The organism is Nonomuraea sp. NBC_00507 (genome assembly GCF_036013525.1).
Taxonomy (GTDB): domain Bacteria; phylum Actinomycetota; class Actinomycetes; order Streptosporangiales; family Streptosporangiaceae; genus Nonomuraea.
Map to the genome: position 1 here is coordinate 8702792 of NZ_CP107853.1, position 907899 is coordinate 9610690.

The window sequence follows — 907899 nt, forward strand, 5'->3', positions numbered from 1 at the left end:
TGCTGCGCAGGATCAGCTTGGCGACCTGTTCCGGGGCGTCGTTCATCGGAACATGCCCGCATCCCGTCAGCTGGACCAGCCGCGCCTCAGGGATCATCGCCATGGCCCGGGCCGCCTGCCGGTCGGGCAGCAGCCGGTCATGCGTCCCCCAAGCGATGGTCACCGGTATGCCGGCGATGGTGCCGTTGAACAGATCCGGAGCCCGTCCAGCGCGCAAGGTCGCCTGGAAGGCCACCGATTGGCGCAACGCGCGCAGGCAGGCCGTCAGGGTGCCGGGCGGGCACCCATCGGCGCTTCCGTACAGAATGCCGGTCAGGGCCACCCGTCCCACGACCGTGCCGGCCATCCGTTCCACGACGGTGTCGGGTAGCCGGGCGAGCTGGCGTGCGGTGGCCAGCACGGCGAAGGCGTAGCGTCGCTCGCCCTCGTTCCAGAATCCGGCCGGCGCCAGCGCGGTGACGCTGCGTACCAGCCCGGCCTGGGCCAGCCGTAGCGCGATCAGGCCGCCCAGCGAATGGCCGACGACATGCGGTTGCCGTACACCGAGCGCTTTGAACACCGCGCCCAGCCCCGACACCATGGTCGGCAGGTCACGCGGCACGTCGGCGGACAGGTCGGGAGACTGTCCGAAACCCGGCAGATCCAGCGTGATCGCCTCGCGTTCGGCTCCGAGCAAAGGAATCATCTGGTCCCAGACATGCCTGTCTTGCCCGATTCCGTGCAGCAAGACCACGGGCTCGCCCGCCCCCTGCCGCTCGTAGGCCACGGTGATCGGAGCCACCCCGTTCGGGCGGCTTCGTACGAAACATGGTGCCTCGGCAGGCGCTGGATCCCGGTCATGATGGCCGTTGGTCACCGGCAGCATCGAACCGGCTTGCCTGCTCGCCTCTACGCAGAGCTCGGCTGCCGTGCGCATCCCGGATTGCAGGACGCCGCCCAGCTTTGTGACGGCGTCGAACCCGTTCGCCACCGTCGGTGGAACCTTCCACATGGCTTCCCGGACCCCCTTGTCACGGTGCGCCTTCTCCATAGGGTACTCGTTTGTCCCTGTTAGGTGACTTGAGCTGGTGGCAATGATCAGAATGATCGGCTGGAGGTGGTGCGGCGGTCCGCTCTAGAAGCATCCTTCTCCAATTTCACTTATGCCCCCGAATCGGACTTACACCCCAAGACTTGACTGATACGGTCCGGCATCATGGCCATCTCCATGGTTTTGGGCACCTGACGTCACCCGCAGTTGACGCCCTCGTCTGTCCCCCGCGGGCTGGCGCGACCCGAGCGTGCCAGGACGATTGCCTTTGGAAGGTTGAAATACCTGCTCTAGGCAGCAAAATCGGCCGCGGATCAGACTTGCGGGCCCCTGCGCGGGGCACGGGTCGAGACGGGGGCGCCGGTGCGGTCGCGGCATGCCGACAGTCTGGGGCGCTGTGCCGGCCCGTCCTCCACGAGTGCTGTCGCCGGCTGGGGAAGTTCCATGGCATGCCACGCAACAGCGATCACCTCGGCCAAGCATGGGAGCCACGGCATTGCCCATCACCACCTCGATCGGGATGTCCATGCGCGAGCAGGCGTCGATCTCGTTGCGCCGGATCGTCAGCCTGGTGGCCGGCCCTGCCGCGCCCTGGGTCGAGCGTGTTCTGCGCAGGCCGTGTGCCAGAGTCCTCACCCGTCTCGCCACGGCACTGCTCAGATCAGCCCAGGCAATGGGCGAGTGCCCCGGCGCCGGCAGTCACACGTGGCGGGTGATCAAAGCCGATGTCAGCATCACCACGCGGCAACGCCAGATGCTGATCGACATCTACAAGTCCTTCCACAAGGAAGACCACGCCAAGGCCGCGCTGGCCAGAGCGGCACATCGGGGCCGGCCTGCCCGGCGCGGCGGCGCTTCACCGCTTGAGCGGCCATACCGCACCAGATACAAGGAGAAATGGCCCATGACCCTCTCCAAAGAAGTCAAGAGGATCGCCGAGTCCAAGCCGTTCTGCGCAGTGGCGGGTGCCGGCGGCTACGCGGCCGACCAGTGGCGCAAGATGCGCTCCCGCAATGTCCCCGCAACCGCCCGCACCCTGCCGAGCAAGACCGCCGAGACCATCACCCGGGACCTGCCCGCCAAGGCTCGCAATTACCTCGACACCGCGGTGGACCGGGTGGCCAAGGTCTACGACGACCTGGCCGTCCGCGGCCGGGAGATCGTCAGCACCTTCAGCCGGGAGGCCGCCCACGAACTCGAGGAGGTCTCGGCGGTGGCGCGGCGGCAGCCCGCCCCGGCGGGCAGAGCCCCAGGCCGCAGGCGGGAATCCGTCGTCAAGCCGTCACCGGCCGGCGCTCCCGTGAGGAAGGGGCGCAAATCGGTGGTGCAGCCATCTCCCATCGGAAGCCCGGCCAAGGAGACCGAGAAGGCCGGCACGTCCCGTACGCGCAGCAAAACCGGCCGCAAGACGTGACCAGGCCATCCGGCCACACGGGCCCGCACCCGCTGGATGGGGTGCGGGCCTTCACTTGCCCAGCCTCCGTTTCCGGCCGCGCAGCGAGCGGGCGAGGAGCGGGCACGGGTCGGGGGCCGTTGTACGGCATTCCGGTCGCGGTGAAAGACCTCATCATGATCGCCGGGCTACGGGTGACCGCTCCGCGTCCGGGCCCGGGCGCAACCCGTGGGATCAGGGCCGTATGACGGGCGGCTCCAGCGCCGGCAGCCGGGGCGGCGGTCGCGGCGGGGCTGGTGCCGCTCGCGCTCGGCACCGACACGGGTGGTTTCGTGCGGATCCCGGCGGCGCTGTGCGGAGTGGCGGGCTTCAACCACCTGGCGGAAGCGGCCGAACGGAGGCCGGTCGGCGGGTTCGGGTGGTTTGGCTCGATCCCGACGGCCTCTTCCCCGGCGATCCTCGGGTGGTGCGGGCCGTGCACGCGGCGGCGGGGCCGCTGGAGGAGGTGCGCGTGCCCGAGAGTGTCGCGGACACGCTGCGGGAGACGTACACGTCCATCCAGAGTTGTGAGACGGCGGCCGTGCACGCCGGCCGCCTGGCCACCGCGCCCGAGTTGTTCGACTCCGAGGTACTCGAACGCCTGCGCGTGGCTAGGGAGGTGCCCGGCTGGCGATACGTCCGCGCCATGGACGCCCGGGCCGGTCTCGCCGGTGCCGTGGAGGCGTTGTTCGACCGCCACGACGTGCTGGCGCTGCCGACCGTGCCGATCACCGCCCCGCCGCTGGGCCTGCGCGAGGCCGAGATCGACGGCCGAAGCCGCCGCGCGCTGAGCCGAAGCCGCCGGGTCAGCGGGGTGCGGCCGCCTCCGCGTGGACGAGGCGCATACCGTCGGGCAACCCCGTGACCGAGGCCGTGCCGTCGTGGCCGATGCTCACCTCGACGTCGTGCCCGGCGACCCGCAACCCGCCCACGGTCAGCGCGCCCAGGACGGCGCCGGACAGCGGGCGCAGCAGCGCCCGTCCCTCGGGCACGTCGGGGTGCAGGCCGAGCGCCGCGTGCGCGATGGTGAGCGCGGCGGCGGCGGACCAGGCCTGGGGGCGGCAGGCGGCGGGATAGGCGACGGGGCGCACCACCCGCTCGCGGGCGTCGCCCGCATACAGCTCCGGCAGCCGGTAACCGAAGGACTCGGCCGCGGCGAGCAGCCCTTCGGCGAGCGTGGCCGCCTCCGCCTCGAAGCCCTCGCCGGCCAGCCCGGCGAGCACGATGGCCGTGTCGTGCGGCCAGACGGATCCGCAGTGGTAGGACAGCGGGCTGAACCCGCCCTCCCCCGACGACATCGTGCGCAGCCCGAAGCCCTCCGCCATGCCGGGCGCCGCCAGCAGCGCGGCGACCTCGGCCGATTCCTTCCTCGACAACAACCCGGTGCCGAGCAGATGCCCGATGTTGCTGGTGAGGGCGTCCACCGGCCGCTTGTCCCGGTCGAGCGCCAGCGCGGGGAAGCGGCCGTGGACGCCCTCCACCCAGAAGACGGCGCGGAACCGCTCGGCCAGGGCTTCGGCGTACTCACGCCACCGGGCGGCGCCGGGCATGCCGAAGGCGTCCAGGAGGGCGGCCCCGTCCAGGGCGGCCCGGTGGGCGTAGCCCTGCACCTCGGCCAGCGCGATCGGCGGCTCGGCCCGGCCGCCGTCGTGGAAGCGCACCGCGTCTCCGGAGTCCTTCCACCCCTGATTGGCCAGGCCCCGGCCGCCGGCGTCGACGTACTCGATGAACCCGTCGCCGTCGGAATCGGCGTGCTCGGCCAGCCAGCCCAAAGCCGCCCGCAGGCCAGGCAGCAGCGCCTCCACCTCCGCGTCCGGCATGCCCCAGCGCCACGCGTCGTGCAGGAGGCTGATCCACAGCGGGGTGGCGTCGATGGTGCCGTAGTAGGCGGCGGGCAGGCGCCGGTCCTGCTCCCCCAGCGTGAACGCGTTCCGCCGTAACTCGTGCATGATCTTCCCCGGCGCCTCGCCGGTGTGCGGGTCCAAGCGCTCGCCCTGGCGGCGGGCCAGCACGCGCAGGGTGCCGGCGGCCAGACGGGTGCCCAGCGGCAGCAGCATCCGGGCCGCCCAGATGCTGTCCCTGCCGAACAACGTCAGGAACCACGGCACCCCGGCGCCGAGGAACGTGTCGCCGGGCGCTCCCGGTTCGGCCAGGCGTAACGAGCGGAGGTCCGCCAGCGCCTGGTCGAGGAGCCGGACGATGCGGCGGTCGGCGGCGGTCACGCGCGGCACGCTCCACTCGAGCGGTCCGGTGGCCGGCACGACGACGGCGGCCGGATCGTGCACGACCAGGCTCCAGCGCAGCGTGACCCGACCCCGCGGGGGCAGGGTGACCTCCCATGTCAGGGACGCGTGCTCCCCCGCCCGTGCCCGTGATCCGTGCCCGGTGACGGTGACCTGGGTCGTCTCCGACCGCCAGGACAGCCGCCCCTCGCCGGCCGGGACGCCGGCCGCCTGTGGGGCGGCACTGGGGGGCTGGGCGGCGGGCGGGACCGCGGGATGGGCGGCGGGCGGGACCGCGGGATGGGTGGCGGGCGGGGTGGCGGTGCGGCCTGATTTGACGTCTTCGATGGCGGCGAAGTCACAGGCCAGCTCGACGATGACCGTGGCGGTCACCGGCACGGAGGCGGTGGAGACGATCTCGATGTGCTCGTCCATCCCGTACGGGCCAAGCTCACGCACCCGGTCCAGCCGCACCGTGGGATCGGCCGTGCGGTCGCCGAGCCAGCGCGCCAGCGACACGAACCGCGTCCGCCCCGCCCCGGCCGGCGCGTGCCCGACGGCCTCCGGTTCCCGTCCGTCGAGCAGGAGCCTGGCCAGCGACAACACCCGACGGTCGGCGCGGAAGAGCCCCTGCACGCCGGCCTGGCGGATCTGACCGTCGGGGCCGCTGAGCGCGCTCGCGGGCGCCATGACCGTACTGACCAGGTCGTGCAGGAGCGGCTGAAGCACGAAGACTCCCCCTCTTGACAGAAGCGTGTCGGCGGTGGAAATTTCGTAACAATCCGCTAATTGGATCGATCAAATCATGCACCGCCGGACTTTGAACGTTCAACCCCCCGAAAGGCGATTCATGGCGGAAAAGGTGACGATCATGGATGTGGCCCGGGCGGCAGGCGTGTCCCGGCAGACGGTGTCGAACACGCTCAACAGCCCCGAGATCGTCCGTGAGGAGACCCGCCGCCACGTGCTGGACGTGATCGAACGGCTCGGCTACCGCGCCAACCAGGCCGCCCGCCAGATGCGGACGGGCCGCTCCCGCCTGATCGCCATCCGCATCGACCCGGGCGGCGACGGCATCAGCGGTTCGGTGCTGGACACGTTCCTGCACGGCCTGACCGAGTCGGCGGCCCGCGCCGGTTACCGGGTCCTGCTCTACACCGCCGCGGACGACCGTTCGGAGATCGCGGCCTTCGAGGACCTGCTCGGCTCGTACGAGCCGGACGCCTTCGTGCTGACGGCCACGCACCATGACGACCTCCGCACCTCCTGGTTATTGGAGCGGGGGTTGCCGTTCGTGGCGTTCGGCCGGCCGTGGAGCGATCTGTGCGCGCGCCATGAACACGGCGCGCGCCATCCGTGGGTGGACGTGGACGGCGCGGCGGGGACCGAGGCGGCCACCCGCCGCCTGCTGGCCGCCGGGCACCGGCGGATCGGCTTCATCGGCTGGCCCCCGGGCTCCGGCGTGGGCGACGACCGGCGGGCGGGATGGGCCCGCACGATGGCCCAGCACGGCCCGGCCCCGGACGGCCCGGCCCTGGACGGACGCAGCCGGGCGAGCGCGGACGCAATGGCCCTCGACGGCCTCAGCCGCGCGGTCGAGGACGGCGTGGAGAGCGGCGAACGCGCGGCCCGGGACCTGCTCGCCGCCGACCCCGGCGTGACCGCCTTGGTGTGCGCGAGCGACTCGCTCGCGCTGGGCGCCCTCAACACCCGGGGCCGGCGGGTCGCCGTGATCGGCTTCGACGACACGCCGGCGGCCAGGGCGGTCGGCCTGACCAGCGTCCGCCAGCCGCTCGCCGAGGCCGCGGCCGCCTGCGTCGAGCTGCTCACCCGCACCCTCGGCCGCGCGGCGGCACCGGCCGAGCACGTGTTGCTCGAGCCGTCCCTCACCGTCAGGCGGTCGGCATGACCCCCTAGCCCCAAGCCCAACGCGAGAACAGGACCCCCCGATGATGCCAAGAACCCGCCGGGCCACGGCGCTCGGCAGCCTCGCCTGCGCCTCCCTCCTCCTGACGTCCTGCGGTGGCCGCGGCTTCGACGACCCGCCCGGCGGGCCCGCACAGCAGACCGCCGGCCCCGTCTCCCTGCAAATCCTCATCGGCTCCTCCGGCGACGCCGAGACCGCCGCCGTCAAGCAGGCGGCCCAGGCTTGGGCCGCCTCCGCCGGCGCCTCGGCCACCGTGACGCCCGCGCAGGACTTACAGCAGCAGCTCGGCCAGGCCTTCGCCGGCGACAACCCGCCCGACGTGTTCTACGTGGACGCCGTCCGCCTCGCCGACTACGCCAGCGTCGGCGCGCTCGAGCCGTACGCCAACAAGATCAGCAACCCGGACGACTTCTACCCCACGCTGCGGACCGCGTTCACCTACAACGGCACGTTCTACTGCGCGCCGAAGGACTTCTCCACCCTGGCCCTGATCGTCAACCAGGACCTGTGGTCCAAGGCCGGGCTCAGCGACGCCGACGTGCCGACGACGTGGGAGCAGCTGACCTCGGTGAGCGAGAAGCTCAAGGCCAAGGGCATCACCCCGCTGGCGCTGGGCGACACGCGCGATCGCATCGGCGCGTTCATGGTCCAGGCCGGCGGCTGGCTCACCAGCGCCGACGGCAAGCAGGCCACCGCCGACAGCCCGCAGAATCTCGCGGCCCTCGAGTACGTACGCTCCCTGCTGTCCGGCGAGCTGGCCCGCTCCCCCAGCCAGCTCGATGCGGGCTGGGGCGGCGAGGCGTTCGGCAAGGGCAAGGCCGCGATGACCATCGAGGGCAACTGGATCAAGGGAGCGCTCAAGGCGGACTTCCCCGACGTCAAGTACACCGCGTACGAGCTGCCCGCAGGCCCCGAGGGCAAGGGCACGCTGTCCTTCACCACCTGCTGGGGCATTGCCGCCAAGAGCCGGCACAAGCAGCAGGCCATCTCGTTCGTCGAAGCGATGACCAAGGCCGACCAGCAGATGGCCTTCGCCAGGGCGTTCGGCGTCATGCCGTCGCGGCAGTCGGCCAAGAGCGCCTACACCGCCGAGTTCCCCGCCGACGCGCCGTTCGTCAACGGCGCCGACTACGCGCAAGGGCCGGTCAACGCCCCGAAGATGGAAAGTGTCCTGGCCGACTTCGACACCGGCCTGCAGCGGCTGACCTCCACCGCGCCCAAGACGCTGCTGCAACGCGTGCAGAAGAACACCCAGGCCGCCCTCGGCACGTCATGACCGCTCGCCGGCCCGGCGCCGCGCGAGAGACCCTCGCCGGCTGGCTGTTCGTGGCCCCGGTCGTGGTGATCCTGGGCCTGTTCATGCTGGCGCCGATTCTCATGGCCATGTGGGTGAGCTTGACCGACTGGAACGGGCAGGGGAGCCCGTTCCGTTCCGGCGTCCCCTTCGTCGGCCTCGACAACTACACCCGGCTGTTCGCCGAGGAGGGGCTGACCCGGCAGGACTTCATGACGAGCGTGCGCAACAACGCCTATTACGTGGTCATCGTGGTGCCCACCCAGACCGTGCTGGCGCTCGGCCTGGCATTGATCGTCAACGCCCGGCTGCTGCGGGGCAGGACGTTCTTCCGCGCGGCGTTCTTCTTCCCGTCGGTCACCAGTTCGGTCGCGATCAGTGTGGTGTTCCTGTTCGTGTTCGCCAATTCGGGGGCGGTCAACGGCCTGCTGGCGTTGTTCGGCGTGGACGGGCCGCAGTGGTTCGCCGATTCACGTGGGGTCTTGCACCTGCTGCTGGGGGCGGTCGGGCTGGCCGATCCGGCCGCGCCGCCGCAGGCGCTGACCGGCGGCGGGCCGTTCGGGCTGTCGTGGTGGGAATGGCTGTCCGGCCCGAGCGTGGCCATGGTGACGATCATCATGCTGGTCGTGTGGACCACGTCGGGGACGTACATGCTCATGTTCCTGGCTGCGCTGCAGGACATCCCCGTGTCGCTGGAGGAGGCCGCCATGCTGGACGGCGCGGGCCGGTGGGGGGTGTTCCGGCACGTGACGCTGCCGATGTTGCGGCCCGCCCTGTTCCTGGTGCTGACGCTGGGGCTGATCGCGACGTGGCAGGTGTTCGACCAGGTCTACGTGATGAGCCAGGGCAATCCCGCCAAGACCACGCTCACCCCGGCGTACCTGTCGTACGAGAGCGCCTTCGGCTCCTTCGAGTACGGCACCGGCACGGCGATCTCGTTCGTGCTGTTCTTCATCATCGTGGTGCTCACGCTGGTCCAGCGGTGGGTCATGAGAGGGAGGGGGTGAGCATGGCCCGCGACCCGCGCACCGGCCCCCGCGCGCTGGCCTCGACCTTCGCCGGCTACTTCGTGCTGGTCTTCTTCGCGCTCGTGTTCCTGTACCCGTTCGTCATCCAGATCGCGACCTCGTTCAAGACCGAGCCGGACGCGGCGGCCCACCCCCTGTCACCCTTCCCCGATCCGGTGTCGCTCGCCGGCTACGAGCGCGTGTTCGCCGGCACCGGCCTGCCGCTGTGGCTGGGCAACTCCGTGCTGGTGACGCTGGTCATCACGGCTGGGCGGGTGCTGCTGGACTCCATGGCCGGGTACGCGCTGGCCCGGCTGCGGTTCGGGGGCCGGCGGGCGCTGTTCTCGGCCATCGTGGCGATCATCGCGGTGCCGGGGGTGGTGCTCTTCATCCCGAAGTTCCTGGTGCTGAACCAGCTCGGCCTGTACGACAGCTACACCGCGCTCATCTTGCCCGTGATCGCGGACGCCACCGGGGTCTTCATCATGAAGCAGTTCTTCGAGTCGATCCCGACGACCGTGGAGGAGGCGGCCCGGGTCGATGGCGCCGGGGTGTTACGCACGTTCTGGTCCGTGGTGCTGCCGATGGCCCGGCCCGCGCTGATCACGCTCACCATCATCTCCTTCCAGGGCTCCTGGAACGAGTTCCCGCACACGCTGGTCGCGGTGCAGAGCCCGGAGTTGTTCACGTTGCCGCGCGGGCTGGCCGACCTGGTGAGCGGGTCGCTGGGCAAGGGCACGCAGTATCCGCTCAAGCTGGGCGCGGCCTTGCTGGCCACGATCCCGGTGGCGGTCGTCTTCGTGGTGTTCCAGCGATACTTCGTGCGCGGCGCCAACGAGGGCGCCGACAAGGGCTGAGCGCCGGCCAGCCCTTGCCGGTGGTCTGCCCGCGCTGGTCAGCTCACCAGCCGGGCGGCCAGACCATGGTCACCGCCGGCGGCGATGAACGTGATGCCGGTACCCCCGGCGACCGGGAACACCGGCATCGGCACGGGCTTGCCGGTGCCGGTCTGGCCGGACTCGTACTGACCCCAGCCGTAGGCTTCGCCGCCGCTCGTCAGCGCCAGCCCGAAAGCGCAACCCGCCGCGACATCCTTGACGTTGGACAGGTTCGGGATGACCTGCGGCTGCGTGACGGCGGAGCCGGTGTGCGCCACCTGGGCATGGGTGTTGTCGCCCCAGGCCCACACCTTGCCGGATCCGTCCACCAGATAGCTCTGCCCGCACCCGGCGGCCAGCGCCTTCACCTGACCGTACGAGCCGATGACCTCCACCGGGCTGTAGGGCCCGGGGACGGATGTGCCTCCGTTGCCGAGCTGGCCATAGTTGTTGGCGCCCCAGGACAGCAGCGTGCCGTTGGCCCGTACCGCCAGCGAGTGGTAGAAGCCGGCGGCGATGTCGTAGACCGGCCCGGTGTCCCTGCCGACAAGGCCCGGCACCTCGATGGGGCTCGGCTTCGCCACGTTGGTGCCGTCGCCGAGCTGACCGCGTGAGTTGGCCCCCCAGGCCAGCACGGTCCAGTAACTGCGCAGCGCCATGCTGTGGAACCAGCCGGCCTCAATGTGGGTGATGTTCCGCAGCCCGTCGACGAGTTGCGGGGTGGAGTACGGGCCGTCGAACGTGCCGAGGCCGAGCTGCCCGAAGTTGTTGACCCCCAGGCCCAGACGTTGCCGGTGGAGGTGCGGGCCAGGCTGAATCCTAAGCCCGCCGCGACCTCCACGACCTGGGACAGGTTCTTGACCTTGACCGGCGCGTTGGTATCGGTGTTGCTGCCGTCGCCGAGCTGGCCGTTGTTGTTCTGGCCCCATGCCCACACGGTGCCGTCGGCGGCGATGGCGAGGGAGTGGGTGAGGCTGCCGGCGACCTCGGTGAATCCCGCCTGCGCCTCGAGCACCTCGTCGGGAACCAGCCGGTCGTCGTCGCTCCCGTTGCCGAGCTGCCCGAAGCTGCCGCGCCCCCAGGCGATGGCATGCGTGGCCGCAGGCGCCGCCTCCGCGGCCGGACCGGCGACCGCCAGTCCGGCCAGGAGGGCCGCCAGGGCCACGAGAACGCGGCCCAACCCCCGCGCGCGACGGCGGCATCCAAGAGTCTTGATGACCAATGTGGTCTCCTGATGGTCTGGGCGCCGTCATCGTGACAGCGCGCATCAACCAAAAGGAGTTCCACACCGTTCCATCGGTTTCGCAGGAGCCCCTCTGCGGCTCAGCGCGGGTAGGCGCCGCCGTCCAGGCTGAGCACTTGGTTGGTGAGGTAGCCGTTACGCAGCACCGCCATGGCCAGGTCGGCCACCTCCTCCGGCCGTCCGAACCGCCCCACGGGCAGGTCGCCAGGCCGGGCCCCGGCCGGCAACATGTCGGTGTCCTCGATCAGCGCGGGCGCCAGGGCGTTCACCGTCACGCCGCGGGCGGCCACCCGCGCGGCCAGGAAATGCACCAGGCCGTGCAGCCCCGCCTTGGAGGCCGCGTAGTGCGGTCCGACGATGCCGCCGGTGAAGCCCGCCACCGACGACATGAACAACACCCGCCCGAACCCGCGCTCGGCCATCCCCGGCAGCGCCCCCTGCGCGAGCAGGAACGGCGCCCGCAGGTTCACCGCCATCGTCCGGTCCCACGTCGCGGCGTCCACCTCGGTGTAGTTCTGCTGGATCGCGTACCCGGCGTTGGCGATCAGCAGGTCCACCGGGCCCAGCGCCTCGGCGGCGGCCGCGAGCAGCAGGGCGGGCGCCTGCGGGTCGGCCAGGTCCCCCGGCAGCGCCACCGCGTCCACGCCGGCCGCCCGCGCCTCGGCCACCAGTTGCTCGGCCGGGGCGGCGCGGGTGCCGTACGTGAAGGCCGTCCTGACCCCGGCGGCGACCAGCCGCCGCCCCAGTGCCTGCCCGATGCCGCCTGACGCTCCGGTCAACACGGCCACCCGGCCATTGAGTTCGATCACAGCGTCAAGTCTTTCCCCGTGTGCTCAGGTGTTACTCGCGGTCCACCTGAAGCGTCTACGGTGCCGCCCATGACGATGCGCAGGTTAATCGCGAGCATGCTGGCCGGGGTCCTGGCCGGCGGTACGGTCGCCGTTGTGCTGATCCAGACACCACCCGCCACGGCGGAGCGTCGCGGCCAGGCCCCCATCGTGATCGGGCACAGGGGCGCCAGCGCGCACCGGCCCGAGCACACCCTCCTGGCCTACGAGGCGGCCATCGCCATGGGCGCCGACTACATCGAGCCCGACCTCGTCTCCACCAAGGACCACGTGCTGGTGGCCCGGCACGAGAACGAGATCTCGGGCACGACCGACGTGGCCACGCGGCCCGAGTTCGCGAGCCGGCGCACCACCAAGACCATCGACAACGCGCAGATCACCGGCTGGTTCACCGAGGACTTCACGCTGGCGGAGCTGAAGACGCTGCGGGCCAAGGAACGCATTCCCGACCTGCGGCCCGACAACACGGCCTTCGACGGGCTGGCGGAGATCCCGACGTTCGAGGAGGTCGTGCTGCTCGCGCTCAAGCACGGCGTCGGCGTCTATCCGGAGACCAAGCACCCGACTTACTTCGACACCCTGGGCCTGTCGCTGGAGGAGCCGCTGCTGGAGGTGCTGAACCGCCACAGCGTGCGCAAGGCCTACATCCAGTCCTTCGAGACGGCGAACCTGCGCGACCTGCGTTCCAAGACCAAGTTGCCGCTGATCCAGCTCATCTCGGCCACCGGCAGGCCTTACGACTGGGTCGCCGCGAACGACCCGCGCACCTACGACGACATGGTCAAGCCGGAAGGCCTGCGTGAGGTGGCCCAGTACGCCGACGGCATCGGCGTGGACACCCGGCGTGTGGTGCCGCTGGACGCCACGGGCAAGACGCTGCCGCCCACGACGATCGTGGCCGACGCCCACCGCAAGAGGCTCGACGTGCACGTCTGGACCGTGCGCAACGAGAACTCCCAGCTCCCGGCCGACTACCGGATGGGGAACCCGGCCAGTCCCGTGTACGCGCGGGCGACCGGCAACGTGATGGGCTGGCTGTCCAGGCTTCTCGAGCTGGGCATCGACGGCGCGTTCTGCGACGACCCCGGCATGGGCCGGGCCGTCGTGACCAAGCGGTCGCTCTAGCCGGTGCGGCGTCGGCGCCGCGCCGATGCCGCCCTCCTGTCCGGGCCGAATGTGATCGCCGCCTGGCCGGCCATGGTCGCGGCCAGCGCGGCGACCGGGCCGGGAGGGGTTACTTCCTTGAAGTGGGCCGGTGCTGACGATCGACCTCCGGGCTCAGCGCACCCTGGCAAGGTTGCCGGCGATCGCGGCAAGCAGGGCATCGCCGCAGGCGGCGGAGTCGTCCGCCGCCCAGCAGACGTAGCCGTCGGGACGGATGAGCAGGACCGCGGCGCCCAGATCGTCGGCGCACGTGGCACGGACGAGGTCGACTCGTGGCGGGAGCCGGAGGTCGGCCGGGACGGTTCCGGCCAGATCCAGCAGGACGGCGTGCCCCGAGCCGAACAGCGCCGGCAGCCGGGTGGGGCCGGCTTCGGTGACCAGGTCGGCGTCCGGCAGGCGCTGTCCGATGAGCGGATGGTCTCCGGACAGCTCGTAGCGCAGCGAGAGGCCGGACATCAGTCCTGCGAGATGGCGGTTGGTGTCGGGCAGCCGCAGCAGGTCGATGAAGATGTCACGCAGGGCGGCCAGGTCCTCGCTCGGGTTCGGAGCCGCCAGGACGCGCTGCGCCGACGTGTGATGCAGGACCTGGGCTCCGACCGGATGCCGTTCGGCGTGGTAACTGTCGAGGAGGCCGCTCGGCGCCCGGTCCTGGACGGTTGCGGCCAGTTTCCACCCGAGGTTGAACGCGTCCTGTATGCCGAGGTTGAGGCCCTGGCCGCCCAGCGGCGGGTGGATGTGTGCGGCGTCGCCCGCGAACAGGACGCGGCCCACGCGGTAGTGCTCCAGTTGCCGAGTGGCGTCGCTGAACCGCGAGGAGTTGTCCACGGCGCCGAGGGTGGTCTCGTGGCCGTACAGGGCCTGGAGCGCGGCAGTGATCTCCTCGGGGGTGATGGGGTTGTCGGTGGCGGTGTCCGTCCGGTCCGCGCGCCCGAAGGTGAACCGGTATCGGTCGCCGCCGAGCGGGACCAGCTACGCGGGTGCGGTGGCCGACGCGGAACACGCGTTCGCGCTGCTGGCGAACGGACTGCTGCAAGGTGCTTGGCACCCCGAGGGAGCAGGACCTTAGAGTGGATCGGTGACCAACGATCAGCACGGCCTGGCGATGACCGGGGCGAGCGCCGCCGCGATCCGGCACTACGATCGGGCGATCGACGAGTTGCTGCACTTCCGGGTGGAGGTCGACGCCGAGGCCAACGCGGCGCTGGCCGAGTCGCCGGACTTCCCGATGGGCAACGTCCTGGCGGCATACCTCGGGCTGCTGACCACCGAGGTGGAGGACGCGCGCACGGCGCGGGTGCGGTTCGGGGCGTTCCGCCGCAGGATCGACGAGTCGTCGCTGCTGCCGCGCGAGCGCGCGCACCTGACGGCCGTGCGGGCGCTGCTCGACGGCGACTTCCTGACCTGCGGGAGGCTGCTGGGCGAGATCGCGCTGGCGCATCCACGCGACGCGCTGGCCCTGGCCGCCGGGCACCAGATCGACTTCTTCACCGGTGACGCCCGCTCGCTCCGCGACCGGATCGGCGGGGCACTCAGCGCGTGGTGCGAGGATGACCCGCATTTCGGGCATCTGCTGGGCATGTACGCCTTCGGCCTCGAGGAGGCCGGGCACTACGACCGCTCCGAGGAGGTCGGGCTGCGGGCGGTCGAGCTCAATGCGCGCGACGTGTGGGGCATCCACGCGGTGGTGCACACCTACGAGATGCAGGGCAGGTTCGGCGACGGGCTGCGCTACCTGGACGCGCGGCTGCCGGACTGGTCGAGCGGGACGTTCTTCAACATCCACACGTGGTGGCACTACTGCCTGTACGCGCTGGAGGCCGGCGACGTGCCGCGGGCGCTGGCGATCTATGACTCGGTGATGGCCGACGGGCAGTCGTGCATGGAGCTGCTCGACGCGGCCGCCCTGCTGTGGCGACTCCATCTGGAGGGATGGGTCCAGCACGAGCGCTGGCGGGCGCTGGCCGACGCGTGGCCCGTGCGGGTGGCTGAGCCGTTCTACGCCTTCAACGACATGCACGCGGTCATGTCGTACGTGGGCGCCGGGCGGGTGGGGGACGCGGAGAAGCTGATCGCCTCGCGGGAGGCCTACGTGCTGGCGCCGCTGCCCGGGGTGACCAACCAGGACATGACGCTACGGGTGGGGCTGCCGGTGTGCCGGGCGATCGTGGCGTTCGGGCGGGGCGATTACGCGTCAGTGGTGGATCTGCTGTATCCGATCCGGCATCGGATCAACGAGTTCGGCGGCAGCCACGCGCAGCGCGACGCCGTGCAGAAGACGTTGCTGGAGGCGGCGCTGAGGGCCGGGGCGCGGGAGGTGGCGCGGGTGCTGGTGAGCGAGCGAATCAACGTGCGGCCGTGCAGTCCGTACAACTGGCTCAAGCAGGCGGCGCTCGCCGACGTCCTGGGCGACCGGGCCGCCGCGGCGGCCGCCCGGCTGCGGGCCGGGGAGCTTGTGCGCGCCGTCTGAGGCGTGGATGTCGCCGCGGCGCATGTGGCACGTCGCGTTCCGTGAGAAGATCGAGATCATGATCGGTCTGCTGCCAGGCTCAGGCCGTCGTGATCGCCATGCTCTCGCGACGGCCGCCCCCCTGATCCTCGTGCCGCGTTCGCGGATGCCCATCCGTATCAGCGTCCCGCCCTTCGACACCACGCCAGATCGTGCGGCATGTTCGCGCGCCATGGCCGGGTTCACGCGCGCGGGCGCCGGCCCGGTCGCATGCTGACCATGCATCGAGGAGACCGCACGGAACCGACCCCCACCACGGCGCTTCCTCCCGGCGTGACCAGCGCCGGTCAGCTCCCACCGCCTCTTGGTCAGCCCTCTGTTCCGGATGTGCCGGTGGCGGGGAAGGTGCCGCCCGCGTCCGGCGCGACGGAGGCGGGGCAGATCCCACCGCCCACGTCCGACGGGACAGAGGCGGGGCAGATCCCACCGCCCACGTCCGATATGACGGGGGCCGGGCGGGTTCCACCGCCTCCATCCGGTGTGACCAGCGTCGGGCAGCTGCCCGGTCTGCGACCTCGCCGGCGGCCCCGGGACGGAGGCGAGGCGGCCGGTGGCGACGTCGACCTGGTCGACGCGCTGGACCCGCTGGCCTGGCGCACGGTGGCCGCCTGGCTGCACGTCAAGCCCTCCGCGGCCACGCGGCAGGTCGGTCTGCAGGTGCTGGCGTCGTTCCTGCGCTGGCTGCGCGAGGAGGAGCCGGCGCTCGAACTCCTCGCCGTCACCGGAGCCCATCTGGACGCCTACTGCGAGATGGCCCGGACCGGCGCGCTCACCCGCACGCCGTCCCGGAGGCCGCTGGCGAGCAGGACGGTGGCCAGGAAACGTTCCGTCCTGCTGTCCTTCTACACCTTCGCCTGGCAGTGCGGCGTGGTACGGCACAACCAGGTCCCCGGCCGGCGGGTGACCACGAACCGCCGGCTCGCCGGCACGCGTACGCTCACCAGGGAAGAACGCCGGCAGCTGCGCCAAGGCGTCGCGCGCCTGGCCGCCGACGGCCGCACGGCCGAGGCCGCCGCGGTCGCGCTGCTGGAGCTCACCGGCGCCACCGTGGACGCGCTGGCCGGCCTGACCCGGCAGGACGTCCACAGCGTGGACGACGGCGCCGGCAGCCGGCCCGCGGTGATCACCGTGCATCATGGCCGGGACGACGTCGTCGCCTTCCCCGTCTCGCCGCTGGCCCGCCCCCTGCTGCGCGTGTTGTGCGCCAGCCGCCCCGCCGGCGAGCCGCTGATCAGGCGATCGGATGGCCGTCCTGTGGACCTCGACTGGCTCAGGGGCGCGCTCGCCGACGCGGCACTGGCCGGCGGGGTCCCGGAGCAGCGGGCCCGCGACCTGCACCCGCACATGCTGCGCGCCGCCACCGTCACCGACCTCCTGGAAGACGCCGAGGCCATGCCGCCTCCGCGACCACGCCCCTGACCTGCACCGCCCTGTCCTGACCGCACCCCCACACCGGAGCGGGTGGGGCGGTTCAGGGTTGGGCGGGCCCAGGATTGTCGGGGGTGACCGGTAGTGTTTCGGCACATGGATCGGCAACTCACCCTCATGGTCGTGCACGCCCACCCCGACGACGAGTGCCTCAGCACCGGCGGCATCCTGGCCCGCTACACCGAAGAGGGCATCCGCACGGTCCTGGTCACCTGCACCAACGGCGAGCAGGGCGATGACCAGGACGGCATCAAACCGGGCGAGGCGGGGCACGATGACGCGGCGGTGGCCGCGCGCCGGCTCGCCGAGCTGCGCGAGTCGGTCGCTCACCTGGGCATCGACCACCTGGAGCTGCTCGGCTACCGCGACTCGGGCATGGAAGGCTGGACGGCCAACAGCCACCCCGACGCGTTCGCCAACGTGCCCGTCCAAGAGGCCGCGGGCAGGCTCGCCGCGCTGATGGAGCACTACCGCCCCCAGGTGGTGGTGACCTACGACGAGACGGGCGGCGGCGGATATGGCCACCCGGACCACGTCCAGGCCCACCGCATCACGGCCGCCGCGGTGGAGTCGACCGGCATCCCCGACAAGTTCTACTACACGGCCATCCCCCGGGCCGCCATCAAGCGCATGTTCGAGATGATGCGCGAGCACGGGATCGACCTCGGCTTCGAGCCGTCCGACGACTTCGGCACGCCGGACGAGCGCGTCACGAGCGTCGTCGACGTCACGCCCTACGTCGAACGCAAGCTCAAGGCGATCAGGGCCCACGAAAGCCAGGGGGAAAACATCTTCCTGTTCCGCATGCCGCAGGAGGCCCAGGAGCAGGCGTTCTCGCACGAGGCGTTTGAGCGGGTGCTGTGCAAGGTGAGTGTCCCCGACCACGACGAGGACCTGTTCGAGGGCCTGCGCGACGGCTAGGCCGCAAGGCGTCCCAAACATTGTTCTGGAGATTGCCATGGGACCGTCGTCAGCCACCAGCTCAAGGACTCCGTCGCCACGATCACCATGGACGACGGCAAGGTCAACGTGATCTCGCTCCAGACGGTCACCGAGCTCGACGCCACCGCGCTCACCGGCGCCCTGCCCCCTGGGCCTGGTGGCGGTCACGGCCGCGGTCGGGGCCGTTGACAGTCGACGCAGCGGTCGCCCACCCGGCGGCAGGCGACGCGGTGGCAGGCGACGAACGACGGAGTGGCAGAGGCGTCTCCCCCGCTCAGACCCTGAAACCCGAGCCTCCGGCCATGCAGAATCACGTCGAACACAGGCCGGACGGCGCGAGATGATGACGCGTATGCGGTTCGGGATCCTGGGTGCCACGCGGGCATGGCGTGACGACGGGAGCGAGGTGGAGCTCGGTGGCCCGGCCCGGCGTGCGCTGCTGGCGCTGCTGGCGCTGCGCGCCGGCGAAGTGGTGGCGGCCGAACGGCTGATCGACGATCTGTACGGCGAACGGGTCTCCGATGGGTCGGCCCACGCCCTGCAGTCACAGGTTTCGCGGCTCCGCCGGGCGCTGAGCCCTGGTGCCGCGATCGAGTTCGTTCCCGGCGGCTACCGGCTGGCGGCGGATCCCGATGACGTGGACGCGTACCGTTTCGAGCGGCTGTCGAACGAGGGGCGCCGGTCCCTGGTGCGCGGTGATCAGGCCCGTGCGGAGGAGCTGCTGCGGGAGGCGCTCGCCTTGTGGCGCGGTCCGGCGCTCGCCGATGCCGTCGACGCCGGGTCCGCGCGGGCCGAGGCGGCCCGGCTCGAGGAGCGCAGGCTAGACGCCCTGGAGGACCGCATCGAGGCGGAGCTGGGGTTGGGCGAGCATCGGGCTGTCGTACCGAAGGTGCGGGAGTTGACCGCGTCGCATCCGCTGCGGGAGCGGCTGCGGGGCCTGCTCATGCGGGCGCTGCGCGCCGACGGCAGGCAGGCGGAGGCGCTGGTGGAGTTCGAGGAGATCCGCCGGCTGCTGGCCGACGAACTCGGCGCGGACCCCGGGCCGGAGCTCGCTGCGATCCACCGTTCCCTGCTGCGCGGCGAGCCGGTCACACGCGGGCTCCCCGCCCAGCTCACCACGTTCGTGGGCCGCGCGGACGACCAGGCCGCGGTCGCCGACCTGCTGGCGAGGAACCGCCTGGTCACCCTGGTGGGTGCCGGCGGCGTCGGCAAGACCCGCCTGGCCGTCGAAGTCGCGAGCACGGAGCCCGAGGTGTGTCTCGTGGAGCTGGCATCAGTGCGCGACGGGACGGAGGTGCCCGCGGCCGTGCTGGGCGCGCTCGGCCTTCGGGACAGCGGCTTCCACATCGGGCAGGGCGGGATGACGCCGGAGTCACGGCTCATGGCCGCCCTGGACCAGCGCGCGGTGCTGCTTCTTCTGGACAACTGCGAGCATCTGGTGGACGCGGTGGCGGCACTGGCCGAGCGGCTCCTGAAACGCTGCCCCACACTGCGGGTTCTGGCGACCAGCCGGGAGCCGCTGGGCATCACCGGTGAGAGCCTGTGGCCGGTCCGGTCGCTCTCGGCCGTCCCGGCTGCGCGACTGTTCGCCGACAGGGCCGCCGCAGTACGACCGGATTTCGCCGTGGACGACGCCAACGCCGCGACCGTGGCGCGGATCTGCCACGGCCTGGACGGCCTGCCGCTGGCGATCGAGCTGGCCGCGGCCCGGCTGCGTACGCACGAGGTCGAGGAGCTCGCGGCCGGGCTGGACGACCGGTTCAGGCTGCTCTCGCGAGGCAGCCGTACGGCCGAGCTGAGGCACCAGACGTTGCGCGCCGTCGTGGCGTGGAGCTGGGACCTGCTGTCGGAGACCGAGCGGGTGACGGCCAGGCGCCTGACGGTCTTCGGCGGCGGCGCCACCGCCGAGGCGGCACGGCGGATCTGCGCGGTCCCCGACGCCGAGGACGTGCTGGACTCCCTGGCCGGCAAGTCCTTCGTGGAAGTCACCGGCGGCCGCTACCGCATGCTGGAGACGATCCGCGACTACTGCGCCGAGCGGCTGGAGGAGGCGGGGGAGGCCGACGCCATACGGCGCGCGCACGCGGACCACTTCCTGCGGCTGGCCAGGACCGCCGAGCCACGGCTGCGGGGCCCCGAGCAGCTCCGCTGGCTGGCCGTGCTCACCGCGGAGGACGCGAACCTGCACGCGGCACTGCGCTGGGCGGCCGAGGCAGGGGAGACCCGGCTGGGGCTCGGGCTGCTGGCGTCCATGGCCTGGTACGCCTGGCTGCGCGGCACCCGCACCACCGTCACGCCGTGGGCGACCACGCTGCTGGAGGCGGCCGGCAGCACCCCGCCGGCGGGGCTGGAGACCGACTACGTGCTCTGCGCGCTGATCGCGGCCGCCGGGGGCGCCCTGCGGGTGTGGGAACGCTGCCTTCCAGCGGCCGAGTCGATCGTCGCCCGCGAGGACCGGCCGCTGGGCCATCCGGCCATCCCGTTCCTCTGGCCCGTCATCGCCAGCGCCATGGGAGAGCCGCGGGTCACCATGTCGGTGATCACCCGGGGACGCATGACCTCGGATCCGTGGCAGGCGGCGATCAGTCACGTGGTGGGGGGTTATCCGACGCTTATGTTGGGCGGTTTCGCGGCGGCCGCGGAGGCGTTCGGCACGGCCGCCGAGACCTTCCGGGTGCTCGGCGACCGGTGGGGGACGGCGCTCGCGCTGGATTCGCTGGCCGCCCTGGCGTACCTGCGGGACGACCCCGACACCGCGATCATCCTGACCGATGAGGCACTCGCCCTCGCCGAGCGCCTCGATGCCCAGGAGGACGTGGCCGACCTGCTGTGCAACCGGGGCGACTACCGGGTCCACCGTGCCCGGACCAGGTCGGCGGGGGGCCTTGACGCGGCGCGCTCGGACTACGAGCGGGCCGCCGGGATCGCGCGCCGCGCGGGCAGCCCTACCTATCTCGCCGCCGCGTTGAGCGGGCTCGGCGACATCGCCCGATTGGACGGCGATCTGGCCGGCGCGCGCCGGCTGTACGAACAGGCCCTGGAGCGGTTCCAGACCCACTGGCTCAAGAGCGCCAGAAGCCGCTTCAACACCCTTCTCGGCCTCGGCAAGGTCGCCGAGGCGTCCGGCGCGCCCGGCGAGGCCCGGATCTGGTACGTTCGCGCCGCCGTGGCGGCCCTGGCCGGGCCGGTCCCCGAAGGCGCCCGCGCGGTCGAGGCCCTCGCGGGAACGGTCCTCACCTCAGGCGACGCGACCTCGGCGGCCCGGTTGCTCGGTGCCGCCACGGTACTGCGAGGAATCCCCGCCGGTTCCGATCCCGACACCGCGAAGGTCGCCGCCATGGCGCGGATCGCCCTGGGCGACGCCCCGTACGAGGCCGCCTACCGGACGGGAGCACAGCTTTCCCTGGCGGACGCTCTGCGCCTGGCCGGCGTACCCGAACCGGCCATTCGCACCCTGGCCGAGGGCAGAGCCGCGAGCCGGCGGTGAGCGATCGGTGAGCGCCGTTGGACACGCTGGCCGCATGGCAACCACACCAGCGAACGCGAACATTCTGATCTCAGGGGCCAGCATCGCCGGCCCGGCGCTGGCCTACTGGCTGCGCAGGCACGGGTTCACCCCCACGGTGGTCGAGCGGGCCCCCGCCCTGCGCGACGGCGGCTACGCGGTCGACTTCCGCGGTGACGTGCACCTCGCCGTGCTCCGGCGCATGGGCATCCTGGCCGACGTCGAACGCGAACGGACCAACATGGGCGACATGGCGCAGGTCAACGCCGCCGGCAAGAAGGTGGCCACCATTCCCTCCGGCCTGTTCAGCGGCGACATCGAGATCCTGCGTGGCGACCTGGCGCGCATCCTGTACGACACCACCAAGGACCACACCGAATACCTCTTCGACGACTCCATCGCCGCCATGACCGAGGACGCCGACGGCGTGGAGGTCACCTTCGAGCGGGCCGCGTCCCGCAGATTCGACCTGGTCGTGGGCGCCGACGGGCTGCACTCCACCGTACGCGCGCTGGCCTTCGGCCCCGAGCGGGACCACGTCGAGCACCTCGGCCTGTACTGCGCGATCTACACCATCGACAACTATCTGGGGCTGGACCACACCGGACGGACCTACGGCGTGCCGGGCAAGGTCGTGGGCGTCTACAGCGCCCGGCGCAACACCGAGGCGAAGGCCATGTTCTACTTCGGCTCGCCACCGCTCACCTACGACCGTCACGACGTGGAACAGCAGAAGAAGATCCTCGCCGAGACGTTCGACGCTGTGGGCTGGGAGACTCCCGGGCTGCTCGACGCCATGTGGGACGCCCCCGACTTCTACTTCGACTCGATCAGCCAGGTCCACCTGGACACCTGGTCGCGCGGCCGCGTCGCCCTCCTGGGCGACGCCGCCTACTCGCCCTCGCCACTCTCGGGCATGGGCACCGGGCTGGCCGTGGTCGGCGCGTACGTCCTGGCGGGGGAACTGGCCGCGGCCGGCGCGGACCACCGCGCCGGCTTCGCCCGCTACCAGGAGGCGATGCGCGACTACGTCGCCGGCTGCCAGAAGATGGGTCAGGGGGTGGCCGGGTGGATGGTGCCCTCGAGCAGGCTCATGGCCTGGTTCGTCAAGCAGAACTACCGCCTGATGCCCTACATCCCGTGGAAGGGGCTCATGGTCCGCGGCGCCAGGCGGACGGCCAGCGCGATCACCCTGAAGGCGTACGCCGCCCCCGGCCAACCGTGATCATGCCGGTGAGTGCCATCGGAGCCAGGCGGCCGCACGCCGCGGTGACCCAGGGGACGGCCACACGTCCGGTCGCACGACGCGGTGACCCGCGGGACGGCCACGCGTCCTGCCGCCCCGCTCGCCCAAGGGCAGGCAAGGCCTAGATCCAGCCGCGGCGTGTGGCCTCCATGGCGATCTGGAAGCGGGTCCGCGCCCCGAGCCGGCGCATCAGCTTGGTGATGTGCCGCTGCACCGTTCGCTCGCTCCACCCCAGCGCCCGTCCCGCGGCCTTGTCGGTGGCGCCCGACGCCAGCAGTGTGAGCAGCCGCTCCTCGTCCCGCGACAGCTCGCCGGCGGAGCCCTCCGGTGACGTCTCCACGCCCGACCCGGTGAGCCGGAGCGGCACGCTGCGCTCCCACACCGCCTCGAAGAGCGCGCACAGCGCGTCGAGCAGCGGCGACGCGTGGATCACGTACGAGGCCGCCACCACGCTGTCCCCCGACCGCAGCAACGGGATGATCGCCAGCCGGTCGTCGGAGATGGCCAGCTTCATCGGCAGGTCCGCGGCGATCCTGGCCTGCTCACCGTGCCTCATCCCGGCCGTGACGTCCTCCAGCCAGCCGGGCAGCTCCAGCACGCTGGTGTCGTAGATCACGCGATACTTGACGCCCCGTTTGAGCAGTTGGAGCTCGATCGGGTTGGACTCGGTGTGCTCCTGCGGGTCGGCGTACGGCGGCCGGTCGAACCCGCGCATCTGGACTCGTGTGTCCTGCTGCAGTTGCACCCACCGGTGGTTGACCTCGTCGCGCCCCGAGACCACCTCGATCAGCTCGCCGGGGTGGGCGAAACGCGTGCTGGCGCGGTAGACGTCCATGAGCGCCCTGATGTGCGTGCGGACGCCGTCCAGCTGGCGTTCACGCTCGCGCAGGATGGCCTCCAGGCTGCTGTCGGGCGAGACGGCGACGTAGCGCACCGGCCGCCCGGTCGAGCGGGTGGCCAGGCCGAGCTCGACCAGCGACTGCAGGATGCGCCTGGCGGCCGACGCGGGGAGATGGCAGTCGTGGACGATCTCCGTCACCGTGGCCTGGGTGCGGCGGACGAGCGCGTCGTACACCTCCTCGTCCTGGGGTCCGAGACCGATCGCCTCCAGCACGGCCCCTCCCCTTCGTGTCGGGTTTACGTCACATGACAGAAAGTCGTCACCCACTGATCTTGTCAGGAAATGACCGGGAATGTCAGCGTTCATCAGCAGCAGTCCCCCGCGGCACCTGAACGAAGGAGCGCGACGACGGCAGGTACGTGGTGTACGAGAGCACCTCGGCCAACCTCGTCGAAGGCGACACCAACCGGCGCAGCGACGTGTTCCTGCACGACCGCGTCGCCGGCCCCGAGGCGCTGTTCGCCGTGAGCGACCTGGACGTGACGCCGGAGGTCTCGCGCTCCGGCCGGGTGCGGGTCCAGGCGTGGGTGAAGAACGTGGGCGAACAGGACGGAGAGTACGCGGCCGTGCTGCGCGTCGACGGCGAGGTGGACCAGCGACGCGGCATCCCCGTGCGGGCCGGCCGCGGCACCTGGGTCTCCTTCGACGTGCGGCGCGCCGAGCCCGGTACGTACACCGTCGGCCTGGGGCCGCTCACCGGCCACTTCACAGTCAAACGGTAAGCCCGCCGAACCATCAGGGGCGCGGGTGGTACGCCCGCGCCCCTTCCGGGGTAGCTGACCGGTACGGGGGTGGACATGGACTACGAGCAGTTCGTCAAGACCGTGGGCCAGCGGATCGGGCAAGGCGCCGAGTCCGCCGGCCGCGCCGTGGAAGCCACGCTCCAGACCCTGTCCGAGCGGCTGTCGACGGAACAGAGCCACGATCTGATGGGCGAGGTCCCGCCGGAAATGATGCGGCTGCTGTATTCCGAAAGCAGCCCCGAACCCTTCGACGCCGACGAGTTCCTCCACCGCGTAGCGGAGCGCGAAGGCGTGGACCTCGAAACAGCCGACCGGCACGCCCGCGCCGTCTTCTGGGCTCTGGGGCAGACCGTGAGCCCCGACGAGATCGCCTACCTGGCGGCCGACCTCCCCCACGACTTCGCACCCCTGCTCGAGGAGGCCAGGCGGCGGCACATCGAGATCGTCCCCGCCGGGCGGTTCCTGGACGCGGTGGCCGGACGCGCCGCCCTCGACCGCGCCGGCGCGCACCGCGCCACCGAGGCGGTGCTGGAGACCCTCGCGGAACGCATCACCCCCGGCGAGGTCGAAGACCTGATCAGCCGCCTGCCCGTCCAGCTGCACGCGCCGCTGAAACGCGGCGTGACCGTGAAGGCGACCCGCATGCCGGTGGAGGAGTTCATACGCCGGATCGCCGAGCGCGAGCACGTCCCCCCGGGGACCGCCCGCGAACACGCCCTGGCCGTCTTCACCACGTTGCGCGAGTCCATCCCCCACGAGGAGTTCCTCGACGTGACGGATCACCTGCCCAGCGACTACGCACCCCTGCTCCCGGCTTCCTGACGGCCGCGCAGCAGGTCCGCCGCCAAGGCGAACAGAAACCCGAACTGCATCGCCGACGCGACCACCAGCCGCACGCTCAACCCGTCCAGGTCAGGCCACGCGACCAGCACGACGACCGCGACCGGGGCCAGGACGCAGGCCGCGACCCACGCCCGGCGCTTCAGCGCGGCGAACCGGCGCAGGAACACGAAACAGGCCGCGAGCCACGACAACGAGACCACGGCGAACGCGACCTCGTGCAGAATGCCGTGCCAGCTCATCGACGCCGGCGCCCCCGCCGGGGCGCCGGGCGGGAACCCGGCGCCCGGATCGCTGGTGAAGACCCCCGCCGTGATCATCCCGATGCCGGTGAGCCCGATCAGCCGCGGCCCCCACGTGCCTCCCCGCCCCCGTCCCAGCATCCGCCGCACTCCGACGGCGAAGGCCACGCACAGCAGGCCGGCCACGACGAAGTCGGCGATCTGCATCCACCCCAGCTCCCCCAGACTCAGCAGACTGATCGGGTGGTAGGTCAGGTCGAACCCTTCGCGAGTGACCGCCTGCACCAACACCATCACTACGAACAACGGGCCGACAACCAGGCCGCAGGCCAGCAGACGAGCAGTCAGGGAGTCCCGTGTTCCCGGGGACGCGGTCTGCTGTGGCATGTGTGACATCGACGCTCCTTTCGGCGTGGCGCCCAGGTGGCGCCCTCATCGGAGACGTCGAGACGACCTGCCCTTACCGGACATCCGTTCCAGCGACGGTCGCTGTCCCGCAAGGGGCATCGCGCAACGCTGACATCAACACCTGCAACGCGTTCTGAGGGAACTCCGCGCACCGGATTGGCCGGCGGCACGGACCGACGTCGCCGCCGGTGCGTACGACACCTCAGAAGGCGAAGCCGCCGGGGCGGCCGTTGCGGTCGGCGATCAACCCGGCCAGGGTGGCGAGGGCGATCTCGGGAGGAGTACGTGAGCCGATGTTGAGCCCGATGGGCCGGTGCACCCGGGCGATGTCCTCCGGCGGCACACCCAGGTCGGTCAGTGCCTGCACGTGTGGCCCGGTGTGGCGGGGACTGCCCATGATGCCGATCCACCGGGCGGGCGACTTGAGCAGGTCGCGAAGAACGGGGCCGATCTCCTCGCGGTGATGGTCGGTGAGCACCACGTCGGCCGTGGCGTCGACGTAGTCGCCGATCTCGGTCTCCGCCGTGAACCCGCCGAGGCGGCGCCCGGGATCGGGCTCGAGAAGGACCGTGCGGTAGCCGAGCTCGGCACCGAACCTCAGCAGACAGTCGGCCACCGGAGAGGCGAAGACGGCGACCAGCGTCCGCCCGGTCTCCTCCGCGGGAGCATCACTGTGGGCCACCTCACACGCCGGGCCTTCGTCATGGGTGTGGGTCATAACCGCAGTCTGACACGAAGCGGCGCGTCTGCGCCGTAGCGCGTGCCGGGAAACCCGGCAGCCACCGCCTCGAAACAAGGTCGAAACTCTCTCTTCCCCCGTGCCGGATTCTTCTTTATCCTCATGCTCAAGAAAATCTGTGAACGTTCACAGTCCGAGAACGTCGACTTTGCCCCCATAAGGGCGTTTTTCTGGCCTGCCTTCATCACATCCGTCCGTGAGCGTTCACAGAAGCAGCGGATCAAGACCACCCCCACCCATTTCTTGGTCAAGGAGATCGGAATGGCCGTCTACCACCGCTTATGGAGGAGAACCAGGGTCACGCTCCTGCTGACGCTGGTGATGCTGCTCGCGCTCATACCGGCGAGTCCCCCACCCGCCTCCGCCGCCACGCTGACCATGCGCGGCGCCGACATCTCCTCGGTCCAGCGCAGCCTGGACCTCGGCGCCAGGTACTACAACGCCGCCGGCACGGCCGCCGACCCGCTGGACATCCTCACCGGGGTCGGCGTCAACTACGTGCGGCTGCGCATCTGGAACAACCCGGCGAGCGGATACAACAACAAGGCGAAGGTCCTGGCGTACGCCAGAGCGATCAAGGCCAGAGGTCTCGGCCTGATGATCGACTTCCACTACTCGGACACCTGGGCGGACCCCGGCAAGCAGTACAAACCGGCGGCCTGGGCCGGCCACGGCATCAGCCAGCTCCAGACGGACGTCTACAACTACGCCTACGACGTCTGCACCAGCCTGAAGGCGCAGGGCACCACGCCGGACAGCGTGCAGATCGGCAACGAGATCAACGTCGGCATGCTCTGGAACGACGGCAGGGTCGTCAACAACGACTTCACCAACCTGAGCCTGCTGCTGAAGGCCGGCTACAACGCGACCAAGGCCTGCAACAGCGGCACCCAGGTGATCATCCACACGGCCAACGCCAACAGCCTCGCCAACGCGCGCTGGTTCTACGACGGAATCCGTGCCAAGGGCGTGCCCTGGGACATCACCGCCCTGTCGTACTACTGCATGTGGCACGGCTCGCTGTCCACCCTGTCCACGGTCCTCAACGACGTGCGCACCCGCTACGGCAAGCCTGTCATCGTGGCCGAGACCGCCTACCCGTTCACCGCGGCCAACGCCGACAGCGAGGCGAACGTGGTGAACGGCTCGGCGCCGTGCTCGGGCTACCCGGCGACGTGGCAGGGCCAGGCGAGCAACTTCACCGCCGTCCAGAACACCGCGCGCAACGCCGGAGCGATCGGGGTCTTCTACTGGGAGCCGACCTGGTACGCCATCTCCGGTAACGGGTGGGACCCGGCCAACATGAACGGCACCGGCAACCAGTGGGACAACATGGCCACCTTCAACTGGACCGGCGGCATCAACCCCAACATCAGGTGGAACCCGTAGGGCGAGCCGAGGCCCCGCCCGCGATTCCGGGCGGGGCGCGCCCCGCGATCGACCCGGCCCGCGACCACGCGTGCTTTGATGGCGGCGATCGTAAGAAGCGGCTCATCTGGATTGGCCGCAGTCGGCGGCGGCCACGACTTTGGTCGATGCGGTGTGACCGGAAGACGGATGCGCGTCACTTTCGGTCTGTCTAGCATCTGGCCGGACAACGGTGTTGACCGGCCGTCGTGCCGGGTGGGCGGCCAGCCGAGATGACCGATGGGGAGCCGGGGATCGTGGCATGGGAAATCAAGGGGATCTCGTACGCGATCGAGGACGCGCCGACCGACGTTGTGCGCCGCGACCTGCGCGTCATCGCCGAGGAGCTGCACTGCACGGCGGTGATGCTCATCGGCACCGAGACCGGGCCGCATATCGCGGCCGCGCAGCATGCGCTGGAGGCGGGTCTCGACGTCTACATCCGGCCATATTTTGCCGACCGGCCGCGCTCGGCGCAGCTGGCGCACCTGGCGGCGACGGCGGCCGCGGCCGAGGAACTGCGCGCCCGGCATCCCGGCCGGGTCACGTTGCTGGTCGGCAGCGAGTTCTCGCTCACTGCCCCCGGGATGATCCCGGGGCCGCGCGTCGTCATTCGCCTGCAGGTGCTGGTACGGCCGCGGCTGCGGCGGCTGTTCGACCGCCGGATCACGCGTAGGCTCAACCGCCTGCTCGCCGACGCGCTCAGGACGGCCCGCCGCAGTTTCCACGGCCCGATCAGCTACGCCGCGGGCGGCTGGGAGAAGGTGGACTGGTCCGGCTTCGACGTCATCGGCGTGAACTTGTACCGTTCCGGCACCGACCCTGCCGCCTACGAGAGGGGGCTGCGGACCCTCCTCGATGGCGCCGACAAGCCGGTCGTCATCACCGAATTCGGCTGCGGCGCCCACGTGGGGGCCGACCAGCGAGGACCCGGCTCCTTCCGCATCGTCCAATGGTTCGCCGATGAACCCCGCGTCAAGGACGGCCACGTCCGCGACGAGCACACCCAGGCCGCGTACCTCGGCGAGCTCATCGACCTGTACGCCGTGCACGGCGTCCACGGCTGCTTCGTGTTCACCTTCGCCATGCCGGACTTCCCGCACCGCCCCGACCCACGCCACGACCTGGACATGGCCGGCTTCGGCGTGGTGAAGGTCTCCGCCGACGACATATGGGCGTGGGAGCCCAAGGAGGCCTTCCACGAAGTGGCCCGCAGGTACGCGTCAACGTGACGGGCGAGCCCTGCGTCGAAGGCGTCGAACCATGGCGCGCCCGGCTGCGTCGAACCACATGTGGATCACGTGAGAAGCCGCGCGCTCGCCCTGGCCATGGCCGTGGGGGCGGTGCTGCTCCTGGTCACCTACGGTTGTCAGGTGCCGCCCGTGCCACCGTTCGACACACCGCACGCGGCGGCCGCCACGGTCGAGGACATCGCCGAGCGCCTGCGCCGCCACGTTGACGACACACACCTGATCGACGGGCAGCATGCCGCAACGTCGCCCGCCGTACCCCTGATGCCGGCGTGCCAGGAGGAAAGCGATCTGAGGCCGCCGATAGGCGTTCCCGCCTACAGCGCGAAGCTCAGAGTGGCCGAGTTGCCGAGGCCGCTGACCTTGAGGTTTTGGATCGTCCCGCCGGAGCGGTCGCAGCAGCTGGCGGACCTCGCAGGCCGTGCGGCGCGGCGGTGCGCGGGCGACAGCACCGTTACGCTGCCCTTCGACCGCGAGGGCTGGCACGGGACGCAGCTCATGAACACTGCGGCGCGGAGCCCGGACATGGGGGACGTGACGACCGAGGCCTACATCGTGGCCGCTCGCGGCCAGTTCCTGGCCGAGGCGTCGTGGTGGTGGCCCATCGAGCAGGGCGAGACCGAGGACCCGTACTGGGTGGGACAGGGTGTCGTGGCGTCGGCATCCGCGCTGACCGCCGTCGGAGGCCGCCGGGACGGCCCCATGCCCGTGCCGTCTCCGCGGCCGGGCCTGGGCGCGCTGGCCGCGGCCCTGCCGCCGCCCTCGGCGTACGGGCTGGACGTCGCGCCTTGGACCGGCGGCGACGACCGGTCCGATCTGACGTGCACCTACCACATGGTCCACAAGAACCTGCCCGCCGCGGTGCCCATGGTCAGCAGGGTCCTGACCGGCCGGGTCACCGTGCATGAGGAGGTGCTCCTCATGCCCGACGCGGCGCGAGCGGAGAGGGCGCGCCGTCTGCTGGTGACGCCGGAGGACGAGTTCAAGAACGTTATTACGGGCGAGGACGTCATCAGGCCCTGCGAGTATGAGGACGAGGCCGAACCGGTGCGAATCCCCTACACAGTGGAGCCCTTCGCACGGGGCGGCTGGACGGGCGAGATGGAGAGCCATGCCGTGCGGCGTCCGGAGCTGCCCCGTGACCCGACGTACAAGGACTCGGTCGCGCACATCGCACTGATCGTCCGGAGCGGAGCCACCGTCGTGCGCCTGATCTGGCAGAGCCCGGCTGGAGCCGACCTGGCCGGCGCCCTTCGCGAGGGCCGCGCCGCCCTCACCCGCACACTCGACCGCCTGCCCGGCTAGAACGTCTCACTTGCCTCACCGGCGCCGACGTAGCTTATCGGCGAGGTTGACCAGGTCGGCGGCCTTGAGGCGGGGCATGATGCGGGGGGAGCTCTACCTCTGCACCGGCAACTCGCCGGAGCCGCGGACGATCAGGCGGGTGGGGACCAAGGATCTGCGGGCCTTGGACTTGTCGCCGTCCAGCCTGGCCAGCACCAGCTCCGCCGCCACCACCCCCATCCCCGCCGGGTCCTGGGCCACCACGGTCAGCGGCGGGTCCAGGCAGTCGGCCAGGGGCAGGTCGTCGAAGCCGACCAGGGCCACGTCCTTCCGCCCCGATCGGGACAGGGCCACCACCGCGCCCATCGACGCCAGGTTGTTGCCGGCGAACAGGGCGGTCGGCGGGTCGGGGAGGGACAGCAGGCGCAGGGCGGCGAACTGGGCGGCCTCCTGGTCGTGGCCGGTTTCCACTAAGGCGCGGTCGAAAAGCAGGCCGGCGTGGTCGAGGGCGTCGCGATAGCCCTGGAAGCGTTCGCGGCGGGTGTAGAGGGTGGAGGGGAGGTCGCCGATGAAGCCGATTCTGCGGTGGCCGTGGGTGATGAGGTGCGCGACCCCGGCCCTGGCGCCCTCTCTGTTGGCGCTCACAACGCAGTCCGCCGTCAGGCCGACCGCGGGGCGGTCGAGGAAGACGATGGGCAGGCCGGCGACGCGTTCGGTGCGCAGGTGGCGGTGGTCGCTGGTGGCCGAGGGCACGACCATGAGGGCGCTCACCCGCCGGGCCAGGAACGTCGCGATGAGCGACTGCTCCAGGTCGGGCGTCTCGCTGGAGGAGCCGACGATGAGGGTGAGGCCGCGGGCGCGTACGACGCTCTCGACGCCGCCCGCGACCATGCCGAAGAACGGGTTGCCCATTTCGGGGATGACCAGGCCGATCGCGGCGTCCCGCGCGCCGACGCGCATGTTGCGGGCCATCAGGTTGGGCTGGTAGCCCAGTTTCCTGACGGCTTCCATGACGCGTTCGCGGGTCTCGACGGCGACGGGGCCGTCGTCGTTGAGCACCCGCGAGACGGTCTTCGCCGTGACCCCGACCTCGCGGGCCACGTCTGTCATCGTCGGACGCCGCATTTGAGCCATGCTAGTGGCCGCCGATCATCCGTCAGGACAAGCCGATCGCCTCCGCCGCGCCCTTGTCCGCCACCACGGCCTTGCCCTCCGACACCTGGAGCGCCCCGGTCATGATGGCCACCACCTCGGCCATGCTGTGGTCGCCCGGCTTGATCTGGGCGACCCTGCGGCCGAGGCGCTGGACGTGGATGCGGTCGGCGATCTCGAAAACGTGCGGCATGTTATGGCTGATCAGCACGACCGGCGTGCCGCCGTCGCGGACCCGCTTGATCATGTCCAGGACCTGCCCGGACTCCTTGACGCCGAGGGCCGCGGTGGGCTCGTCCATGACGACGACGTGGGTGGCCCACGCCACGGCCCTGGCCACGGCCACGCCCTGCCGCTGCCCGCCGGACAGCGACTCGACCGGCTGGGTGAGCGAGCGCAGCCCGATCTTGAGCGAGGCCATGTGCTTGGCGGACTCCTCGCGCATGCGCTTCTTGTCGAGCATGCGGAAGACGCTGCCGAGGATGCCCGGTTTGCGGAGTTCCCTGCCCAGGAACATGTTCGTCGCGATGTCGAGGGAGGCCGCGACCGCGAGGTCCTGGTAGACGGTCTCGATGCCGTGCCGGCGCGCGTCGATCGGGGAGCGCAGGCGCACCGGCTTGCCGTCGAGCATGATCTCGCCGGAGTCGGGCTGGAGCGCGCCGGTCAGGGCCTTGATCAGGCTGGACTTGCCGGCGCCGTTGTCGCCGATGACCGCGAGCACCTCGCCGGGCATCAGGTCGAAGTCGGCGCCGTCGAGCGCGGTCACGTGGCCGTATCGCTTGACCAGGCCGCGGGCCTGGAGCACCGGGGTGGTCATCGGGTCCTCCTGCGGGAGAGCTGGTCGACGGCGACGGCGAGGATCACCAGGACGCCGGTGATGAGCGTCTGGTAAATCGACGGTACGCCCATCAGTTGCAGGCCGTTGCGGAACACCCCCACGATGAGGGCGCCCACCAGCGTGCCGATCACCAGGCCGCGCCCGCCGAACAGGCTCGTCCCGCCGAGCACGACCGCGGTGATGCTGTCGAGGTTGTCGGTCTGGCCGGCCTGCGGGTCGCCGACGCCGGTACGGGAGACGAGCAGCAGGGCCGCGATGCCGTACACGAGACCGGCGAGGGTGTAGATGCCCACGGTCAGCCGCCGCGTCCTGATGCCGGTCAGCCGGGCCACCTCGGGGCTGTTGCCGAGCGCGTACACGTGCCGGCCCCACGCCGTGGACCCGAGCAGGTACGCGAACAGCAGGAACAGCAGGATCGTCAGCAGGGACCCGTAGGTGACGTTGGTCTGCCCGACCTGGATCGTCTGCCCCAGGAACGTCAGCACCGGCGGCAGATCCGTGATCGTCTGCTCGTTGGAGTAGATGTGGGTGAGCGCGAAGACCACGTTCAGCATGCCCAGCGTCACGATGAACGGCGGCAACGAGATCTTCATCACCAGCAGCCCGTTGACCAGCCCGAACCCGGCGCACACGGCGAGCCCGGCGGCCACCGCGAGCAGCGGCGGCAGGCCGCTGTCGACGGCCAGCTTGGTCATCACGATCCCGCCGAACGCCATGATCGCGCCGCAGGCCAGGTCGATGCCCGCGGTGAGGATGATCAGGGTCTGCCCGATGGCGAGCGTGCCGACCACCATGACCTGCTGGATGATCAGCGAGAAGTTGGGGCCGGTGAGGAACTGAGGGCTGTTCAGCGCGAAGAACAGGCAGGCCAGCACAAGTGCGATCGCCGGGCCCGCGACCGGTGTCGAGATCAGGCGACGCGGCAGCGTCGCTTCCATGACGGCCATGTCAGCCCCAGCAGTTGGCCAGGCCGAAGGCCGTGTCCTTGGCCTCGACGCCGGTGACGGACTTGTCGGTGATCAGGGTGACGCCGGTGTCGGTGTAGCCGGAGGCCTTCTTGCCGGCCTTGGCGAACTCGGCCACCGCCTTCACGCCGTCCTCGGCCATCTTGAGCGGGTACTGCTGGCTGGTGGCGGCGATCTGGCCCGACTGCACGGCCTTGACGCCGGCGCAGCCGCCGTCCACGGAGACGATCAGCACGTCCTTCTCGCGGCCCTTGGCCTTCAACGCGGTGTACGCGCCCATCGCGGCGGGCTCGTTGATGGTGTAGACGAGGTTGATGTCAGGAGCCTTCTGCAGGCAGTTCTCCATCGCGGTCTGGCCCTTGGACTGGTCGCCCTGGGTGTCCTGGGAGCAGACGACGGACGGGTCGCCCGCCGGGACGCCGAACCCCTTGAGGAAGCCGTCATGCCTGAGCTGGCCGACCGTGACGCCTGGCGCCAGGTCCAGCGTGGCGATCTTGGCTGGCTTACCGGCCATGGCCGCCTTGGCGTACTGGCCGATCAGCTCGCCGGCCTTGAAGTTGTCGGTGGCGAACAGCGCGTCCGTGGCCTCCTGCGGCTCGGTGGGCGTGTCGAGGGCGATCACCAGGACGCCGGCGTCGCGGGCCTTCTTGATCGCCGGGACGATGGCCTTGGTGTCGCTCGGCGTGATGAGGATGCCCTTCACGCCGGCGGCGACCATGTTCTCGATCGCCGTGATCTGAGAGGCGTTGTCACCGTCGAACTTGCCCGCGGCGCTCATCAGCTCCAGACCGTTGGCCTGGGCGGACTTCTGCGCGCCCTCCTTCATCTTGACGAAGAACGGGTTCGTCTCGGTCTTGGTGATCAAGCCGACCTTGGGGGTGGTGGTGGCGGCGGTCTCGGTGCCGCCTCCGCCTCCGCAGCCGGTGACGAGGAGGGAGGTGATGAGCAGACCGGCCGACAGTTTTGCATTCATGAGCGGGTTCCTATCTCGGGGGATGCAATGTCAACGATGACATATGTCAACGTTGACATCCGCCGTGCTGCGATGATGGACTCCCGTCCGAGAAACGTCAATGCCCCCATGCCGTAACAAATCGGCAACGTGCTGGAAAGGCGGGCCTATGAAGGCAGGCCAGATGATCGCTGTCCTGGGCGAATGCGTCGCCGACGGCTTCACCGAACGGCACTCCGCCGGCGCGGATCCGGGTGGGCTGGCGTTGCGCGTGCTTCCCGGCGGCGGGCCCGCCAACACGGCCGTGGCCCTGGCCCGTCTCGGCACCCCCACGCGGTTCCTCGGCCGGATCTCGGGGGACGTGTTCGGCGGGCTGTTCCGGGAGCACCTCGCCTCCTCGGGCGTCGACCTGTCGGCATCCGTCGACGCCAAGGAGCCCAGCACCCTCGCCGTCGCCGCGCTGGACGCCGGGGGGCAGGCCGAATACACCTTCTACGCGGAGGGCACCGCCGACTGGCAGTGGACGCCGTACGAGCTGGACTCCGCCCTGCTCGGCGCGGCGGTATGCCTGCACACCGGCTCGCTCGCCCTGGCCAGGGAGCCTGGGCGGGCGGCGATCGAGGAGTTCGCGCGGGCCGCCGCCGGGCACGCCACGATCTCCCTCGACCCGAACGTCCGCCCCACGCTCGCCTCCCGGGACGACTACCCGGTGGCCCGGTGGTGCGAGTGGGCCGACATCCTCAAGCTCAGCGACGACGACCTGGGATTCCTGGTGCCGGGCGTGACTCTGGCACGTGCCTGCGACGACTGGCACGAGGCCGGCGCCCGGCTCATCGTGATCACCAAGGGCGCGGCCGGCGCAGTGGTGTCGCTGGACGGCGAGCGCACGACCGTCCCGGCTCCCGAGGTCGACGTTGTGGACACGGTCGGCGCGGGCGACTCCTTCACGGCCGGCCTGCTGCACAGCCTCGGCTCCAAGGGGCTGCTCGGCGGCCGTCTCGGCAATCTCACGCTTGGTGCGGCGGTCGAGGCGGCGGAGTTCGCGGTGCGGGTGTCAGCGATGACGTGCTCGGTACCGGGTGCGAACCCACCGTGGGCGGACCAGCTCGCCGCTGTTTGAGCACGGTCAGGCGAGGTCGTCGAGCAGCTGTTCCGCGACCAGTTCCTCAGGGACGGCGAGGCCATGTGATCGCATGGCAGGGGCCAGTCCAGGATCCCAAGGCGCGTCCGTCACCCGACCAGGTGACAGGGTGCTGCCCTCCCCCAGAGCTCTCAGGTAGTCGGCCGTGGACATGCGCCACGGCTCGGCGCCCGTCTTGGCCATGGTGTAGGCGGCGATCCGCAGACCTTCGCCGTCGAAATCGCCGTGGTAGTGCAGCCTGGTGCCGGGCAGGGAGCGGAGCAGGCGGATGGCGGCGCTGTTGGGCCATCCGGAAGTGCACACCATGGGCGGGCACGACGTGCCGAAGCGCTGCTGGGCGAGCGCCAGGACGGACGGGTTCTCCACCACCCGCACGTCGCGTTCCCGCAGCTCCAAGACGCTCTGCCGGAGCTGGGCGAGGGTGATGACGCTGGCCTGGCCGTCCCAGATCCGCAGGACCCTGGCCAGGGCGGAGTCACCGGCGGGCCGTAAGCCGGCGACCAGGACCGTCGTGGACAGGGCGTCGCAGGCCACGCCCGCCCGCTCCCACAGCGCCCGCCGGGCCTCGGCGCCCTCTGGCGCGGGCACGTCGTAGAGCGTCGACAGGGCCTTCAGCACCAGAGAGGACAGCCGGGTGCCGTCGTCCAGGGCGTGCGGGTCGCCGGTCACGTCGGCCGCGAGCGCCGCCAGCGGCCGGCCCGAGGCAGGTAGTGCGGTGAGCACGGCGAGGGTCTGGTGGAGGAGGTCGCGGCCGGCGCGGACGGCGGACAGGGCCAGCAGCGCCGGCTCGGCGGTGACCACCGGGTGGGTGGTGAACCAGTCCAGCAGTGCTTCGCGCTCCTGCCGCAGCTCGGCTCGCCGGCGCCTGCGGTCGTCGAGCGGGCCGATCAACGCCTCGGTGACGGCACGGACGTCGAGCCCGCCCAGCATGTCCTCAAGCCGGGCCACGTCGATGGTGGTCGACGGGCCCGGGTAGCGGTCGAGGCCGAGCAGGTCGGCCACGGCGGCCTGCTGCTCGTCCTCCAGGCCGGTGACTTTGACGCGGCTGACCTGGTGGCCGGAGGAGAGCCGCTCGTGCAGGGCCGCCCAGACGGGCCGCAACGCTGCCGCGCGCAGCCGCTCCGGGACGGCGGGCACATCATCGGGCAACCGATCGGCCGCGGTCCGGCCCAAGGCCGCCTCCCTGGCCCCCGGCAGATCCGATGCGGTCGGATCGGACACGGCTGGGCCGGAGGCGATCGGGTCGGACGTGATCGGGTCGGACACGGCCGGACCGGACACGGCTGGGCCGGAGGCGATCGGGTCGGACACGGCCGAGCCGGACACGGCCGGGTCGGCCGGGCCGGAGGGGGTCATTCGGTCGCCACCGTACGGTAGCCGTTCCAGACGAAGCGGGCCGTCGTCACCGCGTCGTCGCCATCCCCCGTGATGAGCTGGTGGATCGCGATCCCGTCCAGCTCACGGTATTCGCACCACTCGTGGTCGGATGTGAGCACGAGATCCAGCCCCAGATCCACCAGCAGCTCGAACACCTGCCCCCGATTCGTCCGGTCCACCCCCACGAAGACCTCATCCAGCAGGATGAACCGCGGGCACCCGGGATCGGTCTGATAGTGCGCGGCGACCGCGGCGAACAGCGGCAGGTGCAGCGCGATCGCCTTCTCCCCACCCGACAGCGCCCCGTGCAGCTTCCTGGTGAGATCCTGCCACCCCTGCCCGTCCCCGCGATCGAGCTTGACCATGAACCGGTGCCAGGCCGTGTAGTCGAGCACCTTCATCAGCTGGTCCTCCCAGCTCGCCGCGGAGTTGTCGGCCCGCGCCTCCTCCACCCGATCCCTGAAGAAGACGTAGAGGGCCTCCTTGTCGGCCTCGTTCAGCCCGGCCGGGTCGCGGAGCAGCAGGTCGCGGGCGGCCCGGGTGCCGGCGGACTGGGCCGGGTCCACCTGCCACACCAGCCGCACCGCCACCCGGGAGGCGGTGCGGACGCGTTCGAGGCGCTGGTTCATGCCCTCGACCAGCGCGGTGGCCTGCCTGATCCGGTCGGCGAGATGCCGCCGCGTGTCCCCGGCCAGCGTGCGATCGAACAGGTCCCGCTCCGCCTCCGTGATGTCCGAGCGCCGCTCGTCGCGCTCTTTGCGCAGCGCCGTGCTCAGCGCGGCCGCCCCGGCCCGGACACCGGCGACGGTGGCCGTCAGGACCTGGACGTCGTCGTCGGGCGCCAGCTCCAGATCCGCCCGGTCGGCGAGGGTCTCCCTGGCGTGGTGGAAGGCGTCCTGCAGCCGGGCCTCGGCTTCCCTGACGTTCTTGTTCTCGTACGGCACCGCCGCCAGCCGCTCGGCCACGGCCCTGGCCGCCTCGAGCACCGCCCGCACCCCGGCGTCCGGGGCCAGCTCGACGGGCACCCGCGCGTCGTCGGGCAGGTGCCCGGCCGCCAGGCGGCGGAAACGTTCGGACACCGCCTCCCGTGCCAGGCCCGCCTCGGCGTGCTTGTCCTCGGCCGTGCCCAGCTCGCCCTTGAGCCGGCCCAGCCGGGCGTTGAGCTGGGCCAGGTCGTCGTGGATCGACTTGATGAGGCGGCGGCAGGCCTGGTGGGCGGTCTGGGTCGCGTGGAGCTGCTCGAGAACGTGCAGGTGCTCGACGCCGACGGTGGACTCGATGGCGGCCAGCCGCTCGGCCAGCACGACGGCGGCGGCCGCGGCCTCCTCGGCACGTTCGACGGCCCTTACCGCCAGGTCCTGGTATTCGCCGGCGGTCTCGGCGGCGGCGTCAGCGCGGTCGCGGGCGGTCCGGGCGTCGCCACGACGGTCGTGCCAGACGGCGCCCGTCGTCTCGGCGGTGCGGAGCGCCTCCTCAAGGTTGTCCAGCGCGGGCAGCGCGGTCGGGAGAGCGTGTCCCGCCGCCAGCTCGGTGAGCCGCCGCAGCGACCTGCCGGCCTCCTTCTCGCGCTCGTGCAGCCGGCCTTCCTGCGCCCGCAGCTGGTCCTCCAGCAGCGCCACCTTCTTCACCGCGCCGTCGAGGGCCTGGAGAGCCTCGGCGTAGGGTTTCCGGTCCGGCCTGCGCCGCAGCTCGGCGGCCAGCGTGTCGCGGTCGCCCGCGAGCACGGCGAGCAGGTGGTCGCAGTCGGCGATCAGGCCCGCGAGCTCGCTCAGCCGCTCGTCCAGCTCGGCGATGCGGCGGCGCCTGGCACGTTCGCGGGCGGCGGCGCCGATGTAGGAGGGCTCGGGCTTGACCCAGCGACCGGCGGCGGGGCCGAGCCGCCAGGTGCCGTCCGCGCCGATGACGGCGGGATGGTCGACGCCCATCGCGGTGGCCGCGAACGCGATGCCGGACAACACGGTGTCGGCCGGCGCCGGGGAGTCGGGCTCGGGGATCAGCACGTGGGCCAGGCTGTAGGCGGGCGCGGGCCGTGACAACGCGGCCACGGCGAAGGCGTCGTGCTCGCCCGCGTCGAACCCGCCGTCGGGCAGCAGCCACAGGTCGAGCAGGCCCGCGGCCTCGAGTGCGGCCTCCACCCCGGCCTGGGCGACGAGGTCGATGCCGGATCTGAAGGCCACCGCCCGCCACAGCGGCGCGCCCGCGCGTCCGTCCCTCGCGGCGGGGGTACGGGTGTGCGGGGCAGGCGGCTCCAGCACTCCCTGCCCGTCGAGCCCCTCGCGTTCCCCGGCCAGCTCGGCGCGCTCGGCCATGAGCCCTTCGCGGAACGTCGTCAGCTCCTGCTCCCTGGCCGCCAGCCGGACGGCGGCCGTGGTGCGGGCCGTGCCGACCAACTCGTCGGCCTGCTCGAACCGGTCCACCAGGCCGGCCAGCTCATCGGGGTCGAGCCGGAGCTGGGTGCAGCCGCTCGCCCAGTCGGCCAGGGCGGCGGCCAGGTCGCGGGCGCGCTCGTCGCGGAGGCGTTCGGCCTGGTCGTGGGCCTGCTGGGCGGTGGCGAGGCCGTCTCTGGCCCGGTCACGGTCCTGCTCGGCGGCGGTGCGGCGGTTGATGGCCTCCTCGTGGGTCAGGGCCGCGGCCCTGACCTCCCTGATCTGGGCGGCACGGCTGGTCACGGCGGCCCGCAGCAGCTCCCGCGCGCGGCGCACGGCTTCCTCGCCGTCGCGCACGCTCTCCAGGGCGGCAGACGGCGGGGCGACTCCGAGTCGGTCGTCGCCGCCCGCCCCGGCGTCATCGCCGGCTCGAGGCCTGCGCGCGGCTTCGGCATGAGGGCTTTCGGGGCCGGACATGGATCTCCCGGCGCCACCGCCCCGGCCACTTTCGTCGCGAGAGGCGCCCTGCGTGGCGCGCTGGCCGGGAGACGCGGGCCGGTCGGCGCCCTCGTTGGGAGACGCGGCCCGGTCGGCGCCCTCGTTGGGAGACGCGTGCAGGTCGGCGCCCTCGTTGGGAGACGCGGCCCGGTCGGCGCCCTCGTTGGGAGACGCGTGCAGGTCAGCGCCCTCGTTGGAAGACGCGGCCCGGCCGGTGCCCTCGTCGGGTGACGCGGCCCGGCCGGCGCGCTCGCTCTCCTCATGAACCGCGAGCAGCCCCGCGCGTTCGGCCGCGTGGCGGGCTTCGGTGCGGGCGCGGTCGGCGAGCGCCGCGGCCGTGCGGGCGGCCGCCTCGGCGTGCGCCGCCGCCTCCTGCTTGCCGGCCGCGGACCGGGCCGCCGTCCCCGCCTGGTCGCGGAGCCCGGCCGCCCTCTCGTGGGCGCTCTGCGCTTCGGTGCGGAGCCGGTGCAGGTCGCTGCCCGCCTTGTAAGCCTCGCTTTCCTTCAGCCCGTCGATCTGTGCGGCCAGCGCCAGCTCCTGGGCCTCCTCCTCCCCCAGGCGCGCCGTGGCGGCCAGCAGCTCGTCCTCGGCCTCCTTCAGAGCCTCTCGCTTGGCCTTGGCCTCGGCGGCGAGCGAGTCCATGGTGTAGCCGGCCGAGGTCACGGCGGCCGCCGCGGCGCGCAGGACGCGCTGGGCGTATCCGCGCTGCCGGGCGGCGAGCCGGTCGGCCTCCTCCACGTCCCGGTCGAGCAGGCGCAGCTCCTCGCGCTGCCGGTCGAGCCGCTCGAACCCCTCGGCGATCTCGTGGATCTCGCCCTCGCCGAGCGGCGGCAGGGCGCTGGACAGCAGGTCGGACAGCAGGCCGGGATCGAGACGTTCGGACAGCTTGGGGGTGCGGAGCTGGCGCAGGGCGGTGAGCAGCGAGTCGTAGCGCTGCTCGTTGAGTCCCCGGTAGAGCGTCTGGCGGACGACGGTGCGATAGGCGTCGGCGGACTCGTGGACCTTGCCGGTCGTGCCGAGCTCCTCGACGAGCTGCGCCTTGGTCAGGGGCTGGCCGCCTTCGCCGCTGACACGGATGCCGTCCGGCGTGTCGATGCGGGCTTCAGTCGTGAAATAGGTGACCGTGACGTTTTTGGTGTGGATGGTGGCCTGGAGGCGGGCGCCGCAGGTGAACCAGCGCCCGTCGGAGTGGCGGAACTCCAGCCACACGTAGCCGACCCGGGTGGTGCCGGTGGCGCCGTCGCCCATGAGGTTCCAGTGCATGGTGCGCTCGGTGCCGCCGAACGTGGACAGCCGGCTCGGCTTGAGGCTGGCGTCGAGCACGTAAGGGAGCAGCAGCTCCAGCACCTTCGACTTGCCGCTGCCGTTGGGCCCGCGCAGCAGCAGCCGGCCCCGGTGGAACTCGAACACCTCGTCGTAGTAGCGCCAGACGTTGAGGATCCCGGCGCGTACGGGCGTCCAGCGGCCCTCTCCCCCATGCCCGGCCCGGGCGGAGGTGAGCTCGGTGACTGTCATTCGTCCTCCACGAGGTCCGTGCCGCGATCGACCCGGTAGCGTGCGGCGGCCGGCAGGGCGGCGACCTGGTCACCGGTGCGGCGGGCCAGCCCGAACAGCATGAGCGCCTCCAGCGCGTCGGCGGCCAGCCGCGGCCCGCCGCCGTCCGACTGGTAGGCCTTGGCCCATTGGGGGAAGCGGCGCAGCAGGCCGGCGGCCTCGGCGTCGAGCCGCGCCGCGGTCACGGGCCCGGCGGAGACCAGCAGATCGAGCAGGAGGAGGGCGGCGACCTTGGCGTGGCTGGAGTCGTCGGGGAACCTGGCGTCCGTGGCGGTGGAGTCGGAGTCGACGAGCAGAAAACCCTCCGCGCGTTCCTCCAGCACGAAACCCGCCTCCTCGGCGGCGCGGCGGATGATCTGGCGGCCGGTGAGCGAGGCCGCGTACGCGGACTGGGCGGGCGTCAGCTCCTCGCGGTAGACGACGGGCTCGTCGAGCAGGCGGCGGATGATCGAGTGCCTGGCCCACAGGTTACGCTGGGTCTCGGTGGGCTCGTCGCCGCCGTAGCGGGTCTCCGCGGTGAGCGCGGCGAGGTCGGCGCCCTGTCCCGCCGCCGCGATCCGGGACGGGGGCACCGGCGCGGCCAGCAGCCTGATCACGCGGGTGGTGTCGACCCGGTAGAGCACTTTGGCGTCCTCGTCGTCCAGGTAGGAGTCGGTCGTCCCGTCCATCGCCGTGACGGCGCCGTAGTGCTCGAGCAGTTTGAGCGCGTCCACGAAAGCCGCCCTCTCCTCGCCCCTGACCGGGTCGAACGCCGGCACCTCCGGCTCGACCCCGGCCGCCTGCACCACGCGCTGGGCCAGCATCCCGATCGTGGTGACCGGTGAGGTGAGCAGCTCGGCCGCGCACAGGCACAGCAGCGTGTAGCGGCGGCGGTCGAACGGCGCCCGCGTCGTGCGCCGCCGCCGGGCGGGCCGGGTCGCGCTCGCCTCGGACCTGACCTTGACCAGGCGGGCGTAGCCCTGACGCGGCTCCACGACCAGCCGCCACCCGCAGAAGTAGTCGAACCACTGGGTGAGCGGCTGCCGCCGTTTCCTGATCAGGTCGAACGCGGCCGGATCGTCGTGCAGGGACACCAGCGGCCGGCCGAGGAGCGTCCTGATCGCCCGCGCGATCTCCTCCTTCTCGGCCCGGACGAGCTGGTTGGCGAGAGTGCTCACGCGCCCACCGCCCCGGCGCGCGCGCCCAGTCTGAGCGAGCGGATGTCGATGAGGTAGTCGGGCCCCCTGAACCATCCCTCCGAGGTGCGCACAACGGCGACCGCCCCGTCCTCCGGGGCCCGGAGCATGATCTCCACCCGCCCGTCCGAGGTCACGGCCCGCCGGAACCCGGTCGAGTCCGGCCGCTCGGCCAGGGCCCGCCCCAGCAGGTCGAGCAGCCGCCCGAAGGTGTCGTGGTCGAGCTCCCCCAGCTGCGACAGCCGCATCGCCCCGGTCGTGGCGAGCGCCGACCAGGCGGCTTCCAGCTCGGCCCGCTCCTTTTCCGCCCTGGCCCGCCGCTCGGCCCGCAAGGCCACCACGTCACGCACTCTCCCCGTGCGGCCCATCCGCTCGGTGCGTCCCCGCGACCGCAGCAATGCCGACACCTCGACCGGCTCCGCCTCCGCCCACGGCACTCCGGCCGGGATGAGCTCGGCATCGGCGTGACCGAGATGCGCGTGCCTGGCCGGCCCGAGCCCGAAGGCCGCGTCCCACAGCCGGTGCGCGTCCTCCTCGCCGGCCGCCGTGGCGAACCAGCGGGCCAGGGTGCGGAAGTCGGCCGCGGCGCTGGAGGAGCGCCGGCGCGAGTCGGTGATCCGGTCGAGCACCTGCAGCAACGACACGATGGCCCGCCGCGCCACATGGTGCAGCTGCCGCACCCGCGGAACGCCGCCGTCTTCGGGGGCGAACCAGAGCCGCAGCCCCTCCCACCGCGCCGCCCGGACCGCCAGCCACGGCGTGGCGTGATCGACCCCTGGCATCGCCGGCAGGTCGGCCCCGTCGAGCGCCCGCGCGTGCACCACGCTCACTCCGTGCCGGGCGACCCCGCTCAATGCGGCGGCGATGACGTCCGCCCGCTGCTCCAGATTGGTCACGAACTCCTGCAGATAGGCCACCGTGGCGGCTTTGACCTCGTGGAACGTCGTGAGATCCGTCCCCTCGACGCGCAGCAGCCGCTGCAGCTCCCCGTTGAACTGCTTGGTGTTGGTGCGCAGCCCGTCCAGATGCGCCTCGAGCTCCTGCAGGCTGGTGAAGATGCGCCGGTTACGGCTCGGGTCGGGGTCCCCAAGGAGCTCTTCGAGCTCCCCCAGCCGGTCGGCGATGGCATCGAGCACCGCGGTCTGCAGCGCCCCCGCCGAGGCCAGCATCGCCATCGCGTGCTGCACTCCGGCGAACGCCGCCTCGCCGCGCTTGGTCAGCGAATATTGCAGGTTTTTCCGCTCGTACTCCTCGGCCGTGGCGAAGCTGCCGGCGTGATTGAAGATCACGTCCAGCAGCCGCCATCCCACGAGCTGCTTGAGCGTGCCGGCCAGATCCTGCTCAGTGATCGGCGCGTACCACCCCACGCCCCGTAGCCGCTCCCGCACCTCGTCAAGGGTGAGCGCCGTCTCCAGCCGCTCGTTGGCCTCCCCGAAGGCGTAGAGCACGGCGGTATGCAGATCCGCCCTCTCCGTGGTGGTGAACCGGAACATCTCCGGCGGCACTCGCGGCAGCTCGGCCATCGCTCTGCTCCCCTCCTCATGCTTCCCGCCATCGCAAACCGTAGCGGGGAACGCCGACAGGACGGCCGCGGTTTGCGTTCAGATCACACGGGTACGGCGCCACCATTGGCCCGGGCCGGGCGATGAGAAGGGGGACGGACGTGGCTGAGTTCGAGGCGACGCGCGGGATGCCGGCCACCAGCACGATCGTGTACGGCGTCGCGTCCGACGTCGCGGTCATGGACCGCTGGCTGCCCCGGGGCCTGCACGTCACCGACGCCGGCCCCGGCACGGTCGAGGCGGACGGCGACCTGGTGCCCGGCGAGGGAACGCACGAGGGGCTGTTCCGCGCCTCGGAGGACCAGCTGCGGGTGGAGTGGGGCGGCCGTGACCACCCCGACTACGCCGGCTGGCTGCAGGTGGCGGACTCGGCGAGCGGGACCAGCGAGGTGACCGTCCACATTTCCCTGCTCGACGAACCGGACTCGGGACCCCGGGCGGACGAGGTCCGCGAGCTGCTCGACCGCTCCCTCGACCGCCTGGCCGACGAGGTGGCCCACCGCGTCCAGGGAGCCGGCTGACGCGCCGCCCGATCGAGCGGGATTCGGTAAGCCCCCACCACCGCTCGTCCTGATTCGGTACCGTCGTCCCGTGCTCACCGGATCACAGGACACGGCCCTCATCGTCATCCGCGGCAACTCCGGTTCGGGCAAATCCACCGTGGCACACGCCGTGCGGGAGGCCTACGGCCGCCGGGGCATGGCCGTGATCAGCCAAGACGTGGTCCGTCGCGACATACTCCGCGAGCTGGACCGGCCGGGCGGTGTGAACATCGGCCTCCTGGACGTGATGTGCCGGCACGCCCTGGACGCCGGCTACCACGTGATCTTGGAAGGCATCCTCGCCGGCAGCCGTTACGGGCAGACGCTGCAGGCGTTGTGCCGCGACCATCGCGGCAGGACGCTCTGCTACTACCTCGACGTCTCCTGGGAGGAGACGCTGCGCCGGCACGAGACCCGGCCGCAGCGCGCCCGGTTCGGCCCGGAGGAGATGCTGCAGTGGTATGTCAAGGGGGACGTCCTGCCGGACGTGCACGAGACGATCATCGGCGAGAGCAGCCCACTGGAGGAGATCGTCCAGCTGATCCTGCAGGAGGCCGGGCTGCTGGTCGATGAGACGGTCCGATCGGCGTCCGCGCAGGCGACGGCCACGCCCCAGGAGGGCCTGCCGGACCGGCCGGCCATCGGCAGGATGACCACCATGGGCGAGCAGCGACAGCAACCCTTGGTCGACGAGTCGATCGCGATCGTCGCCCCGGCACGGGACGTGTGGCAGGCGCTGGTCATCGCCGAGATCCGTGCCGGCTGGTGGGGTCACCTCGACCTCGACGCGACCGCCGGCGGACGGTTCGAGGAGCGCTGGACCGACGACGACGGGCGACAGGCGCGCACGAGCGGAAAGGTGATCGAGGTCGTCGCCGATCATCTGCTGGTGTTGTCGTGGGCGGACGAGGGCTGGCCCGCCGCGACCCGGGCCGAGATCCAGCTCACGGAGATCGGCGGCTCCACGATGGTCCGGATCCTGCACACGGGCTGGGGGGCGCTGCCGGACGGCGCGGCCCTGGCCGCGCAGCACCGCGCGGGCTGGCTGATGCATCTCGCCGACCTCCGCCGCTACGTCGAGGACAGCGCCGTCTTCTAGGTCAGGACTCCAGGGCCAGGGACAGGCGGCGCGCCAGGCCTGTGTTGCGGCGGTGGCCCACCCGGTGCACCGCCAGCTCCAGCGCCTCACGCTGCCCCACCAGCACCACCCAGGCCTTGGCCCGGGTCACCAGCGTGTAGAGGAGCTTGCGGCGCAGCATGATCCCGCCGGACTCGGCGACGATCGGCGCGACCACGAACGGGTATTCGCTGCCCTGCGAACGGTGCACGCTGATCGCGTAGGCGTGGGTCAGATCGTCGAGCTCGTCGAACCCGTAGTGCACGCTCTCCCCGTCGTCGGTCCTGATGGTGATCGTGCGCTCGGCCGGCACCACGTCCGTGACCGTCCCGGTCTCGCCGTTGAAGACGCCCTTGTCGTAGTTGTTGCGGATCGGCATGACCCGGTCGCCCACCCGGAACACGGTCGCCCCCGACCAGTGCTCGGGCTTGTCGTCGGCGGCCGGGTTGAGCTGGTCCTGGATGAGCCGCCCGAGCGCGGTGGCGCCCGTCTCGCCCTTGCGCATCGGGCACAGCACCTGCACCTGGCCGGGCTCGACGCCTTGTTTGCGCGGGATCGCGACCATGGCCAGGTGGGCGACGCGCCGGGCGACCTGCTCGGGATCGTCCAGCTCTTCGAACCAGAACCCGCCCCGTCCCGGCGTCGCCGGCATGCGGCCGGCGCGGATGCGGTAGGCGGCGTCGATGATGCCGCTGCCGCCCGACTGGCGGAAGACGTGGGTGAGCTGGACCCGCGCGATCTCCGGTACCCGCAGCAGGTCGGCCAGCACGTCGCCGGCCCCGATGCTGGGCAGCTGGTCGCTGTCGCCGATGAGCAGCAGGTGGCTGCCCGCCGGGACGGCGGCGGCCAGCCGGGTGGCCAGGTGCAGGTCGAGCATGGACGCCTCGTCGACGACGATGAGGTCGGCCTGCGACGGCCGCTCGTCGAAGAGCGTCTCCGGGTCCGGGTCGGGCTGCTGGGCGAGCATGCGGTGCACGGTCATGGCCGGCAGCCCGGTCAGCTCGGACAGGCGTTTGGCCGCCTTGCCGGTCGGGGCGGTGAGGGTGACCGTGCCGCCTCCCGCCCTGACGATGGTCGCGATGGCCTTCACCGTGTGGCTCTTGCCGCACCCGGGTCCGCCGGTGATGATCGAAACGGTGCTGGTCAGCGCCATGGTGACGGCCGCGCGCTGATCGTCGTGCAGCGTGGGGTCCTCGTGGAAGGAGCGCAACGGCAGCGTCGAACGCGCCTGCGCCAGCCGTGCCAGCTGGGCGGCGAGCGCGCCCTCGCGGGCGTGCACGTGCTTGGCGTAGGCGACCATCTGCCCCGGCTGGTCCGGCGAGGTCTCGACGACCAGCCGGCGCTCGGCGACGAGCGCGTCCAGCATCGGCCGCACCAGGTCCTGCTCCTGCTCGATCAGCTCCGCCGCCTGAGCGACCAGCGTGGGCACCGGCAGATAACAGTGCCCGTCGCGGGTGGCGGCCGCCTCCAGCCGGTCGAGCAGCGCCGCCTTGACCCGCTGGGGGCTGCGCTCGGGCACGCCTGCCTGCAGCGCGATCCGGTCGGCGATACGGAAGGCGATGCCCCTCACCCGCCCGATCAGCCTGTAGGGGTCCGTGGCGAGCACCTCGTCGGCGTCCTGCCCGAACGCCTGGTAGATCTTGGCCGCGAGCAGCGGGCTGACCCCGAGCCCCTGCAGCGTCACCATCAGCGCGGCGATCGCCTTCTGCTCGCGCCACGCCTCGACGATCTGCGCCTGCCGCAGCGGCCCGATGTTGACGACCTCGGTGAGCCGCTGTGGCTCGGTGTCGATGACCTTGAGCGTGGCCTCGCCGAAGTGGTCGACGATCGCGTACGCCAGCCGCGGCCCGATCCCCCTGACCAGCCCCGACCCCAGGTAGATGCGGATCGCCCGCACCGACGACGGCGTCACCCGCTCACAGCCGGTGACCGCGAACCGCCGGCCATAACGCGGATGCCGGCTCCAGTCGCCGAAGATCCGCAGCGTCTCGCCCGGCTGCACCCCGGCCAGGGCCCGTCCCGTGGCCACGAAGTCGGCCATGCCGTCGGCGCTCATGCGCGCGACGGTGTATTCGTCCTCCCGGACGTAGACGAGCTGCTCGACCGACGCCTCCACAGCAGAGATCAAACCACCCGCGACCGACAAACGGCATCACATTGCGGTCGGATAGGTCTCCGGCTCGAGGTCACCCCAGGGCTCGCCGTGCAGCGGATGCAGCGCTTTGGTGTGGTCCAGCCAGATGAAGGCGTCATAACGGCGGCCCACGACCGTCGGCACGTAGTTCGCCCAGCGCTCCCGCTCCGGGTGGTACACCACGCCGATGGCCCGGTGTCCCATGGGCTCGTCGTACCACATCGGCCTGGAGCCGGCGGGCACGACGAACAGCGCCCGGCCGTCGGGCAGGTCCGCCTCGTGCAGCAGCGCCTCCAGGGACGCCGGGCGCGCGGCCGGCACCGGCATGACGTGGTGCTGCGCGCCCCACCGGTCCGCGGCCACCACCGAACCCCGGTGGCTGCCGAAGCCCACGAGCACCACGGCGTCGCCGTGCCGTTCGCGGGCGAGCTGTCCCAGATTGGTCATCCCGGCCGCCGCCATGTCCGTGGCGCGGGCGTCGCCGACGTGCGTGTTGTGCGCCCATACGATCCCTTTGGGGCCGCGCATGCTCGCCAGCCGGTCCAGGCTGTCGGCCATGTGCACGTCCCTGACGTTCCAGGACTCGGGACCGCCGCGGACCATGGCCCGGTAGTAGCGTTCGGCGCCGGCCACGATCTCGGCGTTCTGCCGCACGCCGAGGTCTTCGGGCGCCGCCCTGCGCACCGCGGCGAGCAGGTTCACGACCTCGTCCTCGCAGGTGTCCGGCACCAGCCGGGTGGCCAGGCCGTACTGCTGCGGGTCGTGCCCGTAGGACTCGAAGCAGTGCAGGGCGTCCGTCACCGCCTCCAGTTGCGCGGGCAGGTGGGCGGCGGCGTAGTGGCGTACGGCGCGCAGCGAGTCCCACAGGCTGTAGACGTCGAGTCCGTAGAAGCCGCAGCGCTCGGGGTGCGGCAGTTTGGCGTTCCAGAGCCGCAGCCAGCGGCAGAACTCCACGACCTCGTGGTTGGCCCACATGAACGTCGGCCAGCGGGCGAAGCCGTACAGGGCCTCGAACGGATCGGTGTCGGCGGTGACGGCCTGGTTGACCCGTTCGCAGTCGGGCCAGTCCCCTTCGACTCCGATGAAGGTGAACTCCTTCTCCTCGATCAGCCGGCGGGTCAGGTCGCACCGCCAGGCGTAGAAGTCGTGCGTTCCGTGGCTGGCCTCGCCGATCAGCACGAACCGGGCGTCGCCGATGCGTTCGAGCAGCGGGTCGAGGTCGTCGGTGCGGGTCAGCGGCAGAGCGGAACTCCGCACCTCGTCGATGCTCGTCATTCCTCCTCCTCCGCGAGCACTTGGAGGCATTCGCGGGCGAGCTGGAGCTCCTCCCGCACCTGGACCACCATGACAGGGACGCCGTACGCGCTGACCGGGCCGTCCTCGTGGCGGTTGCCGGCGACGGGCGGCTGGACGCCGAGCAGGCCGAGGCGGCGGCACACCGCCTCGCGCACCTCGGGCTGGTCCCAGCCGATCTCCCCGGTGAACACCAGGGCGTCGATGCGGCTGAGCGACGTGGCCACGGCGGCGATCTCCCTGCTCACCCGATGGGCGAACACGCTTAGCGCGAGCGCGGCCGCCTCATCCCCGTCCCGTTCGGCGGCGACCAGGTCTCTGGTGTCCCCCGACCGCCCGTCCGACAGGCCCAGCAGCCCGGATCGCCGTTCCAGTCCTTCGCCCAGCTCCCCCAGCGACAGGTGGCCCTCGGACAACAACCACACCAGCATGCCGGGATCGACGCTGCCCGAGCGTTTGCTCATCGGCACGCCCTCCAGCGGCGTGAACCCCATCGAGGTGTCCAGGCTGCGCCCGCCCGAGACCGCGCACACCGAGCACCCGCCGCCCAGGTGCGCCAGCACCAGCTCCAGCTCGGCCACGGGCCGGCCGAGCAGCTCGGCCACCCGGTCGGCGGCCCACGCGTAGGACAGGCCGTGGAAGCCGTAACGACGCAGGCCGTGCCGCTCGCGCCACTCCCGCGGCAGGGCGTACGTGGCGGCCGCCGCCGGCAGGCCGGCGTGGAAAGCGGTGTCCGGGCACAACACGTGCGGCACGGCAGGCAGCTCCTCGCGGGCCGCCGCCAGCAGCGCCAGCGAGGGCGGCAGGTGCAGCGGCGCCAGACTCCTCACCTCACGCAGCGCCGCCACGGTCTCGTCGTCGGCCACGGTCGGGGTACGCACGATCTCGCCGCCGTGCACCAGCCGGTGCGCCACCGCCCGGATGTCGCGGTCGAAATGCCCGCCGAGGAAGGCCGACACCTCGTCCCTGGCCGTGGCGGGATCGACGGCGCGCTCGGCGTGGGCGCTGTCCAGCACGCTCCCGCCCTGCACCAGATCGAGGCGCAGGCTCGACGAACCGGCGTTGACGGTCAATATCGCCGCCGGCTCGGCCATCTGCTCCTCGATCGCCCCGCTCATGGGGCTCGGCTACCCGCCACTGCCACCACAAAACGGACGTATCCGGACGAATGGCCGATCTGGCTTTACCGCGGTCAGAGGTTGTCTCGTGAGGAGGCCGGGTAGGCGAAGCGCCATGAACATCACCCTTCAGGTCAACGGCGTCCCCCGCGCGGTGGACGTGGACCCCCGCATGTCGCTGCTCGACCTGCTGCGCGAACGGCTGGGGCTGATCGGCGCGAAGAAAGGGTGCGACCACGGCCAGTGCGGGGCCTGCACGGTGCTCATCGACGGGCGGCGGGCCAACTCCTGCCTGGCGCTGGCGGTCGCGGTGGAGGGCTCGGAGATCACCACCGTCGAGGGCCTGGCCCGCGGTGACGAGCTGCATCCGCTGCAGGCGGCGTTCATCGAGCACGACGCGTTCCAGTGCGGGTACTGCACGCCGGGGCAGCTCTGCTCGGCGACCGGCATGCTCGGCGAGCCCGGGCCGAGCGCCGTCACCGAGGACGTTCTGGTCGACCCCGATCTGACGCCCGCGGAGATCAGGGAGCGGATGAGCGGCAATCTGTGCAGGTGCGGCGCCTACGTCAACATCGTCAGCGCGATCGCCGGCACGGTCACAGGGGTGGCGCGGTGAGGTCCTTCGAGTACGCCCGCGCCGACAGCCCGCCGGACGCGGTACGCCGGTTCCGGCCGGGCGCCATGTACCTGGGCGGCGGCACCAATCTGGTCGATCTCATGCGGCTCGGCGTGGCCGAGCCCGACCGCCTGGTGGACGTCAGCCGCCTGCCGCTCGACGCGATCGAGCAGATCCGCGACCGGCTGCGGATCGGCGCCGCGGTGCGCAACAGCGATCTGGCGGCCGACCCGCTCGTCCGCGCCCGCTATCCGATGCTGGCCCGAGCGGTGCTCAGCGGCGCCTCCGGCCAGGTACGCAACATGGCGACGGTGGCCGGCAACCTGCTGCAGCGCACCCGATGCGCGTACTTCCAGGACGTGAGCAGGCCGTGCAACAAGCGCCGGCCCGGCTCCGGCTGCCCGGCGATCGAGGGCGACCACGCGAACCTGGCCGTGCTCGGCCGCTCGGACGCCTGCGTGGCCACCCACCCCTCCGACCTGGCCGTCGCGCTGGCCGCGCTGGAGGCCGAGGTCCACGTCACCGGGCCGGCCGGGGACCGCATCATCCCGATGCCCGGCCTGCACCGCCTGCCCGGCGACGCGCCCGAACAGGACACCGTCCTGGAGCCAGGCGACCTGATCACCGCCGTCGAGCTGCCCGCGCCGCCGCCCGGCGCCTCGGCCTACCGCAAGGTACGCGAGCGCGCGTCGTTCGCCTTCGCCCTCGTGTCCATCGCCGCCGTCATGGACGTCCGCGACGGGATCGTCGCCGGCTGCCGCATCGCGCTCGGCGGCGTCGCCCACGCGCCCTGGCGGGCCGAACGCGCCGAGGAGGCGATCATCGGCGGCCCGGCGACCGGCGCGGCGTTCCTGGCCGCCGCCGAGGCCGAGCTCGCCCAGGCCCGCCCGCTGCCGCGCAACGCCTTCAAGGTCCCCCTGGCGCGCAACCTCATCGTCAGCACGCTCGAGGAGCTCACGCCGTGAACCGCGTCGAGGGCCGCGTCAAGGTCACCGGGCTGGCCACGTACGCCGCCGAATACCCGGTCGAGGGCGTCACCTACGCCTATCCCGTGCAGTCGCGCATCGCCAAGGGCCGCATCACCCACGTGGACGCGAGCCGGGCCCTCGCCATGCCCGGCGTGCTGGGCGTGCTGTCCGTCGAGGAGCCGCCCGAGCTGGCCGAGGACGCCGACGCCGAGCTGGCCCTGTTCCAGAGCCGCGACGTCGCCTACCGCGGCCAGCTGATCGCCGCCGCGATCGCCGACACCTACGAGAACGCCCGCGCCGCCGCCGACGCCGTCCGCGTCGCCTACGAGCCCGCCGACCACGACGTCGGCCTGCGCACCGACCACCCGGGCCTCTACCGGCCGGAGGTCGTCAACCCGGACTACCCCGCCGACACCGAGCAGGGCGACCTCGAGGCGGGCCTGGCCGAGGCCGCGACCACGGTCGACGTGACGTACACGACCCCGGTCCTGCACAACAACCCGATGGAGCCGCACGCCGCCCTCGCCCTATGGGCCGGCGACGGCAGGCTGCTGGTCTACGACTCGGCGCAGGGCGCCTCCATCGACCGCGACATCATCGCCAAGACGCTCGGCCTGCCGCCGAACCGCGTCCGCGTCGTCTCCAGGCACGTCGGCGGCGGCTTCGGCAGCAAGGGCACCACCCGGCCGCACGCCGTGCTCGCCGCCCTGGCCGCCAGGGCCGTGGGCCGGCCGGTCAAGGTCGCGCTGACCAGGCAGCAGATGTTCGACGTCACCGGCTACCGCACCCCCACGATCCAGCGGCTGCGACTGGGCGTGGACGCCGACGGGCGGCTGACGGCGCTGGAGCACATCGCGTACGAGCAGAGCTCCACGCTCGTGGAGTTCGCCGAGCAGACCGCGACCCCCGCCCGCGTCATGTACGCCGCCCCCGCGCTGCGGACCGCGCACCGGCTGGTCCGGCTGGACGTGGCCACCCCGTCGTGGATGCGCGCCCCCGGCGAGTGCCCCGGCATGTACGCGCTCGAATCCGCCATGGACGAGCTGGCCTACGCCGCCGGCCTCGACCCCGTCGAGCTGCGCATCCGCAACGACCCGCAGACCGAGCCGGACAGCGGCCTGCCCTTCAGCTCCCGCAACCTGGTCGCCTGCCTGCGCGAGGGCGCCCACCGCTTCGGCTGGGACCGGCGTGACCCGGCTCCGGGTGTCCGGCGGGAAGGAGAGTGGCTGGTCGGGACCGGCGTGGCCGCCTCCACCTACCCGGCCAAGCGCATGCCGTCGCAGGCCCTGGCCACGATGCAGGACGGCGACTTCCTCATTCAGGTGGCCGCCACCGACATCGGCACCGGCGCGCGTACCGCGCTGACCAGGATCGCGGCCGAGACGCTGGGCGTCGCCCCCGATCGGGTGCACGTGGAGCTGGGCGACAGCGACCTGCCGGCGGCGCCGGTCGCCGGCGGCTCGATGGGCACGGCCTCGTGGGGGTCGGCCATCGTGCGCGCCTGCGAGGAGCTGATGAAGAACGGCAAGGAGGGCCGCGCCGACACCACCGGCGAGGTCGCCGCTGACACGCGGCTGGCCAGGCACGCCTTCGGCGCCCAGTTCGCCGAGGTCCGGGTCAGCGCGGTGACCGGTGAGGTGCGCGTGTCACGCCTGCTCGGCGTGTTCGCCGCCGGGCACATCGTGGACGCCGAGCTGGCGAGGTCGCAGTTCATCGGCGGCATGACGATGGGCCTGGGCATGGCGCTGATGGAGGAGACGCAGACCGACGAGGAGTTCGGCGGCTTCCTGCGGCGCGACCTGGCGCAGTACCACGTGCCCGCCTGCGCCGACGTCGAGAGCATCGAGGCGGTCTGGCTGGAGGAGCAGGACGAGCGGCTCAACCCGATGGGGAGCAAGGGCATCGGCGAGATCGGCATCGTCGGCACCGCGGCCGCCATCGGCAACGCCGTTCACCACGCCACCGGCCACCGCGTCCGCGACCTCCCCATCACCCCGGCAAAGATTCTCATGCCACGGTTTTGACCCGGTTTGGAGGCGCTGGCCTGGGTCACCGCCGGCGTCATCGCCGCGCTGGCCCTGTGGACGTGGTTCGCCCAGGCCGCGCTCAACCGGTCCGACGATCAGCCGTCCTCAGGCGGCAGCGCCGTGCCGTCCCCATCCTCGGGCGGCGCCGCGGCGCCGTCGTCCCGCGACGACTGACGCGCGTAGGCGGCCCGCGCCACCATGTACGCCGCGACCGCCACGGTGACCACCTGAGCGGCCCCCACCAGCAGCAGCGGCCCCGCCGTCGCCCAGGTGGGCCGGTGCAGCCACATGGCGAGCAGCACCAGCAGCACTCCCGCCACCTGCGGCTTCGTGCCCGCGTGCATGCGGTCCAGGGTGGTGCGGAAGCGCACGAGCCCGGCGCCGGCCGACAGCGCCAGCAGCGCGCCGAGCAGCAGGCAGGCCGCGGCCGCCCCGTCGAGCGGGCTCACCGCGACTTCCCCGCGAAGAACCTGGCCAGCGACACCGACCCGACGAACCCCAGCAGCGACAGCACCAGCAGGATCGGCAGGTCCGCATAGTCGTCCGTGGCCACGGCGAACGCCCCGACCCCGCACATCGCCAGTGCCGTCATCGTGTCGAGCGCCACCGCCCGGTCCAGCATCGACGGGCCGCGCGCCGCCCGGTAGAGCGTGAGCGCCGCCGCGCATCCGAGCAGGACGAGCGTCACCACGTACACCGGCATCATCCCAGTTCCTCCCGATCCCGCGAGGTGCCGAACGCCGCCACGATGCGCGACTCCAGCGCGGCCACCTCGGCCCGGACGGCCTCGGCGGCGTCGCCGGGCAGGCCGAGCACGTGCACCATCAGGCACCGCTCCGCGACGTACGCCTCCACGACGAGGCTGCCGGGCACGTTCGCCAGCGCCGCCATGATCATCGTGATCATGGCGTCCGACGACGTGCGCAGCCGCACGCGGACCAACAGGGTCGGCGGCGGCCCCGGCCGGAACACCCACATCACCACCCGCGCGGTCGAGACGACCATGTCCCAGCCGAACCACACCAGGAAGCGCGCCAGCGCCACCGGGCGGATCCTGATGCCCGGGTCGAGCATGGGCAGCGGCAGCAGCCACGTCACCACGAGCGCGACCGCCACCCCGCCCAGCGCGTTCCCGGCCGACACGTCGCCCCACAGGGTCATCCACACCAGCACCAGCCAGGCGATCAGCGCCAGCCGCGCCTTCACCGGTCCCTCCCCAGCACGGCCTCGATGTACGGGCCGCGCGCCAGCAGCTCCCCCGCCGCCCGCTGCGCCAGCGCCGACAGCGGCCCGGCCAGCACCGTGTACGACAGCCCGAGCGCCACCAGCGCCGCCACCGGCCCGGACAGCGCCACGGGCAGCGTCGTCGTGGTCACCGTCGGCTCCTGGCCGGTGTATTCCTCGCTCTCCACCACGGTGCCCGTCCTGGCCTCCCGCGGGGCGCGCCAGAACGCCTTGCCCCAGGTCTTGGCGACCGCGTACAGGGTGAGCAGGCTCGTCAGCAGCCCCGCGGTCACCAGCACGCGGGCCAGCGCCCCGCCGTCGGCCAGGCCGGCCTGCACCAGCATGAGCTTGCCCAGGAAGCCTGACATCGGAGGGATGCCGGACAGGTTCATGGCGGGCACGAAGAACAACACGGCGATCAGCGGCGCCGTCTTCATCAGGCCGCCGAGCCCGGTCACGGACGTCGTGCCGGTACGCCGCTCGATCAGCCCGGTCACCAGGAACAACCCGGTCTGGACGGTGATGTGGTGCACCACGTAGAAGATCGCGCCGGCCATGCCCGCCACCGTGGCCAGCGCCACCCCGAACACCATGTACCCGATGTGGCTGACCAGGGTGAAGGACAACATCCGTTTGATGTCGGTCTGGGCCACCGCGCCGAGCACCCCCGTCAGCATCGTGGCCAGCGCCACCCACATCAGCAGCACCGAGACCGGCCCGCCGGGGAACAGCAGCGCCTCCAGCCTGATGAGCGAGTACACGCCGACCTTGGTGAGCAGCCCGGCGAACACGGCCGTGGCCGGGGCGGGCGCGGTCGGGTAGGAGTCCGGCAGCCACGCCGAGATGGGGAACATCGCCGCCTTGATCGCGAACACCAGCAGCAGCATGAGCTCGACCAGCAGCTTCACCTGCTCGGGCAGCATGGTGAACCGCAGCGCGAGCTGCGCCATCGACAGCGTCCCCGTGGCCGCGTACGTGATCGCCAGCGCCATGAGGAACACCATCGACGAGGCCAGCGCCATCAGCGTGTACGTGGCGCCCGCCCGGATCCTGGACTCGGTGCCACCGAACGTGAGCAGCACGTACGAGCCGCTCAGCAGCAGCTCGTAGGCCACGAACAGGTTGAACAGGTCCCCCGACAGGAACGCGTCGGCCACCCCCGCCACCATCACCAGGAACGCCGGATGGAAGATCGCCATCGGTGCGTCGTGCTCCTGCACGTCGTAGGCGTTGGCCACCGAGTACACCATCACGCACAGCGTCACGGCCGACGACACCACCAGCAGCAGCGTCGACAGCCGGTCGGCGACCAGGCAGATCCCGACCGGCGACGGCCAGCCGCCCAGCTCGGTGACCAGCGGGCCGCCCGCGTCCACCGTCACGAGCAGCAGCGCCGACACGGCGAGCGACACGCCGAGCGTGACGATGCTGATGAGCGACTGCAGGTGCCGCAGCCGCCCGCCGATCGCCAGCTTCACCCCGGCCGCCAGCAGCGGCAGCACCACGGGCACGCAGACGAGGCTCTCGATCGTGTGCGCTGTCACGAGTCCTCGCCCTCCAGCTCCGGGTCCTGTGCCAGGGCCTGGCGCGTCCGCTCGTCCCTGATGGCCGCCCGCATCTGCCGCAGCGCCTCCCGCTGGCGCGCCCTGAGCCTGCGGCGCAGCTCCCGCTCCCTGGCCGCCTGCGCCTCGCGCCGGCGCGCGTGCTCCTCCCGCAGCTCCTCAATGCGCAGCACGTTGTCCGTGACGACGGCCTCCTCGCGCTGCCCGGCCGCCTCCAGGTGATCCTGGATCTCCTCCTCCGACACCCCGAGCTGCCGGTGCTCGCGCATCCAGCGCTCCAGTTCCAAGTGCACGCGGGAGATCCGCCGCTCCAGGTCGGCCTCCTCCAGGCGCTCCCGCTCGGCCTGCTCGGCCTCCAGGTGCGCCAGCTCGGCCCGCTGCTCGGCGACCAGCCGGCGGTAGGCGTCCTGGCGGCGGCGCACGGCGTCGCTCAGCTCGCCGCGCCGGGCCCGCAGCCGCACCCGCCGGTCCTCGGTGTCGTCCTGGACCTCGTCGCTGCCGGTGAGCTGCCACGAGCGGTGCACCAGGGCCAGCAGGAACGCCGTCATGCCCAGGGTGATCACGATGGCGGTCAGCACCATGGCCTGCGGCAGCGGGTCGGCCATGCCCTGGGTCCCGGTGAAGGGCGGGCCGCCGGCGTCGCCGCCCGCGGTCACGATCAGCAGGTTCACCCCGTTGCCCAGCATGATCACGCCCGCCAGGACCCGTACCAGGCTGCGTTCGAGCAGCAGCGTCACCCCGGCCGCGAGCATCGCGCAGCACGCCGCCAGGGGCAGCAGCGACACGGTCACGTGTTCTCCCCGGCGTCGATCTGCCGGTCCAGCTCGGCGCCCAGGCCGCGCAGGATGTCCTGCACCATGCCGATCACCGACACGTACACGCCGAGGTCGAACAGCAGGCCCGTCGACACGTGCACGTGCCCGATCAGCGGCACGCTCACGTCGGCGGCGAGCATGTCCAGAGCCGCCGAGCCGAACAGCAGGCCGGCCAGCGCCGTCCCCGCCGACAGCGTCAACCCCACCCCCATCAGCACGCCCGCGTGCACCGGCACCGCCGTGGCCAGCTCGTTGCGGCCGCCCGCCAGGTACCGCACCATGATCGCCAGCCCGGCCACGATGCCGCCCGCGAACCCGCCGCCCACCGCGCTGTGCCCGATGAACAGCAGGTACACCGACAACACCAGCACCGTGTGGAACGTCAGCCGGGCCGTCACCTCGAACGCGATCACCCGCTGTCCCGGCGGCAGCGTGGCCGCCAGCCAGTGCGTGCGCTCGGCGGGCGGGTGCTCGCCCGGCTCGATGCGGTACGACCTGCGCCGCAGGAACACCATGCTGGTCAGGCCCAGGGTCAGCACGACCAGCACCGTGCTCTCGCCCAGGGTGTCCCAGGCGCGGATGTCGACGATCAGCGCGCCGACGATGTTGCGCATGCCCGCCTGCTCCGCCGCCGCCTCCATCAGCGCGCCGACCGGCTCCGTGCCGCGCGCGTCCATCGCCAGCACGGCGGCGCCCGTGGCCATCACGCCCACGGCCAGTCCGATCGCCGCGCGCAGCGGCATCGGCAGCCTGCCCTTGACCGGCTCGATCGGCAGCCGCCGCAACACCAGCGCGAACAGGACCAGGGCGACCGTCTCGGCCAGGAACTGGGTGAGCGCCAGGTCGGGCGAGCCGTGCGCGAGGAACAGCAGCGCCGTGCCGTATCCGGTGAAGCCCACGATGACGGCCAGGAAGACGTACGCGCGGGCGAACAGCGCCAGCACCGCCGCCGCGATCGTCAGGACGGCCACGATCGGCTGCTCGGGCCGCTGCCAGCCGGTGACCGGCACGTCCACGCGCAGCACGCCGCCGTGCAGGAGGGAGAACACGCCGACGCCGACCATGGCCAGCAGCGTCAGCATCAGGTAGTCGGGCACGGAGCCGCGCTGGATGAGGCCGGTGAGCTGGAGGGCGAAGCGGTCCAGGCGGCGGATGAGCGCCCAGAACAGCTGACCGGTGTCGTACACGTGCAGCGCCGCGCCCGCCCTGGCCACCGGCTCCCTGGCCAGGAACAGCGCCACGCCAGCGGCCAGCGCCGCCGCCGACAGCAGCAGAGGTGTCGCGTGCGCGCTCCACAGCGCCAGGTGGCCGCCGCCGTACCAGGTGCCGAACCGGGCGGCCAGCGGCGCCAGCACCAGGCCCAGCACCGCCGGCAACGCCGTGGGCGCGAACATGGCCGCGGGCACCGGGTGCACCGGCCGCTCGGCCACGCCCGGCTTGGCGGCGAACGCCCCCCACAGGAAGCGCAGCGTGTACGCCGCCGTCAACGCCGACCCCGCCACCACGCCCGCCAGCACGATCGGGTCGTGCAGCAGCGCCTCCAGGGCGGCCTCCTTGCCGGCGAAACCGGCCAGCGGCGGCAGCCCGGCCATGGACGCCCCCGCCAGCATCGCCACCGCGCACACCCACGGCATCGCCCGCCCCACCCCGCTGAGCTCGCCTGTCTCCCGGCTGCCCGCGGCATGATCGACGATGCCCACCACCAGGAACAACGCCGCCTTGAACAGCCCGTGCGCCGCCATCATGGCCGCCCCTGCCAGCGCGGCCCCCGAGCCGAAGAGCACGATGAGAAAGCCCAGCTGGCTGACCGTGCCGTAGGCCAGCAGCCGTTTGAGATCCGTCTCGCGCAGCGCCCGCCAGCCGCCCAGCAGCATCGTGAGCACGCCGAGCGGCACCGCCACCGCCCGCCACAGCGGCACGTCGCCGGCCACCGGGGCCAGCCTGGCCACCAGGTAGACGCCTGCCTTCACCATGGCGGCCGCGTGCAGGTACGCCGACACGGGGGTGGGCGCGGCCATGGCGGCCGGCAGCCACATGCTGAAGGGGAAGATCGCCGACTTCGCCAGCGCCCCCGTCAGGATCAGCACGGCGGCGACCGCGCCGAGGTCTCCCGGGGTGAGCGCGGAGATCCGGTACGTGCCCGCCGCCTGGCCGGTGAGCACGAGCCCGCCCAGCATGGCCAGGCCGCCGAACGTGGTGACGATCAGCGCCTTCATCGCCGCCTGGCGGCTCATCCGGCTCTCCGGGTCGTACCCGATCAGCAGGTAGGAGAAGACGGTGGTCAGCTCCCAGAACACGTACAGGAGGAGCAGGTTGTCGGCCGTCACCAGCCCCAGCATCGATCCGGCGAAGGCCACCATGGCGGCGCCGTAGCGCCCGAGCCCGTCGTCGCCCTCGGGGAAGTAGCGCGCGCTGTAGACCAGCACCAGCATCCCGACGCCGGTGACGAGCGTCATCATCAGCACCGCCAGCGCGTCGAACCGGAACGACAGCTCCATGCCCATCGCCCAGCTCGTGCCCCGGCTCTCCTGCGGCCCGCTCGGGGTGTGGCCGGAGGCGGCCCCGGGGACGAGCCACAGGGTGTAGCCGAAGGCGGCCGCCGGAGCGAGCGCCAGCAGGGCCAAGGAGCCGCGGCCCATGCGGCGGGCCAGCCAGGGAGCGCAGATGGCCGCCCCCGCATGCAGGATGAGCAGCGACTCCAGCGGCTCCATGGGCTCCTCAGGCGGGACGTACTTTTTCCGGCTACGTCCGCCCAATCTCCATGCTTCGACCCCCGCCGCGACGCAGGCACGGCGGGGGTTGACCCGAACGTCACCAGTCCCAGGACTGGACGCGAAGGTCAGGTCTGAGCAGCGGCGGCGCAGGCGCCGGGGCGCGGCGCGCGGGTCGTGATCAGGTAGTGGTCGATCTGCCGCTCCAGGCAGGACGTGCCGCCCTGGTAGGCGAGGTGGCCGTCGGCGTCGTTGGTGAGCAGAACCCCGTGGTCCAGCTGCGCGGCCAGCCTCTTGGCCAGCTGGTACGGCGTCGCCGGGTCGCGGGTCGTGCCCACCACCACGATCGGCGGCGACCCCTTGGCCCGCACCTTCCTGGTGAACCTGGTGCCCTTGACCGGCCAGTACGGGCAGGCGGACTCGGGGTGGTCGACGCACATGATGGCCCTGTTCGCCTCCAGCAGGTTGCTGTACGTGCCGTTGGGCAGCCGGCCGGTGTAGGAATCGGCCAGCCTCAGCAACAGCGTGCCGTCACCCTTGAAAGCCGCGCCCAGCGCCTGGCGCAGGAACGGCCAGTAGGCCTTCGAGTACATCGCCCGCAGCACGGCAGTGCTGACCAGGGACTCGGTGACCTGCCTGCCGTCGTAGGTGTTGCGCAGCGGCGCCCGGTCGGCCCGCTTGAACAGCGCCAGCAGCCGCTTTTCCGCCGCGGCGACCGTATGCTTCGTGAACGGGCAGTCCTTGGCCTTGAAGCAGTCGCGCAGGAACGACACCACCGCCACCTGGAAGCCGGCGGCCTGCGACCGGCCGAACTCCTCACCGGTCTGGCTCGGGTCCTCGGCGCCGTCGAGCACCATGGCGCGGATCCGGGTCGGGAACAGGTCGGCGTATCTGGTGCCGAGGTAGGTGCCGTACGACCAGCCGAAGTACGTCAGTCGCTTCTCACCCAGCGCGGCACGCATGACGTCCATGTCGCGCGCCGCCTCGCCGGTGCCCACGTGCTTGAGCAGTTGCTTGCCCGAGTTGACCTCGCAGCCCTTGGCGAACGCCTGCTGCCACTGCTTGACCTGCTTGATCTCCGCCTTGGTGTCAGGGGTTCCGTCGGCGGCGTGATAGGCGTCCATGGCGAGCGGCGGCAGGCAGCGCACGGGCGAGGACCGGCCGACGCCGCGCGGATCGAAGCTGACCACGTCGAAACGTTGCCGGACGGCCGCCGACACCGCCGATTTGTCGATTTTGAGATGGTCGACCCCCGAGTCGCCGGGACCGCCGAAGTTCAGCACGATCGAACCGATCTTTTTCCCGGTCGCCGGGAGCCGGATCATGCTGATCTTAATCTGCTTGCCACTGGGATTCGAATAGTCCAGTGGCACGCGTAATTTCGCGCATTCGAACCCGTCGCCACAGGAGGTCCAGCTCAAGCGTTGACCGTAGTAGCCACCTGGTTTTTCGGCCGCGGCGGCCGGAGCCGTACCGGTGAGACCGGTGACGGCGATCAAGCCTGCGAGGGCAGGCGCAATGATTTTGATTGAGTGTCGCATGAACAAAAGGTGAAGGAGAATTCTTGCGAGCCCCTTTAAGCAAGCTGGAATAGATCACTTGCAAGCCGCGCGGACGCCCCTGACCTGGCGGGGCAGGGCAGCGGGCGAAACCAGGTGACGGGAAGCAGCGGGCGCGAGAGCATGGCGGGTGATGGATGAGCGGCGTGTGATACGCGTTTCGAAATATCTGGCCCGGCATCTGCGGCACGATCCGCAGCGCATCGGCATCACGCTCGACGCCAACGGCTGGGTGCCGGTCGAGGAGTTGCTGCGGGCCGCCGCCGAGCACGGGTTCCCGATCACGGCGGCTGAGTTGGCGCAGGTCGTCGAGTCCAACGACAAACGGCGCTACGCGCTCGAGGACGGCAGGATCCGGGCCAGTCAGGGGCATTCCGTGCCGGTGGATCTCGACCTGCCCGCCGTCGAGCCCCCCGAGGTGCTCTATCACGGGACCGTGGCGCGGTTCGTGGGGGCGATCAAGAACCAGGGGCTGCGGCCGATGAGCCGCCATCACGTGCACCTGTCACACGACCGGGAGACGGCGACGCGGGTGGGAGCGCGGCGGGGCGTCCCGGTCGTGCTGGTGGTGAGGGCCCGCGAGATGCACGCGGACGGCCACGTGTTCCGGCGCAGCGCGAACGGGGTGTGGCTGGTCGATCACGTGCCGCCCGGCTACCTGCGCTTCCCGTCGTGAAGCACCCCGCGGTCTCGTCGTCGCCGAACAGCCACGCCTTGTGCGCCATCATGGAGTGGTCGGCGGCCCGGAGCGCTCGGCGGCGCGGCGGAGCCGGTCGAAGACCTCGCGGAGGACCGGCACCAGCTCCGGCGGGTCGAGGACCTCGAAGTCGAAGCCCTTGACCGCGATGTAGATCGCCAGTTCGTCGAGCGCGTTGGAGCCGGTGACGTACAGGCAGGTGTTCGCGTCCACCGCCTCCAGCCGCCCCGCACCCGCCGAGGTCTGGGGCGCGACCGCTTCCAGGGGCGCGTGGAAGAGGATGCGGGCCTGGTAGCGGTACGGCGCGGACGTGATGGCCCTGGACACGTACGCGGCCACGTCCGGCGCGGGCGGCGTACGCGGCTCGAACCGGGCCCCCGGCATCCCCAGCGGCCCGTCGATGCGGTCCACCCGGAACGTCCGCCAGTCCTCCTTGGCCACGTCCCAGGCCAGCAGATACCACCGCCGCGGCGTGTGGACCAGGCGGTGCGGCTCGACCTCCCGTTCGGACAGGCCCCCGCGTCCCTGGTAGCGCAGGCGCAGGCGGCGCCGGTCGCGGCAGGCGGCGGCGAGCCCGGTCAGCAGGTCGGCGCTCACGGCGGGGGCGGCCGCGCCGGCCAGCGGCACCGTCGCGGCCTGGAACGCGCTCACCCGGTGCCGCAGCCGTGACGGCAGCACCTGCTGCAGCTTGGTCAGCGCCCGCAGCGCGCTCTCCTCCAGCCCGGCGACGCTGCCGGTGGCGGCGGTGTGCAGGCTGATCACCACGGCCACGGCCTCCTCGTCGTCGAGCAGCAGCGGCGGCAGGGCGGCGCCCACGCCGAGCCGGTAGCCGCCGGCCACGCCAGGGGTGGCGTCCACCGGGTAACCGAGGTCACGCAGCCGGTCGATGTCGCGCCGCACGGTCCGCAGCCCCACCTTGAGCCGTTCGGCCAGCTCGGCGCCCGTCCAGTCGGCGCGCGCCTGGAGGAGGGAGAGCAGGCGGAGCAGCCGGGCGGACGTTTCCCACATGCATCCCATTGTGCTGCCACATTGGTGCCAGAGGCTGTCACCAATGCTTCCTACAGTCGGAGACATGACGAAGAGCGACATCACCCCCTTCCGCGTCGAGATCCCGCAGGCCGCCATCGACGATCTCCGCGACCGGCTCCGGCGTACGCGCTGGGCCCCCGAGCTGCCCGGCGTCGATTGGGAGCGCGGCGTGCCCACGAGCTACCTGCGCGACCTGGCCGGCTACTGGGCCGACGGCTTCGACTGGCGCGCCCAGGAGGCGGAGCTGAACGCGTACCCGCAGTTCATCACCACGATCGACGGCGCGGACGTGCACTTCCTGCACGTCCGCTCGGCCGAGCCGGACGCCACCCCGCTCCTGCTGCTGCACGGCTGGCCGGGCTCGGTCGTCGAGTTCCTCGACCTCATCGGCCCGCTCACCGACCCGGTCGCGCACGGCGGCGCCGCCGCCGACGCCTTCCACCTGGTGATCCCGTCGCTGCCCGGCTACGGCTTCTCCGGCCCGTTGCGCGAGACCGGCTGGACGGACGGACGCACCGCCGCCGCGCTGGCCGAGCTGATGACCAGGCTCGGCTACGACCGGTACGGCGTGCAGGGAGGCGACGTCGGCGCCTTCATCGCACCCCTGATGGGCCGCCTCGCCCCGGACAACGTCATCGGGGTGCACGTCAACGGCCTGCTCACGTTCCCGACCGGCGACCCGGCGGTCATGGGGTCGCTGACGGAGGCCGAGCGGGGGCGGCTGGGCGGGATGGAGGAGTGGCAGCAGAAGCTGGGCGCGTACATGAGCCTGCAGGGCACCCGCCCGCAGACCATCGCCGCCTCCCTGCACGACTCCCCCGCCGGGCAGCTGGCCTGGATCGTGGAGAAGTTCAAGGACTGGACCGACCCGGCGGCCAAGCTGCCCGAGGACGCCGTGGACCGGGATCGCATCCTTACCAACGTGAGCATCTACTGGTTCACCGAGACGGCGGGGTCGTCGGCGCACACGTACTTCGAGCGGTTCAACGACTTCAGCGCGTGGGGGCCGGTGGAGCGCGGGACCGTGCCGACGGCGGCGGCGGTGTTCCCGACCGACTACTCCGTGCGGCCGCTGGCCGAGCAGGTGCACAACGTGGTGCGGTGGTCGGAGTTCGACCACGGCGGCCACTTCGCCGCCCTGGAGACGCCCGGCGTGCTCATCGGCGATGTGCGGGAGTTCTTCCGGTCGCTCGCCTGAGCCCCCGGCGGCATGCGAAAGCCCGGCTTCCACGCGAGGCCGGGCCTCGCCGTGGCGTCAAGGGGACGCACGGCGCGGCACCGAGGTCCTGGCCATCGACAACCGGCCCAAGATCACGCAGGCGCTGGCGGGGCAGATCACGACATCTGGGCCAAGGACATCAGCACCCAGCACGGCCGCATCCTCAGCCGCATCGGCGCCCACCATGTCGTCTTCCCCGAGCACGACATGGGCGAGCGGGTCGCGCACCTGGTCAGCGGGCGCGCCGGGCGAGGAGTTCACCTACGCCGACGCCGAGACCGAGCTGTCCTATGGTGACGTCATCCTGGTCTCCGGGCGTACCGAGCAGGTCGAGCGCTTCGCGGAGCTCCCCTGAGTGGGCACGGTCTTGGCTAGTCTGGTGAGCGGAGGCCATTGATGCGCGCACGCGATCTCGCCGTCGAATTCCCGACGGTCACCATGGACACCCCGGCCCTCGATGCGGCCAAGCTGCTGGCCGAGCAGGACCTTCCCGGTCTCATCATCGTCGACGACGGGCGGCCGCTCAGCATCCTGCCGGGCACGCAGGTGCTGCGGCTGGCGGTCCCGCCGTACTGCCAGGACGACCCGGCGCTGGCGCGGGTGGTGGACGAGGCCCATGCCGACCTGTTCCTGCGCAAGCTCGGCGGCAAGACCGTCCGCGAGTGCCTGCCGGAGCAGCCCCGGGAGTTGCCGTTGGCCGACCTGAAGGCGACCGTGCTGGAGCTGGCGGCGCTCATGGCCCGCACGCGCAGCCCGGTGGCCGCCGTCGTCGACGGTGAGGGGCGGCTCGTGGGGGCGGTCACGCTGCAGTCGCTGCTGGACCACGCGCTGGAGCTGTGATCACTGGGGGAAGCCGACGGCGAAGGCGCGCCTGAGGTAGTCCCACGCGGCCGCGCTGAGGATGCCCTTCGTCGCGGCCTCGGGACCTCTGGCGTCGATCCTGCCGTAGATGGCGGACATGACGCTCCTGTCCCCGCCGGCCAGGCCGGCCACGGCCGCGGTCCACCGGCGCGCGAGGTCCTGTACGGCGGGATCGGCCGGGTCCGTACCGCGCCCGGCGTGGGCCTCGGCCTCGGTGGCCAGGCCGGTCAGCTCCTGCAGCCGTTGCGCGAAGCCGTCCTGGCCCAGCTCCCGGTGGCGTTCTCCGAACCTGGCGAGCTGTTCGGGGGTGAAGTGTTCCGCCTGCATCATGGCCTCCATCGTGTCGATGAGCTGGTCGATCGACGGCTCCTGCGCGCTGCTCAGCGCCTCGGCGAGGCCGAGCAGCCGCCGGCGCAGGGCACGCTGGCCCGCCAGCCGGCCTTCCACCTGCTCCAGCTGCCGGGCGATGGTCTCGCGCAGGTCGGCGCCGTCGAGGGAGCGGGCGATCTCGGCGAGCGGCAGCCGCAGCTCCCGCAGTGCCAGGATCCGGTAGAGCCTGCGCACATCGTCACCGGTGTAGACCCGGTGCCCGGCGGCGGAGCGCTCGGCCGGGCGCAGCAGGCCGATCTGGTCGAAGTGCCGCAAGGTCCGTACGGTCACGCCCGTGGCGGCGGCGAGGTCGCCGATCTTCCAGCGTCGTGCGTTCACATCGCCGACGCTAGGGGCTGACGCGGCGTCCGATGCAAGCGTGTCGCCCAGCCTTCCTGGTGGATCATCGTAGGGTGGTCGCATGGGGAAGACCGCGGCTCGACAGCCCGTACCTGCCCGGCGGGCCGACGCCGAACGCAACATCGCCGCGATCCTCGAGGCCGGGACCCGGCTGCTCAGCGCCGACCCGTCCGCCAGCGTGGCCGACATCGCCAAGGCCGCCGGGGTGGGCCGGGTCACGCTCTACGGGCATTTCCCCTCGCGGGAGACGCTGGTGGACGCCGTGCTCGACCACACGGTCGGCGTGGCGGACGCCGCGCTGGAGGATCCGTCGCTCGACACGGCTCCGGCGCCCGAGGCCATGGGGAGGCTGCTGCGGTCGTCCTGGGAGATCCTCGATCGGCATCGCCGGTTGTTCGTGGCCGCGGACCGGGTCATGGCGACCGAGCGGATCAGGGAGCATCACGACCGGCCGTTGCGCCGGGTGGAGCGGCTGATCGCGCGCGGGCAGCGGGACGGGGACTTCCGTACGGACCTGCCGCTGCCGTGGCTGGTGACGACGTTCTTCTCGATCATTCACAGTGCCGCCCAGGAGCGGGAGGCAGGGCGGCTGGCGCCTGAGGACGTGGAGCTGGTGCTGGTCACGACGATGTTGTCGCTGCTCACCTCCGGCGAACGGTCCGGGCGGTCGCGCGACGGTGGTCACGGATGAGTGCGATCACGGTGTCGGCGGTGCGGTCGAGGTAAGTGCGTCCATCGGGCAGGTGCGCCTCCGGGCTGATGTAGCTGTGCCGCCCGATGTGGGTGGCCGGATCGAGCCGGTGTGCGGTGATCTTTCCGACGCGGGCGGCTCGGTTCCATCCGCTGCGGCGCAACAGCCGCCAGCGCTGAGGGAAGATCCAGGTGCCGACCCGCTCGATCCAGTCGCTGTCGCTCGTGAGCTGATACAGGTGACGGGCGTGGGTGAGATCGTTGGCGCCGTTGTGGAACCCGCCGAGGAGGATCAGCAGGAGCGGGGCACGCAGCTGGGTGTGCAGTTCTTCCACCGCGCCCGTGGCGACCTGGGCGCCGCCGCTGTAGCTGAGCAGCACCACGGGGATGCCACTGTCGGGCCGGTAGCCGGACAGGCGCAGGTGGTGGGCGATCTGGTTGCCCACGGCGCGGTTGTACAGGGGACGGTAGCGGTGGTCGGCGGCGACGAAGATCTGCATGACGTTGTGCAGGAAGAGCAGGAGCCCGATGCGGTGGCGCAGCCACTCCCACACAGGCCGGTTGACGAGCGGGTCGGCCAGCGGCGAGTAGGGCTGCACCTGACCCAGCACCCGCAGCTCCGGCGCTTTGGCGATCAGGGCCTTGACCAGCTGGCCTCCGTCCCGCGTGTCGGTGAAGCGGCGTTTCCCGATGCCGTCCAGATAGACCAGGTAGGCGTCCGGAGGACGGTCGGCCTCCGCACCCCGGGCGTAGGGCATGCCCTGGGGGAGCTCGGTGGTGGGAGCCCGCCAGCCGGCCGTGTAGGCCATCACCTCGTAGCGGGCGAGCAGAGCTTCGGCGAGCAGGACCGGGCCGAGCACCAGGACGAGGAGCGGGAACTCGATCATGTGAGCAGCTCCTGCCCCCTCATGACGCTGATCTTCATGACCAGGCGCCGGACAAGATCGACAGCGGCGGCCAGCCCGACTCCGGCGATGGCCACGCAGCCTGCGGCGGCCCACCAGCCCGCCCCCGTCATCGCGGCGAGCGGGGCGACCAGGCCGGCCCCGACCCCCACGAAGAGCAGCAGGTGCAGCAGGGGCCCGAGCAGCGGGAACGCGAGGACAGCGGCGAGAAGCAACGGGGCGAGCAAGCCAGGTGTCCAGGTCAACGCGGCGACGCCGGACAGCGGAGGGGACAGCACCAGCTCGGCGAGGGTCCATGCGGTCAGTGGCCACAACGCGAACACCGCGCCCTCGACCACGGCGCCGAGCAGCACGAGCAGGACCGCATGGGACCGTGACCCGATGGGCCGCCGGGCTACCAGCGGCAGGATCCGCCCGGCGGCCTCGGACAGCCCGGCGAGCAGCAGCAGGACGACAACGGTGGGTGACATCTCTCAGCGCTCCTGTGGCGAGTCCGCCGGGACCGGCCGGCTGACCCGTCCGGCCCGGTGCAGGTAGTGCTCGAGTTCGTCGGCGGCGCGCACATAGCCGCCGGCCTCACGCTGGGCGACCTGCAACGTGGCCGCCGCGGCCCGGAAACGGGGATCGTCGAGCAGGAGCCGGGCGAGGGCGTGCACGGGTCCCGGAGCGGCGTCCTGAGTACGGATCGACAGGCCTGCGCCGAGCTCGGCCACCCGCCGGGCCACCAGCGGCTGATCGGCGCCCTGCGGGACCACCAGCATCGGGACCCCGGCGTGCAGGGCCTCGTTGACGCTGTTCATCCCGCCGTGCGTGACGAACAGCGCGGCGCGGGCCAGCACCTCTGGTTGCGGCACGAAGCGGCGGGCGAGCACGTTGGCTGGCAGCGGATCCAGCGCGGCCGGATCGGTGGGTCCGGTGGAGATGACCACGGTGCCGCCCAGCGGTGCGAGCGCGGTGGCGAAGGTGCGCAGCAGCTGCGGCCCGGCATCGAACACCGTGCCCAGCGAGGCGTACAGCACCGGGGCTCGCAGCCGATCGAGCGGGAACGCCGGGTCGGGTGGACGGGCGCCCAGGCTGGGGCCGACGAACTGGTACGACTCGTCGAAGGCGTCGACGCCGGGCTGGAAGGCGCGCGAGGTGAAGACCAGGTTGAGCGGCTGGCGTACGTTCGCCAGGTCGAGCAGGGGCAGTCCCCGGGTGTCGTAGCGGCGGGACAACCCCCACCGCGACCGCAGGTAGCCCTGGACATTGCGGGGCCGGGTCGCCGCCGCGGCCAGTAGCTCCCACGAGCCGCGGGTGGGGCTGGGCGCGGACCGGTTGAACGCGAACGTGGTGAACAACGCTGCCGCCGGCACCTCGAGTTCGCGGGCGGCGACCGCGCCCCAGGGGCAGGCGGCGCCGTGGACGATCAGGTCAGGCCGGACGCGACGCAGATCGGAAAGCACGGCGGGCAGCACACCGACGGCTGTGCGGGCCAGCCCGTCCAGCATGGTGACCGGCATCGGCGGATCGGCGAACGGCCGGTCGACTTCGGGGTAGAGGCACACGGTGGCGCCGGTGGCCTCGATCTCCTTCGCGAACGCGGGCGAGGTGTGATAGGTGACGCAGTGGCCGCGACGGACCAGCTCAGACACGACCGGCAGCGTCGGATTGACGTGCCCGTGCATGGCGATGTTGAGGAACGCGATGGTGCTCATCGGCCGACCTCCGAGATCGAAGCGGTCCGTGCCCTGCCCAGACCGGCCGATGTCGCAGGAGGACCGTCGACCCGATACAGGCCGGGCCCGCTGATGCGCAGACCGTCGAGAAAGCGGCCCGCCGCCAGGCAAGCAGTGTTGATCAGCCGCTGGGAGTGACCGAAGTCCCAGGGGGCGGGCCAGGTCTCGATGCCGGTCGGCAGCACGACGGTCGGAATCCGGCGGGACACCTCCTGCAGGTCGCGCTCGATCTGAGCGTGCCACAGCAGCAGCCCCGCCCTGGCGGCGACCGCGCCGGCCCGCCGGGGCGGGATGGCCGGGCGCAGCGGCCAGCTTGTCGGGCCGGTCGACAGCACCACCACGCTGGCCGCCCCTGCCTGCAGGGCCGCCCGCACCGGGACAAGGGCGATCACTCCGCCGTCGACGAGCGTCCGGCCGTCCCGATCCACCGGGGGCAGGATCCCCGGAATGGCGGCGCTGGCCAGCAGCGCGGACTCGAGATCTCCGTGGTCGAGCAGCGCCTGAGCGCCGGTGGCCAGATCCATGGCCACCGCGGTGAAGGGGACCTCCAGCTGTTCGATCCGCGGCGGCAGGCCGGCCCGGGCGATCAGCCTGCGCAGGCCGCGATCGGTGCAGATGCTGGCCCGGGTGGGCAGGTAGCCGAGCGGAAACACCTCACGGCGCCGCACACGGGTCCACACGACATCCAGCCATGGTGCGGCCTTGCCGGGGTGGGCGGCCGCGATCGCTCCGTTGAGAGCGCCCACCGAGGTTCCGATGACCAGGTCCGGGACGAATCCGCGCTGCTCCAACGCGTACCCGATGCCGACCTGCGCGGCCCCGAGCACTCCCCCGCCCCCCACCACCACCGCCACGGGACGGGGAAGGGCACGCAAGCCCTCGCCGACGCTGTGGAGAGCCGAGGAGGCGGATCTCCGGCGATATCTGACATTCATGGTCCGTCCTCTCTCAGCACGGCGCCGACTCGGAGTCGTTCCTCAGCTAGGACCGGGCGGCCACCTCATCTGTGACACCGTCGGCCAACGTGTTCGTTGCAGTCGTCGCGATGATCGCTGGCATGGGAGGGCCCTCTTTTGCGGATCAGGCGAGGTCGGCGAGGTCCTCCCCAGTGAGGGTGATCGACCGGGCCGCCAGGTTCTCCTCCAGGTGAGCCGCGGAGCCGGTGCCCGGGATGGCAAGGGTGAGCGGGGACAGGGCCAGCAGCCAGGCCAGGGCGATCTGCTGGGCGGTGGCGCCGTGCCGTTCGGCGACCTTGACCAGGCCGGGGTCGTTGATGTCGGCTCTGCCGCCGCCGAGGGGGAAGAAGGGCGCGAAGGCGATGCCGGCCTGGGTGCAGGCGTCCAGGACGGCCGTCTCGTCACGGTTGGCGATGTGGAAGTTGTTCTGGACGGCCGTGACGGGGGCGATCGAGCGGGCCTCGGCGAGATGGCCGGCGTCGACGTTGCTGAGGCCCAGGTGGCGGATCAGGCCCTCCTCGCGCAGGGCGGCGAGCGCCTCGAAGCGTTGGGCGAGCGACTCGCCGTGCGGGGGCTCCATCATGCCGATGCGCAGGTAGACCAGGTCGAGGCGATCCACGCCCAGGCTTTCGAGGTTGGCTTCGACCTGGGGCCGGAGGTCGGCGGCGGTGCCCTGGCGGGGGCCGCCGGGGCCGAAGACCGGGCCGACCTTGGTGGCGATGACCAGATCCTCCGGGTAGGGGGACAGGGCCTCGCGGATCAGGGTGTTGGCGCGGACGGAGCCGTCCTGGCTGCGGTAGAAGTCGGCGGTGTCGATGTGGTTGACGCCGAGCTCGACGGCGCGGCGCAGGACGGCGCGGCCGGACTCAGGGTCGCGGGCGGGTCCGCCCGGGCCGGCCTGGGGCAGGCGCATGGCGCCGAAGCCGAGCCGGTCGATCGTCAGGTTGCCGCCGAGGCGGAAGTGGTTGGTCATGTCTTTCCTCGTGATGTGATGTGGTGCCTGCGAGACGGCGGCGACGACAGCCGCTCCAGGCGGGAGACGCCCCGGTCTCGGCGCAGGCGGTTGCAGGGACTGAGCCCTCGACGAACGTGACCGTCTCCTCGAGCGGCGCGCGGCCTGTGCGGATGTAGTCGACCGTGACGTCCTCGAACCCGATCGACATGCCGCAGAAGAGCACGAGGCCGTCCGGGGGGTGCACGATGTCCGCGACGGTCTTGCGATAGACCGACCACGCCATCTGCGGGCAGCTGTGCAGCCCCTCGGCGCGCAGCAGCAGCATGACGGTCTGCAGATAGATGCCGAGGTCGGCCCATTGGGGCGGGCCCATGTCGCGGTCGATGTAGCAGAACAGGGCGGCGGGCGCGCCGAAACAGTCCCAGTTCGCGGAAGCGGCCCTCTGGCGCGCCTCCCAGTCATCGCGCGCGATGCCGAGCGCGCCGTAGCGCTCCCGGCCGAAGGCGGATCGGCGCTCGCGGTAGGGGGACTTCAGTTCGACCGGGTACATCTCGTATTCCCGCTCGTCCCAGGGGTCGCCCGTGGCCAGGCGCTCGCCGGCGCGCTTCTTGAGCTCGGCCAGCGGCTCGCCGGTCACCACGTAGACGTGCCAGGGCTGGAGGTTCGATCCGGACGGCGACCAGGCCGCGGCGGACAGCACCCGCTCCAGCACCTCCCTCGGGACAGGCCGGTCGGTGAATCCGCGCACCGCACGCCGGCTCGTGACCGCCTCGTAGACCTCCATGATCGTTACCTCCCGTCCGCTCCAGGTGTCTACTTTCGTTACATTCACTACGGTATCACACGCGATAGTATCATTCAATACTATTTGGCCGCGGTTGAGCCCGCACCTCATGAGACTCGATCCCCGTCGGCGACGAAGCCCTGACCGGCGCGCGGCTCGCGCTTACGCCTCGCCGCCTGCGGGATAGGCGAACCGGGTCAGCAGATCCCGCAGCAGCTCGGCCTCGCCGGGCCCCAGGTCGGCGACCAGACGCTCAGCCAGCGGCTCCGCCGCCACATGGGCCGCCTCGAACAGCTCGACGCCCTCAGGCGTGATCTCCACCGCCCGCGCCCGCCGATCCCCAGGAACGCTCTTGCGGACGGCCAGGCCCTTACGCTCCAGATCGTCCACGACCCGCATGATCCCCGCCTTGTCCGACCCCGTCGCCGCCGCCAAGTCCCGCTGCACCGTGGGCCCGCGGTCGACGAGCACGATCAGCACGGCGAAATGCCGCAACTCGATGCCGAGCGGCCGAAGCGCCTCTGCCATCACCGTGGCCGCACGCCAGTGCGCCTGGCGCAGCAGCAAGCCGAGAGCGAAAGGCGAGGCATCCCCGGGGCGGTCGGTCGCACGCGAGGCAGTGGTTTTGCGAGGCACATCAGCGGTCATGGGACCATATTACCCAGTATCCTCTCATTCGATATGGTTTCATGTGAGAGTACATGCGATCGTGAAGCGGTCCGCGTTGGTGTTCGCCATGCCGGGCGTGCTGTGCGCCAGCGTGGAACTTATCCGTTTTGTCCATTTAGGGCCGCGCGTACGCCAGGCTCGACGGCCGCGCGGAACGCGGCGTCCAACTCGGCGGGTGAGGCGGCGCTCTCGCCGTCCACCCATGCCCGCAGCAGCCCCATGAACGCACCGACCACGCAGACCACCAGCAGGTCGAGCGCGGCCGACGCCCGCGCGCCCGCGGCCAGGAGCTCCTTCCTGACGACGGCCGCGAGCAACTGCTCGCCGCGCGCGTGCACCAGCCCGCCGCTGCGCCGTCCCATCAGCGCCCGCACGAGCCGGCGCTGCTCGTGCACGTGCTCGAACGTCGGGAGGCTGAACGCGAACAGCTCCCCCGGCCCGTCCACCGGCGCGGGATGGAGGAAGGCGAGCCCGTCGAGGTTGCTGAACAACACGTCCTGCTTGTCGGTGAAATGCGCGTAGAAGGTGGACCGGCCCACGTCGGCCCGGTCGATGATGTCGGTGACGGTCACCGCGTCATAGCCCTTCTCCAGGATCAGCGCCACGAGCGCCTCCTGGACCATCCGCCGGGTACGCCGGACCCGCCGGTCTCCGGACAATTCCCCGCCTCCTGTTCAGTACGGCACACCATGGCCGACCTGCTCGTTGACCGAGCTCCAGTATGAACGCATCATTCATAACCGAACAGGTCGTTCGACAATGTCGGGAGCACTGCCATGGGCCTCGGAAAGCTGCTGCACCACCACGCCGAACACGCCGACGAGGGCGGCACCATCGACCGCCCGCGGGCGTACGAGATCTTCGCCTCGATCGGCTTCGTGGGCGGCCGCCGCGCCGCGTTCACCCGCCTGGCCGCCGCGGCCCGCCCGCGGGCCGGTGACCGGATCCTGGACGTCGGCTGCGGCACCGGCTATCTCTCCCGGATCCTGGCCCGGGTCGCCGCGCCCGGCGGCCACGTCACCGGCCTGGACCCGTCCCCGGCGATGATCGAGTACGCCACCGGACGCGCTCCGGGCAACTGCACCTACGTAGTCGGCCAAGGGCAGGACCTGCCGTTCCCCGATGGGTCGTTCGACCTGGTGGTCTCCAGCCTCGCCGTGCACCACATGCCCGCCGCCGCCCGGCCCGAGGCGATCCGGCAGATGTTCCGGGTGCTCCGGCCGGGCGGGCGGCTGCTCATCGGCGAGTTCCGCCCGCCGGCCAACCACCTGGCCAGGCGCCTGGTCGGCCTGCTGTCCGGCCCCGCCATGCAGCACGACCCGCGTGACCTGCTCGGCACCATGATCCCGGACGCCGGCTTCGTGGTGGAGTCCGAGGGCGACCTGCCATACCTGCTGTATTACGTCCGAGCCACCCGGCCGGACGGGCAGGGGGAACGGCTCGCCTGACGCCGATGTCCATCGGCCCGTGAACTACGGCATTCTTGACCGGTGGAATTCCGTGACGCGGACCGACTTCTCGCCGACGCGCGCGCTCTGCTCGACGAGCACACCTCCGTCCACCGCCAGGCCAAGGACGCCCTCGACGCGCTCCGCCTCGACCTGGCCAGGGCGGGGCTGGGCGAGATCCCGGTCTCGCGGCTGCGGGACGTGACCGACGGCCGGCTGCGCATCGCGACACTGGAGAAGGCCGGCTACACCACGGTCCGCCAGGTGCTGGAGGCCTCGCCCTATCAGCTGCAGTTGCTTCCGGGGATCGGCGCGCGCACGGCGGCGCAGATCCACGCCGCCGCCCGGCAGCTCGAGCAGGCCGCCGCCGAGGCCGCGAGCATCCGCATCGACGTCGAGCGGCGCGACCAGCCGACCACGGACCTGGTGATCGCCCTGCAGCGCCTGGTGAACGTCGGCCCGGATCTGCCCCGCGCCCTCGACGCCGCCCGCGACCTCGACCGGCGGCTCGCGCCGCTGCTGGCGCAGGCACGTCCGGCGCGCAGCAGGCTGCGCATGATGGTCACGCTGCCCAAGCGCCGCCGGCGCGCCCGCGAGGCGGTGGCGGCGATCGACGAGCTGCTCGCCGGCGCCCGCGCGACCCGGCTGCTGCTCACCCAGGTCACCACGGATCTGCTGCGTCCCGCCGCACGGGACTTCGAGGCGTGGACGGACTTCGAGTCCCGCTCGCCTGAATACTTCAGCCTGCTCGCCGAGCTGGCCGGCGAGCCCGTCGGCACGGGCCAGGGCCTGCTGCCCGACGACCTGGCGGCCAAAGTCGCCGCCCAGCCGCTCGACGACACGCACCGCCGGGTGTCGCTGCGCGGCTACCAGGCGTTCGGCGCCAGGTTCGCGCTCGCGCAGGGCCGGGCGATCCTGGGCGACGAGATGGGGCTGGGCAAGTCGATCGAGGCCATCGCCGCGCTGGCCCACCTCAAGGCGCTCGGCATGACCCATTTCTTAGTGGTCTGCCCCACCAGCGTGCTGATCAACTGGGTGCGCGAGATCGAGTCGCGCAGCACCCTGCGGGCCTATCCGCTGCACGGCCAGGCGCGGCTCGCGGCCCAGCAGGATTGGGCACGCCGCGGCGGCGTCGCCGTGGCCACCCTCGACGGGCTGCACCGGCTGGAGGCGGAGGTCGAGGTCGGGATGCTGGTCGTGGACGAGGCCCACTACGTCAAGAACCCGGAGACCAAGCGCTCCAGGGCCGTCGCCGCCTGGTGCGCCCGCACCGAACGGGTGTTGTTCCTGACCGGCACGCCCATGGAGAACCGGGTGGAGGAGTTCCGCGCGCTGATCTCGTACCTTCGCCCCGACCTGGCCGCGGACCTGCGCACCAGCGACGTCGTGGCGGGGGCGCAGGCGTTCAGGAAGGCGGTGGCGCCGGTCTACCTGCGGCGCAACCAGGAGGACGTGCTCGCGGAGCTGCCCGACCGGGTGGAGGCCGATGAGTGGGTGGAGTTCAGCGGCGCCGACTTCGAGGCGTACCGGCAGGCGGTCGCGGCGGGCAACTTCATGGCCATGCGCCGCGCCGCCTATGCCGAGCCCGCCACCTCGGCCAAGCTCAAGCGCCTGCTCGAACTCGTCGAGGACGCCGCGGCCAACGGGCTGAAGGTGGTGGTGTTCTCCTATTTCCGCGCGGTGCTCACCGCCGTGGGGGCCGCGCTGGACGGGCGGGCGCACGGGCCGATCTCCGGCGGGCTGAGCGCGGTGCGGCGGCAGCAGGTGGTGGACGACTTCTCGGCGGCTCAGGGGCACGCGGTGCTGCTCAGCCAGGTGCAGGCGGGCGGCGTGGGGCTCAACCTGCAGGCCGCCTCGGTGGTGATCATCTGCGAGCCGCAGGTCAAGCCGAGCATGGAGACGCAGGCCGTGGCACGGGCCCACCGGATGGGGCAGGTACGCAAGGTGCAGGTGCACCGGCTGCTCACGGTGGACTCCGTCGACCAGCGCATGCTGGCCATCCTGGACCGCAAGTCCGCGCTGTTCGACGCCTACGCCAGGCGCAGCGACCTGGCCGAGTCCGCGGCCGAGGCCGTGGACGTGTCGGAGAAGGAGCTGGCCCGGCTGGTGGTCGAGGAGGAGCAACGCCGCCTCCTGGCCCCCTCCCCCGCCGATACGCCCGAAAGCTGATGCCACAGGCACCATCGCTCAGGCGCCGATGGCCGCCCGCAGCATCGGGAGCGAGCGTTCCAGCGCGCGTTCCCAGTACGGGAAGGTGTGGGTGCCCGCCCCGTAGAAGTCGGTGGCGACGCGCACGCCCGCCTGCTCGGCCCGCTCGGTGAACGTCTGCGCCAGGCCCAGCAGCGCGCCCTCGTAGTCGGCCGTCGCGCCGGGCGGATCCAGCGGGCCGGGCCGGCCGTCGCCGCAGGACACGTAGAGCTGAACGTCCTTCAGCCGGGCCACGAGCGCGGTGGGATTGTAGGCCTCCCACACGTCCCTGTTCTTGTCCGGGTCTCCCCAGAGGGCGTCGGGGTCCTCGCCGTTGCGGCGCACGAGGGCACGCGTCTCGCTGCGGTCGCCGGTCGTGTCCAGGACGCCGGAGTACGACGCCGCCGCGCGGAACATGCCGGGGTTCCTGGCCGCGTACACCATGGCGCCGAGCCCGCCCATCGACAGCCCGGCGATCGCCCGCTGAGGCCCCGCCCCGAATTCGGCCTCGATCAGCGGGATGAGCTCCTTGACGTGGTAGGTCTCCCATTGCGGACCGCGCAGCCAGTCCGAGTAGAACCCGACCCGCCCGCCTTCGGGCACGACCACGATCGCCCGTAGGTCCTGCGTGAGCCGCTCCGCGCCGCCCTCGTCGACCCACACGAGATGGTTGGGGCTGCAGCAGCCGTGCAGCAGATAGAGCACCGGCCACGGGCCGGACCCCGGCGTCCACCCCTGGGGCGTCAGCACGCGTACGGGGGTCGTCGCGCCGAGCGCCGGTGACCACACGCTGAGATCATGCCCGCGCGCGCCGGCCTGCTCCCGCGCCACGACCTGCACGCCGCCGGTCCGCCCGGGCGTGGCCGTGCCACCGCGCAGCACCACGACGGCCACGACCGCGACCGCCACGGCCACGATCCCGGCCACGGCCGCCCATAACCACCGCCTGCTCGGCATGGGACGCTCACCCTCCGTGCATCGTCGGATCGACCCCCCGCAACATCATCCCCTGCCCGCGCGAGCGGTGCACGTCGCCGGCCGGGGCGTCCTCGGGGTCGCGGAACTGGATGAGCAGGGTCGTGCGGGCCTCGGCGGCCCGGTTCACCCCGGATCCGTGCACGGTGAGATACGTGAGGAACAGCACGTCCCCCGCCTCGGCCTCGACGGGGACGGCGGCCTCCAGCGGCCACTGCGACAGCGGCAGGTGCCAGCCGCCCTCCTCGATGTGCGGCAGCATCCCGTCGCGGTGGCTGCCCGGCACCACGCGTACGCACCCCTTCTCCTCCGGGGCGTCGTCGAAGTGGAAGATGGCCGCGCCGACCGTGTGCCGGGTGTGCGGGAAATGTGCGGCGTCCTGGTGCATCGGGAACGGCGAGCCCTTCTCCGCCGGCTTGACGAAGATCTTGGTGTGGTGGAGTTGCACGTTCTCCGATCCCATCAGCGCGGCCGCGACGTCGGTGAAGCGCGGATCGACCATGAGCCGGGCGAACGCCGCCGCGTAGAACTGCGCGTCGTGGCAGTGACGCAACTCGGTGGGGCGGCCGGCGAGCTCGCGTGCGCTGCCCCAGGTGGGGTCCATGCCCCGTAGGCGCGCCAGGACGGCATGACACTCCTCCCGGTACGCCGCCGCCTCCTCCCGGCTCAGCAACCCTTTGACCAGCACATAGCCGTTGTCCCGGTAGGACCGCACCATCGATGCCTCACTCATGCCGCACTCCCGTTCGCCTGTGTGATGGTTCATGCCCCGCGGCGCGATGTACTCAGCATGGCCGGCATGTCCTCCGAGGCTCACGAACTCCGGTTGCCGCACCCGGTGCGCAGGGGCGATCATTCGGTCATGACCACCGAGGCCCGGCGGGCCGACGTCCTACGCGTGGCCGGCTGGATCCTCGGAGTGCTGGGCGCGTTGCTCGGAGTCGCCGCCCTGCTGCTGGCCCTGCCCGATGGCCACGCCGGCGTGGTGTCGGCGGTGGGCGTGGCAGGCGGCTCCTGCGTCAGCGTCCTGTGCGCGATCATCATTGATCACAAGCCCACCAACCGGGCCGCCTGGGCGTTGCTGGCAGGCGGATGGCTGCTGGCCGCCGACAGCCTCGGCTACAGCTGGGCCGTCCTGCACACGCAGGAGGGCTCCTCCTCGCCGGTGGTCGCAGCCACGGCCTTCGTCGTGGACACCGTGGCCGGCGAGTCGCTGCCGCTGTTCCTGCTGTTGTTCCCCGATGGCCGCCTGCCGTCGAAGCGGTGGCGGCCGGTGCTGGCGCTGTACCTGACGGGCTGGGCGGCGACAGGAGCGGCCGCCGCGATGGCCGTCTGGCCCTCGGGTGAGCCGATCATCGCGCTGTACGTCGGAGGGCACGTCGAGGCACTGCCTGCCCGGTTAGGCGCCGCCGAGACCGTCACGGCCGCCACCGACCTGTTCGGCATGCTGTTCCTGCTGGTGGGCATCGCTGCTGTGGCGGTGCGCCTGCGCCGAGCCCGCGGGACCGGACGTACACAGCTGCTGTGGGCGGCCTGGGGGCTCGGCGTCACGGTGGCGATCATGATCGCGGCCACGGCCGCGTCCGGAACGCTCAAGACCGTCCTGGCGGTCCTCGCACCACTGCCGTTCTACGCTGCCATCACCGTGGCCATGCGCCGCCATCAGCTGTTCGACGTGCAGCGACTGATCCGGCGCACCGTCACCTACACCGCCATCTCCGCGTTCCTGCTAGGGCTGTACGCGATGGTGGCCGTCGGCGTGGGCGCGATCGCCGGTCAGGTGGGCGCCGGTTCCTCGGTTGCCGTGGCGGCGGCGACCCTCGCGGTCGCGGCGGCTTTCCGTCCCGCGCTGCGGCTGGTGCGGGCGGTCGTCGACCAGCGCTTCGATCGCCGTACCTGGCTGGCCGTGCAGGCCCTGGAGGCCTTCACGGGACGGCTGCGCGCGGGCACCGCAGCGCCGGCCGATCTGCTGGCCGCCTTACGCCAGGCGGTCGACGACCCGACCGCGCGCGTGGCCTATGTCGAGGACGGGCAGTCGATCGACCTGGACGGCAGCCCTGCCGATCTCGGCGACCCGCAGCCCGGGCGGCTGCGCCGGCAGGTGACGGCCGGTGGTTCGCCCGTGGCCGTGGTCGATCTGGATGCGCGGCTGGCCGAGGAGCCGCGCCTGGTTCAGGCCGCGCTCGCCGCCGCCGCGCTCCCGCTGGAGAACGCCGCCCTGCACGCCCGCGCCGCGGTACGGCTGGCCGACGTACGGGCCTCGCGCAGCCGTATCGTGGCCGCCGAGGACTCCCAGCGGCGGCGCATCGAACGCGACCTGCATGACGGTGTCCAGCAGCGCCTGGTCGCGCTCGCCCTGCGGCTGCGCATCGCCGAGCGCGAGGTGACCACCACCAGTCACCGCGCCGCCACCGTGCTCGGCGAGGCGGTGGAGGAGTTACGCGCCACTGTCGATGAGTTGCGCGAGCTCACCCGCGGCATCCTGCCCCCGGTCCTCACCGACGAAGGACTGGCCGTCGCGCTGCGCACGGCCGCGGCTCGGCTGCCGCTGCCCGTGACCCTCGACGTCACGACCGAGCGATTCCCGCCCACGATCGAGGCGACCTGCTGGTATGTGGCAGGCGAGGCCATGGCCAACGCCGTCAAACACGCCGATGCCGCCACCGTGCGCCTCAGCGTGCACCGCACCGGCGACAGCGTCGTCCTGCAGGTCGACGACGACGGCGCGGGCGGCGCCGGCGTGGTCTCCGGTGGCGGGCTGCAGGGGCTCAGCGACCGGGTGGCGGCCGTGGGCGGCCGGTTCACCCTGACCAGCCCCTCCGGGGCAGGCACCCGGCTGACGGTGGAGCTGCCATGCGCGTCGTGATCGCCGACGACAGCGTCCTGCTGCGCGAAGGCATCGCCGGCCTGCTCGCCAACGCCGGTTTCCAGGTCATGGCCAGCGTGGGCACCGCCGAGGCGCTCGTGGAAGCCGTCAGCGTCCATGAACCCGACATCGCCGTCATCGACATCAGAATGCCGCCCACGCACACCGACGAAGGGCTGCGCGCAGCCACCCGGCTGCGTGACAAGCAGCCGGGCCTGGCGATCTTGCTGCTCTCCCAATGGGTCCACGCCGGACGCGCGCTCGACCTGTTCCGCAACGGCGCGGGGCTCGGCTATCTGCTGAAAGACCGCGTCATCGACGTCGACGACTTCCTGGAAGCGCTGCGCCGCATCGCCAAGGGCGGCACCGTGCTCGACCCTGACGTCGTCGCCGCCCTGGTCGGCGCCCATCCCGGACAGAACGCGCTGAGCCGCCTCACCGACCGGGAGAGGCAGGTGCTCGCGCTCATGGCCGAGGGCCGCTCCAACAGCGCCATCGCCGAACGCCTCTTCCTCGGCCGCAAAACCATCGAAACACACGTCAACGCCATCTTCACCAAACTCGACCTCGGCCCGGCCGGCGACGACAACCGCCGCGTCCTGGCCGTCCTGACCTGGCTGCGCGCCCAGCAGTGAACACCCGCCGGGTCCGGCGACCAAGCCTGCCAGGAGCCCGTACTCCGGGAAAACCCGGACCCGATCAGCGGGCCACCACCCGTGAACGACCACCCCGGCGAGGGCCATCGTGGTGGCCATGAGCGCACACCACCCGATCCCCGCCGCCGACGTCGCGACCGCGACCAGCCACCGAGCCATGGGCTCCGTGCTGGCCGCCATCAGCCTCATCGCCGCCCCGGCACTGCTCGCCCTCGGCCTCGCCCTGTACACCAGCCCATGGCTCGACAGCGTCCCGGACTACGCGGCGATCGACACCGGCCACGCGCAGATGCTGCTGTCGACCAACCTCTCCTTGGCCGCCTTCCCGTTCCTGTACGGCTCGGCCGTCGCCGTCGCCATGGTGGCCCGTCGCGCGCGGTGGCTGGCCGGCACCGGACTGGCCTGTTCTTTCCTCGGCCTGACCGCGATGCTCGTCAACGGTGTGGTCGATTTACCGCTGATCATGATGGCCGGCATCGGCGACAGGACAGGTTTCGCCGAACTGGCCACCAAACTGGACACGCAATTGCCGATCGTGTCCTACCTGTTCCCGCTCTACCTCCTCGGCACGATCTTGCTCGCCGCCGCCCTCTGGCGGACCAGGACGGTGCCCCGGTGGTCGGCCGTCTGCATCGGCGCCGGAGGCCTGTTCCCCCTCGCCATCATCACGGGGATCGGAGCGACCGCGCTGGTCATCGCCGCCATCCGCATCGCGGGAGCCATCCCCCTGGTCAAGACGCTGTTGAGCAAGTAGCCGACCAGGCCCCTCGGATCGCGAACGATCCGAGGGGCACTGTGCTGAGTCCGAACCCGGTGGAGAAGGAGCTCGCCGGTCGGTAACGTGACCCCGTAAAACGTTTCATTACGGTCATCGGGGAAGGTCTTCCTTGGATTACGAACGCCAGCCGTACCGCCGGTGCGGCCGCAGCGGACTGCTCCTGCCCGCCGTGTCGCTCGGCCTGTGGCACAACTTCGGTGAGGGCAAGCCGGTCGAGACCCAGCGCGCGATCCTGCACAAGGCGCTCGACCTGGGCATCACCCACTTCGACATCGCCGACCGCTACGGGCCGCCGTTCGGCGCCGCCGAGGCCGCCTTCGGCCGGATCTTCCCGACGTCGCTACGGGATGAGGTGGTGGTGACCACCAAGGGCTTCAACCCGATGTGGGACGGCCCGTACGGCTATGGCGGCTCCCGCAAGCACCTGCTGGCCACCCTCGACCGGTCGCTGGAACGGCTCGGCCTCGACTTCGTGGACATCTTCTACCTCCACCGGGACGACGAGGACACGCCACTGGAGGAGACGGCCGCCACGCTCGACCACATGGTCCGCACCGGCCGCGCCCTGTACGTCGGCGTGTCCAACTTCTCGCCGGAGCGGACCGCCGCGATCGCCGGTCTGCTGCGCGGTCTGGGCACGCCGCTGCTGGTGCATCAGCCGTCCTACTCGCTGCTCAACCGGGGCATCGAGGAGGCGCTGCTGGGCGTGCTGGAGCAGGAGGGCGTGGGCTGTGTGGTCTACTCGCCGCTCGCCCAGGGCCTGCTCACCGACCGCTACCTCAACGGCATCCCGGACGACTCGCGGGCCGCCGAGGGCCGTTTCCTCACGCCCGACCGGGTGACGCCGGAGGTGCTGTCGTTCGTGCGCGCGCTGTCCGAGGTCGCCGCCGCCCGCGGCCAGACGGTCGCGCAGCTGGCGCTGGCCTGGGCGCTGCGCGACCCCCGCATCACCTCCGTGCTCGTCGGCGCCTCCAGCCCCGAGCAACTGGAGGCCAACGTGGCCTGCGTGGACCGCCTCGACTTCACCGACGACGAGCTCACCGCCATCGACCAGGCCGCCAAGGAGGCCGGGATCAGCGCGTAATCGTCACCGTGCCGTCGGTGTCGGCAGTCGCACGGTCATGAGGGCAGCGACTCCGTCAGCGTCCTGGCCGCCTGCGTGACGAGTTTGCCGTACTCCGGTCTGCGGTCGTCCGGCATGCGGCTGGCCGGGGTCGAGATGCTGAGGCTGGCGACCGGCCCGTCGGGGCCCAGGACGGCGGAGGCGACGGCGGCGATGTCGGAGCGCCACTCGCCGCGGTTGTCCGCGTAGCCCCGGGCCCGCACCTCGGCCAGCTCGGCGCGCAGCAGCTCAGGGTCGGTGATCGTGGTGCCGGTGTAGGCGGGCAGCTCGTCGAGCGGCCGGTCCAGGTGGGCGAGCACGGCCTTGCCGTTGGCGGAGGCGTGCAGCGGCAGCCTGATGCCGAGCGGCAGCACGATGCGCAGCGGCTTGTCGGTCTCGAGCCGCTCGATGAGGACGACCGCGTCCCCCTCGGGGACCATGAGGTGGATGGTCTCGCCGGTGCGCTGGCGCAGCTCCTCCATGACCGGCAGCGCCACGTCCCGCAGCCCCAGCTCGGCCCGGCGCCCCACCTGCAGCGCCTTGCTGGTCACCTGCCAGCGGGTGACCGCGCCCCCGGCGGGCCTGATCCACCCGGCCTCGTGCAGCGTCCGCAGCGAGCGTTGCACGGTGCTCTTGGGCAGGCCCAGCCCGCGGGCCAGCTCACCGACGCCGGCGGGCTGGCGTACGGCGACCTCTTCGAGCACCCGGAGCGCGTTGATCACGTTCTGCATCCATTGACTCCTCTGCGGGCTGAAATCTAATGTTAATGAACCGCAACACGGCACGGTGTGCCGTGACACGGCACAGAGGAGTGTTACCGACGTGGGCCGCCACTTCCTGCAGATCCCAGGACCGACCAACGTCCCCGACCGGGTGCTGCGTGCCATCGCCCGTCCCACCATCGACCACCGCGGCCCTGCCTTCGCCGAGCTGGCGCGCGAGCTGCACGACCGGCTCAAGCCGGTCTTCGGCACCCGCCACGACGTCGTCGTCTACCCGTCGTCGGGGACGGGGGCGTGGGAGGCGGCGCTGGTCAACACGCTGTCGCCGGGCGATCGGGTGCTGGCGTTGGAGACCGGGCACTTCTCGACGTTGTGGTGCGAGATGGCCGCCCGGCTGGGGCTGGTCGTCGACCTGGTGCCGGGCGACTGGCGGCGCGGCGCCGACCCCGCCGCGATCACCGATCTCCTCACCGCCGGCCACGCCGCGGTCATGGTGGTGCACAACGAGACCTCGACCGGGGCGCGCAGCCGCATCCCGGAGATCCGCGACGCCATGGACGCGACCGGGCATCCGGCGTTGCTGCTGGTGGACACGATCTCGTCGCTGGCCTCGATGGAGTACCGGCACGACGAGTGGGGCGTGGACGTCACCGTCGGCTGCTCGCAGAAGGGCCTCATGCTGCCGCCCGGCCTCGGCTTCAACGCCGTCGGCCCGAAGGCCCTGGCACGCCGGGGGCGGCTGCCGCGCTCGTACTGGGACTGGGATGCGATCATCGCCGCCAACCGGCAGGGCTTCTTCCCGTACACGCCGCCCACCAACCTGCTGTACGGGCTGCGCGAGGCGCTGATCATGCTGGAGGAGGAGGGCCTGCCGCAGGTGTTCGCCCGGCACGACCGGCACGCCGAGGCGACGCGGCGGGCCGTGCGGGCGTGGGGGCTGGAGGTGCTCTGCGCCGACGAGCGGGAGTATTCCAGCAGCCTGACGGCCGTGCTGCTGCCCGACGGGCACGACGCCGACGCGGTCAGGAGTCTCATCCTGGAGCGGTACGACATGTCGCTCGGCACCGGCCTCGGCCGGCTGGCCGGCCGCGTGTTCCGGATCGGTCACCTCGGGCACTTCAACGACCTGATGCTGGCGGGCACGCTCGGCGGGGTCGAGATGGGGCTGCTCGCCGCCGGCGTGCCGATCAAGGAGGGCGGGATGCGGGCGGCGCTGGCGTACCTGGAGGAGACCGGATGAGCCTGGCGGGGAAGTTGTCGCCGCTCATCGGCGGCGACGTCAGGGACGATCCCTACACCCGGCACCTCTACTCCTCCGACGCCAGCATGTACGCCATCGAGCCGCTCGCGGTCGCCTTCCCCAGGGACGCAGGCGACGTGCAGGCGCTGGTGGCGGCGTGCGGCGAGCTGGACGTGCCGGTGCTGCCGCGCGGGGCGGGCACCAGCCTGGCAGGGCAGACGGTGGGCGCGGCGGTGATCGTCGACTTCTCCCGGCACATGAACAAGATCCTCCAGATCGACGGCAGGACCGCGCGGGTGCAGCCGGGCGTCGTGCAGGACCAGCTCAACCGGGCGGCCCGCAAGCACGGGCTGATGTTCGGGCCCGACACCTCGACCAGCAACCGGGCCACGATCGGCGGGATGATCGGCAACAACTCGGCTGGCAGCCACTCGGTCCGGTACGGCTCCACGATCGACCACGTCGAGTCAGTGAGCGTGGTGCTCGCCGACGCCACCATGCCGGAGCTGGCCGCCGATGCCCGGCTGAAGGCGGCGGTGGCCGAGGTCCTGGGCGGGGTGGATCTGACCGGGTTCCCGCGTTTCTGGCGGCACTCGGGCGGCTACCGCCTGGACCGGGCCGCGGACGGGGATCTCACCAAGCTGATCGTCGGGTCGGAGGGCACGCTGGCCGTGGTGACCGAGGCGACGGTGGCCCTGGTGGACCGGCCGCGGGCCAAGGCCATCGCCGTCGGCCACTTCACCTCCACCCCGGCCGCGATCGCCGCCACCGCCGACGCGCTGGCCTTCGACGCCGCCTCGGTCGAGCTCATCGACAAGGCCATCCTCGACCTGTCCCGGCAGCGGGTGGACTACGCGGGGCTCGGCGGCATCCTCCAGGGCGACCCGGAGGCGCTGCTGTTCGTCGAGTTCTTCGGTGACACCCCGGCCGAGGTGGCCGACCGGGTGGACAAGCTGGCCGCAACGTGGAAGGCGAACGGCCACGGCTACCACACGCTCCGAGCCACGGCCGAGCGCGACCAGGCGGCGGTGCTGAAGGTCCGCAAGGCGGGGCTCGGCCTGCTGATGGCCTCCAGCGTGGGCAGCCGCAGGCCGCTGGCGTTCGTCGAGGACACGGCCGTCCCGCCGGAGCGGCTGCTGCCGTACGTCGAGGAGTTCGCCCGCATCCTCGACGCCCATGGGCTGCGGGCCGGGTTCTACGGCCACTGCTCGGTCGGCTGCCTGCACATCCGCCCGTTCGTGGACCTGCGCGCGCCCGGCGAGATCGGCAGAATGCGCGCGGTCGCCGAGGAGATCGCCGAGCTGGCCGCCCGGCACGGCGGCGTGAACTCCAGCGAGCACGGCGACGGGCTGGCCCGCTCGGAGTTCAACCGGCGGTTGTTCGGCGATGAGATCTACGAGGCCATGCGGCGGATCAAGCGCGTCTTCGACCCGCGCGGGCTGCTGAATCCCGGCAAGATCGTGGACGCCCCGCCGATGACCGACCACCTGCGCGACCCGGCCGCGCCGGAGCCGCGTCCGCTGCCGACCACGCTGGCGTTCGCCGGCGGCATGCACGCCTCAGCCGACCGGTGCATGAACGTCGGCGTGTGCCGCAAGGACGACTCGGGCGTCATGTGCCCGTCGTACATGGCCACCCGCGAGGAGGAGCACTCCACCAGGGGCCGCGCCAACGCCCTGGTCAAGGCCCTGTCGTCGGCCGATCCCCGGCAGGCGATGGGAGACGACCGGCTGCACGGCATCCTCGACCTGTGCCTGGAGTGCAAGGCCTGCCAGTCGGAGTGCCCGCTCGGCGTCGACATGGCGGCCCTGAAGAGCGAGTTCCTGCACCAATACCAGCAACAGCACGGCGTGCCCCTGCGGGCCCGGCTGTTCGGCGCGATCAGGACGCTCAACCGCCTGGGCTCGGCCACCGCCCCGCTGTCGAACTGGCTGGCCGGCCCCCTGCGCGGCCCGCTCGGCCTGAGCCGGCGCCGGCCGCTCCCCCGCTTCCGCCGCGACACCCTGCTGCGCTGGCACGCGCGCCGCCGCCCGCCCGCAGCCGGGCGAGAGGTGATCCTGCTCGCGGACTCCTTCACCACCTACACCGAGCCCGGCATCGGGCGGGCCGCCGTCGAGCTGCTGGAACGCGCCGGCTACCGGGTACGGCTGGCCGCCGAGGGCTGTTGCGGCCGTTCCAGCATCTCCAAGGGCCTGCTCGACCGGGCCAGGTCGATGGCCGGGGCGATGGTCGACCGGCTGTCCGGCTCGCAGGCGCCCATCGTCGGCCTGGAGCCGTCCTGTCTGCTGACGCTCAAGGACGAATACCGCGCGCTGCTGCCCGGCGATCCCCGGGTGGCGGCGGTCGCGGCCCGCGCCAGGCTCGTCCCCGAGCTGCTCGTCGAGGCGATCGACGACGGCTCACTGGTGCTCGGCGACGCGCTGCGCGGGCGGAAGATCCTCCTGCACGGCCACTGCCACGAGAAGGCCGTCGTCGGCACCGACGCCACACGAGCGCTGCTGTCCAGAATCCCCGGAGCGGAGGTGGAAGAGATCGACGCCGGCTGCTGTGGCATGGCCGGCTCGTTCGGCTTCGAGAGCGAGCATTACGACCTGTCCATGAGGATCGGCGGCCTCCGGCTCTTCCCGGAGATCGCCGCGTCCTCGCCCGACACGCTGCTCGCGGCCACGGGGGTCTCGTGCCGCCAGCAGATCGCCCACGGCGCGGGCCGCACGGCGCGCCACCCGGTCGAGCTCCTCCACCAGGTGATCGACCAGCCATAACGTACGGGGGAGAACGGAGTACGCAGTTGTCCGCAGAGCTCCTGTCCATTCTCGCCCTGATCGTCATGTTCGTCGTGGCCACCCTCTTCCCGGTGAACCTGGGCGCCTTGGCCCTCGTCGGCGCGTTCCTCGTCGGGACGCTGGCCGCAGGCATGGAGACCGATGCCATCCTGGACGCGTTCCCCGGCAGCCTGTTCGTGATCCTCGTCGGGGTGACGCTGCTGTTCGCGATCGCCACCAACAACGGGACCGTCGATTGGCTCGTGCGCGCCGCCGTGCATCTGGTGCGCGGGCGGATCGCGGCCATCCCGCTGGTGGTGTTCGTCATCTCGGCGCTGCTCACGGCCGTGGGCGCGCCGGCTCCCGCGGTGGCGGCGATCCTGGCGCCCATCGCCTTCGGATTCGCCGCCGACTACAAGATCCATCCGCTGCTCATCGGGCTCATGGTGGCGCACGGGACGCAGGCGGGGGCGTTCTCACCGATCAGCGTGCTGGGCGGGATCGTCAACGGCGTGACCAGCGACGCGAACCTGCCCAGTAACAATGTGGTGCTGTTCCTGTCGAGCTTCGCGTTCAACGCCGCCGCCGCGCTGGTCGTCTTCTTCATCTTCGGCGGCCCTCACCTGGTACGGCGAGGCGCCGTGGCGGTGCCGGGCGCACCCGATACCGGCGGCGCCGCCCCGGCTTCCGCAGCGGCTTCCGCAGCGGCTTCGGCCACCGGGGCGGCGCACGCCACCGGGAGTGCCCGCGTTCCCGCAGGCGGCACCGCTTCCGAGACCGCCGACACCGGCGCGGCGGCCACGTCGGTCACCACCGCACCCTCACCCGAACCCGGCACCGCAGCCGAACCCGGCACCCACACGACGGCCGAGCCCGAACCCGGCACCCACACGACGACTGAGCCCGAATCCGGCTCCGGCGGCGGCGGCGGGCTGCGGCTCACGCCGCACCAGGCGCTGACGCTGGCCGGCATCGTCGGGCTCTGCCTGGCCGTGCTGGTGTTCAAGCTCGACGTCGGCCTCACCGCCGTCACCGTGGCCGTCATCCTCTCCCTCGCCTCCCCCAAGGCCAACAAGGGCGCCGTGGAGAGGGTGGCCTGGCCGACCGTGCTGCTGATCTGCGGCGTCGTCACGTACGTCGGCGTCCTGCAGGAGATCGGCACCGTCGACTACGTCGGCACGTCCGTGGCCGCGATCGGCATCCCCCTGCTGGTGGCGCTGCTGATCTGCTACGTCGGCGGCGTCGTGTCGGCCTTCGCCTCGACCGTGGGCATCCTGGGGGCGCTGGTGCCCCTGGCCGTTCCGCTGCTCGGAACGGGCGCCCTGGGACCGGTCGCGATGATCGCGGCGCTGTCGGTGTCGTCGGCCATCGTGGACGTCAGCCCGTTCTCCACGACGGGCGCGCTGCTGGTGGCCAACGTCAGAGGCATGCCGCGGGACCTGTTCTACCGCCGACTGCTCGCCTACGGCGCCGTCATCGTCGCGGTGGGCCCGCTCGCGGCCTGGGCCGTCCTGGTCGCCCCCGGCTGGCTGGGCTGACGTCGTCTCCCCTGGTCACATCGCGTAAAATCGTTTCACAACATGTGGGACCTCATGCGATATGATCACTCTGGTCCCGGTGCACGTCGTTCGTGCTCCGCGCACCAGACGAGGAACGATGTCGAGCATCAAAGAGGTTGCCCGGGTCGCCGGGGTCTCCGTCGGCACCGTGAGCAATGTGCTCAACCGGCCCGACATGGTGGCGCCTGAGACCCGGCAGCGTGTGCAGGCCGCGATCGCGCAGCTCGGCTACGTACGCAACGGCTCCGCCCGCCAGTTGCGGGCGGGGCGCAGCCGGACGATCGCCGTGGTGGCGCTCGACCTGGCCAACCCCTTCTTCATCGACGTGCTCAGCGGCGTGGAGACCGCCGCGCAGCGCGATGGCCTGACCGTGATGGTGTTCAACAGCAGCAAGGACGCCGAGCGCGAGGCCAGGTTGCTGGAGATGCTGGAGGAGCAGCGTCCCCTGGGCGTGCTCATCACCCCGGTGAACGACCGCGGCCAGCAGGAACGGCTGGACCGGCTGGTCTCCCGCGGCATCCCGGTGGTGTTGTTCGACAACTCCTCGCGGGTCGGCCACGGGTGCGCGGTGGCGGTCGACGACGTGCTCGGCGGCCGGCTGGCCGGGCTGCACCTGCGCGAGCGGGGGCACCGCCACATCGCCTTCGCAGGGGGGCCGTTCACCGTCCGGCAGGTGGAGGACCGCCGCGATGGGCTGGCGAGCGTGCTCACCCCGGCCGAGCAGCTGACCGTGATCCCGTTGCCCGACCTCAACGTCGCCACCGGGCGTACGACGGGCCAGGAGATCGCCGCCCTGCCCCGGTCGGCGCGGCCCACCGCGGTCTTCTGCGGCAACGACCTGGTCGCGCTGGGCGTGCTGCAGGAGCTGACACTGCGCGGCCTGCGGGTTCCCGATGACGTGGCGATCCTCGGCTACGACGACATCGACTTCGCGGCGGCGGCCGCGGTGCCGCTGTCGTCGATCCGGCAGCCGCGCGAGCAGCTCGGCCACACCGCCGCGCTGATGGTGCTGGAGGAGGCCGACCAGCTGTCCGGCCACCAGCATCGTCACGTGATCTTCCAGCCTGAGCTGGTAGAACGCTCCTCCACCGCCCAGCTGCGCCCCTCCCGCGAGGCGGCGAACGCGGCCCGCTGACCGGCACTGAGGCCGGCCGGACCAGCGGACCGACCGGGCGGGCCGATCAGGCGGGCCGATCAGGCGGGCCGATCAGGCGGGGTCGTCGTCCGCGCGGTCGAGGCGCTGATACAGGCCGTAGACGAAGCGGGCGCGGTAACGCGTGCCCTCGTGGGTGAAGCCGACCGTCCAGTGCTGCGGGGCCGAGCCCTCGAGGTGGCAGGCTCCGGGGAACGCCTCGCCGACGTCGGCGACGACGCAGCCCCAGGGGACCAGATCCGCGAACGACAACGGCCTGGCGCCGCCCGGCCGCACGAACCACTGGTTCCACACCTCGCCTCCGGGGCCGAGCAGGACCTCGAACCTCAGCTCAGGCCAGGAGGGCAACTTCCAGTGGGCCACGTCGCAGGTCAGGCTGCCGACCTGGTGCACGCCCTCGTACGCGGGCGGGCCGAGCGCCATCCGGAACAGTGAACGTCCTTTCGGCGCCCTGCCGGAGTGGGCCATCGCCGTCCATTGGGTGTGCGCGGCACGCAGCTCGGCCCGGGTGGCGCCCATGTCTTTGAGCGCGTCGTCGACCTTCGCGGCCTCCAGGTCGCGCATCCTCTGCATCAGGGCCAGCTCGAACTGGCGAACCCCGAATCTCACGGCCCCATCACCCCGGCGGCCATGATGTCATGGTCCCGGCGCTCGCGCCGCCGCCTCCCTCAACAGCCATGATGTCGCCGGTGCATTGACGCTTTCTCGACGGGCCTTGATACGTTGATGACAGGTGTGCCGGGAAGTCTGGTCGGCGATTCTTTGTCCCGTTCGCCCGGAAGGACGCTTTGTGCACACCCGAGACGTGCTCGCCGACATCCCGATGATCGCACCGTGAGCGTGCTGTCCTGGGTGAGCGTGGCGGTATTCCTGGCCGCGTACACGCTCATCGCCACCGAGAAGATCCATCGGGTCGCGGCCGCGCTGGGCGGCGCGGGGATCATGCTGCTGATCCACGCCACCGGCGCGGAGGCCGCGTTCTTCTCCGAGCACGCCGGCATCGACTGGAACGTCATCTTCCTGCTGCTGGGCATGATGGTCATCGTCGGCGTGCTGAAGGAGACCGGCGTCTTCGAATACCTGGCCATCTGGGCCGCCAAACGCGCCAAGGGGCGGCCGTTCCGATTGATGGTGCTGCTGGTGCTCATCACGGCAGGCGCGTCGGCGCTGCTGGACAACGTGACCACAGTGCTGCTGATCGCACCGGTGACGTTCCTGGTGTGCGAGCGGCTCGCGCTGCCGGCCGCCCCGTTCCTGATCGCCGAGGCGATGGCGTCCAACATCGGCGGCGCCGCCACGCTGGTCGGCGATCCACCGAACATCATCATCGCCAGCCGTGCCGGGCTGACCTTCAACGACTTCCTCATCCACATGGCGCCGCTGGTGATCGTCCTGATGGCGGTGTTCATCGGGTTGTGCTGGTGGATGTTCGGCCGCGGGTTCCGTTACGACGCGGACCGCGCTCAGGAGATCATGTCGCTGGACGAGCGGGAGGCGATCTCCGACCGGCGGCTGCTATGGCAGTCGCTGGCCGTGCTGGCGCTGGTGATGGTGGCGTTCGTGCTGCATCCGGTGCTGCACTACGAGCCGTCGGTCGTGGCGCTGCTGGGCGCGGGAGTGCTGGTGGCGGTGACGAAGGTACGCACCGAGCAGGCCATCGCCGAAGTGGAGTGGCCCACGCTGGTGTTCTTCGCCGGGCTGTTCGTCATGGTGGGCGCCCTGGTCGAGACCGGCGTCATCGGCGCGCTGTCCGAGGCCGCGGTCGCGGCGACCGCTGGGCGGCTGGAGCTGGCCACGATGGGGCTGCTCGGCGCCTCGGCCGTGCTGTCGGCCATCGTGGACAACATCCCGTACGTCGCCACGATGAGCCCCATCGTCGAGGGGCTCGTCGAGGCGAACGGCGGCGACGACGTGTTGTGGTGGGCGCTGGCCTTCGGCGCCGACCTGGGCGGCAACGCCACCGCGGTCGGCGCCGCGGCCAACGTCGTGGTGCTCGGCATCGCCGCCCGCAACGGCACCCCGATCAGTTTCTGGCAGTTCACGAAGTACGGCCTGATCGTCACGGCGGTCACCGTCAGCCTGGTGGCGCCGTACCTGTGGTTCCGCTACCTCGTCTGACCGATGCGGGATTCGATGGGCGGGTTCAGGCGGGCGAAGCCCTCCTGGGTCCGGTACGGGTAGTAGGGGTAGGCGGCCGTGGTGGTGCTGGCGGCGTCGAGCCTGGCGACCTGTTCGCCGGTGAGACTCCATCCGGAGGCGCCCAGGTTTTCGCGCAGTTGCTCCTCGTCACGCGCGCCGACGATGACGGAGGCGACGGTCGGCCGCTGGAGCAGCCAGTTCAGCGCGATCTGCGGAACGGTTCTGCCGGTCTCACCGGCGATCTCGTCGAGGACGTCGACCACCGCGTACAGCCGCTCGTCGTCGACCGGCGGGCCGAAGGCGGCGGTCCGGTGCAGTCGGCTGCCCTCGGGAAGCGGGCGGCCGCGCCGGATCCTGCCGGTGAGGCGGCCCCAGCCGAGCGGGCTCCACACGAGCGCGCCGACGCCCTGGTCGAGGCCGAGCGGCATCAGCTCCCACTCGTAGTCGCGGCCCACCAGCGAGTAGTAGACCTGGTGGGCCACGTAACGCGGGTGGCCGTGCCGCTCGGCGGCGGCGAGCGACTTCATCAGCTGCCAGCCGGAGAAGTTGGATACGCCGACGTAGCGCAGCTTGCCGGCCCGGACGAGGTCGCCGAGCGTGGACAGCACCTCCTCGACCGGCGTTGCGGCGTCGAAGGCGTGCAGCTGGAACACGTCGATGTGATCGGCGCCCAGGCGGCGCAGCGCGCCGTCCACCGCCTGGATCAGCCGGGGCCGTGAGGTGCCCGCTTCGTCCGGGCCGTCACCTGTGGGCAGCCCGGCTTTGGTGGAGATGAGCACGCGGTCCCGCCGGCCCTTGATCGCCTGGCCGAGCACCTCCTCGGAGGCGCCGTCGGAGTAGACGTCGGCGGTGTCGAACATGGTGACGCCCGCGTCGAGTGCGATGTCCACGAGCCGCCTGGCCTGCGCCACGTCGGTGGTGCCCCAGGCGCCGAACAGCTCACCCTTGCCGCCGAACGTCCCGGCTCCGAAGCTCAACGCCGGGACCTTGAGCCCTGACGCACCCAGCTGCCGATATTCCATGATTCCAGTCCGTCCTCTTAACGGGTCAATATTTCCATTAAGAGCATAGCCCACTAACGGGATATTCGAACCATTAGCTAAATGCCTGTATTTCCTACTAGCTATGTTGACTTTATGCGACTGCAACGTCACGTCCAGCGCGAACGTGTTTTACTCGGCACGCTCCGCCGAGCCCGAGACGCCGTGCTCGGCGAGGGTGGGCTGCTCACCCTCAACGACACCGTGCTCGGTCAGGGCGGGCTGCTCCCCCTCGGAGACGCGGTCCTTGGCGAGGGCAGGCTGCTCGATCTTCGGCTGGACCCGCTCGGCATCGGCCGTGGCGGGCCCAGCGGCGGACTCAGTGGCGGGCTGCGCGGTCTCGGCCGGTGTGGCGGGTTGCGCCGCCCGGTCGAAGAAGCGCAGGAGCTCGACCGGCAGCGGCATGATCAGGGTGGAGTTCTTCTCGGCCGCCACCTCCACCACCGTCTGCAGCAACCGCAGCTGCAGCGCGCCCGGCGTCTTCGACATGATGCCCGAGGCGTCGGCGAGCTTGTGCGCGGCCAGCAGTTCGCCGTCCGCGACGATCACCCGGGACCGGCGCTCTCGTTCGGCCTCGGCCTGCCGGGCGATGGAGCGCTTCATGCCCTCGGGCAGCTGAACGTCCTTGATCTCCACCCGGTCGATGTGGATGCCCCAGCCGAGCGCGGGGCTGTCGATCATGAGCGCGAGGCCCTTGTTGAGCTCCTCGCGGTTGGTCAGCAGATCGTCCAGCTCGCTCTTGCCGATGATGGACCGCAGCGAGGTCTGCGCCACCTGCTCGACGGCGAACAGGTAGTTCTGCACCTCGACGGCGGCCCGCATGGGGTCCTGGACCTTGAAGTAGGCGACCGCGTCGACGCGTACGGAGACGTTGTCCCTGGTGATGCCCTCCTGCGTCGGTACGGGCATCGTGACGATCTGGACGTTGACCTTCCGCATGCTGTCCACGACGGGGATGAGGAATCTGAGGCCCGGCTGCCGGATCTGCGGCTGCGCCCTGCCGAAGCGGAAGACGATGCCGCGCTCGACCTGGTTGACCACCCTCACCCCGGTGACCGCGAGCAGGAAGAGCAAGAAGGCGATGACTCCGAGCACGATGTTGATGTCCATGGCCGTGTCCCTTCTTTATTGAGCCTAGTCCCGAATTCAGCTGGTACGGGTGGCGAGGACCGTAGCGATGGCGTGCTCTGTCGTGACGTACGTGGGCAGCCGGGCGTCCACCCCGGTGATGCGCAGCAGGCGAGCCGGGGCGCCCTTGGCGGCGGCCAGGTGCGCGTCAGCGCCCTCGCCGGCGCAGGTGCGGGCGCAGGCCAGCAGGACGTGCAGGCCGGAGCTGTCCAGGAACGACAGCTCGGCCAAATCGAAGATCACATGGTCGCCGGGGCGGCGGATGCGTGCGACGTAGTCCGCGAGCTGGGCGCTGTTGGTCCGGTCGACCTCGCCGGCGAGGGCGATGACGCTCATGCCGGGAAGATGCTGATGAGTCAGGGTTAACGGGGCCATTCAGCGGGCCGGTTGCCTTTCCCTGCCCGAGTGCCCCAGGCTCCGGACACCCGTGGTGGGGTCACGGCGCAGGTGCAGGCTCAGCAGCGACCCGAGGCCGGTCTGCTCGAGGCCGACTCCGTCGCACAGGTGCTGGATCACCCACAGGCCGAACCCGTGCGCGCCCGTCGGGTCGATCCGGGCGGTGGCCAGGTGGTCCGCCGACAGCCGGCCGGCGAGGTCGAGGATCTCCACGGTGATCCCCTCGTGGGTGCCGCGCGCGGTGACCAGCCCGACCGCTCCCCCGTGGTCGAGCACGTTGGTGACCGCCTCGTTGACGGCCAGCACCAGGTGATCAAGCCGCTCACCGGTGAGGCCCGCATGCCGGCCGCTGACACGTACCAGGTCGCGGATGAAGGCTAGGTCGTCGCTGACGGGACAGCGCAGCTCGAACTGCACGCTCATGATCGTCTCGCCCACCGGATCGTCGGGGATGGAAGGTGCGGGCGTTGTCCCTCTATCCCAAGGACAGATCGCCAAACGGGGCTCCTGGACAGCTCGTACTGTCGCCGTTCTCGGCTTTGTGACGCAACTAACAGGACACCGTCTCTTTAACAAGAGCCCAGCGTCCTGTTAATGTCGGCACCGTGGGCGACAGCGGGAGCGTGCCCGACCAGGCGTTCGAACGCGCCCGGCGACCGGAGCACAAGCAGCAGCGGCGCGAGGCGATCCTCGCGGTGGCGCGCAAACTCGCCATCGAGTCAGGGGTGCGTGAGGTCAGTCTGCGCAGGGTCGCGGCAGAGGTGGGGCTGGCCAAGTCCAACGTGGTGCGATACTTCAGCACCAGGGAGGAGATCTTTCTCGAGCTGACCGTGGAGAGCTGGCGGGACTGGGCGGACGACGTCCTCGGACGCCTCCGGGCAGGCGACGACGTGATCGACGCGCTGACCGAACCACTCGCCACGCGCCCGCTCTTCTGCGACCTGCTCAGCCAGCTGGGGACGGCCCTGGAACACAACCTCTCCGTCCCGGCGGCCCTGACCTTCAAGGTCACGGTCCTGGACATCACCGGCGAGCTCGGCGCGGCGATCGCGCAGGCGCGCCCCGACCTGACCCAGGACGAGGCCGAGGAACTGGTGGCGCGGGCGACGGGCTGCGCGGGCACGTACTACCCCGCCGCCAACCCGCCCCCCACCTTGGTCGAGCTCTACCGGCAACGCCCCGACCTCGCCGCCACATGCCCCAAGCTGCTGCCCACCCTGAAACGCACCTTGGCAGCGCTCGCCGCCGGCCTGCCCACCTTGCGTGCGTAACGCACATCTCTAACCGATCGGAGTAATCATGTCCGCTCTTTCCGAGTCCGTAGAGCCTGCCCCCGACGACCACCCCGAGACCGAACCGGTGACCCCCTTGGTCGTCTTGGGCTCGGACACCGCCCCCGTGTGCACGGACGGAGTGTGCGTCCTGTGAGCACGCTGCGCATCGACATCTGGTCCGACGTCGTCTGCCCGTGGTGCTACATCGGCAAGCGGCGCCTGGAGTCCGCCCTCGCCCGCTTCGAGCACGCCGACGAGGTGGAGATCCACTGGCACAGTTTCCAGCTCGACCCCTCCCACCCCAAGGGACACCGCGAACCGTCCTCCGACCGCCTGGCCGAGAAGTACGGCGCCTCACCCGCCCAGGTGCGGGAGATGACCCAGCGGGTCACCGACCTGGCCGCCGCGGAAGGCCTGACGTACGCCCTGGACAAGGCCATCTCGGTCAACACGATCGACGCGCACCGGGTGAGCCATCTGGCGGCGCGGCACGGTCTCGGCGCGCGGATGCACGAGCGGCTGCTCAGCGCCCACCTGGTCGAGGGTGAGGTCGTCGACGACCCGGACACCCTGGTCCGCCTGGCCGCCGAGCTCGGCATCTCCGAGGACGAGACCCGGAAGGTCCTGGACGGCGACGCCTACGAGGACGCCGTGCAGGCCGACATCAGCGAAGCACGCAGCCTCGGCATCACCGGTGTGCCGTTCTTCGTGCTCAACCGCGCCTACGGCGTGTCCGGCGCGCAGCCGGCCGACACCTTCCTGTCCGCTCTGCGCACCGCCCGCGAGCAGGCCGTCACGACGCGCTGAATCGCCCGGCTTCGAGTGTGGGCCGCGACCGACATGGTCGCGGCCCACACTCATGTCGTGCCCTGGATCACACACTGACGTCTTGCGTTGGGCGCAGATTAATTTTAGGTTAGCCTTACCTAAGTTAACCTTGGGTTCTGGGGGCATGCCCCTTCTCGTCTGTTCCCTCACAGGAAGAAGCCATGTCCATCCAGCTGCCGCCGTCCGCTGCGCCGCGCTCCGCCTACCCGGTGGACGTGCTCCCCCGCTCCGTCCAGGATCGTCTCCTCGGCCTGACACGGTCCGGCACGCCGGTCTCCGCCTACGTCTACGACGGCGAGGTGGCCGCCGAGCGGGCCCGCGAGTTACGCGCGGCGCTGCCCGAGTGGGCCGCCGTCTACTACGCGGTCAAGGCCAACTCCTTTCCCGGCGTCGTCGCGGCGCTGGCCCCCTACGTGGACGGGTTCGAGGTCGCCTCCGAGTCGGAGCTGGACCTCGCCCTCGGCCTCGCCGGTACGGCACGGGTCGTGGCCGCGGGACCCGCCAAGTCCGTCCCCGTCCTCACCGCCCTTGTCAGAGCCGGTGTGGAGGCGATCAACGCGGAAAGCCTGCTCGAGCTCCACCGGATCAGCCGGATCGCGGTCGCCGAGGGCACCACGGCCAGGGTGGCGCTGCGCGTGAACCCGGCCGAGATCCCCGTCACGGGTTCCCTGCACATGGGCGGCGTGCCGTCCCAGTTCGGCGTGGCCGAGCCCGACGTGCCCGAGGTGCTGCGGGCCGCCGCCCGGCTGCCCGGTCTGGACCTGGTCGGCTTCCACGTCCACGCCGCCTCGGGCAACCTGGACGCCGAATCCCACGCCGCCTACCTGCGCTGGTGTCTGGACTGGAGCGTGCGCACCGCCGCGGGCAACGGCGTCGAGCTGCGCCACGTCGACATCGGCGGCGGCATCGGCGTCGCGTTCGAAGACGAGAAGCCCTTCGACGTCGCCCGCTTCGGCGAGCTGGCCGGGCAGGCCGAGCCGCCGCCCGGCGTGCGGGTGCTGCTGGAGCCCGGCCGTTTCCTGGTCGCCGACTGCGGCTGGTACGCCGCCGAAGTGACCGACGTCAAGACCTCCTACGGCAAGCGGTTCGTCGTCCTGCGCGGCGGCATCAACCACTTCCAGCTCCCCACGTCCTGGGACATCGTGCACAACATCGCGGTGCTCCCGGTCGAGCGCTGGCCCGAGGGCTGCCCACGGCCCGCCGCCGTGGACGCCGAGGTCACGGTCGTCGGCGAGCTGTGCACACCGGAGGACACCCTGCTGCGCGACGTCCGCGTCGACCGGGTGCGGGCCGGTGACCTGGTCGTCTTTCCGAATGCGGGTTCCTACGGCTGGGAATTCGCCATGCATGCCTTCCTCGGTCACCCCGTGGCCGAGCGGCATCTGCTCTGAGCTCGTCCGGCCCGCCGGGCCGTACCGTCGTCCATCTCTGCCATCCGGAGCCTGAATGACTCTGCATCCGACCGACCTCGACCCCGCTGTCGGCATCGACGCCGTGCTGCGCCGGCAACGCGACCGGGAGTCCTCGGCGCGGACCTATGCCCGCTCGTTCCCGGTCGTCCCGGTACGCGCGCACGGCATGACGATCGAGGGCGCCGACGGCCGCCGCTACCTCGACTGCCTCTCCGGTGCGGGCACCCTCGCGCTCGGCCACAACCACCCGGTGGTGGTCGAGGCCATCCGGCGCACCCTGGACAGCGGCGCGCCGCTGCACGTGCTCGACCTGGCCACACCGGAAAAGGACGAGTTCACCGAAGCACTGTTCGCCACCCTTCCTCCCGCCTTCGCCGACCACGCGCGTGTGCACTTCTGCGGGCCCGCGGGAACGGACGCGGTGGAGGCGGCGCTGAAGCTCATGCAGACCGCCACCGGCCGCCGCGGGCTGCTCGCCTTCACCGGCGCCTACCACGGCATGACCGCGGGCGCCCTGGCCGTCACCGGCAGCGTCGCGGTCAAGGAGCCGGTGGCCGGGATCGCCGCGGACGTGACCCGCCTGCCGTACCCGTACTCCTACCGTTGCCCGTTCGGCGTCGGCGGGGAATGGGGCGCGGAGCTGTCGGCGGCGTACACCGAACGGCTGCTCGACGACCCCTCCGGCGGTGTGGTGCCGCCGGCCGCGATGATCCTGGAGGCGGTGCAGGGCGAGGGCGGCGCGGTGCCCGCCCCGGACTCCTGGCTGCGTCAGATGCGCCGGATCACCGCCGAGCGCGGCATCCCGCTGATCGTGGACGAGGTGCAGACCGGCGTGGGGCGCACCGGCGCCTTCTGGGCGGTGGAGTACAGCGGGGTGATTCCCGACGCGATGGTGCTGTCCAAGGCCATCGGCGGGAGCCTGCCGCTGGCCGTGGTGGTGTACCACGAGGACTACGACGGCTGGCGGCCCGGCGCGCACACCGGAACGTTCCGCGGCAACACGCTGGCCATGGCGGCCGGGACCGCGACCCTGCGGTACGTCGCCCGCGAAGGGCTGGCCGAGCGGGCCGCCGCGGTCGGCGCCCGGATGACGGCCCGGCTGGAAGGGCTGCGCGGCGAGCTGCCTGTCATCGGGGACGTCCGCGGGCGCGGCCTGATGATCGGCGTCGAGCTCGTCGATCCCGAGGGCGAGCCCGACTCCTGCGGCGCCCGCCCGCCCGCGCCGCGTACGGCGGCCGAGGTTCGCGCCGCGTGCCTGGACCGCGGCCTCATCGTGGAGCTGGGCGGCCGCCACGACTCCACCGTCCGGCTGCTGCCGCCGCTGATCATCACGGACGAGCAGGCGGAGACCGTTCTGGACCGGCTGGCCGACGCGATCGCCGAGGTGACGGCTCTCCGTCTCACGGGGCAGCGGGCATGACCGCCACCCTCGCGCCCGCGCTGTCCGGCGGCGTCTCCGGCGCCGCCGCCCTGGAGCCGATGGTGCGTACGGTGCTGGAGGCCCTGGCCGAGGGCGCGGTGCGGCGTGGCGGGCCGATCCCCGCAGGCACGCCCCAGGAGCTCTTCGCACGGGTCGCCCGCGCCCTCACCGAGCCGAGCGGGCTCCGGGCCGGTGGTGCCGTCGCCGAGCCGGACGGCGGCGACGACGCCTTGCGCCGGTTGACCACGCTGGTGGCCGCGGGCAGCGCCGACCCGGCCGATCCGGCCTGCGCCGCACACCTGCACTGCCCGCCGCTCGCCGTGGCGGTGGCCGCCGACCTGGCGATCTCCGCGCTCAACCCGTCGCAGGACTCCTGGGACCAGGCTCCCGCCACCACCGCCCTGGAGACCCTGCTGCTGGGCGAGCTGGCCGAGCTGGTGGGATACCCGTCCACGGCCGCGGGCGTGCTCACCTCCGGCGGCACCGAGTCCAACCTCATGGGACTGATGCTGGCCAGGGACCGGGTGCTGGGGCGCGCGAGCGGGCGCAGGATCGAGCGGAGCGGTCTGCCCGCGGGCCCGCCGCAGGCGAGGATCTTCGCCTCCGCCGCCGCCCACCTCTCGGTACGGCGTGCCGCCGCCCTGCTGGGCCTGGGCGAGGACGCGGTCGTGACCATCCCCGTCGACCATGAGCTGCGGATGAGGCCCGAGGCGCTGGCGCAGGCGCTCCAGGAGTGCGTCCGGCAGGGCGAGCTGCCCATGGCCGTGGTCGCCACGGCCGGCACCACCGACACCGGGGCGATCGATCCGCTGGACGCCTGCGCGACCCTGGCCGCCGAGCACGGCGCCTGGACGCACGTGGACGCCTCCTACGGAGGCGGCGCGCTGCTCTCCGACCGGCTCGCCCCGCTGCTGGCGGGCCTGGAACGGGCCGACTCGGTGTCGCTGGACTGGCACAAGCTGGGCTGGCAACCCGCCGCGGCGGGGGTCTTCCTGGTACGGCAGGCCGAGACGTACGCGTCGCTGGCCCGGCGCGCCGCCTACCTCAACCCGGCCGACGACGAGGACGCCGGCTACTCCAGCCTGCTGGGGCTCTCCCTGCGCACCACCCGCCGCCCCGACGCCTTCAAGATCGCCGTCACGCTCGCCGCCCTGGGCAGGGACGGCCTGGGCCACCTCGTGGACACCTGCCACGACCTGGCCCGCGCCGGGGCCGCGGCGGTGCGTACCCACCCTCGGCTGGAGCTGCACGCCGACCCCGTGCTGACGGCCTTCCTCTTCCGGTATCTCCCCGCCGATCCCGCCTCGGCGGACCGGGTGAACGCCGGGCTGCGGCGCCGCCTGCTCCGCGAGGGACGCGCCGTCGTCGGCCGTACCGAGCTCCCTGGAGAGGGATCGGGCCGCGTCCGGCTCAAGCTGACCCTGCTCAACCCGCATGCGACGGCCACCGAGGTGGAGCGGCTCGTCCACCTGGTCGCCGCGGCGGGCGAGGCCGAGGAGGCGGCGCTGTGACCGGTCTCGGGCGTCCCCATGGTGCGCCCCTTGGCGCGGATCCCCTCGACCATCCCGACCCCTTCCACGCGGGTGCGGCCGCGGCGATGGAGACGCTGCTGCGTGCCTACGTGCGCGAGACGGCAATCCCGGTCCCGGCGGCCGGTGAGGAGCTGACACTCGGCTTCCCCGCCAGCGGCGTGCGGCTGAGCGTCCCGGTGCGCTACCGGTCGGCGACGGGCTGGCACCGCTTCGGCGAGCCGCGCGTCATCACCGAGCCGCCACCCGCCGGCGCCGCGCTCGCCGCCGCCGCCGATCCAGTCTCCGCCGATCCGGTCGCCGCCGATCCGGTCTGCGCCGATGCCGCGCTCGTGGCCGCGGTCGCCATCCGTGAGGCGGTCGTGCGGCGGCGGTTGCCGCATCACCTCGGGTCTGACGCCGTCGCCCGGGTGCTGGACTCGGCCCGCCGTACCGGGACGTTCCTCGCGCGGCGGCGGGCCGAGGGCGGCGCGGCGCTGACGCCGTTCCTCGAGGCCGAGCAGGCGCTGTTGCTGGGGCATCCGTTCCATCCTGCGCCCAAGAGCAGGCAGGAGGCGTCCGACGGGGAGCTGGAGGCATACTCGCCGGAGCTGCGCGGCGCGTTCCGGCTGCACTGGTTCGCCGCCGATCCGGCCGTCGTCGTGGGAGACAGCGCCGACGGGCGGTCCCCGGCCGAGCTGCTGCGCGGCCTCGCCGCCGGGCTGGAGCTCCCCGACGGCATGGTCCCCGTCCCCGCCCATCCGTGGCAGGCGCGCGAGGTGCTGCGCCGTCCCGAGGTGGCGGCGCTGGTCGAGGCGGGGCTGCTGCGACCGCTTGGGGCGGCGGGGCCCGCGTGGCATCCGACATCTTCGGTACGCACCGTGCATCGCCCGGACGCCGACGTGATGCTCAAGCTCTCCCTCGGCATGCGGATCACCAACTCGCGCAGGAACAATCTGCGCGGCGAGCTGCGGCTCGGCGTCCGGGCCGCCCGCCTGCTGGCCGCCGGCCCGGGCGAGTGGCTGCGCGCCGAACACCCGGAGTTCATGATCCTGCGCGACTTCGCCTGGGTCTCGGCGGGCGCCGGCGGGCCGGAGACCGGGCTGGAGACCGCCATCCGCGACAACCCCTTCCGCGGCGGACCCGGCGACGGACAGTGCGTGGCCGGGCTGCTGGCCGAGCGCACAGGTCCGGGTGACGGCACACCGCCCCGGCACCGCGCGCTGCTGTCCGCCGCCACGGCACGCCTGGCCCGCGCGCACGGCGTCTCGATCGCCGAGGCGTCGGCCCGCTGGCTGGCCCGCTACCTCAACGTGCTGGCCGTGCCGCTGATCAGGCTGCACGCGCGGTACGGCATCGCGCTGGAGCCGCACCACCAGAACACGCTGGTGGCGCTGGACGGCGACGGCCTGCCGCGCGCGGGCTGGTACCGGGACAGCCAGGGCTACTACGTGGCTGCCTCCAGGGCGGAGGAGCTGGAGCGGCTGCTGCCCGAGCTGGCCGACGGCCTGGAGCTGGTCTTCGACGACGAGTTCGTGGACGAGCGGGTCGCCTACTACCTGGGGATCAACAACCTGCTCGGCCTGGTGGGCGCGTTCGGGGCGCTGGCGCTGGCCGACGAGGGCGACCTGCTGCGCGTGCTGCGTGCCGCGCTGGAGCGGCTGCGGGCGGCGGAGCCCGGCGCGAAGGGCCTGCTCGACCTGCTGCTCGACGCGCCGGCCCTGCGGTGCAAGGGCAACTTCCTGACCTGCGTGGACGGCCGTGACGAGCTCGTCGGGGACGTGCACACCCAGTCCGTTTACATCGACCTTCCCAACCCTCTCTCGGAGGTGCAGCGGTGACCACGTACGACCTGGTGGGAGTCGGCATCGGCCCGTTCAACCTGTCCCTGGCCGCGCTCTGCGACGGCGTGCCGGAGGTGCGCTCGCTGTTCCTGGACGGCAGGCGTGCCTTCTCCTGGCACCCGGGCCTGCTGATGGAGGGGACCGTGCTGCAGGTGCCGTTCCTCGCCGACCTGGTGACCATGGCGGATCCGACCAGCCCCTGGTCGTACCTGAACTACCTGCGGCACCACGACCGGATGTTCCCGTTCTTCTTCTCCGAGCGGTTCCACATTCCGCGCCGCGAGTACGACCACTACTGCCGCTGGGTCGCCGAGGGGCTGCCCTCCTGCCGCTTCGACGCCGAGGTGACCGGGCTGGAATGGGACGAGGCGGCCGCGGCGTTCGCGGTGACGTACCGGTCCGCGGCCGGGGCGGTCTCCCGGGTGCTGGCCAGGAAGGTCGTCCTGGGCGTGGGCACGGAGCCGGTCGTCCCCGCGGCGCTGCGCCCGCTCATGACGGAGGCGCACGCCGGTCGCGTGCTGCACAGCGCCGGCTACCGCGCCCACCGGGACCGGCTCGCCGCCGCGCCCGACGTCACGGTGATCGGCGCGGGCCAGTCAGGGGCGGAGGTGGTGCTCGACCTGCTGCGCTCCGGCGGGCCGTTCGTCCGCTGGCTGGCCCGTACGCCGGCGTTCGCCCCCATGGAGTACTCGAAGATCGGCCTCGAGCACTTCACCCCCGACTACATCCGGTACTTCCGCGGGCTCGAAGAGGCCGAACGGGAACGCCTCGTCCGCGAGCAGTGGCAGCTGTACAAGGGGGTCAGCACGGAGACGCTGGCCGACATCCACGACGAGCTGTACGAGCGGACCATCGGCGGCGCCGAGCCGCCGGCCGCGCTGCACCCGGGAGCGGAGGTCCTGGCGGTCGCTCCCACCACCACTGGCGACGCCGGCGGCTACACGCTGACCTGCCGGCACAGCCCGCAGGACGCGGTCTTCGAGATCCACACCTCGGCCGTGGTGGCGGCGACCGGCTACGCGGCGGCCCGCCCCGCGTTCCTGGAGCCGCTGTCCGACCTGGTCGACTGGGACGGCAAGGGCCGTTACCAGGTCGACGGCGACTACCGGGTCGCGCTCGACCCTCGGGTGTCCGGCGAGCTCTACGTCCAGAACGCCGAGCTCCACACCCACGGTGTCGGGACGCCCGACCTCACGCTCGGCGCGTGGCGGGCCGCGACCATCCTCAACGCGGTGGCCGGGCGCACGGTGCTGCCCGTCCCCGATCGGGTGGCCTGGACGACCTTCGGCGCGCCCCGTGCTCCCGAGGCCGCCGGCCTGCCGGAGCCCGCGGCGCCACGTTCGGTGGGCTCGCTGCGGTGAGCCGTGCCAAGGTCGTGCTCATCTCGGTGATCGGCCTGCACCTGGTCGCCGAGACGTCTCTCACCCCTTTCCTGCCGCAGCTGTTCGAGCGGCTGTACGGCATCGACGAGCCCGGCGCCACCGGCCTCTACCTGTGGATCTGCCGCATCGTCGGGCTGGCCGCGCTGCCGCTGTGGGGGCTGGCGGCCCGGCGGTGGCCGCTGCACCGGCTGGTCCTGGCCGGGTTGTGCGGCTCCGCGGTGCTCGATCTGCTGCTCGGAGTCGCGCCCAGCTATGCCGCGTACACGGTGCTGTCGGCGGCCATCGTGACCACCAACAGCGCGCTGCTGCTGGCCTACCCGGCGTTCATCGCCGAACACGACGCCGGCCCGTCGGGCGGGGAGCGGGCCAGGCTGGCCGGGATCTGCTCGATCGTGGTGGTCTTCCACCTGTCGACCGTGGCCGCGACGCTGGTCGGGGCCGGGGTGCTCGCGCTGCCCGAGCCGCGGGTCGGCATCTCCGCCTTCGCCGTGTTGGACGTGCTCCTCGCTGTGCTCACCTACCGCGTGCTGGGCAAACGCGCTCCCACCGGCATGGGTACGGCGGGCGGCGAGGCAGTCGCGGTGGGCGGTGGCGCCGGGGCGACGGGCGGCCTGGGTGGCGCCGCCGGGGCCGCCGGTCCGGACGCCTGGAGGCGGTTCGGCGGGCTGGCGATGCTGGCGCAGGCGGCGCTGATCGGCGTGGCGTTCGACTTCTCGGTCAACGTGGCGCGGCCCTTCTTCACCGAGCTCGCCGTCGGCCTGGGCAGCGGCTCCACCGGGTCCGCGGTTCTGTTCTTCCTACCGAGCGTGGCCGCGCTCGCCGTGCTTCCCGTCGTGCGCCGCTGCCACGACCTGCTCGGTGACCGGCTGCTGCCGCTGGCCCTGGCGGTGGCCGCCGCCGGACTGGCCTGGCAGGCGCTGTCGTCCTCGCTGCCGGGGTTGGCGGGCGGACGACTGTTGTTCGGCGTCGGCTTGGGCGTCGGGCAGGTGGCCGTGGAGCTGTGGGCGTTCCGGGCCACCGGCACGGCGGGTCCGGCCTTCACCGCCGTGGAGACCGCCCGGTCGGCAGGCCTGCTGGCCGCGCCGGTGGCCGCCGCGGCCGCGGTCTCGTACGACCTCGCGCTGCCCCTCGCCGTCGCCGCGGCCGTCCACCTGCTCGCCACCGGCCTGTCCCTGCGACGTGTCCCCCTCCCCCGGCCGCAACCCGCTCTCACGTACTCCGAGGAGATCCGATGAACCGCCTCACCCACGACACCTGGCAGCAGGCCGGCCGCCGCCTGCTCACCAAGGCCGTCGAGGAGTTCGCCTACGAGGAGCTGCTCCGCCCGGAGCCCGACCCCGCGGCCGGCCCCGACGCCTACCGGCTGGAGCTGGGCGACGGCGTCCGCTGGACGTTCCGCGCGGCCCGCGGCACGTTCGGGACCTGGCGGCTGGTGGACGGCACCGTGCGGCGCCACCCCGGCGACGGGGCGCCCGAGCCCGAGCGGCTGCTGCTCGACGCCAGGACGGTCCTCGGCTGGGACGGCCCCACCACCGCCGAGGTGCTGCGCGAGCTCACCGCGACCCGGCGGGCGGAGGCGGAGCTGCTCTCCCGCGCCCGGACCGCCGCCGAGCTCGCGGATCTGGACCACCTGGAGCTGGAGGCGTACCAGGACGGGCATCCCTGCATGCTGCTCAACAAGGGCAGACTGGGCTTCGCCGCCTCCGACGCCGCGGCTTACGCCCCCGAGTCGGCCGGCGCCGTCCGGCTGCTGTGGGCGGCCGTGCACCCCTCGCTGGCCGAATACTCCGGCGTGCCCGGGCTGGACGCCGAGACGCTGCTGGCCGAGGAGCTGGACGAGGAGACCCGCAAACAGTTCGGAGACCTGTTGAAGCACTCGGGCACGTCAGACATGGTGCCGGACCCATCCGCGTACGTCTGGTTGCCCGTTCACCCCTTCCACTGGGACGAGGCCGTCGAGACGCTCTTCGCCCCCTACCTGGCCGACGGCCGGATCGTCCTGCTCGGCGAAGGCCCCGACCGCTACCGGCCGCTGCAGTCCATCCGCACCCTTGCCAACCTGGACGATCCCGGGCGCAGGAACGTCAAAGTGCCGCTCTCCATCCGCAACACGCTGGTGTGGCGGGGGCTGTCCACCGAGCCGACCCGGGCCGCGCCCGACGTGACGGCCTGGCTGCACGCGCTGCGCGACGCGGACCCGTACCTGCGGGACGAGCTGCGCTTCCACCCGCTCGGCGAGGTGGCCTCCGTCGCCGTGCGCCACCCGCTGTACGACGCGGTCCACGACGCCCCCTACCGCTACCACGAGCTGCTCGGCGCGGTGTGGCGCGAGCCCGTGGCGGCGCTGCTGCGCGACGGCGAGCGGGCCAGGACCATGGCGGCCCTGCTGAAGGTCGGCTCGGACGGGCGCGCGCTGGCGGCCGAGCTCGTCACCCGCTCCGGGCTCGACGCCCGGGTGTGGCTGGCCAGGTTTTTCGCCGCCCTGCTGCCGGGCCTGCTGCACTACCTCTACCGGTACGGCGTGGCGTACTGCCCCCACGGTGAGAACACCGTGATCCTCTATGACGCCGCCGACGTTCCCCTCGGCGTCGCGGTCAAGGACTTCGCCGAGGACGTCAACCTGCTGCCGGAGCAGCGTCCCGAGTACGCGGGGCTGTCCCCGCGCGCCGACGCGGTGCTGCTGCGCTGGCCCCCGGGTGAGCTGGCGCACTCGCTGCTCAGCGCGGTCTTCGCCGGCCATTTCCGGTTCTTCGCCCCGCTGGCCGAGGAGCACCTCGGCGTGCCGGAGGCGGAGTTCTGGGGCCTGGTCCGCGCCGAGATCGAGCGGTATCACGCCCGCTTCCCTGAGCTCGCGGACCGGTTCGAGGCGTTCGGGCTGTTCGCGCCCGAGTTCGATCGCGTGGCACTCAACCGGGAGCAGCTGCTCGGCGGCGGCTTCCACGACCGAGCCGAGCGCGACGAGGGCTTCGACGTCGTCCACGGCACCGTGCCCAACCCGCTGTCAAAGGTGAGCTGACATGACCTACGAATGGCTGCGTGCCGAGGCCGAGGCAGGGCGGATCGAGGAGGTGATCGTCAGCGTTCCCGACCTGCAGGGCAGGCTGCAGGGAAGCCGCCTGGCCGTGCCGTACTTCCTGGACGAGGCGGCCCGGCAGGGCTTCGGCGCCTGCGTCTACCTGCTCGCCACCGACGTCGACATGGACACCGGGCCCGGCTACGCCATCGACGCGTGGAACACGGGCTTCGGCGACTTCGTCCTGCGCCCCGACCCCGCCACGCTCCGGCCCCTTCCGTGGGATCCCGGAACCGCGCTCGTCATCGCCGACGCCACCTGGCCGGGCGGTGAACCGGTCGAGGTGGCCCCGCGACGGGTGCTGCGCACGCAGCTCGACCGGCTGGCCGAGCGCGGGCTGGCCGCGTACGCCGGCACCGAGCTGGAGTTCCTGGTCTTCCGCGACAGTTACGAGGACGCCTGGGAGCGCCGCTACCACGGCCTGCGCGCGGGCACCCGCTACAACGTCGACTACTCCCTCCAAGGGCTCGCCGGCATCGAGCCGGTCGTGCGCCGCGTCCGCCGCGAGATGGTCCGCGCCGGGCTCACCATGGAGACCGCCCGGGCCGAGTGCCACGCGGGCCAGTACGAGATCGTCTTCCGGTACGACGAGGCCATGGCGACCTGCGACAAACACGTGTTCTTCAAGAACGGCGCCAAGCAGATCGCCGCCCAGGAAGGCGTCGCGCTCACCTTTATGCCCAAGTTCGACGAGGGCGAGGGCAACTCCTGTCACATCCACCTGTCGCTGCGCGCGAGCTCCGGCACGGACGACTCGTTCGTCTTCGCCGGTGATGACGACAACGGCATGTCGGAGCTGATGCGCCACTTCGTGGCCGGGCAGCTCGCCTGCCTGCCCGACTTCGCGCTGCTCATGGCCCCGAACGTCAACTCGTACAAACGGCTGCGGCCGGGCGCGTTCGCCCCCACCGGCATCACCTGGGGCAAGGACAACCGCACCTGCCCGATCCGCGTGGTGGGCGCGGGCGGGTCGCTGCGCATCGAGCACCGCGTACCCGGCGGGGACGCCAACCCCTACCTGGCCGTGGCCGCCGTGCTGGCCGCGGGACTGCACGGCATCGAGAACCGGCTGCCGCTGCCGGCCCCGCACGCCGCCAACGCGCTGGCCGACCCCGCGGTGCCGCGCCTGCCCACGACGCTGGCCGAGGCCCTGCACCGGTGGGAGACCAGCGAGATCGCGGCCAAGGCCTTCGGCGACGCGGTGCTCGGCCACTACGCCCAGGCGGCGCGGGCCGAGCTGGCGGCCTTCGAGACGGCGGTCACGGACTGGGAGCGCGTACGCGGATTCGAACGGCTGTAGGTGTTCCGGCGAACCCGGACCGCTGCACCGGCTCGCGCTGCGGAAAACCCGGCTCGCGAGGAGCCGGGTTCTCTGCCGGCCGGTCTAGAGACGCACCTTGACCGTCCCGGTGAACGTGCGCCCGTCGGTCAGGTGGCCGGTGATCGTGACCGACACCGTGCCCGCGTAGCCGGTGAGAGCGTCCCGGACGGCCTGGCCGTCCACGGCCAGTTCGCCGGTCTCCAGGGGGCGCGCCGCCAGGTCCACCAGCTTGCCGTCCGCGACGGCGCGGATCGTGCCGGGCAGCATCCGGCCGCTCACGTGCACGGCGAGCCGGTCGCCGTGCAGCGTGAGCTGGGCGGGGACGGGCGCTCCCGTGCTGAGGTAGGGAGCGGGCGGAGCGGCCATCCCGGTGCCGAGGAAGTAGCCGGTGTGCGGCGGCTGGTTGTAGCCGACGTTCTGCCAGGCGATGCCGAGCCGGTAGACCGGGTCGTGCATGAGCGCGGGGAAGCGGTGCTCGGTCGGGTACGGCGTCCCGTACATGCGCAGCGCCGTGGAGTCCTCGGTCCGCACGAGCACCTCTTCCCGCCAGTCGCCCAGCAGGTCGCCCTGGAGCGAGGGGTTGCCCTTGGTGGTGTTGCTGGAGTAGGTGCCGGTCGCGGTCAGCAGGTTGACCGTGGCCAGGGCCGCCGGGTCCCACTTGCCGATGGTGGGCACGCCCGCGGCCAGGTCGGCCGAGTAGGTGTGGTCGAGGATCTCGCGCGACAGGTCGCCGTCCCACCAGATGGTGTTGCTGATCGCCGGGGTCTTGGACGAGAGCGTCTGGCCGGTGGCGGTGTGCAGGCCGGCGCCGTTGGAGGCCCACACCTCCTCGCCCGGGTGGGCGGGGTCGATGTCGCCGGTCAGGCCGCGGCCGGTGTCCTGCCCGGTCCGCACGCCCCACAGGATCTCGCCGGTGTCGGCGTCGTGCATCTCCAGGCCGTAGGGCATGTTGGTGTGCTCGTGCACGCCGACGATCTCCAAGCCGGGATGGCCGGGATCCAGGTCGCCGAGGTGCATGGCGTCGCCGTGCTCCAGGCGGGTGGTGTACAGCCCGGTGCCGTCGTCGTCCAGGGTCATCGCGCCGTAGGCGATCTCGTCGCGCCCGTCGCCGTCCACGTCGGCGACCGACAGGTTGTGATTGCCCTGGCCGCCGTAGCCGGGGTTGTCCGTGCTGTCGAAGATCCACCGCTTGGTCAGCTTGCCGTCCCGCCAATCATAGGCGGCCAGCATGGACTTGGCGTAGTAGCCGCGGGTCATGACGATGCTGGGCAGCTCGCCGTCCAGGTAGGCCACTGCCGCCAGGAAGCGGTCGGAGCGGTTGGCGCTGCTGTCGCCCCAGTCGGCGATGTTGCCCCGGGCCGGTTGGAAGTCCTCGGTGTGCAGCGCCTTGCCGGTCAGCCCGTCGAAGACCGTGAGGTACTCGGGCCCGGACACGATCCGCCCGCTCGAGGTGCGGTAGTCGGCGGTCGCGTCACCGATGACCGTGCCCGCGCCGTCCACGGTGCCGTCGCCGGTGCGCGCCACGAACTCGGCGCGGCCGTCCCCGTCGAAGTCGGCCACGAGGAAGGGGCTGTAGTGCGCTCCGGCGCGGACGTTGCGGCCCAGGGTGATCCGCCACAGGCGGGTGCCGTCCAGCTCGTACGCATCGAAGACCGTCTCACCGGTGTAGCCGCCCTGGGAGTTGTCCTTGGAGTTGGACGGATCCCACTTTAAAACGATTTCCAAGGCGCCGTCGCCGTCCAGGTCGGCGGCCGAGGCGTCGTTGGCCCGGTAGTCGTACGTCCCGCCGCTCGGCGTGACGCCGCCGGCCGGCTTGTCCAGGGGGATGTCCAGGTACGGCTGAGCCCACGGCCGCGCCGGCGCGGACCTCGGCCCCTCCCGCCCGTCGACGACCGCCGCGACGCTGTAGGCGCCCTTACCCGCGTCCACGTGGTTGGTCTTGTCCGTCTCGGCGATCAGCTCGCCGTCGCGATAGAGGCGGAAGCGCACCTGAGCCGAGTCGGTGCCCAGCAGCCGCCAGCTCACCAGGGTGCCCTCGCTCGTGGGCACCGCCACCAGCCCGCGATCCAGGCGCTCCATGCGGCGCAGCGGGTAGCGGGTGATCGGGGAGGTCAGCGTGGCCGAGGCGGCCGACAATCCGCCCGCCCCGGCGGCGAGGACCCGGTAGGCGTGCCGGTCAGCGGGCGGGTGCTCGTCCTCGAAGCCGGGCTCCCGCGTCACGCCCACGCGGACTCCGTCCCGATAGACGTGGTAGAGCAGCGCCCCCTCGCTCTCCTTCCAGCGAAGGATCACCTTCTCGGTGGTCGCCGCGACCATGGCGAGCCCTCGGGGCGCGGCGGGCGCGGCCGCAGAAGGGTCTTTGACCTCGACCGCCAGCGGCGCGCCGAGCGTTCCGCCCGGCACCGCCACCGCGTACGTGTAGGTCAGGCCCAGTTCGGCGGTGGTATCGGTGTAGGTGGTCGCGGCGCCCGCACTGGAGCCCAGCCGCCGCCAGGGGCCCGCGGCGGTCTCGGCGCGGTAGACCTCGTAGCCCGCCGCTCCCCCGGCCGCGTTCCAGGCCAGCGTGACCGCCGGCGTCGCACTCGCGGTGATCCCCGCCACCCGCAGCCCGGTGGGCGCGGTGGCCGGGCCGACGCGGACCGCGTTGACCCGGCCGTCGCGGCCGAAGGCCAGGTCGAGCCGGCCGTCGGCGACCGCGGCCGTGCCCGTGTAGGTGCTGTACGCGCCGGTGGCGGCGGTGATGACACCGCGACCGGCCCCCTCGATGGACAGCGAGGTGACGTTGGGCGCGATGGCGTCGCCGGAGACGACCGAGACCTCGTACTCGCCGTTGGGCACGTCCACGGCGAAGCCGTACTCGCCCGAGACGGTGAAGTCGCGGGTGAGGGGGTCGGCGGTGCCCCGGTCCCGGTAGCCGGCGGCGCGGTCGAGGCCGAAGCCGGTCTCGGCGCTGTAGAGGGTGGTGTGCGCGACGCGGATGTACCCGTCGGCGAGAGGGCTGGTGGTCGAGCCGAAGTCGAACCTCAGGCCGTTCGCCGGGTCGAGCGGCGCCGCCAGGGCCGGCGTGGCCGACAGCGGCTGCGCCATGACGGATAAGGCCGTCACGGCGATCAAGATGAGCCTCACAGGCGTGCTCCTAGCCGAGTGATCGTATCGAAACGTTTTACCGGCTGGGAAAGCGCTTGCCAAGACTTTTTATTGTTAGCTGTCTCAACTAATCTCTGCGGCCTTGTGCTTGCGCGAGCGGTAGTTCGCGACCTTGACCCGGTTGCCGCACTCCTCCATGCCGCACCATTGGCGGTTGCCGCCCCGGGAGCGGTCGATGAAGATGCGCGTGCATTCCTCCAGGGCGCACTCGCGGATACGCAGCTCGCCGAGCTCGCCGAGCAGCTCGGCCGCCGCGCGGGCCACGCTCGAGGCGACCGCACCCGCGTCTCCGGAACGAACGAGCCCCGCCGGGGTCAGCCTCATCCGCGGCGGCGCTCCGGCCGCCTCCTCGTTGACGACGCGCAGGTCGCCCTCGGGCCAGGGACGGCCGTCCATGGCCGTCGTCACGAGCCGATAGGCGGCCTCCCGCAACGTGCGCAGCCGCCGCAGATCCGCGGCGTCGACGGCCGGCTCCTCGCTCGTCACCCCGGCCTCGACGGCCCATCGGCCGAGATCGGCGGGGGTGGCCAGGAGCTCCTCCGGCTCGGTGCGCCGCCATTTGAGCGTGCCCATGAAGTCGAGAGCGAGATTGCCGCTGACGAAAATGAAGCTCACGACACCATCTTGACAGGTTACATATCGCTGCCGCAATCTTGCGTACACCTACTAAGCCGGTTACCGCACCCCCGATCTCGCGCAGGAGCCCCATGTGATCAGCGATGACGACTACCTCTACTACGTCGACCGCGCCCTGGACGGGATGGCCGGCATCGTCGCCGGTCTCGGCGACCGGCTCGCCAACACCAGGCCGCCGCTCCCCGGCGCCAACTCGCCGTACGCGCTGCTCACCCACTGCCTGGGAGTGGTGTCGTACTGGGCGGGTCAGCTCGTGGCTGGACGGGAGGTCGTCCGCGATCGCGACGCCGAGTTCGCCGCCGCCGGACCCGTCGGCCCGCTGCTGGACAGGGTGGCAGCGGTACGAGCCCGGCTCGCCGAGGACGTGCACGCCGCCGATCCCGCCGCGCCGCTGCGCGGCACACCGCCCGCGGGCTTCCGCGGCCCCGACCGGGAGCTGACCCAAGGGGCGGCGCTGCTGCACGTCTATGAGGAGCTCGCGCAGCACCACGGCCAGATGGAGATCCTGCGCGACGCCATCCTCGCCGGGCGCCACACGGCGGTGACGCCGTGAACCGCCCGCCCGCCGACCTGTTCGAGGCCATCGACGTCGAACGGCTGCGCTCCGGGCACGGCGTCAAGTGGGGCTCCCTGCCCCAGGGCACCATCGGAGCATGGGTGGCCGACATGGACTTCGGCGTCCCGCCCGCCGTCAGCGAGAGCATCCTGCAGGTCACGCGGCGCGCCGACTTCGGCTACCCGTGCTGGCCGGGCGCGGACCCGGTGATCGAGGCGTTCGAAGAGCGCATGATCACTCGCCACGGGTGGCGTCCGGAGCCCGGGCGGGCGCGGGTGTTCAGCGACCTGCTGCAGATTCTCCAGGTCATGGTCGAGTACGCCACGGAGCCGGGTGACGGCGTCGCCATCCACGTCCCCGCGTACCCGCCGTTCCTGGCGAGCATCGCCCGGGCAGGACGGCGCATCGTGCCGCTGCCCATGACGCGCGGCGAGACGGGGTGGCGCTTCCAGACCGACGGGCTCGCCGGGCACCTGCGGGAGCAGGGCTGCCGCATGCTGGTGGTCGTCAACCCGCAGAATCCGACCGGCCGCGTCTTCACGCCCGCCGAACTGGGCGCCCTGGCCACGGCGGCCGAGGACCTCGACCTGGTGGTGCTGGCCGACGAGATCCACGCCGATCTGGTGTTCGCCCCGCACCGGCACGTGCCGTTCGCCACGATCGGCACGGCCGCCGCGCGCACGGTCACGGCCACCTCGGCGACGAAAGCGTTCAACATCGCCGGGCTCCGCTGTGCCGTCGCGCACATCGGCCCCGACCGGCTGCGCGACGCGCTGGACCAGGCCCCGCTCGACTTCTTCGGAACGCCGAGCACCCTCAGCCGGGTCGCCACCGTGGCCGCCTGGCGCCGCTCCGACGACTGGCTGGCCGCCCTGATGAGCACCCTGGAGCGCAACCGGCGCCTGGTCGAGGAGTGGGCGGCGACGCTGCCCTGGGAACCGCGCTACCACTCCCCGCAGGGCACCTATCTGAGCTGGCTCGACTTCACCGCAAGCCCGATCGGGACCGCCGCCCCCGCCGAACGCCTCGAACGCCTGGCGAGGGTCAAGCTCAGCGAGGGAGCCGAGTTCGCCCAGCACACCACGGTCGACACCGCCGCGTTCGCCCGGCTCAACTTCGCGACCAGCACGGCCAACCTCACGGAGATCCTCGACCGCGTCCTGACCGTCCCGTCCTGATCGTCTCGGACCACGGACAGAGCGGCGACGGCCGTTCTGGCGAATGCCGCGTCGTTCAAGCCGCGAGCGCTCAGGGCAAACGACACGAGAGTCCCGAACGGGTCTGCCGCAATTTTCATGGTCTCCCGCCCGCCCACAGCAAGCCCGCCAATGCCGATACAGTTGAGCAAGCGTTGAATTCCCCTTCAACACAACCGATCTCATCGCCATTGACTTCGGGAGGGTTACCGCGTGACTTCAATCGCCGAGACCCCCGTTGGGCCGGGAGATTAGGGTGGATGACCACCTCAGTGACCAGTATCTGTCCGGGCTCATGAATGCAGGCGTGAAGGGCTTTGCGGTCCAGGGCCAGTTCGTGGAGCTCATGATTCGAAGGCCAGGCTCCAGCCGATGCATAATGTACTGAAGGGCGCTACAGTACGTGCAACCATAACGTAATTGGAGCAACATCATGGTGAAGCGCATCGTGGAATCCTTTATCGATGACATCGACGGCAGTGACGCCGACGGAACCACAACGTTCGCTCTCGACGGGACGACCTACGAGATCGACCTGTCGGGTCAGAACAGGGAGAAGTTGGAGAAAGCCCTCGCCGTCTTCATCACCAAGGCACGCCCGGTCCGCGCCGACAGGGGCGTTCGCGGGCGACGTGGGCCAGCCACCACCGGCCGGGCCATCAGCCGTGAGAAGTCCACTGAGATCAGGCGGTGGGCCAGGGAGCAAGGTCTACCGGTGAGCGAGCGTGGCCGCATCGCCGCCAGCGTCGTGAAGCAGTACGAGGACGCCCACTGACCTAGCGACTCGCTCCGGCAGGCACCCCGGCGCGCAGCCGGGCCACGAAGAACCGGGCATTTCAGCCAACCTTCCCCCGGCATGTGCAGCGTTACGTGAACGATGCCTCCACCCGCGACGACACCGTGGCATGACTAGAGCCGGCTCGGGCACTAGCAGACACAGAACGTGCGGGAAGGAGAGACATGGCGTTGATGGGGCTGCGGGCACCGGCCCCAGTCTCTGGCGCGGTGGGTCTGGTCACCGGGGTGGCAGGCTGGCTGCTGGGTGGGGATCACGATGCGCGGGATGTGTGGGAGTGCCCCGGTCGCCTGCATATCGAGACGCACGGTGTGCACGGCCCGGGCGGCGCCCGCGTGGCGCGCCGGGTGGAGCGTACGCTGCAGGGGCATCCGGGGGTGCTGTGGGCTCGGGTGAACGCTCCGGCGTGCCGGGTGGTGGTCGCGTTGGCCGACCCGCCGCCGCCGCGCCGGGAGCTGGTGGCTCTGGTGGCGCAGGCCGAGTCCGCTCCGATCAACGTCGATGAGGAGATCGCCGAGGAGGAGCTGCACCACCCCGCCGAGGGCCCGGGGCGTACCCGCGCGCTGCCGAACCTGGCCGTCGACACGGCCGCGCTGGCCCTGTCCGGTCTCACCCGGCTGGCGCCGTGGGCGCCGCTGCCGACCGAGCTGGCCGGTCTCATCTCGGCCGCTTCGCTGCATCCAGGGCTGCGTGAGGTGGCCGCCGACCACCTGCACGGGCAGGAGCGGGCGGAGTCGCTGGTCTCCATGGCCGCCGGACTGACGCACGCCCTCGCGGCGGGCGGGTCGGGCGTGGTGCTGGACGTCGCCCAGCGGATCGGCCAGTGGCAGGAGGCCCGGGCCTCTCAGCAGGCGTGGCAGGAGGCCGAGCCGCGGTTCATCCGCGGTCCCGAGCACGCCGGAGCCGATCCCGTGGTGGTCGAGCGCCCGTGCCGGCTGCCCGACGGGCCGGTGGAGCGTTACCAGCGGCGGGTGCTGGCCTTCGGGGTGGCCGCGGTGCCCGCGGCCACGCCGTTGGTGGGGTGGCGGCGGGCGGCGGCCGTGGGTCTTGCCACGCTGCCCAAGGCGACCGAGGCGGGGCGGGCCGCGTTCGCCTCCCACTTGGGGACGGTGCTGGCACGGAGCGGCGCGCTGGTGATGGACCGGGCGGTGCTGCGTCTGCTGGGCCGCCTCGACACGCTCATGCTGGACGAGGTCGCCCTGCGCTCGAATCGGTGGGAGCTGACCGACCTGGTCCCGCTGGCAGGGGTGGACGCCGGCGAGGTGGCCGAGGCCGGTTTCGCGTTGTTCGCACCCGACGACGTCCGGACCGTCCGCCGTTCTGGCGAGTGGGTGCTGGGGCCGGTCGAGGAGCTGGAGCTGCGCGGCCGCACCGGGGCACGGGAGCGGCGGCGGCTGGCCAAGGGCCGGGCCGAGGTGGTGCTCGGCCTGGCCAGGGGCCGGCGGCTGGATGCCGTGATGGCGGCAGAGAGACAGACTGCGGCGGGCCTCGACGCGGTGATCGGCGCGGCACGCCGCGCCGGTCTCAGAATCGTGCTGGCCACCGACGACCAGCGGGCGCGGCCCGGCTACGCCGACGCCGTGGTTGAGCGCTCCCGTGGCCTGACGGCCGCGGTACGCGAGCTCCAGGCTGACGGCGGAGCGGTCATGATGATCTCCGGCGATCGGCGGGCGCTGGGCGCCGCGGACTGCGGCATCGGCGTGCACCAGGACGGCTCCCCGCCGCCGTGGGGCGCGCATGTGCTGGTCGGATCGGAGCTCGGGACGGTGGTTCTGCTGGTGGAGGCCGTGGCGGCGGCTCGCTGCGTGGACCGCGATTGCATCATGCTGGCGCAGGCGGCCACCGGCATCGGCGCGGTGGCCGCGCTGGAGGGCGGACCGGCGCGACCGGCCGCGCGGAGTATCGCGGCGGTCAACGCGGGCGCGGCGCTGAGCTTCTTCGACGGGGTCTGGCGCGCCCATCACCTGCACACGCGTACGCCCACGCGCGCCGCCGCCCGCCCGCCCTGGCACCTGATGCCGCCGGCGGCCGTTCTGCGCCGGCTCGACACCACCGACGGCGGGCTGACCGGCGACGAGGCACGACGGCGGTGGCGGGCCGGCGGTCGCCTGGAGCCGTTGGGCACCAGCCTGGGCACGGCGTTCATGGAAGAGCTGGCCAATCCGCTGACCCCCATCCTGGCCGGCGGGGCGGCGCTGAGCGCGGTCGTCGGATCGCTGGTGGACGCCGGGCTGGTGGCCGGGGTCACCGGGCTGTCCGCGCTGACCGGCGCCGTGCAGCGGGTACGCACCGACCGTGCCCTGGCCGACCTGATGGCGCGATCGGCGGTCGGGGCGACCGTCCGCCGCGACGGCATCGACCGTGTCGTCACCGCGGAGCAGCTTGTGCCGGGCGACGTGGTCCGGCTCGGTCCCGGCGACGTCGTCCCCGCCGACTGCCGGTTGCTGGAGGCGGAGGGGGTCGAGGCCGACGAGTCGTCGCTGACCGGGGAGTCGCTGCCGGTGGCGAAGGACCCGGCCCCGGTGGTCGCCGCGGAGGTCGCCGAGCGCCGCTCCATGCTGTACGAGGGCACGACGCTGGCGGCCGGCCGGGCCGTGGCGGTCGTCGTGGCCACCGGCGCGGACACCGAGGTGGGGCGCAGCATGGCGGCCGCCCGGCAGAGCGCGCCCACGACCGGCGTCGAGGTCCATCTGCGCCGGTTCACCCGCCGGAGTCTGCCGGTGGCGTTGGGGTCGGGGGCCGCGGTCGTCGGGGCGGGGCTGCTGCACGGCACGTCGGTCCGCGAGAGTCTGGGCGCGGCGGTGAACCTGGCGATCGCGTCGGTGCCCGAAGGGCTGCCGTTCCTGGTCAACGCCGCCCAACTGGCCGCCGCCCGCCGGCTGGCCGACCTCGGCGCGCTGGTGCGTAACCCGCGAACCATCGAGGCTCTGGGGCGGGTGGACGTGTTGTGCTTCGACAAGACCGGCACCTTGACCGAAGGCCGGTTGGCGGTACGCGAGGTTCACGACGGCGCCCACGGCTGCCCGCCGCAGTCGTTGGACGAGCCGTGCCGGGCCGTGGTCGCGGCGGCGCTGCGGGCCAGCCCGGACGCGCGGCATCCCCATGACCTGGCGCACCGGACCGATCGCGCCGTCGTGGAGTGCGCGCGCCGGGCCAGGATCCGGCCGGGAACCGGGCACCGCGGCTGGCACAAGGTCCTCGTGCTGCCGTTCGAGCCGTCGCGCGGCTTCCACGCCACCCTCGGCCGGTCGGGCAAGGACATCCTGCTCAGCGTCAAGGGCGCACCTGAGGTCGTGCTGTCCCGCTGCCGGCGGCGCCTGCTGGCCGGCTCCGAGCGAGACCTGACGGACGGTGAGCGCGCGGCCATGACGGAGCTGGCCGAGCGGCTCGCCGGAGCCGGCCACCGGGTGCTCGCCGTAGCCGAGCGCCGCATGGCGATCACGCCGGACGAGGTCGACGAGAACGCGATCCGCGACCTGGTGTTCCTCGGCTTCCTCGCGCTCGCCGACCCGGTGCGCACCAGCGCGGCCCCGGCGGTCGAGCACCTGCGCGAAGCCGGCGTGCAGACCGTCATGATCACCGGCGATCACCCGGCGACGGCCGACGCGATCGCGGCGACCATGAACCCCGGCCACAAGCCCAACCAGATCATCACCGGGGCGGAGATCGACCGGCTCGACGACGCCACGCTGGACCGGCGGCTGCCGGAGATCGATGTGATCGCCCGGTGCAGCCCGGCACAGAAGGTCCGCATCATCCAGGCGTACCAGCGGCTGGGCAAGGTCGTCGCGATGACCGGCGACGGGGCCAACGACGCCGCCGCCATCAGGCTGGCGGATGTCGGCATCGCGCTCGGCCGCCGCGGCACGCCGGCCGCGCAGGCCGCCGCCGACCTCGTGGTCTCCGACGACCGGCTGGAAACGATCATCGAGGCGCTGGTGGAGGGCCGCGCCATGTGGTCGTCGGTACGGCACGCGCTGGGCATCCTGCTGGGCGGCAACCTCGGCGAGATCGCCTTCACCGTGCTCGGCACGGCCCTGACCGGCCGATCCCCGCTCAATGCCCGCCAGCTGCTGCTGGTCAACCTGCTCACCGACCTCGCGCCGGCGCTGGCGATCGCGCTGCGCCCGCCCAGCAGGTACGACGTCGCGCACCTGCTCCGCGAGGGCCCCGACATCTCCCTCGGCCAGCCGCTCACCCAGGAGATGACGACCCGGGCCCTGGCCACCACCGCCGGAGCAGGCGGCGCGTGGCTCGCCGCCCGCCTCACCGGCCGCTCCCGCCGCGCCTCCACCGTGGCACTCGCGGCCCTGGTCGGCACCCAGCTCGGCCAGACCCTGCTGACCGGCGGCCTGGACCGCAACGTCTTGGCGACCGGCCTGAGTTCGGCCGCCGTGCTCGCCGCCGTCATCCAAACGCCGATCGTGAGCCGCTTCTTCGGCTGCACCCCGCTCGGGCCGATCGGCTGGAGCATCGTCCTCAGCAGCGCCACCGCCGGGAGCGTCCTCGGCGCCGCGCTCAGCCGGTGGACACCCGCGTTCCTCATCGCTGAGCCCTCAACCGAAGCGCCCACCGAGGCATGAAGGCCCTCACGGGCAGCACCACTCGTGAAAGTTTCACCTGCACAACCCGAGGACAGTCCTCCCTCTCTCAGCCGCCTTGCCGCCCGTGACCTCGCCCGACTTGCCCGCTCCCGGCGGGGTCGGCCGCACCGCGGCGAGGAGGTCGCCGCATGACGCCTTTCCCCGCCCGGTGGCGGGTGCTTAACTCTGCTCACCGCACGGAAAGCGCTTACCAGCCCCGGCAGGCGCCTACGACGAGCCCCCACGGAGACGAACGATGCGCTTGAAAGCCGTCATCGCGTGCGCCGGCCTGTTAGCCGGCGTACTCGTCGCACTCTCACCCTCGGCCGCGCAGGCCGCGCCCACGCGCTACGAGGCCGAGACCTCGCCGGCGACCTGCACCGGCACCATCGACTCCAACTGGGCCGGCTACTCCGGCAGCGGCTTCTGCAACGGCAACAACGCCTCCGGCGCCTACGCCCAGTTCACCGTGAACGCCTCTGCCGCCGGCACCGCGACGCTGGGCATCCGGTTCGCCAACGGGACCACCACGGCGCGGCCCGCCGGTCTGATCGTCAACGGATCCACCGTGCAGACCCCGTCGTTCGAAGGCACCGGCGCGTGGTCGACCTGGGTCACCAAGACCGTGACCGTCTCGGTGAACGCCGGCGGCAACACCATCCGCTTGAACCCGACCACCGCCGCGGGCCTCCCCAACCTCGACTACCTTGATGTCGAGGCCGGCAGCCAGCCACCGCCCACCCCGAGCTGGCCGACGCCGACCGGGCAGGTCGGCGTGAACGGCACCGTCGAGGTGCCGACCAGCGGTCTGGACGGCGGCATGCGCCGTTACTGCTGCATCGGCGACGGCAGCCAGGAGGAGAGCCAGGACCCGATGTTCCGGCTCGCCCCCGGTGCGACGCTCTCCAACGTCATCATCGGCGCGCCCGCGGGCGACGGCGTGCACTGCACCGGCCCCTGCACGCTGCGCAACGTGTGGTGGGAGGACGTCGGCGAGGACGCGGCCACGTTCCGCGGCAGCGGCTCGCCCGCCTTCCTCGTGGACGGCGGTGGCGCCCGGTCGGCCGGCGACAAGGTCTTCCAGCACAACGGCCCCGGAACGCTGACCGTCCAGAACTTCCAGGCCAGCAACTTCGGCACGTTCTACCGCTCGTGCGGCAACTGCTCGACGCAGTACCGGCGGAACGTGGTGATCCAGAACGTCACGCTGACCCGTCCGGGCAACACGGTGGCCGGCGTCAACGTCAACTACGGTGACACCGCCCGGTTCACCGGGATCACGATCGTCAACGACCCGAGCCGGTCCATGGTGATCTGCCGCAAGTACAACGGCAACAACACCGGCGACGAGCCCACCCAGGTGGGCACCGGAGCGGACGGCACCAACTGCATCTACTCCTCATCCGACCTCACCTACCGGTAGCCGGCGACGGCGGGCCGCCGTGCCCGCCGGCGTCAGTCGTCTCGTTGGCCCTCGATCAAGGCCTCGCCGATTGTCGTCCGGGAGTAGAAGACGGACCGGCCGATGCGGTGCCGCCGGACAAGGCGGGCATCCAGCAGGATCTTGAGGTGGCGGCCCACTGACCCGAGCCCCTGGCCGGTCAGCGCCACGAGCTGGGTCGTGCTCTTGGGGCTGTCGAGAAGAACGAGCACGCCCGCCCGGGCCGGCCCCAGCAACCTGCCCAGGGCGCCGGGCACCGGCAACCGGTCCTGTTCGGCTAGGGCGCCCCTGCACGGGTACATCACGGCGTACCGGAGGGGCAGGTGCCAGCTGACCCACCCGCAGCTCGGGGTCACCGGCACGAACAGCAGCTGAGCACCGGACAGCTCCCTGGGCGGGTTGTCGTGTGCGTTGATCTGCAGCCGGCCCTCGCCCAGCCAGCGCATCCCCGGTCGCATGTCATCCAGTGCCGCGGCCCAGCCGCCCTGGCTCAACCGCTCCGACCTCGCGACGATGTCGGTCTCGATGACCCTGCGGCGCCGCGGCCAGTAAGGCGAGATCGCCTGCCGCCATACCCACGCCAGGAGGTCGGCGGCACGTTCGGCCAGATCGGTGCGGTCCAGCGCGGCGGGAAGCGGCCCGCCCAGCGACACCGTCAGGTCCGCGTGGACGATCTCGCTGGGAGTCGTACGTATGCGCTCCAGTTCGTCCTCGAACGTCGCCTCTCCGTCGCCGGCGGGCGTGGGCACGAGGAAGTCGGCGATCCAGCGGTGGCCGAGCGCGGCACGCACGAGCAGCGCGCTGACCGGGTCGGCGGACAGCCGGCGTCGGTAGGGCGGCAGGTGGGCATCGAGCCACGCACGCTCCCCCGGATGCGCGGCCACGCCCTTCGCCAAGGTCAGCAAGCCCGCGGTGGTCTCGGCGAGAGGGGAGATCACGAACCGGCTCCTGGCAAGGGTGTCCGCGTTGACCTCCCACCAGCCCATGTTTCGCCCCCTTGCGAAACCTTAACAGTCCAGCCGCTGAGGCCGATGAGATTCCCGCATGCGTACGTATGGGGACCTTTTCCGGGCGCCGGAGTTCACGCCGTTGTTCGCCGCCTCCGCCGTACAGACGATGGCCTCGACGGTGAGCGGGCTGGCTCTGGGCACGCTCGTCTACGCGGCGACCAGGTCGCCGCTCCTGTCGGCCCTGAGCATGTTCGGCGCCTCCTTCGCCCAGGTGATCGGCGCGACGGCGCTGATGTCGGCGGCCGACCGGCTGCCGCCACGCGCCGCGTTGACCGCCCTGGCCGCGGCCTTCGGGGTCGGGACGGCCGTGATGGCGATCCCCGGCCTGCCGGTGTGGGCGCTCTTCGCCGTCCTGTTCGGCCTCGGGCTGATCGCTTCGCTGGGTGGCGGGGTGCGCTTCGGGTTGCTGAACGAGATCCTTCCGCGGCAGGGCTACCTGCTCGGCCGATCTGTGCTCAACATGTCGGTGGGCATCACGCAGATCGTGGGGTTCGCCCTCGGCGGCCTGCTGGTCAACGCCCTGTCCCCGCAGGGCACGTTGCTCGCCGCGGCGATCCTCGACCTGGCCGCCGCGCTGATCGCGTACATGGGGCTGGCCCGCCGGCCGGCACGCGCCTCCGGCCGCCCGTCCGTCGCCGCCACGTGGCGCAACAACGTCCGGCTGTGGTCATCGGCGCCTCGCCGGTACGTCTACCTGGCCCTGTGGGTGCCGAACGGGCTGATCGTCGGCTGCGAGGCGCTCTTCGTGCCGTACGCGCCGGAGCACGCGGGCCTGCTGTTCGCCTTGGCCGCCTTCGGCATGCTGACCGGAGACGTGCTCATCGGCCGGTTCGTCCCGGCCCGGTGGCGGGAGCGGCTCGCCGCCCCCCTGCGGCTGCTGCTGGCCGTTCCTTACCTGATCTTCATCCTGCGTCCCGGGCTGCCTTTGGCGGCGGTGGCCATCACGCTGGCCTCCATCGGGTATGCGGCCAGCCTCCTGCTACAGGAGCGGCTGGTCGCGCTCACTCCCGCCGACGTACGGGGACAAGCCCTGGGACTGCACTCCTCCGGCATGATGACCATGCAAGGCGTCGGAGCCGCTCTCGCCGGCGCCCTCGCTCAATACACCTCTCCCTCCCTCGCCATGTCCGCGATGGCGGCGGCCTCGGTCCTGGTCACCGTGTGCCTGGCGCCTGGGCTACGCCCCGACCGCAGCGGTGAGGAGGAGATCGCCACGTCGGCCGTACGCTGACCGACAGATGGGCATTCACCGGTCAAGAGTGCACAAATATCTCTACCGACCCCGCAAAGATCATTCACATCACCGGTCGGGGAACGCATGATGAGGGTGTGGCCTCCGAGGGGACCAGCCGGGGGCGGTGACTTGGGAGGGACGCCGTCCCCGGACAGATGCCGTCTCACGCGGGGGCATAAACCCGGTGGACGAACTCGGCGAGCTTGTTGTCGGGCAGTTCCTTGGCCAGGTCCGCTTCGCTGACCATGCCCACGATGCGGTGCTCGTCGATCACCGGCAGGCGCTTGATCTGGTGCTGCTCCAGCTTCTCCAGCGCCTCCTCCACGCTGCTGCGGGCCTCCACCCACACCAGGCCCCTGGCGAGCTCGATCGCCACGGTCCGGTCGAGGTCCTTGCCCTCGGCACAGCATTTGATCACGATGTCCCTGTCGGTGATGATGCCCTTCAGCCGGTCGTCGTCCCCGCAGATCGGCAGCGCGCCGACCCCCAGGTCGCGCATCATCTGCGACGCCCTGCGCAGGGACTCATGCGCGCCGATGCACTGCGCTCCCTCGTGCATCACGTCCCGGACGGTCTTGCCGATTCCCTGACCCATGTGCGGCCTCCCCAGTAGTGGTGGATCGTGTGGTCGCCGTCCCCCTACCCAGCAGGTCGCGCACTACCTCGATGCATGCTGTCTCAGCAAAGGGATCCAGCCGCCGGCCAGGACCATGGCGCGCTGGCGGTGGGAGAGGCGGTGCCGGAGGACCACGCCGTTCACGGTCAGTTCGGTGCCGGTCTCGACGGCCTGGCGCAGGCCTTCGAAATGGAGTTCGCCCCCGAAGGTGTCGTAGTCGGATTCGTCGGCGAATTCCAGCGGCAGCACGCCGAAGTTGGCCAGGTTCTGCCAGTGGATGCGGGCGAAGGACTTGGCGATGACGACGCGGAGTCCCAGGTAGCGGGGCACGATGGCGGCGTGCTCGCGTGAGGAGCCCTGGCCGTAGTTGCGGCCGGCGACGATGGCGTGCGGGCCCGCGTCGCGGGCCCGCCGCGGATAGTCCGGGTCGATCTGGGTGAAGGCGAAGTCGGCCAGCGCCGCGATGTTGCTGCGGTAGGGCAGCGCCCGGGCGCCGGCCGGCATGATCTCGTCGGTGGACAGGTCGTCGCCGGCCGTGAGCACGACCGGCAGGGTGAGGGAGTCGGGCAGCGGGTCGAGCTCGGGCAGCGAGCCGATGCTCGGGGCCTTGCTGAGCTCCACCTCGCGTGCCTGGCCGGCCGGCAGCGGCGGTTCAAAGAGGGCCGTGCCGGCGCTGACCGTCCGCGGCAGGTGTACCCGTGGAGGGTCGAGGCCGAGGTCGCGTGGGTCGGTGATGGCACCGGTCAGTGCTGCGGCGGCGGCGGTCTCGGGTGAGCAGAGCCAGACCGAGTCGTCGTGGGTGCCCGAGCGGCCGGGGAAGTTGCGGGGGAAGGTGCGCAGGCTGTTGCGGCCTACGGCGGGCGCCTGGCCCATGCCGATGCAGCCTAGGCAGCCGGTCTGGTGAATGCGGGCACCGGCCTCGAGGAGCGCGGTGATGGCGCCCATTTTGGTGAGATCGGTGAGGATCTGCCGGGAGGTGGGGTTCACGTCCAGGGATACCTGGGGGTGCACCTGCCTGCCGCGCAGGATGTCGGCCACCACCGCGAAGTCGCGGAGGCCGGGGTTGGCCGAGGATCCCACGACGACCTGGTGGACCGGCTCGCCCGCGGCGTGCCGTACGGGGATGACGTTTCCCGGCGAGCCGGGGCGGGCGATCAGCGGCTCGAGCGTGGACAGGTCGATCTCGTCGTGCAGGTCGTAAGCGGCGCCGGGGTCGGCCAGGATTTCGGTGAAGTCGCCGGCCCTGCCTTGCGAGCGCAGGAACTCCATGACCCGTTCGTCGGAGGGGAAGACCGTGGTGGTGGCTCCCAGCTCGGCGCCCATGTTGGCGATCACGTGCCGGTCCATCGCGGTCAGCGTGCCGAGCGCGGGCCCGTGGTATTCGATGATCCGGTGCACGCCGCCCCGTACGCCGTGGCGGCGCAACATTTCCAGGATCACGTCCTTGGCGCTCACCCACGGCGGCAGCGCGCCGGTGAGCCGTACGCCCCAGATCTCGGGCATCGTGACGAACAGCGGCTCGCCGGCCATGGCCATGGCCACCTCCAGGCCACCGACGCCGATGGCCAGCATGCCGAGCGAGCCGGCCGCGCAGGTGTGCGAGTCGGACCCGGCGAGCGTCTTGCCCGGCACGCCGAAATGCTGCATGTGGGTGGGGTGGGACACCCCGTTGCCCGGGCGCGAGTGCCAGATGCCGAACCGGCGGCAGGCCGAGCGGAGGAACACGTGGTCGGCCATGTTGCGCTCGTCGGTCTGCAGCAGGTTGTGATCGACGTACTGGACGGCCACCTCGGTGCGTACCCGGTCCAGGGCGAGAGCCTCCAGTTCGAGCATCACCATCGTGCCGGTGGCGTCCTGGATCAGCGCCTGGTCGATCCGCAGCCCGATCTCCTCACCCGGCCGCAGCTCACCACTCGCCAGATGTGCGGCGATCAACTTCTTCGTCACGTTCAAGCTCACGAGGGACTCCTCTACCCCGATGGGGCGGGAGGAGTCGGCCGACGGCCGGCGACCAGATCGTTAGCGGTCCACGGGCTGGGGTAGCCGCGATCAGAAGGCGAGGAAGGGGGACGTCATGGCCACTCATGATCTCGATTCGGGCGTGGCCACCGCGGCAGGGCGCCCGTGGACCAGGACCGTGGGCATGATCGGCACCGGCGCCGCCGCCGGCGCCACCATCGAGTATCTGCTCGACCCTGACCGTGGGCGCAGCCGCCGGGCCAAGGTTCGCGATCAGGCCTCGCACGCCGTTCACGCACTCTCGCACGGTCTGGGCCGCGTGGGCCGCGATCTGCGGAACCGCTCACGCGGGATCGCCGCGCAGGCCCGCTTCCGGTTGACCGGCCGTTCCGCGGACGACCGGATCCTGCATGAACGCGTGCGAGCGGAGCTCGGCCGCTATCTGACCCATCCGCACGCCGTTCATGTGAGCGTGGAGAACCGCGTCGCGCGGCTTGAGGGCGACGTGCTCAGCCGCGAGGAGCGACCGGCGGAGCGCGCGATCCGTCGCATCCCCGGGGTGAAGGCCGTCGATGCGAGGTGGAAGGTGCACCGGGACCCGTCGAACGTGCCCCAGCTCCAGGGCCTGGGCCGTGCCCGGCCGCCCGCTCCCGAGTTGCTCCATCAGCACTGGGCACCCTCGGCCAGGTTCGTCACCGGTACGGCCGCCGCCGCCCTGTGGGTCCTCGCCCGCCGATTCCGCCCGGCGATCGCCTGGCCCCTGCGCGGCGCAGGCGCCGTGCTCGCCGCCCGCGCCGCCACCAACCTCCCGCTCCGCCGGCTCACGGGCATCAACGCCGGCCGGCGCGCCATCGACGTCAACCGCGCCATCTCGATCGCGGCGAGCCCGGAGGAAATCTGGCCGCTGGTCAGCGACTACTCCATCTTCGCCACGGTCATGCCCGATGTCCGCGAGGTCCGGCGCTCGGCCGACGGCCTGCGCTCGCACTGGGAGATCATCGGCCCCGCCGGCCGGCTCATCAGGCTCGACGCCATCGAGACCAGTCGCGAGGAGGGCCGGCACATCGCGTGGAAGTCCGCCGACGGCCAGCTGATCGCCCACGCCGGGATGGTGCGGCTGACGCCCGAAGAGGACGGCAGGACGCGGGTGCAGGTGCGGCTGTCCTACAACCCGGTGGTGGGCGCGGCCGGCCATGCGGTCGCGCGACTACTGGGCGCGGATCCGGCTACCAAGCTCAAGGAGGACCTGATGCGGCTCAAGTCGTACATCGAGGGCCAGCGCCGGCACGCGATCGGCCAGCCGTCGAGGTAGGCGCGTCTCGGATCTCACGCGTTGTCTCGGATCTCACGTATTGGGGTGTGCGGCGCTGATGGCGGCCAGGGCGGAGTCGCGTTCCAGATCCAGGGCCAGGTCGCCCAGCGACAACACCCCGACCGGCCGGTCGTTGTCGAGCACCGGCAGCCGGCGGATCGCGTGCAGGCGCATCAACTCCACGGCGTACCACTCGCCGTCGTCGGCAGAGACGGTCACCAGCGTCCGGCTGCAGATGTCACCGGCCGAAACGAGATCGGGTGACAGGCCTTGCGCAACCGCCCGTACCACGATGTCCCGGTCGGTCAACACCCCGACCAGCCGTCCATCCTCCATGACGAAGACGTCTCCGATGTCGTACGCGCGCATCTCCCGCGCCGCGGCCACGAGCGTGGAGTCGACGCTCACCATCACGACATCCTTCGTCATCACATCCCGAACGCGACGTGTCATATCAGGTCCTCAGCAGCAGAAACACTCGCGGATGAGAGGCCGGCGCCGCGGCCTCGGCCGGTCGGCGACGGAGCGACCGCACCAGGCCCCTCGCCTCGACACGTGCCCGCACACCGGCACGAAAGTCACATCCGCCGGCGATTTTGCCGCCTCAAGCAGGTATCTCAACCCTCTGGAAGGCAAGGGTCGCATGGGATCCGGCCATCACGCGGTATTTCCGGCACGCCCCGCCGCCACCAGTCCCACACCGAGGCCGAGCCACAGGCTGAAGACGGACGCGGTGGCGCCGGTCAGCGAACGCTCCAAGCCGAGCTCGACCAGCACCACCACGGCCGCCACGAGGAACAGCGCGCCTGCGGCGAGCACCAGCGGCGGGCGGCCCAGGCGCGCGGCCAGGCAGGCCACCAGGCCGAGCGCCACCGCGACGGACGCGGTCACCGGGGTCATCTCGACGAAGCGCCAGTCGCCGCCGGTGACCACGAACACGGCGCTGACCACCGAGGCGATGCCGAGCGCGAGCGCGTACCGATCCGGCGCCCAGCCGACGCGGCGCTCCGGGTCCCGCAGTCCGTCCGCCCCGTAGTAGCGTCCCGCCGCCGTCGCCAAGAGCGCGAGATGCACCATGATCATCAAGAAGTACGCCCAGTGCCACTCATTCGGCGTGTTGAGCACCGACAGCGTGATCGCCAAGGTTTGCCCGATGCCGATCAGCGCCCACCACTTCGTGGCGAGCCCCACCAGCAGGAAGGCCCCCAGCCCCGCTTCGACCAGCAGCACCAGCCAGCCGAAGATCGTGAAGTTGGGCAGCACCAGGTGCTCGACCAGCCACGAGTACGGCGGGAGCACCGGGTACTGCACGGCGTACCCCGTGAACAGGAACAGGCCGCGTGGCGGCGACGTCTGGCCGAACCCGTCGCCGGGCGTCTTCCAGCCCGCGTTCTGTATCCACAACAGCGCGGTGGCCACGCGCACCACCGCCAGGGTGGCAGGAGCACCGCGCGAGAGGGTGGCGACGTCGGACATCGGCATGCTCCTCGAAGAGCCTCGGGGCGGGGTTGTCAGATAGTGCCCGACCGGACACTGTACGGCTCACGCTCAACGGATGTTCAGCGCCACGTCCTCGCCGGCCGGCCGGTTCTCGACGAGGCGGAGCAGAGCACGGGCGGGCACCCCGAGCGGACGGGTGGTGCGGGTGATGAGCAGGTCCGTGTCGACCACGCCGGCGGACACGGTAGGGCCGAACGGGCTCCAGAACGCCCCGTCCGTGGTGATGGTGAGCTCGGCGGGCAGGTCCTGCTGCCGGGCCGTCACGCCGAGATCGTGGTCGGCGGCGCGGCCTCGCCGGACGATCGGCCGGATGATGTGGTCCTCGTCGGGCACGCCGAGGTCGCGGTGGAGGGAGCACAGGCGGTCGAGTTCGGTGTCCTCGATCGACTCGACGGTGGTGGCGATGCGCACCTTGACGCCGCGCTCCACCAGTCGTGGGATCGCCTCGACGACCTTGCCGAAGTTCTCCGGGCCGCGCATCTCGTCGTTGGCGTCGGGGTCGGGGCGGTCCAGCGAGATCTGCATCGCCACCGGGCGCCCCAGGATCGGCTCGAGCCGATCGAGCCGCTTGGGCGTGAAGAGCGTGCCGTTGGTGAGCACCAGCACGGGCAGGTGCTCGGCCATGTCCGCCAGAGTCTTGGGCAACCCCATCACCAGGAACGGCTCGCCGCCGGTGACGCCGAGGTCGGTGAAACCCAGCTGTGCCGCCTCCGTGGCGATTTCGACCATGCGCTGGTGGCCGAGCTCGCGGCGCGCGACCTGTGGCGCGGATTCGGTCAGGCAGTAGGTGCAGGCGAGGTTGCAGTGGTAGTCGGCATACATCCAGACCCGGCCGGGAAGCCGTCCTTCGGCCACCGCCTCAGCGACTGTGCTCATCGGATCCCCTCACCTTCACAGCAGGTCCTCCAGCTTCAGCCTGGACAGCGTGTCGGGCGCGGTGGGCAGGTCGAGCGCCGTGGCCAGGCGGTTGAGCATCAGGGTGGTCCCCGCGACCACGGTCAGCTCCACCATCTCGTGATCGGCGACATGCTCGCGGAGCCGGGCCCGCGCCTGGTCGGGCACCGGGCCATGCCCTCCCGCGACGGCGTCCGACCAGGCGATCACCGCGCGCTCGGCGGCATCGGCGAACACCTCCCGATAGTCGCCGGACAAGCGCAGCGCGAGGATCTCCTCGCGGGACAGGCCCGCATCCAGGGCGACCGCGGTGTGGGTCTGCACGCAGTAGCGGCAACCGGCAAGCGCCGAGACCCGCACGATCACCAGCTCCTTGGTCCGCCACGACAGGGCGGACGGGCCGAGGGCGGCTCCGATGAACGGCAGCGCCACCTCCAGCAGCTCGGGCACATGAGCCAGGGCGGTCACGATAGGCCCCGGATCGCCGTTCCCGTAGAAGGGGCGGGCCAGCAGCGGCGCCTGATCGGCCGTCAGCAATCGCACGGCACTCATGCGGCTCACGGTATGCCGAACGATCTCCACCGTCAGCGACGCCCCGCATGACGTCACAGCTTCGTAAGACACCGACCGGTAGGTCCGTGGTTCCGTACCGTTATGCGCCACTTCCTGCTCGCGCTGCTCCTGGCCACCTCGTTCATCACCGGGTGTGGAGGTGCGGGCGAGACCTCCGCGAACGAGCAGGGGATCCCTGACACGCTGCGTGTCGGGTTGATCCCCAACATCTCCCCCGAACAACAGCGCGCGAAGTACGAGCCGTTCGCGACGTTCCTGGAACGCCGGCTCGGCGTGCCGGTGGACCTGTTCGTGGCCTCCGACTACGCCGGGGTCGTCGCGGCGCTCGCCGCGGGCCGGATCGACCTGGCCTACCTCGGCGGGCTCAGCTACGTCCAAGCCGAGCAGCAGGTCCGGCTCACTCCCCTGGTCACCGAGGTCGACCACGCCACCGACACGCCGCAGTACGTCTCCGCGGTCGTGGTCCGGGCCGATGCGCCGTACCAGGATCTGCGGAAGGACATCGTCGCGGCCGGCCGGTCGTTCGCCTTCGGCGACGTCAGCTCCACCTCGGGCAGCCTCTACCCGCGGATCATGCTGACCGAGGCGGGTGCGACGTGCTCGCCGCGGCGCGTGGACGAGTGCCCGCCGCTGCGGAAGGTCACGTTCACGGGCGGGCACGACGCCACCGCGCAGGCGGTGCTGAGCGGGCAGGCCGACGCGGGCGGGATCGAGCTGCGCATCTTGCGGCGTCTGGAGAAAGAGGGCAAGATCCCGGCGGGGCAGCTGCGAGTGATCGACGAGCGCCGGGTCCAGGGCTATCCGTGGGTGATGCGCGCAGCGCTCGGAGAGCGCGCGCGTGCCGTCCTGACCGAGGCCTTCACCTCGATCGAGGATCCGGCGCTGCTCGACTTGATGCGGGCCAAACGCTATGTGACGGTCACCGCCGCCGACTATGACGAGGTCCGCCGCGCCGCGGCCGACCTCGGGCTGCTCACCGTCAAGCAGTGAGCCCATGGAAGGGAGGCGGACATCGACGTCCAGACGCGACAGCTGAGCGTGGATTTTCCCGACCGGCGGCTGCGCGCGGTCGACCGGGTGACCTTGCGGATCGCGGACGGTGAGCAGGTGGCGCTGCTCGGGCCCTCGGGCGCGGGCAAGTCGACGCTCCTGCGGGCTCTGCTCGGCGCGGTTCCCATCACGGGCACGGTCCGGGTGGGCGGGTCGGACCCGTACGGCAGCGCCGCGGAGCGGCGGGCGATCCGGCGAGCCAGCGGGTTCGTCCGGCAGGGCGGAGATCTCGTGCCCGGGCTGTCGGCGCGGCTGAACGCCACCATGGGCACCAGCCCGTCCTGGACCCTGCGCGACTGGGTGAGGGTGCTCGGCGGCCGGGTGCCGGCGGCGCAGGAGGAACGGCTCGCGGCCCTCGCCGACCGGCATGGGATCACGGACTCGCTGCCCGCGCGCGTCCGGGAGCTGTCCGGCGGGCAGCGCCAGCGGGTGACCGTCATCCGCGCACTGCTCCCCCGGCCGCGGCTCTTACTGGCCGACGAGCCGACCAGCGGGCTGGATCCGGTCACCGCGGCGGCCGTGGTCGACGCCCTCTGCTCGCCGGCCGGATCGATGACGGTCGTCGTCGCCACCCACGACCTGGCCGTGGCCCGGCGCTTCCCGCGCATTCTGGCCATGCGCGACGGCAGGCTCGTTCACGACGGGCCATCCCTCGACGAGACGACGGCTGCGGGCGTCTACGGCGATGGGGGGCGTCCCCGATGAGCCGGCGTCCGGGGTGGCCGCGCTGGGGGCATGCCCTGATGCTCGCCCTCGTGCTCGGCTGGGCCGTGCACGGCACCGGGCTGAGCATCGGCGCGCTCGCCGACGGGGCTGGAGGAGCCCTCCTGCTCCTCGAGGGCTTCCTGTCCCCCGACCTGTCCGGCGCGTTCCTGGCGGATGTGGCCGGCGCGCTCGTGGAGACCGTGCAGATCTCGCTGACCGGCCTGTTCTTCGCCGCCCTGCTGGGATTGCCGCTCGCCGTGCTGATCGCGGGCAACGTCGAGGCGGCACCCGCCCTGCGGGCGGCGGCCAGGACGACCGCGGCGGCGTTGCGCGGAGTCCCCGACCTGCTGTGGGCGCTGCTGTTCGTGGCGATGCTCGGGCCCGGAGCGGCCGCGGGATCGCTGGCTCTCGCCGTCCACGGGGCGGGGCTGCTGGCCAAGCTCTGCGCGGAGCAACTCGAGGCGGTGAACCCCGCGCCCGTCGAGGCGCTTCGCCTCACCGGCTCCGGCCGGATGGCCACCACCACGCTCGCCGTGGTGCCGCAGGCCGCGCCCGGCCTGGCCTCGCTGCTGCTCTACCAGGGGGAGTGCAACCTGCGCACCTCGACCGTGCTCGGCTTCGTCGGCGCCGGGGGCATCGGTCAGGAGCTGGCGGTCTCGCTCAAGCTCTTCCGCTACGACGAGCTGTCGACGCTGGTCATCGCCGTTCTCGCGGTGATCCTGCTGGTCGATTTGGCCTCCCGTACGCTCAGGCGCAGGCTAGGAGCGGTCACATGACAAAGGGGGAAGGGATCGTGCGCGCAACCGCATTGCTCCGTGCCTGGGCCGAGCACCTGGCGGCATGGCGCATTCCCGAGTCGATCCTGTCCGGCGTCACCGAGTCGCCCTGGGTCCTGCCGGACGAGGTCTTCGCCCGCCGCGCCGACCACTATCTGGCCGCGCCCTGCGGACCGTCGTACGAGCGGGCGATGGAGGCCCTCGGGCCCGGCGGCTCGGTGCTCGACGTCGGCGCCGGGGCCGGCGCGGCCAGTCTGCCCCTGGCCCCCCGTACCACCGCTCTCACCGCGGTCGACTCGCACCAGCCGCTCCTCGACGACCTGGTGCGCCGCGCCGCGCCGCTGGGCCTGGCCCCCGTGGTCGTCTGCGGCACCTGGCCCGAGGCCGCCGCCACAGTGCCGGCGGCCGACGTGGTGCTCTGCCACCATGTGATCTACAACGTGGCGGATCTGGCGCCGTTCATCGCGGCGCTGACCGGGCACGCTCGCCGCCTGGTGGTCGCGGAGATCACCGTACGGCACCCGCTGGCCGATCTGAACCCGTACTGGAAGCAGTTCCACGGCCTGGACCGGCCCGAGGGCCCGACGGCCGAGCAGGTGATCGAGATCCTCCAAGCGCTCGGCCTGCAGGTGAAGGCCGAGCACTGGACCCGCCCGGCGATGGCCGAATACGGCAGCTTCGCGACCCTCGTGGACGTCACCCGCCGCCGCCTCTGCCTGCCACCGGAGCGCCGCGACGACGTCGCCGCAGCGCTGACGAACGCCGGTCTCACCGAGGAGTGCCTGTCCGACCTCGGCTCATCCGGCCGCGAACTGGTCACCCTCTGGTGGCCGGGTGAGGCATAGGTCGCCCCCACACGCTTTCGTACAACTGCTGGTACGTCCACACGCGCAGGGGCGGGGCGGCCAGGACCGCGAGCATGTCACGGCCAGGGATGGCTGGATACCCCAGACCAAGGAGGTCAGGATCAAGATGGGAAGGACGGTGACCACCGACTTCGCCCTCCGCCCCGATGCCTGTCTGACCGGGGCCTGAACCATCACCCCTTGATCACCTGACGGGCCCGCGGCGCCTGGTCGGCGCGGGCCCGGATCTCGATCAGCCGAGTGGTTCCCGTGGTGTTCTGGGACAAGACCTTCGAGGTGAGGGTAGTAACCGGTGGCAGCCCATAACGTGGCGGAGGCCGAGCCGGGGTCTGTGCCATCGAGGGGAGTGATCATCTGCCGCGAAGTGGCCGGTACGTCGGGAGGCTGCGATGAGAGCGGGCGGCACGTCCACCACTGCGGAGCGTTCCGGAAGACCGACGCTGACGTTGGGCGTCGAGGAGGAGTTCCTCCTGCTCGACCGCTCCGACGGGTGCCCGGTCGACCGGGCACCCGGGATCCTGTCATTGCTCGGCGGCGAGCCGCGGGTCAAGTACGAGTTCCTGCGCTACCAGCTGGAGACCGTCACCGGTGTGTGCACGGATCTGGGGCAGGTGGCGGAGGAGCTCGCGTGGTCGCGACGGCTTGCCGCCGGCGCGGCGACGGCGCTGGACTGCCATCTCGTCGCCACCGGCATGGCACCGCAGCGCGGCTCCGCCCTGTGCCCGGTCACGGCCGATCCCCGCTATCTGCGCTTGGTCGCCCGCTATGGCGCCCTGGCCGCGGGCCCCGGCACCTGCGGCTGCCATGTGCACGTCGGCATCCCGTCGCGGGAACTGGGCGTGCGGGTCCTGTCGAGGCTCCGGCCGTACCTGGCCACGCTGCTGGCCCTCAGCGCGAACTCTCCCGTCGCCGACGGTCGCGACACCGGCTGGGCCAGCAGCCGCTACCTGCGGTGGACCCGATGGCCGTCGGCGGTGCCTCCCCGGGTGTGGCGATCCGCAGCAGACTACGACGCCGCCGTACGCCGGCTGATCCTCCGGGGGGATGCGCTGGACGAGCGAGGCGTCTACTTCCACGCCCGCCTGTCCCCGCGCTACCCGACCGTGGAGTTGCGCATCATGGACGCCTGCCTCACGGTCGAGGACACCATCCTCGTCGCTGGACTGGCACAGGCGTTGGTCGCGCTGGCGATCAGCGACGAGAGACGCCAGGTACCGATCAAGCCCATCAGCAACCGGCGGATCGCCGACGAGTTGCGCGCCGCCGCCCGGCACGGCCTGCTCGCGCATACCGTGGATCCGTACACCGGATCCACGGTGCCGCACCGCCTCCTGCTGGATGGCGTACTCAACCGCCTGCCTGAGCCCCAGCCGATCGCCCGGCTGCTCCACCGGCTCGCCCTGCGCGGTACGGGTGCCGACAGGCAGCGCGCGATGTGGGCCAGTGCCGACACGCCGCAGCGCTTCGCCCAGTTCCTCGCCGACGCGACCCTGCGCTGAATCCGGATCTGCGGGCCGCTGGCTACCGCCAGCCGTACGGGTAAGGAGAGGTGACGGGACCGGCTCCGTACATCTCCTGGCTCGGCTGCGCGCCATAGACGCCGGCCATGGGCTGATACGCCGTAAGCCCGGTCGTCTGCTGTGGCAGGAGCCCAGCCAAGATCATCTCGCTGGTGAGCTGATCCATCATCGCCTGGATCTCGGACGGTTGCGGAATGACGCCGGGCAGCGACGGCGCCAGGGCGCGGACGGCGTCGGGCAGCCCCATGCCCGTGCGGAGCGGATCACCGAAGTTCAGTGGCGTGCAACTGGACTTGATGATCTGGAAGAGGCGGTCCACGCGTCTGGCGTCGCGGTGCCTGAACCCGTTGGTGAAGTCGACATGGTGGGCCAGAACGAGCGCGGCCAGGCCGGTGACATGGGGGGCGGCCATGGAGGTGCCGTCCCACGCCGCATAACCGTCCGGCGGTATCGCCGACACAACCGCCACACCGGGAGCGCAGACGTCGATCTCCGGACCGAAGCAGGTGAACTCGGCCGAGAAATAGCCCTCGCCGGTGGGCGGCTGGCGCATCTGGTCGGCGTGGGTGCTGTCGCCCGGGAACGTGTCGGCCTTGCCGATCGCCGCGACGGTGAGCACGATCGGCAGGTTGCCGGGGAAGCTGACCGGCCCGCCGTCGTTGCCGGCCGCGGCCACGCAGGCGACACCCGCGCTCCTCAGCTCTTCGATCTTGGCCGCCACCAGCGGGGAGGACTCCTTGGTGCCGAGGCTGAGGTTGACGACGTCGATCTCCTGGGCGAGGCAATAGTCGAGCGCCTCGATGAGGTCGCTCAGCCGCCCGCCCGGGAAGATCTTGCATGCGTGGACCTCCGCCTCCACAGCGCATCCCACGATGCCCTGGCCATTGTCGGCGCCGGTGATGACTCCGGCGCAATGCGAGCCATGGTGCACCTTGTCGGTCTTCCAGCCGCCTGCCTTGCGAGCGGACAGGTCACATCCCTCGACGACCTCGCCGGCCAGGTCCGGGTGCGCCACGGCGGCGCCCGAGTCGACCACTGCGATCTTGACCCCCGCCCCCCGGAACGTGGGAGGCAGCCGGTGCAGCTGCATGGCCTGCTGCCCCCAGCCGAACAGCTGCCGGTCAGGGAAGCCGGGCAAGGTGTCGGAAAGCCTCTTGAGCACGATCAGGTTGTCGCGGTCCGGCCTGAGGTCCGGCCGGTCGACGATACGGCTCCAGTACCCGCTGCGGGGTTTGACCAGCACACTGGCGATCGACTCCGGCGTCTCACCGGTCATCGTGACCGTGCCTCGCCCGTCGGCCCCCGTAATGGTCTGCGCGGGCCAGAGATAGCCGTTGACCATGATGGTGGCGTCGGGCACCGGCTTGCCGCCGGGATCGGTGACCAAGAAGGTGAAGGTGGATTCGATACCCAAGGGCTCGACGACCTGGTGACGCGTCTCCCTGCGGGGCATGGCCGACACGTGCGTGTAGGTGAGCAACCGGTCACGCTCGACATGCACCTGGGGCAACTGCCTGCTCAGCGACTCGGCTTTCTCGCGGCTCATCCGCACCACCGTCACGCTGGGGAAGGAGACGCCCGGCACGCCCATCAGCCCGGCCCCGGCCCTCTGGCGCATCTCCAGATGCCGCAGCACCTCTACCTGCGTGTCGCGCTCCAGCATGTCACGCAGGTCGGTGGCATCCAGGGGGTGCGCGCTCACACCCATCGTCTCCAAGTACGGCCGCGGCAGGACCGCCGCCATGTACTGCCGCGTGCGTGACTGCACTTCCTGCTGCTGCGCCGGCTTGCCCCGCCCCGACGACCGCGGCCGCGACTCGTTGTTGTTGTTATGGGAACCAGTGCTGTTGGTCATGACGTCTGTCGCCACTTTCTGTGCTTAAAAGAGCTCAACAGGCAAATCAGGCTCGATCGTGAGGCGGGATCCGTGCTGTTTCTGCAGGGCCTCGGCCCGCGCCACAGGCATGTCCACCGCGATCAGGGTGGGTCGTTCCGGCGGCCCGACGATCCGCCGTACCGTCACCTCGGCATCCCCGCCGAGCGCCCGCGCCAGGTCGGCGAGCACCGCCGGCTCGCCACCGATCATGTACGGCATGCGCCCGGACCGGCCACTGGCCGATCCGGGCTCCTCCGATGGCTTGATCACTGCGATGGCCGGCCCGGCTGACCCGCCCCGCCGACGAGGTTGACCACGTGCTGCACCTGCGCCATGCACGCCTCGAACTGCAGGTTTCGGTACAGGCGGACGGCCTGCACCATCGGCGGGATGGCCTCGGCGAGCTGAGGCGCCTGCGGCAGCGTCGCCTGCAGCCAGCCGTGCAGCTGCATCAGCGCCATCGCGCACTGCTGCTGCGGGTTTTGCGGCGCCAGGGCGACACCCCCGAAGGGCATGCTCGACCAGCGCTCCTGTCCCACCATCGGCTCCATCCGATCCCCGCTTACTGGCCGATGCCCGCGAAGGCCGGCTGCTGCTGGGAAACCATCTGGCCTGGCACGCCGATGGGCTGCATCTGCTGCGGGATCATCTGCCCCTGCAGACCGACGGGCAACTGCTGGCCGAACTGCTGAGGCAGTTGCTGACCGTACTGCTGCTGAGGCAGTTGCTGACCATACTGCTGCGGCATCTGCTGGCCGAACGGCTGTTGCGGCAGCTGCTGACCGAACTGCTGCTGCGGCAGCTGCTGACCAAACTGCTGAACCTGCGGCATCTGCTGGCCAATGGGCTGCTGCATCTGCTGTTGCTCGATGGTCGTGAGGATCTGCCGGACAACGCCCGGCCCGTACCGCAGGCCGCAGCGGGCAATTTTGTCCCAAAAAGTCACAGGGCTCGTCTGGTGCTCCTGTGGGAAGATCTGCTCGCCTGCCACCTGGAAGGGCTGCAGTTGTGCACCCTGCATACCACCGGGAACACCCATGGGTGTCATGCCCTGCTGGCCGTACTGCTGCTGAAGGTGCGGCGGGATCTGCTGGCCGTACTGCTGCTGCTGAAGGTGCGGCGGGATCTGCTGACCGTACTGCTGCAGTTGGAGGTGCGGCGGAATTTGCTGGCCGTACAGTTGGGTCTGGAACGGTTGGGTTGCGAAAGTCATGGATCTCTCCTTCGGAAGGGGCGCCTCCGCCCGCCTGCACAGTTGTTGCAGACTTTCGGTTACTTACCGTGCCTGACGATCAATAAATGGGCTCTGCCGTAATAGTCGCGCCAAGCCCGATACCGGCCATGGACAGAGCGAATGGCGAATCAGGTCTCTCGCAAACACTCAAACGAGCCAAAGAATCACCTGTATTCAGCAATGCCCGACCCGACGTACAGGTGATTCTTGCTCTGCTGCTCGCAATTACCGCCAACGGACCCGACCCCCGCACCGGACCCGGTCTCCACCGAACCCGGGCGGTTCACGGGACCGCGCTCGCCGCCAGATCGTTGAGAGTGGCGTTGACCACGGGCCAGCAGATCTCCACCGTGTCCCGGTTGGGGGGATCGCTCATTCTCACCTGAAGATGCGGATGAACGAGATTCCGGTAATCACGAAGGGCATGCGAGAACTTCTGGACGTCCACCCCGATAAAGCCATGCTGTCTGGCCTGCTCGATAAGATCACGCAACGACCTCTGTTGGGGCGGCTGCCCCAGTCGCGCGGTCAGCACATCTAGCAGCACCCCTTCGACAAGACTTCCCAACATGATGATCGCTGCGACATGGCAGCCGTTCTCGGTGCACGTCCGAGCCTCATCCAGGCGCGCTTGGAGAATCTTGGCGTACTGCGGATCGACGACCACCTGCGCCATGGTCACCTTCAACGTCACCGGGGCCAGCGAGCCTGGCGATGCGGAGGCGGGATCGCACTCGATGATGCGGGGCCGTCCTCCGGGGCGCTCCACTTTGTAGCCTTCGTGGACCAGCAGGGCGTTCACCGCCATGGTGATCTCTGCTACGGTGCTGGGCGGCTCACCCAGATACTCCCTCGGATCCGACAGCCGGAGGATGGCGCGCTCCATGGCTTCGGGCTGGTCTCGCCGTTCCCGCAGCCGTTCGACGATCCATTCGCGGCGAGGTTCCCCGCCGTATTCCGGGACGTCCGTCCAGCCCGCATCACGCAGGAACTTCGCCAGCTCGTACCCCTGGCGGCGATATGCGGTGTCATCTCCGCAGATGAGCCGTGCTATCTGCCGGATCGTGTTGTCGTCAAGGCGCTCCATGGTCCCCCTCTCCTTCTTCATGATCGAGGGGCAGCCAGTCCGACGGCCTGGGCGACGTTGTCCGCCAGGCGCCCGGCTGGATGCCGCGCCGGTCAAGCTCACGCCACAAAGGTTCCAGCGCTGTTTCGGGGTCGAGGGAGAAGTCGCCTTCGCGCAGCCTCCACAGCTCCCAGCCGGCGCGTCTGAGCTCCTGCTCTCTCACGATGTCGGCCCGTACCTGCTCGGGCGTGCTGTGCCACCGGCGGCCATCACATTCGACACCCAGCCTGCTTTTCGCCCCACTCACCACGAGATCGATACGCTTGCCGCCGCCTACCGGCACCTGGGGGATCACGTGGTAGCCGCGGTCGCGGATCCGGAGGAAGACCCGCTGTTCGAAAAGGGAGTCAAAGGACTGGTGCCGTTGGTCTGGGCGCACGTCGTCCAACCCGATCTGATGTGGGTCGACTACCGCGGGGTCCAGCATCCAGGTCAGCAGGGAGTGACGAAGATCTCGCGGATCGAGGCGATGCGCCGGAACCGATGTGAACAGCCACAGTTGGTCCCGCGCTCGGCTGGCGGCCACGTTGAACCGGCGTCGCTGATCCCTGGAACCGGCGATTCTCGGCGGGTTGGCCACGACCAGCGACAGCAGAACGACATCACGCTGATCGCCCTGGAAGTCGGGCGGCCCTCCCACACGGAGCCGCCGCTTTTCGACCTCGGCGATGTCGATCCGTTCGCTGATGAGGCGTTCCAGGACGCGGATCTGCCCTGTTCCACCCTGCAGGGTGATGACGCCGAAGGTCTTGCGGTCGTAACGAGGATCGGCGAAGAGCGTGGCGAGCGTCTCCACGATCCGCTCGGCTTCCACGGGGTTGCGCAGGCGATCGTCGGCCCCTTCCGTGTACGCGCCCTCGACCTGGACCACCTGCAGGGGATCCAATCGGTCCGCGCCGAACTGACGCAGGGGGACGAGACGTCCACCGTAGAACTGGTTCGACCAACCGATGATCTCCGGCATGCATCGGTAGTGATCGCTTAACCGGACCACGTCAGGGAAGCGTGCGGACAGCAACGCGTAGAGGTTTGACGTCGGAGCGATGTCGTCGCGGAACGCCGGCCGCACGTCGGGCATGTACCGATCGATCTGATCGTGGATGGGTTGCAGCTCGCCGTACTGAATGGCGCCGGGGGCGCACTGTTGGTCGTCACCGACGACGATGACGTGCGGGGCCAGCCAGAGCAGGAACGCGGAGTCGACGCGCAACTGGCTGGCCTCATCGACGATGACCACATCGAAGCAATCGGGCTGGGGACGGATCGTCTCCACCACCAAGGGCAGCGGCATGATCCAGGCCGGGACGGCCTCTTGAGCGATCGACATGGCGTCGCGGATGGCCAGGCGGCGCCGCTCGCCGTATCGCTTGCTGGTCCCCTTGCCGTAATCACTCATGCGGTTCTTGTAGCTCTGAAGACCCATCCGCTGGTCTTGTGTCATCCGGCTGAGGCAGCGCATCCACGCTTCGGCCGCAGCCAGCTCGGCCGTGACAGTTTCCACGGCGCGCTCGGCATCCTCCAGTGCGCTCATGAGCTCCTGGTCACGACCGGGAGTACTCAGACCTCGGCAAAAGGCGTCCGCCAGCCCCCATTCCCAGGCCTGTGAAAGATCGGCCAGCCGGTCGCTCCAGACCGGGTCCGCAGGCGCGTCGCTGATGGCAGTGGCGAGCCTCGGATGCGTCAGGCGCAGCGTTTCCATGAGCTCGTCGCAGCGCTCCTGCTCGGCTCGATGCCTGATCGCCTCTGCCAGGCGATTGACCGCCTGCTCGTAAGCGTGGACATCACGGCTCCTGACCGCGTCCCGGAGCGCGCGCGCCTCCGGCCCGACCTCAGCCATGGCCGGGGCCATTGTGAGCTCGAGCGCCTCGAGATCAGCCGCGGCCTGGTTTGCCGCGGCCTGCGACCTACCCCATTCGATGTTGTCGAGAAGCTCATCCCATCCTTGGGGAGTGTTAAGGGGGTGCCGGAGGCCGCTGCCGCGCAAAGCCGCGCCTATGTGCTGCACCGCGGCGCTGAACTCCCGGATGCTTGCCAACTGGGTGGCTCTGTCGCACAACTCGGACAGCCTCACCGGCAATGGTCCCGACGTGGGCTGGAGCCCTGCGTGCTGCCAGTGCATGTCCAGTGCCTCGGCGACCTCATGGGCTCGAAGATGGACCAGGAGGGCGTCGGCCTGATCGTAGGTCCGAGGGGATTCGCCGTCCACGGCGCAGCCAGCGAGAAGCCGCTCGGCATCGCGCACGGCGCGTGGACGCATCAGACGCCGGCTCTTGCCCTCGTCGACCAGGTGCTCACACAACTCCATGCAAGCGCGTGCCATCGCGGCGACCTTTCCACGAGGCAGATCGGGGATGGTGACCTGGCGAAGGCCCAGGGATGCCAGCTCTTGCTGATGTTCGACCGCCTGCCGGGCCACCTGGTGGAGGTGCTGCCACAGGGCCTGGTCACGTTCCGCGAGCACGTCACGGAGCGCGCGTGCGCGCCAGTCGCTTTCGTCCCATCGCATGGCCTGCTGAGCGATGCCCAGGCGATGCTGCGCGTTCAGCGCCTGCCGCGTGCAGAGCTCGATGGCGTGTACTCGCTCAGGTGTCAACCGGCCCAGTTGCTCGCCCAGCGGTGACGGCATGATCGCGTTCTGCGCGGCAACGGCAGTGGTAAGTGCGGCGAATTCCGCCGGAGAGATGAGATCCGATATGTCTGGAAGGAACGCGTGACGCAGCCGCAAACGCGCTGGTGTGGCCCCCTTGAGCAGGCCGGCGAGCTCCATGGCCGCAGAAGGCGTGAGTGGGGGTGGCGCCTGCGCCGACTCGGGGAGTGGCGCTATCCAGGCGAAACGGTCGGCGTTCGATCGCACCGAGTCCACGATGTCGGCCCGCGTGCCCGCGTATCGCGAGCTGACCGTGAAGCGGACGGTCTCGCTCTCGCGCAGAGTGAAGATCTCATTCTGGACGCGGGCGTGTCGGCTCAGGGCTTGGGCTCGCTGCTGCCGCAACTGGGCGATGTCCTGTCGAAGCTGTCGGGGATCGCTGCTGCATACGCGGTCTGACAGAGCGGTGATGGTACGTTCCAGCTCGTCCGCTCCACGGCTGTACTGGTGCGAGTACTGGACACAAAGCTCCCGAAGAGGCTCAGGGAGCATGGCGCGAACCACCGAGAGCGCCTGGTCCTTGGCGCTGGTGACCAGCACCCTCTTGCCGGACGCGAGCAGGGCGGCGAGGAGATTGGCGATGGTGTGCGTCTTGCCTGTCCCCGGTGGACCTTGAACGACGACCGCGGTGTCGCTCTGCAGACGTTGCAGCACAGACCGCTGTGCCGTGTTGGCAGGGAGAGGGAAGAGTGGTTCCTCACCGAGAAGAAGGTCGGCGCGCCCACCCGATCTGGTCCGCCACGCGATGCGCTCGGCCTTCTCCAGCCCGAACACCAACTGAGCCAGCCCAAGCGGGGCGGAAGCGTCTGGACTTTCGAGGGATTCGAGGATCTTCTCATAGTTCTCGGCGAGGAGGTTGGCATCCCGCTGGCGGAGTATCAGCGCTGGGGCCAGGGCGATGACCGTTTCCCCTTCCCTCGCTTCGGGCGCCTGCCACTCGCCGGTGAAGCGCGCACCTTCCTCCAACGCTCTCGTCTGCCACTTTTCCAGGATTGCGACCATCTCTTCTGACAGCGGGTGGAGAGGATGGCGATGCAGTTCCTGCCAGAGGGATTCGACCCTCTCGGCGACGAAGCCGTCCTGGGCGTTCAGAAACTGACGGTCTTCGCTGCGGGGGACGGCTTCCTCGGGGATCGCCACCGTGATCATGGTGGTGGAGCGATCGATGGAGAGGTCCACCCTCAAGGTGATCAGGTGCCGGCGGATCGGCTCGCGCCCTGGTAGGTCCATACAGAGGAGGCCCAGGCCGAGGACTGCTTCGAGGGTGTCATCGTGCTGGCTCAGCCGACGGGCCGCATCAGCAAGATCACGATGCAGCTCGCGGTGCGGGCGTGCGCGGAGTTCCGTGTCCGCCCACTGCTGCCATGAGGCCAGCCACTTCTCATACGCCAGAGTCTCCGAGGTACTGCTGATCGCGGGAATATCCGGCTCGGGGTTGGCTGGAGCCGGATCAAGGAGGCTGGGTGGCCTTTCCGGGTCGGTCAGGTGGCGGCGGTCGATGCGTCCAGCCAGGACGTCCGGCGGCTCTGGCGGTGGACGGCGAGGCTCGAACGCCACTTCAAGGAGGATGGCGCCGTTGCGCTCATCCAGTCTTTTCACCCCTTCTGGGAGGTCTGCGAGCCACCAGCAATTCTGGTACGCCATGCAGTCGCGGACCGTCCGCTTTCCCGCGTTGACGAGGTCGCGCAGGTATCTGATGAGGCCGATGGTGGTCTGGACGACCTGAGGGTCACGTGCAGTTCTCGCGGATGGTGGCTGCATTTCGTGCGGCGCCCTTCTGACGAGCCAGCTTTTCAGAATCCATGGAGGTCGGCCCAATCTCAAGCACGAGCTTCGAAGTGGCCATAACGGATGCCCGAGACATCCCAATAGCACTGCCCTCATCGGGAAATATGTTCAGACGCCCTGGTGAGCGTCTACGTGATCGACTGCAGTATCACCGCGGTGGTCCACTCATCCCGCCCCGTGAGCCCCATGCGCTGACGTGCCGTGCGCAGCATCTGCACCAGCTGGGCGTGCGACGCGGTCAGAGGTGCTCGCGTCGCAGTGGCCTGCGCCTGGATAGCGGCTTCGACCGCCTGCGCGCACACCCGTGTCATACCGCTGCGTGTTCTCCGCCAGTGTCCCCTGACACGCACCATGAGTGGACCGTACGGAACGGCTATCACGTCGTCCAGCACACGAATGGAGATGATTTGCTTGCCCTGTTCATACCGGCCCGGCCTCGGTCCATGTGGCACGATGTCGGGACCGGCTCGCCAGCTGGACCCGCGAGCGCGCCAGAGTTACCTGCTTCGCTGGAAACACGGTGGAAAGGTGTCCGATTGTCTCCTCATATGGAATTTTGCTTCATATGAGGAAACCGAGATAGCAATAACTCCTCTGATATGACCTACTTTGTCCGCGTCTACGACATCGACTTCATCCTCGCCCTCTTCCCCGCCTGGCCGACAAGTCCAGTGTCGAGCCGGCCAGCCGTTCGAAAGAGGAATGGCGCGACAACTGCCCCTGGGAGGGAGGCGCATGTTCGCCGCGGCGAACGCCGTCCCCCAACCGGCTCGCCCCTTCTGCGTACAGGCGTCGGAAACCCTTCGGCGCGTTCCGCCGGCCGCAGTCCGGGAACGCTTCCGCTCCTGTGATGAGCCTGCCGGCTACCACGTACAGGTGATCGACGGGTCAGCCCAGTCCGCGTGGTCGAAATCGGTTCCGTCCCCGCCATCTTCGACAACGAGATCGAGCGTGCTGGCGCCCGTAAGGTCCACCGCGATCTGCTGGGGCGGATCAGCGTGCGTGAGGAGTCCGCTCTCGTGGACCAGCGCGCCGTCGGCCAGCACCTTGAACACCACGGAGCCGCCGCCACCGGCCACCTCGGCGTCAATGCCGACCGTCGCGGTCAAGGATGTGCAGACTCCGCCGATGTAGTAGCGGACGTGACTGTTGGCGTGCACGCCGAGCCCGTGGGCATGTTCCACACCACCAAGGGTGATCGGTCCGCCGTCGTCGAGTTCGGCGCCGCCCACTGCGGCATTCAGTGCGACGGGGCCAAGACCGTTGGCGATGGAGGTGGAGGGCCAGTCGGAAAGGTAGCCGGTCTGCGCTGACGGCGTTTGAGTGGCCGGAGCCGGACTCGACGGCGCGGCTGTCGCGCCGACGGATGATCCCGGGTCGGCCGAGCCCAGGCGTGTGGCAGCCACCGCGAGTGCCGCGACGAGGGCGAGCATGACGGCCCCGGCTCCGATGACCACACGGCGCGTTCCGTTCCGGGGCGGTGTTGGATCCTCGGGTTCGACAGGCACGACCTCGGTGAGCACGCTCGTCCCCTCAGCGTGCCTGTCCTCGGCACTTTGAGCGGTGGTGACGGCACCTGGACCGGCGACGATCGGAGACGCAGGTGAAGAGCCGTACGCGCCGAGGAGGGAAGCGAGCCGGGCGGCATCCGGCCTGTCCTGCGGGGCCTTGGCGAGGCACCACGTGACGATCGGCCAAAGTTCGTCGGGGAAAGCAGCGGGACGGGCGAGTTCCTGCTCGGCGTGTGCCCGCAACACCGCGAGCGGATGCTCACCCGCGAACGGAGGAGCCCCGGTGACCAACTCATACAGAATGATCCCCAAGGCGTAGACATCCGCCGCCCCCGTTGGCGTACCTCCTGCGATGGTCTCCGGGGCCATGTAGGTCGGGGTTCCCAGGACAGTTCCACTCCTGGTGATCGACGTGCCCTGCAGCAGCCGGGCGATACCGAAGTCGGCCAGCAGGGGTGCGGGGGAAAGGAGCACGTTCTCAGGCTTGATGTCGCGATGGACGATGCCTGCCGCGTGCGCGGCGGACAAAGACTCAGCGATGGCTGCCACCATGTCCGCGGCCTCCGCCGGGGCAAGCGGACCGGCCTGCCGCAGCCGCTCACGCAGCGTCGGGCCCTCCACCAGATCCATGACCAGGGCGAGGGTGTCGCCGTCAACGATCAGATCGTGTACGCGGACCAGCCCGGGATGGTCGACGCCGACGAGTATGGATCGCTCTCTGACAAACCGTGCGACCACCTCGGGATCCGTCGCCGCGCTCGCGTGCACCACCTTGATCGCCACCGAGCCATCGGGCCCTCGTCCACGCCAGACAGTGCCGAAGGCCCCGCGCCCGAGCACCGACTCCGCCGTGTAGCGGCTACCAATCATGCGGGGCAAAGGCTCTCCACCAGCAAGGCCGCAGCGCGGCGTCCTCCATCGCGGCGATAATAACCATACGTCCACTTAGGACCCTAATCTGGCCATACGCGCAGTTTGCAGGCATGCGTCGACTGCCGAGTGATCCGGGACGCGGAAGGTCATGCGCGGACGAGAGTGACGGCATGCCCGGCTGGGCTGGTGACCTGCTCGATGGCGGTGCGTTGCAGGAGGGGCGGCGCGGTGGGGCGTCGGTCGAAGACGACGAGCGTGCCTTGTTTCAGATCGAGGCGGTCGAGGTAGCCGTCGAGTTGCGTCAAGCCGTCGGCGACGGGATCGGGCTGGCGGGGGCGGCGGACCTTGAGCTCGACCGCCTCCCACTGCCAGGCACGCTTGCCGTCCACATCGACGTAGGGCCATTGGACACAGATGTCCATCCGGCCTCGGCCGAGCGCGTACTCTCGGTCGATCACCCCGCCACCGTTGACCACCCGGTGCAGCCAGGCCATGAAGATCAAATGGCAGGCCGCCTCGTGGTAGGTCTCGCCGCTTTCCAGGATCTCCCCGTTGCGCCGCCAGAACTCCACGAACCCGGCCAGCACCGCGCGCATATCCATCCGTCCGTCCGGAGTGAGAAACGCGGGCCGGTCGATGCGGATGGCGGCCTCGGCCCGCTGGGCCAGCACCCGCAGCACGACCTCCTGGTAGATCGGATTGGCGACCTGGATGGGGTTGGACTGGGTGATCAGCCCCAGGTCGCGGGCATAGGCCAGGTCGTCGTCGTAGACGTCGGAAGCCAGGACACCACCGGTGATCAGCGGTTCGACGACACGCTGGATGCGCTCCTCGCGCAGCTTGGCGGACAGCGAGTCCAGATGGGTGGCCCGGGTGACGATGAGCCGCTCCACCGCCGCGTTCATGTGCTCATCGGTGATCGGCTGCGCGGCTGGGACGCGCATCTCCCGGATGATCTCGCGGGCCAGGGCGTTGACCAGCCACGGCTGTCCCCGAGAGGCATGGAAGGCCCGCTGAATCGCGTGCGGCGTGAACTCCTGACCGGTGGCGTCCGTATGCTGACCGTAGAGCTCGGCCACCTGCTCGAAAGTGAAATCGGCCGGCCTCATGGACTTGGCCAGGATGTTGAACGGCGATGGCCCGACCAGCCGGGACGGATCGCCCCCGGAGGCCGCCTTGTAGTCCCGCACGTCCCGCATCCCACACAGAGCCACGCTGTGCGGGAAGGGCAGTGACCAGGTGTTGTGCCCCTGGCGGAGCTGCCGCAGAACGCTGATCAGCTCGTCCCCCTGGAGGGCGTCGATCTCGTCGAAAAGCAGCACGATCGAGCGAGGGCACTCGGCCGCCCACGTGGAGAGCCCTCTGAGCAGGCGGGTGCCTCCCGGAGCCTCCGGCCACGGCTCCGGCGGCAGGCAGTTGTCCGGGAGGCCCGACAGCCGGGCCGTGGCCGCGATCTCGGAGAGTATGCGCACTTCGGCAGGGGCGTCCTCGGCAGCCATGGTGGAGGCGCTCTCGCAGGAGACGTACACCACCGCGTGCTCACCTTCGGCGCTCAACTCGGCGGCCAGCGCCTGGAGAGAGGTGGTCTTGCCGCTCTGCCTGGGCCCGCGAACGACGAAGTATTTCCCTTCGTCGACCAGTTCCTTCGCCTCAGGGATCCGAGGGACCGGGGGCAGCATGAAGTGCTTGCCAGGTCGGCACGGGCCCGTCGTATTGAAGGACTTCACCCTGTGTACGGTAGCCGTTACGGCGCATGTTCGCGGACTGCTCTTTCACCGGCAACCCGGTAACCGCCAGCCCGACGATGAGGCGTTGAATCTCCGACGTGCCCTCGAAGAGGGTGTAGATCTTGGGGGATCCCTCCGCCACCAGCACTAACAGCGCGATCAAGCCGCTGACCTGGTATTTTGCACGACGTCGTTCTGCAGCGTCACGCGCTTCCTTTCATCCTCTGACGGCACAGCGACGGAAAAGGCTGGCGTCGAAGCCCTCATGTAAGCACACACTGCGCGATCACTCACAGTAGTCAATCTCTCGCATCCGCGATCTGGTTCATTGCCCCGAAGGCGCTCGCTCGTAGTGAGCACCAAAGCCGTCAAGATAACGACAGACCTGCCTCCTCGATCGCCCGCTTGTTCGCCTCGGAGATCATCCCCGCGTCGGCCACGATGTGACATCGGCGGGCCGGCGAGCCGTCATGAACGCCCGGACCACCGTGCGTCTCAGCCTTATTGCCCTCGCAGGCCTGCACCATCAGCGGGAACCCGCAGGCATCGGTCAGCAGCCCGCGTCGTAGAGCACCAGCGAGGCCGGTCCCAGACGGGCGTGCGTCGCGCACGCCTCGGCCAGGGCCGTGCGCCAGCGTTCTGCCGCATGCAGCGGCAGCCGGCGTTTCACCGTCGCATACGACACCGAGGTGATGCCCGCTTCGTCCAGCACGCGCAGGCTGTCCTGCTTGCTGGTCGGTTCGATCACTCGAGCGAGCACCAGCTGCCAGAACACCTCATCACCCTCGGCCGCGGTCTCAAACCCAAGCGCGGCGTAAGCGCGGGACAGGGCATCCCACAGGTGCCCCATCCGCGAACTGGCGATCTCCAGCGGCCCGCCCGCGGCCGGCCGGTCATCCAGCCCAAGATCCAGCTCTTCCTGCCCAGCGGCCAGCCGCTGACGCGATGGCCTCGACCTGTCCGTCATGGTCGGCGGCACTCTGTAGACGATCAGCGGCAGAAGCGTGGGCGAGGATGCCGACGCTGCGGCTGAGCACGAACAGCCCCCGGGCTAGCGGCGCGGGAAAGCCCAGCTCGGCGTAGACGACCGCGGTCGCACCGTCGACGTTCATCGGCACCGGCGCGATCAGCTCCTCGGTCTCCAGCGGGGCCCGCATGTGCTCTTCTCCATGCGGGACTTCCGCCAGTAAGGCGACTACTGCCACGCATGAAGGTCCGGCGGCGACCCGCCGGCGCTTCGCGATCTTTCATACGATCACGGTGTGCGTGGTGGGAATGGGCTGCTCGAGGTCGAATTGGTCGGGATGAAGCGGTCTCGTGCTGGCGGACTACACCGAGAAGCGCGGCTACCCCGCCCTGCGATCCCCCGGCTGATGCTCCGGCTACTGATCTGCGGCTACACCACCGGCGTCCGCTGGAACAGGGGCTTAAGCAACAACGCACTAGCCAGTGGCGATGGCGGCTGAAGAACGCCTGGGCTTACCACCGCCACTGGTCGTGCGGATGTGAGTGACGTAGGGAGATCAGAGTGGCGACCCTGTCGCCACGGACTACGCCGACCTGACGGGCATCCGGCGCAGAGAACCGTTGACACTCAGGCCGGACGGGTGGGACACCCCAGACGATGTCCTATCCGGGCGAGCTTCTCCATGAAGGCCGCACGCGTGCTGTCGGCGAAACCGACGAACATGCGGTTGGCGAGCGGCACACCCCAGCGCGCCCACCGCGCCACGTTGAAGACGCGATGCACGAGCAGCGTCCCTTCGGGATGCGGTTCGACGCTCCATTCGCCCCGATACCACCAGCCGCCCTGCAAGGAGATGGTGTGACCGGCCACCTCCACGGTGGAGGTGTGGCCGGGGAAGTCTTCGACGGTGAAGCGGCCGGAGCGCCTGCCGCCGGGCAGTAATTCGTCGGCCATGGCGCCGCAGACCTTGGCGACCGGCGCCTCGATGATCCCGGCCACCTCGGCGAGCAGCTTCTTCTTGGTCACGACGTCACCCTGGTGTTCTGGAAGGAGGCGAAGCGCCAGCCTTCGGGGGTGCGTACGGCGGTGAGGGTGACGATCGAGTCGCGCCGGCGGCCGTCCACGGCGGTGCCGCCCTGGGAGATCAGCAGCGCGGCGCCGTCGGCCAGCGGCTTGACTTCGACGTCGCTGTCGGGGGCGGCCATGGTGGAGCCCTTGAGCGGCCCTTCGAACAGCCATCGGTGCGAGGACTCGATGGCCTGTCGCCCCTGGGTGTGCGTGCCGTCGAAGGAGATGTAGTCGGCGTCTTCGGTGAACCGCGCGGCGTAAGCGGTGGCGTCACCTGCGTTCCACGCCTCGACTAGACAGGTGAGCATGGTGATGATCTCCGCGGTGGCGGACATGGCGCAACTCCTTGTGGTCGCGGCGCCTATCCTGAGGTTGCGACTCCAGGCAGGGCAGGCGCCTTGTTCGGATGTCCGGCTGTCAGGGTGTTGGCGCACCCTGACAGCCGCTTCTCATGATTCGTCGAGCACGTTTTCCAGCTGGTCGCGGTTGAAGGTGCCCGACCAGTCGAGTTCGCCCGACTCCAGGCGGGCGATGAGCCGCCTGATCCAGGCCAGCTCGGTCTCGGTCAGGGCCCGCTCGTAGTCGAGCTCGATCGTCAGGACGTCGGGCAGACCGCTGTCGCGCAGGGCTCTCAGGTGTCCGTTCAGCCCGGCGAGGTTTCCTTCGAGTGCCGCCTCCCTGGTGCGTAGGGACTGCAACGCGTCGGGCACCGGGAGGACGCCGATGAGCGAGACGGCCGCGGTGAAGACGCGGCGCTCGCCACCCGGGTTCTCCAGGAGCGCTCGGAGCCTGGTCGCCAGTTCGTGGCGGCCCTCGTCAGTGATCTCATAGATGGTGCGTTCGGGCCGGCGGCCTTCCCTGCTGGTCTCGACGGGGACGATCAGCTCCTCGCCGGCCAGCTTGTCGACCGCGTGGTAGAGGCTTCTCGGCAGCCCCGTCACGTAGTCCTTGTGCGTGTTGACGATGAAGCGGTGCAGCTCGTACGGGTGGCCGGGACGTACCGACAGCATGGCCAGCACGGTCAGGCCGACCAGGTCGGGACGTCGTGCCATGACTCTCCTTTCTTAGTGCAGTTTGCACTATAGCTCAGGAGTATCGCTATAGTGCAAAATACCATATTGAAGGAGGCACTAGAATGAAGATCATGGTCATCGGCTCTACCGGCCGCACCGGCAAGCACGTCCTGACGCAAGGCGTCAAACGTGGACACGAGATCGCCGCCTTCGCCCGCCGGCCGGAACTGCTCGCCGCCCGCACCGGGCTGGCAGGTGTGCACCAGGGCGACGCGCACGACCTCGAGGCCGTACGCCGGGCCGTACAGGGGCAGGACGCCGTCATCGCCGCGGTCGGCGGCAGCCGGATCGCCGCCACCCTCATCACCGCCATGCACGAGCACGGCGTACGGCGGGTGGTGATGACGAGCAGCCGCTCCGTGACCGCCACCCGGCCCCGCCTCGCGGTCTCCCTGGCATGGCTGTTCCTCCGCGAGGCGTACGCGGACCTCGCACGCGCCGAGGGCATGCTGCAGGTCAGCGGGCTCGACTGGAGCATCGCCCGCGCCACGATGCTCAACGACAAGCCGCCCGCCGGGCGCGTGCACATCGACTTCGAGGCCAACGCCACGGGCGGCGCGATGCAGCTCTCGCGCGCCGACTACGCGATGGCGCTGCTCGACACCGTCGAGGATCCCGCCCTGATCGGCAAGGCCCTCGGTATCTGCGGCCCGCGATAGCATCGCTCACACGGTGGCACCATCCAGTAATGGTGCCCTACCCCGGAACAGCTCGCTGTCGCACAACTCATTGGCGTACCCGGAGACGACCACGATAGCCCGGCAGGCGTGCAGGGCCTCGGCCATGGCGGCGATGACCTCCAACGCCTCCCGGCACTCCAGCGATTCCCGGAAGCACCTCCGCCATGAGCTGGTCGGCGCGCTGATGCCGACTCACCCGGAGCGCCATCTGCTGGAGGGCCGGCAGGAGTGGAGCTTGATCGTTTACCTCGTCGCCGCGCACGGCGAGCGCCCAGATCCGCTTGGTAACCGGGTGTCGACGTCAGTTCAACCCTTCGTTGATAAGCTCCAGGGCCTACGGCCAGGCCGTAGGCGGCCAACGGCAGGCAGGCATGCCGTCCTCAATGCCCTCGGCGTATCCATTCCTGCACGTGAGGCTGCTCGGCGCCGATCGTGGTGTCGGGTCCGTGGCCGGTGTGCACGATCGTCTCGAGCTGCAGGACGAGCAGTCTGTCGCGGATCGAGGCGATGATCGTCTCGAACGACGAGTATGAGCGCCCGGTCGCGCCCGGCCCTCCCTGAAAGAGGGTGTCCCCGGTGAAGACGGCGCCAAGGTCGGGCACGTGGAAGGAGCAGGCGCCGGGAGCGTGGCCCGGTGTGTGGAGCACGCGCACTTCCGTGCCCGCCACCGCGATGATGAGAACCGAGGCGCCGATCACCCCGGTGATGCCCAGCTCATCCATGATGTCGGAGACCACGCTGGTGGCGTCGGCGATGCCCTTGAATCCCTCGATCAGGCCCTGGAGCGGCCGCGGGGTGCGCAGGAGACGAATCCGCTCGGGGCTGATCTTTCCGGTCAGCTTCGGCAGCACGTCTTCAGCGGGAGCGTCTATCATGTTGCGAAATCCTTCTGACATTGTGGGCGCCACTCGCGGTAACCGGTCTTGATACTCGGCGTGGCGCGTTCCCGCTGATAGTTGCCCAGTTGCCCCGGATGGGTCCAATTCAGAGTCTGAGGGGATCGTCATCACTCAGGTGAATAACGTACGGCTCGACCTCAACCTCCTTCTGGTGATCGAGGCCATCATGCTGGAGCGGAACGTGACGCGCGCCGCGGCCAGCCTGTCGATGAGCCAGCCGGCCGTCAGCAACGCGCTTAGGCGCGCTCGGAAGCTGACGCAGGACCAGCTGTTCCTCAGAGTCGCCGACGGCGTCCAGCCGACCTCGCGGATGCTGGCCATCTGGCCTGAGCTTCATCGTTCCCTGGCCGTGATCCGGGCCTCGATCGCACCCCACCACTTCGACCCCAGCTCGGACCCGACCAGCTTCCGCCTCGCGGTCACCGACAGCCTCACGGCGGAAGCGGTCTGCGGCATCACTCTGAAGCTGAGGGCCGCGTCGACCTATGCTCGCGTCGCGTTCTCCTTCCACACGAACGCCAGCTCTCTCGACGGAATCGAGCGCGGCACACTGGACTGCGCGGTCGGCATGTTTCCGGCGCTTCCTCGTGGCATTCATGTGCAGGGTCTTCGTACAGATCACTACGTGTGCGTGATGCAACGCGGACACGCGCTGATGAGAGAGATGACCCTGGATCAGTTCGCGGCGGCCGCCCACGTGCTGGTGACCCCGTCAGGCATGGATCTGAGCGCGATCGACGGCTGGCTCAGCTTGCAGGGACACGCACGGACGATCGTCGCCGTCGTCAACCACTTCGCCGACGCGTTGCGGATCGTCGCCGAAAGCGATCTGCTGACCTGTGTGCCGAGCGGCTTTGTCACTGGACCCGGCCAGATGCTCATCGCGCGGCACGGATTGGTCGTCCGCGACTTGCCCTTCGAAACCGAGAAGCTGATTTACAAGCTCGTCTGGCATGAGCGGCTGCACACCCACCCAGCTCACCAATGGTTCCGCTCGCTCGTCGCAGAGGTTTGTGGACCGCCTGCCGACACGGCGGACCTCCGGACCGCGAAGGTCGGTGTCGCGGAGGCCAACGGTTCTTGATCTCCCGGTGTACCTGAGTGCCGGGAGAGCAGGTGGCGGGATGCTTCCCTCATCCCTTCACCCCCCGAGAAGGACGCCCTTGTTCACTTTCATGGCCTCCCGCCAACTGCTGGAGACACCGAGGCGGGGGCGGCCGACATCGGCCCGATGCCGCTCCACGGCCGCCGGACCGATGGAAACGGCCAGGAAACACCCGCCGCCCTACAAAAGATCCCGCACGCAACGAAGGGATCATCATCATGAACCACGCCATAACGGCACGCCACGTCGCCGGCCTGGCCTGCACGATGCTGACGTTGGCCGTCGCCGCCACGCCCGCGACCGCGACCGCCGCCACGTCGAAGGTGGGGGACGTGCAGCGGGCCCTGGACGTACTCGCCCGGACCAGCGGGGTGGTGGGGACGATCGGGGAGGTCTACGTGGACGGGAGGCGCGTCGGCAAGGGCTCGGCGGGTTCGCGGCTCCTCGACGGCAAGGGCGGGCGCATCCCCGCCGACTCCCGCTACCGGATCGGGTCGCAGACCAAGCGGCTGACGGCCACGGTGGTGCTCCAGCTGGTCAAGGAGGGCAAGCTGGGGCTGGAGGACAAGCTGAGCGACCTCTTGCCGGAGGTGGTGAGCCAGGACGCCGTGGAGCGGGCCGACGAGATTACGGTACGGCAGCTGATCCGGCACACATCCGGCATCCCGAACTGGTTCACTCCCAAGCTCGTCGATATATACGACTTCACCACCTATTACCCGCCGATCGAGCTGGTGAAGAAGTCACGCAGCCAGCCGCGCACCGGGGAGCCGGGCGAGAAGTACTTCTACTCCAACACCAACTACATGCTGCTCGGCATGATCATCGAGAAGGTGACCGGCCGCTCGCTGGCCGCCGAATTCGCCCGCCGGCTCTTCGTCCCGCTCGGGATGAGCCGCACGTACCTGCCGGTCAAGCCGCCGGAGGGCATCAAGGGCCCGCACGGGCACGGTTACAGCACCGACGCCGAAGGCAAGGTGCACGACATGGACCGGCTCAACGCCAGCTTCGGGCACGGCGCCGGAGGCGTGATCTCCACCGCGCGCGACATCAGCGCGTTCTCCCGCGCCTTCCACCAGGGCAAACTGCTCCCACCGGCCCTGCAGAAGCTGATCACCGACCCGCCCGAGAACACCCCTGCCCCGACGCCCATGTGCGGAGGCGACCCACAACTGCAGGTGACCGCAGGCGGCGCCGCCGGCTTCACCGCCGTCACCGTCAGCTCCACCGACGGCCGCATCCAGTTCGCGATGTCCACCACGACGAGCAATCAGGACCCCGCCGCCACCGGCCGAGCCATCAACCAGGCGGCCGAAGCCGTCCTCTGCCCCGGCAAGTAGGGCAGCCTGGCCCCTCAACCCTCCGAGCCCCCAGGCCCGCGGGCCGGCCACCTGGGCACTGCTGTGGTCAGGCCCCAGTCGTGCTTCCAGGTCGGGCTGACCCTCGACTGCCGAGAATTTCCTGATCAACAATGGGCTCAGAGCCGTGGTCGACCCGCTCGTCGCAGGCTGGAGTGCGATTTGACGTGTCCAAGGAGCGTCTGATCACCGCGTTGTGGGACAGTCCCTCTCCTTCGGCTGTCGCTAACCTGCGCACACCAACCCGCCCCCGAACAGGTGGACACCGCCGGCCGGGGCCGCGGAGGGCCGCTGGCCGGCTCCTCCGAGTGGGTCGCCCAGCAGCTCGCCGAGGCCACTGAGACGGGGCTGATCCCCGACCCGGACGCTGTCCGCGCGGTCTGGGACGACGCCGCCGTCGCGCCCGGCTGGGCCGGGCCGGCACTATGGCTCCACGGCGACCTGCATCCGGCCAACGTCCTCACCGCGGACGGCACCATCTGCGGCGTGATCGACTTCGGCGACCTGTTCGCCGGCGATCCGGCCGTCGACCTCGCCGCCGCCTGGATTCTGCTGCCGGACGGCACCGCCGACCGCTTCTTTCGCGCCTGCCGGCCGACCCCGGACGTCGCGACCCTGCGCCGCCTCATCGCAGCGGCCCATCGCTGATCAATCGCCTCTCCACACGCTCGAATGCCTTCGCGCCGGACCCCACCATGCTCGGCATGCTGGGGTCGATGGTGCCTGACGTGCCTTAACGACCTTCATGCGACTGACCAGCAGATTCGTTTGACAACCCCGATAATCCATCGCAGTACGACGGGATCGGAAGGCCGCGATCAGAGCGGTCCGAGGAGCTCATGCGGATCGGCGTCGAGGTCCAGCGTTGACAGGACGCCCAGGAGTTCGCGCTCCTCGTACCGGAAATGGGACTCCATGATCGCGGAGAGGCCGTCCAGGTGCATGGCCAGCTCGCTCGGCGTGGCGTCCGAGGTGATCGCATGGTCGAACCGCCCGAGCAGCATCGCGATCATCTCGTGGTCCTGCTGGAGCTTGGCGATCGTGGGCCGCAGCGACGGATGGCGCGCGGACAGTTCGGGAAAGAGCCCGACGTCTTCGCGCACGTGATGCCCGTCGAGGGCGGCACAGAATCCCTTGCAGTACAGCAGGAGGTCTGCCCGTGCCGCGGTGGTGTCCCCGGCTTCCAGGGATTCGCGCGCGAGGCGCAGTGCTCGATGCAGTCGTTGATGCGCCGCCTGCAGTTCAAGGTTCCAGGCTATGAGCCTGTTCTTCTCGCTCTCACCCACGGGTGGGGAACGGGGAAAGGGTCATCATGACCACCTTCCGGATCCGACGCCTCCATGCTTGACGCAGTCCGCCACCGACACGCGACGCTGCCTGGAACTCTAAACTGACGCCCCCCAGACGATCAACTCAGGCCGGCCGTCCCACAACATCGGTGTTCGCTTTCACCTTCACCGCCGCCGCCCAGGTCCCGGCCGCGGTCACCATCGCGTTGCTGGGCGGCTTCGGTTTCGCCATCGCACCGACTTCGACCTCTGTCCGGCGTCGCGGGTTCGGACGAAGCACCTGGACACGCGCGCGATGCAACGTTCCTTGGGCGCTGGCCAACGCGCCTTACGTGGCTGACAAGATCTCACTCTGACCTGCGAGAAGACGTCAATACCCTAGATAACCATCGCACCGGGGGTCCAACGTCGAGGTGAAGCGCTACCGCTATTGGCCGCCCGGGGCTCAGCAGCGGGCGCTCGTCCAGTGTGCCGCGGCTCAGCCGCGGGAGGCATCCTCCATGACCTTGCGCGCGTCGCGTTCGAACGACGCCCTCGCCCTGAGCGTGAGGAGCCCGCCGGCGACCATCGGGATCACCAGGATGTACATCCCGGCGAGCAACGACCCGAGCCGGTCCGAGGCGATGCCGACGACCAGGGAGCCGAAGGCGCCGCCGCCCGTGATGAGCAGTTGCAGGACGGCGAAGCCGAGGCCGCGTGAGGCGGCCGGGACCACGTCCGCCAGGCAGGCCGTCATGTTCGGGATCGCGATGGCCATCAGCGAGCTGGCGAGCAGGATCAGCACGGTCATCGCGCCGATCGACTCCATGGACAGCGCTCCGGCCAGGACCAACGAGCCGGCCGTGATACCGCTGCCGCCGGCCAGCAGGCGGCCGCCCTTGCGGGTGCCGTGCCACTTCCTGCCCAGCCAGGATCCGACCAGGGTGCCAGTCAGCGTGCCCGCGGCCGTGATCAGTCCGCTCAGCGAGCCCGCCGCGGCCGTGCCGACGCCGAGTGTGCGCACCATGAACGTGGGTAGCCAGTAGAAGATCCCGGCCAGGCCGAGGGTGAGCAGGGACAGGCCGGCGCAGACGAAGACCAGGGTGGGGATGGCGAGGACCTGCCGGAACTGCCGCCAGAACGGCGGCTTGGCCAGGGGCGCGGCGGAGGCGGTGGAAGTAGACGTGGCGGAGGCCGCGTGAGCGGGCGCGAGGGAGGCCGGGGACGCGTCGCCGGCCGCCACCAGGCGGTCGAGCTCGCCGCGGCGCGGCTCGCGCAGCAGCCAGACAAGCAGGGCCGTGAGCACGCCCGGCACCACCATGACGAGGAAGGCCGTACGCCACGAGAACGCCTCCGCCAGCACTCCGCCCAGCAGTGTCCCGACGCCCCCGAGGTGCATGGTGACGCGCGTGAGCCCATACGCCTTCGCCCGGCTGACCGGCGGATAGTAGTCGGCGAGCAGGCTCCCGGAGGCGGGGTTGTCGATGTTCTCAGCCGCCGCCAGCAGCACGCGCATCAGGGAGAACATCACGAACCCGGTGGCCAGGCCGGAGCCCAGCGTGGCGATCGCCCAGACGAGGACGACCACCGCGATGATCCGGGTACGGCTGAGCCGGTCCGCCAGATACCCGGCGGGCAAGGCCACGACGGCCGCCGCCAGGGCGGCGGCCGTCGGGATCGAGCCGGCGGCGGTGTCGCTGAAGCCCCAATCGCGCTGAACGGCAGGGAGCACGCCGATCAGCAGGTTGTGCTCCATCCGGTCCACGAATCCGACGATGAACAGGACGACCAGCGGCGCCCAGCCGAACGGCGCGCGTGAACGCGCGTCGATGGTGCCGGTGCGGGGCGAACCCAACGTCCCGACCATGCCCACCCTTCCGTAGGAGATTCTAGAATTCGCCGGGCTGATCGCTGCGTACGCGGCCGCTGTCAGGAGCGGGTTGCCGACGGCCGCGGCGCGCAAGCTCGTGTTGATCCAGCGCGCGGGGGCGACCTACATCGAGGACCGGAACGCCCGAGCGGTCAACGGTCTCGACTGACGCTGCCCTCCGCACCGCTGCGGGCGGGTGGTGGTGTCGGCAGCCTGGGCGGCATTCGAGATCCGCTTAGCTTGCCGACCGCGTCACCACCCGATGGCCGGTCACAACCTGCCGAGGGCCTTGGCCAGCGCAGTCGCGGTGGAGGCGATCACCTTGTCATCGTGCGGGGTGTTGTTGAGGTTGCGGTTGGTGAACACCGACAGGATGATCGGCGCGTTCGATCCGGGTGTCCAGACGATCGCCAGGTCGTTGGCGGTGCCGTAGTTGCTCGCGCCGCCGGTGCCGGTCTTGTCGCCGACCGTCCAGTCCTTGGGCAGTCCCGCCCGGATCCGATTGGCGCCGGTGAGGCTGGCCTTCAGCCAGCCGACCAGCCGCGCTTGGTCGCGGGTGTGGAGGGTCTTACCGGTGGTGAGCTTGGTGAAGGTCTGTGCGGCCGCCGCAGGGGTAGTGGTGTCGCGCTCTTCACCGGGCTTCCACTCGGTCAGCCTGGGCTCCGTCCGGTCCAGGCGACTCATCCGATCACCGGTGGCGCGGAAGAACTCGGTCAGCCCGCGCGGCCCGCCGATCTGCTTCAGCAGCGTGTTGCCCGCGAAGCCGTCGGATTTGGTGATCCCGGCGCGGCACAGCTGTGCGGGTGTCATGCCGGTGTCGGTGTATTCGGTGGTCTCTGGGGAGTTCGCCGTCAGCTCGGCCATCTCGGCAGGCTTCCAGCGAATCACCTTGTCCATCAGCCCGGGGTCGCTGGTGCGCGCTTTGTGCAGCACTGCCGCGCACGCGAACACCTTGAACATGGAGTTGAACGGGAAGCGCTCGTCGGCCCGGTAGCCGACCGTTCTCCCGGTCTCCAGGTCAATGCCCACCGCGCCGATACGCCCGTCGTAGGACTTCTCGAGTTCCTGCAGCGTCTTGTTCAGGTCGGAGCCGGAGGGGGCGTTGCTCCCCGTCTGGGCGGCGACGCTGATGGTACTCGTCTTGCCGGTGACGGCACCCGCCGCATAGGCGGGGCAGCCCAGCAGCGCAGAAGCGGTCAATATCACGACCGCTGGTCGCAGTCGGAGATGTCGTGTCATGCCGAAGAGAAGATCAGAAACTACCCAGGAACGTCCAATATTGATATGGATCATTCTGTCATATCGATATGGATATCGATAGTCGCCTCAAGCGCAAATGACGCTGGCGAATGCCCAACGCTCCACTTTGGGCTCATGGCGGCTACCCGAGTGTCAGGCCAGAAAGGCCGCTTCATGTTCGCGGTCCTGGCCACGGCTGTGTAGTACGGGTTGGAGTTACGCGCCTCAAGATCGGTCGCTCCACCGCCTATGAGGCGCTGGCCCGACGCTGAGTGAGCAGCGGATATGCCGCCCCTCGGCCCGTTTCCGCCAGTTCACCGCGCCCCAGGTTGGGGCCGGGTTCGCGCGGGGTTGCCGTAACCGTGGCCCTCGCGGGTGTGGTGGGCATTGTGGGGACGGACGATGACAGGGTGAGCGCTGCGAGCGAACACCATGCGCAAGCCAGGTCGGGAAAGGCTGTCCACCAGATGCCGTCTGACGTGCAGTGCGGCATCGCTGGAGGCAGGACAGAGAATTCGCGAGACGGTGCTCGTAGCGGCGGCTTCGGGTGTCAACCGGTGAGGTAGCCGCCCGACGCGTCGATGTCCGTGCCCAGCACGGCGGTCGCGTCGTCGGAGGCCAGCCACATCACCACCCTTGCCATCTCCTGTGGCCGTACGATCCGCTTGATCGGGTAGTCCTGCGCGATCTGCTCGTACGTCACCCCGAACGCCTTCGCCGCTCGCTCCAGCATCGGCGTGTCCACGGCGCCGGGGGCCAGCGCGTTGATCCGGATGTTCTTGTCGGCGTACTCCAGCGCGGCCACCTTCGTCAACGACGCCACGGCATGCTTGCTCGCGTTGTACGGCGAGATCGTCGCGAACCCCACCTCGGCCGAGATCGAGGCGGTGTTGACGATGATCCCGGCGCCCTGCTGGAGCATGTGCGAGATCTCGTACTTCATCGCCAGGAACACCCCGGCCGCGTTCGTGCGCCAGACCTGCTCGAAGTCGTTCAGCGTCTGCTCGTGCAGCGGCGCCGCCTTCGGGCTCTCGATTCCGGCGTTGTTGAAGGCGATGTCGATGCGCCCGTACCGGCGTACGCAAGTGGCCACCAACGCCCGCACGTCATCTTCCTTCGACACGTCGGCCCGCATGTACGTTGCCTCACCGCCGAACTGCCGGATCTCCCGCTCGTGGCGGTGGCCGAGCTCCTCACGCCGCCCGCAGAAGAACACCTGCGCTCCGTGCCTGGCCAGCTCGTACGCGGTGGCCTGCCCGATGCCCGACGTGGCGCCGGTGATGAGCACCACCTTGCCGGCGAAGCGCCCTCGGGGGTCGGCCCTGCCGGTGGACGGGGCGGGCGGGTTCTGGGTGTTGGCCAGGGCGGGCGCTGCCGCGGAAACGACGCCGGCGGCCAGCGCCACCGCGCCCGTGGCGCCGGTCGTGAGGATCGCCCGCCGCGACGGCTGCGGCTGTTCGGTCATGACGTCTCTCCGCTTCGTGGGAATGGGATCGATCATCATGCTCGCCGGTGGACCACCTTATGGTCCAATACCTGTGGTTATAACCATCGGTTATCGCCCGTCGACGAGCGGCCGCCTGCTGTCACCGCCCGAGCCATCCCGCTGGCGCGTCAGCACCATGGCCGCCCCACCGCCGCCCATGTCGCTGATCCACTGCATCATCGATGACATCAGTGACAGGTCCTTATTGCCGGTCGGGGTCACGCTGTGGGTGCTGGCCTGGCTGGCGCTGCGCCGGGTCCTCAATGCCACCGCTCTGGGAGTACGACGTGGCCGGGCTCATCTGGTACTACGGTCCGTCGTTGCTCGTCATCGCCGCCACCTGGTCGGGGTTGCGGCAGGCCCGGGACATGAGCGAACGTCGAGACGCCGCCTCCGGCAGTGGCCGCGCTCGCGCAGGAACCCAAGCCCACGCGGGAGCCTGAGATGGAAAGCATGGGGTGCCGTCCCAGGCAGCGCCGGCCCGTGGTCCGCCGGCCGAACCGCCAGGTCACCGCCCGCGTGAACGCGGCCTGGACACGCCTTGACCGATGGCTGGCCAAGAACGCGCCACGCACCTACGAGGAGCTCAATCCGCCTACCACGCTCAGGGATATCGCCAATGCCGAGGCCACGATGGGCGTGACCTTCCCCGATGATCTGAAAGCGTCGCTGCTGCGCCACAACGGCGCGGAGTTCGGCAAGGGGTCGTTCTTCTTCGTCTACCGCCTGACCCCGGTCGAGGAGATCGTGTGGGACTGGAAGATCAGCTGCGACGTGTCCGAGGACGTGATGCCGTCGGGCTCCAAAGAGCCTCAGGGGTACGTCGACCCCGAAGGGTTCTGGTGGCACGGCAGCGCCATCCCGTTCGCGATGGACGGCGGCGGCGACAACCTGGTGCTCGACGGCAAGGGCCGAGTCGGCAGCTTCTTCCACGAGGAAGGCCTGACCTTCACCGGCAGCTGGGCCTGGCCGTCCTACGCGGACTTCCTCGACGACGTCGCGCACGCGCTGGAGCGTGGGGAACCGCTCCGTGACTCGCCTCACAGCGTCACACCGGAGGGCGACCCGCCGAGCTGCGTCAGGGCAGTTGCCGCAGGCCGGCGGCGGAGAGCAGATAGGCCGGGGCCACGGTGGCGGCATCCGCGGTCAGTAGCTCGACCACGGCGGCGCCGGCGCCCTCGGGGGTCAGCGGCTCTCCCAGCTCCCGGACGTACTCCTCTTCGGGCACGCCGGCACGCGCCGCGTACGCCTGCACGGCGGGCCGGCCCAGTGCGGTCAGCGGCGTGAGCCGGGGCAGCACGGCGGTGAAGGTGATGGCGAGGCCGGCACGCTCGGCCTCGTCCCGCGCGTATGCGGTCATCAGACGCTGAGTGGCCTTGGCTCCGGCGTACCCGCCGCTGAGCGGCGACCCGGCCAGCGCGGCACCACTGCTGACCACGACCACCCGACTGCCGGGGCTCAAGGGCCGGAGCAGGGCCTCGCGCAACCAGTGGAACGCGATCTGGACGTCGGCGTGCCAGTTGACCGAGAACGTCTCCCACGTCTGCTCGTGCAGCGGACGTATGAGCGGGCCGGCGCCGGCCACCAGGACGACGGCGGCCGGTTCATAGCGGTCGAGGAGACGCTTGGCCGTCGCGGCGTCGGCGGCGTCCGCGACCTCGGTTCGGATGTCCGAACGGGCGGGAAGGTGATCGTACCGGCTGAGCGCGATCACCGGGGAGCCGACGTCGGCGATCGCGCCGGCGATCCCGCGTCCCAGCCCTCGGCTCGCGCCGACAACAAGAGTGGTCTTACCCGACAAGTCGCTCACGATGCTTCGTCCTCCTTTTCCTGTGTGGTCGTGATCAGCGCGGAGACTCGAGCAACGCGGCGTTCTCGCGCTCGAGCGCCTTGACCGCGCCGACGGGCCAGCTCGGCGCCAGAGACGCCGACATGGGGTCAGGGAAGATCTCCTCCTCGCCGCCGGCCACGCCGTCGAAGATCGCCTGTGCCACCGACTCCGGAGCGGCCTTCGGTACGTCGAAGCCGCGGGACATCTCGGTGTCGAAGGGTCCTGCCAGCACGGCGTGCACCCGGACACCCCGCGAAGCGAGCAATGCGCGCAGGGACTGGGTGAGCGAGAACGCCGCGGCCTTGGAGATCGAGTACGCGGGGGTCAGCGGCAGGGATGCGAGGGCCGCGAGCGACAACACGTTGGCGACGGCGCCGCGCGAGCGGGTCAATTGCGGCAGGAACGCCTGGGTGACGGCGTACGGGCCGAAGAGGTTGACCGCCAAGTGCCGCTCCAGCACCGCCCGGTCACCGAGGTCGTCGTAGGCCGCCAGCCCGGCGTTGTTGACCAGGACGTCGAGCGCATCGACGCGTTCGGCGGCCGCCTGGATCTGCGCGCCGTCGGTCACGTCGAGCATCAGTGGGGTGACGCGTCCGTCGGGATGGGGCGAGGGCTGCCGCATCCCGGCGTAGACCCGCGCGGCGCCTCTGCGCAAGGCCTCATCGACCAGCGCGCGTCCGAGGCCTCGGTTGGCGCCGGTCACGAGGACGGTCCTGTTCGCGATGGTGTTCGACATGATGGGGTTCTCCGTTCGGTTCTGACGGTGCGGGCTTGCACCACAGACAGACACTGCGGGCCGGCGGAAACTGGGCGGGCCCGTGGCGACCAGTTCAGGCGGCCGGCGGTGTCGGTACCGAGCGGAGAATGACGACGGAGGTGATCCATGTCGGCCGAACTGCTCCAGCGGGCACGGGAGGGTGACCATGACGCGTTCACGGCGCTGATCGAGCCACATCGCGGCGAGCTGCAGGCGCACTGCTACCGCATGCTCGGGTCGTTGCAGGACGCCGAGGACGCGCTGCAGGACGCGTTGCTCTCGGCGTGGGCCGGCCTGGGCGGGTTCGAAGGGCGATCGTCCATCCGCACGTGGCTGTTTCGCATCGTCACCAACCGGTGCCTCAACGTGCTGCGGACGTCAGGGCGCCGGCGGGTGGCGGCTGCGCAGCCCGCGATTTCACCGCCGGAGCCTTCCAGGATGGGCGAGGTGCTGTGGCTGCAGCCGTATCCGGATGTCCTGCTCGACGGCCTGCCCGATCAGGCGCCGGGACCTGAGGCACGGTACGAGTCCCGCGAGGCGATCTCGCTGGCGTTCGTGACCGCCGTTCAACTGCTGCCGCCGAACCAGCGCGCGGTGTTGCTCCTGCGTGACGTGCTCGGCTACCGGGCGAGCGAGGCCGCCGAGCTGCTCGGACTGACCGAGGATGCCGTCACCAGTGCGCTCAAGCGCGCCCGGGCGACTATGGACGCGGCCCGCGCCCCCGAGCGGCCGTCACCGCCACCCGCCGGTGGGCCGGAGGAGCAGGCGCTGGTGGACCGCTTCGTCACGGCCTTCACCGAGCACGACGTGGATGCGCTCATCGCGTTGATGACCGATGACGTGTGGGTGCGGATGCCGCCCCTGCCCTTCGAGTACCGGGGCACCGAGGCGGTCCACCGGTTCTTCACCGCGATCGACGCGCACCGGCGAGGGATCGCCAGGATGGTGCCGGTCCGGGCGAACGGCCAGCCTGCGTGGGGCGAGTACGTCCGCGACCCGGTGACCGGTGCCCTGCGCGTCACGGGGGTCCTCGTGGCAGGCTTCGCCGGCGACCGGATCTGCGAGCTCACGCATTTCGAGACGACGATCGCAGCGCACCTCGGCCTGCCCCGGACACTCGACCAGGACTCCGGCCTTCGCGGCTCGAGTGCCGATCCCGGCGGACGCGCCGCACTGTGAAAACGTCATACGATCCGTCCCGGAAAGGCAGGTGATCGAGGACAGATGCGAGCGCCCGGCGCCCCGTTGTGGGGAGTGACCCCCGAGCAGGCCGCGACGCTGAGCGCGGTCGTGGACACGATCGTCCCCGCCGACGAGTACCCGAGCGGCACCGAGGCCGGTGTGCTCGATTATCTGGAGGGGCGGTTCGACCTGCGCGCGTACTATGCGGCGGGCCTCGACGCCGTAGAGGCCGAGGCGCGCGGGAGGTACGGCGCGCGTTTCCCCGTGCTCTCGTACGAGCGTCGCGAGGAGCTGCTGCGGGGCGTGGAATCCGGCGACACTCGCACGCCATGGCCGTTCGACCCGGTGGTGTTCGTCAACACGGTGGTGGGGCACGTCATGGAGGGCTTCTACGGCGATCCGGACAACGGCGGCAACCGCGACGCCGTCTCCTGGCGGATGATCGGGTTCGAGGTGAGCGATTGATCGGGCGAGAGGGACGCGGCTGATGCGGGCGGACGCGGTCGTGATCGGATCGGGCGCGGGTGGCGGGGTCGCCGCCGCGATCCTCGCCGAGGCCGGCAAGCAGGTGGTCGTGCTGGAACGCGGCCGCGACCTCACGTACGAGCAGATCGGCCGCGACCATCTGCGCAATCACCGCTTCACCCGCTATCCCCACCGCTCCGGCCCGGACTACGAGGACGGCCCGCGGGTCTTCGTCGAGGCGGCGGGCGGCGAGCATGTGGTGCGGCCGCACGAGCCGGGTTTCCACGGCAACGCCACGCTGGTCGGCGGCGGTACGCGGCTCTACGGGGCCCAGGCGTGGCGGTTCCTGCCCGCCGACTTCGCCATGGCGAGCACGTACGGCGTCCCCGAGGGGAGCAGTCTCGCCGACTGGCCCATCGGCTACGACGACCTCGCACCCTTCTACGAACGGGCCGAGTGGGAGATCGGGGTCTGCGGCGACCACCAGGCGAGCAGCCGTCACTGGAAGCGCGCCAGGCCGTACCCCATGCCCCCGCTTCCGGAGGGCCCGCAGGCCAGAGCCCTGCGCCGGGGCGCGTCCGCCCTCGGCTGGGAGGTGCTGCCGGTGCCCCTGCTGATCAACTCGGTGCCGTACGCCGGACGGGCGGCGTGCACCCGCTGCCGGCACTGTGTCGGCTTCGCCTGCCGGGTGGAGGCGAAGAACGGCTCGCACAACACGGTGCTACGCCGCGCGCTCGCCACCGGCCGCGCCCGGCTGCTGCCGGAGGCGGTGGCCGAACGAATCGAATGCGATCCCGCGGGCCGGGTCACCGGCGTCCGCTGGGTGGACCGGTCAGGGGCGCGCCACGTCGTCGAGGCCGAGGTCGTCGTCTGCGCGGCCGGTGCGATCGAGACGGCGCGGCTGCTCCAGAACTCACGGACGCGGCGCGAGCCGTACGGGCTGGGCAACAACCACGATCAGGTGGGGCGGCACGTGCAAGGCCACGCCTACGCCTGGGCTCTGGGCGAGATGCCGGAGCCCGTGTACGACGGGCTCGGGCCCGGCGTCTCGCTGGCGACACTCGACGTCGCGCACCACAACGACGGCGTCATCGGCGGGGCGATGCTCGCCGACGAGTTCACCGTGCTGCCGATCGCCTTCTGGGCCGGCAATCTGCCTCCTGACCTGCCCCGCTGGGGCATGGAGAACAAGCGGTACATCCGGGAGAAGTACCGCCACGTCATGCGGGTGGGCGGTCCGGTCCAGGAAATCCCCAGCCCGCACGCGAGGACGCGACTCGACCCCCACGTACGCGACCGGTGGGGCATCCCTGTCGCCCGCCTGTCCGGCACGACACATCCGGAGACCGTGCGTACCGCGGCCTACATTGCCGGCCGGGCCCGCGCCTGGCTGCTCGCCTCGGGCGCGCGGCGGACGTGGACGCAGCCGGCTCCCCTGGCCCTGTACGCGGGTCAGCACCAATCGGGAACGTGCCGGATGGGCGATGACGAGCGGACGTCGGTCGTGGACCGGTGGGGCCGTGTCCACGGCCACGACAACCTCTATGTCATGGACGCCTCCGTGCACGTCACCAATGGCGCCGTCAATCCCGTGCTGACGATCATGGCCCTGGCGTTTCGCGCGGCCGAGCATGTCTGCGCCGAGTGGTGACGCCGAGCACCTCAGATGCTCTGGCGGACGGGGCGCAGCAGACGGGCGATCAGCACCGGCATGGCCACCACGACGGCGAGGATGCCGGCGGCCGCGGCGCCGGCGAGGGTCCACTCGAACGTGCTCGGGATGGCCTTGTCGTTGACCGCGCCCAGATCCTGATGGCGATGCTGGTCCCCAGGACACACAGCAGGCCGGAGATGGCCAGCGATCCCGCCCAGGAGAACTCCCGCTTGCCGATCCGCCATACGCGAGGTCAGCCTGATGATCGAAGGCCGACCCGATGAGGCTCGGCCCGGCGTACGCCTGCCTCATCAAAAAAGGCCCTCGCATCAGCGGACGGCTACGTAGCCCGGGAGGTGCTTGGCCTCGACGGGTGCAGAGCGATGCTCATCGGAACGGAGCAGTAGAGGCTCACCTCTGCAGTGCAGTCCTCCTCCAGCTCAGCCCGCGCGACAGAGAACTTCGCGATCGTAGGCCGAGACTGAGGCAATGCGGAGGTAGCGCGGTATTTCCTCATTGCCCCAGCGTGACCCGGACACCGGACCGTCGCCCTATTGGGCGGCCGGGGTCATGAGTCGTTGGCCGGTGACGAACTCGCTCCACAGCGCGAAGTCGAGCCGTCTCGGTGGCGCTTCGACGTAGCTGACCGATCCGCGGGCGGCTCCGAAGCTGAGGGTAAACCGGGTCGTGGCGCCGCGGTCCTGGGGCGGCGTGGCATTCGGCGGGAGGATCTCGTCGAGCGCGATTCGATATTTCTTCTGGTACGGCGGCGCGGCCCGCTCCAGCGTCTGCGGGAGAACGGTCTTGCTTGCGGGGATGGACACGAGCACGAGGGGCGTGCCGTCCGGTGCCCGCCCGTTGAACGCGAGCACCTCCTGCGTGCCGGCCGAGCCGTGATACCGCGCCGAGCCCGATCCGACCCGCGACCCGGACGGGCACGCCGCGGGCCCCCGCTCGCGCAACGCAGCTTCGTCGCAGACGGGGAACGCCTCCGGGCGGAGCCGTACCGACCGGTCGAAGAGGAACACGAAACGCCTCGCCGCCGCGGGCTTCTCTCCCGATTCCGTACGGCTGCGCCGGTCGAAGGTGATGGTGACGCCGTTGTGACCGCCCCCGTCCGGGGCCACGTCGACGTCGAGCGTGTCGAGGTTCTCCGGGCCGCCGACCGGTGGTTCGTACGGCCGGTCCGGTCCCGCGGGCGCGGGATCCGGCAGGATCGCGCCCGTGATCGTGACCGCCATGAGAAGGTTCGCCAGTTGAAGGATCATGGCATCAATGGTGGGCGGCGGACGGAGGCGCACCCATGGCCGGATTTATCCTGGGCACCGCGGTACCACCCTTACGAGACAAGAATGACCGATACTAGCGAGATGGACCGGCGTGCCGAGCTCAGCGAGTTCCTCAGGAACCGGCGTGCCCGCCTGAAGCCAGAACAGGCAGGCATCCAGCCGTTCGGCGGGCGGCGCCGCGTGCCCGGTCTCCGCCGCGAGGAACTCGCCTACCTGGCGGGCATGAGTGTGGACTACTACATCCGTCTCGAGCAGGGCAAGGTCCGGAACGTCTCCGAACCCATCCTCGAGGCTCTCACCCGGGCCCTGAGCCTCAGCGAAGACGAGCGCGCCTACCTCCGCAACCTCGTCAAACCGAGCCACAGGCGGCCCGTCAGCCGCCCGAAGGTGCTCCCCGGCCTGTTACGACTGCTGGACATGGCCGAGGGCGTACCCGCCTATGTGGTGGGTCACCGGGCCGATGTGCTGGCGTGGAACGGCCTGGCATCCGCGGTCTTCACCGATTTCGCCGCGCTGTCTCCTCGCGACCGCAACTGGGCCCGGATGATCTTCCTTAACCGCTCCGTCCAGGCCGTTTTCGCCGACTGGACATCAAAAGGCCGGGATACTGTCGCCTACCTGCGCGTCCAGGCGGCGAGCCACCCCGGCGACGCCGAACTCGCGGCGCTCGTCGGCGAATTGTCGGTCAAGAGCGACCACTTTCGCACGTGGTGGGCCGCCCACCACGTGCGCGATCATGCCCGTGGCCGGAAGCGGTTCATCCATCCGCTGGTGGGTGAGATGACGCTCGACTTCGAGTGTCTGAGACCCGCCGATGGCGGTGATCAGACCCTGGTGGTGTACACCGCGGAGGCGGGGGCGGCGTCCGAGCGGGCGCTTCGCCTGCTCGCCAACTGGGGCGCGGATGCCGCCACGGGTGCCGAGGCCGGCGAGCCCGAGGTCGGGAGACTCTAGGAGAGTTGCATGCGGGTTCAGCTGACCGCCTTCCTCGGCCTGCTGTTCTCGCGGATGACGTTCGCGTGGCTCACGTGCTACACCATGGCGATCGACAAGGCACGGGCGCTGTTCGACCACTCGCGGGTACGGCGTGCCATGGAGGCCGTCACGGGCGCGGTGCTGCAGGGTTTCGGTGTCCGTCTGGCCCTCTCACAGCGCTCACGCGGTTCCCCTTACGGCCGAAGGCGCCGGGACCCGCGTGGAACAGGCCGATGAGGAGGACACCCGTGCTGACGGCGGCGACCAAGGCTTCCTGACGTTCCGCGGAGGTAGCCTCCAAACATGCTCCATGGGCGGGAAGAGGAACTTCAGGCGTTGAGCGGCCTCGTTTCCGATACTCGCCGTGGCCAGGGCCGCGCCCTCGTGCTGCGGGGCGAGGCCGGGATCGGGAAGACCGCACTGCTGCGGCGGGCGGTCGCGGAGGCCGGGTCCGCCGTGCGGGTGGTCGGCTGCTCGGGCGTGCAGACGGAGCTCCCGCTGGCCTTCGGAGGGCTGCACCAGTTGCTGCACCAGTTGCTGTCCCCCGCTGCTCGACCTGCTGCCTGAGCTGCCGGAGGAGAAGGCCTGCGGCGTTGCGCAGCGCGTTGGGCCTGTCCACCGCGTCCACCGCCGACCTGCCGGTGCGCGTCGCCGCGCTCTCGCTGCTGCGACGGCCTTCCCATCGGCCTCCTCGCCGCCCTGCGGGAACCGAGGGGGCCCTGGAGATCCGGGATCTCCCCCGGATCACGCTCCCCGGGCTTGCCGACGAGGCCGCCTCCGCGCTGCTCGACGAACAGGGGTGGGGGTCACCCGGGCCTGCCAGGCGCGCGATCGTCTCGGCCGTCGGCGGCAACCCACTGGCGCTGGAGGAGGTGGTACGGCTCGGCGATCCGTCCGAGGTGGCCGAGAGGATCGTCCTTACCGGCACGGCCCCGGTCGGCCGGCGTCTGCGCGCGGTCTACGCGGAGCGGACCAGGGATCTTCCCGAGCAGGTGCGCACCCTGCTCCTGGTGGCCGCCGCGGAGGACAGCGGCCGCACCGACATCGTGCTGGGCGCGGCCGGCCGGCTCGGGGCCGCCGCCGGTGCGTTGGACGCGGCCGAGCGCGCGGAGCATCTGGACCTGTCCGGGCCGCGGCTGCGCTTCCGGCACCCGCTCGTGCGCGCCGCCGTGTACGCCGACGCCTCCGCGCAGCGCCGGGCAAGCGTCCACCGGGCTCTCGCCGACGAACTGGCGTCGCGAGCAGGCCCGGCCCAACGGCGCGGCGTACACCGCCAGCGCCGTTCATCCGGGTGCCCGGACTGTCGGTTACATGACCGGTACGTCCGTGCCGGTCGACGGGGGCGCGACCGCGGGCCGCGAGATGGTGCTCCCGCCGGGAACCCCACGATCCTGAGCGAGTCGCCGGTCAAGCGGGCACCTGGTAGAGGGCACCGTCGTCCCAGGTCGCCGTGTAGACGGCGCCGACGGCGTTCACACCGAGCGCGACGGGTGAGCCGAGGCCGGACATGACCGCGACGGCGCTTCCGTCCGGCTCCACCCGTTTGATGGCGCCCGCCGCCCGGTCCGTGGCGAACAGGCGGTCGTCCTGACCGATGACCAGGCCGACGCCGAGCCCGTCGAAGTCGTCGGAGTGCGTGGACACCCGGCCATCGCGGCCGATGCGTGACAGGATCCCGCCGTCGTAGTTGGCCACGAAGATCGTGCCTTGGGCGTCCTCGGCCACGCCGACAGGCGTGCTGAGCCCACCGGTCACTCTGCTGACCGTGCCGTCGGGGGCGACCCGCATGATCTCGTCGCTGGCCCGGTTGCAGACCAGCAGATTGCCGCGGGAATCGAAGCTGATGCCCGCCGGGGTGTGAAATCCCGTCGCGAACTCCTGCCGCCGCCCTGCTGGGCTGATCCGGTAGACGGTGTCGCCGGAGTAGCTGGCGACGTAAAGGTTGCCCTCGGTGTCCAAGGCCAGCCCGGCGGGCGAGGACACCTCCGCGAAGGTCGAGCGCGCGCCGTCCGGGGTGACGCGTTCGACCGTTCCGCCCGACCAGTTGGAGACGTACAGCGTCCCATCCGGAGCGAACGCCAGGCCGGTCGGCGCTGAGAAGCCGGTGTGGATCGCCGCGGGCGCGGCGCCAGCGGACGACGACGAACCGGGCGACGGAGCGCCCGTGCTTCCTCTCCCACCAGGCAAGCCCAGGGATCGAAGGTGTTGGTGGTGCCGATCCGTTGCCGCGGTCACTTCTCCTCCAGGAGGGCTCGGTAGTGGGCGATCTTCTTGTACAGTGCGCGCATACTCGATCGCAAGCTCCGCAGGCGCTGGTCAACGACCTTGCGATGGTCGCTCAGCAGTTCCAGCCTGGCGGCGATGCTCTCGTCGCCGGCCCGGCGCAGTTCGGCGAACAGCTTCATGTCGGCGATCGACATGCCCGTGTCGCGCAGGCGCATCAGGAAGGCGAGCCACTCCATGTCGGCCGTCGCGTACCGGCGCACGCCGACTCGGCTGCGGCGGACGGGTTGGATGAGTCCGGCCTTCTCGTAGTAGCGCAGGGTGTCCGCGGACAGACCGGTCCTGCGCGATACTTCGGTGATCGACAAAGTCTCCGCGTCATCGTTCGGCTGTGGCGATGCTGGCATGGGAACACGCTAGGAGTTGGAGCGCACTCCAACGCAAGCCCGCCCTCTGCCAGGAAAAACGCGCACTGCAGACTTATCGCGGGCTGCGGGTGAGCACCTCCCGATCGTCACGCCCCGTCAGTCCTGACGCCCACAGGGCCGGTCAGAATCCGGAGTCTGGCACAGATTCCGTGATCTCCAGATGGACTCGGCCCGGAACCTGTTGATCACGTTGCGTGATCGTCTCAGAGCTTTGGAAGTCTTCTCCCTCACCTGGCCGGTGTCTGAATCGAGCGAATCTTCCGCACCGGTAAGTCGGTACGAATCCAGGCCAGAACGGGCACGTCGCAGGCAGCGTGTCCGGCGTGCGGCAGGGTGTCGGAGAGGTTGCACACAAATGATCTTACCTCGAAGCCTCGTGCGCGCTCTGACGGAACAGTGACGGAACAGCCCGCTAATCGATCTTCTACCGCACGGATGAAGAATCGGACACCTTCAACGAACCTGCAGGCCAGTGACGGCGCGGCCGATGATCAGCCGCTGGATCTCCGACGTCCCCTCGAAAATGGTGAAGATCTTGGCGTCTCGGTGGAAACGCTCCACCGGATGGTCTCTCGTATACCCGGCGCCGCCCAGGATCTGGATCGCCTGCTCCGTCACCCACACCGCCGTCTCCCCCGCCACCAGCTTCGACATCGACCCCTCCGCCTGCTCGAACTGCCGGCCCTGGCGGGCCATCCAGGCCGCGCGCCAGGTCAGGAGGCGGGCGACGTCCACGCGGGTGGCCATGTCGGCGAGGAGGAAGGCGATCGACTGGTTCTCGCCGATCTTGCGGCCGAACTGTTCACGCTCGCGGGCATAGTCCCTGGCGTACTCGAAGGCCGCCCGGGCGATGCCCACGGCCATGGCGGCGACCGACGGGCGGGTGGTCTCGAACGTCCGCATGGCCGACTGCTCGCCGGCCCGTTCGCCGTTGCGTACGCGGGCCAGCCGGGCGTCGAGCCTGTCCTTGCCTCCGAGCAGGCAGGAGCCGGGGATGCGGACGTCGTCCAGGATCACCTCGGCCGTGTGGGAGGCGCGGATGCCGTGCTTGCGGAACTTCTGGCCCATGGACAGGCCCGGCGTGCCCGGGGGGATGACGAAGGAGGCCTGGCCACGGGTGCCGAGGGACGGCTCGACGGAGGCGACGACCACGTGGACGTCGGCGATGCCGCCGTTCGTGGCCCAGGTCTTGACGCCGTTCAGCACCCAGTCACCCCGGTCGTGGACGGCGCGGGTGCGGATCGAGCCGATGTCGGAGCCGGCGTCGGGCTCGGAGGCGCAGAAGGCGCCCAGTTTGACGTCGTTCTCGGAGCCGAACATCTGCGGGAGCCACTCCCCCATCTGCTCGGGGGTGCCGTTCGAGGACAGGGCGGCGGCGGCCAGGCCGGTGCCGACGATGGACAGGCCGATGCCCGCGTCGCCCCAGAAGATCTCCTCGAACGCCACGGGCAGCCCGATCCCGCTCTCCTCGAACCACTGGGTGGCGAAGAAGTCCAAGGAGTACAGGCCGATCTTGGCGGCTTCCTGGATGACCGGCCAGGGGGTCTCCTCGCGCTCGTCCCATTCGGCGCCGGCGGGGCGGATCACGTCGCGGGCGAACGCGTGCACCCAGTCGCGCACCTCGATCACGTCGTTACTGAGCTCCGGGCAGAACCCGCTCATGCGCTGCACTCCTCACCTTGGCCGCACCGTTACCGCTGGTAACACCTTACCGACCGGTACTCTCGGCTGGAATGCCCCCTGCCTGCTGGACCATTCAGGCAGGCAGGGTGATCATGGGTGGGCGTTCCGAGATCCGGACGTCGCGGTTCAGGACGTCGTGACCGCAACAGCCGCGCCGGAACTGGGCCAGGAGTAGCGACGGTTCGTGAAATGCCTGGATTTTGCCTTGGCGTTGCAGGCGGGACCAGGCGGCCAGCATGATCTGGGACGCCATGCCGCCGAGCGCCTCGGTCGACTGCGGGGCGTGCTCCCGCGACCCCAGGTCCACCTGCGCGAAGGCGTCCAGCCCGGCCAGGTCGAGCAGGTCGATCAGCAGGCCCAGCTCGACGCCGTACCCGGTGAGGAAGGGGACGCGCTCGAGCGCCGAGCGGCGGCCGGCGTACTCACCGGCCAGCGGCTGCACGAAGCCGGCCAGCATCGGCCAATGCAGGTTGATGAGCGGGCGCGCGACCAGCTCGGTGACCCGGCCGCCACCGTTGGGCGCGCCGTTCAGCGGGCGGTCGTAGCAGCCCTTGACGTAGCCGACGGTGGGGTCGGCGAGCAGCGGCCCGAGCACCCCGCAGATCAGCGAGGCGCGAAATCCCCTGATGTCGGCGTCGGCGAACACCAGCACGTCACCGCCGGTGACCGCCAGCGACTTCCACAGGGCCTCGCCCTTGCCGTCCAGCGGCTCGAGCTCCGGCAGGATCTCGTCCTGGGCGTGCACCCGGGCTCCGGCACGCGCGGCCACCCGAGCGGTGTCGTCGCAGGAGCGCGAGTCGATGACCACGATCTCGTCGACCAGCCCGTCCAGCTCGCGCCGGATGACGCGGACGATGTCGCCGATGGTCTCTCGTTCGTCGCGGGCTGGGAGCACCACGCTGACGGTGGTGTCCCCTTTGGCGGCCACCAGGTCCCGGACCGGCCAGTCCCCGGCAGACGAAGTACGGCGCCGCAACCATCCGGATACTTCTGGAAGCATGCGACACCTCCCCCCGAATCCCCCAACTCGTCCCCATTCCCGTCAGGGGGCAAGTTATGTGCTGGCCGCGTGGCGCTCCAGGAAGGTGTAGACGTCCGCCTCGTCAACGCCGGGGAACGACCCGGGCGGCAGCGCGGCCAGGACGTGGGAGTTGGCACGGGCCGACGGCCAGGCGTACCCCTCCCAGCGTTCGGCCAGCTCGGTGGGCGGGCGGCGGCAGCAGTCGCCGCCCGGGCAGTTGGACTTGGTGCGGTTGGTGGTCTCGCGGCCGCGGAACCACCGCGACTCCTTGAACGGCACCCCCAGCGTGATGGCGAAGTCCCGCTCGCGGGACGGATCCACGTGCGCCACGCAGAAGTAGGTTCCCGTGGGCGAGTCGGAGTATTGGTAGTAGACGGAGAACCGGTCCGGAGAGGCGAACACCTGCCGCCCCGACCACTGCAGGCACATCCGCTGGCCCTCGATGGCGCCCTGCTCGTCGGCGGGGAACTCGATGCCGTCGTTCTCGTAGGCCTTGTAGATGGTGCCGCCGGCGTCATTGCGCACGAAGTGGCAGACGAGGCCCAGGTGGTGGGTGGCGAGGTTGGTGAAGCGGTGCGCGGCCATCTCGTACGACACCGCGAACACGTCCCGGAGATCCTCCACCGACAGCGCCCGGTCGCTCTTGGCCTCCTGCAGGTAGAGCGTGGCGGCCCGCTCGGGGACGAGGACGGCGGCGGCGAAGTAGTTGGCCTCGGTGCGCTGGCGCAGGAAGTCGGCGAAGTCGCGGGGCTTGTCGTGGCCGAGCGCCAGGTGGCCGAGCGTCTGGAGCAGGATCGTGCGCGGGGTGTGCATGCCGAGCTGCTCATGCTTGACGTAGATGCGGCGGTGGCGCAGGTCGGTGATGGAGCGTACGGAGCGGGGAAGGTCCTGCGCGGTGTGCACGGTGTAGCCGAAATGCGTCACCAGACTCTGGATCGTGCTCTGGGACAACGCGCCGGTGCGGTAGCCGACCGCGTCGAGCGCCTTGGCGGCGGCCTCCTCGATCTCGGGGAAGTAGTTGCCCACCTCGCGCTGGCGCCGCCGCAGCTCGGCGTTGGCGGCCCGGGCCTCCTCGGGGGTGGCGGTGCCGCGGGCCTGCCGGGCACGCAGCTCGCCGTAGAGCCCGAGGATGTGCTCCAGCACGTCGTTCGGCACGCGGGCGGAGACCTTCAGCCGCGGCAGCCCGAGCCCGGCGTAAACGGGGTCACGCTGCGCCTCCTCCAGGGCGATCTCGAGCTGGGCGCGGCGGTTGGGCGGCTGGCGGCGCAGCAGCTCCTCGATGGGCACGCCGAGCGCGGAGGCCAGCGCCTTGAGCAGCGACAGCTTGGGCTCGCGCTTGCCGTTTTCCAGCAGCGACAGCTGGCTCGGCGCCCTGCTCACGCGCGAGCCCAGGTCGGACAGGGTCATGCCGCGCTGTTTGCGCAGGTGGCGCAGGCGCTGGCCAAACGCAATGAGATCCAGCTCTTGCGTCAAAGACAGCGGTTCTTCACCCAGCAAGGACGCCATGGCCCGATCTTAGACAGAAATTCGGTCCATCTTCTAGCCCTAGCGCCACATCGTCCGCCACAGTGCGATTGGTCTAGGCCAACGGTAAAACTCTCGATTTCTTCTCCTTCAAATACCCGTCAGTAATGGACAGGTTCAGAATTTTTGCGAATCTTCTCAGCCGCTCTGCCTATTGGGCGAGCCGTCCCGGGCACGAGACTCGGCGTAAGCACCCAGGGGACGACAAAGGAGTGAACGATGAACGATCGCCTCAAGGGAGCTGCTGAGCAGCTGCGGGACGAGTGGGACAACGATCCTCGATGGGAGGGCGTCGAGCGCACCTACAGCGCCGAAGACGTGATCAGGTTGCGCGGCAGCGTCCAGGAGGAGCACACGCTGGCCCGGCTCGGCGCCGAGCGGCTGTGGGACCTCCTGCACACCGAGGACTACGTCCACGCCCTCGGCGCGCTGACCGGCAACCAGGCCGTGCAGCAGGTGAAGGCCGGCCTGAAGGCGATCTACCTGTCCGGCTGGCAGGTCGCGGCGGACGCGAACCTGGGCGGGCAGACGTACCCGGACCAGAGCCTGTACCCGGCCAACTCCGTGCCGGCCGTCGTGCGCCGCATCAACAACGCGCTGCTGCGCGCCGACCAGATCACCTGGTCGGAAGGCATTGAGGCGCCGCACTGGCTCGCGCCGATCGTGGCCGACGCCGAAGCCGGGTTCGGCGGCGTGCTCAACGCGTTCGAGCTCATGAAGGGCATGATCGCGGCCGGTGCCGCAGGCGTGCACTGGGAGGACCAGCTCGCCTCCGAGAAGAAGTGCGGCCACCTGGGCGGCAAGGTGCTCATCCCGACCGGCCAGCACATCAAGACCCTCAACGCCGCCCGCCTCGCCGCCGACGTCTGCGGCGTCCCTTCACTGATCATCGCGCGGACCGACGCCCAGGCCGCGACGCTCCTGACCAGTGACGTGGACCCGCGCGACCAGCAGTTCACCACCGGCGAGCGCACCGCCGAGGGCTTCTACCGGGTCAGGAACGGCATCCAGGCGTGCATCGCGCGCGGCGTGGCCTACGCGCCGTACTCCGACCTGCTCTGGATGGAGACCGGCACGCCCGACCTGGACGTGGCGCGCGAGTTCGCCGAGGCGATCAAGGCCGAGTACCCGGACCAGATGCTCGCCTACAACTGCTCGCCCTCGTTCAACTGGAAGAAGCACCTGGACGACTCGACGATCGCCAAGTTCCAGCGGGAGCTCGGGCACATGGGGTACACGTTCCAGTTCATCACCCTCGCCGGGTTCCACTCCCTGAACCACGGCATGTTCGACCTCGCCCAGGGGTACGCGAACGACGGCATGACGGCGTACGTCGAGCTGCAGGAGGCCGAGTTCGCCGCCGAGTCGCGCGGCTACACCGCGACGCGGCACCAGCGCGAGGTCGGCACCGGCTACTTCGACCTGGTCAGCACGGCCGTGGCGCCCGACTCCTCGACCACCGCCCTCAAGGGCTCGACGGAAGAGGAGCAGTTCACCCACTGATCCCCTGATCTCGCCGGCCACCTCCAGGGCATGGGATGGTTCCCCGGCGACGGCCGCGTCAGTCTCCCCCCAGCGACTGGCGCGGCCCCCTTACGCGATGCGGCGGGGGTCAGCCGGCGATCGCGGCGGCTTCCTCGGCCTCGACCTGGCGGTTCCAGTCACGCTTGGCGGCGCGCCACCCCTCGTCGTCCACCCCGGCCCGCCAATAGCCGGAGATCGACAGGCGATCCATCGAGATCCCCCGCTCCAGGCGCAGATGGCGGCGAAGCCGCTTGACGAAACCGGCCTCGCCGTGCACGAACGCGTGCACGTTCCCGTCCGGGAACTCCAGCTCGCACACGGTCCGCACCAGAACCTCACCCACCGGCCGGTCACCCCGGTACAGCCACGTGATCCTGGCGTCCGCGGCCGTGTCCAGCTTCAGCTCGTCCTCCGGCCCGTCCACTTCCACCAGGACGTGCGCGAGCACCCCGTCGGGCAGCACCTCGAGCGAGGCCGCGATGGCCGGCAGCGCGCTCTCGTCACCCACCAGCAGATGCCAATCCGCCGCCGGATCGGGCGCGTAGCCGCCGCCGGGCCCCAGCAGGAGCACGACGTCACCCGGCGCGGCACGATCCGCCCACGGCCCGGCCACGCCCTCGTCGCCGTGGACCACGAAGTCAAGGGTCAGCTCGCGGGCGTCCGGGTCCCAGGCGCGCACGGTGTAGGTGCGCAGCCGCGGCCAGACCTCGCGCGGCATGGTCTCACGGCAGGCCTTCACGCTGAACGGCTGGGGATAGTCGACATCCTCGTAGGGGAAGACGACCTTCACGTAGTGGTCGGTCAGGCCCGAGGTGGCGAAGTCGGCCAGCCCGTCGCCGCCGACCACGATGCGGACCATGTGCGGGGAGAGCCGCTCGGTTCGCAGGACGACACCCCGATGATGGTCCGTGGGCTTTTCAGCCATAGAGAAACATCCCCCTGACAGAGTTAGGCATGCCTAACCTTATACTCTGTCTCGCCGACCCTGCCAGTGGGTGGCCGGATCTCCGTCGCGGTCAGGCGGCCGCCGTGTCGTCCGCCGACGCGGCGGGGCCCGCCCCCACCGCGGACAAGAACAGCGCCATGTGCTGGAATGCCAGCCGCGCCTCGGGCAACACGTCCGCCAAAAGAGGGAACGCATGCGGCATGCGCCGCCATTCCTCATACCTGACGAGCACCCCGCCGCTCCGTGCCCGCTCGGCCACCCGCCGCGCCTCGTCGCGGAGCACCTCGGTGGAGCCGGTCACGATCATGAGCGGCGGCAGTCCGGTGAAGTCGCCGTGCACCGGCGAGACCAGCGGGTCGTGCGGATCCAGCCCGGAGGTCCACCGGCGCGCCAGCCACCGCACCCGGCTGGCCGGCAGCAGCGGGTCCTCCCAGCGGTTCGCGCGCCGAGGGATGTCGGTCAGGTCCGCCCACGGCGACAGGCAGATCGCGGCCGCGGGCAGCGGCAGCCCCCGGTCACGCAGCGCCAGCAGCGTCACCAGCGTCAGATGACCGCCGGCGGAGTCGCCCGCGAAGACGATGTCCTCGGGGGCGTAGCCGTGCCGCAGCAGGCAGTCGTAGGCGTCCAGCGCGTCGGCCAGCGAGTCCGCCAGCTTGTGGACCGGGCCCTGGCGATAGTCGAGCGCCAGCACCGGCCGCCTGGACACCACCGACAGCCGCCAGGTGATGGATCGGTGCGTGCGCGGCGAGCCGGAGAAATAGCCGCCCCCGTGGAAGTACAACAAGGCCTTGCCCTCATCCAGGCCCTCGCCGCCGCGTACCCACTCCCCGCCGCAGTCCGGGAAGGCGGCCGACGTGATGGACACGTGCGCCGGGTGCGGCACCTGCACCATCCGTGCGAGCCTGCCGAGGCGGGCCGCCCCCACCAGCGCGAGCGGATGGCGCATCAAGAGACTGGACGCCGGCTTCAACGTTCCGCGCATCAGGCTGATCAGTGCGCGGGCCTGCCAGCTCAAGGGGTATTGAGGGGACACATCCCCGTCGATCCGCATAATGACCCTCCGAAGAGTGTCATTCCCCAAAGAGCCGAATCCTACCAGCCAGTAAGTATCTCATCGCTTACACGGACATTTCGGCTATGTGTCACGCTGATGGGCATGGCCGGATATTCGGGGACCCCGCTGCCGCGCAAGCTCGGCGTCAAGCCCGGGCACCGGGTGCTCGCCATCGCCGCCCCCGACGGCCTCGACCTGGGAGAACCCGGCGCGGACGTGCACCGGTCCGCCGATCGGGACCCCTACGACGTCATCCTCGTCTTCTGCGCCGACTTCGCCGCGCTCCACGAGGCCTTCCCCGGCGCCATGGCCCGCCTGACCAAGAACGGCGGACTCTGGGTGTGCTGGCCCAAGCGCGCCAGCAAGATCCCGACGGACCTGTCCGAGAATCCCATCCGCGACTACGGCCTGTCCATGGGCCTGGTCGACAACAAGGTCGCCGCCATCGACGCGACCTGGTCGGGCCTGCGCTTCGTTTATCGCGTTGCGGACCGCTGACGCTCCGACGGATAATTCCATGCTTTCCGTCGGCAGACCCGTGCGCGGGTCCGGACACGGCACGTAGCCATGTCCTTACAGATCCGGAGGTGTCAACCATACTCCTCTACGCCCGGCTCGTCCGGTACGGCTTCCGCAAGCACGCCACCTACGTCTGGGCAGCACTCGCCGGCGCGTTCACCAACAGCGTGTTCGGCGTCCTGCGCGCCTACATCCTCATCGCACTCTGGCAGGCCCGCCCCGGGCTGGCCGGCTACGACATCACCGACGCCGTCACCTTCTGCTTCGTCACCCAGGCGTTCATCGGGCCGATGCAGCTGTTCGGCGGCGGCCTCGGCCTCCCCGAGCGCATCCGCAGCGGCGACATCGCGCTCGACCTGGTCCGCCCGGCCTCGCTGCAGCTGTGGTCACTGGCCGAGGACCTCGGCAGGGCCGCCTACCTGTTCCTCGTCCGCGGCATCCCGCCGATGCTGCTCGGCGCGGCGTTGTTCGGCATCGTCGTGCCCGCCGAACCCGGCCGGTGGGCGGCGTTCCTGTGCGGCTTCGCGATCGCGGTCGTGGTCAGCTTCGGCTGGCGCTACCTGGTCGCGCTGTCGGTCTGCTGGCTGGTCGACGACCGCGGCGTGGCGGTGCTGTCGCTGGTCCTGACGACCTTCTTCTCCGGGCTGATGCTGCCGTTGCGCATCTTCCCCGGCTGGCTCGGCGACCTCGCCGCGTCGCTGCCGTGGGCGGCGATGGTCCAGCTGCCCACCGACCTCTACCTCGGCAAGGCGCCCGTCCTGGAGACGCTGGCCTTCCAGGCGTTCTGGGCGGTGGTGCTGCTCGGGCTCGGCGCGCTCGGCACCCGGGTGATCCGCCACAAGGTGGTGATCCAGGGTGGTTAGGACGTATTTCCTGCTGGCCTGGACGTGGACCCGCGCCGCGGCCGCGTACCCGGCGTCGTTCTGGCTGATGGTCGCGCTCGGCGGCGTCATCGCCGCCCTCGACGTCGCCGTCATCCTGGTCATCTTCGCCAACACCACCTCGCTCGCCGGGTTCTCCCGCGAGGAGGTCCTCTTCCTGTACGGCACCTCCAGCGTGGCCTTCACCGTCTGCGACATGTTCGTCAGCAACCTCGACCGGGTCAGCCAGCACATCAAGGCGGGCACGCTGGACACCTTCCTCATCCGGCCGGTCAGCGCGTGGCTGCAACTGGCCACCGACCACTTCAACGGCACCAGAGTCGGGCGAGTGATCCAGGCTGGCGTGGTGCTCGGCTACGCGCTGGCCGTGCTGGACCTCGACTGGCGGCGTGCCTGGCTGATCCCGGTCATGCTGATCACGGGGATGGTCATCTTCACGGCGCTGTGGACGCTGGCCGGGGCGCTGCAGTTCGTGCTGACCGACGCCCCGGAGGTGGTCAGCTCCTTCACCTACGGCAGCCAGCAGCTCAGTCAATACCCGTTCAGCATCTACGGTCGCGACCTGGTCAGGGGCGTGACGTACGCGGTCCCGCTGGCCTTCATCAACTGGCAGCCGGGCCTGTACGCGCTGGGCCGCGACGACCCGTTCGGCACGCCGGAGTTCATGCGATTCATGGGGCCGGCCGCCGCGCTGGTTCTCGCCCTGCTGGCGGCGCTGGCCTGGCGGCAGGGCATCAGGCACTACCGATCCACGGGGAGTTGAGAATGATCGAGCTCGAGCGGGCGGGACGCTCGTTCAAAGTGAAAAGGACCGTCGTCCACGCCGTACGCGACCTGTCGTTCACCGTGTCGGCCGGGGAGTTCGTCGGCTACCTCGGGCCCAACGGGGCGGGCAAGTCCACCACGATCAAGATGTTGTGCGGCATCCTCACGCCCACCTCAGGACGGGTACGCGTGGCCGGGCTGGACCCGTCCCGCCGGCGCACCACGCTGGCGCGGCGGATCGGCGTGGTGTTCGGGCAGCGCACGACGCTGTGGTGGGACCTGCCGCTCGCCGACAGCTTCGAGCTGATCCGGCTGCTCTACAAGGTCGAGCGCGCGGCGTTCAGGTCACGGCTCGACGAGCTGACCGAGACCCTCGACCTCGGCGCGTTCCTGCGCACGCCGGTCCGGCAGCTCAGCCTCGGCCAGCGGATGCGCGGCGACCTGGCGGCCGCGCTGCTGCACGCGCCGGACGTGCTGGTGCTCGACGAGCCGACGATCGGGCTCGACGTGGTCAGCAAGGCCGGCATCCGGGAGTTCCTGCGCAAGCTCAACACCGAGGAGGGCACGACCGTGTTGCTGACCACGCACGACCTCGGCGACATCGAACGCCTGTGCCGCCGGGTGATGCTGATCGACCACGGGCGGCTGGCGTTCGACGGGACGCTGGAGGAGCTGATGGCCACCGCCCCCGACCAGTCCACGATCGAGGACGTCGTCACCCGCCTCTACACCGGCACCACTGCTCAGTAGTAGGTGCTCTCGGACGCGGGCTCGTACTCCTCGTCCAGGTCGTCGCGCTGGCGCGACCAGCGCGACGGCATCAGCACCGGGATGAACAGCGCCACGCCGAGCAGGGCGAACACGCCCGTCGTCAGCATGGTCTTGGCGCCGAACCCCGCGTCCCTGATGATCTGGTTCACCGACGGCTCGGACGGGATGAGGGACAGCGCCCTGTTCACGTCGAGCGCGTAGATGACCGTCCACGCCAGCAGGACCATGGACGGCACGAAGGCCGCCAGCGGGGAGACCCTGCCCGCCACCACGAGCCCGAGGACGAGGCCGACCGCGGCCATCGCGCCGAGCGCGATCCACATCTTCTGGCTGTCCGGCGGAGCCGCCGCCGCACTGCCGACGGCTTGCTGTACAGCCCAGCCGCCACCTGCCACCACGGCTGCCGTTACTACAAGCCCGATAAGCAAACCCGCCAAGTGCCGCAACGTTCTCACCTCTGTATCAACGTAATCGGCACGACCCTAGCGACAAATGCCGCAAACCGACCAGGCATTGAGCACTTGAGGTCTCAAGACACCCTGCCCCGTGAGACCATGTGGCACACCCATGCGCGCGCAACTTCCCCTCCGGCTCGCGCGGACGGCCGCCTTCTCCGCCGTCTGCGTGATCCTCGCCACGCTCGCACACGTCGTGGGTGGCGGCTCGGGTCCCGAGCCGTGGCCCGCCGGGCTGGGGCTCGCGGCGGTGGCCGGGCTGGGGCTGGCCCTGTGCGGCAAGGAACGTTCTCCCGCGACCGTCAACGGTGTGCTGGCGGTGGCGCAGCTCGGGCTGCACGAGCTGTTCGCCGGCGACGACACCGCCTACGTCTCCGTGCACGTCCACGGAGACGGCCTGGCGGTCAACGCCGGGATGTTGCTCGCCCACCTGACGGCCACGCTGATCACCGGCGTGTGGCTGGCGCGCGGCGAGGCCGCGCTCTGGTCGCTACTGCGCCGCCTCGGCCGCCGTCTCGTCCTGTTGCGCCCGGTGGCGGTGCCCGCCGTGCGTGTGTACGTGCCGGTCGTCTTCGCCCGGGTCGTCCCGCCCCAGCCGGGGTTCCGGCACTGTCTGGCCAGGCGTGGTCCTCCACTTCCCGCCTGACCTTCTGACACCTCTTTTTCTCGCTCTTGTCAGCTCGGGAGCTTCGCTCCCTTTGAATTCAGCCAAGTGGAGTTTCGCCATGTCCTTCGTACGCCGTGCCGCGACCGTGCTCGCCGCCGCCACCGCTCTCACCGCCGGTCTGGCGCTGCCCGCGCTGGCCCACGTCACCGTCCAGCCGGGCACCGCCGAGCAGGGGTCCTTCACCAAGGTCGCGTTCCGGGTGCCGAACGAGCGTGACACCGCCTCGACCACCAAGATCGAAGTCAGCTTCCCCGCCGACCACCCGCTGGCCTTCGTGTCGGTCAAGCCCCTGCCCGGATGGGAGGTGAAGGTGACGGAAGGCAAGCTGCCCACGCCGGTCAAGACCGAGTACGGCGACCTGGAGGAGGCCGTCACCACAATCGTCTGGTCGGGCGGGAAGATCAACCCGGGTGAGTTCCAGGAGTTCGAGGTGTCCATGGGGCAGCTGCCCAAGGACACGGATCAGCTGCTGTTCCCGACGAAGCAGACGTACTCGAACGGGGAGGTCGTGGACTGGGCCGAGGCACCGAAGGCGGACGGCACGGAGGTCGAGCACCCGGCTCCGCTGCTCAAGCTCGTCCCCGCCGCCGCCTCCGCGTCCGCTTCCCCCAGCACAGCCGCGGCGGCCGCCTCCCCGGCCGCGACCTCGGTGGTCTTGAACCCGGCCGCGTCTGACGGCACCGCGCGCCTGCTGGGCGGCGCCGGCCTGGCGGTGGGCGTCGTCGGCGTCGTCCTCGCCGCCCTCGGCCTCCGCCGCCGCTCAGCCTGACACGCGCGCCGCGCACAGCCCGGCGCGCGTGGCGGCCGGCTACCGCACTGGGACCTGGGAGGCTGTTGTGCCGCCGCCGGCGGCCTCCCAGCCGGACACCACCGTCGGCGAGGCGTCCATGGCGCGGGTCAGGGGGACGGTCACGGTCGTCGTGCCTTTGGCGGACACCGTGACGACCCGGCTGCCTGCCGTTCCCCGAGCATCGCGGACGAACAGGTGGGCCTTGCCGGCGGCGGCCGCGCGCACCGTCACCTTCACTCCGTCCGGCACGCCCGTCGCCGCGGTCACCTGGCCGCTCGCGGACGCTTGCGCCGCGGGCCCGCCGCCCACGGGGACGTGCGCGCGGACCGCCTGCTCCAGCGACTGCGGCGAGTCCAGGCTGGACAGGGCGGTGTCGGGGATCACCGGATCGGGCGCCGGCCGGTCCGCGGGCGGCCGGTACCCCGGCAGGGTCGCCACGCCCCACCGGTACGGGTCGCCCTGTACGCCGCCCCACGTTGACCAGCCGATCCGGGTCTGGCCGGTCTTGTCCTGCGTGTCGGAGTCGTAGACCAGGATGTTCAGGCCCAGGTGCTCGGGGTCGACGGAGCCGGGAAGGGCCTCCATCGGGATGGACATCTCCACCGTGTACGCGCCGGAGGAGACTGAAGAGGCGATCCGCACGCCCGTGGCGGGACCCTGGCGGTTGTCTGCGTCCCGCAGCGCGCACGGCGGACCTTCGGCGGTTACCGGCAGGACCGCTGCCTTGAAGGTCGTGGAGGTGTTCTCGGACGTGCCGCGCGGGTCGAGGGTGACCTCCACCGCGTCGGTACGCCAGTGCCGCTTGCAGTCGGCGGCGGCCAGCCGCGTGCCCAGCACGTCGTCCTTCACCTGCACCACGACGTACAACGTGTCCTCGCGCCAGGCCAGCTTGGCCGTGCCCGAGCAGTCGTCCGCCGACGAGCACGCGCTGCCCTCCCACCGGCGGGAGAGGTCGAGCGCGGTCCCGGTGTACTCGCCGTCGCCCTCGGCGCCGTCCACGGTGGGCTCCGTAGACGCCGCCTGCGGGATCGTGGTGGCCGGGACGAGTTCGAGCGCGGGCCGTCCGGTGACCGCGCCGTCCACGGTGACGGTGTAGGCGTAGTCGCCGCCCTCGTTGGAGGTCTTCAGCGAGGTGTCGGTGTTGGTGACGGTGAACGGCACCGTCACCGACGCCCCGGGGCCCAGGTCGCGGTAGGCGGCCTCGGCGCGGTCGGCGGCGAAGCCGGCGGGCAGGTCCACGCGTACGGTGCCGGACCGGGCGGCGTCGCCCACGTTCGTCACCACGACACCGATCTGCCGGGAGCCGCCGGACGGGAGGGTGAGCACGGGCGTGACCAGCCCGCGCAGCTGCGGCACACCTACCTCGCTCACCCACGACTCGTACTGGTCGACCTGGGGAAGCAGGTGCTGCTGCCCGCGTACGGCGGGGCCCGCCTCGACCTGCCGGTCGGTGTAGCCCCGTCCCCTTTCGGTGGTCAGCACGGCTCCGATCCTGGTCCTGCCGGCCGCGCTCTGGGGCGGTGTCACGGTGAAGCGCGCCGAACCGGTGCGTCCGGCGGCGATCCGGCCGAGGTCGCCGGAGCCCGTGACCGTCCAGCCCTCGGGCACCCGGAGCGCCGCGGACGAGCGGCCCAGCGGCTCGCGAGCGGCGCTCGCGGCGACCTCGACGGTGAAGGGGGTGCCGGGGCGGACGTCGAACGTGCTGGTCCGCAGGCCGAGCTGGGTCCCGAGCGGGACGGTCCCCGCCGCCCTGGTCAGCGCCCCGTCGAGGATGGCCGTCGGCGCGGCCGCCGCCGGGGTTCCCGGCTCGGGGAACGGCACCCGCGCGTCCACCTGGGTGAAGAAGTCGCAGCCCAGTTGGGCGGGGTCGGACGGCACGTCGGGGAAGACGGCCCAGCCCTGGGAGGCGTAGGTGCGCTGGGCGTCACGCTCGATCGCGGCCCACGTCCGGCCGCGCTGCGAGGGGCGTCCGCTCCACACGCCGTACACGTTCTGTGCCGGGTTGGCGGGCCGGAACGACGCGGCGCACGAGGGCCCGGTCTGCGAGGTGCCGCGCCCGCCGCCGGTGAGCAGCCGCGCGGGCGCGAAGGGACGCAGTCCTTCGCGGGTGATCTGCCCGGGGAACGCCTTCGGGTCGGCCGCCGCGTAGAACGCCTCGATGGCCAGCCGCGCGGCCTCCTGGTGGTTGCCGTGGTTGCCCGGCGTCGGGGCGGGGTCCATGGTCAGCAGAATCTCCGGCCGGGTCTGCCGGATGGTCCGCACGACCTTCTCGAGGGTGTCGCCGCCCCAGACCTGGTCGGTCAGCGGGGCGCTGACCGTGTAGTAGAAGTCGACGTCGTCCAGGTTGAACACCTCGCCGATGCCGGCTTTGGCGACAGCCGTCCGCTCCTCAGCCTCGCGCAGCAGCCCGAGCGCCGGGCCCTCCTCGGGGCCGACGGCGTTGCCGCCGCCCTCGCCGCGGGTGACGGTGACGACGCCGGTGCGCACGTCGTGGTCCTCGTTCCACTGGCCGAGCGTGGACAGGGTGAACGCCTCGTCGTCGGGGTGCGCGCCGACGAACAACACGTCCAGGTCCACGGGCGCCTCGGCGGCCTCGGCGTCGGCCGGTAGAGCGGGCAACAGCGCGGAAACGGTGACCAACGCCATCAACAGTCGTCGCATGGAACCTCCGTGGGGTTATTCGCGGACCGCCCCCTGGAGCAGGCCGCGGACGAAGTGTCGCTGGAGGAACAAGTAGAAGATCACGACCGGGGTCGCCACGATGACCGACCCGGCGGCGAGGAGGGTGAAGCCGGAGGTGTACTGGCCCTGGAAGAACGCCAGCCCGAGGGGCGCGGTCCGCAGCGACTCGCTGGTCACCATGATCAGCGGGATGAGGAACTCGTTCCACGTCCACATGAAGACCAGCACGGTCAGGGTGACGAGGGCGGGCCGGGCCGGCGGCACCAGCACCTGCCACAGGATGCGCCACGTCGAGGCCCCGTCGATGCGGGCGGCCTCGACGATCGCCCGGTTGGATGCGCGGAAGTACGCCCGCATCCAGAACGTGCCGAACGCCACCGACAACGCCACCTGAGGCAGCGCCACCGACCAGAATGTGTCGATCAGTCCGAGGGTGCGCAGGTCGAAGTAGAGCGGCACCGCGACGGCCTCGCTCGGCATCATGATCCCGAGCATGAACAGGTAGAACAGCACCGACTGGCCGCGGAAGCGCATGGTGCCGAACGCGTATCCGCTCATGATCGACAGCAGCACGCTGACGACCACGACGAACGACGACACCATCAGGCTGCTGCGCAGGTACGTGCCGAACCGGCCGATCTCCCACGCCGCCGTGAAGTTCCCGAGCCCGGCCGTGCCGCCGCTGTCGGCGGGCCCGAGCGCGGCCGACAGGATGGTCACGATGGGGAAGAGCGCGAACGCGGCGAACACCGACAGGATGACGTAGTTGGCCGCCCGCTCCCCGCGCGAGATCACGTGACCCTCCTGTCCGCGAACCGGTTGATCCCGAACGAGATCACGAAGATGACGACGGTCAGCGTGACGCCGATCGCCGCCGCCGAGCCGACCTGGCTGAGCCCGAAGGCCCGGTGGTAGACCTCGTACGAGGGCACCGACGTCGAGTCGCCTGGCCCGCCCCGCGTCGTGATGTACACCAGGTCGAACGTGCGCAAGGCGGCGATGACCGTCAGCGTCAGGGCGACCGCGATCTCCCCGCGCACCGACGGCAGCGTGACCGCGAAGAACTCCCGCACCGCGCCCGCCCCGTCCAGCCGCGCCGCCTCGTACAACTCGGCGGGAATGCGGCTCATCCCGGCCAGCAGCAGCACGGTCACCAGGCCCGTCTCGAACCACGTGCCCACCACGCCGACCGCCGGCAGGGCGAAGGTGTAGTCGCCCAGCCAGCCCCGGGTCAGCGCGTCCAGCCCCAGCGCGCCGAGCAGCGTGTTGAGCGTGCCGTCGGGCGCGTACACTCGCCGCCACGCCACGGCCACGACGACCATGGCGACGACCTGCGGCAGGAACACCACGGTGCGGAAGAACCCCAGCCCGCGCACCTTGGCGTGGTTGAGGATCGCGGCCAGCCCCAGCCCGATCACCAGCGGCCCTGCCGCGTAGAAGACGATGAGGACCAGCGCGTGGCCGAAGGCGGCCCGCAACCCTTCGTCGGCGACGATCGCGGCATAGTTCTCCAGGCCGACCCATCTGCCCAGGGACAGGCCGTCCCAGTCGTACAACGAGAACTGCACCGCGCGGCCGATCGGATAGAGCAGGAACGCCGCGTACACGGCGAAGGCCGGCAGCACGTACAGGTAGGCGACGCGGCGGGGCTCCCCGGGAGGCCGGGTCCCCATCGTCGGCTGGGTCATCCGTTGCTCTCGGCGAAGGTCTTGTAGTCCTTCTCCAGCGTGGCCAGGAACTCCTGCGGCGTCGCCTTCTTGGCCAGCAGGTCCTGCAGCGCCGCCCCCAGCGTGTCGGCGAATGTCGGGGTGGCATAGTCCAGGTACGGCACCAGCCCGTTCTTCGCGGTCACGGTCCCGAACGCGGTGAAGACGTCCTGCTGCGGCCCCTTGGCCACGCTCTGCTGGTCGGTCTCGGCGACCGGCAGGTTCCCTGTCTCGGTGAGCACCTTCATGGCGTCGGCGCTGGTGATGAAGTTGATGTACGCCGCCGCCGCGTCCGGGTTGGGGCTCTTGGCGGTGATCGCGAACGGCAGCCCCGTGCCGCCCGTCGCGACCGGCGGCGCGTCGGCCGTGACGCCTGGCGGCAGCATGAACCCCAGGTCGTCACCCAGGGCCTTCTGCAGATCGGCGAGGAGCCAGGTGCCCGCGATCATGAAGGCGCCCTGGCCCTTGCCGAACGCCTGCCACGCCGGGTCGTACCCCTGGCCGTTGAAGCCCTTGGCGAAGTAGCCCTTGTCGACCCAGCCGACGAGCTGCTCGGCGGCGGTGGTGTTCTCGGTCGTGTTCCAGGAGGCGCCCTTGCGGCCGAAGGCGAGCGTGCCGATCTGACCGGGCGGGACGTGGCGGCCCTGCACGGTGCCGAACACGTGGACGGCCGGCCACTTGTCGAGGTTGCCGAGCTGCAGCGGCACCTCGCCGCCGGCCTTGGCCGTGGCCAGCGCCGTCTCGAAGTCGGCCCACGTCTTCGGCGGCTCCAGGCCGAGCTTGGTGAGCTTGGCCCGGTTGTAGAAGATGCCGACGACCTCGCCGACCTGCGGCAGGCCGTACAGGTTGCCCTCGCCGAACAGCTTGCCGTCGGCGCTGTAGCGCGAGTACCGCAGCACCGACTCGGGGTAGCGCTGCTTCCACCCGTACACGTCGGCGTAGGCGTCCAGCGGGCGTAGCTGACCGGCCTTGACGAACGCGCCCATCGCGGAGCGGCCGTTGTTGGCCTCCACCACGTCCGGCGGCTCGTTGCCGCTCAGCGCCAGGCGCAGGGTGGTGTTGAGGTCGTCGAAGGAGCGGGAGACCCGGTTCAGCTTGATGTTGGGGTATTTGGCCTGGAAGGCGTCGTTGAGCTGCTTCATCTGGGCCGCCTGCCCGCCGCGTACCTCCTGATCCCAGACGGTCAGCGTGACGTTGCCGAGCGCGGCGGCATCGGTGCGCACCGCACTCGGCGACCCTGAAGACGACCCCGCGGGCGAGGCCGGCGACGGCGGGGCCGAGGAGCCGGGCGCGCACGCGGTCAGGACCAGCATGCCCGCGGCGAGCGCGGCGAGTCGCATCGGGGGGGTCATGGTGTTACTCCTTCTGCGCAGGCGCGCGAGGCGCGTCCGGGTCCTCGCCCTCGGCAGGGGGCCTCCGGGAGGCCATGCCGACGTCGGCGTAACGGGCGATGGTGGCGACGGCGCGGCGCACCGCGCCGACCGGGACAGTGGGCACCAGCCGGTCGAGGAAGGCGTAGCGGCGCGCCAGCGAGCTGCCGTAGGCGCCGCTGTGCCCGGCCGCCTCGCGCACCTCGTGCCACCAGTCCGCGATGTCCCCCCAGCCCGGCGCGGCCAGCGACCCGCCGAACTGCTGGACCGCCAGCGCGGCGCACACCTCCGCGAACGCCAGCCGGTCGGCGAGCGGCCAGCGGCACAGGGTGCCGAGCACGAAGCCGGCGCCGAAGACGTCGCCCGCGCCGGTCGGGTCGAGCGCCGTCACCCGCGGCGCGGGCACGAACGCCTCCTCGCCCGTGATCGAGTCGATGGCCATGGCGCCGTTGGCCCCGTCGGTCACCACGGCCAGCGGCACCCGGTCGGCGATCGCGTACAGCGCGTCGCGGGGCGTGTCGGTGCGGGTGTAGGCCATCGCCTCGGTCGCGTTCGGCAGGAACGCATGGCAGATCGACAGCTGCTCCAGCACCTCGGACGACCAGGCGCCGGACGGGTCCCAGCCCACGTCCGCGAAGATCAGCGCCCCGTCGCGGTGCGCCAGCTCGGCCCAGTTGCACGAGCTGCCCGGCGCGCCGAGCGGCTCTTCGGGGGAGAGCGTCACGATCACGGCCTTGGAGCGGGGCGGTTTGCCGATCATCTCGGACGCCGGCATGGGCGCGGGATGGCCGTGCGTCACCATGCTGCGGTCGCGGTCCACCGCCATGGACACCGTCACCGGCGAGTGCCAGTGCGCGAAACGCTGCGACCTGGACAGGTCGACCGACTCCTGCTCCTCCAGCGTGCGCCAGCAGAAGTCGCCGTAGTCGTCGTCGCCGAACGCGGCCGCCAGCGACGTGCGCAGGCCCAGCCGGCTGGTCGCGATGGCGAGGTTGGCGATACCGCCCGGACACGAGCCCATGCCCTCGGCCCAGATCTCGGTGCCGGCCGCGGGCATCGCGGGCAGGCCCGTGAAGATGATGTCCAGGAACACCGTCCCGGCCAGGAACACGTCGAACTGCGGGCCCTCGAGGGTCCGCTCGCCGGCCAGAGGGTCGTACGCCTGGACAGACACGGAAATGGATCCTCCTCGACACACCGAGATGTGCGCAATCTTGCACGTTTACTCGGACACTTCAAGTATTTCCACGCAAGTGTTTGGAGCAAGATGCCTACTTCTGCGCGAAATTGGTTGATACACTCGCGCCGTGCTTCAGCGCCTCAGGCATGCCGAGATCATGCGCCGCGTCCGGCTCTCAGGCGCCACGAGCGTTCGCGATCTCGCCAGCCAGCTCGGCGTGAGCCCGTCGACCATCCGCAGGGACCTCGAGGTGCTCGACCGCGACGGGACGCTGCGGCGCGTCCGCGGCGGCGCCCTGGCCAGCGTGGACGCCGACGCCGACCGGCCCTTCGCCGCCGTCGAGGCGGTCGACGAGCAGGACAAGGAGGCGGTGGCCGCGCGGGCCGCGCAGCTGGTGGCCGACGGGGACGTGATCCTGCTCGACATCGGGACGACCACGATGCGGCTGGCCGAGCGGCTGCGCCGGCGTCGCGTCACCGTGGTCACCTCCAGCCTCGCCGTGCTCGACGTGCTCCGCTCCGACCCGGCGGTCGAGCTGCTGATGCTGGGCGGCATGCTGCGCCGGCCCTACCACTCGCTGGTCGGGGTGCTGACCGAGGCGGCGCTGAGCCAGGTGGTCGCCGACCGCGTGTTCCTGGGCGCCAGCGGCGTGCGGCCGGATGGGCAGCTCGTGGACACCACGCTCGCCGAGGTGCCGCTGAAGCGCGCCATGATCGCGGCGGCGCGGCAGGTGGTGCTGCTCGTGGACCGGCACAAGTTCCCCGGCACCGGCGCGCTGCGCGTGTGCGGCCCCGAGGACATCGACGTCATCGTGACGAACGAGGGCGCCGACCCGGCGACGCTGCGCAACTGCGCCGCCGCGGGCGCCGAGGTCCTGCTCACGTGAAGGGATGCGGATGAGACTGGCCGTCCTCGGGGGCGGGGGCTTCCGGGTGCCGCTCGTGTACGGCGCGCTTCTGCGCGATCGGGCCAAGCCGCGCGTGCAGGAGGTGGTGCTGTACGACGTGTCGGCGCAGCGGCTGGAGACCATCGGGCACGTGCTGCGCCAGCTCGCCGCCGGGCACGACGACCCGCCGGTCGTGCGGACCACCACCGACCTGGACACCGCGCTGCGCGAGGCGGACTTCGTCTTCTCGGCCATCCGCGTGGGCGGCCTGGCCGGGCGCACCGCGGACGAGCGGGTCGCGCTGGAGCTGGGCCTGCTCGGCCAGGAGACGACCGGTCCCGGCGGCATCGCCTACGGCCTGCGGACCATTCCGGTCGCGCTCCACGTGGCCGAGCGGGTGGCCGCGCTCGCGCCCCGCGCCTGGGTCATCAACTTCACCAACCCGGCAGGGATGATCACCGAGGCCATGCGGCGGGTGCTCGGCGACCGGGTGATCGGCATCTGCGACTCGCCGATCGGGTTGATCCGGCGGGCCGCCGCCGCGCTCGGGCTCGACCCGGCCCGGGTGTCGCCCGACTACGTGGGGCTCAACCACCTCGGCTGGCTGCGTGGGCTCGTCCACCAGGGCCGTGACGTGCTGCCCGGCCTGCTCGCCGACGACGCGGCGCTGGTGAAGGTCGAGGAGGCCCGCATCTTCGGACCCGAGTGGGTGCGCACGCTCGGGGCGCTGCCCAACGAATACCTGTATTACTACTACTTCACCCGCGAGGCCGTCGCCGCGATCTCCGGACCGACCCGGGGCGAGTCCCTGCTGGGCCAGCAGGACGCGTTCTACGCGGCGGTGCGGGCGCGGCCGGACGAGGCGCTCGCCGAGTGGCTGAGCGCACGCAGGCAGCGCGACGCCACGTACATGGCCGAGGCCCGCGACGCCACCGACGCCGGCGAGCGGGACGCCGCCGACCTCGAAGCGGGCGGGTACGAGGGCATCGCGCTGGCGCTCATGGCCGCCATCGCCCGCGGCGAGCCCGCCACGATGATCCTCAACGTGCGCAACGGCTCGGCGGTGCCGGGCCTGCCCGAGGACGCGGTCGTGGAGATCCCGTGCGCGGTCGGCGGCGCCGGCGTGCGTCCCTTCGCCACCCGCCCGCTCCCCGGGCGGTTCCTGGGTCTCCTCCAGCAGGTGAAGGCGGTGGAGCAGACGGCCATCGAGGCCGCGCTGACCGGCTCTTCCGATCTGGCGGTGGCGGCGTTCGCGCTGCATCCGCTGGTCGACTCGGTGACGACGGCGCGCAAGCTGCTCGACGGCTACCGCGCCCGCATCCCGGAGTTGGCCACCGTGTTCCCGAGCTGAAGGGCCACGGTCCCACGAACGGCAAAACGCCACTTCAGACCGTTAAATCACTCCCCTTCCTTACTTCGGAGGTATGACCGCCTTACCTCCAATACCCCTTATGTAAGACATGCGGAAAGCCCCCGCGGATCCGGCCACAGTGTGCTGTGCCGTGTCCAGATCAAGAAGAGGCGAGGCCCGGATGGCGCGTGGGGAGAGCGGCATGCCACCTGGCGTGCGACCGCTTACGGTGGGCGACCCGGTCATCATCGGCCGATACCTGCTCCTGGGCCGCCTCGGCACGGGCGGGATGGGAGTGGTGTACCTGGCTGAACACCCTCAGGGTGGCCTGGTCGCCCTCAAGACACCGCATACGGTGCATCTCAACGATGCCACGCTACGGGCGCGCTTCGCTGAGGAAGTGGCATTCTCGCGCAGATTGCTGCCTTTCTGCACGGCGGCGGTCGTGGAGGACGGCACCGACAAGGACCGCCCGTACCTGGTCACCGAGTACATCCCGGGCCCCGCGCTCTCGCAGGTCGTGATGGCCAGGGGGCCGCTCACGCCCGACCTGTCCTACGGCGTGGCGCTCGGCGTCGCCGCCGCGCTGGTGGCGGTGCACGAGGCGGGGCTGGTGCACCGGGACCTCAAGCCCGGCAACGTGCTGCTGTCCACGCAGGGGCCGCGCGTCATCGACTTCGGCATCGCCCGCGACGTCGACACGCTGGCCGCGCACACGCAGGCGGGGCAGGTCATGGGCAGTCCCGGCTGGGTGGCCCCGGAGCGGCTGACGGGCGGTCCCGCGCTGCCCGCCTCCGACGTGTTCGCGTGGGGGTGCCTGGTGGCCTTCGCCGCGTCCGGGCACCATCCGTTCGGCGGGGGTGAGCCGGATGTGCTGACCCGGCGGATCCTGTTCGACCCGCCGCGGCTGGAGGGTGTGCCGGCCCTGCTGCGTCCCGCCGTCGAGGCGGCTCTGGCCAAGGATCCCGCCGACCGCCCGAAGGCCGCCGACCTGCTGCGGGCGCTGCTGGCCGCCGGCGGTGTCGGCGATCCCTGGGATCTGCGGCAGGCCGTGTCGGGCGTGCTCGCGGAGATCTGGACCCCCGTGCCGTATCCGCCCGGCGGAGGCCTGGTGCGTCTCGCCTCGCCGCCCGACGAGCCGGAGCCGGGCACGAAGCCGCGCAGGAAGAGCCGCGCCAAGGCCGGCGCGCATCTGTCCCACGCCACCTTCGCGGCTCTGGCCACCGTGTCCATCGCGGCGGTCACGGTGATCGCGGCCTCGGGTGGCGACGGCACGAGCATGGGAGGCGGCTCTTTGGTGCCCGCCGACCCGGCCATCGTCCAGCCCCGCGGCAGCGCCGACTCCACCGTCCGCCGGTCCACCGGTCCGACCGGCGGCCTGCCGCCCACGCGGGCGACCGTGGCCCCGGTCAACTCGACGCCCATGGTGCCCACTGTCTTCGTCACGCCCACCCGCACGCGCAACCCGGTCGCCGTGCTCAGCCCCCCGCCCGGGAGGAAGGACACCACCCGACCGGAGAACACCAGCGGCCCAGGCGACCCGGGCGGCGCCGACCCTGGTCCGTGTGCGAGCCCGGTGGGACGCAGGCGGGGCAACGCCGCGGCGCGGCGGGACTGCCCGCAACCGTCCAGCTCGATCAGCACGATCCCGCAGGAAGGGCCGGGCGAGTCCCCGGACCCCTCCGCGACGGTCTCCGCCACTGCGACGCCGACGGCCACCGGCACGTCCTGAGCGGCCGATGGCCGGTCAGGACGTGATGTCCTTGCCGGAGAAGCGGGCCCAGGCGATCGAGCCGAAGAGCACGATGTACGCCCCGAAGGCCAGCAGCCCGTCGCGCAGGACGGCGGTGTCGATGGGGCTGCGCAGGACCGCGTCGAACTCGGTGAACCGGCTCGGCAGCAGGTAGGGGACGATCGGGGCGAGATCCGGGATGGCCCGGAGCACCTGGCAGACGATGATGAACACCATGGTCCCGGCGATGGCCCCGATGGACACCTCGGTGAACGTCGACAGCGCCACCGCGACGGCGGCCAGCGCGGCCATGCCGGCGCCGACGTACCCGACGGTGATGAGGATGCGCAGCAGCCCGTCCGCCACGGAGATGGTGGTGCCCGACAGCAGCGTCACGGACCCGCCGGGGAACAGGATCAGCCCCGTCAGCAGCGCCGACAGAGCCACCACCGCGGTGGCCGCGTAGGCGAAGACGACCGCGTTGAGGTATTTCACCGCCAGCAGCCGCGTGCGCCCGGCCGGTGCGGCCAGCAGATAGCGCAGCGTCCCCGTTCCCGCCTCCCCCGCGATCGAGTCGCCCGCGACCACGCTGACGGCCACCGGCATGAGCAGCAGCACGAGGAAGGAGAACGACAGGAACGTCAGCATGAGGCTGTTGCCCGCGACGTCCTGGATGATGCCGCTCATCTCGTCGTCGCCGCCGGAGCCGGCGGCGATCCAGAGCCCGACGCCGAGGATGATCGGCACGACGCCGAGCACGGCCAGCAGCGCCAGGTTGCGCGGCCGGCGGAAGGTCAGGCCCAGCTCCGAGCCGAGCAGCCGCCAGAACGCCCACGTCCTTCTGGCCGGAGGCGCTGGAGAGCCGATCTGCTCGGCGGGCTCCGGTGGCCGGCGTTCGGTGGTGCGCATGGTCTCCGATACGGGCACCAGGCCCGGTGTGCGGCGGGTCTCGCGAGTCTCGGGGGTCTGCGTCCGGGTGTCAGCCGTCGACATCGAATCCCTCTCCTGTCAGCCCGACGAACACGTCCTCGAGGCTCGGCCGCACGACCGCCAGCCCCCGTACGGCCACGCCGTCCCCCACCAGTGCGGCGTTGATCTTCTCCGGGGCGTGCCCGCCCAGCTCGGCGGTCACCTCCGCGTCGCCGGCCCGCACATCGGCCAGGCCCAGCGTGCCGAGCGTGCGCGCGGCGGCGGCCACGTCCGGCGTCTCCACCCGCACGCGGGCGACCAGGCCGCTGCTCAGCGAGGCGATCGTGCCCTGCGCGACGAGCCTGCCGGTACGCATGATCGCCGCGTGCGTGCACATCTGCTCGATCTCGGCCAGCAGGTGGGAGGAGACGAAGACGGTGGTGCCGTCGGCGGCGATCTCCTTGACCAGCGTCCGCACCTCACGCGTGCCCTGCGGGTCGAGCCCGTTGGTCGGCTCGTCCAGGATGAGCAGCTCCCGCGGCCCCAGCAGCGCGGCCGCGATGGCCAGCCGCTGGCGCATGCCGAGCGAGTAGTTGCGGTAGCGCTTGCCCGCGGCGGCCGACAGGCCCACCCGCTCGAGCGCGTCGGCCACGCGCCGCTTGGCGGTGGCGCGCTCCGCGGTCGGGTCGGCGGCGTCGAACCGCATGAGGTTGGCCGCGCCCGACAGGTAGGGGTAGAAGGCCGGCCCCTCGACCAGCGCCCCCACCAAGGGCAGGGCGTGGGCGACCGGCAGGCCGAGCACGGAGTAGGTCCCCTCCGTGGGCGCGACCAGGCCGAGCAGCATGCGGATCGTGGTGGTCTTGCCCGAGCCGTTGGGCCCGAGGAAGCCGAACACCGACCCGCGCGGCACGGCCAGGTCCAGCGCGTCCACGGCGACCTGGCCGCCCCGGAAACGCTTGGTCAGGCCGTGCGTCACAATCGCGTCCCCCGAGGGCGGGGCCGCCCCGAAGGGCGACCCCGCTTCCAGCGTGATGGCGGTCACTTGACGCCCGCCGCCTTGATGATCTCCTCGGGGGTGACCGCGCCGGCCAGAAGGCGGCCGTCGTCGGTCAGCAGGGCGGTGACGAGCTTGGTCTTGATCAGCTTGCCCGAGCCCCACGTGCCGCTCACCGGGGTGGCGGACTTGAGCACCGTGTCCAGCAGCGCGGCCGCGTTGCCGTCCTCGCCTCCCTGCGCCGTCTGGGCCTGCAGGTCCGACAGCTTGAAGGGCACGACCGCGACCCTCGACCAGCCGTCGCCGACCCACTTGGCCTCGCCGGCCACGTCGGCGGCGTGCTCGGCGCGCTCCTCGGCCTGCTTGCCGAAGCCTTCCCCGCCCAGCGTCGCCTCCTCCACCTTCGCCCCCGCGGGCGGGGTGAAGGCGAAGTTCTCCTCGGCCGGTGTGGTGAACGTCACCTGCGTGAAGCCCACCTGGTATGCCGGCTCCGCCGACCCCTTGGCGAACAGCTGGACCTGGAGCGGCACGTACGTCTCGCCGTCGAGCGCGATGCGTACCTCCTGCACCAGCGAGCCCTCGTCCTTGGGCGCCAGCACGAGCTGGTAGGCCGGCCGGCCCGCCACCTCGGCCGTGTTGATCACCCGGACGGACGAGTGCTCGTCGACGCCTTCCAGCATCCGCTGCGCCACCTGGGCCGGCGTCAGGTCGGTCGGCTGCGGCACCGGCGTTTTGTGCTGCTGCTCGCCGCCTGCCTTGACCGTCAACTTGGTCGCGGTGTTGGTGGCGCTGTCCCAGTACCAGCCCTGGTCGCCGTTCACGATCAGGTTGGTCTCGTTCAGCTGGGTCGGCATGGCCACCCGGAACTTCTGGTCGCCGCCGTACCAGACCTTCACCTCGTGCGAGCCCGACAGCAGACTGAGCGGCGAGGTCTCGCCGCCGGTCTGCGGCAGCGCGGGCAGGCCCAGCGACGCCGTCTGCTGCACGGTGCCGGACATCGGCGCGATGCCCTGCTGCTTGCTGGTTGCCGCCGCGGCGTCGGCGAGCAGTTGCTCGGCCGACCTCTCGGGCAGCACTGGATCGCCGCTCACCGCGGCGATGACGGGGCCGGCGCCGATCGCGGCTCCGATCACGGCCGCAGCCGCGATCGGGACTCCCCACCTCACGAACGTGCCTCTGCGCATCTCACTCCTTAACGGTATGTCGATGCTCAGAGCCTGCGTGATGCATCCTGTGGCAGACCTGAGACTGTCTGAGACGGCTCTCAGTCTTCTCAGCGTCGTCTCAGCGCAGGAACAGGAGAATCGCCATATGAGAGTACTTGTCGTCGAGGACGAGCGGCGCATGGCCGCCGCGCTCCAGCGGGGGCTCCAAGCTGAGGGGTTCGCGGTGGACCTCGCCCACGACGGCGAGGAGGGGCTGCACGCGGCCAGACAGGGCGACTACGACGTCGTGGTGCTCGACATCATGCTGCCCCGGCTGTCGGGCTACAACGTGTGCAAGCGGCTGCGCGCCGAAGAGAACTGGGTGCCGATCCTCATGTTGTCCGCCAAGGACGGCGAGTACGACATGGCCGACGGGCTCGACCTGGGGGCCGACGACTACCTGACCAAGCCGTTCTCGTACGTGGTGCTGGTGGCCAGGCTGCGGGCGCTGCTGCGGCGCGACTCGGGACGGCGGCCGGCGGTGCTCATGGCCGGCGACCTGACCCTGGACCCGGCACGGCGCAGGGTGGAGCGCGGCGGGACCTCGGTCGAGCTCACGCCGCGGGAGTTCGCGCTGCTGGAATTCCTGATGCGCAGGCGCGACGAGGTGGTGTCGAAGTCGGAGATCCTGGAGCACGTGTGGGACACCTTCGACACCGACCCGAACGTGGTCGAGGTCTACGTCGGCTACCTGCGCCGCAAGATCGACGCCCCGTTCGGCAGGAACGCGCTGCAGACCGTGCGCGGCGCCGGCTACCGCCTGGCGGGCGACGGTGGCTGATCTCATGAGCTCGGGAGCTTCGCTCCCTGCGTCCTCCCCGCTGGGGTGGTGGCGGCGCCAGGGCCTGCGGTTCAGGCTGACCGTGGCGGCCTCCGCGGTGCTCGCGCTGGCGCTCGCGCTGTCGGCCGCGGTGCTGCTCACCGTGCTGGACCGGGCCCTGATGGACACCGTGGACGAGAGCACCAGGCGGCAGGCGGACGCGGTGCGCGTGGCGGCCGACGCCGGCACGCTGACCAGCCCGATCACCACCCACGACGGCACGCTCGTGCAGGTCATCGACGCCCAGGGCCGGATCACGCACGTCACGTACGGCACCGACAGGCTCGTGCCGCTGCTGGACGCCCCGGCCAGGGCGCGGGCGCTGCGCGACGTGCAGGCGAAGTTGCTGGACGGACGGCCGTACGCGATCCCGGGGTTCCTGCGGGTGATCGTGCTCAGCGCGGACCGCGGCCAGACGGTGGTGGCGGCCCGGCCCATCACCGAGATCCAGACCAGCCTCGGAACGGCCGGACGGGTCCTGCTGGTCGGCACGCCCGGGCTGATCGTGCTCCTGGCCGTGGCCAGCTGGCTGATGATCGGCCGGACTCTGCGCCCGATCGCCGCGCTGCGCAGGGGCGCGGCCGACATCACGCACACCGCCAGGTCGCGCCGGCTGCCGGTGCCGCAGTCGCGCGACGAGGTGCACTCGCTGGCCACCACGCTCAACGGCATGCTGGCCCGCCTGGAGGAGGCCGAGCAGCGCCAGCGGGCGCTGGTCTCCGACGCCGCGCACGAGCTGCGCAGCCCCCTCGCCAGCATCCGGCTGCAGCTGGAGGTGGCCCTCGGCCACCCGGACGGCCAGGACTGGCAGGAGACCGCCGAAGGCGTGCTCGAGGACGCGATGCGGCTGTCCAGGCTGGCCGAGGACCTGCTGGCGCTGGCCAGGCTGGACGAGCGCGGTGGCGTGCCGGCCAGGCGCGAGCCGGTCGACCTCGACGAGGTGGTGCGCCAGACCGTCGACAGGTACGCCGAGGCCCGGCTGACCGTCTGCGACCCGGTCGTGGTGCGCGGCGACGCGCTCGACCTGAGCCGCGTGCTGACGAACCTCATGGACAACGCCGTACGCCACACCGCCTCCAAGGTGGAGGTGGCGCTGACCGCCGACGGCGTGCTGACCGTGACCGACGACGGTCCCGGCATTCCCGAGCAGGATCGCGAGCGGGTGTTCAACCGCTTCACCAGGCTCGACTCCGGGCGCAGCAGGGACGAGGGCGGCGCCGGGCTGGGACTGGCGATCGTACGCGAGACCGTGCGGGCACACGGCGGCACGGTGGCCCTGGAGGACGCCGCGCCTGGGCTCCGCGCCGTGGTGCGGCTTCCCGTGTCCCGCTGACCCAGCGCGTCAGTGCGGTTCGGGGGGTTGGATGGGGGATCGTAGGGGGATCATGGAGCGTTCCGAAAAGTGGTCAGGCGGCTGTCCCCTTTTCGGCGGTGGCCAGGAAGTCCTGGGCGATGAGCGGCAGGCGGCGACGGGCGTGCACCACGGCGATGACGCGACGCACGGCGGGTTCGAGCGAGCGCACCACGAGACCTGCGCGACCGGCCTGCTCGGCCATGCCGCGATACCACAGCAGGGACGCCTGGCCGGCGCGGACCGCGTTGAGCCAGCCGTTGCGCTCGTCGGTTTCGAGCACGACCACCGGGGTGACCGCGTACTTGCCGAACATCGCGTCGAGTTCCCTGCGCCGGGTGCTGCCGCGGGCCGGTAGCGCCAGGCGCATGCCGTGCAGTTTGCCCATCGGCACCGGATTGGGCAGTTCGAGCCCTGGTGGGGAGATCAGCACGATCTCCTGGCGTTCGAGCGGATGCGTGACGAGGTCGGCGGGCACGGGGAGATCGGTGAGCCCGAGATCGGCTCGTTGATCCCGGATCGCGGTGACGACGCCCTCTCTGCCGTCGCACCGCACGATCTGGATGCGGACGCCCGGATGCTCGGCCGTGTAGGCGGGCAACAACCGCCCTGCGAGGCCGGGCTCGAGGCTGGGTGTCGAGGCGATGCGGAGCTCGGCCTCGGCGACGCTGCCGTGGTTGGCCAGGCCCTCGATCTCGTGAACGGCGTCGAGTGCCTCCCTTGCCAGCTTGACCACCCGGCGGCCCTGTGCGGTGACGACGACGCCACGGCCGGAACGAGCGAAGAGCGTCATGCCGAGCTCGCGTTCGAGATCGCGGATCGCGCGGGACAGCGCAGGCTGCGCGATGTAGAGCGACCTGGCCGCGTCGGTCATGGTGCGGTGCTCCGCAGTCGCGACCACATAGCGGAGCTGCTGGAGATTCATGCCAAAGAAGCTAGGACACCGCCCGCTCCGCGGATGGGGAGATAACCGAGATCACCTCGAATGATTTCGGACTGTAACCGAGCACTGCTACATCCGTGACGGGTGATACATCAGTATGCTTTTGCCCCAAATTTGCCAAGGGTCCGTCAAGTCGCGGCGCAGAGCAGGCATTACCGACAACCGGGTGAACGGGGAGACACGGTGACAGGGAACGGGCAATATCCACCCCCGCCACAAGGGCCAGGCCAGCCACAACGGCCACCCTCGTTGCCATGGCCGCCGCCGGGTTACCGTCAGCCGCAGCCTCAGGGCGGCACCCCGTACGGACCGCCCCAGGGACACCCGCCGCAGGGGCCGTCCTACCCCCCGCAGGGCGCGCCTCAGCACGATGGGCTGACGCGTCCGTACACGCAGCAGGTGCCGCCACCACCGCCGTCGTACGGGCCCCAGTACCGGCAGCCCTTTCCTCCCCCGCCACCGCCGCCTCCGCCGCCGCCGCCGATGCCGATGCCGATGCCGATGCCGCCGCGACAGTGGCATCAGCCGCCGCGCAGGAAGTCCGGCATGGGCGTCGTCGGAGTGCTCGGCATCGTGTTCGGGTCGATGGCGGCGTTGTTCGTGCTGATCGTCATCGGGGCGGCTATGCTCAAGACCTCGTCGCGGTCGGAGACGACAAATCCCATCGCGATCCCGTCCTACGAGCCGCCCTCGCGCGATAACGACGACTCCGAGCCCTTCCCCACGCGCACCCGCGAGAGCGAGGACCCCGACACGCAGGCCACCCCGCCGCCCAAGGTCACGCTCAACACGAGCCTGAAGAACAACACCGTCTACCGGGCGGGCGCGCTGCCCCGGCTCAACTGCCCGGCCGGCAACGCCAGCATCTTCAACCACAGCCAGCTCAAGGCGCTGATTCTCAAGACCGGCAAGTGCATGGACCGGGCGTGGGGACCGATCCTGCAGAAGCAGGGCATCGCGTTCCGCCCGCCGGGTTACGCCATCGCCTCCAGGCGCGGCAGGGGCGCGTGCGGCGACTATCCGCACACGGGCAACATCGTGCCGTACTACTGCCCGCGCAACAGCACGATCTACGCCTCCACCATGGCCATGGCCAGGGGCAACGGCAACTCCCGCGGCTACGGCGAGATCATCTCCTGGCATGGCGGGATCGTCAGCATGATGGCCCACGAGTACGGCCACCACGTCCAGAACATCACGGGCCTGCTGAACTCGTGGTGGGACAGCACGCTGGACTCCTCCAGCCAGAGCGGCAAGCTGGCGCTGAGCCGGCGGCTGGAGCTGCAGGCCACCTGCTTCGGCGGCATGTGGATGCGGTCGGTGGCGGCGTCGTACCCGGTGAGCATGGCCGACCGCAGGCAGCTGTTCTGGTTCTACGGCCAGGTGGGCGACCATCCGGGTTATCCGCGCGACCACGGCTCGCCGCTGAACAACAACCGCTGGTTCCGGCAGGGGTGGGAGAAGAGCAAGGCATACCAGTGCAATACGTGGCTGGCGCCCTCCTCAACGACCTCCTGACGGCAACGTGGTGTTCATCTCAGGTTGGGCACATGTCTCTGATGTCCAGATATGGGGACTAGAATCCTGGCAATCTTGTGCTCAATGGGGGGCAAGCGAACCGTTTTGCCTGGTAGGCGTGTGAAGGAGCCGGTGTGAGGAAGCGCGATGGGGTCGACGCCGTGCCAGGAGGCAGGAAAGAGCGCCCCCCGCGCCGTCCGCGTCCGGCGCTCGGCGCCCGCGCCCCGCGCTTCGCCAAACCGCTGACGACCGCCTCCGTGGTCGGCTGGACCGCTCTGTCCGCCCTCGTGCCCGGCGCCGCACATCTGCGCGCCGGGCATCGTCGTACCGGGCTGGTTCTCGTCAGCCTGTACGCGCTGGTGCTGCTCGGGGTGCTGGGCTTCGCCCTGACCCGGAAGGACCTCCTGACGAGCCTCACCACCTTCACCGACGACGGCATGATGGTCACGGTGATCGTCGTCGCCTCGGTGCTCGCGCTCGCCTGGTTCGCGCTCATGGTCGTCTCGTACGTGGTGCTCGGCCCGAACCGGCTCAACCAGCAGGGCCAGATGGTGACCGGCATCGTGGTGGGCGTGCTGTGCGTGGCCGTCATGTCGCCGTTCGCGCTGGCGGCCAGCTATGTGCAGACCGCCCAGAGCGCGATCAACGACATCTTCCCCTCCTCGCCCGACTCCGACACGCCGCCCGTCGCCCAGAACCCCGAGGACCCGTGGGGCGGCCGGACCCGGGTGAACTTCCTGCTCGTCGGCGGCGACGCGGCGGGCAACCGCACCGGCGTGCGGACCGACAGCATGAACGTCGCCAGCGTGGACATCAAGACCGGCAATACGGTCCTGTTCAGCCTGCCGCGCAACCTCCAGCACGTGCGCTTCCCGCCCTCCTCGCCGCTGCACAAGCAGTTCCCCAACGGCTTCATGGCCGAACTGCCGAACGGCGGCCTGCTCAACGAGGTCTGGCAGTACGCCAACGACCACCCGGAGATCATGGGCGGCAAGAACAAGGGCTCGCGGGCGCTGATGGACGCCATCGGCCACACGCTGGGCCTGAAGATCGACTACTACGCCCTGATCAACATGTACGGCTTCGCGGCGCTGGTCGACGCCATCGGCGGCCTGAAGATCCGCGTCGAGCAGGACGTCAAGTGGGGCGGCCTGTACGGCACGGCGGGCACGATCAAGGCCGGTACCCGGAAGCTGTCCGGCGAGCAGGCCCTCTGGTACGGCCGCTCCCGCGTGAACAGCGACGACTTCTCCCGCATGGGCCGCCAGCGCTGCGTCATCGGCGCCTTCGCCCAGCAGGCCACGCCGACCGTCATCCTGACGAACTTCAACAAGATCGCCGGCGCCGCGAAGCGCATGGCGTCCACGAACATCCCGCGGCCGCTCGTGCAGCCGCTGGTGGAGGTGGCCGTCAAGGTCAAGGACGCCAAGATCACCAGCCTGCAGTTCGTGCCGCCGGACTTCTGGCCGGGCAGCGCGGACTGGGTGAAGATCCGCCAGGCCGCGAAGAAGGCGATCAACGACTCCATGCGGCCGCGCAAGCAGGCTCAGACGGCCGGCGTCAGCGCCTCGCCCGGCGTCACGGGGGCCACGCCGACGAAGACCAGCGCGGCCTCGCCCACGCAGACCCCGACCCGCAACAGCCAGAAGAGCGGCGCCAAGTCCCTCGACGAGCTCTGCGGCCTCTGACCGTCACACGGTCGTGGGAAGCCGTTGTGAGCCCCTGACCCCGTCCGGCCCACCGCCGTGGGACGATTCCAGACACCAGGACTGGCGACGCGGGGCGGGCTGGAGTGACCAGACCCAGCCACCACGCACAAGGAGGTGGCCTTGGTGGCTGTCCAGCGAGCCGACGGCTACACGTATACGATCACGAAGGAAGTACACCGGTGCGCACCCTGACGGCGAACCGCCTTTCCCTGCCCCGCTACGCGGGAGTCCGTTTCCTTCCCGGCCTGACGGCCGGAGTATCCACGGAGAAGGTCCGATGACACTCCAGGCGCAGAGGCCGGTCAATGGCGAAGAGAATGCTCACTGGCTGGCAGTCCGGCCGAGGCTGATCCTCGCCAGCGCCTTCATGCTCTTCCTCGAGCTGGCGCTGATCCGGTGGACCGGGTCCAACATCGTCCACCTGAGCTACTTCACCAACTTCGTGCTGCTCGGCTCGTTCCTCGGCATCGGGCTCGGGTTCCTGCGCGTGGGGCGTTCGCAGCGGCAGCCGTACTATTCGCCGATCGTGCTCGCCGTCCTGGCCGTCGTGGTGCTGACCTTCCCGGTGACCGTGGATCGCAACACCGAGGGCGTCCTTTACTGGACGAGCCTGTCCACCAGCGGGCCGCCCGCGTGGCTGATCCTGCCGGTCATCTTCTGCGCCGCCGCGCTGATCCTCATGGGGCCGGCCGAGCTCGTCGGCCGCTGCTTTCCCGAGCTGCCGCGGCTGGAGGCCTACCGCTACGACCTGATCGGCAGTCTGACCGGCATCGCGGCGTTCACGGCGCTGTCGTTCCTGAGCGCGCCGCCGGTGTTCTGGGGGCTGATCGCCGCCATCTGCTACGGCGTGCTGCTGGTTCCGAGGCCGCGCGCGCTCTATGTGGGCCTGGTGACCGTGCCGTCGCTGGTCGTGGTGGGCCTGCTGCTCGCCGAGACGCTGACGGCAGGGGCGATCTGGTCGCCCTACTACAAGGTCACGTCCCGGCAGTTCGAGCAGCTCGGCGTCGGCGTCACCGACATCGCCGTCAACGGCATCCCGCACCAGCAGGCCGTGCCCGCCGCCGCCCGCCTGCAGTGGGAGCGCCAGTACGGGCTGCCGTACGAGCGCACCGCCAAACCCCCGAAGAACGTGCTCATCGTCGGCGCGGGCAGCGGCACCGACGTGGCGATCGCCCTGTCCAAGGGCGCCAGCCACGTCGACGCCGTGGAGATCGACCCGAAGCTGCGTGAACTGGGCGGCTCGGTCCATCCCGATCGCCCCTACGACGACCCCCGCGTCACCACCCATGTCACCGACGGACGCGCCTTCCTGGAGCGCACCGACGCCACGTACGACCTGATCCTGTTCGCCCTGCCCGACTCGCTCACCCTCGTCTCCGGGGCCAGCTCGCTGCGGCTGGAGAGCTATCTGTTCACCGAGGAGGCCATGCGGGCCGCCCGTGAGCACCTCAGCCCGGGCGGCACGTTCTCGATGTACAACTACTACCGCGAGAGCTGGCTCGTCGACCGCCTGGCCTTGACCATGCAGCAGGCCTTCGGGCACAAGCCCTGCGTCGACGTCGTCAGCACCGCGGGCCAGCAGGCCGTGATCACCGCGGGCCTGACCGCGGCCGATCAGCGCTGCGCCGCCGCGTGGCCAGGCGCCGCCCCGGGCACCCCGCAGCCCGCCGACGACGACCGGCCCTTCCTCTACCTCCACGACGCCACGATCCCGCCGATCTACATCATCACGCTCACCCTGATCCTCATCGTCAGCCTGCTGGCCGTCCGCGTCGTCGCGGGACCCTACCAGCGGATGCGCCCCTACGCCGACCTGTTCCTGCTGGGCGTGGCGTTCATGCTGCTGGAGACCAAGAGCGTGACCGGGTTCGCGCTGCTGTTCGGCACCACGTGGGTGGTCAACGCCATCGTGTTCGCCGGCGTGCTGGTCGCCGTGCTCGCCGCCGTCGAGGTGACCCGCCGCTTCCGCACTCCGCCGCTGCCGGTCATGTACGGGATCCTGCTCGCGGGCCTCCTGCTGGCCTGGCTGGTCCCGAACGCGTGGCTGCTGTCCCTGCCGCTGCCCCTGCGCGCGGTGGCGGCCGTGACAGTGGCGTTCCTGCCGATCTTCGCCGCGAACGTCGTCTTCGCCAAACGCTTCGCCGACACGACCGACGCGACCACCTCCTTCGGGGCGAACCTGCTGGGGGCGATGGTGGGCGGCTGCCTGGAGTACGCGGCGCTGGTGATCGGCTACAAAGGCCTGCTCATCGTCGCCGCCCTTCTCTACATCGGCGCGCTGGCCCTGCTGCCCCGCAAACGTGCGCTGGTGTGAAAAACGTCGCCCACTTCGCGCCGTTTGGGGGTGTTCTCGCAGGTCACATCCCTGAAACCCGCTGGACGCGCACCCCCGGATGAAGGAATGTTGGGAGGTTCCTTCCCTCCAGAAGATCTTCGGTGGTGACACATGCGTGTCCTGATCCAGCTCCGCCCCTCCCCCGATCTCGTCGCGGCCGTGGCCGATCCCGGCCAGACGGCCACGACGGCCGACGTGGCCGACGGCCTGCCCGGGGTCGAGCTCGACGCGGCCTACGTCCCGGTGGCCGTGCCGCGGCCGGTTCCCGCGGCGGGCGGCGATCCCCTCTCGCTCAACCAGCCGCTCGACTTCTCTCTGGCCGCCGAGGACGCCTCCGTGCTCGTACGCGGCACGATCTCGGACGACGAGCTGGCCTCCAGGGTCACACTGCTGCCCACGCTCAGACCCGACGTGGTGGGGATCTTCTCCGACCCGGTGATCGAGTCCTCTCCCACCTGCGGCGGCGACTCGCCGAACGGTGACTGGCACGACGTCGAGCGGCTGCTCAACGTGGCGGGGCTGCAGGCCGAAGGGCTCGACGGCTCAGGGGTGGCGCTGGCCGTGCTCGACACCGGCGTCAACGCCGCCCACACGGCCAGACAGCTCGGCAGGGCCGTCACGCTGGACGCGCCCCGGTGCTGGAGCCCCTCCGGGGTGACGGGCAAACCGGGTGAGTTCGAGGTGGATCACGGGACGATGTGCGCGTTCGACGCGCTCATCGCCGCCCCGCAGGCCTCGCTCATCGACATCCCGCTGCTGCTGTCCACCCGGCCGGGCGGCTCGGCGCTCGACGGGCTGCTGTCGGACGCGGTGTCGGCGTTCGCGCATCTACGCACCGTGCTCGACGCCCAGCCGGCCGCGACGCGGGCGCTGGTCGTGAGCAACTCGTGGGGGTCGTTCTCGCCCGAGTGGGACTTCCCCGTCGGGCATCCGGGCAACTACTCCGACAGCGCCGCCCATCCGTTCAACCTCATGGTGGCCGCCCTGGACCGGGCGGGGGCCGACGTGCTGTTCGCGGCGGGCAACTGCGGGCAGGAGTGCCCGGACGGCCGGTGCGCCTACCCCAACCGGCCCATCGTGGGCGCCAACTCCCACCCGAAGGCCCTGTCGATCGGCGGCATCGACGTCAACGGCGACCGGGTGGGTTACTCCTCGCAGGGGCCGGGGCGGCTGACCGCCCGTAAGCCCGACGTGTGCGGTTACACGCACTTCCTCGGGTCGGCGGCGTTCGGGAAGGGCGAGCCGGACTCGGGGACGTCCGCGGCGACACCAGTGGTCGCGGGGCTCGTGGCGGCGGTGCGTACCCGGTGGCCGGCGGCCAAGTTGTCGCCGGCGCAGCTGCGGGCGCTGCTCCGGCGCAGCGCGGAGGACCGGAGCGAGGTCGGGTTCGACTACGACTACGGGTACGGGATCGTGGATCCGGGCGGGATCATGGCCGCGCTCCAGCGACGCGCCAAGAACGCGGCCTGAGCCCCATCCCGCCCCGGCCGTCCTTCGGCTGGTTCCTCATCGGGAGCCGGGGCGGATGATCGGGCTAGGCGTTCTCCCGGTTGAACACCCGGGTCCCGATCGTGAGGCTGAGCACGGCGAAGACCGCGGTCACCGCCACGCCGGCGCCCACGGTGCCGGTCAGGTAGCGTCCCTGGAACAGCTCGCGCACCGCCTCGAGCACGTATCGGAACGGGCTGATGTGGGAGATGGCGTCGAGCCAGCCCGGCGCCATCGACATCGGCAGGAACGAGCCGGACAGCAGGATCAGCGGGATCACCGCCGTGGACATCACCGGCGCGAAGAGCTGCTCGTTCATGGTCAGCGCGATGGCGTACGACAGCGCCGCCAGGCTGACACCGAGCACGACCACCAGCACGAAGCCCGCCAGCAGCCCCATCGCCGGAGCGCGCAGGCCCAAGGCGAAGGCCACGGCCAGGAGCAGCAGCGTCTGGATGATCAGCGTGACCGCGTTGTTGAGCACCCGCCCCAGCAGCAACGCCAAGCGGCTGGCCGGGGTGACGCGCATGCGTTCCAGGACGCCGGAGCGCTTCTCGAAGACCACGCCGATGCCGGCCAAGGCCATGCTCATCAGCCCCAGCTGGATCATGAGGCCGGGCACCAGCGTCTCCCACGTGCCGAACGTGGTGAAGATCGGCCCAAACAGCACCAGGAACAGCAGAGGCTGGATCAGTCCGAAGACGATGCCGACCCGCTGCTGGAGCGTGACCCGCACGCCGTGGCGGAACAACACCCAGGTGTCGCGCAGCATCAGGCGCCCACCTCCTCGCGCAGCGACCGGCCGGTGATGTCGAGGAACACGTCGTCGAGCGTGCGGCCGCCGGCCTTCAGCTCGGCCGGCGTGCCCTCGGCCACGATGCGACCGTGGTCGATGATCAGCAGCCGGTCGCAGAGGGCGTCGGCCTCGTCGAGGTAGTGGGTGGTGAGGAAGACCGTCATGCCCTTCTCCGCCCGCAGCGAGCGGATGTGGTCCCACAGGTTGGCCCGGCTCTGTGGGTCGAGCCCGGTCGTCGGCTCGTCAAGAAAGAGCAGGACGGGCTCGTGCAGCAGCGCGAACGCGATGTCGAAGCGGCGCCGCTGGCCGCCCGACAACGTGGCGGCGGGCCTGGACTCCAGGCCGGTGAGCTCCAGCCGGGCCAGGACCTCCCGCGACCTGGCGGTGGCCTCCTCCCGGCTCAGCCCGTAGAGCATGCCTTGGAGTTCGAGCTCGCCCTTCAGCGGCGTCATGGGCAGGAACCCGCTGCCCTGGGCGACGTACCCGATGCGCTTGCGCACCTCCCGAGCGTCGGCGAGCAGGTCGTGGCCGGCCACCGTGGCGCTGCCGGACGTGGGCTTGAGCAGGGTGGTCAGCATGCGCATGGTCGTGGTCTTGCCCGCGCCGTTGGGGCCGAGGAAGCCGACGATCTCGCCGGGCTCCACCGTGATGTCCACGCCTTTGACGGCCTCCACGCCGCCATCGAAGATCTTCGTCAGACCTGAAGTCACAATCATTTCATCGCCTCCAAAATTTAGGTAAGCACAATTTTGGAGTCACTGCAAATTAGGTAGCATGGGGGCATGCAAGAGGGGCTGCGGGAGCGGAAGAAGCGCGAAACCAGGGAGCGCATCGCGGACATCGCGATGGGGCTGTTCATGGCGAGGGGGTTCGACAGCGTGACCGTGGCCGAGGTGGCGCGGGCCGCCGACGTGTCGGTCAACACGGTCTTCAACTACTTCAGCACCAAGGAGGACCTGTTCGCCGACCGGCAGCGGATGGCCGTCGACCTGCCGCAGCAGGTGCTGCGGGAGCGCGAGCCGGGGGAAAGTGTGGTGCGGGCGTTCCGGCGCGACTATCTCGACGCGATCGACACCCGCCACTGGCGCCACGGGCTCAACCTGGGCGGCGACGTGTTCGCCAGGATCGTGGGCGCCAGCCCGGCCCTCATCGCCCGGATGCGCCAGATCCACGAGGAGCGTGAGGAGGGCCTGGCACGGCTGCTGGCCGACCAGATCGACGCCGCGCCGGACGACCTCACGCCGCGACTGGTGGCGGCGCACCTGCTCAACACGACGCGGATCCTGAGCGGGTCCGCGGTCGACAGGATGCGCGCCGGCGAGGAATGGGAGAGTATCGAGCCCGATCTCAGGGCGCAGGCGGAGAAGGCCTTCGACCTGCTGGAGTCAGGACTCGGTGACTACGGACGAGAGCCGCTAGTAGCTGCTGCTGGTGGCGAAGCCGCCGCTGATCAGCGCGATGCCGAAAGCGAAGATCAGAAACGCGAACGTGATGATCATTAGGACGCTGCTGATGATGCCGCAGATGCGCCCCGCCTGGATGTGGCCGCGGTTTTCGTAGGGATAGCCGCTCTGGTCGATCTCGCGCAGCGCCTTGGTGCCCATCGACCACGCGAACGGCCCGAGGAAGCTGCACACCACCAGGCTCAGAATGCCGAGCACCAGGATGGTGGTGCCGTTGGGATGCGTGTGCGGCTGCGGGCCGTAGTAGGAGGGCCCATAGTTCGGATACGACATGATCGCTCGGTGCCCCCTTGTTTGCGGCAGTCAGGTGGGTTTTATACCACAGACACCGCCTTGATCATCTTGCGTCATCATGGAACGGCACCTGACCGATCCCTCTAGGAGCCTTCCCCCGTGCGTGAACGCACCCAAGCCATCCTCGCCCACCAGAGTTTCCAGCGGTTCATCGTCAGTGTCATCCTGATCAACGCGGCCACGCTGGGCCTGGAGACCTTCCCTGCCGTGGTGGAGCGCCACGGCGCCCTGCTCACCGTGATCGACCACGTCGCGCTTTACATCTTCGCCGCCGAGCTGCTGGCCAAGATCTACGTCGAGCGCCTGAGGTTCGTCCGCGACCCGTGGAACATCTTCGACTTCGCGATCGTGGCCATCGCCTTCGCGCCCTCGTCGGGCGGTCTGTCGGTGCTGGGGGCCCTGCGCATCCTGCGCGCGCTGCGACTGCTGTCGGTGGTGCCGAGCCTGCGCCGGGTCGTGTCGGCGCTGCTGCGGGCCATGCCAGGAATGAGCTCGATCGTCGTGCTGCTTGCTTTGGTGCTGTACGTGGCCGCGGTCATGGCGACCAAGCTCTACGGGCAGACCGATCCCGAGCGTTTCGGCAGCCTGCCGACGTCGCTGTTCACGCTCTTCCAGACGATGACGGGCGACGACTGGGGCAACATCGCCCGGGACGTGATGGTCCAGCACCCGTCGGCGTGGATCTTCTTCACCGTCTTCATCCTGCTCTGCACGTTCGTGGTGCTGAACCTGTTCATGGCGGTCGTGGTCAACGCTATGGACGAGGAGAACACCGAGGAGCTGGCCGCGATCGAGGACACCACGGCGCACACCGAGCGGATCCTGGAGTAGCTGGCCGAGCTGCGCAAGGAGGTCGCCGAGCTGCGCCGGGAGGGGTCCCTGGGCTGAGCCGCGCACACCGTGCTCGGCGCCGAGCACGGTGGAGGCGGCGAAGCCACGGCTAACGAGAATAGAACTCCACCACGAGCTGCTCGTCGACGGGGACCACGATCTGCTCACGCTCGGGCCGGTGCGTCAAGGTGAAACGCAGGTCGGCGTGGTCGACGGAGAGGTACGCCGCAGTGCGCTCGTCGGCGTAGACACCCTCGGCGGCGGCCACGAACGGCTGCATCGTGCGGGAGCGCGCTCTGACCGTGACGACCTGGCCGGGCTTGACCAGGTAGCTGGGGATGTCCACCTTGCGGCCGTCCACGGCGATGTGCCCGTGATTGATGTACTGCCTGGCAGCGTAGATCGACGGCGCCAGTCCGGCGCGCAGCAGGAGCGAGGCCAGGCGGCTCTCCAGGATGATCACCAGCTCGGCGCCCGACGCGCCCGGCTTGCGCACCGCGAGGTCCCAGTAGCGGCGCAGCTGCCGCTCCGACACGTCGTAGTACCAGCGCAGCTTCTGCTTCTCCATCAGCCGCAGCCCGTAGTCGCCGGTGCTGCGGCGGTTGGTCTTGCGGCCGTGCTCGCCCGGCGGGTAGGGGCGCTGCTCGAAGTAGCGGACGGCTTTCCTGGTCAGCGGCACGCCCGCGCGACGCGACAGTCGCACCTTGGGACCGGTGTAGCGCACGTTCACCTCAATGTGATTAGGTAGTCCTTACTTAGGTAAGGCTAACCTACCAGAATGTTGGAGTCGTCATGCTGCCCATCCCCGAGCGGGTCCGCACCCTCGCCGCGACCGCGAGCGTCGCGAAGCTCTCCGTCGACGGCGCCCCCTCCCCCGCTCGCGGCGGCGTGGATGAGCGCGGCCGCCCCGTCCTGCTGGTGCTGGCCGGCGAGGCACTGCACGGCGTGCGCGAGGACGCCGTGGCGGCGGTGAACCTCACGGCGATGCGGCAATTGGGCGATGTCACCCACCCGCGCGGGCTGATCGAGGTACAGGGCTGGGCGGAGGCGGTACCGGAGCGTGAGGCGCGGGCCGCGGCCGTGGCGGTGGCCGCGCACAGCGCGGATGAGAGCCTGTTCGAGGCGCTGGAGCGGTTCGGTGAGCCGGACGCGCCCCGGCTGCTGCGGGTGGACGTGGGCCAGGTGGTCTACCTGACCGGGCAGGAATCGGGGCTGCTGGACGCCGATGACTACCTGGGCGCCGCGCCCGACCCGCTGGCCGAGACGGCCGAGCGGGTGCTCGCCCACGTCAACTCCGCACACCGGCCCCAGCTGACCGCGGGCGTCTCGCGCCAACTCGGGGAGCAGCCCGGCGAGGTGTGGCTGTGGGAGCTGGACCGGTTCGGCGCGACGGTACGGGTGGACGAGGCGCTGGTGCGCTTCCAGTGGCCGAGCCCGGCGAACACCGGCCTCTGCCTGGAAACGGCCCTGCGCGGCCTCCTTTGCAGCTGTTGATCACGGTTCGATGTGTATTAAGCGGACATACCTCTACATAGGTCACGGGAGCGTCCCCACGTCTCTAGCATTTGCTGCGTGAGTGGAAGGCATGCGATATCGAGCACGGCCGGGTTCGCCGACCAGAGCGGCCGGCGCAGGCGGGCATTCGTGATCGCGGCGGTGCTGCTCGGCACGCTGATGCTGGCCGCGGCCGCGATTCTGATCGGCGGCGCGTTCGGCACGACCAGGCTGGACGCGGTCGAGTGGCCGGAGCCCGGGAACGGCGCGCCCGAGAAGTCCGGGCCGGCCGCGACCGGGTCGAGCCCGACGCCGACGTTGGAGCGTGCCAGATCGATCGCGCCCACGGTCTCGGCTTCGCCGGCTCCCCGGCGCACGGCGACCCCGGCACCCACGCGGTCCCGGACCGCGGGCGTGCGGCAGAGTCCGAGCCGGTCCGCCGCGCCGGCCACCTCCGGGGCGGCGACGCCGTCGCGATCCGCCACCGCACCGTCGCAGTCCGCCACCGCACCGACGCCGACCGAAGCCGAGCCGACCCCGCCCGGCAAGACGCGGCAGCCTCCGGGGCGGGACCCGGACAAGACGCCCGGCGGCAAGAAGTAACCCGGCCGGACACCGGATGGTCTGATTTCTCGGCTCCTAGCTATGGAATGAAGCATTCCGTTCTGTTAGTATCGGAACAGAACAAGCCGTTCCGATACAGGAGGCAGAGATGACCGCCCTCGACATCCGGCCAATGCAGGCGCCCGTCGAGCCGACGCCCTACCGGTGGCGCTGGCCCGCGCTCGCTGTGGTCCTCGCCGGCTCGGTCATGGAGCTGCTCGACGCCACCGTCACCAACATCGCGGGCCCCACGATGCGCGCCGAGCTCGGCGGCGGTGCCTCGCTCATCCAGTGGCTCGGGGCGGCGTACACGCTGGCCATGACCGCGGGACTGCTGACCGGCGGCCGGCTGGGCGACATCGTCGGCCGCAAGCGGATGTTCCTTATCGGGGTCGCCGGATTCACGGCCGGGTCGCTGATGTGCGCGCTCGCCTTCTCGCCCGAGACCATCATCGCGGCCAGGATCGTGCAGGGGCTGTTCGGGGCGGCCATGATCCCGCAGGGCATGGGGCTGATGAAGGAGATGTTCCCGCCCAAGGAGCTGGCGGCGGCGATGGGGCTGTTCGGGCCGGTCATGGGACTGTCCGCGGTGGGCGGGCCGATCCTGGCGGGCGCGCTCACCAGCGTCGACTGGCGGCTCATCTTCGTGATCAACCTGCCGATCGGCGCGGTGACCGCGCTGGCGGCCCTGCGTTTCCTGCCCGGCTCGCGGCCCGCCGGGGGTGTCCGGCTGGACCTTCCGGGGGCGCTGCTGGCCTCGGCGGGGACCGTGCTGATCGTGTTCCCGCTGGTGCAGGGTGGCGAGCAGGGGTGGCCGGCGTGGTCGTTCGCCATGATGACGGCCTCGGGCGCGGTGTTCGGGCTCTTCGCCTGGTACGAGCGGCGCAGGGCCGCGCGCGGCGGTGACCCGCTGGTGGCGCCGAGCCTGTTCCGCAAGCGCGCGTTCGTGTCCGGCATGGCGACCGGGACCATCTACTTCGCCGCATTCGCCGGGGTCTTCCTGGTGATCGGGCTCTACACGCAGCTCGGCCTGGGATACTCCCCGCTCAAGGCGGCGCTGACCGGCGTTCCCTCCTCGCTCGGCATGATCGCGGGCATGGGCGTGGCGCAGGCCCTCCAGCGGCACGGGCGCCGGGTCCTGCTGGGCGGCGCGGTGGTCATGGCGCTCGGCGTGGCCGGCCTGATCGCCGTCGCCGCGCCCGGCGTCTCCCCGTGGCAGCTGGCGCCCATGCTCGCGGTGACCGGCCTGGGCAGCGGGCTCATCATGACGCCGTACTTCGGCATCGTCATGGCCGCGGTCGAGCCCGGCGAGACCGGGTCGGCGTCCGGCACCCTGACCGCGCTGCAGCAGGTCGGCGGGGCGCTGGGGCTGGCGCTGCTGGGGACGGTGTACTTCGGCACGGGCAGTGTGCAGGCCACGCTGGGCGTCGCGGCCGCGATGATCGCCGCCACCTTCGCGGTCGGGCTGCTGCTGCCCAAGCAGGCCAGGGAGGGCGCGGACTTCGCGCACTGAGCACCGCGAGCACCTGGACACCGGCCGGCTCAATGGAGCCGGCCGGTGTCCCTTTTTCCCGCCTGTTCCATGCCGGCAAGCAGGTAGCCCAGGCCCTCGTCGAACGTGGCGTCCCAGTCGAGGTCGAGCCCATGCTCGGCGAGCGCCGGGTAGCGGTCTTCGCGTTCGCGCAGGAACGCGCCGGTGTCCTCGGCGTCTCGGTCCTGCCAGGTGACCTGCATGACGACCGAGCCCATGACGTGACGTAGTTGGACAGACTTTGAACTCCTCCCCGACCTGATGCTGAGGGTCGGAGATTCTCCCGTCGCGTCGTGGTCAAGCGGCGCGCGGGGGTTGACGCTTCACGGACCGCCCAACGGCGAGGTCTCCACGTCCTGGCACCGCAGTTCCTGCGGCGTTGGCGATATTGATCGCACCGTTGGTGTCGGCGTGGCCGACCCAGCCGCAGGCCGGGTTCTTACACGCGAACACAGTTCCGGCACGGTTGCCGGGGTCGCGGTATCCGCACTCGTGGCAGGTCTGGGAGGTGCCAGGCGCGGGAACCTTGACCACCTGCCCGCCCCGGTCGGCGGTCTTGTACTCCAACAGGGTGACGGTACGGCCCCACGCTTCCCCGGCGATCGCCCTGTTCAGGCCCGCCTTCTGCGCCACGTTCGTACCAGGCTGCTCCACGGTGCCCTTGGCGGAACGGACCATGTTCATGATTTTCAGGTCCTCCACCACGATCACGCCGAAGCCGGTGGCGAGTTCGGTGGTGGTCTGGTGCTGCCAGTCCAAAGCGCGGCGCTTGGCTGTCGCGCGCGCCTTGGCGATCTGGGCGTTGGTGCGGGCCAGCCGACGGGAGGTCGGCTCGCCCGGGGTACGGGCACGCCGCTGGCGAGCCGCTTTCTTCTCCAGAAGGCGCAGGCGCTCACGCTCGCCACCGGACAGCCAGGGACCGTGCTCGCGCATCGTCCCGTCCGACAAGGCCAGCGCGACGGTGACTCCCCGGTCGATGCCGACGCTCGGGCCAGAGTGCTGGGCAGGGGCGGGCACCTCGCACTCGACCCGGAACACGATCGTCCACCCGTACGCGTCCTTAACCAGCCGGGCTCCGGTGATCCGCCCGGCCGGACCGCCCTTGGTCACACCGGGCAGGTCCTTGGTCCACCGAAACCGCACCCGGCCCACCTTCGGCAGATTGACCGCGCCCCACCGCCGGTTGAGCCGCGTGATCTGCAAGTCACGGGCCTGAGGCACGTCCACGGCCAGCCGAGAGCGAAACCGAGCCTTGAACGTCGGACGGCCCGCCGGATGATCGGGATTGAAGAAGTTCGCCCACGCCTGCCGATAGGACTTCAGCACCGCCTGAGCCGCCTGAGCGGGCAACTGACCCATCCAGTCGATCTCGTGGCGGGCCTGCCGGATCGCGGCGTCGCAGTCCTTGAGCATGGCGAACCTGCCCTGACGAAAGGTGAAGAACTCATGCAACAGGTTCCACAAGGCACGCGCGGTGTGCGCCTGACCCTCCAGCTGGGCCGCCTGGACCGCACTGAGGTCAAGCCGCGCCACATGCGCTCTCGCCTGCTTCGCCAACTCCACACTGTGATCATACCGTTCGTTTGTGTCACCGCACTGAACTTCGAATATTGATGTACATACAGAACGACATGTCCCTCGCGACCTCGACCGCTACCTGATCTTCGGCGCGGACGGGCTCGTACGGGAGAGCGCCGAGCCCCGGTGGGACCTTTAGCTGGAGACCCGGCGCAGGGCCGAGACCGTCATGGTCTCGTCGACCGCCTCGGGCGACAACACGTGATCGAGCACCATGACCGCGCACCCGCTGATGCCCGCCGCCGCGCCGAGCCTGCTCGGCTCGATGCGCAGCCGCCGGGTGGCCAAGGCCGTGGAGCGGCGATAGACGACCTCGCGGATGCTCGACACCAGCGGCCCGAACGCCTCCGCCACATCGCCGCCCAGCACCACCACCGACGGGTTGAGGATGTTGACCGCCCCGGCCAGCACCTCGCCGATCCTGCGCCCGGCGGTGCGGACCATGGCCATCGTCTGGGCGTCACCGGCTCGCACTAACGCCGTCACGTCCGCGATCGTCTTGACGTCCTTGCCGGCCGCGCGCAGGTCGCGCAGCAGGGCGGTGCCGCTGGCCACGGAGTCGACGCAGTCGGTGTTGCCGCAGCGGCACAACACGCCGCCGCCGTCCAGCACGGGGATGTGGCCGATCTCGCCCGCCGCGCCCAGCGCGCCGCGCAGGATGCCGCCGCCGGCGATCACGCCCGCGCCGATGCGGGTGGAGACCTTCACGAACATCAGGTCGTCCAGATCGGGGTAGGCGCCGCGGTGCTCGCCGATGGCCAGCACGTTCACGTCGTTGTCCACGAGCACGGGGACGGGGAAGCGCTCGGCGACGATCGGCGGGATCACCACGCCGGTCCAGGAGGCCATCACGCGGGCGCTCTCCGTACGGCCCTGCGCGAACTCGACGGTGGCCGGCACGCCCATCCCGACGCCCCTGATCATCGAGCGCGGCCGGTCGCCGAGCAGCTCGTCCCAGGTGTCCATGAGCACCGGCAGCACGACGTCGGGACCCTGCTCCACGTCCATCGCGAACTCGCGCCCGGCCAGCTCCTGCCCGGCGAGGTCGCAGATCGCGACCCGGGTGCGGCTGGCGCCGAGCGCCGCCACCAGCACCACGCCGCCCGCGGCGTTGAACTCGAGCCGGACCGGCGGCCGCCCGCCCGTGGACGGGGCGTCGGTGCGCTCCACGACGAGACCGCGTTCCAGCAGCTCACCGACGCGCAGCTGCACCGCGGGGCGCGACAGGCCGGTCACCCGGCCGAGGTCGGCCCGCGTCACGGCCTCGCCTGAGCGGATGAGGCGAAGCATCTCGCCGCTGGTGGCGAGGGTCGCGGCGGTACGTCGTGGCATCGGCTAAGTGAACCACACGGGGTTAGGTAATGAAAAGTCAGAACTTTTTTATCTCAAATGCCAAAACTCCGCTTGTCTACCACCCAAACTCTCGTTAGTGTCCGTTCTGTCCCTGCTTTGGTAGATCATCGGAGCCCCACACCGTGTCCACCCACCCGACAGCCACCCCCGCCCACACCGCCGACCTCGTCGTCTTCGGCGGGACCGGCGACCTGTCCATGCGCAAACTGCTCCCGGCGCTGTATCACAGCGACAGGGAGGGACGGCTCTCTCCGGAGACCCGCGTGATCGCGATGTCCAGGGGCGGTCTGACCGACGCCGACTTCCGTGGCAAGGTGGACGCCGAGGTACGCGCTCAGGTCCCGGTCGACGACCCGGCCGTGTGGGAGCGTTTCCTGGCCCGCCTGCACCACGTGTCGGTCGACGTCGGAAGGGCTGACACGTCCGGCTGGGACGCGTTGTCCGGCATGCTGGCCGGTTTCGCGTCGCGTGACCGGGTGTTCTACCTGGCCAGCCCGCCCCGCACGTTCGGCCCCTTCTGCCGGGAGCTGGCCGAGGCCGGGCTGGTGACGCCGCGCTCGCGCGTGGTGCTGGAGAAACCCCTGGGCCACGACCTGCCGAGCGCGCAGGCGATCAACGACGAGGTCGGCGCGATCTTCGAGGAGCGCCAGATCTTCCGCATCGACCACTACCTGGGCAAGGAGACCGTCCAGAACCTGCTGGTCCTGCGCTTCGCCAACGCCTTCCTCGAGCCGATCTGGAACTCGCTCTGGATCGACCACGTCCAGATCACCGCCGCCGAGACCGTCGGCACGCCGGGCCGGCGCGGCTACTACGACCACGCGGGCGCGCTGCGCGACATGGTGCAGAACCACCTGCTGCAGCTCCTCACGCTGACCGCGATGGAGCCGCCGGCCCGCAACGACCGCGAGGCCATCCGCGACGAGAAAGTCAAGGTCCTGCAGGCGCTGCGCCCGATCGCGGGCACCGAGGTGGACCGCTTCACCGTGCGCGGCCAATACGTCGGCGCCGGCGACATGCCGGGCTACCTCGACGAGCCCGGCTCGACGCCGCCGACCGAGGCCTCCGCGCGGGTGGAGACGTTCACCGCGATCCGGGCCGAGATCAAGAACTGGCGATGGGCCGGGGTGCCGTTCTACCTGCGGACCGGCAAGCGCATGCCGTACCGGCGCTCGGAGATCGTGGTGCAGTTCAAGGACGTGCCGCACTCCATCTTCCCCGGCGGCACGCCGAACCGCCTGGTCCTGCGGCTGCAGCCGGAGGAGGGCATCGAGCTGCACATCATGGCCAAGGAGCCGGGCGCGGGCGAGGTGACGCTGAAGCCGGTGCCGCTGTCGCTGTCGTTCGGCAAGACGTTCACGACGCGGGTGCCCGAGGCGTACGAGCGGCTGCTGAGCGACGTGCTGGCCGGTAACCCGACGTTGTTCATGCGCCGCGACGAGGTGGAGGCGGCCTGGCGGTGGATCGACCCGATCCTGGACGCCTGGAAGTCCGACCCCGCCCTGCCTGAGCCCTACCCGGCCGGAACCACCGGCCCCGCCGGAGCCCACGATCTGCTAGGCCGCAGCGGTCGCGCGTGGCACGAGGAGGACATGTGAACACGGTCATTCAGGACGTTACCGACCGGATCATCGAGCGAAGCGCTGCCAGCCGCGCCGTCTACCTGGCGCGGATCCGGCGCGAGGGCGAGGCCGCCAAGGCCAAGGGCCCGGCCCGCGCCCACCTCGGCTGCGCGAACCTGGCGCACGGCTTCGCCTCGGCGAATGCCGAGGACAAGCCGGCTCTGCGCGCTTCGGCCAAGCCGGGCGTGGCGATCGTGACGAGCTACAACGACATGCTCTCCGCGCACGCACCGTACGAGACGTACCCGCCGGAGCTGAAGGCCGCCGTGCGCCGGGCCGGAGGCGTGGCACAGGTGGCGGGCGGCGTGCCGGCGATGTGCGACGGCATCACCCAGGGGCGGGCCGGCATGGAGCTGTCGCTCTACAGCCGTGACGTGATCGCCATGGCCACCGCCATCGCGCTGTCGCACGACATGTTCGACGCGTCGCTGCTGCTGGGCGTGTGCGACAAGATCGTGCCGGGGCTGTTCATCGGGGCGCTGCACTTCGGGCACCTGCCCGCGATCTTCGTGCCCGCCGGGCCGATGGCCTCCGGGCTGCCGAACAAGGTCAAGGCCCGCACCCGCCAGCTGTTCGCGGAGGGCAAGGTCGGGCGGGAGGAACTGCTCGACGCCGAGGCCGAGTCGTACCACTCCCCCGGCACCTGCACCTTCTACGGCACCGCGAACTCCAACCAGGCGCTCATGGAGGTCATGGGCCTGCACCTGCCCGGCTCGACGTTCGTCAACCCGCACACCGAGCTGCGCCACGCGCTCACCGAGGCCGCCGGTCGCCGCGCGGTGGAGATCACCGCGCACGGGGCGGAGTACACGCCGATCGGCGAGCTCGTGGACGAGAAGGCGATCGTGAACGCCTGCGTCGCGCTGCTGGCCACCGGCGGCTCCACGAACCACACGCTGCACCTGGTCGCCATGGCGGCGGCCGCGGGCATCGTGCTGACCTGGGATGACTTCGCCCGCCTGTCGGGGGTCGTGCCGTCACTGACCAAGATCTACCCGAACGGCCAGGCGGACGTGAACCACTTCCGCGACGCCGGTGGCATGCAGGTGCTCATCGGCGACCTGCTCGACGAGGGGCTGCTGCACGGCGACGTCATGACCGTGGCCGGCCCGGGCCTCGACCGCTACCGCGAGGCGCCGTCGCTGGTGGACGGCGAGGTGGTGTGGGCGCCGGTGACCGGCGGCAGCAAGGACCTGGACGTGCTGCGGCCGGTGGCGAAGCCGTTCTCGGCCGACGGCGGGATCCACATGGTCGAGGGCAATCTGGGTTGCGCGGTCAGCAAGGTGTCGGCGGTCAAGCCCGAGCACCTGGTGATCGAGGCCCCCGCGAAGGTCTTCGACGACCAGCTGGACCTGCTGAAGGCGTTCGAGATGGGCGAGCTGGACGGGCAGGACTTCGTGGCGGTCATCCGCTACCAGGGGCCGAGCGCGAACGGCATGCCCGAGCTGCACAAGCTCACGCCGCCGCTGGCGGTGCTGCTCGACCGGGGTCAGCGGGTGGCCATCGTCACCGACGGGCGGATGTCCGGCGCCTCAGGCAAGGTGCCTGCGGCCATCCACCTGTCGCCCGAAGCGGCCGACGGCGGGCCGATCGCGCTGGTCCGCGACGGCGACGTGATCAGGCTCGACTCGGCTGCGGGCACGCTGGAGCTGCTGGTGCCGGCCGAGGAGCTGGCCCTGCGGGCGCCCGAGGGACGGCCGCTGAGCGACGCGCAGTGGGTCGGCACCGGACGCGAGCTGTTCGCGGCGTTCCGCCGGATGGCGGGGCACGCGGAGCAGGGGGCCGGGATCTTCGGGGTGAGCGGCGCCGAGTCGCCGCACCACGGCCCGGGGCTCGGCTTCCCGGCCGAGGCCGGCGCCTCCCACCTGGAGACGGGCACCCCCGTGGGCGCCAGCCCCGCCGGACTCGCCCGGTGACCGTGGTTCACACCCCCTCCTGGGGTGAGGTGAGCGGCCGTGGCATCCTTCGGTATATGGCGAGCGATCTTGACGCCGCCCTGAGTGCCGGAGGTGTGTGATGAGTGCCTTTGACCTTCCGTGGCTCGTCGCCGACATCGGGGGGACCAACGCCAGGTTCGGCCTGGTCACCTCGCTGGGCGCGCGGCCCTCGCACGTCGCGGTCCTGGCGGGGGCCGACTACCCCACGCTCCCCGAAGCCGTGGCCGCCTACCTCGCGGAACACGCGGGCGGGGTGCGACCGGGGGCGGCCTGCCTGGCCGTGGCCGGACCGATCGACGGCGACGGTTACCGGCTCACGAACTCCGCGTGGGCGGGGTCCGTACGCGATCTCGACGTGCCGTACGCGCGGCTGCTCAACGACTTCGAGGCGCTGGCCGTCTCGCTGCCGCACCTGGACGGCGACGACCTGGTGTCCCTGGGCGGGCCCGCGCTCGGCCACGGCGTCAAGGCCGTGCTGGGTCCCGGCACCGGGCTCGGCGTGGGCGGGCTGGTGCCGACCGAGCACGGCTGGACGCCGATCCCCGGCGAGGGTGGTCACGTCACGGTGCCGGTGGTGGGCCGGCGGGAGCTGGAGATCGTCCGCGTGCTGCAGGCACAGGGCCTGCAGCACGTGGTGGCCGAGCACGTGCTGTCCGGTCCCGGCCTGGCCCGGCTGCACCGGGCGCTGGCCCAGGTGAACGGCGTCGGCGCGCCCGAGCTGACCGCCTCCGACATCGTGGCCAGGCTCGACGACTCGCTGTGCGCGGAGACGATCGAGGTGTTCTGCGGGATGCTGGGCAGCTTCGCGGGCAACGTGGCACTGACCCTCGGCGCGCGGGGTGGGGTGTACCTGGGTGGCGGAGTGCTGCCACGTATCGTGGAACGCGTGAGCACCAGCAGCTTCCGCACGCGGTTCGCCGCCAATCCCGACATGGCCGCATATCTGGCGGCGATCGGGACCGCTCTGATCGTCGCGCCCCAACCGGCGCTGACGGGCGCGGCCGCCTGGCTGAGCCAGCGTGCCCGCAGGGAGCTGGTGGGCTGACAACGACACCGGCCCCGCGCGGCCGGTGTTCGGTACTAGACGGCCTGTGAGGGCCGATGAGGAGACAGAACCCATGAGCTTGCTCGATCTCGCCCCCGTGATCCCGGTCGTTGTGATCGAGGACGTCGAGACCGCCGTGCCGATGGCCCGGGCGCTGGTCGCCGGAGGGCTGCCGGTCATCGAGGTGACGTTGCGCACGCCGGTGGCGCGCGAGGCCATCGCCAGGATCGCCGACGAGGTGCCCGAGGCGATGGTGGGTGCGGGGACGATCCGCACCCACGACGACATCGCGGCGTCGGTGTCCGCGGGGGCGAGGTTCCTGGTCTCGCCGGGCACGACCCTGTCGCTGGTCGAGGCGATGGACTCGAGCGGGGTGGCATACCTGCCGGGGGCCGCGACCGTGTCGGAGGTGATGGCGCTGGTGGAGCGGGGGATCAAGGAGCTGAAGTTCTTCCCCGCGGAGGCCGCGGGCGGCGTGCCGTATCTGAAGGCGCTGGCGGGCCCCCTGCCGGACGTGCGGTTCTGCCCGACGGGCGGCATCCGGGTGAACACCGCGCCCGACTACCTGGCGCTGCCGAACGTGGGCTGCGTCGGCGGCACCTGGCTGACCCCGGCGGACGTGCTGGCCGCGGGCGACTGGGGGCGTGTGGAGAAGCTCGCCTCGGAGGCCGCCGCCCTGCGCTGAGTCCCACCTGTTACGGCGCTGCCCCAACGCCGGCGGGCCGCGGCGTCAGCTCCAGATGGAGACGTGGATCGGGGGACGGAAGCGGTTGCGGGGAACGCCGTCCTCCGGGGCGCGCATCACCTGGGTGGCCGCCGGGGTCGTGAGGAAGTCCAGGAACGTGCCCGCCGCCAGGGACCGGTTGGCGGGTTCCAGCGTCGTCGCGTACCAGTAGGCCGCGAACGGGGTGGCCGGGGTGTCGATGGAGACCAGCTCACCCCGGCGCACCTGTGAGGACACCAGGTGCGCGGTGGCGGGCGCGACCCCGGCGCCCTCGGCGGCCGCCTTCCAGGCCGCCGTCTGGTTCGCGAAGACCCGTACCTGCGACTCCGGCACCCGCAGCGCCCGCAGGAGCCGGCCGGTGTCGCTGGCCGGGTCGGCGCCCGACGGGCCGACGAGCCAGTGGTCCCTGCGCCCACGCGGCGCGCCGACGACGATGAGCCTGCAGCGCAGGACGGGCCGGCTCACCAGCCCCGCCCCGCTCACCTGGGCGCCGAGCGCGACGTCGGCCAGGCGGCTGGACAGCAGCAGCGGCACTTCGGCCGTGCCCGCCACGCCGGTGGAGGCGTCCACCGACTTGCGCTGCGTGAACAGGCAGATCAGCGGACCGGCGACATATTCGGCCAGCCCGGCGTCCATGACCACGTGCAGCCCGGCGGGACGGCCGGGCTGGACCGCCGCGACCGCCTCCGCGCCCAGTGCGACGATCTGGGCGGCGATTCCCAGCAGCCGCCGCCCGCCCTCGGTCAGCACCATCCGGTCGCCTGACCGGATCAGCAGCGGGTCCCCGAGGTGCTTGCGCAGCTGGGCCAGCGACTGGGAGACCGCCGGCTCGCTCACGCCCAGCGCTCGGGCCGCCGCCTTGACGGATCCCAGCCGGGCGACGAAAACAAAAGCACCGAGCTGGCTAAGTGTCACGCACCCCTTCATAGTTGGCCGAAGCGCATTAAGGAATCCCTTATTTGTGGATTGTCGCGACAAATCGGTAACAGCACTGTGCTCTCATGCAGGTTCCGGCAAAGTTCGAATACGAGAGAGCCGACAGCGTGCCGCACGCGATCGAGCTCCTGGCGCGGTACGGTCCCGAGGCCAGGATCGTGGCCGGCGGGCACAGCCTCATCCCGATGATGAAGCTCCGCCTGGCCCAGCCCGAGGCGCTGATCGACATCAACGGCCTGGCCGAGCTGGGGCGAATCGCCGTGGAGGGCGACGAGCTGGCTATCGGCGCACTGGTACGGCACGCAGAGCTGCTCGACAGCACAATCGCAACCGACCTTTTCCCGATATTTCGGGACGCTGAGCAAGTTATTGCCGACCCGATAGTAAGAAATCGGGGGACCGTAGGGGGCTCATTGTGCCAGGGCGATCCTTCTGAGGATTTGTCGGCCGTCTTCTCGGCCTTAAGGGCGTCAGCGGTCATCCAGGGGCCGGGCGGCACGCGTACGGTGCCGATCCGCGCGTTCCACCGCGGCCCGTACGAGACCGCCGTCGGGGACGGCGAGCTGCTGATCCAGCTGCGCGTGCCGGTCACACCCGGCACCGGCAGCGCGTACGCGAAGGTCGAGCGGCGCGTCGGCGACTGGCCGGTGGCGGCGGCCGGAGCGGTGATCACCGTGCGGGACGGCATGATCGCGCAGGCGGGCATCGGGCTGACCGCGGTCGGCGCCGAGCACTTCTGCGCCCCTGAGGCCGAAGCCTTCCTCCAGGGCGAGGCGCCGGGCGAGGAGGCATTCGCCCAGGCGGCCAGGATCGCGGCCGAGCACTGCGAGCCGCACGCCGACCAGCGCGGCCCCGCCGACTACAAGCGCCACCTGGCCGCCGAGCTGACCAAGCGGGCACTGGCCAGGGCGCAGCTGAATGTCGCCGGGTCCGCGACAGATCCGAATGTCGCCGGGTCCGCGACAGAAAAGAGGATCTGAGATGCGGATCACGGTGACGGTGAATGGGCAGCCGCACACGAGAGAGGTCGAGCCGAGGCTGCTGCTCGTGCACTTCCTGCGCGACGAGCTGAGCCTGACCGGCACCCACTGGGGTTGCGACACCTCCAACTGCGGTGTCTGCACGGTCCAGCTGGACGGCGTGCCGGTCAAGTCGTGCACGGTGCTGGCGGTCATGGCCGACGGCCACGAGGTGACCACGGTGGAGGGGCTGGAGCGGGACGGCGAGCTGGACGCGGTGCAGAAGGGGTTCGTGGAGTGCCACGGGCTGCAGTGCGGGTTCTGCACACCGGGCATGCTGCTGACCGCGCGCGCCCTCCTCGACCGCGTGCCCGACCCCGACGAGGGCCAGATCCGCGAGGCCATCTCGGGACAGCTGTGCCGGTGCACCGGCTACGAGAACATCGTCCGTTCGATCAGGTGGGCGGCTGAAGCGAGTCTGAATGTCGCCGAGTCCGCGACGGAGGCGAAGCAGCAGTGAGCTACGGACCCATGCACCGCAAAGAGGACGCCCGCTTCATCCGGGGGCGCGGCAACTACACCGACGACGTACGGCTCCCTGGCATGCTGTACGGCGCCGTGCTGCGCAGCCCGCACGCCCACGCGAAGATCGTCTCCATCGACACCAGCGCCGCCGAGGCGCATCCGAAGGTCAAGGCCGTCATCACGGGCCAGACCCTCGCCGGGCTCGGCCTGGCCTGGATGCCCACGCTGTCGCAGGACACGCAGGCGGTGCTGGCCACGGACAAGGTGCGCTTCCAGGGGCAGGAGGTCGCGTTCGTGGTGGCCGAGGACGCCTACGCGGCCCGCGACGCGCTGGAGCTGATCGACGTCGAGTACGACCCCCTCGACGCGGTCATCGACGCCAGGAAGGCCCTCGACCAGGACGCCCCGGTGATCAGGGACGACCTCGAGGGCCGGACGGACAACCACATCTTCGACTGGGAGGCCGGCGACCGGGCCCGCACCGACGCGCTCTTCGAGCAGGCCGAGGTGAAAGTCGCGCAGGACATGCTCTACCCGCGCGTGCACCCCGCGCCGCTGGAGACCTGCGGCGCGGTCACCGACTTCGACAAGGTCACCGGCAAGCTCACCGTCTGGTGCCCGACGCAGGCGCCGCACGCGCACCGCACGTTGTACGCGATGGTGGCCGGGCTGCCGGAGCACAAGATCCGGGTGATCTCGCCGGACATCGGCGGCGGCTTCGGAGGAAAAGTCGGGATCTATCCCGGGTATGTCTGTGCGATCGTCGGCTCCATCGTCACCGGCCGCCCGGTCAAGTGGATGGAGGACCGCTCCGAGAACCTCATGAGCACCGCCTTCGCCCGCGACTACCACATGCACGGCGAGATCGCCGCGACCCGCGACGGCAGGATCCAGGCGATCCGGGTGAAGGTGCTGGCCGACCATGGCGCGTTCAACGGCACCGCGCAGCCGACCAAGTTCCCCGCCGGGTTCTTCCACGTCTTCTCCGGCTCGTACGACATCGAGGCCGCCCACTGCGAGGTCACCGGCGTCTACACCAACAAGGCCCCCGGCGGCGTGGCCTACGCCTGCTCCTTCCGCGTCACCGAGGCGGTCTACCTGGTCGAGCGCATGGTCGACGTCCTGGCCGACCAGTTGAGCATGGACCCGGCCGACCTGCGGATGCGCAACCTGCTCAAACCCGAGCAGTTCCCGTACCACTCCCCCACCGGCTGGGAGTACGACTCCGGCGACTACCCCAAGGCGCTGCGCCTGGCCATGGACATGATCGGCTACGACAAGCTCCGCGCCGAGCAGGCCGACAAGCGGGCCAGGGGCGAGGTGATGGGCATCGGCGTCAGCTTCTTCACCGAGGCCGTGGGCGCGGGCCCGCGCAAGCACATGGACATCCTGGGCCTCGGCATGGCCGACGGGGCCGAGCTGCGCGTGCACCCGACGGGCAAGGCCGTGCTGCGGGTGTCGTGCCAGTCGCAGGGCCAGGGCCATGAGACGACGTTCGCGCAGATCGTCGGGCAGGAGCTGGGCATCCCGGCCGACGATGTGGAGGTCGTGCACGGCGACACCGACCAGACGCCGTTCGGCCTCGGCACGTACGGATCCCGCTCCACCCCGGTCTCCGGCGCGGCCACCGCGATCGTAGCCAGGAAGGTGCGCGACCGGGCCAAGATCGTGGCGGCGGCCATGCTGGAGGCCGCGCCGGACGACCTGGAGTGGGCCGACGGCAAGTGGTCGATCGTCGGCGACCCGTCCGCCGGCAAGTCGATGGCCGAGATCGCGCTGGCCGCGCACTCGAACCTGGAGCTGCCCGAGGGGGTGGAGGGCCATCTGGACGCGGTGACCGTCTACAACCCGCCGAACCTGACGTATCCGTTCGGGGCGTACATCTGCGTCGTGGACCTCGATCCCGGGACGGGGCAGGTGAAGGTGCGCAGGTTCGTGGCGGTGGACGATTGCGGGGTGCGGATCAACCCCATGATCGTCGAGGGGCAGATCCACGGCGGGCTGGCCGACGGGGTCGGGATGGCGCTCATGCAGGTGATGGCGTTCGACGAGGACGGCAACCACCTGGGGGCGTCGTTCATGGACTACCTGCTGCCGACCTCGATGGAGTGCCCGTCGTGGGAGCTGGGCGAGACCGTGACGCCGTCGCCGACGCACCCGATCGGGGCCAAGGGCGTGGGCGAGTCGGCCACGGTGGGCTCCCCCGCGGCCGTGGTCAACGCCGTGGTGGACGCGCTGGGGCCGTACGGGGTGCGGCACGCGGACATGCCGCTCACTCCGGCGAATGTGTGGCGCGTCATCAACGGCGACCCGTTCCGCACGGACCTGGCCATCCCATGAGTGATTTCCTCGGTATGCCGGCGCCCCGCAAGCGGGCGCCGGCCGCCCTGGACGTCCAGGCCAGGGTGGCGGAGCTGCGGTCGGGGCGGGAGCCGTACGTCCTGGCCACCGTCGTGCGCGCGCAGCGGCCGACCAGCGCGAAGGCGGGCGACCGCGCGCTGGTGCTGCCCGACGGCACGATCGAGGGGTTCGTCGGCGGCGTCTGCGCCGCTGACACGGTGCGGGCGCAGGGCCTGCGGCTGCTCGAGCTCCGCCGGCCGCCGGGACAGACCACGCTGCTGCGGATCACCCCGGAAGCCGGCGAGCCGCACGAGGAGGAGGGCCTGGTGGCGGTGGGTCAGCCCTGCCTGTCCGGCGGCACACTGGAGATCTTCCTCGAGGCGGTGCTCCCGCCCGTCCTGGTCCACGTGTACGGCGACAGCCCCATCGCCCGGGCCTTCGCCGCCGTGGGCAGGGCGATGGGCTACCAGGTGGAGACGGACGCGGGTGCGGCGATCGCCGACGACACCGCGGCCGTGCTCGTCGCCTCGCACGGCGTGGGCGAGGAGCCGGTGCTGCGTGCCGCGCTGGCCAAGGACGTGCCGTACGTGGCGCTGATCGCCAGCCGCAGGCGCGGCGCGGCGGTGCTGGCGGGTGTGGAGGGAGGTGAGCGGGTGCACGTTCCGGCGGGTCTGGACATAGGGGCCAGAACGCCTGGTGAGGTGGCGGTGTCGGTGTATGCGGAGTTGATCAGCACGCGTTGATCAGGGGTATTCGGAAGCGCGGCGGCCGGGTAGGGCAAGAGAGGGAAAAGCCACAGCCTCGGGGACCCCCTCCTGCTCCCGGAGAGCGAAGGGACATTGATGCTCACGCAAACGGCCAGCCAACCACCGCAGCTCATCGACGATCGCCCGGTGTCGCAGCCGGGGAGCCTCGAGAGGGGGATCGACATCCTCCTCGCACTGAGCGCGGCCTCGAGACCGGTCAGCCTGGCGCAGCTGTGCCGCAGCACGGGCCTGCCCAAGTCGACCGCGCACCGGATCCTGGGCGTGCTGTGCTCGCGCGAGCTGGCCACCCGGGTGGGAAACGGCTACCTGCCCGGCGCGTTGCTGGAGACGATGGCGGGCCTCGCCCGCGCCCGGGTGCCCGGCACCCGCCGGGTCGTGCTGCCGTACCTGCAATACCTGTACGAGACCACCCGGCAGACGGTGAACCTGGCCGTGCCCTCCGGCCTGGAGGCCCGTTACGTCGAACGGCTCTACGGCCACAACCGGGTCTGCTCCCCCTCCGACGGCCTGGACCGGGCGCCGCTGCACTGCACGGCGACCGGCAAGGCGTTGCTCGCGTTCGACCCGAGGCTGCGTGAGGAGGTGCTGGCGCGCGGCTCGTTCGAGCGCATGACGCGCCGGACGATCATCAGCCTGCCGGGGCTGGAACGCGAGTTGGCCCAGGTGCGCCGGCACGGCCTGGCGTACGCGCAGGAAGAGTTCGTGGAGGGCGTGGTCTGCGTGGCGGCCCCGGTGTTCGGTCCTGGCGGCCGCATCTGCATGTCCCTGGGGGTGGCCGCGCGCGCCCACGCGGTGCCGCTCGGCAAGCTGGGCATCGCCGTGCGCGGGGCCGCCCAGGCCATCTCCGCCGCGCTTCTCGGCGTGTAGACGTTCCGATCACTGGAACGCTCCATCGCTCCGCGACCGCAAGCGTTCCAGTGACCGAAACCCGTGATTGCGGGCGCCCCGCCGCAGCGATCACATCAGGGGCATGAATGTCCTTCCCGCCACGGCCATCCAGGAGGCGTCACCGGCCCGCCGCATCCCGGGCGCCCAGGCGCAGGTCGAGCGGCGGGTCGCGGGTGCCTAGGGGGCTGCCCAGGGCGACCGCGCTGGAGAGCCTGCGCCTCGCGGCCGCCCTCGTGCCCCCGGGCGCGCCACACGTGGCAGCCGGGCGCGACCTGCTGCGCGGCAGGCCCCTGCTGGCCGACCTCGAATCCCGGTACGGCGGCCGCCCCGTGCTGGTCCGCGGCCGGAGGGGCCCGGCGCTGCTGGTGTTGTCCCGACGCGACGCGCTGCGCGTGCTGGAGGACGAGCGGGGCGCCTACGCGCCGGCCCGTGACGAGCGCAGGTTGAGCCTGCCGACGGACGTCCTGCGCCCGGCGTTCATCGAGATCGCCCGCGAGGAGGCCGCGGAGCTGGCCGACGGCGTGGTGGGCTACGAGCGGCTCGACGCCCGCTGGCAGCGCGTGGCCAGGCGCTGCGTGTACGGCGACGGCGCGGCCGGCGACGAGGAGCTCACCACCCTGCTGGCGCGGCTGGGCAGGCACCAGGCGGGGCGCCGCCAGGAGATCCTCTCCGGCCGCTACGACGCGCGGATCCTCGACCACCTGCGCCGAGCCGAGCCGGGCAGCGTGGCCGGCCTGATCGCCGAGACCTCCGGCGAGGCGGAGTCGCGCCGGCTCATGCAGGCCGCGTTCTGGCTGATGGGGCTCGGCGTCGCCGCGACGGGCCTCATGCAGACGCTGGCGTTGCTCGCCATCCACCCGAGTCATCGCAAGGCGGCCCGCGCGGACTCCCAGCATCTGCGGGCCTGCCTGCGCGAGGCACTGCGGCTGTGGCCGCCGGTCCCCGCGCTGTCCCGGGTCACCACCGTGAGCACCGAGTGGTGCGGCACCACCGTGCCCGCGGGCACCACCGTGCTGGTGCCGCTCGCCGCGCACCAGCGCAGCGCGCGCCTGCCGTACGCGAACACGTTCGCGCCCGAGATCTGGCTCGACGGCACCGCGGCGGGCGAATGGTGGGCCCGGCCGGGCTGCGACGGCGTGCACCTGACGCTCGCGGTCGGCACGGCCTTCCTGGGCGGCCTGCTGCGGGCCGCCCGCCCCAAGCCGGTCGGGCGGCTGCTCTCGCCGCACCGGCCGCTCCCGTACACGCTCAACGTCTCGCGGCTGCGGGTGAGGATGCGCCCGGCCCGCCGCGGACCCGCTCAGCCCTGAGGGGTGCCTGGTCAAGGCCAGTGGCCGACGTAGAGGCCCGTCCTCCGTTAGAGTCTGGGGTACAAACGGGATGCCGGGCGGCGGACGGTTCGGGGTTAGGGGCCGGGGGGAGGAACGGTTCGCGTTGAGACGCGATGACGACGGCGAGAGGACGGCGACATTGGGGCGCTCCGCAGGCACTCCGCTGGAGCCGGAAGACCCGCCGGCGATCGGCCCCTATGAGCTGGTCAGCCGTCTCGGCTCCGGCGGCATGGGGGTGGTCTACCTCGCCAAGTCCGCCGATGGGCCGCGGGTGGCGCTCAAGGCGATCCGCAGGGACTTCACCGCCGACCCGGTCTACCGTGCGCGTTTCCACGAAGAGGTGTCCAACGCGCGCAAGGTGGCCTCGTTCTGCACGGCGCGGGTGCTCGACCACGGCGAGGACCGGGGCGTGCTCTACCTCGTCACCGAATACATCGACGGCATCTCGCTGGAAGATCACCTGATCGAGCACGGGGCGCTGTCGCCGTCCGTGCTGCACGCGGCCGCCGTCGGCGTGGCGGCCGCGCTGACCGCGATCCACGCGGCGGGGCTGGTGCACCGCGATCTCAAACCGGCCAACGTCATGCTGACGCTGGCCGGGCCGCGGGTGATCGACTTCGGGCTGGCCCGGTCGACGCATGTCGACTCCCGGCACACGAACGCCGGCATGGTCATGGGCACACCCGGATGGATCGCTCCCGAGCAGGTCTTCGAGGGGCGGACCAGCCCGGCGGGAGACGTGTTCGCGTGGGGGTCGCTGATCGCGTACGCGGGGCTGGGCGGGCACCCGTTCGGCGAGGGGGACGCCTACGTGATGGCGGCCCGGGCCCGTACGGCACCGCCCGATCTGCGGGGGTTGCCCACGCCGCTGGACCGGTTGGTGGCGGCGGCCATCCACCCTGACCCGGCGCGCCGGCCTACGGCGAGGCAGCTGCTGCTGGAGCTGGTGGAGGCGGCCGACGAGCCGGCGGCGCAGCTGGCCGCGACCAAGCATCTGACGAACGCGTGGAACCCGTCGGAGTTCGCACCGCACCCGGACGCTCGCGCGCCACGCCCCGACGCTGCCGGCCCGCACCTGGACGCCCGCGCGCCACGCCCCGACGCTGCCGGCCCGCGCCCGGACGCCCGCACGCCCCACCCCGACTCGGCCGGCCCGCGCCCAGACGGCGCCGGTCGTGGCCCGCAGCCGCTGCCTCACCCGGACGCCCGTACCGGGCAGGCGCCACCGCATCACGACAGCCGCGCCCTGCAGGCCGCACCGCATCCTGAGGCGCGCAACCCTCAGGGGTCGTCGCACGCAGAGGCACGCAGCCCTCTGGGGCCTCCGGCCGAGCGCACCGGTCCCACGCCGGTGACCTCCCGCGGGCCGCAACCGTCACCGGCCGAGCGCACGGGGCCGACGCCTGGCACCAGCCGGGGACCGCAGCCGCCACACGCCGAGCGGACCGGACCCGTACCAGGCGTAGGACCCCAGCCGCCACACGCCGAGCGCACCGGGCCCGTACCGGGCGCAATGCCCCAACCGCCACACGCCGACCGGACCGGACCCGTACCGGGCGCAATGCCCCAACCGCCACACGCCGACCGGACCGGACCCGTACCAGGCGCAGCGCCCCAGCCGCCACACGCCGAGCGCACCGGGCCACTCCCCGGAACCGGGCGGGGACCGCAGACGCACGGGCGGGGTGGGCAGGCCCGGCATCCCGAACGGAGCATGCCGCGGCCGGGCGGGCGAGGGCCGCTCCCCCACCACGCCACGACGGGCCAGGGGCCCTTGCCCGGCTACCGGCCCGCCCGCCCGAAGCGGGGCGTGTTCGCGGGCTGCCTCACCGCCCTGGTCATCGCGGCCGTGCTGCTGGTGCTGCTGTTGGCCGCGCTGGCCTGGTTATTCCGCGAAACTCCGGCCGGCGCGGACGGCCCGGTGGAGGATGGCAAGCTGAGGTTCGCGGTGACGAGCACGAAGTGCCCCAAGCCCGCCAAGGCCGCGACGACGCGCACCTGCCAGATCGGGGTGAAGGTCAACAACATCGGCCACGAGGCCAGGGTGCTCTACCCGGGCCAGCAGAAGCTGATCGACGAGGACGACATGCCGCACGGCGGCACCAAGCTGCTCGACAAGAGCGGCAAGGAGATCACGCCGATCCGCATCGAGGCAGGCGGCGCGTTCACTGGCACGCTGGTGTTCGAGTTGCCGAAGAACCTGCAGCCCACGGGCCTGGAGGTGCACGACTCCGGGCTGAGCGCGGGAGCCAGGGTCAACCTGGATTCCTGACCCCCGCCTGGGCGAGCCTGGCCAGCAGGGCGGTGACGCGCCGGCCGGCGGCTTCGGCGCCGCCGGAGGTGAGCGCGGAGCCCATGCCGCAGGCCACGGCGCCGGCCGCGATCCACTCCGGCGCGTTGTCGAGGGTGACGCCGCCCGTGGGGATGGCGGGAACCTGGGGCAGCGCGGCCCGTACGTCGCGCAGCCAGGACGGCGACACCGCGGACGCCGGGAAGATCTTCACCGCGTCCGCGCCTTCCTCCAGAGCACGGACGATCTCGGTCGGGGTGGCCACGCCGGGGAAGACCGGCACACCGTAGCGGTGGCCGGCGCGGATCACCTCGGGATGCAGGTTGGGCGAGACCAGGAAGCGCGCGCCGGACTCCACGGCGGCGCGGGCCGCGGCGGCGTCGAGCACGGTGCCCGCGCCGACGAGCGCCTCGGGCCGCTGCTCGGTGAGCCGGGCGACGGCGGTGAGGGCGCGCGGCGTGGTGAGCGCCACCTCCACGGCCCGCAGTCCGGCGTCCAGCACGGCCTCGGCGGCGGCCACCGCCTCCCCTGGCCCCGCGGCCCTGACGATCCCGAACACCCGCTGCTCGGTGACGGCCTGGACGATCTCCCAGCGGAACATGATTTCCCTTCTCATGGTCTACAGTCCGGCGCCGGCGGCGAGCCGCTCTCCCCGCCTCGGCGAACCCGCGCCAACGGCGCATGGTCCCCGCCGCAGTGAACGCGCCCTAACGGTGCACGGTCTCCCCCGCCGAGGTGAACGCGGCCAGCGCACGGTCCAGGCCCGTCCGGTCGGGCAGCCCGTCGGTGTCGTTGGCGCACTGCACCACGAGCGCCGCCACGGCCGCCCCCTCGCGCAGGCAGGTCTCGTACGGCATTCCGCGCAGCATCCCCGACAGGAACCCGGCGGCGAACGCGTCCCCCGCCCCCACGGGGTCGGTCACGGGCACCGGGAACGCCTCCTGACGCAGGCCAGCGCAGCCGGCCGACTTGTCGCGGTGCTTGACCACGGCGAGCCCGGACAGCCCCGCCGGGTCCACCTGGAGCAGCTCCAGCTCGTCCTCACCGGCGAACACCACGTCGGCGCGGCCCATGAGCGGCGCGACCCGCTCCCGCCACCGATCGGGCGGGCCGAGCTTGAGCCGGACGTTCGGGTCGAAGGAGATCGTGGCGCCCGCGTCCCTGGCCAGGTCGAGCAGCCTGAGCGTGGCGAGGTGCGCTGAGTCCGACAACATCGGCGTGATGCCGGTGACGTGGACGAGCCGGGCGCCGTCCACCATCTCGGGCGTCAGCTCGCCGGGCGCCAGCCGGGAGGCGGCCGAGCCGGCGCGGTAGTACTGGACGTCGATCGCCCTGGACGGGTGGCTGTCGCGCAGCAGCAGCCCGGTGGGGGCGTGCGGGTCCACGACGGCGTGGCGCGTGTCGATGCCGTCGGCGCGGAGCATGGCCAGGACAGACGCGCCCGCCGGGTCCGCGCCCACCCGCCCGAGCCAGCGCACCTGGTGGCCCAGCCTGGCCAGGCCGGCGGCCACGTTCGACTCGGCGCCCGCGATCGAGCGGCGGAAGGCGGTGGCCCGCTCGAGCGGGATGCCCGGCTCGGCCAGCATCAGCAGCATCGCCTCACCGCACACCACAACGCTCACGAACGGACTCCTCGGAAATCAATGGATCATGCGTCCCAATAGTTGTATCAAATCACGTTTGTCCTGCGGCGAGAGACTCCATTGACCGCATGGCGCCCGTGGGGAACGCTGAAGCGGAAACCGTGGCCGGGGGGCGCCGGGGGGATCGAGCGTGAGGCGTCCATTCATCACCGTGCTGGCCGCCAACGCACTCTCCGTCACCGGGACCATGCTCTCCATGCTGGCCGTGCCGTGGTTCGTGCTGGAGAGCACGGGGAGCGCCGCGCTCACGGGGCTGGCGGCGTTCTCGACCACGTTCCCCATCGTCGTCTCGGCCGCGTTCGGCGGGACACTGGTGGACCGGCTGGGACCGCGCGGCGCGAGCGTGTTGTCCGACCTGGCGAGCGGGCTCGTCGTCCTGGCCATGCCGGTGCTGTCGTGGACGACGGGGCTGTCGTATCCGGCGCTGCTGGGGTTGCTCTTCGTGCGCTGGCTGCTGGCCACGCCCGGGGAGACGGCACGCAAGGCCATGGTTCCCGAGCTGGCGGCGCTCGGGCCTGTGCGCCTCGAACGGGCGGTGGCGGCGTACGACGGCGTCTACCGGGGCGCGGCGATGGTGGGCGCGCCGCTCGCCGGCGTGCTGATCGTCTGGCTCGGGGCCAGTGCGTTGCTGGTCGTCGACGGGGTCACGTTCCTGCTGTCCGCGGCTCTGATCGGCGGCGGGGTCCCGCGATCGGGAGGCGGCGCGGGACAGGGCGGTTATCTGAGCGATCTGCGCGACGGGGTGGCGTTCCTGTGGCGGGACCGGCTGCAGATGAGCGCGACCACGATGATCGTGGTCGTCAACATGCTCTACACAGGCGTGACGCAGGTCCTGCTGGCGTTGTACGCCCGGGACGTGGCCCACGATCCCCGCGCGTTCGGCCTGCTCGCCGGCGCGGTCGGAGCGGGCGCGCTGGCCGGGACCGTCGTCTACGGCGCCGCCGGCGAGCGATTACCCCAGAGGCTGACCTTCGGGGCGTGCTTCCTGATCGCCGGAGTGCCTCGGGTGCTGATCCTGGCCCTCGGCGCCCCGTTGCCCGTCGCCCTCGGCGTCACCGCGCTGTCCGGCCTCGCCGCGGGCGCGATCAATCCCATTCTCGGCGTGCTGCAGTACGACCGGATCCCGGCCCGCCTGCGGGCGCGGGTGCTCGGCACCATGACGGCCGCCGCCTACGCGGGCATGCCGTTCGGCGGGCTTCTGGCGGGCTCGCTCACGGAGCTGACCGGCCTGACGGCCACCCTGTACGCGTTCACCGCCGTCTACGTGCTGGCGTCCATCCCGCCGTTCGCCGGCCGAGCCTGGCGGGAGCTGGACCACGACGGGCCGGCCGGCGTCAAGCGGCGGCGGACCGGCTCAGAAGGAGGGACTCCGTGATCGGGGACTCGTGGGTGCCGGCGGCCGTGCACGCGTGTGCCCCGGCGATCGAGCCCAGCCTGACGCACTCCTCCAGCGGCCTGCCGCGCAGCGTGCCGTACAGGAAACCGGAGACGAACGCGTCGCCCGCGCCGTTGCTGTCGGCCACCGGCCCGGGCAACGGGGCGGCGGGGAAGGCCCGCAGTCCGGTCTCGCGGGTCAGCACCAGGCAGCCGTCCGCGCCGAGCGTGCACACGACGGTGCGGGCGCGGCCGCGGCCGAGCACGTCGCCCATCACGACGGCCGGGTCCTTGAGCGCGGCGGCCGACAGGAACACCAGGTCGGAACGGTAGGCGAAGTCCTTGTGGTAGGTGTTGACGCCGTCCCAGTCGTGCAGGTCCGTGGAGATCGGCACGCCGTCCAGGTCGGGGTAGACGTGGCGGCAGAAGTCCATGATCGACACGTGGACGTGCCTGGCCCGGACGTCCGCGTACAGCTGCCTGGGCAGGCGCTCGCCGGGCGTGACCTTGGCGTCGTAGAAGGAGGTGCGGCGGCCGTCGGGACCTACGAGCAGCACGCTCCTGCGCGTGCCCGCGTCGGCCGGTCCCCAGGAGCAGTCGAGGTCGCGCAGCGCGTGGCGGATCAGCGCGCCCTGCGGGTCGTCGCCGATCAGGTCGGCGAACGAGACGTCCAGCCCGAGCGCGTGGCAGCCGAGCGCCACCCCCGCGCCGGTGTTGCCGATCCTGTCGACGACCGGCGGCACCTGGTAGGTGTCCTTGTACGGCAGCGGCAGCTCGGGCACGTAGACGGTCGTGTCGACCCCGGCACCGCCGAGGACCAGAAGGTCCCTCACGTGTTCATGGCCTCCACTCCGTGGAGGCGGGCTCGGTCGCCATATGCCGCCGCCTTCCCCCGCTCTGATCGCTGCGCTCCCGCCGCTCCTCCAGGCGACGGCACTCCCTCACCGGTTGACCAGCGGACCGGAGCCGGTGGAGCCGCGGACCACCAGCTCCGGCTGGAAGATCAGCTCAACGTGCTTGGCGGGCGCGCCGCTGACCTCCTCGAGCAGCGTCTGCACGGCTGCCGAGGCCATGGCGCCGATCGGCTTGCGCACGGTGGTCAGCGGCGGGTCGGTGAACGCGATCAGCGGCGAGTCGTCGAACCCGACCACGGACACCTCCCCCGGCACCGACAGCCCCTTCTCCCTGCAGGCCCGGATCGCGCCGAGCGCCATCAGGTCGCTGGCGCACACGATGCCGGTGCAGCCGCGGGTGAGCAGCTGGGTGGCGGCCGCCTGCCCGCCCTCGACCGAGAACAGCGAGTGCGCGATCAGGTCGTCCACGTCGGCCGTGCCGAGCAGGTGCGCCATGACCTGCTTGAAGCCCTCGATCTTCCTGATCACCGGCACGAACCTGCGCGGCCCCAGCGCCAGCCCGATGCGCTCGTGACCGAGGTCGACGAGGTGCTGCACGGACAGCCGCACGGCCATGCGGTCGTCGGGCGAGATGAAGGGCGCGTCGATGTGCTCGCTGTAGCCGTCCACCAGCACGATCGGCAGCCCGCGGTCGACCAGGCGGGTGTAGCGGTCCATCCGCGCGGTCGTGTCGGCGTGCAGGCCCGACATGAAGACGATGCCGCTCACCCCGCGATCCACGAGCAGCTCGGTGAACTCGTCCTCGGGCGCGCCGCCGGGCAGCTGCGTGCACAACACGGGCGTGTAGCCGTGCTGGGTCAGCGCCTTCTCGATGGCCTGCGCGAACGCCGGGAAGATCGGATTGTCCAGCTCGGGCGTCACCAGGCCGACCAGTCCGTTGCTGCGCTGCCGCAGCCGGGGCGGGCGCTCGTAGCCCATGAGGTCGAGCGCGGTCATCACCGCCTGGCGGGTGCCCGCGGAGACCCCGGGTTTGCCGTTGAGCACCCGGCTGACCGTGGCCTCACTCACCCCGGCCTGGGCTGCGATGTCGGCAAGGCGAGCGTGACCATTCATAGGCCACACTTTACTTTCAACCAGACCGCCGAATCCGCTGCTCCAGGCTCATTCGAGGCCAGCAGCACCTCGCCGCCGAGACCGAAGTCCACAGGTGTCCCCGTGAGATTGACGGCGCACACCAGATCGCCCCGGGAGAAGACCAGCGTGCCCTCGGGAGAGTCGTGCCAGGTCAGGTCCCCGTCGAAGGACCGCCGCAGCCGCAGCGCGGTCCGGTAAAGCTCGAGTGTCGAGCCGGGGGCGCCCTCCTGGGCCTCCACGCTCAGCTCGGCCCACTCCGCCGGAATCGGCAGCCACGGGTTCGCCCACCCGGCCTCCGGGTCGCGGCGCGTCCAGGGCAGCGGCACCCGGCAGCCGTCGCGGCCGCTGTCGGGATCGCGCAGCCGCTGCGGGTCGAGGCACACCTCGGGCGGCAGGTCGAGCACCTCGGGCAGGCCCAGCTCGTCGCCCTGGTAGACGTAGGCCGAGCCGGGCAGTGCGAGGGTCAGCAACGCGGCCGCGCGGGCCCTGTCCAGGCCGCCGTAGCGGGTGACGTGCCGCTTGACGTCGTGGTTGGACAACACCCAGGTGGTCGGCGCGCCCACGGACGCGGCGGTGGCCAGCGAGGAGTCGATCACCTCGCGCAGCTCGGCGGCGTCCCACGGCGCGAACAGGTAGTGGAAGTTGAACGCCTGGTGCAGCTCGTCCGGGCGGACGTACATGGCCAGCCGCTCGGGCGTGGGCGCCCACGCCTCGGCCACGCCGATCCGCTCGCCGGGATAGGAGTCGAGCACGCGCCGCCAGGCCCGGTGGATCTCGTGCACGCCGTCGTTGTCAAAGAACGGCACCGGCTCCCTGCCGACCATCCTGGCCTGGTTTCCCTTGCCGATGTCGGGCAGGCCGGCCGGCTTGACCATGCCGTGCGCCACGTCCACCCGGAAGCCGTCCACGCCCAGGTCGAGCCAGAAACGCAGGATCGACTCGAACTCGCCGCGCACCTCGTGGTCGTCCCAGTTGAGGTCCGGCTGGGCGGGGTCGAACAGGTGGAGATACCACTGCCCGTCCTCCACCTGGGTCCAGGCCGGGCCGCCGAAGATCGACTCCCAGTCGTTCGGCCGGTCGCGGAAGATGTAGCGATCCCGCCGCTCGCCGCGCAACGCCTGCTGGAACCAGGGATGCGCGGCGGAGGTGTGGTTGGGGACGATGTCCACGATCACCCGCAGCCCCTGCTGGTGCGCCTCGTCGATCAGCGCCTTGGCGTCGGCCAGGGTGCCGAACAGGGGGTCGACGTCGCGGTAGTCGGACACGTCGTAGCCGAAGTCGGCCATCGGCGAGCGGTAGAAGGGCGTCAGCCAGACGGCGTCCACGCCCAGCCCGGCCAGGTACGGCAGGCGATCGCGAATGCCGATCAGGTCACCGACGCCGTCGCCGTCTCCGTCGGCGAAGCTACGCACGTAGACCTGGTAGATCACGGCGTTCCGCCACCACGCGGTCATGGTCACCCCCGAATGTTTCACCCATGAAAGCGGTTTCCGCAACTTTACGCAACTCCTTCCATCCGCCCCCGATACGGAAATTTCGGTCTATGGACGCCCAAAACCCCTGTCCGATAAGCCCTAGAAGGAGATTCTTTATGTCAAGGGTGGACATGCGGCGTTAAGGCGCGATGTACTACCTCTTCAATCAGCCCCGTCACAGGTGACACGTGCGCAAGGTGTGGGCCCCATGAGCTCGGTCGTTCTCGACAAAGTGACCAAGGTGTACCCGGGCGACTACCTCGCAGTCGACCGGCTCAGCCTGCGTGCCGAGGATGGCGAGTTCCTCGTCCTCCTGGGCCCTTCAGGATGCGGCAAGTCCACCTTGCTCCGGATGATCGCGGGCCTTGAGGAGATCACCCAAGGCGAGCTCTGGCTGGACGGCCAGATGGCCAACCACCTGGCGCCACGCGACCGCGACGTCGCCATGGTGTTCCAGAACGGCGCCCTGTACCCGCACCGGACCGTGCGCGGGAACATCGCGTTCCCCTTGGAGATCGCCAAGTCGGACCCGGCGATGGTGCGTGAGCGGGTCAAGGAACTGTCGAAGGCGTTGCACATCGACGAGACGCTGGACCGCCGCCCGGGCACACTCTCCGGCGGCCAGCGCCAGCGGGTCGCGATGGGCCGGGCGATCGTGCGCCAGCCCAAGCTGTTCCTCATGGACGAGCCGCTGTCGAACCTCGACGCCGGCATGCGCACCGAGCTGCGCATGGAGATCTCCGCGCTGGTCAGGTCGCTCGGCGTCACCACCATCTACGTCACGCACGACCAGGTGGAGGCGCTCACGCTGGCCGACAGGATCGCCATTTTGAATCGCGGCGTCCTGCAGGACGTGGGCACTCCGGCCCAGATTTACAACGATCCAGCCACGGCGTTCGTGGCGGCGTTCCTCAACTCCCAGCAGTTGAACCTGTTAGCGGCCGCAGTCAGGACGCCGCAGAACCAGTACGTGCTGCTCGACTTCGGCCCGCACCGGCTGACGATCCCGTGGAGCGATCCGCGGGCGTACGCCATCTCGCAGCACACCGGCGGCCACGTGCTGGTGGGGATGCGGCCCGACGGGCTGGCGCCGGTGCCGGAGACGTACGAGGGGCCGGCGTTCTTCGGGCGGGTGCGGGCGCTGGAGTACCACGGGCACGAGTGGCTGGCGTACCTGGAGTGCGGCATGCCGGCCGTCCCGGTGCCCGAGCCGCCGGAGCGGAGCGGGCGGGTCAACGGCGTCAAGAACGGCTCGGGCAAGCTGTCGGGGCTGATGCGGCGGATGTTCTCGCCTCCGAGGGAGGAGCCTCAGGAGCAGGAACGGGTGGGCCAGAACCCGAACAGCGGCATCCACCGCCGCTCTGACCTGATCGTCCGCCTGGGCAACCGGCCGGTCTGGCGGGCCGGCGACGCCTCCAAGGTCGCCGTCGACCTCTCCCGCATCATGATCTTCACGCCGGACGGCGCCCGCATCGACCCACCGCGCCGCTGAAGCCGTTTACTCCACGCCGACGAGCATGGCGGGGTCGAAGGAGACAGGGAAGGGCTGGGTGATCATCAGCATATCGCCCGCCTTCGCCTCTTCCACCAGTTCATAGCCCCGCGCTCCCAGGTTGAAGACCTCCACACGCGGCGCATCGTCGCCTTGGAGATCGACCCTGATGAAGACCGGGATGCCCGCCGCAGCATATTTGGGCGGCTTGATCTCGTAGTCGCGCCGACGGTTCACCTTGCCCGGACTGACGACCTCCACCACGCACACGACCTCGTCGGCGGAGATCTTGGCGAGCCCTGCCGCTATCGCCTTGGCATCCCCCACCACAATGTCAGGAATGAGGCCATCCTCGCCAGCCTGAAGGTTGAGCGTCTCAACCACCTCAAGGTCCCGGGGGCGCGCCTCGTCCAGGATACGGACCAGGCGCTTCGCCGCGAGTGCATGATCGGACTTAGGCATGGGACTCACGACGAAACTCCCGTCGATCAACTCGATCCGCTCCCCGGTTTCGGGCAGCTTGAGCCAGTCCTCGACGGTGTAGCCCTCGTTGGTGGACGTTTGCGCGAAAAGCCTGACACGCCATGGTGGCGGATGAGCAACCAACCACCCATCCTCCGGCAAAGCAGTCATCGCCTCATCGCCTTCCATGAGTCGAGTCTCGCACGCACAGCAAATCGAGCCAACTGTAGCGGCATGAGCACGCGGAGTGACGACGCCACATAACCGTGCCTTTACCAGCTCCGTCAGCCACTTCCGGATCACGGCGCAGGCGTCCATCGGGGGCCTTCCGGGGTGTCCTCCACGAAGACGCCACCCGCGTGCATCGCCGCCCGCAGCGCATCCGCCACGTCGTAGCGTCCCGCCTCCCGCAACTCCGCGCGCAGCGAGACCAGCGGCTCCACCAGGGACCGGAGACCCGCCGCACGCTGATCGGTCCTCGAGGCGAGCTCGCCGAGCCGGCCGATGAGCAGCCGCATCAGCTCTCTGGCCTGATCCACCCCGCCCGCGTCCTCTTCGGTGTCGGCCGCCCACTTGACGAGCTCGGCCTCGAGGTCGAGCACGGTCTGCGCGGCCGCGACCATGTCGGGCTCGGCCGCGGCCGCCTTGAACCGCTCCTCGCAGGACCGGATCGTCTCCTCCAGCGTGATCTCGGCAGGTGTGGCCTCCTCGTCAACCGGCGACGGCACGGAGACCGCCCCCGCGCCGCCCTCGGCCAGGCGGCGGATCTCGGCGAGGCCGGTACGGGTCCCCGCCGGCAACACCACCACCGAGCCCGGCCGCCGGACGGTCAGCCCGCCCCGGCCCGCCACCTGGACCGTCTCGCCGTCCAGGTCGATGACGACCGCTGTGTGCTCGTCGAGCCCCAGGACCGCGGTGCCGGCCGGCAACTCGCGCTCCATGCGGGACAGTCGGCGCTCGCCCAGGTAGCAGTAGCGGGTGTCGTGCGTGCCGCCCTCGGCGTTGTCGAAGTGGGGGATCAGCACGGCCTGCAGCCCGAGCGGCTCCAGCAGGCCGATGCCCTCGCGCCAATGAGGCTCCGCGCCCACCTTGTAGATCTCGTAGACCGGCACGGTGGCCAGCCCCGCCGTGCAAGCCGCCGCCGAGGCCAGCACGGTCACCCCCTGACGTGCGCGGACGCGTGCCCGCAGGTCGCCCGCCACCCCGGAATCGGCCCACCGGTCCAGCGCGTAGGTGGGGCTGCCCGGGCCGGAGAACACCCAGTCGGCGCCGGTGATCCCGGAGGCCACCTCGACATCCAGGCCGACGCTGCGGGCGAAGTATCGGCAGGCACGGGCGGAGATGTCGGCGCGGTTTTCCTGGAAGGCGTAAGGAGTGTCGAGCAGCACGGCCCGCGCTCCGGCGCGCAGGGTCCGCGCCGCGGCGCGGTGGATCTCGACCATGGTCGGGCTCGTCTCGCCCGACCCCATCAGCACCAGCAAACCCGGCATGACTGTCGGCCTCTCTCTCGCACGCCATCGACTACAGCGGGGCTCTCCGCGCTGTTCAAGACCAGGAGACATATGCATTGCAGACGCAGTTGCATAGGTATTGCAGTAAGTTGTTGGCAGTGACGGGGAGACACGTGGTCTCGGTTGAGACGCTCATGCTACGGGTGGGCACCGACAATCGCTGGTCCTACCGGCGTGCCATGACCAGACCGGGACGCGGCGAGAGCCCGGACGAGGCCGCGCGGCGGCTCAGCGGCGTGACGGCCGCCGATCCGGGCACCGTGCTGCATTCCACCAGCTGGCGGTATGAGCCGGACGGCCGGATCGTCCTGACCTACGCGGTCTGTCCTGACCCGTCGCCCTGGCTGCCCGCGATCGAGGTGCCCGTGCTGGAGATCGCCCGCGGCGAAGCCCCCGCCACGCCGTCACCTGACCACGTCGCCCTGGCCAACGTGGTCGCGCACGCCATCAGACACCTTGCCTTCCTCATGGCCGTGGACCCCGTCGTCGCCCGGGTCCTGTCCCGCCACCCCGAGATCGGCGCGGCGCTGGAGCCCGCGGGCGTCCCGGCCTGACAGGCGCCGGCCCAGAGCCTGCCCGGGCCGCTCGATGAAGCGGTAGGCCAGCGCGCTCACGCCCAGCACCACCGCCAGGGCCAGCGCCGCCATGCTCAGCTGGTGCGGCAGAGCCGCCTGCCGCAAATCGCCGGTGATCTCCACGAAGTACTTCAGCAGCGGGTGGTGCACCAGGTAGAGCGAATAGCTGACCAGCCCGAGCCAGACGAGCATCCTCGGCAGCCGCCGCCCGCGCAGCGCCATCGCGCCCGCGAAGGTGGCCCCGGCCAGCGCGATCGTGGTCAGCCACACGTCGGCCTGCACCCACCACCAGCCGCTCTCGATGGCCCACAGGGGCGCGATCGCCACCAGCGCCGTCGTGACCGCGACCGGCCACAGCCCGCCCGTTCCGCGTTCCCAGCGGTGGATGGCCGTGCCCGCGAACATGACCGCCAGCACCGCCGTCCCCAGCCACGGCACCCGGCTGCTCAGCAGCAGCGCCGCGAGCGCCATCAGGCCGAGTACGCAGGCCGCGGCCGTACGCGCCCGGCCCCACATCACGCAGGCCAGCCCGGCCGCGAACACCCCGGCCGACACGTAGGCGGGCCACCCGCCCGCGACCACCGCGCCCGACGCCACCAGCCCGACGACCACCGCGGCGGCCGCGAACCCCATGGACAACTGCCCGCTACGGTGATGCGCCCCGGTCAGGAACAGCGCGGTGACCAGCAGGTAGAACACCATCTCGTACGACAGCGTCCACATCGTGTCGGCCACGCCGCCCACGCTCACCACGTCGAGCAGCATGGTCGCGTGCGCCGCCACCGCGCTCCCGTCGCGCGGCACCTCCCCGCGCACCGGCACCCACCACGCCAGGGCGAGCACCAGCGCGATCACGCTCAGGTAGAGCGGGTAGAGGCGGAAGATCCGGCTGATCCAGAAGGCCCGCACATCGCCGTGCCGCTCCAGGGATGTGGGGATGATGTAGCCGCTGACCAGGAAGAACACCAGGATGCCGTAGACGCCCAGATTGAACCAGTATGGCCTGAGTGCCGGGAGGAACCACGGGAGCAGGTGCTCCGCCACGACGGCGAGCGCCCCGATGCCGCGCAAGGCGTCCAGCCAGGCCAGCCTGGACGTGGAGGACGACGGGGTGGGGGCGGGGACGGCGGCGGACACCCGCACCAACATACCCTTACCGCGCCTGGTGATGCGGCGAGGTCCAGCGAAGCACCCGGCACGCTTTCACCCGCCGACGACACGGTCAGGTGGTGCGGTGGGTGGAGAGGGTGGCGTGATGGTCGGCGCCGGCCGGCCCGTGGGGGTCGGTGTGGACGGTGGCGGCGCGCAGGCGGGGCAGCTCGTGGATGAGGCGGTGCTCGGCCTCGACCGCCACCGCGTGGGCGTCCACAACCGACATGTCGTGATCCACGAGGATCTCTACCTCAGCGTGGAGCGCATGCCCGATCCAGCGCAGCCGTACGGATCCGACCCGCCGGACACCGCCGACCGCGGCGATGATGCGTTCGGCGGCGTCCACGAGCGCGGGGTCCACGGCGTCCATGAGCCGGTGGTAGATCTCGCGGGCGGCGTCGCGCAGGACGAAGCAGATGGCGCCGGTGATCAGCAGGCCCACGATCGGGTCGGCGATGGGGAAGCCGAGCCCGGCGCCGCCCGCGCCCAGGAGGACGGCGAGCGAGGTGAAGCCGTCGGTCCTGGCGTGCAGGCCGTCGGCGACCAGCGCGGCCGAGCCGATCTCCCGCCCCACCTTGATGCGGTATCTGGCCACCCACTCGTTGCCGAGGAACCCCACCACGCCCGCGCCGGCCACCCACCAGAGCGCCTGGATGTCGTGGGGATCGAGCAGCCGCCTGATCGCCTCGTACCCGGCCAAGCCCGCCGAGACGGCGATGAGCAGGACGATGACGATGCCCGCGAGGTCCTCCGCCCGGCCGTACCCGTAGGTGAAGCGGCGGGTGGCCGCGCGGCGGCCCACCGAGAACGCGATGGCCAGCGGCACGGCCGTGAGCGCGTCGGCGAAATTGTGCAGGGTGTCGCCGAGCAGCGCCACCGAGCCGGACGCCACGACGATCACGGCTTGGATGGCGGCGGTGGCCATCAACACCGCGAACGAGATGGCGAGCACGCGCATGCCGCGGCTGCTGGATTCCAGCGCGGCGTCCGTCTTGTCGGCGCTGTCATGGCTGTGCGGCGCGATGGCGTGCACCATCCGGCTCAGCGCCGCCTTCGGCCCACGCCGCCCGGACGCCTCCCCGCTCGCGTGCCCGTGCCCATGGCCGCCTTCGCGCCCATCCCCGTGCCCATGCGCTTGAGCCTGCCCACCACCGTGCCCGTGCCCATGCCCGTGTCCATGGCCATGCGCCTGCCCGTCCGGATGAGCGTCCTGCGGTGTCGAGCCGGAATCCCGCTGATCAGCCATGGCATCCCTCACTTGCGCACTTCATCCCTTTTGACCAGGATATGTAGTCATGTACGCACGCGACAACACCTCAGGTGCCAACCAGTCGCAGGAGCAAGAACAACCCACCCCCGCCCAGGTGAACGCGGCCGTTGACGCCTTCCGCATGCTCAGCGACGCGACACGGCTCAGACTGATGTGGCTGTTGTCATCCGGCGAGCGGGATGTGAACTCACTTGCCCAATCCATCGGCGCGCCCCGCCCATCGGTGTCCCAGCACCTGGCCAAGCTCCGGCTGGCCGGCCTGGTGGACACCCGGCGAGACGGCCGCCGGGTGCTCTACAGGGCCCGCGACTCACACGTACGAGCCCTCATCGCGGAGGCCCTGTTCCACGCCGACCACGAGGTCTCGGGGCTCCCCCGCCACGATTAAGCCGGCGCGCGGGCGGCCAGCTTGGCGACCACGTCCACGATGCGGGCGGCACGTTCCAACTCCGCGCGATGGAACACCGGGCCCTCGGCGCGGGCCACGACCACGTGCATGCCATGCGCCACCACCGGCAGCAGCATCAGCCGCAGCTCGCGGGCGGCCAGCGAGACGGCCCGCGGCGGCGGCTCCGGCAGGTCGAACTGGGCGGGAGCCGCCAGCGAGGCATGCTGTACGGCGCCGTCGGCCACCGCGAGCGACCACTCCGCCCCGCACAGCCCCGGCAGCGCGTCCACCAGCGTGGCGAAGCCCCGGCCCGGCTCGGCCACGACATGCATGAGCAGGTCGTAGTCCAGCGCTGAGCCCGGCACCTCCTTGGTCGCCCAGACCCCCTCAACCCGTACGCCGGGCACGGCCGACAGCCGCTCGCGCGCCTCCGACGCGGTCACCGGACCGGGCCAGGAGACGGTGAAGTCGTCCACGGCGCGTCCCGCCTCGCGCTCGAGCACAGTGACCTGCAGGATGTCGGCACCGAGTGTGCCCAGCGCCTTGGCCACCTGCCCCAGCCCGCCTGGCCGATCCGGCAGCGACACCCTCAGTCGCAGCAGCATTGCCGCCCCCTTTCCAGAGGCTCTCACAGTGCCGTGGAAAGGTTTCGAGTTTGTTCCACGGATATGTCGCGCATGCTGCGGTTATATCCCAGGATGAAGGGTTAAGTCCGTATTGTCGAGAATGCTCTACCAACTGAGCGCCACGACTTTTCCCAGGTCACGGTAGGATCGCCCGGCACGGGCGGGCAACCATACCGGGGTCAGGCGAACACGTCCTGCTGGTAGCGGCCGGCCGCTTCCAGGCCGGCCAGCCACGCCGCGCCGTCCTCCCCCATCCGCGCCCCGTAGATGTCCACCAGGGCCTGCCGCACGGCGGGCGCCATGCGCAGGCCGTCGCCGCAGACGTACACGTGTGCGCCCTGCTCCAGCAGCTCCCACAGCTCATCGGCATGCGCGGCGACAGCGTCCTGGACGAACCGGTACTGATGCCCGGGAACGGCCGAGAACGCGGTGTGCACCCGCACCTCGTCCCGCTCCGCCCAGGCCGAGAGCTCGTCCCCGTACAGCAGGTCGTGCTCGGGGTGACGGCACCCGGCGAACACCTCCGCCCGCCCGGTGGCACCCGCCAGCGCGCGTTCTTCAAGGAAGCCGCGCAGCGGCGCGAACCCTGTGCCGGGGCCGACGAGGATCACGGGCGTGGCGGGGTCGTCGGGAAGCCGGAACGGCGGGGCAGGCACGCGGACGTAGCCGTAGAAGACCTCGCCTTCCTTCAGCCCGGCGAGGTAGGCCGAGCACATGCCCTGGTACGTGCCGGCGCCGGACCAGGCGGGCCCCTCGACGAGCCCGACCGTGAGCCGCACCAGCGACGGGTCGGCCAGCGGCGACGACGAAACGGAGTAGTAGCGCGGCTTGATCGGCCCGGCCATCTCCAGGAACACCGGCAGCGGCAGCTCGATCGCGGGGAACCGCTCCAGCAGCGCCAGCGGGGAGACCCGCTTGGCGAGGATCTCGTCGGCGTAGCTCGCGGTCAGCTCGGCCAGCTGACCGCGTGTCCACGGGCAGGCGGTGTGCGCGGCCAGCGCCTCCAGATCACCCCGAGTGGCCACCTCCTGCAGCTCGGCGAACTCGGTCAGCAGCAGTCCGGCCGTCACCGGCGTGTCCACCGGCAGGTGCGTGGCTCCGGCGGCACGCAGCCGCACGACCTGCTCCCTGGGGACCCGCAGGCAACGCAGCGCCCATTCGACCAGCTCGGGGTCGTTCTTGGCGAAGACGGCCACGTGGTCGCCGGCCGCGTACGTGACGCCCTCGGGCAGCCTGGCCACGAGGGAGCGCACCCCGGGCCGCGGCGCCTCGAGTGAGAAGTCCCAGAGGCCGGCCGGGTCGCCGGTCAGCTCTTCGTTCGAGACGACGGTCAGCGGGAAGGCCCGCTCGGAGACGACGGCAGGCCGGACCTCGGCCTCGGTGAGCACCTCCATCTCGTAGCGCGGCCCCGCCGACTCGGCGCCGGCGCTGTACTCCTCGGCCAGCGCCGCCCACAGCCTGGCCGTCCACGCCGACACGTCGCCGTCGAAGTCGCCGTCGGCGTCGGCGTCGGCCTCGCCCCGCTCGATCAGCGGCTGCGCCCCGGCGGCCGTCAGCTTCTCGTACGCGCGCCGCGGGAACGCCTGATACGTGGGCCACTGCGTGTTCCCGCAGCCCAGCATGGCGAGCCGGACGCCGGTCAGGTCGGGCAGCGCGTCCAGGGCGTCGAAGCGCTGGGCGTTGTCGGGGGCCTTGCCGTTGTAGGAGGAGGCCACCACCACCAGCAGGCCCTCGCCCGGCGGGACCAGCGCGTCGAGCGTGGTCAGCGTGGTGGCGAACCCGGCCCGCCCGGCCCGCTCGGCCAGCCGCTCGGCGATGTCGGCGCTGGTGCCGAGGTTGGAGCCGTACGCGACGGTGAGCGGCACGCCGGTGACGGCGATTTCCTGCTCCTGGGCCTCCTGCGCGGCCTCCTGGACGACGGCGGCCCGCTCGTGGGCGCGGCGCTCGCGCACCCTGAGCGTGAATCCGTCCGGCTTGAGCGTGAGCGTCTGCTTGATCTTCATGCGGTAGGCGTCCGGGTCGGACAGCGCGAAGCGGCGCAGGATCATCGCCAGCGCCAGCCTGGCCTCGGTGAGCGCGAACTGGCGGCCGATGCAGGCCCGCTCGCCGTTGCCGAACGGCTTGTACGCGGCCGGGTGGTGGTGGTGCTTGTTCTCCGGCAGCCAGCGGTCGATGTCGAACTCGCCGGGCCGCTCCCACACCCTGGGGTGGCGGTGCAGCACCGGCAGCAGCACGACGACCCCCTGATCCTTGGGGATGGGGTAGCCGCCGAGCGTGGTGTCCTCGACCGCGCTGACGTTGAACGCCGGGATCGGCGACCAGACCCGCAGCGTCTCCTCCAGGATGCGCGCGATGACGTCGAGCTTCATCACGGTCTCGTACGAAGGCGGCTCGTCGCCCGGCAGCAGCCTGTCCACCTCCTCATAGGCGCGGGCCAGCGTGTGGGGCTCGCGCAGCAGGTTGTACAGGGCGAAGGACAGCAGGCCGCTGGTGGTCTCGTGCCCGGCGATGAGGAAGGTGAGGACCTGGTTGCGGATGTTCTCGTCGGACAATCGCGCGCCACTCTGCGGGTCGGAGGCCTCCAGCATCAGGCCCAGGAGGTCTTTGGAGCCGGTGGCGCCCTCGGCGCGCCGCTGCTTGATCACCTCGTCGACGAGCTCCTGCATGGTGGCGATGTCGCGCCGGTAGCTCTCCTCCTGCTTGCGCTTGAGCTTGGTGACGAACGGCAGCTGCTGGTTGCGCAGCATGGCCGCGGTCAGCGCACCGCCCATGGCCTGCAGGAACGGGTGCAGCTCAGGTGAGTCGAAGGAGTTGAACCGGTAGCCGAACCCGGTGAGCGAGATCGTGTCGAGCGTGAGCCTGGTCATGTCGTCGGCGACCGGCAGGTCCTCCCCCTGGCGACCTGCCCACGACGCGACGAGCTGCTCGGCGACCTCCAGGAACTGGGGATAGTACGCCTTCATCGAACGCTGGCTGAAGGCGGGCATCAGGATGCGGTGCGCGTGCCCCCACACCGGCTCGTCATGGTCGGCCGTGAAGAGCCCGTCACCGCCGAAGTCGCGCACGATCGACAGCGGCGGCTTGATGCGCTTGACGAACCGGCTCTCGTCGCACGCCTCCGCGACCAGGTCGGGGTCGAAGACGAGCACGATCGTGCGCCCGGCGACCTCGAGCCGGAAGATGCCCTCCTCCTGGTATCGGGAGGCCACCTGGACGAAGTGCTCGATCGGCGCGTGAGAGGGAATCTGCAGCGTGTTGCCCAGGATGGGCAGGCCCTGTGGGGCGGGGATGCGCGACATGAGTGCTCCCTTGGAGTAGCCATACACCGTATGGCTGACGCTACCATACGGTGTATGGCAGTGAGTGCGCGCAGGGGCGAGCCCCTGACGCTTCAAGAGATCAGCTCCACGGCTCTGCGTCTGATGGACGAGGGGGGCGTGGAGGGTCTGTCCATGCGCAAGCTGGCGGCGGAGCTGGACGTCAACCCGATGTCGCTCTACCACCACGTGGAGAGCAAGGAGGCGCTGCTCGGGCTGGTCTGCCAGGGGGCCGCGCGGCGCATGCACCTGCCGCCGGACGACGGCACGCCCTGGCAGCATCAGCTCAGGGCGCTGGCCCTCGCCTATCACCGGCACGCGCTGGAGCATCCCGCCCTGTGGACCTACGTCCACAACCATCCGGAGATCGTCTCTGACCGGCGGATAGCACTGTGGGAGGTGCTCTACCGGATCCTGCGGCTGGCCGGGATCCCGGAGGAGGAGCTGATCAGGACGGGGGACGTGCTGCACGCGTTCGTCTCCGGCTTCGTGATCTTCGAGACCCACGGGCACATGGCCGACGATCCCGAGGAGATCGACCGCACCTTCGACACGGCCATCAACGTGATCGTGCGCGGCCTGGCAAGACCCGATTAGTCACCCGGCCACCACACGATCCACGCGGTGCCGTCGATCTCGTTGAAGAAGACGAACGCGCCCCAGGGGCCGCTTTCGCCCTCCGCCAGGCAGTAGTCCGTCAGCACGCGGTCCACGCCCTCCTCCTCCCGTCGTGGCCTGTCGCCAGGGCGTCGATCGGCCGGGCCCCGGATCGACGCCCTGAGGTGAAGGTCCTGCTCGCCGGAGGAGGTGAACGGCGAGTGGGTGAGCGCGGGCGGCTCAGGCGGACGCCTCCCAGACGGCCTCGAAGGAAGCCTGAGGGATCTCCGTCAGCTCCCAGATCTCCAGCGGCTGATCCGTGAGAAACCCCCGCTCGTCCTGCAGGTGCCGCCACCAATATCGGCGGGCGAGGCGATCGGCGCCGACCTCGACCTGCCGGACCGCCCAGTGTTCGCCGTCGCCCTCGACGCTCTCGAAGAGCCAGGCGCGGCCGTCCTCGTCGGCCATGTGCCAGTAGTGGCGGGGAGCGTCGGACTCGGCGAGCTGCCTGACCAGTGGTTGCCGGAGATCGTGGTGCACGGGCCCACTCTAGAGATCGGCGCCGTCAAAACTAGCGCTGGTACGCCCCGGCGTCCGGTGAGCCGGCCACGGGCTTGCCCGCCGCGTCCTTGGCGACGGCCTTGCCCCCGTACCACTTGGCGGTGAGCGCGAGACCCCGGTCGAGCGCCGGGGAGCCGGGCCGCAGGCGCAGGTCCGTGCGGGAGACGAACTGCGGGTTCGCCATCACCGACTTGGGCCCGAGCTTGAACTTGGCCGTGCGGCCCTGGTAAACGCTGCCGGCCTCGTCCGCGCCCTGGCCGTCCTCCCAGCCGGCTTCCCCGCCCACGACGACGACGTTGTTGCGGAGCTTGAGTATCGACGGGGAGCAGCCGTCGTGGCAGGACCAGCCGATGGTGTCCTTGGCCGGCAGGTAGACCGAGTTGTGCACGGCGACGGTGCCCTTGACGGGTCCGACGATGTGGCGGGCGCCGCGGGTGATGAGGAAGGAGCCGCGGCTGCGCGAGGAGGTCACGACATTGAAGGCGTAGACGTTGCCGGTGGCGGTCTTGCCCTTCTGGGCTCCCAGCTCGGTGAAGGTCTCGTTGTTCCTGGCGATGTTGTGGGTGACGCGGTTGCGGTCGCCGTTGAAGATCTCGACGGCGGCCCCGTCGGTGCCGTAGTCCTGGCTCTTGGCGAAGCTGCCGGTGATGGTGTTGCCGGTGACGACGTTGTCGTCGCCGTTGAGCAGCACGCCGAAGGCGCCGGAGTCGTTGTCGCCGCCCTCGTCGTTGACGCTCATCCGGTTGTTGTCGGTCAGCACGCTGTCGCGGATGGTGTTGCGCGAGCCTGCGGCCGTGACGAACACGCCGGCGATGTTGCGGTCGGCCTGCACGCCGGTCAGCTCGTTGTGGTCGCCGTCGATCTGGAAGCCGGCCCAGCGGCAGCCGGAGGCACGCAGGCCGCTGACCCGCCAGTGATCTCCCGAGATCACGACGCAGTCCGCCTCATCACCGCTGATCTTGGCGAGCGCGCCCTTGCCGTACGGCTTGATGGAGATCGGCCGGGCCGCGGTGCCCTTGGCCGCCAGGGTGAGGGTGCCCGTGAACGCGCTGCCGCGCTTGACGGCGACGGTGTCGCCGGGCTTGAGGTCGGCCGCGTTGACCTTGTCCAGCGACTTCCACGGCGCGGTCGCGCTGGTGCCCGCGGCGGCGTCGTCACCCGCCCTGGAGTCCACGTAGTACGTCGTGCCCGCCTGGGCTGACGCCGTGACCGGTACGGCAGACAGGAGCGAAGCCATGACGGCTACGGACAACACCCTCATACGAGCACACCACTATCTAGTTAAAACGCGGAATAGGCAGAGGACACCGTAGCGTGATCAATGCGTGAGGCGCCAGACACGCAGCGAAGGTCCCTCACCCGGGATGACGTCGCCGTCCTCGGCGTCGTACACGCCTTCCGCGCGCATCCCGATGTGCAGCGGTTCGCCGGGGGCGCGGCGCGCGCAGACCAGCAGCGTCTCCTGGTACGTCTCGCGCGCGAACACCAGGCAGTCGGCGTCGGCGTGCAGCCAGCGCAGGCCGCCGTGGCGCAGCGAGGGCTCGGCGCGGCGCAGCCCGAGCAGGTCCCGGTATCCGGCGAGGGTCCGGGAGTCCTGGTCGGCGGGCCGGTTCCAGGGCATGGGGGTGCGGGAGTGCTCGCCGTTCACGCCGGTCAGGCCGAACTCGCTGCCGGCGAACACCATCGGCGTGCCGGGCAGCGTGGCCTGCAGGCCGAGGGCGAGCAGGTGCCGCTCCCGGGACCCCGTGACGGTGCGGATGCGCGGCGAGTCGTGCGAGTCGAGCAGTTGCCAGGAGTGCCGGTACGACCGCCAGGACATGTGCGAGGCGAACGAGCGGAACGTGGCCAGCGTGGCCTGCCCGTCCCGTGCGGGCACGCCGCCCGGCACCCCCAGGAAGTGCTCCAGGTCCAGCTCGGGGCCGCGCAGCCAGGTCCAGACGGGGCGGGTGAAGCCGCCGTAGTTCATGGTGCCGTGCCAGCCGTCGCGGTCCAGGTCAGGCGTGGCGTCGTGGTTGTGCTCGGCGATGAAGGCGGCCTGCGGGCCGAGCGCGCGCCGCAGCATGCGCGCGACCTCGTGGTTGTGGTCGGCGGCGCCGAGCCTGCCGGTCATGTTGGCCACGTCCACGCGCCAGCCGTCCAGCGGCCCGAGCCACTTCGTCAGCACGTCCCGCATGGCGGCGCGCACCCGCTCGCTGGCCCAGTTGAGCTTGGGCAGCGACTTGACGCCCCACCAGCTCTCGTAGTCGCCGGTCTCGGGGTCGAAGAAGAACATGTCCCGCTCGGGGGCGTTCACGTCGGAGACGGCGGCGGTGAACCATTCGTGGGTGTCGCCGCAGTGGTTGGTGGTGATGTCGCCGAGCAGTCGCATCCCGCGCGCGTGCACCGCGTCGGACAGGCGGTGCAGCGCCGCGTCGCCGCCGAGGAGCGGGTCGACGGTGTCGAAGCTCGCGGCGTCGTAGCGGTGGTTGGAGCGGGCGGGCCAGATCGGTGTCAGGTAGACGGTGTCGGCGCCGAGGCCCTCGATGTGGTCGAGCCGCTGGGCGATGCCGTCGAGGTCGCCGCCGTAGAACTGCTCGGCGGTGCCGGGGCCGCTGGGGATGACCGGGTCGCGGTCCCAGTCGCGCGGCAGCGCCCAGTCCGGCAGCTTGCCCACGGGACGGGAGCGCTCGTAGCGGTCGGGGAAGATCTGGTAGACGATCGCGTCCGCCATCCACCCCGGCGGCGGTTGGTGGCACACCAGGCGGAAGTCGCTCGCGTCGGTCAGGTCGTGCGTGACGAGCCCGGCCGCGGTCAGCCACGCCTGGCCGCGGCCGGTGGTGAGCAGGAACCGGTAGGGGGTGACGGGGTTGACCGCGGTGATCTCGGCCCGCCACCAGGCGTCGGTGCCGCCGAATCCCCTGATGTCACGCGGCGTGCGCGACGCCGCGACATACCGCGGCTCGCCGTCACGAACCGTGCGTGCGTGAACGCCGGTGACTCCGGCCGCGAGCGGCGCCCGCAGCCAGAGCGTCACCCGCGAGCCGAGCTCGGGCGCCTGCTCGGAGACGTACAGAGCCGAGCCGTCGTGATGCGGCTCCCCGATGTAGCGCAATGCACCTATCCCTTGACAGCTCCGGCGGTCAGCCCGGAGACGATGTATTTCTGCAACCAGAGGAACACACCTACCGTGGGAACGGCGGTCAGCAGCGTCGCCGCGGCGAACATGCCGAAGTTCGCGTTGCGATGGTCGCCGGCGATCATGCCGTACATGCCGACGGCGAGGGTCTTGCTCTCGGGGTCGCGCAGGAAGACGTTGGCCATGAGGAACTCGCTCATGGTGCCGATGAACGCCAGCAGCGCGGTGACCGCGAGGATCGGCGTGACCAGCGGCATGATGACGCGCCAGAAGATCTGCGCGTGGGTGGCGCCGTCCACGGTGGCGGCCTCGTCGAGCTCCTTAGGCACGGTGTCCAGGAACCCCTTCATCAGCCAGGTGTTCACGCCGAGCGCGCCGCCCAGGTAGAGCAGCATGAGCCCCCAGACGGTGTTGAACCCGAACGCCGGGTACAGCTCCGTCACCCTGGTGAAGATCATGAAGATCGTGACGATGGCCAGGAACTGCGGGAACATCTGGATGAGCAGCAGCGCCAGCAGCCCGACCCGGCGGCCGGCGAAGCGCATGCGGCTGAAGGCGTAGGCGGCGAACATCGACAGCAGCAGGCTCGCGAACGACGCCACCAGCGCGATGAACACCGAGTTGAAGAACCACCGCGCGAACGGGTAGGTGTCGGAGGCGAGCAGGTTGGCGAAGTTCGCCGGGCTCGCCCCGTTCGGCAGCAGGTCGGTGGAGGCCAGCGTGCCCAGCGGGTTGATCGCCGCGGAGACCACGAACAGGATCGGGAACACCGCGAACGCGCACACGACGAGCACGAACACGTGCCTGAGGGCGATTTTCACGCGTAGACCTCCTCCTGCTTGCGCGTGCGCCGGAACGCCACGGCCGAGACGACCGCCACGATCGTGAAGATGAACACCGAGATCGCCGCCGCGAACCCGAACTGCGCCCCGCCCGCCCCGAACGCCAGCCGGAACGTGTAGGTGATCAGCAGGTCGGTGCCGCCCACCTGCGGGCTCTCGGCCGCGAACGGCCCGCCCTCGGTGGTGAGCGCGATCGCGTTGAAGTTGTTGAAGTTGTACGCGAACGACGAGATGAGCAGCGGCGTGAGCGCGACCAGCAGCAGCGGCAGCGTGACCCGGCGAAACGCCTTCCACGGCGTGGCCCCGTCGATGGAGGCCGCCTCGGTCAGCTCGCGCGGGATGGCCTGCAGCGCGCCGGTGGTGACGAGGAACATGTACGGGAAGCCGAGCCACAGGTTGACCAGGATCACCCCGAACCTGGCGGTCATCGGCTCGCCCAGCCAGTCCACGTTGGCCCCGAGCAGCTGGTTGATCAGCCCGAAGTCGCGGTTGAACAGGTCGCGCCACACCAGGAGCATGGCGAAGGAGGGCATCGCGTACGGCAGGATCAGCACGATCCGGTAGACGCGGGTGCCGCGCATCCGCGGGTGGTGCAGCGCCAGCGCCACCGCCATGCCCAGCGCGAACGTGCCGAGCACGGAGCCCAGGGCGAAGACGACGTTCCAGCCGAGCACTCCCACGAAATATCCGGAGATAGTGGGATCGGTCAGCACGCGGGCGAAGTTGTCGAACCCGACGCCGACCTGCCAGCCCTGCGCCAGGTGCTCGCCCTTGGCGTTGACGAAGTAGCCCTGGTCCTCGTCGGCCGTCCAGGTGTCGCCGTTGCCGCGCACGCAGTCGCAGGCGGCGTCGTACACCAGCGCCGCCCGGCCCTCGACGGCCCTGCTCAGCCCGTTGGCCTTGATCACGCCACCGGCGGTCGGCACGGCCAGCGCGGAGATCTGCTGGGCGCGGGCGGCCGCCTCGGGCGCCTTGAGCACGGTCAGGCCCGGCGCCCTCAGCACCTTGCCGGTGACGCCGACCTCGGCGCCCGGCAGCGGCGTCAGCCCCTTGGGGGTGCCGAGGGAGACCTGCTTGGTCGACGGGTCCACCAGCAGGAACACCAGCTCCTCACCGCGCAGCGCGACCGTCAGGCCGTACTCGGGCGAGCCCGGGGCCTGCCGCACGGAGCCGGTCTCGATGGCGGTGATGGCGGCGGCCTTGTCGCCACGGTGCCCGTCGCCGAAGTTCGTGAACGCGGTGGTGACCGTGTAGACGACGGGGAACACCTGGAACGCGACGAGGAAGACGGTGCCCGGGATGAGGTATTTGGCCGGAATGAAGCGGCGGGTCAGGTAAAGGGAGGCGATGCCCGCGGTGGCCGCGCACAGCAGCCCGAGCGACCCCCACGACTCGGCCGCGATCAGCGGCGGCACGGCGTAGACCAGGATCGCGGCGGCCACGGCCAGCACCGCGATCCTGCTCACCAGGAACGCCGTGGTGATCTCCCTGCGGGGCCGCTCGGGCGCGCTCACCCGGGCGGCCTCGCGTTCGTCCACAGACGATGACATGACCGTCAGTTCTTGAGCGCGCCGTCGATGGTCTTCTGCGCTGCCGCGGCCGCCTTGGCGGCGTCGCCGCCCTTGACGACGGCGGTCTCGGCGATGCCGAACGGCTCCCAGATCGCCGCCATCTCGGGGATGGCGGGCATCGGCATGCCCTCCTTGCCGGCGTCCATGAACTTGACCGCGTCAGGGTCGGTGGCCTGGACCTCCTGCAGTGCGGCGGTCAGCGCCGGGGGCCGCGGGTCGGCCTCGTACAGGGCCTTGGCGACGTCCTTGTTGGTCACGTAGTTGGCGACGAACTCCTGCGCGAGGGCCTTGTTCTTGCCCTTGGAGGCGACGAAGAAGGACTGGACGCCGACGAACGGCGTGGCGGGCTTGCCGTCCTTGAACGCCGGGACGGCCGTGATGTCGTAGGTGATGCCGCCCTTCTTGACCTCGCTCATGGCCCACGGGCCGGAGACGAGGTAGGCGCACTTACCAGAGGCGAAGTTGACGATGTAGTTCTCGTTGGTGATCGACGTGCGCAGCGCGCCGTCGCCCTTCTCGCCCAGGGCCTTGAGCTTGTCGAACGCCTTGACCGAGTCCGGCGCGCCGAGCAGCACCTTCTTGGGGTCGGGGTCGCCGGTGGAGGTGGTGCCGAACAGGGCGCCGCCGCCGGAGGCGAAGATCGGGTAGACGTGGAAGGCGTCGCCCTTCTGGCCGACGGGGAGGCAGAGCACTTCCTTCACCTTGCCGTCCGCCTTGAGCTTCTTGCCCTCGTCGATCATGTCCTCGATCGTGGCGGGCGCCTCGGGGGCGAGCTTGGTGTTGCGGATCAGCGCGATGTTCTCCACCGCGTACGGCGCGCCGTAGATCTGGCCGTTGAAGGTCACCGCCTGGATGGCCTTCTCGGAGAAGGCGGCCTTCTGCTCCTCGGTCAGCGTGACCGGGTCGATGGCGCCGTTCTGCACGAGGTTGCCGATCCAGTCGTGCGCGCCGATCATGATGTCCGGGCCGCTGCCCTGCTGGGAGGCGGTGAGGAAGGTCTGCTGGTTGTCCTTGCTGATCTCCTTCACCTCCACCGTCACACCGTTCTCGGTGCCGAACTGGTCGGCGAAGGGCTTGAGCGGCTTGACGCGGCTGGGGTCGGCCCAGATCACGAGCGTGCCGGAGCTCGCGCCGGCGGTGGCCGCCGGGGCGGAGGCGGACGCGCTGGGCGCCGCCGGAGAGGCCGACTGGGAGTTGCCGCACGCCGTCGCGGCGAACGCGAGGGTCGCGAGAGCGGCCGTACCGAGCGCCCGCATGCGCATGGGACCTCCTGAGGTCACGCAGGAACGGCGGCACGCAGGGACACGCACCGCCGCCACGAAGGAAAGCCAGTTTTCCGGGACGTTACTGACTCTTTGCAAGAATTGGAAGAACTTGCAAAAAGCGTTACAGAAGCTCGATGTGAGATCTGCAACTTTCCGAAAGTTGCGCTTGACCGGGTGGAAGTGATCGGGACATCCTTCACCAGAACATCACCCGACATCTCGGGCATCCGGGGGAAGGACAGCCATGCTCGGCAACGACGACTGGTGGCGGGACGCCGTCGTGTATCAGGTCTACCCGCGAAGCTTCGCCGACGCCAACGGCGACGGCATGGGGGATCTCGAAGGCGTGCACAGCCGCCTGGACTACCTCGCCGACCTGGGCGTGGACGCCATCTGGCTGAGCCCCTTCTACACCTCCCCCATGGCCGACGGCGGCTACGACGTGGCCGACTACCGCGACGTGGACCCCATGTTCGGCACACTCGCCGACTTCGACGCGCTGGTCGCCGACGCCCACGCCAAGGGCATCAGGGTCATCGTGGACCTGGTCCCGAACCACTCCTCCGACGAGCACCCCTGGTTCAAGGCGGGCCTGCGCGATCGCTACATCTTCCGCGACCAGCCGAACGACTGGGAGTCGATCTTCGGCGGGCCGGCCTGGACGCAGGTCGAGGACGGCCAGTGGTACCTGCACCTGTTCGCCCCCGAACAGCCGGACCTCAACTGGGACAACCCTGAGGTACGCGCCGAGTTCCGTGACGTCCTGCGCTTCTGGCTGGACCGCGGCGTGGACGGCTTCCGCGTCGACGTGGCGCACGGCATGATCAAGGCCGCCGGGCTGCCCGACGTGGGGCCGAAGGACGGCCCGCAGGCCCAGATGCTGGGCGATGAGCAGCTGCCGTACTTCGACCAGGACGGCGTGCACGACATCTACCGCGAGTGGCGGCCGATCCTCGACTCCTACCCCGGCGGGCGGATGGCCGTGGCCGAGGCGTGGGTGTCCTCGCCCGAGCGGCTGGCCCGCTACGTCGGCCCCGACGAGCTGCACCAGGCCTTCAACTTCGACTTCATGATGGCCGACTTCCACGCCAAGTCGTTCCGCACGGTCATCGAGAAGGCGCTCAGGGAGGCCGAGTTGGTGGGCGCGCCGACCACCTGGGTGCTGTCGAACCACGACAAGCCCCGCCACGTCACCCGCCACGGCGGACTGGCCCGCGCCCGCGCGGCCACGCTGCTCATGCTGGCCCTGCCCGGCTCGGCCTATCTCTATAACGGCGAGGAGCTGGGCCTGCCGGAGGTGCTCGACCTGCCCGACGAGCTGCGCCAGGACCCGGCCTTCCTGCGCCGGGGCGAGAGCCGCGACGGCTGCCGGGTGCCGATCCCGTGGACCGCGGCCCCGGGCTGCGGCTGGCGGGACCCGTGGCTGCCGATCCCGCAGGAGTGGACCGCGCTGTCGGCCGAGGCTCAGGAGGACGACCCGGACTCCACGCTGAACCTCTACCGGGCCGCGCTGCGCCTGCGCAAGGAGCACCCGGCGCTCGGCGGCGCGAGCTCCGGCACGCTCACGTGGCTCGACTCCCCCAAGGACGTGCTGATCATCGAGCGCGACCCCGGCCTGGTCGTGGTGCTCAACACCGGCGAGGAGCCGGTGCGCCTCGACCTGGCGGGCGAGGTGCTGCTGTCCAGCGGCCCGCTGGCGGCCGACGGGTCGCTTCCGCCGGACACCGCGGTCTGGTTCCAGCGCTGACCAGTTGGGGGAATCTTTCCCTAAAAGCGGCATTTGACGGAAATTACGCTCGGTAGTGTCGGTGGGTGTCTGCCCTGTGGGCGAAGTCCCTACGGGGACGCGTCACCCTCATCGCGACGGCCGTAGCCGCCCTCGTGCTCATCCCCGTGGGCGTCGCGACGGTCCTCGTCACACGGTCGCTGGTCGAGGCCAGCGTCTACGAGAGCACCCGCGACACCGCCGAGCGCATCGCGTACGAGATGCGCAGCGGCGCCCTGCCCCTGGGCGCCGCCATCCCCGTGTCCGACCCGGCGGTGGACCTGATCCAGATCGTCGGGGCGGACGGGCGGTTCCTGGCCACCAGCGACGCGGCCAGGAACCTGCCGCCGCTCAGCGACGTGCGCCCCTCGGACGAGGACCGGGCCATCAGCACCACCCACTGCCTGCCGACCGAGTGCGTCCACCTGTCGGCCGTCCGGGTGAGCAAGTTCGCCGACTCCCCCGTCATCTACGCCGGGCGCAGCACCCCCGACCTGCTGGCCACCAACACCCTCGAGGCGATCGTGTTCACCGAGATCGCCGTGCTGGTCGGGCTGGCGGGGTGGGCCACCTGGCTGGTCACGGGCCGGGCGCTGCGGCCGGTGGCGACCATGCGCGCGGAACTGGACGCCGTGCACGCCGGCGACCTGAGCAGCCGCGTCACCGAGCCGCACGGCGCGGACGAGGTGGTCGAGCTCGCCAAATCCGTCAACAGCACGCTGGCCCGGCTGGAACGCTCCGCCGAGCAGCAGCGCCAGTTCGCCTCCGACGCCTCGCACGAGCTCCGCACCCCCATCGCCGGGCTGCGCGCGCAGCTCGAGAGCGCCCAGCTCTACCCGGACGACACCGACATCGACCTGCTCGTGCGCAGCGCACTGCGCGACACCGACCGCCTGGAGGCCATCATCACGGACCTGCTCCTGCTGGCCAGGATCGGCTCCCGGGTGGACGCGGCCAAGGAGCGGGTGGACCTGGCCGAGCTGGTCCGCCAGGAGCTGTCCATCCGCAGCGACAAGATCCCCGTGCGCGCCCACCTGGCCGAAGGGGTGCGGGTGGACGGCGTACGGCTCCAGCTCGCCAGGGTACTGACGAACCTGCTGGACAACGCCCAGAGGCACGCCGAGCACTACGTCAAGGTCACCGTCTCCAGGGAGGACTGCATGGCCGTGCTGTCGGTCGAGAACGACGGCGTGGAGATCCCCCAGCAGGACCGTGAGCGCATCTTCGAGCGCTTCACCCGCCTGGACGCGGCCCGCAGCCGCGACGCGGGCGGCACAGGGCTGGGCCTGGCCATCGCGCGGGACGTGGCGATGGCGCATCGCGGCCAGATCACCGTGGAGGACTGCAGGGGCGGCGCCAGGTTCGTCCTGCGCCTTCCCGCTGTCTAGTCACTACCGCGACGTTCTGGCCCCGGCAGCCGCGGCGTTCACGCCGCGGCCCGGCAGGGAGATCGGCGCCTTCTTCGGCGACTTCGAGCTCATCCCGCCGGGCATCGGCCGCAAGCCCTAGACCTTCGTCAGCTCCTTCTCGCCGGCCTCCGGCTCGGTCCGCTCCTCGTCATCCAGCAGCGTGGCCTCGTCGAACGGGGCGTGCCCGGTCAGCACCTGCTCGGCGCGCTCCCGGTCGAACTCGCCCGTCCAGGTGCCGACGAGCACGGTGGCGACGGCGTTGCCGGCGAAGTTCGTCAGCGCCCTGGCCTCCGACATGAACCGGTCGATGCCGACGATGAAGCCCACGCCCTCGACGAGCTCGGGCCGATGCGCCTGCAGGCCGCCGGCCAGCGTGGCCAGCCCCGCGCCGGTCACGCCCGCCGCGCCCTTGGACGCGACCATCATGAACAGCAGCAGCGCCACCTGCTCGCCGAGCTCCAGCGGCGACCCGGTCGCCGTGGCGATGAACAGCGTGGCCATGGTCAGGTAGATCGCGGTGCCATCGAGGTTGAAGGAGTAGCCGGTCGGCACGGTGATGCCGGCCACGGTCCGGCTCACGCCCAGGTGCTCCATCTTGGCGATGAGCCTGGGCAGCGCCGTCTCCGACGAGGAGGTGGACAGGATCAGCAGGAACTCGCGGCCGAGGTACCGCAGGAGCGACCACAGGTTGACGCGGGCGACCAGCCACAACATCGGGCCGAGCACGACGCCGACGAACAGCAGGCAGGTGATGTAGAAGGCGGCCATGATGATCGCCAGGCTCTTGAGCGCCTCGATGCCGGTGGCCCCCACGACGGCGGCGATCGCGCCGAAGGCGCCCACCGGCGTCGCCCACATGATCATGGCGAGGATGCGGAACACGAGCCGCTGCAGGTGCTCCACGCCGCGCAGGATCGGCGCGCCCTTGGCGCCCATGGCCTGCAGCGCGAACCCGGTCAGCAGGGCCACCAGCAGCGCCTGCAGCACCGATCCCGAGGTCAGCGACGACACCAGCGTGTCGGGGATGACGCCGAGCAGGAAGTCGACCGTGCTGCCGCTCTCGGCGCCCTTGGCCGCCTCCGCCTCGGCCGCCTGCCTGGCTGCGTCGGTGAGCTGGAGCCCCTCGCCCGGGTGGATGATATTGCCCACGACCAGGCCGATGAGCAGGGCGACCGTGGACATGACGATGAAGTAGCCGAGCGCCAGACCGCCGACCTTGCCGACCTTGGCCGCCTGCCGGACCGAGCCGACGCCGAGCACGATGGTGCAGAAGATGATCGGCCCGATCACCATCTTGATGAGCGAGACGAAGCCGGTGCCGAGCGGCTTGAGCTCCTTGCCTACGTCCGGCCAGAGAAACCCGACCAGGATGCCGAGCAGGACCGCCACAATGACGGCCACGTAGAGGTAGCGAGTGCGATCACGCATAGGGCGGTTCTCCAGCCATTTGGGGGGAAGTTCCGGTTGTGCGACTATGCGCTGCACAAGTGACCCAGGTCACGATTGCGTAAGTTACGTTCACGAAAGAAGTCGTTAACATGCGGCGCTGGAGCCTGGCGGGGCAGATGCTGGTCCTGCAGCTGCTGGTGGTCCTGGTCACGGCCACCGGCGGTGCCGTGCTGGCCTTGGTGCAGGCGCACGACCTGCTCACCCATGAGGCCCGGAGCACGGCCGAGGCGGTGGCGGTGGCCGTGGCCACGACGCCCGAGGTGCTGGAGGCCCTGGACGGCCCCGACCCGAGCGCGCGGCTGCAGCCGCTGGCGGAGGGCATACGCAAGAGCACCGGCGTCGACTTCATCACCATCATGAAGCCGGACGGCACCCGCTACACCCACCCCAACCCGGCCGAGATCGGCAAGAAATTCCGCGGCAACATCGGGCCGGCGCTGGCGGGCAGGACGTTCACCGAGACCTACACCGGCACGCTCGGCCCGTCCGAGCGGGCGGTCACCCCCGTCGTCTCGGACGGCCGGGTGGTCGCGCTGGTCAGCGCGGGCATCACGGTCGAAAGGATCAGCGGTTGGCTGCGTGACCGGCTGGCCTGGGGCGGGTTGATCGTGGCGCTGGCGCTCGGCCTGGGCGGCGCCGGCACGTGGCTGGTGACAGCGCGGCTGCGCCGCCAGACCCACGGGCTCGACCCCGTGGAGCTGGGCCGCATCCACGCCCACCACGACGCGATCCTGCACGCCGTCAGAGAGGGGCTGCTGCTGATCGGCAAGGACGGCACGCTGACGCTGTGCAACGACGCCGCCCGGCACCTGCTCGGCCTGCCCGGCGACGCCGAAGGGCGGCACCTGGCCGAGCTCGGGCTCGCGGACGTGCTGACGGGGGACGAGGAACGCGTTCACCTGGTGGGCGACCGCGTCCTGGCCGTCAACAGCGCCGCCAGCCGGCTCGGCACGGTCGTGACCGTACGCGACCACACCGAGCTGCAGGCGCTGAGCGGCCAGCTCGACGCCGAGCGCGGCTTCGCCGACACGCTGCGCGCCGCCGCGCACGAGGCCGCCAACCGGCTGCACACCGTCATCACGCTGGTGGAGCTGGGCCGCACCGAGCAGGCCGTGGCGCTCGGCACCGCCGAGCTGCGCGCCGCACAGGAGCTCACCGACCGGGTGGTGGGCTCGGTACGCGAGCCGGTGCTGGCCGCGCTGCTGCTGGGCAAGAGCGCCGAGGCCGCCGAGCGCGGCAGCGAGCTGGTCATCAGCCAGGACAGCGAGCTGGACGACCTGGGCCTGGACCCGCGGGAGCTGGTCACGATCGTGGGCAACCTGATCGACAACGCCATCGACGCGGCCACCCGCGTGGAGGTGCACCTGAGCGCGGACGGCAAGGAGGTCCTCATCAGGGTCGCCGACAACGGGCCCGGGCCGGCCGACCCGGCGGCGTTCACCAAGGGCTGGACGACCAAGGGCGACGGCCGCGGGCTCGGCCTCGCGCTCGTGGGGCAGGCGGTGCGCCGGTTGGGTGGCACTATCGACGTGCGAGGCTCGGTGTTCACCATCAGGCTGCCCATCCCGGAGCGGCCGCGCCTGGACCGGGAGGGAGCACGATGATCTCGGTGCTGGTGGTCGAGGACGAGGAGATCACCGCCGAGGCCAACCGCATCTACGTCGAGCGGGTGCCCGGCTTCGAGGTGGCCGGGGTGGCCCGCTCCGGCGGCGAGGCGCTGCGTTTCCTGCGCAAGAGGCCCGTGGACCTGATCCTGCTCGACCTGCACCTGCCGGACATGCACGGTCTGGAGGTGTGCCGGGCCGTGCGCGCGGGAGGCCTCATGTGCGACATCATCGCCGTCACCTCCGCCCGCGACCTGGCCGTGGTCCGCTCGGCGGTGTCGCTCGGCATCTCCCAATACCTTCTCAAGCCGTTCACCTTCGCGACATTGCTCGAAAAGCTCACCCGTTACGCCCGGTTCAAGGACGAGGCGGGGGTCGCTGTCGGCCAGGGGGACGTGGACCGCGTGCTCGGCACCCTCAGAGGCAGCTCGGAGCTGCCGAAAGGCATGTCGAAGGACACCCTCGACGCCGTGGCCGCCAAGCTGCGCGAGCGGCCCGAGGGCATGGCGGCGCAAGCCGTGGCCGACGCGATAGGAGTGTCCCGTGTGACGGCCCGCCGCTACCTGGAACACCTGGTAGAGCTGGGTGTGGCGGCCCGCATGCCGCAGTACGGCGCAGTGGGCCGGCCAGAGCTTCTCTACCGGATCCCCATAGAAAGTTAATGACGGTGATGCTGGCCGTTCAATCCAGCCCTCTAGCTTCTGGGTGCTATCCGAAGCTTTTGAGGAGACACCGTTGCGAGTCTTGGCCGTTGTTCCCGCCCGCGGAGGTTCAGCGGGCGTACCCCTGAAGAACCTCGCCCTGGTCGGGGGCGTCCCGCTGGTCACCCGCGCGGTGCGGGCCTGCGTGCGCGCCGAGCTCGTGGACCAGGTCGTGGTCAGCACCGACCACGCCCAGATCGCCGAGACCGCCCGCGAGGCCGGCGCGCTCGTCGTCGAGCGTCCCGAGGAGCTCAGCGGCGCGACTGCCTCCAGCGAGTCAGCCGTGCTGCACGCGCTCGACGCTCTCGGCGAGGACCCCGAGGTGGTCGTGCTCGTACAGTGCACGAGCGCGTTCATCGACCCCGACGATCTGTCGGCCGCCGTGCGCAAGGTGCTCGACGGCGAGGCCGACTCGGTCGTGTCCGGGCTGCCCACGCACGAGTTCCTCTGGACCGCCACTGGCAGCGGCGTCAACCACGACCCCGCCGTCCGCCAGCGCCGGCAGGACCGCGACCCCGAGTTCCGCGAGAACGGCGCCTTCTACGTCATGCGCACCTCCGGGCTGCGCGAGCACGGCCACCGCTTCTTCGGCACCATCGCCGTGCAGCCGGTGCCGCCGCAGCACGCCATCGAGGTCGACAACCCCGAGGACCTGGAGCTGGTCCGCGCGCTCGCGCCGTTCGTCGACAAGCCCGAGCCCATCGACGTCGACGCCGTCATCACCGACTTCGACGGCGTGCACACCGACGACCGCGCTTACGTCGACTCCGACGGCCGCGAGATGGTGCTCGTCAGCCGCTCGGACGGGATGGGCGTGTCGCTGCTGCGCCGCTCGGGCGTCAAGGTCCTCATCATGTCCACCGAGCACAACCCGGTCGTGGCCGCCCGCGCCCGCAAGCTCGGCGTGCCGGTGCTGCAGGGCCTGGCCGACAAGCGGACCGTGCTGCGCGACTGGCTGCGCATCGAGGGCCTCGACCCGGCCCGCGTGGCCTATGTCGGCAACGACGTCAACGACCTGGGCCCGATGGGCGAGGTCGGCTGGCCCGTCGCCACGCCCGACGCCCACCCGCGGGTGCGCGCCGCCGCCCGGGTGGTGCTGACCACGGCCGGCGGCTCCGGCGCGGTGCGCGAGCTGTGCGACCGCGTCGTGGCCGCCCGCCCCGAGGTGCCGGTGGTCGAGGTCAAGGAACGGCCCCGGCTCGGCCCGGTGGCGATCGGGGATGTGCTGGTCGGCGACGGCGAGCCCGTCTACGTCATCGGTGAGATCGGCATCAACCACAACGGCGACCTCGACATCGCCCGCCGGCTCATCGACGTGGCCGCCGACGCCGGCTGCCAGGCGGTCAAGTTCCAGAAGCGCACCCCCGCGATCTGCGTGCCCGAGGAGCAGAAGGGCCAGATCAGGCAGACGCCGTGGGGCGAGATGACGTATCTGGAGTACAAGGAGCGGACCGAGTTCGGCCGCGACGAATACCGGCAGATCGCGAAATACTGCGACGAGCGTGGCGTGCACTGGTTCGCCTCGCCGTGGGACGTGCCGTCCATCGAGTTCCTGGAGGACATGGACGTCCTGACGCACAAGGTGGCCTCGGCCAGCGTGGCCGACCACGAGCTGCTGCGGGCCCTGGCGGCCACCGGCAAGCCGATCATCCTGTCGACCGGGATGTCCACGCTGTCGGAGATCGACGCGGCCGTGGAGATCCTCGGGACCGATAGGCTGATCATGATGCACGCGACGTCCACCTACCCCCTGCCGCCGGAGGAAGCCAACCTGCGCACGATCACCACGCTCAAGGAGCGCTACGGCGTCCCCGTCGGCTACTCCGGTCACGAGCGCGGCCTGCAGATCTCGCTGGCCGCCGTCACGCTCGGCGCCGTGTGCGTGGAGCGGCACATCACGCTCGACCGGACGATGTGGGGCTCCGACCACGCGGCCTCGCTGGAGCCGTCCGGGCTCGAGCACCTCGTGCGTGACATCCGGATCATCGAGCAGGCCATGGGCGACGGCGTCAAGCGCGTCTTCCCCGGCGAGGAGGCCCCGAAGGCCCGCCTTCGCCGGGTGACCGTCTGACCGTCACCACCAGGAAGAACAAACCATTGATCACGCTCTCGGTCGTCGTGCCGATTCGAGACGGCGAGCGTTTCATCGCCGACGCGCTCACCTCGCTCTGCCGTAACGCTCGGCACGACTTCGAGTTCATCGTCGTCAACGACGGGTCCGTAGACGCCACCGGGGACATCATCGACGACTTCCGCGCCGATCTCCCCGGGCTGACCGTACTGCGCAATCCCGCGCCGGTAGGGCTCGCCGACGCCCGCAACACGGGCCTGTCGGCGGCCTCCGGCCGGTACGTGACGTACATGGACGGCGACGACTGGCTCGCCCCCGGCTACCTGGCACGGCTCGTCGAGGCCATCGACGGGCTCGGCTGCGACTTCGTGCGCGCCGACCACGTGCAGGTCGAGGGCCGAAAGCGGGTCGTGCACCGTGCCCCTCTGGCGCGGAGGGGCACGGTGCTCAACCCTCGCGAGGCGATCCTGCCCGCGAACGTGCGGACGATGGTCGACTACCCCTACGCCTGGGCCGGGGTCTACCGGCGCTCGCTGGGTGACCTGCTGCACTTCCCCGGCTCCCTGCACACCGCCGAGGACCGGCCGTGGATCTGGCGGCTGCATCGGGAGGCCGCCTCGTTCGCCGTGGTGTCGCTGGCCGGGGTGTTCTACCGGCGCATGGTGTCGGGGTCGCTGACCCAGGTCGGCGACGAGCGCCAGCTGCATTTCTTCGACGCCTTCGAGCTGGTGTTCAAGGATCTGGAGCCGGAGTTCATGCCCAAGGCGGCACGGAACTTCTGTGCGCTGCTTGCCCACCATCTGGAGATCGCCGATCGGTTCACGCCCACGCTGCGCGCCCGCTTCGAGGAGCGGGGCGCGCAGATGGTGCGCTCGCTGCCGCCGGAGATCGTGTCCGAGGCGGTGTCGCGCATGTCCGTCGAGCGCGAGGCCACACTGCGGGCCCTGGTGCCCGACCTGCCACCCAGTCCGCACGTCCGGGTCCGCCGCGACCGGGAGGAGACATCGTGAAGGTCTTCTACGCCTCGACGTTGTTCGGGGCGATGTCGCTGGCCGCCGCGATCGACGACGGCCGGTTCGGCGACGGGCGCCGCGTCCTCGTCGTGTCCAACAACGCCGCCATCCCCGAGGTGTCGACGCCGCTGGACAAGACGCCCGGCTTCGCGGTGCTCCGCTCGCGCTTCGACGAGGTGCACTCCTGGAACGACCTCATCGCGCCGCTGCACCCGTCGGACTGGAAGGCACGCGTCATCGAGGTGCCGATGATGGAGCGCCTCATCCGCTCCCACTGGGGGCTGGACGGGGTCGAGGAGCTGGTGGTCGAGTCGATCGCGGTGCCGCCCGCACGGACGATCGCCGGGTTGGTGCGCGACTGCCCGATCACGGTCTACTCCGACGGGCTGATGAGCTACGGCCCGACCCGCGACCCGCTGCCCGCCGAGATCTTCCGCCGCATCGAACGGCTGCTGCACCTGGACCTGGTGCCCGGCCTGACACCACTGCTGCTCAGCGAGTACGGCGTGGCGCCCGAGATCCTGCCCGCCGAACGCTTCCTGGCGATCGTGCGGGAGGTCACCTCCACCGCCCCCGACATGCTGGCCGGGCAGGCCGTCATCCTCGGCCAATACCTGTCGGCCCTGGAGATCGTCACGCCGGAGGAGGAGGCGGCGCTGCACGAGACGATGCTCAAGGCGCTGGCCGCCCGCGGCTACACCAACATCGTGTTCAAGCCGCACCCGGCCGCCGGGCGCCGGCACGCCCAGCTGATGCGGGCCGCGGCCGAGCCCTTGGGGGTGCGGCTGTCGGTGCCCGGGGAGAGCGTCCCGGCCGAGGTGTGCTTCGCCGCGCTCCGGCCCGAGCTGGTCGTCGGCTGCTTCTCCACCGGGCTGGTGACGGCGCAACGTTACTTCGGACTGTCCGTGGCCTCCTACGGCACGGAGCTCGTGCTGGACCGGCTGGCGCCGTACGAGAACAGCAACCGGATCCCGGTCACGATCGTGGACGCGCTGCTGCCGCGGCTGTCGGCCGAAGGCCACATCGACCAGCCCCCGGCCGTGGACCTGCCGGCGCTGGTGCGCGCGGTCGGCTACTGCATGCAGGCCGAGGCCTACCCCGACCTGCGGCCTGCGGGCATCGAGTTCGACGCCCGCTACTTCAAGCGCAAGCGTCTGGAGACGCTGGGCTTCGTGGCCAAGCCCAGCACACTCACCCGGCTGCGGCGGAAGATCCGATCCGCGATCTGATCGCCCGGCATCACGGCCCCCGGCTCTCTGCCGGGGGCCTCGACGTATGCGTCCGCTTTTCAGCGCCCGGCCATCGGCGCGATTCGCGGCATCGTCGCGCTCACCGCCCCGCGCGGCGGCAAGGAGCGGCGGCGAGGGGCCGGGGGTCAGGCGAAGGAGCGGCGGCGAGGGGCCGGGTCAGGTGAGGGCGCGCAGGTAGCGGCGCATGCGCCGCTTGGCCTTGTAGCCGGCCCGCAGCATCGTGGGCGGCACCTCCACCCGCAGCCTGGCCCGCCGCCGCGCCGCCGCGAACTCGGGCCCGTCGAGCAGCGACTTGGCAGGCACCCGCGGCCGGGAGATGACCAGCCCGGTCAGCAGCCCCGCCCAGTCGTTGCGCTCCACCGGATGGAAGTAGTTGGCCGCGCACCAGGCCGCCGACGCCGTGCGGAAGTCGCCCGCCGCCAGCTCATCGAGGGTCCCCAGCAGGTCGCTGCCCTCGAACACCAGGTTGATCATCTCGGCGCTGACGCCGAAGTCGCGCAGCACCAGCAACGGCACGTCCAGCGCGATGGCCTCCAGCGCCGCCGTCGAGCTGACCGTGACGAATCCGGCGGCCCGCATCAGCTGATCGTGCATCGACCCGGCCTCGAACACCAGCCGCCCCGGCTCGCCCATCTCCCGCCACAGCCGCTGGTAGTGGTGACGCTCGTTGTGCGTCTGCCGCTCGTCCTCCAGCGCCCGCAGCTTGACCACCACGTCCAGGTCGGGCCGCAGCCGCGCCAGCTCGGCCAGCGCCACCAGGATCCGCTCGCGCTCCTCGCGCTCGCGCGGCACCTTGGCCTGGGTGGCGAACACCACCCGGTTGCCCCCCTGGGCGGCCGCCTTGGACCGCAGGAACGGCAGCCGGGCCAGGCCCACCGCCCCTCCCCCGCCGAGCCGGCGGGCGATCTCGCCGAACTCGGCCACCTCCCGCTCACTGTGCACCACGAACAGGTCACACCCGCTGCGGAACTGCCACGCCTTGTCGGTCGCCGGCACCGAGATGCCCGGCAGTCCGCTGACGAACACCGGCCGCGGCCTCAGGTCCGCGAGCACCTCGGCCACCAACACGTCCACGACCGGTCCCGTGCAGGCCACGAGGATCACGTCGGGCCGGATGCGCTCGGCCGCCCGGCGCACCGACCGGGCCGACATCACCGCGGGCGCCTCCCGCTCGCCCACGGCCGCGGCGATCTGCTCGGGCGAGGGCGCGATCGGCGTGCGGACCACCACCAGGTCCGTCACGCAACCCTCGGGCAGATCGGCGAGCAGGCAGGCCGCCCACTTCAGGTACGAGTCGGAGTCGGCGACCGCCAACACTTTCAACCGGACACTCCAGTCAGATGCGAGCGAAGGGCGGGAGCCGCCCTGCTGGTCCACCAGTCTTCGGGAACGTCCACGGGCTCGACGGCGACGCCGCGCGGGCTCAGCAGCACCCGCAGCGAGGTGATCGCGGTCGACGGGAGGCTGAGCACGCGCTGGCCGGAGTCCAGGCCGCGCAGGGTCAGCTCGGCGGGCGCGCCGGCGTCGTGGACGGTGATCCCGGGGCGCTCCCGGATCAGCGCCACGTCCACGGGGTCCTCGCGGCGGTGCGGGTAGTAGGCGACCGGCTCCTGCGAGGCCAGGTCCGTCAGCCAGCGCAGGTAGCGGTCGCGGTGGACCAGGCCGTTCCTGACGAGCGAGGTGCCGAGGACGACGGTGCGCTCGGCGGGGCCCTCGGCGCTGGGCGGCTGGGCACGCAGCCAGGCGAAGTCGTGGCGGACCAGGTCGACGCCGGCGCGGCGTACGCCGTCCTCCAGGTCCTTGTCCACGTCGAGCGCGGTGAAGACGGAGACCTTGCTCAGCCGCAGCCGCAGCGCGGCCGCCAGGCCGAGCACGGCGCGCAGCTTGGTGGGCTGCGCGCGGGCCCGCAGCAGCGGCCGGCGAGGCCCCGCGGCCAGCAGCTCCAGCAGCCGGATCGTGGCCAGCCCGTCGTCGACGATGACGATGCGGCCCGGGTTGGAGATCAGCCAGCGCAGCTGCACCTTGCCGGAGAAGGCGTCACCCACGGCCTGCACACGCCGCGGCATCTGCTCGCGCGGCTCGGCCAGCTCCAGGCCCTCGGGCAACCCGAGCCTGCGCAGCTCCCTGCGCGTGGCCTTCAGTGGCCGCAGGCCCGCTCGCGGCACGACGGCCGTCGTGGGCCCGAGGAGCCCGGCGTGGTGAGCCTCGACGGCGCACAGCATCTGGAGCGGGGACTCCACCCAGGCCGACGCCTGTTCGACCACTCGTTCGCCCTCCCCGCCGGGTGATGGCCCGTTCATGACCGCTCCAAGTTAGCCTTGTCGCCTTAAGCCGCCTGGAACGGAACGTGAACAATGGAGGGTATGAACTCGCTCATGCTCAACACCGACGGCGTGCAGATCCCGCAGCTCGGGTTCGGCGTCTGGCAGATTCCCGGCGGCGAGGCCGAGCAAACCGTGCGGATCGCTCTGGAGGCCGGCTACCGGCACATCGACACCGCCTCCGCGTACGGCAATGAGGAGGGCGTGGGCCGGGCCGTGCGCAGCGCCAAGCGCCCCCGCCATAAGCTGTTCGTCACCACCAAGCTGTGGAACGCCGACCACGGCCGCGCCGAGCAGGCCTTCGATGAGAGCCTGGCCAGGCTGGGCCTCGACTACGTCGATCTTTTCCTCATCCACTGGCCTGTCCCGAAGCAGGACAAGTACGTGCAGGCGTGGAAGGCCCTCGAAAAGATCTACCGTGACGGGCGGGCCAAGGCCATCGGCACCTCCAACTTCACCGTCAAGACCCTCACCCGGCTGATGGACGAGACCGACATCACGCCGTCCATCAACCAGATCGAGCTCCACCCCTACCTGCAACAGCGCGAGATGCGGGCCTTCCACGAGGCCAACGGCATCCTGACCGAGGCGTGGAGCCCACTGGGCCAGGGCCAGGGCCTGCTCGACGACCCGGCACTGAGCGTGCTGTCCGGCAAGTACGGCAAGACGCCCGCCCAGATCGTGCTGCGCTGGCACCTGCAGCTCGGCAACGTCGTCATCCCCAAGTCCGCCACCCCGTCGCGGATCCGCGAGAACATCGACGTGTTCGACTTCATCCTCGACGCCGAGGACATGGCCGCGATCGGCGCCATGAACAGGAACAAGCGCATCGGACCCGACCCCGACACCTTCAACATGACCTGATACGTCTACGATCTCCCCTTGTGCGGGATTTTGCATGGGGAATAGCGGCGACAGGTGTCATAGCGCGCACGGTGGGAGCGGCCATCGTGGCCGAACCGGGCATGCGGGTGGCCGCCGTCGGCTCTAGGAACCTCGGCCGGGCACAGGCCCTGGCCGCGACGCTGGGCGCGGAGTCGGCCTACGACTCCTATGAGCGGCTGTGCGCCGACCCGGCCGTGGACGCGATCTACGTGGCCACTCCGCATGCCCAGCACCTTCAGGTCGCCGAGGCCGCCATCGCCGCCGGCAAGGCCGTGCTGTGCGAGAAGCCGCTGGCGGCCACCGTGGACGACGCCGAGAAGATGGTGCGCCTGGCACGCGAGGCGGGCGTCTTCTTGATGGAGGCCATGTGGATGAGGTTCAACCCCCTCATCCAGAAGATCGCCTCCGATGAGCGCTTCGGCGAGATCCGCTCCGTGCAGGCCTCCTTCGGCTTCTCCCTGCCCTACGACCCCGCCCACCGGCTCTGGGCGCCCGAGCTGGGCGGCGGCGCGCTGCTCGACCTGGGGATCTACCCGTTCGGGCTGGCCCAGCTGCTCCTCGGCATGCCCTCCGGCCTGCGGGTCACCGGCTCCCTGGCCCCGAACGGGGTGGACGCGGAGACCGCCGGCGTTTTGCTCTATCCCGGTGGCAGGCACGCACTCGTGTCGACCTCGTTGCTCGGGAATTACCCGAACAATGCCAGCGTTGTAGGAACTCAGATGCGGGCGGACCTCCAGGCTCCGTTCTGGGCGCCGCAGCGGATCCTTCTCACCGGGCCCTCCATGGAGCCGGAAGAGCACGTGCTCGATCCGGCCGACAACGGGTACGCCGGAGAGCTCCGCGAAGTCCGTGCCGCGACGGCCGAAGGCAGGACCGAAAGCTCGATCATGCCGCTTGACGAGTCCCTTGCCATGATGGGGCTTCTGGCCGACGCTCGCAGGCAACTCGCCTAGCTGGGCTTTTATGTAGTTGTAATCCCCTTGCCCCATGTATTACCTTATGGGGCATCTTGCGGCATGCGTCCGGTTTGTCCGGACACGTCCGACCATCGCACGAAACATCACAGGACAGTCCTGTGACCGCTGAATCCGCCTTGCGCGGAACCGGGGACCCATGTCCTTTGGGGCGAATCGGCACTTCGGTGCCGTAGGGCAGCTTCCACGCCCGAGCCCGTCAGCTAACCCGGTAAGCGGCATGGAAGCAAGGAGTAATCCCTCGATGGCCAAGCACCCCACTTTCGCTGCCCACAAGATCAACCTCGCGCGCGCCGCCCTCGGCGCCACCATCCTCGCCTCCGCAGTCACCGCTCACGTCACGGGCACCGCCATCGCCGCGACGGACAAGCAGCCGGTCGCCTCCAAGGCCGAGCACGCCGGCATCAAGACCGCCACGACCGACGAGAACAAGATCAACGTCACCGCCGCCCAGGTCCTGGCCCTGGCCAGGTCCCAGGTGGGCACCAGCGAGAACGCCGCCGGCGGCGGCACCAAATACCAGCAGTGGTACGCCAACTCCCAGCGCGCCGCCGAGACCATCGCCCGTGACGGCGGCAGCCGCGCCGACTACCTGAACGCCGCCTGGTGCGCGATGTTCGTCTCCTGGGTCGGCGAGCAGACCGGCGCCCGCCCGCAGATCGGCTGGGACGCCTGGACCGTCGCCCACGCCAAGTGGTTCAAGGCCAACAACCGTTTCGGCACCGTCGCCAAGCCCGGCGCCGTCGTGTACTTCTCTTGGAGCGGCAGCAAGGACATCCGCGACATCAAGCACGTCGGGTTCGTCGTGAAGGACAACCAGGACGGCACCGTCTCCACCATCGAGGGCAACACCGGCAACGGCAAGGTCGAAGAGCGGACCCGGCCGAAGGCGCACGTCGTCGGCTACGGCTACCCCGAGTACGCCGCCTGACCCTCTGCACATCCGAACGAGCGCGCGTCCCGCCGCGGGACGCGCGCTCGCGGCGTTCAGGGGTTCTTCCCGTGATCGCCCATCCATCACTCCATGAAGAACCGCCCCAGAGCGGCGGCGACCGCGGCCGGATCGTTCTCCATCGGGATGTGACCGGCGTTCGGGACGCGGACCAGGGAGGTGTTCGGCATCTCGGCGGCGAAACGCTCGGCGTACCGGACCTCCTGGAAGGTGTCGTCCTCCCCCCACACCAGCAGCTTCGGCGTCCCGTCGGCCTGCAGCGCGGGCACCAGGTCCAGCGTGTAGCGGCCGTCGGCGGCTCCCGCCAGCGCCATCCACGACCGTCGCACCCGGGCGTCGTTCCACGGGTCCAGGTAGTCGGCCAGCTCGGCCTCCGTCGCGGGGCGGTGCAGGGCCGTGGTGACGGCCGTGCGGCGGGCGGCCAGCAACTCCTCCGCGGTCACCGCCGCCACCACCGCCGGATCACGGAAACGGGCCACGCCCGGCACCGGCCACGAGTCGTACGTGACCGAGTTGACCAGCGCCAGCCGCCGCACCTTCACCTCGCCCGCGGCCAGCAGGTGCTGCGCCACCGCACCCCCGATGTCGTGCCCCGCCACCGCCAGCGGCTCGCCGGCGCCCACCGCCGCCGCGAACCGGGCCACCCACCCGGCCAGCGCCGGGACCGCCGCCGTCGCCATGGTGAGCTCCCCTTCGGAGCGCCCCAGCCCCGGCAGATCCACCGCGACGGGACGCAACCCCGCCGCCGCCAGCTCGTCCAGCACCGGCTGCCAGACCCGGCTCCAGTACGTCCCGTGCAGCAGCAACACCACCGGACCCCGCTCGCCCGCCGTCAGATAGCTGGCCTGCCGCCCGTCGACCTCGATCGTCATTCGCTCAGACATGGCATAACCATCGGGTTCTGACCAACCGCCGGTCAAATACCAATTAGGGTATGCCGCTATGACGTTAGCGCAGCTCCGGGCGTTGATCGCGGTCGCCGAGCACGGCGGCTTCACCGCCGCCGCCGACCACACCGGCATGTCCCAGCCCGCCGTCAGCCGCGCCGTCGCCGCGCTCGAACGCGAGCTCGGCGCGGCCCTGTTCGTACGCCACCGCGACGGCATCGCCCTCACCGAGGCCGGCCGCCGCGCGGTCAGCCGGGCCCGCGAGGCGCTGCGCCACTTCGACCTCGTCCGCGCCGACGTGGCGGCCGCCGCCGGCCAGATCACCGGCGAGTTGCGCCTGGCCAGCCTCCCCAGCGCCACGGGAACGCTCATCGCCCGGTTGCTGCGCGCTTTCACCGACCGCTACCCGCAGGTGCGCGTACGGCTGTTCGAGGGGGTGGACGACGACATCCGGGCCTGGCTGCACCGGGGCGCCGCCGAGGTCGGCGTCGTGACCTTGCCCGCCCCCGGACTGGACACCGTCCCGCTGAGCACCCACGACATGGTGGCCGTGCTGCCCGCCGGCCACCCGCTCGCCGATCAGGCAGTGGTGCATCTCGCCGACTTCGCCGGCCGGCCGTTCATCCTGACCACCGCCGGCTGCCGCCCGCTGATCATGACCGCGGCGCGGGCGTCGGACGTACGGCTCGACGTCGCCTTCGAGGCGAGCGGCCCGGCTGCCATCCTCGAGATGGTGGCCGCGGGGCTCGGGGTCAGCATCGTTCCCACCCTGGGACTGCCCGCGGACCTCGGCGCGGTGGTCACCCGCCCGCTGAAGCCGGGTATGACCCGCTCGCTGGGGCTGGCCGTCCCGTCGCTGGCCGACTGCGGTCCAGCCGCCCGCGCGTTCCTCGACCAGCTGGCCGCCTTTACAACGTAGATTTTTCGGTCGGGAGTGGCGCGGCGCGGAACTTCGCGAAAGAGTGTCGATTCGCCCCGCAGCCGTTCGACGCGTTGGCGAGACGTCGCTGACGCGTGAAGGGAGAAACACCGATGAAGTTCATGATCGTCGGCAAGGCCAGCGCGGAGACCGAGGCCGGGGTGCTGCCCAGCCAGGAGCTCGTCGACAACATGCACGCCTACAACGAGTCACTCGCCAAGGCCGGGGTGCTGCTGGCCGCCGAAGGGCTCTACCCGAGCTCGCAGGGCGCGCAGATCGCCTACAGCGGCGGCAAGGCCACCGTGATCGACGGGCCGTTCGCCGAGGCCAAGGAGCTCATCGCCGGGTTCTGGCTGATCCAGGTGAAGTCCAGGGAAGAGGCCCTCGAGTGGGCGCTGCGCGTCCCGGTGCCGCCGGGGCATGAGGGGATCGGGCTGGATGTGTGGCGGGTGTTCGACGCCTCGGACGTGCCGGACGACTCGATGCCCGCCGAGGAGCGCGAGCGTGAGGAGGCCCTGCGCGAGCGCCTCCGCGCCGACCAGCCCGGCGACTGACCGCGGGACCGGCCGCCTCATCAGCGCGGCGTCGTCCACCAGCACCTGCCGCGTGACCGCGGCGGCGACAGCGGTTGCGAGGCGGCGTGCGGCCCTGGTCTTATGGGCCCGTGACGGCTACCGACACGCATCGCGCGATCGAGGCGGTTTGGCGGATCGAGGCGGCCCGGCTCATCGCCGGACTCGCCCGGCTGGTGCGCGACGTCGGCCTCGCCGAGGAGCTGGCACAGGACGCGCTGGTCGCCGCCCTGGAGCAGTGGCCCGAGTCGGGGGTGCCGCGCAACCCCGGCGCCTGGCTGATGACGGTCTCCAAGCGCCGCGCCATCGACCTGATCCGCAGGAACGAACGCCTCGAACGCAACCTGGCCGAGCTCGGGCACCGGCTGGAGCACGAGGCAGAGCTCCCCGAGGTCGATGAGATCGAGGACGACCTCCTGCGCCTGGTGTTCACCGCCTGCCACCCGGCGCTGTCGATGGAGGCGCGGGTGGCGCTGACGCTGCGCGTCCTCGGCGGCCTGACCACCGAGGAGATCGCCCGCGCGTTCCTGGTCCCGGAGTCCACGGTGGCGCAGCGCATCGTCCGCGCCAAGCGCACCCTGGCCGACAAGCAGATCCCCTTCGAGGTTCCGCAGGGCGCCGAGCTGGCCGGCCGCCTGGCCGCCGTCCTGGAGGTCATCTACCTCATCTTCAACGAGGGCTACTCGGCCACGGCCGGCGACGACTGGATGCGCCCCGCCCTGTGCGAGGACGCCCTGCGCCTGGGCCGGGTCCTGGCGGGCCTGCTGCCCAGGGAACCGGAGGTCCACGGGCTCGTGGCGCTGATGGAGATCCACGCGTCCCGTTCGGCGGCCCGCGTGGGCCCCTCTGGAGAGCCCGTTCTCCTGCTCGAGCAGAACCGCGCCCGCTGGGACCAGCTCCTCATCCGCCGCGGCCTGACCGCCCTGGAGCGCGTGGAAGACCTCGGCGGCGCCCACGGCCCTTACGCGCTCCAGGCCGGCATCGCCGCCTGCCACGCCCGCGCGCTCAACCCCGAGGACACCGACTGGGTACGCATCGCCGGCCTGTACGAAGAGCTGGCAAAGCTGTCGCGCTCTCCCGTCGTCGAGCTCAACCGTGCGGTCGCCCTGTCCATGGCCTACGGCCCGTCGGTCGGCCTCGAGCTCCTGGATCAGATCATGGAGGAGCCTTCGCTGAAGGACTATCACCTGCTGCCGAGCGTCCGCGGCGACTTCCTGTTCAAGCTGGGACGGCGGGAGGAGGCACGGGCCGAGTTCGAGCGGGCGGCGGGCATGACCCGCAACGCCCGCGAGCGCACGCTGCTGGAGGAACGCGCCGCCGCCTGCCGCGCCGGCACCGCGCCCACCCGGCCCTGAGTCCAGGCCACGCCGGCCAGACGGCCGCGGTCGGCCGCCAGCCGCGACAGGTTGGCGGGCGCGAGGCCTGCGCACTCCGTCGGGGCCCTGCGTGGAGGCCCCGCAACGCCGGTGCGTGACTGTGAGCAAGTGAAGGTTACGGGCGACATGCCCAGGATGTGACACAAAAGATGTCTCTTGTGGTGGGAGCGCTCCCAATCGGCTCTTTGTGTACTTTATCCTCATAAGTCCGGCTTCATCTTTCCAAATCGCACCATTGGTAACGGTTGCGTTTCGGTGGATTGACGTGTAGACGCCGCAAGGGCACCCTTTGTGGGAGCGCTCCCAAAACACTCCCACCGCGGCGGAGCGTATGCCGCGGTGCACTCCCCCCAACATTCACCCGAGAAGGGGTCCACCATGATGACCAGCAAGCGTCGCGGCGGTCTGGCCGCGGCCTCTGTGCTCGCTGCGGCGGCGCTGACCGTCGCGTCCTGCGGCTCCGGCAGCACGCCGCAGTCCAGCGGCGCTCCGGCCTCCTCGGCGGCGGCCCAGCCGGTCACGATCCGCGTGCAGACCTTCGGCGGCGGCACGAACTTCGGCTACAAGAACGCCATCGACAAGTGGAACGCCGAGCACAAAGACATCCAGATCAAGCACGAGAACCTCACCGACCAGTTCGAGCAGCAGTACTGGCCGCAGATGATCCAGTGGCTGCAGGCCGGCAACGGCGCGGGCGACGTGGTCGGCATCGACGAGGGCGGCATGGGCCTGGCCAAGGCGCACCCCGAGTGGTGGGCCGACCTGAAGGAGTACGGCCTGGAGTCCCGCAAGGCCGACTTCCCCGCCTGGAAGTGGGAGACCGGTGTCAGCACCGACGGCAAGGTCTTCGGCCTGGGCACCGACATCGGCGGCATGAGCATCTGCTACCGCACGGACCTGTTCAAGAAGGCCGGCCTGCCGACCGACCGGGCGGAGGTCAGCGCCCTGTGGCCGACGTGGGACGAGTTCATGAAGGTCGGCCAGCAGTTCCAGGGCAAGGTCAAGGACACCAAGTGGGCTGACGGCACCAACACGCTGTACCAGGTGGTGCTCTACCAGGAGGCGGCCAAGAACGGCAACGTCGCCTACTTCGACCAGCAGAACAACCTCATCGTCGACAAGAACCCGGCGGTGAAGACGGCCTTCGACTTCGCCTCGAAGATGAGCCAGGGTGGCCTGACCGCCAAGCTGCGCAACTTCACCGACGAGTGGGCGGCGGGCACCCAGAAGGGCTCGTTCGCCACGCTCGGCTGCCCGTCCTGGATGCTCGGCGTGGTCAGCGGCAACGCCGGCGACGGCGGCAAGGGCAAGTGGGACGTCGCGTCCGTGCCGGGCGGCGGCGGCAACTGGGGCGGCTCTTGGGTGGCCGTGCCCAAGCAGTCCAAGCACCCGAAGGAAGCGGCCATGGTGGCCGACTACCTGACGCAGGCGCAAACCCAGGCGAGCATCTTCGCCGACTTCGGCAACATGCCGAGCAACACCAAGGCTCAGCAGGAGGCGGCCGTGCAGGGCGCGAAGAACGAGTTCTTCAACGACGCCCCCATCGGTGAGATCTTCGCCAAGTCGGCGTCGAGCCTGCAGCCGGTCTTCCTCGGCGTGAAGCACGCCCAGGTCAAGAACGCCATCGAGTCGGTCATCCAGGGCATGGACGACGGCTCCGTCCCGCATGACAAGGCCTGGCAGCAGCTGGTCGACGACGCGGTCAAGGCCGCGGGCTGATCTCCCCGCCCGGCCCGCCACCAGCGGGCCGGGCCTGTTGCTGCCGACAAGCTGCCGAAAAGGTCTGTTATGAGCCTCGACACCCTTCCGCGGGCGATGCGGAACTCGCATCGGCGTGACCGCCCGCCGGGCCGCCGCTGGCGGTCCCGGCTGGACGTCAAGGCGATGCCGTACGCCCTGGTGTCCCCCTACTTCATCCTGTTCGCCGCCTTCGGGCTCTTCCCGTTGGCCTTCACGCTGTACTACTCGCTCTACGACTACGACCTGGCCGGGACCACGGAGTGGGCCGGGCTGGGCAACTACACCGCACTGCTCGCCGACGAGGACTTCTGGCGCGCCGTCGTCAACACGATCGGCATGTTCGTCATCGCCACCGTCCCGCAGATGTTGCTGGCGCTGTTCCTGGCCAACGCCCTCAACAAGCGGTTCAAGCTGCGCCTCGCGATCCGCATGAGCGTGCTGCTGCCGCTGGTGACCTCGGTGGTCGCGGTCGCGGTGGTCTTCACGCAGCTGTACGCCCGCGACTGGGGCCTGGTCAACTGGATCCTGAGCTGGTTCGGCATGGACGCGCTGAACTGGCGGGCCGAGCGCATCCCTTCGTGGATCGCCATCGCGACCATGGTCGACTGGCGCTGGACGGGCTACAACGCGATCATCTTCCTGGCCGGCATGCAGACGATCCCGCGCGACCTGTACGAGGCGGCCGCGATCGACGGCGCGTCGCGGCGCAGGCAGTTCTGGCAGATCACGCTGCCGATGCTGCGCCCGACCATGATCTTCGTGGTGCTCAACTCCACGATCGGCGGGCTGACGCTGTTCTCCGAGCCGACCACGTTCTACAACGGCAACGTCGACGGCGGGTCGCAGGGCCAGTTCCAGACGGTGGCCATGTTCATCGTCAAGCAGGGCTTCCGCGAGTTCGACTACGGCTACGCCGCCGCGGCCGCCTGGCTGCTGTTCCTGCTCATTCTCATCGGCGCGGCGATCAACTTCCTGTTCGTACGCAGGATCGGGGGCTCGAAATGACCAACTGGTCTCCGACCATCCTCACCAGGGTCATGCTGGGCGTGGCCGTCCTGTTGTCGGCGTTCCCGCTCTACTGGATGCTGGTGATCGCCTCCCGGACCAACGCCGACGCGGTGGCGGTGCCGCCGCCGTTCCTGCCGGGCGGCAACCTGGGCGAGAACATCGTCGCGGTGCTCAACAACCCGGACGCGCACTTCCTGCTGGGCCTGACGAACTCCTTCATCGTGGCGAGCGTCGTCACCGTCTCCGTCGTCATCATCTCGACGCTGGCCGGCTTCTCCTTCGCCAACCTGAACTTCAAGGGCCGGAACCTGCTGCTGGTGCTCGTGCTGCTGACCATGGCGGTGCCGCTGCAGCAGATGGGCGTGGTGCCGCTCTACCGGCTCATGGTGAGCCTGGAGTGGACGGGCACGCTCACGGCGGTCATCCTGCCGTACCTGCTCAACGGGTTCGGCGTGTTCCTGATGACCCAGTACACCCGGCAGGCCGTGCCGATGGAGCTGGTCGAGGCGGCCAGGGTGGATGGCGCCGCCACGCTGCGGATCTGGTGGAACGTCGTGCTGCCCGCCGTGCGGCCGGGCATGGCCGTGCTCGGCATCAACACGTTCATGCTCATGTGGAACGACTTCATGTGGCCGCTGATCGTGCTGACGCCGGACAACCCCACCGTGCAGATCGCCATCACCCAGCTCAACGCCAGGTTCTCCACGAACTACACGTTGATCTTCGCAGGTACGGCGCTGTCCATCATTCCGCTCGTCGCGGTATTCGTCCTATTCGGCCGTCAGATCGTCGGCGGACTCATGGAAGGTGCGGTCAAGGCGTGACGACTCAAGAGGAACAGACGCGTGCCGGGCTGCGCTTCCCCGCAGGCTTCGCGTTTGGCGCGGCGACCTCGGCCTACCAGATCGAAGGCGCCGTCCAGGAGGACGGGCGGGGCGTCTCCATCTGGGACACCTTCGCCAAGACCCCGGGCCGGGTGCTGAACGGGCACAACGCGGACGTGGCCATCGACCACTACCACCGCTACCGGGACGACGTCGCCATGATGGCGGAGCTGGGCCTGACGGCCTACCGGTTCTCGGTCTCCTGGCCGCGCATCCAGCCGACCGGCTCGGGCGAGGTCAACCAGAAGGGGCTGGACTTCTACAAGCGGCTCACCGACGAGCTGCGCGGGCACGGCATCGACCCGTGGCTGACCCTCTACCACTGGGATCTGCCCCAGGAGCTGGAGGACAAGGGTGGCTGGCCCAACCGCGACGTCGCCTACCGCTTCGCCGACTACGCGGCGAAGGTGCACGAGGCGCTGAAGGACCACGTGCACACCTTCAGCACCGTCAATGAGCCATGGTGCGCCGCGTTCCTCGGCTACGCCTCGGGGGAGCACGCCCCCGGCCGGCGTGAGCCGCAGAACGCGATCAGGGGCGCGCACCACCTCAATCTGGCGCACGGGTTGGCGGTGCAGGCGATGGACGCCCGGCGGGTGGGCGGCTGCGTCAACCTGTACGCGATCACCCCCGCGACCGACAGCGTGGAGGACCTGGACGCGGCGCGGCGCATCGACGGGCTGCAGAACCGGTTCTTCCTGGACGCGCTGATGCTGGGCCGCTACCCGGAAGACGTGCTGAACGACCTCCCAGTCGAGATCGACTTCATCCAGCCGGGCGACATGAAGATCATTAACGCGCCCATCGACGTGCTGCTCGTCAACTACTACAGCCGCTTCACGGTCTCGGGAGCACCAGGCGGCAAGCAGTCGGCGTCGGCGGCTCCCACGGACACGGGTTCGCCGTGGGTGGGCAGCGAGCACGTGTCGTTCGTCAGCGGCGGGCAACCGGTGACGGCGATGGGCTGGGAAATCGACGAGAGCGGCCTGGTGGAGGTCTTGACGCGGGTGGCGCGGGAGTACCCGGCGGTCCCGATGGTGGTCTCCGAGAACGGCGCCGCCTTCGACGACGTGCTGGTGGGCGGCCGGGTGCACGACCGGGAGCGGCAGGCGTACGTGGAGGCGCACCTCGGCGCGTGCAAGGAGGCCATCGACGCGGGTGTGCCTCTGGAGGGGTATTTCGCCTGGTCGCTGATGGACAACTTCGAGTGGGCGTGGGGCTACGGCAAGCGGTTCGGCCTGGTCCATGTGGACTTCGAGACCCAGGAGAGGCTGCTCAAGGACAGCGCGCTCTGGTACTCGGAGATCATCCGGCAGAATAGGCAACATGAACCGACCGACTCTTGAGGCTGTCGCGGCTCGGGCCGGTGTGGGCCGGGGCACGGTGTCGAGAGTCATCAACGGCTCGCCGAACGTCAGCGCCAAGGCCCGCGAGGCCGTCGAGCTGGCGATCCGCGAGCTGGGCTACGTGCCCAACCGTGCGGCGCGCGCCCTGGTGACGCGCCGCACCGACACGGTGGCGCTGGTGGTGTCCGAGTCGCAACTGCGGGTGTTCGACGAGCCCTACTTCGCCGGCACCATCCGCGGCATCGGCTCGGCGCTGGCCGAGACCGGGCTGCAGCTCATCCTGGCGATGGCGCGCACGCCCGAGGAGCACGAGCGTCTGGAGACCTACCTGACGGGGCAGCACGTCGACGGCGTGCTGCTGCTGTCGCTGCACGGCGCCGACCCGCTGCCGGGCCGGCTGGAGGCGATGGGCGTGCCGACCGTGCTGGGCGGCCTCCCCGTCGGCCTCAACCCTTACAGCTATGTGGACATGGACAACAGGGCAGGGGCCCGGCAGGCGGTCAAGCACCTGCTGGGCCTCGGCCGCCGCCGGATCGCCGCGATCGCCGGCTCCCAGGACATGGGCGTGGGCGTCGACCGACTGGCCGGCTACCGCGACGCGTTGCTGCCCTCGGGCCTGCCCGAGCTGGTGGTGTACGGGGACTTCTCCGAGCAGAGCGGGGCCACGGCGATGGCCGAGCTGCTGCAGCGCCATCCCGAGGTGGACGCGGTGTTCGCCGCGTCCGACCCGATGGCGCTGGGGGCGATGCGCGTGCTCAAGGCCGCCGGCCGGGCGATCCCGGAGGATGTGGCGGTGATCGGGTTCGACGACTCCAAGGCCGCGGTGAGCGCCGACCCGCCGCTGACCACCGTCCACCAGCCGACCGAGGCCATGGGCCGGCAGATGGCCAAGCTGCTCGTCGCCCGCATCAACGGCGAGGTGCTGCGCCAGCCCGTCGTGATCCTGGACACCCATCTCGTACGCCGCGAATCCGCCTGACCAGCGAGGAGTTCCGTGGACAGCAGGACCAAGCGCCAGTTAACCGCCGCCGAGCTCGACGCACTCGCCCACCGGGCGCTGGGCACGGGCGTGTGGTCGTCGACCGAGCTGACCGACGGCTACGCCAACGCCGTCTGGCGGCTCGCACTCGAGGACGGGCGCGAGGTGGTGCTGAAGTTGTCGCCGCCGCCCGAGCTGGACCAGCTCAGCTACGAGCGCAACCTGCTGCGCATGGAGGCCGCCGCCATCGAGCTGGCCACGGGGGCGGGGGTCCCGGTCGCGCCGCTGGTGCACGCCTGTTACGACGACCCGGTGCTGGGCGGCGACTACCTGATGCTGGCCGCGCTGGACGGGGTGTCGTGGAACGACGTCAAGCCCGACGTCAAGCCCGACGACGAGGCAGCGCTGCGCCGTGAGCTGGGCCGCCATCTGGCCAGGTTCAACGCGGTGACCGGCGAGGTGTTCGGCTACCCGCACGCCGGGATCGTGGGCCGGACGTGGCGGGAGGCGTTCCTGGCGATGGTGGCGGCGCTGCTCGGGGACACCGAGCGCTATCCGACGCCGCTGCCCCGGCCGGTCGAGGAGATCATGGCCGTGTTCGAGGCCGCCTCGCCCGTGCTCGACGAGGTGACGACGCCGCACCTGGTGCACTTCGACGTGTGGGTGGGCAACGTCTTCCTGGATCTGCGCGGCACGCCGCGGATCCAGGCCATCATCGACCACGAGCGGGCGTTCTGGGGTGACCCGATCGCCGAGTTCGTCACGCCGACGATCTTCGGCGAGCTGCGCGAGGACGACCCGCTGCTGGCGGGCTACCGCGAGGTGACGCCGCTGGAGCTGACTCCGGCGGCGCTCACCAGGCTCGACCTCTACCGGGCCTACCTCTCCTTGATCCTGCTGGTGGAAAACGGTCCCCGGCAGTATCCGGAGGAGGAATACGCCAGACTCCGCGACGGCGCGACGCGGTCACTGACGGACATGCTGGACCGCCTCGTACGCTCCTCCCTCGGGGCCCGCGGCTAGCTTCGCGCACTGGCCGGCGCCGGCGCCGGCCAGGTTGTTCGGCACGCCCAGGTCGGCGGGCGCCGGCGTGTTGCCGGTGCAGGCGAGGGCTCCCTTGACGGTGGTGTCCGACAGGATCGGCGCCGTGTTGCCGGCCAGCTGCGCGGCGCCGCGCAGCTCAGCGCCCACGACGACCAGCTCGGCCGCCCCGCTGACGGTCAGTGCGCCCTCGACGCGGGCTTCGAGCAGGTGGACGGCGGCCGGCTTCGACGCGGTCAGCGCGCCGGTGACACGGCCGCCGGTGACCACGATCGAGGCCCCGGGCCTGACCGTGACGGGGCCGGTCACCTGTGCGTGGTCGAGGCAGGTGACGCCGCCTGCGACGACGAGGGCGCCCCGGTGCTCGCCGGTGACCGTGCGGGTGCAGGCGGGCGGCGGCGCGATAGTGGTGACGGTGAAGCTCTTGGCCTTGCCGAGGTTGCCGGCGGCGTCGATCGAGCGATATTCGATCGTGTGGCGGCCGCGCGGCAGCTTGCCGTACACGAGCGAGTCGATGACCGTGCCCTGCTCGGAGAACGTCCACGGCAGCTCGGACGACGTGGGCCAGCCGAAGTAGTTGAACCAGCCGTCGCCGTCCACCCTGGACTCCGCGACCACGTACCCGTCGCGGTCGTCGGTCCCGGTGAGCCGCATCGAGAACGGGCCGTTGTAGACGTAGGTGTCGCCCGACCTGGCCAGCGGCTGCGACAGCTCGTACGCCGTGCGCGGCGCCTCCGCGTCGACCGGCCACGTGAGCGTGCGTCCGCCGAGCGCCGCGGTCAGCGTGTGCGCCCCCGGGCCGAGATCGAGCTCGCCCAGGTCGAGGTCGGTGCCGCCCTTGACGGGTTTCCCGTCTAGCGTCCAGGTGATCTCGGGAACGGCGGTGGCCGGGTGGGTGGTCTCGACGGACACGACGTCGGCGCGGCCGAGCGGCCGGTCCGTCGGCGTCGAGGAGACGACGGCGGGCTCCACGCCGTCCGGCGGAGTGGTCAGCGCGGTGTCCACCGTCCAGGTGCGGGACCTGGTCATGGACTGCCTGATCGCCGGGTCCCTGACGAACCCGGTCGGGTCGGAGACGGCGGCCGTGACCGTGTGCGTGCCCGGCGCCAGGTTCAGGGTGCGCAGGTCGAGCGTGTCCCGCTCGCGCGGCAGCTCACGGCCGTCCACGGTCCACGTGGTCGTCAGCGAGTGGCTCACGGGACGCATCGGCTCCACCCACAACACCCGCTCGGCGCCGACGGGCGCGTCCGTGGGCGCCGAGTCCTGGATCAGCGTGGTCTTGGCGGTGATGCGCTGCGTCATGATCTCGCGGCTGACCTGGTCGAAGTAGTAGCCGAGCGTCTTCATCATCGAGTGCGCGCTCGGCCGCCACACGCCGGTCGTGGAGTAGAGGCCGCCCTCGTAGCGGCCGATGGGGCCGCCGGACTCGCTCGGCTCGCCCAGCCAGCGCCACCACTTCTTCTGCTGGTCGCGCAGCTGCTGCTCGGTCAGCAGGGTGTGGTGGGCGCTCGACGGCTCGGGGCCGGTGTAGGCGCCGCCGGGGACGCCACGCTGGTAGTAGTCGTACTCGTCCTGCAGGCCGCCCAGGGAGTGGCCCAGCTCGTGCGGGCTGATCAGGGCGGACATGCTGTTGCTGCCGGAGGCGGTGGCGTACGTGCCGCCCGCGCCGCCGTAGGTGGCGCTGTTGGCCAGCGCGAGGATCTGCCGGTTGGCGGGCGCGGTGCCGGTCACCAGGTTGGCGTAGCGGGTGGCCGCGGCGTTGTCCATGGTGATGAGGCGCTGGACGCTGCTGGGGTTGCAGCGGCCCCAGAAGCCCATGCTCAGCGGCGTCGTCCGCCTGGGCGCGTCCAGGCCGGGGTCGCAGCTGATGCCGGACTCTCCGGAGACGATGTCGATCCGATAGACGTTGATGTAGTTCCGGTACGACTTGAACGGCTCGATCGACCACATCACGTTGAGGTGCCGGTCGGCGTCGGCCTGGAACTCGGCCTGTTCGGCCTCGGTGTAGCCGTCGCCCATGAGGATCAGGTTGAACCGCTTGGCCGGAGAACCGGTGACCTGCACGGGCACCACGGTGGCCGCGCCGGGCTCAACGGCGGCGTGCGCGGCGGTTAACGGGACAGAGGGCACGGTCAGGACGACGGCGGCCATGATCAGGACCGCGAATCTACGCATGCTCCGCACTATCTCGCAGCCGACGATCATTGCCCAGACGCCACGGGCCCTGGCTCAGGTCTCGGGCAGGTCGGCCAGCATGATGGGCTGCGTCGTGGGTTTCTCCGAGCCGCTCGCCGGCTCGACCGTGATCGCCACTTTGTCGTCGTCACGCAGCGGGGTGAGCATCATGGGCGCGGTGACGCCGTCCTCGGCGGGGCTGAGCACTCCGGCCGGGCGCGGGCCGCCGGGGCCCATCAGCCACAGCTCGTACGCCTGCGTGTCCGGCAGCTTGCGCAGGTCGGACGAGGTGAACACCATGCGGCCCTTCGACCGCGAGATCACGATCGTGCCGGTGCCGCCGGAGGTGACCGGCTGGCGCAGCGTCTCGGCGTCGGCGGCGGCCAGCACGGCCACCAGGTCGTCGTTCCTGGCGGCCAGCTCTCCCAGGTCGCGCCGGGCGTCGAAGGCGACCGCGCCGAGCGCGACGGCGGCCGCCGCGGACACGGCCGCCAGTCCCGCCAGCACCTTCGGCCGCTTGCGCCGCAGCGGCACCACCTGGCCACCGGCCTGGCCGGCGCTCTCCACGGGCGGCCCTTGCGCGGACGCCGGCACCGCAGGGAACACCTGCACCTCCCCCGGGCCCGGCACGGGCGCCGGCGGCAGGGCCTCACGCGGAAGCCTGAGCGTCGGCGGCTCCCCCGGCGCGAGGGGCGGCGCCTGCTCGGCCCAGGCCGAGCGCCTCCCACGGGACTCGTGCGCGGCGGCGAGCAGGCGGCTGCGGAGCCGGGCGGGCGGCGGCTCGGCCACCGTCTCCGCCAGCCTGGCGGCCGTCTCCCGCAGGCGCCGGACCTCGGCTCCGCAGACCCGGCACGCACGCAGGTGCTCCTCGAACAGCACCCACTCGGCGTACGGCAGTGCGTGCACGGCGTAGGCGCCAGAGAGGGTGTGGAGTTCGTCGTTCATTTCCACTCCCACGGTGAGAGGCGGCTCACGCATGTACTTCGGCCGCTCGGGCACGCCGGATGGCCCCGAGCCCTGCTCATTTCACATGACCTGCGCCACAGCGGCGGGAGTGGATACCAAAACGTGGACATTGGGGTCTGTAGCGGCGGGCTGCGTGGAATACCCTCGTATCTCGTGAGCAGCAATCTTCTGGATCTTGATTCCTGGCGAGCCCTCCCCGCGGCCCAGCAGCCCGACTGGCCTGACCGCGGCGAGCTCGACAAGGTCGTCTCCGAGCTCGGCGGCCTGCCCCCCTTGGTCTTCGCCGGCGAGTGCGACCAGCTCAAGGACCAGCTGGCCGCCGTCGCCCGCGGCGAGGCCTTCGTCCTGCAGGGCGGCGACTGCGCCGAGACCTTCTCCGGCGCCACCGCCGACAACGTCCGCAACAAGCTCAAGACGCTGCTGCAGATGGCGATCGTGCTGACGTACGCGGGCAAGGTGCCGGTCGTGAAGATCGGCCGGGTCGCCGGTCAGTTCGCCAAGCCGCGTTCCAAGCCGACCGAGACCCGCGACGGCATCGAGCTGCCCGCCTACCGGGGCGACATGGTCAACGGCTTCGAGTTCACCGCCGAGTCGCGCAATCCGGATCCGTGGCGGCTGCTCAAGGCCTACCACTCCTCGGCTGTGACCCTGAACCTGGCGCGGGCGTTCACCAAGGGCGGCTACGCCGACCTGCGCCAGGTGCACGCCTGGAACCAGGACTTCGTGGCCGAGTCGCCGGCGGGGCGCCGCTACGAGCAGCTGGCCAGGGAGATCGACCAGGCGCTGGCGTTCATGCACGCCTGCGGGGCCGATCCGGAGGAGTTCCACACGGTCGAGTTCTACTCCTCGCACGAGGCGCTGATCCTCGACTACGACCGGGCGCTCACGCGCATCGACTCGCGTACGGGGCTGCCGTACGACGTGTCGGCGCACATGGTCTGGATCGGCGAGCGCACCCGCCAGCTCGACGGGGCGCACGTCGACTTCTTCGCCCGCATCCGCAACCCGATCGGCGTCAAGCTCGGCCCGACGACCACGTCCGAGGAGGCGCTGGCGCTCGTCGAGCGGCTCAACCCGGACAACGAGGCGGGACGGCTCACGTTCATCACCCGGATGGGCGCCTCCAAGATCCGCGAGCACCTGCCCGCGCTGGTCAAGGAGGTCACGGCCTCCGGGGCGCAGGTGGCGTGGATCTGCGACCCGATGCACGGCAACACCTTCGAGGCGCCGAGCGGGCACAAGACGCGGCGGCTCGACGACGTGCTGGACGAGGTGGCCGGGTTCTTCGAGGTGCACCGGGCGCTCGGCACGCATCCGGGCGGCATCCACATCGAGTTCACCGGCGACGACGTGACCGAGTGCGTCGGCGGCGGGCACGGGATCGTCGAGGGCGACCTGGCGACCCGTTACGAGACGGCCTGCGACCCGCGCCTCAACCGCAGCCAGTCCCTTGACTTGGCCTTCCGCGTGGCCGAGCTCTACCGCGGCTGACCGCCGCCGCGCGCTCGCCCGGTGACCCGATGCTGCCGTCGTGTGCCTGATACATGGCGGCAGCGTGATCTGCGTCTCATTGGCGACAAGACCAGAACGATTTTCGGGTTACTGCGGGCGCGGCGGCACTAGGATCTCCCATAAGTCGCCAAATATGGGAGAAAACGTGGACAGTGCCCCTGAGGGGGTGGACCCCAACGTCCCCAACGTCGCGCGCATGTATGACTATTACCTCGACGGCAAGGACAACTTCGCGGCCGACCGGGCAGCGGCGGAGCAGATACTCAAGACCTTCCCCAACACCAAGGAAGGCTGCCGCGCGAACCGCGCGTTCTTGAAGCGCGCGGTGCGGCACGTGGTGGACGAGGGCGTCCGGCAGATCGTGGATCTGGGCGCCGGCCTGCCGACCCAGGGCAACACCCATGAGAGCGCCCCGGACGCGCGCGTCGTCTACGTGGACTACGACTCCGTGGTGTGCGTGCACGGCAGGGCGCTGCTGGCCAGGAGAGAGAACGTCGACTTCATCCAGGCCGACGTGCGCGAGCCGGACGTGCTGCTGAACAAGCTGGACGGCCTGATCGACTTCGACCGGCCCGTGGCGTTCATGCTGCTGGCCATCCTGCACTTCGTCCCCGACGACAACGCCTACGACCTGGTGAAGAAGCTGCGCGACGTGAGCGCGCCGGGCAGCCGCCTGGTGATCAGCCATGCGGTGGACTCCACGCCGGACACCACCCCGCAGGCGATCGAGATCTACAAGAGGGCCACGGCCTCGCTCAACCTGCGCACCCGCGAGGAGATCCTGCGGTTCTTCGACGGGTACGAGCTGGCCGAGCCGGGACTGACGTATCCAGCCGCGTGGCGTCCGGACGACCCGGACGGGCCGGGCAACGGCATCGACTTCGGCTACGTGGGGGTCGGCCGCCTCAAAGCGGCGAACGCTTAGGCCCGAGAGCGGCAGCTTGCGTGACCAGCGAGGGCCGAGTGAACGCGACCATCAGCTCAAAGCGGCGAACGCTTAGGCCCGAGAGCGGCAGCTTGCGTGACCAGCGAGGGCCGAGTGAGCGCGACCATCAGCTCAAAGCGGCGAACGCTTAGGCCCGAGAGCGGCAGCTTGCGTGACCAGCGAGGGCCGAGTGAGCGCGACCATCAGCACGGCCTAACATGCCGAAGCCCCGCCAGGTATGGGCGGGGCTTTCGCGTACGGTCGTTCGTCAGCTCTGCTCGGCCTTCTTCATCTCCTCGGCGAGCTCGGCCCTGATCGCGTCCATGTCGAGGGCCCGCACCTGACGGATCAGGTCCTCCAACGCCGGCGCCGGGATGGCCCCGGCCTGGGCGAAGACCACGATGCCGTCGCGGATCGCCATGAGCGTGGGGATCGAGGTGATGTCGAACCCCTGCGCGAGCCCCTGCTCGGCGTCGGTGTCGATCTTCCCGAAGGTGATGTCGTCATGCTTGTCCGACGCCTGCTCGAAGATCGGCCCGAACTTCTTGCACGGCGGGCACCACTCCGCCCAGAAGTCGAGCAGCACGATCCCCTTGTCGGCGATGTCGTTGAAGTTCTTCTCGGTTACTTCCATGGTCGCCACAAGCGGCTCCTAGCTCGTCGGTGAGTGTGTCCTCGCTGTCAAACCACGTACCCGTTCCCAGCATTCCATGCGCGGCCCCGCTCGGGGCCGCGCATGGAGGGATCAGCGGGCGCTGGGCAGAGTCAGGCCGACGACCAGGGGGTCGTGGTCGGAGGAACGGTAGGCGTCCGGCTTGTACAGGCCGGGCGGGTTGTACTCGGTGTTGTAGTCGAGGATGCGCGGCTCGTCGGCGTTGATGTGCCAGATGGTCGCGCCGGTCACCCGCTTGAGCAGCTGCTTGCCGACCAGGGCGTGGTCGAGCTCGCCCGCGAGGCCGTCGAAGACGTAGCTGTAGCGCTGCGGCGCGGGCACGAACTTCTTGGTCACGCCGGCCAGGCCGCCGGCCTCGAGGGTGTCGATCGGGTCCTCCTCGCCGTAGGCGTTGAGGTCGCCGAGCACGATCGGGTTCGGCAGCTCCTGGTCGGCGATGATGCCGAGCAGCGCCTTGGCCTGGGCGACGCGGGTGGGGTTCCAGCAGCCCTGGCCGTCGCCCTGGTCGGTGTCGGGGCCGCTGGAGGGGCAGCTTCCCTTGGACTTGAGGTGGTTGACCACCATCGTGAACGGCTGGCTGCCGCTCTTCCTGCGGAAGGTCTGGATCAGCGGCGGGCGGCTGAACACCGGGTCCTGCGACACCTTGGCCTCGCCGACCGGGGTGAGCTTGCCCGGCTTGTAGATCAGGCCGACCTGGATGGCGTCAGTGCCGGGGTACGGGTGCGCGAGCGCCGCGTACGTGCCCGCCCCGACCTCGGCGTTGACGGCGTCCACCAGCGCCTGCAGCGCGGTCTGGCCGTTGTTCTCGACCTCCATGAGCGCGACCGCGTCCGCGTTGAGTCCCTTGAGCGCGGCGACCAGCTTGGCGAGCTGGCGCTGCTGCTCGGCGGCGGTGGTGGCGCCCCGCGAGCCGAGCGTGGTGAACCAGTTGAGCGTGTTGAACGAGGCCACCTTGACGTTGCCGATCACCGGCAGCGGCTTGGGCAGGCGCGGGTTGAGGCCCTTGTAGTCGATCGCCTTGGTGGGCTGCAGCCGGTACTTGCCGAACCCGTACCCGAGCACGCCGGTGATCCCCGTCGCCACGTCGCCGGCCCGCACGATCGGCGGCAGGGTCGCGGGGTTCTCCCGGTTGGAGCCGTCGTCGAGCAGCAGCGAGCGGCGGGCGTTCAGCGCGGGGTCCACGCCGGGCCGGTCCGTCGGCTGGTAGAGCCTGCCCTGCGAGGACAGCGTGATCTCGCCGTAGCGGCCCAGGTTGTAGTGGTCGCTGACGGTCAGCGGCTGCGGGAACGTCAGCAGCATGCTCTCCACCGGCTCGAGCCCGCCCGAGTTCTCACCGGTGGGCAGCGTGGACGACTGCGCCGCCACGCTCCCGGTGCCGCACACGTCCACGGCGGTGACCGGCGACAGCTCGGTCCAGCCGTTGAACTCGATCGCCCGGCCGGTGACCAGCACCCGGTCGCCGACCTTGACGTCCTTGAACGACTCGCGCGCGAACGCGAACAGCCCCTCGGAGGTCTTCGGGTCCGCGTCGGGCCGCGTGTCCTGCAGGAAGAAGCCGCTGAGCTGGTCGGTCCGCTGGAAGTCGCCGGTCACGACCCCCTCGACGCGCACCGTCTGGCCCGCCAGCGGGGTGGCGTCACCGGCGCCCTGCACCTGCGCGACGCGGTGGCTGGCAGGGGTGTCGCAAGGAGTGGCCGGGGCGGCCGCCGCCGGGGTCGCGGAGAGGCCCACCGCGACGAGGGCAGCAAGTGATGCTCGGGATAAAACGCGCATGACGGGCACTTTACGGCCAGTTCCGACCGCATATTTCCACGTAAAAGTGGATAGAACATTAAAACATCGAACCTTGACATGGGGCCGCCGCGGGTATGCCCACTGCATGGACTGGGTCACCTGCGCGTATTCGGTTGCCTGTACCGGAATCGCCGGCCGGCCGTCCGGCCTCTGTCTCGCCCATCTGTCACCGGAACAACTCCCCGAGGCGCTCGACCAGATGTCCCCGGGCCGCCTGCTGGACCTGCGCGGCACGACCATCACCACCGACCTGCTCTCCAGGGTGCTGGAGGCCACCGGCGGCAGACCCGGCCGGGCCCGGCTGGACCGGGTCAGGTTCACCGGCGACGTGCGGCTGTCGGGCGTGACGTTCGCCGGCGACGTGTCACTCGACGACGCCAGGTTCGACCGGCTGGCCTCGTTCTTCGGCGCCCGGTTCGAGGGCAACGTGTCGCTGGCCGGCGCCCGGTTCGCTCGCGAGCTGTCCTTCCACGGCGTCACCGTGCGCGGGCACGTCTCACTGGATCGCGCCGTGATGGCCCGCGACGCGCTGTTCAGCCAGGCGGTCTTCGGCCACGGGCTGTCCGGCGAGCGGGCCAGGTTCGACGGGTTCGCCACGTTCGACGGCGCCCGCCTCGGCGACGGGGCCGGGTTCCGGGGGGCGCGGTTCGGCCGTACGCTGTCCTTCCGCAAGGTCAGCGGGCACGCCGGGTTCGAGGCGGCGCACTTCGCCGCGGACGCGTACCTGTCGGCCACCGGCCGGCTGTCGGCAGCCCGCGCCCGCGCGGACGGCCTGCTGGACGTGATGGTGGCGCGGTGCGGCGTGAACCTGCGCGGGGTGGAGGTGGCCGGGGCCACCACGCTGCGGCTCACCGACTCGCAGGCGGACCTGGAGGGCGCGGTGCTGCGCGGCCCGGCCACCGTGAGCGGCCGGGGCACCTCCACGGTGACCTCGCTGCGCCAGGTGGAGGCGGCCGATCTGGCACTGCGCGGGCTGGACCTGTCCTCGTGCAGGTTCGCCGGGCTCGCCCACCCGGCCGGGGTACGCGTCAAGGACTGCACGTTCGCGCTGACCACGCGCGGCATGCGGGTGAGCCTGCGCCGGCCGATGCTGCGCTGGTTCTCCCGGCGCAGCGCCCTGGCGGACGAGCACGGCATGGACGACGGCCCTGCCCCCGGACTCACGGCTGACCGGCTGGCCGCGCTCTACGCCGGGCTGAGGCCCAGCGACCGCGCCACGTCGGCGGACTTCGCGTTCGCGGCGATGGAGATGCGCCGCCGGGCCGGCCACCGATGGTGGTTGTCGGTGTGGTGGCTGCTGTCCGGGTCCGGCCTGCGTCTGGGCCGGGCGGCGGCCTGGCTCACGCTGCTCGCCGCGCTGGCCGCGGCCGCCGTCCTGTGGGCCCCGATGCACCGCTAGAGCTGGGCGGCCAGATCGGCGACGCGGCGGAAGTGTGACGGCCAGCCGCTGCCCATGATCCGGCGCGACATCTGCTGCAGCTCGTCGACGGGGTCGAAGCCCTCGTGGTCGAGGAACAGCCGGGTGCCCTTGCCCTCGGGCTCCAGCCGCCACGTGACCGTCCAGTCGGCCTGCTTGCCGTCGCTCCAGCTGATCTTCAGCAGCTTCTCCGGCTCCAGCTCCAGCACCTCGCAGTGGACGATCCCGTCGAAGCCCACCTGCTTCTTGGGCTGGGTCCGGAACGTGAACCGGTGGCCCACCTCCGGCTTGAAGTCGTTCGGCATGAGCCACTGGGCGACCAGCTCCGGCTCGGTGAGCGCCCGCCACACCTTCGCCGGCGGGTGCGCGATGAACTGGTCGAGCCTGATCGCTCGGAGGTCTTCAGCCGCCTTGTTCATTTTCTTCCATTTCGTCGAGGAGCTTCGTGAGGTTCGCGAGTTTCTCCCGCCAGAACCGTTCGTACGGGGAGAGCCAGTCGCGGATCTCCATCAGCGGCGCCGGCTCCAGCCGGTAGTGCCGCTCCCTGCCCTTGCGGGTCTCGGACACGAGCCCGGCGTCCTTGAGCACCTTCAGGTGCTCCGACACGCTGGGCCGGCTCATGTCGAACCGCTCGGCCAACCGGCCGGCGGGCTGGCCGCCCTCTTCCAGCAGCAGGCGCAGCAGCTGGCGCCGGGCCGGGCTGGCCAGCGCGGTGAACACGTGGTCGGCGGTCATAGCTCGCTGACGACGAATCCGTTGCCGAAGGGGTCGTGGAAGAGCAGCTGCCGTCCCCACGGCTGGTCGGACGGCCCTTCGCAGGCGACGCCGTTGTCACGCAGCCGCGCGGCCAGGACGTCGAGGTCCGGCGCGCCGACCACCAGGCCGCCGATCGGCGCCATGTCAGGGAACCAGGAGGCCAGCAGGAGCGCGGTCTCGGCGCCCTTGGGGGCGACGGTGAGCCAGCGGCCCATCGGGAACGGGTTGTCGGTGCGCACCTCGAACTCGAGCACGCCGGTGTAGAACGCCAGCGCCCGCTCCTGGTCGGCCACGGGCACGGTGATGGTGAGGATGGATGAGATCGGCATGTCAGCCACTATACGTAGGTTTTTTCCTACGCGACAACCCGGGCCGGCGGAATATCGGGGATTTCCCCGAGTGAACCCCTGAGGGTGCCCCTCGTAAACTGAGAATCATGCTCATCGACGACTACGTGGCCGAGCTCGATCACGCGCTCGCCGGACCCCACGGCCCCAAACGGGACCTGGTCGTCGAGGCACGCGACAGCCTGACCGACGCCGCCGACGCCCTCGAGGCCGGCGGGCTCGACCGGGCGGAGGCCGAGCGCATCGCGGTGGCGGAGTTCGGGCCCATCGGCGAGATCGCCCCCGGCTACCAGGCCGAGCTGACCTCCACGTCGGGGCGGCGGCTGGGGCTCCTGCTGTTCATCAGTGTGCCGATCACCGCGCTGATGTGGTCGGTGTTGTGGCGCCTGTATCCCGCTGACGACGATGTCTGGAGGACCGCGCCCGCGTGGTTCTCGCCGGTCTCCCGACTGCTCGACATCTTCCAGCTCGCGGTCGGCGTCTACGGCGGGCTCGTGCTGTTCGCTTTGGGCCGGGGCGCCAAGTGGATCCGCCGGCCCCGCCTGCTCACCAGGTCGCTGGCGGTGGTGGTGTGGATCTCGCTGCCGGTCAGCATCGGGCTCGCCCAGCTTCTCACGCACGGCACGGAAGGCGCCGACAACCTGAGTTCCCTGCCCTCCGTGCTGGCCAACCTCGTGACCACGGCGCTGTGGGGGCTGCAGGTCTACGGTGCCGTCTGGTGCATGCGCATCACCCGGGCAGCCCGCCGGTCAGCCTGACGCCCTGGCCTCCGCGCCCAGCACGCTGCCGATCACGGTGGTGAACTCCCGCCAGGCCGACCGCTCCCCCTCGAGCTGCCTCCTGCCCGCGTCCGTCAGCCGGTAGGTGCGGCGCTTGCGCCCGCCGACGGTCGCCCACTCGCTGGACAGATAGCCGATGCGCTCCAGCCTGCGCAGCGCCGGGTAGACGGTGCCGGTCGGCACGCTCAGCGCGCCCCCGCTGCGTTCCTGCAACGCCTCGATGATGGCGTAGCCGTGCAGCGGCTCCCGCTCCAGCACTGAGAGCAGCAACGCGTCCATGTGCCCGCGCAGCGCGTCCGGATTCATGTGTCAGATCTTAGGCAATCGGTCAGCATGTAGCCAGTCTACATGTAGGCTGTCTATATGTAGGTAGACACAACAACGGAGTCGTGATGGATGTACTCGACCTGGCCCGTACACAGTTCGCGGTGACCAGCGGGCTGCACTTCCTGTTCGTCGTGCTCACGCTGGGACTGGCGCCGCTGGTGGCGATCATGCACACCCGCTGGGCGGTCTCGGGCAGGCCGCTGAACGAGGCGATGACCCGGTTCTGGGGACAGATCTACGTCATCAACTACGCGCTGGGCATCGTGACCGGACTGGTGATGGAGTTCCAGTTCGGGTTGTCGTGGAGCGGGCTGTCCCACTACGCGGGCGACGTGTTCGGCGCGCCACTGGCCATGGAGACCCTGGTGGCCTTCTTCCTGGAGTCCACGTTCCTGGGGCTGTGGATCTTCGGCTGGGGGCGGCTGCCGAAGTGGCTGCACCTGGCGTGCATCTGGCTGGTGACGCTGACGGCGTACGCGAGCGCGTTCTTCATCATGGTCGCCAACTCCTACCTGCAGAACCCGGTCGGCTCCGTCGTGCGTGACGGGCGGATGGAGCTGGTCGACTTCGGCGCGCTGCTCACCAACCCGTCACTGGTGTTCGCGTTTCCGCACGTGGTGGGGGCCGGGCTGTTCACCGGGGCCATGGTGCTGGTGGGGGCGAGCGCCTATCAGCTGCGCCGACGCAGCGAGCACGTGGACTTCTTCACCAAGTCGATGCGCACCGGCGTGGTCGTGGCCGCGATCGGGATCTTCATCACGATGGGGTTCGGCTACGCGCAGTTCGCCGTCATCCCGGTGGAGGGCAAGTTCGACGGCAACGTGGGAGCGGCGATCGGGCTCGCCGTCATGATGGAGATCGGGCAACTGCTGGGGCTGATCGTGCTGCTGGCGATGCTGCCGATGATCCGCGTTCTGCCGCGATGGCGGTGGACGCACCTGCTGCTGATGGCGATGACGCCGCTGCCGTTCGTGCTGTCGATCGCGGGCTGGGTGGCCAGGGAGGTCGGCCGGCAACCGTGGATGATCTGGGAGAAGCTCACCGTGGCCGACGCCATGTCGCCGGGGCTGACCTCGGGCATGGTCACGGCCTCACTGATCGGGTTCGTCGCCGTGCTGGGGTTGCTGGCGGTCGTCGACTACGTGCTCATCGCGCGGGTCGTCAAGCGAGGGCCGCGCGACCCGGACCTGGGCGCCACCGCCCGCGAATCCCGTACGCCGGCTATGAGCTTCTAGGGGTGCTGAGATGGAAGTGATCTGGTTCGTTCTCTTCGCGGTGCTGCTGGTGGGTTATTTCGCCCTTGAGGGGTTCGACCTGGGGGTGGGGCTGCTGCTTCCCGTCCTGGGGCGGACGCGGGAGGGTCGCGACCGCATGGTGGCCGCGGTGGCGCCGTACGTGCTGGCGAACGAGGTGTGGCTGGTGGCGGTCGCCGGGACGCTCTTCGGGGTCTATCCGCGCCTCGAAGGCGAGGTGTTGTTCGGTTTGTACCCGGTGGTGGTGGCGATGCTGCTGAGCTGGGTGCTGCGGGACGCCGGGCTGTGGTTCCGGCGCAGGATCGACGGCCGGCGGTGGCGCGGGTTCTGGGACGCGATGATCGCGTTCGGGTCGCTGGGGCTGTCGTTCGGGTGGGGCATGGCGCTGTACGCCGCCGCCACCGGGTTCACCTCGTCGCCGGTGCATCCGGTCGGGCTGATGCTGGGCGTGGTGGTGACGCTGCTGTTCGCCCTGCATGGGTGGATGTTTCTGGCCTGGCGGGCGCCCGGCGACTTCCCGGAGCGGCGAGTAGGGCTCGGCAGCGGTAGCTTGCGTGACCAGGCCGGGCCCGTAGGGAGCGCGACCAGGAGCACAGCGGGCCGGTCGGGGCGGGCGCTGATGCTGTCCGGGATCGTCGCCGCGCTGCCCGCGGCGGGGCTGCTGGCAGGGGCGATGCCGTACCTGCTGGAGCACAGCGCGCCGGCGGCGACCCTGAATGTGCTCAGTCTCATGGTCCTGCCGTGCGCGCCCATCATGGTGGGCGCGCAACTATGGGTGTGGAACACTTTCCGTCCAGGAAAGGATGCCTTCCGTCTCCCGTCGTTCTTCTAGAGGACTCGTGCACAAGGATCTCCTGCGGCTCATGCGGGCCGAGCGGTCGGTACGCCGCCACCTGGCCGTCACCATGGCCGCGGCCGTGCTGGCGGGGCTGCTCGTGCTCGTGCAGGCCGAGTTGCTCGCCGGGGTGTTGTCCGGACGGTTCGCCGCCGCCGCCCTGGCCGGGCTGGCGGCGGTGGTCTGCCTGCGGGCGGTGCTCGCGTGGACGCAAGGCGTCTTCGCCGGGCGCACCGCGACCGGGGTCAAGTCCGCACTGCGCCACCGGCTGCTGGGCCGGCTGCGCGACCTCGGTCCTGGACGACTCGCCGCGCACCGCTCGGGCGAGCTGGTCACGCTCACGGGGCGCGGGCTGGACGGGCTGGACGCCTACCTGACCGGTTACCTGCCGTCGATCGCGGTGGCCGGGGTGGTGCCGGTGGCCGTGCTCGTGCGGTTGTTCGCCGCCGACCTGGCTTCGGCGGTCATCGTGCTGATCACGCTGCCGTTGATTCCGATCTTCGGGGCGCTCGTCGGCATGACGACCAAGGCCGTGACCGAGCGCCAGTACCGGGCGCTGTCCCGGCTGGGGGGTCACTTCCTGGACGTGGTGCGGGGGCTGCCCACGCTGCGGGCGTTCGGGCGGGCGCGCTACCAGGCCGGCGTCATCCAGCAGGTGGCCGACGCGCACCGCAGCGCGACCATGAAGACGTTGCGGGTGGCGTTCCTGTCGTCGCTGGTGCTGGAGCTGTGCGCGTCGCTGTCGCTGGCGCTCGTGGCGGTGCCGATCGGGCTGCGGCTGCTCGGGGGGTCGCTGGATCTGACGACGGCGCTGCTGGTGTTGTTGCTGGCGCCGGAGGCGTACCTGCCGCTGCGGGCCATGGGGACGCGCTTCCACGCCTCCATGGAGGGGGTCGCGGCGGCCGACGCGGCCTTCGCCGTGCTCGATTCCGCCGGGGACCCGCCGGCCTCGGAGGGGCGGCAGGCCGCGCCTTCCAGCGGGGCCCCGGAGATCCGGCTGGAGAACGTGAGCGTCCGCTACCCGGGCAGGGACACCGCCGCGCTGGAGAACGTCACGCTGACCATCGGGCCGCGGGAGCGGGTCGCCCTCGTGGGCGAGAGCGGTGGCGGCAAGAGCACGCTGCTCCATCTCCTGCTCGGCTTCGTTCAGCCTGCCGAGGGGCGGGTTCTGGTGGACGGAGTCGAGCTGCGGGATCTGGACGTGGCGAGCTGGCGTTCGCGGCTGGCGTTCGTGGCGCAGCGGCCTCATCTGTTCGCGACGTCGGTGGCCGACAACATCCGGCTCGGGGCTCCTTCGGCCTCTCCGGAGGACGTACGCCGGGCCGCCGGCGCCGCCCACGCCGACTTCGTGGCCGCGCTCCCCCAGGGGTTCGACACCGTGGTGGGTGAGCGGGGTGCCAACCTGTCCGCCGGGCAGCGGCAGCGCATCGCGCTGGCGCGGGCCTTCTGCCGTCCTGGAGCGTCGGTCCTGCTGCTCGACGAGCCCACCGCGCGGCTGGACGGGCGCAGCGAGGCCGCGGTGGTGGCGGGGACGGCAGAGCTGGCCCGCGACCGCACGGCCGTCATCGTCGCCCACCGGCCTGCCATGATCGATCTCGCGGACCGCGTCATCCGGCTCCACGAGGGCCGCGTCATCTCCGACACCACCCGCACTCCGAGCTCCCCCGCCCCCCGATCGGCGGACGGGCACGTGACGGCACCCGCAGACGGCGTGACGGCTACGGACGGGCATGGCGCGACACCCGCGGACGGGCATGGCGCGACACCCGCGGACGGGCATGGCGCGACGTCCTCGGACGGGCACGTAGCGGCGGGGCGGCGTGAAGGGGACGAGGGATGACAGGGCGCATGGGGAAGCGGCTGGTGTGGGCGGTGCTGGCCGGAGCGGCGGCGGACCTGGCCGGGCTGGGTCTCATCGCCGCCGCGGCCTGGCTGATCACGAGAGCCGCCGAGCAGCCGCCCCTGGCCGCGTTGAGCGTGGCGATCGTGGCGACCAGGGCGTTCGCCACGAGCAAGGGCGTCTTCCGTTACCTCGAACGCCTCACCGGCCACGACGTGGCACTCCGCGCCCAGGCCGGCACCCGTGAGGACCTCTACCGGGCCCTGATCCCGCCTCAGCAGCCCCGCCACGGCGGCGCGGATCTGCTCAGCCGCATGGTGGACGACACCGAGGCCGTGCAGGATCTGCTCGTCCGCTGCCTGCTCCCCGCGGCCGCCGCGGCCATCGCCGGGCTCGCGGCGGTCGTCATCGGGCTGACGATCCTGCCGGCGGCGGCACTGGTGCTGGTGGCCGGGCTGGCGCTGGCCGGGATGCTGCTGCCCGCGGGCACGGCCGCCGCCGCCCGCCGCTGGTCGGCCAGGATCGCCCCGGCCAGGGCTGCCCTGGCGGGCCGCGTGGCCGACCTGGTGCACGGCTCGGCCGACCTGGCCGCGTACGGCGCCGACGACGCGGCGCTGGCCAAGGCCGAGGCGGCCGACGAGACGCTCGCCGCGCTCGAGCGCCGCCAGGCCCGCGTCCACGCCGCCGCTCTGGCCGGGGGCACGCTGGTGCAGGGGTTGACGGTCGCGGCCGTCGTTCTGCTCGCCCAGGGGGCCGGCGTCGGCTCGGTCGGCACGGCCGTGCTCGCGCTGACGGCCCTGGTGTCGTTCGAGCCGGTGCTGCCGCTGGCGGCGGCGGGCGAACGGATGGCGGGCATCACGGCGGCGCTGCGCCGGCTGCGTGAGGTCCGCTCGGCCGCCCCGGCCGTCGCCGACCCCGCCGCACCCGCGCCCAAGCCCGAGTCCCCGCTCACGATCGAGGTCCACGACCTGGTGGTACGCCACCCCGCTCCGCCTGCCACGGGCGACGCCACACCGCCCCGCCACGGTGACCGCCTCGTCGAGGACGGGGCGGCGGCTCGCGACGGGCGGCCCGCTCTGGACGGGGTGTCGTTGCGGCTCACCCCCGGCAAGCGGGTGGCGATCGTCGGGCCGAGCGGAGCGGGCAAGAGCACGTTGCTGGCCGCGCTGATGCGGCTGGTCGAGCCGGAGTCCGGGAGCATCAGAGCCAACGGCGTGGACCTCGGGGACCTGGCGGGCGACGACGTGCGCGCCCTGATGACAGGCCTCACCCAGGACCCCTACATCTTCCGGGCCACCCTTCGCGACAACCTGCGCCTGGCCGGCCCCGAGGCCGACGACGAGAGGCTGCGCCGCGCCGTGCGGGAGGCCAGGCTCGACGGCTGGGTCGAGCGGACCGGGTGGGACGCCGAGCTGGGCGAGGACGGCAGGACCGTCTCCGGCGGGCAGCTGCAGCGGCTGGCCCTGGCCAGGGCGCTGCTGTACGACCCGCCGGTGCTGCTGCTCGACGAGCCCGCCGAGGCGCTCGACGAGGATGCCGCCGACCGGCTGATGAGCGACCTGCTCGACGTGACCGAGGACCGCACCACGGTGCTCGTGACGCACCGGCTCAAGGGCCTGGAGACGGTCGACGAGATCGTGGTGCTGGAGGAGGGCCGCGTGATCCAGCGCGGCCGCCACGACGAGCTCGTCGCCGTCCCCGGCTACTACCGCGACCTGTGGGAGTCCGAGGTCCTCACCAGAAGGTGACGCCCCTGGCGCCGCTCTTGAGTTTGTGCTGCCATCTGGTTTACGCTACAAACCAGTTTGAGCATAAGAGGAGTTGCGATGGCAGACGAGCAGGCGCCGACCCCCGAGGAGATGATGCGCTTAATCAAGGAGCAGAGCGCCATCGCGGCGAAGCACCTGCGCGGCGAGCCACTGCTCTACTACGTGCCGTGGGGGTTCGCCTGGCTGCTCGGGTTCGGCGCGCTCTTCCTCCACTACGGGCTCGACGGCGTGCCGGACGGGCCGGTCTCCCTGGGGCAGGCGCTGGCCGTGCTCTTCGCAACTCAGATCCTGGCGGGCGCCGCCACCGGCTTCGGGATGGCGAAGGTCGGCAAGGGGGTGCGCGGCGAGAGCGCGGCCAAGGGCATGATGTACGGCTACTCGTGGTTTGCGGGCGTGGCCCTGATGTGGGTCATCTGCATGCACTTCACCTTCAATCTGCCGGAGGCCGAGGCCTCCCTGCTGTGGGCGACCGGCTTCCTCATGGTGCCGGCGCTGCTCTACATGGCCGGCGGCGCGATCTGGACGAGCTGGCCGATGTTCTTCATGGGCGCCTGGATCGCGGCCGTCGACGGCGTCGGCGTCCTGCTGGGGATCGGCTGGCACACGCTGCTCGCGGCCGTGCTGCTCGGCGGCGGCCAGGTCGCCTTCGGATTCTGGCTCAGGCGGCGCATGTGACCGCCGACGGCGCCGTGCCCGAGCTCGACCCGGTGATCCACGCGCAGGCCCGGTTGCGGGTGGTCGCCACGCTCAACAGCCTGGGGGAACGCGACGAGATCGCTTTCCCCTCGCTCAAGGACCTGCTCGGCATGACGGCGGGCAACCTCTCGGTCCACCTGACCAAGCTCGAGGATGCCGGATACGTCCGCATCACCAAGACGCACAAAGGCCGCACCCCGGTGACATACGTGGCGCTCACCCAACGCGGGCGGCTGGCCTTCGAGGACTACACCAAGGCGATCCGCGCCTTGCTGGACAACGCTGGGGGCAACGTATGACGATCCTCGCCAGAGCGATCGAGGTCACCCGCCGCTACGGCGAGGTGCTGGCGCTCGACCGCGTCTCGCTCGACATCAAGGCCGGCGAGCTGGTCGGCCTGCTCGGCCCGAACGGGGCAGGCAAGTCCACTCTGATCAACCTGTTCGTGGGGCTGCGCCGGCCCACGTCCGGCACGGTCGAGCTGCTCGGCGGCTCGCCGCAGGATCCCGCCATGCGGCGCGGCATCGGGGTGACGCCCCAGGAGACCGGGTTGCCCGAGTCGTTACGCGTCGGCGAGATCGTCGACTTCGTGTCGGCGCATTACCCAGAGAAGACGGACAAGGACGAGCTGCTTGCTCGTTTCGGCCTGGGCGACCTGGTCAAGCGGCAGGTGGGCGGCCTGTCGGGCGGACAGCGGCGGCGGCTGGCCGTGGCGCTGGCGTTCGCGGGGCGGCCGCGGCTGGTGTTCCTCGACGAGCCGACCACGGGCCTGGACGTCGAGGCCAGGCGGGCGCTGTGGGACGGCATCAAGGCCTTCCACGACGACGGCGGCACGGTGCTGATCACCAGCCACTACCTGGAGGAGATCGAGGCTCTGGCCGAGCGGGTGGTGGTCGTCGGCCACGGCCGGGTGCTGGCCGATGACACGGTGCGGGCCGTACGCGACATCGTGGGGGTGCGGCGGGTCTCCCTCGTCGCCGAGAGCCTGCCCGAGCTGCCCGGCGTGCTCGGCTCCGAACGGGTGGACGGCCGGGTCAGCCTGGTCACCACCGACCCCGACCGGCTGGTCGTCGAGCTGGTGCGCAGCGGCGCGCCGTTCTCCGGCCTGGAGATCAGGCCGACCACTCTGGAGGAGGCCTTCCTGGCCATCACCTCGAAGGAGACCGCGCATGTCTAGCCTGGTCGTCGCGCACACGCGCTATCTCATGATCGAGCAGATCAGAGTCCCCATCGGCCTGCTGGCCAGCTCCCTGTTCCCGGCGATCTCGATGCTGGCCTTCGTGGTGCCGTTCGCGGGCCAGGATCCGGTGGCCGCGACTTCGGCGACGGGCTCGCTGATGTTCTTCGGCGCGATGTCGGCCGCCGTGATCGGGCTCAGCATCTCGGTCGCGCAGGACCGCGAGCTGCCGTGGAACCCCTACCTGCGCACGCTGCCCGCGGGCCCGTTCGCCCACTTCGCCGGCCGCATCCTGTCCACGTTGGCCGTCATGTTGCTGTCGGTGATCCCGGTGCTGCTGGTGAGCGCGTTGTTCACCGAGGCGACGATCACGCCGGCGAACTTGCTGCTCGGTCTGGGCACGCTGGTCGTCGGGGTCGTCCCGTTCATGCTGATGGGCCTGTTCATCGGCTTCTCGCTGGCGCCCAAGGCCGCGATCGCGGTGTCGCAGATCGTGTTCTTCCCGCTGGGCATCCTCGGCGGGCTGTTGCTGCCGCCGCAAGCCTTTCCCGAGTTCATCGAAGTCGTCTCGCCGTACGTGCCGACCAGGGGCGGGGCCGAGCTGATCTGGTGGGCCACCACGGGCAGCAGCCCGGACCCCGTGGCCCTGGTGATGCTGGCGGTGTGGACCGTCGTCCTGGCCGCGGCGGCGGCGTGGGGCTACCGCCGCGACGAAGGCCGGCGTTTCACCTGATCAAAGGGGGTGTGCCGCCGAGTCCGCAGCGATCTCGACGGCACACCCGTCAATGTGGGGGTCCTGGGTTATTTCTTCTCTTCGAGGGTGACGGTGACCTCGTTGGTCTGCCCGTCCCGCACATATGTGATCTTGACCTGTTGACCAGGTTTGAAACCTCTGACCTGCCCAACTACATTATCTCCCCCGTCAACCGCCTTGTCGCCGATCTTCGTGATCAGGTCGCCCTGCTTCAGCCCGGCCTTCTCCGCCGGGCTTCCGGCGGTGATCTGGCTGATGAGGGCGCCGGCCACGTCGCCGGTCGCGTCGGTGACGCTCACGCCGAGGAAGGCATGACTCACCTTGCCGGTGCTGATGAGCTGGTCGGAGACCTGCTTGGCGGTGTTGACCGGGATGGCGAAGCCGACACCGCCGCCCGCGGCCTGCGAGGCGATCGCGGTGTTGATGCCGACCAGCTCGCCGGCCGCGTTGACCAGCGCGCCGCCGGAGTTACCGGGGTTGATGGAGGCGTCGGTCTGGACGGCGCCGCCGATCGTGGTGGGCTCGCCGCCGCTCTGCTCCGGCTGCTGGCCCCAGCCGGGCGGGACCTGCTGGTTCTGCTCGCCGCCGACGGTGAGGGTGCGGTCGAGCGCGCTGACGATGCCCTTCGTGACGGATCCGTCGAGGCCGAGCGGGCTTCCGATGGCCAGCACGTCGTCGCCGACCTTCAGCAGGTCGCTGTTGCCGAGCGTGGCCTTGGTCAGCCCGGAGACGCCCTCCGCCCGGATGACGGCCAGGTCGGTGGCCGGGTCGGTGCCGACCACGCTGGCCTTGGCCGTCTTGCCGTCGCTGAACTTGACGGTCATCTGCCCGCCGCGTCCCGCGCCTTCGACCACGTGGTTGTTGGTCAGGATGAGCCCGTCCTCCGACAGCACCACGCCGGAGCCCTCGCCGGTCTGGCCCTGGATCATCACGACGCTCGGCTGCACCTTGGCCGCCACCTCGGTGACGGTGAGCTCGGAGGAGGTGTTCTTGAAGACCGGGCTCGGCGTGCCGGTGTTGCTGTTGGTGGTGACGGTGACCGGATCGGGCTGGAACGCGTTGGCGACGACGGCGCCCACGACGCCGCCGCCGATGGCCGTGGCCGCCAGGGCCAGCCCGGCCACCGTCTTGCGCCCGAAGCCCGGCTTCTTCGGAGGCGCGGGCGGCGGTGGAGGCGGCGGCTCCATGATGATCGTGTCCCGCCGGGGAAAGCCCCCGGCGGCCGGCGCGGTGGCGCCGAACTGGCTCCACCCGGCACCCTGCTCGCGAGGCTCGTTCGCGTCCATCTGTCATCTCCCTAAGTCCCGATGACTCTAGGGTCGCAGGGCAGGCGTAAGACCTCGTTAAGCCGGTGATCGGAGGACCGTGAGACCGTTCACGGCCGCCTTATCGACGCTGCTCGCACAGGGTGCGCGATCGCTCGAATCGGTCAGGAGAACGGCGCCTGACTCCGCCGGAGCCCGGCCCGGCGTGCGGCTCGACCGGGGTCAGCCCGCGCCGTGGGCATCGTCGGTGATCAGCAGGGCCTCCAGCTCCTTGAGGAGCACCACCGCCCGGTCGGCGTCGGCCGGGTCCTGCACCGCTCCCCGTACGACCTCCTCCACCGGCGTGGTCGCGCGCCGGAACAGCAGGTGCAGGGAGGCGTCCGCCACCCGGACCTGGGTGCGGCGGCCGTCGGCCGGGTCGGGGCCGGTCTCCAGGATGCCGCGCTCGCGCATCCGGGCCACCGAGGCGGACACGTGGCTCTGGGCGAACCCCGTGCGGGCCTGGATCTCCCCCACCGCGCTGCCCGCGTGCCGCAGCACGTCCTCGAAGACCGCCTCCTCTCCGGGCGTCAGCAAGGGCTGATCCTCGCCGTCCGTGGCCTTGGACAGCTCCACCAGCCGCCGCCCCAACCTGCGCAACCTCGCGATGTTCATGGCGGCATATTACATCGCCACCGATGCATCGCTACCGATGGAATCGCCTCCGTGACACAGATCACGGAGCGGATCAGGAATGGCGGGAGCTCACCCTGTCGTTAGCAACGGCGTGAACGAGGCATACGCGAACACCTACGGCGCCCATCGGGCGGCCGCGTGTTGTCGCATGCGTATGGGGCGAATGCCGGCCCGCTAGACCAGACCGTCCGCCCGTTCTCCTCGAAGGTCATCATGATCGCACCTGGTTTCGTGCTGCGCAGGTTGAGCCACCTGCCGTTCCACCCGGGCACCCGCTGACCCCGGCCACACGCACCGGCACCTGTTCGTCCGAGCGGCCCAGGCCGCTCTCAGTCGTGGGGATTTTCCGTGATCCAGGCTTCAGGCCTGCGCAAGCAGTACGGTGGCACCGTCGCGCTCGACGGTGTCGACCTGCATGTGCGCGAAGGCGAGATCTACGGCGTGCTCGGCCAGAGCGGCGCCGGCAAGAGCACCCTCCTGCGCTGCGTCAACCTGCTCGAGCGCCCCACCGCGGGCACCGTCACCGTGGCCGGCCAGGACCTGACGGCACTGCGCGACGCGGAGCTGAACCGGGCCAGACAGCGCATCGGCATGATCCACCAGCACTTCGCGCTGCTGTCCTCGCGCACGGTGGCCGGTAACGTCGCCTTCCCGCTGGAGGTCATGGGCGTGCCCAGGGCCGAGCGCGAGCGCCGCGTCGCCGAGCTGCTGGAGCTGGTCGGGCTCGAAGGCCGCGGCAAGGATCGCCCTCACCAGCTGTCCGGCGGGCAGAAGCAGCGGGTCGGCATCGCCAGGGCCCTGGCGGGCAACCCGTCCGTGCTGCTGTCCGACGAGGCCACCTCCGCGCTGGACCCGGCCACCACCCAGTCGATCCTGGCGCTGCTCAAGCGGCTCAACGCCGAGCTGGGCCTGACGATCCTGCTCATCACCCACGAGATGAACGTCGTCAAGAACGTCTGCGACTCCGTGGCCATCATGGCGCGCGGCCGCATCGAGGAGTCGGGCGCCATCGCCGACCTCATCAGGACGCCCGGGTCCCGCCTGACCAGGGAGATCTTCCCGCTTCCCGAGCCCGCACCGGCCGGCTCGGTCACGCTCACGTTCACCGGCGACCCGCGGCAGCCGGTGGTGTCGGAAATCGTGCGGAAGTTCGACGTGGACCTGAGCATCCTGGGCGGCTCGATCGAAGAGCTCGCCGGCGGCTCCGTCGGCCGGTTGCGCGTGTCGCTCGACGGCGCCGACGCTCCCGCCGCGCTGGCGTACCTGCGCGGCTCGGGCCTGATCGTGGAGGAGGCCACGTGAGCGAGCGAAGCGAGGGAACAATCAGACACAGCACCTTGGTCACGAGGCCGACGAAGGAGGTCTCGTGACGTGGGACGAGATGCTGCCGCTGCTCTGGCCGGCGACGCTGGAGACGGCGCAGATGGTCGGCTGGTCGGCGGTGTTCACCGTGCTGCTCGGGTTGCCGCTGGGCGTGGCGCTGGTGGTGTTCGACCGGGACGGGCTGCGGCCGGCGCCCGCGCTGAAGTCGGTGCTCGGATTTGTGGTGAACATCGGGCGGTCGCTGCCGTTCATCGTGCTGATGATCGCGATCATCCCGTTCACCCGGCTCGTCGTGGGCACCACCATCGGGACCGCGGCCTTCGTCGTGCCGCTCACCGTCGGGGCGGTGCCGTTCTTCGCCCGGCTGGTCGAGACCGCGCTCAGGGAGGTCGGCACGGACGTCGTGCAGGCGGCCCAGGCCATGGGCGCGAGCCGGACCACCATCGTGCGCAAGGTCCTGCTGCCCGAGGCCCTACCGGGGCTGGTGGCGGGCCTGACCGTGACCGTCGTCGCGCTCATCGGCTACTCCGCCATGGCCGGCACGCTCGGCGGGGGCGGCCTCGGCGACCTGGCCGTCCGGTACGGCTACCAGCGGTTCGAGACCCTCCTGATGATCGTGACGGTCGTCCTCCTCCTCGTGATCGTGCAACTCCTGCAGAGCCTGGGCGACTGGGTCGCTCGGCGCCTATCGCATAAGTAAGGAAAAGAAATGATGTTTCGTGCCATTGCGGGTGCTGTCGCGCTAGCCCTGTCGCTCGCCGCATGCGGTACGTCGCAGTCCGCCACCAGCACGGCGGCCGAAGGGGCCGACGTGGTGCTCAAGGTGGGCGCCAGCCCGGTGCCGCACGCCGAGATCCTCAACTACGTCAAGCAGAACCTGGCCCCGGCCGCCGGGCTGAAGCTGGAGGTCGTCGAGTTCACCGACTACGTCCAGCCGAACGTGCAGCTCGACGAGGGCCAGCTGACCGCGAACTTCTTCCAGCACAAGCCGTACCTGGACGACTTCAACTCCTCCAAGGGCACCGAGCTGAGCTTCGTCGCCCCGGTCCACCTGGAGCCGCTGGGCCTGTACTCCAAGAAGATCACCGCGCTGTCCGCGCTGGCTGGCGGCGCCACCGTGGCCGTGCCCAACGACGCCACCAACCTCGGCCGCGCGCTCAAGCTGCTCGCCGACAACGGCCTCGTCACGCTCAAGGACGGCGCGGGCACCGCGGCGACCGAGCGCGACGTGGTGGAGAACCCGAAGAACCTGCAGTTCAAGCCGCTGGAGGCGGCGCAGCTGCCGCGTTCGCTCGACGACGTGGACGCCGCCGTGATCAACGGCAACTACGCCATCGAGGCCGGGCTCAAGCCCGCCACGCAGGCTCTGGCGCTGGAGAAGACCGACGGCAACCCGTACGTCAACGGGCTCGTCGTCCAGGCCGGCCACGAGAAGGACGCGAACATCGTCACCCTCGGCAAGCTGCTGCAGGACCCGAAGGTCAAGGACTTCATCAAGCAGAAGTACGCGGGTTCCGTGATCGCCGCAAACTGATATTGAAAACGCGCGGCCGAATCAGGAATAAACTCTTATCACACTGGTTCGGGCGTCAAGCGAATTGTAAGCGCGACGCAATTGGGCAGGCATAGGAATGCCGGGTCAGGAAAACCCTCTCCCGAGGAGGACCCAAAGTGCGATTCGTTTCACGAATCCTGCTCGGCGTCACCGCCGCCACGTTGGTGGCGATCGGCGCACCGATCGCCGCCAACGCGACGACCACGCCGGCATCATCCGCCGCGAGCTCGTACGACGCCGCGTGGGGGCCCTATTACTCCGGCGATCACAAAGCCAAATCCTACGGCCACGTGAGCGTCGAGAAGAAGAAGTTCAAGTTCTGGTACTGGAAGTGGATCACCGTCAAGAAGGAGATCTGCTGGAAGGACAAGGACGGCGACAAGCACTGCAAGTGGGTCGAGAAGAAGGTCAAGAAGCGCTTCTGGGAGTGGCGCCACGACTACTTCTTCACGGTCCACAGCACGCTTCACAACGCCAAGTGGTGGGGCAAGAAGAAGTGCGCGTGGGAGACGTTCAAGGTCGTGAACAAGGACGGTTCCGCGTACTTCAAGAGCTTCCGCAACTGCTCGAAGCACCCGCAGGAGTTCACCTTCTACGGTAAGAACGCCGCCCACATCTACGTGGACGTGAGCCGGGGCACCTGGCACCAGCCGACCGGCTACCACTCCGGCTGGGAGGACGTCTACCACGCGGCGGCCTGACCGCCCTGTTCCCGGAGCCGCGGCCTCAACGGCGAGGTCGCGGCTTCCGTGCTGCCGGTGGGCCGAATAGTGTTCGGATATGTATCCGGGAGCCATCGCAGCAGTCACCCCAGACAAGCCCGCTGTGATCATGGCGGGCTCCGGGCGGATCATCACCTATCGCGAGCTGGACGAGGAGTCCAACCGCCTGGCCCACCTGTTCCGCGCGGCCGGGCTACGCCCGGGCGACCACCTCGCCTTCATGCTGCCCAACCATCCCCTCTTCCTGGCCATCGCCTGGGCCGCGCACCGCTCGGGCCTGTACTACACGCCGATCAACTCCCGGCTGCAGACCGATGAGGTGGCGTACATCGTCGGCAACTGCGGCGCTCGGGCGTTCATCTCGAGCGCGGACCTGGCGAGCGTCGCCACCTCGATCACCGCCGCCACGCCCCGGGTCGAGCTGCGTCTCATGATCGACGGCACCGCCGAGGGCTTCGACTCCTACGAGGAGGCGGTCGCCAAGCAGCCGGTCACCCCGATCGACGACGAGTGCACCGGCGCTGACATGCTCTACTCCTCCGGCACCACCGGCCGGCCCAAGGGCGTCAAGGTGACCGCCCCGCACGGCCCCCTCACCGAGCCCGGCACGCTGTTCAGGCTCATCCAGGCGTTGTTCGCGCCGTCGGCCGACAGCGTCTACCTCTCCCCCGCGCCGCTCTACCACGCCGCACCGTTGCGGTACTGCCTGACGTTCCAGCGCTTCGGCGCCACGGTGGTGGTGATGGAGCGCTTCGACCCGGAGCAGTGTCTGCAGGCGGTCGAGCGCTACGAGGTGACGCACGCGCAGCTCGTGCCCACGATGTTCATCAAGATGCTCAAGCTGCCGGAAGAGATCCGGACAAAATACGATATTTCATCGCTCCAGCATGCGATCCATGCCGCCGCCCCCTGCCCCGTCCCCGTCAAGGAGCAGATGATCGACTGGTGGGGCCCGATCATCCACGAGTACTACGCCGGCACCGAGGGCAACGGCTTCCTCTACGTCAACGCGCAGGACTGGCTCCAGCACAAGGGCACGGTCGGCCGCTCGCTCCTCGGCGTCGTGCACATCCTCGACGAGAACGGCGACGACCTGCCGCCGGGCGAGCACGGCACGATCTACTTCGAGAACGGCGCCAGGTTCGAATACCACGGCGACCCGGACAAGACCCGCTCCGCACGGGACCCCCAGGGCCGTGGCTGGACCACGCTGGGCGACATCGGCTACCTGGACGACGACGGTTTCCTGTATCTCACCGACCGCCGCTCCTACATGATCATCTCCGGCGGGGTGAACATCTACCCGCAGGAGGCCGAGAACGTGTTGTCGGTGCACCCGAAGGTGGCCGACGTGGCGGTGTTCGGGGTGCCGGACGAGGAGATGGGCGAGCAGGTCAAGGCCGTGGTCGAGCCGATGTCCATGGATGAGGCGGGGCCGGAGCTGGAGGCGGAGCTGATGGCGTACTGCCGCGAGCGCCTCGCCCACTACAAGTGCCCCAAGTCCGTGGACTTCCGCGCGGAGCTGCCCCGCCACCCGACGGGAAAGCTCTATAAGCGGCTGCTCAGGGACGAATACTGGCCGGCCCGCACATGACAACGCCCGCCGTACCCGGGCGGGTACGGCGGGCGATCCGGCGTCAGGCCGCGACCGTAGAGGCGACCTGGGCCGGGATGAGCGCGATGTCCAGGACCTCGCGCACGTCGCTGACCGCGTGGATGGTCAGCTCGCCGCGGACCTCCTCGGGCACGTCGTCCAGGTCCGGCTCGTTACGGGCCGGGATGAGGACGGTGGTGATGCCCGCCCGGTGCGCGGCCAGCAGCTTCTGCTTGACGCCGCCGATCGGCAGGACCCGCCCGGTCAGGGAGATCTCGCCGGTCATGGCCACGTCGCTACGGACCAGCCGCCCGGACAGCAGCGAGGCCAGCGCGGTCGTCAGCGTCACACCGGCCGACGGCCCGTCCTTGGGCACGGCGCCCGCCGGGAAGTGCACGTGGACCGAGCGGTCCTTCAGCGCGGTGACCGGCAGCTCCAGCTCTGCGCCGTGCGAGCGCAGGTACGACAGCGCGATCCGGGCCGACTCCTTCATCACGTCGCCCAGCTGGCCGGTCAGCGTGAGCCCGGTCTCGCCGGTCTCCGGGTCGGCCATGGACGCCTCCACGTAGAGCACGTCACCCCCGGCCCCGGTGACCGCCAGGCCCGTCGCCACGCCCGGCACCGAGGTGCGCTGGGTGGCCTCCGGCAGCGAGGACTCCGGCACGAACCGCGGCCGCCCGAGGTAGCCGACCAGGTCGTCCTCACCGACGGTGACGGGCAGCTCATCCCCGTCCGTCGTCGCGGCCGCCACCTTGCGCAGGACCCTGGCCACCGCCCGCTCCAGCGAGCGCACGCCGGCCTCGCGGGTGTACTCGGCGGCCAGCTTGCGCAGCGCGCCGTCCTCGACCTTCACCTCCTCGGCGCTCAGCCCGGCCAGCTCCAGCTGCCGCGGCAGCAGGTGGTCGCGGGCGATCGCGACCTTCTCGTCCTCGGTGTAGCCGTCGAGGGTGACGACCTCCATCCGGTCGAGCAGCGGCCCGGGGATGGCCTCCAGGACGTTGGCCGTGGCCAGGAAGAGCACGTCGGACAGGTCGAGCTCGACCTCGAGGTAGTGGTCGCGGAACGTGTGGTTCTGCGCCGGGTCGAGCACCTCCAGCAGCGCGGCCGTGGGGTCGCCGCGGTAGTCGGCGCCGACCTTGTCGACCTCGTCGAGCAGCACGACCGGGTTCATCGAGCCGGCCTCGCGGATGGCGCGGACGATGCGGCCGGGCAGCGCGCCGACGTAGGTGCGCCGGTGGCCGCGGATCTCCGCCTCGTCGCGGACGCCGCCGAGCGCGACGCGGACGAACTTGCGGCCCATCGCGCGCGCCACGGACTCGCCCAGCGAGGTCTTGCCGACTCCGGGAGGACCGGCGAGGGCGAGCACGGCGCCGCTGCGGCGGCCGCCCACCACGCCGAGCCCCTTGTCCTGGCGGCGCTTGCGCACGGCCAGGTGCTCGATGATGCGGTCCTTGACGTCGGACAGGCCGGTGTGGTCGGCGTCGAGCACGGTCCGCGCGCCCGTGATGTCGTAGTTGTCCTCGGTCCGCGTGTTCCAGGGGATGTCGAGGACGGTGTCGAGCCACGTGCGGATCCAGCCGGTCTCGGGCGACTGGTCGGAGGTCCGCTCCAGCTTGGCGACCTCCTTGAGCGCGGCCTCGCGCACCTTCTCCGGCAGGTCGGCGGCCTCGACACGGGCCCGGTAGTCCTCTTCCTCGGTCTCGGTGTCGCCGTTGAGCTCCTTGAGCTCCTTGCGTACGGCGGCGAGCTGCTGGCGCAGCAAGAACTCGCGCTGCTGCTTCTCCATGCCCTCCTGGACGTCCTTGCGGATCGTCTCGGCGACGTCGAGCTCGGCGAGGTGCTCGCGGGACCACTCGATCAGCTTGGCCAGCCGGTCGGCCGGGTCGGCGGCCTCGAGCAGCTCGACCTTCTGCGCCGTGGTCAGCCACGGGGTGTAGCCGGAGCTGTCGGCCAGCAGCGACGGGTCCTCGATCTGGTTGACCTGGTCGACCACCTGCCAGGCGCCGCGCTTCTGCAGGATCGTGGTGGCCAGGGCCTTGTACTCCTTGGCCAGCTCATGCGCGCGCTCGCCGGCGGGGACGGTGTCGATCGTGTCGGCCGCGACCCACAGCGCGGCGCCGGGGCCGGTGGTGCCGATGCCCACGCGGACGCGGTTGACGCCGCGGACCACCGCGGCCGGCTCGCCGCCCGGCAGCCTCCCGACCTGCTCGACAACGGCCTGCACGCCGACCGGGCCGTAACGGCCGTCGATCCGGGGAACGAGGAGGACCCGCGGCTTGTTGCCACCGGATGCACGGGCCGCGTCTATGGCTGCGCGCACCTCGGAGTCGGACAGGTCCAGCGGGACCACCATGCCCGGCAGGACGACCTCGTCGTCCAGCGGCAGGACCGGGAGGGTCAAGCTCTCACTCATGCGAACTCCCAAGGGTTGAGTTATACCGACTCAATTCATTGGAGCCCCGCATTGTTCCCTTCCTTGTTGATGTTCGCTCAGGGCGATCGTAATCATGTAAGCGCGTGGGAGAGTGACGGGCCCGGAACCGCGCCGTACAGTCGGCTGATGGACCCGGTTGAGCTCTTCCATCAGGTGGCGGCCACCGTTCCCGCCTACAGGGCCTTTCTCGCGGCCAACAACGTCGATCCAGCCAAGGTGACGACATTTCAGGACTTCGAGCGGTTGCCGATGACCACGAAGGACTCCTACACCCTTCGCCACCCCCTGCCGGACCTCTGCAGGAACGGTGAGATCGGCGACATGATCGCGGTGTCGTCGGGTTCGACGGGCGTGCCGTCGTTCTGGCCGCGCTCGGTGGCGGACGAGCGGGTGATCGCCGCGCGGTTCGAGGAGGTCTTCCGCGACTCCTTCGCCGCCCGGGAGCACCGGACGCTGGCCGTGGTCTGCTTCGCGCTCGGCACCTGGGTGGGCGGCCTGTTCACCATCAACTGCTGCCGCCACCTGGCCGAACGCGGCTACCCGATCACGGTCGTGGCGCCCGGCACCGATCGCAGGGAGATCGCGCGCGTGCTGCCGGAGCTGGCCCCGTACTTCGACCAGGTCGTCCTCCTGGGCTACCCGCCGTTCCTGAAGAACGTCATCGACACCGAGGACCTGCCCTGGACCTCCTGGAACATCAAGCTCGTGACGGCGGGCGAGGTGTTCAGCGAGGAGTGGCGCACCCTGGTCGCCGAGCGGGCCGGGATCGCCGACCCCGTGCGCGGCATCGCCTCCCTCTACGGCACCGCCGACGCGGGCGTGCTGGGCAACGAGACCGCGCTGTCGGTGGAGATCCGCCGCTTCCTGGCCAGGCGCCCGGACACGGCGAGGGAGCTGTTCGGCGAGTCCCGGCTGCCGACCCTCGTCCAGTACGACCCGCGGGTGCGCTTCTTCGAGGAGCACGAGGGCACGTTGCTCTTCTCCGGCGACAACGGCATCCCGCTCATCCGCTACCACATCGCCGACGAGGGCGGCGTGATCCCGTACGACCAGATGGTGGGCTTCGTCCGGCGGCACGGCTTCGAGCCGGCCGAGCAGGGCCCTCAGCGGCCCTTCGTGTACGTGTTCGGCCGCAGTCATTTCACGCTCTCCTACTACGGCGCGAACGTCTTTCCCGAGAACATCGCGGTCGGCCTGGAGCAGCCCGAGGTCGCCGGCTCGGTGACGGGCAAGTTCGTGATGGAGGTGGTGGAGGACGCCCGGCGCGACCGGCACCTGACGGTGACCGTGGAGCTGATGCCCGGCGAGAAGCCGTCGGAGGAGACGGCGCAGGCCGTGGGCGCGTCGATCCTGGCCCAGCTGCTGCGGCTGAACAGCGAGTTCGCCGCCTACGTGCCGCCGGCGCAGCAGATGCCGTTCATCCGCCTCCGCGAGGCCGGGGACCCGGAGTATTTCCCTCCGGGCGCCAAGCACCGCTACACCCGCTGACCACGGCGTCCGGCGGTGCGGGGGGTGGGGTCAGGCCAGGGCCGCCGCGACGCGCTCCTCCGCCCACGGCACCATGAGGAAGCCGCGTTTAACGGTGAGCACCTGCACGCCGGCCGTCCATGACTGCGCGCCCGGCACGTGTCGCACCGGGTGGCGGTGATGTACCTGGGGCGGCTGGCCGAGCCCGGTCGCACCGCCTCCGGGGTGCAGGTTCCACACGCGATTTCACGACGCGGAGCGCCCCGACCGCGTGACCTCTTGACGTGCCGTTTTCGGGGTACAGAAGAGAGGAGGTGGGCTTTAATGACAGACTGTCGTCAAAAGCTTGACGTACGACGACGGCGTTTGTGACACTTCGTCATGAAACGTTAGCGCAAGTAGAGGTAGGCCTGTGACGACGCCGTTCTCCGAAACCCTGAGGAACGCCACGTGGGGCGACCACCAGTCCGCCGAGTCCGAGGGCTACCTGGCGGCGCTGATGGACGGCCGGCTGAATGAACACGAGTACGGCGAGATGGTGGCCCAGCACTACTTCGCCTACGTCGCACTCGACGGGGTGTCGCGTCGGCTCGCCGACCACCCGGTGGCCGGCGGCTTCGTGTTCCCCGAGCTGTACCGCGAGCGCGCCTTGGAGCGGGACCTGTCGAAGATCTACGGTCCAGGCTGGCGCGACCGGATCGCCCCATCCACGTCCACCCAGGCCCTTGTCGCGCGGATCCATCAGGTGTCCGACTGGCCCGGGGGCTACATCGCCCACCACTACACCCGCTACCTGGGCGACCTGTCCGGCGGGCAGTTCATCCGCATGGAACTGCAGAAGATCTACGGGTACGGCGAGGGCGGCGGCGTCGACTTCTACCGCTTCGACGAGCTCGGCAGCCTGCCACGCTTCAAGACGGAATACCGCGCCCGCCTGGACGCCCTGGAGCTGGACGAGCAGGAGCGGCAACGCATCATCCGTGAGGTCAAGCTGGCGTACCAGCTGAACACGGAGGTGCTTGCCGAGCTCAAGCACGTCGTGAAGAGCGCCGCCTGAGGTCGCCCGATCAGCTTCGATAGGGGTCCCGCAAGGGGGTGACCCGCTCGGCGAAGTCCGCTTTCAGCTCGGCCATCCGCGGGCCGGCCTCGTAGTAGCGGCCCTTCGTCTCGCCGTACGGCTGGAGCCAGCCCTTGGCGGCGAGATCCCGCAAGTCGCGGGCGGCCTGGCCCTGGCTGAGGCCCTCGTCGGACTGATATCTGCTGCGGCGCAGCCGCCTGCTCACGAAGGCCTCGTAGAGCGCCGAGACGCAGCGTGTATTGAGGCCGGCCGCGTCGACCTGCTCCTCCAGCAGCATCCAGATCTCGCCGGCCTCGGCGAGGCGCCGGCGCACCCGCTGCGCCTGCATGTGGTGCGCTCTCAGGCAGAAGCGCACCCACTCCAGGGTGTCGCCGTGCGGGCTCCACCGCCGCTGTTGGACCTCGCCGAGCATGTCGTAGTACTCAAAGGTGGTGCGCTGCTCACCGAGCCATTCCTCAATAGAGGAAAACTCAGGCGTCATGATCTGGTCCCGGCCCAGGACCAAGGTCTGCAGGGCACGCGACATCCGGCCGTTTCCATCGCGCCACGGGTGGATGCTGACGAGATTGAAGTGGGCCATCGCGGCCCGCACATAGCTCGGCGCCTCCAGGTCGCCCTCGTTGAGCCAGAGGACCAGCTCGTCCAGGAGCCCTTCGACCAGCTCGACATCCGGTCCTTCGTAAACCACTTCTCCTGTGCTCGAATCCCGGACATAGATGCCTCCCGGCCGTATCACTCCAGGAGTTTTGTTGCGGTGATGGCCGATCATCATGAAGTTCAGCGCGTTGAGCATGCCCACGTCGTAACGGAACACGGAAGCGCGCGACAGCATCCCGATATAGGTCAGAGTCTGCTGGTAGCCGGCGATTTCCTTCGCGATGGCGGCGGATGCCTCAAGAGGCTCGTCGCCGACCATGATCGACTGAATGTCCTCGACGCTGGCCTTGTAGCCCTCGATAGAGTTCGATCCTTGGATCGCCCGTGCCTGGAGTTGTCTGCGGAGCTGGCCGTCCCACCGGTGCGTTTCAGCGAGGCGGTATTTGAGATCTTGCCGCATGTCCTCGATCTCGGCCAGCACCGTCTTGTCGGCCGGCTCGAGTGCGGGAGTGCCGTAGAGCATGAACCCATGAAAGCACGAATCAATCATCCATTCAAGTGACCGAATGATTTAACCATATGTGCCCGATATGATCGTCATTCGTCCCAGATGGAGGCCAGTGAGTGGATGGTCGCCGATCGCAGCAGCGCCGTGCCGCTGTCGGCGAACAGGCCCACGCAGGGCGAGCCGGGGCCGAAGAAGACCTGTTCGGTGAAGACGACCTGACCGCGGTCGAAGAAGACCTCGACCGAGGAGGTGTCCACGATGGCGGTCAGGCGCAGGCCATCCGCGGAGAGCGGGGCGGCGTGCCTGCCGCTGGGCGTCCCGTCCACGAACGCCTCGCCACGGACGACGTCGTACCCGATGCGCAGTCCCTCGTGGATCACCAGCCCGAACCGCTCCGCCGTACCCGGCTCGAACTCCGCCGTGATCTCCAGCGCCCCCTCGGGCACGGGACGGAACGTGACGCCGGGCGGGACGTTCAGATCGGCGAGGTGGACGGCGTCGGTCGAGCGCAGCGCCTGGAGGGCGGCCACGGGCCGCTGCACCAGGCGCGGGCGGCCGCCGATGTCCTCCAGCAGGAGCTCGCGCGGCAGACTCTGCGCCCCACGCCAGGGATCGGTGGGGTGGGCGGCGGCGTCATCCCAGTTGCTCATCCAGCCGATCCAGCGGCGCCGCCCGTCCGGGGTGTGATTCCACGAGACCGCGGCGTAGAAGTCACGGCCGTGGTCCGCCCAGGAGGCCGGCCAGTCGCTGGTGAAGGTGACGCCGTCGAAGCGGCCCACGAAGTATTGGACGCCGGAGCCGCCGGCCGGCCCGCCGGGATTGAGGCTGACGACCAGCACCCACCTGCCGTCCAGCTCGAACAGGTCGGGCACTTCCCAGACGCCGTCTACGGATCCGTCAGGTCCGAAGTCGCTCAGCCACGTCCAGGAGAGCAGGTCGCCGGAGCGGTAGAAGCTCACCTTCCACTCCAGGGCCAGCACGACGGCCATGACCCAGTAGCCCCCTGGGCCGTACCAGAAGACCTTGGGGTCGCGGAACTCCTTGGAGCCGATGTCGAGGACGGGGTTGCCCGGGTGGCGGGTCCACGTCCTGCCCCGGTCGGTGCTGCGGGCCAGCGACTGCGCCTGCAGCCCCGACGCGGGGTAGTAGCCGGTGTAGACGGCGACCATGGTTCCGTCGTGGTCGATCACGGCGCTCCCGGAGAAGACGTGCTCGTCGTCGGTGGCCTCGATCGCGACGCCGAGTTCCTCCCAGTGGACCAGGTCGGTGCTGACGGCGTGTCCCCACGACATGTTCCCCCAGTCGTTCCCGTAGGGGTTGTACTGGTAGAAGAGGTGGTACTCGCCGTCGTGCCAGACCAGGCCGTTGGGGTCGTTCATCCAGTTGCGCACGGGCGTGTAGTGCAGCCGCGGACGGTGCGGCGTCACCGCGGCACCGCCACCGAGTCGCGGACGACCAGCGGGCATGGCATGAGCTTGTGCTCGGTCGCGTCGCCCTCGGCCCTGCTCAGCAGGCGGGACGCCGCCCAGGCGCCCATTTCGTAGTGCGGCAGGGCGACGGTGGTCAGCCCGGGCTCCAGTGAGTCGGCGATGTGCTCCTGGTCGTCGAAACCGACGATCGACACCTCGCCCGGTACGGCGAGCCCCAGGTGGCGGGCGGCCCGGTAAGCCCCCATCGCCACGCGGTCGTTGTAGCAGAACAGCGCGGTCGGCCGATCGGGCCGCGACAGCAGCTCCCGCGCCGCCCACTGCCCGCTGTGGGCGTCTCCGGTCGTCCCACGCATCACCAGCGACGGTTCGAAATGCCCGCCGAGCGTGTCTCGGTACGCTTCCAGCCGCTGGTGGGCGGCCGGTATGTCCTCATCGACCGTGCAGAACCCGACCCGGGTGTGCCCGGCGGCCCTCAGGTGCTCCACCGCGGCCCGCGCGCCGCCGCGCTCGTCGGGCACCACCCAGTCGACGTCCCCCTCGACGGGCCGCCCGTCCAGCACGATCAGCGGCAGTCCTTCGGGGATCTCCGGCAGCTCGATCTCGCGGTGGTACATCGAGGCGTAGATCAGCGCGTCGACATTGCGCTGGACCAGTGCCCGCACCGCGCTCTGCTCCATCTCGGCGTTGCCGCCCGTGTCGATGAGCAGCAGCAGGCAGCCCTGCTCCCACGCCGCCTCCTGGGCGCCCTTGAGCATCCGGCCCGCGAACGCCGTGCTGGCCACCATGTCCGACAGCAGGCCAATGGTGTTGGTCTGACGGGTGCGCAAACTGCGGGCGAGCAGGTTGGGCGCGTAGCCGAGCTCGGCCGCCGCGCGCCTGACGCGCTCACCGATGGCCGGCTTGACCCGCCCGGCGTCCCTGCCGTTCATGACGAGCGACACGGTGGAGACCGAAACGCCGGCTCTCGTCGCCACGTCCTTCAGGGTCGCCACCAGCCGCTCCTCTCGCGTCAAACGATTTACGTAGAACGATTGACGTGATTGTTGAGCAGTGGTTTCCCCGGTGTCGAGAGGGAGGCATCGGACGTGACCAGACTGTTACAACGGGCGGCCCACCCGTGATGTGAGGACCGGGAGCCCGCGGCGATCAGCCCGGCTCGGCCTACCATGGGCCTATGCCCCGCATCTCGGCCGCCACGATCGGCGAGCACCGCGCTCAGACGCGTGACCGCATCCTGCAGGCCGTCTCGCGCCTGGCCCGCGTGCAGGGCATCGACGGCATCTCCCTGACGGACGTGGCCGCGGAGGCCGGGATCACCCGGACGGTGCTGTACAACTACTTTCCGGACAAGGCCGCGTTGCTGCTGGCGTTCACCGAACGGGTGACCCAATACTTCATCGACAGCTACGAGCGGGAGCTGGCGGAGGGCGCCTCGCCGGCGGATCGGTTGCGGGCGTTCGTGCGGCTGCAGCTGGCCGGGTTGCTGGCGCATCCGCATCCTGGGGCCGCCGATCTCAGTGCGGCGCTGGGGCCGGACGCATACCAGCAGTTGGCCGAGCATGTCGCGCCCATGCAACGCATTCTGGTGGAGATCCTGGAGAGCGGCACGGCGTCGGGCGACTTCCGGGTGGTCGATGTCGCTGCCACCGCCCGCATGGTCCTGGCCGTCATCGGGGCCGAGCGGGTACCGCTCATCAGCGGGGCCGTCACGGTGGAGGCGGCGCAGGCGCTGGTGTGCGAGTTCGTGTTGCGGGCGCTCGGCAGCCGATCCGCCACCTGACCGCTTCTGCCGCCCCGGCAGCCTGGCCGCGTCAGGCACGATGACACTATGGGGCCCATGACATTGGGCCCCAAAGAGCTCCACAACGGCGAGCACCTGGAGCTGAAGTCGGCGAGCGGCCGGTGGGTGTTACTGGCGACCGTCCTCGGGTCCGGACTCGCGCTGCTCGACAGCACCGTGGTCAACGTCGCACTGCCCTTTCTGGGCGAGGAACTCGACGCGGGCATGGACGGCCTGCAGTGGACGATCAACGCCTACACGCTCACCCTCGCCGGGCTGATTCTCCTGGGCGGGTCCCTCGGCGACCGCTATGGCCGGCGGAGGGTCTTCCTCGTCGGCACGGTGTGGTTCGCCGTGGCGTCCGCGCTGTGCGGGCTGGCGCCGAACATCGAGGTCCTGATCGCGGCCCGGGCCCTGCAGGGCATCGGCGGGGCGCTGCTGACGCCGGGGTCGCTGGCGATCATTCAGGCGTCGTTCGTGAGGCACGACCGGCCGCGGGCGGTCGGGGCATGGTCGGGGCTCGGCGGGGTGGCCGCCGCGATCGGGCCACTGCTCGGCGGGTGGCTGGTGCAGACGGTGGGGTGGCGGTGGGCGTTCCTGATCAACCTGCCGTTCGCGCTGGTGGTGGTGCTGGTCGCGCTGCGGCACGTGCCCGAGAGCAGGGACGAGCAGGCGGCGGGGCGCTTCGACGTGCTGGGGTCGGTGCTGGCGGCGCTGGCGCTGGCCGGCATCACGTACGGGCTGATCGAGACGGGTGCCCTGGTCCCGTTGCTGGCCGGGCTGGCGCTGGCGGCCGCGTTCGTGGTGCTGGAGATCCGCAGGTCGCCGGACGCGCTGGTGCCGGTGGGGATCTTCAAGAACCACGTGTTCTCGGCGGTGAACGTGGTGACACTGATCATGTACGCGGCCATGGGCGTGGTGTTCTTCCTGCTGGTCGTGCAGTTGCAGGTGGTGTCCGGGTTCTCGCCCATCGCGGCGGGCCTCGCCATGTTGCCGACCACGATTCTGATGATCGTGCTGTCGGCCAGGGCGGGTGACATCGCCAAGCGCTACGGGCCGCGCCTGCCGATGACCATCGGGATCCTGATCGCGGGCTGCGGGTTCCTCTGGATGAGCACGATCGGTCCGGACGCCTCCTACGTGCTGCAGGTCCTGCCCGCGGTGTCCGTCTTCGGGCTCGGGCTGTCGGCGGCGGTCGCGCCGCTGACGGCGACCGTCCTGGCCACCGCCGACGAGCGGTATGCGGGCACCGCCAGCGGCGTCAACAACGCGGTCGCCCGCACCGGCAGCCTGCTCGCCGTGGCCGCGGTGCCGCCGCTGGTCGGGCTGGTGGGCGACGCGTTCCAGAATCCGCCGGTGTTCGACGCCGGGTTCCGGATGGCGATGCTGATCAGTGCCGGGATGATGGTGGTGTCGGCGCTGATCACGTTCGTCACGATCAGGGAAAACGTGCTGGCGGCCGAGGACTAGAAGGCGAACGCCTGGCTGCGGACGCTGTTGTCGAAGTTCGACAGCAGCAGCTCGGGCTCGCCGACCGAGCGGACGCCGGGGAGCCGGGTCAGCAGCTCGCGGAACATCGTGCGCATCTCCTGCCTGGCCAGGTTCGCGCCCAGGCAGAAGTGCGGTCCCGGGCCGCCGAAGCCGACGTGCGGCTTGGTGTCGCGGGTGATGTCGAACGTGTCCGGGTCGGGGAAGACCGACTCGTCCCGGTTGGCGGAGCCGTAGAACAACACGACCTTGTCGCCCTTCTTCAGCTCCAGGCCGCGCAGCGAATAGTCCTCGGTGACCGTGCGGCGGAACTGCATGATGGGCGAGACGTAGCGGACCATCTCCTCGATGGCCGCGTTGATGTGCGTGCCGAAGTCGCTCATGAGCAGCTCGCGCTGCGCCGGGTTGTCGGTGAGGAGCTTGATGCCGTGCGCCATCGTGTTGCGGGCGGTCTCGTTGCCGGCGACCAGCAGCAGCGCGAAGAAGGAGCCGAGCTCCTTGTCGGTCAGCTTCTCCCCGTCGGGGTTGGCGTTGACCAGGAGGGACACGAGATCGCCCTTGGGGTCGGCGACGCGTTCGTGGCCGAGCTTGATGACCATGCGCTGCAACGCCAGCAGGGCCAGCATGTTCTGGCCGGCCATCTGGACGCTGCGGGCCAGGCTGGGGCGTACGCCGGTGTAGGCGGTGGAGACGTCGACGTGCTGGTGGACCTTGGCCCGCAGCTCCTGCGGGATGTCGAGCATGTCGCAGATGACGTGAATCGGCAGGCGGGCGGCGACCTGGGTGACGAAGTCGCGGGGGCCGTCCTTGACGACGTCGTCGACGATGCGGGCGCAGGCGGCCTCGATGTCGCTCTGCAGGCCGGCCAGCATCTTGGGGCTGAAGGAGCGGGTGACGATGCGGCGCAGGCGGGCGTGGCGCGGGTCGTCCATGTTGACCATCGATTCGCCGAACACCTGCTTCACCCAGCCGGGCGGCTCCGGGTTGGTGACCGCCGGCTCGCTGGAGAAGATCTTGGCGTTGCGGCTGGCCTCGACCACGTCCGCGTGCCGTACGAGCGCGTAGAAGCCCTTGCCGGAGCGCAGGAGCGGCACCTTCTTCTCCGGGAAGAACACCGGATGCTCTAATTGCCGGAGCCGGGCGAACGCCTCATTCCGCTCTTTGAGCGGCCTGCGCCAGAAATCCAGATCAGCGAGGTCGATGTCCACCCGTCTATCCTGGCACGTTCCCATGGTGTTAAAGCCGGGTTCGTGCGGGCCGGACATACCTGCAAGTATGAATGCGCTGCTCGCCGCCTGCCTGGTTCTGCCCCTCGCTTCCGGCGCCACTCCCGCCGCCGCCCGCTCGTGCGGCGGGCATCCTCTCGACTTCGACGGCGACAGCCGTCCCGACCTCGCCGTGGCCGCCCCCTACGACAACGCGCGGGCCGGTTCGGTGACCGTCATGTATGGGTCGGGGAAGAAGGTGAAGCTCGCCCAGGACGGCGCGGAGCCGGGCGACTCGTTCGGATCGGCGCTGGCCGTCGGCGACTTCAACGGCGACAAGTGCGCCGACCTGGCCGTCGGGGTGTCGGAGGAGTTCGCCGGGGAGCGGATCTCCGGCGCCGACGGGAACGGGGTCGTCCAGCTCTTCAGCGGGTCCGTGGACGGTCTGGTCAAGGGCAAGGAGCTGGCGGTCGCGAAGCCGTCCAGCGACCGGTTCGGGGCCTCGCTGGCCGCCGGGGATCTCGACGGAGACGGGCGGGACGAGCTCGTCGTGGGTGCGCCCAGCCACCGGTCGGGTGGCGCGGTGACGGTGTACTGGATGAAGGGCCGCAAGCCGTACCAGATCACGCAGAAGACGCCGTGGGTGCGGCAGGCGGCGAACGTGACCGACCAGTGGGGCGCCTCGCTCGCGACCGGGGACTTCGACGGGGACGGGCGTGACGAGCTGGCCGTCGGGGCGCCTGCCGACAGCGTCACGCTGGACGGGCAGGGTTCGGTGACGGTGATCGACGTACGGGGTGAGCGGGCGCGGCAGCTCACCCAGAGCAGCCCGGGCATCAAGGGCGCCTCGGAGAAGTGGGACGGGTTCGGCGCGGCGCTGGCCACCGGGGACTTCAACGGCGACGGCAAGGCCGACCTGGCCATCGGCGTGCCCGGGGAGGGCATCACCAAGAACCAGCGCGCCCTGGACTACGGTGACGGCACCGTGGACGTCCTGTACGGCTCCCGCAACGGGCTGCGCACCGACAAGACCGAGGCCTGGTCGCAGAACACGCTCGACGGCAAGCCCCGTTACTACGACCGGTTCGGCGCGTCGCTGGCCGCCGGGGACTTCAACGGCGACGGCAGGGACGAGCTGGCCATCGGCGTGCCCGGCGAGCGGGCGGTCCAGGTGCTGATGGGCCGGTCCTCCGGCGGGCTGACCAGGGTCGGGAACCTGCTGATCAAGGGCAAGGGGCGGGACTTCGGCGCCTCAATGGCCGCGCTGCCCCTGGGCGAGCGCTACCGGCCGCTGGAGAAGCGCCGGCCGCTGTACGGGCTGGTGGTGGCGGCGCCGGACCAGGGGCTGGTCATGTACGCGCCGGGCTCCAGGAAGCCGGGTCTGCGGCTGGGCAAGGTCCGCCAGCTCAGCAAGGGCACCGGCCTGTTCGGCTACGCCATCGGCTGAGTCACCGGAAGGATCACCCGGAACAGGGCGCCCTTGCCGGGCTCGGACTCCGCGGTGACGATCCCGCCGTGGGCCTCCACCAGGGTCGCCGCGATCGACAACCCCAGTCCCGACCCGCCGGCGCCGCGTGCCGGGTCGGCCCGGTAGAACCGCTCGAACACCCGCTCCGCCACGTCCGGCGGGAACCCGGGCCCTTCGTCGGCCACCTCCACCACGGCCTGGTCGCCGTCCACGCCGACCCGCACCTGGAACGCCGTGCCCGCCGGGGTGTGGGTGAGCGCGTTGGTCACGAGGTTGCCGACCACCTGCCCGAGCCGCGGCTCGTCCCCGATCACCACCACATCGCCTTCTCCCGCGAACAGCCGTACCAGCTCGATCCGCCGGTCGGGGGCCAGCGTCTGGGCGTCGATCACCGCCGTGGCCGCCAGGCTCAGCAGGTCCACAGGCCGCATGGCCAGCTCGCGCCGCTGGTCCAGCCGGGCGAGCAGCAGCATGTCCTCCATCAGCAGCCCCATCCGCGCCGCCTGCCCCTCGATGCGGCTCAGCAGCCGTACGGCCTCGTCCAGGTCGCGCTCCTCCCCCAGCCGGTAGAGCTCCGCGAACCCCCTGATCGACGTCAGCGGTGTGCGCAGCTCGTGGGAGGCGTCGGCCATGAACCGGCGCATCAGCTCTTCCGAGCGCCTGGCGGCCGTGGCGGAGCGGCGGGCGGACTCGGCCGCCTCCTCCCGTTCCCGCGCTGCCGACTCGATCCGGGCGAGCATGGTGTTGAGCGAGCGGCCGAGCTTGCCGACCTCGGTGGTGGCCGCCCAGAGCGGCACGCGGCGCGACAGGTCGCCGCCCGCGATGTCCTTGGCCGTCCGCGCGATGTCGCGCAGCGGGCGCAGGCTGCGGCGTACCAGCCAATGGCAGACGACGCCGAGCACGATCAGCGTGCCGCCGCCGGCCACCGCCACGATGAGGGCGAGCTGCGAGACCGTGGCGTCCACGTCGCCCAGATTGACGGCGATCACCCGGCTCTGGCCCTCGCGCCCGGGCGCGGCGACGACCCGCCAGCTCGGGCCGCCCGCCGCCCGCGACTCAACGGTGAACGGGCGGCCCTGGAGCGCGCGCACGTCGGCGGCGGCCAGCCGGGGCAGGGCGGGGACGTGCTCGTCGGTCGACTCGCTGAGCGTCCTGATCGTGGCGCCGTTCGCGTTCAGCACCACGACGTGGAACAGCCCGAAGAAACGTTCCGGGCGCGCCGGGCGCGGCTCGGGCGGCGGGGGCATGTCGCGCGGGGTGCTGGCGGCACGCAGTTGCTGGTCGACGCGGTCGACGAGGTAGCCCCGCAGCAGCCATGCGGCGAACAGGCCGGTCAGGGTGATGGCGAGGGTGACCAGCAGCAGGGTGGCCGAGACCAGCCGCAGCCAGAGCGGAGTCCGCGCCAGATATTTCCTCATACGCGGGGCGGGCGCAGGATGTAGCCGACTCCGCGCAGCGTGTGCAGGTATTTGCGCTCGCCGGTGTCCACTTTCCTGCGCAGGTAGGAGACGTACGACTCGACGAGGCCGACGTCGGTGCGCCAGTCGCCGTTCCAGACGTGGTCGAGGATCTGCGTCTTGGACAGCACCCGGCCCACGTTGAGCATGAAGTACTGCAGCAGCCTGAACTCCGTCGGCGACAACTTCACGGGGATGCCGTCCCGCCAGACCTCGTGGGTCTCCTCATCCAGCTCCAGGTCGGCCACCTGCAGCCGGTTCGGCGGCGGAGTACCGCGCCGGGTCCTGCGCAGCACCGCCCGGATCCGGGCGATGACCTCTTCCAGGCTGAACGGCTTGGTCACGTAGTCCTCGCCGAGCCCCAGCCCGGCGATCCTGTCTTCGGGCGCGTCCTTGGCGGTCACGAAGAGCACGGGGACCCGGCGGCCGCGGGACCGCAGCCTGCCCGCGACCGCCAGGCCGTCAAGGTCGGGCAGCATCACGTCGAGCATCACCAGGTCCGGCGAGCTCTCCTCGGCCACCCGCAGCGCCTCCATGCCGTCGGCGGCGGTCAGCACCTCGAACCCGGCCATGCGCAGGCTGGCCGAGAACAGCTCCCTGATGTTGGGCTCGTCGTCGACCACCAGGAGCCTGGCCTCGGGCTCGCGGCTCATCGCGGGCCGCCTCCCTGGGTGATCGAGGCCGCGGCCACGGAGCCGTCGTCGCCCTGGCGGCCGCGTACCGTGATCGTGCTGCCCGCCTGCAGGTCGGACACCTTGCCCGGCTTGGCGATCTGGACGGTGGTCTGGTCGGTGGTGGTGACGGTGATGGTGGAGCCGTCCATGATCTTGACGTAGATCGTGCCGCCCTCCACCTTCTCCACGGTCCCGATCGTGCCGCCGCCCATGCGCTGGGCGAAGCCGCCCTGCCGGCCGCCGTACCCGGGGGGCGCCTGCTGCACTCCCGCGGGGCCGTACCCCTGGGGCGCCTGTTGCATTCCTCCGGCGCGCAGCTGGGCTGCCGAGGTGCCGGCCGAGCCGCCGGTCAGCTTGCCGGCCTGGATGCCGATGATGATCCCCGCCACCAGCACGACGCCGGCGGCCAGCGTCAGTGTGAGCTTCGACAGGCCCGCGCGGGGCTGGACGGCGAGCTCCTCGCGCAGGTCCTCGGGGTACGGCGAGGAGTCGAGCTGGGCCATGTGCATCTCCTTACGTGGCGCCCTACTCATGGCGCAGGGCCTGGATCGGCCTGAGCTTGGCCGCCCGGTTGGCGGGATAACTGCCGAAGAACAGCCCGATCCCCACTGACACGCCCAGCGCCAGCGCGACCGACGACGGCACCAGGACGGGCTCGATGCCGGCGATCGTGAATCTGGTCCCCAGGAACGCCACCAGCACCCCCGACAGCCCGCCGACCAGACTCAGCAACGTGGCCTCCAGCAGGAACTGGCCCAGGATGGCGCTCCTGGGCGCGCCGATCGCCTTGCGGATGCCGATCTCGCGGGTGCGCTCCGTGACGGTCACCAGCATGATGTTGGTGATGCCGATGCCGCCCACCAGCAGCGAGATCGCGGCGACGGCGCCGAGCAGCACGGTGAAGGTACCGGTCGCCGCGCTGACGGTCTCCTGCAACGTGGCCTGGTTGAGCAGGCGGTAGTCCGGGTTGTCGTTGGTGATGCCATGTCGTTGGTTGAGGATAGCCGTGACCTCCGACTGGGCCGTCGTGGTGGTCGCGGCCCCGGTCGCCTGGACGACGATCGAGCTGAGCGAGCCGAACCCGCTCAGGCTCTGCTGCACGGCCGGCAGCGGCGCGACGGCCACGTCGTCGGCGTCCTGCATGCCGGTGGACCCGGCCTCCTTCAGCACGCCGACGACCGTGAACGGCACGCCGGACACGCTGACCTGCTTGCCGATCGGGTCGACGGTCCCGAACAGCTCCTCCACGACGGTCTGGCCGAGCACCACGACCTTCCTGGCGGCCAGCACGTCGTCGTTGAAGAAGTACGTGCCCTTCGCCACGGGCTTGTTCGTGGCCTCGAAGTAGCTCGGGTACGTGCCGACGAACTGGGCGATCGTGTGGCTGGCGGCCCCGTACGCGGCGGTCGAGGAGGCGGGGGTGACCACGGGCGAGACGCTCTTGACCGAGGGCGCGAGCGTCTTGTCGGTCAGCGCCTTGGCGTCGGCCAGGCTGAGCTGCCTGGCCTGGGTGCGGGGGCCGGTGTTGCCGCCCTGCGTCCGCATGCCCGCGCCTGCTCCCCCGCCACCGCCCCCGCCCCCGCCTCCGGAGAAGGAAGGGGAGATCGTCAGCGTGTTCGCGCCGAGGCGCTGGATGTTCTGCTGGATGCTGCGCGAGGAGCCCTCGCCGACGGCCACCAGCATGATGACGGCGGCCACGCCGATGAGGATGCCGAGCGTGGTGAGCGAGCTGCGCATCTTGTTGGCCAGCAGGCCGCGCAGCGCGAAGCGGAGGATTTCGAGCTGGTTCACCGGGCCGCCATCCTCGGGGGCGGGCCGTCCACGGGCGCCTGCCGGCGGTCTTCGACGATCTCCCCGTCCACCAGCCTGACCACTCGCTTGGCGTGCGCAGCCACGTCGTCCTCATGGGTGATGAGCACGATCGTGCGGCCGGAGTCGCTGAGCCGGTCCATGATCTGCAGCACGTCGCCGGTGGAGGCGGTGTCGAGGTTGCCGGTCGGCTCGTCGGCCAGCAGCAGGGCCGGGGCGGTGACCAGCGCCCTGGCGACGGCGACGCGCTGCTGCTGGCCGCCGGAGAGCTGGTTCGGCTCGTGGTGCACGCGGTCGGCCAGGCCGACCTGCTCCAGCGCGGCCAGCGCCCGGGCGCGCCGCTCGGCCAGGCCGACGCCGCCGTACACGAGCGGCAGCTCCACGTTGGACAGGGCGCTCATGCGCGGGATCAGGTTGAACGACTGGAAGACGAACCCGACCCGGCGGTTGCGCAGGATGGCGAGCTGGTGCTCGTCCAGACGGCCCACGTCGGCGCCGTCGATCAGGTACGTGCCGCTCGTGGGCACGTCCAGGCAGCCGAGGATGTTCATGAGCGTGGACTTGCCGGAGCCGGAGGCGCCCATGATGGCGACGAAGTCGCCGCGCTCGACGTCCATGCTGACGCCGCGCAGGGCGCGGACCCGGGCATCGCCCTCGCCGTACTCCTTGACGAGGTTCCTGACGCGCAGGACCGGCGCGGGGCCGTCCGGGGCCGTCATTGCCCGCCTCCCTGCATGCCACCCCCACTGCGCACCGGGCCGCCGGCGGGGAAGCCGCCGCCGCCGAACTGGCGCTGGATGCCGCCGCCGGTGGTGGTGCCGGTCGAGGCCGCCGGCGGCACGATCTGGTCACCCTCGGACACGCCCGACTTGATCTCGGTCAGCGTCGCGCCGCGCACCCCGACCTCCACCGGGGTCCTGGTCTGCCTGCCGTCCTTGAACAGAGTGACCGTGGTCTGCCCGCCGCTGGTGGAGACCGCCGTGGAGGGGACGGTGACGACGTCGTCCGCCTGGCCGACCACGACCTCGACGGTGGCGGTCTGGCCCAGCCGCACCTGGCCCGGCACCTCCGTGAAGGTGACCGTGACCGGGTACTGCACCACGTTGTTGCTGGTGGCGGCCACCGGCTCGATCTGGGTGACCTTGCCGGTGGCGCGCACGCCGGGCAGCGCGTCGAACGTGACCGTGGCCGCCTGGCCCTGCTTGAGCTTGCCGGCGTCGGCTTCGGTGAAGGAGGCGACCAGCTGAAGCTTGCCGGTGTCGGCGATCTCGACGAATCCGCTGGATCCCGACCCGGAGCCGGTCTGGGCCTGTCCGGTGCCCTGCCCGGAGCTTTGTCCCGAACTCTGCCCTGAGCCGCTGTTGCCGCCGACCGAGCCGTTCACCGCCGTGACCGTGCCACCGAACGGGGCCTTCAGCACGGTGCCCGCTACGGTGCGCCGCGCCTCTCGATAGTCGTTGCGGGCTTTGATGTAGGCGGAGTAGAGCTGGGCCGTGCCGGTCCCGTCGGCCACGGCGCTGTCGTACGCGGCCTTGGCCGCCGACAGGCTCTCCTGGGCGGCGTCGTCGTCGAGCCTGGCCAGGATGTCGCCCTTGCCGACCTTGTCGCCGGCCTTCACGTAGATCTTCTCGACCGTCCCGGACGTCCCGAACGAGAGGGCGCGGGACTTGGAGCTCGCGACCGCGCCCGAGGCCGACACGGAGGCCACCACGGAGCCGCGGCTGGCCGTCACCGTGCGCACGGTCGTCTCGCCGGCCGCCTGTCCCGTGCCGAGCTGGCCGTAGGCGAGCACGGCACCGCCCAGCAGGAGCACCGTCAGGGCTCCGTTGGTCATCAGCGCCCGGCGGCTCATCCGCGCTCTGCGCCTGTTCGACACCTTCACAGGCGGTGACCCTTGCACACAAGCCTGCGCCGCAGCCGCGAGCAAGCTGAACGTTCGCTGACAGTGCCGGTCCCGGGGCGGACGCACAGCGAACTCTGAGGCTCCTCGCAGCGTGCCGCGAACCTGCTTCGCCAGGATGATCCGCCATGAGACGGACTTTCGCGCTGGGCGGGCTCGCCCTGGCCGTGCTCGCCGCGGGATCCGGCCTGGCGCTCACGCTGCGCGACGACACCCCGGCCGCCGTTCAGGTACGGCTCGCCGCCGCCCAGCGCGGGCAGGTCACGGCCGTGGTGAGCGCCGCCGGCAACACCGTGGACGGCTCCCGCCGCGACCTGGCCTTCGGTTCTTCCGGGACGCTCACCAAGGTGTACGTCAAGGTCGGGGCCAAGGTGAAGAAAGGCCAGGTCCTGGCCAGGATCGACGGGCGGGCGGCGCGGGAGGCGTACGAGGCGGCCCAGGCCGACGTGGCGGCGGCCGAAGAGGCCCTGGAGGAGGCGTCCGCCACGACGGCCACGTCGAACAGCGCGGTGACCTCCTGCGCCCCAAGCGGCGGGGGCGCCCTTGGTCCAGCGGGCCGCCGCTCCGCAGACCCGAGTCCGAGTGCGAGCCTCAGCCCGACGGGGAGCTCGACGCCGGACCCGACGAGCAGCCCGCGCCCGTCGGCCACCCCCACCACGGAGCCGACCGACCCCGGGCCCGAGCCCCGGCCCACGGTGACGGTCACGGTGACCGCCACCGTCACCGCGACCGTCACCGCCACGGTGGGCGGCGGCACCCAGCAGCCTGGAGACGGGCGGCCGCCCTCGGCCGACGGCAGCCCGTCGGCCACGAGCTCCCCCACTGGCTCCCCCACCGGCAAGCCATCCGCCGGGGGTAAACCCACCGCGAGCCGGAGGCCCACCGCGAGCGGCAACCCGTCGGCGCGACCGAGCACCGGTGCGTCGAGCGGCGCTCGCCCGACGCAGGGCACCGGCCCCTGCGGGCCGAACCAGACCGGGGCCAGGGCCGAGTCCGGCGAAGAGCAGGCCGCCGCCAACGTGGACCGCGCCGAGGCCGCGCTCGAGCAGGCGGCGGACGCCGTACGCGCCACCCGCATCGTGGCCCCGGCCGCGGGAACGGTGCTGTCGGTCGCGGGCGGCGTCGGCGACACGGCGGGCACGGACACCTTCATCAGCCTCGGCGACCTGGACGAGCTGCAGGTCCAGGCCATGGTCACCGAATCCGACGTCAACCGGCTCAAGCTCGGCCTAAGGGCTCAGATCACGCTCGCGACGCGTGGCGGCGAACGCCATGAGGGCACGGTGACGGCCATCGCGCCGACCGCCACCGTGGACGGTCAGCTCGTCCGCTACTCGGTCACCCTCGCCTTCGACGCGCCGCCGTCCGGCCTCATGCTCGGTCAGACGGCCTCGGTGACCGTCACCACGGACGAGGCCAAGAACACGATCTACGTCCCCGCGGCGGCGGTACGCAGCAGGTCCGACGGCACCCAGGTGGTCACCGTACGGTCGGGAGGCCGGGACGTGGCGAAGGTGGTGCGGACGGGAGTGCGCGGTGACCAGTACGTCGAGGTCACCGCGGGCTTGGGCGAGAGCGACCAGGTGGTCATGTCGGGCGGCACGACGGGCGAGTTCCCTGACGGCACCTGGCCCGGCGCATGACCTCCGCCCTCCGCCACCTGTGTTGAGGGGATCTTCAGCTGGTTCCCAGCGGACGTTCAGCCAACCGGGGGCGCCCCCGCCTGGCCGGCCGCCGCCGCCCCCGTCAGGGCCGGGATGCTGATGCGGTGGGCGGTCTTGGCCTTGGCGCCGCGGCGGGAGATGTAGTCCAGCGTCCGGTAGTCGACGGACAGGTCGTCGCGAGTCAGGCGGGCCACCAGGTAGCCGCGGCGCTGGTCGATGTAGGAAATGTGGGGATTCTCCTGGAGGGCCTCCGCGATCCACGTCCGGTCCCGGTACCCGTCCCCGTCGCTCGCGATCGACGATGCCACCAGCTCCCTGGCCACCACCGGCGAGTCGGGGTCGTCGAAGTCGGTCTTGAGCTCGGCCAGGTGGTGCATGTGCGCGTCCCCCGTCAGGACCACCGGGTTGGGCGTACGGGCCAGCGACCCCAGCAGCCGCGTCCGCTCGGCCGCGTACCCGTCCCACGAGTCCAGGTTGACCTCACGCCCCGGCCCGACCTTGTAGTCGCGGTGCGTCATCATGATCTGCTGGCCGAGCAGGTTCCAGCGGGTGGTGGAGCCGCGCAGCCCCTCCTCCAGCCACCGCCACTGGCCGGCGCCGAGCAGCGTGCGCTGGTCGGCGAGGCGGTCGTCGCACCCGGCCCGTACGCCGTCCAGGCACGCCTGGTCGTCGCGGAACTGCCGGGTGTCGAGCAGGTGGAAGCGGGCCAGCGTGCCCCAGGAGATGCGCCGGTTCACCTTGAGCACCGCCCCGTTGAGGCTGGCGCGGCGCAGCGGCATGTTCTCGTAATACGCGCGGAACGCCTCGGCCCGCAAACGGGCGAACCCGGGAGTCTCCCTGCTGGAGACCGGCCCGGCCCAGTTGTTCTCCACCTCGTGGTCGTCGAACGCCACCAGCCACGGCGCCGCCGCGTGCGCGGCCTGGAGATCGTGGTCGCTCTTGTACTGGGCGTGCCGGAGCCGGTAGTCGGCGAGCGTCTGGCACTTGCCGGGCGTGTGGGTGCGTACGCGGCCGGCCAGTGCCGTGTAGCCGCTGGGGCCGTACTCGTACATGTAGTCGCCGAGGAACACCACCAGATCGGGCTCCTCCTCGGCCAGCCGCCGGTAGGCGGTGTAGTAGCCGTGCTCGTAGTGCGCGCAGGCGGCCACCGCGAAGGTGAGCGGAGTCGTCTCGCCGGTAGGCGTCGTCCTGGTGCGGCCGGTGGGTGAGATCCGGCCCTCGCTCCTGAACCGGTAGAAGTAGTCGCGCCCCGGCTCCAGGCCCTTCAGCTCGACGTGGACGCTGTGGGCGTCGCGGGCCCGGGCGGTTGCCGTACCGGACTCGACGATCCTGGAGAAACGCTCGTCGACCGAGACCTGCCAGTCCACCTGCACGTCGCGGGCCGGCATGCCGCCGCGGCCGTCGCCGCTCAGCGGGTTGACGGCCAGCCGCGTCCACAGGACGAAGCCGTCGGACGAAGGGTCGCCTGAGGCCACGCCGAGCGTGAACGGGTCGGTTCTGAGGGTTCTGGAGGAGGACGTGGCGGATGCTGGGGAGATGGGGGCTTGTGAGCTGAGGAGGCCGGCTGTCGCCGCCGCCGTCAGGAAGGCTCTACGGTCCACGTCCACAGGTATGTCCGCCTGCGCTGACCCCGCCGTGACAGTGGAGTCAAGGGCGGATGAACAGCATCAGTCGTCCCGTACGTCGGGCAGCGTTTCGCGCAGGGCCGCAGCATCGGTGAAGTGCACGCCGCGCATGCCCGCGCGTTCGGCGCCCTCGACGTTCTCCTGACGGTCGTCAATGAAGACGATCTCTGACGGGGCGGCGCCGAGCGCGCGGGCCATCTCGTCGAAGATCTCCCGATCCGGCTTGACCAGGCCCATCCTGCCGCTGTAGAAGCGGCGGCCGATGGCGGCGACCCAGGGCAGCTGGTCCAGCCCGTCGCCCATGCAGACCGGCATGTTCGACAGCAGCGCGACGTCGCACCCCGCCTCGATGAGCTCACCGAGCAGGGTCACCGTGCCCTCGTTGGGATGGGCCCAGCTGGCCACGTCCATGGCGACCAAGCGGGCGACCTCGGCGTGGGTGGCGCTCCTGCCGAGCACCGCGGACCAGTAGGCGAGCGGGGGCAGGCCGCGGTCGAAGTCCAGGCGGTGCTCCCAGTAACCCTCCTTGAACACCTCGGGGTCCACGTTCACCGCCCGCGCCATGGCCAGGGCGTCGGACTCGGGCTGGGGCAGCGACAGGACGCCGCCGTAGTCGAAGACAATCCACGTCATACCAAGAATGGTCGCAGATGCGGATCAAGCGCCGGACAGCCCAGATACTTCTCGGCGGTGTGGAAGTCGATCCAATCGAGATTGACCAGCTCCTCGACGTCCACGCCGGCGAAGCTGCCGCACAGGTCGGGCGGGATGGCGGCGATGTCGTCCTTGTCGGCGATGTTCACCCAGCGCCGGACCCCGGACGGGCGCTCGCCTCGGCCGTTGATGGGGGCGGGCAGCAGGCGCTCGAAGACGACGTTGCGCATGCCGAGCGGGCTGCCGAGGGTGATCAGCAGGTCGATCCGCAGGTCGGGGTTGGCCCAGAGGGCCTCGTACGCGACGACGCTGCCGAGCGAGTGCGCGATGACCACCTTCGGCCGGTTCCTGCGGATGGCCTCGGCGACGACCTGCCGGCACTTCTCGCGCCTGGCCTGGTCGGTGAGGTATGCCGCCACCTCCGGCGCGAACAGCTGGGCGAACGCCGCCGACCTGCCGTCGAGCTTGGTGAGCAGCCAGCCGGTGAACGACTTGAGCGCGCCGGTGATGTGCTCGCCGACGCCCAGGTTCTTCGCCCATTCCGCGAGGACCTGCTGAGCGGGGGCTTCCATGGCGGCCAGCGAGCGCGGGGCGTCCTTCCCGTCGTGCAGGTGGTGGGAGAAGTACGCGATCTCGCTGAAGTACGCCCTCGCCTCGCCGCCGAGCGCGGTGTGCAGGTAGCGGTCCCATTTGAGGCGCATGGCCTGCGCGGCACCGGCCGCGGACCGGCCGGCCTCCACGTAGTAGTTGTACTTGCCGATCCCGTGTACGCCGACGATGACCGCCATCCTGCCTCCTCACGCGCGATCTTCTGGCGCGATGGTGGCACATGCCGCTTGCATCCGGCCATCACGAGAACGCCCGGCTTCAGGGTCTGAGCCGGCGCGATCCGAAGGCAGTCATGGAAAATGCCGTTGCGTGCGGCATATGGCACACAGATACGGTGACACTTACCTACATCAGGCATATTTCTGAACAGGAGCCCCACCCATGTCCCGCCCGCTGGTCGTCAACGACTCGGTCGTCATCCCCGACGCCGAGCTCGTCTGGCGCTTCTCCCGTTCGTCAGGCCCGGGCGGCCAGGGCGTCAACACCACCGACAGCCGGGTGGAGCTGATCTTCGACGTTGCCGCGAGCACGGCGCTGCCACCCCTGCTCAAGGCCCGGGCACTCGACCGGCTCGGCTCCGGCACGATCACGATCGCCGCTTCGGAGTACCGTTCCCAGCTCAGGAACAGAGAAGCCGCCGCGCATCGCCTGGCGCAGCGGCTGCGCGAGGCCATCGCCCCACCGCCGAAGCGCCGCCGCCCGACCAAGCCGAGCCGGGGCGCCATCGAACGCCGCATCGCCGCCAAGAAGCACCGCGCCGACCTCAAACGCCAGCGCCGCGAACCCTAGGCGCAGCACGGGCCCGGCTCAGAGCAGGAGCGCGGGCTCCATCACCTCGGCCGGGCACAGCTGGGTGATCACGGCGCGGACCTGGCGGCGCAGGGCGGGATCGGCGAGATAGCCGTCCTCGTCGAAGTGCGGGCAGGCAGGCGAGATCACCAGCTCGGCGCCCATCACGACGGCCCCGGCCGCCTGGAGCCGCTTGTACAACTCCGCCTGCGCCCACATGGCCCCGCAGGCTCGCGCGCTCGCGCTCATCACCGCCACATGCTTGCCGGTCAGCGCGTCACCGGCGGACATCCAGTCGAGGGTGTGGATCAGCTCGCCAGGCAACAGACTGTGCTCGGGTGCGGTCATGAGCACCGCGTCCGACGCGGCGAGGAGCCCCAGGAGCTTTCGGACGGGCGCCGGCACCGGCCCGGCCGCGTACGGTGGCATCTCGCCCAGTCCCGGCCACACCTGGAATCCGACGCCCTCGGGCAGCTCACCGCCCGCCGCATCCAGCAATCTGTTGATAAAAGACCCCTCGTGGAGGCCGGCGGCGATCCCGATGATTTTCACCCTCTGCTCCCAAGGGGTTCCGGTGTTACCGGGAAACCTGCCCGATGCCGTGGATGTCCAAGACCATCTCCGGGTCAAGAACGGTACGGCTGACGCGCCGCGGCGGCGTGGGAGCCTGCGTTCTTACCTCCTCGCGGCGGCGCGGGCCCTGCGCTCCTCACGGCGCTCGACGAACCTGGCCGCCGTCGCCTCCATCTTGTCCAGGAACGCGGCCAGCTCCTCGCGTGCCTTGTCGCCCTCGGGGCCCAGGTCGCTCTTGTCGAACACCGACCACTGCCGCAGCACCGGCATGAGCACGTCGTCGAGGTGCAGGCGCAGGTCGTAGATGCCCTCGTTCGCGATGATCATGGCCTTGCGGACGAAGCCGTCGATGTTCGAGCCCGGCATCTGGAAGGTGGTGACGACGTCGGTCACCGCGCGCATGGTCTGGCTCGGGTCCAGCTCGAAGGCCGCCTTGAGCAGGTTGCGGTAGAAGAGCATGTGCAGGTTCTCGTCGGCGGCGATCCTGGCGAGCAGCCGCTCGCAGCCCTCGTCGCCGGAGGCCCTGCCGGTGTTGCGGTGCGAGATGCGGGTGGCCAGCTCCTGGAAGGAGACGTACGCCAGCTGCTGCAGCATGGTGCCGTAGTCGGTGATGAAGCCGTTCTCCATGTGCTGCATGCGAGCCCGCTCCAGCGCCACGGGATCGACGGCGCGGGTGACGGTCAGATAGTCGCGGATGGCGGTGCCGTGCCGGTCCTCCTCCGCCGTCCAGCGGTGCACCCACGTGCCCCACGCGCCGTCACGGCCGAACGTGGTGGCGATCTCATGGTGGTAGCTGGGGAGGTTGTCCTCGGTCAGGAGGTTCACGATGAGCGAGATGCGGGCCGCTTCGGGGATCTTCGAGTCGCCCTCCTGCCACGCCTCGCCCCCGTAGATGCCGTCGAAGTCGCGGCCCTCGCTCCACGGGATGTACTCGTGCGGGAACCACTCCTTGGCCATCTGGTGATGACGGTCGAGTTCCCCGGCGACCACGGGCTCGAGCTCGTGCAGCAGCTCAGTCTGAGTCATCGCCATAAAGATCTTCTCCTTCAGGTTACGGTACCGTAGGTTAGGTTACCCGACGGACATGTCGGGCGATTAACGGCATCCGTCCCGATTTAGCAGCCGATCGAGCTTGATGCCCAGATCAAGCATCTCCGAGCGGACGGAGCCGAACTCGTGGGCGAGCTCCGCCCGTACGGCCGCGAACCCCTCCACCATGTCGAGCCGCAGGTCCCCGTCCTCGTCGCCACTGTCCACCGGCCGCGCGTTCACCGCCCGCCGCACGCCCTCGACCTCGGTCTGCACGGCGGCGACATCCTCACCCAACTCGGCCCGGGCGGCGGCGAGCTCGGTGCGGAGCTCGGCGACCTCGGCCTGGAGATGCCTGGTCCGGTCGTCGACCTCACGCAGCAGGTCCCCATACCAGGCCGGCGCACCCGTCTGGAGAACCTCCCCCTGTACGTCCACAGACGCCCTACTTTCCTCTGCTTTCGTCACCATGCGATTGCAACCAGTAGCGATGGTAATCAGCGGCTGACCGCGCCGAGTGCGGTTTTACCCATCAATCGACCGGAGCCCCGGCCCGCCCCAGAGGCCGGACACTCGAGCAAATCACCTCGATTCGGACGTCATCGCGGCGATGTCGAGCTGCATGGCCTTCGCCCGGTTATTGATCTCCTGGAGCAGGCCCGCGTCATCTGTGGATGAGGAAGGAACGCTTCATGGGCGAGTTGCAGTTTCAGCTCGACCTGCTGGACGAGGTCGCCCACCGGCTGGACCTTCGCGAGCCCGACCGGAAGGCCATCGAGTCGGTTGTGCTGCGCACGTCCGACCACTATGACGTGCAGGGCAAGACCGAGCCGTACGAATGCATCGTCGACTCAGCAACCGGTGTAGGCAAGACCTACGTGATGGCCGGGCTCATGGAATACTTGGCCGGGGCCGAAGTGCCCGTACGGAACTTCCTACTGCTCACGCCCGGGCGGACCATCCGCGACAAGTCGATTCGCAACTTCACTCCGGGCAACCCCAAGTCCCTGCGGCCCTTGCTCCGATCCAACCCGGTCGTCATCACGGCCGACGACTTCAACACCCAGGCAGCCCGGATCGCGATGGACGACCCGGCACAGACGAAGCTGTACATCTTCACCGTCCAAGCTCTCACCTCCGCCACCGGCGAAGGACGCGCGACCCATGTGCCCCAGGAGAACCTGGGCATGTCGCTCTTCGACTGCCTCGCCCGACTTGACGACCTGCCGTGGCCAGGCGCGCTACCCGGTGTGTTGGTGAAGCGGGGCAAACAGGGACCCGCTCTCTGAGCTGCGGGCGCTCGCCAGCACTACCGCCACGGTGGGCTGGACCATCCCATCCCTGAGCGTCCCCCCAGATGGGAGTCCCGTTGGCGCCCGGCGCGGCGCGGTGGTGCGCTTTACCGCGTGCTCCTCCGACACGGCCGCCACGCGCTCCACGACCCGTCGCCGCCACTCCGCCACTGCGGCCCGCCAATGCGCAGGCACCTTGGCCGCGTCGCCGGTCGCCTCGCGCGGTGTCGGCGACCAGTCGGCCGCCGGCACCTCCAGCTCCACGCTCGCTCGGGCGCCGCAGCGCGGGCACGCTAGCTGTATGAGGCCAACACGTTGTCGACGCGGACTGGCACCAGCGACGCTGGCGGCTGCCCATCGGCAGCTCCGTGGGGCCGGTGATAGTTGTAGTGCAGGTTCCACACTTCGATCGCCGCGCGTCGCTCGTCTTCCGAGGTCCAGGTTCTGGCGTAGAGGAACTCTTCGGCAAGGATCCGGTTGTAGCGCTCGACTTTGCCGTTGTGTTTCGGGGTGTACGGCGTGATCCGCTGATGCTCGGGAGCCTCCGAGGGCTGCTGCAAACGCGGCAGCGGTGTAGCAGGGGCCGTTGTCGGTAACTATTCGCTCGATGTGGGTGATGCCATGCGCGGCGAACCACGCTCGCGCTCGATTGAGGAAAGCTACGGCGGTGACGGCCTGCTCGTTGGGCAGCGCTTCCGTGTAGGCCAAGCGTGAGTAGCCGTCGATCGCCGAGTGCAGGTAGACATAGCCCGTCCGTGTACCTCGGGTTTTGGCTCGAGCGCCGCCCTCGAGAACGGGAATGGTGGGCACCGGTGTGCTAGTCACCAGGGCACAGTTCCGGCGTCGTCGAAGAATCCGCCGGTCGGGCCGTCGTCGGGCAGGGTCGCGAGGTGAATCGCGATGGCCGCGCCCTGTTGTGGTGTGCGGACGCCTTGGAAGCCGTTGAGGTCGGTGGCGGTGAAGCCGGGGCAGCCGGAGTTGATCAGGATGTTGGTGTCGCTCAGTTCCTTGACGTATTGGATGGTGAGGGCGTTGAGGAAGGTCTTCGAGGCCAAGTAGGCGGCGGGAACCGGGCCCATGTCGATGCCGGGTGTGGTTTGCAGGGCGAGCGAGCCGACGCTGCTGGACATGTTGACGATCCGTGGTGATGCCGAGTCGCGCAGCATCGGCAGCATCGCGTTGGTGACCCGGATGACGCCGATCACGTTGGTTTCCACGACAGCTCGCACGGTCGCGGGCTCGACCGTGGTCGGTGTCTGCGGCACGCCGCCGGTGATCGCGGCATTGTTGACCAGAACATCGAGCCCTCCGGCATGGCCGGCGATCAGCTCGGCCGCGGCGGCGACACTTGCGTCGTCGGTCACGTCGAGCGGCACGCCGAACGCATCGGTCCCGGCCGCGCGCAGCTTGTCGACCGCGGTGTCGCGGCGTTGTTGATCCCTCGCGCCCACACCGATTCGCCAGCCAAGCGCGCCCAGGCCAGCGGCGATCTCGTATCCGATTCCCTTGTTCGCGCCGGTCACCAGCGCGATCGTCCGTTCACTCATGCCGTCGATCATGTTGCGGACTCGGGTGGGGCGTCCAAGACCGGTCGGGTGGGCGGCGATACCGCACGGGTATTGATCGTGGCCAGCGCCGAATACGATGAGCTGGTGGAGACGCGGGAGTTGCGATACTTCGTCGCCGTCGCCGAGGAGTTGCACTTCGGGCGGGCGGCACAACGACTCGCGATGGCGCAACCACCACTGTCGCGGGCGATCCAGCAGCTGGAACGGCGGCTCGGAGTCGTTCTGCTGCACCGCACTGCTCGCGCCATCGCCTTAACCGAGGCCGGGGCGGTGCTGCTGCGGGAGGCCCGGACCGCGCTCGACGCGGTCGAAGCCGCAGAGCGGCGAACCCGCCGTGCCGCGGACGACCAGCCGGGTGTGGTGCTGGCCGCCAAGGCCGGAGCGTCCAGGGAACTGTTGTCGAAGCTTCTGGACGCCTACGCCGCTGAACCGGGCTCAGTGGCAGTCGAGGTGATGTTGTGCGGGCCGGGCGAGCCGGAAAGTCTGCTGCGCACCGGGCGTGCCGACGTTGCTCTGCTCCACCGGCCTTACGACACGACAGCCGGATTCGACACCGAGGATCTGCACACCGAACAGCAGGTCGTGGTCCTGCCCAAGGGGCATCCCCTCGCCAACCGGGCGCATCTGTCGTTAGTCGAGGTCAACGCCCAGACGGACCTGCCCCTGCCGCGCTGGCCTGGAGAGGATGGCGGCCATCCGGACGGCCCCGGCCCGCAGGTGCGCGACCATACCCAACTGTTCCAACTGATCGCGCTCGGACTGGCCTGCGCCGTCGTACCCGAGTCGCTCCGAGACCAGCTACGCGACGACCACGCCATCGTGCCGGTGCCGGACGCACCGGCCGTCACGACCGTCATCGCCTGGCCACCACACAGCAGATCCAAAGCCGTCGCCGACCTCGTCCGCACCGCGACACGCCTTTAGCCGATACCCGCTGCACAATCCGAGGTTCTCCCGCTGGTCACAGCAATATCGTCTTCCGGTCAGCGACTGGCGACAAGTCCGACCGCTCATGCCGGATTGACGAAGTTCAGCCGTGACCACCACCGACGACAACGTCATGGCCAGCAACAGCTAGCAACTGCCCGCCCAGTCCCTGCCCCGGCCGCCAGGAGCCGCCGAACCGCTCCTGAACTGGGATCCCGTCGTTGCGGAGCGCCATCGACCTCCCGTGATGTGGTCAGCAGGGACGGGTGATCTGACCGTCCGGCTGGCTCCCGTTGACAGGCGGGAGTTCGCGTACCTGGGCTTCACGGGTTGGACGTGTCCGCTTGGGCTTCATGGGCGAGCTGCCGACGATGCGGTGGCGAGCCGGCGGATTCGTCGCTCTGCTGATAGTCGGTGAGGTCGCGCAGGTGCCGGATCGGTGAGGCCAGCAGGACCAACGGTATGCAGATGGCTGCGACGACAAAGATCATCAAGGTGACCCGGCCGCTGAGCACCCCGGCGATTACTCCGGCGATCAACCCGCCGATCGGGATCGCGCCCCAGGAGACGAAGCGGACCGTGGCCATCACCCGAGGCAGCAGGTCGGGCGGGCTGGCGATCTGCCGGTACGTGCGGGTCACCACACTGAGCATCACGACGCCAGCGGCGAATATCACGTTGCCCGCGGCGAAGGCGGCGAAGCCCTGCCAACCGGTGCCGAGGGGAACGACGAGCGCCCCGGCGACCGAGACGAATCCGGCGACGATCAGGGCGCGGGCGGTGCCGAGCCTGGCCGTGACCTGGTTCGTCAAAGCCGCGCCGATCAGCGTGCCGACGCCGTCCGCCGCTAGCAGCAGGCCGACGAGGCCGGGCTCGGCGTGCAGCTCGCGTACGAGGTACAGCGCGTAGAGCGCGTGCTGTGCCCCGCAGACCGTGTTGGCCGCGGTGGCGGCCCACATGCACGGACCCATGACCGGGTGGTGCACGACGAAACGCCAGCCTTCGCGGATCATCGCGCGCACCGGTGGCCAGCGGTCGGGGGCCTCTGCGCGGCGTTCGGGCAGGGTCCGTAGCAGCAAGGCTGAGACAAGGTAACTGGCCGCGTCGACGAGGAGTGTGGGCACCGCCCCGAGCACCTGGACGATGAGACCGCCAACCGACGGCCCACCGAGCTGAGTAGTGGCGTGGGTGCCGGACGTCAGACTGTTTCGGGACTGCAACTGCTCCTTGCTCACGATCGACGGCAGGAAGGTCGAGTTGGCGACGTCGAAGACGACGTTCGCGAAGCTCATCACGAGGGCCACGATCACCAGTTGGGCGACCGTCAGCCGGTCCAGCCACCAGGCCAGCGGGATGGAGATGACCGCCACCGCGCGGGCCAGGTCGGCGCCGACCTGAACCCCTCGCATGGGGAGTCGCTGCACCATCACCCCGGCGGGCAGGCCTATCACGATCCACGCGACGTAACCGGCGGCGGCGATCAAGCCCATCTCGAACGCGGAGGCGTCGAGCACCGTCAAGGCCGTCAGCGGCAGCGCCACCGCGCCTACCGCCGAGCCGACCGCGCTGGTCGTGCCAGCCGTCCACCACCGCCAGAAGACGCCCGCCCCTCCTCCACTGTCGATTCCCATCCCAGCTCCTCTCTTCAGGTAAGTTCCAGAATGGAACGCACTATACTGGAGTATGTGAAGCGCACCGATCTGCCCGACTCCGACTGCGGTATCGCGCAAGCGCTCGGAGTGATCGGCGACTGGTGGACGTTCCTGGTAGTGCGGGACATCGCGGGCGGCACCACCCGCTTCGACAGCCTTCAGCGCGAGCTCGGCGTCAGCCGTCGAGCTTTGGCCGAACGCCTGGCCAGGCTCGTCGAACACGGGGTGCTCGAGAGGCGGCCCTATTCCGATCGCCCGCCGCGCTACGACTACGTGCTGACCACGAAGGGTGAAGGCCTGCTGCCGGCGCTCATCGCCCTGCAGGATTGGGGCGCCAGACATGTGATGGGCGATGGGGCGCTGACCGCGACCAGCGAGGACGGGTCCGCCGAGAGCCGTCGCGTGCACGAGTTGGTCAACCGGAAAATGCCGGATGTCGTGCTGGAACGACATGACGGCGAGCCGGTCGCGCCCAACGCACCGGACGGCGTCTGGACTGTGCTCTACTTCTTCCCCGGCGCCTTTGCTCCGGGCACCCAGGGCTACCCGCCCGGCTGGGCCGACATCCCGGGGACGAAGGGTTGCACTTTGGAGGCTCTCACCTACGCGTCACGGTGTGCCGACTTCGAGGCGGCAGGTGCCACGATCCGAGGGGTGAGCACCCAGCGACCCGACCAGTTGGCCGCCTTCGTCACGCACGCGAGGTTGCCCTATCCTCTCCTGTCCGACCAGGACAGCAGACTCGCCGCTGGGCTGCTGCTGCCGACCTTCCGAACGGCCGGCGTCGACCGCTTCAAGCGCCTCACCCTGTTGCTCGACCCCGACGCGATCATCCGGGCGGTGCAGTTTCCGATCAGCGATCCGGCCGGTTCAGTGGATGAGATGCTCGCCCTCGTCCGCAGTCAATGACAACGATTTGTGCGCGTTCGTCGCCCATCGCCCGCCTGCTCTTCACCGTCGCTTACGAGATTCTCGGCTCTGCGTTGCCTATCTGGTCCGGAGAGTCACCCGGCAGGCGCTGAACGGGCTGGGATCGGTGTTTCACCGCCGGGATGAGTACGTCGGGGAATGGCTCTCCGAGCCGCTGCTTCGGGTAACGGTCGGATCGTTCGACAAACTGCCGCTCATGGGCGCGAGGCCAGGGGGAAATGAACAGGGCTGAGCGGGCGAGAAACTACACCGCTCTGCGGGACGTCACCTGCGGCGTCAACGGCCTCTTGATCCGTGTGCCTGTCAGCGATATGTTGCAGCGTTCGACAGTGTTCGAATGGCGCGGGAGATCGCTTCGAACGGAATCGAACGCCGGACAGCCCGGCGCCGCGGCGGCACGCGGGAACGGGCTCGCTCCGATGCCTCAGATCGGTGAGACGCTCAGCCTCTGGCCATGTGTGGGCCGGCATGGCGGCCTTTATGTCACATGCCTGTGGTACGCACCCTGCTTCCTTCGCGCCGGCCGGGGTGTCACCTGCTGTGGCGGATCGCCGCCCGTACGGCGGTGTAGATGACGACCCAGAGAGCCGCCAAGGGGATGAGGAAGACGAAGATGAGCTCGTATATACCGATGCTAGGCATGCCCGCAACATAAGGGGCCGTGATTGAAAGGCGCTTAACGATCACTTGCCTCGGAGCCGGCACGATCTGCGCCGGCCTGCGGCGCTGCGAAAGCGGAGCCACCGACTCGCGGACCCCGCGGGCCCGGCCGTCTTGACGTGTGGACTCAGACCGACGACCGCCCGACAGTCCCGGCGAGCGAAACAGGAATTGCCTCATGATCAGTGAGACGACGGCGACGCCATTCGTCTCATCCAGGCTGAGGCAACGCAGGTCAGGGCCTTCCCGTGCTCAAGCCCAACGAGACAGGACAGTGGCTGTGCACGGATCTGGGACCGGGGCGTGGAGCGTACTTGCTCCAGCATCTCCTGCGGGCTGCCGAGGCCGGTATGGGCCAAGAAGGTCGGCACCCAGCCACGGGGCGGGGTCAGCTCAAGCACCATCCGGGCCGGAGGGAGCAGGCCGGCGCGGGCACGACGTCGCCAGGCTCCGAAGCGCACCGGGTAGGTGCGTTCTTGCAGCTGTCACAGCGAGATGCTCAGCTCCCACAACGGCGGTGGGGCCTCGGCGACTCTCGTCCGCGCCAGGTCCTCAACCGTGAAGTGGATCCGGTAGACCACGGTCCTCCCCATGTCGAACAAGCTCTGGGCGATTCTTCCGGAATGTCGTTGTTCGGGCTAGGCCGAACAACGTAGAGCAGCGATCGCGAGGACGCGGAAGCTGGACACGACGCCGACGGCGAGAGCACCCACGGGACCTCCGCTGAAGATCACTCACGTGCGGAGAACGGGTCTGGCGGGCTCAACAAATCCTCAACACAAGCTCAACGCATGAGTTCCTATCGTCCATGGCATCGATCGGTTCAGGTGAAGGGGGAACGGCATGGGGCACATGGTCAAGACATTCGGGACGCTAGCGATCGCGGGCGCCATGGGGGCGGCCTTGCTGAGCGGATCGGCCGCGGCGTCGGCCGCCACGCTGCCCGGGTGCGGCGGCCCGAGTCCGGTCAACGTCGACGACGGCTGGGGCGTCATGCGAGGGTCGTTCAACCTCAAGACCGCTCCGTATGCCGCGTGCGGGAACGTCACCAAGCTCCACGCGGGCCAGGTTCTGTACTTCCACTGCTGGACGCGGAACAAGTACGGCAAGCACTGGGTGTACGTCCGCGTCAAGGGCACCGGGACGCACGGCTGGATGAGCAAGGACAACCTGCGCACCATCAGGAACACCCAGAGGGTGGACTGCGGCGTCGAGGAGCACCGCGACTTCATCTGACGGTTCGGATGAGCTGGGGCGGACGAGCCCGCCGCAGCTGCTTGCCGCTGAGAACCGCCGGGAGCCGGCACACGGACGTGTGACCTGTCCCGGCCTGCCCGCCGTCGGGATCAGCGACTGCCGAAAATCGCGACCGTCTCGTGATCCCGCCCCTGTTGATCAACCACTCGAGAAAGGACATCCATGAGCACGAGCGCCAAGACCGCCGCTGTGGTCGTGACCGCCCTGACCGCCCTGACCGTGCTGTCCCTGCCGCCCACCGCGTCGGCACAAGCCGCCGTGGGCGCCTTCGCCGGGCCCGCCTCGGGCTCGGTCTCCGTCACGATCGCCGAGAAGAGCGCGGCCGGCACCGCCCCTGCGTGCATCCACCGCAACAACATGCCGCTGCTCAAGAGCGTCCTGGTCTCCAACTGGTGCAACAAAGCCATGCGGGTCAAGGTGATCGTCAGGGTGGGGCCGGACTCCGGCTGCTGGCGGATGCACAGCGGCAATGTGCGCTACCACGACTACCACGTTGGCTACTACCAGAAGGTTGTCACCTGCTGACGGATCGTACGGCGAGGTCTTCACCCGTTGATCGTTAGCTGACGTCCCGCCGATCAACGGGACGCACATGGGCACGTCCAGGTCGCCAATGCGGGCGCGCAGGCCGCGTACGTACAGGGCGGCCGAGCCGCACACCACGTAGTGGCCCCAGGGCAGGTTCAGCCGGGCCAGCTCGGCGAACAGGCCTGCTGGATCGTTCAGCAGGAGGCTCGGCGTGGTGGAGGCGCTCATGCCGGAACCGACCTCTGCGAAGCTCGTAACCGATGATCGCCAGGGTGTAGAACACGAGATCGGCTGCGAACTTGCCGAGGGCGACGCCCATGGCCGCATCCGCGACGATCATCGGGCCGACGTACATCGCGAACGGGCGGACCACCAGGGTGTCGGCCACCTCGGCCGGCCCGAACTCCACCAGCAGGCCGCGCACGGTCACGTACACGGCCGGGCGCTGTGGGTCGCTCCGTCGCCGGGCGCGCACGTCCCGCACCAGCAGCACCGCGTAGAACGCGATCGTCTCCCCCAGCGAACCGGCGAACGCGCCAACGGCCTCGGGAGTGGTTTTCCTACACCCGGTCTTCGATCTCCCACACGTGGTCGATGACATGCCAGGCGATGCGCCTGATGGCATACCGCGGCGGCCATTTGGCCGTCTGGGGCGGGGCCCAGGACCGGGAGAGGACCTCGGCCAGCTCGGCACGCATGGCGTCACGGTCCGCGACCGAGGTGAAGGGCTTGTGGCGGACGTCGACCATGCGGGCGTAGCCGCGCTCGGCCTCCACCACGTGATCCACGATCTTGCTGCGGTCCCGCCCGCCCCCGCGCGGGCCCTTGCGGAGCTCTTCCGGGGAGGCGGCGGCGACCTCGTCGAACAGGTCCCAGGCGGCACGCATCAGGGCGACCTGGCGCGCGGCCTCGTCGGCGGGCAGCGGCTCCTGGTCCAGGTCGGGCACCGCGTACGGCACGCCGAAGTCGGACGTGGGACTGCCGGGCACCCGGGCCACCACCACCGGGTCGCCCGGCGAGAAGGGCAGGCCGGCGCGCTCGGCCACGACGCGGTAGCGGGGCACGTAGTCCATGAGGCGGTCGATGGCCGCCTCCTCACCCTTGGCGATCCGGCACCAGCCGGGCCAGTCGAGCGAGCAGGCGAACACCTTCTTGGGGCCGATCTCCAGGTACAGGCGGGTCATGACATATCAGCGTCCCATCTATACCTGTCAGCAGGGGTCAGGTTCAGATGAGGTCGATGAGGTCGGCCACCGAGTCGACGACGAGGGAGGGCCGGTAGGGGTAGCGGTCGATCTCCTCGCGCCGGGTGACGCCGGTGAGGACGAGGATGGTGTAAAGACCGGCCTCCATGCCGCACACGATGTCGGTGTCCATGCGGTCGCCGATCATCGCGGTGGTCTCGCTGTGGCCCTCGATGTCATTGAGCGCGCTGCGCATCATGCGGGGGTTGGGCTTGCCGACGAAGTAGGGGGCGACGCCGGTGGCCTTGGTGATGAGCGCGGCCACGGCGCCGCAGGCCGGCAGGGAGCCCTCGGTGGAGGGGCCGATGGGGTCGGGGTTGGTGGCGATGAAGCGTGCGCCGCCCTCGATGAGGCGGATGGCGCGGGTGATCTGGGTGAAGCTGTAGGTGCGGGTCTCGCCGAGCACCACGTAGTCGGGGTCGAGGTCGGTGAGGATGTAGCCGGCCCCGTGCAGGGCCGTGGTCAGCCCGGCCTCGCCGATCACGTAAGCCGACCCGCCCGGCCGCTGGTCGTCGAGGAATTGGGCGGTGGCCAGCGCGGAGGTCCAGATGGACGCGGCGGGCACGTCCAGTCCCGCGCCGGCCAGCCGCACGGACAGGTCGCGCTGGGTGTAGATCGAGTTGTTGGTGAGGACCCGGAACTTCTTGCCGGATTCGCTGAGCCGTTTGATGAATTCGTCCGCCCCGGGAACCGGCCGTCCCTCGTGGACGAGGACGCCGTCCATGTCGGACAACCAGGAGTCGATCCGCTTACGCTGAGTCACCCGGCCATCGTACCGAGCGCGCCCTGTCGACTTCCGTGCCGGTACGTGAACAATGTTCTTCATGTCGTTCACTGAATCCGCGCTGGACATGCGGGACGAGCTGGTCCGCCTCAGGCACTCCCTCCACACCACTCCCGAGCTGGGTCTGCACCTTCCACGAACCCAGGAGAAGGTGCTGGCGGCGCTGGACGGACTGCCGCTGGAGATCAAGACGGGCACGGCGCTCAGCTCGGTGACCGCCGTGTTGCGCGGCGGCCGGCCGGGCCCGGCGGTGCTGCTGCGCGGGGACATGGACGCGTTGCCCGTGACGGAGAAGAACGACCTGCCGTACGTCTCCCAGTTGCCCGGCCAGATGCACGCGTGCGGGCACGACCTGCACACCGCGATGCTGGCGGGTGCGGCGCACCTGCTGAGCGCGCGGCGCGAGGAGCTGGCCGGCGATGTGATCTTCATGTTCCAGCCGGGCGAGGAGGGGCACGACGGCGCCAAGCACATGATCGCCGAGGGTGTGCTGGAGGCGGCGGGCGCGCGCCCGGTCGCGGCGTACGGCATGCACGTCGTGTCGGCGATGTTGCCCCACGGGCTGTTCGCCTCCCGCCCTGGGCCGATCATGGCGGCGGCGGACGTGTTCTGCGTGACGGTGAAGGGGCGCGGCGGGCACGGCTCCACCCCGCACCGGGCGCTGGACCCGATCCAGGCGGGGTGCGAGATGGTGAGCGCGCTGCAGACGATGGTGACCAGGACGTTCGACGTGTTCGACCCGGTGGTGGTGACGGTGGGCAGCTTCCACGGCGGGTCGGCGGACAACGTGATCCCGGACGAGGCCAGGTTCGAGGCCACGGTGCGCACGTTCAGCAAGGACAACCGGACGCTGGTCAAGCGCAGGCTGGTGGAGCTGGTGCAGGGCATTGCGGCGGCGCACGGGCTGGAGGTCGAGGCGTCGTTCGGGATGGGCTACCCGGTGACGGTGAACGACCAGAGCGAGGCCGAGTTCGTGGGGAGGACGGCCGACGAGTTGTTCGGCGCCGGCCGGTATTTCGTCTCGCCGCAGCCGGTGATGGGGTCGGAGGACTTCTCGTACGTGCTGGAGGAGGTGCCGGGGGCGTTCGTCTTCCTGGGCGCGTGCCCGCCGGACCGGGACCCGGCCACGGCGCCGTACAACCACTCGCCGGAGGCCGTCTTCGATGACGCGGTGCTGCCGGACGGCGCCGCGCTCTACGCCACTCTCGCCTCCACACGTCTCGCCCCGTGAAAGCGTGGGTGGTGCGCGAGCCGGGGCCGATGGCGTCCGGGCCGCTGGCGCTGATCGAGCGGGAGACGCCCGAGCCCGGCCCTGACGAGGTGCTGGTACGGGTGGAGGCATGCGGCGTGTGCCGTACCGACCTGCACCTGGCCGAGGGCGATCTCCAGCCGCGGCGGCCGCTCACCACCCCCGGCCACCAGGCGGTCGGCCGGGTCGTGGGCACCGGGCAGCGGGTCGGCGTGGCCTGGCTCCGCTCCACCTGCGGGACGTGCCGGTATTGCGCCAGGGGGATGGAGAACCTCTGCCCGGACTCCACCTACACGGGGTGGGACGCCGACGGCGGGTTCGCCGAATATCTGACGGCGCCCGCCGGCTACGTCTATCCCCTGCCGGATGACGTGCCCGCCGAGCGGCTGGCGCCGCTGCTGTGCGCGGGCATCATCGGCTACCGGGCGCTGGCGCGATGTGATCTGCCGCCGGGTGGACGGCTCGGCATCTACGGGTTCGGGGCGTCGGCGCATCTGACCGCGCAGGCGGCCATCGCGCAGGGCGCCACGGTGCACGCGGTGAGCAGGTCGGCCGCGTCCCGGCAATTGGCGCTGGAGCTGGGGGCGGCCTCGGCCGGTGACCGGCCGCCGGAGCCGCTGGACGCGGCGATCCTGTTCGCGCCGGTGGGCGATCTGGTGCCGCCCGCGCTGGAGGCGCTCGACCGCGGAGGAACCCTCGCCATCGCCGGGATCCACCTGACCGACGTCCCGGTGCTGAACTACGACCGGCACCTGTTCCAGGAGCGCACCCTGCGCAGTGTCACCGCCAACACCAGGGCCGACGGGCGGGCATATCTGGAGCTCGCTCTGGCGCATCCGCCGCGCGTGAAAATCGCGCCCTACCCCTTCGGCGCCGCCGCTCAGGCGCTCACTGATCTGGCAAATGACCAGGTCAACGGGGCCGCCGTACTGATCATGACGTGAAGTTTTACTTGACGGCGCTTAGTTCCACTCCGCACACTCATGAAGGAAAGTTACATTAGCCTCACAACCTGTGGAGATTATTGACGCGGATGTGGCGCGATCATAGTGTCCGGTCAATCCCTAGAGACATCCCCCGGAGCGGCAAATGAAGCGACTTGCAGCGGTAGTGGCGGTGCTGGGCCTGGCCGCCGCGACAGCGGCGTGCAGCGGCGGCCCCACCAAGTCCGGCGGCTCGGGCGGCGGTGGCGGCCTGTTCACCACGGTCGACGTGCTCAAGCCCGGCCTCGACGCCAGCGGCCCCGCGAACCCCTGGGCCCCTAAGGGCAACTCTTTCCTGGGCTACAACGCGATGAAGCTCGGCTGGGTCAGGAACCATCTTACCGACCCCAACCAGTTCTACCCGGGCATCGCGGCGAAGTGGGACATCGCTCCCGACAACTCCTCGATCACCCTCCACCTGCAGCCGAACGGCAAGTGGTCCGACGGCAAGCCGGTGACCGCCGAGGACGTCAAGCTGTCCCTGGGCATCGCCTACACGACCGGCAGCACCGCGTTCGCGGTCACGCCGGGCGCCGCCGGCGCGGCGGCCGACATCCAGGTCGTCGACGACAAGACCGTCAAGATCACCCAGGACATGAGCAACCCCAGCGCGAAGTTCGCCCGGGGTGTCATGGACAGCTTCGTCGTCCCCGCGCATGTGTGGAGCAGCGTGCTGCCCGCCGACTTCTGGGACAAGCTCAAGGCCTCCAAGGGCACCGGCGCCGAGGCCGACAAGGCGCGCGAGGAGATCCTCGCCATCGGCCAGAAGGTCCTCGCCTTCGCCCCGCCGAAGGACGTCTCCGGCGGCCCGTTCGTGCTGGAGCGCGTCAACCCCGGCGAGGCGCTGCTGCTGAAGAACAAGAACTTCTACAACGCCGCGAACATCGTTCCCGACCAGGTGAAGTTCCTCAACTACAGCGGCAACGAGCAGATCTGGAACTACCTGAGCGCCGGTAAGCTTGACCAGGCCGGCTTCACCGCCATGCCTACCGATGTGATGAACCGGATCAAGCAGGCGCCGGGCTCCAACGTCATCAGGGGCTTCTCGCCGGTGGCCGTCGGCATGGCGTTCAACCAGGCGAAGAAGCCGTACGACAACGTGCACGTGCGCCGCGGCCTGGCCTACCTGATCGACCGCGACCAGGTGACCAAGGTGGCCTCGCCCGAGGGCGGCACCCCGGCCGTGACGACCTCCGGCATCCACCAGAAGCCGGCCCAGGAGTGGATCGGCTCGGAGCTGGCCGCCCTGGAGCCGTACAAGCACGACGTCGCCAAGGCGGAGGCCGAGTTCAAGGAGGCCGGCCTGCAGAAGAAGGACGGCAAGTGGACGCTGGCCGACGGCAAGCCGTGGAAGGTCACCATGACCGCGCCCGCGCCGTTCTCCGACTGGATCTCCGCGCAGGAGAACATCAAGAGCCAGCTGGTCGCGAACGGCGTGGACGCCGAGGTCGTGACCGTCGCGGACTACCCGGTCTACTTGGAGGAGCTCTCGGCCGGCAAGTACGACGTCGGCTTCTGGCTGATGGCGCTCGGCCCCGCGCCGTACGACATCTTCCAGCGCCTCTACGGCGCCTCCAACGGCTGGACCAACGTCGCCGGCAAGGTCGCGCACAGCGCGCCGGGCAAGGGCGGCAACTGGATGGGCAGCGCTGAGGAGATCGACGTCGAAGGCATCGGCAAGGTCAACCCCGGTGAGCTGACCGCCAAGCTGAACGCGGTCTCCGCCGAGGAGGCCAAGCCGATCATGGCCCAACTGGCCAAGACCGCCAACCAGGATCTCCCCGCGATCCAGCTGTGGGACTACGTCAACACCCAGTTCACCAACACCACCCGGTTCGGTGGCTGGCCCGAGCAAGACGCCGATGTGCTGCGCCTCCCCGCGGGGGTGTGGATGCAGCTCGGCATGGTCAAGAAGAAGCAGTAATACATGGTTGTCATCGCACGCAGGCTCGCGGGCCATCTGGCCCGCGGAGTCGTCATGATCCTGGTCGTCGCCACGATCAGTTTCTTCATCGTCAGGAGCATCCCCGGCGATCCCGTCGCCGCGCACACGCAGAAACTGATCGAGCAGGGCATGTCGCCCGAGGCGGCCGAGCAGGCCACGCGTGTGCTGTACGGGTTCCAGCCGAAGGGCTCCCTCTGGGAGCAGTACGGGGACTACGTCTCCGGGCTGTTCACCTTCGACCTCGGCCAGTCCATCACCCACGCCGGCGCACCGGTCACGGACGTGCTGGCCGAGGCGGCCAAGTGGACCGTTCTACCGGTGCTGGCCGGGACGCTGCTGAGCTTCCTCGTCGGCATCATCATGGGCGTCTACGCGGCCATCAAGCGCAGCGGCAAGCTCGGCGACGCGCTGGCGATCTCCGGGTCGCTGCTGCACGGCGTGCCCCAGTACGTGCTGGGGCTGCTGCTCACCACGATCTTCGCCACGCTCATCCCGATCCTGCCGAGCGACGGGCCCGTGGACATCCTGTATGAGCCCGGGTTCAACGCCGGCTACATCGGCTCGCTGGTCCAGCACGCGGTGCTGCCGGTGGCGACGTACGCGCTGTCGGCGTACGGCGGCTGGATCCTGGCGATGAAGTCCAGTGTCGTCACGGTGCTCGGCGACGACTTCATCCTGGCCGCCGAGCTGCGCGGGATGAAGCGCTCGATCATCTTCAGGTACATCGCGCGCAACGCGATCCTGCCGCTGTTCACGATCCTGGCGCTGTCGCTGGGTCTGCTGCTGGGCGGCGCGGTGTTCATCGAGCGCATCTTCAACTACCCAGGGCTCGGGAAGCTGCTGCTCGACAGCATCACGATGCGCGACTACGCGCTGATGGGCGGGGCGTTCCTGCTGATCACAGTCGCGATCATCGTGGCGAACATCCTCGCCGACCTGTTCTACAGCGTGATCGACCCGCGGGTCCGCAGCGGTGAGGAGGTGTCCGCATGAGCGTTCTCCTGGAGAGCTCATCCACCAGCGCCGCGATGCGCCGCAACTTCTGGCGGGGCGTCTGGCGGGTCATGAAGCGCAAGCCCAGCCGCCTGGTGGGCGCGGCGCTCATGATCGGGTTCGCGTTCATGGGCGTGTTCGGGCCGATGTTCTACCCGAACCCGCTGCCCGGCGACGCTGACCAGATCACCAGGCCGCCGAGCTGGGAGCACTGGCTCGGCACCGATGACCAGGGCAGGGACGTCATCGCGCTGGTCGTGACCGGGTCACGCTATGTGCTGCTCGCGGCGCTCGTCACCGCCGTCATCACGGTGGTCGTGGGCGCCGGGCTCGGGCTGTTCGCCGGCTTCAAGCGGGGCCGCTGGGACACGATCCTCATGCGGCTGACCGACATGAAGCTGACCATTCCCGGTCTGCCGCTGCTGCTGGTCCTGTCCACCGTGTGGAAGTTCAGCAGCGCCGTGCAGATGGGCCTGGTGCTGGGGCTGCTCAGCTGGGGCGGCGTGGCGCGGGCGGTGCGGTCGCAGACGCTCTCGCTGCGCGAGCGCGGGTTCATCGAGGCGGCGCGCGGGCTCGGGCTCTCCACTACGCACATCGTGGGCAAGGAGCTGCTGCCGAGCATGGCGCCGTACATCGCGATGAACATGCTGATCGCGATCACCGGCGGCGTGTACGCGCAGGTCGGCCTGTTCTTCCTGGGTGTCCTGCCGTACGAGTCGAACAACTGGGGCCAGATGCTCAACACGGCCGTGTTCCGCTCCGGAGCGCTGACCGTGCCGAGCGCGCTCGGCTTCCTGCTCGGGCCGCTGCTGGCGATCCTGCTGCTGACCCTGGCCATCGTGCTCGTGGTCGACGCCATGGACGAGATCTTCAACCCCCGGCTGCGTGAGGAGTAATACGTGCCGAACCAAGCGCCGGGAGTGCGCATCGACGGCCTCACGGTCGTCTACAAGACCCCCGCGGGCGAGCTGCCCGCCGTCCGGGACATCAGCCTGACGCTGGAGCCCGGCACCATCACCGGCATCGTCGGCGAGTCCGGCTCCGGTAAGTCCACGTTGGCGTTGTCGCTGCTCAACGCGGTCCAGCCGCCGGGCAGGATCGCCGCGGGCAGCGTCGACATCGACGGGCTCGGCGACGTGGTCGCGCTGCGCGGCGAGGACCTGCGCAAGGCCCGCGGCAAGCACGTCGGGTACGTCTTCCAGGCGGCGCAGAACTCTCTCAACCCGCTCAAGACGGTCGGCAAGCAGCTGCTCGACCTGGGCCGCTCGCACGGCGTGGACGACCTGCGCGGCCTGGTGCGCGAGGCCAAGGAGTTGCTCGGCCGCATGGGACTGGACGGGGCCAGGGTGCTGGACTCGCACCAGCACGAGCTGTCCGGCGGTATGCGGCAGCGGGTCGGCATCATGCTGGCCTTGGTGCTCAACGCCCACCTGGTGGTGCTGGACGAGCCGACGACCGCGCTCGACATGATCACGCAGGCCAATATCCTGAAGATCGTGCGCGAAGTGCACGCCGAGCGCGGCCTCACGACCCTGGTGATCACGCACGACATCGGCGTGGTGGCCGAGGTCGCCGACCGGCTGGCCGTCATGTACGGCGGCCGCCTGGTCGAGCAGGGCCCCACCAGGCAGGTGCTGGGCGCGCCGCGGCACCCGTACACCAGGGGTCTGATCAAGGCCATTCCGCGGCTCGTCGGCGACATCGCCGAGGCGCAGGCGCTGCCGGGACGGCCGCCGACGCTGGTGACCGTGCCGAAGGAGGGCTGCGTGTTCAGAGAGCGCTGCCCGCTGCGCATGGACGTCTGCGACACCGTGGATCCCGAGGCGCTGTCCGAGGGGCCGCGCGTCGTGGCCTGCCATGCCGTGAACGTGAAGGAGCATGCGTGATCACCGGAACCGGCATCGTCAAGACGTTCAAGCAGCGGGGCAAGGTGCTCGGCGCCCGTGAGGTCCAGGCGCTGCGCGGCGTGGACTTCGCGATCCCGAAGGGCGGCGCGGCGTCGTTCATCGGCGAGTCCGGCTGTGGCAAGACCACGCTCGGGCGGATCATCGCGGGGCTGGAGACGTACGACGCGGGCGAGCTGCTCATCGACGACGTCGCCATGTCGCCGTTGAAACCCAAGCACCGGCAGCCGCACTTCCGCAAGATCCAGTTGATCCACCAGGACCCGTACTCGGCCCTGAACCCGACCAGGACGATCCACCAGACCCTGTACGCGCCGCTGAGCCTGCGAGCCAAGCAGACGGGGCGGTCCTCGGCGTGGATCGAGGAGCGGGCGGCCGAGGTGCTGTCGCTGGTGGGCCTCGACCCCGGCACGGTGTTGTCGCGCTACCCGCACCAGCTGTCCGGCGGCATGCGGCAGCGCGTCGTCATCGCGCGGGCGCTGACCGTGGACCCGGAGATGCTGGTCGCGGACGAGGCCGTCTCGATGATCGACGTCTCGCTGCGGCTGGGCATCCTGGCACTGCTGAAGGACCTGCGCGAGCGGCTCGGCGTGAGCGTGCTGTTCATCACCCACGACGTGGCCACCGCCCGCTACATCGGCGACGACGGCGAGCTGTACGTCATCTACCGTGGGCAGGTGGTGGAGCGCGGCGCGGTGGACACGGTCATCGCCGACCCCGTGCACCCGTACACGCAGGCGCTGCTGTCGGCCATCCCCGTGCTGCACGGCCTGGAGCAGCCGGGCGAGCAGCCGGTGATGCCGCTGGAGACGCTGGACGACAGCCAGGCCGACACGGGCTGCCTGTTCGCCCGCCGCTGCCCGTTCCGCGGCGAGCGGTGCACGAGCGAACGGCCGCTGCTGCAGCTGACAGAAGGGGTGCCGCAGGAGCACGCGTGCTTCTACCCCGAGCGCCGCAGCGTGATCGCCCGCCCGATGAGCGAGGTGTGATGACGGCTGCAGAGCTCGCCGAGGCGGCGACGATCGCCCAGGCCGCGCTGACGCTGGACGCCGGAGAAGGCGCGGCCCTCGTGGAGCGGCTGTCGCGGCCGCCGGCCGACCGGCGGTGGACGGCGCTGACCGTGGACGGCGGCGTGGTGATGGCCTCCCTGTCGACCAAGGAACCCGGCGTCGGCCACGTCGACCTGCTGGCCGTGCACCCGTCGGCCCAAGGGCAGGGGCGCGGCCGGGCGCTGGTGCTGGCGGCCGAGGAATGGCTGCGCGACCAGGGCGCGCGGCAGGCCCGCTGGGCCGGCAACCCGCCGTGCTACGCCTGGCCTGGCATCGACGTGCGCTACACCGCCGCCGCCTGCCTGGCCGAGAGCCTCGGCTACGAGCGCTACCACGTGGCCTGGAACATGACGGCCGACCTGACCGGCGACCTGTCCGTCGAGGAGGACCTCCTGCGCCTGGACCAGGCCGGAGTGGCCGTGCGCGCGGCCGGCGCGGACCGCGAGCGCGTCGCCGCGTTCGTCGCCGAGCACTGGAACGAGCAGTGGGCGTGGGAGGCCGCCAACGCGAGCGGGCTGCACTACGCCGAGCGTGACGGCACGATCCTCGCCTTCGCCGCCTGGGGCGCCCGGCCGGCCTGGTTCGGGCCCATGGGGACCGCGCCGGCCGCCCGCGGGCTCGGTCTCGGCCGGGTGCTGCTGCGCAGATGCCTGGCCGAGCAGCGAGCCGCGGGCCAGGCCAGCGCGCAGATCGGATGGGTGGGGCCGCTGCGGTTCTACTCGCGGGCCGTGGGCGCGCGGGCCGAGCGCGTTTTCTGGCTCTACCAGCGCGACCTGGTGTGATGTCACGCGTAGAGCAGCCGTCCCGCCGGGCGACCCGGTGGCGGGCACAGATCGCGGGGGTCCGCACCGGACTCCAGGCGGCCGGCGAGCGTGCCGGAGCCCCACAGGTGGTCGAGGAACTCCAGCAGGCGGAAGTCGTCCGGGTAGAGCGTGCGGGCCACGTGCAGCATCGACAGGCCGGTCAGCACCGGCCGGAACGTCTCCCGGTCGTGCACGTGCAGCTGCACCCCGCGTACGGGGATCCCGGCGTGCTTGTGGAACGTCGGCGTGAACCAGACGTCCCTGAACCGCACGCCGGGCAGGCCGAGCGCATTGAGCTCGCAGGCGAGGCGCGCGTCCGCGTAGGGGGCTCCGACCAGCTCGAACGGCCTGGTCGTGCCGCGCCCCTCGGAGAAGTTCGTCCCTTCGAACAAGCCAGTCCCGGGGTAGACGAGCGCGGTGTCCGGGGTGGGCATGTTCACCGACGGCATCACCCAGGGCAGCCCGGTCTCGGCGTACGTCATGTCGCGCCGCCAGCCCGCCATCTCCACCACGGTCAGGTCCAGGTCGAACCCGAACAGCAGCGCCAGCTCGCCGGTCGTCCTGCCGTGCCTGATCGGCAGCGGGAACCTGCCCACGGAGCTGGCGAACGCCGGATCCAGCAACGGCCCCTCGGTCACGGTCCCGCCGAGCGGGTTGGGCCGGTCCAGCACCACGAACCGCAGCCCCAGCCGGGCGGCCGAGGCCATCAGGTCGTACATCGTCCAGACGTAGGTGTAGAACCGGACGCCCACGTCGGCGATGTCGAACACCAGCGTGTCCACGCCGGTGGCGGCCACCACCCGGTCCAGTGCCTCACCCGGCAGCTTGTGGGTGTCGTACACCGGCAGGCCGGTCCGGTCGTCCACGGTGTCGGCCTCGCTCCCGTCCGCCTGGGCGGTGCCGCGCAGGCCGTGCTCGGGGCCGAACAGGGCGGTCAGCCGTACCCCCGCGGCCAGCAACGCGTCCGGCGTGGGGGTCAGGTCGGGCAGGACTCCGGTGGGATTCGTGACCAGGCCGAGGCGGGAGCCTCCCGCGAGCGCGGGATCCGCCGACAGCCGTTCAGCTCCGGTACGCACATGTGCCATCAGGCCATTGTGCTGAAATATATTTACAAGAAGGAAGATTAGGGTGGAAATTAGCGTCATGATTGATCCGCTACGCGAGCTGTCCACCGAGCAGAGCGATCCTCGCTACAGCCAGATCGACCGGCTGCCGACGGAGCAGATCGCCCAACTGATGAACCAGGCCGACGCGGCCGTGCCCGCGGCCGTCGCGGTGGCCATCCCGGCCATCTCGGACGCCATCGACGCGATCTCCGCCAGGATGGCCGAGGGCGGCCGGCTGCTGTACGTCGGCGCGGGCACGTCGGGACGGCTCGCCGTGCTCGACGCCAGCGAGTGCCCGCCCACGTTCGGCACCGACCCCTCGCTGGTGCAGGGCATCATCGCGGGCGGACCCGACGCGCTCACCCGGTCCGTCGAGGGTGCGGAGGACGACGCCGAGGCAGGCGCCGCCGCCCTGCAGGACCTGGAGGCAGGCCCGCTGGACTCGGTGGTGGGCGTGTCCGCCAGCGGGCGGGCCCCTTTCGTGCTGGGCGCGCTGGCGGAGGCAGCCCGCCGCGGCGCGCTCACCGTGGGCCTGTCGTGCAACCTGGGCGCGCCGCTGTCGGCCGCCGCAGAGCACGCGATCGAGGTGGTCGTGGGGCCTGAGGTGGTGACCGGCTCGACGCGGCTGAAGGCGGGCACGGCTCAGAAGCTCGTGCTGAACATGATCTCCACGATCTGCATGGTCAAGCTCGGCCGCACCTACGGCAACCAGATGATCGAGATGTCGGCGATGAACAACAAGCTCGCCGGCCGGGCGCTGCGCATGGTCACCGACATCACCGGCGCGGACGAGGAGACGGCGGGCGCGGCACTGGACGCGGCGGGCGGTCAGACGAAGATCGCGGTGCTGATGATCCAGCACGGGCTCGACGCGGAGGCGGCCCGCGCGCTGCTGGCTTCGCACGGAGAGCGCCTCAGCGACGCGCTGAGCGGCTGAACCGCCTCTCCTGAGGGAGAGGACGGGTTCGGGGCGACGGATACGGGGCTCGGGGCTTAGGGGGACGGGGATGTCCTATCGAGGGGCCTGGGGGGACGGGGATGTCCTATCGAGGAGCCTGGGGGGACGGGGATGTCCGATCGAGGAGCTTAGGGGAACGGGGATGTCCGATCGGGCGGGCCGCATGACGGGGCTGCGGGCGATCCTGGAGGGCGCGGTTCCGCGGGTCTGCTCGGCGGCGGTCGCGCTGATCGCCGTGGACGGCGACGTGGCCGCCGCGGCCGCGACCGGCGAGCTCGTACGCTACGCCGACGCCGAGGGAACCCTCGCCGCCGACCGGCCGCCCGCGCGCCGCGACTCGATCTTCGACCTGGCCTCGATCAGCAAGCTCTTCACCACGGTCGTGCTGCTCTCCCTGGCCGAGGAGGGCCGCATCGCCCTGGACGAACCGGCCGCCGCCTGGATCCCCGGCCTGGACCGGCGCATCACGCTCCGCCGGCTGCTCACCCACACGGCGGGCCTGACCCCGACCCGCCGCATCGACCTGGAGCTGCCCACCGCGGACCCGGCCGAGCGCCTGGCCGCGATGCTCGAGACGCCGATCACCCATCCGGTCGGCGGGCCCTACCTCTACAGCGACGTCGGCATGATCATGGCCGGCCGGCTGGCCGAGCTGACCGGCGGCGCGCCCCTCGACCTGCTCGTGCGCTCCCGCATCACCGATGTGCTCGGCCTGGCCGACACGGGCTACCGGCCGGGCGCGCTGCCGCGCGTCGCCGCCACCGAGTGGAAGCCCGAGCGCCCGGGACCCGGCTGTGTGCGCGGCGAGGTGCACGACGAGACGGCGTACGCGCTGGGCGGCGTGGCCGGCCACGCCGGGCTGTTCGCCACGGCGGACGACCTGCTGGCCTTCGGCGAGGCGCTGCGGCTCGGCGGCGGGCCCGTGCTGCGGCCGGAGAGCGTGGCCGAGATGGTGCGCGATCAGGGCGCCGAGGGCGCCGCCTTCCGCCACGGGCTGGGCGTGCGGATCGGCGACCCGGCCCTCGTGGGCACGCCGGGCGACGGCGCATTCGGCCATTCAGGCTTCACCGGCACCTCGCTCCTCATCGACCCGGCCCGCCGGCTCACCGTGGTGCTGCTGACCAACGCCGTCCACCCGGTGCGGGGCCGCGACGGCATCCGCGAGCTGCGCCACGCCGTCGCGGGCGAGGCGCAGCGCTTGGCATAGCCTTCGAAGTATGGCTGTCCATCTCAATCACACCATCGTGCCGGCGAAGGACAGGGACGAGACCGCCGCCTTCTTCGTCGACGTGCTCGGCCTCGACCCGGCGCCGGTTTACGGCCCGTTCCGCGTGGTCACGCTGGGCAACGACGTCTCGCTCGACGTGGTCCAGGTCGACGGGCAGGTGCCCCAGCAGCACTACGCGTTCCTCGTCAGCGAGGAGGAATTCGATCAGATCCAGGGCCGGATCAAGGAGCGCGGCCTCACGTACTGGGCGGACCCGTTCCACCAGGAGCCGGAGCGGATCAACACCAACGACGGAGGCCGCGGGCTCTACTGGTCCGACCCCAACGGCCACAACCTGGAGATCATCACGGTCCCGTACGGCGGCGGCTAGGGCGCCAGCGCCTCCAGCGCCTCCTCGGCCCGGCGCATGGCCTCCTTCGGGTCGGCGGTGACGATCTCGTGGTCGAAGTTGAGGTCGTGGAAGACGTCCGTCACGCCGGCGGCGGCCAGCTCGTCCAGGTCCCGCCTGATCTTGTCGTACGGGCCCGTCAGCGGGCGTCCAGCGTCGTCCCTGACCTGGGTGACGCCGCGGCACACGAACCTGAACGCGGCCGCGTCCCGCCCGGACTCCGCCAGCGCCGACGTGATCAGTTCCACCCGCCCGGCGATGGCCGACAGGTCCTCCCTGCTGGAGCTCACCCACCCGTCGGCCAGCCGCGCGGCGCGCCGCAGCGCGACCTCGGCGGTGCCGCCGAGCAGGATCGGCGGCGGCCCCGGCACGGGCTTGGGGTCGATGTGGGCCGGCGGCACCCGGTAGAACTCGCCCTCATGGTCGACCACGTCATCCGTCCACGCCTTGCGCAGCACCTCGACGAACTCCTCGCCCCTGCGCCCCCGCCGCTCGATGCCCACACCCGACGCCTCGAACTCCTCCGGCAGCCAGCCGAGGCCGATCCCCGCCGTGAGCCGGCCCCCGGACAGCGTCTGCAGCGTGGCCAGCTGCTTGGCCAGCAGCACCGGCGGCACGTACGCGTTGATCACCGCCACGGCCAGCCCGATGCGGCCGGTCACGCCCGACAGGTGGGCCAGGGTGGCGATCGGGTCGTGCACGCTGCGGTAGGTCGGGCCCATCGGATGCCCGACCGGGTACAGCAGCCGCTGGAACGTCCACAGATCGTGATAGCCGAGCTCCTCGGCCCGCACGGCGATGCGGCGCATGTTCTCGGGTGTGGCCCAGGGCCCTGACTGCGGTACGGCGAAACCGATTCTCATGCACCCTAGTCTGTACGAGTGGGTCTGGAGGAGGAGCTGGCGGGCATAGCCGCCACGTACGGCGGCGCGGGAGCGCCCGTGCTACACCCGACGCGCACGGACGTCGTCGTGCTCCGCAGAGGCGAGGTCGTGGTCAAGGCCCATTCCGCCCGCGACGACGCCGACGCCCTGCGCGTCCGGCTGCGGGCCGCCGCCTCGGCCGCGGTCAGCGGCGTCATGCTGGCCCCGCTGCATCCCGAGGTGTTGGCGGCCGGCGGGCGCGCGGTGACGGTCTGGCCCGCCGGGAGCCCCGTCGCGCAGGACGACCCCGATGCGGCGCCCTGGGAGGAAGGGGCCAGACTGCTGGCCGCCCTGCACGCCATCCCCCTCACGCTGCTACCGGCGCTGCCCGCCGCCGGGGGGCCCGCGCGGGCCGCCCGCGCGGTGGGGCGCATGACCGGTGACGGGCCCGTCGAGCAGCTCATCAGGCGGGCGTTCAAGGAGCTGCCGGAGTCCGCGCCCGCCCCCGGGCTGCTGACGCACGGCGACTGGCACCTGGGGCAGCTCGTCTGCCGCGACCGCTGGCTGCTCATCGACGTGGACGACCTGGGCGTCGGCGACCCGGCGTGGGACCTGGCCAGGCCGGCCGCCTGGTACGCCGCGGGGCTGCTGGATCCGGCGGTGTGGGAACGGTTCCTCGGCGCGTACCTGGCGTCCGGCGGGCCGGCGCTCGGCCGGGGGGACGACCCGTGGCGGCGGCTCGACGTGCCGGCCAGGGCGCTCACCGTGCAGCTGGCCGCGGTGGCCGTGGTCAACGCCGAGCGCGACGGGCGGGAACTCGACGAGGTCGAACACTCGTTAGTCGAGTCGTGCAACAGAATCGTCCGAGCGTGACGGGGTTGCGCGCGGTAGGTTTCATCCTGCAAGCCCCAACCAAGGAGAGCGACTTAGATGCAGTGCCCTAAGTGCCGCGGGAACATGCGGACCTATGAGCGCAACGGCGTCCACATCGAGCAGTGCGACAACTGCCGGGGGATCTTCCTCGACTACGGCGAGCTGGAGACGCTGACCAGGATGGAGACGCAGTACCACGCGGCTCCCCCGCCGCCCGCCGCCCCCGGGCCGGCCTGGGGCGCGCCGCACGGCGGCGGTCACCACTACGGCCACCACCGGCAGCGCAGCTGGGTGGGCATGCTGTTCTCGACCTGATCTCATCGGCGAGGCGAGGGCCGCGCACCGGGCGGGTACGCGGCCCTGACGCCTGCCGAGTCTCAGCTGGGGAAGTCGCCCGGGTCCACGGGCGCCGTGCGGGCGTTGCCGCCCGAGATGGCGTGCAGCGTGACCCGCCAGTCGTGCCAGCGGATCTGCGTGGCGGTGAAGGTGGTCTTGAACGTCACCGCCTTCTGGAACCGCTCGAAGCTGCACTCCCGGGTGAACGCCTTGCTCTTGCCGTCCCAGTCCACGCCATGCGTGAAGAAGATCTTGTAGCTGCCGTCCCGCACGCCCCGGACCTTGAACTTCGCCTTCTTGCGCACGTACACGCTGAACGCCTTGCTGCCGCCCCGCATGACGGTGACCACAGCGTCGCGCGGGGCGCCGTTGTCGATCTCCAGTGAGCTGCGGCCGTTGAGCGTGCTGCCCTTGCGGACGAACGAGCCGTTGCTCAGCCGCCTGGTCTGCTTGCGCCCGGCCTTCACGCTCACGATGTCCGCCGGGTAGTCGCCGGCGCTCTGCAGAGCCTCACCCGCCTCGTCGAGGGCGGCCAGCTTGTCGTCGAGGTCGATGAGCACGGCCGATGACGTGCACAGGTCCCTGGCGCCGACCTTGCCCTCCGTGGATCCCAGCTCGGTGGCGAAGTCCCGCAGGCTCGCCACGTACGCGTCGTGCTGGGCGCGTACGGTGTCGGGCGGGTTGAGGGCGCCCAGCGCGGCGGCGGCCCCGCTCAGCGCCTCCTCGGCCTTGGTCACCCGCTGGTCCAGCGCCTTGACGCCGCGCGCGCCCGCCAGGGCGCTGATCGCGCCGGACAGGGATTTGTGCCTGCTGTCGAGCTCGGCCTTGTACGCCTCGGGCGTGAGCGCCGCCGGGCTCGGGCTGCTGCTCGGTGTGCTGCCGCCGTCGGACCCGGCGCCGCCCGTGCCGCCGGCGACGCCGCTGACCCTCGGCTCGCCGCCCTCAGGCGTCGGTACGGAGGGGGAACACGCGCTGAGCGTGAGTGTCGCTAAAGCGAGAACGCACGAGATCAACCGGGGTGCAGCCACCTGCCACACTATCGCCCGGTTGCTCCCTGCCCGTCAATCACGATTCCGTCAGGCCGTCCTCCCGGTCCTGCCGCAGCCGGCGGGTGATGCCGATCGTCTCCAGGAACGGCAGATCGTGGCTGGCCACGATGAGCGCGCCCCGGTAGGCCGACAGCGCCTGCGCCAGCTGGCGGATGCTCGGCATGTCCAGGTTGTTGGTCGGCTCGTCCAGCAGGAGCAGCTGCGGGGGCGGCTCGGCCGACAGCAGCGCGGCGAGCGTGGCGCGGAACCGTTCGCCGCCCGAGAGCGTGCCGACGGCCTGGTTGACCCGCTCGCCCCTGAACAGGAACCGTGCCAGGCGGGCGCGCACCTCGTTGACCGAGGCGGACGGCGCCACGGCGCGCACGTTGTCCATCACGCTCAGCGCGTCGTCCAGCAGGTCGAGCCGCTGTGGCAGGTAGCGGACCGGCACGTGGGCGCCGTGCTCGACGATCCGCTTGAGCAGCGTGGTCTTGCCGGAGCCGTTCGGCCCGAGCAGCGCGATCCGCTCCGGCCCGCGGATGACCAGCGTCTCCAGCACCGTCACCCGCGTCTCCTCCTCCTCTGCCCGGGCGTTCCCGGGATCGCCGACGGGCAGGGTGAGGACCGTGCGGCCGGCCGGCACCTCGGTGCCCGGCAGCTGGATGCGGATCTCCGCGTCGTCGCGCACCGACTGCTCGGCCTCGCTCAGCCGGTCACGGGCCTCCTCCAGTTTCTCCAGGTGCAGCGTGCGCTGCTTGCCCGCGGTCACCTGGGCCTTGCGCTTGAGCCCGTTCGCGACGATCTTCGGCGCCTTGTTGTTGGCGGCCGCTTTCTTGCCGGCCCGGATGTTCCTGTCGATCCTGATCCTGGCCTCGACCAGCTCGCGCTGCTGCCGTCGCACCTCCCCTTCGGCGGTGCGCACGGTGCGCAGGGCGGCCTCCTGCTCGGCCGCGACCTGGTCCTCGTAGTCGGCGAGGTTGCCGCCGTACATGCGTACGACGCCCTCGCGCAGCTCGGCGACCTGGTCGACGAGCCCGAGCAGCGCGCGGTCGTGGCTGACCACCACCAGCACGCCCGCCCAGGCCGACACGGCGGCGTAGAGCCGCTCGCGCGCGTCGAGATCGAGGTTGTTGGTGGGCTCGTCGAGCAGCAGGACGTCGGGCCGTTTCAGTAGCTGGGCGGCGAGCGCGACCATGATGGTCTCGCCGCCGGACAGCGTGCCGACCGTGCGGTCCAGCCCGATGTGGTCCAGGCCGAGCCGGTCGAGCTCGGCCCTGGCGCGTTCCTCGACGTCCCAGTCGTCCCCGATCGCGGTGAAGTGCTCCTCGGCGACGTCGCCGCTCTCGATGGCGTGCAGCGCGGCCCGCTTGCCGCTGATCTCCAGCAGGTCGGAGACGGTACGGGCGGCCGCGAGCGGCACGTTCTGCGGCAGGTATCCCACCACGCCGGACACGGAGACCGACCCGGACTGCGGGACCAGCTCCCGAGCGATGATCTTCAACAGGGTGGACTTGCCCGACCCGTTGACCCCGATGAGCCCGGTACGGCCGGCCGGGAAGGCGGCGTCGAGCCCGTCAAGGACGTTGGTGCCGTCCGGCCAGCCGAAGGAGACGTGGTCGACGACAATGGAAAAAGACATAAAGGCGGCTCCCATCACAAAACCTGAAATTTCGTGACTTGGCGGGAATCACCGCAGATGCGCGCAACGCACAAGGAACTCATGTCGTCCACGACAGAGGGCGAAGAGGTCGCCAGAGGTCCAGGTGTGCGCGCAATGCCCACGACAGGGCGGAACGGCGCGGTGCCCGCGACCTCAGATCCTCAAATCAACTGCCCTCACGGGTCGGGGATAAGACGTCAACCAGCGTAGGCGACGGCCCGATCAGCTGGCAACCCGGCGCGCCCGGTGGGCCGCCACGTTGACCCTGTTCGCGCAGGCCAGCGAGCAGAACCGGCGCCGCCCGTTCCGCGAGGTGTCGACGTAGACGATCCCGCACCCCTCCCGGTCGCACCGCCCCAGGCGGCCGCCGCCGGCGAACGACATGCACATGGCCAGCCCGCCGGCGGTCGTGTCCTTGGCCCTGGAGACGATGTCGGCGTCCGGCGAGTAGAAGTGCAGGTGGGGCTCGCGGCCGTCGTGGGCGCTGACGTACGGCTTCGACGCGGTGACGTCGAGCAGGTCGTTGATCAGCTTGATCTGCACGTCCTGGTCGGCCTCGCCGAACACCGGATCGAGCAGGCGCGCCCACGCCCGCAGTTCCTCGGCCTGCCCGGCCTTGACGGCGGCACGCAGGAGCCGGTGCTCGCTCAGCATCGCCTCGACCGCGCGCGGACTGAAGTCGGTCGCGTTGACCAGCGCCGCCGCCAGGGCCGCCCCGTTACCGCCGTAAGCGTTGAAATGCATAAGGCCATTACATCAGAGTGGGAGCCATGCATTCCAGAGTCCTGCACGACCCGCTCACCCTGACCGTCGTCTCATCACACCGCACCTCCGAGGGCCTGGTCTCCTACCTGCGCTGCACCTGCGGCGCGTGGGAGGTGCGCACGTCAGGAACGGTCGCCATGGTCCCGCCGCGCACGCGCCGGGCCGCAACCATCGACTGACCCGCTCCTGTCGTCCTAAAGTCTGGTCAACACTCTCCAGGAGGCCAGGCATGTCGAGCATTCCCGCTCTGCTCCGCGACCGGATCGCGGCCACCCCCGACGCCGAGGCGTATCGAGTGCCCTCCGGCGGCGACTGGGAATCGATCTCATGGCGGGAGGTGGGCGAACGCGTACGCGGGCTGGCGCTGGGCCTCGCGAAGCTCGGGGCAGGACCGGGCAAGCGGGTGTCCATCCTGTGCTCGACCCGGCTCGAATGGATCCTCACCGACCTCGCCGTGCTGGCGACCGGCGCGGCCACGACCACGATCTACCCGTCCAACACGGCCGCCGAGTCGGCCTTCGTCATCACGGACTCCGGCAGCACGATCGTCATCGCCGAGAACGACGACCAGGTCGCCAAGATCAGGTCCGTGCAGAAGGAGCTGCCCGGCGTCACCCACGTGGTGGTCATCGACGGCTCGCCGAGCGATGACGGCTGGGTGGTCACGCTCGACGCGCTGCCTGCAGAGGAGGGCGACTACGACGCGATGGTCGACGCCATCGCCGAGGACGACCTCGCCACGCTCATCTACACCTCCGGCACCACCGGCCGGCCCAAGGGCGTGGAGCTGACCCACGACAACTGGCTCTACGTCGCCGAAGCGGTCCGCAGGCTCGACCTGATCTCCCCCACCGACCTGCACTTCCTGTGGCTGCCGCTGTCACACTCCTTCGGCAAGCTGCTCGAGGTCGTGATGATCGACATCGGGGTGCCGACGGCGATCGACGGCCGCCTCGACAAGATCGCCGAGAACCTCGGCGTGGTCAAGCCGACGTTCATGGGCGCCGCGCCGCGGATCTTCGAGAAGATCCACAACACGGTCGCCGCCACGGTCCAGCGCGAGGGCGGCCTGAAGCTGAAGATCTTCAACTGGGCGCGCGCGACCGGCATCAGGGTCAGCAGGGCCCGCCAGCGGGGTGCGGCCATCCCGCTCACCACCCGCCTCGAGTACGCCCTGGCCGACCGCCTGGTCTTCGCCAAACTCCGCGACCGGTTCGGCGGCCGGATCCGTTTCTTCGTCTCCGGCGCTGCCCCGCTGTCCATGGAGATGGCCGAATTCTTCGACGGGGCCGGCCTGCCGATCCTCGAGGGCTACGGCCTGACCGAGTCGTCGGCGGGCAACTTCTTCAACCTGCCGGATTCGATGAAGTTCGGCACGGTCGGCCCGCCGCTGCCGGGCACTGAGGTCCGCACCGCCGGCGACGGCGAAGTCCTCATCCGCGGGCGCGGCATCATGCGCGGCTACCACAACCTGCCGGAGGAGACGGCCGGGGCGCTGCAGGACGGCTGGCTGCACACGGGCGACATCGGCGAGGTGGACGAGGCGGGGCGGCTGCGCATCACCGACCGCAAGAAGGAACTGATCAAGACCTCGGGCGGCAAGTACGTCGCGCCGACATACCTCGAGGCGCGTATCAAGGCGGCCTGCCCGTACTTGTCACACGTGTTCGTGCACGGCGACCGGCGCAACTTCGTCACGGCGCTGGTCACGCTGGACATGGACGTGGCCAGGCCGTGGGCGCAGGCCGAGGGCCTGCCGGAGGACCCGCGCGAGCTGAGCGGGCACCCGCGCGTGCGTGAGGAGGTCCAGAAGGCGATCGACCAGGTCAACGCGGGCGAGGCCAGCTACGCGACGGTCAAGAAGTTCGCGATCCTCGCCGATGACTTCGCGGTGGAGACGGGCGAGCTGACGGCCAGCCTCAAGATCAAGCGCAAGGCCGTCGAGGAACGTTACGGTGAGACGCTGGACTCCTTCTACGCGGGCTAGCGCGCGGGCGGGCGGGAGCCGGACGGCTGCCGCCCGCACGTAGGGTTCCCGTCGTGATCTCTCATCTTCCGGTACGCCCGCGGCACTGCGATGCCCAGGCCATGATGCACGCCACCCGCTACTACGAGTACTTCGAAGACGCCTTCCTCGACTGGCTCGGCGCCAGGGGCGGCTACGACCGGCTCCGGCAGGAGGGCGCCGACCTGGTGGTCAAGGTGAGCGGCTGCGAGCACCACTCCCCCGCCCGCCTCGGCGACGTGCTGGCGGTGGAGAGCGCGCCCACCAGGATCGGGACGACGTCGATCACGATGACGTTCACGATGCGGCGGGCGGAGGACGAGCTGGTGGCCGTCGGCACGATCACGTACGTGTGCGTCCGCGACGGCCGGGCGGCCCCGCTGCCCGCGATGATGCTCCTCGATGAGGGCGGGCACGAGCACTAGAAGGCCGGCGGAGGGGATCAGAAGGGGAGCCAGCCGACCCGGCCGTGCCAGGTGCCGCCGGCCGCCAGGTGGTCGGCGATCGCCCGCTCCAGGCTCGTCCGGCGGGGCAGCGCGGCCGGGTCGGCGGCGTCGGCGCCGAACACGAACGACAGCGTCTCGGCGTCCTCCAGCCGGTGCAGGAGGCGGAAGCGCCGCTGGAAGGCCACGATGTTGGAGCCGGCCGGCAGGTAGCGGGCGAGCTGGTCGTCCAGCAGCCAGGACGCGCACGCCATGACGTGCTGGCGCTCCTGCGGAAAGTGCCGCGGGAAGAAGCTCCTGGCCCGCGCGAACGACGCGTCGCACGCCTCGGGTGTCAACGGGCCGTGGAAGTCGGGGATGTGCACGCCCAGCGCCGGGTCGCCGGGGCCTGCGGGCAGCCCGGCCGCGCGCACCGCCGCTCCGGTCCTCGTGCCCAGCCGGCTCCGGTTGAACTGGAGCCGGCCCAGCTCGAACAGCAGGCCCCTGGCGTGCAGCATGAACCACTGGGGCGCGTGCAGCCCACCCGTGCCGTGCCGCTTGCGGTGCACCGCCATGTTGCGTCCCAGGTCGGCGAACGTCGCCCAGGACACCTCTTCCGGCACGCCCAGCTCGCGGTGGTAGCGCCTGGTGTGCGGGAGCGCGGCGAGGTAGACGTAGACGTAGAAGTAGGGGCCGAGCTCGGGCAGCGGCTGGAACGGCGGCGCGTGGTCCAGGCTGCCCATCGTGGACACCAGCGAGTGCGCGCAGCGCTCGGCCAGCCACCACTGAGGGGTGCCCGGCTCCGGGCGGGCCGCGAGGACGGCATTGACGTCCTCGTGCGGGACGGTGAGCCTGAGCAGCTCCGACGGCAGATCGTCGGGGAAGGCGACGTCGAAGCCGCCCAGGGATTCGAGGTGCGCGAGCCAGTCCGGGTGGTCGCGCAGGAGCGCCTTGACGTCCATCGGGGTCAGCATAGCCGGGCGCGGCGGGAGCGGATCAGGGACGTTTGAAGACGGACAGCAGGCGGTCGGCCGCGAGCGACGGGGTCAGCTCGCCCGCCAGGACCTCGCGTTCGATCTCCGCTCTGATCGCCGCCACCTCGGGGTCGTTGCGCAGCTCGGACAGCAGCCGCTCGCGGACGAGGGTCCACGTCCAGCCGACTTGCTGAGCACGGCGCTTGGCGGCCAGGTCGAGCGACTCCCGGTGGGCCAGGATCTGCCGCCAGAGCCGCTCCAGGCCGTCGCCGGTGAGGCCGCTGCAGGTGAGCACGGGAGGAGGGGTGGAGTCCGAGCGGAGCATGCGCAGCGCGCCCGCCAGCTCGCGCGCGGCCTTCCTGGCCGGCAGCTGGTGCTCGCCGTCGGCCTTGTTGACCGCGATCACGTCGGCCAGCTCCAGCACGCCCTTCTTGATGCCCTGCAGCTGGTCGCCGGTGCGGGCCAGGGTGAGCAGCAGGAACGTGTCCACCATGTCGGCCACCGCGGTCTCCGACTGCCCGACGCCGACGGTCTCGACCAGGACGACGTCGAACCCGGCCGCCTCGACCACGACCATCGCCTCCCTCGTCGCCTTGGTGACGCCGCCGAGGGTTCCCGAGGTGGGCGAGGGGCGGATGAAGGCGGCCGGGTCGGCCGCCAGGCGGGACATGCGAGTCTTGTCGCCCAGGATGCTGCCGCCCGTCCTGGTGGAGGACGGATCCACGGCCAGGACGGCGACCTTGTGCCCCTGCCCGGTCAGGAGCGTGCCGAGCGAGTCAATGAACGTGGACTTGCCCACGCCCGGCACCCCGGAGACGCCGACCCGGCACGCATGGCCGGTGCGCGGCATGAGCTCGACGAGCAGCCGCTGGGCCAGGACCATGTGGTCGGGCCTGGTCGACTCGACCAGGGTGATCGCGCGGGCGATCCACGTACGTGAGCCCGCCCGTACGCCCCCGGCGTAGTCCTCCAGCGCGTGCACCCGGCTTGCCCCTTTCTTCTGTTTGATCAGGCTAACTTCTGACAAGTCTTGACATTTGCCAGTATGGTGCTGGAGTTCTCTTCTCAGCCGTCACAGGAGTCACTCCCCTCATGCCCAACGTCGAACCCCTGCGCGACGGCGACCCGGCGGCTGTGGGGCCGTACCGGCTGGTCGGGCGGCTCGGCGCGGGCGGCCACGGTGTCGTCTACCTCGGCCAGGCCCGCAACGGGACCCCTGTCGCCGTCAAGGTGCTGCGTGAAGGGCTGGCCGGGGGCGACCGCCTCGCCGCGGCGATCGCGGCCGCGCGCAAGGTCGAGCCGTTCTGCCTCGCGCGGGTGCTGGACGGGTCGGCCGGTGGGAGGCCGTACGTCGTCTCCGAGTATGTGGAGGGGCGCTCGCTGCAACAGGCGGGGCCGCTCGGCGGAGTGGAGCTGCAGCGGCTCACCGTGGCGACCGCGACCGCGCTGGACGCCATCCACCAGGCCGGCGTGCTGCACCTGGACTTCAAGCCGGCGAACGTGCTGATCGGGTCCGACGGGGCGCGGGTCGTGGACTTCGGCATCGCCGGGGCGTTCGGGCCGAGGATGAGCGCGACCGGCAACATCGTGGGCACACCCGCGTACATGGCGCCGGAGCAGCTGGCGGGGAAGGCGGCGCAGGCGCCGGCGGACGTGTTCGCGTGGGCGTCGGTCGTCGTGTTCGCGGCCACGGGGGTGCCGCCGTTCGGGGACGACTCGCTGCCCGCCGTCATCAACCGGATCCTGCGTGACGAGCCGCGGATCGACGACCTGCCGCGGCCGTTGCGTGACGTCGTGGCCGCCTGCCTGACCAAGGAACCCGCCGGCCGGCCCGCGATGCGTGACGTGCTGCTGCGGCTGATCGGCGGCGAAGGACCGGACCGGCCGCGCCGCCACCCGGCCCGCACCCCCGACGACGACTACGCGACCCCTGCGGCCGAGCGCTCTGCCCCGGCCGCGCGGCCGGGCGCGGTGCACGCTTCCGGTCAGCACCCGGCACGTCCCGCACACCACGGCGCGGCGCATGACGCCGGGCCGCGCACCGCTCCCGCGTCGCGGGCGGACTCGGCGCACTCCGGCCGGGCATCGCAGCACGACGCGGCCGCCGCGCCACACCACGGCGCGGACCGGCGCCAGCCCTCCGCCTCGCACCGGGGCCGGGTCCCGCTGGCGGCCCCCGTGGACCCGCCTCTGGCCGCCGCCGGGCTCCTCACCACCGCCGGGCACCCCGGCGCCGCGCAGCACACCGCCGGCGGATACGCCGAGAACGGCGACACCGCCGAAACCCGGTATGCGGGCGCGGACGGGCCGCCGGCGGCCGGTGAGACGCAGCCGGGGGCTCTTGTGCAGCATTCCACGCTCGTCGACATCCTGGTCGCGGGCCAGCCGGGCGGCGGCGGCAAGGCGCGGAAACGGTCCGGCCGGCGACGGGTGAAGACCGTGATAATCGCCTTGGTGTCCGGTGTGTCCGTCCTGGCGCTGGCCGCCGCCATCGTGTGGCTCACCCCCACGACCCCCACGTCGAAGGCTGACACCGTGACGAGCACCACCGGCACGCCCAGCGCCGAGACGACGCCCGCCGCCGTGACGGGCCGGCTCAGGGTCGCCTCCCTCCGCGCGGGCGGCACGCGCGACGGCGACTGCTGGGCCGGCGGCCAGGTGACGCTGCAGGCGCTGGTGGCGCGGACGGGCGACCCGCTGACGTTCAGGTACGCCTGGCTCATCGACGGCACCGCGGTCGCCCGCTCCTCCGCGGTCATCTCCGAGAACGGCCAGCGCTACCTCACCTCCCCGCGCAACCTCACGGGCACGGCCGGCGGCACGCACCGCGTCACGCTGCGGATCACCTCTCCCGTCCTCATTCAGCGGTCCATCTCGGTCACGCTGTGTGACGACGTCTGAGTTGCTCGAGCAGATCCAGTGCGGCGTCGGCGATCACGGTGCCCGGCGGGAAGATCGCGGCGGCGCCCGCGGCCCGCAGCTCGTCGTGATCGTCCGGCGGGATGACCCCGCCCACGACGATCATGATGTCGGCCGCGTCGAGGTCGGCCAGCGCCTGGCGCAGCGCGGGCACCAGGGTGAGGTGCCCGGCGGCGAGTGACGAGACGCCGACGATGTGCACGTCGGCCTCGACGGCCTGCCTGGCGACCTCCTCGGGCGTCTGGAACAGCGGGCCGACGTCCACGTCGAAGCCCAGGTCGGCGAAGGCGGTGGCGATCACCTTCTGGCCGCGGTCGTGGCCGTCCTGGCCCATCTTCGCCACCAGGATGCGCGGCCGGCGGCCCTCGGCCCGCTCGAAGTCGGCGCAGGCCTGGCGGGCGCGTTCGGTGTTGGCGGCGGAGCCCGACTCGTCGCGATACACCCCTGTGATGGTACGGACCTGCTCGGCGTGCCGGCCGAACACCCGCTCGAGCGCGTCGGAGATCTCGCCCACCGTGGCCTTGGCGCGGGCGGCGTCCACGGCCAGCTTGAGCAGGTTGTTGCCCAGTCCCGGCGCCGGGTTGTCGGCGGCCTTGGTGAGCGCGTCGAGCGCGTGCCGCACGGCGACGTCGTCGCGTTCTGCCCGGAGCCTGGCCAGCTTGTCCAGCTGCTGGGCGCGGACCGCGCTGTTGTCGACCTTGAGCACCTCGATGGCCTCGTCGCTCTCGGCACGGTATGTGTTCACGCCGATCACCGGCTGCCGCCCGGAGTCGATGCGGGCCTGGGTGCGGGCCGCCGCCTCCTCGATGCGGAGCTTGGGCAGGCCGGCCTCGATGGCCCTGGCCATGCCGCCGGCGGCCTCCACCTCCTGAATGTGGGCCCAGGCGCGTTCGGCCAGGTCGTGAGTGAGGCGTTCGACGTAGTAGGACCCGCCCCAGGGGTCGATGACGTGGGTGGTGCCCGATTCCTGCTGGAGGAGGAGCTGGGTGTTGCGGGCGATGCGGGCGGAGAAGTCGGTGGGCAGCGCGAGGGCCTCGTCGAGGGCGTTGGTGTGCAGCGACTGGGTGTGGCCCTGGGTGGCGGCCATGGCCTCGACGCAGGTGCGGACGACGTTGTTGAACACGTCCTGCGCGGTCAGCGACCATCCGGAGGTCTGGGAGTGCGTACGCAGGCTCAGTGACTTCGGATTCTTCGCGTTGAACCCGGCGACGAGCTTCGCCCACAGCAGCCGGGCGGCCCGCAGCTTGGCGACCTCCATGAAGAAGTTCATGCCGATGCACCAGAAGAACGACAGTCGCGGCGCGAACCTGTCGACGTCCATCCCGGCCGCGACCCCGGCCCGCAGGTATTCGACGCCGTCGGCCAGCGTGTACGCCAGCTCCAGGTCGCACGTCGCCCCGGCCTCCTGGATGTGGTAGCCGGAGATGCTGATCGAGTTGAACTTCGGCATCTTCTCGCTGGTGTAGGCGAAGATGTCGGAGATGATCCGCATCGACGGCGCCGGCGGGTAGATGTAGGTGTTGCGGACCATGAACTCTTTGAGGATGTCGTTCTGAATGGTCCCCGCGAGCTGCTCCGGCGCGACACCCTGCTCCTCGGCGGCCACGATGTACAGCGCCAGCACCGGCAGCACGGCGCCGTTCATGGTCATCGACACCGACATCCGGTCCAGGGGGATCCCGTCGAACAACTGCCGCATGTCGTAGATCGAGTCGATCGCCACCCCGGCCATGCCCACGTCGCCGGCCACGCGCGGGTGGTCGGAGTCGTAGCCGCGGTGGGTGGCGAGGTCGAAGGCCACCGACAGGCCCTTCTGGCCGGCGGCGAGGTTGCGGCGGTAGAAGGCGTTGGAGTCCTCGGCCGTGGAGAAGCCGGCGTACTGGCGGATGGTCCACGGCTGGTTGACGTACATGGTGGGGTAGGGGCCGCGCAGGTAAGGCGGCGCGCCCGGATAGGTCCGCAGGAAGTCCAGTCCCTCGAGGTCCCGGGCGGTGTAGAGCGGCTTGACGGCGATGCCTTCGGGCGTCTCCCAGACCTCGCCCTCGGGCTTCGGCTCCCCTGTCCCCTGCTCGGGCAGGGGGTGGAGCGGGATGCCGGAGAAGTCCGGGATCATCGGGTCACCTCCAGGTCGTCGAAGGTCGTGCGGAGAACGTGCAGCGCATCGCAGCCCGCGTAGAGGTTGGCGTCCACGCCGTCGTAGTGCCCCTTCCCCGCCAGCCACACCTTTCTCGCCCCGGCCTTGCGCAGCGCGACGGCGACGGCGGCGGCGTGCTGGGCGTAGAGCTTGTCGCTGGAGCACAGGCAGGCGACGGTCGTGCCGGAGACGGCGAAGGCGGTGGCGATCTGCTCGGGGTCGGCGCCGGGCCCCGCGGTCTCGGTGTCCAGGCCGCCCGACTGGAACAGGTTCGCGGCGAACGCGGCCCGCGCGGTGTGGGCGGCGACGGGGCCGATGGTGGCCAGGAACACCTTGGGCCGCTCCGGCTGTGCGTCGGCGAGGTCCCGCAACGCCTCGAACTCCTCGGCGTAACGCACCTTCGGCAACCCGGCCTCGCCCGCCGCCTGCCTTCCCGCTGGGGGGGCCGGGGTGCGGCGGAGGGGTTTCTCGCCCGGGTTGGGGAACTCGCTGACTCCGGTGATCGGGAAGCGGCGGCGGGCGATGTCGGCGGCGCGGTGGGCGCGCGTGGCGGCGATGCGCTCGGACACCAGTCCCGCGGCCGCGTCCAGGCCGCCGGCGGCCTCGATCTCCTGGAACCACGCCCACGCCCGCTCGGCCAGGTCGGCCGTGCGGCGTTCCACGTACCAGGAGCCCCCGGCCGGGTCGATCACCCGCCCGACCCCCGACTCCTCCAGCAGCAGCGACTGCGTGTTGCGGGCGATGCGGCGCGAGAACGCGTCCGGCAGCCCGAGCGCGGCGTCGAACGGCTGCACGGTCACCGCCTCCGCGCCGCCCACGCCGGCGGCGAAGCAGGCGATGGTGGTGCGCAGCATGTTCACCCACGGGTCGCGGGCGGTCATCATGGCCGAGCTGGTCACCGCGTGCTGCCGCTGCCCCCCGTGCTCGGTGGCGCCGCACGCCTCGGCGACCCTGGCCCACAACCGGCGGGCGGCCCGCAGTTTGGCGACGGTGGCGAACTGGTCGGCGGTGGCGGCGTACCGGAACTCGATCTGGCCTAGCGCTTGCTCAACAGAGAGCCCGGCCCCGCTGAGCGCCCGCAGCTCCGCGACGCCCCGCGCGATCGAGCAGCCGAGCTCCTCGGCGTCGCCTGCGCCCGCGTCGTGGTAGGGCGTGGCGTCCACGGTGACGGCCCGCAGCCCGGCCGAGCCAGGGAGCTCGGCGGCACACCGCAGCGCCAGCTCCGCCCCCACGGCGCCCGAGGCCCCCAGGTTGCCGCTGAGCGCGGTGCCGCGCGCGGCGGCCAGCCGCAACAGGGCCTCGGCGGCCTCGCGCGCCAGCACGCCGGCCTCCAGCACGACAGGCGCCAGGTCGAGGGCGACCTCGGCGAGCAGCGTCTCCAGCGCGCCGACCGGGATCGCGCCGTCCCCGACGACCAGCCACAACGAGGTGACGCCGTTGTCCAGGTCGGCCAGCACCGCCTCGGCGTCGGGCACGGCGTGCCGCTGCCGCACGTCCCAGCCGGAGACGGCCCGCGACCCGCGCACGTAGGGTGCCGCCCCGGGCAGCCCAGGATCCTCGGGCAGGTCGTCCATGTCATAGAGAGGCGCCACCGTCAGCCCGTCATACGTGGCGTGCGACAGGGCCTCCTCCGGCGAACCCGCCTCGATCCCGGACTTGCGCAGCACCTGCATCGCGAGCGCCCGCCAGCCGTCCCGGGTCGTGGGCTCGAATCCCGCTGCCAGCTCCATGATTCGGATAGTAGGCGCAACGCCGGGTGACCAGTAACCCCGGGTCACCCCTGTCAGCGGGCGGGAGCCTCCCAAGCCAGCCGCCACGTGACCGGCCCGACGATCCCGTCGTCCTCGATCCCCTGCTGGCGCTGGAACCGGCGGCACACGTCGCGCGAGCCGGGACCGTACGCGCCGTCCACGTCCAGGTCCCAGCCCCGCGTGCGCATCTGCCGCTGCCAGGTCCGCACGTCCTCCCCACGCATCACCGGGGGATACTTCAGCGGCCGGCCGGGGAAGGGCGGCGCCACCGGGCCGGGCCGTGGCGGCGCGGTCCCGCCGGGACGGGGCGCGCCCCGGCGCACCCAGGCGTAGAGGGGGTCGCCGGGGCAGTCGGTGGCGTAGCCGTCGCGATGTCCCTTGACCTCCCTGCCCGCGTGGCCTCGATCGCGCACGTACTGGACCGCGTCGAGGATCGCGTGCAGGACCCCGTCGGGCGGCTGCACCAGCCCCGCGTTGCCCACCAGCCCCAGCACGGCGTAGTGGCCGGCGTTGAGTCCCGGGCCGTTCGCGGCGGGCAGGTGGTGCAGCCCTCGCCCCTCGAACACCTTCTGGTGCGGACATGCCACGAACGAGTAGCCCAGATCGATCCAGCCGTTGCCGTCCATGTGATGGGCCTGGATCGACCGCACCAGCGAGACGCATCCGTCGTGGTCGGACACGATGCCCGGATTGACCCGGCCGCCCGTGTAGTGGACCTTCACGCCCTTGGTCGAGTCAAGCTGCGTGTAGGCGCCACGCGGCGCGCGAGCGTTCCAGTCGCGCCGCAACACCAGGTCAATGGCCACGGTGAACTCCGGGAGAGTCGTCGGGGACACCGAGCGTAACGCGGTCGAAGCGGACAGGTCAGGGAGATCGGAGATTTGGGTCCTAAGGCCTGATCACTCGCTTCTCCGTCACGATCGCCGTGATCAGGTCGTGCGGGGTCACGTCGAAGGCCGGGTTCAGCGCGAGTGTGCCCTCGGGCGCCACGCGCACGCCCCAGAAGGACACGACCTCGTCGGCGCCCCTGTCCTCGATCGTGATGTGGCCGCCTGAGGGCGTGCCCTGGTCGATCGTGGACTCGGGCGCGACCACGATGAACGGCACCCCGGCGCGTTCCGCGCCGAGCGCGAGCGCGTACGAGCCGATCTTGTTGGCCGTGTCGCCGTTGGCGGCGATGCGGTCGGCGCCGATGAGCACCGCGTCCACCTCGCCCTTGGCCAGCAGATATGGTCCCGCCGAGTCGGCGATGAGCCGGTGCGGCGCCCCCATCCTGGCCAGCTCCCAGGTGGTGAGCCTGGCTCCCTGCAGCAGGGGCCGGGTCTCGAGCGCGAGCACCTCGGCCAGCCGTCCCCGCTCGTGCAGCGTCTGCACGACGCCGAGCGCGGTGCCGCGTTCGACGGCGGCGAGCCCGCCGGTGTTGCACACGGTCATGATCCGCAGCCGGTCGCCTTCGAGCAGGTCGGCGCCGCGCTCCCCCATGGCCTTGCAGGCGGCGATGTCGTCGTCGCGCACGCGCAGCGCGGCGGCCAGCACCGCCTCGCGGCCTTCGGGCAGGTGGGCGGCGGCCCGGTCGACGCCCCAGGCGAGATTGACGGCGGTGGGCCGGGCGGCGCGGAGCCTGGCGATCTGGGCCGGGTCGCCATCGGCCAGCACGACGCCGAGGGCGCCGGCCACGCCGAGCGCGGGCGCGCCCCGCACGGCCAGCCGCTGGATGGCGTCGATGAGCTCGTCCACCGTGTGGATGCGGAGCATCACGCATTTGTCGGGCAGCAGCGTCTGGTCCACGAGCTCGACGGCGCCGTCAGCCCAGTCAATGGTCCTCACGAGGCAAACGGTAGTACGCCTAGCGCTCGGCCAGCACGATGACCGAGTCACGCGCGCCCAGCACGATGGGGTCCGCCTTGCTCGGGTTGAGCACGATGCCGTAGTGCGGCGGGGTGTTGCGGGCCGCGGAGCTGCGGTAGCCGATGGCGGTCTCGCCCCTGCGCCGGGCGGACTCCACGACCGTGGAGAACGTCACCTTCGTCCCGGTCTTGACGTAGGCGGCGGCCGGGCGCGGGTAGATCTCCGACCCGCGCGAGTCGAAGAGGTAGCCGAACACGTCCGCCAGGTGCCTGTTCTCGGCCAGTTGCGCGAGGAGCAGGCCGATGACGGTGTCGCTGATCACGATGTCGTCGGCCTCGGTGACCTCGGCCAGGGCGCGGTTGTTCTCGTCGTGCATCTCGCTGACGATCGAGTAGTGCTCGCCCAGCGTGCTCTGCATGTCGCGGAGCTGGAGCAGCGTCATGAGCGTGCGCGTGTCGGAGTGGTGCGGGTCGAAGCGGTCGTCGGACAGCACGATGACGTGCTGGAAGAGGCCGACGCCGAGCGACTCGAGCGCGAACCTGTCGGTGGTGTCGCAGTCCTTGACGTTCGCGGTGAGGTGACGCAGCCCGGCCAGCCCGGTGCCCGCCTTGGGGTGGTCGGCGGCGATCTCCAGGACGGAGCCGGGCGCGACGTACCCGTCGAGGTAGCGGACGATCTGCTCGGCCCGGCCGTTCCAGTTGAGCACGAGCGTGCGCTCGGGTTCGGGGGCGGGGCTCCCCGCCTCCACGATGGCGGCCTCGTCCAGGGACGGCTTGCCGGCGGCCAGGCGGACGTGAGAGTCGTCGTGGGCGATCACGATGACTTCGTCGTCGGCGTTGACCACGGTGTCGGACGGCGGGTTCAGCACCACGCCGGACGGCCGGCGCAGGCCGATGACAGAGGCGGTCTGGTACGCGTGCAGCGCCTCCCCGTAGGTGACGCCCACGAGCTTCTTCGGGGTGCGCAGGTAGATCTCGCCGCCGTCGAAGTTCAGCAGGTCCATGCAGACCACAGACATGCCGGACTGGCGCGAGGACTGCACGATCAGCCTGGAGGCGGTGTCGTCGGAGTCCACCAGGTGCACGTCCCGGCCGCCGGCCAGGCGGGCGGCGGCGATGTTGCGGCTGGAGGCGAGCGCGGCGACCACCGGCGGATGCGCGCCCTGGCGCTTGGCCAGCGCGAGCAGGATCTTGATCACGTGCGCGTCCGGGTCCTCGCCCTCGGGCGAGAGCACGACGACGGAGCGGGCCTCGCCCAGGTTCATCAGCGCGAGGTCGCGCGGCTCGGTGGGCCGTCCGGTGCGGCACACCAGGCGGGTGCCGCCCAGGTCGCCGACATGCTCGCGGATGGCCTCCTCCATCTTGAGTTTGTCACGTTCCGCCAGCACGGCGATGGCGGAGTGCTTCTGGCTGGCGTGCGCCTTGGCCAGCTCCCCCACGATCGTGAACACCTGGTCCGACCAGCCGAGCACCACCGTGTGGCCGGACTCGACGATCCGCGAGCGGCCCCTGCGCAGGCGGTCCACCTTCTGCTTGAGCCCGTTCGAGAGCAGGCCGACGAGCATGCTGACGATGAACAGGCCGCCGAGCGAGCCGGTGAACATCACCGCCATGTACGCGATCGAGCCCTTGTCGCTGGCCACCTTGCCCGGCGTGAGGGCGTGCATGAGGGCGATCCAGAGCACCTCGCCGACGTGGCCCACGCCTTCGGGCTCACCCGGCGCCAGCCAGAGCGTCAGCACGGTCACGACCGCGATGAGGGCGACCGACACGAGGGCCAGCCAGCCGATGAGCGAGGCGGTGCCCTTGGACATCGTGTTGTCGAACCAGTACCGCGCCCGTTCACGGAACGTGATTTTCGACACTTTCCCCGTTACCTCCGTGAAAGGAGTGATTTAACCCAACGGTCCACGGTACCGGGCGATCTTCACTTCCGCAGCGCGACGGGTAACGTATCGGCCATAGTGCGCGCCGCCCGCTCATCTCCTACCGGTACGCTCAGCGTGAACCACCGCCAAAACCCTTCGACATCCGACGTGGAGGCCTAGATCATTGACGGTATGTCTGTGATTAGGGAGGTGCCGTTCCCCAGCCCGGACTCCTCTGAGCTGCCGATGAACATCTGGATCGACGACGCCGACTCCGCCATCGACGTGATCGACGCGCTGGCGCTGTCGCCGTTCGCGACCGGCGCCCAGCCCTGGTCCCGCCTGGCCAATCTGGAGCGCGTGCGGCCCGACGCCCCGCTGAGCCCGTCCAGCGGCCGCGTGCTGCGCACGGCGCGTGTCGAGGACGGCTCGGAGTCCCGGCTGATCTCCGGCGACGGCTGGACTCTGCGGGTCATCCGCCACCGCAACCGCACCGCGATGGTCAGCGTGACGGCGGTGAGCGAGGAGCTGGCCAAGTCCGTGCTCGAGGAGAGCATCGACGGCGCGGAGGAGGCGGTCCCCGAGGCCGACCACGTCGAGATGGGCTTCTGGTGGCGCGGCACGCACGGCGGCACCCGCTCGGAGAAGCCGATCTCCGCGCAGCCCTGGTCCGAGATCAGCGCCAACTACCCGGGCAAGGTGCGCCCGGCCATCGACAAGCTGATGGCGGTCACTCCCGGGGACGTCAACGGCCGCCTCATCCTCCTGCACGGCCAGCCGGGCACCGGCAAGACCACGCTGCTGCGGACGCTGGCCAAGCAGTGGGGCGAATGGTGTCAGGTGGACTGCGTGCTCGACCCGGAGCGCCTGTTCGACGAGCCCGGCTACCTCATGGAGGTGGCGGTCGGCTACGACAGCGACGACGATGAGACGCAGCGGTGGCGGCTGCTCGTCCTGGAGGACTGCGACGAGCTGATCAGCGCGGGTGCGAAGGCGCAGGCGGGCCAGGGCCTGTCGCGCCTGCTCAACCTGACCGACGGCCTGCTCGGCCAGGGCCGCGACGTCCTGGTGGCGATCACCACCAACGAGGACCTGGCCCGGCTCCACCCCGCGGTCATCCGCCCGGGCCGCTGCCTGGCCCAACTGGAGGTCGGCCCGCTCAGCAGGGACGAGGCCGTCGCCTGGCTCGGCACGTCCGAGGGCGTGGGCCCGTCGGGGGCGACACTCGCGGAGCTCTACGCCCTCCGCTCCGGCCGCGCGATCACTCCCGTCGCGGGCGACGAGTCCACGGGCCTCTACCTCTAAGCGACGTCCGGCAGCCCGGCCCGCAGGTGGAGCGGGTCCCGGCCGGTACGTAAACCATCCGATGTGCGACACGAAGTGCGAAACCACAATAGGTCTGGTGCTCACCGTCGATCTGGCCCGTGTCGCCTTCGCCCGCTTCGCCGTGCCCGTCGCGGCTGAGGACGTGTGGACGAGCGAGGAACGCGAGATCGGCTTTCCCGCCACTCAGCTCGTGCCCTCGTGGACGGCGCGCACCCCGCCGGGTGCGTGGATCGAGGTCGCGCTTCGGGCCAGGGCCGCATCAGGGGCCCGTACCAAGTGGTACGTGATGGGGCGCTGGTCCGAACTCGGCGATCCGCGCACGTCGGTGCCCGGGCAGGGCGACGAGGACGGGGACGTGGCGGTGGACACGTTCGTGGCCAGACGGCCGGTGGTGGCCTACCAGGTACGCATCACCCGGCACGGCGCGGGCGCCCTGGTCACCGGGCTGGGCGTGATGGCCTCGGCCGTGCCCCAGCGGCCCGTGACGCCCAGCGACCCCATCGCGGCGGAGCCCGTGGAGCTGGCCGTGCCGCGGCATGCGCAGCACGCGCACGCGGGGCACCATCCGCGCTTCGACGGCGGCGGCGCGAACTGGTGCGGCCCGGCGTCGGTGGCCATGGTGCTCGGTTTCTGGGGGCGCGGCCCGCAACCGCGCGAGCTGGACTGGGTGGGGGCGGGCGACCCGGCTCCGGTCGTGGACCACGCGGCCATGGGCACGTACGACGAGAGTTACCAGGGCACCGGGAACTGGCCGTTCAACGTGGCGTACGCCGGCCGGTACGGGCTGGCGGGGTTCGTGACGCGGCTGCGGTCCGCGGCGGAGCTGGAGCTGTTCGTACGTGCCGGGATCCCGGTGATCACGTCGCAGTCGTTCAAGGCGCACGAGTTACCCGGTTCCTGCTACTCCACCAACGGGCACATCCTCGTCGTGGCCGGCTTCACGGCCGGGGGCGACGTCGTCGTGAACGATCCCGCCGCGCCGCGCGACGACGAGGTCCGGCGGATCTATCCGCGGGCGGCGTTCGAGAACGTGTGGCTCAGGAGCTCGGGCAGCGGCGGCATCGCGTACGTGCTGCACCCGCCCGGGCATCCTCTTCCTCCCTGTACCGACGGCAATTGGTGAGTTGTTGTGAGCATTCGACCGATCGACGTGGCCCGGACCGACGGCAGGCCTCTGTGGGTGGAGGCGGTGGCCACGCCCTCCGGGGTCGAGGCCTGGTGGGACGAGCCGCGTCCGCACGAGGGCGGCAGGCGGTGCGTGGTGCGCCGGCTGCCGGACGGCTCCCGTACCGACGTGCTGCCCCAGGGGTGGAACGCGCGTAACCGGGTCATCGAGTACGGGGGCCGCTCCTGGCGGCCGCTGCCGGGCGGCGGGCTGGTCTTCACGAACTGGGCCGACCAGCGCCTGTACCGGCTCGACGGCGGCTCCCCTCCCGCGCCGATCACTCCAGAGGGTCCCTCGCGTTACGCGGACCTCTATCTCCCTCCCGGCAGGGACGAGGTGTGGGCCGTACGGGAGACCGGCGACGTGCGGGACCTGGTGGCGGTGCCGCTGGACGGCGGGCCGGTCAGGGTGATCGCCAAAGCCCACCATTTCCTGATTAATCCGCGCATTTCGCCCGGCGGGCAATATGTCGCTTGGATCGGCTGGGATCACCCGAACATGCCCTGGGACGGCACCGAGCTGTGCGTGGCCCCGCTGCGCGCGGACGGCACGGCAGGCGAGCACCGCGTGGTGGCCGGCGGCCCGCGGGAGTCGGTGACGCAGGCCGAGTGGCGCGACGACGGCGCCCTGTACGCGGCGACCGACCCCACCGGCTGGTGGAACATCCACCTCGTCCCCGTGGACGGCTCGCCGGGCCGCAACCTCACGCCGATGGAGCAGGAGTTCGGCGACGCGGCGTGGAAGCCGGGCCTGACGTACTTCGCCGTCGCGGAGGACGGCAGGCTGGTCGTGATCTACGGCACGGGCGACGGCCGCCGCCTCGGCGTGCTCGACCCGGACACCGGTGACCTGCGGGAGATCGCCGGGGCGGCCACCCACTGGTCGGCGACCGTGTCGGTGGCGGGCGGCAGGGCGGCGGCGGTGCGGGCGACGCCGTACACGCCCATGGAGGTCACGCTCGTCGATCTCGACGGGGGCGGGCCCGAGGTCGTGTCGGCCAGGAAACCGCTGCCGGAGCGCGACCTGCTGCCCACTCCGGAGGCCGTGACGATCGAGGGTGTGCACGCGCACCTCTACCCGCCGTCCGGGGTCCGGGGCCCGGGCCCGTACGTGATCTTCGTGCACGGCGGCCCGACCATGCACCTGCCGATGGTGCTCGACCTGGAGATCGCCTACTTCACCAGCCGCGGCATCGGCGTGGCCGTGGTGAACTACGGCGGCTCGACCGGCTACGGCCGCGCCTACCGGGAGCGGCTGCGGCACCAGTGGGGCGTGGTGGACGTGGGAGACTGCGCCAAGGTGGCCCGCGGCCTGGTCGAGCTGGGCCGCGCCGACGCCGCGAAGCTCGCCATCCGGGGCGGCAGCGCCGGCGGCTGGACCACGGTGGCGGCGCTCGTGCACAGTGACGTGTTCGCGGGCGGGGTGGCCCACTACGCGATCACCGACCCGGAGAGCTGGGCGGCCGAGACACACGACTTCGAATCCCGCTACCTCGACGGCCTCGTGGGCCCGCTGCCCGAGACGCGCCAGCGCTACACCGAGCGCTCGCCGCTGCTGAACGCCGCCCGCGCGTCGGGCCCGTGCCTCATGCTGCACGGCCTGGAGGACGCGATCGTGGACGTCGGGCAGGCCGAGCGGTTCACCGCCGAATTGGACAAACACGGCAAGGAGTGGGCACTGTTGACCTTCCCCGGCGAGCAGCACGGCTGGCGCAGGGAGGAGACCATCGTCGCGGCGCTCGAGGCCGAGCTGGCCTTCTACGGGCTGATCTTCGGCATGGAGACGCCCGAGGTGCCGCCGTTGAAGCTGAAAGGGAGAGCGTGAAGAGCGTCGCCGAGATCTGCTCGGATCTGATCAGGTTCGACACCACCAATCCGGGGTCGGGCGAGCGCCCGGCGGCCGAATACGTGGCCACGCTGCTGGCCGACGCGGGCCTGGATCCGGTCGTGTTCGAGTCGGCGCCGAAGCGGACCACGGTCGTGGCCAGGATCGACGGCGACTCCCCCGACGCGCTGCTCATCCACGGCCACCTGGACGTGGTGCCCGCCGACCCGGCCGAGTGGGCGATGCACCCGTTCTCCGGGGAGATCGTGGACGAGTGCGTGTACGGCCGGGGCGCGGTCGACATGAAGGGCTCGTGCGCGATGACGCTCGCGACCGTGGTCGACCTGGCGACCCGGGGGGTGCGGCCCAAGCGGGACCTGGTGGTGGCGTTCCTGGCCGACGAGGAGGCCACCGGCGACTACGGCTCGCGGCACGCGGTGAGCGAGCACCGGGAGCTGTTCGACGGCGTGAGCGAGGCGATCAGCGAGTCCGGCGGATTCAGCGTGACCTCCGGCGCCCACCGGGTCTACCCGATCGCCGTGGGCGAGCGCGGGACCGCGTGGATGAAGCTCACCGCGCACGGCGTGGCCGGGCACGGCTCGCGCCCCCCGGTGGACAATCCGGTCGCCACGCTGGTGCACGCGCTGTCGCGGGTGGCCTCCCACCAGTGGCCGGTCCGCCTCACGCCGTCGGTGGCGGCGTTGCTCCAGAGCCTGTCGGAGATCACCGGCCAGCCGATCGACCTGGACCGGCTGGACGCGGAGGCCGCCCGGCTCGGCCCGCTCGGCGGCCTGTTCAAGAGCCAGATCCGCAACTCGGCGAACCCGACGATGCTGGCGGCCGGCTACAAGGTCAACGTGGTGCCCTCGACGGCGGAGGCGCACGTGGACGGGCGTTTCATGCCCGGGCTGCAGGAGGAGTTCCTGTCGACGATCGACGAGCTGCTCGGGCCCAAGATCACCCGCGAGTTCGTCAATCTGGAGGACGCGCCCGACGCACCGTACCCGTCGGCGTTCTTCGACGAGCTGGCCGGGGCGCTGACGGCCGAAGACCCGATGGCCAGGCCGGTGCCGTACGTGATGAGCGGCGGCACGGACGCCAAGTCCTTCGCCAGGATCGGCATCAAGGGGTACGGTTTCGCGCCGCTCATGCTCCGGCCGGATCTCGACTACTTCGGGATGTTCCACGGCAAGGACGAGCGGGTGCCGGTGGAGGGCCTGGAGTTCGGCACCCGCGTCCTCACTCGCCTGCTCACCAGTATGGAACAAAGCATTCCGTTCTGATATAGTGAGAGCCAACGACGAAGAAGGAGGCTCTCACTATGAGCGACACCACGATCTCCAGCGGTTGGGACGTCCTGGACGCCGCGCATGAAGCGCTGCGCACGGCGGTCCGCGCCGTCCCGGCCGACGGCTGGGACCTGCCCACGCCCTGCGCGGGCTGGACCGTCGCCCAGGTCTTCCAGCACGCCGTCGGCGACCAGATCGGCTTCGCCGCCGCCCTGACCGGCGAGCCCGGCCCCGACTTCAATCCGTTCGACCCGTCGGGCGTGCTGGAGGGCGTGGACCCGCAGGCGTTCATGGAGGCCGCCCTGGCGCGCACCGCCAAGGCGTGGGCCGGCGTCGACCGCGACGCCGCCGAAGTGCCCACGCCGGTGCCGCCGCACAAGATGTCCCCGTGGTCCGGCTCGGCGGCGTGCGCTCTGGACGCCGCCGTCCACGCCTGGGACATCGCCCTGGCGACGGGCCGGCCCTCGCCGCTCACGCCGGAGCTGGCCCGCCCCCTCCTCAAGGTCGCCAGGGAGATCGTGGAGCCGCTGCGCGCCTGGGGCGCGTACGCCGCCGCCCTGGCCCCCGAGCAGGGCGACGACGACGTGGCGGCCCTCCTGCGCTACCTCGGCCGCGACCCCTACTGGAGCGCTGCTTAGGAGAACTTGGTCTTCGGCCGCTCCTGCAGCTCGCCGTCCACGTAGATGTCGAGCTTCTCGTTGTAGAACGCGATCAGCCCGGCGACCCGCTCGCTCTCCGGCAGCGGCGTCCGGTACGACCAGGCCAGGTCCTTCGCGCCGTTGACCGACCAGTACTCGGCCGTCCCCTTGTACGGGCAGTGGGTGACGGTGTCGGTGTGCTCGAGCAGGTCGAGCCGTACGTCGGTCTTCGGCAGGTAGTAGCGGGCGGGCAGCCCCGTCTCGAAGAGGATGCGCGCGCCGCGGGAGTCGGCCACGGTGACACCGTCGACCTCCACCCGCACGTGCCGCGAACTGGGCAGGATGTCCACCCGCGTGTACGGGTCGCGCGGGTGGAAGTAGACCTGCTCGTCCTCCTCGAACCAGGCGTCCATGGCGTCCCACTCGAACCGCACATGGCCCCGGATCTCCTCCAGCGGCGAGTCCGGGTATGCCAGCGCCGCCTCGGTGGCCTCCGCCGTACCGGAGGTGACGGTGTAGACGACGGCCTCACCCCTGCTCGGGGAGTGTTTGGTGGTCCCGGTCGACTTGAGCGCGGCCTCGTCCACGTCCGCGAGCGGGAAGTAGTAGGTGGGGTAGTACGGGACTTCCCACACCAGGAGGGCGGAGGTGGTGTCGGCCACCACCCGGCCGCCCAGATAGGTCCTCACGCGCTTGGCCGTCCGCTCGACGCGTACCCGGCCACGGTTCCCAGCTTCCATGAACGCGGCAACCCCGCCGGCCACGCGCCTATTCCAGCCCGGGAAACGCTCTTGGACCAGGCCACGCCCTATCCCAGCCCGAACGCCGCCAGCGTCGCCCACGTCGTCGCCGTGCCGACCACCGCGCCCGCCGTGACCTGCGTCCAGCTGTGGTGCGCGAGCCGCACTCTGGCCCAGCACACCAGCCCCACGACGGCGCCTCCGGCGATCGCGGTCGGCAGGGCGGGCAGCACGTGGGCGAGCACCACGACGGTCCCCGCGGACACGGCGGCGTGAAAGGAGATCTTCCACCGCAACGTGATCGGCACCGTCACCCCGAGCGCCGCCAGCATCGCGGTGACGGTCGCCACCAGCAACGTCGGCGCCCCCATGACGACGAGCAACGCCAACGCCACCAGCACGGCCGCCACGGCGGCCAGCAACGGACCGGTCCGCCGCGCCCGATCCACGATGTGATGCGAATCCAGCTGCCCGGACCGCACCCCGAGCGCGATCACCGTCGCCGGCACACCACCGCAGAACGCCGATGCCACCAGCCCCCACGCCGCGCCACGCCACCCTTGCGCGAGCAGCCCGACGACGGGCGGCATGAGGATCACCAGCACCTGCGGCGCCAGCAGGTTGGTCACCCGTTTCGCCACGATGTCGGCAGTCATGGCACGAAAGATTAGCGTGATCAGAAAAGAGTCAGCGGCTCGTCATCGTCCATCGGCTCGGGCAGGGGTTCGAGCTGCGGCAGGCGGGCGCGTACGTCGTCGTGGAAACGGCGGGCGAGCGTCAGCGCGTCGGCGTTGTCAGGGGTGTGGATGAAGACCGTCGGGGAGCGGCCTTCCCGCAGCCATGCGCAGACCGTGTCCAGCCAGGGCCGCCAGCCCTCCACCGTACGGTCGGTGGCGTCCCGGCCGAGGTAGCGGACAATCGGCCGGTCCGTCAGCGCCCTGGACCGGCGGGGCACCCGCGGCTTCTTGGTCCACGCGTCCCGCTCGGCGTCGCTGGTCGGCGGGGCGGCGAAGAGCGTGGTGGTGTCGAACGGGACCCATTCGGCGTCGACGGCGGCCAGGACGCGCTCCAGCAGCCGTTCCGAGCGCTCGTCCTCGAAGAACGCCCGGTGGCGGACCTCCACCGCGTACCGGTAGGACCGTGGGAGGCGGTGGAGGAAGGCCGCCAGCGTGCCGAGGTCCGCGGGGCCGAACGAGCCCGGCAGTTGCACCCACAGGGCATGCGTACGCGGCCCGAGCGGCTCCATGGCCTCCAGGAACGCGCGCAGCTGGTCATCGGCGCCGGTCAGGCGGTGCTCGTGAGTGATGGGCTTGGGGAGTTTGCTGACGAAGCGGAAGTCCGGGCCGGTCTGGGCGGCCCATGACTCCACGGTCGCCCTGGTCGGCGTCGCGTAGAACGTCGTGTTGCCCTCCACCGCGTTGCACCAGGTCGCATACGCGCGCAGGCGCTCACCGGGCGGGAGCGGGCCGGGCAGGAACCGGCCCTGCCACGCCGCATGCGTCCACATCGCGCATCCCACATGAAGCCGCATGAACGTGACGTTATCGGAGCTCCGTCGCGCGGGTAGGCGGTGTGGTGGCCGTAAGGTGGGCCTCATGGGCATGGTCGGGACGGTCGGGCTGGTGCTGCACCCGCAGCGCGACTCCAAGAAGGCGATAGACACCATCCTGCGCTGGGCGGCGGGCAAGGGTGCCACGGTGCTGGGGCTGCCCGAGGAGGTGGGGCGGATCGACTGCACCGCCGTGGCCGTGGACTCCGACACTCTCGTCGAGCGGGCCGACCTGCTGGTCGGGCTCGGCGGGGACGGGACGATGCTGCGCACCATGCGGCTGCTCGCCGGGCGGCCGACGCCCATCCTGGGGGTCAACCTGGGGCGCCTCGGGTTCCTCGCGGAAATCGACGTGGACGAGCTGGCGGACACGCTGTCGGCCATCGACGGGCACCGCTACACGATCGAGTCGCGGATGGCGATCAGGAGCAGGGTCTTGGACGTGGACGTGACCGCGTTCAACGACATCGCGCTGGTGCGGATCCCGGGGGAAGGTCTGGCGGCGGTGTCCGTCACCCCGGCGGGCAGCGATTTCGTGCGGTACGCCGCGGACGCGGTGATCGTGGCGACCTCCACCGGCTCGACCGCCTACAGCTTCTCCGCCGGAGGACCCATCGTGTCGCCCCGGGTGGAGGCCGTCCTGGTCGTGCCGGCCGCGGCGCACTCGGCGTTCAACCGGGCCCTGGTGCTGCCCGCGGACGAGGACGTCACGCTGGAGGTGCTGCCCAGCAGCGGGCGGCTGGCGGTCGAGGTGGACGGGGCCGTGGTCAGGCACCTGTGCCCCGGCGACCAGATCACGGTGAGCGCGTGGCCGGGAGCGGCCAAGGTGGTCCGGGTCGGCACCACGTTCTACGAACGGGCGCGGCGTAAGCTGCGCGTGGACGGCAGCACCGAAGCCTACGCCTAGGCAGGCCCGCCCCCCGGCGATGTCCCGGCCGGCGGCGATGTCGCTAGGCGCCGGTCCTGCGGCGATGACGTGCGGGCAGCGGCCGGTCGGCCACATCGCCGCCTTGCCGGGCGCGCTCAGCGGGACGCGTGGCGGGACCGGCGGGATGCCCGGGCGGGCCCTCTGGAGAGCCGGGGCGGAGCCCGGCCGGGGTGAAGAAGCCGCCTTCCGGGACGGGGGTGTCGCGGGGACGCTCCGGTCCACTCTCGCGGCGATTGTCTGGGTCTGAGAAGAAGTCGTCCCGATCGTCGTCGTCCCGGCGGCCGAAGAAATCGTCGTCCGCGTCGCCGTCCCTGCGGCTGAAGAAGTCCTCGGGCTCGTCTGCGCTGCCGGAAGGCCTGTCCCGTCGGCTGGGGAGGCGTTCCTGGCGGCTGGAAGACTCCTCGCGCCTGTCACCGCGGGAATCCGGCGTGGCGTGGCGGGAGGCGATCAGGGCCGCGAGGGCGGTGGTGATGGGGACGGCCGAGATGAGGCCGAGCGTGCCGACCACACTGCGGACGATCTCCTGCGTGATCACCGGCGTCGTCAGCACGTCCCCCAAGGGCTGCGAGCCGATGCTGAACAGCAGCAGCAACGGCAGCGACGCCCCCGCGTACGCCAGGATGATCGTGTTGATCACCGACGCGATGTGCGCCCGCCCGATGCGGCCGGCCGCCCGGTAGAGGCGCGTGAACCCGTAGGAGGGGTTGGCCTGCGCCAGCTCGGCCACCGTCACCGCCTGCGTGACCGTGACGTCGTCGAGCACCCCCAGCGCGCCGATGATGATCCCGGCCAGCAGCAGCCCCTGCGTGTCGATCGACACGCTCATGCCCAGCATCAGCGAGCTGTCGTCGGTGATGCCGTTGAGCTTGGCGAACCCCAGCGCCCCGTACGACAACGCGCCGGTCAGCGCCAGGCTGGCGAGCGTGCCCAGCACGGCCACCGAGGTGGAGGGCGAGAAGCCGTGCGTCAGGTAGAGCACGATCAGCATGATCGCCGCCGACCCGACGATGGCCACCAGCATGGGCGGCCGGCCCTCGAGGATGCCGGGGATGACGAACGTCAGCAGGAACACGAACGTGACCGCCAGTCCCACGAGCGCGGTGACGCCGCGCCAGCGGCCGAAGGCGATCACCGCCAGCGCGAACGCCGCCCCGAACAGCCACAGCGGCAACGCCCGGTCGTGATCGGAGATCTGGTAGGCGCCGTCCGCGTCGCGCAGCAGGATCACGTCGTCGTCCGGGGCGAAATGCTGCGCCCCGGGACCGGTGGGCAGGCGGAGCGCGACGTCCTTGCCGACGTCAGGACCTTCCGCGACCTTGACGGTGGCGTTCCCGCAGGTGGCGGGGTCAGGTTTGGGCGAGCCTTCCCCGACGGCCGGGCACGGTTTGAGCGTGACGCCGGTGACCGTGCCGGTCAGCCGCTCGACACTGGACTGCGGGGGCTGGCCCGCGTCGTGCCGCCCGTCGGGCCAGAGCCACAGCAGGCCCGCCAGCGTGATGATCGCCAGCGGCGCCAGCGCGGCCAGGGTGGCCACGAGCGTGCGCCGCGAGCTGGGGACGGCGGTGCCGTGCGCGTGATTGGCGCCCATCGACGTGTGGATCCTCCTCGGCTGACGAATAGTGACAGTACTGCACCGCGGAGGTCAGGGTAGGCGTAAAGCATGGCATGGCTGGTCGGCACCTCGGGGTGGCAGTACAAGGACTGGCGGGGGGTGCTGTACCCGGCGGGAGTGCCGCAGCGGCTCTGGCTGGAGGCGTACGCGCGGGAGTTCCCGACGGTGGAGAGCAACAACGCCTTCTACCGGCTGCCGAGGCCGGAGACGTTCGCCGCCTGGCGGGAGCGCACGCCGGACGGGTTCCTGATCGCGGTCAAGGCCAGCAGGTTCCTCACCCACATCAAGCGGCTGGACGATCCGGAGGAGCCGGTCCAGCGGCTGATGGGCGCCGCCGCGGCGCTGAAGGAGAAACTCGGCCCGATCCTGCTGCAACTGCCGCCGACGCTCAGGGCCGAGCCCGGCAGGCTCGACAGGTGCCTGGCGTGCTTCCCGCGCGACGTGCGGGTGGCCGTGGAGCCGCGGCACGACTCCTGGTGGACCGACGAGGTACGCGACGTCCTGTCCGCCCACGGCGCCGCCCTGTGCTGGGCGGACCGGCTCGGCAGGCCGCAGAACCCGTTCTGGCGCACCGCAGGCTGGGGCTACGTGCGCATGCACCAGGGCCGGGCCGGCGTCGAGTACGGCGAAACCTCGCTGCGGACCTGGGCCGAACGGGTGCGGGAGGCCGGCTGGGATGACGTCTACGTGTACTTCAACAACGACCTGGGAGGGGCGGCGGTGCGGAACGCACGGCGATTTGCCAGACTCGCCTAGTGCACACGCGTCTGTATAGGAACGGCGTCCTCGAGAAGGAAGGGTTCCCCATCGAGGAGGTCTCCGACTATGTAGAGGATCCCGACAACCTCGTCTGGTTCGACCTGTGCTCGCCGTCCCCCGAGGACCTCGGCATGATCGGGGAGGAGCTGGGGCTGCACGAGCTGGCGGTCGAGGACGTGCTGTCCGACCATCAGCGGCCGAAGGTCGACGTTTACGACAACCACCTGTTCATCACCGCTTACCACGTGCACTTCGACGACGACCGGCTGGACCCCGTCGAGGTGAACGTCTTCGTCACCGCCAACGCCCTGGTGACCGTCCGCGAGAGCGACCACTTCGACATCCGTGAAGTCGTCAAGCGCTGGGACGCCAATGCCCGCCTGGCCGGGCACGGGGTGGGCTTCCTGCTGCACGGCCTGCTGGACTACATCGTCGACGCCCAGTTCGACCTCGTCCAGGACCTCGACGGGCAGGCCGAGGCGCTGGAGGAGTCGCTGTTCGAGGACGAGGTGCGCGACGCCAGGCAGCTGCAGCACGAGATGTACGTGCTGCGCAAGAACACCGCCAGGCTCCGCAAGATCACTTTACCGATGCGCGAGGTGCTCGGCACCCTGCTCCGCCGCGACCAGGCGCTCGTCGCCGACCCGGTGATGGTCCCGTACTACCAGGACGTCTACGACCACGTGCTGCGCGTGACCGAGTGGCTGGAGTCGATCCGCGACATGATCGCGAACGTCCGCGAGACCCGCCTCGCCCAGCAGGGCTTCCGGCTCAACGAGATCATGAAGCGGGTCACCAGCTGGGCCGCGATCATCGCGGTGCCCACCATGATCACTGGTTTCTACGGCCAGAACGTGCCCTATCCGGGCTCCGGTGAGCCCTGGGGCTTCTGGATGTCCACGGTCCTGGTGGCGGTGGCGTCGGTGGCGCTCTACTCGGCGTTCAAGAAGAGGGACTGGTTGTGAGGTGCGATGGGCCGCCGAACATGGCCCCATCGTAGGGCGGGCGGCAGGGCTCGCCCCTGACCTCGAGCGTCTGCTCCACCGTCAGTCGTACCTCGGCCGCCCCGGCATCCGGGAAGAGCGGCAGGCAGCGGCCGCCGGCCAGCAGAGTGCGGCGGCCGATCGACGTGGTCAGCAGCGACAGCTCCGCATACGTGGCCGGCTCGGCCAGGCGCACCATCCAGGCGCCCGTCCGCGTCCGGCTGCGGGCGCCCTCCAGCGCGTAGTAGTCGAGGACGCTCTCGTTCTCCGAGACGACCGCCCGCATGGTGAAACGACGGCCCTCGACCGTGAACACTTCCGCCGCCGGCGCCTTGTAGATCGAATGCACGTACCCGATCTGGAAGCCGCCGGAGACGGGCAGGCCGTTCACGGTGAGGCGCCCGACGCCGCCGCCGGAGCCGAGCGCCATCACCGCCGCGATCGCCAGTAGCAGCCTGATCAGGCCTTTTCCTTGAAGTAGCGGGCCGCGCCCGGGTGCAGCTCGACCGGGGCCACCTCCTGGCCGAGCTTCAGGTCGAGCTTCTTGGCCTCCGGGTGCACGGCCGACAGCTCCGTCTTCTTCTCGAAGAGGGTCTTGGTGATGTCGTACGCGAGCTGCTCGCTCATCTTGTCGGGCACCAGCAGCACGTTGCCGATGCCGACGGTCTTCAGCGTGCCGTCCAGCTTGTAGACGGACATGTCGACGTCGAGGGAGACGTACTGCTGCCCGTACGTCGACTGCATCTTCGTCAGCACGTCGGACGTGTCGAGCATCTTCATGTCCGGCTTGCTCGTGGCGAGGTCGGTGATGCCGGCGGTGGGCAGGCCGCCGACCCAGAAGAACGCGTCGATCGTGCCGTCCTTGGCGGCCTGCACCGACTCGTTGATCGACAGCTGCTGCTTGGTGACGTCGGTGTCGGGGTTCAGACCGGCCGCCTCCAGCATGCGCCGGGCCACCACCTGGGTGCCGGAGTTGGCCGGGCCGAGCGAGACGCGCTTGCCCTTGAGGTCGGCCACGGTGGTCGCCTCGACGCCGGGGGCGACCACGACGTGCGCGTAGTTGTCGTAGATGCGGGCGATGGCCTTGATCGGCTGCTTGGCGGTGAAGGTGTCCTTGCCGTTGACCGCGTCGGCCGCCGTGTCGATCTGGGAGAAGCCGATGTCGGCCTTGCCGCCGGCCAGCAGCTTGATGTTCTCGACCGAGGCCGAGGTGACCGACGCGGTGGCCTGGGTGTTGGCGATGCTCGCCGACAGCTGCTTGGCCAGGCCGCCGCCGTAGACGTAGTAGACGCCCGTCGTGCCGCCGGTGGCGATCGACAGCCGGTTGCCCGATCCTCCGGCGCCTCCGCCGCCGCAGCCCGCCACGGTCAGGACGGCTGCGGCGACTATCGCAATGGTCCGCTTCACGATGGGTTCCTTCTCCTTCTTCTGACGAGATGCACGCCGGCGGCCACGGCCAGCACGGCCAGGCCCGCGGCGATGGGGACGGGCTCGAGGAACAGCAGCAGCACCGCGGCCACCGCCGCCAGCAGCCGCTCGGGCACGCCGGTCAGGCCGCCCGTGGCCATGGCGAGCGCGGCCACCGCTACCGCCGACACCGCGGCCATCAGCAGCACGGTCCCGATCGGCCCCTGCCCGAGCAGGGCCTGGCCGTTCGGCGTCAGCACGAACGCGAACGGCACCAGGAACGCGGGCAGCGTGTACCGCCAGGTCATCATCATCGTCTTGTACGTGTTGCCGCCGGTGATCGCGGCCGCCGCGACCGCCGACAGCGCGGTGGGCGGGCTCACCTCCGACAGCACCGCGTAGTAGAAGACGAACATGTACGCCTCGGCCTGGGAGACGCCGAGCGTGGTGAGCGCCGGGCCGATGATCACGGCCGCGATGATGAAGCTGGCGGTCACCGGCACGGCCAGGCCCAGCAGCATGACGGCGAGGCCGGACATGACCGTGGTGAGGATGAGGTTGCCGGCGGCGAAGTCCACGATGATCGCGCTGAGGTTGAGCCCGAGGCCGGTCTGGGTGATGACGCCGACGATGATGCCCGCCGCCGCGCACACGGCCGTCACGGGCAGCACCTCCAGCGTGCCCTTCGCCAGCGCCTGTCCGACGCGCTTGGGCGTCATCCGGTGCCGGGGGTCGAGGAACGACAGCGCGAACGCCACGGCCGTGGCGATCACCACGGACTGGAACGCCGACCGGTCCAGCGCCATCAGCACGATGATGAGGATGAGCGAGCTGAAGTGGTAGCCGAAGCGCAGCAGCAGCTTGCCCGCCTTGGGCGCGTCCACCGGCACGGCGTGGGTGCCGAAGCGGCGCGAGTCGACCTCGATGGCCAGGAAGATACCCAGGTAGTACAGGATCGTGGGGATCGTCGCGTACAGGAGCACCTCGAGGTAGCTGACCCTGAGGTATTCGGCGATGATGAACGCCGCGGCGCCCAGCGTGGGCGGCGACAGGATGGCGCCGATGCCGCCGGCCGCCAGGATGCCGCCGGCCGGCTCCTTCGGGTAGCCGGCCCGGCGCAGCACCGGCCAGGCCACGCTGCCGAGGCTGACCGTGGTCGCCACGCCCGAGCCGGAGACCGTGCCGAGCAGGAAGCCGGCCGTGGTGACGGTGCGGCCCGGGGCGGAGCGGGAGTTGCGGAAGGCGGCGAAGCTCAGGTCGATGAAGAAGCGGCTCGCCCCCGAGAAGTCGAGCACGGCGCCGTAGATCGTGAAGAGGACGATGTAGCTGGCGGCCACCTGCATCGGCACGCCGAAGAAGCCTTCGGTGCCGGTGTAGAGCTGCGAGACGATCTGGGCGAGGTCGAAACCGCGATGCCCGATCGTCCAGTCAATCGGCAGATATGCCCCGTAGTAGGCATAAATCAGGAAAATGAGGCAGATGATGGTCAGGGCCCAGCCGACGGTCCGCCGTACCGCCTCCAGCAGCAGCACCGTCAGCGCCAGCCCCGCCACGATGTCGAGGCCCGTCAGCGCCGCGCCCGATCCCCGGTCGCGGAACGCGTCGATGTCGGCCAGCGGATAGACCAGGACCGCCAGCGCGGCGGCGGCCAGCAGCCAGTCGGCCACAGTGGGCCGCTCGGTCCTGGCCCCGGCCGGTGGGCCGGCCTCGTCGGCGGCGGCGACCATGGCGGGTTCGCGGCGCAGCCTGCTCACCCACGACGACAGCCCCGAGCGGTAACACAGGAACACCAGCGGCAACGCCACCGCCAGGAATGTCATCCGATGTTCGAGCGCCTCGACCGGCCGGAACACCACCACCAGCGAGTAGACCGACAACAACCCGCCCACGATCCACACGCCGAGGCGGAGCGCCCCGCCCAGGTGTCGCGCCGGGCGCTCCTGCTCGTGGGCGGAGACCAGCTCGGCCTCACGATCGCTCAGCTCGGTCACGACGTCCTCCCCGACACGCGTTGCAGGGACTTTACGAGCCCTTTACGTGATCAGGGAAGACTCCGTTACCTTATTGATTTCCGCCCGTCAGACGAACGGTCGCGAATCCGCGGCCAAACGCTCAAGGGGCACCTCGCCCATCTGGCTCCCGTCGCGCCGCCGTACCGCCGCCTGCCCGCTCGCCACCTCGCGCGGCCCCACCACGAGCTGGTACGGCACCAGCCGGTGCGCCCGGATCCTGGCCCCGAGGCTGCCCCGGTCGGCGGGCGCGAGCTCGGCTCGCAGCCCCGCGGCCAGGCAGCGCCGCAGCAGGTCTTCGGCGGCCGGCAGCTCGGCGTCCGACAGCGGCAGCACCACCGCCTGCACGGGTGCCAGCCACGCGGGGAACGCGCCGCCGTGCACCTCGATGAGGTGCGCGACCAGGCGTTCGAGGCCGCCGACGACGCTGCGGTGCACCATGGCGGGCCGATGTCCGCCGACGTAGCGCAGGTCGAAACGCCCGGGCATGTACTGGTCCACCTGAACGGTGGACAGGGTGTTCTCGCGTCCGGCCGGGTCGGCGATCTGGATGTCGATCTTCGGCCCGTAGAAGGCGCCCTCACCGCGCTCCTCGTCGTAGGCCTGGCCGCGTTCCTTGAGCACCTCGCGCAGGATCGCCTCGGAGGCCGCCCACATCTCCGGGTCGTCGACGTACTTGCCGCCGTCGCCGCGCAGCGACAGCCGGTAGCGTGCGGCCCGGATGCCGAGCTGGACGTGCGCGGCCTCGATCAGGTCGAGCGCGGCCGACACCTCGGCGGCGGCCTGCTCCGGTGGGCAGAACACATGGCCGTCGTTGAGCTGGATGGACCGGACCCTGGTCAGGCCGCCGAGGACGCCGGACAGCTCCGAGCGGTACTGGCCGCCCAGCTCGGCCAGGCGCAGCGGCAGCTCGCGATGACTTCGCTGCCGCGAGCGGTAGATGAGCGCGTGGTGCGGGCACAGGCTGGGGCGCAGCACGAACTCCTCGCCGCCCACGTTCATGGGCGGGAACATGTCGTCGGCGTAGTGCGCCCAGTGGCCGGAGCGCTCATACAGCTCGCGTTTGCCCAGCACGGGCGAGTTGACGTGCAGGTAGCCGTGGCGGCGCTCCAGCTCGTGGACGTAGTCCTCGATGGCCTTGCGCATCGCCGCGCCGGCGGGCAGCCAGAAGGGCAGGCCGGCGCCGATCATCGGGTCGGTGTCGAAGATGCCCAGCTCACGGCCGAGCTTGCGGTGGTCGTTCATGATGATCCTTTCCAAGGAAAGGGCGAACGACCAGCTCCCGGGCGTTCGCCCGGGAAGCATGGAGTCAGCGCGCCGGGACGGGGTCCGGCGTCGTCGTGGCGAAGACAAAGGCGCGCTGCATGTCCATCACGGTAACATCCCGACGCTTGTGAAAAAAAGTTTCAAGAAGACCTCAAGGATTGGCAAATGATATAAAGGACGCCGTGGCCGAGATCACCCTGGACGTCCGCCAGTTACAGGCGTTCGCCGAGGTCGGCTACCAGGTGGCGGGCGGCGGCGACGCGCACGCGGCGATGGCCGCGCTGCGCCGGGTTGTCCCCCTCGACGCGTATGAGTTCGTCGCGTTCGACCCCGCCACCGGGCGGCACCACAGCGTCGTCTCCGACGGGCACCGGCGCATCGACCGGGACGCCGCCGAGGAATACGCCGGGCTGGCGGCGTACCGCAGGGCCCTGGCCACCCGCGCGCCCGTGTGCATGCCGGAGCCGGACACCGAGCGTTACTTCCGCCGCCACCTGGCCCCTTACGGCTGGCGGGCCGGCCTGACCGCGCCGCTGTTCCTGCGCGAGGGCCGCTACACGGGGCTGCTCCACCTCGCCTCCAGGCAGGCCTTTCCCTACCTCACCGGGGCCCTCGTGGCGGCGGTGAGCCCGATGCTGGCGCACGTCACCGACCTGACCCGGTGCGTGATCGACCCGGTGGGGCTGCCGCCCGACTTCCGCGCGGTCGCCTTCGACCGGCTCGGGGCCCGCCGCGAGGTCCCCGGGCGCGACATGTCGGCCGCGTTATGGGACGAACCGGCGATGGCCGCGTACGCCAGGGCGTTCATCGACTCGCGCGAGCTGAGCAGGCACGGCCTCTGGCTGGACGGCGACGGGCGCTGGCACGAGCTGCGGCTGCTCAGGGCGGGGGTCGGGTTCCAAGGGTCGCTGCAGGGCGCGGTCGCCGCCGAGCGGATGTGCGCGTTGCCGTACGAGCTGACCGGCCGGGAGGTGGACGTCCTCACGCGGGTCGCGGCCGGCGACTCCAACCCCCAGATCGCCGCCGCGCTCGTGCTCAGCGTCCGCACGGTCACCACCCACCTGGAGCACATCTTCGCCAAGCTGGGCTGCGACAGCCGCACGCGCCTCACCACCAAGGCCCTCGCCGAGGGCCTGTGCCGCCTGGACGTCTAAGCGGGCACCCCGGCGGGCATCCTGGCCTGCAGCAGTTCGAACCACACCGTCGTCGACCCGGCCTCCCGCGTGAACCCCCAGCGGTGGCTGATCGCCTCGATCAGCGGCAGGCCGCGCCCGCTGGTGGCCTGCGTGCTGGTACGGCACACGCACGGCGGCCCGTCCGAGCCCGCGTCCGACACGCAGACCCGCACCGCCGAGTCCGAGTGGGTCACGGCCACCGTGAACGAGCCGCCCGCGCCGGACCTGGTGTGCAGGATCGCATTCGTGGCCAGCTCACTGGTGAGCAGCACCACATCGTCATAGAGCGGATGATCGCGCCCGAGCGCGGCCGTCACGATCCCCCTGGCCCGGGACACCTGGGACGGAATCCCCGGCAACCGGACCATGAGATCGCGCGAGCCGAGCGGATCACCCCCGTTGGCACGGTGCAAGTCCGGTGCCACGGCGACCTCCCCCATAGTCGGGCCCCTAACCTCAGGCTGCGTCATGGGACGCGCTGGTGGCGGCCGGGAGGCCATTGCGAAAAGGTAGGAATGCCCTTTCCCAAGGTCGCCTGCACGACCGCCTGCGCCGACCGAGTACGCTGCGATCGACGAGTCGTCTAGGCCCGTGGGGAGCCGTCGTCGAGGCCCGTGGGGAAGCGGAGGAGGTCGCGTGAGCAGCCTGGAGGCCGTCTGGGTGCAGCCGTATGACCGGCCGGGGGCGGCGGTCGTGACCGGAGTCTTCGACATCCTGCACGTGGGACACGTGCGTTACCTGGGCGCGGTGGCGGCCCGCGGCCTGCCACTGGTCGTCGGCGTCGAGGACGACCCGCGGGTGCGCGCCTGGAAGGGTCCGAGCCGCCCGTTCAACCCGTCGGCGGAGCGCGCCGAGGTCCTGGCCGCCCTCCGCTTCGTCACCGGCGTCTTCATCGTGACCGGTCCGTCCGACGCCCACGGCCCCGAGGACTACATCGACCTCCTCGCCCCGATGCGACCCGCCGCCCTGGCACACACCGCCGGCGACCCGCACGCGGGCGCCCGCGCGGCCGCGGCGGCGATCCTGGGGGCCGAGTGCTGGGAGATGGAGGCCATCCCGGGCCGCTCCACGACCCGCATCGTGAACGCCGCCGGCAAAGGCTGAGCGTTCTCCGTATTCGTCCACAGAACAGAACAAGCTTCCAGGGCACCATGGGGACGCCGCTCAGCCGGTGAGACCTTTCCTCATGCGTGAAGGAGCACACGTGGTGACCCATCCCTTGGCAGCGACGACACACGACGCGACCCTCGGCGACATCCACGCCGCGGCCCTGGAGTCGTTGCCGCTCGACGTGCACGACTATCTCGAGGGCGGCGCCGGCGAGGAGTGGACGTTACGCAGGAACCGGGAGGCGTTCGCCGAATGGGGCTTCGTACCCCGGCTCATGAGCGGACGGCCGACCCCCGATCTCCGGACGGTCTTCATGGGCGTGCCACTCCGCATGCCGATCCTGACCGGTCCGTTCGGCGTCGACACCCTGTTCCATCCGGAAGGCCAGAAGGCCGTCGCCCGCGCCGCCGCCCGATCGGGCATCTCAGGGATGGCCCCCGAAGCGGGCTCGTACTCCTACGCCGAGGTACGCCGTGCGGCCCCCGACGGCATGGCCTTCGGGCAACTCCACCCCGTCGGTTCGGAGGACGCCTTCATCCGCCGCCTGGCGCACTTCGAGGACTGCGGCTTCCGCGCGCTCGTGGTCACGTGCGACACACCGACGGCCGGCTGGCGGGAACGCAACCGCCGCAACGGTTACACCCCTCCGCACGCCGTCACCGGCGGCAACTTCACCGGCGGCGAAGGCACGGGCGACGCCTTCGCCGACCTCTTCGGCGGCTCCGGCCCCGCCTGGACCTGGGAGAAGCTGGCCCGCCTCATGAGCGGGACGAGCCTGCCCTGGATGGCCAAGGGCATCACCACCGTCCCCGACGCCGAGGCCGCCATCGCCGCGGGAGCGAGCGCCATCGGTGTGTCCAACCATGGAGGCCGCCAGCTCGACGGCCTCCCGGCAGCGCTTGACGTACTCCCCGAGATCGCCGACGCGGTGGGCGGCCGCGCGCAGATCGCCTTCGACAGCGGGGTCCGCCGGGGGTCCGACGTGGTCAAGGCGCTCGCGCTCGGCGCGGACGTGGTCGTGCTCGGCCGCCTGGCCATCTACGGCCTGATCGCCGACGGCGAAGCCGGCGTGACGAGAGTCCTCGGCCTCCTGAGCGGGGAGATGGCGAACATCCTGACACTTCTCGGCTGCGCCGCCCTCACAGACCTCGATCGGGGCTTCCTGCGTCCCCTCCGCCAGAGCCGATGAAAGACGAGCCTGACCACTGCCCAGCACAGCACCTCATGCGGCGAGGACCTTCGCCAGGGCCTCGGCGATGTGGGCGGCGCCGGCGGGGCTGTCCATGAGCATCGGCTGGCGGACCCAGAGCACCTCGCGGGACGCGGCGTCGGCGGCCGGGCAGGGTTCCGCCCGGGCGCCGGCCTCGGTCAGCGCCGGCATGGTGCCGAGCGGCGGGTAGCCGCCGTCGAGCGGGACGCCCTCGGCCTCCATCGCAGCCAGCAGGAACGACCGGTCGAACGGTACGTGGAGGCGCAGCATGAGCAGGTGCCGGGAGTCGCGGGTGGTGCCAGGCGGCTGCGGGACCAGCGTCACCGGCGCCACCGTGGTGCCCGGCGATCGCGGCAGCGCCGCGCCGTCGTGGCTCGCGGGCATCGGGATCGACGCAAGCTCTCGTTCGACGGCCGCGGCGAAGGCGTTCCTGTGGTCGATCTCCTCGTCGAGGCGGTCCAGCCAGGGCAGCAGGAGCGCGGCCTGGATCTCGGTCAGGCGCAGGTTCCAGCCGACGCTGGGGTGGCCGTACCAGGCGCCGTCCAGCGTGCGGCCCAGGTTGCAGACCGACCAGATGGCCGCGTGGACGGCCTGGTCGCGGCAGACGATGAGGCCGCCCTCCCCCGCCGTCATCGCCTTGCTGGATTGGAAGCTGTAGACGCCGGCGTCCCCGAGCCCGCCGATGGGGCGGCCTCGGTACGTGGCGCCGTGCGCTTGGGCCGCGTCCTCCACCATGGCCAGGCCGTGCCGTGCGGCCACCGCGTTCAGCGCGTCCATGTCCGCAGGGCTGCCGGCCAGGTGCACCGGGATGATCGCGGCCGTGCGCGAGGTAACGGCCGCCTCCGTCGCGGACGCGGACAGATGCAGATCCACCGGGTCGACGTCGGCGATCACCGGGGTGGCGCCGGCGAGCAGGACGGCCGTGGCGGTGGCGACGAACGTGTACGCCGGGACGATCACCTCGTCGCCCGGCCCGACGCCCAGGCCGCGTAGCGCGGCGAACAGGCCGAGGGTGGCGTTGCCGACGGCGATGCCGTACGCGACGCCGGAGCGGCGCGCGAACGCGGCGGTCAGGTCCGCGCAGGCCGAGCCGCCCTGTGTGGCGCCCCAGTGGCCGCTTTCCAGCACGGCGGTGACGAGCTCGCGCTGGGCCGCGTCCAGCGGTGGCGGCCACGATGGCCAGGGGGCGGTGCGCACGGGCGTGCCGCCGTTGACGGCGAGGGTCATGTGAGGCGTCCTTCCAGCACGCGGGCGAGATTGCCGCCCTGAATGAGTGCCCGGTCGGCGTCGTCGAGCGGAGCGAGGGCGACACGGCCGAAGCCGATCCGCAGGTCGAGGAAGCAGGCGTCGGAGCCGTAGACGACGCGGTCGGCGCCGACCTGGGCGGCCAGGCGGGCGATCCATCGTCCGGTCATCTTGGAGCCGCAGATCTCGAGGAGGACGTTCGGGTGCTCGCGGATCAGCTCGGCGGCGCGGGCGAAGCCGTACGGCCAGAGCCCGGCGTGTCCGAGCAGCAGCGGTGTGCCGGGGTGGCGCCGCGCCACGGTGACGAACCGCTCGGGGTCGCTCCACGGCGAGTCGGTCTGGCCGTGGGCGAGCACGGGCAGGCCCAGCTCCCAGACGGGGTCGTAGCGGCGGTCGTCGAGAGGGCACTGATGCACATCGGGATGGATCTTGACGCCCCAGACGCCCTGGTCGGTGAGCCTGTTGCGCTGGTGGGGGTTGTAGACCTGCCACACGCCGAACCGGCCGGGGTGCCGCTCGGCCGCGGCGAAGGCCAGCCGGTTGCCCGCCTCGGCGTCGGGGCCGACGGCGAGCAGATGGCTGATGCCGATCGCGTCGATGCCGAGGCGGTCCATCAGGGCGACCATGCCGGCGGCCGACTGGTCGGGGATGAGGAAGTCGGGCCAGGGACCGAGGTGGCCGTGCGCGTCGAGGATCACAGCAGGCTCCCTCCCGACGCGATCACGGCGACGTCGGCCTCCGGCAGTTCCAGGTGGTCGAGGAGGAAGCGGGGGCCGCAGTCGTCCATGACGGGGGCGCCGGTGCCGAACACCAGCCGTTCGGCGCCGAAGTGGCCGGCCAGCCACTCGACGCCGCGCTGGGTGTTGACCGTGCCGATCTCCAGCCACAGGTTCGGGATCGCGGTCATGAGCTCGGCGATCGCGCGCAGCCGCCGGTAGCCGGGGTTGAGCAGCAGGATGCGCTGCTCGGGCAGCTCTCTGGCGAGGGTGAGCAGGTGCCCTGGCGAGGTCTCCTCGAAGTCGATGGCCGCCGTCACGCCGAGCGCCGCCAGCCAGCGCAGGGCCGTCGGCCCGGTCAGCTCGAAGCGGTGCCGAGCCGGGCAGAGCCTGACCATGGGCACGTCCCAGTCCGGCACCGGCTCGAAGGAATCGGGCAGCAGCACGGGGACCGGGACGAGCCGGGGGTCGTCGAGGCCGAGCAGCGCCTCGTTACCGGCGCGGACGTCGGAGTGGAGGGCGAGGGTGTGGGTCACGTAAGCCTGGTGGATGCCGAGCCGGTCCATCTCCGGCCGCGGGTCCTCCGGCAGGTCGTCGAAGGGTACGGGGCCGATGAGCCGGTGGGCGTCCACGACGAGATCCGGCATCAGCTGACGGTGAGGACCGGGCAGCTCGGGTCGAGGTCGATCCTGGCCAGGTGCCGGCCGCTCAGGGCCCACGCTTTCCAGGAGCCGGGCTCGAAGTGGAGCTGCGGGTTGGTGTACCACTCGTCGCCCAGGCCCGTGGCCAGGTGCGTGGCCTGGTCGCTCAGCTCGTAGGCGTTGCCGCCGCCGAAGAACGTGCTGACGAACACCTTGCCGCGGTGCGTGGTCAGCTCGCCGTACCCGGACAGCTTGCCCTGGTGCTTGACCGTCCTGGTGGCCAGGTCGAGGGCGATCCAGGCGCCGGAGTCGCGCTTGTACACGCCGTAGAGCAGGCCGCCGTGCACCTTGATGTCCTGGAAGGTACGGAAGCCGGGGACCGGGTCCACCTGCCACAGCACGGTGCGGGAGCGCAGGTCGAAGGCCGCGACGGACGCCGAGGTGTGCACCGGCGGGACACCGCCGCCGCCGAGCACGTCGCCGCCCAGGTAGACGACGCCGTTGCGGGCGTCCAGCGACAGGCTCATCAGGCTCTGACCGGGGATGACGCCCTTGTAGACGTCGATCTCGCCGGTGTCGGGGTCCACGATCGACAGGGCGCCTTCGAGCTTGGCGCCCAGCGGGGCGGAGGCGACCAGCAGCTTGTCGGTCACCGGGTCGTACTCGATGTCCCAGGGGCGCTGCTGGTCGTGTCCGAGGCGGCCGAGTCCGCGGATCTCGTCGGTGCGCAGGTCGATGGAGATGATCTGACCGCTGGGGTAGATGGCGGCGTAGATCTTGTTTCCGCGCCGCACGAGGTCTTTGGGCTCGCCCGGGACGCGGAGCCTGCGCTTGTGGCCGGTACGCAGGTCGCGTACGTCCATGAAGAAGTGACCGCCGACGTAGACGGCTCGGCCGGGCACCAGCAGCATGCTCTGGGGCCGCTCAGGGCCGCTCGGCAGGCCGGCCTCGATCAGGTCGGTGAACTGCGACTCGCCGGTCCGCAGGTCCAGCGACCACATGCCGCCGCTGCCGGAGAAGCCGATCAGGGTGTCGTCGCCGGTGAGCGCGAGGCGCCTGGTCTCGTCGTCCTGCGACGGCGGGTCGGCGATCTTGGTGGGTGCCGGGTCGCCGGTGCGGTAGCGGTGGACGGCCCCGTCGGGGCGGGAGGTCCCGTAGACCGTGCCGTCGGCGGCCACGGTGAGCGCGTCCAGGCTCCCCGAGGCGAGGGGGACGTGCCGGGCGTCGGTGCCGTCCTTGCGCACGTCGATGAGCGTCTGGCCGCTGACCGCGAGGATCCGGTCGCCGTGCTCGGCGACCACCCCGATGCCCGACGGGCCCTGGGCCAGCTCCTTGACGGCGCCGGTCGTCCGGTCGATCGCGACGAGCTTGCCCTTGTCGAGCAGGCCCGCGTAGACGTTCTGGGCGTCGGCCGCCACCGTCCTGACGTACCGCTCGCCGGTGGCCAGCACTCCGAAGTCGCGTACCGCGCCGGTGGCCGGGACGTACTCCTTGACCCGGCCGTCCGGATAGGTGCCCGCGTAGAGGGTGCCGTCGGGGGCGGCGGCGAGCGCCCAGATGAAGCCGCCGTTCCTGCCCAAGGAGACCAGGTGTTCCGCCACATTGCCGCTGTTGTCCGGGTCGAAGCGGTAGAGGTCCGGGACGGGGTACGTGCCGACGTAGACCTTGCCGCCCGACACGGCCGTGGCCCAGCCGCCCTCCGGTTCCCCGGTCGCGGGGCCGTCGGGCAGGTGCACGCTCCTGACGACCTTCCGGGTGGCCAGGTCGATCTCGGCCAGCACGGGCGGCTTCTGGCCGCGCGTGACGACGAACGCCTTGCCCTCATGTACCACGGCGCCCACGATGGCCCCGGTCACCGACGCCGGGCCGAACGTCTCCACCCGCGGCCCGGCACACGAGGCCGCCTCTTCCGGAGTGGCCGCCTGGGCCGGAAGCGCTGATAGGAACAGGGTGGCGGCCAGAGCCGCGGACACCGCGAGGGGTTGACGCGGCATGGCCGCACCTCCACAAGAGCGTGTTGCCCAATTTTGGTCCAGACCGTAATGTGCTGAGCTTGATAAGTCAATGGAGGCGGTTGTGACGGCGTTCGACGCAAGCAAGCTGGTCGGCGAGCTCGAGGTGACTCTCGACGTGGATGTCCTGGTCGGCGCCTACCCGGACCGCGACGGCCCGCCGGGCACGCCCCGGTCGGTGCTGGACACCCTGGCCGCACACCGCATCCGGGTGGGTGCGGTCGCGTCCTTGCGTGCCGCCCTGTTCGACATGCGGTCGGGCAATGACGAGGTCCTGGCCATGGCCGCCGGCGACGACGCCGGGGACGACGCCGGGGACGACGCCGGGGACGACGCCGGGGACGACGAGATCCTGGCCCTGGCGAGCGACGACGCCGAGACCGGCCGCGACCCGGCGGTCGTCCCGGTGGGGACCGTGGATCTGCGCGACCCCATCGGCGCCGTACGGGAGATCGACCGGCTCGCCGAGCTGGGCGTGAAGGCCATCAGGCTCTTCCCCGACGAGCAGGGCGTCGAGGCGGGATTTCCCTCGGTCCGCCACGTCGCCAGGAAGGCGGCCGGGCTCGGTCTCGTCGTGCTGACCGGCGGGGACGTGCGGCGCTTCTGGCAGCCGTTCTCCGGGCTGGACGCCAAGGTCGTCTTCCTCGACACCCACTTCTACCACTTGGGCGACTTCCTCGTCGTCGCCGCCGACGAGCCCGGCTTCCACACCTCGACCCGCCTGCTCAACTCCCCCGACGCGCTGGAGACCGTGCCGCCGGACCGGCTCCTGTACGGCTCCCGCACCCCTCACTACGAGCCCGTCGTCTCCCTGCTGCGCCTGGCGACGAGCGGGCTGAAGCCGGATGAGATCGCCGCCGTGGCGGGCGGCAACGCGAGGAGGCTGCTCGGATGATCATCGACGTGCACGCCCACTGGGGCCCGTGGTTCTTCACCATGGACGTCGCCGGAGCCAACCTGACCGCCATGGACCGCTTCGGAATCAACCTGTCCATCGTCTCGGCCACCGAAGCGGTGATCTACGACGCCCCGGCGGGCAACCGGGCCCTGGCCGCGTGGCTGGACACCCAGGACCGCCACCTCGGATATGTCACCATCAATCCCCGCAGACCGGCCGACGCCGAGCGAGACCTGCGCGCATACCTGCCCACCGGTAAGTTCGTCGGCGTCAAGATCCACACCGACTACACGCGATCGCCCGCCTCCTCGCCCCAGACGCGGGAGGCGCTGGCCATGGTCGCGGAGGCGGGCGTGCCCGCGCTCGTCCACACCTGGGGCGCCACGGTGCTGGACCTGGCCCAGACCTGCCTGGACACGCCAGGCCTGCGAGTCATCGCGGGACACATGGGCGCCGACGGCTACGCCCATGCCATCGAGGCCGCGAACGCCTGCGACCGCCTCTACCTGGAGCCCTGCTACTCCCACGCCCCCGCCGGCCGCATCGCGCGGGTGGCGGCCGCCGTGGACCGCACACGACTGCTCTTCGGCACCGACTCGACCCTCATCGACCCGGCCTCGGCGTTCGGGGCGGTGGCGGCGGCGGACCTCGACCCGGAGACGGCCGAGCTGGTCGCGTGGCGGAACGCCGCCCAGCTCTTCGATCTAGACATTACGGCCTAGGCCGTTATACCGTGCGGCCAATCTCAACGAGGAGTGACCGCGAATGATCCCCCGCCGCCGTTTCCTCCAAGCCGCAGCCGCCTCCGCCGCCGCGGCCACCCTCCCGGCCGGCCCCGCGTCGGCCCTCCCGGCGCCGGCCGCCGCCCGCGAGCCGGAAGGCACGATCACCGACCTCGGCCCGGCCAGCGTCGCCAGTCCCCTGGGCAATGCCGAGTTCGTCGGCGATGTGCTCTACATGGGCTCGCGCGGCCTGGCGCCCAACGTCGTGGGCGCCTGGGACCTGGCCCAGGACAAGGTCACGGCCCACTTCGAGATCCCCACCGGTGTCGGCATCTGGGCGATGTGCAAGACGGGCACCGACGTCTACGTCGGCACCCACGCCCGGTCGGACCTCTACAAGATCGACACGATCACGGGCGCCACCACCCGGCTCGCCCAATATCCGGACCCGTACATCTGGACCATGGCGGCCTCCCCCGACGGCAAGGTCTACCTGGGCATGTCACAGCCCGGACGCGTGGTGGAGTACGACCCGGCCACCGGCGTCAGCCGCGATCTCGGCCAGCCCGCGCCGGGCGAGGCGTATGTCCGCAGCATCCAGGCCGACGCCACCCACGTCTACGCCGGCATCGGCGCCAACGCCCATCTCGTCGCGATCGACCGGCAGACCGGGGAGAAGCGCGAGTTGCTGCCCGCCGAGGTGGCCGACCGCGACTGGGTGTCCAGCATGTCGATCAGCGACACGCACGTGGCGGGTGGCATGAACTCGCTGGCGGAGCTGATCGTGCTGGAGAAGGCGAACCCGGCGGCGTACAAGGTGGTCAAGGCCACGGCCCCGGGCGAGAAGTACGTCGTGTCGGTGCTGATCCACGACGGCTGGGTCTACTTCGCCGGCCGCCCGTCCGGAACCCTCTACCGGTACCAGATCGCGACCGGCGCGTACGAGGTGCTCGGCGTGCCGTTCCCGGAGGCGGCCACCGTCCGGATCCTGGAGCACAAGGGAAAGATCTACGGCATCCAGGACCCCGGCGTCTTCGTCTACGACCCGGCCACCGGCACGATCGACTACGTCAGCCACGTGCAGAAGGGGTTCCGCGCCGCGCCGGAGGAGCCGATGTCGGTGCACTGCGACGGCGAACGCGTCTACGTCGGTGGCAAGGGCGGCTGCGACATCCACGACCTGGCCACCCGCCAGGTCACCCGGCTGGCCATCGCCGGCGAGCCCAAGACCATCATGACCGTCGACGACACCACGTACCTCGGCATCTACACCCAGGCCGCCCTCTACTCCCACCGCGCCGGCGACCCGGAGGCCAAGCAGCTCTTCCGCACCGGCCACAACCAGGACCGGCCGAAGGACCTGGTGCACGACAAGCTGACCGGGCTGATCGTGATGTCCACCCAGCCGGAGCCGGGACACCCGAACGGCGCCCTCGACGTGTACGACCCGCGGACCGGCAAGCTCGACACCTACCGGCCGATCGTCGAGCGTCAGACCGTGTTCTCGCTGACCACCCTGCTGGGCACCGTCTACCTCGGCACCAGCACGCAGGAGGGTCTCGGCGCCCCGCCGGTCACGACCACGGCCAGGCTGGCGGCCTTCGACCTGCGCACGCGGAAGGTCCAGTGGGAGATCGAGCCGGTGGCCGGCGCGAAAGCCGTCACGAGCCTGAAGCACACTCCGCTCGCCCTGTACGGCATCACCGACGGCGGCGTCCTGTTCGAGTACAACCTGCGCCGGCGCGCGGTCACCCGCACGCTGCGGGTGTGCGAGCGGGGCGGGGACCTGGTGCTGGCCGGGCTCCACGCGTACACCAGCGACGAGGACGCCGTCTACAAGATCGACCTGGTCGGCTTCACGTCCCGCAAGCTCGTGGAAGGGCTGGCGAGCGACTGGTTCGGCGGCGGCTCAAGGATCAACATCGACCCGTCCCGCAAGGCCCTGTACGGCCTCAAGGGGCGCAACCTCATCCGTATCGCCATCTGACGCCTAGGAGGCGGCCGCCAGGACCTCGGCGCGCTCCCCGTCCGGGATGGCCGGTCCGTACGGGTCGTGAGCGTGGGACTCGGGGATCAGGCCCTCCGCGGCGGCCAGCCAGAACATGCGCTGGACGTACCCCTCCATAGGGCCGGTGAACGTGACCGCGGCCAGGCGGTCCAGCCGTGCGGACGCCTTCTCGAAACCGCGCAGGTCGTCGCCCTCGAACGCGCGCATCACGGCCGCCGTCGTCTCCACCGACGCGGCGGCGATGCCCACCAGCGCCGCCTCCGCGCCCCACAGGAGCGACGGGCCGAACATGCGGTCCTCGCCGGTGATCGCCAGCCTGCCGGCCTCCCGGGTGAGGGCGATCGTCTCCTGGCATCCCATCGCGTCCGACAACAGCGCCGTCTTGAGCCCGGCGACGCCGGGCAGGTGCAGGATGCGGCGGAGTGTGGCGGGCGGGCACGGCTGCGTGTACAGGTCGAACGCGATCATCGGCAGCCCGGCGGCCGCCCACACCACCTCGTGCAGCGCCACCCGATCCCCCGGCGACGGGAACACCAGCACCCCGTCGGCCCCGAGCTCGGCCGCCATCCGCGCGTCGGCCTCCGCACCCGGCTCGACCGCTGCCGCTCCGGCCCCGTCGCCGGCTCGAACGCGGCCCGGCAGGCCGCCACCCGGAGCTGCGCCGTCCCGCAGCCGGCCATCGCGCCTGTCAGCGGTGTCGGCGGCGGGCGGTGGGGTACCGCCGATGCCGACGATGATCGGGACGCCCACGCGGCGGGCGCGGTCGATGATGCCGCCGCGGACGTCAGGAGGCAGGAAGGGGCCGCGGCCGGTGTGGGCGAGGACGGCCAGGGCGTCGGCGCCCGAGGCGACCAGCCGCTGGAAGTACGCCTCCGCGAGGTCGAGGTCCACCTCCCCCGCCTGCGTCATCGGCGTCAGCGCGGCGGCCACCAGGGCCCCGCGCAGGCGGTCACGGAGCAGCGCGGCCTGCGGGTCGATCGTCGTACTCATCACAAGCTCCCCCTTGCCGGACGTTCCGGGCGACCAGCGTAGGCCGTTCGGCTCCGGGGCGGGGAGCCGGTCACTTCAGGCCGGTCATCGCGATGCTGTTGACCAGATAGCGCTGCAGCAGGAAGAACACCAGCAGGCATGGCACCGCCGAGATGGCCGCGGAGGACATCAGCATGGACCACTGCAGTTCCTCCGTCTTGAGCACCGTCAGACCGACGGTCAGCGTCCGGGTGGCGTCGCTCTGCGAGATCACCAGGGGCCACAGGAAGTCGTTCCAGTGCCACAGGAAGACGAACACCCCCAACGTGGCCAGGATCGGCTTGGTCAGCGGCACCACGATCGTCCAGTAGATGCGCAGCTCCGAGGCCCCGTCCACCTTGGCCGCGTCGAACAGCTCGTCGGGCAGCCCCAGGATGAACTGCCGCATCAGGAAGACCGCCTGGGAGTTGGCCAGTGTCGGGACGATCAGCCCCCAGAAGGTGTCCGCGCCGCCGAAGTCGGACACGAGCACGTACAGCGGGATGAGCGTGGCCTGGAACGGCACCATCATCGTGGCGAGGAACGTCCACAACATGGTGTCGCGACCGGGGAAGCGTTTCTTCGCGAACGCGTAGCCCGCCATCGACGCGGTGAGCAGGATGATCACCACGGAGACGGCCGAGTAGATCAGCGAGTTGAGCGTCCACTCGGCGAACCCGGAGGCGCTCAGGACCTGTGTGATGTTGTCGAGGGTGAGCGAGTCCGGCCACTGCGCGGGCACGGTCGGCTCGCCTCTGGGCGAGAGCGCCACGATCACCATGGCGATGAACGGGCCCAGGGTCAGCAGCGACATGGCCGAGAGCAGCGCGTAGAGGGCCCACCTCCGGCCGGGCCGGCGCGGCGTGGCGCCCGTCCGGACCCGGGTGGCGGCGGGGCGCGTGGCCGTCAGCGTCATCAGGTGTTCTCCTTGCCGACGAAGCGCCGCTGGATCAGCGAGACGACCAGCACAATGGCGAAGAGCACCATCCCCCAGGTGGCCGCGTAGCCGAACTCCCAGAACCTGAAGCCACGTTCGAAAATGCCGTAGATCAGGGTGTAGCTGGCCTTGGCGGGCCCGCCGCCGGTCATCACGTAGATCGTGTCGAAGACCTGGAACGAGGCGATCGTCTCGATCACCAGCACGAAGAAGAGCGCGGGCTTGAGCAGGGGCAGCGTGATGCCGCGGAAGCGCTGCCAGGGCCCGGCGCCGTCGACCTTGGCCGCCTCCAGGTACGAGCCCGGAATGGCCTTCAACCCGGCGAGCAGGATCAGCATCGAGTAGCCGAAGCCCTTCCAGCACGAGACGAGGGCCAGGGCGGGCAGCACCAGCTCCGAGCGTTCCATGAAGCCGACGGGTCCGAGGTCCAGCTTGGCCAGCATGCCGTTGATCAGGCCGTCGAACTCGTAGATCCAGCGCCAGATGATCCCGGCGAAGACGAAGCTGGTCACGTACGGCAGGAAGAGCATGCCGCGGAACAGCCCGCGCATGAAGACGATCGAGTTGAGCAGCAGCGCCGTGCAGAGCGAGACGGCCATGACCAGCGGCACGTAGATGACGGTGTACACCAGCGTGGCCCGCAGGCTGGACCAGAAGTTCGGGTCGTTCACCAGCCGCGTGTAGTTGTCGGCGCCGATGAAGCTCCACTCGCCGCCGATGTTCCAGTTCGTCAGGCTCATGCCCGCCGCGCCGAGTGTGGGGAAGATCCTGAAGATCAGGAACAGCACGAGCATGGGGAGGACGAACAGCAGTCCCGTGACCGGGTCACGCAGGCGATGGCGCACCGGGTTTCACACCTTTCCGAAGAAGACGGGCCTCCCCTGAGGGAGGCCCGGGTCGTGTCAGCCGCCGGTGGCCAGCAGCTCGTTGCCCTCCTTGGCGGCGGCGTCCAGGGCTGTCTTGGCGTCCTCCTTGCCGATCAGCGCCGCCTGGATGTGGGCCGAGATCATCGCCATGACCTGGCGGGCCTTGGGGTGGGCGTCGCCGGGGTAGGCGTACTGCAGCGACTTGGCGAACTCCTTGGAGGTCGCCAACTGGTCGGGGATCGTCACGTCGGTACGCGCGGAGAAGAAGCCGGACTCCTTGGCCAGCGACGCGGCCACCTCGGGAGAGGCGATGTAGCCGGCGAACTTCTTGGCCGCGTCCTTGTTCGCGGAGTGCTTGGCCACGACCAGGCCGCCCGGGATGCCGAACGCGACCCGCTTGCTGCCTTCCAGCGGCAGGCCGACGCCCACGTTCTCCGCGCCGATGGCGGCGCCGAGCTGCTCGGCGTTGAGTGCCGTGGCCGCGTGGTACATCGCGGTCTTGCCGGCGGCGAGCGCGCCGCCCTCGACGTCGTTGCTCTTGCTGGCGGTGTTTTCAGGCAGGCCGCCGACCGCCTTCAGGTCGAGCAGGAACTGCAGGCTGTCGATGCCCTGCTGGCTGTTGATGGTCACGCTCTTGCCGTCGGGCGAGAACACCGAGCCGCCGTTGGCCCACAGGATGGGATAGAAGCTCTGGTTGAGCGAGACCTCGGGTTTGCCGGGGTAGTCGAGGATGGCCACCTTCTTGGCGGCCAGCTTGGGTGCGGCCTCCTTCAGCTCGGCCAGCGTTTCCGGCACCTTGGTGACGCCCGCGTCGGCGAAGAGCTTCTTGTTGTAGATGGGGGCGGTGATCGTCTGGTAGATGGGCACGCCGTAGAGCTTGCCGCTCACCGTCAGCGCGGTGAGCGCGTTGGGCAGGTAGGCGCTCTTGTCGGCGGCGATCACGTCGTCCACGGGCTCCAGTGTGCCCTGCTGGGCGTACTGCGGGATCTGGTCCGGGCCGAGCACGACCAGGTCGAAGCCCTTCTTGGAGGCCAGCGCCGTGGTGACCTTCTCCTGACGGCCGTCCCAGGGCTGCTGGTCGATCGTGACGTCGATCGCGGGGTTCTTGGCCTCGAAGTCCTTCTCGACCTTGTCCCAGAACGCCTTGTTCCCGGCCTGGTCCGCGATCACGGGATACATCCAGAGCGTCACCGTGCTCTTGTCCGAACCCGAGCCACCGGATCCGCACCCGGCGATCACGACGCTGAGGGCGGCCGCGAAGCCGGCTGCCGCTACCTTCTTCATCGGCGGCTTCCTTTCCTTAATACCGGTCCTGACCGAAACCTATTGATCGAGCGGAGCCCGGTCAATGCCTGATACATGAACGTAACTACGCCTTGCCGGGATAGCTCGCGATGGCGTCGGCGATGACCTTGACGTGCTCCGACGTGTAGTGCTCGTTCCAGTCGATGATCAGGAGCGTGCTGCCGACCAGCCGTTCGGCCTCGGGACAGGGGGCGGGACGGTAGCCCTCGAGGGGGTAGCGGGAGGCGCCGTAAACCGGCCTGTCCCACAGCGGGGCCTGGTTGAGGGGCTCCTTCAGATAACCGGACCGTGCCGGAATCCCGGCCGCGCTCAGGTGCGCTGCCAGCTCGGGCGCGTCCCCGCCGGGCAGGACGAGCGGGAACAACCACCAGGCGTGCCCGTCCGGCCGGGGCAGCCCGATCTCGACCTGGGATCCGTCCGGCCGGGCCGGCCGTATCGTGGCCCCGCTCCCCGGGTCCATCCTGCGCAACGCCTCGATGAGCTCCACGGCGGTGCGGCGCCTGGACTCCACGACTCCCGGCAGTTTCTCGAGCTGGGCCCGGGCCACCGCGGCCTGCAGCTCGGTCATCCGGTAGTTCAGGCCCAGGCTCTCGTGGGAACGGCCCGCGGCCCGGTCCCATCCCTTGTCCGCGAACAGCCGCATGCGCCTGGCGAGCTCGTCGTCGCCGGTGATGGCCAGGCCGCCGTCGCCGCAGGTGATGTGCTTCCACTGCTGCAGGCTCAAGGTTCCCACGTGGCCGGCCGTGCCCGCGTACCGGCCGCCGCCGGGCAGCTCGGTCAGCCAGGCCTGGGCGCAGTCCTCGATGAGCGTGAGGCCGTGCTCGTCCGCCAGGGCGCGCAGCGCGCCGATCCGGGCGGGCGCGCCGAACAGGTGCACCGCCATGATCGCGCGGGTGCGCGGCCCGATGAGCGCGGCCACGGCGTCCGGATCGAGGTTGCCGTCGGACGGATCGACGTCGGCGAAGACAGGAACGGCGTTCTGCGCCAAGATGGGGGCCACGGTCCCGAAGTCCGTGATCGGCGTCGTGATGATCTCGTCACCGGGATCCGGCGCCGCCGCCACGACCGACAGGTGGAGGGCCGCGGTGCCGGACGCGCACGCGATCGCATGGCGGGAGCCATAAAGCTCGGCGACCTCGCGTTCGAGCGTCCGCGCCTCGGTCCCCCACACGGAGTTGAGCATGCCGGAGCGGATGACCCGATCCAGCGCCGCCACCTCCTCGTCGCCGAGCGTGCGGCCTGCGGGTTCGGCCATGTTGGGAAAGTGCAGGGTCACCGGATAACCTTTCGGTCTAGACCGTAAAGAAGGGGAAGGGAGACGCGGGTGGGTATCGTCATCGGAGTCGTCGGCCCGCATGATCTGGTCGACGACGTCGCGGCCACCTGCGAGGAGCAGCCCGGCGTGAGCACGCTCCGGCTGGACTACGACCATGAGTCGCAGGCTCCGGCCATCGTGGAGGCCCACGCCGGCTCGGTCGAGGGCTGGCTGTTCACCGGCATCGTGCCCTACATGCTGGCCCGCGGCGCCGACGCGCTCACCCGCCCTGGCGTGTTCGTCGACTACTCGGGCGCGACACTGCTCAGCGCCCTGGTGCGGCTGCAGCACGAGGGCTACGACATCACGCGGCTGTCCATCGACACCATCGCCCCCGCCGACGTCATCGCCACGTTCGTCGAGGCCGGGCTGCCCACCGACCGGCTGCGCACGCTCGGCTACCGGCCGGAGACGACCTCCAAGAAGATCGTCTCCTTCCACCGCCGCGACCCGGACCACCCGGTGATCACCTGCCTGAGCTCGGTGCACGAGGCGCTGCGCGGCGAGATGCACGTGCTGCGCCTGGCGCCGTCGGAGCACTCGGTACGCGTGGCGCTGCGCCAGCTCCTGCTGACCGCCGAAGGCCAGGCCCAGGAGGACGCGCAGATCGCGCTCGGCCTGGTGGAGGTGGACGGCGACGAAGGTCTGCTGCGCGAGGCCGCCGCTCTGGGCGGCACGCTGGCCGCCTTCCGTGGCGGCACCCACCTGCTGGTGACCACCCGCGGCCCGCTCTTCGACGCCACCGGCGGCTTCACCGGGCTGCCCATGCTGGCGCGGCTGGCCGGTCACAGCACCGTGGCGCGGGTGGGCTTCGGCCTCGGGCGCAGTGCGGCGGAGGCCGAGAGCCTGGCCCGCCGGGCGCTGGCCAGGGCCAGGCGCATCGGGGACGTGGCCGCCGTGCTGTCCTTGCGGGCCGACACCGACATCGTGCTGGAGTCGGTGATCAACCTGCCCTCCGGCGAGCAGAACCTGTCGGTGCTCGCCCGCCGCGTGGGCCTGTCGGTGCCGACCCTGGAGAAGCTGCTGGAGGCCCGCGACGCGGCCGGGGGCGAGGCGCTGACCACGCGGGAGATCGCCGAGCGGCTCGCCGTCCAGCAGCGCACCGCCCGGCGGATGCTGCACCGGCTGGAGCTGGCCGGGCTGGCCGAACGCACCGGCAACCTGACCAGCGGCTCCAGCGGCCGTCCCCTCACCCTCTACCGCCTCACCCTCTAGCTCGGTCCCTCGCGTGATCCCCCTCGAGGCCTCACGGCCTCGAGGGCGGCTCGGCCCGTCAGGCGAGCCACCGGTCCAGCCCTTGGGCCACGAAGTCGTCGTCACGCAGCCATGGGTAGGCGGCCCAGATGCGGTCGATCTCCGCCAGCTGCCCCGGCGACAGTTCCTCCGCGGGGTCCAGGCACCAGCGGCCCGCCAGCAGCCCCTGGCGGCGCAGCACCTCATGGATGCCCGGGATGCAGCCGCGGAAGCCGTTCGCGGAGTCGAAGATGGCCGCGTTGGCGTCGGTGAGGTGGCCGTCGAGGCCGAGCAGCCGGCGTACCGCCGCGTCGTCTCCCGACCGGGCCAGCGTGGCTTCCTCCAGCAGTTCCACCGCGCGCCGCACCCAGACGGCCCACTGGCCGAGCAGGCCGCCGACGAACTCCACCTGCACCTCGCGCCCGTCCACGACCACCCGGTGTGAGGTGATGAGATCGGCCAGGATGTGGTCGTCGTTGCCCGTGTAGAGCGCCACCTCCCCGGCCCGGCCCGCCCGCACGACGCCGTGCAGCACGTCGAGGGTGCGGTAGCGGTCGAAGGGCGCGACCTTGACGCCCACCACGGACTCGATCGCTGCCAGCCTCGTCCAGAAATCGCGCGACAGAGGGCGTCCGCCCACCGCGGGTTGCAGGTAGAAGCCGATCACCGGCAGCACGTCGCCCACGGCCCGCGCCCGCTCGATCAGCCCGTCCTCGTCGAGCTCCCGGTACGGGCTGAGCAGCACCATGTGATAGCCGAGCGACCTGGCCAGCTCCGCCTCCGCCACCGCCTGCGCCGTGGGCCCGGTCGCGCCGGCCACCAGCACCACCTCGCGCCCGGACTCCCTGGCCGTGCCGGCGGCCAGTTCGAGCACGGGCGCCAGCAGGCCGGTGCCGTGGATGGCGAACTGCGTGGTGTGCACGCCCACCGCCAGCCCGCCCGCACCGGCCTCGACGTAGTAGCGCGTCAGCGCGCGCTGGCGCCCCTCGTCCAGCTTCCTGTCCTCGGTCAGGGCCAGAGGATGCGCCGGAATCACCAGACCGCGCCTGAACAGGTCGCGCACAGACGTCTGCGCCTGCGGAGCCGTGCCGAGCACGTGAGATCCCCCTTGGTCGTGAGAAGTGAGCACGCGGATCAGAAGCGTCCGTCGCGGCGTTCGAACTTGGTGGGCTTGCCCAGCAGCGGACCGCCGCCGGCGACCCAGCGCGCCGTGTGCTCGATCAGCTCGGCGGGGGTCAGCTCGGGGTAGCCGAACAGGCGATGGCATCGGGAGGCGTTCGACAGCAGCGCCGTCGGCGCCTCCTCGCCGGTGAACACCGGCTCCTTGCCGAGCGCCGCGCCGAGCGCCCGCGCCGCCTGCCGGACCGAGATCAGCTCGGGGCCCGTGACGTTGAGCACGTACGGCGGCACGTCGGCGAGCAGCAGCGACCGGAGCGCGACCTCGTTGGCGTAGCCCTGCCAGACCACGTTCACCTGGCCCGTCGCGAGGTCGATGGGCGTGCCCGCGAGCACCTTCTGGGCGAGGTCGACGAGCACGCCGTAGCGAAGCTCGACCGCGTAGTTGAGGCGGATCAGCGACATGGGCGTGCGGTTCGTCTCGGCGAAGTGCGTCAGCACGCGCTCCCTGCCCAGGCAGCTCATCGCGTAGTCGCCCACGGGCCCGGTGGGCGAGTCCTCGGTGCTGCCGCCGCCGGTGACGGGGACGAGGGGGTAGACGTTCCCGGTGGACAGCGCGGCGATCCTGCTGCCGGCGAACCGGTCGGCGACGCGGCCCGGCAGGTAGGCGTTGGTGAACCAGGTGGCGTGCTCGCGGCCCTGCGTGCCGAACTTGGCGCCGACCAGGAACACCACGTTGGGCGCGTCCGGCAGCTCGCGCAGCGCCCGCTCGTCGGCGACGTCCGCGGCGACCACGGTGGCGCCCTCGTCCTGGAGCGCCTGGGCGAGGCCCGGCTCGGAGAAGCGGGACACCGCGATGATCCGCCGCTCGCCCTGGACCGCGTTCAAGGCCAGGCGTACCAGGCTGGGGCCGAGCTTGCCGCCCGCGCCGAGGATCATGATGTCGCCTTCGAGCTTGCCCAGATCGTCGACGAGCCCGGCCGTCGGCCGTGCCAGCCGCTCCTCGAGTTCCGCTGTCGTCCGCACACGGTCTCCTCTCATTTACGGTCCAGACCGTAACTGGGACAGAGTCCGCCTGTCAACGGGCCGGGGGTTGGTCAGGCGGTCATCTCGCGTGCGGAGACCAGCACCTGGAGCACGGCCCTCGTGTGCCGCCACGGCACCGGGCTGGGCGCGCCGCCTGCCATCGCGAGGAAGGCCTCGATCGTCCCTTCGTACCCGAGCCCCTGAACCGGATCGTCCCCGCCCTCGATCACGATCGTCTCGGTGGTGTCGCGCTTGTGCAGCGTGACGCTGTAGGACTCGGACTCCGAGACGCCGAGGATCTCCACTGTGCCGGTGATGCCGTCATCCCAGCGCAGCGCCATCACTCCGGTGTCCTCCGACCGAAGCGTCGCGTAGTGCCGCCTCGCCCCCGCGGCGCCTGCCAGCCGCACGTCGGGACCGAGCAGCGCCACCAGCAGCTCCACCCCGTGGATCCCCATGGTGACCATCGTCCCGCCGCCCTCGCCGGGCGTGTCCTGCCAGGCGTTGTAGCCGGTCGCCCAGATCCCCACGTCATGCCGTACGGTCGCCCGCACGGCCAGCACCTCGCCCCGATCGACCCGTGTTCCCGCGAAGGCCGGCGCGAACCGCAGCACAGAGCTGGACAGCACGCGGTCGTGGACCGGCAGCCGATCGAGCTGCTCCAGCTGGGCCCGGCTGGCCGCGGCAGGCTTGTTCACGAAGCAGGCCACGCCCGTCTCCAGCACCTTGGCCAGCGCCTGCGGCACCTGAGGGTTGGGCACGGTCAGCACCACCCCGTCGAGCGGGCCGGCCAGCATCTCGGCCAGGCTCCCCGCCACCTTCGCCCGCGGATGCTCATCGGTGAACCGCCGCAGCCGCTCCGGATCCTGCTCCCACACGACGAGCTCGGCATGGCGGGCCAGGGTGCGGGCGTCGGTGTAGGGATGGCTGGTGGCGAGCCCGGCGAGAGCGATGCGCACGGTCTGTTCTCCGTTTCCGGCGACGGCTTCGAGAAACTCAGACATCATGGCAGCTCGGGTCGCCGACACCGGGGCCTGCGATGAACGGGAGGACACGGCACCGCACAAAGAGCGGTCAACTACGGTGGCAGTCGTTGTTCAACGAGCGGTCTCCACACCCAGGGGTGGAAGCCCCGTGGTGGATGCGATGTATGGAGGATGCCGTGCCCCCGCTCATCTACGCCGATCGCGCTCCCGCAGCCACGCGATCACCGCGACGGGCACGGCTATGGAACGGCGTGATCACGGTGGCGGCCGCGGCCGTGATGGCCTTCGCCGGGTGGCAGAACCGCTGGATCAGCGACGATGGCCTGATCGCTGTGCGGACCGTCCAGCAGCTGCTGTCGGGTCATGGGCCGGTCTTCAACATCGGTGAGCGTGTCGAGGCCAACACCAGCACCGCCTGGACCTATCTGATCGCGTTGATCTCCTGGCTGACCCAGGGGGACGTGGCCTACGTCTCCGTGCTGCTCGGCCTGGTGTGCGCGGTCGGCGCCGTGACGTTCGCCGTCGTCGGCGCCATGCTGCTGCACGGTGGCTCGCGCTGGTTCCTGCCGGCTGGAGTGCTGGTCGTGCTCGCGTTGCCGCCGTTCTGGGAGTACGCGACCTCCGGTCTGGAGACCGGGTTGGCTTTTCTGTGGATCAGTGTGTCGTGGTGGCTGCTGGTCCGGGCGGCTTCCGGCGGACCGGTGCTGCCACTGGTGTTCGTCCTCGGTCTGGCGCCTCTGGTCCGGCCGGAGCTGGCCCTCGTCTACCCGATCTTCTTCGGCGCGTTGCTCGTCCTGCGGTGGCCGGGATGGTGGCCCGCCGCCCGCTGGTTCGCGATGTCCCTGGCCCTGCCGGCCGCCTATCAAATCTTCCGGATGGGCTACTACGGGCTGCTCGTGCCCAACACCGCCCTCGCCAAAGAGGCCGGCGAGGCCCGGTGGGCACGTGGTCTCCTCTACGCCGGAGACACCGTGCTGACCTATCAGCTGGTCGGCCCCCTGCTGGCGGTCATCCCGCTGTCCTTGTGGGCCTTCCGCACGCGCCGCGATCTCATCGTGTCGATGGCCCCGCTCCTGGCGGGGATCTTGATGCTGCTCTATGTCCTGCGCGTCGGCGGCGACTTCATGCACGGCCGGATGATGCTGCCGGTGCTGCTGCTTGTCCTGCTCCCCGCCATGGTCCTCCCCCTGCGTGCCGTAACCGCGCTCACGTGCACGGTCGTGACGCTGTGGGCCGTGGTCTGCGCCGTGGCATTCGACGTGCCGTACGAACAAGCCGTCGGGCCGGAGGGAATCGCGGACGAGCGCGGCTTTTACGTAGTCCAGACCAAGGACCCGCATCCGGTCACCGCCACGCCCTATGTTCGGGCCAGTCCGAACCCGCTGAGCGCCGCGCACGCCACCGGTCTGCATGTGCCGGACACGGTGCCGGTGCCGCTCCGGCCCGACCAGCCCGCACGCCTGGCCGTGGCAGGCAAGGTCCTCGGCACGCTGGGGGCGTCGTTCCCGCTGGACGTCCTCGTCGTGGACCAGCTCGGCTTGGCCAACGCCCTCGGCAGTCACATGGCGCTGGCGTGCGGGCAGCGGGTCGGGCATGAGAAGCCGCTTCCCGCCGCGTACGTCCTCGCCGACTACATGGCCCCCGGCACTCGGCTGCCGGACGAGCGGCTCCAGGCCGAGGTGCAGCGGATCAGGAGTGAGCTGGCCACCGGCCGGTTCCGGGATCTGCTCGACGCCACAAGGGCCCCGCTGACCCCGCGCCGATTCTGGGACAACCTGGTGGGCGCCCCTGCACGCACGGCCTTTCGCTTCTCCACCACGACTGCTCCGTGCCCATCATGAGGGGCTGATCCGGCCACGGTCGCGGCCCCGGTACCGGGGTCCGCGACCGGCGAGCAGGACTCCGGCTACTTCCGGCCGAGGGCGCGGAGCTGGTCCTGGCGCAGGGAGGAGACGTTCTGGTCCCACGGGTCGTCGGTGTACTGGTGGATGGCCCACGTCTTCCAGTGCGTCGGCGTGGCGACCGTGCCCTTGGCCTTGCTGTAGTGCGCCACCCACAGCGGGTACTCGCCCAGCCCCTGGCCGTACTGCTCGGCGAAGTTGTAGTTGGCGTAGAACAGCGGCGTGACTCCGGTCTTGGACTTCACCCGTTCCAGCCACGTCTTGGCCCAAGTGTTCACGTGCTCCGCTGACTGACCGTCCGTGGTCTCCAGGTCGAGGACGAGCAGGTCTCCGGCCTTGGCGGGCTGCGTGTCCAGCACGGAGAGGAAGAAGTCGGCCTCGGCGACGGGGTCGTTGGCCGGGTGCCCGAAGTGGTACGCACCGCGGACCATGGGAAGTTTGCCGACCTCCGCCCAGTGACGCGCGAACGAACTGTCGATGAAGTCGGTGCCTTCGGTCGCCTTGACGATGCCGAACTGGACGCCGCTGCCGGCCCAGTCGTAGGTGGATTCGTAGTGGGACATGTCGCGCCCCTCGATGAAGCCGTCCGCCTGTGCGGGACCCGCGAGACCAGCACCCGCCAGGGCGGTTACCAGAGCCAGTGACACGGTGGCCGTGATCTTGCGCAGAGCGCGGGAGGTGCCGGCGGCGGGGGTGTTGATCTTGGGGGCATGGATCGTACGATGCATGGCCATCGTGAAGGGGGTTCTCCTTGCTTCCATACCGCTTACCGGGTTAGCTGACGGGTTCGGGCGTGGAAGCTGCCCTACGGCATGGCATGCCGATTCACCCCAAGGGATGTGGGTCCCCGGTTCCGCGCAAGGCGGATTCAGCGGTCACAGGTCCGTCCTGTGATGCGTCTGGCGATGGTCGGGTAACGAACCGACAAGTCGGACGTATACCCCAAATACCCTATCTGGGTACATATCTGACATTAAGGCTACAAACGGATAGATTCCCAGTCAAGGGCTGGAAACGACGCTCTCCAACGTCCTCCACCTGCCTACAGCCAGCCGCGTTCCCTCGCCACCGCCGCGGCCTCGCTCCTGCTGCGGGTGCCGGTCTTGCCGATCGCCGCCGAAAGGTGGTTGCGCACGGTGCCCTCGGAGAGCCGCAGCAGCTTGGCGACCTCGGCGATGGCATGTCCGGCGCCGACCGCGACCAGCACTTCCCGCTCGCGCGCCGCCAGCGGGTTGATCCCGTGGATCAACGACTCGGTGGCAAGGACCGGGTCGACGACCCGGATGCCCCGACAGACCTTGCGCACCGCGTCGGCGAGGTCTTCGGGGGCGCGTCGCGTCAACGCCCCGGGTGCGCGCGGCGCTCTTCGGCTCCAGGCCGGGCAAGGTCGCGCAACCGACCAGTACGGCCACCTGGCAGGGCCTGATCCCAACGCTGTCGTGCGCTACGGCGCAGCCGGCTGGGGTCGTTTCATGAGCTGTCACAGGTTCCTGACGAAGGACTCCATGGCCGCCGTCACACGTGCGAGCACCTCCGCCGAGCCGACCGGGTTTCGCGTCTCCAGGCCGTGGTCGGCGCCCGGGACTTCCAGGTGCTCGACTGGGAGGGAACGGGCCACCTCAGACTTCCAAGCAGTGTCCGCGGTGCCGCCGACGAGCAGGGTGCGCGCCTTTGCGCGGCGCAATGCGCCGGTCACCTGAGGGTGATGCAGGAGCGGCGTGAGCCAGATCGCCGGCAGGTCGCGGTCGGCCGCGACCGAGGCGGCGAAGCTGGCCAGGGACTTACCCACCAGGAGCACGCGCCGGGCGTCGACCTCCTGTTCGACGTACCGGGTGACCTGGTCGATCACCCACGTGGGATAGTCGTCGGGCGGGAGGTCCGGCGGCTGCCACCAGACTTCCTGGGTGGTCCAGCCGTGTGCGGTCAAGACCGTCTTGGCATAGTGCAGCAGGGGCCGGGCCGGGACGTAGGCACGGCCGGGCAGCAGGAGGGCGACGCGGGCGGGGTCGTTGTCGGTCCTGGTCGGCCAGCCGAACATGCTTTCCGGATGCATACCCTCGAAGCTTAGGCTTCGGCCCACTCGGCCGTGTGCAGGTCCGGAGCTCCGATGGCTCGATCGTCACGCCTGCCGCGCGGTGGGTCGCGACGGCCGCCGTCAGCCCGAGCACCCGCGTGCCACGCCGGATGCGGGGCGTCAGCCCGACGTCGGTCAGGCGGAAAACAGGCTCACCTGGCATCGGCGGCGTTCCCCGGCTGGTGTGTGGGTAGGCGGGGCGGGAGGGCGAGACGGCAAGGTGACCGTGATGATGCAACTGGTCGAGGAGCGGCCGTACCGGTGGCGGATCGAGCCCGAGGGCGGCATGCGGGTGCCCGGCGTGGTCTTCGCGACCCGGGAGCTGCTGCCTGACCCGTCGGAGGATCAGGCGCTGGCCCAGGTCGCGGCGGTGGCGACCCTGCCCGGGATCGTGGAGGCCGCCTACGCGATGCCCGACATGCACTGGGGGTACGGGTTCCCGATCGGCGGCGTGGCGGCCACCGACGTGGCCGCGGGCGGGGTGGTCTCGCCGGGCGGGGTGGGGTTCGACATCTCCTGCGGCGTCCGGCTGCTGCTCGCCGACCTGCACGTGGACGACCTGCGGCCACGCCTGGACAAGCTGATGGACGCCCTCGACGTGTCGGTTCCGCGCGGCATGAGCAAGGGCGCGGTGTGGCGGCTGCACAGCCAGGCCGAGCTGGAGAACATCCTGGCCGGCGGCGCCCGGTACGCCGTCGAGCGCGGCCACGGCGAGCCCGGCGACCTGGAGCGCTGCGAGGACCGGGGCGCGGTGGCCGACGCCGACCCGGCCGGAGTCGGCTCCCGGGCGCGGGAGCGCGGGCTGCAGCAGGTCGGCAGCCTCGGCTCGGGCAACCATTTCCTGGAGGTCGAGGCCGTCGCCGACGTGTACGACGAGGAGGTCGCCGAGGCGTACGGGCTGTGGCGGGGCCGGGTGTGCGTGATGATCCACACGGGGTCGCGCGGGCTGGGCCACCAGATCTGCACCGACGCCGTGAAGACCATGCAGGCGGCGATGACCAGGTACGGCATCCGCGTGCCTGACCGGCAGCTGGCCTGTGCGCCGGTCGAGTCGCACGAGGGACGGGCCTACCTCGCGGCGATGGCGGCGGCCGCCAACTACGGCAGGGCCAACCGGCAACTGCTCGGCCAGGCCGCCCGCCGGGCCTTCGACCGCGTCACGGGCCACGGCGACCTGAGCCTGCTGTACGACGTGTCGCACAACCTCGCCAAGCTGGAGACCCACCAGGTGGACGGCGGGACGCGGCAGCTGTGCGTGCACCGCAAGGGCGCGACGCTGGCGCTGCCACCCGGCCACGCGGACCTGCCGCCCGATCTGCGGCCGTTGGGGCAGCCGGTGCTGGTGCCTGGGTCCATGGGGGTGGGGTCGTACGTGCTGGCCGGCGTGCCGGGCGGGCCGGCGTTCGCTTCGGCCTGCCATGGGGCCGGTCGCCGGCTGAGCCGCCACCAGGCGGTCAAGACCACCAGGGCGGCCACCTTGCGAGCCGAGCTGGAGCGTGCCGGGATCGCCGTACGCGGGGCGTCGCCGCGCGGGCTGACCGAGGAGACGCCGCAGGCGTACAAGGATCTGGACGCGGTGGTCGAGGTCTGCGTACAGGCGGGCCTGGCGCGCAAAGTGGCCAAGCTGGCGCCCGTCGGCGTCGTGAAGGGCTAGCCGCTCGCCGCGCAAGTCCCGTGGGGCTAGACGTCGACCACGACGTGTGCCCGCCATGTCCCGTCTGTCTCCCCGAAGCGCACGTGGTGCGCGGTCACCGCCTTCGGCATGGCGCCGACCTGCTCCACCGACTCCGCCGGGACGGTGGCCAGCCGCAGCCCGGCCGCGCCGGGCGACACGTCCACGACCAGGCGGCCGTGCACCTCGATCTGGTAGATCACCTCTTGCAGCACCTCGACGAGCAGGTCCTCGTCAGTCTGTGCCGTCACCGTGAGGTCCACGCCGTCGCCCGGCGGCGCGTCCCGGATGTCGGCGAAGCTCTCGACCAGGCCCCGCACGGCCTCGGCGAGGCATTCCTCGCAGCTGTCCCCCCACGCCTCCACCGCGATGTCCGCGGTGTGCGGCATCGCGCGATGGCCTCCGCTCATATCGCCACTCCAGCAGCATGCCGCTTTTGTCGGAATTCTCTCTCCGTCAAGGGTTCCCCTCGTTTCGGCTCGTAGTCGGCACGGGCGTTTGCCGCCTCGGCCGCGGGTAGGCGGCACGGCATGATGGACGTCGATGAGAAGCGCCGCCTGGTCCGGGGGCTGTTGCGCGAGGTGGGACGCGGTTTCGCCGAGCCGCATGGGTTCCCGGTGACCAACAGTCCGGGACGGCTGTTCCAGCTGCTCTATCTGTCGATATTGCTGCGCCGCAGCGACGACTACCACGTGGCGGTGGAGGCGGCCCAGCGTCTGCGCGACCGGTGGGACACTGCGCAGAAGCTGGCGGCCTCGCCGTACGAGAAGCGGGCCGAACTCCTCGGCAAGGGCGTGCGGCGGGGCACCGCGGAGGTTCTCGGCGAGCTGGCCCAGACCGTTGCCGGCCGCTATCGCCGATCCGCAGGCGCTGTCCGCGGCGCGCAAGCTCGGGGCTGGGCCGCACCCCCGAAGACCTGGCCGAGCTGGCGGAGTATGAGGAGTCCGAGCAGTTCGGGTGGCTGGTCGGCGCGCTGGCCCAGATCGATCTGGACCACCGCCACGAGGAGATCCGCGCCCTCGCCCGCTCAGCGCTCTCCACCAGGCCGTGAACCGCGGGTGGATCCCACTCATGGTGCTGGTCGGCTACACCTTCGGGCCGATCGTGTGCCCGCCGCTCTTCACGGCCGGCCTGGGCTGGCTCACCCGCATCGCCCTCGATCGGAGGCTCGTGCGCCGGCTTGATCCGCGCCGCACGGCTCGATGTCAACAATCGGCTCATGATCGTGCCGACGGTGGGTCAGGACCAGGCCGAGGCGGTGGTCCACGGCGACCTCCACCGAGGTGGCCGGCGGGTTCACCGGTCGCATGATCGGGCTGAGCGCCGACGGCGGTGATGCCACCGTCAAGTCGTTCGTTACCGCGGATGTGACGACTACGGCAGCTTGCCTTAACTGGGCGTATTGTCCTGTTGATCCCCAGGACCCGCTCGCGGTTTGGCGACCCGGCTCAGCGCACGACGTGGACGACTCACGTGTCACGCTACGGTGCTCATTTTGGTGACGTCAGGCGGTGGGGGCGGTCCGAGGGCGGTTCCCACGGCTGGTGCGAGGGCCGTGCCGGCGATGTAGGCCGACTGCGCCAGAGCGACGTGGCGGCCGGAGCCGTCGAGCCCGGCCGCCAGGGCGAACAGGTAGGCCTGGAATGCCGGGGCTTGCCCGTCAGACCGGTGGTGCTCCCGCTCGGATCCGGACCACCGTTCCACTGACCGGCTGTGGGTTGCGGATCAGATTGAGGATCGGGCAGACCCGCTCGACCTCGGCATGCAGGTGGGCCAGCTCCTCATCGGAGGCCGGCGAGTCGATCAGCACCTCGTAGCGGAAGTTGTGCGGGTGCACCGGGACGCCGCGGTCGCCCGGTCGCTGGGCTCGGGGGTCGTATTCGGCGCGCACGTCCACCTCCAGCGCATCGATGGACACCGCCAGCTCGGCCGCCTTGATCAGAAAGATGTGCGTGACACAGCTGCCCAGAACGCCGGCCTGGAGTTCGGGTGAGGTGGGTCCGAGGTCGTAGCCGGCGAAGTCGGGACCGCTGTCGCTGATGATCTGGAAGTCCCTGATCCTGACGCGCCGGATCCCACTGCGGCCCTCGGCGGTGACATGGGCGTGCAGCGGGACCGGCCCGGCGGTGGGAGACTCCCGGCGGGCCAGCAGGGCCGCGCGCTTGTGTGACAGGTACTCGCGAAGGGTGCTCATGGTCTTTCTCGTCTGGTCAGCGCAGGGTCACGGAGCCGAGCGGGGTGTCGATGACGGCGCGCAGCGCCGGTTCGGGTCCTGGTGAGACGTCGAGCCGGACGCCGAGGGCGGCCAGGTCGCGCCGCAGCTCGTCCGGGTCGGGGTGTACGGCGGAAAGGGAGGTCAGGCTCACGAGGGGCAGGTCCGAAGCGGCGGGGTGAGGTGTGTCGCCCCAGTCGATGAGGAACGGCACCGGCCTGACCGCCGCCGGGTCCTCGCGCCGGGTGAGCCGCCACTCCAGCAGCTCGCCGGCCGGGGTGCGGCGGGAAAGGGGTTGTACGTCGCCGGGGTCGAAGCCCTGCTCGCGGGCCTGCCACACGGCCTTGTCGATGTCCTCCGGGCGAACGGCCCAGGCGGCGAGCCGGGGCGCGGTCAGGGTCTCCAGGCCGAACGCCCGGGGCCGGGCGGTGGCCTCCGGGTCGGGGCCGATGATCTCCAGGTAGGAGGTGGGGCCGAAGCGGACGAGATAGTTGGCGGTGCCGCCGGGGTGGCTGCCCCCGGCCACCGGACGGACCCCGGTGCGCTCGGCGAATTCGGCGATCCCCGCGGCGAGGTCGGGCACCGCGTAGACGAGGTGGTCGAGGCGAGTTCTGATGTCGCCGAGTCCGCGACGGGGTTCGGTCACTGGTCCTCCTTCGGGGTGGGTTCGCCGAGCGAGAGCATGAGCCGGTTGGCCCAGTTGAAGAACGCGGCGGCGTGGATGGTGTCGCTGATGGCCAGGTCGTCGAGCCCGGCGGCGCGGAGCGCGGCGACGTGCTCGGGACGGAACTCGGCCGGGGTGGCGGCGATCGCCGCCGAGGCGTCGATGACGGCTCGCCAGGTGGCCTCCTGCGGTGCGTCGACGCCCTCGTCGAGCAGGCGCTGCACGTCGTCGGGGCGCTTGGCGTAGTGAGCGGCGAAGCGGGCGTGCACGGACGCGCAGAACACGCAGCCGTTGCGGCGCGAGGTCGCGGTGGCGGCCAGCTCGCGCTCGGCGCGCGGCAGCCCGCCGTCGGCGTTGTAGAAGATGTCGTTGTCGGTCTTCGTGCGGGCGTGCAGGATGTCCGGGTCGCGGGCGAGCAGCAGGAAGTACGGGGAAGCGGCGCGCGCCTTGTCGACCAGGGCCTCGTAGTGGGCGTCGGTCAGCTCATCGGCCGTCAGCGGCGAAAGCCACGGCTCCCAGCCGAGCTGGTCCTGGGTGAAGCCGGTCATGAGGCCGATCCCTTCCGCAGCAGCCGCAGCCCGGCCACCACGCGTATCTGAAAGGTGAGGAAGGCGACGAGCTGCGACAGCGTCACGATGGCCGTGGTGCTCCAGCCTGCTCGGGCCAGGGTGAGGAGATCGTCCCGGCGAGCCTCGCGCGGCCGGAACACGAGCAGGTGGGCGTGCTCGAACGCGGCGGCCAGCCGCACGCCCAGGTCGCCGGGGTTCCGCACCCGGTAGCGCAGTCCCTCGTCGCTCTCCTTCGCCAGAGGGCCGCCGTCCGGGTAGACGCCGTAGGGACCGGTGGTGCCGCCCGCCTCGATCTCGGACTCCACGGCCTTCAGCAGGCCGGGTGAGAGCTCGGCCAGCCGGTCAGCATAGAAGGAGGCGATCTCGGCGTCCTGGTGCAGGCCGGCCACGAAGGCAGCGATCGCGTCCCGCTCAACGAGCGTGACCTCGCTGTCGTCGTCCGGGGTGAAGAGCGCGTCGAAGCTGCGCTGGGCGTGCTCGCGGGCGCCCGGCCGCCGGGCGCGCAGCCGGTGGAGCGGCGAGCCGGGTGCTATCCCGGCCAGGTGGTCGATGACATCGTTGATCATTTCGTGCTCACTTCTGTGGAGGGGAGCCAGCCGAGCGCGGGCGCGACCTCGGTCGCCAGCAGCTCGATCGAGCGGAGGGTGAGCGGGTGCGGCGGGTCGACCGAGTGCACTTGGAAGACCAGGTCGGTGACCCGGTCGAGGGTCGGGTCGGCCCGGAGGCTCTCGATGACATCGTCAGGGGTGCCCAGGTGCACGTCGAAGGCGGCGATGCGGCGGTCGAGATCGCTATCGGGCAGCTCGAACGGCAGCCTGCCCCGACCGAGGCCGAGCTCGGCGTAACGCAGGGCGTCCGCCCGGCTGTCGGCCACGAACGCGGTCCGCGAGGCCACGATACGCGGCGCGACGCCGGGCGGCAGGTTCTCGCGGTACGCGTCCACGATCGGCAACTGCAGGTCGGCCAGCGCGGCCTGCGGGTTCTCCGCGGGCCGCGGCTGAGTGCGCGACAACATCAGCCCATTGCCGGACCGGCCCGCCCGAGCGCCGCCGGGCACCGAGAACGTCGCCTCCCAGATCGCGTCCAGCAGCCGGGGCGCGGGCGGATAGAGCCGGTTGCCGCCGCCGAGGTCCTCCCCCGCCCAGGCGCGGCGCAGCACCCCCAGGTGCTCGGCGTAGAGAGCTGCGCGGTCGGCGCTGTCATGCCCGAAGGGCGCGAACGACGACGGCGTCCCGCCGCCGCCCACGCCCACCTCCAGCCGGCCGCCGGTCAGCTGGTCCAGCACGGCGGTGTCCTCGGCCACCCGCACCGGGTGGTCCAGGGGCAGCGTGATGATGCCGGTGCCGAGCCGGATGCGGCTGGTCCTGGCCGCGACGTGGGCGAGGAACACCAGGGGCGCGGGCAGGCCGCCCTCGTCGCCGTCGAAGTGATGCTGCGCTACCCAGGCCGTGTCGAACCCGTACGCCTCGGCGTGCTCAATCTGCTCGGCGGCCAGGCGATAGCGCTCGCCCGGCGGCACGTCATCCAGCAGCCGGGTGAAGAAGCCCAGTTGAAGAGCGGGCCTCATCGCACCCGCTCCGGGATCGCGGCCAGCAGCTCGCGGGTGTAGTCGTGCCGCGGCTCGGTGAACACCTGCCGGGTGGTTCCGGTTTCCACGATGCGTCCTTTGCTCATGACGGAGACGGTGTGCGAGATCTGGCGCACCACGGCCAGATCGTGCGAGATGAAGAGGTAAGTGAGCCCCAGGTCGCGCTGGAGCTGTTCGAGCAGGTCGAGGATCTGCGCCTGCACGGTGACGTCAAGGGCCGAAACGGCCTCGTCCAGCACGATCACCTCGGGGTCCGCGGCCAGCGCGCGGGCGATGGCCACCCGCTGCCGCTGCCCGCCGGACAACTCGCGCGGCCGGCGCGCCGGCACGTCCTTCGGCAGCGCCACCCGCTCCAGCAGGTCGGCGACCCGGGTGCGGCGGGCGGCTCGGTCGCCGAACGTGAAGTTCCGCAGCGGCTCCTCCACGATCTCCCCGATGGACTGGCGCGGGTCGAGCGACCCGTACGGGTTCTGGTAGACGAGTTGCACGTGCCGGCGGAACCGGCGGTCGTCCGGCGCCCCGGCGATGGTCACCGTTCCCGAGGTGGGCCTGGCGAACCGCGCCACCATCCTGGCCGTGGTGGTCTTGCCGGAGCCGGACTCGCCCACCAGCGCGTGTGTGGCGCCGCGCGCCACCTCGAAGGAGACGCCGTCCACGGCCCGGAACGGACGCCGCCCCACGCGGAACTCCTTGACCAGGTCGCGGACCACGATCGCAGGTTCCGTCTCGGGCGGGTCCAGGAACGGGCGCGCCGACAGCGCAGGCGCGTCGTTCAGCAGCCGCTTGGTGTAGTCCGCCTCAGGGGCGGCCAGCACGGCGGCGGTCGTTCCCTGCTCCACGACGCGTCCGTCCTTCATCACCACGAGGCGGTCCGAGCGGCCGGCGGCGACGCCGAGGTCGTGGGTCACCAGCAGCACGGCGGTGCCGTACTCGGTGCGCAGGTCGTCGATGAGGTCCAGGATGCGCCGCTGCACAGTGACGTCGAGGGCGCTGGTGGGCTCGTCGGCGATGACGAGCCGGGGACGCAGGGCGATGGCGATGGCGATGAGCACGCGCTGGCGCATGCCGCCCGACAGCTCGTGCGGGTACTGGCGGGCCCGTGTCTCCGGGTCGGGCAGGCCGACGCGGGCCAGCAGGTCGAGGACTTGGCGGCGGATCGTCCGGCGGTCGCCGTATCGGTGGATGCGCAGCACCTCCGCGATCTGGGCGCCGACGGTCTTGACCGGGTCCAGGGAGTTGGCTGGGTCCTGCGGGACCAAGCCGATCTGTGCGCCCCGTACCGACCGCAGGCGGCGCGCGGACCAGCCGACGAGGTCGGCCTCGCCGAACAGGATGCGGCCTGCGTCCAAGGTGGCGTTGCCGGGCAGCAAGCCGATGATCGCGTGTGCCGTGGTGGACTTGCCGGAGCCCGACTCGCCGACGACGGCCAGGACCTCCCCCGGCTCGATCGCGAAGGAGACGCCGTCCACCGCGCGCCTGCCGTCGTAGGAGACCGCCAGGTCGCGAATGTCCAGCAAGCTCATGCCCGCTCCTTTCCGCTCGAGCGGCTGATGCGGCCGGCGGCCAGCACCACCGCGACCACAACCGCGCCGGGCAGCGTGGTCAGCCACCACGAGGTGGCCAGGTAGTTGCGTCCCTCGGAGATGAGCAGCCCCCATTCCGGGGTGGGCGGCTCGGCGCCGTAGCCGAGGAAGCCGAGCGTCGAGATGGCGAGGATGGCCGCGCCGAACTGCAGGGCGGCGAGCGCGATGACGGGGCCGAGCGAGTTCGGCAGCACGTGCCGCCACAACACCGCCGGGAACCTGCCGCCGCTGCCGAACGCGGCCTCCACGTAGTCGGCGCGCCGGACGCGTACCACCTCGGCGCGGGCCAGCCGGGCGAAGGCCGCCACCGAGCCGATGCCCACCGCGATGGCCACGTTGACCGTGCCGGGACCGAGCAGGATGATCACGGTCAGGGCCAGGAGCAGGCCGGGCACGGACAGCATGACGTCCACGACCCGCATGACCGCCGCGTCGACCACGCCGCCCACCGAGCCGGCGAGCAGGCCGGACAGGGTACCGAGCAGCAGGCCCACCGAGACGGCCACGAGTGCCCCCGACAGCGAGTGCACGGACCCGTGCACCACGCGGGCGAACACGTCGCGCCCGACGGCGTCGGTGCCGAACAGGTGCTGCGCGCTCGGCGCCTGGAGCTTGTCGGCGGGCACGCCCGCGATGGGATCGTAGCCGGAGAACAGGCCGGGCACGATCGCCCAGAACAGCACGAGGCCGATCATCGCCCAGGCGAGAATGAGCCCGCCCTTCACAGCGCCGCCTTCAGCCGGGGGTCGAGGATTGGGAACAGCACGTCCACGACGAGGTTGACCAGCACGAACACGGCTGCGGCGAGCACCACGACGGCCAGCATCACGGGCGTGTCCTGCGCGTTGACGGCCTGCTCGGTGAGCCTGCCGACGCCGGCCCGGCCGAAGACGGTCTCGGTGACGACGGAGCCCGCGATCAGCTCGCCGAGCATCAGCCCGGCCACGGTCAGCGTGGGGAGCACGGCGTTGCGGGCCACGTGCCGCCAGAGGATCCACCAGCGCGTCGCGCCCTTGGCCGCGATCACGGGCACGAACGGCTGCGCGTAGACCTGGTCGATGCTCCGGGCGAGCACCTGCGCGATCGGTGCCGAGATCGGCACGGCCAGCGTCAGCACCGGCAAGATCAATTGCTGCACGTCACTGCCACCGATCACCGGCACCAGCTTCAGCCGGAACGAGAAGACCTGGATCAGCAGGATGCCCAGCCAGAACGCGGGCACCGAGATGAACAACGACGGCACCGACAGCAGCGCGCCCCGCAGCCACGAGGTCCTGCTGTAGCTCGCCGCGAACGCGATCACCACGGCGATCAGCACCGCCACCAGGAACGCGGCCGAGGCCAGCCGGACCGTCTCGGGCAGCGCCTCGGCCAGCCGCTCGATCACCGGGGTGCCGGTGTCGATCGAGTAGCCGAAGCGGCCGGTCAGGAAGCCGAGCAGGGTCTGGACGTACTCGAAGATCGGCGAGCCCGTGCCATAGTAGGTGCGGATCTCGGCGATCTGTTGCGGTGACAGGCCGAGCTCGGGGTTCTGAAACTTGATCAGGATCGAGTCGCCGGGCAGCAACTGCAGGAGCACGTAGCTCGCCGTGAAAGCGGCCCACAACACGAGCGCCGCCTGCCCGGTCCTCGACAGCAGATATCTCGTCACTGCTGCGACTTCCACACCGAGTAGAACCACGGCCGGGCGACCGCCTCGAAGGCCACGCCCTGGACATGGGGCGCGGCGCCGTACACCTGGGGCTCCTCGAACAGCGGGATCGCGTAGCCCTGCTCGATCACGTACCGCTGGATCTCAGCGACCTTGGCGTTGCGCTTGGTCACATCGGGCTCGGCGGACTCCTCCTCCAGGATCCGGTCCAGCTTCGCGTCGTCGTGGAGGATGACGTCGCGGTTCTGGCTGTGGAAGTGGCTCTTGATCACGTCCTGGTCGGCGCGGCCGACCATGCCGTGCTGGATGCCGGTCTTCTCGGCGTTCTTGATGTCCACGGCCTGCGTGCCGGCGTCGGCGGGGCGGATGTCCAGCTTCACGCCGAGCTTGGCCCACTGCTGGGCAACGAGCTCGAGCGTCTGCTTCGACAGGGGCTGCGGGCCGGAGACGAACACGCCGAGCTCCAGCCTCCTGCCGTCCTTGACGCGCACGCCGTCGGCGCCCCGGCTCCAGCCCGCCTTGTCCAGCAGGGCGTTGGCCTTGGCCGGGTCGTAGGCGAGCTCCTTCGACAGGTCCACGTAGCCCTGGGCGAGGTGGCTGAGCACGGAGGTCGCGACCGGGTAGCTCTCGGTGAACAGGGTGTCGACGACCTCCGTGGCGTTCGTGCCCGCCTGCAGCGCCCTGCGGACGTCGGGGTCCTTCAGGATGCTGTTGGTGGGGCGCAGGTAGAGGCCGTTGTTCACGCCGCGGGTGGGCTCGGCGTAGATCTGGAAGCCCGCGTCCTTGACCGTCTTCTCGTCGTACGCCTGGACGTAGCGCACCATGTCGGCCTGGCCGGAGGTCAGGGCGCCGACGCGTACGTTGTCCTCCGGCGTGACGATGATCTTGATTTCGTCCAGGTAGGCCCGGCCCTGGTGTTTCGACGACGGCGGCGCCCAGTTGTAGTCCTTGCGCGCGACCAGGTCCACCTCCTTGTCGACGACCTGGCTCTTCACGGTGAAGGGGCCCGAGCCGATGACGTTCTTGAGCTGGCACTGCTGCTCGTACGGCAGGGAGATCGACTTCTTGGACACCAGTCCGGCGCCGATCACGGAGGTGCCCTGGAGGAAGCCGGGCGAGGACTTCTTGAAGTGGAACCTCACGGTCTTGGTGTCGATGATCTCGCTGCGCTCGTAGTTGTTGACGAACTCCGCGACAGGCAGCTTCAGCTTGGGGTTCCCGAGGCCGTACACGTCGAAGTTGGCCGCCACGGCGGAGGCGTCGAGCGGGCTTCCGTCGCTGAAGGTCACGCCATCGCGCAGGTGGAAGGTGTATTCGGTGGCGTTGGCATTGACCTCCCACTTGGTGGCGATCCATGGCTCGATCTTCAGCGTCTCAGGGTTCTGCCAGGTCAGCTTGTCGGTGATCTGGTTGAGGATGCCGCCGTTGGGATAGAAGCCGGCGGCCGGCAGGTAGAGGCAGGTCGGGGGCTGATGTTCCAGGTAGGTCAGCGTGCCGCCGTAGACCGGCTTGCCGTCTCCTTGCGTCGTTCCGGTCGCGCCCCCGCCGCCACAGGCGCCGAGAAGGCCCACGGTGGTGAGCATGACGGCGGCGAACAGTGGTCTGGATGGAGCCATGGGGGTACTGCCTTTCATGAACGTCTGGCGTTATAGCCAGCATAACCTACCTAAATAGTGGAGAATTGACGAGCACGGCGGCGACCAACGCTTGCGTGTAGGGGTGGCGGGGCCGCGTGAACACGTCGTCGACGTCGCCCTTCTCCACGACCCGGCCGTCCTTCACGACCAGCACGCGGTCGGCGATGTGATGAACGACACCCAGGTCGTGGGAGATGAACACCATCGCGGTGCCGTACTCGGCCTGGATGTCGGCGAGCAGGTCGAGCACCTGGGCCTGGATGGAGACGTCGAGCGCGGAGACGGGTTCGTCGCAGACGAGCACGTCGGGGCGGGGGCCGAGGGCGCGGGCGATGGCGACGCGCTGGCGCTGGCCGCCGGACAGCTCACGGGGATGCCGGGCGGCCCGGGCCATAGTGGCCGTAGGCGGCATGGTCGGCAGGCGTCGCGTAGACCGCCGGCTGCGTGGTGATGAACACGGGTCCTCCGGGGGTCAGGAGTCGGGGTGGGCCAGGAAGCGGCCGAAGCGGCCCTGGTGGTAGAGGAGCGGGCGGCCGGGGCGGTGCACGTCCACCTCGGCCACCAGGCCGACTACCAGGAGGTGGTCGCCGACCTCGGTCCTCTCATAGGGCAGGCAGATCAGGTGCGCGGAGACGTCCTGCAGCAGTGGGGCGCCCAGCGGCCCCGGCCGCCAGAGGGTGGGGGCGGCGAACCGGTCGATGCTCTTGCGGGCGAAGCGGGCCGCCAGTTCGGCCTGGTCGCTGGCCAGGATGTTGACCGCGAAGTGGTCGGCGGCGCCGAGCCGCGGCCAGGTGGTCGAGGAGCGATCCACATAGAAGGACACCAGGGGCGGTTCGAGGCTGACCGAGGAGAAGGACGTGGCGGTGAGTCCGACGGGAATGCCGTCGTGCTGTGCGGTGATGACCACGACGCCGCTGGCATGGACGGCGAGCGCCTGCCGGAACTGATCGGCCGCGACGGCGCGGTCAGGGAGAGTGTCGGTCATGCGAGCGCCCCCGTCCTGTCGGGGTGGCCGGATGTCACTGATGAAATGATCACGAGAGAGTTCCTCACGGGGGTAGGCATGCTCACGCGGCGCCTCGGCGGCCGGCCGGACGCGGAAACGGATGACGGGCGTGGACGACGTCGGCCACGCCGGGAGCGAGAGGGTGGGATTCGGCGGCTACGGGTCCGTGATCAACGACACTGCGCGCTGGCGAGCGCACTTGCCATATCGGGACACAATCCCGCATCATGCCTGGTGGGCTCGACGCCGTACCGAGACGGGCGGGCCCGAGGGGACCGGGGCTCCAGTGCCGAGAGGAAGGGAGCGGACCGCTACCCGGTGTCACTCCTCGAGGAGACAGCGATGTCGCATCGCCCCCAGTCCCGAGAAGCCGGTGTCGGTTCGGAGTCCCCGAACCTCGACTTCGCGGGCACGACCCCCTATGAGGACTACGTCCGCGCGGACGTCCTCACCCACCTCCAGCACCCCCTCTCCGACGACCCCGGAGAGATGGTGTTCCTGGTCACCACCCAGGTCATGGAGTTGTGGTTCACCGTGATCGTCCATGAGTGGGAGACCGCCGGCCAAGCGCTGCGCGAGGACCGCCTGCCGGTCGCGATGGACGCGCTCAAGCGCAGCGTGCGCGAGCTCGAGGCGCTGAACGCCTCCTGGCGGCCGCTGGCGCAGCTCACCCCCACCGAGTTCAACGCCTACCGAGCCGCGCTCGGCGAAGGCTCGGGCTTCCAGTCGGCGATGTACCGGCGGATGGAGTTCCTGCTCGGCGAGAAGTCGTCGTCCATGCTGGTGCCGCACCGAGGTGCGCCGCGCGTCCATGCGGAGCTGGAGAAGGCGCTGCACCAGCCGAGCCTGTACGACGAGGTGCTGGGGTTCCTCGCGCGGCGCGGTCACGCCGTACCGCGGGCCGTCCTGGAACGTGATCTGTCGCAGCGGTACGAACCCTCGGCGGAGGTCGAGGATGTGTGGGCGGAGATCTACTCCGCCGATCGGGACGCCGACCTGGCACGGCTCGGCGAGGCGCTGACGGACGTCGGCGAGCTGGTGTGGCGGTGGCGCAACGACCACCTCGTGGCGACCCGGCGCGCGATGGGCGCCAAGACCGGAACCGGAGGCTCTGCGGGCGTGGCCTGGCTGGAGAAGCGGGCCGTGAAGTACGTGTTCCCCGAACTGTGGACGGCGCGCAGCCGCGTCTGATCCCACGCATCCGCCGAGCTCTCAGGAGCCGATGCGCTACACGTTCTTCGCCACCGCGAAGGCCGCTGAGGCGGCGATGAGCAGGATGCCGATGAGGATGACCGCGCGTGTGGTGTAGACGTGACGCATCGGCGTGCTCCCGATCAGACGAAGACGAATCGTTCGGTGTGGATGTGCGCCGCCGGTACGCCGAGTTCGGCAAGGGTGGATTCCATGGCATCGAGCATGGGTGGCGGCCCACAGATGAAGAACTGCATCCGCACGTGGCGTTCGGGGAGGTGCCGGTGGAGCAAGGCCTGGTCGATGCGACCCCGTTCACCCGTCCAGCCCTGCGGCGGGTCTTCCAGAACGTGCACCAGGGTGAGGTTGAGCCGTTGTCGCAGCTGCTGGATCTCTTCGAGAAATGGGGTGTCCTCGAGTGTGCGGCCGGCATAGAACAGCCGGCAGGGCCGCTGGTCATCGCGGTCGGCAAAGGTGCGGAGCATGCTCATCATCGGGCCGATGCCGATCCCGCCGGCGATCAGTACGAAGCCCGGCCCCTCGTTACGGTCAGGGGTGAAGACGCCGTAGGGGCCATCTACATAGGCCCGGGTGCCGGGTCGCAGTCCCGCCACGCTGTTGGTGAAGTCGCCGATTGCCTTGATGCTCATCTGCACCCTGCCGTCGGCCTCCGCGCTTGAGGAGAACGAGAAGGGGTGCTGGGTGAGGGCGAGGGGAGAGCGTCCCACCGTGATCCACCCGAACTGTCCAGGCTCGAATCTGAAGCCCTCGTGCCCGATGGGACGCAACGTGATCGTCGTGGTGGCGCCTCGCCCGGCGGTGACACTCTCGACTTCCCATGGCCGTAGGAGGCGGCGAAGCGGGCGGACGAGGCGCACCCAAACGATCAGGCTGACGAAGGCAGCCGTCATGACCACCCACAGCACCTGCTTCCACGGCGTATCGACGTAGTAGCCGACCAGTTCGATGTGCGTGAGAGCGAACAGCACGGACGCGATGGACAACAGCAGGTGCAGGCCATGCCACACCTCGTAGCGCAGGCGGAACTGCCGCCTCCAGACGGAGGTGAGCATGATGGCCAGCACGCAGACGGTGGAGATGACCGCGAAGCGCGCCCGCCAGGGCGCCGTCACCGAATTGAACAGTGCGATCAGGCTGATGTCCTGGACCAGCAGCAGCGCCGGATGAGCCAGAATGAAGAGGGTCGCGACGTACGATATTTGCCGGTGGAATTGCACCACCGCGTCTTCGCCGAATGGCGCGTTAGCGGATTGGAAACGCGCGACGAGGGCGAACTGCAGTCCCATCATCGACAGCCCGACGAAGCCCAGGGCCACCGAGAAGTCGATGAGGAACCCGCGCCCGGGCGGACTGTCGCCAAGCAGCGCGAAGACCAGAGGGGCGACGGCCACGGCCACGTACGTTCCGGTCCAGAAAACTCCCCGGACAGCGAGCGACATCGCAACGGACTCCCCCCTGCCCGGCACGACCGTATGGCCAGGGGCCTACCCTTTGCTCACATGGCCAACGCCCCGTAAGCCTTAAAGGCGATACAAATCCTCACGAACCCCGGGATCCACCGATTCCCCAGCGGACCGGCTGGAGGGGCGCCGCTCCCCTATCGCGCGGACTCCAGAACTGCCCGGACATCCGAACTCCCACGGAGACCTGTCTACATGGACCTCGCCACGCGCCGGCGCCGGCAAGCGCTGTTCCTGTTCTTCTTCCTTCCAGGAATCGCGATGGCGTCGTGGGTGACCCGCACCCCGGACATCCGCGACCGGCTGGAGGCGTCCACCGGCCAGATGGGCTGGGTGCTGTTCGGCCTGTCGCTCGGCTCCATGATCGGGATTCTGTGCTCCGGACGTCTCGTCTCCCGTTACGGGACCAGGCCCGTCATCGGCGTGGGAACCGCGCTGGTCATCGTGAGCATGGCCGTCATCAGCGCCGGCACTCTCCTCTCGTCCGCGCCGCTGGTCATGGCGGGGCTCTGCGGGTTCGGCGCGGGCATGGGGGCAGGTGACGTCGCGGTCAACGTCGACGGCGCCGACGTCGAACGGATCAGTGACACGACGACGCTGCCCACCCTGCACGGCTGCTGGAGCCTGGGCACCGTCATCGGCGCCTGCGCGGGCATCGCCGCCACGGCCGCCCGCCTCCCGGTGCACTGGCATCTGGCAGCGGTCACCCTGATCGCGGCCGCGATCTTCTGCTACGCCATCCGCTCCATCCCCGCAGGCACCGGAGTCCTCGCGGCAGACGATGCCGGCACCGGCGCCGAGCACCCACGGCCGAGAGTCTGGAAGGACCGCAAACTCCTCCTGATCGGTGTGATCGTGCTGGCGATGGCCCTGGCGGAGGGATCCGCCAACGATTGGCTGCCGCTGCTCATGGTGGACGGACACGGCCTGGACGCCGCGTCCGGATCCCTGGTCTTCACCGGGTTCGCCGCCGCCATGACCATCGGCCGCTTCGGCGGCACGTTCTTTCTCGACCGCTTCGGCCGGACCACCGTCGTGCGGGCCAGCGCCGTCTCGGGGGCGCTGGGCCTGATCCTGGTGATCTTCTCGGACAACGCCGTGCTGGCCGGAGCGGCCGTTCTGTTCTGGGGACTCGGCGCGTCATTGGGCTTCCCCGTCGCGCTGTCGGCCGCGGGAGAATCGGGACCGGATCAGACCGCCCGTGTCAGCCTGGTGGCCGTGATCGGCTATGTCGCCTTCCTCGTGGGCCCTCCCGGGCTCGGCTTCCTCGGCGAGCAGTGGGGCCTGCGCTCAGCCATGCTGGTGGTGCTCGCCTTCGTCGCCTCCGTCGCCTTCCTGGCACCTGCGGTCGACACACGCCGCCGTTCCGCCGCGGCAGCAGCCGTACACGCTGACGACGCTCCCTGAACCACTCGTGGGCAGGTGAGCCATGCCCGGACACCGCCGTGAAGACAAGGGCTTGTCTGGGTTCGCCGCGCTGGTTACGCTCAAAACCTCTCAGCGGATCATACGGTCCACCTAGCGGACCTGGCCTCGAGGTGCACATGCGCAGCAAACTGTCGATCGTCGCCCTGACCGGTGCGTTAGTCCCCGCGCTGATCATCACACCCGCCCTCCCCGCGAATGCCCACGTCGGCGAACCTGCCGCCATTCCCACCGTGACCGGCCCGATCCCGTCCACCGGCCAGCCCCGCGACCACCCCTTCTTCGCCACCGACCAGGATCTCGGCAAGGCCGGGTATATCGAGGAGGAGTACTTCATCGACGGCACGGCCAGCCGCTACACCACACCCGACCAGGCCACCGGCACGGTGGTCGACAGTGGTCACCCCTACAGGACCCGCATCGTGGTCCGCCGGCCGATCTCACCAGCGAAGTTCAACGGCACGGCCATCGTCGAGTGGTACAACGTGACCAACAACTTCGACTACGAGGTCATGTGGTCCCGCTCGTTCCGCCACATCCTGGACGAGGGGTACGCGTGGGTGGGCGTGAGCGCCCAGCGCAACGGCGTCCACTCCCCCACAGGCCTGAAGGCGTGGAACCCGGCCCGCTACGGCAGCCTCGACCTGACCGCCGGCGGCACCGTCACCGACGACGGCCTCGCCTTCGACGTCTTCAGCCAGGCCGCCAAGGCCTTGAGCGAGCCACGGGGCGCGCGTCCCCTCGGCAACCTGAAGGTCAGGACGCTGATCGCGACGGGCCAGTCCCAATCGGCCTCGAGGCTGGCGGTCTACGCCAACTCGGTGCACCCGCTCGCGCCCGCCTACGACGTGATCACCGTCGTGGACGGCGGCACCCAGATCCGCACCGACCTGACCACGAAGGTCTTCAAAACGGCCAGTGAGTACGACGTGCTCGCCAACCAGGCCGCCCGCCGCCAGCCCGACAGCGACCGCTACACGTACTGGGAGATCGCCGGCGCCTCGCATTCCGACCGGCACGCCTACCTGGTCAACAACCCGATCCGGCGCCGGGACGCCGGCGTGTCCGGCCTGCTGGCCGGGCCCACCGCACCATGCGTGTCCCCAGCGCGCAGCAACGTCCCGTACGAGTACGTGCTGAACGCGATGTTCGACCACTCCGTACGCTGGGCGCGGGAGAACCGGCGGCCGCCCGCGGCCCCCAAGCTGGAGATCACCGACGTCACCACCAGCCCGGCCACCGTGAGCAGGGACGCCTACCAGATCGTCCGCGGCGGTATCAGGCTCGCGGCCGTCGACGCGCCGACCGAACGCAACACCGGCTGGAACCTCGGCCTGACCGACGCCACCGCCAGCGCCTGCCGCCAGGGCGGAACCTGGATCCCCTTCGACGAGACCACCCTCGGCGAGCTGTATCCGAGCCACCGCGACTACGTGGCCAAGGTGCGCCAGGTCACCGAGCGGAACCTCCGCGACGGCTTCATCACCAGGCGGGACGCCGACCGCACCATCCGCGACGCCGAACGCTCACGCGTGGGGCGGTGACCACGTGCCGAAAGGACGACCATGACCGGGAGCGCATCGGCCGCCGGCTCTCCCTTGACGATCGGGCGCCTGCGCCTGCGCAACCGGTTCGTCGCGGCACCGATGGAACGCAACTATTGCCAGATCGACGGCACCGTCACCGACCGCTACGTCGAGTACCTGGTCCGGCGGGCCCGTGGCGGCGCGGCCCTGGTGTTCACCGAGGCGAGCTACGTCCGAGCGGACGGCAGGGGCAGGCTGCGGCAGATGGGGGTCGACGACGACGCGCGCATCCCCGGCATCGCCCGGCTGGCCATCGCCGTCCGCGCCGCCGGCGCCCTGCTCGGTGTGGAGCTGAACCACGGCGGCCGCACCGCCCAGGCCGCCGTCAACGGCTATCAGCCGGTCGCCCCGTCCCCTGTCCCGTGTGGTCCGGCCGGCGGCGAGATGCCTCGGGAATTGGCCGCCGAGGAGGTGTACGACCTCGTCGAGGCGTATGGCCAGGCGGCCCGGCGGTGCCGTGAGGCGGGCGTGGACGTGATCTCCCTCCACGGGGCGCACGGCTACCTGGTGCACCAGTTTCTGTCCCCCGCCTTCAACCTGCGTACCGACGAGTTCGCCGACCCCGTCCGCTTCCTCAACCTGGTCGTCGAGGCGGTCCGCAAGCAGGCGGGTCATGACCTGGCCGTTGGCCTGCGGCTGTCCGCCCACGAGGGGTTCGACGGCGGCCTGACCGCCGAGCGCACCTTCGAGCTGATCTCCCGCGCCCGCCTGGACCTGCTGGACTTCCTCGACGTCTCGGCCGGCTGCTACGAGGCCGGGCAGTGGATCGTCCAGCCCGGCGAGTGGGAGCGCGGCCTGCTCGCTCCCCACGCCGAGCGCTACCGCACGTTGGGACTCCCGGTCGGCGTCGCCGGCCGGATCAGCACCCCCGCGACCGCCGAGGCCATCGTGGCCGGCGGCAAGGCCGACTTCGTCTCCCTCGCCCGCACGCTCCACGCCGACCCCGACTTCCCGCGCCGGGCCCTCGCGAACGAGCCCTACCGGCCGTGCATCGCCTGCAACTCCTGCATCGACCAGCTCGGCACCGGCGAGCCCATCCCCTGCTCGGTCAACCCCGAAGCCGGCCTGGAGTATCTCGGGATGCCGAGCGCCCCCGCCGTCAAGGCGTCGTTGCTGGTGATCGGCGCCGGCCCGGCCGGTCTGGAGACGGCGCGACGCCTGGCCGAGCACGGCCACCGCGTGCAGGTGCTGGAGCGCGGGCACCAGGTCGGCGGGCAGTTCGCTCTCGCCTCCCGCCTCCGCGCATTCCCGGAATATCACGGCATCCTGCAGTGGTGCGCCGCCGAGCTGACCCGGCTCGGCGTCCCGGTCCGCACCGGCATCCTCGTCACCGAGGAGGAGCTCGCACGGTATGCCCCGGACGCCGTCGTGCTGGCCACCGGAGGCACCGGCCACCGGCCCGAGATCCCCGGCATACGGCTGCCCCACGTGATCGATATCCGGGACTGGCTCGCCCTCGGTCAGGACACACCCGGCAGTTGCGTCGTCTGGGGCGCCGACCGCGAAGGCGTGGCCGTCGCCGACCATCTCGCCGCCCATGGATCACACGTGCTGTTGATCGGCCCGCAGCCGTCTCTCGCGCCCGGCGTGGGTCGTCGCGCCAAGATGCTCACGGTGTCACGGCTGACCGGCAACGCGAGCGTACGCATCCTGCTCGAGTCCACGATCCTGGCGATCGAACCGGACCGGCTGCTGATCCGCACCGATGGCCGCGAGAAATGGCTGCCGGCCTCCGGTCCGCTGCTGGTCTCCCACGGCGTCACCCCGCGAACCGACCTGCTCGCCGCCTGCCAGGCCCGGCGCCCCCCGCTCGGCGTGTACGCCGTCGGAGACGCCGGCGGCAGCGGCGGCTCGATCCATCGGTGCTTCCTGTCGGCGGAGGAGGCGGCCCGCTCCATCGCCGAGGCCCTCAGCTCGTGATCCCTTCACGGCTCTCGAGCTGAACCGCGTCCCTAGGCGTGCGCTATCCGGCAGCAGCAGTTCCCGCCCTCCAGGCAGGCGGTGCCGCGGGCGTGCCATCGTGAGGCGGCTCTGGTGGACGCGGCGGCGGATGCCTCGCGCCGGTACACCACCTCCCCACCCAGCACGGTCGCGTCGATGGGCAGGTTGATCAGCTCGTGCGGGTCGACGCCCAGGACGTCGCCGCCGACCACGCAGATGTCGGCGGCCTTGCCGACGTCGAGCGTGCCCTTCCAGCGGTCCGCATGGTCCTGCCAGGCGGGCGTGCGCGTGTACGTCGCCAGCGCCTCGCGGACCGTGATGCGCTCCGCCTCGCCCGCCACGCCGCCGAAGCGCCCCTCGCGCAGCACCGCGCTCTGGACGCCCTGCAGCCAGGTCGGGAACGTCACCGGCGCGTCCGAGGCGCTGGTCACGTTGACGCCGAGGTCGAGCGCGGTGCGATAGGGCCACTGGTAGTCGGTGCGGGCGGCGCCGAGGACGGGATCGAGCGTGCGGTTCAGCAGCTACTTGATCGTCGCGTTCATGTTCACGCCGATGCCGCGCCCGGCCATCGTCCGCAGCGTCGCCTCGGGGGTGAGGTCACCGTGGATGACGTAGTGGCGCGCGTCCCCGCCACGCCGTCCCATCGCCTTCAGGTATCCCGCGACAACCGCGTCGATGGTGGCGTCCCCGGTGGCGTGCGTACCGACCTGGAACCCCTTGGCGTGCGCGATGGCGATGAGCTCGTGCAGGTTCGCCACCTGCTCCTGCACAGTGGAGCCGGCGATGACCAGGCTCCCGTTGCTGCCGTCGAGGTAGGGCTCGTGCAACCAGGCGGTCTTGGCCGCGGTCGGGATGCCGTCGGCGAAGATCTTGACGCCCGCGACCCGTAGCCGGCGCGGGTCCACGCCTTGGAGCGGCCGGTAGGCGGCGAGCGTCTCGCGGAGCATCCGCGGCTCCACACCGGCCGAGAGACCTCCGTACGCCGCCCGATGAGGCGCCGGACGGACGCGGCCCGGCATGAGGCCCTTCAACCTGCCGTTCGCCAGGATGGCGATTTAGGCTCTCCACCGGGAACCCTGCACGTATACTTTGGATCCGAACGACTTTCGTTTTCATGGCGTAGGGAGGGCCGCGTGCCCGGGCAACGGTCCATCACCGAGGCGGAGAAGCTGGTCGAGGCGAAGCTCGGCGGCACGCCGATCAGCCACGAGCGCATGGCGGTGGTGGCCAACATCTACCGAGCCGCCGCCGCGGTCCGCCAGCATCTGGAGAACGCGGTCCTGAGGAGCAGCGACCTGACCTGGACCGCGTTCGTGGTGCTCTGGGTGATCTGGATCTGGGGCGAGTCGGAGAGCCGTCACGTGGCCGAGGAGGCCGGCATCTCCAAGGGCACGCTGACCGGGGTCATCCGTACGCTGGAGTCGCGGGGCCTGGTCAAGCGCGCCGAGCATCCCTCCGACGGCAGGCTGCTGCTGCTCAGCCTCACCGACGCGGGCGAGGAACTCATGCGGCGTGTCTTCCCCGACTTCAACGCCGAGGAGAGCTTCGTCACCGCCCGGCTCGACGACGACGCCTGCCGGGCCCTGGCCAATGGGCTGCGCCAGGTCGTGCTGCAGGTGGAGGAGCAGGGTGAGGAGCGCAGGATCGCGCTGCTCGACGGCGCCGAGCCGGCTCCCCGGCGCAGCGGACGCCGCCGCCAGCAGGCTGAGAAGGGATGACGGTCAGGATCGGGCCGCACCGACAAAGGCGTCGAAGATCGACTGCTGGGCGCTCTCCTCGTGCGCGTTGTCCTCGGGATGCCACTGCACGGCGACGAACCAAGAGGCCAGGCCAGGGGCTTCGAGCGCTTCGATCGTCCCGTCGGCCGCCTCGGCCGTGACGGCCAGCCCTTCGCCGACCCGCGATACGCGCTGGTGGTGGTAGCAAGACGCGTTCACCTTCTGCGCTCCGGTCGTCCCCTCCAGGAGCGATCCCGGCAACACCGCGACGGGGTGCAGCACGTGGCGGTGCTCCACGCCCGCACCGCCCATATCCTGCTCCAGGGTCCCGCCCAGCACCGTGTTGACCACATGGAGGCCACGGCAGACGGCCAGGACCGGCACACCGGCGGCCAGGGCCTGGCGGGCCACCTCCAGGTCGAAGCCGTCCTGCTCGTCGTCCACGTCATAGACGCTCTCGTGCGCGACAAGGTCGCCGTACCGGTGCGGGGCCAGGTCCCCGCCGCCGGGCAGCAGGATGGCGTCGAAGCGGGCCAGGCGGCCGGCGACCTCCACCGGATCGGCGACGCCTGCGGGGGCGTGCGGGTGCAGTGAGACGGGTTCGCCTCCTGCGCGCCATACGGCCTCGACCAGCGCGCGGGCGCTCACCTCCGCGCGGTGGCGCAGCGCCGAGGCCGATGCGGAGAAGCGGGCGGGAATGGCGATCAGCGGTCTCACAGCTGGATCCAGGTGGTCTTGAGCTCGGTGTACTTCTCCAAGGCGTGGGCTGATTTGTCCCGCCCGTTGCCCGACTGCTTCATGCCGCCGAACGGCACGGTCAGGTCGCCCTCCTCGTAGCAGTTCACCCAGACCGTTCCGGCGCGCAGGGCGCGGGACACCTTGTGGGCGGTGGACAGGTCGGCGGTCCACAGACCCGCCGCCAGGCCGTAGTCGGTGGCGTTGGCGAGCTCGACCGCCTCCTCCACATCGTCAAAGGTCAGCACGGACAGGACAGGCCCGAAGATCTCCTCGCGGGCCAGTCGCATGCCGGGGGTGACCCGGTCGAACACGGTGGGCTCCAGGTAGCTGCCGCCGGTGCCGGTCAAGATGCGTGATCCGCCGGTACGCAGCCTCGCGCCCTCGTCGGCTCCGGTCCTGACGTGGCCGAGCACCTTGTCCAGGTGGGCCTGGCCGACCAGGGCGCCCATCTCGGTGGCGGGGTCGAGCGGGTCGCCGACGCGTAGCGCGCGGGCGTGTTCGACGACGGCCTCGGTGATGCGCTCGGCGATGGAGGAATGGACCAGCAGGCGCGACGGCGCGGTGCACATCTCGCCCTGGTTGAAGAAGATGCCCCAGGCCGCGGTGGCGGCCGCCCGGTCCAGGTCGGGGGCATCGGGCAGGATGATGTTCGGGGATTTGCCGCCCAGCTCCAGCCAGACCCGCTTGAGGTTGGAGTCGGCGGCGTAGTGCAGGAAGTGGCGGCCGACGGTGGTGGAGCCGGTGAAGGCCAGGACGTCCACGTCCGGGTGCAGGCCGAGAGCCCGCCCGGCGACGGGGCCGTCTCCGGCCACGACGTTGAGCACGCCCGCCGGCAACCCCGCCTCGCTCGCCAGCCGGGCCAGCATGAGCGCCGACAGGGGTGACAGCTCCGAGGGCTTGAGCACCACCGTGCAGCCGGCCGCCAACGCGGGGGCGACCTTCCACGACGCGATCGTGAGGGGGAAGTTCCACGGCACGACCGCGCCCACCACACCGGCGGGCTCGCGGGTGACCAGCGCCAGGGCGTCGGGCGCGGTGTGCGGGGATTCGTCGGTGAGCTTGCCGGCGAGCTGGCCGTACCAGCGGAAGGTGGAGATGGCGGCGCGCAGCTCGATCTCGTAGGCGTCCTTGATGGGTTTGCCCATCTCCAGGCTGATGGTCAGCGCCAGGTCCGCGCGCCGCTCCTCCATCAGGTCGGCCAGGCGGAGCAGTGCGCGGCCGCGGTCGGCCGGTGCCAGGCGAGGCCACGGGCCGTGGTCGAAGGCGTGGCGCGCGGCGGCGACGGCGCGGTCCACCTCGGCCTGCCCGGCGTCGGCGACCTCGCCCAGGATCCGCCCGTCCCGGGGGGACACGACCTTGAAGGTCGCGCCCCCGCCGGGCTCGTCGGCGCCGTCGATGTGGTGGTGGGAGGTCAGGGTCAGTCGCTCGGCGCGAGCGGCCCAGTCCTCGCGCCCGACATCGGGGATCAATGAGCTTCCTTTCGTACGCGTCTGGCGGCCAGCAACCCGAGGAGGAAGACGACCGGCAGAGCGCAGGCCAGCCACACCGCCGTGGTCGCCGAGCCGCCGATGAGGGTGGGGAAGTTGGCGAGGATGAGCCAGATGGCGGCCGCGATGCCGAGCGCCCCCAGGACCGGTGCGACCAGCGTGTTCCACGGCCGCGGGTCCAGCCGTTCCCGCCGGAAGAACGCCACCACCGAGACGGAGGTGAGCAGGTACATCACCATCATGGCGAGCACCGCCACGCCGCTGAACCAGGAGAAGAGGGTGAGCACCGGATCCTGCCCGGCGGCGGCGAACGGCAGGACGAGGAGCACCGCGATCGTGGTCTGCACCCAGCCCGCCACGGACGGCGAGTGGCGCCGGTTGAGCGAGCCGAGCCTGCGCGGGAGCACCGCTTCGCGGCCGAGCGAATACAGGTAGCGGTTGGCGGAGTTGTGGAAGGCGAGCAGGCCCGCGAACAGCGACGTGGCCAGGAGAATCGGCAACACCTCACCGGCCCAGCCGCCGAAAGCCGCCACCACGGGGGCGAAGACGAAACCGGCCGAGTCGCCGGACTCCAGGGCCTTGCCGGCCGCCTCGACCGCCTTCGAGGGCCCGTACGAACTGATCAGCATCCAGGAGGTGAGCACGAAGAAGGCGCTGACCACGGCCACCGCCAGGTAGGTGGCCCTCGGAACGGTGCGCTTGGCGTCGCGCGCCTCCTCGCCGTAGATGGCGGTGGCCTCGAAGCCGAACAGCGACGCCACGGCGAACATCAGCGCCACGCCCGGCGCGCCCGCGAGGACGGCGGCCGGCGAGAACGTCTCGACGACGCCGAGCCCTTCAGCACCGCCTCCCTTGACCAAGCTGACCAAGGCGAAGGCGAGCAGGATGCTGAACTCCGCGAGCACCAGCACCGCCAGCACCCTGGCGCCGATCTCGATGCCGGCCTGCCCGAGCGCCTGCACCACGGCGATCGTGACCAGGGACCAGACCCACCAGGGGGCGTTCATGCCGGTGTACTGGGCGACGAGGCCGGAGACGATGGCGCCGTACAGGCCGTACATGGCGGCCTGGATGGTGCAGTAGGCGAACAGCGCGACCGCGGCGCTGGCGGTGCCCGCCGTCCGGCCGAGTCCTTTGCCGATGTAGACGTAGAAGGCCCCGGCGCCGACGACGTGCCGGCCCATGGCCACGAAGCCGACCGAGAACAGCAGGATGATCAGTCCCGCTCCGAGGTACGCGGCGGGAGCGGCGGGGCCGTTGCCCAGCGCCACGGCGATGGGCAAAGCACCGGCGATGCCGGTCAGCGGGGCCTGCGCGGAGAGGACGAAGAACAAGATGCCGAGCACGCCGAGCGCGTTGGGCTTGAGCCTGCCCGCTGCGGGTGGGTCCTGGGCCACGCTGCTCGCGGCCGTCGTTGAAGAGTCCACTGAAGTCACCTGCCGGTGCAGAGAGAAAAAGGGGGGTTTCGTTTGTACTCAAACGAGTTGCGCCTCATCATGAAGCGTGAGTCGTCGTCTGGCAAGAGGGTCAGCGTCGCGGTGGGCGGATACCGCGGAGCTCCCAGTCGCCGCCGAGGGCGGTGGAGAGGACCTCCTCCGATTCGGTGGGCTGCGCGCCGACGTCGGTGCGGATGGGAGCCGGGCCGGTGACAACGCGGTTGGCGAGCCGTCCCAGGCCCTCCACCTCGACCTCCACCAGGTCGCCCGGCTGGACGGGACGGGAGTTGGCGGGCGTGCCGGACAGCAGCACGTCGCCCGGGTAGAGGGTGATGGTGCGGGCGATGTCGGCGACCAGGTAGTGCATGTCCCACGTCATCTCGTCGGTGGAGCCGTCCTGGGCGAGCTCGCCGTTGACGTACGTGCGCAGGTGCTTGCCGTGGAAGTCCCAGTCCGTGACCAGGCCCGGACCGAGCGGGCAGAGGGTGTCGGAGCCCTTGACCCGCAGCATGGAGCCGGCGTCGGTGTCACGGAAGTCGTGCAGGCCGAAGTCGTTGGCGACGGTGTAACCGGCGATGTACTCGCCTGCCTCCGCCGGGGAGACGTTGCGGCAGGTCCGGCCGATGACAATGGCCACCTCGCCCTCGTAGTTGAGCCACTTGCAGCCCTCGGGCCGCACGACGTCGCCCCGGTGGGAGTTGAGCGAGGAGGTGGGTTTGTGGAAGTACGTCGGCGTGGCCGACAGCTTGATCTGGAATTCCTCGACCCGGCTGCGGTGGTTGAGGTGCACCGCGATGATCTTCGAGGGGGCGACCGGCGACAGATGGACCGCGTCGTCGAGCTTCACACGGCGGCCGTCGCCGGCCATGAGCTCGTCCCCCTCGCGAACCGTCTCGACGACGGCGCCGTTGAGCAGGATCCGGCGGTACTCAGGCATGGGCGTGCTCCTGTCGGGGGACGGTCCAGCCGCCGGCGGGGCGGTCGAACCAGAGGTGGACCTGGCCGGTGCCGACGGAGTTCTCGTACTCCCCGTACTGGCGGGCGGGCGCGGTGCAGGCCGCCTCCCCGAGAGCGCCGGACATCATGAGGTAGTGGGAGAAGCGGGCCTCCGGCTTGAACCGCCAGAACTCCGGCATCGTCTCCAGGACCCGGTCGTGGCGCCCCTGCTTGAACCAGGCGATGCGCTGCTCATCAGCCGCGCGCGCCTCCGGGGTGAAGATGTGGCGCGGGTCGCTGGCCTCGTGGTCGCGCAGCTCGCGCAGCGGCCAGAAGGTGTGCGACAGCGCGCCGGAGGCGATGAGCAGCACCTTGCGGCCGGGGGTGGCGGCGATGCCATCCGCCAGGGCGCGGCCCAGGCGCAGGTGGTCCTCCATGTCGCCGGTCTGGCACACCCCGATCGTGACCCACCGCTTGTCCGGCAGGCCCTCGCCGAGGAACTTCCACAGGTTGATGGTGGCGTAGTAGATCGGCAGGTACGTGTCATCGATCGGGGTGATCCAAGTGCCGTGCTTGTCGGCGAAGGAGGCCACGTTGTGGGCGAGCTCGGGGTCGCCCGGGAAGTCGTACGGCATCCGGCACATGCCGCGCGGCAGTTCCTCGGAGGTGAACAGCCCTGCGCGGCGGTCGTGCGCGGTGACCACGAACTCCACGGTGGTGGCCCAGTGCGAGTCCAGCACCACGACGGTGTCGTAGTCGAGGGTCTCGAAGACCTCCCGGCGCAGCTCGCGCAGGCCGGTGACGAGGGTGATCTCCTTGCCCTCGTTCAGCTCCCTGCGTTCCTCTTCGGGCAGCACGATGGTGGGGACGTGCGCCAGCAGGCCCGCCCCGACGATCTCACCCATGGCCGTTCCATCCCTTCGGCGCGGTGACGGTGTTCTTCAGGTCGCAGTAGAAGTCGAAGCTCCAGGTGCCGCCCTCGCGGCCGACGCCGGACTCGCGGGAACCGCCGAAGGGCGCCTGCAGGTCGCGGACGAAGAAGCAGTTCACCCAGACCGTCCCGGCGACGAGCCGGGCGGTGACCCGGTCGGCGCGGGCGCGGTCACCCGTGGCGACGGTGGCGGCCAGGCCGAAGCGGGTGTCGTTGGCCAGCCGGACCGCTTCCTCCTCGGTGTCGAAGGTCTGCAGGGTCAGCACCGGGCCGAACACCTCCTCCCGGACGATCTCGCTGTCCTGGGCCACATCGGTGAGCAGCGTCGGCCGGTAGTACAGGCCGCCGAGGCCGGTGTTCGGGCCGCCGCCGATGACGGCTCGCGCTCCCGCGGCCAGCGCCCGCCGCACGAAGCCGTCGATCTTGTCGAGCTGGCGGGCGTGGATGTTGGGCCCGATGTCGGTGGCCTCGTCCCGCGGGTCGCCCTGGCGCAGTTCCGCCGCCTTGGCGGTGAAGCGGCGGGTGAACTCCTCGGCGATCGAGGACTCGACGAGCAGCCGGGTCGCGGCCAGGCACACTTGCCCGGCGTTGTCGTACTGCTCGACCGCCAGGTCCACCGCCAGGTCGAGGTCGGCGTCGGCGAAGACCAGCAGCGGCGACTTCCCGCCCAGCTCGAAGCTGGTGGGGACGAGGTTGGCGGCGGCGGCTCGGGCGATGTGCTTGGCGGTGGGCACCGAGCCGGTGAAGCTGATACGACGGACGCCCGGATGGGCCACCAGGGCGGCGCCTGCCTCCGCGCCGTATCCCTGGACGACGTTGAGCACTCCTGCCGGCAGCCCGGCCTCGGAGGCGATGTCGGCCAGCAGCGAGGCGGTGAGCGGCGACCACTCGGCGGGCTTGAGCACCACGGTGTTCCCGGCGGCCAGCGCGGGGGCCACCTTCCAGGTGGACAGCATCAGCGGCGCGTTCCACGGCGTGATCAGGACGCACGGGCCCGCCGGGTCCCAGGAGACGTGGTTGGTGTGGCCGCGGGTGTCGAAGTCCTCGTGCCCGAGGCGTTCCAGCCAGTCGGCGAAGAAGCGGAAGTTGTGCGCGACCCGCGGCATCACGCCGCGCCGGTGCGAGCGCAGCAGCGCGCCGTTGTCCGTGGTCTCGACGATCGCGAGGTCTTCCAGGCGCTTGTCCACGCCGTCGGCGATCGCGCGCAGGAGGCGGGCGCGCTCGGCGGGCGGCGTGGCCGCCCAGGCGGGGAAGGCGGCCTCCGCCGCGGCGACGGCCGCTTCGGCCTCGGCCTGCCCGCCGCGGGAGATCTCGGCGAGGACGCGGCCGTCGATGGGCGACTCGTCGGTGAAGGTCGTGGCGGAGGCGACGCGGGCGCCGCCGATCCAGTGCCGGGTGTCGACGGCGATCCCGGCGACGGTCGCGGTGTGCGCGGTCATCAGCGTTCCTTTCCTTCGAGTACCGTGCCGCCGTCCCACACGACGCCGACCTGGCGGTAGTAGGCGCCGATCGGCTCGTGGATCTCCAACCGGGCCAGTTCCTCGGTAGGCGCCTCGAACAGCTCCAGGCCGGCCTCACCTCGCCAGGGCGTCCCGCCTTCGAAGGAGGCCGCGCCGGACGCGATGAGCTCGTCGAGCGCGAGCCCGCCGCCTTTCTCGACGGAGGGCAGCCGGCGGTGGTGCGCCATCGGGTGGCCGTTGACGAACCCGTTGCTCTCCGCGGGCTCGCGCAGCGTCACCACGGCCTGCGCGAGCCTCCGGTCGGCGGCGGCGAGCGTCGCGCCGAAACGGGCGCCCGGTTCGATCCGCGGCGCGGGTCCGTACGGGTGGGGGCGGGTCAGGTGGATGGAGCCGAGCTTCTTGGGATAGCCCTGATGGATGCCGCGGGCGATGGCGAAATCCTTGTCCACCCAGATGTAGACGCAGCGGGAGTACGTACGCCCCCGGTAGGAGCAGCGCACGACCGCAAACGCCTCCTTGTACTGGGCGCGTACCGGGTCGAGCAGTTCCTCCCCCGAGGCCGAGCAGGATTGCCAGTCGGCCCAGATGAGCGCGACCGCGCCGGGGTCTTCGGGGGCGAGCTCCAGCGGCTCGGGCAGCAGCTCCCGGACCCGGGCCGGGTCCGTGCGGTACTCGACGGTGAGCAGGTCGCCGGAGTAGCGCCACGGCGGTGCGGGGATCAAGGAGGACCGGCCGGTGGCCGTGTGCGGATACCAGAAGGTCATGCGTTTCCTCTAGGCGGTGAGAGTGGGCGGCTTGAGCAGGCTGGAGCGGTGACGGGCGGCCGCGGCGGTGGCGGCCGGGCCGCCCAGGGCGACGACGCCGACCAGCCGTCCGGCCGAGTGGTAGCCGGCGACGACGTCACCGCCGGGCTCGCCCTCGAGGACGCGGACGTCGTCCAGGCCGAGCGCCGGGGCGCCGAAGCACTGCAGGCGGAAGTCGTGCTGGTCGCTCCAGAAGGTGGGCAGCGGCGCGAACGGCTCAGGGTCGGGCTCGGCGCCGGCGAGATGCGCGGCCAGTGTTCTCGCGGCGCGCTTGGCGGTGTCGGCGGGCATCGACCAATGCTCGATGCGGCGCGGCACACCGTCGTAGCGGGCGTTGGGGAAGCGAGCGACGTCGCCGACGGCCACGGCGTGCGGCAGACCGCCCACACGCAGCAGCTCGTCGGTGCGCACGCCGTCGGCGAGGTCGAGGCCGTTGCCCGCCAGCCACTCGGTGTTGGGAATCGAGCCCACCGCCTCGATCACCACGTCCGCGGCCGGCCGCCGCCCGTCCCCCAGCACCACACCGGTCACCCGGTCCTCGCCCTCGAAGCCGGTGACGGCCGTGCCGAGCGCGAAGCGCACGCCCCGTTGCTCGTGGCGGCGCAGCAGATCACGGGCAAGCAGCTCGCCGAGCGGACGGAGCATCGGCAGCGGCTCAGGATCGGCCACGATCACCTCGGCGGCGCCGAGCGCGACGGCGGTGGCGGCCACCTCGCAGCCGATGAACCCGGCGCCGACCACGACGACCCGCGCGCCCGGTCGGGCCAGCTCGGTCCGCAGGGCACGGGCGTCGGCCACGGTGCGAACGGTGTGGCGGCCTCGGAGCGGGCCCGGGCAGCCCAGCCGCCGCGGGCGCACGCCGGTGGCGACGACCAGGCCGTCGAAGGCCAGCTCGGCGCCATGGGCCAGGCCGAGAACACGACGGCCCAGGTCCGCGGAGGTCACGGCGGCGCCGAGCACCCACTCCACGTCGGCCACGCTCGCCCGGGGCCGGAAGGCCAGCGACTCGAAGGAACCCTTGCCGGCGAGCACCTCCTTCGACAGGGGCGGCCGGTTATAGGGCATCACCGGCTCGTCACCGACCACGGTGATCGCCCCGGTCCAGCCGACCGCGCGCAGCTGCTCGGCGGCGCGCAGGCCACCCAGCGAGGCGCCCGCCACGACGACATGACCGGCCACGTCAGTCCTCGATCGTGATGGCCTGCAGCGGGCACACGTCCGCGGCGTCCTCGACGTCGGCGCGAAGCGACTCGTCCGGCTCGGCGACGTACGCCAGATGCCCGGCGTCGTCGAGCTGGAAGACGTCGGGAGCGGCGAACACGCACTGCCCGTGATCCTGACACTTGTTCATGTCGACGACGACCTTCAAGGCCACACCCCCTAATTCGTTTGGGTCCAAACAATATAAGGAGATGGAGACGACCAGGTCAAGAGCCGGGACCACGCAAAATAGGAGGGTCACCCTCTTGCGAGGCTGCCTACCAGCACATATCGTTTGGCTTCAAACGAACCTGCGGTCACGCCGTAGTGCCTCCACCCTCCCCGCCCGAGGAGACGCCGATGAGCGCTCACGACATCGCACACATCCACGAGCACCTGGACCGCCTGGCCGCTCAGGACGTGGACGTGGTCCGCGTGGTCTACCCCGACCTCATCGGCACCGACCGGGCGCGGGATGTCCTGGTCGACCACCTGGCCGACGCCTGCGAGCACGGGCTGGCCTTCTGCCGCGCCGTCTACCACACCAGCCCCCAGGGCGACGTGGTGCCGGTCGCGGGCGGCCTGGACGCCGGGCTGCCCGACATCGTGGTGCGACCGGACCTCGGCACGCTCAAGCCGCTGCCGTGGGAACCCGGCGTCGCCTGGTGTCTCGGCGAGGTCGTCGATCCCGCCACCGGGGACGCCGTGCCCGAGTCGCCGCGCGACCTGCTGAGGGCCGTCCTCGACCGCTGCTCCGAGCAGGGGCTGAGCCCGGTGGTGGGCCCCGAGCTGGAGTACTTCCTGTGCGAGCCCGCCCCCGGCACGCCCGGCGGGTGGCGGCGCTACGCCGAGGCCCCCGGCAACGTCTACGTCGCCGGGCGCCGCGGCGACCCCGACGGCCACCTCCTCCGTACGCTGCGCCACCTGCGCGATCTCGGCGTGGGCGCGAGCATGGGCAACCACGAGTTCAGCAGCGGCCAGTTCGAGATCAACCTCGTGCATTCCGCCGCCCTGGACGCCGCCGACCGCACGTTCCTGTTCAAGGCGGCGATCAAAGAGCTGGCCCGCGCCGAGGGCCGCCTGGCCACCTTCATGGCCAAGCCGTTCAACGACGAAGGCGGCTCCGGCTTCCACCTCCACCTGTCCTGCACCTCCGGTGACACGAACGCCTTCGACGACCCGTCGGCGCCGTACGGGCTGTCGGACAGCGCCCGGCACGCCATCGCCGGCGTCCTGGCCCACGCCCCGGCGCTCGCGGCGCTGGCCAACCCCACCATCAACTCCTACAAGCGGTTCGGACCCGACACTCTCGCGCCCTGGCTGATCGACTGGGGCCTCGACAACCGCAGCGCCATGGTGCGCGTCCCGCCCGAGCGCGGCTCCGGCGCCCGCTTCGAGCTGCGCCTCGGCGACGCGAGCGCGAACCCGTACCTGCTGATCGCCGGCGCGATCGCCGCCGCGCTGCTGGGGGTGCGCGCCGGTCTGGAGCCGCCGCCCCCGCTGGAGGGGTACGGATACGACACCGCCCGGGCCGCAGTGCTGCCGATGACGCTCGCCGACGCGCTGGACGCCTTCGAAGCCGACGGTGAGCTGACCGACCTGCTCGGCAAGGACTTCGCCGCCTCCTACCTCGCCTACAAGCGCAACGAGATCGAACGCTTCCATCGGCACGTCACCGACTGGGAGTTCACCGAGTACGCCTACCACCTGTGAGAGCACAGTGATCCCCGAGCCCCTCCCCCTCGACGAGATCGACCTCGCCGACCCCGGCAACTTCACCGACGGCATCACGCCATGGCGGATGTTCCGCACCCTGCACCAGGAGGACCCCGTCCACTGGCAGCCGGAGCCCGCGCCCAACGCCGGCTTCTGGGCCGTCACCCGCCACGAGGACATCACCCGCGTCGACCGCGACGCCGAGACGTTCACCTCCACCAAGTTCGTCAACCTGGAAGAGGTCGACGACGACCAGATCAAGCGCCGCGCGTCCATCCTGGAGCTGGACGGGGTGCGCCACCGCGCCCTGCGCAGCCTGCTCCAGCGCCAGTTCGGCGCCGCGGTCATCAGCCAGTACGCCGACTTCCTGCGCGGCCTGACCGCCACCACCCTCGACGCCGCCCTCGCCAAGGGCGCCTTCGACTTCGTCGCCGACGTCTCCGCCGACTTCCCCATCAACGTGCTGGCCCGCCTGCTCGACGTCCCCGACGGCGACACCAAGAAGCTCATCGACTGGGGCAACCGCATCATCGGCAACACCGACCCCGACTACGCCGACGTGCTCCTGGGCAGCGAGGAGAGCGAGCAATACCGCCACCTGCCCTTCCGCTCCCCCGCCTCATTGGAGGTCTTCGAGTACGGCCGCGAACTGGCCAGGCAGCGCCGTGGCGGGACGGGGACCGACCTGGTCTCCCGCCTGGTCAACCAGACCCCGCGCGACGGCATCCCCCTGTCGGAACAGGACTTCGACAACTACTTCCTGCTGCTCGTCGTCGCCGGCAACGAGACCACCCGGCACGCCATCTCCCACACCATGCTGGCCCTGATCCAGCACCCGGACCAGCTCGACCTGCTGCGCCGGGACCCCTCGCTCATCCCGGACGCCGTCGAGGAATTCCTGCGCTGGGCCTCCCCCGTCTACCACTTCCGCCGCACCGCGACCCGTGACGTCGACCTGGGCGGCAAGCAGATCAAGGAGGGCGACAAGGTGGTCATGTGGTACGCCGCGGGCAACCGCGACGAGGCCGTCTTCCCCGACCCGTACGCCTTCGACGTCACCCGCACCAAGAACGACCACGTCTCCTTCGGCAAGGGCAGCCCTCACCTGTGCCTGGGCAACCTGCTCGCGCGCACCGAGATCCGCATCATGTTCGAGGAGCTCATCCCCCGCCTCGCCGACATCCGCCTCACCGGCGAGGTGCCCCGTGTGCGCTCCAACTTCGTCAACGGCATCAAGAAGCTCCCCGTGGAGATCACCCTCGCCTAGAACCTGCCGTCAATGGGGGACGCTTACGGCGATACGCGTCCTTTATCGCACATTGAGGCTATAGGGGCCTCCAAGGGGCACGAGCCGGGGCGTCCACAGCACGCACCGTCTTACGGGGGCGATGATGTCCTTTGCCGGCCGATCCACCAGTGCACGCCGCGGTTTCACCGAGGAGGACGACGGAAGTTACGTCACGGCCGTACGCGGGCTCGGCGTGCTCCAGGAGCCGCTGCTGAACAAGGGGACCGCCTTCACCCGGCAGGAACGCGCCGAACTCGACCTCGACGGTCTCATCCCGCCCGCGGTGGAGACGATCGAGGAGCAGGCGCAGCGGGCCTACGCCCAGTACCGCGCCCAGCCCACGGACCTACTCAAGAACGTCTTCCTGGAAGGGCTGCGGGATCGCAACGAGGTCCTGTACTACCGGCTGCTCAGCGACCACCTCCGCGAGATGCTCCCGATCGTGTACGACCCCACGGTGGCCGAGGCGATCAAGGGCTACAGCCACGAGTACCGCCGGCCGCGCGGGCTCTACCTGTCCGTGAACGACCCTGACGGGATCGCCAAGGCGTTCGACGACCTCGGTATGGGGCCGGATGACGTCGACCTGATCGTCGCGTCCGACGCCGAGGAGATCCTCGGAATCGGCGACTGGGGCGTCGGCGGCGGGGCGGGCATCACCACCGGCAAACTGGCCGTCTACACCGCCGCCGCGGGCATCGACCCGGCCCGCGTCATCCCGGTCGCCCTGGACGTCGGCACCGACAACGAGGCCCTGCTCAACGACCCCGCCTATGTGGGCAACCGGCACGCCCGCGTACGCGGTGACCGTTACGACGCCTTCATCGACGCCTACGTCACCACGGCCACCCGCATGTTCCCCGGCGCCATGCTGCACTGGGAGGACTTCGGCCCGTCCAACGCCCGCCGGATCCTGGAGCGGTACAGGAACAAGATCCCCACGTTCAACGACGACATGCAGGGCACCGGCGCGATCGTCCTGGCCGCGATGCTCAGTGCGGTCAGGGTGTCCGGAACGGCCATGCGGGACCAGCGGATCGTCGTGTTCGGCGCGGGCACGGCCGGTTGCGGCATCGCCGACCAGCTGCGGGACGCCATGGTCCGCGACGGCCTCGATCGCGACACCGCCACCCGGCGCATCTGGACGATCGACAAGCAGGGCCTGCTCACCGACGACATGACGGACCTGCGCGACTTCCAGCGGCCCTACGCGCGCCCGGCCGCCGAAGTGGACGGCTGGAGCCGCGGGGAGCACGGGATCGGGCTGCGCGAGGTCGTCGAGCGGGTCAAGCCCACCATGCTGCTGGGCACCTCGACCGTGCACGGCGCCTTCACCGAGGACGTCGTCCGCGCGATGGCCTCCGACGGGGGCCGGCCGATCATCTTCCCGATCTCCAACCCCACCGAGCGGATCGAGGCGATGCCGGCCGACCTGCTCCACTGGACCGGCGGCCGCGCCCTGATCGCCACCGGCATCCCGGTCGACCCGATCACGTACAACGGTGTCACCTACACCATCGGCCAGGCCAACAACGCCATGTTGTACCCGGGCATCGGGCTCGGCGTGGTCGTGTCCAAGGCGCGTCAGGTCAGCGACGGCATGTTGGAGGCGGCCGCCAACGCCGTCGCCGGGCTCGTGGACCCGTCGCTGCCGGGCGCGTCGCTGTTGCCGCAGGTGGACAACCTCAGAGAGGTCTCGGCGACCGTCGCCGTGGCCGTCGCCGAGCAGGCCGCCACCGAGGGCCTGGCCCGCAATGAGATCCACAACGCCGTGGAACAGGTCCGCCAGGCCATGTGGCAGCCCGTCTACCACCCGATCAAGGCCGCGGAGCAGCGATGACCAAGCCCGAAGCTCCGCCGCAGATCAGGGACGTCCCGATCGGGCTGGACGAGCGCGGCACACGCGGAAGGCCGTCTACCACGTGTACGGCTCCATCAAGAAGGCCGCCGCGATGCTCAACGCCCGCGCCGGGCGGCTGCCCCAGTGGTGACCGCGCTGAGCCCGATGATCGGCTATGACCATGCGGCCATCGACCCCGAACGCCTCACCCGCCCCGGCGCGGCCGACTCCGCCTCTGGCACGCCCGCCGCAGGGCGAAAATGACGGAGCCGCCGTCGGCGTCCGCCGCCGCGCGTGATCAGGCGGACGCCGATGATCCAGAGGGAAGCAGCGATGAGGCAGGTGGGCGGATTTCTCCGCTGCCGCGCGGCACCAGTGTGGGGCGGATGACGCGGCGAGCCGGCGGCCCGGCCCATCCGTCGATCCTGGCGAACAGGGACTGCGCGGCAACCGTGCCCAGGTTGACCGGATCCCCGGCGACGACGGTCAGCGGGACGGGAAGCATGTCCGCCAGCGGGAAGTCGTCGAAGCCGGTGACCGCCACGTCGCGACGCGGCCCCAGCGCACGCAGCAGGCCCTGGGTCATGAAGCCGGTGGTGGTGAAGACGGCGGTCGGAGGGTCCGGCATCGCCAGCAGCTCGCGGCCCGCCCGTTCGGCCTCGGCCACCGAACCGGTGGACAGGCGCCGGATCAGGGCGGGGTCGGCCGAACCGACCTCGGTGCGCATGGCATCCCTGAAGCCGCGCAGGCGCTGCGTCGTCGTCCAGCGGCTCGGCGCGACGATGGCGCCGATCCGGGAGTGCCCGTAGGAGACGAGGTGGCGTACGGCCATCCGCGCCCCGGCGGCGTTGTCCAGCACGACCTCGTCGGCCTCCACCCCGGCGCCGGGGCGGTCCACGAAGACGACCGGGGTGCCGCGCTCGATCTCCGGCTGCAGGTAGCTGTAGTCCCGGCCGCCGGGAACGACGAGGAGCCCGGCCACCTGGCGGCCCAGCAGGCCGTCGATGGCCGCGCGCTCGGCCTGCGGATCCTCATCCGCGCTGGCCAGCACGACGGCGTAGCCGCGTGCCCGGGCCACGCCGATCACCGAGGAGGCGACGGCCGCGAAGAACGGGTTGGTGAGGTCTCCGAGCAGCAGGCCGATGTCTCCGGTGCTCTGCCCGGATCGCATGCCTCGCATGCTCCTGGCCACCTCGTTGCGCCGGTAGCCGGTCGCGGCGATGGCCGCTTCCACCTTTGACCGCGTCGCACGGCTGACCCGCCCCTCCCCGTTCACCACCCGGGACACCGTCTTCATGCCCACCCCGGCGAGTTCGGCGACCTGCTTCATCGTCGGCCGAGTCACGAGCCGTTCCCCTTCCTGCGGCTTGTCGATCACTACAAGACCGCGGACGCCCCGGCGGGGCCGGTCATCCCTCCGTCCCGGAGATTCCGCTGACATCACCGGGTCCGTCCGCCCGGCCGCTGCCGTCCGTCCTGGCGTTGATCGTGGTACCGATCATCGTATCCGGGCCGGTGCCGGCGGCGGCCTCGGCAAGATCACCAGGCGGCACCTCGGCCAGCATGCCGGTCATCGCCCCGAGCACGCGTTCCGCCGTGGCCTCCGCCCGCGTGAACATGGCCACACGCCGGCCCAGCCGCAGCACCTCGATCCGATCCGCCACCTCGAAGACGAAGGGCAGATTGTGGCTGACCAGCACCACGGATACGCCCTGCTCCCGTACGGACTCGATCAATGCCCGGACGCGGCCGGTCTGGACGACCCCCAGGGCGGCCGTCGGCTCGTCCATCAGCACCAGCCGGCTGGCCCACAGCACCGCTCGCGCCACCGCGATCCCCTGCCGCTGACCACCGGACATGGTGCCGACCACGCTGCGGGTGTCCTGCAGACCGACGCTGAGACGAGCGAACGCGTCGTCGGCCTGGCGCCGCATCTCCGGCTTGTCCAGCATGCCCAGCCTGCCGAGCAGACCGCCGCGCAGCACCTCACGTCCGAGGAAGAGGTTCGCAGCGGGATCGAGGTCGGGGGCGAGCGCGAGGTCCTGATAGACGGTCTCGATGCCATGGCTTCGCGGATCGAGCGGACTGGAGAAGGTGACCGGCCGGCCGTCGACGACGATCTCGCCCTCGTCCGGCTGGATCACCCCGGAGATCACCTTGATCATGGTGCTCTTGCCCGCGCCGTTGTCTCCGACCAGTGCGACGACCTCGTTCGGGTAAACGGTGAGCGAGGCGTCTTGGAGGGCCCGGACCGTCCCATAGTGCTTGACGATGCCGGACAACTGCAGGAGCGGGGTGTCAGGGCTGCTGCTCATCTGCGCCTCCTCGGATCCCGTCCGGCCGAGGGGAACCGGAGGGGGTGACAACGCTGTCGCATCGGACAGTACTAGGGTAGCGTGCGCCGGCATAGACGTCCGCGGTGCGGAGATCCCGCCGTGACCCGCGGCACCGAGCAGGTTCCGCCTGTCAGTTGAGGGGTGCGTTCTTCTTGTCAGCCGACATCCACGCAGCACACTGGGCAGTTCTCGCTGGGAGCCTGGCCTCCGTGTCCTCCCGGGCGGCGGCTCGGCTGGAGGCGGAATTCGGCGCCGGTGAGTTGTTCCGGCGCTGTTTCGCCAACGCCTGGACGACCACGCTGCGCGGCGAACTGGACGAGCCCTTCGTCATCACCGGCGACATCGAAGCGATGTGGCACCGGGACACGATCGGCCAGCTCCGGCCGTACTTGATCGGCCTGCCCGACCCGGCCGTGCGGCGCGTCCTGACCGGGGTCGTCCGGCGGATGGCCCGCGCGGTCCTGACCGATCCCTACGCGAACGCGGTGAACGACGGGCCCACCGGCGGCCACGCGGACGAGCACGACCGGCCGGCGCCGCCCCCGGACGTGTGGGAGCGCAAGTACGAGGTGGACTCGCTGTGCTCGTTGCTGTCCTTCGGCTATGAGCTCTGGGCGGCCGGTGGATCGGCGGCGCATCTGGACGGCGACTTCGCGGCGGCTGCCGACCTCGTCATGCGGGTCTGGCGGGTCGAGCAGGACCACGAGCGGGCCTCGCCGTACCGGTTCGAGCGCGTGGCCGGTCCCTTCCAGGGCGACACACTGGACCGCGGCGGCCTCGGGTCGCCGGTCGGCCACACGGGGATGACCTGGTCGGGATTCCGGCCCAGCGACGACCGGTGCGAGTACGGCTACCTGATTCCGGCCAACGCGGCGGCCGTGGTCGCGCTCAACGGCGTCGTGCGGCTGTGTGCGGAGGGACTGCTGGAGCCCGCGCTCGGCACCCGGGCGCTCGAGCTGGCCGTCGACATCGCGGGCGGCATCGCCCGCCATGGAGTGGCGCACACCGGCTCCGGCCCCGTCTACGCGTACGAGGTGGACGGCCTCGGCGGGGTGAACCTTATGGACGACGCCAATGTGCCAAGCCTGCTCTCTCTGCCCTATCTGGGCTGGTGCGACCACGACGATCCGCTCTACCGGCGGACCCGCGATCTCGTGCTGAGCGAACGGAACCCGTACTTCTACCGGGGCGTGGCGGCGGACGGCGTCGGCAGCCCGCACACACCTGCGCGGCACATCTGGCCGATGGCGTTGTGCATGCGGGCCCTGACCACCGGGTCACGGCAAGAGTCGGCCGACACGTACCGGGTGCTCGTGGCCACCGACGCCGGCACCGGGCTGATGCACGAAAGCTTCCACGCCGACGATCCCGCCACCTTCACCAGGCCGTGGTTCGCCTGGGCGAATTCCCTGTTCGCCGAACTGTCGCTCTCCCTGGCGGGGCTCCCGGTGCCGCGTCCGGTTCCTCCTGTGCCGGCCGAGGTGGCCGACGCCGTACGGGCGGCGGATTCGCCGGTGACCCTCGCTCGGCAACAATTGGGCCACCGGCGTTGACGGCCCCCGGCGGCCGGGGTTACCGTGCCTCATCCGATGTGACAACGTTGTCACCAATGGCGCACCCTACAGAGGTGAGCGATGTCAGAGCTTGAGACAGCGCCGACGAGCACCGACGCCGCACGTCCCGTGGCCACCGCGGACGGCGCCCGGCCGGGATCGCAGACGTCCGGCCGGCTCCGTAACGTGCACCGGACGCAACGCAGCTGGTCGGTGCTCGTCCTGCTGGCCCTGATCACCATCTTCTCGGTGATGCGCCCAGAGCAGTTCGTGTCCTGGTTCAACGCCAAGAGCATCGCCGTCGACGCCTCGAGCTACCTGCTCATCGCGGTCGGAATGACCTTCGTCATCACGATCGCGGGCATCGATCTCTCGGTCGGCTCGGTGCTCGTGTTCTCGGGCGTCGTCAGCCTCAAGGTGATGCTCGCGATCGGCGGCGACGGGCCACTCGTCCTGCTGGCCGGGCTCGCCGCCGCGCTGCTGTCCGGGGTGGCATGGGGGCTGGTCAACGGGCTCGTCACCACCCGCGGCGGCGTCTCTCCGCTGATCACCACACTCGGCAGCTTCGCCGCCGCCACCGGCCTCGCCTACCTCCTGGCCGGTGGGCAGGACATGCACGGCGTGCCGCGCACGCTGGCCGACACCCTCGGCTTCGGCGAATTCCTCGGCGTGCCGTACACGGTGCTGGTGGCACTGACGGTCGCCGCCGCCGGCGCCTTCGTGATGTCGCAGACGCGGTTCGGCCGCTATACGGCCGCGATCGGATCCAACGAGGAGGCGGTCCGCCGGGCCGCGGTCAACGTCAACAACCACATCGTCAAGGTCTACGTGCTCTCCGGCGCCCTGGCCGGGCTGTCCGGATTCGTGAGCCTGGCCCGGTTCCAGACAACGACGCTCAACGGACACCAGACCGACATGCTGCAGGCGATTCTCGCGGTCGTCATCGGAGGGACGAGCCTGATCGGCGGTGTGGGCACCGTGCTCGGCACCGTCGTCGGCGTCATGATCCCTTCGGTGCTCACGGACGGCTTCGTCATCCTCGGCTTGGAGCCCTTCTGGCAGCAGGTCGCACTCGGCGCCGCCCTGGTCATCGTGGTGATGGTCGACCAGCGGCGCCGACGGCGCGACGTACGAACGTAGCGCGGCAGGACTCTCACAGCATCCATCCCGCTCATCCCCCACATCTGCTCACGCCCTGCGCCGCCCACGAGACTTCCTCCTGCGACGACGCACGTTTCACTCCATCGCCCGCACACACCGACAGTGTGCGGCCGCATCAATCAGGAGAGTCGACGATGCAGAGAACACCCATGGCATGGCTGGCCGTCGTCGCCGGTCTCGTGACCACGCTCGCCGCCTGCGGTTCCTCCGCTTCCAGCGGCACGGACACCGCCTCGAACGCCGGCGCCTCGGCCACAACGACCGAAGCGGGGGCCAAGAAGGTCAAAGTGACCTTCATCGAAGGGGTCGCAGGTGACCCCTTCTACGAGACCATGGCCTGCGGCGCCAAGGAGGCGGCGGCGCAGCACAACGTGGACCTGAACGTCCAGGGCGCCAAGAACTGGGACGTGAGCCTGCAGATCCCCATGGTCAACTCCGTCATCGCCGCCCGGCCGGACGCGCTGTTCATCGCCCCCAACGACTCCCAGGCCCTGATCCAGCCGCTCAAGCAGGCGACCGAGGCCGGTATCAAGGTGGTGCTGGTGGACACCACCCTGTCGGACACCAGCTTCGTCGCTTCAGCGATCGCCAGCGACAACGTCAAGGGCGGGCAGGTCGCCGCCGACGCGCTGGCGAAGCTCATCGGCGAGAAGGGCAGCGTCCTCCTGGTCGGCGGCCAGCCCGGAGTCAGCACGGCCGAGGCCCGGCAGAAGGGCTTCGAGGAGGGGCTCAAGAAGTACCCCAACATCAAATATCTCGGCAACGTGTTCACCTCCAACGGCGTCGCGAAGATCTCCCAGCTGGTCTCCGCCCAGCTCGCGGCCCATCCCGACCTGGCCGGCATCTTCGCGCTCAGCACGGACCAGAGCCAGGGCGCCAACAACGCGGTGAAGGCGGCGGGCAAGGCCGGCACGATCAAGCTGGTCGGCTTCGACGCGGGACCCGCGCAGGTCGAGCAGTTGCGCGACGACGTGGTCCAGGCCCTGGTCGCTCAGCAGCCGGCGCAGATCGGCGCCGACGGTGTCGCCCAGGCCGCCGCGGCGGCGCGTGGCGAGCAGGTGCAGAAGCAGATCGGCACGGACTCTACCGTCATCACCAAGGAGAACGTCGACGACCCCGAGGTCGCGAAGTATCTCTACACCACCACCTGCAACTGACACCGGCTCAGCCGCCGGCATCGCACCGGCCGGAAACCCCCACGGGTTTCCGGCCGTTGTGATGCTCGGCGTATGGGGCCGGTCGTCAGCCGCCTCCGCCTCCACCTCCGCCTCCACTTCCGTCACCGCCCGAGAAGCCGCCGCCGTCGCAGCCACTGTCACCAAACCCGCCCGAGCCGCCGCCGAACGGGATGCCGGGGCTGCCGGATCCCCTCCGCATGGAGGGCCCTCCGCTGATCAGTGACCCGGCCATCCCCACGACGACGCACACGAACATGATCACGAAGCCGGCCGCCACGACTGTTGACACCGTCACAAGATCATCCCCCCGAGTGCCAGAGATCGGTAGTGCTCACGGTAAATGCGGCACCGGTGGCCGAGAGGTTTCTGATCCTTTTGATCGCATGCGGGCGACGGCCGATGATCCGGATCTGTCGGAGCCGATCTCTACGGTGTGCGGCATGACGACTCACCCCCCCAAGAGCCGAGCCTGGCCGGGCGTGCGGGCGGCCATCACGGCCGGCGACCCGGCCCTGGTCGCGGACGCGGTGCTGGCCCTCGACGAGGCCGGATGCCGCGAGGTGGCCCGAGAGCTGCCCGGCCACATCGGTGTCGCCAGGAAGGCGGTCGCGGAACGCGACCGCCGCCGGGGCGTCTGGAGCGACGGCGAGGAATGGATCGAGCCCATGCGGGTCGCCGGCGCGGGCGTGCTCGGCGGGGCGGCGGCCGTCGCGACCTGGCTCTACCGTCGCGACTTCACCCGCTGGCGGCGGCCGCTCGACTCCGGGCCGCTGCTGCGGGTGATCGCCGCGCGGCCGCCGGAGTGGCAGGCCGACGTCGCCGTGCGCCTGGCCCTGCGGTTGCGCGGCAGCCGGGCCCAGGCCAGGGACGACAGTGTCCCGCTGGCCCTGGAGCTGCTGCGCCGCACCGGCGCCGTCCCGCCTGACCACGACCCGCTCACGACCGCCTGGGTGTCCCAGCCGCCGCCGGCCCTGGAGCACGACCCACTGGCCGAGCACCTGGTGCCCCGCCTGTTCGAGGCCGAGGGCGTCGGCCGGGAGCTGCGGGAGGACAATGTCGAGCCGCCCTCATGGGACTCCGGCCGCCGCACCTGGCTGGGAGCGCTGCGCGAGGCGGTCGCGGCCGGCCGGTTCGCTCCCGAGCCGCTGGTCGACGGCTGCATACGGCGGTTCCTGCGTGGCGGCAGCGCCACCGACCTACGCTTCTTCGCCCGCCTGCACGAGATGCTGGCCCCGGCGCCGAGCCAGGAGCGCAACCGCGACTACCTGCGGCTGCTGCCCGCCGCGCCGGGTCCGGTGGCCGAGCTGGCGCTGCGGCACCTGCGCGGCGCGGGCGGGCTGAGCGGCGAGGAGGTCAATGACGCGGTGTCGGCACTGCTGTTCCGCCCTGAGGGAAAGCTCGTGCGCGCCGGGCTGAGCCTGCTGGACCAGGCCGCCCGCGACGCGGCCGGCGACCTCGACGACCTGGCCCCTGCGCTCGCCTCGGCATTCCTGTGCGAGTCCTACGAGGTGCGCGAGCGCACGGTGCGCCTGGCCGTCAAGCATGCCGGACGCTTCACGCCCGCCGGGACCGGGGCCGTGCGCGAGGCGGCGAGCGTCCTACCCGCCGAGCTGGCGGCGCGGCTGTCGGAGGCGTACGGCGTGGTGGCGACCGAGCCGGAGGCGCCCGACGACTTCGAGCCCGCGCCGCTGCCGCCGTTCGAGCCGCTCGCCCGCGAGCCGTTCCCGCCGGCGGTTGACGACCTGACCGCCGCCTACAACCGGGTCGGCGACGGCATCACCTTCGAACGGTGGCTCGACGGCTTCGTCCGCGACCCGTCCAAGCGGCCGCGCCCGGGCCGGGGCCGGATCTACGAGCGCCGCCAGTGGTCCGACCTCAGTGAGTGGACGGAGGCGCTGCTGCGCGAGGCCGCCAATCCCGGCGAGGAGCCACCCGTCCCGGAGCCCGAACGAGCTCCCGAGTACGCCAGGCACATCATCGGCGTGCGCACCGCCGAGGGCGACATGGAGGTGGACTTCGGCCGGCTGCCCGCCGAGCTGCGGGAAAGCATCGCCGCGGGCCTCACGGCACAAGGCATTCCGCTGGGCAACCTGGAGCGCTTCAAGGAAGGCCCGCCGCTCGACGCGGAGATCCTAGGGGTGTCGATCATGTCGTCGGGTCACTGGAGACGCCGCGACGAGGAGGAGGACACGCCGCGGGACCGCCTGCCGGACCCGCGCCACGTCTCACTGCCGCACTACGCCATGCTGTTACGCTGCGCCGAGGTCCACGCCGCGCTGAAGGCCGGGACGCTGCCGCCCTACCTGCTGGCCACCCCGACCCTCACCTCCGGCCACCTCGACCCCGCCGAGCTGGTGTCTCGCCTTAAGGGATACGAGCGTGCCGGTGTCCAGGCCCTCCCCGCCGATCTGGGGCAGGCGCTGCTGCGGCTGCCGCGCGAGGTGGACCCAGAGGTGGTCGACCGCGCCGGGAAGCTGACCTCGCAAGCGGGCGCGACGCTGGCGCGCTGGCTGGCCGACCGGCCGGAGGCGGAGCTGCGCGTGGACTGGTCGCACGCCGGCGGCGACTACACGCACGACCGGCAGCAGGGCGGGCACAGCCCCCGGTTGCACCCCCGCATCCGGATCGAGCCGACGGGGCTGGCGCTGATCGACGCGCTGCTGTCCGATCCGCGTCCCTGGCCGAACGAAGACGACGGCAGATACATGGACTCCTGGCGGCTGACGCTGCCCTCGGACCGGGAGACGGTGGCCATGCACTTCCTGCCGCATCTGCTCAACACCTGGGACCGGCCGGGCTACTTCCACGAGTACGTGGCCGCGCTGTTCTCCCAGGACGGGCCGGTGGGTGAGGCAATGGCGCTGCTGATCGCCGTCCAGCTGACCGAGCAGGGCATGTTCGCCTGGCCCGAGCGCGGCCGGGGACTACTCCTGGGCGCGGCGGCCGCCGGCTGCCTGCCCGCGGTGGAGTGCGGGCGGCAGCTCGGGCTGTCCCTGCGCAGGGACGTGACCAAGATGAGCCGCATACGGCCGGCGCTGGAGGAATGCGCGAGACAGGGCGCGCACCGGCAGGTGTGGGAGATCATGACCGGGCTGCTGACCGTCTACCTGCCGGGACCGGACGAGCGGCCGCATTCTGGGCACACCCAGGCGCTCACCTTCGCGGTCGACGCCGCCCGCTGGGCGGGAGCGCACGGCCCAGTCCCGGCGGTCGCCGAGGTGGCGGCCCGCAAGGGGTCGAGCGGCTTCGTACGCAACGCCCGCGCCCTGCACGAGCAACTACTCGGCGGACGGGGACAGGCCGCGACGCGGGCGCGCGCCTAGACGAGTGCGGCCGACGAATCGCCTCGGACACGCAGGCCGAACACGTTGCCACGCCCGGTGAGGTCGCGATCAGGGCGGTGGCCGCGACGTGCCGGCTCTACGGGGCCGGTGGTGGAGCGAGGAACTCGATGCCGTGTTCGCGCATGCCTTCCAGCAACCGGTCCAGGTCGTGCTGCTCGGGTGGGGGGAGGGTGAGGGATACGGCCGGTCGTCCGGTGGTGTGGAAGAACGCTTCGCAGGTGCCGGGGATGAGCAGCGTGGCGAGCCGGGCGGTGTCCGACTCGACGCGGTGTGTATGGGCTAGCCCGCGCGGTCCGAACACGTAGGTGCCGGGTCCGGCGGTACGTTGCTCGTCGTCGAGAAAGAAGGTGACCTCCCCATCGAGCACGATCCAGGCTTCGTCCTCGCGGGTGTGGCGGTGCACGGGCGGCGCCGCGCCCTTGGGGAGCAGTTGTTCGGCGAGGCTGAACGCGCCGCCGGTGACTGCCGCCGGGATCTTGAACGTCCACAGCGCGTCGAGATGCCACAGCCCCTCACCGTGACCGGGTGGCAGCAGCAGCGTGTCCAGTGGCGGTCGGGACATCGGGTCTTCCCTTCTTGGGGCAGCTCGGCGGCCTATTACCCGAGCTCGGCGTTGGTTACCCACCCGGACGTGAGCACGCACGCCCTCCGCCCGTGTCGTCACCGATCAGCACACCCTCGTTGCCGCTCCCGTGCACAGGGCGGGCGCGCGGACGGTCAAGGTCCGTGCCGGCCTACCTCTCGTTGCCGGCCGGCATCACCGAATGCGCCCGAAACTGTGCCGGCGAGAACCCGTACGCGTCGCGGAACGCGCGGCTGAAATGCGTCGCGCTCAGAAATCCCCAGTGCGTGCCGATCGCGGCGACCGGCCGGTTGCGCTGCGCGGGATCACACAGGTCCTGACGACACCGCTCCAGCCGACGCCGGCGAACCCAAGCACCGACGGTCATCTGCTCGGCTTCGAACAGCTTGTACAGGTAGCGCACCGAGATATGGTGCGCGGTGGCGATGCTGCGCGGTGAGAGCTCGGGGTCGGTGAGCTGCTGCTCGACGTACGCGTAGATGCGGTGCAGCAGCGTGCGTTCCCGCGTCCGGGGCACCGCTGAGGTCCTGTCGAGGCGACTGGCCAGCGCCACGGTCAGCACCTCGACGACCGCGGTGCCCAGCCGTGCCGTCTCCGGAGCCGGCAGCTCATCGACGCTGTGTGCGAGCTGCCGGGTCAGTGCCGAGGCCAGCGCCCCCGCTCCCCGGTCGCCGGGAATGCGCACGCCGGTCAGCTCGCCGAGTTCGCGATCGCGCAACGGGATCATCGCCTTCGGGACGCTCACCCTGATGTTGCGCATAGCGGTGAAGGACTGTTCGAACGGCCGCGCCGGGTCGATGAACGATAGATCGCCGGGACGCAGGACGGCCTGCCGGCCGTCCTGCTCCACGCGCACCTCGCCTTCGACGAGCACCCCGACCAGGCACACATCCGGATCCGAGCTACGGATGAGGCGAGGCGTCCTGCCCGTCCGAAACAACGACCCAGGCCCGGTGACCGACTCGGTGAACCGAATCGGCCCGATCTCTGTGGTGCGCAACTCGGCAGGCGTCTTCGGACCGATCTCACCGCGGAGGTCGAGCGGCAGGAAAACGTCGCTGATGATCTCTCGCCAGTAGTCGACGCGCGACGCCGGCGGGAGCCCGTCGGCCCTGAACACGACACTCATACAAACCCACGCTATGCCTCGGCTGGCCCCCCACTCAAACAGTTTGGCGGGCCACTTCTGATGAACATCGGGGCAAGGCGGTCGACGTGCAGCTCTCCCCGCCGGGACGCCGTTGGTGACGGTCACTGCCACGCGCCACAGACCGTGCCGTCCGGGCGGCAGGTTCTGAAGAAGGTGCGGTGCCCCTGGAGCCGGCTCTTTATCGTCCCCGTTCCGCCTCTCACGAAATACGTGCGGACGGTCGTTCCGTCGTTCCGAACCTGAACCTGCCTGGGGCCGCCTCGACCCTTGATCTTGTAGAAGACCTGGAATTTCCCCCCGCCGATGGCCTTGAAGGCCTTGCAGACGGCAACGGCCGGGTTACTCCCGTACAGGTGGAGGTGACGGACGGTGTAGCCCGGGTAGGTCCTGCTGTTACACCCCGGAGCAGGGTGGGCTGACGCGGTCTCGGCCGTCCCCCCAAGAATGCTGAACGCAGCGAGGGATGCGACGGCGACGGTGAGGCCGCGGCGCCTGATCATCGCGGTCATGAGGATCTCCTTTCGTGGAGCCTTCCTTTCTGATGACTCCGACGCTAGGAGGCCGCCTGGCGGAACACATTGGCAGATGCGGCACGGCTCTTGCCTTTGAGTGCACTGTGGTGATGGCTGCACGAAAATGGTGTCGCTCAACCCCGAGGCCGCTACGGATCTGGGGATGACAAGGGCGCCGGGCACCATGCGGAAGCGATGTCACCGGCCGCGGCTATCACCGGAATCTTCTCCGCGTAGCCGTCCCGTAGTCCGCTCAGGTCCCCGGAGGGGCGGTCCAAGGCCGTTGCTCGGCTGGTGGATACGGCATGCCGGCCGCATTCGGTTGCGCAGGCCGCCGGGTCAGGAGCAGCACGAATCCGCTGATGGCGGCGGCAATCAGCCCCACGACCAAGGGAAGCAGCGTGATGAGGTATCCCCACCTCCACGACAACGCGCTCGACAGCACGTGATTGATGAACGGGCCAAGAATCAAGGCGAGGACACCAAGACCCGCCAGTATCGCGCCCACCGCGCCCCAGCGACGGCCCACCCGCCGCGCGAATGCCGCCGTCGCCCCCACCACGCCACCGGCACCGAGCCCGCTCAGCACCCGGCCGGTCAGATAGATTCCGGCGCCGGTGGCGAGCGCGTTCAGCAGCACACCGATGATCATGAAGGCAATGGCCGCGATGCCCACTGTCGTCAGCAAACGCCCACCAAGGCCAACGCCCAGCGCCCCGCCTGCTGCCGCGCTGACCAGGTACGCAACGAGAGTCATGAGCAGGGCGGTCTGGCTGGACAAAGCCAGATCTAACTGCAGAGAAAGCTGCGCTGCGGGCCCGAAGGGCATCGTCAGCAAGTACAACCCGGTAAGCGCAGCGATTCCTGGGCCGATCAACGCCCATGCCGGTCGCTCCTCGCCCGGCGGAGCGGCATTCCCTTGCGGTTGATGATCGTGCATGGGGATCAGTTTGCATCGGGCTTGACTTTCTCGTCCATCCCGCTGCAAGGAGGAATACCGAGCAGACCGAGAGCATGCAGGGTCGCTCGGTGTCGTCAGCATGGAGTTCGCGAGCGTGCGGCCTCGGCACCACCGCGTACGGCGACCCGGCCGAGGCCTGGCCTGACCGCAGCGCTGGCCGCATCCTTGTCCCTGCCTCAGAGGAAGGCGGTGACGCCCTCGTAGTCGCCTCGGAGTGCTCGGCCTGTCGTCTCGTATTCGAGGAGCAGCAGGCCGGTCGGCGTCGCCTCATGATGGACCAGGCGGAGACCGGACGTGGTTCCCGGACCGCCCAGCAGGCGGCGGCCGGCCCGGAGCACCGTGGGCGCGACCACGAGGCGAAGCGTGTCGATCAGTCCCGCCGCCAGGAGCGTGTCCGCCAGGCGGGCGCTGCCGTGGATCTGGAGTTCCCTTCCCGATCGCGCCTTGAGCTCGGTGACCGCCTGGATCGGGTCGCCTCCGAGCATGGTCGTGGGATGCCAGGTCACCTCGGTGAGGGTGTTCGACACGACGTACTTCGGCAGGGTGTTCATCCGTTCGGCGAACGGATCGGCCGGGTCAGTGATCTTCGGCCAGTCGCGCGCGAACGCCTCGTACGTGCGCCGGCCGAGCAGCAGGCCGTCGGCGAGGTCGAGCCAGCCGGAGGCACGCTGGACGAACGTCCCGTCCATGTGGGGCACGAGCCAGCCGCCGAGGGCGAAGCCGTCGCTGGTGTCCTCGTCCGGAGAGCCAGGTCCCTGGCTGACCCCGTCCAGCGTGACGAACTCGGTGAGGGTGATCCTCATCGCGGGACCGTGCTCTCAGCGAGGGCGGCCAGCTGGCCGGCGACCGTGCCCCAGCCCTCGGCGAAGCCGAGCTTCTCGTGGCGGGCGCGGGATTCCGGGTCGCCGTGCCGTACGAGAATCCGGTAATCCGTGCCGTCCGGGTGATCGTTCAGTGTGATCGTGGCGGTCATCGCGACCGGGGCGGGGTTCGCGGGACGCCACGTGCTGGTGATCGCATTGGTGAACACGATCCGCTCGAGTTCGTCGACGGCGAGGAAGCACGCGTCCAGATGCGGGACGAACTCGGTCCCGCCGTCACTCATGCGCGCCACGAAGGCTCCCCCGGGTCGCAGCTCCAGCCGGTCCACCCGGCAGCGGTACGGAGCCGGGATCCACCACTGCTCGAGCCGGGACGGGTCGGTCCAAGCCCGCCACACGGTCGCGCGCGGGGCGCGGATGATCCGCTCCAGAGCAAGGTCGAGATCGGGGTTCACTGCCTGTTCTCCTTCGGGTCGGTGACGAACCGCTCCAGGCGGTCGGTGCGTTCCTCCCAGATGCGGCGCTGCTCCGCCAGCCAGTCGTCGATGAGGGCGAGCCGCTCGCGGTTGAGCACGCACGTGCGCACCCGGCCGGACTTGACCGTGCGGATGAGCCCGTTCGATTCGAGCGTCCGCACGTGCTTCATGAACGACGGGAGGGTCATCGGGAACTCGCGGGCCAGGTCGCCGACGCTCGTGGGCCCGTGACCCAGGCGCCGCACGACGGCGCGCCGGGTCGGGTCGGCGAGGGCGACGAACACGCCGTCCAGGTGCGCCGAATACTGTGCCATGAGGCTAAGTATTACGGCCGGCCATAGTTAGCGCAAGGGCTAAGTATCAGCCGCTGAGCCGGATGATCCCCCGCGTGGCGGCCACGGTCACGGCGGCGGTACGGTCATCGACGCCGAGCTTGGCGAAGATGTGCAGCAGGTGGGTCTTGACCGTGGCCTCGCTGATGCACAGGTGGGCCGCGATGGCCTTGTTGCTCATTCCCTGGGCGACCGCGCCGAGGACTTCGATCTCCCGCCCGCTGAGGGCGCCGGGCGTTTCGGTTCGCGCCCACGACAACACCCGGCTCGCTATCGCGGGCGAGAGGGCGCTCTCCCCTCGGGCCGCCGCCCTGATGGCGTCGAACAGCTGCTCACGGCGAGTGTCCTTGAGCAGGTAGCCGATGGCTCCCGCGTCGATGGCACGTGAGATGTCGCCGTCGGTGTCATAAGTGGTCAAGACGATCACCCTGGCACCGGGGTCGTGGCTGCGGATCCGGCTGATCGCCGTCGCGCCGTCGACCTCGGGCATCTGCAGGTCCATCAGGGTGACGTCGGGCCGCAGATCGCACGCCAGCCGTATGGCGTCCGTGCCTGAGACCGCCTCGCCGACCACCTCCAGATCGTCCTGAGTGCCGAGCATCGCCCGGATGCCGTCGCGGACCACCGGATGATCGTCGGCGATCAGGACGCGGACGATCATCGCGCCACCGCCGGGAGGCTGGCCACGACCGTGGTGCCCTCCCCCGATGTGCTCTCCACGAGTAACGTGCCGCCGAGCTGCTCCATCCGCTCCAGCATGATCGACAGGCCGTGGCCGGAGGCGGCCCGCTCGGGATCGAAGCCGTCGCCGTCGTCGTGAACATCCAGCACGACCAGGTCCTCCATATACGACAGGGTCAGCGTAACCTGCTCGGCGCGGGCATGGCGGCGGACGTTGGCGACCGCCTCCTGCGCCACGCGCAGCAGCTCCACCTGGACGTGCGCGTCCAGGGGCCGCAGCGTCCCGGTGATCACGGTGTGCGCCTCGATGCCGGTCTCGTCGGCCAGGCGGCCGGACAGCCGCCGCAGGGCCTCCGGCAGGCCGCCGTCGTCGAGCTCGCCTGGGCGCAGCGCCCGCACGACCCGGCGACTTTCCGTAAGGTTCTCCCTGGCCGCCCGTAACGCGTGGGTCAGGTGCTTGTTGTCCGGCAATGTCTCTTGCGCCGCCTCCAGCAGCATCACCACGCTGGCGAACCCCTGAGTCAGGCTGTCGTGGATGTCGCGGGCCAACCGCTGCCGCTCGGCTGCCACGCCCGCCTGCCGCTCGGCCGCCGCCCGCGCCTCCTGCGCGGCCTGCAGCTGGTCGATGAGCCGCTGGCGCTCGGCGCTCTGCCGGGCCACCGAGTAGAAGTACCCGACCGCGGTGGCCGTGCTGATCGCGATCAGCGCGGTGATGGCGATCTCGGTCCAGGTGATCGACCCGCTCTCGTGGTAGCGATGCCATAGCCAGCCTCCGGCGCACGACACCACCGCGACCAGCCCGACGCGCACGGCGTCCATGCAGTACGGCACGAGCACGCTCAGGCAGACCACCAGGAAGGAGGAGTCGACGGCGAGCAGCCCCAGCCAGAGCAGCCCGCCGCCGAGCACGTACGGCAGGGGCACCTCGCCCGTGGGCGGTGTCCACAGCACGAACCACGCCGCGTACCACGCGGCCAGGCCGCCCACCAACAGGACCGGGAGGACCCGACCCACCTCCATCAGAGGCCCGGCCGAGGTCAGCACCAGCCATGAGGCGAAGGAGGCGTGCTGCCACCGGCGCTGCGAACGCTCCCAGGACTCCACGGCACCGACGATAATCAGCCGTCCGTCGGCTCGGCATCAACCAGTCGACTGACCCTGCGATCAGTGTCCCGCTCGATGTGCGCGCAGCCGTACTGCCACCAGACTCGACGGCGTGACAGCCATCCCCAGCCCGTCCCAAGCCGTCTGGCACCTCGGCCCGCTCCCTATCCGCGCGTACTCCCTGCTGATGGTGCTCGCCATCGCCGTCGGCATCTGGGTGACCCAGCGCCGCTGGTCCGCCCGCGGCGGCGAGCACGGCGCGGTCGGGGACATCGCCACCTGGGCCGTGCCGTTCGGCATCGTCGGCGCCCGGCTCTACCACCTGGCCACCGATTGGCAGCAGTACTTCGGTCCCGGCAAGGACCCCCTGCGGGCCTTCGCGATCTGGGAGGGCGGAATCAGCATCTGGGGCGCCGTCGCCGGTGGCGCGGTGGGCGCATGGCTGGCCTGCCGCCGGCGCGGCATCGCGCTGCGCGACTTCGCCGACGCCGCCGCACCCGGGATCGCGCTCGGGCAGGCGATCGCCCGCTGGGGGAACTGGTTCAACCAGGAGCTGTACGGCGGGCCGACCACGCTGCCATGGGCGCTGGAGATCGACCCCGCTCACCGGCCGCCGGGCCTGGAATCCACGGCCACCTACCATCCGGCCTTCCTCTACGAGTCGCTGTGGAACCTGGGCGTGGCCGGCGTCGTCGTCTGGGCCGAGCGGCGCTTCCAGCTCGGGCGTGGGCGGACGTTCGCGCTGTACGTCGCGGCCTACACCGCCGGTCGCGCCTGGATCGAGTGGCTGCGCATCGATCCCGCCCCCCACATCCTCGGTCTGCGCTTCAACGTCTGGACCGCGCTGCTGGTCTTCGGGGCGGCGGCCGCCTACCTGATGGCCGCCCGCAAGGTGCGCACTCCCTGATCCCGGGCGTGTAGGACGAGGGCGACCCGGCGCCGCGCCGGGGTGGGCGGGTGGTCGTGCGCACCACTTGAGCCAGGCGTTGTTCTGAACGATCGGCAGCTTGCCCAGGCTGAGCGTGGTGCCGGCGTTGGCGAGCGCGAGGCCGGCGAGGACGACCGCGTAGATGATGTGGTCGTCCATGAACGGGTTGTTGGCCAGGGGCAGCTCGGCCACCCACATGAGGACCAGCAGTAAGCCGCCGGTCAGGTGGTGGCGGGCAGGATGCCGGTGTGGTCGAGGCGGTCGCGGGCAGCGGCGATGGCCTCGGGAGTCGTGCTGAAAACACGGCCGGCCTGATTGAGGCGGGCGATGACGCCGAGGGCTTCCAGGGGCTGGTGGTGGCCGTCGCGGATGCCGGAGACGAAGACCGTGATGCCGCGGCGTTCGAGCCGTTCGATGGCGTCGCGGAGCACCAGGGCGCCGCTGGCGTCGATGGTGGTGACGCGGGACATGCGCAGGATCACCACGCAGACGTCGGCGACTTCTGACAGCTCCAGCAGGAAGCGGTGGGCCGCGGCGAAGAACAGCGGCCCGTCCAGGCGGTAGGCGACGATGTGCTCGGCGAGCAGGGCGTGCTCCTCCTCAGTGTGGTCGCCGGGCAGATCTGGGCGTAGCGGCATCTCATCCAGCCGTACGTTGCGCGCGATGGCGCGCAAGGCCAGCGCCCCGGCCACGATCAACCCGAGGATCACCGCCTGGACCAGGTCCAGCGCGAGGGTGGCCAGCGCGGTCAGCACCAGGACCACGGCGTCGCCGCGGGTGGAGCGGAGCATGGCCTTGACCGAGCCGACCTCGACCATGCGTACGGATGTGGCCAGCAGGACGCCGGCCAGCGCGGCCAGCGGGATCCGTGCGACCAGGTCGGCGGCAGTGTAGATGATCACGGCGAGGATTCCGGCGTGGGCCAGGGCGGCAAGCCGGGACTGGGCGCCGGAGCGTACGTTGACGGCGGTGCGGGCGATCGCCCCGGTGGCCGGGACGCCGCCGAACAGCGGCGCCACCAGGTTGGCCAGCCCCTGTCCGAACAGCTCCCGGTCCGGATCGTGCCGGTGGTTGACGCTCATGCCGTCTGCGACGGCGGCCGACAGCAGGGACTCCAGCGCGGCCAGCGCCGCCACGGCGATGGCCGGGGTGATCAGCGCGGCCAGCGCCGATGGATCCAGGAAGGCCAGTGAGGGAGCGGGCAGTCCGTCGGGCAAGTCGCCGATCCGGGCCACCGGCATGCCGGTCAGCTCGGCGGCAAGGGTGGCGGCGGCGACGGCGATCAGGGAGAAGGGCAGTCTCGGCCGCCATCGTGTGCCTGCCGACATCACCGCCGCGACCGCCAACGAGATGCCCAGAGCCTGCCAGTTCGGGTGGGCGATGAAGTCCTGTGTCGCCTGCCAGGCTACGGCGGTGACCTTGTCCCCCTCGGGCGTGGGAATGCCGAGGGCCGCGGGAATTTGCTGCAGGCCGATGACGCAGGCGATGCCGACCGTGAAACCCTCCACGACCGGGGCAGGCACCAGGGCCATGTATCTGCCGGCGCGGGCCAGTGCCAGCCCGATCAGCAGCAGCCCGGCGAGCACGCCGACGGTCAGCACCCCGGAGGCCCCGTGCGCCTGCATGATCGGCACCAGGACCACCGTCATCGCCCCGGTCGGCCCGGACACCTGCAGCCCAGAGCCGCCGAACAGGGCCGCGAGCGCCCCGGCGACCACCGCCGTGACCAGGCCGGCCTCGGCGCCCATGCCCGAGGAGATGCCGAACCCGAGCGCCAGCGGCAAAGCGACGATCGCCACCGTGAGCCCGGCCAGCAGGTCACGCCGGGGACGTCGGCCCATCCCGGCCAGTTCGCCCCGTTCCGGCAACACGCCGAGGACGCGACTCCACACCCCGGCACGCCTCACAGGGCCTCTTCTTGTGCCTTGCGCAACTCGCTCAGCAACTCGCTCTGCCCTGCCAGCATCTGCGTCAGCAACTGGCGGGCCGCGCGCAGCAGCTCGGCCACATCGCCGCCGGCCAGGGCGTACACGACGGTGGAGCCGTCCCTTTGCGCGGTCACCATGCCGGAGCGTCGCAGCACCGCCAGATGCTGCGACAGCCCGGTGGGCTCCACGTCGATGGCGGCAAGCAGGTCACGCACCGGCCTCGGCCCGTCCTGCAGGAGTTCCAGTACGCGGATCCGTACCGGGTGGCCGAGCAGCCGGAAGAGCTCCGCCTTGGCCTGGTAGAGCGGCACCGACATCAGGTCGCCGCCCCTGGACCCGGCTCGGCGCCGTCGGGATCGAGCCGCACCCCGTGGACGTTGGCCAGCTGCAGGACTTCTTCCCATTCGCCCTCGGCCAGCATCAACGCGTCGACATCATCGTCGCGGCGCGCCGCTTCCAGCGCGGCGGCCGCCATGCGTGCCCGCGCTCTGACCTCGGCAGCGAAAGACCCGCTCACCTCACACCCCTCCGTCGAATCCCGCCATCATCTAACGAATTGCGCAAATTCGCAATTTCATGGTTACGCAGGACGCTTCTTGGCAGCGATGGTCTGCGTCCATCAGGCGAGTCGAAGGTGGCGGACGTCCTGGATACCGGGTGACCAAAGTCCCCGACCAGGCAGGTTCTATGCGCGAACCACCGCCACGGTGCAGCGGGCGTGATGCAGCACGCCCCGGCTGACCGAGCCCAGCAGCATCGAACTCAGAGCGCCGCGCCCATGCGAACCCACCACGAGCAGGTCCGCGCGCTCCGATGCATCGGTGAGCGCGTCCACCGGATGCGCGGACAGCGCCTCCTCGATGACCCTGACCTCGGGGTAGTCCTTGCTCAGCGCCGCCACCCGGTCCCTGACGAGCTGGTGCTGCGCCGTACGAACCTCGTCCATGTCGACAGCCGCCTCCGGCGCGAACGCGTGCACCGGCAACTGCCAGGCGTGCACCACCCGCAGCGCGCTGCCCCGGAGTTTGGCCTGCTCGAAGGCGTAGGCCAGCGCGGGCTCGCACTCGGCCGAGTCATCCACCCCCGCCACGACCTCCCCATGCACCGGCCGCAGGTCGCCGTGCACCACGACGACCGGGCAGTGCACGTGACCGGCGACGTGCATGCTGACCGATCCCAGGAGCGCGCCGGCGAACCCGCCCAGCCCGCGGCTGCCGACGACCAGCTCGGTGGCGTCCTTGGCCTGCTCGCGCAGGACCACGGCAGGCCTGCCTTCGATGTTGTGCGTCTCGACCTCGACTGTGGGCTGGCGCTCGCGGGCGAGCACCTCGGCCTCGCCCAGGACCCTGTCCCCATCGCGCAGCAGCCGATCAGGCGCGTCCGGAAGGGGATATCTGCCGATCTGGTACGAGTCTCGGTCCACCGCGTGCACGATCCGCAGCGGCAGGCGCATACGGAAAGCGTCGTTGACGGCCCACTCCACGGCGGCTCGCGCGCTCGCCGAGCCGTCCACTCCGACGATGATCATGATCTGTCCTCCTTCGTCCCGGTTCTCATCGCACCGTGCCCTCTCCTACCCGGCGCAGGGCCGGAGGTCAGTTCCTCAAGGGCCGAAGGGCCCTGTCTGCCGCAGGCATCCCCTAAGTAGCTTCATGAGCGACAGACCAGGGAGGAAACATGGAAGTCCTCGACCGCGAGGAGTGCCATCGTCTTCCGCACGGCCTACGGCGGCCCCATGGACCAGGACCTGCGTACGGGCTCGAAGGCGTGGAGATCAAGATCGGCTTTCAGATGGACCGCCTCGACGAGACCCGGCAGGAGGCTGGAGCGTCTTCATCCAGGGCCCCGCCCATCACGTGCCGGAGGACGAGGTTGCCAAGGTGGCCGAGGCCGGCGTGACCCCGTGGGCCGGAGGCGAGCGCCACCTGTACATCCGCATCATCCCGCACCAGATCACTGGCCGCCGCGTGCGGGGCCTCTGACTCGCGCGCAGGCCCACGCCGGTTGCCGTTGGGCCGCTCCGGCATCGTCGGCCCTGACGGCGTATCAAGAGCCGCCGTACCCCACTGGTCCAGTGGTCACCGCCAACGTCGCACGACGGGGATTATCTGGTCTGGACTTATTCGGCGTAGGTGAGAACGCGAGCGACCGCCCAGGCGTTGTTGGTGGAGGCGTGCGCGACGGCGCCGGACGCGGCCCGGTTTACGTCCGTGGACGCATGGCCTCGGGCAGCCGGTCGATCTGCCCGCTGCGCACGTAGTCGTCGTACTCGTGCAGCCCGTGGCTGTGCACGTGGGCGCTTTGACGTGCTCCTCCACATGAATGAGTGTGGAGGATTCCTGTGCTGCTTACGCAGCAGCTCGCGGCGCGGGTGCGGGCGAGACTGTGGGACAGGATGCTTGACGCTTCACAGGCCCCGGTATCCCGGAGTCTCCACGTCCTGTGACCGCCCGTCCGGCGGCAAAGTTGTACCGATGAAGCTGGTTTCGGGCGGCGTTGGTATCGGCGTTGCCGATCCATCCGCACGCCAGGTTCTTGCACGCGAACCGCGACTGCGTTTCGCGAGATCCTGCAGTGGTGGTGTGGCAGCGGTGGCACTCTTGGCTGGTGCCGTGCGGGCGGACCTTGGCGACCACGCCGCCGCGGTCGGCGCTCTTATAAGTGAGGAACTGCACCGTTCGGCCCCACGCCTCGCCCGCGATCGAGCGATTCAGGCCCCGCTTTTGGGCGACGCCGGCCCCCGGCTCCTGCGCGGTCCCGGACGCCGAGGCCATCATGTCGGTGATTTTCAGGTCTTCGACCACGATCGCGCTGAACCGCCGCGCGAGGTCGATCGTGCTCTGATGCTGCCAGTCGACGGCTCGGCGCTTGGCTATCGCGCGGAGCCGGGCGATCTGGTCGTAGGTGCGGCGTTCCCGGTTGGAGACCGGGGCGCCTTTCTCGCGGGTGGCACGCTGACGGGCGCTTTTGCGCTCCAGACGCAAGAGCCGCTCGCTCTGCCCGCTGGAGAGCCACGGGCCGTGCCGAAAGTGTTCCCCGTTGGACAGGGCGAGGGGGACCGTGATGCCTCGATCCATGCCGGCCTTCGGCCCGGTATGCGGGACGGGCGCGGATACGAGCAGCTCGATACGGAAGACGATGTTCCATCCGTGGGCTTGTTTCACCAGGCGAGCCCCGGTGACCCTGCCGGGTGGTCCGCCCTTGGTGACACCGGGCAGATCCTTTGTCCAGCGGAACTTCACCCGCCCGAGTTTGGGCAGGTTCACCGCGCCCCACCTGCGGTTGATCCGGGTGATCTGCAAGTCGCGGGCCTGGGGGACGTCCACGGCCATCCGGGAGGAGAACCGGCCCTTGAACGTCGGGCGCTTGGCCGGGTGGTCGGGGTTGAAGTAGTTCGCCCACGCCTGCCGGTAGGACTTCAGCACGGCTTGCGCGGCCTGAGCGGGCAGTTGCCCCATCCACTCGATCTCGTGGCGGGCTTGCCGAATCGCCGCATCGCACTCCTTCAGGGAGGCGAACCGGCCCTGGCGGAAGGTCGTGAACTCATGGAGCAGATTCCACAAGGCACGCGCGGTGTGCGCTTGACCGTCCAAAACGGCCACCTGGGCCGGACTGAGGTCGAGTCGCGCCACGTGCGCACGAGTCCGCTTCACCTTCTCCACACACTGATCATATCCTTTGGTTTATGTCACCGCGCTGGAATCCGAACCCCGATGTGAGAACGGGACGACATGTCGTCTACCACCTCCATGCCCATTTGGTCTTCGTCACAAAGTACCGGCGTGGGGTGTTCACCGACGAGATGCTGATCCGCTGCGAGGAACTCATGCGCGAGGTATGCGCCGACTTCGAGGTCGAACTGCGCGAGTTCAACGGCGAGCACGACCACGTCCACCTGCTGGTCCACTACCCGCCCAAGGTCGCCCTGTCCAAACTCGTCAACTCACTGAAAGGGGTCTCGGCTCGGATGCTTCGCAAGGAATACAGCGCACACGTGCGCAAACACCTCTGGGGCGGACATTTCTGGTCCGGTTCCTACTTCGCCGGATCGGTCGGCGGCGCGCCGCTCACCGTACTCAAGCAGTACATCGAGCAGCAGAAACGACCCGTGTGAGTGAAGCCGCCGACAAACCTGAAAGGTCAGGGCACACTCGCGCCCTAGCGGGCACTCCCACGTGCGCCTTCACCCCGGCGTAAACGCCGGAGCACTGGCCCACATTCTGGTAGACGTCGAAGCCCTTGGCGGCGTTCGCGAAAAGCTGATCGGCGATCTCGTCGTCCAAGTCCTTGAACGCCTTGATGACCTTGCGCAGCCGCTCGCCGTCGGAGTCGAGCACGCCGATGAAGATCTCGGCGAGACTGTCGGCGGAGGCCTGGACGGACGCGTGCGCCGAGCCGGCCTCCGTGGCCTTGGACGTGTTGCCGAACGCGTTGGACCCCGGCACGCTCGGCACCGGCACGTAGGTGACGGCTCCCGGGCTGTCGGAGAGCGCCTTGCGCCCCTCCTCCACGGCGGTGCGCGCCCCGTCCACCTCGTCGGCCAGCTTGCCCACAGGGCCGAACTTCATGCCCGCCTCAATGCCCATGGTCATCAACTTTACCGATTACCACGCGAATGAGCAGTGGTTCGGCATTTTCCGGCTTGCCACCGAGATCCACCTCGAACGGGCTGATCGACGCGATCGTCGCGCTGTGGCAGGCACCGGTCACGAACGGCACGTGACCACACAGCGATCTACGCTTCCGGCCGAGACGAACTCGCCGCGAAACCTGAATGTTGTACCGCCGACATGCCGTTGACACGTCTCCGTCAAGAGATCTACGATTCGGTCGAATCGATTCGCTATGCGGTGCCCTACATCAGGCGACCATCCGAGTTCACGACCAAGTTGCCCCACTCTTCATGCGCTCGAATCGGTTCACCGATGTCACGCGTTCGTGGTCCTTCTGCCTCCCTCACCCCCACTTCCGGAGGAGCCACCATGATGACGACCCCCCAACAGCCGCCCAGCAGACGGCTTACCTCCGTCGCCCGCATCCTGGTCGGGATGCTCATCGCCGTCGTCCCGGCCATCCCGACGCCGGCGCACGCCGCGGACGAGTCCATCAGCGTCGACTTCGCCGTAGCCGGCGGCACCCCGACCTACCGCGCGTCCGGGTGGATCTACGGCATGACGGAGAACGCCTCCGGGCCGGCAGACCACTTCTTCCGCGACGTGAAGTTCCGCTCCATGCGCGCCGGTGGCGCCCAGCTCGGCTCACCCGGCGGCTGGGTGTCCGGCGCCTACGAGCGACGGTGGAACGCAACGCTGGCCCAGGCCCGTCGTACGATCGCGCTAGGCGGCCAGTTCATCATCCTCCCGCACGACCTGTGGGGGGCGGACGGCTACCCGATCTCGCGATTTCCGGGCGACAACGGCAACTGGTCCGACTACGACGCCTTCCTCACTCGCCTGATCAACGACGTGCGGTCGGCCGGGATCACCGTGCAGTGGGACATCTGGAACGAACCGAACATCTCCTTGTTCTGGAATCGTCCGCAGGCGCAGTATCTCGAGCTGTGGCGCCGCAGTCACCAGCGCATCCGCGCCGCGTTCCCGAACCACCTGATCGTCGGCCCCAGCTGCGCCTGCGTGCCCTCCACCACGTACGCCTGGTGGAACGCCTACCTCGACTTCGTCCGCGCCAACAACGTCGTCCCCGACATCATCAGCTGGCATTCCCTCCCCGGCGACCCGGTGGCCAACGTGGCGGCCGCCAATACGACCCTCGACTCGCGCGGCATCCCGCACCCGCGCCCGTACCAGATCAACGAATACGGCGCCTCCAACGAGCAGAACCCAGGAGACGGGTCGTGGTACATCGCTCGACTCGAGCGGGCAGGCGCCGACGGCCTGCGGGCGAACTGGGCGAGCGCGGGCAACCTGCACAACGATCTGGGCAACCTGCTCGTCCGTAACAGCGCGGGCCAGCACCTGCCCAAGGGCGAATGGTGGGTCTACCGCTTCTATGCCTCCCAGACCGGCCAGATCGTGTCCGTGACCCCGAGCGTGTCCTACGACGCCTTCGCCACCAAGGCGACCGGCGTGGCCAAAATCCTGGTGGGCGGCGGCGGGACGACCGGCAACATCGCCGTCGATCTGCGCCGCCTCGACACCATCAGCGGCATCGTGCAGAACAACCAGGTCCGCGCGGTCGTGCAGCGCATCCCGTACAACGGCAGCGGCGCGGTCCAGGGGCCGATCACCGTCCAGAACACGGTCCTGGCGCTGTCCGGCAACGCCGTCAGGCTGAACCTGCCGCACACCAACGCCGACGAGACGTTCACCGTTACGCTGCTGCCGCCGTCGGACGGCGGCTTCCAGTCCGTGGCGGTCGCGCAACATTCCCAGCAGTGCCTGGACAACACCAACCTGAGCACGGCCGACGGCAACGTGCAGCAGCAGTTTTACTGCGAGGGCGGAGACCAGCAGTTGTGGAACTTCCGGCCGGTCGCCGGCGTGGCGAACACCTACACGCTGGTCAACCAGCACAGTGCTAAGTGCCTCGAGGTCGGCGCGGCGTCCGTGGCCGACGGCGCGCCGATAAGCCAGCGGGCCTGCGCCGGCGGAGCGCAGAACCAGCAGTTCACCCTCCGCAAGGTCACCTACGGGGGTAACGACCCCCGCGACTACCAGCTCGTCGCCCGCCACAGTGGCAAGTGCGTCGACGTCAGCACGATCTCGACCGCGCCTCGCGCTCCCATCCACCAGTGGACCTGCAACCCGGTAGGCCAAGCCAGTCCGCTCAACCAAACCTGGCGACTCTGGGGCCGTTGACGGCGCCGCTCTCGGCAACCGTCCGCGCCTGCCTCTCCTGTCAACAGCGCGATCAGGTGCTGCTTCGCCGCTCGTGGGCGGCGGCGAGGATGAGGTAGGCGCTGGCCGTCCAGGTGTAAGCCCGGTCGCGTAGCCCCTCCCCGGTGCGGGCGTCGAAGTTCTCGGCGAAGCCGGACTTCTCGCACAGCTTGCGGAAGCGAGCGCTGATCTCATCGGCGAGGTCGGTGTATCCGGCGCGGCGCAGGCCATCCTCGATGAGGACGGTCGAGGGCGCCCAGATCGGGCCTCGCCAGTAGCCGTCGTCCTGGTAGTGCTCGGAGGCAGGCAGCTCGGTGGCGGGTCCGAATGCGGTCAGGTGCCTCTCGATCCCGGCGGCCAGGGCGGCGCGGACGGGTTCGGGCAGTTCGTCGCCAAGCACGATCGGCATGAGGTCGAGCAGGCTGGAGCTGGGCCAGGTCCGTGCCGAATGGGCGCTGCGGGCGACGAACCGTTCGCCGTCCCATAGTTCGGCGAGCAAGGCGTCGCGCATCCGGTCGGCCTGTTCCGTCCATCGGGCGGCCGCGCCCGGGTCGGTGGCCAGGCGGGCGAGCTCGCGCATCTGGAGGACGAGGAAGGCGGCCAGGTCGGCGGTCTCGACGACGCGCTCGGTGTCGAAGGTGGTGGCGTTGTCCCAGCCGCTGTCGTTGCCGTGCTGGTAGTGCGGCAGTTCGTGGCCGGGTGCGCGACGGGCCGTCAGCCAGAAGGTGGTCCAGCGTTCCAGCAGCCGGTACGTGTCCACCGGCTCGGGCAGCGGCGGAAGGTGGCGCAGGGCCCAGCCGTGGATGGGTGGTTTGACGAAGTTGTAGAGGATCTCGGAGTGGGTGACGGAGTCGGGCAGCGCGCCGGCGGCGTCCTGGTGGTCGAAGGGGAGGCGGTACTGGTCCCATGCCAGGCCGGGCAGGCCGTCGGCGACGGCGATGGCGTTGAAGCAGTGGTCCCAGCTCCACACCTTGTTCATCCAGTGCTTGGACATGAGCACGGCCGGCCGGGTGACGAACCCGGCCGGGCGCACGGTGGCCGACCACAGCACGTAGGCGGCCAGCTCGGCGGCGGGCGTGCGGTCGCTGCGCCAGGGCGCGACCGCCGCGGCGAACGCGTCGAACTCGGCCCGTGCGGCCTTGACCACCTGCTCGAAGGGGTCCGTGCTCGCGTAGGGGGCGCGGGCGGTTTCGTACTCCTCGATGGCGATCTCCCACGCGCCGCTCAGGACGACGCCGCGTTCGGCGGTGCGCAGCGCCTGCGCGCCGAGCTGCTCGGCCTGCCCGCTGAGGAGGGTGATCCGGTAGCGGCGGCCGGTCTGGTAGACGGTGAAGACGGACGATCCGTCGACGGGGTCCTGATAGAAGTACGGGCCGCTGAACGGCGTCAGGACCGGGTCGGCGGCCACCAGCCGGAGCCCGAGACCGCGGCCGCGCACGCGTACCGTGTCGACGCTCTCGTAGGCGAGGTCGATCCGGCCGTCGCCGTCGTTCCAGGTGAGCTGGTGCGGGGTGGCCGTGATCGCGGCCTCGGCGTCGGGGATCAGCCGCAGGATGGGGTGCATGCCGGTCTGGTGAGAGACCAGGTGCACGTCCTCGGCGTAGGTCTTCTCCGCCACCACGGGCGAGAAGCCGAACCACGAACCGTGGTAGCTGAACGGGATTTCCCGTAGGGAGAACACCGGGCCGGAGGCGGCGACGGTCATGAAGTGAGGGTCCCTTCTCAATCTTTGACAGCGCCGGCGGTGACGCCGGCGGCGACGTAGCGTTGGGCGACGACGAGCAGGATGGTCGCCGGGATGGAGGCGATCACGGCGGTGGCCATGATGGCGTTCCACTCCTGGTTGTTGTTGCCGATGTAGTGGTAGATGCCGAGGGTGATCGGCTGGTGGTCGCCGCCCTGGTCGAGGGTGCTGGCGAAGATGAAGTCCGACCACGCCCACAGGAACGCGAACAGCGACACCGTGATGAGCGAGTTGCGGCTGACCGGCAGCACGATCGACCAGAACGTGCGCACCACACCGGCGCCGTCGGTGCGGGCGGCCTGCAGTAGCTCCTCGGGGATGCCGGACATGAACGTGGTGAGGATCAGCACCGCGAACGGCACGGCGAGGGTGGAGTCGGCCACGATGAGCCCGGGAACGGTGTTGAGCACGCCGGCGCTGAGGAAGATGGCGTAGAAGCCCATCGCCATGATGATCCCGGGGATCATCTGCGCGATCAGCAGCACGAAACTCAGCACTCCGCCACCTCGCGGGCGCAGCTTGGCCAGCGAGTACGCGGCCGGCGCCGCGAGCAGCAGCGTCAGCGCCACCGTGCCCAGCCCGACCACCAGGCTCACGCCCAGGTAGGGAAGCTGCTGGTCCAGCACCGCCCGGTAGCCCTCCAGCGTGCCGTCGACCGGGAACCAGTTCGGCGGGCTTTTGCGCATGTCGGTGTCCCGGGTGAAGGACACGTTGATCATCCAGTAGACCGGGAACAACATCACGCCGGTCAGCACCAGGCCGACCGCGGTCTTCCAGTGCCTCATGCCAGTGCCTGCCTTCGCTGCACGCGGATGTAGATCAGCCCGAAGACCAGCGCCATCACGATCAGCAGGTTGCCCACGGCCGCGCCGGGCCCGAAGGAGGGCACCAGGTTGCCGAAGCCCAGCCGGTAGGACCAGGTGGCGAACGTGGTCGACGACCCGCTCGGCCCGCCCTTGGTCATGATCCAGATGATGTCGAACACCTTCAGCGTGTAGACCAGACCGAGCAGGATGGTGATCGCCGAGACCGGGCGCAGCAGCGGGAAGGTGACCTTCCAGAAGCGCTGCCAGGCGCTCGCCCCGTCCAGCGCGGCGGCCTCGTACACGACCGCGGGGATCGCCTGCAACCCTGAGTACAGCACCACCAGGTTGAACGGGATGCCGATCCAGATGTTGGCGATGATCACCGACCACAGCGACCAGTCCGGCGAGGTCAGCCAGTTCACCGAGCCGATCCCAAACCAGCTCAGCGCCGCGTTGACCACGCCGGAGTCGCTGTTGAGCATCCACGACCAGGTCGAGGCCGACACGATGAGCGGCAGCAGCCAGGGCACCAGGAACAGCGCCCGCAACGTGGCCGACAGCCGGAAGTGCTTGACGAAGAACAACGCCAGCGCAAGCCCGATGCCGAACTGGAAGACCAGCGACACCAGCGTGAAGACCACGGTGTGCCACAGCGCGGGCCCGAACGTCGCGTCGCCGAAGACCTTGGCGTAGTTGTCGAACCCGGCGAACGGCGCGTCGCCCTGCACGAACGAGCGCACCGTGTAGTTGCGCAAGCTCAGCTCGACGTTGCGATAGAGCGGATAGGCGTAGAACACGAGCAGGTAGGCGACGACCGGGGCGAGGAACGCCCACGCCGCCCACTGCCCGGATCTGGTGCGCGCCGCCCGGTGGCCCCGCCCCCGTGCCGGGGCGGAGCCGCGGGCGGGACGCACCGCCGTCTGCGTGACGTGGTTCATGCCGCTACTGGGTCGCGCTCGCCGCCGCGGACTGGGCCGCCGCCATGGCGTCCTGCGGCGACTTCGAGCCGCTCAGCGCCGCCTGCACCGCGCCCCACATCGGTTCGGAGATCTTCGGGTATTTCGTCCCCAGGTCGTCGCTGGTGCGGCCCTTGGCCGCCTTGACCGCCTCGACCCACACCGTCAGATCGGGGTTGGCCGCCACCTGCTTGGCCTGCACGGCTTCGGTGGGCGCGATGTAGGACAGGGTGGTCGTCGTGGTGAGCGAGTTGTCGGTGCTGGTCAGGCAGGTCACGAGCTTCTGGGAGGTGGCGTAGCGGGCGGTGTCGGACTGCACCGGGATGCTGACGAACTCGCCGCCGGTCGGGGCGGGCGCGGTGCCGCCGGCCTTGCCCGGGATGGGGATGATGCCGTAGTCGAAGCCGGCCTTCTTGGCGTTGGCGAGCTGCCAGGTGCCGTTCTCGGCGAAGGCGTAGTCGCCGGCGGCGAACTCCTGCCAGCTCGTGGTCTGGGTGTTGTTGATGACGGAGTTGGGGGCGTACCCCTTCTTCAGCCAGTCCGTCCACAGCGCCACCGCGGAGACGCCCTCGGGCGAGTCGAGCTTGGTGAGGTTCGCGCCGGAGCCCCAGTACCAGGGCAGGAACTGGAAACTGCCCTCCTCAGTGCCGATCGCCGAGAACGTGATGCCCTTCTTGCCGGACGCCTTCACCTTCTCCAGCGCCGCGGTCAGCGACGCCCAGTCCTTGACGGAGGCGACGTCCACGCCGGCCTTCTTCAGGACGTCCTTGTTGTAGTAGAGGGCCAGGGTGTTGGCGCCGATGGGAACCCCGTAGGTCTTGCCGCCGCTCTGCCCGGCGGCCAGCAGGTTCGGCTCGATCGCGGAGACGTCGAGCTTGTTCTCCTCCGTAGTGGTCAGGACCCCGCCCTCGGCCAGCGTCGAGACCACGGGGTTGTCCACGATGAGCACGTCCGGCGAGTTGCCCTGCTGGGCGGCCAGCAGCGCCTTGTTGGTCAGGTCGCTGGTGTCGTAGCCGGTCCGCTCGACCTTCACCCCGGCCTGGGTGCCGCACGTCTCGAGGAGCTTCACCCACTCCGAGCTCTTGTCGTACTGGGGGTAGGGGTCCCAGATGGTGTAGGCGCCGCCCCCGGCGGCCTGGCTCGCGCTCGTCGAGCCTCCGTCGCCGCCGGACGATGACGAGCCGCAGGCGGCGAGCCCGCCCACGGCGGCCAGGACCGCCAGGCTCACACCGGCGGTACGCCGGCTCCTTGCCGCTGATCTCATTGATCTGACCTCCGCAGACAGGCGTTACGCGGCTGTTTCCGTTCGAAGTCGAATCGGTTCGCCGAATCGGTTCGACCGAAGATAGGCCCGCTCCATCCTGCGCGTCAATGGGCGGGCGAAAGCCTTGCGGCAATCGACACGTCTTCGCCGCGGAACCGGGGTCGGTACCTCGCATGAACCGGTTCGACCTACGATGGTCGCCGAGCAGCGGATTCGGACGAGGAGCACGGGTGAACATCGGAGAGATCGCCAAGCGGGCGGGCGTGTCGCGCAGCACCGTCTCGTACGCGCTCACCGGCAAGCGCCCGGTCTCGGAAGAGACCAAACGCCGCATCCTGACCGTCATCGACGAGCTGGGCTACCGGCCCAACGCCTCCGCCAGGGCGCTGAAGGAGGGGCGCACCCGCACGATCGGCCTGGTCATACCGCCGGCCGGCCGGCGCCTGACCGACATGCAGCTCGGCTTCGTGGCCAGCGTGGTCGACGCCGCCGCCCGCGCCGACCTGGACGTCCTGCTGTCGCCCTCGGGCGGCGAGCACGACCGCTCCTTCGAGCGCGTCGTCACCGGACGGCGCGTGGACGGCGTCGTCCTCATGGAGATCCGCCTGGAGGACGACCGGGTCGCCCGGCTCCTCGAGAGCGGCCTGCCGTTCGTCGGCATCGGCCGTACCCGCCACCCCGAGGACATGTCCTGGGTGGACATCGACTACGAGACGCTCATCGCCAAGTGCGTCCACCACCTCGCCGATCTCGGCCACCGGCATCTGGCGCTGGTCAACCGCAACGCCGAGCTGGTCGCCGCCGGATACGGCCCGGGCCACCGCGCACAGGCCGGCTTCGACCGCGCCATCGCCGAACGCGGCCTGCACGGCGTTCAGGTCTGCTGCGGCGACGACCCTCCATCCGGACAGTCGTGCCTCCAGCAACTCCTTGCTCAGCAACCGGACTTGACCGCCATCGCCACCATCAACGAGGCGGCGGTGTCCGGCATGTACCGCGCGCTGGCCGAAGCGGGCTTGACCGTGCCCGGAGACTTCTCCGTCGCCGGCGTGGCCGCCCAGCACTGGGCCGAGAGCCTGCATCCGCCGCTCACCGCCGCCGACGTCCCGGCCGACGATATGGGCGCCCGGGCCGTCGAGCTGCTCATCCAGCGGATCGCCGACCCGGCCATCCCGCACCGGCACCTCCTGGTCGCCCCACCGATCTCGCTCCGCGGCACAACCGGGCCCGCCCGGCCACGCGCCTGACCACACGGGCTCGTAACTCGACCTGAGGGCGGCGGCACTCGCGCACGTGCACGCCTGCTTCCACGATTGCGGCTCGCATGACGGCGACATGGCGGCGACGTGTCACGCACGTTTCTCACTCTTGACCATCGCGCCAGGGGGCGCTTAAGGTCCAGTCGAATCGATTCGACTCCCTTTAGCACTCCCCGAAACCCGATCATCGCTTCACCGGGACGTCGCCGTCCTCTCCTTCATCACTCCGTTCACCCCGAGGCGACCAGGCGGGGCAGCGGGGCGAAGGTGTGGTCGCGCCAGAGCCGGCGAGAGGTCTCCTCCGGGTAGGTGGTGACCATCGGTTCGCTGTCCAGGATCTGGGTCAGGCGGCGCTGGGGTTCGTAGGCGGGCCAGCCGGGGTCGCCAGTGGCGGCGAACGTCGTCCACGCCGTGCGGACGTGCCGGGACAAGGCTTCAGCCTGGGGAGAGGCCGGGTCGCCCATCAGGCCGGCGCCAAGGCCTGCGTCGAAGACGCCAAAGGTGAGCGGGACGTCCAAACCGTGGCAGGCGCCCAGCATCCCGCCCATGCCGGGCGCGGGCCAGGTCAGTTCGTACAGGTGCACGCGGCCCCCGCCGGCGGCCTGCGCCTCGGCGAGGTGCAGCGAGGGCATGCGGAACAGCCAGTCGGACTGCACCAGCTCGAACAGCTCTCCTGCGTCGGCGGAGGGGAAGGCCGCACGGTAGCCGTGCCCGCCGTCGGGGGCGAACACCCGCAGCGCCGCGGCCCCTTGCTCATCTGTGACCTGCCCGAGCAGACCGCCGAAGGCGACGAAGAGCCGGTATTCGTCGCGGTTGTGGCCGACGATCAGCTCGATCTCCCGGCCGGCGCCGTCCGCCAGGGCCTGCCACGGGGTGGTGGGCAACACCTCACCGTCGACCACGGGCGAGAAGATCGTCGGCGTGTGCGCGACCACGCCCCATCGCTCCTCGTACAGGCGCATTTTGCCGGTGACCGTGTCACCGGCCGCGGCCAGCCGGCCGGGCGCGACATCTGACAGGTCATCGGTGGTCGCGGCCAGGCCCAGCTCACCGGCGACGACGGCGGTGATGTCGGCGGCCAGCTCCGCGGAGAAGAACGTGCCGGGAACGCTCTGGGCGATCCCGCGCTGGAAGAGCCCCGCCGCGCGCGGCATGCTCATCAGCGCGGCGATCGAGCCCGCGCCGGCGGACTCGCCGAAGACGGTGACCCTGCCGGGGTCCCCGCCGAAGGCTTCGATGTTCTCCTGCACCCATTCCAGCGCGGCGACCTGGTCGAGCAGGCCTCGGTTGGCCGGCGCCCCGTCGATGTGCGCGAACCCTTCCATGCCGACCCGGTAGTTGCAGGTCACCACGACCACGCCGGCCTCTGCCAGCAAGGTCCCGTCGTAGCCGGGGTCGGCCGACATCCCGAACATGTAGGCACCGCCGTAGATCCACACCATGACCGGCAAGCGGGCGCCCGGATCGGGGGTCCAGACGTTGAGCGTCAGCCACTCGTCCCCGACGGCCCCGCCCGCTGCTGGGGGCGACCCTGCCATGGTCGCCTGCGGGGGCGGCGGGCCGAACGCGAACGCCTCCCGCACGCCGTCCCACCCACGCACCCGTTGCGGGGCGGCGAAGCGTGCCGGGCCGACCGGGGGCTGCGCGAAGGGGATGCCGCGGAAGACCGCCACCCCGCCTTCCCTGCGACCTCGGACCGTTCCCGCCGTTGTGCGGATCTCCGGCTCGGTGGACATGGCCATCAAAGGCTCCTTTCGCAGAGGAGACGATCTGGGGCGCCCACCTGCAGAAGAGCCCGAAAACCTCCGCTGCCACACCGATGGCCTGCCGACAGCAAACAGTACAACAGCATGACGTTCGTTCATAGTTTTGTAGAATTTCATGACTGGGATGCTGAGGCACGGTCAGACGCGACAGGCCGAGAGCGGCCGCGCCGAGGCCTATCTCATCTGCGCGCAGATGCGTTCCCACTCGCGGGTCGCGGCCGGCTCCCACCTCGCATGCTGCCGATGGAAGAGCTTCACGGCGCGCGCGCCGTGCCATCCCTGGGGAAGCAGTTGCGTGGGGAGCGCGGGATCGATCAGAGCGAGCCGGCGCCAGGCGTGGACGAGTCGCGTGAGCCGGACCAGTGGATCATCGGAGGGCGGGCGGGCGAACTCGGCGAGGAACGCCTCGTATTCCTGCTCGACTTCGTCGAGGTCCCACGCCTGCCGGACGAGGATCGACAACTCGCCGCCGGCAAGATATTCGGAGAGGAAGATCTGCGCCTCCTCGCGCACCTCGGCTTCGTCGAGGACGAACTCGGCCTCGACGACCCGGTCGGTGTGCGTGGTGACCCAGACACCAGGCGCCGGGTTTCCGAATCCCGCCCAGCGCAGCCGCGTGCGCAGCAGGTGACGTCCGGCCCGGTTGGTCTCGGCGGCCCGTGCCAGCACTACCAGCCATCGGCCGTCCCACTCCGGCTGGGCCGCGGTGAAGCCGAAGATCCGCTCAGCGCCGAGGTCGAGGAACTCTTGGAAGGCCGGGCTGAGGTGCCACCACGTGTACCGCCCTTCACGATTGGGGATGAGCCAACCGTCCGCGGCCGCGCGCGCCAGGGCCTGCCGGCAAGCTTCCTCCTTGACACCGCAGCGACCCAGCGCATCGACGAAGGCCGACGTGGGAGCGGGCTGCCCGCCCGGGCGCACGTAATCACCCAGCATCGTGATCAGCAATCCGCGAACACCGCCCGTGCCCGCGGCGTACCGGCGTGACAGAACGAACCTCTCCTGAGACGCACTGCCGAACGGGGCAGCCGACGCGGTTCCGTCTTGGGACTCGGACATGCGGCCGTCAGTGACCGGCTGTGCGGTCGCGGGCGAGATCAGGACGCATGGCCAGATTGTATGGCCGGTCGCCGGCCGCTGATCACCAAGCCGCCCACGGGTCGGAACCCGCAGCGCCGATCACCGGCCATCGACGTCGTGGTTAACATCCCAGCCACATCTTGCGCATGCGCCTGCTTGCCGCTCTTCCAACAAAGCTCCACCCTGGCCGGTATGGCGGAGCCGCCGTACACGCCGACTCACGCGGCAGTTACGGCTCGCCGCGTGTCCATGCGGAATTGGCACTCGGGCGGGGCAAGAGGGTCAACCGCAAGCGCGTCGAACGGCTCATGCAGGCAGCCCGCGATCCATCCACCCACCCAGAAACACAGCGGCCACCACAAGATCTTCAGTGCTCTTCCAGAGAGCCTCGATCTCAGTCGTTGTGGGTCCGCCCGTGGGCGCGCGCCCTCTCGGCGGCGCCGTCCGCGCCGCCCGCGATACAGTCGAGGCGCGCGGCGATGCCCTCGGCGGCCAGCAGGATGGGCGGGGCGAGCTTGGCCGGTTCGACCCGGACGGTGTGCACGACGGCGCCCACGGCTGCGATGGGCCGGCCATCGCAGTCAAGGACGGGGACGGCCACCGTGCAGGTCACCGCACAGGCTCTACGGACGTCTTCCACTGAATGGAAGCCTTCTCAGCGACCTCTCCATACGCGCAGGTCAGACGCCGGATGGCAAGCCGTGGAGGATTTGCGCCATCCGGGGCTTGTCGCGGCGCGTTGGGCGCCGGGCGGCTGACCAACCGAGCGCCCTCGACGGCAACGCCCGCGTGATTGCCACCGCCACCTGCGCACTGGAGCGCTTCTACGCCGGCCCGTTCGCGCTGATCGGCTGAGCACCACCAGCCGCCGGGGGATCGTGACGACCCCCAGAGCCCTCCGCCGGAGCGCCGGGCGGCGTTCACGGTGCCCCGTGAGGCCTGGTGACGGCGGCGACGATCGACAGTCCGAGGCCTCAGCACGGCCACCGGCAGATCGGTGTACGGCGCGCTACCAGCCAGATGCGTGCCCCAGACGGGCGCTACGCCAAGGGTGTGACCGGGACAAGCATGCTGTCACACTTCCTGTCCACCATCGACTGCCTCGGCCAGGCGCTCGTCCTGCACAGACGGGGCCATCACACGTCGGGGGCGGTCAGCACGCCTCTTTGGACCCGTGCTGTCCCCCGAGCGGCCCCGCAGGATGAGGCGCCATGCCACGCGAAGATCCCCCCCAGAGCCGCACCCAGGGCCCGGCCAGCCATCCCGGCGAGCTAGCGCACCGTCACTTGTTCCAGGCCACCAGGAACTCCGTCAGCGAGATGCGCCCGTCCACGTCCCCGTCGCGCTCATCCGAGGCCTTGAAGATCGCGTTGAGCTCGGCAGTGGTGACCTCCTCGCCGCGCGCGTTCATGGCGAGCGCGAACTCCTCGCGCGTGATGTATCCGTCCCCGTCACGGTCGAACTCCTGGAACGTGGCGGTTGGGTCGTCAAGATCCGGCATGGGTGGCCTCTCGATTGTGCGATTCATGCGATGTACGGACAAAGCAACATCGAAGCACGACCTTGTACCCCCACGCGATGGGTGGCGGGCCGAAAAACGCCGTGGACCGCTACGCACGGGAGTTCAGCGGCGGCCACGGCCAGCGCGTAGCCCGTCTGCTTCGTCTTCTCTCACGAGAGCCTCCGCAAGGTAGGCGATGACGTAAGGCAGCAATGAGCGGCAAGGGTCTTGCGAACCCCTCAGCCCGCCACATGGCCCTCGCCGGACTCGCGACGGCGGTGGCCGTCTACAGCGCGCAAGGGCCGGCGGCCGCCGCAGCCGTGCGCACCGGCACCTCGGTGGCGCTGCACGGCGGCACCGGCCTGGCCGATCCGGCCGCACAGCGTCCCTGAAGGCGCAGCTCGTCAAAGCGCGGGCGGGCTCGGGCTGACCAAGCTGATCGCCTCGGTCAGCTTCAAGGCGGCCCGCACCGTCGGCGCGATGGCGTTCGGGCACGGGCCGTACGCCAAGCTCAGCGTGCTCTACCTGCCGAGCGTCACGGAGATCGGCGCGAACGCGTTCCGCCGCAACCAGTACCTGACGAAGGTCAACCTCCCGCGGGTGCGGACCATCGACGACTTCGCGTTCGACGACGCTTCCCGCCTGCGCTACTTCAACGCCCCCGAGCTGGAGTCGATCGGCAGGAACGGACTGAACGACAGCCACGTGCTGGAAGCGGTCAACCTTCCCGAGCTCCGCTACATGGGCATCAACTGCTTCGAAGCCTCGCCACCGGTCCAGGACAAAGCCGCCTTCACAGGAGCCGACCCCGCAAAGCTGATCATCTACTACACGGGCGACACCTCCACCCGGAAGAGCTTCGTACCCGCGGGAAATCCCACGATCAAGCTGGTCAAGCGGAACGCGGACGCGCCGCCCAACTCCCGGTAGACCACCGCCGCTCACGTCCGTCCTGCCACCCTTCACGACTGCCGTGCGAACAGATGGGACAACCGCTCGCTGAGCTCGTCGTAGGAGCCTTCGGCAGCGACGCGTCCTTCCTCCAGCAGCACGATGTGGTCGGCTTTTCTGATGGTGGACAGGCGGTGCGCGATGACCAGCGTGGCCCGTCCTGTGGCGGCCTCCTGGAGCGCCTCGGTGAGGCGGGCCTCGTTGTCGGTGTCGAGGTTGGCCACCGCCTCGTCCAGTACGAGCACTGGAGCGCCCGTGGCGAGCGCCCGGGCGACGGCCACCCTGGCGCGCTGCCCGCCGGAGAGGGTGACGCCTCGTTCCCCGACGGGCAGCTCCGGATCAATGGTGAGCTGGGCGGTGCGCAGTGCGCCCGCCACGTCGGCGTCGGGTGCGCCGAGCCGTACGTTCTGCCCGATCGTGCCGGCGAACAGGTGCACGTCCTGTGGCACCACCGTGACGTGCCGGTGCAGGTCGGCGATGCGTGGCAGTGGTACGCCACCCACCAGGATGCGCCCGTCGTCCGGGTCCCAGTGGCGCAGCAGGAGGGACACGCAGGTGGACTTACCGGCCCCTGAGGCGCCGACCAGCGCGACGGTCTTGCCGTACGGGATGCGGAAGGACACCCCGCGCAGCACGTCGGGCCCGTCCGGGATGTACCGGAAGCGCACGTCCTCGAAGACCACGTCCGGCTGGGCGGCCACCTGGAGGACCTCCCGCGGCGGGGGCACGTTGGCGGGTGCGGTGACCAGCGTGTGCACCCGGTCGGCCGCCGCGCGCAGCGTGCCGTACTCCTTGAGCAGCAGCGCCACCTGGGCCGCCGGTCCCAGCGAGCTGGCCGCCAGGACCATGGCCAGCGGGGCGTCGGCCGGGGTTCGGATCACCGTGGCGACCAGGAGCAGTGTCCCGGCCGCTGCGACGGCGAGCAGCAGGTCCGTGAGGGCCGCCTCGAGCCCGCCACGGGCCGCGTTCGCCGCCTGGGCGCGTGCCAGCCGGCGAGTCTTGCGCGCCAGCAGGTCCCTGCGGCGTTCCATTGCGCGGAAGGCCGTGAGCTCGCGCATGCCCTGGACGGTGTCGACCACGTCGGAGGTCAGCTCAGCGGTGACGGCACGCAACTCGTCGCCGTGCCGGCGGGAGGTCTTGCGCAGCCACAGCGGCACGGTGAGCACGCACGCGGCCAGCGGCAGCGACACGGCCAGCAGCAGGGGGTGGATGAGCGCGGCGGCCACGCTCCCGGCCGTCAGCACCGTGCCGGCCGTGATGAGCTGCGCCAGGGTGTGGGCGAAGAGCCAGGGCCGTGATGGTCACCGCCGACCGCCTCCAGTACGACATGCTCTTCCGCTACCTCGTCGGAAGCCTGTCCGGCGTGATGTGGGAGCAGACCTCCAGGTCCCTGCCGTGGTTCGCCGCCGCGATCCCGCTGGTCGTGCTGTGCGTCCCCGCGCTCGGCCTGCTGCGCCTCGGTGACGACGCGGCCGCCTCCCTCGGCAGCCGCGTGAACCGCGCCCGGCTCGGGGTGCTCGCGGTCTCCACCTTGCTGATCGGCGCCGTTACCGGTCCCTGCGGCCCGATCGCATGGGTGGGGTTCCTGGCGCCGGTGATGGCCAGGCGATTGCGCCCGCACGCGAGTGTCCGGAGCTGGCTGCCGTGGTCGGCCGCGCTGGGCGCCCTGGTCACCTTGACGGCCGACCTGGCCGCGCGGCTGGCGTTCGCCCCGGTGGAAACCCCACTCGGGGCGTGGACGGCGCTGTCCGGCGTGCTGGCAGGGGCCATCCTGCTGCGAAGGCGAGCCTCCGCATGACGCTCACGCAAGAGCCGGAGCCGGGCACCCGAACGGCCGGATTCGGCGGGGTGGCCACGGCGGCGGTCCTGCTCTCGCTGGTCGCGGCCACGCACCTGCTCGTCTCCGGCCAGCCACTCGGCGCGATCGCCGGCCTGCTCGACGGCGCCGCGGACAGCCAGGCCGAGAAGATCGTGTGGGAACTCGGCGTGCCGAGGCTGCTCACCGCGTTGCTCACCGGCGCAGCCCTGGGCGTCTCCGGGTACGTGCTGCAGGCGACGCTGCGCAACCCTCTGGCCGCGCCCGAATTCTCCGGCGTGAACCCCGGCGCGGTGCTCGGCATCCTCGGCGGGCTCACCCTCGGCCTGTTCCCCGCCGACTCCGCCGCCGGGGCACTGCTCGCCGCACTCGCCGGCGGTGCGCTGGGCGGCGGGATCACCTGGCTGCTCTCGGCGGGCCGAGACCCGGCCAACCTGGTGGTCCACGGCCTGCTGGGCAGCGCGCTGCTGGCCGGGCTGACCACAATGCTGCTGGCCTACCAGCCCAGCAGGTTCGGCAACGCGCTGCGCTGGCTGATCGGTTCGGTGGACGGGCGGGTGTGGGAGCACCTGCTCTTCGCCTCCTGGTGGATCGCCGGCGGCATCGTGCTGGCGTGGGCCTGCTCGGGCATGCTGGCTGTCCTGTCGCCCAGCGACGATCACGCCGCCTCGCTCGGCCTGCACCCCGGCATCGGCCGAGCCGTCGCACTGGCCGTGGCGATCGCGCTGACCGCCGGCGCGGCCAGCCTGTCGGGGGCGATCGCCTTCGTCGGCCTGGTCGCCCCGCACGTCGCCCGCAGGCTGGGCGGCCGCGTCCTCACCGCAGCCGTCGTCGGAGCCATCGCGCTCGCCGGCGCGGACACGCTCGCCCAGGTCGCCGGGCACCTCCTCAACGGCACGCATCGGCTCGGCGTCCCGACCGGCGTGATCACCGCCCTGGCCGGCTCCGCCGTCCTGATCAGACTGGGAAGATCTCAATGAGCGTCAAGGTTCAGGACCTGCACTTCTCGTACGCCACCCGCCCGGTCCTGACCGGAATCGACCTCACCGTCGAGCCCGGCGAATTCGTGGCCCTGATCGGCGTCAACGGATGCGGCAAGAGCACGCTGCTGCGCCTGATCGCGGGCCTGCTCAAGCCGTCGTCGGGCCGGATCCTGCTCGGCGGGACCGAACTGGCGTCCCTGTCGCGCAGGCAGGTGGCACAGCGGCTGGCGGTCCTGCACCAGACCCTGCCGCCTGTCCCGGCGCTGACCGTCCGCCAGCTCGTCCGCCAGGGCCGATACCCCCACAGGGGACCGCTGGGACTGCTGTGGGAGTCGGACTCCATGGATGAGGCACTGGAACTGGCCGGGGTGGCCCATCTCGCCGACCGCGTCCTCGACACGCTGTCCGGCGGCGAGCGTCAGCGCGTACGACTGGCGCTCGCCGTGGCTCAGAACACCGACATCCTGCTCCTGGACGAGCCGACCGCCCATCTGGACATCCGCCACCAGCTAGAGGTCCTCGACCTGGTGCGCACCCTGCGCGAGGCCCGCGGTCTCACTGTCGTGACCGTCCTGCACGAACTGGACCACGCGGCCCGGTTCGCCGAACGCATCATCGCGCTCCACGAAGGACAGGTCTGGGCCGACGGCAAACCGAAGGACGTGATCACACCGGAACTCCTGGCCGACGTGTTCGGCGTGGCTGGGCGGGTGGTCACGGACAAACTGCACGGGACTCCCCGCTGCCTGCTCGACGCGGCCATCTGACAGCCCGGCGACGCCCGCCCCGCGCTCGGCAGTGCCCGCCTGGCCGGTCGGAAGTGCGCGCTTCAGTGATCGTCCCAATGCCCTTCATGCGAGGCGTGACGGTGTCCATCGTGGACGTAGTCGACGTGGTCGTCGTGCGGGACAGCCACGTGCCCGCACTGCGGCCCGTGCTGGTGATCATGGCGCTCATGCGCGGCGTGCGACCTCGGCTCGCACTCGTCCACGTGATCGTCGTGGACGCGGTGCAGGCAACCGTCGTGGACGTAGTCGACATGATCGTCATGCGGGACGGCCACGTGCCCGCAGCCGGGTCCATGCTCGTGAGCGTGATCGACGTGCTGACGGTGTTCGGCAGTCACTGACATGTCGAGACTCCCCATCGGTTCGTCACCGAAGATCCCTTATAGGGTGCTCTGCCACATTTCAGGTTATGCCTAAAACGTGATATTGGGCGGATTCATACTCGGCAGCGCGCCGATCATGCCAAGCCATCAGACCTCGGAGCCGGACCCCCGATTCGCGCCCTGCAGGGGTTGACGGCATATGCGACACTATCGACAATGATTTTCATTTTGTACCGAGGAGGCCCCGTGCTCATCCCTGTCGTCCTGGTCGCGGGCCTGCACGCAAGTGCCCGGGCCGCCGCGGTCGATCTGCTGTTGTGGCGTCATCCGGGAGCCGTCGCCATCCACCACGACCTGCGCTCCATCGACGCCGGCCGCATCCAGCGCGTGGTCCGCGACGTCTCCGGCACGCTGGACCGCGCCGAGATACGCCTGGCACATGATTGCTTGACCCGCACCGTCCGCGAGGATCTCCTTCCCGAGCTGCTGCGCCGCTCCTCCACGGCGTCCTTGCTGATCGTGGACCTGTGGGACTCGGTGGAGCCGCGCCCAGTGGCCGAGGCCCTGGCCGGGCCGGAGGCGTCCAGCCGGCTTCGCCTGGCCTGCGTGCACACCGCGCTGGATGCCGAGCACATGCCCATAGACATCTGCCGCGGCGACCGCCTCAGCGAGACCGGCCAGGCGGCGGGAGGCGACCAGCGCTTCCTGGCAGAGGTACTGGCCCGGCAGGTGGAGTACGCCGCCAGCCTGTCCCTGCACGGCGGCGACGCCGAGGATGCCGAGCTGGCGGCCGCCGTGCTCGGGCACCTGGCCCCGCACACGCCGATCCTCACCGGACCCGAGGTCGCCGACGCCGCATTGTGCGTGCACGAACTGGCCGAGCGCGTCGACCCGGCCACCGCCCAGCTCCCCGCCGACGCCCAGACCGGCGAGATCACCACGCTCGTCTGGCACCGTCTGCGCCCGCTGCACCCGAGCCGGTTGTTCGAGGCCATGGACGAGCTGGTCACCACGACGGTCCGCTCCCGCGGCCGGTTCTGGCTGGCCAACCGGCACCAGCGCATGCTGGCCTGGGACGCCGTGGCCGGGGCGGTCTCCGTGGAGGACGCCGGGCCGTGGCTGGCCGCGCTGCCCGAGGCGGCCTGGGACCTCGTCACCCCGGCCCGGCGCGCCGCCGCCGCCCTCGACTGGAACCCGATGGTCGGCGACCGCGTCCAGCACCTCGTCTTCACCGGCCCCGACCTGGACCGCGACCGCATCGTATCCCTGCTCGACTCGTGTCTGATCGACCAGGAGGACGCCCTGCCCGGCGCCGCTGAGTGGGCCCGCCACGACGACCCGTTCGCCCCCATGCTGGATCTGAAGGAGAGTGCGTGAAGCCCCGCCGTACACCCAAGAAGAAGACCAACCCGCTGATCGGGATCGGCTACATCGACTACAAGGACACCGGCCTGCTGCGGAAGTTCATCTCGGACCGCGGCAAGATCCGCAGCCGCCGGGTGACCGGCGTGACCGTGCAGCAGCAGCGGCAGATCGCGCGCGCCATCAAGAACGCCCGGGAGATGGCCCTGCTGCCCTATTCCTCCCGCGAGGCCAGGTGATCGCATGGCGGAGCGGTATGAGCGGTCCGCCTAGTTCGTGGACGCCGGAGCCGGGGCGGACACGGCCTCCTGCCCGGCGGGCGGGCCGTGCTCAACCTGCAACCCCGGCCGAACCAATGGCCGTGCCGCAGACCCGCTTCTCCGAGCTTCGCATCAGACGCCGCTGCTACGAAGGCTGGGGCCACGCCGAACCCGCCGGCCCCAGCCTGATCAAGACCCGGGTCACGGTCAGCGCGTGTGTGCCGCCGCGAGCGCGTCCACCAAGGCCCGGAGCCCATGCAGGAAGGCGGCCTGGTGATCGAATGCGCGGACCGCGCGGCGGGCCCGCTCGGGGTCGCCGACCGAGGAGGCGAGCAGCCGCTCGCGGGCGGCGCGCCGCTCGGGGGCCACGCCGGGCAGGTAGGACAGGTGGCCGAGGACGTACCACCACAGCGCGGCGTACCCGTCGGTTCCCTGGTGGTCGTCCTGCCCGAGCTCGGCGAAGCGGTCCAGGGTCCAGGTGAACAGGGCGGCGGCCCGCGGCGCGAACTGCTCGCCCTGGCGCAGGATCTCCACGACCCAGACGTGCTGGGCGAGGTAGGCGTCCACCGCGGCGAAGGCGGCCACGAGCCGCTCCTGCGGGGTCCCCTCGTCGCCCGGCAGCGGCGGCAGATCCTCGGCCACGTCTTCGAGCAGCGCCATGATCAGCGCCTGCTTGTCCTTGACGTGGCGGTAGATCGCCATGGGAGCGGCCCCCAGCTCGGCCGCCACTCTGCGGACCGTGAGCCCGCCGACGCCCTCAGACTCAGCCACCCGCCGCCCTGCCGCCACCACGATCCCGCGGGTGAGGAACCGACGACGACCGCTGGAGCTCGAACGGGTGACCACTCCCTCAACTGTAGTGGCCCACGCCTCCTGTGAGGTAGCGCGAACGACCGCGCTTCACCACCCGTGACCAGCCGGCGTCATGAGGCCGGCAGCTGCATCACGCTGGACGTCTCCAACGCCGCCGGCGAGCGCGTCATCAGGATGATCAAGCTCCTCGGAGAATCGCCGGCGGCTTCCGTCATGCCGTCCGGTCCATCCTGCGTGCACTCACGGTGGCCGACCTTCTGCCAGGTTCAAGTAAGGCACACCTTGCTTAAGTGTACTTTGTACGCGAGAGTGAGAGCGGCGGGTCGCTACTCACGGCAGCAGGGCTCCCGCGCGGGGACCCGACTGCACCGGTGGACGCAGACCGTCGTGCGCCATGAGGCAGGGCCGACGGGCGCTCACATGGTAGCCAACGGAAATGATTATCGTTACTATCTCCTCGTCTGGTCACTTAACTTGGTCCGGTTCTGTCGCGAAGGGTGCTGTATGTCCACTTCCACGGTCTTAGCGGCGCAGGGGGCGCCTTCCGTGCTGGCTCCTGCGCGTGCCACCCTGATCGGCTGCGCCGTCCTGACCGCCGTCAGCGCGCTGGCCGGGATGGCGCCGCTGGTTGCCGTCGTGGAGATCAGCCGGCGGCTGCTGCATGGGGACACGGACGTGTGGCCGATCATCGTCGTCGCGCTCGTGGCCCTGGCCGTGAAGCAGCTCGGCACGTTCGGCGCGGGCGTGCTGACGCACCTGGCCGACATCCGGGTGTCGTTCGGCATCCGCCGGGACCTGCTGGCGAAGCTGCGCAGGCTTCCCCTCGGCTGGTTCACCGACCGCAACTCGGGCACCGTGAAGAAGACGGTCGAGGACGACGTGGCGGCGCTGCACCAGCTCATCGCCCACTCCGTGGTGGAGGTCACGGCCGCCGCGGTCCCGCCGCTGGTGGCGATCGTCTACCTCTTCGCGGTCGACTGGCGGATGGCGCTGATCAGCCTCCTTCCGCTGGCCGCCGGCCTGATCGTGTACCAGCGGGCGATGGCGGGGGCGGGGACGAAATATCCAGAGTTCATGGAGTGGCTCACCCGGTTGAGCGGCGCCGCGGTCGAGTTCGTCAACGGCATCGGGGTCGTCAAGGCGTTCGGGACCCCAGGGGTGGCGAGCCGCCGCTTTCAGGAGGTGTCGCGGAGCTTCGCGCGTTTCTTCCTGGACTGGGCCAGGGCGACGACCGCGGCGAGCGTCATCGCGGAGATCCTCCTGTCGCCGCCGAGCGTGCTCGTCGTCATGGCGGCCGCAGGAGGCGTGCTGACCGCGGTGGGCGCGCTGCCGGTGGCGAGCCTCGTCGCGTTCCTCGTGTTCGGAACGGTCACGACCGCGGGCTTCATGACGGTCATGATGTCGGTGCAGCCGCTGGTCACGGCGCTGGGCGTGGCGCGCGGCATCCGCGAGGTGCTCTCCAGCCCGGAGCTGCCCGTCCCGGCCGAGCCCGTCGTGCCCGACGCGAACGCGCCGGGTCCGGTGGTCAGGATGAGCGGGGTCCGCTTCGCCTACGGCGACACGGTCGCGCTGGACGACATCGACCTCGACCTCGAACGCGGCACAGTGACCGCGCTGGTCGGCCCGTCCGGGTCGGGCAAGTCCACCCTGGCCAGGCTGCTGCCCCGGTTCGACGACCCGCAGCAGGGCTCGGTCGAGCTGTTCGGCGTGGACCTGCGCACCATCGACCCCGCCGAGCTGTACCGGCACGTGGCCTTCGTGTTCCAGGACTCCGCGCTGCTGCGCATGAGCATCCGGGACAATATCCGCCTCGCGCGCCCGGACGCCGACGATGCGACAGTCCGCGCGGCGGCCGCCAAGGCGCGCATCCTCGACCGGCTCGACGAGCTCCCGCGTGGACTGGACTCGGTGGCCGGCGAGGACGCGGAGCTGTCCGGGGGCGAGCGGCAGCGGGTGTGCATCGCCCGGGCGATCCTCGCCGACCGGCCGGTGCTCGTGCTGGATGAGGCGACCGCGAGCGCCGACCCGGAGAACGAGGCGCACATTCAGGACGCGCTGAGCGAGGTCGCGCGCGATCGCACCGTGCTCGTCATCGCGCACCGGTTGAGCACCATCCGGGGCGTGGATCGGATCGTCGTGCTGGACGCGGGCCGCGTGGTCGAGCAAGGCCGGCACGAGGAGCTGCTCGCCCGCGACGGGCTCTACGCGCGGCTGTGGGAGCACGACCAGCGCGCCCGCCAGGACGCCGTGGCGGAAGTGGAGAGCCGCTGATGATCGCCATGATCCGATACCTGTCCGGGCTCCTCGATGAGCGCGGCCGCCGGCATCTGCGTGTCATGCTGTTGGTCCAAGCGGCGCAAGGAATCCTGCAGGGGCTCGGATTCCTGCTCGTGGCCCCGCTCATCGCCAGCCTGACGAGCCCGCCCGTGGACTGGGGCCGGTTCTGGCTCTGGCTGGGGGCGATCGTCGCCGCGGTCGCCGCCCACCACGTGCTGCTGGCCTGGAGCACATCGCTGGGCTACCTCGTCGGCACGGATGTCCTCACCAGCTTCCACGAACGGATCGGCAACCACCTCGCCACGCTGCCGATCGGCTGGTTCCGCGGCGACCGTACCGGGCCCATCGGGCGGATGCTGGGCAAGGGCACGATGGACGTCGCCAACATCCCCGCGCACCTGCTGCGGCACGTCGTCGTCGGCCTGACCGCGCCGGCCACCATGATCGCCGGGAGCTTTCTGTTCGACTGGCGGATCGGTGTCGCCTTCACCGCCGGGGCGGTGCTGTGCGCGCTGGCGCTGCGGCTGCTCATGGTGATCGTGCGCCGCAACGACGACGACTACGAGCACGACATCGGCGTGACCGCGTCCCGCATCGTGGAGTACGCCCGCCAGCAGCCGACGCTGCGTGCCTACGGCGTACTCGACCGGCCGGAGCTCGGCACGCTGGAGGAGACGCTGGTCCGCCAGCAGGGGTCCCAGTCGCGGCTCACGATCCGTGGAGCCTGGGGGATGATCGCGTTCTTCGGCACCCTGCAGCTGGTGGTCACGGGCGTCATCGCGCTCACGGCCACCCTCACGCTGCAGAGCGCCATCACGGTCCCGGTCATGATCGGCATGCTGATCGTCACCCTCCGCATGCTCGACCCGATCTCGCAGCTCGGCGAGATCGCCGGTCACGTCCAGATCAACGCCGACGCCATCGGCCGGGTGCGGGCGCTGCTCGCGGTGCCGCCGCTGCCCGAGCCTGCACACCCCGCCGAACCCGCGGGCGCCGACATCGAGCTGCGCGGGGTGCGGTTCGCCTACGACGACGGCCCCACGGTCATCGACGGGGTCGACACGAAGATTCCCTCCGGGAGCTTCACGGCCGTCGTGGGCCCGTCGGGCTCGGGCAAGAGCACCCTGCTCAAGCTCATAGGCCGCTTCTTCGACGTCGGCGAGGGCGCGGTCCTCATCGGCGGCCGCGACGTCCGCGAGCTCGGAAGCGCAGGGGTCTCGCGGCTGACGGCGCAGGTGTTCCAGGACGTCTACCTGTTCGAGGGCACGATCGCCGACAACCTCCGCATGGCCGCCCCGGACGCGAGCGACGCCGACCTCGACCGGGTGGCCCGCATCTCCCGGCTCGACGAGGTCGTCGAACGCCTTCCCGACGGCTGGCACACCCGCGTCGGCGAGGCCGGATCCACTCTGTCCGGCGGGGAGAAGCAGCGCGTGTCGATCGCCCGTGCCCTGCTCAAGGATGCCCCCATCGTGCTGCTCGACGAGGCCACCGCCGCGCTGGACCCGGCGAACGAGGCGGCCGTCGCCGACGCGATCGCCGAGCTCGCCCGCGACCGCACCGTCATCGTCGTCGCCCATCGCCTGTCCACCGTGGTGGCCGCGGACCGCATCCTCGTCCTCGACCGAGGACGGATCACCGAACACGGCGACCACGAGGCCCTCCTCGCCGCAGGGGGCACGTACGCGCGTTTCTGGAGCGAGCGCGTCCGCGCCCGCGGTTGGCAACTCCGCTGAAAGGAACCCCATGACCACGATCACACCGGCCCAGCGCCGCTTCGACGTGAGCATGAGCCCGAAGGACCTCATCAACATCGGCGTCTTCGGCGCCCTCTACCTCGTCGTCGTGTTCGGGATCAACATGCTCGGGTTCATCAACCCGGCCGTCATGCTGGTCGCCCTCGTCGCGAGCATCGTCGCGGGAGGGATCCCGTTCATGCTGTTCCTCACCCGGGTACGCCACGCGGGCATGGTCACGATCTTCGCGATCGTCACCGCGGGGCTGCTCATGCTCAGCGGGCACCCACTGATCAGCTTCCTGATCAGCGTCGGCTGCGCGCTGGTCGCTGAGGCGATCATCTGGGCGGGCCGGTATCGGTCCCGCGGTCTGAGCGTGCTCGCCTACGCCGTCTACTCCGCCTGGTACGCCGGGCCGATGATGCCGATCTTCTATGACCGTGAGGCCTACTTCTCCGGCCCCTCGATGCAGATGATGGGAGCCGACTACGTCAGCCAGATGCAGGCGCTGCTCTCCCCCGGGGTGCTGATCGCGTTCGACCTCTCCACGATCGTCTTCGGCCTGCTCGGCGGGCTTCTCGGCCTGCGGCTGATGCACAAGCACTTCGAGAAGGCAGGACTGGCGTGACCGCAACCCCGGTGGCGATCGGGGAGCGGGCCGCCGCGGCGGCCCGCCCCCGCCCGGTGCTCCGGCTGGACCCGCGGACGAAGGCGCTGCTCGTGCTCGCGACGAGCCTGGTCGTCATGGCGCCGGACGGAGCGTCGTTCATCCCCGCGGCTCTCGTCCTCGGAGTGCTGCTCGCGCTCAACGAAGGGGCCTGGGCCCGTGCCGTCGCCCTGCCGGTCGGCGCCGCCGGCATCGCGGCCATCGCCTATCTCCTGCCGGTGGCCGTGCCGCATCCGGCCGTCGGCGTCGTCGCCACCATGGCCGCGTACCTGGTCCGTTTCGTCGCCATCGGCGGCATCGCCCTGCATCTGATGTCCACGACCTCGCCCACCGAGCTCACCGCCGCGCTGCGTGCCGCCCGCGTCCCCCGCGCCATCACCGTCTCCGCGGCCGTGATGCTGCGTTTCCTTCCGATGATCATCGCCGAGGCCCGCGCCGTGTACGACGCCATGCGGCTGCGCGGGATCGGCGGATGGGGCGGCATGCTGCGTCACCCCGTGCTGAGCATCGAGCGCTTCACGGTTCCGCTCGTCGCCTCCAGCCTGCGTGTCGCCGAGGACCTGTCCGCCGCGGCCCTGCTGCGCGGGCTCGGCTCGGCGACGCGTCCCACTACCATACGCCCGCCCCGTCTGGGCGTGGCCGACCTCGCCGCCGTGCTCGTCGTGGCGACGCTGGTCATGGCCACGGTGCTGTGGTGATCAGAATCGAGGAGGTGCGCTGGACCTACTCCGGCGCGGACGCTCCCACTCTCAACGGTCTCACCCTGGACGTGCGGCGCGGGGAGACGGTCGTGCTGTGCGGCCCGAGTGGCTCCGGCAAGAGCACCGCGCTCCGGCTCATGAACGGCCTCATCCCCCACTTCCACGAGGGCAAGGTCGAAGGCTCCGTCCTCCTCGACGGGCAGGTCGTCGCCGACCTGTCACTCGACCGGCTCGGCCGCCGCACCGGGACCGTCCTGCAACATCCCCGCCGCCAGTTCTTCACCGACACGACCGAGACCGAACTCGCCTTCGCGCTGGAGAACTTCGGCGAACCGGCTGAACGCATCCGGGGCCGCGTCGCCACCGGGATCGACGAACACGGGCTACGCGACCTCACCGACCGGCGACTGCAGGACCTCTCCGGCGGCCAGCAGCAGCAGGTGGCCTGCGCAGCCGCGACCGCCCACCACCCGTCACTGCTGCTGTTCGACGAGCCCACCTCGAACCTCTCCGCCGCCGCGATCGAACGCTTCACCGCCACGCTCGCCCGGCTCCGCGCAGGTGGAGCGACCATTGTCATCGCCGAGCACCGGCTGCACTACCTGCGCGGCATCGCCGACCGGTTCATCGTCATGCGTGACGGCCGTATCGACGCCGAATGGCCCGGCGAGGAGTTCGCCGCCCTCGACGAGGACACCGTCCGCGCGAAAGGACTCCGCAGCCTCAGCCCGCCCCGGCACCCGACACCCCTCCAGGTCCAGGCGCATGGGCCCAGCATCGACCGCGACGCCGTCCCCACGAGCACCACGACCGGTGTGAACCTACGCAACATCCGCTGCGCCTTCCATGGCCGCCGCGTGCTCGACATCGACGAGGCCCGTCTCCCTGCCGGAGCGATCATCGCCGTCACCGGCCCGAACGGCGCCGGCAAGAGCACGCTCGCCCGCATCCTCACCGGCCTGCAACGGCACGAGGGAGAGGTACTCCTCGACGGGCGGCGGCTGAGCCGGGCACAACGGCAGAGGGCCAGTGCGATCGTCATGCAGGACGTGCAACGACAGCTGTTCACCGACAGCGTCGACGCCGAACTCCGGCTCGGCGCGTCCCCCGCCGATGAGCGCTCCGGCACGCTCCTGCGCGACCTCGACCTCGCCACCCTGACGGACCGCCACCCGCTCTCCCTCTCCGGCGGCCAGCAGCAGCGACTCGTCGTCGCCGCGGCCCGGCTCAGCGCCCGCCGGATCGTCGTGTTCGACGAGCCCAGCTCCGGCGTCGACCGCCGCCACCTCCACTCCATCACCCAGGTGATGCGCGATCTCGCCGACGACGGCGCGGTCGTCCTCCTCATCAGCCACGACGACGAACTCCTCGCCCTCGCCGCCGACCGAGAACTCAGACTGCGTCCCATCGACGTATAAAGCACAGCCCCAGACCGGCCGTAGCAGCACGTGCACCGGGCCGGGCGGGAGGGCGATGACGCCCGAGCGAACCCACGGCCCGCCGGTTTCTGTGGCCGATGCGACACCGCGCGGGATTGTCCTTCCGCACGGACCCGGGACAGGGCGCGTGCGGCTCAGGAACAGAAATCCATGATGGTGTCGGTGAGGATGCCAGTGAGGCGGTCCAGCGAGGTCAGGTCGGCGTATTCGGTGGCTGCGTGGGCCCCCGCGCCGTCGACGCCGAAGAGCAGGCAGGGGATGCCGGCGCGGTCCAGCAGGGCGCAGTCGGTCCAGAACGGCTCGGCGCGCACCACGGGTGGGTGCCCGAGTGCCCTTTCGGCGTGGTGGGCCAGGGTTCGGGTGATCAGGGACTGCGGGTCGGCCTCGAAGGGTTCGCGATACAGGCCGCGGGTCAGCCGGTACTGGAAGTCGGCAACGGTGGCGGCAAGGTGGTCGAGTACCATTGAGCATGAGTGACCGGCCGCCGCCGGTGCCGCGGGCGATCGCGACGAGCGAGGGACGCCCCGGTCGCTCTTCCACGCGATGCACCTCGAAACCGTGGGCGGCAAGCCAGGCGCCGCAGAAGTCCGCGATGGCGGACTCACCTGCCCCGCCGGGCACGAGGTCGGGGTTGACGGAGTCGAGGGCGGTCAGCCGGGCCAGGAGAGGAACAGGGTCAAGGTCCAGAAGATCGGAAGCCACTGGGATTGCATGGGGTTCGGGCAGCATGAAGGCCTTCCACAGCGTTGAACGCGCCCTCGACGGCACCGTGAGGGGCGGTGGGATTAGTGGGCGTCGGCCTCTGTCCGGGCCGTTCAGGCGCCGGTCCGGCCCGCCAGTTCCATCGCCGCGTGCTGGAGAGCACGGCGGGCGGCCCTGATGGCGGGGTGCCGGCTGCGGCCCTGACGTACGGCGGTGAAGATGCGGCGGGTGCGCTGCCCGCGGGGAAGCTCTTGCAGGGGTGACGGTCGGGGATTGCCCGTTCCACACGAGGTCGGGCAGCAGGGCGACGGCGTGACCCTGTTCGACGAGGCGGAGCTGGAGCAGCAGGTCGGTGGTCTCGAACCGCACGTCGGGTTCGAAGCCGGCGATGCGGCACAAGGTCATGCTCCAGCGGCGGGCAGCCGTGCCCTCGGGCTCCATGGCCCACGGCCGATCCGCGAGCGCGCGCAGCGACGCCGCGGGGCTCTCCCTCTCCTTAGACACCTTTTCGGGCAGGGCAAGGTGAAGGGGGTCGTCGAGCAGGTCTTCCAGCTCGACGACCGGCGGCCGGGGGTTGGGACTGCCCGGGTACTCCTCGGCAACGACCAGGTCGAATTCGCGCGCCTGGAGGGCGGGCAGGGCTGCTTCCGGAGGCATCTGCGTCACGTGCACCCGCAAGCCCGGGTGCAGATCGCGCAGCAGGCTCAGCGCAGGCGGCACCAAAGCGAGGGCAGCCGTCTGAAAGGAGGCGATGCGCAGCGTGCCGGTCAGATCAGTCAGAGAGGTCGCGATCTCCGCCTCGGCTTGTTCCAGCCGCTCCAGCACCGCTTCGGTGTGCGAGACGAGGATCTCGGCCTGCTCGGTCAGCCGCACCCGCCGGCCCACCGGCTCCAGCAACGGAACACCGACCTCCGTCTCCAGCTGCGAGAGTTGCTGGGACACGGACGACGGGCTGTAGGACAGGGCGGTGGCGACGGCGGCGAGGGTGCCACGGTGCTTGAGCTCGCGTAGCAGGCGCAATCGGTGCAAGTCGTACATCGGCAGATCGCTCGCCTCGCTAGTCATCCTGATTCGTCGGTCTCGCTGATGAATATAGGTAGACAACATTCGCTGGACCGATGAGGGAAGAGAGCCGCAGGCTGAGGGCGTGCTGAACAACGCTTCATCCACGAGGATCACGAGGACTCTGCCGTGGTTCGCGCGCGCTGCTGCCCGGTCCTGGACCTGCGCGCCTGCCCCTGCCGGGGTACGGGACTTCCACGCCGCCCTGCCCGGTTACGCACCCACCCCGCTGACAGAACTGCCCGCCCTGGCAGCCGAGCTGGCGGTCGGCCGAGTCTTCGTCAAGGACGAATCGTCCCGCCTCGGTCTGCCGGCCTTCAAAGCGCTGGGCGCTTCCTGGGCGGCGCACCGCGCCCTGGCCGAGCGTACTGCCCACCACCCGAGCACAGAGCCCGTCACACTGGTCAGCGCCACCGACGGCAACCACGGCCGCGCCGTGGCCCGGACAGCGCGCCTGCTCGGCCAGCGCGCACACGTCTTCATCCCCCAGGGTGTCCATCCGGACGCCGTGGCGGCCATAGCCTCCGAGGAGGCGGAGATCACCCGGGTGCCGGGCTCGTACGACGACGCCGTCCGCCAGGCTGCCGAGGCAGCCGCCACCGCTGCGGACGCGATCCTCATCCAGGACACCGCCTGGCCCGGCTACGAAACGATCCCGGGCTGGATCGTCGAAGGCTACTCCACCCTCTGCGTCGAAATCGACGAACAGCTCGCCGCCGCAGACGCCACGGCGCCAGCGCTCGTCGCCGTCCCGGTGGGCGTCGGCTCCCTGGCCCAGGCCGTCGTCACCCACTACCGCAGCCGTCCATCCGCACCGGCCCCAGCCTTGCTGGCGGTCGAGCCCGAGGCAGCGGCCTGCGTCATCGAGAGTCTCACCCGGGGCGAACCCGTCAGCATCACCACCGGTCACACCACCATGGCCGGGCTGAACTGCGGCACCCCGTCCAGCATCGCCTGGCCCTACCTGCACCGCGGACTGGACGCCGCAGTCGCCATCACCGACCCCGCCAGCGCCCGCGCGGCCAGCGACCTCGCGGAACTCGGTGTCTCCTCGGGCCCGTGCGGGGCCGCCGCTCTCGCCGGTGTCCGCGCGATGCTCACCGGAGAGGGAGCTGAAGAGCACCGCACGGCACTGGGACTCGGCCCGACCTCGGTGGTCGTACTGCTCAGCACCGAAGGCACGGCCGCCAACCCGCACCGCACCACCGGCCACTGAGCAGCGTCCCGCGAAGGCCAGGGGGACTGACACGATCCCCGTCAACCGTTCTGACGGGCTCGCCCGGCTTGTCCACCCACCTGACCGGCGAGCGCGCGATTGCTGGTCCGGCGGCTCTGAGCCGGGCCAGCAGATCAACCGCTCTGCAGTCCCTGGGGTGGCGCCGAGGACCATGGGCGCGCGCGATCCGCTCGTTCGTCGACCGGCACTTCACCACCGCGGACCGGTTGACGCCGTCCAGGCCCGGAGTGTCTCGACCGTTTCCCCGGCCTGCGACCTGCTGCATCATGCCTCCTTCGCGCGGTCTTCGCGGCCTCAACCGCCCTGTGTCTGAGGGAGCATCGCTCAAGCGCCGCCGAGGCTGACCTCGGCCGGCTCGCAGCCCTCGGCCGACACCCGGATGACGACCTCTCCCGAACCGGCGCGTCGTAGGATCATGAGCGCCCGCCCATCGAAGGTCGAGCCTGTACGGAGTCCGGATCTGCAGATTGGCCGGAGGTATCGGTCATGACTACTGCTTCCGGGGTCGACGAAGGATTTTCGGGCCGGGGCTGGCGCCTACAGAGCGCGGACTCGTCGCTGGCCGCTGATCAGGGCAAGCCGCCACGGCGGCTCGTGGTGTGACGAACCGGCTGCCGCTGGCAAGTTGTGGAAGGGGCCGCAACCCGGAGCCGACGCACGCGCGACCGCACGAACACGGCGAGCGGGTCGGAAGACAGCGGAGCGGACCGTCAGTATGTGGCGCGGCCGCCGCTGATGTCGTAGACGGCGCCGGTGGAGAAGCTGACCTTGTCGGAGGCCAGCCAGGCGATCAGCTCGGCGACCTCCTCCGGCTTTCCGACACGCCGCATGGGGATGAGGCTGACGATGTGGGCCAGGGCCTCGGGGCCGGTGGTGGCGTTCATCGGGGTCTCGATGACGGCGGGGGCGATGGCGTTGACCAGGACGCCGCTGGTGGCCAGTTCCTTGCCGAGGGACTTGGTCAGGGCGATGACCGCGGCCTTGGAAGCGGAGTACGGCGCCATGTTCGGGTTGCCGTCCTTCCCGGCCATGCTCGCGAGGTTGACGATGCGGCCCCACCCGCGCTCGCGCATGCCGGGGACGAAGGCGCGGCAGGTGTGGAAGGTGCCGTTGACGTTGACGTCGAAGGTGCGCCGCCAGCCGTCGAGCGGGATCTCCCACAGGGGCGCGTTGGGGCCGACGATGCCGGCGGAGTTGACGAGGATGTCGATCGGGCCGAGCTCGTCGGCGGCGGTCTGGACGGCGGCCGGGTCGGTGACGTCCACGACGAGGTCGGCGCCGTCGGTGACGTCGAGGGTGATGACTTTGACGCCGTCGGCTTCGAGGCGGATGGCGGCGGCCTTGCCCAGGCCGCTGAAGCCGCCGGTGACGAGGGCGGTCCGGGACATGAGAGGTCCTTTCAGTGGGATTCGCGCGGTACGGCGTCGCCGCTGGAGCCGATGAGGAAGTCGAGGTCGGCGCCGGTGTTGGCCTGCTGGACGGTCTCGACGTAGAGGCGCTGCCAACCCCGCGCGGGGCGGGCGAACGCGGCGGTCATCTCCGGGGACGGTTCGCGGGCGGCCAGTTCCTCGGTGGGGACGTCGATGTCGAGGCGGCGGTTCTCCACATCCAGGATGATCATGTCGCCGGTGCGGACGAGGCCGAGGGGCCCGCCGGCGGCGGCTTCGGGGGCGACGTGCAGGACGACGGTGCCGTAGGCGGTACCGCTCATCCTGCCGTCGCAGATACGAACCATGTCGCGCACGCCCTGGGCGAGCAGCTTGGGCGGCAGCGGCATGTTGGACACTTCGGGCATGCCGGGATAGCCCTTGGGCCCGCAGCCGCGCAGGACCAGCACCGAATCGGGCGTGACGTCCAAGTCGTCGAGGCGGGCGTGCAGGTCCTCGATCGAGTCGAACACGACGGCCGGGCCGCGGTGCTGCAACAGGTGCGGTGAGGCGGCGGCGGGCTTGATCACGGCGCCGTCCGGGGCGAGGTTGCCGTACAGGACGGCGATCCCGGCGTCCTCCTGGAGCGGCTGCCGCCGGGAGCGGATCACCTCGCGGTCGTAGACCTTGGCGTCTCCGAGGGCCTCGACCAGGGGGCGGCCCGTGACGGTGATCGCGGCCGGGTCGAGCAGGTCGCGCACCTCGGCCAGCACCGCGTGCAGGCCGCCCGCCCGGTGCAGGTCCTCCATGAGGTGGCGGCCGGCCGGCTGCAGGTCCACCAGCAGGGGGACGCCGGAGCCGGTACGGTCGAAGTCGTCCTGGGTCAGCTCGACGCCGAGCCGGCCGGCGATGGCCAGCAGGTGCACGACGGCGTTGGTGGAGCCGCCGAGCACGGCCAGCGCGACGATGGCGTTGAGGAACGAGCCGCGCGTCATGACGGTCGAGGGGCGGCGCCCGTCGGCGATCATCTCGACGATGAGGCGGCCGGTCTCGTGCGCGCCCTCCAGCAGGCGGCTGTCGGGGGCGGGGGTGCCGGCCAGGCCGGGCAGCGTCATGCCGAGCGCCTCGGCGAGCAGGCCCATGGTGGAGGCGGTGCCCATCGTGTTGCAGTGCCCCTTGCTGCGGATCATCGACGATTCCGAGCGCAGGAAGTCGGCCTGCGACAGCGTCCCGGCGCGGACCTCCTCGCTGAGCTTCCAGACATCGGTGCCGCAGCCCAGCGGCGCGCCGCGGAAGGTGCCGGTGAGCATCGGCCCGCCCGGCACCACCACCGCGGGCAGGTCCACCGAGGAGGCGGCCATCAGCAGCGCGGGGATGGTCTTGTCGCAGCCACCGAGCAGCACCACGCCGTCGATCGGGTTGGCGCGCAACATCTCTTCGATCGCCATCGCCGCCATGTTGCGCCAGAGCATCGCGGTGGGGCGCACGTTCGACTCGCCCAGCGACACCACCGGCAGGTTCAGCGGCACGCCGCCCGCCTCCCACACGCCGTGCTTGACGTGCTCGGCCACCTCGTTCAGGTGCATGTTGCAGGGGGTCAGGTCGGAGGCGGTGTTGGCGATCGCGATGTGCGGCCGGCCGTCGAAGGCGTCGGACGGCAGCCCGCGCCGCATCCACGCGCGATGGATGTAGGCGTTGCGGTCGCTACCGGCGTACCACTGAGCGCTTCGACTCCCCGCCATCAGGCCACCACTCTTTCCATTTATTGGAACTTTGCTCCGATTTGTGAAATCTAGAGGAAGAGTAACCCATACTTCACTAGATGGTCTCCGCTACGAGAAGAACTTCCGTTTTATGGAATGGTGGTCTAACGTTCGGAACATGCCCGAACTGATCGACGAGCCCAAGCTCGTCGGGTCCGACCGCGTGCTGGCGGTGCTGGCCGAGCTGGCCCGCCATCCCGACGGCATCGGGCTGGAGGAGATGGCCCGCGCGGTCGCCAGCCCGAAGCCGACCGTGCACCGCGCGCTGGCCGCGCTGCGGCGTGCCGGATTCGCCGCGCAGAACGGTCATGGCCGGTACGTGCTGGGCGACGAGTTCCTGCGGATGGCCTTCGCCCACCATGAGGCCCGGCCCGATCATGTGCGGGTGATGCCGGTCCTCAAGGCGTTGTGCGACCGGTACGGCGAGACGGTGCACTACGCGGTGCTGGACGGCGACTCGGTGGTCTACCGCTCCAAGCTGGACCCGGCGGCCGGCGCGGTCCGGCTTACCTCGGTCGTCGGCGGGCGTAACCCGGCGCATTGCACGGCCGTCGGCAAGCTGCTGCTGGCCCATAGCCTGCCGGACGAGGACGCGGTCCGCGCGTGGGTAGGCGACCGGGCACTGGAGCGCCGCACCGAGCGCTCCATCACCACCGTCGAGGGCCTGCACGCCGAGCTGGAGCGCGTTCGCGAGCAGGGTTACGCCGCCGACGATCAGGAGAGCGAGCCGGGCGTCAACTGCCTGGCGGTACCGGCGTACCTGACCTCGCCTACGATGCCCAGCGGTGCGATCAGCGTCAGCGGCCTGGCCTACCGCACCCCGTTGCCGACGCTCATCGACGACGTGGCCGCCATCCGTGCCATCGCCATGGGAGAGCAACCCACGTGACGTTCACCGCGACCCCGGCCTCGGCCGATGTATACGCCCTGGGCGAGAGCCTGCCCACGCCCTACTGGAACCCCTTCTGAGAGAGACACCCGTGTACCTCATGCGCATCGGCGCGCCCGGCGCCGAGAAGCCCGTCGTCCGCATCGACGAGACGCACTACATCGACGTCTCAGACGTCACCCCCGACTTCGATGAGAAGTTCTTCGCGGCGGGCGGCGTCGCGCTGCTCGCCGACCGGATCGGCACTGGTCAGCCCCAGGAGTTCGCCGGTGAGCGGATCGGCGCGCCGATCGCCCGGCCGCACCAGATCCTGTGCATCGGCCTGAACTACAGCGACCATGCCGCCGAAACCGGGCAGGCCGTGCCGGACGAGCCGATCTTGTTCACCAAGTCGCCGAACACGCTCGTCGGCCCATACGACGAGGTGCGCATCCCGCGTGGCTCGACCAAGACCGACTGGGAGGTCGAGCTGGGCATCGTCATCGGCAAGCGCACCTCCTACCTCGACTCGGTCGAGGAGGCGAAGGACGCGATCGCCGGCTTCTGCGTGGTCAACGACGTCAGCGAGCGCGCCTTCCAGATGGAGCGCGGCGGCCAGTGGAGCAAGGGCAAGTCCGCTGAGACGTTCAACCCGGCCGGCCCCTGGCTCGTCACGCCGGACGAGATCGCCGACGTGACGAACCTCGGCATGTGGCTGGACGTCAACGGCGTGCGCCGCCAGACCGGCACCACCAAGACCATGATCTTCGACCCGTACGTCATCGTGCACCACCTGAGCCAGTTCATGGTGCTGGAGCCCGGCGACCTCATCAACACCGGCACCCCGCCGGGCGTCGGCATGGGCCACACCCCGCCCATCTGGCTGCAGCCCGGCGACGTCATGGAACTCGGCATCGACGGCCTCGGCACGCAGCGCCAGCACGTCGTCGGACCCCGATAGATGCGTGCTCTGGTTCTGACCGGCCCTGGAAAAGCCGAGGTCCACGAGGTCGAACCGCCTGTCGCCGCGCCAGGTGAAGTGGTGGTGGACATCGAGCGGGTCGGCGTGTGCGGCACGGACGTCGAGCTGTTCACCGGGGAGATGAGCTACCTGCACACCGGCCGTTCTTGGTACCCGCTCCGTCCCGGCCACGAATGGTGCGGGCGCGTCAGCGCGGTGAGCGAGGGCGTGAGCCCTTCATGGCTCGGGCAGCGAGTCACCGGTGACACCATGCTCGGCTGCGGTCACTGCGACCGCTGCCGGGCCGGCCACCACCACGTGTGCGCCGAGCTTGCCGAGATCGGCATCAGCCGGGGCCGCCCGGGCGCGCTGGCCGAGCAACTCGCGGTGCCCGCCACGGCCCTGCATCACCTGCCGGACATCGTGGATCCCACGCTCGGCGCGCTCGTCGAACCCGGAGGCAACGCGCTGCGGGCCGTCCGCGCCGCGAGGCTGAAGGCGGGCGAGCGGGCTCTGGTCTTGGGCACAGGCACGATCGGCCTCCTCACGGCGCTGTTCGCGCGCGCCGACGGAGTCGAGGTCCACGTGATGGGACGCGACGACCACGGGCTTCGCCTGGCCGAAAGCCTCGGCTTCACCGATGCCTGGACCCGGAAGTCACTGCCGTCGCTACCCTGGGATGCCGTCATCGACGCGTCCAACGCGCCCGACTTGCCCGCTCTCGCCCTCGACCTCGTCGAGCCCGGCCGGCGTGTCGTCTACATCGGCCTGGCCGGCACCCCGTCCACGATCGACACCCGCGACCTGGCGCTCAAGGACGTCACCGCCGTCGGCATCCTCGGCGGCTCGGCCGGCCTGGGCGGAGCCATCGCCGCCTATGCCGAGGCCTCGGTCGACGCCCGCCCTCTCGTGGCCGCCACGGTCGGTCTCGCCGAGACCGCCGGCGTCCTGGCCGGATGCCGGCCGACCGGCGCCGGGCCGGGCCCGAAGATCCACATCGACCCGCGCCGATAAGAGAGTACGAACGTGATCGATAGAGCGGACCCCACTCTCCTCGCCGCGGTGGAAGCCGCCGTTCCGGGAATCACCAGAACGCGCGCGAGCGACCGGCTCGGCATGGCCCACGACGCCTCGCACTACCTGCTCACCCCGCAGGCCGTGCTGGTCCCCGAAAGCGCCGAGCAGGTCGCCGCGCTGCTGCGCACCGGCCTCCCCCTCACCTTCCGCTCCGGTGGCACCAGCCTGAGCGGGCAGGGCGTCAGCGAGCATCTCCTCGTGGACACCCGTCGGCACTTCCGTGGAATCGAGGTGCTGGACGAGGGGCAGCGGGTGCGCGTGCAGCCGGGCGCGGTGCTGCGGCACGTCAACGCCCGCCTCGCCCCGTACGGCCGCAAGCTCGGCCCCGACCCGGCCAGCGAGTCGGCGTGCACGATCGGCGGCGTCGTGGCCAACAACTCCAGCGGCATGACCTGCGGCACGCACGCCAACACCTACCGAACCCTGGACTCGATGACGATCGTGCTGCCCAGCGGCACCGTCATCGACACCGGCGCCCCCGACGCCGACAAGCGCCTGCGCACGCTCGAACCCGAGCTGGCGCAGGGCCTGGAACGGCTGCGCGACCGCGTGCGGGACAATCCCGGCTCGGTCCGCCGGATCACCGCCCAGTTCTCGCTCAAGAACACCATGGGATACGGCCTCAACAGCTTCCTCGACCACCACTCCCCCGCGCAGATCCTCGCCCACCTGGTCATCGGCAGCGAGGGCACGCTCGGCTTCGTCGCCGAGGCCGTCTTCCGCACGGTGCCCGCGCACCGCTTGGCCGCCACCGGCCTGCTCGTCTTCCCCACCCTGCGCCAGGCCATGGCCTCCATGCCCGACCTGGTCGCCGTCGAGCCCGCCGCCGTCGAGCTGCTGGACGCCGAGTCGCTGCGGGTGGCCCAGAGCGACCCCCAAGCCGAGGACGTCCTGCGTACGCTTGCCGTCGCCGACCACGCGGCGCTCCTGGTCGAATGGCAGGAGTCCGACTCCGACCGGCTGTCCGAGCGCGAACGCGCCGCCGGCGAGCTGTTCCCCTCGCTGTCGCTGGCGGCGCCCGCCCGGCTGAGCAGGGAGGCCGGTGGCAGGGCGGCGTTGTGGCACATCCGCAAGGGCCTGTACGCCTCCGTCGCCGGCGCCCGGCCCAGCGGCACCACCGCGCTGCTGGAGGACGTCGCCGTCCCCGTGCCCGCCCTGGCCGAGCTGTGCGATGAGCTGACCGCCCTGTTCGTGCGGCACCGGTACGAGCGCAGCGTCATCTTCGGCCACGCCAAGGACGGCAACCTGCACTTCATGCTCAACGAGCGCTTCGACACGGAGCTGGAGCGCTACGCCGGCTTCACCGAGGACATGGTGGAGGCCGTCCTGTCGCGGGGCGGCACGCTGAAGGCCGAGCACGGCACCGGGCGGGTCATGGCCCCGTTCGTCCGCCGCCAGTACGGCGACGAGCTGTACGAGGTGATGCGCGAGATCAAGCGCCTGTGCGACCCGGACGGCACGCTCAACCCCGGCGTCGTCCTCACCGACCGCGACGACGCCCACCTGCGCGACCTCAAGGCCGTCGTCACCGTCGAACCCGAAGTGGACCGGTGCGTGGAGTGCGGCTACTGCGAACCCGTCTGCCCCAGCCGGGACCTGACCACCACCCCTCGCCAGCGCATCGTGCTGCGGCGCGAGCTGGCCGCCGCCGTTTCCGCCGGCGACCATGCCCTTGCCCGCGAGCTGGAGGCCGAGTACGGCTACGACGCCGTGGACACCTGCGCCGTGGACGGCATGTGCGCCACCGCCTGCCCCGTCGGCATCAACACCGGCGACCTGACCAAGCGCCTGCGCGCCGAACGCCACGGCCGCGTGGCGCAGCAGGGCTGGAAGTCGGCCGCCAAGCACTGGGACGGCGTCACCCGGGCGATGAACCTCGCTCTGGACACCGCCGCCGCCACTCCGGCCGCGCTGCCCGAGGCCGCCGGCCGCGCCGCCCGCGCCCTCACCACCCCCGAGAGCGTCCCCCAGTGGAGCCGCGACCTGCCGCGCGGCGGAATGCGCCGCCGTCCGCTACCGAATCCCGATGCCGACGCGGTCTACCTTCCGTCCTGCCTGAACACCGTGTTCGCCCCCGCCGACGGCGGGCCCGGCGTGATGATCGCGTTCGCGCGGCTGGCCAGGCGTGCGGGCGTGCGACTGCACGTGCCGGAGGGGATCGGCGGGCTGTGCTGCGGCACGCCCTGGTCGTCCAAGGGCTACACCGACGGCTACGAGACGATGGCCGACCGCGTGCGCGACGCGCTCCTCGACGCCACGGACGGAGGCCGCATCCCGGTGATCAGCGACGCCGCCTCCTGCACCGAAGGCTTCGATCGCCTCGCGGAGGCGCTGCCCGTCCGGGTGCTCGACGCCGTGGCCTACACCGCCGAGCATCTCCTGCCCCGCCTCCCCGAGCCTCGCCGCCTCGCTTCCCTCGCCCTCCATCCCACCTGCTCGTCCACTCGCCTGGGTCTGGACGCGGCCATCTCTGAAATCGCCCGAGCCATCGCCGACCACGTGGTAGTTCCGGAGGGCTGGCAGTGCTGCGCCTTCGCCGGCGACCGCGGCCTGCTGCACCCCGAGCTGACCGCCTCCGCCACCCACGCTGAAGCCATATCCGTCAAGTCCGGGGACTTCGCCGCGCACGCCTCGCTCAACCGCACCTGCGAACTCGGCCTCACCCGCGCCACCGCCCGGGTGTACCACCACCTCCTCGAACTGCTCGACCAGGCCACCGCCTGAGAACCGTGCGGTGGGCACGACCCATCCGTCCCTGCCACCTCGGATGCGCCCCCGCCGTGCGCTGGCACAGCTACGCCGAGTGGGCCAGACGGTGGACTGGGACAGAATCCTCGCGGGACAGTACAGCTGGATCAGCCCGCGCCGGGGACGCCGGATGAAGTTAGCGGAAGGGGCACATGCTGAGCTGCTGCACGGGGGACGACGCCGTCGCCGGCCCGCTCGACGACGAGGCGGCGCGCCGTGTGGCGGCACCGCGGCCGCATCGTCGAACGCGACTCCACCGACCAGGTCCTCACCGATCCCGGCCACGACTACACCCGCAGCCTGCTTGCCGCACTGCCCCGACCGGGCTGGCGACCGGTGTCAGCACGGTGAACCGCCGCCGGGCCGCCGCCGTCGGGGGCCGCGGGCGCCTGGGCGAGCGCGGCGGAGGCGCCCCACGCGTCGGCGGCGTGCCCGGCGAAGGATGCCGCCGGTGCCGAGCCGGCCGCGCTGGCGGCGCCACTGCTCCAGCGCATCGCATCACGCGCGGGCACTCCCGTGTCAGTGGACGTGGGAGCCGCCATTGACGTCGTAGGTGGCACCGGTGATGTAGCCGGACTCCTCCCGGCACAGGTACGCGACGAGGTCGCCGACGTCTTCGACATTGCCCAGTCGTCCCACGGGCGTCCCCGCCAGGAGCCGCGCCTTGTGCTCGTCGTCCAGGGCGCCGCCGGTGATGTCGGTGTCGATGAGCCTGGGTGCGACGGCGTTGGCGGTCACGCCGGCCGGTCCGAGCTCGCGGGCCAGGGCCCTGGCGAAACCGAGCTGGGCGGCCTTGGCTGCGGAGTAGGCCACGGCGCCGAAGACGCCGCCGCCGCGCTCGGCCGAAACCGACGACAGGAAGACGATCCGGCCGAAGCCGCGCTCGGCCATGCCTGGGGCGACGCGGCGGGTGACGTTGTAGGCGCCGCGTACGTTGACGGCGAAGACGCGGTCCCATTCCGTGCCGGTGACCTGCAGGAACGGGATCGGTGAGGTGATGCCGGCGTTGTTGACGAGGGCTCCGGCGGGACGTCACTGGTCACTCCCCTGGCAACTCGCCCGGCGCTGCAGTGGCGTCGTCGTGGCCTCAGGGGCAAAAGCACGCGGATCCAATGGCGGCACCGGCTGGGCGGCGGGTCAGACCGGGCGACCGGCGGTGCCGAGGGTGCGATAGCGCTTGAGGCGGGCGGCGAGGCGCTCGGCGGGGTCGGCCCGCAGCACCTGGAGGAGTTGGCGTTCGAGTTCGCGCCCCGCCCGCCGGCAGAACTCCTGCGACTCGTCGGCGGCGTCGGGATGCTCGGGGATGATCCGGTCGGCGATGCCGTTGGCGACCAGGTCGGCGGACCGGACGCCCTGCGCCGCCGCCGTCTGAGGAGCGTGCCGCGTGTCGCGGTGGACGATGGCGCTCGCGCCCTCCGGAGGCAGCGGGGAGAGCCAGCCGTGCTGCGCGACGAGCACCCGGTCACACGGGATGAGCGCGAGGGCGCCTCCGCCGCTGCCCTGCCCGAGCAGCAAGGAGAGCGTCGGCGCTTCGAGGGTGACGAGTTCGGCCAGGCAGCGGGCGATCTCCCCGGCCATCCCGCCCTCCTCCGCCTCGCTGGACAAGGCCGCGCCCGGAGTGTCGATGACGGTGACAAGCGGCAGGTTGAGCTCGTGTGCCAGTCGCATGCCGCGGCGCGCCTCGCGGAGCGCGGCCGGTCCCATCGGGCTCGTGGCCGTCTGGCCTCGCCGGTCCTGGCCGAGCAGCACGCACGGCGCGTTGCCGAAGCGGGCCAGCGCCAGCAGCAGGCCGGAGTCCTTCTCCCCCGCGCCGGTTCCGTACAGCGGCAGCACGTCCGTTGCGGCGTACCGGAGCAGTTGCCGGACGCCGGGCCGGTCGGGCCGCCGGGAGACGGTGATCGATTCCCAGGCGGGCACGTCGGGCAAGGGCTCCTCCAGCGGGTCCGCGGTCTCGGGCGGGCTGTCCGCACGCGGGAGCAGGATGCGCAGTGCGCGGTCCGTGACGTCGGCCAGTGCCTCGGGCGGCAGCACGGCGTCGATGAGGCCGTGCCGGTACAGGTTCTCCGCGACCTGGACGCCTTCCGGGAACGGCTCACCGTACAGGGCCTCGTAGACGCGTGGACCGAGGAAGCCGATCCGCGCGCCCGGCTCGGCGACCGTGATGTGACCGAGCGAGCCCCATGAGGCGAACACGCCGCCAAAGGTCGGATTCCGCAGATAGACCAAGTACGGCAGGCCCGCGGCCTTGTGGTGCACGATCGCCGCGGAGATCTTCACCATCTGCAGGAACGCGACCGTACCCTCCTGCATCCTGGTGCCGCCGGAGGTCGGCGCCGCCAGCAGCGGAAGCCGCTCCCTGGTGGCCCGCTCCACCGCGGCCACCAGGCGTTCCGCTGTGGCGACCCCGATGGATCCGGCGAGGAAGCCGAACTCGCAGGCGATCACCGCGACGCGGCGGCCGCGAAGCCGGCCCGCTCCGGTGATCACGGCCTCGTCCAGGCCGGTCTGCTCGCGCGCCGCGGCGACGTCGGGATCGGTCGCCGGGCCGAGCGGCTGATCCCAGCATTCGAAGCCGTCGACCGCGAGTTCGATCAGCTCGCGCGCGGTCAGCCGGGTCACGTGCCCTCCAGCCAGGATCGGATCGCCTGCTCGTCGGCGTTGAGCAAGGGCGGGGCGGCATGGTCGGCGCGGGTGGTCTCCCGCTCTCCGTCCGGCCTGGCCGCCTCGAAGAACCGCAACGGCGGCCCCGGCAGCGCAACCGTCCCGAGGTGAGGGTGCTCGACCTCGATGAGCAGCCCCTGCGCGCGGGTCTGCTCCCACGCGTACACCTCGTCCAGGCCGCGTACGCGGCCGGCGGGCACGCCGATCTCGGCGAGCCGCGCCAGCAGCTCATCGCCATCGAAACCGGCGAAAACCTCCTCGATCCGCGCCACCAGCGTCGGCCCGGCCGCCACCCGCTCGGCGTTCACCGCCATCCCCGGCTCCTGCGGATCGAGCCCGAATCCGGCGCAGAACCGCTGCCACAGGCTCTCGCTCCCCACTGCGATCTGCACCGCGCCGTCCCGGCAGCGGAACAGCCCGTACGGCGCGATCGACGGATGATGGTTGCCCTGCGCGCGACCGACCTCGCCGGCGACGGTCCACCGGGTGCCCTGGAAGGCGTGCACGCCGACGATGCTCGCGAGCAAGGACGTCCGCACGACTTGGCCCCGTCCTGTCCGTTCCCGCTCCAGCAGGGCGGACACGACGCCGAACGCGCCGTACATGCCGGCCAGCAGGTCGCCGATCGGCACCCCCACCCGCTGCGGATCATCAGGCCCGGACCCGGTCAGCGACATCAGGCCCACTTCGCCCTGCGCGATCTGGTCGTAGCCGGCCCGGCCCGCCTCCGGCCCGTCGTGCCCGAACCCGGTGATCGAGAGCACCACCAGCCGCGGGTTCAGCTCGAGCAGCCGGGCGGTGGTGAACCCGAGCCGGTCGAGCACGCCGGTGCGGAAGTTCTCCAGCAGCACGTCCGCCTTGCGGACCAGCGCCTCCAGAGTCGCCCGGCCGTCCTCGCCCTTCAGGTCCAGCGCGATCGACTGCTTGTTGCGGTTGCAGGACAGGAAGTACGTCGATTCGCCCGCCACGAACGGCGGTCCCCAGCCGCGCGTGTCGTCGCCGGTGCCGGGCGACTCCACCTTGATCACCCGAGCCCCGAGATCGCCCAGCATCATCCCGGCATGCGGCCCGGCGAGCGCTCTGGTGAGATCGACGACGACGTATCCCGCCAGCGGCCCTGCGCTCATGCCAGCCATCCGGGCAGGACCAGAGCGGCCCAGGACAGCACGGGCGCAACCACGACGATGGTCATGCCCCAGGCCATCAGGCGTTTGAACACCTCGTCGCGGACCGTGATGTCGGAGTTGGCGACGACGAGCGCGCCGTTGGTGGAGAACGGGCTGCAGTCGACCACCGAGGACGAGATCGCCAGCGCCGCGATCAGTCCGATCGCGCTGACCTGCCCCGTCTGCAGGAACGGCACGGCGAGCGGGATGAGCGCGCCGAGGATCCCCGTCGTGGAGGCGAACGCGGACACCACCGCGCCGATCAGGCAGATCAGGAACGCGGCCACCAGCGGCGTGCCGACGTGCGCGACGCCGTCGCCCAGCCATTTCACCGTGCCCTGATCCTCCAGCAGCGAGACGTAGGTGACGATGCCGCCGATGAGAAGCACGGTGCCCCAACTGATCTTGTCGACCGCGCCCCGAGCGGCGGAGGGGAAGATCAGGGTGAGCGTGACCGCCACGGCCAGCGCGAGGAAGCCGACGTCCAGCCCGAAAGCCAGGGCTCCCACCCCGAGGGCGAGCAGGCCGGCCAGTGTGAGCGCACGGGGCGCGTCGAGCCTGGAAAGGTCGTCATCGCCCGTTCCCCCGTGACCAGAGCGGCGGCGCGTCTCACGCCCCGCACCGGCCGACCCCGCACCGGCCTCCGCGAGCACCATGGCCTCGGTCTCGGCCGCTTCGCGCCCGCGCCGGAGCAGCTCCCGGCCGCCGAGGAAAGCGAAGGCGATCAGGCTGATCAGCGCGCACGCACCCATCGCGCTGAGGAACAGGATGGCCGGGCTGCTCGCAAGCCCGCTCTTGCTGACCACCCCTGTGGTGATCGCGCCGAAGATGCCGATCGGTGAGAAGCTTCCGCCCGTAGCTCCCTGGACCACCAGCACGCCCATCAGCACGGGATTGATCCGGTACCGGGTCGCGAAACCCATCGCCACCGGTGCCACGAGGGCCACGGCCGCCGGGCTGGCTGCGCCGATCGCGGTGATCGCTGCGCACACCAAGAACATCACCCACGGCACCAGGGCGACGCGGCCGCGGACCGCGACGATCGACTTGTGCACGATCCAGTCGACGGTGCCGTTGTTCTTGGCGAGCGCGAACAGGTACGTGACCCCGACCAGGATGACGAACAGGTTCGCCGGGAAGCCGCCGAGCACGTCGGCCACTTCCACGCCGAACACGGTGGTGCCCACGACGAACGCGGCCACCAGGGCCAGCGCACCCATGTTGATGGATCTGACACCGGCTACCACGAACACCAGCACCAGCACGACCAGTGCGACGACTTCGGATGACACCGGGACCTCCTCTGTTGGGTGACTGCCCGGTTACGATCCCATTTCCGGATTGGCCTAGCCTCTGCTCCACTAGGCCTCATTGTCAATACACTGTTTCCCGTGACCAAGAAGCGTCAGCAGACCACCGCCACACCTGGTCGCCTTCAGCGTCCGCGGTTGTACGAGCAACTCGCCGACCACATCGCGAGCTTCATCGAAGCCCAGGGGCTCTCCCCAGGGGACCGGCTGCCTCCAGAACGCCTGCTGGCCGCCGAGCTCGGCGTCAGCCGTGCGACCCTGAGCCGTGCCCTGGTGGCGCTCGAGGTCCAGGGCCGGGTGGAGGTGCAGCACGGCAACGGCGCCGTGGTGCTCCCACCCACTTCACAGGATGCGGATCCGGACCTGCCGCCAGTGCTGGAGGGCCGCGACGCGGTCGAGATCGCCCAGGCGCGCGCGGCCGTGATGGCGGGGCTCGCCCGTGGCGCGGCCGCGCACCCGGACCGAAGCCTGCGCCTGGCCCTGCTGGGGCCGGACGGCCGGCCCGTCGAGTTCGCCGACGTCTGGCAGCACGTACGCCGGCTCGCCGGTCCTGGCCTGCTGGCGGACCTCGACGATCTCCTGTCGAGCGCCATGCCGCGTGAAGACGGAACCGTCGTCTCGACCAGCCGGCTGCATTCGCTGGCCCACGCCGTGGTCGCCGGCGACGGCGATGCCGCCGCAACCGCCTGTGCACACCTTTTCGAAGCCGACGATGACCACCAGCAGGCCGGCCTGCCGCCGGCACCCGTGGCGCCCGGCTAGGGCACCTTTGGCGCCCTAGCCGCACGCCACCAGGCCACAGGCCACCGGTGCGTCTGCCACCAGGCGTATCGCCACCGAGCGTGCCGCCTGGTGCGTGCCACCGGGCGCACGCCGTGGGCGCATAGCGCGGCGCGTGCCACCGCCTCGCATACCGCCCCGCGGCCCTGGGTCCGGACCACCGGGTGGGTGCATTTCCCCGACGACGGCTGCGTCGCGCCAGGGCACATCTATCGACGGATGTTCAGCCGTGGTGCGGTCCGGGGCGAACTCGGCGAGCGACGGCCACGGCACGGACCTGCCGGCGCCGGGCGCGCCGGCAGGGTCCGGATCGATGGCTGACAAAGGTGTCTCCTCCACGACGTCGACTGCCCGCCGCACCGACGAACAGCGCCGCGAGTATCCGACCTCACACCCGCTCGGACAACGCAGATGTCCGTTCAACGGGCATCGGCGTGCGAGTGAGCCTCGCGCCCATTCCTCCGGAGGAGCGCGTCCTGATGTGCGGAGCTCCGTTCGGCGGCGGCGAGATCGACGCATGAGCCACCTCGCAGTGACCGCGAAGGAGCGCCATGTACGACACGACTGACGTTGGAAGTCGGGCGCACTGCTCATCCCCGATCGCCTCTGGCCGAGCGGGGAGATGGCGGTCAGCGTGAAGGCATCTGCATGTGGTTCAAGTCCCTCAGTTTTCCGATGGCTCGGGCAGCGAGCCCTTCGCGACGTGGGCGAGGGTGATCTCGGCGAGCAGGGCTTGCTCGTGGTCGCGTAAGGCGCTCCACACATCCGCCAGCGGTCTGGCCACGCCCGGGTACCCGCCGTGGTCGCTCCCCTCGGGTACGCCTTCGACCACGGCGATGATGTCAGCCAGCGTGATCTCGGCGGCGGGACGGGCCAGCCAGTAGCCACCCTCGGGGCCGCGCTGGCTGTGCAGGAGACCGGCGCGGCGGAGCTGGAGCAGGATGTTGTCGAGGAACTTGCGGGGAATCCCCTGAGCTGCTGCGATCTTGTCGGCCGGCACAGGCCCTGGCGGCGCCGCGGCGAGTTCGGCGGCGGCGCGCAGGGCGTATTGAGTTCGGGCGGAGATCCGCATGCCGCTCAGTTGGTGACCTGGTGCAGGCCCCAGCGGCGCCGCAACGCGCCGTCGGCTGCGCCGAAGAGGCGGTCGATGAGGATGCCGATGGCCAGGATGACGATCATGGTGGCGAGCAGGCCGGCCGAGTCGGCCAGTTCGCGGGCGAAGTGCAACTGTTCCCCCAGGGAGGGCCTGTTGGCGATGATGACGAGCAGTTCGCCGGCCATCAGGGAGCGCCAGGCGAACGCCCAGCCCTGCTTGAGCCCCGCCAGGAAGGACGGCAGCGAGGCGGGCAGGATGACGTGCCGGTACAGGGCGAGGCGGCGGAAGCCCAGCATGTGCCCGGCCCGCAGCAGGATCGGCGGGGTGTAGTCGACGCCGGCGATCAGGCCGTTGGCGACGGAAGGAGCGGCGCCGAGCACGACGACGAAGAGGATCGCACTCTCGCTCAGCCCGAACAACAAGATGGCGAGCGGGAACCAGGCGATGGACGGCATGGTCTGCAACCCGGTGATCAGCGACCCGACGGCCCGGCGCAGCGGCCGGATACGCGAGACAAGGGCGCCGACGACGAGTCCGACGGCGATGGCCGCCGCGAAGCCGGTCACGGCGCGGCGCATGGTGACCGCGACGGCCTGGTAGAACTCGGCCTCCCCGAGGCGGTGGCCCAGCTCGGTCAGGGTGGTCACCGGGCCGGCGAAGACGTACTCCGGCCACCAGCCGGCCAGGACCACCGCCTGCCAGGCGAGGAGGGTGATGGCGATCGCCGAGGCCACCGGCCACAGCCCCGACCAGGCGCGCGTGGCCAGGCCTGCACGTCGGCGGTCGGCGAGTTCGAGGGCGTCGAGCCCGGCGATCTGCCGGGCGTGGGTGTCAACGGCCATGACGCAGGACCTCCTGGCGCAGCCGGTCGGTGATCTCAGCGGCCTGCTCCGCCACCTCGGCCGAGTCGGTGCGGCGGGGCCGGGGCAGCGTCACAGGGAAGTCCTCGACCACCCGCCCCGGTCGGCTGGACAGCAGCACGACCCGGTCGCCGAGCCGGACGGCCTCGCGGACGTTGTGGGTGACGAACAGGACGGCGAGGGCGCGTTCGCGCCAGATGCGCTCCAGCTCGTCGTGGAGCAGGTCGCGCGTCATCGCATCCAGCGCGCCGAAGGGCTCGTCCATCAGCAGCACGTCGGCGTCCTGGGCGAGCGCGCGGGCCAGGGCGACGCGCTGGCGCATGCCGCCGGACAGCTCGTGCGGGCGCTTGCCGCCGAACCCGCCCAGGTGCACGATCTCCAGGAACTCGGCCGCGCGGGCCCGGCGCTCCTTGCGGGCCACGCTCTTGGCGCGCAGGGCCATCTCGACATTCGCCGAGACGGTCAGCCACGGGAACAGCGCCGGCTCCTGGAACATCAGCGCGACCCGGTCGCGGTCGACGTCGATGCGGCCGGTGGTAGGCGCGTCGAGCCCGGCGACCAACGACAGCAGCGTGCTCTTGCCGCAGCCTGAGGCCCCCAGCAGGCAGACGAACTCGCCCGGCGCCACGTCGAGGGCGACGTCATCGAGGGCCAGCAGGCCGGTCTTGCCCTGGCCGTACATCTTGGAGACGGCCTCCAGCCGCACGGCGGGCTGGTGCCCGCCGTTGCGGCTGCCGGCCTGCTCCGTCAGTGGAGCGGTCATGGGATCTCCTCGGTCGCTTACTTGTCCGAGATGGGGGACTGCCCCTTGGTGGCGAGGACCTCGTTGAGGATCTTCAGGTCGTAGATGCCGTTCAGGTCGACCGGGTCGAGCAGGCCGACCTTGGTGGCGTGCTCGGCGCTGCCGACGAGGGAGGAGGCGATCGGGTCGTTGGTGAAAGTGATGTTCTTGAACGCGCTGTCGAGCACCTCGGGCTTGAGCGGCTTGCCGGTCAGCTTCTGCAGCGCGGCGTTGGCGGTCTGCGCGGCGCCTGCAGAGTCGGAGTTGATGAAGGCGTTGGCCTCGACGTGCGCCTCAATGAGCTTTCGGACGGCCTCAGGGTGCTCCTTGGCGAACTCCTGGCGGACGATCAGATGGGTGATCACGAACTGCTTGTTCGGCCACAGATCGCGCTCGTCGACCAGCACTTTGCCGCCGCTCTCCTCGATGAGGCGGCTGGCGAACGGCTCGGGCACCCAGGCGCCGTCGATGTCGCCGGTGGCGAAGGTCTGAACGGTCTGGGAGTTCTCCTGCGGCACGATGGAGACCTCGCCACCACCCTTGGTGTCGGTTTTGATGCCCTTCTCGGTCAGCCAGTAGCGCAGCGCCACGTCCTGGGTGTTGCCGAGCTGCGGGGTGGCGATCTTCTTGCCCTTGAGGTCCTCCGGCGTATTGATGCCCGGTTTGACCACCAGGAAGACGCCGCCTGATGCCGCCCCCGCGACGATCTTGATGGCCTGCCCCTTGGACTTGGACCAGGCGTTGATGGCGGGGTTCGGACCGATGTAGGTGGCGTCGATCGCCCCGGAGAAGACCGCCTCGATCGCCGCCGGGCCGGCGTTGAACGTGCTGGTCTTCAGCGTCGTGCCGCTTCCCAGGTGCTTGGCGTACAGGCCCTTCTCGACGCCGACGAGAGCGGTGGCGTGGGTGATGTTCGGGAAGAACCCGAGCCGCACCTCCGCCGGCCCGCCGCCGGCGGCCTCGCCCCCGCTTGCGTTACCCCCGCTTGCGCCGCCACCGCAGGCCGCCGCCACGGTCGTGAGCGCCAGGACGGCCAGTGCGGCCACCACCCCGCGAGCCCTGCGTGCGTACATCGGTTTCTCCCAATTTCCCACTTATTTAGTAGCTTTTGTGGAGTTTATAGCCCTACCCGCACGGTCACGTCAAGTCACACCTCGGTGAGACGTGAGCAAGCAGCCACGGTCGGGCGCCGCCGCCACGAGGTTCTTGGAGCAGGGCGTCCCGTCCTGGTTCGAGGGGAACGCGCTGGCCAAGGCCATCGAGTTTCCGGTGTACGCGATCGCGCTCGGCCTGCTCGGCAATGCCGTCCTGACCGCCACGGGGCTGCGGGATCGGCCGGCAGGCGGCTTCCGCACCGAGTTCTTCATCAAGCCGGGACTGGTCTTGCTTGGCGCCTCAATCAACCTCAAAGTGATCGTGACGGCGGCCGGGTCCGTACAGGCCAAGCGCGAGCAACTCGCCTACAGCGCCAGCCTGGTGATCGCCTTCGCGCTACCGTCCATATTCATCCTGCCGACGCTGGCATCCCTGCTCGGATTGAGCCCGGAGGTGGCCGGTGCCTGGATCGGCGGAAACATCGACACGACGGCCGCGGTGACGGCGGCGGGCACGATCGTCGGAGAGGACGCCCTGGCCATTGCGACCATCGTCAAGATCACCCAGAACGCGCCGCCTACCGGCAGGAGGTGGACCGCGTCATCGCCGAGGTGCGCTACTTCGTCGCCGGCTCCGGCATCTTCTACCTGCACGTGAACGGCAAGGTGCACGCGGTGCTGTGCGAGGCCGGCGACCTGCTGAGCGTGCCCAAGAACACCACGCACTGGTTCGACATGGGCACGCGGCCCGACTTCACCGCCATCCGTTTCTTCCACGACGACGACGGCTGGATCGGCGACTTCACCGGCGACCCCATCGCCGAGCGCATCCCGGACTTCGACACGATCACGTCCACCCGTGCCGCCAGTACGGCTGGAGCGTGACCGCTCAGGAAAGCAGCACCATGCCCATGCCCATGGCTGCGCACAGGAGCAGGGTGCGCAGCATCGGCCCGCGGTAGCGCAGCCGTTCCACGTACGGGGCGCCCTTCCATCTGATCACGGGTACGGGCGTCGGCGGGCAAAGCCACCAGCCCGGCGCGTTCGACCTCATGCCGAGGCCTGCTCCTCCTCGGCGGTCCGGACGCGCAGGTCGGTCTCGATCGCCTCGACAGACTCGTGGGCCTTGTCGCGGCGGTATTCGCGCACCGAGTAGGCGATGGCACCGGCCCAGATCACCGCGATGGCGAGGTAGGCGACGGTCTGGACGGCGCCGGAGGCGTCGATCCAGTCGCTGCGCAGCAGGGTGCGGATGTTGGTCAGGACGATCACGCCGCCCACGGCCGAGCCGAGGATGCGCGGCGGGATGTGGCGGACCAGCCAGGCCGCGATCGGCGCGGCGATGACGCCGCCGAGCAGCAGGACGGCGACCCAGGCGAAGTCGATGTTCTCCGAGCCGATGCCGACGAAGAAGCCGACGCTGGCGGCGATCGCGACGAGGAACTCGCTGGCGTCGACGGAGCCGATCACCTTGCGGGGTGCCAGCCGGCCGCTGGCCAGGATGGCGGGGGTGCCGACCGGGCCCCAGCCGCCACCGCCGGTGGCGTCGACGAAGCCGCCCAGCAGGCCGAGCGGGGCCAGGAAGCGCTTGCGCAGCGGCTTGCCGAGGTTGCCGCGCGGCAGCCCGAAGGCGGTGAAGCGGACGAGGATGTAGACGCCGAGGGTCAGCAGGATGATCGACATGACCGGCGCGGCGATCTCGGTGGACAGGCTGGACAGGAACGTCGCGCCGGCGAAGGCGCCGAGCGCGCCGGGGATGCCGATCCTGGCGACGACCTTCCAGTCCACGTTGCCGAAGCGCCAGTGGGAGATGCCCGAGGCGAGCGTGGTGCCGATCTCGGCCAGGTGCACGGTGGCCGAGGCCGCGGCCGCGTTGGTGCCGACGGCCAGCAGCAGCGTGCTGGAGGTGACCCCGTAGGCCATGCCGAGGCTGCCGTCGACGAGCTGGGCCGCGAACCCGACCAGGCCGAGCAGGATGAGCGCTCGCACGATCTCCCCTTTCTCTACTTAATAAGTAGGAATAATCATTTACGAGTCTCATGGTTTCGTCAAGTCCTGCGGATAAACCCATATTTCCTACATAATTTGTTGACTATCTGATCACACTCGATCTACCTTGGGGAACGTGACGACCACGGATCTGACCATCCGGGGCCACGTGGACTACTGCCGCGTGGCCAGCGCGCTGTGTCCCTCCTTCCGACTGCAGGCCAACCCTCAACCGGAAGGACGAAACCCATGTCATCCCTGTCCATCGCCCCTGTAGCCGGTCGCATAGGCGCCCAGATCACCGGCGTGCGGCTCGGCGGCGACCTAACCGCCGACCTGGTCGCGGAGATCCGCCAGGCCCTGCTGCGCCACAAGGTGATCTTCTTTCGCGACCAGGACCACCTCGACGAGCGCAGCCAGGTTGCCTTCGCCAGTCTCCTCGGCGAGCCGACCGCTGCCCACCCGACCGTGCCCGCGCTCGACGGCAACACCCACATCCTCGACCTGGACTACCGCAACGGTCACAAGGTGGACCGCTGGCACACCGACGTCACGTTCGTGGACCGGCCGCCGCTGGCCTCCGTCCTGCGAGCCGTCACCGTCCCCGACTCGGGCGGCGACACGCTCTGGACCAACACCGTCACGGCCTACGAGCACCTGCCCACCGAGTTGCGCGCCCTGCTCGACCGGCTGCGCGCGGTGCACACCAACGCCTACGACTACGCCCGCCTGGCCGGCGCCGACGACCGGAGCCGCGAGTACGCCAAGGTGTTCGCCTCGACGGTGTTCGAAACGGAGCACCCGGTCGTGCGCGTGCACCCAGAGACCGGCGAACGCTCGATCCTGCTCGGCGACTTCGCCAAACACCTGGTAGGCCTGTCCAAGTCCACCTCGGCCGCCCTGATCCGGCTGATCCAGGAGCACGTCACCGAGGTGGAGAACACCGTCCGCTGGCGCTGGGCGCCCGGCGACGTGGCCATCTGGGACAACCGGGCCACCCAGCACCGGGTGGTGCACGACTTCGGCGACCGGCCGCGCCGCCTGCACCGGGTCACCATCGCCGGCGACGTGCCGGTCGGGGTGGACGCGCGGCCCAGCCTGGCGCTGGCGGGTGATGCCGCCGCGTACTCACCGATCGCCGCCTGACCCCGTAGACCGCCGTACGACCCCGGCCCCAACGACGTGGCCGGGGCGTGCGGCCGGGCCTTCGGAGTGCCCCGCCCACCACACACCCGCAGGAAGCCACATGACGTTCCATGGACGTGTCGGCCGGACCGTAGCCGAGTCGGCCCCCTGGTGGCCGGAACAGGTGCGCGCGCCCGAGGGCGCCCCCAACATCGTCCTGGTGCTGCTCGACGACATGGGCTTCGCCGACATCGGGCCGTACGGCTCCGAGATCGACACCCCCACGCTCGACCGGCTCGCCGCCCGCGGCCTGCGCTTCACCAACTACCACACCACCCCGCTCTGCTCCCCCTCCCGCGCCAGCCTGCTGACCGGGCTCAATCACCACCGGGCGGGGTACGCCTTCGTGGCCAACGCCGATCCCGGCTTCCCCGGCTACGCCTTCGAGATCGCCGACGACGTGCCGACGTTGCCTGAGATCCTGCGCGGAGCCGGGTACGCCACCTTCGCGGTCGGCAAGTGGCACCTGACCAAGGACGCCACGATGCACGACGGCGCTCCCCGCTCCTCCTGGCCGACGCAGAAGGGCTTCGACCGCTTCTACGGCATCCTGGAGGGGCTGACGTCGCTGCACCATCCGCACCGCCTGGTGCGCGACAACTCCCCGATCGAGACCGACGCCTACCCCGAGGGCTACTACTTGACCGACGACCTCACCGACGAGGCCATCGGGATGATCAAGTCGTTGCGGGCGCACGACGCGCGCAAACCGTACTTCCTCTATCTGGCGCATCCGGCGGTGCACGGCCCGCTCATGGCCAAGCCCGCCGACATCGCGAAATATCGGGGCAAATATGGGAAGGGCTGGGACGCACTGCGTGAGGAGCGGTTCGCCAGGCAACTCTCCGACGGGCTCTTCCCCGAAGGTACCGCGCTGCCTCCGCGCAACAGCGAACCCTTCCACGACGTCCCCGTCTGGGATTCGCTCCCCGCGGAGGAGCGGGAGCTGTTCGCCCGGTACCAGGAGGTCTACGCCGCGATGGTCGACAACGTCGATCAGAACCTGGGCCGCCTGCTGACCGTGATCGAGCAGTACGGAGAGCTCGACAACACCATCGTCATCTTCACCTCGGACAACGGCGGCACCGGCGAGGGCGGCGCGCGCGGCACCCGCTCCTACTTCAAAGCGTTCGGCAACCGGGCCGCGCTCAGCGTCGACTGGGGTCCTGACGTGCCGCGTGATCCCGAGCTGATCGGCGGGCCGCAGGCGATGGTCCACTACCCGCGGGGCTGGGGCATGGCCTCCAACACGCCCTTCCGCCTGTACAAGGGCACCACCCACGAGGGCGGCGTACGCGCGCCGTTCCTCCTGTCCTGGCCCGCCAGGCTGCGTGAGGCGGGACTGCGCGACGGCTACCAGTACGTCACCGACGTGCTCCCCTCACTGCTGGAGCTCGCCGGCGTGACCCGTCCCGAGCCCGCGGCGAAGCTGGACGGGACATCCTTCGCCGACGCCCTGACCGACCCGGCGGCGCCCAGCACCCACCGCGAGCAGTACGCCGAGATGACCGGCAACCGCGCCTTCCACCGCGACGGCTGGAAACTCGTCGCCCTGCACCGTCCCGGCCGTCCCCACGAAGACGACCCCTGGGAGCTGTACGACCTGCGCGCCGACCCTACCGAGGCCCGCGACCTGGCCGCCGACCACCCTGAGCTGGTGGCCGAGCTGGCCGCGGCGTGGGAGAGCGCCGCCTGGCAGAACCAGGTGTTCCCGCTCGACGACGGCACCGGCTACCTCTGGACCGCCCGTCCGCCCGCGGAGGCCACCTTCCACGAGCCCGTCACCCTTCTGCCCGGCACGCCCACGCTGGAGCGCTACCGCGCCGCCCAGCTGATCGCGTTCCGTGACTTCCGCATCGACGTGCGGCTCACCCACGGCCCCTCCGACCAGGGCGTGCTCGTGGCCCATGGCGATCAGGGCGGCGGCTACGTCCTCTACGTCGAGGACGGCCGCGTCCATCTGGCCTACAACGAGTACGGCGAGCTGAAGGTGGTCGCCGCTGATCACCTAAGGCCGGGCTCGCACGTGGTCTCGCTGACCGCCACCGCGCTGCCCGGCTTCCGCTGGGACCTGCGGCTGGAGCTGGACGGTCGCCGTGGCGCCGAGCTGGAGGGGGTCCGCATGCTGATCGGGCTGGCTCCGCTGGAGGGCATCGATGTCGGCATCGACCGCCGCTCCCCCGTCTCCTGGCCCGTCTACGAACGCCACGGCCCCTTCCCCTACAGCGGCGATCTGATCTCCGTCACCTACCGGCCCGGAGCGCCTGCCGCCTACGACCCGAAGGAGGTCCTGGCCACCCTACGCGCCGCCGCCGACTCCTTCGACTGAGCCGCGCGACCGGGTTTGACGTAGCGCATGGCAGTACGGGGGGCTTGCCTCTGATGAACTGCAGCGGGACGTCGGCCTCGCCGAGGTGGGTGGCGGCGGAGTGGTGCAGCTGGTGCCGGTCGAGTCCGGCGTTGGGACACGGCCTGTGGCGGCGGGGGCACTGCCGGAGCGGCGCAGGGCGAGGGCAAGCTCGTGTACGGCGTCTGCCCTTTCATGAACGCTTTTGGCTAAAGCAGTACATCTACCTAAATAGTGGAGAACTCGACGCGGGGCACGGCGGCGACCAACGCTTGCGTGTAGGGGTGGCGGGGCCGGGTGAACACGTCGTCGACGTCGCCCTCCTCCACGACCCGGCCGTCCTTCATGACCAGCACGCGGTCGGCGATGTGATGAACGACACCCAGGTCGTGGGAGATGAACACCATCGCGGTGCCGTACTCGGCCTGGATGTCGGCGAGCAGGTCGAGCACCTGGGCCTGGATGGAGACGTCGAGCGCGGAGACGGGTTCGTCGCAGACGAGCACGTCGGGGCGGGGGCCGAGGGCGCGGGCGATGGCGACGCGCTGGCGCTGGCCGCCGGACAGCTCACGGGGATGCCGGGCGGCCGTCTCCGGCGGCAGGCCGACACGGGCGAGCAGGCCGTGTGCGCGTTCGCGGCGTTCCGCCCGAGGCAGGCGCAGCGGCTCGGCGATCAGACGGCCGACGGTGTGGCGGGGGTCGAAGGAGTCGAGCGGGTTCTGGGAGATGAGCTGGATTCTGGGGCGGAGCGGGCGGCGGGCGCGTTCGCGCTGGTGGCTCCATGGCCGCTGGTGCAGGGTGACCTGGCCGGCGTCGGGTTCGAGCAGGCCGAGGGCGAGGCGGGCCAGCGTGGTCTTGCCCGAGCCGGACTCGCCGACGACGCCCAAGGTCTCGCCCTGGTCGAGGGCGAAGGAGACGTCGTCCACGACGCGGCGCGGGCCGTAGGAGCGGGTGAGCCCGGCTCCGGCGATGACGTGGACCAAGGAGCCGGGGGCGGGGCGGGTGCGCGGGGTACCGGTGGTGAGGCGGGAGGCGGCGGACGGGACGGCGGCCAGCAGCGCGCAGGTGTAGTCGTGCGCGGGCGCGGCCAGCACCTCCCGGGCGGGCCCCTCCTCCACGACCTGCCCGTCCTTCATGACCAGGATGCGGTCGGCGATCGAGCCGACGACGGCCAGGTCGTGGCTGATCAGCAGTATCGCGGTCCCGGCGGCCTTGCGTTCGGCGAGCAGCCGCAGGATCTGGGCCTGGACGGTGACGTCGAGTGCGGTGGTGGGCTCGTCGGCGATGATCAGCTCGGGGTCGGCGGCGATGGCGGAGGCGATCAGCGCCCGTTGCCGCAGCCCGCCGGAGAGCTGGTGCGGGTACTGCCCGACCCGGGTCGCCGGGTCCGGTATGCCCACCGCTTCGAGCAGTTCCAGCACCCGGTCCGTGCGGCGGGCCCGGGGTACGACGTCGTGCACGGTGAGCACCTCGGCGATCTCGGCGCCCACGGTACGCAGCGGGTCGAGCGAGACCAGCGCGTCCTGCAGGACGAGTCCGGCGAACCCGCCGCGCAGCCGCCGCCAGTCGCCGGGGGTGAAGGCGAGGGCGTCCCGGCCGTTGACGCTGAAGGCCGAGGCCCGCACGGTCGAGCCGGGTCCGGTCAGGCCGAGCAGGGTCCGTGCCGTGACGCTCTTGCCGGAGCCGGACTCGCCGACGATGGCCACGCACTCGCCGGGCTCGACCGCCAGGGAGACGCCGCGTACGACCTCGGCGTGGCCGAAGCTCACACGCAGGTCCTCCACGTTAACCAGCGAGGTCATGGTGTTCTCCCCTCGAAGCGGCGTTGCAGGCGGCGGCCGACGACGGTCAGGCAGACGACGGTGAGCGTGATCGCCAGGCCCGGGAAGAGTGCCTCCCACCAGGCGACCCGCAGGTAGTTGCGGGCCTCGGAGAGCATCGCGCCCCACTCGGCGGCCGGCGGCTGAGGTCCCATGCCGAGGAAGCTGAGCCCGGAGCTGGCGATCACGGCCTGGCCGAGCCCGATGGTGGCCAGCACGGGAATCGGGCCGAGCACGTTGGGCAGCACGTGCCCGGCGATGATCGCCAGGCGGGAGCGGCCGAAGGTGAGCGCCTGCTCGACGTAGCCGGAGTGGCGGACGACGAAGGTCTGGGCGCGGATCACGCGGGCGTAGTTGGGAATCTGGGCGACGGCGATGGCGAAGATGACATTGCCGGTGCCCGGGCCGGTGATGGCCACGACCAGGAGAGCGAGCAGCAGCTCGGGGAGGGTGGACAGCACGTCGAACGAGCGGGCCAGCGCCTCGTCCAGCCATTTCGGCGACAGCCCGGCGGCGAGGCCGAGCAGCACGCCGGCGGTGACTGCCAGGGCGGTGGCGGCGACGCCGATGCTGATGGAGTGGCGGGCTCCATGGACGACCCTGGCCAGCACGTCGCGGCCGAGGTGGTCGCTGCCGAACCAGTGGGCGCCGCCGGGTGGGGCGAGCGCGTTCAGCGGGTCGGCGGCCAGCGGATCGGCGTTTGTGAGCAGTCCAGGCGCGGCTACCGCCGCGGCGAGGAGGACGAGAAGGGCCACCGGCACGAGCAGGCGCAGGTCGGTGGACGCGCTCAGGACGAGGTGGCGGCGGGCAGGGCGGCCCAAGGACGTGGGGGCGGGGCTGGGTTCCCCGCGGGTGAGCACGCGCATCACCGGTCAGCCCGTATCCGGGGGTCGATGACGCGGTAGGCCAGGTCGAGCAGCGTGCTGATGGTGACGTACACAACCGCCGACAGCAGCACGACGGCCATCACCACGGGCATGTCCCGGCCGGTCACCGCCTGCAAGGCCACCTGTCCGAGCCCTGGCCGCCCGAACAGCACCTCGGTGATCACCGCGCCGCCCAGCAGCGTCCCGGTGAACCACCCGGCCAGCGTCACGACCGGGATCAACGCGTGCCGCAGGGCGTGCCTGGCGACCAGGGCGCGCTCGGTGAGCCCGCGTGCCCGCGCCGTCACCGTGAACGGCTGCTCCAGCGCCCGTTCGAGCCCGCCGCGCAGCACCTGTCCGAGCACGCCGGCGATGGGCAGGCCGAGCGCGAGCGCGGGCAGTACCAGCGCCTGCGGCCCCTGCGCCCCGGAGACCGGGAACCAGCCGAGCGTGAACGAGAACACCGACAGCAGCACGATCCCGATGAGGAAGGGCGGCACCGACACCGACACGAGTTCGGCCGCGGAGGCGGCGCCGCGCAGCCACCGCCCTCTGCCCGCCGTGACGACCGCGATGACGCCCGCGAGCGCCACACCGGTGGCCGCCGCCGCGAGCGTGAGCTGGGCGGTCGGCCCGAGCTGGGTGGCGAGGATCTCGCCGACGCCACGTTGCTGCTGGTAGGAGCGGCCGAGGTCGCCGTGGAGCAGCCGCCACAGGTAGGCCAGGTACTGCACGATCTGCGGTCGGTCGAGCCCCCACTCGGCGACGATCCCGGCCCGGATCTCCGGCGTGTCCGCGCCGTCGCCCACCAGGATGTCCACGGTGTCGCCGGGGGCCAGCAGCAACGCCACGTACGAGGCGGTGGCAGCGGCCCAGAGCACGGCCAGCCCGGTGCCCAGTCGCTTGATCATGTGCCGATCCGCACGTCGTACGCGCTCGCCGGAGTGCCGGAGGAGGGGTCGAAGCTGAGTCCCTGGACGCTCTTGTGCGCCGCGATCTGGTCGGCCGGCACGTAGAGCGGGAACACGATGGCCGTCTCCCGCACCGCCGCCTGCTGCACCTTGGCGTACAGCTCCTTACGTTCGGCCTGGTCGGAGGTGGCCGAGGCGGTGGCGAGCCACTTATCCACTTGCGGGTCGGCGAAGCGGGTGCGATTGATGGCGCCCTTCGCCGGCAGGATGAGGTTGAGCGCGGCGCCCACGTCGGAGTCGCCCCGGGAGTTGCCGAAGAGCTCGTACTCGTTCTCGTCCAGGGCCTTCTGGGCGCTGCCCTGGTCCACGATCTTGACCTGGAAGTCGATGCCGGCGCTCTGCTTGACCTGCGCCTGGATGGCCTGGGCGAGGATGTCCCGCCGGTCCCGGACGAACGGCGCGGAGGCGACCTCCCGCACGGTGAGCCGCTTGCCGTCCTTGACCCGGAACCCCTCGGCGTCGCGTTGCTTCCAGCCCGCCTCGTCGAGCAGGGCGTTGGCCTTGGCCACGTCGCCGCCGTAAGTGTTTTCGAGGGTGGCGTCGTAGAAGGGGCTCCTCCTGCCGACGATGCTCCACGCCCTGGTGGCGGTGCCCTGGTAGACGGACTTCAGCACGGCGTCCACGTCCACGGCCTGGCGGAACGCCTCCCGTACGCGCTGGTCGTCGAAGGGGGCGTGTGAGGTGTTGAAGTAGTAGGAGTAGGCGGTGCCGGAGTTGAGCGACGCCTGCAGGGCCAGGTTCGGGTCCTTCTTGATCAGGTTGACTTCGGTGGCGGGGACGCCTTCGATGACCTGCACCTGGCCGGACGTGAGCGCGCCGACGCGGACGGCGGCCTCGGGCAGGAACCGGTAGGTGATCTTGGACAGGTGGGCGGGGCCCTGGTGGGCCGCCGCGGCGGGCGGCCACTTGTAGGAGGGGTTGCGGCGGTAGTGGATCTCCTGTCCCTGGACGTACCGGTCCAGGATGAACGGCCCGGTCCCCACCAGGTCGGGACCGCCGAACTTGAGGTTCTTGGCGCTCTTCAGCGACTTCGGCGAGACCTGCCCGGCGTACGGCGATGAGAGGAAGTCGAGGAACAACGCGTCCGGTTCCTTGAGGGTGATCTTCAGCTGGTACGGCGACAGGACCTCGGCCTTGTCGAAGGCCTTGAGCTGGATCGCGGCCACCGTCGGGTTGTAGCCGGGCACGAGGAACTGGTCGAGGTTGGCCTTGACGGCGGCGGCGTCGAACTTCGTGCCGTCGTGGAAGGTCACGTCGTCCCGTAAGTCGAGGGTGTAGGTCAGTCCGTCGTCCGACACCTGCCACGCTTTGGCGAGCCAGGGCCGGAACGTGCCGTCCTCGGCCTTCGACAGCAGCGCGTCGAACTGGTTGAACACCAGCAGCCTGACCTTGTTCTGCGCCCACAGCTGCGGGTTCAGGGTGATCGGCTGCGTCTCGATGGCCCAGTTCAGCGAGGTGCTCTGGACGGTCTGAGCGGTCGGCGCGCCGCAGGCGGCGAGCGTGAGAACCAGCAGGGCGGGGGTCAGGCGCTTCACGGGCGGTCCCAGGCTTGGGCGAGCAGCTCGTACGAGCGCACGCGTTCGACATGATCGTGGGTGATGGTGGTGACCAGCAGTTCGTCGGCCCCGGTCACCCGGCGCAGCACACGCAGCCGCTCGGCCACCTGCTCCGGCGAGCCGACGAACTGCGTGTCGAGCCGGTCCTTGACGAGCTCGCGGTCGGCGGCGGTCCAGACGTGCGCATCGGCCTCCTCCGCCGTGGGGTACGGCATCGCGCCCGCGCCGGTCCTGATGCTGCGGACCCACAGCCCGTACCCCTTGGCCAGCTCGCGGGCCGTGGACTCGTCGCCGGCGACGACCGCGTCCGCCGACACGATCACGTAGGGCTCTTCCAGCACGTCGGACGGCTTGAACGCCTCCCGGTACGCCTCCACCGCCTCCAGCACGCTGGAGGGGCTGACGTGGTAATTGGCCGCGAACGGCAGCCCCCGCTCGCCGGCGACCTGCGCGCTCTGGCCGCCGCTGCTGCCGAGGATCCACACCTGCACGTCCGCGCCCTCGCCGGGCACCGCGTGGGCGTCGTGCGTGCCGTTGAGGAAGGCCAGCACGTCGTCGATCTGGTCGGCGAAGTCGGGCGTCTGCGCGCCCGGCTGCTGGAGCAGGGTCGCGTAGTGGGCGAGGTGCGGGTGCTTGGCGAGCTTCGACCAGTCGAACGGCGGCGGGATGAGCAGCCCGTCGACGACCCTGGCGTCCTTGGGCTCGAAGGCGTCCTTGGCCAGCTCGGCGCGGCGCTGGCCGGACCGGCCGATGCCGAGGTCGATGCGACCCGGGTACAGCGCGTCGATGAGCCCGAACTGCTCCACCACTGACAGCGGCGTCTGGTGCCCGAGCTGCACGGCCCCCGACCCGACCCGGATCGTGGACGTAGCCGCCGCCACCAGGGCGATCAGCACGGCCGGGGCGGAGCTGGCCACGCCGGGCGCGAAGTGGTGCTCGGCCAGCCAGTAGCGGCTGTAGCCGAACTCCTCGGCTTTGCGTGCCAGGTCGATGGTGTTGCGGAGCGCGTCACCCGCGTTGCCGCCGGAGGTGATGGGGGCGAGGTCGAGAATGGACAGCGTCACGCGGTACCTCCGGGGAACGGCCTGCTGGGGATCTCCGCCCGCAGCGCGGGCGCGATCTCGGTTTGGAACAGCTCCAGCGCGTCCCGGTGCTGCTTCGGTGTGAGGCCGTCGGCGTCGGCGTGCAGGTGCATGACCTCGTGCCCGAACCGCTTGTGGTAGCGCAGCACTTTGTCGATGACCTGCTGCGGGCTGCCGACCAGGATCGAACTGCGCTCAATGGCGTCCTCCAGGGTCGGGAAGACGATCGGCAGCCCGAGCTTCCTCTGGAACGCCACGCGTGCCTCGTAGATCGGCCGGTAGGTCGCGATGGCCTCCTGCGAGGTCGTGGCCGCGTAGTAGCCCGCCGTCCCGGCTCCCACCAGCGCGTCGGCCGGGTCGTGCCCGTAGTGCGCCCAGCGCTCCCGATAGTGGTCGATCAGCTCGGCGTACGGGTCGATGGGGTTGGTGACGTTGGCGGAGAACAGCGGGTCGCCATAGCGGGCGGCCAGGTCCACCGACTCCTTGCTGGTGGCGCTGCCGTGCCAGACGCGGATCGGCCGCTGCAGCGGGCGGGGCCAGGTCTCGGCCTCGGTGAGCGGTGGCCGGAACCGGCCCTCCCAGGTGACCTTGTCCTCCCGCCAGAGGCGGCGGAACAGCTCGTACGACTCGCGGTTTCTGTCCCATTGGTCCTCGGCCGTGACGTGGAACAACTGGGCCTGCGCGGCGCCGTTACCCTTGCCGATGATCAGCTCCAGCCGGCCCTCCGACAGGTGGTCGAGCGTGGCGTAGTCCTCGTAGGCCCGCACCGGGTCCAGCAGACTCAGCGTGGTGACCGCGGTGAACAGCCGGATCCTGGACGTCCTGGCCGCGATGTGGCTGAGCACCACCGGCGGCGAGGAGGAGATGAACGGCCGCTCGTGCCGCTCCCCCACGCCGAACCCGTCGAAGCCGAGCTCCTCGGCGAGCACCGCATTGTCGACGACCTCGCGGAAGCGTTCGGTGGGCGATCGGTCGTCGTTATGCACGATCAACGTAATGAGCAGGAATTTCATGACACCTCCGCAAAACGGCTGACCGGGCGCGGCAGACCGAGCAGCCCGCGCAGCGTGGCGGCCTCGTACGCGTGCCGGAACGCCCCGCGCCCGCGCAACTCGGCGGTCAGCCCCTGGGCGATCTGCGTCAGGTCGTACGGCAGCGCGCCGGGCCGCAGCCGGAACCCCTGGATCCCGGCCCGCCGCCACTCCAGCAGCACGTCGGCCAGCTCCCCTGCGGTGCCGGTGAAGATCGCGGCGTCGGAGACGAGCTCGGTCCCGTCCAGTTCGTCGAGCCGCGCCTTGCGCCGCGCCGCGTCCTCGCCCAGGAAGACGAGCAGGTCGGCGAAGATCTTCACGTCCCCGGAGAGCCCTCTGACCTCCTCGACAATGGCGCGGGCCTGCTCGGCCGAGTGCGGCGTGACGTACACGACGTCGGCGCCGCCCGCGGCGAACTCGTACGGCAGCCGCGCGTGCGCCAGCGCGGTCACCACCGGCTGCCCCTGAGGCGGGCGCGGCGTGATCGACGGCCCCTTGACCGAGAAGAACCGCCCGGCGAAGTCGATGTAGTGGAGCTTGTCCCGATCGATGAACCGCCCGGTGGCCACGTCGCGGATCTCGGCGTCGTCCCCCCAGCTGTCCCAGAGCCGCCGCGCCACCTCCACCGCGTCGGCGGCCTCGGCGAACAGGTCGCGCACGTGAGGATCGGTGGACAGGTCCACGCCGCCCGGCCGGTTCAGGATCTGGTCGAGCGGCGGGAACTCCTTGCGGCCGAAGTGCCGCGCCTCGGCGGCCCGCGGGGAAACCTGAGCCCGCCAGCCCGCCCGTCCCCCGCTGACGTGGTCGAGCGTGGCGATGCCGATGGCCACGTGGAACGGCTCGGTGTGGGTGGTGGTGGCGGTCGGCACCAGCCCGATCCGGGTGGTGAGCGGGGCCAGCCGGGCGGCGAGCAGCACGGCGTCGAACCGGCCCCGCACCTGGTCGGTACGGTCGTCGAAGCCGTCGGGCAGCGTGGACTGCGGCCCGAGCGCGTCCTCGATGGTGACGAAGTCGAGCAGCCCACGCTCGGCCTCGGCCACCAGCGCCGCCCAGTAACCCGCCGAGAAGACGGCCGGCGAGGACTCCCGCCAGGCGGCGGGGTGCCAGCCTGCGGCGTCCAGCGCCACGGCCAGGTGCAACGTCATGCGAGCTCCAAATGGTCACGGAGGGTCGTGCCGGTGTAGTCGGCTCGGAAGGCGCCGCGCTCCTGCAGCAGTGGCACCACCCGGTCGGCGAACTCGTCGAGCCCGCCTGGCGTCAGGTGTGGCACGAGGATGAACCCGTCAGCGGCGTCCGCCTGCACGTGCTCGTCGATCAGCCGGGCCACAGTCTCGGGCGTGCCGATGAACGTCTGCCGCCCGGTCACCTCGATGACCAGCTCGCGGATCGTCAGACCCTTCTCCTCGGCCAGCGCCCGCCACTTGGCCGCCGTGGCCGCACGGTCCTTGATCGGCACCCGGCCCTGGGAGACGCCTTCCGACAGGTCCGGCTCGACGTCCGGCAGCGACCCCTCCGGGTCGTAGGCCGACATGTCACGACCCCACACCTGCTCCAGAAACGCGATCGCGGTCTGCGGCCCGACCTGCTGGCGGCGGATCACGGCGGCATTCTCCGCGGCCTCCTCCTCGGTGTCGCCCAGCGCGAACGTCACCCCCGGCATGATCTTCAGCTGGTGCGGCTCGCGACCGTACTTGCCCAGGCGGCGCTTGACGTCGGCGTAGAACCGCTGACCGTCCTCCAGCCTGCCGTGCGGAGTGAAAATCACGTCCGCGTGGGCGGCGGCGAACTCGCGCCCCTCGCCGGAGTCGCCCGCCTGGATGATCACAGGGCGTCCCTGCGGGCTGCGTGGCAGCGTGAACCGGCCCTGGACCGTGAAGTGCTCGCCGGAGTGCTCGACCGTTCCGATCCCGCCCGGCCGGACGAACGTGCCGGTCTCCGGGTCGGCGGCGATCGCGTCCGGCTGCCAGGAGTCCCACAGCTCGCGCGCCAGGCGGAGGAACTCGGCGGCCCTCTTGTACCTGTCGGCCCGGTCGAGGAAGCCGCCGCGGCGGAAGTTCTCGCCGGTGAAGGCATCGGAGGTGGTCACCACGTTCCACGCCGCTCGGCCCTCGCTCAGATGATCGAGCGTGGACAGCCGCCGGGCCAGCTCGTACGGCTCGTTGAAGGTCGCGTTGACCGTGCCGCCCAGTCCCAGCCGGTCCGTTACCGCAGCGAGGGCGCTGAGCACGGTGAGCGCCTCCGGACGCCCCACCACGTCGAGATCGTGGATGCGACCCTTCAGCTCGCGCAGCCGCAACCCCTCGGCCAGGAAGAAGAAGTCGAACTTGCCGCGCTCGGCCGTCCTGGCCAGGTCGACGAACGAGGCGAAGTCGATCTGGCTGCCGGAGCGCGGGTCGGCCCAGACGGTGGTGTTGTTCACGCCCGGGAAGTGGGCCGCCAGATGGACCTGCTTGCGCGTCATCGGCCCCGCCCGTGCGGTGCGGCCCACGTCGTGGGCAGGCCCTCCGTCGTCTCCCGAAAGGCGGGGCGCTGGTAGAGGTCGCGGGCGTAGGGCCAGAGGTGTTCGAAGTCGCTCAGCTCCCGCTCGCTGATGAGATGGCCGCGATTGTGCTCGGAGTCGAACCTGGCCAGCGTCACCCACAGCCGCACATCGGCCTCGGTGATCGTGTCCCCGGTCAGGAAGCGCTGCTCGGCCAGGCGCTCGTCGAGCCGTTCCAGCGCCGCGACGACCCGGTGGCGCTCCTGCTCGCGATCGGCCTCGGTGGTGGCGCGGGCGACACGGGCGACGCCGGTGTTGACGTCGTAGTAGATCCAGCCGTTGAGCTTGTTGATCTCCGGGCGCAGCGCGTCCGGGTAGAGGTCGACGGAGGTGTCGGCCCACTGCTCGAACTGGGTGGCCAGGTCGATGGTGATGTCGGGAAAGTTGTTGCTGACGATCCGGCCGGCCTGCCGGTCCCAGAGCACGGGGACGGAGATGTGGCCGCCGTAGCCTTGCTCGGTCGCCTCGTACGCCTGCTCCAGCAAGGTGAAACCGTTGACCGGGTCGTGGCCCCGGCGTTCCCTGAACGCCCAGCCCCGCCCGTCGCGCTCGTCGTCCACGTAGGACAACGAGACTATGTCCTCCAGTCCCTTGAGCTTGCGGACGATCGCGGCGCGGTGCGCGTACGGGCAGACCCAAGCGACGTACAGGTGATAGCGGCCGGGCTCGGCGCGGAAGCCGCTGGAGCCGTCGGCGGTAACGCGCCCTTGGAAGGGATAGATCGGGCGGTTCCAGTCCGGTGAGAGGTGCAGGCGGCCAGGGCCGTAGTAGCCGTACGCGGTGTGGTCGACGGAGCTCGCGTAGGCCGACGTCTGCGTGGATGTGGACACGGGTCCTCCGGGGTTCAGGAGTCGGGATGGGCCAGGAAGCGGCCGAAACGGCCCTGGTGGTAGAGGAGCGGGCGGCCGGTGCTGAGCACGTCCGCCTCGGCCACCAGGCCCACCACCAGCAGGTGGTCGCCGACCTCGGCCCGTTCGTAGGGCAGGCAGATCAGGTGCGCCGAGACGTCCTGCAGCAGTGGGGCGCCCAGCGGCCCCGGCCGCCAGAGGGTGGGGGCGGCGAACCGGTCGATGCTCTTGCGGGCGAAGCGGACCGCCAGCTCGGCCTGGTCGCTGGCCAGGATGTTGACCGCGAAGTGGTCGGCGGTGCCGAGCCGCGGCCAGGTGGTGGAGGAACGATCCACGTAGAAGGAGACCAGGGGCGGTTCGAGGCTGACCGAGGAGAAGGACGTGGCGGTGAGCCCGACGGGGATGCCGTCGCACTGCGCGGTGATGACCACGACCCCGCTGGCGTGCACGGCGAGCGCTTGCCTGAATTGGTCGGCCGCGATGGCGCGGTCGGGCAGCGTGTCGGTCATGCGGGCACTCCCGTCCGATGCGGAAGGCGGACAGGGTGGCCGGGTGTCACTGATGGCACGATCACGAGAGAGTTCCTCACGGGAGAAGGCATGCTCACGCGACGCCTCGGCGGCTGCCGGGGGCGCGGAGAAGAGGGAAGTCGTCGGCGAAGGCGTGGACGGCGCTGGCCACGCCGAGAGCACGAGGGTGGTATTCGGCGACTACAGGTCCGTGATCAACGACACTGCGCGCTGGCGACGTGGCCGAAGTCCACGTGGGAGCGCCTGGTCAAGAGGAAGCCCTGGCTCATACCCACGACGCTAAGCCGCGATCTCGCATAAGTCAATATTTCCTACTGGTTTATAGGGTTATCAGGATGCTCGGCGAGCCCGCCGGCGAAGGTCAGGTAGGCGTCCTTACCCGTGACCGCCCACAGCCCGCTGAACAACTCCAGCAGCCCGGCGGTGCCGCAGCACCGGCACCCGGGCGTGCGCTTGCGCGGCGCCCAGCTCTGCAGGATGCCGTTGGCCAGGCGCTCCACCCAATCCAGATGGTTCGGGCAGCGTCATGAGCCGCCTCGCGATCAGTGGGCATTGCCAACATTTCCTACTGGATATACATATATTCTGGCGCGAACCACCCGAAACGCACCGGCAACCAGAAGGGCTCCGCGGCATGCTCATGATCACGCAGTCGGAGATCGAGCGGCTTCTCGCCCCCTCCGACCACATCGACCTGATCGAGGATGCCTTCGCCGCCCACGCCCGCGGCGGGACCTCGCCGAACCGCCTGTCCCACCTCGACAGCCCGCCTGGGGAGTTCCACATCAAGGCCGCTGGGATCGGCGGCGTGGTGGCGGTCAAGATCGGGGCCTGCTTCTACGACCGGCCCGCCACGCTGGGCCTGCCGAGCATCGTCGGCGTCATCGCCTTGTTCGACGCCGCCAACGGCCAGCCCCTGCTGTTCCTGGAATCGGCCACGGTCACCCGGCTACGCACCGCCGCCGCCACCGCGGTAGCGGTGCGCCATCTCGCATTGCCCGACGCCGCCACTCTGGCCGTCCTCGGCACGGGCGCTCAGGCCGCTGCCCACATCGCGGCCGTCCGCGAGGTCCGCCCGATCGAGCGAATCCTCGTATGGGGCCGCGACCCGGCCAAGACCGCGCGCTTCGCCGCCCAACACGGCGCCGAGGCCACCGGCACTCCCGCCGAGGCCGCCCGGCAGGCGACCGTCGTCGTCACCCTGACCCCCTCCACCGACCCCTACTTGGGTTTGCGCGATGTGCGGCCGGGCACGCTGGTGGCGGCGGTGGGCTCGGATGCGCCCGCCAAACGCGAACTCCACGACGACCTGCTCGCCACCGCCACCCTGATCACCGACGACACCCACCAGTGCGTGGAGGTCGGCGAACTGCACCACCGCCCCCAGACGCCGGTCAAGGCCGAGCTCGGCGAGATCGTGCTGGGCACGAAGACCGGCCGCGAGCACGCCGACGACCTCGTGGTCTTCGACTCCACCGGCACCGCCGTCCAGGACGTCGCCGCCGCGCAGGCCCTCTACACCGCCGCAATGAAGAACGGCGCCGGCCGCCCACTCCCCCTCTGGGAATGAGCTCCGCGGCGGCAGGAAGTCAGGGCGCCCTTTCGTGCCGTCATGCTCTTGCGCGTGCGGCGCTGGAGTGCCGGTCGGCCAGGCCGCGCGCGTCCACGCCGAACTCGACACCGGCACCGATCAGGCCAGCTGAAGGAACTTACTCGTCTTTGCGCCAGCGGGCGCGCAGGTGGAAGGCGGCGGTCTTGGGACGGCGGTCGCGTGTGAAAACACCCTTCTTGTTGCCGTCGACGCGGAAGACGCCCGCGGTGGTGGCGAAGTCGGCGAAGTTCCAGACCTGTTCGCCCACCACCGCGTCGACCCGGTCGAAGACCCGGTGGTACACGTCGAGCAGGTCGGCCTGGTACTCCTCGGTCCACGGGGTGGGCACGATGCTGCGCAGGCCGGGGTAGGTGTCGGCGCCGTACTCGGTGATGACGATGGGCTTGTCGTGCGTATCCGCCCACTGCCGCAGTTCGGCCTCCAGTGCGGTCTCGGCCGCTTCCAGGTCGCCGGGGCCGAAGTACCAGCCGTAGTACCGGTTGAGCAGGACGACGTCGAACAGGTCGGTGACCACGCATTGGTCCGGCGGCGCGAGCAGCGCGTTGGCGTAGGCCACGGGCCGGGTGGGGTCAAGGCGGCGGGTTTCTGCGGCTAGCGGGGCGAAGTAGTCGCGCGCTTCGGGTTGGACGTTGTCGGGTTCGTTGGCCACGGACCACAGCACGACGCTGGGATGGTTCTTGTCGCGGGCCACCAGTTCCCGGATCGCCTGCAGGTGGACGCGCTGGGTGTCGTCGCCGATCGTGTCCGGGGAGTATGTGGACACGCGTGTGCCGGAGTTGAAGACACCTCCGCCGATGTTGAGGTTGAGCCCGACGGCCGCGGTCTCGCTGATGACGACCACGCCGTGCCGGTCGGCGTAGTCGAGGACCTCCTCCGCGTAGGGGTAGTGCGAGGTGCGGAAGGAGTTCGCACCGATCCACTCCAGCAGGGCGAAGTCATGCACCATCAGCGCGTCGTCGTGGCCCTTGCCACGCACCGCCGCGTCCTCGTGCTTGCCGAACCCCCTGAAGTAGAAGGGAGTTCCGTTGATCAGGAACTGCCTCCCGCGTACCTCCACCGTGCGCACGCCCACCGGCTGGCGGTAGTCGTCGATGACCTCCCCGGATGCGCTGAGCAGTGAGACCTCGAGTTCGTAGAGATAGCCGTCGCCGGGTGCCCAGGGATGTACGTCAGGCACGCGCAGCGTGGCGACCGCGCCGGCGGCAGCGGCTACCTCGGCGCCGGAGGCGTCGCGCAGCGACACACGGAGTGAGTCCTCCTCCCCGGTGCTGTCCACCTGGTAGCCGATCACGCCGGTGGTGTCGTCGAAGGCCGTCATCACGGTGATGTCGCTGATGTGCGCCGGGGGCGTGGTGTAGAGCCAGACCGGCCGGTGCAGGCCCGCGTAGTTGAAGAAGTCGTGAAGGTAGCGCTGCACCCGGCGGCCGTCGGGACGCTCCTCGATGGTGCCCGGCGGGATCGACCCCCAGCTCAGTTCGTTGTTGACCACGACGGTGACGCGGTTTTCGGCTCCCGGCCGCAGGTGTGCGGTGACATCCGCTTCGAACGGGGTGTAGCCGCCTTCGTGTTGGGCGACCTCGGTGTCATTGACCCAGACGGTCGCGCGGTGGGTCGCGGCGTCGAACCGCAGGACGATGCGCTGCCCTGCCCACCGGGCCGGTACCCACACGCTCGTCTGGTACCAAGCGTCGCCGACGTGGTCCCGGACTGTCGCCTCGGGATAGATGTCGTTGTAGCTGGCCGGTACCGGGATGTCCACGGCCCACGCGAGGGGCGAGCGCCACCAGCCTTCGGTACGGCCGGCTCCCTCCGCGTCCAGCCGGAACCTCCACAAGCCGGCCAGAGAGCGGCGTTCGCGGGTGGGACCGTCCTGCGGGCGAAGCATGGTCGGTTCTCCTTTTCTCCGTGCGGTGGTCACGCGGTGGTCGAGTCGTCGGTGGGTGTCGAGCAGCGGTGGGGCGGATCGGTCGAGCGGTTGGACGTTCGGCCGCTCGCTGTGACGGGTGTTCCGTCCTATTTGAGGCCGGTGTTGGCGATGCCCTGGATGAACTGTTTCTGGAGGAACAGAAAGAGCAGCACGATCGGAGTGACGACGGTGACCGCGCCGGCGAGCAGCAGACCGTAGTTGGTGCCGTTGGCGCCCACCGAGAACAGGGCGAGCGCGACCGGCAGCGTGTAGCGATCCTCGGTCTGCGCGATCACCAGCGGCCAGAGGAAGTTGTTCCACTGCCCCAGGAAGGTCAGGATCGCCAGTGTCGCCAGCGGGGGGCGGCAGAGCGGGACGATGACCCTGAGAAAGATGCGTGTTTCGCGGGCGCCGTCAAGGCGGGCCGCTTCGACGAGAGAATCCGGAATGTCCCGGATGAACTGGCGCATGAGAAACACGCCGAGCGGTGTCACGAGGAAGGGCAGGATCAACCCGAGATAGGAGTTGCTCAGTCCCATGTTGCTGACGAGCACGAAGAGCGGCACGAAAGTGGTGACGCCAGGGACGATCAGCATCGTGAGGACGAGGCCGAACAGGAGGCGCTTCCCGGCGAATTCCATCTTCGCGAAGGCGTACCCCGCCATGGAGCAGAAGAGCAGATTTCCCGCGACACATGTCACGGCGACCAGCGTGCTGTTGAAGAAGTACACCGCGAAGTTCTGCTTCGACAGCAACTGCTCGAAGTTGCCGAGCGTCGGAGAACGGGGCAGCCAGACGCTGGGATGCGCGACGATTTCCCCTGTCGGTTTGACCGACCCCAGGAACATCCACGCGAACGGTGCCAGCGTCGCGAGGAGGCCCAACGTGAGGGCGCCGTAAAGCATGATGCGGGCGGGCCGAACGGGCCGGTGTGCGCTGAGGCCGGACGCGGCCGCTGCGGTGCTCGCGGTCGTGGTGGTCATGTCATGCCTTCGCTCGGAAGATACGGAACTGAAGGAGGCTGAGCAGCGCGATCGCGGCCACCAGCACGTACGAGGCGGCGGAGGCCATACCGTAATTGCCGAAGCCGAATTGCTCGTAGGCGTAGTAACTGATCGATGTGGTGCTGTCCAGCGGGCCGCCACTCGTCATCACGAACGGCTCCTCGAAGAACTGCAGGTAACCGATGCTCAGCAGCACGGCGACCACCAGCGTGGTGGGCCTGAGCAGCGGCAGGGTGATACTGCGGAAGGCGCGCCGGCGGGTGGCGCCGTCAACGCGAGCCGCCTCGAGCAGGTCCTCGGGGATGGACTGCAGTCCGGCCAGGAAGATCACCATGGGGATGCCGAAGTGGCGCCAGACCGCCATCAGGATGAGCGCGGGCATGGACCAGTTGGGGTCGTTCAGCCAGTCCGGCCCGTGGATTCCCACGACGGCGAGGACGGAGTTGATCATTCCGTCCGGCTCGTAGAGGTACCTCCACACCACCGCTATCGCCACGATGCTGGTCACCACGGGCGCGAAGTACGCGACCCGGAAGAATCCCTTCGCGCGCTGGATCCCGGAATTGAGCGCGACGGCGAGGGCCAGGGCGATGATCATCGTCAGCGGGATTCCCACGGCGACGAAGTAGAGCGTGTTGAGCGCCGCCCGCAGGAAGGTCGGATCCCCGAAGAGTTCGGTGTAGTGCGCAAGGCCCACGAAGTCGACGCTGAAGGGGGTCCGTATGTCCCGGGCCGTGATGTCCGTGACGCTCATCGACAGCGAGGAGAGGACCGGCCATACACCGAAGGTGGCGAACAACGCGACGAAGGGTGCGCAGAAGGCCCAGGCGATCAATGTGCGCCGGGCACGTTCGGACACGCCCCCCGACGGCCCCGTCCGCCGTGGGCCGGCAGCCGGGCTCGGTGCGGATTTCACGGAGGCGAGAGAGGTCATCCCTACGCTCCGGTTCCGATCGCCGACGCCTTTTTCTGGATCTCCCGCAGAGCCGCTTGCGGTGAGGAGACGCCCTTGGCGACCTTTTCGAACTCGGCATCCAGGACCGCGGTGACCTGCCGCCATGTCGTGGTGTTCGGTCCAGGCTGTGCCGTCTTCAGCTGGGTACGGAACACGGCCAGAGTCGCGTCGGTCGCGAGCTTCCCCTCGTTCCAGGCCGACTCGATGGCGGGCAGGTCTCCGGACAGGTCGTACCAGGTCCTCTGGACGTCAGGACTGGCCATCCACCGGATGAACTTCCATGCGCCCTCGCGGTTCTTGGCGTCCTTGAACACCGCCCACTGTCCACCGCCGATGTAGGCGGCGTTGGACTTCGGTCCCGACGGGAGCGGCACGATACCCACCTTGTCGTCGACGAAGGATGCACCGCCGGCGGACTTCAGCAGGTTCACCTCCCAGGGGCCGGAGATGAGCGCGGCAGTGGACCCGGCGACGAACTGCGGCTCGATCTCTCCCAGGCTCACCGGGCCGTTCGGGCTGGAGATCTTCGACGCGATGAAGGACCGGTAGAACTCCAGTCCCTTGAGCGCCTCCGGCGTGTCGAAGGTGAACGTGGTCCCGTCCCCGTTCATGACCTGGGCTCCGGCCTGCCACATGAACGGCACGACGCCCTGCCAGGTCCCCGTGGCGCCAGTGGGCAGGGACAGCCCCCACTTGGCCCCTTGCTTCTGCAGGGCCTTGAGGAACGGGCCGTACTCGTCCCAGGTCTTGGGTGCGGAGACTCCGGCGGCCTGCGCCATGTCCTTGCGGTAGAACAGGGAGCGGGTTTCCACGTACCAGGGGACGCCGTACTCGGCTCCCTCGAAGGTGGTGCTCTGGACGGCGCCGCGGTAGAAGACGCTGAAGTCCACGAGGCCGGACGGAACCTTGTCCAGCCCGCCCGTGGACGCGAACGCCGCGAGGTCCACCGCACCCACCATGGTGGCGTCAGGAGTGTCTCCTGAGGCGATCGCCGTCTGCACCTTCTTGGCATAGTCCTGCCAGGGAACCGCTGTCACTACCACCTTCACGCCGGGGTTCGCCTGGCTGAACTGGGCGGCCAGCTTGGGCAGAAGCTCGCCCTCCGTTCCCATCGCCCACACGGTGATGGAGCCGCCGGCGGGTTTGGTGTCAATGGGGGCGCCCGCCGCGGCCTGCGTCGGCCGGGCTTCTGACCGGCCGCAGCCGGTCAGAAGCAGTGCGACGGCCAGGCCGCCGACGAGTGTCTTCGCAACAGTTGAGGTGAACATCGATGTCCCGTTCCTCTCCACCCGAGGGAAGCGTCACCGCTTCTTCCGTACGTCGTGGTGTGGGTGAGGGAGACGCTACCCCAAAAACCGAACAGTTGCTACATTTTCATTGCCGTGAATTCACCGGCGTAACCGCAAGGACCCATAGGGTTGGTGCCATGACCGATGAGACGGCGAGTCGACCAGGCACTCGGCGGGGCCCCTACGCCAAGAGCGCGCGCCGCCAAGCCGAGATCGTCGCCTCCGCGACATCCGTCTTCTCGGCACGCGGTTACCGAGGCGGGTCGCTGCGGGAGATCGCGAAGCAGCTCGACCTCAGCCTGACCAGCGTCGTCCATCACTTCCCCAGCAAGAGCGCGCTGCTCGTGGCCGTCCTCGAGAACGCCGACTCCGCGCACGCCGACTCCTTCGAGGTGGACAGCCAGAAGGAGGGTGTGGCCTACGCCGTGCTGCAGTTCGTTCGCCGGAACCTCGAACGGCCCGAGATGCTGAGGCTGCTTGCCCTCATGGCCGCAGAGTCGTCGGCTCCGGACCATCCGGCGCATGAATGGTTCCGCGCCAGATACGAGAGGACGATCGGCCTACTCGCGATCGCCGTTCGCCGGGACCAGGACGAGGGCCGTATCTCCAACGCCAGGGACCCCAGGGGCCTCGCCGAGTCTCTCGTGGCCCTATGGGACGGGCTCCAGCTCCAGTGGCTCATCGACCCGCACCGCGATCTCGTCGCGGCGATGACGGCCGCGTTGAAGGACCTGCTGGGACCACACGCCCCCCTCGGCACGTAGACACCTGGTCCGTCCCGACGTGGAGCCCAAGCCGGGGGCACAGCTGGGCTGTGGCGGGCGTTGCTGGTGCACCCGAGAGGGCCGACAGCTTACCGGCCTAGTGCACGCCGCCGCGTACCGGATCCGGCGGTGGCGGCGATCCACCCAGGCGAACTCCTGCGCCACGACCCATGACGCTACGCGTATTTTCGATCACTTGCAGTCAGTACACGTAACTTGAGATCCGCTCACGAGAAAGGGTGCGGGCCGCTCATCGCTTAGTGGTCGACTGCGTAAGTCTCTCGGGGGTTATGCGGCAGGCTCGAGACGGCAGGCTGATGGTCGCAGTCATCGTGCTGCTGGAGGTTATGCTCCTTCTGTTCGTACCGCTCGATCCGGCCAGTAGGTCCTCGACACGGCCTGTGACATGCGATTTCGCAAGTCGGGACGACAGGATTTGAACCTGCGACCCCTTGACCCCCCAGGCACATCACCAGGGGGCGGGATCACGGCCGATACCCACCCTCACCTGGGGTTATAGTCCTTGCCGGTCCTTCAGGGTCCAAGGTCGTCCGGCGCGATTGTCACTCAGTTCGTCACTCAGAATTCGTCGTACCCGGAGACCTGGCCGATGGAGAAGATATGCCGGTTCGCGGCGCAGATCGTCTCAAGGACATGAATAGGCGTGTCCTCGGTCGAATAGCTCGCCCGGAGCACCTGGACGATCCACTCCCCGGGCTCGAGTTCGAGCGTCTCGCGCTCGAAGGCTGTCGGCGGCCGAGCGGTCAGGTTCTCCTCCGCGCGACCGAACGAGTAGCCGAGGGCGATCAACGCGGACTGAAGCGACGGCTTCACGAACTCCGGCTCGGCAAGCCTGGTATCGCCGAACAGGTCGGCGCGGAAGTAGCTCGTCGCTATGCGTACCGGCACATTGTTCGCCGTCATCATCTTGCGCCGGGCCACGATGTCCGAACCGGGCTCGACACGCAGGCAGGCCCCAACGTGATCGCTGGCGGGCTCCAGACCGACGTAGAGCATCCGGCGATCAGCTTTGAGCCCCTGCCGTTCCGCCTCCGCCAGGAACAGGGACTTGGAACCCCTGACTGCGGGCTCGGTCGGCAACGCCCGCTGCACCAGCACACGAGGGGCCGGCGAGGCAGGACCCTCCGGCGCACGAGCCGTCGGCCCCTTTCTCATCTGCGAGATGCGCCCAGGCGAGACCCCCAGCCGCCCGGCGATTTCCTCCAGGCTCATCCCGGACTCCCGCGCCTCCGCGATGGCCTGCCGCCGCATCTTGGCCGCCTCGGCGACCAACCCTTGTTCCTCGGTCATGAGTCGGCTGAGCATGCGGGCTCGTTCCACGGGATCGCTGACCTGCGCGACTTCTCTCAGCGTCTTCAAGTCCATCCGGGCGTTGCCTCCTCAGGGACCGACATTCGGCGCACTTTAGCCCCCTATTGCGAGGGCCTGGCCAGGGCTCTACTCTCGACTTTAGCCCCCCTAAAGAAGGAGCCTTGAATAGACCCCCGCCCGCGAGACGAACGGTGCTGCAACACCACCCGCAGACGGGGGTCCAAAGCATCGAGAGCTTGGGGCGTCAACGATGCAGGACCAGATTATCGCCGTGCCCAGGAACGGCAAGAAGACGCAAGCCGTGCTGTCCGCAGATCTCCTGCGCCGGACCCTCCAGACCGAGTACGGCATACAAGCAGACATCCACACGGGGTACGACCTCGCCCTGGTGTCGGTCTGGGTAGGGCTGGTGGTCTGGTGCGACGGCGACCGGTTCTGGTGGCGCACCGGCTGGGACCCCGAACGCAAGCGTGCCGTCTACGCCTGGCACCCGCCCCTCACACCAGACCCGTGACCTGCAACTTCACGATGCACAGTGCTCGTTGGACTCGTCCAGGCTGATGCGCGCTGTTCGACGCTCCTGGGGCGGGGAGGGTCGCGAACTCCCCTTTGCGGCATGCACTGCGCCCGCACCCCGCCGAGGTGTAGTGGCGGGATGCGGGCACAGTCCGAAGACGGTCGGGTGGGTCAGGGGTGGGAGGGCTGGACGAGGAGGCGGGACGGCTTGTAGTGGACGAAGGCGGAGGCGTCGAGCGACAGGGCGGCGGCCGCGTCGTTCAGTGACTGTGCCGTGGCGGCGGGCCAGTGGCCGGTGCTGACGCGCTGCTCGATGGTCTGGAGTGAGGCGACGTACTCGGAGGCGGAGAAGTTGCAGTGGCCGACGCGGTGCACGTACGCCTGACGCAGGAGGTGCGGCCGTCCCGCGGAGCGCACGGCGGCGGCGTACTCGTTCTCCTGTTCGACCGGGACGAGCTGGTCGGAGATGGTGTGGATGGACAGGACCGGGACCTTGAGGCGGCCGGTGGGTTCGGAGGTCTGGGTCATCCAGGCCAGCGGCCCCGGCTCGACCTGCTTGGCGGCCTTGGCGGTGAGCAGGGTCAGATCATCCTTCAGGTTCAGGCCCGCCTGGCGGTAGAGCGCCTTGATCTGCTTGAGGTTGGCCGACGAGCGGAGCAGTCGCGAGTGATCCAGGCCCTTGTTCCAGGCGCTGTCGCCGCCGGCGGCGAGGTCGATCCAGTAGCGGGCGCCGAAGGTGAAGTTGAGGACTCCCGAGGCGAACCACTGGTACTGCTGCAGTTGCTGGGCCGTGTAGTCGTGCGGCGCCGGCGGCGTCGCACCGGACGACCAGGCGGGGATGTTGTGCAGCGCCGCGACGAGGGCGATGCGGGCGCGTCCGGCGGGAGTGCCCTGGGCGTTCGTCACGGCTTGGGTGAGCTGGGAGGCGGCGGTGGAGGCCTCGTCGGGGGTGGTGTAGTTGGTGAGCTTGATGTTCTGGCCGGGCGCGAGCAGTGCCGCCACGGCGTGTCCGGCGTTGAGCTGGTAGTTGTTGAGGTCCACGCCGCCGGCGACGATGCCGCAGGTGTTGAGCACTCCGTCCACCGCGCCGGTTTCGGCGATCTTGGCGCTGACCAGGCCGCCCATGGACTGGCCGAGCGCGATGGTGAGGCGGGGACGGCCGATGATCTTCGAGACGGCGTCGAGGGTGTCGATCTGGTCCTGGACGGCGCTGCCCAGGGCCCACCAGGAGCCGGGCGCGTACGACGAGCCCGCCAGGGCGTAGCCGCGGGCGAGCAGCGCTTCACCCGCCGCGTCGCTGGGCCGGTTCCGCGGCACCAGGGGACCGAACCCGTGGCTGAACAGAACGAGCCGTCCGTTCCAGTTGGCCGGCACATCCGCGATCCATGTCGAGCCGTCGGGGAGCTTGCCGGTGTAGTGGGCGGGCTCGGCGCCCTGTTCCTGACCGGCCCGCGCAACGCCGGGGACCAGCGCGACGGTCGCCGTCAGAACGACGGCGGCGACCGCGCGCGACAGGGTCTGCATAGGAGATCCTTTCCGGCCACGAAGCGTGCCCCCGGAGACCTCATGGCTCATGCGAGATCGGGCGTCGCCGAAGTTAGACACTTATGCGACAGGCGTCAATAGTTTGCCGAACTTTGCCCGAACCTTACACACTGTGATCGCGTTGCAGCGGCCCTATGTCTCACTTGCTTCATCCTCGCGCGTCCACCACCAGGTCTGGGCCGGGCGGCTCCAGGCGGCGTAGAGATCAAGGAGGCGGCGGCGGGCCCGCTCTCCGCTCCACTCGTCCGGCACCAGCGTCGGCGGCAGCCCAGGGTCGGCCAGCAGCATGTGACGCCACTCGCGCAGCACCTCGCGGACATCGAAGCGGTAACTGCGGTGCATGTTGGCGGTATGGCCCAGGACGTGGCCGTTCAGCAACACCTATACGGAACACCTCGGCCTGGGCTCTGTCTCGGCCACTGGGTGTTCCGGTTGAGGATCCCCTTACGGAACAGCCGAGGGTGACCATCACAACACGCGCCAGAGGAAGGGCACTGCAGGCCAAGTCTCGCCACCCGCATCTGGCCGGCCTCGGACGCTACGTCCGCCTTGGCCAGGAGACCTCCGCGCGCCTGACCGCCGATCGCAGGAATACCGGCGAATCCCCCTGTAGCTGGGAGTTCGGCCCTGGCTGAGCGAAGCAGGCGGCGAAGGTCGCGGTCAGAGCGTCCAAGGCCGAGGTGTAGGCGTGGTCGGGGGGACGGCCGTAGCCGATGATGACGCCCTGGCGGGTGGAGGGCAGTTCGCTGCGCTCCGACAGGTATCCGAGGGCGAGTCCGTGGGCCTGCGCGGCGGTTCGGATGTCGGTCTCGGTGGGGCCGTCCGGGGGGAGGAGGGCCAGGGCGTGCAGGCCGGCGGCGATGCCGGTCAGCGCGATCGGAAGGCCTGCGAGGCGGTGGCGGAGCTGGTCCCGGCGGCGGAGGTAGCGCTGGCGGGAGGTGCGGATGTGGCGGTCGTAGCCGTGGCGGGTGATCAGGTCGGTCAGGGTCAGCTGGCCGAGGTGCTCGGTGTGGTGGTCGGTGTGCACTCTGGCGTCGGCGACCGGGGCGATCAGGCGGGGCGGCAGGACCATCCAGCCGATCCGCAGCGCCGGGCCGAGTGTCTTGGACGTTGTGCCCAGATAGGCCACGTGGTTGGGGGCGGCGCCCTGCAGCGCGCCGACAGGCTTGCGGTCGTAGCGGAATTCGGCGTCGTAGTCGTTCTCGACGATCAGGCCACCGGACGAGCGGGCCCAGTCCAGCAAGGCACGCCGCCGGTCGGGGTGGAGGGTCCGCCCGGTCGGGTACTGGTGGGCCGGGGTGACCTCCACCGCGTCCGCGCCGAGGCCGCCGAGGAGGTCGGTACGGGCGCCGAGATCGTCGACCGGTAGCGGGATCACCCGTGCGCCGGTGCGGCGAACTGCCTCGCGGTGCATCGGGACACCTGGGTCCTCCATCGCGAACGTCCCGCCGATGACCGCGGCGAGCAGCGTCAGTCCCTGCAGGTACCCGTTGGTGATCAAGATCGAGTCTGGGTGGGCCGACACGCCGCGGGCCCGTCCCAGGTATCCGGCCAGTGCGGCCCGCAGCTCCGGGCGGCCCCGCGGATCGCCGTAGCCGAAGGCGGCGGCCGGAGCCGATCCCAGGGCGCGCCGCGATGACTCGAGCCACGTCGCCACCGGGAACGCCGATGCGTCCGCGCTCCCTGGACGCAGATCGTGCCGCGGCTGCTCGGTCGCCGGCGTGGCGGAGGGCACCGGCGCGACCTGCGGTTGCAGCGCCACCACGGTGCCCGAACCCTGCCGTGCGGCCAGGTATCCTTCGGCGATCAGCTGGTCGTAGGCCGCCCGCACTGTGCCCCGCGCCAGCCCCAGATCCTCCGCGAGCCTGCGGGTCGCCGGCAGCCGTGTTCCGGTCGCCAGGCGCCCCGACCGCACTGCCTCCCGCAGCGCCCGCTCCAGCCCTGTCCGCCGCCCCTCGGCGACGTCCAGTTCCAGATGCAGATCCATCCCCGGATTGGGCCACTCATCCGCCATAAAATTGGATCTTACCAGCGGCCCAATCGTGTCCTTAGGGTCGTCCGGGTGACCACGGTTCGACCTCCGCGGGCCGTCTCCCGCAAGACCGTCCGGCTACTCGCGACGGCCTATGGGCTGACGATCGCGAACCTCTACTACTGCCAGCCCTTACTGCCGGAGATAACCCGATCCCTCGGCCCGCACGCCGCGGACCACTTGGTCGCCGTCGGCCAGCTCGGCTACGCCCTCGCCCTGATCATCATCGTCCCACTCGGTGACATCGTCCCCCGGCGTCCCTTCTTGGCGGTCCTGCTCTGCTTCGACGCCGTGGCCGTGGCCCTGACCGCCACCGCCCCCACCGCCGGCCTCCTCCTGGCAGCCGGGGCACTCATCGGGCTCACCGCTGCCGCCGTCGTCAACACCCTCATCCCCTACGCCGCCGCCCTGGCCGCACCCGACGAACGCGGACGCGCCATAGCGACGATGCTCACCGGTGGCCTCACCGGCGTTCTGCTGTCCCGTACGGTCGCGGGTCTGGTCTCGCAGGTCGCCGGCTGGAGGGCCCTGTTCGCGGGGGCGGCGGTCGTCACCCTGCTCCTGGCTGTCGTCCTCACCCGCGTCATGCCGCCCGCCCCGCCCGACCTGGCTCTCCCTTACCAGGCCCAGCTACGCGCCACCGTCCGGCTGGCGGCCACCCACCGTCTGCTGCGACGGCGCTCCTTCATCGGGGCCTGTTCCTTCGCCGCCTTCGGCGTGTTCTGGTCGACCGTCGCCCTCCTCCTCACCGAACCTCCCTACGAGTACGGCCCTGCCCAGATCGGATTGCTGGCCCTGGCCGGCGCCGCCGGAGCAGTCGTAGCCCGCCCTCTCGGCCGCACCGCCGACCGAGCGGACCGCGTCCGGCTCACCAGGGCGACGCTGGCCCTCGGCGCCGTGTCCTTCGCCGCCCTGTGGGCCGGCGGACACCACGTCGCCTGGCTCCTCATCGGGCTCCTGGCCATGGACACCGCCATCAACGCCGTCCACCTGCTCAACATGAGCGTCGTCTACGGCATCGACGACGCCCGCGCCCGCCTCGCCTCGGTCTACATGACCGTCTACACCCTCGGCGGCGTCGCCGGCGCGGCCGTCGGCCCCTCTGTCTACGCGGTCGGCGGCTGGAGCGCGACCTGCCTCCTCGGCGCCGCATTCCTCGCGATCGCCCTCGTCCTGACGTTCACCCGAACGGAGAACCCATGAAACCCCAGCTGGTCATCTTCGACAACGACGGCGTCCTCGTCGACAGCGAACCCACCGCACACCGTGTGCTGTCCGAATACCTGACGGAACTGGGCTTCCCCTTCACTCTGGAGGAGTCCTACCGGTACTTCCTCGGCAACGCCGCCCGCAACATCCACACGGTCGTCGCCGACCGATACGGCGGCACGCTCCCCGCCGACTTCACCGCACGCTGCCACGAGCGGGTCTTCACCGCCTTCAAGCAAGGGTTGGACGCCGTCCAGGGCGCTTCCACCGTTCTGACCGAACTGCGGCGCCGTGGCATCCCCTACTGCCTGGCGTCCTCCTCCGACCATGCCTGGATCGACCTCACCCTTGACCGGACGGGCCTGCGCCCCCTGCTGCCGCCCGGGGTGGTCTTCAGCGCCCAGGACGTCGGCGGCGTCGGCAAACCCGCCCCCGACCTTTTCCTCCATGCCGCCGCCGCGTTCGGCACCGACCCGCGCGACTGCCTGGTCGTCGAGGACAGCCCCAACGGCGTCCGCGCCGCGAAAGCCGCTGGCATGCCCGTCGTCGGCTACACCGCCCTGACCCCTGCGAGCAGGCTCACCGGAGCCACATCCCTTATCACGCACCTGACTGGGATCCTCGACCACCTCGACCACGACCGTTGAACCGAGGCCACAGACATCCACACCAGTCAGCAACTGAACACCCCCGCTGAGCCTCGAGGGAGCTATCTGGCGGCTTTCCCCGTCTACCGCGGCGATCCCGAGATCGAGACGCGACTCCATATCGAGCATGACCCCGACGCGATCCGAAAGGAAGATCGCGATACCTGCCTTCTGGCGTCAGGGACAGGCACCACGACATGATCACCCCTATGGCAGATGTGATTTTCTTCGATCTGGACGGCACCCTGGTCGATCATCGAAGCGCCGTCTTGGAAACGATCGACCAGATCGTCCAGGCCGCGCCGAACGCGACGGCTCCACCGGAGGAACTGGTGACGTTGTGGTGGACGCTGGAGGCGCGCCACATGCGGGAATACCTGGCCGGTCGGTGCTCCTTCGCTGAGCACCACAGGCGCAGGCTCCGTTCCTTCCTGCCGATGCTCGGCGAGCCGGTTCCGGAAAGTCCCGGCCTTCTGGACGCCTGGATCGCCGAGCGCTACCTCACCGTGTTCGAGGAGTCCTGGCGATGCTATCCCGATGTCCAGCCATGCCTCGAAACCCTGAAACGGCTTCCCCGAGCACCGCGTCTGGCCGTTCTCACCAACGGGGACCCCGAGCAGCAGCGCGCCAAGCTCGCCCGCTTCGGCCTCCTCGAATACTTCGAAGCCGTCCTGACCCCGACCGAGCTCGGTACGGCCAAGCCCGCCGCCTACGCCAACGCCTGCCGGTGGATGCGGACGGACCCCGCGCAGGCGGTCAACGTGGGCGACATGTTGGAAAGCGACGTGAACGCCGCCGCCCTCGCCGGGCTCACCGGCATCTGGCTGGACCGCGGCATCGACTTCATCACCGGTGGACCATCGCCGACGGCAGACGAGACAGTGCTCCGCATCGAACGGCTCACCGACCTCCCCGACCACCTATCACGCACGAACGCCTGACCAGCTCTCACGGCCGTCGTAAGTGAGCGACCCGGGTCAACGCCCTCCCCGGATGCACGCATCAGCTGGTTCAAGAATCATGGCCAGGTTCACCCCATTCTGCGGGGACCGTCCGGGCGATCAGGCAGATGTGCTCGCGCACCTGCTCACTGATCACCCGTGGACGGCCCCCGCTCCATTTTGGGTCCAAAGCGTCGAACCCCCGCTCGTTGAAGGCATGGATGACATCGCGCACGTAGCCCTCGCTGACCTGCATCAACGAGGTGATGTCCGGCACGCTCTGGCCTGGCCGGACATCATCACCACGATCGCCCGGCGCAGCTTGACCGGATCCTTGGCCGAACGGGTGATGCGCTGCAGTTTGCGCCCCTCCTCCATCGACAAACGCCGGATGAATACCTCCGGTCGACGAGCCACGACCACCTCCCACGGGGTTGCAGAGGCAGCCAGCCTGGCGGGTTCACCGGCCGGGATTAATTACGGGTCAACGTTCAGAGACGGGCCACTAGAGCGTGTCCCATGATCGCGTGATGGCGGTGGGCAGGAGATCCCCTCCAGCAAGGTCACCGACTTCGCCGGGGAGGCGGCCGCGGCCGGTGCCGCCGTGTTGCGCAATTACGGGGGCGGAAGCCGTAGCCGCACGGTCGGGCTAACACCGAGGAAACGCGTCCTGCCCTAGAACTGTGGCTCGACATCTGATTATTCGGATCTACAGAGGGAGACTTCATGATTTCGCGTCGAGCGGCAGTGGCTCGCGTCGCCTCGGTGGCGTGCGCGGCGCTGGCTCTGAGCGTGGCCGCGCCCGCCACCGCCTCGGCATCTCCCGGCCCTGTCAAGATCGGGGATGTGCAGAAGGCTATGGAAGCCTTGGTGGAGACGGGCCATGTGGTGGGCGCCATCGGCGAGGTGTATGTGGACGGCAAGCGGGTCGGGAAAGGATCGGCCGGGTCCCGCTTGATCGACGGCAAGGGCGGCCCGATCCCGTCTACCGCCCGCTACCGGATCGGCTCGCAGACCAAGGGCATGACCGCCACCGTGGCCCTGCAATTGGTCAAGGAGGGCAAGTTGAACCTGGATGACAAACTCAGCGCGGTCCTGCCGGAGGTGGCGGAGAAGGACCTGGTGGAGCGGGCCGACGAGATCACGGTACGCAACCTGATCCAGCTGACCTCGGGCATCCCTGACTTTATCGGCGCGGACGTGGATCCCCTGAACCCCACGGTCAACTACCGCCCGACAGACCTGCTGGCGGCCTCGCGCAAGAAGCCTCGGCCCGTGGAGATCGGGACCTTCAACTACTCCAACACTAACTACATCCTGCTCGGCATGATCATCGAGAAATTGGCAGGGAGGTCCCTGGCGGCCGAATTCAACCGCAGGCTCTTCGCTCCGCTCGGAATGCGTGACACCTACCTGCCCGTGAAGGCTTCGGTGGGCATCAAGGGCCCGCACGGGCACGGCTACGCCCCGGACGAGACGGGCAAGCTGCGCGATGTCGACAGGCTCAACGTCACCACCCTGCTGGGCGCCGGCGGAGTGGTCTCCACCGCGCGCGACATGAGCGTCTTCCAGCGCGCCTTCCGCCAGGGCAGGCTCCTGCCGGAGTCACTGCGCAAAGTGATCACCGATCTGGCGCCTGGCCAGCCGCCGCTGCCTTCGGGCGGCCCGTGCGCCGGCAACCCCGAGTTCGCCCCAGGGGGCGGGGGCAGCGCCCCCGGCTTCACCGCCGCGACCTACACCTCCTCGGACGGCCGCCTGCAGTTCGCCGTGTCCGTGACGGTGGCCATGGACGATGCCGAGCGCATGACCACGCCGCAACGCATCACCAACGCTCTCAAATCGGTGTTCTGCCCGGCGACATAAAGCGTGTCCTGTTATCACGTGACGGGGTGCCGGAGCCAGATGCGGATCGAGGCGACGTCGAGGGTGCCCTGGTAGATCGGGATCATCCGTGGAATCGGTGGCCCTCAATTGAGGGCATCACCAGACGATGGCTCAAGGAGTCCAGAACTGCCGGCCTTCTTGATCCATCGACCCCAGCGGGGACTGCGAGAGAATTGCACCGCAATCGCCTTGCCCGATGACAACCGACCATCCGGACCACAGTTCTCCTGCGCCCACCGCCATGCCACCTGATGTAGGTGCCGAGCCTGTTCTCGCGCCACTTTCGGCTGAGCGTCATCGCCGCCCCCAACGCTCTGTGACTGGTGGTCTTGCCGCGTGCCTTCCTCGCCCCGCCCGCGTGCCCATTGGCCCTGCCGGATCTGCCCCATGAGCATTTCGTACGCGCCGATGAGCGCCAGGCTGAGCCACCCGGCGATCAGCCGAGCGATCATCGTCGGCTCCGCCACCGCCACGTTCGCTCCCCGGCTGGCCAAACTGCTGACGATCAGCAACGACCAAGCCAGCAGCCCACCGCGTGCGCCGTAGCGGCTAGCCCGCAACAGCGACATCGAGGCCGCCACGATCGTGCCGTCCACCGCCAGCGGGATGAGCGCAGCCGCCAGCTCATCCTCACCATGCGCCAAAGCCAACTCGCGCATATGCCGAAACGACACCACAGCCGCAATCGCAGCGAGCACAACGACGGCCGCCGTGGTCGTCCCACGAATCCACCGATCCGACGGTATCGAGTCCGACGTCGGCGCATCGATCACTTCTTCCGATGGCACCGTACGGCCTGACCCCGACTCGGAAAGACCAGCAAGGTCTCCTGCAGCAGCCAAACGCTCGGCACCAGTCCGGCATCGTCATCGCCCGTTCGCCCGTCGAACCGGGAGACGTTCTCCACGAGCGCCTGCTGAAAGAAGGAGTGCGCTGCTCCCTGCGGGGCGGTGGCGTACGGCTATCACCGCACTACTTCATCAAGGGCGACGACATCAGCCACGCCATCTCCGTCATGGCCCGCTGAGCCTTCCGCCCACCCAAGCCAAAAGCGATCAATCACTGACAAGGAGACGTCGGATGCCTGCCATCGCAGCTATCGCCACCTCGGACGCCCCGTCGGCAATCGGCCCTACTCGCAAGCCGTCCGCACCGGTGACCTGCTATTCGTCTCGGGCCAACTGCCGCTTCACCCCGAGACCGGAGCGGTCTGCGACAACATCGAGGAACAGACGCGTCAATCCCTCACAAGCGTCACGGCCGTCGTCCGCGAGGCCGGCGGGCAGCTGTCCGATGTCGTCCGAGTCGGCATCTTCGTCACCGACATCAAGGACTTCGGGGTGGTGAACAAGGTGTACGCCGAGTTCTTCAGCGCGGAGACCCGACCGGCGCGAGCGGTCGTCAAGGTGTCCGCCCTGCCGCGCCCAGAGGCCCGCATCGAGATCGAGGCCATCGCCGCCATCGGGGCGAGCAGCGGCAACGCCTGAACAGGTTAAGACCAACGCGGTTGTTGCGGCGCGCGTGCAGACATGAGCTCGCGGCGGTGAAACGTCGGGTCGAGGTGGCGACGAGGAGTCCGAGTGCGGCGTAGGCTGCGCCGAGCAGGCTGGCGGCCGACCATCCCGTGGCGCTGTAGGCCCAGGTGGTGGTGATCGCACCGAGCGCGGAGCCGAGGGAGTAGAAGGCCATGTAGGCGCCGATGACGCTGCTGCTCTGGTCGGGGCGGGCGGTGGTGAGCAGGTGCTGGCTGCTGACGTGAACGGCTTGCACGGCGAAGTCCAGGACGATGACGCCGACGATCAACAGCCACAGCGATGACCTCGCTTGAGCGATCAGCAGCCACGAGGCTGTGAGCAGGGCCAGCGACCAGTCGGTGACGGAGAGCGCCAGGCCCCGGTCGGCCCATCGGCCGGCCCTGGCCGCGCCCAGCGCCCCGGTGAGACCGGCGAGTCCGAACAATCCGATCTCGGTAGTGCCGAAGTGCCATGGCGCGTCGCCGAGCGGGAGCGCCAGTCCGCTCCACAGCGTGCCGAAGGAGGCGAACAGGAAGAACGCGACCAGTCCGCGACTGAGGAAGAGCCGGTCGCCGACGACCAGACGCCCCAGCGATGACAACAGCTGCCCGTACCGAGCTCGGGGGCGGCGGATGTCGGCCTCGAGGGTGAATCGGGCGGCGAGCGCGAGCATCGCGCAAAGCCCGGCGATGAGGAGGTAGACCATGCGCCAGTCGGTCAGCTCGCCCAGTGTGCCCGCGACCACCCGCACTCCGAGGATCCCGATGACCACGCCCGAGGTGACCGCTCCGATGTTGCGGCCGCGCTCGCCGATCGGTGAGACGGCGGCGACATAGGCCACCGTGATCTGGACGGCCACGGCGAACAGCCCGGCCAGGGCCAGGCCCGCGATCGCGATGCCACCACTGGGTGCGGCGGCGGCCACCCCCGCACCTACTGCCGTGAGCAGCAAGTGCACCGTGATGAGCGTGCGGCGGTCGAACAAGTCACCGAGCGGGACCAGCAGCACCAGCCCCGCGAGATAACCGATCTGGCCGGCGGCGACCAGCCACCCCAGCGCTCCTTCCCCCAGCCCAAGGTCCTCGCCCGCGGCCTCGAGGACCGGCTGGATGCCGTAGATGGTCGACACCGCCACCGCGCACACCAGCGCGAGCACGACCCGCTGCCTCCCTGTCAATCCTGACGACATATCACCTTCCAATAAGTTTCAAAATGCAACCTATCTGAAGTTAGGGCATAATGGTTTCAGATTGCAACTCATCGCGGAGAGGGCCAGTGGACGTCACACTCGCTGCGGGAAGCGCTTGGACCGACCCGGCCTGCCCGGTCGCACGGACCGTCGACCTGATAGGCGACCGGTGGAGCCTGCTGATCATCCGCGACGCGATGGACGGGGCGACGACCTTCACCGAGTTCCATCAGCGGCTGGGGATCGCCCGCAACATCCTCACCGACCGGCTCCGCAAACTCGTCGAGCACGGCATCCTTGACAAGAGCGCCGCCACCGACGGCAGACGACACACGTACCGGCTCACCGAAGCCGGGCAGGACCTCTTCACGGCCGTCGTCGCCCTCCGCCAATGGGGCGAGCGCCACGCCTTCGCCCCAGACGAGCCGCACTCCATTCTCGTCGACGACCAAGGGCGGGAGCTTCCCGAACTCCACCCGCTCGGCCAAGACGGCGCGCCGCTCTCCGCCGAAGCATCGCACGTTCGGAAAACTGCCTGAGCCCAGCCGCGCCAGAACCCGTCCCATCGGGCCCTGCAATCGACGCCCCTCTACCAGCGCCGAGTCTGCGGCCGACTCGCCTGCCTGTCACTGCAAAGCGTCGCTCCGGACCTACTCAAGGACCATCGCCTTGCAGAGGAGACAGGTCCTCAAAGTCCTCACCGATCCCAACGCGTTCCCGCCCAACCGCGACCGAGGGCACGGCCATCACTGACGGCGACGATCAACTTGCCGGGAACGACTCACTCACCTGCCAGGACGCGCACCTGCGGGATAGCCTCAACGAGTCGTTTTCGGGATGGACCAAGACATTTACCGAGCCTCGGCTCTGCGCGGTCAGCATGTGCGGGGTCCTACTGCAGGGAGTCGGCCCGGCGGCTCAGAGCAGGGCCTCGGCGGTGATGGGCAGGTCGCGGAGGCGGCGTCCGGTGGCGTGGAAGACCGCGTTGGCGATGGCGGGCGCCACGCCGATGCCACCCACCATCCCGCCGATCGCCTGGCTGTCGGCGAGCTTGAGGCTGATGATCCGGCCAGCGTCGTAGACGCCGATCCTCCGCCGCACCAGCCCCAGGCGGGCGTCGACGGCGACCTCGGCGAACCTCGCGGCGTAGCCGTACATCGAGAACCGGGACTTCTCCCCGGGTTGTAGGACCCGCGCGCTAGGAGGTGGGCGCCGTTGTTGCGGGCAAGGAGCTGCCGGTAGGTCGGTGTCGTCCATGTCGTTTCCGGGCGCCCGCCCGCACTCTGGTGTCGGCTGGCAGCTCAGGTGGTGACACGGGCACTCGGAGACGCGCGGTCGTCGCTCTGGTAGAGGGCTATGAGGAGCGGCCGGTCATAGTGGCCATCTCGTCCGGGGGCCGCGGGCAGCCGCGCTGGAGCCAGTCGCTGATCCAGGAGCACAGCGCCGAGGCGTGCGCGAGGTGGTTGTTGACCGTCGCCGGAGCCATAGCGGCCGCGCTGCCGTCCTTCGCCGCCACCCCGTGGCTGCCAGATGATCGCGCCAGGCGGCGAGTTCGCGGGCGGTGATCGCCGAGACGCGCTCATGCCCGAGCCCGGAGCCGATCCAGACGCGCAGCCGCTCCAGATGGCGGCTGATCTTCGCACTCACCTCGGCCGAACGCACCCCGCGCACCGCGAGATCCAGGTAGCGCTCGATCCACACCCCAAGATCGTCATCGGTCGGGTCGAGCTCCCCGGACAGGCCGACAACCTTTCGTGAAGTGATTTTGCGGCGAGCCTGCCCCTCGGCCGAAACGGCCGAGCTGGGCGTCTGCGAGAGCGTGCCGCCAGGTTACTTCACGGAAGGGCCATTTCCTGAAGAGAAACGGCCCTGGCTGCCGGGGGTGGTCGTACGCCGACAAAGGTGCCCGCCGCCTAGCAGCGGTGTGCCGTGCCGCAAGCCTGAACGCCACCGCCGCAGGCCACGAAGCTCAAGCTCGCCAACCAAGATGCGGCTTTAGCCGACACGTTGTCCCTCATGGTTGACGGCGACTACCTCGATGCCGTTGGCAGTGAATGCCGCGATGACGGAGGAGTCGGCTTCGTGGTCGGTGACGAGGGTCCATTTGCGTGGTAGTCGTGCCCAGGCGTGGAAAGGTTGGCGGATCAGCTTGGCGGCGTGCGCCAGAACGTAGACGTGTTCGGTGCTACGTGCCATCAGTTCTTTGAGGCGGGTCTGCTGTAGGTCTGCCTCACAGATCCCGCCGTCGGGGAAGACGCCGTCGGCGCCGAGGAAGACGCGGTCGAAGGTCATCTTTTCCAGCGCCGCTTCGGCCAGTGGTTCGACCAGTCCATGGCTGAGGTGCCGCAGGCTGCCGCCATGCCAGACGCTCTGCGTCTGGCTGCGCAGTCATCGGAACGCATCTGTAGCGCCGAGCCGATCGCTCCCAAGAGACCACTTGCCATCCGGCGCCACCTCCTCTATTGTCTGACGAACGTAAGATAAACGATCGTACGACAATGGGATGTCATCCCGGTCCGGCGTCAAGGGCGTCGATTCCACCCGGATGTCTCCCATGTGCTCGACGTCTCGGATGTCGCCGAACGTCCATTGATCAGTCACTCGTTGATTTGCCGAGGAGAGTCATGCAGCAGCAACGCCAGCAAACGGCCCTGCGTAGTGCATCGAGCGCAAGGCGTTTTCTGAAGAAGAACGTCGGAATCGCGCTGGCGGTCACCGCGGCGGCGGCCGTCCTGGGGTCGGCGCCGTCCGCGTCCGCAGCGACGGGACACGCGTATCGCGGATCCGTTGTCACCGACGTACGGACCGTGGCGACGTTCGACTACGCCGTCGGCGAGATCCCCGAGAACATCACCGTCAACCCCGACGGCTCAATGACCCTGTCCATGCTCGGCAGTTGCGCGGTGTGCCAGCGCACCCATGGGCCGCAGCTAATGCGTATCTCCGCGTCCGGAGGCCGCACGGTGCTCGTCACCGGGCAGGTGGGTGAGGCGATCAGCGGCAACACCCGTGGCAGTGACGGCACCGTCTACTACAGCGTGTGGGCCCCGGGCAACGCGGACAGGAACGGCGTGTACACGCTGCGTCCGGACGGTACCCCTCAGCGCATCGCCGCTCTGCCCGCCGACGCGGGCCCCAATGGGCTGGCCATCGACCCGGCCGGACGCACCCTCTACATCGCCGACAGCCTGAAGGGCCTCATCTGGTCCGTTCCGGTCTCGGGCGGATCGGTGACCCCGTGGCTGACCGATGCCGCTCTCGCGCCGGTGCCGACCGAAGCCCTGCCGATCGGTGCCAACGGGCTCAGGTTCCACAACGGCGCACTGTGGGTCAGCAACTTCAACAAGGGAACACTGCTGCGGGTACCGGTCACCCCCGCCGGCGCGGCCGGTCCCATCCGCCTTGTCGCCGGCGGCCTGCCCAACATCGACGATTTCAGCTTCCTGACCCCGTGGTCCGATGTGGTGTTCGCAGCGCAGAACGGCTCCTCCTCGCAGAACGGTCCGGACAGGATCGTGGTGGTCTACCCGAACGGCACCTACAAGGCCGTTCTGACCAGCGCGGACGGTCTCGCCTCGCCCTCCGCGACCGCGGTTCGCGGCGACCGGTTGTACATCACCGACGGCGGGGTCCCCGAGCCCCACGACGCGAAACTGCAGACCGGGAGGATCAATGTCGCCGCTCTCCTGGCCAACGCAGCACACTGACTCGGCCAAGGCGGTATCCGGGGGCGCTAGCCCCGGCTGCGATGGAGGAACGCATGGTGCGGTACGCGAAAGAACAAAAGCAGGAGACAAGGCAGCGGATCATTACGACGGCCGGTCGCCGGCTCAAGCGGGACGGCATCGACGGCTCCGGAGTCGCGACCCTCATGAGGGACGCGGGCCTGACCAACGGCGCCTTGTACGCCTACTTCCCCTCCAAGGATGAACTCGTCACCACCGCGGTCGCCGACCAGATGCGCGCACAACACGCCAACATCGTCGCGCAGGCAGCGCCCGGCCGTGCCGGACTCGAACAGATCGTGCGCTGGTACTTCTCCCCCGAGCAGCGCGACAACATCGAGGACGGCTGCCCCAACGCCGCCCTGCTCGACGAGATCGCACGCTCCACGGATCCCACCAGGCAGGCATACACCGACGGCGCGCTTGTCCTCATCGACGACTTCGCCGCCCGCCTGGCACCCCACGATCCACCGTCGGCGCGTCTGAAAGCACTCGGCCTCCTCGGCATGCTGGCCGGGACACTGCAACTCTCTCGCGCCCTGACCGACCGGCAGCTCGCCGACCAACTCCTCAAACAGGGCATCCGCAACGCCCTCGCACTCCTGGATGCCGAGCAGCACAACTGAGACGCCATCCGCGTACCGATCAGAAGCTGGTCCGGTCGAACAAGGTCGGCGGCTCCCTCGACAACCGCATCCGCTTCGCCGTCGAGGTCACCACCGCCGTGGCAGACGAGATCGGCCACACCGACTACCCCACCCACACCGCCTGACAAACCCCGCCGATACCGGTCCTGGCGGGCCGGTATGCCAAATGGCCCCATGGAGGTACCAAATGTCTGAGCACGCTGCTGTTGAACTGAGCCCGGAAGCGATCCAATTCGCGGAATGGCTGGCCACAGGGGCGAATCCCCCGTCCGAGTTGGATGCGGCGCGCGTCCAGGCGGAGCAAGTCCATCTCGCGGCCCGGGAGCCGGAGGGCGTCACCTATCGGGAGGTGGACGCGGGTGGCGTTCTGGGAATCTGGTGCGAACCCGTCGACGCCAACACCGACTACGTCCTCCTGCACACTCACGCCGGGGGCTCCGTTCTGGCGTCAGCACACGTCGACCGAAAGCTCGCCGGCCATATCGCCAAGGCCGCCGGGGCCCCCGTACTGGTCCTGGACTTCCGGCGCGCACCGGAACACAAGTACCCGGCTCAGGTGGACGACGCGGAGGCGGCCTTCACCTGGCTGCTCTCCGAAGGGTATGCGCCGGGAAACATCATCACGATCGGCCACTCGATCGGCGGGTTCATCGCCGTCGCCCTGGCGCTTCGCCTCCGCGACAAGAAGCAGCCCCTGCCCGGCGCCATCGTGTCGATCTCCCCCTGGTGCGACCTCGAGATCGCCAACGAGACCATCGCGACCAACGCCGGGACGGACAAGATTCTCAGCAAGGAACTGCTGGAGTTCTTCCGGGATGCCTGGATCGGCGGCACGGGCATCGAGTTCACGGACACCCGGATCAACCTGAACCGGGCGGACCTGAGCGGTCTTCCCCCCACCCTCGTCTCCTGGGGAACGTACGAGGTCCTCGCCGGCGAGGACGAGGAGTTCGCCGCCCGCGTCAAGGACGCCGGAATCGACACGGCGACCGTTGTGGTCCCCGGAGGCCAGCACTCGTACGTCTACGGAGCCGGCCGGATTCCGGAGACCGACGCCGCCATCGCACAGATCGGCGCGTGGGTCCGTGAGAAGACCAAGATCTGACCGAGCGGTACAGCGGCGGCAGTCGCAGGCGACGGCCGGGACGGCTGACCACGACGGCGGCTTCAGCTGCGCGCCAGCCTTCCCATCGTCGGTGTCGCACAGGCTTCACAACCGTCCCCACTCTCGACACCGACCACCCGCCGGGTGGCCAGACGATTCCATACACCTCGATGAGGGAAAGAACGAGGACCCGATGAGTGCCTTCCACCCCGATCTCAAACGAGGCCGCTTTATCCCCAATGTGTCCTACGGACGTCTGTCGTCGCGCATCGTGCGGAGCGTGAAGTGGCGCTCGACCGATTCAGGGCCGGACGTCACGGTTCAGGAGATCGTCGTGCCCGGGCCCAAGGGCGCACCGCCCGTCTCGGTTCGCGTCTTCCAGCCGACCGGCCTGAAGGCAGCGGCTCCGGCGCTGCTCTGGATACACGGAGGCGGACTGATCTTCGGCGCACCCGAGCAGGACGACCGTACGAACATCGCCTTCTCCCGCGAGCTCGGCATCACCGTCGCCGCGGTTCGTTATCGACTGGGGCCGGACCATCCCGCGCCCGCCGCGGTCGAGGACGCCTACGCCGCGCTGCGTGGACTGGCCGAGCGCGCGGGCGACCTGCACATCGACATCGATCGCATCGCGATCGGCGGTGCCAGCGCGGGCGGCGGAATCGCCGCGGCCCTCGCGCTGCTCGCCCATGACCGGGCCGAGATCCGCCCAGTGTTCCAACTGCTCCTCTACCCCATGCTGGACGACCGCACGACGACGAGAACCGACCTGGACACCCTCAAGGTGCGCGTCTGGACGCCCAAGAGCAACCGCTACGGCTGGTCGTCCTACCTCGGCGACGCCGTCGCGGGCCCGGACGTCTCCCCGTACGCGGCCGCAGCCCGCCGCGAGGATCTCACCGGTCTTCCTCCGGCCTGGATCGGCGTCGGCACCCTCGATCTCTTCCACGACGAAGACGTCGAGTACGCGCGCCGGCTGAGTGACAGCGGCGTCCCCTGCGACCTCGACGTCATCCCCGGCGCCTTTCACGGCTTCGACCTGGTATTTCCTAAGGCCGAGGTCTCGCGGGAGTTCTGGCGCCGGCAGGCACGAGCGCTGAAGGGCGCACTGTGAGTCCGACCGAAAGTGAAGGCAGATGGACATGCAGATCGCGGCGAAGGGTGCCGTCCTCACGGCGGCGGCAACGGGATCGGGCGGGAAGTGGTGCCCGGCGGTGGTGGTGCCGAGCGACTCCCGCGGTCCATCGGCCGCGACCGGGCGCTCGAGGCGATCCTCGGCAGCGCCGACTACGACGCCGACCTGGCCGAGCGCTGGGGATGGGTCACCCGGGCCCTGCCGGACGCGGAACTCGACACCTTCGTCGACGCGACGGTCGCACGCCTCGCTTCCTTCGACCGGCAGGCGTTGGCGACCGCCAAGGCGATGGTCGGCCGGGCCACCCTGCCGCCGGACGCCGACCTGATCGCCTCCTACGGCGCGTTCGTGGACTCGCTGACCAGCCCGGGACTCCTGCCCCGGGCGATGGCGCTCGGCGCACTGGCCGCCGACAAGGGCCTGGACGTCGAATACCAGCTGGGCGAATACCTCGGCCAGATCAACCAGAACCTCTGATCGTTCCTCTCCGCGGCGGCGAGAGGCTAAGAAGGCCGGCTCTAGCGGCCCCTGTGGCACCGAACCGAATGCGGGGTACGCCATGCGCACCCGGCGTACCCCGCACGGAAGGCAAACGCGTCATGGCTGTCACCTGCCTCAACCGGGGCACCGTCTACCGTTTCTGCCAGAGCCTGCTCCAGGCGGGCTCCCTCGAGGAGGCCAGCCGGGGTCGATTCCGGCCGGGTCCGCGCGCGATGACGCTCGAACTAGTCGCCATAGGCAGCTTCGACCTGGGTGAGCTGGCCCGGCCCACGCTCGTAGGCCTGCAGGGGACGCTGAACGAGACCGTCAACATGGCGATCCCGGACGGTCACGACGTCGTCTACGTCATCCGGGTTCGCGGGCCGGGCCCGCTGGACATCCGGCTCCAGGTCGGAAGCCGGCTCCCGGCGTTCTGCACCTCACTCGGCCGCGTCATGCTTGCGCACTTGCCAACCGACGAGCTCGACGCCTTCCTGGCCACGGCCGGCCTCACCGCCAAAACCGAGCGGACGGTGACCGACCCCAAGCGGCTGCGGTCGACCATCGCGACGATCCGGAAACGGGCTACGCCGTCAACGACGGTGAACTCGCCCACGGCCTGGGAGGCGTGGCCATCCGGGCGGCCCGCCCGGCCACCGCGATCAACGTGGCAATCACCCGCCCGTTCGCGCCCAGCGAGGTCAATGAGCGTCCGGCTCCCTTGCTTACTGAGGCCGCCGGACGGATCGGGAAGCTCCTCACCGCACCACCCGGGGCCTGAGTCCAACAAAGTACGAAGCCAGGAGGTGACATGTCGACGGCAGACATCGCCGTGACCCAGGCCGACACCGACCGGATCGGCGACTGGGCCGACCTGGTCTCCTCGGCCTTCGTCCCGCTCGAGTGCCGCGGCCGTGCCGACGGATTCCGCGCCGTGCTGAACTCGCGCACCGTGGGCGGGCTACAAATGACGCGGATCGACACCACAGCCCTTCAGGTGGCCCGGACCAGCCGCGCGATCACACGCAGCGACCCCGGCGGCTTCAAGGTAGTCCTCCAACTGCGGGGCAGCGCCCAGCTGAGCCAGGACGAACGCCAGGCTTGGCTGCAACCGGGCGACCTCGCCATCTACGACACGAGCAGGCAGTACACCATTACGACCGACGGTGAAGAGCGATTCCAATGCTTCGTCCTGATGTTCCCGGTCACGCACCTCGGCATCCCCATTGACGCGATGCGCCGGGTCACCTGCACCAGGATTGACGGACGGGACGGGCTCGGCGGGCTGATCTCGCCATTCCTGTCCCGGATGGCCGACAGCGTGTTCGCCCACGAGCCATACGTTGACAGCCGGCTCATGCGCAACACGATGGATCTGATCGAGACGCTCTACCGGCAGCGGCTGGACCTGGCGCCGGCGGACCCGGACAGCGTGATGCGCTCGCGGCTCCTCGTGGTCAAGGCCTGGATCCGGCGACGCCTCAGCCAGCCGGACCTGTCCCCCGAACTGGTCGCCGCGGCTCACCACATGTCGATCCGTTACCTGTACCGGCACTTCGAGGCCGAAGGGACGACGGTCGCCCGCTGGATCAAGGAGCAGCGGCTCGAGGGCTGCCGGCGCGAACTGGCCGAGCCCTCGCTCGCGCGATTCAACGTGAGCGCGATCGCGGCACGCTGGGGAATGCTCGACCCAGCGGGATTCAGCCGAAGCTTCCGCGCCGTCTACGGAGAAAGTCCGCGGGCCTACCGGATCCGGCACCTCGCCGGATCCGGTGACGATCACGTGCTTCAGAGCCCGATCCAGACACCCTTGGTCTCGGTGAACTCCTCGATACCGGCGGGCCCGAATTCACGGCCGGAGCCGCTCGCGCCGAAACCGCCGTGAACAGCCGCCGGATCCAGGAACGGCAACATGTTCACGTAGACCGTGCCCACGTGGATCTGGGCCGCGAGCCTGTGTGCGGTCGACAGGTCGTCGGTCCAGACGCAGGCGGCGAGGCCGTACTCGGTGTCGTTGGCGCGCGCGACCAGTTCCTCGTCGCTGTCGTACGGCAGCACCGAGAGAACCGGGCCGAAGATCTCCTCACGTGCGATACGCATGCCGTCCTCGACGTCGGTGAACACAGTCGGCTCGAAGAAGAACCCGTCACCGAGGTCGGCCGGGCGCCTGCCACCACCGACGAGGCGGGCGCCCTCGGACCGGCCGGATGAGACGTAGTCCTGCACCCGAGCAAGGTGTTCGGCGGAGACCAGAGGCCCGATGACGGTGTCCTCAGCCAGGCCAGGCCCGATCTTCAACGTTGCGGCAGCCGCGGCGAGCTGCTCGGCGAACTCGTCCGCCACGCCGCGGTGGACGAAGAAGCGGGGTGTACGCCTTACACACCTGCCCGCTGTTGAGCAGGGCGCCTTGCAGGTTCCCGGGAACGGCCTTGGCCAGGTCGGCGTCCCGGGTGATGATGCTCGGGGCTTTGCCGCCAAGCTCAAGGCTGCCGACGCTGCACACCCGTCGCAGCTGTGCAGGGCAAGACAAGCACCTCTGCAGCGACGAACAAAGTCCCAGTGGCGTTGCGCGAAACCATTCTTCAGTCGGTGGCGAGGTGACCAGCCAATCGCTACCGGATCGACGGTAACCGTTGGCTCACCGACTTCGCCTTCGCATCGGACAAGACACGAAGAAGGGCATCATGACCGTCAACCGGTCCGCCGAACCCCGCATCTTCCCCGTGCCTGAACTGCCCGCCACCATCGACACCAGTGGGCTGTTCGAGGGCCTGTTCACCGGCCAGGAGGACCTCAACATCCTTCGTACCATGGCCGTGAACCCGTCGCTGCTGGAGGCGTTCTTCCCGTTGCTGCAACAGGTCGCAGCCGATGTCCTCCCGGCACGGGATCGAGAGGTCGTCATCCTGCGAACCGCGTGGCGCACCCGCACTCCGTACATGTGGGCTCACCATCACGCCGGCGGACTGGCGGCCGGCATGAGCGAACAGGAGATCGCGACGGTGGCCGACCAGCCGGCGCCGCCGCAGTGGCGCCCGTTCGACGCTGTTCTCGTCAGAGCGGTCGACGAGCTCCACGATGTCGCCCACCTTTCCGAAGCGACATACCAGGCCCTGGCTAGGCAATACGACCAGAAACAAATCCTGGAACTGCTTGCTCTGACCGGTACGTACACCCTGCTCAGTTTCATCCTGAATACCGCCCGCGTGCAGATCGACCCCTGGTTGACCGACCCGGCCGCACTGCCAAACCTTCGCAGCGTCAAGGAGCCGTCATAACGACAAACGCCTCTGGCCGCCAACGGCGTCAAGATCATGCTATGGCGGTGTGGTGAGCTCACCGGGGTGGCGAACGTTCATGCGCACCGGTGGCGGCACAACTTCGCGCACGAATGGAAGCCGGCCGGCGGTGACACCGGGGATCTGATGCTGGTCCTCGGGTGGTCTTCGGATGACATGCCTCGCCGGTATGGGGCGAGCGCGGCGGCGGAGCGGGCGCAGCTGACTCATGCCCGGCTGCGGATCGGCGACAGGGTTTGACCACGGGGGAGGGCGATCATGGCGTTGACCGAGCGGCAGCAGATCCGGCGGGCGCGGATCGCGGCGCACGCGTCGTGGGCGAGGATGGCTGATCGTCAAGGCCGGACTGCGCCGGCAACCACGGCGTTCCTGGCGCGATTCGAGAAGCAGGTGGATCCGTTGGGCGTTTTGGAACCGGAAGTGCGGGCTACGCCGCGGTGAGCTGTGCGCGCTGCGCTGGACCGACGTGGACCTGGGCGAGGGAACGCTGACGGTCAACCACAACATCGCCCACGCCCACGGCCGACCGTACCTGGACGAACCGAAGACCGCCGCCGGGCAACGCACCATCGCCCTCGCCACACCACCACCACGGTTCTGCGGCGGCACCGGCGCCGCGAGCGGCTACTGTTCTACGACCTCGGCACGATGTGGCGGCCGGACGGGCTGGTGTTCACCCGACCCGACGGCCGGCCCATCCGCCCGGACTGGCTCACCCACCGCTTCACCGCCCCGGTCGCCGCGTCCGGGCTGCCCCCGGTACGGCGCACGACCTGCGGCACGGCGCAGCCACCTATGCCACCGTGCTGTCGGAACAGGCGCGGCAGGCCGCGGAGTCCACCGCCCGACTCGTCCTCGACGCTTTGCAGGCAGCAGCGTAGGGCCACGCGGAGGCTCTCTGCTCAGAGCCAAGCAGGAGGGGGCGATCATCGGCGTCCACTCCGTGCTGAGCTGGTACGCCGTCGCGGGTGTCTACAGTGCCACCATGGCCGCGCTGTGGTCGCGACGAACTCGCTGCGCCCCGGAACTCGCTCCCGCCGGCGTGCACGTCGTCGGGGTGCACACCGGCTACGTCCGACACCTCCATGGCCGCGCACACCACCGACCCCAAGACGGGCCTCGCGGACCTCGTGCGCAGTGTTTGCGACGCCATTCAGGCGGGTGAATACGAGGTTCTCGCCGATGAGACTCTCCGTTCAGCTCAGGGCCGGGCTCAGCACCCCGCTCGAGGCGGTCTACTTCGAGCTCAGGACCGTGAACGCCGGACCGGCGACAAGGGCCGCGGTGGTGGCGGGTCGCGTTCGCCGCTGCCGAGATCGTCGAGGCGCCAGCGCACGGCGTGGGCGAGGAGCTGCATAGCCGGGGGCCACGAGCCTGATTCGGGGCGTTCTTGACTTGTGACGTTCGGATACATCGACGCGCATGGTCGATCACTTCTGGTAGGTCGGCAGAATCTTTCCGTTCTGTACATAGGTGAGCGCCGCAGACACTTCGTAGGCGTGCACGGCTGAGACGAACGAGGGAAGCACGGGCGACAACTTCGTGACAGCATCGCTGGCGAAGCTTGCCCGAAGCGCGTCGGCATCAGTGAAGCCCAGCATCATTGAGGCGTGGAAGCGCTGGTCGGTGGGGTTGTCGTGGGCCACGTTCGGCGTGTCCCAGAGCCTTTGGCTCCAGGGCATGAACACCTGCGTACGCAGTTCCTTCAGCATGCCGGCGTTCGCGAGGCCGGCGACCATCACCTCGGTGACGAACCGGCGGAAAGCACCGGTGCCGACCCCCTGCCTTCTCCTGAGGTAGATCAGGGCCCGGGCTTCCGCCCGCTCACCGGGATCCGCGACGTCGTACCAACGAGCGGAGTTCGGCGGTCCCGCATAGAGCAGGGTGCGCCGGAACACATTCACTTCATCTTTGTAGGCGAGCTTCGTCTGCTTCCGGCCCCAGAGCGGAGAGAGGACCGACTGGAAGGTGACCTCGGCGAGGCCGTCTATCCTGCGATCGGCGGGGATGGCCGTCTCCACTCCGCTGATGGCCGGCCACAGCCCGGGATTGGTCTCGGCCAGGTGAATCTGCCGGTACTCCTCGAATCCCGGTGTCACACTGATGATCTTGGAGTGCGGGCCCTTCCAGTGGTCCATCCCTTGCTGACGGGGCTGATCGGTGCGCATCCACAGCAGAATCGACGAAGCGAAGGGTTTCTTGACATAGGTCGGTGTCTGAGTCATTGCCCGTCTCCCTGGATTTCGTGGCGTGCCGGTCATCGCGCGAAGAACTTCACGGCGATGGGGGCGAACTTGTCGTGGAACTGGAAGATCCCGCCGTGGCCGGAGTCGGCACGGCGACACCCGCCCTTCGACCATGGCCTTGAGGCGGGCGGGTACGCGGAGATCAGGTGTGGGCGGATGAGGTCGGCGTAGCGCGGATCGCTGAGCCAGGCGGTGATGCGGTCGCGTACGTCGCGCCACACGGTTGGTCCGGCGGCGAGCAGCGGGTTGAGTACCAGCCCGGCCACCAGCCCGGCATACGGCAGGTCGAGCCGCGCGGCCGCGGTGGTCAGGTCGAGCACGTGATCGCCGATCGGCACGCCCACGTGCCGGCCGCCGAGAGGATGGCCGAATATGCCGTACGGCAGGTTTCGCCAGGCCGAAGGGGGTGTTCGGGGGCAGGTCCAGCCAGCTCACGCGAGGTTCACCTTTCCGTGGGGTCGAGCAGGCCGAGCCCGGTGAGGTCGGTGAGCGGCTCGGTGACGCTACAGGTGCCGAACGACCGGAAGCGGTTCTGTAGCCGCGCGATGTGGAGGTCGCTGAGCTGCCGGGCCGCTGCGGCGAGGGCGTCGGCGGAGCGATCGGCGAGTACCTCAGCGGCTCGTGTGGTGTCCGCGCCGTCAAGTAGTGCGGCCGTGGCGAGGAGGACGTTGAGGAAACCGTGGTGCTCGAAACCGGTATCGGCGGCAGAGTGGCGCACGGCGTGGTGAAGCCCGGCAGTGCATTTAAACGCCAGATCGCGGTCGAGGCATCCGGCGATCGCGGCGGCGAGTTCCGACTCCGTGGGAAAGGCGTCTGCCGTGGTGCCGCCGGTACGCAACTTCGCGTGCGCGCCGGTGCCGGCGAGCGCGTCGAGGACGGCCGACTGGGCCGCGCCCCACGGCACCTCCACGTAGGCCGGTATCCCGGTGGGGAGTGCGGACATCACCTCTGCGGCGCAGGGTGTGTCGTGGCGGACGGGGATCTCGACGGCGGCGAGCTGGCCCGCGGGGACCTCCCGGAGGCGTCGCCGAAGGTTGTCGGTCCGCCGGTGACGATGACGCTGACCGGCACCCGGCCGTCGCAGTCGGCGAGCTCGGCGAGCCGGTTGTCCGGGCAGATGAACGGTCCGACCAGGTCGGCGTACCAGGCGGCGCGGTAGGCCGAGTGCACCGGGACCGCCTCGCGCATGAGCGCGTTGCCGGGCGGGAACAGTGCCGCGTCGTTGAACAGCGTGTCGAACAGGGCTCTCATGACGGCCCCCGACCGGCCCAGGTCCACGCGTAACCGGGGTCCTCGCAGGCCTGGCCGCCTTCGCCGAGTTCGAGCGGGCGGAAAGTGTCGACCATGACGGCCAGTTCGTCGAAGAACTCGGCGCCGATGCTGCGCTCGTACGCGCCGGGCTGCGGGCCGTGCGAGTGGCCGCCCGGGTGCAGCGAGATCGAGCCCTGCCCGGATGCCGGAGCCTTTGCGTGCCTCGTAGTCGCCGCCGCAGTAGAACATCACCTCGTCGCTGCCGACGTTGGAGTGGTAGTACGGCACCGGAATGGCCAGGGGGTGGTAGTCCACCTTGCGGGGCACGAAGTTGCAGACGACGAAGTTGGCGCCCTCGAACACTTGATGCGCGGGTGGCGGTTGATGCACCCGGCCGGTGATGGGTTCGAAATCGGCGATGTTGAACGTGTACGGGTAGAGGCAGCCGTCCCAGCCGACCACGTCGAACGGGTGGTGCGGGTAGACGAACCGGGTGCCGGCGATGGCGCCTGCCCTCCCGCGGTGCTTGACCAGCACCTCGACGTCGTCGCCGTCGGCAAGCAGCGGCTCGACCGGCCCGTGCAGGTCTCGTTCGCAGTACAGGGCGTGTTCGAGCAGCTGACCGTGACGGGACAGGTAGCGGCGGGGCGCGGTGATGTGGCTGTTCGCCTCGATGGCGTACGCCCGTAGGGGGTGCCGCCCGTGGGTACCCATCGGTGGGTGGTGGCGCGGGGAAGCAACACGTAGTCGCCTTGACGGGCGTGCAGCTCGCGGAAGGTGGTCTCGACTGTGGCCTCTCCCGACTCCAGGTAGATGCACTCGTCGCCGATGGCGTTGCGGTACAGCGGCGACGGCTCGCCCGCGACCACGTACGAGATGCGCACGTCGACGTTGCCGAGCACCAGGCGCCGCCCGGTCACCGCGTCGCGGCGTTTCCATTCCTCCCCGGGAAACAGTTGGTGCAGCCGCAGGTGCCGCGGTCGCAGCGGATGGTTTGCGTCGGTGGCCAGCTCCGGCAGCTCCCACGGCGTCGCGTCGACGATGGCCGAGGGCAGGTGCCGGTGGTAGAGCAGCGACGAGTCGCTGGAGAAGCCCTCCTCGCCCATCAGTTCCTCGTAGTAGAGGCCACCATCGGGGCGACGGTGCTGGGTGTGGCGCTTCGGTGGGACGTCACCGATCAGCCGGTAGTACGCCATGGTCACGCTCCTCGGTCGTGGTGGGAGCGGCGGTCGCACGCCGCAGCGCCGTGCCGACAGCGGCCGGGCCCGGATCAGTGAGTACCGCGGCGACATGTGCGTCCGGCCGGATGATCCACAGCTCGTCGGGATGGGCCGCCAGGACGGTGGCGAGCTCACTGTCGTGGTCGATGTCGGTGATGCGCTCGACCCGCACCGGTGCCGAGGTTGCGCGCTGCGCGGCGGCGTGGACGGCGTCGGCGTCCACCCGCTCGCCGGCCAGCAGCAGGAATCCGTCGCGGGCGATCTGCCGTATCCGGGTGGGACGCCCGCCGATCGCGATCGGCGCGTCGGGCACGAGGATGCCAGGGCCGGCCGGCGGCACGGCGCCGCGCGGTGGGCGTCCGGTGAACGGATGGCTCGGGTTCGGCGTGGTCAGCGGCGAGTCGACGTACCAGAAGGGTTCCGCGAGCCGGCCGGAGTCGACGGCAGCGCGGGCGCCCGCGTCGGTGCCGGCCGCCTCCAGGACGGCCAGGCGGTGCTGGTGCTCGGCCTCGGTGCCGGGTACGAGGAAGCGCATGGTGGCGTCGGTGACGTCCAGGTTCTCGCGGGCGGCGGCGTGCCGTTCGGCGTGGTAGCTGTCGAGCAGCGACTCGTCGGCCCAGCCGTTGAGGACGAACGCCAGCTTCCAGGCGGCGTTCTCCGCGTCCTGTACGCCGGAGTTGAGTCCGCGGGCGCCGAACGGGGAGACCAGGTGGGCCAGATCGCCGGCGAGCAGCACCCGCCCGACCCGCATCCGGTCCACGATCCTAGAGTGGAAGCGGTACACCGAGCTCCACACCAGCTCGTAGGGCCGATCACCGATGATGGCTCGGATCCGCGCGTCCCGGCCGCCTGGGTCCACGCCGACGGCACCGTCCTCGCCGGCCGGGACCTGCCAGTCGATGCGGAACGTACTGTCCGGACAGGGGTGGATGAGGACCTGCCGTCCGGGGTTCCACGGCGGGTCGAAATAGAACCGGCGCTCGTTGGCCCAGCCGGGCAGGTCGGTGCGGATGTCGCAGATCAGGAACCGGTCGTCGAAGGAGCGCCCGTCGAACCTGACGCCGAGCATGCGCCGTATGTCGTCGCCGCGGGCTCCGGCGCATGCGACCACGTAAGACGCCTGCACCGCACGGTTCCCACAGTGCAGCGTGACGCCCTGCTCGTCTTGGGCGATGCCGGTCACGTGGTGGTCCCAGCACACGTCGATGAGCGGTTCGGCCGCGATCCGCTGGTCAAGGACTTCCTCGGTACGCGTCTGTGAGATGTTCACAAACGGCGGAAACACAGATCGGCCCGGGTCAGCGAAGGTGTAGTTGAACAGTTCCTGGTCGCGGTAGAAGGTGCGCGCCACGGTCCAGGTGAGCCCCTCGTCGGCGATGCTGCGGCCGGCGCCAACGGCGTCCCACACGTCGAGGACGTCGCGCTGCTGCACGATCGCCTTGGAACCGACCGGGTCGCGGTGCGGCCGCTGATCGAGCAGGATAACCGGGACAGCCCACCGCGCCAGCAGCAGCGCGGCAGTCTGGCCCACCGGGCCGTTGCCGATTACCACCACCGGCGACGGGCCGCGTCCGTCGCGGGCGTCAGGCGTGTGGCCGTTCATCAGTCCTGCAATTCCTGCCACACGGCGCGGTCGCGTTCCCCGGTCCAGATGCGCGGCCGTTCGATGCCGGACATCTCGTCCCAGAGCCGGGACACGTCGAACGGCAGGCAGTGTTCGAAGATGGGCCAGCCGCCGTACTGATCGACGAGGGCGGCGTGAGTCGCCTCGAACGCCTCCTTCACCGTGCCACCTCGCTGCCGCACGGCGCCGACTTCACGCAGCATCACCTGCAGGAAGTGCCGGGTCTGCCCGATCGCCGCGTCCACCGCGTCTCGCCCGGACGCCACCGCGCCGCGCCCGCCGACGAGTGTCTCGGCGCCGAAGGCGGCGACCGCGTCCAGCGTCCCGGTCAACCAGTCCCGGTGGAACGCGTCGCCGGTGTACAACGCCGCGTGCGCCTCCACCAGGTCACCGGCGAAGAGGATCCGCTGTCGGGGCAGCCACGCCACGATGTCGCCCTCGGTGTGCCCGCGCCCGCAGTACTGCAGCACCAGATCACCCCGATCGCCGCCGAGATCGATGGTGAACCGATCCGCGAACGTGGCAGTGGGCCAAGTCAATCCCGGAATCGAGGCGGGATCCTTGAACAGTCGGGGCATCCGGCCGTATTCCGACTCCCAGTCCTGCTTGCCGCGTTCGGCGATCAACTCGCGTGTCCGCTCGTGCGCCACGATCACCTCGGCGTCGAAGGCGCTGGCACCGAGCACCCGCACCGCATGGTAGTGCGACAACACGAGAAACTTGACCGGTTTGTCAGTGTGCTGACGGAGCAAGGCGAGCCATTCCCGGGCGGCCACCGGAGTGGCGAGCGCCTCGAAGCAGACCAGAAAATCCTCGCCTTCGATCGCCCCGACGTTCGGATCGCCCTCCGCCGTCAGCGCATAGACCCCGTCGGCCAACACCTCGAGGGTCTGCTGTTTGTCGGCGAGATCGGCGGACGAGGCGAAGGGCTTCTGCGCCATGACACAGCTCCTAGTCTAGTCAAAGGTTTTACTATTTCCTGGACGCTACGCCAAACCGCGTTGGCAGGGAAGCCCTGGAGAAGACAGGCCATAGTCTTGGCCACATGAGTGGCGCCGCCCTGCCGGAAGAACTGGACTACCTGGGGTTCATCGACTTCGCGATCGACCACACCAGGCGGGAACTGCCCGAGATCGACTCGGATGCGATGCGTCTCGTGCTCACCCTGCACAGGGTGACCAACGCCCTCGTCTACGACCTGGAGTCGTCGGTACACCGGCCGCGCGGGTTCAGCTGGGCCGGCTTCCGGGTGCTGTTCGTGCTCTGGCTCGCCGGGCCGATGGAGGCCAAGCGCGTCGCCGAATTGTCCGGCATGAGCCGTGCTGCCGTCTCGGCGCTGGCCAACACCCTCGAACGAGCCGGTCTGGCATCCCGCCGGCGGGCCGATCACGACGGGCGCGCCATCACGCTGACCCTGACCCCGGCCGGACGTGACGCCATCACCGATGCCTTCCGGGCACACAACCAGCGGGAGCAGGCCTGGGCCGCCACCCTCACCGAGGCTGAACACGTCACGTTGGTGGGCCTGCTGGAAAAGCTCATGGCCGGAGCGACCACGGCGACCACGAAACGCAGGCACTGACCGCAACTTGATGGCCGCAATCAAACGCAGAGATAGCCGCCATCCACGGGCAAGACCGCCCCGCAGATGTACGACGCGGCAGGCGAGCACAGAAACGCGATCACCTGAGCAACATCCCGGGGCTTTCCGTACCGTCCCAGCGGGATGCGCAGCAGCAGTTCCGCGGCGGCCTGCGGATCGTCGAGCAGGCCGCGGGCCAGCTGTGTCTCCACGAACCCCGGCGCAACGGCATTCACCCGGATGCCTTCCGGGGCGTACTCCGCGGCGAGCGACCGGGTCAGTTGCGAGACGCCCCCCTTGCTCGCGCTGTACGCCGGCCGATCCCTGCTGCCGAAGAAGGCGAACATCGAGGACACGTTGACGACGCAGCCGCCGGCCCTCGCGAGACCCGGGCGCGCCGCTTCGCTGGCGACCATGGTGGCGGTGAGGTTGACGTCCAGCACCACGCGCCAGGGGTCCAGGTCGTACTCCCTGCGGTCGTGGCTGACGCCCGCGCAGTTGACCAGGACACCGATCTGCGGTTCGACCGAGATCAGCCGCGCCAGGCCGTCGTGGTCGCGGACGTCGTGCTCGATCACCCGTACCCGCGGATGCACCGGTCGCTCGCCGGCGACCCGGGGGGCGAGGCCGAGAGCCGTGACGTCGGCGCCGAGTTCGGCGAACAGCATCGCCGTCGCGGCGCCGATCCCCGACGTGCCGCCGGTGACGAACACCGGGTGCCCGGCGAACTGGTCGCTGTTGAACCCTGCCCTATCCGCCGTGGTCATGTGCTTGCCTTCCTCCACTTGGTCGAACAAGGATCTTGATCTGGTCGCTGCCGCGCAGCAGGGCTTCGAATCCGTCGTGCACGACGTCCTCCAAGGCGATGGTGGCGGTGACGATCGCGGTGAGGTCCATCCCCTTCTCCACCAACCGGATCAGGTCGGGGTAGACGTCGCGATAACCCACGCTGGTGATGATCGACTGCTCCTTGTTGACCATCGCGAACGCATCGATGCTGACCGTCCCGGCCAGGCCGACCAGCATGACCCGGCCGCCGCTCCGCGTCGCGTGCATGCAGGTGCGCAGCGTCTCCTCGGAGCCGACGACTTCGAAAGCCACGTCCACGCCCTCACCGTCGGCGGCCTGCCTGATCAGGTCAGCCACGGCAGCCCGATCTTCGGCGGGCACGAGGTCCGTTGCACCCAGGGCGTGGGCGATCTCGAGCCGGGCCGGGGAGAGGTCGGCCGCGATGATGCGGCCCGCGCCGTGCCGCACGGCCAGCATCACGATGAGAAGCCCGATCGGGCCGAGGCCGATCACGGCGAGTGTCTCGCCCGGGCGGAAGCCCGCCCGCCGCCAGGCGTGCAGGGCCACGGCAGCCGGCTCGAACACTGCCGCCTGCTCCAGTGAGACCGTGTCGGGTAGGCGGTGCAGCATGTAGGCGGGAACGACGGCCCGTTCGGCCATCCCGCCGTCGCCCATGAGACCGGCGAAGCCGAAGTGCCGGCAGATGTTGTACTCACCGTTCCGGCATCGGGGACACGCGCCGCAGCGGTAGTGTGGCTCCACCGCGACCCGGTCGCCCGGCGCGAACCCGGACACGCCGGACCCGACTTCGACCACCGTGCCGCAAAATTCGTGGCCGACGATGATCGGCGCGGTCGTCCGCGACTCGGGATGCGGTTCGTGCACCGGGATGGCATGCGGTCCGTCAGCGTACTCATGCAGGTCGCTACCGCAGATGCCGCAGTATGCCACCGCGATCGCGACCTCCCCGGGGCCGGTGGCCCGGGACTCCACATCGACGACGCGGACATCGCGCGCTCCGTACCAGACGGCGGCCCTCGTCACGCTGCCTTTCCCATCAGCGGAAGAGCGAGTTGACGTAGTCGGCGCCGATGCCCACCTTGTCGTAGTGCTCCCGGCACATCGCGATGTAGTCGTGGACGTCGAAGATCCCGGTGACGTCGCCGTTCTCGTCCAGCCAGGCGAGCGGACCCTTGACGATGAAGAAGGTTTTCATCGGCTCGCCGCTGTCGTAGGCAACCAGCGTGTGACCCTCGCCCGGGGCTTCGTAGACGAAGTCGCCGGCGCTCGCCGTCCAGGGCCGCTCCAGGTAGCCCCACTTGCCGGAGATGGTGTAGGCGAACACCTCATGCGGGTGGTAATGCCGGTTGACCAGCCCAGCCTCCTTCGCGCGCAGGATGTCAGCCCAGCTGTTGTCCTTGACGTTGATCCACAGCGGCCGTGACCCGACGGTCTCGGTGAAAGGCACGTAGTAGCGGTCGTCATCGGTGGCGACCTTGGAGAGGTAGACCTCCGGCAGCGCATCCGGCTTCTGCGAATTCTCGATCGGCTTGAGGGTTTTCCAAAACTCCGAATTGGGCGTTTCAGGCATGCTGCCAGCTCCTTTGCTAGCTCGCGACGTTGACGCGGAGCCCTCGACCACACATGAGGGTCGGAAGCCGCATGGTCACAGGCTAGGGCCGACATGCATGACATGCAAGGGAGTATTGCATGACGCTTCAGTACCTGCTCGGACGCAATCTAACGTGATGGTGGCGCCACAATGAGCATGAACTCCGCGACTGTCGCCCGGGGGTTGTGCAGACGATGCGGGCGACTCCGGTCGAAACGGATCGTGTCGCCCGCCGCCAACAGGAACTCCTCGTCGTCGACCACGACGGCGACGTGCCCGGTGAACGCGACGACGACCTCCTCGCCGGGGTGCGAGGAGGGAAGGGTGGCCCCGCCGCCCGGTGGTATCGACCCCCAGATCACCTCGACCGCGCCGTCCAGGTCGGGAATCATGAGTTCGTACTCGATACGCGAGTCGGGCACCTTGAGCCGGCGCCGGTCGGCGTGCCGCACGACGAGCCGCCGCCCGGCCGCGTCATGTTCGTTCGCGGTTGACCGGTCCTCGCCCTCGAACAGCGCCGCGATCGGCACACCGAGGGCACGGGCGATGGTGCGCAGCGTGGGCAGCGACGGCTGCGCGACACCGCGCTCAACCCGGGAGAGCAGGCTGGCCGAGATCTGCGCGGCGTCGGCGACGCTGTCCAGGGTCAGTCCCGCCCTCTTGCGCAATTCCCGGATCCGACCGCCAAGGGCGGCGGCGTCGGCGGCGTCCGGATCTGCCGACGTGGCGGCGCTGGTCATCCAGCCCACTCCTTTCCCGGCAGCGCGTCGCCGCCGAACACTAGGACCCTACCTGCCACTTGGGCCTCGATACGGCGACGAAGAGCTACCACCCCCTGCCATGGTCACGTTGTCGGGATGTCTCGTTCGGCGGTGTCGCCGACCGGAGTCAGGCGCCTGGGTTTCTACCGGCCGCTGTATCGATGTTCGCGCGGGCTGAGGCCGAACCGCGTCCTGAACACGTAGGCGAAATGAGATGGACGCCGGAATCCGAGCTGTGTGGCGATGTCAGCGACCGACAGGTGTGCCAGGCGAGGGTCGGCGAGGTCGTGGTGAGCGCGGTCGAGACGCCGCTTCATCACGTATCGGGCAACGGATGTCTGCTGCTCGTGAAAGAGGGCTTGCAGGTGGCGCGGCGAGACGAAGACGGCGCGGGCGACAGCCGCCGGGGACAAATCGGGATCCCACAGATTCTGTTCGATGTACTGTTGTGCCCGCGCGAGGGTAGCCGCGCGCAGCGGAGCGCCTGTGGGCAGCGAGGCGATCTCCGCGAGCGACGCCGCGATGAGCTCAACAGCGGCGGTCGCGTAATGCCGCTGGACCACTGGTGAGGCGGTGTCCGCCGTGGCCGAGAGGTTCTTGAGCAGCGGATAGATCAGGGCGGCGCTGCCATCCCGTCCGTTGATCGCGGTGGCGGTGAAGGCAGAAGCCCCGGGCAGTACTGCCAACATCGTCATGTGCGGAATGTGCAGGGTGAGCATCTCGAGGTCGCCCTCGACCTGCAGAACGCACGGACGGGTGCTGTCGTACATCGCGAAGTCGCCGGCGCGCACGACGGCCGTTCGGTCGTCCTGAACGAGCGTGCCGGTGCCGGCAAGGGTCACACCGATCAAGAAATAGGGTGCGTCATCGCGGGCGATGGTGGCGCGGGCACGAGCGCCCACATGCGGCGTGGGCCGGGCCCTGACCCTGGCGAGCTGCACCGCTCCGGCGGTCATCGTGGTCACGCGGCCGGAGAAGTGATCGACAGTGGCCAGCGGGCGTACCTCCATTCCCAGATACAGCCGGCAGACGACCTCGCGCCAGAAGTCGAAGCGGTCCCGCCCATCGACCGAGTCCGTGGTGAGCAGCACACTCCCGGGCGATTGATCGGCGCCTGCACCCACCGAGATGTTCAGCGTCATGACGTCCGCCCTCCTGGGTAGTGCCCGGTAGCGGGATCACTCAGGGGCAAATTGTGCGCTGACAGGAAACTCTCCGTGCACGAAGACGAAACTTCGGCCGCCGGCCAGCCGATAGCCTCGCGCTGCGAGGAAACGCCTGGTGACATCAACGGTTCCGCCCCACTGCCCGGACGGCCCTCCCACGGCGAACCAGCGCCCCCCGACAAGACGCGGTCCCACACACGTCGTCCGTCCCGCCTCCGGAAGGTCGCACCATGAACCTGACCAGCCATCTCATCCAACGCATGTTGCGTTTGGCCACACCGTCCACCCGACAGTTGATCGTCGACCGCGACCTTCGAGTGCCGATGCCCGACGGTGTCGATCTCCTCGCCGACCGCTGGGCGCCTCGAGCCGGAGGCGACGCCCTGCCGACGGTCGTCATCCGTACCCCGTACGGCCGGCGCGGCACCTTGGGCACGGTCCTGACCCGGCCGCTGGCCGAGCGGGGCTTCCAGGTCCTGATCCAGAGCACCCGCGGCCCGTTCGGCTCCGGTGGCACCCTCGACCCGCTGCGCTGCGAGCGTGAGGACGGATTGGCCACCCTGGAATGGGTGGGGAACCAGCCGTGGTTCGCCGACACGATGGTGCTGTTCGGGCTGAGCTACCTCGGCTACGCGCAATGGGCGATGACGGACCGGCTGCCACCCTCGGTCAAGGCGATGATTCCGCAGGTGAGTGAGTCCGCCCTGACCATGGAATTCCTGCGCGCCGACGGGATCTCCCTCGAGACGCCTTTCGACTGGGGCGTCCTGGTCGCCACTCAGGAGCGGCGCTGGGCGATGTTGCGTCACCGCCTGGGTGCCAGGCGACTGCAGCGGGCGTTGCGCACCATTCCGCTCACCGGCTCGGACATCGCCGCTCTCGGTTACCGATCCGAGTACATCCAGGACATTCTCGCCCACGACCGAGACGCCGACCGGTGGGCCGGCATCGACCACAGTCACCGGGTGCCCGAGACGACCGTACCGGTCAGCTCGATCGCCGGCTGGTTCGACATCTTCCTGCCCGGCCAGCTCCGCGACTACCAGGCGTTGCGAGCGGCGGGGCGCGACGCACGCCTGACCCTCGGTCCCTGGACCCACACCGCTCCAGACGTGATCGGGACAGCGGTTCGCGAGGCCACCGACTTCGGGCTTGCCCACGCCAAGGGGGAGCAACCGGCCCAGCGCGCCCCGGTCCGCCTGTACGTGATGGGCGAGGACAGCTGGCACGACTTCGACTCCTGGCCCCCGGCGGGGTATGCGCCACACCGCTACCACCTCCAGCCCGGCGCCACTTTGTCGACCGAACCACCCGGCGTGTCCAGGCCCGACCGGTACCAGTACGACCCGGTCGACCCCACCCCCGCTGTCGGCGGGGTCCGGATGACCGGCACGACGGGCCGCGTCGACAACACCGCCCTGGAGTCCCGCCCGGACGTGCTCACCTACACCACCTCCGCCCTGGAGCACGACCTCGAGGTGATCGGCGAGGTCAGCGCCGAGATCTACTTCCGCTCGAGCCAGCCCTACGCGGACGTCTTCGTCCGCCTCTGCGACGTGGACCCGCGCGGCCGCTCGTACAACATCTGCGACGGCCTGCTGAGCCTGACGAGCGCCGACCAGATCCGCGCCGCTCAGGTGCGGCTTTGGCCGACCGCGTACCTGTTCAAGCGGGGTCATCGCATTCGGATACAGGTCTCCAGCGGCGCCTTTCCCCGGTTCGCCCGCAACCCCGGCACCGGACGGCCACGGGCGACCGCGGCCACGCTGCTGACCGCCCACCAGGAGGTCTACCACGACCCGGAGCACCCGTCCGCAGTGATCCTGCCCGTGCGACTGTCGACCGGCCGGAAGGGGCTCGCCGCCGATGGGTGACCGTGGTAAGCCGCGAAGCAGTCGGGACCGCCGGACTGCGATCCCGACTGCTTACTATCGGGCACTCACGGGTGCGCGCGAGCCCTGTCCTCGGCGACTACTTCGCGACGTCGGACAGCGCGGCGTCGCGAACGGCAGCCAACGCGTCGGTCCTCAACACATAGCCTTCTGCGACCAGCGGATACATGACCCTTTGCACCTTCGCGACGTAGCGGCCGTGAGTGCCGTACATCGCCTTGAGCTCGTCCGTGGTGTAGTAGCGGTGCCAGCCTGACACGTTGCAGGGGAAGGCGGTCCCGTTGAGCGCACCCTGCTCCGCGGTCGGCACAACGAACTGCGGGAGACGGATCCCGCCCTCCACCTTGCCGTCTGCATCACGAACAGGAAGACCCGGCGGGGATGGGGATATCACGAAGCTTCGCGAAGGGGCGGCGGGCGTCCCTCTCTTGAACCAGTTGCGGACAGAATCGATTGCCTTGTTGTAGACCAGGCCGACGTCCACCGTGGTAAAGGGCGGAAGCTTGACACAGACGTGGTTGAAGTCGATCCACTCCAAGAACGTTTTCGGCTGTCCGTCGGGCAGCAAAATCGATTGATCGCGCTGCGCGATCGCCTCGATGTACTGGGCGCCGTACAGCGAAGCGTGCGTCGCGCCTGCGACGTCCCACTTGCGGGTGTACGTCGACGTCGTCCATCCAGCGCCCCCGAACGAGCCCCCCAGCCCTTCGGAGTCGACACTGATCGCCGGAACGGTCAGGTCATCTCGGAGCTGGCCCGACCGGTCCCAGAACGCGAAGCCGTCGAAGACGTTGTGGAGCGGCTGGATCGTGTTGTAGTAGATGGCCAGCCGACCGGCCGACTGCGACTGGCCAATGGCGATCGCGTCCTGCACGTGCAGGCCTGGCATCGGCGCGGTCGCGCCCCCGGCGTTGTTCATGAGTGCCCGGGTGATCTGCGCGAAGATGTCGTAGGAGATCGGGTCCCCGGTGCAGAGGGACGTGCCGTCGGGAAGGCATTTGTTCACGTCCACCGAGAGCCCGGGGTATCGCTGCGGGCTCCATGTCTTGAGCCGCTCGACACCGACACGCTGTGCCGAAACGATGGCGACCGCATAGCCCTCACGCAGGAGGTATTCCGAGGCCTCGGCGGTGGCGAACTCGAAGTCGACCCCGGTTGTGACGTTGGTCCACTCGACGGCCAGCGTCCCGTTGAACTTGTGCGGCTTGGGATATCGCACCATCACCCGCGTGCGATACGGATTGCCGCCGTCGAGAACGGTGGCTGTCGTGAAAGTGTTGGCGTTCGCTCCGGTGTACCGGTTGGCGAGGCCTTCCGCGTAGAACTCCTTGGCGGTGTAGCCGGCAGCCTTCAGGTCGACGGCGGTGGCCGACATCGGTGATGTGCCGGGAACGTTGACCTGCGTCAGTGTCGCGGCAGGCACCGCGACGACAGCGGCCGCGTTCGCGGTCAGCGGAGATGCCGAGACCAGTGCCCCGGCGAGAGCCGCCGGGAGCAGCAGCAGGACGGCCCGGCGGGCCTTCTGCCCGGACCGCGTCTTGCGCGATGTAAACATCTGATCTTCCTCCTGTTTGTGGGAGACGCCTGGGCTGGCGTGAAACTCGGCCCAGGCGAGAAAGCGAACGCGAGGGCTGTTGTCAGCGCGACGGTGGCGTGACGACCAGGACAAACTCCGCGACCGTCGGGCGGGGGTTGAAGAGGCGGTGCGGACGGCTGCGGTCGAAGCGGATGGTGTCCCCTACTGCCAGTAGGAACTCCTGGTCGTCGACCACGACCGCGACGTGCCCGGCGAGCGCGACGATGACCTCCTCGCCCGGGTGGGAGGAGGGATGTGTCGTCCCACCACCCGGTGGTATCGCTCCCCAGATCACCTCGACCGCGCCGTCCAGGTCGGGGATCATGAGTTCGTACTGGATGCGGGAATCCGGCACCTTGAGCCGGCGCCGGTCGGCGTGCCGCACGACGAGTCGCCGCCCAGCCGCGTCATGCTCGCTCGCGGTTGATCGGTCCTCGCCCTCGAACAGCGCCGCGATGGGAATGCCGAGCGCCCGGGAAATGGTGCGCAGCGTCGGTAGTGACGGCTGTGCGGCGCCCCGCTCGATCCGGGAGAGAAGGCTGGCCGAGATCTGCGCGGCGTCGGCGACGCGGTCCAGTGTCAGCCCGGCGTTCTTGCGCAGTTGCCGGATCCGGCGGCCCAGGATGGCGGCGTCGTCGAACTCGGCACCGGCCGGCGGGGCGGCGGTGGGCAGCGCCTGTATTCCTTCGCCGGGCCTCGTCCGTGCGGTGGTCATCGCGCGCCGATCGTCAGGAGATCCGGCGTCACGAATGTTGCCCGGGGCCAGTCGGTGTGCTGGTCGGCGCTGGTTCCGGTGAGCACGAGCAGACTGTCCCAGCCTGCGGCGGCGGCCAACTCGACGTCGGCTGCGACGGTGTCACCGATCATCAGCACCCTGCCCGCCACGTGTGGCCGGAGCGCGGTCAAGAACGGCAACGACGGTTTACCACAGATGATCGGATCGACGGCGACCCGGGCGGCGAGTGCGGCCAGCGCCATGCCGGTGCCGCCGGACAACCCTTCCCGCGTCGGATATGCCACCTCGGTGGTGGTGACCAGCAAGGGCAGGCCACGCTCCAGCAGCATGGCAACGCGTCCGAGCGTCCTGATATCGGTGTCCGGGGCCAGACCCATGGCGACGGCGCGGCCCGACGGTGTGGATGACCACGACCGCCAGACCTCGTCGGCCGGCACGGCGCGCACCCCGTGCAGGGCCAACGCGTCGAACAGGCCTGCCTCACCGATCGCCGCCACCTCGTGAATGCCTAGTTCGCGGGCCTGCGCCCCGAGCGCGTCCGCGGCCGTGACCAGCACGTCACCCGGAGCTGCCAGGCCGGCCCGGGTGAGTCCGGCGCGGAGTTGCGCCGACGTGGCGACGCTGGCGTTGGTGGCCAGGCAGATCCTGGCTCCCCGGCGACGAAACGAGTCCAGCAGGCCGACGGCGCCGGGCAGGGGGGTGTCGTCTATCCACAGCGTCCCATCGAGGTCGCTCACCACCGTGTCGTAGGACGCCAGATCGGGGTGCACTCACGCCTCCGGGTGAAGGTGGACGACCTGACCGCGGGTGAAGAACTCATATGTGCGCGGCCCTTGCTCCAAAGGGCCGGAGCCGGAGTCCTTCATCCCGCCGAACGGGACGTACGGCGGAAAGCCGGTGACCGCGTTGAGATGAACCATCCCGGCGTCGAGGCTCTGCACCAAGGGCAGCGCCAGCGCCAGGTCGCGGGTGAAGACGCCGGCGTTCAGCCCGTACGGGGTGTCGTTGGCGACCTCCATCGCGCGCCCGGCGTCCGGAACCGATATGACGGCGGCAAACGGTCCGAAGACCTCGTGCCGGGCCGTGGCGGTGCCCGGTTGCACTCCGGCGAGCACCGTGGCCGGAAGGAAGTTGCCGTACGCGAGTCGTTCCTCGGCCGGCGGGTCACCGCCGTGCAGCACCGTGCCGCCGGCTGACACCCCTTCCCGCGTCGCGCGGATCACCGCGTCGCGGGCCGCCGGTGTCATGAGAGGGCCGAGCTTCGTGGCCGGCTCGAGTCCGCTGCCCATCGTCCAGTCGGCCGCCGCGGCGGCCAACCGCTCGGCAAGTTCGTCAGCCACCGGCGCCTCGGCGACGATCCGGCCGATCGCGGTGCACTTCTGCCCGCTGCCGGAGAACGCCCCGGCGGCGAGGTGTGCGGTGACCGCGTCGAGGTCGGCATCGGCGAGGACGACGGCGACGTTGCTCCCGCCCATCTCCAACTGCACGGCGACGTCGCGCCCGGTGACAGCTCGTTGCACCGCCCGGCCCGCTGCGGTGGACCCGGTGAAGGTGACCGCCCTGGTGCGGGAATCCGCCAGTAGCGGACCGGCCAGCGTTGCGGCGGTGCCGCACAGCAGGTTCAGCACGCCGTCCGGCAGACCCGCCTCGGCGAGCGCCCGGGTGAAGTGGACGGCGGACAGCGGCACCAGTTCACTGCACTTCCACACCACGGTGTTGCCGTGCGCGAGCGCCGGCCCGATCTTCCAGGCCGGCAGCAGCATCGGGTAGTTGAACGGGGTAATGACGGTCACCACACCCAGCGGCACGCGGCGGCTCAGAATGAACGATCCGGCGGGCGCCGGCAGTACGTCGCCGACCGGTTGCAGCGCCGCCATGGCGAAATATCGCAGCGTGTCCGCCGAGCGGGCCACCTCGCCGCTGGCGTCCTTCCAGATCTTTCCCTCCTCACGGACGAGGTCGCGCGCCATCGCCTCCCGGTCCCGGTCGAGGACCGCGGCGGCGGCCAGGAGTACGTCGTGCCGGCGTTGGGGGGCAGTGCCCGCCCAGGCCCGCGCGGCCCGGTCGGCGGCCGCGTAGGCCGCGTCGACATCCGCAGCGGAGGACAACGAGACCTCGGCGACCACTTCGCGGTTGTCGGCGGGGTCGGGCACGATCCGGCGTTCGGGACGGTCCCACCAGCGGCCGTCGACGTACGTCGTGGCGGTCATTGCGGTATTCCCTTGAACGCGTATTTGAGCGCCATGGCGGCGGCGTTCCAGGTCGGCGCGGGCTGCGCCACGGCGGTGGTGACGGGCCGGACCTGCACGAGTGTCACCGGGTCACCTAGCCGGTAGGCACGGGGGATGACCCACTCCACGTCGGCCGGTGCGCCGAGCATCTCCTCGGCGGCGAGCACGGCATCGACGAGGGCGCCGATCTCGTCTTCGGCGAGCACGCGGAGGGTTCGCATCGGCTCCGGCATGGCGACCTCGACGACCTGGCCGGCCCGATGGTCCATCGCGGACACGGTCTGCTTGTCGCCCACCGCGTAGCTGAGTATCCGCCGGTCGGCGCGGCCCACCTCCAGGTGATCCGGGGTGACCACGCCTTGCACCAGCGCCTCGCCGAAGCCGAACGTCGCCTCCACGACAACACGGTCCCGCCGTCCGGTGACCGGGTTGAGGGAGAACGCCACACCGCTCGCCCGGGGGTGCACCAACTCCACGATGCCGACGGCCATCGTCGATTCCACATGGGATAGACCGTTGCGGATCCGGTAGCTGAGCGCTCGGGCTCCGAACAGGCTGCCCCAGCACCGCAGTATGCCGTCGAGGACGGCTGGCGCGCCGGTCAGACCGAGGTAGGTGTCGTACTGTCCGGCGCTGCTCGACGCGACGGCGTCCTCGGTCGTCGCCGAACTGCGCACCGCAACCGGCAGTAGCGCATCCCGCGACGCCGCGCACAGTTGCTCGTAGGCGCCGGCAACGGCTTCGGTGAGATCCGGCGGCAGCGGTGCGCCGGCCAGGCGTTCCCGTAGTCGCTGCTCGGCACGGGCCAGTCCAGCCGAGTCGTCGGCACCAAGACCAGCCAGTTCCCGATCGAGCGCGGAGGGCAGATCGCACGCCGCCGCCACCGCTTGAAACGCGTCGGTGGTGACGACGAACGCGTGCGGCACGGTGAGACCGGCCCGGGCCAGATCAGCCAGCCGGGTCATCTTGCCTCCGGCCGCCGGATCATCGGTCGCGATGTCCGGGAGGTGGCGGATGTAGGTCATCGCTCGGCCCGCTTCAGGATGCGCACGGTACCTCGGGTGCCGTCCACCTCAATCTCGTCGCCGGTGCGGATCGTCGACGTCGCGATGCCCACCCCGCACACGCAGGGGATGCGGTACTCGCGGCTGACGATCGACGCGTGCGTCAGCGTGCCACCGCTGTCGCAGACGCAGGCGGCGATCTTCGCGAAGGCCGGCGTCCAGTTGGGTGAGGTCGCCTCGCACACCAGGATCTCGCCGGGTTCGATCCGGTGCAGTTCCTCGGCACCGTGCAGCACCCGCGCGACGCCGCGGGCCACGCCCGACGACGCCGCGACGCCGGACAGCGAGGTGACCTGCGACGTGTCACCGCCGAGCTGTTTCATGGCCGCGAAGAACCCGGCATTGGTCCCGAAGATCTCCCGCATCACCGGGTCACTCATGTCCTCGGGTACGGTGCCGAGCACCTTCGGCATTCTCGGCCGGCGGGCGAGCCAATGCTCGTAGTAGGCCCGGCGTTCGTCGACCAACTTGCGCATGCTGCCCCAGTCGCGGTGCCCTTCGGCGAGTCGACGCAGCTCGGGACGGAACACGAACAGTCCGTCATCGGGCCGCTCGGCGCCCAGCGCGCGGGCGATCGCCAGGCCGGCCCGCCGCATCGGGATGTGTGCGCGCAGGTCGATGTAGTAGTTGTGGTCCTCGTTCCACCACGCGAAGTTGGCCGACGTGCACGCGGCCAGCCCGGCGTCGAAGACGCGCCGCTCCTCGACCGTGAGCCGGCCGCGGGCGGCCTCGATCGCCTGTTCCCGTTCGGCCACGGCGGCGGCCCGCGCGCCGGCGAAGTCGTGATCGGAGCCCTTCGACAGGTACGTCCGGACCGTGCCCAGCGGGCTGACCGGGTCGTCGATCCAGGGCGTCAGCACGACGTCCGCGATGCCCTCGGTGCGGTGCCCGTACGTCTGCAGGAACGCGTCGAAGTCGGCGACCCAGCCTTTCGCCGCCGGGTCGGCCCGGAGCGTCGTATTGAGGTCTGTCGCGTCGGTGACGGCGAAAACGTCGGCGAGCCCGGCCGCGCGTGCCTTGCGGGTGAGCTCCCACAAGCCGCGATCCGTCTCCATGATCTTGGAGTCGTAGCCTTGCAGGAACTTCGAGATCTCGGCCGCGTCGATGCCCAGTTCCAGGCACGTGCCGTGGAAGCCCACATAGGTGGCCAGCAGCGGGTACATGATCTCAAAGTGGATCGTCCAGGCGCGGCGGTGGAAGACGACCGCCTCCTCGTAGAGGCGGGCCAGGTCGGCGAGGTCGCGACCGTCGAAGGACTGCCCTTCGAAGTAGGCCAGTCCGCGGTTCAGCTCCGTCACTCGGTCGGCCCACGTCGCCTGGAACCGCTCGAGGGCCGCCGGGAGGGCGCGCTGGATGCGCTCGACCCGCTCGCCGACAGCCCACCGCGAGGTGACCGGCACCTCGCTGGTGTAGATGTGCGGTCCGGCCATCCGGACACCGAGCCCGCCGCTCGTGGGCAGCGGCAGCCCCTCGGCCGCCTGCTGGGTGCAGAAGCAGATGCCATCCTCGGGAAAGACGTACCCGAGCGGCACCATGCCGCGCGGATAGTGGAAGTCCAGCAACCAGAAGCGGTCCTCGTCCTCCTTCCGGAAGGTGGACAGGGCCTCGGTGTAGACCCCGGCGTCGGTGCGCCCGGGCCTGAAGCCCGGATACCACTCGTCGGAGATGAACTCGTCAACCGGAACCACGGTGCTCATCGGGGATCTCTCTCTCGTCTGGAGGGGGTTCAGCCGCCGGCGTACTCGGACGCGAATCCGCCGTCGGGATGCAACAGCGAACCGGTGAAGTACGAACCCTCGTCGCTGGTGAGGAAAAGTGCGGTGCGGGCGATCTCCGCCGGCAGCCCGAGCCGCTGCAACGGCACCTGCTTCTCGCGCGTTTCCCGCCACATCCTCTGGGCATCGAGGTCGTCGCCGCCCGATCGCCGGGCCATGCCGTCGAGCAGGCCTGTCTCCACGTAACCCGGCCCGATCGCGTTGACCCGGATATGGCGTGGCGCCAATTCGTGCGCGAGGCAGCGGGTAAGCATCCACGCGCCGGCCTTGGACACCGAGTACGCGCCTGCGGACGGCCGCTTGGCGGCAATGCTGGCCAGCACCACGATCGAGCCGCCCGACTCCGGCATCGCGGACGCCGCGGCGCTGGCGGTGAGGAAGACACCGGTCACGTTGACGTCGAGCACGAAACGGAAATGTGCCGGATCGAGGTCGAGCAACGAGTTGAACGATCCGGTGCGGTCCGGATGGGCGCTCACGCCCGCCGAGGCGACCACTGCATCGATGCCGCCGAACCGGTCGACGCACAGCGCCACCGCGGCGTCGACCGCGGCCGGGTCAGTGACGTCGGTGGGCGCGAAGACCGCACGGCCGCCGTCCTTCTCGATACGCGCGACTACGGCGTCGGCCGCGGCGCGGTGCGAGGGCAGGTCGGCGATGACCACCGCGGCGCCCTCGGCGGCGAACAGTTCCGCGGTCGCGGCGCCGATGCCGGAGGCGCCGCCGGTCAGGAGAGCCCGGCGGCCCTGTAGTCGTGTTGTCACATCGGCTCCTTCGGGTGGACGGGCAACTCGTCCGCGGACGGTTGCCGCTCGTTCGCGCCGAGATAGGCACGGTGCAGCCGGTCGCTGTGCCGGCTGAGTTCAGCGGCGCTGTCACGCAGGACGATCCGGCCGCGGAACAGCACCATCGCCTCGGAACCCACGGACAGCGCGAGGGCCGCGTACTGCTCGACCAGCAGAACCGCCATGCCTTCCTCGGCGAGCGCGCGTACCGCAGGGAGCAGCCGGCGGACGATCACCGGCGCCAGGCCGAGGCTCATCTCGTCGATGAGCAGCACGCGGGGCCGGGCGAGCATCGCGCGGGCGAGCACGAGCATCTGCTGTTCACCGCCGCTGAGCGCGCGGGCCGGCACATCGGTGCGCCGCCGCAGCTCGGGAAACATCTCGAACGCCGGCCCGATCTCGTCATTCCCTACCGCGACGAGGAGGTTTTCCGTGACGGTCAGGTCACCGAAGACCGTGCGGCCCTGCTCGACATGGGCCAGGCCGCTTCTGGCGCGGGCCCGGCGGGACAGCGGCAGTACATCCACGCCGTCGAGCAGCGCGGCTCCTGCGGTCGCCGGGATCCGTCCGCTCAGTGCTTCCAGCAACGTCGTCTTACCGGCGCCGTTGGGTCCCAGGAGCACCGTTATCCGGCCCGGCGCGACGGTCAGGTCGACACCCGTGACGATCGGGAAGCCCGCCCTTTGGACCTCGAGACCCCGCACGTCGAGACCACTCATGCCGGAACCTCCTCGCCGACGTACGCGGCGAGCACGACGGGGTCGCGCAGCACCTGCGCCGCCGGCCCGGACGCGATCACCCGGCCGAAGTCGAGCACGGTCACCCGGTCGCTGATGGTGGCGACCATCTCCACGTCGTGCTCGATGAGAAGCACACCGAAGCCGTACGCGGCGGGAAGCCCCGCGAGCAGCCGGCCCAGTCGCTGCGACTCCGCGGCGTCCAGGCCCGCGGCCGGCTCGTCGAGCAGCAGGATGCTCGGCCGCGACAGCACGGCGCCGGCCACCTCGACGAGCCGTCGTCGGCCGACGTCGACCGTGGACAGCAGCACGTCACCGGCCGGGCAGCCGAACTGATCGAGCAGGGTGTCAGCCTCGGCGGGTGTCGCTGTGGGCGCGACGAGCCGGAGGTAGCCGGCGACGGTGAGGTCGCCGATCGTGCGCTCGTGCTGGAAGGTGCGGCGCAGCCCGGCTCGGGCCCGGACGTGCACCGGCGCGGAGGTGTGGTCCTGGCCGTCGATGGACACGCGGCCGGCCACCGTCACGGTGCCGGCGGCCGACCGCACGAATCCCGAGACGACGTCGACGAAGGTGGACTTGCCGGCCCCGTTGGGTCCGATCAAAGCGTGCAGTTCGCCGTGGCGAACCTCGATGGACACGTCGTCCAGCGCGGTGACCGCGCCGTAACCCACGCGGAGATTCCGCGCGTCCAGTGCTGCGGGTATGTCGCTTCCGGCCGGCTTCGGTCCAGGCGTCACCGTCCCGAGGGCCGGGCCGGGTGCCTTCGCCCCGGTTGCTCCGGCCGGCCGGGCTCGCTGGCCGAGGAGCCGCCGGCCGGCCGCCCGCAGGTCCGCGGCCGCCCCGCCGGCTCCAGTGCGCAACCCGATCACTGCGCCGACCGCAAAGACGACGGCGGCCAGATCCTGCGGGAGACCGACCTGGCGCAGGACCTCGGGCAGAAACGCGGCGAGCATGCCACCCAGCGCCGCTCCCTCCGGATGGCGCGCGCCGACCATGACGGCGAGCGTGAAGATCGTCAACGACTGCAGGGACCCGAATCCGGTGGCGTTGAGTTGGCCCAGCTGACCGGCCAGCAACGAACCGGCGACACCGGCGAGAAAGGCGCTCACGGCGAACGCGGTCAGCTTCACTCGTGGGACCGCGAGGCCGGTCGCTGCGGTGGCGCGTTCGCTCGACCGCACGGCAAGCCAGGCCGCGCCGCCGCGCCGGGTGCCGTACCACGACAACGCCGCCGACGCGCCGACGAACACGACCCAGCACAACAGGAAGTAGTCGGCGTCCTCGGTGGCCCAGTCCGGGCGCGGGACGACGTCGAGCGTCTGCGCTCCGGGGAACCCGACGCTGTTGGTCACCACGTCGACCGCGACGGCGAAGCCGAGCGTCACGATCGCCAGGTTCAGCCCGCGCAGGCGCAGCGCCGGCAGGCCGATGGCGATGCCGACCGGCAGGGCGACCAGCCCGGAGACGACAAGCAGCACCGGGAACGGCAGGGCGATTCCCCAATGGTTCGCCAGGGCCGTCGTGAGCGCCCCGATGGCGGCGAAGGCCATGGGACACAGTGCGGCCATGCCGGCCCGGCCGAACACCACACCGACCGACAGGCAGAGCATCGCGGTCACCGTCGCGCTGGTTGTCAGGTAGATCCAATAGCTCGACATGCCCGTCGTGACGACCAGTGGGACCAGAACGGCGGCCGCGATGCCCAGCAGCGATGCGGGCCTGCGCATCAGATCAACGCGTCGCATCCCAAACCTCCCGCCGCTGCAACCACACCAGCGCCACAACCACCACCAGGAACGGGAGCACCTGCCGGTACTCCGAGAGCTGCCGTACCGACGTACCGGCCCCCTCGATGACGCCGATCAGCACGCCACCCAGGGCAGCGCCGGCCAGGTTGCGCAGGCCACCCAACAAGGCGGCGGCCATCGCCGGCATCACGAGCAGGCTGAGGCTCAGGAAGTTGCTCGGCCGCGTGGGCGCGACGGCGGTGACCGCCACCGCGGTCACCGCCCCCATGACCGCCCACACGCCGACCGCCAGAGCCGTGACGGGCACGCCGAGCATCTCGGCGGTCACCGGTCGTTCGCTGATTGCCCGCAACCGCACGCCGAGCCGCGAGCGGTTGAGCAGCAGGCCGGCACCCACCGCGATGGCCGCCGCCAGCACGAGGGCGATCAACGCGTTCCCCGAAACCACGACGTCGGCGAGCCGGAACCCAGCACCGGGCACCAGTGAGGGAACGGTGCGCGGATCGTTGCCGAACAGCCGGAAGCCGATGGCGAGCAGGCCCACGAGTACCGCCACGGTGACAATCGTGCGCACCTGCGCCGAGCTGTCGGTGTAGAAACGCGCGATCGCCCAGCCGAGCAGGGCCGCAAGCGCTGCCGCAGTGAGCACGCCCGCCGGCAACGCGACGCCGAACCCCCACCCGCGCTCCAGCAACTGGAGCATGACCATGGTGCCGAAGGCCCCGATGGCCGCCTGCGCCACGTTGAGCACACCGGTCATCTGGAACAGCAGGACGACGCAGACGCCCACCATCGCGTAGGCGCCCCCGGCGAGCAGGCCCGCGACCGATGCCTGCAACATGTCAGGACCCGGCCGGCAGGGTAATCCACTCCGGCGTGACCGTGACCCACGTGCCGCCCTTGAGCTGGACGAACTTGCTGGCCCGGTTCGAGTTGTGTTTCTCGGCCGGGGCGAACGAGTACGGCGTGCCGACCAAGGGGTTGGACACCGAGGTCAGCCCCTGCAGCGCCGCGGTCACCGACTCGCGGTTGATCTCACCTTGAATGCTTTTCAGTGCCTGGACGAAGTAGGTCGCGGAGAGGTACCCGCCCTGAGCGAACGAGTTCAGCGGTATCTTGGCCGCGGTCATGGTCTGCTTCCAGTCGGCCAGTGCGGGCGTGGATCCGCCGTAGGGCTCGAACTCCGAGTTCGCGTACAGTCCCTCGCCGACGGGGCCGAGCGTCTTTGCCACCTTGTCGGTGTAGTTCGAGGTGAGAAAGACCCAATCGATGCCGGTCACCTTCTGCGCCTGGACCGCCTGCATCCAGGCCACGCCCGCGACATCCACCCCGTCGAACACGACGGCCTGGCAACCGGCCTGGCGGACCTTCAACACGAACGGCGTGGGATCCTCCGGGCCGGGCTTGTACGTGGCATCAAGCAGCGCCAACTTCTTGCCGGTCGACTTTTCCCACTGCCCGATCGCGGCGGCGTAGGCATCACCCCAGCCGGCGTAGTCGACCAGTACGGCGCAGACTTTGTCCCGCTTCAGTGTCTCGGACGCGAACTGCAGCGACACCGTGATGCCCTGAAATGGACCGGTGTTGACCGGTGAGATGTTGCTGGAGCCGAAGCAGGCCGGGTCCACCCCGGTGCCCTGCACCGAGAGGATCTTCTTCTGCTTGTACAGCGCTCCGTTGACGCTGCACTCCAGTGCGCTGGACGAGCCGACCATCGCCACAACTTGCTCGGAGTCGACGAGCTTGCGGGCCGCCTGCTGGGCCTGCTGCGGGTCGACCTTGTCGTCCTCGACCAGGTACTCGAGCTTGCGGCCGCCGATGCCGCCCTCCGCGTTGACCTTGTCGAAGACGGCTTTGACCGCCTGCGATGCCTCCGGGAAGACGACGGGACCGGAGATGGAGCTGATGGCCCCGACCTTGATCGGCGCGGTGCTGGAGCTTTCCGTCCTATCGCTGCAGCCGGGGATCGCGATCAGCAGGAGGCCGGAAACCACTGCTGCCGCCGCGGGCCTAGGACTGATCATGGGTTTCCCTTCCTTCAAGGCCGGCTGTGGCCTGAGTCACAAGGTAGGGCGCAATCTTCACTACATGCAATAGAAACTTTCATCACACTTCATAATGGCCGAACAGCTGAGGTCCAGGTCGAAGTGGGCGACGGTCTCCGGCAGCATCAGATTCGCGGGAGGATTCACGAAGGTGATCTTCCGGATCTTGAGGGGCAGCCGCTCGAAGCTGATCGTGCTGGACTGCTTCATGGCGCCCCCCTTGAGGGTGTAGGACAACTCAGCGTGGGCTGTACAGCCGAGCGGAAGGCTGGTGCCCGCCTGAGCGCGTGCACCACGAGACCCGTCGCCAGGGGCTTGGGCAGCAGTCGTTGCCGGTGCATGATCTCGTTGACGTACGATCATACTGCAATGTGCGCCTGCTGAGCACAAGGGTTTGCCGGTGCACCACACAGGCGTGCTGATGGAAGGACGGCGTCGCTTTCCCCGTAGATCAGGTGGTCGCGACGGGCGACCACCCGATCGGTTCTCCGCTGACAAGGGGCGGGGGGCCGCCGACCGGCTGGATTGGGGGTGTCACGAACACGTCGTACCGCGATGCGGTCATGTCTCTGCTTTCTGGAACGTCGACGTGACAAAGCGGCGGATGTAGATCATGTGCCCAAGAGGTGTAAGGACGCCGTACGCGATTTGCCGTGGCCCCGGCCGGCGTCAGAACATCGTGTTGTCGTTGGCAGCGGTCTCGGGTACGTCCTGTTCGGCGTTCCAGTGCTCGACGATCTTCCCGTCGCGTACCCGGAAGAGGTCGATGACCGCCCGGCCGCGGTCGCCGGGTGCGTCGATGTAGTGGCTATGCACGGCGACCAGATCACCCTGCGCGATGACCCGTTTCGGTGTCACGCTCAGCTGCGGGAACTGCTCGAAGTAGAAGCCCAGCCCGGCCTTCAGACCGGCCGCGCCGTCGGGGATGTTCGGGTTGTGCTCGTGGTACTCGGTGTCAACATAGGTGTCGATGGCGGCCAGGTCCTTGCGGACCAGCAACTCGTCGACGAACGCGGTGACCAGCTTCTTGTGGTACGCGGTGAACCACCGCTGCCCCGGCGCCTCGCTCCGCGGCTCGCTGAGCGTGGCGAACATGTCATTGCCGCTGGCGGTGGTGGCGGGCACTTCCTGCAGGACGTCCCAGTGCTCGGCGATCCTCCCGTCCTGGAAGCGGAAGAGGTCGAACACGGCCATACCCGGGGTGCCCGGCACGAGTACGTTGCGGGAGTGCAGCAGCACCAGGTCGCCGTCGGAGATGACCCGTCGAGGCTCGAAGGCGACCTGCGGGAACTGCTGCCGCGTCGTGGCGACGAAGTATTTGAGGGCGTCGGGGCCGTCGGGCGCCAGGGGGTTGTGCTGGATGTAGTCGGGCCGCAGGAGCCGGTCGACAATGGCCGTGTCGCCGCGGGTGAACAGGTCCTGCAGGAGTTGCTGGGCAAGGTGCGCCTGGCCGCCGTCTCGTACGGTCAGCACGATCTTGCCGGTGGTGCGGCCGGTCTCGCCGAGCGCGTGCGCCTTCGCCGCCTCAGCGAGCGGGAACGTGGCCTCGATGTGCGCACGCAGCGCCCCGGTCTCGACGAGGGCGGCGATGGCCCGCATACCTCCGTGGTCGGCCTCGACCAGCAGCGACTCGTAGCGGATACCCCGCTCGGCGATCGCCGCTAGTTCGGCGGGGTCGATGGGTACCGGAAGGATCGAGACGAGGGTGCCACCCGGGCGCAGCACGGCCACGGAGCGGGCCCGGGCGGCGGAGTCGAGCGAGATCGGGTCGAGGACCACATCGATGTCGCTGAGCACCTCGGCGAAATCGACGCTGTGGTAGTCGATCACCTCGTCGGCGCCCACCGACCGCAGGAAGTCGTGCTTGGCGGCGCTGGCGGTGCCGATCACGTACGCGCCGCGGGACTTGGCGATCTGCACAGCGAGGTGACCCACGCCGCCGGCCGCCGCATGAATCAGGACCCGCTGCCCGGCCCGGACGCCGGCGGTGTCGACCAGCGCCTGGTAGGCGGTGAGCGCGGCCAGCGGCAGCGCACCGGCCTGGACGTGGTCGATACCGGCGGGCTTGTGCGTGAAGACGCGGGCCGGTGCGGTCACGTACTCGGCGTGCGCACCCACCCCGCCCGGATAGGGCAGCATCCCGAAGACTTCGTCGCCGGGCTTGAACAGGGTGACGCCCATGCCGACGGCCTCGACGACGCCGGAGACGTCCCAGCCGAGTACCAGCGGCATCTGGGCGACGGTCATGGACTGGGCCCGGTTCCACCAGTCGGTCGGGTTGACCCCGGCCGCGTGGACGGCTACAAGGATTTCACTCACCCCTGGCGCCGGTTTGGGTAGCAGGGTCTCCTGCAGCACGTCGGGGGTTCCGTAGGTGTCCTGGCTGATGGCTCGCATGGTCTCGGTGTTCGTCATGGGTCCAGCCTGTCCGCCGTCACGGCCCGCTACAATGGCAGGGTCGCCAACTTTCGACGGGATCCTGCCATGGCACAGGTGCACCGCGTCGTCGTTCTCGCCCCGAACGGCGTATACCCCTTCGACCTGGGCATCCCCAGGCGGGTCTTCGGCGCCGCCGACGGCCGCTACGAAGTCCTGACCTGCACCGCCGACGGCCGCCCGGTCCGTACCAACGCGGACTTCTCGATCACCGTCGACCACGGCCCGGAGGTTTTGCGTACCGCCGACACCGTCATCATCCCGCCCTTCGGCACCACCGACTTCAGCCGTCAAACGCCGGTCGACGTGGCGCAAGCCCTCGCGTTCGTGTCCCCCGGCACCCGGATCGTGTCGATCTGCACCGGTGCCTTTGTGCTAGCCGCGGCGGGGCTGCTCGACGGACGGCGGGCCACCACGCACTGGGCCGCCACGGAGGTCTTCCGTCAGTGGTATCCGCAGGTGGAACTGGACCCGAACGTGCTGTTCGTCGACGAGGGCGACGTGCTGACCTCGGCCGGCGCCGCCTCCGGCATCGACGTCTGCCTGCACCTCGTGCGCAAGGACCACGGCAGCGAGATCGCCAACCATGTGGCCCGCATGTGCGTCGTTCCCCCGTGGCGCGACGGGGGCCAAGCGCAGTACATCGAGCGCCCGGTCCCCGACACCGTGGCGAACGACACGTCCGCCGCCCGCCAATGGGCGCTGCAGAACCTGCACAAGCCGCTGACCCTAAGCGATCTTGCCGAGCAGTCAAACATGAGCCTGCGCACCTTCGCCCGCCGCTTCAACGAGGAAGTCGGCATGAGCCCAGGACGCTGGCTCATCCAGCAACGCGTCGACCGGGCCCGGCACCTGCTGGAATCCACCGACCTCGCGGTCGACGAGATCGCCGGCCAGGTCGGCTTCGCCGGCGGCACCTCGCTGCGCGAACACCTGCACGCCGCCATCGGCGTCTCGCCACTCGCCTACCGACGCACCTTCCGAGGCGTGCCGGCCCAAAACCACTGACCGAACGTCACCCATGAAATTATGTGCGTCATACCATCGGGTATGCTAGGCGGCATCGAGCGTGCCGAGTAAATGGAGGAGTTCCGGTGGCGCGTTACGACAAGGAGCACAAGCAGGCCACGCGGCAGCGGATCCTCGACACGGCCGGCCGTCGGTTCAAGACCGACGGCATCGACGGCTCCGGTGTGGCCACGTTGATGGCGGACGCGGGGTTGACCAACGGTGCGTTCTACGCCCATTTCTCGTCCAAGGACGACCTCGTCGCCAACGTCATCGCCGACCAGTTGGGTGCCCAGGCGCAGAGTTTCAGTGAGCTGCCGCCCGGCCGGTCGGGCCTGGAGGAATTTCTGCGCGAATACCTGTCGCCTCAACATAGGGACAACCCCGGCGCCGGATGTCCCGCCGCCGCCCTGCTCGACGAGATCGGCGCTGCCCGACCGGAGCCAAGGACGCTTACACCGACGGTGCCCGGGTCATCCTGGACGAGATAGCCGTTCGCCTGGCTCCCGCGGATCCGCAGTCCGCGTACGGGAACGCACTAGCGCTGTACACGATGGCGATCGGGACGCTGCAGTTGTCCCGCGCCGTGTCCGACCCGAAGTTCGCCGATGAGGTCCTCGAACACGGCATCCAGAACGCCCTCGTGTTCCTTCGCTGAGCAGCAGCCGAGGCCGTCCACGGCACTGCCCCCTCGACCGCGAGGGGGCAGTGCCCCTTGCAGTGCTACCGCTGGAGGAATGCGAGGGACTGCTCGACGAACTGGCCGTGAAACTGGAAGATGCCGCCGTGCCCGGCGTCGGGGTAGATCACCAGGTCGCTGTCCGGCAGGCGGCGGGCCAGGTCGCGCGAGTTCTGTGTCGGCACCATCCGGTCGCTCTCGCCGTTGGCGACGAGCACGGGCTGGCGGATGACAGAGAGGTCATGTGGCCGCTCCAGTCCCCAGCTGTGGATGGCGGACAACTGCGCGAAGTAGGACTTGAACGAGATCGCCTTGTCCCGGTTGTCGGTACGTTCCTTCAGGCGCGCCAGAAACTGCTTACCCGCCTGACGGCCGTTCGGGGTCCTGGTGAAGAACAAGAACTGCTTCGGATCCTGCAGCGTGAGCAGCCCCCGAACGGTGTCGAGATGCGAGAGCTTGGTGACGTTCTTGATGCCCTCACCGCCGGCCGGCCCGGTGCCCGCGAGGATCAGCTTACGCACGAGCTGAGGTTCGTCCTGAACGATCACCTGGGCGATCATGCCGCCCATGGAGAAGCCCAGCAGGTCGACCTGGTTCAGACCCAGCGCCCGAATGAACGTCACGGCGTCCTTCGCCATCGCCCGAATAGTCTTCGGCGTCGCGCTGGTGGAGGCGCCCACGCCCCGGTTGTCGAACGCGATGACCCGATGTTTCGCGGCGAGGCCGTCGACCACCCGGGGGTCCCAGTTGTCGAGGACCGCGGCCAGATGGGTTACCAGGACCAGCGGGACGCCGGTCTTCGGGCCGAGCTCCCGGTAGGCGAACTCCACGCCACCGGCGGAGACGGTACGGGTGGGCGCGTACTTGTACGACGTGATCGCGTTGTTTTGTGCTTCTTGGCGGTGGCTCATGACTGTTTTCCCTTTGGGTGAGGCTCCGGCAGCTCCGTGACGATCAAAGTATGACCATAATTTAAAGCTTCCACAAGCTCACCGGCAAACCCGAATCTTCAGGACAAGTGATGGGGCGGGCCCGTCTTGGCCGGGAGACGACCACTGGAGGAACGGGCCAGGGCGGCGGTGGTGGTCGCGGTGCTTCCTCGCTCAGCCAGGATCGGTGCGACCTGATGCCGCCTCATGCGCGTCTGGGGATAGCCGTTCAGCAGCAGGATGGGCAGCGCGAAGCCCGCACTGCGATCGGCGATGCGAGCGCCGTCGACGTCGGCCTCGAATGGTTTGAACCCTGCGAGCAGCCGGTCATACATGACGCGTTTGCCTTCCGTGCGGGGTACGCCGGGTGCGCATGGCGTACCCCGCATTCGGTTCGGTGCCACAGGGGCCGCTAGAGCCGGCCTTCTTAGCCTCTCGCCGCCGCGGAGAGGAACGATCAGAGGTTCTGGTTGATCTGGCCGAGGTATTCGCCCAGCTGGTATTCGACGTCCAGGCCCTTGTCGGCGGCCAGTGCGCCGAGCGCCATCGCCCGGGGCAGGAGTCCCGGGCTGGTCAGCGAGTCCACGAACGCGCCGTGGGAGGCGATCAGGTCGGCGTCCGGCGGCAGGGTGGCCCGGCCGACCATCGCCTTGGCGGTCGCCAACGCCTGCCGGTCGAAGGAAGCGAGGCGTGCGACCGTCGCGTCGACGAAGGTGTCGAGTTCCGCGTCCGGCAGGGCCCGGGTGACCCATCCCCAGCGCTCGGCCAGGTCGGCGTCGTAGTCGGCGCTGCCGAGGATCGCCTCGAGCGCCCGGTCGCGGCCGATGGACCGCGGGAGTCGCTCGGCACCACCACCGCCGGGCACGAGGCCGATCCCGACCTCGGGCTGGCTGAAGAACGCCTTCTCCCGGCTGGCGTACCGCAGGTCACAGGCGAGGGCCAGTTCGTTGCCGGCGCCGCGGGTGCGGCCTCGGATGGCCGCGATGCTGACGTACGCGGCCTTGCTCAACCGCAGGACCAGGTCGGTCCAGACCGGCGCGTCGTCCTCGTGCTCGGGCACGGGCAGGTTGCCGGCCTCGGCGCCGTCGAAGTGGTTGAAGAAGAAGTCGGGGACCTCGCTGGCGAAGACGACGACCTGGATGTCGGGGTCGTCGTCGAGTCCGCGGACGATCTCGTGCAACGTCACCACGGTCTCGGGAATCACCAGGTTCATCGGCGGATTCGCGAACGTGATCCTGGCGGTCTGCGGGGTCGTGCGCTCGAGGCGGATCGTGCTGGACTGGCTCATCGGATGGCTCATTTCGTGGTCGTCGTTTCGACGGAGATCGGCGGGTGGGTGGCCTGCTCGCCGGTCCCGTCGACGCAACATAAGATTACGATCATACGACCATAATTTGAGAATGAGTCCGGAGGCAAGACCCCTCGGTCATGAAATTATTCTCGTAATTTCAAGGGCGGCTCACGTCGGCGGCGAGGCCCGCCCTATCGCCCGGCCTTCAGCGTCGAGCAGCGCGAGGGCGCTCTGGATGCCCTGCTCGAGGACGACGTCGGCAAGCTGCTGGTCGACCAGTGCGCGGGAGAGTTGCAGCGTCCCGACCATCAGGGCGTAGATGGTGAGCGATCGCGCCCGCGCCGACCGCGGGTCGTCGGGTGCCACCCGGGCGGCGACGTCGTCGATGACGGCCAGCACGCCGTCGGTGTACGCGCGCCTGGCGGCATCCGCGCTGCGGGCGATCTCGTCGAGCAGGGCGGCGGACGGGCAGCCGTCCTCGGGGCTGTCGCGATGCCGGATCGAGAGGTACTCCCGCAGGAACTGCTCGGCTCCGGCCGGTCCGGGTGCCGCCGTGCTCAGGCCCTCTCGCTGTTCGCGGAGTTGGTCGGCGACCGCGGCGACGACCAGGTCGTCCTTGGAGCCGAAGTGGGCGTAGAACGCACCGTTCGTCAATCCCGCGTCGGCCATCAGTGCGGCGATCCCCGAGCCGTTGATGCCGTCGGTCTTGAAGCGGCGCCCGGCCGCCTCGATGATCCGCCGCCGCGTCACCTGCTTGTGTTCTCTCCCGTACCGCACCACACGCCCCTTCACCCGCAGCCAGGCCGCTTCGTCCGCCTCCCCGATCAGATTGAGAGTACGACCATAATTTAATTTCGCCTAGCGGCTTGCCCCCGACTGCTCTCCCACCCTATGGTCGTATGACCGTAATCAGATTGCTTGTTCATCCGCGCCGTCGGCCGCGTACCCGAGGTCGCTCCAAGCGATCCAGCAGATGGGCCCCCGCGTGTCTGCGAAACAACCCCGTACGGCGGCGTATTCGTCACTCAGCGCCCGACCGAGCGCACTGACTCCTGGAGAATGACATGACTCAGCTCGCCGACCAGACCGTTCTCGTCACCGGTGCCAACCGCGGCATGGGCCGGGAGTTCGTCCGTCAGCTCCTCGACCGCGGCGTCGCGAAGGTCTATGCCGCCGCCCGCGACCCGCAGACGATCGTCACCGACGACCCCCGCATAGTCCCGCTGCAGCTCGACGTCACCGACGCCGGCTCGGTGGCCCGCGCCGCCGAGACCGCACAGGACGTGAGCGTCGTGGTGAACAACGCCGGCATCGCCCGCGGCGTTTCGGTCCTCGACGCCGACACCTCCACCCTGCGCGGCGAACTGGAGACGAACCTGTTCGGCACGCTCGCGGTGACTTCGGCCTTCGCCGACCGACTGGTGCAGCGTTCCGGCATCGTGATCAACATGGCCTCGGTGGCCTCCTGGCTCCCCACGGGCGGCACCTACGGGGTATCCAAGGCGGCCGTGTGGAGCGCGACCGACTCCATGCGCCTGGAGTTCGGGCCCCGAGGCGTGCAGGTCGTCGGAGTCCACGTCGGGTACGTCGACACTGACATGGCCGCCAGCATCGACGCCGCCAAGTCGAAGCCCGCGGACGTGGTCCGGCAGGTCCTCGACGGTGTCGAGAAGGGCGATGTGGAGATCCTGGCCGACGACTTCACCCGCGCGGTCCGTGCCGGCCTGCACCAGCCGATCGAAACCCGGCTCGCCTCGCTCCTGGGCTAGCAGTCAGGGCAGCCGGAGCAGGTCCGACCGGCGGCGAACCCGCGCCATCTGTTCGGCCGGTGCTAGCGGCCTGCGCTGGTCGCGGCACCGGCTGGCCGCTGCGGGCGAACCCCGTAAGCACCGAGCACGTCACCGGTCCGCTTCTCGGAAAGCCCGGGCGAGTGTTCAGCCTGAGACGAGACTTGCGACTACGCCGCGCTGACCGAGCGATCTTTGCACTGCTGTGAGCAGCGCACACCAGAGACGGAGACAACGATGAAGGCATTTGTGGTCGAGCGCTACGGCGACGCCGACACCGTGCGCGCCGGCGATGTGCCGGATCCGAAGGCGGGCGCTCATGACGTCCTCGTCCGGATTCATGCGGCGAGCGTCAATCCGGTCGACCTCAAGATCCGCGACGGCGACCTCAAGGCGATCCTGCCGTTGCGGGCGCCGTTCGTCCTCGGCAACGACCTCGCCGGCACGGTCGTCGCCGTCGGCGCCCACGTCACACGGTTCGCCGTCGGCGACGAGGTCTACGCACACCCGGACCAGAACCAGATGGGCACGTTCGCGGAGCTCATCGCGATCCACGAGGACGACGTGGCGACCAAACCGGCCACGCTCACCATGGCGGAGGCCGCCTCCATCCCCCTGGTTGGATTGACCGCCTGGCAGGCGCTGGTCGAGCGGGCCGACCTGCGACCCGGCCAGAAGGTCCTCATCCACGCCGGTGCCGGCGGCGTCGGCACCATCGCCATCCAGCTGGCGAAACATCTGGGAGCGAGCGTGGCCACGACCGCGAGCGCGTCGAAGACCGATCTGGTGAAGAGCCTCGGCGCGGACGTCGTCATCGACTACCAGAAACAGGCATTCGAGGCGATCCTGCACGACTACGACGTGGTTCTCGACACCGTCGGCGGCGAGACGCTCGACAAGTCTCTGCGGGTTCTCAAGCCGGGCGGGACCGTCATCAGCATCACCGGGCCACCCGACCCCGCTTTCGCCCGGGAGATCGGCGCCAATCCCGTCATCCGGCTGGCGATAGCGGCGTTGAGTTTCCGCATCCGCCGGCGTGTCAGGCGACGCCAGGTGACGTACTCGTACCTGTTCATGAAGGCCAGCGGCGACCAGCTCCGCGAACTCGCCGCCCTCATCGACGCCGGAATCATCCGGCCGGTCGTGGACTCCGTCTTCGACTTCGACCAGACCCGCGAAGCCCTGGCCCACCTCGAGCAAGGACGCACCAAGGCCGGCAAGGTCGTCGTCCGCATGAAATGACCGCACCCGCCGCCCCGGGCCGCCGGGCCGGCACGCCCCCGCGCACAGAATGCGTCGCCGTTTCACGCGGGAGCGTGACCCGCGCGAGCGCCCGAAATCGTCGACCACAGCCGACTCACCGGAGGATCACATGGACACGTCACGAAGTTCCCGAAGCAGCTCACAGCCCGCAGGACACATTGCCGTCGAGGGCCACGCCGGGGTGCTCGTCGCTCGTATCGACGGAGGCCCGCATGCGTTGTTCGATGCCGCAATCTCCAAACAATTGAAAGAACTGGTTGATCGCGCAGACCGCGATCCGGACATCCGCGCGGTCGTCTTCACCGGTACGCATCCTGACCGCTTCTTGAGTCATTCTGATGTGCGCTGGCTACAAGAGGGTGGCACTGGATTCCCGCCGATCAACACGCGTATCGCCAAGCTCGTAGCGCGCACGGCGAGACTCATCAACAGAGTGCCGGTTGTCAGAACGCTCGCGGGGATGACCCGGCTCAAGACACTTCTGCAGCTCGACAGCTTCCATGCCACCTTCCTGAAGATGAATGCAAGCGGCACCATCTTCGTTGCGGCACTCAATGGTTCGGCACTTGCCGTCGGCGCGGAACTGGCATTTGCCTGTGATCTGCGCATCATGGCAGACGGGGAGCATGTCATCGGCCTGACAGAAGTCCTGCTCGCACTGACACCGGGTGGCGGCGGCTCTCAGCGACTGCCTCGTCTGATCGGTACTCAGCAGACGTTGGTCGCCGTTCTCGAAGGTAGGCCGTTCACGCCTGCAGAGGCTCTCTCGCTCGGTGCGGTCGACGAAGTGGTGCCGCAGGAAAAGGTACTCGCGCGTTCGATAGAGCGCGCAGAGTATCTGAGCCTACGCTCGAAGAAATCTCTCGGAGCCATCAAGCGATCCATCTATTTCGGCAGCTCTCTGTCGCTCGAACAGGGCTTGCAGTTCGAGCACGCCGAGTTCCTGGTCAGGGATCAATCAAAGGAAGCTCAGCGGCGGATGCTCGAATACATCGCCACCACGGACGCCACTGGCGAGCTCCCTCTGCTGGATCGGGATACGTACGCGCGGGCACTCAACGCCGGTCGTATCGGAGGTAGTTCAAGCGAGTAGATCGAGCCCATTTTGTGGCTTCTTCTTGATCAGCCTCGATGACTCAGGGGACAGCCGTCTCGGCTGAGCTGTGTGGTGCGGCGGAGATTTCCGCCTGATCGTCCGTTTCTCTCGTGTGCCGGGGTGTGGGTGGCCGCCCGAGGCGCTCGGTAGGCGGCGGTTTCCACGGGCCGCGCGGCTGCCGGTCACTCCTTCCTCTTCTCGGCGGGACACATTCGAGCTGGTCAGGTGGGCGCTGGCAGGGCGCACAGGCGCTGCCAGCAGATCAGGAACGCGTTCTTCCGCGGCCAGGTGGCACTGATCTTCAGGATCCGCTGGCGCGCATGAGAAACCAGCCGGGCGGGCAGGTGCCACAGGCAGTAGCGGAGGGTTGCCGGTGCGGCGCATGCCATCATCCGCCTCGACGGCCCCGCCGGACCCGACGGGCTCAGCGAACGAGCCATCGCCTCGTCGCAGCTTTCCTGCGGGTGGAGGGGTTCAGTCTGCAAGCCAACGCCAAGACCCTGGAAGGCGCGCAGCACCCCGATGGGGACGCTCAGTTCCGCTACCTGAGCCGTACCTCGATCATCACTTGACACTATGCACGGGGTTCATCCCATCAAGCACCGAGCGGAGCCGACCCAATAGGCTTCGTACTTCGCTAGCGAGATCCCTGTCTTGCCGTAAATCGCAATGCCTGGGATGAGATAGACGTCGAGGTTGCGGTCGACGATGAAGAACATGCTCACATCGACCGGGTCATACGGGATCCGCGGTCCCGACTTACGCATGCCGGAGACCCTCGGCGCGACGGTGACTTCACCGCTCTCGCTGATGCAGGTCTTGATCTGAACACCGCGGAAATCGCCCGGCCCCACCTCCACGATCAGGTCGTACGGACGGGAATCCACGGGAACGGAGGGGTGCGCGCCACGCATGTGAAACCAAGCCATCGCGAAGGTCTGTGCGGCATTCCGAAGATGGACGAGGTCCGGCTCGCCGAGAGCGACGGCCGGAGGAAGCGCAGCGGGCTCCAGATGGCTGATGTCGAGACCGAGGCGAGCGGCGTGACCGCGCACGCTGGCGCGGCATTCCGCGTTGTCGCCGCACCCGAGCCGGGCCAGCGCCGATGCCCAGGAGGTCGATTCTATGACCGCTGCGCGTAGTTGGGCATCGGACCAGCGTCGGGAGCCGGTGAAGTGGCTGGTGTCAAGTCCCAGTTCCGATGCTCGCCGCTTCATGCCACGGACGACACCCGCCGAGCTGTCGTTGCGCCCCAGGTCGCGAAGGACACCACGCCACGAGCGGGCACCGGCGATGGCGGCGCGCAATTCGTCGTCTGTCCAGGTACGCCTGGTGCGCGGGGGGACGGCAGGCCGCATGAGAGCAACATTAAAGGCCTGGCCTCCGAAAAACGGCGACCAGGCCCTTCCGCGTGTCGGGGTAACCGGATTTGAACCGATGACCTCCTGACCCCCAGTCAGGCGCCCTACCAAGCTGGGCCATACCCCGGAAGTTGCGCTCCGCGCCTCGGCGAACGGTGTGTTTCCTCGGCTGCGCAGGAGAAACATTACCACGAGTTTCACGGGGACGCCGTCCTCGGCCAGGCCGCACATGATCGTCGCGACCCGCCGTTCGGTGCTCCCGTGGGGCATCCGGGTGTTCGATATCTTTGAATCGTCTGCGATATGGAGGTGGCCGGGTGGGGCGTAGGCCGACCATCGATCGGAGGGAGCTGGCCGAGCTGGTCGCCCAGGGTATGAGCGTGCAGGAGCTGGCCGCCCACTTCGGGGTCAGCGAGTCCGGGGTGTTGCAGGCGAAGCGGGCTGCGGGGCTGGCCAAGCCGATGATGGACCACAGTGACGCGGTGCCGTGGAAGCTCGCCCGGGCGCACGCCCAGTCGGGGCCCGCGACCAATTTGCGTAACCTGTCGGCGGCCGCGCAGGGGAAGCCGCCGGCGGCCGAGCGGCTGAACACCGCGCTGCGGTGGGCGCAGCGGCTTGTCGATGCCGGGCTGGATGTCCGGTACGACGCCGATGAGGGGTTCAGCGAGGTCTCCGCTCCCCCATCCGGCTCACATGTCGCAGCCGTGCTCGCGGCGGCGAGAAAAGGGCTCGAAGGCCGCTGAGCACGCCCTTGCCGGTATGGCCGGGTGAGTTTCACATGCCTGTTCGAGGGCAGTCGCGGTCTCAACATAGAGACCGGAGGCGAACATCATGACCACCTATGTCTGGGTGGCCGTCGTCGTGGTCGCGGTGGTGGCGGTCGCCGCAGTCGTGTACGTCATGCTTCAGCGGCAGCAGCGCCGTAACCATCTCCGCGAACGTTTCGGCCCGGAGTACGAACGCACGGTCGCCGAGCGTGAGAACCGGCGGGAAGCCGAGCAGGAGCTGCTCGCCCGCGAGCAGCGTCACGCCGAGCTCGACATCCGGCCACTCCCCGCGGAGGCCCGCGACACCTATGCCAACCGGTGGACCGAGGTGCAGGAGCGCTTCGTGGACGCGCCGGGGTTCGCGGTGACCGAGGCGGATCAGCTGGTCACGGCGGTCATGGCGGAACGGGGCTACCCGACGGAGGACTTCGAGCAGCGGCTGTCCGACCTGTCGGTGGGGCACGCGGCGACTCTCGATCACTACAGGACGGCTCACGAGATCAGCGGGCGGGCGGCCAGGAAGGAGGCCTCCACGGAGGAGCTCCGGCAGGCCATGGTGCACTACCGCGCGCTGTTCGAGGAGCTGCTGGAGGGAACCACCCGAGGAGGACGGTGACACGATATGAGCAGCGACGAGCTGAAAGTGCCGTCGCAACGCGCCGAGGAGCACGCTGATCAGAACGCCGATGAGCGACCTGATGAGCGTGCTGATGTGACGGAAGCGCGTTCCCAGAGCGATCAGCCCGGCGGCGATCGCGCCGATGAGGAGAAGCTCGCTCGGAGCGAGCAAGCCACCACACCCGTTGCCGGGCAGGTGGACGATGAGAACGACGACGAGGAGAGGGCCCAGAGCCCTCGGACCGACGACGAATATGCGGCGGCCGTCCCCGGCGCCGTCGCGACTCCCGTTCCCGGAGACGAAGACGTCCCCTATCGAGATCCGTACGCCAGGACCGGCGGTGACATGCTGTCCGAGCCCGAACCCGAACCGGAGCCGGTGACCGGGCCCGATCAGGCCCATGCCGCGGAGCACGCCGCTCCCGAGGACGTCGTCCTGTTCGATCAGGATCCCGCGCAGGTGCAGGCCCGCTGGCGCGACCTGCAGGCATCCTTCGTGGACGATCCCGGGGACGCCGTGCAACGCGCCGACGGCCTGGTGGGCGAGGTGGTGGAGTCGCTCACCAGCAGCCTCACCAACCGGACGAACGCCCTGCGCGACCGCTGGAAGGACACCGCGTCCTCCGACACCGAGCAGCTGCGCCTGGCGCTGCGCGACTACAGGAACGTCCTGGAGCGTCTGCTGGTCCTGTCGGGAACGCAGGGTACGCAGCCGGACCAGGCGTCAGGCCGCCAGAGCGAGGGATCGAGGTGACATGACATGCTCGCGATAGTTGCAGCGATCATCTTCGGGCTGGGCTTCCTGCTCGACCTGGTCGGCGCTCGGATTCCCGGAGGGTTCTCGGGGATGACGTTCGCTTTGCTGGGATTGTGCCTGCTGGCCCTGCATCAGGCAGGGGTCGGCAAGGCCGGCTTCCGCACCGGATACAGCAACTGGCGTGGCCGAGCCCGTCGCTGACCGCACGTGGCGGGTCCAGCCCGCCGCTGACAGGAGCAACGTCCGCCGCCGGTGAGCGCCGGCGGCGGACGCGTGTTCAGGTGGCGGACGCGTTCAGTCCTTGCCCGGGAAGCGCATGATCACCGTGCTGCCGCCGTTGCCCACGCGCAGCGTCAGGTCGGATGACAGCAGGCGGGCCACCCACAGGCCCATGCCGCCCACGGCGCCCGGCGTCGGCCCCGGTTTCCACGAGCCCTCGTCGTGCACCTCGACGACCAGGTCCCCGCGCGCCGTCCAGGTGCGCAGGGTGGCGTGATCGGCCCCGTGGGTGACGGCGTTGGTCGCGACCTCGTTGACGGCGATGACGAAGTCGCCGACGGCCTCCTCGGCCATGCCGGCGTCACGGGCCTCGTCCTCAGCGAACTGCCGGACCCGTGGCAGATCCGGCAGTCGGAAACGGAGCCGTCTCACGGGCGCGCCGGGTGGCGGGCTCGTGTAGCCCGACGGAGGCTCTGTGCCCTCGTTCACCCGGCGAAACCTTCTTCTCAGCCGACCAGCTCGGTGCGCAGCTGGTCGAGAACCTTACGGAGGATGCGCGAGACGTGCATCTGGGAGATCCCGAACTCGGCCGCGATCTCGGCCTGCGTCATGTTGCCGAAGAACCGCAGCAACAGGATGTGCTTCTCGCGCGAGGGAAGCGCGTCGATGAGGGGTTTGACGGCCTCCCTGTCGACCATCGTGCTCAACGTGTCGTCGTCCTCGGGGATGACGTCGCCGAGGGAGGCGGCGTCGTCGTCGGTGCCGAGCGGCGCGTCGAGCGACAGCGTGCTGTAGGCGGCGGAGGCGTCGAGCGTCAGCAGGACGTCCTCCTCGGTGATGTTCATCTTGGCGGCCAGCTCGGCCACGGTCGGCGACCTGCCGAGGTCCTGGCTGAGGTCGGCGACGAGCCTGTTGAGCTCCGAGCGCCGCTCCTGGTAGAGGCGGGGGACCCGGATGGCCCAGGTGCGGTCGCGGAAGTGACGCTTGACCTCGCCGGTCATGGTGACGACCGCGTAGCCCCTGAAGGCGTGCCCGAGGCTCGGGTCGAAGCCGTTGACGGCCTTCATCAGGCCAACATACGCGGCTTGGAGGAGATCTTCCAAAGGTTCGCCCCGATACCGGTATCGCCTGGCGATCTCCATGGCGAGCGGCCGGTGCATCTCGACGATGCGCTCACGCAGCCGCTCCTTGTGGCTGTCCGGTGTCTCGTCCCTGGCCATCTCGGCCAGGAGCTCTTCTGCTGTCATCTCCTCGAGGACGTATTCCTGCACAGCCATCGCTGCTCCTCATATGGACGCAGGCGGCCTCTGCCGAGCAGAAAGAGCCCATGCAGAGGCGCGCCTCGCTCTACTCTCGAGACGAAAGCCCGCTGCTGGACTTCGGATCCAGTGTCCCCCGTGCCGTCAGAAGTATTCCTCCCTCGTGCGGTGACAGTAGGGTTGCTGCGTGACAATGCCGGAGAACGGCGACGGGCCTGCGGCGGCCCTGAGCCTGACGTCGTCGACCGTCGATGGGATCACCGTGATCCGAGTCGACGGCGTGCTCGACGCGACGACGCGCGAGCAGTTCGCCGATTACCTGTCGATGGCGGGTTCCAACGTGATCCTCGACCTGGCGGGGGTGACGTTCATGGACTCACGCGCCCTCGGCCTGATCGTGCACCACTGGCAGACGAGCCTGGCGTCGGGCGCGCGGTTCGCGCTGATCGGAGTGGAATACTCCAAGTCCAAGGTGATGTGGATCACGGGGCTGGCTCAGCGGCTGCCGCTCTACGAGACGCTCGACGACGCTCTGGCCGCCATTGGATAGCTGAGGCCGGCCGGACGGCCGAGGCCGGACAGCCGAGGTCAGCGGCGCGACTTGCGCTGGTGCTCGTCCACCAGGAGCCTGGCCAGGTCGGCCACCTTGACCTGGTGGTGCTGGGAGATCCTGCGCAGCTCCTCGAACGCGGCCTCGGCCGTGCATCCGCTGGTCTGCATGATGATGCCCTTGGCCTGGTCGATGACGGACCGCCCGGCGAGGGCGGCCTGCAACTGGGCGGCGTCCGTACGCACCTCGTCGAACTCCGACATGTTGGCCATGGCCACGCCGAGCTGCTCGGTCAGCATGTCGGTGAGCGAGTGGGCGCCCTGCGCGGAGAACGCGCCCGGACGTACGGAGTAAAGGCCCACGACCAGTTCGGCGGGCGCCACGTCGATGGGCACGACCAGCGCCGAGCGCACGCCCCATCGGGTGGCCAGCGCGTCGTAGCGCGGCCACCGGCTGTCGGTCAGCACGTCCGTCACGGAGGCGCGGGCCCCGATCTTCCTGGCCTCGATGGATGGGCCCTCGCCCAGCTCGCGCTCGCCCTCGACGAGCATGATCAGCTCGCTGTGCGAGCCGGAGACCAGGACCCGTTGGTCGCGCCAGTGCTCGGCGGAGGCCCCTGAGCAGCCCGGTACGCCGGCCGCAAGGGCGGTGGTCAGCCCGCGCAGCACGCTCTCCGTCGACGTGTCCTCGCTCAGCCGGCCCAGCGTGGCCAGATCGCGGGCGAGGCCGGGAGTGATCATCGCGGTTGATTCCATAGCGATAAGGCTCTACCCCCATATAGCAGTCAATATCCCGAGTGGCGTAGCGTCAGAGGGTGAGCATGCCGGACCTCGAACACGCGCTGGACGCGCTGGCCGGGCGCGTCTCGTCGCTGCGTGAAGCGAGGACCGCCTACCCCGCCGACCAGGCGCAAACCCTGGACGCCGCGCTCGCCGAACTCGACACGGCCGTCGAGCTGCTGGCCGAGGCGCGCGAGCAGCTACGCAAGGGCGCCAAGCGGAGCGGGGGCAAGAAGGACGGCACGCAGCGGGAGCTGAAACTGCTGCGCCAGGTGTTCCGGGCGTTCCCGGTGCCGGTGATCGTGCTGGACGGCGGCGGCGTGGTCAGGAGGATCAACCCGGAGACCTCGCGGATGCTCGGCAGCCCCGACGGTTACTTGGTGGGGCGCTCGTTCCCGCTGCTCGTGGACGTGTCGCGGCGGGCGGCGTTCCGCTCGCATCTGACGTCGGTGCTGCAGACCGGGCAGCCGTCGGCGTTCGAGACCCGGCTGGCGCACCAGGGGCGCACCCACACGGTGCAGGTGGCGCTGACCCGGCTGACCATGCCGGGCGAGCCGCAGCAGATGGTGGCGGCCGTGGCGCTGCCGACCGAGGTGCAGCTGCCCGAGCCGGGCGCGCGGCGGCCCGAGCAGTCCGACGGGGCGTTGCTGATCGCGGCGGCCAAGCGGCAGGACCTGCTGGTCAAGATGGGCAAGCTGCTGCTCGACGAGCAGGCGCTGCTGCGGCCGGTCGCGATGGCGCGGGCGACCCGGCTGCTGGCGGCCGAGTGGGCGGACTGGGTGGTCGCGGATCTCGTGCGTGGCGGGCTGCCGCGCCGCTCGGTCGTGATGGGGCCCAAGGATCATCCGGTCGGCGAGCTCGTACGCCAGGTCGAGGCGGCCGATCCGGCCGCCAGCCAGGTGGTGCTGCAGGTGCTGGAGCGGGGCTCCGGCGTCGTGCAGGAGATGGTGGACGACGAGACCTTGCTGGGTTTCTGCGCCGAGGGGCCGGTGCTGACGGCGATGGGCGCGGGCTCGATGGTGTGTGTGCCGATCGGGGCCGGCGACGGGGCGCTGACGCTGGTGCGCACGCACGACAGGCCGCCGTTCACGCTGGCGGACCTGGCCGTGATGCAGGAGGTGGGGCTGCAGCTGGGGCTGGCGGTCCGTGCGCAGAGCAGTTACCAGAGCCGTTCGAGCGCGGCGGACGCCCTGTCGGCGAGCGTCGCGCCGCGTAACCTGCCCGACGTGCCCGGCTACGAGGCGGCGGCCGTCTACCACCCGGGCTCGTCGGTGGGCGCGGAGTTCTACGACGTCTTCCCGGTCTCCAAAGGGTGGGCGTTCGCGCTGGGCGGCGCGGCCGGCAAGGGCGAGGAGGCGGCGTCGGTCAGCGCCATGGTGCGCGGTGGCCTGCGGGTGCTGAGCGCCTGGGAATCCGATCCCGACCTGGTGATGCGCAAGGTCAACGAGGCCCTGGTCGCGCAGGGCACCGGCATGTTCGTGATGGCCGTGGCGGGGTTCGTACGGGGCCGCGAGATCCGGCTGTCGTCGGCCGGGCACCATCCCGCGGTGCTGCTGCAGCCCGACGGCGGCGTGCGGTACGCGGCGGGCGGCGGCGTGCCGCTGGGCATCGCGCCCGAGGCGGAGACCGGGGCGGAGACGCTGACGGTCTGCTCGGGCGAGACGCTGGTGCTGTACTCGGAAGGGCTGATCTCCTCCAGGAACGAGCGGGGCGAGCCGTACGGCGAGGAGCGTCTGGCCGACGTGCTCGGCCGGTGCGCGGGCCAGGCGCCGTCCACCGTGGTCAAGGCGGTGGAGTCGGACCGGAACGCCTTCTCCAGCGGCCAGGTGTGGGATGAGATCGTGGTGCTCGCCCTACGGGGTGTCTGATCTGTAGGGGTTTGCGAGCGCAGTAAACCTGGGTATCGTCGTAGTCGTAGACGCATGTGCCTAAGACGCAGGCACACCTTAAACGCTTTCCACGCTGCTGAGGTGTGCCATGAATATTGCGATCGTCGCATCCGCCGGGGGAAACCAGCGCCATCGCCTCCTCGCCGTCGCACGCGAGCTGGGGCGCGAGCACCACGTCACGATCTACTCCCGCCGTGACAGCGCCGAGGGCAGGCCCAGGACGCGGGTGGCCCCGGGGGTCACGCTGGAGCAGCTCGAGGTGGGCCCGCCCAAGGATCTGCCCGCGGACGACGTGCTGCCGTACCTCCACGACCTCGGCGAGCACCTGATGCGGCGGTGGAGCCAGGACCGGCCGGACGTGATCCACGCCCACAGCTGGACCTGGGGCCTGGCCTCCGTGGCCGGCGCCGAGGGATTGTCGGTGCCGGTCACGCAGACGTTCCACACCGTCGACGCGCTGCACAAGGACGTGGAAAGGGCACTGGGCCGCAGGGCCAACGCGGTCATCGCGGGCTCGGGCGACGAGGAGTCGGCGCTGATCCGGCTCGGCGTGCCACGCGGCAACATCGCGATCGTCCCCTACGGCGTCGACACCGAGCGCTTCCAGCGGCGCGGCCCGGTGGCCACGCGCGGCTCGCGCAAGCGGCTCCTGCACGTCGGCCCGCTCACGCCGGACCGCGGCGCGCACACCATCGTGCGGGCGCTGCAGGGGCTCTCCGACGTGGAGCTGGTCATCGCGGGCGGACCCGAGCCCGATGACCTCGACGACGACAGGGACGCGCGCCGCCTGCGCTCCCTGGCCGAGCAGCTCGGCGTCGACGACCGGGTGACGCTGCTGGGCCAGGTCAAGCGGCCGGCGGTGGCGAAGCTGATGCGCAGCGCGGACGCCGTGGTGTCGGTGCCGCGCGAGGCCGTCACGGGGATCGTCGCGCTCGAGGCCATGGCCTGCGGCGTGCCGGTGATCGCCTCGGCCGTCGGGGCGCACCTGGACTCGGTCATCGACGGCGTCACCGGCCTGCTGGTGCCGCCCGACCGGCCGGCGCGTACCGCGCGGCTGGCCCGCGAGCTGCTGTGGGACCCGACCTTGCGGACCGCGCTCGGGTACGCGGGCGCCGACCGGGCCCGCTCGCGTTACTCCTGGGAGCGGGTGAGCCAGGAGCTGGTACGCGTCTACGAGCACGCCTGCGCCTGACCTGCGAAACGGCTCCGGCTCTGCCGGGGCCTTTTCCGTGGCCGGGAACGGGCGGCGGCGGACGGGGGTGTTACCAGAGTGAAAACTTTGCTTCTATGGGGCGCATGCTCAGACGCAGTTCGATCCTGGCGGCGACGGCGCTCCTGAGCGTCGCCGCGCTCCCCCAGACCGCGCAGGCGCAGACGTGGGGCGCACCCGTCCTCGTCGAGAACTTCAACGGCTCCTCGATCAACACGAACAGGTGGATGATCTACCACTCCCCCACCGCCGAGCGGAATCCGCGCACCGGGCGGGCGGCCACGGTCGCGAACGGCGTGCTGCGTCTCAAGGGCGGCATGTACGGCGGCAAGGATCTGTCGGGCGGCGTGGCCACCCGGCAGGCGCAGCAGTACGGCCGGTGGGAGGTCAGGTTCCGGGCCGAGGCGGGTGCCGGTTACACGCCGGTGGCGCTGCTGTGGCCGACGGCGCAGGGCCAGGGCGGCGGCTACGCCGAGGTCAACTTCGCCGAGATCGTGGACCCGAAGCGGCAGGGCGGCGGCATCTTCGTGCACGGCGGTCAGGGCCGGGCCCAGCGGCAGTTGCGTGCCGACTTCACCCGCTGGCACACGGCGGCCGTGGACTGGCTGCCGGGGCGGCTGACGTTCTGGCTGGACGGCAGGAAGGTGTGGGACTACCGCGGCGCGTACGTGCCCGGCGGCGGCCGGATGGCCCTGGCGCTGCAGAACGACGTGGTGTGCGAGCCGCGCTGCCGCGACGGCTCGACCCCGGCCACTGTGTCGATGTACGTCGACTGGGTGAAGGTCTACAAGGCGTCCTGACCGAGCAGCCGGGCGGCCTTGAGCGCCAGGTGCACGGCCAGGCGGTCGTCGCCGTCCGACAGGTCGCGGTGGGTGAGGCGCTCGGCCTTGCCCAGCCGGTAGTAGAGCGTCTGCCGGTGGATGCCGAGCTCGGCGGCCGCCTTCTGGGCGTGGCCGCCGAGGTCGAGGTAGACCTCCACGGTCTGGGCCAGCTCAGCGTCCAGCGCGGCGGTCTCGGCGGCCAGCTCACGCAGGTCGGGCCGGCCGAGGCGGGCCAGGAGGCGGTGCACGCCCAGGTCCTCCCACCGGGCGATGGGCGCGTGCCGGGGGAAGTGCTCGGCAATGCGCAGCGCCTGCCGGGCCTCGCGCCAGCTCAGCCAGGCGTCGCCCGGATCGCTCCGGGGCGCGCCGAGGCCGGCCGCGGTGCCGTATGCGCTCTGCACGGTCTGCGCCACCTCGCCGGCCAGGTGGGCGGGGGCGAGCAGGGCGACCGGTGAGCCGGGGCGGGCCAGGACGCCGCGCGGGAGCGTCCAGAGGGCGGCGAGGCGTTCCTGCGACTCTCGTACGGCGATGGCCGTGACCGGCCCGGGCACCTCGATGGACACGCCGGCGCGTTCCTCGGGGTCGGGCGAGAACAGCGCGAGCAGGCCGCGGCCGAGGTCGCGGCGGCTCCTGGCCTCCTGGGCGAGCGCGGCGGCGGCCCTGGCCACGAGCGGCGCGGCCGAGCGCAGCCGCTCGCCGGTGAGCGCGCCCGAGTCGAGCAGCCACAGGTAGCCGTAGACGACGTCGCCGTGCCTCAGCGGCCAGCACACCCTGGCCAGGACCTTGAGGTCGGCGTCGCCGGGGATCTTGACCGGGCCTTCGGCCTTGGCGATGCCGTAGCGTTCGAAGTAGTCGCGCACCTCGCCGGTGGCGCGCCTGCGCAGGATGGACTCCTGGCGGACCGTGTCGATGTCGCCGTGCTGAGCGCCGTAGGCCAGCAGCCGGAACGTGCGGTCCTCCAGCGTCGCGGACGCCCCCAGCCGGGCGGCGATCTCGTCGACGAGCTCTTGTAGGTCGGCCGAATTGTGCATTTGTACAACAGCCTGCCACACGCCGCGTTACGCGCGTCGATGGCCCCCTCTGAGCTGCGTTTTTAGACTGAGCACATGCTCGGTCACCTGCTGCTCGCCGCCTCAGGGAGCGGTGTCGTACGTCGCGCCGTCTCCGGCTTCCCGCTCACCAGAAAGGTGGTCGGGCGGTTCGTCGCGGGCGAGAGCGCCGGGGAGGCCCGCGACGCCGTCGAGCGGCTGCGTGACGCCGGTCTCGCCGTCACGATCGACCACCTCGGCGAGGAGACGCGCGACGCGCGGGCCGCCGAGGCCACCGCGGACGCCTACATCAGGCTGCTGGAGGCGCTGCGGCCGCTGGAGCTCGGCGCCGCGGGCGAGGTGTCGGTGAAGCTGTCGGCCGTCGGGCAGCGGCTCGACGAGACGATGGCGCTCGAGCACGCCCGCGAGATCTGCGCCGCCGCCGCGGCGAACGGCTCGCCCGTCACGCTCGACATGGAGGACCACACCACGGTCGACTCCACGCTCGGCATCCTGCGCAAGCTGCGCGAGGACTACCCGTCGACGGGCGTGGCGATCCAGGCGTACCTGTTCCGCAGCGAGGAGGACTGCCGCGACCTGGCGGCGGAGGGTTCCCGGGTGCGGCTGGTCAAGGGTGCCTACCGCGAGCCCGCCTCGGTCGCGCACCAGGGGAAGACCGCCGTGGACAAGGCGTACGTGCGATGCCTGCGGATCCTCATGGCGGGGAAGGGTTACCCCATGGTGGCGACGCACGACGACCGCATGATCGCGATCACGGAGCTGCTCGCCGACCGATACGGGCGGACGATCAGCGACCACGAGTTCCAGATGCTCTATGGAATCCGGACCGACCGGCAGGAGGCCCTGGCCGGGGCCGGTCACACGGTCCGCGTCTACGTCCCGTACGGCGACGACTGGTACGGCTACTTCATGCGCCGCCTCGCCGAGCGCCCGGCCAACGTCGCCTTCTTCCTTCGTGCCCTTGGGGGTAAGTAATGGATGCCATCAGCAACGTCCCCGTTCCCGCCAACGAGCGGGTCTACGGCTACGCGCCCGGCAGCGCCGAACGCGGCACGCTCGAGGACCGTGTCAAGGAGCTGGCCGGGGCGTCGATCGACCTCACCATGACCATCGGCGGCGAGCAGCGGCTCGGCGGCGGCGCGCCCATCAACGTGGTGCAGCCGCACAACCATGCCTCCGTCCTGGGCCGTACCAACGACGCTACGGTCCAGGACGTGCGGGACGCGATCTCCGCGGCGCTCCAGGCGGCGCCCGCGTGGCGGGCGCTGTCGTTCGACGAGCGGGCCGCGATCTTCCTCAAGGCGGCGGACCTGCTGGCCGGGCCGTGGCGGGCGACGCTGAACGCGGCCACGATGCTGGGCCAGTCCAAGTCGGTGCAGCAGGCGGAGATCGACGCGGCCTGCGAGCTGATCGACTTCCTGCGGTTCAACGTGGCCTACGCGCGGCAGCTCTACGCCGACCAGCCGATGTCGTCGCCGGGCGTGTGGAACAGGATGGAGTACCGGCCGCTCGAGGGGTTCGTGCTCGCGATCACGCCGTTCAATTTCACCGCCATCGCCGGAAATTTGCCGACATCTGCCGCATTGATGGGGAATGTCGTCCTCTGGAAGCCGTCGCCGACGCAGCAGTTCGCCGCGCACTTCACGATGCGGCTGCTGGAAGCGGCCGGGCTGCCGCCCGGCGTGATCAACATGGTCACCGGCAACGGCCAGGCCGTCTCCGACGTCGCGCTCACGCACCCCGCGCTGGCCGGCATCCACTTCACCGGCTCCACCGCGACGTTCCAGCACCTGTGGAGCACGGTCGGCGCGAACATCGCCTCCTACCACGGCTACCCGCGGCTGGTCGGCGAGACCGGCGGCAAGGACTTCGTGGTGGCCCACCCGTCCGCCGACCCGGCCGTGCTCGCGACGGCGCTGGTCAGGGGCGCGTTCGAGTACCAGGGGCAGAAGTGCTCGGCGGCCTCGCGGGCGTACGTGCCGCGCTCGGTCTGGAGCCGGATGCGCGACGACTTCGTCGCCGCCACCGAGTCGCTGACCGTGGGTGACGTCTCCGGGGACCTGTCGACGTTCATGGGCGGGGTCATCGACGGCCGGGCCTTCGCCAAGCACAAGGCGGCCATCGACCGGGCGCGGGCGGCCTCGAACATCGACGTGCTCACCGGCTCGTACGACGACAGCGTCGGATATTTCGTGAAGCCGACCATCCTGGAGTGCGCCGACCCCGCCGACGAGATCTTCGTCAAGGAGTACTTCGGCCCGATCCTCGGCGTGCACGTCTACGAGGACCGCGACTTCGACCAGGTGCTCGACCAGATGGAGGGCATCGCCCCGTACGCGCTGACCGGGTCGATCATCGCGCAGGACCGCTACGCCATCGCCGCGGCCTCGGACCGGCTGCGCTTCGCGGCCGGCAACTTCTACGTCAACGACAAGCCGACCGGGGCGGTCGTGGGGCAGCAGCCGTTCGGCGGCGCCCGCGCCTCCGGCACCAACGACAAGGCGGGCTCGATCTTCAACCTGATCCGGTGGGTGAACGCCCGCACGATCAAGGAGACCTTCGTCCCGCCCACCGACCATCGTTACCCGCACATGGGCTGATTTCCCGGCCCCGCAACTCCGAGAGCCTCCGGGTCCTGCCCCCGGGGGCTCTCGGCATCCTGGTCTCGGGGCGGCGCCATGGCGGCAGGCGTCAGTCGATCCGCTGGCAGATGCTCACCGGCAGCCGAGCAGACCACCTGTTGGTGGCCTCGTCGTAGGCGCGCGCGTACCCGTTCTTGCTTCCGGCACAGGGAGCGGCGATCGTCGTGTCGACATAGATGGCTCCGCCGGGCGTGATGGAGTGCGGCCGGGCGATCTGCCACTTGGAGAACGCCGCCCGGCCGGAGTTGTACTTGACGGTCAGGAAGACGCGGCCTCCCATGGTGAAATTGCCGCCAGCGACCTTGAGGTGGCCGTTGAAGGTGTAGTTGAACAAGAAGGGCCGATCCTGCCTGACCTCATCGAAGGTGCCGGCGGACATGGTCGACGCGTTCGCGGCGGCGCTGAGGGCCGGGACGCCCAGGGCGACGATGCCCGCGGCGGCGGTGACTCCCAGCAGGGTGCGGATGGTGCGGCTCATCGGGATCTCCCCTGTGATGGTGTGAACCGTGCCGAGCCTGTCGGGGGCTCGCATCACCATTGACAGGTACGCCGCCTGCAACGTGCTTTCAGTAGCCCGACGGCCGCATGCAGACCGCTGTAGGTTGGGTCACTGCTGGGGCAGGCCGTAAGATCGCGGCATCGCCGTTGATCGCACGGGACGTGTATCGTCGGGAACCATGTTCCGCCCTCTGCACGCCGGAGAGCCGACCCGGCTGGGTGACTACCGCATCGTGGCGGGCCTCGGTGAAGGCGGGCAGGGCGTGGTCTACCTGGCCGAGGACGCCTCGGGCGAGCGGGTGGCGGTCAAGGTGCTGCACGCCAGGCTGGCCGGGAGCAGCGAGGCGCGCGAGCGCTTCTTACGCGAGGTGGACGCGGCCATGCGGGTGGCGGCGTTCTGCACGGCCCGCGTGCTGGACGTGGCGGTCGACGGCGACCGGCCTTACATCGTGTCGGAGTTCATCGACGGCTTGTCGCTGGAGAGTTCCGTCCGCGAGCACGGGCCCAGGTCCGGCGGCGCGCTCGACCGCATCGCGGTCAGCACGGCGACCGCGCTGGCGGCGATCCACCGGGCCGGGATCGTCCATCGTGACTTCAAGCCGTCCAACGTCCTGCTGGGCTCCGACGGCCCCCGGGTGATCGACTTCGGCATCGCGCGCGCGATCGACCTCACGGCCACCGGCGGCTCGGTGGGCACCCCGGCGTACATGGCTCCCGAGCTGATCCACGGTGAGCCGGCGCAGCCCGCGTCCGACGTGTTCAGCTGGGCGGTGACCGTGGCCTTCGCCGCGACCGGCCGCGCGCCCTTCGGCCAGGACACGCTGCCCGCGGTGATGTACCGCATCCTCAACGCCCAGCCGGATCTGGACGGCGTTCCCGAGCCGCTGCGCGCCCTTCTCGCCCGCTGCCTGGCCAAGGCGCCGCAGGAACGTCCCACGGCGGCCGAGGTCCTGCACCTCCTCCTCGGCCACGGCCAGACCTCGACCAAGCCCGTCGCACCACCCACTCCGGGAACGCCGCCCACGGGTGGCGTTCCGCCCGCCGACCCCACCACAGACGCGCGCCGCCGCAAGCGGTCCAGGCTCCTGGTGGCGGGCTCCGCCGCCACCGCGGCGGTGCTGGTGAGCGTGATCGTGGTGGCCCTGGAAGGGGGAGGGAGCGACTCCACGGCGACACCCACGCGCTCGGCGAACTCGGGCATACCGTCGGCGACGGCCGGCGTCGCCGCCCGGCCGTACGGCAGGCGGATCGCGAAGGCCGTCCTCGGCGGCGAGGTGAACACCCTGGCGGTGAGCACCTACGGCGGACAGCGCGCGGTGCTGGCCGGGAGCACCAAGGGCGTGGCCAAGGCGTGGACGTTCGATGCGCGCCCCAGCGAGCTGACCGAGCTGAAGAACTCCGGGAGCGAGGAGACGGACGCCGCCATCGACGTGGGCGAGGTGGACGGGCAGGCGGCCATGTTCCAGCGGCTGCAGAACGGTGGGGTCATCGTCTCCGGCGGGGACAGCCTCGAGCCGCTCGGCCCCGCCTACAAAGGCCACCAGAAGATCGTCTACACGATCGCCGCCGCGCAGGTGGCGGGCAAGACGGTCCTGGTCAGCGGTGACGAGGCCGGAAAGCTCCGCGTGTGGGACCCGAAGACGGGCAAGGACTCCGGGCCCCAGCCCAAGACGGCGGGCGGCGAGCCGATGTTCGGTGTCGCGACCGGCACGATGGACGGGCACCCGTTCGCGGTGACCGCGTCGGCCGATGACACCGCGCAGGTGTGGAACCTGGAGACCGGCGCCCTGGCCGCCACCTTCCGCGGCCACATCGGTGACGTCTTCACCGTGGCGACCGCGGTGATGGACGGCCAGTCTCTGGGGGTCAGCGGCGGTTCCGACCACAAGGTCCGCGTTTGGGACCTGCGCAGCGGCCAGGAGATCACCTCGTTCTCCGGTCACACCGCCCAGGTCGCCTGCCTGGCGGTGGGCCGGGTCAAGGGTCGCGCGGTGGTCGCCTCCGGCGGGTTCGATGGAACCATCCGTGTCTGGGACCTGCGCACCGGCAAGCCGATCGGCGACCCGTTGAAATCTCCCGGCGGGCGCGTCTACTCGGTGGTGATCGCCGAGGACGACGGGGAGTCCTGGCTGGCCGCGGGCGACTTCAAGGGAAACGTCACAGGATGGAGTCTCGGCCCGGCCTCCCCTTAGAGCGATGAGGTCTCCGGCGCCTCGCGTTGGCGGCGGTCCGACACCGTCCGGCGGGATGCCTTTGGGGGCGGCGCTCGGGGGCGGCGTGGCCGAGTTCGCGGGCCTTGCGGCCGTCCTCGCGGGCGCGACAGGAGTGTGTCTGGCGGCAGTCGGACTGGTGTGGCGCGCGTTGTCGGAACGAATTTCCAGGCCGCTGACCAGCGCACCTACACTTTCCGACATATCCGGATCACGTTAGTCACCCTAGACACTGTGCTGAAGTGACATGATTATCCCCGAGCTTGAGGGGATGGTATGCGGAAGATCGGCGGACGGTACCTCCTGAATGAGGAGGCCGGTCGTGGAGGTATGGGAGTCGTCTGGCGTGCGTTCGATCAGCTCCTCCACCGTACGGTGGCGCTTAAGGAGCTGACCTTGGCCGGTGAGGTCGAGATGGTGCGCCGCCGGGTGCTGCGTGAGGCCAGGATGGCTGCTGGGCTGACGCACCCCAACATCGTCACGGTGCACGACCTGATCGAAGAGGGCGGCAAGCTCTGGATCGTGATGGAGTATCTCGACGGACTCTCCTTGCACCAGCTGCTCTCCCAAGTGGGCACGCTGCCGGCGCAGTCGGTCGCCGCGATCGGGCAGCACCTGCTCGCCGCGCTGCGGACCGCCCACCAGGCCGGGGTGCTGCATCGTGACGTGAAGCCCGCCAACGTCATGCTGACCGGCGACCGGGTGGTGCTGACCGACTTCGGCATCGCCACGGCCGAGGGCGACATCCGCATGACGACGTCGCGGCGGCTGCGCGGCACGCCTGCCTTCATGGCCCCCGAGCGGCTCCACGGCGGGCCGGCCAGCAAGGAGGCCGACATGTGGTCCTTCGGCGCAACCCTCTACAGCGCCGTCGAAGGCCAGCCCCCTTACCCGGGCCAGGACGCGGCCACCGTGCTCGGCATGGCCAGGAGCGGCCCCTATCCGCCGCCCCGGCGGGCCGGGGTGATGCGGCCGCTGATCGAAGGGCTGCTGCACAACGACCCGGTGCGCCGCTTCACGCCGGACCAGACGGCGGGTTTGTTGGCCGGCATGCGCGCCAGCTCGTTCCAAGCCGCCATCTAACGCACTGCCTGGGACAGCGAAACGGCTGTTCTTGGTGAAAGCGGATCGCTGGGTGCGCAGGGCTGTCAACGCCGACAGCGGACGGCTAGCGTGGAGGAGGTGGATGTCGTCTACACCCCTTATGATCCGTCGATCAACGACGATCCGTACCCCGTCTACGCGCAGCTGCGCCGGGAAGCGCCGATCTACCACAATCCGGACCTCGACTTCTGGGCGTTGTCCCGGCACTCCGACGTCTCGGCCGCGCTGACCGACAGCACTCGCTACTCCAGCGACCACGGCCCCATGCTCGATCGCGGCGCGTGGGGACCGCACGCGCGGACGTTCTTGTCGTTCGTGGCCATGGACCCGCCCGAGCACACCCGGATGCGGTCGATCGTGTCACGCGCTTTCACACCGCGCCGGGTCGCCGCCCTCGAACCCATGATCAGGGAGATAGCCCGGGGCTACATCGCACTGGGCCTCGAGAAGGGCACGTTCGACTTCGCCCGCGATCTGTCGGCCAAGCTGCCGCTGGACGTGATCTCCGAGCTGATGGGCGTGCCGCCGTCCGACCGGGCCGAGGTACGCCGCAAGTCCGACACCCTGGTCAGGTACGACCCGCAGGGCGAGATGTCCGACGCCGGGCTCAAGAGCATCCTGTCGCTCGGCGACTACTACGCCTCGATCATCGCCGATCGCAAGATCACACCGCGCGACGATCTCGTCTCCGCTCTCGTGGCCGACGGCGGCCTGACCGACGAGGAGATCGAGGCGTTCATCTTCCTGCTGATCGGGGCCGGCTCGGAGACCACGACGCACCTGCTCAGCGCCGCCTGGTACTGGGCGTGGCGCCATCCGGACCAGCGCGCCGCCGCCTTCAGCGGGGCGATCACGCCGTGGGTGGAGGAGTCATTGCGGTACGACACCCCGGCGCACGGCCTGGCCCGCCGCCTCACCGAGCCCACCGAACTGCACGGCACACTCGTCCCCAAGGACGCCAAGATCTGGATCCTCATCGGCGCCGCCAACCGGGACGGGTCGGTCTTCCCCGATCCCGACGCCTACGACCTGACCCGCGACACCTCCCGCGCGATCAGCTTCGGCGTCGGCCGCCACTACTGCCTCGGCGGCCCGCTGGCCCGGCTGGAGGCGCGGGTGACGCTGGAGGAGCTGACGAAGGCGGTCTCGCCCGGCTACGAGATTCACGAGGAGGGCATCAGACGCACCGCGCACGGCAACGTACGGGGCATGGTCCGTCTCCCGACCACCGTCAGACCAACCTGAAGAGACTGCTACCTTCTGGTCATGGCTGAGATCGTGTACCCGCCGGTTATCGCCGCCGCGCGGACCCTCTTTCGCGCGCTCGACATCCGCTTCCATATGGAGGGGACCGAGCACGTGCCACAGTCCGGGGGCGCCGTGCTGGTGAGCAATCACATCAGCTACCTCGACTTCATCTTCGCCGGGTTCGCCGCGTTGCCGTCGAAGCGGCTGGTGCGGTTCATGGCCAAGCAGGACGTGTTCGAGCATCGGATCTCGGGGCCGTTGATGCGCGGCATGCATCACATCCCGGTCGATCGGGGGGCCGGCGCGGGGTCGTACGCGACGGCGCTGCGGATGTTGAAGGCCGGCGAGGTGGTGGGCGTGTTCGCCGAGGCCACGATCAGCCGGTCGTTCACCGTCAAGGAGATCAAGAACGGCGCGATCCGGATGGCGCAGGCCACCAACACGCCGATCATCCCGGTGGCATTGTGGGGCAGCCAGCGGCTCTGGACCAAGGGGCGACCGCGCAAGCTGCTGCAGCGGCACGTGCCTCTCACCATCCTGGTAGGCGAGCCGATGCACCCGAAGCGGGGCGAGGACATCAACCAGCACACCGCCGACCTGCATGCCCGCATGTCCGAGCTGGTGGACCGCGCCCAGCGCACCTATCCGGAGATTACTCCGGGAGCGTGGTGGCAGCCCGCCCACCTGGGCGGCACGGCCCCGACCCCGGAGGAGGCGGCGGCCATGGACGCGGCGGAGGCCGAGGCAAGAGCGAAGAAGGCATAACGCCCGTCGGGGTGGTGCGCAGGGACAGTCCCGGCATGGTGGTGACGGCCAGCTCGGTGGCGATGAGGATGTCGTCGCTGCGGGCGACCGTGGGAGGGGCCATGACGATTCAGCGGATGGACAACGTCGGCATCGTCGTCGACGACCTTGAGGCTGCTATCGCGTTCTTCGTGGAACTCGGCATGGAGCTGGAGGGCAAGGCGCTGGTCGAGGGGCCTTGGGCGGCGCTTCTCGTCGGCGAGGTGGTGCAGTACATGGACATCTACCGGTTGTGCTACATCCGCGGCCCCGAGGGCATCGTCGTCGCACTGGCCGAGGAGCTCGGCTGACGGCCTATCGCGGCCGACCTCGCGACCAGATCCGCTTGTGTGGACCAAGAGACCACGACGAGAGGGATGACCGTGCAACCGTACGAGATCATCGCCTGGAACGGCTCGCAGATCGTCATGTGCACGTCGAAGAACGCTCCGAAGCTTCGGGCCTTGAGCGAGAACCCGATGGTCGCCCTGACGATCGACACCGAGGTGCACCCGCCCAAGATCTTGCTCATCCGCGGCCGGGCCGAGCTGGACTTCGTCGAGGGCATCCCGGACGAATATCTCAAGGCGACCAGCACCTATGAGATGACGCCCGAGCAACGGGTCGTGTGGGAGGCGGAGGTGCGTTCGCTCTACCACGACGGCATGGTCCGGATCGTCGTGACCCCGACCTGGGCGAAGCTGATCGACTTCGAGACGACTCTGCCGAGCGCGGTCGAGGAGCTGGTCCGGCAGCGGGAGGAACGTCAGCGCGGCTGAGCGACACCCGCCTGATCGCCGAGGGCGTCGACGTGCTCCAGGCAGCCCTCGCCCGCGACCGGCTGGGCGAGTTCCAGACCCAGGCCGCCGTCGCCGCACTGCACGCCGACGCCAGGACGGCCGCGGAGACCGACTGGGTGCAGATCGTCGAGTGGTACGACGAACTGGTGCGCCTCACCGACAACCCGGTGGGCGAGCGCAGCCGTGCAGTTGAGCGCCAATGCGATTGACATTTCCGCCTCTTTCAGCGAGCAGATGGGTACGCCTACACCACGTGGAAGGAGGGAGGGGCTTGCTCGTCGGGCTCAAGCCCCCGACGTCCAGACCCCTCGAAGAAGGAATGAAGAAGCTCATAAATGCGGCGAACTCGTTTGTTGAGGACGCGTTGAACGGCATGGCCGCGGCCCACCCCTCGCTGCGGATCCGCGATCAGGTGGTCTACCGGGCCGAGGGCCCGCGTCCGGGCAAGGTCGGCCTGGTCTCGGGCGGCGGCTCCGGGCACGAGCCGCTGCACGCCGGTTTCGTGGGATACGGCATGCTCGACGCGGCCTGCCCCGGCGAGGTTTTCACCTCGCCCGTGCCCGACCAGATCATCGATGCGACGAGGGCGGTGGACAGCGGCGCGGGCGTCCTGCACATCGTCAAGAACTACACCGGCGACGTGCTCAACTTCGAGATGGCCGCCGAGCTGGTCGAGAGCGTCGAGGTGGCGAGCGTGCTGGTCGACGACGACGTGGCGGTGCGGGACTCCCTCTACACGGCGGGCCGCCGCGGCACCGGGGCGACGTTGTTCGTGGAGAAGATCGCGGGCGCGCTGGCGGAGGAGGGCGCGCCGCTGGCCGAGGTGGCGAGGGTGGCGGGCGAGGTGGACGAGCGCAGCCGGTCGTTCGGAATCGCGCTGACCTCGTGTACGACGCCACACGCCGGCAAGCCGACCTTCGACCTGCCGGAGCACGAGGTGGAGCTGGGGATCGGCATTCACGGCGAGCCGGGGCGCGCGCGGGCTCCGATGGCGTCGGCCCGTGAGCTGGCCGGGATCGCGATGGAGACCATCCACGGGGACATGCCGCTCCACGGCGATCTGCTGGTCATGGTCAACGGCATGGGCGGGACGCCGCTCATGGAGCTGTACGTCGTGTTCGCCGAGGTGGCGTCCTTCGTCAAGGGGAAGGGGGCGCGCGTGTCCCGATCACTGGTCGGCAACTACGTGACGAGCCTGGACATGCAGGGTTTCTCCGTGACGGTCTGCCTGCTGGACGACGAGCTGACGCGCCTGTGGGATGCGCCGGTCGAGACGCCGGGGCTGCGCTGGGGGCGTTGAATGGACACCATGGAGACCTTGGACACTGCCTTCTTCGTGGCGTGGTTCGCGGAGGCGGCCAGGCTGGTGCGCCAGGACCGCGACCGGCTGACGGAGCTGGACGCCGCGATCGGCGACGCCGACCACGGCACGAACCTCGACCGCGGCCTCACCGAGGTCACCAAGGCGCTGGCCGAGTGGCCGCCAGAAACGCCGGTGCAGGTGCTGACGTCGGCCGGGGCGGCGCTGATCCGCCGGGTGGGCGGGGCTTCCGGGCCGCTGTACGGGTCGGTGTTCCGTCAGATGGGCAAGGCGTTGCGGGCGCCGGTGACGCTGGCGGGGTTCACGGCGGCGTTCGAGGAGGGGGTCGTGGCGCTGGAGCGGCTGGGCAAGGCGGCTCTGGGTGACAAGACCATGGTGGACGCGCTGGCGCCCGCGTCCCGTGCGCTGGCGCTGGCCGTACGGGACGGGGTGGGGCTTCGGGAGGCGTTCGAGCAGGCGGCGCGGGCGGCGGCGGAGGGCGCTGAGGCGACGATCCCGATGCAGGCCCGCAAGGGGCGGGCCAGTTACCTGGGCGAGCGCAGCGTCGGGCACGAGGATCCGGGGGCGGCGTCGGCGGCGTTGTTCATGGCCGCGCTGGCCACCGTGGCGGCCTGATGCAAGCCGCGCGATGACGGAGGCCGGGTGATGGTGGGCCTGGTGCTGGTGTCGCACAGTGCGGGGCTGGCGGCGGAGGCGGTGCGGCTCGTCCGGGGAATCGCCGGTGCCGGCACGCCGGTGGCGGCGGCGGGCGGCACGGACGACGGCGGGCTGGGCACGAGCCTGGATCTCATCGAGGCCGCGGTACGGGCGGTCGACCAGGGTGATGGGGTGGTCCTGGTGCCCGATCTGGGCAGCTCGGTGCTGACTGCCCGCCTGGTGGAGGAGCCGGGGCGGGTGGTGCTGGCGGACGTGCCGTTCGTGGAGGGCGCGATCGCGGCGGCGGTGGCGGCGAGCACGGGGATGCCGCTGGCCGACGTGCTGGCCGCCGCCGAGGAGGCCCACACCTTCCGCAAACTCTAGAAACCCGGCGATCGCTCGGCGCGCCGGAATCTCGGACGCCCCTGGATCAGTGGCCCTTGAAGGCCTCCTCCAGCCACCACGAGCCTCGATCCTTCGTGACCTTGGCATGCACGAGCAGGGGCCGCTCCCGTGGCCCCTTGAGCCATTCGGCCACGCCGGCCAGGTCGCCCTGCTCGGTGACGGTCACGGCGGCGAAGCCGTGGCCGCGGGCGATGGCGGCGAGGTCGGCCGGTGGGAAGGTGACGGTATCCAGGGGATGGCCGTGGGGTCCGAAATGGTGCACCTCGGCCCCGTACGCCTCGTCGTCGTACACCACGACCACCATCGGCAGACCCAGGCGGACGACGGTTTCCAGCTCCGCGCTGCCCATGAGAGCGCCGCCGTCGCCGAGCGCGGCCACCGGCAGCCGGTCCGGCTGGGCCAGGGCGGCGCCGATCGCCGTCGCCAGGCCCAGCCCGATGGACTGGAACGCCTGCGTGAAGCAGAACCCGCGCTCGTCCGGGACGTCGAGGAACATCGACGGGTATCCCATGAAATTTCCGGAGTCGATGGAGAGGACGCGCTCGAGCGGCAGCAGGTCGTCCAGGCCGATGGTGAGCGTCCTGGGGTCGATCCTGCCGCCGCCGCTCTCGTCCCCGTACGGCACGTCCCGCCAGCGACCCTCGGCCTGGATGCGTCGCGCGAGCGCCGGGGAACGATGACCCCGGCCGCCGGCCGGCTCGGGGGCCAGGGCGGCCGCGACGGCTGCCACGTCGCCCACCACGCCCAGGTCCACGGGCACGTACGTGCCGAACGCCGACCGGTCGAGGTCGACCTGCGCCACCTTCCCGTCCCGCGGGATCAGGGTGCCGTGGCGGGTGGTCCACATGTTGAGCGCGCACCCCCACCCGACGACCAGGTCCGCGCCGCCGATCAGCTCGGCCGCCAGCGGGGTCGCGAAGCCGCCGCTCACGTCCAGGTCCCATGGGCTGCCGCGGAACAGCCCTCTGGCCACGGCCGAGGTGGCCAGAAGGGCGCCCACCCGGTCGGCCAGGGTCTCCAGCTCACGGCGTGCGTGCCGGGCGCCGCGCCCGGCGATGAACACGGGCCGCCGAGCGTGGCGGAGCAGGCGCGCCAGCTCCGCCACCCCACCGTCACTCGTGTTCACGGCACCGGACTCACCGCCGCCGGCCGGCCGGACGCCGGGCGGATCGCAGGGCATGGCCTGCACGTCGAGCGGGAGGTTGAGCAGGACCGTGCGCCGTTCCTCCACGGCCACCCGGTACGCCTCCACCGCCTGCTCCCCCGCGCCCTCCGGCGAGGCGACCCGCATCGGCACCGCCCCCACCGCCGCAGCCATGGCGTCCTGGTCGATGTGGAAGTTGGAACGGGGATCGGTGACCTCGCCGGCGAGGACGATCAGCGGGGTGCGGCTCTTGGCGGCCTCCGCGATGCCGGTCAGCGCGTTCGTGAGCCCTGGCCCCTGATGCACGGACACGATCCCGGCCCGCCCGCTCATCCGGGCGTAGGCGTCGGCCATCGTCGCGGCCCCGCTCTCGTGCCGCGCCGCGACGAACCGCACGCCGGCGGCGACGAGCGCGTTCGTGACGTGGAAGTTGCCGCTGCCGACCACGCCGAAGACGGTCGTGGCGCCGCAGTCGGCCAGAGCCCGGCCCACGGCTTCCGCGACGATCAACGTTCCACCAGGGCCAGCACCCGGACAGGGCTGCCTGAGCCGCCCACGATGGGCAGCGGCGGCGCGACCACGACGGTGCCGGTCACCGGCAGGCGGTCGAGGTTGCGCAGCTGGGTCAGGCCGTACTTGCCGGCGCCGAGCAGGAACGAGTGGCAGGGGAAGGCGGGGTCGAAGGAGTGGGCGGCGCCGGCGTCGGTGCCGACGGTCTCGACGCCCAGGCCGATGATCGGCGTGTCGGACGCCAGCCAGGAGGCGCATTCGACGGAGACGCCGGGCGTGTGCGGCCCGGTCTCGTTGGCGTTCAGGAAGGCGGCCTGGTCGGAGGAGCGGGTGTCCCAGCCGGTGCGGTAGAGCAGCCAGCCGCCGTCGGGCAGCGGCCCGTTGGCGCGTTCCCACTCCTTGACGTGGTCGATCTGGAGGAGGAAGTCAGGATCCTTGGACGCCTCGGCGGAGAAGTCGAGGACGACGGCGGGCGCGATCAGCTTGCCGGCGGGCACCTGGGAGACGTCCTGGCCGTCGCGGGCCGTGATCCAGTGGATGGGGGCGTCGAAGTGCGTTCCCGTGTGCTCACCCGTGTGAATGTCGTTCCAGTACCAGGCGGGGCCGCGGTCGTCGTACCGGCTGATCTCCTCCAGCCGGAAGGGGATCGTGTTGCCGAACGGGTCGGGCAGCTGGAGGATCGGCGTCTGCGACGACAGCGGCGCCGTGAGGTCGATCACCTCGATCGCGCCGCTGCGCACGTGGTCCACGAAGCTCTGCAACACCGACATGGCGTCCTCCTTGATGGCTTGTGCGCATCCTCCTATGTCCGTGTTCAGGCCTTCAAGCCGGTGAAGCAGATCGCGACCATGGACTTCCCGGCCGCGGGTGATGCCTACCCTTCGGCTCGATCCTTCTGCTCGGAGGTCTTGAGCTTCTCCCACTTCTCGAGCAGCCCCGTCATCTCGCTCTGGATGAAGCGGAAGAAGTCCCGCATCTCGCCGACCCGGCCGCCGGCGCGCGTCTCGGGCCCGCCGAGCGCTTGGGCTCCGCCATCGGCGAGGTCGGCGATCATCGCGTAGACCCCGCCCGTGGTGGTGCTCGACAGGTACCAAGCGTTGTCCCGCAGCAAGTAGACATCGCGGCGCGAGCCGGGAATCGGGCGCCGGTCCATCAGGCCGATCTGGATGAGGTAACGCACGGCACCGGAGATCGCCGACGGGCTCACGCCGAGGCGGCCGGCCAGCTCGCCGGCGGTGAGCGTGTCCTCCTCGGCGCACATCATCGTCAGCAGCACGCGCGCGGCCATCCGGGGGAACCCCCACTCCGCGAACATCCGTGCGGTGCTCTCGACGAACTGCTCCACAGCCCGCTCGTCCCTAGATGTCACGGATCCTCCTTGATGCAGACATGCGCCAAGTTTACAGGTTTTTCAATCTTCACACTCGTGTGAAACATGTGTAGCTTAATAACCATGACAACTGCGATCACGATCGCGAACCTCGTCAAGACGTTCGGCGAGACCCGTGCGCTCGACGACCTCGACCTCACCGTTCACACCGGCGAGGTCCACGGTTTCCTGGGCCCGAACGGGGCCGGCAAGTCCACAGCCATCCGCGTGCTGCTCGGCCTGATCCGCGCCGACTCCGGCACCGTGCGGCTGCTCGGGGGCGATCCCTGGCGCGATGCAGCCGAGCTCCACCGGCGCCTGGCCTACGTTCCCGGCGATGTGGCCCTGTGGCCCAACCTGACCGGCGGGGAGACCATCGACCTGCTGGGGCGGCTGCGCGGCGGCCACGACACCAGGCGCCGCGCCGAGCTCCTGGAGCGCTTCGAGCTCGACCCGCGCAAGAAGTGCCGCACCTACTCCAAGGGCAACCGACAGAAGGTCGCCCTGGTCGCCGCGCTGAGCTCCAACGCCGAGTTACTCATCCTCGACGAGCCCACCTCAGGGCTCGACCCGCTCATGGAGGCGGTCTTCCAGGAGTGCATCGCCGCGGAGCGCGGGCGCGGCCGTACGGTGCTGCTGTCCAGCCACATCCTGTCCGAGGTCGAGGCGCTGTGCGACCAGGTCAGCATCATCCGGGCCGGCCAGGTCGTCGAAACCGGCAGCCTGGACGATTTGCGCCACCTGTCCCGGACCTCCATCACGGCCGAGATCGGCTCCCCACTCCCCCGGCTCAGCGCCCTGCCGGGCGTGTACGACGTGCACCACCAAGGAAGCAAGCTCAGCTGCCAGGTCGACCCGGCCGCCCTCCCGGAGGTCCTGCGACTCCTCGGCCAGGCCGGCGCACGCAGCCTGACCAGCCGGCCGCCCACCCTGGAGGAGCTGTTCCTGCGCCACTACACCCTCGCCGACCGGCACGCCGGGGCGCTGCGATGAACGCGCTCACCGGCACGGGCCGGCTCTTCCTGCTCTACCTGCGCCGCGACCGGCTCGTGGCCACCTGCTGGGTGGTGTTCCTGCCCCTGCTGGTGGTGAGCCAGGTCGCCTACTACGAGACCATGCTGCCCACCGAGACCGACCGGGTGAACTTCGTCGCCCAGGTCGGCGGCAACGCCGCGCTCACCGCGTTCAGCGGCCTGCTCTACGGGGACGCGCTCGGCAATCTCGCGATGTGGAAGATCGGCGACATCGCCTACACGCTGGTGGCGTTCATGGCCGTGCTCAGCGTCATCAGGCACACCCGGGCCGAGGAGGAGTCGGGGCGCGCCGAGCTGGTCGGCTCCACGGTCGTCGGCCGGTTCGCCTCCCTCACGGCGAGCCTGCTGCTGGCCTGGGCGGTCTCGCTCGCGGCCGGGCTGCTGACCGCGCTCGGCATGATCGGTTACGGGCTGGACGCGGCCGGCTCGTTCACCGTCGCGCTCGGGATGACCGGGCCCGGACTCGTGCTCGCCGCCGTCGCCGGGCTGGCCGCGCAGCTCACCGAGCGGGCCCGTACGGCCGGCGCGATCGCGTTCACCGTGCTCGGCCTCCAGTACCTGATCCGTTTCACCGCCGACGGCGGCGGCATCCTGTGGCTGCGCTGGCTCTCCCCGAACGGGTGGAGCCACCTGATGCGGCCGTTCGGCGGCGACCTGTGGTGGGTCTTCCTCCTGCCGGTGGCCGCGTGCCTGGCGATCAGCGCCGTGGCCTACCGGCTGGCCGCGCGGCGCGATCTGGGCGCGGGCGTGCTCCAGAGCCGCCCCGGCCCCGCGGTGGCGGCGCCCGGGCTGCGTAGCTCACCGGCCATGGCCTGGCGGCTGGAGCGCAGCCAGCTCCTCGGCTGGACCGGCGCGTACGCCGGGTTCAGCGCGATCACGGCAGGCGTGGCCAACGGCATCCCCGAGATCGCCAAGCAGGCGGGCCCGCAGATCGAGGAGTTCTTCCGCCGCTACACCGCCTCCCCCGACGCCGACCTGTCCGACACCTTCATCTGGATGGTGCTGCTCAGCCTCGCCGGGATCGCCACGCTCCATCCCATGTTGTCGGCCGTGCGGCTGCGTGCCGAGGAGACCAGCGGGCGCGCCGAGCTGCTGCTGTCGACGCCCGTGGGGCGCGTGCGCTGGGCGGGCAGCCATCTGCTCTTCGCCGCCCTGGGCTCCCTGACGACGATGACCGCCTCGGGGCTCGCGGCCGGGCTCGTGTACGGCCTCACCGCCGGCGACGTGGGCGCCCACCTGCCACGCGTGCTCGGTGCCGCCCTGTCGCTGGTGCCCGCGGTCTGGGCCGTGGGCGCGGTCGGCATCCTCGCCCTCGGCCTGATGCCCCGCTGGGCGGTGGCCGCCGTGTGGGTGGTGTTCATGTTCCAGCAGCTCTTCGGCGAGCAGATCGGTCCCGCCCTGGGCATCGACTACTGGATCGCCAACGCCGTCGTGCCCATGCACCACATCCCGAAGGTCCTCACCGGCGCCGCGTTCGACGCGACCCCGCTGCTCGTCCTCACCGCCCTGGCCGTAGCGCTCGGCGGCGTGGGCCTGACGGCGCTCAAGCGCCGCGACCTCACCTGACGCGAGCGCTCCGGAAGATCACGCTCGGGTCCACTCCGCGCAGCCGCCGGTCTGGAACGCTTTGTCCGTCGGCTCGATGGTGACGGTGGCCGGGCCGGTCGGCATGCCGGAGGTGATGATGTCGGCCAGGTTGGCGGAGGTGCTCTTCATCCGGGCCCAGAAGCACATGGAGAACCCCGTGGTGGGCCCGGCGCTGCGGTAGGTACAGGGCTGGATGTCCCTGCCGACGACGAACGTGCGCAGGGAGGCGGGGTTGATGGCCGGAGTGGCGCCGCCCCCAGCCGGTTGCGTCGCACCGGGCTGCGTTGCTCCGGGCTGGGTCGCGCCAGGCTGCGTTGCTCCGGGCTGGGTCGCGCCAGGCTGCGTCGCACCGGGCTGCGTTGCTCCGGGCTGGGTCGCGCCAGGCTGGGTCGCTCCGGGCTGCGTCGCTCCGGGCTGCGTCGCTGCGGGGTCGCTCGGCGCACTCTGCTGGGGTGCGCTCGAGGGCGGCGTGCTCTGGGCCGGCTGGTCGACGGGCGGGTCGGGGTCCTCCGCCGTCACCGTGATCGTGGGCGCGGGGCCATCCGGTATCGTCCCCGCGCCGAACCCCACGAAGACCCCCAGGAGAAAGCCCAGCAGCGCGGCGAGTCCGGACACGAGCAGAATGATCGTCGGACTGCTCGTCGCCCGCGGGTAAGGAGGCGGGTACTCAGGAGGTCCGTACATCACGGACCCAAGCGTGCCATCCCTGTCAACGGTGGAGATAGTCGACGAGCGACGCCTTCTCCGTCTCCAGCTCCTCGATGGCGCTCTTCACCACGTCGCCGATGCTGACGATGCCGACCAGCCGGCCGTTCTGGACCACGGGCATGTGCCGGAACCGCTGCGTGGTCATGATCCGCCGCAGCGCGTCGACGTTCTCCCCTGGCCCGACCGTGCGCACGTCCGTCGTCATGATCGCGGAGACCGGCTCGTCGAGGACCGCCGCGCCGCGGTCATTCAGGTGGCGTACGACGTCACGCTCCGAGACGATCCCCTGGATCGTGACGCCGTCGGTGGAGACGACGACGGCGCCGATGTTGTGCTCGGCCAGCTTGGCCAGAAGGTCCCGGACGGACGCCTCCGGTGCCACGGTCGTCACGTCGCTGCCCTTGCCGCGAAGGATCGTCCCGATGAGCATGTGCACCACCTCTGCCCTCAGTGTTCCAAATGCTGGGTCCAGGCAAACAACCATGCGGGTACGCCGTCAAGGCGTCACGTAGGCTGCTTGCCGTACTAAATCCGATATAAGGACACAGACTAGATGACCGAGCCGCTCAACATCGGAAGCCATGACCTTCCCATCACCGAGGAACTGGCCGCATTCATGCGCACCGGCTGGGCGGATACGAGTCGGGTGGATGTGGCGGCGCTGCCGATCGCGCCGTGGGCGGCCAAGCGCCGCGCCGCGCTGGCGGCACGGTTTCCCGGTGAGCGGCTGGTGGTCCCGGCGGGCACGCTCAAGGTCCGCAGCAACGACGCCGACTACCGGTTCCGGCCGCACAGCGCATATGCGTACCTGACGGGCGCGGGCGAGCCGGACGACGTGCTGGTGATCGAGCCGTCCGGGGAGAGCGTCCTGTACCTGCGGCCGCGCTCGCCCCGTGAGGAGGGCCAGGAGTTCTACCGGGACCGCCGCTACGGCGAGTTCTGGGCAGGGCGCCGCCCTGACCTGGCGGAGGCCGCGGCGCTCTACCAGATGGAGTGCCGGCACATCCGCGACCTAGAGCTCGACAAGCCCGCCCGGGTGCTGCGCGGCGTGGACGCCTCGGTGGACGCGGGGGCGCCGCGCGGCGAGGGCGACGCCGAGTTCGAGTCGTTCCTGTCGGAGATGCGGCTGGTCAAGGACGAGTGGGAGGTCGGCGAGCTGCGCTCGGCCGTGGACGCCACCGTGCGCGGCTTCGAGGACGTCGTGCGGGCGCTGCCCCAGGCTGTCGGGCATCCGCGCGGCGAGCGGTATCTGGAGGGCGTGTTCGGGCTGCGGGCGCGGCTGGAGGGCAACGCCGTCGGCTACGAGAGCATCGTGGCCTCCGGGTCGCACGCGTGCGTGCTGCACTGGATCCGCAACGACGGTGCGCTGAGCGCCGGTGACCTGCTCCTGCTGGACGCGGGCGTCGAGTCGGACACGCTCTACACCGCCGACGTGACCCGCACGTTCCCCTTGTCGGGGCGGTTCAGCCCGGTGCAGCGGCAGGCGTACGAGCTGGTGTACGAGGCCCAGACGGCCGCCATCGCCACGCTCCGCCCGGGCGCCCGCTTCCGCGACTTCCACCTGGCGGCCATGCAGGTGATCTGCGACGGCCTGCGTGACTGGGGCCTGCTCAAGGGCTCCACCGACGAGCTCATGGAGACCGGGCTCTACCGGCGCTACACGCTCTGCAGCAGCGGCCACATGCTGGGCCTGGACGTGCACGACTGCGCGAAGGCGCGGGCGGAGGTCTACCTGGACGGCGTCCTGGAGGAGGGCTACGCGCTCACCGTCGAGCCGGGGCTGTACTTCCAGCCGGACGACCTGACCCTGCCCGAGGAGCTGCGCGGCATGGGCATCCGCATCGAGGACGACCTGGTCGTCACCGCGGACGGCGCGGCGCTGCTGTCGTCGGGGCTGCCGCGGCGCGCGGACGAGATCGAGTCCTGGATGAGTGCCCTGGCGTAACGGAGCCATCACGTTTCGTACTGGGCTGACAAGGTGTGAGCTGGGTCTCATACCTTTTCCTCAAATTCGCCGCAAAGCGTCGACTACTAGAAAACCCGTCAGTAGGGTGACTGATCCGTAGGCGGCGGAGGTGGTCAGCTCATGGCCTTGTCCGGATTCGTCGGACGCAAGGCCGGGTCGGTGCTCGGACAGGTCGGTGACCTGTTCGTCATCGCCCTGGAGGGGCTGCGCCGCAGCTGGGACGTCAAGAGCTGGTGGTGGGAGTTCGTCGACCAGTGCTGGTTCCTGGCCCGGGTGACCAGCGTGCCCGTCCTGCTCGTCTCCCTGCCGCTGGGCGCCACCGTGGCGCTGCAGGTGGGCGAGCTGGCCTGGCAGCTCGGCGCGGGCTCGGCCACCGGCAGCGCCGTCTTCGTCGGCCTGATCCGCGAGGTGGCGCCGCTGGCCAGCGCGTTGCTGATCGCCGGGGCCGGCGGCAGTGCCATGACCTCCGACATCGGCGCGCGCCACATCCGCGATGAGTTGTCCGCGATGGAGGTCATGTCGGTCAACCCGATCCATCGCCTGGTCACGCCGCGCATGTGGGCGGCCAGCACGATCGCGGTGTGCCTGTGCCCGCTGGTCATCCTGGCGGGCGCGAGCGGCGGCTACTTCTTCAACGTGGTCGTGCAGGGCGTCACGCCGGGCGCCTACTTCGACGGCGCGCTGTCCCTGGTGGTCGCCTCGGACCTGTACGTCACGCTGTTCAAGGCGTGGATCTTCGGGTTCATCGCGGCGGCGGTCGCCTGCTACAAGGGCATGACCTGCGCGACCAGCCCGGTCGGGGTGGGGCGGGCGGTCAACCAGTCGACCGTGGTGACGTTCATGCTGGTGTTCACGTTCAACTACGTGATCTCCGCGGTGTACTTCCTGGCCTACCCGCCGAGGTCGCTCTGATGGTGACGCGGACGGCCGGCCTCAGACTCGCCCTCCGGGGGCGGGATCTCGCCGAGCGGTTCGCGACGCTGGCCGACTGGCCGCTGTTCGTGTGGAAGGTCCTGTACTACTCCGTCCGCGACGTCGTGCTGCGGCTGCGCTACATCAAGGTCGTCTTACGGCAGGTCAGCGACGTCGTCGTGGGCGTCGGCGCGACCGTCATCGGCGGCGGCATGATCTTCGTGGTGTTCACGATGGCGTTCGTCGTGGGCGCGACCGTCGGCCTGCAGGGCTACCAGGGGCTGCAGGCGATCGGCGCGGAGTCGTTCATGGGCCTGGTGGGCAGCTTCGCCAACGTCCGCGAGATCACCCCGATCATCGCGGCGACGGCGCTGGCGGCGCAGGTCGGCTCGTCGTTCACGGCGGAGCTGGGCGCGATGCGGATCTCGGAGGAGATCGACGCGCTGGAGGTGATGGGCATCAACGCCTTCACCTATCTGATCTGCACCCGGGTCGTGGCGGCGCTGCTGGCGCTCATGCCGATCTACCTCATCGCGTTGTTCGCCAGCTTCTTCGCCACGCGGCTGATGTGCACGGTGTTGTTCGGGCTGGCGCCCGGCGTCTACGACTACTACTTCTACCTGTATCTGCCGGTCAGCGACATCGTGTTCAGCGTCGCCAAGGTGGGCGTGTTCGCCTTCGCGGTCATCGTGATCCATTGCTACCACGGCTTCTACGCCACCGGCGGCCCCGTGGGCGTGGGGGTGGCGGCGGGCCGCGCCATCCGCCAGTCGATCGTCACGATCGTGCTGCTCAACCTGCTGTTGTCGTACCTGTTCTGGGGCGGCGGCGGCAACATACCGCTGACGGGGTGAGCCGGTGGCCCGATTCGAACTCTCCCTCGCCGCCCGGGTGGGCATCGCCTTCGCCATGCTCGCTCTGCTGGCGGCGGCCACGGTGTACGTCATCCGCACCGCCACCCAGATCAGCGGGACCCGGATCGACGCCGTCTTCGCCCGGTCGGGGCAGGGCCTCGACACCAATTCGCCCGTCAAGATCCGCGGCATCACGGTCGGCGACGTGACGGCCGTGTCGCTCGACGCCAAGGGCCGGGCGGTGGTGACCATGCACATCGAGCCCGGCGTCAAGGTGCCCCAGACCGCGGTCGCCTCCATCGAGCCGTCGTCGGTGTTCGGCCCGAAGTTCCTCGCGCTCACGCCCGGCACGGGCGAGACCACCGGCCCCTACCTGGCCAGTGGCGCCGTCATCACCGACACCGAAGGGCCGCTGGACCTGTCCGACACGCTCGGCGCCGCCTACCGCGGCCTGGACGCCGTCGACCCGCGCGAGGTCACCGTGATCGTGCACACCATCGCCAAGGGGCTCGACGGCAAGGGCGAGCACCTGCGCGAGCTGATCGGCGACGCCGGCACCGTCGTCGCCGTCGCGCACCGGCACCGCGGGCGGGCCAGGCAGTTCCTGCACGACACCGCCGCGCTCGGCACGGCACTGTCGGACAAGGGCGACGAGCTCGTCTCCATCTCCTCCGACGTCAACGTCATCACCCCCGACCTGCTCAAGCGCGCCGACAAGGTACGCGTCCTGCTCGACGAGGTCACCTCCGTCTCCGGCCAGGCAGCACACGGCTTGCGCAAGCACCGCCAGAACCTGCGGGCCGGGGTGCACTCGGGCGAACGGGTGGCCGCGCTCATCTACGCCCAGCTCGGCCTGGCCGGCGACGGCATCCGCGGCGTCAACCGGCTCGTCGACCTGCTGAACGAGCTCATCGAGGCCCAGGGCCCGGGCGACACCCGCCAGCTGCAGGTCGAGGCGTTCCTCGCGACCGACGTCTGCGAGCTGATCGTCGGCTCCTGCGGACCCACCGACGGGAGGCGCTGACATGGCCCGCCGGGGATGGTTGTTCGCCAGGTTCGCGCTGTTCATCGGGCTGACCATGACGCTGATCGTGCTGATCAGCGTGCAGATCGAGCGGGTCGGCACCGGCGGCGGCTACCGGCTCGTCGCCACGTTCGACGACGTGTCCGGGCTGACCGAGGGCGACCAGGTCAAGATCGCCGGAGCGCCCGTCGGCCAGGTCTCCGGCATCAGAGTCGTCGACGGGCGCGCGGAAGTGACCTTGGAGGTGCAGGACGCGGTCACCGTGCCGGCCGACACCGAGGCCGCCATCCGCTGGCGCAACGCCGTCGGCCAGCGTGTCGTCTACCTGCTGCCCGGCACCGCCCCCGGCAAGCTGCCGCCCGGCGGCCGCATCGCCCGCACGTCGTCGGTGGTGGACATCGGCGAGCTGGTCAGCGACCTCGGCCCGCTGACCCGCAGCCTGGACCCCGAGCAGATCAACCAGCTGCTCACCGCCGCCGCCAAGGCACTCAAAGGCAACCAGCACAACATCCCGCGGCTGCTCGACAACGTCAACGCCATCACCACGACCGTCAACGAACGCAAGAAGACCATCGAGCAACTACTGGAGGACTACGCCACCGTGACCGGCGTGGTCGCGCGGCGGGACAAGCAGATCGAGCAGCTCATCGACAATCTGGTCGTGTTGTCGGACGCCTTCGCCGGCAACCGCAAGCTGATCGACGACTCGCTGGTGGAGCTGTCCACCACGATCCACACCCAGAACGAGGTGCTCGGCAAGAACGCCGGCGAGCTCGGCGCTCTGGTCGACAACCTGACCGGGCTGACCGGCGGCATCCGGCGGAACATCGGCAAGATCGACAAGGCGGTCGGCACGCTGCAGCCGTCGTTGGCGCGCGGCTACGCCACCGTCAACCGCGGCCACTACTTCATCACCGCGGTCCCCTGCCTGGCGCTGACGCCGGCGCCGTGCCCGTACGGGATGCAGACGCCGCCGCCCCTGCGCAACACCCGGGTGCAGAGCTCCCAGGACCTCCAGAAGCTCATGGTGGGTGGCTGATGGCGCTCAAGTCCTTCAGGGATCGCAACAAATACGCCGTCGGCCTGGTGTCGATGGCCACGCTCGCCGTCATCCTGGCCGCCACGTTCCTGGTCGGCAACCTCGGCCTGCTCGAGGGCGGCTACACGATGTCGGGCGTGTTCGCCGACTCCGGCGGCGTGCGCACCGGCAACGACGTGCGGGTCGCCGGGGTACGCGTCGGCGAGGTCACCGAGGTGCGCCCCGATTACGCGCAGGGCCAGGTGATCGTCACCTGGCGGGTCGACGACGGCGTGCGCCTCGGCCGCGGCACCCGCGCCGACATCGCCCTGTCGAACCTGCTCGGCGGCCGCTACGTCAAGCTCACCGGCGCCGTGTCGGCCCCGTACATGGACCAGCTGCCCGAGGCCCGGCGGCGCATCCCCATGGACCGCACCGGCGTGCCCACGCTGATCAACGACGCCATCAAGGACGCGACCCGCCTGGTCGAGCGCCTGGACACCGAGGCGGTGGACGACCTGCTCACCGAGCTCGGCAAGGTCGACCTCGCCAAACGCGGCCGCATCACCCGGCTGATGAAGAACATCGGCGACCTGTCGGACACGATCAGCAAGAGCGAGCCGCAGCTGCAGCGGCTGCTCGACCACGGCACCAAGATCATGGAACTGCTGGAGAAGAAGGACAAGCAGCTCGTCCGCCTCATCGACGGCATCGAGATCATGCTGAACGAGCTGCGCAAACGCAGGAACGAGCTCCGTGTCCTGCTCGGTGACGGCAGCGACCTGGTGCAGAGCACCACCCGGCTGATCAGCGAGCACGAGCGGTCGCTCATCCAGATCCTCGACGACAACGCGGCCATCACCACCCGGCTCAGCGAGGGCAACGAGCAGCTCAATTCGCTCCTGGCATGGGCGGGCCCGACGTTCTCCGGCCTGTCCACGATGGGCGGTCAGGGCCCGTGGCTCGAGGCCATAGCCACGGGCCTCGGCCCCATCAACCCGGAAGTGCTCACCGCCATCACCAAGGACAGGAGGAACGACCGATGAGGCGGCTGACAGCGGTGCTGGTCGCCTGGGTGTTCCTGGCGTCCGGGTGCTCCGTGCTGGGGGCGGAGCCGTACCGGCTGATGGCGATCTTCAGCAAGGCGCCCTCCCTGTACGAGGAGGCGCGGATCAAGGTGATGGGCCTCGACGCCGGGTACGTGGACAGCATCCGCATCGAGGGCGACAAGGTCCGGGTCGGGCTGCGGGTGGACCGGGACGTGCCGCTCCCGGCCGATGTCAAGGCGGTGGTCGCGCCGCAGAACACCCTGGGCGAGCGCAACGTCGTGCTCTATCCGCCGTGGAAGCCGGGAGATGCGAAGATCGCGCCCGGGACGACCATCCCGCTGGAGCGCACCGACCTGCCGGTGGAGATCGACGACGCGCTCGACGCGTTCACCAAGCTGACCGACGCGCTGGACGACGACAAGCTGGGCGATGTGGCCGGGGACCTGGCCGACGGGGTCAGGGGCCGCGGCAAGACGATCAACAACGCGATCGCCGACACCGCCGAGCTCACCGGCACCCTGGCCAAGCAGGACCAGCAGCTCATCGACCTGGCCAAAGGGCTGAACCGGCTGGCCACCACGCTCAACGAGCGCGAGAGCCAGGTGACCGGCGCGATCGACTCCTTCTCCGAGGCCAGCGCGATCCTGGCCGAGGAGCGGCGGCGGCTGCGCGGCTTCGTCACCGGCATGGCCGAGTTCGTCCGGCGCGGCGACGTGATCATCGAGCAGTACGCGGAACGGCTGCCGCAGGCCGCCGGGACGCTGGCCGAGCTGGTGCTGACGGTCCGGGCCAACAGCGCGTCCATGGCGCAGGCGGTCAAGGGCGCGGCCGACTTCGCCGACGTGATCATCGACGCCTGGGACAGGAAGCAGCACGTGCTGAAGATCCGCGTCGTGCTGAACGCGATGACGAGGGCGTGGCTGACGCCGCTGTTCGAGGCGCTGAACCTGGGGCGGGTGCCGTGCCTGCCCGGCCGGCTGAGCAACTGTCCCTTCGAGCGGCAAGGGAGGCGGCAGTGAGGGTCTTCGCCGCGGCGCTCGCACTGGCCGTCACCACGTCATGCTCGCTGCAGACGCTCGGCGCGACCACGGGCGACCTCACGCTGTACGCGGTCTTCGACGACGTGCAGAGCCTGGTGGCCGGGCACAGCGTGCAGATCGCGGACGTGCGGGTCGGCACGGTCACCGAGATCCGCCTGCAGGGCTACCGGGCCAAGGTGACGATGTCGGTCAAGTCGGAGCACCGGTTGCCCCAGGGCAGCACGGCGACCGTGGCCAAGACGTCGGTCCTGGGCGAGAACTACGTGCTGCTCACCCCGCCGAAGGGCAAGGACCTGTCCACGGGCCCGTACCTGGCGAACGGGGCCACGATCGCCGACACGTCGGTCGAGCCGGACATCGAGCAGGTCACCGCCAAGGCGGGGCCGCTCATCGAGGCGCTCGGCGCGCAGGACGTCAACGCCATCCTGGACGCCGCCTCGACCGCCTTCGCCGGGCAGGGCGACGACGTCAACAAGCTGATCAAGCAGACGGCCGAGGTCACCGACGCCTACTCCGCGGCCCGCGCCGACCTGGCCACCACCATCGACGCGCTGGCGAAGCTGGGCGACGACCTCGCGGCGGGCAGCGACGAGCTGGACCGGCTGCCGGGCACGCTCGCCGCGGCCACCTCGCGGCTCGCGCACGGGCGCAAGCACATCAAGAAGACCATCGTCGCGCTGACGAACCTGGCCAGGGAGGCCAACCTCACCGTGTACCCGCGGCACGCGGCGCGGCTGCGTACCCTGCTGCGCGAGCTTCAGACCATCTCGTCCTCCATCCAGCGGGGCAAGGAGGATCTGAAGGCGCTGGTGGCCAAGATCCAGACGTTCCTCGACGCGCCGCCGATCACGGCCAACGGCCAGGTGCTGATCTACGTCTGGCTGAAGGGTGTGCTGCTGCCTCAGAGGTCCGACGAGGGGCCGCGGCCGAACCTGGTCGAGGACTTCCGCCTGCTGCTGGAGCCGCCGCGATGAGAAACCGGATTTATCTGAACTTGGGGTTCTTCGCGGCGCTCGGGATCGTGATGACGATCTGGGCGTTCAGCACGATCATCCGGCTCGACGCGATCGAGCGGCCGTACCGGGTGTCGGCGGAGTTCCTCTCCTCCCCCGGTCTGGTGCGCGGCTTCGATGTGGCCTATCTGGGGGTACGCGTCGGCAAGATCGGCGATGTGGGGCTGGCCCCCGGCAGGATCGTCGTCGGCCTGGACATCGACAAGGAGATCCGGCTGCCGAAGGGCGTGACGGCCGAGGTGCGGCGCAAGTCCGCCATCGGGGAGCCGTACGTGGAGCTCTCACCGCCGGCCACCGGCGTCGCAGGGCCGTCACTCGCGGCCGGGGACACGATCCCGCTCACCAAGACGACCGTCCCGCTCGACTACAAGAAGTTGTTCGAGGGCGTCGGCAAGCTCCTGAACGCGGTGCCGCCCCGGGACGCCAAGACGATCACCCATGAGCTGGCGGTCGCGCTGGACGGCCGGGCGCCGGCGATCAGGAGCCTCATCGACGACGCCCACTCCCTGACCGACACCCTCGCCGACAACGCCGACGTCCTCGACGAGCTGTCGGTGCAGCTCACGCAGCTGACGCACACGCTGGCGGGCAAGAGGGAGCAGCTGGCGTCCGGGATCACGGACCTGAGCACGGTGACGGCGACGCTGCGCGCCTCACGTACCGACCTGAACACCATCCTCGACCAGGGGCCCGGGGTGTTCGCGCGGCTCGACGCGGCGGTCAGGACGTCCCGGCCCGGGTTCTCGTGCCTGCTGACGGCGGCGGGGCTGCCGCACCGGCCGGCGTTCTCGGCGCAGACCGGGCGGAACGTGCACCACCTGCTCAGCATCGTGCCGACCGCGCTGAGCCTGACCGACGACGTCAGCGACCGGCGCGACGGCACCGTCTACGCCAAGGCGGCGTTCGTGTTCAGCGTGCCGGGCGGGCCGACGCCTGCCGAGGAGTACGCGGGGGCGATCGGCCCGCCCAAGGTGCCCCGCCTGCGTGCGTGCCCCGATCGGCCGGCCGTGCCCGATCCCGCCGACGCCGACACCGATGCCGACGACGTCGCGGACCGGGGCACCGGCCCCCGTCAGGACGCCGCTGCATCCCCGGGGCCTGCGGCGAAGAAGACCAAGGAGCCCAAGGAAAGCGAGCGCGTCGCGAAGACGTCGCCCAGCGGCGTGGCCGCCACCGGTGCCGCGTCGTCCCGCACCACACCGAACCCCGTCCCGCTGATTGTCGCGATATTCCTTGCCGTTGTGGCATGTGGTGGCATCGTGGGCTGGACCGCGGCGGGCCGGGCCGCCCGCCGCCGTGAGGAGTCACCGTGACGCCCAAGCAGGACCTCGCCGACGCGCCCAGCACCGACGAGCCCCCCACCGCACCCGCCCCCGACGACGCCTCGACCACCACGGACGTCGCCCTTCCCAACGCCGCCGCCTCCACCGAAACGGACGCCGGTGTCCCCGACGCCGCCTCCACTGCCGACGATGCCACCGAGCAGGCGCCGGACGGGACGTCCGAGCAGCCCACGACGAGCGGCGCGCAGCCGGCGGCCCCCGGCACTCCCCCCAACGACGAGGACGGCCGCGGGAGGCGGGCCGGGCGGGTCACCCGTGCCCGCATCGTCGGGGCGCTGGCCGCCATGCTGGTGGCCGCCGTCGCGGCGACCGCCGTGCTGCAGTGGGTCGCCGCCGCTCAGGCCGATGACGCGCGGACCAAGCTGGAGGCCGAGCGGGCGCTGCGCCTGGAGGTGTCGGGCGCGGCGAGCGCGTTCAGCAAGGCCCTGCTCAGCTACGACTACCGGGATCTCCAGACCACGCGGGCGACCCTTACCGCGCAGGCCACCGGCGACTTCCTGACCACGTACGACACGGCGTTCGGCGGGGCGATGGCGCAGGTCATCGTGAAGCTCAAGGCCGTCTCGCAGGCCACCGTGCGCGAGGTGTACCTGGCTGACGTGGACGAGGCCACCGCGCACGCCATCGTCGTGGTCGACCAGCAGGTGAACACCTCCGAAGCGATCCGCTCAGTGAAGGATTCGCACCTTAAGATCGCTCTTGTGAAGGATAAAGGCACCTGGAAGGTCCACGACGTGACCGTGCTCGGCGCAGCCTCCGAGGATCAGTACACCCTCGACGGCGGCGACCAGAAGAAGAAGGACTGACCATCGGCCCCGTCGCGATGGGCGGCCACCCGGACGAGGTGCGCGCGCCCGAAACATGGCTCACCGACGTGGAGCGGGAGCGGGCGGACCAGTTCAGGTTCCCCCGGGACCGCGCCGGCTTCGTCGCCGCCCACCTCCTCGCCCGGATCTGCGCCGCTGCGGCGCTCGGCGCCGAACCCGCCGAGCTGACGCTGCTGCAGCACTGCGAGGTGCACGGCCCCGGGCACGGCAGGCCGTACCTCGAACAGGCCCCCGAGCTGGGCATCAGCCTCAGCCACACCCGCGGCTACGTGTGCGCCGCGGCCGGTCCCGGGAAGATCGGCGTGGACGCCGAGCAGGTGCCCGCGGGCCGGCTGGACGAGATGCTGGCCGAGCGCGTGCTCACTCCCCGCGAACGCGCGCTGGTCACCGGGAACGACGACCTGATCAAGCACTGGACGCGCAAAGAGGCGCTGATCAAACGCGGCGAGCTGTCGCTCGACCGGCTGGCCTCGGGCGGCGACGACCTGAACGGCCGGCATCTGCTGGAATGGCGCGCCGAGCCCGGCATCAGGGTGGCCGTCATCGCGGACGCCCCGGTCAGAAGGCTGCCCATCCCGCGGATAGGCTGACCGCATGTTCTACAAGAAATCGGTTGAGGAGCGGATCGCCGACCGCATGGCCAAGCGCCGGCCGCTCGAGGAGGGCAAGACCTTCGAGCACGGACCGGCCAAGTTCATCTTCGTCTCCTTCGCCGTGATCATCGTCGTCGTGCACTTCGTCGGGCTCGCGATCATCATGGAGTTCAGCTGAGCCCACGGCCAGGCCGGGGACGTGCGATAGATTGGAGATCATGAGCGCGCCTCGCTGGCTATCTCCCGCCGAACAGCGTGCCTGGCGCACGCATCTGGCGTTGCACAAGCTGCTCATGCACCGGCTCGACCGCGAGCTGCAGGAGCATTCCCTCTCGTTGAACGACTACGAGATCCTCGTCAACCTGTCCGAGAGCCAGGACCGGCGCATGCGCATGAGCGACCTGGCGGACGCCACGATCCAGTCACGCAGCCGCCTGTCGCACCAGATCTCCCGCATGGAGGCCAAGGGCCTGGTGACCAGGGAGGACTGCCGGGACGACCGGCGGGGCACCTTCGCGGTGCTGACCGACGAGGGCTGGGAGACGATCCAGCGGGTCGCGCCGGACCACGTGGCCGGCGTGCGCGAGCACTTCGTCGACCGGCTCACCGACGACCAGCTCAACGCGATCGAGGCGGCGTTCGCGCCGATCGTCGAGCATCTCAAGAAGCTGCGCTGACACCCAACCGATATCCACGACCCCGCACGGCGTTCCCAAGCGCTCGCTACGATCCGGGCATGCTCAGAAAGCTACTGATCGTGGCCGTTCTCGCGCTGGCGTCGGCGTGCTCGTCGGGCGGCGGCGGGGCCGAGTTGCCCGCCGGTCCCGACCTGATGAAGAAGGCCGCGGAGGCCATGAAGACGGTCAAGTCGGCCACCTTCTCGATCTCCACTGAGGGCAAGCCGAAGGTGCCGGTCAAGAAGGCCGACGGCCGGCTCACCGCCGCCGGTGACGCCGATGGCACGATCACGATCGACATCCTGGGCAACCTGCAGGAGGTCACCTTCGCCCTGGTCGGGGAGACCGTGCACTTCAAGGGCCCGACTGGCGGCTTCCAGAAGATGACCAGGCAGCAGCTGGCGCAGTTCTACGACCCGTCGGTCATCCTCGAGCCGACCAAGGGCATCGCGCAGCTGCTGTCCGCGGCCACGGACCCGAAGGTCGAGGCGGTGGAGGACGGCTCCTACCGGGTCGCCACGACGTTCCCCGGCCAGGTGGTCGGGCAGATCGTCCCGGGCGTCACGCAGGGCGTCAACGGCAAGGTCTGGGTCGACCAAGCCACCAGCAGGCTCACCAAGGCCAGCCTGCCGTTGCAGGACGGCACGGTGACGGTGTCGTTCAGCGACTACGACGCACCGGTCACGATCACGCCGCCCGCCGCGGGATGAGGGCCGCCCGCCGGGTCGCGCTCGGCGCCGGGGGCGCGGTGGTTCTCCTGGCCGCGCTCGACGCGTACGTGGTGGTGACCGTTCTCATCGACATCGCCAGGGATGTGGGTGTTCCGCTGAACCACCTGGAGCGGGCCACGCCGATCGTCACCGGGTTCCTGCTCGGGTACGTGGCGGCGATGCCGCTGCTCGGCCGCCTCTCCGACCGGTACGGGCGGCGGCCACTCATCCACGCCTGCCTGGCGGCGTTCGCTGTCGGATCGGTGCTGACGGCGCTGGCGGCGGGTGAGGTGATGGTGGTCGCGGGGCGTACCGTGCAGGGCGTGGCCGGCGGGGCGCTGCTGCCGATCACCATGGCGCTCATCGGCGACCTGTGGGACGAGCACGAGCGGCCTCTGGCGTTGGGGGCGGTGGGTGCGGCCCAGGAACTGGGGAGCGCGCTGGGGCCGCTGTACGGCGGGTTGGTGGCGCAGATTTCCAGCGTCATGCTGGTGGGAGTGGAGCTGGGTGGCTGGCACGCCATCTTCTGGATCAACGTGCCGCTGGCGGCGCTGGCGGCGGTGGCGGTCCAGCTCACGGTGCCAGGCCGCCCGGCAGCGCCGGCCGCGCCCGGCGCAACTGCCGCGCCGCCAAACCCAGCAGGGCCGGCCGCGCCCGGCGCAGCAGCCGCGCCGCCAAACCCGGCAGAGCCGGCCGCCCCCGGCGCAGCAGCCGCGCCGCTCGACCCGACCGGCGCGGCGCAACCGCCGGCCGGGCGGGTCGATGTCGTGGGCGGGGCGCTGCTGGCGGTGGCGCTCGCGCTCCTGGTCATCGGGCTCTACAACCCCGATCCGGCCACGGCCGTCCTGCCGCCGTGGGGTCTGCCGACGATCGCGGCGGGGGCGGTGGCGGCCGGGGTTTTCGTCTGGTGGGAGATCCGCTCCCCCGTACGCCTCCTCGACCTGTCCGGCACGCGCAAGGGACCGCTGCTGGCCACTCTCGGCGTGAGCTTCCTGGCGGGCGCGGCGCTCCTGGTCACCATGGTGTTCGTCCAGTTCACCGCCCAGACGCTGCTGGGCAAGGACGAGCTGGACGCGGCGCTCGTGCTGGCCAGGTTCCTGGCCGCGCTGACCGTCGGCGCCCTGCTCGGCGGGCTCCTGGCCAGGAAGCTCGGCGAGCGGGCCGTGGCGGTGGCGGGCATGGTGGTGGCGGCGGCCGGCTACTGGCTGATGAGCCGCTGGCCGCTCGACCTGGCCGGCGCGGGGCTCGTCGTGGACATCGACCTGGTCGTGGCCGGGCTGGGCCTCGGCGTGGTCATCGCGCCGGTGTCGTCCGCGGTGCTTCGGGTGAGCCCGGCGGCCCAGCACGGCGTGGCGTCGGCGGCGATCGTGGTGGCCAGGATGATGGGCATGCTGATCGGCATCGCGGCCGTGTCCGCGTGGGGGTTTTACCGGTTCCAGTCGCTGACCGCCCACCTGGATACGCCGCTCCCGTTCGGCGTGGAGGCGGCCACGTACCAGCGGCAACTGGCCGAGTACACCGCGAAGGTGCAGGCGGCGCTGCACACCGAGTACACCGAGATGTTCCTGGTCACGGCGGTCATCTGCCTGCTGGGTGCGGCCGTCGCGCTGCTGATGCCCCGCTCCGGGTGATCGCCAGAATCGCCATGTCGTCATCGCGCGGACCGCCGGTCCAGCGCTCGACGTCACGGACCAGAACCTGGATCACCTCGTCCGGGTTCCGGAACGGGCCCCGCCCGGCGAGCCGGCTCGCCGGGTCGTAGAAAGTGCCTGAACGGTCTCGGGCCTCCGTCACTCCATCGGTGACCAGCAGGAGCATGGCCCCGGCCGGGAACGACCATTCCCCGGGCTCTGCACGCGGCGCACCCAGGCCGCTCATGCCCAGGGGAAGACTGGGCTCGTCCGGATCCAGCGAGGACACCGTGTCGCCCTGGAGGAGATACGGCGAGGGGTGGCCACAGTTCAGCAGCCGCACCCGGTCCGCGCCGGCGGTGATCTCGCCGATCACCGCCGTGACGAACCCTTCCATCCGGAGGCTCTCCTCGCGCGACGAGGCCTCTCTGACCAGGGCACGCTCCATACGCTCTGCCAGCACCACAAGGTCGGGTGCCCGGTCTGCCGCCTCCCGGAACGCGCCCAGCAGGACGGACACGATGCCGACCGCGCCCAGGCCTTTGCCCCGCACATCCGCGATCAGCAGCCTGGCGCCGTACGGCGTGTCCTGCACGGCGTACGCGTCTCCGCCGATCAAGGTCTCGATCTGCGCGGTCTTGTAGACGGCGGCGATCGCCAGCGGGCCGATGCCTGCCGGCGGAGCGGGCAGCACGGCCCGCTGGGCGGCCTCCGCGACGGAACGCACCGCTTCCAGCCGGCGCCCATGGCGAGCGACCACGCTGTTCACCCCGAGGCCGACGAGCGCGGTGAACACCGCGTTGATCAGTGAGAAGGTGCCGGCGGCATGACCGAAGTAACCGTCCTTGATCAACAGTGCCAGCTCGACCAGGACAAGGGCCGCTCCGGCCGCGATCGTGTGCCGGAGCGAGAGCAGGGCTCCGGCCAGCACGACCGCGGCGCCCAGCTGGTAGTCGCCCCAATAGTCGCGCGGAGACAGAATATTCAGGATGGTGCCGATGACGATCAGGGCTGCCGGTATGAACCAGACGTACCGGGGCCACCTGAAGGAGGGTGGGTCCATCCGCGCCCCGATCCCACATCCGAGGTGGAACACCACGTGAATTCCTCTGGGGTTCGCCGCACGCATTTCCCCAGATCCTGGCTTTGATCCTTTCTAGTGGATGTCGAATTCCGTGTCGAGGCGACACTCGGGTGAGGCCTAGGGCGAGAGCCGGTGCAGGTCACGAGGGAAGGCGGTGGTCTGGCGGATGTTGGTCGCGCCCGTCAGCCGCGCCGTCCACCGCTCCAGCCCCAGCGCGAACCCGCCGTGCGGCGGCATCCCGTACCGGAACGCCTGCAAATACCCCTCGTACGGCTCCACCGGCTCCCCGCGCTCGCTCAGCGCCGTCAGGTAGTCCTCGTACCGGTGCAGCCGCTGCCCGCCCGTCACCAGTTCCAGCCCTCGGAACAGTAGGTCGAACCCGTTGGAGTAGCCGGGCCGCGCCGGGTCGGGGTGGGTGTAGAAGGGCCGCTTGGCCATCGGATAGCCGGTCACGAAGAGGAAGTCCGACCCGTGCTCCCGCACCGCCCACTCCGACAGCCACCGTTCCTGCGCCGGCGCCAGGTCGGGCTCGTCCGACGAGGTCAGCCGCTGGGCCTCGGTGAAGTGGATGGCCGGGATCTCGGCGGGCACGGCAGGCAACGCGATCGCGAGCGACGAGACGGCGGAGGCGGCGCGGCGGCGTACCGACTCCAGCATGCCCGCCACCGTCTCCCGCAGCACCGCCATGACATCCCGATGGTCGGCGACGAAGCCCAGCTCGGCATCCAGGCTCGTGTACTGGGCCAGGTGGCGTACGGTGTCGTGCGGCTCGGCCCGGAAGACCGGCCCGACCTCGTACACCCGCTCGAACACCCCGACCATCGTCTGCTTGTAGAACTGCGGCGACTGCGCGAGGTAGGCGGGCCGCCCGAAGTAGTCGATGCCGAAGACGTTCGCGCCCGACTCGGTGGCCGAGGCCACGATCTTCGGGGTGTGGATCTCGGTGAAGCCGAGCCGATCGAGCGCCTCACGGAACCCGGCCACGCTCGCGGCCGAGATCTCCAGCGGCGCCCGCAGCAGCGGGTGCCGCAGCGCGACCGGCGCGTGGTCCAGGATGGTCGGCAGGGCCGCGGGCACCACCGGCCGGTAGAGGTCGAACGGCGGCGGCGCGCCCGGCTCGGCCAGCACCTCGACGTCCGGCTTGACCAGCTCGACGCCTCCCGGCGCCTGCGAACTCGCGGTCACGGTGCCGGTGACGTGGACGACGCTCTCCTCGCCCGGCAGGTCGCCGCCGGAGACCACCTGCGCCAGGCCGGTACGGTCCCTGACGACGAGGAAGGACACGGATTTCAGCTGCCGGCGGCGATGGACCCAGCCGGCGATCGTCACTCGTTGACCCACGTGCTCGGCGAGCTCCGCGGTCATGATACGAGAGATCATTACAGCTCCTCGGAAAAGGATGTGCATGATCCCTTGGAAGTGCGGGGGAGAAGGGTTGCTCCCGGTGCCACCGCACTTTCACCGCCCCGCGGCGAGCGGGGCGGCCTCGACGACCCGATGACGGGGGTCAGACCGGCGGGGCATTTCCTCCCCGCACTCAGGAGTGTCTTCGCCCGCGGGACGCGGGGCCGCCTTCGCAGCTGCCGGCGGCTCTCTGGACCCGCGAAGGCCCGCGGCTACTCGTCTCCCTCGACGTTTGCCGTCGATCTTACGGCCGCGCCGGAGCCACCGGCAAAGCGATTACTTCTCCTTCTTGGCCCGCTTCTCGCGGATCTTCATCGTGACCTCGATCGGCGAGCCGGCGAAGCCGAACTCCTCCCGGATGCGCCGCTCGACGAAGCGCCGGTAGGTGTCCTCCAGCCAGCCGGAGGTGAACAACACGAACTTGGGCGGCTCGACCGACGCCTGCGTGGCGAAGAGGATCTTCGGCTGCTTGCCGCCCCGGACCGGCGGCGGCGTCTGCTGCACCAGCTCGGTCAGGAACGCGTTGAGCCGGGCCGTCGGCACCCGCGTGGACCACGAGTCGAGCGCCTTCTCCAGCGCCGGGACCAGCCGGTCCACGTGCCGCCCGGTCAGGGCGGAGATGTTGACCCGCAGCGCCCACGGCGTGCGCACGAGCTGCCGGTCGATCTCCTTCTCCAGGTAGTAGCGGCGGTCCTCGTCGACCAGGTCCCACTTGTTGAACGCGACCACCATGGCCCGCCCGGAATCGATGACCAGGCCGATGATGCGCAGGTCCTGCTCGGTGAGCGGCTCGCTGGCGTCGATGAGCACGATCGCCACCTCCGAGCGCTCCAGCGCGGCGCGGGTGCGCATGGCGGCGTAGAAGTCGGCGCCCTGCAGCTCGCGGTCGCGCCGCCGGATGCCGGCCGTGTCGACGAAGCGCCAGGTGCGCCCGCCCAGCTCGATCAGCTCGTCCACGGGGTCGCGGGTGGTGCCGGCCATGGGGTCGACGAGCACACGCTCCTCCCCCGCCAGCTTGTTGAGCAGGGAGGACTTGCCCACGTTGGGCTTGCCGAGCAGCGCCACCCTGGCGGGGCCGCGCTGGGCCTCGAAGGTGACCTGCGGCGTCTCGGGCAGCGCGTCGAGCATCACGTCGAGCAGGTCGCCGCTGGAGCGCCCGTGCAGGGCCGAGACGGGGTAAGGCTCGCCGAGTCCGAGCGACCACAGCCCCGCGGCCTCGAGCTCCATCTGCTGGTTGTCGACCTTGTTGGCGGCCAGGATGACCGGCTTGCCCGATTGGCGCAGGATCGAGCCCACGATTTCGTCGGCGTCGGTTGCGCCGACGGTGGCGTCGACCACGAACACGATCACGTCGGCCAGCTCGACCGCGACCTGGGCCTGCTCGGCGATGCGCAGGCTCATGCCGGTGGCGTCGGGGTCCCAGCCGCCGGTGTCGACCACGGTGAAGCGGCGGCCGCGCCAGTTGGCGTCGTAGGTGACGCGGTCGCGGGTGACGCCCGGCACGTCTTCGACGACCGCTTCGCGGCGGCCGATAATGCGGTTGACCAGCGTGGACTTGCCGACGTTCGGCCGTCCTACGATGGCGACGACCGGCAGCGGCGTCGCATCGCCGTGCTCGGTGATCTCAAGCTCGTCGAGTTCGGCCTCGACCCAGTCCCCCGTTGTCACGAAATTTCATCCTTAATGTGAGTACCGCACCCGACATGGGGGTCAGGTGCGCTCTTTGACCAGCCTCAACACCTCCGCGATGACCTCTTCCAAGGTGAGCGCGGTGGTGTCGACCTCGACGGCGCCAGCCGCCATCGAGAGTGGGTCCGTCTTACGTGTCGAGTCCAGGGTGTCACGCCTGGCCATGGCCTCCTGCTGTGCCTCCGCCGTGGTGCCGGCCAGCTCGGCGCTGCGCCGCTGGGCGCGCGCCTCCGGACTGGCCGTCAGGTAGACCTTGACGGGGGCGTCGGGGTAGACGACGCTGCCGATGTCGCGGCCCTCGACCACGATGTCACCGGCGCCGATGATCTCCCGCTGCAGCGCGACCAGGCGCACCCGCACCTCGGGGACGGCGGCGACGGCGGAGACCGCGCCGGTCACCTCGGCCTCCCTGATCGGCCCGGCCACGTCGACGTCGTCGACGTGGATCGCAGGACCGTCCGGGTCGGTGCCGGAGACGATCCGCGGCTCGCCGCAGCGGGCCGCGATCGCGGCGTGGTCGGCCAGGTCGACGCCCTGCTGGAGCATCCACCAGGTCATCGCGCGATACATGGCTCCGGTGTCGAGGTAGCGCAGTCCCAGCGCGCGGGCGACCCCGCGCGAGACGCTCGACTTGCCCGACCCCGAAGGGCCGTCCATGGCGATGACCAGACCGGCCACGGTCTCTCCCTCTTCACGTTTTCCGTCCAACTTGACGAGGGTACCGTCTCCAACTCAGTCAGCGATCCAGCTCCCGTGGAAGCCGAGTGGCACCCGGGCGGGCAGGTGCACGGTGGCGACCGGCTCGCCGGTGAAGTCCTGCGCGGAAAGGATCACCAGATCGGCCGCTCCCCTGGCCGGGTTGTTGACGTAGGAGAGCACGTAGCCGTCGTCCTCGGCCTGGCCGGAGGCGACGAAGACCGGCTCGCCCACGTACGCGCCGCGCCCGAACTGCCGCATTTCCTGCGTGCCGTGATCCAGGTCGTGCTTGATGAGCGTGTTGTCGAAGGCCTCGTCGGGCAGGTCTTCCAGCTCGGTGTCCGCCGGGTAGATCACATCGGTCAGGTCGCGGGCGGCCGCGGTGTAGCCGTAGCGGTAGGCGCGGCCGGTGAGCCGCTCGTCCATGCGCGGGAACTCCTGCGCCCGGTCGTCCAGCCGCGTCTGGACAACCTTGCCCGCGCGCGGGTCGATCCGCCACCGGTCCAGCGTGGGCGTGCCTCCCAGGTCGAGCCGCGCGTCCACGAACCGCTTGGGGTAGCGCACCAGGTCCACGACCACCTCTTCGCCGTCGTCGTAGGCGTTGAGCGTGTGGAACACCCAGCAGGGCTCCACCTCGGCCCAGCGCACCTCGCCAGTGGTGCGGGACATCAGGCCGACCCTGGCGCCGCGTGCGTCATTCCACGCGTACGGCAGCGGGACGCCCTTCTCGGCGTGGGCCATGCTGTACGTGACCGGCAGGTCGTAGATCACGACGTATCGCTCGGTGAGGGCGAAGTCGTGCAGCATCGGCGCGTCCGCGATCGGGATCTCCCTGACCTGCGTCACGGCGCCCTTGGCGTCGATCACGATGTGCTGGTGGTGGTCCCAGCCGAAGAAGTAGGCCATGGCGTGCAGCTCGCCGGTGGCCGGGTCGGCGTGGGTGTGGGCGGCGTACCCGCCGGGCAGGCCGCCGTCGAAGTCGCACGCGCCGATGGTGTCGAGCTCATAGCTCAGCTCGTACGGCAGCGCCCCCGCCTCGACGGTCGCGAACGTGCGCCCGGCCAGCCCGATGACGTGCGTGTTGGCCGCGAAGTCCATGCCTTCGTGCGTGGGGCCCGGCCGGGGCTCCTCGCCGAGCCGCCGGGCGACGGCGGCGTTCCGGACCCAGCGGTTGCGGTACCACTCGGCGCGGCCGTCGCGCAGCCGCACGCCGTGCACCATGCCCTCGCCGATGAACAGATGGCTCGCGCTCGGGTCGTCGAGGCTGAGCGGGTTGGGACCGTTACGCAGGTAACGGCCGTTGAGCTCGTCCGGGATGCGCCCGGTGACCTCCAGGTCGAAGGCCGTGATCTCCTCGGTCACGGGCGTGAAGCCGCCCCTGAACGGTGTGGTGGTCATGGTGTGGTCCCCTCGTCGGGAGGAAGGTCGGGAGGAAGCAGGAAGGGCGAGAGCACCGAGGAGCACAGCGCCCGATAGCGCCGCGTCGCCTCAGGCTCGTGGAAGAAGCCGGAGATCTCCAGGCTCACCGCGCCGTGGACCGCCATCCACAGCAGGTCGGCGATCTCCTCGGCGGTGCCGCCGCGCAGCAGTCCCGGCTCCAGGCAGTCCTGGACGCGGCGGACGAGCAGCTCGAACGTGCGCTTGGCCGTCGCCACGGCCTCGGGCCCCGGCTGCAGCCCGGGAAGAGCGCCCTGGAACATGACCCTGTAGTAGTCGGTCTCGGCCAGCGCGTAGTCCCGGTAGGCCTCGAGCCCGGCATGCAGGCAGGCCAGCGGGTCATCCAGGGCGGACACGGCGAGCAGCCGCCGCTCGAACCTGGCGAACCCCTCCAGCCACAACGCCTCGCCGAGGCCGTCCTTACCGCCGAACAGCGTGTAGATCACCTTCGTGGAGCAGCCGACCTCGCCGGCGATACGCCGCACGGTCAGCGCCGCCGGGCCCTCGGTGACGAGCAGGCGCGTGGCGGCGTCCAGGATGGCTGCCCGGACGACGTCCTGCCCTTCCTGCTGAGCCTGCTGGTATGCGGTGCTCGTCATAGTGGGTAACGTCGTTTCTTATCGGTAACACTGTTACCGATCTTTATATGCCTGCTCCGCCCACGTGTCAACGGCCCCGCCGAGGAGTAAGCGCGTTCTTCCCGGTAAGTGACCTCGTGTGGCAGATGGAGCGCGGGTCACGGTCGTGGTGGCCAGCAAGGACAGGTTGCGGTCGCTGGCCCGCTCGCTCCCCTTGCACCCGCGCCCGGTGATCCTCATCGACAACGGCTCGACCGACGGGACGGCGGCGTTCGTTCGCAAGCACTTCCCCGACGTCCACCTCGTCGAGGCGGGCACGAACCTGGGGGCGCCCGCGCGCAACGTCGGTGTGCGGCTGGCCGAGACCCCGTACGTGGCCTTCGCCGACGACGACTCCTGGTGGGCGCCCGGCGCGCTGGAGCGGGCAGCCGACGTGCTGGACGCTCATCCGCGGCTGGCCATGCTGGGGGCGCGCGTGCTGGTGGGGCCGCAGGAGCGGCTGGATCCTGTGTCGGAGCTGATGGCACGCTCGCCGCTCGGCATGGAGCCCGACCTGCCGGGGCCGAGCGTGCTGGGGTTCCTGGCGTGCGGGGCGGTGGTGCGCAGGGAGGCGTTCCTCGACGCGGGTGGGTTCGATGACGTGATCTTCTTCTTCGGCGAGGAGGAGCGGCTGGCCGTGGACCTGGCGGCGCGCGGGTGGGGGCTGGCGTACGTGGACGACGTCGTGGCGCACCATCACCCGTCGCCCGCTCGGGATCCCCGCGGGAGGCAGGCGCTGGCCGCGCGCAACGCCGTGCTGACCGCCGTCCTGCGGCGGCCGTGGCGCGTGGTGGCCCGGCGTTCGTTCGACGCGCTGCGCGCCGGCCCCGCGGGCTGGGAGGGGCTGCGTACGGCGGTGCGGCGCTTCCCCCGCGCGCTGGCCGCGCGACGCGAACTCCCCGTCGCGGTGGAACGAGCCCGCCGCAGGCTGGAACGGGATGACGAGTGATCTGCGGACCCGTCGTTACGTCTCATGGGTGACGGGCAGCAGGCATCCATGAGTAGTGCACCGAATCCGATCGACCTGCAGAAACACCTGAGCGGCGTGGACTATCCCGCCAGCAAGGCCGATCTGGTCAAGGCCGCCCGCGACCACGGCGCGGGCGACGACATCGTCAAGGCCCTGGAGAATATGCCGGACCGCCGGTACGACGGCCCGAACGCCGTCAGTCAGGCGGTGACCAAGAAGTGACGTGGGGGCGCGGCGGGCGAGATCACCGGCTCGTCCGCCGCGCTGTGTCCGATCATGCGAGCCCGGCCGTCAGCGCGAACATCCAGACGGGCACCAGACCACGCTTGAGCAGCTTGAACGTCGGGATCGGGCTGCTGGACACCGTCTCCTTGTAGACGACCGCCGCCCGCCCGGTCAGGAACCACCGGCGCGGGCTGTCGTCCGGCCGGGTGAACTGGATGACCCCGTCCTTACGCCCGAGGCTGACGGGCTGATGAATGTACCCGAACCTGAACGGCTTGGGCGTCTTGCCGCGCAGCGTGGCGGCCAGGGAGTCGGCCGCGTGCAGCCCGGTCGGGATGCCGCCCTGGCAGGTGCCGTGCATTACCCCGAACGGCTGGGTGATGGCCGCGGCGTCGCCGACGGCGTAGACGTCCGGGTGGGACACCGAGCGGAGCGCGGAGTCCACGACGATCCTGCCGCGCTTGTCGACGGTGAGCCCGGACTCCGCGGCCACCGGCAGCCCGCTGGTCCCGGTGGTCCAGAGCGTGGCGTCGGAGTGGATCAACTCGCCGCCGGCCAGCTCGACCGCGTCGGGCAGGACCTTGGCGACGTCGACGCCGGCGCGTACCTCGACGCCGAGCCGTTCCAGCGCCGCGTCCAGGTAGGCGCGGGCCTTCTCGCCCATCATGGCGCCCGGCCGGCCCCGCGTGACCAGGAAGACGTGCAGATCCGGATGCGCCTCGGCCAGCTCGGTGGCCGACTCGACGCCGGTGAGCCCGCCGCCGGCCACGACCGCCGTTCCCCCATCGAGTGCCGCGAGGCGCTCGGCGAACTGCTTCGTGCCCGCGTAGTCGTCGTAGACGTGGGCGTGCTCGGCCACGCCGGGCACCGAGGCATCGGTGACGGTGCCGAGAGCGTAGATCAGCTTGTCGTAGCCGAGCACGCGCCCGTCGTCGAGCCGTGCCTCGCGCCGTCCGACGTCGAGCCCCGCTACCCGGCCCTGGACGAACCGGATGCCGGTGCCCGCGAGCAGGTCTTTCAGTGAATGGTCCGCCAGCTTCTCACCGGCCGCCGTCTGATGCAGCCGGAGCCGTTCGGTGAACCGCGCCGAGGCGTTCACCAGCGTGACCTTGCCGCCGATGCGCTGGGTCCTGACGGCGACCCGGATGGCCGCCGCGATGCCGGTGTAACCGCCGCCCAGAACAAGAATGTCAGTCATTCTTCCTTACCTCCTCGATTCACACCAGGGACGTATCGAGGAGACTCGGATGTGACATCGCAGCTCGCCTTGCGGGACCTGCCTAAGGGACGACCTGCCTAAGGGGCCACCTGCCTAAGGGGCCACCTGCCTAAGGGGCCACCTGCCTAAGGGGCGACCTGCCCAGGGGACGTGCCAGCTTAGGGGACGTGCCAGCCGCGTTCGCGCAGGGCGTCGGTGAGCGGGATGGCGGCGCCGGGCTGCACGGACAGCTCAGCGACGCCCAGGGGAAGCCCAGGCGCGTGCTCCAGGCGCACGTCCTCGACGTTGACCCCCACCTCGTCGCACACCTGGAACAGCCGGGCGAGCTGGCCGGGCCGGTCGCCGATGACGACCTGGACGACGGCGTACGCGGAGGCCGGACCGCCGTGCTTGCCCGGAATCCGGTCGTGCCCGGCGACGCCGCGCTTGAGCAGCTGGGTCAGCTCTCCGGTGGCGGTGCCGTCACCCTCGGCCAGGGCACGCAGCGCACTCGCGGCCTCGGCCAGGTCGTGCGCGACGGCCTCGAGCACCTCGGCGACGGGAGTGGCGTTGCCGGACAGGATGCCGATCCACAACCCTGGGTCGCTGCCGGCGATCCTGGTGACGTCGCGTACGCCCTGCCCGGCCAGGCCGAGCGCGACATCCGTGGCGTCGGCCAGCCGCGCGGCCACGGCGGAGGAGGCCACGTGCGGCGCGTGGGAGACGACGGCGACCGCGCGGTCGTGGTCGTCGGCGTTGACCTCGACCGGGTTGGCCCCGCACAGCTCGATCAGCCGCAGCACGGCCGCCTTCGCGTCGGGGCCGGCCTTCTCCGTGGGGCACAGCGCCCACGGACGGCCCAGGAACAGATCGTCCCGCGCGGCGCCGGGACCGGACTTCTCGCGGCCGGCCAGTGGGTGGGAGGCGACGTAGGTCGCCAGGTCGCAGCCCAGCTGCGTGGCCCGGTCGATGGGCTCGACCTTCACACTGGCGACGTCGGTGTAGAACCTGGCCACGCCGTGCCGCTGCAGCTCCAGCAACTCGCTCGCCACGTGGGCCGGGGGCACGGCGATGACCGCCAGATCCACCGTCTCGTGGCCGTCCCATTCCTCACCCGCGCCGAGCTCCCGTGCCAGCCGTACGGCTCCCTGGTCGCGGTCGGCGAGCAGGACGCGTACGCCGCGCTTGCGCAGCGCCAGCGCCGCGGAGGTGCCGATCAGACCGGTGCCCACGACGAGCACGGTACGAAGTTCCATCTCGTTGTCCTGATATGTCGGGCCGGTAGGGGGAGGTGAGTGTCTCTGGTGGTGCTTGCCGGCGGCTTACTGTGCGATGTCCTGCCGAAGCGCCACGGCGCCGCGCAGGTAGACATGCTGGATCTCGGCCCGGGGGCGATCGGTCTCGACGTGCGCCATCAGGCGTACCACGCGAGGCAGCGCGCCCGGCACGTCGATCTCGGTGCAGCAGATCAGCGGCACGTCGTGGAAGCCCAGCTTCCGCGCCGCCAGTGCGGGGAACTCGGCCGTCAGGTCGGGCGTCGCCGTGAACAGCACGCTGATCACGTCGTCCGTGGTCAGCTCATTGCGCTCCATGATCGCGCTGACCAGCTCGGTCGTGCCCTCGACGATCGAGTCACGATCGTTGGCGTCCACCTGAATCGCCCCGCGGATCGCCCGCACCATCTGGTTTGTCCCCTTCTCTGAGCGAGAGAGCCCGTGCGGAGGTTCGCACGGGCTCCTGCGTTCCGGTCAGATTACAGCTTCACGGCCGCGTACAGTTCGCCGACCTCTTTCAAGCTCAGCGCGCGTACGGTCCCGGGCTTGGTACGGCCCAGCTTCACCGGTCCGAACTCGATCCTGGCCAGGTCGATCACGCGGTGCCCGGCCTCTTCCAGCATGCGCCTGACGACGTGATTACGCCCTTCGTGCAGCACGATCTCGACCAGCGCCTGCTGGCCGTGCTCCTGCACGATGCTGAAGCCGTCGGCCTTCGCGATGCCGTCCTCCAGCTCGATGCCCTGCTTGAGCCGGCGCCCCAGGTCCCTGGGGATCGGCCCGGGCACCTTGGCCCAGTATTTCTTCTGCACGCCGTAGCTGGGGTGCGTCAACCGGTTGGCCAACTCGCCGTCGTTGGTGAGCAGCAGCAGGCCCTCGGTCTCGGTGTCCAGCCTGCCCACGTGGAACAACCGCGGGGCCAGCTCCTGCACGAAGTCCGCCAGGCACGGGCGGCCCTGCGGGTCGTCCATGGTGGACACGACGCCGATGGGCTTGTTCATGGCGTAGTAGACCAGGTCGGGGGCGGTGGGGATGCGCTTGCCGTCCACGTGGATGACCTGGGTCGCGGGGTCGACCTTGGCGCCGAAGCGCCGTACGACCTGGCCGTTCACGGTGACGCGGCCCTCGCCGATCATCTCCTCGCAGGCCCTGCGGCTGGCCACGCCCGCCTGCGCGAGCACCTTCTGCAGCCGTACGCCGTCCGGCACCTCGGTGGTGTCGCGCTCGTCGGTGTAGCCCTCGGGGTAGAAGTCGCGGTCGCGGAGGGGCTGGCGGGCCGCCTTGATCCGGTCCCGCTGCGGGCTGCCGTAGCTCTTGCCCACGGTCTGCACGTCGTCGCGCCTGGGGGCGCGGCCGGTACGGGCATCGCGGGGGGCGTCGCCGTCCCGCCTGCCATAACGGGCGCGGCTCGAGGACGTGCCCCGGGGGGCGAGATCCTCTCGTCCGCCGCGCGACGGACGCTCGCTCTCCCTGCGTCCGCTGCGGTCGGCCCGGAACGCGCCCCGGTCGGCGCCACGCTCGTCACGCCGGCCGGCGCCATAGCCGCCACGGTCATCCCGACGGCCAGCACCGTAGCCACCACGCTCGTCGCGACGCTGGGCACCGGCGCCATAGCCGCCACCACGCTCGTCACGACGCTCGGCACCACGGCCACCCCGGTCGTCACGGCGCTCGGCGCCATAGCCACCACGCTCGTCACGACGCTCGGCACCACGGCCACCCCGGTCGTCACGGCGCTCGGCGCCATAGCCACCACGGTCATCACGACGGCCGGCACCGTAGCCACCACGCTCGTCACGACGCTGGGCGCCATAGCCACCACGGTCATCGCGACGCTGGGCACCGGCGCCATAGCCACCACCCCGCTCATCGCGACGCTGGGCACCGGCGCCATAGCCGCCACCCCGCTCATCGCGACGCTGGGCACCGGCGCCATAGCCGCCACCCCGCTCGTCGCGACGCTGGGCACCGGCGCCATAGCCGCCACCCCGCTCGTCGCGACGCTGGGCGCCGTAGCCACCACGGTCATCCCGACGGCCGGCACCAGAGCCGCCACGGTCATCGCGACGCTGGGCACTGGCGCCATAGCCGCCACCACGCTCGTCACGACGCTGGGCACCGGCGCCATAGCCGCCGCGCTCGTCGCGGCGATCGGAACGGTTACCATCCCGGTCGCCGCGGGAACGCTCGTCGCGGTCTCCGCGCGCAGGCCGGTCGTCTCGATCTCCGCGGGACCACGAGTCGCGGTCACCACGCGAGCCGTAACGATCCTCGCGAGCGTCACGTGGGGATCGGTCGTCACGTGGGGATCGGTCCTCGCGCTCGCCGGAGGTGCCGTACCGGGCGCGGGTCCCGGAGCGGTCGGCGCGGAGGGAGTCACGGGAACCGCTCTGGACGTCATCACGGTCGGAGCGGAAGGCGGGACGTCCGTCGCGGCCGGCACTACGGCCCGAGCCGCCGGTACGTCCACGACCGCGTCCATCACCGGACGGGGTGCTTCGCCTGTTGATCACTTTGTTGTCTCCTCGAGATTTTCCACGTCGTCGGGGAGGAGGGGGGCGAGCTCGGGGAGCTCGCTGAGATCCCGTAGTCCCAGACGTTCAAGGAAGTATGAGCTTGTCCGGTAGAGCACTGCCTGGCTCTCCGGGTCGGTGCCGGCCTCTTCGACCAGCCCCCTGGCGACGAGCGTCCGCATGACGCCGTCGCTGTTGACGCCGCGCACGGCGGCGACGCGGGCACGACTCACCGGTTGCCGGTAGGCCACGACCGCGAGTGTTTCGAGCGCGGCCTGGGTCAGCCGCGTCTGCTGGCCATCGCGTACGAACCGCTCGACCAGCGGCGCGCAGTCGGCCCGCGTGTAGAACCGCCAGCCGCCCGCCACTTCTCTCAGATCAAAACCCCGTCCGGCAGCGGTATATTCCGCCGCCAACCCCCGCAAGGCCGCGGCCACCTCATGGGTGGGCCGCTCCAGCACCTGCGCCAGGGTCACCTCAGCGACAGGCTCGTCAACGACAACCAGGATAGCCTCCAGCGCCGCCTGCAGCGTCGGGCCCCCAGCGCTACCGTCCTCCGCCTCGGTCCCGTCATCCTCCGACGCTCCGGTTACGTCGTCCTCCGACGCTCCGGTTACGTCGTCCTCTGGCGTCCCGGCCACATCGAAGCCGGCGTCCTCCACGTCCCCCGCCGCACGGGTCGCGCCGAACTCCACCGCACCACGCCCTGCCGACCCAGTGCCGGAGAACCCGGGCCCAGCGGCCACAACCGATGAGTCGGCCTCCGCCTCAGCGGCCGAAGAGCCGTCCCCCGGCTCGGCGATCTTGCCGGCATCCACGTCCTGCGCCGCACGCGTCGCGCCGAACTCCACCGCACCAAGCGCCGTCGCCCCGGCGCCGCCAGACGCCGCCTCCGGGGACGAAGGCGCAGGGCCGGCAGCCGATCCGAGGGCCGGAGCGTCCGACGTCTCCACCACCGGCGGCGGATCGGCCGGCGCACCAGCGTCCGGCACGACGCCCGAACCCGGCACCGCCTCCGACGCCGCGGCCATGTCCGCTGGCACCGCATCGGCCGGCGCAACCTGCACGCCCGCCGACGCCGCATCGGCCTCCGCAACCGGTGTGTCGGCCAGCGCCGCATCGGCCTCCGCAACCGGCACGTCAGCCAGCGCCGCATCGAGCTCCGCAACCGGTGTGTCGGCTAGCGCCGCAGCGGGCGTGTCCTCGGACGTGGTGTCCTCCGCCGCCGGCGGCGGCGACTGAGCGAGGGAGCCGGGCAAGCTCATCCAGGCGGGGAGCGGGGGTCCGGAGTCCGGGGACCGGCGGGGGGTGGGCAGCGGGTTGGGGTTGTCAGTCATTGCGTTGGCTTCTCCGCGGATTCCTCGTAGTCGTCCCCCACCGCGACGTCCCCGTCGTCGGAGCCCGTCCAGGTCACGTGCAGGTCCCCGAGCGGCTCGACCTGCTCGAACGTGACCGCCGACTCCCGGAACAGCTCCAGCACCGCCAGGAACCGCGCGATGACCTCGTAGGTGCCCTCGCAGTCGGACACCAGCGCACGGAAGGTGGCCCGCCGCAGCCGGCGCAGGTGCATGACCAGGAGCGCGGCCTGCTCTTTGACGCTCGCCAGGGGCTGGTAAATGTGCCCGACACTCACGGTGGGCGGCAGCTTGGGGATGAAGGCGCGCGCTGCGATCTTGGCGAGTTGCTCGGGCCCGATGCCCAGCACGAGCTCGGGCAGCAGGTTGGCGAACTGCGGCTCCATCGGCACAGTGCGTGGGAAACGCAGCGCCTCCTCCGCCATCCGGCCCGCGAAGATCTTCGCCACCTCTTTGTACGCCTTGTACTGCAGCAACCGGGCGAACAGCAGGTCCCTGGCCTCCAGCAGCGCCAGGTCCTCCTCGTCCTCCACCTCGCCGGAGGGCAGCAGCCGGGCTGCCTTCAGATCCAGCAGCGTGGCCGCCACCAGCAGGAAGTGGCTGGTCTGGTCGAGGTCCCACTCGGGCCCGCGCGAACGGATGTACGCGATGAACTCGTCGGTGACCTTGGAGAGTGAGACCTCGGTGATGTCCAGCTTGTGCTTGGCGATGAGGCCGAGGAGCAGATCGAAGGGTCCCTCGAAGACGTCCAGGTGGACCTGGAAACCCCGAGGTTCGCTCTGCTCAGCGGTGGTCACCTGGACATTGTCGCAGGCTCCGGCCAGCGAGACAGCACCTCACGGGCCAGCTCACGGTAAGCGTTGGCGCCGAGGGACGACGGGTCGAACGTGGTGATCGGCTCGCCGGCCACGGTCGCGTCAGGGAACCGCACCGTACGGTTGATCACGGTGTGGAACACCTTGTCGCCGAACGCCTCCACCGTGCGGGCGAGCACCTCGCGCCCGTGCAGGGTGCGGGCGTCGTACATGGTGGCGAGCAGGCCCTCGATCTCGAGGTCCTCGTTGAGGCGCTCCTGGACCTTGGAGATGGTGTCCATGAGCAGCGCCACGCCGCGCAGCGCGAAGAACTCGCACTCCAGCGGCACCATGACGCCGTGGGCGCAGGTCAGCGCGTTGATCGTGAGCAGGCCCAGGGACGGCTGACAGTCGATGAGGCACACGTCGTAGTGCGGCAGCAGCGGCTTGATCACGCGGCCGAGCACCTGCTCGCGCGCCACCTCGGTGACGAGCTGCACTTCGGCCGCGGACAGGTCGATGTTGCTCGGCAGCAGGTCGAGCCCCTCGACACCGGTCCCGAGCAGCACGTCCTCAGCGGTGACGTTGCGCTCCATGAGCAGGTTGTAGACAGTCAGGTCGAGCTGGAGCGGGTTGATGCCCAGCCCGACAGAGAGCGCGCCCTGCGGGTCGAAGTCGACCAGCAGCACCTTGAGGCCGTATTCGACCAGCGCGGCGCCCAGATTGATAGTGGTCGTGGTCTTGCCGACCCCGCCCTTCTGATTGACCATCGCGACCACGCGCGCGGGGCCGTGCACGGCAGGGGGCACCGGTTCTGGGAACACCGGTCTGGGCCGCTGTGTGGGCCCGAGGTTGACGCCATTGGAAGGCGCGTTGCTTTTCGTGCCGCCCCAGGGGTTGTCGGGGGTCCCCGGGGTTGAACCCTTGGTCGTCACAGTCACCAGCTCGAACCTCCCTGACGATCCCGAACCGGACCGTCCGGACGGACACTATGGCGTCACCACTTAACGCGGCAAGGCGGCACGCCGAGGGCGCCGCACGTCGCAAAAGACTATAGATCACTGACGGGCGCGAGGATGCGCGGCGGCATAGACCTCGCGGAGCCTGTCGACCGTGACCAGGGTGTAGACCTGTGTGGTCGTCACCGAGGCGTGGCCGAGCAACTCCTGCACCACCCTAACGTCAGCCCCGCCGTCCAACAGATGAGTTGCGAAGGAATGCCGGAGAACGTGGGGACTTATCCTGTCGAGTCCGGCGCGTTCGGCGGCTGTCTGGAGCACCTCCCAGGCTCCCTGCCTGGTCAGACGCCCGCCCCGGGCGTTCAGGAAGACGGCGGGGGTGCCCCGTCCGTGGGCGAGCAGTCCGGGCCGGGCACGCACCACGTACGCGTCCAGGGCGGAGCGGGCATAACGCCCCAAAGGCACGACGCGCGTACGGCCGCCCTTGCCGCGCAGGCGTACCTGCTCGTCTTCGAGGTCGTCCACGGCCAGCCCGACGGCTTCGGAGATGCGGGCGCCGGTGCCGTACAGGACTTCGAGCAGGGCGCGGTTGCGCAGCGTCAGGGGCGCGCCGTCGGGGCCGGAGGCGGCGATGAGCCGTTCGACCTCGTCCACGGCGACGGCCTTGGGGAGCCTGCGGAGCTGGCGCGGCGGGCGCACCTGGTGGGCGGGGTCGTGGGCGGTGACGCCCTCACGGAGGGCGAAACGGTGCAGCCCGCGCACGGCGGACACGGCGCGGGCGGCCGAGCTGGCGACCAGCGCCGGGTGCTCGCCGTCGCCCTCGCGCAACGCGGCGAGGAAGGCCTGGACATCGGCCTCCCCCACCTCGTCGAGCTCGGCGCGGCCGCGCGCCTGCAGGTGCTCGAAGTAGCGGCGCAGGTCACGGCGGTAGGACGCGAGCGTGTTGGCGGCCAGGCCCCGCTCCACCGCCAGATGGGCGAGGTAGCTGGAGAGCACTGCCTCCACGAACCGGTCCTTCCGTCACGCCTCCGGGGCGTCGGCGGGACGCAAGCAATCGAATCCCTCAACCGAAGCCGCATATGCGGCGAGGATACCGGCCACGGCCGGGGAATTGTGGATCATTCCCATGAGCGCCTTCTCCACCGCGTCGGCCAGGGGGATCCATTCGACCGGCATGTCGATTTCCTCGTGCCGGTGGACGAAGCCGTTCTCCTCGTCGGGGATCTTGGACAGGTCGCGGGCGAGGAAGACCCGGATGCGCTCGTCGCTCATTCCGGGCGAGGTGCGCAGGTCGATGAGCGTCTGCCAGGTCCCGGCCCGGTATCCGGCCTCCTCGGCGAGCTCCCGAGCCGCCCCTTCGACCAGCGCTTCCCCTTCCACGTCCCGGATCCCGGCCGGCAGCTCCCACATCAGCTGCCGGGTGGGATGCCGATACTGCCTGATCATCAGGACGCGGTCGCGGTCGTCGAGGGCCAGCACGGCGACCGCGCCGGGATGCACCACGTAGTCGCGGTCGGCGACCTCGTCGCGGGGCATCTTGACGGTGTCGGTGACCACGCGGATGACGCGGCCCTCGAACCGTTCCTTCGTCTCAACGACCTCCCACGCCTCAGGCATGTCTGCGGTCATGGTCGCGCTCCCCCGGGGGCTGCGCTGGTCACGCAAGCTACCGCTCTCCGCCCCCGGCTCGCCGCTCTGGTGATTCTCACTGGCCGACCCTAGCGCCGACGCGGCCGTCGGCGTAGATCAGGGCGGCGCCGATGAGGCCCTTGAACATCGGGTTGGCGCGGGTGGGGCGGGAGCGGAACTCGGGGTGCGCCTGGGTGCCGATGAAGAACGGGTGGATGTCGACGGGCAGTTCGGTGTACTCGACCAGGCGGCCGTCGGGCGACACGCCGGAGAACACCAAGCCGACCTTCTCCAGCTGCTCCCGGTAGGTGTTGTTGACCTCGTAGCGGTGACGGTGCCGCTCGTCGGCCTTGGCCTTGCCGCCGTAGAGCTGCCGGGCGAGCGTGCCCTCGCCGAGCTTGGCGGTGTAGATGCCGAGGCGCATGGTGCCGCCCATGTCGCGCTCGCCCGCGACGACGTCCTCCTGGTCGGCCATGGTGGAGATGACCGCGTGCTTGGTGTCGGGGTCGAACTCGGCGGAGTTGGCGCCTTCGATGCCGGCCATGTTGCGGGCGGCCTCGATGACCATGCCCTGCATGCCCAGGCAGATGCCGAGCAGCGGGATCTTGTTCTCGCGGGCGTGGCGGATGGCGCCGATCTTGCCCTCGATGCCGCGCACGCCGAACCCGCCGGGGATGAGCACGCCGTCCACGCCGTCGAGCTCGCGCTCGGCGCCGTCGGGAGTCTCGCAGTCGTCGCTCTTGACCCAGCGGATGTTGATCCGCGCGTCGTTGGCGAACCCGCCGGCCCGCAGCGCCTCGGTCACGGACAGGTAGGCGTCGGGCAGGTCGATGTATTTCCCGACCAGCGCGATCGTGACCTCCTTGGCGGGGCGGTGGACACGGCGCAGGAGCTCCTCCCACTCCTTCCAGTCGACGTCACGGAACGGCAGGCCGAGCCGCCGCACCACGTACGCGTCGAGCCCTTCGGAGTGGAGCACCTTCGGGATGTCATAGATGGAGGCGGCGTCCACGGCGGAGACCACGGCGTCCTCGTCCACGTCGCACATGAGGCTGATCTTGCGCTTGATCGCCGTCTGCACGGGCCGGTCGGACCGCAGCACGATCGCGTCCGGCTGGATGCCGATGCTGCGCAGCGCCGCCACGCTGTGCTGCGTCGGCTTGGTCTTGAGCTCCCCGGAGGGACCGATGTACGGCAGCAGCGACACGTGCAGGAAGAACACGTTGTCGCGCCCCACCTCGTGCCTGATCTGCCGGACGGCCTCCAGGAACGGCAGCGACTCGATGTCGCCAACCGTGCCGCCGACCTCGGTGATGACCACGTCCACCTCAGGACCGGCCATGCCCCTGATGCGGTCCTTGATCTCGTTGGTGATGTGCGGGATGACCTGGACGGTGTCGCCCAGGTATTCGCCCCGGCGCTCCTTGGCGATGACGTTGGAGTAAATTTGGCCGGTCGTGACGTTCGCAGAGCCGTGCAGGTCGGTGTCGAGGAAGCGCTCGTAGTGGCCGACGTCGAGGTCGGTCTCGGCGCCGTCGTCGGTGACGAACACCTCGCCGTGCTGGAACGGGTTCATGGTCCCGGGGTCGACGTTGAGGTACGGGTCGAGCTTTTGCATGGTGACCCGGAGACCGCGTGCCTTGAGGAGGCGACCGAGGCTGGATGCCGTGAGCCCCTTGCCGAGACTGGAGGCGACACCGCCGGTGACGAACAGATGCTTGGTTTGCGATGCGCTGCGCAAAGGGGCTCCCGTGGCTCGAGGTGTGGTCGAAGTGTCCACGGGCTCTCAGGATATCAAACAACGCCCCTCACATGCCCGAACAGACATGACCTAGCGGTAACTTTGGTCGCTATGGCATTAGTACGGCGGGCTGTGGGCACGCTGATTCACCGTACCTACACGGCGATCCGCCACGCGGGCGCGATCTCTCCGGCTTCTCCGGCCGGTTACCGATTCCGCCGGTTGGGCGACGGGGTCAGCATCGCGTTCCCCCCGGGCGCCATCTTCGGCGAGCAGTGGATCGAGATCGGCGACCACACGCTGATCGGCGAGCGCGTGTCGCTCTCGTGCGGCATGATGCCGGGCCCGGACCTCGGCCCGGACTCGATCCTGCGGATCGGCCGCGGCTGCTCGATCGGCCGGGGCTCGCACATCGTGGCCCACCAGTCGATCGACATCGGCGACGACGTCTTCACCGGCCCGTACGTCTACATCACCGACCAGAACCACGTCTACGACGACCCGGACGTGCCGATCGGCCGGCAGTGGCCGCGCAACAGCCCGGTCTCGATCGGCTCAGGCTCCTGGCTGGGCGCGGGGGCGATCATCCTGCCGGGCACCACGCTGGGCCGCCAGTGCGTGGTGGCAGGCGGGGCGGTGGTCCGCGGGACCTTCCCCGACCACAGCGTGGTCGCCGGGGTGCCGGCCAAGCGGGTGCGCGGTTACACGCCGCACCTGGGCTGGCACGCCCCGAACGGCGCCGTCGAACCGGGGATGGACCGAACATCCTTCTAACCGTTAGCGTCGTGTCATGCGGACCGCCATCTGTGAGCGCCTGGGCATCGAGTTCCCCCTGTTCGCCTTCAGCCACTGCCGGGACGTGGTGGCGGCGGTCACGAACGCGGGCGGGTTCGGGGTGCTGGGCGCGATCGCGTACTCACCGGAGCAGCTCGACACCGAGCTGACGTGGATCGACGAGCGGGTCGGCGGCCGGCCGTACGGCGTGGACGTGCTCGTACCCGGCAAGATCGACGACTCGGCGCTGGACCGGCGCGCGCACCTGCTGGACTTCATCCCCGACCGGCACCGCGACTTCGTCACGCACCTGCTGGCCAAGTACGGCGTGAGCGCGCCGGCGCAGCCCCTGACGGCGGTGGCGGACGAGCTCGGCAGGCGGGTCACGGCGGCGGGGGCGACGGGGCTGATCGACGTGGCGTTGAAGCACCCGATCGGGCTGATCGCCAGCGCCCTGGGCCCGCCCCCGGGGGAGATGGTGGCGAAGGCCAGACAGGCGGGCGTGCCGGTGGCCGCGCTGGTCGGCACGGTGGAGCACGCCCGCAGGCAGGTGGCCGCCGGTGCGGACCTCATCGTCGCGCAGGGCACCGAGGCGGGCGGGCACACCGGTGAGATCGCCACGATGGTGCTGGTGCCGCAGGTCGTGGACGCGGTCGCGCCCGTGCCCGTGCTGGCGGCCGGAGGGATCGCGTCGGGGCGGCAGATGGCCGCGGCCATGGCGCTCGGCGCGGACGGCGTGTGGTGCGGCTCGGTGTGGCTGACCACGGAGGAGGCGGAGACGGCGCCCGCCGTCAAACGCAAGATGCTGGCCGCGTCGTCGCTGGACACGGTCAGGTCCAGGTCGCGTACGGGCAAGCCGGCCCGCCAGCTCAAGTCGGCCTGGACGGAGGAGTGGGACTCCGGGCCGGAGAGCCCGGGGCCGCTGGGGATGCCGCTGCAGATCCTGCTGTCGGAGGGGGCGATGGCCCGCATCGGGGCGGCGGCGGAGAAGGGCGAGCCGGGGGCCGTGGACCTGGTCAACTACTACGTGGGGCAGGTCGTGGGCCAGCTCGACCAGGTGAAGCCGGCCCGCGAGGTGGTCTACGACATGATCAGCGAGTTCGGCGAAGCGGTGGAGCGTCTGGCGCGCCTGTCCGAGTGAAGACGTACAGGTAGGGGTGGCGTGGCCGGACCGAGCCGTCGGCGGCGGCCTTGGCCAGGGCGAGCGCGCCATCGGCCGAGGTCCCGAGGGGCGGCGTGAAGCGGGCGCCGGGCAGCGACTCGCGCACGGTGCTCTGGAACGGCTCCATGAGCAGGTCCGCGGCCTCGAAGAGGCGGCCGCCCCAGGAGAAGACCGGTTCGAGACCGGCCGCGGCGGCGACGGCCGTCTGGCCGAGCTGCCGGCCGGCCTCGGTCCAGATCCGCCGGGCGACGGCGTCGCCCGCGCGGGCCGCCTCGCCGACGCACGGCGCGAACGCCGCCAGGTGGTGTGCCGCGGAGCCCGACTCGTAGACGAGCGCCACCAGGTCGAGGGGGTGGCCGTAGCGGGCCATCATGCGTTCGAGCAGGGCGGCCGAGCCGCCGGCCCGGCCGTCGTGGGCACGCAGGGCGGCGTGCAGGCCCTGCGCGCCGACCCAGGCGCCGCCGCCGTGGTCGCCGAGCAGGTGCCCCCACCCGTCGGCCTGGTTCCAGACGTCTTTCAGGTCGGTGCCGAGCGTGATGACGCCGGTGCCCGCGGCCACGACGACCCCCGGCTGGAAACCGAGCGCGCCCACGTGCGTCGTCACCATGTCACCGGCGACCACGAGCGTGCCCAGCGCGAGCCGCTCCCGCAGCGCCCGCCACAAGGTGCCGGGATCCTTGACCAGGCCGGGCAGACCGGTCACCCCCACCGCCATGCCGGCCAGCCGGTCGAGAGCCGGCAGGGCGTCCGGCCCCGGCGCTCCGGTCTCCTGTCCGAACCCGGCGATCCGAGCGGGGGTCGCGTGCTCGAAACCGGCGGTCCTGGCCGGGGTCGCGTTCTCCACGACCGTGGCGATCCGGGCGGCGAGCCGGTCGAGGTCGACGCGGCCCTGGTCGCGTGGCACCGGCGCCGAGTCCTCCCCGTAGGCGCTCACCCCTCCGGTCTCGATCCGGGCCCTGACTCCCCCGCCGCCGACGTCCACGCCGGCGAATCCGGCCCGGCTCACTGGGCGCGCCCGCGCTCGGCCGGGTGGGAGAGCGCGGCCACGGCCGCCCTGACGCCCTGGTGCGCGCCGAGTGCCGCCCGGGCCTCAGTGGCGGAGCAGCCGGTGAGCAGCCGTACGAGCGCCTCCGGGATGGCCCCGTCCGCCTCGGCGAGGGCGCTGCGGCAGGCCTCCGCGCCGGCGCCGGTGGCCTCCATGAGCAGGCTCACCGCACGCTCGGCCAGCTTGGCGTTGGTGGCCACCAGCCCGACCATGAGGTTCCCGTACGTCCGCCCGGCCTTGATCATCAAGGCGGTCGAGAACGCGTTCAGCATCACCTTGGTCGCCGTGCCGGCCTTGAGCCGGGTGGACCCGGTCAGCGCCTCCGGCCCGGTGTCGGCGACGACCAGGATCTCGGCCAGGTCACGCAGCGGCGCGTCCGGGTTGCAGGTGATCAGCACCGTGAGGGCGCCCCCGGCCCCGGCCGCGCGCAGGGCGCCGGCGACGTATCTCGTCGAACCCGACGCCGTGATCCCCACCGCCACGTCCCCGGGACCGAGGGCCTGGGCGTCGGCCTCGCCCAGCGACTCGGCGTCCTCACGGTCGATGGAGGAGTCGGTGAGCGCGGCGGCCCCGCCGGCGAAGTGCGCCGTGAACAGCTCGCGCGCCACCCCGAACGTCGGCGTGATCTCGGTGGCGTCCAGCACGGCGAGCCGCCCCGACGCGCCGGCGCCGAAGTAGTGGACGCGACCGCCCGCGGCCAGGCGCCGATGCGCCGCGTCCACCGCGAGGGCGAGCGGCCCGGTGGCGGCGCGGGCCGCCTCGACGGCGCGGGCGTCCTCCTCCAGCAGCAGCCGGAGGACGTCGCCGGACTCCAGGGTGTCGATGTCGGCGGTGCGGGGGTTGCGGAGTTCCGTGGGCGGTGCCGCCTGGCTCATCATGCTCCTCGTCATTCGTGTGCTGCGTCGAGTGTGCCCGCGTACGTGCTGTGCAGGCGGCGCGACTGCGTGGCCAGGTCTCCAGGCCGCACCGGGGCCGCGCCGTCCCGCAGGAAGGTCTCGGCCCGCTCGCGGAGCCGTTCGTGCAGCTTCGTCTCGGCGCCGGGATCGCCGGCGAGCGCGGGGGCCAGGCCCCGCGCCCACAGCTCCCAGCGGTCGCGGTAGTAGCCGCCGACGAGTCCCGCCCAGTGCCGGCCCGCGTAGTCGTCGAGGAGCGGGCTGTCCGCGGTGCCCCACACCGTGATGATGCGGCGGGCGTTGTCCCGCAGGACCTCGCGGTCGGCCGGCCCGGCGGCCCAGGACACGGCCTTGTCCTCCCAGTGCTGGAAGGTGTATTCGGGGCGGCAGGCCAGCATCCGGTCGAGGTCCTCGAAGACCGTCAGGAACCGGGCGACCCACTCGGGGTCGCCCGCCGACTCCACGACGTCGAGGCAGAGGCGGTCGGCCACCCTGGCCATGTAGGCGATGCCGGTCTCCATGAGGTCGTGCCCGAGCGGCCCGTCCAGCAGGCCGCCGTCGTGCTCGGCCGCCTCGATCATCTTCTCCCAGGCCTGTGCCAGCACGGCCGGCCGGTACCAGGGGGCACGAGACACCTCGGGTGTCCGCTCGTAGGAGGGATGGGTGGTGAGCACGCCCTGGAACTGGTCGGGAGCGATCCGCACGCCCTGCGCGCCGTAGACGGTGTCCAGGAGGCCGCGCCAGGCTGCCCGCAGCTCGGGCGTCCCCTGCCCCTCGTAGCGCTCGCTGACGAAGGCGTCGAGCCAGGCCTCGAGGTCGGGAACCCGGTTCCAGATCTGGTCGGCCACCAGCTCGAAGAAGACCGGGTTGTTGCGGGTGGCCTCCATGGACAGGCCGAGCCCGGCGGGCGGGCTCGGCGACGCCAGGGCCGCGTCGATCCCGGCCGGCACACTACGCAGGTCGGCGGCCGGATCGGTGCGGCCGCCGAAGTTGAGCAGCGCGCACCAGAGCCACGGTTTTCCGGAGAATCCCTCGAAAGTGCCCCACAGCGGATCGTGCTCCGCCCACAGGTCGGCCACGAGCATCCGGTCGTGCGGGATCGCGTCGAGGAATGTGGTGACGCGGTCCTCGGTCCAGAAGTCCCGCTGGTAGGAGAACGGCCAGGCCTGCATGAGCCACACCGCGTCCGGGTCGGCGGCCCGCAGACCGGCCAGCGTCGCAGCCGCCACGGCGCCGGGGAAGGACGGGTCGGCGTCGATGGGGATCATCTCGATGAACGGGTCGGCGGCGTAGAGGTGGTCGGTGCCGAAGAGCTTGATCTGGGCGCGGGCGAGCTCGGCGCCGATGCGCTCGTACAGCGGGTCGGCAGGGTCGAGGGCCCAGGTCTCGAATCCCTGCCACTGGCGACGGCCGGCCCTCGCTGAGGCTGCGATCTCGCGTGGAACGTGTCCGGTGAAGGCCGGGAGCACAGGCGTCATGCCGAAGGCCCGCTCACGGTCGAGGATGCGTGCCCCGAGCTCGCGACGACTCTCGATCCAGGACGAGGGGAGCGGGCCGGCGAAGTCGTCCAGGCAGCCCATGAACTGGAACGGCAGGTAGCCCGGCCCGCCCAGGAAGCTCCGGATCCGGTCGTCGTCGAGGCCGAGAAGGGAGTAGGCGGCGTGCAGCGCGGCCTCGTGGCCGGTGATGGCCAGCGGCATGGTGATGCCGTGCAAGGCCATCCAGTCGATCTCGCGTTCCCAGTCGGCCCAGTCCCAGTAGGGCATCGTGTAGCTGAAGGTGCAGAAGTTGAAGTAATAGCCCTCCCGCACCCGGGCCGAGCCCTGGCGGAGCGGGGCGTCGGGGAACGACGTCAGCCGCAGGGGAAGCACCGTGTCCCAGCCCACGGACATGCCGCAATGCTCCCGGAGATAGTGATGCAACGCGACGGAGGCGCTCACTCCGTCCGTCGCGGCGACGGTGAGCACGCCGCCCTTCGCCTCGTACGCGTACGCGCGCCGCGCACCGTCCTGGGCACCGTCCTGGGCACCGTCCTGGGCACCGTCCTGGGCACCGTCCTGGGCACCGTCCTGGGCACCGTCCTGGGCACCGTCCTGGGCACCGTCCTGGGCACCGTCCTGGGCACCGTCCTGGGCACCGTCCTGGGCACCGTCCTGGGCACCGTCCTGGGCACCGTCCTGGGCAGCGGAGCTCGCGAACCGGACCGACTCCGCCACCGGCCCGAGAACACGATGGGCGAGGCCGCGGACGGTGTCCGCCCACAGCGGCGCATGCTCGCCGTCACCGGACAACATCGCAGGTCACACCCCTCGACGAATTAGTTCCGTACGATCCATAATTAATATGCTAGCGTACCGGGACATCGGTCGAAGGGGCTCGGAGAGGCACATGGAGCAGCTGGTCGCCGCGGGCACGCAGTTCATGCGGGAGGTCAACGCGGCCGCGATCCTGAGCAGGCTGCGGGCCGAGACCAGCATGAGTGTGTCGGCGCTGGCCAAGTCGGTGGGGTTGTCCAGGCAGGCGGTCACCCGTTCGCTCAACGCCCTGGCCGAGGAGGGCCTCGTCGAGTTCGGCCCCGTCGACCGCGACACCACCCGGGCGGGGCGGCCCGCGCAGCTGGTGCGGTTCCGGGCGGAGGCGGGTCACGTGCTGGGGCTGTCGATCAGCCCGCAGGACGTGCGCGTGGCGGTGGCGGATCTGTCCGGGGCGGTCATCGCGACCGACGCGGTGCAGCTCGGCCCCGGCGCCGACGGGGTCCACGCGGTGGAGACGCTGCTGTCCACGGTGGCACTGACGCTGCGGGCGACCGGCCTCACGACCGGCGATCTCTGGTTCGCCTCGGCGGGCACCCCGGGCATCGTCGACCCGGCGTCCGGGATCATCAAGCTCATCCCGAGCCTGCCGGGGCTGACCGGCGACGTCCTCCTGCGCCGGCTCCAGGAGACGCTCGGCTGCCCGATCTACCTGGACAACGACGTCAAGCTGGCGACGCAGGGCGAGCGGTGGCGAGGCGCGCAGCGGCGTGAGGACTCGCTGGTGTTGGTTCACTGGGGCGAACGCGTCGGCGCCGGGATCGTGCTCAACGGCGAGCTCTACCGTGGCGCCTCCAACGATGCGGGTGACGTCGGCTTCCTCGATCTGTTCACCGACGCGGCGGGCGGCGGCCCCGCAGAGTCCCGCCACCCCCACGGCCTCGGCCCGTTCGAGCACCGGGTGGGCGGCGAGGAGATCGTGCGCCAGGCCGCCGCGGCGGCCGAACGCGCCGGCGACGGTGAATTCCGCGCCCGGATCGAGGCCGCGGGAGAGCGCGCGTTCGAGGCCGTGCTGGACGCCGTCGTCGACGGCCGGCCTGCGGCTCTGGAGGCGATCGACGTGGTGGCACGCCGTTTCGCCAAAGGCATCGCCGTGCTCCGAGCCATTCTCAACCCCCGGCTCGTGGTCATCGGCGGGCCCTTGGCCAGATGCGGCGAGAGGCTGCTGGAGGCGCTCCGGCGGCATCTGTCCGGCGAGCCGCTGGACCAGCCCGCGCTGGAGGTCTCGACGCTCCACGAGGACGCCGTCGTCCACGGGGCGCTGCGGCACTCGCTGGAGGAGATCGAACGCACCAGGTTCGGCCTGGTGAGAACCGGTCGTCACGAAGGCCGTTGAGGACCTGACCCCACCACCCCCCGACAGAGGAGAAAGGTCATGCGTATCACGACACCAGCCCGGCGCGAGCTCCGGCACGCGCTCGTGGCGCTGGGCGTCACGGCGGCACTCGCCCTGACGGCCTGCGCGGGCACCAGCAGCACGGCCGGCAACCCGGCACCGAAGGTCGACGTCTCGACGACCATCCCCAGCGACCCGGTGACGCTCACTCTCGCCTATACCAACGACCCGCCGACCAAGGCGCTCATCGACGGCTTCACCAAGAAGCACCCGAACGTCACCATCAAGCCCCAGATGACGCCGTTCAACGACTACATCAAGTCCATCAAGCTCGCGATGTCGTCCGACGCGGCGCCGGACATCGCCCAGTACAACCCGGGCGCGATGAACTCCCTGGTCCCGGCCGGCCTCATCCTGGACCTGGGCCCGTGGTCCAAGGCGTACGGCTGGAACACGAAGTTCCCGCCGGCCAGCCTGGAGGTCCTGAGCTCGGACAAGTCGGCCAAGCAGTTCGGCACCGGCAGCCTGTACGCCGTGCCCGGCGGGCTCTCCGTGCTCGGCGTCTTCTACAACAAGAAGATCGTGAAGGAGGCGCCGAAGACGCTGGCCGAGTTCGAGGCCGCGATGAAGCAGGCCAAGGACGCCGGCCACACGCCGCTGAGCAACGGCGCGCTCCAGGTCGGCGGTTTCCACCTGTGGAACGCGCTGCTCAACGTCACCGGCGACGTCGCCGACTACCGGTCCTGGGTGTACGGCAAGCAGGGCTCGACCATCGAGAACCCCGCCGCGCTGAAGGCCACCCAGATGCTGACCGACTGGGCGAAGAAGGGATACATCTCCAGCTCGGCGAGCGCCACCGCGGACGCCGACGCACTGGCGAGCTTCGCCAAGGGCGGCAGCGCGTTCCTGATCACCGGTAACTGGGCCGCCTCCACCCTGGAGACGGAGATGGGGAACGACGTCGGCTTCTTCCTCATGCCCACGGAATCGGCCGACAAGCCGGCGAACGTCGCCTCCGGGGCGAGCGTCGCCTACGCCATCTCGGCGAAGAGCAAGAACCCGAACGTCGCCGCGGCGTTCCTCGACTACCTGGGCTCGCCGGAAGCGGCCAAGATCGAGTTCGACGGCGGGTTCATGCCGGTCGACACCAAGGCCGACCTCGGGGCCGAGGGGCTGCGGGGCGAGATCGCGACCATCTTCTCGCAGGTGGCGCAGAACAACGGCATCGTCCCGTTCCCCGACTTCGCCTCCCCCGGCATGATCGACAAGCTGACCCCCGGCATCCAGGGGCTCATCAACGACAAGATGGCCCCCGATGCCTTCCTCCGCTCCCTGCAGGGGTCGTGGGACGCCCACCATGGCTCGTGAGCTGACCTCGTCCGTCTCTCCGCCGCGCGCCGTCGAGGCACGCGGCGGGGGGCGGGCGGCCCACCCGCCCGCCCGCTCGCCGCGCCGGCGCGGAGCGCGCGGCTGGCTCTACGTGCTGCCCGCACTCGCGGTCTACCTGGGATTCGCCATCTGGCCGGCGCTGAACACGCTGCGCCTGTCCCTCCTGACGTGGGACGGCATCCTGCCGGCCACCTGGGCGGGCTTCGGCAATTACGTGGAGATCTTTCAGGACTCGGCGCTGTATGAGGCCATCCTGCACAGCCTCGTGCTGATCATCTTCTTCTCGTTCATCCCCATCGGCGTCGGGCTGCTCATGACGGCGCTGCTGATGGGGAAGGTGCGCCGGGGGATGACGTTCTTCCGCGTCGTCTTCTTCCTCCCCCAGGTGCTTCCGCTCGTCGCCGTCGGCATCACCTGGCGGTGGCTCTACAGCGACGCCGGCGTCGTCAACCAGTTCCTCGACCTGGTGGGGCTGGGCGCGATCACCCGCGCCTGGCTGGGCGACTACCAGCTGGCGCTCGTCGCGCTCGGGCTCATCGGCACCTGGGTGATGAGCGGGCTGTGCATGATGCTCTTCCTGACCGGCGCGCAGAAGATCGACCCCTCCCTGTACGAGGCGGCCAAACTCGACGGTGCGGGGTCGTTCCGGCAGTTCCGCCACGTCACGCTGCCCGGGGTGCGCCGGGAGATCACCGTCGCCGGCGTCATCACCACGATCGCCGCTCTGGCCAGCTTCGACCTGGTCTTCGTCACGACGAACGGCGGCCCGGCGGGTCAGACCAACGTGCCCGGTCTGCTGGTCTACCGGCTGGCCTTCAACGAAGGCGACATCGGCGGCGCCAGCGCGCTGGCCGTCGTGCTGACCGTGATCGTGGTCGCCGTCGTCAGCGCCGTCCGATACTTCACCAGGGATGAGAGTTGAGCATGCGCGGCGGTGTCAGTCTCAGGTACGGAGTGCTCGTCCTGCTCGCGGTCATGATTCTGGTGCCGTTCGCCGGCATCATCCTGGCCGCCCTGCATCCGCCCGGTTCGCAGCTCAACGGGCTGAGCATCCCGGACCAGTGGTCGTGGGAGAACTTCACGCTCGCCTGGGAGCGGGGCAACATGACCGCGCTCATGCGCTCGAGCCTGCTGATCGCGGTCTTCGTGGTGCCGCTGTCGGTGGTGCTGGCCACGCTCGCCGGCTACGGCCTGGCGATCCTCAGGGTGTGGGGGCACCGGACGTTGTCGTTCGCGTTCGTGATGGGGCTCACGCTGCCGATCGAGCTGATCGTGGTGGCGCTCTACTTCAACCTGCGCGAGGTCGGCCTCACCAACTCCTACGTCGGCATCATCCTGGCCGAGGCGGCCCTGTTCATGCCGTTCGGGGTCTACTGGATGCAGACGCACTTCTCGAACGTGCCCGAGGAGCTCGTGGAGGCGGCGCGGATCGACGGCGCCAGGGACCTCATCGTGCTGGCGCGGGTGCTGGTGCCCATCTCGTGGCCGGCGATCACCACGCTGTCAGTGCTGTACTTCATGTGGTCGTGGAACCAGTTCATGCTGGTGCTGGTGATGATGCAGGACCCGGACCGGCGCACCGCGCCGAGCGGGCTGGGGCTCTTCGTCGGCGAGCACACAACGGACATCCCGTTGCTGGGGGCCGCCTGTTTGATCGTCATCGCGCCGATCGTCGTGGTGTATCTCCTCTTCCAGCGCAGCTTCGTGAGCGGGATCACCCAGGGCGCCATCAAGGGCTGACCGCCTGCACGGGGCTGGGGTTTGGCGTTGGAGCCGACCGCCATGTCAAGATGCGGTGTGGTCGGTACCCCGCCTGAGCTGGAGCGTGGCACCGGCGTCCCCGCGCACGTGCAGATCGAGCGATGGCTGCTTGAGTCCATCGACAGCGGCGAGCTGGCGCCGGGCGACCGGCTGCCCGGCGAGCGGGAGCTGGCCGGGCGGCTCGGCGTGAGCAGGATGACGCTCAGACAGGCCCTGGCGACGCTGGAGCACGACGGCGTGCTGGTCAGGGTCCCCGGCAGGGCGGGCGGCGCGTTCGTGGCCGAGCCGCGCATCGAGTGCGACCTGACGGGCCTGGCCGGGTTCACCGAGCAGATGCGGCGGGCTCACCTGCGGGCCGAGGCGAGGATCCTGACGGCCAGGACGGTGCCCGCCAGGGGCACGGTGGCCCGAGCGCTTGAGGTCGAGGCGGGCTCGCCCGTGCACGAGGTGGCCAGGGTGCGCTCGGCCGGGCGCTCGCCGGTGGCGCTCGAGCGTTCCTACTTCCCCGACCTGCCCGGGCTGCTCGACCAGGACCTCACCGGCTCCCTCTACACTCTCCTGGCCACCCACTACGACCTGGGGCCGCGCACCGCGGTCGAGCACCTCGACCCGGTGATCGCCCGCCCGGGGGACGCCGCCGAGCTGGGCATCGCGCCGGGCGCGCCGCTCATGCTGATCGAGCGCACGGCCTACGCGGCGGACGGCACGCCGGTGGAGTTCGCGCGCGACCTGTTCCGCCCCGACCGGGTCCGCATCGCGGTACGCAGCGGCGTCACGGGACCAGCGGAGTCTTGACCACCGTGCCCGGCACCCACGCCCCCTCGACCTCGATCTCGACCTCGGCCCCCGTCTCGGCCGGCAGGTAGGCGTAGGCGATGGACTCACGGGCGGTGTAGCCGTATCCGCCGGAGGTGACCCGGGTGACGACCCGCCCGTCCAGCCGGACGGGCTCGTTGCCGAGCGCCACGGCCGTAGGGTCGCTCAGCGTCACGCACCGCAACCGGCGCTCAGGTGCCGGGTCCAGCGCGTCCCTGCCGAGGAAGTCCTTGTCCGGCTTGACGCAGAACCCCAGGCCTGCCTCGTACGGCGTCGTCTCCGGCCCGATGTCCGCGCCCCACACCCGGTAGCCCTTCTCCAGCCGCAGGCTGTCGATGGCCTTGTAGCCGCCGGCCACCAGCCCGTACGGCTCCCCCGCCCGCCACAGGGCATGCCACAACGCCAGGCCGTACTCGCTGGAGCAGTAGAGCTCCCAGCCGTGCTCGCCCACGAACGTCACCCGCAGCGCCAGCACCGGCACGTCCCCCACGGTGATCTCCCGCGACGACATGAACGGGAAGTCCATCGGGTCCGGCGTCAGCTCCTTGACGATGTCGCGGGCCCGCGGACCCCACAGGGCGAAGCAGGCGTACTGGCCGGTCACGTCGGCGATCCTCGCCGTCGAGCCGGTGTGCGCGGCCTGCTTGCGCAGCCACCCCAGGTCGTGGGAGCCGAACGCGGTGCCGGTGACGATGAGGAACTCCTGCTCGCCGCGCCGGGTGACGGTGAAGTCGCACTCGATGCCACCGCGCCGGTTGAGCGCCTGCGTGTACGTGACCGCGCCCACCTCCCGGGCGACCCGGTTGTCGCACACCCACTCCAGCAGCTCCGCCGCGCCCGCGCCGGTGACCTCGATCTTGGCGAACGAGCTCTCGTCGAAAAGCCCCGCCGTGGTCCGGGTGGCACGATGCTCGACTCCGATCGCGGGCGACCACAGCCGCCCCGCCCAGCCGACCGGCCGCTCCCCTCCCCCGTCGTCGTTGGTCGCGTAGTAGTTGACCCGCTCCCAGCCCGACTTCTCCCCGAAGACGGCCCCGTGGGCGGCGTGCCAGGCGTAGGCGGGCGAGACCCGCAGGGGCCGCCCCGCCGACCGTTCGTGCCCGGGGTAGCGGATGTCGTAGTACGTCTCGTAGTTCTCGACCGCCCGCTTGAGCGTGTACGACGGCGAGCGGTAGTGGCGGCCGAACCGGCGCACGTCCATGTGCCACAGGTCCATGCTCGGCTCGCCCTCGACGATCCACTCGGCCATCACCTTGCCGATGCCGCCCGCGCCCGCGATGCCGTGCGCGCAGAACCCGGCGGCCACGAAGAACCCGGCCACCTCGGTCTCGCCGAGGCAGAACTCGTTGTCGGGGGTGAACGCCTCGGGGCCGTTGATCAGCTTGCGGATGCCGACGTCGGCCATCGCCGGCACCCGCACCCGGGAGTTGTCGAAGATCTCCTCGAGCCTCGGCCAGTCCTCGGGCAGGAGGCGGCCGTTGAAGTCGGCGGGCACCGCGTCGTAGGCGTTGGGGCCGGCCGTCCAGGGCGCGCACGTGCGCTCGTACCCGCCCATGACCAGGCCCTGCACCTCCTGCCGGTAGTAGACGAGCAGGTCGGGGTCGCGCAGCGTGGGCAGGCCGGTGTGGTCGTGGAAGGCGTCGGTCACCACGTACTGGTGCGACATCGGCACGATGGGGACCCGCACGCCGGCCATGCGGCCGATCTCGGCCGCGAACATGCCGCCGCAGTTGACCACGATCTCGCAGGCGATGTCCCCCTGGTCGGTGCGGACCCCGGTGACCCGGCCGTTCACGACGTCGATGCCCAGCACGCGGGTGCCGGTGCGGATGGTCGCGCCGCCCTCGCGGGCCCTCGCGGCCAGCGCGTAGCACAGCTGCGACGGGTCGATCTGCCCGTCCGTCGGCAGGTACGCGGCCCCGATTACGCCCTCGGGATCCATGAGCGGGAACAACTCCACGGCCTCGGCCACCGAGATCTCCTCCAGCGGCAGCCCGAACGTCCGCGCCCACCCGATCTGGCGCCGGATCTCGGCCATCCGCTCCGGCGTGGAGGCCAGCTTGATGCCGCCGCATTCGGTCCAGCCGGCGTCGAGGGTGCGGTAGAGCTCGACGGAGTATTGGTTCATCCGGGTCAGCGTGGGGTCGGCGCGCAGCTGGCCGACGAGCCCGGCGGAGTGGAAGGTGGAGCCGCTGGTCAGCTCGTCCCGCTCGAGCACGACCACGTCGCGCTCGCCGAGCTGGGTGAGGTGGTAGGCGACGGACGCGCCGCCCACGCCGCCGCCGATGATCACGATGCGGGCCGAGTCGCTCATGGTCGCGAGGCTAGCCGCCACGCCGTAAAAGGTCTAGACCGTTTAGCGCGGGTCGTCCTAGCATCGAGCATGGCCGTGCCCGAGGTGCTCGATCGTATCCCGCTGCTGTCCGGCGTGCCGCGTACCGTCGAGGAGTTGCCCGGCGGGCTGACCAACCACAACTACAAGGTCGTCACGCCCGATGGGGCGTACGTGGCGCGCGTGTGGGCCAGCGACGGGGCGCTGCTGGCCATCGACAGGGACGCCGAGCACGCGAACTCGGTCGCGGCGGCCGCCGCCGGGGTGGGGGCCCCGGTGCACGCATACCTGCCCGAGCTCGGGGTGCTGGTCGTGGGGTTCGTGCCGGGGCGGACGTTCACGGAGGCCGACCTGCGGGATCCGGCGAACCTGCCGCGCGTGGCGCAGGCGTGCAGGCGGCTGCACGCAGGGCCGCGGTTCGTGCGCGACTTCGACATGTTCGACGTCCAGCAGCGCTACCTGGAGATCGTCCAGACTCGCGGCTTTCGGCTTCCGGCCAAATATCTCGACTTCATGCCCACTGTCGCTGAAATCCGGAAATGTCTGGCTGTGCGCGACGAAGGCACCGTCCCCTGTAACAACGACCTGCTGCCGGGCAACATCCTCGACGACGGCGAGCGCCTCTGGCTGATCGACTACGAGTACTCCGGCAACAACGACCCCTGCTTCGAGCTCGGCAACGTCTGGAGCGAGTCCGACCTGCCGCTCGGCCACCTGGAGGAGCTCGTCACCGCCTACTACGGCCGCCGGCTCCGCAACAAGATCGCCCGCGCCCGGCTGCTCGGCCTCATGTCCAAGTACGGCTGGACGTTGTGGGCCTCGATCCAGGACGGCGCCAACGAGAGCATCGACTTCGACTTCTGGTCGTGGGGGATGGAGAAGTACGAGCGGGCCGTGGCCGAGTTCACCGGGCCCGAACTGACGTCCCTCATGGACGAGGCCGCGCGTTCGGATTAGGCCGGGCAGACTTGGTGACATGCTTGCCGCATTGACCGGCCTGGGCCTGTCCACGGCCGCCGGTTTGAACGCCTACATCCCGCTCCTGGTGGTGGGCGTCTTGTCCAACGTCACCGACGCCGTGAAGCTGCCCGACGGCTACTCCTGGCTGTCGAACTGGGGCGTGCTCGCGGTGATCGCGGTGCTGCTGGCCGCGGAGATGGTCCTCGACAAGGTCCCCGCCGTCGACAGCGTCAACGACGCCATCCAGACCGTGATCCGCCCGGCCTCCGGCGGTGTGGTCTTCTCGGCCACGAACGCCGCCGCCGAACTGGAGCAGTCCACGTGGATGACGGAGAACCCGTGGGTGGGCTGGCTCCTGGGTATCGTCGTGGCGCTGGCCGTGCACGCGATGAAGGCGGCGGCCCGCCCCGTGGTCAACGCGGGCACGGCAGGCGTGGGGGCGCCGGTGGTGAGCACGGCGGAGGACGCGGGGTCGCTCGGCATGAGCCTGATCGCGGTGTTCGCCCCGATCCTGGTGATCGTCGCGTTGCTGGTGCTCGCCGTCCTGTCCTGGTGGCTGTTCAGGCGGGTACGCCGCTTCCGCGCCCGCCGCCGAGCCGCCCGAAGTCAGCCTCCGGGCTGACCTCCACTCCCCCTGCGGGCTGATCCGCCGCCCCTCCCGCGCCTCGTACGGTGATCCCGGTTAGCGAACAACCGCAAGACGTGTGAGCGCCACCGTGGCCCCCGACCCTGGCACGCTCACACGGCCGAGGGCCCGGCGGCCTCCGCACCGCCGGGCCCCTCACCCGCGCAGTCTCCGCAACCACCCACCCACGAGGTGCACGAACTCGGCCGGGCGCTCCTCGTGCAGCCGATGGCTGGAGCCCTCCCAGCACACGACCTTCGACTTCGGCACCTTGAGCAGGCCCGCCTCCCAGCTCGCGCGGCCAGGATCGGCCCAGATCGACAACACCGGGCACCGCCTGCGTGCCAGGTAGTCGTCGCTGGCCGGCCGCACGCCGATGGCGTCCGGCGCAGTGAACATGGCCTCGAACGCCTGGGCGAGCACGTGCGGCGGCATGCCGTACAGCCTGCGCTTGTGCCAGCGGCGGATGACGGCGGGCGTGGCGGCGTTCGTGCACCACTCGTCGATCGCCTCGGCGACGGCGTGCGGCTGCTCGCCGCGCAGGCCCTCGATCATCTGGGGGAACCCCTGGGCGATGTCGTCGGTGATGCCGTACCCCGGGTCGAGGGCGACGAGCGCGCGTACCCGGTCCGGGTGCTCGACGGCCAGGATCGACACCACCTGGCCACCCATCGAGTGCCCGACGGCGACGACCTGGGGGATGCCGAGGCGGTCGAGCAGGGCGTTCAGGTCCTCGGCCATCATGCGGGGCGTGTTGCCCGTCGCCGGGACCGACGAGTAGCCGTGCCCGCGCAGATCGGCGGCGATCACCCGGCGCCCGGCGGCCGCCAGCGCGTCGATGTGCCAGGACCATTGGTGCGAGTCGGTCCCCCAGCCATGGACGAGCAGCAGCGGCGGCCCGTCGCCGCTCCCGTCGTCGGTGTAGAAGATCCTGATGCCGTCGCCGACGTCCGCGTACGGCATGGCTCACCCCACCTCTTCCGGGCGGGGCAGCAGCGCCGACTCCCCTGCCGTCCAGCCGCCGTCGACGGCGAGCTCGGCACCGGTGACGTACGAGGCGGCGTCGGACAGCAGGAACACGATCGCCTCCGCGACCTCCGCCGGCTCACCCCACCGCCCGGCCGGGGCCAGGGGGAAGGTGCCCTCGCCCGACACGGCGCCGAACCCCTGGGTCATGGGGGTGACGATCATCCCCGGATGCACGGAGTTGACCCGGATGCGGTCCTTGCCGAACTCCAAGGCGGCGATCTTGGTGAGGCCACGCACGCCCCACTTGGACGCGCCGTACCCGCCCGTACCCGGCAAGGCGAAGAGCCCCGCGACCGAGGACAGGTTGACGATGGCGCCGCCGCCCGAGGTCCGCATGGCGCCGGCCACGGACTTGAGCCCCAGGAAGACGCCGACCAGGTTGACCTGGAGCACCCGCTGGAACTCCTCCAGCGGCTGCTGCTCGAGGGGCACCATGGTGGCGATGCCGGCGTTGTTCACCAGGCCGTCGAGCCGCCCGAACTCCTCCACGGTCCGCGCGACCACGTGCGCCCACTGCTCCTCGCTCGTCACGTCGTGCGGGATGAACCGGGCGTCGAGCTCCTTGGCCGTGGCCGTACCCTCCTCCACGAGCACGTCGGTGACCACGACCCGGGCACCGGCCGCGACGCACCGCCGCGCGGTCGCCGCCCCCATCCCTCTCGCACCACCGGTGATGATCACAACCTTGCCGTCAAGCACCCGCAACAGCCCCTTCCTCGCCCTGAGCCGCGACCATGTGACTGAAACACAGCATTCCGGTTGTATCAAGGGCTTGCTTGGCCGTGCGCGCCAAAACCGCTCCGGCGCACTATCCTCTAGGCATCAACACCAACAGGGGGTGGCGAAGATCGGCGAAGTCCTTGTCATCGTGCTAGTGATCCTGGCGTTCCTCCTGCTGCTGACGGGCGTCGGCGTCTACCTGCTGGTCAAGCTGGGCAAGAAGGCGGCAGGCAAGGCCAAGGAGGCCGCGACGCGGCTGAGCACGCATGTCAACGCGATGGGCACGGGCGACGCCGCCGAGGTCGAGCGCCTCCGCCTCGACCTGCGCCGCGAGGTGTCGCTCACCCGCCAGGCGGTCGAGCAGGCGCAGCATCAGGGATGGGGGCTCGGCGACCTGCCCCGGCTTCTGGCCGACCTCGAGGCACAGGCCAACGTGCACGACGGCCAGCTCGGCATGTACGCCCAGCAGCGCCGCGTGTCACCGTACATCGACCACGCCACCCTGGACCGGCTGCGCGAACACCAGGCCAAGCTGACGGCCATGTGCGCCCGCATCCGCGCCGACCTCCTCGGCGACCAGGTCCACCACACGTCCTCCGGCATCGCCGACCTCACGTCCCGCACGGACCTGGAGATCGAGGCCCGCCGCCGGGCGCCGGACCCGCTGGAGGAGATCGACGAGCTCTATCGCCGGTCGATGGAGGAACGCAAAGACCTGCCCTGACGGCTACTAAGCGTGGCACAATAGACGCGCCGCGTGAAGACGCTGAGGAGGCAGACTGATGACTATGGCCCTTCCTGAGTGGTTCTATCCCGGCCCCCCCGGTGGCTGGACCGCCGACATGCTCGATCATCTTCCCCCCGACGCGCCACGGCACGTCGAGCTGATCGATGGGTCTCTCATCATGATGTCGCCGCAGACGCTCTTTCACCTGTATACGGTCGAGCTGATTAAGCAGTCCATCAAACCGCCCGCGCATCTGGAGGTCGTTCGCGAAATGACGGTCACTCTGGGCCTGCGCCAGCGGCCGGAGCCCGACATCCTCGTGGTAAACAGGTCGGCGACCACTTCAATGAAGCTCACCTCCTTCAAGCCGGAGGACGTGCACCTCGTGGTCGAGGTGGTCTCGGATGAGTCCAGGGAGCGGGACCGGACCACGAAGCCGATCAAATACTCGAACGCCGGAATCAAGTACTTCTGGCGGGTGGAAGAAGAAGGCGGGCTCCCGGTCGTCTACACCTTCGAGCTCGAGCCGACGGTCAGGGCCTACGTCCCCACCGGCATCCATCACAAGCGACTACAGACCAACATCGGATTCGACGTCGACATCGACCTCACGTTGGCACAGCGACCCGCTTAGGCGCGTCCCCACTCCCCGTAAACCAGCGCGGCAAGCTCGGCCTCTGTGGCGCCCTCATTGGCCTTGGCCTTGGTGGCCTGGGCCTGGGCTTTCGTGGGCAGCAGGCCGTCCAGCAGCACAGGCAGTGACAGTCGCCGCAGCAGCACCTCCGCCTCCGAGATCCCGTACGGTCTGCGCGTCACCGCCACGTTCACCCGCAGCGCATGCTCGTTCCCCGACGGAACACCTGGACGATCGACCTCGATGGCCGAATACCGGAAGCCGTTCGCCAGGTTGCAGGCGGCGCACGAGGCCGGTCCCCTACTGAGTCTGCCGCCGCATTCCGCACAGGTCAGGCGGTCGTAAGCGGCGTCGACCACTCGCCACGGATGCTTGTCGGGCTCGTCCACGACCATTTCGGCGATCAGACACTCCTGCTCGAGCGGCTCGGCCGTGCCCTGCCCATGGTCGCGCTCGCACGGGGCTCCGCTGGTCACGCAAGCTACCGCTCTCCGCCCCAAGCTCGCCGCTCCGAACTCACGCTCTAGAAAGCCTCGCCAACCCTCCTCGACGATCTCGTCCACCAGCCCGGCACACCGGCCGCACCCAGGCGCACCGGCCGGCTCCCAGTGACCGCACATCCCGCATCGCCGCATGCCCGCACGCTACAAGCGGCTCCGAACCCGCCGCACCGCATTATCGGCCGGCGGACCGGAAACCATCAGCGGGCGAATAAATCGCTTGCGGCACCGGAACACACCCCGGCATACTCGGCCACGTTGATCGTTTGCCGCGACCCGAAGGGAGGGTGAGACCGTGACGACGACTGTTCGCGTGCCGTTTTCCGCGTCCTCATTCCTTCCCACCGCGTGCTCATTGATCTGATCGACGTGCCGGTGGGCCTCATACCTGGAGCAATCCCACCGTGCCGAAGCACTCGCAACACCGCCGCCGTGGCAAGTACGCCCTCGACACCGACGACATCGAATGGCTCGAGAGCACTCCCGACATCGCCCTCGCCGATGACGGCCCGCCCGAGGGCGACCGCTGGTCCACCTGGGACCAGAGCACGCCCACGGAGAAGGGCCCCCGGCCGTACCCCGGCTGGCTGGTCACCGAGCTGGCCGCCGTCGACACCGAGCACGGCGTGCTCAAGACCGGCAAGGAAGCCGACGTCCATCTGATCTCCCGTGGCGTGCCGGGCACGGATCGGGTGTGCCTGCTGGCCGCCAAGCGATACCGCTCCACCGAGCATCGCCTCTTCCATCGCGACACCGGCTATCTGGAAGGCCGCAGGACTCGCGACGACCGCATGAACCGGGCCATGGCCAGCCGCACCGCCTTCGGCAGGCAGGCGATCGCCGCCCAGTGGGCGGTGGCCGAGTTCGGGGCGTTGTGCAGGTTGTGGGAGCTGGGGGTTCCGGTGCCGTACCCGGTGCAGATCGTGGGGACGGAGATCTTGCAGGAGTTCATCGGAACACCGGACGGGTACGCGGCCCCGCGCCTCGCCCAGGTGTCCGACGGCCTCGACGACCTGTGGGAACAGCTGGTCGCCGCCATGGTCACGCTGGCCCGGGAAGGCCTCGCCCACGGCGACCTGTCTCCGTACAACCTGCTGGTCCACGACGGCAGGCTGGTGATCATCGACCTGCCGCAGATCGTGGACGTGATCGCCCACCCGGCAGGCCCGTCGTTCCTGGACCGCGACGCCCGCAACGTCGCCAACTGGTTCGCCGCCAAGGGCGTCCCCGCCGACCCGGACTCCCTCGCCGAGCTTCTACGTGCGGAGACCGGAATCATCCGCTAGATGCGGCCCGCGTCGCGCGCGGCCTCCACGGCCCGCGCGACGCCAACCCAGCGCGGTTCTTCCCCTATGTAAACAAGCGTGCACTGGATCGCGAAGGCGGCAACCTTCCTACCGGAACTGAGTTCGAACTCAAGCCCGAAGCGACCTGGCCGCGTGTCGACGACCTCCCGAGCGGAAAAGTGTGCGTCCGCCACGGATTGACCACACGTACTTGCCCGCCGGCCAACTCGACACGCGCATAGAACGCGGCCCACATCACCACGAGCAACACAACGAAAATGCCGGTCAGCCACGGCCATTGGTCGGCGGGCAGGCCCTCTTCCCACGTCGGGTTGAACCAGGACGGCGCGAGGAAGCCGGCCACATGGAGGATTCCCCTAGATCGCTCCCCTGCCAGCTCGCCCCTCGGCCGGCACAGCCGCCAACTCCCCACAGCGGCACGATTATCCGATCCGCCAGGCATCGCCGTCACTGTCACGGGCGGACGTCAGAAGGGCGGGCGAGTCAGGCCGAACCGTCGAGGGCAACCAGGGCGTCGATGGTGGCGCGGAGCCAGGCCAGCTCGGCCTGGCTCGTGGCGTGGGCGATGGTCAGCAGCCCCTGCCGGAACGGATCCCCGAACTCCTCGGCCGCCATCGGCCGGTCGCCGTCGTAGAAGAAGCTGGTCGGCTCTTCCAGGAACGCCAGCCGCCTGCGCAGCACGGCCCCCTGCTCCTTCGGCTCGTCCAGATGGCGGAGGAACGCCAGCAGCGTGAACCACCGGTTCTCATCGCTGATGTCGAGATCGTCCGGCTCCCGCAGCCGCCGCTCCAGCTCCGCACGACCCTCGTCCGTCAGGTAGAGCATGCGCCGTGGCGCGGCCGCGGCCCCTGGCTCATCCTTCCTGACGAGCCATCCGGCCGCGGCCATCCGTTTGATCGCCGGGTAGAGCGTGCCATCGGCCACCGGGCGCACGTGCCCCATCAGGGCCGCCACACGTTTACGCAGGTCGTATCCGTGTAGTGGCCTATCTCTGAGGAACCCGAGTATCGCCAGCTCCAGCATGACGACGATCATACCTCGGGACCGATATATATTGGCCCCGATACATGAGGAGACCGCCATGCATGATGCCATCGTCCACCCCAGCGGCGCTCGCATGCGCTGGGTAGAATTGCCGGGCGCGGAGCCGGCCCGTGTCTACGTTCACGGCCTCGGCGCCACCTCGGCCCCCTACTACGCGGAGGTCGCCGCCCATCCCCTCCTGACGCGCCGCCGCTCCCTCCTGATCGACCTGCTCGGTTTCGGCATCAGCGACCGGCCGCAGGACTTCCCCTACACACTCGAGGCCCATGCCGACGCGCTGGCCGAGGCGCTGGGCAAGGCCGGGGTCGCGGGTGCGTCGGTGATCGCGCACAGCATGGGCGGGGCGGTGGCGATCATCCTGGCCGCTCATCACCCCGAGCTGGTCGCCAACCTGATCCTCGTGGACGCCAACCTCGACCCCTACTCCGTGGTGCCCGTACAGCCTGGCAGCAGCGGCCTCGGAAGCTACACGGAGGAGGAGTTCGTCGCGCACGGGTGGAAGGAGGTGCGTGACCGGGTGGGGCCGCACTGGTGGTCCACGATGCGGCTGGCGGACCTGCGCGGCCTGCACCGTACGGCCGTCAGCCTCGCCCAAGGCACCGACCCCACGATGCGCGAGATGCTCAAGGCCCTGACGATCCCCCGCGCCTTCCTGCACCCGGAGGGGGACCCGCCGGAGGCGGCCGACGGCCTGCGCGCGGCCGGCGTCCAGGTCCTCGGCATTCCCGAGTCCGGTCACAACATCATGCTGGACAACCCGGAGGCCTTCGCCCAGACGCTCAGGACCCTTCTCCCCTAGGCCTCTGTCGCCAGCCGCCTCACAGCCGACCCGGCGTCGCGCAGCTGCACCACCGACCGGCGCGATGATCTCCCTGAGCTCGTTTTCCCAGGCCAGGATCCCCTTACTGCACTCCGGCCTCGCGCATGTCCCTGAGCTCGCGCTTGAGCTCCTTGATCTCGTCGCGCAACCGGGCGGCCACCTCGAACTGCAGGTCGGCCGCGGACTGGTGCATCTGCTCGGTCAGCGACTCGATCAACGACTCCATCTGCGCCCGCGGCATCTCCCCGGCGATGGCCTTGGCGTGCTGCCCGACCGGCCGCGACGCGAAGCCCGGCGTGGGCGCCTTGCCGCGCGACTGCTGGCGGCCGCCGCCGCCGAGCAGCTTGTCGGTGTCGGCGTCCTCGCGCTGCAGCGAGTCCAGGATGTCGGCGATCTTCTTGCGGAGCGGCTGCGGGTCGATGCCGTTGGCCTGGTTGTAGGCGATCTGCTTGGCCCGCCGCCGGTTGGTCTCGTCGATCGCCCGTTCCATCGACGGGGTGACCTTGTCGGCGTACATGTGAACCTGGCCCGACACGTTACGGGCGGCGCGGCCGATGGTCTGGATCAGGGACGTCTCGGAGCGCAGGAAGCCCTCCTTGTCGGCGTCCAGGATCGCCACCAGCGACACCTCGGGCAGGTCGAGGCCCTCGCGCAGCAGGTTGATGCCGACGAGCACGTCGAACTCGCCGGTGCGCAGCTCGCGCAGCAGCTCGATCCGCCGCAGCGTGTCGACCTCGCTGTGCAGGTAGCGGACCCGGATGCCGAGCTCCAGGAGGTAGTCGGTCAGATCCTCGGACATCTTCTTCGTCAGCGTGGTGACCAGCACGCGCTCGTCGCGGTCCGCGCGGTCGCGGATCTCGTGGACCAGGTCGTCGATCTGCCCCTTGGTGGGCTTGACGACGATCTCGGGGTCGACCAGGCCGGTCGGGCGGATGACCTGCTCGACGACCTCGCCCTTGGCCCGCCCCAGCTCGTAGGGTCCCGGCGTGGCCGACAGGTAGACGGTCTGGCCGATGCGCTCCAGGAACTCCTCCCACTTCAGCGGCCGGTTGTCGAGCGCCGACGGCAGCCGGAACCCGTGCTCGACCAGCGTGCGCTTACGGGAGGCGTCGCCTTCGTACATGGCGCCGATCTGCGGCACCGTCTGGTGCGACTCGTCCAGGACCAGCACGAAGTCCTCGGGGAAGTAGTCGAGCAGCGTGTTGGGCGCGCTGCCGGGCTCGCGCCCGTCCATGTGGCGCGAATAGTTTTCGATGCCGGAGCAGGTGCCGATCTGCCGCATCATCTCGATGTCGTAGGTGGTCCGCATCCGCAGCCGCTGTGCCTCCAGCAGCTTGCCCTGCCGCTCCAGCTCCGACAGCCGCTCGGCGAGCTCCGCCTCGATGCCCGTGACCGCGGCCGCCATGCGCGCCTCGCCGGCGACGTAGTGGGAGGCGGGGAAGATGTAGAGCTCCTCGTCCTCGGTGATGACCTCGCCGGTCAGCGGGTGCATGGTCGAGAGCTTCTCGATCTCGTCGCCGAACATCTCGATGCGGACGGCGAGCTCTTCGTATTTCGGGATGATCTCGATCGTGTCGCCGCGCACCCGGAACGTGCCGCGGGTGAAGGCGAGGTCGTTGCGCGTGTACTGCATGTCGACCAGGCGGCGCAGCAGCTGGTCGCGGTCGACGTCCATGCCGACGCGCAGCCTGGCCATCCGGTCGACGTATTCCTGCGGCGTGCCCAGGCCGTAGATGCAGGACACGGAGGCGACCACGATCGTGTCCCTGCGGGTGAGCAGCGAGTTGGTGGCCGAGTGGCGCAGCCGCTCGACCTCGTCGTTGATCGAGGAGTCCTTCTCGATGTAGGTGTCGCTCTGCGGGACGTAGGCCTCAGGCTGGTAGTAGTCGTAGTAGGAGACGAAATATTCCACCGCGTTGTTGGGCAGCATCTCCCGCAGCTCGTTGGCGAACTGCGCGGCGAGCGTCTTGTTGGGCTGCATGACCAGCGCGGGCCGCTGCAGGCGCTCGATCAGCCAGGCGATCGTGGCCGTCTTGCCGGTGCCGGTGGCACCGAGCAGGACGTTGTCCTTCTCCCCGGCCTTGACGCGGCGCTCCAGCTCGGCGATGGCCGTCGGCTGGTCACCGGAAGGAGTCATCTCGGTGACGACCTCGAACGGCGCCACCTTCCGCTGCAAATCTGTGACCGGTCGCATGTTGTCACTGTAGGCGGCGCGGCCGACAGAATTCGCGTCAGGCCGTCCGCTCCCCGATCCGCGGGAACGGGGTGGTGGAGAAGACGACCTCGACGGGCACCTCGAAGTATTCGGCGATCTTCAGCGCCAGGTAAAGGCTCGGGCTGTACTCTCCCCGTTCCAGGTAGCCGATGGTCTGGTAGTGCACGCCCAGGGCATTGGACAGCTGCCTGCGGGTCACGTTGCGCTCCGCGCGCAGCAGCGCGATGCGGTTGTAGACGGTCTCGCTCATGACCCGCCCCGGACCTCGATCACGGCTCTCGTGTCCACGCGATCGAGACCGTCTCCAGCTCTCTCACGGCCTCCATGAGACCTCCAAATAGTACGTCTACTACAGAGATAGCACATCTACTACGAGCCGCAATAGACCTGTGACAGGACATTGCAAGCGAACAGCAAGTCACACCCGATACGGTCGGATTCGCCTGTAGCGGAAAAGGAAGGTTCCATGTCACGACCCAGAGAGGCACTGATCCAGGCAGGTCAGGGCATAGCCCAAGCGGTCGCCCAAGGAGGTGATGTGCGACAGGCGATGGGACAGGCCGTGGGACAGGTCGTCGACCAGGCGGGGCAACTGGCCGGCCAGGGCCGCGGCTTCGCGCTGAACCCGCACGACTTCGCCGCCGCGCGTGACGGAGGCGCCTCCGTCGGCACGCTCATCGAGGCCAGGACGGCGTCGCTGACCGAGGCCGGGGAGATCGTCAACCGCAGCTTCGCCGAGAACGGCATGCACGTCATCTCGCCCGTGGTGATCCCCAAGGGCAGCACCGCGAAGGTGATCGTGCCGCTGGGCATCCTGGTGGTGCTCGGCCTCATCGGTGCGCTCGGCAACGTCATCCCGAACACCGATCTGATCTTCGGGCCGCACTACTGGGTGGTGCTGGTCCTGGCCGCCGTGTTCCTGTGGTGGCGGCGCAGCGTGGTGATGGTGCCCGAGGGCTGCAAGGCGCTGATCACGCAGTTCGGCAAGCTGGTGCACATCGCGGACCCGGGCCGGGTGACGCTGTTCAACCCGTGGAAGCGGGTCAGCTACATCGTCAACACCACTCGCGAGTACCCGTTCAACGCGCCGATCAGCGAGGCCCCGACCCAGCAGGGCGTCAAGGCGAGCGTTGACCTGTTCCTGCAGTTCAGGATCGAGAACCCGGCGGAGTTCATCTTCGTGCTCGGCTCGGTCAGCGGCTTCCAGTCCAAGCTGCAGAACGCCATCAGCGAGGTCACCCGCTCCCTCATCTACGCCCAGCGGGCCGAGGAGATCTACGACCTGGTGGGCGAGAGCACGCTCGGCATGCTGGAGAGCCTCAACCAGCAGTTCCTGCCCGCCGTACGGCTCACCGACGTGAACATCACCCACGCCGAGCCGTCCAGCCAGGAATACCGCATGGACCTGGCCGCCCCCGAGATGGTCAGGGTCGCCAAGGAGGCATACACCTACGAGTACGAGCTCCAGCTGCGCAAGGAGCAGAACGAGGGCGACCTGATCAAGGAGCTGGCCGGGCTGCAGGAGACGCTGAGCGCCATCCAGGCGGAGATCGCCGGTTACCAGGCCCGCATGGACACCGCGCTCGAACGCGCCAGCCACCAGGCCAAGGCGCAGGCCAGGCAGCGCCTGGTCGAGGCCGAGTCCACGGCCAACGCCAACGCCGCGCTCCTGGAGGCGCAGGCGCTGGACATCAGGGCGCTGTCGGCCGCCGAGGCGCCCGAGATCCTCGATTACCGCTTCCAGCAGGACCTGCTCAACAAGCTCGAGTCGGTCGCCACCAGGCTGCCTCAGGTGGTGCAGGTCGGCGAGCAGACCGACATCGACTTCCTGGCCCTGGCCCAGCAGCTCGTGGGCGGCAAGGGCACGGCGTTGTTCTCGGCCGAGGACATGGCCGCCATCCGCGGCAGGCTCGACGAGATCGGCGCCCGTGTGGAGAGCCGCGAGTCCGAGATCGCCGCCCTGCTCAAGAAGGCCGCCGCCGACGTGAGCGAGCCCCAGGCCCCGCCGGAGCCGGACGCGGACCTGGAGCGCACCGTCCAACGCCTGCTGCCCGGCAAGGGGGAGATCTGATGAGCCGCGAGTTCTCGAAGATCAAGGAGTCACTCGCCTCCTGGGGTGAGATCCGCCAGCTGCTGCGCGGCGGCGAGCAGGGGCAGCTCGTGCCCGTCGTGATCCCCAAGGACCGGCGCGGCTTCGCGTGGATGTCGCTGGTGTTCCTGGCGATCTACTTCGCCGGCATGGCGGCGCTGACCGACTTCACGATCATCGCGGCGCTGGTGGCACTGGCCCTGCTGCTGCTGGCGGCGGTCACGATGTGGCGCAAGGCGATCATCGAGATCGAGGAGGGCACCACCGGCGTACGCAGCCGCTGGGGCGCCATCACCAGCACGCTCCCGCCGGGCCGCCACTACCTGTGGCTGCCGTGGGACCGGGTGGACGCGGTCGTGGACACCTCGACGGAGATCCCGTACTCGGCGCCGATCGTGGCCTGCCCGACGGCCGAGAACGTGCCGCTGAAGTCGATCGAGTTCTTCCTGAAGTTCAGGATCGTGGATCCGGTCGCGTTCGTGCGCACGATCGGCGCGGGCAACTTCGACCTGGTGCTGTCCAGCGCGGTGCAGGACGCGATCAGGCAGCGCAGCCGGCGGGTCAACACCGAGCGCGCGTACGACCTGCGCGGCTCCGACGTCGGCGACATGCAGGACGCGCTCAACCGTCAGCTCGGCCGCTACGGCGTGCGCATCACCGGCGCGAACATCCCCGACGTGCAGCTGCCGGACCAGTACCAGCAGCACCTGGCCACCCGCGAGAAGGTCGCCAAGGAGCTGTCGGCCTACGAGCGCGAGTGGGAGCTGACCCGCAAGCGCCGCATCGACACCCTTCTGATGGAGATCGAGCGCTCCAAGAAGACCCGTGATGCCCGCGTCGTCGAGGTCAAGGCCGCCCACAACAACGCGCGCAAGAACGTGGCGCGCATGCTGGAGGAGCAGGAGACCGAGGCGCAGCGGGTGACGTGGGAGATCGAGGCGCGGGGCAGGGCCGACCTGACCTCCGCCGAGAACGAGGCCAAGGCGCTGCGCCGGCTGGCCGAGTCGTACCGGGACAACCGGGCCGTGCTGCAGTACGAGCTGGCCCGTAAGCGCCTCGACGTGGGCGCCAAACTGGCGGAGAACGCACCCCAGGCGCTGGTCGTACGCACCCAGCAGGGGCAGGCGGACTCCGCGCTCTCCACCCTCCTCCTGGCCCAGTTGCTCCCCCGCATCTCGGGCACAGGAACCGGCCAAGTGAACGGCCACACACCTTCCGCATAGGAGAACCCCATGGTGTTCCGCAAGTTGATGGCCGCGTTCGGCGCGGGCGTCGAGGTTGACACGGTGTTGACCAGCACGGGCGTGCGCCCCGGCGAGCCGCTGCGCGGCGTCGTGCACTTCCGCGGCGGCAACTCCGAATACAAGGTCGAGGGCATCTACATCGACCTGACCGCGGTGGTCGAGATCGAGTCGGGCGACAGCGAGTACAAGACGACCTACAGCTTCCTGCGCCAGCAGGTCGCGGGGACGTTCCAGCTCGCCAAGGGCGCGCAGCACCAGCAGCCGTTCGAGGTCATGATGCCGTGGGAGACGCCGATCAGTGCGATCGCCGGGCACCCGCTGCACGGGATGAAGCTGGGCGTGCAGACGGAGCTGGCGCTGGCGGGCGCGCTCGACAAGGGCGACCTCGACCCGCTGTTCGTCAGCCCGCTGCCGGCTCAGGAGCACGTGATCGGCGCGCTCGACCGGCTGGGCTTCCAGTTCAAGAAGGCCGACCTGGAGCGCGGCACGTTGTACGGCTCGACGATGCCGTTCTTCCAGGAGATCGAGTATTACGCCGGCGGGCAGTGGCGGCGCTACTTCAACGAGCTGGAGCTGACGTTCATCGCCGGGCCGCGCCAGATGGACGTCATCCTGGAGGCCGACAAGCGGGGCGGCTTCCTGACCTCCAGCCACGACGCCTACAACCGGTTCACGGTCCGCTATGACGACCCGCCGAACTCGGCGGACGCCGCCCTGCAGCGGGGCCTTGAGCAGATGGCCCGCCATCGCGGGTGGTTTTAGACGATCGTGACGGCCAGGAGGTGGCCGCTGACGCCCAGCAGGGACGGCTCGGACTCCAGGCGGCGGGCGGCGTCGAGCAGCAGCTCGCGCCGCTCGTCGTCGTCCAGCCAGTCATCGACGTCGCCATAGAGCCAGAACGCGCCCTCCAGGCCGTAGCGGCGCGGCTCGGGCAGGCCGGCGTCGGCGAACTCGCCCAGGATCTCGTCGGGTTCGTGCAGGTAACCGCGGAACCCCATCTCCCGGGGAGAGATCATCACGCCTGTCTCGAGCGCGTGGTACTCGGCCACCTGGTGTTCATCGCGCGTGAGGTATCCCTGGTAGACGCTGTCGTGGAGGGCGGCGAACCGGCTGATGAACGCCACCGCCACCAGCCCGCCGGGGCGCACGGCGCAGCGGGCCTCGGCCAGGGCACGTAACCGGTCGGCCCGCTCGGGCAGGTGGTAGAGCGGGCCGAGCAGCAGCGCAGCGTCCGCCTCGCCGTCGGGGACCGGCAGGTCGCGGGCGTCGCCGAGGCGCGCTGTCACGCCGGGCAGCGCCGACGCCTCCTTGACGTGCAGCGGCACGGGGTCGATCAGCTCGACCGCATACCCCTCCGCCGCCAGCCATTCGGCGTGCACGCCCGTGCCGCCGCCCACGTCGAGCACCCGGGCGGGCGCCGGCGGAAGGGTGCGCAGCAGCACATCACGCGTGCGCAGGAACTCCAGCCGGTTGCGGCCGTGCCGCAGCCTGGTCAGCTCACCGCCGCGTTCGTAGTAGCCGAGGACGGCTGGATCCACGATCATGCCCAGGAATCCTACAGAGCGGCCCTGATCGGACTCGAGGCAATATTCCCCGGTACCTTTCGCCAGATGATCGTTCTCTGGTGGTCGCGTGGCGCGGTCGTTACCATAACCTCGGGAACTGACTGATCGTCGAACGGCGGGGCGAACGATGACACGGTTCATGGCGGCGGTGAAAAGAGTCGCCCCATGGGCGGCGCGCAACGCCGACGGCGCCATCGCGCTCGGCCTGGCCATCGTGGTCGGCGTGCTCGGCATCATGCCCGACCGGATCTTCGGCAAGGATGGCGAGAAGATCCAGGACGATCTCGTCAGTGCCGCGACCCTGGTCATGCTCGCGCTCGTGGCCACCGCGCTGCTGCGCGACCGCGCCCGCCAGGCCCCCGTCGAGAAGGCGATCACCTCGGGCGTCCTGGCCGAGCTGCCGGTGCGGCTGGCCCGCCTGGAGCAGATCGAGACGCTGGCCCACAGCACCCGCCGCGCCCTGGACGCGCTGCAGCTGGTCCGGGTGCTGGGCAGCCGGCAGGAGATCGCCCAGTCGCACGCCGAGGCCCGCAAGGACACCGTCAGGTGGAGCTTCAAGGGCGGCACCGGCACCTACCTGCGCGCGGTCACGCTCCCCGCCTGCGTGGCGGCGGCGCGCAGGGACAAGCGCCACCTCACGGTCAGGATCGAGGTGATCGACCCGGCCGACGCCGAGGTGTGCGAGGCGTACGCCCACTATCGCCGCTCGTTGTCCGACGTGCCCGACGGCACCGGCGAGACGTGGACGACCGACCGGGTCAGGAAGGAGTCGTACGCGACGATCCTGGCCGCCTTCTGGCATCGGCAGCGCTACGGCCTGCTCGACATCGCGGTGGGCCTGTCGCGGACGATGACGACGTTCCGCTGGGACCTGTCCACCACCCGCCTGATCATGACGGTCGAGGATCCGAACATGGCGATGACGGCGCTGGCGGGCACGTTCTACTACGAAAACTGCGACACCGAGTTGCGGCTCAGCTTCGAGCAGGCCCGGCGGGTGCCCCTGGAGATGTACAAGAAGGCGCCGCTGAGCGATGAGCCGACCATCGAGGAGGTGCAGGAGTTGTTCGAGCGCATCGGGATGCCCCTGCCCAAGTCCTACAACGGCCATGACGTCGTGGACATCGCCCGCAAGGCGTTGCGCGCGGTGGATCCGTATGGTGAGGCGCATCCAGCGGCTCACCGGCGAGACGGCACGTGAGTACGGGGGGCCATGAGCTACCACGGAGTGCACCGGCTGTTACGCGAGGGCCGGGCCCGGTCGTGGGCCCTTGAGGTGCTGGCGGGTCCGGTGACCGCGGTGCGCCACCCGCTCGGCTTCGTCTGCCTGCCGCTGGAGCGGGACGGAGCTCGCGGCGGCGAAGGGGTATGCCTGCATCTGTGGTCCGACTCGCTCGCGCATGCCGAGAGCACGACCTCACAGATCCACTGCCACAGCTGGGATCTGGTGAGTCACGTGCTCTACGGGCAGATGCGCAACGTGCACGCGGTGGTCAGCGACGCCGGCGCGGACGCCACCCATCGGGTCTTCGAGGTCGTGAGCGGGGCCGACGGCGACCACATCTCGCCGACCGGCCGCACCGTGCGGCACGCGACCGGCCTGGTGGAGGTGTTCGGCCCCGGCGACACCTACACGCTGCCGTCCGGCCGCTTCCACAGCAGCGTCGTCCCCGAGGGCGGCGAGGCGGCCACGATCGCGCTGGGCCGCGGCCGGCCCGGCAGCCGCGACCTGTCGCTGGGCCCGCTGGGCGCCGGGCCGCACCACGTGTCCAGGCAGCCGCTGGACCGCGACGAGACGGCCCTGGCCGTACGACTGATCACCGCGCACCTGACCTGAGAGGCACCTGATGGACCTGGACCACGCTCGCACGGTCGCCGTCGAAGCCGCCGAGGCCGCCGGGGCCCTGCTCCTTGCGGGCACCCGCGGCGCGGTCGGGGTGCGCGCCAAGGGCGAGGCGGGCGACGTGGTCACCGATCTCGACCTGGCCTCGGAGAAGCTGCTGCTGGAGCGCATCCTGACCGTCTATCCCTCGCACTCGGTGATCGCCGAGGAGTCGGGTCTGGTCGGCGCGGCGGGCGGCGAGTGGACGTGGCTGGTCGATCCGCTGGACGGCACCAACAACGTGGCGATCGGGCTGTCGGCGTTCGTGGTGGGGGTGGGGCTGTGCCGGGACGGGCTGCCGGTGCTGGGCGTGGTGCACGATCCGGTCTCCGCCCAGACGTGGTCGGCCGTCAGGGGGCGTGGCGCGCTCTCTTCGGGAGGGGTGCGCCTGGCGCCGCCGTACGCGCCGCGCCCGCACGGGCCGCTGCTGGCCTGGACCCAGGGGCACGGAGTGAGCAGAGGCGACGCGACCGTGCGCGCGCTGAAGCAGGCTCTGGAGCTCCACGCGCGCAGGGTGCTGCAGCTGTGGGCGCCGCTGCTGTCGTGGGCGATGCTGGCGCGCGGCGACATCGACGGCATCGTCGGCTACCAGGCCGAGCTGGTGGACCTGCCGGCGGGCGCGCTGCTCGCCCAGGAGGCCGGCATCGAGATCAGGACGCTGGACGGCGGCCCGTTCGAGGCGTGCATCGACACCACGGCCGAGCAGCGCAGTTTCGTCGCGGCGCACCCGCGTGCCATCCCCGGGCTCCTCGCACTCGTCCAGTGAGGAAAAGTACGCGAATAATGTGTGTCGAATGTCGATGAGTTCCTCCGCCGTTCGACGTCTATTTAGAGGAAGCCGGACAACGGCATTTCGCTAGAGGAGCCCGACATGATGACCACGACCGAGCTGGCGCAGGTGCTCTTCACGACCACCCTGCAGCCGTCCGACGAGCTGTCCCCCTGCCAGATCCGCGAGGCCGTGGACGAGCGGCTGTGCGCGTGCGGCGGCGACCCCGCGTGGTGCGCGGCGTACGTGGCCCAGGAGGCCGGCGACCACCCCGAGACGTACGTGGTGCGGATGCGCTGGGCGCTGACCGCCGTCGCCGGCGCTTACGCCCTGGCCGCCGCCTGACGGCTCAGCCGAACGCGACCAGCGCCCACACCGTGGCGACCAGCCCCACGACGGCCAGCCCGGCGCCGGTGAGCAGGAAGCGGCGCATCGGCACCTTGACCCCGTGGCGGCGGCACGACTCGAACCACAGCAGGGTGGCCAGCGACGCCCACGGCGTCACGACCGGCCCCACGTTGGTGCCGATCAGCAGGGACAGCAGACGGTCCCGCTCGGCGGCCGGGATGACGGTCTCGACCGCCTGGTAGGCGGGCAGATTGTTGATCACGTTGGACAGCCCGGCGCCCACGGCGGCCGTGCGGTAGGGATCACCGTCGGCGCCGACCATCCACGCCATCAGGTCCGACAGACCGTTCCTGCTCAGCATCGGCACGACCAGGAACAGCCCCGTCACGAGGATCACCAGCTGCCACGGGAAAAGGCTCCAGGTCAGACGCTCGCGGGCGCGCACCAGGAAGGCTCCCACCACGATCGCGGCGGCCGTGGTGGCGGCGACCGCGACATGCGCCTTGAGCAGCAGCATCACGATGAACAGCAGGCATCCGGCCGAGGCGGCCGCGAACAGCATCCGGTCGGCGACCGGCTCCACCACTGGCGGCGTGTACCGCAGGTCGCGCCGCTCGCCCCGGCGCCAGAAGAACACCCACAGGAACACCATCGTCACCGCGATGGAGGCGATCTGCGGCGCCCACATGCGGGCGGCGAACTCCTGGGCGTCGAGGCCGATCTTCTCCATGCCGAGGAGGTTCGTCAGGTTGGAGACGGGCAGCAGCAGGCTCGCCGTGTTGGCCAGCCAGATCGTGGTCATGGCCAGGGGCAGGGCGGCGATGCGGGCCTTGGGCGCCAGGGCGAGCATGACGGGGGTGAGGAGCACCGCCGTGGTGTCCAAGTTCAGAAATATCGTGACAAAAGACGCGAAAGCGACACAAAGAAAGAAGAGTGCGGCGTAATTGCCACGGCCCAGCACCGCCATCCTGGCCGCGATGGCGTCGAAGACCTGGGCCTCCTTGGTGAGCTCGGCCAGCACGATGATGGCGACCAGGAAGATCAGCAGCGGGCCGATGTCGTCCAGGCTCTCAGCCGCGGCTTCCCAGGGCAGCAGTCCGACCGGCACCGAGACCACACCCAGGACGAGCAGCCCGATCCTGATCCAGTCGAGCACCCCAAAACGCCGCCACACCCGTCGATGATCGCACAACGTCTCCAAAACCCTTACAGCGCAAGGGATACTGAGCGACATGGCACGTGACGGCAGGCCGACCGAGATCTTCGTCAGCTACTCCCCGGCCGACACGGCGTGGGCGACGTGGATCGCCTGGGAGCTCGAGGCGGCGGGCTACAAGACCATGATCCAGGCCTGGGACTTCGTTCCGGGCACCAACTTCATCGACTTCATGGACCGCGGGGTCACCGAGGCGCAGCTGGTCGTGGCGGTGCTCTCGCGAAACTACCTGACCTCCCGCTACGGCCGGATGGAGTGGCAGGCGGCGCTGCGGGCCGACCCGGACAACCCCTCCAACAAGCTCGTCACGATCCGGCTGGAGGACGTCCAGTTGGAGGGCCTGCTGTCCACGATCACCTGGGTCGACCTGCTCGGCGTCACCGACCCAGGGCAGGCCAGGGCGCTGCTGCTCGGCCGGGTCAGGGAGGCGCTGGCAGGCCGGGCCAAGCCCGAGGCGGCGCCGGCGTTCCCCGACGGGTCCGGCCTGCCGGTGGCCGCGCCGACGCTGCCGCCGCCCGGCGCGGAGCGGGCCAGGGCGCGCCGCGCGCCGGTCACCGCGCCCAAGTTCCCGCCCGCGGCGAGCTCCGACAGCGGGCGGGAGTCGATCAGCGTGCTGCACATCGGCGGCCCGCGGTTCGGCAGGGCGCTGCCCGACCCCGGCGACCCGTTCACGCCGGAGGACATGCAGGCGCGGATCTGGGCGGACCTGACCGGCATGTACGACCGGGGCATGCCCCGCCCCGATCTGATGATCGTCAGCGGTGACCTGACCGAGTCCGGCAGCCTGGGGCAGTTCGGGCAGGCGACGCGGTTCGTGACCGACCTGCGGCTGCTGATCGGGCTGGAGCCGCACCGGCTGGTGCTGCTGCCGGGGCCGCGCGACGTCACCAAGGCGGCGGCCAGCGCCTACTTCATGACGTGCGAGGCCGACGACGTGAGCCCGCAGCCTCCCTACTGGCCCAAATGGCGGCATTTCGCCGGGTTGTTCGGCGAGGTGTACCAAGGGCTGGACGACCGGGTGTTCGACGGCGGGCAGCCGTGGACGTTGTTCGAGGTGCCCGACCTGAAGGTGGTCGTGGCGGGTCTCAACTCGACGATGGCGATGAGCCATCTGGAGCGGGACGCGTACGCGCTGCTGGGCGAGGCGCAGGCGGCCTGGTTCGCCGAGCGGCTGCGGCCGTACGAGGAGAGCTCCTGGCTGCGGCTCGGCGGGCTCGGGCACCCGCCGGGCGCGCTGCGGGACGCGCCGACGTTCGAGCGGCTGCTCGCGCACCGGCTCAACCTGCTCTTGCACGGCGGATCCCGGGAGGCCGCCGACGGGCGGATCGCCGCGCCGCGGGCCGGGCGGCACCAGGTCGTGGAGATCACCCCGGACGGGCTGCGCACCTGGCGGCCCGACGAGCGCGAGCCCGAGCTCGTGCCGTACAAGTGGCGGGCCGCGCGGGCGACGTTCACCGGCGAGGCCCCGCCCGCCCCGCCGTCCGGGCCCAAGCCGGACGAGCGCGAGCCCAGCCCGGTCGAGCTGCTGCTGGACCGGATCACCGAGGTCTGCGAGGCCAGGCACGAGCGGGCCAAGATCCGCAGGTTCGCCGCTCATCTCGTGGTCACCCACCCGGAGGACGGGTTCGTCCGTCAGACGATGATCGGCGCGCAGGCCGGCGAGGTGACCGCGGAGGCGGCCGACGCGTTCGTCCGGCAGGCGCACGCCACCGGTCTGGCCGCCGAGCTGGTCTACCAGGGTCCGCCGGCCCCGCGCGCGGTTCGCGACGACCTCATGCGCAAGGGGGTGCGGCTGCGCAGCTTCACCGAGTTCCAGGGCCTGCTCGACCTGACCGGCTACGTCACCGAGCAGACGGCCAGGCTGACCACCGACCGCCGCTACCCGCCGGACCTGTACGTGCCGCAGCGCTACCGCGAGCTGGACCGGCCCGGCAGCCAGGTCCGGCACGAGCTGACCGACGAGCTCATGCGCCTGCTGGCCACCGACCACGGCCGGTTCCTGCTGCTGCTCGGCGACTTCGGGCACGGCAAGACGTTCGCGCTGCGCGAGCTGGCCCGCCGCATCCCGGCCGAGCTGCCGCACCTGACGCCGATCCTCATCGAGCTGCGCGCCCTGGACAAGGCGCATTCGGTGGACGCCCTGGTGGCGGCGCACCTGGCCGGCCACGGCGAGGAGTTCATCGATCTCAAGGCGTTCCGCTACCTGCTGCGGCAGGGACGGATCGTGCTGCTGTTCGACGGGTTCGACGAGCTGGTGACCCGGCTGACCTACGACCGGGCGGCCGACCATCTGGCCACGCTGCTGTCGGCGGCCGAGGACAAGGCGAAGATCGTGGTGGCCAGCCGGACCCAGCACTTCAAGTCGAACAGCCAGGTGCTGACCTCGCTCGGCGAGATGGTCGGGGTGCTGCCGCAGCGGCGGGTGCTCAGCGTCGAGGACTTCACGCCCGACCAGATCCGCTCCTACCTGGACAACAGGTTCGAGGACGGCGCCGAGGCCAGGGCCCGCATGTCGCTGATGGGCGAGATCAAGGACCTGCTGGCGCTCGCGCAGAACCCGCGCATGCTGAGTTTCATCGCCGACCTCGACGCCGACCGGCTGCGTACGGTGGCCGGCGCCCGCCACACGCTCAGCCCCGCGCTGCTGTATGAGGAGATCCTCGGCTCGTGGCTGGCATTCGAGGAACGGCGGGCCAGGCTGCCCGGCTCGGCCACGGCGCTGAGCGTCGAGGAGCTGCGGCGGGCGGTGACGGCGCTGGCGCTGCGGCTGTGGGAGACCGGAGAGTCGCTGCTGGGCGTGGACGAGCTGACCGAGATCGGCGAGACGCTGGCCGATCTGGCCGGCGGACAGCTGTCGGCCGCGCACGCCGCGCACGCGATGGGCTCGGGCAGCCTGCTGGTGCGGACCGAGGAGGGCATGTTCGGGTTCATCCACGCCTCGGTCATGGAGTGGCTGATCGCCCGGCACATCGCCGTGGACGACGTCACGCTGCTGTCCCGAAGGCCGCTGTCGGCGCTCACGGTGGAGTTCCTGTGCGACCTGGCCGACGTGCGGGTGCTGCGCGCGTGGGTGGCGGATCCGCCAGGCGACGACGTGTCCCGGGCGAACGCCGTCAAGATCGCGGCCAGGTTGCGCACGCCCGCCCGCGCCGACCTGCGCGGCGCGAGCCTCAAAGGCGAGGACCTGTCGGCCAGGGACCTGCGGGAGGTCGACCTGACCGGCGCGGACCTGTCGGAGGCGACGCTGGCGGGCACGAACCTGTCCAGGGCCGTCCTGCGTGACGCCAAGCTGGTGGGGGCCCGGCTGGACGGCGCCGTGCTGACCGGGGCCGACCTGACCGGCGCCGACCTGACGGGGGCGCGGCTGGCGCAGGTGGACCTGAGCGACGCCGCCGTCGAGGGCGCCCGCTGGCACCGCACCTCGCTGATCAACGTGACCGGGACGCTGCCGCACCTGCCCGGCGCGGCGGTGGTGCCGGGGCAGCCGGTGGAGGTGGAGTTCGCGCCGGCCGCGATCGGCGTCCCGTACGGCTATCACTTCCAGACCACCCGCCTGCCCGAGCCTATCGCCTACAGTCCCGACGGCGACATGATCGCGATCGGCAACGAGGACGGCAGCGTGCTGCTGTGCGCCGGCGGCGCACCCGTACGCACGCTGCAGGGGCATCGTGGCCGCGTGTATGCGGTCACGTTCGCGGGCGAGCTGCTGGCCACGGGCGCCGGCGATGGCCTGGTGCTGGTGCGTGACGCCGTCACCGGCGAGCTGCGGCACACGCTGACCGGCCACGCCGACGGCGTCTGGCCGGTGCGCCTGAGCCCGGCGGGCGACCTGGTGGCGGCCGGCGGCGGGGACGGCGTCGTCCGGGTGTGGGAGACCGCCACCGGGCGGCTGGTCCACGAGCTGGACGGTCACGAGGCGCCGATCTACGCGGCGGCGTTCGTCCACGGGGCGCTGGTGACGGGCGACACCGCGGCCGTGGTGCGGGTCTGGGACCTGGCCTCCGGGCGGATGACGCGCACGCTCGACGGCCACCGTGGCAAGGTCTACCGCGTGGTGGCAGGACCCGGCGGGCGGCTGCTGGTCACCGGCGACGAGGCGGGCGCGCTCAGGGTGTGGGACACCGCCACGTGGGAGCTGCTGCACACGCTGACCGGTCACCAGGGCAGCATCTACAGCGTGGCGTTCTCGCCCGACGGTTCCCTGCTGGCCTCCGGCGACACGGCCTGCAGCGTGCGCCTGTGGGACCCGGTGAGCGGCGTGGCGCGCGGGGTGCTCACCACGCATCCGGCGTTCGTCTACCACGTGGCGTTCAGCCCCGACGGCCGCACCGTGGCGAGCGGCGACTCCAGCGGCGTCATCAGGTTGCAGCCGGTGGACGGCGGGCAGCGGGTGGAGTTGTCCGGCCACCGGAGTTCGGTCTGGCCGTTCGCCTACCGTCCCGACGGGCGCCAGCTGGTCACGAGCAGCAACGACGGCACGGTGCGGCTGTGGGACCCCGACACGGGCAAGTGCCAGCGGGTGCTGCGCGGGCACGGGCGGCGGATCTCGTCGGTGCGCTTCAGCGCTGACGGCTCGATGCTGGCGACCAGCGGCAACGACGGCGTCGTGCGGGTATGGGAGCCGCGTACGGGGCGGCGGCTGCGGGAGTTCACCGGCACCTCCGACCGGCTGATCTCCGCGGTGTTCTCCCCCTCCGAGCCGGTGCTGGCCACCTCCAGCAACGACGGCGGCGTGCACCTGTGGAACGCCACCACCGGCGACTACGCGCGCGAGCTCAACGCCGAGACCGATCACGTCTGGGCCGAGGCGTTCAGCCCCGACGGCGACATGCTGGCCACGGCCAACGACGACGACAGCGTCAAGATCTGGAACCGGCCGACCGGGCGGCTGGCGGTCAACCTGATGGACCACCGCGGGCGAGTGCGCTCGATCGCGTTCAGCCCCGACGGCGCGTACGTGGCCACCGGCTGCGACGACAAGCTCGTCCGCATCTGGCACGTGGCCTCCGGCGGCCGGGTGGCTACCCTCGAGGGGCACACCGACCGGGTGTACGCGGTGGCGTTCTCCCCCACCGGGCGTCATCTGGCCAGCGCCGGCAACGACGGCAGGGCCATGGTGTGGGAGCTGCGGCCGGCCCAGCCGTGGCAGCCGCGGCTGGTGCACACGCTGGACGGGCACGACGGGCGGCTGTGGAGCGTGGCGTTCGACGCCACCGGCGACCGCTTGGCCACCGGCGGCGACGATCTGATGGTGCGGGTGTGGGACACCGCCAGCGGACGGCGGCTGCACGAGCTGGCCGGGCACGCCCGGCGGGTGTGGTCGGTCGCCTTCAGCCCCGCCTCCGATCTGCTGGCCAGCGCGGGCGACGACGGCGTGGTGATCCTCTGGGCGGGGGGCGAGCGGCAGGCGACGCTGCTCGGGCTGCCCGAGGGGTGGGCGGCGCTGGCGCCCGACGGCCGCTACAAGATCCATGGGGCGCCGGCCGGGCAGTTCTGGCACGTCATCGGGATGTCGCGGTTCGAGCTGGGCGAGCTGGACCCCTACCTGACGACGGTGCGGCAGGTCGCGCTCGACTCACCCTTCTGACGTGCCGGCCGAATGGCGCACGAGGCCCCCGGCGCGGGAGGTGTGGAAAGATCCATGTACATAAGGTGTCGGTGCCGTCGAGCATCGCGAAGGGGATCACGTATGCCTACCTGCCGGAAGCCGCGCTCGTGACCGGCGAGCGGGACTCCGACCCCGGCTCAGTGGCCGTCGCCGAGCCGGGCTCAGAGGCCTGGCCGGTCGTGGCCGGCGAGCGGGATTCAGCGGGCCGGAGGCGGGCCGTCAAGATCGCGGTCGTGCTGGTCGGCGTGGTCAACCTGGTCGTGGCGAGCATCCTGATCGGGATTCCCGGGTTCAGGACGACGCTGGACCGCGTTCCCACCCCGGCCGGTGATCGCGGCACGCCTCCCGCGGCGGCCCTGAGCCGCAGTCCCGCCGCCACCCCGGCCCCGACCTCCGGCCCTCCCGACGCGAGCACCCGGATCTCCAGCACCCCGGCCCTCGCCGCCCCGGACTCCACCCCAGCCGCCACCCCGGACTCGGCCGGTGCCACGCCCTCCGGCATCCCGGACGCGCCCGGCGCCGTCCAGCCGCAGGGCGCCCGTGCGACGCGGACCCGGGAACCACGGCCGCGCTCGATCCGCCCGCGAGCGGTCCGCCCCAAGAAGCCGGTCGTGATCCGGCACACGGACGAGGTGGTCGCGAGCAGCTCCAGGACCCCCTCGGCCACCCCGGCCACCGACCCGCCAATCTCCCCTTCCGCCCCGGCCGCTCAGCGCCGCACGGGACAACTGCCCGGCCAGGCAATGCTGGACGATGGGACCGCATCCGGCTGAGGCGTGCTTCAGAGGCCGGCGAGCTGGGAGATCCCGGTACGGATCGCGGTCACCCGGTCGGGTAGCGGCCCGGCGGGGACGTCGATGAGGCGGTAGCCGAATGCGCGGTAGGTCTGCTCATGGAGGCGTTCGAACGTCAGGGAGTCTTCGAAACTGATCCGGCGGGCCTCGGTCGGCTCGCAGAAGCCGAGATTGCGGACGAAGAACACATTCCGGTCGTAGATCTGCTCTCGCGTGATCCTCTCGATCTCCGTGGACAGGGCCGAGGAGATCGAGTGCCCGACAAAGGTGCTGAGAGCGTGCGTGCAGATGGGCGAGCGGTCGAAGAACTGCACGCACGATTCGGAGGTGATCGGCTGCATCTGCCGCCGTCGTTGCAGGGCCACGATCGTGTCGATGAAGGACGGCCGGATCCACGGCTCGGCGACACCGCGCGCCTGCTCGTCCGCGATGACCGCCGTGGCCGCCTCCTCGACCGTCGCGTATCCGAGTGCCGCCAGACACCGCAGGATCGTGGTCTTGCCGGCACCTGGGGTGCCGGTGAGGATGTAGCGCTTCATCGTCGTCTGATCGCCTTTCTGATCACACCGGAACGATCTTGCTCATGAGCGCATGCGGACGCGGCAGGGAAGATCACCTGGGACTCGTCGGTGGGATTCCACGAGCGTCCGGGCGCCGGAGCCCGGTCGGCACGGGTCGGGGCACGGTCGGGGCACGGTCGGCACGCGGTCGGCACGCGGTCGGGCGCGCAAAAAGGGGATCGCAGACGGTACGCGGTCGGCACGCGGTCGGGCGCGCAAAAAGGGGATCGCAGACGGTACGCGGTCAGCCGCGGGCGGCGCGTCGGCGCAGGTCCTCCCACACCTCACTCACTCGCATGTCCAGCTCATCCAGCGAGCCCTCGTTCGGGACCACGATATCCGCGACGGCCAGCCGCTCCTCCCGGCTCGCCTGCGCCGCGATGCGGGCCTTGGCGTCGGACTCCGCCATCCCCCGGTGCTCGGCCAGCCGCCTGATCCGCACGCGGTCGGCCGCGTCCACCACGATGACCACGTCGTACATCGGGGCCAGCTTGTTCTCGGCCAGCAGCGGCACGTCGTACACGACGATCGCGTCATCGGCCGCCGCACCCTGCAGCTGCGCCACCCGCTCCCCCACCAGCGGATGCACGATCGCGTTGAGCGCCGCCAGCCGCTCGGAGTCGGCGAAGACGATCGACCCCAGCTTCTCCCGGTTGAGCGAGCCGTCGGGACGGAGCACCTCTTCCCCGAACGCGGCCACCACCCGCGCCAGGCCGACCGTGCCGGGCTCGACCACCTCGCGCGCGATCTTGTCGGCGTCGATCACGAGGGCGCCCCTGGCCGCGAGCCGCTTGGACACCTCGCTCTTACCGGAGCCGATGCCGCCGGTGAGCCCAATCTTCAACACCGGGAAAGCTTATCCACCAATGTCGCATACGGGGTCATCATCGACGTATGACGACCACAATCGTAGGGGCGGCGCACGACCAGGCCACGGCGGTCGGCGACGACTGGGTGGGGCCGCCGCACATCGTGCTGGCCCTGCTGGCCGGCGACTCGATCGCCGCCCGCGTGCTCGCCGAGGCCGGGCTCGACCGGGCGCGCGCGCTGGAGTGCATGCCTCGCCGCCGCACCAGGCCCGGACACGGGGCAGGCGGCTTCGCCAACCCCGCCTTCCACAAGCTGTACGGCATGGCCACCGGCCTGGCGCTGGCCGCCGGGGACCGGAGCCCGGCACCCGAGCACTGGCTGCTCGCGCTGGCGTACGAGGCGCAGAACAGGGAGGCGACGCCGCTCCACATGTTCGGCCTGGACCCGGCACGGGTGGTCGAGGCACTGCGCGAGCACGGCGTGCGGGTGCCGCCGATCGACCCACCCGTGTACGTGCCGTGGCGGGGCCGGCACCAGATTGTCGTGCCCGCGTCCCGGCTCCAGCCGGTGCTCGACCGGCTCAACGCCGAGCATCCGGCGGGTTCGGAGTGGCGGTGGGGCTGGAACTGGGTCGACGACGACATGGCCCGCGCCATGATCATTGCTGAGGAGGGGATCGATCTGGCCGCGGCCTGCGCAGGTGAACCATCGTCAGATGATCGTCCATCCGCTCACGGTGCGTCTCCCGATAGCCCAGGCGGCGGTAGAGCCGCAGATTGGCCTCCGACAGGTGCCCGGTGAACAGGTCGAACGCCGTGGCCTCCGGCAGCTCTTCGTGCAGCGCGCTCAGCAGGGCCGTGCCCAGCCCTTGGCCCTGCCGGTCGGGGGCGACGACGAGGCGGCCGACCACGCAAGTGGTGCCGGACAGTTGCCCGCGTACGGCGCCGACGATCCGGCCGGCGTCGAGCGCCTTGAGCACGACGGCGGTCTCGATGACCTTCCGCAGCTGCTCCAGCGACTCGACGAGCGGCAGGATGTAAGGGTCGCCGTAGAGCTGGGCCTCGCTCACGTACGCCGCCCGCTGCACGGTGAGGATCTCCCCCGCGTCCGCCGCCACCGCCCGTTCGATCATCACGCCCAGCACCCTATCCGTTCGGCGTGGCCGCGGCGGGCATGTCGGCCGCGTCAACCGCCAAGAAGGATCGGGCACGCCTCGGTTACCTAATAATCCGGAAAAATGCCCGGATGCCCTCCACCAGCGAGTCCGGAGCCGCCATGGCCACCATGTGACTGGGAGAATGGGCATCCCCCCAGTAGACGATGTTGTTCTTGCGCTCGGCGATCCGCCGCAGCAGCGCCGGGCCGCCATGGGTCGCCCCGGTCGGCACCGCGGTCTGGTCGATCGGCATGCCGGCCGCGCCCTCGTAATACGTCCACGACGACGAGCCGCCGGTCCCCGTCAGCCAGTACACGCTCGCGTTCGTCAGCACCAGGTCGCGATCGATGGGCTCGGCCTGCGATCCCCAGCCGTCGAACTCCTTGAACCGCTCGACCAGGTAGGCCAGCTGCGCCACCGGCGAGTCCGCGAACCCGTAGGCCAGCGTCTGCGGCCTGGCGGCGAGATAGGGCCCGTAGCCGCTCCCGCCGGCCATTCGATCGGCCAATTCCTTGAGCTCGGCCAGCTCCTCCTCGCTCGCCCCCTCCAGCTCGGCGGGGTCGCCGGTGGGGATGCCGAGGCCGGCTGTGATGACCGCGCCGGCCAGGTGCTCATGGTCCAGCACGGCCAGTTGCGGCGTCACCAGCGCTCCCGCGTCGTTGCCGTGCGCGCCGTACCGGTCGTACCCGAGCCTGCGCATCAGCTCGGCCCACGTGCGTGCCACCCGCTCGATGCTCCACGGCCGCCCGTCGGCGGGCTCGGGGAACGGCGAGAAAGCGAACCCGGGCAGCGACGGCGCGACCACGTGGAAGGCCATGTCGGGGTCGAGCCCGTGGCCACGGGGGTCGGTGAGCGGGCCGATGACGTCGAGCAACTCGGCGACGGAGTTCGGCCAGCTGTGCGTGATGATCAGCGGCAGCGCGTCCGGCTCCGGGGAGCGGACGTGCAGGAAGTGGATCGTCTGCCCGTCGATCGCGGTGGTGAACTGCGGAAAGGCGTTCAGCTTGGCTTCCTGGGCCCGCCAGTCGAACCCGTCGGCCCAGTACGCGGCCAGCTCGCGCAGATACTCCACCGGCACGCCACGGCTCCACCCGCCGCCCGGCAACTGGCCGGCCCATCTGGTCCGCCGCAGTCGTTCCTTCAGGTCTTCCAGGTCGGCCTGGGGCATCTCGATGCGGAAACGCTTGATCTCATCCATGCGTACGACGTTAAGGTCGAAAGCGGCAAGATTCGTTCCGCATTTCCGGCGTGATCGCCCGGCGCACCATGTGCCTTCACGCCGCTCCCAGCCGCGCATGGGACGCGCCCCCACGCCGCCACCCGGACGCCACACCACCGGACGCATACCAAGCGGCCCAGCGCGGCCACCCGGACGCGCATGCCACGCGCCCCCGCCACCGGACGCGGCATGCCAAGCGGCCCAGCGCCGCCACCCAACGCGGATGAGGCCCAGCGCCGTCGCCCGGCGCGGATGCCAAAAGGCCCCGCACGGCGAACCGTGCGGGGCCTCAGGAAGGGGCTAGATGCCTTAGCTCTGGCCGCCCGCGAGCTTCTCGCGCAGGGCCGCAAGCGCCTCGTCAGAGGCGAGCGCGCCGCTGGCGGGAGCCGACGACGAGGTGCCGCCGCCCTGCTGGGGCTGGGTCTCGCCGCTGTAGGTCGAAGGAGCAGCCTCGCCCGCCTCGGCCTCGGCCTTGCGGGCCTCCTCGATCTGCTTCTTGTGAGCCTCGAAGCGCTGCTGGGCCTCGGCGTACTGCCGCTCCCACTCCTCGCGCTGCTTGTCGAAGCCCTCGAGCCACTCCCCGGTCTCCGGGTCGAAGCCCTCGGGGTAGATGTAGTTGCCCTGGTCGTCGTAGGTCGCCGCCATGCCGTAGAGCGTCGGGTCGAACTCGACCTCGGTCCCGACACCTTCGTTGGCCTGCTTCAGCGAGAGGCTGATGCGACGGCGGTCGAGGTCGATGTCGATGATCTTGACGAAGATCTCGTCGCCGACCTGGACGACCTGCTCCGGGATCTCCACGTGGCGCTCGGCCAGCTCGGAGATGTGGACCAGGCCCTCGATGCCCTCCTCGACCCGGACGAACGCGCCGAACGGCACCAGCTTGGTGACGCGGCCCGGCACGACCTGGCCGATCTGGTGGGTGCGGGCGAACTGCTGCCACGGGTCTTCCTGGGTGGCCTTGAGCGACAGGGAGACACGCTCGCGCTCCATGTCGACGTCGAGGACCTCGACCGTGACCTCCTGGCCGACTTCGACGACCTCGGACGGGTGGTCGATGTGCTTCCAGGACAGCTCGGACACGTGGACCAGGCCGTCGACCCCACCGAGGTCGACGAAGGCGCCGAAGTTGACGATCGAGGAGACGACGCCCTTGCGGACCTGACCCTTCTGGAGGGTGTTGAGGAACGTCTGGCGAACCTCGGACTGCGTCTGCTCGAGCCAGGCGCGGCGCGACAGGACCACGTTGTTGCGGTTCTTGTCGAGCTCTATGATCTTGGCTTCGAGCTCGCGGCCGACGTAGGGCTGCAGGTCGCGGACCCGGCGCATCTCGACCAGGGAGGCCGGCAGGAAGCCGCGCAGCCCGATGTCGAGGATGAGGCCGCCCTTGACGACCTCGATGACGGTGCCGGTGACGATGCCGTCCTCGTCCTTGATCTTCTCGATCGTGCCCCAGGCGCGCTCGTACTGGGCGCGCTTCTTGGACAGGATCAGCCGGCCCTCCTTGTCCTCCTTCTGGAGAACCAGGGCCTCGACATGTTCGCCGACCTCCACGACGTCAGCCGGATCGACATCGTGCTTGATCGAAAGCTCGCGCGAGGGGATGACACCCTCGGTCTTGTAGCCGATATCGAGAAGGACCTCGTCTCGATCGACCTTGACGACGGTGCCCTCAACAATGTCACCGTCGTTGAAGTACTTGATGGTCTCGTCGATCGCGGCGAGGAAGGCTTCCTCGGACCCGATGTCGTTGACCGCTACCTGCGGGGTGCTCGAGGTGGCCTCAGTGCTGGACGTCATGTGTGGAATTGCTCCGAACGCGGACAGGATGTCGATGTGGCGGATGCGCGGCAGGCCCTCTTCCGCATCAAGCCGAGGAATTACGACATCGACGTGACCGAGCGCGAGCCCGCTCCGTCTGAGGCGCGCGCGAGCCCACAGCGCAGCGATCAGCATATGAGACCTGGGGCACGGGGTCAATCCGGGGAGAGGTCAATAGACGATGACCTGGAGCCCTCGCTTGGCGACGATATTACCCTGAAGTTCCTCCGGCATGGAGATCCGGTCAGGGTCTCCATCGGAGACGTAACGCTTGCCAGGGTGCTTGTCCAGCCATTCCAGCCAGTATTGCGAGCACCACTTGCGGCACTCGCCTTTCTTGCCGTTGCTCTGGATCCGCTGGATCGCCCCTCGATCGAAATTTTTCGCGTAGGGCGAAAGCGACGGCTCAGCTCCGGCGAGGAACACGCCGGAGAAATCATACCGGCTGCCATCCCAAGATCCGGTCCGCGCCGCCTTCTTGTCGCGGGGTAACGCCCCGTACGGCAGCGCCATGGTCGTGGACGGCGGCGCGCCGAGCTTCTTGAACAGCCGCTCGAGGCGGACGATCTGCTCGCGGACCCGCTTCCTCTTGAGCGCGCGCAGGTTGGGGTGGCCCCAGGTGTGGTTGGCCACCTCGTAGCCGTGCTCGGTCAGCCACCGTAAGGCGGCCGCCTGAGAGGTGTGGTCGCGCAGCCCGAACGGCTCCTTGTTGACCCAAAACGTGGCGACCGGCCGGAACCCCGGATAACGGGTGGCCACGTCCTGGATGACGGCCACGGCCGTGTCCGGAGCGGGGTTGCCGTTCACGTCCAGCGCGAAGTGGCTGGGATGCCCGTCGTCGAACGTCAGCACCACCGGGAACTTGCCCGCCGGCACGTGAATGTCGCCGGCAGCGAACTCCGCGGCGGTGATCGGCACGTAACCCCTCTTCGCCAGCTTCTCCAGCTCCTTCATGAGCTGGTCGGGTGTGCGGTCAAGGGAGGCCATCCGCTTGCGGAGGATCCGGTGGTACATCAGGACCGGCACCATCCCTAACTCGTTGGCGCCCACCTGCCTGGCGAACTCGGGCGTGGCCACGATCCCGGGCGGCTGGCCGACCGGGGTCAGGGTGGGCGCCGGGACGGTGTCCTGCGGCTTGGCGCCGGCCTGCGGCTTGGCGTGCGGCCGGGCTCCGGTCGGCAGGAGGCTCAGCCCGATGATCGCCACAGTGACCACGACGACGTTCGCGAGGCCGATGATCCTCGTGAGGGACGCTGATACCCGCACAGAACTCCCGTGCCGCTCGGGGGAAAAGACACTCCAGGGTAGTGGAGATCCCCATGGGGCCGGACCCGCGAGCGCCCGCGCGGACGGTCAGCGCCCGGCGTCGCTGGGCCGGCCCTCGTGAGCGCCCGCGAAGATCAGTGACCGGCGTCCTCCCACGTGCGCCCGACGCCCACGGAGACCTCCAGCGGCACCCGCAGGTGATAGGCGGCGTTCATCTGGTCGCACACGAGCTGTTTGAGCTGCTCCAGCTCCCCTGGCGCCACCTCGAACACGAGCTCGTCGTGGACCTGGAGCAACATCCTGGAGGCCAGCCTCTCCTCGCGGATCGCCTGGTGCACGTGGAGCATGGCGACCTTGATGATGTCGGCAGCCGAGCCCTGGATGGGGGCGTTGAGCGCCATCCGCTCGGCCATCTCGCGGCGCTGGCGGTTGTCGCTGGTGAGGTCGGGCAGGTAGCGGCGGCGGCCCATGATCGTCTCGGTGTAGCCGTCGGTGCGCGCCTGGGCCACGATCGCGTGCAGGAAGTCGCGTACGCCGCCGAACTCCTGGAAGTATTCCTCCTTCAGCGCCCGCGCCTCGGCCACCGGGATGTTGAGCTGCGCGGACAGCCCGAAGTCGGACAGCCCGTAGGCCAGGCCGTAGTTCATGGCCTTGATGCGGGCACGCAGGTCGCCGTCGATCTGCTCGGGCGGCAGGTCGAACACGCGGGCCGCGGTGGCCTGGTGGAAGTCGTGCCCGGACTCGAAGGCGGCGATCAGCGACTCGTCGCCCGACAAGTGGGCCATGATCCGCAGCTCGATCTGGCTGTAGTCGGCCGTCAGCAGCGTCTCGTAGCCCTCGCCGACCACGAAGCCCTGCCGGATACGGCGGCCCTCGGCGGTGCGGATCGGGATGTTCTGCAGGTTGGGCTTCTCCGAGGAGAGCCGGCCGGTGGCGGCGATGATCTGGTTGAACGTCGTGTGGATGCGCCCGTCGTCGCCGACCTCCTTGATCAACCCTTCCACCGTGGTGCGCAGCTTCTGCTGGTCGCGGTGGCGCAGCATGATCGTGGGCAGCTCGTGGTCGGTCTGGGTGGCGAGCCAGGCGAGCTGGTCGGCGTCGGTGCTGTAGCCGGTCTTGATCTTCTTGGTCTTGGGCAGGTTGAGCTTGACGAAGAGGATCTCCTGCAGCTGCTTGGGCGAGCCCAGGTTGAACTGCTCGCCGACGGCGCGGTGCGCCTCCTCCACCGCGTGTTTGACCGCGGCGCCGAACTCGGCCTCCAGGCCGGCGAAGTATTCGTTGTCGACGGCGATGCCCGCGCGCTCCATCTCGGCCAGCACGCTCAGCAGCGGCAGCTCCACCTCGCCGAGCAGGTGGGTGCCGCCGCGCCCGGCGAGGAAGCGCTCCAGGGCCTCGGCCAGCTCACGCACGGCGTGGGCGCGCAGCGCGAGGTCCTTGGCAGGGGCGTCCTCGTCGTCGCCGAACAGCGCGGCCTGCCCGTGGGACTCCTCCTCGGCCCGCAGGTCGCGGTTGAGGTAGCGGCGGGCCAGGTCCTCCAGCGCGAACGTGCGCTGCCCCGGCATCGCCAGATAGGCGGCCAGGGCGGTGTCGCAGCCGAGGCCGCGCAGCTCCATGCCCTGCGCCCACAGGGCCAGGATGGGACCCTTGGCGTCGTGGACGGCCTTGGGCTTGGTCTCGTCGGCCAGCCAGGCCCGCAGGGCGGCCTCGTCGGCCTCGGTGAGCTTGACGGGATCGATGTGGGCGGCGGTGCCGGTGGGCGAGGCGATGGCGATGGCGTCGATGCGCCCGGTGCCGCTGCCGTAGACGCCCTTGACGGCGAGCCCGGCGCGGCCCTCGGGCAGCGCGGCCAGCCAGCCGGCCACCCGGTCGGGGCCGAGCAGCACGGTCTCGACCTCGAACCCCTGGTCGGGCTCCTGCTCGCCGGTGCCGAGCACCTTGAACACGCGCTCACGCAACTCGCCGCGGATCTGCAGGGTGTCGAACAGCTTGTTGATCTCCTCGCGCTCCCAGGTGCCCTGCTGGAGGTCTTCGAGCTCGGCCTCCAGTGGGACGTCGCGCAGCAGCTCGGTGAGCCGCCGGTTCATCAGCACCTGGGCGACGTGCTCGCGCAGCTTGTCGCCGACCTTGCCCTTGACCTCGTCGACCCGGTCGACGAGGGCGGTCAGCGAGCCGAACTCGCGCACCCACTTGGCCGCGGTCTTCTCCCCCACGCTGGGGATGCTCAGCAGGTTGTCACTGGGGTCGCCGCGCAGGGCCGCGAAGTCCGGGTATTGCGCCGGGGTCAGGCCGTATTTCTCCTCGACCGCCTCGGGCGTGAACCTCGTCATGTCGCTGATGCCGCGCCGGGTCATCAGGACGGTGACCTTGTCGTCGACGAGCTGCAGCGCGTCACGGTCGCCGGTGACGATGAGGACGCTCATCCCCTGCGCGGAGGCGCGGGTGGCGAGCGTGGCGATGAGGTCGTCGGCTTCGAACCCGGCCTTGGACAGGCGCGGGATGCGCAGCGTGTCGAGCAGCTCGAAGATGAGCTGCATCTGCCCGCGGAAGTCCTCGGGCGTCTCGCTCCTGTTGGCCTTGTAGTCGGAGTATTCCTCATGACGGAAGGTCGGCTCCGACCTGTCGAAGGCCACCGCCACATGGGTCGGCTGCTCGTCGCGCAGGACGTTGGTCAACATCGAGGTGAACCCGTAGACCGCCTCGGTGTGCTGACCGTCGGTGGTCATGAGGTTGGCGTCCTTGAGCGCGAAAAAGGCGCGGTAGGCCAGCGAATGCCCGTCGAGCAGCAACAGGCATGGGCGGTTGGGGGTCACTTCACTCTTCGGCACACCCGCAGCCTAGTCTGCGACTGCGACAGAAAACCTGAGCTCGGAAGAGTGGAGACGTCCCTTTGACGCAGACCAACCCCCAGGATCTCCTTGTGCTGAGCGACATGCACGACGGCACGCTGGCCCAGCGCATGGGGATCGAGTTCCTCGAAGCCGGGCCTGAGCGGGTCGTGGGCCGGATGCCGGTGGAGGGCAACACGCAGCCGTACGGGCTGCTGCACGGCGGCGCCTCGGCAGTGCTCGCCGAGACGCTGGGCTCGGTGGCCGCGGCCATCCACGCCGGTCCCGACCGCCTCGCGCTGGGCATCGAGATCAACGCCACCCACCACCGCGCGGCCTCCTCGGGGTACGTCACGGGCGTCGCGACCAGGTTGCACGGCGGCCGCACGCTGGCGACATACGACATCGAAATCACCGATGAGCAGGGGCGACGCGTCTGCACCTCCCGCCTCACCTGCATGCTGCGCGACCGCTGACCCCGCGGTCACTTCAGTGGATCCTTTGCGCTGCGCCCCCGTGGGTCGCTACGGTTGACCGGACGGGCGAGCCTGCGGGGAGGCCCAGTAGATAACGTGTATCGGCCCGCGCCTGCGGGGATGCTCCCGTGAGCCCGCGCGGAGACCCAGTGGATCATGTGTTGGCTCCGCGCAAGCGGGATGTTCCGCCCTACACGGCCCCAAAGGCCACCCCGTGGGCTCGTCCATGTTTTCGTAAAATCGTTACTGATCTGTCTCTGCGAAGCGCCAGGCGTCTCCCCCGATGTAGCCCCTGACCTGGCGTGTTGTTTCCTCACATGAGTGACACACAGTTGTCACTAATTGGTGACGAACGACCCTGAACCGGGCGTCACCAGATTAGGCTCCGGCCATTGCATCCCAGTTGTGCCTGCGATGCGCGCGTGTCGAGATGGAGGGGCACAACCCCGCCTTGACCTAACTTTGAGGGAGCACCATTGCGCAGAGCCGTGATCGCGTTCACGGCCTTCCTGGGTGGACTCATCATCCTGCTGGCCGGACCCGCCCATGCGGGTCCCGCCGACTGCCAGGGACTGAGGGGAACACTCAAACTCCAAGGCCAGCCAGTGAACGGCGCCAAAATCTCGGTGGCCACCGAGGGCGGACAACCCGTCAAGGAGGTCACCACCAACGCTCAAGGCACTTGGGACGTCCAGCTAGAGGACCCGGGCAAGTACAAGGTCACCCTGGATCCGAGCACCCTTCCGCAGAACGCCGAGGTGCGCGGCGGCAACAATGTCCGCACGCCGACCGTCTATGAGGGCAACTGCTCCACGGTCCTGTTCGCCCTCCAGCCCAAGACGGCCCCGGGCCAGCAGCCGCAGGACGACACCGGCGGCAGCACGTTCTGGACGCAGGCCGCACAGCTGACCTTCGAGGGACTCAACCTCGGCCTCATCATCGCCCTGGCCGCGCTCGGTCTGTCGCTCATCTACGGCACGACCGGCCTGACCAACTTCGCCCACGGCGAGCTGGTCACGCTCGGCGCGCTCCTCGCCTACGCGTTCAACGTGGGCTTCGGGCTTCATCTGATACCCGCCGCGTTGATCGCGGTCGTGGTGGCCGGGGGGCTCGGATACGGCCAGGACCGCCTGTTCTGGGGCCAGCTGCGCAGGCGCGGCACGGGCACCATCGCCATGATGATCATCTCGATCGGCGTGGCGCTCTTCATGCGCTACGCGTTCCTGATCTTCTTCGGGGGCCAGACCGAGGCCTACGCGCAGTACACCGCGCAGCCGGGCATCGAGGTGGGGCCGATCTCGGCCGCCCCCAAGAACTTCTACGCCATGGGCATCGAGTTGGCCGTCCTGGTCGTCGTCGGCTTCGCGCTGATGCGCACCCGGACCGGCAAGGCGGCTCGCGCTGTGGCCGACAACCCCGCGCTCGCGGCCTCGTCCGGCATCAATGTCGACCGGGTGATCAGGATCATCTGGACCGTGGGCGCCGCCATCGCCGCGCTGGCCGGCATCATGCTCGGGCTCTCGCAGAACCTGAAGTACACAATGGGCCAGGACATCCTGCTGCTCATCTTCGCCGGCGTGACGCTCGGCGGCCTCGGCACCGCTTTCGGCGCCCTGGTCGGCTCGCTCGTGGTGGGCCTGTTCATCCAGGTCTCCACGCTGTGGGTGCCGCCGGAGCTCAAGAGCGTCGGCGCGCTGGCAGTGCTCATCATCGTGCTCCTCGTCCGGCCGCAGGGCATCCTGGGCCGCCGCGAGCGGATCGGCTGATCGGGGGAGGATCAGAATGGACTGGATCACGATCTTCAGCACCACCATCAAGGCCGCCATCGGCGTGGAGACGGTGCTCTACGGACTCGCCGCCATCGGCATCAACATCCACTTCGGCTACACCGGCCTGCTCAACTTCGGTCAGGCCGCGTTCATGGGCGTGGCCGGCTACGGGCTCGCCGTCACCGTCACCGTCCTGGGCCTGCCCTTCTGGATCGGCATCGCCATCGGCATCGCGGCCGCGGTGCTCCTGGCGATCATCATGGGCATACCGACGCTGCATCTGCGCGCCGACTACCTGGCCATCGTCACCATCGCGGTGGCCGAGATCATCCGGCTCGTCTTCCGCTCGGTGCAGTTCAAGAGCGTCTTCGGTGGCTCCGACGGACGGCGCGGCTTCTCCGACGGGTTCTACGCGCTGAACCCCTTCCCCGAAGGGGACTACGGCTTCAACCTCGGCCCGGTGCCGATCTTCTTCCCCCACTGGCAGCTGTGGGTGATACTCGTCGGCTGGGTGCTGATCGCCCTGTGCTGTGGCATCGTCTACCTGCTGATGAAGAGCCCATGGGGCCGCGTGCTCAAGGCCATCCGCGAGGACGAGGACGCCGTGCGCAGCCTCGGCAAGAACGTCTTCTCGTACAAGATGCAGTCGCTCATCCTGGGCGGCGTCGTCGGCTGTCTCGGCGGCTTCGTGTACGGCCTGGCCTTCGGCTCGGTCCAGCCGGACATCTTCGGCACCGAGACCACGTTCTTCCTCTACACGATGGTCATCCTGGGCGGCGCCGCCCGCGTCCTGGGCCCCATCGTCGGGTCGATGATGTTCTGGGTGCTGCTCGTCCTGGTCTACGGCATCCTGACCGAGGCGGTCAGCGCCGGGTACATCACCTTCATGGACACCAGTCAAGTCGGTGCGTTCCGGTACATCTTCGTCGGTCTCGGCCTCATCCTGTTGCTCGTCTTCCGGCCACAGGGCATCTTCGGTGACAAGAGGGAGATAGCAATCGATGCACGCTGAAGCCATGACCACCGACCGCAAGTCCGCCGCGCTGGCCGTCTTCAAGGACCTGGCCCGCGAGCCGGGGGTGCCCAAGCCGGACCCGATCCTGGTGGTGGACAACGTGGTGCGCCGGTTCGGCGGCCTGACCGCCGTCGAGGTGAACCACGTCGAGATCCAGCGCGGCTCCATCACCGCGCTGATCGGGCCCAACGGGGCGGGCAAGACCACGTTTTTCAACCAGCTCACCGGCTTCGACACGGCCGACTCCGGCTCGTGGACGTTCAACGGGCGCTCCATGAGCGGCGTGCCCGCGCACAAGGTGGCCCGCTCGGGCATGGTGCGCACCTTCCAGCTCACCAAGGCGCTGTCCAGGCTGACGGTGCTGGAGAACATGCGCCTGGGCGCCCAGCAGCAGAAGGGCGAGACCTTCTGGCGAGCCCTCGTGCCGAGCTTCTGGCGCGGGCAGGAGGACGAGATCACGGAGCGGGCCGAAGAACTGCTGGCCCGGTTCAAGCTCGACGCCAAGCGAGACGACTTCGCCGGATCGCTGTCCGGCGGCCAGCGCAAGCTGCTGGAGATGGCCCGCGCGCTCATGGTGCAGCCCGAGCTGGTCATGCTCGACGAGCCCATGGCCGGCGTCAACCCGGCGCTGACCCAGTCGCTGCTCGGCCACGTCAAGGACCTGCGTGAGCAGGGCATGACGGTGCTGTTCGTCGAGCACGACATGGACATGGTCCGCGACATCAGCGACTGGGTGGTCGTCATGGCGCAGGGTGCGGTCATCGCCGAGGGCCCGCCGTCGACGATCATGTCCGACGAACGTGTGATCGACGCCTACCTGGGGGCGCACCACGACGCGCCCCTGTCGGACACCGAGCTCGAGGCTCAGCTGCACGAGGCTGAGGCGGCGCTGGAGGCCGAGATCGAAGAGGAGACGCAGAAGTGAACGCCGCAGAGCCTGCCGCCCAGTCGAAGGCGGCCGTCACCGACCGCAGCGCCCACCTGGAGGGCGCCGAGAACGCCGTGCTGCGATGCGACGAGCTGATCGCCGGCTACCTGCCGGGCGTCAACATCCTCAACGGCTCCGACCTCTACGTCAAAGACGGCGAGCTGATCGGCATCATCGGCCCCAACGGCGCCGGGAAGTCGACGCTGCTCAAGGCCATGTTCGGGCTGGTCAACATCCGCAGCGGCACAGTGCTGCTCAAGGGTGAGAACATCACGAACATGAAGGCGCACTCGCTGGTCTCGCGCGGCGTCGGCTACGTCCCCCAGAACAACAACGTCTTCCCCAGCCTCACCATCGAGGAGAACCTCGAGATGGGCGCCTTCCAGGTGCCCGCGAAGTTCAAGGAGCGCTTCGAGTTCGTCGCCGAGCTGTTCCCCGCGCTCAAGGAGCGGCGCAAGCAGCGCGCCGGCTCCCTGTCCGGCGGTGAGCGGCAGATGGTCGCGATGGCCCGGGCACTCATGACCGAGCCGTCGGTGCTGCTGCTCGACGAGCCGTCCGCCGGCCTGTCCCCCAAGCTGCAGGACCTGGTGTTCCTCCAGGCCCAGCAGATCAACAAGGCCGGCGTCACGGTGATCATGGTGGAGCAGAACGCACGCCGCTGCCTGCAGATCTGCCACCGCGGCTACGTCCTCGACCAGGGCCGCAACGCCTACACCGGCACCGGGCGGCAGCTCGCCAATGACCCCAAGGTCATCGAGCTGTACCTCGGCACGCTGGCCAAGGCGTAAATCCCGATCAATACGGCGAAGGGGCTCCCCAGGGGCCCCTTCGCCGTTTTTAATGAGCGCTGTGAAACGTTTAGCGGCAGTCGCGCTCATGTTGCCCGTCCTGCTCGCCGGCTGCCAGGACGACGAGTCCCCCCGGAATCAGACAGGGGCGCAGCAGTACAGCACCGGCGGAGACCCCGCCGACAGCCCCTGCGCCCGCGTCGTCTCCGCCATCGGGTACGCCGGCCTCATGCTGGAGCCGAGGGGCCAGGAGGACCGGCAACACTTCGAGGACGCCCTGATCGGCCGCCTGGCGGAGGCCCGCGGCATCACGCTGCAGTTCGGCGACCGGCTACCCCGCTCGCTCAGCGGGGCCGTGGAGACCGTCAAGACGACGACCGCGGGGCTGTCCAGGAACGACGTGCCACGTGAGCGGCAGGTGGCACTGCTGAAGCGGTACCGGGCGGCCGCCGACCGGATCGTGGCGGGCTGCGAATAGCGAAGGGCCCGGCCGTGGCGGCCGGGCCCTGTTGCTTGCTGCTGGCGTGTACTAGCCGGCGATGTTGCCGGTGCGGTACTCGAGCGCCTTGGCGGCGTACTTGTTGTTCGCGCCGTACTGGTAGATGCCGATGGTGGCGACGGCCGGGTCACCGGCCTCGTTGAACTCGACCGGGCCGCTCACGCCGTCGTAGTCGAAGTCCTTACCGGCCTTCAGCAGGTCGACGCACTCCTTGAAGCTCTTGCACTTGTCGCCGCCCTTGCTGACCTCCGCCAGCTTGGCCGCGATGTCGACGCCCGCGTCGCTCTTGGCGGCCTCGGCGGCCAGGGCGATCAGGTTCGCCGCGTCGTAGGACTCGGGGGCGTAGCTGAAGTCCTCGAGCTTGGGGTTCACCTCGCGGAGCTTCGTCTGGAAGTCCTCCGGAGCCGCGGCACCGGGGATGGTTCCCTTGACGCCGTCAAGCGTACCCTTAGGCATCTTGAGGTAGTTGGTGTTGGACGTGTTGCCGTCAACCATGTACCACTTGTGCTTGTCCGCCGGCAGGCCCTGCTTGACCAGCTCCTGCACCACCTTGGCGGTCTCCTCGAACCCGATCAGGACGATGCCCTTGGGGTTCTTCGCCTTGAGCTTGGCCACGTCGGCCGAGAAGTCGGCGGCCTTCGGGTCGTAGTCCACGCGCTCGACCACTTCGGCGCCGCCGTCGGTGACGGTCTTCTGCACCTGGTCGGCCAGGCCCGTGCCGTAGGAGTCCTGCATCGCCATGATGCCGACCGTGTCGTTGCCGTCGGCCACGATGAGGTCACCCAGCACGCGGCCCTGCAGCTTGTCCGGCGGCGACGTGCGGAAGAACAGGTTCTTGTCCGCGACCGTGGTCAGCTCGTCGGAGGTGTTGGCCGGCGAGAAGTGCACCACGCCTGCGCCCGTGATCTTGTCGATCACCGACAGCGACACCGACGAGGACGCGGCGCCGATGATGGCGTCGGCCTTCTGCGCCAGCAGCTTGTCGACCGACTGCGAGGCGATGTTCGTGGTCGTGTCGCCAGAGTCCGTGTCGAACTTGGCGACCGGCTTGCCGAGCACGCCCCCGGCCTCGTTGATCTCCTTGAGCGCCAGGTCGACCCCGGCGAACTCGGGCGGGCCGAGGAAGGCGAGCGAACCGGTCTGGGGCAGCAGCGTGCCGAGGGTAAGAGTGCCGTCACCCTTCGCCGCGGGTGCCGACGAGGCGGGTGCCGCAGAACTTGGCGAAGTCTGCGTGGCGGTGTCGCCGCCGCCACCGCCGCAGGCTGTCAGGGCGAGGCTGGTGGCAGCCACGACAGCCAGCGCCCGCCCCACGGGAGCAATGCGGATCATGAAGTGTCTCCTTCAATCAAGGTCGGGATCGGTCAGCTCTGCCGAACGTTCCCGATCGAATAACGGAAACGTACAAAATGGAGCGTGTTCCAACCAGGTCTCGTGAAGAACTGTCGGCACTTGGATGCGGAGTCGTAATCAGTCCTCAACTTACGGACCTGGGCAAGGACGCTTAAAGTGCATCGAGTGAAGCGTTTTACCCGGGCTTTTGCCGTCGCCATGCTCGCCGCCGGTTGCTCCACGTCCGAGCCACCCTCGCCGCCTCCCGCCACACCGCCCGCCGGCGTATCCGTCTCACTGGTGCAGTGGCGCTCCGACGAACCGTTGCACGCGCTCCACGTAGCCGTCCGCAATACGACGAACACGCCAGTGTTTTTCGCCGACCTCCAACTGGTCACGCCCTCGTTCAAAACGCTCCCCGCACAAAAAACCGACGCCATCATCAAGCGGACGGAGCGTACGGACCTGCGCATCCCCTACGGCGCCGGCAACTGCCTGCCTCAGGGCCTGCCCGAGGTGCGCCCGGCCACGGTCGTGGCCCACCTCAGCACAGGCTCAGGACAGCCGCACAAGGTGGTCTTCAACGTCCCCCACCCCGACCCGCTGCTGGCCAGACTGCTGCGCGACGAATGCTCCGAATACCTGATCAGGCAGGTGGCCGGCATCGAGTTCGGCCCGGAATGGAAGCAGTCGGGCAAAGCCATGCTGGGCACGCTGGTGATCACCCGCCGCACCCCTGGCAACATGACACTGAACGACATAGGCGGCACCACCCACTACATCGTCACGCCCGAACGGCGGCCGCTCGGGACGCTCGAGGCCGGCGCGCAGCGACTGGAGGTGCCGATCACGCTCACCCCGGGCCGCTGCGACGCACACGCCTTCGCCGAGGCCAAGAAGGCCTTCCTGTTCCCCGTGCGGGCCAGCGTCGACGGAGGCCAGGAACGCGTGGTCATCGTGACACCGCCCAAGCCGGAGCAGGATCGCCTCATCAAGTGGGCGGCCAAGGTGTGCGGCCTGGAGGGCTGACCGTCGGCCGGCCCCGGAGAACCGCAGCCGGCACCCGGCGGATCGCGGCCGCGACGACGCCGCTCAGCTGCGCTCAGCCGCGTCGTCTATAACGATCTGGGCAACCTCGCGCATGCTCAACCGCCGGTCCATGGACGCCTTCTGAATCCACCGGAACGCCTGCGGCTCCGTCCAGCCGTGCTGCGTCATCAGCTGACCCTTCGCCCGCTCCACCAGCTTCCTCGTCTCCAGCCGCTCCGAGAGGCTCGACACCTCGGCCGCCAGCGCGACCATCTCCTCGTGCCTGCTGACCGCCATCTCGATGGCCGGCACCAGATCCGCCTTCGTGAACGGCTTCACCAGATAGGCCATCGCCCCCGCGTCCCGTGCCCGTTCCACCAGATCACGCTGGGAAAAAGCGGTCAGGATCAGGCACGGGGCGATCCGCTCCGCCACGATCCGCTCCGCCGCTGAGATGCCGTCGAGCACCGGCATCTTGACGTCCAGGATGACGAGGTCGGGCCTCAGCTCGGCGGCCAGCCGGATCGCCTGCTCACCGTCCCCGGCCTCGCCCACGACGACGTAGCCGTCCTCCTGGAGCATCTCCTTGAGGTCGAGGCGGATCAAGGCCTCGTCTTCCGCGATCACTACTCGCCGCTGCGTACTCACGAGCAGAAGAGTACCGACGTCCGGTACATTGGAGCCACGCTGGCGCCGTGCAGCTGATCAACATTGGCGGTGGGGTGTGCCAACGATCCGGACAAGTCCGGATTTTCAGCCGGAATGATGGAATGGCAGACATGGACGCCTCAAAAGCGTCTGCTCGAAAGGGCGTGCGGGTTCGAATCCCGCTTCCGGCACCGTAGCGAGCCGAAAACTGTCGGTGACGTTCGCCATTCTGGCCTCGTGCACTCTCGTGAGACTGTGGAGCGAGCCCTCCGACTCTCGGCCCAGGGCCTCTTCGATCGCCCGGTGGCCGAGTTGTGTGGCGTCTCCATTGGAGCGGTCCAGAAATGGCGGGTGCCCTGCGCGCGCACGAGGACGAGGATCTCCGGCGTCACCACAGCTGTCCCCGCTGCCATGGCCTCGGCCGTCGCCGAACGCCTGTCCCCCGCGCCGGCCTGACGACGGGTGGCGGCTTTTCGGGACCGCTCCCACCGGGAATAGCCGACTGGAGATCAACGAATACGGGGGTGGGCGGGATGCCGTTGAGCGTGGCGGAGCGGGAGACCTTCCTGGCGGAGCCGCACATCGCAGGCCTGGCGGTCGAGGCGGGCGACGGCCGGGGGCCGTTGGCGGTGCCCGTCTGGTACGACTACAGCCCCGGCGGCGAGCTCCGCTTCCTGACGGACGGCGACTCGGTCAAGGCGAAGCTGATCGCGAAGGCGGGCCGGTTCTCGATGTTGGTCCAGCGGGTCAGCCCGACGTATCGGTACGTGTCGGTGGAGGGGCCTGTCGTGCGTACCGATCCCACGACGCTGGAGGACCTGACCCGCATCTCCGCCCGATACCTGCCGCCGGACGCGGCGGCGGGCTATGTGCAGGGGGCGGACCTGCACGCGCTCGTGACATTCGTGATGCGCCCGGAACGCTGGCTCTCGGCCGACCTGGGCGCCCTCGGCTGACCCGCCCCGGCCTGATGCTCTGGGGTGAGCCGCGGACCGGTATTTTGGGGCCCGTGACGACTGCTATCGATCCCACCTCGACCGGCGCGTTCGGCGTCGGCCTCGCGACCATTGCCGCCGACGGCACCGTACTCGACACCTGGTTCCCCGCTCCTGAGCTGGGCGAGGCGCCCCTTTCGGGCACCGAGCGGCTGTCCGCCGCCGAGGCCGGTGAGCTGGCCTCGTTGACGGGCCCGGACACGGCGCGGGGCGTGGAGGTGGTGGCGGTGCGCACCGGCATCGCCAAGCTGTCGGAGGCGCCCGTGGACGCCCACGACGTCTACCTGCGCCTGCACCTGCTCTCCGCCCGCCTGATCAAGCCGCACGGGGCCAACCTGGACGGCGTCTTCGGCCTGCTGGCGAACGTCGTGTGGACCAACTTCGGGCCGTGCCCGGTGCCGGACTTCGAGCAGACCCGCCTGCGGCTGCGGGCGAGGGGCGCGGTGACGGTCTACGGGGTGGACAAGTTCCCGCGGATGGTGGACTACGTGCTGCCGTCGGGCGTGCGGATCGCCGACGCCGACCGGGTACGCCTGGGCGCGCACCTGGCCGGCGGCACGACGGTCATGCACGAGGGTTTCGTGAACTTCAACGCCGGCACGCTGGGCTCCTCGATGGTCGAGGGCCGGATCTCGGCGGGCGTCGTGGTCGGCGACGGCTCCGACGTGGGCGGCGGCGCCTCGATCATGGGGACGCTCTCGGGCGGCGGCAAGCAGGTCATCTCGATCGGTGAGCGCTGCCTGCTGGGCGCGAACGCCGGCATCGGCATCTCGCTGGGCGACGACTGCGTGGTGGAGGCCGGCCTGTACGTGACGGCGGGCACGAAGGTCGCCCTCCCCGACGGCAAGGTGGTCAAGGCGGCGGAGCTGTCCGGCGGGAGCGGGATCCTCCTGCGGCGCAATTCCCAGTCGGGCGCCGTCGAGGCGGTCCCCCGCACGGGCACCGGCATCGAGCTCAACGCCGCCCTCCACGCCAACTGAGGCGAGCCGGCCAACCCGGCCCCGGGTAGGCGCGCCGGCTGCCCGTGACCGTCCTTCCGGACCACGGCACGGCAGCCGGCCACGTGCGTAAGGCCCTGGAGCAGGGCGTCGCTGCAAGAGGCTCCAGCCGCCACGCGCGGAGCACAGACCGGCGCGAGGGCAATGACAATGGCTGGCGCGCCGGGCACGAGGCCTTCGGGCACCGCGCTATGGCGCAGGCCTGCAGCGCGGCAATGGGGTCGCGCTGAGGCTCAGGCCGACAGGACGGCAACGGAGTCGCGCCGTGGCGCAAGCAGCCGACAGGACGGCAACCGGGTCCCGCTGAGGCGCAGCACGACAGCGGCGGCTCGCAGCCAGGCAACGCAGCGGAGCTCAGGCTGGCGCATGGCGGGTAGCGCACTGCGTTGCGGCACCATGAACCGTCTCCGACGGCGCGCCACACGGCCCAGCCGCAGACCACGGCCTCAGTCAAGGTTGCGCCGTCACGGCGGCGCGGCGGTGAAGCTGGTAACCGTCCCCCTGGAGGGCCGGTCACCAACGTCGGCGGTTGGAGCCCAGGTGGCCTGCCGTAAGAAATGAAGATCTAGCTCGCGTGGGACACCGCCGAGCCGATGGTGTGGACGCGCAGGGCGTTGGTGGAGCCCGGGGTGCCGGGAGGCGAGCCGGCCACGATGACCACCTTGTCCCCCTTCTCCAGCCGTCCCAGCGACAACAACGACGCCTCGACCTGCCGCACCATGTCATCGGTGTGATGCACGAACGGCACGTGGAAGGTCTCCACCCCCCACGTCAGCGACAGCTGTCCCCGCACGTGGGGCGCCGAGGTGAAGGCCAGCAGCGGGATCGGGGAGCGGTAGCGGGCCAGCCGCCGCGCCGTCTCGCCCGACATCGTGAAGGCGATCAGCGCCTTGGCGCCGACGATGGCGCCCACTTCGGCGGCGGCCCGCGCGATGGCGCCGCCCGTGGTCTCGGGCATGCGCTCCAGCGTGTGGGTGGCCCGCAGGGAGGAGGCCTCGGCGGCGCAGGCGATGCGGTCCATCGTGGAGACGGATTCGATCGGGTAGTTGCCGACCGACGTCTCACCCGACAGCATGATCGCGTCGGCGCCGTCCATGACGGCGTAGGCCACGTCGGAGGCCTCGGCACGGGTGGGGCGCGGGGCGCTCATCATCGAGTCGAGCATCTGGGTGGCGACGATGACCGGGCGGGCCTTCTCGCGGCACAGCTCGATGATGCGCCGCTGCACGATCGGCACCTGCTCCAGGGGCAGCTCGACGCCGAGGTCGCCGCGGGCGACCATGATGCCGTCGAAGGCCTCGATGATGTCGGGGAGGCGGTCGACGGCCTGCGGCTTCTCGATCTTGGCGAGCAGCGGCAGGCGCACGGCCTCCTGCTCCATGATGTTGCGCACCACGTCGGCGTCGGACGGGCGGCGGACGAAGGACAGGGCGATCATGTCGCAGCCGGTGCGCAGCGCCCAGCGCAGGTCGGCCTCGTCCTTGTCGGTCAGCGCGGGCGCGCTGACGTTGACGCCGGGCAGGTTGAGCCCCTTGTTGTCGGAGATCATGCCGCCGATGACGACGCGGGTGACGACGCGATCGCCGTCGACCCGGGTCACCTCGAGCACGAGGCGGCCGTCGTCGACCAGGATCGTGTCACCGGACCGCACGTCGTAGGGCAGCCCCTTGTAGGTGGTGGAGACCTGCTCGCGGTCTCCCGGCACGTCTTCGGTGGTGATGGCGAAGACGTCGCCGAAGCCGAGCCTGACGGGGCCCTCTTCGAAGGTGCCCACGCGGATCTTGGGGCCCTGCAGGTCGGCGAGCACGCCTACGCCACGGCCGAGATCGGCCGCCACCCTCCTCACGCGGTCGTAGACCTCTCGGTGCAAGTCATGATTGCCGTGGCTGAGGTTGAACCGCGCCACGTCCATGCCCGCGGCGATCAGCTCGCGGAGGCGTTCTTCGGACGAAGTGGCAGGGCCTAGGGTGCAGACGATTTTCGCGCGACGAGTCACGAGTCCTACCTTAATTGGTACAGACCACTTGGCAGTCATTGACGCCGGAGAACGTACCCGACGTAGGAGAACAGCACGAGAACGGCTACCCCCAGGCGTGCCAAGTTCGTGTACTCCTCCGGGTAGATCACGCCCTCGATGTAGTGGTCGATGAAGCCGGACGCCGGCAGCCCTTGCGTCCCGGCCTGCCGCCGCCCCCAATCCTCGGCGAGGGTCAGCGGGCACTCTACCCCGGTGACGACCGACAACACACCCCAGGCGACCACGGCGAGGTGGGCCCAGATCGTCCGCCGCCACCGCCACGCCAGAAATCCGCCCACCGCCATGTAGGCGAGGAACAGGAAGTGCACCATCATCGCGGCGTCCGCGACGAGGCGATACATCATGGTTCGAAGGTAGCCGCCTTCCAGGCGTCCACCATGCCTCGGCCGTAGAAACCGTTACGCGATTGCTCTCCTTCGCACATGTGCGTGTCGGTCTGGCCGTAGGACTTGTAAACGTACTGGCGGGGTGTCGGGCATGCCTTCTGGGCGGCGCTCTTGTAGAGGAGGTCCTCGACGGTGGCGGGGGCGAGGGACAGCGCCCCTCCGGCGCCGGGCTTGCCGAAGCGGCTGATGAGGATGGCGGCGACGCCGGTGGCGTGGGGGGCGGCCATGGAGGTGCCGTCCAGGTACTGATAGTAGGAGCACGGGCTGCGCGTGCAGTCCCGTACGACGTCCGCGCCCTTCGGGTTGCCCGAGGCGTCGATCCGGCCGGCGGCGCGCAGCACGCGCTCGGGAGCCGCGCCCAGGATGGACCGGGTGGCCTTGGCGCCCGTGCCGTCGAGCACGTCGCCGCCTGGGGCGGACAGGTCGGTCTGCTCGACGCCGTAGTCGCTGTAGATGGCCTTGCGTCCGGAAGGGCCGATCGAGGAGACGGAGATGACGCCGTTGGACTCGGCGGGCACGTTGATGCAGGAGTTGTCGACCCTGCGGACCTTCTGCTCGCCTTCGGGGTAGCCGGGGCTCTTGTCGTCGACCGTGGGGCGGCCGAGGTCGGCGGCACCGTTGCCGAGCGCGGAGACCAGGGTGACACCCTTGCCGCGGGCGTAGTCGATGGCCCGCTGCATGCCGGTGATGATGGCCTGCTGCTCGAGCTGCTGCTTCCTGGAGTCGGATCTGTTGTTCGTGCAGTTGAACAGCCAGGGGTCGACGAAGTAGCTCAGGTTGGCGACGTCGACGCCGATGTCGGCGGCGTAGGTGAGCGCGTCGAGGCTGGGCTTGAGGAAGAAGAACCCGGAGTCCTGGCCGGCCCGGATGTTCACCAGCCGCACGTCCGGGGCGACGCCGGCGATGCCGATGCCGTTGATCGGGGCGGCGATGGTGCTGGCCACGTGGGTGCCGTGGCCGTCGTCGTCCTCGTCGACCGGGTCCTTGCAGTCCTTGGCCTCGCACGGGCCGTCCAGCGTCTCGCCGTTGTCGTCCTTGGGCTTGTCGGTGACGAAGTTGCGGCTGAGCTCGCGGTCGAAGTTGGCCGCGATGTCGGGGTGCTTGCCGTCGATGCCGGTGTCGATGACGCCGACCAGCACCTGCCTGCTGCCGGGCACCTTGGCGTTCGCGCGGTCGGCGCCGATCATCCGCATGTCCCACTGGAGGCCGGCGAGCGGCTCGCCGGGGCGGCTCGCGAGGAGCGCCGACGCGTCGGGGAAGGCTGCGGGTCCGGTACGGCGGGCCGCGGGTCCCGTACGGCGGGCCGCGGTCGAGCCGATGGCCCGATCCGGGGAGACACCGACGATGGCCGGGTCGGTTCCCAGGTCCTCTGCGAAGGTCCTGCCGCCGCCGTCGGCCAGGAGGTAGCCGAGCCTGGGGTCCTCGCCCACGGTGGTGCCGCCCGCCCGCTCGACGGCCTTCAGGGCCTGCTGGTGCCGGCCCGCGGCGTAGAAGACGAGGAAGTCGGCATGCTGGACGGAGGGGCTGGTCGGCTTGCTCTGGGTGCCGCCGCCTGCGGGGGGCGTGGGTGAGCAGGCGGCGAGCGCGACCACGGCAGCCAGTGCCGTCCAGCCAGAGGCGACTCGCCGCATTGTTCCCCCATCCGCCGACTTGCCGCAGAACCTGCATCTTCCCGACAGTCATCGACTGATGCAACTTCGTAGTGAAATTCCTCTCGATCAGGGGCGAAGCGGACCACACCGAGAAGTCCGCTTCGCCCCAGCTCGCGGCGGGGTCAGCGGGTCAGGTCGATCTCGGCGCCGCCGAAGACGACCTGGCGCGGCATGGGCGAGGCGAGGAAGTCGTGCGGGAAGCCGAGCTCGACCCGGCTGGCCTCCTCCAGCGCGGCCAGCTGGCTCTCGGTGAAGCGCACGTCGAGCGCGCCCAGGTTGACCTCGAGCTGTGCCGGCGTACGCGCCCCCACGATCGGCGCCGTGACGCCGGGGTTGAGCGTCGTCCAGGCCAGCGCGACCTGCGACGGCTTCACGCCCAGCTCACCGGCGACCTGCTTGACCACGTCGGCGATGTCCAGGGCCCGCTCGGTCAGCGCGCCGTTGGCCGCCGCCACGTTCTTGCGGGTTCCTGAGGGGTCGGCTGTGCCCTCGCCGGCGTCGAGGTCGGCCCTGGTGTACTTGCCGGTCAGCACTCCGCTGGCCAGCGGCGACCACGGGATCACGCCGAGCCCCATCTCGCGCGCCATCGGGATGAGATCGCGCTCCACCGTCCGCTGGACCAGGCTGTACTCGATCTGCAGGGCGATCAGCGGCGCCCAGCCCCGCAGGTCGGCGATGGCCTGCATGCGGGAGACCTGCCAGGCGGGCGCGTCGGAGATGCCGACGTAGAGGACCTTGCCCATCCTGACGAGGTCGTCCATGGCACGCAAGATCTCCTCGACGGGAGTGGTGAAGTCCCAGGCGTGCAAATAGAGCAGGTCGATGTAGTCGGTGTTGAGCCGGCGCAGGCTCGCCTCGACCGATTGGACCATGCTCTTGCGGTGGTTGCCGCCGGAGTTCGGATCGCCGGGGCGCCTGGCCATGGTGTATTTCGTGGCGATCACCAGCTGCTCGCGCCGGCCCGCCGCGAAGTCGCCGAGCATCGTCTCGGCGCTGCCTTCTGTGTACTGGCTGGCGGTGTCGATGAAGTTGCCGCCGCGGTCCAGGTAGATGTCGAAGATCCGGCGGGACTCGTCCTTGTCCGAGCCCCAGCCCCAATCCGTCCCGAACGTCATGGTCCCCAGGGCCAGCGGCGAGACCCGCAGGCCGGAGCGGCCGAGCAACCGATAGGTGTCAAGAGTCGTCATGGCATCCAGGCTCCTGCGCGGGCGAGCGGCGCGTAAGGGAAAGCTCTTCCTGGGACTGGCCTTCCCAGTCATAAGATTGAACCGATGAGCACCGTGGACCAGACCCGCGAACTGGCGGCCTTCCTGCGCACCCGCCGCGAACGCCTGGATCCGCGCGACGTCGCGCTGCCCGCCCGCCGCTCCCAGCGCCGCACCCCCGGCCTGCGCAGGGAAGAGGTCGCCGAGCTGGCCGGCGTCAGCGTCGACTACGTCATCCGCCTGGAGCAGGGCCGTGGCCTGCGTCCATCGCCTGAGGTGCTGGAGGCGCTGGCCGGGGCGCTGCGCCTCAACGAGGACGAGCGGGTCTACCTGTTCGACCTCGCCCAGCAGCGGCCGACCACGCGCCGCACGGCGCGCCTGCGGGCCACCGCTGACGAGGCGGGTCCGGTCTCCCGGCTCGTGCTCGACCTGTCCCCGCTGCCGGCCATGCTGCTCAACCACCGGTTCGACATCATCGCGTGGAACCCGGAGATGGCGGCTCTGGTGGTCGACTTCGGCGCGCTGCCTTCGGAGCAGCGCAACAGCATGTGGTTGTGCACGCTGCACCCGGGCCTGCGCGACTTCTACCGCGATCGGGAGCGCACGCTGCGCGAAGGCATCGCGGACCTGCGGGCGGCGTGGGCGGCCCACCCCGACGACACGGCCCTGTCGGAGCTGATCGACGAGCTGACCTCCGGCAGCGAGGAGGTGGCCCGCCTGTGGGCGCTGCGCGACGTCCGCGTGAACGGCCGGGGCAAGAAGCGGCTGCGGCACGCCACGGCCGGCCCGCTGACCGTCGAATACGAGGTGCTGGCCCCGCTGCAGGCTCCGGGCCAGCGGCTGGTCATCTACCGTGCCGCCGACCCGGCGTCCCAGCGCGCGCTGGACGCCGTCACGGCCACGTGCGACCGCGTCAGACCCCTCATGAGCGCCGAAGCCCCGGCGGCCGGACGCGCCTGACGGCGGCGCGCCCGGCGGCCGGGGCAGGCGATATCAGACCAGCGGCCGCGCGGTCGGCAGGATCGGGTACGGCAGCGCCGTCTCCCCGGTCAGGTAGCGGTCCACGCCCGAGGCGGCGGCACGCCCCTCGGCGATGGCCCACACGATGAGCGACTGCCCGCGCCCCATGTCGCCGGCCACGAACACGCCGTCGACCTTGGACATGTACGTCTTGTCGCGCGAGACGTTGCCCCGCTTGTCGTAGAAGCCGTCGCCGCCGTCCTCGGCCAGGTCCTGCAGCAGGGCGCCCTTCTCGGGGCCGAGGAAGCCCATGGACAGGGTGACCAGCTCGGCCGGGATCTCCCGCTCGGTGCCCGGGATGGGCTTGAACCCGTTCTGCGGCCCCTCGACCTCGACCAGGCGCAGCGCCCGCACGTTGCCGTCGGCGTCGCCGGCGAACTCAGTGGTGGACACCGCGTAGACCCGCTCCCCGCCGCCGTCGGCCAGCTCCTCGTGGGCGCTCTCCATCTTGAACAGGATGGGGAACGTGGGCCACGGCTGGCTGCCCGGACGGGAGGCCGGCGGCTGCGGCATGATCTCGAGCTGGGTGACGGACTTGGCGCCCTGCCTGATCGCCGTGCCGATGCAGTCGGCGCCGGTGTCGCCGCCGCCGATCACCACGACGTGCTTGCCCTCGGCCGAGATGGGCGGGACCGCGTAGTCGCCCTCCTGGACCTTGTTGGACAGCGGCAGGTATTCCATGGCCTGGTAGATGCCCTTGAGCTCGCGCCCGGCCACCGACAGGTCACGCCACTGGGTGGCGCCGCCGGCCAGCACGACCGCGTCGAACTCCGCGCGCAGCTGCGCGGCCGTGACGTCCACGCCCACGTTGACGCTGGTGCGGAACTCGGTGCCCTCGGCCCGCATCTGCTCCAGGCGGCGCTCGATGTGCCGCTTCTCCATCTTGAACTCGGGGATGCCGTAGCGCAGCAGGCCGCCGATGCGGTCGGCCCGCTCGAACACCACCACGTCGTGCCCTGCCCTGGTGAGCTGCTGGGCGGCGGCCAGGCCCGCCGGACCCGAGCCGACGACCGCGACCTTCTTGCCGGTCTTGACGGCCGGAGGCTGCGGGGTCACCCAGCCCTCGGCGAACGCCCGGTCGATGATCTCGACCTCGACCCGCTTGATCGCCACCGGGTCGGAGTTGATGCCCAGCACGCACGCCGCCTCACACGGAGCCGGGCAGAGCCTGCCGGTGAACTCCGGGAAGTTGTTCGTGGCGTGCAGCCGCTCGATCGCCTCGCGCCAGTCGGTGCGGTAGACGAGGTCGTTCCACTCGGGGATGAGGTTGCCCAGCGGGCAGCCGTTGTGGCAGAACGGGATGCCGCAGTCCATGCAGCGGGCCGCCTGCTTGGTCAGCTTCTCCTGCGAGAAGTCCTGGTAGACCTCACGCCAGTCGCTGATCCGCACATCGACGGGGCGGCGCGCCGGCAGCTCCCGGTCGTGCGTGAGAAAACCCTTGGGGTCAGCCATCGGTACGCCTCCCTTAGCTCTGAACAGTGGTTGACCAGCACAGCCCGCCATGGCGGCACGACTCATTACGGCGGGTCATGACTGCACCGCGGCCGCCATGACGGCCTCGTCGATGTCTCTGCCTTCGATGCGGGCGGCCTCGGCGGCTGCCAGCACCCTCTTGTAGTCCGTCGGCATGATCTTGCCGAACCTGGCGACCGCCTGGTCCCACTCCGCCAGCAGCTGCTTGGCGACGGGGGACGCGGTCTCCGCGAAGTGCTTCTCGACGGTCTCCTTGAGGAACTCGGCGTCCTCTTCGGTGAGCGCCTCGATGGCGACCATCTCGCGGTTGACCCGCTCGGGCTTGAGGTCCAGCAGGTACGCGATGCCGCCCGACATGCCGGCCGCGAAGTTGCGCCCGGTGGGGCCGAGGACGATGGCCCGGCCGCCGGTCATGTACTCGCAGCCGTGGTCGCCCACGCCCTCGACGACCGCCGTGGCGCCGGAGTTGCGCACGCAGAACCGCTCGCCCACGACGCCGCGGACGAACGCCTCACCGGACGTGGCCCCGTACAGGGCGACGTTGCCGGCGATGATGTGCCCGTCGAGCGGGGCCTCCTCGTGCGGCCGGACGGTGATCCGCCCGCCGGACAGGCCCTTGCCGAGGTAGTCGTTGGCGTCGCCGGTCAGGCGCAGCGTGATTCCGCGCGGCATGAACGCGCCGAACGAGTTGCCCGCCGAGCCGGTGAAGGAGATGTCGATGGTGTTGTCGGGCAGGCCCGCGCCGCCGTACCGCTTGGTGACCTGGTAGCCGAGCATGGTGCCGACCGTGCGGTTCACGTTGCGGATGGGCAGCTCCAGCGTGACCGGGGTGCGCTCGTTGAGCGCGCCCTCGGCGAGCTGGATCAGCGTGTTGTCCAGCGCGTGCTGCAGGCCGTGGTCCTGCTCGATGACCTTGTGCAGCGCGGTGCCGGCGGGCACCTCGGGCTGGTGCAGGATCGGCGACAGGTCGAGCCCGCTCGCCTTCCAGTGCTCCTCGGCCGCCGTCGTGTCGAGCAGCTCGACGTGGCCGATCGCCTCGTCGAGCGTGCGGAAGCCCAGCTCGGCCAGGTATTCGCGGATCTCCTCGGCAATGAACTCGAAGAAGTTGACCACGAACTCGGGCTTGCCGGTGAAGCGCTTGCGCAGCTCGGGGTTCTGCGTGGCGACGCCCACGGGGCAGGTGTCGAGGTGGCAGACCCGCATCATCACGCAGCCGGAGACGACGAGGGGCGCGGTGGCGAAGCCATACTCCTCGGCGCCGAGCAGCGCGGCGATGACGACGTCGCGGCCGGTCTTGAGCTGGCCGTCGACCTGGACGACGATGCGGTCGCGCAGGTCGTTGAGCAGCAGCGTCTGCTGGGTCTCGGCCAGGCCGAGCTCCCACGGGGCGCCCGCGTGCTTGAGCGAGGTGAGCGGCGAGGCGCCGGTGCCGCCGTCGTGGCCGGAGATGAGCACCACGTCGGCGTGCGCCTTCGACACACCCGCGGCGACCGTGCCGACACCGACCTCGGCGACCAGCTTCACGTGGACCCTGGCCTCCGGGTTGGAGTTCTTCAGGTCGTGGATGAGCTGGGCCAGGTCCTCGATCGAGTAGATGTCGTGGTGCGGCGGCGGCGAGATGAGGCCGACGCCGGGCGTGGAGTGCCGGGTCTTGGCGATCCACGGGTAGACCTTGTGGCCGGGCAGCTGGCCGCCCTCGCCGGGCTTGGCGCCCTGCGCCATCTTGATCTGCAGGTCGGCGGCGTTGACCAGGTATTCGCTGGTGACGCCGAACCGGCCGGAGGCCACCTGCTTGATCGCGGACCGGCGGGCGGGGTCGTAGAGCCGCTCGGGGTCCTCGCCGCCCTCACCGGTGTTGGACTTGCCGCCGAGCTGGTTCATCGCGATGGCGAGCGTCTCGTGCGCCTCCATCGAGATGGAGCCGTACGACATCGCGCCGGTGGAGAACCGCTTGACGATGCTCTCGACGGGCTCGACCTCGTCGATGGGGATCGGGTTGCCCTTGCGCAGCTTGAACAGGCCACGCAGGGTCATCAGCCGCTCCGCCTGGGAGTCCACGAGGTTCGTGTACTCCTTGAAGATCTCGTAGCGGCGCGTCCTGGTGGCGTGCTGCAGCTTGAAGACCGTCTCGGGGTTGAACAGGTGCGGCTCACCCTCGCGCCGCCACTGGTATTCGCCGCCGACCTGGAGCCTGCGGTGGGCGTTCTCGGCCCGCGGGTAGGCGTGCCGGTGCCGCTGCGCGACCTCCTCGGCCAGCACGTCGAAGCCGACGCCGCCCAGGCGCGAGGTGGTGCCGGTGAAGCAGGAGTCGATGACCTCCTGGCTCAGGCCGAGCGCCTCGAAGATCTGCGCGCCGGTGTAGGAGGCCACCGTCGACACGCCCATCTTGGACATGACCTTGATGACGCCCTTGCCGTACGCCTTGATCAGGTTGCGCACGGCCTTGTGCTTGTCGAGCTGCAGGACGCCGGTGTCGACCAGGTCCTCGACGGTCTCGATCGCCAGGTACGGGTTGATCGCGCCGGCGCCGTAGCCGATGAGCAGCGCCATGTGATGGCACTCGCGGGCCTCGGCGGTCTCGACGACCAGACCGATCTTGGTGCGGGTCTTCTCCTGGATCAGGTGGTGGTGCACCGCGCCGGTCACCAGCAGCGACGGGATCGGCGCCAGCGTCTCGGACGAGCCGCGGTCGCTCAGCACGAGGATGCGGGCGCCGTCGGCGATCGCCTGGGACGCCTCGGCCCGGATCTCCTCCAGGCGGCGCAGCAGCGCCTCGCCGCCGCCGGCGACCTCGTACAGGCCGCTGATGACGTGCGGGTGGAAGCCGGGCAGGTCGTGCTCGTCGTTGATGTGGATGATCTTGGCGAGCTCGTCGTTGTCGAGCACCGGGTACGGCAGCACGAGCTGACGGCACGAGCTCGGACCCGGGTCGAGCAGGTTGCCCTCGGGGCCGATGGTGCTGGCCAGGGAGGTGACCAGCTCCTCACGGATGGCGTCCAGCGGCGGGTTGGTGACCTGCGCGAACAGCTGCGTGAAGTAGTCGAACAGCAGCCGCGGCTTCTCGCTCAGCACGGCGACGGGCGTGTCGGTGCCCATCGAGCCGATCGGCTCCTGGCCGGCCTTCGCCATCGGCGACAGGATGATGCGCAGCTCTTCCTCGGTGTAGCCGAAGGTCTGCTGCCGCTTGACGAGCGCCTCGTGCGTGGGGATCTCCCGCTGGCGGGCCGGCAGCTCCTCGAAGCGGACGAGGCCTGCGTGCAGCCACTCCTCGTAAGGCAGCTCGGCGGCCAGCTCGGCCTTGATCTCGTCGTCCTCGATGATCTTGCCGCGGGCGGTGTCGATGAGGAACATCTTGCCGGGCTGCAGGCGGCCCTTGCGGACGACGTCCTCGGGCTTGATGTCCAGCACGCCGGCCTCGGAGGCCAGCACGACCAGGCCGTCGGCGGTCACCCAGAAGCGTCCGGGGCGCAGGCCGTTGCGGTCGAGCACGGCGCCGGCGAGGGTGCCGTCGGTGAAGGTGATCGAGGCGGGGCCGTCCCAGGCCTCCATCATCGAGGAGTGGAACTCGTAGAAGGCCCGGCGGGCCGGGTCCATCTCGGTGTGGTTCTCCCACGCCTCGGGGATCATCATGAGCACGGCGTGCGGGAGGCTGCGGCCGCCGATGTGGAGCAGCTCCAGGGCTTCGTCGAAGCTGGCGGTGTCGCTGCCATCCGGGTCACAGATGGGGAAAAGTCGCGAAATATCGCCCGGGATCTGGGCGGAGGCCAGCATCGCCTCGCGGGCCCGCATCCAGTTGCGGTTGCCCTTGACCGTGTTGATCTCGCCGTTGTGGGCGATGTAGCGGTAGGGGTGCGCCAGCGGCCAGCTGGGGAAGGTGTTGGTGGAGAAACGCGAGTGCACCAGGGCGATCGCGGTCTCGTAGCGCTCGTCGGACAGGTCGGGGAAGAACGGCTCGACCTGGTCGGGGGTGAGCATGCCCTTGTAGACGATCGTGCGCGCCGACAGCGAGGGGAAGTAGACGTCCGCCTCGTGCTCGGCCCTCTTGCGCAGGCAGAACGCCAGCCGGTCCAGCTCCAGCCCCTCGCGCCCGTCGGGGCTCGACACGAACAGCTGGGCGAAGTGCGGCATGACGGCCCGGGCGCTCGGCCCCGGCAGCTCGCGGTCGACCGGCACCTCGCGCCAGCCGAGCACGGTGAGGCCCTCCTCGGCCGCGATCTCCTCGATCAGGCTCGTCGCGACGCTCCTGGCCTGCTCGTCGAACGGCAGGAAGGCGATGCCGGTCGCGTACGCACCCGCGGCGGGCAGCGCGAACGGCACGGTGGTGCGGAAGAAAGTGTCGGGGATCTGCGTCAGAATCCCGGCCCCGTCTCCAGTGTCCGGCTCGCTACCCTTGGCCCCCCGATGATCAAGGTTGCACAGCGCCGTCAGCGCCTTGACCACGATCCCATGCCCCCGGCGTCCCGCGACGTCGGCGACCATGGCGACACCGCAGGCATCGTGCTCGTTGGCGGGGTGGTAGAGGCCCTGGGGCTCGGGGAACCCGAGGTGGGCAGCAGGCATTGAATCCCTCCCGTCGTCATCGTCTGTCTCAAAACCGGCTACAGGCGGGGACGACGTTGGCCCTGCTGCATATCGTGGGTAGAGGTTACCGCACCCTGCCGGAATGGTGCCCGCCACGTCCGCATTGCGAACATTCGAACCCGTCCCAGCATCCGAACTCTCTATCCCAAACCTCGGGCGAGGGCGGCGAAATTCCCCATCTGAGCTGCGATTTACGCCACAGGGAGCGATTTCTGCCCACCATCCGGCCGGCCACCGCCAGGCCTCGCACACGCCGCCCCATCGCTCCCCCTCACCCCTGCAGCCCTTTTCTCCTCGCTGGTTCACCTAGGCCCCTTCTTTCCCTTTGACCTCCAGCGCCGAGTCCGGGGCGAAACCACACGCGATGCCGGGATGACACAACCCGCCGGAAGCCGGCGGCCGGACGGGTCGCCTGCCCGGCGCACAGCAGGGACCGGCCCGCACCCTCGATAGGGTTGCACCATGGAGCGGGTCGGTGCGGAGCGTGACGGTGCAGGTCAGGACCGGACAGAGCGGGAGGGCCTGGAGCGCCTGCTCGACGCCGCGGGTGCGGACAGCAGGCGGCTGCGGCACCTCCTGGCGCTCTTGTGCGACGGCCAGTGGTGGACGCTGCCGGACCTGGTGAGGGCCGGCGCCACGTCGAGGCGTACCATCGAGACCCTGCTCCGCGAGCTCCACCTGGAGCAGGACGGAGACCGCTTCCGGGTGCCGCTCACCCACACCCCCGACTATCAGGACCTCCTCGCCGTGGCGCCCCCGCCCCAGGACCCGGTGGGCCACATGGTCCCCCATTACGCCCACGTGCTGGAACGCCTCACCGCACTCATCGCCGGCGCCCCACACGCCCGTCACGTGCTCGACCACGTCTCCGCCACGCCGGACACCGTGCTGCGACGCGCGCTCCTGCTCGGCGCCCGCTTCTGGCTCCCGGGCACGCGCCTGCTGTGCGTCGGTGACCACGACCTCACCTCGCTGGCCGTCAAACTCGTCCACCCGGAGACGGACGTGACCGTGGTGGACCTCGACGAGCGCATCCTCGCCTACATCGACGACCAGGACCTGGGCGTCCGCACCCGCTGGGCCGACCTGCGCCTCGGCCTGCCGGCCTCGGCCAGGGACCAGGATCTGGCGCTCACCGATCCGCCGTACACGCCGGAGGGCATCGGCCTGTTCGTGGCACGCGCCGTGGAGGGCTTGACCGACAACGGGCGGGTGTTGCTGGCGTACGGGGCGAGCGAGCGCACCCCGATGCTGGCCTTCAAGGTGCAGCAAGCCCTGTCAGAGCTCAACCTGACGTACGAGGCGATTTACCCAGATTTCAATCGCTATTTCGGCGCTGAAGCCATCGGCTCCGCCGCTGACCTGTACGTTCTGCGCCCCACCACCAAGACGCGCCCGGCCGTGACATCCCGCCTGAGCCGCCTGACGACCGCCATCTACACTCAGGGCCCGCAGTCCATCGAAGCCGCCCAGACCACCCCCTCAGCCCCGCAGAAGGCCCATCCAGCCTCTCCGCCCATCCCTGACCTGCCGCCGGACTTCGACGCGGACCTGCTCGTAGGCGACTGGCCGAAAGATCTGAGCCAACCCCGGGTCAAGCTTTCGACCTGGCTGGCCAAGCCCTACGCGGCCACCGCGGACCGCGTGGCGATCGCCGTACCACCCGGGCTGGAGGCCGCCCTCCCCCGCCTGCTCCTGGCCACCCGCGCCGCCCACGTACGCGTCCTCGGGACCTCACTCCCGCCCGTCCCCGACGTGCTGGCCGGCGTCTACAAGCTCAGCGCCGACCTCGGTTCACTCGACGCCGTACGCCTCCCGGCACCGGAAGGCGACGCACCTGGCGTGCTGCGCAGGATCCTGGACAACGGCCACGCCAAGCTGGCCAATACGTGGCGGGAGGGGCTCATCGCGGTGGCCCGCATGCAGGGCACGACGCTCACCAAGAACGAGGCCCGCACTCTCATCCGCGAGGCCGCCCCGTGGTCGGACGACCTCACCCCGCTGGAAGCCCCGCTCCACCGCCTGGCCGCCCTCCCACATGCGGTCGCAGCGACGATCTCGGCCCTCACCACGACAACCTGAGAACGCTCACCACGCCCTGGGAGAGCCGTCAGGTGGCGGCGACGATCCGCCCTTGGACCACACGTCCGAGTCCGTCCAGCGCGACGAGGGCGGCCACCAGTTCCTGCGCGGGCACCGGGCCGCCCACCCAGCTCACTGTTACGTAATGGCCCATGGCACGGGCCTGAGCACGGCTGCCGGCGGCCTCGAACATGATGCCCTGCCGGACGAAGCCGTCCTTGCCCAGCGCCGCCACCAGCGCGTCGGCCGCCCGCCCGTCGCGCAGGTTGAAGATGACGAACTGGCCCGCCACCGCGCTCCCCCTGTACGTGCCCTGCAGCGCTTGCGTGCACCCCAGGGCGGAGGTGCCCCAGAGGACCTCGTCACAGTCGCTGAACTCCTGCGTGGAGTCCAGGCGCATGGTGCCCAGGGTCTGGGTGGCGGGGGTGAAGACCTCTTGCCTGGTCAGCGGCTCGGAGTCGTTCTGCCGGGTGTCGACGGCCGTGTAGAAGGCGGACGTGGACTCGCTGTGGAACGCGGTCGGCCGGGGATCGTCACGCCGCAACCACAGCCACCCGACCACGGCGATGACCACCACGTTGGCGACCACGACGGAGATGACGACACGTCGGGACATCAGCCGACCGCTCCCCTGCAGCTGACAACATTACGGACCCCCATGGCTCGGCGGGGCGTCGGGACACCGGTGTGACGGCCGCTTGGCCGAGCGGACATGAGACCGCGGACACCTGCCTGGGCGGCCATCAGGAGGACGGTCCCGTGATGGAGACGACACGGCGGTAGACGGCCTTCTCGGCCCCGCGCAGGGCCAGCGTGAGTGAGACGAAGTCGTCCTTCGGGCCGGGCTCGGTGCCGTCGATCCTGCCCAGCCACACCAGGCCGACGTAATGGCCGAGGGCGTAACCGCCCGCCTCGGAGTGCCCGCCTGCGGGGAAGGCGCCCTTGGACGAGGTCAGGGGACGTGCCCAGCCGCCGCGGTAAAGCGTCTTCAACGACTCGACCAGCTCGGCGGCCGACTGGCCGTCTTTCAAGTTGAGCAGGGTGTACTGGCCGATGTAGCGGCCGTCGGAGCTGGCGTAGAGTCCGCGCGCGACCTGGGTGCATCCGGCCTCCGACACCCGTTCGATGAGGTTCTCCCCCCACAGCGCGGCCGCGCAGTCGGTGTCGAGCTGCTTGGCGACGAGCTTGAGCTTGAGCTTCTTGGTCACCGCCAGCTCGCTCTGCGCGAACACCTCCTTCTCCGTGAGCGCCCGGCCGTCCTTGGCCCTGTCGGCGAGGGGGTCGAACAGCTTGGGTGAGCCCCACCCGCGAAACACCTGCGGCAACGCGATGTCGGACTCCGGCACGGCGCCGGCCTGCCGTTCGGGCGAGTAGTCGCCGATCGACCCGGCGATGGCCACCAGGCCGGCCCCGCTCGCCAGCACGCCGACGACCGTGGCGATGATGACGAGCAGCCGCTGCTGCTCCGGGCGGAGACCCCAGTCGGTGAGCAACGGGAACTGCCAATCGGAGCGTGGGGTACGCCGCCTCTTGCGGGACACGGCCACACCGGGCCCCTCATCGGCGCTCCTCGCTGATCGGCCACCGGCCTCGACACCGGACATCAACGGGCCGTCATCGTCCCCGGCGTCAGCCGACCGACCACCATCGCCCCTGCCCGCCGCCGCCCGGCCGCCGTCAGCACCAGCCGACCGGCCGCCGTCAGCACCACGAGACCGGGACCGGCCGCCGTCGGCGAAATGATCCGCTGGCGGCCCCCCATTGCCGAAACCGGCCGCAACCTGACGACCTTCACCCGTCGACAACGGGCCACCCTCACCGGCGCCCGCCGACGAGCGGCCGCCCTCACTGAAGCTCGCCGACGCCCGGCCGCCGTCAACACCAGCCGACCGGCCGCCCTCACCGAAACCCGCCGACGACCGGCTGCGCCTTCCGGCGCGGTACGACGACCGACGGCCCTCGCCCGCATCCCCCAGCGACGCACCACTCTCGCCACCCGAGGCGGCGGGGTAACCGCGCTGCTCGGCATTCGTCGCCGTCCCGCTGCGGGCAGCCGCGGCTCGTTCACCGCGGTCAGCGCTGGTCATCGAATGGCGACCACCGGCCGACGCCGCACCACCATGCCCGACCGGCGCCGCGCTGCCATATCCCGCCGCCGTTGGCAGGGGCCCGGCGACCGCAGCGTTGCCGAACCCGCCCGCCGCCTGCTCAAAGCCACCGGCAGCGCCGCCATGCGCACCCGCCGACCAGCCGCCGTAATCACCACCCGAACGGCCGCCACCAGCCTGGCCGCCGCCGTCCATGCCCGTTCCCGAACGGCCACCACCACTCGGCGCCCCGCCGCCGGGCACACCTCGGACCGGCGAGCCCCCGCCAGGCGGACCCCCGACCGGCAAGCCCTCACCAGGCGGACCCCCGACCGGCAAGCCCCCGCCAGCCGGACCCCCGACCGGTGCACCACCGCCGAACGCACTACCCCCCGGGACGCTCCCGCTGAGGCCCGTCTCGTCCGTCCCCGGTGCCGGGTGGCCTCCCTTGGGACGGGATCCGGCTCGTCTGCGGGCCATCACAGCCCCGTCGCCCCGATCAGACTGCCCACGCCAAAGGTGACTCCAGCCGCCCCTCCGCCCACCACGAGCTGACGCAGCCCCGAATACCACCAGCTGCGCGCCGTGATGGCCGACACCATCGCACCCGCCGCGAACAGCGCCACGCAGGACACCACTGCCGACACCACCAGCCCCTCGGCCCCGAACACGTACGGCAGCAGCGGGAGCACCGCGCCCACCGCGAAGGCCAGGAACGATGACACCGCGGCCACCATCGGCGACGGCAGCTCACCCGGGACGACGCCGAGCTCGGTGCGGGTGTGGACCTCCAGCGCCCGGTCCGGGTTCTGGGAGATCTGCCTGGCCACCTCGGCGGCCAGTCCCGGCTCCACACCCTTGTCGACGAAGGTCTGAGCCAGCTCGGCCCGCTCGTCGTCGGGGTGGCGGTCGAGCTCGCGCCGCTCGACGGCGATCTCGGCCTGGGCGAGCTCACGCTGGCTGGCCACCGAGACGTATTCGCCGCCCGCCATGGACAGGGCCCCGGCGGCCAGTCCGGCGACGCCGCCGAGGGCGATGACCTTGGTGTTCGCGGTGCCGCCCGCGACACCCGCGATGAGCGCGAAGTTCGACACCAGGCCGTCCATCGCGCCGAACACCGAGGGCCGCAACCAGCCCCCAGTGACGTCGCGATGCTGGTGGTGGGCCTCCGCGCGGCCACTCATCGCGAATTCTTCCCCTTGCTCACGGCTTCAGGTCGGTCGGCAGGCTCGGCTTCGGCACGGTCGGCAGCGGCGGTGTTCGTGTCCGAAGGGTCGGAAGTGTCCGCCCGGCCGCCCTCGGTCCCGCTGCCCTCAGCCTCACCGGCCCCGGTCGTGTCGTCGCCCGGCGTGCCGCTCTCGTCCGCCCCGGTCTCAGCCGCGGTGTCAGCCGTTGCCTTGCTCCCGTCCTCCCCGGTCGCGTCCGCGGCGTCATCGCTCCGCTCGGCCGCCTCCGCGGCAACGGGGTCGCCGGTGGCGGGGTCGCCGTCCTCGGTGGTCGTGTCCGGGGAATCGGCGTCGGCCTGGTCGGCCGGGTGTGCCGGATCCGCCTCGGTGGCGGACGGCGGCACGACGACCTCCACGCCCTGCTTGTTCCTGGTCGCCCAGAAGTAGACCAGCGCCCCGACGAACAACACGATCGACGTCCACTGGTTGATCCGCAGCCCGAGGAACGTCACCGCGTGGTCCACCCCGCCGACCGGGTCGATGCGCAGCCCCTCGATCCAGAAGCGGCCCAGCGTGTAGCCGGCGACGTAGAGGGCGAACAGCCGCCCGTGGTGCAGCGCGAACCGCCGGCCCGCGAAGATGAGCGCGAAGCCGAGCGCCACGTCCCAGATCGACTCGTACAGGAAGGTCGGGTGGTAGAGCACGCCGGGCTCTCCCCCGTGGTCGGCGTCGATCTCCAGCCCCCACGGCAGCGTGGTCGGCGAGCCGTAGAGCTCCTGGTTGAACCAGTTGCCCCACCGGCCGATGCCTTGCGCGAAGGCGATGCCGGGCGCGACCGTGTCGGCCATCGCGCTGAAGGAGATGCCGCGCCTGCGCACGGCCAGCCAGACGCCGAGGCCGCCGAGCGCGATCGCGCCCCAGATGCCGAGGCCGCCCTCCCAGATGAACAGCGCCTGGTAAGGCTCCTTGATCGCACGGCTGCCGAAGTAGGTCTGCCAGTCCGTGATGACGTGGTAGAGGCGTCCGCCGATGAGGCCGAAGATGACCGCGGGGACGGCGATGTCGACGATCGTCCCCTTCTGGCCGCCGCGGGCGCGCCAGCGCCGCTCGCTCAACCAGACGGCGACGACAACGCCGAGCACGATGCACAGCGCATAAGCCCGGATCGGGATGATTCCGAGATACCAGACCCCCTCAGAGGGGCTGGGAATCGAGGCAAGGGGCATGTCAGGTGAGGGTAGCGGAAGCGAGGCTACTTAGCCGCCTTCGTAATCTGTTCGCGCAGTTGCTGCGGACTGAAGACTACCGCATTGTCCATTTCCGTTCCGTTCAACTTCACCGTCGGCGTATGGGTCAGCTTCTGCTCCTTCATGATCTTCTCACTGTACGACAGCTGTGCCTGGGCGTGCTTGCCCGACGTGACGCACTGCTGGAAGTCCGGCGCGGTCACCCCGGACTCCTTGCCCCACTGCACGAGCTGGTCGTTCTTGAAGCCTTCGGCGGTCTCGGACGGCTGGTTCGCGAAGAGCAGGCCGTGGAAGGCCATCCACTGCTTGCCGTCCGCGATGCAGCGGGCGGCGTTGCCCGCGCGTACGGAGTTGGACTTGGTCGGCTCCTGAGAGAAGATCGTGATGGGGTGGTAGACGACCTTGGCCTTGCCCTCGGCGGCGAGGTTCTTGAACGTCTGCCCGCTGACCCGCTCGGCCTCCTTGCAGGCCGGGCACTGGAAGTCCTCGTAGATGTCGACGACGGGCTTCGTGACGCCGTTCTGGGCCATCACGACGCTGCCGTCGGGCTGCACGGTGATCGGCGCGAGCCCTGCCGCGGCCTGCTCCGGGCTCGAGGTGGTGGCCGCGTACAACCAGTAGAGCCCGACCGCGGCCACCGCGACCACGCCGGCGGTCACGTACGTCACGATTCGCCGGCGCTTGTCGCGCGCCCGTGCGGCGGCCTGCTGCTCCTTGATCTTCTCGCGCGCGGACCGCGTCTTCGAATCCTTGCTCATCGGTCGTCCTCCTCGTCGTCTGCACTGTCGCCCCCCAGGCCGAGGGCTCCGTCGAGCGCGAAGCGGCCCGGCGGGAAACGGACGATCCAGGCGCCGAGCAACACGAGGCCGAAGTCACGCAGGATGTCGAGCAGGTAGGTGGGCTCCTGCCCCTTCCCCAGCTGGCCGCCGCCGCCGAAACAGCCGCAGTCGATCCGCAGGCCGTTCGCCCACGCCCAGGCGATGCCGAACACGAACGCGAACATGAGCAGCCCCGCGATCACGGCGGCCACCCTGGTCAGCAGACCGACGACCAGCAGCACGCCCACGACGATCTCCAGAATCGGCAGGATGTAGCCCACCGGGACGGCGATCGACTCGGGCAGCAGCTGGTAAGCCTTGACCGCCACGACGGAGTCCGACGGGTTGCCGATCTTGAGCGCGCCCGCTGCGATCAACACTCCGCCGAGAACGAGCCGTGCGACGGTCGTCACCCAGGGTATCGCTCTCCTGGCGTTGTGTGATGGTTGCGACGCGGCCACGGGTCACTCTCCTCTGCCTCTGTGCCGGGAGGCGCACAGTATCGGGTTCCATCCGATCATGCCGAGGATAAGCGCCAGCTAAGCGGCTTTTCCATGCCCTGAGCTGGGCTTTTGCTGGGAGATGCCCGGTTCAGCCGCAGGTGAGCCTGGCCTCCCCCCAGTCGGCGTGGTCGTTGCCGTTCCCGTCGCCCGCGTCGTCGGCCACGAGGTCCACGTACCGGGCGCCGGCCAGATCGGCGACGAGCTCGTAGGCCGGGTCGGCGGCCCGCAGTACCGGGCTGCGCGCCCGCTCCACGCCGTCGGCCACCACGCCGAACCGCACCGACCCCCGGGTGGCCTGCACGTCGTCCACGCCGACGAACGCGCTGAACCCCGAGCACTGCCCGTTCAGGTAGAAGCGGATCTTGGCGGGGGCGTGCGTGCCGAGGCCCTTGGCGAAGGTCCGTCCGCCGATGACGAGAGGTCCGCCGTCGGCCTCGCCGGTGTCGCCGTTGGACCGGTCGCGCTCGACGGGCCCCCAGCCGTTGCCGGCGCTGACCCACTCCAGGTCGCTGGCGTAGGCGTCGGCCTGGGGAGGCGGCGGCAGGGTCCGTACGCGTGCCGAGGCCGTCAGCGTCCTGGCCGCGCCGCCCACCGTGTAGGACACGACGGCCTTCAGGTCGTAGAAGTCGTAGGGAGCGTCGGCGGGCGGGGTGACCTTCCATGTCGTGGTGAGCCGGCCGCCGGGCTCGACGGTCCCGGTCCCGTCGCCGGCGACGGCCCAGCCCTGCGGCGCCTCCAGCGTCACCCGCGTCTCTGTCGCCGCCGCGTCCTCCCGGTTGGTGAACACGGTGGTGACCTCGTTCGCGGCGCCCTGCTCGAACGCCGCCGAGGCGGGCGTCAGCTCCAGCGACCCGCAGGCTGTATCTGATGGTCGCGCTCGCACGGGGCTCCGCTGGTCACGCAAGCTACCGCTCTCCGCCCCAGGCTCACGCTCCGGCGCGTCCTGCGCGGGCCCGAGGTCAGTGACGGAGAAGTCGTCCAGGATGAAGTCGGCCCCGGCATGCTCGGGCCGGAGCGAGCGCAGCCCGACCCACACGTCGCCGCAGCCGCCGACCACCCGCTCGGTGAAGGTGGCCGTGGTCCGCCGCTCGGGGATCGGCGTGCGCCGCGTCTCGACGCTCGCGCCGCCCGCGTCGTAGCCGGTCACCCACTGGTACGTGTCCGCCTGCGCGTTCTGGTAGCCGAACGACACCTCGTAGGCGCGCCCGGGCTCGAATCGCGCGGTCCAGGGCAGCGTACGGTAGATCAGCCCCTGCCGCTCCTCGTGGGCCTTGAGCGACCAGTCGCCGTTCAGCACGTCGTCGACCGCCTTGCCGTTCCACCCGGCCTGCGTGTACGGCTCATGCCGCTCGGCCAGGTGGGTGCGCGCGTCGAACGACCCGCCCGCGTCCCCCTTCACGAACGGCCCCCACCCGGGCTCGGCCGACTCGAACGTCTCGACCCGGCCCGGCGGCTCCCGCAGGAACACCCGCACGTCGTCCACGCGCACGTCCCCGGCCGCGTCGGCGGCCGTGATCCGCAGCGTGGCCGCCCGGCCTGCCGCCGTGAACGTGACCTTGACCCGCTGGAAGAAGGTGTCGTGCTTCTCGTCCGAGGCGATGTAGTTCTTGGCCGTGGACCGGTCGATCGTCACCGCCGCCCCACCCGTCTCCAGCGTGGTCGCACGCGTCTTACCCGGCTCGACCTCGACGAACGCCGACGCGGTGTACGTGCGGCCCGGCTCCAGACCCGTCAGCCGCTGCTCAAGCCGCGCCTGGGCCCCGCCGGCCAGCCGGGCCACCCGATGGCCCAGCCCGTTCCTCTCGACGCTCACAGGCCCGCTGACACGCCATCCGTCGAGACGGTCAGAGTTGAAGCCGGGGTCGTGCACGCCGCTGCCCTGTCCCCACCCGGGATCGGGCAGCTTGGGCGCCTTGCCCGGGTAGAGCACATACGGCACACCGGCCTCGGCCCGCAGCGTGATCTTCCCACCCGCCGGGGTGACCGTGCCCGCGGGGACGCGGCCCTGGTCGGTGAGCTTGTAGACGGTCATCGGCCGGTCGGCGTCCCACGTGGTCTCACCGCCCGCCGGGTTGTAGTGGTAGTACTTGCCCTGCCACGGCAGCAGGTACGTGCCGCCGTCGAGCACCTTGCGCCCGCCCGCGAACCACTCCCGCCGGCCGCTGCGGTTCGTGCCGCGCACGCCGCCGGTGAAGACGATCTCGTCGGCGTTCCAGTCCATGATCTTGTGGTGTTGCAGGAACTTGGCCGGCAGGTTGTGCTCCCAGATGTTGCGGAAGAAGGCGGTGAAGTCGTTCTCCGCCGTCCAGCCCTCGAACTCGACGATGCGGGCGTTGCCGAGGATCGGGTGCGCGTTCCAGACGTCCTTCTCGTCGTTGCGGATGAACCGGATGATCTGGGAGTTCAGCCCTTTGTTGGTGACCCCGCCGTAGTTGAGGTCGTTGGCCCAGTGTGCCCACAGCGACGACCGTTCCAGTTTGTCCGACCATTCTGTGGTGACCTGCCAGCCTTGCGCGCGCAGCTCCGCGAGCGTGCGGTCGGCGACCCAGCCGAACGGCCGGAACACGTCCACGTACAGCACCGCGAGGTTCCTGTCGGTCTCCTCGCGCAGCTGCGCGAACCTTCTGGCGAGCGTTCCCCTGGTGAGGTCGCCGCGCTGGTCGATCAGGTACGCCTGGTCGAGCCAGTTCCAGCCCTTGGCGTCCTTGTCGACGAGCTGCTCGCTGAAGCTCTTGGCCTCGGGGTAGGACTCGGTGGCGTTGACGTGCACGCCGAACGTGGCGTTCCAGCCCTTGCCGCTCTTGAGCAGCGTGTTGAGGTCCTTCAGGCCGCCGGCGCGGCGGTTGTAGTTGCCGCCGTAGTCGGGGTGCGCCGCGTCGTGCCCTTCGGACTGGTAGCCCTTGAGCAGTGCCAGCTGGCCGAGCCCGTCGGTGGCCAGCGAGATCCGCTTGATGTCGTCGAGCGTGCGCAGGAACGGGTGCGTGGCCTGGCTGGAGAAGTTGAACGGGATGTGGATCACCACCCGGTCCCTGGTCCGCTCCGCTCCGAGCGCCTTGACTCCGATGCCCCGGAAGGCGACCGCGCCGTCCTGCCAGTCCAGCGTCCCGTCGCCGTTGGCGTCGGGGGTGACCACGACCTTGGCCCAGGGCGGTTCCTCGGTGAACGGCGAGCCCGCCGCCCGGTAGGTCCACTGCCCGCTCCACACCCCCACCGTGACCGTCCCGGCCGCGTCTTTCCTGGCCTGGTGCCAGAACCTGGCGGCGTCCCGGTCGGTGACGCCCGAGGGGCGGTCATAGGTGGAGTTCGACTCGATCGCCGCGGCCAGCCGGTCGGTGTTCACGATCGCGTACGTCGCCCCGACCGGGGCCGCATCAGCCGCCGTGTCCCCGGTGACCTGGGCGAACACGTCGGCGGTGCGAGTCGAGTTCGGGTCGAGTCTGGTGAACGCGGTGGCGGCGCCCGGCTGTGCGCTCGAGACCGACACCAGGTCGTGGCCGGGCAGGTCGATCGTGCCGACGCGGAACCCCTCGGTGTCGGCCACCGAGTCGATCCTGAACGTCGTCACCCGGCCCTTGACGCCGATGCTCGCTCCCAGCGCGACACCTGGCAGGTCGGGGAAGGTCAGCCGGTAGCGGGCGGTCGCGCCGTCGTTCCCGGACAGCGCCACGGCGGCGGTGCGCGGCTGGCCGTTCAGCACGACGGCGGGCACACCCGCGCTGCCGCCGAGCTTCGCGCCGCTCGCCACGTCGGTGTAGCCCAGGACGCGCGGGAAGGCCGGGTCCAGCTCCACGCGTAAGTCCGCCGACCCGATCGTGATCGGCTCGGCCACCTGGGCGGGCGCGGGCGGCACGTTCTGCGCCGTGGGGCTGGGCGGCGGCGGGCCGGTCGGCGAGGAGTCAGGGGATGGCAGCTCGTACGTGGGCGACGGAGCCGGCGGGGCCGGGTCGGCGAGCGCCGGGGCGGCCATGGCCGTGGCCGCGAGTGCGAGGGCTGCTAAAACAACGGGACCTTGACGCATAGGTGTCCTTCCGGGTCATGCGTCACACCGTTCGGGAGCCCCGATCATCACCCGGCACGGCACCGCCCGCCAAGAACCTACGCGCCAGATCTTTGCGCTATCTGACAAAATTGGTCAAGCGCGACACCGAGAGGAGCCGCGCTGCGCAAACCTCAGCGGCGCATGCCTTGGGCCATGTCCTTGGCCAGCACGGCGATCGACTCCCGCCCGGCGGCCTCGTCGGGCGCGTCCAGGATGCGCCGGATGAACGCCGACCCCACGATGACCCCGTCGGCGTAGGCCGCCACCTCGGCCGCCTGCGCGCCCGTGCCCACTCCGAGGCCCACGCACACCGGCAGATCCGTGTGCGCTCGCGTCCGCTTGACCAGGCCTTCAGCGGCGACGTTGACGCTTTCCCTGGCGCCCGTGACCCCCATCAGCGACGCCGCGTACACGAAGCCGGTGCAGCAGTCGACGACGGCCTTGATGCGGTCCTCCGTCGAACTGGGCGCCACCAGGAACACGGTGTCGATGCCGGCGCTCGCCGAGGCGGCGCGCCACGGCTCGGACTCCTCGGGCGTCAGGTCGGGCGTGATCGTGCCCACCCCGCCGGCGTTGGCCAGGTCGCGGGCGAAGCGCTCGGCGCCGTATTTGTCGACCGGGTTCCAGTAGGTCATGACGAGCGTGGCGGCACCGGTGGCGGCCACGCCCTCGACCGTGCGCATGACATCGGCGATGCGCGTGCCGTTGGTCAGCGACCTGTGCACAGCGTCCTGGATCGTCGGCCCGTCCATGAGCGGGTCGGAGTAGGGCAGGCCGATCTCGATGACGTCGCAGCCGGCCTCCACCAGGGCCGCGGCGGCGGCGACGTCGCCTCCCTTGGAGGGGAAGCCCGCGGGCAGGTAGCCGACGAGCGCGGCCCGGTTGTCCGCCTTCGCCTTGGCGAACACCGTCTGAAGAGTCGTCATGTCTGTCCGTTCCAAAGGTCTAGTCCCACCATGATGCCCCGCCGTCACGCCGGCCCGAAATCCTCCGCGCCGCCGCGCCGGCGGGCGTGCGACCCGGCCCGGAGAGCGGCCATCCCGGCCGCCGCCGGTCCCTCGCCCCCGCCGTACGTCAGGCAAGGCCATTCGGGGGTGAGCTCCTCTGCTGAGGGCGGGTGGGATGTGGCGATCCTCGCCCGCCGGTCTCGCCGCGATGAGGAGCGAGCGCGGACTGGCGCGGGCCCGCTAGAGGTTGAAGTATTTCATCGCCGTGCCCATGTCCTTGTCGCCGCGCCCGGAGAGGTTGACCAGGAGGGTCGCCTCCGGGCCGAGCTCGCGCCCGAGCCGCAGCGCTCCCGCCAGGGCGTGGGAGGACTCGATGGCGGGGATGATGCCCTCGGTCCTGGCCAGCATCGAGAAGGCGGCCATCGCCTCGTCGTCGGTGACGCCGTGGTAGGTCGCGCGTCCCGAGTCCTTGAGCCAGGCGTGCTCGGGGCCGACGCCCGGGTAGTCGAGCCCGGCCGAGATGGAGTGGGACTCGATGGTCTGGCCCTCGTCGTCCTGCAGCACGTAGGTGCGCGAGCCGTGCAGCACGCCGACCGAGCCGGCGGTGAGCGTGAGCGCGTGCTCGCCGCTGTCCAGGCCGTGCCCGGCGGCCTCGTAGCCGTGCAACTGGACGGCCTCGTCGCCGAGGAACGCGTGGAAGATGCCGATCGCGTTGCTGCCGCCGCCGACCGCCGCGCACACCGCGTCGGGCAGCTTGCCGGTCAGCTCCAGCATCTGGCGGCGGGCCTCGACGCCGATGATGCGGGCGAAGTCGCGCACGATCTCGGGGAACGGGTGCGGCCCCGCCACCGTGCCGAACAGGTAGTGGGTGGTGTCGACGTTGGTCACCCAGTCGCGGAACGCCTCGTTGATGGCGTCCTTCAGGGTCTGCGAGCCGTTCGTCACCGGAACCACGGTGGCGCCGAGCAGCTTCATCCTGGCCACGTTGAGCGCCTGGCGCTCGCAGTCGACGGCGCCCATGTAGATGACGCACTCCAGGCCGAGCAGCGCCGCGGCGGTGGCGGTGGCCACGCCGTGCTGGCCTGCGCCGGTCTCGGCGATCACCCGCTTCTTGCCCAGCCGCTTGGTCAGCAGCGCCTGGCCGAGCACATTGTTGATCTTGTGGGCGCCGGTGTGGGTGAGGTCCTCGCGCTTGAGGATGATCCTGGCGCCGCCGGCCTGCTCACTGAAGCGCGGCACGTCGGTCAGCGTGGTGGGCCGGCCCGCGTAGGTCCGCAGCAGGTGGTCGAACTCGCGGAGGAACTCCGGGTCGCTCTTGGCCTTGTCGTAGACCGCGGCCACCTCGTCCAGCGCCGGGATGAGCGCCTCGGGCACGAACCGGCCGCCGAAGATGCCGAACTTGCCGTGCACGTCGGGGTCGTCCCCGTGCGCGCCGTTGCCCGCCAGGTCCGCGGCGGTCAGGATGGTGCCTTCGTTTGCCACTGCTATCCCTCTGCTGAGTGGTCGGGGCGCGTCGACGGATGGGCGCCGGCGGTCACCAGCGCCTCCACTGCCTTGCGCGGGTCCTTGCCGGTGACCAGGCTCTCCCCCACCAGGACGGCGTCGGCACCGCCCCTGGCATAGGCGAGCAGGTCGTGCGGGCCGCGGACGCCCGACTCGGCAATCTTGATCACATTATCGGGGATCTTCGGCGCCAGCTTCGCGAAGACCTCGCGGTCGACCTCGAGCGTCTTCAGATTGCGGGCGTTGACCCCGATGACCCGGGCGCCTGCGGCGACCGCCCGCTCGAGCTCCTCCTCGGTGTGCACCTCGACGAGAGGGGTGAGCCCGATCGACTCCGACCGCTCGATCAGCGACACCAGGGCCTCCTGCTCCAGGCAGACGACCATCAGCAGCGCCAGGTCGGCGCCGTGGGCCCTGGCCTCCCACAGCTGGTAGGAGGTCAGGATGAAGTCCTTGCGCAGGATCGGGATGTCGACCCTGGCGCGGACCGCGGCCAAGTCGTCGAGACTGCCGCCGAACTTGCGGCGCTCGGTCAGCACACTGATGACGTGCGCGCCGCCGGCTTCGTAGTCGGCCGCCAGCGCGGCGGGGTCGGCGATCGCGGCCAGCGCGCCCTTGGACGGGCTCGAGCGCTTGACCTCGGCGATCACCGAGATCCTGTCACCCCCGAGCGCGGCCATCGCGTCTCTGGGCGGCTGCGCCCGCTCGGCCCGCTGCTTGAGCTCGTCCATGGACACGGCCTGCTGGCGTGCGGCGAGGTCGGCGCGCACCCCGTCGAGGATGTCGTCGAGGACACTCGGTCCTTCCGTCCGCTCACTCACGCGCTGGGGTCCCTCCGGTCGACTGTGGGGGTGGCTGAGAGCGCGAAGGGAGCGGAGCTCCCGAGCTGATAGGACATCGCGTCGCGTCCGCTCTCCGCCTGTCCTGCGATGGTATCGGCCTCTGTGGGGTCGCCTCACCACAGGGGGCAGGACTAGGGGGCGAGGAACGCCCCGAACGGCAGGTTACGGACAACCCAGTAGACCATGACGACCCCAAGGAAGGCCCACAGCCACGCCGGATGGGCCAGCGTCGTGCGCCTGGGCCTGCCCTGCCAGGCGCGCACCACCCACCTGCCCCACCAGAACAGCAGGAACGGGATCATCACCACCGCGAGCGGGTTGAGCCCGAGCGCCGCCACGGGGTCGAGGTGGGCCAGGGCGTGAATGGTGCGCAGCGTGCCGCAGCCCGGGCAGTAGAGGCCGGTCAGCCACAGGAAGGGGCAGGTCGGGTAGTGGCCGGGCTCGTTGGGGTCGACCGCGCCCACGAACGCGAACACGGCGCCCGCCCCGGCCGCAACACCGAGCGGCGCCAGCAGGCCCTTGAGCCGGTCGGTGCCGTGCCGCTCGGTTGTTGCGATGCCCATGGTTTCAGTATCCGCCTTCCCTGGATGCCGATCGTCCCGTACCGGGGCCTAGTACGAGCCGGACGGCATGCTCGCGGCGGCGATGACGAACACCACGACATAGAAGATGATGATCAGCACCCACCAGATGGCGCCGGCGATCAGGCTCCACTTCCACCACTTCTTGGCCTCCTCGGAGGCCTGCACGGATCCCTGGTAGTCGCCGGCCTGCCACTTCGAGTTGACCTGCGACGACTTGACGATCGACACGATGCCGAGCGGCAGACAGCAGAACAGCGTGGTGAGGATGGCAGGGACCAGGTGGTTGTCCGGCGGCTGCTGCCCGCCGTAGCCGCCACCACCGCTGGGCGGCTGCTGGCCGTACCCGCCGCCGTAGCCGCCGCCACTCGGGGGCTGCTGGCCGTAGCCGCCGCCGTAACCGCCACCGCTGGGCGGCTGCTGGCCGTAGCCACCGCCACCGCTGGGCGGCTGCTGGCCGTAGCCGCCACCACCGCTGGGGGGCTGCTGGCCGTAGCCGCCGCCGGGCGGCTGCGAGCCGTAGCCGCCATCGCCCTGGTTACCGTAGGTCATCCTATGACTCCTCAATTCGTCATCTTTGTGGCGAGTGCGCGGCAGCCTAGCGAGAAACCATCTCCTACGTGGAGCAACATCCAATTTGCGGACAATTCGTAATCGGACCGCAAGCAGCCCGTCACGGTCCGGCTACGCAAGTGACCGTTACTCGTCAGTAGCCGGCAGAGGATGAGGCGGCTGCGCTGAGGCCGAGCAGGGACAGCCACAGGCCGCCGAAAATGAGCCAGCACAGGGCCCACAACACGACCGTGATGTAGGACGTCACCAGGCCCGCCACCGCCATCCCCTGGCCCTCCTCGCCCGTGCGCTTGATCTTGTTGAGCGCGATATGGCCGAGGATCACACCGGGGAGACTGGTCAATCCACAGAAAATCAGGCCGATGATGCCCAGGACGAGCGAGGCCACCGCCATGCCGTTGGTCGACCTGGGCTGCTGCGGCGGGCCATAGGGGTTGTAGCCGTAGCCCCCGGGCTGCTGGCCGAACCCGCCACTGGGCGGCATCTGGCCGTAGCCGAGCGGCTCCTGCGGATAGCTGGGCGGCTGCTGCCCATATCCGCCGTAACCACCACCGCTCGTGGGCTGCTGCCCATAGCCGCCGCCGCTCGAGGGCTGCTGACCGTACCCGCCGCCGTATCCGCCGCTGCTCGGCGGCTGCTGGCCGTAGCCGCCCCCGCCATAGCCCCCGCCGCCGGGCGGCTGCTGGCCGTATCCTCCGCCGGGCGGCTGCGCGCCATAACCGCCGTTTCCGCCCTGATCCCCGTAGCTCATGCGCCTGGCTCCTAGTGTTCGTGGCGAATTGCAACGGCAGCTTATTGAGGAACGACGGCCAGGCCGGCCGAGGTTTCAGAACAGTGGATAGTTCGTAACATTGGGCCTTGCGGCGGCTAACGGGTGGGGTCGTCTCCCCGGTCGAGAGCATCCCAGAGCGCCTTGTCGTCGTGCGCCGGCGCGGCGGAGCTCACGCCGCTCTGGCCCGCGCGGGCTCCGCCGCGCTCGTAACGGGCGGACATGCCCGCCCACCTGCCGCCGCGCGCGATCGCGACGACTCCCCCGGCGATCATCAGGGCCGCTCCGGCGCCCGCCACGACGGGCCAGAGCGGGGCGATCTCCCAGGGCAGGTGCCCGAGCGAGGAGCGCAGCGTGTTGTGCTCGTGGACCCAGCCGGTCACGGTGGCGCCGTCGAGCGCCGTCCACGTGCCCCAGGCCGCGCCGGCGCCGCAGAGGGCCAGCAGCACGCCGACGGCGCGGCGGCCCACGCCCTTGGTCGCCAGCACGGCCACCACGCCGGCCAGCCCGGCCAGCGCCACGGGTGTCAGGACGGGGCCGAGGTCGCCGCCGGTGGGGGCCGTCGCCGCCGGGTGGGCGACCCGCGCCCACTCCCGACCGGCGGCCAGCAGCACCAGCAGGCAACCCAGGACGGTCAGCGCCAGCCAGGCCCACAGCTCCCTGCGGTTGGAATCCATGGAAGGCGCCTAGCCGATCGCGGTCTCGAGCTGGTCGGCGTCGAAGCAGGTGCGCTCGCCCGTGTGGCAGGCGGCGCCGACCTGATCGACCTTGACGAGCACGGTGTCGCCGTCGCAGTCGAGGGCCACCGACTTGACGTGCTGGACGTGCCCGGAGGTGTCTCCCTTCACCCAGAACTCGCCGCGGCTGCGCGACCAGTAGGTGGCCCTGCCGGTGGTGAGCGTCCGATGCAGCGCCTCGTCGTTCATCCAGGCCAGCATGAGCACCTCGCCGGTGTCGTATTGCTGGGCGATGGCGGCGACGAGGCCGTCGGCGTTGCGCTTCAACCGGGCGGCGATCTTGGGGTCGAGGGACATGGCATCCATTCAACCAGCCCCTCCAACCGGCCCCTTCAACCGGCGCCGCCTCGTGCCTCAGGCCAGGGCCTGGGAGAGAGTGTCGTAGATCGGGAAGAGGGGGGCCAGGTTGGTCCTGCGTAGCCGCCGCAGCACCTGGCCGTCCGGCGCGACCAGCGCCATGCTGCCGTCGCGCGCGCGCAGGTCGGCCAGCTGGCGCACGAGGACCCCGAGCCCCGTCGTGTCGATGAACGTCAGCGCGGTCAGATCCACCACCAGCCGGGGTCCGTGGGTCTCCACCGCCTCGTCGAGGCACCGCCGGACCCGGGACGCGTTGTCGACGTCCACCTCTCCCGCCAGGCTGACCACCACGAGCTCGCCATGTCGGCGTCGCGTCATCTCCAGCACATCCACACTCATGCTCCTCATGCCCCCTGCCCACGCCGGGCGCTCCTGCTCGTGGGCGGCCCCGGCCGAAAAGGTACACCGATCAGCGTCACATCACGGTGGGTTTTGCAGAGAATGCACTACGTGATGGCGTGGCGAGGGGTATTTTCTTCGGCGAGGCGTGCTACGGGGAGGTGCCGCCATGCACGTCGCGGCGTCCGTCCGCGACCCGGATCCGGGTGGTCACGTCCGCCTGCCGTTCGCCGGGCGGGCGAGGTGCGGGTCACCTGTGCAAGCCGATGTGTAGGCAGGTGTGGTGCGCGAGCATCGCGCGCGGGCGGGTCACGTTCTTGCGCAGGGCGGTCGCGGAGCACGCCGCCTCCGAGGGGATGACGGGGCGGCGTCTGGAGGACTTCGTGCTGGTCGCCAACGAGATCACCACCAACGCGGTGGTGCACGGCGGCGGGCACGGGCGGCTGCGGCTGTGGGCGTACGGCGGGCGGCTGTGGTGCGAGGTGAGCGACGAGGGGCCGGGGTTGCCGCCGGGATGGCTGGGCGACATGCGCCCGCCCGCGTGGTTCGAGGGCCGCGGGCGGGGATTGTGGCTGACGCGGATGTTGTGCGATCACATCACGATCGTGTCGGGGCCCCAGGGGACGACCGTGACGTTCGCCGCCGTCTGCGAGTGATCGTCACGAGTGGGCGGCGGAGATCCAGGAGGCGTGCAGGTCGGCGTACACGCCCGGCTCGTTCACCAGCTCGGCGTGCGCGCCGCGCTGCACCAGGCGGCCCGCGTCGAACACCAGCACCTCGTCGGCGTTCTCGGCCGTGGACAGGCGGTGGGCGATCGAGATGGCGGTACGGCCGCGGGTCACGCCTTCGAGCGCCCGGGCCAGCCGTACCTCCGTGGCCGGGTCCACCGCCGAGGTGGCCTCGTCCAGCAGGAGCAGGTCGGGGTCGGCGAGGTAGGCGCGGGCCAGGGCGACGAGCTGGCGCTCGCCCGCCGACATCGACTCGCCCCGCTGGCCGACGGGCGTGTCCAGGCCGGTCGGCAGACCCTCGAGCCAGTCCGCCAGGCCCAGCTCGGTCAGCGCGAGCTCGATCTCCGCGCGGGTGGCCTCCGGCCTGCCGTAGCGGATGTTCTCCTCGAGCGTCCCGTCGAACAGGAACCCGTCCTGCGGCACCATGACGATGCGCTCGCGCAGCGAGGAGAAGCGCACGTCGCGCAGGTCGTGGCCGTCGATCGTGACCCGTCCCGAGGCCGGGTCCATCAACCGCGTCAGGAGCTTGGCGAACGTGGTCTTGCCCGAGCCTGTCTCCCCCACCACCGCGATGCGGGAGCGGGGCGGGATCTGGAGCGTGACCTCGCGCAGCACGGGCGGGCCTGCGGGGTAGGAGAAGTGCACCTCCTCGAAGGCGACGGAGATGGGGCCGCGCGGCAGCTCCACGCCATCCTCACCGGGGTCGGCCACGTCGGCCGGCGTGTCCAGCACGCCGAGGATGCGCCGCCAGCCGGCGACGGCGTTCTGGGCCTCGTTGAGGACCTCGGTGGCGGTCTGCAGCGGCGACACGAACAGCGTGACCAGGAACAGGAACGCCACCAGCTCGCCCTGCGTGATGTCGCCCGACAGGCCCAGCCGCACACCGAGCAGCACGATGCCGGCGATCGCGACGGCGGCCACGATCTCGGTCAGCGGGAACACGAAACCGACGATGGTCTGCGCCCTGACCTGGGCGGACCTGTTGGCGTTCACGGCCTTGCCGATCCGCTCGGCGGTACGCCGCTCCGACGCGTAGGCCCGGATGACCGCGGCGCCGACGACGGACTCGCTGACCGCGGCGAGCATGTCGCCGGTGCGCTCGCGCACCACCGTGTACGCCCGCGACAGCAGCCGCTGGAAGCGCGGCAGGGCGATCATCAGCGGGATGAAGCAGGCCCAGACCACGAGCGTCAGCTGCCAGGAGTAGACGAACATCAGCACGGTCGCCACCAGCAGCTGCCCGAACGCCACGATGATCATCAGCCCGCCCCATTGCATGAAGGTGCTGATCTGATCGATGTCGTTGGTGACGCGTGAGACCAGGGCACCGCGGCGCTCGGTGTTCTGGGTGAGCACCGACAGGTCGTGCACGTGCCTGAAGCCGCGGACGCGCAGGGTCGCCAGGGACGATTCGGTGGCCTTGTAGAGGCGCACGTTCATGACGTATCCGGCGAGCGCCGTGAGCACGACGGCCGCCGCGCACACGAGGACGGCCGCGGTGATGTACGAGATGTCCGGGGCGCCGCCCTTGATCCCCGTGTCGATCGTCTGCTGGACCGCGATCGGCACGATGATCTTGCCGACGGTCGCGATGACGGCCAGCATCATCGTGCCCGCGAGCCCCTTGCGGAACTCGGGCGTCAGCGACAGGCCCGTGCGGATGGTGGCCAGTGCCGAGCGGCCGGAGTCGCGCTGGATGCTCTGCGTCGTCATGCGCTGACTCCCTCTTCCTCTCCCGCCAGCACGTCTTCCTCTCCCTTGAGGACCGTTTCGTCTTCGGTCTGGATGTCGATGGCGGCGCGCTCGGCTTCCTCGCGCTCGTAGGCGGTCACCAGGTTGCGGTAGCCCGCGCAGCGGGCCAGCAGCTCCTCGTGCGGTCCGCGGTCCACGACCCGGCCGTGGTCGAGGTAGACGACCTCGTCGGCCAGCGCGATCGTGGCCAGGCGGTAGGCGACGACCACGACGGTGGACGCCTCGGCGGCGTCCCGGAGCCCGTATAGGATCCTGGCCTCGACCTGCGGGTCGACGCTGGAGGTCGCGTCGTCGAGCACGAGCAGGCGGGGCCGGCGCACGATCGCGCGGGCCAGGGCCAGGCGCTGACGCTGTCCGCCGGACAGGGTCGCGCCGCGCTCGCCGACGCGGGTGCCGAGGCCGTCGGGCAGCCTGGCGACGAAGCCGTCGGCCTGGGCCAGGCGCAGCGCGGACCACACGTCCTCGTCGGCGCTCTCCAGGCCGAGCGCCACGTTGCCGCGCACGGTGTCGTCGAACAGGAACGTCTGCTGCGGCACCAGCGCCACCGACGCGGCGACCCCGCCGTACGCCAGCTCTCGCAGGTCGACGCCGTCGAGCACGACCTGTCCCGTGTCGGGATCGACCAGCCGCACGAGCAGCTGCACCAGCGTGGACTTACCCGATCCGGTGGGCCCGACGAGGGCGACGGTCCGGCCGGCCGGCACGTCGAAGGTGACGTCGTGCAGCACTTCCGCCTCGCCGTAGCGGTAGGACACGCCCCGCACCTCCAGCTCGGCGGGCGCCGGGGAGGTCGTGGCGGCATCTCCGTACGCCATGGAGCCGGTCGCCTCCAGAACGGCCTGCACCCGCTCCCAGCCGACGACGCTGCGCGGCAGCTCCGCCAGCACCCAGCCGAGCGCCCTGATCGGGAAGGCCAGCAGCGTGAACAGATAGGCGACCTGGATCAGGTCGCCGGCGACGATGGACCCCCCGGACAGGCGCAGCGCGCCCACGGCGAGCACCGCCAGCACGCCGATCGTGGGCAGCGCCTCGAGCATCGGGTCGAACAGCCCGCGCACCCGGCCGACGGCGATGTTGGCATCGCGCAGCTCGTGGGCGCGGCGCTGGAATCGCTCGGTCTCCAGGTCCTCCCTGCCGAGGGTCTTGACGACGAGCGCGCCGTCGAAGCTCTCGTGCGCGATCTCGCTGACCTCGGCGCGCAGTTGCTGCGCGCGGGTCGCGAGCGGGCTCAGCTTGCGCTGGTAGACGAGGTTGAGCACGGCGATGGCCGGGAAGATGAGGAAGCCGACGAGCGCGAGCACGAGGTCGGTGAAGAGCATCGCGATCGCCGCCGTGACCAGCATGACGACCACGCCGACGGCCATCGGCAGCGGCGCGAGCGGCGCCCAGGCCGCCTCGGCGTCGGCGCTGGCGTTGGACAGCAGCTGCCCGGTGGGGTGCCGGTGGTGCCAGGACAGCGGCAGCCGCAGATACTGCTGGGTGACGTCCCTGCGCGACCTGGCCTGCATGCGATATTGCATGATCCCGGCCAGGATGCGGCGGCCCGCCACACCGAACGCCTTGAGCAGCGCCGTGCCGATGATGAGGAACACCCCGGTCCACAGCGCCCCTGTGGCCACCCGGCCCTCGGCGAACGAGGGCAGCAGCACGTGCTGCGTGGCCCAGCCGAGCGCCCAGGCCGAGGCCACGGTCATGCCGCCATAGACGGCGCTGGCCAGCACGGCCAGCGTGAAGACCGCCTTCTCGGTGCGAACGGCCACCCCAAGGACCCGTAGTCCTTGGCGCATCACGGCCGAGGTGACCTTGCTCGCCACTCGGTAGGCTCCCCTTCAGCTGACGTCTGTACGCAAGTCACTACATCACCTCTGATCAACCAGTTATTCCCACGGGTAGGGTTGACCACGTGACTCACGCTCGTAGCGAACGCGCCGCGCTCTGCGACCTGCTCGACCGGCTCGGGCCGGACGCGCCGACGCTCTGCACGGGCTGGACCACCTACGACCTGGCCGCCCACCTGGTGCTGCGCGAGCGCCGGCCCGACGCGGCGGGCGGGATCGCGCTCAAGCCCCTGGCCGGCTACACCGCCTCGGTCCAGGACGGGCTCAAGGCCAAACACCCCTACCCCGAGCTGGTCGCCATGGTGCGCAAGCCGGGCGGCGTCTACGGCATGCTGCCGTTCCTCGACGAGGCCGTCAACGCACTGGAGTTCTTCGTGCACCACGAAGACGTGCGCCGCGCGCAGCCGTCCTGGGAGCCGCGCGAGCTGCCCGCCGACCTCGACCGGCTCATCTGGAAGCGGGTGGCGAGCGGCGCCAGGCTGATGCTGCGCAAGTCGCCCGTGGGCGTGGTCCTGCACCGCCTCGGCGGCGGCGTCGCGCTCGGCGGCCCCCGCCAGGGCCCTCGGGTGGAGGTGACCGGGACGGCCTCCGAGCTGCTGATGTTCTGCTTCGGCCGCCAGGAGCACGCCCGCGTGGAGCTCACCGGCGAGCCCCACGCCGTCTCCCTGCTGCGCGCGGCCTCCCTGGGCATGTAGCCCCCTGCTCCGGCTCGCCCATCGCGGAAACCCGGCGCGGCAAGTGCTCGCGCATCAAGTCAAGCCTTTACCATGACAGAGGAAAAGAAGCCCCCGGTTAGGATCATGAACATCTTCACAGAGGATGCCGGTGATCGCCCAGATCCGGGTATATACGGCTGGGAATGGACTGCAGGAGGCCCCTATGCAGGTCAAGAAGGTGATCACGTACGCGGCTGTCGCGTTCGTGATCTTCTACCTGTTCACCCAGCCGGACCAAGCCGCCGACGCGGTCAGAGGTGTGTTCGACGGAATCGTCCAAGGAGCCAATCAGTTGGCGACATTCTTTACCAGGGTTCTGGCCTAACGAGGGTCCTGCCTGAGGCAGACGCTTCCCCGCGCTGCCAGATCGTGCTACGCAGGCAGGATGAGAGATCGCCCTAGCGGCAGCAAGATCAATCAGCTTGATCCGAACGTCCGGCGCATCCTCGAGCGCGCCGAGCTCGAGGGCATCGAGCTGATTCGTTTTCTGTACGCCGACCACGGTGGCGTCATTCGTGGTAAAGCGGCTTCCCGATCACGGTTGGCCGAACGGCTCAACACCGGCATCGGGCACACGGTGGCCATGATGGCGATGAACATGCTCGACCAGCTCCAGGACGTCGAGCAGATGGGTCCGGTGGGCGAGGTCCGCATCGTCCCCGACCCCGCCACGTACGTCCCTTTGCCCCACGCACCCGGCGCGGCGGCGATGTTGTCGGATCTGCGGCGGCCGGACGGCTCGCCGTGGGAGGCGTGCGCGCGGACATTTCTCAAGGACGCGATCGCCGAGCTGGCCACGGAGGGTTACACGCTCCAGGCGGCGTTCGAGCCGGAGTTCACCCTGGGCCGCCGCCTGCCCGACCCGACAGGCGGCCCGGACCGGCTGGTGCCGATTGACGACTCGCTCTGCTATGCCAATGCCGGGTTCGACACGGCGCACGACTACACCGTCAAACTCATCCACGCCCTGGAGACACAGGGCCTGCGCGTCGAGCACTACCACCCGGAGCTGGGGCCCGGCCAGCAGGAGCTGTCGATCAGGCACGCGCCCGCGTTGCGCGCCGCCGACAACCACGTCCTGTTCAGGGAGACCGTGCGCGGCGTGGCCCTGCGGATGCAGCTGTGGGCCACGCTGGCCCCCAAACCGCTGGCCGACCAGGCCGGCAACGGCGCCCACCTGCACCTGTCGCTCTGGAACGACACCCGCAACGTCTTCGCCGCCGACGGAGAGGTGCGTGACGGCTTCATCGGCGGCCTGCTCGCCCACCTGCCCGCCCTGACCGCGCTGACGTGCGGCAGCGTCAACAGCTTCCGCCGCCTGGCGCCCCGCATGTGGTCCAGCGCGTACGCGGTGTACGGGCTCGACAACCGGGAGGCCGCCGTACGCGTGTGCTCGCCGATCGGTGAGACCGGTGAGCCGAACCTGGAGCTGAAGCCGTCGGACTCCTCCGCCAACCCGTACCTGTCGCTGGGGGCCGTGATCCACGCCGGCCTGGACGGGATCCGGCGCAAGCTCGACCCGGGGGCGCCCGTGGACGTGGACCCCGACACGCGGCCCGGCCGATACCCGCGCCTGCCGACGTCGCTGGACGAGGCGCTGGACGCGCTGGAGGCCGACGAACTGCTCATGGAGGCGCTCGGGCCGCTGCGGCGCAGCGCGTACCTGGCCGTCAAGCGGTCGGAGGCGGCCGCGTTCGGCGCGAAGGACGCCTCCTATGAGCTGTTCAACCACCTGCGGGTGTTCTGAACGCCGCCACGCACGCCACCTCGCCGGCACAGCCCGGCCCCGCCCGCCGTGCCGGCTCAGGCCGATCCGGCCGGGACCGGCCCACGCCACCACAGCCGCACCGGCCGGACCCGGCAGTCGCAGCACCTGCGGCGGCCGCAGGACCCGGGCACAGTGGCCGCGGCCGGTGGGCCTGGTCGGGGGTCAGCGGACCGGGTGGCCCGCCAGGCGCAGGGTGTTCTTGACCTCGGAGATCTTGAGCGTGCCGAAGTGGAAGACGCTGGCCGCCAGGACGGCGTCCGCGCCCGCCTCCACCGCCGGCGGAAAGTGCTCCAGACGCCCGGCCCCGCCGCTGGCGATCACCGGAACCCGCACGGCCGCCCGGACCGCCCGCAGCATCTCCAGGTCGTAGCCGTCGAGCGTGCCGTCACCGTCCATCGAGTTGAGCAGGATCTCTCCCACCCCCAGCTCCTCGCCGCGCGCCGCCCACTCCACCGCGTCGATGCCGGTGCCGCGCCGCCCGCCGTGCGTGGTCACCTCGAAGCCGCTCGGTGTGCCCGGCGCACGCCGGGCGTCCACGGACAACACGACGCACTGGGCGCCGAAGCGCCGGGACGCCTCGGTGAGCAGCTCCGGCCGGGCGATGGCGGCCGTGTTGAGCGACACCTTGTCGGCGCCGGCCCGCAGCAACCGGTTGACGTCCTCGACCGACCGCACCCCGCCACCGACGGTGAGCGGGATGAACACCTGCTCGGCGGTCCTGCGTACGACGTCGAGCATGGTCTCGCGCTCGCCGGACGAGGCGGTGATGTCGAGGAAGGTCAGCTCGTCGGCGCCCTCCTCGTCGTAGCGCCTGGCCAGCTCTACGGGGTCGCCCGCGTCGCGCAGGTTCTCGAAGTTGACGCCCTTGACCACACGGCCGGCGTCCACGTCGAGACAGGGAATGACTCTTACCGCTACGGTCATGCTCGCAATGCCTCGATTTCGATCTCGACCAGCATTCTCGGGTCGACCAGACCGGCCACCCGTACGCCCGTGCAGGCGGGCCGCACCTCGCCGAACACCTCGGCGATGGCCTGCCCGACGAGGTCGAAGTGACGTTGCTCGACCACGTAGTAACGGACCATGACGACGTCCTCGCGGGTCAGCCCGCCCGCCAGGACGGCCGTCAGGGCGATGTCGATCGCGGTCAGGCTCTGGTGGTAGGCGTCGCCGACGTGGCGCACCTCGCCGTCGACCGTGGCCGTGCAGCCGGAGACGATCACCCGCTCTCCGACGACCACGGCGCGCGCGTAGCCGTACTTCTCCTCCCAGATGCCACCCGAGAACACCCTCGGCCCGATGCTGTGCATGCTGACGCTACCGACGCTCATTCCGCCCCCTCCCGGCGAAGTCACCCGCGCACCGCGGCAAGCGCGTTTTCCAATGTGAACGCGTGAGCGTAAAGGGCACTGCCCACGATGGCGCCTTCCAGTCCGTCAGGGACGAGAGAAGCGAGTGCGACCAGGTCATCCAGGCTGGAGACGCCGCCGCTGGCGATCACCGGCCTGTCGGTACGGGAGCAGATCCGGCGGTAGAGATCCAGATTGGGGCCCTGGAGCATGCCGTCCTTGGTCACGTCGGTGACGACGTAACGAGGGCAGCCGTCGGCCTCCAGCCGGTCGAGCACCTCCCACAGGTCGCCTCCCTCCTCGGTCCAGCCGCGGGCGGCCAGCGTCGTGCCGCGCACGTCGAGACCGACCGCGATCTTGTCGCCATGCTCGGCAATGGCCTTCCGGCACCAGTCGGGGTTCTCCAACGCGGCGGTGCCGATGTTGACCCGGCGGCAGCCGGTGGCCAGGGCGGCGGCCAGCGAGTCGTCGTCGCGGATGCCACCGGACAGCTCCACGTTGACGTCCAGCCTGCCGATCACGTCGGCGATCAGCTCCCGGTTGCTCCCCCGGCCGAACGCGGCGTCCAGATCCACCATATGGATCCACTCGGCGCCCGCCTCCTGCCAGGCCAGCGCAGCGGCGAACGGCTCGCCGTAGCCCTTCTCGGTCCCGGCCACGCCCTGGACCAGTTGAACAGCCTGGCCGTCGATGATGTCCACGGCGGGCAGCAATACGAGCGACGACATTCAGATCCTCCGGTCGAAGGCAAGAGTCACGACAACAGGTACGAGCAGCACGGACAGGACGAGGACGGCGAAGCTGGCGAAGAACGACCCCCACAGCAGCCAGGTGATCACCTGGACGAGCAGGAACCCGAGCGCCACCAGGGCGTTCTGGGCCCGGTGGCGGCGCGCCAGCAGGCCTCCCTGGCGGGAGAGGCGCACCGGGCGCGGCGTGAGCCTGGCGATAAGGGTGCGGCGGCGGGCCAGGCGCGCCTGGCGCTCCTCGTTGGCCCGCATCGCCCGGGCCCGCTCGGCCTCGCGCTCGGCCCGGCGGCGCGCCCGCTCCTTGCTCACCGCGCCAGCTCCCTCACCCGAGCCGGGAACGCCCGGCCCTCACTCAACGGTGCCCAGCCAGTTGCTCAGCAGGGCGGCGCCGGCGTCGCCGGACTTCTCCGGGTGGAACTGGGTGGCCATGAGCGGGCCGTTCTCCACGGCCGCCACGAACGGCACGCCGTGCTCGGCCCACGTCACGATCGGCTCCGCGAACCCGTCGCCGGTGCGCAGCTCCCACTCGCGCACGCCGTAGGAGTGCACGAAGTAGAAGCGGGTGGCGGCGTCCAGGCCGGCGAACAGGACGCTGCCGGCCGGAGCCTTGACGGTGTTCCACCCCATGTGGGGCAGCACGGGCGCGTCGAGCCGTTCGACGGTGCCCGGCCATTCGCCGCAGCCCTCGGTCTCCACGCCGTGCTCGACGCCCCTGGCGAACAGGATCTGCATGCCGACGCAGATGCCCAGCACAGGGCGCCCGCCGGACAGACGCCTGCCGATGATCTGCTCGCCGCGGACGCTCTTGAGCCCGCTCATGCACGCCTCGAACGCGCCCACGCCGGGCACGACCAGCCCGTCGGCGTTCAGTGCGGCCTCGAAGTCGGGCGTCACGGTCACCTCGGCGCCGACCCTGGCCAGCGCCCGCTCCGCGGAACGCAGATTGCCCGACCCGTAGTCCAGGACGACGATGTTCTTCTTCGTCACCACCACAGCACCCCCGCCGTGATCGCCATCGCCGCGCCGAGCGCGCAGACGACGGCACCGATTTTGAGTCCCTGCTTGGCCAGGGAGAACACGCCGCCGATCAGGAACAACCCGATGAACACCATCACGCCGGCGATGAGGTTGTCCGTCATAGGACGCCCTTGGTGCTCGGCACCCCGCTCGCGCGCGGGTCGAGCTCGGACGCCTCGCGCAGCGCCCTGGCCAGGGCCTTGAACTGGGCCTCCACGATGTGGTGCGCGTTGCGCCCGTAAGGGACGTGCACGTGCAGGCAGATCGCGGCCTGGGCGACGAGCGACTCCAGGATGTGGCGCGTCATCGTCGTGTCGTAGTCGGGGCCGATCATCGGCGCCATGCCCTCGGGCTCGGTGTGCACCAGGTAGGGCCGCCCGGACAGGTCGACGGTGACCTGGGCGAGCGACTCGTCCAACGGGCACGACGCGCTACCGAACCTCCTGATGCCCGACTTGTCGCCCAGCGCCTCGCGGAACGCCGCGCCCAGCGCGAGCGCGGTGTCCTCGATCGTGTGGTGGGAGTCGATGTGCAGGTCGCCCTCGGTCTTGACGGTCAGGTCGAACAGCCCGTGCTTGCCGAGCTGGGCCAGCATGTGGTCGAAGAACCCGACCCCGGTCGCCACCTCGACCCGGCCGGTGCCGTCGAGACCGACCTCCACCAGGACCGAGGTCTCCTTCGTAACGCGCTCGACGCGGCCTACGCGGTTCACAGGCCCTCCTTCGTCGGTCCTGTGAACCGCAGAAGCGCCGTGTTCATTGGTTCGCTCGCTCACAGCAGGACCCCTTCCAGGGCGGCGCGGAAGGCCGCCATCTCCTCGCCGGTGCCGATCGTGACACGCAGCCATTCGGGCGGGCCCACCTCGCGGATGAGCACACCGCGCTCCAGCAGCCCCTCCCACACCGTGCGCCGGTCGGGGAAGCGCCCGAACAACACGAAGTTGGCATCCGAGTCGGCCACGGCCAGGCCCTTCGACCGCAGCCAGGTCACCGTCTCGTCGCGCTCGCGCCGCAGCGCGTCCACCGTGCCGAGCAGCTCCGCGCGGTGCCGCAGCGCCACCCGCGCCGCCGTCTGGGTGAGGGTCGACAGATGGTACGGCAGCCGCACCAGCAGCAGCGCCTCCACCACCGCCGGGTGCGCGGCCAGGTAACCCAGCCGCGTGCCCGCCATGGCGAACGCCTTGGACATCGTCCTGGTGACGATCAGCCTCGGGTGGGCGGGCAGCAGCGTGAGCGCCGACGGCGTGCCCTCGCGGGCGAACTCGGCGTAGGCCTCGTCGACCACGACCATGCCGGGCGCGGCGGCCAGCACCGCCTCGATCGTCTCGATCGGCTGGGCGGTGCCGGTCGGATTGTTGGGCGAGGCCAGGAAGACGATGTCCGGCCGGTGCTCCTCGATCGCCGCGACGGCCTTGCCGGGGTCGAGCGAGAAGTCCTCCTCGCGGCTGGCCTTGATCCACTCGGTGTTGGTGCCGCCGGTGATGATCGGGTGCATCGAGTAGGACGGCTCGAACCCGATGGCGGTGCGGCCGTGGCCGCCGAACGCCTGCAGGATCTGCTGGAGCACCTCGTTGGAGCCGTTGGCCGCCCACACCTGCTCGGTGCTCAGCCCATGCCCGAGGTAATCGGCCAGGTCGGCGCGCAGGGCGGTGGCGTCCCTGTCGGGGTAGCGGTTGAGCTCGCCCGCCTGGGCCCGGACCGCCTCGGCCAGGTCGTCGACCAGCTCCGGGGAGGGCGGGTAGGGGTTTTCGTTGGTGTTGAGCCGGACCGGGACGTCGATCTGGGGCGCGCCGTACGGCGTCTTACCCCTCAGGTCGTCGCGGATCGGCAGATCGTCCAGGTTCACTCGGGGGTCTCCGTGGGCACTCGCCAGTCGAAACGGGCGCGGATCGCGGCGCCGTGTGCGGGCAGGTCTTCGGCGTCGGCCAGGACCGACACGTGGGCGGCGGCGCCGGCGAGCGCCTCGCGGGTGTAGTCGACCACGTGGATGCCGCGCAGGAACGACTGCACCGACAGGCCGCTGGAGTGGCAGGCGCAGCCGCCCGTCGGCAGCACGTGGTTGGAGCCGGCGAGGTAGTCGCCGAGCGAGACGGGCGCGTACGTGCCGACGAAGATCGCGCCGGCGTTGCGGACCCGCGCGGCGACCGCGGCGGCGTCGGCGGTGTGGATCTCCAGGTGCTCGGCGGCGTAGGCGTCCACCACCTTGAGTCCGTCGTCGAGCGAGCCGACCAGCACGATGCCGGACTGCCGGCCGCCCAGGGCCTCGGCGATGCGCGCGGAGTGCTTGGTCGCCGAGACCTGTCCCGGCAGCTCCTTCTCCACGGCGTCGGCCAGCTCGGGGCTGGTGGTGACCAGCACGGCGGCGGCGATCGTGTCGTGCTCGGCCTGGCTGATCAGGTCGGCGGCCACGTGGACCGGGTCGGCCGTCTCATCGGCCAGGATCGCGATCTCGGTCGGCCCCGCCTCGGAGTCGATGCCGATGCGGCCCTTGAGCAGCCGCTTGGCCGCCGCCACCCAGATGTTGCCGGGCCCGGTGACCATGGTGGCCGGCGGGCACTCCTCGGTGCCGTAGGCGAACATGGCCACCGCCTGCGCCCCGCCGACGTTGTAGACCTCATCCACGCCGAGCAGCGCGCACGCGGCCAGGATCGTGGGGTGCGGCAGCCCGCCGAACTCCTTCTGCGCAGGGCTGGTCACGGCCAGCGACTCGACGCCGGCCTCCTGGGCCGGCACGACGTTCATGACCACGCTGGACGGATAGACCGCGCGGCCGCCGGGGACATAGAGGCCAACGCGGTCGACCGGCACCCACCGCTCGGTCACGGTGCCGCCGGGCACGACCTGGGTGGTGACGTCGGCGCGCCGCTGGTCGCGGTGGACCAGCCGGGTCCGCCTGATCGACTCCTCCAGCGCCGCCCGCACCTTGGGGTCGAGCTCGCGCAGCGCCCGCTCGATCTCCTCGGCGGGCACGCGGGTGGTGGCGATCTCCACGCCGTCGAACCTGCCGGTCAGCTCCCGTACGGCCGCCACGCCGCGATGGCGCACGTCGTCGCAGATGGGCCGCACCTTCTCCAGGGCGGCCTCGACGTCGAGCTCGGCGCGTGGCAACACGTCGCGCAGGTTGTCCGGCAGGGAACCGCGCATGTCAATACGGGAAATCACCCCCACAGTCTACGGAGTCCGGCCCCTGAATCTCGTTCTGTCCACACTGCGGGACACGGTTCGCCGGTCCTCCCCGGACACTCGACGGCCGCGGGAGGGGGCAGTCGCCTCCGCCGCACCCGCGGCCGTCGTCGCCCCGGACCGGGCCTGCCGGGGCGGACGTCGTGGCCGCCACGGGGGCGCGGCCACGACCGTGAAGAGCTTTGAGCCATCTCCACTGCCCGCCGGGCGTGTCTGTGTAACATCACACCTCTGAATACTTTATGCAGTCAAATCCTACGCTAAGTTATTTTTGCAGGTGAGCGCCCGGCTTGACCATCTGTAGACCGCCATCCACCACTGTCGATCAAGCGGACGGGGTACGGCATGCACCATGGTGCGCCTGCCGACGTACGCGCCGATGCTGGCCCAGCTCGGCACCCTGGCCTCGGTGCAGGGCCCAGGCTGGGCGGTGGAGATGAAATGGGACGGCGTGCGGGCTCTCGCCTACCTCGAAGAGGGCGCCGTCCGCCTGATGTCGCGTAACGGCAAGAACATCACCCCCGCCTACCCCGAGCTGCAGCTCATGGCCGGAGCCACGGCAGGGCGCGCCGCCGTCGTCGACGGGGAGATCGTGGCGTTCGACGAGGCCGGGCGGCCGAGCTTCGAGGCGCTGCAACCACGCATGCACCAGCGCAAGGCTGCCGTCACGGCCGAGCTGGCCAGGGCGGTGCCGGTGACGTTCATGGCGTTCGACATCCTGCACCTGGACGAATCCAGCGTGGTCTCGCAGCCCTACACCGAGCGCAGGGAGCTGCTCGAGGGCACCTTCACGCCCGGCTACCGGTGGCAGGTGCCCATCTGGTTCACCGACGCCGCCAGGCACGCCTTCGACTCCTCACGGCAGCTCGGGCTCGAAGGGGTCGTGTGCAAGCGGATGGTCTCGCCGTACCGGCCGGGCAAGCGCAGCGGCGAATGGACCAAGGTCAAGAACGTCAGCACCGTCGAGGTCGTGATCGGCGGCTGGCAGCCCGGCGGCGGACGACGCTCGGGAACGATCGGGTCGCTGCTGCTCGGCGCGTACGACGAGCGCGGGCGGCTCCTGTACGTCGGGCATGTCGGCACCGGCTTCACCCAGGCCATGCTGCGTGACCTGCGGGAGCGGCTGGCGTCGCTGGAGCGCCCGGACCCGCCGTTCGACCAGCCCGTGCCGCGCGAGCACGCCCGCGACGCGCAGTGGGTCGAGCCGCGTCTGGTCGGGGAGGTCCAGTACGCCGAGGTCACCGGCGACGGCATGTTGCGCCACCCGTCGTGGCGCGGACTCCGCCCCGATCGCGAGCCGGTGGAGGCCGACACCGCCGAGATCCTGCGCCTGCGGCACGGCGGCGACGCCGCGGCCGGCTGACCGGCGGAGCTCATCGATCAGGGCGCTCACGGGGCGGGCTCCTTCAGCGTGCGGGCCAGCAGCCAGGCCAGGAACGGGAACACGATCAAGCAGGCCAGTGCCGTCCTCAGCGTGGCCGCCTCCGCGACCGCGCCCACCAGAGGGCTGGCCAGGCCGCCCACACTCACCGCCAGCCCCAGGGTCACGCCGCTGGCCGTGCCCACCCGGCGCGGCAGGAAGTCCTGGCCCAGCGTCACATGCAGGGAGAACGGGGCGTACAGGGCGATCGACGAAGCGGCGATGAAGACGTAGGCGGCGGGTCCGGGCGCGAGGACCACGCCGGCGACGGCGGGGACGGCCGCCGCGTACGCCAGGCGCATCGTCCGCACCCGGCCCCAGCGGGCCGCCAGCCTGCCACCCAGCACGGTCCCGGCCGCCCCACCGGCGAACAACACGAACAGCGCCGCCGCGCCCGCCGCCCCACCCCCCATGAAGAGGGCCACGAAGGCGCTCAGGCCGACGTACACGACCGAGCGGAAGACGATCACCAGCGTCAGCCTGGTGAACGACGGCCAGTCGTCGCGGCCCGACACCGGCGCCGAGACCCTGGCCTCCTGCCCGGCGGGCGCGAGGATCGCCGGCAGCGTCACCAACGCCCCCAGCACGGCCGGGACCACCAGAAACGGCGAGGCGCCCAGACCCCACACCGCCAGCAACGGCGTCACCAGCACGGGAGCCGAGGCGAAGCCCAGCGTGCCGCCGAGCGAGAACCAGCTCATCCGCACATGGCTGCCGGCGCTGGCGAGCCTGGCCAGCCGCGCCGACTCCGGATGGTAGGCGGCCACGCCCAGCCCGGACAGCGCCACGGCCAGCCAGGTCAGCACGTAGGAGTCGGTGACGCCGCCGGCCGCCACCCCCGCCCCGGCCACCACCATGCTCACCGGGATCAGCCACGGCATCCGCCACTTGTCCGTCAGCACGCCGAACACCGGCTGCACGATCGACGACAGCAGCGTCGCCGCCAGCACCACGCCCGAGACGGCGACATAGCCATAACCGCGCTCGGCCACCAGGAACGGCACGAGCGCCGGCACCGCACCCTGGTAGAGATCGACGGTGGCATGACCGGCGGCGAGCATGGGGATCCTGTTCACCCCTCGATCATTTCCCGGTGCCTCCTGGCCCGCTTCCGATAAAATGCCAATTCATGCCGGAAATCCGCCATCTGTCCGAAGCGCCCACCGGGCGGCGGCCGCTCGCGCCCGGCGCCGGCATCGACGCGCACCGGCACGACACCCACCAGATCGTGTACGCCTGCCGCGGCGTGCTCTCCGTCACCACGAGCGCGGGCACGTGGGTGGCCCCGGCGAACCGGGCCATCTGGGTGCCGGCGGGCACCGTCCACGAGCACCGCGCCCACGGCGACACCGACCTGCGCCTGGTGGGCCTCACCGGCAACCCGCTCGCCCTCGACCGTCCCGCCGTCCTGGCCGTCGGCCCGCTGCTGCGCGAATTGATCATCGCCTACACCGATGACGCGCCCGCCAGGAACGGTCCCTCCCACGCCGAGCGTGGGCGACTGCTGTCCGTGCTGCTCGACCGCCTCAAACGCGCACCCGAGCAGCCCTTCCACCTGCCGGCGCCGGAAGACCCCAGACTGGTGGCCGTCTGCGCGATCCTGCACCGCGATCCCGCCGACAGCAGCACCCTCGCGCGGCTGGCCGCGCAGGCCGGCACCAGCGAGCGCACGCTCGCCCGGCTGTGCGGCCGCGAGCTCGGCATGAGTTTCCCCCAGTGGCGCACCCAGCTCCGCCTGCACCACGCGCTGCTGCTGCTCGCCGACGGCCTCCCGGTGACCGTCGTCGCGCACCGGTGCGGGTGGGCGTCGGCGAGCGCGTTCATCGACGTGTTCAGGCGGGCGTTCGGGTACACCCCCGGCCGGGCCTTTACATTGTAGATTCGCTACAATCGTTCCTCGTGAGCAAATCGAAAGGCAAAGGGGGCGGCACCCCGGCCACCATGGCCCTGACGAAGGCCAAGGCCGACTTCACGCTCCACCCCTACGAGCACGACGCCGCCGCCCAGGCCTACGGCGAGGAGGCGGCGGACGCACTCGGAGTCCCCTACGAGCGGATCTTCAAGACGCTGGTGGCGGAGGTCGAGAGCGGGCTCGCGGTGGCGGTGGTGCCGGTGGCGGGCAAGCTCGACCTCAAGGCGCTGGCGAGCGCGCTCAACAGCAAGCGCGCGGCGATGGCCGACGCGGCGAAGGTGGAGCGGGTGACCGGCTACGTCGTGGGCGGCATCAGCCCGCTGGGGCAGCGCAAGCAGCTGCCGACGGTGGTCGACTCCTCGGCGCTCGACTTCGAGACGATCTACTTCTCGGCCGGCAAGCGCGGGCTGCAGATCGAGACCGCGCCCGACAACCTCATCACGCTCACCAGGGCCGTCACGGCGCCCATCGGGAAGACCACCTAGGCCCGTTTCCACAGGAACCCGACGTCCCAGGAAGAGGCAGCAGCGTGCGCTACTGCCAGGCCGCGTGCGGCGATCGGCCGCGTGGACGCCGCCCTGGCGGCCCTCCTCGAGCAGCGCGCCGCCCGGGCGAGCATCGTGCAACAGTGCCTGGCGGCGTGCGCTGGGTGCCAGCGGCGTGCGCTAGCTTCGGGCGGCGTGCACTTGTGCTGGCGCGTGCACACTTGTGCCGGGGCGGGCGCTCGTGCCGGCGCGGGCGCTAGTGACGGCGGCGGCGGAGCGGCCATTCCGGGGAGGGCGCGGCCGGGCTCCGGCCGAGCAGCCACCGCAAGAGCTTGCGATGACGCTTGGCGAAGGCCCGGTCGCCGCGCCGCATCTCGCGCTTTTCCTCCTCGGCCAGGGCCTCCTTCAGCCCGGGCGTGTGACCGCCGCCGAAGCGCGCCATGTTCGGCCCGGGGAACCCCCGAGGCTCGACGTGACGCAGCGCGGGCCGCATCGACTCCACCCAGATCGGCCCGGGCAGCGACGCGCCCTGCACCGAGCCGTAGTACTGGTCCCCGATCTGCACGCCCTGCAGCGGGAAACGGTAGGAGCCCCGGATGTCCCCGACGCTGACCGCCGCCGCCAGCTGCGGCGTGTAGCCGGCGAACCAGGCCGAGGTGTAGCCGTTGTTGGTCCCGGTCTTGCCGGCGGCAGGCCGGTCGAGGCCCTGCCCTTTCATGGTGCCCTTGTCGAACACCCCCGTGAGCACATGGTTGACCGCGTCGGCGACCGGCCGCTCGATGGCCTGCTCGCAGGACGGCGGCACGTGGGTGCGCCGCCCGTTCCTGCCGACGATCTCCTCGATGGCCAGTGGCCGGCAGTAGACCCCGCGGGCGGCGAACGCCGCGAAGGACGCCGCCACCGTCACCGGGTCCATCTCGTTGACGCCCAGCGTGAACGTCGGCACCTCGCGCAGCGCTTTCCCGTCGGCCCGTACGGCGCCGAGCGCCCTGGCGGTCTTCACCACGTTGCAGAGCCCGACCTTGCGCTCCAGCATCATGTAGAAGATGTTCACCGACTTCCAGGTGCCGGTCTCGATGCTGTGCGGGCCTCCCTCGCCCTCGCCGCTGGCGTTGAGCACGCGGGTGTCGGGGTCGTTGACCGGCCGGCCCTTGCAGTTGCGGTAGCCCTGGCCGGGCACCAGCGCCCCGGGCGTCTGGAAGCCGTCGCCGAACCTCCACCCCTGCTTCAACGCGGTGGCCAGGGTGAACACCTTGAACGTGGACCCGGCCTGGAAACCCTGCCCGCCGCCGTGCGCCACGTCGGCGGGCAGGTTGAAGGTGGTCCTGGGGCCGTTCTTGCGGTTGCCCGGGTTGCGGCCGAACTCCTTGCTGGCCGCCATCGCCCTGATCCGCCCCGTCCCCGGCTCCACCATGGCCTCGGCGGCCACCTCGGTGTCCTGGGGGTGCACGTGACGGCGGATGGCCCGCTCGGCGGCCCGTTGCGCGTGCGGGTCGAGGCTGGTCCTGATCACCAGGCCGCCCCTGGCCAGTCTGGCCCGCCGCTGGGCCGCGGTGTTGCCGAACACCGGATTGGACAGGAGCTCGTGCTTGACGTACAGGCAGTAGAACGGGTAGTTGCTCTGCTCGCAGCCGCCGGGCTCGGGCCTGAGCTTGAGGTCGAGGGGCGAGCTCTTGGCGTTCGCCGCCTCCTGCTGGGTGATCAGCTTGAGGCCGGCCATGCGGTCCAGCACGAGGTCCCGCCGCTCCCGCAGCCGCGCCCGATGGGCGGCGCCGAGCGACGGGTCGGTCGAGTACGGTATCCGCACGGCCCCCGCCAGCGTGGCCGCCTGGGTGAGGGTCAGCCGGGAGGCCGACGTGGAGAAGAAGCGGCGGGCCGCCGCTTGCACGCCGTGCGCGCCGGCGCCGAAGTAGGCGATGTTCAGATACCGCTCCAGGATCTCGTCCTTGCGGTACTTGCGTTCGAGCGCCAGGGCGTACCGCAGCTCGGTGATCTTGCGGGCCAGGTTCGGCGCGCGGGCCCGGTCGCGTTCGGCTTCGGTGCGGGCGCTCTCCACCAAGATGTTCTTGACGAGCTGCTGGGTCAGCGACGAGCCGCCCTGCCGGATGCCGCCTGCCTGGGTGTTGGTGAGCAGCGCACGGAAGGTGCCCCTGACGTCGAGGCCGCCGTGCTCGTAGAAGCGGGCGTCCTCGATGGCCACGATCGCCCTGCGCATCACCGGGGCGATGGCGCGGAGTGGGACGGCCGTCCTGTTCGCCTCGTAGAACTGGGCGAACGTCCGGCCGTCCTTGTCCAGCAGCCTGGTCACCTGCGCGAGCGGCTCCTCGCGCGGGGCGGGCGGCAGGTCTTCGACGAAGGTGTTCGCGACGTTCTTGGCCGCGAGGCCGCCCCCGCTCACCACGGGTGCGGCCAGCCCCGCCGCGAGCACGCCGCCGACCGCCCCGGCCAGCCCGAGTCCGCCGACGGATTTGAGTACGGTCACGTAGAAAATCTGCATCCACCCGAACGTCAGCAAACGCCCGGTTCCTACCTCTTTACTGGTCCCTGCGAATGTTCAGACCGAGCGACGCGAACTGCTGGAACGGCCGATGGTAGCCGCGCTCGATGTGGTGCACGCCGCGCAGCGTGGACGGCCCGTCGGCGACCGCGGCCGCGAGCACGGCCGAGAACCCGGCCCTGATGTCCGGCAGCGTGACGTCGGCGCCCTTGAGCTTGGACACGCCACGCACGACCGCCGAGTGGCGGGAGTTGGTGTCGTGGTAGCGGCACGCGGGGCCGCCCAGGCACTGGTCGAACACCTCGATCTCGCAGCCCATCTTCTGCAGCGCGGGCACGTACACCAGGCGGTTCTCGAAGACCGTCTCGTGCAGGACGGACATGCCCTGGCTCTGCGTGAACAGCACCATGAGCGGCGTCTGCCAGTCCGTCATGAACCCGGGGTGGGTGTCGGTCTGCACGGCCGCCGCGCGCAGCCCCTCCGGCGGGGCGGTGGCACACAGGTATTCGTCGTTGATGGCGAACTGGGCGCCCATCCTGGCCAGCGTGGTGATCGCGGTCACCAGGCGGTCCTGCGGGCAGCCGTGCACCCGCACCTCTCCCCCGGTGACCAGGCCCGCCGCCAGGTACGAGAACGCCTCGATGCGGTCACCGGTCAGCCAGGTGGAGGCGCCGCGCAGCCGTTCGACGCCCTCGATGACGATCCTGCGGTCGGGCGACAGCTCGATCCTGGCCCCCATCCGTTGCAGGAACAACGCCAGCTCCACCACCTCGGGCTCCATGGCGGCGTTCTTCAGCACCGTCTTGCCCTCGGCCAGCACCGCCGACATCAGCACCGTCTCGGTGGCGCCCACGCTCGGGTAGGGCAGCTCGATCCTGGTGCCGTTGAGGCGTTTGGCCTTGGCGTAGATGCCGGTGTCGCCGACCTCCACCTCGGCGCCCATCGAGCGCAGGGCCTCGACATGGAAGTTCACCGGCCGCCGCCCGATCGGGTCGCCGCCGACCAGCGGGACGAACGCTTCGCCCGCCAGGTGCAGCAGCGGCCCGAGCATGAGGATGGGGATGCGGTTGAGCCCCGTGAACGCGTCGGGCACCCGCGGCTCGATCTCCGGCCCGCGCTCGATCCTGATCTCCGATCCGGAGATCTGAACGTGGATGCCGAGCGCCTCCAGCATCGCGGCGGTGATACCGACCTCGCCCACCTCAGGGGCGTTGTGAATACTGCTCTCCCCACTGCCGAGCATGGCGGCGACCATGTGCTTGGACACGCCGTTCTTGGAACCGCGTACCTCGACGTCTCCCCGGAGCGGACCGGAGGGCTCTATCAACCAGACCTCTTCTTGCATCACGAAGCGAGCCTAACCGGGGGATACCATCAAGCTGATTCGGATGTACTTGTGAAGGGGAGTGGCGTGACGAGGGAAGTACGCGCTTTTGCGGTAACTGTCCTCACACTCGCCACTTTGGGGCTCGGGGCCGGGCTGCTCTGGTCGGGCATGTCGCCGCGGGCTCCGTACCAGGTCACGGAGCAAGGGCTGGTGCTGGCCGACCCGTCCACGCAGGCGCTGATCGCGGCCGACGGCTGGTTCGCGGTGATCACGGGCGGGATGGGGCTGCTCTGCGGCGGGGTCGCGTGGTTCGCCGGGCGGCGCTGGATGCCGGCGGTGCTGCTCGGGTTGTGCGCGGGCGGGCTGGTGGCCGCGGCGCTGACGTACTGGATCGGGTCCACGTTCACGATCGGGGCGGTCGCGGTGGAGGCCGCGGCGGCGCCCGGGGTGAAGATCGTCCCGGGCGCGCTGAAGCTGACCGCCGACGGTGTGCTGCTGTCCTGGCCGCTGCTCGCGGTGGGGTTGTTCGGGCTGCTGGAAGGCATGCACGGGTACCGGGAGTCGCCGCTGCGGCAACCGTACGGGGAGCCGCTCTAAAGCGGCGGGCGGCGCAGCCCGTGCTGTGTGGCCTGCTCGAACGCGCGGGCCACGCGCAGAACCCTGGCGTCCTCGAACGGCCTGCCGACGATCTGCACCCCCACGGGCAGCCCGTCCGGCGTGAACCCGGCCGGGACGGAGGCCGCCGGCGCGTGCAGGACGCTGATCCAGTACGCCGAGCGCATCCATGCGAGGTAGTCGGGCAGCCGTTGCCCGTTGATCTCGCTGACGTGCGGATGCTCGACCGGGAACGGCGGCACCTGGCTGACCACTGTGATCAGCACGTCGTAGGTGTCGAAGAACGCGGCCATGCGCTGGTAGAGGCGGCTGCGTGCCTGCTCGGCGCGGGCCAGGTCGGCCCCGGTGACCTTGCGGCCCTGCTCGACGTTCCACGCGGTGTTGGGACCGAGCCCGTCCAGATCCCCGAAGGACAGCGTGTAGTTCCAGGCCCGGTAGGTGCGGAAGGCGTCCTCGGCCTCCGACAGATCCAGCTCGACCTCCTCAACCCGCGCCCCGAGCCGCTCGAACACGGCGGGCGCGGTGGCGGTGACGGCCGCCGTCCGCGGGTCCACGGGCAAGCCCCCCAGATCCGGGCTCCAGGCGACGCGCAGGCCCGCGACCCCCTCCTCCGGTTCCGGGGCGAAGATCTCCTTGATCGCGTACGGCGAGCGGCGGTCGAACCCGGCGATGGCCCCGAACATCAGCGTGACGTCCTCGACCGTGCGCGCCATGGGACCGAGGACGGACAGCGTGTACCAGGCGTTGGAGTCGGACACGACGGGCACCCGGCCGGGGGTGGGACGCAGGCCCACGACGTTGCAGAAGGAGGCCGGGTTACGCAGCGAGCCGCCCATGTCGGACCCGTCGGCCAGCGGCACCATGCCGGTGGCGAGGGCCGCGGCCGCTCCCCCGCTGCTGCCTCCGGCCGACTTGGCGAGGTCGTAGGGGTTTCTGGTGGCGCCGAAGACCTCGTTGACGGTGTGGGAGCCGGTGCCGAACTCGGGGGTGTTGGTCTTGCCGACGGTGATGGCGCCCGCCGCCCGCAGCCGCCGGACGATCAGGTCGTCCTGGCCGGGAACGTTGCCGGCGAAGAGCGGCGAGCCGTAGGTGGTGCGGATGCCGGCGGTGTCGACGAGGTCCTTGTGCGCGACGGGCAGGCCGTGCAGCGGCCCCTCCGGCTCGCGCGCGTCCGCGCGCCCGGCCGCCGCCAGGGCCTGCTCGGCCACCAGGGTCACGATGGCGTTGACGCGGGGATTGACCTCCTCGATGCGGTCGAGGCAGGCCTGGACGACCTCGACCGCGCTCACGTGCCTGGTGCGGATCAGATGTGCCAGCTCGGTCGCGCTGAGGTAGTGCAGTTCGCTCACTCTTGCGATCCTGCCCCACGCGGGGCGGCCGGGCGACGGCGAGGGTTGCCCACCGCCGCCCCTCCGCCTCGTCGAGATCAGGCCCCCAGGCAGGCCGGGCCGAGCAGCTGCTTGAGGTCGCCCATCAGGGCAGGCGAGGGGGTCACCCGCAGGCGATCGTCAACGCGCATCACGGTCGTCTTGGGCCCGTTGTGGACCTGCAGATGGACCTCGGAGGTGCCCGGGTGGGTGGTGAGGATCTCCTTCAGGCGGCTCACGACCGGCGGCGTGCAGCGGGTCAGCGGCAGGCTCACCAACAGCGGCCCGCCCGCCTCCTGCGTCAGGTCGGGCGCCGTCACCTCCATGGCGATGATCTTGCCGACGTCCTCCCGCTTGTCGATCCGGCCCTTGACGAACACGATCGCGTCCTCGGCCAGGATCGTCGAGCACAGCTGGTAGGCCGAGGGGAAGACCATCACCTCGATCGCCCCTTCGAGGTCCTCCAGCTGGGTCAGCACCCACGTGTCGCCCTTCTTGGTGACCTTGCGCTGCACCCCGCTCAGGATGCCGCCGACGGTCACGATCTGCCCGTCGGGCCGGCTGTCGTCCTGGAGGGCGGCGATCGAGCAGTCGGCCCCGGCCGACAGGATGTGCTCGACGCCGAACAGTGGATGGTCGGACACGTAGAGGCCCAGCATCTCCCGCTCGAACTGCAGCAGGGTGGTCTTGTCCCACTCCCCCGGCGGGATCTGCACGTCGAACGTCTGGTCCTCGCCGCCGTCGACCCCGCCGAACAACGAGTCCTGGCCGATGGCCTCGTTCTTCTTGATGTCGATGATCGCGTCGACGGCCTGCTCGTGCACCATGACCAGGCCCTTGCGCACGTGGCCGAGGGAGTCGAAGGCGCCCGCCTTGATCAGGGACTCGATCACGCGCTTGTTGCAGGCGAGCGCGGGCACCTTGCGCAGGAAGTCCTTGAAGTCGGCGAAGCGGCCCTTCTCCTTGCGGGCGGCGATGATGCCGTCGACGACGTTGGCGCCGACGTTGCGGACGGCCGACAGGCCGAAGCGGATGTCGGTGCCGCGCGGGGTGAAGTCGAAGTCGGAGTCGTTGACGTCCGGCGGGAACACCTTGATGCCCATGCGGCGGCACTCGTTGAGGTAGAGGGCCGACTTGTCCTTGTCGTCCTTCACCGACGACAGCAGCGCGGCCATGTAGGCGGCCGGGTGGTTGGCCTTGAGGTAGGCCGTCCAGTAGGACACCAGGCCGTAGCCGGCGGTGTGGGCCTTGTTGAAGGCGTAGTCGGAGAACGGCAGCAGGATGTCCCACAGCGCCTTGATGGCCGCGGCCGAGAAGCCGTTGTCCTGCATGCCCTTCTCGAAGAACTCGAACTGCTTGTCCAGCTCGGACTTCTTCTTCTTGCCCATGGCGCGGCGCAGCAGGTCGGCGCCGCCCAGCGAGTAGCCGGCGACCTTCTGCGCGATGGCCATGACCTGCTCCTGATAGACGATCAGGCCGTGGGTCGTGGACAGGATCTCCTTCAGCGGCTCCTCGAGCTCCGGGTGGATCGGGACGATCTCCTGCTGGCCGTTCTTGCGGAGCGCGTAGTTGGTGTGCGAGTTGGCGCCCATCGGGCCCGGACGGTAGAGCGCGAGCGCCGCGGAGATGTCCTCGAAGTTGTCGGGGCGCATGAGCCGCAGCAGCGAGCGCATGCCGCCGCCGTCCAGCTGGAAGATGCCGAGCGTGTCGCCCCGGGCCAGCAGCTCATAGGACTTGCGGTCGTCCAGCGGCAACTGCAGCAGGTCGATCTGCTCGCCGGTGGTGGACTCGATCATCTTCAGGCAGTCGTCGATGATCGTGAGGTTGCGCAGGCCCAGGAAGTCCATCTTCAGCAGGCCGAGCGTCTCGCAGGTCGGATAGTCGAACTGCGTGATGATCGCGCCGTCGGAGTCGCGGCGCATGACCGGGATGTAGTCGGTCAGCACCTCGGCCGACATGATCACGCCGGCGGCGTGCACGCCGGTCTGCCTGATCAGGCCCTCCAGGCCCTTGCCGAGGTCCATCGTCGCCTTGACGTCGACGTCCTCTTCGTAGAGCCTGCGCAGCTCGCCGGCCTCGGCGTAACGCGGGTGGTCCTTGTCGAAGATGCCCGACAGCGGGATGTCCTTGCCCATGACGGCGGGCGGGAAGGCCTTGGAGACCTTGTCGCCCAGCGCGTAGGGGTAGCCCAGGACGCGGCCCGCGTCCTTGATGGCGGCCTTGGCCTTGATGGTGCCGAACGTGGCGATCATGGCGACCTTGTCGGCGCCCCACTTCTCGGTGACATATCTGATCACGTCGCCGCGCCTGCGCTCGTCGAAGTCGATGTCGACGTCAGGCATGGACACGCGCTCGGGGTTGAGGAAGCGCTCGAAGATCAGGCCGTGCGGGATGGGGTCGAGGTCGGTGATGCCCAGCGCGTACGCCACCAGCGAGCCGGCCGCCGAGCCACGGCCCGGTCCGACGCGGATGCCGTTGTTCTTGGCCCACATGATGAAGTCGGCGACCACGAGGAAGTAGCTCGGGAAGCCCATCTGGACGATGACCCGCAGCTCTTTTTCCGCCCACTCGCGGTGCTCCTCGTCCACCCCCTCGGGGAAGCGCCGCTCGAGCCCCTTCCAGACCTCCTGGCGGAAGTATTGCTCCTCGGTCATGCCGTCCGGGACGGGGAAGGTCGGCATGAGGTTTTTGTGCTCGAAGAAGCCGGTCGGGTCGACCTTCTCCGCCACCAGCAGCGTGTTGCGGCAGCCCTCCGCCCACAGGTCGGAGGAGTCGACCGCGCGCATCTCGTCGGCGTTCTTGATGTAGTAGCCGCTGCCGTCGAAGCGGAACCTGTCGGGGTCCGACAGCTGCTTGCCGGTCTGGATGCACAGCAGGGCGTCGTGGGAGGGGGCGTCGGACTCGTAGGTGTAGTGGGAGTCGTTGGTGACCAGCGGCGGGATGTCCAGCTCCCTGCTGATCCTGGTCAGCCCGTCGCGGACGCGGCGCTCGATGTCGAGGCCGTGGTCCATGATCTCCAGGTAGAAGTTGTCCTTGCCGAAGATCTCCTGGAATTTCGCCGCGGCCTGGACCGCCGCGTCGTATTGGCCGAGCCGCAGCCGCGTCTGCACCTCGCCAGACGGGCAGCCGGTCGTGGCCATCAGGCCGTCGGCGTGCTCGGCGAGGATCTCGGCGTCCATGCGCGCCCACTTGCGGACGAAGCCCTCGGTGTAGGCACGCGAGCTGAGCTTCATCAGGTTGTGCAGGCCCGTCTTGTTGCGGGCCCAGATCGTCATGTGGGTGTAGTAGCCGCCGGCCGAGACGTCGTCCCTCTTCTGGTGCGGCTCGCCCCACAGCACCGGGCGCTTGTTGTGGCGGTTTTCCGGCGCGACGTAGGCCTCGATGCCGATGATCGGCTTGATGCCGGCGCCGGTCGCCTGCTTGTAGAAGTCGTAGGCGCCGTGCATGTTGCCGTGGTCGGTGATCGCGATCGCGGGCATGCCCAGCTCGCCGACCTGTTTGAACATCTGCTTCAGACGGGCGGCGCCGTCGAGCATCGAATATTCCGTATGCACATGCAGATGCACGAACGAGTCGGACGACATGGAGCGGCGCCTCCCGATCTGAAGCTGTGTTTGGTGCGCTCTGACTCTAGTGGCCCGGACCGACATTCCGGGGTTGCACGGCGCGATCAGCCGGAACGGCGTGCCGGTGGCCGGCGCGCTGACCTGCACCGATATCGTCTCAGTTACGGAAAGTAGTGGAGGAGACACTCGGTGCGCACGAAAACGGACGAAGGATACACACACGCGCTGGGCAACCGGCAGGTCCAGATGATCGCGATCGGCGGGGCGATCGGGGTGGGCCTGTTCCTCGGCGCCGGCGGCCGGCTGGCCGCCACGGGACCCGCCCTGGTGCTGTCGTACGCCGCCGCCGGGCTCGCCGCGTTCTTCGTCATGCGCGCGCTGGGCGAGCTCGTGCTCTACCGCCCGGTGTCGGGGTCGTTCGTCGAGTACGCGAACGAGTTCATCGGCCCGTGGGCGGCCTTCGCCAGCGGCTGGATGTACTGGGTCAACTGGGCGTTCACCGGCATCGCCGAGCTGACCGCGATCGCCGCGTACATCCACTACTGGGCGCCGGCGTTCCCCCAATGGGCGACGGCGCTGATCGCGCTGGGCTTCGTGCTGACGGTCAACCTGCTGTCGGTCCGGCTGTTCGGGGAGCTGGAGTTCTGGTTCGCCATGCTGAAGGTCCTGGCGATCACGGTCTTCCTCGTGGTGGGGCTGGTGCTCGTGGTCTTCTCCATCGGCCAGGCGGGGCCGCACAACCTGGTCGCGCACGGCGGCTTCACCCCGACCGGGTTCCCGCTCGTGCTGATGAGCCTGCAATCGGTGGTGTTCGCGTACGCGTCGATCGAGCTGGTCGGCATCACGGCGGGCGAGACGGCCAGGCCGGACGAGGTCATGCCGAAGGCGATCAACGGCGTGGTGTGGCGCATCGCGATCTTCTACGTGGGTTCGGTGGCGTTGCTGGCCATGGTGCTGCCGTGGACGGCGTACCGCGCGGGCGAGTCCCCCTTCGTGACGGTCTTCTCCGGTCTGGGCATCCCGTGGGCGGGCGACGCCATGAACCTCGTCGTGATCACCGCCGCGATGTCGTCCTGCAACTCGGGTCTGTACGCCACGGGCCGCATCCTGCGTTCGATGGCCATGAAGAGCGAGGCGCCACGCTTCGCGGGGGCGCTCAGCACCCGTCACGTGCCGATCGGGGGCATCGTGTTCACCGCGGCCACGTTCCTGGCGGGGGTGGCGCTGTTCTACTTCCTGCCGGAGCGGGCGTTCAACATCGCCACGGCGGTCGCCTCGCTCGGCGTGATCACCACCTGGGGCGTGCTGGTCCACTGCCAGACCCGGCTGCGGCGGTCGGGGCACCGCTCGACGTTCCCCATGCCGGGCTCGCCGTACACGAACTGGCTGACGCTCGGCTTCCTGGCGCTGGTGGTGCTGCTGATGCCGTTCGCCGACCGCGATCAGCGGATCGCGTTCTTCCTGATTCCCGCGCTGGCCGTGGCCATCGCGCTGGGCTGGCTGGCCGTCAAGCGGCGGCGCGTGGCGACCGCGGCGCGCTGATCGCCGGGTTACCCTCGATGGAGTCGCCGTTCCGGGGGAGGCCGCGCTGCAGGAGTCGAGACGGCGCACCATCATCCACATCGCCGCCGCCGCGGCCGCCGGCGTCGCGCTCGCGCTGGCGTTGCTGCCCTTGGGCGTCTACCCCAAGCTGGCCTGCGCCCTTCTGGACGCGGGCTGCCCTGACGGCGGCCCGCCGCGCGGCGGGTTACCCCAGGTGGTCCGCCTGACGCCGGTGCAGGTCGCGCAGAGCGGGGCATACGTCGCGCTCGGCGACTCCTTCTCCTCCGGCGAGGGCGTCTACGAGCTGGATAAACAGCCGCTCAACGACGGCGCCGACCGCTGCCATCGCGCCTCCGGCTCCTACGTGCCGCTGGTCGCCCAGGCCTACCGCTTCGCCGGCGGCACCGCCTTCTACGCCTGCAGCGGCGCCACCACCGGCCAGCTCTTCTCCGGCCAGTGGGGCCACCGGCCGCAGATCACCCGCGTGGGCCCGGCCGCGAGCCTGGTGACGCTGAGCATCGGTGGCAACGACGCGGGCTTCACCAAGGTCCTGACCGCCTGCATCGCCAAGCTGCCGTGGTCGTCGGCCTGCGTCGATCAGGACGCGGCCGTCGCCGGCCGCATCGAGCGGCTGCGTACCGACATGTCCAAGGTCCTGCGCGAGCTGCGCGTCCGCGCGCCCCACGCGAGGATCGTCGTGCTTGGCTACCCGCGGCCGTTCCCCCGGGATCCCGTGGCTTCCGTGGACAATCTCACGGTCGAGGACCAGCGATGGCTCAACGGGGTGACGCGGCGGCTCAACGACACGGTGGGGGCGGTGGTGGCCGAGTTCGACCGGGCGATCGCGGCCTTCGAGGGGCCGGGGAGCGTCGAATACGTCGACGCCTACGAGGCGTTCACCGGGCACGAGGTAGGGCGGCCGCAACCCTATCTGAACGGGCTGCACATGGACATGGAGGAGCTCAAGGTCAACGCCCGCAGCTACCACCCGACGGGCGACGGCTACCGCCTCTTCGCCGGCCTGATCACCCAGCAGATCGCGGACGGCCCGGGCCGTCCCATGAACAACTTCCACCTCGCCACCCCATAGCCGTCCCCCGGCTCACGGTGCCGCGCGTTCCTCGGCGAGGTGGAGGCCGGCCTCGATCACGGCGTTCATGATGGGGGCCAGGCGCGCCTGGCCCAGCGAGGGCGCCCGCAGGGCCATCCGCGCCACCAGGGCACGTTCCCTGGCCATGTCCCGCCCCGCGAACCCGCCGACCGGCTTGATGCGTTGCACGATGCCCGCCAGGGCGGCGCGCTGCTCGAGGAGGGTCGCCAGGGCGGCGTCCACGCGGTCGATCGCCGCACGGCACTCCGGCACCGTGGCGGGCGCCTCCGGGCGCAGCAGCGCGCCGACGACGGTCACGGCCTCTTCCGCCACGCGCAGGGCCGCCAGCGGGTCCGCCGCCGATTCGGGACCCGCGCTGTCGATGATCAGGCCGTCGGCGCCGGCCGCCACCGCGGCCGCCGACAGCCCGAGGTCCCCGGAGACGTCGGCGAGGACGGGCCGGCCCGAGATCATCCGGGCCGCTCGCATCAGGCCCAGGTCGGGCCATCTGCCCACGGCCTGGCCGGGCCGGCCCGTCGGACTGTGTCGCCGAGCTCCTTCGCAGAGGATCACCCGCCCGTCGCCCTCACTCGCGCAGTAGTCGGCCAGACCCAGCCATTCCTCCACCGGCGCCGACGGCCGCCGCTCGACCACCACCGGCAGCCCGAGCCCGGCCGCCGCGCGCACCAGCGGGATGTCGCGCGTCCACGAGGCCCCCACCACCACGGCGTCCGCCAGCTCGGCGATCGCCGGCAAATCGGCCGCCGAGTGCGGCTCCGCCAGCGTGACCCGATCACGCAACACCTCGTAGGCGTCCGCCCGCCCGCCATGAGCCCGCAGGCTCACCCTGCTGCCGATCATCACGGCGGGCCCGTCGCCCACGAGCAGGTCTCCGACGGCGACCGCGTGCCGTTCCAACGTCGATGACATTCTTGACTCCACCTTCGGGCCGGCTCCCTGAAGCCGGCGGGGAAAACCAAAAAGGCAGAGACGGGCGTCTCTGCCTTGTGCCGACTCCAGGTGGTCGCTAGCCGCCGACCGGCCCTCCCGGAGCCGGCTCGGTAAACGCGTAGCGACAAGTCATATTCAGACCCTACCCCACCCCTCCACCTGCTGGACGCTCGTTCTCACATGGCGGACTGACCTTCCGGCGAGTCGCCGTTGATCCCTCGCTATGGGAGTATTTCTTGGCCTAGAGGGAGGGTTTGAGGCCGTTGATGTCGGATCGGAAGCAGGACGGACGTCGCATCGCCGGCCGCTACCAGCTGCAGGAACCCATCGGCAGGGGCGGGATGGGCATCGTCTGGCGCGCCCACGACGAGCTCCTTGACCGCACCGTCGCCGTCAAGGAGGTCAGATACGCGGCCGCCTTGGGCGAGGAAGTGCAGCTCCTGAACCGGCGCACGATGCGCGAGGCGAGGGCGGCGGCCAGATTCGAGCATCCGAACGTGATCGTCGTGCACGACGTGATCGAGGAGGACGGCCGTCCCTGGATCGTCATGCAGCTCGTCCAGTCGCGGTCGCTGGGCGCCGTGATCAAGCAGGACGGGCCGCTGCCGCACAAGCGGGTGGCCGAGATCGGCCTGGCGGTGCTGGACGCCCTGCACCGCGCCCACGAGGCCGGCGTGCTGCACCGTGACGTCAAGCCGGAAAACGTGCTCCTGGCCGACGACGGCAGGGTCGTGCTCACCGACTTCGGCATCGCCACCTTGGAGACCGAGACGCAGCTGACCGTGACGGGGCTGGCGGGCACGCCGGCGTTCATCGCGCCCGAGCGGCTCAAGGGCCTGCCCGCGCGGCGCGAGTCGGACCTGTGGTCGCTGGGCGCCACGCTGTACACGGCCGTGGAGGGCCGCTCGCCGCACGAGCGGGGCATGGCCCTGGCGACCATGCACGCCGTGCTGACCGACGAGCCGGATCCCGCACGGAACGCCGGCCCGCTGACCGAGGTGATCAGCGGGTTGCTGTGCAAGGAGCCAGTGCAGCGGCTCACGCACGAGGAGGCGACGCGCCTGCTGCGCGGGGCCATCGCGCAGTCGAGCCCGCCGCCGACCGCGCCGTTCCCCGCGGCTCAGCACCTGGAGGTGCCGACTGCGGCCAAGCCGCGTAAGGCGGCCGTCCCGGCCAAGCCGCGCAAACAGCCCTACCAGTCCCCCTCGCGCCAGGAACCGGCCGAGGACGACACCCCGACCGATCCCAACCTCGCCCCTGCCCCGGCGGCCGTGCCCGAGACCGGCGCGCGGCTCACCCCGGGGACCGCGGAGCCGAAGCCGCCCGCCGTGTCCACGGTCGAAGCGGTCCGGCCCGACCCGCGTCGCCCCGGACCGATCATCGCGGCGGCCGTGGCGGTCGTGCTCGTCGCCGGCGTGGGCGGCTACCTCGGCCTGCGCTCGGCTCCCGAGGACAGCACGCCGGACCCCGGCAGGTCGCAGCAGGCCGCCCCGGTCACCGCGACTGCCTCGCAGGCCTCGCCGGACGCGTCCCAGCCGCCTTCGACGGCGCCGTCCGCGTCGCCGAGCCCCTCCGCCACCGCCAGTCCCAGCCCGAGCCCCAGTCCGACCAAGGCGGCCGACCCGCTGCCCGCCGGCTGGAAGATGTACAAGGACAAGAAGATGGGTTTCTCCATCGGGCTGCCCAAGGGCTGGGACGTGTTGACCCGCGGCGGCATGCAGGTCAAGTTCAGGGGCCCGGGGGCGGCGCCGAACGCGTACCTCATGATCGAGGAGGCCGCGAACCCGGGGACGGACCCGTACAAGGACTGGAAGAAGCAGGAACCCTCACTCAAGAACAACTTCGGCGGCTATAAGTTGCTCGACATCAAGAAGGTCGACTACATGAAGGCGGCCGCCGACTGGGACTTCACCTGGAACACCAACACCGGCAAGACCCGCGTGCGCAACCGGGGCTTCGTCACCGACAACGGGCGGGCCTACGCCATCTACTGGCACACGCTGAACAGCCACTGGAAGGACGACTACCACCTCTTCGAGGGGTTCACCGCGACGTTCGTCCCGGCCAAGTAAACTTTCGACGTGCAGGTCAGCAACCGCTACAGGCTCATCGAGCCGCTCGGAGAAGGCGGCATGGGCGTGGTCTGGCGTGCCTACGACGAGCTGCTCGACCGCACGGTGGCGATCAAGGAGGTCCGCTACGCGGGCGTCGGCGAGGCCAAGCGGGCCGAGCTCAATCGCCGGACCATCAGGGAGGCCAGGGCGGCGGGCCGCCTCGACCACCCCTCGGTGGTCGTCATCCACGACGTCGTGGAGCAGGACGGCCGCCCGTGGATCGTCATGCAGCTCGTCCGCTCCCGCTCGCTGGCGCAGGTGGTGCGCGAGGAGGGTCCGCTGCGGCCCGGGCAGGTCGCGATGGTCGGCGGCCGGGTGCTGGACGCCCTGCGGGCCGCGCACGCCACCGGGGTGCTGCACCGCGACGTGAAGCCGGAAAACGTGCTCCTGGCCGATGACGGCAGGGTCGTGCTGACCGACTTCGGCATCGCCTCGCTGGAGGCGGAGGCCGGGCTGACCGCGAGCGGCGGGCTGGTGGGCACGCCCGCCTACATGCCGCCCGAGCGGCTCAACGGCGAGCCGGCCAGGCCGGAGTCCGATCTGTGGTCGCTGGGTGCGACGTTGTACGCGGCGGTCGAGGGCGAGCCGCCGTTCAAGCGTGACTCGTGGGCGGCGACGGTCGCGGCGGTGCTGCGGGACGAGCCCGAGCCGCCGGCGAGGGGCGGGACGCTCACACCGGTGATCATGGGGTTGCTGCGCCGGGACCCGGGCAGGCGGATGCCGGCCGAGGAGGCCGCCCGGCTGCTGCACGAGGCGGCGATCAACGCCCCCGGCGACCCGCGCCAGGCGACGGCCATGCAGGGGATGCGCCCGGCGCCCGCCGGCGGCCCGGTGCACCCGACGAGCGAGGCCCAGGCATACCCGACCGCGGGCGAGCGGCCGGCGGCCGTCCGGGAGCGGTCTCGCCGCGGCAGGACGCTGTGGGTCACGCTGCCCGCCGTGGCGGTGGCGGTCGCCGTGGGCACGGGCGGCACGCTGCTCTACACCAGCAGGACGACCCCGACCCCCACCCCGACCCCGACGGCCGCTCCCTCCACGAGCACGTCAGGCCCGGCGCCCACGCCCGCCCAGACGCTGCCGGCCGGATGGCGGACGTTCACCAGCCCGGCCGGCCGGTTCTCGATCGCGATACCCGAGGGGTGGCGGGCCACGAAACACCCCACCAGGGACAGCATCTCCTTCAAGGGGCCCGGCTCCCCGGGGATGATGATCGTGGAGTGGACCACCCCCGAGGTTTCCTGGAAGAGCCCGGAGCAGGCCTGGCTCGCCCTGGAGAAGGAGATCCTGGCCAAGGGCGAGTTCCAGGGATACACCCGCATCGGCATCACCCTGCTGCGCTACCGCGGCCGCGCGGCCGCGGACTGGGAGTTCACCCGGATCCGCGACAAGCAGCTGATCCACGTGATCAACCGCGGCTTCCACACCGCCGACGGCCGGCCCTTCGCGCTGTACTGGGATACCACGGACGCCCGCTGGGCCCAGGACAAGCACTACTTCACCAAGTTCGCGAGGACCTTCAAATCGCTGTGAAAGAGCAGGCGCATTTCTTCCGGCACCCGGCGGTGCCGGAGACGGACCTGCTCAAGGCCCGCTACGTCACCCACCGCTTCTCCCGGCACGTGCACGACGGCTACGCGATCGGCCTCATCGTCACGGGCGTCGAGGAGTTCGACTACCGGGGCGTCACCCACCGGGCGGGCGCGGGCGAGCTGGTGCTGGTCAACCCGGACGCCGTGCACACCGGTCAGGCCGGCGTGGCCGGCGGGTGGTCGTACCGCATGCTCTACCCATCCATCGACGCGCTGGCCGGGATCGCGGCCGAGCTGGGCGCGCCGCACGGGACGCCGCACTTCCCCGATCAGGTGGTGCGTGACGACCCGGTGGCGGCGCTGCTCGGCAGGGCGCATGCGGCGGCCGAGCGCGGTGACGCGCTGGCCGCCTCGACCCTGAGCCGCACGTTGTTCGCCCGGCTGCTGCTGCGCCACGCCGCGCCCCGGCCGGCCGCGGCGCTGCCCGGCGGGGGCGGGCGGGCCGTGCGGGAGGCGCGCGACCTGCTGCACGAGAGCCTGGTGGACCCGCCGACGCTGGAGGATCTGGCCGGCGCGGTGGGAGCGCGGCCGTTCGCGTTGCTGCGGGCGTTCAAGGACGCGACGGGGCTGCCGCCGCACGCCTATCTGACCTCGCTGCGGGTCCGCCGGGCGCGCCACCTTCTCGAGTCGGGGATGCGGCCGGCGCGGGTGGCCGCCGAGGTGGGCTTCACCGACCAGGCCCACCTGACCCGTCATTTCCGCCGCATTGTGGGCGTACCGCCCGCCGCATACCAACGCGCCGCAGGAACGTACAAGACTGGTGATTCACCCACCGCCTAGCCTCTCACCCCATGGATCAGACAACACTTCGTTCCGCCGCCGTGCGGGACGGTCTGGGCGTGGGCGTGGCCGTGGGGCTGTCGGGGCTCGCCTTCGGGGCCGCCGCGATCATCGCCGGACTGACCGTGCCGCAGGCGTGCGTGCTGAGCCTGCTGACCTTCACGGGCGCCTCACAGTTCGCCCTGACCGGGGCGGTCGGCGCGGGTGGCGACCTGGTGGCCGCCACCGCGGGGGCGCTGCTGCTCGGCGGCCGCAACACGCTGTACGGCCTGCGCCTGGCCGGCCTGCTGCGGGTGCGCGGCCCGCGCAGGCTGCTGGCCGCGCACGGCGTGATCGACGAGACCACGGCCGTGGCGCTCGCCCAGCCGGACGAGCGGGCGGCGCGCGCCGGTTTCACGGCCACGTTCGCCAGTCTCTACATCACCTGGAACCTCTGCACGCTGGCAGGGGCCTACGGCACGTCGTTCCTCGGCGACCCGGGGGTGCTGGGGCTGGACGCGGTGGGGCCGGCCGCGTTCCTGGCCATCCTGTGGCCCCGGCTGGCGTCGAACAAGGAGCTGCGCCTGCTGGCCGCGGTCGCGGCGGCGGTCGCGTTGTGCGCCACCCCGTTCCTGCCGCCCGGTGTGCCGGTGCTGCTGTCGGCCGCTGCCGTGCTGGTGGTGATGGCCCGATGACGCTGTGGTGGGCGATCGCCGCGGTCTGCGCCGGCTGCTACGCGCTCAAGCTGGCCGGGCTGGCGGCGCCGCGGCGGGTGCTGGACCATCCGGGGGTGCGCAGGTTCGCCGAACTGGTGCCGGTGGCGCTGCTGGCGGCGCTGATCGCGGTGCAGGTGTTCACGGAGGCGGGCGAGTTGCGCTTCGATGCGGCCCGCACGGCCGGGCTCGGCGCCGCCGCGGTGGCGCTGCTGCTCAGGGCACCTTTCCTCGTCGTTCTGGCGGCGGCGGCGGTCGTCACCGCGCTTGCCCGGATTCTTCTGGGGTAGTCGCCGTGCATGTCCGATTCAGCGGGGACGATCGGTGGGAGATATCGCCTGCTCAGGACGATCGGCAAGGGCGGAATGGGCACGGTGTGGCAGGCGCACGACGAGGTGCTGGGCCGCGACGTCGCGGTGAAGGAGGTGCTGCCGCCGCCCGATCTGTCGGGGCCCGAGCGCGAGGTGTTCTCGGTCAGGACGTTCCGCGAGGCCAGGGCGGCGGGCCGGGTGGCGCACCCGGGTGTGGCGACCGTCTATGACGTGATCGAGGAGCGCGGTCACCCGTGGATCGTCATGCAGCTCGTACGTTCGCACACCCTGGGCGAGCTGATCCGCGAGGAGGGCCCGATGGCCCCCCTCGAAGCCGCGAACTTAGGACTGCAACTGCTGGAGGCGCTGCGCGCGGCGCACGCGGCCGGGGTGCTGCACCGCGACGTCAAACCGGACAACGTGCTGCTCAGCGAGGACGGCCGGGCGGTGCTGACCGACTTCGGCATCGCCACCACCGAGGACGAGGCGCCCGTCACCAGGACGGGCGTCCTCATCGGCACCCCCGCCTTCATGGCGCCCGAACGCGCGGCGGGCGGCTCGGCCAGGCCCGCCTCGGATCTGTGGTCGCTGGGCGTGACGCTGTACATGGCTGTCGAGGGCCACTCGCCGTTCCAGCGGGACAACGCGCTGGCCACGCTCGGCGCGGTCATGCACGCCGAGCCGGAGCCACTGGCCCGGGCGGGCGTGCTCGCCCCCGTGCTGCACGGGCTGCTGCGCAAGGACCCGGCCGAGCGCATGACGCTGGAGGAGGCCGAGCGGCGGCTGACCGCGATCCTGGCGGGTGGCGTCCCCGAACAGACGGGTCCCGTGCCCGCGACCGTCACGACGGGGGCCGCGGGACGGCCGCGACGCAGGCTGCCACTGGCCGCGATCGGCGCGGGCGCGCTCCTGGTCGGCCTCGTCACCGGCGGCGCGGCCTGGTGGTCCAGCCGGCCGGACGACACGCAGCGCACTCCCCTGCCCACGCCCGTCGTGGTGACCACGACCCCGTCCCCGTCGTCGCAGGCGCCGGGGACGGCCACGCAGACCACCCCGCAATCCACGTACGAGCCGCCGGCGCCGCAGAGCACACCGCCTCCCACGAGAGATCAGCCCAGGACACCCGGCCGCGAGAGCGAGTCCGAGGAGCCGACGCCCACCAAGTCCGAGCAGGACGAGAAAGACACGAACGACGAGGAGGAGACGCCGGCCGAGACACCCGGCGCGGTCGACGGATCGGACAACGGCAGGGCGTCGGACAAGGACAAGAAGAAGGCCGGGAAGGACCGCTGACGCCGGGGTCAGGACTCGTCGCGGACGATGTCGAGCGCCTTCTGCAGGTCCTGCGGGTAGTCGGTGCTGAACGACATCCACTCCCCGGTGGACGGGTGCTCGAACCCGAGCGCGACCGCGTGCAGCCACTGCCGGGTGATCCCCAGCCGGGCGGCGAGCGTCGGGTCGGCGCCGTAGAGCAGATCGCCCACGCACGGATGGCGCAGCGCCGCCATGTGCACCCTGATCTGGTGGGTACGCCCCGTCTCCAGCTTGATGTCCAGCAGCGAGGCCGCGCGGAACGCCTCGACGGTGTCGTAGTGGGTGATGGAGGGCTTGCCGCCGGCCACCACCGCGAAACGGCCGTCGCCTGACGGATGCCGGTCGATGGGCGCGTCCACGGTGCCGCGGAACGGGTCGGGATGCCCCTGGACGAGGGCGTGGTAACGCTTGTCGACCGTGCGCTCCTTGAAGGCGCGCTTGAGCCGCGAGTAGGCATGCTCGCTCTTGGCCACGGCCATCGCGCCGGTGGTGTTGGCGTCCAGGCGGTGCACGATGCCCTGGCGCTCGGCGGCGCCGCTGGTGGCGATCGTGTGCCCGGCCCCGAGCAGCCCGCCGATCACGGTGGGTCCCGTCCAGCCGACGGTCGGGTGGGCGGCCACCCCGATCGGCTTGTTGACCACCACGATGTCGTCGTCCTCGTAGACGATCGTCATGCCGGGCACCGGCTCGGCCACCGGCATGGGCGTGGTCACCGGCGGCGGCAGGGTCACGTCCAGCCACGCGCCCGCGTGCACCCGGTCGGATTTGGCCGGCTGCCGGCCGTCGACCAGCACCTCACCCGCGCCGATCAGCTCGGCCGCGCGGGTGCGGGAGAAGCCGAACAGCCGCGAGAGGGCGGCGTCGAGCCGCTCGCCCTCGAGCCCGTCGGGCACGGGCAGGCTGCGCTGCTCAGTCATCCTTCGTCGCCTCCTTGGTCTCCCTGGAGCCGTCGATCTGCACGTTGCGCCAGGCCAGGATGACCGCGAGGATGCCGCCGCAGACGATCGCCGAGTCGGCGATGTTGAAGACCGGGAAGTAGTCGATGATGGGAAAGTGCCCGGGCAGGACCTCGATGAAGTCCACGACGTGCCCCTGGAGCTGCGTGGACCGGCCGAACCCCGACGGGTAGCGCAGCAGCCGGTCGGTGAGGTTGCCGAGCGCCCCCCCGAGCAGCAGGCCGAGCGTGACCGCCCAGGCGCGGCTGCCCAGCTTGCGCGCGGTCCGGACGATGGCCACCACCACCGCCGCGGCGATCAGCGTGAAAACGAAGGTCATCCCGGTGCCGATGCTGAACGCGGCACCGGAGTTGAAGATCACCCGGAACTGCAGGACGTCCTTGATGACGACCAGAGGCGCCTCGCCTTCAAGCGTCCGCAGCACCACCGTCTTGGTGATGAGGTCGGCCGCGTAGATCACGGCCGCCAGCACGATGAGGACGGCGAACAGACGACCCCGAGGTCTGCCTACCGGCGCTCCTCCTTCTGCTTGCAGGCCACGCACAGCGTCGCCCTCGGGAACGCCTGAAGGCGTTCCTTGCCGATCGGCTTGTGGCACGATTCGCACACTCCATAAGTCCCCGCGTCGATCCTGGCGATCGCACGTTCGTTCTGCGCGACCAGATCGCGCGCATTCAGGGTAAGGGCGATCTCGCGTTCGCGCTCATATGTCTTCGCACCGGCGTCGGCCTGGTCATCTCCGGCGCCCTGGGTGACATCTCCAGAGGCTATCTCCGTCTCATGGCGAAGAATGTCGGCGTTGAGCTCGTCGATCTCCGACTGGAGCGTGCCGCGTACCTCAGCCAGCTCCTCCTCCGACCACATCGAAGGAGTAGCGGTCTGCGTGACTGCCGCCATGGCGTGCCTCCATTGCTGATCAAGGCCGTTAAGGGTGCGGGCAGCTTAGGATCCTGATAACGGAACGGCAAACGACCCGCCGGACGGTTTACCTCCTGCGTACTATCCCGCCTCGCGCATCTAACTCCTCCTCAGCGGCGTCCATTCCCACAACTTTGTTGCCGTTTACGCCTTCCGTACCGGAGTGGTGGCAGCTGCGGTGGCGCCGCAGGGCCTCACCAGGGAAACCTGGAAGCCTTTGGCTCCACTCTGCGTTATGGTTTGAGACTGCAAGGCGTTGATGGGGCCCGACTGTGAGGGATATCACCCCGGAGCCGCCGGAAGAACGGCTCTCGCGAGCTCATTAGAACCGGCAGCAGATCAAATGAAGAGGGCCTCGCCCTGCGGGCGGGGTCAAGAAGGGTGGTACCGCGGAGCCGTTCCGGGCTTCGTCCCTTCGCGCTTGTCCTGCCGTATTGACCAAGCGTGGAGGCCCGCCCGACATGTCTTCCCCAACCTTCCGCCCTCTTCCCGCGCAGGTCGACCTGCCCGCGCTCGAGCGCGAGGTCCTCGACCGCTGGCGGGACGGGAAGATCTTCGAGCGTTCCATCGAGCAGAACGCGGGCAATCCCGCCTGGGTCTTCTACGAGGGCCCGCCCACCGCTAACGGCCTGCCCGGCGTGCATCACGTCGAGGCGCGCGTGTTCAAGGACCTGTTCCCGCGCTACAAGTCCATGCGCGGATTCAGCGTTCCGCGAAAGGCCGGATGGGACTGCCACGGCCTGCCCGTCGAGGTGGGAGTGGAGAAGGAACTCGGCCTGTCCGGTAAGAAGGACATCGAGACGTACGGCATCGCCGAGTTCAACGCCAAGTGCCGCGAGTCCGTGCTGCGGCACGTGGACGCCTTCGAGCAGTTGACCGAGCGGATGGGCTACTGGATCGACCTGTCCCAGGCCTACCGGACCATGGACCCGTCCTACGTGGAGTCCGTGTGGTGGTCGCTGAAGGTCGTCTTCGACAAGGGGCTGCTGTTCCGCGACTTCCGGATCACGCCCTACTGCCCGCGCTGCGGCACGGGCCTGTCCGACCACGAGCTGGGCCAGCCGGGCGGCTACGAGAACGTCTCCAGCCCGTCGGTCTACGTCCGCATGCCGGTGACCTCCGGACCGCTGGCCGAGCTGGGCGCGGCGCTGCTGGTGTGGACGACGACGCCGTGGACGCTGGTGTCCAACACGGCGGTGGCCGTGCACCCCGACGTGACGTACGTCGCGGCCCGCACCACGGACGGCGAGGTGCTCGTCGTCGCCGAGCCGCTGCTGCCGGTCCTGGGCGAGGGCATCACCGAGGTGGCCCGCTACAGCGGCCGCGACCTGGAGCGCACCACCTACTCCCGGCCGTTCGACCTGGTCGACATCCCGGACGCCCACTATGTGGTGCTCGGCGACTACGTCACGGTCGAGGACGGCACCGGCCTGGTCCACCAGGCGCCCGCCTTCGGCGCCGACGACCTGGCCGTGATCAAGCGGTATGACATGCCGATCGTCAACCCGATCGGCCCCGACGGCCGCTTCCTCGACGACGTCCCCATGGTCGGCGGCCGGTTCTTCAAGGACGCCGACGAGGAGCTGACCGAGGACCTGCGGGCCCGCGGCCTGCTGTTCCGCGGCGGCCACTTCGAGCACGCCTACCCGCACTGCTGGCGCTGCCACACGCCGCTGCTCTACTACGCGCTCCCGTCCTGGTACATCCGCACCACCGCGGTCAAGGACCAGATGCTGGCCGAGAACGCGGACACCCATTGGTATCCGGACACGATCAAGTGGGGCCGCTTCGGCGAGTGGCTGCGCAACAACGTCGACTGGTCGTTGTCGCGCTCACGCTACTGGGGCACGCCCCTGCCGCTGTGGGTGTGCTCGGCGGACGAGTCCCACGTGACGTGCGTCGGGTCGATGGAGGAGCTGGGCTCGCTGGCCGGCCAGGACGTCTCGGCGCTCGACCCGCACCGCCCGTACGTGGACGACGTGACCTTCGACTGCCCGACGTGCGGTGCTCTCGCGCGCCGCGTGCCGGACGTCATCGACGCCTGGTACGACTCCGGCTCGATGCCGTTCGCGCAGTGGGGCGAGCGCGGCAAGCCCGAGGGCGTCTACCCGGCGCAGTTCATCTGCGAGGCCACCGACCAGACCCGCGGCTGGTTCTACTCGCTGATGGCCGTCGGCACGCTCGTCTTCGGCCAGTCCTCCTACGAGAACGTGCTCTGCCTGGGCCTGATCCTGGCCGAGGACGGCCGCAAGATGAGCAAGCACCTGGGCAACATCCTGGAGCCCATCCCGCTGATGGACCAGCACGGGGCCGACGCACTGCGCTGGTTCATGGCCTGCTCCGGCTCGCCCTGGGCGGCCCGCCGCGTGGGGCACAACGCCCTGGAGGAGATCGTCCGCAAGGTCCTGCTGACGCTCTGGAACACCTCGTCGTTCTTCACCCTCTACGCGAACGCGGAGTCGTGGTCGCCCGCCAGGCTGGCCGAGGCCACGCCGGCGGCCGAGCGCCCGCTGCTCGACCGCTGGGCGCTGGCCGAGCTGCACCGCACGGTGGCCGACGTCACGGCGTCGCTGGATGAATACGACACCCAGCGCGCCGGCCGCCGCCTGGCCGACTTCCTTGACGACCTGTCCAACTGGTACGTGCGCCGCTCGCGCCGCCGCTTCTGGCAGGGTTCGCAGGACGCGTTCGCCACGCTGTACGAGTGCCTGGAGACGGTGCTGCGGCTGATGGGCCCCATCACGCCGTTCGTCACCGACTACCTGTGGGACGTGCTGCGCTCGCCGCAGGCGCCCTCCTCGGTGCACCTGGCGTCCTGGCCGGAGGTACGCGAGGACCTGCTGAACCCGGTGTTGTCCGACCAGATGGCGCTGGTGCGGCGCCTGGTGGAGCTGGGCCGCTCGGCCCGCGCGTCGTCGGGCGTCAAGACGCGGCAGCCGCTCGGACGGGCCCTGGTGGGCGCGCACGGGTGGCCGTCACTGCCCGGCGAGCTGCGAGGCCTCGTGGCCGAAGAGCTCAATGTCCAGACGATCGAGGACATGTCCGGCTTCAGCGCCGATCTCGTGTCCTACACGATCAAGCCCAACTTCCGGGCCCTGGGCAAGCGCTTCGGCTCCCAGACCAAGCTCGTGGCCGCCGCGGTGGCCGCCGCCGACCCGACGCGGGTGGCGCGTGCTCTCCGCTCCGGCGGCACGGTCATGGTGGAGGCGGACGAGCTGGGCGAGATCATGCTCGGCCCGGACGACGTGATCGTCAACGAGCAGCCCCGGACGGGCTGGGCGGTGGAGACCGGCGCGATCGGCACCGGCACCGGCGAGACGGTCGCCCTGGACCTGGAGCTCACCGACGAGCTGCGCCGCGCGGGGCTCCTGCGTGAGGTCATCCGCCTGGTCCAGGAGGCCCGCAAGGCGACGGGCCTGTCCATCACGGACCGGATCGAGCTGTGGTGGACCACCTCGTCACCAGACCTGGCCGCGGCCCTGCGCGCCGAGCCGCACGTGGTGGCTGAGGAGGTCCTGGCGACGACGATGACGGAGGGCACCGTGGACGACTTGCCGTCCCACGTGGACGAGGACCTGTCCCTGACCTTCCGCCTCCGCCGCGCCTGACGGTGTCGGGGCGCGCCCACCATCCGGGCGCGCCCCCGGCGCCGGCTTCGGGCTCACCGGCCACACCACGCCCTCGTCATGGAACGCCTCACCCACGTCGGCCCCTCGGTCGATGAGCTTGGAGCGTGCGACGTCGATGGCGTCGGCGATCGGCAGGCGGGTCGTCCGGCTTTCCGCGCGGCTCAGCCCAGGTAGAAGTCCCTGCGAGCGGCCACGAACGCCTCGATCGTCTGGGCGGGTACGCCCGTCACGCGTTCGACGTCGTCGGACGCGCGGTCGTAGCGGTTCTCGCGGTGCAGCCGGGCCATGGTGGCGATGTGCTGTTCGGTGTGCGGCGGCAGGCCCGCCTTCGCGAGCACCTCGGCCCGCCACCGGTCCAGCGGCACGTCCACATAGGACACCGGACGCCCCAACGCCCGTGAGAACTCCTCGGCCATCTCCGTCATGTCGACCGTGCGCGGCCCGGTCAGCTCGTAGACGTGCCCGACGTGCGGAGCCGGGTCGCGGAGCACGGTGGCGACCACCCGGGCGACGTCGTCCACAGCGACCGGCGACGTGCGCCCGTTGCCGAACGGCAGCGCGATCGTGCTGTTCTCCCGGATCGACTGCGCCGCCAGCGTGGTGAACAGCGGATTGTCCAGGAACGACGTCGGCCGGATGTGCACCACTGGCAGGCCTGACCAGTCGAAGACCTGCTCCGCCAGCCAGTGCAGCCGCTGCTGGTGCGACTCCGCGGTGCTGGTGGCCGTCATCTGCGACACCGTCATCTGTGACATGCCGACCAGGCAGGCCAGCTCCCCGCGCTCCCGCGCCACGGTGGCCACCACGGTCGCCGCCAGCAGATGGTCCGGCGACACGGGCATCGCGAAATACATCCGCCCGACACCCGCCAGCGCGGCCGCGACGCTCTCGGGCCGGGTCAAATCGCCCACGACGATCTCCGCGCCGAGCGCACGCAGCTCAGCCGCACGATCATCGTCGCGGCGGACCATCGCGCGCACCGGCACGTCCTGCGCACGCAGGCGGCCGAGAACTGTTCGGCCCACGCCACCGGCCCCGGCGATCAGAACAAGGTTGCTGGCGGCCATGAGTCGATCTCCTTAGAACATCGTGTGGCGGGACCGGACGCGGTGCGCCGGGCAGCAGGATCCGCTTCTTCAGCAGGTGTACCCGCGCCCGAGCGGTGGGGATGGTGGCCGCCGGCGAAGGTCACCACCGACCCGCACGGTCGGGTGCATCCGAATCCGAGCCGGGGCGCCCTGCCGACGTATATCCCGGTTACCCGATCCGGCGGATACGGTGAGGGCGCATCGATTCGCGACCGCCTCGTTCGTCGTATAGGTAGTCGGGCCAAACAGGCCTCGGAGCGATGGGATGTCTGAGATGGCGAAATACCTGCTCCTCATCTACGGGGACGAACGACTCTGGGAGTCGAGGTCCCCGGAGGAGATCAAGGACCTTCATGCCGGCCACGCCGCCTTCGCCGCGGCGGCCGGTGACGCGATACTCGGCGGTCACGAACTGGAGTCATCCACCACCGCGACCTGCCTGCGCGGCACCGTCAATGGCCGGCCAACGCCGACCGACGGGACGTTCCTGGAGACCAAGGAGGTGCTGGGCGGCTACTACCTGGTGGAGGCGCCGGACCTCGACGCGGCGATCGCGCTCGCCGAGAATCTGCCCGAGGTGTCCGCGGCGCACAGCGGGGTCGAGATCCGGCCGATCCGCGAGGCGAGCTGACCGCGTGACCGAACACGAGCGCGGTTCCGCCGCTGACGTCGACGTCAACGAGGCGATCGCGCAGGCGCACCGTCGCGAGTGGGCCAGTGTGCTCGCCGCGACGGTGCGTGTCGTGCGCGATCTCGACCTTGCCGAGGAGTGCGCGCAGGACGCGTACGCGCAGGCGCTGCGCACCTGGGCCACCAGCGGTGTTCCTGCCCGGCCTGGCGCCTGGCTGACCACCGTCGCGCGCAACCGCGCGAAGGACCTGCTGCGGCGGGAGTCCGTGCTCCGATCGGCGCTGCCGTCGCTCGTCGTGGACGACGTCGTGGCCGGGCCGGAAGACTGTGACGACCCGCCGGTGGTCGACGACGACCGGCTACGCCTCATCTTCACCTGCTGCCACCCGGCGCTGTCCCGCGACGCGCAAGTGGCGCTGACCTTGAGGTTGGTGTGCGGCCTGTCCACGGCCGAGGTGGCCCGGGCGTTCCTGGTCCAGGAGTCCGCCATGGCGGCGCGGATCACGCGTGCCAAAAAGAAGATCAGCACGGCCCGGATCCCGTACCGGGTTCCCGCGCGTACCGATCTTCCCGAGCGGGTCAGTGCCGTCCTGGACGTGGTGCACCTGGTGTTCACCACCGGCCATGCCGCACCCGTCGGTGCGCGGCTCGTGCGCCAGGACCTGGTGGATGGTGCCATCCACCTCGCCCGCACGCTGTACCAGCTGTTGAGGGGCGACGGTCAGGTCGCCGGCCTGCTCGCGCTGATGCTGCTCACCGACGCACGCCGGAACACCCGGCTGTCCCGCAGCGGCCGCCTCGTTCTGCTCGCCGATCAGGACCGGACGCGGTGGGACACCCGGCAGATCGCTGAGGGCACCGCGCTGCTGGCGCAATCGCTGCGGCAGGCGCCTACGAGGTACGCCGTGCAGGCGGCCATCGCCGCCGTGCACGCCGAGGCGGCGACCTGGGAAGACACCGATTGGACGGAGATCGTCGGGCTGTACGACGTGCTGCGGGACCTGTGGCCGTCCCCGGTGGTCGAGTTGAACCGCGCCGTCGCGATCGGCTTCCGCGATGACCCTCGGGCCGGCCTCGCCGCTCTCACCCCGCTGCTCGACGAACCGGTGCTGGCCACCTACGGCTACCTCAGCGCGGCCCGTGCCGACTTCCTGCGCCGGCTGGGGCGGTGGCAGGAGGCGATCGCGGCGTACGAGGAGGCCCTGGCCATGACCGACAACGACGTGGAACGCGCCTTCCTGACCGGACGGCTCGAGGAGGTCCGCGCTCGCCTGACCTGAGCCCGACCGTCGAGGCGCGCGCCGCCGTTCGCCGCTTGGTGCGCGCCCTGGCCGGCTACCGACCGCAGTGGATCTGCTGCCATCTCATGGCGCCGTCGCTCGGGCGAGCATTTCGCGGCTGCTCAGGCGACCGTTTCCCGGTCGTGCTGGCAGACCGAACAGCTTGTCAACCCGGCCGCCTCCGCAGCGGCGAGCGTCATCGTCTCCACGCCGGACTCACCCGCACCCTTGATCAACGGGCAGGCGGTGCTGTGGTAACGGCGCGTGCCGACGATGACCTTCACCGTGCCGGGGCGCTCGCCCTTGGAAGCGGCGGCAGGCTCGTCGCCGCCCTTCGAACCCGCGGCCTCGGTCTTGGCCCCTGAGGTCTGCGATTTCGCGGGAGCACCGGTCCCGGGAGGGTCGGCCTTCGCACCCGCGCTGGACGCGTCTGGCCCGGCGCCCGTGCCGGACGGCCGTTCCTTCGAGGACCTGGCGAAGGCTGTGGACCCCGGGGGCAGCGGTCCCTTGGGCTTGGCCTCCGACTCGGCTGAGGAGGCGGGCCGTTCCAGCACCACTTCCTCCTCCGGCTGTGCGGGCCCGAACATCTTGGCGGCCCCGGAAAGACCCCCAGAAGGACGCTGAGACGATCCAGCAGACCCTCCCGGCGCCCCCGGACCCCCTTGGCGGGGAGGCGCCGCAGAAGAAGGCACACGCGGCTGTGGAGCCGTGGACGGCCCCGAGTCGTCGTCCTCGGCAGGACTCTGGGACCACACGGGCCTTCCAGGTTGCCTGAGGTTGGCGACCGTCTCTCCTGGTCCACCCCCGGGCGCGTCAGGCTTGCCGGTGGACGGCGCCGGCTGACCCGGGCGGCGGAGGGAAGGCGCGGTCACGCCCTCGGGTGCCGCGGCCTTGCCCGCGCCCGGTCCGGGGCGGTCCGCGGCGGGCCCGGTCTCGTCGGCGGGCGGGTCGCCCTTGCCTGTGGACGGGCCGCCCTTGGCGGCAGGAGTCCCTGTCTTGCCGGCGGAGGATGTGTCGGACTTATCAGCGGGAGTCCGGGCGTCGCCGGCGGGCCGGGAGGGGCCGGCACCAGGCTTGGAAGGCGCGCTGCCGGATGCGGGTGATGTGCCGGACGCCTGTGACGGCTCGCCGGACGATGGGCGGCTCGTCGCGCCCGAAGATGGCGACTCGGACCTGAGCGCGTTCGGCGGCGGCCGGAAAATGGAGGTCTGCGTCTCCGCCTGCTCGTCCTCGGATTCCGAGGGGGCGGCGGAGGAGTGGGCCTGGCCGGCGGATGCGGCGGCCGGCCTGCCGAACCACCCGGCGGCGCCTTCCTCGTGGGCGGCGGCGGGCTCCGGGCTGGGGGTGGAAGCCTTCGTGTCGGGCTTCGGCGGAGCGACCGGCGGACGCAGATCGCGGCTCTCCGCGGCGGTCTCGGCCCGGCTCTCCGCGGCGGTCTCGGCCCGGCTCTCCGCGGCGGTCTCGGCCCGGCTCTCCGCGGCGGTCTGGGCCCGGCTCTCCGCGGTGAACGCGGAGGGCAGCGCCGCAGCGGGCTCGGGGTCGGCGGCAGGCGGCAGCTGCCGTCCACCGAGCGCTGCGTCAGGAAGGCACGTCGTGCAGGGCGTGAAGCCCTCCTCGCGTGCCTCCTCGTGAGTGAGCTCCTCGTGCTCCCGCCCGGCCAGCTGGCGGCAGCCGGCCACGTGGTAGCGCTTGCGTCCGGGGATCACCAGCACGATCGCGTCCGGCGCGAGGCCGCCTGCCGGGGGGCGGCGCGGGGCGGTGGCCGGCACGGTCACCGTCCGCTGCGGCGGTTGCGGACGCGGCTGCTGAGGGGGCGGCTGGTGAGCCACAGGACCGGTCTGGTTGTACGGCAAGCCGGGCGGCAGGAGCCCTGCCGGAGGGGTGGCCGGCGCAGCGGCCTGCCCACCACCGGGGAAAAGCTCGTGACGCCGCAGGAAGGCCCCGATCACCAGGAACAGCGCGGACAGCACGCTGACCACGATGGACCACATGATCAGGAACGGCTTCGCCAGTACGAAACCCGCGATCAGCAGCACGACTGCCGCGAGCACCAAACCAGCACTGATAAGGATCACAGAGGGCTCTTTCGAGTGACAGGTCCTACTCTCACTGGCTCGGGAGCTCCGCTCCCTTCGCCGTGACCCGTTACTTTACCGGCGGTCGTTGTGCGAACCGTCACCGCCGGGGAAGGCGCCCTGCGGGCCCTCGCCGCCGAACGGGTTGGGGCTGCCGGGAAGAGGCTGCTGACCACCCTGCACAGCGTGCGACATGGCGGGAGCCTGACCCTGCGGACCACCGGTCATGACGGGAAAGCCACCGCTGCCCTCGGCCGAGACGTTGAGCTCGGCGAGCTGGTTTTCCAGGTAGAGCTTGAGGCGGCTGCGGTATTCACGCTCGAAGCTGCGCAGCTCCTCGACCTTGCGCTCGAGCTCGTCGCGGGTCTGCACCAGCGAGCCCATCGCCTGGCGGTGACGCTCCTGCGCGTCGCGCTCGAGCGTCTCGGCACGGGCGCGCGCGTCGCCGATGACCTGCTCGGCCTGGCGGCGGGCCTTGGTGAGGATCTCGTCGGCCTCGCGGCGGGCGCGGGTCACCGTCTCGTCCGCCTCCCGGCGGGCGTCGGCGATCGCCTGGTCGGCGGTCTGCTGGGCAAGCGCGAGCACGCGGGCCGCGGTGTCCATGTTGTCCTCGGCGGGAGGCATGCTCATGGCCACGGGGACCGGCTGCTGCACCGGCGGCGGCTCGGGGGCCCGCATGGGCTCCGGCTGCGGCGGCGCCATCATCTCGGGCTTGGGCTGCTCTTGAACCGGAGCCGAGGCCATGGGCATGTTCATGCCGCCCGGCACCTTCCCGCGCAGGCACTCGGCCAGTTTCGCGCGAAGCTCCTCGTTTTCTTGGATCAGGCGGTCGAGCTCAGCCTCCACCTCGTCGAGGAAGGCGTCGACCTCTTCCTCGTCGTAGCCCGGCCGCAGCCGGGTGGTACTGAACTGCTTGTTCCGCACATCAGCGGGCGTCAGCGGCATTTTTTGGTCTCCTTGGCGCGCTTGGGGAGTCTGTCCGGAGGGACGGTAACCCGAATCACTTCAGCGCGGACACGAGTTGGATCACGACCGGCACCACACCGGCCCCGTCATCGCAGCGCCCCCGCGATCTGAATCAAGATCAGGACGACGATGAACAGGACAGTGAAGCTTAGGTCAAAGGCCACCGTACCCAACCGGAGCGGCGGAATGAAACGGCGGAGGAACTTGAGTGGTGGGTCGGTTGCGGTGTATGTGGCCTCGGCGACCACCAGGACGACGCCCGACGGACGCCACTGGCGGGCGAAGGCCTGCACCGTCTCAATGATCATCCTGCCGATGAGCAGCACCAAGTAGAGAGACAGGACAACGACCAAGATCTGACCTATGATCCCCACGGCCCGGCCGCGCCTCCACTTCTGATGAGCCCGTCCGGTCTCGGCGAGACCGGGTTGGGTGCGATAGACATACAGAGACTCTAACTCTGATTGAAGAACCCGCGTTCCGCGATTCGGGCCTTGTCCTCGGCAGTCACCTCGACATTGGCAGGGGACAACAGGAACACCTTGTTGGTAACACGTTCAATGCTGCCGTGTAGGCCAAAGACAAGACCTGCCGCGAAATCGACGAGCCGTTTTGCGTCACTGTCAACCATCTCGGTCAGATTCATGATGACAGGAGTGCCGTCGCGGAAGTGCTCGCCGATGGTGCGCGCCTCGTTGTAGGTCCGCGGATGGAGGGTCGTGATCCGGGCCAGGTCCGTCGTGCGGCGCTCTAGGATCGTCGTGGCGGGTCTGGGCGCGGGGACCCCGGCGTCGGGCTCGTCGTCGCGGTCCTGGACCGCCACGGCCCGCTCCTCGCCGGTCCGCTGCGCCTCGTCCTCGTAGGCGTAATCGTCCGGGTAGGTCTCATACCTCTCGTAGCGGTCGTCCTCCACGAGACCGAGGTAGACCGCCATCTTGCGCATCGCGCCGGCCATCGCTACGTCGTCCTCCTGCTCATGGTCGCCCTCGCTCGGGACCCGTCGCCGGGCTCCGAGGCGGTAGCCGTACCCCCTTGGAGCTCACCGCCGATCGACCTCTACCTGATCATGGACCTGAAGACCCACTTGAGGGGACATTACCTGACGAAGGGCTTGCGGCGGCCGAGCAACGCCGTACCGACCCGCACGTGTGTCGCGCCGTAGGCGATCGCCTCCACGAGGTCCTCGCTCATCCCCGCGGAGACCATCGTGGCGCGGTGGTGCTGCTCCTGCACCCGGGTGGCGATGTCACGCAGCCTGGCGAACGCCTTGGCGGGCTCCTCGCCCAGCGGCGCCACCGCCATGACGCCGCCCAGCCACACGCCCTCGGCGAGCGCCACCTCGTCGGCGAGCTCGAGCACGTCGGCGGGCCGTGCCCCGCCCCTGGCCGGGTCGTCGTCGAGCGCGACCTGCACCAGGCACCCGACGTTGCGGCCCTGGCGCACCGCCTCCCTGCTGATCGCCTCCACCAGCCTGAGGCGGTCCACGGAGTGCACCACGTCGGCGTACCCGACGACGGAGCGGACCTTGTTGGTCTGAAGCTGGCCCACGAAGTGCCAGGTCAGCGAGAGATCGGCGAGCTCGGCGGCCTTGGACGCGGCCTCCTGGTCGCGGTTTTCGCCGATGTCGCGCACGCCCAGCTCGGCCAGGATGCGCACGTCCTCGGCCGGCCGGGTCTTGGTGACGGCGATCAGCGTGACCTCGCCGCGGTCGCGGCCCACCGCCCGGCAGGCCGCCGCGATGCGCGCGTCGACCTCGGCGAGCCCGGCCGCGATCTCATCCCTTCTCACGTGAGTCTCCCTCCCGATTCGGCTCTCGCAGCACATGAGCGCGCCGCTCCCGTATCCCTGGGGGAGCGGCGTCGGGTCTCCGTGCTACTTGAGGAAGTCGGGAACGTCGAGTTCCTCTTCCTGTTCCTCGAAGATCACGCGCGGACGTTTGGCGGGCTCCGACATGCGGGAGGTGATGGGCGTGGGCGGGTTGGCGGGCTCGGGCGCGGGCCGCGGGATCGAGACCGGGCCGGACGGCCCGTCGGCCGGCGGCTCGTCGTCGTCCTGCTCGGCGACCGCCTGCACCGGCTCCATGGGGCGCACGGGCTCGGGACGCGGCTCGGGCCTGAACTCACTCCTGGGCTCGGGGCGGAAGTCCGCACGAGCCTCAGGACGGGGCTCGGGACGCGGCTCCGGCCTGAAGTCGGGCCGGGGCTCCGAACGCACCTCAGCGCGCGGCTCAGGGCGCAGCGGGGGCGGCTCGGACTTCACGCTGGGCGACGACATGCTCGGGCGTACGGGCGAGGACACGGGCGGCGCGGGAGGCGGCGACGCGGCGGGGCGGCCGGCCGGCCGCGGCAGCTGCTTCTCGGCCGGACCGGGCACGTCGTCGAAGCCCGCCGCGATCACCGTCACGCGCACCTCGTCGCCGAGCGCGTCGTCGATGACCGTGCCGAAAATGATGTTGGCGTCGGGCGCGGCGGCCATGGACACGAGCTGGGCCGCCTCGTTGATCTCGAACAGGCCCAGGTCCGAGCCGCCCGCGATGGACAGCAGCACGCCGTGCGCGCCGTCGATGCTGGCCTCCAGCAGCGGGCTGGAGACCGCCATCTCGGCGGCCGCCACCGAGCGGTCGTCGCCGCGGGCGTGGCCGATGCCCATGAGCGCCGAGCCGGCGCCGGACATGACCGACTTGACGTCGGCGAAGTCCAGGTTGATCAGACCGGGGGTGGTGATGAGGTCGGTGATGCCCTGCACACCGGACAGCAGCACCTGGTCGGCCGCCTTGAAGGCGTCGAGCACGCTCACCTGCCGGTCGGAGATCGACAGCAGCCGGTCGTTGGGGATCACGATCAGCGTGTCGACCTCGTCGCGCAGCGTCTCGATGCCGGCCTCGGCCTGCATGGCCCTGCGGCGGCCCTCAAAGCTGAACGGCCTGGTCACGACGCCTATGGTCAGGGCGCCGAGCGACCTGGCGATGTTGGCCACCACGGGCGCGCCGCCGGTGCCGGTGCCGCCGCCCTCGCCCGCCGTGACGAAGACCATGTCGGCCCCCTTGAGGACCTCCTCGATCTCCTCGCGGTGGTCCTCGGCCGCCTTGCGCCCGACGTCGGGATTGGCGCCCGCGCCGAGCCCGCGCGTGAGCTCGCGGCCCACGTCGAGTTTCACATCGGCGTCACTCATCAGCAGCGCCTGGGCGTCGGTGTTGATGGCGATGAACTCGACGCCCTTGAGTCCCTCCTCGATCATCCGGTTGACGGCGTTGACTCCGCCGCCGCCGATGCCGACGACCTTGATGACCGCGAGGTAGTTCTGCGGTGCTGCCACGACGAGGGGCCTTTCCGCTCGTTGACTTGCCATTTCGGTGCGGATTGTCTCCGCTTTTGTCAGTTCGAGTAACTCTCAACCTCAGGTTGAGATTTAGATTTATGTCAACCTGATGATTGATACGGACAGTAGGAGCCCCCTACCTGGCGGGTCAACTAACCGCGCCGCAAGCACGTCCGGCGTGTCGCGGGCTGTCCGTTTCGCTCCGAAGTCGTGCCTGGTCGGAGCTCTCCTCTGCCCAACCTCCGACTTTAGGCTCTCACGCCGCGACCCCCACCTCGCACAGGCTCGGCCATGCCCTTGCCGCGGACTTGCCAGACCCTGACAACTCTTGATCACTTCAGGGTCACCACGTCCGGGGAGCTGACGTCGTACACCGTGGCCTTTTCTCGTTTGAGAAGCGAGGCCAGGATGCGGCCCTTTTCCTCGGGACGGTCCGGGCCGCCCCACACGACGGAACGCCCGTCGGACAGCTCCAGAGTCACCCCTTCGGCCGTTCCCGCGCGCACCTGCCTGACCTTCGGGGCCACCTCGTCCGGGACCGCCTCGATGACCTGCAGCGCCGCCATCAAGGCCGGGTCGCCCGCGGCGGGGCGGTCCACCTTGAGCAGCGGCAGCAGCGGCGGGGCGGCGGAGGCCACCTCGATCACCACGGCCTGCTTGTCCACGACGGCGAACCTGCCGCCGGCGGGGATGACGGCGACGGGCTCCCGCTCGACCACCTCGATCTTGAGCGTGCCCGGCCAGACCCGGTCGACCTTCGCGCCGGCGAGCTGCCTGATGCCCAGCACGCGGCTCTGGACGCCGGCGAGGTCGACCGTGGCGAGCGGGTGGAGGTCCGCCACCCCGGCCTGCTGTTTGATCCGCTCGCTGGGCACTGTGAGATTTCCCACGATCTCGATCGAGCGCACGCCCAGCACGGGCGAGAAGAACACCAGCCATGCGGCCGTGCCCACCACCCCCGCAGTCAGCAGCACCAGGAACGCCGTCCGCGCCTTCATCGCCCTCCTGCCGTGTCGGCACCGAACCTACTCCCGAGTACGGCGTGACGCCGCGCGCCACGCCGGGATGCAGGCGGGGCCCACGGCGTCCTCCAGCCGCCGATTCCGGCGTCCTGGAGTGACTCCCGGGCCCCCGCCGGCCCGGGAGGTGGGATGAGGTCTCAGGACAGCTGGGCGACGATCTGCGGGCCGAGCTCCGTGACGTCGCCCGCCCCCATCGTGAGCACGATGTCGCCGGGCCGGGCCCGCTCGGCCACCAGCGCCGGCACCGCGGCCCGGTCCGGGGCGTACGCCACCCGCTCGGCCGGCAGCGGCACCCGCGAGGCCACCATCGCGCCGGACACCCCGGGCTCGGGATCCTCCCTGGCGCCGTAGACGTCGAGCACGATGGCCTCGTCGGCGAGCCCGAGCGCCGCGCCGAACTCCTCGGCGAAGAAGCGGGTGCGCGAGTAGAGATGCGGCTGGAAGATCGCGATGACCCGCCCGGTGCCGGAGTAGGAGGCGACCACGTCGCGGGCGGCCCGAAGATCGGCGGCCAACTCGGTCGGATGATGGGCGTAGCTGTCGAACACGGCGACCCCGCCGGACTCGCCCTTGGCCTCGAAACGCCGCTTGGCCCCTGTGAAGGCCCCCAGCCCCTCTCTGATCTCCTCGAAGGGCAGCCCCAGCTCGTCGGCCACGGCGAGCGCCGCGGCGGCGTTGAGCGCGTTGTGCGCCCCGGGAACGGCCAGCCGCACGGTGCCCCGGCCCTCGATCTCGAACACGGTCCCGAACCCGTCGGGCCGGATGCCGCTCACGCGGTAGTCCTCGCCCTCGACGCCGTAGGTCTTGACCCGCAGCCCCCGCTCCCGCGCCATGCGGGCCACCTCCGCCGCGCCGGGGTCGTCGGCGCAGGCGATGAGCAGCGAGCCGACCCGGTCGGCGAACCTGGCGAAGCTGTCGTGCACGGCCCGCGGGTCGCCGTAGTTGTCCAGGTGGTCGGCCTCGACGTTGGTCACCACCGCGATGTCGGGCGCCAGCATGAGGAACGACCCGTCGCTCTCGTCGGCCTCGGCCACGAACACCGTGCCCTCCCCGTCGTCGGCGCCGAGCCCGGTGGTGACGAGCTGGCCGCCCACGCAGTAGGACGGGTCGGCGCCGCACTTCTGCAGCGCCACGGTCAGCATCGAGGTCGTGGTGGTCTTGCCGTGGGTGCCCGCGATGGCCACGGCGGTGCGCCCGGCCATCACCGAGGCGAGCGCGGCCGCCCGTGGGATGATCCGCAGCCCTTGCTTGAGCGCCTCGCCCAGCTCCGGGTTGGAGTCGCGGATGGCGGTCGAGACGACCACGGTGTCGACGTCCCTGATGTGGGAGGCGGCGTGGCCGATGTGCACGGTGGCACCCAGCTCGCGCAGCTCGGTGACCAGCTCGGAGCTGCGCGCGTCGCTGCCCGACACGCGCACGCCCCGCTTGAGCAGGATGCGGGCGATGCCGGACATGCCCGCGCCACCGATACCGATGAAGTGCACGCGTCCCAGATCTTCGACGCGGACGGGATCGACCAGCTTGACGAGACTCATCGGGCTATCTCCAACACTTTCCTGGCAAGCATGATATCGGCGTCCTTGCGCCCCAGCCGGGAGGCGGCCTCCGACATGGCGGCGACCCGCTCGGGGTCGTGGAGCATGGGCAGCACGTTCTGGATGATCCAATCGGGTGACAGGCCGGCGTCGTCGACCATCAGGCCGCCGCCGCCCCGGGCGATGCGCTCGGCGTTGATGCGCTGCTCGCCGTTGCCGTGCGGCAGCGGCACGTAGGCCGCCGGCAGCCCGACCGCGGTCAGCTCGGCGCACGTCAGCGCCCCGCTGCGGCACAGCGCCACGTCGGCGGCCGCGTAGGCGAGGTCCATACGGTCGACGTAGGGCAGCAGCACGTATTGCGGGTCACCGGGCGGCGGCTCGCGCTCCACGGTGTTCTTCGGGCCGAGCACGTGCAGCACCTGCACGCCCGCCCGGCGCAGGACCGGCGCCGCGGCCAGCGCGGCCTGGTTGAGCGACCTGGCCCCCTGCGAGCCGCCGAACACCAGCAGCGTGGGCCGGTCGTTCTCCAGGCCGAACCAGGAGCGGGCCTTGTCGCCCATCGACAGCCGGTCGAGGCCGACGATCTCGCGGCGCAGCGGGGTGCCGATGAACTCGGCCTTGGGCAGCGCGGCGTCGGGAAACCCGGTGAACACGTGCTCGGTGAGCCGGGCGCCCAGCCGGTTGGCGAGGCCCGGCCGCGGGTTAGCCTCGTGGACGACGATCGGCAGGCCACGCCGCTTGGCCGCCAGGTAGGCTGGAGTTGCGACATAACCGCCGAAGCCGACCAGCACGTCGGCCTTGACGCGGTCGATTATGCCGGCCGTGGCGTTGATCGCGCCTGCGAGCCTGCCAGGGACAGTGAGCAGGCTCGGGGTGATCGCCCTTGGAAGCGGCACGGCCGGCACCAGCTCCAGCTCATAGCCCCTGGCCGGCACGAGCCGCGTCTCCAAGCCGCGCTCGGTGCCCACACAGGTGATGCCGATGCTGGGGTCTAGACGGCGCAGCGCGTCCGCAAGGGCGAGCGCGGGCTCGATGTGCCCGGCCGTCCCGCCACCGGCGAGGACCACCCTCATCTCGGTCACTCCCTAACGTGTCACTCGGCGTCTGGTCGTACCTCCCAGGCCAAGCCAGCTTAGGGCCCGGGCGGCGGGTCCGGGGCCACGGGCCGCCAAGGCCTCCTTCGCGCCCGGCTCGCGTTTGGCGAACGACACCAGCATGCCGAGCGCGGCGAGCGTGGGCAGCAGCGCGGATCCGCCGTAGGAGACCAGTGGGAGGGGGATGCCGGTGATCGGCAGCACGCCGAGCACCGCGCCCATGTTGACAGTGGCCTGCCCCACGATCCAGGCCACCATGGCGGCGGCCGCCAGCCTGACGAAGGGGTCGTTCACCCGCACCGCGACCCGCAACCCCGCATAGCCCAGCAGCCCGAACAGCGCCACCACCATCAGCGTGCCCATCAGACCGAGCTCCTCACCGACGATGGCGAAGATGAAGTCGCTCTCGCCGTGCGGCAGCCAGCTCCACTTCTGCCGGCTGCTGCCCAGCCCGAGCCCGAACCAGCTGCCCGAGCCCATCGCGATCTGCCCCTGCACGGCCTGGTAGCCGGCGCCCTGCGCGTCGGCCCACGGGTCGAGGAAGGCGCCGATGCGCGCCATCCGGTACGGCTCCACCTTGATCATGATGATCGCGGCCAGCATCGCCAGAGCCATGAGGCCGCCGAACAGCTTGACCGGCGCCCCCACCACCCACAGCAGCGCCAGGAAGATCATGAACAGCACCAGCGTGGTGCCCAGGTCGCGGCCCAGCATGACGAGCACGGCCAGGAGCACGGTGCCCGGCATGAGCGGGATCAGCATCTGCCGCCACTCGATCCGGCCCTGCCGCGCCCGCCTGGCCAGCAGGTCGGCGCCCCACAGCACGAGCCCGAGCTTGGCCGGCTCGGACGGCTGGATCGTCAGCCCGCCGGGCAGGTAGATCCACCTCTGCGCGCCCAGCTCGGACGAGCCGATGAACAGCACCATGACCAGCGCGATGATCGACAGCGCCATCAGCGGGTAGCCGGCCCAGCGGAAGAACTTGGCCGGCAGGCGCGCGCAGGCGTACATGAGGGGCACGCCGACCGCGGCCGACAGCGACTGCTTGATGAACCACGAGAACGGGCTGCCGGTCTTCTGCAGCGCCTCGATGCTGGAGGCCGACAACACCATCATCAGCCCGAGCGCCAGCAGCAGCGCGCTGCACATGATGATGAGGTAGTAGGTGGTCAGCGGCTTTTCGAGCAGCTCCTTCAGCGCGGCCAGCTGCTCGCGGAGCGGGCTGCCGGACCTCTGCGCGGCGCCCGGCTTCTCTTCAGCGGTCGTGCTCACGTCGCCGCCTCAGCTCGTGTACGGCACGCGCGAAGGCCTCCCCTCGCGCGGGATAGCCGGCGAACATGTCGAGGGAGGCCGCCGACGGGGAGAGGAGCACGGTGTCGCCCGGCGAGGCCAGGCGGGCGGCTTCGATGACGACTCTGTCCATCGCACCAGTGTCCCGATCAGCGATGTCCACGACGGGGACATTCGGGGCGTGTCGCGCGATGGCTTCGGCGATCATGGCTCGATCGACGCCGAGCAGCACCGCGCCGCGCAGCCGGGGAGCGGCCTGGCGGACCAGGTCGTCGACGTCGGCGCCCTTGAGCTGGCCGCCCGCCACCCACACGATCGACGGGTACGAGGCCAGCGCCGCGGCGGCGGCGTGCGGATTGGTGGCCTTGGAGTCGTCGACGTAGTCCACGTCGCCGATCCTGTCGACGTGCGACAGGCGGTGCGGGTCGGGCGTGAAGTCCCGCAGGCCGCGCGCCACCGCCTCGGACGGGACGCCCAGCGAGCGGGCCAGGGCGGCGGCGGCCAGGGCGTTGGCCACGTTGTGCGGCGCGAACGGCCGCACGTCCTCCAGCGTCGCCAGCTCCTCGGCCGCCTCCACCGGGTCGGCCACGAACGCCCGGTCCACCAGCAGGTCCTCCACGACGCCGACCTCGCCGCGCTTGGGCACCCTGAGGGTGAACCCGACGGCCCCCGGGTAGGGCGCGGCCAGCCGGGTCGCCTCGGGGTCGTCGGCGTTGAAGATCACGGTGCCGGCGCGTTCGTAGATGCGGCCCTTGGCGGCGGCGTACGCCTCCATGGAGCCGTGCCAGTCGAGGTGGTCGGGCGCGATGTTCAAGATGGCCGCGGCGTGCGGGGCAAGCGTGCTCGACCAGTGCAGCTGGAAGCTGGACAGCTCGACGGCCAGCACGTCGTACGGCTCGCCGACGGCGCGTACGACCGGAACGCCCACGTTGCCCACGGCCAGGGCCTTGTGGCCGGCGGCGAGCAGGATGGAGGTGAGCATGCGCACGGCGGTGGTCTTGCCGTTGGTGCCGGTCAGTGCCAGCCACGTGGCCGCCTGGGCCGGACGCAGCCGCCAGGCCAGCTCCACCTCGCCCACGACCTCGACCCCGGCCTCCGTCGCCGCGGCGATGAGCGGGTGGTGCGGCGCCCAGCCCGTGGTGACGAGCCGGGTGGCGCCCTCCGGCAGCGCCATCTCCCCGAACCGGGTCTCGACGCCGAGCCTGGCCAGCTCGGCCGCGGCGGCGAGCTGCGGCTCCCCCGCCTTGGCCTCCACGACCACGACGTGCTCGCCGCGCTCGGCCAGAGCCCTGGCCACGGCGGTGCCGGACACGCCGAGCCCGGCGACGCAGGTCACGCTCATCAGGGCATCCATTCGACGTAGAACAGGCCGAGCCCGAGCGCCGCGCAGAGCATCGCGATGAGCCAGAAGCGGACCACGATCGTGGTCTCCGCCCAGCCCTTCAGCTCGAAGTGGTGCTGCAGCGGCGCCATCCTGAACACGCGTTTGCGGGTCATCTTGAAGAACCCGACCTGGATGATCACCGACATCGTGATGATCACGCACAGCCCGGCGAGGATGATCAGCAGCAGCTGGGTGCGGGTGGCGATGGCCAGCCCGGCCAGCACGCCGCCGAGGGCAAGCGAGCCGGTGTCACCCATGAAGATGCGGGCGGGCGGGGCGTTCCACCACAGGAACCCGATGAGGGCGCCCAGGACGGCGGCTGCCACGACGGCGAGGTCGAGCGGATCTCGTACCCAGTAGCAGTTGGGGCCGAGCTGGTCGATGCAGTTGTTGCGCAGCTGCCAGTTGCCGATCAGGACGTACGCGCCCAGCACCACCCCGGCCGCGCCGCTGGCCAGGCCGTCGAGACCGTCGGTGAGGTTCACCGCGTTGGAGAACCCGACGATCATGATGAGGACCCAGATGGTGAAGCCGACGATGCCGATCGACGGGCCGATGTCACGCAGGAACGACACGCGGGTCTCGGCGGGGGTGATGCCGTAGACGTTGGGGTTGCGTACGACGAGGACGGCGAAGATGGCGCCGACGACGAGCTGGCCGAGCGCCTTGGCACCGCTGCGGAGGCCGAGGCTGCGCTGTTTGTAGATCTTGATGAAGTCGTCGAGGAACCCGACCGCGCCGAGCCCCGTCATGAGGAACAGCACGAGCATGCCCGACACGGTCGGCGCGCTGAGCGTGGCGAAATGGGAGGCCGCGTAGGCGAACAGGGCGGCCAGCACGAACACCGTGCCACCCATGGTGGGGGTGCCCCGCTTGCCGTGGTGGGCCTGAACGCCCTCCTCGCGGATCTGCTGGCCGTAGCCGCGCCGCGAGAACAGCCTGATCGCCAGCGGGGTGCCCAGCATCGAGATGATCAAACCCACCGCGCCGGCGATGACGATGTTGATCACTGGGCGGCACCTCCGAGCAGGAGCTCGGCCGTCCGCTCCAGGCCCATCGCCCGCGGACCCTTGATCAGCACGGCGTCGCCGGGGCGCAGCCACTGGTTCAGCTCGGCCGCCGCGACCTCGGCGTCGGGCACGTGCACGATCCGCGTCGGATGCGCCACTCCCCCGCCTCCGGGCGGCCCACCGATGGTCGGCGGCCCGCCGGCGTACGGCCCGCCCGCGTACGGCCCGCCCGCGGCCGACGCTCCACCGGCCGCAGGTCCCTGCCGGCCCTGGGGCACACCGGCGTCGGGCGCCTGCCACCCCTGCGGGGCGTCGTCCTGCGGACCGGGCACCGGCGCGCCGTGCGGCGGTATCACCGGCGCAGGCCCAGCCGGCCCCTGAGGGCCGGAAGCGTGCTGCGCGGCTGGGGGGTGGGGCCCGGGGGCGTGCTGCGCGGCCGGGGCGTGGGGCCCGGGGGCGTGCTGCGCGGGCGGGGCGTGGGGCCCGGGGGCCTGCGGGGCGCCTGGTGCGGGCGCGTGGGCTGCGGCGTGGGCGCCTTGCAGGACCGGTTCGGCGTCCGGGCCCGCCACGATGAGAGCCGTCAGGCCGGCGCCCCCGGCCATGCGGCCGAGCTCGGCGTTCAGCGCGGGCCCTTCGTCGCCCAGCTCCCGCAGCGCCGCGATGACGGCGAAGCGCCGCCGCCCCCGCCCCAGCACCTCGAACGCCTCGAAGGCGGCGCGCATGGAGTCCGGGTTGGCGTTGTAGGCGTCGTTGACCACGATCACCCCGTCGGCCCGGTCCGTGACCTCCATCCGCCACCGGCTGCGCGGCGTGGCCTCGGACAGCTCCGCGGCGATCGTGGCGACGGGCAGCCCGAGCTCGTATCCGGCCGCCGCGGCCGCCAGCGCGTTGTCGACCGCGTGTGCCCCGTACAGCTTCAGCGACACGTGCGCGGCCCCCGACGGGGTGCGCAGCGTGAAGGAGGCCCGCCCGCGGACGTCCACGACGACCTCTTCGGCCCGGATCGCCGCGTCGTCGCCCCGCCCGAAGTACGTGACCCGCGCGTCGGTGCGCGCGGCCATCTCCCGCACGTAGGGGTCGTCGGCGTTGAGCACGGCCACGCCGGTGCGGGGCAGCGCCTCCACCAGCTCGCCCTTGGCCTTGGCGATGGCCTCCTTGCCGCCGAACACGCCGAGGTGCGCGGTGCCGACGTTGAGCACGACGCCGATCTTCGGCGGCGCGATGCGGGTCAGGTCCTTGATGTGGCCGAGGTTGCGCGCGGCCAGCTCCAGCACCATGAACCGGGTGCCGGCGTCGGCGCGCAGCACCGTCAGCGGGTGGCCGAGCTCGTTGTTGAAGCTGCCGACCGGCGCGATGGTGGGCCCGATCCGGGCGGTCAGCCGGGCCAGCAGGTCCTTGGTGCTGGTCTTGCCGGCCGACCCGGTCACGCCGATCACGGTGGCGTCGGGCAGCGCGGCGACCTGGGCGGCGGCCAGCTCGGCCAGCGCGACGGCGGCGTCCGGCACGATCACCGCGGGTGCGTCGACCGGCCGGGTGGCCAGGACGGCGACGGCTCCGGCCCGGATCGCCTGCGCGGCGTAGTCGTGACCGTCGACCCGCGCGCCCCTGAAGGCGACGAACAGCGATCCCGGTTCTACGGCCCGCGAGTCGATCACGACGGGCCCGCGCACCACCGCGCGGGGATCGGCCATGCCCGACAGGGCGCCCGAGGTTATCTCGGCGATCCTGGCCAGAGGCAACGGGATCATTGGTGCTTCCTGCTTTCCTTGCGTGCGTCGATCGCCTCGGCGACCACCTCCCGGTCGTCGAAGGGGATCACCTCGCCTGACATGTACTGACCCTGCTCGTGACCCTTGCCTGCCACGACGATCACGTCGCCGCGCCCGGCGCCGGCGATCGCCAGGCCGATGGCGGCCGCGCGATCGGGCTCAATGATCACATGAGCGCGGTCGTGCTGCGGAACGCGGAGCGCTCCCTCCATCATCGTCGCGAGGATGGCGAGCGGATCCTCCGAACGGGGATTGTCGCTCGTGAAAATGGCCACATCTGCCAACTGTGCGGAGATCTCGCCCATGATGGGCCTTTTGCCCTTATCGCGGTCGCCACCGCAACCGAGCACGATCACGAGCCGGCCCGCGGTGACGGTACGCAGGGACCGCAGCACCGATTCCACGGCGCCCGGCTTGTGGGAGTAGTCCACGATCGCCTGGAACTCGTCCTCGCCCGTCGTGACGCGCTGCATGCGCCCCGGCACGCCGATGAGCGTGCCGACGCCGTGCACGGCCGTCTGCAGCGGCACGCCCGCCTCGACCAGGGTGACGATGGCCCCGAGCGCGTTGGCGACGTTGAACGGCCCCGGCAACGCGATCTGCGCGTCGGCCTCGACGCCGCCAGGGCCGACCACGCGGAACGCGCTGCCGTCCGCGCCGAGCCTGACCTCCAGCGCCCGCCACGCGGCCTCCGGGTCGCCCTGCGCCGAGAACGTCGTCATCGGGACCTTCGCCAGGTCCAGCAGCTCACGACCGTAGCGGTCGTCGATGTTGGTGACGCCGACGCGGCTCAGCTCCGGCTGGAACAATCGCACCTTGGTGGCGAAGTAGTCCTCGAAGTCCTTGTGGAAGTCGAGGTGGTCCTGGGAGAGGTTGGTGAACAGGGCCACGTCGTAGTAGACGCCGTCGATCCTGCCGAGGGCGAGCGCGTGGCTGGAGACCTCCATGGCGGCCGCGCCGACGCCCTCCTCGCGCATGAGCGCGAACAGGCCGTGCAGCACCGACGCCTCCGGCGTGGTCAGCGTCGGCTGGAAGCGCAGGTCGCCCGCGCGGATCTCGACGCCGCCCACCAGACCCGTCCGGTGCCCGGCGGCCCGCAGGCCCGCCTCCAGCATGAACGTGGTGGTGGACTTGCCGCTGGTGCCGGTCACACCGAGGATCTGGATGTCATGGGCCGGCTGCCCGTAGACCCAGCTGGAGATCTGCCCGAGCAGGGCGCGCGGGTCGGCCACGATCAGGACGGGAAGCCCGGTGGCGACGGCCGCGTCGCGCCCCTCCTTGTCGGTGAGGATGGCCACCGCACCGCCGGCCATCGCCTCGGCGGCGAACGCGGCGCCGTGGGCGCGGCTGCCGGGCAGCGCGACGTAGAGATCCCCGCGTCTGGCGTCGCGGGAGTCGATGGTGACGCCGGTCAGGGCGGCGTGTGGCGAGCGCGAGGTGCCCGAATCGGCATCGAGCATGGTCGCGAGCCCGGTCAGCGGGCGGGGCGGGCTGGTCGTGGGACGCATAGACGACGGGGGACGCACGGCGGCAGCGTACCTTCCCTGGTCACTGTCCGGCGCCCGTACGCACCGGCGGCACGACGGAGCCTGTGGGAGGAATCTTCTTGCTCTTGATGGCGAACGTCATCACATCCTTGAACACGGGGGCCGCCAGCTGCCCGCCGAAGTGGCCGTTCTTCGGGTTTTGCAGCACCGACAGCACCACCAGCCTGGGCTTGTCCGCCGGGCTGAACCCGGCGAAGGAGGCAGTGTAGCCGTCGTAGCGGCCGAGCTCGGCGTCGTAGCGGTTGGCCGTGCCCGTCTTGCCCGCCACCCGGTAGCCGGGAATGGCGGCCAGCTGGCCGGTGCCCTCCTCGCCCACCGCGCCCTCCAGCATCGTCGTGATCTCTTTGGCCGTCGTCTCGCTCACCACTCTGGTCTGCTTACCAGCGGGAGCGGGCACGAACCTCCCCTCGCCGTCCGTGGTCCCCGCGACGATCTGCGGCTCGACCTTGACGCCGCCGTTGGCGATGGTCTGGTAGACGCTGGCCATCTGCAACGCCGTCACCGACACACCCTGACCGTAGGCGACGGTGCAGCTCTGGCTGCCGGACCATTTCCTGTAGTCGGGCAGCAGGCCGGCCTCGGCGCCTGGCACGCCGCCGCCCGGCTCGGCGCCGAAGCCGAAGGCCTTCAGCATCTGGTACAGGCGCGCGCTGCCGACCTTCCGCGCCGCCATGATCGTGGCCACGTTGCTGGACTGGGCCATGGCCTGGCGGAACGTCATCGACTCCGCCTTGTGCGCATGGGCGTCACGCAGGACCTGGTCGGCGCACCTGATCCGGTCGGGCACGTGGAACACGGTGCCGGGGGACACCGCACGGGCCTCGAGCGCGGCGGCGGCGGTGATCACCTTGTTGGTGCTGCCGGGCTCGAACACGTCGGCGGCGGCCTTGTTGATCTGGCTGGACTGGGGGGCCTTGCGCCAGTTGTTCAGGTCGAGCTCGGGGGCGTTGGCCATGGCGACGATCTGGGCCGTCCGGACGTCCATGACGATCACGGTGCCGCTGTCCGCGCCGGCCTTCTGGACCTGCTCGCCGATCGACTTCTGGGCGGCCCACTGGATGTCGCGGTCGATGGTCAGCCGGATGTCCCGGCCGTCCTCGGGGGCGGTGCGCTGGCTGCTGGTCATCGGAATGCGCTGGCCGTCGCGGCCGGTCTCCACCCGCTGCTCGCCGTCGCGGCCGCCCAGGAGCGTGTTCTTGGTCCGCTCGAGGCCGGCCAGGCCGGTGCCCTCGTCCCCGACGAAGCCGACGAGGCTGCCCGCGAGATCGCCCGCCGGGTAGAGCCTGCGGTAGGTCTTCTTGGCCGACAACGCCGGCACGCCCGCCTGCAGCAGGCGGGTGGCCACGACAGGGTCGACGTCGGTGGCCAGGCGCTGGTAGCGGGTGTCCGTTCTGGCCAGTTTGGCAGCGATGTCCTGCTCGCTCTTGCCGAGCTGCCTGGCCAGGATCGTGGCGATCTTCCCGCGCACGTCGGCGCTGATCTTGGACGGGTCGATCGACAGCTCTCGGGCCTCGATGGTCACGGCCAGGTCGTGGCCGTTGACGTCGGTGATCGAGCCGCGCTTGGCGGGGATGGTCTCGGTGTGCTGGCGCTGATCCGCGGCGGCGGCCTCGTAGACCTTGGAGTCCAGGCCCTGCATCTGGATCAGCCGGCCCGCGAAGATCGATAGCACGAACGTCATGCCGATGAGGCCGATGTTGATGCGCCTGCGCGGGCTGCCCAGCCGCAGCACCAGCGGCGGCCTGGGCGGGCGCGGCGGCGTGGGGGGGCGCCGGGGCCCTCGGGGTGGCGGCACGTCTCCGCCGCGACGCGCCGCCACCCGCTCACGGCCCCGCACCTGCTCGGACCGGGAACCCCCGGTCTGCGTCCGGCGCAGCGGCCCGTCTCCATCTCCATGCCTGTCACGGCCCCGCAGGTCGTCCTCACGCCTGTCGCGACCGCGCAGGTCGTCCTCACGCCGCTCCCGCTGCCGGAGGCCGTCGTCCTGCGGGGACCGGCTCCGCGGACCGTCGCCCTGCCGGGACCGGCGCGCCTGGGGACCGCGCGCCGCGGCGTCGGACGGGCCGCCGTCCCCGCGCACGCGCTCGTCCCGCCCTTGAACGCGGCCCCGGAGCCGGTCGTCCCGCCCTGGGGAGGGACGCCGTGGACGGTCGCCGCCGTCGCGGCCCTGAGCGACGCGGCCCTTCGCGGGGTCGGCTTCGTCGCGCGGACGCCTGCGGACGCCTGCGTCGTCGTCGGCGCCGTCCCGGCGAGCGCGGCTGCCATCGTCCTGGGCGCTGAGGCGATCGTCGTCCCGCCGGACGCGCGCAGGCCTGTCGTTCCTGGAACGGTCGCTGGAACGGTCGGCCCTGGAACGGTCGGCCCCGGAACGGTCGGCGCGGTCCTGCCGGCTCCGGTCGGAGCCGCCCGAACGGGGGCGCTCGGCGTCGGAGCGGCGGGCGCCGCCGGACTCTCCCGGCGTGTCGGCCGGGTCCTGCGGGGGACGCCCGCGAGCGTCGTCGTCGTGCCCGAACGGCAGGTCGAGGGGATCGGACCGCTTGCGTGGCCGGCGCGGCGGGTTCTCCGGCGGCGGCGGGCTGCCCGCGCCGTCAGAACGGGCCCCGTCAGAACGGGCAGGGCCCCCTTGGCGCCCTGGCCGTCCCGGGCCGCCCGGCGTACGACGAGCGGCGCCGGGCCCTCCTTGAGAGCCGGCGCCGCCAGCGCCGCGGCCGGGACCCTGCCCCCTGCCGCCTGAGTCCCTCACCGCTCCGTGTCCACCCGGCCGACCCGGTCACCGGCGCTGGTCCAGCCGTTGACGTTGTCCCAGTCGGGCTGCTGCCCCTGCTGCTCGGCCAGCTTGGCGATCGCTTCGGGCTGCGTCTTGAGCTGGTATTCCTGCTCGAGCTTCTCGTTCTCCCGCCGCGCCACCGCGATCTCCTCGCGCAGCGTCGCGTCGGTGATGGTGTCCTTGGCCAGCATGGTGTTGAGCAACAGCAGGCTGACCAGGCCGCCGGACATGAGCCCGACGACGAGCAGCACGAACGGCGTGCGCTGGCGGCGCGCGGATGGGCGCCGCGGCACGGCACGGGCGCCCGCCCGCGTCTCGCGGCGGCCGGCGTCGGTGCGCGTCCGCTCGGCGTCCGGCGCCGTCCCGCCGGTCTCGGGGCGCGTGTCAGGACGGGGCCGCGGCTTGGACTGGTGCGGCGCCGCGTACCGGCGCGTGCCCGTCTTGGGCACCGCGCGACGGACGGCCGTACCCCGGCCGGTCTCCTGCTCAGTGGTCAACACGGATCCTCTCTGCCGCCCGTAGCCGGGCCGAGGCCGCCCGTGGGTTGCGGGCGAGCTCTTCTTCGCTTGGGAGCTCTGCTCCCCTCGTCAGCATGCGGAACCTGGGCTGATGAGCCTCCAGCGGGACGGGCAGCCCGGGAGGACTGGTGTCCCTGGTTCGCGCCGTGAGGGCCTGCTTGGTGAGCCGGTCCTCGAGTGAGTGGTAGGAGAGCACGACGACTCGCCCACCCAGCGCGAGCGCGTCGAGTGCCGCGGGAAGCGCCGCCTCCAGGGCGGTCAGCTCCGCGTTCACCTCGATGCGCAGCGCCTGAAAAGTCCTCTTGGCGGGGTTTCCCCCGGTGCGCCGAGTAGCGGCGGGAATCGCCTCGCGAACGATGTCCGCTAGCCGCTTCGTCGAGGTTATTGCCTCTTTAGCCCGTTCCTTAATGATCAGGCCCGCGACACGCGGAGCAAATCGCTCCTCGCCGTAGTCGCGCAGAATGCGGGTCAACTCGGCGGCGGAGTAGGTGTTGACCACCGTTTCCGCCGTCAGCTCCTGCGAGGTGTCCATCCGCATGTCGAGAGGCGCGTCGTAGGAATAGGCGAACCCGCGCTCGGCCTCGTCCAGCTGCGGCGAGGAGACCCCCAGGTCGAACAGCGCTCCGTCGATCGTGGTGCGCCCCGCGTGGGCAAGCACCTCGTCCAGGTCGCCGGAGGAGGCGTGGACCAGGGTGATCCGATCTGCGTACGGGCTCAGCCTGCGGGTCGAGAACTCGATCGCGAATGGGTCGCGGTCGATCCCGATCAGGTGGAGCGCCGGGTAGGCGGCGAGCAGGGCCTCCGAGTGGCCGCCGAGGCCGAGGTTGGCGTCGACGACGACCGGAGCCGGTCCGGACAGCGCGGGACCGAGCAGCTCCAGAACGCGCTCGAGCATCACCGGAACGTGACCGCCGGTGCCGACGTTGTCGTCCATCTCCAAACCCCCCTCTCGCGCCCTTGCTCGCGGATGACGCGTTTATCGGTCGATCGTGGTCATTCCTGGGTCCCCACCCGGCGCCGCCCGGCCAGGTCCCCATCCGCACCCTCTTCGTGGACGTCTGCCCTCTGACACCGGGGAAGGTGCATCAGTTGGCGGACAGTGGTTGCGGGTGGAGACCTCGCCGAACGACATCACCGACGGATCGACCGTGACTCCTACAAGATCCCTGGCAGCACCTCCTCCGACAGATCGGCGAACGCCTGCTCCTGGTCACTGAGATAGGTGTCCCAGGCCCCCGCGTCCCAGATCTCCAGCCGGGTGTTGGCCCCGATGACAACGCAGTCACGCTCCAGACCGGCGTATTGACGCAGGCCCTGCGGGATCGTGATGCGTCCTTGTTTGTCTGGCTTCTCGTCGGACGCGCTGGCGAAGAAGACGCGGCTGTAGTCACGCACCGCCTTGGCGGTGACCGGGGCGGTGCTGAGAGCCTCGGTAATGCGCTGGAACTCCTCCACAGGAAAGACGTAGAGGCATCGCTCCTGGCCTTTGGTGATCACAAGACCCTCCGCCAGCTCCTCACGGTACTTAGCCGGCAGGAACAGCCGTCCCTTGTCGTCGAGACGCGGTTGATGGGTGCCGAGGAACACCGGCCCCACCTCCCGTGCCTTGCGAAGCGCTCAGCGCTGGTGCACCGGGCTCTCCACTGCGCACCACCATACTCCACTTCTCCCCACCGTCAACTGATTCGAACCGTCTTCATCACTCGTTTCCGTTGCGTTACCGCAGGTCAGGGCAATGGAGCCGGGTGGAGCGCGGTGGCCGCGCGGTCAACCCTCATGGGCGTGTCGAGGGTTCAAAAGATCGAAGAAATAGGGGGCGAGACCCTTCGCGATGGTCGGGGTGGGGGAAAGTGGGGCGGTTCGAGGGTGCTCTGTCACGGGATTCGCACCGCCATGCGACAAGAACGGGATCATCGCCCAGGTTCCCTGGAATATCTACAAATGTCGCTCGAGAACCCACAGCGTCGTAGGGTCGTAACCACAATGAAAAGGAATGGCATGGCTCCCGCAAAGCACCCCGGGACAGCCGTCGCACTTCTCATGGAGGCCTGGTGGCAGTAACCCATGACGTCCCTCCCCAGCTCGACGAGCTGGTCACCACAGCCCACCGGATCCGGGAAGCGATCGAATCGGTGATCGAGGGCAAGAGTGACGCCGTCCGCCTCACGCTGACCGTCTTGCTCGCCGAGGGCCACCTCCTGATCGAGGACGTCCCAGGAGTGGGCAAGACCATGCTGGCCAAGGCGCTGGCTCGTTCCATCGACTGTCCCGTCCGCCGGGTTCAGTTCACCCCCGACCTGCTGCCGAGCGACATCACCGGCGTGAGCGCGTACAACCAGCAGACCCGGGAGTTCGAGTTCAAGCCGGGACCCGTCTTCGCCAACATCGTCGTCGGCGACGAGATCAACCGCGCCTCCCCCAAGACCCAGTCCGCGCTGCTGGAGTGCATGGAGGAGCACCAGGTCACGGTGGACGGGGTGACGTACGAGCTCGACGCGCCGTTCATGGTGATCGCCACCCAGAACCCGATCGAGATGGAGGGCACCTATCCCCTCCCCGAGGCGCAGCGTGACCGCTTCACCGCCAGGGTCGCCATGGGCTACCCCGAACCGACGGCCGAGCTGGAGATGCTCGACGTGCACGGCGGCACCTCGCCGCTGGACAAGCTGCAGCCGGTGGCCAAGACGTCGGAGGTGCGCGCGCTGATCGAGGCCGTACGCGGCGTCTACGTCTCGCAGGCGGTCAAGAAATACGCCATCGACCTGGTCGTGGCCACCCGCCACTCCCCCGACCTGCGCCTGGGCGCCTCACCCCGGTCCACGCTGCAGCTGGTCAGGGCGGCCAGGGCGCACGCGGCACTGGCGGGACGCGACTACGTCATCCCGGACGATCTGCAAGACCTGGCCGTTCCGGTGCTGGCGCACCGGCTGCTGCCCAGCGTCGAGGCCCAGGGCCAGCGCCGCCTGCCCGAGCAGGTGGTGACCGATCTGATCAGGCGCGTGCCGGTGCCGGAGACCCGGGGCCGTTGATGGATCCGCAGCGAAGCGAGGACATCCATCAACGGCACGGGTTGCCAAGGGCGCTGCTGGATCCGCAGCGAAGCGAGGACATCCATCAACGGCACGGGTTGCCAAGGGCGCTGCTGGATCCGCACGGGTTGAGTGAGGCGCTGTGAGGGCCGGACTGCGGGCGCTGACCAGCAGGGGCAGGTCGTTCCTCGCCTCCGGGATCGCGGCGCTGCTGATGGCGCTCTTCCTGGGTGAGAACGACCTGTTCAGGATCGGGGTGTTGGTGACGGCGCTGCCGCTGCTGGCCGCGCTGGTGGTGGCGCGGACCCGCTACCGGCTCAGCTGTGCCAGGCGGCTCGACCCGCCCAGGGCCGAGGTGGGTGGCGAGGCCACCGTGACCCTGCGGCTGGAGAACGTCACCAGGCTGCCGACCGGCCTGCTGCTCATCGAGGACACCGTCCCGTACGCGCTGGGCGTCCGCCCCAGGTTCGTGCTCGACCGGGTCGAGCCGCGCGGCGTGCGGGAGATCGACTATCGGGTGCGCTCCGACCTGCGGGGCCGTTACACGATCGGGCCGCTGTCGATCCGCATCGCCGACCCGTTCGGGCTGGTGGAGCTGACCCGCTCGTTCACGATCAGCGACACGCTCGTGGTGACGCCGCATGTGGCGGCGCTGCCGCACGTACGGCTGTCGGGCGAGTGGACGGGCGGCGGCGACAGCCGTACCAGGAGCGTGGCGGCCGCGGGCGACGACGACGTGGCGCCGCGCGAGTACCGGCAGGGCGATGACCTGCGGCGGGTCCACTGGCGCTCGACGGCCCGCCATGGCGAGCTGATGGTGCGCCGCGAGGAGCAGCAGTGGCAGAGCCGCGGCGCGCTCCTGCTCGACACCCGCAGGCATGCGCACCGCGGCGAGGGGCCGCGCTCGTCGTTCGAGGTGGCGGTCTCGGCCGCGGCCTCCATCGGCGTGCATCTCGCCCGCGAGGGCCTCGGCCTGCGGCTGGTGACCGACCAGGGCGCCGAGCACCTGACGGACACCGGCCTGAGCCATTCGCTGCTCGACACCCTCGCCGTGGTACGGCACAGCCCGGCCCGCTCCCTGGAGATGGGCGTGTCCGCCCTGCGTCAGGGCGGCGGCGACGGGCTGATCGTGGCCGTGCTCGGCGCGCTGGACGCGGAGGAGGCAAGGGAACTGGCCAGGTTGCGGCACAGCGGCATCACCGGGGTGGCGGTCCTGCTCGACGTGGGCACGTGGGACGGCGGCGACGCGGAGACGGCGGACGATCATCAGGCCGCGCAGACCGTGCTGGCCGGGTACGGCTGGCGCATCGTCCGGCTGCCCGCGGGCACCTCGATCGCATCGGTCTGGCAGGACGCCGCCAACCGCGGCAGGTACGCGGTCAACCCCGCGGGAGGTGCGGCATGAGGCTGACGATCGCCTCGGGCGTGGCCGCGTTCGCCGCGGCCATGCTGCTCTATCCGCTCTTCGAGGGCGGGACGTGGTTCTGGGCCTCGCTGGGCGCCGTGCTCGCTGTGGTGGCGGCGGGACTGGTGAGCAGCCGGCTGTCGCTGCCGGCGTGGGCCGCGACGCTCCTGGGCGTGGCCGCGACGTGGATCTACCTGACCGCGTCGTTCGCCGCCGAGGAGGCCTGGGCGGTGTTCGTGCCGACCAGGGGGTCGGTGGTGGAACTGGGCCGGCTGCTCGGCGTCGGGTGGGCCGACATCCAGCGGTTCGCCGCGCCCGTGCCCCCGACGGAAGGCATCACGCTGCTGACCGCCGGCGGGGTGGCGCTCATCGCGATCATCGTGGATCTGTTCGCCGCGCGGCTGCGGCGGGCGGCACTGGCCGGGCTGCCGCTGCTGGCGCTGGCGACGGTCCCGGCGACGATCCTGCCCGATCCGATCAGCTGGCCGGCGTTCATCATCGCCGCGCTCGGCTTCGTCGGTCTGCTGATCGCCGACGGGCGTGAGCGGGTGGGCCATTGGGGCCGGGCGGTGCTGGTGCGCCGCACGCGCCTGGCGGCGCGGCCGGCCACGAGTCCATCCGCGAGAGGCCCGCAGGCCTCCGCCGACACCAGTGGCTTGCGGGTGTCGGGCAAGCGCATCGGATTCGCCGCGATCGCGCTGGCCGTGCTGGTGCCGGCCCTGCTGCCGACGATGGAGCCGGTGTCGTTCTTCCAGTTCGGCGTGGGCGGCAGCGGCACGGGCGGCCGGGGCAACTCGATCAGCATCCCCAACCCGATCGCCAACCTGAAGGGGCAGCTGGACCTGCCGGAGCGACGGACGGTCCTCACCTACGCCAACAACGACGACAAGCCGCGCTACCTGCGGATCTACGCGCTGGACACGTTCGACGGCCAGCAGTTCGGCATGACGGAGCCGAAGGGGTCTCCCGACAACAGGACGGACAACGGCCCCCTGCCGCCGCCGCCCGGGCTGACCGGGAATCCGAAGATCAACAGCGTGCTGACGAACATTCAGATCAGCGACGAGATCGCGGAGTTGAAGTTCCTGCCGCTGCCGTACCCGCCCAGGCAGATCCAGGTGGACGGCGACTGGCGCGCCGACGTCAGCTCGCTGATGGTCTTCTCCGCCCGCGACGAGGCCGCCGGACTGGAGTACGACGTGGCCACCAGCGAGCCGGAGCCGACCGCCGACCTGCTGGAGTCGCTGAACGGCAACCAGGAGGCGGTGGACCAGCGCTATCTGAGGCTGCCCGACGACCTGCCTCCCGACATCAGAGAGCTGGCCGACAGGGAGACCGCGAATGCCACGTCGGATTACGACGCGGCGGTGAAGCTCCAGCAGTTCTTCACCAAGACCGGCGGTTTCACCTACACGCTGCGCACGCAGGGGCACAGCACCTCGGCGCTGCGGGACTTCCTGCTCCAGACCCGGGCGGGTTACTGCGAGCAGTTCGCGGTGTCGATGGCGGTGCTGTCCAGGCTGGTCGGCATCCCGTCCCGGGTGGTGATCGGCTACACGGGCGGCACGAAGATCGGCAATCGGTGGGAGGTCAGCACGACCGACTCCCACTCCTGGCCCGAGCTGTACTTCGAGGGCGTGGGCTGGTTGCCGTTCGAGCCGACTCCGGCCGGGGCGCTCGGCCAGGGCAGCGCGCGGGTGCCCGCGTACACGCAGCCCGCGCCCCGCCCCACGGACTCCTCCGCGGCGCCGACGCCAGGGGCCACCGGTTCCTCGGCCGCCGACGAGCCGGTCGACCCGCAGGCGCGGCAGAACCCCCGCGCGCTCGACCGGGAGAGCCAGCTCATCCCCGGCGCCCTGCCCACGGAGGAGTCGATGCCGCTGATCGCCCAGATCGGCATCGCAGCCCTGGCGCTGCTCCTCATCCTGCTGATCCCCGCGGGCATGCGGCTGATCACCAGGAACCGGCGCGTGCGCACACTGGGCTGGAAGGTGTCGCAACCGTCGGACGAGCTGACTGCCAGGATCGTGTCGGGTGAGGGGGCCGCGGGCCGGCATCCGTCGGTGGGCGCGGCCTGGGCCGAGCTGGACGACATCCTGTACGACTACGGCATGGGCCGCCAGACCAGCGAGACCCCGCGGGCGCTCGCGCGGCGGCTGACCCAGCAGTACGAGTTCGACGCCGCCTCTGCGGCGGCCGTGTCCGCCATCGCCTCGGCGGTCGAGCGGGTGTTGTTCGCCAGGGACCCCGGCCGGATCGGGCCCATGAAGAAGGACCTGCGTACGGTGCGGCAGGCTCTGGCGGCCACGGTGTCACGCGGGCGGCGGGTGCGGGCGGTGCTGATGCCTCCGTCGGCGTTGCGCCGGCTGCGGGGCTTCGGCGAGCGCCTGCTGGACGGGTTCGACCTGCTGGAGACCATCAGGCTGCGGCGTACGGCGGCCCAGAAGGGCTCCTGAGGGACGCAAAGACGGAGCGTGCGGCCCATCCCCATGAGGGGACGGACCGCACGCTCCGTCGTTTTGGGACCGTCGCTTCCGGGGAGATCGCCTCAGGGATGGGAACGCGACGCGTAGGCCTTTCCCTGGACGGCTAGCTTCGGCGTCGCGGGGCGTTGTTAGACCCAGGCACGCCGGCCTGGTGTCCCGCCGGGTGGGCGGGATGCCGTCGTGGCCGGGCCGACCGCGGGAACGGCTCGCTCAGCGCTCGTCGTGACGACGGCGCCAGCGCTCTTCCATGCGCTCCATGAAGCTGCCCCGGTTGCCCCGGCGCGCCTGCTTGCCCGGTGGCACGGCCGGGCCGGAGGACGGGGCCGAGTCACCGAACCCGTTCATGCGTTTCCAACTGGACAGGCCCCACAGACACGCGGCGAGCATGACCACGAAACCGCCGACGCCGAGCGGGATCAGAGCGCTGCCGCTCGACACCACGCCGACCATCATGATGACGACGCCGAGAGCAAAGCCGATGGAGGCCCTGATCAGGCGACGCTTGTAATGGCTGCGCGGGTCACTGATCCTTACGGTGTTGGCCCACTTCGGGTCCTCGGCGTAGAGGGCCTGCTCGATCTGGTCGAGCAAGCGCTGCTCGTGCTCAGAGAGCGGCACGGCGCCTCCCAAGGACAGCCCCAGGACGGGGAAGACGGCAACGGACGACACGGGGTGTCCGAACCTCGCGGTCGGTTATCCCCAGAATACGAGGCTGTAGACGTAGGCGAAAGCAAACGTCCAACGCAGACCAAACCGGAGGTGACGTCATGGCTCCATTGTGGCCCATCTCGCCCCCCTTCCCCCAAAATCGTGACACCGACGCGCCACAGAGTCCGGACATCAGCGTTATGTCTCTATTTCATCAAGCTTGCCACGTACGAGCGATGCTGGGACCACCGCATCGGGACCGAATCTTCGAATCGCCTTGTCCATGGCCTGCTCGGCCTCACGCCAGCCGGTCTCCCGCTCGCCCAGACCCAGCTGCCGGGTGGCCTCCTCGGCGGGTCGCAGGTTTTCCATCCTGACCCCCACCAGGCGCAGCCGCACCCGCTCCAGGCCCGCGGCCCGGTAGAGCTCGCAGGCCGTGGTGTAAATCACCTGGGCCACATCGGTGGCCTCACGCAGCGTGCGCGAGCGGGTGATCGTGGTGAAATCGGCTCGGCGAAGCTTCACACTTACAGTTCTTCCCACGTGTCCGGCCTTACGCATCCTGGCGGCCACCCGCTCGGACAGGCGCAGCAGCTCCCGTCTGATCACCTCGGGGTCGTCGACGTCGGTGGCGAACGTCTCCTCGTTGCCGATGCTCTTGTCGGGCACGTGGGCGCTCACCGGCCGCTCGTCGCGTCCCCAGGCCAGCGCCGCCAGATGGCCGCCCGCGGCCTGCCCCAGTTCGCGCTGGAGCGTCGTGGGAGGCACTCTGGCCAGATCGCCCACAGTGCGGATGCCGAGGCGTACGAGGGACTGCTCGGTGCGCTCGCCGACGCCCCACAGGGCCGACACGGGCAGCGGATGGAGGAAGTCCACGACCTGATCGGCGGGCACCACCAGCAACCCGTCCGGCTTGCACTGCTTGGAGGCGAGCTTGGCGACGAATTTGCTGCTGGCCACGCCCACGGAGCACGTGATGCCGTAGCGGTCGAGGACCTGCTCCCTGATCATGGCGGCGACGGCCGCGGGCGAGCCGAGCCGCCGCCTGGCGCCGCCGACGTCGAGGAACGCCTCGTCGGAGGCGATGGGCTCGACCAGCGGGGTGATCGAGTGGAAGATCTCCATGACGCCCTTGGAGACCTCGGAGTATTTGCCGTGGCTGGGCGGGATGATCGTGGCCTGGGGGCACAGCCGGCGCGCCCTGCTCATCGGCATCGCGGAGTGCACCCCGAAGGCCCTGGCCTCGTAGGTGGCGCTGAGCACGACGCCGCGCCCGGCGGGCGAGCCCACGATCACCGGGTGGCCGCGCAGCTCCGGGCGCTCGAGCAGCTCGACGCTGGCGAAGAAGGCGTCCATGTCGACGTGCAGGATCGGGCAGCCGCTGTCATCGACCCCGGTCCGCGGAGCGGGGCCGATGCCGGTGATCTGCTTGCGAGACACGCCGCCGATTCTATCCGAACATGAGTTCGATAACGAGGGCTCAGGCCCGGTGTCCGAGAACGTGCAGCTGTGTGGCGATGTCCCTGAGCACGGGATGGGTCGCGGCGGCCTGCTCCAGCGCCACGAGGGCCTCGGCGGCGCCGGGCTCACCGTCCACGAGCCTGCTCGGCACCAGGTCGGCGAAGACCCGCACCCCGTGGATGGCGCCGACGGCGAACCCGGTCGCGGTCATCAGCTCCACGAGCGTCTCCGCGCTGAAACGCCGGGGCGTCGGGTCTCGGTCGCCCCAGCTGCCGACGGGGTCGTCCAGCACCGCCCGAGCCTCGTCGAAGTGGCCGACGAGCGCCCGGTGGATGGCGCTGGCGACCGGGTTGGCGGCCAGCACGCTCACCGCGCCGCCCCTGCGCAGCACGCCCGCGACGGCGGTCAGCGCGCTGATCGGGTCCTCGACGTATTCCAGCACGCTATGGCACAGCACCAGGTCGGCGCTGTCGCGGTGGAGCAGCTCGCCCAGGTCGTCGGCGTCGCCCTGCAGGGCGCTGACGCCCACGCCCCTCTCCTTGGCCCGGCGCTCCAGCGCGGCCAGCGAGTCAGGGCTCGGATCGACGACGGTGACGGTGTGGCCCAATGCGGCCAGCGGCACGGCGAACCCGCCGGTGCCGCCGCCGGCGTCGACGATGTCGAGCCCTTCGCGGCCCGTGGCCGCCGTCCGCTCGGCCAGCACCGACCGCAGCGCGTCCCAGACGACGGCGGTCCGCACCGCCGGAGTCCTCGTGACGCCTTCAGCACGCAACGTCGGCTCGCCTCCCTCTCCCCGCGAACTGCTTCTTCGCGCACGGCTGCTTCGTGTCCTCAGCGGACGGGCCCAGCCTACGCCGTGCACGTGATCGCCCGCTCCCCACCGGCGGCAACCGAGACGCACGGGGAACGGCGGTGCCGCGGGGGAGACGCCTCTTCCGGCATCCTGGCGAACCGCTTGTGCGCACGCAGAAGGCGGGGCACCAACAGAAAAGAGGCGCGTCGCGGCTGGTGACGCGCCACTTCTCCGCACGGGCGCGGGCGCCCGCATCACACGGCCAGGCTCCGCCGTGACGGCGCCGGACGCCTGACCGCGTGACGGTACACGTCCCTCGCCTGCGCGAGCCGTGTGCGGCCGGCGTGGTTGGAACGTACCCCGAACACGCGGCCCTGGCCCGCGGAAAAAGCTGTCTAAAGGGTGAGGCTTGGCTTGAGTTGCTTGAAGCGCGCCAGCAGACCGTTGACGAACTGCGGGGACTCGTCGGTCGAGAGCTCCCCGGCCAGGTGCACCCACTCGCTGATGACCACGCCCTCGGGCACGTCGGGCATCCACAGCAGCTCATAGGTGCCGCCGCGCAGCAGGTTGCGGTCGACCGCGGGCATGCGGTCGAGCGTCCAGCCCTCTGCATAGGTGGTGATCAGCTCGTCGATGCGCGCGTGGTGCCTGGCGACGCCCTCGACGATGGTCGAGGTGTATTCGTTCACCGGGGGTTCCTGGCGCTCCACGCGCTCGGCGAGGATCTTCAGCGGATCCTCGCTGCGCAGCTCGGCCTCGAACAGGATGTCGAGCGCCCGTCTGCGTGCTTTGCCGCGTGCCGACACCTCAGGCCCGGCCGAGGTATTCGCCGCTGCGGGTGTCGATCTTGACCTTCTCGCCGGTGGTGATGAACAGCGGCACCTTGACCTCGGCGCCGGTCTCCAGCGTGGCGGGCTTGGTGCCGCCGGTGGAGCGGTCGCCCTGCAGGCCGGGCTCGGTGGTGGCGATGGTCAGCTCGACGGCCGCGGGCAGGTCCACGTAGAGCGCGGAGCCCTCGTTGAAGGCCACGGTGGCCAGCGTGTTCTCCAGCATGTAGTTGGCGGCGCTGCCGACGGTGTTGCTGGGCACGTTGACCATGTCGTAGGTCTCGGTGTCCATGAACACGAAGTCGTCGCCGTCCTTGTACGAATACTGCATCTCGCGCTTGTCGACGTTGGCCACGTCGACCTTGACGCCGGCGTTGAAGGTCTTGTCGACGACCTTGCCGGAGAGCACGTTCTTGAGCTTGGTCCGCACGAACGCGCCGCCCTTGCCCGGCTTGACGTGCTGGAACTCCACAACGGCCCAGAGCTCCCCGCCGTCGAGCTTCAGCACCATGCCGTTCTTGAGGTCGTTGGTCGTCGCCACTCGTTCTTCTCCCACATGTGGCCGCTCTAAAGGACGAGCAGCTCCTTGGTCGTCTTCGTGAAAAGTTCCGGTCCGCCCTCACGTGTCACGAGGGTGTCCTCGATGCGGACCCCTCCCCGGCCCGGAAGATAGACCCCAGGCTCGACGGTGATCGGAACTCGATCCTCTAGTCTACCGGTCCGCGAGGGGCCCAGGAACGGCTCCTCGTGGATCTCCAGGCCGACGCCGTGGCCCAGGCCGTGCCTGAAGCGGCTGCCGTAGCCCGCGTCCTGGATGACGGTGCGGGCGGCCGCGTCCACGTCCCTGGACTCGGCGCCGGGGACGAGCGCCTCCCGGCCGGCGCGCTGCGCCTGGGCGACCAGGTCGTAGATCTCGCGTTGCCAGGCGGCGGGCGGTCCGAGGCTGACGGTTCTGGTCATGTCGGCGTGGTAGCCCTGGTATCTGGCGCCGAAGTCCATGGTCACCAGGTCACCGGCGCGCAATGGCCGGTCCGTGGGGGCGTGGTGCGGGACCGCGCCGTTCTCGCCCGCGGCGATGATCGTGTCGAACGCGGGCTTGTCGGCGCCCAGCTCGGTCATGCGGTTGTCGAGGAGCCGGGCGAGGTCGCGTTCGGTGATGCCCGGGGCGATTGTCTCTGCAATATCGGCGAATGCCTGGTCAGTGATCTCGCAGGCCGTACGGAGCAGCTCCAACTCGCCGTCGTCCTTGACGGCGCGCAGCACCTCCACCACCGGGCCCAGCGGCACCAGCCCCTCACCCAGCCGCCGGTACGTGGCCACGCTCATGTTCGCCGCCTCGATCCCGGCGCCCGGCTCGGCGAGCCTGGCCGCCACGTCCGGCGCCTCGACCGCCGGCACCTCGAGGGTGCGGGCCTTGTCGATGTAGCGGTTGTCGGTCGCCAGCAGCGCCGACCCGTCGGCCCTGACGAGCACGGCCGCGTTCGAGCTGGCCAGGCCCGTGAGGTAGTGGACGTTGACCGGTGAGGTGACGAGCAGGGCGGGGACCTCGTGCCCGGTCAGCAGACCGGCGAGCCGCGCCCGGCGCGCCGGGTAGTCGAAGGTCATTGCGTCAATGTACGCGCAAGAGGCAATGATGCTCACCTGTCCGAGATGCGCCATTCGTTCATGAACTCCGCCAACGGTCCCGACGACTCCATGTCGCCCTGCTGCTGCGCCCGCCGCAGGTCCCGGTACAGGCCGGCGATCTGGTCGAGCGTCGCGCCCTGGCGCCCCTCGTCGTACTTCCTGGCCGCGTTCTGGATCTTCTCCCGAACCTTGGCGGCCACCTCGGGGTTGATCCCGCCGGAGTTCTCCTGCAACGACACCGCCTCGTCGAACCTCTCCAGCCACGTGCCCCACCCGCCCGGTGGTACCTGGGGTCCCAGGGTGGCCTTGGGAGGCGCCGACTCGCCGGACTGGTCGAGGTCCGGCAGGATCGTGGCCACCACTCCCGGGGACGGAACGCCGGTCGGCGACTCGGTGACCGGCTCCGGCGTCTGCGTGGGCGTCTGGCTGGGCGCGAACGTGGTGGGCGTGGCGCTCGGCGTGGTCACCGCCACGGGTTCCCGGCGTGCCCCGGCCCACATCACCATGCCCACGGTCACCGCCACGATGGCCGCCACGGCCACGCCGAGCTGTACGAAGAGCTTGCGGTTGGACGGGGGCGCCGCCTCCAGGTCGCCGTGCTGGTAGACGGCGGTATCACCGGCCCGCGCCCCGCCGCCGGGTCCGGCCAGCTCATAGATCTCGGTGGCGCCGTGCCCCGCGGCGGCCCCTGGGTCTGCCCCCGCAGGCCCGTCACGTCGCACAGAACCCGCCGGCTCAGGTCCGCCCGCGGACCGCGCGGGCGCGGTCACCACGCCGTCGCGGAAGGCGGCGCCGGTGACGGGTGTGGCGCCGGCGACCGGCGTCGCGCCGGGGTTGGCGCGCGGCCGGGCGATGGCGGCCAGCGACCGGCGGATCGCCTCGCCGCTGGACGGCCGTGCCGCCGGATCCTCGGCGATCATGGCCAGCACCAGCCGGTCCAGCTCGGCGGGCACCTCGGCCCGGTGCGCGCTGGGCGGCACGGGCTCAGCACGTGCCTGAGCCTCAGCCTCAGCGTCGACCTCGGCCTCGGCTTCGGCTTCGGCTTCGACCTCGACCTCGGAAGAAGCGCCATCGGCCTCTCCGGCGTGCTCGTGGGAGGCGGCGCGCCCCCGCCCCTCGAAGGGCGGGCGGCCGCAGAGCAGCTCGTAGCAGACGCACCCGAGCGCGTACACGTCCCCGGAGGCCTGCGCCTTGCCCCCGGCGGCCCGCTCGGGCGCCGCGTACCGGCCGTCGATCGCCGACGGCTCCTGATCATCGAGCCCGAACCCGACGACCTTGAGGACCCCGCTCCCGGCCCGCCGGAAACTGTCAGGATCGATCTCCCCGTGCATCACCCCGGCCCGATGCGCGGCGTCGAGCCCCGCCGCCGCCTGCCCGATGAGGTCGCACACGTCGACGATCTTCATGGGTCCGCCGGCGGCCAGTTCCTCGCCCAGGCTGAGCCCGGTGAGATACTCCATCACCAGGAACGGGGTCCCGTCGCGCTCGCCGACGTCCAGCACCATGGCCACGTTCGGATGGATCACCTTGGCCACGGCCTGGGCGTGCCGTCTGAGCCGCTCCCGCGTGGCGGCCTCCGCCGCCTTGGCACCGAGCAACTTCACGGCCACGACCCAGTCGGCCCGCGTGTCGTACCCCCGCCACACCTCGCCCGTGGGCCCGCTGCCGATGAGCTCGTCCAGCCGGTACCGGCCGGCGACCGGCGTCGCGTCGGACATATCCCCGCCAATAACTCGAACATCAGGATTTCCGACCCACGATAGGGCCACCCAGCCCCCTTCGCCTCCTCATGGGCTCGTTCGCCCCCTACCCGGCGATCTCCTTGATCGTCTCGATCAGCCGCACCCGGTCCTCGTGCGTCCGGCCGAGCGGCGTCACGTTGAGCGTGGTCACCCCCGACTCCTTCAGCGCCTGCACCCGGTCGCGCACGAAGGCCTCGCTGCCGATCAGCGACATCTTCTCCAGCAGCTCGCCCGGCACCAGCGCGGCCGCCTCGTCCTTCTTGCCCTGGAGGTAGAGGTCCTGGATCTGCTCGGCCTCCTTCTCGTAGCCGTAGCGCCTGGCCAGGTCGTTGTAGAAGTTCTTGCCCTTGGCGCCCATGCCGCCGATGTAGAGGGCCGCCATCGGCCGCCCGAACTCCAGCAGTCCCGCTGCGTCGTCGCCGATCGCCAGCGACGCCTGCGCGATCACGTCCAGCTCGCCCAGCTCGGGATCCCGCTTGGCCTGGCCCGCGGCCAGCGACGGGCCCCACACCTCGCCGGCCTTCTCCGGCACATAGAAGATCGGCTCCCAGCCCTCGGCCAGCTCGGCGGCCAGCTCGACGTTCTTGGGCCCGATGGCGGCGACCACGATGGGGATGCGGGGGCGTACCGGATGGTTGATGATCTTGAGGGCTTTGCCGAGGCCCGTGCCCTGGTCCGGCGGGAGCGGCACCGTGTAGTGCTTGCCCTCGTGCTCCAGCCGCTCGCGCCGCCACACCTTGCGGCAGATCTCGATGACCTCCCTGGTACGCCCGAGCGGCGCGGTGTACGGCACCCCGTGGAACCCCTCGATCACCTGCGGCCCCGACGCGCCGAGGCCGAGGGTGAAGCGGCCGTCGGAGACGTAGTCCATGCCCGCGGCCGTCATGGCCAGCAGCGTCGGCGTGCGCGAGTAGACCGGCAGGATGCCCGAGGCGATCTCCAGCCGCTCGGTCTTGGCCGCGATGTAGCCCATCTGGCTGACGGCGTCGAAGGAGTAGGCCTCGGCCACGAACACGATGTCCAGTCCGGCCTTCTCGTAGTCGGCCAGCTCGGCGACCGACTCCTTGAAGCCGCCCGAGTAGTTGAGTGCCATACCGATCCGCATGCCGGGCTCCCGATGAAACCGAATGTTGTTCCGTTCAGACCGCAACAGGCTACCGCGTCGGCGTGTCGGGCAGGGAGCCGCTAGCCTGTTTCGAGTGCTGAGACGGGTTGTGGTGGTGGTGTCGGTCGTGGTGGCCGCGACCCTGGCGGGGCACCAGCTCATCCCCGCGCTCGGCGGGTTCACGCCCGTCATGGAAAGCCTGCTGCCCTGGATCGGGCTGTCCGTGCCGCTGCTGCTCGTGGGCGCCGCGCTGGCACGTTCCACGGCGGCCGCCGTGGCTGCGCTGGTGCCCGGCGTGGTGTGGGCGGTGATGTTCGGCTCCACACTGCTCCGCACGTCCCCGGGCGGCCCGAGCGACCTGGCCGTGGGCACGGTCAACGTGGGGGTGCGCAACAGCGCCTCGGGCGAGGCCGTGCGCGCGATCGCCAAGGACCTCGACCTGCTGGCCGCCCAGGAGCTCACCGGCGGCGGACCCGCGGCCAAGCAGCTCAACAAGATGTTCAAATACCACTACCCGGTCAGCACGGTGGGCCTGTGGAGCCGCTACCCGATCAGCGAGACCAAGCCGCTGGACGTCGGCCTGGGCTGGCCGCGGGCCCTGCGTGCGGTGGTCGCCACGCCGAAGGGCAAGGTCACCGTCTACGTCATGCACCTGGCCTCGGCCCGGCCAGGGCACACCGCCTCCCGCGACGCCTCGCTCGCGCGGGCGCGCAAGCTCGTCGACGCCGACTCCAGCAAGCGGATCCTACTGCTCGGCGATCTCAACACCGCAACCACCGACCGTGGGATGCGGGGGCTGACCCCGCCGCTGACCGACGCGCAGAGCGTGGCGGGCGAGGGATTCGGCTTCACGTGGCCGGCGAGGTTCCCGGTCACGCGGCCGGATCACATCCTGTTCAAGGGCATGAAGGCGACCGAGGCGGGCGTCGCCCCGGCGACCGGCAGCGACCACCGGGCGGCGATCGCCTCATTCCGCCTGTAGCAGGCTCAGATCGGCGGGCGTGTCGATGTCGGCGGGATCGCCGTGCTCGTCGCACGGCACCTCGGTGACCAGCTCGAGGTGCGCCTTGAGGAACGGGCGGGCGCCGACGTCGCCCACGGCCCGCTCGGCCACCTCCGCGAAGTGCTCCCGGGCGATCAGCACCGGGTTCCTGCGCTTGCCCGCGTACGTGGCGACGGCCACGCCGGCGCCCGCGCCGATCAGCGCGCGCACCGCGCCCGGGCGGATCAGCGGCTGGTCGACCAGGGCGATCACGACGGCCTCCGCCTCCTCCGGCAGCGCGGCGAGGCCGACACGCAGGGAGGAGCCCATGCCCGACGCCCAGTCCGGATTGCGTACCGTGACCGCACCGCGCACCTGCACGGTGGCCGCGCCCAGCACGACCACGACCGGGTGGCAGCCGCCGTCCTCCAGCAGCCGCACGCCGCGGTCGACCAGGCGCTCGCCCGCGTACTCGACCAGCGCCTTCGGCGTGCCGAGCCGGGCCCCCTGACCGGCGGCCAGCAGCAGCCCCGCGATCTTGCCCGCTCTCATGGGGCCTCGTGATGGATGCGGCCCTCGGTGGTGGTCAGCGGCCGGCCGGTGCCACCCCAGCGCAGCTGGATCAGCTCGGCGGCGATCGACACGGCCGTCTCCTCGGGCGTGCGCGCGCCGAGGTCGAGTCCGATCGGGGACCTCAGCCTGGCCAGCTCCTCGTCGGTGAGTCCGGCCTCGCGCAGCCGGTCGAGCCGGTCCTCGTGGGTGCGGCGCGAGCCCATGGCCCCGACGTAGCCGGCGTCGGTGCGCAGCGCCACCTCCAGCAGCGGCACGTCGAACTTGGGGTCGTGGGTGAGCACGCAGATCACCGTACGCTCGTCCACCTGCACGGACGCCAGGTAGTCGTGCGGCCACTTGACCACGACCTCGTCGGCGTCAGGAAAACGCTTGGCGGTGGCGAAGATCGGCCGGGCGTCGCAGACCGTGACGTGGTAGCCGAGGAACTTGCCCACCCTGGCCACCGCGGCGGCGAAGTCGATGGCGCCGAACACCAGCATGCGCGGCGGCGGCGCGAACGAGTTCACGAACACCGCCAGGTCGTCCAGCCGGCGCTCCCCCTGCCCTCCGTAGTGGCGGATGCCGGTCAGGCCCTGGGCGAGCATGCCGCGGGCGTCGTCGTCCACGGCCTCGTCCAGGCGTTCAAGGCCGAGGCTGCCCGACGAGCGGTCCGGCCAGATGACCCTGCGGGCGCCGATCTGGCCGGGCCCCGAGACGACGGTGGCCACGGCGACTGGCTCGTGCGCCTCCACGGCCGCCACGATCTCCCCCAGTTCCGGAAATGTCTCAATCGAGATGGGTTCGACCAGGACGTCGATGATGCCGCCGCAGGTGAGCCCGACGGCGAACGCGTCGTCGTCGCTCACCCCGTACCGCTGCAGGACCGGCGCGCCGGCCACCGTGGTCACCTCTGTGGCCAGCTCGAACACCGCGCCCTCGACACACCCGCCGGACACGCTGCCGACCACCTCGTCGCCGCGCACCGCCATGGCCGCGCCCGGCGGCCGCGGCGCGCTGCTGAACGTGCTCACCACCGTCGCGAGCCCGAACGTGAGTCCCGACTTCCACCACGGCAGGATTTCCCGAAGCACGTCACGCATGGGCGAGCCTTTCGCTGAGTTCCTCGTAGGCGGCCAGGCTATGCCCGGCCACCAGGTCGTCGAGGTACGGCAGAGCGGCCCGCATGCCACCGGTCAGCGGCTGGTACTCCTCGTACCCCTTGTGCGGATTGACCCAGATCACCCGGTACGCCTGCCTGGCCAGCCTGGCCATCTGCGTGCCCAGCAGCTCCGGATCACCACGTTCCCACCCGTCCGACGCGATCACGGCGATCGCTCCTCTCGCGCTGAAACGGGTGAGGTATTCCTTGAGTTCCTCCCCCAGCCGGGTTCCGCCGCTCCAGTCCGGTACGACCTTCGACACCTCGTTGAGCGCGGTGCCCGGATCGCGGTGGCGCAACTCGGCGGTGATCGGGGTGAGCCTGGTGCCGACCGAGTAGACCTTGGTGGCCCGCGGCTCGCTCCTGACCAGCGCGTGGGCGAAGCGCAGCAGCGTCTCGGCGTACGGGGCCATGGAGCCGCTGACGTCCACGAACAACACGACCGTGCGGGGCCTGGTCGTGTGCCTCTTGTGGCGGAGCCGGGCCACCTCGCCCTTCCTGAGCGCGTCGCGGATGGTGCGGCGCTGGTCCAGGCTGCCCCGGTGCGCGCTCTCGAAACGGCGCGAACGCCGCCGCGCCCGGCCGCTGCGCAGCATGGCCAGCATCCGATGCACCTCCGCCCGCTCGGCCTCGGTCAGCCTGGCCACGTCGCGGTGGCGCAGGATCTCGGCCCGGCTGGCGGTCGCGGGCGCGGCCGTGCCGTCGTCGGCGCCGTCCTGCGCGTCCTCCCGCGTGGCCAGGTGCCTCGTGACGGTGGTCGTGCTGGTCCGCGCCATCGCCGCCCGCCGCCCGCCGAAGTAGGCGGCGAAGCATCGGTCGTACCTGGGCAGGTCGTCGGGCGTGGTGCACAACGTGAGCCGCCCGGCCCAGTAGACCTCGCCCTGGTCGGTCACGTCGAGGTGGTCGAGCGCCTGCAACATGCTCTGCGTACGGTCGTGATCGGCCCCCACCCCCGCCGCGCGCAGTGTTCTGGCGAACCCCGTCACGGTGGCGACGAGATCACCCACACAGTCACGCATGGGTGAGCAGCCCGTTGCCGAGCACGTGCGCGACGTCCTCCCGGTACTTCAACGCCGCCCCCAGCGTGGCGGCGGCCAGGCCGGGGTCGAGGTCCTTGGCCCCCAGCGTCAGCAGCGCCTCCGTCCAGTCCAGCGTCTCGGCCACCCCGGGCGGCTTGACCAGGTCGGCCTGCCGCAGCCGCTCGGCCGCCCGCGCCACCTGCATGGCCAGCGTCTCGGTGCAGTCCGGCAGCCGCCGCAGCAGGATGGCGACCTCACGGTCGAAGCTCGGGTGCTCCAGCCAGTGGTAGAGGCAGCGCCGCTTGAGCGCGTCGTGCACCTCTCGCGTCCGGTTGGAGGTCACCACGACCACCGGCGGCGTCGTCGCCCTGACCGTGCCCAGCTCCGGGATCGAGATCGTGAAGTCGGACAGCACCTCGAGCAGGAACGCCTCGAACTCGTCGTCTGCCCGGTCGATCTCGTCCACGAGCAGCACGCTCGGCTGGGTCTCGATGGCCTTGAGCAGCGGCCGTGCGATCAGGAACCGCCGGTCGTAGATCTCCCCCTCGAGCCTGCTCACGTCCGTGATCCCCGCGGCCTCCGCGGCCTTGAGGTGGAGCAGCTGCCGGGCGAAGTCCCAGTCGTACAGCGCCTGGGCGGCGTCCAGTCCCTCGTAGCACTGGAGTCTGATGAGCGGCGCCTTGAGCAGCGTCGCCAGCGTCTTGGCCAGCTCGGTCTTCCCGACGCCCGCCTCCCCTTCGAGGAACAGCGGCCGCCCCATCTTCAGCGCCAGGAAGGCGGCCGTGGCCAGCCCTTCGTCGGCCAGGTAGGCGTGCCGGTCGAGAAGCTCGATGAGCTTGTCGGGCGACTCGATGTCCATTGCCTTGATTGTCCGCCGCAGCACGCCTTCAGGCTACGTCGTCACTGGCTTTGACGATATTCCCCGCCGCAATCGATCGCTCACAGTAAGCCAAGACGCCGGTCACCATGGCTAGGTCTCGCGCGCCTCCCCGCGCTCCCGGATCAAGGCCTCCAGCTCGGCCGTGGCCCGGCGGGCGCGGGGTTTCTCCGAGCCCTGGATGCCCATGGCGCCGACGGTCCGCCCGTCCGAGAAGTCGATCCTCGGCCACGGGTCCCCGACCAGCAGCGTGACCTCCAGGATCTCCGGCCACGTATACCGATGCGTACGGACGGCGTTCACGATCGTGATGCCCTCCTCGTCGGCCTCCACCCGCACCCGCCCCAGCAAATGCAGCACAAAGGCCACCGCGCACCCGAACGCCACGAGCGCCACCCGGTCGGGCAGTTTGAACGGCTCCGCGATGAAGACGGCCATGACCACCGCCCCTAGCACGATCAGCACGGCGAAGCCGTATGCCACGATCCTCGGCCGGCGTGGACGCCAGGTGACGGGCAGGGGCGGAGACTGGACGGGCTCTGACACGAACGGAAACCTACCGCAGCTCAGTGGAGGTTCCGCAGGAGGAGGGCGGTCTCGAGCGCAGCGACGACCGACTCATACCCCTTGTCCTCCTTGCTCCCCGGCAGACCCGACCGATCCAGGGCCTGGTCGAGCGTGTCGCAGGTGAGCACGCCGTTGCCGACCGGGGTCTCCTCGTCCAGCGAGATCCGGGTCAGGCCCGAGGTCACCGAGTCGCAGACGTAGTCGAAATGGGCGGTCTCGCCCCGGATGACCGCGCCCAGCGCCACCACCGCGTCGCAGCGGCGGGCCAGCGCCTGGGCGACCACCGGGATCTCCAGTGAGCCCGGCACCCGTACGACGGTGGCCCTGGCGCCGCTGTCGTCGCAGGCCTGCACGGCCCGCGCCACCAGCTGGTCGGTGATCTTGGCGTGCCAGCTGGCCGCCACCACCCCCACCGTCAGCCCCGAAGCGTCCGGCACCGTGACACCCGGCCGTCCTTCCCCACTCATGCAGCCTCCTCCGTCGGCCGCACGAGCGGGACCCCGCTGTGTCTGATTGATCGCTCGCTACGCTCGCTCATGCAGCCTCCTCCGTCGGCCGCACGAGCGGGACCCCGCTGTGTCTGATTGATCGCTCGCTACGCTCGCTCATGCAGCCTCCTCCGTCGGCCGCACGAGCGGGACCCCGCTGTGTCTGATTGATCGCTCGCTCATGACGCCTCCGAGATGTCGTGGCCGAGGCGGTCGCGCTTGGCCATCAGGTAACGCTCGTTGTAAGGGTTCATGGCCACGGGCATGGGCTCGCGGCCGAGGACCTTGATGCCGTAGCCGTCCATGCCCTTGAGCTTGGCCGGATTGTTGGTGAGCAGCCGCACCGACTTCACCCCGAGGTCGGCGAGGATCTGCCCGGCATTGGAGAACTCCCGCGCGTCCACCGGCAGCCCCAGCTCCACGTTCGCGTCCACGGTGTCGCTGCCGTTGTCCTGCAGGCTGTACGCCCTGAGCTTGGCCAGCAGCCCGATCCCCCGGCCTTCGTGCCCGCGCAGGTAGACGACGACGCCGCGGCCCTCCTGCGCGATGGCCGACATGGCGTTGTCGAGCTGCACGCCGCAGTCGCAGCGCAGCGAGCCGAACACGTCGCCGGTCAGGCACTCGGAGTGGGCCCGGACCAGGACGTTCTCGCCGTCGCTCAGGTCGCCGTAGACGAGCGCTACGTGTTCGCCGCCGTCCAGTGCGCTGGAGTAGCCGTAGGCCCGCCACATTCCGTACACGTTCGGCAGCCGCGTCTCGGCGACCCTGCTGACCATGCTCTCGGCCCGCCGCCGGTAGTCGACGAGCTGCTCGATGGAGACCAGGGCGAGACCATGCTCGTCGGCGAAGCGGCGTAGCTGGGGCAGCCTGGCCATGGTGCCGTCGTCGTTGACGATCTCGGCCAGCGCGCCCGCCCCCGACAGCCCCGCCAGCCTGGCCAGGTCCACGGCCGCCTCGGTGTGCCCGCGCCTGGCCAGCACCCCGCCCTCTTGGTAGCGCAGCGGGAAGATGTGCCCGGGGCGCACGAGCTCGTTGGGCTCGGTGGCGGAGTCCGCGAGCGTGCGGATGGTCTTGGCCCGGTCGGCGGCCGAGATGCCGGTGGTGACGCCGTCCCGGGCGTCCACGGTGATCGTGTACGCCGTGCGCATGCGCTCCTTGTTCTGGAACACCATGAGCGGCAGCCCGAGCCGGTCCAGCTCCTTGCCCTCCATGGCCACGCAGATCATCCCGCTGGTGTGCCTGATCGTGAACGTGCACAACTCCGGCGTGGCCTTGACGGCGGCGAAGATGAGGTCGCCCTCGTTCTCCCTGTTCTCGTCGTCGACCACCACGACGGGCTTGCCGTTGCGGATGTCCTCGATCGCCCGCTCGATCGGGTCGAGCTTGATCTCGCTCATGGCGCCACTACCTCCGTCACGGCCAGCGGGGAGGACCGGTATTCGCGCAGCCACTTCACGAAACCGATGAGGACCAGGACGAAGAACACGCCAAAGACGGATCCGGAGACCACCAGGCCCGAGCTGAACATCAGCGGCACCCCGACCAGGTCAACGGCCACCCACACGATCCAGAAGTCCACCAGCGCGCGGCCCTGGGCCCAGGTGGCCACGGCGCTGCCGACGAAGATGTAGGCGTCGGCGGCCACCAGGAAGGCGCCCTTCGGCAGGGGCTCGTGCGCGCCCCACGACAGGCCGGTGGCGAAGAACAGCAACCCGACCACCGCCGTGCCCAGCAGCGTGAGGGCGATCAGCAGCAACCGCTCCATCGGCTCGGCGGGCCTGATGGGCAGTTGCCTGCCGTTCTGCGTGCCGCGCCGCCACGCCCACCAGCCGTAGATCGCCAGGCCAGCGAACATGGCTTGCTTGAGCGCGTTCCCGGTGATCTGCGCATTGATCGAGGCGATGAACAGCAGCACCGAGCCGGTGAACTGCACCGGCCACGTCCATATCGATTTCCGCATGGCGAGCAGGACCGTGGACAGCGCGGCGATGTTGCCGATCAGGTCCGTCCAGAGCACGTGTGTGCCGAATACGGTGAATCCGGCGTTCGCCCAGTTCACTGTCTGGCCACCAGCCTTTCCACATACTTCGCGATCACGTCGACCTCGATGTTCACCATGTCGCCCACCTGGCGTTCGCCCATGGTGGTGAGCTTCAGCGTGGTCGGGATGAGGCTCACGCCGAAGCTGTCGTCATCAACCGTCGTCACCGTCAGGCTGATTCCGTCGATCGCGATCGAGCCCTTCTCCGCGACGTAGCGGCTCAGCGGCTCCGGCAGAGAGAAACGCAGGTCGTCCCAGCTGTCGCCGGGCTCGCGGGACAGCAGCACGGCGGTGCCGTCCACATGGCCCTGCACGATGTGGCCGCCGAGGCGCTGGTCGGCGCGTACGGCCCGCTCCAGGTTCACCGGCGAACCCTCGGTGAGGCCGCCCAGGGAGCTGCGGTCCAGCGACTCCTTGATCACGTCGACTGTGAAGACGTCGCCCTCGGTCTTCACGACGGTGAGGCACACGCCGTTGACCGCGATCGAGTCGCCGTGCCGCGCGTCGGAGGTGACGATCGGGCCGCGCACCGCCAGCAGGGCGCCGCCGCCGGCCCGGTCGATGGCGACGACCTCGCCTTTTTCCTCAATGATTCCGGTGAACATCACTGCTCCCTGCCTGGTTGTGCGATAGGCCGGGCGATTAGCCGTACATCCGGCCCAATGGGGGAAATTTCGTCAAATGTCAGTCGGTGCATGTGGCCGATCGTCCCCACCCCGGCCGCACCGAGCGCGGACCGCCCGGAGCCGAGCAACGCGGGCGCGAGGTAGGCGACCACGCGGTCGGCCAGGCCCTGCCGCAGGAACGCTCCGGCGAGCGTCGGCCCGCCTTCCAGAAACACGCTGACGACCTCGCGCGCGGCCAGCTCACGGAGGAGAGCCTGCAGGTCCAGGCCGTCGCCGTGACGGGGCAGGCGCAAGAGGCCGGCTTTGAGATCGGTCGTGATGTCGTCGGCGACCGCGATCAGCGTCGGCGCCGCGTCGTCGAGGACCTTGGCGTCCGGCGGAGTCCTGCCCTCGGTGTCGACGACGACCCGCAGCGGAGCCCGGACACCCGCTCCATCGCCGGCGTGCGCGCCACCCCAGGAATCGGCATGTGCGCCAGAGCCGACGTCCAAGCCTGAGCCGGCACCGGCCGCACGGCCGGCGTTCGGACTCGCCGCACGACCGGCGTCCGGACTCGCCGCACGACCGGCGTCCGGACTCGCCGCACGACCGGCGTTCGGAGGGGAGCCGGCGTTCGCGGCGAGACGGGGGTCGGCGGCGGGGCGGGCGGTGAGGCGGGGGTCGTCGGACAGGACCGTGCCGATGCCCGCCACGATCGCGTCCGCGGCCGCCCGCCACAGGTGCACGTCGGCCCGCGCCTCCGGTGAGGTGATCCACTGGCTGGTCCCGTCCTCGGCGGCCGACCTGCCGTCGAGGGTGGCGGCGAACTTCCAGGTCACGTGAGAGCGCCCGAGCCGCGCGTAGGTGAGCCACTCCTCGTTGACCCGCTCGGCCGCGCTCTCCAGAACACCCATCGTCACGGCGACCCCGCCGGTCCGCAGCCGCGCGGCGCCGCCCGCCGCCTTCGGACTGGGGTCGGCGACCGCGACCACCACCCGCGCGATTCCCGCGTCGAGCAGCGCGCGACTGCACGGACCCGTCCGGCCGGTGTGGTCGCAGGGCTCGAGCGTCACGTACGCGGTGCCGCCTTTGGCCCGCTCTCCCGCCTGCGCCAGCGCCACGACCTCGGCGTGCGGCCCGCCGGCGTACACGTGGAACCCCTCGCCGGCCACCGCGCCGCCGGCGTCCACCACGACGCAGCCCACGACGGGGTTGGGGCTGGTGGTGCCGTGTCCGTGCCCGGCCAGCGCGACGGCGCGCGCCATGTGCGCGGCGTCCTGCTCGGGTATCTCCACCCGGGTCTCCTACTCGCCAGTAGCTCCAAGCCACGGCGGGCCCCGGGGGACTCGAGTGGTGCACGAATGCACCACAGAAGGCATCCGGCAGATATGCCGGACACCTCGCGCGCTACCTCCCATCCGGACTTTAACCGTCGGTCCCGGAATTTCACCGGGTCAACCGGCCGATGGCATCGGCCGGGTCGCGGACTATCACCGCCGGTTCGGAGTTTCACCGACCCCGGAGCACGCTAGCTTTCTTCCGCTATCAGTGTGCCATGCCCGAAACAACGGACGCGACCACCCCCACCGTTTTAACCAAGCGTCCGCTTCAGGCCGCCGTCAGCCGGTGCGCGCGGCGGGCCGCCGGGGAGTAGCGGACCTGGGCGGGGACCAGTCCGAGCCCGGTGTGCAGGGTACGCAGCGTCGCGGTCGCCCACAGGTCGCCGACAGGCGTGGCGGGCAGCCCGTACAGTCTCCTCGCCCAGCGCGGCAGCGTGGCGAAGGCGAGGATCATCAGCGCGGGCACGGCGGGCTTGAGCGGCAGCAGCAGGCGCGGGAGCGGCGCGTTGAGCGACAGGCGCAGCGGATGGGCGGCCTCGGGTACGAAACGCAGCCCGGGACGCGCGGCCTCGATGTAGTCGTGCAGCTCGGCCACCGAGCCGGGCACGTCCGCGCCGTCCAGCCCGACGACCTCGGCGGCCCGCCGCCACTCGTGGACGAAGGCGTCCGCCTCGTCGTCGGTCAGCCGCACGCCCGCCCGCCGGGCGACGGACAGGTAGGAGTCGACCTCGCCGACGTGCACCCAGCGCAGCGCCTCCGGCTCGTCCAGGCGGAACGTGGTGCCGGTGTCCGGATCGTAGGCGGTCAGCCGGGCGTGGATCTTGCGGACCCGGCGGCCCGCCTTTTCGACCTCGGCGCGGGTCCCGTACGTGCGGACGCGGACGAACTCGGTGGTGCGCACGAAGCGCGACCACGCCTCGTTCGGATCCATGAGCGCGGAGTTCTGCAGCACTCCGCGCATCGCCCGCGGATGGAGCCCCTGCATGAGCAGAGCCCGGATGCCGCCCACCAGAAGGATGGGCTCCCCCATCACCCGCCACGTCACCGAACCAGGGCCGAAGATCCCATGGTCGCCCATAAGTGGATAGTTACCCAGTTCGGGGATGATGTTAACGAACTGCTACGTTTTCACGCCATGGCGCGGGTGGCGGCGGCACGCAGCGCGTCGATGGCGGCCACCGGGTCGGAGGCGCCGTAGACGGCGCTGCCCGCCACGAACACGTCGGCGCCCGCCTCGGCGCACCGCCCGATGGTCTCGGCGTCCACTCCCCCGTCCACCTGCAGCCAGATGGCGCCGCCGTGTCGCTGGACGAGCGCCCGCGCGCGGCGGATCTTCGGCAGCACCACGTCGAGGAACTTCTGCCCGCCGAACCCGGGCTCGACGGTCATCAGCAGCAGCATGTCGATCTCGCCGAACAGATCCTCGTAGGGCTCGACGGCGGTGGCCGGGTTGAGCGCGAGCCCGGCCCGCGCACCGAGGGAGCGGATCTCGCGCAGCGTGCGGATGGGGGCCCTGGCCGCCTCGGCGTGGATGGTCACGCTGCCCGCCCCGGCCTCCGCGTACTGCGGCGCCCAGCGGTCGGGATCAGCGATCATGAGATGGCAGTCGAGCGGCGTCGCGGTCGCCTTGCGCAACGCCTCGACCACGGGCAGCCCGAGGGTGAGGTTGGGCACGAAGTGGTAGTCCATGACGTCGACGTGCAGCCAGTCGGCGTTGGGCACGGCGGCGGCCTCGTCGGCGAGCCTGGCGAAGTCGGCGGCGAGGATGCTGGGCGAGATCTGTACGGCCATGATTTGCCACAGTCTAGTGAACGGCCTGCGCCTGCCTCGCCCGGGACATCAGCCCGAGCCTGATGAACACCAGCGGCGCACCCAGCTGCACCCAGAGCCCCAGCACCGCGTATCCGGCGTACGTCACCACGCCGCTCTGGGGCAGCAGCCGGCTCTGGACGTACCAGATGAGCACGGCCACGGCCGTGCCGAGCAGCCAGCGGGCGGCGCGCAGGCCGAGCGGCCCGCCTGCGTCGAACCAGCCCATCCTGTGCATGATCGACGCCCCGGCCAGCGTGCCGAACAGCACACCCGCCATGGTGACAATCGTGGTCGGGCTCTCGGGCGCGATCTGACCCGCCGAGCGCCAGGCCGCAGGCAGGGACCAGCCGGCGTACGGGGCGTTGGCCAGCGCGGCGGCGCCGATCAGCGCCCCGGAGAGCACGGCTGAGGCCGCCACCTGCGCCCAGAGCTCCAGCCCGCGCCACCACGCCGTCAGCGGGCGTTCCAGCTTCAGCACGAGCAGCAGCACGGCCGCGCCGAGCAGCACCCCGGTCACCACATCCGAGATGAAGTGCACTCCCAGGTAGACGCGGCTCAGGCAGACCAGCCCCGTGAGCCCGCCCGCCGTCCACCACGCCCACGGCCTTGCCGCGGTCACGGCCAGCCGGCCGAGGCCGGCGGTGCCGTTCTGGGCGTGTCCCGACGGCAGCCCGAAGGCCCCTTCGAGGGAGAGCGGGCGCACCCGGCCGTCGATCCAGTACGGCCGGGGCTGGTGGAGTGCCAGCTTGGCGATCGCGTTGGCCGCCGCGGAGACCATGACCGTGAGGGCGAGCCGCAGCGCCAGCTTGGGATCGACGCACCAGTAGAGGACGGGCAGGCACAGCAGGAAGAACGTGTCCGTGCCGAACACGGACACCAGTTCCAGCACCGGCCGCGCCCAGTCCGGCCACTGCTGGAGCCAGATGATCGGCTCCAGCTCCGCTCGATGAAGGTCGTCCAGAAAGTCCACGGCATCGATCCGACCACATCTGCCCGGGGGAACGGCACATCAACCGGCTGCCGCGTCCCGGCGGTCGTCAGGGCCGCTTGCGGAGCAGGGCCAGGAACATGGCGTCAGGGCCGCTTGCGGAGCATGGCCAGGAACATGGCGTCGGTGCCGTGCCGGTGCGGCCAGAACTGGGCGTGCGGGCCGTCTCCCAGTCCGTCCACCTCGGACAGGTAGTCCCGGGCGTCGAGCTGCTCGACGTCGTCCCTGCGCCCGATCACATCCCCCACTACGACCCGGGTCTCGGCCAGGTGCGGTGAGCAGGTGACGTACGCCACGACCCCACCGGGGCGTGCCGCGTCCAGCGCCGCGCCGAGCAGCCGCCGCTGCAGCCTGCCGAGTTCGGCGATGCCGGACGGGTCGCGCCGCCACCGCGCCTCGGGCCGCCGCCGCAGCGCTCCCAGCCCGGTGCACGGCGCGTCGAGCATGACCCGGTCGAACACGCCCGGCCGCCACGCTGGCTCCGTCCCGTCCGCCGTCACCACCGACGCGTGCCGGGTGGTCTGCCAGACCAGCCGGGCCCGGTGGTATTGCACGTCGGCGGCGAGCAGCCGGGCACCGCCCTGGAACCCGGACGGATCGCCGTGGGTGGCGATGGCGTCGAGCAGCCCTGCCTTGCCGCCGGGCCCGGCGCACATGTCGAGCCACAGCTCCTCGCCCTCGCGCTCGACCTGCACCCGGGTCAGGGCGAGCGCCACCAGCTGGCTGGCCTCGTCCTGCACGGCGGCACGCGTCCCGGCCACGGCCTCGATCCGCCCGGGATCGCCTTCGGGCAGGTAGGCGGCGTAGGGGGAGTAGCGCCCCGGGGTGGCGCCCGCGTCCTGGAGCTCCTTGACCGAGCTGCGCCCGGGCCGTGCGACCAGCGTCACCAGCGGCCGGGCGTTGTCGGCGTCGAGCAGGTCGGCCAGCTCGCCGTCCCCGCCGAGCGCGTCGCGGAAGGCCGTGACGATCCACCGTGGATGGCCGTAGGAGACGGCGAGGTGGCCGACGGGGTCGACGGCCGGGTCCGGCGCGACGATGGGCAGCCAGTCCTCGAGCGCCCTGGATGCGATCTTGCGCAGGACGGCGTTGGCGAACTTGGCCGCGCCGGGGCCGACGCGCAAGCGTACGAGGTCGACGGTGGTGCCGACGGCCGCGTGCGGTGGCACGCGCATGCGCAGGAGCTGGTGGGCGCCGAGCCGCAGGGCGTCGCGTACGTCGGGGTCGGGCGTGCGGTCGCTGCACAGCTCGATGATCGCGTCGTAGGTGCCGAGGCCGCGCAGCGTCCCGTAGGCGAGCTCGGTGGCCAGCGCGGCGTCACGGCCCTTGATACCGCGGTCGCGGAGGAGTCGAGGGAGCAGCAGGTTGGCGTAGGCGTCGCGTTCGTCGACGGCGCGCACAACGTCGAAGGCGGCGTTGCGGGCGGGATCGCGCGGCGGCCTGCTCGGCCCACGCGAACGTCCTCCGCCACCGCCCGCGCCTCGGCCCGCACCGCCGCCCGCACCTCGGCCGCCGGCCGCACCGCCGCCTGCGCCTCGGCCGCCGGCCGCATCCCGGCCCGCACCGCCGGCCGCGCCTCTGGTCCTCATAGCGTCAGACTTCCCCGATCGGGTCACTCAAAGGTCTCTTTGCCCTCCGGGCGGACTCCCCGAGCCCACTCCACGGCCCCCATCAGCCGCTTGCCCTGCGGCTGCACCTCACCCAGCCGCACGGCTTCGGTGGCGGTCCCGACCAGCACGGTCGTCTTGGTGACGGCGACCTCACCGGGCGCCAGCCGCTCACCGGGAACCGGCACGACCGGGCCCAGCTTGATCCGATGGCCCCTGAACTCGCTCCACGCGCCGGGGTTGGGTGCGCAGGCCCGGATCAGCCGGTCCACGTGCATGGCGGGCTTGGCCCAGTCCACCCGGGCATCGTCCACGTTGATCTTGGAAGCGATGGTCACACCGTCCGCCGGCTGCGGCCGTGCCTCCAGGGCGCCGTCCTCGACGCCGTCGAGGGTGGCCGCGAGCAGCCCCGCCCCGGAGACGGACAGGCGCTCCAGCAGCGTCCCGCTGGTGTCGGTGGTGCGGATCTCCTCGGTGACGACACCGTAGACGGGCCCGGCGTCCAGCTCCTTGACGATCTGGAACGTGGTCGCGCCGGTGATCTCGTCACCGTGCAGGATCGCGTGCTGGACGGGCGCGGCGCCGCGCCAGGCGGGCAGGATCGAGAAGTGCAGGTTGATCCACCCGTGGCGGGGCACGTCGAGCGCCGACTGCGGCAGCAGCGCCCCGTACGCCACCACCGGGCAGCAGTCGGGCTCCAGCGTGCGCAGCCGGTCGAGGAAGACCGGGTCACCGGCCTTCAGCGGGCGCAGCACCTCGATGCCCGCCTCCTCGGCGAGCGCGGCCACCGGCGACGGGTGGACCTTGCGTCCCCGCCCTGACTGTGCGTCGGGGCGGGTGACGACGGCCACCACCTCATGCCGCGGCGAGTCGATCAAGGTGCGCAGCGACGGCAAGGCCGTCTCCGGTGTGCCCGCGAAGACCAGACGCATGCTCTCAGAGCGCCTTTCCGCCGGTCGCGTGCGGCGAGTATTTGACCACGGGGGCGGACAGGCCGCTCCACTCGGCCTCGCGGACCGCCTTCATGGCCAGCTTGCGCTGCTTGGGGTCCATACGGTCGATGAACAGGATGCCGTCGAGGTGGTCGGTCTCGTGCTGGAAGCAGCGGGCCATGAGGTCGGTGCCCTCCAGCACGACGGGCTCCCCGTGCATGTCGAAGCCCTTGGCGACGGCGCGGATCGCGCGCGGCGTCGGGAACGACAGGCCGGGGAAGGACAGGCAGCCTTCCTCGCCTTCCTCGTCGAGCTCGGACGACAGGTCGAGGTCGGGGTTGATCAGGTGGCCGAGCTGCTCGTCCACGTAGTAAGTGAACACCCGCAGGCCGACGCCGATCTGCGGGGCCGCGAGGCCCGCGCCGGGCGCGTCCATCATCGTGTCGGTGAGGTCTTTGACCAGCTTGCGGAGCTCCTTGTCGAAGTCGACGACCGGGGCCGCCGGGGTGCGCAGCACCGGGTCTCCGAACAGCCGGATCGACTGGATCGCCAAGGGGTCACTCCGTTTCTCGCACGTGGATCAACCCAGTTTAGTGTGCTCGAGCGACCGGGCCTTCATCGCGGCTTTGCGGGCCGCCTTGACCACCGCCTGATCGTCATGGGCGGCGGCCAGCATGTCGAGCACGGCGATCGTGTCGGGGTGACCGACCCCGGGCATCGCGGCGACGAGCTTGATCAGGTCCTCTCCCGGCTCCGGCGGGTCGAGCCGGCCCGCGACGGGACCGGACAGGTGCATGAGGGCGGCCAGGGAGTCGACCGCGATCCACGTGTGATCCTCAGAGCTGAGCGGCGGCGCCTCCAGGTCGCGGATGTGCAGCCAGGAAGCGGCGTAGCGGCGCGTCATCGGGTGGTCGAGCGCCTGCCTGACCGGCGCCTGGGCCTCCGGGCCCAGCTCCTCCAGGATCGCGCCGACCGCGCCGCGCTGGCCGGCCGTGCCGGACGCGGCGATCTCGATCAGGTCGCGGGCGGCGGACTCCGGCGGGCGGCGCTCCAGCCAGCCGGCGACGGCGCTCTGCGTGGCCGAGCCCTTGACGAGCGCCTCGACCAGCTCGGCCGCCGACAGGTCGGCGAACACCTCCACCTCCTCCGTGGTCGGCGCGTCGTGCCCTTCGCGCAGCAGATCGCGGCGGATGGCCCAGACCCCGAGAGGGGTGAGCGCGGTGCGGCCCGCGGCGGTCTGCTCGACCAGGCCGCAGTAGGTCAGCAGCGACAGCGCCTCGAGCAGCTCGGCGGGCAGCGCGGCGGCGATCCTGCGCATCTCGACGGGCCCGGGCGCGCAGGCGACCTCGTGCGATTGCAGGATGCCCCTGGCGAGGTTGGCGGTGGCCACGCCGGAGCGCACGGAGTAGATCGTGGCGAGCATCTCGGCCAGGTGGCCGTCGACCACGGCCGAGCCGGTCAGGCCCTCATCGGCGCGGTCGAGCACGTCCATGACGACGCCGTCCCAGAACTCCAGCATCGCCTCGGCCGTGAGCTGCGTCGACAGCGGCCCGCGGGAGGCCCGGCCGCCGGCGATCCGCAGCAGCCCGGTGTTGACGGCGACGATCCAGACGAGCCTGAGCCGGACGGCGGGCAGAGCGAGCTCATCGGCGGCGGCCGCCGCGTCGGCCTCGCGGAGATGCCCGTCGGCGCTCACCTCGCGGGCGCCCGTCCATGTGGTGAGCCTGATGGCGTCGGCCACGAGCGGCACCGTGGGCACCGTCGCGGCCAGCTCGGCGTCGGGGGCCAGCAGGACCGGCGGAAAGGTCAGCGCCTCGTGCTCCCCCGCGGTAGGCTCCTCGGCCGGCTGTGGCGGCACAGCGGCCTGCTCATCGATCAGCTTGCGCAGCTCGGAGAGGTCGAAGACGTTGTTGGCCACTCACGAAACTTACTGCACAGGAGTCACAGGGGCGTACTCAACGGATGGCACGGGAGCGGGCTTTGAACGCGGCCTTGCGTGCCGCCTTGGCGACCGTGCCGTCGGGGATGGAGCGTCCGAGCAGCTCCAGGACCTCGACGATGTCGGGGTGGTCGACCCGCCACATCTCCTCGATCATATGGGCGGGCGGGCCGGAGGCGGCCATGTTCTCGGCGAAGATCTCGGGGTCCTCTTCGGCCGCCGGCATGGCCAGGGCGAGCATGTCGACGCTGACCCAGAGCAGCTCCTCCTGGGTGAGCTGCGGGGCGGACAGGCCGCGGGCGGCCAGCCAGTGGATGACGTGCGGCCGCAGCTCCTGGTCGTCGAGGTAGTCGCGGACCTGGGGCTCGGCTTCCGCGCCGAGCCGGTCGACGATGGTGATCGCGATGCCGCGGGCCACAGCGGGCGCGCCGGAGGCGGCGGCCAGCAGCTCGCCGGCGGCCTCGCCGGCCGTCCTGCCGGTCAGCCAGCGGCTGATGTCGCCCTCGGCGAGCTCGGCGGGCACGCCTTCGAGCAGACTCTCGATGAGGGCGAGCGCGTCGGCGGCGGCGAGGTCCGGGGCTTCGGGGGCGTCCAGGCCGAGCGACAGGTAGTGCTCGCGCAGTGCCCAGACGGCGAGCGGGGTGAGCTCGGTCTCGTCGCCCGCGACCTTGATCATGCCGCACCAGGCCAGCCGGTCGAGCACGGCGGCCAGGTCGAGCTCGCCTTCGCCGGCGATCTCGTCGAGGTAGTCGCCGATCACGGTGACGGGCACGCGCACCTGGAGCCGGTAGAGCATGTCGAACAGATCGTAGAGACCCTCGTCGACCTCGGTGCTGCCGGTGATCTCGCCGCGCGTGTCGCGGTCGAGGATGCGGGCGACGGCCTCGGCCCATTCGCGCAGCGGCTCGCCGGTGCGCGGCAGCGGCCGCTCCCGCAGCATTGGCACGGTCCTGAGGGCGGCGAGGAGCTCCTCCGGCGAGGCCAGCCTGGCAGGCGGCAGCGGCGCGCAGCCCGGGCAGTCGCAGGGCGCGTCCAGATCGCCGCCGAGGTCGGGCAGCTCGCCGGACGGGATGGCGATCGACTGCTCGAGCGACTCCGGGCCGATGGAGCTGAACAGGCTCTTGGCCATGCCGAAGTTGGCGGGATCGGCGAGCGCCTCGGACATGCGCGGCTCGATGTCGTCGAGCCGCTCGCGCATCCGTGCCGCGAGTTCCTCGGGCACCGTGCCTGCCTCGCTCAGGTAGCCGACGAGGGTACGGGCGGCGGCGATGGTCTCCGACGCGCTCTCCGGAGGCGTGATGACCTTGCGCGGGTAAATGGATAGCAGCAGCTCGTCGAAGGTTTCCGGAGTGAAATCGCCGAGTTCGTTGACGTTGAGGTAGTCGCTGGCGTAGTCGCAGAGCAGGCGGACCTCGTCCGCATCGACCTCGACATTCCGCGCGCGGCCCCAGGCACGCAGATCGTCGATGGCCTGGTTCACCCATTCGATCGACACATGGGCACGCTAACGGCTGGTCTCCAGATGAGCGAATCGGGGAAATGGTTTAAATCAGGTCGAGGGGGTCGACACTCACCCTCACGACATCTGGTGTTTTGCGCGCCGCGCGTACGCCGCTGGCCCCTTTCAGCGCGGCGGCCAGCGCGGCGCCGCCGTTCCTGCGCACGCGGATCATGGCGCGTTCCTGGCCGGCGTCGTCGACGGGGACGGGGCCGAGCACCTGGGCGTCGGCCGGGAGGCGTACCTCGTCGAGCATCTGCCTGACCGCGCTCGCCGCGCCGGTGAGCGTCGCCATCCTGACCGCGGGCGGGAAGCCCAGCTCGGCGCGGTCGGCCAGCTCGCGCTCGGCGTGGGTGACGGGGTCCCACCGCAGCAGGGCCTGTACGGCGGGCAGTGCGGCGTCCGCCAGCACCACCAGTTCGGCGGCGGGGCGGAGCAGCGCGGCGGCGTTCATCCAGCGGCGCACGGCCTCCTCGCCGGCCCGCAGGTCGGCCCGGCCCAGCAGGGCCCACCCATCGAGCAGCACGGCGGCCGCGTAGCCGCCTTCTGCCACGGGTTCGGCGCCGGGCGTGGCGACGACCAGGGCTCTGGTGGCGGGCACGGAGGCCAGCACGCCGTCGCGGCCGGACGTGCGCACCTGGACCGAAGGGAAGGCTCTGCCCAGCTCCTCAGCCGTGCGCCGGGCGCCGACGACCACGGCGCGCAGGCGCGGGCTGCCGCAGGAGGGGCACCGCCAGTCGGCGTCCACGCGCCCGCACCAACGGCAGTAGGGGGCTGCGTGGCCGCCTCTCAGCGCGAGCGGCCCGTGACAGAACGCCGCCGGCTCGGCATGCTCTCCCATGGACGCCACGCCCTCGCCCAACGGCCCCATGGACGCCGAGCCGCCACCTAGCGGCCTCGCCGCGCCCGACCCGCCTAGGGACTCCGGCGCGCCCGCCTCTCCCAGGGACGCCGCCCCACCGGCCCCGCCCAGGTGCATCGGGCCACCCGCGTCTTCCCGGGACGCCGGACCTCCCGGAGCCGCCGGGCCACCCACGTCTTCCCGGGACGCCGGACCTCCCGGAGCCGCTGGCCCACCCGCCCCTCGCCGGGATGCCGGACCTCCCGGAGCCACCTGTCCAGCCGCCCCTTCTCGGAACGCCGAACCTCCCGGAGCCACCTGTCCAGCCGCCCCTTCTCGGAACGCCGAACCTCCTGGCCCGTCGGGAGCCGCCGGTGCATCGCGGCCGGCCTGGGACGCCGAGCCGTCCGTCCCTGGGAGGGCCGCCGGCTCGTCCGGCCTTCCCGGGGTCCCTGAGCCGCCCAGCCGTCCTCGGGACTCCGGAACGCCCGGCCCTGCCGGGGGCCGGGTGCCCGGCCCGCCTTGAGGCGCCTGCGCGGGTGGAAGGCGCGACGGCTCCTGGCCGCCCCGGCCTCCTGTGGGAGCGGGATTCACCCGCAGCGCCAGGGGAACGTCCAGCGTAAGACCGCCCGAGGGCCCGACCAGCGGGAGCAGCGTCGGGGAGCCCGCGCCGGCACCGCCGCCGAGCGGGACGGCCGCCGCCAGGAGGCCCGGGGCCATGCGGGTGGGCGGAAGGGTGCAGCGAGCGGGGGCGCGGCAGTGGCGGCAGGCGAGGGCGGGCAGATAGCCGCGCCTCGGGACCTGGACCAGGACGGGCCCGTTCTCCAGGCCCTGGCGCAAGGCCCGCCATGCGAGGCTGGGCAGCCTGGCCAGGCGGGCGGCCTGGTCCTTGGCGAGCTCGGCGTCCTCTCCCGCGGGCCGCACTCGTGGGGCGAGGCTCCTGATCGTCGTGCGGGCCGCCACGATGGGCTTGGCCCAGCGACTGGCGATGAGCTGCGTGGCCTCGGCCGTGCGGGCGTATCCGCCGATCAGCATCGCCGCGCCGGTCCTGTGGGCTCTGAGGCCGAGGACCTCCCGGGCGTGCGGGTAGGGGGCCAGGCGCTCGGCGTGCAGGTCGTCGCCGTCGTCCCAGATGGCCACCAGGCCGAGCTCGGCGACGGGGGCGAACATGGCGGCGCGGGTGCCGACGACGGCGCGTACCTCGCCCCTCAGCACCTTCAGCCACCGCCTGTAGCGCTCGGCGGGACCCAGGTCGGCGGTGAGCGCCACGTGGCTGCCGGGGCCGAGCACCCGTGCGAACTCGCCGTCGGCCAGCGCCACGTCCTTGCCGTCGGGGACGACGACGACGGCTCCCCTGCCGCCGTCCAGCGTCGCCCGCACCGCCTCGGCCGTCGCGCCGGCCCACCCCGTGGCGCCGGGCAGGGCCGACCACACGGCCCGGGGCGCGCGCCCCTTGTGGAGAGCGTCCAGGAACGAAGGGCCGCTCGGGTACGCATCCCAGGCGCTCCCGCCCTGCGCCGACACGGCCGGCCGGGGGGCGGCGTCCTCCCAGGCGGCCCGCGTGTCCGGCTTGGGCGTCTCGCCCTCGGCCCTGGCGTGGCGCGGCGGGATGGCGAGCCGCAGCACGTCGATGAGGGTGCCTGCGTACCGGTCGGCGACCGCTCTGGCCAGCCCGGCGATCTCCGGCGTCAGCACCCGCTCCGGGGAGACCACGCGTTCGAGCGGCGTCAGCCGGCCCTCATGCTCGCTTTCCTCGATCCGCTCCAGCAGGAACCCATCGGCCAGCTTGCCCGCGAACCGCACCCGCACCCGCACGCCCGGCTGTGCCGTCTCGTGCATGGAGGCGGGGATCAGATAGTCGAAGGGGCGGTCGAGGTGCGGCAGGGGGTTGTCCACGGCCACCCTGGCCACCGGCCGCTCGGGAGCGGGGACGACGGCGCCCTTGGTGTCCTTCGACGACGCTGGGGGCCGCACGGCGTCGAGCGGCAGAAGGGCGTCGTCGGAGTCGGTCACGACTAACGTCTACCAGACGCCACTCACCCGGAACGCCCGGACTTCGCGCCCGGGCATCCCACACCGCCCCGCCCACCTGCCCCTCGCCGACCACCCGGTCGCCAGGAACCCGCCACTCGCCGACCACCCGGCCGTCAGGAACCGGCTACCCTCGCCGACCACCTGGCCGTCGCCGGACGTTCGCCCCGAGCCGCACAGCACGAAGCCGCAACGCACCGATGTCGGGAAGTCCCGGAAAACCCCCGGCCAACCGGCTGCCACAGCGGCATATCCCAGGCACCCACAAGCCCCGGGACACCGCTGAACGGGCCGGCCGACCCGCGATCACACCGGCAAAGCCCAGAGGCGTCCCATCATGCGAAGGCGACGCCTCTGGGCGACAGACGGAAGGGAGGTTGTCAGAGGCCGGCGGCGGTCCGCAGGGCCTCGGCACGATCGGTGGACTCCCAGGAGAAGCCCTCACGGCCGAAGTGCCCGTAGGCGGCGGTCTCGGAGTAGATCGGCCGCAGCAGGTCCAGGTCCCGGATGATCGCGGCCGGCCGCAGGTCGAACACCTGCAGCACGGCGGCCTGGATCTTCTCCACCGGCAGTTTCTCGGTGCCGAAGCACTCCACGAACAGGCCGACCGGCTGAGCCTTGCCGATCGCGTACGCCACCTGCACCTCGCACCGGTCGGCCAGACCGGCGGCCACGACGTTCTTGGCGACCCAGCGCATCGCGTACGCCGCCGAACGGTCCACCTTGGACGGGTCCTTGCCGGAGAAGGCACCGCCACCATGCCGGGCCATGCCGCCATAGGTGTCGATGATGATCTTGCGGCCGGTCAGCCCCGCGTCACCCATCGGCCCGCCGATCTCGAAGCGGCCGGTCGGGTTGACCAGCAACCGATAGCCATCGGTGTCGAGGTCGAGGTCTGCGAGCACCGGATCGACCACGTGCTCCTTGATGTCCGGCGTCAGCATCTCCTTGAGGTCGATCTCCGCCGCGTGCTGCGTAGAGACGACCACGGTGTCCAGGCGCACCGGCAGGTCACCGTCGTATTCGATCGTGACCTGCGTCTTGCCGTCCGGACGCAGGTAAGGCACCGTGCCGGACTTGCGCACCTGCGACAGCCGCTGCGCAAGCCGGTGGGCCAGCGTGATCGGCAGCGGCATCAGCTCGGGGGTCTCGCGGCAGGCGTAGCCGAACATCAGGCCCTGGTCGCCCGCGCCCTGCCGGTCGAGCTCGTCGATATCGCCGTCCACGCGGTGCTCGTAGGCGTCGTCGACGCCCTGGGCGATGTCCGGCGACTGGGCGCCGATGGACACCGACACGCCGCACGAGGCGCCGTCGAAGCCCTTGTAGGAGGCGTCGTAGCCGATCTCCAGGATCTTCTCCCGGATGACGCCGGGGATGTCGACGTAGGTCTCAGTCGTGACCTCGCCTGCGACGTGAACCTGGCCGGTAGTGATCATCGTCTCGACGGCGACCCGGCTCTTGGGGTCATCCTTGAGCATGGCGTCGAGAATCGCGTCACTGATCTGGTCGGCGATCTTGTCCGGGTGGCCCTCAGTGACCGACTCGGAGGTGAACAGGCGACGTGACAACTCAGTGGCTCCTCATGCAGCGGCTGCTGACGAATTCAAGGCCCCGGACACAGAGACACATGCCAGGGCTTCGCCGAAGTCTAGCCCTACCCGGTGCCGGGTCGTGAAACCGACACTATCTTTCTCCCCGATCACAGGTCGGGCAGAGGATCGGGAGGCAGGGTCTCCGGGGCAAAGGCCTCCGCGTCGGCGGCCGAGACCACCGCCGCGTACTCCTCGTCGAACTCGAACGCCACCGAGCCCAGCTCGATGATCGGCCCAGGCAGGATAGGACCGAGCCTGGTGTGCCGGGGGTACTCCGCGAACACCGACACCGGCCGGTCGCTCTTGAGCGTTCTGGTGGCCAGCACCGCTATGGACGCGTCCGTGACCACAATCAGGAAATGCCCCGTGCCCGCCGCACTTGAGGCTAAAGCCGGGAAGACGTACTGGATCTCCCCTTGGTCCCCGAGCAATGTCCTACAACGATCCCTGACAGCGGAACCCACCGGCATTCTGTCCCCCTTCCAGCCAAGTATCCGCAGGCGTCCGGGGGTGTTGCAACATCTGATCGGGTAATCGGTCTTGCACTATTTGTACGATCTACGCCATATGCGTCGCATGCCGTCCGCGCTCAGCCGAGGCGTGCGGCGACCAGATCCCAGACGGCGTCGGCGACGTCCTCCTTGGGCCCGAGCGGCACCTCGACCGGCTCTGCTCCCGCGACGAGCACGGTGGCCGCGTTGTCGGGGGTGCCGAAGGCCAGCCCTTCCCCCACGCGGTTGACGACCAGCAGGTCACAGCCTTTGCGCGCCAGCTTGGCCTGCCCGTTGGCGAGCACGTCGTGCGTCTCGGCCGCGAACCCGACGATCACCAGCGGGTATGCCCCGGACCCCGGCCCGAGCTCGGTACGGACGCTGCCGCCCGAGTGCGGGCGGCCACCACCGAGCGCCGCCCCGTCCGCCTCCCCCGCCCGGAGGGCGGCGTCCCGCGCCTGGCGGCGCCGGCCCAGCTCGGCCAGGATGTCGGGGTTCTTGACCAGGCGGATGGGCTCCGGCTCCGCGTCCGTCTTCTTGATCTTCGCCTCGTGCCGCGCCGCCGGCCGGAAGTCGGCCACGGCCGCGGCCATCACCACGACGTCGGCGTCGTCGGAGGCGGCCAGCACCGCCTCACGCATCTGGGCCGCCGACTCCACCCGCACCACGGTGGCCCCGGCCGGATCGGGCAGCGCGACGTTCGCGGCCACGAGCCTCACCTCGGCGCCTCGCGCGAGCGCCGTGCGGGCCAGCGCGTATCCCTGCAGGCCGGAGGAACGGTTGCCGAGGTAGCGGACGGGGTCGATCGCCTCGCGGGTGCCGCCGGCGGACACCACGATCTTGCGCCCGGCCAGGTCACGCGGCCGGCCGCGCAGCACGCGCAGGCAGACCTGGAAGATCTCGGCCGGGTCGGGCAGGCGGCCGGGTCCCGTGTCGGCGCCGGTGAGCCGTCCGACGGCCGGATCGATCACGATGGCGCCGCGCTCGCGCAGCGTCGCGACGTTGGCGCGGGTGGCGGGGTGCTGCCACATCTCGGTGTGCATCGCGGGCGCGAACACGACCGGGCACGTCGCGGTCAGCAACGTGTTTGTCAGCAGGTCGCCGGCCAGCCCGTGCGCGGCCTTGGCCAGCACGTCGGCGGTCGCGGGCGCCACCACGACGAGGTCGGCCTGCTTGCCGATCCGCACGTGGGGCACCTCGTGAACGTCGTCCCACACCTCGGCCGACACGGGGTTGCCCGACAGGGCGGCCCAGGTGGGCGCGCCCACGAACTTGAGGGCCTCGCGGGTCGGGACGACCCGCACCTCGTGCCCGGACTCGGTGAACAGGCGCAGCAGCTCACACGCCTTGTAGGCGGCGATGCCGCCGCTGACGCCCAGGACGACCTTCATCGAAGGGGTCAGACCGCGCCTTCGATGGGCTCGGCGTTGAGCAGGCCCTCGGAGACCTCGCGCAGGGCGATGGACAGCGGCTTCTCCTGGGCGTGCGTCTCGACCAGCGGGCCGACGTATTCCAGCAGACCCTCGCCGAGCTGGGAGTAGTAGGCGTTGATCTGACGGGCGCGCTTGGCGCCCATGATCACCAGGGAGTATTTGCTGTCGACGATGTCGAGCAGCGCGTCGATCGGCGGGTTGGTGATGCCCTCCGGCGCCGCGGTGGTGCCTGCCACGATGGTCAGACCTCTCGTTTGGTGGTTGTCGTGACCCCCTGAGGGTCAGTCATCAAGGCTATCAGCCGGCGGCACACATCCTGGACGCTCGTGTTGATCAGCGTCAGGTCGAACTCCGATTCGGCCGCCATCTCGATCCGCCCTGCCTCCAGGCGCCGCGCGATGACGTCCTCGGGCTCGGTGCCGCGCCCGCGCAGCCGCTTCTCCAGCTCCTCCCAGGAGGGCGGGGCCAGGAACACCAGCAGCGCGTCCGGCATCGTCCTGCGCACCTGCCTGGCGCCCTCGAGGTCGATCTCGAGGACGGTGGGCACGCCCTCGGCGAGCTTCTTCAGCACGGCCTCGCGCGGTGTGCCATAGCGGTTGCCCGCGAACTCCGCCCACTCGAGCAGCTCGCCGGCCTCCACCAGCCGGTCGAACTCCTCGCCGTCGACGAAGAAGTAGTGGACCCCGTTGACCTCACCGGGCCGGGGCCTCCTGGTGGTCACCGAGACCGACAGCCACACCTCAGGGTGTGCCCGCCGGAGCTCGGCGACGACCGTGGACTTGCCGACGCCGGACGGCCCTGAAAGGACCGTCAGCCGCCGTTCGCTCATGGGCAGGAATCCGACCTCCATCCCCGGTCCGATCGCCTCGTGGGCACTGACCTCGCCGGACCAGGACCTGTCGGTCACTTCCTACCCCCAATGAACCTGCGCTTTCGTGTGGAACAGAGATTAGCTCTCGTTGCCACCGAACTCGCGCTCGAGGGAGGCCCTCTGGTTCGCACCGAGCCCCCGCACGCGGCGGGACTCGGCAATGGCAAGCCGCTCCATGAGTTGCTTGGCGCGGACCTTGCCCACGCCGGGGAGCGATTCCAACAAAGCCGACACCTTCATCTTGCCGATGACGTCGTCGGTCTGCCCATCCTTGAGCACCTCAGCCAGAGAAACCGCGCCATGCTTGAGCCGGTTCTTGACCTCGGCACGCTCTTTACGGGCCTTGGCAGCCTTCTCCAGGGCTGCGGCGCGCTGCTCAGGGGTCAGGGGAGGAAGAGCCACGCCGGGTCACCTCGAATTTCTGTCGATGTACTCGGACGGGAAGGGAAACTAGCTGGTCATCGCCCCCTAAGCAACGTCAAGCGCGGTTTCTCTGCCCACAAAATCCACTTCATCACTCTGCGCGATCGCAAAATCACACAGTGCCGATCAAATCGCCCTCACTTCCGGGTTCAGGCGTCGGCGCGCGACGATGTCGCGAAACGCAACGATGATCGCATTCCAGCCATCGCCCGATGTCCGAAACCCACCCCGGACCAGGCCCGAAATATCGATCAAGGCATGCGTACGATGCATGTGGATCTTGCCTTCCAGACCCGCTATGATCTTGCACGCGGGGCCCGTGGCGACCCCGCGACGCCTTGTCACCTCACCACGGCGTCGGTCAAGGACGCGTTCGTCACGGCGAGCACCGCGTGAGCCTTCACGACCGGCCATGACAGACGGCAACGGGGTACGGCGCGTGCGGGCAAGGTGGCTTGCCGTAAAAGATCTTCTGCCGAGTACGGCCGGCACCCCGCCGACGAACCCCGGCAGGCGACGACCGCGCCTCCAAGGCGCGGAACACCGCTTGCCGCGGGAAGGATCGACGCGCCCGGCGAGGCCCGGTCGCGCCCGGCACCCAGAGGCACGCACAACGCCCGGACCGCGTCCGGCTGATGCGGACGAAGCCGGTGCCGGGTCAGGCGCCGGGTCAGGACGCTCGGCGGAGGGAGGCGGCGATGGCGGCGGCCGTGGCGCCCGGGTCCGGGGAGCCCGTGATGGGGCGGCCGATGACGAGCAGGTCGGCGCCGTCCGCCAGTGCCCGCTCAGGCGTGGCCACCCGCATCTGGTCCTGCGTGGCCGCCCCCGCGGGCCGCACGCCGGGCGTGATGAGCGTGATGCCGCCCCCCACCTCGGCCCGCACCGCCGACACCTCGTTGGGCGAGCACACGAGCGCCGTGGCGCCCGCCTCCACCGACAGGGTGGCCAGGCGGCGCACCGCGTCGTCGGCGGGGCCGAGGAGCCCGATGCGGCCCAGGTCGGCCTCGGTGAGCGAGGTCAGGATCGTCACTGCGGCGATCTTGGTGTTGGGCGCGGATTCCACGGCGGCCCGGATCATGGCGGGTCCGCCGGCCGCGTGGACCGTGAGGATCGACGGCCGCAGCCTGGCGACGGCGCGGGCGGCGCCGGCGACGGTGTTCGGGATGTCGTGCAGCTTGAGGTCGAGGAACACCTGCACGCCGCTGGCGCCCCGCACGGAGGCGATCACGTCGGGGCCGTAGCGCAGGTAGAGCTCCAGGCCTACCTTCACCGTGCTGACATGGGGTGTCACGAGGGCCGCCCAGTGGGCGGCGGTCTCCAGGTCAGGAGCGTCGAGGGCGACGGCGATGGGTGCGGGAGTCAAGAGGTGCTCTCCTCGGTGTCGACGAGCAGGTGCCGGGGAGCGCTCCCCGGCGGCCGGTGGGCCAGCCCCACGGCGTCGGCGAGCCGCTGGAGCCCGCGAGCCCTCAGAAGGTCCTCCAGCTCGCGTTCGATGCGCAGGCACGCATACGGGTCGTGGAACAACGCGGTGCCCACACCGACCACGCAGGCGCCCGCCAGCACGAGCTGGAAGGCGTCCCTGCCGCTCATCACGCCGCCGATGCCGATCAGCGGCACCCCGGGCAGCGCGGCGTGGACCTGCCACACGCACCGGACGGCCAGCGGCAGGACGGCGGGCCCGGACAGCCCGCCGGTGACGGCGGCGAGCGAGGGCCGCAGCGTCTCGGTGTCGATGGCCATGCCCAGCGGATTGTTGATCATGGAAAGGGCGTCCGCGCCGGCGTCCACGCAGGCCCGCGCCACCGCGACGATGTCGGCCACGTCGGGCGCGAGCTTGGCCACGACCGGCACGTCGTAGCGCATGATGGACCGCACGGAGGCGATCACCTCAGCCGCCGAGCTGCCCTCGCGGGCGAAGACCCGGCCGCGGTCCTCCATGTTCGGGCAGGAGAGATTGACCTCCAGCGCGGTCACCCCGGGCGCGTCGGCGAGCCTGCGGGCCAGCTCGGAGTATTCGGCGACGGTGCCGCCGCCGATGGAGACGATGGTCTTGATCCCCCGCTGGGCCAGCCAGGGCAGCTCCCGCTCCAGGAACACCTCGATGCCCGGTCCCTGCAGCCCCACGGCGTTGAGCATGCCCGACGGCGTCTCGGCCATGCGCGGCGTGGGCCGGCCGGCGCGCGGCGCCATGGTGATCGAGCGGGTGGTGAGCGCCCCGAGCCGGTGCAGGTCGAAGAACTGGGCGAGTTCCCGCCCGGAGGAGGCGCACCCGGCGGCCGTGGTGATCGGGTTCGCCAGCTCCACATGCGCCAGAAATGTCCGCATATCAACCGACATGTCGTGCACCGCCTCCGGGGGCGCCGAGCGCGTCGAACGGGATCGTTCCCACGTCCTCGAACCGCACCCGCTCCCCCCGGAACACCGGCCCCTCAGCGCACGCCCGGACCATCCTGGTGGCCCCGTCGTCCCCGATGACCGGGATCACGCACGTCATGCACACCCCGATGCCACAGGCCATCTGCTCCTCGACCGCCACCTGCACCGGAATGTCGAACTCCATCCCCACCGCCGTCACGGCCCGCAGCGTCTCCATGGGCGCGCACGCATAGACGGCGTCCGCCCGCGTGTCGGCGATCACCGACGGCAGGGCGTCGGTGACCTTGCCGCGCAGGCCGAGCGAGCCGTCCTCGGTGGTCAGCGTGGTGGTCTCGGCGATCCTGCGGGCGCGCATGGCGCCGAAGACCCGCTCGGCCCCGGCCCCGCCCAGCACGAAGTCCACCCGGCAGCCCCGCGCCAGCAGCGCGTCGGCCAGCGGGAAGAGCACGGCGGAGCCGTACTCGGAGCCGACCAGGACACAGTGCACGGGGTCGCGCGGCAGCGGAAAGGGGCGGCCGAGCGGCCCGACCAGGTCGAGCGTGTCGCGGGCGCGCCGCTCGGCCAGCCAGCCCGTGCCGCGCCCGCCGGCGGTGAAGACGAGCTCGACCGTGCCGCCGTAGTCGGACTTGACGTCGTGGATGGAGAACGCGCGGCGCGTCACCATAGACGTGTGGGCCCCGCCGACGGCCACGGAGACGAAGTGACCGGGGCGGAAGCGCTCGGCTATGCCGGGCGCCACCACCGTCAGCGCATGGTAGGCGTCGACCCGGCGCGTCGTCAGCACCGTGCCCGTCACCTGCACCGGAGTGCCGGCCAGTCGTCTTCACCTCCCGTGCGGTGTCAGCCCCGCAGCGCCTGCGCGTGCTCCTGGAGAGACCGTACGCCGACGTCGCCGCGCACGATGGCCTGGATGCCCGCCGCCGCCGCGGCGAGTCCCGCCACCGTGGTGATGCACGGAACGCCGCGCAGCACGGCCGCGGTGCGGATGTCGTAGCCGTCGAGGCGCGGCCCCGACTGCCCCGGGCTGCCGAAGGGCGTGTTGATGATCAGGTCGACCTCGCCGTCGAGGATGGCTTGCACGCTCGTACGCTCACCTCCGGGCCCGGGCCCCTCGCTCTGCTTTCGCACGATCTTGGCATGGACGCCGTTGCGGCGCAGCACCTCGGCCGTGCCCTCGGTGGCGAGGATCTCGAAGCCCAGATCCGCGAGCGCCTTCACCGGGAAGATCATCGCACGCTTGTCGCGGTTGGCCACGGATACGAACGCGCGTCCCTTCGTGGGAAGTTCGCCGTAGGCTCCGGCCTGCGACTTGGCGTAGGCGATCCCGAAGAACTCGTCGATGCCCATGACCTCGCCCGTGGAGCGCATCTCCGGCCCCAGGACGATGTCCACGCCGTGGAAGCGGTTGAACGGCAGCACCGCCTCCTTGACCGCGATGGACGCGTCCATGGGCAGTGTGCCGCCGTCGCCGGTGGCCGGCAGCATGCCCTCCTCGCGCAGCTCGGCGATCGTGGTGCCGAGCATCACCCGGGCCGCCGCCTTGGCCAGCGGGACCGCCGTGGCCTTGGACACGAACGGCACGGTGCGGGATGCCCGCGGGTTGGCCTCCAAGACGTAGAGGACGCCGGCGGACATGGCGTACTGGACGTTGAGCAGCCCGCGTACGCCCACCCCGCGGGCGATGGCCTCGGTGGCGGCGCGGATGCGCTTGATGTCATGGCTGCCGAGCGTGATGGGCGGCAGCGCGCACGCCGAGTCGCCGGAGTGGATCCCGGCCTCCTCGATGTGCTCCATGACGCCGCCCAGGTAGAGCTCCTGGCCGTCGTAGAGGGCGTCGACGTCGATCTCGATGGCCTCGTCGAGGAACTTGTCGACCAGCACCGGGTGGCCGCCCTCCTGGGCCGCCATGTAGGTGGTGAGCGTCTCGTCGTCGTACACGATGGCCATGCCGGCCCCGCCCAGCACGTAGGACGGGCGCACGAGCACCGGATAGCCGATCTCGTCGGCGATCTCCTGCGCCTCGGCCACGGTCAGCGCGGTGCCGTGCTTGGGCGCGGGCAGGCCCGCCTCGGCCAGCACCCGCCCGAACGCGCCGCGTTCCTCGGCCAGGTGGATGGACTCCGGCGAGGTGCCCACCACGGGCACGCCGGCGTCCTTGAGCGCCTGCGCCAGGCCCAGCGGCGTCTGGCCGCCGAGCTGCACGATCACGCCCGCGATCGGGCCGGTCTGCTGCTCGGCGTGCACCACCTCCAGGACGTCCTCCAGGGTGAGCGGCTCGAAGTAGAGCCGGTCGGAGGTGTCGTAGTCGGTGGAGACGGTCTCGGGGTTGCAGTTGACCATGACGGTCTCGAACCCGGCCCTGGCCAGCTCGAACGAGGCGTGCACGCACGCGTAGTCGAACTCGATGCCCTGCCCGATGCGGTTGGGCCCGGAGCCGAGGATGATGACCTTCTGCCGCTCCCCGTAGGGGACCTCGCTCTCCTCGTCGTAGGTCGAGTAGAGGTAGGGGGTCTTGGCGGCGAACTCGGCGGCGCAGGTGTCCACGGTGTTGTAGACCGGCCGCAGGCCCAGCGCGTGCCGCAGGTCGCGCACCCGCGCCTCGTCGATGCCGCGGATCTCACCGATCTGCGCGTCGCTGAAGCCGTGGTGCTTGGCCCGCTGGAGCACCTCGGCGGTGAGCTCGGCCGCCTCCGCGACCTCTCGCGCCTCCTCGTCGATCAGGAAGAGCTGGTCGATGAACCACGGGTCGACGTTCGTCGCCGCGAACAGCTCCTCGGGCGTGGCGCCCGCGCGGATGGCCTGCTGCATCGTGCGCAGCCGCCCGTCGTGCGGGGTGCGGCACGCCTCCAGCAGCTCGTCCTTGGCGCCGGGGTCGCCCGCCCAGGTGAAGGACGAGTCCTTCTTCTCCAGCGACCGCAGCGCCTTCTGCAGCGCCTCGGGGAAGGACCGGCCGATGGCCATGGCCTCGCCGACCGACTTCATGTGCGTGGTGAGCGTCTGGTCGGCCCCGCGGAACTTCTCGAACGCGAAGCGCGGCACCTTGACCACGATGTAGTCGAGCGTCGGCTCGAAGGAGGCCGGGGTCTCCTTGGTGATGTCGTTGGGGATCTCGTCGAGCGTGTAGCCGATGGCCAGCTTGGCCGCGATCTTCGCGATCGGGAAGCCGGTGGCCTTGGAGGCCAGCGCCGAAGACCGGGACACGCGCGGGTTCATCTCGATGACGATCATGCGGCCGGTGCTCGGCTCCACCGCGAACTGGATGTTGCAGCCGCCGGTGTCCACGCCGACCTCGCGGATCACCGCGATGGCGACGTCGCGCATGTTCTGGTATTCGCGGTCGGTCAGGGTCAGCGCGGGCGCGACGGTGACGCTGTCGCCGGTGTGCACGCCCATCGGGTCGATGTTCTCGATGGAGCACACGATGACCACGTTGTCGTGCTTGTCGCGCATGACCTCGAGCTCGTACTCCTTCCACCCGAGGATCGACTCCTCCAGGAGGACCTCGGTGGTCGGCGAGGCGTCGAGCCCGGACCCGGCGATGCGCCGCAGGTCCGTCTCGTCGTAGGCGAATCCCGAGCCGGCGCCGCCCATCGTGAACGACGGCCGGACGACCAGCGGATAGCCCAGCTCGCCCGCGGCGGCCAGGACCTCGTCCATCGAGTGGCAGATCAGCGACCTGGCCGACTCGGCGTTGAGCCCGTGCTCGCGGGCGACCTTGGCGACGATCTCCTTGAACCGCTCGCGGTTCTCGCCCGCCTGGATCGCGTCGAAGTCGGCGCCGATCAGCTCGACCTCGTACTTCTCCAGCACCCCGGACTCGTACAGCGCGACCGCCGTGTTGAGCGCGGTCTGGCCGCCCAGCGTCGGCAGCAGCGCGTCGGGCCGCTCCTTGGCGATGATCTTCTCGACGAACTCGGGGGTGATCGGCTCGACGTAGGTGGCGTCGGCGAACTCGGGGTCCGTCATGATCGTCGCCGGGTTGCTGTTGACCAGGATGACGCGGAAGCCCTCGTCCCGCAGCACCCGGCACGCCTGTGTGCCCGAGTAGTCGAACTCGCACGCCTGGCCGATCACGATCGGCCCCGACCCGATCACCAGGACCGACCTGATGTCCTCACGCTTGGGCACGGCTCATGACCTCACAGAACTCATCGAAAAGGTAGGCGGCGTCGTGTGGGCCTGCCGCGGCCTCCGGGTGGTATTGGACGCTGAAGGCACGCCCGTCGAGCAGGCGCAGCCCCTCCACGCAGCGGTCGTTGAGGTTGACGTGGCTGACCTCGGCCGGCCCGTACGGGGTGTCGAACGGCCCGTCGAGCGGGGCGTCCACCGCGAACCCGTGGTTGTGCGCCGAGATCTCCACCTTCCCGGTCCGCACGTCCTGCACCGGCTGGTTGACGCCGCGGTGCCCGTAGCGCAGCTTGTAGGTCGACAGTCCCAAGGCCCTGCCGAAGATCTGGTTGCCGAAGCAGATCCCGAAGAACGGCACCCTGGCCTCCAGCACCTTCCGCAGGGCGGAGACGTCCACGGTGGCCGGGTCGCCCGGCCCGTTGGACAGGAACACCCCATCGGGCTCGACCGCCATGATCTGCTCGAAGGTGGCGTCCGCCGGCAGCACGTGCACCTCGCAGCCGCGCTCGGCCATCCGGTGCGGCGTCATGCCCTTGATGCCGAGGTCCACGGCGGCGACGGTGAACTTCTTCTCCCCGATCGCCGGGACGACGTACGGCTCGGTGGTGGACACCTCGGGGGCCAGCGCGGCTCCCTCCATGCGGGGCGACTGCCGCACCCGCTCGACGAGCTCCTCGACCGGCTCGCTGGGCGCCGTGAAGATGCCGGCGCGCATGGCGCCGCGCTCGCGCAGGTGGCGGGTGAGCGCGCGGGTGCCGGAGATGGCGATGCCGACGACGCCCTGCTCCTTGAGGTAGTCGTCCAGCGAGCGGTTGGCCCGCCAGTTGGAGACGATCCTGGACGGCTCGCGCACGACGTAACCGGCCACCCAGACCTGCCGGGACTCGGGGTCCTCGTCGTTGACGCCCGTGTTGCCGATGTGCGGCGCCGTCATGGCGACGATCTGCCGGTGGTAGGAGGGGTCGGTGAGGGTCTCCTGATAGCCGGTCATGCCGGTGTTGAAGACCATCTCGCCGAACGTCTCGCCGTCGGCGCCGTATGGAGATCCGTGGAAGACGCGGCCGTCTTCCAGGACGAGCACCGCTGTGTTCAAACCAGCTTCCCTTCGAGTACGGTCGGCCTGCCGCGCAGGAACGTGGCCACCACCCGACCGGGCAACGTCATCCCCTCGTACGGGGTGTTCCTGCTCTTCGACGCGAAGGCGGACGGGTCCACCTCGGTGCGCACGGACGGGTCGTAGAGCGTGATGTTGGCCGGGGCCCCGGCCTCCAGCGGCTGCCCCTGCCCGGCCAGGCGGCCGATGCGCGCGGGTGTGACGGACATGCGCTGCGCGAGGCCCGCCCAGTCCAGCAGCCCGGTCTCGACCATGGCCTCCTGCACCACGCTCAGCGCGGTCTCCAGGCCTACCATGCCCATGGCCGCGGCCGACCACTCGGTCTCCTTGTCCTCGACCGGGTGGGGCGCGTGGTCGGTGGCGACGATGTCGATCGTGCCGTCGGCCAGCGCCGCCCGCAGCGCCTCGACGTCGGCGCGGGTGCGCAGCGGCGGGTTGACCTTGTAGATCGGGTTGTACGCGCCCACCGGCGACTCCTCGACGAGGTCGTCGGTGAGCAGCAGGTGGTGCGGGGTGACCTCGGCCGTGACGTTCCAGCCCTTGGACTTGGCCCAGCGGATGATCTCGACCGAGCCGGCGGTGGACAGGTGGCAGACGTGCAGCCGGGAGCCGACGTGGGCGGCCAGCAGGCAGTCGCGGGCGATGATCGCCTCCTCGGCGACCGCGGGCCAGCCGGTCAGGCCGAGCCTGCCGGAGACGTCGCCCTCGTTCATCTGGGCGCCCTCGGTCAGCCGGGGCTCCTGGGCGTGCTGGGCGACGACTCCGTCGAACGCCTTGACGTACTCCAGGGCGCGGCGCATCAGCACCGCGTCGTCCACGCACTTGCCGTCGTCGGAGAAGACCCGCACGCGAGCGGCCGAGTCGGCCATCGCGCCCAGCTCGGCCAGGTTCCTGCCCTGCAGGCCGACGGTGACGGCGCCGACCGGATGCACGTCGCAGTGCCCGAACTCGCGCCCGAGCCGCCACACCTGCTCCACGACGCCGGCGGTGTCGGCGACGGGCGAGGTGTTGGCCATGGCGTGCACGGCGGTGTAGCCGCCGCGGGCCGCCGACTGCGTGCCGGTCTGCACGGTCTCGGCGTCCTCCCGCCCCGGCTCGCGCAGGTGCGTGTGCAGGTCGACCAGCCCGGGCAGCGCGATGGCACCCCGGCCGTCGACCACGAGATCGTCTCCGGCACCATCCACGGCGCCCCCGCCACCGTCCCTAGGACGGTCACCACTGACCGCGTCCGCCTGGGGGCCGGCGGGAATGATCGCGGCGATCACCCCATGAGCGACCCGGATGTCAACGAGCTCCCCGCCCAGAATCCGGACATTCTTGATGATCATGCGCTCTCTCCCCCGAGCAGCAGGTACAGGACGGCCATGCGGATGGTCACGCCGTTGGCGACCTGCTCCACGATCGTCGAGCGAGCCGAGTCGGCCACCTCGGCGGCGATCTCCATCCCCCGGTTCATCGGCCCGGGGTGCATGACGATCGCCTCGTCCGGCATCTTGGCGAACCGCTCCCGGTCCAGCCCGTAGCGCCGCGAGTATTCACGCTCAGAAGGGAAGTACGCGGCGTTCATCCGCTCCTTCTGCACCCGCAGCATCATCACCGCGTCCGACTTGGGCAGCACCGCGTCGAGGTCGTAGGACACCTCGCACGGCCAGCTCCCCACGGAGACGGGCAGCAGCGTCGGCGGGGCCACCAGCGTGACCTCGGCGCCGAGCGTGTTGAGCAGCAGCACGTTGGAGCGCGCGACCCGGCTGTGCAGGACGTCGCCGACGATCGTCACCTTGCGCCCTTCGAGCGCGCCCAGGCGGCGGCGCATCGAGAAGGCGTCGAGCAGCGCCTGCGTGGGGTGCTCGTGGGTGCCGTCGCCGGCGTTGACGACGCTGCCGCGCACCCAGGTGGCCAGGCGGTGTGGCGCGCCGGAGGCGCTGTGGCGGATGACGACCGCGTCGGCGCCCATGGCCTCGAGGGTGAGCGCGGTGTCCTTGAGCGACTCGCCCTTGGACACGCTCGACCCCTTGGCCGAGAAGTTGATCACATCGGCGGACAGCCTCTTGGCCGCCGCCTCGAACGAGATGCGCGTCCGCGTGGAGTCCTCGAAGAACAGGTTGACCACGGTGCGGCCGCGCAGCGTCGGCAGCTTCTTGATGGACCGTTCCGTCACCCTCGCCAGCTCCTCGGCGGTGTCGAGGATGAGCAGCGCGTCGTCCTTGGTGAGGTCGCCCGCGGAGATCAGATGCCGTTTCACCTGGCGTCCCCCTTCATGAGCAGCACGGCGTCGCGCCCGTCGATCTCCTGCAGGTAGACCTTGACCTTCTCGCTCTTGGCCGTGGGGAGGTTTTTACCGACGTAGTCGGCGCGGATGGGCAGCTCCCGATGGCCGCGGTCGACCAGGGTGGCGAGCTGGACGGCGGTGGGGCGGCCGAGGTCGTTGAGCGCGTCGAGCGCGGCCCGCACGGTGCGGCCGGAGTAGAGGACGTCGTCGACGAGGACGACGACCTTGTCGTCGATGCCGTCCGGCGGCAGCTCGGTGCGGCCGAGCGGCCGGGCCGGCTTGAGCCGCAGGTCGTCGCGGTACATCGTGATGTCGATCGAGCCGACGGGGATCTTGACGCCTTCGAACTGCTCGATGCGGTCGCCGAGCCGGCGGGCCAGCGTGGCGCCGCGGGTCGGGATGCCGAGGAGGACGACGTCGCCTGCGCCCTTGGTGCGCTCGAGGATCTCGTGCGCGATGCGGGTCAGCGCCCGGTGGACGTCCGGGGCTTCCAGGACGGCCCTGGAATCGGACATGGGGGTGGACACGGCGAAGCTCACCACCTTTCCCGCCTCACGGGACGGGTCTTAAAAGGGTGTTGGTCGGGACACACAGTACCAGGGGCTACCAGCCACAATGCGAGAGCCCTCCCGTGGCGCCCTGCGGTCGCACGGGTAGATGAGGCCTTCCGGAGGGGATACCGCAAGGATGACATTCCACGTCGATTCGGAGGTCGGGCGGCTGCGGCAGGTCCTCCTCCACAAGCCCGATCTGGCGCTCAAGCGGCTGACGCCGGCGAACAAGGACGCGTTCCTGTTCGACGACGTGCTGTGGGTGCAGCGCGCCATGGAGGAGCACGAGGAGTTCCAGCAGGTGCTGCGTGCGCGGGGCATCACGGTCCACTTGCTGGACGTCCTGCTGCGGGAGACGGTCGACATTCCCGAGGCCCGCAAGCACATCCTCGACGCGGTCGTCGACGAGCGATGGCTGGGCCCGGTGGGGATCGACGACGTCCGCAACACGCTCGACGCCATGGACGCGGCGACGCTGCAGCTCTACCTGACCGGCGGCATCACCAAGAGGGAGCTGGCCGAGCGGGGCTGCGACCCCCAGTCTGTGACATTCCACACCATGGGGGACGACGACTTCATCCTGCCGCCGCTGCCCAACCACCTGTTCACCCGCGACACCTCCTGCTGGGTGTACGACGGCGTGTCGATCAATGCGATGCGGAAGAAGGCCCGCATGCGGGAGACGGTCAACATGGAGGCCGTCTACATGTATCACCCGACGTTCGCCGCTGGGTTCAACCGGCCGGAGCACGGCGGCTTCCACTGCTGGATGCCCGGGCACGCGGTCGCGCCGGCGACCATGGAGGGCGGCGACGTGCTCGTCATCGGGCGCGGCGCGGTGCTGATCGGGATCAGCGAGCGCACCCAGCCGCAGGCGGTCGAGATGTTCGCGCAGCGGCTGTTCAGCGCCGGCTCGGCCCGCAAGATCGTCGCGCTGGACATGCCAAAGGCGCGGGCGTTCATGCATCTCGACACGGTGATGACGATGCTCGACGTGGGCGTGTTCACCAAGTACGCCGGCCTGGGCATGCTGCCGGCGTACACCATCGAGCCCGGCGGCACCCACAAGGAGCTCAAGTTCACCGATCATCCGCCGCGGGACATGCACAAAGCCATCGCCCACGCCCTGGACATGGCCGACATCACGGTGCTCACCGCGACGCAGGACGTGCGGGCCGCGGCGCGGGAGCAGTGGGACGACGGCTGCAACGGGCTGGCGCTGGAGCCCGGCGTGGTCGTCGCCTACGAGCGCAACACCACCACGAACAACTACCTGCGCGACAACGGCATCGAGGTCATCACGATCAGGGGCAGCGAGCTCGGCCGGGGGCGGGGCGGCCCGCGCTGCATGAGCTGCCCGCTCGAGCGGGACGGGATCTGACGATGCGGGTCATCGTCGCGCTGGGCGGCAACGCGGTGCTCAAGCGCGGCCAGCAGCCGGACGCCGACGTGCAGATCGCCAACGTGCGCACGGCCGTCAAGACGCTCGCCCGGCTGGCGGGCGAGCACGAGCTGGTCATCACCCACGGCAACGGCCCTCAGGTGGGCCTGCTGGCGCTGCAGAGCGCCGCCGACCCGAATCTGACCAGGCCCTACCCGTTCGACACGCTCGGCGCGCAGACGCAGGGCATGATCGGCTACTGGATGCAGCAGGCGCTGCAGAACGCGCTGCCGGGCCGGCAGGTCCTCGCCGTGGTCACGCAGACGCTGGTGACGGCCGTGGACCCGGCCTTCGAGGACCCGGCCAAGTTCGTCGGCCCCGTCTACGACCGGGAGGAGGCGGAGAAGCTGGCCGCCGAGCGCGGCTGGACGGTCAAGCAGGACGGCCCGCACTGGCGGCGGGTGGTGCCCTCCCCCGCGCCGCGCCGGATCGTCGAGACCCGGCTGATCCACAAGCTCATCCGCGAGGGCGTGATCGTGATCTGCGCGGGCGGCGGCGGCATCCCCGTCGTCCGGGACGAGCGCGGCCGGCTGAGCGGCGTCGAGGCGGTCGTGGACAAGGATCTGACCGCATCGGTGCTGGCCGAGGCGCTGGAGTGCGACGCGTTCCTCAGCCTGACCGACGTGCCGCGGGTGCTGCGGGGCTTCGGCACGCCACACCAGAGGGAGATCGCCCACACCACGCCGCACGAGCTGCGGGCACTGGAGTTCCCGGCCGGGTCGATGGGGCCGAAGGTGGAGGCGGCGTGCCGGTTCGTGGAGACGACCGGCGACATGGCCGCCATCGGGCGGCTGGACGAGGCCGAGCGCATACTCGGCGGCTCAGCGGGAACGATCGTCACACCTAACGGCAGGTGGCCGCTGACGAGCACGTTGTAGGGGGGTGCCGGGTGACACTGGCCCAGCGGCTCCTGCGCACCAAACCCACCGAGCGCCTCGTGGCCGAGGGCGGCCACGGCGAGGGCGGCGAGCTGCGGCGCACGATGTCGCTGTGGCAGCTCACGCTGTTCAGCGTCGGCGCCACGCTCGGCACCGGGATCTTCGTGATCCTGGGGCAGGCGGTGCCGAAGGCGGGGCCCGCGGTGGTGCTGTCGTTCGTGCTGGCGGCGATCACGGCGCTGTTCTCCGCCCTGTCGTACGCCGAGCTGGCCGGGACGATCCCGGTGTCCGGCTCGTCCTACTCCTACGCGTACGCGACGCTGGGCGAGCTGGTGGCGTGGATCTGCGGCTGGTGCCTCATGCTGGAGTACGCCGTGTCGGTGGCGGCCGTGTCCGTGGGCTGGGGCGAATACCTCAACTCGTTCCTGCGGTCGCTGTTCGGCTTCACGCTGCCGGCGGCGATCACGCGCTCCCCCGGCCAGGACGGCGGCGTGGTCAACGTCACGGCGATCCTCATCGTGCTGCTGGCCACCTGGCTGCTGCTGTACGGCGCCTCCGAGAGCGCCACGGCCAACGCGATCTTCGTGTTGATCAAGGTCGTGGTGCTGCTGTTCTTCTGCATGGTGGCGTTCACGGCCTTCCGCGCGGGCAACTTCGCGCCGTTCGCGCCCATGGGGGTGGCCGGGATCACGGCGGCGGCCTCGCAGGTGTTCTTCTCCTACATCGGCTTCGACGCGGCCTCCACGGCCGGCGAGGAGGCGAAGAACCCCAGGCGGGACCTCCCCCTGGCGATCATCTTCTCGCTGGCCATCGTGACCACCATCTACGTGCTCGTCGCCGTGGCCGCGCTCGGCGCCATGCCGTGGACGGACTTCGACCCGGCGACCACCGAGGCGAGCCTGTCCTACATCGCGGACCTGGCCACCGGCGCCACCTGGCCGGGCCTGATCGTCTCGTTCGGCGCGGTCATCGCCATCGCCAGTGTCGTGCTCACCGTCATCTTCGGGCAGACGCGCATCCTGTTCGCCATGTCCCGTGACGGGCTCATCCCGCGCGTGTTCCAGCGGGTCAACCCGCGCCACCAGGTCCCGGTGGCCAACACGCTCATCGTCGCGGCGTTCATCACGGTGCTGGCCGGGCTGGTGCCCCTGGGGCAACTGGCCGAGGCGACGAGCATCGGCACCTTGTTCGCCTTCGCCATCGTGAACATCGGCGTGCTCGTCCTGCGATACCGCCGCCCCGAGCTGCCCCGCGGCTTCCGCGTCCCGTTCTTCCCTGTCACGCCAGTGCTGGGCGCGATCTTCTGCGTGCTCGTGATGGCGGGGCTGGCGGGGGTCACGTGGCTGGCGTTCGGCTTGTGGATGCTCGGGGGCCTGATCTGCTACTTCCTGTACGGCTATGGCCACTCGCGACTGGGTGCCGAGGTGCCCGGATGAAGCTCGACAACGTGCTGGCCGGCTACACCCCCGGGCTGCGGGGCAAGGACGGGCTCACGCTTGCCATGCTGCTCACGGGGCAGGCCCACGCGCACCTCACGGTGGCGATCATTCAGCCGCCCGCCCGGGCCACGCCAGGACCCGCCCGCGCCGAGCAGAGCGCCTGGCGCGCCTACCTCAAGGAGCAGGCCGAGGCGACGCTCACGCAGGCTCGGGAGCTGGCGGGCCCGGAAGCCGACTACTGGATCCACACCCACCCGGGCAGCGGGCGCGGACTGGTGGAGCTGGCGCGCAAGCGCGAGGCCGACGTCGTGGTGATCGGCTCCGCCGCCGGCCGCGGCCGCGGCCGCATCTCCGTCGGCAGCACCGCCGACCAGCTCCTGCACTCCTCCTCCGTCCCCGTCCTGCTCGCCCCGCGCGGTTACGGCGACCAGCCGCCCGCCGCCGTCGACCGCATCACCGTCGCCTACCGGCGCAGCCCCGGCTGCGACGCGGCGCTCAGGGACGCCGCCGTCGTCGCCGTGCGGCTCGGCGTCCCGCTGCGGCTGGTCACGCTGGTCGTGAGGAAGACCAGGCGCGCCAGGATCGAAGAAGAGATGCTCGCCGGCCTGCGCGAGCAGGCCACAGCGGACCTGGGCGCGGCGGCACAGGGCCAGCCGGAGCAGCTGAGCGTGGAGGCCGAGCTGCTCGAGGGTCGCAACGTCACTCAGGCGCTCGGCGCGACCTCGTGGCTCCCCGGCGAGATGATCATATGCGCTTCCAGCGACACCGGGCCACTCAGGCGGGTGTTCCTCGGGGACACCTCGCTCAAGATCGTACGGGCCTCGACCTGCCCTGTCATGATGCTCCCCCGTCGGCCCTGACTCGGCGCTCCCGCTCGGCAAACTATGACGAAGTAGTGTTACCACCGGGACATGAGGGGCTTATGTGGCGTTCTCTACCGGACCGGATTCGGCATCTTTTTTCCAATCAGCTTGACCTTAGGCGTCCACCCCTTTACCGTCACTGTGCGTAACCACACTTCGCGGCGATCCGGGGTAAACCCCGAGCCATGGCTACCGATGGTGCCGAGCCTCGCACCATACCCCCGGTGGCCGGGGCATACGCCGCGAGGGAGCACAATCTACTGAGAGCAACACATACGAGAGCCGGGGGGCCACACGATGCCGTCTGAGTACGCAAAGTCGCTGGGTGCACGACTGCGCGCCATCCGCACCCAGCAGGGCCTGTCCCTGCATGGAGTCGAGGAGAAGTCGCGCGGCAGGTGGAAAGCCGTGGTCGTGGGCTCCTATGAGCGTGGCGACCGAGCGGTCACGGTGCAGAAGCTTGCCGAGCTTGCCGACTTCTACGGGGTGCCCGTATCCGAGCTGCTACCGGGCGGCGCCGCCCCGAGCCCGCTCGGGCCGACCCCCAAGCTTGTGATCGACCTGGAGCGGCTCGCGGCGCTGCCGAAGGAGAAGGCCGGGGCCTTGGCCAGGTATGCCGCCACGATCCAGAGCCAGCGTGGCGACTACAACGGCAAGGTCCTGTCGATCCGCCAGGAGGACCTGCGCTCCCTGGCCGTGATCTATGACAAGTCGCCCAGCGAGCTGACCGAGGAGCTCATCAGCTGGGGCGTCCTGGACGCCGAGGCCCGCCGGGCCGTCGAGTCGTTCTGAGGCCGCCGCCTGACCAGGCCGGCTTTCGGCCTCGGGTCACCGCCTGACCCGAGGCCGGTCGGTCAGCACGAAGGAGCTCGCCACGCGCCGGCGGGCTCCTTCGTCATGTCCGGCACGCCGACGGGCTCAACCCGTGCCGGTTGGCCATGCCTCGTCGCCGAAGTCAGGCGGGTCGGTCAGTCAACCGGCGAGGGGGACGTCGATCGGGAGTTGTGGCTGGACGGGGACGCCGAGCAGGTCTTCGACCGTGGAGACGAAGGTGTCCGCCTCGGCCATGATCTCCTCGGCGTCGGCCGCACTGATCCTGCTGACCATGCCCGCCTCCGCGGCCGCACGTTTGGCGGCGCTCACCGAGAAGTAGGCGGCCCACTCGGACAGGTGCGGCTCGGCCTCGGGCAAAAGCTCCCATGCGCTGCGCAGCCTGCGCCTGCGGCCTTCCATGGGACGGGGGCGGGCGGCCAGGATCGCCGCCGCCGCTCGTAGGGCCGCCAGGTGGGCGGCCACATATCGGGATGCCGGGGTGCGAGCGCTGGTCGCCTCCGCCAGGCAGGAACGTGCGTCGGTCAGGTGTGCCCGAACCGCAGGCGACAGCCGGGGCCCGGGTGTGTCTCTAGGCCTTGGTGCCATCTTGCGCGCCTCCTTTGGAGTCGTGGGCGGCGGCCGGCGTCCCCGCCGGTGGAGCCAACACTGGCAGACGCCACCGACATTTCCGCCAGGCTGGCCGGACGAGGAGCTTCCCCTCTCCCCGTCCGGCCAGGACACGCCCGCTCGTCTCCGCCGACGACGAGGACGTGCCCTTCGCCCGTGGAGCCTGGCCGCGGGGCTCACTTGGGGAAGCGAACGGCCCGCGACCAGGTCCGGGTGACGCTGAGCCGCGAGCCTCACCGTCACTAGGTCGAACATAATTTCGATCACCTTCGGTGTCAACTATCCCACGAACATAGGTTCGATGAGCATGAGGGGAACCATCGACACGCCGTCCGAGCGCGAGCACGCCGTCGCCGCAGGGTCGGGTTGCGGCGACGGCGAGCGGTTCAGGGGGTCTTCAGGGTGCGGGCGCCCGGGTCAGGAGGCGGAGATGGCACCCGACGGGCACAAGGTGACGGCACGCCGGACGGCGTCCTCAAGCTCCGGCGGCACCGGACTCCGCAACACCACCACCGTGCCGTCGTCCTCACTCTGGTCGAACACGTCCGGCACCGTCAGCGCACACATGCCCGCGCCGATGCACACCGTCGTATCTGCCTTGACTTCCATGGTGACCTACCAAGTGACAGGGAGGCGGTGCACTCCATAGATGCTCATATGTGAACGCATCGGCACCTCCTCAGGTGTTACGGCCAAGCGTAGGCCAGGAAAGCGCCGCAGCAGCGCAGGGTAGGCGATGCGCATCTCGGCGCGGGCGAGCTGCTGGCCCAGGCACTGGTGAATGCCGTGGCCGAAGGTCATGTGCCCGCCGGCGGGCCGGGTGACGTCGAGCGTCTCGCCTCCGGGGAAGCGGGACGGGTCGCGGTTGGCGGCGGGCAGGCTGACGGCGACCATCTCGCCCGCCTTGATGAGATTGCCCTCGATCTCCAGGTCCTCGAGCGCGAGCCGGAACGGGCCGAGGTGGATGATCGTGAGGTAGCGCAGCAGCTCTTCGACGCCGTTGTCCACCACCGCCGGATCGTCGCGCATGGCGGCCAGCTGGCCGGGGTTGGTGAGCAGCGCGTACGTCCCGAGCCCCAGCATGTTGGCGGTCGTCTCGTGCCCCGCCACCAGCAGCAGGAAGGCGACCCCGGTGAGCTCCTCGTCGTTGAGGTCCCCGCCCTCGATGAGCCCGCTGAGCAGGTCGTCGCCGGGCTCCTTGCGCTTGCGCTGGATCAGCCCGTGCAGGTAGCCCATCGTGCTGGCGAGCGCCGCGAGCGCGTCCTCGGCCTTGGTCTCAAGGTTGACCAGCACTTTGGCGTCCTCATGGAAGCGCGCGCGGTCCTCGTACGGAACTCCGAGCAGCTCGCAGATCACCAGCGACGGGATCGGCAGCGCGAACGCCTGCACCAGGTCCACGGGCCCGCCGGCGGCCTCCATGTCGTCCAGGCAGGCGTTGGTGATCTCCTCGATCCTGGGTTCGAGCATCTTCATCCTGCGCACCGTGAACTGCCCGGTGAGCAGCTTGCGATAGCGGGTGTGCTCGGGCGGGTCGGTACGCAGGAACATGCCGGGCGGCAGCCGGAATCCGCCCTTCTGGGCGAGCTCCGCCCTGGCCGGGATCGCAGGATGCATCTTCTCGGGCCGGTTGGAGAAGCGCGGGTCCGCCAGCACCGCACGGGCTGCCGCGTAGCCGGTGACCAGCCAGCCGAGGTGGCCGTCGGCGTATCTGAGGCGGTGCATCGGCGCTTGCCGGCTCAGCTCGGCGATCTCGTCGGGCGGGTCCAGCGGACGCTGGCGGTCGATGGGAAGGGTCAGATCGGACATGCCGTGGCTCCTTTCCGGTTTCGTCCCTCAAGAAAACCTCAATCAGTGCAAATTTTCAATGGATGAAGAAGATAACGTCATGCAGTAAAGTTCGCCCATGGCAGGACTGCGGGAGCGCAAGAAACAGCGCACGCGCCGGGCGCTGATCGATGCGGCGCTCCGGCTGTTCGAGGAGAAGGGCTATGCCGAGACCACGCTCGCGGAGATCGCCACGGAGGCCGAGGTGTCGACGCGGACGTTCTTCAGCTACTTCTCCGGCAAAGAGGATCTGATCTTCCACGACAGCGCTGAGCGGCTCGAGCTGATGCTGGCGCTGGTGGCGAGCAGGAGGCCGGAGGAGGCGCCCACCTCGTTGTTGCTCCGGCTCATCGACCAGAGCCTCGTCTGGGCGGCCCAGAGCGGGGAGCTCACGTTCGAGGAGGCGGAGCTGCGCACGCGGCTGGTCATGACGGAGCCGGCGTTGCAGGCCCGGGGGCTGCTGCTGTTGTTCGACAGCCAGCTCAAGCTGGCTGAGGCGCTGCGCGACGCCTTCCGAGGCGAGCTGGACCTCGTCGAGGCGGCGGCTGCGGTGGGCGCGCTGATCGGCGCGGTGAAGCTGGCCGTGATGGCGAACCTGGGCAACGACCGTTCGATCGACCAGATCATGCGGACCGCCCGCCGCGCGGCCGAGCTCGCGCTGGACGGGCTGCGCGCCCTGGACGAGAGGGCGGCTTCCCGCGTGCGCGCCGATCGGCACGGGATGGCAAGCTGAAGCCCCGGAGCGGAGAGGAGCGCGCATGACGCGAACCGGGCTCGTCCTGCTGGCGCTGGGTCCGGTCCTGGCGGCGGCGTACGCGGCCGTCAATCATGCTGCCATCCGCACGGCGGCGAAGGCCCAGGTCGACGGGCCGGGGTGGGAGGGCGGCCGGGTCGGCGCCGATGGGCTGACGTCGCTCGGCGTGTACGCCTGGCGGGTGGTCGGGTGGACCGCCCTGCTGGTGGGCGTGGTCGCGGTCGCCGGTCTCTACGACGCGGCCGATTTCGCGGCGGGCGTGCCGTCCTGGCAGCCCGCCACGGCGTTCCTCATCGCGGCTGCCGGGGTGGCGCAGACGGCCGGGCTGGTGCTGGCGGCCCGGGAGGGCAGGCGCGCGGCCGGAGCGACGACTTCACCGTCGCCGCGATCACGTCCAGCGCCGGCCGAGGCTCCAGAAACGCAGGCAGGTCGCTGCGCCGAGCCTCCAGCAGGCCGGCGTTGATGTTGGAGAACATCGAGATCGTGTGCCCCGCCTGATACGCCTCCAGCCCGGTCAGCAGCGGCCGCACCTCGCCCAGGGGCACGGTCCGATACTCGACGGGCCTGCCGAGCGCCTCACTCAGCACCTCGGCCAGATCGTGCCCGCCGACCGCGCTCACCCCCTCCAGCTCGTACGTCCTGCCCGCGTGCCGCCCCGGCGCGCCCGCCGCCAGGTCGGCCCAGGTCTCGGCGGCCACGCGCACGGCAACGGCGGCCAGGTCCTCGCGCGCCACGACCGGCAGTCCACCGTCGCCGAACGGCGCCGCGAACACCCCGGTCTCCGCCGCGGACACCGCGCCGCTCAGCGCCATCCCGGCTGCCAGCTCGGCGTACAGGCCGTCCCGCAGGACGGTCACGTCGAACGGGGCCTCGGCCAGCCGTGCCTCCGTCCACCGGTGCGCGAGCGCGATGGTGAGCAGATCACCGGATCCGGCCAGGCTGGTGTAGATCACGTGCTTGACGCCCGCGGCGGCGGCCGCCCGCACCACAGCGCCGTGGCGGGCCAGGACGACGTCGTCCTCGGCGTAGCCAGCGGACACGAACACCAGCACGTCCACGCCGGCCAGCGCGGCCTCCAGCGTCTGCGGCCGGTCGAAGTCGGCGTGCCGCACCCCGGCGCCGTCGCCCGAGCTGCTCGCCCCGGCCACCTCAAGCCCGCCGGCCCGCAGTCCGCCGAGAATCGAACCGCCCAAAGCCCCGGACACGCCCGTTACGAGAATCATCGAACCCCCTAGTGTGTATTTCCGGCACCAGCATGGGCGGGCTCGGGTGCCCGCCGTAAGGAGGCACTCTCATGTCAGTCGCGCACACGGACGTAACCCTCCAGGTCAGCGGGCCGTGCGGGGACGACGATTGCGGCATCCGCGACGTGCTCGACCGGATCGGCGACAAGTGGACGGTGCTGGTGATGGTGGAGCTGGCCAAGGGGGTGAGGCGGTTTAGGGAGCTGCACCGGGCGATTCCCGGCATCTCCCAGCGGATGCTGACGTTGACGACGCGGCGGTTGTGCCGGGACGGGCTGGTCGAGCGCACGGCGTACCCGACGATCCCGCCGCAGGTCGAATACCGGCTGACGCCGATGGGCCGGAGCCTGGCCGAGGCGGTCGAGCGGCTGGCCGACTGGTCCAGGGATCACAAGGACGCCATCACCGAGGCCCGCGGCCGCTGGGACACCGCCCACCCCGACGACATGTGAAGCCAGCGGGTTATGTCACGGGCGCTTGAATGAGCCCCGCACGTGGACGGGCACGCCCTTGCCGAGCATCCCTGGCACCACCTCGGCCACGTTCATCGGCATGCGCACGCACCCGTGCGAGGCCGGGGAGAGCGGCACCGACAGCGCGCCGTGGAAGGCGATCCCGCCGTTGAAGAAGATCGGGTTGTAGAGCTGGCCCAGGTACGACCTGTGCCAGCCGCTCTTGCGCCACGTCGTCCTGTAGTTGCCGGTCGGGGTCGTCGCGGAGCCGCAGAAACGTTGCTTCCTGCCCTGCCACGTGGCGCTCTCGCAGTACGGGACACCGCTGCCCGACGAGATGTGAGTGATCAGCTTGGCCTCGCCGCCGATGTACAGGACCATGATCTGCTTGGTGAGGTTGACCTCGGCGCGGGTCGGCTCGCCGTTCTTCACCAGCACCTTGGGTGCCTTCGGGGTCTCCAGCGCCTCCCACGTCCGCTTGGCGATCGTGCTGGTCGGCTTGATGCCGTTGACCTTCTGGAACGCCCACACGGCCGCCAGCGTCGTGCCGCCGTACCGGCCGTCGGCCTTGCCCGGCCGGTAGCCCAGCTCGATCAGGCGGTTCTGCACCCAGGTGACGTCTTTGCCCTTGGCGCCCAGCTTGAGCGTCTTGCGCGGCGCGGTGACCGCGGAGGTGGCCGGGGCGGCGGCGGGGACGGACTGAGCGCCGGCCGTGACGGGGACCGCAGGCGTGACGGCGGACGACGCGAGCGGGCGCGACGCGACCGTCTGGGGCGTCGTCTGCGTCCCGCAACCCGAGAGTACGACGGCTCCAGCCGTCAGCAACGCAGCCATCCCGGGCAGCCGTCGAGCCCCCACGCGTACCACCTCTCGCGTCATTCAAGAAGAGATCAATGGACCCTACACCAATCACCACGAACAGGTAATCAAGCCCTCATTCTGTTTAGAGTGTCTCCATGCCTGAGAAGTTGCCGGCGAATGCCGAGGTCGTGCAGTCCGCCTTGCGTGAGCTGGGGGCGGGCGGCGAGATCATCGTCCTGCCCGAGAAGGCGCCCACGGCGGCCACGGCCGCCGCCCAGGTGGGGTGCGAGGTCGGGGCGATCGCCAACAGCCTGATCTTCGACGCCGACGGCGCGCCGCTGCTCGTGCTGACCAGCGGGGCGCACCGCGTGGACGTGGAGCTCATCGCCCGCACGGCGGGCGTCCAGCGCGTACGCCGTGCGACCCCTGAGTTCGTCCGCGCCGCCACCGGCCAGCCCATCGGCGGCGTCGCCCCGGTCGGGCACCCGGCGCCGGTGCGGACCCTGGTGGACAACTGGCTGAGCAAGCACGAGGTGGTGTGGGCGGCCGGGGGGCACCCGCTGACGGTGTTCCCGACCACCTTCGACGAGCTGGTCCGCATCACCGGGGGCACTCCGGTGGACGTCGAGTAGTGTGCGACAGGTGATCGAGTTTCGCGGGGCGGGCCCGGCCGGATTCACCGAGCGGCTGGAGACGGTGATCGGCATTTACACGGCCGCGATGAACCCGCCGCAGGACCAGATCACCGGCCGCAAGACCATCATGCGAAATCATGCGACATATCCCAATTTCCAGTGCTATTTCGCCGAATTGCGTGATTCATCCCCTTCCGGAGATGTGCCCGAAACCCGGATTCTCGGCTTCGCGTACGGCTTCCGCGGCGCACCCGGGCAGTGGTGGCACGACGTGGTGCTCAGAGCGCTCACGGAACAGGCGGGCCGGGAGGTGGCCAACGCCTGGCTGGGGCACGCGTTCGAGCTGGCCGAAATCCATGTCCATCCGGACTACCAGGGCAAAGGCATCGGCCGGGCCATGATCAGGACGCTGTGCGCGGGCCGCCACGAGCGCACGGCCGTCCTGTCCACCCACGACCAGCCCACCGCCGCCCGCCACCTCTACGCCAGCCTCGGCTTCACGGATCTGCTGACGAGATTCGTCTTCCCGGGCGGCTACGAGGAGTACGCGATCGCCGGCCGCCCTCTGCCCCTCTCCTGACGGTGCCCCTGATGAAGCCGTGACTCATGGGTTTACCATCGCATGCCCAAGGGCACGATCCATGACAGAAAGTGACGGGGCATTTACATTTCGTCGACCATCGCCCCACGCCCGTCACCCGCCCGGTTCCCCTGCGGGCGGGTGACGGGCCCACCGTTTTCAAGGCACCCGGCAGCCCGTGCGGGCAACGGACGACTGGTCGAACCCCTTTCAAGGCCCACATCACGCCGTATCGGCGGCCGACCCCGTGCGGGGTCAGACAGCGTCTCCCTGGAGGCCCCCAGCCCTGGGCGGCGGGTGGGTGACGCTGGGCGACCGTAACAAAAAGGGGTTGGATCAAGCGGACAGGGAGATCGGCGCGATGCGCTGGAAGACTTCGCGCGTGGCGCTGGAGCGGTTGAACGTGATGAAGTGAATCCCCGGCGCGCCTTCGTCCAGCAGCCGCTGGCACAGCTCGGCCCCGTGATCGATGCCCAGCCGCCGCACCGCCGCCGGATCGTCCGCGACCTCCTCGAAGCGCGCCGCCACGTCCGGCGGGAACGGCGCCCCCGACAGCTGCTCGGAGCGTGCGATCGTGCTCATCTGCGTCACCGGCATGATGCACGGGATGATCGGCGTGTCGCAGCCCTTGGCCACCACCCGGTCACGCAGCCGCAGGTAGTCCTCCGCCTGGAAGAACATCTGCGTGATCGCGTAGTCGGCCCCGGCGCGGCACTTGCGCACGAAGTATTCGGTGTCGGCCTCGATGGACGGCGAACGCGGGTGCTTGTAGGGGAAGGCCGCCACGCCGACGCAGAAATCGCCCGCCTGCCTGATCAGCCGCACCAGCTCCTCGGCGTAGAGCACGCCCTCCGGGTGCCGCACCCACTCGGCGGTGGGGTCGCCAGGGGGGTCGCCGCGGACCGCCAGGATGTTGCGCACGCCGGCGTCGGCGAAGCGCCCGACCAGGTGGCGCAGCTCGCGGATCGAGTGGTTGACCGCGGTGAAGTGCGCCACGGGCGTGAGCGTGGTGCCGTGGGCGATCCGCTCCACGATGTCGACCGTGCGGTCGCGGGTGGAGCCGCCGGCGCCGTAGGTCACCGACACGAACGTCGGCCGCAGCGACTCCAGCTCCCTGATCGCGCGCCACAGCTGCCGCTCGCCCTCGTCGGTCTTCGGCGGGAAGAACTCGAAGGAGAACGTGCGGCCACCGGAAGCGAGCATGTCGCGGACGGTGGGGACACGATCGGGCCGGATAGAGGGTCGACCAAGCGCCATGGCCCAAGGTTACAGGTAGCCGCCCGGAAGCACCGATCGCCGTGCGCTGAACCTGATCCGGGATCGGCGCGCGTACGCCCGGCCATTAGTCTCAAGGCATGACCACTGACGCCGCGCGCATGCCCATCCTGCGCACGCACGTGGAACGCGCCCTGGGCGAGTTCGTCGAACGGCAGCTGCCCGCTCCCGGCGACCCCGATCTGGAGCCGCTGCGCACGGCCGCCGACGAACTGCTGGCCGGGGGCAAGCGGCTGCGTCCCGCGTTCTGCTACTGGGGCTGGCGCGGCGCGGGCGGCACGGACGTGCCCGAGATCTTCACCGCGGCCGCCTCGCTGGAGTTGCTGCAGGCCAGCGCCCTGGTGCACGACGACGTGATGGACAAGAGCGACCTGCGCAGGGGCATGCCGGCCGCGCATCGCCGGTTCCAGGCGCTGCACGAGAAGGCCGGCTGGCACGGCTCGGCGGAGCAGTTCGGCGAGGGCGCGGCGATCCTGCTGGGCAACCTGCTGCTGATCTGGTCGGGCGAGATGTGGCGCACCAGCGGCCTGCCGCGCGCGTCGCTGGAGGCGGCCCAGCCCGTGCACGACCACATGCGTACCGAGCTGATGTGCGGGCAATATCTGGACCTGCTGGAGCAGGCGCACGGGGAGAACACGTTCGACTCGGCCCTGCGTGTGGCGCTGTTCAAGAGCGGCAAGTATTCGGTGGAGCAGCCGCTCAGGCTCGGCCTGGTGCTCGCCACGCAGAAGCTCGAGCCGTGGATGGACGACCTGTGCACCGGATACGGCACGCGGGTGGGGATCGCGTTCCAGCTGCGCGACGACATCCTGGGGGTGTTCGGCGACCCGGCGCAGACCGGCAAGCCGGCGGGGGACGACTTGCGTGAGGGCAAGCGGACGATGCTCGTGGCCCGCACGCTGGCGGCCGCCTCCCCCGGCGACGCGGCCACGGTCCGGCGCCTGCTCGGGGATCCGGGGCTGGATGCGGGCGGGGTGGCCACGCTGCGGCGGATCATCGAGGACACCGGGGCGTTGCAGGAGTGCGAGGACCTGATCGGCGACTACCTGGGCCAGGCTCTGACCGCGCTCGACCAGGCCCCGGTCACCGCCGAGGCCCGCGCGGCGCTGACCGGGCTCGCCATCGCCGCCACCTCCCGCAAAACCTGACCGTCCGCAACCGCACACCGCTCCGCAACCGCAACCGCACACCGCGGAGCCGCCGACAGCGGCGTTCCTCCACCGTGCTGAGCCGCCGCACGACGGGCCGGTGTGCAGCCGTCAGGCGGCGGACGCCGCCTATAGGCGCTAGCCGTCAGGCGGCGGCTGCCGCCGACAAGCGCTTGGCGAATTCCGCCGCCGCCGCGCCCGGATCGTCCGCGTCGGTGATCGCCCGTACCACCACCACCCGGCGAACCCCGAACGACATGACCTCGTCCAGGTTGGCGAGGTCGATGCCGCCGATCCCGAACCACGGCCGCGCCGTCCCCAGCGACGCCGCGTGCCGCAGCAGCGGCGGCCCCGGAGCCGGGCGGCCGGGCTTGGTCGGCGTCGGCCAGATGGGCCCGCAGCAGAAGTAGTCGACGCCCTCCTCCACCGCCGCGGCGGAAGCCTCGGCGGCGGAGTGGGTGGACCGTCCGATGACGATGTCGTCGCCGAGTATCTCTCGCGCGACCGTCACGGGAAGATCGTCCTGCCCCAGGTGGAGCACGTCGGACCGGGCGGCGTAAGCGATGTCCGCCCGGTCGTTGACGGCCAGAAGTTTGCCGTGCCGGTCGCAGGCGTCGCGGAAGACTTCGAGGAGGGCGAGTTCGTCGCGTGCCTCCAGGCCCTTCTCCCGCAGCTGGATGATGTCCACGCCGCCGGCCAGCACCGAGTCGAGGAACTCCGCGAGGTCGCCGCGGTCGCGGCGGCCGTCGGTGCAGAGATAGAGGCGAGCCTCAGAAAGCGAGGGCTTGGGCACGCCGCTTGACCTCGGTATGACGGCCGGCCTTGATCGCCTCGATGGGCGACCCTGGCAGCGACTCGTCTGGGGTGAAAAGCCAGCGCAGCGACTCGACATCGTCGTAGCCGGCGTCCTGCAACACGGTCAGTGTGCCGGGCAGGCCCTTCATCACGTCCTTGCCGTCGAGGAACACCGCGGGCACCTGTGGCCCGCCGCTCCCTCGGCGCACGCCTAGGAGCTTGTGGTCCTTGAGGAGTTGCTTGGCCCGCCCGATGGGAAGCTCAAGGCGCTGGGCCACTTCAGGGAGTGTCAGCCACTCGTTCACGAGCTGGTCGGTCTCCCGGTCGATCTGTGCAACAGAAAGCGTCACGAAACCACAACTACCACATGCCGTGCTTGCTCAAACAACACAATCTCGTAGAGGCACTTCTGGATCTACCAGGCGTTCCGCGTCGAGACGGTGTCCCGCGCCGATGATTCTGCGTCCCTGGACGAGATCTCGCGGCCGATCCACGGCGAGCACCGCGGCCAGAGCGCCGTCGCCGTCGAGCCAGACGGCCGACCACTTGCCCTCCGGGTCGCCGCGGTAGATGAGCCGCTCCCCCGCCGGGTGATGCCCGGCGTATTGGACCATGTGCCCGAACTGCTCCGACCAGAAGTACGGCACCGGGTCGTACACCTCGTCCTCGCCCAGCAGCGTCGCGGCGGCGACCTCGGGGGCGTTGAGCGCGGTGTCCCAGTGCTCGATCCTGAGCCTGGTGTGGAAGCGGCGCGACCACCAGGCGGCGCAGTCCCCGACGGCGACCGTGTTCGGCAGGGAGGCCCGCAGGTGCTCGTCGACGACGACGCCGTTGTGCAGGTCGATGTCGGCGTCGGCCAGCCATTCGACGGCGGGCCGCACGCCGATGCCGGTCACGACCACGTGGGCCTCGACGAACTCGCCGTCCACCAGCCGCACGCCGCCCTCGTCCACGGACCGGACCATGGTGTTCAGGCGCAGGTCGATGCCCTCGTACCAGCGCTGGGTGCGGGCCCCGATCTCCGTGCCGACGGCGGTGGCGAGCGGGGTGGCCGCCGCCTCGATCACCGTGACCGCGCAGCCGGCGCGGCGGGCGGCGGTGGCCACCTCGGCGCCGATCCAGCCGGCGCCGATGATCGCGACCCTGGCCCCGGGCACCAGCATGGCCCTGAGCTCGTGGGCGTCGTCGAGAGTGCGCAGCACGTGCTGAGGACCGTCGCCGGGCAGCATGATCGGCTCGGATCCGGTGGCGATGACCAGCCCGTCGTAGCCGATCTCACCCTCGGTCGTCTCCACGACGCCCGCGCGCAGCGCCTTGGCGCCCACACCCGGGCGGAAGGCGACGTCGAGTGCGTCCAGGTCGGTGTCGACGAAGCTGGTATCGGCCTCGCCGAGCAGCACGCTCTTCGACAGCGGCGGGCGGTCGTAAGGGCGATGCCGCTCCTGCCCGATCAGGGTGATCCTGCCGCCGAACCCGCGCCCGCGCAGCGTCTCCACCGTGCGGACGCCTGCCAGGCCCGCTCCTACCACCACGACATGGTCCACGTTCAAGACCCTAACGGGGGGCGTGCTTCGGCGGCGCACCGAGGCCGTAGGCTGGGGACGTAAGACGCGCGGGAGTCCGGCCGTTACCGGGCTGAGAGGAAGGCTGCAGCGGGCCTTCGACCGCAAGACACCTGATCCGGATCATGCCGGCGAAGGGAGCGCATGTGGATGTGATCGTAGGCGGCGGCATCGTCGGACTGTCCATCGCGTGGCGGCTGGCCCGGTCGGGGCGGCCGGTCACGGTGGTGGATCCGGCCCCGGCCTCGGGGGCCTCCCACGCGGCGGCGGGGATGCTGGCCCCGGTCAGCGAGGTGACCTACACGGAGACGCCGCTGCTGCGACTGGGGATGGCGTCGCTGCGCCGCTGGCCCTCCTTCGCCGCCGAACTGGCCGAGGACGCGGGCTGGGCCGAGCGCCCGGCGGCATCCGACGGCGAAACGCCGGTTGCGGATGCGGGAGGCCGGGGTGCCCGCGCAGGCGCTTCCGACGGGCCCGCGGCCGGGCCGTCCGGCGGGCCCGGGGTCGGGCCGTCCGGCGGGCCCGGGGTCGGGCCGTCCGGCGGGCCCGGGGTCGGGCCGTCCGGCGGGCTGGAGATCGGCGAAGGGCCACGGCGCGGGCTGGACCTGCGGGCGGACGGGACGCTCGATGTGGCGTTCGGGGCCGACGATCTGGCGGCGCTGGACGAGCTGGCGGCCTACATGGACAAGCTCGGGCTGCCGGTCGAGCGGCTGACCGGTCGCGAATGCCGGCGCCTGGAGCCCATGCTGGCCCCGTCGGTGCGCGGCGGGCTGCTCGCTCCCGAGGACGCCTGGG

The 907899-nt window shown here is 70.5% G+C and carries 838 protein-coding genes, 2 tRNA genes, 16 pseudogenes and 4 riboswitches (2 of these 860 only partly in view); of the genes and pseudogenes, 377 read left to right on the plus strand and 479 right to left on the minus strand.

What is annotated here, in order from left to right:
• Nucleotides 1–781, minus strand: partial view of an alpha/beta fold hydrolase gene (locus OHA25_RS42045; RefSeq protein WP_327582484.1) — the 5' portion only. Its footprint begins 38 nt before the window's first position; the window shows 781 of its 819 coding nt (coding positions 1–781); the start codon lies at nt 779–781; its stop codon lies off the left edge, out of view.
• Nucleotides 782–1526: 745 nt separating this feature from the next.
• Between OHA25_RS42045 and OHA25_RS42050 the strand changes: the two genes are divergently transcribed.
• Together OHA25_RS42050 and OHA25_RS42055 are read left to right on the plus strand one after the other, a co-directional pair.
• On the plus strand, nt 1527–2444 hold the full coding sequence (locus tag OHA25_RS42050) for a hypothetical protein (protein ID WP_327582485.1): 918 nt from the start codon (nt 1527–1529) through the stop codon (nt 2442–2444).
• Between the two features lie 397 nt (nt 2445–2841).
• Nucleotides 2842–3327 carry a hypothetical protein gene (locus OHA25_RS42055; RefSeq protein WP_327591230.1) on the plus strand — a complete coding sequence of 162 codons (486 nt, stop codon included), beginning with the start codon at nt 2842–2844 and terminating at the stop codon, nt 3325–3327.
• On the opposite strand, the gene OHA25_RS42060 is transcribed toward OHA25_RS42055, so the two are convergent.
• A complete protein-coding gene (locus OHA25_RS42060; RefSeq protein ID WP_327582486.1) occupies nt 3269–5413 on the minus strand; it encodes an amylo-alpha-1,6-glucosidase in 2145 nt (714 codons plus the stop codon). The genes OHA25_RS42055 and OHA25_RS42060 overlap by 59 nt on opposite strands.
• 121 nt (nt 5414–5534) lie before the next feature.
• Here OHA25_RS42060 and OHA25_RS42065 point away from each other — a divergent pair, with 121 nt between their 5' ends.
• Genes OHA25_RS42065 through OHA25_RS42080 form a run of 4 tightly spaced genes read left to right on the plus strand, consistent with a single transcriptional unit; the run spans nt 5535 to nt 9769 of the window.
• Nucleotides 5535–6593: a LacI family DNA-binding transcriptional regulator gene (locus OHA25_RS42065; RefSeq protein WP_327582487.1), complete on the plus strand. Its 1059-nt coding sequence runs from the start codon at nt 5535–5537 to the stop codon at nt 6591–6593.
• Nucleotides 6594–6633: 40 nt separating this feature from the next.
• Nucleotides 6634–7887, plus strand: a complete 1254-nt coding sequence (locus tag OHA25_RS42070) for a sugar ABC transporter substrate-binding protein (RefSeq protein WP_327582488.1) — start codon at nt 6634–6636, stop codon at nt 7885–7887.
• Nucleotides 7884–8912 (plus strand): carbohydrate ABC transporter permease, encoded by a 1029-nt coding sequence (locus OHA25_RS42075; RefSeq protein ID WP_327582489.1) that lies wholly within the window; start codon nt 7884–7886, stop codon nt 8910–8912. The genes OHA25_RS42070 and OHA25_RS42075 overlap by 4 nt, the downstream gene beginning before the upstream one ends.
• Before the next feature lie 2 nt (nt 8913–8914).
• Nucleotides 8915–9769 carry a carbohydrate ABC transporter permease gene (locus OHA25_RS42080; RefSeq protein WP_327582490.1) on the plus strand — a complete coding sequence of 285 codons (855 nt, stop codon included), beginning with the start codon at nt 8915–8917 and terminating at the stop codon, nt 9767–9769.
• Between the two features lie 38 nt (nt 9770–9807).
• Here OHA25_RS42080 and OHA25_RS42085 read toward each other — a convergent pair whose 3' ends face one another.
• The 3 genes and pseudogenes from OHA25_RS42085 to OHA25_RS42095 form a co-directional block, all read right to left on the minus strand.
• Nucleotides 9808–10608 carry an RCC1 domain-containing protein gene (locus OHA25_RS42085; RefSeq protein ID WP_442942230.1) on the minus strand — a complete coding sequence of 267 codons (801 nt, stop codon included), beginning with the start codon at nt 10606–10608 and terminating at the stop codon, nt 9808–9810.
• A pseudogene (locus OHA25_RS61640) lies at nt 10587–10955 on the minus strand (RCC1 domain-containing protein); the annotation flags it as partial. The pseudogene OHA25_RS61640 and the gene OHA25_RS42085, both read right to left, overlap by 22 nt.
• Before the next feature lie 158 nt (nt 10956–11113).
• Nucleotides 11114–11842 (minus strand): SDR family NAD(P)-dependent oxidoreductase, encoded by a 729-nt coding sequence (locus tag OHA25_RS42095; protein WP_327582493.1) that lies wholly within the window; start codon nt 11840–11842, stop codon nt 11114–11116.
• A gap of 69 nt (nt 11843–11911) precedes the next feature.
• On the opposite strand from OHA25_RS42095, the gene OHA25_RS42100 reads away from it, so the two are divergent.
• A complete protein-coding gene (locus OHA25_RS42100; protein WP_327582494.1) occupies nt 11912–13006 on the plus strand; it encodes a glycerophosphodiester phosphodiesterase in 1095 nt (364 codons plus the stop codon).
• A 153-nt stretch (nt 13007–13159) separates the two neighbouring features.
• On the opposite strand, the gene OHA25_RS42105 is transcribed toward OHA25_RS42100, so the two are convergent.
• Nucleotides 13160–14014: an FAD-dependent monooxygenase gene (locus OHA25_RS42105; RefSeq protein ID WP_442942231.1), complete on the minus strand. Its 855-nt coding sequence runs from the start codon at nt 14012–14014 to the stop codon at nt 13160–13162.
• A gap of 106 nt (nt 14015–14120) precedes the next feature.
• On the opposite strand from OHA25_RS42105, the gene OHA25_RS42115 reads away from it, so the two are divergent.
• From OHA25_RS42115 to OHA25_RS42145, 7 genes are all read left to right on the plus strand, one after another.
• Entirely contained in the window at nt 14121–15512 is a 1392-nt protein-coding gene (locus OHA25_RS42115; RefSeq protein ID WP_327582496.1) for a tetratricopeptide repeat protein, read from the plus strand.
• 22 nt (nt 15513–15534) lie between these two features.
• Complete coding sequence (locus OHA25_RS42120) at nt 15535–15768, plus strand: hypothetical protein (RefSeq protein ID WP_327582497.1); 234 nt, start codon at nt 15535–15537, stop codon at nt 15766–15768.
• A gap of 263 nt (nt 15769–16031) precedes the next feature.
• On the plus strand, nt 16032–16970 hold the full coding sequence (locus OHA25_RS42125) for a hypothetical protein (protein WP_327582498.1): 939 nt from the start codon (nt 16032–16034) through the stop codon (nt 16968–16970).
• A gap of 105 nt (nt 16971–17075) precedes the next feature.
• Nucleotides 17076–17900 carry a PIG-L family deacetylase gene (locus tag OHA25_RS42130; protein WP_327582499.1) on the plus strand — a complete coding sequence of 275 codons (825 nt, stop codon included), beginning with the start codon at nt 17076–17078 and terminating at the stop codon, nt 17898–17900.
• 87 nt (nt 17901–17987) lie between these two features.
• Nucleotides 17988–18110, plus strand: a complete 123-nt coding sequence (locus tag OHA25_RS42135) for a hypothetical protein (RefSeq protein ID WP_327582500.1) — start codon at nt 17988–17990, stop codon at nt 18108–18110.
• A 163-nt stretch (nt 18111–18273) separates the two neighbouring features.
• The gene (locus OHA25_RS42140) at nt 18274–21408 is read left to right on the plus strand and encodes a BTAD domain-containing putative transcriptional regulator (protein WP_327582501.1); all 3135 of its coding nucleotides are present in this window, start codon (nt 18274–18276) and stop codon (nt 21406–21408) included.
• A gap of 34 nt (nt 21409–21442) precedes the next feature.
• Nucleotides 21443–22651 (plus strand): FAD-dependent monooxygenase, encoded by a 1209-nt coding sequence (locus OHA25_RS42145; RefSeq protein WP_327582502.1) that lies wholly within the window; start codon nt 21443–21445, stop codon nt 22649–22651.
• A gap of 142 nt (nt 22652–22793) precedes the next feature.
• Here OHA25_RS42145 and OHA25_RS42150 read toward each other — a convergent pair whose 3' ends face one another.
• Nucleotides 22794–23786, minus strand: a complete 993-nt coding sequence (locus OHA25_RS42150) for a helix-turn-helix transcriptional regulator (protein WP_327582503.1) — start codon at nt 23784–23786, stop codon at nt 22794–22796.
• A gap of 146 nt (nt 23787–23932) precedes the next feature.
• On the opposite strand from OHA25_RS42150, the gene OHA25_RS42155 reads away from it, so the two are divergent.
• Nucleotides 23933–24295: a hypothetical protein gene (locus tag OHA25_RS42155; RefSeq protein WP_327582504.1), complete on the plus strand. Its 363-nt coding sequence runs from the start codon at nt 23933–23935 to the stop codon at nt 24293–24295.
• Nucleotides 24296–24370: 75 nt separating this feature from the next.
• Nucleotides 24371–25138, plus strand: a complete 768-nt coding sequence (locus OHA25_RS42160; RefSeq protein ID WP_327582505.1) for a DUF2267 domain-containing protein — start codon at nt 24371–24373, stop codon at nt 25136–25138.
• Here OHA25_RS42160 and OHA25_RS42165 read toward each other — a convergent pair.
• Both OHA25_RS42165 and OHA25_RS42170 read right to left on the minus strand, forming a co-directional pair.
• A complete protein-coding gene (locus OHA25_RS42165; RefSeq protein WP_327582506.1) occupies nt 25111–25794 on the minus strand; it encodes a DUF998 domain-containing protein in 684 nt (227 codons plus the stop codon). The genes OHA25_RS42160 and OHA25_RS42165 overlap by 28 nt on opposite strands.
• A gap of 214 nt (nt 25795–26008) precedes the next feature.
• A complete protein-coding gene (locus OHA25_RS42170; protein WP_327582507.1) occupies nt 26009–26524 on the minus strand; it encodes an XdhC family protein in 516 nt (171 codons plus the stop codon).
• Between the two features lie 282 nt (nt 26525–26806).
• Between OHA25_RS42170 and OHA25_RS42175 the strand changes: the two genes are divergently transcribed.
• From OHA25_RS42175 to OHA25_RS42185, 3 genes are all read left to right on the plus strand, one after another.
• Nucleotides 26807–27934 carry a glycoside hydrolase family 53 protein gene (locus tag OHA25_RS42175; protein WP_327582508.1) on the plus strand — a complete coding sequence of 376 codons (1128 nt, stop codon included), beginning with the start codon at nt 26807–26809 and terminating at the stop codon, nt 27932–27934.
• 275 nt (nt 27935–28209) lie between these two features.
• Complete coding sequence (locus tag OHA25_RS42180) at nt 28210–29184, plus strand: hypothetical protein (RefSeq protein ID WP_327582509.1); 975 nt, start codon at nt 28210–28212, stop codon at nt 29182–29184.
• 69 nt (nt 29185–29253) lie between these two features.
• Complete coding sequence (locus OHA25_RS42185) at nt 29254–30507, plus strand: hypothetical protein (protein WP_327582510.1); 1254 nt, start codon at nt 29254–29256, stop codon at nt 30505–30507.
• Between the two features lie 93 nt (nt 30508–30600).
• Here OHA25_RS42185 and OHA25_RS42190 read toward each other — a convergent pair whose 3' ends face one another.
• The 4 genes from OHA25_RS42190 to OHA25_RS42205 are packed head-to-tail and all read right to left on the minus strand — an operon-like array spanning nt 30601 to nt 34414.
• Nucleotides 30601–31611 carry a LacI family DNA-binding transcriptional regulator gene (locus tag OHA25_RS42190; RefSeq protein ID WP_327582511.1) on the minus strand — a complete coding sequence of 337 codons (1011 nt, stop codon included), beginning with the start codon at nt 31609–31611 and terminating at the stop codon, nt 30601–30603.
• A gap of 31 nt (nt 31612–31642) precedes the next feature.
• Complete coding sequence (locus OHA25_RS42195) at nt 31643–32455, minus strand: ATP-binding cassette domain-containing protein (RefSeq protein WP_327582512.1); 813 nt, start codon at nt 32453–32455, stop codon at nt 31643–31645.
• Complete coding sequence (locus OHA25_RS42200; protein ID WP_327582513.1) at nt 32452–33414, minus strand: ABC transporter permease; 963 nt, start codon at nt 33412–33414, stop codon at nt 32452–32454. The genes OHA25_RS42195 and OHA25_RS42200 overlap by 4 nt, the downstream gene beginning before the upstream one ends.
• Nucleotides 33415–33424: 10 nt before the next feature.
• On the minus strand, nt 33425–34414 hold the full coding sequence (locus tag OHA25_RS42205) for a sugar ABC transporter substrate-binding protein (protein ID WP_327582514.1): 990 nt from the start codon (nt 34412–34414) through the stop codon (nt 33425–33427).
• A 163-nt stretch (nt 34415–34577) separates the two neighbouring features.
• On the opposite strand from OHA25_RS42205, the gene OHA25_RS42210 reads away from it, so the two are divergent.
• Nucleotides 34578–35513, plus strand: a complete 936-nt coding sequence (locus OHA25_RS42210; protein ID WP_327582515.1) for a carbohydrate kinase family protein — start codon at nt 34578–34580, stop codon at nt 35511–35513.
• 6 nt (nt 35514–35519) lie between these two features.
• Here the strand turns inward: OHA25_RS42210 and OHA25_RS42215 are convergent, their stop codons facing one another.
• Genes OHA25_RS42215 through OHA25_RS42230 form a run of 4 tightly spaced genes read right to left on the minus strand, consistent with a single transcriptional unit; the run spans nt 35520 to nt 44027 of the window.
• Nucleotides 35520–36890, minus strand: coding sequence for a TIGR02679 family protein (locus tag OHA25_RS42215; RefSeq protein WP_327582516.1), 1371 nt, complete (start codon nt 36888–36890; stop codon nt 35520–35522).
• Nucleotides 36887–41290 (minus strand): TIGR02680 family protein, encoded by a 4404-nt coding sequence (locus tag OHA25_RS42220; protein ID WP_327582517.1) that lies wholly within the window; start codon nt 41288–41290, stop codon nt 36887–36889. The genes OHA25_RS42215 and OHA25_RS42220 overlap by 4 nt, the downstream gene beginning before the upstream one ends.
• The gene (locus tag OHA25_RS42225) at nt 41287–42486 is read right to left on the minus strand and encodes a TIGR02678 family protein (protein WP_327582518.1); all 1200 of its coding nucleotides are present in this window, start codon (nt 42484–42486) and stop codon (nt 41287–41289) included. Before OHA25_RS42225 ends, OHA25_RS42220 begins: the two co-directional genes overlap by 4 nt.
• Complete coding sequence (locus tag OHA25_RS42230; protein ID WP_327582519.1) at nt 42483–44027, minus strand: TIGR02677 family protein; 1545 nt, start codon at nt 44025–44027, stop codon at nt 42483–42485. The genes OHA25_RS42225 and OHA25_RS42230 overlap by 4 nt, the downstream gene beginning before the upstream one ends.
• Before the next feature lie 140 nt (nt 44028–44167).
• On the opposite strand from OHA25_RS42230, the gene OHA25_RS42235 reads away from it, so the two are divergent.
• Nucleotides 44168–44587 carry an SRPBCC family protein gene (locus OHA25_RS42235; protein ID WP_327582520.1) on the plus strand — a complete coding sequence of 140 codons (420 nt, stop codon included), beginning with the start codon at nt 44168–44170 and terminating at the stop codon, nt 44585–44587.
• Between the two features lie 70 nt (nt 44588–44657).
• Nucleotides 44658–45707, plus strand: a complete 1050-nt coding sequence (locus OHA25_RS42240; protein ID WP_327582521.1) for an SRPBCC domain-containing protein — start codon at nt 44658–44660, stop codon at nt 45705–45707.
• A 1-nt stretch (nt 45708) separates the two neighbouring features.
• Here OHA25_RS42240 and recD2 read toward each other — a convergent pair whose 3' ends face one another.
• From recD2 to OHA25_RS42255, 3 genes are read right to left on the minus strand one after another with little or no spacing between them, the layout of a single operon-like run.
• Entirely contained in the window at nt 45709–47841 is a 2133-nt protein-coding gene (gene recD2, locus OHA25_RS42245) for an SF1B family DNA helicase RecD2 (protein ID WP_327582522.1), read from the minus strand.
• A 36-nt stretch (nt 47842–47877) separates the two neighbouring features.
• Entirely contained in the window at nt 47878–49134 is a 1257-nt protein-coding gene (locus OHA25_RS42250) for an erythromycin esterase family protein (RefSeq protein WP_327582523.1), read from the minus strand.
• Nucleotides 49131–50270, minus strand: coding sequence for an acetate/propionate family kinase (locus OHA25_RS42255; RefSeq protein WP_327582524.1), 1140 nt, complete (start codon nt 50268–50270; stop codon nt 49131–49133). Before OHA25_RS42255 ends, OHA25_RS42250 begins: the two co-directional genes overlap by 4 nt.
• A gap of 115 nt (nt 50271–50385) precedes the next feature.
• On the opposite strand from OHA25_RS42255, the gene OHA25_RS42260 reads away from it, so the two are divergent.
• Genes OHA25_RS42260 through OHA25_RS42270 form a run of 3 tightly spaced genes read left to right on the plus strand, consistent with a single transcriptional unit; the run spans nt 50386 to nt 53878 of the window.
• Nucleotides 50386–50886 (plus strand): (2Fe-2S)-binding protein, encoded by a 501-nt coding sequence (locus tag OHA25_RS42260; protein WP_327582525.1) that lies wholly within the window; start codon nt 50386–50388, stop codon nt 50884–50886.
• The gene (locus tag OHA25_RS42265; RefSeq protein ID WP_305920398.1) at nt 50883–51851 is read left to right on the plus strand and encodes an FAD binding domain-containing protein; all 969 of its coding nucleotides are present in this window, start codon (nt 50883–50885) and stop codon (nt 51849–51851) included. The genes OHA25_RS42260 and OHA25_RS42265 overlap by 4 nt, the downstream gene beginning before the upstream one ends.
• The gene (locus OHA25_RS42270; protein ID WP_327582526.1) at nt 51848–53878 is read left to right on the plus strand and encodes a xanthine dehydrogenase family protein molybdopterin-binding subunit; all 2031 of its coding nucleotides are present in this window, start codon (nt 51848–51850) and stop codon (nt 53876–53878) included. Before OHA25_RS42265 ends, OHA25_RS42270 begins: the two co-directional genes overlap by 4 nt.
• A gap of 98 nt (nt 53879–53976) precedes the next feature.
• On the opposite strand, the gene OHA25_RS42275 is transcribed toward OHA25_RS42270, so the two are convergent.
• The 7 genes from OHA25_RS42275 to OHA25_RS42305 form a co-directional block, all read right to left on the minus strand.
• Nucleotides 53977–54330: a monovalent cation/H(+) antiporter subunit G gene (locus tag OHA25_RS42275; RefSeq protein ID WP_305920395.1), complete on the minus strand. Its 354-nt coding sequence runs from the start codon at nt 54328–54330 to the stop codon at nt 53977–53979.
• Nucleotides 54327–54587, minus strand: a complete 261-nt coding sequence (locus OHA25_RS42280; protein ID WP_327582527.1) for a monovalent cation/H+ antiporter complex subunit F — start codon at nt 54585–54587, stop codon at nt 54327–54329. Before OHA25_RS42280 ends, OHA25_RS42275 begins: the two co-directional genes overlap by 4 nt.
• On the minus strand, nt 54584–55087 hold the full coding sequence (locus tag OHA25_RS42285; protein WP_327582528.1) for a Na+/H+ antiporter subunit E: 504 nt from the start codon (nt 55085–55087) through the stop codon (nt 54584–54586). The genes OHA25_RS42280 and OHA25_RS42285 overlap by 4 nt, the downstream gene beginning before the upstream one ends.
• Nucleotides 55084–56649 carry a Na+/H+ antiporter subunit D gene (locus OHA25_RS42290; RefSeq protein WP_327582529.1) on the minus strand — a complete coding sequence of 522 codons (1566 nt, stop codon included), beginning with the start codon at nt 56647–56649 and terminating at the stop codon, nt 55084–55086. Before OHA25_RS42290 ends, OHA25_RS42285 begins: the two co-directional genes overlap by 4 nt.
• Complete coding sequence (locus OHA25_RS42295) at nt 56646–57458, minus strand: Na(+)/H(+) antiporter subunit C (RefSeq protein WP_327582530.1); 813 nt, start codon at nt 57456–57458, stop codon at nt 56646–56648. The genes OHA25_RS42290 and OHA25_RS42295 overlap by 4 nt, the downstream gene beginning before the upstream one ends.
• Entirely contained in the window at nt 57455–60193 is a 2739-nt protein-coding gene (locus tag OHA25_RS42300) for a Na+/H+ antiporter subunit A (protein WP_327582531.1), read from the minus strand. Before OHA25_RS42300 ends, OHA25_RS42295 begins: the two co-directional genes overlap by 4 nt.
• A gap of 128 nt (nt 60194–60321) precedes the next feature.
• Nucleotides 60322–61518: an alpha/beta hydrolase gene (locus OHA25_RS42305; protein ID WP_327582532.1), complete on the minus strand. Its 1197-nt coding sequence runs from the start codon at nt 61516–61518 to the stop codon at nt 60322–60324.
• Nucleotides 61519–61885: 367 nt separating this feature from the next.
• Here OHA25_RS42305 and OHA25_RS42310 point away from each other — a divergent pair, with 367 nt between their 5' ends.
• Nucleotides 61886–62428: an RNA 2'-phosphotransferase gene (locus OHA25_RS42310; RefSeq protein ID WP_327582533.1), complete on the plus strand. Its 543-nt coding sequence runs from the start codon at nt 61886–61888 to the stop codon at nt 62426–62428.
• 48 nt (nt 62429–62476) lie between these two features.
• On the opposite strand, the gene OHA25_RS42315 is transcribed toward OHA25_RS42310, so the two are convergent.
• Entirely contained in the window at nt 62477–63457 is a 981-nt protein-coding gene (locus tag OHA25_RS42315) for a helix-turn-helix transcriptional regulator (RefSeq protein WP_327582534.1), read from the minus strand.
• A gap of 64 nt (nt 63458–63521) precedes the next feature.
• On the opposite strand from OHA25_RS42315, the gene OHA25_RS42320 reads away from it, so the two are divergent.
• The 3 genes and pseudogenes from OHA25_RS42320 (at nt 63522) to OHA25_RS42330 (ending at nt 65537) form a co-directional block, all read left to right on the plus strand.
• On the plus strand, nt 63522–64676 hold the full coding sequence (locus tag OHA25_RS42320) for an epoxide hydrolase family protein (RefSeq protein WP_327582535.1): 1155 nt from the start codon (nt 63522–63524) through the stop codon (nt 64674–64676).
• Between the two features lie 141 nt (nt 64677–64817).
• A pseudogene (locus OHA25_RS42325) lies at nt 64818–65052 on the plus strand (TrkA family potassium uptake protein); the annotation flags it as partial.
• Between the two features lie 41 nt (nt 65053–65093).
• Entirely contained in the window at nt 65094–65537 is a 444-nt protein-coding gene (locus OHA25_RS42330; protein ID WP_327582536.1) for a CBS domain-containing protein, read from the plus strand.
• Here OHA25_RS42330 and OHA25_RS42335 read toward each other — a convergent pair whose 3' ends face one another.
• The gene (locus tag OHA25_RS42335; RefSeq protein ID WP_327582537.1) at nt 65538–66266 is read right to left on the minus strand and encodes a MerR family transcriptional regulator; all 729 of its coding nucleotides are present in this window, start codon (nt 66264–66266) and stop codon (nt 65538–65540) included. It abuts the gene before it with no gap.
• An 82-nt stretch (nt 66267–66348) separates the two neighbouring features.
• Between OHA25_RS42335 and OHA25_RS42340 the strand changes: the two genes are divergently transcribed.
• On the plus strand, nt 66349–66978 hold the full coding sequence (locus tag OHA25_RS42340; protein ID WP_327582538.1) for a TetR/AcrR family transcriptional regulator: 630 nt from the start codon (nt 66349–66351) through the stop codon (nt 66976–66978).
• On the opposite strand, the gene OHA25_RS42345 is transcribed toward OHA25_RS42340, so the two are convergent.
• From OHA25_RS42345 to OHA25_RS42380, 8 genes are all read right to left on the minus strand, one after another.
• Nucleotides 66929–67864: a hypothetical protein gene (locus tag OHA25_RS42345; protein ID WP_327582539.1), complete on the minus strand. Its 936-nt coding sequence runs from the start codon at nt 67862–67864 to the stop codon at nt 66929–66931. The genes OHA25_RS42340 and OHA25_RS42345 overlap by 50 nt on opposite strands.
• Nucleotides 67861–68352 (minus strand): hypothetical protein, encoded by a 492-nt coding sequence (locus OHA25_RS42350; protein WP_305920379.1) that lies wholly within the window; start codon nt 68350–68352, stop codon nt 67861–67863. Before OHA25_RS42350 ends, OHA25_RS42345 begins: the two co-directional genes overlap by 4 nt.
• A gap of 3 nt (nt 68353–68355) precedes the next feature.
• A complete protein-coding gene (locus OHA25_RS42355) occupies nt 68356–69579 on the minus strand; it encodes a macrolide family glycosyltransferase (RefSeq protein WP_327582540.1) in 1224 nt (407 codons plus the stop codon).
• Nucleotides 69576–70535: a patatin-like phospholipase family protein gene (locus OHA25_RS42360; RefSeq protein WP_327582541.1), complete on the minus strand. Its 960-nt coding sequence runs from the start codon at nt 70533–70535 to the stop codon at nt 69576–69578. Before OHA25_RS42360 ends, OHA25_RS42355 begins: the two co-directional genes overlap by 4 nt.
• A 145-nt stretch (nt 70536–70680) precedes the next feature.
• Nucleotides 70681–71529 (minus strand): aldo/keto reductase, encoded by an 849-nt coding sequence (locus tag OHA25_RS42365; protein ID WP_327582542.1) that lies wholly within the window; start codon nt 71527–71529, stop codon nt 70681–70683.
• A complete protein-coding gene (locus OHA25_RS42370) occupies nt 71423–72406 on the minus strand; it encodes a nitroreductase (protein WP_327582543.1) in 984 nt (327 codons plus the stop codon). Before OHA25_RS42370 ends, OHA25_RS42365 begins: the two co-directional genes overlap by 107 nt.
• A gap of 51 nt (nt 72407–72457) precedes the next feature.
• Complete coding sequence (locus OHA25_RS42375) at nt 72458–72943, minus strand: MarR family winged helix-turn-helix transcriptional regulator (RefSeq protein ID WP_327582544.1); 486 nt, start codon at nt 72941–72943, stop codon at nt 72458–72460.
• A 119-nt stretch (nt 72944–73062) separates the two neighbouring features.
• Nucleotides 73063–73623 carry a TetR/AcrR family transcriptional regulator gene (locus OHA25_RS42380; RefSeq protein WP_327582545.1) on the minus strand — a complete coding sequence of 187 codons (561 nt, stop codon included), beginning with the start codon at nt 73621–73623 and terminating at the stop codon, nt 73063–73065.
• 117 nt (nt 73624–73740) lie between these two features.
• Here OHA25_RS42380 and OHA25_RS42385 point away from each other — a divergent pair, with 117 nt between their 5' ends.
• Entirely contained in the window at nt 73741–74412 is a 672-nt protein-coding gene (locus tag OHA25_RS42385) for a class I SAM-dependent methyltransferase (RefSeq protein WP_327582546.1), read from the plus strand.
• 42 nt (nt 74413–74454) lie between these two features.
• Entirely contained in the window at nt 74455–76581 is a 2127-nt protein-coding gene (locus OHA25_RS42390) for a DEAD/DEAH box helicase (RefSeq protein WP_327582547.1), read from the plus strand.
• 18 nt (nt 76582–76599) lie between these two features.
• On the opposite strand, the gene OHA25_RS42395 is transcribed toward OHA25_RS42390, so the two are convergent.
• Nucleotides 76600–77556, minus strand: coding sequence for an alpha/beta hydrolase (locus OHA25_RS42395; RefSeq protein WP_327582548.1), 957 nt, complete (start codon nt 77554–77556; stop codon nt 76600–76602).
• Between the two features lie 7 nt (nt 77557–77563).
• The gene (locus OHA25_RS42400; RefSeq protein ID WP_327582549.1) at nt 77564–78307 is read right to left on the minus strand and encodes a phytanoyl-CoA dioxygenase family protein; all 744 of its coding nucleotides are present in this window, start codon (nt 78305–78307) and stop codon (nt 77564–77566) included.
• 66 nt (nt 78308–78373) lie between these two features.
• Here OHA25_RS42400 and OHA25_RS42405 point away from each other — a divergent pair, with 66 nt between their 5' ends.
• From OHA25_RS42405 to OHA25_RS42420, 4 genes are all read left to right on the plus strand, one after another.
• Nucleotides 78374–80440 carry a sensor histidine kinase gene (locus OHA25_RS42405; RefSeq protein WP_327582550.1) on the plus strand — a complete coding sequence of 689 codons (2067 nt, stop codon included), beginning with the start codon at nt 78374–78376 and terminating at the stop codon, nt 80438–80440.
• Nucleotides 80428–81075, plus strand: coding sequence for a response regulator transcription factor (locus OHA25_RS42410; protein ID WP_327582551.1), 648 nt, complete (start codon nt 80428–80430; stop codon nt 81073–81075). The genes OHA25_RS42405 and OHA25_RS42410 overlap by 13 nt, the downstream gene beginning before the upstream one ends.
• 118 nt (nt 81076–81193) lie before the next feature.
• On the plus strand, nt 81194–81850 hold the full coding sequence (locus OHA25_RS42415; RefSeq protein ID WP_327582552.1) for a hypothetical protein: 657 nt from the start codon (nt 81194–81196) through the stop codon (nt 81848–81850).
• Nucleotides 81851–81983: 133 nt separating this feature from the next.
• Complete coding sequence (locus tag OHA25_RS42420; RefSeq protein WP_327582553.1) at nt 81984–82958, plus strand: aldo/keto reductase; 975 nt, start codon at nt 81984–81986, stop codon at nt 82956–82958.
• 35 nt (nt 82959–82993) lie between these two features.
• Here OHA25_RS42420 and OHA25_RS42425 read toward each other — a convergent pair whose 3' ends face one another.
• Nucleotides 82994–83707: an IclR family transcriptional regulator gene (locus OHA25_RS42425; RefSeq protein ID WP_305920355.1), complete on the minus strand. Its 714-nt coding sequence runs from the start codon at nt 83705–83707 to the stop codon at nt 82994–82996.
• 91 nt (nt 83708–83798) lie between these two features.
• Here OHA25_RS42425 and OHA25_RS42430 point away from each other — a divergent pair, with 91 nt between their 5' ends.
• The 4 genes from OHA25_RS42430 to OHA25_RS42445 all read left to right on the plus strand — a co-directional run bounded on the left by OHA25_RS42430 (nt 83799) and on the right by OHA25_RS42445 (nt 90394).
• Complete coding sequence (locus OHA25_RS42430) at nt 83799–84938, plus strand: pyridoxal-phosphate-dependent aminotransferase family protein (protein WP_327582554.1); 1140 nt, start codon at nt 83799–83801, stop codon at nt 84936–84938.
• The gene (locus tag OHA25_RS42435; protein WP_327582555.1) at nt 84935–87700 is read left to right on the plus strand and encodes an FAD-binding and (Fe-S)-binding domain-containing protein; all 2766 of its coding nucleotides are present in this window, start codon (nt 84935–84937) and stop codon (nt 87698–87700) included. Before OHA25_RS42430 ends, OHA25_RS42435 begins: the two co-directional genes overlap by 4 nt.
• 26 nt (nt 87701–87726) lie before the next feature.
• Nucleotides 87727–89238, plus strand: coding sequence for an SLC13 family permease (locus OHA25_RS42440; RefSeq protein ID WP_327582556.1), 1512 nt, complete (start codon nt 87727–87729; stop codon nt 89236–89238).
• A 118-nt stretch (nt 89239–89356) separates the two neighbouring features.
• Nucleotides 89357–90394 carry a LacI family DNA-binding transcriptional regulator gene (locus tag OHA25_RS42445; RefSeq protein WP_305920359.1) on the plus strand — a complete coding sequence of 346 codons (1038 nt, stop codon included), beginning with the start codon at nt 89357–89359 and terminating at the stop codon, nt 90392–90394.
• Nucleotides 90395–90466: 72 nt separating this feature from the next.
• Here OHA25_RS42445 and OHA25_RS42450 read toward each other — a convergent pair whose 3' ends face one another.
• Nucleotides 90467–91021 carry a hypothetical protein gene (locus OHA25_RS42450; protein WP_327582557.1) on the minus strand — a complete coding sequence of 185 codons (555 nt, stop codon included), beginning with the start codon at nt 91019–91021 and terminating at the stop codon, nt 90467–90469.
• Between the two features lie 225 nt (nt 91022–91246).
• Here OHA25_RS42450 and OHA25_RS42455 point away from each other — a divergent pair, with 225 nt between their 5' ends.
• A complete protein-coding gene (locus tag OHA25_RS42455) occupies nt 91247–92530 on the plus strand; it encodes an ArsB/NhaD family transporter (RefSeq protein WP_327582558.1) in 1284 nt (427 codons plus the stop codon).
• On the opposite strand, the gene OHA25_RS42460 is transcribed toward OHA25_RS42455, so the two are convergent.
• From OHA25_RS42460 to OHA25_RS42475, 4 genes are all read right to left on the minus strand, one after another.
• Nucleotides 92518–93573, minus strand: a complete 1056-nt coding sequence (locus tag OHA25_RS42460) for an aldo/keto reductase (protein ID WP_327582559.1) — start codon at nt 93571–93573, stop codon at nt 92518–92520. The two genes, OHA25_RS42455 and OHA25_RS42460, sit on opposite strands and share 13 nt — an antisense overlap.
• A 150-nt stretch (nt 93574–93723) precedes the next feature.
• Nucleotides 93724–94701, minus strand: coding sequence for a slipin family protein (locus OHA25_RS42465; RefSeq protein WP_327582560.1), 978 nt, complete (start codon nt 94699–94701; stop codon nt 93724–93726).
• A 36-nt stretch (nt 94702–94737) separates the two neighbouring features.
• The gene (locus OHA25_RS42470; protein WP_327582561.1) at nt 94738–95094 is read right to left on the minus strand and encodes an STAS domain-containing protein; all 357 of its coding nucleotides are present in this window, start codon (nt 95092–95094) and stop codon (nt 94738–94740) included.
• Complete coding sequence (locus tag OHA25_RS42475) at nt 95095–95538, minus strand: ATP-binding protein (RefSeq protein ID WP_327582562.1); 444 nt, start codon at nt 95536–95538, stop codon at nt 95095–95097.
• Nucleotides 95539–95720: 182 nt separating this feature from the next.
• Here OHA25_RS42475 and OHA25_RS42480 point away from each other — a divergent pair, with 182 nt between their 5' ends.
• The 10 genes from OHA25_RS42480 to OHA25_RS42525 all read left to right on the plus strand — a co-directional run bounded on the left by OHA25_RS42480 (nt 95721) and on the right by OHA25_RS42525 (nt 109156).
• A complete protein-coding gene (locus tag OHA25_RS42480) occupies nt 95721–96386 on the plus strand; it encodes a TetR/AcrR family transcriptional regulator (RefSeq protein WP_327582563.1) in 666 nt (221 codons plus the stop codon).
• A gap of 153 nt (nt 96387–96539) precedes the next feature.
• Nucleotides 96540–97196, plus strand: a complete 657-nt coding sequence (locus OHA25_RS42485) for a DsbA family oxidoreductase (RefSeq protein WP_327582564.1) — start codon at nt 96540–96542, stop codon at nt 97194–97196.
• A gap of 182 nt (nt 97197–97378) precedes the next feature.
• The gene (locus OHA25_RS42490; RefSeq protein ID WP_327582565.1) at nt 97379–98608 is read left to right on the plus strand and encodes an alanine racemase; all 1230 of its coding nucleotides are present in this window, start codon (nt 97379–97381) and stop codon (nt 98606–98608) included.
• 55 nt (nt 98609–98663) lie between these two features.
• A complete protein-coding gene (locus OHA25_RS42495) occupies nt 98664–100049 on the plus strand; it encodes a diaminobutyrate--2-oxoglutarate transaminase (RefSeq protein ID WP_327582566.1) in 1386 nt (461 codons plus the stop codon).
• Nucleotides 100046–101560, plus strand: coding sequence for a pyridoxal phosphate-dependent decarboxylase family protein (locus tag OHA25_RS42500; RefSeq protein ID WP_327582567.1), 1515 nt, complete (start codon nt 100046–100048; stop codon nt 101558–101560). Before OHA25_RS42495 ends, OHA25_RS42500 begins: the two co-directional genes overlap by 4 nt.
• Nucleotides 101557–103398 carry an IucA/IucC family protein gene (locus OHA25_RS42505; protein ID WP_327582568.1) on the plus strand — a complete coding sequence of 614 codons (1842 nt, stop codon included), beginning with the start codon at nt 101557–101559 and terminating at the stop codon, nt 103396–103398. The genes OHA25_RS42500 and OHA25_RS42505 overlap by 4 nt, the downstream gene beginning before the upstream one ends.
• The gene (locus OHA25_RS42510) at nt 103395–104762 is read left to right on the plus strand and encodes a lysine N(6)-hydroxylase/L-ornithine N(5)-oxygenase family protein (RefSeq protein ID WP_327582569.1); all 1368 of its coding nucleotides are present in this window, start codon (nt 103395–103397) and stop codon (nt 104760–104762) included. Before OHA25_RS42505 ends, OHA25_RS42510 begins: the two co-directional genes overlap by 4 nt.
• On the plus strand, nt 104759–106018 hold the full coding sequence (locus OHA25_RS42515; protein ID WP_327582570.1) for a hypothetical protein: 1260 nt from the start codon (nt 104759–104761) through the stop codon (nt 106016–106018). Before OHA25_RS42510 ends, OHA25_RS42515 begins: the two co-directional genes overlap by 4 nt.
• Nucleotides 106015–107799: an IucA/IucC family protein gene (locus OHA25_RS42520; RefSeq protein ID WP_327582571.1), complete on the plus strand. Its 1785-nt coding sequence runs from the start codon at nt 106015–106017 to the stop codon at nt 107797–107799. Before OHA25_RS42515 ends, OHA25_RS42520 begins: the two co-directional genes overlap by 4 nt.
• 1 nt (nt 107800) lies before the next feature.
• Entirely contained in the window at nt 107801–109156 is a 1356-nt protein-coding gene (locus tag OHA25_RS42525) for a glutamine synthetase family protein (RefSeq protein ID WP_327582572.1), read from the plus strand.
• Nucleotides 109157–109240: 84 nt separating this feature from the next.
• On the opposite strand, the gene OHA25_RS42530 is transcribed toward OHA25_RS42525, so the two are convergent.
• Together OHA25_RS42530 and OHA25_RS42535 are read right to left on the minus strand one after the other, a co-directional pair.
• Nucleotides 109241–112303 carry a rhamnogalacturonan lyase family protein gene (locus OHA25_RS42530; RefSeq protein ID WP_327582573.1) on the minus strand — a complete coding sequence of 1021 codons (3063 nt, stop codon included), beginning with the start codon at nt 112301–112303 and terminating at the stop codon, nt 109241–109243.
• Between the two features lie 84 nt (nt 112304–112387).
• Complete coding sequence (locus tag OHA25_RS42535; protein WP_327582574.1) at nt 112388–112939, minus strand: CGNR zinc finger domain-containing protein; 552 nt, start codon at nt 112937–112939, stop codon at nt 112388–112390.
• 94 nt (nt 112940–113033) lie between these two features.
• Here OHA25_RS42535 and OHA25_RS42540 point away from each other — a divergent pair, with 94 nt between their 5' ends.
• The 5 genes from OHA25_RS42540 (at nt 113034) to OHA25_RS42560 (ending at nt 121514) form a co-directional block, all read left to right on the plus strand.
• Nucleotides 113034–113513, plus strand: a complete 480-nt coding sequence (locus OHA25_RS42540; RefSeq protein ID WP_327582575.1) for a mycothiol transferase — start codon at nt 113034–113036, stop codon at nt 113511–113513.
• Complete coding sequence (locus OHA25_RS42545; RefSeq protein ID WP_327582576.1) at nt 113510–114694, plus strand: MalY/PatB family protein; 1185 nt, start codon at nt 113510–113512, stop codon at nt 114692–114694. The genes OHA25_RS42540 and OHA25_RS42545 overlap by 4 nt, the downstream gene beginning before the upstream one ends.
• Nucleotides 114695–115145: 451 nt before the next feature.
• The gene (locus OHA25_RS42550; protein WP_327582577.1) at nt 115146–115487 is read left to right on the plus strand and encodes a histone-like nucleoid-structuring protein Lsr2; all 342 of its coding nucleotides are present in this window, start codon (nt 115146–115148) and stop codon (nt 115485–115487) included.
• Nucleotides 115488–115672: 185 nt separating this feature from the next.
• Nucleotides 115673–120091 (plus strand): cation-translocating P-type ATPase, encoded by a 4419-nt coding sequence (locus tag OHA25_RS42555; protein ID WP_327582578.1) that lies wholly within the window; start codon nt 115673–115675, stop codon nt 120089–120091.
• A 256-nt stretch (nt 120092–120347) separates the two neighbouring features.
• Nucleotides 120348–121514, plus strand: a complete 1167-nt coding sequence (locus OHA25_RS42560; protein ID WP_327582579.1) for a pectate lyase — start codon at nt 120348–120350, stop codon at nt 121512–121514.
• Nucleotides 121515–121546: 32 nt separating this feature from the next.
• On the opposite strand, the gene OHA25_RS42565 is transcribed toward OHA25_RS42560, so the two are convergent.
• Nucleotides 121547–122518, minus strand: coding sequence for an ArsR/SmtB family transcription factor (locus OHA25_RS42565; RefSeq protein WP_327582580.1), 972 nt, complete (start codon nt 122516–122518; stop codon nt 121547–121549).
• Nucleotides 122519–122576: 58 nt separating this feature from the next.
• Between OHA25_RS42565 and OHA25_RS42570 the strand changes: the two genes are divergently transcribed.
• Nucleotides 122577–123773, plus strand: a complete 1197-nt coding sequence (locus tag OHA25_RS42570) for an MFS transporter (RefSeq protein WP_327582581.1) — start codon at nt 122577–122579, stop codon at nt 123771–123773.
• Nucleotides 123774–123939: 166 nt separating this feature from the next.
• Here the strand turns inward: OHA25_RS42570 and OHA25_RS42575 are convergent, their stop codons facing one another.
• Nucleotides 123940–124371 carry a CBS domain-containing protein gene (locus OHA25_RS42575; protein ID WP_327582582.1) on the minus strand — a complete coding sequence of 144 codons (432 nt, stop codon included), beginning with the start codon at nt 124369–124371 and terminating at the stop codon, nt 123940–123942.
• A gap of 63 nt (nt 124372–124434) precedes the next feature.
• Entirely contained in the window at nt 124435–126351 is a 1917-nt protein-coding gene (locus tag OHA25_RS42580) for an aconitate hydratase (RefSeq protein WP_327582583.1), read from the minus strand.
• A gap of 115 nt (nt 126352–126466) precedes the next feature.
• Here OHA25_RS42580 and OHA25_RS42585 point away from each other — a divergent pair, with 115 nt between their 5' ends.
• Nucleotides 126467–127663, plus strand: coding sequence for an SRPBCC family protein (locus OHA25_RS42585; protein ID WP_327582584.1), 1197 nt, complete (start codon nt 126467–126469; stop codon nt 127661–127663).
• 33 nt (nt 127664–127696) lie between these two features.
• Here the strand turns inward: OHA25_RS42585 and OHA25_RS42590 are convergent, their stop codons facing one another.
• From OHA25_RS42590 to OHA25_RS42605, 4 genes are all read right to left on the minus strand, one after another.
• Nucleotides 127697–128116, minus strand: coding sequence for a CBS domain-containing protein (locus OHA25_RS42590; RefSeq protein WP_327582585.1), 420 nt, complete (start codon nt 128114–128116; stop codon nt 127697–127699).
• Nucleotides 128117–128320: 204 nt separating this feature from the next.
• Nucleotides 128321–129139 (minus strand): Rv1678 family membrane protein, encoded by an 819-nt coding sequence (locus OHA25_RS42595; RefSeq protein WP_327582586.1) that lies wholly within the window; start codon nt 129137–129139, stop codon nt 128321–128323.
• Between the two features lie 72 nt (nt 129140–129211).
• Entirely contained in the window at nt 129212–130039 is an 828-nt protein-coding gene (locus tag OHA25_RS42600; RefSeq protein ID WP_327582587.1) for a radical SAM protein, read from the minus strand.
• 15 nt (nt 130040–130054) lie between these two features.
• A complete protein-coding gene (locus tag OHA25_RS42605; RefSeq protein WP_327582588.1) occupies nt 130055–130609 on the minus strand; it encodes a carboxymuconolactone decarboxylase family protein in 555 nt (184 codons plus the stop codon).
• 102 nt (nt 130610–130711) lie between these two features.
• On the opposite strand from OHA25_RS42605, the gene OHA25_RS42610 reads away from it, so the two are divergent.
• From OHA25_RS42610 to OHA25_RS42630, 5 genes are all read left to right on the plus strand, one after another.
• Nucleotides 130712–131620, plus strand: a complete 909-nt coding sequence (locus OHA25_RS42610) for a phosphate/phosphite/phosphonate ABC transporter substrate-binding protein (RefSeq protein ID WP_327582589.1) — start codon at nt 130712–130714, stop codon at nt 131618–131620.
• Nucleotides 131621–131668: 48 nt separating this feature from the next.
• Complete coding sequence (locus tag OHA25_RS42615; protein WP_327582590.1) at nt 131669–132385, plus strand: ATP-binding cassette domain-containing protein; 717 nt, start codon at nt 131669–131671, stop codon at nt 132383–132385.
• Nucleotides 132382–133161 carry a phosphonate ABC transporter, permease protein PhnE gene (phnE, locus tag OHA25_RS42620; protein ID WP_327582591.1) on the plus strand — a complete coding sequence of 260 codons (780 nt, stop codon included), beginning with the start codon at nt 132382–132384 and terminating at the stop codon, nt 133159–133161. Before OHA25_RS42615 ends, phnE begins: the two co-directional genes overlap by 4 nt.
• A complete protein-coding gene (locus OHA25_RS42625; protein ID WP_327582592.1) occupies nt 133158–134006 on the plus strand; it encodes a class I SAM-dependent methyltransferase in 849 nt (282 codons plus the stop codon). Before phnE ends, OHA25_RS42625 begins: the two co-directional genes overlap by 4 nt.
• Nucleotides 134007–134416: 410 nt before the next feature.
• Nucleotides 134417–135526: a carboxylate-amine ligase gene (locus OHA25_RS42630; protein WP_327582593.1), complete on the plus strand. Its 1110-nt coding sequence runs from the start codon at nt 134417–134419 to the stop codon at nt 135524–135526.
• A gap of 22 nt (nt 135527–135548) precedes the next feature.
• On the opposite strand, the gene OHA25_RS42635 is transcribed toward OHA25_RS42630, so the two are convergent.
• The 14 genes and pseudogenes from OHA25_RS42635 to OHA25_RS42700 form a co-directional block, all read right to left on the minus strand.
• Entirely contained in the window at nt 135549–137402 is a 1854-nt protein-coding gene (locus tag OHA25_RS42635) for a S8 family serine peptidase (protein WP_327582594.1), read from the minus strand.
• A 24-nt stretch (nt 137403–137426) separates the two neighbouring features.
• Nucleotides 137427–137633: a hypothetical protein gene (locus tag OHA25_RS42640; RefSeq protein ID WP_327582595.1), complete on the minus strand. Its 207-nt coding sequence runs from the start codon at nt 137631–137633 to the stop codon at nt 137427–137429.
• 56 nt (nt 137634–137689) lie between these two features.
• Complete coding sequence (locus OHA25_RS42645) at nt 137690–137965, minus strand: hypothetical protein (protein ID WP_327582596.1); 276 nt, start codon at nt 137963–137965, stop codon at nt 137690–137692.
• A gap of 20 nt (nt 137966–137985) precedes the next feature.
• A complete protein-coding gene (locus OHA25_RS42650; protein ID WP_327582597.1) occupies nt 137986–138636 on the minus strand; it encodes a hypothetical protein in 651 nt (216 codons plus the stop codon).
• A gap of 304 nt (nt 138637–138940) precedes the next feature.
• On the minus strand, nt 138941–139744 hold the full coding sequence (locus OHA25_RS42655; protein ID WP_327582598.1) for a hypothetical protein: 804 nt from the start codon (nt 139742–139744) through the stop codon (nt 138941–138943).
• Nucleotides 139731–144029, minus strand: a complete 4299-nt coding sequence (locus OHA25_RS42660) for an AAA domain-containing protein (protein WP_327582599.1) — start codon at nt 144027–144029, stop codon at nt 139731–139733. Before OHA25_RS42660 ends, OHA25_RS42655 begins: the two co-directional genes overlap by 14 nt.
• Before the next feature lie 1052 nt (nt 144030–145081).
• Complete coding sequence (locus OHA25_RS42665) at nt 145082–146599, minus strand: protein kinase domain-containing protein (RefSeq protein WP_327582600.1); 1518 nt, start codon at nt 146597–146599, stop codon at nt 145082–145084.
• Between the two features lie 149 nt (nt 146600–146748).
• Entirely contained in the window at nt 146749–148281 is a 1533-nt protein-coding gene (locus OHA25_RS42670; protein ID WP_327582601.1) for an ATP-binding protein, read from the minus strand.
• On the minus strand, nt 148253–148492 hold the full coding sequence (locus OHA25_RS42675; RefSeq protein WP_327582602.1) for a hypothetical protein: 240 nt from the start codon (nt 148490–148492) through the stop codon (nt 148253–148255). The genes OHA25_RS42670 and OHA25_RS42675 overlap by 29 nt, the downstream gene beginning before the upstream one ends.
• A gap of 214 nt (nt 148493–148706) precedes the next feature.
• Nucleotides 148707–149269, minus strand: a pseudogene (locus tag OHA25_RS61645) (IS1634 family transposase); the annotation flags it as partial.
• Entirely contained in the window at nt 149223–149486 is a 264-nt protein-coding gene (locus OHA25_RS42685; protein ID WP_327582604.1) for a citrate/2-methylcitrate synthase, read from the minus strand. The gene OHA25_RS42685 and the pseudogene OHA25_RS61645, both read right to left, overlap by 47 nt.
• A gap of 437 nt (nt 149487–149923) precedes the next feature.
• Complete coding sequence (locus tag OHA25_RS42690) at nt 149924–150322, minus strand: hypothetical protein (protein WP_327582605.1); 399 nt, start codon at nt 150320–150322, stop codon at nt 149924–149926.
• Nucleotides 150319–150699 carry an SgcJ/EcaC family oxidoreductase gene (locus tag OHA25_RS42695; RefSeq protein ID WP_327582606.1) on the minus strand — a complete coding sequence of 127 codons (381 nt, stop codon included), beginning with the start codon at nt 150697–150699 and terminating at the stop codon, nt 150319–150321. Before OHA25_RS42695 ends, OHA25_RS42690 begins: the two co-directional genes overlap by 4 nt.
• A 114-nt stretch (nt 150700–150813) precedes the next feature.
• Nucleotides 150814–151416, minus strand: a complete 603-nt coding sequence (locus tag OHA25_RS42700) for a PadR family transcriptional regulator (RefSeq protein WP_327582607.1) — start codon at nt 151414–151416, stop codon at nt 150814–150816.
• An 83-nt stretch (nt 151417–151499) separates the two neighbouring features.
• Between OHA25_RS42700 and OHA25_RS42705 the strand changes: the two genes are divergently transcribed.
• Nucleotides 151500–152096, plus strand: coding sequence for an NAD(P)-dependent oxidoreductase (locus OHA25_RS42705; protein WP_327582608.1), 597 nt, complete (start codon nt 151500–151502; stop codon nt 152094–152096).
• Nucleotides 152097–152497: 401 nt separating this feature from the next.
• Here the strand turns inward: OHA25_RS42705 and OHA25_RS42710 are convergent, their stop codons facing one another.
• Entirely contained in the window at nt 152498–152992 is a 495-nt protein-coding gene (locus tag OHA25_RS42710) for an MBL fold metallo-hydrolase (protein WP_327582609.1), read from the minus strand.
• 139 nt (nt 152993–153131) lie between these two features.
• Here OHA25_RS42710 and OHA25_RS42715 point away from each other — a divergent pair, with 139 nt between their 5' ends.
• From OHA25_RS42715 to OHA25_RS42725, 3 genes are all read left to right on the plus strand, one after another.
• A complete protein-coding gene (locus OHA25_RS42715; RefSeq protein WP_327582610.1) occupies nt 153132–154100 on the plus strand; it encodes a LysR family transcriptional regulator in 969 nt (322 codons plus the stop codon).
• A 239-nt stretch (nt 154101–154339) separates the two neighbouring features.
• Entirely contained in the window at nt 154340–155461 is a 1122-nt protein-coding gene (locus OHA25_RS42720) for a serine hydrolase domain-containing protein (RefSeq protein WP_327582611.1), read from the plus strand.
• A gap of 276 nt (nt 155462–155737) precedes the next feature.
• Nucleotides 155738–156127, plus strand: coding sequence for a phosphotransferase (locus tag OHA25_RS42725; RefSeq protein ID WP_442941951.1), 390 nt, complete (start codon nt 155738–155740; stop codon nt 156125–156127).
• A 170-nt stretch (nt 156128–156297) separates the two neighbouring features.
• On the opposite strand, the gene OHA25_RS42730 is transcribed toward OHA25_RS42725, so the two are convergent.
• The 5 genes from OHA25_RS42730 to OHA25_RS42750 all read right to left on the minus strand — a co-directional run bounded on the left by OHA25_RS42730 (nt 156298) and on the right by OHA25_RS42750 (nt 161612).
• A complete protein-coding gene (locus OHA25_RS42730; protein ID WP_327582612.1) occupies nt 156298–156765 on the minus strand; it encodes a hemerythrin domain-containing protein in 468 nt (155 codons plus the stop codon).
• A 481-nt stretch (nt 156766–157246) separates the two neighbouring features.
• On the minus strand, nt 157247–158614 hold the full coding sequence (locus tag OHA25_RS42735; RefSeq protein ID WP_327582613.1) for an MFS transporter: 1368 nt from the start codon (nt 158612–158614) through the stop codon (nt 157247–157249).
• 273 nt (nt 158615–158887) lie between these two features.
• Complete coding sequence (gene bla, locus OHA25_RS42740) at nt 158888–159856, minus strand: class A beta-lactamase (RefSeq protein ID WP_327582614.1); 969 nt, start codon at nt 159854–159856, stop codon at nt 158888–158890.
• Nucleotides 159857–160406: 550 nt separating this feature from the next.
• On the minus strand, nt 160407–161321 hold the full coding sequence (locus tag OHA25_RS42745) for an SDR family NAD(P)-dependent oxidoreductase (RefSeq protein WP_327582615.1): 915 nt from the start codon (nt 161319–161321) through the stop codon (nt 160407–160409).
• 90 nt (nt 161322–161411) lie between these two features.
• Complete coding sequence (locus OHA25_RS42750; RefSeq protein ID WP_327582616.1) at nt 161412–161612, minus strand: hypothetical protein; 201 nt, start codon at nt 161610–161612, stop codon at nt 161412–161414.
• Between OHA25_RS42750 and OHA25_RS42755 the strand changes: the two genes are divergently transcribed.
• Nucleotides 161606–161785 (plus strand): hypothetical protein, encoded by a 180-nt coding sequence (locus OHA25_RS42755; RefSeq protein ID WP_327582617.1) that lies wholly within the window; start codon nt 161606–161608, stop codon nt 161783–161785. The two genes, OHA25_RS42750 and OHA25_RS42755, sit on opposite strands and share 7 nt — an antisense overlap.
• A gap of 10 nt (nt 161786–161795) precedes the next feature.
• A pseudogene (locus OHA25_RS61650) lies at nt 161796–162323 on the plus strand (SMI1/KNR4 family protein); the annotation flags it as partial.
• A gap of 97 nt (nt 162324–162420) precedes the next feature.
• Here OHA25_RS61650 and OHA25_RS42760 read toward each other — a convergent pair.
• Both OHA25_RS42760 and OHA25_RS42765 read right to left on the minus strand, forming a co-directional pair.
• Nucleotides 162421–163152: an SDR family oxidoreductase gene (locus tag OHA25_RS42760; protein ID WP_327582618.1), complete on the minus strand. Its 732-nt coding sequence runs from the start codon at nt 163150–163152 to the stop codon at nt 162421–162423.
• 34 nt (nt 163153–163186) lie between these two features.
• Entirely contained in the window at nt 163187–163909 is a 723-nt protein-coding gene (locus OHA25_RS42765) for an SDR family NAD(P)-dependent oxidoreductase (protein ID WP_327582619.1), read from the minus strand.
• 147 nt (nt 163910–164056) lie between these two features.
• Here OHA25_RS42765 and OHA25_RS42770 point away from each other — a divergent pair, with 147 nt between their 5' ends.
• From OHA25_RS42770 to OHA25_RS42780, 3 genes are read left to right on the plus strand one after another with little or no spacing between them, the layout of a single operon-like run.
• Nucleotides 164057–165109 (plus strand): sigma-70 family RNA polymerase sigma factor, encoded by a 1053-nt coding sequence (locus OHA25_RS42770; protein WP_327582620.1) that lies wholly within the window; start codon nt 164057–164059, stop codon nt 165107–165109.
• A 45-nt stretch (nt 165110–165154) separates the two neighbouring features.
• Entirely contained in the window at nt 165155–165577 is a 423-nt protein-coding gene (locus OHA25_RS42775) for a gluconate 2-dehydrogenase subunit 3 family protein (protein ID WP_327582621.1), read from the plus strand.
• Nucleotides 165578–165599: 22 nt separating this feature from the next.
• On the plus strand, nt 165600–167228 hold the full coding sequence (locus tag OHA25_RS42780; protein ID WP_327582622.1) for a GMC family oxidoreductase: 1629 nt from the start codon (nt 165600–165602) through the stop codon (nt 167226–167228).
• An 11-nt stretch (nt 167229–167239) separates the two neighbouring features.
• On the opposite strand, the gene OHA25_RS42785 is transcribed toward OHA25_RS42780, so the two are convergent.
• Together OHA25_RS42785 and OHA25_RS42790 are read right to left on the minus strand one after the other, a co-directional pair.
• Nucleotides 167240–167416, minus strand: coding sequence for a hypothetical protein (locus OHA25_RS42785; protein WP_327582623.1), 177 nt, complete (start codon nt 167414–167416; stop codon nt 167240–167242).
• A 366-nt stretch (nt 167417–167782) separates the two neighbouring features.
• Nucleotides 167783–168499 carry a hypothetical protein gene (locus OHA25_RS42790; protein WP_327582624.1) on the minus strand — a complete coding sequence of 239 codons (717 nt, stop codon included), beginning with the start codon at nt 168497–168499 and terminating at the stop codon, nt 167783–167785.
• Nucleotides 168500–168583: 84 nt separating this feature from the next.
• Between OHA25_RS42790 and OHA25_RS42795 the strand changes: the two genes are divergently transcribed.
• The 4 genes from OHA25_RS42795 to OHA25_RS42810 all read left to right on the plus strand — a co-directional run bounded on the left by OHA25_RS42795 (nt 168584) and on the right by OHA25_RS42810 (nt 171006).
• Nucleotides 168584–169474: a helix-turn-helix transcriptional regulator gene (locus OHA25_RS42795; RefSeq protein WP_327582625.1), complete on the plus strand. Its 891-nt coding sequence runs from the start codon at nt 168584–168586 to the stop codon at nt 169472–169474.
• 9 nt (nt 169475–169483) lie between these two features.
• A complete protein-coding gene (locus tag OHA25_RS42800) occupies nt 169484–169732 on the plus strand; it encodes a hypothetical protein (RefSeq protein ID WP_327582626.1) in 249 nt (82 codons plus the stop codon).
• 66 nt (nt 169733–169798) lie between these two features.
• Nucleotides 169799–170062, plus strand: coding sequence for an ATP-binding protein (locus tag OHA25_RS42805; protein ID WP_327582627.1), 264 nt, complete (start codon nt 169799–169801; stop codon nt 170060–170062).
• Between the two features lie 26 nt (nt 170063–170088).
• Nucleotides 170089–171006 carry a hypothetical protein gene (locus OHA25_RS42810; protein WP_327582628.1) on the plus strand — a complete coding sequence of 306 codons (918 nt, stop codon included), beginning with the start codon at nt 170089–170091 and terminating at the stop codon, nt 171004–171006.
• Here the strand turns inward: OHA25_RS42810 and OHA25_RS42815 are convergent.
• The 5 genes from OHA25_RS42815 to OHA25_RS42835 all read right to left on the minus strand — a co-directional run bounded on the left by OHA25_RS42815 (nt 170903) and on the right by OHA25_RS42835 (nt 176356).
• Nucleotides 170903–171682: a Vgb family protein gene (locus OHA25_RS42815; RefSeq protein WP_327582629.1), complete on the minus strand. Its 780-nt coding sequence runs from the start codon at nt 171680–171682 to the stop codon at nt 170903–170905. The genes OHA25_RS42810 and OHA25_RS42815 overlap by 104 nt on opposite strands.
• 44 nt (nt 171683–171726) lie before the next feature.
• Nucleotides 171727–172125 carry a MerR family transcriptional regulator gene (locus OHA25_RS42820; RefSeq protein ID WP_327582630.1) on the minus strand — a complete coding sequence of 133 codons (399 nt, stop codon included), beginning with the start codon at nt 172123–172125 and terminating at the stop codon, nt 171727–171729.
• A gap of 474 nt (nt 172126–172599) precedes the next feature.
• The gene (locus OHA25_RS42825) at nt 172600–173808 is read right to left on the minus strand and encodes an acyl-CoA dehydrogenase family protein (RefSeq protein ID WP_327582631.1); all 1209 of its coding nucleotides are present in this window, start codon (nt 173806–173808) and stop codon (nt 172600–172602) included.
• A 94-nt stretch (nt 173809–173902) separates the two neighbouring features.
• Nucleotides 173903–174829, minus strand: coding sequence for a glucosyl-3-phosphoglycerate synthase (locus OHA25_RS42830; RefSeq protein WP_327582632.1), 927 nt, complete (start codon nt 174827–174829; stop codon nt 173903–173905).
• A 54-nt stretch (nt 174830–174883) separates the two neighbouring features.
• A complete protein-coding gene (locus OHA25_RS42835; protein ID WP_327582633.1) occupies nt 174884–176356 on the minus strand; it encodes a helix-turn-helix domain-containing protein in 1473 nt (490 codons plus the stop codon).
• Between the two features lie 237 nt (nt 176357–176593).
• On the opposite strand from OHA25_RS42835, the gene aceA reads away from it, so the two are divergent.
• On the plus strand, nt 176594–177877 hold the full coding sequence (aceA, locus tag OHA25_RS42840) for an isocitrate lyase (RefSeq protein ID WP_327582634.1): 1284 nt from the start codon (nt 176594–176596) through the stop codon (nt 177875–177877).
• A 109-nt stretch (nt 177878–177986) separates the two neighbouring features.
• Here aceA and OHA25_RS42845 read toward each other — a convergent pair whose 3' ends face one another.
• Entirely contained in the window at nt 177987–178823 is an 837-nt protein-coding gene (locus OHA25_RS42845; RefSeq protein ID WP_327582635.1) for a siderophore-interacting protein, read from the minus strand.
• Nucleotides 178824–178914: 91 nt separating this feature from the next.
• A complete protein-coding gene (locus OHA25_RS42850) occupies nt 178915–179790 on the minus strand; it encodes an alpha/beta hydrolase (protein WP_327582636.1) in 876 nt (291 codons plus the stop codon).
• Nucleotides 179791–180000: 210 nt separating this feature from the next.
• Here OHA25_RS42850 and OHA25_RS42855 point away from each other — a divergent pair, with 210 nt between their 5' ends.
• The 4 genes from OHA25_RS42855 to OHA25_RS42870 all read left to right on the plus strand — a co-directional run bounded on the left by OHA25_RS42855 (nt 180001) and on the right by OHA25_RS42870 (nt 182813).
• Nucleotides 180001–180396, plus strand: a complete 396-nt coding sequence (locus OHA25_RS42855; RefSeq protein WP_327582637.1) for a hypothetical protein — start codon at nt 180001–180003, stop codon at nt 180394–180396.
• Nucleotides 180397–180485: 89 nt separating this feature from the next.
• Nucleotides 180486–181280, plus strand: coding sequence for an ABC transporter permease (locus OHA25_RS42860; RefSeq protein WP_327582638.1), 795 nt, complete (start codon nt 180486–180488; stop codon nt 181278–181280).
• On the plus strand, nt 181273–182061 hold the full coding sequence (locus OHA25_RS42865) for an ABC transporter permease (RefSeq protein WP_327582639.1): 789 nt from the start codon (nt 181273–181275) through the stop codon (nt 182059–182061). The genes OHA25_RS42860 and OHA25_RS42865 overlap by 8 nt, the downstream gene beginning before the upstream one ends.
• Nucleotides 182062–182063: 2 nt before the next feature.
• Entirely contained in the window at nt 182064–182813 is a 750-nt protein-coding gene (locus tag OHA25_RS42870; RefSeq protein ID WP_327582640.1) for an ABC transporter ATP-binding protein, read from the plus strand.
• Here the strand turns inward: OHA25_RS42870 and OHA25_RS42875 are convergent.
• Nucleotides 182807–183271, minus strand: a complete 465-nt coding sequence (locus OHA25_RS42875) for a hypothetical protein (protein ID WP_327582641.1) — start codon at nt 183269–183271, stop codon at nt 182807–182809. The two genes, OHA25_RS42870 and OHA25_RS42875, sit on opposite strands and share 7 nt — an antisense overlap.
• Before the next feature lie 130 nt (nt 183272–183401).
• On the opposite strand from OHA25_RS42875, the gene OHA25_RS42880 reads away from it, so the two are divergent.
• Both OHA25_RS42880 and OHA25_RS42885 read left to right on the plus strand, forming a co-directional pair.
• A complete protein-coding gene (locus tag OHA25_RS42880) occupies nt 183402–183935 on the plus strand; it encodes an MFS transporter (protein WP_327582642.1) in 534 nt (177 codons plus the stop codon).
• A gap of 79 nt (nt 183936–184014) precedes the next feature.
• Nucleotides 184015–184725 carry a YcnI family copper-binding membrane protein gene (locus OHA25_RS42885; protein ID WP_327582643.1) on the plus strand — a complete coding sequence of 237 codons (711 nt, stop codon included), beginning with the start codon at nt 184015–184017 and terminating at the stop codon, nt 184723–184725.
• A 39-nt stretch (nt 184726–184764) separates the two neighbouring features.
• On the opposite strand, the gene OHA25_RS42890 is transcribed toward OHA25_RS42885, so the two are convergent.
• From OHA25_RS42890 to OHA25_RS42910, 5 genes are read right to left on the minus strand one after another with little or no spacing between them, the layout of a single operon-like run.
• The gene (locus tag OHA25_RS42890) at nt 184765–187407 is read right to left on the minus strand and encodes a sugar-binding protein (RefSeq protein WP_327582644.1); all 2643 of its coding nucleotides are present in this window, start codon (nt 187405–187407) and stop codon (nt 184765–184767) included.
• A 15-nt stretch (nt 187408–187422) separates the two neighbouring features.
• The gene (locus OHA25_RS42895) at nt 187423–188223 is read right to left on the minus strand and encodes a carbohydrate ABC transporter permease (RefSeq protein WP_327582645.1); all 801 of its coding nucleotides are present in this window, start codon (nt 188221–188223) and stop codon (nt 187423–187425) included.
• Nucleotides 188220–189116: a carbohydrate ABC transporter permease gene (locus tag OHA25_RS42900; RefSeq protein ID WP_327582646.1), complete on the minus strand. Its 897-nt coding sequence runs from the start codon at nt 189114–189116 to the stop codon at nt 188220–188222. The genes OHA25_RS42895 and OHA25_RS42900 overlap by 4 nt, the downstream gene beginning before the upstream one ends.
• The gene (locus OHA25_RS42905) at nt 189113–190486 is read right to left on the minus strand and encodes an extracellular solute-binding protein (protein ID WP_327582647.1); all 1374 of its coding nucleotides are present in this window, start codon (nt 190484–190486) and stop codon (nt 189113–189115) included. The genes OHA25_RS42900 and OHA25_RS42905 overlap by 4 nt, the downstream gene beginning before the upstream one ends.
• Nucleotides 190487–190490: 4 nt before the next feature.
• A complete protein-coding gene (locus OHA25_RS42910; RefSeq protein ID WP_327582648.1) occupies nt 190491–191678 on the minus strand; it encodes a PfkB family carbohydrate kinase in 1188 nt (395 codons plus the stop codon).
• A 133-nt stretch (nt 191679–191811) separates the two neighbouring features.
• On the opposite strand from OHA25_RS42910, the gene OHA25_RS42915 reads away from it, so the two are divergent.
• From OHA25_RS42915 to OHA25_RS42925, 3 genes are all read left to right on the plus strand, one after another.
• On the plus strand, nt 191812–192570 hold the full coding sequence (locus OHA25_RS42915) for a DeoR/GlpR family DNA-binding transcription regulator (RefSeq protein WP_327582649.1): 759 nt from the start codon (nt 191812–191814) through the stop codon (nt 192568–192570).
• Nucleotides 192571–192580: 10 nt separating this feature from the next.
• A complete protein-coding gene (locus OHA25_RS42920) occupies nt 192581–193921 on the plus strand; it encodes a 6-phospho-beta-glucosidase (RefSeq protein ID WP_327582650.1) in 1341 nt (446 codons plus the stop codon).
• A gap of 214 nt (nt 193922–194135) precedes the next feature.
• Nucleotides 194136–195653 (plus strand): serine/threonine-protein kinase, encoded by a 1518-nt coding sequence (locus tag OHA25_RS42925; RefSeq protein WP_327582651.1) that lies wholly within the window; start codon nt 194136–194138, stop codon nt 195651–195653.
• Nucleotides 195654–195668: 15 nt separating this feature from the next.
• Here the strand turns inward: OHA25_RS42925 and OHA25_RS42930 are convergent, their stop codons facing one another.
• The 3 genes from OHA25_RS42930 to OHA25_RS42940 are packed head-to-tail and all read right to left on the minus strand — an operon-like array spanning nt 195669 to nt 198740.
• The gene (locus OHA25_RS42930; protein ID WP_327582652.1) at nt 195669–196646 is read right to left on the minus strand and encodes an ABC transporter permease; all 978 of its coding nucleotides are present in this window, start codon (nt 196644–196646) and stop codon (nt 195669–195671) included.
• On the minus strand, nt 196633–197604 hold the full coding sequence (locus OHA25_RS42935) for an ABC transporter ATP-binding protein (RefSeq protein ID WP_305917887.1): 972 nt from the start codon (nt 197602–197604) through the stop codon (nt 196633–196635). Before OHA25_RS42935 ends, OHA25_RS42930 begins: the two co-directional genes overlap by 14 nt.
• A complete protein-coding gene (locus OHA25_RS42940; protein WP_327582653.1) occupies nt 197601–198740 on the minus strand; it encodes a LolA family protein in 1140 nt (379 codons plus the stop codon). Before OHA25_RS42940 ends, OHA25_RS42935 begins: the two co-directional genes overlap by 4 nt.
• Before the next feature lie 127 nt (nt 198741–198867).
• Here OHA25_RS42940 and OHA25_RS42945 point away from each other — a divergent pair, with 127 nt between their 5' ends.
• A complete protein-coding gene (locus tag OHA25_RS42945) occupies nt 198868–199542 on the plus strand; it encodes a response regulator transcription factor (RefSeq protein WP_305917889.1) in 675 nt (224 codons plus the stop codon).
• Nucleotides 199543–199546: 4 nt separating this feature from the next.
• Nucleotides 199547–200914: a sensor histidine kinase gene (locus tag OHA25_RS42950; protein ID WP_327582654.1), complete on the plus strand. Its 1368-nt coding sequence runs from the start codon at nt 199547–199549 to the stop codon at nt 200912–200914.
• A gap of 73 nt (nt 200915–200987) precedes the next feature.
• Here the strand turns inward: OHA25_RS42950 and OHA25_RS42955 are convergent, their stop codons facing one another.
• Nucleotides 200988–201857, minus strand: a complete 870-nt coding sequence (locus OHA25_RS42955; RefSeq protein ID WP_305917891.1) for a LysR family transcriptional regulator — start codon at nt 201855–201857, stop codon at nt 200988–200990.
• A gap of 564 nt (nt 201858–202421) precedes the next feature.
• Between OHA25_RS42955 and OHA25_RS42960 the strand changes: the two genes are divergently transcribed.
• The 4 genes from OHA25_RS42960 to OHA25_RS42975 all read left to right on the plus strand — a co-directional run bounded on the left by OHA25_RS42960 (nt 202422) and on the right by OHA25_RS42975 (nt 208907).
• Nucleotides 202422–203393, plus strand: a complete 972-nt coding sequence (locus OHA25_RS42960) for a neutral zinc metallopeptidase (RefSeq protein ID WP_327582655.1) — start codon at nt 202422–202424, stop codon at nt 203391–203393.
• Nucleotides 203394–203527: 134 nt separating this feature from the next.
• The gene (locus OHA25_RS42965) at nt 203528–205081 is read left to right on the plus strand and encodes an LCP family protein (protein WP_327582656.1); all 1554 of its coding nucleotides are present in this window, start codon (nt 203528–203530) and stop codon (nt 205079–205081) included.
• 298 nt (nt 205082–205379) lie between these two features.
• Nucleotides 205380–207416, plus strand: coding sequence for a spermidine synthase (locus tag OHA25_RS42970; protein ID WP_327582657.1), 2037 nt, complete (start codon nt 205380–205382; stop codon nt 207414–207416).
• A 132-nt stretch (nt 207417–207548) separates the two neighbouring features.
• Complete coding sequence (locus OHA25_RS42975) at nt 207549–208907, plus strand: S8 family peptidase (protein ID WP_327582658.1); 1359 nt, start codon at nt 207549–207551, stop codon at nt 208905–208907.
• A 64-nt stretch (nt 208908–208971) separates the two neighbouring features.
• Here OHA25_RS42975 and OHA25_RS42980 read toward each other — a convergent pair whose 3' ends face one another.
• Together OHA25_RS42980 and OHA25_RS42985 are read right to left on the minus strand one after the other, a co-directional pair.
• On the minus strand, nt 208972–209697 hold the full coding sequence (locus OHA25_RS42980) for an ABC transporter permease (RefSeq protein WP_305917896.1): 726 nt from the start codon (nt 209695–209697) through the stop codon (nt 208972–208974).
• Nucleotides 209697–210437: an ABC transporter ATP-binding protein gene (locus OHA25_RS42985; protein ID WP_327582659.1), complete on the minus strand. Its 741-nt coding sequence runs from the start codon at nt 210435–210437 to the stop codon at nt 209697–209699. Before OHA25_RS42985 ends, OHA25_RS42980 begins: the two co-directional genes overlap by 1 nt.
• Nucleotides 210438–210503: 66 nt before the next feature.
• On the opposite strand from OHA25_RS42985, the gene OHA25_RS42990 reads away from it, so the two are divergent.
• A complete protein-coding gene (locus tag OHA25_RS42990; RefSeq protein ID WP_327582660.1) occupies nt 210504–211223 on the plus strand; it encodes a TetR/AcrR family transcriptional regulator in 720 nt (239 codons plus the stop codon).
• On the opposite strand, the gene OHA25_RS42995 is transcribed toward OHA25_RS42990, so the two are convergent.
• Nucleotides 211137–211457: a DUF4190 domain-containing protein gene (locus OHA25_RS42995; protein WP_327582661.1), complete on the minus strand. Its 321-nt coding sequence runs from the start codon at nt 211455–211457 to the stop codon at nt 211137–211139. The genes OHA25_RS42990 and OHA25_RS42995 overlap by 87 nt on opposite strands.
• 120 nt (nt 211458–211577) lie before the next feature.
• Here OHA25_RS42995 and OHA25_RS43000 point away from each other — a divergent pair, with 120 nt between their 5' ends.
• Nucleotides 211578–212309: an ion transporter gene (locus OHA25_RS43000; RefSeq protein ID WP_327582662.1), complete on the plus strand. Its 732-nt coding sequence runs from the start codon at nt 211578–211580 to the stop codon at nt 212307–212309.
• A 109-nt stretch (nt 212310–212418) separates the two neighbouring features.
• Here the strand turns inward: OHA25_RS43000 and rpsD are convergent, their stop codons facing one another.
• Nucleotides 212419–213033, minus strand: a complete 615-nt coding sequence (rpsD, locus tag OHA25_RS43005) for a 30S ribosomal protein S4 (protein WP_327591122.1) — start codon at nt 213031–213033, stop codon at nt 212419–212421.
• Nucleotides 213034–213101: 68 nt separating this feature from the next.
• On the opposite strand from rpsD, the gene OHA25_RS43010 reads away from it, so the two are divergent.
• The 3 genes from OHA25_RS43010 (at nt 213102) to OHA25_RS43020 (ending at nt 215919) form a co-directional block, all read left to right on the plus strand.
• A complete protein-coding gene (locus OHA25_RS43010; protein ID WP_327582663.1) occupies nt 213102–213803 on the plus strand; it encodes a DUF2470 domain-containing protein in 702 nt (233 codons plus the stop codon).
• A gap of 78 nt (nt 213804–213881) precedes the next feature.
• Nucleotides 213882–214406: a hypothetical protein gene (locus OHA25_RS43015; RefSeq protein ID WP_327582664.1), complete on the plus strand. Its 525-nt coding sequence runs from the start codon at nt 213882–213884 to the stop codon at nt 214404–214406.
• A gap of 109 nt (nt 214407–214515) precedes the next feature.
• The gene (locus OHA25_RS43020; RefSeq protein ID WP_327582665.1) at nt 214516–215919 is read left to right on the plus strand and encodes an MFS transporter; all 1404 of its coding nucleotides are present in this window, start codon (nt 214516–214518) and stop codon (nt 215917–215919) included.
• Between the two features lie 29 nt (nt 215920–215948).
• Here the strand turns inward: OHA25_RS43020 and OHA25_RS43025 are convergent, their stop codons facing one another.
• From OHA25_RS43025 to OHA25_RS43035, 3 genes are all read right to left on the minus strand, one after another.
• Nucleotides 215949–216155, minus strand: coding sequence for a hypothetical protein (locus OHA25_RS43025; protein WP_327582666.1), 207 nt, complete (start codon nt 216153–216155; stop codon nt 215949–215951).
• Between the two features lie 79 nt (nt 216156–216234).
• On the minus strand, nt 216235–217500 hold the full coding sequence (locus OHA25_RS43030) for an RNA-guided endonuclease InsQ/TnpB family protein (RefSeq protein ID WP_327582667.1): 1266 nt from the start codon (nt 217498–217500) through the stop codon (nt 216235–216237).
• A 150-nt stretch (nt 217501–217650) separates the two neighbouring features.
• Nucleotides 217651–218847 carry an ROK family transcriptional regulator gene (locus OHA25_RS43035; RefSeq protein ID WP_327582668.1) on the minus strand — a complete coding sequence of 399 codons (1197 nt, stop codon included), beginning with the start codon at nt 218845–218847 and terminating at the stop codon, nt 217651–217653.
• A 143-nt stretch (nt 218848–218990) separates the two neighbouring features.
• On the opposite strand from OHA25_RS43035, the gene zwf reads away from it, so the two are divergent.
• The 4 genes from zwf to eda all read left to right on the plus strand — a co-directional run bounded on the left by zwf (nt 218991) and on the right by eda (nt 224157).
• Nucleotides 218991–220466 carry a glucose-6-phosphate dehydrogenase gene (gene zwf, locus OHA25_RS43040; RefSeq protein ID WP_327582669.1) on the plus strand — a complete coding sequence of 492 codons (1476 nt, stop codon included), beginning with the start codon at nt 218991–218993 and terminating at the stop codon, nt 220464–220466.
• Nucleotides 220463–222406 (plus strand): phosphogluconate dehydratase, encoded by a 1944-nt coding sequence (gene edd, locus OHA25_RS43045; protein WP_327582670.1) that lies wholly within the window; start codon nt 220463–220465, stop codon nt 222404–222406. The genes zwf and edd overlap by 4 nt, the downstream gene beginning before the upstream one ends.
• A gap of 100 nt (nt 222407–222506) precedes the next feature.
• Nucleotides 222507–223472, plus strand: coding sequence for a glucokinase (gene glk / locus OHA25_RS43050; protein ID WP_327582671.1), 966 nt, complete (start codon nt 222507–222509; stop codon nt 223470–223472).
• 73 nt (nt 223473–223545) lie between these two features.
• Nucleotides 223546–224157: a bifunctional 4-hydroxy-2-oxoglutarate aldolase/2-dehydro-3-deoxy-phosphogluconate aldolase gene (gene eda, locus OHA25_RS43055; protein WP_305917915.1), complete on the plus strand. Its 612-nt coding sequence runs from the start codon at nt 223546–223548 to the stop codon at nt 224155–224157.
• Between the two features lie 45 nt (nt 224158–224202).
• Here eda and OHA25_RS43060 read toward each other — a convergent pair whose 3' ends face one another.
• On the minus strand, nt 224203–225111 hold the full coding sequence (locus tag OHA25_RS43060) for a LysR family transcriptional regulator (protein ID WP_327582672.1): 909 nt from the start codon (nt 225109–225111) through the stop codon (nt 224203–224205).
• A gap of 86 nt (nt 225112–225197) precedes the next feature.
• On the opposite strand from OHA25_RS43060, the gene OHA25_RS43065 reads away from it, so the two are divergent.
• From OHA25_RS43065 to OHA25_RS43095, 7 genes are all read left to right on the plus strand, one after another.
• Nucleotides 225198–226112 carry an FAD binding domain-containing protein gene (locus OHA25_RS43065; protein ID WP_327582673.1) on the plus strand — a complete coding sequence of 305 codons (915 nt, stop codon included), beginning with the start codon at nt 225198–225200 and terminating at the stop codon, nt 226110–226112.
• Between the two features lies 1 nt (nt 226113).
• A complete protein-coding gene (locus OHA25_RS43070) occupies nt 226114–226611 on the plus strand; it encodes a (2Fe-2S)-binding protein (RefSeq protein ID WP_327582674.1) in 498 nt (165 codons plus the stop codon).
• A complete protein-coding gene (locus OHA25_RS43075; protein WP_327582675.1) occupies nt 226608–228956 on the plus strand; it encodes an aerobic carbon-monoxide dehydrogenase large subunit in 2349 nt (782 codons plus the stop codon). The genes OHA25_RS43070 and OHA25_RS43075 overlap by 4 nt, the downstream gene beginning before the upstream one ends.
• Nucleotides 228953–229699 carry an XdhC family protein gene (locus OHA25_RS43080; RefSeq protein ID WP_327582676.1) on the plus strand — a complete coding sequence of 249 codons (747 nt, stop codon included), beginning with the start codon at nt 228953–228955 and terminating at the stop codon, nt 229697–229699. The genes OHA25_RS43075 and OHA25_RS43080 overlap by 4 nt, the downstream gene beginning before the upstream one ends.
• A gap of 99 nt (nt 229700–229798) precedes the next feature.
• On the plus strand, nt 229799–230590 hold the full coding sequence (locus tag OHA25_RS43085; protein WP_327582677.1) for an IclR family transcriptional regulator: 792 nt from the start codon (nt 229799–229801) through the stop codon (nt 230588–230590).
• Nucleotides 230591–230784: 194 nt separating this feature from the next.
• Entirely contained in the window at nt 230785–231921 is a 1137-nt protein-coding gene (locus OHA25_RS43090; RefSeq protein ID WP_327582678.1) for a cytochrome P450, read from the plus strand.
• Nucleotides 231922–232045: 124 nt separating this feature from the next.
• Complete coding sequence (locus OHA25_RS43095; protein ID WP_327582679.1) at nt 232046–234214, plus strand: protein kinase domain-containing protein; 2169 nt, start codon at nt 232046–232048, stop codon at nt 234212–234214.
• Here OHA25_RS43095 and OHA25_RS43100 read toward each other — a convergent pair.
• Nucleotides 234198–234848, minus strand: a complete 651-nt coding sequence (locus OHA25_RS43100) for a bifunctional 4-hydroxy-2-oxoglutarate aldolase/2-dehydro-3-deoxy-phosphogluconate aldolase (protein WP_327582680.1) — start codon at nt 234846–234848, stop codon at nt 234198–234200. The genes OHA25_RS43095 and OHA25_RS43100 overlap by 17 nt on opposite strands.
• A gap of 91 nt (nt 234849–234939) precedes the next feature.
• Nucleotides 234940–235854, minus strand: a complete 915-nt coding sequence (locus OHA25_RS43105) for a sugar kinase (protein WP_327582681.1) — start codon at nt 235852–235854, stop codon at nt 234940–234942.
• 151 nt (nt 235855–236005) lie between these two features.
• On the opposite strand from OHA25_RS43105, the gene OHA25_RS43110 reads away from it, so the two are divergent.
• Nucleotides 236006–237250, plus strand: a complete 1245-nt coding sequence (locus OHA25_RS43110; protein ID WP_327582682.1) for an MFS transporter — start codon at nt 236006–236008, stop codon at nt 237248–237250.
• Here OHA25_RS43110 and OHA25_RS43115 read toward each other — a convergent pair.
• From OHA25_RS43115 to OHA25_RS43125, 3 genes are all read right to left on the minus strand, one after another.
• Nucleotides 237210–238082, minus strand: coding sequence for a carbohydrate kinase family protein (locus OHA25_RS43115; RefSeq protein ID WP_327582683.1), 873 nt, complete (start codon nt 238080–238082; stop codon nt 237210–237212). The two genes, OHA25_RS43110 and OHA25_RS43115, sit on opposite strands and share 41 nt — an antisense overlap.
• A 108-nt stretch (nt 238083–238190) precedes the next feature.
• Nucleotides 238191–239216: a LacI family DNA-binding transcriptional regulator gene (locus tag OHA25_RS43120; protein ID WP_327582684.1), complete on the minus strand. Its 1026-nt coding sequence runs from the start codon at nt 239214–239216 to the stop codon at nt 238191–238193.
• Nucleotides 239213–240691, minus strand: a complete 1479-nt coding sequence (locus OHA25_RS43125; protein ID WP_327591123.1) for a glycoside hydrolase family 13 protein — start codon at nt 240689–240691, stop codon at nt 239213–239215. The genes OHA25_RS43120 and OHA25_RS43125 overlap by 4 nt, the downstream gene beginning before the upstream one ends.
• Nucleotides 240692–240920: 229 nt before the next feature.
• On the opposite strand from OHA25_RS43125, the gene OHA25_RS43130 reads away from it, so the two are divergent.
• Nucleotides 240921–242204, plus strand: a complete 1284-nt coding sequence (locus tag OHA25_RS43130; protein ID WP_327582685.1) for an ABC transporter ATP-binding protein — start codon at nt 240921–240923, stop codon at nt 242202–242204.
• A gap of 6 nt (nt 242205–242210) precedes the next feature.
• Here OHA25_RS43130 and OHA25_RS43135 read toward each other — a convergent pair whose 3' ends face one another.
• From OHA25_RS43135 to OHA25_RS43155, 5 genes are all read right to left on the minus strand, one after another.
• Nucleotides 242211–242855 (minus strand): Uma2 family endonuclease, encoded by a 645-nt coding sequence (locus OHA25_RS43135; protein WP_327582686.1) that lies wholly within the window; start codon nt 242853–242855, stop codon nt 242211–242213.
• A gap of 110 nt (nt 242856–242965) precedes the next feature.
• A complete protein-coding gene (locus OHA25_RS43140; protein WP_327582687.1) occupies nt 242966–244156 on the minus strand; it encodes a hypothetical protein in 1191 nt (396 codons plus the stop codon).
• A 425-nt stretch (nt 244157–244581) separates the two neighbouring features.
• On the minus strand, nt 244582–245889 hold the full coding sequence (locus OHA25_RS43145) for an acyltransferase family protein (protein WP_327582688.1): 1308 nt from the start codon (nt 245887–245889) through the stop codon (nt 244582–244584).
• Nucleotides 245890–245974: 85 nt separating this feature from the next.
• Nucleotides 245975–246940 (minus strand): cation diffusion facilitator family transporter, encoded by a 966-nt coding sequence (locus tag OHA25_RS43150; RefSeq protein ID WP_327582689.1) that lies wholly within the window; start codon nt 246938–246940, stop codon nt 245975–245977.
• A gap of 5 nt (nt 246941–246945) precedes the next feature.
• Nucleotides 246946–247155, minus strand: coding sequence for a hypothetical protein (locus OHA25_RS43155; protein WP_327582690.1), 210 nt, complete (start codon nt 247153–247155; stop codon nt 246946–246948).
• 44 nt (nt 247156–247199) lie between these two features.
• On the opposite strand from OHA25_RS43155, the gene OHA25_RS43160 reads away from it, so the two are divergent.
• On the plus strand, nt 247200–247562 hold the full coding sequence (locus OHA25_RS43160; protein WP_327582691.1) for an ArsR/SmtB family transcription factor: 363 nt from the start codon (nt 247200–247202) through the stop codon (nt 247560–247562).
• Here OHA25_RS43160 and OHA25_RS43165 read toward each other — a convergent pair.
• Nucleotides 247559–248167, minus strand: a complete 609-nt coding sequence (locus tag OHA25_RS43165) for an ACT domain-containing protein (protein WP_327582692.1) — start codon at nt 248165–248167, stop codon at nt 247559–247561. The two genes, OHA25_RS43160 and OHA25_RS43165, sit on opposite strands and share 4 nt — an antisense overlap.
• Before the next feature lie 200 nt (nt 248168–248367).
• Complete coding sequence (locus OHA25_RS43170) at nt 248368–251487, minus strand: bifunctional cytochrome P450/NADPH--P450 reductase (protein ID WP_327582693.1); 3120 nt, start codon at nt 251485–251487, stop codon at nt 248368–248370.
• A gap of 54 nt (nt 251488–251541) precedes the next feature.
• On the opposite strand from OHA25_RS43170, the gene OHA25_RS43175 reads away from it, so the two are divergent.
• On the plus strand, nt 251542–252102 hold the full coding sequence (locus tag OHA25_RS43175) for a TetR/AcrR family transcriptional regulator (RefSeq protein ID WP_327582694.1): 561 nt from the start codon (nt 251542–251544) through the stop codon (nt 252100–252102).
• Between the two features lie 240 nt (nt 252103–252342).
• Here the strand turns inward: OHA25_RS43175 and OHA25_RS43180 are convergent, their stop codons facing one another.
• The 6 genes from OHA25_RS43180 to OHA25_RS43205 form a co-directional block, all read right to left on the minus strand.
• On the minus strand, nt 252343–252642 hold the full coding sequence (locus OHA25_RS43180; protein ID WP_327582695.1) for a hypothetical protein: 300 nt from the start codon (nt 252640–252642) through the stop codon (nt 252343–252345).
• A gap of 31 nt (nt 252643–252673) precedes the next feature.
• Nucleotides 252674–253900, minus strand: a complete 1227-nt coding sequence (locus OHA25_RS43185; RefSeq protein WP_327582696.1) for a right-handed parallel beta-helix repeat-containing protein — start codon at nt 253898–253900, stop codon at nt 252674–252676.
• An 81-nt stretch (nt 253901–253981) separates the two neighbouring features.
• Entirely contained in the window at nt 253982–255754 is a 1773-nt protein-coding gene (locus OHA25_RS43190) for a glycoside hydrolase family 13 protein (protein ID WP_327582697.1), read from the minus strand.
• Nucleotides 255755–255759: 5 nt separating this feature from the next.
• Nucleotides 255760–256599 carry a sugar ABC transporter permease gene (locus tag OHA25_RS43195; RefSeq protein WP_305917942.1) on the minus strand — a complete coding sequence of 280 codons (840 nt, stop codon included), beginning with the start codon at nt 256597–256599 and terminating at the stop codon, nt 255760–255762.
• Entirely contained in the window at nt 256596–258170 is a 1575-nt protein-coding gene (locus OHA25_RS43200) for an ABC transporter permease subunit (RefSeq protein WP_327582698.1), read from the minus strand. Before OHA25_RS43200 ends, OHA25_RS43195 begins: the two co-directional genes overlap by 4 nt.
• A 5-nt stretch (nt 258171–258175) precedes the next feature.
• Nucleotides 258176–259453 (minus strand): sugar ABC transporter substrate-binding protein, encoded by a 1278-nt coding sequence (locus OHA25_RS43205; RefSeq protein ID WP_327582699.1) that lies wholly within the window; start codon nt 259451–259453, stop codon nt 258176–258178.
• A gap of 247 nt (nt 259454–259700) precedes the next feature.
• Here OHA25_RS43205 and OHA25_RS43210 point away from each other — a divergent pair, with 247 nt between their 5' ends.
• Nucleotides 259701–261203, plus strand: a complete 1503-nt coding sequence (locus OHA25_RS43210; RefSeq protein ID WP_327582700.1) for a glycoside hydrolase family 13 protein — start codon at nt 259701–259703, stop codon at nt 261201–261203.
• Nucleotides 261204–261268: 65 nt separating this feature from the next.
• A complete protein-coding gene (locus OHA25_RS43215; RefSeq protein WP_305917946.1) occupies nt 261269–262609 on the plus strand; it encodes a sensor histidine kinase in 1341 nt (446 codons plus the stop codon).
• Between the two features lie 117 nt (nt 262610–262726).
• On the opposite strand, the gene OHA25_RS43220 is transcribed toward OHA25_RS43215, so the two are convergent.
• The gene (locus OHA25_RS43220; protein ID WP_305917947.1) at nt 262727–264058 is read right to left on the minus strand and encodes a cation:dicarboxylate symporter family transporter; all 1332 of its coding nucleotides are present in this window, start codon (nt 264056–264058) and stop codon (nt 262727–262729) included.
• 110 nt (nt 264059–264168) lie between these two features.
• On the opposite strand from OHA25_RS43220, the gene OHA25_RS43225 reads away from it, so the two are divergent.
• The 5 genes from OHA25_RS43225 to OHA25_RS43245 all read left to right on the plus strand — a co-directional run bounded on the left by OHA25_RS43225 (nt 264169) and on the right by OHA25_RS43245 (nt 270697).
• Entirely contained in the window at nt 264169–265683 is a 1515-nt protein-coding gene (locus OHA25_RS43225) for a sensor histidine kinase (RefSeq protein WP_327582701.1), read from the plus strand.
• On the plus strand, nt 265680–266345 hold the full coding sequence (locus OHA25_RS43230) for a response regulator (protein WP_327582702.1): 666 nt from the start codon (nt 265680–265682) through the stop codon (nt 266343–266345). The genes OHA25_RS43225 and OHA25_RS43230 overlap by 4 nt, the downstream gene beginning before the upstream one ends.
• Nucleotides 266346–266418: 73 nt before the next feature.
• Nucleotides 266419–268455 carry an N-acetylneuraminate synthase family protein gene (locus OHA25_RS43235; RefSeq protein WP_327582703.1) on the plus strand — a complete coding sequence of 679 codons (2037 nt, stop codon included), beginning with the start codon at nt 266419–266421 and terminating at the stop codon, nt 268453–268455.
• 26 nt (nt 268456–268481) lie between these two features.
• Entirely contained in the window at nt 268482–269465 is a 984-nt protein-coding gene (locus OHA25_RS43240) for a glycosyltransferase family 2 protein (protein WP_327582704.1), read from the plus strand.
• The gene (locus OHA25_RS43245; protein WP_327582705.1) at nt 269462–270697 is read left to right on the plus strand and encodes a polysialyltransferase family glycosyltransferase; all 1236 of its coding nucleotides are present in this window, start codon (nt 269462–269464) and stop codon (nt 270695–270697) included. The genes OHA25_RS43240 and OHA25_RS43245 overlap by 4 nt, the downstream gene beginning before the upstream one ends.
• Before the next feature lie 177 nt (nt 270698–270874).
• Here the strand turns inward: OHA25_RS43245 and OHA25_RS43250 are convergent, their stop codons facing one another.
• Together OHA25_RS43250 and OHA25_RS43255 are read right to left on the minus strand one after the other, a co-directional pair.
• Nucleotides 270875–272035, minus strand: coding sequence for a DUF6716 putative glycosyltransferase (locus OHA25_RS43250; protein WP_327591124.1), 1161 nt, complete (start codon nt 272033–272035; stop codon nt 270875–270877).
• Nucleotides 272036–272037: 2 nt separating this feature from the next.
• Nucleotides 272038–273018, minus strand: a complete 981-nt coding sequence (locus OHA25_RS43255; RefSeq protein WP_327582706.1) for a hypothetical protein — start codon at nt 273016–273018, stop codon at nt 272038–272040.
• Nucleotides 273019–273081: 63 nt separating this feature from the next.
• Between OHA25_RS43255 and OHA25_RS43260 the strand changes: the two genes are divergently transcribed.
• The 3 genes from OHA25_RS43260 (at nt 273082) to OHA25_RS43270 (ending at nt 275829) form a co-directional block, all read left to right on the plus strand.
• Nucleotides 273082–273903, plus strand: a complete 822-nt coding sequence (locus OHA25_RS43260; protein ID WP_327582707.1) for an aldo/keto reductase — start codon at nt 273082–273084, stop codon at nt 273901–273903.
• Between the two features lie 20 nt (nt 273904–273923).
• A complete protein-coding gene (locus tag OHA25_RS43265) occupies nt 273924–274877 on the plus strand; it encodes a Gfo/Idh/MocA family protein (protein WP_327582708.1) in 954 nt (317 codons plus the stop codon).
• A 117-nt stretch (nt 274878–274994) separates the two neighbouring features.
• Nucleotides 274995–275131: riboswitch (cyclic di-AMP (ydaO/yuaA leader) on the plus strand.
• Between the two features lie 11 nt (nt 275132–275142).
• On the plus strand, nt 275143–275829 hold the full coding sequence (locus OHA25_RS43270; protein ID WP_327582709.1) for a CHAP domain-containing protein: 687 nt from the start codon (nt 275143–275145) through the stop codon (nt 275827–275829).
• Between the two features lie 86 nt (nt 275830–275915).
• Here the strand turns inward: OHA25_RS43270 and OHA25_RS43275 are convergent, their stop codons facing one another.
• A complete protein-coding gene (locus OHA25_RS43275) occupies nt 275916–276734 on the minus strand; it encodes an alpha/beta fold hydrolase (protein WP_327582710.1) in 819 nt (272 codons plus the stop codon).
• A gap of 58 nt (nt 276735–276792) precedes the next feature.
• Here OHA25_RS43275 and OHA25_RS43280 point away from each other — a divergent pair, with 58 nt between their 5' ends.
• The 9 genes from OHA25_RS43280 (at nt 276793) to OHA25_RS43320 (ending at nt 286584) form a co-directional block, all read left to right on the plus strand.
• Nucleotides 276793–277656, plus strand: coding sequence for a LysR family transcriptional regulator (locus OHA25_RS43280; protein WP_327582711.1), 864 nt, complete (start codon nt 276793–276795; stop codon nt 277654–277656).
• 113 nt (nt 277657–277769) lie between these two features.
• Nucleotides 277770–278210 (plus strand): YciI family protein, encoded by a 441-nt coding sequence (locus OHA25_RS43285; RefSeq protein ID WP_327582712.1) that lies wholly within the window; start codon nt 277770–277772, stop codon nt 278208–278210.
• Nucleotides 278211–278320: 110 nt separating this feature from the next.
• Entirely contained in the window at nt 278321–279583 is a 1263-nt protein-coding gene (locus OHA25_RS43290; RefSeq protein ID WP_327582713.1) for an RNA polymerase sigma factor, read from the plus strand.
• A gap of 399 nt (nt 279584–279982) precedes the next feature.
• Nucleotides 279983–281323, plus strand: coding sequence for an ABC transporter substrate-binding protein (locus tag OHA25_RS43295; RefSeq protein WP_327582714.1), 1341 nt, complete (start codon nt 279983–279985; stop codon nt 281321–281323).
• Nucleotides 281324–281392: 69 nt separating this feature from the next.
• Entirely contained in the window at nt 281393–282349 is a 957-nt protein-coding gene (locus OHA25_RS43300; protein WP_327582715.1) for a carbohydrate ABC transporter permease, read from the plus strand.
• Nucleotides 282346–283176, plus strand: coding sequence for a carbohydrate ABC transporter permease (locus OHA25_RS43305; protein ID WP_327582716.1), 831 nt, complete (start codon nt 282346–282348; stop codon nt 283174–283176). The genes OHA25_RS43300 and OHA25_RS43305 overlap by 4 nt, the downstream gene beginning before the upstream one ends.
• Nucleotides 283173–284582, plus strand: a complete 1410-nt coding sequence (locus OHA25_RS43310; protein WP_327582717.1) for a GH1 family beta-glucosidase — start codon at nt 283173–283175, stop codon at nt 284580–284582. The genes OHA25_RS43305 and OHA25_RS43310 overlap by 4 nt, the downstream gene beginning before the upstream one ends.
• Complete coding sequence (locus tag OHA25_RS43315) at nt 284563–285561, plus strand: LacI family DNA-binding transcriptional regulator (protein WP_305917965.1); 999 nt, start codon at nt 284563–284565, stop codon at nt 285559–285561. The genes OHA25_RS43310 and OHA25_RS43315 overlap by 20 nt, the downstream gene beginning before the upstream one ends.
• Nucleotides 285562–285576: 15 nt before the next feature.
• Complete coding sequence (locus tag OHA25_RS43320) at nt 285577–286584, plus strand: phosphotransferase family protein (protein WP_327582718.1); 1008 nt, start codon at nt 285577–285579, stop codon at nt 286582–286584.
• Here the strand turns inward: OHA25_RS43320 and OHA25_RS43325 are convergent.
• Both OHA25_RS43325 and OHA25_RS43330 read right to left on the minus strand, forming a co-directional pair.
• Entirely contained in the window at nt 286528–288777 is a 2250-nt protein-coding gene (locus tag OHA25_RS43325; RefSeq protein WP_327582719.1) for a M64 family metallopeptidase, read from the minus strand. The two genes, OHA25_RS43320 and OHA25_RS43325, sit on opposite strands and share 57 nt — an antisense overlap.
• 54 nt (nt 288778–288831) lie before the next feature.
• A complete protein-coding gene (locus OHA25_RS43330; protein WP_327582720.1) occupies nt 288832–289722 on the minus strand; it encodes an anti-sigma factor domain-containing protein in 891 nt (296 codons plus the stop codon).
• A gap of 174 nt (nt 289723–289896) precedes the next feature.
• On the opposite strand from OHA25_RS43330, the gene OHA25_RS43335 reads away from it, so the two are divergent.
• Together OHA25_RS43335 and OHA25_RS43340 are read left to right on the plus strand one after the other, a co-directional pair.
• Entirely contained in the window at nt 289897–291234 is a 1338-nt protein-coding gene (locus tag OHA25_RS43335; RefSeq protein WP_305917969.1) for a class II 3-deoxy-7-phosphoheptulonate synthase, read from the plus strand.
• 166 nt (nt 291235–291400) lie between these two features.
• Nucleotides 291401–292180 (plus strand): SAM-dependent methyltransferase, encoded by a 780-nt coding sequence (locus OHA25_RS43340; protein ID WP_327582721.1) that lies wholly within the window; start codon nt 291401–291403, stop codon nt 292178–292180.
• Nucleotides 292181–292448: 268 nt separating this feature from the next.
• On the opposite strand, the gene OHA25_RS43345 is transcribed toward OHA25_RS43340, so the two are convergent.
• Nucleotides 292449–292814 carry a thioredoxin family protein gene (locus tag OHA25_RS43345; protein ID WP_442942232.1) on the minus strand — a complete coding sequence of 122 codons (366 nt, stop codon included), beginning with the start codon at nt 292812–292814 and terminating at the stop codon, nt 292449–292451.
• A 111-nt stretch (nt 292815–292925) separates the two neighbouring features.
• Nucleotides 292926–294626 carry an ExeM/NucH family extracellular endonuclease gene (locus OHA25_RS43350; protein WP_327582723.1) on the minus strand — a complete coding sequence of 567 codons (1701 nt, stop codon included), beginning with the start codon at nt 294624–294626 and terminating at the stop codon, nt 292926–292928.
• Nucleotides 294627–294732: 106 nt separating this feature from the next.
• Here OHA25_RS43350 and OHA25_RS43355 point away from each other — a divergent pair, with 106 nt between their 5' ends.
• Nucleotides 294733–296046 (plus strand): pentapeptide repeat-containing protein, encoded by a 1314-nt coding sequence (locus OHA25_RS43355; protein WP_327582724.1) that lies wholly within the window; start codon nt 294733–294735, stop codon nt 296044–296046.
• Here the strand turns inward: OHA25_RS43355 and OHA25_RS43360 are convergent.
• Genes OHA25_RS43360 through OHA25_RS43370 form a run of 3 tightly spaced genes read right to left on the minus strand, consistent with a single transcriptional unit; the run spans nt 296043 to nt 297149 of the window.
• Nucleotides 296043–296483 (minus strand): SRPBCC family protein, encoded by a 441-nt coding sequence (locus OHA25_RS43360; RefSeq protein WP_327582725.1) that lies wholly within the window; start codon nt 296481–296483, stop codon nt 296043–296045. The genes OHA25_RS43355 and OHA25_RS43360 overlap by 4 nt on opposite strands.
• Nucleotides 296467–296799 (minus strand): ArsR/SmtB family transcription factor, encoded by a 333-nt coding sequence (locus tag OHA25_RS43365; protein WP_327582726.1) that lies wholly within the window; start codon nt 296797–296799, stop codon nt 296467–296469. The genes OHA25_RS43360 and OHA25_RS43365 overlap by 17 nt, the downstream gene beginning before the upstream one ends.
• On the minus strand, nt 296796–297149 hold the full coding sequence (locus OHA25_RS43370; protein WP_327582727.1) for a VOC family protein: 354 nt from the start codon (nt 297147–297149) through the stop codon (nt 296796–296798). The genes OHA25_RS43365 and OHA25_RS43370 overlap by 4 nt, the downstream gene beginning before the upstream one ends.
• 107 nt (nt 297150–297256) lie before the next feature.
• Here OHA25_RS43370 and OHA25_RS43375 point away from each other — a divergent pair, with 107 nt between their 5' ends.
• Nucleotides 297257–297925 carry a permease prefix domain 1-containing protein gene (locus OHA25_RS43375; RefSeq protein WP_327582728.1) on the plus strand — a complete coding sequence of 223 codons (669 nt, stop codon included), beginning with the start codon at nt 297257–297259 and terminating at the stop codon, nt 297923–297925.
• On the opposite strand, the gene OHA25_RS43380 is transcribed toward OHA25_RS43375, so the two are convergent.
• Nucleotides 297917–298252: a helix-turn-helix transcriptional regulator gene (locus OHA25_RS43380; protein ID WP_327582729.1), complete on the minus strand. Its 336-nt coding sequence runs from the start codon at nt 298250–298252 to the stop codon at nt 297917–297919. The genes OHA25_RS43375 and OHA25_RS43380 overlap by 9 nt on opposite strands.
• An 86-nt stretch (nt 298253–298338) precedes the next feature.
• Between OHA25_RS43380 and OHA25_RS43385 the strand changes: the two genes are divergently transcribed.
• From OHA25_RS43385 to OHA25_RS43420, 8 genes are all read left to right on the plus strand, one after another.
• Nucleotides 298339–299508 (plus strand): cytochrome ubiquinol oxidase subunit I, encoded by a 1170-nt coding sequence (locus OHA25_RS43385; protein WP_327582730.1) that lies wholly within the window; start codon nt 298339–298341, stop codon nt 299506–299508.
• A 10-nt stretch (nt 299509–299518) separates the two neighbouring features.
• Entirely contained in the window at nt 299519–300358 is an 840-nt protein-coding gene (locus OHA25_RS43390; RefSeq protein ID WP_327582731.1) for a cytochrome d ubiquinol oxidase subunit II, read from the plus strand.
• A 7-nt stretch (nt 300359–300365) separates the two neighbouring features.
• Nucleotides 300366–302201, plus strand: coding sequence for a thiol reductant ABC exporter subunit CydD (gene cydD / locus OHA25_RS43395; RefSeq protein WP_327582732.1), 1836 nt, complete (start codon nt 300366–300368; stop codon nt 302199–302201).
• Between the two features lie 8 nt (nt 302202–302209).
• Entirely contained in the window at nt 302210–303949 is a 1740-nt protein-coding gene (gene cydC / locus OHA25_RS43400) for a thiol reductant ABC exporter subunit CydC (protein WP_327582733.1), read from the plus strand.
• A gap of 78 nt (nt 303950–304027) precedes the next feature.
• Complete coding sequence (locus OHA25_RS43405; protein WP_327582734.1) at nt 304028–304645, plus strand: hypothetical protein; 618 nt, start codon at nt 304028–304030, stop codon at nt 304643–304645.
• The gene (locus OHA25_RS43410; protein ID WP_327582735.1) at nt 304642–304965 is read left to right on the plus strand and encodes a winged helix-turn-helix domain-containing protein; all 324 of its coding nucleotides are present in this window, start codon (nt 304642–304644) and stop codon (nt 304963–304965) included. Before OHA25_RS43405 ends, OHA25_RS43410 begins: the two co-directional genes overlap by 4 nt.
• Nucleotides 304962–305843 (plus strand): ABC transporter ATP-binding protein, encoded by an 882-nt coding sequence (locus tag OHA25_RS43415; protein ID WP_327582736.1) that lies wholly within the window; start codon nt 304962–304964, stop codon nt 305841–305843. The genes OHA25_RS43410 and OHA25_RS43415 overlap by 4 nt, the downstream gene beginning before the upstream one ends.
• Nucleotides 305836–306576: an ABC transporter permease gene (locus OHA25_RS43420; RefSeq protein WP_327582737.1), complete on the plus strand. Its 741-nt coding sequence runs from the start codon at nt 305836–305838 to the stop codon at nt 306574–306576. Before OHA25_RS43415 ends, OHA25_RS43420 begins: the two co-directional genes overlap by 8 nt.
• A gap of 68 nt (nt 306577–306644) precedes the next feature.
• On the opposite strand, the gene OHA25_RS43425 is transcribed toward OHA25_RS43420, so the two are convergent.
• The gene (locus tag OHA25_RS43425) at nt 306645–307883 is read right to left on the minus strand and encodes a S1C family serine protease (RefSeq protein WP_327582738.1); all 1239 of its coding nucleotides are present in this window, start codon (nt 307881–307883) and stop codon (nt 306645–306647) included.
• Nucleotides 307884–308084: 201 nt separating this feature from the next.
• On the minus strand, nt 308085–308516 hold the full coding sequence (locus OHA25_RS43430; RefSeq protein WP_327582739.1) for a helix-turn-helix domain-containing protein: 432 nt from the start codon (nt 308514–308516) through the stop codon (nt 308085–308087).
• Nucleotides 308517–308885: 369 nt separating this feature from the next.
• Between OHA25_RS43430 and OHA25_RS43435 the strand changes: the two genes are divergently transcribed.
• The 5 genes from OHA25_RS43435 (at nt 308886) to OHA25_RS43455 (ending at nt 313731) form a co-directional block, all read left to right on the plus strand.
• Nucleotides 308886–309839 (plus strand): methionine ABC transporter ATP-binding protein, encoded by a 954-nt coding sequence (locus tag OHA25_RS43435; protein WP_327582740.1) that lies wholly within the window; start codon nt 308886–308888, stop codon nt 309837–309839.
• Between the two features lie 64 nt (nt 309840–309903).
• Complete coding sequence (locus OHA25_RS43440; protein ID WP_327582741.1) at nt 309904–310560, plus strand: methionine ABC transporter permease; 657 nt, start codon at nt 309904–309906, stop codon at nt 310558–310560.
• Nucleotides 310561–310569: 9 nt separating this feature from the next.
• A complete protein-coding gene (locus OHA25_RS43445) occupies nt 310570–311394 on the plus strand; it encodes a MetQ/NlpA family ABC transporter substrate-binding protein (protein WP_327582742.1) in 825 nt (274 codons plus the stop codon).
• A gap of 137 nt (nt 311395–311531) precedes the next feature.
• Nucleotides 311532–312116, plus strand: coding sequence for a hypothetical protein (locus tag OHA25_RS43450; protein ID WP_327582743.1), 585 nt, complete (start codon nt 311532–311534; stop codon nt 312114–312116).
• 79 nt (nt 312117–312195) lie between these two features.
• Nucleotides 312196–313731, plus strand: coding sequence for an acyl-CoA synthetase (locus OHA25_RS43455; RefSeq protein WP_327582744.1), 1536 nt, complete (start codon nt 312196–312198; stop codon nt 313729–313731).
• 43 nt (nt 313732–313774) lie between these two features.
• On the opposite strand, the gene lon is transcribed toward OHA25_RS43455, so the two are convergent.
• Nucleotides 313775–316144: an endopeptidase La gene (gene lon / locus OHA25_RS43460; RefSeq protein WP_327582745.1), complete on the minus strand. Its 2370-nt coding sequence runs from the start codon at nt 316142–316144 to the stop codon at nt 313775–313777.
• Between the two features lie 147 nt (nt 316145–316291).
• Between lon and OHA25_RS43465 the strand changes: the two genes are divergently transcribed.
• Nucleotides 316292–317653, plus strand: a complete 1362-nt coding sequence (locus OHA25_RS43465) for a phenylacetate--CoA ligase family protein (protein ID WP_327582746.1) — start codon at nt 316292–316294, stop codon at nt 317651–317653.
• A 391-nt stretch (nt 317654–318044) separates the two neighbouring features.
• A complete protein-coding gene (locus OHA25_RS43470) occupies nt 318045–318689 on the plus strand; it encodes a biliverdin-producing heme oxygenase (protein WP_327582747.1) in 645 nt (214 codons plus the stop codon).
• Nucleotides 318690–318699: 10 nt separating this feature from the next.
• On the opposite strand, the gene OHA25_RS43475 is transcribed toward OHA25_RS43470, so the two are convergent.
• The 3 genes from OHA25_RS43475 to OHA25_RS43485 form a co-directional block, all read right to left on the minus strand.
• Complete coding sequence (locus tag OHA25_RS43475) at nt 318700–319830, minus strand: Fic family protein (RefSeq protein ID WP_327582748.1); 1131 nt, start codon at nt 319828–319830, stop codon at nt 318700–318702.
• A 74-nt stretch (nt 319831–319904) separates the two neighbouring features.
• Nucleotides 319905–321242, minus strand: coding sequence for a glycoside hydrolase family 32 protein (locus OHA25_RS43480; protein ID WP_327582749.1), 1338 nt, complete (start codon nt 321240–321242; stop codon nt 319905–319907).
• A complete protein-coding gene (locus OHA25_RS43485) occupies nt 321239–322237 on the minus strand; it encodes a LacI family DNA-binding transcriptional regulator (protein WP_327582750.1) in 999 nt (332 codons plus the stop codon). The genes OHA25_RS43480 and OHA25_RS43485 overlap by 4 nt, the downstream gene beginning before the upstream one ends.
• Before the next feature lie 182 nt (nt 322238–322419).
• Between OHA25_RS43485 and OHA25_RS43490 the strand changes: the two genes are divergently transcribed.
• Together OHA25_RS43490 and OHA25_RS43495 are read left to right on the plus strand one after the other, a co-directional pair.
• Nucleotides 322420–323025 (plus strand): TetR/AcrR family transcriptional regulator, encoded by a 606-nt coding sequence (locus OHA25_RS43490; protein ID WP_327582751.1) that lies wholly within the window; start codon nt 322420–322422, stop codon nt 323023–323025.
• A gap of 57 nt (nt 323026–323082) precedes the next feature.
• Complete coding sequence (locus OHA25_RS43495; protein WP_327582752.1) at nt 323083–324495, plus strand: MFS transporter; 1413 nt, start codon at nt 323083–323085, stop codon at nt 324493–324495.
• Here the strand turns inward: OHA25_RS43495 and OHA25_RS43500 are convergent.
• On the minus strand, nt 324492–325721 hold the full coding sequence (locus tag OHA25_RS43500; protein WP_327582753.1) for a cytochrome P450: 1230 nt from the start codon (nt 325719–325721) through the stop codon (nt 324492–324494). The genes OHA25_RS43495 and OHA25_RS43500 overlap by 4 nt on opposite strands.
• Before the next feature lie 67 nt (nt 325722–325788).
• On the opposite strand from OHA25_RS43500, the gene OHA25_RS43505 reads away from it, so the two are divergent.
• Nucleotides 325789–327165 (plus strand): FG-GAP and VCBS repeat-containing protein, encoded by a 1377-nt coding sequence (locus tag OHA25_RS43505; RefSeq protein ID WP_327582754.1) that lies wholly within the window; start codon nt 325789–325791, stop codon nt 327163–327165.
• Here OHA25_RS43505 and OHA25_RS43510 read toward each other — a convergent pair.
• The 6 genes from OHA25_RS43510 to OHA25_RS43535 are packed head-to-tail and all read right to left on the minus strand — an operon-like array spanning nt 327150 to nt 332960.
• The gene (locus OHA25_RS43510; protein ID WP_327582755.1) at nt 327150–328604 is read right to left on the minus strand and encodes a sensor histidine kinase; all 1455 of its coding nucleotides are present in this window, start codon (nt 328602–328604) and stop codon (nt 327150–327152) included. The genes OHA25_RS43505 and OHA25_RS43510 overlap by 16 nt on opposite strands.
• Nucleotides 328601–329296: a response regulator transcription factor gene (locus OHA25_RS43515; RefSeq protein ID WP_305918010.1), complete on the minus strand. Its 696-nt coding sequence runs from the start codon at nt 329294–329296 to the stop codon at nt 328601–328603. Before OHA25_RS43515 ends, OHA25_RS43510 begins: the two co-directional genes overlap by 4 nt.
• Nucleotides 329293–329820 carry a hypothetical protein gene (locus tag OHA25_RS43520; protein ID WP_327582756.1) on the minus strand — a complete coding sequence of 176 codons (528 nt, stop codon included), beginning with the start codon at nt 329818–329820 and terminating at the stop codon, nt 329293–329295. Before OHA25_RS43520 ends, OHA25_RS43515 begins: the two co-directional genes overlap by 4 nt.
• 22 nt (nt 329821–329842) lie before the next feature.
• Complete coding sequence (locus OHA25_RS43525; RefSeq protein ID WP_327582757.1) at nt 329843–331108, minus strand: ABC transporter permease; 1266 nt, start codon at nt 331106–331108, stop codon at nt 329843–329845.
• Nucleotides 331105–331845 carry an ABC transporter ATP-binding protein gene (locus OHA25_RS43530; RefSeq protein ID WP_327582758.1) on the minus strand — a complete coding sequence of 247 codons (741 nt, stop codon included), beginning with the start codon at nt 331843–331845 and terminating at the stop codon, nt 331105–331107. The genes OHA25_RS43525 and OHA25_RS43530 overlap by 4 nt, the downstream gene beginning before the upstream one ends.
• Entirely contained in the window at nt 331842–332960 is a 1119-nt protein-coding gene (locus tag OHA25_RS43535) for an efflux RND transporter periplasmic adaptor subunit (protein WP_327582759.1), read from the minus strand. The genes OHA25_RS43530 and OHA25_RS43535 overlap by 4 nt, the downstream gene beginning before the upstream one ends.
• A gap of 194 nt (nt 332961–333154) precedes the next feature.
• Between OHA25_RS43535 and OHA25_RS43540 the strand changes: the two genes are divergently transcribed.
• Nucleotides 333155–334669, plus strand: coding sequence for an efflux RND transporter periplasmic adaptor subunit (locus tag OHA25_RS43540; RefSeq protein WP_327582760.1), 1515 nt, complete (start codon nt 333155–333157; stop codon nt 334667–334669).
• Between the two features lie 56 nt (nt 334670–334725).
• Here OHA25_RS43540 and OHA25_RS43545 read toward each other — a convergent pair whose 3' ends face one another.
• The 3 genes from OHA25_RS43545 to OHA25_RS43555 all read right to left on the minus strand — a co-directional run bounded on the left by OHA25_RS43545 (nt 334726) and on the right by OHA25_RS43555 (nt 337757).
• Nucleotides 334726–336291: an alkaline phosphatase D family protein gene (locus OHA25_RS43545; RefSeq protein WP_327582761.1), complete on the minus strand. Its 1566-nt coding sequence runs from the start codon at nt 336289–336291 to the stop codon at nt 334726–334728.
• Between the two features lie 66 nt (nt 336292–336357).
• Complete coding sequence (locus OHA25_RS43550) at nt 336358–336948, minus strand: HAD family hydrolase (RefSeq protein ID WP_305918017.1); 591 nt, start codon at nt 336946–336948, stop codon at nt 336358–336360.
• Entirely contained in the window at nt 336945–337757 is an 813-nt protein-coding gene (locus OHA25_RS43555; RefSeq protein ID WP_327582762.1) for a hypothetical protein, read from the minus strand. Before OHA25_RS43555 ends, OHA25_RS43550 begins: the two co-directional genes overlap by 4 nt.
• Before the next feature lie 202 nt (nt 337758–337959).
• Here OHA25_RS43555 and arfB point away from each other — a divergent pair, with 202 nt between their 5' ends.
• The gene (gene arfB / locus OHA25_RS43560; RefSeq protein ID WP_327582763.1) at nt 337960–338367 is read left to right on the plus strand and encodes an alternative ribosome rescue aminoacyl-tRNA hydrolase ArfB; all 408 of its coding nucleotides are present in this window, start codon (nt 337960–337962) and stop codon (nt 338365–338367) included.
• Between the two features lie 18 nt (nt 338368–338385).
• Here the strand turns inward: arfB and OHA25_RS43565 are convergent, their stop codons facing one another.
• From OHA25_RS43565 to OHA25_RS43575, 3 genes are all read right to left on the minus strand, one after another.
• Nucleotides 338386–338919 (minus strand): NADPH-dependent FMN reductase, encoded by a 534-nt coding sequence (locus OHA25_RS43565; RefSeq protein ID WP_327582764.1) that lies wholly within the window; start codon nt 338917–338919, stop codon nt 338386–338388.
• A gap of 123 nt (nt 338920–339042) precedes the next feature.
• The gene (locus tag OHA25_RS43570) at nt 339043–339966 is read right to left on the minus strand and encodes an acyl-ACP desaturase (protein ID WP_442941956.1); all 924 of its coding nucleotides are present in this window, start codon (nt 339964–339966) and stop codon (nt 339043–339045) included.
• A 69-nt stretch (nt 339967–340035) separates the two neighbouring features.
• Nucleotides 340036–340407 carry a hypothetical protein gene (locus OHA25_RS43575; RefSeq protein ID WP_327582766.1) on the minus strand — a complete coding sequence of 124 codons (372 nt, stop codon included), beginning with the start codon at nt 340405–340407 and terminating at the stop codon, nt 340036–340038.
• Between the two features lie 254 nt (nt 340408–340661).
• Between OHA25_RS43575 and OHA25_RS43580 the strand changes: the two genes are divergently transcribed.
• Nucleotides 340662–341258, plus strand: coding sequence for a DEAD/DEAH box helicase family protein (locus tag OHA25_RS43580; protein WP_327582767.1), 597 nt, complete (start codon nt 340662–340664; stop codon nt 341256–341258).
• Between the two features lie 296 nt (nt 341259–341554).
• Here the strand turns inward: OHA25_RS43580 and OHA25_RS43585 are convergent.
• Both OHA25_RS43585 and OHA25_RS43590 read right to left on the minus strand, forming a co-directional pair.
• Nucleotides 341555–342017: pseudogene (locus tag OHA25_RS43585) on the minus strand (integrase core domain-containing protein); the annotation flags it as partial.
• 65 nt (nt 342018–342082) lie between these two features.
• Nucleotides 342083–342820, minus strand: coding sequence for an SDR family NAD(P)-dependent oxidoreductase (locus tag OHA25_RS43590; RefSeq protein ID WP_327582768.1), 738 nt, complete (start codon nt 342818–342820; stop codon nt 342083–342085).
• A 66-nt stretch (nt 342821–342886) separates the two neighbouring features.
• On the opposite strand from OHA25_RS43590, the gene OHA25_RS43595 reads away from it, so the two are divergent.
• Entirely contained in the window at nt 342887–343753 is an 867-nt protein-coding gene (locus tag OHA25_RS43595) for a LysR family transcriptional regulator (protein WP_327582769.1), read from the plus strand.
• A gap of 326 nt (nt 343754–344079) precedes the next feature.
• Here OHA25_RS43595 and OHA25_RS43600 read toward each other — a convergent pair whose 3' ends face one another.
• Nucleotides 344080–345387, minus strand: coding sequence for an MFS transporter (locus tag OHA25_RS43600; RefSeq protein ID WP_327582770.1), 1308 nt, complete (start codon nt 345385–345387; stop codon nt 344080–344082).
• Nucleotides 345388–345441: 54 nt separating this feature from the next.
• Here OHA25_RS43600 and OHA25_RS43605 point away from each other — a divergent pair, with 54 nt between their 5' ends.
• The 3 genes from OHA25_RS43605 (at nt 345442) to OHA25_RS43615 (ending at nt 348780) form a co-directional block, all read left to right on the plus strand.
• Nucleotides 345442–346317, plus strand: coding sequence for a winged helix-turn-helix transcriptional regulator (locus OHA25_RS43605; RefSeq protein WP_327582771.1), 876 nt, complete (start codon nt 345442–345444; stop codon nt 346315–346317).
• A gap of 1524 nt (nt 346318–347841) precedes the next feature.
• Nucleotides 347842–348234, plus strand: coding sequence for a hypothetical protein (locus OHA25_RS43610; RefSeq protein WP_327582772.1), 393 nt, complete (start codon nt 347842–347844; stop codon nt 348232–348234).
• 183 nt (nt 348235–348417) lie between these two features.
• Nucleotides 348418–348780: a hypothetical protein gene (locus OHA25_RS43615; protein ID WP_327582773.1), complete on the plus strand. Its 363-nt coding sequence runs from the start codon at nt 348418–348420 to the stop codon at nt 348778–348780.
• Between the two features lie 34 nt (nt 348781–348814).
• On the opposite strand, the gene OHA25_RS43620 is transcribed toward OHA25_RS43615, so the two are convergent.
• Genes OHA25_RS43620 through OHA25_RS43630 form a run of 3 tightly spaced genes read right to left on the minus strand, consistent with a single transcriptional unit; the run spans nt 348815 to nt 350790 of the window.
• Nucleotides 348815–349384, minus strand: coding sequence for a hypothetical protein (locus OHA25_RS43620; protein ID WP_327582774.1), 570 nt, complete (start codon nt 349382–349384; stop codon nt 348815–348817).
• Nucleotides 349344–349967 (minus strand): hypothetical protein, encoded by a 624-nt coding sequence (locus OHA25_RS43625; protein WP_305918023.1) that lies wholly within the window; start codon nt 349965–349967, stop codon nt 349344–349346. The genes OHA25_RS43620 and OHA25_RS43625 overlap by 41 nt, the downstream gene beginning before the upstream one ends.
• Before the next feature lie 43 nt (nt 349968–350010).
• Nucleotides 350011–350790: an HAD-IIA family hydrolase gene (locus OHA25_RS43630; RefSeq protein ID WP_442941957.1), complete on the minus strand. Its 780-nt coding sequence runs from the start codon at nt 350788–350790 to the stop codon at nt 350011–350013.
• A 61-nt stretch (nt 350791–350851) separates the two neighbouring features.
• Between OHA25_RS43630 and OHA25_RS43635 the strand changes: the two genes are divergently transcribed.
• The 8 genes from OHA25_RS43635 (at nt 350852) to OHA25_RS43670 (ending at nt 359716) form a co-directional block, all read left to right on the plus strand.
• Nucleotides 350852–352042, plus strand: a complete 1191-nt coding sequence (locus OHA25_RS43635) for a M20 metallopeptidase family protein (RefSeq protein WP_327582775.1) — start codon at nt 350852–350854, stop codon at nt 352040–352042.
• The gene (locus OHA25_RS43640) at nt 352039–353004 is read left to right on the plus strand and encodes a zinc-dependent alcohol dehydrogenase family protein (protein ID WP_327582776.1); all 966 of its coding nucleotides are present in this window, start codon (nt 352039–352041) and stop codon (nt 353002–353004) included. The genes OHA25_RS43635 and OHA25_RS43640 overlap by 4 nt, the downstream gene beginning before the upstream one ends.
• A gap of 145 nt (nt 353005–353149) precedes the next feature.
• Nucleotides 353150–354967 carry an ABC transporter substrate-binding protein gene (locus tag OHA25_RS43645; protein ID WP_327582777.1) on the plus strand — a complete coding sequence of 606 codons (1818 nt, stop codon included), beginning with the start codon at nt 353150–353152 and terminating at the stop codon, nt 354965–354967.
• Between the two features lie 3 nt (nt 354968–354970).
• Nucleotides 354971–355981 carry an ABC transporter permease gene (locus OHA25_RS43650; RefSeq protein WP_327582778.1) on the plus strand — a complete coding sequence of 337 codons (1011 nt, stop codon included), beginning with the start codon at nt 354971–354973 and terminating at the stop codon, nt 355979–355981.
• Nucleotides 355978–356877 carry an ABC transporter permease gene (locus tag OHA25_RS43655; RefSeq protein WP_327582779.1) on the plus strand — a complete coding sequence of 300 codons (900 nt, stop codon included), beginning with the start codon at nt 355978–355980 and terminating at the stop codon, nt 356875–356877. The genes OHA25_RS43650 and OHA25_RS43655 overlap by 4 nt, the downstream gene beginning before the upstream one ends.
• Nucleotides 356878–356880: 3 nt before the next feature.
• Nucleotides 356881–357867, plus strand: coding sequence for an ABC transporter ATP-binding protein (locus OHA25_RS43660; protein WP_305918029.1), 987 nt, complete (start codon nt 356881–356883; stop codon nt 357865–357867).
• The gene (locus tag OHA25_RS43665; protein WP_327582780.1) at nt 357864–358874 is read left to right on the plus strand and encodes an ABC transporter ATP-binding protein; all 1011 of its coding nucleotides are present in this window, start codon (nt 357864–357866) and stop codon (nt 358872–358874) included. The genes OHA25_RS43660 and OHA25_RS43665 overlap by 4 nt, the downstream gene beginning before the upstream one ends.
• Nucleotides 358874–359716 (plus strand): GNAT family N-acetyltransferase, encoded by an 843-nt coding sequence (locus OHA25_RS43670; protein ID WP_327582781.1) that lies wholly within the window; start codon nt 358874–358876, stop codon nt 359714–359716. Before OHA25_RS43665 ends, OHA25_RS43670 begins: the two co-directional genes overlap by 1 nt.
• A 2-nt stretch (nt 359717–359718) precedes the next feature.
• Here OHA25_RS43670 and OHA25_RS43675 read toward each other — a convergent pair whose 3' ends face one another.
• Nucleotides 359719–360822, minus strand: coding sequence for an exo-beta-N-acetylmuramidase NamZ family protein (locus tag OHA25_RS43675; RefSeq protein WP_327582782.1), 1104 nt, complete (start codon nt 360820–360822; stop codon nt 359719–359721).
• A gap of 58 nt (nt 360823–360880) precedes the next feature.
• Here OHA25_RS43675 and murQ point away from each other — a divergent pair, with 58 nt between their 5' ends.
• From murQ to OHA25_RS43690, 3 genes are all read left to right on the plus strand, one after another.
• Nucleotides 360881–361780 carry an N-acetylmuramic acid 6-phosphate etherase gene (gene murQ / locus OHA25_RS43680; protein WP_327582783.1) on the plus strand — a complete coding sequence of 300 codons (900 nt, stop codon included), beginning with the start codon at nt 360881–360883 and terminating at the stop codon, nt 361778–361780.
• 163 nt (nt 361781–361943) lie between these two features.
• Nucleotides 361944–363008, plus strand: coding sequence for a serine hydrolase domain-containing protein (locus tag OHA25_RS43685; RefSeq protein ID WP_327582784.1), 1065 nt, complete (start codon nt 361944–361946; stop codon nt 363006–363008).
• A gap of 10 nt (nt 363009–363018) precedes the next feature.
• Nucleotides 363019–363399 (plus strand): VOC family protein, encoded by a 381-nt coding sequence (locus OHA25_RS43690; protein ID WP_327582785.1) that lies wholly within the window; start codon nt 363019–363021, stop codon nt 363397–363399.
• Here the strand turns inward: OHA25_RS43690 and OHA25_RS43695 are convergent.
• On the minus strand, nt 363396–364280 hold the full coding sequence (locus OHA25_RS43695; protein ID WP_327582786.1) for a TIGR03619 family F420-dependent LLM class oxidoreductase: 885 nt from the start codon (nt 364278–364280) through the stop codon (nt 363396–363398). The two genes, OHA25_RS43690 and OHA25_RS43695, sit on opposite strands and share 4 nt — an antisense overlap.
• Before the next feature lie 18 nt (nt 364281–364298).
• Here OHA25_RS43695 and OHA25_RS43700 point away from each other — a divergent pair, with 18 nt between their 5' ends.
• Nucleotides 364299–365153 carry a phosphotransferase gene (locus tag OHA25_RS43700; RefSeq protein ID WP_327582787.1) on the plus strand — a complete coding sequence of 285 codons (855 nt, stop codon included), beginning with the start codon at nt 364299–364301 and terminating at the stop codon, nt 365151–365153.
• 57 nt (nt 365154–365210) lie between these two features.
• Nucleotides 365211–365468 carry a TFIIB-type zinc ribbon-containing protein gene (locus OHA25_RS43705; protein ID WP_305918041.1) on the plus strand — a complete coding sequence of 86 codons (258 nt, stop codon included), beginning with the start codon at nt 365211–365213 and terminating at the stop codon, nt 365466–365468.
• A 62-nt stretch (nt 365469–365530) separates the two neighbouring features.
• Here OHA25_RS43705 and OHA25_RS43710 read toward each other — a convergent pair whose 3' ends face one another.
• The 3 genes from OHA25_RS43710 to OHA25_RS43720 all read right to left on the minus strand — a co-directional run bounded on the left by OHA25_RS43710 (nt 365531) and on the right by OHA25_RS43720 (nt 368921).
• Nucleotides 365531–366517, minus strand: coding sequence for a hypothetical protein (locus OHA25_RS43710; protein ID WP_327582788.1), 987 nt, complete (start codon nt 366515–366517; stop codon nt 365531–365533).
• 37 nt (nt 366518–366554) lie between these two features.
• The gene (locus OHA25_RS43715) at nt 366555–368156 is read right to left on the minus strand and encodes an ABC-F family ATP-binding cassette domain-containing protein (protein WP_327582789.1); all 1602 of its coding nucleotides are present in this window, start codon (nt 368154–368156) and stop codon (nt 366555–366557) included.
• A 243-nt stretch (nt 368157–368399) separates the two neighbouring features.
• On the minus strand, nt 368400–368921 hold the full coding sequence (locus OHA25_RS43720; RefSeq protein ID WP_327582790.1) for a CGNR zinc finger domain-containing protein: 522 nt from the start codon (nt 368919–368921) through the stop codon (nt 368400–368402).
• Nucleotides 368922–368947: 26 nt separating this feature from the next.
• Here OHA25_RS43720 and OHA25_RS43725 point away from each other — a divergent pair, with 26 nt between their 5' ends.
• The 3 genes from OHA25_RS43725 to OHA25_RS43735 are packed head-to-tail and all read left to right on the plus strand — an operon-like array spanning nt 368948 to nt 371372.
• Nucleotides 368948–369121 (plus strand): hypothetical protein, encoded by a 174-nt coding sequence (locus tag OHA25_RS43725; RefSeq protein WP_327582791.1) that lies wholly within the window; start codon nt 368948–368950, stop codon nt 369119–369121.
• A gap of 50 nt (nt 369122–369171) precedes the next feature.
• Nucleotides 369172–370929, plus strand: coding sequence for an AMP-dependent synthetase/ligase (locus OHA25_RS43730; RefSeq protein ID WP_327582792.1), 1758 nt, complete (start codon nt 369172–369174; stop codon nt 370927–370929).
• A gap of 53 nt (nt 370930–370982) precedes the next feature.
• On the plus strand, nt 370983–371372 hold the full coding sequence (locus OHA25_RS43735) for an acyl-CoA thioesterase (RefSeq protein ID WP_327582793.1): 390 nt from the start codon (nt 370983–370985) through the stop codon (nt 371370–371372).
• Nucleotides 371373–371389: 17 nt separating this feature from the next.
• Here OHA25_RS43735 and OHA25_RS43740 read toward each other — a convergent pair whose 3' ends face one another.
• Together OHA25_RS43740 and meaB are read right to left on the minus strand one after the other, a co-directional pair.
• Complete coding sequence (locus OHA25_RS43740) at nt 371390–372331, minus strand: acyltransferase domain-containing protein (protein ID WP_305918047.1); 942 nt, start codon at nt 372329–372331, stop codon at nt 371390–371392.
• 34 nt (nt 372332–372365) lie between these two features.
• The gene (gene meaB / locus OHA25_RS43745; RefSeq protein ID WP_327582794.1) at nt 372366–373325 is read right to left on the minus strand and encodes a methylmalonyl Co-A mutase-associated GTPase MeaB; all 960 of its coding nucleotides are present in this window, start codon (nt 373323–373325) and stop codon (nt 372366–372368) included.
• A 110-nt stretch (nt 373326–373435) separates the two neighbouring features.
• Between meaB and OHA25_RS43750 the strand changes: the two genes are divergently transcribed.
• Nucleotides 373436–375244: a serine/threonine protein kinase gene (locus OHA25_RS43750; protein WP_327582795.1), complete on the plus strand. Its 1809-nt coding sequence runs from the start codon at nt 373436–373438 to the stop codon at nt 375242–375244.
• Here OHA25_RS43750 and scpA read toward each other — a convergent pair.
• Genes scpA through OHA25_RS43775 form a run of 5 tightly spaced genes read right to left on the minus strand, consistent with a single transcriptional unit; the run spans nt 375222 to nt 382859 of the window.
• Nucleotides 375222–377375 (minus strand): methylmalonyl-CoA mutase, encoded by a 2154-nt coding sequence (gene scpA / locus OHA25_RS43755; RefSeq protein WP_327582796.1) that lies wholly within the window; start codon nt 377373–377375, stop codon nt 375222–375224. The two genes, OHA25_RS43750 and scpA, sit on opposite strands and share 23 nt — an antisense overlap.
• Nucleotides 377372–379126, minus strand: a complete 1755-nt coding sequence (locus tag OHA25_RS43760) for a methylmalonyl-CoA mutase subunit beta (RefSeq protein WP_327582797.1) — start codon at nt 379124–379126, stop codon at nt 377372–377374. Before OHA25_RS43760 ends, scpA begins: the two co-directional genes overlap by 4 nt.
• Before the next feature lie 53 nt (nt 379127–379179).
• Nucleotides 379180–379983 carry a peptidoglycan recognition protein family protein gene (locus OHA25_RS43765; protein ID WP_327582798.1) on the minus strand — a complete coding sequence of 268 codons (804 nt, stop codon included), beginning with the start codon at nt 379981–379983 and terminating at the stop codon, nt 379180–379182.
• A 52-nt stretch (nt 379984–380035) separates the two neighbouring features.
• Nucleotides 380036–380974 (minus strand): S-methyl-5-thioribose-1-phosphate isomerase, encoded by a 939-nt coding sequence (gene mtnA, locus OHA25_RS43770; protein ID WP_327582799.1) that lies wholly within the window; start codon nt 380972–380974, stop codon nt 380036–380038.
• A gap of 19 nt (nt 380975–380993) precedes the next feature.
• Nucleotides 380994–382859, minus strand: coding sequence for a CASTOR/POLLUX-related putative ion channel (locus OHA25_RS43775; RefSeq protein WP_327582800.1), 1866 nt, complete (start codon nt 382857–382859; stop codon nt 380994–380996).
• Nucleotides 382860–383054: 195 nt separating this feature from the next.
• Here OHA25_RS43775 and OHA25_RS43780 point away from each other — a divergent pair, with 195 nt between their 5' ends.
• The 5 genes from OHA25_RS43780 (at nt 383055) to OHA25_RS43800 (ending at nt 389104) form a co-directional block, all read left to right on the plus strand.
• A complete protein-coding gene (locus OHA25_RS43780) occupies nt 383055–384167 on the plus strand; it encodes a DUF5925 domain-containing protein (protein ID WP_305918055.1) in 1113 nt (370 codons plus the stop codon).
• A 97-nt stretch (nt 384168–384264) separates the two neighbouring features.
• Nucleotides 384265–385311, plus strand: coding sequence for a C39 family peptidase (locus OHA25_RS43785; RefSeq protein WP_327582801.1), 1047 nt, complete (start codon nt 384265–384267; stop codon nt 385309–385311).
• 6 nt (nt 385312–385317) lie between these two features.
• Nucleotides 385318–387177 (plus strand): S9 family peptidase, encoded by a 1860-nt coding sequence (locus tag OHA25_RS43790; protein WP_327582802.1) that lies wholly within the window; start codon nt 385318–385320, stop codon nt 387175–387177.
• The gene (locus OHA25_RS43795) at nt 387174–388460 is read left to right on the plus strand and encodes a M20/M25/M40 family metallo-hydrolase (protein ID WP_327582803.1); all 1287 of its coding nucleotides are present in this window, start codon (nt 387174–387176) and stop codon (nt 388458–388460) included. The genes OHA25_RS43790 and OHA25_RS43795 overlap by 4 nt, the downstream gene beginning before the upstream one ends.
• A gap of 38 nt (nt 388461–388498) precedes the next feature.
• A complete protein-coding gene (locus OHA25_RS43800; RefSeq protein WP_327582804.1) occupies nt 388499–389104 on the plus strand; it encodes a TIGR03086 family metal-binding protein in 606 nt (201 codons plus the stop codon).
• On the opposite strand, the gene OHA25_RS43805 is transcribed toward OHA25_RS43800, so the two are convergent.
• The 3 genes from OHA25_RS43805 to OHA25_RS43815 all read right to left on the minus strand — a co-directional run bounded on the left by OHA25_RS43805 (nt 389101) and on the right by OHA25_RS43815 (nt 391375).
• Nucleotides 389101–389844 carry a DUF427 domain-containing protein gene (locus OHA25_RS43805; protein WP_327582805.1) on the minus strand — a complete coding sequence of 248 codons (744 nt, stop codon included), beginning with the start codon at nt 389842–389844 and terminating at the stop codon, nt 389101–389103. The genes OHA25_RS43800 and OHA25_RS43805 overlap by 4 nt on opposite strands.
• 68 nt (nt 389845–389912) lie before the next feature.
• Nucleotides 389913–390500: a hypothetical protein gene (locus OHA25_RS43810; RefSeq protein ID WP_327582806.1), complete on the minus strand. Its 588-nt coding sequence runs from the start codon at nt 390498–390500 to the stop codon at nt 389913–389915.
• Nucleotides 390501–390520: 20 nt separating this feature from the next.
• Complete coding sequence (locus OHA25_RS43815; protein WP_327582807.1) at nt 390521–391375, minus strand: DUF72 domain-containing protein; 855 nt, start codon at nt 391373–391375, stop codon at nt 390521–390523.
• A 64-nt stretch (nt 391376–391439) separates the two neighbouring features.
• On the opposite strand from OHA25_RS43815, the gene OHA25_RS43820 reads away from it, so the two are divergent.
• Nucleotides 391440–392300, plus strand: a complete 861-nt coding sequence (locus tag OHA25_RS43820) for an NAD(+)/NADH kinase (protein WP_327582808.1) — start codon at nt 391440–391442, stop codon at nt 392298–392300.
• A gap of 43 nt (nt 392301–392343) precedes the next feature.
• Here OHA25_RS43820 and OHA25_RS43825 read toward each other — a convergent pair whose 3' ends face one another.
• Nucleotides 392344–393909, minus strand: a complete 1566-nt coding sequence (locus OHA25_RS43825; RefSeq protein ID WP_327582809.1) for a YibE/F family protein — start codon at nt 393907–393909, stop codon at nt 392344–392346.
• Nucleotides 393910–393981: 72 nt separating this feature from the next.
• On the opposite strand from OHA25_RS43825, the gene OHA25_RS43830 reads away from it, so the two are divergent.
• Together OHA25_RS43830 and OHA25_RS43835 are read left to right on the plus strand one after the other, a co-directional pair.
• Nucleotides 393982–394689, plus strand: a complete 708-nt coding sequence (locus OHA25_RS43830) for a DUF72 domain-containing protein (RefSeq protein ID WP_327582810.1) — start codon at nt 393982–393984, stop codon at nt 394687–394689.
• Nucleotides 394689–395657, plus strand: coding sequence for a magnesium transporter CorA family protein (locus OHA25_RS43835; RefSeq protein WP_327582811.1), 969 nt, complete (start codon nt 394689–394691; stop codon nt 395655–395657). Before OHA25_RS43830 ends, OHA25_RS43835 begins: the two co-directional genes overlap by 1 nt.
• Here the strand turns inward: OHA25_RS43835 and OHA25_RS43840 are convergent.
• From OHA25_RS43840 to thrS, 4 genes are all read right to left on the minus strand, one after another.
• On the minus strand, nt 395635–396105 hold the full coding sequence (locus tag OHA25_RS43840; protein ID WP_327582812.1) for a DUF1850 domain-containing protein: 471 nt from the start codon (nt 396103–396105) through the stop codon (nt 395635–395637). The two genes, OHA25_RS43835 and OHA25_RS43840, sit on opposite strands and share 23 nt — an antisense overlap.
• Nucleotides 396106–396134: 29 nt before the next feature.
• Nucleotides 396135–397082, minus strand: coding sequence for a TAXI family TRAP transporter solute-binding subunit (locus OHA25_RS43845; protein WP_305918068.1), 948 nt, complete (start codon nt 397080–397082; stop codon nt 396135–396137).
• Nucleotides 397079–399073, minus strand: a complete 1995-nt coding sequence (locus tag OHA25_RS43850; RefSeq protein ID WP_327582813.1) for a TRAP transporter permease — start codon at nt 399071–399073, stop codon at nt 397079–397081. The genes OHA25_RS43845 and OHA25_RS43850 overlap by 4 nt, the downstream gene beginning before the upstream one ends.
• 87 nt (nt 399074–399160) lie before the next feature.
• A complete protein-coding gene (thrS, locus tag OHA25_RS43855) occupies nt 399161–400396 on the minus strand; it encodes a threonine--tRNA ligase (protein ID WP_327582814.1) in 1236 nt (411 codons plus the stop codon).
• A 143-nt stretch (nt 400397–400539) separates the two neighbouring features.
• Here thrS and OHA25_RS43860 point away from each other — a divergent pair, with 143 nt between their 5' ends.
• Nucleotides 400540–401511 carry a helix-turn-helix transcriptional regulator gene (locus OHA25_RS43860; protein WP_327582815.1) on the plus strand — a complete coding sequence of 324 codons (972 nt, stop codon included), beginning with the start codon at nt 400540–400542 and terminating at the stop codon, nt 401509–401511.
• Here OHA25_RS43860 and OHA25_RS43865 read toward each other — a convergent pair.
• A complete protein-coding gene (locus OHA25_RS43865; RefSeq protein ID WP_327582816.1) occupies nt 401508–401957 on the minus strand; it encodes an ATP-binding protein in 450 nt (149 codons plus the stop codon). The genes OHA25_RS43860 and OHA25_RS43865 overlap by 4 nt on opposite strands.
• A 211-nt stretch (nt 401958–402168) precedes the next feature.
• On the opposite strand from OHA25_RS43865, the gene OHA25_RS43870 reads away from it, so the two are divergent.
• Nucleotides 402169–402636 (plus strand): adenylyltransferase/cytidyltransferase family protein, encoded by a 468-nt coding sequence (locus tag OHA25_RS43870; protein WP_305918073.1) that lies wholly within the window; start codon nt 402169–402171, stop codon nt 402634–402636.
• A gap of 103 nt (nt 402637–402739) precedes the next feature.
• Nucleotides 402740–403831: an alpha-hydroxy acid oxidase gene (locus tag OHA25_RS43875; protein ID WP_327582817.1), complete on the plus strand. Its 1092-nt coding sequence runs from the start codon at nt 402740–402742 to the stop codon at nt 403829–403831.
• A gap of 33 nt (nt 403832–403864) precedes the next feature.
• Here the strand turns inward: OHA25_RS43875 and OHA25_RS43880 are convergent, their stop codons facing one another.
• Genes OHA25_RS43880 through OHA25_RS43895 form a run of 4 tightly spaced genes read right to left on the minus strand, consistent with a single transcriptional unit; the run spans nt 403865 to nt 408448 of the window.
• Nucleotides 403865–405079, minus strand: coding sequence for a DegT/DnrJ/EryC1/StrS family aminotransferase (locus tag OHA25_RS43880; protein WP_327582818.1), 1215 nt, complete (start codon nt 405077–405079; stop codon nt 403865–403867).
• Nucleotides 405076–405795, minus strand: a complete 720-nt coding sequence (locus OHA25_RS43885) for an amidohydrolase family protein (RefSeq protein WP_327582819.1) — start codon at nt 405793–405795, stop codon at nt 405076–405078. The genes OHA25_RS43880 and OHA25_RS43885 overlap by 4 nt, the downstream gene beginning before the upstream one ends.
• Nucleotides 405792–406460, minus strand: a complete 669-nt coding sequence (locus OHA25_RS43890; RefSeq protein WP_327582820.1) for an amidohydrolase family protein — start codon at nt 406458–406460, stop codon at nt 405792–405794. Before OHA25_RS43890 ends, OHA25_RS43885 begins: the two co-directional genes overlap by 4 nt.
• Nucleotides 406460–408448 carry a hypothetical protein gene (locus OHA25_RS43895; protein ID WP_327582821.1) on the minus strand — a complete coding sequence of 663 codons (1989 nt, stop codon included), beginning with the start codon at nt 408446–408448 and terminating at the stop codon, nt 406460–406462. The genes OHA25_RS43890 and OHA25_RS43895 overlap by 1 nt, the downstream gene beginning before the upstream one ends.
• Before the next feature lie 82 nt (nt 408449–408530).
• Here OHA25_RS43895 and OHA25_RS43900 point away from each other — a divergent pair, with 82 nt between their 5' ends.
• Genes OHA25_RS43900 through OHA25_RS43910 form a run of 3 tightly spaced genes read left to right on the plus strand, consistent with a single transcriptional unit; the run spans nt 408531 to nt 412073 of the window.
• Nucleotides 408531–409361: an amidohydrolase family protein gene (locus tag OHA25_RS43900; RefSeq protein ID WP_327582822.1), complete on the plus strand. Its 831-nt coding sequence runs from the start codon at nt 408531–408533 to the stop codon at nt 409359–409361.
• Nucleotides 409358–410086, plus strand: coding sequence for an amidohydrolase family protein (locus tag OHA25_RS43905; RefSeq protein WP_327582823.1), 729 nt, complete (start codon nt 409358–409360; stop codon nt 410084–410086). Before OHA25_RS43900 ends, OHA25_RS43905 begins: the two co-directional genes overlap by 4 nt.
• Before the next feature lie 43 nt (nt 410087–410129).
• Entirely contained in the window at nt 410130–412073 is a 1944-nt protein-coding gene (locus OHA25_RS43910) for a hypothetical protein (protein WP_327582824.1), read from the plus strand.
• A 3-nt stretch (nt 412074–412076) separates the two neighbouring features.
• On the opposite strand, the gene OHA25_RS43915 is transcribed toward OHA25_RS43910, so the two are convergent.
• The 5 genes from OHA25_RS43915 to OHA25_RS43935 all read right to left on the minus strand — a co-directional run bounded on the left by OHA25_RS43915 (nt 412077) and on the right by OHA25_RS43935 (nt 417486).
• Nucleotides 412077–413084 (minus strand): dihydrodipicolinate synthase family protein, encoded by a 1008-nt coding sequence (locus OHA25_RS43915; protein WP_327582825.1) that lies wholly within the window; start codon nt 413082–413084, stop codon nt 412077–412079.
• A 70-nt stretch (nt 413085–413154) separates the two neighbouring features.
• Nucleotides 413155–414018, minus strand: a complete 864-nt coding sequence (locus OHA25_RS43920; RefSeq protein ID WP_327582826.1) for a carbohydrate ABC transporter permease — start codon at nt 414016–414018, stop codon at nt 413155–413157.
• Complete coding sequence (locus OHA25_RS43925) at nt 414018–414884, minus strand: carbohydrate ABC transporter permease (RefSeq protein WP_327582827.1); 867 nt, start codon at nt 414882–414884, stop codon at nt 414018–414020. Before OHA25_RS43925 ends, OHA25_RS43920 begins: the two co-directional genes overlap by 1 nt.
• Nucleotides 414885–414941: 57 nt before the next feature.
• The gene (locus tag OHA25_RS43930) at nt 414942–416189 is read right to left on the minus strand and encodes an ABC transporter substrate-binding protein (RefSeq protein WP_327582828.1); all 1248 of its coding nucleotides are present in this window, start codon (nt 416187–416189) and stop codon (nt 414942–414944) included.
• Between the two features lie 85 nt (nt 416190–416274).
• The gene (locus OHA25_RS43935; protein ID WP_327582829.1) at nt 416275–417486 is read right to left on the minus strand and encodes a DegT/DnrJ/EryC1/StrS family aminotransferase; all 1212 of its coding nucleotides are present in this window, start codon (nt 417484–417486) and stop codon (nt 416275–416277) included.
• Nucleotides 417487–417534: 48 nt separating this feature from the next.
• Between OHA25_RS43935 and OHA25_RS43940 the strand changes: the two genes are divergently transcribed.
• Nucleotides 417535–418740: a hypothetical protein gene (locus tag OHA25_RS43940; protein WP_327582830.1), complete on the plus strand. Its 1206-nt coding sequence runs from the start codon at nt 417535–417537 to the stop codon at nt 418738–418740.
• Between the two features lie 58 nt (nt 418741–418798).
• On the opposite strand, the gene OHA25_RS43945 is transcribed toward OHA25_RS43940, so the two are convergent.
• From OHA25_RS43945 to OHA25_RS43955, 3 genes are all read right to left on the minus strand, one after another.
• Nucleotides 418799–419854, minus strand: coding sequence for a dihydrodipicolinate synthase family protein (locus OHA25_RS43945; protein ID WP_327582831.1), 1056 nt, complete (start codon nt 419852–419854; stop codon nt 418799–418801).
• A 38-nt stretch (nt 419855–419892) separates the two neighbouring features.
• Nucleotides 419893–420900, minus strand: a complete 1008-nt coding sequence (locus OHA25_RS43950; RefSeq protein WP_327582832.1) for an NAD-dependent epimerase/dehydratase family protein — start codon at nt 420898–420900, stop codon at nt 419893–419895.
• Nucleotides 420901–420971: 71 nt separating this feature from the next.
• Nucleotides 420972–421859: a Gfo/Idh/MocA family protein gene (locus tag OHA25_RS43955; protein ID WP_327582833.1), complete on the minus strand. Its 888-nt coding sequence runs from the start codon at nt 421857–421859 to the stop codon at nt 420972–420974.
• A 203-nt stretch (nt 421860–422062) separates the two neighbouring features.
• On the opposite strand from OHA25_RS43955, the gene OHA25_RS43960 reads away from it, so the two are divergent.
• Nucleotides 422063–423727 carry a hypothetical protein gene (locus OHA25_RS43960; RefSeq protein WP_327582834.1) on the plus strand — a complete coding sequence of 555 codons (1665 nt, stop codon included), beginning with the start codon at nt 422063–422065 and terminating at the stop codon, nt 423725–423727.
• Between the two features lie 65 nt (nt 423728–423792).
• Here OHA25_RS43960 and OHA25_RS43965 read toward each other — a convergent pair whose 3' ends face one another.
• From OHA25_RS43965 to OHA25_RS43975, 3 genes are all read right to left on the minus strand, one after another.
• The gene (locus tag OHA25_RS43965; protein ID WP_327582835.1) at nt 423793–424521 is read right to left on the minus strand and encodes a glycoside hydrolase family 25 protein; all 729 of its coding nucleotides are present in this window, start codon (nt 424519–424521) and stop codon (nt 423793–423795) included.
• A gap of 14 nt (nt 424522–424535) precedes the next feature.
• A riboswitch (cyclic di-AMP (ydaO/yuaA leader) is annotated at nt 424536–424671 on the minus strand.
• Nucleotides 424672–424829: 158 nt separating this feature from the next.
• Nucleotides 424830–425129, minus strand: a complete 300-nt coding sequence (locus tag OHA25_RS43970; protein WP_442941960.1) for a response regulator transcription factor — start codon at nt 425127–425129, stop codon at nt 424830–424832.
• 138 nt (nt 425130–425267) lie between these two features.
• Nucleotides 425268–425840 carry a hypothetical protein gene (locus OHA25_RS43975; RefSeq protein ID WP_327582836.1) on the minus strand — a complete coding sequence of 191 codons (573 nt, stop codon included), beginning with the start codon at nt 425838–425840 and terminating at the stop codon, nt 425268–425270.
• Between the two features lie 250 nt (nt 425841–426090).
• Here OHA25_RS43975 and OHA25_RS43980 point away from each other — a divergent pair, with 250 nt between their 5' ends.
• Complete coding sequence (locus OHA25_RS43980) at nt 426091–427515, plus strand: RtcB family protein (RefSeq protein ID WP_327582837.1); 1425 nt, start codon at nt 426091–426093, stop codon at nt 427513–427515.
• 26 nt (nt 427516–427541) lie between these two features.
• Here the strand turns inward: OHA25_RS43980 and OHA25_RS43985 are convergent, their stop codons facing one another.
• Nucleotides 427542–427943 carry an archease gene (locus tag OHA25_RS43985; protein ID WP_327582838.1) on the minus strand — a complete coding sequence of 134 codons (402 nt, stop codon included), beginning with the start codon at nt 427941–427943 and terminating at the stop codon, nt 427542–427544.
• A gap of 120 nt (nt 427944–428063) precedes the next feature.
• Between OHA25_RS43985 and OHA25_RS43990 the strand changes: the two genes are divergently transcribed.
• The gene (locus OHA25_RS43990) at nt 428064–428717 is read left to right on the plus strand and encodes a hypothetical protein (protein WP_327582839.1); all 654 of its coding nucleotides are present in this window, start codon (nt 428064–428066) and stop codon (nt 428715–428717) included.
• 476 nt (nt 428718–429193) lie between these two features.
• Here the strand turns inward: OHA25_RS43990 and OHA25_RS43995 are convergent, their stop codons facing one another.
• Genes OHA25_RS43995 through OHA25_RS44045 form a run of 11 tightly spaced genes read right to left on the minus strand, consistent with a single transcriptional unit; the run spans nt 429194 to nt 438422 of the window.
• On the minus strand, nt 429194–429727 hold the full coding sequence (locus OHA25_RS43995; RefSeq protein ID WP_327582840.1) for an OsmC family protein: 534 nt from the start codon (nt 429725–429727) through the stop codon (nt 429194–429196).
• Nucleotides 429728–429743: 16 nt separating this feature from the next.
• A complete protein-coding gene (locus tag OHA25_RS44000) occupies nt 429744–430391 on the minus strand; it encodes a VOC family protein (protein ID WP_327582841.1) in 648 nt (215 codons plus the stop codon).
• Entirely contained in the window at nt 430388–430957 is a 570-nt protein-coding gene (locus tag OHA25_RS44005; RefSeq protein ID WP_327582842.1) for an alkylhydroperoxidase domain protein, read from the minus strand. The genes OHA25_RS44000 and OHA25_RS44005 overlap by 4 nt, the downstream gene beginning before the upstream one ends.
• Nucleotides 430954–431544: a CMD domain protein gene (locus tag OHA25_RS44010; protein ID WP_327582843.1), complete on the minus strand. Its 591-nt coding sequence runs from the start codon at nt 431542–431544 to the stop codon at nt 430954–430956. Before OHA25_RS44010 ends, OHA25_RS44005 begins: the two co-directional genes overlap by 4 nt.
• Complete coding sequence (locus OHA25_RS44015) at nt 431541–432545, minus strand: putative FMN-dependent luciferase-like monooxygenase (RefSeq protein ID WP_327582844.1); 1005 nt, start codon at nt 432543–432545, stop codon at nt 431541–431543. The genes OHA25_RS44010 and OHA25_RS44015 overlap by 4 nt, the downstream gene beginning before the upstream one ends.
• The gene (locus OHA25_RS44020) at nt 432542–434089 is read right to left on the minus strand and encodes an ABC transporter ATP-binding protein (RefSeq protein ID WP_327582845.1); all 1548 of its coding nucleotides are present in this window, start codon (nt 434087–434089) and stop codon (nt 432542–432544) included. The genes OHA25_RS44015 and OHA25_RS44020 overlap by 4 nt, the downstream gene beginning before the upstream one ends.
• Nucleotides 434086–434874: an ABC transporter permease gene (locus OHA25_RS44025; RefSeq protein WP_327582846.1), complete on the minus strand. Its 789-nt coding sequence runs from the start codon at nt 434872–434874 to the stop codon at nt 434086–434088. Before OHA25_RS44025 ends, OHA25_RS44020 begins: the two co-directional genes overlap by 4 nt.
• Nucleotides 434871–435800, minus strand: a complete 930-nt coding sequence (locus OHA25_RS44030) for an ABC transporter permease (protein ID WP_327582847.1) — start codon at nt 435798–435800, stop codon at nt 434871–434873. Before OHA25_RS44030 ends, OHA25_RS44025 begins: the two co-directional genes overlap by 4 nt.
• A complete protein-coding gene (locus tag OHA25_RS44035; protein WP_327582848.1) occupies nt 435797–437416 on the minus strand; it encodes a TIGR04028 family ABC transporter substrate-binding protein in 1620 nt (539 codons plus the stop codon). Before OHA25_RS44035 ends, OHA25_RS44030 begins: the two co-directional genes overlap by 4 nt.
• 46 nt (nt 437417–437462) lie before the next feature.
• Nucleotides 437463–437849, minus strand: a complete 387-nt coding sequence (locus OHA25_RS44040; protein ID WP_327582849.1) for an ABC transporter ATP-binding protein — start codon at nt 437847–437849, stop codon at nt 437463–437465.
• A gap of 60 nt (nt 437850–437909) precedes the next feature.
• Nucleotides 437910–438422 carry a flavin reductase family protein gene (locus OHA25_RS44045; RefSeq protein ID WP_327582850.1) on the minus strand — a complete coding sequence of 171 codons (513 nt, stop codon included), beginning with the start codon at nt 438420–438422 and terminating at the stop codon, nt 437910–437912.
• Between the two features lie 363 nt (nt 438423–438785).
• Between OHA25_RS44045 and OHA25_RS44050 the strand changes: the two genes are divergently transcribed.
• Entirely contained in the window at nt 438786–439634 is an 849-nt protein-coding gene (locus OHA25_RS44050) for a tryptophan 2,3-dioxygenase family protein (RefSeq protein ID WP_327582851.1), read from the plus strand.
• 143 nt (nt 439635–439777) lie between these two features.
• Here OHA25_RS44050 and OHA25_RS44055 read toward each other — a convergent pair whose 3' ends face one another.
• On the minus strand, nt 439778–441094 hold the full coding sequence (locus tag OHA25_RS44055; RefSeq protein ID WP_327582852.1) for a ferredoxin reductase family protein: 1317 nt from the start codon (nt 441092–441094) through the stop codon (nt 439778–439780).
• A 216-nt stretch (nt 441095–441310) separates the two neighbouring features.
• Here OHA25_RS44055 and OHA25_RS44060 point away from each other — a divergent pair, with 216 nt between their 5' ends.
• From OHA25_RS44060 to OHA25_RS44070, 3 genes are all read left to right on the plus strand, one after another.
• The gene (locus OHA25_RS44060) at nt 441311–442522 is read left to right on the plus strand and encodes an MFS transporter (protein ID WP_327582853.1); all 1212 of its coding nucleotides are present in this window, start codon (nt 441311–441313) and stop codon (nt 442520–442522) included.
• Between the two features lie 137 nt (nt 442523–442659).
• Complete coding sequence (locus tag OHA25_RS44065) at nt 442660–444084, plus strand: alpha/beta hydrolase domain-containing protein (protein WP_327582854.1); 1425 nt, start codon at nt 442660–442662, stop codon at nt 444082–444084.
• Nucleotides 444085–444105: 21 nt separating this feature from the next.
• Nucleotides 444106–446046 carry an oxidoreductase gene (locus tag OHA25_RS44070; protein WP_327582855.1) on the plus strand — a complete coding sequence of 647 codons (1941 nt, stop codon included), beginning with the start codon at nt 444106–444108 and terminating at the stop codon, nt 446044–446046.
• Nucleotides 446047–446078: 32 nt separating this feature from the next.
• Here OHA25_RS44070 and OHA25_RS44075 read toward each other — a convergent pair.
• Nucleotides 446079–447086 (minus strand): annotated as a pseudogene (locus OHA25_RS44075) (amidohydrolase family protein).
• A 114-nt stretch (nt 447087–447200) separates the two neighbouring features.
• On the opposite strand from OHA25_RS44075, the gene OHA25_RS44080 reads away from it, so the two are divergent.
• Complete coding sequence (locus OHA25_RS44080) at nt 447201–447785, plus strand: MarR family winged helix-turn-helix transcriptional regulator (RefSeq protein WP_327582856.1); 585 nt, start codon at nt 447201–447203, stop codon at nt 447783–447785.
• A 3-nt stretch (nt 447786–447788) separates the two neighbouring features.
• Here OHA25_RS44080 and OHA25_RS44085 read toward each other — a convergent pair whose 3' ends face one another.
• The 9 genes from OHA25_RS44085 to OHA25_RS44125 form a co-directional block, all read right to left on the minus strand.
• The gene (locus OHA25_RS44085) at nt 447789–448502 is read right to left on the minus strand and encodes a gamma-glutamyl-gamma-aminobutyrate hydrolase family protein (RefSeq protein ID WP_327582857.1); all 714 of its coding nucleotides are present in this window, start codon (nt 448500–448502) and stop codon (nt 447789–447791) included.
• Nucleotides 448499–449992 (minus strand): aldehyde dehydrogenase, encoded by a 1494-nt coding sequence (locus OHA25_RS44090; RefSeq protein ID WP_327582858.1) that lies wholly within the window; start codon nt 449990–449992, stop codon nt 448499–448501. The genes OHA25_RS44085 and OHA25_RS44090 overlap by 4 nt, the downstream gene beginning before the upstream one ends.
• Nucleotides 449989–451437 (minus strand): APC family permease, encoded by a 1449-nt coding sequence (locus tag OHA25_RS44095; protein ID WP_327582859.1) that lies wholly within the window; start codon nt 451435–451437, stop codon nt 449989–449991. The genes OHA25_RS44090 and OHA25_RS44095 overlap by 4 nt, the downstream gene beginning before the upstream one ends.
• Before the next feature lie 100 nt (nt 451438–451537).
• The gene (locus OHA25_RS44100; protein ID WP_327582860.1) at nt 451538–452383 is read right to left on the minus strand and encodes a fumarylacetoacetate hydrolase family protein; all 846 of its coding nucleotides are present in this window, start codon (nt 452381–452383) and stop codon (nt 451538–451540) included.
• Entirely contained in the window at nt 452376–453287 is a 912-nt protein-coding gene (locus tag OHA25_RS44105) for a 3,4-dihydroxyphenylacetate 2,3-dioxygenase (protein WP_327582861.1), read from the minus strand. Before OHA25_RS44105 ends, OHA25_RS44100 begins: the two co-directional genes overlap by 8 nt.
• A complete protein-coding gene (locus tag OHA25_RS44110) occupies nt 453280–454752 on the minus strand; it encodes an aldehyde dehydrogenase (RefSeq protein ID WP_327582862.1) in 1473 nt (490 codons plus the stop codon). The genes OHA25_RS44105 and OHA25_RS44110 overlap by 8 nt, the downstream gene beginning before the upstream one ends.
• Nucleotides 454752–455537: an acetoacetate decarboxylase family protein gene (locus tag OHA25_RS44115; protein ID WP_327582863.1), complete on the minus strand. Its 786-nt coding sequence runs from the start codon at nt 455535–455537 to the stop codon at nt 454752–454754. Before OHA25_RS44115 ends, OHA25_RS44110 begins: the two co-directional genes overlap by 1 nt.
• A gap of 9 nt (nt 455538–455546) precedes the next feature.
• Nucleotides 455547–456755 (minus strand): NAD(P)/FAD-dependent oxidoreductase, encoded by a 1209-nt coding sequence (locus tag OHA25_RS44120; protein WP_327582864.1) that lies wholly within the window; start codon nt 456753–456755, stop codon nt 455547–455549.
• Nucleotide 456756: 1 nt separating this feature from the next.
• Nucleotides 456757–456951, minus strand: coding sequence for a ferredoxin (locus OHA25_RS44125; RefSeq protein WP_327582865.1), 195 nt, complete (start codon nt 456949–456951; stop codon nt 456757–456759).
• Between the two features lie 185 nt (nt 456952–457136).
• Here OHA25_RS44125 and OHA25_RS44130 point away from each other — a divergent pair, with 185 nt between their 5' ends.
• The 3 genes from OHA25_RS44130 (at nt 457137) to OHA25_RS44140 (ending at nt 461620) form a co-directional block, all read left to right on the plus strand.
• Nucleotides 457137–458489 carry a glutamine synthetase family protein gene (locus OHA25_RS44130; protein WP_327582866.1) on the plus strand — a complete coding sequence of 451 codons (1353 nt, stop codon included), beginning with the start codon at nt 457137–457139 and terminating at the stop codon, nt 458487–458489.
• Nucleotides 458490–458496: 7 nt separating this feature from the next.
• Nucleotides 458497–459759, plus strand: a complete 1263-nt coding sequence (locus OHA25_RS44135; protein WP_327582867.1) for a cytochrome P450 — start codon at nt 458497–458499, stop codon at nt 459757–459759.
• A gap of 124 nt (nt 459760–459883) precedes the next feature.
• Nucleotides 459884–461620 carry an NAD-dependent malic enzyme gene (locus OHA25_RS44140; protein WP_327582868.1) on the plus strand — a complete coding sequence of 579 codons (1737 nt, stop codon included), beginning with the start codon at nt 459884–459886 and terminating at the stop codon, nt 461618–461620.
• Between the two features lie 298 nt (nt 461621–461918).
• Here the strand turns inward: OHA25_RS44140 and OHA25_RS44145 are convergent, their stop codons facing one another.
• Both OHA25_RS44145 and OHA25_RS44150 read right to left on the minus strand, forming a co-directional pair.
• Entirely contained in the window at nt 461919–462965 is a 1047-nt protein-coding gene (locus tag OHA25_RS44145) for a LacI family DNA-binding transcriptional regulator (RefSeq protein WP_327582869.1), read from the minus strand.
• A gap of 64 nt (nt 462966–463029) precedes the next feature.
• Entirely contained in the window at nt 463030–463935 is a 906-nt protein-coding gene (locus OHA25_RS44150; protein WP_327582870.1) for an ATP-binding cassette domain-containing protein, read from the minus strand.
• A gap of 230 nt (nt 463936–464165) precedes the next feature.
• Between OHA25_RS44150 and OHA25_RS44155 the strand changes: the two genes are divergently transcribed.
• The 4 genes from OHA25_RS44155 to OHA25_RS44170 all read left to right on the plus strand — a co-directional run bounded on the left by OHA25_RS44155 (nt 464166) and on the right by OHA25_RS44170 (nt 471171).
• Entirely contained in the window at nt 464166–465509 is a 1344-nt protein-coding gene (locus tag OHA25_RS44155) for a glycoside hydrolase family 125 protein (RefSeq protein WP_327582871.1), read from the plus strand.
• A gap of 81 nt (nt 465510–465590) precedes the next feature.
• Nucleotides 465591–466649, plus strand: coding sequence for an ABC transporter permease (locus tag OHA25_RS44160; protein ID WP_327582872.1), 1059 nt, complete (start codon nt 465591–465593; stop codon nt 466647–466649).
• A gap of 155 nt (nt 466650–466804) precedes the next feature.
• The gene (locus OHA25_RS44165) at nt 466805–467827 is read left to right on the plus strand and encodes an ABC transporter substrate-binding protein (RefSeq protein WP_327582873.1); all 1023 of its coding nucleotides are present in this window, start codon (nt 466805–466807) and stop codon (nt 467825–467827) included.
• Nucleotides 467828–468288: 461 nt separating this feature from the next.
• Nucleotides 468289–471171 carry a DUF7824 domain-containing protein gene (locus OHA25_RS44170; protein ID WP_327582874.1) on the plus strand — a complete coding sequence of 961 codons (2883 nt, stop codon included), beginning with the start codon at nt 468289–468291 and terminating at the stop codon, nt 471169–471171.
• Between the two features lie 97 nt (nt 471172–471268).
• On the opposite strand, the gene OHA25_RS44175 is transcribed toward OHA25_RS44170, so the two are convergent.
• The 9 genes from OHA25_RS44175 to OHA25_RS44215 all read right to left on the minus strand — a co-directional run bounded on the left by OHA25_RS44175 (nt 471269) and on the right by OHA25_RS44215 (nt 477812).
• The gene (locus tag OHA25_RS44175) at nt 471269–471754 is read right to left on the minus strand and encodes a quercetin 2,3-dioxygenase (RefSeq protein ID WP_327582875.1); all 486 of its coding nucleotides are present in this window, start codon (nt 471752–471754) and stop codon (nt 471269–471271) included.
• Nucleotides 471755–471926: 172 nt separating this feature from the next.
• On the minus strand, nt 471927–472904 hold the full coding sequence (locus OHA25_RS44180; RefSeq protein WP_327582876.1) for a helix-turn-helix domain-containing protein: 978 nt from the start codon (nt 472902–472904) through the stop codon (nt 471927–471929).
• Nucleotides 472905–473026: 122 nt separating this feature from the next.
• Nucleotides 473027–473434, minus strand: coding sequence for a hypothetical protein (locus tag OHA25_RS44185; protein WP_327582877.1), 408 nt, complete (start codon nt 473432–473434; stop codon nt 473027–473029).
• A gap of 256 nt (nt 473435–473690) precedes the next feature.
• Complete coding sequence (locus OHA25_RS44190) at nt 473691–474377, minus strand: MFS transporter (protein ID WP_327582878.1); 687 nt, start codon at nt 474375–474377, stop codon at nt 473691–473693.
• Nucleotides 474378–474574: 197 nt separating this feature from the next.
• Nucleotides 474575–475201 carry a dihydrofolate reductase family protein gene (locus OHA25_RS44195; RefSeq protein WP_327582879.1) on the minus strand — a complete coding sequence of 209 codons (627 nt, stop codon included), beginning with the start codon at nt 475199–475201 and terminating at the stop codon, nt 474575–474577.
• Nucleotides 475198–475674 carry an SRPBCC family protein gene (locus tag OHA25_RS44200; RefSeq protein WP_327582880.1) on the minus strand — a complete coding sequence of 159 codons (477 nt, stop codon included), beginning with the start codon at nt 475672–475674 and terminating at the stop codon, nt 475198–475200. The genes OHA25_RS44195 and OHA25_RS44200 overlap by 4 nt, the downstream gene beginning before the upstream one ends.
• Entirely contained in the window at nt 475671–476009 is a 339-nt protein-coding gene (locus OHA25_RS44205) for an ArsR/SmtB family transcription factor (RefSeq protein ID WP_327582881.1), read from the minus strand. The genes OHA25_RS44200 and OHA25_RS44205 overlap by 4 nt, the downstream gene beginning before the upstream one ends.
• 46 nt (nt 476010–476055) lie before the next feature.
• Entirely contained in the window at nt 476056–476688 is a 633-nt protein-coding gene (locus OHA25_RS44210) for a response regulator transcription factor (protein WP_327582882.1), read from the minus strand.
• Nucleotides 476685–477812, minus strand: coding sequence for a sensor histidine kinase (locus OHA25_RS44215; RefSeq protein ID WP_327582883.1), 1128 nt, complete (start codon nt 477810–477812; stop codon nt 476685–476687). Before OHA25_RS44215 ends, OHA25_RS44210 begins: the two co-directional genes overlap by 4 nt.
• 112 nt (nt 477813–477924) lie before the next feature.
• Here OHA25_RS44215 and lgt (OHA25_RS44220) point away from each other — a divergent pair, with 112 nt between their 5' ends.
• The gene (gene lgt, locus OHA25_RS44220; protein ID WP_327582884.1) at nt 477925–478719 is read left to right on the plus strand and encodes a prolipoprotein diacylglyceryl transferase; all 795 of its coding nucleotides are present in this window, start codon (nt 477925–477927) and stop codon (nt 478717–478719) included.
• Nucleotides 478720–478961: 242 nt separating this feature from the next.
• On the opposite strand, the gene OHA25_RS44225 is transcribed toward lgt (OHA25_RS44220), so the two are convergent.
• From OHA25_RS44225 to OHA25_RS44240, 4 genes are all read right to left on the minus strand, one after another.
• Nucleotides 478962–480581, minus strand: a complete 1620-nt coding sequence (locus OHA25_RS44225) for a SulP family inorganic anion transporter (RefSeq protein ID WP_327591126.1) — start codon at nt 480579–480581, stop codon at nt 478962–478964.
• Nucleotides 480582–480643: 62 nt separating this feature from the next.
• Complete coding sequence (locus OHA25_RS44230; RefSeq protein WP_327582885.1) at nt 480644–480985, minus strand: ArsR/SmtB family transcription factor; 342 nt, start codon at nt 480983–480985, stop codon at nt 480644–480646.
• Entirely contained in the window at nt 480985–481185 is a 201-nt protein-coding gene (locus OHA25_RS44235; protein WP_327582886.1) for a hypothetical protein, read from the minus strand. The genes OHA25_RS44230 and OHA25_RS44235 overlap by 1 nt, the downstream gene beginning before the upstream one ends.
• Nucleotides 481186–481353: 168 nt before the next feature.
• A complete protein-coding gene (locus OHA25_RS44240; RefSeq protein ID WP_327582887.1) occupies nt 481354–482196 on the minus strand; it encodes a universal stress protein in 843 nt (280 codons plus the stop codon).
• A 328-nt stretch (nt 482197–482524) separates the two neighbouring features.
• Here OHA25_RS44240 and OHA25_RS44245 point away from each other — a divergent pair, with 328 nt between their 5' ends.
• Nucleotides 482525–482650 carry a hypothetical protein gene (locus OHA25_RS44245; protein ID WP_327582888.1) on the plus strand — a complete coding sequence of 42 codons (126 nt, stop codon included), beginning with the start codon at nt 482525–482527 and terminating at the stop codon, nt 482648–482650.
• Nucleotides 482651–483016: 366 nt separating this feature from the next.
• Here OHA25_RS44245 and OHA25_RS44250 read toward each other — a convergent pair whose 3' ends face one another.
• Nucleotides 483017–484330, minus strand: a complete 1314-nt coding sequence (locus OHA25_RS44250; RefSeq protein WP_327582889.1) for an RNA-guided endonuclease InsQ/TnpB family protein — start codon at nt 484328–484330, stop codon at nt 483017–483019.
• A 23-nt stretch (nt 484331–484353) separates the two neighbouring features.
• Between OHA25_RS44250 and tnpA the strand changes: the two genes are divergently transcribed.
• Nucleotides 484354–484782, plus strand: coding sequence for an IS200/IS605 family transposase (tnpA, locus tag OHA25_RS44255; RefSeq protein WP_327582890.1), 429 nt, complete (start codon nt 484354–484356; stop codon nt 484780–484782).
• Here tnpA and OHA25_RS44260 read toward each other — a convergent pair.
• Entirely contained in the window at nt 484745–485254 is a 510-nt protein-coding gene (locus tag OHA25_RS44260) for a hypothetical protein (protein WP_327582891.1), read from the minus strand. The genes tnpA and OHA25_RS44260 overlap by 38 nt on opposite strands.
• Nucleotides 485244–485387, minus strand: coding sequence for a hypothetical protein (locus OHA25_RS44265; RefSeq protein WP_327582892.1), 144 nt, complete (start codon nt 485385–485387; stop codon nt 485244–485246). The genes OHA25_RS44260 and OHA25_RS44265 overlap by 11 nt, the downstream gene beginning before the upstream one ends.
• Nucleotides 485388–485650: 263 nt before the next feature.
• On the opposite strand from OHA25_RS44265, the gene OHA25_RS44270 reads away from it, so the two are divergent.
• Entirely contained in the window at nt 485651–487486 is a 1836-nt protein-coding gene (locus OHA25_RS44270) for an RICIN domain-containing protein (RefSeq protein ID WP_327582893.1), read from the plus strand.
• A gap of 52 nt (nt 487487–487538) precedes the next feature.
• On the opposite strand, the gene OHA25_RS44275 is transcribed toward OHA25_RS44270, so the two are convergent.
• Genes OHA25_RS44275 through OHA25_RS44290 form a run of 4 tightly spaced genes read right to left on the minus strand, consistent with a single transcriptional unit; the run spans nt 487539 to nt 492274 of the window.
• A complete protein-coding gene (locus OHA25_RS44275; RefSeq protein ID WP_327582894.1) occupies nt 487539–489209 on the minus strand; it encodes an amylo-alpha-1,6-glucosidase in 1671 nt (556 codons plus the stop codon).
• A gap of 17 nt (nt 489210–489226) precedes the next feature.
• A complete protein-coding gene (locus OHA25_RS44280; protein ID WP_327582895.1) occupies nt 489227–490033 on the minus strand; it encodes a carbohydrate ABC transporter permease in 807 nt (268 codons plus the stop codon).
• Complete coding sequence (locus OHA25_RS44285; RefSeq protein WP_327582896.1) at nt 490030–490992, minus strand: carbohydrate ABC transporter permease; 963 nt, start codon at nt 490990–490992, stop codon at nt 490030–490032. The genes OHA25_RS44280 and OHA25_RS44285 overlap by 4 nt, the downstream gene beginning before the upstream one ends.
• A 4-nt stretch (nt 490993–490996) precedes the next feature.
• Nucleotides 490997–492274 carry a sugar ABC transporter substrate-binding protein gene (locus OHA25_RS44290; protein ID WP_327582897.1) on the minus strand — a complete coding sequence of 426 codons (1278 nt, stop codon included), beginning with the start codon at nt 492272–492274 and terminating at the stop codon, nt 490997–490999.
• A 230-nt stretch (nt 492275–492504) separates the two neighbouring features.
• On the opposite strand from OHA25_RS44290, the gene OHA25_RS44295 reads away from it, so the two are divergent.
• A complete protein-coding gene (locus tag OHA25_RS44295) occupies nt 492505–493521 on the plus strand; it encodes a LacI family DNA-binding transcriptional regulator (RefSeq protein WP_327582898.1) in 1017 nt (338 codons plus the stop codon).
• A gap of 242 nt (nt 493522–493763) precedes the next feature.
• Here the strand turns inward: OHA25_RS44295 and OHA25_RS44300 are convergent, their stop codons facing one another.
• Together OHA25_RS44300 and OHA25_RS44305 are read right to left on the minus strand one after the other, a co-directional pair.
• A complete protein-coding gene (locus OHA25_RS44300; RefSeq protein WP_327582899.1) occupies nt 493764–495275 on the minus strand; it encodes a carboxylesterase/lipase family protein in 1512 nt (503 codons plus the stop codon).
• Between the two features lie 198 nt (nt 495276–495473).
• Complete coding sequence (locus OHA25_RS44305) at nt 495474–496358, minus strand: PaaX family transcriptional regulator (protein ID WP_327582900.1); 885 nt, start codon at nt 496356–496358, stop codon at nt 495474–495476.
• A gap of 221 nt (nt 496359–496579) precedes the next feature.
• On the opposite strand from OHA25_RS44305, the pseudogene OHA25_RS44310 reads away from it, so the two are divergent.
• Nucleotides 496580–496690, plus strand: a pseudogene (locus OHA25_RS44310) (IS3 family transposase); the annotation flags it as partial.
• 83 nt (nt 496691–496773) lie between these two features.
• Here the strand turns inward: OHA25_RS44310 and OHA25_RS44315 are convergent.
• Nucleotides 496774–496992 carry a hypothetical protein gene (locus OHA25_RS44315; protein WP_327591231.1) on the minus strand — a complete coding sequence of 73 codons (219 nt, stop codon included), beginning with the start codon at nt 496990–496992 and terminating at the stop codon, nt 496774–496776.
• A 113-nt stretch (nt 496993–497105) separates the two neighbouring features.
• Here OHA25_RS44315 and OHA25_RS44320 point away from each other — a divergent pair, with 113 nt between their 5' ends.
• On the plus strand, nt 497106–497234 hold the full coding sequence (locus OHA25_RS44320; protein ID WP_327591232.1) for a hypothetical protein: 129 nt from the start codon (nt 497106–497108) through the stop codon (nt 497232–497234).
• Nucleotides 497235–497661: 427 nt separating this feature from the next.
• Here the strand turns inward: OHA25_RS44320 and OHA25_RS44325 are convergent, their stop codons facing one another.
• The gene (locus OHA25_RS44325) at nt 497662–497880 is read right to left on the minus strand and encodes an EF-hand domain-containing protein (protein ID WP_327582901.1); all 219 of its coding nucleotides are present in this window, start codon (nt 497878–497880) and stop codon (nt 497662–497664) included.
• Between the two features lie 251 nt (nt 497881–498131).
• Here OHA25_RS44325 and OHA25_RS44330 point away from each other — a divergent pair, with 251 nt between their 5' ends.
• Both OHA25_RS44330 and OHA25_RS44335 read left to right on the plus strand, forming a co-directional pair.
• The gene (locus OHA25_RS44330) at nt 498132–498272 is read left to right on the plus strand and encodes a hypothetical protein (RefSeq protein ID WP_327582902.1); all 141 of its coding nucleotides are present in this window, start codon (nt 498132–498134) and stop codon (nt 498270–498272) included.
• Between the two features lie 88 nt (nt 498273–498360).
• Nucleotides 498361–498810, plus strand: coding sequence for a leucine-rich repeat protein (locus OHA25_RS44335; protein ID WP_327582903.1), 450 nt, complete (start codon nt 498361–498363; stop codon nt 498808–498810).
• Between the two features lie 32 nt (nt 498811–498842).
• Here OHA25_RS44335 and OHA25_RS44340 read toward each other — a convergent pair whose 3' ends face one another.
• Both OHA25_RS44340 and OHA25_RS44345 read right to left on the minus strand, forming a co-directional pair.
• Entirely contained in the window at nt 498843–499679 is an 837-nt protein-coding gene (locus OHA25_RS44340; protein WP_327591127.1) for an ATP-binding cassette domain-containing protein, read from the minus strand.
• Between the two features lie 39 nt (nt 499680–499718).
• Nucleotides 499719–500105: pseudogene (locus tag OHA25_RS44345) on the minus strand (hypothetical protein); the annotation flags it as partial.
• A 23-nt stretch (nt 500106–500128) separates the two neighbouring features.
• Between OHA25_RS44345 and OHA25_RS44350 the strand changes: the two are divergent.
• The 6 genes from OHA25_RS44350 (at nt 500129) to rpsR (ending at nt 504342) form a co-directional block, all read left to right on the plus strand.
• Nucleotides 500129–500629: an iron chelate uptake ABC transporter family permease subunit gene (locus OHA25_RS44350; protein ID WP_327591128.1), complete on the plus strand. Its 501-nt coding sequence runs from the start codon at nt 500129–500131 to the stop codon at nt 500627–500629.
• Nucleotides 500626–501627, plus strand: a complete 1002-nt coding sequence (locus OHA25_RS44355; protein WP_327582904.1) for a FecCD family ABC transporter permease — start codon at nt 500626–500628, stop codon at nt 501625–501627. Before OHA25_RS44350 ends, OHA25_RS44355 begins: the two co-directional genes overlap by 4 nt.
• Complete coding sequence (locus OHA25_RS44360) at nt 501624–502397, plus strand: ABC transporter ATP-binding protein (RefSeq protein WP_327582905.1); 774 nt, start codon at nt 501624–501626, stop codon at nt 502395–502397. The genes OHA25_RS44355 and OHA25_RS44360 overlap by 4 nt, the downstream gene beginning before the upstream one ends.
• Nucleotides 502398–502483: 86 nt before the next feature.
• Nucleotides 502484–502759: a hypothetical protein gene (locus OHA25_RS44365; RefSeq protein WP_327582906.1), complete on the plus strand. Its 276-nt coding sequence runs from the start codon at nt 502484–502486 to the stop codon at nt 502757–502759.
• Between the two features lie 228 nt (nt 502760–502987).
• Nucleotides 502988–504118 (plus strand): GTP-binding protein, encoded by a 1131-nt coding sequence (locus tag OHA25_RS44370; protein WP_327582907.1) that lies wholly within the window; start codon nt 502988–502990, stop codon nt 504116–504118.
• A complete protein-coding gene (gene rpsR / locus OHA25_RS44375; protein WP_327582908.1) occupies nt 504115–504342 on the plus strand; it encodes a 30S ribosomal protein S18 in 228 nt (75 codons plus the stop codon). The genes OHA25_RS44370 and rpsR overlap by 4 nt, the downstream gene beginning before the upstream one ends.
• 228 nt (nt 504343–504570) lie before the next feature.
• Here rpsR and OHA25_RS44380 read toward each other — a convergent pair whose 3' ends face one another.
• The gene (locus OHA25_RS44380; protein WP_327582909.1) at nt 504571–505209 is read right to left on the minus strand and encodes a TetR/AcrR family transcriptional regulator; all 639 of its coding nucleotides are present in this window, start codon (nt 505207–505209) and stop codon (nt 504571–504573) included.
• A 471-nt stretch (nt 505210–505680) separates the two neighbouring features.
• On the opposite strand from OHA25_RS44380, the gene OHA25_RS44385 reads away from it, so the two are divergent.
• The 5 genes from OHA25_RS44385 to OHA25_RS44405 are packed head-to-tail and all read left to right on the plus strand — an operon-like array spanning nt 505681 to nt 511975.
• Complete coding sequence (locus OHA25_RS44385) at nt 505681–507447, plus strand: ABC transporter ATP-binding protein (RefSeq protein ID WP_327582910.1); 1767 nt, start codon at nt 505681–505683, stop codon at nt 507445–507447.
• A complete protein-coding gene (locus tag OHA25_RS44390; RefSeq protein ID WP_327582911.1) occupies nt 507447–509189 on the plus strand; it encodes an ABC transporter ATP-binding protein in 1743 nt (580 codons plus the stop codon). Before OHA25_RS44385 ends, OHA25_RS44390 begins: the two co-directional genes overlap by 1 nt.
• A gap of 10 nt (nt 509190–509199) precedes the next feature.
• Nucleotides 509200–509817, plus strand: a complete 618-nt coding sequence (locus OHA25_RS44395; protein ID WP_327582912.1) for an MptD family putative ECF transporter S component — start codon at nt 509200–509202, stop codon at nt 509815–509817.
• Nucleotides 509814–510554 carry an energy-coupling factor transporter transmembrane component T gene (locus OHA25_RS44400; protein ID WP_327582913.1) on the plus strand — a complete coding sequence of 247 codons (741 nt, stop codon included), beginning with the start codon at nt 509814–509816 and terminating at the stop codon, nt 510552–510554. The genes OHA25_RS44395 and OHA25_RS44400 overlap by 4 nt, the downstream gene beginning before the upstream one ends.
• Nucleotides 510551–511975: an ABC transporter ATP-binding protein gene (locus OHA25_RS44405; RefSeq protein WP_327582914.1), complete on the plus strand. Its 1425-nt coding sequence runs from the start codon at nt 510551–510553 to the stop codon at nt 511973–511975. The genes OHA25_RS44400 and OHA25_RS44405 overlap by 4 nt, the downstream gene beginning before the upstream one ends.
• 155 nt (nt 511976–512130) lie before the next feature.
• Here the strand turns inward: OHA25_RS44405 and OHA25_RS44410 are convergent, their stop codons facing one another.
• Nucleotides 512131–512460 (minus strand): M20/M25/M40 family metallo-hydrolase, encoded by a 330-nt coding sequence (locus OHA25_RS44410; RefSeq protein ID WP_327582915.1) that lies wholly within the window; start codon nt 512458–512460, stop codon nt 512131–512133.
• Between the two features lie 583 nt (nt 512461–513043).
• A pseudogene (locus OHA25_RS61655) lies at nt 513044–513805 on the minus strand (LysR substrate-binding domain-containing protein); the annotation flags it as partial.
• Nucleotides 513806–513845: 40 nt separating this feature from the next.
• Here OHA25_RS61655 and OHA25_RS44420 point away from each other — a divergent pair.
• Nucleotides 513846–514976 (plus strand): diaminopropionate ammonia-lyase, encoded by a 1131-nt coding sequence (locus OHA25_RS44420; protein ID WP_327582917.1) that lies wholly within the window; start codon nt 513846–513848, stop codon nt 514974–514976.
• 731 nt (nt 514977–515707) lie between these two features.
• Here the strand turns inward: OHA25_RS44420 and OHA25_RS44425 are convergent.
• Together OHA25_RS44425 and OHA25_RS44430 are read right to left on the minus strand one after the other, a co-directional pair.
• Nucleotides 515708–516385 carry an SDR family oxidoreductase gene (locus OHA25_RS44425; RefSeq protein WP_327582918.1) on the minus strand — a complete coding sequence of 226 codons (678 nt, stop codon included), beginning with the start codon at nt 516383–516385 and terminating at the stop codon, nt 515708–515710.
• A gap of 11 nt (nt 516386–516396) precedes the next feature.
• Nucleotides 516397–518106 (minus strand): IlvD/Edd family dehydratase, encoded by a 1710-nt coding sequence (locus OHA25_RS44430; protein WP_327582919.1) that lies wholly within the window; start codon nt 518104–518106, stop codon nt 516397–516399.
• A gap of 139 nt (nt 518107–518245) precedes the next feature.
• On the opposite strand from OHA25_RS44430, the gene OHA25_RS44435 reads away from it, so the two are divergent.
• The 4 genes from OHA25_RS44435 (at nt 518246) to OHA25_RS44450 (ending at nt 523757) form a co-directional block, all read left to right on the plus strand.
• Nucleotides 518246–519016: an IclR family transcriptional regulator gene (locus tag OHA25_RS44435; RefSeq protein WP_327582920.1), complete on the plus strand. Its 771-nt coding sequence runs from the start codon at nt 518246–518248 to the stop codon at nt 519014–519016.
• Nucleotides 519017–519107: 91 nt separating this feature from the next.
• Nucleotides 519108–519956, plus strand: coding sequence for a fumarylacetoacetate hydrolase family protein (locus OHA25_RS44440; RefSeq protein ID WP_327582921.1), 849 nt, complete (start codon nt 519108–519110; stop codon nt 519954–519956).
• Complete coding sequence (locus tag OHA25_RS44445) at nt 519957–520970, plus strand: zinc-dependent alcohol dehydrogenase (protein WP_327582922.1); 1014 nt, start codon at nt 519957–519959, stop codon at nt 520968–520970.
• A gap of 12 nt (nt 520971–520982) precedes the next feature.
• Nucleotides 520983–523757, plus strand: a complete 2775-nt coding sequence (locus OHA25_RS44450; protein WP_327582923.1) for an FAD-binding and (Fe-S)-binding domain-containing protein — start codon at nt 520983–520985, stop codon at nt 523755–523757.
• A gap of 311 nt (nt 523758–524068) precedes the next feature.
• Here the strand turns inward: OHA25_RS44450 and OHA25_RS44455 are convergent, their stop codons facing one another.
• The 5 genes and pseudogenes from OHA25_RS44455 to OHA25_RS44475 form a co-directional block, all read right to left on the minus strand.
• Nucleotides 524069–524275, minus strand: coding sequence for a hypothetical protein (locus OHA25_RS44455; protein ID WP_327582924.1), 207 nt, complete (start codon nt 524273–524275; stop codon nt 524069–524071).
• A 25-nt stretch (nt 524276–524300) separates the two neighbouring features.
• A pseudogene (locus OHA25_RS44460) lies at nt 524301–524789 on the minus strand (SDR family NAD(P)-dependent oxidoreductase); the annotation flags it as partial.
• A gap of 129 nt (nt 524790–524918) precedes the next feature.
• Nucleotides 524919–526400, minus strand: coding sequence for a carboxyl transferase domain-containing protein (locus OHA25_RS44465; protein WP_327582925.1), 1482 nt, complete (start codon nt 526398–526400; stop codon nt 524919–524921).
• The gene (locus OHA25_RS44470) at nt 526397–527569 is read right to left on the minus strand and encodes a CaiB/BaiF CoA transferase family protein (protein WP_327582926.1); all 1173 of its coding nucleotides are present in this window, start codon (nt 527567–527569) and stop codon (nt 526397–526399) included. Before OHA25_RS44470 ends, OHA25_RS44465 begins: the two co-directional genes overlap by 4 nt.
• Nucleotides 527566–528900 carry an SLC13 family permease gene (locus OHA25_RS44475; RefSeq protein WP_327582927.1) on the minus strand — a complete coding sequence of 445 codons (1335 nt, stop codon included), beginning with the start codon at nt 528898–528900 and terminating at the stop codon, nt 527566–527568. Before OHA25_RS44475 ends, OHA25_RS44470 begins: the two co-directional genes overlap by 4 nt.
• 99 nt (nt 528901–528999) lie before the next feature.
• On the opposite strand from OHA25_RS44475, the gene OHA25_RS44480 reads away from it, so the two are divergent.
• Nucleotides 529000–529680 carry a FadR/GntR family transcriptional regulator gene (locus OHA25_RS44480; protein ID WP_327582928.1) on the plus strand — a complete coding sequence of 227 codons (681 nt, stop codon included), beginning with the start codon at nt 529000–529002 and terminating at the stop codon, nt 529678–529680.
• Nucleotides 529681–530362: 682 nt separating this feature from the next.
• Here OHA25_RS44480 and OHA25_RS44485 read toward each other — a convergent pair.
• From OHA25_RS44485 to OHA25_RS44500, 4 genes are read right to left on the minus strand one after another with little or no spacing between them, the layout of a single operon-like run.
• On the minus strand, nt 530363–530770 hold the full coding sequence (locus tag OHA25_RS44485; protein ID WP_327582929.1) for an RrF2 family transcriptional regulator: 408 nt from the start codon (nt 530768–530770) through the stop codon (nt 530363–530365).
• A gap of 5 nt (nt 530771–530775) precedes the next feature.
• The gene (locus tag OHA25_RS44490; RefSeq protein ID WP_327582930.1) at nt 530776–531636 is read right to left on the minus strand and encodes an ABC transporter permease; all 861 of its coding nucleotides are present in this window, start codon (nt 531634–531636) and stop codon (nt 530776–530778) included.
• On the minus strand, nt 531626–532417 hold the full coding sequence (locus OHA25_RS44495) for an ABC transporter ATP-binding protein (RefSeq protein WP_327582931.1): 792 nt from the start codon (nt 532415–532417) through the stop codon (nt 531626–531628). Before OHA25_RS44495 ends, OHA25_RS44490 begins: the two co-directional genes overlap by 11 nt.
• 17 nt (nt 532418–532434) lie before the next feature.
• Nucleotides 532435–533508 carry an ABC transporter substrate-binding protein gene (locus tag OHA25_RS44500; protein ID WP_327582932.1) on the minus strand — a complete coding sequence of 358 codons (1074 nt, stop codon included), beginning with the start codon at nt 533506–533508 and terminating at the stop codon, nt 532435–532437.
• Between the two features lie 91 nt (nt 533509–533599).
• On the opposite strand from OHA25_RS44500, the gene OHA25_RS44505 reads away from it, so the two are divergent.
• A complete protein-coding gene (locus OHA25_RS44505; protein ID WP_327582933.1) occupies nt 533600–534187 on the plus strand; it encodes a putative sulfate exporter family transporter in 588 nt (195 codons plus the stop codon).
• Nucleotides 534121–534414, plus strand: coding sequence for a hypothetical protein (locus OHA25_RS44510; RefSeq protein ID WP_327582934.1), 294 nt, complete (start codon nt 534121–534123; stop codon nt 534412–534414). Before OHA25_RS44505 ends, OHA25_RS44510 begins: the two co-directional genes overlap by 67 nt.
• A gap of 165 nt (nt 534415–534579) precedes the next feature.
• Here the strand turns inward: OHA25_RS44510 and OHA25_RS44515 are convergent, their stop codons facing one another.
• Nucleotides 534580–535518, minus strand: a complete 939-nt coding sequence (locus tag OHA25_RS44515) for a sulfite exporter TauE/SafE family protein (protein ID WP_327580480.1) — start codon at nt 535516–535518, stop codon at nt 534580–534582.
• 249 nt (nt 535519–535767) lie between these two features.
• Here OHA25_RS44515 and OHA25_RS44520 point away from each other — a divergent pair, with 249 nt between their 5' ends.
• On the plus strand, nt 535768–536664 hold the full coding sequence (locus OHA25_RS44520) for a TauD/TfdA dioxygenase family protein (RefSeq protein ID WP_327582935.1): 897 nt from the start codon (nt 535768–535770) through the stop codon (nt 536662–536664).
• Between the two features lie 100 nt (nt 536665–536764).
• Nucleotides 536765–539032 (plus strand): arylsulfatase, encoded by a 2268-nt coding sequence (locus OHA25_RS44525; RefSeq protein ID WP_327582936.1) that lies wholly within the window; start codon nt 536765–536767, stop codon nt 539030–539032.
• 245 nt (nt 539033–539277) lie between these two features.
• On the opposite strand, the gene OHA25_RS44530 is transcribed toward OHA25_RS44525, so the two are convergent.
• The 11 genes from OHA25_RS44530 to OHA25_RS44580 form a co-directional block, all read right to left on the minus strand.
• Nucleotides 539278–540852 carry an ABC transporter ATP-binding protein gene (locus OHA25_RS44530; RefSeq protein WP_327582937.1) on the minus strand — a complete coding sequence of 525 codons (1575 nt, stop codon included), beginning with the start codon at nt 540850–540852 and terminating at the stop codon, nt 539278–539280.
• On the minus strand, nt 540849–541736 hold the full coding sequence (locus OHA25_RS44535; RefSeq protein ID WP_327591129.1) for an ABC transporter permease: 888 nt from the start codon (nt 541734–541736) through the stop codon (nt 540849–540851). Before OHA25_RS44535 ends, OHA25_RS44530 begins: the two co-directional genes overlap by 4 nt.
• Entirely contained in the window at nt 541736–542647 is a 912-nt protein-coding gene (locus OHA25_RS44540; protein WP_327582938.1) for an ABC transporter permease, read from the minus strand. Before OHA25_RS44540 ends, OHA25_RS44535 begins: the two co-directional genes overlap by 1 nt.
• On the minus strand, nt 542644–544242 hold the full coding sequence (locus tag OHA25_RS44545) for an ABC transporter substrate-binding protein (RefSeq protein ID WP_327582939.1): 1599 nt from the start codon (nt 544240–544242) through the stop codon (nt 542644–542646). The genes OHA25_RS44540 and OHA25_RS44545 overlap by 4 nt, the downstream gene beginning before the upstream one ends.
• Nucleotides 544239–545327, minus strand: a complete 1089-nt coding sequence (locus tag OHA25_RS44550) for an LLM class flavin-dependent oxidoreductase (RefSeq protein WP_327582940.1) — start codon at nt 545325–545327, stop codon at nt 544239–544241. Before OHA25_RS44550 ends, OHA25_RS44545 begins: the two co-directional genes overlap by 4 nt.
• A complete protein-coding gene (locus OHA25_RS44555; RefSeq protein WP_327582941.1) occupies nt 545324–546358 on the minus strand; it encodes an LLM class flavin-dependent oxidoreductase in 1035 nt (344 codons plus the stop codon). The genes OHA25_RS44550 and OHA25_RS44555 overlap by 4 nt, the downstream gene beginning before the upstream one ends.
• Entirely contained in the window at nt 546355–547521 is a 1167-nt protein-coding gene (locus OHA25_RS44560; RefSeq protein ID WP_327582942.1) for an LLM class flavin-dependent oxidoreductase, read from the minus strand. Before OHA25_RS44560 ends, OHA25_RS44555 begins: the two co-directional genes overlap by 4 nt.
• Nucleotides 547518–548864, minus strand: coding sequence for an NtaA/DmoA family FMN-dependent monooxygenase (locus tag OHA25_RS44565; RefSeq protein WP_327582943.1), 1347 nt, complete (start codon nt 548862–548864; stop codon nt 547518–547520). The genes OHA25_RS44560 and OHA25_RS44565 overlap by 4 nt, the downstream gene beginning before the upstream one ends.
• Nucleotides 548834–549745, minus strand: coding sequence for a glutathione S-transferase C-terminal domain-containing protein (locus OHA25_RS44570; protein WP_327582944.1), 912 nt, complete (start codon nt 549743–549745; stop codon nt 548834–548836). Before OHA25_RS44570 ends, OHA25_RS44565 begins: the two co-directional genes overlap by 31 nt.
• A 14-nt stretch (nt 549746–549759) precedes the next feature.
• Nucleotides 549760–550272, minus strand: coding sequence for a flavin reductase family protein (locus OHA25_RS44575; protein WP_327582945.1), 513 nt, complete (start codon nt 550270–550272; stop codon nt 549760–549762).
• 332 nt (nt 550273–550604) lie between these two features.
• Nucleotides 550605–550793 (minus strand): hypothetical protein, encoded by a 189-nt coding sequence (locus OHA25_RS44580; RefSeq protein ID WP_327582946.1) that lies wholly within the window; start codon nt 550791–550793, stop codon nt 550605–550607.
• Nucleotides 550794–550927: 134 nt separating this feature from the next.
• Here OHA25_RS44580 and OHA25_RS44585 point away from each other — a divergent pair, with 134 nt between their 5' ends.
• Complete coding sequence (locus OHA25_RS44585; RefSeq protein WP_327582947.1) at nt 550928–551863, plus strand: ornithine cyclodeaminase family protein; 936 nt, start codon at nt 550928–550930, stop codon at nt 551861–551863.
• A gap of 139 nt (nt 551864–552002) precedes the next feature.
• Here the strand turns inward: OHA25_RS44585 and uidA are convergent, their stop codons facing one another.
• The 4 genes from uidA to OHA25_RS44605 all read right to left on the minus strand — a co-directional run bounded on the left by uidA (nt 552003) and on the right by OHA25_RS44605 (nt 557038).
• Entirely contained in the window at nt 552003–553790 is a 1788-nt protein-coding gene (gene uidA / locus OHA25_RS44590; RefSeq protein WP_327582948.1) for a beta-glucuronidase, read from the minus strand.
• Nucleotides 553791–553918: 128 nt separating this feature from the next.
• Nucleotides 553919–554794, minus strand: coding sequence for a carbohydrate ABC transporter permease (locus OHA25_RS44595; protein ID WP_327582949.1), 876 nt, complete (start codon nt 554792–554794; stop codon nt 553919–553921).
• A gap of 1 nt (nt 554795) precedes the next feature.
• A complete protein-coding gene (locus OHA25_RS44600; protein WP_327582950.1) occupies nt 554796–555674 on the minus strand; it encodes a carbohydrate ABC transporter permease in 879 nt (292 codons plus the stop codon).
• Between the two features lie 77 nt (nt 555675–555751).
• Nucleotides 555752–557038 (minus strand): sugar ABC transporter substrate-binding protein, encoded by a 1287-nt coding sequence (locus tag OHA25_RS44605; RefSeq protein ID WP_327582951.1) that lies wholly within the window; start codon nt 557036–557038, stop codon nt 555752–555754.
• Between the two features lie 158 nt (nt 557039–557196).
• On the opposite strand from OHA25_RS44605, the gene OHA25_RS44610 reads away from it, so the two are divergent.
• Complete coding sequence (locus OHA25_RS44610; protein ID WP_327582952.1) at nt 557197–557823, plus strand: TetR/AcrR family transcriptional regulator; 627 nt, start codon at nt 557197–557199, stop codon at nt 557821–557823.
• A 579-nt stretch (nt 557824–558402) separates the two neighbouring features.
• Here OHA25_RS44610 and OHA25_RS44615 read toward each other — a convergent pair.
• The gene (locus OHA25_RS44615) at nt 558403–559116 is read right to left on the minus strand and encodes a UTRA domain-containing protein (RefSeq protein ID WP_327582953.1); all 714 of its coding nucleotides are present in this window, start codon (nt 559114–559116) and stop codon (nt 558403–558405) included.
• 289 nt (nt 559117–559405) lie between these two features.
• On the opposite strand from OHA25_RS44615, the gene OHA25_RS44620 reads away from it, so the two are divergent.
• Nucleotides 559406–559669, plus strand: coding sequence for a hypothetical protein (locus OHA25_RS44620; RefSeq protein WP_327582954.1), 264 nt, complete (start codon nt 559406–559408; stop codon nt 559667–559669).
• Nucleotides 559670–559842: 173 nt separating this feature from the next.
• On the opposite strand, the gene OHA25_RS44625 is transcribed toward OHA25_RS44620, so the two are convergent.
• The 3 genes from OHA25_RS44625 to pdxR all read right to left on the minus strand — a co-directional run bounded on the left by OHA25_RS44625 (nt 559843) and on the right by pdxR (nt 563203).
• Nucleotides 559843–561195 (minus strand): hypothetical protein, encoded by a 1353-nt coding sequence (locus OHA25_RS44625; RefSeq protein ID WP_327582955.1) that lies wholly within the window; start codon nt 561193–561195, stop codon nt 559843–559845.
• A gap of 153 nt (nt 561196–561348) precedes the next feature.
• The gene (locus OHA25_RS44630; RefSeq protein WP_327582956.1) at nt 561349–561597 is read right to left on the minus strand and encodes a PaaX family transcriptional regulator C-terminal domain-containing protein; all 249 of its coding nucleotides are present in this window, start codon (nt 561595–561597) and stop codon (nt 561349–561351) included.
• A 157-nt stretch (nt 561598–561754) separates the two neighbouring features.
• Nucleotides 561755–563203, minus strand: a complete 1449-nt coding sequence (pdxR, locus tag OHA25_RS44635) for a MocR-like pyridoxine biosynthesis transcription factor PdxR (protein ID WP_327582957.1) — start codon at nt 563201–563203, stop codon at nt 561755–561757.
• A gap of 75 nt (nt 563204–563278) precedes the next feature.
• Between pdxR and OHA25_RS44640 the strand changes: the two genes are divergently transcribed.
• The 3 genes from OHA25_RS44640 to OHA25_RS44650 all read left to right on the plus strand — a co-directional run bounded on the left by OHA25_RS44640 (nt 563279) and on the right by OHA25_RS44650 (nt 566045).
• Nucleotides 563279–564451, plus strand: a complete 1173-nt coding sequence (locus OHA25_RS44640; RefSeq protein ID WP_327582958.1) for an MFS transporter — start codon at nt 563279–563281, stop codon at nt 564449–564451.
• A complete protein-coding gene (locus OHA25_RS44645) occupies nt 564448–565104 on the plus strand; it encodes an HAD family hydrolase (protein ID WP_327582959.1) in 657 nt (218 codons plus the stop codon). The genes OHA25_RS44640 and OHA25_RS44645 overlap by 4 nt, the downstream gene beginning before the upstream one ends.
• 209 nt (nt 565105–565313) lie before the next feature.
• Nucleotides 565314–566045: an HAD family hydrolase gene (locus tag OHA25_RS44650; RefSeq protein ID WP_327582960.1), complete on the plus strand. Its 732-nt coding sequence runs from the start codon at nt 565314–565316 to the stop codon at nt 566043–566045.
• A gap of 70 nt (nt 566046–566115) precedes the next feature.
• Here the strand turns inward: OHA25_RS44650 and OHA25_RS44655 are convergent, their stop codons facing one another.
• The gene (locus OHA25_RS44655; protein WP_327582961.1) at nt 566116–566322 is read right to left on the minus strand and encodes a helix-turn-helix domain-containing protein; all 207 of its coding nucleotides are present in this window, start codon (nt 566320–566322) and stop codon (nt 566116–566118) included.
• A 449-nt stretch (nt 566323–566771) separates the two neighbouring features.
• Between OHA25_RS44655 and OHA25_RS44660 the strand changes: the two genes are divergently transcribed.
• Nucleotides 566772–567908: a serine hydrolase domain-containing protein gene (locus tag OHA25_RS44660; RefSeq protein WP_327582962.1), complete on the plus strand. Its 1137-nt coding sequence runs from the start codon at nt 566772–566774 to the stop codon at nt 567906–567908.
• 104 nt (nt 567909–568012) lie between these two features.
• On the opposite strand, the gene OHA25_RS44665 is transcribed toward OHA25_RS44660, so the two are convergent.
• On the minus strand, nt 568013–568717 hold the full coding sequence (locus OHA25_RS44665) for a DUF2637 domain-containing protein (RefSeq protein WP_327582963.1): 705 nt from the start codon (nt 568715–568717) through the stop codon (nt 568013–568015).
• Here OHA25_RS44665 and OHA25_RS44670 point away from each other — a divergent pair.
• Both OHA25_RS44670 and OHA25_RS61660 read left to right on the plus strand, forming a co-directional pair.
• Entirely contained in the window at nt 568711–568956 is a 246-nt protein-coding gene (locus OHA25_RS44670; RefSeq protein ID WP_327582964.1) for a hypothetical protein, read from the plus strand. The genes OHA25_RS44665 and OHA25_RS44670 overlap by 7 nt on opposite strands.
• Nucleotides 568880–569416 carry a RidA family protein gene (locus OHA25_RS61660; protein WP_442941961.1) on the plus strand — a complete coding sequence of 179 codons (537 nt, stop codon included), beginning with the start codon at nt 568880–568882 and terminating at the stop codon, nt 569414–569416. The genes OHA25_RS44670 and OHA25_RS61660 overlap by 77 nt, the downstream gene beginning before the upstream one ends.
• On the opposite strand, the gene OHA25_RS44675 is transcribed toward OHA25_RS61660, so the two are convergent.
• Nucleotides 569331–570632, minus strand: coding sequence for an MFS transporter (locus OHA25_RS44675; RefSeq protein ID WP_327582965.1), 1302 nt, complete (start codon nt 570630–570632; stop codon nt 569331–569333). The two genes, OHA25_RS61660 and OHA25_RS44675, sit on opposite strands and share 86 nt — an antisense overlap.
• Before the next feature lie 86 nt (nt 570633–570718).
• Here OHA25_RS44675 and OHA25_RS44680 point away from each other — a divergent pair, with 86 nt between their 5' ends.
• Nucleotides 570719–571171, plus strand: a complete 453-nt coding sequence (locus tag OHA25_RS44680; RefSeq protein WP_327582966.1) for a winged helix-turn-helix transcriptional regulator — start codon at nt 570719–570721, stop codon at nt 571169–571171.
• Between the two features lie 379 nt (nt 571172–571550).
• Here OHA25_RS44680 and OHA25_RS44685 read toward each other — a convergent pair whose 3' ends face one another.
• Nucleotides 571551–571889, minus strand: coding sequence for a molybdopterin cofactor-binding domain-containing protein (locus OHA25_RS44685; RefSeq protein ID WP_327582967.1), 339 nt, complete (start codon nt 571887–571889; stop codon nt 571551–571553).
• A 119-nt stretch (nt 571890–572008) separates the two neighbouring features.
• Here OHA25_RS44685 and OHA25_RS44690 point away from each other — a divergent pair, with 119 nt between their 5' ends.
• Complete coding sequence (locus tag OHA25_RS44690) at nt 572009–572197, plus strand: hypothetical protein (protein WP_327582968.1); 189 nt, start codon at nt 572009–572011, stop codon at nt 572195–572197.
• Nucleotides 572198–572627: 430 nt separating this feature from the next.
• On the opposite strand, the gene OHA25_RS44695 is transcribed toward OHA25_RS44690, so the two are convergent.
• The gene (locus OHA25_RS44695; RefSeq protein WP_327591130.1) at nt 572628–573020 is read right to left on the minus strand and encodes a hypothetical protein; all 393 of its coding nucleotides are present in this window, start codon (nt 573018–573020) and stop codon (nt 572628–572630) included.
• A gap of 236 nt (nt 573021–573256) precedes the next feature.
• Here OHA25_RS44695 and OHA25_RS44700 point away from each other — a divergent pair, with 236 nt between their 5' ends.
• The 7 genes from OHA25_RS44700 to OHA25_RS44725 all read left to right on the plus strand — a co-directional run bounded on the left by OHA25_RS44700 (nt 573257) and on the right by OHA25_RS44725 (nt 579609).
• Nucleotides 573257–574339, plus strand: a complete 1083-nt coding sequence (locus OHA25_RS44700) for an SMP-30/gluconolactonase/LRE family protein (RefSeq protein WP_327582969.1) — start codon at nt 573257–573259, stop codon at nt 574337–574339.
• A 53-nt stretch (nt 574340–574392) separates the two neighbouring features.
• Entirely contained in the window at nt 574393–574983 is a 591-nt protein-coding gene (locus OHA25_RS44705) for a TetR/AcrR family transcriptional regulator (protein ID WP_327582970.1), read from the plus strand.
• Nucleotides 574984–575191: 208 nt separating this feature from the next.
• Nucleotides 575192–576109 (plus strand): alpha/beta hydrolase, encoded by a 918-nt coding sequence (locus OHA25_RS44710; RefSeq protein ID WP_327582971.1) that lies wholly within the window; start codon nt 575192–575194, stop codon nt 576107–576109.
• A gap of 280 nt (nt 576110–576389) precedes the next feature.
• Nucleotides 576390–577223 carry an alpha/beta hydrolase gene (locus tag OHA25_RS44715; protein ID WP_327582972.1) on the plus strand — a complete coding sequence of 278 codons (834 nt, stop codon included), beginning with the start codon at nt 576390–576392 and terminating at the stop codon, nt 577221–577223.
• An 87-nt stretch (nt 577224–577310) separates the two neighbouring features.
• Nucleotides 577311–577721, plus strand: coding sequence for an enoyl-CoA hydratase/isomerase family protein (locus OHA25_RS44720; protein WP_327582973.1), 411 nt, complete (start codon nt 577311–577313; stop codon nt 577719–577721).
• Between the two features lie 236 nt (nt 577722–577957).
• On the plus strand, nt 577958–578560 hold the full coding sequence (locus OHA25_RS61665; protein ID WP_442942233.1) for an IclR family transcriptional regulator: 603 nt from the start codon (nt 577958–577960) through the stop codon (nt 578558–578560).
• Nucleotides 578536–579609, plus strand: coding sequence for a helix-turn-helix domain-containing protein (locus tag OHA25_RS44725; RefSeq protein WP_327582974.1), 1074 nt, complete (start codon nt 578536–578538; stop codon nt 579607–579609). Before OHA25_RS61665 ends, OHA25_RS44725 begins: the two co-directional genes overlap by 25 nt.
• On the opposite strand, the gene OHA25_RS44730 is transcribed toward OHA25_RS44725, so the two are convergent.
• Together OHA25_RS44730 and OHA25_RS61670 are read right to left on the minus strand one after the other, a co-directional pair.
• Complete coding sequence (locus OHA25_RS44730; RefSeq protein WP_442941962.1) at nt 579513–580067, minus strand: aldehyde dehydrogenase family protein; 555 nt, start codon at nt 580065–580067, stop codon at nt 579513–579515. The two genes, OHA25_RS44725 and OHA25_RS44730, sit on opposite strands and share 97 nt — an antisense overlap.
• Nucleotides 579997–580227, minus strand: coding sequence for an aldehyde dehydrogenase family protein (locus tag OHA25_RS61670; RefSeq protein ID WP_442941963.1), 231 nt, complete (start codon nt 580225–580227; stop codon nt 579997–579999). Before OHA25_RS61670 ends, OHA25_RS44730 begins: the two co-directional genes overlap by 71 nt.
• Nucleotides 580228–580408: 181 nt before the next feature.
• Here OHA25_RS61670 and OHA25_RS44735 point away from each other — a divergent pair, with 181 nt between their 5' ends.
• The 3 genes from OHA25_RS44735 to OHA25_RS44740 are packed head-to-tail and all read left to right on the plus strand — an operon-like array spanning nt 580409 to nt 581464.
• The gene (locus OHA25_RS44735) at nt 580409–581002 is read left to right on the plus strand and encodes a carboxymuconolactone decarboxylase family protein (RefSeq protein ID WP_327582976.1); all 594 of its coding nucleotides are present in this window, start codon (nt 580409–580411) and stop codon (nt 581000–581002) included.
• A 12-nt stretch (nt 581003–581014) separates the two neighbouring features.
• Nucleotides 581015–581263: a hypothetical protein gene (locus OHA25_RS61675; protein ID WP_442942234.1), complete on the plus strand. Its 249-nt coding sequence runs from the start codon at nt 581015–581017 to the stop codon at nt 581261–581263.
• 18 nt (nt 581264–581281) lie between these two features.
• The gene (locus OHA25_RS44740) at nt 581282–581464 is read left to right on the plus strand and encodes a hypothetical protein (RefSeq protein ID WP_327582977.1); all 183 of its coding nucleotides are present in this window, start codon (nt 581282–581284) and stop codon (nt 581462–581464) included.
• 191 nt (nt 581465–581655) lie between these two features.
• On the opposite strand, the gene OHA25_RS44745 is transcribed toward OHA25_RS44740, so the two are convergent.
• The 8 genes and pseudogenes from OHA25_RS44745 to OHA25_RS44780 form a co-directional block, all read right to left on the minus strand.
• A complete protein-coding gene (locus OHA25_RS44745; protein WP_327582978.1) occupies nt 581656–581805 on the minus strand; it encodes a hypothetical protein in 150 nt (49 codons plus the stop codon).
• Between the two features lie 648 nt (nt 581806–582453).
• Nucleotides 582454–583248, minus strand: a complete 795-nt coding sequence (locus tag OHA25_RS44750) for a hypothetical protein (protein WP_327582979.1) — start codon at nt 583246–583248, stop codon at nt 582454–582456.
• 32 nt (nt 583249–583280) lie between these two features.
• A complete protein-coding gene (locus OHA25_RS44755) occupies nt 583281–583655 on the minus strand; it encodes a hypothetical protein (protein ID WP_327591131.1) in 375 nt (124 codons plus the stop codon).
• Between the two features lie 56 nt (nt 583656–583711).
• The gene (locus OHA25_RS44760; protein ID WP_327582980.1) at nt 583712–584212 is read right to left on the minus strand and encodes a hypothetical protein; all 501 of its coding nucleotides are present in this window, start codon (nt 584210–584212) and stop codon (nt 583712–583714) included.
• The gene (locus tag OHA25_RS44765) at nt 584212–584520 is read right to left on the minus strand and encodes a hypothetical protein (protein ID WP_327582981.1); all 309 of its coding nucleotides are present in this window, start codon (nt 584518–584520) and stop codon (nt 584212–584214) included. The genes OHA25_RS44760 and OHA25_RS44765 overlap by 1 nt, the downstream gene beginning before the upstream one ends.
• Nucleotides 584517–585716, minus strand: a pseudogene (locus OHA25_RS44770) (homogentisate 1,2-dioxygenase). Before OHA25_RS44770 ends, OHA25_RS44765 begins: the two are co-directional and overlap by 4 nt.
• Nucleotides 585691–587343 carry an FAD-dependent monooxygenase gene (locus OHA25_RS44775; RefSeq protein ID WP_327582982.1) on the minus strand — a complete coding sequence of 551 codons (1653 nt, stop codon included), beginning with the start codon at nt 587341–587343 and terminating at the stop codon, nt 585691–585693. Before OHA25_RS44775 ends, OHA25_RS44770 begins: the two are co-directional and overlap by 26 nt.
• The gene (locus OHA25_RS44780) at nt 587343–588305 is read right to left on the minus strand and encodes an MBL fold metallo-hydrolase (protein ID WP_327582983.1); all 963 of its coding nucleotides are present in this window, start codon (nt 588303–588305) and stop codon (nt 587343–587345) included. The genes OHA25_RS44775 and OHA25_RS44780 overlap by 1 nt, the downstream gene beginning before the upstream one ends.
• 104 nt (nt 588306–588409) lie before the next feature.
• On the opposite strand from OHA25_RS44780, the gene OHA25_RS44785 reads away from it, so the two are divergent.
• Nucleotides 588410–588946 (plus strand): MarR family winged helix-turn-helix transcriptional regulator, encoded by a 537-nt coding sequence (locus tag OHA25_RS44785; protein WP_327582984.1) that lies wholly within the window; start codon nt 588410–588412, stop codon nt 588944–588946.
• Between the two features lie 20 nt (nt 588947–588966).
• On the opposite strand, the gene OHA25_RS44790 is transcribed toward OHA25_RS44785, so the two are convergent.
• The 5 genes from OHA25_RS44790 to OHA25_RS44810 all read right to left on the minus strand — a co-directional run bounded on the left by OHA25_RS44790 (nt 588967) and on the right by OHA25_RS44810 (nt 593250).
• On the minus strand, nt 588967–589713 hold the full coding sequence (locus OHA25_RS44790; RefSeq protein WP_327582985.1) for an SDR family NAD(P)-dependent oxidoreductase: 747 nt from the start codon (nt 589711–589713) through the stop codon (nt 588967–588969).
• A complete protein-coding gene (locus OHA25_RS44795) occupies nt 589697–590779 on the minus strand; it encodes a 2,3-butanediol dehydrogenase (RefSeq protein WP_327582986.1) in 1083 nt (360 codons plus the stop codon). The genes OHA25_RS44790 and OHA25_RS44795 overlap by 17 nt, the downstream gene beginning before the upstream one ends.
• A 13-nt stretch (nt 590780–590792) precedes the next feature.
• The gene (locus OHA25_RS44800) at nt 590793–591326 is read right to left on the minus strand and encodes a 2,4'-dihydroxyacetophenone dioxygenase family protein (RefSeq protein ID WP_305923767.1); all 534 of its coding nucleotides are present in this window, start codon (nt 591324–591326) and stop codon (nt 590793–590795) included.
• 149 nt (nt 591327–591475) lie between these two features.
• A complete protein-coding gene (locus tag OHA25_RS44805; protein ID WP_327582987.1) occupies nt 591476–592087 on the minus strand; it encodes a helix-turn-helix domain-containing protein in 612 nt (203 codons plus the stop codon).
• A 164-nt stretch (nt 592088–592251) separates the two neighbouring features.
• Nucleotides 592252–593250 (minus strand): helix-turn-helix domain-containing protein, encoded by a 999-nt coding sequence (locus OHA25_RS44810; protein WP_327582988.1) that lies wholly within the window; start codon nt 593248–593250, stop codon nt 592252–592254.
• Nucleotides 593251–593504: 254 nt separating this feature from the next.
• Between OHA25_RS44810 and OHA25_RS44815 the strand changes: the two genes are divergently transcribed.
• On the plus strand, nt 593505–595148 hold the full coding sequence (locus tag OHA25_RS44815) for a CocE/NonD family hydrolase (RefSeq protein ID WP_327582989.1): 1644 nt from the start codon (nt 593505–593507) through the stop codon (nt 595146–595148).
• 97 nt (nt 595149–595245) lie between these two features.
• Here OHA25_RS44815 and OHA25_RS44820 read toward each other — a convergent pair whose 3' ends face one another.
• The 14 genes and pseudogenes from OHA25_RS44820 to OHA25_RS44885 all read right to left on the minus strand — a co-directional run.
• A complete protein-coding gene (locus OHA25_RS44820; RefSeq protein WP_327582990.1) occupies nt 595246–596835 on the minus strand; it encodes an alpha/beta hydrolase domain-containing protein in 1590 nt (529 codons plus the stop codon).
• A complete protein-coding gene (locus OHA25_RS44825) occupies nt 596804–597457 on the minus strand; it encodes a helix-turn-helix domain-containing protein (protein ID WP_327582991.1) in 654 nt (217 codons plus the stop codon). The genes OHA25_RS44820 and OHA25_RS44825 overlap by 32 nt, the downstream gene beginning before the upstream one ends.
• Nucleotides 597454–598248 carry an HAD-IIA family hydrolase gene (locus OHA25_RS44830; RefSeq protein WP_327582992.1) on the minus strand — a complete coding sequence of 265 codons (795 nt, stop codon included), beginning with the start codon at nt 598246–598248 and terminating at the stop codon, nt 597454–597456. Before OHA25_RS44830 ends, OHA25_RS44825 begins: the two co-directional genes overlap by 4 nt.
• Nucleotides 598249–599688 carry an aldehyde dehydrogenase family protein gene (locus OHA25_RS44835; protein ID WP_327582993.1) on the minus strand — a complete coding sequence of 480 codons (1440 nt, stop codon included), beginning with the start codon at nt 599686–599688 and terminating at the stop codon, nt 598249–598251.
• Nucleotides 599685–600734 (minus strand): PEP/pyruvate-binding domain-containing protein, encoded by a 1050-nt coding sequence (locus OHA25_RS44840; protein WP_327582994.1) that lies wholly within the window; start codon nt 600732–600734, stop codon nt 599685–599687. The genes OHA25_RS44835 and OHA25_RS44840 overlap by 4 nt, the downstream gene beginning before the upstream one ends.
• Nucleotides 600731–602470 (minus strand): PEP-utilizing enzyme, encoded by a 1740-nt coding sequence (locus OHA25_RS44845; protein WP_327582995.1) that lies wholly within the window; start codon nt 602468–602470, stop codon nt 600731–600733. The genes OHA25_RS44840 and OHA25_RS44845 overlap by 4 nt, the downstream gene beginning before the upstream one ends.
• A gap of 29 nt (nt 602471–602499) precedes the next feature.
• The gene (locus OHA25_RS44850; protein WP_305923756.1) at nt 602500–603312 is read right to left on the minus strand and encodes an SDR family NAD(P)-dependent oxidoreductase; all 813 of its coding nucleotides are present in this window, start codon (nt 603310–603312) and stop codon (nt 602500–602502) included.
• Nucleotides 603309–604052 carry an ABC transporter ATP-binding protein gene (locus OHA25_RS44855; protein WP_327582996.1) on the minus strand — a complete coding sequence of 248 codons (744 nt, stop codon included), beginning with the start codon at nt 604050–604052 and terminating at the stop codon, nt 603309–603311. Before OHA25_RS44855 ends, OHA25_RS44850 begins: the two co-directional genes overlap by 4 nt.
• Nucleotides 604049–605815, minus strand: coding sequence for a branched-chain amino acid ABC transporter ATP-binding protein/permease (locus OHA25_RS44860; protein WP_327582997.1), 1767 nt, complete (start codon nt 605813–605815; stop codon nt 604049–604051). Before OHA25_RS44860 ends, OHA25_RS44855 begins: the two co-directional genes overlap by 4 nt.
• Nucleotides 605802–606659 (minus strand): branched-chain amino acid ABC transporter permease, encoded by an 858-nt coding sequence (locus OHA25_RS44865; RefSeq protein WP_327582998.1) that lies wholly within the window; start codon nt 606657–606659, stop codon nt 605802–605804. Before OHA25_RS44865 ends, OHA25_RS44860 begins: the two co-directional genes overlap by 14 nt.
• 1 nt (nt 606660) lies before the next feature.
• Nucleotides 606661–607842 carry an ABC transporter substrate-binding protein gene (locus OHA25_RS44870; protein WP_327582999.1) on the minus strand — a complete coding sequence of 394 codons (1182 nt, stop codon included), beginning with the start codon at nt 607840–607842 and terminating at the stop codon, nt 606661–606663.
• A gap of 60 nt (nt 607843–607902) precedes the next feature.
• Nucleotides 607903–608073, minus strand: a complete 171-nt coding sequence (locus tag OHA25_RS44875) for a hypothetical protein (protein WP_327583000.1) — start codon at nt 608071–608073, stop codon at nt 607903–607905.
• Between the two features lie 459 nt (nt 608074–608532).
• Nucleotides 608533–609336, minus strand: coding sequence for a nuclear transport factor 2 family protein (locus tag OHA25_RS44880; RefSeq protein WP_327591132.1), 804 nt, complete (start codon nt 609334–609336; stop codon nt 608533–608535).
• Nucleotides 609322–610260 (minus strand): annotated as a pseudogene (locus OHA25_RS44885) (NADP-dependent oxidoreductase); the annotation flags it as partial. The pseudogene OHA25_RS44885 and the gene OHA25_RS44880, both read right to left, overlap by 15 nt.
• 87 nt (nt 610261–610347) lie before the next feature.
• On the opposite strand from OHA25_RS44885, the gene OHA25_RS44890 reads away from it, so the two are divergent.
• Together OHA25_RS44890 and OHA25_RS44895 are read left to right on the plus strand one after the other, a co-directional pair.
• Entirely contained in the window at nt 610348–611307 is a 960-nt protein-coding gene (locus OHA25_RS44890; protein ID WP_327583001.1) for a GlxA family transcriptional regulator, read from the plus strand.
• A gap of 86 nt (nt 611308–611393) precedes the next feature.
• Nucleotides 611394–611798, plus strand: a complete 405-nt coding sequence (locus tag OHA25_RS44895; RefSeq protein WP_327583002.1) for a TetR/AcrR family transcriptional regulator — start codon at nt 611394–611396, stop codon at nt 611796–611798.
• A 232-nt stretch (nt 611799–612030) separates the two neighbouring features.
• On the opposite strand, the gene OHA25_RS44900 is transcribed toward OHA25_RS44895, so the two are convergent.
• From OHA25_RS44900 to OHA25_RS44915, 4 genes are all read right to left on the minus strand, one after another.
• The gene (locus tag OHA25_RS44900; RefSeq protein ID WP_327583003.1) at nt 612031–612897 is read right to left on the minus strand and encodes an alpha/beta fold hydrolase; all 867 of its coding nucleotides are present in this window, start codon (nt 612895–612897) and stop codon (nt 612031–612033) included.
• 98 nt (nt 612898–612995) lie between these two features.
• Nucleotides 612996–613250, minus strand: coding sequence for a hypothetical protein (locus OHA25_RS44905; protein ID WP_327583004.1), 255 nt, complete (start codon nt 613248–613250; stop codon nt 612996–612998).
• Between the two features lie 122 nt (nt 613251–613372).
• Complete coding sequence (locus tag OHA25_RS44910; RefSeq protein WP_327583005.1) at nt 613373–614203, minus strand: enoyl-CoA hydratase/isomerase family protein; 831 nt, start codon at nt 614201–614203, stop codon at nt 613373–613375.
• A gap of 171 nt (nt 614204–614374) precedes the next feature.
• Nucleotides 614375–614983, minus strand: a complete 609-nt coding sequence (locus OHA25_RS44915) for a TetR/AcrR family transcriptional regulator (RefSeq protein ID WP_327583006.1) — start codon at nt 614981–614983, stop codon at nt 614375–614377.
• A gap of 287 nt (nt 614984–615270) precedes the next feature.
• Between OHA25_RS44915 and OHA25_RS44920 the strand changes: the two genes are divergently transcribed.
• The 4 genes and pseudogenes from OHA25_RS44920 to OHA25_RS44935 all read left to right on the plus strand — a co-directional run.
• The gene (locus OHA25_RS44920) at nt 615271–615975 is read left to right on the plus strand and encodes an SDR family oxidoreductase (protein WP_327583007.1); all 705 of its coding nucleotides are present in this window, start codon (nt 615271–615273) and stop codon (nt 615973–615975) included.
• Between the two features lie 255 nt (nt 615976–616230).
• Nucleotides 616231–617235 carry an NADP-dependent oxidoreductase gene (locus OHA25_RS44925; protein WP_327583008.1) on the plus strand — a complete coding sequence of 335 codons (1005 nt, stop codon included), beginning with the start codon at nt 616231–616233 and terminating at the stop codon, nt 617233–617235.
• A 130-nt stretch (nt 617236–617365) separates the two neighbouring features.
• On the plus strand, nt 617366–618349 hold the full coding sequence (locus OHA25_RS44930; protein ID WP_327583009.1) for an enoyl-CoA hydratase/isomerase family protein: 984 nt from the start codon (nt 617366–617368) through the stop codon (nt 618347–618349).
• A gap of 461 nt (nt 618350–618810) precedes the next feature.
• Nucleotides 618811–618903: pseudogene (locus OHA25_RS44935) on the plus strand (ISAzo13-like element transposase-related protein); the annotation flags it as partial.
• Between the two features lie 36 nt (nt 618904–618939).
• On the opposite strand, the gene OHA25_RS44940 reads toward OHA25_RS44935, so the two are convergent.
• Nucleotides 618940–619710 (minus strand): hypothetical protein, encoded by a 771-nt coding sequence (locus OHA25_RS44940; RefSeq protein ID WP_327583010.1) that lies wholly within the window; start codon nt 619708–619710, stop codon nt 618940–618942.
• Between the two features lie 56 nt (nt 619711–619766).
• Nucleotides 619767–619840, minus strand: a tRNA-Pro gene (locus OHA25_RS44945).
• 190 nt (nt 619841–620030) lie between these two features.
• On the opposite strand from OHA25_RS44945, the gene OHA25_RS44950 reads away from it, so the two are divergent.
• From OHA25_RS44950 to OHA25_RS44965, 4 genes are all read left to right on the plus strand, one after another.
• Nucleotides 620031–620456: a hypothetical protein gene (locus tag OHA25_RS44950; RefSeq protein WP_327583011.1), complete on the plus strand. Its 426-nt coding sequence runs from the start codon at nt 620031–620033 to the stop codon at nt 620454–620456.
• Nucleotides 620457–620544: 88 nt separating this feature from the next.
• On the plus strand, nt 620545–621096 hold the full coding sequence (locus OHA25_RS44955; protein ID WP_305922154.1) for a hypothetical protein: 552 nt from the start codon (nt 620545–620547) through the stop codon (nt 621094–621096).
• A 6-nt stretch (nt 621097–621102) separates the two neighbouring features.
• Nucleotides 621103–621852: a hypothetical protein gene (locus OHA25_RS44960; RefSeq protein WP_327583012.1), complete on the plus strand. Its 750-nt coding sequence runs from the start codon at nt 621103–621105 to the stop codon at nt 621850–621852.
• 6 nt (nt 621853–621858) lie between these two features.
• On the plus strand, nt 621859–622056 hold the full coding sequence (locus OHA25_RS44965) for a hypothetical protein (protein ID WP_327583013.1): 198 nt from the start codon (nt 621859–621861) through the stop codon (nt 622054–622056).
• Between the two features lie 93 nt (nt 622057–622149).
• Here OHA25_RS44965 and OHA25_RS44970 read toward each other — a convergent pair whose 3' ends face one another.
• Nucleotides 622150–622563 carry an ATP-binding protein gene (locus tag OHA25_RS44970; protein ID WP_327583014.1) on the minus strand — a complete coding sequence of 138 codons (414 nt, stop codon included), beginning with the start codon at nt 622561–622563 and terminating at the stop codon, nt 622150–622152.
• Nucleotides 622564–622580: 17 nt separating this feature from the next.
• On the minus strand, nt 622581–623351 hold the full coding sequence (locus OHA25_RS44975) for a SigB/SigF/SigG family RNA polymerase sigma factor (protein ID WP_305922150.1): 771 nt from the start codon (nt 623349–623351) through the stop codon (nt 622581–622583).
• 175 nt (nt 623352–623526) lie between these two features.
• On the opposite strand from OHA25_RS44975, the gene OHA25_RS44980 reads away from it, so the two are divergent.
• On the plus strand, nt 623527–623883 hold the full coding sequence (locus OHA25_RS44980) for an STAS domain-containing protein (protein ID WP_327591133.1): 357 nt from the start codon (nt 623527–623529) through the stop codon (nt 623881–623883).
• A gap of 38 nt (nt 623884–623921) precedes the next feature.
• Here OHA25_RS44980 and OHA25_RS44985 read toward each other — a convergent pair whose 3' ends face one another.
• On the minus strand, nt 623922–624638 hold the full coding sequence (locus OHA25_RS44985) for an ANTAR domain-containing protein (RefSeq protein WP_305922149.1): 717 nt from the start codon (nt 624636–624638) through the stop codon (nt 623922–623924).
• A gap of 65 nt (nt 624639–624703) precedes the next feature.
• On the opposite strand from OHA25_RS44985, the gene OHA25_RS44990 reads away from it, so the two are divergent.
• The 3 genes from OHA25_RS44990 (at nt 624704) to OHA25_RS45000 (ending at nt 628561) form a co-directional block, all read left to right on the plus strand.
• Nucleotides 624704–626530 carry a SpoIIE family protein phosphatase gene (locus OHA25_RS44990; RefSeq protein ID WP_327591134.1) on the plus strand — a complete coding sequence of 609 codons (1827 nt, stop codon included), beginning with the start codon at nt 624704–624706 and terminating at the stop codon, nt 626528–626530.
• 109 nt (nt 626531–626639) lie between these two features.
• Nucleotides 626640–627743 carry a glycosyltransferase gene (locus OHA25_RS44995; RefSeq protein ID WP_327583015.1) on the plus strand — a complete coding sequence of 368 codons (1104 nt, stop codon included), beginning with the start codon at nt 626640–626642 and terminating at the stop codon, nt 627741–627743.
• 104 nt (nt 627744–627847) lie between these two features.
• Complete coding sequence (locus tag OHA25_RS45000) at nt 627848–628561, plus strand: glycoside hydrolase family 16 protein (protein WP_327583016.1); 714 nt, start codon at nt 627848–627850, stop codon at nt 628559–628561.
• Here OHA25_RS45000 and OHA25_RS45005 read toward each other — a convergent pair.
• Nucleotides 628546–629613, minus strand: a complete 1068-nt coding sequence (locus OHA25_RS45005; RefSeq protein WP_327583017.1) for a PucR family transcriptional regulator — start codon at nt 629611–629613, stop codon at nt 628546–628548. The genes OHA25_RS45000 and OHA25_RS45005 overlap by 16 nt on opposite strands.
• Before the next feature lie 75 nt (nt 629614–629688).
• On the opposite strand from OHA25_RS45005, the gene OHA25_RS45010 reads away from it, so the two are divergent.
• Together OHA25_RS45010 and pruA are read left to right on the plus strand one after the other, a co-directional pair.
• Nucleotides 629689–630606 (plus strand): proline dehydrogenase family protein, encoded by a 918-nt coding sequence (locus OHA25_RS45010; RefSeq protein ID WP_327583018.1) that lies wholly within the window; start codon nt 629689–629691, stop codon nt 630604–630606.
• Entirely contained in the window at nt 630606–632231 is a 1626-nt protein-coding gene (gene pruA / locus OHA25_RS45015; RefSeq protein WP_327583019.1) for an L-glutamate gamma-semialdehyde dehydrogenase, read from the plus strand. The genes OHA25_RS45010 and pruA overlap by 1 nt, the downstream gene beginning before the upstream one ends.
• Nucleotides 632232–632322: 91 nt before the next feature.
• On the opposite strand, the gene OHA25_RS45020 is transcribed toward pruA, so the two are convergent.
• Complete coding sequence (locus OHA25_RS45020) at nt 632323–632751, minus strand: hypothetical protein (protein WP_327583020.1); 429 nt, start codon at nt 632749–632751, stop codon at nt 632323–632325.
• A gap of 199 nt (nt 632752–632950) precedes the next feature.
• On the opposite strand from OHA25_RS45020, the gene OHA25_RS45025 reads away from it, so the two are divergent.
• The 10 genes and pseudogenes from OHA25_RS45025 to OHA25_RS45070 all read left to right on the plus strand — a co-directional run bounded on the left by OHA25_RS45025 (nt 632951) and on the right by OHA25_RS45070 (nt 641257).
• Complete coding sequence (locus OHA25_RS45025) at nt 632951–634963, plus strand: serine/threonine-protein kinase (protein WP_327583021.1); 2013 nt, start codon at nt 632951–632953, stop codon at nt 634961–634963.
• Nucleotides 634964–635257: 294 nt separating this feature from the next.
• Complete coding sequence (locus tag OHA25_RS45030) at nt 635258–636064, plus strand: serine/threonine-protein kinase (RefSeq protein ID WP_327583022.1); 807 nt, start codon at nt 635258–635260, stop codon at nt 636062–636064.
• 99 nt (nt 636065–636163) lie between these two features.
• Nucleotides 636164–637330, plus strand: a complete 1167-nt coding sequence (locus tag OHA25_RS45035; RefSeq protein ID WP_327583023.1) for a cytochrome P450 — start codon at nt 636164–636166, stop codon at nt 637328–637330.
• A gap of 21 nt (nt 637331–637351) precedes the next feature.
• Entirely contained in the window at nt 637352–638098 is a 747-nt protein-coding gene (locus OHA25_RS45040) for a lysophospholipid acyltransferase family protein (protein WP_327583024.1), read from the plus strand.
• A 101-nt stretch (nt 638099–638199) separates the two neighbouring features.
• Nucleotides 638200–638427 carry a hypothetical protein gene (locus OHA25_RS45045; protein WP_442941964.1) on the plus strand — a complete coding sequence of 76 codons (228 nt, stop codon included), beginning with the start codon at nt 638200–638202 and terminating at the stop codon, nt 638425–638427.
• Nucleotides 638428–638493: 66 nt separating this feature from the next.
• On the plus strand, nt 638494–638895 hold the full coding sequence (locus tag OHA25_RS45050) for a pyridoxamine 5-phosphate oxidase (RefSeq protein ID WP_327583025.1): 402 nt from the start codon (nt 638494–638496) through the stop codon (nt 638893–638895).
• Nucleotides 638892–639107 (plus strand): annotated as a pseudogene (locus OHA25_RS45055) (RNA polymerase subunit sigma-24); the annotation flags it as partial. The gene OHA25_RS45050 and the pseudogene OHA25_RS45055, both read left to right, overlap by 4 nt.
• Nucleotides 639108–639235: 128 nt before the next feature.
• On the plus strand, nt 639236–640216 hold the full coding sequence (gene dhaK, locus OHA25_RS45060) for a dihydroxyacetone kinase subunit DhaK (protein WP_327583026.1): 981 nt from the start codon (nt 639236–639238) through the stop codon (nt 640214–640216).
• A gap of 9 nt (nt 640217–640225) precedes the next feature.
• The gene (gene dhaL / locus OHA25_RS45065) at nt 640226–640852 is read left to right on the plus strand and encodes a dihydroxyacetone kinase subunit DhaL (RefSeq protein ID WP_305922137.1); all 627 of its coding nucleotides are present in this window, start codon (nt 640226–640228) and stop codon (nt 640850–640852) included.
• Nucleotides 640853–640882: 30 nt separating this feature from the next.
• Nucleotides 640883–641257: a PTS-dependent dihydroxyacetone kinase phosphotransferase subunit DhaM gene (locus OHA25_RS45070; protein WP_327591136.1), complete on the plus strand. Its 375-nt coding sequence runs from the start codon at nt 640883–640885 to the stop codon at nt 641255–641257.
• Nucleotides 641258–641303: 46 nt separating this feature from the next.
• Here OHA25_RS45070 and OHA25_RS45075 read toward each other — a convergent pair whose 3' ends face one another.
• The 3 genes from OHA25_RS45075 to OHA25_RS45085 form a co-directional block, all read right to left on the minus strand.
• Complete coding sequence (locus tag OHA25_RS45075) at nt 641304–642932, minus strand: thiamine pyrophosphate-binding protein (protein ID WP_327583027.1); 1629 nt, start codon at nt 642930–642932, stop codon at nt 641304–641306.
• Entirely contained in the window at nt 642929–643702 is a 774-nt protein-coding gene (locus OHA25_RS45080; RefSeq protein WP_327583028.1) for a cyclase family protein, read from the minus strand. Before OHA25_RS45080 ends, OHA25_RS45075 begins: the two co-directional genes overlap by 4 nt.
• 104 nt (nt 643703–643806) lie before the next feature.
• Nucleotides 643807–644301 (minus strand): GbsR/MarR family transcriptional regulator, encoded by a 495-nt coding sequence (locus tag OHA25_RS45085; RefSeq protein ID WP_327583029.1) that lies wholly within the window; start codon nt 644299–644301, stop codon nt 643807–643809.
• 84 nt (nt 644302–644385) lie between these two features.
• On the opposite strand from OHA25_RS45085, the gene OHA25_RS45090 reads away from it, so the two are divergent.
• Both OHA25_RS45090 and OHA25_RS45095 read left to right on the plus strand, forming a co-directional pair.
• A complete protein-coding gene (locus OHA25_RS45090) occupies nt 644386–645294 on the plus strand; it encodes an ABC transporter ATP-binding protein (protein ID WP_327583030.1) in 909 nt (302 codons plus the stop codon).
• Entirely contained in the window at nt 645291–646901 is a 1611-nt protein-coding gene (locus OHA25_RS45095) for an ABC transporter permease (RefSeq protein WP_327583031.1), read from the plus strand. The genes OHA25_RS45090 and OHA25_RS45095 overlap by 4 nt, the downstream gene beginning before the upstream one ends.
• 18 nt (nt 646902–646919) lie before the next feature.
• Here the strand turns inward: OHA25_RS45095 and OHA25_RS45100 are convergent, their stop codons facing one another.
• Nucleotides 646920–647537: a hypothetical protein gene (locus OHA25_RS45100; protein ID WP_327583032.1), complete on the minus strand. Its 618-nt coding sequence runs from the start codon at nt 647535–647537 to the stop codon at nt 646920–646922.
• A 94-nt stretch (nt 647538–647631) separates the two neighbouring features.
• Nucleotides 647632–648060 carry a CBS domain-containing protein gene (locus OHA25_RS45105; RefSeq protein ID WP_305922130.1) on the minus strand — a complete coding sequence of 143 codons (429 nt, stop codon included), beginning with the start codon at nt 648058–648060 and terminating at the stop codon, nt 647632–647634.
• Nucleotides 648061–648183: 123 nt separating this feature from the next.
• On the opposite strand from OHA25_RS45105, the gene OHA25_RS45110 reads away from it, so the two are divergent.
• The 15 genes from OHA25_RS45110 to OHA25_RS45180 all read left to right on the plus strand — a co-directional run bounded on the left by OHA25_RS45110 (nt 648184) and on the right by OHA25_RS45180 (nt 662287).
• Nucleotides 648184–649575 (plus strand): aminopeptidase P family protein, encoded by a 1392-nt coding sequence (locus OHA25_RS45110; RefSeq protein WP_327583033.1) that lies wholly within the window; start codon nt 648184–648186, stop codon nt 649573–649575.
• Nucleotides 649576–649716: 141 nt separating this feature from the next.
• Nucleotides 649717–650508, plus strand: a complete 792-nt coding sequence (locus OHA25_RS45115; RefSeq protein WP_327583034.1) for an MlaE family ABC transporter permease — start codon at nt 649717–649719, stop codon at nt 650506–650508.
• The gene (locus tag OHA25_RS45120) at nt 650508–651362 is read left to right on the plus strand and encodes an ABC transporter permease (protein WP_305922127.1); all 855 of its coding nucleotides are present in this window, start codon (nt 650508–650510) and stop codon (nt 651360–651362) included. The genes OHA25_RS45115 and OHA25_RS45120 overlap by 1 nt, the downstream gene beginning before the upstream one ends.
• A gap of 4 nt (nt 651363–651366) precedes the next feature.
• The gene (locus tag OHA25_RS45125) at nt 651367–652386 is read left to right on the plus strand and encodes an MlaD family protein (protein ID WP_327583035.1); all 1020 of its coding nucleotides are present in this window, start codon (nt 651367–651369) and stop codon (nt 652384–652386) included.
• A gap of 1 nt (nt 652387) precedes the next feature.
• Nucleotides 652388–653425, plus strand: coding sequence for an MCE family protein (locus OHA25_RS45130; protein ID WP_327583036.1), 1038 nt, complete (start codon nt 652388–652390; stop codon nt 653423–653425).
• Nucleotides 653425–654450: an MlaD family protein gene (locus OHA25_RS45135; RefSeq protein WP_327583037.1), complete on the plus strand. Its 1026-nt coding sequence runs from the start codon at nt 653425–653427 to the stop codon at nt 654448–654450. Before OHA25_RS45130 ends, OHA25_RS45135 begins: the two co-directional genes overlap by 1 nt.
• The gene (locus tag OHA25_RS45140; RefSeq protein ID WP_305922123.1) at nt 654447–655472 is read left to right on the plus strand and encodes an MCE family protein; all 1026 of its coding nucleotides are present in this window, start codon (nt 654447–654449) and stop codon (nt 655470–655472) included. The genes OHA25_RS45135 and OHA25_RS45140 overlap by 4 nt, the downstream gene beginning before the upstream one ends.
• Nucleotides 655469–656467, plus strand: a complete 999-nt coding sequence (locus OHA25_RS45145; protein ID WP_327583038.1) for an MCE family protein — start codon at nt 655469–655471, stop codon at nt 656465–656467. Before OHA25_RS45140 ends, OHA25_RS45145 begins: the two co-directional genes overlap by 4 nt.
• On the plus strand, nt 656464–657819 hold the full coding sequence (locus tag OHA25_RS45150; RefSeq protein WP_327583039.1) for an MlaD family protein: 1356 nt from the start codon (nt 656464–656466) through the stop codon (nt 657817–657819). Before OHA25_RS45145 ends, OHA25_RS45150 begins: the two co-directional genes overlap by 4 nt.
• A complete protein-coding gene (locus tag OHA25_RS45155) occupies nt 657816–658655 on the plus strand; it encodes a hypothetical protein (protein ID WP_327583040.1) in 840 nt (279 codons plus the stop codon). Before OHA25_RS45150 ends, OHA25_RS45155 begins: the two co-directional genes overlap by 4 nt.
• Nucleotides 658656–658672: 17 nt before the next feature.
• Nucleotides 658673–659266 carry a 4'-phosphopantetheinyl transferase family protein gene (locus OHA25_RS45160; RefSeq protein WP_327583041.1) on the plus strand — a complete coding sequence of 198 codons (594 nt, stop codon included), beginning with the start codon at nt 658673–658675 and terminating at the stop codon, nt 659264–659266.
• Between the two features lie 4 nt (nt 659267–659270).
• A complete protein-coding gene (locus tag OHA25_RS45165) occupies nt 659271–659447 on the plus strand; it encodes a hypothetical protein (RefSeq protein ID WP_305922118.1) in 177 nt (58 codons plus the stop codon).
• Between the two features lie 40 nt (nt 659448–659487).
• Nucleotides 659488–659946 (plus strand): MarR family winged helix-turn-helix transcriptional regulator, encoded by a 459-nt coding sequence (locus OHA25_RS45170; RefSeq protein WP_327583042.1) that lies wholly within the window; start codon nt 659488–659490, stop codon nt 659944–659946.
• 59 nt (nt 659947–660005) lie between these two features.
• Nucleotides 660006–660656: an LppX_LprAFG lipoprotein gene (locus OHA25_RS45175; protein ID WP_305922116.1), complete on the plus strand. Its 651-nt coding sequence runs from the start codon at nt 660006–660008 to the stop codon at nt 660654–660656.
• Nucleotides 660653–662287, plus strand: coding sequence for an MFS transporter (locus OHA25_RS45180; protein ID WP_327583043.1), 1635 nt, complete (start codon nt 660653–660655; stop codon nt 662285–662287). Before OHA25_RS45175 ends, OHA25_RS45180 begins: the two co-directional genes overlap by 4 nt.
• Here OHA25_RS45180 and OHA25_RS45185 read toward each other — a convergent pair.
• From OHA25_RS45185 to OHA25_RS45210, 6 genes are all read right to left on the minus strand, one after another.
• The gene (locus tag OHA25_RS45185) at nt 662235–663350 is read right to left on the minus strand and encodes a PP2C family protein-serine/threonine phosphatase (protein ID WP_327583044.1); all 1116 of its coding nucleotides are present in this window, start codon (nt 663348–663350) and stop codon (nt 662235–662237) included. The genes OHA25_RS45180 and OHA25_RS45185 overlap by 53 nt on opposite strands.
• Before the next feature lie 138 nt (nt 663351–663488).
• Entirely contained in the window at nt 663489–664751 is a 1263-nt protein-coding gene (aspS, locus tag OHA25_RS45190; RefSeq protein WP_327583045.1) for an aspartate--tRNA(Asn) ligase, read from the minus strand.
• A 300-nt stretch (nt 664752–665051) separates the two neighbouring features.
• Nucleotides 665052–666443 (minus strand): ribosome biogenesis GTPase Der, encoded by a 1392-nt coding sequence (gene der, locus OHA25_RS45195; protein WP_305922112.1) that lies wholly within the window; start codon nt 666441–666443, stop codon nt 665052–665054.
• Between the two features lie 42 nt (nt 666444–666485).
• Nucleotides 666486–667121: a (d)CMP kinase gene (gene cmk / locus OHA25_RS45200; protein WP_305922236.1), complete on the minus strand. Its 636-nt coding sequence runs from the start codon at nt 667119–667121 to the stop codon at nt 666486–666488.
• 75 nt (nt 667122–667196) lie between these two features.
• Entirely contained in the window at nt 667197–668558 is a 1362-nt protein-coding gene (locus OHA25_RS45205; RefSeq protein ID WP_327583046.1) for a carotenoid oxygenase family protein, read from the minus strand.
• Nucleotides 668555–669196 carry a TetR/AcrR family transcriptional regulator gene (locus OHA25_RS45210; RefSeq protein ID WP_327583047.1) on the minus strand — a complete coding sequence of 214 codons (642 nt, stop codon included), beginning with the start codon at nt 669194–669196 and terminating at the stop codon, nt 668555–668557. Before OHA25_RS45210 ends, OHA25_RS45205 begins: the two co-directional genes overlap by 4 nt.
• 118 nt (nt 669197–669314) lie before the next feature.
• Here OHA25_RS45210 and OHA25_RS45215 point away from each other — a divergent pair, with 118 nt between their 5' ends.
• Entirely contained in the window at nt 669315–670163 is an 849-nt protein-coding gene (locus OHA25_RS45215) for a glycosyltransferase family 2 protein (RefSeq protein ID WP_327583048.1), read from the plus strand.
• Nucleotides 670164–670211: 48 nt separating this feature from the next.
• Nucleotides 670212–670406, plus strand: coding sequence for a DUF2795 domain-containing protein (locus OHA25_RS45220; RefSeq protein WP_327583049.1), 195 nt, complete (start codon nt 670212–670214; stop codon nt 670404–670406).
• A 52-nt stretch (nt 670407–670458) separates the two neighbouring features.
• Here the strand turns inward: OHA25_RS45220 and OHA25_RS45225 are convergent, their stop codons facing one another.
• The 11 genes and pseudogenes from OHA25_RS45225 to OHA25_RS45275 form a co-directional block, all read right to left on the minus strand.
• Nucleotides 670459–671607 carry an NAD(P)/FAD-dependent oxidoreductase gene (locus OHA25_RS45225; protein ID WP_327583050.1) on the minus strand — a complete coding sequence of 383 codons (1149 nt, stop codon included), beginning with the start codon at nt 671605–671607 and terminating at the stop codon, nt 670459–670461.
• A gap of 179 nt (nt 671608–671786) precedes the next feature.
• Nucleotides 671787–672863: a prephenate dehydrogenase gene (locus tag OHA25_RS45230; protein WP_327583051.1), complete on the minus strand. Its 1077-nt coding sequence runs from the start codon at nt 672861–672863 to the stop codon at nt 671787–671789.
• 66 nt (nt 672864–672929) lie between these two features.
• Nucleotides 672930–673289, minus strand: coding sequence for a chorismate mutase (aroH, locus tag OHA25_RS45235; protein WP_305922105.1), 360 nt, complete (start codon nt 673287–673289; stop codon nt 672930–672932).
• Between the two features lie 71 nt (nt 673290–673360).
• The gene (locus OHA25_RS45240) at nt 673361–673993 is read right to left on the minus strand and encodes a pseudouridine synthase (protein ID WP_442942235.1); all 633 of its coding nucleotides are present in this window, start codon (nt 673991–673993) and stop codon (nt 673361–673363) included.
• Between the two features lie 15 nt (nt 673994–674008).
• Nucleotides 674009–675394, minus strand: a pseudogene (locus OHA25_RS61680) (pseudouridine synthase); the annotation flags it as partial.
• Nucleotides 675391–675924: an SMC-Scp complex subunit ScpB gene (gene scpB, locus OHA25_RS45250; RefSeq protein ID WP_327591137.1), complete on the minus strand. Its 534-nt coding sequence runs from the start codon at nt 675922–675924 to the stop codon at nt 675391–675393. The pseudogene OHA25_RS61680 and the gene scpB, both read right to left, overlap by 4 nt.
• Before the next feature lie 803 nt (nt 675925–676727).
• On the minus strand, nt 676728–677546 hold the full coding sequence (locus OHA25_RS45255; protein WP_327583054.1) for a segregation and condensation protein A: 819 nt from the start codon (nt 677544–677546) through the stop codon (nt 676728–676730).
• A complete protein-coding gene (locus OHA25_RS45260; RefSeq protein ID WP_371825908.1) occupies nt 677543–678478 on the minus strand; it encodes a ParA family protein in 936 nt (311 codons plus the stop codon). The genes OHA25_RS45255 and OHA25_RS45260 overlap by 4 nt, the downstream gene beginning before the upstream one ends.
• A gap of 123 nt (nt 678479–678601) precedes the next feature.
• The gene (locus tag OHA25_RS45265) at nt 678602–679507 is read right to left on the minus strand and encodes a site-specific tyrosine recombinase XerD (RefSeq protein WP_327583055.1); all 906 of its coding nucleotides are present in this window, start codon (nt 679505–679507) and stop codon (nt 678602–678604) included.
• Between the two features lie 15 nt (nt 679508–679522).
• Entirely contained in the window at nt 679523–680131 is a 609-nt protein-coding gene (locus tag OHA25_RS45270) for an NUDIX hydrolase (RefSeq protein WP_327583056.1), read from the minus strand.
• Between the two features lie 76 nt (nt 680132–680207).
• Nucleotides 680208–681872 carry a CTP synthase gene (locus OHA25_RS45275; RefSeq protein WP_305922098.1) on the minus strand — a complete coding sequence of 555 codons (1665 nt, stop codon included), beginning with the start codon at nt 681870–681872 and terminating at the stop codon, nt 680208–680210.
• 111 nt (nt 681873–681983) lie between these two features.
• Here OHA25_RS45275 and OHA25_RS45280 point away from each other — a divergent pair, with 111 nt between their 5' ends.
• Complete coding sequence (locus OHA25_RS45280) at nt 681984–682646, plus strand: acyltransferase (RefSeq protein ID WP_327583057.1); 663 nt, start codon at nt 681984–681986, stop codon at nt 682644–682646.
• 16 nt (nt 682647–682662) lie between these two features.
• The gene (locus OHA25_RS45285; protein WP_327583058.1) at nt 682663–683787 is read left to right on the plus strand and encodes an NAD(P)H-dependent flavin oxidoreductase; all 1125 of its coding nucleotides are present in this window, start codon (nt 682663–682665) and stop codon (nt 683785–683787) included.
• On the opposite strand, the gene OHA25_RS45290 is transcribed toward OHA25_RS45285, so the two are convergent.
• From OHA25_RS45290 to OHA25_RS45300, 3 genes are read right to left on the minus strand one after another with little or no spacing between them, the layout of a single operon-like run.
• Nucleotides 683738–684814 carry a BadF/BadG/BcrA/BcrD ATPase family protein gene (locus OHA25_RS45290; RefSeq protein WP_327583059.1) on the minus strand — a complete coding sequence of 359 codons (1077 nt, stop codon included), beginning with the start codon at nt 684812–684814 and terminating at the stop codon, nt 683738–683740. The genes OHA25_RS45285 and OHA25_RS45290 overlap by 50 nt on opposite strands.
• Nucleotides 684811–685728 (minus strand): N-acetylmuramic acid 6-phosphate etherase, encoded by a 918-nt coding sequence (locus OHA25_RS45295; protein ID WP_327583060.1) that lies wholly within the window; start codon nt 685726–685728, stop codon nt 684811–684813. Before OHA25_RS45295 ends, OHA25_RS45290 begins: the two co-directional genes overlap by 4 nt.
• An 11-nt stretch (nt 685729–685739) precedes the next feature.
• Entirely contained in the window at nt 685740–687638 is a 1899-nt protein-coding gene (locus OHA25_RS45300; protein WP_327583061.1) for an alpha-N-acetylglucosaminidase, read from the minus strand.
• 24 nt (nt 687639–687662) lie between these two features.
• On the opposite strand from OHA25_RS45300, the gene OHA25_RS45305 reads away from it, so the two are divergent.
• From OHA25_RS45305 to OHA25_RS45330, 6 genes are all read left to right on the plus strand, one after another.
• Nucleotides 687663–688067, plus strand: a complete 405-nt coding sequence (locus OHA25_RS45305; RefSeq protein WP_327583062.1) for a hypothetical protein — start codon at nt 687663–687665, stop codon at nt 688065–688067.
• A 67-nt stretch (nt 688068–688134) separates the two neighbouring features.
• Nucleotides 688135–689394: an ROK family transcriptional regulator gene (locus tag OHA25_RS45310; protein ID WP_327583063.1), complete on the plus strand. Its 1260-nt coding sequence runs from the start codon at nt 688135–688137 to the stop codon at nt 689392–689394.
• 39 nt (nt 689395–689433) lie between these two features.
• Complete coding sequence (locus tag OHA25_RS45315) at nt 689434–690762, plus strand: ABC transporter substrate-binding protein (protein WP_327583064.1); 1329 nt, start codon at nt 689434–689436, stop codon at nt 690760–690762.
• Nucleotides 690752–691705, plus strand: a complete 954-nt coding sequence (locus OHA25_RS45320) for a carbohydrate ABC transporter permease (RefSeq protein WP_327583065.1) — start codon at nt 690752–690754, stop codon at nt 691703–691705. Before OHA25_RS45315 ends, OHA25_RS45320 begins: the two co-directional genes overlap by 11 nt.
• 2 nt (nt 691706–691707) lie before the next feature.
• On the plus strand, nt 691708–692523 hold the full coding sequence (locus tag OHA25_RS45325; protein WP_327583066.1) for a carbohydrate ABC transporter permease: 816 nt from the start codon (nt 691708–691710) through the stop codon (nt 692521–692523).
• A 57-nt stretch (nt 692524–692580) separates the two neighbouring features.
• Nucleotides 692581–693339, plus strand: coding sequence for a GntR family transcriptional regulator (locus OHA25_RS45330; RefSeq protein WP_327583067.1), 759 nt, complete (start codon nt 692581–692583; stop codon nt 693337–693339).
• On the opposite strand, the gene OHA25_RS45335 is transcribed toward OHA25_RS45330, so the two are convergent.
• Entirely contained in the window at nt 693317–695674 is a 2358-nt protein-coding gene (locus OHA25_RS45335) for a GcvT family protein (RefSeq protein WP_327583068.1), read from the minus strand. The genes OHA25_RS45330 and OHA25_RS45335 overlap by 23 nt on opposite strands.
• A 69-nt stretch (nt 695675–695743) precedes the next feature.
• Between OHA25_RS45335 and OHA25_RS45340 the strand changes: the two genes are divergently transcribed.
• Together OHA25_RS45340 and OHA25_RS45345 are read left to right on the plus strand one after the other, a co-directional pair.
• Complete coding sequence (locus OHA25_RS45340) at nt 695744–696649, plus strand: phosphotransferase (protein ID WP_327583069.1); 906 nt, start codon at nt 695744–695746, stop codon at nt 696647–696649.
• 19 nt (nt 696650–696668) lie between these two features.
• Nucleotides 696669–697274, plus strand: coding sequence for a DUF4126 domain-containing protein (locus tag OHA25_RS45345; RefSeq protein WP_327583070.1), 606 nt, complete (start codon nt 696669–696671; stop codon nt 697272–697274).
• Nucleotides 697275–697433: 159 nt separating this feature from the next.
• Here the strand turns inward: OHA25_RS45345 and OHA25_RS45350 are convergent, their stop codons facing one another.
• Together OHA25_RS45350 and OHA25_RS45355 are read right to left on the minus strand one after the other, a co-directional pair.
• Nucleotides 697434–698240 (minus strand): alpha/beta fold hydrolase, encoded by an 807-nt coding sequence (locus OHA25_RS45350; protein ID WP_327583071.1) that lies wholly within the window; start codon nt 698238–698240, stop codon nt 697434–697436.
• Between the two features lie 3 nt (nt 698241–698243).
• Nucleotides 698244–699005, minus strand: coding sequence for a glucose 1-dehydrogenase (locus OHA25_RS45355; RefSeq protein ID WP_327591138.1), 762 nt, complete (start codon nt 699003–699005; stop codon nt 698244–698246).
• A 139-nt stretch (nt 699006–699144) separates the two neighbouring features.
• Between OHA25_RS45355 and OHA25_RS45360 the strand changes: the two genes are divergently transcribed.
• Nucleotides 699145–699750 carry a hypothetical protein gene (locus OHA25_RS45360; RefSeq protein WP_305922082.1) on the plus strand — a complete coding sequence of 202 codons (606 nt, stop codon included), beginning with the start codon at nt 699145–699147 and terminating at the stop codon, nt 699748–699750.
• A 58-nt stretch (nt 699751–699808) separates the two neighbouring features.
• On the plus strand, nt 699809–700387 hold the full coding sequence (locus OHA25_RS45365; protein ID WP_327583072.1) for a Uma2 family endonuclease: 579 nt from the start codon (nt 699809–699811) through the stop codon (nt 700385–700387).
• Here the strand turns inward: OHA25_RS45365 and OHA25_RS45370 are convergent.
• Nucleotides 700384–700863, minus strand: coding sequence for a hypothetical protein (locus OHA25_RS45370; RefSeq protein WP_327583073.1), 480 nt, complete (start codon nt 700861–700863; stop codon nt 700384–700386). The genes OHA25_RS45365 and OHA25_RS45370 overlap by 4 nt on opposite strands.
• 428 nt (nt 700864–701291) lie before the next feature.
• Here OHA25_RS45370 and OHA25_RS45375 point away from each other — a divergent pair, with 428 nt between their 5' ends.
• Complete coding sequence (locus OHA25_RS45375) at nt 701292–702173, plus strand: serine protein kinase RIO (RefSeq protein WP_327583074.1); 882 nt, start codon at nt 701292–701294, stop codon at nt 702171–702173.
• Nucleotides 702174–702677: 504 nt separating this feature from the next.
• Here OHA25_RS45375 and OHA25_RS45380 read toward each other — a convergent pair.
• Nucleotides 702678–703217 (minus strand): PadR family transcriptional regulator, encoded by a 540-nt coding sequence (locus tag OHA25_RS45380; protein ID WP_327583075.1) that lies wholly within the window; start codon nt 703215–703217, stop codon nt 702678–702680.
• A gap of 58 nt (nt 703218–703275) precedes the next feature.
• Between OHA25_RS45380 and OHA25_RS45385 the strand changes: the two genes are divergently transcribed.
• Entirely contained in the window at nt 703276–704037 is a 762-nt protein-coding gene (locus OHA25_RS45385; protein ID WP_327583076.1) for an alpha/beta fold hydrolase, read from the plus strand.
• A gap of 103 nt (nt 704038–704140) precedes the next feature.
• Here OHA25_RS45385 and uvrB read toward each other — a convergent pair whose 3' ends face one another.
• Nucleotides 704141–706252, minus strand: a complete 2112-nt coding sequence (uvrB, locus tag OHA25_RS45390) for an excinuclease ABC subunit UvrB (RefSeq protein WP_327583077.1) — start codon at nt 706250–706252, stop codon at nt 704141–704143.
• A gap of 37 nt (nt 706253–706289) precedes the next feature.
• Nucleotides 706290–706523: a helix-turn-helix transcriptional regulator gene (locus tag OHA25_RS45395; RefSeq protein WP_305922076.1), complete on the minus strand. Its 234-nt coding sequence runs from the start codon at nt 706521–706523 to the stop codon at nt 706290–706292.
• A 216-nt stretch (nt 706524–706739) separates the two neighbouring features.
• Here OHA25_RS45395 and OHA25_RS45400 point away from each other — a divergent pair, with 216 nt between their 5' ends.
• The 3 genes from OHA25_RS45400 to OHA25_RS45410 are packed head-to-tail and all read left to right on the plus strand — an operon-like array spanning nt 706740 to nt 710368.
• Nucleotides 706740–708344: an SPFH domain-containing protein gene (locus OHA25_RS45400; protein ID WP_327583078.1), complete on the plus strand. Its 1605-nt coding sequence runs from the start codon at nt 706740–706742 to the stop codon at nt 708342–708344.
• Entirely contained in the window at nt 708344–709585 is a 1242-nt protein-coding gene (locus OHA25_RS45405) for an SPFH domain-containing protein (protein WP_327583079.1), read from the plus strand. Before OHA25_RS45400 ends, OHA25_RS45405 begins: the two co-directional genes overlap by 1 nt.
• Nucleotides 709586–709594: 9 nt before the next feature.
• On the plus strand, nt 709595–710368 hold the full coding sequence (locus OHA25_RS45410; RefSeq protein WP_327583080.1) for a sporulation protein: 774 nt from the start codon (nt 709595–709597) through the stop codon (nt 710366–710368).
• Here the strand turns inward: OHA25_RS45410 and OHA25_RS45415 are convergent.
• Nucleotides 710365–711150: a class I SAM-dependent methyltransferase gene (locus OHA25_RS45415; protein WP_327583081.1), complete on the minus strand. Its 786-nt coding sequence runs from the start codon at nt 711148–711150 to the stop codon at nt 710365–710367. The genes OHA25_RS45410 and OHA25_RS45415 overlap by 4 nt on opposite strands.
• Before the next feature lie 148 nt (nt 711151–711298).
• Here OHA25_RS45415 and OHA25_RS45420 point away from each other — a divergent pair, with 148 nt between their 5' ends.
• The 4 genes from OHA25_RS45420 (at nt 711299) to OHA25_RS45435 (ending at nt 714167) form a co-directional block, all read left to right on the plus strand.
• Nucleotides 711299–712372, plus strand: coding sequence for a hypothetical protein (locus OHA25_RS45420; RefSeq protein WP_305922069.1), 1074 nt, complete (start codon nt 711299–711301; stop codon nt 712370–712372).
• A gap of 12 nt (nt 712373–712384) precedes the next feature.
• Nucleotides 712385–713008 carry a hypothetical protein gene (locus OHA25_RS45425; protein WP_327583082.1) on the plus strand — a complete coding sequence of 208 codons (624 nt, stop codon included), beginning with the start codon at nt 712385–712387 and terminating at the stop codon, nt 713006–713008.
• A gap of 10 nt (nt 713009–713018) precedes the next feature.
• Nucleotides 713019–713819 carry an inositol monophosphatase family protein gene (locus tag OHA25_RS45430; protein WP_327583083.1) on the plus strand — a complete coding sequence of 267 codons (801 nt, stop codon included), beginning with the start codon at nt 713019–713021 and terminating at the stop codon, nt 713817–713819.
• A gap of 105 nt (nt 713820–713924) precedes the next feature.
• Complete coding sequence (locus tag OHA25_RS45435) at nt 713925–714167, plus strand: hypothetical protein (RefSeq protein WP_327583084.1); 243 nt, start codon at nt 713925–713927, stop codon at nt 714165–714167.
• 4 nt (nt 714168–714171) lie between these two features.
• On the opposite strand, the gene OHA25_RS45440 is transcribed toward OHA25_RS45435, so the two are convergent.
• Nucleotides 714172–715344, minus strand: a complete 1173-nt coding sequence (locus OHA25_RS45440; protein WP_327583085.1) for an SLC13 family permease — start codon at nt 715342–715344, stop codon at nt 714172–714174.
• Nucleotides 715345–715402: 58 nt separating this feature from the next.
• On the opposite strand from OHA25_RS45440, the gene OHA25_RS45445 reads away from it, so the two are divergent.
• Both OHA25_RS45445 and OHA25_RS45450 read left to right on the plus strand, forming a co-directional pair.
• Entirely contained in the window at nt 715403–720973 is a 5571-nt protein-coding gene (locus OHA25_RS45445; protein ID WP_327583086.1) for a TIR domain-containing protein, read from the plus strand.
• Between the two features lie 71 nt (nt 720974–721044).
• Nucleotides 721045–721767: a hypothetical protein gene (locus OHA25_RS45450; RefSeq protein WP_327583087.1), complete on the plus strand. Its 723-nt coding sequence runs from the start codon at nt 721045–721047 to the stop codon at nt 721765–721767.
• A gap of 8 nt (nt 721768–721775) precedes the next feature.
• Here OHA25_RS45450 and OHA25_RS45455 read toward each other — a convergent pair whose 3' ends face one another.
• Together OHA25_RS45455 and coaE are read right to left on the minus strand one after the other, a co-directional pair.
• Entirely contained in the window at nt 721776–722327 is a 552-nt protein-coding gene (locus OHA25_RS45455; RefSeq protein ID WP_327583088.1) for an AAA family ATPase, read from the minus strand.
• A gap of 265 nt (nt 722328–722592) precedes the next feature.
• Complete coding sequence (gene coaE, locus OHA25_RS45460; protein ID WP_327583089.1) at nt 722593–723195, minus strand: dephospho-CoA kinase; 603 nt, start codon at nt 723193–723195, stop codon at nt 722593–722595.
• Between the two features lie 47 nt (nt 723196–723242).
• On the opposite strand from coaE, the pseudogene OHA25_RS45465 reads away from it, so the two are divergent.
• A pseudogene (locus tag OHA25_RS45465) lies at nt 723243–723383 on the plus strand (Clp protease N-terminal domain-containing protein); the annotation flags it as partial.
• Nucleotides 723384–723816: 433 nt separating this feature from the next.
• Here the strand turns inward: OHA25_RS45465 and OHA25_RS45470 are convergent.
• The 5 genes from OHA25_RS45470 to polA all read right to left on the minus strand — a co-directional run bounded on the left by OHA25_RS45470 (nt 723817) and on the right by polA (nt 731442).
• The gene (locus OHA25_RS45470) at nt 723817–724290 is read right to left on the minus strand and encodes a GNAT family N-acetyltransferase (protein WP_327591139.1); all 474 of its coding nucleotides are present in this window, start codon (nt 724288–724290) and stop codon (nt 723817–723819) included.
• Nucleotides 724291–724375: 85 nt separating this feature from the next.
• Nucleotides 724376–725512: an epoxide hydrolase family protein gene (locus OHA25_RS45475; RefSeq protein ID WP_327583090.1), complete on the minus strand. Its 1137-nt coding sequence runs from the start codon at nt 725510–725512 to the stop codon at nt 724376–724378.
• Between the two features lie 330 nt (nt 725513–725842).
• Nucleotides 725843–727330, minus strand: a complete 1488-nt coding sequence (rpsA, locus tag OHA25_RS45480; RefSeq protein WP_305922059.1) for a 30S ribosomal protein S1 — start codon at nt 727328–727330, stop codon at nt 725843–725845.
• A 192-nt stretch (nt 727331–727522) separates the two neighbouring features.
• On the minus strand, nt 727523–728617 hold the full coding sequence (locus tag OHA25_RS45485; protein WP_327583091.1) for a polysaccharide deacetylase family protein: 1095 nt from the start codon (nt 728615–728617) through the stop codon (nt 727523–727525).
• A gap of 134 nt (nt 728618–728751) precedes the next feature.
• Entirely contained in the window at nt 728752–731442 is a 2691-nt protein-coding gene (gene polA, locus OHA25_RS45490; protein WP_327583092.1) for a DNA polymerase I, read from the minus strand.
• Nucleotides 731443–731546: 104 nt separating this feature from the next.
• On the opposite strand from polA, the gene OHA25_RS45495 reads away from it, so the two are divergent.
• From OHA25_RS45495 to OHA25_RS45520, 6 genes are all read left to right on the plus strand, one after another.
• Nucleotides 731547–731918, plus strand: a complete 372-nt coding sequence (locus OHA25_RS45495) for a PaaI family thioesterase (protein ID WP_127940588.1) — start codon at nt 731547–731549, stop codon at nt 731916–731918.
• A 476-nt stretch (nt 731919–732394) separates the two neighbouring features.
• Nucleotides 732395–733684, plus strand: coding sequence for a branched-chain amino acid ABC transporter permease (locus tag OHA25_RS45500; RefSeq protein ID WP_327583093.1), 1290 nt, complete (start codon nt 732395–732397; stop codon nt 733682–733684).
• A gap of 16 nt (nt 733685–733700) precedes the next feature.
• Complete coding sequence (locus OHA25_RS45505; protein ID WP_327583094.1) at nt 733701–734699, plus strand: branched-chain amino acid ABC transporter permease; 999 nt, start codon at nt 733701–733703, stop codon at nt 734697–734699.
• Between the two features lie 4 nt (nt 734700–734703).
• Complete coding sequence (locus tag OHA25_RS45510) at nt 734704–735627, plus strand: ABC transporter ATP-binding protein (RefSeq protein WP_327583095.1); 924 nt, start codon at nt 734704–734706, stop codon at nt 735625–735627.
• A complete protein-coding gene (locus OHA25_RS45515) occupies nt 735624–736418 on the plus strand; it encodes an ABC transporter ATP-binding protein (protein WP_371825905.1) in 795 nt (264 codons plus the stop codon). Before OHA25_RS45510 ends, OHA25_RS45515 begins: the two co-directional genes overlap by 4 nt.
• 61 nt (nt 736419–736479) lie before the next feature.
• On the plus strand, nt 736480–736896 hold the full coding sequence (locus OHA25_RS45520) for a hypothetical protein (protein ID WP_327583096.1): 417 nt from the start codon (nt 736480–736482) through the stop codon (nt 736894–736896).
• Nucleotides 736897–736947: 51 nt separating this feature from the next.
• On the opposite strand, the gene OHA25_RS45525 is transcribed toward OHA25_RS45520, so the two are convergent.
• A complete protein-coding gene (locus OHA25_RS45525) occupies nt 736948–738246 on the minus strand; it encodes an ABC transporter substrate-binding protein (protein WP_327583097.1) in 1299 nt (432 codons plus the stop codon).
• A gap of 186 nt (nt 738247–738432) precedes the next feature.
• Here OHA25_RS45525 and OHA25_RS45530 point away from each other — a divergent pair, with 186 nt between their 5' ends.
• Nucleotides 738433–739275 carry a hypothetical protein gene (locus OHA25_RS45530; RefSeq protein WP_327583098.1) on the plus strand — a complete coding sequence of 281 codons (843 nt, stop codon included), beginning with the start codon at nt 738433–738435 and terminating at the stop codon, nt 739273–739275.
• A 63-nt stretch (nt 739276–739338) separates the two neighbouring features.
• Here the strand turns inward: OHA25_RS45530 and OHA25_RS45535 are convergent, their stop codons facing one another.
• Entirely contained in the window at nt 739339–739923 is a 585-nt protein-coding gene (locus tag OHA25_RS45535) for an ANTAR domain-containing response regulator (RefSeq protein ID WP_305922050.1), read from the minus strand.
• Between the two features lie 108 nt (nt 739924–740031).
• Here OHA25_RS45535 and OHA25_RS45540 point away from each other — a divergent pair.
• From OHA25_RS45540 to dapD, 3 genes are all read left to right on the plus strand, one after another.
• Nucleotides 740032–740114 (plus strand) — tRNA-Leu (locus OHA25_RS45540).
• 342 nt (nt 740115–740456) lie between these two features.
• On the plus strand, nt 740457–740879 hold the full coding sequence (locus OHA25_RS45545) for a pyridoxamine 5'-phosphate oxidase family protein (RefSeq protein WP_327583099.1): 423 nt from the start codon (nt 740457–740459) through the stop codon (nt 740877–740879).
• A 53-nt stretch (nt 740880–740932) separates the two neighbouring features.
• Entirely contained in the window at nt 740933–741898 is a 966-nt protein-coding gene (gene dapD, locus OHA25_RS45550) for a 2,3,4,5-tetrahydropyridine-2,6-dicarboxylate N-succinyltransferase (protein ID WP_327583100.1), read from the plus strand.
• Between the two features lie 583 nt (nt 741899–742481).
• Here the strand turns inward: dapD and pyk are convergent.
• The 4 genes from pyk to OHA25_RS45570 form a co-directional block, all read right to left on the minus strand.
• Nucleotides 742482–743912: a pyruvate kinase gene (gene pyk, locus OHA25_RS45555; protein ID WP_327583101.1), complete on the minus strand. Its 1431-nt coding sequence runs from the start codon at nt 743910–743912 to the stop codon at nt 742482–742484.
• A gap of 35 nt (nt 743913–743947) precedes the next feature.
• A complete protein-coding gene (locus tag OHA25_RS45560) occupies nt 743948–744298 on the minus strand; it encodes a DUF2784 domain-containing protein (RefSeq protein WP_327583102.1) in 351 nt (116 codons plus the stop codon).
• Nucleotides 744295–745971 carry a S8 family peptidase gene (locus tag OHA25_RS45565; RefSeq protein ID WP_327583103.1) on the minus strand — a complete coding sequence of 559 codons (1677 nt, stop codon included), beginning with the start codon at nt 745969–745971 and terminating at the stop codon, nt 744295–744297. Before OHA25_RS45565 ends, OHA25_RS45560 begins: the two co-directional genes overlap by 4 nt.
• Before the next feature lie 143 nt (nt 745972–746114).
• Nucleotides 746115–747179, minus strand: a complete 1065-nt coding sequence (locus OHA25_RS45570; RefSeq protein WP_327583104.1) for an aldo/keto reductase — start codon at nt 747177–747179, stop codon at nt 746115–746117.
• Nucleotides 747180–747263: 84 nt separating this feature from the next.
• Between OHA25_RS45570 and OHA25_RS45575 the strand changes: the two genes are divergently transcribed.
• Complete coding sequence (locus tag OHA25_RS45575; RefSeq protein WP_327583105.1) at nt 747264–748157, plus strand: helix-turn-helix domain-containing protein; 894 nt, start codon at nt 747264–747266, stop codon at nt 748155–748157.
• Nucleotides 748158–748190: 33 nt separating this feature from the next.
• On the opposite strand, the gene OHA25_RS45580 is transcribed toward OHA25_RS45575, so the two are convergent.
• Both OHA25_RS45580 and gltB read right to left on the minus strand, forming a co-directional pair.
• Nucleotides 748191–749669, minus strand: coding sequence for a glutamate synthase subunit beta (locus tag OHA25_RS45580; protein ID WP_327583106.1), 1479 nt, complete (start codon nt 749667–749669; stop codon nt 748191–748193).
• 75 nt (nt 749670–749744) lie between these two features.
• Entirely contained in the window at nt 749745–754250 is a 4506-nt protein-coding gene (gene gltB / locus OHA25_RS45585; protein ID WP_327583107.1) for a glutamate synthase large subunit, read from the minus strand.
• A 483-nt stretch (nt 754251–754733) separates the two neighbouring features.
• Between gltB and OHA25_RS45590 the strand changes: the two genes are divergently transcribed.
• On the plus strand, nt 754734–756353 hold the full coding sequence (locus OHA25_RS45590) for a bis-aminopropyl spermidine synthase family protein (RefSeq protein ID WP_327583108.1): 1620 nt from the start codon (nt 754734–754736) through the stop codon (nt 756351–756353).
• A gap of 28 nt (nt 756354–756381) precedes the next feature.
• Here the strand turns inward: OHA25_RS45590 and OHA25_RS45595 are convergent, their stop codons facing one another.
• The 17 genes from OHA25_RS45595 to OHA25_RS45675 all read right to left on the minus strand — a co-directional run bounded on the left by OHA25_RS45595 (nt 756382) and on the right by OHA25_RS45675 (nt 772861).
• Entirely contained in the window at nt 756382–756969 is a 588-nt protein-coding gene (locus OHA25_RS45595; RefSeq protein WP_327583109.1) for a hypothetical protein, read from the minus strand.
• Nucleotides 756970–757096: 127 nt separating this feature from the next.
• Nucleotides 757097–757894: a hypothetical protein gene (locus OHA25_RS45600; RefSeq protein ID WP_327583110.1), complete on the minus strand. Its 798-nt coding sequence runs from the start codon at nt 757892–757894 to the stop codon at nt 757097–757099.
• A gap of 62 nt (nt 757895–757956) precedes the next feature.
• A complete protein-coding gene (locus OHA25_RS45605; protein ID WP_327583111.1) occupies nt 757957–758115 on the minus strand; it encodes a hypothetical protein in 159 nt (52 codons plus the stop codon).
• Between the two features lie 804 nt (nt 758116–758919).
• The gene (locus OHA25_RS45610) at nt 758920–759624 is read right to left on the minus strand and encodes a VIT1/CCC1 transporter family protein (protein WP_327583112.1); all 705 of its coding nucleotides are present in this window, start codon (nt 759622–759624) and stop codon (nt 758920–758922) included.
• Complete coding sequence (lgt, locus tag OHA25_RS45615) at nt 759621–760832, minus strand: prolipoprotein diacylglyceryl transferase (RefSeq protein WP_327583113.1); 1212 nt, start codon at nt 760830–760832, stop codon at nt 759621–759623. Before lgt (OHA25_RS45615) ends, OHA25_RS45610 begins: the two co-directional genes overlap by 4 nt.
• A gap of 26 nt (nt 760833–760858) precedes the next feature.
• A complete protein-coding gene (locus OHA25_RS45620) occupies nt 760859–761611 on the minus strand; it encodes a DsbA family protein (protein WP_327583114.1) in 753 nt (250 codons plus the stop codon).
• Nucleotides 761608–762084 (minus strand): MauE/DoxX family redox-associated membrane protein, encoded by a 477-nt coding sequence (locus OHA25_RS45625; protein WP_305922033.1) that lies wholly within the window; start codon nt 762082–762084, stop codon nt 761608–761610. The genes OHA25_RS45620 and OHA25_RS45625 overlap by 4 nt, the downstream gene beginning before the upstream one ends.
• 178 nt (nt 762085–762262) lie before the next feature.
• Nucleotides 762263–766192: an endo-alpha-N-acetylgalactosaminidase family protein gene (locus tag OHA25_RS45630; RefSeq protein ID WP_327583115.1), complete on the minus strand. Its 3930-nt coding sequence runs from the start codon at nt 766190–766192 to the stop codon at nt 762263–762265.
• A 152-nt stretch (nt 766193–766344) separates the two neighbouring features.
• On the minus strand, nt 766345–767139 hold the full coding sequence (gene trpA / locus OHA25_RS45635) for a tryptophan synthase subunit alpha (RefSeq protein ID WP_327583116.1): 795 nt from the start codon (nt 767137–767139) through the stop codon (nt 766345–766347).
• A 261-nt stretch (nt 767140–767400) separates the two neighbouring features.
• Complete coding sequence (trpB, locus tag OHA25_RS45640; protein WP_327591140.1) at nt 767401–768606, minus strand: tryptophan synthase subunit beta; 1206 nt, start codon at nt 768604–768606, stop codon at nt 767401–767403.
• A 38-nt stretch (nt 768607–768644) separates the two neighbouring features.
• Complete coding sequence (gene trpC / locus OHA25_RS45645) at nt 768645–769484, minus strand: indole-3-glycerol phosphate synthase TrpC (RefSeq protein ID WP_327583117.1); 840 nt, start codon at nt 769482–769484, stop codon at nt 768645–768647.
• Between the two features lie 152 nt (nt 769485–769636).
• Complete coding sequence (locus tag OHA25_RS45650) at nt 769637–770068, minus strand: DUF2752 domain-containing protein (RefSeq protein WP_305922029.1); 432 nt, start codon at nt 770066–770068, stop codon at nt 769637–769639.
• A 48-nt stretch (nt 770069–770116) separates the two neighbouring features.
• Entirely contained in the window at nt 770117–770638 is a 522-nt protein-coding gene (locus OHA25_RS45655; RefSeq protein ID WP_327583118.1) for a CD225/dispanin family protein, read from the minus strand.
• A 154-nt stretch (nt 770639–770792) separates the two neighbouring features.
• Nucleotides 770793–771410, minus strand: a complete 618-nt coding sequence (locus OHA25_RS45660) for a DUF4190 domain-containing protein (protein WP_327583119.1) — start codon at nt 771408–771410, stop codon at nt 770793–770795.
• Nucleotides 771411–771526: 116 nt separating this feature from the next.
• Nucleotides 771527–772105 carry a Trp biosynthesis-associated membrane protein gene (locus OHA25_RS45665; protein ID WP_327583120.1) on the minus strand — a complete coding sequence of 193 codons (579 nt, stop codon included), beginning with the start codon at nt 772103–772105 and terminating at the stop codon, nt 771527–771529.
• 9 nt (nt 772106–772114) lie between these two features.
• Nucleotides 772115–772471: a phosphoribosyl-AMP cyclohydrolase gene (gene hisI, locus OHA25_RS45670; RefSeq protein ID WP_305922025.1), complete on the minus strand. Its 357-nt coding sequence runs from the start codon at nt 772469–772471 to the stop codon at nt 772115–772117.
• A gap of 48 nt (nt 772472–772519) precedes the next feature.
• Nucleotides 772520–772861 carry an STAS domain-containing protein gene (locus OHA25_RS45675; RefSeq protein WP_305922024.1) on the minus strand — a complete coding sequence of 114 codons (342 nt, stop codon included), beginning with the start codon at nt 772859–772861 and terminating at the stop codon, nt 772520–772522.
• A 266-nt stretch (nt 772862–773127) separates the two neighbouring features.
• Between OHA25_RS45675 and OHA25_RS45680 the strand changes: the two genes are divergently transcribed.
• Entirely contained in the window at nt 773128–773517 is a 390-nt protein-coding gene (locus tag OHA25_RS45680; protein ID WP_327583121.1) for an ATP-binding protein, read from the plus strand.
• Between the two features lie 3 nt (nt 773518–773520).
• On the opposite strand, the gene OHA25_RS45685 is transcribed toward OHA25_RS45680, so the two are convergent.
• The gene (locus OHA25_RS45685) at nt 773521–775302 is read right to left on the minus strand and encodes an ABC transporter ATP-binding protein (protein ID WP_327583122.1); all 1782 of its coding nucleotides are present in this window, start codon (nt 775300–775302) and stop codon (nt 773521–773523) included.
• Nucleotides 775299–777128, minus strand: a complete 1830-nt coding sequence (locus tag OHA25_RS45690) for an ABC transporter ATP-binding protein (protein ID WP_327591141.1) — start codon at nt 777126–777128, stop codon at nt 775299–775301. The genes OHA25_RS45685 and OHA25_RS45690 overlap by 4 nt, the downstream gene beginning before the upstream one ends.
• 116 nt (nt 777129–777244) lie before the next feature.
• Between OHA25_RS45690 and OHA25_RS45695 the strand changes: the two genes are divergently transcribed.
• The 3 genes from OHA25_RS45695 to OHA25_RS45705 all read left to right on the plus strand — a co-directional run bounded on the left by OHA25_RS45695 (nt 777245) and on the right by OHA25_RS45705 (nt 779642).
• Nucleotides 777245–777874: a TIGR03085 family metal-binding protein gene (locus tag OHA25_RS45695; RefSeq protein ID WP_327583123.1), complete on the plus strand. Its 630-nt coding sequence runs from the start codon at nt 777245–777247 to the stop codon at nt 777872–777874.
• 184 nt (nt 777875–778058) lie between these two features.
• The gene (locus OHA25_RS45700) at nt 778059–778220 is read left to right on the plus strand and encodes a hypothetical protein (RefSeq protein WP_305922020.1); all 162 of its coding nucleotides are present in this window, start codon (nt 778059–778061) and stop codon (nt 778218–778220) included.
• 60 nt (nt 778221–778280) lie between these two features.
• Nucleotides 778281–779642, plus strand: coding sequence for a glutamine synthetase family protein (locus tag OHA25_RS45705; protein WP_327583124.1), 1362 nt, complete (start codon nt 778281–778283; stop codon nt 779640–779642).
• Nucleotides 779643–779825: 183 nt separating this feature from the next.
• On the opposite strand, the gene hisF is transcribed toward OHA25_RS45705, so the two are convergent.
• The 9 genes from hisF to hisD are packed head-to-tail and all read right to left on the minus strand — an operon-like array spanning nt 779826 to nt 785939.
• On the minus strand, nt 779826–780587 hold the full coding sequence (hisF, locus tag OHA25_RS45710) for an imidazole glycerol phosphate synthase subunit HisF (protein ID WP_327583125.1): 762 nt from the start codon (nt 780585–780587) through the stop codon (nt 779826–779828).
• Nucleotides 780584–780994: a Rid family hydrolase gene (locus OHA25_RS45715; RefSeq protein WP_327583126.1), complete on the minus strand. Its 411-nt coding sequence runs from the start codon at nt 780992–780994 to the stop codon at nt 780584–780586. The genes hisF and OHA25_RS45715 overlap by 4 nt, the downstream gene beginning before the upstream one ends.
• Nucleotides 780995–781014: 20 nt before the next feature.
• Complete coding sequence (gene priA / locus OHA25_RS45720) at nt 781015–781740, minus strand: bifunctional 1-(5-phosphoribosyl)-5-((5-phosphoribosylamino)methylideneamino)imidazole-4-carboxamide isomerase/phosphoribosylanthranilate isomerase PriA (protein ID WP_327583127.1); 726 nt, start codon at nt 781738–781740, stop codon at nt 781015–781017.
• Nucleotides 781741–782070 (minus strand): hypothetical protein, encoded by a 330-nt coding sequence (locus tag OHA25_RS45725; RefSeq protein WP_327583128.1) that lies wholly within the window; start codon nt 782068–782070, stop codon nt 781741–781743.
• Nucleotides 782071–782109: 39 nt separating this feature from the next.
• Nucleotides 782110–782751: an imidazole glycerol phosphate synthase subunit HisH gene (hisH, locus tag OHA25_RS45730; protein WP_327583129.1), complete on the minus strand. Its 642-nt coding sequence runs from the start codon at nt 782749–782751 to the stop codon at nt 782110–782112.
• Nucleotides 782745–782900: a hypothetical protein gene (locus OHA25_RS45735; RefSeq protein ID WP_327583130.1), complete on the minus strand. Its 156-nt coding sequence runs from the start codon at nt 782898–782900 to the stop codon at nt 782745–782747. The genes hisH and OHA25_RS45735 overlap by 7 nt, the downstream gene beginning before the upstream one ends.
• On the minus strand, nt 782897–783490 hold the full coding sequence (hisB, locus tag OHA25_RS45740) for an imidazoleglycerol-phosphate dehydratase HisB (RefSeq protein ID WP_305922012.1): 594 nt from the start codon (nt 783488–783490) through the stop codon (nt 782897–782899). The genes OHA25_RS45735 and hisB overlap by 4 nt, the downstream gene beginning before the upstream one ends.
• 59 nt (nt 783491–783549) lie before the next feature.
• A complete protein-coding gene (locus OHA25_RS45745; protein ID WP_442942236.1) occupies nt 783550–784650 on the minus strand; it encodes a histidinol-phosphate transaminase in 1101 nt (366 codons plus the stop codon).
• Nucleotides 784620–785939, minus strand: a complete 1320-nt coding sequence (gene hisD, locus OHA25_RS45750) for a histidinol dehydrogenase (protein WP_327583132.1) — start codon at nt 785937–785939, stop codon at nt 784620–784622. Before hisD ends, OHA25_RS45745 begins: the two co-directional genes overlap by 31 nt.
• A 373-nt stretch (nt 785940–786312) precedes the next feature.
• Between hisD and ligD the strand changes: the two genes are divergently transcribed.
• Nucleotides 786313–787323, plus strand: coding sequence for a non-homologous end-joining DNA ligase (gene ligD, locus OHA25_RS45755; protein WP_327583133.1), 1011 nt, complete (start codon nt 786313–786315; stop codon nt 787321–787323).
• 26 nt (nt 787324–787349) lie between these two features.
• Here ligD and OHA25_RS45760 read toward each other — a convergent pair whose 3' ends face one another.
• Nucleotides 787350–788456 (minus strand): MFS transporter, encoded by a 1107-nt coding sequence (locus OHA25_RS45760; RefSeq protein WP_327583134.1) that lies wholly within the window; start codon nt 788454–788456, stop codon nt 787350–787352.
• 53 nt (nt 788457–788509) lie between these two features.
• Between OHA25_RS45760 and OHA25_RS45765 the strand changes: the two genes are divergently transcribed.
• Nucleotides 788510–789259, plus strand: coding sequence for an AraC family transcriptional regulator (locus OHA25_RS45765; protein WP_327583135.1), 750 nt, complete (start codon nt 788510–788512; stop codon nt 789257–789259).
• Between the two features lie 62 nt (nt 789260–789321).
• Nucleotides 789322–789777 carry a Cys-tRNA(Pro) deacylase gene (ybaK, locus tag OHA25_RS45770; protein WP_327591142.1) on the plus strand — a complete coding sequence of 152 codons (456 nt, stop codon included), beginning with the start codon at nt 789322–789324 and terminating at the stop codon, nt 789775–789777.
• 256 nt (nt 789778–790033) lie between these two features.
• Here ybaK and OHA25_RS45775 read toward each other — a convergent pair whose 3' ends face one another.
• Complete coding sequence (locus OHA25_RS45775) at nt 790034–792274, minus strand: transglycosylase domain-containing protein (protein ID WP_327583136.1); 2241 nt, start codon at nt 792272–792274, stop codon at nt 790034–790036.
• Nucleotides 792275–792311: 37 nt separating this feature from the next.
• The gene (murA, locus tag OHA25_RS45780; protein ID WP_305920069.1) at nt 792312–793619 is read right to left on the minus strand and encodes a UDP-N-acetylglucosamine 1-carboxyvinyltransferase; all 1308 of its coding nucleotides are present in this window, start codon (nt 793617–793619) and stop codon (nt 792312–792314) included.
• A gap of 66 nt (nt 793620–793685) precedes the next feature.
• On the opposite strand from murA, the gene OHA25_RS45785 reads away from it, so the two are divergent.
• The gene (locus OHA25_RS45785) at nt 793686–794198 is read left to right on the plus strand and encodes a hypothetical protein (RefSeq protein WP_327583137.1); all 513 of its coding nucleotides are present in this window, start codon (nt 793686–793688) and stop codon (nt 794196–794198) included.
• Here the strand turns inward: OHA25_RS45785 and OHA25_RS45790 are convergent.
• Complete coding sequence (locus tag OHA25_RS45790; RefSeq protein WP_327583138.1) at nt 794195–795565, minus strand: amidase; 1371 nt, start codon at nt 795563–795565, stop codon at nt 794195–794197. The genes OHA25_RS45785 and OHA25_RS45790 overlap by 4 nt on opposite strands.
• A gap of 77 nt (nt 795566–795642) precedes the next feature.
• Nucleotides 795643–799167, minus strand: a complete 3525-nt coding sequence (gene dnaE, locus OHA25_RS45795; RefSeq protein ID WP_327583139.1) for a DNA polymerase III subunit alpha — start codon at nt 799165–799167, stop codon at nt 795643–795645.
• A 171-nt stretch (nt 799168–799338) separates the two neighbouring features.
• On the opposite strand from dnaE, the gene OHA25_RS45800 reads away from it, so the two are divergent.
• Both OHA25_RS45800 and OHA25_RS45805 read left to right on the plus strand, forming a co-directional pair.
• The gene (locus OHA25_RS45800; RefSeq protein ID WP_327583140.1) at nt 799339–800691 is read left to right on the plus strand and encodes an amino acid permease; all 1353 of its coding nucleotides are present in this window, start codon (nt 799339–799341) and stop codon (nt 800689–800691) included.
• A gap of 130 nt (nt 800692–800821) precedes the next feature.
• On the plus strand, nt 800822–801781 hold the full coding sequence (locus OHA25_RS45805; protein WP_327583141.1) for an SGNH/GDSL hydrolase family protein: 960 nt from the start codon (nt 800822–800824) through the stop codon (nt 801779–801781).
• A gap of 12 nt (nt 801782–801793) precedes the next feature.
• Here OHA25_RS45805 and OHA25_RS45810 read toward each other — a convergent pair whose 3' ends face one another.
• Complete coding sequence (locus tag OHA25_RS45810) at nt 801794–802711, minus strand: chorismate mutase (protein WP_327583142.1); 918 nt, start codon at nt 802709–802711, stop codon at nt 801794–801796.
• Nucleotides 802712–802998: 287 nt separating this feature from the next.
• On the opposite strand from OHA25_RS45810, the gene OHA25_RS45815 reads away from it, so the two are divergent.
• The 6 genes from OHA25_RS45815 to OHA25_RS45840 are packed head-to-tail and all read left to right on the plus strand — an operon-like array spanning nt 802999 to nt 809511.
• Nucleotides 802999–804804 (plus strand): serine/threonine-protein kinase, encoded by a 1806-nt coding sequence (locus OHA25_RS45815; protein WP_327583143.1) that lies wholly within the window; start codon nt 802999–803001, stop codon nt 804802–804804.
• A gap of 9 nt (nt 804805–804813) precedes the next feature.
• Nucleotides 804814–806376 (plus strand): serine/threonine-protein kinase, encoded by a 1563-nt coding sequence (locus OHA25_RS45820; RefSeq protein WP_327583144.1) that lies wholly within the window; start codon nt 804814–804816, stop codon nt 806374–806376.
• On the plus strand, nt 806373–807215 hold the full coding sequence (locus OHA25_RS45825) for an AraC family transcriptional regulator (protein WP_327583145.1): 843 nt from the start codon (nt 806373–806375) through the stop codon (nt 807213–807215). The genes OHA25_RS45820 and OHA25_RS45825 overlap by 4 nt, the downstream gene beginning before the upstream one ends.
• 11 nt (nt 807216–807226) lie before the next feature.
• The gene (locus OHA25_RS45830) at nt 807227–807889 is read left to right on the plus strand and encodes an AzlC family ABC transporter permease (protein WP_327583146.1); all 663 of its coding nucleotides are present in this window, start codon (nt 807227–807229) and stop codon (nt 807887–807889) included.
• Nucleotides 807886–808197 (plus strand): AzlD domain-containing protein, encoded by a 312-nt coding sequence (locus OHA25_RS45835; RefSeq protein ID WP_327583147.1) that lies wholly within the window; start codon nt 807886–807888, stop codon nt 808195–808197. Before OHA25_RS45830 ends, OHA25_RS45835 begins: the two co-directional genes overlap by 4 nt.
• A gap of 9 nt (nt 808198–808206) precedes the next feature.
• Nucleotides 808207–809511 (plus strand): serine/threonine-protein kinase, encoded by a 1305-nt coding sequence (locus tag OHA25_RS45840; protein WP_327583148.1) that lies wholly within the window; start codon nt 808207–808209, stop codon nt 809509–809511.
• An 8-nt stretch (nt 809512–809519) separates the two neighbouring features.
• On the opposite strand, the gene OHA25_RS45845 is transcribed toward OHA25_RS45840, so the two are convergent.
• From OHA25_RS45845 to OHA25_RS45855, 3 genes are read right to left on the minus strand one after another with little or no spacing between them, the layout of a single operon-like run.
• On the minus strand, nt 809520–810449 hold the full coding sequence (locus OHA25_RS45845) for an RluA family pseudouridine synthase (protein ID WP_327583149.1): 930 nt from the start codon (nt 810447–810449) through the stop codon (nt 809520–809522).
• Nucleotides 810442–810960, minus strand: a complete 519-nt coding sequence (gene lspA, locus OHA25_RS45850; RefSeq protein ID WP_327583150.1) for a signal peptidase II — start codon at nt 810958–810960, stop codon at nt 810442–810444. Before lspA ends, OHA25_RS45845 begins: the two co-directional genes overlap by 8 nt.
• A 35-nt stretch (nt 810961–810995) precedes the next feature.
• Nucleotides 810996–811385, minus strand: a complete 390-nt coding sequence (locus tag OHA25_RS45855; protein WP_305920039.1) for a TraR/DksA family transcriptional regulator — start codon at nt 811383–811385, stop codon at nt 810996–810998.
• A 482-nt stretch (nt 811386–811867) separates the two neighbouring features.
• Between OHA25_RS45855 and ileS the strand changes: the two genes are divergently transcribed.
• The gene (ileS, locus tag OHA25_RS45860; RefSeq protein ID WP_327583151.1) at nt 811868–815014 is read left to right on the plus strand and encodes an isoleucine--tRNA ligase; all 3147 of its coding nucleotides are present in this window, start codon (nt 811868–811870) and stop codon (nt 815012–815014) included.
• Nucleotides 815015–815196: 182 nt separating this feature from the next.
• On the opposite strand, the gene OHA25_RS45865 is transcribed toward ileS, so the two are convergent.
• Nucleotides 815197–816102, minus strand: coding sequence for an NmrA family NAD(P)-binding protein (locus tag OHA25_RS45865; protein WP_327583152.1), 906 nt, complete (start codon nt 816100–816102; stop codon nt 815197–815199).
• A gap of 286 nt (nt 816103–816388) precedes the next feature.
• On the opposite strand from OHA25_RS45865, the gene OHA25_RS45870 reads away from it, so the two are divergent.
• Nucleotides 816389–816754: a YciI family protein gene (locus OHA25_RS45870; RefSeq protein WP_327583153.1), complete on the plus strand. Its 366-nt coding sequence runs from the start codon at nt 816389–816391 to the stop codon at nt 816752–816754.
• Between the two features lie 4 nt (nt 816755–816758).
• Nucleotides 816759–818033 (plus strand): RNA polymerase sigma factor, encoded by a 1275-nt coding sequence (locus OHA25_RS45875; protein ID WP_327583154.1) that lies wholly within the window; start codon nt 816759–816761, stop codon nt 818031–818033.
• 122 nt (nt 818034–818155) lie between these two features.
• On the opposite strand, the gene OHA25_RS45880 is transcribed toward OHA25_RS45875, so the two are convergent.
• The 15 genes from OHA25_RS45880 to OHA25_RS45950 all read right to left on the minus strand — a co-directional run bounded on the left by OHA25_RS45880 (nt 818156) and on the right by OHA25_RS45950 (nt 836838).
• Nucleotides 818156–820108 (minus strand): hypothetical protein, encoded by a 1953-nt coding sequence (locus tag OHA25_RS45880; RefSeq protein ID WP_327583155.1) that lies wholly within the window; start codon nt 820106–820108, stop codon nt 818156–818158.
• Nucleotides 820109–820183: 75 nt separating this feature from the next.
• Nucleotides 820184–821053, minus strand: a complete 870-nt coding sequence (locus OHA25_RS45885; protein ID WP_327583156.1) for a DivIVA domain-containing protein — start codon at nt 821051–821053, stop codon at nt 820184–820186.
• Between the two features lie 107 nt (nt 821054–821160).
• Nucleotides 821161–821448, minus strand: a complete 288-nt coding sequence (locus OHA25_RS45890) for a YggT family protein (protein ID WP_327583157.1) — start codon at nt 821446–821448, stop codon at nt 821161–821163.
• 80 nt (nt 821449–821528) lie between these two features.
• Nucleotides 821529–822029 (minus strand): cell division protein SepF, encoded by a 501-nt coding sequence (locus tag OHA25_RS45895; RefSeq protein ID WP_305920031.1) that lies wholly within the window; start codon nt 822027–822029, stop codon nt 821529–821531.
• 140 nt (nt 822030–822169) lie between these two features.
• Complete coding sequence (locus OHA25_RS45900; RefSeq protein ID WP_442941968.1) at nt 822170–822898, minus strand: YggS family pyridoxal phosphate-dependent enzyme; 729 nt, start codon at nt 822896–822898, stop codon at nt 822170–822172.
• A gap of 48 nt (nt 822899–822946) precedes the next feature.
• The gene (ftsZ, locus tag OHA25_RS45905) at nt 822947–824389 is read right to left on the minus strand and encodes a cell division protein FtsZ (RefSeq protein WP_327583159.1); all 1443 of its coding nucleotides are present in this window, start codon (nt 824387–824389) and stop codon (nt 822947–822949) included.
• Between the two features lie 335 nt (nt 824390–824724).
• On the minus strand, nt 824725–825390 hold the full coding sequence (locus tag OHA25_RS45910; RefSeq protein ID WP_305920028.1) for a cell division protein FtsQ/DivIB: 666 nt from the start codon (nt 825388–825390) through the stop codon (nt 824725–824727).
• A gap of 161 nt (nt 825391–825551) precedes the next feature.
• Nucleotides 825552–826949 carry a UDP-N-acetylmuramate--L-alanine ligase gene (gene murC / locus OHA25_RS45915; protein WP_327583160.1) on the minus strand — a complete coding sequence of 466 codons (1398 nt, stop codon included), beginning with the start codon at nt 826947–826949 and terminating at the stop codon, nt 825552–825554.
• Nucleotides 826946–828022: an undecaprenyldiphospho-muramoylpentapeptide beta-N-acetylglucosaminyltransferase gene (murG, locus tag OHA25_RS45920; protein WP_327583161.1), complete on the minus strand. Its 1077-nt coding sequence runs from the start codon at nt 828020–828022 to the stop codon at nt 826946–826948. Before murG ends, murC begins: the two co-directional genes overlap by 4 nt.
• A 12-nt stretch (nt 828023–828034) precedes the next feature.
• On the minus strand, nt 828035–829315 hold the full coding sequence (gene ftsW / locus OHA25_RS45925; protein ID WP_327583162.1) for a putative lipid II flippase FtsW: 1281 nt from the start codon (nt 829313–829315) through the stop codon (nt 828035–828037).
• Nucleotides 829299–830675 carry a UDP-N-acetylmuramoyl-L-alanine--D-glutamate ligase gene (gene murD / locus OHA25_RS45930; RefSeq protein WP_327583163.1) on the minus strand — a complete coding sequence of 459 codons (1377 nt, stop codon included), beginning with the start codon at nt 830673–830675 and terminating at the stop codon, nt 829299–829301. The genes ftsW and murD overlap by 17 nt, the downstream gene beginning before the upstream one ends.
• Nucleotides 830675–831727 carry a phospho-N-acetylmuramoyl-pentapeptide-transferase gene (mraY, locus tag OHA25_RS45935; RefSeq protein WP_327583164.1) on the minus strand — a complete coding sequence of 351 codons (1053 nt, stop codon included), beginning with the start codon at nt 831725–831727 and terminating at the stop codon, nt 830675–830677. The genes murD and mraY overlap by 1 nt, the downstream gene beginning before the upstream one ends.
• On the minus strand, nt 831724–833475 hold the full coding sequence (murF, locus tag OHA25_RS45940; RefSeq protein WP_327583165.1) for a UDP-N-acetylmuramoyl-tripeptide--D-alanyl-D-alanine ligase: 1752 nt from the start codon (nt 833473–833475) through the stop codon (nt 831724–831726). Before murF ends, mraY begins: the two co-directional genes overlap by 4 nt.
• Nucleotides 833472–835004, minus strand: coding sequence for a UDP-N-acetylmuramoyl-L-alanyl-D-glutamate--2,6-diaminopimelate ligase (locus OHA25_RS45945; RefSeq protein ID WP_327583166.1), 1533 nt, complete (start codon nt 835002–835004; stop codon nt 833472–833474). Before OHA25_RS45945 ends, murF begins: the two co-directional genes overlap by 4 nt.
• Nucleotides 835005–835044: 40 nt before the next feature.
• On the minus strand, nt 835045–836838 hold the full coding sequence (locus OHA25_RS45950) for a peptidoglycan D,D-transpeptidase FtsI family protein (protein WP_327583167.1): 1794 nt from the start codon (nt 836836–836838) through the stop codon (nt 835045–835047).
• Nucleotides 836839–836937: 99 nt separating this feature from the next.
• Here OHA25_RS45950 and OHA25_RS45955 point away from each other — a divergent pair, with 99 nt between their 5' ends.
• Nucleotides 836938–837777, plus strand: coding sequence for a hypothetical protein (locus tag OHA25_RS45955; protein ID WP_327583168.1), 840 nt, complete (start codon nt 836938–836940; stop codon nt 837775–837777).
• Nucleotides 837778–837782: 5 nt separating this feature from the next.
• Here the strand turns inward: OHA25_RS45955 and OHA25_RS45960 are convergent, their stop codons facing one another.
• From OHA25_RS45960 to mraZ, 3 genes are all read right to left on the minus strand, one after another.
• Nucleotides 837783–838307, minus strand: a complete 525-nt coding sequence (locus tag OHA25_RS45960; protein WP_305920020.1) for a hypothetical protein — start codon at nt 838305–838307, stop codon at nt 837783–837785.
• On the minus strand, nt 838297–839262 hold the full coding sequence (gene rsmH, locus OHA25_RS45965; protein ID WP_327583169.1) for a 16S rRNA (cytosine(1402)-N(4))-methyltransferase RsmH: 966 nt from the start codon (nt 839260–839262) through the stop codon (nt 838297–838299). Before rsmH ends, OHA25_RS45960 begins: the two co-directional genes overlap by 11 nt.
• 221 nt (nt 839263–839483) lie before the next feature.
• The gene (mraZ, locus tag OHA25_RS45970) at nt 839484–839915 is read right to left on the minus strand and encodes a division/cell wall cluster transcriptional repressor MraZ (protein WP_305920018.1); all 432 of its coding nucleotides are present in this window, start codon (nt 839913–839915) and stop codon (nt 839484–839486) included.
• Between the two features lie 464 nt (nt 839916–840379).
• Between mraZ and OHA25_RS45975 the strand changes: the two genes are divergently transcribed.
• The 3 genes from OHA25_RS45975 to OHA25_RS45985 all read left to right on the plus strand — a co-directional run bounded on the left by OHA25_RS45975 (nt 840380) and on the right by OHA25_RS45985 (nt 845218).
• Nucleotides 840380–841357, plus strand: coding sequence for an AAA family ATPase (locus tag OHA25_RS45975; RefSeq protein ID WP_305920017.1), 978 nt, complete (start codon nt 840380–840382; stop codon nt 841355–841357).
• A 142-nt stretch (nt 841358–841499) separates the two neighbouring features.
• Nucleotides 841500–842762 carry a DUF58 domain-containing protein gene (locus tag OHA25_RS45980; protein ID WP_327583170.1) on the plus strand — a complete coding sequence of 421 codons (1263 nt, stop codon included), beginning with the start codon at nt 841500–841502 and terminating at the stop codon, nt 842760–842762.
• Nucleotides 842759–845218 (plus strand): transglutaminase family protein, encoded by a 2460-nt coding sequence (locus tag OHA25_RS45985; RefSeq protein ID WP_327583171.1) that lies wholly within the window; start codon nt 842759–842761, stop codon nt 845216–845218. The genes OHA25_RS45980 and OHA25_RS45985 overlap by 4 nt, the downstream gene beginning before the upstream one ends.
• Before the next feature lie 240 nt (nt 845219–845458).
• Here OHA25_RS45985 and OHA25_RS45990 read toward each other — a convergent pair whose 3' ends face one another.
• The 8 genes from OHA25_RS45990 to OHA25_RS46025 form a co-directional block, all read right to left on the minus strand.
• The gene (locus tag OHA25_RS45990) at nt 845459–845866 is read right to left on the minus strand and encodes a DUF3040 domain-containing protein (RefSeq protein WP_305920066.1); all 408 of its coding nucleotides are present in this window, start codon (nt 845864–845866) and stop codon (nt 845459–845461) included.
• A gap of 228 nt (nt 845867–846094) precedes the next feature.
• Nucleotides 846095–847336 carry a DNA polymerase IV gene (gene dinB, locus OHA25_RS45995; protein ID WP_327583172.1) on the minus strand — a complete coding sequence of 414 codons (1242 nt, stop codon included), beginning with the start codon at nt 847334–847336 and terminating at the stop codon, nt 846095–846097.
• A gap of 40 nt (nt 847337–847376) precedes the next feature.
• Entirely contained in the window at nt 847377–848096 is a 720-nt protein-coding gene (locus OHA25_RS46000; RefSeq protein ID WP_327583173.1) for a methyltransferase domain-containing protein, read from the minus strand.
• 449 nt (nt 848097–848545) lie between these two features.
• Nucleotides 848546–848956, minus strand: a complete 411-nt coding sequence (gene nusB, locus OHA25_RS46005) for a transcription antitermination factor NusB (protein WP_138667324.1) — start codon at nt 848954–848956, stop codon at nt 848546–848548.
• Nucleotide 848957: 1 nt separating this feature from the next.
• Entirely contained in the window at nt 848958–849518 is a 561-nt protein-coding gene (gene efp, locus OHA25_RS46010) for an elongation factor P (RefSeq protein WP_327583174.1), read from the minus strand.
• Between the two features lie 26 nt (nt 849519–849544).
• On the minus strand, nt 849545–850582 hold the full coding sequence (locus OHA25_RS46015; RefSeq protein WP_327583175.1) for a M24 family metallopeptidase: 1038 nt from the start codon (nt 850580–850582) through the stop codon (nt 849545–849547).
• Between the two features lie 32 nt (nt 850583–850614).
• Nucleotides 850615–852321: a serine/threonine-protein kinase gene (locus OHA25_RS46020; protein WP_327583176.1), complete on the minus strand. Its 1707-nt coding sequence runs from the start codon at nt 852319–852321 to the stop codon at nt 850615–850617.
• 88 nt (nt 852322–852409) lie between these two features.
• Nucleotides 852410–853450 carry an LLM class F420-dependent oxidoreductase gene (locus OHA25_RS46025; protein WP_327583177.1) on the minus strand — a complete coding sequence of 347 codons (1041 nt, stop codon included), beginning with the start codon at nt 853448–853450 and terminating at the stop codon, nt 852410–852412.
• Nucleotides 853451–853544: 94 nt separating this feature from the next.
• On the opposite strand from OHA25_RS46025, the gene OHA25_RS46030 reads away from it, so the two are divergent.
• Nucleotides 853545–854432 carry an endonuclease/exonuclease/phosphatase family protein gene (locus OHA25_RS46030; protein WP_327583178.1) on the plus strand — a complete coding sequence of 296 codons (888 nt, stop codon included), beginning with the start codon at nt 853545–853547 and terminating at the stop codon, nt 854430–854432.
• On the opposite strand, the gene OHA25_RS46035 is transcribed toward OHA25_RS46030, so the two are convergent.
• The 25 genes from OHA25_RS46035 to mihF all read right to left on the minus strand — a co-directional run bounded on the left by OHA25_RS46035 (nt 854418) and on the right by mihF (nt 879514).
• Nucleotides 854418–854984 (minus strand): nucleotidyltransferase family protein, encoded by a 567-nt coding sequence (locus OHA25_RS46035; RefSeq protein ID WP_327583179.1) that lies wholly within the window; start codon nt 854982–854984, stop codon nt 854418–854420. The two genes, OHA25_RS46030 and OHA25_RS46035, sit on opposite strands and share 15 nt — an antisense overlap.
• A complete protein-coding gene (locus OHA25_RS46040; RefSeq protein WP_305920006.1) occupies nt 854981–856084 on the minus strand; it encodes an XdhC family protein in 1104 nt (367 codons plus the stop codon). Before OHA25_RS46040 ends, OHA25_RS46035 begins: the two co-directional genes overlap by 4 nt.
• Nucleotides 856077–857150, minus strand: a complete 1074-nt coding sequence (locus tag OHA25_RS46045; protein WP_327583180.1) for a vWA domain-containing protein — start codon at nt 857148–857150, stop codon at nt 856077–856079. The genes OHA25_RS46040 and OHA25_RS46045 overlap by 8 nt, the downstream gene beginning before the upstream one ends.
• Before the next feature lie 4 nt (nt 857151–857154).
• Nucleotides 857155–858021 carry an AAA family ATPase gene (locus OHA25_RS46050; RefSeq protein ID WP_327583181.1) on the minus strand — a complete coding sequence of 289 codons (867 nt, stop codon included), beginning with the start codon at nt 858019–858021 and terminating at the stop codon, nt 857155–857157.
• A gap of 111 nt (nt 858022–858132) precedes the next feature.
• The gene (locus OHA25_RS46055; protein WP_327583182.1) at nt 858133–858585 is read right to left on the minus strand and encodes a PH domain-containing protein; all 453 of its coding nucleotides are present in this window, start codon (nt 858583–858585) and stop codon (nt 858133–858135) included.
• Between the two features lie 20 nt (nt 858586–858605).
• A complete protein-coding gene (ribH, locus tag OHA25_RS46060) occupies nt 858606–859073 on the minus strand; it encodes a 6,7-dimethyl-8-ribityllumazine synthase (protein WP_327583183.1) in 468 nt (155 codons plus the stop codon).
• 200 nt (nt 859074–859273) lie between these two features.
• Entirely contained in the window at nt 859274–860491 is a 1218-nt protein-coding gene (locus tag OHA25_RS46065; protein ID WP_327583184.1) for a bifunctional 3,4-dihydroxy-2-butanone-4-phosphate synthase/GTP cyclohydrolase II, read from the minus strand.
• Nucleotides 860488–861153: a nicotinamide mononucleotide transporter family protein gene (locus tag OHA25_RS46070; protein WP_327583185.1), complete on the minus strand. Its 666-nt coding sequence runs from the start codon at nt 861151–861153 to the stop codon at nt 860488–860490. The genes OHA25_RS46065 and OHA25_RS46070 overlap by 4 nt, the downstream gene beginning before the upstream one ends.
• Nucleotides 861150–861740: a riboflavin synthase gene (locus tag OHA25_RS46075; protein ID WP_305919999.1), complete on the minus strand. Its 591-nt coding sequence runs from the start codon at nt 861738–861740 to the stop codon at nt 861150–861152. Before OHA25_RS46075 ends, OHA25_RS46070 begins: the two co-directional genes overlap by 4 nt.
• Nucleotides 861740–863035: a bifunctional diaminohydroxyphosphoribosylaminopyrimidine deaminase/5-amino-6-(5-phosphoribosylamino)uracil reductase RibD gene (gene ribD, locus OHA25_RS46080; protein WP_327583186.1), complete on the minus strand. Its 1296-nt coding sequence runs from the start codon at nt 863033–863035 to the stop codon at nt 861740–861742. Before ribD ends, OHA25_RS46075 begins: the two co-directional genes overlap by 1 nt.
• A gap of 105 nt (nt 863036–863140) precedes the next feature.
• A riboswitch (FMN riboswitch) is annotated at nt 863141–863271 on the minus strand.
• Nucleotides 863272–863348: 77 nt separating this feature from the next.
• On the minus strand, nt 863349–864158 hold the full coding sequence (locus OHA25_RS46085; protein ID WP_327583187.1) for an oxygenase MpaB family protein: 810 nt from the start codon (nt 864156–864158) through the stop codon (nt 863349–863351).
• Nucleotides 864159–864208: 50 nt separating this feature from the next.
• Nucleotides 864209–864871 (minus strand): ribulose-phosphate 3-epimerase, encoded by a 663-nt coding sequence (gene rpe / locus OHA25_RS46090; RefSeq protein ID WP_327583188.1) that lies wholly within the window; start codon nt 864869–864871, stop codon nt 864209–864211.
• A 13-nt stretch (nt 864872–864884) separates the two neighbouring features.
• The gene (locus OHA25_RS46095) at nt 864885–865862 is read right to left on the minus strand and encodes a phosphatase PAP2 family protein (RefSeq protein ID WP_327583189.1); all 978 of its coding nucleotides are present in this window, start codon (nt 865860–865862) and stop codon (nt 864885–864887) included.
• A gap of 104 nt (nt 865863–865966) precedes the next feature.
• Nucleotides 865967–867466 carry an RsmB/NOP family class I SAM-dependent RNA methyltransferase gene (locus tag OHA25_RS46100; RefSeq protein ID WP_327583190.1) on the minus strand — a complete coding sequence of 500 codons (1500 nt, stop codon included), beginning with the start codon at nt 867464–867466 and terminating at the stop codon, nt 865967–865969.
• 23 nt (nt 867467–867489) lie between these two features.
• Nucleotides 867490–868416, minus strand: a complete 927-nt coding sequence (gene fmt / locus OHA25_RS46105) for a methionyl-tRNA formyltransferase (RefSeq protein ID WP_327583191.1) — start codon at nt 868414–868416, stop codon at nt 867490–867492.
• 4 nt (nt 868417–868420) lie between these two features.
• Entirely contained in the window at nt 868421–868969 is a 549-nt protein-coding gene (def, locus tag OHA25_RS46110) for a peptide deformylase (protein ID WP_305919992.1), read from the minus strand.
• A 27-nt stretch (nt 868970–868996) separates the two neighbouring features.
• Nucleotides 868997–870334 carry a hypothetical protein gene (locus OHA25_RS46115; RefSeq protein WP_327583192.1) on the minus strand — a complete coding sequence of 446 codons (1338 nt, stop codon included), beginning with the start codon at nt 870332–870334 and terminating at the stop codon, nt 868997–868999.
• Between the two features lie 37 nt (nt 870335–870371).
• Nucleotides 870372–871850, minus strand: coding sequence for a hypothetical protein (locus OHA25_RS46120; RefSeq protein ID WP_327583193.1), 1479 nt, complete (start codon nt 871848–871850; stop codon nt 870372–870374).
• Nucleotides 871851–871899: 49 nt separating this feature from the next.
• Nucleotides 871900–874707, minus strand: a complete 2808-nt coding sequence (locus OHA25_RS46125; protein WP_442941970.1) for a primosomal protein N' — start codon at nt 874705–874707, stop codon at nt 871900–871902.
• 398 nt (nt 874708–875105) lie between these two features.
• On the minus strand, nt 875106–876293 hold the full coding sequence (gene metK / locus OHA25_RS46130) for a methionine adenosyltransferase (protein ID WP_327583194.1): 1188 nt from the start codon (nt 876291–876293) through the stop codon (nt 875106–875108).
• A gap of 131 nt (nt 876294–876424) precedes the next feature.
• A complete protein-coding gene (locus OHA25_RS46135) occupies nt 876425–876748 on the minus strand; it encodes a hypothetical protein (protein WP_327583195.1) in 324 nt (107 codons plus the stop codon).
• Nucleotides 876749–876906: 158 nt separating this feature from the next.
• Nucleotides 876907–878199: a bifunctional phosphopantothenoylcysteine decarboxylase/phosphopantothenate--cysteine ligase CoaBC gene (gene coaBC, locus OHA25_RS46140; protein WP_327583196.1), complete on the minus strand. Its 1293-nt coding sequence runs from the start codon at nt 878197–878199 to the stop codon at nt 876907–876909.
• Between the two features lie 8 nt (nt 878200–878207).
• The gene (gene rpoZ, locus OHA25_RS46145; RefSeq protein WP_305919986.1) at nt 878208–878477 is read right to left on the minus strand and encodes a DNA-directed RNA polymerase subunit omega; all 270 of its coding nucleotides are present in this window, start codon (nt 878475–878477) and stop codon (nt 878208–878210) included.
• A gap of 5 nt (nt 878478–878482) precedes the next feature.
• Nucleotides 878483–879091: a guanylate kinase gene (gene gmk / locus OHA25_RS46150; RefSeq protein ID WP_327591144.1), complete on the minus strand. Its 609-nt coding sequence runs from the start codon at nt 879089–879091 to the stop codon at nt 878483–878485.
• Nucleotides 879092–879190: 99 nt separating this feature from the next.
• Nucleotides 879191–879514, minus strand: coding sequence for an integration host factor, actinobacterial type (gene mihF / locus OHA25_RS46155; protein ID WP_020541698.1), 324 nt, complete (start codon nt 879512–879514; stop codon nt 879191–879193).
• Between the two features lie 279 nt (nt 879515–879793).
• Between mihF and OHA25_RS46160 the strand changes: the two genes are divergently transcribed.
• Nucleotides 879794–879931 carry a hypothetical protein gene (locus OHA25_RS46160; RefSeq protein WP_327583197.1) on the plus strand — a complete coding sequence of 46 codons (138 nt, stop codon included), beginning with the start codon at nt 879794–879796 and terminating at the stop codon, nt 879929–879931.
• 274 nt (nt 879932–880205) lie between these two features.
• Here the strand turns inward: OHA25_RS46160 and pyrF are convergent, their stop codons facing one another.
• The 8 genes from pyrF to pyrR are packed head-to-tail and all read right to left on the minus strand — an operon-like array spanning nt 880206 to nt 889937.
• On the minus strand, nt 880206–880898 hold the full coding sequence (pyrF, locus tag OHA25_RS46165) for an orotidine-5'-phosphate decarboxylase (protein WP_327583198.1): 693 nt from the start codon (nt 880896–880898) through the stop codon (nt 880206–880208).
• Nucleotides 880895–881872, minus strand: a complete 978-nt coding sequence (locus OHA25_RS46170; protein ID WP_305919984.1) for a dihydroorotate dehydrogenase — start codon at nt 881870–881872, stop codon at nt 880895–880897. The genes pyrF and OHA25_RS46170 overlap by 4 nt, the downstream gene beginning before the upstream one ends.
• Complete coding sequence (locus tag OHA25_RS46175) at nt 881862–882728, minus strand: dihydroorotate dehydrogenase electron transfer subunit (RefSeq protein ID WP_442942237.1); 867 nt, start codon at nt 882726–882728, stop codon at nt 881862–881864. Before OHA25_RS46175 ends, OHA25_RS46170 begins: the two co-directional genes overlap by 11 nt.
• A 23-nt stretch (nt 882729–882751) precedes the next feature.
• Nucleotides 882752–886039, minus strand: coding sequence for a carbamoyl-phosphate synthase large subunit (carB, locus tag OHA25_RS46180; protein ID WP_327583200.1), 3288 nt, complete (start codon nt 886037–886039; stop codon nt 882752–882754).
• Nucleotides 886026–887132, minus strand: coding sequence for a glutamine-hydrolyzing carbamoyl-phosphate synthase small subunit (carA, locus tag OHA25_RS46185; protein ID WP_327583201.1), 1107 nt, complete (start codon nt 887130–887132; stop codon nt 886026–886028). The genes carB and carA overlap by 14 nt, the downstream gene beginning before the upstream one ends.
• The gene (locus tag OHA25_RS46190; protein ID WP_327583202.1) at nt 887129–888481 is read right to left on the minus strand and encodes a dihydroorotase; all 1353 of its coding nucleotides are present in this window, start codon (nt 888479–888481) and stop codon (nt 887129–887131) included. Before OHA25_RS46190 ends, carA begins: the two co-directional genes overlap by 4 nt.
• Nucleotides 888478–889395, minus strand: coding sequence for an aspartate carbamoyltransferase catalytic subunit (locus tag OHA25_RS46195; RefSeq protein WP_327583203.1), 918 nt, complete (start codon nt 889393–889395; stop codon nt 888478–888480). The genes OHA25_RS46190 and OHA25_RS46195 overlap by 4 nt, the downstream gene beginning before the upstream one ends.
• Nucleotides 889392–889937, minus strand: a complete 546-nt coding sequence (gene pyrR / locus OHA25_RS46200; protein WP_305920063.1) for a bifunctional pyr operon transcriptional regulator/uracil phosphoribosyltransferase PyrR — start codon at nt 889935–889937, stop codon at nt 889392–889394. The genes OHA25_RS46195 and pyrR overlap by 4 nt, the downstream gene beginning before the upstream one ends.
• Before the next feature lie 172 nt (nt 889938–890109).
• On the opposite strand from pyrR, the gene OHA25_RS46205 reads away from it, so the two are divergent.
• The 5 genes from OHA25_RS46205 to bldD all read left to right on the plus strand — a co-directional run bounded on the left by OHA25_RS46205 (nt 890110) and on the right by bldD (nt 895386).
• On the plus strand, nt 890110–891354 hold the full coding sequence (locus tag OHA25_RS46205) for an arginine deiminase (protein ID WP_327583204.1): 1245 nt from the start codon (nt 890110–890112) through the stop codon (nt 891352–891354).
• Nucleotides 891355–891356: 2 nt separating this feature from the next.
• The gene (gene arcC / locus OHA25_RS46210) at nt 891357–892292 is read left to right on the plus strand and encodes a carbamate kinase (RefSeq protein WP_327583205.1); all 936 of its coding nucleotides are present in this window, start codon (nt 891357–891359) and stop codon (nt 892290–892292) included.
• Between the two features lie 11 nt (nt 892293–892303).
• Nucleotides 892304–893728 (plus strand): amino acid permease, encoded by a 1425-nt coding sequence (locus OHA25_RS46215; protein WP_327583206.1) that lies wholly within the window; start codon nt 892304–892306, stop codon nt 893726–893728.
• The gene (locus OHA25_RS46220) at nt 893725–894591 is read left to right on the plus strand and encodes a universal stress protein (RefSeq protein WP_327583207.1); all 867 of its coding nucleotides are present in this window, start codon (nt 893725–893727) and stop codon (nt 894589–894591) included. Before OHA25_RS46215 ends, OHA25_RS46220 begins: the two co-directional genes overlap by 4 nt.
• Nucleotides 894592–894891: 300 nt before the next feature.
• A complete protein-coding gene (gene bldD / locus OHA25_RS46225) occupies nt 894892–895386 on the plus strand; it encodes a transcriptional regulator BldD (protein WP_055503136.1) in 495 nt (164 codons plus the stop codon).
• A 180-nt stretch (nt 895387–895566) separates the two neighbouring features.
• On the opposite strand, the gene OHA25_RS46230 is transcribed toward bldD, so the two are convergent.
• The 3 genes from OHA25_RS46230 to OHA25_RS46240 all read right to left on the minus strand — a co-directional run bounded on the left by OHA25_RS46230 (nt 895567) and on the right by OHA25_RS46240 (nt 897840).
• Nucleotides 895567–896013, minus strand: coding sequence for an SAV_6107 family HEPN domain-containing protein (locus OHA25_RS46230; protein WP_305919974.1), 447 nt, complete (start codon nt 896011–896013; stop codon nt 895567–895569).
• A 438-nt stretch (nt 896014–896451) separates the two neighbouring features.
• Entirely contained in the window at nt 896452–896643 is a 192-nt protein-coding gene (locus tag OHA25_RS46235; RefSeq protein WP_305919973.1) for a ferredoxin, read from the minus strand.
• Nucleotides 896644–896649: 6 nt separating this feature from the next.
• Complete coding sequence (locus OHA25_RS46240) at nt 896650–897840, minus strand: cytochrome P450 (protein ID WP_327583208.1); 1191 nt, start codon at nt 897838–897840, stop codon at nt 896650–896652.
• 97 nt (nt 897841–897937) lie between these two features.
• Here OHA25_RS46240 and OHA25_RS46245 point away from each other — a divergent pair, with 97 nt between their 5' ends.
• On the plus strand, nt 897938–898591 hold the full coding sequence (locus OHA25_RS46245) for a TetR/AcrR family transcriptional regulator (protein WP_327583209.1): 654 nt from the start codon (nt 897938–897940) through the stop codon (nt 898589–898591).
• 311 nt (nt 898592–898902) lie between these two features.
• On the opposite strand, the gene OHA25_RS46250 is transcribed toward OHA25_RS46245, so the two are convergent.
• On the minus strand, nt 898903–899835 hold the full coding sequence (locus OHA25_RS46250) for an NmrA family NAD(P)-binding protein (protein WP_327583210.1): 933 nt from the start codon (nt 899833–899835) through the stop codon (nt 898903–898905).
• A 71-nt stretch (nt 899836–899906) separates the two neighbouring features.
• On the opposite strand from OHA25_RS46250, the gene OHA25_RS46255 reads away from it, so the two are divergent.
• The gene (locus tag OHA25_RS46255; RefSeq protein WP_327583211.1) at nt 899907–900308 is read left to right on the plus strand and encodes a winged helix-turn-helix transcriptional regulator; all 402 of its coding nucleotides are present in this window, start codon (nt 899907–899909) and stop codon (nt 900306–900308) included.
• 15 nt (nt 900309–900323) lie between these two features.
• Here OHA25_RS46255 and OHA25_RS46260 read toward each other — a convergent pair whose 3' ends face one another.
• Complete coding sequence (locus OHA25_RS46260) at nt 900324–901166, minus strand: L,D-transpeptidase family protein (RefSeq protein WP_327583212.1); 843 nt, start codon at nt 901164–901166, stop codon at nt 900324–900326.
• 98 nt (nt 901167–901264) lie between these two features.
• Here OHA25_RS46260 and OHA25_RS46265 point away from each other — a divergent pair, with 98 nt between their 5' ends.
• Together OHA25_RS46265 and OHA25_RS46270 are read left to right on the plus strand one after the other, a co-directional pair.
• Nucleotides 901265–901741: a YbaK/EbsC family protein gene (locus tag OHA25_RS46265; RefSeq protein WP_327583213.1), complete on the plus strand. Its 477-nt coding sequence runs from the start codon at nt 901265–901267 to the stop codon at nt 901739–901741.
• Nucleotides 901742–901751: 10 nt separating this feature from the next.
• A complete protein-coding gene (locus OHA25_RS46270) occupies nt 901752–902324 on the plus strand; it encodes a GNAT family N-acetyltransferase (RefSeq protein ID WP_327583214.1) in 573 nt (190 codons plus the stop codon).
• A 336-nt stretch (nt 902325–902660) separates the two neighbouring features.
• Here OHA25_RS46270 and metF read toward each other — a convergent pair whose 3' ends face one another.
• Complete coding sequence (gene metF / locus OHA25_RS46275; RefSeq protein WP_327583215.1) at nt 902661–903527, minus strand: methylenetetrahydrofolate reductase [NAD(P)H]; 867 nt, start codon at nt 903525–903527, stop codon at nt 902661–902663.
• A gap of 152 nt (nt 903528–903679) precedes the next feature.
• Between metF and OHA25_RS46280 the strand changes: the two genes are divergently transcribed.
• Entirely contained in the window at nt 903680–904747 is a 1068-nt protein-coding gene (locus OHA25_RS46280; protein ID WP_327583216.1) for a polyprenyl synthetase family protein, read from the plus strand.
• Nucleotides 904748–904892: 145 nt separating this feature from the next.
• On the opposite strand, the gene thiE is transcribed toward OHA25_RS46280, so the two are convergent.
• Genes thiE through OHA25_RS46295 form a run of 3 tightly spaced genes read right to left on the minus strand, consistent with a single transcriptional unit; the run spans nt 904893 to nt 907086 of the window.
• Complete coding sequence (gene thiE / locus OHA25_RS46285) at nt 904893–905540, minus strand: thiamine phosphate synthase (RefSeq protein WP_327583217.1); 648 nt, start codon at nt 905538–905540, stop codon at nt 904893–904895.
• Complete coding sequence (locus tag OHA25_RS46290; protein ID WP_305919962.1) at nt 905518–905892, minus strand: Rv2175c family DNA-binding protein; 375 nt, start codon at nt 905890–905892, stop codon at nt 905518–905520. The genes thiE and OHA25_RS46290 overlap by 23 nt, the downstream gene beginning before the upstream one ends.
• Nucleotides 905893–905922: 30 nt before the next feature.
• Nucleotides 905923–907086 (minus strand): NAD(P)/FAD-dependent oxidoreductase, encoded by a 1164-nt coding sequence (locus tag OHA25_RS46295; protein WP_327583218.1) that lies wholly within the window; start codon nt 907084–907086, stop codon nt 905923–905925.
• Between the two features lie 58 nt (nt 907087–907144).
• A riboswitch (TPP riboswitch) is annotated at nt 907145–907261 on the plus strand.
• Here OHA25_RS46295 and thiO point away from each other — a divergent pair.
• Nucleotides 907251–907899, plus strand: partial view of a glycine oxidase ThiO gene (gene thiO, locus OHA25_RS46300; RefSeq protein ID WP_327583219.1) — the 5' end (the start) only. Its footprint extends 740 nt past the window's final position; the window shows 649 of its 1389 coding nt (coding positions 1–649); it begins with the start codon at nt 907251–907253; its stop codon lies off the right edge, out of view. (Overlaps the previous riboswitch by 11 nt.)

Coding starts and splice junctions, on each gene's coding strand:
- OHA25_RS42845 (WP_327582635.1), bottom strand. CDS start 178,823: ATGGCTGAAAAGCCCACGGACCATCATCGGGGTGTCGTCCTGCGAACC.
- OHA25_RS44710 (WP_327582971.1), top strand. CDS start 575,192: ATGTCTGAGCACGCTGCTGTTGAACTGAGCCCGGAAGCGATCCAATTC.
- OHA25_RS42955 (WP_305917891.1), bottom strand. CDS start 201,857: ATGAATCTCCAGCAGCTCCGCTATGTGGTCGCGACTGCGGAGCACCGC.
- lgt (WP_327583113.1), bottom strand. CDS start 760,832: ATGCCCCTTGCCTCGATTCCCAGCCCCTCTGAGGGGGTCTGGTATCTC.
- OHA25_RS45470 (WP_327591139.1), bottom strand. CDS start 724,290: ATGATCGAACGGGCGGTGGCGGCGGACGCGGGGGAGATCCTCACCGTG.
- OHA25_RS45815 (WP_327583143.1), top strand. CDS start 802,999: ATGTCGGATCGGAAGCAGGACGGACGTCGCATCGCCGGCCGCTACCAG.
- OHA25_RS43415 (WP_327582736.1), top strand. CDS start 304,962: ATGACGATCCTCGCCAGAGCGATCGAGGTCACCCGCCGCTACGGCGAG.
- OHA25_RS44960 (WP_327583012.1), top strand. CDS start 621,103: ATGAGCAGCGACGAGCTGAAAGTGCCGTCGCAACGCGCCGAGGAGCAC.
- OHA25_RS45230 (WP_327583051.1), bottom strand. CDS start 672,863: ATGGAACTTCGTACCGTGCTCGTCGTGGGCACCGGTCTGATCGGCACC.
- OHA25_RS45115 (WP_327583034.1), top strand. CDS start 649,717: ATGGCCTTGTCCGGATTCGTCGGACGCAAGGCCGGGTCGGTGCTCGGA.
- OHA25_RS43210 (WP_327582700.1), top strand. CDS start 259,701: ATGCTCGGCAACGACGACTGGTGGCGGGACGCCGTCGTGTATCAGGTC.
- OHA25_RS42145 (WP_327582502.1), top strand. CDS start 21,443: ATGGCAACCACACCAGCGAACGCGAACATTCTGATCTCAGGGGCCAGC.
- OHA25_RS43730 (WP_327582792.1), top strand. CDS start 369,172: ATGTCGAGCATTCCCGCTCTGCTCCGCGACCGGATCGCGGCCACCCCC.
- OHA25_RS45050 (WP_327583025.1), top strand. CDS start 638,494: ATGACCGTGCAACCGTACGAGATCATCGCCTGGAACGGCTCGCAGATC.
- OHA25_RS42215 (WP_327582516.1), bottom strand. CDS start 36,890: ATGACCCCCTCCGGCCCGGCCGACCCGGCCGTGTCCGGCTCGGCCGTG.
- OHA25_RS45765 (WP_327583135.1), top strand. CDS start 788,510: ATGCCGGAAATCCGCCATCTGTCCGAAGCGCCCACCGGGCGGCGGCCG.
- OHA25_RS43725 (WP_327582791.1), top strand. CDS start 368,948: ATGCATTCCAGAGTCCTGCACGACCCGCTCACCCTGACCGTCGTCTCA.
- OHA25_RS42720 (WP_327582611.1), top strand. CDS start 154,340: ATGAACCACGCCATAACGGCACGCCACGTCGCCGGCCTGGCCTGCACG.
- OHA25_RS42375 (WP_327582544.1), bottom strand. CDS start 72,943: ATGACCGCTGATGTGCCTCGCAAAACCACTGCCTCGCGTGCGACCGAC.
- OHA25_RS42765 (WP_327582619.1), bottom strand. CDS start 163,909: ATGTCGAACACCATCGCGAACAGGACCGTCCTCGTGACCGGCGCCAAC.
- OHA25_RS45405 (WP_327583079.1), top strand. CDS start 708,344: ATGAGCCGCGAGTTCTCGAAGATCAAGGAGTCACTCGCCTCCTGGGGT.
- OHA25_RS42460 (WP_327582559.1), bottom strand. CDS start 93,573: ATGGAATATCGGCAGCTGGGTGCGTCAGGGCTCAAGGTCCCGGCGTTG.
- OHA25_RS42640 (WP_327582595.1), bottom strand. CDS start 137,633: ATGATCGGTGGCGAGCCGGCGGTGCTCGCCGACCTGGCGCGGGCGCTC.
- OHA25_RS42920 (WP_327582650.1), top strand. CDS start 192,581: ATGAGACTGGCCGTCCTCGGGGGCGGGGGCTTCCGGGTGCCGCTCGTG.
- OHA25_RS45345 (WP_327583070.1), top strand. CDS start 696,669: ATGCTTGCCGCATTGACCGGCCTGGGCCTGTCCACGGCCGCCGGTTTG.
- OHA25_RS44815 (WP_327582989.1), top strand. CDS start 593,505: ATGAACCTGACCAGCCATCTCATCCAACGCATGTTGCGTTTGGCCACA.
- OHA25_RS42650 (WP_327582597.1), bottom strand. CDS start 138,636: ATGACTTTCGCAACCCAACCGTTCCAGACCCAACTGTACGGCCAGCAA.
- OHA25_RS45420 (WP_305922069.1), top strand. CDS start 711,299: ATGACACGGTTCATGGCGGCGGTGAAAAGAGTCGCCCCATGGGCGGCG.
- OHA25_RS42230 (WP_327582519.1), bottom strand. CDS start 44,027: ATGGCCGAGCTGCCGCGAGTGCCGCCGGAGATGTTCCGGTTCACCACC.
- OHA25_RS43930 (WP_327582828.1), bottom strand. CDS start 416,189: ATGAAGAAGGTAGCGGCAGCCGGCTTCGCGGCCGCCCTCAGCGTCGTG.
- OHA25_RS45150 (WP_327583039.1), top strand. CDS start 656,464: ATGAGAAACCGGATTTATCTGAACTTGGGGTTCTTCGCGGCGCTCGGG.
- OHA25_RS43915 (WP_327582825.1), bottom strand. CDS start 413,084: ATGAGTACGACGATCGACCCGCAGGCCGCGCTGCTCCGTGACCGCCTG.
- OHA25_RS44805 (WP_327582987.1), bottom strand. CDS start 592,087: ATGACCAGCGCCGCCACGTCGGCAGATCCGGACGCCGCCGACGCCGCC.
- OHA25_RS44010 (WP_327582843.1), bottom strand. CDS start 431,544: ATGATCAACGATGTCATCGACCACCTGGCCGGGATAGCACCCGGCTCG.
- OHA25_RS43690 (WP_327582785.1), top strand. CDS start 363,019: ATGGCTGTCCATCTCAATCACACCATCGTGCCGGCGAAGGACAGGGAC.
- OHA25_RS45030 (WP_327583022.1), top strand. CDS start 635,258: ATGCGGAAGATCGGCGGACGGTACCTCCTGAATGAGGAGGCCGGTCGT.
- OHA25_RS44395 (WP_327582912.1), top strand. CDS start 509,200: ATGACCACGATCACACCGGCCCAGCGCCGCTTCGACGTGAGCATGAGC.
- OHA25_RS46265 (WP_327583213.1), top strand. CDS start 901,265: ATGCCTGAGAAGTTGCCGGCGAATGCCGAGGTCGTGCAGTCCGCCTTG.
- OHA25_RS43155 (WP_327582690.1), bottom strand. CDS start 247,155: ATGCCATGGCTGATCAGCGGGATTCCGGCTCGACACCGCAGGACGCTC.
- OHA25_RS45610 (WP_327583112.1), bottom strand. CDS start 759,624: ATGAGTGGCCGCGCGGAGGCCCACCACCAGCATCGCGACGTCACTGGG.
- OHA25_RS42140 (WP_327582501.1), top strand. CDS start 18,274: ATGCGGTTCGGGATCCTGGGTGCCACGCGGGCATGGCGTGACGACGGG.
- OHA25_RS42570 (WP_327582581.1), top strand. CDS start 122,577: ATGCGTACGTATGGGGACCTTTTCCGGGCGCCGGAGTTCACGCCGTTG.
- OHA25_RS45575 (WP_327583105.1), top strand. CDS start 747,264: ATGAGCACCGTGGACCAGACCCGCGAACTGGCGGCCTTCCTGCGCACC.
- OHA25_RS43590 (WP_327582768.1), bottom strand. CDS start 342,820: ATGATCGACGGCATGAGTGAACGGACGATCGCGCTGGTGACCGGCGCG.
- OHA25_RS45665 (WP_327583120.1), bottom strand. CDS start 772,105: ATGGATTCCAACCGCAGGGAGCTGTGGGCCTGGCTGGCGCTGACCGTC.
- OHA25_RS42385 (WP_327582546.1), top strand. CDS start 73,741: ATGGGCCTCGGAAAGCTGCTGCACCACCACGCCGAACACGCCGACGAG.
- OHA25_RS42685 (WP_327582604.1), bottom strand. CDS start 149,486: ATGCGGGCCCCGCTGGAGACCGAGGAGCTGATCGCGCCGGTGCCGATG.
- OHA25_RS45040 (WP_327583024.1), top strand. CDS start 637,352: ATGGCTGAGATCGTGTACCCGCCGGTTATCGCCGCCGCGCGGACCCTC.
- OHA25_RS43185 (WP_327582696.1), bottom strand. CDS start 253,900: ATGGCTTCGCTCCTGTCTGCCGTACCGGTCACGGCGTCAGCCCAGGCG.
- OHA25_RS45830 (WP_327583146.1), top strand. CDS start 807,227: ATGGATCAGACAACACTTCGTTCCGCCGCCGTGCGGGACGGTCTGGGC.
- OHA25_RS45675 (WP_305922024.1), bottom strand. CDS start 772,861: ATGAGTGTGGATGTGCTGGAGATGACGCGACGCCGACATGGCGAGCTC.
- OHA25_RS43425 (WP_327582738.1), bottom strand. CDS start 307,883: ATGGACGCGAACGAGCCTCGCGAGCAGGGTGCCGGGTGGAGCCAGTTC.
- OHA25_RS43200 (WP_327582698.1), bottom strand. CDS start 258,170: ATGTCATCGTCTGTGGACGAACGCGAGGCCGCCCGGGTGAGCGCGCCC.
- OHA25_RS44930 (WP_327583009.1), top strand. CDS start 617,366: ATGGACACGTCACGAAGTTCCCGAAGCAGCTCACAGCCCGCAGGACAC.
- murG (WP_327583161.1), bottom strand. CDS start 828,022: ATGAGGGTGGTCCTCGCCGGTGGCGGGACGGCCGGGCACATCGAGCCC.
- OHA25_RS42565 (WP_327582580.1), bottom strand. CDS start 122,518: ATGGGCTGGTGGGAGGTCAACGCGGACACCCTTGCCAGGAGCCGGTTC.
- OHA25_RS44535 (WP_327591129.1), bottom strand. CDS start 541,736: ATGCGCGTGCTCACCCGCGGGGAACCCAGCCCCGCCCCCACGTCCTTG.
- OHA25_RS44445 (WP_327582922.1), top strand. CDS start 519,957: ATGCGTGCTCTGGTTCTGACCGGCCCTGGAAAAGCCGAGGTCCACGAG.
- OHA25_RS45410 (WP_327583080.1), top strand. CDS start 709,595: ATGGTGTTCCGCAAGTTGATGGCCGCGTTCGGCGCGGGCGTCGAGGTT.
- OHA25_RS45455 (WP_327583088.1), bottom strand. CDS start 722,327: ATGAAGCGCTACATCCTCACCGGCACCCCAGGTGCCGGCAAGACCACG.
- OHA25_RS45210 (WP_327583047.1), bottom strand. CDS start 669,196: ATGACGAGCACCGCATACCAGCAGGCTCAGCAGGAAGGGCAGGACGTC.
- OHA25_RS44705 (WP_327582970.1), top strand. CDS start 574,393: ATGGTGCGGTACGCGAAAGAACAAAAGCAGGAGACAAGGCAGCGGATC.
- OHA25_RS44495 (WP_327582931.1), bottom strand. CDS start 532,417: ATGACCGCTCCACTGACGGAGCAGGCCGGCAGCCGCAACGGCGGGCAC.
- gltB (WP_327583107.1), bottom strand. CDS start 754,250: ATGCCTGCTGCCCACCTCGGGTTCCCCGAGCCCCAGGGCCTCTACCAC.
- OHA25_RS46230 (WP_305919974.1), bottom strand. CDS start 896,013: ATGGCACCAAGGCCTAGAGACACACCCGGGCCCCGGCTGTCGCCTGCG.
- OHA25_RS44605 (WP_327582951.1), bottom strand. CDS start 557,038: ATGTTCACCTCAACTGTTGCGAAGACACTCGTCGGCGGCCTGGCCGTC.
- OHA25_RS46280 (WP_327583216.1), top strand. CDS start 903,680: ATGACCACTGACGCCGCGCGCATGCCCATCCTGCGCACGCACGTGGAA.
- OHA25_RS45650 (WP_305922029.1), bottom strand. CDS start 770,068: ATGGGCATCGCAACAACCGAGCGGCACGGCACCGACCGGCTCAAGGGC.
- aroH (WP_305922105.1), bottom strand. CDS start 673,289: ATGGTGCGGGCGATCCGCGGGGCGATTCAGGTGGACGCCAACGATCGT.
- OHA25_RS42870 (WP_327582640.1), top strand. CDS start 182,064: ATGATCGAGCTCGAGCGGGCGGGACGCTCGTTCAAAGTGAAAAGGACC.
- OHA25_RS42340 (WP_327582538.1), top strand. CDS start 66,349: ATGGGGAAGACCGCGGCTCGACAGCCCGTACCTGCCCGGCGGGCCGAC.
- OHA25_RS44035 (WP_327582848.1), bottom strand. CDS start 437,416: ATGGCTCCATCCAGACCACTGTTCGCCGCCGTCATGCTCACCACCGTG.
- OHA25_RS43220 (WP_305917947.1), bottom strand. CDS start 264,058: ATGCGTGATCGCACTCGCTACCTCTACGTGGCCGTCATTGTGGCGGTC.
- OHA25_RS44330 (WP_327582902.1), top strand. CDS start 498,132: ATGGCCCTCGCCGGACTCGCGACGGCGGTGGCCGTCTACAGCGCGCAA.
- OHA25_RS43380 (WP_327582729.1), bottom strand. CDS start 298,252: ATGAATCCGGACGCGCTGCGCGGGCACATGGACGCGTTGCTGCTCTCA.
- OHA25_RS44865 (WP_327582998.1), bottom strand. CDS start 606,659: ATGTTGCAGGCATCGGTCGCGGGCCTGCTCGCCGGGGGCGCCTACGCG.
- OHA25_RS43610 (WP_327582772.1), top strand. CDS start 347,842: ATGGGGCACATGGTCAAGACATTCGGGACGCTAGCGATCGCGGGCGCC.
- OHA25_RS45070 (WP_327591136.1), top strand. CDS start 640,883: ATGGTGGGCCTGGTGCTGGTGTCGCACAGTGCGGGGCTGGCGGCGGAG.
- OHA25_RS42710 (WP_327582609.1), bottom strand. CDS start 152,992: ATGATAGACGCTCCCGCTGAAGACGTGCTGCCGAAGCTGACCGGAAAG.
- OHA25_RS45590 (WP_327583108.1), top strand. CDS start 754,734: ATGGAGCGGGTCGGTGCGGAGCGTGACGGTGCAGGTCAGGACCGGACA.
- OHA25_RS43515 (WP_305918010.1), bottom strand. CDS start 329,296: ATGAGCCGCGAGCCCGAGGCCAGGCTCCTGGTGGTCGACGACGAGCCC.
- OHA25_RS44130 (WP_327582866.1), top strand. CDS start 457,137: ATGAGCGCTCACGACATCGCACACATCCACGAGCACCTGGACCGCCTG.
- OHA25_RS44175 (WP_327582875.1), bottom strand. CDS start 471,754: ATGTCCCGACCGCCACTGGACACGCTGCTGCTGCCACCCGGTCACGGT.
- OHA25_RS43325 (WP_327582719.1), bottom strand. CDS start 288,777: ATGCGTAGATTCGCGGTCCTGATCATGGCCGCCGTCGTCCTGACCGTG.
- OHA25_RS45025 (WP_327583021.1), top strand. CDS start 632,951: ATGTTCCGCCCTCTGCACGCCGGAGAGCCGACCCGGCTGGGTGACTAC.
- OHA25_RS61665 (WP_442942233.1), top strand. CDS start 577,958: ATGACGCTCGAACTAGTCGCCATAGGCAGCTTCGACCTGGGTGAGCTG.
- OHA25_RS43810 (WP_327582806.1), bottom strand. CDS start 390,500: ATGACTGCCGACATCGTGGCGAAACGGGTGACCAACCTGCTGGCGCCG.
- OHA25_RS46020 (WP_327583176.1), bottom strand. CDS start 852,321: ATGTCCGACGCGACGCCGGTCGCCGGCCGGTACCGGCTGGACGAGCTC.
- OHA25_RS42855 (WP_327582637.1), top strand. CDS start 180,001: ATGGCCGGATATTCGGGGACCCCGCTGCCGCGCAAGCTCGGCGTCAAG.
- OHA25_RS43780 (WP_305918055.1), top strand. CDS start 383,055: ATGTCTGTGATTAGGGAGGTGCCGTTCCCCAGCCCGGACTCCTCTGAG.
- OHA25_RS42400 (WP_327582549.1), bottom strand. CDS start 78,307: ATGAGTGAGGCATCGATGGTGCGGTCCTACCGGGACAACGGCTATGTG.
- OHA25_RS42990 (WP_327582660.1), top strand. CDS start 210,504: ATGCAAGAGGGGCTGCGGGAGCGGAAGAAGCGCGAAACCAGGGAGCGC.
- OHA25_RS45095 (WP_327583031.1), top strand. CDS start 645,291: ATGAACGCGCTCACCGGCACGGGCCGGCTCTTCCTGCTCTACCTGCGC.
- OHA25_RS43550 (WP_305918017.1), bottom strand. CDS start 336,948: ATGACGTGGATTGTCTTCGACTACGGCGGCGTCCTGTCGCTGCCCCAG.
- OHA25_RS45945 (WP_327583166.1), bottom strand. CDS start 835,004: ATGCGTCCCACGACCAGCCCGCCCCGCCCGCTGACCGGGCTCGCGACC.
- OHA25_RS45175 (WP_305922116.1), top strand. CDS start 660,006: ATGCTCAGAAAGCTACTGATCGTGGCCGTTCTCGCGCTGGCGTCGGCG.
- OHA25_RS45475 (WP_327583090.1), bottom strand. CDS start 725,512: ATGGATGAGATCAAGCGTTTCCGCATCGAGATGCCCCAGGCCGACCTG.
- OHA25_RS43720 (WP_327582790.1), bottom strand. CDS start 368,921: ATGCATTTCAACGCTTACGGCGGTAACGGGGCGGCCCTGGCGGCGGCG.
- OHA25_RS45655 (WP_327583118.1), bottom strand. CDS start 770,638: ATGACCTACGGTAACCAGGGCGATGGCGGCTACGGCTCGCAGCCGCCC.
- OHA25_RS45270 (WP_327583056.1), bottom strand. CDS start 680,131: ATGACCGCAGACATGCCTGAGGCGTGGGAGGTCGTTGAGACGAAGGAA.
- OHA25_RS43555 (WP_327582762.1), bottom strand. CDS start 337,757: ATGGCGGTCATCGTCGGCGTACACGGGATCGGCAAGTACAACTACTAC.
- OHA25_RS42795 (WP_327582625.1), top strand. CDS start 168,584: ATGACCGATACTAGCGAGATGGACCGGCGTGCCGAGCTCAGCGAGTTC.
- OHA25_RS43800 (WP_327582804.1), top strand. CDS start 388,499: ATGAGCGACACCACGATCTCCAGCGGTTGGGACGTCCTGGACGCCGCG.
- OHA25_RS42595 (WP_327582586.1), bottom strand. CDS start 129,139: ATGTCCGACGTCGCCACCCTCTCGCGCGGTGCTCCTGCCACCCTGGCG.
- OHA25_RS43620 (WP_327582774.1), bottom strand. CDS start 349,384: ATGTCATCGACCACGTGTGGGAGATCGAAGACCGGGTGTAGGAAAACC.
- OHA25_RS42500 (WP_327582567.1), top strand. CDS start 100,046: ATGACCGCCACCCTCGCGCCCGCGCTGTCCGGCGGCGTCTCCGGCGCC.
- OHA25_RS44800 (WP_305923767.1), bottom strand. CDS start 591,326: ATGCCTGAAACGCCCAATTCGGAGTTTTGGAAAACCCTCAAGCCGATC.
- OHA25_RS44925 (WP_327583008.1), top strand. CDS start 616,231: ATGAAGGCATTTGTGGTCGAGCGCTACGGCGACGCCGACACCGTGCGC.
- OHA25_RS45495 (WP_127940588.1), top strand. CDS start 731,547: ATGCACGACGGCACGCTGGCCCAGCGCATGGGGATCGAGTTCCTCGAA.
- OHA25_RS44185 (WP_327582877.1), bottom strand. CDS start 473,434: ATGACCGCGATGATCAGGCGCCGCGGCCTCACCGTCGCCGTCGCATCC.
- OHA25_RS45620 (WP_327583114.1), bottom strand. CDS start 761,611: ATGAGCAAGGATTCGAAGACGCGGTCCGCGCGCGAGAAGATCAAGGAG.
- OHA25_RS43085 (WP_327582677.1), top strand. CDS start 229,799: ATGCTCACGCAAACGGCCAGCCAACCACCGCAGCTCATCGACGATCGC.
- OHA25_RS42980 (WP_305917896.1), bottom strand. CDS start 209,697: ATGCTGCGCGACACCTGGGTGTTGTTCCGCCACGGCGTGCGGGTCACG.
- OHA25_RS43985 (WP_327582838.1), bottom strand. CDS start 427,943: ATGAGCGGAGGCCATCGCGCGATGCCGCACACCGCGGACATCGCGGTG.
- OHA25_RS46085 (WP_327583187.1), bottom strand. CDS start 864,158: ATGGGCGACCATGGGATCTTCGGCCCTGGTTCGGTGACGTGGCGGGTG.
- OHA25_RS44055 (WP_327582852.1), bottom strand. CDS start 441,094: ATGTCGCTCGCTGTCCGGGGAGTTTTCTGGACCGGAACGTACGTGGCC.
- OHA25_RS43420 (WP_327582737.1), top strand. CDS start 305,836: ATGTCTAGCCTGGTCGTCGCGCACACGCGCTATCTCATGATCGAGCAG.
- OHA25_RS42075 (WP_327582489.1), top strand. CDS start 7,884: ATGACCGCTCGCCGGCCCGGCGCCGCGCGAGAGACCCTCGCCGGCTGG.
- dhaK (WP_327583026.1), top strand. CDS start 639,236: ATGAAGAAGCTCATAAATGCGGCGAACTCGTTTGTTGAGGACGCGTTG.
- OHA25_RS42200 (WP_327582513.1), bottom strand. CDS start 33,414: ATGGAAGCGACGCTGCCGCGTCGCCTGATCTCGACACCGGTCGCGGGC.
- OHA25_RS42800 (WP_327582626.1), top strand. CDS start 169,484: ATGCGGGTTCAGCTGACCGCCTTCCTCGGCCTGCTGTTCTCGCGGATG.
- OHA25_RS43230 (WP_327582702.1), top strand. CDS start 265,680: ATGATCTCGGTGCTGGTGGTCGAGGACGAGGAGATCACCGCCGAGGCC.
- OHA25_RS43385 (WP_327582730.1), top strand. CDS start 298,339: ATGGATGTACTCGACCTGGCCCGTACACAGTTCGCGGTGACCAGCGGG.
- OHA25_RS45985 (WP_327583171.1), top strand. CDS start 842,759: ATGAGGCTGACGATCGCCTCGGGCGTGGCCGCGTTCGCCGCGGCCATG.
- OHA25_RS43510 (WP_327582755.1), bottom strand. CDS start 328,604: ATGAGGAAATATCTGGCGCGGACTCCGCTCTGGCTGCGGCTGGTCTCG.
- OHA25_RS44985 (WP_305922149.1), bottom strand. CDS start 624,638: ATGGAATCAACCGCGATGATCACTCCCGGCCTCGCCCGCGATCTGGCC.
- trpA (WP_327583116.1), bottom strand. CDS start 767,139: ATGACGACTCTTCAGACGGTGTTCGCCAAGGCGAAGGCGGACAACCGG.
- OHA25_RS46025 (WP_327583177.1), bottom strand. CDS start 853,450: ATGCGGATCGGTATGGCACTCAACTACTCGGGCGGCTTCAAGGAGTCG.
- OHA25_RS44595 (WP_327582949.1), bottom strand. CDS start 554,794: ATGACCACCACGACCGCGAGCACCGCAGCGGCCGCGTCCGGCCTCAGC.
- OHA25_RS44920 (WP_327583007.1), top strand. CDS start 615,271: ATGACTCAGCTCGCCGACCAGACCGTTCTCGTCACCGGTGCCAACCGC.
- OHA25_RS44335 (WP_327582903.1), top strand. CDS start 498,361: ATGGCGTTCGGGCACGGGCCGTACGCCAAGCTCAGCGTGCTCTACCTG.
- OHA25_RS45545 (WP_327583099.1), top strand. CDS start 740,457: ATGCCGTTGAGCGTGGCGGAGCGGGAGACCTTCCTGGCGGAGCCGCAC.
- OHA25_RS46035 (WP_327583179.1), bottom strand. CDS start 854,984: ATGAGAGCGGGCAAGATCGCGGGGCTGCTGCTGGCCGCCGGTCAGGGG.
- OHA25_RS44060 (WP_327582853.1), top strand. CDS start 441,311: ATGGACCTCGCCACGCGCCGGCGCCGGCAAGCGCTGTTCCTGTTCTTC.
- OHA25_RS43345 (WP_442942232.1), bottom strand. CDS start 292,814: ATGGAAGTAACCGAGAAGAACTTCAACGACATCGCCGACAAGGGGATC.
- cydC (WP_327582733.1), top strand. CDS start 302,210: ATGGGGAAGCGGCTGGTGTGGGCGGTGCTGGCCGGAGCGGCGGCGGAC.
- OHA25_RS45430 (WP_327583083.1), top strand. CDS start 713,019: ATGGACCTGGACCACGCTCGCACGGTCGCCGTCGAAGCCGCCGAGGCC.
- murA (WP_305920069.1), bottom strand. CDS start 793,619: ATGCAAGAAGAGGTCTGGTTGATAGAGCCCTCCGGTCCGCTCCGGGGA.
- OHA25_RS46240 (WP_327583208.1), bottom strand. CDS start 897,840: ATGTCCGATCTGACCCTTCCCATCGACCGCCAGCGTCCGCTGGACCCG.
- OHA25_RS44455 (WP_327582924.1), bottom strand. CDS start 524,275: ATGCGCTGGAGCAGTGGCGCCGCCAGCGCGGCCGGCTCGGCACCGGCG.
- OHA25_RS46190 (WP_327583202.1), bottom strand. CDS start 888,481: ATGATCATCAAGAATGTCCGGATTCTGGGCGGGGAGCTCGTTGACATC.
- OHA25_RS42735 (WP_327582613.1), bottom strand. CDS start 158,614: ATGGTCGGGACGTTGGGTTCGCCCCGCACCGGCACCATCGACGCGCGT.
- OHA25_RS43350 (WP_327582723.1), bottom strand. CDS start 294,626: ATGCGCGTTTTATCCCGAGCATCACTTGCTGCCCTCGTCGCGGTGGGC.
- OHA25_RS42825 (WP_327582631.1), bottom strand. CDS start 173,808: ATGAGCGGGTTCTGCCCGGAGCTCAGTAACGACGTGATCGAGGTGCGC.
- OHA25_RS45660 (WP_327583119.1), bottom strand. CDS start 771,410: ATGAGCTACGGGGATCAGGGCGGAAACGGCGGTTATGGCGCGCAGCCG.
- OHA25_RS42705 (WP_327582608.1), top strand. CDS start 151,500: ATGAAGATCATGGTCATCGGCTCTACCGGCCGCACCGGCAAGCACGTC.
- OHA25_RS46050 (WP_327583181.1), bottom strand. CDS start 858,021: ATGGACATCGAGTCGCCCGACAAGCTCATCGAGCTTCTCGACCGGCAC.
- OHA25_RS42945 (WP_305917889.1), top strand. CDS start 198,868: ATGAGAGTACTTGTCGTCGAGGACGAGCGGCGCATGGCCGCCGCGCTC.
- OHA25_RS42520 (WP_327582571.1), top strand. CDS start 106,015: ATGAACCGCCTCACCCACGACACCTGGCAGCAGGCCGGCCGCCGCCTG.
- OHA25_RS44520 (WP_327582935.1), top strand. CDS start 535,768: ATGTCATCCCTGTCCATCGCCCCTGTAGCCGGTCGCATAGGCGCCCAG.
- OHA25_RS43010 (WP_327582663.1), top strand. CDS start 213,102: ATGCTGCCCATCCCCGAGCGGGTCCGCACCCTCGCCGCGACCGCGAGC.
- OHA25_RS45335 (WP_327583068.1), bottom strand. CDS start 695,674: ATGAGCGACTCGGCCCGCATCGTGATCATCGGCGGCGGCGTGGGCGGC.
- OHA25_RS44160 (WP_327582872.1), top strand. CDS start 465,591: ATGTCAGAGCTTGAGACAGCGCCGACGAGCACCGACGCCGCACGTCCC.
- OHA25_RS42310 (WP_327582533.1), top strand. CDS start 61,886: ATGGATGAGCGGCGTGTGATACGCGTTTCGAAATATCTGGCCCGGCAT.
- OHA25_RS43035 (WP_327582668.1), bottom strand. CDS start 218,847: ATGCCACGACGTACCGCCGCGACCCTCGCCACCAGCGGCGAGATGCTT.
- bldD (WP_055503136.1), top strand. CDS start 894,892: ATGCCGTCTGAGTACGCAAAGTCGCTGGGTGCACGACTGCGCGCCATC.
- OHA25_RS43315 (WP_305917965.1), top strand. CDS start 284,563: ATGAACCGACCGACTCTTGAGGCTGTCGCGGCTCGGGCCGGTGTGGGC.
- OHA25_RS45225 (WP_327583050.1), bottom strand. CDS start 671,607: ATGACTGACATTCTTGTTCTGGGCGGCGGTTACACCGGCATCGCGGCG.
- OHA25_RS45505 (WP_327583094.1), top strand. CDS start 733,701: ATGGACTGGATCACGATCTTCAGCACCACCATCAAGGCCGCCATCGGC.
- OHA25_RS43130 (WP_327582685.1), top strand. CDS start 240,921: ATGAGCTCGGTCGTTCTCGACAAAGTGACCAAGGTGTACCCGGGCGAC.
- OHA25_RS42195 (WP_327582512.1), bottom strand. CDS start 32,455: ATGACCACCCCGGTGCTCCAGGCCCGCGGCCTGGTCAAGCGATACGGC.
- OHA25_RS46170 (WP_305919984.1), bottom strand. CDS start 881,872: ATGTCGGTTGATATGCGGACATTTCTGGCGCATGTGGAGCTGGCGAAC.
- OHA25_RS44205 (WP_327582881.1), bottom strand. CDS start 476,009: ATGGCACAGTATTCGGCGCACCTGGACGGCGTGTTCGTCGCCCTCGCC.
- OHA25_RS45135 (WP_327583037.1), top strand. CDS start 653,425: ATGGCGCTCAAGTCCTTCAGGGATCGCAACAAATACGCCGTCGGCCTG.
- OHA25_RS42960 (WP_327582655.1), top strand. CDS start 202,422: ATGGGCGTCGTCGGAGTGCTCGGCATCGTGTTCGGGTCGATGGCGGCG.
- OHA25_RS44140 (WP_327582868.1), top strand. CDS start 459,884: ATGTCCTTTGCCGGCCGATCCACCAGTGCACGCCGCGGTTTCACCGAG.
- OHA25_RS43825 (WP_327582809.1), bottom strand. CDS start 393,909: ATGGGCGCCAATCACGCGCACGGCACCGCCGTCCCCAGCTCGCGGCGC.
- OHA25_RS43650 (WP_327582778.1), top strand. CDS start 354,971: ATGGTTGTCATCGCACGCAGGCTCGCGGGCCATCTGGCCCGCGGAGTC.
- OHA25_RS42950 (WP_327582654.1), top strand. CDS start 199,547: ATGAGCTCGGGAGCTTCGCTCCCTGCGTCCTCCCCGCTGGGGTGGTGG.
- OHA25_RS45205 (WP_327583046.1), bottom strand. CDS start 668,558: ATGACCACCACACCGTTCAGGGGCGGCTTCACGCCCGTGACCGAGGAG.
- OHA25_RS44305 (WP_327582900.1), bottom strand. CDS start 496,358: ATGTCCGAGTCCCAAGACGGAACCGCGTCGGCTGCCCCGTTCGGCAGT.
- OHA25_RS46235 (WP_305919973.1), bottom strand. CDS start 896,643: ATGGAAGTCAAGGCAGATACGACGGTGTGCATCGGCGCGGGCATGTGT.
- OHA25_RS43330 (WP_327582720.1), bottom strand. CDS start 289,722: ATGAACGACGAACTCCACACCCTCTCTGGCGCCTACGCCGTGCACGCA.
- OHA25_RS42975 (WP_327582658.1), top strand. CDS start 207,549: ATGCGTGTCCTGATCCAGCTCCGCCCCTCCCCCGATCTCGTCGCGGCC.
- OHA25_RS44230 (WP_327582885.1), bottom strand. CDS start 480,985: ATGTCGGTGCCGCTCTACCAGGCCAAGGCGGAGCTCTTCCGGCTGCTC.
- OHA25_RS44325 (WP_327582901.1), bottom strand. CDS start 497,880: ATGCCGGATCTTGACGACCCAACCGCCACGTTCCAGGAGTTCGACCGT.
- OHA25_RS45220 (WP_327583049.1), top strand. CDS start 670,212: ATGAGTAGTGCACCGAATCCGATCGACCTGCAGAAACACCTGAGCGGC.
- OHA25_RS44385 (WP_327582910.1), top strand. CDS start 505,681: ATGTCCACTTCCACGGTCTTAGCGGCGCAGGGGGCGCCTTCCGTGCTG.
- OHA25_RS44975 (WP_305922150.1), bottom strand. CDS start 623,351: ATGGCTGTGCAGGAATACGTCCTCGAGGAGATGACAGCAGAAGAGCTC.
- OHA25_RS44940 (WP_327583010.1), bottom strand. CDS start 619,710: ATGCGGCCTGCCGTCCCCCCGCGCACCAGGCGTACCTGGACAGACGAC.
- OHA25_RS43065 (WP_327582673.1), top strand. CDS start 225,198: ATGCAGGTTCCGGCAAAGTTCGAATACGAGAGAGCCGACAGCGTGCCG.
- OHA25_RS42435 (WP_327582555.1), top strand. CDS start 84,935: ATGAGCCTGGCGGGGAAGTTGTCGCCGCTCATCGGCGGCGACGTCAGG.
- OHA25_RS45630 (WP_327583115.1), bottom strand. CDS start 766,192: ATGCGTCAAGGTCCCGTTGTTTTAGCAGCCCTCGCACTCGCGGCCACG.
- uvrB (WP_327583077.1), bottom strand. CDS start 706,252: ATGCGACCGGTCACAGATTTGCAGCGGAAGGTGGCGCCGTTCGAGGTC.
- OHA25_RS45445 (WP_327583086.1), top strand. CDS start 715,403: ATGGCACGTGACGGCAGGCCGACCGAGATCTTCGTCAGCTACTCCCCG.
- uidA (WP_327582948.1), bottom strand. CDS start 553,790: ATGCTTCGCCCGCAGGACGGTCCCACCCGCGAACGCCGCTCTCTGGCC.
- OHA25_RS43910 (WP_327582824.1), top strand. CDS start 410,130: ATGATCCCCCGCCGCCGTTTCCTCCAAGCCGCAGCCGCCTCCGCCGCC.
- pdxR (WP_327582957.1), bottom strand. CDS start 563,203: ATGGATCTGCATCTGGAACTGGACGTCGCCGAGGGGCGGCGGACAGGG.
- coaBC (WP_327583196.1), bottom strand. CDS start 878,199: ATGAAGGTCGTCCTGGGCGTCAGCGGCGGCATCGCCGCCTACAAGGCG.
- OHA25_RS42590 (WP_327582585.1), bottom strand. CDS start 128,116: ATGACACGTCGCGTTCGGGATGTGATGACGAAGGATGTCGTGATGGTG.
- OHA25_RS46220 (WP_327583207.1), top strand. CDS start 893,725: ATGAAGCTCGACAACGTGCTGGCCGGCTACACCCCCGGGCTGCGGGGC.
- OHA25_RS44725 (WP_327582974.1), top strand. CDS start 578,536: ATGTCGACGGCAGACATCGCCGTGACCCAGGCCGACACCGACCGGATC.
- OHA25_RS44750 (WP_327582979.1), bottom strand. CDS start 583,248: ATGACTCAGACACCGACCTATGTCAAGAAACCCTTCGCTTCGTCGATT.
- OHA25_RS44225 (WP_327591126.1), bottom strand. CDS start 480,581: ATGGGCCGACGTCCCCGGCGTGACCTGCTGGCCGGGCTCACGGTGGCG.
- OHA25_RS45320 (WP_327583065.1), top strand. CDS start 690,752: ATGGCTCGTGAGCTGACCTCGTCCGTCTCTCCGCCGCGCGCCGTCGAG.
- ileS (WP_327583151.1), top strand. CDS start 811,868: ATGTCTTCCCCAACCTTCCGCCCTCTTCCCGCGCAGGTCGACCTGCCC.
- OHA25_RS42830 (WP_327582632.1), bottom strand. CDS start 174,829: ATGCTTCCAGAAGTATCCGGATGGTTGCGGCGCCGTACTTCGTCTGCC.
- OHA25_RS45425 (WP_327583082.1), top strand. CDS start 712,385: ATGAGCTACCACGGAGTGCACCGGCTGTTACGCGAGGGCCGGGCCCGG.
- OHA25_RS45835 (WP_327583147.1), top strand. CDS start 807,886: ATGACGCTGTGGTGGGCGATCGCCGCGGTCTGCGCCGGCTGCTACGCG.
- OHA25_RS43895 (WP_327582821.1), bottom strand. CDS start 408,448: ATGCCGCGTCAACCCCTCGCGGTGTCCGCGGCTCTGGCCGCCACCCTG.
- OHA25_RS44810 (WP_327582988.1), bottom strand. CDS start 593,250: ATGACGCTGAACATCTCGGTGGGTGCAGGCGCCGATCAATCGCCCGGG.
- OHA25_RS42820 (WP_327582630.1), bottom strand. CDS start 172,125: ATGCCAGCATCGCCACAGCCGAACGATGACGCGGAGACTTTGTCGATC.
- OHA25_RS42665 (WP_327582600.1), bottom strand. CDS start 146,599: ATGATTGGTAGCCGCTACACGGCGGAGTCGGTGCTCGGGCGCGGGGCC.
- OHA25_RS43355 (WP_327582724.1), top strand. CDS start 294,733: ATGGACTGGGTCACCTGCGCGTATTCGGTTGCCTGTACCGGAATCGCC.
- OHA25_RS43715 (WP_327582789.1), bottom strand. CDS start 368,156: ATGTCTTTTTCCATTGTCGTCGACCACGTCTCCTTCGGCTGGCCGGAC.
- OHA25_RS42170 (WP_327582507.1), bottom strand. CDS start 26,524: ATGACCCACACCCATGACGAAGGCCCGGCGTGTGAGGTGGCCCACAGT.
- OHA25_RS45605 (WP_327583111.1), bottom strand. CDS start 758,115: ATGGGGGGCCGCCAGCGGATCATTTCGCCGACGGCGGCCGGTCCCGGT.
- OHA25_RS45885 (WP_327583156.1), bottom strand. CDS start 821,053: ATGCCGCTGACGCCCGCTGATGTGCGGAACAAGCAGTTCAGTACCACC.
- OHA25_RS43135 (WP_327582686.1), bottom strand. CDS start 242,855: ATGGAAGGCGATGAGGCGATGACTGCTTTGCCGGAGGATGGGTGGTTG.
- OHA25_RS45010 (WP_327583018.1), top strand. CDS start 629,689: ATGCTCGGTCACCTGCTGCTCGCCGCCTCAGGGAGCGGTGTCGTACGT.
- OHA25_RS42695 (WP_327582606.1), bottom strand. CDS start 150,699: ATGTCCGCCACCGCGGAGATCATCACCATGCTCACCTGTCTAGTCGAG.
- OHA25_RS42850 (WP_327582636.1), bottom strand. CDS start 179,790: ATGCGCCATCCGCTCGCGCTGGTGGGGGCGGCCCGCCTCGGCAGGCTC.
- OHA25_RS42320 (WP_327582535.1), top strand. CDS start 63,522: ATGACGAAGAGCGACATCACCCCCTTCCGCGTCGAGATCCCGCAGGCC.
- OHA25_RS42100 (WP_327582494.1), top strand. CDS start 11,912: ATGACGATGCGCAGGTTAATCGCGAGCATGCTGGCCGGGGTCCTGGCC.
- OHA25_RS43100 (WP_327582680.1), bottom strand. CDS start 234,848: ATGAGAAGGGAAATCATGTTCCGCTGGGAGATCGTCCAGGCCGTCACC.
- OHA25_RS44645 (WP_327582959.1), top strand. CDS start 564,448: ATGAAACCCCAGCTGGTCATCTTCGACAACGACGGCGTCCTCGTCGAC.
- arfB (WP_327582763.1), top strand. CDS start 337,960: ATGTCCCGCCCGCTGGTCGTCAACGACTCGGTCGTCATCCCCGACGCC.
- OHA25_RS44575 (WP_327582945.1), bottom strand. CDS start 550,272: ATGACCGACACGCTGCCCGACCGCGCCATCGCGGCCGACCAATTCAGG.
- OHA25_RS42995 (WP_327582661.1), bottom strand. CDS start 211,457: ATGTCGTATCCGAACTATGGGCCCTCCTACTACGGCCCGCAGCCGCAC.
- OHA25_RS42160 (WP_327582505.1), top strand. CDS start 24,371: ATGGACTACGAGCAGTTCGTCAAGACCGTGGGCCAGCGGATCGGGCAA.
- OHA25_RS42970 (WP_327582657.1), top strand. CDS start 205,380: ATGACACTCCAGGCGCAGAGGCCGGTCAATGGCGAAGAGAATGCTCAC.
- OHA25_RS45580 (WP_327583106.1), bottom strand. CDS start 749,669: ATGGCTGACCCCAAGGGTTTTCTCACGCACGACCGGGAGCTGCCGGCG.
- OHA25_RS43740 (WP_305918047.1), bottom strand. CDS start 372,331: ATGGACGTCAAGGCGCTCCTGCGCGACCACCCGGACTGGCTCGCGCAC.
- OHA25_RS44435 (WP_327582920.1), top strand. CDS start 518,246: ATGCCCGAACTGATCGACGAGCCCAAGCTCGTCGGGTCCGACCGCGTG.
- OHA25_RS45680 (WP_327583121.1), top strand. CDS start 773,128: ATGTGTAGGCAGGTGTGGTGCGCGAGCATCGCGCGCGGGCGGGTCACG.
- OHA25_RS42395 (WP_327582548.1), bottom strand. CDS start 77,556: ATGCCGAGCAGGCGGTGGTTATGGGCGGCCGTGGCCGGGATCGTGGCC.
- OHA25_RS42645 (WP_327582596.1), bottom strand. CDS start 137,965: ATGGTGGGACAGGAGCGCTGGTCGAGCATGCCCTTCGGGGGTGTCGCC.
- OHA25_RS44840 (WP_327582994.1), bottom strand. CDS start 600,734: ATGACCTACATCCGCCACCTCCCGGACATCGCGACCGATGATCCGGCG.
- OHA25_RS42525 (WP_327582572.1), top strand. CDS start 107,801: ATGACCTACGAATGGCTGCGTGCCGAGGCCGAGGCAGGGCGGATCGAG.
- OHA25_RS45300 (WP_327583061.1), bottom strand. CDS start 687,638: ATGTCCGTGGGCTGGGACACGGTGCTTCCCCTGCGGCTGACGTCGTTC.
- OHA25_RS45340 (WP_327583069.1), top strand. CDS start 695,744: ATGGCCGTGCCCGAGGTGCTCGATCGTATCCCGCTGCTGTCCGGCGTG.
- OHA25_RS42260 (WP_327582525.1), top strand. CDS start 50,386: ATGAACATCACCCTTCAGGTCAACGGCGTCCCCCGCGCGGTGGACGTG.
- OHA25_RS42255 (WP_327582524.1), bottom strand. CDS start 50,270: ATGAGCGGGGCGATCGAGGAGCAGATGGCCGAGCCGGCGGCGATATTG.
- OHA25_RS43175 (WP_327582694.1), top strand. CDS start 251,542: ATGGCAGTGAGTGCGCGCAGGGGCGAGCCCCTGACGCTTCAAGAGATC.
- aspS (WP_327583045.1), bottom strand. CDS start 664,751: ATGATCTCTCGTATCATGACCGCGGAGCTCGCCGAGCACGTGGGTCAA.
- OHA25_RS42905 (WP_327582647.1), bottom strand. CDS start 190,486: ATGACCCCCCCGATGCGACTCGCCGCGCTCGCCGCGGGCATGCTGGTC.
- OHA25_RS45855 (WP_305920039.1), bottom strand. CDS start 811,385: ATGGCGGCAGTCACGCAGACCGCTACTCCTTCGATGTGGTCGGAGGAG.
- OHA25_RS44870 (WP_327582999.1), bottom strand. CDS start 607,842: ATGATCAGTCCTAGGCCCGCGGCGGCAGCAGTGGTTTCCGGCCTCCTG.
- hisF (WP_327583125.1), bottom strand. CDS start 780,587: ATGACCGTAGCGGTAAGAGTCATTCCCTGTCTCGACGTGGACGCCGGC.
- OHA25_RS44780 (WP_327582983.1), bottom strand. CDS start 588,305: ATGGCGCAGAAGCCCTTCGCCTCGTCCGCCGATCTCGCCGACAAACAG.
- OHA25_RS44210 (WP_327582882.1), bottom strand. CDS start 476,688: ATGATCGTCCGCGTCCTGATCGCCGACGATCATCCGGTGGTCCGCGAC.
- OHA25_RS44285 (WP_327582896.1), bottom strand. CDS start 490,992: ATGAACCACGTCACGCAGACGGCGGTGCGTCCCGCCCGCGGCTCCGCC.
- OHA25_RS45565 (WP_327583103.1), bottom strand. CDS start 745,971: ATGCGGCGAGTCGCCTCTGGCTGGACGGCACTGGCTGCCGTGGTCGCG.
- OHA25_RS45810 (WP_327583142.1), bottom strand. CDS start 802,711: ATGTCATCGACGTTGGAACGGCACGCGGTCGCCGTCGGAGACCTGCTC.
- OHA25_RS43965 (WP_327582835.1), bottom strand. CDS start 424,521: ATGGCCATGCATCGTACGATCCATGCCCCCAAGATCAACACCCCCGCC.
- OHA25_RS43505 (WP_327582754.1), top strand. CDS start 325,789: ATGAATGCGCTGCTCGCCGCCTGCCTGGTTCTGCCCCTCGCTTCCGGC.
- bla (WP_327582614.1), bottom strand. CDS start 159,856: ATGACACGACATCTCCGACTGCGACCAGCGGTCGTGATATTGACCGCT.
- OHA25_RS44270 (WP_327582893.1), top strand. CDS start 485,651: ATGATGACGACCCCCCAACAGCCGCCCAGCAGACGGCTTACCTCCGTC.
- OHA25_RS45160 (WP_327583041.1), top strand. CDS start 658,673: ATGGGCGGCCACCCGGACGAGGTGCGCGCGCCCGAAACATGGCTCACC.
- OHA25_RS42770 (WP_327582620.1), top strand. CDS start 164,057: ATGTCGGCCGAACTGCTCCAGCGGGCACGGGAGGGTGACCATGACGCG.
- OHA25_RS43445 (WP_327582742.1), top strand. CDS start 310,570: ATGATGTTTCGTGCCATTGCGGGTGCTGTCGCGCTAGCCCTGTCGCTC.
- OHA25_RS42655 (WP_327582598.1), bottom strand. CDS start 139,744: ATGGAGCGCCTTGACGACAACACGATCCGGCAGATAGCACGGCTCATC.
- OHA25_RS42775 (WP_327582621.1), top strand. CDS start 165,155: ATGCGAGCGCCCGGCGCCCCGTTGTGGGGAGTGACCCCCGAGCAGGCC.
- OHA25_RS43270 (WP_327582709.1), top strand. CDS start 275,143: ATGGCCAAGCACCCCACTTTCGCTGCCCACAAGATCAACCTCGCGCGC.
- OHA25_RS45185 (WP_327583044.1), bottom strand. CDS start 663,350: ATGGACCCACCCTCCTTCAGGTGGCCCCGGTACGTCTGGTTCATACCG.
- pruA (WP_327583019.1), top strand. CDS start 630,606: ATGGATGCCATCAGCAACGTCCCCGTTCCCGCCAACGAGCGGGTCTAC.
- thrS (WP_327582814.1), bottom strand. CDS start 400,396: ATGCTTCCCGGGCGAACGCCCGGGAGCTGGTCGTTCGCCCTTTCCTTG.
- OHA25_RS43920 (WP_327582826.1), bottom strand. CDS start 414,018: ATGACGCTGACGGCCACGCGCCCCGCCGCCACCCGGGTCCGGACGGGC.
- OHA25_RS42365 (WP_327582542.1), bottom strand. CDS start 71,529: ATGACCAACCACTTCCGCCTCGGCGGCAACCTGACGATCGACCGGCTC.
- OHA25_RS45700 (WP_305922020.1), top strand. CDS start 778,059: ATGCAGGTCAAGAAGGTGATCACGTACGCGGCTGTCGCGTTCGTGATC.
- OHA25_RS42445 (WP_305920359.1), top strand. CDS start 89,357: ATGTCGAGCATCAAAGAGGTTGCCCGGGTCGCCGGGGTCTCCGTCGGC.
- OHA25_RS44485 (WP_327582929.1), bottom strand. CDS start 530,770: ATGCGGATCTCCGCCCGAACTCAATACGCCCTGCGCGCCGCCGCCGAA.
- OHA25_RS44905 (WP_327583004.1), bottom strand. CDS start 613,250: ATGTATGACCGGCTGCTCGCAGGGTTCAAACCATTCGAGGCCGACGTC.
- OHA25_RS42940 (WP_327582653.1), bottom strand. CDS start 198,740: ATGCGCAGAGGCACGTTCGTGAGGTGGGGAGTCCCGATCGCGGCTGCG.
- OHA25_RS42475 (WP_327582562.1), bottom strand. CDS start 95,538: ATGAGCGTGCAGTTCGAGCTGCGCTGTCCCGTCAGCGACGACCTAGCC.
- OHA25_RS43880 (WP_327582818.1), bottom strand. CDS start 405,079: ATGACCCTCGCCGTCAACGGCGGCACGCCCGTGCGCACCGCCCCCTGG.
- OHA25_RS43205 (WP_327582699.1), bottom strand. CDS start 259,453: ATGCGCATGCGGGCGCTCGGTACGGCCGCTCTCGCGACCCTCGCGTTC.
- OHA25_RS43170 (WP_327582693.1), bottom strand. CDS start 251,487: ATGTCGCGCATCCCCGCCCCACAGGGCCTGCCCATCCTGGGCAACACG.
- OHA25_RS42080 (WP_327582490.1), top strand. CDS start 8,915: ATGGCCCGCGACCCGCGCACCGGCCCCCGCGCGCTGGCCTCGACCTTC.
- OHA25_RS44425 (WP_327582918.1), bottom strand. CDS start 516,385: ATGTCCCGGACCGCCCTCGTCACCGGCGGCTTCAGCGGCCTGGGCAAG.
- OHA25_RS44700 (WP_327582969.1), top strand. CDS start 573,257: ATGCAGCAGCAACGCCAGCAAACGGCCCTGCGTAGTGCATCGAGCGCA.
- OHA25_RS42835 (WP_327582633.1), bottom strand. CDS start 176,356: ATGGCGTCCTTGCTGGGTGAAGAACCGCTGTCTTTGACGCAAGAGCTG.
- OHA25_RS44045 (WP_327582850.1), bottom strand. CDS start 438,422: ATGACCGACACTCTCCCTGACCGCGCCGTCGCGGCCGATCAGTTCCGG.
- OHA25_RS44070 (WP_327582855.1), top strand. CDS start 444,106: ATGACCGGGAGCGCATCGGCCGCCGGCTCTCCCTTGACGATCGGGCGC.
- OHA25_RS43905 (WP_327582823.1), top strand. CDS start 409,358: ATGATCATCGACGTGCACGCCCACTGGGGCCCGTGGTTCTTCACCATG.
- OHA25_RS45295 (WP_327583060.1), bottom strand. CDS start 685,728: ATGAGCCAGGCGGCACCGCCCACGGAACTCCGCAACCCCCGCACCGCC.
- OHA25_RS44360 (WP_327582905.1), top strand. CDS start 501,624: ATGAGCGTCAAGGTTCAGGACCTGCACTTCTCGTACGCCACCCGCCCG.
- OHA25_RS43980 (WP_327582837.1), top strand. CDS start 426,091: ATGATGCAACTGGTCGAGGAGCGGCCGTACCGGTGGCGGATCGAGCCC.
- OHA25_RS44180 (WP_327582876.1), bottom strand. CDS start 472,904: ATGAGTGTCGTGTTCAGGGCCGACGGGCTCCCGCCGGCGTCGCGCGTC.
- OHA25_RS45090 (WP_327583030.1), top strand. CDS start 644,386: ATGACAACTGCGATCACGATCGCGAACCTCGTCAAGACGTTCGGCGAG.
- OHA25_RS42470 (WP_327582561.1), bottom strand. CDS start 95,094: ATGGCCCCGTTAACCCTGACTCATCAGCATCTTCCCGGCATGAGCGTC.
- rsmH (WP_327583169.1), bottom strand. CDS start 839,262: ATGGACGACAACGTCGGCACCGGCGGTCACGTTCCGGTGATGCTCGAG.
- aceA (WP_327582634.1), top strand. CDS start 176,594: ATGAACGATCGCCTCAAGGGAGCTGCTGAGCAGCTGCGGGACGAGTGG.
- murF (WP_327583165.1), bottom strand. CDS start 833,475: ATGATCCCGTTGCCTCTGGCCAGGATCGCCGAGATAACCTCGGGCGCC.
- OHA25_RS44625 (WP_327582955.1), bottom strand. CDS start 561,195: ATGCAGACCCTGTCGCGCGCGGTCGCCGCCGTCGTTCTGACGGCGACC.
- OHA25_RS43975 (WP_327582836.1), bottom strand. CDS start 425,840: ATGCATCCGGAAAGCATGTTCGGCTGGCCGACCAGGACCGACAACGAC.
- OHA25_RS43675 (WP_327582782.1), bottom strand. CDS start 360,822: ATGGCACATGTGCGTACCGGAGCTGAACGGCTGTCGGCGGATCCCGCG.
- OHA25_RS44150 (WP_327582870.1), bottom strand. CDS start 463,935: ATGAGCAGCAGCCCTGACACCCCGCTCCTGCAGTTGTCCGGCATCGTC.
- OHA25_RS42425 (WP_305920355.1), bottom strand. CDS start 83,707: ATGCAGAACGTGATCAACGCGCTCCGGGTGCTCGAAGAGGTCGCCGTA.
- OHA25_RS45280 (WP_327583057.1), top strand. CDS start 681,984: ATGGCATTAGTACGGCGGGCTGTGGGCACGCTGATTCACCGTACCTAC.
- OHA25_RS44610 (WP_327582952.1), top strand. CDS start 557,197: ATGACCGATGAGACGGCGAGTCGACCAGGCACTCGGCGGGGCCCCTAC.
- OHA25_RS45525 (WP_327583097.1), bottom strand. CDS start 738,246: ATGATCCGCATTGCTCCCGTGGGGCGGGCGCTGGCTGTCGTGGCTGCC.
- OHA25_RS43890 (WP_327582820.1), bottom strand. CDS start 406,460: ATGCCGGATCTCGTCGTGGACGCCCACCGGCTCATCGGCCCCGTACCC.
- OHA25_RS43645 (WP_327582777.1), top strand. CDS start 353,150: ATGAAGCGACTTGCAGCGGTAGTGGCGGTGCTGGGCCTGGCCGCCGCG.
- OHA25_RS42495 (WP_327582566.1), top strand. CDS start 98,664: ATGACTCTGCATCCGACCGACCTCGACCCCGCTGTCGGCATCGACGCC.
- OHA25_RS46075 (WP_305919999.1), bottom strand. CDS start 861,740: ATGTTCACCGGAATCATTGAGGAAAAAGGCGAGGTCGTCGCCATCGAC.
- OHA25_RS43280 (WP_327582711.1), top strand. CDS start 276,793: ATGACGTTAGCGCAGCTCCGGGCGTTGATCGCGGTCGCCGAGCACGGC.
- OHA25_RS44620 (WP_327582954.1), top strand. CDS start 559,406: ATGCAGGACCAGATTATCGCCGTGCCCAGGAACGGCAAGAAGACGCAA.
- OHA25_RS45395 (WP_305922076.1), bottom strand. CDS start 706,523: ATGAGCGAGACCGTCTACAACCGCATCGCGCTGCTGCGCGCGGAGCGC.
- OHA25_RS42220 (WP_327582517.1), bottom strand. CDS start 41,290: ATGACAGTCACCGAGCTCACCTCCGCCCGGGCCGGGCATGGGGGAGAG.
- OHA25_RS44100 (WP_327582860.1), bottom strand. CDS start 452,383: ATGCCTGAGTACCGCCGGATCCTGCTCAACGGCGCCGTCGTCGAGACG.
- OHA25_RS42070 (WP_327582488.1), top strand. CDS start 6,634: ATGATGCCAAGAACCCGCCGGGCCACGGCGCTCGGCAGCCTCGCCTGC.
- hisI (WP_305922025.1), bottom strand. CDS start 772,471: ATGGATGCCATGTCCCTCGACCCCAAGATCGCCGCCCGGTTGAAGCGC.
- OHA25_RS43020 (WP_327582665.1), top strand. CDS start 214,516: ATGACCGCCCTCGACATCCGGCCAATGCAGGCGCCCGTCGAGCCGACG.
- OHA25_RS45840 (WP_327583148.1), top strand. CDS start 808,207: ATGTCCGATTCAGCGGGGACGATCGGTGGGAGATATCGCCTGCTCAGG.
- OHA25_RS44350 (WP_327591128.1), top strand. CDS start 500,129: ATGGTCACCGCCGACCGCCTCCAGTACGACATGCTCTTCCGCTACCTC.
- OHA25_RS44955 (WP_305922154.1), top strand. CDS start 620,545: ATGACCACCTATGTCTGGGTGGCCGTCGTCGTGGTCGCGGTGGTGGCG.
- OHA25_RS44660 (WP_327582962.1), top strand. CDS start 566,772: ATGATTTCGCGTCGAGCGGCAGTGGCTCGCGTCGCCTCGGTGGCGTGC.
- OHA25_RS43125 (WP_327591123.1), bottom strand. CDS start 240,691: ATGACCGCGTGGTGGCGGAACGCCGTGATCTACCAGGTCTACGTGCGT.
- OHA25_RS43275 (WP_327582710.1), bottom strand. CDS start 276,734: ATGTCTGAGCGAATGACGATCGAGGTCGACGGGCGGCAGGCCAGCTAT.
- OHA25_RS42985 (WP_327582659.1), bottom strand. CDS start 210,437: ATGATTGTGACTTCAGGTCTGACGAAGATCTTCGATGGCGGCGTGGAG.
- OHA25_RS45435 (WP_327583084.1), top strand. CDS start 713,925: ATGATGACCACGACCGAGCTGGCGCAGGTGCTCTTCACGACCACCCTG.
- OHA25_RS44040 (WP_327582849.1), bottom strand. CDS start 437,849: ATGCCGCCTACGGCCACTATGGCCCGGGCCGCCCGGCATCCCCGTGAG.
- OHA25_RS44290 (WP_327582897.1), bottom strand. CDS start 492,274: ATGAGATCAGCGGCAAGGAGCCGGCGTACCGCCGGTGTGAGCCTGGCG.
- scpA (WP_327582796.1), bottom strand. CDS start 377,375: ATGATCCCGGACTTCTCCGGCATCCCGCTCCACCCCCTGCCCGAGCAG.
- OHA25_RS45865 (WP_327583152.1), bottom strand. CDS start 816,102: ATGGCCGCCAGCAACCTTGTTCTGATCGCCGGGGCCGGTGGCGTGGGC.
- OHA25_RS42120 (WP_327582497.1), top strand. CDS start 15,535: ATGTGGCACGTCGCGTTCCGTGAGAAGATCGAGATCATGATCGGTCTG.
- OHA25_RS45365 (WP_327583072.1), top strand. CDS start 699,809: ATGACTATGGCCCTTCCTGAGTGGTTCTATCCCGGCCCCCCCGGTGGC.
- OHA25_RS43150 (WP_327582689.1), bottom strand. CDS start 246,940: ATGGTGCACGCCATCGCGCCGCACAGCCATGACAGCGCCGACAAGACG.
- OHA25_RS44845 (WP_327582995.1), bottom strand. CDS start 602,470: ATGAGCACCGTGGTTCCGGTTGACGAGTTCATCTCCGACGAGTGGTAT.
- OHA25_RS45895 (WP_305920031.1), bottom strand. CDS start 822,029: ATGGCCGGCGCGATGCGCAAGATGGCGGTCTACCTCGGTCTCGTGGAG.
- gmk (WP_327591144.1), bottom strand. CDS start 879,091: ATGGAGGTCGGATTCCTGCCCATGAGCGAACGGCGGCTGACGGTCCTT.
- OHA25_RS43520 (WP_327582756.1), bottom strand. CDS start 329,820: ATGGCCCAGCTCGACTCCTCGCCGTACCCCGAGGACCTGCGCGAGGAG.
- OHA25_RS43285 (WP_327582712.1), top strand. CDS start 277,770: ATGAAGTTCATGATCGTCGGCAAGGCCAGCGCGGAGACCGAGGCCGGG.
- OHA25_RS46040 (WP_305920006.1), bottom strand. CDS start 856,084: ATGCGTGACGTGCTTCGGGAAATCCTGCCGTGGTGGAAGTCGGGACTC.
- OHA25_RS44990 (WP_327591134.1), top strand. CDS start 624,704: ATGCCGGACCTCGAACACGCGCTGGACGCGCTGGCCGGGCGCGTCTCG.
- OHA25_RS44110 (WP_327582862.1), bottom strand. CDS start 454,752: ATGACCGCGCACACCGCGACCGTCGCCGGGATCGCCGTCGACACCCGG.
- OHA25_RS45350 (WP_327583071.1), bottom strand. CDS start 698,240: ATGCCGTACGCGGACGTCGGCGACGGCATCAGGATCTTCTACACCGAC.
- cmk (WP_305922236.1), bottom strand. CDS start 667,121: ATGGACGGCCCTTCGGGGTCGGGCAAGTCGAGCGTCTCGCGCGGGGTC.
- OHA25_RS43600 (WP_327582770.1), bottom strand. CDS start 345,387: ATGGGAATCGACAGTGGAGGAGGGGCGGGCGTCTTCTGGCGGTGGTGG.
- OHA25_RS43405 (WP_327582734.1), top strand. CDS start 304,028: ATGGCAGACGAGCAGGCGCCGACCCCCGAGGAGATGATGCGCTTAATC.
- OHA25_RS44900 (WP_327583003.1), bottom strand. CDS start 612,897: ATGAGCCACCGCCAAGAAGCACAAAACAACGCGATCACGTCGTACAAG.
- OHA25_RS44540 (WP_327582938.1), bottom strand. CDS start 542,647: ATGATCAAGCGACTGGGCACCGGGCTGGCCGTGCTCTGGGCCGCTGCC.
- OHA25_RS42250 (WP_327582523.1), bottom strand. CDS start 49,134: ATGACGAGCATCGACGAGGTGCGGAGTTCCGCTCTGCCGCTGACCCGC.
- OHA25_RS43070 (WP_327582674.1), top strand. CDS start 226,114: ATGCGGATCACGGTGACGGTGAATGGGCAGCCGCACACGAGAGAGGTC.
- OHA25_RS43295 (WP_327582714.1), top strand. CDS start 279,983: ATGATGACCAGCAAGCGTCGCGGCGGTCTGGCCGCGGCCTCTGTGCTC.
- OHA25_RS45845 (WP_327583149.1), bottom strand. CDS start 810,449: ATGACTGAGCAGCGCAGCCTGCCCGTGCCCGACGGGCTCGAGGGCGAG.
- OHA25_RS44280 (WP_327582895.1), bottom strand. CDS start 490,033: ATGAGGCACTGGAAGACCGCGGTCGGCCTGGTGCTGACCGGCGTGATG.
- OHA25_RS45005 (WP_327583017.1), bottom strand. CDS start 629,613: ATGCACAATTCGGCCGACCTACAAGAGCTCGTCGACGAGATCGCCGCC.
- OHA25_RS44585 (WP_327582947.1), top strand. CDS start 550,928: ATGCTCATGATCACGCAGTCGGAGATCGAGCGGCTTCTCGCCCCCTCC.
- OHA25_RS43840 (WP_327582812.1), bottom strand. CDS start 396,105: ATGGCGCTCGGCTCCGGCGGCGGCGTCGGGCGCCTCACCGTGAACGGC.
- OHA25_RS44825 (WP_327582991.1), bottom strand. CDS start 597,457: ATGACCACCGCACGGACGAGGCCCGGCGAAGGAATACAGGCGCTGCCC.
- pyrR (WP_305920063.1), bottom strand. CDS start 889,937: ATGTCCGATTCCAGGGCCGTCCTGGAAGCCCCGGACGTCCACCGGGCG.
- OHA25_RS43670 (WP_327582781.1), top strand. CDS start 358,874: ATGACGGCTGCAGAGCTCGCCGAGGCGGCGACGATCGCCCAGGCCGCG.
- ybaK (WP_327591142.1), top strand. CDS start 789,322: ATGGCCCTGACGAAGGCCAAGGCCGACTTCACGCTCCACCCCTACGAG.
- OHA25_RS43080 (WP_327582676.1), top strand. CDS start 228,953: ATGAGTGATTTCCTCGGTATGCCGGCGCCCCGCAAGCGGGCGCCGGCC.
- OHA25_RS43995 (WP_327582840.1), bottom strand. CDS start 429,727: ATGAGCACCCTTCGCGAGTACCTGTCACACAAGCGCGCGGCCCTGCTG.
- OHA25_RS43695 (WP_327582786.1), bottom strand. CDS start 364,280: ATGAGAATCGGTTTCGCCGTACCGCAGTCAGGGCCCTGGGCCACACCC.
- OHA25_RS42130 (WP_327582499.1), top strand. CDS start 17,076: ATGGATCGGCAACTCACCCTCATGGTCGTGCACGCCCACCCCGACGAC.
- OHA25_RS43685 (WP_327582784.1), top strand. CDS start 361,944: ATGTCCGATCGGGCGGGCCGCATGACGGGGCTGCGGGCGATCCTGGAG.
- OHA25_RS44775 (WP_327582982.1), bottom strand. CDS start 587,343: ATGAACGGCCACACGCCTGACGCCCGCGACGGACGCGGCCCGTCGCCG.
- OHA25_RS42880 (WP_327582642.1), top strand. CDS start 183,402: ATGCGCGCGCAACTTCCCCTCCGGCTCGCGCGGACGGCCGCCTTCTCC.
- OHA25_RS46160 (WP_327583197.1), top strand. CDS start 879,794: ATGCGTACGATGCATGTGGATCTTGCCTTCCAGACCCGCTATGATCTT.
- OHA25_RS45080 (WP_327583028.1), bottom strand. CDS start 643,702: ATGTCGGTGTTGCAGAGCTTCGTGGACCACGTGCGCAGCGGCGCGATC.
- OHA25_RS44065 (WP_327582854.1), top strand. CDS start 442,660: ATGCGCAGCAAACTGTCGATCGTCGCCCTGACCGGTGCGTTAGTCCCC.
- tnpA (WP_327582890.1), top strand. CDS start 484,354: ATGTCACCGCGCTGGAATCCGAACCCCGATGTGAGAACGGGACGACAT.
- OHA25_RS46245 (WP_327583209.1), top strand. CDS start 897,938: ATGGCAGGACTGCGGGAGCGCAAGAAACAGCGCACGCGCCGGGCGCTG.
- OHA25_RS45595 (WP_327583109.1), bottom strand. CDS start 756,969: ATGTCCCGACGTGTCGTCATCTCCGTCGTGGTCGCCAACGTGGTGGTC.
- OHA25_RS45385 (WP_327583076.1), top strand. CDS start 703,276: ATGCATGATGCCATCGTCCACCCCAGCGGCGCTCGCATGCGCTGGGTA.
- murQ (WP_327582783.1), top strand. CDS start 360,881: ATGATTGATCCGCTACGCGAGCTGTCCACCGAGCAGAGCGATCCTCGC.
- OHA25_RS42465 (WP_327582560.1), bottom strand. CDS start 94,701: ATGGACATCAACATCGTGCTCGGAGTCATCGCCTTCTTGCTCTTCCTG.
- OHA25_RS43635 (WP_327582775.1), top strand. CDS start 350,852: ATGTCGTTCACTGAATCCGCGCTGGACATGCGGGACGAGCTGGTCCGC.
- arcC (WP_327583205.1), top strand. CDS start 891,357: ATGCGGGTCATCGTCGCGCTGGGCGGCAACGCGGTGCTCAAGCGCGGC.
- OHA25_RS42345 (WP_327582539.1), bottom strand. CDS start 67,864: ATGATCGAGTTCCCGCTCCTCGTCCTGGTGCTCGGCCCGGTCCTGCTC.
- OHA25_RS43750 (WP_327582795.1), top strand. CDS start 373,436: ATGCCCAACGTCGAACCCCTGCGCGACGGCGACCCGGCGGCTGTGGGG.
- OHA25_RS44765 (WP_327582981.1), bottom strand. CDS start 584,520: ATGAGAGCCCTGTTCGACACGCTGTTCAACGACGCGGCACTGTTCCCG.
- OHA25_RS45325 (WP_327583066.1), top strand. CDS start 691,708: ATGCGCGGCGGTGTCAGTCTCAGGTACGGAGTGCTCGTCCTGCTCGCG.
- OHA25_RS44275 (WP_327582894.1), bottom strand. CDS start 489,209: ATGACCGTCGCCGCCTCCGGCCCGGTGTTCTCCCTACGGGAAATCCCG.
- OHA25_RS45685 (WP_327583122.1), bottom strand. CDS start 775,302: ATGACGACGCAGAGCATCCAGCGCGACTCCGGCCGCTCGGCACTGGCC.
- OHA25_RS44785 (WP_327582984.1), top strand. CDS start 588,410: ATGAGTGGCGCCGCCCTGCCGGAAGAACTGGACTACCTGGGGTTCATC.
- OHA25_RS43160 (WP_327582691.1), top strand. CDS start 247,200: ATGTACGCACGCGACAACACCTCAGGTGCCAACCAGTCGCAGGAGCAA.
- ribH (WP_327583183.1), bottom strand. CDS start 859,073: ATGAGTGGGGAAGGACGGCCGGGTGTCACGGTGCCGGACGCTTCGGGG.
- OHA25_RS44260 (WP_327582891.1), bottom strand. CDS start 485,254: ATGGGCATTGAGGCGGGCATGAAGTTCGGCCCTGTGGGCAAGCTGGCC.
- OHA25_RS43475 (WP_327582748.1), bottom strand. CDS start 319,830: ATGCTCTACGGCACTCCCGCACTCGAGCCGGCCGACAAGACGGTGCTG.
- OHA25_RS44980 (WP_327591133.1), top strand. CDS start 623,527: ATGCCGGAGAACGGCGACGGGCCTGCGGCGGCCCTGAGCCTGACGTCG.
- OHA25_RS42350 (WP_305920379.1), bottom strand. CDS start 68,352: ATGTCACCCACCGTTGTCGTCCTGCTGCTGCTCGCCGGGCTGTCCGAG.
- OHA25_RS45305 (WP_327583062.1), top strand. CDS start 687,663: ATGCAACGCGACGGAGGCGCTCACTCCGTCCGTCGCGGCGACGGTGAG.
- OHA25_RS43430 (WP_327582739.1), bottom strand. CDS start 308,516: ATGAACATCGCGAGGTTGCGCAGGTTGGGGCGGCGGCTGGTGGAGCTG.
- OHA25_RS45110 (WP_327583033.1), top strand. CDS start 648,184: ATGACCGAGCCGCTCAACATCGGAAGCCATGACCTTCCCATCACCGAG.
- OHA25_RS45870 (WP_327583153.1), top strand. CDS start 816,389: ATGTCTGAGATGGCGAAATACCTGCTCCTCATCTACGGGGACGAACGA.
- OHA25_RS43025 (WP_327582666.1), bottom strand. CDS start 216,155: ATGGGCTCGGTCGTCATGCAGGTCACCTGGCAGGACCGAGACGCCGAG.
- OHA25_RS44410 (WP_327582915.1), bottom strand. CDS start 512,460: ATGGTACTCGACCACCTTGCCGCCACCGTTGCCGACTTCCAGTACCGG.
- OHA25_RS42280 (WP_327582527.1), bottom strand. CDS start 54,587: ATGATGCCGGTGTACGTGGTGACGCTCGTCCTGCTCGGATGCGCGGCG.
- OHA25_RS45415 (WP_327583081.1), bottom strand. CDS start 711,150: ATGATCGTGGATCCAGCCGTCCTCGGCTACTACGAACGCGGCGGTGAG.
- OHA25_RS43535 (WP_327582759.1), bottom strand. CDS start 332,960: ATGACCAACGGAGCCCTGACGGTGCTCCTGCTGGGCGGTGCCGTGCTC.
- OHA25_RS42190 (WP_327582511.1), bottom strand. CDS start 31,611: ATGCGGCGTCCGACGATGACAGACGTGGCCCGCGAGGTCGGGGTCACG.
- OHA25_RS42175 (WP_327582508.1), top strand. CDS start 26,807: ATGGCCGTCTACCACCGCTTATGGAGGAGAACCAGGGTCACGCTCCTG.
- murD (WP_327583163.1), bottom strand. CDS start 830,675: ATGAGCGTGACCTGCGTCGCCGGGCTCGGCGTGTCCGGCACCGCCGTG.
- OHA25_RS42700 (WP_327582607.1), bottom strand. CDS start 151,416: ATGGCACGACGTCCCGACCTGGTCGGCCTGACCGTGCTGGCCATGCTG.
- OHA25_RS42315 (WP_327582534.1), bottom strand. CDS start 63,457: ATGTGGGAAACGTCCGCCCGGCTGCTCCGCCTGCTCTCCCTCCTCCAG.
- OHA25_RS43365 (WP_327582726.1), bottom strand. CDS start 296,799: ATGACCGCCGACCACGTGTTCACCGCGCTGGCCAGCCCGGCCCGGCGC.
- OHA25_RS46205 (WP_327583204.1), top strand. CDS start 890,110: ATGACATTCCACGTCGATTCGGAGGTCGGGCGGCTGCGGCAGGTCCTC.
- OHA25_RS42605 (WP_327582588.1), bottom strand. CDS start 130,609: ATGAGTGCCGTGCGATTGCTGACGGCCGATCAGGCGCCGCTGCTGGCC.
- OHA25_RS44670 (WP_327582964.1), top strand. CDS start 568,711: ATGGCACCGTACGGCCTGACCCCGACTCGGAAAGACCAGCAAGGTCTC.
- OHA25_RS43820 (WP_327582808.1), top strand. CDS start 391,440: ATGGGCATGGTCGGGACGGTCGGGCTGGTGCTGCACCCGCAGCGCGAC.
- OHA25_RS42490 (WP_327582565.1), top strand. CDS start 97,379: ATGTCCATCCAGCTGCCGCCGTCCGCTGCGCCGCGCTCCGCCTACCCG.
- OHA25_RS42630 (WP_327582593.1), top strand. CDS start 134,417: ATGAGAGCGGGCGGCACGTCCACCACTGCGGAGCGTTCCGGAAGACCG.
- OHA25_RS46250 (WP_327583210.1), bottom strand. CDS start 899,835: ATGATTCTCGTAACGGGCGTGTCCGGGGCTTTGGGCGGTTCGATTCTC.
- OHA25_RS43455 (WP_327582744.1), top strand. CDS start 312,196: ATGTATCCGGGAGCCATCGCAGCAGTCACCCCAGACAAGCCCGCTGTG.
- OHA25_RS44555 (WP_327582941.1), bottom strand. CDS start 546,358: ATGAAATTCCTGCTCATTACGTTGATCGTGCATAACGACGACCGATCG.
- OHA25_RS44735 (WP_327582976.1), top strand. CDS start 580,409: ATGACCGTCAACCGGTCCGCCGAACCCCGCATCTTCCCCGTGCCTGAA.
- OHA25_RS45510 (WP_327583095.1), top strand. CDS start 734,704: ATGACCACCGACCGCAAGTCCGCCGCGCTGGCCGTCTTCAAGGACCTG.
- OHA25_RS42625 (WP_327582592.1), top strand. CDS start 133,158: ATGACAAAGGGGGAAGGGATCGTGCGCGCAACCGCATTGCTCCGTGCC.
- phnE (WP_327582591.1), top strand. CDS start 132,382: ATGAGCCGGCGTCCGGGGTGGCCGCGCTGGGGGCATGCCCTGATGCTC.
- OHA25_RS44470 (WP_327582926.1), bottom strand. CDS start 527,569: ATGAGCGCAGGGCCGCTGGCGGGATACGTCGTCGTCGATCTCACCAGA.
- OHA25_RS45910 (WP_305920028.1), bottom strand. CDS start 825,390: ATGAAGGCGCGGACGGCGTTCCTGGTGCTGCTGACTGCGGGGGTGGTG.
- OHA25_RS45020 (WP_327583020.1), bottom strand. CDS start 632,751: ATGAGCCGCACCATCCGCACCCTGCTGGGAGTCACCGCCGCCGCGGGC.
- rpe (WP_327583188.1), bottom strand. CDS start 864,871: ATGGCCGTACAGATCTCGCCCAGCATCCTCGCCGCCGACTTCGCCAGG.
- OHA25_RS42900 (WP_327582646.1), bottom strand. CDS start 189,116: ATGACCCAGCCGACGATGGGGACCCGGCCTCCCGGGGAGCCCCGCCGC.
- OHA25_RS42780 (WP_327582622.1), top strand. CDS start 165,600: ATGCGGGCGGACGCGGTCGTGATCGGATCGGGCGCGGGTGGCGGGGTC.
- OHA25_RS43390 (WP_327582731.1), top strand. CDS start 299,519: ATGGAAGTGATCTGGTTCGTTCTCTTCGCGGTGCTGCTGGTGGGTTAT.
- OHA25_RS44195 (WP_327582879.1), bottom strand. CDS start 475,201: ATGAGGATCACCCTCACCGAGTTCGTCACGCTGGACGGGGTCAGCCAG.
- fmt (WP_327583191.1), bottom strand. CDS start 868,416: ATGCGTCTGGTCTTCGCGGGCACACCGGAGACGGCCTTGCCGTCGCTG.
- OHA25_RS42330 (WP_327582536.1), top strand. CDS start 65,094: ATGCGCGCACGCGATCTCGCCGTCGAATTCCCGACGGTCACCATGGAC.
- OHA25_RS43225 (WP_327582701.1), top strand. CDS start 264,169: ATGCGGCGCTGGAGCCTGGCGGGGCAGATGCTGGTCCTGCAGCTGCTG.
- OHA25_RS44855 (WP_327582996.1), bottom strand. CDS start 604,052: ATGAGTGGTCTCGACGTGCGGGGTCTCGAGGTCCAAAGGGCGGGCTTC.
- OHA25_RS45285 (WP_327583058.1), top strand. CDS start 682,663: ATGCGGACCGCCATCTGTGAGCGCCTGGGCATCGAGTTCCCCCTGTTC.
- OHA25_RS43140 (WP_327582687.1), bottom strand. CDS start 244,156: ATGCCGGGTTTGCTGGTGCTGATGGGGTCGGGCGAGACGAGCCCGACC.
- OHA25_RS44050 (WP_327582851.1), top strand. CDS start 438,786: ATGTCGCATCGCCCCCAGTCCCGAGAAGCCGGTGTCGGTTCGGAGTCC.
- OHA25_RS42890 (WP_327582644.1), bottom strand. CDS start 187,407: ATGCGACGACTGTTGATGGCGTTGGTCACCGTTTCCGCGCTGTTGCCC.
- OHA25_RS45955 (WP_327583168.1), top strand. CDS start 836,938: ATGCCTGTCACGGCCCCGCAGGTCGTCCTCACGCCTGTCGCGACCGCG.
- OHA25_RS44760 (WP_327582980.1), bottom strand. CDS start 584,212: ATGTCCGCACTCCCCACCGGGATACCGGCCTACGTGGAGGTGCCGTGG.
- OHA25_RS42600 (WP_327582587.1), bottom strand. CDS start 130,039: ATGAGCACAGTCGCTGAGGCGGTGGCCGAAGGACGGCTTCCCGGCCGG.
- OHA25_RS45120 (WP_305922127.1), top strand. CDS start 650,508: ATGGTGACGCGGACGGCCGGCCTCAGACTCGCCCTCCGGGGGCGGGAT.
- OHA25_RS44430 (WP_327582919.1), bottom strand. CDS start 518,106: ATGGCGGGGAGTCGAAGCGCTCAGTGGTACGCCGGTAGCGACCGCAAC.
- OHA25_RS42300 (WP_327582531.1), bottom strand. CDS start 60,193: ATGGAGCCGCTGGAGTCGCTGCTCATCCTGCATGCGGGGGCGGCCATC.
- OHA25_RS42610 (WP_327582589.1), top strand. CDS start 130,712: ATGCGCCACTTCCTGCTCGCGCTGCTCCTGGCCACCTCGTTCATCACC.
- OHA25_RS42210 (WP_327582515.1), top strand. CDS start 34,578: ATGATCGCTGTCCTGGGCGAATGCGTCGCCGACGGCTTCACCGAACGG.
- OHA25_RS43760 (WP_327582797.1), bottom strand. CDS start 379,126: ATGGAGCTGGCAGCGGGATTCGAGCCCACGACCCGGGACGGCTGGCGG.
- OHA25_RS43260 (WP_327582707.1), top strand. CDS start 273,082: ATGAACTCGCTCATGCTCAACACCGACGGCGTGCAGATCCCGCAGCTC.
- OHA25_RS43805 (WP_327582805.1), bottom strand. CDS start 389,844: ATGGAAGCTGGGAACCGTGGCCGGGTACGCGTCGAGCGGACGGCCAAG.
- OHA25_RS44190 (WP_327582878.1), bottom strand. CDS start 474,377: ATGCACGATCATCAACCGCAAGGGAATGCCGCTCCGCCGGGCGAGGAG.
- OHA25_RS44170 (WP_327582874.1), top strand. CDS start 468,289: ATGACGACTCACCCCCCCAAGAGCCGAGCCTGGCCGGGCGTGCGGGCG.
- OHA25_RS44500 (WP_327582932.1), bottom strand. CDS start 533,508: ATGTACGCACGCAGGGCTCGCGGGGTGGTGGCCGCACTGGCCGTCCTG.
- OHA25_RS45045 (WP_442941964.1), top strand. CDS start 638,200: ATGACGATTCAGCGGATGGACAACGTCGGCATCGTCGTCGACGACCTT.
- OHA25_RS45715 (WP_327583126.1), bottom strand. CDS start 780,994: ATGAGCGTCGGTAGCGTCAGCATGCACAGCATCGGGCCGAGGGTGTTC.
- OHA25_RS44790 (WP_327582985.1), bottom strand. CDS start 589,713: ATGACCACGGCGGATAGGGCAGGGTTCAACAGCGACCAGTTCGCCGGG.
- OHA25_RS44995 (WP_327583015.1), top strand. CDS start 626,640: ATGAATATTGCGATCGTCGCATCCGCCGGGGGAAACCAGCGCCATCGC.
- murC (WP_327583160.1), bottom strand. CDS start 826,949: ATGAGTCTCGTCAAGCTGGTCGATCCCGTCCGCGTCGAAGATCTGGGA.
- OHA25_RS44115 (WP_327582863.1), bottom strand. CDS start 455,537: ATGACCTTCTGGTATCCGCACACGGCCACCGGCCGGTCCTCCTTGATC.
- OHA25_RS45105 (WP_305922130.1), bottom strand. CDS start 648,060: ATGCTCATCGGGACGATCCTTCGCGGCAAGGGCAGCGACGTGACGACC.
- OHA25_RS45735 (WP_327583130.1), bottom strand. CDS start 782,900: ATGACGGACAACCTCATCGCCGGCGTGATGGTGTTCATCGGGTTGTTC.
- OHA25_RS44860 (WP_327582997.1), bottom strand. CDS start 605,815: ATGCGACGCGTTGATCTGATGCGCAGGCCCGCATCGCTGCTGGGCATC.
- OHA25_RS42370 (WP_327582543.1), bottom strand. CDS start 72,406: ATGAGGTGCGGGCTCAACCGCGGCCAAATAGTATTGAATGATACTATC.
- OHA25_RS42165 (WP_327582506.1), bottom strand. CDS start 25,794: ATGTCACACATGCCACAGCAGACCGCGTCCCCGGGAACACGGGACTCC.
- OHA25_RS42585 (WP_327582584.1), top strand. CDS start 126,467: ATGGCCACTCATGATCTCGATTCGGGCGTGGCCACCGCGGCAGGGCGC.
- OHA25_RS42635 (WP_327582594.1), bottom strand. CDS start 137,402: ATGACCAACAGCACTGGTTCCCATAACAACAACAACGAGTCGCGGCCG.
- OHA25_RS46065 (WP_327583184.1), bottom strand. CDS start 860,491: ATGAGCGAGATCAAGCTCGACCCGATCGAGCGGGCGATCGAGGACATC.
- OHA25_RS43540 (WP_327582760.1), top strand. CDS start 333,155: ATGAGACGGACTTTCGCGCTGGGCGGGCTCGCCCTGGCCGTGCTCGCC.
- OHA25_RS45165 (WP_305922118.1), top strand. CDS start 659,271: ATGTTCTACAAGAAATCGGTTGAGGAGCGGATCGCCGACCGCATGGCC.
- OHA25_RS43830 (WP_327582810.1), top strand. CDS start 393,982: ATGGCATGGCTGGTCGGCACCTCGGGGTGGCAGTACAAGGACTGGCGG.
- OHA25_RS44650 (WP_327582960.1), top strand. CDS start 565,314: ATGGCAGATGTGATTTTCTTCGATCTGGACGGCACCCTGGTCGATCAT.
- OHA25_RS44355 (WP_327582904.1), top strand. CDS start 500,626: ATGACGCTCACGCAAGAGCCGGAGCCGGGCACCCGAACGGCCGGATTC.
- OHA25_RS43490 (WP_327582751.1), top strand. CDS start 322,420: ATGCCCCGCATCTCGGCCGCCACGATCGGCGAGCACCGCGCTCAGACG.
- OHA25_RS44875 (WP_327583000.1), bottom strand. CDS start 608,073: ATGAAGCAGTCCAGCACGATCAGCTTCGAGCGGCTGCCCCTCAAGATC.
- OHA25_RS44525 (WP_327582936.1), top strand. CDS start 536,765: ATGACGTTCCATGGACGTGTCGGCCGGACCGTAGCCGAGTCGGCCCCC.
- OHA25_RS44390 (WP_327582911.1), top strand. CDS start 507,447: ATGATCGCCATGATCCGATACCTGTCCGGGCTCCTCGATGAGCGCGGC.
- OHA25_RS45775 (WP_327583136.1), bottom strand. CDS start 792,274: ATGCAGATTTTCTACGTGACCGTACTCAAATCCGTCGGCGGACTCGGG.
- OHA25_RS42805 (WP_327582627.1), top strand. CDS start 169,799: ATGCTCCATGGGCGGGAAGAGGAACTTCAGGCGTTGAGCGGCCTCGTT.
- OHA25_RS43165 (WP_327582692.1), bottom strand. CDS start 248,167: ATGCTGCTGCGACTGAGGGTGTCGCTGCCGGATCGGCCAGGCGGGCTG.
- OHA25_RS45315 (WP_327583064.1), top strand. CDS start 689,434: ATGCGTATCACGACACCAGCCCGGCGCGAGCTCCGGCACGCGCTCGTG.
- OHA25_RS42410 (WP_327582551.1), top strand. CDS start 80,428: ATGCGCGTCGTGATCGCCGACGACAGCGTCCTGCTGCGCGAAGGCATC.
- OHA25_RS45705 (WP_327583124.1), top strand. CDS start 778,281: ATGAGAGATCGCCCTAGCGGCAGCAAGATCAATCAGCTTGATCCGAAC.
- OHA25_RS43570 (WP_442941956.1), bottom strand. CDS start 339,966: ATGACTCAGACTGAGCTGCTGCACGAGCTCGAGCCCGTGGTCGCCGGG.
- OHA25_RS45560 (WP_327583102.1), bottom strand. CDS start 744,298: ATGATGTATCGCCTCGTCGCGGACGCCGCGATGATGGTGCACTTCCTG.
- OHA25_RS44340 (WP_327591127.1), bottom strand. CDS start 499,679: ATGGTCCTGGCGGCCAGCTCGCTGGGACCGGCGGCCCAGGTGGCGCTG.
- OHA25_RS42930 (WP_327582652.1), bottom strand. CDS start 196,646: ATGTCGACGGCTGACACCCGGACGCAGACCCCCGAGACTCGCGAGACC.
- OHA25_RS44005 (WP_327582842.1), bottom strand. CDS start 430,957: ATGACCGGCTTCACCCAGGACCAGCTCGGCTGGGAGCCGTGGCTTTCG.
- OHA25_RS42065 (WP_327582487.1), top strand. CDS start 5,535: ATGGCGGAAAAGGTGACGATCATGGATGTGGCCCGGGCGGCAGGCGTG.
- OHA25_RS45310 (WP_327583063.1), top strand. CDS start 688,135: ATGGAGCAGCTGGTCGCCGCGGGCACGCAGTTCATGCGGGAGGTCAAC.
- OHA25_RS42745 (WP_327582615.1), bottom strand. CDS start 161,321: ATGACCGAACAGCCGCAGCCGTCGCGGCGGGCGATCCTCACGACCGGC.
- OHA25_RS43530 (WP_327582758.1), bottom strand. CDS start 331,845: ATGACGGCCCCGGACGGCCCCGCGCCGGTCCTGCGCGTCAGGAACCTC.
- OHA25_RS42405 (WP_327582550.1), top strand. CDS start 78,374: ATGTCCTCCGAGGCTCACGAACTCCGGTTGCCGCACCCGGTGCGCAGG.
- OHA25_RS43300 (WP_327582715.1), top strand. CDS start 281,393: ATGAGCCTCGACACCCTTCCGCGGGCGATGCGGAACTCGCATCGGCGT.
- OHA25_RS42360 (WP_327582541.1), bottom strand. CDS start 70,535: ATGAATGTCAGATATCGCCGGAGATCCGCCTCCTCGGCTCTCCACAGC.
- OHA25_RS43495 (WP_327582752.1), top strand. CDS start 323,083: ATGACATTGGGCCCCAAAGAGCTCCACAACGGCGAGCACCTGGAGCTG.
- OHA25_RS44300 (WP_327582899.1), bottom strand. CDS start 495,275: ATGGCCATGTCCACCGAGCCGGAGATCCGCACAACGGCGGGAACGGTC.
- OHA25_RS43615 (WP_327582773.1), top strand. CDS start 348,418: ATGAGCACGAGCGCCAAGACCGCCGCTGTGGTCGTGACCGCCCTGACC.
- OHA25_RS46100 (WP_327583190.1), bottom strand. CDS start 867,466: ATGAGGACCAGAGGCGCGGCCGGCGGTGCGGGCCGGGATGCGGCCGGC.
- OHA25_RS43305 (WP_327582716.1), top strand. CDS start 282,346: ATGACCAACTGGTCTCCGACCATCCTCACCAGGGTCATGCTGGGCGTG.
- OHA25_RS46255 (WP_327583211.1), top strand. CDS start 899,907: ATGTCAGTCGCGCACACGGACGTAACCCTCCAGGTCAGCGGGCCGTGC.
- OHA25_RS44835 (WP_327582993.1), bottom strand. CDS start 599,688: ATGACCGCCACGACGTACGTCGACGGCCGCTGGTGGGACCGTCCCGAA.
- OHA25_RS42555 (WP_327582578.1), top strand. CDS start 115,673: ATGGCGTTGATGGGGCTGCGGGCACCGGCCCCAGTCTCTGGCGCGGTG.
- priA (WP_327583127.1), bottom strand. CDS start 781,740: ATGTCGTCGCTCGTATTGCTGCCCGCCGTGGACATCATCGACGGCCAG.
- OHA25_RS45130 (WP_327583036.1), top strand. CDS start 652,388: ATGGCCCGCCGGGGATGGTTGTTCGCCAGGTTCGCGCTGTTCATCGGG.
- OHA25_RS44740 (WP_327582977.1), top strand. CDS start 581,282: ATGGCGTTGACCGAGCGGCAGCAGATCCGGCGGGCGCGGATCGCGGCG.
- OHA25_RS44530 (WP_327582937.1), bottom strand. CDS start 540,852: ATGACCTCGCTGGTTAACGTGGAGGACCTGCGTGTGAGCTTCGGCCAC.
- OHA25_RS42885 (WP_327582643.1), top strand. CDS start 184,015: ATGTCCTTCGTACGCCGTGCCGCGACCGTGCTCGCCGCCGCCACCGCT.
- OHA25_RS44965 (WP_327583013.1), top strand. CDS start 621,859: ATGCTCGCGATAGTTGCAGCGATCATCTTCGGGCTGGGCTTCCTGCTC.
- OHA25_RS45690 (WP_327591141.1), bottom strand. CDS start 777,128: ATGCGCCAAGGACTACGGGTCCTTGGGGTGGCCGTTCGCACCGAGAAG.
- OHA25_RS42205 (WP_327582514.1), bottom strand. CDS start 34,414: ATGAATGCAAAACTGTCGGCCGGTCTGCTCATCACCTCCCTCCTCGTC.
- OHA25_RS44490 (WP_327582930.1), bottom strand. CDS start 531,636: ATGGCCGTTGACACCCACGCCCGGCAGATCGCCGGGCTCGACGCCCTC.
- OHA25_RS43120 (WP_327582684.1), bottom strand. CDS start 239,216: ATGAATGGTCACGCTCGCCTTGCCGACATCGCAGCCCAGGCCGGGGTG.
- OHA25_RS43705 (WP_305918041.1), top strand. CDS start 365,211: ATGCAGTGCCCTAAGTGCCGCGGGAACATGCGGACCTATGAGCGCAAC.
- OHA25_RS46015 (WP_327583175.1), bottom strand. CDS start 850,582: ATGACCTTCGACTACCCGGCGCGCCGGGCGCGGCTCGCCGGTCTGCTG.
- OHA25_RS45380 (WP_327583075.1), bottom strand. CDS start 703,217: ATGCTGGAGCTGGCGATACTCGGGTTCCTCAGAGATAGGCCACTACAC.
- OHA25_RS45570 (WP_327583104.1), bottom strand. CDS start 747,179: ATGACGACTCTTGACACCTATCGGTTGCTCGGCCGCTCCGGCCTGCGG.
- OHA25_RS42415 (WP_327582552.1), top strand. CDS start 81,194: ATGAGCGCACACCACCCGATCCCCGCCGCCGACGTCGCGACCGCGACC.
- OHA25_RS44675 (WP_327582965.1), bottom strand. CDS start 570,632: ATGTCGTCAGGATTGACAGGGAGGCAGCGGGTCGTGCTCGCGCTGGTG.
- OHA25_RS42305 (WP_327582532.1), bottom strand. CDS start 61,518: ATGATCCGGCTCCCGGCGACCGGGAAAAAGATCGGTTCGATCGTGCTG.
- OHA25_RS43375 (WP_327582728.1), top strand. CDS start 297,257: ATGCTCATCGACGACTACGTGGCCGAGCTCGATCACGCGCTCGCCGGA.
- OHA25_RS42135 (WP_327582500.1), top strand. CDS start 17,988: ATGGACGACGGCAAGGTCAACGTGATCTCGCTCCAGACGGTCACCGAG.
- OHA25_RS42790 (WP_327582624.1), bottom strand. CDS start 168,499: ATGATCCTTCAACTGGCGAACCTTCTCATGGCGGTCACGATCACGGGC.
- metF (WP_327583215.1), bottom strand. CDS start 903,527: ATGCTCGCTTCCGGTGGCCGCACGTTCTCCTTCGAGTTCTTCCCGCCG.
- OHA25_RS42755 (WP_327582617.1), top strand. CDS start 161,606: ATGCCACCGCTCTGGGAGTACGACGTGGCCGGGCTCATCTGGTACTAC.
- dhaL (WP_305922137.1), top strand. CDS start 640,226: ATGGAGACCTTGGACACTGCCTTCTTCGTGGCGTGGTTCGCGGAGGCG.
- OHA25_RS44165 (WP_327582873.1), top strand. CDS start 466,805: ATGCAGAGAACACCCATGGCATGGCTGGCCGTCGTCGCCGGTCTCGTG.
- lon (WP_327582745.1), bottom strand. CDS start 316,144: ATGAGTGAGAGCTTGACCCTCCCGGTCCTGCCGCTGGACGACGAGGTC.
- OHA25_RS45180 (WP_327583043.1), top strand. CDS start 660,653: ATGAGGGCCGCCCGCCGGGTCGCGCTCGGCGCCGGGGGCGCGGTGGTT.
- OHA25_RS43815 (WP_327582807.1), bottom strand. CDS start 391,375: ATGCGGCTTCATGTGGGATGCGCGATGTGGACGCATGCGGCGTGGCAG.
- OHA25_RS43625 (WP_305918023.1), bottom strand. CDS start 349,967: ATGACCCGCCTGTACCTGGAGATCGGCCCCAAGAAGGTGTTCGCCTGC.
- OHA25_RS44365 (WP_327582906.1), top strand. CDS start 502,484: ATGCGAGGCGTGACGGTGTCCATCGTGGACGTAGTCGACGTGGTCGTC.
- OHA25_RS44105 (WP_327582861.1), bottom strand. CDS start 453,287: ATGGGTGAGATCGTCGGGGCGGGCCTGCTGGCGCACGTCCCCACCATC.
- OHA25_RS44020 (WP_327582845.1), bottom strand. CDS start 434,089: ATGAGCTTGCTGGACATTCGCGACCTGGCGGTCTCCTACGACGGCAGG.
- OHA25_RS44240 (WP_327582887.1), bottom strand. CDS start 482,196: ATGATCATCGTCGGAGTGGACGGCTCGGCGAGCGCGCGAGCCGCCGTG.
- OHA25_RS43255 (WP_327582706.1), bottom strand. CDS start 273,018: ATGAACGGGCCATCACCCGGCGGGGAGGGCGAACGAGTGGTCGAACAG.
- OHA25_RS42560 (WP_327582579.1), top strand. CDS start 120,348: ATGCGCTTGAAAGCCGTCATCGCGTGCGCCGGCCTGTTAGCCGGCGTA.
- OHA25_RS42550 (WP_327582577.1), top strand. CDS start 115,146: ATGGTGAAGCGCATCGTGGAATCCTTTATCGATGACATCGACGGCAGT.
- dnaE (WP_327583139.1), bottom strand. CDS start 799,167: ATGTCGTCCGACTCGTTCGTGCATCTGCATGTGCATACGGAATATTCG.
- OHA25_RS43370 (WP_327582727.1), bottom strand. CDS start 297,149: ATGCCGATCTCATCCATCCTCACCATCACCGTGCCCGTGGCCGACCAG.
- OHA25_RS45900 (WP_442941968.1), bottom strand. CDS start 822,898: ATGTGCTGCGAGAGCCGAATCGGGAGGGAGACTCACGTGAGAAGGGAT.
- OHA25_RS45000 (WP_327583016.1), top strand. CDS start 627,848: ATGCTCAGACGCAGTTCGATCCTGGCGGCGACGGCGCTCCTGAGCGTC.
- OHA25_RS42575 (WP_327582582.1), bottom strand. CDS start 124,371: ATGGGTCAGGGAATCGGCAAGACCGTCCGGGACGTGATGCACGAGGGA.
- OHA25_RS43580 (WP_327582767.1), top strand. CDS start 340,662: ATGGGCGAGTTGCAGTTTCAGCTCGACCTGCTGGACGAGGTCGCCCAC.
- OHA25_RS42355 (WP_327582540.1), bottom strand. CDS start 69,579: ATGAGCACCATCGCGTTCCTCAACATCGCCATGCACGGGCACGTCAAT.
- OHA25_RS44015 (WP_327582844.1), bottom strand. CDS start 432,545: ATGAGGCCCGCTCTTCAACTGGGCTTCTTCACCCGGCTGCTGGATGAC.
- OHA25_RS43655 (WP_327582779.1), top strand. CDS start 355,978: ATGAGCGTTCTCCTGGAGAGCTCATCCACCAGCGCCGCGATGCGCCGC.
- OHA25_RS43990 (WP_327582839.1), top strand. CDS start 428,064: ATGATGGACGTCGATGAGAAGCGCCGCCTGGTCCGGGGGCTGTTGCGC.
- OHA25_RS45170 (WP_327583042.1), top strand. CDS start 659,488: ATGAGCGCGCCTCGCTGGCTATCTCCCGCCGAACAGCGTGCCTGGCGC.
- OHA25_RS43360 (WP_327582725.1), bottom strand. CDS start 296,483: ATGAACAAGGCGGCTGAAGACCTCCGAGCGATCAGGCTCGACCAGTTC.
- OHA25_RS44560 (WP_327582942.1), bottom strand. CDS start 547,521: ATGACGTTGCACCTGGCCGTGGCGCTGGACGCCGCAGGCTGGCACCCC.
- OHA25_RS44910 (WP_327583005.1), bottom strand. CDS start 614,203: ATGAGCCAGTCCAGCACGATCCGCCTCGAGCGCACGACCCCGCAGACC.
- glk (WP_327582671.1), top strand. CDS start 222,507: ATGAGTGCCTTTGACCTTCCGTGGCTCGTCGCCGACATCGGGGGGACC.
- ligD (WP_327583133.1), top strand. CDS start 786,313: ATGGTGCGCCTGCCGACGTACGCGCCGATGCTGGCCCAGCTCGGCACC.
- eda (WP_305917915.1), top strand. CDS start 223,546: ATGAGCTTGCTCGATCTCGCCCCCGTGATCCCGGTCGTTGTGATCGAG.
- OHA25_RS45140 (WP_305922123.1), top strand. CDS start 654,447: ATGAGGCGGCTGACAGCGGTGCTGGTCGCCTGGGTGTTCCTGGCGTCC.
- OHA25_RS43465 (WP_327582746.1), top strand. CDS start 316,292: ATGGACCCGGTTGAGCTCTTCCATCAGGTGGCGGCCACCGTTCCCGCC.
- OHA25_RS44685 (WP_327582967.1), bottom strand. CDS start 571,889: ATGGACGACACCGACCTACCGGCAGCTCCTTGCCCGCAACAACGGCGC.
- OHA25_RS44890 (WP_327583001.1), top strand. CDS start 610,348: ATGGCACAGGTGCACCGCGTCGTCGTTCTCGCCCCGAACGGCGTATAC.
- OHA25_RS42670 (WP_327582601.1), bottom strand. CDS start 148,281: ATGCTGCCCCCGGTCCCTCGGATCCCTGAGGCGAAGGAACTGGTCGAC.
- rpsA (WP_305922059.1), bottom strand. CDS start 727,330: ATGACGTCCAGCACTGAGGCCACCTCGAGCACCCCGCAGGTAGCGGTC.
- OHA25_RS45400 (WP_327583078.1), top strand. CDS start 706,740: ATGTCACGACCCAGAGAGGCACTGATCCAGGCAGGTCAGGGCATAGCC.